Source organism: Hungatella sp. SB206 (genome assembly GCF_051132295.1).
In the GTDB taxonomy this organism is placed as follows: domain Bacteria; phylum Bacillota; class Clostridia; order Lachnospirales; family Lachnospiraceae; genus Hungatella; species Hungatella effluvii.
This window is the reverse complement of sequence record NZ_CP096603.1, coordinates 3,522,844-4,445,589: the sequence shown is the minus strand read 5'-3', so window position 1 is coordinate 4,445,589 and position 922,746 is coordinate 3,522,844. Positions and strand designations below refer to the sequence as shown.

The window sequence follows — 922,746 nt, the reverse complement described above, 5'->3', positions numbered from 1 at the left end:
CTGGGAATCTATACCACTATAATTGTGAAACCGCACAGTTTCGTATGATTACTCCCAGCCAGTTAAAAGAAACGAAAAAACGAGGCAGATAGGGGGAGGGTTTGAGAAACGATAGATATTCAATCATAGAGAAAAGGGAATTTTATGAAACCTTTGTATATGAATTAAACAATAATTTACAAAAGATGGGATTAGGGTGGAAGGTGGTGCTGCCTGACCATATTTCGGATGGCTGTGTGATCAGTTTACAGGGCAGCCCAGAGAAAGGCTCAGAAATATTTCCTTTTGTAGCATATAACCGTCATACACAGTTGGGAGAACCCCTGTGGCTGGTAGTCAGGAATTCGCTAGAGTTTTTATTGCGGGATGACCGGATCACCAAAGCCGCATTTAAAGAGATGGGGGTGTTATCGCCAAATCTAGTAGTTCCGACATTGATGAACGCGAAAAGAAATCAAGAGGTATTGGACAATTTCCCACATAAGCTATATGGAGACGGGGACCTTGCCATTGTATTGAGGATTATTTATCATTCAACAGATTGTTTGCTTGAAGATATGCACCTTAATTTAAGAGTGACAAGTGAAATGCTGAATGAGTTTGGAATGGATTTTGATACCCTTTATCAGTGGTCGCTTGATAATCCGGAAAATCAAAGGGCTGTTTCCGTGGAACCGTTTGGGACAGAACCGGAAAAGAAGGATATCTACATTATGACAACAGAGAGCTTTTACTGGGGTGCTTCTGCTTTTTTATACAAAGAAAAAGTACACGAGCTGTCAGATAAACTGGGTGGCGATATGATACTATTTCCTACAAGTATCAATCAATGCGTGGCATTATCAAATAAAAACAGGGACGGAAGAAAATGGATTCAGGAAACCCTCTACGACTCTAAACAAAATGGTTTTCAGCAGAGGGAAAAAGATTTATCCGATTATATTTATGTTTATAGCCGGAAAACAGATGAGATCCGTAAAACAAGTCAAAGGATGCGGCAGAAGCCAAAAGTGAATAAAAACCATAGCAGGTGACTTTTCAGAGCGATTCAGAAAAGAACCTGCTTTTTTCATTTAATCATAAAGGAGATAAGAATATGAACCTCAAATTATATAAACAGTTTTCAGATGCTTACCAGCAATGTATTCGTTCCGCTTTTGAGGATTCCGCAATTCGCGGGGAAGTTAGAACGGTGGCTAGGGGTCTCCCGACCGAGGGAATCACAATTTTATTTGAGCAGGAGGGGCGGTACTGCCCCGTCATTCCGGTAAGGGAGGCTTTTTTGAGAGCGGAGATGTTTGACACCTGGGAAGAGGAATTGGCAGACCGGGCGATGGAAGTGTTCTCTGATGCGGAAGCGGAAGATCTGCGTATTGCAGTAGGCCAGTTGGAACAGCCGGAATATGTGGCAGTATATGCCGCAAACCATAGAAGTGACCTGGAAGCCCTGAAAAAGAATGATATGCCTTACCAGGTTATGGGGGACATGGTGCTCTACTATATGTTTCACGCACCGCTGGGAGACGGGCGTTATTATCAGGCAGAAGTAACCAATAAACATCTGGCATCCTGGAAAATGAGAAAAAGTGATTTTCATAATTTTGTACTGGAACATTCGCTGGTATCCATGGAGAGCAAAATCTATCCGTTGTGTGAGAAGATTGAAAATGTGCTGGAAGGTATTTCGTGCTGTCTGAACAATGGAGAGGCAGAGGATAGCCTTGGTTATGTGGTCACGGGACCTGGAGGAGCGGCAAGTGTATTATACTGGGATACCTTACAGGAACTTAGCCGCCTGATGCCGGATAGCTTTTATATTTTGCCATATTCAGAGAGGGAGGCTTATATCCTGCCTGATACTATGGGAGCACTGGCACCAGCATTTTCCATTGAAGATGTCCACAAGAATGGGAACCGTCAGGTTCGACACAGCTTGGCTGGGTATGCCATATCAAGTCATGGTTTCCACTATTCACCATCGGAGAACAAGAACAAATTGCTGACCATACGCGAATGGTTGAAGGGTGTAAATGAATGACATATGAAGAATATAAACAGGGACTGATTACAGAACTTGGGCGTCACATTGATGAAGAGCATCAGAGATTGATAGTAATAGCAGAAGGTACGGACAATGAGGAAATAGCCCTTGAACTTATGCAGCCGCCTGTGTGTAGCCAGTCATTGTCAATCCATAGCTTATATAGACAGTGGAAAGAAGGCGAATTAACGGCCCAGGTAAGCAGTATCTGCGATTATTTTGAAAAAAAGCGTGCTATTGAAACGATTGAGCAGTTAGAAAATGTTACGATTTGGGCGGCTAATTTTGAAAAGGCAGCCGAAAAGCTGGAAGGGAATGATATACCATATCTGCCTGTTGGGGATATGGCTGTATATTTTCAGTTCTTTGATGAAGTCTATGACGAGGATGAACAGTGGCCTCTGGATTATAAAAGACCTGTCCAAAATGAACATTTAAAGCAGTGGGGACTTACGGTACAGGAATTATTTGATAAAGTCAAATATTTCGATATGAATGAACGCTTTCAGACGGTTTTGGATACGAGCAGAGCTGTTCTGGCTCATACATTAGGGGCATTAAGCGGGGCGCTTCCAGACACAAAAGACTATTACGGGGTGTACAGCGAGAATGGGATTGCAATCATGTTCTATCCCGAGGGTTTGAGTGAAATCTCAAGGCGTTTGGATGATGACCTGTATGTTATGCCGTTATCAAATGATAAAATCCTTGTCTGTCCAATATCAGGACACAGTTTGGAAACTTTGCAGGAAATAGTAAAAAAGAGCAATGAGATGGATAAAAGAGCAGAAGTGTTCCCTGTCCAGGTCTCTAATATGGTGTTCCAGTTTGATGCCGAAAGCCTTGCAATCCAACCGGCGGCACAGATAGAGAAAAAAACGAGACATAAGGCAAGATAAGATGAAGGCAAATCTTTGAAAGGGGGTGGTTAAGCCCAATCCAATAAAAATTCAGCAGTCATAGAAATTTAATTTGTACCAGTAGCTCGTAACTTATTCGGAAACTGATTACATTCAAACATTTGAAAGGAGGTAAGAGGTAATCCCGGGTAAAATGTGTAGCTACACCCTCTAAGAAGGGAATTGGATTATAAATTAATAAATTTTTGTGAGTTTGACAAATATGCAGTAAAAAGTTATTGCGCCATACATGGGGTTGACGAGAGTGCCAACCTTGGGGATATTACGAAAGTTGATGAGAAAAAGCTACCTTATTTCAACTTTATCTGCGGTGGAAGCCCGTGTCAGGATTTCTCCCTAAGTGGGAAGCTGGCCGGTTCCGTCTGGAGGTGCAGAGATTGCGGGCATGAGGTAAACCCGCTGCAGGTACATTGGAGCAAACGGGATTTTTGTGAAAAATGCGGCTCAAAGAATCTGGATAAAACAAGGTCCTCTCTCCTTGTAGAGTGGCTTCGGGTTATCCGGGAAGTAAAGCCGATGTTTGGAATTTATGAGAATGTAAAAAATATTGTTCAGGCAAGGTTTCTAAACAGCACATTCCGTCTATTTGAGCAGGAATTGCAGGAATATGGATACAACACCTATTGGAAGATATTGAACGCGAAAAATTATGGGATTCCGCAAAACCGGGAACGGGTATACCTCGTCCTGATTAAAAAGGAATGTGATAATGGAAAATTCGTATTCCCAGAGCCAATGGAAAACGGGAGGCGGCTGATGGATATCCTTGAAGATGAGGTAGATGAGAAATATTATCTGTCAGATGATAAAGTGCAGAAACTGATTACAGACATGAAGGAGCGGAAAGCGCTTCTGTATATGCCTGGGGAAGAGGAACTGAAACAGTGGGAAAATAAACTGTATAAAGTTGGACAGGTTCAGGGGTATCTTGGCGATCCCCAGACTGGCAGGGTATACTCTGCAATCGGTTCCAGCCCTACTTTGCTGGCAAGCGGTGCCGGAAGAAATAAAATAGCCGTGGTCGGAAGTATTGGAAATTCCCAACAGAGTGTTATACTATCAGGGATGGGAACTGCCAATACCCAGCTTGCGAGCCACGACCAGACAAAGATTTTGCAAGTGGGGGCAATCCGTGGAAGATATAATGAAGAGGGAAGAGTCGAACAGCACCTGGAACTAAAGGATAAGCCTTGGTGCAGCTATGCGATTACCTCCGTACAGAAGGATAACATCATTCTGGTGCGGCAGGACACCGTAAAAGGCTACGAGGAATGTATGGCAGAGGGAGTTGTAAATATCGCCTATCCGAATGCTGCCGGAAAACGGGGCCGGGTACAGGGACATGGGACCATCTGCCCGACAATCACTGCGCAGGGAAATTCCCTGTGCAGGCTGGAATCAATCCTTCGTATCAGGCGGCTTACACCATTAGAGTGCTTCAGGCTGATGGGTTTTGATGATGAAGATTACCAGAAGGTCCTGGAAGCGGGCATCAGTAACAGCCAGGCATATAAGCAGGCAGGAAATTCGATTGTAGTGAATGTCTTAACCAGTATTTTTGAAGCTTTATATAGCGCTATGCCTTACCTGTTTGAAGATGTAAAGATAGGAAGCTTTTTTTCCGGGATAGGTGCCTTCGAGAAAGCACTGGAACGATTTTATGGGAACCGTCAATGACAGAGATATAAAATCTTAATATAAAGAACATCAATGCAGAATGGATTGGGAAAAACAGAACTATTTTAAACAGCAGGTCAAGGGATGCTATCAAATGCGGCAACCTAGTATCAAAAACAAAAGTGGAATTCTGCTATCAGGTTTAATTGACTGATAGCAGATAACCTTGGAATGTGATATCACAAAGCCTTTGATGATATCATACTCCATACTGCCTGCTATCAGATATATGAAGCTGATAGCAGGCAGTATGTGATTTGAGGGGAAACTGCTGTCAGTTTCCCTTTTCTGCTATCAGATTTTCGCGTAATATCCGCGGAATTGATAGCAAAAAATTGTGAATGATATCAGCTTTTTGAGGCTGATATGGGGGTATTAGGGGATCTCCCCTAACAAGATGGATTTTGTACGGCAAAATCCGTATCTTGCAGAGGACTGGCAAAGCCAGTCCGGACCGGCCCCTTAGATTTTCAGAAGTAAAGAGGGCAAAAAGAAAAGGGAAGGAGCTGGAACTGTAATAGAACCTATTGTGAAAGAGCAGATATTGGTGGTCAGGGATACTGGTGAAACCAATATGTTTGACGTGACTGCAGTTACGAAAATTGCACTAAAAATGGGATTTCTCGAACTGGCGGAATATTTGCAGAACCATAAAAGCGAATATTGCCATTTTATTATATGGGGGAAAACTTCCGAACAAGAGCATCAGAAAAAGGAGGACATTCCCAAACAGGACAGACAGAAAAATAGATAATACAGAATGTAAAGGAGACAGAGTATTGAGGTATGAACCAGAGGAATTTGAACGATTAAAAGATTACGTGGACGAATTCATGAAGAGAGGACCATTGGGAGACATTTTTACCCCATTTTTCTATAAGCCGTATCCTTACAACCAAACCGAAAATGTTCTGGATACGCTCCGGTTTGCGGATGCCAGGAAGCTGCTTATTGATTACTTATATAAGGTCAGCCGTGCAAAAAGCATTGAGGTTACAAGGCAGACAGAAGGCTTGATCGGAGAACTATGGGAATATGGATATCCTGACAAAAATAGAGAGTCGGACTTTTTGAAAAATCTGGCCTGGGATATATGCAGAATGACAAAATCTGTTGATTACTGGCAATGGGAAGCGATGCGTTTACCAGGAGAATCGGAGTCGGACGTAGTGAGACGTACCTATCAGGAGATAAAGAATCCGGAGAAGCGGCGTGAGTTCATGCAATTCTGGATTGACTATTTGGAACGTATGAGGCCCAAATATGAACTGGAAATACAGGCTGCGGAAGTTTTAACAAGACTAAACAAAGGATTTACGCACATGGAAACTCCATTTATGGAGAGAATTAAGGTACTCGTAGAAAATAAAAAATTTTTAGATTCTCAAAAGTATCATGATGCCAGTATTTACTATATCCTAAAAAAAGAACAGGATGGGGCCGTCAGTTACAAGGGAGTTGCTGAATATGAGCAGGAAATGGCAGTCTATTTTTCTATTTCTAAGGAAGAAGTTACTGAAATTTATATAGGTGATACATCGGTTCATGAGGATCTGTTTAAACCGATGGAAGAAGGCTATAAAATAGCGGCGATTACGATGGATGGCCACTTTAATGTCTGGGACGAACTTGACAGGGAGGGCCTCGACGCGTTGCCCCATAGAGAGGGATTTGAGGATTACCTTATTTACTGTAAAGAAAGAAATATCACAGCGGCGTCTATTACAGCGTCTATCGGATGGAGTGTAGGAGATCTGCTTGATGAGGTAAAATTACAGAAGCAGGATTATATGAATCATGTGAGCCAGGCAGACAGAAAAAGGACTCGATAGTGAAAAAACTGAAATGGCAGGTAAACCGCCATGTAAAGGGCAGGGTAAGAAAAATGGCTATAACGGTTATTTAGAAAAGAGGAGACAGGACATTGAAATATGAACCGGAAAAGTTTGAAGCATCAGGGATACATGAGGTGAGAGAACTGGGAATGGGGAAGGATTTATCCAGGGATATCTGCAATATGCTGAACGCTGTTGGGGGTGGGGAATGGAATGCAGCGCGCTTACCCGGAGAATCAGAGGCACATGCGGTGGAAAGAATGTGCAGGGAAATAAATAATCCAGAGAAGAAACAGGAATTTATGCAGTTCTGGCTTGACTATCTGAAACGCAAGCAGCCAGAATATGGGCTGGAAATACAGATTGCAAGAGTCCTGACGGAATTAAATAGTCTGCCCCCAAAGATACAAAACCCCCAGATGGATGTACTCAAAGTGCTTTGTGAAAACAAAGAGTTTTTGGATTCGCAAAAGTACCAGGGAGCCATTATCTATCATATTTTAAAAATGGAGGCGCACGGAGAGGACACCTATCAGGGATTGGCAGAATATGGGCAGGACAGGGCTGTTAGTTTTTCTCCTTCTGCGCATAAGACTGTTGAATTTAATATTGGATACGCATATACAGATAAATATCTGTTTGGGCTGCTGGAGGAAGGGTACAAAATTGCTGCAATGACAATGGACGGCCATTTGGACGCCTGGGAGGAACTGAGCAGGTGGGGCATTGGAGCAATCCCCCATAAAATGGGGGTAGCGGATTACCTGGAATACTGTAAAGAAAACAACATTTCAGCAGCGGCTATTAAGGCTGCTACTGGGTGGGAGGTATTAGATTTATTTAAGATGGCAGAACTGGAAAAACAGGACTCTGCTTATAAACCGCACCTGGAGAGCAGACACAACAGCCGTTGATAAAGAAATAGGTGAGGTGGAATATGGAAGCAAAACAGACAGAAACTGAGAGATTGATCTATGACAGTAAGGAGTATCTGAAACGAAACCACTTTGGAGAATACACCCTGCTGTATATCTTGAACAAGGACAGGGTGAAGGGCAGCCCATACCAATATGCAGCAGTTGCGAGTACCGATGAAGCCAGGTTATTTTTCAATGTGTACGCTAAGGAAGACCAGCCTGATATTTACCGGATTGGAATGTGCAGTACAGATGATGACCTGTTCTATGACTTGGAATTTGATGATTGTACGATAGCAGCCATGACAATAGAGGGCCATTATGATACATGGGAGGAACTGGCTGACACCCCATTGGAGGAAATTACATATTTAGGGGGACTGGAAACTTATCTGGAATATTGCAGGGAAAATAACATCACAAAGGAATCCATACAAAAAGCTGTTGGCTTGGAGGTGTGCGACATTATGGAGAGACTGGATAAAAATAAGAGTATTCCTTTACAGGGAATGGATGAGGAGTACCAGCAGCTACAGAAGGTTGTGGATACAATCCTAAATGGAACAGATGAGCGTGATTTGAGATTGGCGCAGGACATGCTGAATGGTATATGGTCTATTGATCAAAAGGAACCTATTTTAAAGCGCACGGATTTACAACAGGCTGCCTGCGATATCTGTATTTTAGTCCGGGATCATATGCCGGAGGTTTGGGCGGAAAAGCTGCAGTCTGGAGATACCGAAGTTGACCTGGCAAAAGAGACATACGGCAGGCTGGCAACATTATATGGAAGGAAGACCGAAGCGCAGTTTCTGCGAAATGCTGAGATGGGGGAACTTCCGGAGACGGCCCGTAAAAAAATAAGTGAGATTCTGGCGGTATTAAAAAAGTATGAAAACAAGGATAAGAAGCCGCTATCAGGACATAGCCGGTAGGATACCGGGCAAGGAGGCATTATTTGAAACAATTGAATACGGCCACGGAACTGCTGGCCTATCTCGATGACTTTTCTATACCATTTTCACTGAATGAGGAACATGCCCAGGTTCTGTTGGACTATATGGAGGGAAGTGCCTATGGGCTACACGTAGATGAAAAAGGGCAGCTCTATTGGGTGGATTTAGAGGGAGAACAAATAGAAGAAATCACCATGGACGAGGTTACATTCCTTGCCTGTGAATGGAACAATGAATTCATCTTAGATTCCAGACAGAGACTGGAAGAGAAAGCTGGAAGCAGTGAAGAGAGGGAAATCATAGACAGGATAAAACAGCTAAAAAAAGATGAGAGGCTGTTAGACGATATATATGAACAGACCTCCTTATGGAAACAGGTAAATCAAAAAGCGACACCGGCGAAGAAAAATTCCCGCTGATAGAATGAATTATGGAAAGAAGGGGATGATTTGGGACGAATTGAAACATCTGGAAAATTAATGGAATATCTTGACGAGTTTGATATACTTTTTCCACTTACCCGCGCGGAGGCTGAACAGGTAGTGGGGTATACAACTAAAAGTGGCTATACATTAGAAACAGACGGCCACGGACAATTGTATAAGGTGGACATGGAATCTGGTGATTCTTTGGAGACGGATATTGACCAGGTGATTGATGCTGCGTGTGAGCAGAACTACAAGATGATATCTGATACCAGGGACTATTTTAAGTTAAGCAGACACTCTGAATGGCAAATTCTTCATAAAACCCTGGAAGGATTGAAAGCGGACGAGAAAATACTAAATGCCGCTTTCCAGAGGACCTATTATCAAAAGGAGCTGCGTGGAAAGATACAGGAAATCCTGCCTCCCGTGGATATCACGGCTGGGCGGAGATCAGTAAGATGATAAGTAAAGTATCAAGAGGGAAGGAATATAGCTGATTGCTGTGGTTCCTTCCTTTTCTTTTGCTGTTTATTCGATGAAAGGATGTGAGTAGAGACTGAGAAGCGTAAAAAAGATGAACTGCCGGAAAGAAATTCGGCTGTCATGCGAGGAATTGGAGGAGCTGAACAGGAAGGCAAAAGAGAGAGGGCTATCCGATTCGCAGTATCTGAGGATGCTGATAACCAACCGCCCCAGAGATTATCCGGAACTTCTGGAAGCATTACAGAATCTCACGAATGAGATAAACCATATCGGGATAAACATCAACCAAATTGTCAAAAACAACAACAGCGGCTTATACCATGAATCCGATAAAAAACGTCTGTATGTTTATATGAAGCAGATCAAGGAGGCAGTCATGCAGGTAGTCAGCCATTTGGACATAGCGGGTAATTAAGTATGGCTATCAGTAAAATTCTGCATATGGGATGTGCAAAATCGGGATTTCAGGCAAAGCATCTCGCAAATACGATTAATTATATTACGAAGGACAGCAAAACTGAAAATGGGTTGTATGTTTCAGGCCATAACTGTCTGCCGGAGACTGCACTGAAACAAATGCTGAACACTAAGCGAAGGTACGATAAGATGGGGGGACGCCAGGGATACCATATCATTATCTCATTTGAAGAGGCGGCAGATACCGTTGATAAAGATGTTGCCATGAAGATTATAGGGAAATTTGTAGAGGAGTACCTTGGAAAAGAGTTTGAGGCAGTCTATGCGCTTCATGATGATACCGATCATATCCACGGCCATATTGCATTTAATAGTGTCCGCTGTATTGGAGAAGGGAAGAAATATGATTACCGAAATGGTGATTGGGACAAAATCATACAGCCGCTTGTCAACAAAATCTGTGAAGAGTACCATATGGCAACGCTGGACATGGATAAAGTACGTCAGAACAGAAAGAAAAAAAAGGAACGCATCTGGGACCAGGGTAAAGATGGTAAATTTAGTTGGAATGATATGATCCGCCGTGACATCGACCAGGTGGCGGCCGAGGCGGAAAACTGGGATGAGTTCCTTATTGGAGTGGAGGAACGGGGATATGAGATAAAACAGGGAGCGCATATTCTGTTAAAGCCGCCAGGTATGGATAAGGGACGCAGGCTGGATACCCTGGGCGGCGATTACACAGAAGAAAAATTACGGGAACGGCTAAGTATCCCCATATCTGCAAGAGAAAAGGAACTGCCGGAGCCAGTATTGGAACTGCCGCCCAGAGTCAAAAAAGTGACTGGTTATATTCCCAGAAGAAAGTCCCCATTGACTGGATACCAGAAGATGTATTTTACAAAGTTATACCGGCTGGGCGTCCTAAAAAAACAGCCTTATTCCGATGCTTGGAAATATAAAGAAGATATCCGGAAACTTCATGAGATACAGGAGAAATATAATTTCATTTCGGCTTATCAGATACATACAGACAAGGACTTGGAAAATATCAGGAAAGCATTGGCTGAACAGGCAAAATCGCTTAGGCAGGAGAAAAAGAACCAAAAAGAGAACCGTGAAGCCAATACAGAGATATTTGAGCTTTGGGAAAAGCTCCAGGAACTGAAGGTTGAGGTTTCTTTATATGAGGAGGGGTATCAGGAATTTAAGGGAGAATACCTGCAGGCAGAGCAGCTAAAAACGCAGTTGTTGGATATGGGGTACACGTTTGAATCAGCAGAGCGGTTGTACCTGAATTTCCAGGAGAAAAATCGCCGGCTCAATGAGGTTCTTGCGGAGGTAAGACGACAGCAGAGGATAGGGAAGAAAATCATGCAGGAGCAAAAGGAGAGAATGCAGAGCAGAGACAAGCAGAAAAGCAGGGAAAGAGGAGGAGAAAGTCGTGATCTATGAGCAGGATAAACTGGAAAAACTGGCTTCTGAAATAAAAAAATATCTTTTGGAATGTAAGCTGGGAGACGCATATATTGAGAGCTTCCGTGATTTAGTACCAGCAGGGGGGAAAATACCTGGGATTAGAGCGGTCTTAGACAATCATAGATTGAGGGACCATCTAACCTGCTTTTTGATGTACCGTTCTTCGCTCTTACCAGACCAGGACAGAAAGCAGGGCGTGAGTCTGGCAGATAAATTAGATGAGGTCGGAGCTGTCAGGAAAGCAGATAAGAAGGAAGAAATGGCGGAAGTGGCATGGGAACTGAACGAAGTGATGAAGGAAACAGACTTTATCCATTATCTTGATGCAGGATACATGAGAGCCGGGGACAACCAGTCCGATCCGGTAAGACGTATCTACAGGGATATTGGAGACCGGGAAAAGCGCCAGGACATCATAGACTATTTAGAGACTGTTTTGGAAAAAGTTCACAGTGAAAAAATTATGGCTCTTATTTCTTCTTTAGAGAATATAACGGATAAGGTTCCGGCCCGATCAGGAAAGGTACGGTAGGGGATTGCTTGATATATAGGAGGAATAATTTGAAGTATCAATTTTTCGACAATGATGGGAAAGTGACTGAATCAGAACAAAAAAGTTATACAGACGCACTAAAATTTGCAGAGGAGCGAGGCATTACATGCCTATCCATGCCATATAAGCTATTCATTGCGTCTTTTCGTGAAAAAATCAAATTGCTGGAAAGCCACACCCAGTATAGTAAGATTTCGGAATATGCAGAAAAAATGATTATCTTGAACCAGGGTGCAGGATATCAGGCCATAGCTGCGAATGATTTCATGAAAAAAATTATTGTAACACCGATTGACGATATTAGGGGATGGCTTGAGGAACATGGAAAAAGCGAGTTTGAACCAGTATCCCAGGATTGGCAGGAAGGTAAGGCGGAAAAACAGAAAAATAAAGCAAATTCCCCAAAAGTAAGATAAGAAATGAATCGAGAGGCAGCCGATTGGATTGTCTTTTTTTATTGCAGGAGGCAGATATGACAATAGAAGAACAGAAATATTTAGAAGAGTGCCGTAAAAAGCTGGGGGCGGACCAGATTGAAGTAATACAGATGGCTTTCCAATACGGGCTGGGCATTAAAGACGTGCGGCGGGTTGCAATCCCAAAGCTTAATGCGGAGCAGATGCGTCAGACCGTTTTTGCAATGCTTGAAGATGTAGACGGGGAACTGGTTGATTTGTGCTGTCAGGGCACATTTGACCAGTACCAGATACCGGAAATTGTTTCTGGTTCCGTCTCTGGGCTTACGAAGGAAGAAATCATGTCCTATGCGACACCGGATCTGCCGGCGAGCCGGATGAAAAAAATGAGGACACAATTGATTGAGGCCAAAAAGAATGCTGGTAATTCCGCAGAAGGCGCGGCGTTTAAGGAGTATACAGAAAACCTGATAAAAATGATGGAGACATCTCTGCAGCAGTTTAAAGAGAATAACGAGAAGTTTGAGGTGCTCTCAACACTGGTGAAAGAACACGTCCTGGACGAGAAAAACCAGGAGATTAAGGATTTATATGAGAACCTAAAAGATAAAGACAGTTTGATCAAAAAACTGCAGGAAGAAGCTGCGGTGCAGGAAACACAGATAAAGAAGCTGGAGGAGGAACTTACAGCGGCAAGAACACGGTCAAATGCCGAAGTGGTTGAGGGAAAGACAGAGAAGGTAACTGCACCTACCGTTCCTCCATCTTATTGGAGACCGCAGCCGCCGCAGACAAAAAAAACTATCCTTGAGAAGCTGTTCCCGCAGAAGACATCGGATATTCTGGATAAAATCGCTGCGGAAGGATTATCGTCAGAACAACTTGAAGAAGTCAGGTCTGCCTTTGATTCAGGATTGGCCGATGATGAAGTAAAGCGGATTATCAAAAAGGAATTGACTGCTGATAAAATGCGGAAAATGCGTGAGATTATGCTGCTGGTACGGGAAAGGAGACATACAGATGCGTGAGGCTGGTGTGGTGTCATTAAATATCAGAATGGTCCGGGAGTGCTACCAAATGATGGATTTAATGGAAAAGCAGGACTTTGTATTTACCCAGGAGGATAAAAGGATACTTTTAGGTTATGCGTTCCATCAGCAGGACTTAGACTGTGTGCATGATGCGGTCATTCATATCGCTGCGGTCAGGGAAAAGGAAAAATCCCAGGGGAACCTGGAGGCTGGGATTATAGAGCAGTATGCCATCCGGGGCGGGAGCGAACTGCAGGAGAGAATCAAAGAGTATATCATACAGTTAGAAGTGGCAAATATCAATCAGGAAATAGCAAATCAGTTACTTGTGAAAATCCTGCAGGATAAGAATGTGGACTATGAACTGGACCGGATGCTGGAGGAGCTGCGGAAACGCGAAGATGAAAAGAAAAAAGAGAATGAAGCAGTTAGGAGGTGAGTTCTATAGGAGAAATACAGGAAGCTACCCAAATCCTGCGGGTGTCATTTGAGGGAATTGAGATATTCATGAAAATTGTCGGAGGCGGGCTTCATACGGCTAAGGATATTGGAAAATTCATCGGCAGGTTGGTGGAGATGGAACGTTTATCCGGAAGGACAACCGTAAAAGACCTTCTTAAAACAGGAGGCGATTTGCAGGTTTTCCGTTTTGATACGACTGATATTAATAAGGTGAAAAAGCTGGCTGATAAATATAAAATCCGCTATGCACTCCTTCCAGATATCAATAAAGCGGATGGTAAAAGTGAAATCCTTTTTCATTCTGATGCCACACCTAGAGTGAATCAAATCATGGGGGACATCGAGGGGAGCAAGATTGAATCAATCCAGGATTATCTGGATAACGGGGAGGAGAAGGAACTGAAAGAGACTTACGGGATAGACAAGAAGGATATGTCGGACCCAAACAAGCAGAGCGCCCCTAAAGAACAGTCCATCTCTCCATGGGGATTTAAGGCAGTTGGGACATATCTGGCACAGACACCAGGGGCGGGTGTTGGGGAAATCAGTAATGCCATAGATATGCCATGGGCGGAAGTAGAGCCTGTACTGAAATATATGGAAAGCCTGGGAATCCTGGAGATCAATGACGATGGCAGCATGGCCTTTAAAATGGACAAACAGGAGTTTGCTGCGTATGAGAAACAGGGAAAATGGCAGCATGCGGAGGACATGGAGCCTATTGTGCGGGGGATGGAGCAGCCGCATAAGGCAGAGGCTGCACAGAAGCAGATGTCTGAGATGAATAGCCGCCAGAGGAAGGTACTGCAGCATGCAAAGGAAGCTGTCAGAGACGATCCAAATATCCATCAGATTTTTATTGCCAGGAGCCTTGCGGTGGAAGAGACTGAAAAGAGAATTCTCACACGGATTCCGTTCAAAAAGAATGAGTACCTGTGGATAGATAAAAATTCCATATCCCATATCAGTGAGGAGAAGAGGACCATATTTACAAATCTTCAGAAGGATAAGGAATACAGTGTGGTGAATAACGAGGGGCAGGTGATTGGAAAACGCACCGGTGAAGAGCTATACAGCCAGAGTTATGATCCGGTCTTAAAGGAAACCAGAGACATGCTGCACAAGAAAAAAGAAGAAAACCGGAAACTGCAGATGGCAGGCCAACTGAAAAAGCGGGGAGGAAGGTAATGGAAAATAAGAAAAAAACTTCTGTCTGGCTGATTGTACTTGGTGGTGTGCTGGCGGCATATGGCGGGTATCTTCTTAATGGCATCTGGGAACAGGGGATTGATATCAATACCTTTATGGAGCGTCTTAACATGGTTATGGCCCGCCCATTTGGAAATTACTTTAATGATACAACTTTTAAGGGGATATTACTTGCAGAATTCGTATATATGATTGCGATTGCCATGTATCTGACCAGCAGGAAAAACTATATGCCGGGAAAAGAATATGGTACAGCCAAATTTGCAGATATCAAACAGGTGAATCAGGTGTTAGCCGAGAAGGACGAGACAGAGAACCGCATACTAAGCCAAAATGTCCGTATGAGGATGGATTCGCGTAAAACGAAGCTGAACTTGAATACTTTGGTCATCGGGGGAAGTGGAGCGGGAAAGAGTTTCTTCTTTTGTAAGCCTAATTTATTACAGCTTAACCGTTCTTCTTATATAATCACTGATCCGAAAGGGGAAATTTTAAAAGCCTGCGGGGGATTCTTACAGAAACACGGTTATGTTGTCAAAGTCCTGAATCTGCTGAACATGGAAGAGTCTGACTGCTATAATCCATTTATGTATATCCGGAAGGAATCAGATGTCGTAAAATTAATTACAAACCTGATCGCCAATACAACCCCGAAAAACTCCCAGAGCAGCGATCCCTTCTGGGAGAAAGCAGAGTCGCTATACCTGCAGGCGCTGTTCTACTATGTTTGGCTGGAATGCCCCAAAAGTGAACAGAACTTTTCCACGGTACTGAAATTACTGGGAGAAGCAGAGGTACGTGATGATGGCTCGCCATCGGACTTAGACCGCAGGATTAAGCGCCTGGAGCGTAAAAAGGGAAGCAATCATCCAGCAGTCAAACAGTATTATAAAGTAATCAGAGGAGCGGCTGATACGGTCCGGAGTATTGTAATCAGTGCAAATTCCAGACTGGCTTTTTTGGAAAATCCACAAATCCTCCGTATCCTGGACCATGATGATATCAATATCCCGGAGATAGGGGTGGGAAGAAATGGTGACGGAAAGACAAAAACAGCTCTTTTTTGTGTGATTCCGGATTCCGATAAATCGAACAACAGCATTGTAGGGCTGCTTTACAGCCAGATATTCCAGGAACTGTACTTCCAGGCTGACTTTATTTACGAAGGAAGATTACCAATCCATGTGACCTTTATGCTTGATGAGTTTGCTAATGGTGTGACACGTTCTGCGTCCAAAACGGTAGAAATAACCGACAAAACCGCAGCCTGAAGCCATGAATGGCTTTGGAGAACTGCATAACTGAAATCTCAAATGATGGGGTAACGCCCGGAAGGGGATTCACTGATACTCCGAGTAGCGTCAGCCAGATACAGTGGCTGGGGTTATAAGCGCGGGAAAGTCGTGCGAAGCACACCCTAACGCTGAAAGGCGAGGAAAGATTCATAGAGGTATGAGTTGTGTGTGACAGTGCGGGTGGGGCTGCCATATGGCTAGAATGACCCAAAGGAGGTCTGACAAAGTTCCGAATGTACGGCTCTAAACAAATAGCCTGTAGAAATGCAGGTGTACCAGGGGTACGCAGGCGGGGCAAAGTAAAATTTGTTAGTATGAAATGCCTTCTGTGCTTATAGGGCATAGGTATCTTGAGGATTTTCCTTGAAGATAATGCTTGCAGGGCTAAAGGAGCGGCCTAAGTGGTAGCAATCCTAAGTTATGTGGAACGTGGAAAGCAGCCAATACGGGAGCTGACTGTATCAGCGACAAAGTATCGTAGTTGCAGCGAAAAGGAAGGGGGAGAAAAACTTCTATAATAAGTGCATTAGTGGTTGTGAGAGTAGAGGCACAGTACCAGGGAAACCGTGATAATAAGCGGTGGAGGGATAGCCTCAAGCCGATACTAAGAGATTATGTTCTTAGTCGGGGGAGCGCCGTGTGATGGGAAACTATCATGCACGGTGCGGGGCAGGGGAAAAACCCGAGGCGGCAGTGCCAGAGGTTTACCTATTGCCATTTGCATTACCGGATGATTATTGCAGTTTACTTAGTACCATGAGGTCACGAGAAATTTCATCGATCATTATTATACAGAACCTTGCGCAGATTAAAGCATTGTTTGAAAAGACATGGGAGGTCATCCCGGGGAACTGTGACACTTTGGTCTACCTTGGCGGGAATGAACAGAGTACACACGATTATATTTCTAAGATGCTCGGGAAGGCTACGGTAGATAAGCGGAGTTCTGGTGAAACAAGAGGAAAAAATGGCAGCAGCAGCCGGAACTTTGATGTGCTGGGAAGGGAACTACTGACACCGGATGAGGCCAGAAAGCTGGATAATAAAAAGTGCCTGATCTTTATCCGGGGATTTGACCCGATTGTAGATTCAAAATACAATACCCCGGCGCATCCTCTTTTCAAGGAGACGTTTGATGGAGGCGCACCACCATATCATCATACACCAATCCGTGAGAAAAGTACAGTGCCAGCCTGCGAATTGCTGAACCGGCAGTCTTTTGAATATTATGAACGCCAGAGGGACCAGGGGCTGAATGTTCAGATAGATGAAATAACACTGGACGAATTGCTGTCATTGCAGGAACCTGATATGCCGGCAAAGATATTTTCAGAAGATGAACTGAAAAAGAACCGCAAAATAACTGAAATCGAGAATATAGAAAAGCAGGATTTGGGACAGATTACAGAAGAGCAGTTTAATGAAATGCTAATAAATAATGATTATACATTAGAGCAGTTAGAAGAAATACGTCTTGGATTGGTAGGAGGTCTTTCCTACCAGGATATATTGACTTACTTTAAATCAGATAAAAGTGCCGGACAAATGCGTGAAATACGCGAACAACTGACCGGCCATCAAGAATCTTAATTTTCCCTATATTTCTTATGCCTAAGATGGCAGATATATGGGAATCTGTTGCAAAAAATAGAGGGCGCACGCAGCAGGTTCTTTTATACCTGCTATTTTTGCGCCCTTTTTTAAAGAAAAGGAGATTTTAAGTGAAGAATTTGACTGAAAAAAAGAAAAAAGCAAAAAAAATGATTAACAGAATCAGCAGTATAACCGCTGGGGCAGCCATGGCAACCATGTTATATACAACAAATGTATATGCGTCTGGCGCGGAAGTGGTGACGGCACCTTTGAATAATCTGAAGAATCTCGTAATTGCCATCATAGGTGCCGTTGGCGTGATTATCCTTGCAAAAAACGTAATGGAGTTTGCCCAGTCTTACCAGCAGCAGGATTCGAGTTCCATGAATTCTGCGATAAAGGGCATCGTTGCCGGCTTGATTATGGCGGGGATTAGTACAGTCCTCACGTTCCTGGGTATCAGTTGATTGTGCTGTTTTAATGAAAACGTGGAGGGAACACTATGCTGGAGTTAAGGCGCGTAGTTTTTTTTGTTGATATAGGAGACAATTTACTTGAAAAGGCAAAAGCCAGTCAGGAATGTAGAGAAGAGTGTAAAAATTTATTCATAAGCCTGGGATTCCAGGTGGATACCGATTACAGAGAAAAAAACCCAAATTTCTATACTCAATTAGGATATCATGCAAACGAGTTTTATGTTGCAAAGGGAGAGGAACATTTGCGGATAAGGGATTTGGAGATATCGGGTAATATATATCCTGACTCACTGGCTGATATAGCGAAAAAATTGCGGAACGGTAAAACCTTTCACTATAAAGGGGCCATTGATTTGCAAGCAGCCTATATTCTTACTGAACTTGAAGCGAAAGATTATTATGAGAAAAACCTGGAAGCATACGAGGAAAAGGTAATCGAAGCCATGAAATTAAATCACGAAAAGTGTGAAAAAACATGGTTATACAATCCTATGGCTGAATTTAAGGAGGATATTCTTATCTGTGTTGGTTATGATGCCATTAGTTTTTTTCATTTGAAAACGGCTGAAGTTATCAATGATATGTTGGATAAAGGATTAATTAAATCGGACAATTCACTGCTCGCACCGGGGTATGCACTTCCGGAGTTTTACACGGAGACGGGTAAATATAAGCTGCCGCATCTAAGGAGGTAGTGATGCAAACAAATTTCAAGGCTTTTGTTCTTTCAAAAGAATTATTTTAAATGATACTCTAGTAATCATAATATCCAAATACGGAAATGAGGTGATGGTAAATGGATATTTTTAATTTGGGCGAGGCAATCCTTTCGCTTCTTGAGGTCGTGTTCGGCTTTTGGAACGGGCAGGTGAACATGGTGTTTGAACTGCTGGGGCAGTCCCCGACTTCTTTCAAAGGAGGCGGCCCATGGGGAGTTATAACCGGGATTGAACCGATTTTCGTTGCTGTTGGTTCAAGCCTGGTTGTTTTATTTTTTGTGATTGGTTTTTGTTCGGAAAGTGTAGATGTGCGGGAAGAGATGCGGTTTGAAGTGATTCTCCGTATGTTGATCAGGATTGGAATCGCGCAGTGGCTGGTGGTATACAACGTCGATATTATGAAAGCCATATTTACAAGTGTTGGGAATCTTGTCGGACTGATTGGAGGGAGTGAAGCCACACAGGTTACGATAGACCCGGCGCAGGCAGATATTATCAAGAATCTGGGATTTGTGGAAAGCCTTGTATTTTTAATCCTGGCGGTATTTTTAAGCCTGATTATTTTGATCTGCGGATTTTTCCTTATTTATAATGTTTATTTCCGATTTTTAAAAATACTTGTAATCGTACCGTTTGGCAGTATCGCTTATGCAACGGTTGCAGGAAATCGGGGAGTGAGTGCCACAAGCGTACAGTTTACGAAGTATTTCATAAGCGTAGTTTTTGAGGCGGTGACTATGGCTTTGGCGATTATTCTTTGCAATACGTTTATCAGTTCAGGATTACCACAATTTACAGGAGACTATGCAGATTGGACAAAGACTTTGATCTATCTGGGAGAAATGACATTCACGGTTGCCCTGACTGTGGGAAGTGTAAAGGGCGCCCAGAGCCTGACAAGCAAGGCCCTGGGGCTGTAAGTAAAGGAGGCTTTGGGTGTGGAAACAGCGGCGCAGGATAAAAGCATACAAATGACGCTATTTGAGTATTTCGCAGACGTGGAGCAATTTTCCCTGAAAGATGCAAAGGAATGTGTATACCAGTATGCGGAAAAGGATGTAAAGGAACCCAGCATCCGGGCGCGTATCTACGAAGGGATTAATAAAGGTCTTTTTAAACGGGTTGCCAAAGGCGTCTATACGGTTACGAAGAAAAATGCAGAGAATGAGGATATTACCTGCATGCTCATACAGGGAAATGGACGTGATCTGAGTTTCCTTGAGGATAACAGCATTGACGCAATTATCACTGACCACCCATATCTGCTGAAAAAAAGTTTAAAAGGGGGAAACCGGGACTTTGCCTCCTATGATTTGTTCCAGTACACACAGCAGGATTTGGACGAAAAATTCCGTGTTCTAAAGAAGGGGCACTTCCTCGTGGAGTTTCTGCCGGAGGAAAACGGTGATAATTACGAATATCTTTACCAGGTGAAGGCCATGGCGAAGGAAAGCGGCTTTGAATATTACGCGAAGGTGGCATGGCGGAAGGGTACAATCGTTGCCAATACGGGGCGGAAGGCAAAAAATACTGAGGATATCCTGCTCTTTTCAAAAGGACGTGCGCGTGATATGCGACCGGACGCAAAGAAGGACAAGGCAGAACCGGAGATGAAACACTATATGTCCGGAGCGAAAGGGATGCTTCCTACGGCTTTTGACATTCAGCCAATCTCAAAAGCTGATAGGGTTCATCAATCGGAGAAGCCGGTGGAACTGCTAAAACAGATACTGGAATTTGTTACAGATAAAAAAGAACTGGTATTGGACCAATATGCTGGTTCCTTTGCCCTTGCGGAAGCTGCCCTTGAATCAGAACGGGATTCCATCTCAATTGAGATTAGTCAGGAATATTTTGAAGAGGGGAAAAAGAGGATTGAAAATGTAAAGAAAGGTAAGGTGAGATAAATGGATATCGAAATCAGCAGGGATTTACAGCACTATAAGGAGAGCTTCCTGATGGGGCTGACCGTGAAGCAATTTACATTCAGCGTCCTGTCCCTGGGGGCGGGAGCGGGAATTGTACTCGGTTTATACGATAAAATCGGCATGACATTAGCGTGCTATCTGGCAACGCCTGTTGTGGTGCCGATTGCACTCACAGGATTTTATAATCACAATGGGCTTAGTTTCTGGCAGACGGTGGGGAGAATGGTCCAGATGTCTTTTTTCAATAAGCCCTGTTTATACCAGTCCACGGAAAATGTGGATTGGATAAAGGACGCCTATGGAGAAGAGCAGAAAATTGCTACACAGCAGCAGAAAAAAGAAAAAAAAGGACTGTCTGACGGACAGGAGGATTTTAACATGGTAAAGAAAAAAGCAAAGCGCATGATCCTACTGACAGTGGGGGCTTTAGTTGTGGCAGTGGCAGGGATACTTGCCTTTAGGCTCATGAAATAAAAGATATGAAATAATCCCACATATGTGGGAAGTAGTTTAGCGACCAGCAGGTTACGGGATTCGCTAAACTACTTCCCGTAGCCTGCCTTGGATTAAAGGAGGTTTACGGAAGTGGGAATTTTTACAGATCGTTTCATACAGTTAAAAAAAGCGGACAAACCATTGTTTGCAGCCCCGAAGAGTGTTCAGCAGCAGATTGAGATTCTGAGGATTGCAAAGGATGGTATTTTTGAGAATACAAAGAACCGGTACAGCAGGGTATACCGTTTTGCTGACATAAATTATGTCACGGTGTCGGAGGGAGACCAGTATGAAATCTTAAAGCAGTATTGCAAGCTGGTTAATGCGATTGATGTTGCTTTTAAGATTACAATATACAACAAAAACAGGAACATGAGCCAGTTCAGGCAGAATGTCCTGATACCAGATAAAGATGATGGCTATGACCATCTTCGGGACGTTTACAATGATATCGTAGAGGAACGGATTGTAGCGGGAAAACAGGGGATTGAACAGGAACGCTTTCTTACGGTTACTGTGGAACGGAAAGATTATGAACAGGCAAAAGCATTTTTTAATACCTTTGAAGGAGGGATGCAGCAAGAATTCCATGCGATAGGCTCAAAGTTGGAGCCGCTTGACGCGGCGGAACGGCTCCGGGTTCTGTATAATTTTTATCGCATTGGTGACGAAGAAACATTTTCTTTTGATTTTGATGCGTATGTAAAAAGTAAAACAGATTACAAAAATGATATCTGCGGTTCCATGATTAAGTATTCCCCGAATGACTTTGAAACAGACCGGAAAATCTGCAGGGCTGTATTCATCAGAAGGTATCCGACAAGCCTGCCGGACACTTTCATTAATGAAATTACCAATGTTCCTGTACACAGTATCACCTCTATAGATATTGTGCCTGTGCCAAAGGACCTGACAACAAGAACATTGCAGAAAAAATATCTGGGTGTGGAGTCAGATATTTTACGCCAGCAGCGTGTCCGTAATAAAAACAATGACTTTGCAAGTGACATCAGTTATGGAAAGAAAGTGGAAAAGAAAACCCTGGAAGCGTTGATGGACGATGTACGGGAGAATGACCAGAACCTGTTCTTTGCAGGTGTAAATATGGTACTGATTGCGGATACCAGGGAAGAACTTAACAGTATTACAGAGACAATCCAGACGATAGGAAACAAATATCTCTGTAATATGGAGGTACATCATCTCCAACAGCGAGAGGCATTAAATACTGCTCTGCCCGTAGGGGTGCGACAAGTCGAAACCATGCGCACCATGCTTACACGGGATATCGCGGCTTTAATGCCTTTTAATGTGCAGGAGATTTATGAACCCACGGGCTTATGTTATGGAACGAACAGGATTTCTAAAAACCTGTGCGTGGCAGACCGGAAAAAACTGACCAATGGAAACGCTATGGTATTTGGCGTACCCGGCAGTGGAAAATCCTTTTTCTGTAAGTCCGAGATGTTGGGGGTATATTTGCAGACAGGTGATGATATCATCGTCATCGATCCGACACTGGAGTATTTTGATATTGCCCAGAACTTAGGGGGTGTATGCATCAACCTGTCAAATTACACCCAGAATTATATAAATCCGCTCTGGCTTGATGTGAATGAATTGGACCTTGCCGACAGTAAAGGACTGATCCGAGATAAGGGCGAATTTATGCTTGGTCTGTGTGAGCAGGCGATGTCGGAAATGCTAAACAGCCGGCATAAATCCATCATTGACCGTTGTATCCGTAAGCTGTATCTGGATATTGCCATGAGCAAGGAAAAATATGTGCCGGTTATGTCGGATTTTTATGACCTGCTGATGAAGCAGCCAGAGGAGGAAGCCAGGGATATTGCCTTGGGGCTTGAGCTGTTTGTAAGCGGTTCCTTGAATATTTTCAACCATCAAACCAATTTAGACGTAGACAACCGGTTCATTGTTTATGGAATCCGTGATCTTGGAAAAGAGCTGAGTGCGATTGCGATGCTGGTCATGCTGGAAAATGTCCGGGCACGGATTGCCAGAAATGCAGAAAAAGGAAGAGCTACATGGCTATACATAGATGAGTGCCATGTGTTGCTGGGAACCGGGGAACATTCTGGACGCAGTGAATATTCGGGAAAATTTCTCTATTCCCTGTGGAAAAAAGTAAGGAAACAAGGCGGCTTGTGTACCGCCATCACCCAGAATATTTCTGATATGCTCCAGAATTACACAGCCGTAACCATGCTGGCGAACTCTGAATTTATTGCTTTGTTAAAACAGGCAAATGTGGACAGCCAGGAGCTTTCACGGGTAGCGGGGATTCCGGAAGCACAGTTGAAATACGTGAACGGCTGTAATTCCGGTATGGGAATCCTGAAACACGGTGAAGTCATTATTCCTTTTGATGCCAGGGTAAAGAAGAATAATATCATATATGATTTGTTCAATACAAATCTTCATGAAAAAAACAAACAGGGAATAAAGACGGATGACCAGTATTCATAATTATGAGAGGTAAGGAAATGGAAGAAGAGAAAAAAACATTGGGTTATGATTGGGAATTTGGGCATGAGGAGCTGATGCTTGAAGTTGATGCCTATCGTTATGACAACAGACTGTATATCGGTCTTACCCATATGGAGGAGGGATATGAGGAATCTTTTGCTGATCTGACCATCAATCTGGCTCATATGCCTGTCGAAAGAAATGAGGCATACATTGACGCCTTTGCCAGTAAAAGCAAACTGGACTTTATTAAAAAGCACAAACTTGGAAAGGTGCTTCCGGAAATGGGTTATTCGGGCATGGAAAGTTATTATAAGGTGGCGTTTGACCTTAAACGCCTGGAGGAATTTGACAGGGCAGGAGTAGAGAGATACTGCTCCATCAATGGAATGGCAAAACCAGAGCAGACAAAGGCAAATAAAAAACCACCAAAGACGAGGTAGAAAGATTGGAGGAACATCGTTGAATAGAGATATCTTTGTGTTAGTAGTAAAGCATCTGCTGGAACTGCAAACAGACGGGGAACTTAGGACCTGGGTGAAATGGGCGGAGGACTGTGTTGCCATGGGGCAGTATGCTGGTTTTAGGGAACTGCCGCAAAATAAAGCGGTAGAGAAGTGGTTGGATTCCTATTATCATGTTTTTTCTGCTATTCAGTCTGAGTTTAGCAAGGAAACGGCGATTAAGGTCCTGAATTTATCACAAGAGAAATTGTGCTTGTATCCATATGAGATGCGGGCAGCGGCACGGGTCCTTAAGGCTGGAGGGACAGGAAAGGATATTTTACAGATGATTGTCGAAGGAACATTGGAAGATCCAGAACCCGTTGTGCCAGAACATTGCGAGAAGGGAAAGATAGAAGAAGCGGATACATGGTCCTGCAATACAGAAACATTGGACTGTATCCTGCGGAGTGTGCGGACCTGGCAGGAGAATCCGGAAATCCCTCTTTTGTATAAGCGTGGGGATTCACTGGCAGAACAGCTTTTCAACGCCTGTTTGGAGCTGTTACAGTATGAATTTGAGATAACATCAATTCCAAAATCCGATTATGATTTGATATCCGAACATGCTTTTTTCCTCGTAAACTCTTACCAGGTCCTTGAACCGGAAGATATTGACCTGGATGCAATCTTTGAGTGTTTTAACGATGCAAAAATAAATGAACGTATGATTGAAGCAGAGAATCGGGATAAAAAGGAAAAGGTAAGCAGTATTTCAGGAAAATCAGAAAAAAAGAGATAACAGGAGGCAGCTATGATGGAGGTATCGTTGAATGTTCCCTTGGGGGAACAGCCGCATTTAAAAGAAATGTTTGCCATGATGGAGGAAAACCGCATGGACGCGCAGGCGCAGAACCTGGAGGATTTTTTACAGTATTTTAACCAGATGGAAAAGTATTTTGAGGATATGCAGGACGAACTGCTGTATCTGCGCGGGCAGTTAGACGAATTAAATGATAAAACCCTGAAAGCTAAAATAGACAATTTTGTGAAGGCGTCCGGAGATAGAGTGCACGCAGCGAAAGTATGGCTGGGAGCTTTAAGAAATGAGGTATCGGAAGGCATTAAACAGGCAGTGGGGCATGTAAAGAGGCATGTAAAGTATTATGGAGAACAGGCACTATACACGTTTATTGATAAATCAAAAGCAGGCAGGGCGCTGTCGGTAATTCATGAGCATCTGGAACAATCTGCCAAAAACCTGGAAGATGGAGCACGGACCATGGGGGATATTGGGATGGAACTTAGCGCAGCGAAGGGACACCGGAAAAATGCTAAAAATCTTCTTATGGGGAAAGATGCAGCGGATGTTTTTGAGTATGACTACGATAAGGGTATTGTGGCAAAGATCAGGCAAGCCATAGAATTTTGTGGGAAAATTGTGAAAAGTATGGCGGGGCACACAGAAAATATGCAGAAATCATTGGACGGTTTTACGCAGAGGGCTTTGGATAACAGAGCCGGACGGGATAGTAAAGTTCCTGACAGTATGGAAGAAAAGATGAAATTGGCTGGACATGGGAAAGGAAGATAAACATCATGCCTGAAATGAAAGTAAACGGGGTACAAAAGTTATTCCCTCCAATAGAGTGTAGGGTTTTGAAGACAGGAAACAGAAGCAGATGGATATCTGTTAATCTGGATGATTTGAAACATGATCGTTTTGAGGAAGTCAAAGCCAGTGTAGTTGCAACGGTTGAACTTGCAGACCCGGATTTTGACAGATTGTGTTACCGCGGCCTTAATTCGCACGACTATCCCTTCGTAAGCCAGGTATATGGTAGGAAACGAAAAATACTGAAGAATGAGGCTGGAAGGGATGAATTTGAAGTGATACGCATAGAAAATGAAAAGATGGACTGGCTGTACATGGCAGTCAGACAGTATGGCAGTATTCCACTTTTCTCTAAGCAGCTTCTTAATATGGAAACTTTACGGGATTGGGAACAAAAGTTTGATGCTATGGAGAAATTTGTGAGTGACAACAAAATAGGGTACTTAGAGGATAAACTTTACTTTGATCCGGATATACCACCCAGTAGAGCAGATTTAATATTGTCGGCCGTGCGCGATGGGCGCGATTGGGGAGATTCCTTCGAGGGCAGTTTGAGTCTGTATTCTGCTGTGTCTCGCCATATTCACTCTTCCATAGATGAAGCGGCAGAAAAGTATCTGGACAAAATATACGGTAGCACACAGATACAAACACATAAGGAGGCAAAAAGATAGATGGATAGCCAGGATAACAATAATGTGGAAATACTGACACAGAGCGAACTTACTATGCGTATAAACTGTATTGAAGATGGTGAGTTACTGGTGATAGATAGGAGGGGTGCGGATGAAGGCAAATGGGCTGAAAATGGTAAGTATTCGTCTGGTTGATGATCCACCCATATACAGTGAGGATAAAATCCAAAATCCGAATGATGCAGTCCAACTCTTATTAAAGGAATTCGATTCTGTTGACAGGGAATTATTTTTCGTCCTTAACCTGAAGACCAATGGGCAGGTGATCAACGTAAATATAGCCAGCATGGGGACACTAAATAGCTGCATACTCTCCCCGAGGGAAATCTTTAAAGCCAGTATCCTTTCCAATGCGGCCAGTGTTATATTAATGCATAATCACCCATCAGGGGACTGCACACCTTCCAAACAGGACGTTTTAATGACTAAAAGGCTTGTGGCTTGTGGAGAACTGATTGGTATCACTGTGTTAGACCACGTTATATTAGGAAAGGAAACCTATTTAAGTATGAAGGAGGCGAATATGATGCCCGATGGGAAGAAAATATATAATGAAATAGCTGCAGAAAACGGAGTAGAGTATGGAAAGAAGCCGATTCCCACAATATCATTTTACGTGGCGGAATGTATGGAGTTTCCCTCGTTGGGGAAAGTGTATCAGTGCAGGAGCCTGGAACAAGCTGTGAAACGATACAGGAATCTCCCGGAAGAAATGGCGTGCATGGGGAATGGGATTGGATTCACAATCAAGGACGATGATTCTATCTATTCCGGTGAGTTTGATCTGGTGTCAGCAAACCGGCTGGATGTGGATATTATCAACTCTATCCCATATTATCGTGACAGCCCATTGGTACAGAAAGCAATTGAGGATATCAAACGACTGATGCCGGAAGTGAAGATTATTGAACCGGTACAGCACGGGGTACAAAATCCAAAGGAGCGAAAGCAGGCCAGATAACAGGCTTTCATATATGCATTGAATAAAAGCAAAAAATACGGTACAATATCCATATAAAAGATAAGACAGGAGGGAATCGGCGTGGATAAGAATAAGGAAATGTTTGACAGGCTGGTAAAGGGCCTGCGTGATATTTACGGTGATAAATTGGTAAGTATTTTACTATATGGTTCATTTGCCCGTAAAACCAATACAAAGGAATCGGATATTGATATAGCAGTTCTACTGAACGGAAAAGAAACAAAAGAGATGCATGACCGTATGGTGGACCTGGCGGTGGATATGGATTTGGAATATGATCAGGTCTTTTCCATTCTGTATATTGACTATAAAAACTTTTTGGAGTGGGAGGATACTTTACCATTCTATAAGAACGTGAAGGAAGAAGGGGTGGTACTGTGGGCAGCTTAGAGACATTAGCAAAGTACCGTTACCAGCGTGCGTTAGAGGATTTAGCTGCGGCAAAAGAAATGTTGTCAGGCGGTATGTATAAACCATCGCTGAACCGTTCCTACTATTCTATTTTTCATGCCATGCGTGCCATTACAGCACTGGAAGGATTTGATTCCAGTAAACATAGCGGCGTGATTGCGTATTTTAACCAAAATTTCGTGAAAACTGGGATTTTTGCGAAGGAGACTTCTAAAATAATCAAAAATGCCTCTATCATGCGTGAACAATCGGATTACTCGGATTTTTTCATTGCCTCAAGGCAAGACGCAGAGGAGCAGATTGAAAAGGCAAAGGAGTTTATCGGTGAGATTGAAAGATATTTAAAGGATAAAAATGTTCTATAGGAGATAAAATACAGGCGCACCAGTACGTTGTGGCTGTCTGGAAAACGGTCTGTGGATAAATAAAAATTGAAGAATGTATTACAAGAAAAAGTGGTTGCTTCTAGTGGCCACTTTTTTTATTGGAAAAACGGCTGCGAAAATTTGCAGCCGTTTTTTGCAGAAAGGTGGGTTGAGAATATGAGATTTGGATTCAGTATTGGATTTCAATTGTATGAGTGGGAGGTTGAAATCGAAATACCGAGAGAATACCGATTCCGTTCCGAAAGGGAAGCGCGGACAGCCTGCAGGGAAATGAATGTGGAGGCTATTGTGTTTCCAAATCAGATCGCCGTCCTGTTTGAACGGGATTATATGATGCTGGAAGACAGGGAGTTATACAATTTTCGGAAACTCAAGGATGAAGTATATGAGAAGTGTGGAACTTTACTTACTCCGGAGGAAGTTAGTGAACTGATTGAGAAAGGAACTTTAGAAGAAGTAGTCCTTTTCAGTGATAAGTATATGCCTGACGGAACGGAATACATGGAACTGGATGTGTCGGCAGAGGAAGCATACAAAATGTTGAAAGAAAAGTATGATCCACATTATCAGCTTCCTTTTGGTTTCTGCAGTCCTGCAATAAAGGGTGTAAAAGGATTCCACTTTGAAAGCCTCTATTATCAGGTGAAAAAGATATGAGCAATAGCTGAAGGGAGGAATACGAATCATTGACAACCGATTTAAAAGTAAAAAAGAAGCACAGATAAAGCTGAAGGCAGACGCAGAAGTAAAATTACAAACGCATAATTACCTGGGAACTGAAAAAAGTTCTGCATCGGGACTTCTTGGAAAAAAGATTGTTTCCGGGGGTATAGATGAAAAAGCCTCATTATCGGATAAAAAGATCCACATGAAGTCCACGGAGATTCATCCTGTATCAGAGCCGAAGGAACAAGAAGATAAGAAAAGTGCGGTTCTTGCAGCGAATTCTGTATCAGGGTTTAGAAAGCAGCCAGGAAAGAAAGAGAGTTCCCTGGATTATAAAAATACAGACAGGAAACCCAGACAAGAGAAAAAGAAGTCAGGTCAGGAATCACGCCAGGAATCAAGGGAAGAAACTTATCCCAGATATTTGGCTGGAAGTGAGAAGAACGCAGATTTTGAAGATGATGGAGTGCGGAAGAGTAAGGAGAAACCAAAAGAGAACTTTGTCCGGGAAAAGCAGAAGCAAAAAGCCAGCAAAGATCCTAAGTTTCACTTAGACAATGTTTCCGGGCCGGATATTAAACGGAAAGATTATGATTTTGGATTTAAAGATACCGTGACCCTCACACGAACGGAGCGAGGGTCTGAAGCAGTGGACCAGAAGTCTGAGGACAGATTTCAAAGTCAACAAATGCCGGGAGAGGACCGGGATACATTAAAGACCAGAAAAAAAGATGAGAAGATATCCTCAAAGAATGAAGTAAGACGAGGAAGGGTAAAAAAGGAACAGGAAAATACCCGGATGAAAAAAGCTATCCGGAGGCGCATGTATGCTTTCATGGTGAACAAGCTAAGCGGTGAGGAACAAAAGGACAGTTTTGCAAAAGCCGCAAAAGATATCGCCGTCATGAGGGCTGGATTGGTTGTCAAACAGCTTGTTTTGTATCTTCTGGGGCTGTTGGGGCCGTTATTGGGAGGGCTGGTTACGATTGCCTTGCCCTTTGTCCTGATTATTGTAATCCTGTATAACACCCCTTTGGCTCTCTTTCTACCACCATTACAGGAAGGGGATACGGTACAAAGCGTATTATCGGAGTATTACCGGGAATTTAACGAGGAAGTAAGGGCGGCGGAAGAAGACAGTGATGAGGATGTAACCTACAAAAATATGCAGAGTGGCGTGGCTCGTAGCAATTTTACCGATGTGATGATGGTATATATGGTGCGTTATGGAACCGGGCAGGGAAATTTCTCAACCGTCATGAGTGATAAGAATAAAAAGCACTTAAAGGAGATTTTTGATGAAATGAACCACTTTGCATCTGAGACAGTGACAGATACGATCCGGGCCGGTGAAAGCCTTGGAATCATGACATTCAGTGGTTATTGCAACTGTTCTATCTGCTGTGGCCAATGGTCGGGAGGTCCTACGGCAAGCGGCGTCATGCCGAAAGCAGACCACACCCTGGCCGTTGATGCTTATAATCCCACGCTTCCTATGGGGACACATATCATAGCAGGCGGAAAGGAATATGTGGTGGAGGATACCGGAGATTTTGACCGTTATGGTGTAGACTTTGATATGTATTTTGGAGACCATGGGACAGCCCAGAATTTTGGACATCAGGATATGGAGGTATTTTTGGCTGATTCCAATGGCAGCAACACGGTGGAAGTAACACACACCTCATTATATGTGTACAACCTTACCTATGAAGATTATATTGAACTTGGCAAACTGACACCCAGTCAGGAGAAGTTGCTGCGTGAGGTCATGAGTGACGAATTCCTGCACAGTATGCCTGCAAGCGGCATTGGCGAGCAGGTGGCACTTGCGGCGTTAGATAAGGTTGGCTGCCAGTATAGCCAGGATTTGCGGTATGAGGAAGGATATTATGACTGCAGTTCTCTGGTACAGAGGTTATATGCAGAATTTGGTATAAACCTTCCATCCGTTGCATCAACACAGGGACAGTATATTGTAGACAATGGTCTACAGGTTAGTGAAAATGAACTACGGCCAGGAGATTTGATCTTCCATTCCCGTGATACAAATGCGGGGGAATTTATGTCTATTGGGCATGTGGCGATTTATGTAGGAAATGGGATGCAGGTGGACGCACGAGGGACAGCATATGGCGTGGTTTACCGGCCATTGGTTCCGTCTAACATCGGTTTGTATGGAAGGCCATGTCGGTAGCATCAGCATACAAATTTGCTTTGAAGTTCTAATCGTAATGTAATTTAAAGGTAATGAAACTGAGGAGGGATAAACATGCTGTAAATGAAAAGAAGAAATCAATAAGAAATGAAGAAAAAATTGAGGGCAGTCGGCAAGACTGCCTTTTTGAAAGGAGAATGCCAATGTCTGACTATATGGAGGACAATTTTTATTATCTTGAAAAGGTCAGGATGAAAGGGGAATACCATGTAATACTGTATAAAGCCTGGATGGGGCTGTGGGAGGCACGGGAGGCGTTTCTGGACGGTCTGCAGGAAGGTATGATAAACAGGCAGCTAGTCTTGGGAGTAGAAAAGGATGGAGAGAAAATCCCATTTTTCCAGTGTGATGATGGTAAATTCTATATACCAGAAATAAAATCCAGAGATATGCTAGGGAAGCCTGCAGATACATTACTGGAAGAATTGAGTGGGCGTTTTGGGATAGAAGAATGTGGGGAGAAGCAAGTTGTTTATATAAGCGATACCAAAGAACAGGATTATGATATCCGCATAACCGAAACATTAAGTAAAATAGTGACGGTCAGGGCACAGAGCATGGAATCATCCTTATCAGAGGCACATGACAATTATTCGGACGCAAAAAGTGGTTATGTATTGGATTACAGCGACCTGCGGGGTGTAACCTTGTCAATGGTGGGTATCCATCGGGAAAAGCCGCGGAATATGGGTGGGAGATGAGTAGGGAAACATTAAAAGAAAGACTGGAAGACTCTTTTTGCCGCTGGGACAAGGAACTATTAAGTGGAGGCAGTGATCCTTATTATACTGACGGGCAAAATATGAACCTGTTAAGAAACCATATCATTAGCGCGAAGTATGATATGAAGGAGGCAGGGGAATTTCCAGAAATTTACCACCGAAAGACACCGGAGAAGCTGCCGGAACATTTTATGGTACAGGCGGAAAAGATTTATTGGGCAGCCGTTGGTATCTTCCGTCAATGTAGGGACGATGTGGACTATCAGTATTTATGCGGACTGGAACTAAGTCCTAAAATGGATAATGGGCTTGAAATCAGAAATGCATTAAGAAATGTAAGGGAATTGGAGGATGCAATCAGGAACCAGGATTTTGTCATTATGAGAAGGCACCGTGAGATACCTGATTTTAAAAAATACAGACAGATTATTGAAAGCAGCCCAGAGAAAATAGAACCCAAAATGGAACAGATGAGTTTATTTACTATGGCAGACCGGGAAAGAAGGTGAACCTATGGATCAGCACACCATGAAGGTATCAGATTTGTATGATATTGCAATTTTTGATATCTCGCGTGACGGTGAACAGTGGAGAAAATATCTGGAGTTTTCTGCCAGGGGGAATTTATATCGTTTTGACTTTTTGAATACATGTATCATTTACGAACAATACCCGGAGGCAGAAATCCTCCTGGGATTTTCAGACTGGAAGAAAGCAAAGCGTTATGTCAGGGGCGGTGAGATTGGAATCGCAACATTTCCCATTGAGATGCTGGGAGGTGCGCAGTATGTCTATGATATCAAAAGCACCGGCGGAAGGGTTATGCCTTGGATATGGGAAATCAATGAAGAAAATGCTCCTGCTTTTGCAAAGAGGCTATTTCCAGAACAATATCAGGAAGAAAATAATTTCAGGATAGCAATAAAAAACTTTACGAGAACATATGTACGTGCTATAATGGAAGAGGAAAACGACAGGATTCATGAAATAGCAGTTCTTACCAGCAAGGATGAATTGGACGATAAACAAATGTCACCAGTTGAAGAATTCATCCTGCAGAGCACCGCATACTTGGTATTAAGGCGATGCGGGATTGATACTTTTGATACAGGACTGTCTGCAATAACAAACTACCAGGAAGAGGTGATACTATCCAAAATAGGTATCCTCATATCGGATATTGCAGAGAGGACGTTGCGGAGATTTGCAGAGATTGCGAAAGAGATCCGGGAAGATGAAAGGAGAAATCAAGATGGTAGAACTGAATTACAGGAAAGAAAAGGACGGGCTGCTGTACCCGATGCTGGAGACAGGGAGCCAACAGGCGGAAGGGCTGGAGACGCTGGGCAGATACGCGAAGCTGGCACAGGAATACCTGCTGGAGAAGGAGGAAAGCCGGTACAGCCTGTTGCTGCGGACGGGCAAACTGCCGGAGCTGCTGAAACAGATAGAGGCGGAAGCGTGGGAGCTGCACGACCAGATCGTGGAGGACTACGTGAGGATAAAAGCGGTGGAGAGGAACATCAATCCGGCGGATACGATGGAGATGACCAGACTTCGAAACGAAGCAGCGATGATAGCTCAGGAAACCGTGATGCAGGAAGTAATCTGCAAGCCGAGGTAATAGATACTGATATAGAGGAAGGAACTGCTGTTGCGGTTCCTTCTTTTTCTGTTGAACCAGTGCCTGTAGAAGTGACAGATGAATTATGCAGAGAAGTGGTATTAGCAGGCGCACTGGAACCTATCCTAAAGAAAAAGATCTATGATTTCTTTGAGTTAAATGAAGGGATAGAGGAGCGTGTTGAATTTCTTTATCAGATTTACGAAGGTGGAGACACCATTATTACTGGTGAGGGACTTGAATTTGAATATGAGACAGATAATACGGGAATCCAGTTATACTGGCATGAGCAGAGGCAGTATCTAAGTGGGTATCTTCCATTTAAGATAGTGGCAGAAGAAATCCTATTATTAATCGAAAGCGGGGAATACTATCAGCCAATAAAAAAGGACGTGGAAATACCGGAATCATTGGCCGAAACAGTAGAAAATTTCCTGGAAACGGCAGATGGCAGGATAGTATTTGACATGATTTATGATGTAATGACCATAAACTTACTGCCCCAGCAGGAAACCGAATTTATACGGCAGAGTTTCCTTTCCCTGCTTGGTTCAGATGTGGATTGGATATTTACCTCAACACTGACCTTCCATGCTGGAGAGATTTCTTGTTCTTTTGACGGTAATAAGGTGCAGACCTATCCGTGGCGTGTGATCCGGGACATTCTGGCCCGGATAATCGAATTAGATCAATATCCTGAATCCAGCCAGGATTTCTCTGTAGAGGAAATTAAAAGAATTCCCTGGTTTCAAAATCTGGCGTCCCAATACCAGGGGTTATTAGAACAGGCCGGCGAGACACCGGCAGTAACAATACCATATTTAAGTGCGGATACCGTAATTGAGAAAGATGACAAAAGAACAGAGGATACAGGAGAAGAAATACAGGAGACCCAGGCTGATGGAAGAAGTGAACGGTTAAAGGCAGTATTTGAAGAGGCTGCAAATGCATATGCCCTTCATTCCATGGCATTGATTCCCTCCAAACCATTGATTCAAAGGTTCTTTGAACAGGCAGGGGAAAAGGAAAAACAGGAATTTCTTTCAAAAATTTTGAAAGTTCAGTCTAAGCAGGACTATGGAAAGTCTGCGCTAAATACAAGCTGGGGATTGATCCATTACACGTATGGTGAAAGTGGAGTCGTTGAATTCCGCCTTGTGAATGGAGAAAATGAAGGACATGGGGCTTTTACCATGCAGGAAGTATCGCGTGCAATCCAGGCAGCCATTGATGTGGGAGAGTACCTGCCACCGGGGGAATATGAAGCGGCACGCAAAGAAGAATTTGCCCTATGTCCGGAAGAAACCTTCCTATTATATAAGGAAATGAGTAACCGAAACCAAAACGTCATTCAGGTTTCGGATTTTTTTTACCCTGATGGATGGGAATTCCCTTCCGGTGACAAGACAAAGTATAAGAGTAATGTCGCAGCAATCCGTCTGTTAAAGGAACTGGAACAGTCCTCCCGCCCGGCTACACCAGAGGAACAGGATATCCTCGCCAAATACATAGGATGGGGAGGTCTTGCTAATGTATTCAATCCTAAGAGTCCAAACTGGACAAACGAGTATCAGGAACTGCAGACGCTGTTGACAGAGGAAGAATATGAGCAGGCCAGGGGAAGTATTAATTCCGCATTTTACACGCCGCCCGTTGTCGCTAAGTCAATCTATAAAGCATTGGAGCAGTTTGGGTTCACAAATGGTTCCATCTTGGAACCCAGTATGGGCGTCGGGAACTTTTATAGTGTCCTGCCGGAAGATATGCGGGATTCCCGTCTTTATGGAGTGGAATTGGACAGTATCAGTGGAAGGATTGCAAAACAGCTTCACCCTCATGCCGCAATTGAAGTCAAAGGATTTGAAAAGACAAAGTTTGAAAAGGACAGCTTTGATGTCATCGTGGGAAATGTTCCTTTCGGCGCGTACAAAATTTTTGATCCTGAATATAAAAAGTATGGTTTCCGTATTCACGATTATTTTTTGGCAAAATCCATGGACCTGCTTCGCCCTGGAGGAATCATTGCGGTTGTCACAACAAAATTCACCATGGATAAAGCCAATTCCACGATACGAAAATACTTGGCGGAGCGTGCAGACTTTATCGGCGCGGTACGTCTGCCAGGGATTGCCTTCAAAAAGGACGCGGGAGCAGAAGTGACATCTGACATTATCTTCCTTCAAAAGAAGGGAAGTGTACTGTCCACAAATAAATCAGAGGAATGGATGAACATCACCTATACCGATGATGGGGTGCCGGTCAATGAGTATTATATGAACCATCCGGAAATGATGCTGGGAAAGATGGCTTTTGACAGGCATACCTATGGTCAAAACTCTAATTATACAGAACTGATCGTAGAAGATGAGGAAAATTTTAATCTTGAAGAAGATTTGAATCATGCTATTTCTTTTCTATCAGCCGATTATTGTCCGGTAGAGGAAAAAACGCTGCTCCCTGATGTAAACAGCAAGGAAGAACTTCCCAATACCATGCCGGCCCTCTTAGATGTGGCAAATAACACATATACAGTCATAGAGGGAGAAATCTATTACCGGGATAATGATATCATGGTGAGATGGTCGGGAAACGAGACGCAACGGAATCGTATCCTTGGAATGCATGCTATCCGGCAGTCGGTCAGATACCTGATTGATATTCAGACACATGGGTGCAGTACAGATCAACTTGTTGAGGCACAGGAAAAGCTAAATAAGATTTATGATCCTTATGTAAAGAAGTATGGATATCTGTCCAGCCGTGCCAACAAGTTAGCATTCCGGGAGGACAATGACTACTATCTGTTATGCAGCCTGGAAACGGAAGATGAAAACAAGAATATAAAGAAGGCGGATATCTTTTATAAACAGACTATTGCGCCAGTTTCCATAGTTAAGAAGGTGGATACAGCCATGGACGCGTTGAAAGTCAGCCTGGCGGAATATGGGAAGGTACATATCCCCTATATGCTGAGTGTCTATCCGGTAGAACGGGAACGGCTCCTGCAGGAATTAAAAGGGCAGGTATTCTTAAACCCAGTCAAAGCGGCTGATGGGAATCCTAATCAGGGATGGGAAACGGCAAGTGAGTATTTGAGCGGTCCGGTTCGGAATAAACTAAAGGCTGCAGAAGTGTATGCAAAAGATAATCCCGTCTATTTGGCAAATGTAGAAGCCCTGAAAGCGGTGCAGCCGGAAGATTTGACGGCAACGGAAATCGGCGTAAAGTTGGGAACCTCTTGGATTGATCAGGAAGATTATGAGGCATTTATCTATGAGACGCTGAATACGCCGGATCAGTACAGAGACGGGACTTATGCAATCAAGGTACAGTTAAACCGATATACTATGTCTTACAAGGTTACTAATAAATCCAGCGACTATTCTTCTGTGGCGGCAAGCCAGACATATGGAACAAAAAGGATTGATGCATATTCCATCATAGAGGCGTTACTGAACCAGAATGTAATTACCGTCAAAGATAAGATTGAAGTTGGGGACAGTGAACGGTATGTAGTAAATCAGAAAGAAACAACTCTGGCAAGGGAAAAGGCAACCCTCATAAAAGATGCTTTTAAGGAGTGGATATGGAAAGATCCGCAGCGTAGAAAAAAATATGTGGATTTTTACAATCAGAACTTCAATGATAACCGTCTGCGGGTTTATGACGGTTCTTATTTATCGTTCCCCGGTATGAATCCGGAAATAAATATGCGGGACCATCAACGGAATGTTGTAGACCGGGCACTGCATGGAAGCACTTTGCTGGCCCATGCGGTTGGGGCTGGAAAAACCTATGAAATTGCGGCTATCTGTATGGAGTTGAAACGGCTGAAGCTGATGCATAAAGCAATGATTGTCGTACCGAATCATCTTGTGGGGCAGATGGCGGCAGAATTCCTGCACTTATATCCCAGTGCCAATCTACTTGTGACATCGAAAGAAGATTTTAAAAGTGAAAATAGAAGAAAGCTGACATGTAGGATTGCTGCAAATAATTATGATGCCGTGATTTTGGGACACTCTCAATTTGAGAGGATTCCCCTGTCTGCGGAAAGGCGTGCGAAAATTCTTGAAAATCAGGTGGAACGAATTTCGGGGGCCATTGCGGAGATGAAGGAGGAGCAGGGGGCTAAATGGGGGATAAAAGATATGGAGCGTCAACGGAAAAATCTGGAATCCCAAATTTTAAGTCTGAGAAATGATGCAAAAAAGGATGATGTTCTGGATTTTGAACAGTTAGGGATAGATGCATTGTTTGTAGATGAAGCGCATGTGTTTAAAAACCTGTCTATCTTTTCAAAAATCCGTAATGTGGCAGGTATTTCCACCAATGGTTCCCAGCGGGCTATGGATATGTTCCAAAAGATCCAGTATATCCAGGAACTGACCGGAGGAAGAAATGTTATCCTTGCAACCGGGACGCCTATCTCCAATACCATGTGTGAAATGTATGTCATGCAGTTGTATCTGCAGTCACAGAAACTACATGAGAAGGGGATTGACCATTTTGACAGTTGGGCGGCCAATTTTGGCGAAGTTACCACTTCGCTTGAAATGTCACCAGAGGGCGGATACCGAATGCGGAGCCGGTTCAATAAATTCTGTAATCTGCCGGAGCTTATGAATATGTTCCGGGAGGTGGCTGATATCCAATTGCCTTCAATGCTGAACCTGAATGTACCTAAGTTAAAAGGTGGGAAATACAAAATTGTGGAGAGCGTGGCGTCTGAGAGTGTTGAGTACATGATGCAGGAACTGGCTAAACGCGCGGAAGCAATACGAGCAGGGAATGTAGATCCAACGGTCGATAACATGCTCAAGATCACCAACGAAGCAAGGTTGCTCGGCACCGATCCCCGGCTGATTGACCCAGATGCGGAAGTAGATGGTGACGGCAAACTCTTTCAGGCGGCAGAGAATATTTATCAGGAATACATTGGTTCCCAGGAGTTTAAGGGGACACAAGCTGTCTTTTGCGATATTGGCACGCCCACAGGAAACAAGAAATTTAATGTATATGACTTTCTGAAACAGGAGCTGATCAGGAAAGGAATACCAGAAGATGAAATTGCATTTATTCATGATGCCCATAGTGATAAGCAGAAAGAGGAATTATTTGCAGACATGAGGAGCGGCAGGAAACGAATCCTCCTGGGAAGCACGTCCATGATGGGAACAGGAACCAATATCCAAAAACGCCTTGTCGCGGCTCATCACATTGATTGCCCGTGGAAACCTTCGGATATTGAGCAGAGGGAAGGGCGTATCATACGCCAGGGAAATGATAATGAAGAAGTCAATATATACCGCTATATCACGAAAAAGACATTTGACAGTTACCTCTGGGGGATTGTAGAAAATAAGCAGAGGTTTATCAGCCAGATAATGACAGACAAAACGGTTGAAAGGGAATGTCAGGACGTAGACGAAACCATTTTATCCTTTGCGGAAATCAAGGCAATTGCGTCTGGGAATCCTATGATTATGGAAAAAACCGAGGTAGACACGGAAGTTTCGCGTCTGCAGGTCTTGAAGGCAAGCTATGAGAGCCAGCGCTATGTCCATCAGGATAATTTCCTTTTCAAATATCCAGAATTGATTAAGAAGACTGAGAACCGATTGTATGCTATGGAAAAAGATATCAGGAAACGTGACCAGGCACTCTGTATGGAGCCGGACTTTTTCGTTACTCTGAACGGCCTTAGATATGATGAACGTGAGGCGGCGGGCAGCGTTATCTTAGAGATGGCACATTCCCTTGAAAGTATGGAAAGCAGGACGGTGGGCAGCTATAAGGGGTTTGATGTAGTGGTAGAAAAAAAGTATTCTGACTGTATCATAAAGCTGAGTGGGGAACTGACTTATTCGGCAGATATGAGCAGCAGTGCTTCCGGAAATATGGTCCGTATGGAGAACCTGTTGGGGAGTTTGGAAAAGAGAGTTGCCGCACATAAAGAAAAACTGGAAGAGTACAAAAGAAATATGGAGGAATCTAAAAGGGAGTTTAATAAAGAATTCCCCTATGAATCGGAGTTGAAACAAAAACTAATCCGCCAGCAGGAAATCAATAACGAGCTGGAGATAAAAGATGAGGGAGAAGAACTGGTGGTAACAGAGGAACTCCCGGAACCGGCGATGTCCAGATAGAATTCATTAAAAAAGTAGAAGGAGACTAAATTATGAAATATACAGTAAATATTTATGAGGTATCAACAGAGAAAGATAAAAAACTGAGGGCATTTGCTGCGGTAACGTTCGGTGACAGATTTAAAGTAACCGGTATCACTATCAGGGAGGGAAGATCAGGGAATCTTTATGTGAGTATGCCGCAGTATCCAACGGGGGAAAAAGATGAACAGAATAAGCCGATATACAGTGATGTGTTTTTTCCAAAAACTACGGATTTCAGTACCGCATTAAGGGGAGAAATTCTGGAGGCGTACCAGGAACGTATGGGAGGGAAAAACGAAGTTGACCTCACTTATGGGGAGGAAGATTTTGACTATTATGTTCAGGTAGTAAACAACAGAGATTTGTCCAATACCACTAAGGCATATGCCAGACTTGTGATTGGTGATGTATTTGTAGTTAATCAGATTTCTGTCAAACGATCCTTTGCAGGAAATAACTTTGTGGCTATGCCTTCCCAGCGACGCATGGTTGAAGGAAAGGCGGAATATCAGGATATCTGCTATCCAGTGACAAAGGATTTTCATGACAGGCTGCAGGGAGATATTATGAGCCAGTTTGAGCAGAATAGGGAAAAACTGCGCTCTGCAAAGGAAAAAGCGAGGTGACTTATGGAGAAGAAAATCAATACTACAATAGGCCGTCTGGAGGAATTGGAAGAGGAAGAATGGGATGGCGAGAACTTCCTTTTTGAAACGGATGAGGAACATCAGGTCTGGCTGGACAAAAAACACTTGGTTATCCAGGAACTTGGCTTGCAAATACATAGCGGTGTCTGGTATGAAAAATATGAAGATGATGAGGACGACAGCTTTGAACCGGATTTTGATTTTTATATGTTTTTTGATGCCGGTACAAAGGAGTATCTGTACATGGAACAGGGAAGTTCCCTAATTACCTGCATTCATAATTTTACCGGGTTGAGCTGGGAAGAGATTGAAGGACGGGCGTGTGAGGTTATCCAGACAGATCGTGATATTCAAGTCGAAGAACAGACATTAATCTATCAATAGGAGGTGGTGAGCATAGAAATAAACATGGAACATGTAGGCTGGACATTGAAAGGAAGATGCCGGGAAGTGGCGGTGTCATTTGAACACGAATTTGCCGGTTCAGTCATATATGGAGAAACCATAAAAGAAGGGCGCTGGTTTTATACTCTTCCTTACCGGAAATCTGGCGGTGCAATTGAAGAACCAAACGCAGGCAACATTGATTACAATGGAAAAATAATTGGAAACGACCTTGGTAGTGCGGAATTGGGTGAGATATTTTCAAAATCTATATCTGAAGATTACGAAATGCTAAAGACTATCCAGAATATTGTCCAACAAATGGAATTGATAGAGGATATCTCCATAAATAAGATGGTATCAGGAGAAATTTATGGTTTTGAGGATGATGGCTGCCACTCTCTTATTATCTCTGCCTTATCAGAGGATATAATCTATTTTCTGCGGCTTGATCAGGACGGCAAAGACTATATTTTTGCAGATGATGAGGATGAAAAGGTTGAATGCTGGCCATTGAATTGTCTGCAAAGTATGGCGGAATATAAGCCGGAGGATTTCGGATATGATGCTGGAACCTTGCGGGGATTATATTATTATGCTGATACAGAAATTTATAATCTGCCAGAAAAACTTGTAGACTATGAAAAAACGGAGTTTGTTAGCGCAATGGAGTTTGCGGAGCGGTTAAAACTACAGATTCCAGATATTATCCGGCCAGGAGAAAAGAAAATTCGATAATGCGCAGAAATGATTTAGAATAAGCAGATGGAATATGGAGGAATAAGTGGTGGATAACAAAAAAGTAATCAATCAAACTAGATATGAGGCACTGATACAGGAGGGATTCCCAGAAGGGATATTGTGCGTATAGCAGAATTAATCAAGTATATACCAGCTATCTTGCAGGCGTTAATTCAAAACCCCCTTTTTATGCAAATAGTTACAATTATGACCTGATAGACACCAGAAGGACATGTGCCCTGCGTCTCTATGGTTATACACTGGGAGATTATGGAACCATAATAGACAGTAATGCATACAGATATGTGGAATTTTGGGCAGGCAGCGGAATGTAACAATAAAATCCGCTGAAAACAGGGCTGATAGTTTGTGCTTTTAGATTGTTCTTTTACTGTTGTTTGTAACTAAAAGTTAATGCATGTAATAAAATGGTGGTCTGTATATTTGAAGAACCGGATTGTATACTAAATTATAACAAATGTAACTATTAGTGAATGGTGGGATTAAATGAATACCAAGAGATTAGGTAGGAAAATCAGGGAAAAACGTAAACAGTGTGGATTGACAAGCCAGCAATTGGCTGATCTATGTCATGTACATGACGGCTATATCCGACAATTGGAAAGCGGGAAAAAGGTTCCCAGTATGCCATTGTTATTGAGCCTGTGTGATGAGTTGGAAACGTCCCCCAATTACCTCTTGGAATATGCAGAAGCAGGCGATGATAAGCAACTATTAAATCGCCTGTATAAGCTTAGTCCAGAACAAAAAAACACAATGATATGTATGCTGGACGCTTATATAACTTATGAAGAAAAGAAAAAGGGTGAGGAGGCATAATCTGTGTCTCTGTATATTTAGAATATTCTCAAGTAATTGGTTGATGATTATTAAAGGGAGCGCGTTATTGCGGCTCCCTTTTGCATTTTGTTTTGTTAATGGAACGAGCCAAAGTTTGACAAATTACGAAATAACAAGTAACATAAAAGTCTAAATAATAGCTTTTTTGTGGAGGGTTAATTTGATAGATGAGATAAAAAAATATGTTAAGGAAATATTAATGATAGTCGAATTTGAAATATGGGAAAGAAACAGGGAGAAGCACATGATTCTCCAGACAAGAAATATACAGAATAACATGACAATGTTACCATATGAAAGCGACTTCCTGTGTTTAATCCACGATTATTGTAAAATGAATAGAATTTATATAAATGAAATAAAAATATATAGTAATGTAAGACTTTATGTTTTTAAAATATATTTAAAGAATAATATGGATATAATAGCCTTTCCAGTGGAAATAACAAAACATGAACTTATTTTAAGGCGTGAACAGCAAGAACCAGATGGTTTTCATTCTGTGGTGGATAAAGAAATTAAGATACGTTTATGTGATATTAAAATAATAAAAGTGATTCATGATTGTGATGATGTTGATGTTGGAAATCTGGAATTATCAAAACCAATGTATGGATATAAGGCTATACCTGAAATAAATGGGCGTTTGAAAACAAAAGGCTGTGAATATCGACTCAATATACCATGTATAGTAAAAGTAAGAAATCCATATGTTACAGATTTTCAGGATTGCTATTTACATTTTTGTACAACAATAGAGGGCGTAGCATTGTGTCCAGGCAGAACGGAATATTTAGAATCCATAAAAAACTATAAAAGAGGATCATTATCTGCAATAAGACTTTTTCAAGTGAAAGCAGAGGGACATTGTGTTCAATATAGCGGTGATTGGTGGGTCACAAATAAATTAACTGTAATAAAGGAAGTTACTAAAGAAGACATTTATTCATATTTTATGAACAATTCTTTTATAAAAGCAAAGGTTATGAAACACTTAAAGTTAAATCATGATTTTTGGGACGGTTTTCTTAAATCAGAAATCCCTCCATTTATCGAATCGGAAACGGATATGATGTGAAAAAATACAACAATCTTTTAATGCAATAAATTAAAATAAATTTTAGGGTGGGTGTCCGGACAAAATGATGTAAATTGTTACTTTGGCAAACGCCGCATGAACACTTCACTATGTTCATGTGGCGTTTTCTTTTGTGTATGTATCTTACGTAAAAAGCTCGTATTTTATTTCGTTTTCTCAAAGGTAATGCGGATGCATTCTGTACTTTTGGAAGACGCAGTGACTGTATATGGTGGCAAAGCAAGTTCCATACTATCAGATATAGGAAAAGGTGTACCTGATGCGTCCATGAGAAGTACATCGTATTTGTTCTCACTCCATATCTTTACACAATCCGTACATAGATATTTTGATATAAGAGATTCATCTGGCTGGGAGTCAGCCTGCATATATATATCTGCACGATAGCTCTCGGAGGTAATGGGTGAGGTTATAATCATAGTTCCGTTCTCGGAAGAGGTGATTGTGACACTATGATTTCCCTCCCAACTTCCTTTTGGAATAGTACTAACGGATCGTGAGTTTAAGTTTATTACACCAAATGCAGACTCATACGAGATATACGATTGGAGTTTACCCGAACAAATCCAGCATTCGGATTTGGAAACTGGACGGTGTACAATAAGCAATACAAAAGTAATAATAAAAAGAATACTAACAAGAGAAGCAATACAGAGCCGTTTTAGTTTGCGCTTTTTTCGGCAGCGCGCTATAGCCTGAGTGAATTGTTCCCATTCTTTTATATGCCGATAGTATGCAGGTTCAAGCCGGGCCCAAAGTTGCTCATACTGTTTGTCTTCAGTAAGATAGGGTAAAGGAAAGAATTCTTTACAAACATCCAGTAAATCAGAGATATCTTCATCACTTACATCACTTTGCGATAGAAAAAGTTGATTTGTTTCAAAGAACGCCTTCTCGACCTGGGAAGAATCGAAATTACCTTCTAGTGCTGTTAAAAATTTTGAAGCCAGCCTCATAGTATTTTCCTCCGAAATGTTATCTAAAAGTTTATTTTCGTATCTATAAGATAACGTTTATTCATATGGATGTCTAGTAAAACTAATCTACAAATGTTCCCTGAAATAGACAATCTTTTTATATACAAATGAAACTGAGATATAACATGTGTCATATTTTGGTGGACTGTTGCGGAGGGGAAAGTGGAATTATACTAGAAGATAACAAAAGTAGCTAATGGTAATATGCATATAGATGGTGAGGTGTGATGTGGACCCAAAAGAATTCGGTGCTAAGTTGAGAGGTAAAAGAAAAGAATGCAAATTGTCATACCAGGAATTGGCTGAAAGGTGTCATGTAAACCATGGATATATCAGGCAGTTGGAAGCTGGCAATAAGCTTCCCAGCGTTTCGCTTTTATTCATTATATGTGATGTTTTAGGTACATCCCCCAATTATCTGTTTGGATATACGGAGGATAATGCTGATAAGGAATTGCTGGAACGTATATATCAATTAACGCCAGAGCAAAAGCGGGTGATGCTTTGTATTTTGGACGCTTATTTAAGCTTAGAAAAGATAGAAACAGAAAGTTAAAGCTGGACAAGAGGCATCTCTGATCTTTGAGATGTCTCTTGTTTTTCGATGGGATATGGTTCGAGTAAACGAGAAAAAATGTCTATTAAATCAAAAAAATGTTGACATAGAAAAAGGCATGCTCTATAATAGCACATATTTTTATGGTAAACCGTTGAGTGGAGGAGTCGCGCTGATTATAGAGAGCTACTGGTGGTGTGATGGCAGCATTTTAAATCAATGTGAATGGGCTTGCGAGATGAAAGTGAAAAAATGATAGGTAATAATTTTAAACGTGTATTGCGATGAAAAATCGTAGTATGGGGACACTCGATAAACGGTAAACAGGAGACAAACATATGAAGGATCATACATGTTCAATAACAGAGAACATTAGAAGGGCACGCGAAGAAAGAGGTCTGACCCAGGAAGCCCTGGCCGAATTGGCCGGAATATCACATAGCCATCTGAGTAAGGTAGAATCTGGCTCCAGGACAATCGGCATGAAAACATATATAAAAATACTGGAAGCTTTAGAGGTTGTTCCTGTTTTGGTATCTGAAGCAGATGGGACGGAAAAGAGCATAGAACTATTGTCACGTTTCTTATGTATCTTAAAGGAATGTCCGGAGTTGGAACTTCAGTTTTACTTAGACACAATTGAGTCGATGAAAGGCAGTTTAAGCAAAATAGCCCTTTCAAATAATGACAATGATGATAAAGTTGCGTGAGTATAAATTTACGGCATTAGTTGAAAATAGAATATGTTTTGTAAGAGAGCTGCCATCTACAGGCAGTTCTTTTTTTCTGGATTTATGTCGGAAAATCTGAAATGGCAAATTATACGCTAGAATTGGATGATATTGGTCTTTACAGTCCGTTCTCAAACAGGAAATCATCATGTAAAATACATTCAAACTTAAAAAGGAGTATGGTACGAAGATGGTTAACAATTTTAATATTGCTCAAAACATTCGTACTTTAAGAGAAGAAAGAGGATATACAATAGAGAAGCTTGCAGAACGGGCAGGGGTGTCTGCAAATCATATGAGTAAAGTTGAAAACGGTTTGAGAAATTTAAGTATGGAATCCTACTTGAATGTATTGGAGGCATTGAACGTATACCCTGTATTGATAGAATCTTCAGATATTGGTGACACGAAGGAACAGTACATATTGGCCTTTATAAATATCATAAAAGGCTGTTCAGGGAGAGAAGCGAGTTTTTTACTGGAGACTGCTGCTTGTATTAAAGAAAACATGAATAAAGCCGGATTTACCCTTCGTGATGGAACCGGGAGATGATAGATACAACCATTTCATAAGGTCTGTATTGAGTATGACACTTTTGGCGTTTGTGAAATATCGTTAAGAAGATGTAAAGAAAATCATTGTCCCGGGAGGTATAGAGAAATGCTTACGATTGAAGAGCTGGATGCTTTCCAACAGATAAAGTTGGATGAGGTTGATATTGATACGCTGGTGGATTTGAATAGTGTAAAAATAGATACCTCTTTACCATGTGAGAAGAGAATGAGAAAAATACTGGACGAAGGAGTAAATCCCTACCTGTTCCGCGTGGGGGACATGAAGATAAAGGTATCTTATTCAAGTACGGGCAGGACCTTATCCGACATAATTGAAAATTTGATAGAAAAAGCAGAGTGTTGATTGAGATTCGCAAAAGAGAAAAAAAGAAGGTGATAAATGGTTAGATAGGTGTGGACAACTGGAATGAATCATGGTAAAATAAAAGCGGAATAGAACTAAACATTTAAGCAGGTTCCTGCTACTTATTTGATGTATGACCCAGGGTTCATGCGCTAACTAATAAGTGGTTAGGAGCTGTTTTTATGCGTAAAAATCATATCTATCGTGCTTATGCTTATCTGCGCTTATCCGTGGAGGATGGCGATCAGATTGAAAGCGACAGCATTAAAAATCAAAGAGTCATAGTACAGCGTTATTGTGGCGGACAACAGGAAATCCAAATCATCGGTGAAGCAGTCGATGATGGGTATACTGGTACAAACTTCAATCGCCCCGGTTTCAAGAAAATCCTGAATCTGATTAAAAGTGGGGAGATTGACTGTATTATCGTAAAAGATCTGAGTCGTTTGGGCAGAGATTTTACGGAAGTATTGCGGTATGTACAGCGTAGATTCCCGGAGTGGGGCGTCCGTTTTATTGCGATTGATGATAACTATGACAGTGAAGCCGAATCCTGCAAAGAGGATTTTCTAACATTACCCATTAAAAGTCTGTTAAATGAAAGCTATCCGGCAAATACAAGTATCAGTATCCGAAATACATTAAAGGCTATGCGTGAGCAGGGACTTTTTGTCGGGGCATACGCGTATTATGGCTATCAAAAAGATCCAAATGATCATCACAGGTTGATTCTTGACCCTATCGCTTCGGAGGTGGTGCGGGATATCTTTCGCTGGAAACTCTGTGGTTTAAGTCAGGATGCCATCGCAACACGGCTTGACAGCCTTGGTATTTTGCCGCCGGCAGACTATAAAGTATCACAGGGGGTCCGGTACAGGACAACATTTAAAAAATATGAACGTAGCCATTGGACTGCCGTAGCTGTAGGAAGAATTCTTAATAATACCGCTTACCTGGGAATACTGATACAAGGAAAAACCACTACTCCGAACTTTAAAGTAAAGAAAATAATCTACAAAAGCGAAGAGGAGTGGGCTGTCGTAGAGGGGGCAATGCCTCCCCTTGTGAGCTGGATTGATTTTATGATTGTCAATCACTTGTTAGAGCATGATACGCGGACAGCGCCTGGTCAGGAAACCGTATATCTTTTTTCTGGGCTACTGGAATGTATAGACTGCCATCAATCACTTGTACGCAAATCCACGAAAGCAGGTGGAAAGGAATATGGATATTATGTGTGCTCTACCAACAGGGAGAATAGCAGGACATGTTCGCCTCACAGGGTTTCAGAATCAAAGTTGAAAAAAAACATTCTTCTGCTGATACAATACCATATTTCTGTTCTTACTGATTTAAAATCAATCTTGTCATATGTTGATACAATACCATTTTCGGACCGCAGGGTACAGAAGGAAAGCTCTCGGATGGAAATGTTAAAAAAGGATTACCAGAGGAATATGAAATTAGCTGCCTCATTATACGGTGACTATCAGGACGAGCTGCTGACAAGAGAGGAATACCTTCAGCTGAAAAAACAGTATTCAAGCCGTTGTACTGAACTGGAAAAGCTGATTGAGCAGCAAAAGGTAGAAAATGATAATATATTTCGGAATATCTGTGGTAAGAATGCATGGATTGATCATTTTTTGCAATTCGGTCAGGTAAAGGAACTTGACCGGAGGCTGGTAGTTAGTTGTATAAAGAGTATTCAAGTCTCCGAAAAGGGAAATCTGGAAATTACGTTCTGGTTTAAAGATGAATTTAGAAAGGTCATAGCAAAAATCAGACAGATTTGTACAGAATTGCCTAACCAGAAAATGGAAACATTCCTGGAAAGCTTAGGGGAAGGCGGTGTCATGTGTGGCTAGAAAAAGCAGAAGGAATCTGGTTGAAGAACAAGTTATTTTCTCACTTAGAGAATACAGATTTGGATCTTATGCACGCTTATCGGTTAGAAGCAATAAAATAAAAAACGATGATTCCATTAGTCATCAGCTGCAGAGAAACGGGGAATTTATAAGCAGGAATCTGTCAGGAAGTATTCTGACCGGTGAATACTGCGATAATGGTGTTTCGGGCACTACATTTAATCGTCCGGGCTTTTCTGAACTGCTCAAAGATATTAAGTCTGGAAAAATCAATGCAGTAATCGTTAAGGATTTTAGCAGATTTGGAAGAAACTATTTGGAAGCGCTGGAGCTGTTAGATGTAGTATTCCCGGAATTAGATGTTCGTTTCATCAGCATAGACGATGGATATGACAGTGCAGATCCACAATGCAGCAAAGAACGAATGGTTTATGTGATTAAACATCTGGCAAATGAATATTACGCCCGTATCTCTTCCAAAAAACTTACCCAGGCCCATGAACTGGCCAGAGGCAATGGGGAGTTCTGGGGAGCGAGGCCGCCATATGGATTTGAGCGTTCAAAAGCCAATAGTAAAATACTCGTGATTGACCCGGAAGCTGCCTCTGTTGTTGTCCGTATATTTAACATGTTTGTGCTGGAAGGATATTCATACTATAAGATTGCCCAAATATTGAATAGGGAGAATATTCCCTCGCCGAAAGCCTATCACTTGATAAAACATGGAAAAGCAGAAAAGGTAGAAAAGAACCCGGAAAAGTATCTGTGGCTGGGCAATTTCATTTCTAGTATCATTCAGAACCCCGTTTATATTGGCTGTTTGGTTACCCATAAAACAGAACAAAGCTATTATAAAGGAAAAAAATTAAAAAGGGTGCCGCGGCAGGAATGGAATATTGAAGAGGATGCTCTACCCCGTATCATAAAGCAGGCAATTTATGACAGGGCCCAAAAGAACGCACAGAAAATCTGGGTGAATAGCTTTACCAGAGAAATTGATAAGAAATATGGATTATTCGCAGGGAAGCTCGTATGTGGAGTTTGCGGAAGGCATATGTCACAAAGCAGGTATCATACAAAGCAGGGAATAGGTATTGAATATCATTGTCCTGGACATGATGTAGCACCTAATCATTGCAAGAACAAATTTATCAATGAAAAAGCAGTATTAAAAGCTGTTACGGTCCTCTTAGATAAGTGGGTCAGTATAGCAATGAAGGAGAAAAAAGCATATAAAAAGGACTCTTTTATAACCAAATTGAAACGGGAATACCAGAATCAGATTGCTGACATTGACCGGGAAATCCAGAGCCTTTTAGTGAGGCAGCAACAATTATACGAAGATTATGTAGATCAGATTCTGGATAAAAGAGAGTACATAGAATTTAAAAGACAGAATATGGAGAAGGTTGATGAACTGAGGGCACTAAAAGGGAGTTTGATTATAGAGTCAAATGATATGGTCAGGAGATATTCTTTAAAGAACAAATGGCTTTCTGCATTGATGGACAAGCAGGGAAATCTCTGCGTGACAGCGGAGATTATTGATGAATTGATTTCGGAAATCAAAATTATAGACAAAACCTCCATGGAAGTTATCTTCAAATTTGAAGATATATTCAGCATGGATTTGATTGCAAAGGCGGTGTGAGGATGAAGAAAAAATTTCTGCTTTTTTATGAACGTCTTTCCAGGGAAGATGGAGACGATGAAAGCTGCAGCATTACAAACCAAAGAAGATTGCTTAACCGATTCAAGGAGGAACACAGTGAATTTCATGATTATCAAGTAGAAGAATTTATTGATGATGGCTACACTGGCAGTAATTTTAACCGACCTAATTTTCAGAATATGATGAGCAGAGTCCGTTCTTTATATGGAAATATGATAGTAATAGCAACGAAGGATTTCTCCAGACTTGGCAGGGACACCATAGATACCGTCAATTATTTAGAAAAGATATTTCCTTTTTTGGAAGTACGCTATATTGCGATTAATGATGATTATGACAGCAAAGATTATCAATATGGTATAGATTTTGAAGCCAAATTCAAGAATTTGATTAATGGGTTAGTTCCAATTCAGGCGTCTACCACTCAGAAGAGAATTAAGATGGAGGAGGCTCTTCAAGGAAAGCATAACGGCCCAGTACCTCTTTATGGATATCGGTATACAGCTGACCGTGAATATGAGGTGGATTGGGAGGCGGCATATGTACTACAAATAATTATGGATCTATTAGACCAGAAAAAAAGTTATAAGTTTATAATTAAGTTCCTGGCTGAAAAAGGAATTGATCCGCCGAGCGTTTATTTGGCTAAAAAATACAATGCCAAATTATGTAAGACCAGTTCTATCTGGAATAAAACAACACTGAAAAAGATTGCAAGGAATAAAGCTTATTTGGGATATTCAGTACGTCATAAGGAAGAGGCTTGTGTATTGGGGACAAAAGGAACACGGGCAGTGAATAAGGCGGACCAAATTCTTGTTCCAAACAGACAGCCGAAAATTATCAGAGAAGAGCAGTTTAACAGGGTGAATGAGTGGCTGGATGAGAGGGCTGCTAAAAGTGGTTGCAAAAGTGGACCGAGGCGCAGAGTATCAGCATTATATAAAAATGTGTATTGTGTACATTGCGGTTCAGCATTAAGCAGGCGCAGATATCATGAAGATAATGACTTTTACTATTGTTTGGCTAAGCGTGAAAATCCATTGTCGGATTGTACTTTTCCGCCTATTGAAACAGCGGTATTAGAAAAAGCAGTGTTTTCGGTTATACAATTCAATTTAAGATTATTTACTGACAGCAAAAAGAAAATCTTAAAGGCTTTGAATCATAATATGGCAGATTACCATGCAATCATGGAAAGATTTCAGGAGAGGGCAGAAGAAATAAAGCAGAAGAAAATGAACTTGTATGAAGATTACAGAGCAGGGCATGTAAGCAGAGAAGAATATCTGATAAAAAAACAGAAATTGTCAGAACAGCTTGTTCCATTGGAGGCAGGAATTCAAAAGGTGGAAGAAGGAATCCGAAAATATGATGAGGCAAATATCATATTCTATTCAGATTTTGCCCGATTGGTCGATGAGTTTAGAAATGAGGAGGCGTTGTCTCCGGAGTTGGCTGATGCCTTTATTGAAAAAGTGTTGGTAGACAAGAATCATAATATTGAAGTTGTTTTTAAATTTCAGGACGAAATTAATATGCTGTGTATGAGAAAAGCAAGTTAATTACTTTCAAATTAAAAGGAGTGGACAATCTATATGAAGAATATTAAGGATTGTATGAAAAGTCGTATGAAAAAGAGGGCCGAGTTCGTAAAGGCACCCTATGGTTATCGTATTAAGGACAGGCAGTTAGTTGTAGAGGAAATGGAAGCTTTTCGCGTGAGGTCTGCTTTAAAGTTTGTTATGGATTATCTGAACAATCCGCCGGAATACATGGTATTGGAGTTCATAGATTATAAAAAAGATACACAGCATCTTGTCTTGAATTACGAGGAGGCGGCAAACAGTATTCCCTATAGTTGGATTTGCCGGCAGGTGGGAAAAGAAATAGAACTTCGGGAACAATACTTTCAGGCGGGAGAAGATATATCATTGCTTGCTTTACAGAATGTGATGGAGCTGTCATTTACAGAAGTGGAATCACATTGGAGTAATCAGGGGAATCTAATGAGAAGTGCAGGCATATGGGCAAAGAGATTGAGAAAAATGCCTGCCTCCGTATACTATGCAGGGGTTGTTACGGCGAGAACAAAATCATATTCAGAAGAGTTGAGATATATAGGCAATTATGAGCCAATAATATCAAAGGAGCAATTTGATGCATTGAATAAACGGGTGAATGAAACTGTATTTGTGGACTAAATATTACTGAATAAACACCTGAAAACATAGAACCGATAACTTATGAGCATATTTCTCATGGTTATCGGTTTTTTTCTTTCTGAACTATGTTGATGAAAACTGTGACTTAGAAGTAGTACAGGAATGCTATAAAAAGCTACATGAATTACTGGCCTGGGGATATCCATTCACATTGATCCGCATTAATAAAAGCTGTATGCATGTAGAATATCTGGACTATATCAATCAGATGGTGAAAAAGCTGTCGAAAAACAATTTGGAAGGCTTTGTAGATGTATGGAAAGAACTTATGTTAAGGGAGGAAAAACTGGCAACTGCAAATACTTTGATTAGATAGGAAAAATAAATTAAAGAGGAATGTGTAGGTTCAGGCAATTGTTTAGTAAAAACAGGTCTATGCAAAAGCGAAAGGTGAGGTATATGGCCTGACGACTGCCCGGTTCTGGAAGGTTAAGAGAAAATGAGTGCCTTGGCACAAAAAGAAAATCAGGGAAGGAATTCATTAAATCCTTCCCTGGTTTTCATTGATACAGAGGGGTGAAATGGGGTAATATTTATAATTGCCATCCGGTGGCTTCCACACGTAATTTAAGGAAATTCCGGTAAATTCCGTCCTTTTTACTGAGCTGGTCATGGGTGCCCTTTTGTTTGACGTGCCCATTATCAATCACAATAATCTGGTCAGCTTTTTGTGCGGTACTCAATCGATGGGCTATGGAAATTAAAGTTTTATTTTTAGTCAGCTCCTCAATCGCAGATAAAAGAGCCTGTTCATTTTCAGGGTCAACACTGGAGGTTGCTTCATCTAAAATGACAATGGGTGCGTCTTTTAAAATTGCCCGTGCAATGGAGATTCTTTGTTTTTCGCCGCCAGATAATGTAGATCCACTTTCGCCAATTACAGTTTGATATCCATCCGGCAAGGCCATAATAAAGTCATGACAGCAGGCTCTTTTTGCTGCCTCCATTACTTCTTCAAGTGACGCATCAGGCTTCCCAAACTTAATATTATTTTCGATTGTGTCATGGAATAGATAAACCTTTTGGAAAACCATACTGATACAGTCAAGCACACTGTCAGCGGTATAGTCTTTCACATTTTGGCCGCCAATACACACAGAGCCTTCCTGAACGTCCCAGAAACGAGCGATTAAGTTACATAATGTCGTTTTACCGCTTCCTGACGGACCTACAATCGCACATGTAGTATGCTCTGGTATGTTTAAGGATATGTGGTCAATAATTCTGCGGGAACCATAGCCAAATGATACATCTTTTAATGAAATCTCATAATTGGAAGGATGGAGTTTATCTGTGGTGGTGTCCATCTGGGGAATATTTGTCACTTCTTCCAAACGGTCTAATTCGGTATTTATTTTCTTACTCAAGAATGCACTGTTTCCCATAGTTTCCAAATCAGAATAAACGGTAAATGCACAAAACAAAAATGTCATACAGAATGGTAGGGAAATTTTTCCGTCCATGTATAAGATACCAGCAGCAGCGATTAAGACGCAGCTCATCAATTTATAGACAAGGCCATATAGCCGGAGAACACCTGCGGTTGCCTTTTCCTGTGAATAATCAGCGTCCCATTTCTTTTGAAATGCAGTGTGTACCTCTTGCTGGCCGCTTTTGCCGTTTGAAAATGAACGGAGAACAGCAATCCCACGTATGTACTCTAAACATTTATTAACCAGATTTTCCTGGGCAGCCTGATAAATTGGCGAATGTTCTGCGGCCCGCTGTCTGACCAGGCGTAATACTGTCAGGCCAATTACTAAGCCTATCATACTTAGTGTCCCTATTATTGGGTTGAAAAAGAACATCATGAAAGACATAAGGAATGCCATGGCAACACCACTGGTCATCTGTTCGATAGCCATCATGGAGTAACCTTCCAGATCCGCTATGGTAGTGGTTAAAATTGTTTGGATGGTTCCAAGGTTCTGCTCTGAAAAATAACCCATAGGTGCTTGTTTTAATCGCTCACCAATTTCTAAACGGTAATCACGGAAAATATCATAACCGGTTCCGCTCATGGTACGGTCACTCATCCATTGGAAAAAGAAACGTCCAAGAATACTAATAAGAATGATAGTTACAGCTTTTAAAATTATTGAGGAGGTTAGTGTATCAAGATTTAACATGATTAAAAATACACTGAGCATCATAAAACTTTGAAAAAAGGATTTTAAAATATTGCACAGTATTCCAACTGTTATTTTTTTTCTGCTGGAGCCGGCGATTTGATAAATACGAGAAATCATTTCAAACATCTAAGATTCTCCTTTCGTTTTGGAAGTTACCGCATCTGAATAATTCTCCCACATTTTCTTATAAAGAGGGCAGTTCTCTAACAGTTCATTTTGCGTTCCGCATCCAGCTATTTTCCCATCAGCTACAACAAGGATTTGATCGGCATTGCGGATTGTATTCAGACGATGTGCAACAACAATTAGGGTTTTCCCGGAAATTAACTTACTGATTGCTTCTTGTATCAGTGCTTCATTTTCCGGGTCTGCATAGGCAGTTGCTTCATCAAGAATAACCACGGAAGCTTTTTTAAGCATGGCACGCGCTATGGTGATACGTTGGCGTTCTCCACCAGATAGGCGGTCTCCGGCATCTCCGGCCATAGTGTCGTAGCCTTTTTCTAATTGCATGATAAAATCATGGCAGTTTGCAGCTTTTGCAACGGTTTCTATTTGTTCGTCCGTTGCGGCTGGATTTCCCATGCGGATATTATCACGGATGGTTTTATCAAAAAGAAAGTTATCCTGTGCAACATAACTGATTTCTCCCATCAGCTGCTCAAAGGGGATGTTGCGAATATCCTGTGAACCAAAAAGCACAGTCCCGGAGGTGGCATCCCAAAATCCCGCCATTAATTTGGCTATGGTAGATTTACCAGATCCGGACGGACCGACAATCGCTGTCATTGATTTCGGTGACGTCTTAAATGAGATATCGTGCAGCACTTCACTTTTGTTATAACCAAAGCAAACGTGACTAAATTCAAATGTCGGTTCTGTGAGAGTAACCGGGTCCGCAGGCCGCTGCAGTTCAGGAGTTTTTAAGAAGGCAGTAACTTGTTCAAGGTTTCCTTTGATCATACTTACCTGCTCCATGGCTTCCGATACTTTCATCAGCGGCCCTGTAAAGCCAAGGGGGACAATAAGACATATCATCAGAACCGGTAAAGTAATCGAACCATTCATAAAAAGCAAAGCGCCGATAGGAAGTGTGCCAAGTAAGGTGGAGGGAAGGACTGCACGAGCGGCCGCATTCCATAGCCAGCACTCACTCCACCATTCCATGGTGCAGTCGTGGAAGTAATTGACAGCTTTTGAGTATTGCCCATAGGACGAGCTGGACCGGTTAAAAGCTTTAATGACCTGAATACCATTTACATATTCCACAAGAGAACTGTTCATTTCATTCGCAGAACACATATAGTTTTCCATACGGGAGGCATATCCGCGCATCATGGCAGCGAAAAACAAACCTCCCAACGGGACAGTAATTAAAGAGGCCAGCCCCATGCGCCAATCCAAAATAAAGATTAATAGAATACTGCATAGAGGTGCTGTGATGTGTGACGGAAGTTCAGGCATAAAATGGGCCATAGAATCCTCTAGCTTTGCCACATTATCTACAATTAAGTTTTTAAAAATGCCGGAAGGGGTTTCCAACATGACGCCCATGGGAACCTTCGCCATTTTATCGGCAATTCTTTCACGTATATTTTGTAAAATAGTAAAGGAAATACGGTGGGACAGAAGGGACGACCTCCATGTAAGGAATGTCTTAATGCACTGGCAAAGTGCCGCGATTCCCGCCAGTATCACCGTATCTTTAGTAGTAGCTGTTCCGGAATAGAGTGAGTCTGCCAACATAGCCAGTATAAGGAATGGAACCATACCAAATAGTTCCCCTAAAACGGCCATAAGAATGGAAAATTTCATTTTCCCCTTGCTACTGCCAACAAACATAAAAAGCTGCCGGATTGCCCCCGGTTCTTTTGATTTCATATAAACATCTTCCTTTCTGCTAATCAGAATTTGTAATTGGGTATTGATTTTTTAGGAAAAGGGTGGTAAAATCTATATTACGGTGTAATATTACAGTGTAATATAGTATAGAATGGAGGGGAGGAAATGTCAAGGGATTTCCAGCAAACTCATGAAAATCTTTTGGCCTGTGCAAAGAAACACTTCTTAGAATTTGGCTTTGAAAGAGCCAGTATTAGGGAAATCTGTAAAGACGCAAATGTAACCAATGGTGCCTTTTACAATCATTTTGCTGATAAGGAAGCTTTATTTGGTTCTTTAGTGGAATCAGTTGTTCAGACAATCCAAAAGATATATTCAGAATCAATAGATAAGCATTTTGATTTAGTAAAAACAGATGAGCTTAAGAATTTGTGGAGGCTGTCAGAAAGTACGATTATCCAGATAATCGAATATATTTATGAGCATTTTGATGTATTCAGGCTGCTTCTGATGTGCTCGTCAGGAACAAAGTATGCAGGCTTTTTAGACGACTTGGTACGCGCAGATGTGCAGGAGACAATAAAACTCATTGCAGAATTAAAAGCACGCGGTGTACCTGTCAATGATTTAGATGAGGACGAGTGGCATATGTTGGTCCATTCTTACTATGCTTCAATTGCGGAAATTGTTATGCACAATTATCCAAAGTCAGCTGCATTGAAGTATGCTCATACGCTATCGGTATTTTTCAGCTCGGGCTGGCAAACTGTTTTGGGGATTTAATCCCCAAAAAATTTCCCCTACAGTTAGCTGAATCTAACTATAAAATATGAAATTAGTCATAACGAAAGGACGATTAAAATGCAAAAATCTAATAAACTAAATGGAAAAGATCTTATCAATGTAGGAATTTATACTGCCATGACTCTTGTAATATTTTTTGTTTTCGGATTACTGACTGCACTGCCTGTAATATATCCATTCCTTCTGTTTATCTGGCCGTTTGTATGTGGCATTCCTATGATGCTGTACTACACAAAAATTCAGAAATTCGGGATGCTGACAATTACAGGTGTCATCTGCGGTCTGTTTTTCTTTCTTATAGGCTATACATGGATTGGGCTGGTGGGGTGGACACTGGGCGGAATTCTTGCTGATATTGTGTTAAAGGCCGGTCAGTATAAAAACTTTAACGTTACCCTCCTAAGCTATGCGTGTTTTTGCCTTGGCATGATGGGATGCCCTGCGAATCTTTGGATTGCCGGGCAGTCCTACTGGGAAAATATTCACAGCTCCATGGGGAACCAATACGCAGAAACATTACAATCTATGATGCCATCATGGATGATGTATGCGGGATTTGTGATTTTGTTTGTCGGCGGGATTTGCGGTGCTTTGCTCGGTCATAAAATGTTAAAGAAGCACTTTGAGAGGGCGGGTATTGTTTGATGCACATGCTTGCTGTTACAGAGACGAAAGGATTCCATTTAGACCCACGGACAAAATTACTGCTGATGGCCGTTGTAGCTACCGCCGAGTTTTTATATGGCCATACCGCTTTTATGCTTGCAGTGGCTTTGATACCTTTTATTCTATTACTTACAAACAGACAATATAAGGCAGCGGCCATTTTTATAGTTCTGTTTGTAGCTGCTTTGGTGGTTAAGGAAATCCAAAACTCAATTCGTTTTCACATGGTTGTCAATATGATTGTAGTTTTATTGGTGGGATTGGTTTTAAGGCTTTTTCCTGCTTTTGCAATGGGGAATTACATAATTAAATCTACTACTGCCAGTGAGTGTATTACATCACTGAGCAGAATGCATATCGGTAGGAATATTACCATTCCTCTTTCTGTATTATTTCGCTTTTTGCCTACCATGCAGGAAGAATCAGCAGCTATTAAAGACGCTATGAGAATGAGGGAAATCCAGTTTGGTACGAAAAAATTTTGGCAGAATCCAATGGCACTGCTTGAATATCGTTTCATACCGCTTATGATTTCGGTTGTAAAGATTGGTGATGAACTGTCTGCGGCAGCGTTGACCCGTGGGCTGGATAATCCAGCAAAGCGGTCAAGCATAACGAGAGTTGGATTTACCTGTTACGATGCCATTGCGGTAGTAATTTCAGGCGTTATGCTGTTTGTCACCTTATTTATTATTAAATGGTAGAAGGGGAAGTGAAATGATAGAAATTAAAGATGTGTCCTTTACCTATGAAAGCGGAGAATCAGAGAATAGCCTGCGTAATATCAATTTGAAAATCGAAGATGGAGAGACTGTTTTACTATGTGGTGAATCTGGTTGCGGTAAAACAACTTTGACGCGCCTGATTAACGGATTGATTCCGCATTATTATAATGGACAGTTAACGGGACAGATTTATTTGGATGGGAAAGAGGTAAAGGATTATCAGTTATATCAGATTGCCCCCATGGTTGGCTCTGTATTTCAAAACCCGAGAACACAGTTCTACAATGTAGATACGACAAGCGAGATTGTGTTTGGATGCGAAAATTTGGGGTTGCCGGTGCAGGAAATGCTGGCAAGGCTTGAGAATACAACAAAATGCCTTAAATTAGAAAATCTGCTTGGACGGAGCCTGTTTGCTTTATCTGGTGGAGAAAAGCAGAAGATAGCCTGTGCATCGGCAGATGCTATCTGCCCTAATACTTTTGTTTTGGATGAACCGTCCTCAAATTTGGATATTTCTTCGATAAAAGATTTAACAGAAGTAATTCGCCAATGGCAATCTGAAAATAAGACAGTAATCGTTGCCGAACACCGCCTTTATTACCTGGCTCCATATGCGGACCGAATCATATATATGAAGCGCGGAGAGATATGTAATGAATATACAAGAGAGGAATTTTTGGAACTAGATCCAAAGGAGTTAAAGAAAATGGGATTACGTGCATTAAATCCATTTGACTTGATGCCTGAAAAAAAACCTGAAGCAAATGAAAAAAGCCTGCAGATTGATAACTTTTGGTTTTCATATGAAAAACGGGGATATCCGATTGTAAACATACCGAATTTAACATTGCCGCAGGGAGAAATCATTGGAATCATTGGTGACAATGGAGCTGGTAAATCCTCTTTTGCCAGATGTCTATGCGGATTAGATAAATCTTCAAAGGGCACTTTGAAATTAAATGGCAATGCTCTCAATGCGAAGAAGCGCCGGCATATTTCCTATATGGTAATGCAGGATGTAAATCACCAGCTTTTTACAGAAGATGTACTTGATGAACTTTTGCTGAGTATGGATGGAGAAAATGAGGAAGAGGACAAGGTTCGGGCACAAGAAATTTTGGCCGGGCTTGATTTGTCGGATAAACTGAAACTGCACCCAATGTCGTTATCCGGTGGTGAAAAGCAGCGAGTCGCTATTGGCAGTGCTGTTGCATCTGGGAAAGAAATAATCATATTTGATGAACCCACCAGTGGATTGGATTATAGACATATGCTTGAGGTTTCAGAAAAATTAATACAGCTAAAAGAAATGAAAAAAACGTTGTTTCTGATAACGCATGATCCTGAACTGATATACAAATGCTGTACACATCTTATGTTTATTGAGCATGGCCGTATATTATGGCATCGGCCTATGGATAACGAGGCTGTAAGACTTTTACAGGAATTTTTCTCCCACGAAAAGGGTGATTCAGCAATGGCTATATGAAAGCGAAAGAGTACTTTGAAGTGGGCTGAGAGAAATGTTATTTGTCATAAGGACTAAAGAGAACTTATTTCGGATATAGAAATACGTAAGAGTAAGCTGGAAGTTAATATAATGATTCAGGCCGCAGTACTTTTTATAATAGTGACAATGTCGATTTATCAAAAAGTCTGCGGCAATTATTTTATAATTTAATATTTAAGTAAAACGAAATTTAATTGAATGTTTCATAAAGTCATCTACAGCCCTGTGATGTGACAAGCCTTTGAATGAAACAAACTGTTAAAATGGGCTATTTTAAAAAAATACACATTTAAAGGGGTAGAAATATTAAAAAGAATCCTGTAAAATACAATAGAGTTAGTTGCTGCTAACATGCCGAGGCTTTAACTAATAGTTAGTAGCAACTAACCAAAACCACTATATTACAGGAGGATCTTTATATGAGTGAAACAAAGGGAAGTAAGTTTAGTATCAGAGACGTAATCACGGTTGCAGCCATGTTGGTAATCAATTATATGATAGCAATGGTGGTCAGCGCTGTCACATTGCCATTTTCAGAAGTGTATTTATATGGTTCAGCCGCCATTGACGGCTTTTTAGGAGCTGTATTCTTCCTTGTAGCGGCAAACCGGGTGAACAAACATGGGCTGTTGTTTGTTTGGGCATTTGTGTATGGCCTTATCCAGGCACTTATGGGTTACGCCTTCTTGCTGCCATATTTCCTGATTGTAGGCGTTATTTCCGAGCTGTCTATGATTGGAAAAAATACATATAGAAAGCCGATCCGCAATATGATTGGCTGGGCTTTAAACAGTATCGGGAATTTCGTTGGATGTGCGGTGCCTCTCTGGTGGGCATGGGACAGTTATAAAGAAATGGCATTAAATAGTGGCTTTTCACAGGAAACCTTAGATATGCAGTTTTTAATGTCAACCCATCCGGGGCTGATGCTTTTGGGCTGTGCAATAACCGGTCTTCTTGCTGTATTAGGTGTTCTGTTCGGGCAGAGACTATTAAGAAGACATTTTCAGAAAGCTGGTATTTTGGAATGATTATGAATCATAGTAACATCAGAAAAGTGGAGCAGATCGATGGCAGGACAGTGTTGCTGTTGGCTGTCTGCGCATGCTTCACTTCCTTCTTAAGCACCAGTTTGCTGGGGCATGGTTTATATATGATATGGCTTTTTCTATTGTTATGCTATTTTGAGTTATTTACGATGGGATTAGGAATGTTGGGGGTATATATCCTGTCGGTAGTTTGGCTGGCTATTAATACAAAATACCATATCTCTTTTCCATCACCGCTGTTATTTCATATGCTTTATCGTCTATTGATGCCGGCGATGATTGTGTGTCTGATAGTGCATATACCTTCAGGCAAACTGACTTCCAGTATAAGGAAGTTACCGATTCCCGAAAATATAATGCTGATTATAATTGTCATGCTCCGGTTTGCTCCCACCCTTGTTCATGAGTTTGGTGAAGTAAAAGACGCTATGAAGGTAAGAGGCTTTTTGCGGTCTATAAGGACAGTCCTTTTTCACCCGCTTAGTACATTGGAATATGCAATTGTCCCTATGGTTTTCAGAAGCCTGAAAATAGCGGACGAACTGGCATCATCAGCCATTGTCAGAGGAATCGAGAGTCCGTATAAGAAAGATAGCTATTACATTATAAGTCTGACTGCAAAAGATATTTTCTTAGTAATGTCCAGTACCATCATTGCTGTTGTTTGCTGCAGGGTTTAAATCAGTGGGGGGCGGTTGGGTTAGTCTGGATTCAGGAGGTGAGGTTATGATATACAATGGGAAATTGATTAAGAATTCGGAAGGTATTAGCCCCCAAAGTACAATAATGTTTTGTTTCCCATATGCAGGAGGCGGTGCCGCTTTCTATGCTAAGTGGATTCAATATTTTGACAAGAAACTTTCGGTTTGCCCCATACAATTACCGGGAAGAGAAGAACGTATTGGTGAGAAGCCATATTTGAACATGCAATCACTTGTAAAAGACGTTGTGGACGCTATTATGAGGTTTGACAATGACTTTATCCTATTTGGCCATAGCATGGGCGGCAAAATAGCATTTGAAGTTGAAAAAATGCTTGAGAACAACAAAAGGGTAGCAAAGTTGGCGATTTTCTCCGGAAGCAGAGTTCCCCATATTCCGGAACCACAGCCGATATCTCATTTGACAGAACAGGAGTTTTTGATTGGCCTGGAACGATATGACGGTATTCCGGAAGAAATAAAAATGGATAAAAGACTGTTGAACTTTTATATGCCGATAATCAGATCGGATTTTATTCTGGATGAAAGCTATTATCCGGATGCCCCATCAAAATTAATATGTCCAGTTTTGGCAATTGGCGGGAATGAGGATAGGGAAGCGACCCTGGCCGATATTAAGAGATGGTCTGAATACACGCAGAGCAAGTTTCAGTATTACCTTTTCAGAGGCGGGCATTTCTTTATAAAAGAAGATGAGGAAAATGTATTAAAGTTAATTCATCAAAAATCTGAGGAGTTTATCAATCGTGAAAATTAAAGTGATTCGTCCTACATTCACTTCACGGCATTGCTTTATGAATAATCTTCCTCCAGAAGAAATACAGGTTTGGATTCTGCGGTGGAGAAGCATGACAGGTTGGATAAAAGAGAATTGGGGAATCTTGAATGAAGAAGAGATAAAGCAATATACATCATATGTAAAGTATGAAGACATAATGAGAGGTGCAATAGGGCGAATCGCTGTAAAAAAGATTTCTTCATCTTATCTTGGCAAAGATATAAAAGATATACAAATTGAGAGAGGACGTTTTGGGAAACCATATCTGTGCTGTTCTGGAAAACGTCTATCTATAAATTACAACCTATCTCACTCGGGAGAGATTGTAATGCTTGCCTTTGGACGTAATGTTCAGGTTGGCGTAGATGTGCAGGCAATAAAACAAATACAGGAATATCAAAGGCTCGCAGAAAATTATTTTTCACCAGAAGAAACAGCAACTGTAATCAGGCAAAATAATATTGAGTCCTTTTTTGAATCTTGGACAGCGAAAGAAGCCTATGTGAAGGCAATCGGCTATGGGCTTTATAAAGATTTCGCCTCTTTTTCTGTAAAAATCGGCGGAACCAGCAGTGAAAGCTACGGAGATCAGATTTGGCGGATTTGTCAAATTGCTGTAGATAAATGTCATAAAGCATGTTTGGCATATGGAATGAGGAATGAGAATGAACTATGGGAAGAAATTGCGACCGGTACAGGAGAAAACGATAGATATCTGGCTGGGAGAAAGGTTTAAAGCAAATAGAAATAAGACCGCTATTGTGGAGGGCATAAATCGTATTACCTATGGAGAACTGGAAAAGAAAATCAACCAGTATGGCTGCTATTTCAAAAGGCGCGGGATAAGCAAGGGTGAACTGGTTGTTTTGCGAATACCGAATGTAAAAGAGTTTGTATTTGGTTTGCTGGGGTTAATTAAAATAGGTTCAATCCCAATTGTTACAAACTCTTTATTTGGTGAGAATGAGTTAAAGGGCATTTTTGATAAGACGGATGCCTCAACATTGGTTTTCTATGATAAGGACGAAGTATCATTAAGGATTCACAAGGGGCGTGCAAGCAGACAGATTTGTAAAATCGCAGTCAAGGATATAGCCGAAGGATTGAAAGAAGACACCGAAAATATCATCGAAGAAAACAAGGAGCTTGACAGCATAGCCCTCCTTATGTTGTCAAGCGGAACAACCGGAGTTCCTAAATTAGTGCCAATCACTCATAGAATGATTTATTGGCATATTTATGGATATAATCAGAAATTCCAGTTTACGTCCTCTGACAGTTATTTAGCTTGTCTGCCATTAGCACATAAGGTTGGGTTATATTCGCCCGGAATTCTGAATGTGTTTTTCGCAGGGGGAAAAGCTGTTTTATGCAGTGACCTGGACTGCGATGATATTTTTGTACAAGTTGAAAAAGAAAATATTACAATTACAGCCTTAGTTCCAACACTGGCGCGAATCTGGAATCAGTATCTGAATCAAGAGTGTGGATATGATTTGAGCAGCGTCAGGAAAATCATTATTGGAGGTTCCTTGGTTGATGAGAGCCTTGTTACAAAATTAATTGAAAAGGTGGAATGTGAGGTCTTACCCCTTTATGGAGCAACGGAAGGACTGGCCCTGTATAGTATTTATGATCGCAGCAATCTTGGCGATGCGGTAGGCTACCATTATTCGGTGTCTGGCTATGAGGAAATCCGGATTATTGATGAGAATGGCATGGACGTACTGAATGGTGAAGAAGGAGAATTGATAATTCGTGGACCATTTACCATTCAAAGTTATTATAACCAGGATGTCAGTATGAAAGATAAGTTCACATCGGACGGATTTTATAGAACAGGCGATAAAGTGAGATGGGATTCCACATATGGATATCAGGTACAGGGAAGGATCACGGACCAAATAAATAGGTCTGGTGAGAAAATAGAACCGAGAGAGATTGAAATATTTATAAGTGAACATCCGAACATTGATGAGGCGGTGGTAGTAGGTGTTGAGGATTTTCTAATGGGAGAAAGAATTTGTGCTTTCATCATGACTGCGGATGAAAAAATTAATTTATCACATATACGAAAATTTCTTATGGAAAAGGGGTTGGCAACATATAAGCTACCAGACCAGCTTGTGAAGATAGATGAGTGGCCTCTTACATCGGTAAAAAAGATTAACCGGGTAAAGCTGCGGGAGATTGCGAATAACACTGCAGGGAAGGAGAAAATATGAAATCGGAGATTACATATGCAGAGCTGTGTCAGATTATAGCAGAGATTGGGGAGTATTCTTATACTGCAGATATAGAAAACATAAATTTGATTGAGGCTGGATTTGAATCCTTAAAGGTAATGCTAATATCCAGTGAGCTAAAACGCAGAGGTATCAATGTCCGCGTTTCTGAATTGCTGAAAAAACCGTATCTGGCGGAATGGTGGAAAATAATAAAAATGCAGAGTGTCAGCGCAGAAAGTAAAAAGGAAGTGGATAGGAGTCGGACGGAAACGATGGAATTTCCTCTTACCGATGTTCAGCATGCGTATTGGGTGGGCAGAAATCCAGATCAGGTGATGGGAGGAATATCGTGCTATCTGTATTTTGAGTTTGAATGTGGGGAAATAGACCGGCAGAGGTTATCAAAGGCGTGGGAAAACGTGCAATACCTGCACTCATCGCTCCGGACAAAGTTTTTGGAGAGCGGAACCCAGGTTATTCAGGATAAACCATATAATTCCAGCATCATAATATATGACTTACAACAATTAGATGAAACAGAAAAGAAAGAGAAAATGGAAGCGGTAAGAAATGAGTACAGTCATAAAGTGTTGGCTGTTGAACGAGGCGAAGTGGCAGTACTCATTTTATCGGTTATAGGCAAGAACAAAACTATCTTGCATTTTGGCATTGATTTGCTGGTAGCGGATTTAAAGAGCATAAAGATTATTTTTTCGGATTTAGAAAAATTATATAATGATTGTTCTTTTGAGAAAACGCAATCGCCTTTTTCTCTTGAAGAGCACATGAAGCATAAAGAAAATGAGGACGCTTACCGAAAAGTGGCCGCTTATTGGAAAGAACACTTTGCTACACTGCCGGAAGCGCCGGAACTGCCATTAAAGAGAGCGTATCAATCGGTAAAGAAGCCGGTGTTTAAAAGAAGAAATTTTATGCTGGAGAAAGCGGATTGGGACAGGCTTGCGGCAAGTGCTGCGAAGAACCAGGTCACACCTGCAATGATACTGCTGACCATTTATACACAGATATTAGAACGTTACAGCAATCAATCGGATTTTCTGATGAATATACCTCTGTTTAACAGACCGTCAGAAGCAGAGGACAAAGTGGCTGATTTTACAAATATCCTTTTGCTTCCGGTAAAGGGCATTGAAGAACGAGGTTTTATTAGTAAAACGAAAAGAATTCAGGAAGCCTTTCTGGAATCGCTGGACTATTCTGCTTATTCCGGAGTGAAAGTAATAAGAGATATACTAAGGTCAAGGCCAACACAAAAGCTTGTGGCGCCAATCGTATTTTCTTGTGACTGCATGGAACCAATCATTACTGATGGGTTTGCAGGGAGTTTTGGCAAATTAAAATATATTTCTTCACAGACACCGCAAGTTTTGATAGATTTCCAGGTCATGAGATTCCCGGAAGGCATTTTGCTTTCGTGGGACACAGTTGAAGATGTATTCCCGAAAGGCTTTATAGAGGATATGTTCAGTGCCTATATAGAATGTTTGAGATGGACTATATCCAATCCTGACAAATGGGGGGAAGAACTTCCTGTAATATCAGAGACAAAATTCGCAGAGAGATATTCAGGCATAAATACAATTGGGGTAAAGCAGAATCTATGTCTGCATGAACTTGTTTTTAGAAATGCAACAGACCGTAGCAGCAAAACGGCTGTCATAGAAGGCACCGGCAGAACCTTGACTTATTATGAGCTGTGCAAAGAAGCGAAGAAATTAGCACGTTTATTACAGCTGGAAGGTGTAGGGCCTGGCGATAAGGTGGCTGTGCGATTGCCCAGGGGAGCAGAACAGATAATATCAGTACTATCAATATTGCTGCTGGGTGCATGTTATGTGCCGATTGGAATGAACCAGCCGGATAAGCGCATCGAAAAGATCGTGAAACGCGCTGATATAAGATATATGGTATCTCATGGCTGTCATTTAAGGTTAAACAGAGTGAATATCATTGATGTGAATGACCGGGCGAAGCGGGAGGAGATATCTGCCAATGAACCAGTAAATCCTTCCAGCAGTGCTTATGTTATTTTCACCTCTGGAACTACTGGAGAACCCAAAGGCGTGGAGATTTCCCATTTTTCAGCCATGAATACAATTTGTGATGTGAACAAGAAATGTGACATCAGTGAAAAAGATAGTTTATTGGCAGTGTCTTCTTTGGAATTTGATTTATCGGTTTATGATATATTTGGAATTCTTGGAACGGGCGGGACTATAGTCTTGCTGGACGAGGCGAGTAAAACAGATGCTGCTCAATGGTTGGATTTAGTTACCAGATACCATATAACCTGTTGGAATTCAGTGCCTTTTCTATTACGGATGCTTCTGGAACAGGCACAGGCTGAGGAGATGAAATTGCAATCCCTTAAAACCGTATTGTTGTCCGGGGACTGGATTGGTACGGACCTGCCGGCAAAATTAGCAGATGTTGCTCCAAATTCTGAATTGACAGCTCTTGGTGGAGCAACTGAAGGTTCTATATGGTCTAATTATTATCAGGTGAAGCTGCCTGTTCCTAAAGAGTGGGTATCAATTCCATATGGAACTCCCCTGGACGGACAGCTATACAGGGTCGTTGACCAGAGGGGAAGAGACTGCCCTGATTGGGTGCCGGGAGAATTATGGATTGGCGGAATTGGAGTGGCAAAGGGCTATGTCGGTGATGAAACCACTACAAATAATAAGTTTGTATCATTTAAAAACATAAGATGGTATAAAACCGGTGATATGGGAAGGTTTTGGAATGATGGAACAATTGAATTCCTGGGAAGAAAAGATACGCAGGTAAAATTCAGAGGGTACCGGATTGAACTGGGAGAGATTGAAGCAGCAATCAACAGGGCGGAAGGTATTAAGAGTTCTGTTGCATGTATCGTTTCGGAAGGCGGCAGTCAAAAACTTTGTGCGTTTATTGTTAAAAACGACCCAGATAGTGAGTTGATTCAGGACGAAACCATAAATCAGTCGATTAGTTCCTATCTTCCTCTCTATATGGTTCCATCTGAATATCAATATGGAAAGTCTATACCGTTGAGTGCAAATGGGAAAGTTGACCGTAAAATGGTAGCAGAATTGTTTTTTAAAGAACGTCAGGCTGTGGCCGGTTACGAAAAACCGCAGGGAGCTATAGAAGAAGAATTAGAACGGCTATGGATAGAAGTACTCGGTTCCACAAAGTATTCAAGAGATATCAGCTTTTTTAAAGCCGGAGGCGATAGCTTAAAGGCGATTATGCTGATTGATAAAATTAAAAAGTCACATTTAGTCAATGGAGATCTCGGGACAGCAATATTAGTGAATGCCCCTACGATTAGAGAACTGGCAAGTCAGATACAAATGATTAATCAGGGTGCAGAGTTGACGATTGATACCATTTAGCTGCAGACAAGGAGAAAAAATTATGGATATCCAAAAGTACATTAATGAGCTGGCAGAAAAAGAAATTGTAATTTGGTGTGAAGGTGATTCCATCAAGTTCAAAGCTCCGAAGGGGGCAATGACAGAGGAAAATAAAAATAAGTTGAGACAGTATAAGTCAGAAGTGCTGGATTATTTAAAAGCACATAATAACTTAGTGTTCACCAGTGATACAAAACGGAGATATGAAAAATTCCCACTGACCGACATACAAAATTCCTATGTTATGGGAAGAAATCGTTTATATGAATTGGGTGGAATTGGTTGCCACGGTTACATAGAAATTGAAGTCAATAGATTACTTGATCCTGGTCAGCTGGAGGTTGCATGGAATAAAGTGATACAAAAGCATGATATGCTGCGGGCAATTGTATCGGCATCCGGTTATCAGATTGTCCAGGAGGCAGTACCTTCAGTGGAAATCATAGTACTTGACGGGCGGGATAAAGATATTAGCGCTGATAAGGAAGAACTGAGAACTGAGTTATCTACGAAGCAGTATCAGCTTGGAACGTGGCCCATGTGTGATTTGGCCTTGAGTATTGAGAAAGACAAAAGCATAATCTATTTTTCGTTAGACATGCTTATTTCTGACTTTGCAAGTATGAATGTAATGCTTAATGATCTTGAAAGGTTTTATGAGAATCCTCATGAAATCATTATACCGACTACGTCTTACAGAGATATTGTTTTATATCAGGAGAAGCGGAAAACATTTAATAGCAAATCAAGGCAGGAAGCGGAAGTTTATTGGAATAAGAAAATATCAATGATGGGAGATGCACCTAACCTTCCGGTTATAGGGATGGAGGACAATCAGGAAGTGAGCTTCCTTCAGAAGAAAGTGTTCTTGAATGATAAACAATGGAAAGCTTTTGTTGAATTGGCAAAATCGTATAATATTACGCCATCTGTGTTTGTTATGGCAGCACTGGCGGAGGTAATAGCAGTTTGGTCTGGTGACAAAAAGTTCTGTATTAACACTACACTGCTCAACAGACCGGAAGTGGCTGAAGATATATATAAAGTGGTTGGTGATTTCACAGATGTCAATATTACTGCCATTGATATAGAGTATAGTGAAACATTTCTGGAAAGAGTGAAAAAACTGCAAATGGATCTCTGGTCTGATTTAGAACATAAAGATGTGTCCGGAGTAGAAATAATAAGACGTCTAACGAAAGAACGCAAGAAAAATGTAATTATGCCGGTTGTGTTCACAAGTACTTTGGGGGTTAGTTCAAAGGATGATACAACTGTAAAAAACAGAATTGTATATAAACTGAGTCAGACTCCGCAGGTGTATATAGACTGCCAGGCCGCAGAAGAAAACGGTGGTGCCACTATTAACTGGGACGTGCGAAATGGTGTATTTGAGGGCTATATAATAGAAGAAATGTTTGGAAGTTTTGCTTTGTTGCTTCAATCTATAGCCGATAAAAATAGTGAAGTTCTTAAGGAAAAATACCCGGTCAGCCTTATGAAGGAAACCCTTGAAATAAGACGTGATGTAAATAATACTTTTAAAAATATTATGCCGGCAATGCTTGAAGATGGATTCCTGAAATCTTTTAACCTTTACCCTGATAAAACGGCATTAATAACTGATGAGGGAGAATATACATATCGTTCACTTGGGGGATATGTGAATGCTGTACTGCGTATTTTGGGCGAGGCAGGAACCCAGGACGGCGATAAGATAGGAATTGATACAAAAAAACATGTATGGCAGGTAGCTGCGGTACTGGCTGCCCTTATTTCAGGAGCGACTTATGTGCCAATAGATGTGCAGCAGCCTGATAAACGCAAAGAGAAAATTATAAGAAGTGCAGATATTAAACTGCTTTTTGCAGAAGCAGGGAATGAGGATTTAGAACAATACTGCAATGTTGTAGATATTCACAGCCTAAAACCGGAACCGACAGAATCGTTGCCTATTGATAAAATAGATTATGACAGGCCGGCTTATATTATATTTACATCTGGAACAACCGGTGAACCCAAAGGGGTTATCATGACTCATCGTGCAACATCAAATACAATTGCGGATGTTAATGAAACATATGCAGTTGGTGAGAGGGATGTATTCCTGGGGTTGTCAAATTTATCATTTGACCTTTCTGTATATGATTTATTTGGCTGTTTTTCAGCAGGAGGAACATTAGTATTACCCAGTACAGATAAAATTAGGGATTCCAAATATTTGTCGGAATTAATAATCAGACATAGGGTTTCTGTAATAAATGCGGTTCCTGCTTTGCATCAGATGATTGTTTCCTATCTTGAATCCGCAAATGTCAGCGTGGATTATCAGGTGAGGCTGTTATTACTTTCTGGTGACTGGATTCCCGTAACCCTGCCGCATAGGATTTACGATCTGTTTGGCGATTGCCGTGTGATCAGCCTTGGTGGAGCCACGGAAGCAGCAATCTGGTCAATCAGTTACGATATTTCTAAAAAAGCAGTATTTACAAAAAGCATTCCATATGGATATCCAATGTCCAATCAAACATTTTATGTTCTAAACAACGAAATGCAGCCCTGCCCTAATGGGGTAGACGGAAGCCTGTACATTGGAGGAATCGGATTATCCTCCGGCTACCTGAAGGATGAACAGCTGAATCGTGAAAAGTACCCTGCTCTTCCGTGGAGTGGAGAGCGCATTTACAGAACCGGGGATAAGGGGTGCTATTTACCAGACGGAGTCATTATTTTTAAAGGACGCGAGGACGGCGATAATCAGGTTAAAATACACGGCCATAGAGTTGAACTGGCTGAAATTAGTTCTGTCTTAAATGAACATCCACTGATTGAAAGGGCTGTCGCTTTAGCGTTAGGTGAAAGCCCGGAGGATTTGCATATTGATGCAGTCATTTCTCCGGTCAGGAAAAAGACTGTGGCATCACCGGCTCTGGACGATAAAGAGGAATATTTGCTCAAGTCCATAAAACAATATTATGAAGAGCAGATGGATCAGGATTTACTTGAAAAGTGGATTAAGAAGTCAGAGGAAGTTGTTTCTGCGGACATATACAACACGTTTAGAAAGCGCGGAATTTTTTCGGATAAATCCAAAGCCTTCAATTTTGAGCAAATTGTAGAAATGATGTCGATACCGGAGAAACTGCACAAATTGACAAAAAGATGGCTGCAGGTATTGGTTAATGAAGGAATTATCACATGTGAAGCCAATGCATATAAAGCTTCTGAGATAAGTACGGATTTAGGTTCTGAAAAGCTTTGGAAGGAATTTTTTGAAATAGAGGACGATTTCCAATACAGCAAGGAGTTTGTTGATTATTTGAAGGAATCGAGTGATTTGCTTCCAGAACTGATTCAGGGAAAAGAGGACCCTCTGAATATTCTGTTTCCAAAGGGAGACACAGACCCGGCGCTGGCAGCTTATCATGACAATAAAGTAAATGGGATGCTCAACAACATTGCTACGAAAGAAATACGTTATCTGTGCGAGAAAAAGAATAAAAAAAGTCCGGAGAAACCCTTTAGAATATTAGAGGTGGGAGCTGGAGTTGGTGGAACCTCTCTCGATGTGATACCCGAGCTTGAAGGCTGTAATGTTGAGTATTATTTTACTGATCTTTCGGTTTTCTTCTTAAATAAGGCACAGGAAAATTTCGGTAAGTATAATTGGGTGAAATACGGGATTTTCAATATTAATGAAGACTTCGTATCGCAAGGGTATGAGGCATTCAGCTTTGATGTGATTTTATGTGCAAACGTGCTCCATAACTCACGGAATATCAATAGTGTCATGAAAAATTTAAAGGGCTTATTATCAGAGGACGCGTCCATTATCATACTTGAGGAAACACGAACAAGTTACCTGTTGCTTACGTCAATGGAATTTAAGGACGGCTTAACCGGTTTTACGGACGAACGCAGCGAACATGACCAGACATTCTTCACACGAAAACAGTGGGAAGATATATTTAAGAGGCATGATGGGCAGCTGCTTTATGAATTCCCTGATAAGGGTAGCAAATTGGACTTAGCTGGACAGACAATATATGTGGTTCGCTTTGCCGGAGAATATGAGCAGTTAGAAAAGGAGGCGGTCAGAGGCTATTTGGAAAGTACAGTATCTCCGTACATGGTTCCAAACCAGATTCTGATTCTTCCGGATATGCCACTATCTGCAAACCGTAAAGTGGATACCAGAAAAATCAAAGAATACTTCAAGAGTTGGGACCATAAGGAGAATATCAAGAAAAAGGACGAGTTGCCCCAGACAGATCTGGAGCGGCGCATTGCCGAAATATGGTGCAAAGAGCTGGGGATTACTTCTGTGGGGAGAAATGATGATTTCTATCTGGTGGGCGGTGATTCTCTGTTAATTGCTCAAATCATTGGGAAGATGATGGAGAACATATCGGAAGCCTCCGGCTGGGAGTGGAGCAACCTTCTGACAGAAATGATGAAAGCACCCACTATTAAGCAGATAGCAGAAAGCCTTTTGAACCATCAAAATGATAAGGGAAATCTTGAGGACCCGTCCTTAATGATTCTGAAAAATAGCAGTTTAAATAATGAGGATTCTGTTGCGAAGGTTTTTTCCATGCCGGAGCGGGAACCTTAACACCCTATACGGATTTACTGTCTCGCATAAAAGAGGACAGCAAGGACAGTGAAAGCATTATCGGCTTTGTTTTTGGAAATGATGCAGAGTATATTTCTATGGAAACCAGCCAGACCTTCCGGTTGTTGGGGAGGAAATATGGTGAGATATTGGAAAAAATGGGATATAAAAATTATATTCTTGTGGGCCATTGCGTGGGTGGTCTGATTGCACTGGAAACAGCACAATATTTGAGAAATAAAGGAATTTCCGTTTCTGATGTGACGCTGATAAGCACCGGTATTCCAAAGCGGAAAGAGAACACGATTTTAGCGGATGCATCGGATGAGATATTCCGTAATGCATTGCATTCAAGCCTGGATAACGAACTGCTGTTGGAGAGGATTTTTGCAAGAGTGATTGGGGCAGATGCATATAAGGCAGGATATCAGGTAAGCGATGAGCGGTTGCAGCAGTATATAGAGTATATTTCCAGATGTGGAAGTGGTGAAATTACAGTAAAAGCATTATGCGAAACGGGCGGGGAGTATGAAGATGTGGCTGAAGAGTTCCGCCGGCTCGCCAGCTATACAATTTCAGAAAGGTTAAATGCTTTATACCGCACGATTGAGCGTCCAAATGGGGAGTTGATGGAACATCAGCTGAAGATGCTGAATGTACTTTTCCGGATATTCTCACAAAATTTCAGATGTGTGTCCAGTTATATACCGAAGCTTTACTATGGAAATATAAGGATTTTCTGTTGTGAGATTTTAGGAAGCCACTTTTATCCGGGATTTTTTGAGGAAGATTTTGAAACATGGAAACCATATATCAAGGGGAATTTAAAATATAATACAATTGCAGGACAACATTTTGATTGTATTATTGGTGATAATCTGGAAAAGAATATTTCTAAGATTTTAGATTTTAACTATTAACGATTGCCAAAGGGTGCCCATCACCGTATGGACACCCTGGAAAAGGGGCGGAATATGAAGAAAGTCGGGATATTAGGCGGAACTGGTGAAATAGGAAAAAGAGTTGTTAAACTGTTGGAGAATCAATATGAGTTGCTAGTTTCCTATCATTCGGTAAAACCATCAGTTACTGCCCATAACCAATATATCCAATTAGATGTAGATATATCTGATGACTTAGAAAGCTTTTGCAGTCAGTGCAGTATTATCGTAAATTGTGCAGGAGCCTCCTTTGTCAATGGAGAAAAGATTGCAAGAGCAGCGGCTAAATATCACATACCTGTTGTGGACCCTTCTGGTGAGGCATTTTTAGAAGACAGAATAGCAGATATAGAGAACGAATCGGTTTATGTGCTTTCCAGTGGCTTCTTCCCAGGAATGACTGGCCTGTTGATGAAATATTTATGTGAGAGCTTAAAGTCAGTAGATTGTATTATGGGGTTGAGCATCACGAATGAAATTCCGAGCAGATCGGCAATCAAAGATTTTATTTTGACAAATACAGCCGGATTTGGAACTGCATTAAACTATTATGAAAATGGTGAATTAAAAAGGGATGAAACACCAATCTACAGGATTGTAGAAAATAAGGAGTATACATTGCAGAACTACTATACGATAGAATTGCAACGGATTACTCAAAAATATAAACCTGAGAGGGCAAACTGGTATTACGCCTCTTTTGGAGAAGAAATCACGAAGTTAATGCAGGAAGCAGTTATCAAATATGGTTTAAAGCAAGGCGATGAGGCACTGCAGCAAAGTATTGATTCTATTATCAAGCTATTTGAAATGACTGGTGGCTCAACAGCAGCATATAACTATATACATATTGAAGTAACAGGTTCAGATAATAATCAGGGTCACATAAGAACTGCGGACGTACATAGTTCATACAGTAGTGATATCAGTTCAATTATAGCCGCTTATACGGTTAAGGCCCTGGTTGAAAAACAACCGGACTTCGGAATTCATTATGCTATGGATATCGTGGATTTAGAAACTGTAATACATGATTTACCACAATTAAATATCGACCTGGTTTTGACCGATAAAATATTGGAGAAAGAGGAAACCTATGAAGAAGGATCAATCTAAGATTCATCTGCTTGGTAATAAAAACGGTAAAAGAATACTTCTCATACATGGGATGGGATTCAATTGGAAGAACTGTTTTGATAAGGTTCTTCATATATTGGGGAAAGATTATTATTTTATAATTCCGGAGTTGCCAGGCCATAGTGCTTCGTCCAGTGGTGCGGTTACTTCTGTCATTCTTAGTGCCGACTATATCAGTACTGCATTGCTGAAAAAGGGAATTAATTATGTTGATACAGTTTATGGCATTTCTTTGGGAGCAAGTATTGCACTTGAACTTGCACTCAAAGGTGATATAAGAATAAAAAAACTGATACTGGACGGCGGACAATATGAATCTATGGGTAATATGAAATACATATACAGCCTTATTATGGCGTGGCAGATGAAGCGGGTTTTGCATGGAAAGCACATGATGAAGTATATGCAAAAACAAATGGGGTATTTACATAACAATGATGTCCAGGTTCTTCAGCCAATGGGGGAGGCCGGTATAATCTTTGGAACATTATTACAGACAGCTCTTGCAGCTTACAAGTATGATATCCGGAGCAGGAAAGAGAAAATATCAATGGAAGTGGTGATTATGTATGGAGGCAATGAAACATATGCCCCCAATTCTGTTGGTTTAATAAGAAGAGTCAGTATTTATCCTCTTAAAGTCCGTGCCTGTGAGAAAATGGGACACGCGGAGGCTCTGAGCAGGAAACCGCAGATAATCTGCAATATGATAGAAGCATAATGGAGGATTAAAACCATGCCGGAAAAACAGGAAGTGCAGGAATGGTACGGCCGGAACGCCAGGGTTATGCACAGTGACAGTGATTGCTTAATAGAACGGTACGAATGCCAGGGAAAGGGTTTGATTGTTACATATAAAGTATTTGAGGGAATGGAAATGGTATTCATGGAGTTTAATTCCGAAGATGCTTTTATTCCAGTAACCCCATACAGCGAGATTCTGGAGATTACCTGTTGCCGCAGGGGGAGAGTTGTCTGTGAATTTGCAAATAATATATGTGCCCATCTGTCGGAGGACCATTTCTGGATTGGCAGCGGGGAGCATCTGCCAGCTTCCTATTATTTCCCCTTCGGTTACTTTGATGCCGTTACTCTGGTGATTGACGAGAAAAAAATGAGTTTGTCCACGAAAAAGATTATGGCGGATTTTTCCATAGACATTAAGGCGATTGAGGAAAAATTATCATTGAACACTGCATGGTATATCAGCAATATTCCTTCTAAATTACAGCGATTGTTTGATGAAGTCTATGAGGCAAAAGGGAAAGAGAGCACTTGCTACTTTGCAATTAAAACGTTGGAACTTCTTTTCTATTTGCAAAATATTGAACGAAATGACGCTGAGAAGGAACAGTATTATCCCAAAGACCAGATCGAGGCAGTCAAAGAAATCTGGAACTACATGATTACTCATTTAGACGAGGAGCGTTCACTTAAACAATTGGTGAAAGAAAAAAATATGGGGACTACCATGTTTCAAACAATATTTAATCACGTTTATGGAGATTCCCCATATGCATTTTTGAAGAAATACAAAATGGGGATTGCGAAAAAGCTGATTTTAGATGGTGAAATGAAAATTGGTGAAATTGCCTTTTCATTGGGGTATTCCAATGCAAGTAAGTTTTCTGTTGCATTTAAAGATGTCTATGGTATTTTGCCAAAAGATTATAGAAAGCTGAGAAGCTAATAAGAATATGGAGAATAAAAATGGGAAAAGAAATAGAAATGCAGCATGTGACATTTTCATATCAGCATAAAATTCCCCAGCTTACTGATATCAATTTAAATATTAAGGCAGGGGAAACGGTGGTTATAACCGGTCCGTCAGGCAGTGGGAAAAGTTCGCTGACCCGAGTTATTAATGGACTGATTCCTTATTTTTATGAGGGCGATTTAAAAGGGACCGTCAATGTAGAGAAACAGCCCCTTTCCAGTTATCCATCCTGGGAGAGGGGGAAGATTATAGGCAATGTGTTTCAGGATCCACGGAGCCAATTTTTTGCCAATGAGGTGGCAGGGGAGATTGCGTTCGGATGTGAGAATTACGGGTATTCGCACGAAGAAATTGTGGCCCATGTCCAAGCTTCAGCCGATAGTATGGGCATAAATAATATATTAAATTATAATATTCGGAACCTTTCCTATGGAATGAGACAGAAGGTGGCGATTGCTTCTGCCGAAGCAATCGAGCCTGAAATTTATGTTATGGATGAACCCTCCGCAAATTTAGATACGGATTCAACAGAGAGATTGGGTAATACAATAAGGAAACTGAAGGAAAAGGGAAAAACAATTCTGATTGCGGAACATAGACTTTATTACTTGATGCCAATTGCAGACAGGTTTCTGTATATAAAAGATGGCCGCGTTATGCATGAATTTACGCAGGCTGAAATCAGGCAGCTGGCCGCGGAAGAAATCCGTAAGCTGGGTTTAAGAAACCCTGACCTGCATACGGTGACTTGTTCTCATATGCCATTTGAAAATAACAGCGATGTGATTTTAGAAGTAAAAGATTTATGTAAAACGTTTGGCAAATTAGTGGTTGCAGACCATATCAGCTTTTCCTGCAGGAGAGGAGAATCTATCGCTATCATAGGTTCCAATGGGATGGGGAAAAGTACAATGGGAAAAATGCTCTCCGGATTATTAAAAGAAGATTCCGGCCGTGTTACTCTGTTTGGAAATAAAAGCAACATAAAAAAGAGGAGGGGAACGGTCTGGTATATTCCCCAGGATCTCGACAGCCAGTTGTTTGGTGAGGATCTGATAGACGAACTGATACTGGGCAGTAAAGAATCACCGGAAATAAGGGAAAAGGCTGGGCAGATATTAACTGAACTGGATTTGTATGAGTTTAGAGAACAACACCCGTCCACTTTGTCAGGGGGGCAAAAACAGAGGCTCGCATTGGCGGTGGCGTTGATGCATGAAGCCCCCATTATTATCTTAGATGAACCAACCAGCGGCCTTGACGGGGTAAATATGAGAAAGGTAAGCCATGTTATTCAGGAACTTGCTGGGAGAGGACGTACAATTCTGGTGATTACCCATGATGCAGAATGTGTGCTGTCTTGCTGCCAGAGAGCAATCAGGTTGGAAGAGGGGAAGGTGACAGACGATTTTGTGATAAATTCTGCCGATTATCTACTGGAGAAAATGGGGTATTGAGCTATCTGTAAGAGGATAAAGTTGTTGAAATTTCGGGCTATTTTCGGGAAGTTATTTTGAAATGGAGTAGAGAACCGCGGATTTTTTCGTTATAATACACTACAGTTAGTAAAATCTAACTATAGTGCAAATATTATGGAATTGGAGGAGCAACAATGAAACAGGAAAAGAACAAGGAGGAAAAAAGGAAAACAGGAATGGCACGTTGCCTGGAGCTGGCATCAGAACACAAAGGGTTAGTGATTATTTCAGGAATTCTGTCTGCATTGGCGGCAGTATGTTCGTTTATACCTTATCTGTCAATCTATTTTGTTATCAGGGAACTGATTTTGGTGTTTCCGGATATGCCTGCAGCAGATATGCCTGCCATTTTGATGTGCGGCTGGTTTGCCCTGGCCGGCATTGCTGGAAATGTGGTACTTTATTTCTGTGCTCTGATGTGTTCCCATCTGGCAGCCTTTGGAACATTGTATGAACTGAAATTAAACTTTGCGGATCATATCACTGCAATCCCGTTAGGATATCACCTGACCATTGGAAGCGGCCGTATGAGGAAAATTATGGACGAGAATATAGAAAGTATCGAAAAATTTATCGCCCATCAATTCCCGGATTTTGTTGCATCTCTTGTGGCTCCGCTTATTTTAGTCATAATTCTTTTGGCTGTTGACTGGCGTTATGGTGTTGTCTCTCTTCTTGGAATTGTGCTGGCCTTTGCCATTCAATTTTCAGGATTCAATGGGGCGGCCAAAGAGAAGATGCACCGTTTTCAGTCTGCCCAGGAAGATATGAATAATGCATCTGTGGAATATGTGCGAGGGATGCCTGAAATCAAAGCCTTTAATCAGACGGCAGATTCATTTAAAAGATTAAGCAGATCCATAACTGATTACACCTCCTTCATATTGGAATATGCCATGGGGTGGAGGAATTGCATGCCGGCGTTTACAGCGATTATCCACAGCATCTATTTGTTGCTGATTCCTGTAGGTATATTGATTGGAAGAAATGTGACAGATTACAGAAACTACTCCCTAACCTTTATCTTTTATTTGATTTTAGTGCCGGCCATATCTGGCATCTTAAATAAGATCATGTTCATTTCGGAGTCATTTACCCAGATTGACGGCAATGTGGAGCGTATGGAAGAAATTTTACATATACCTGTTTTGCCGGATTACAGAGGCGGCGTCAAGGAGCAGGGGAAGGATATTGTCTTTGATCATGTGAGTTTTTCTTATGAAGCTGAAGCAGATGTGGTTGTTAAGGCGCTGGATAACGTATCGTTTCATGCCAGACAGGGAGAGGTGACAGCAATCGTTGGCCCGTCAGGAGGAGGAAAGAGCACCATTGCTAATTTGATTTCCCGTTTTTGGGACGTGACAGAGGGAAATATTCAAATTGGAGGAGTAGATATCCGTGAAATTCCCCTTGCGGAACTGATGAAGCAGGTTGGTTTTGTATTTCAGGACACATTTCTTTTTAAACAAAGTGTTTTGGATAATATTCGGATGGGAAATCCTGATGCAACAGAAGAGCAGGTTATAGAGGCTGCAAAGGCGGCCCAGTGTCACGAATTCATCGAAAAATTGCCGAATGGGTATCATACGGTAATTGGTTCTTCAGGAATCCGCTTGTCTGGCGGGGAACGGCAGAGGATTGCCATTGCCAGGGCCATAATTAAGGATTCCCCCATCATAGTACTGGATGAGGCAACTGCATTTAGCGATCCGGAAAATGAATATTTAATACAGAAAGCTTTTGAGAAATTGATTAAAGACAAAACAGTGGTTATGATTGCCCACCGACTTTCCACGATTCGTAACGCCGACCAGATTCTTGTTATAGAGCAGGGACATCTCATTGAACAGGGAATCCATGATGGATTAATAGCAAATGGCGAAAAATACACGCAGATGTGGAACAGTTATGTAGAATCAGTCAATTGGAAAATCCATACAGGGAAGGCGGTGTAACGAAATGAAATTTTTACAAGAACGACTGTTATTATCTGATAAAGGATATTCAGACCTTAAAAAAGCGATTTTTGCCTGCACATTGACAAACCTGTCCATTATGCTTTCATCTGCGATTCCAATTCTGTTGTTCGGCCAGCTTTTAAAGCCCTTTATGGGGCAGGAGATATCCTGGTCAACTATGTGGGTACTATTGGTGATCGGAGTGCTTGCTACAATCCTGGTCTTTATCGCTGCCAAGAATGATTATAAAAAAACTTACCTTGCGTCATATAAGGAAGCAAGCAACACGCGGTTACGGATTGCTGAACATTTAAGAAGGCTTCCTATGAGCTTTTTTAACACAAAAGACTTGTCAGATATAACTACAAATATGATGGCTGATTGTGCCAGCATGGAATCCATGCTTAGCAGTACGATTCCTCCGCTCATAGCAAATATTATATCGGTTACACTTACATGCGTATGTCTGGCCTTTTTTGACTGGCGCATGGCATTAGCAATATTTTGTACCATGCCTGTCTGCTTCTTTATAATATGGTGCGGCCGTAAACTGCAATTACACCTGTTTGACCAGCAGGTGGGGGTGAAACTGGCGGCGTCCAGTCAGATTCAGGAGTATTTGGAGGGAATCAAGATTATCAAATCCTGTGGCTTGAGCGGAGAACGTTTTCAGACACTGAATAAGGCTCTCCTGGCAATGAAAAAGACGGCAATTAAAGTGGAATTGGCTTCAGGTATTCTTGTGCAATGTGCGAGCCTGATTTTACAGGCAAGCCTGGGAATCACTATATTTATCGGTACAGTCCTGATTACAGGTGGACAGATTGAATTATACCCCCTCCTGGTTTTATTGATGTTTTCTACACAAATTTATGGACCGATATTATCTATCCTATCACAGCTTACCAGTTTGTTCCATCTGGGAACGGTTACAAAGCGGATGCGTATACTGCTGACAACACCGGCAATGGAGGGAGAAGAACAGGACATTAAGGATTATGATATCGAGTTAAATCAGGTTACATTTGCCTATGGAAAAGAAGATGTAGTAAAAAATGTTTCGGCAAAAATAAATACAGGTAGCATTACTGCCCTAGTTGGACCGTCCGGAAGCGGAAAGAGTACCCTGGCAAAACTCATTGCCCGCTTTTGGGATGTAGATAAAGGTACTGTGACAATCGGCGGTAAGGACCTGAAACAAATTGAACCAGAATATTTAATGCGTAGCATGTCATTTGTTTTTCAGGATGTGACCTTATTTAATGACACGGTATTTAATAATATTAGAATTGGAAATATGAATGCCAGTGATGAGCAGGTTGTATCGGCTGCAAAAGCAGCTCATTGTGATGAGTTTATCAGACGGCTGCCGGAGGGGTATGACACGATCCTTGGTGAAAATGGCAGTACCTTGTCAGGCGGAGAGAGGCAGCGTATTTCCATTGCCCGCGCACTATTAAAAAATGCTCCCATTATTCTGCTGGACGAGGCAACCGCTTCCCTTGACCCGGAGAACGAGGTATTGATTCAACAGGCCATTGCCAGACTTGTAGAAGGGAAAACAGTTATAATGATTGCCCATCGTCTGCGGACAGTAGTAGATGCCGACCAAATCCTGGTATTGAACGAGGGGGAACTGATGGAACAGGGGACACACAAAGAGCTTCTTGAACAAAAAGGACTGTACAGCAAATTATTCTACATACAGCAGGAAAGTCTTGGCTGGTCAGTCTAAGGTGTTACTTAAAATATGGACAGTTAAAAAGATAAGGAAGTGATTCTATGTTAAATAAAAATGATACTCGGTCTATGTTGCTTCATGACAGCCCGCAAAGTTTAGTATTAAAACTTAGCGTACCTGCGATTATCGGCATGGTGGTTGTTGGGCTTTACAATTTTATGGATGGAGTTTATGTCGGACAAATGGTAGGAGATAACGCTATGGCAGCGGTTTCTGTGTCCTATCCATTTACGCTTGCCAATAGTGGGATTTCCACGCTCATCGGTATCGGCTCCGCTTCAATCCTATCCAGGGCGATTGGAAAAAGGGATCAGTCTACAATTGACAAGATAATGGGAAATCTGATCGCCATGAATTTGATTTTTTCTCTTATCATCATGGCGATAGGCATGATTTTTACGAAACAGATTTTAATGCTTTCTGGTGCAAGCGGAGAAATTCTGGAGCTGGCACTCCGGTATTTACGCATCATCTTTGCAGGCAGTCTGTTTGTCAATTTTGCACAGTCCTCAAATATGATTATGCGTGGTGAGGGATTGTTGAAACAGGCAATGCTCTTTAGCGCCGGTTCCGCTATCATGAATATTATACTTGACCCGATTTTCATTTTACTTCTAAAACCTTATGGCATGGGAATTGATGGAGTTGCATATGCAACAGTGGCTTCGCAGGTTGCGTATGCAATGGCTTCTCTTTGGTATTTTAAGCGAAGGAGTAAGACTGTGAGAATCAATGCAATTCGCATTGAAAGAACGCTTTTCTCGGAAATCATCGGAGTAGGTTTTTCTGCGATGCTGATGCAGGTGATGATGCTGGTCCAGCAAACCGCACTTTATAATCTTGCGGCGCAGCATGGAGGAGATACATGGCAGATTATACTCGGCGCAACATACCGGGTAGTGTCTTTTGCATTTATTCCTTTATGGGGGCTTTCCCAGGGATATCAGCCGGCGGTCGGAACCAATTATGGTGCAAAACAATACGACCGGGTAAAGCACATCACGAAAGTGTTTGCAATCACAGCAACTTTATTAGCGCTTATTTTCTATTTGCCGATTATGTTAGTACCGAATACAATTCTCTCTATGTTTATTACAACGCCGTCCGTAGTGGAACTGGGAGTAGGGGATTTCCGTCTGTTCTTCCTGTCATATATTTTATTAGGAGTCTGGATTGTGGTTCTGACCCTGATGCAGTCTCTCGGAAGAGCTACAAAAGCGAGTGTTCTGGTTATTTTACGCCAGATAGCCATTTACATACCAGCAGCCATCATCATGCCTTATATTGCCGGATTTGGTGTACATGGCGTATTTGCTGCTCCGTTTATTACGGATGTGATAGTATTTATTGTTGCGGTTGGTATGATGATAAATGAGTTTAGAAGAATGGATGCGTTAAAAGCTTCAGGGAAGTAAGAAATCTGTTTTTCTAAACAGTATCGAAACACAGGAGGTGATGCAGCGCTGAAACTTCATGAATCAGGAGAGAATTATCTGGAAGCGGTGTTAATTCTGCAAAAGCAAAAAGGTATGGTACGTTCGGTTGATCTCGCCCGGCACATGGGGTATGCCAAACCCAGCATCAGCCATGCAGTGACGGTTCTACGTAATGGCGGTTATTTGACAACGGACACTGACGGCTATCTTCATTTAACCGTTGCGGGCCGTGAAATAGCTGAAACAATATTTGAGCGTCACCAATTCTTTACGAATCAGCTTATTGATGCCGGAATCGACCCTGCCATTGCGGAAGAAGAGGCTTGCCGGCTGGAACATGCAATCAGTGATGAGACATTCCAGAAACTAAAAAGACATCTGTTAAGAAAAGAGGAAGATGAAAACACACATTGATTAGAGGTGAACAGAACGTATGATACACCAGGTTTATTCCATAGCAGAAGAAATTAAAAGGCTGCGCGAGGAAAGAGATATGACACAGGAAGAATTAGCTGAGTCAGCTGAAATTTCGTTAAGCCACTTAAGCAAAGTGGAGAGTGGTTCCAGAATGATTGGTATGAAAACATATAGCAAAATTTTGTACGCGTTAAATGCAGTCCCCATTATGATAACGGAAACAGAAAAGAGCGAAATACATTCCGATTTAGTGTTGCGTCTATTATCAATATTAAAAGAATGCTCGGAAGTGGAGGTGGAATTTTTATTGAATACTGTAGAAACAATAAAAAACAATATGGATATCATAAGAAACCACGAAAAGAGTAGTGCTGGGAATCATAAGAGAAATACACATCATAATTATCCAGCATATGAAGCCAGAAGAACTGTTTAAATTACAAGTTGATGGGGCTGTTGCAAAATAGTTGAGAAATCAGTTATGGAACCGCAGCTCTCCTTATTCATGCATAAAAGAAGAAAAACGGTCTCCGTACGCTTTCATATGTTAAAATATAAACTAGATTCGATGCTGGCTCTATGCTGGGACAGTGTGGACTGGTTTTGTAATTTTATTTCCGTATCAACATATCATTACCATGAACTAGTAAAACATAGAAAAAGTCACATGAAACGTGAAAATATTTACGTAATACAAACCATGGAGGGGCTGCTAACCACTAATCAAAATGAAATTGTAAAATAAGAGAAGTATGCAGGAATATCCCTGATTGACACTACAAGGTTAATCAGGGATATTTATATTTTAGTTTATGACTATCATTTTAATCGTGTATAAAAGTTTTTCGTCAAGCAATACAACAGCCGTATTTTTCAGCATGGCTCTTCCAATAGAAATACGGTGCTTTTCACCACCGGATAAAGTAGAACCACCCTCACCAATCATAGTATGAAAGCCTTGGGGCTGCTCCATAATGAAATTATAGCAGTTTGCCAATTTTGCTGCCTGTTCAATTTCTTCATGAGTGGCATTTTTTTCCATAGCGTATATTGTTTGCAATCGTATCCTGAAATAAATAAACCTCCTGAAATACCACAGAAATTTTCTTCATCAATTTTTCGGGGTCAATGGACTGTCAGTCAATGGATAAAAAGAGAAAATCATCGTAGAATAGGTTCATACACATCAAATGATTTAGTTATGTATAACTGATGTGGTTACTGAATTGGATAATTCAGGTTTGTACCTTGACAATAGAATATCAGCATGGTAGATGCATTCTAACTTTATTATGACATAAATGACATGTTGGAATTCATCTTTTGAGATACTAAACATTTGGGACATGCTTAAAAGCATGAAGAAGAGCAATGAGCTGCGCCACGATATACCTGCCTTGAATATAACTACAAGGTAAATGTCAGGAATCGTAATAGAAGAAGTAAAGGTATGAGCGGCACTTTTTCTTGGACCATATAACCAGCGGTCTAAAACCCAGAATGATAATGATACCTCCGTAATAATAGAATCACGGTCCAGGTAGCGCTGGAGGCATGAACAGTGAGTAAGGGTGCTGTAAAGTGTCAGGAAGGTTGTGGTTATACCTAATCTACATGTTCCCATGGTACAAGGGGTGAGATAATATTCAGCCGCACCAGTTTATGGTGCGGTGTACCATTAAAAAAATAGAACTAATCAGCAATAGAACTTGCTTATTAGCTGTGCTTTTTTAAGAATATTATTATATTTTTTTTGGTTCTTACTTGACACAGGCAGGGAAATCGACGCTCATGAAGATCCTTTACGGAATCTGCAAAGCGGATGAGGGAGAAATCCTGGTGGAGGGGAAAAAGGTAAACTTAAGGACGCCGAAGCAGGCGATTGATCTTGGAATCGGCATGGTGCACCAGCATTTTATGCTGACTCCGGTCTTGAGCGTCACAGAGAATATCGTAGTCGGACAGGAGCCGGTAAATGGAATTCTGTTTGATAAGGCGGCGGCCGAAAAGGAAGTTCAGGAGATGATCGAGCGGTATGGTTTCCACATATCCGCATCTCAGATCGTGAAGGAGCTTTCTGTGGGGGAACAGCAGAAGGTGGAGATATTAAAGGCCATCTACAGGAACGCGAAGATTCTCATCCTGGATGAGCCCACTGCGGTTCTGACTCCGCAGGAGGTCGAGGAGCTGTTTCATATTTTAAGAAGGTTAAAAGCGGCGGGAACCAGCATTATTATTATCACCCATAAGCTAAAGGAGACACTGGAGATTGCTGACAGCATCAGCGTGCTGAGAGATGGCAGGATGATCGAGTCGGGTGTCTCCACCATAGGAGCGACTCCTGACAGTCTGGCCCAGATGATGGTTGGCCGAGAGGTGGAGCTGGGAATCCGGAGGAAAAGTGAGTGCGTCGGGGATACCAGGCTCACGGTGCTGGATATTACGCTGAAGGAAAAGGGAAGAACCGTACTAAATCATGTGGGCTTTGAACTGAAAAGGGGAGAGATTCTGGGTATTGCGGGAATCGAAGGAAACGGGCAGACGGAGCTGATCGAATGTCTGACAGGGATTCGTAATCCTGACGTTCTGGACATGGAAAAGGACGGGGAGAAGATTTCAGGCAAGCCGAAAGATTTTATCCGGAAAAAGATCGGCCATATCCCGGAGGACCGCATGACCAGGGGGCTGATCCTGGAGCTATCGATTCTGGACAACCTGATACTGGGATATCAGGACCAGTTTCAGAACAGGGGAATTCTGGACAGAAAGAAGATCAGAAGCTTTTCCGAGGGGCTCTTAAAGGAGTTCCTGATCAAATCGCCCAACTCCGGGGTGAAATGCAGCGCCCTTTCCGGAGGAAATCAGCAGAAGGTGATTATCGCAAGGGTGTTCAGTGAAAATCCGGATATTATTATCGTCGCACAGCCGACCCGCGGCGTGGATATCGGTGCGATTGAATACATACACGACCGGCTGCTGAAGCTGAGAGACGAGGGGAAGGCCATCCTTTTGATTTCCGCCGACTTAGATGAGGTGAAGAATTTAAGTGACAGGCTGATGGTCATGTACGACGGCGAGATCGTGGCGGAGGGGGAACCGGCGGATTTTGACGATATGCAGCTGGGACTTCTGATGACAGGCGCAGTGGGGAAGGGGGGACAGAGAGCGTGAAGGCAGCAGGATTGCAGTTCGATAAAAAAGAATTTCTGAATAAAAATATGTCTGCGGTGGCTCTGGTTCTGGCCCTGGTTCTGGGCGGAATCGCCATGCTGGTCTGTGGATACAATCCGTTTGAGGCGTACGGGTCCATTTTAAAGGGGGCGTTTATCGGCAGGAAGGCTATCTGCCAGACGCTGGTGCAGGCGACTCCCTTAATCTTTGCAGGACTTGCCTACACGGTTGCAAAGAAAGCGAATCTGATCAACTTAGGAATTGAAGGGCAGCTTTACATGGGCGCCCTTGGTACCAGCCTGATCACCCTGATGCCGGTCAATCTGCCTGGTGTGATCTGGATCCCGCTGTCACTTCTGGGCGGAATCATCTTCGGCGGACTGTATGCGGGCCTGGTGGGCTTTATGAAGGTAAAGTTTGGCTCCAACGAGGTGATAGCGACCGTTATGTTAAATACCATAGCACAGAATTTTGTGGCATATGTGGTGAACTATCCGCTAAAGGAAGCGGGAAAGAGCATGGCGCAGACGGCCAGATTTTCCGAATCGGTGTGGATTCCGAAGCTGGTGGATAAGACACAGCTTACGGCGGCGATTATCATCGCAGTGGTTCTCTGCGTACTGATTAAGCTTCTGTTTGAACGGACTGTGGTTGGTTATGAAATCAAGTGTGTCGGGCTGAATCTGAAGGCTTCCGAGACCGCAGGAATCAAGATCGGGAAAATTATGATCATCGCCATGGTGCTCAGCGGCGCCATTGCCGGTCTTCTGGGAGGAACTCATGTGCTGGGCGTGGATCACCGGCTGATTGCGGATTTCTCCTCGGGCTACGGCTTCGACGGAATCGCGGTAGCGGCTCTGGCGGCAGACAGTCCCCTGGGTGTCATCCTTTCCGGAATCATCTTCGGTGCACTGAGAGCCGGCTGTATGGTCTTAAACCGTACGACCGGAATACCGACAGAATTTATCGATGTCATTCAGGCGTTCATTATTCTGCTTGTGGCAGCGCCGCTTCTCGTTAAGGAAATTCTCAGAATCAAAAATGGCAGTAAGGGGGGAAAGAAATGATGAATCAGTTCATGTCAATCGTTACATCTACCCTCAGCATGTCCGTTCCGCTGGTGCTGGCGGCCCTGGGCGGAGTCCTTTCCGTCAGAAGCGGCGTCATGGCGCTGGGACTGGAAAGTATGATGACCATGGGGGCATTCTGCGGAGTTCTCGGCTCCTATTATACGGGAAATGTCTTTGCGGGTCTCCTGACCGGTATGGCGGGCGGAGCGCTGTTTGGTCTGGCCCACGCCGTTCTCTGTGTAAGGTATAAGGTTAATCAGGTAATCAGCGGAATCGGGCTCAACCTCCTGTCGGTAGCGGCAACCACACTGTTGATGCAGCTCTTATGGGACAACAAGGGATCGTCTCCGCAGGTGGCCTCCATTAACGCCGGTGTGTTCGCATCTCCAATCACCTATATTATGCTTTTTGCCGTAATCGCAGAGTATGTGGTTCTGTTTAAAACACGGTTTGGCTTAAGGCTGCGCATGGTGGGGGAAAACCCGAAGGCTGCGGCCAGCGTGGGGCTGGCGGTACATAAGATCAAGTATATCGGAGTCATTGCCTGCGGCGTACTGGCCGGATTGGGGGGCGCATACCTTTCCATCGACCACCTGGATATGTATGTGCGGGATATGTCGGCCGGACGCGGTTATATTGCGGTGGCAATCATGATCCTCGCAAAGTACAACCCGGCCATGGTCCTGTTCTGCGCCCTGATATTCGGTTTTTCCGACGCGGTACAGATCAATTTTCAGGGGTACGGAGTTCCGCCGCAGATTATGGCGATGATTCCATACGTGGTGACGCTGTTCGTGCTCGCCTTCGGTGTCCGCCATATCACACCGCCTGCCGGTGTCGGAAAGCATGATGATGAATAAATACTATGAGGAAGAAAGAGGATAAAAATATGAAAGCGATAATGGTAATGTTCGATTCCCTGAACCGTCATATGCTGCCGCCCTATGGCTGTGATGACGTGATAGCGCCGAATTTTAAACGGCTGGCAGAAAGAAGCGTGACCTTTGACAACTGCTACGCAGGCAGCCTTCCGTGTATGCCGGCGAGAAGAGAGATCCATACGGGACGCTACAATTTCCTGCACAGAAGCTGGGGACCGCTGGAGCCTTACGACGATTCCATGCCGGGTATCTTAAAGGCGAACGGAATTTATACCCATCTGACTACGGATCACTGGCATTACTGGGAAGAGGGCGGCGGAAACTATGTAAATAAGTACAATTCCTACGAGTTTGTCAGAGGACAGGAGGGGGACCCCTGGAAGGGCAGAGTGGAATGGGAGGTTCCGGAGCACCTGGGCGGAAGAAAGGATTTCTGCGGAAGGCAGGAGTACATCAACCGTTATTACATGCAGGATGAGGCCAATCAGTCGATTGCCCAGAATTTCTCCAACGGGCTTGATTTTATCCGGGATAATCACGGAGCCGACAACTGGTACCTTCAGCTGGAGAATTACGATCCCCATGAACCGTATTTCACACCGGAAAGCTACAAAGAGCCGTATAAGGACGGATACCAGGGCGTGATGTTTGACTGGCCGGGATACCATGAAGTGGTGGAGACACCGGAACAGGTGGAGCACTGTATCAATGAGTACCGGGCGCTTGTGACCATGTGTGATACGTATCTGGGAAAGGTGCTGGATATGATGGATGAGTATGACCTGTGGAAAGACACCATGCTGATCGTCAATACGGATCACGGCTTCATGCTGAGCCAGCATAACTGGTGGGGAAAGATGATGATGCCGTATTATAATGAGCTGGCGCATACGCCGCTTTTCGTCTGGGATCCGAGAACCGGAGTCTGCGGGGAACGCCGTCAGGCGCTGGTACAGACTATCGATCTTGCCCCAACCTTATTGGAGTATTTCGGGCTTCCAATTCCGGCGGATATGAAGGGACGTCCGCTCCGTGAGACGATTGAGAGCGATAAGAAGATCAGAGATTATGCGCTCTTTGGCCAGCATGGAATTCATGTAAATATCACAGACGGCAGATACGTGTATATGAGATGTCCGATGCCGGATAAGGAACAGGAGCTCTTTAACTATGTGGTGGAACCGACCAGCTATCCGGGAGCAATCACGGTGGAGGAACTGAAAACGGCGGATTTCCACGAGGGATTTTCCTTTACAAAGGGCTGTCCCATGCTGAGAATAAAGGGCGGCTACGGTATCCGTACGCTGGGATTTCCTCCGAGATCGCTGATGGAATACGGAACTTTACTTTATGATACGGAGACAGATCCGGGCCAGGAGCATCCGCTGGAGGACAAGGCGACTGAGGAGCGGATGATCCGGAACATGGTGCGTATGATGAAGGAAAATGACGCGCCGGACGAGCAGTATGTAAGACTCGGATTGGAGCAGTGGGTCTAAAAGAAGGATTGGGGATACAGATATGTTAAATGAAAGAGAGATCATCGAAAATAGTATTGGGATTATCAGGGGAAAGACAGATTTTGTGCCTGAGATCGGCCTGATTCTTGGAAGCGGCCTGGGTGACTATGCGGAGCAGATTGAGAATCCGGTGGTGATACCGTACGGGGAGATTCCGGATTTTCCGGTCTCCACGGTGGCGGGGCATGCAGGACAGTTTGTGCTGGGAACCTGCAAAGGAAAGAACGTCATTGCGATGCAGGGCAGAGTCCACTATTATGAAGGCTACAGCCAGAGAATGATAACGCTTCCGGTGCGAATTATGAAGCGGCTGGGGGTTCAGTACATGGTGCTGACCAATGCCGCAGGGGGCGTAAACCGGAATTTTGATCCGGGTACACTGATGATGATTCGGGATCACATCAATTATTCGGGCGGAAATCCGCTGATGGGAGCGAACTGGGAAGACGACGGACCGCGCTTTCCCGATATGACCCGGGTATATGCGGCAGAACTGCGGACTCGTCTGCGGAGCGCTGCTGCGAAGAAGGGCATTAAGCTGGAGGAAGGCGTCTATATGATGTTTTCAGGGCCATGCTATGAAACTCCGGCCGAGGTTCGGCTGGCCGGAATCCTGGGCGCCGACGCGGTCGGAATGTCAACTGTGCCGGAAGCGATCGTCTGCGCGCACTGCGGGATTCCGGTGATTGGAATCTCCTGCATTACCAACTTTGGTGCCGGAATTCTGGAACAGCCGCTGAATCATAAGGAAGTGGTGGAGACCGCACCGAGAGTGAAGAAGACGTTTGTGGAGCTGCTGGATACGATTCTGGAGGAAGTGATCGGATAGAAAGGAAGAACGGATGGATCAGAAAATTTTAAGCGCGGTGGATCATACCCTGCTGACACAGACAGCAGCATGGGCAGAGGTAAAACAGATTTGTGACGATGCAGTGGAGTACCGGACCGCATCCGTCTGTATTCCGCCTTCCTATGTGAAACGGGCAAAGGAGTATGTGGGAGACCGGATGAAGGTCTGCACGGTTATCGGGTTTCCCAACGGATACCAGACAGCGGAAGTGAAGGTGTTTGAGACGGAGGATGCGGTAAGGAACGGAGCGGATGAGATTGATATGGTGATTTCAATCGGTGCGTTAAAGGATGGCGATTATGAGACCGTGAAGTCCGAGATTCAGGCTGTGAAGGGGGCGTGTAAGGGACGGATTTTAAAGGTAATCATAGAAACCTGCCTGCTGACAGAGGATGAAAAGATTACCATGTGCCGGATCGTATCGGAATCCGGAGCCGATTTTATCAAGACCTCCACCGGATTTTCAAAAGCGGGTGCGACCTTCGGGGATATCGCATTGTTTAAAGCCCATGTGGACGCTGGCGTGAAGATTAAGGCGGCAGGAGGAATCGGAAGCGAAGCGGATGCAGAAAAGTTCCTGGCATTGGGAGCAGACCGGCTTGGAACCAGCCGGATCGTGAAGCTGGCCAAGCAGGAGCATGTGGAGAGCGATTCCTATTAAAAGCAGCCTGATAACAGGGATTCATATAGGAGCAGAAAGAAACGAACCAGGCGTTTTAAACGCCTGGTTTTTCGTATACAGATAGACGAGTGCAAGAAAAACTTAATTTTACAGAAACTCGTTCGTGCTGTATAATAGGTAAATATATACAGATTTACAAACAGACAGAATGGGAGGCAGGATATGGAAGAAGACAGGCTGTATGGATATGATGGTCCTGATTCCAGAAGGGAACCGGTGGAGGAAGGGCTGACACCAGCGGAAGGGCTGGCCGACGCGGGAGAAAGACCGGTGAATACAGAGGAAGGACCGGCGAATATAGAAGAGAGTCCGGCAGCTGCAGAAGAGGGGCAGGCAAATGCAGAAGAGGGTCCGGCAACTGCAGAAGAGGGTCCGGCAACTGCAGAAGAGAGTCCGGCAACTGCAGAAAAGGGTCCGGCAAATGCAGAGAAAGAACTGGCGAATGCAGTAGAACCAGCAGCAGAAGACGCAGCTGACTGTTACGACACGCAGAACAGCGGAACGGGATCGGATTTCCATGAGTTGAATGGATATCCGGATACCGGAAGCAGACAGTATGAGAGCTGGGGCAGAGAAGAATACAGGCAGAACGATAACTGGCAGCAGGACAACCGTGAGAGGGGCGACTGGCAGCAGGACAACTGGCAGCAGGACAACCGTCAGCAAAACAACTACCAGCAGCCCAACTACCAGCAGCCCACTCCCCAGAACAGCTATTACCGGGACGAATACCGGCAGGCGGCTAATCCTGCGTATACACAGCCTCAAAAGCAGAGCAGCATGGCGCTGGCTTCCCTGATCATGGGGATCATCGGGATCGTTACCTCCTGCTGCTGTTACGGCGGGGTGATTTTTGGCAGCCTGGGAATCCTGTTTGCGCTGTTGTCCAAAATGGGAGATACGATGGAGGGATATGCGAAGGCAGGTCTCATTACCTCGATTATCGCGCTGTTTCTGGCGGCCATGGCAATGATATTTCTATTTGGAATGATGAGTTCATCCCTTCTGTCAGGAGGTGCTTTTTAATGAAGACAACGTCAACGGAACTGAAAAAACGTGCGAAGCTTACGCTGTCAGGCAACTATGGAACAGCCGTGGGCGCCATGCTGATTGTGTACGTCCTTCTGATCGTCGTTATTATGATTTTTATCGGTATATCTGCAGTCAGCACACTCTCCTGGATCGGCGAACCCGGCTTCAACCGGGGAGGCTGGATGCGCTCACTGGCAATCGAGATGGTGATTTATTTCATTGCGATCCTTTTGGTTTACCTCATAATGGTCGGAATACGAAGGATGTTCTACCATATGTGTACAGGCCAGCCGTATTCACTGGGAGATATGTTGTTTGCCTTTACTCACAGGCCTCAAAGATTTTTAGGCGTATACTTTATCAACCTGGTATTTGGTATGATCATTGGAATCCCATATTTTGTGGTAAGCGTTTCCGCCCGTATTACGGGTTATATCCCCATACTGGCAGCGCTTCAGTTTCTGATGTATCTGCTTCAGATAGTCGGAATCGTCGTGTATAGCCTGCATTTTAAAATGGCGGTTTACCTTCTGATGGAAGACCCCGAGCGGACGGTGATCAGCTGCTTCCGGGAGAGCGCGGCGCTCATGAAAGGGAACAAGGGCCGCCTGTTTTATCTGGGAATCAGCCTGATTGGGATGTATTTGCTGGGGTTCGGATCGTTTGGAATCGGGTTTTTATGGATTTTACCGTATATAGAGACGACCATGATTCACTTCTATCTCGATATGAGAGATGGACCTCGCCGGGAAGAAGCATATGATTACGAGGAACCGGTTTATGACGGCAGAAGCTGTGACGGCCTTTACGGAAATGTACCGGAGTAATAATTTGTATCACACATAGGAAATGCGCATAGAATACACTAAGGAATATAGAAGGTGCAGGCTATGCGCATTTCAGATCTTAAACAAAAAGAAGTGATTAACATCTGCGACTGCAAACGCCTTGGCTATGTGGGCGACGTGGATTTTGATATGGATACGGGCTGTCTTCTGGCGATCATCGTTCCCGGGCCGGGCTGCTTCTGTGGATTTCTGGTCAGAGAAAAAGAGTACATCATTCCCTTCTGTGACATCTGTCAGGTGGGGAGAGATATTATCCTGGTGAAAGTAGATCTGGAAAAAGCTGAGGAAAAATGCAAGATATAGTGTAATATGTGCTTGCGAATCTACGGATTGTGGGGTATGATATACATAATTAAAAAGTAACGGATCCGGAGCCGCGAAAAACTGTGTATTCTTTTTTTCGCGGTTTTGGGTCCTGCACAAAAAACAGTGGGATTTCTCATTTCTGAAAAGAAGGTAAGAGAAATCGCCCAACAGGAGGATAGCGACGTGAAATGTCCATTTTGTAATGAAGCAGATACAAAGGTCATTGATTCAAGACCGGCGGATGACAACAGCTCCATCAGGCGCCGCAGGCAGTGTGAGAAATGCGGAAAGAGATTTACAACGTATGAAAAACTGGAGACTCTGCCGCTGATGGTTATTAAGAAGGACGAGTCCAGAGAAGTCTATGAACGTTCCAAGCTGGAAAAAGGAATCCTTCATTCCTGCCACAAGCGTCCCGTTTCTTCCCAACAGATTGATTCCATGGTGGACGAGATCGAGACACAGATATTTAATATGGAAGAGAAGGAAGTCTCCAGCTCCGCGATCGGAGAGCTTGTCATGAAAAAGCTGCAGGAGGTCGATGAGGTCGCATATGTCCGTTTCGCCTCCGTATATCGTGAGTTCAAGGACGTGAATACGTTCATGGAAGAGATCGGAAAATTATTGAAAAAGTAGGAAGATGTATGTTTAACAGATTTTATCCGGATGAAGACGTGGCCTCTGCGTATGACATTCCGTATGACGCCCTTTATAAAAAGGGAATCAGAGGCGTAATCTTTGATGTAGACAACACCCTGGTGCCCCATGACGCGCCGGCGGATGAGAGAGCGAAGAACTTGTTTTCTCATCTGCGGGCGCTTGGCATGGACACCTGCCTGCTTTCCAATAACAAAGAGCCGCGGGTGGCAGCTTTTGCAGAAGCTGTCGGCGGCTCTAACTATATCTATAAGGGCGGAAAGCCGGGCGTGAAGAATTATAAGAAGGCGATGGAGCTCATGGGGACGAGCTTAAACAGCACGATATTCGTGGGAGATCAGCTGTTTACCGACGTCTACGGGGCCAAACGGACGGGAATCAGGAGCTTTCTGGTGAAGCCGATCAATCCGAAGGAAGAGATTCAGATCGTATTAAAACGGTATCCGGAGGCACTTATCTTATTTTTTTATCGCAGGGACAAAAAGAGGAGACAGTATGATAAGCGGAAAAAGTAAAGTATGCGGAGTCATGGCGTATCCGGTGGAGCACTCCATGTCACCGCTCATGCATAATTATTACTCGGAAAAGACAGGAACAGATCTCGTCTATGTACCGCTTAAAGTGGAGCCGGGACGTGTAGAGGAAGCGGTAAAAGGAGCCTACGCCCTTAATTTTACCGGCATGAACGTCACGGTTCCTCACAAGCAGGAGGTTATGAAATACCTGGTGGATATCGACGAGGATGCAAAAGCCATCGGCGCCGTCAACACGCTGGTACGGACAGACGGCGGCTACAAGGGCTATAACACGGACGCGGCAGGACTGAAACGAGCCATGACAGAGGCGGGAATCGAAATCCGGGACCGCACCTGCATCCTGTTCGGAGCGGGCGGCGCGGCCAGGGCGGCAGCCTGCGTGCTGGCGAAGGAAGGCGCATCTGTGATTTATGTTCTGAACCGGAGTTTGGAAAAGGCGGAGGCCCTTTCTGAGATCGTCAATGAGCGGTTCGGCCGCAGAATCATGCTTCCCATGGCCCTGGACGATTACGGAAAGTTGGAGTGCAGCTCCTGCCTGGCGGTTCAGACCACCAGCGTAGGGATGCATCCGAACGTGGATCACGCCCCGGTGGAGGATGCGGAATTCTATAAAAAGATCGATACGGCGGTAGACATTGTGTATACGCCGATGGAGACGAAATTTATGAAATACGTCCGGGCAGCCGGCGGCAAGGCCGTGGGAGGGCTCGATATGCTGATTTACCAGGGCGTTATCGCCTACGAGCTGTGGAATCCGGAGACCGTGTTTACCAGAGAGATGATCGACGGTGCGAGAGTGCTGATGCGGGAAGAACTGGAGGCGGCGCGATGAAGAACGTGATTTTGATCGGTTTCATGGGGGCCGGTAAGACAACGGTTGGGGAACGGTATGCAAAGAAGCATGGTCTCCCTATGGTGGATACGGACTGGCTGATCGAAGAGCGGGCAGGCATGACGATATCGGAGATATTTGCGCAGAAGGGCGAGGATGAGTTTCGTAGGACGGAGACGGCGGTTCTCCAGACGCTTCTTTCCGATACACAGGAAAAGGTCATTTCCGTCGGAGGCGGGCTTCCCCTGCGGGAAGAGAATAGAAGGCTGCTGAAACAGCTCGGGACCGTGATCTATCTGGAGGTGAATCCGGATACCGTGCTGAAACGGCTGAAGGGAGATACGACAAGACCGCTGCTTCAGGGCGGAGACGTGACGCGGCGTGTGGAAGAGTTGATCGCGGCCCGCGGCCCCATATACAGGGAGGCTGCTGGACTGATTGTGGATGTGAATGGACGGAGTGTCGGTGAGATTGTGACGGAGCTGGAAGAAAGGATGGGATTGGAATGAAGCTGCTTCTTTTAAATGGACCGAATTTAAATTTTCTTGGAATCAGGGAAAAAGGTGTATACGGCACTGAGGATTACGGATATCTTGTCCGTATGATGAAAGAGAAGGCGGAGAGAGAAGGACATGAACTGGATATTTACCAGAGTAACTTCGAGGGCGGCTTAATCGATAAGATCCAGGAAGCGTATTATAACGGAACGGAAGGCATTATCATCAATCCGGGCGCGTTTACCCATTACAGCTACGCGTTGAGAGACGCCCTTTCCTCGGTGGAGATTCCGAAGGTGGAGGTACATATTTCCAACGTGCATAAAAGGGAAGAATTCAGGCATACTTCTGTTACGGCGCCTGTCTGCGACGGCCAGGTTCTGGGGCTGGGACTGAAGGGTTATGCCCTTGCCATGGACTATTTGACAGGCCGTGAATAACGGCGTGTATACAGAAAATGAAAAAAATAGTTGAAAAAGGTATTATTATAGTATAGAATAAAAAGGATTAAGAGAATTTCAAGGAGGAATATCATTTATGATATCAGCGGGCGATTTTAGAAACGGTATCACATTAGAGATTGATGGTAATGTTTATCAGATTATGGAGTTCCAGCATGTAAAACCTGGTAAGGGTGCTGCATTTGTTAGAACTAAAATTAAAGATGTAGTGAACGGCGGTGTAGTAGAGCGTACTTTCCGTCCTACAGAGAAGTTCCCGGCTGCCAGAATTGACCGTGTGGACATGCAGTATTTATATGCGGATGGCGATCTTCATAACTTTATGGATACGAACACTTACGAGCAGATCGCACTGAGCCCGGAAGTAATCGGAGACGCATTAAAGTTCGTGAAGGAGAACGACATTTTAAAGGTTTGTTCTTACAATGGAAAGGTGTTCTCTGTTGAGCCTCCGTTATTCGTAGAGCTGGAGATCACTGATACAGAGCCAGGCTTCAAGGGTGATACGGCACAGGGCGCTACAAAGCCGGCTACCGTAGAGACCGGAGCAGTCGTTTACGTTCCGCTGTTTGTGGATCAGGGCGATAAGATTAAGATTGATACACGTACTGGGGAGTATTTATCCAGAGTATAAGAACAGGATACGCCGCAGACTAAAGCAAAAGACGGTAAAAGAGTGTGGTAAATGTTGGCCTGGAGGCCAGGATTTACTACCCTCTTTTACCGTCTTTTTTGATTTGATTTAAAGTACGTTTAAAACAGGTGATAAAAATATTTTTAAAACGAAGTTACAGAAATATTGATAAAATTTGATAAAAATGTTAAAATGTAACTTCAATGGAAAATAAAAGAAAAAAAAGAGAGTGATATCGCAGATAAGAGAAAACAGAACGGGATATCAAAAGTGAAACACAGAGGAGGAAAAACACGTATGAAGAGAGCAGCCGCATGTCTGCTTGCATTGTGCCTGGTCGTACAGGGACCGGCAAGTCTGATGACCAGCTTTGCTGATTTTGGGCAGAGAGGAGTGGCGTCACCGTCGAACAGCGTATCGGCGAGTCCTTCTGATGCCTGGAAAGAGAGTGACAGCGACAGTAAGAATGGGGAATTAAAGGTAGAAATTCGTGGAGTCCTTCCTGTGCAGAAGGCTGCGGAGTGGGAATTGTTTCTGACAAAGGACGAGGAACTGACCGATCAGGGTTCGGTGCAGTATGAGGCCGTGGAATCGGCCGGGGTCTATTCCTCCGGCAGTTACACATTTACAGACCTTCCGAAGGGGAAGTATCAGCTTCAGGTGAAGGCGGTAAATGGCGGTTATGAGGACTACATACAGAAAAATATTTCAATTAACGGTGACCGGGCGTCGATTCTGCTTTTAAACGACTACCCGGACAAATACGGCTATGCCGGGGATAAAATGCCCGGTGTAATCCGGATGGGTGATGTGAATGACGACGGAACGATCGACAGCGATGATATGGAGGCTTTCATTGACGCCATTGATGAAGCAGACGGTAATTTCGCAGATTCCAGGCTCGATTTTAATGGAGACGGGCAGATAGATCTTGTAGACCTTCAGTATTTTACCATCTTCTATAAAAATAAGAGCAATACAAAGGCGACTGTGACGAGGCAGGCCCTGGTGGATCCCGCTGCTGTTGGTGTTGCGTCATCCAGCAATGCGACGTTCTCCGAGGAGACGCTGAAGGAAGTGTTTGCAGGAAATGGCAGCGAGGCTTTGACACTTACAGCGGAGACTGCGATCACACCGAAAACACCAATTGAGATCACCGCAGACTTGGGACAGAGCTTAAAGGCGGAAGGATTTACAATCCAGCCGGTTACAGGTTCCGGAAACACCATCAAAGACGGCTGGGTCGAGGTTGAATTGGAAGGCGAAGAGAAGCCTGTCGTATTCAGGATTGAGAATGGCGTGGCGGAAAGACAGACAGGGACAAGGATGCGCGCGGCCTTTAGAAGCGCGCCTGAGGATTCCGCCGCTGGTAAGACCATTGTCATCGATTTGGGCAAACAGGTGGCGATCAAGAAGGTGACGATCAAAGTGACGGCTACATTAGAAAAGGAGGCCACTCTGGTCGAGATATCCAAGGTGGAATTCTTAAATGATATGGAGAGCAGAATTCCGGAGCCGGAGATGAACATCCCGGAGGACTTAAAGGCTGTGGCAGGCAACGAATCCTTTGATTTAACCTGGAAGCGCGCGGTAAATGTAACCGGCTATGAGGTCGAGATTACCGGTGAGGTAAAAGGCGGAGTCAAGTCTGAGGTTCTGTCGGTATCGGAAAACCGTTTAAGCGTTAAGTCAATAAAAAATGAGGACCTGATAAACGGAAAAGAGTATACCGTGCGGGTGCAGTCTGTAAACGGGGCGTGGAGAAGCGGTTACAGCACGGCTATGAAGGTGACGCCGGAAGCCTCCAAACGGCCTGATCCGCCGGAGGGAATTACGGTAAAGGGCAGTTACCGCAGTCTCGATGTGTCCTGGAAAAAGATGAAGGATACGGATACGTATTCTCTGTTTTACCGGGAATACGATGATGCCGACGGTAAATACACCAGAATCGACAACATTGAAAATACCAGCCAGATGATCCCGAATCTAAAGGATGAAACAAAGTACGATATCTATCTGACCGGTACGAACAAAATTGGGGAAAGTGCGCCTTCCATGCACTACAGTGGAACGACCGAGAGCGTCAATGCCCCCATAACGCCAAACTACAAACTGATCAATGTGGCAGGGGAGAACGGCGGAACCGAACATATCAAGGCGGTAAACAACCACGGCGGAAATGCAGACAGTGAATTTGCAATTGTGGACAACGATATGGTATCCGCGTGGGTGCGCAACGACTGGGATGCGGGCTGCGTTTATCCGGGTGAATCAAAATCACCAACGGTGACCCTCGACGACAGCTATACGATGGACACCGTGGTCCTTATTCCGGATCCGGCTCAGAAGTTTGCATATACCGATGCGACCTTCTTCTACTGGCCGGAGGGAAGCAGCACACCGGTGCAGGCATCAGGCACCTTCAGCAGAAAAACCAGCTCTAACGGGAAAGTATATTATGAGTTCCAGACGAAACAGCCGGTAACGACAGACCGGATTCAGGTCAGACTGACGGCAGGATATGGCTCTTCCAACAGAATCAGCATTGCGGAGATGAAATTCTATCACTACGATCCGATTGAGCATGAGGTATACGATCTGTTTGCAGATGATATGCACATTTCTTTGAAGGAAGGGGTGACTCAGGAACTTATTAGCAGTCTGAGGGCGCGTCTGGATGAGAAGGATGAGGTAAGCGGGGAATTCCATCCGAAGAAAGAGATTCTGGAGAGAGAACTGGATACGGCAGAACAGCTTTTAACGGATGAGGCTCTGGCTGGAATTCTTACCATAGATAATCACGTAACGAAAAATGCGGATGGCAATATTACTTTTAAAGGCGGATTAAACGCCTGGCAGCCGCTAGGCATTACAGCCATGGCCGGAGACACGGTGCTGGTCTATGTGGGCAGCCCGTCCAGGAAGACTGGAGACAGCACGAACCTGCGCCTTATAGCGACTCAGTATCACGGGGAATCCAGCGCATGGTCGAACACGATCGGCATGCTGAAAGCGGGAGTTAATGAGATAACCATACCCCAGATCACTGCCCTCGACGTGGAGCAGGGCGGACAGCTTTACATCGAATATACCGGTGATCAGGATAAGGAGACCTACAGTGTGAGAGTCAGCGGAGGAAATCACATTCCAACGCTGGATATAACGAGAGCTTCCGATTCCAATGCGAAGAGAGCACTGGTGACGAAGTATGTGGAAGATCTGGAGGCCAGCACAGCGGAGCTGGAGGCAGACCATGAGAACCATAAAAAAACGCATGACGGAGAGTGGAGCACTGCGCGGAAAAACTGTATTCTGGGCGCCACGGATATCGTGACGAGATATATGATGTATTCCGTTTCCTCCCAGCAGATACTCGCCGGTTTATCAGGCGGAACTACGGAGGAAAAAGCGGAGCAGCTGTATCAGGCGCTGACGGCGGCCGATGAGATGGTAAATCTCTTCTACCAGCACAAGGGACTGAGCAGCGATCCCGATGCCGGAGTGAAAAATAAACTGCCGGTCAGCCGGCTGAATCTGCGTTACCAGAGGATGTTTGCAGGCGCATTTATGTATGCGGGCGGACTGCATATCGGAATCGAGTGGGGATCCGTACCGGGCCTTACCAAGTCCGTACCGGTGAAGACAACGCCGGAAGGCAAATACGAAAGCGGCCAGTACTTTGGCTGGGGCATCGCTCATGAGATCGGCCATGAAATCAATGAAGGCGCATATGCCGTAGCCGAAATCACCAATAACTACTTCTCTGTGCTGGCGCAGGCCCGTGATACGAATGACAGCGTGCGGTTCCAGTATCCGGAGGTTTATAAGAAGGTGACGTCGGGCGTAACGGGGCGGTCCTCCAATGTATTTACACAGCTGGGATTATACTGGCAGCTTCATCTTGCATACGATATGGGCGGTTATAACTATAAAACGTACGATACGTATAAGGAACAGTTCAACAATCTGTTCTTTGCCAGAGTAGATTCCTACGTAAGAAATCCGGGATCGGCGCCGAAGCCGGGCAACGTGGCGTTAAGCGTAAGCGGAGATGTGGACAACAAGCTCATGCGTCTGGCTTGTGCGGCGGCTGAAAAGAATATTCTGGAGTTTTTCGAACGCTGGGGTATGGTGCCGGATGAGAACACAAGAAAGTACGCGGAGCAGTTTGAGAAAGAAACAAGAGCGATCTGGTTTGTAAACGATGAGGCAAGGGCTTACGTGCTGGAAAACGGCAAAAATGGTTCTGTCGCAGCCAGCGCCACGGTCGAGGCTGACTTAAGCTACAGGCCGAATTCCAACGAGGTGACAATTCATCTCGGAAGCCAGTCGAAGCAGCCGGAGGCAATGCTGGGATACGAAATCTACCGTTCCGAAACCATCAAGAGCCATGTAGAGAAGAAACCGGTCGGCTTTGTGACCGCAGACCAGACAGAATTTGTCGATTCCATTTCTACTATTAACAACAGAGTTTTCACCTACGAAGTGGTAGGCTACGACAAGTACTTAAATGCCACAAAACCGGTGGTACTGGAGCCTGTTAAAGTCTCCCACGGCGGTGTGATTGATAAGTCAGACTGGACCGTGACCACGAACATGGTCTCTGCAGAGGACAAAGTGGATGAGGAGATAAATCCGGATGTGGTAACCATGGAGGCCATCGGAAAGGTCATCGACAACGATGCAGGAACTACCTATACAGGAAAAACGGTAGCCGGAAGTAATGGAAAAGTACCTGCGGCCTCTGTTACCATTCACTTAAACAGAGAAGAGACTATCACTGGTTTCACGTATAAGCTGAGTAAAGCGGATAACGCGGCCGGAAGTCCGATCGGCAATTTTAAAGTGGAGATCAGCGATACCGGCGCAGATGATTCCTGGACCCAGGTCAAGGCCGGAACCTTCGCTGTAGCGCAGGGACAGCTGGCGAACGGCAGTCAGACTGTCTACTTCAACAAGAATGACGACACATGGCTGTATGCCTATGACACCTCATACGTAAGGATTACGGCGGTGGACCAGAAGGGAACCGATATTTCCATTTCGGAGATTGATCTGCTGGGTCAGACCGGAGACGACATCGACTTTGGTCAGACAGATTCCATTGGCCTTTTGAAAGAGGATTACCATGCCGGAAATGGAGAGAGCGGCGAAGCCGTTATTCCGGCGGGCTCCCTCCTGTTCACAGGAACGTATAAAGGGAATCCGGCGTACAATGTGGTCCTGCTGTATGATGAGCAGGGAAAGATTGTGGGCGGTACCGATGCAGGAGGAAATATATTGGCAGCACAGATGATCTTTGCGGAAGTGCCGGAGCACGGAGAGCTGGGTGAGACCAGCAGCGGAACGTGGATCTATTACATCGAACCCGAAAACCTTAAAAATGCCGCTCTTCCAAAACGTGTGAGAGCGGAGCTCTACCGGGTAGACAACGCACATGACAACAGGGGAGAACGTCTTGTCAGCAACACTCTGTTTGTCGATGTGCCGGAGACACTGCCGGAGATCGAGATAAAAGCACAGGACTGAACGTACAGGAGGAGAAAATATGTTGCAGCGACTTATGAATAAGAAAGTAATAATTGGCCTGCTGGGAATCCTGATCCTGCTTGCAGCGTTTGGCCGTATTATGACAACACCGGCGGAGGAATACCGGTTTGTCACATGGGAAAAGGGAACCAATGATCATGAAGTAAAAGTGAGTATCATGCTTTCTGCACGGGAGGACGTGCAGAAAGCGGGAACCTTTCAGGTTCAGCTCGGAGTTGCCTCCGATGATTCGGATGGGATAGAGAGCATAGATTTTAAGTTCGACAGCACCATAAAAAACAATTCCGATATTACGGTGCAGTCGTATCGCTATAACCGGGATAAGGGAACATTTACGATCTACGTATCGGGTACAGCGGATAATATCTTGAAAAAGGGTACTGCATTGAATCTTGGAACGATTGTGGTAACCGCGGACAGTGATGTGACGTTTTCGGTTGAGACGGAAGGCTGCAAAGTAGCCGATGAATCGTTTACGGAAAGGACGCTCACTGTGTTCGGAAGTCAGGACGATTATACGGTTAAGCAGGATGCGGCAGATGACGAGACGCCGGATGGCACGGCACCGGATGAGACGCCGGACGGAACGACGCCGGACGAGACGCCGGATGGAACGATACCGGACGAGACACCGGATGGAACGACGCCGGACGAGACGCCGGATGGAATGGCACCGGACGAGACGCCGGACGGCAATGTACCAGAAGAAAAGCCAGAGCGGGAAGATTCCTCATACAGTGTGTGGAATGATCCGGAAGAAACGAGCGGAAGCTGGAAGGCAAAGGACGGAATCTGGAACTTCGAAAAGGAGGACGGTACCTATGCGCAGAGCGAGTGGATCAAAGTCGGCGGAGAATGGTACTGGATCGGTGCTGACGGCCGGATGATTACCGGTTGGATTCATTTAAACAATGTCTGGTATTTCTGCAGCCCGTCAGGGGCAATGAAGACCGGATGGGTCAATACCGGAGACCACTGGTTCTATTTCAACCCGTCCGGAGCGATGAAGACCGGCTGGGTTCAGGAAAAAGGCTATTGGTATTATATGGGAGAATCCGGAGCGATGAAGACCGGATGGGTTCAGACAGACGGAAAGTGGTACTACCTGGATGAATCTGGCCATATGCTGGCAGATACAGTGACACCGGACGGCGGCAGAGTCGATAAAAATGGTGTCAGGGTCGATTGAACAGCAGAATATATGGAATAACAGTATATATGGAATAATAGAATAAAAATGCGAGGGACTGTTTTAGGAGTATTCTTAAAACAGTCCCTCTTCTGGTATTAAACGCTTACAATTTTGAGCACATCTGTTATCGCTGTTTCATTTTCCTGCACAAAATGAAACAGTTTTGTTGCATCCTCCGCGCACCGCACGTCGGAAATTCCAGTGTACCAGGCGGCGAAGAGAAGCTCGATATTTTCCATTACCCAGGGAAATGCCTCCTTTTCCACGGCGGTCAGTGAAATCTGGCTCTCATATCCGGCCACCGTTTCAGCGATCATCTGAAGCCATTCATTTTTGCCGGGTCGGAGAGCTTCCTCCCCTGCCAGCAGCCCCATCAGGAAATAGCAGAGATCGAAAATCCTGATATTTTTCTGGCTTAAGTCGAAATCGATGTAACCGGTAAATTCGCCTTCCTGGAAAAGGAAGTTTCCAAAATGGACATCTCTGTGAATCAGCTGGAATGGAAGCCTGTCATACATGTGTTCCAGGCTGGAAACGGCGGTCTCATAATCAGACTGTGCAATTACCGACCAGCCATATTTGTTCAGTTCATCCTTTACCCAGCCCTTCATCTCGCTTAACAGGCTGTTGTCCCAGAAGTCCAGCTCCTCCTCACATGTCTGGAAGGCCAGATGAAGCCTGCCGATTATTTGACCCATCTGACAGGCCAGCTTTTTCACCTCTTTGATATCCTTTACTGGTGCTCCGGGAAGTTTCCTTGTCACCATATAACAGCGCTCATCGCTGCATAAGTAATCCGTGCCCTCGCTGGTGGAAATCACTTCGGCTGCCGGTATGTCCATGGAGCGCAGCACCTTCATAATCTGTACATTCCGCTCCAAATCACTGAACCTTTCATATGCCTTTAAGATATAGGTTTCTGAGACTTCCCATACGCAGTCCTGGATCTGCCGGATTTCCCCGGATTCCAGACCCCAGTGTCCGATCAATGCAGATAGTTTCATTTTCTCCTCCTCAAACTGTTTTCGTTCTCCGGCGATAATCCGGTTAATCAGGTATCTTGTCCGCAATGCAGTGCTGTGATGCCAGTATACCATATAAAGAAGTCGGGAGGCTGCTCATTCACTATTCTGCCAGGAAAATGATCACGGCTTCCCTCGGACTCCCCTGCTTGCTTATATACAAATAAGCATAAGTTTGCCTGGTATGGAGTTTGATATTTCATTCAGGCCATGGTAAAATAGAAGCTAAATAAATGGATCGAATGAAAAAGGTGGTTGAGATATGATGGAGCAATTATCGCTTTTTGATGACCGGGCTGCCGTGGGGCCGCTGGCAAGCAGGTTGAGACCGAGTGGGCTGGAAGAGTTTGTAGGCCAGAAGCACCTCCTGGGAGAGGGGAAGGTGCTGCGCCGGATTATTGATCAGGACATGGTGTGTTCCATGATCTTCTGGGGACCGCCGGGAGTGGGAAAGACCACGCTGGCGAGAATTATCGCCAACCGGACCAGGGCTTCCTTCGTGGATTTTTCCGCCGTCACAAGCGGAATAAAGGAAATAAAGGAAGTGATGGCCCAGGCGGAGCGGGACCGTCATATAGGTCTGCGTACGCTCGTATTTGTGGACGAGATCCACCGCTTTAATAAGGCCCAGCAGGATGCGTTTCTTCCCTATGTGGAAAAGGGAAGTATCATCCTGATCGGAGCAACGACGGAGAATCCCTCGTTCGAGATTAACGCGGCTCTTCTTTCGAGATGCAAGGTTTTCGTACTCCAGGCACTCCAGACCGATGACCTGGTAATGCTTCTGCACCATGCCTTGACGAGTCCTCTCGGGCTGGGGGATCAGAGAATCGGGATTACGGAGGACATGCTCCGGATGATCGCTCAGTTTGCCAATGGCGACGCGAGAACGGCACTCAATACGCTGGAGATGGCAGTCTTAAACGGGGAGATCAGCGCGGAGGAAACCACGGTGACAGCCGAGGTGCTGGAGCAGTGCATCAGCCGTAAGTCCCTTCTGTACGATAAAAATGGCGAAGAGCACTACAACCTGATTTCCGCCCTTCACAAATCCATGAGAAACAGTGATCCGGACGCGGCGCTATACTGGCTCGCCCGTATGCTGGAGGCCGGAGAAGATCCACTCTATGTGGCAAGGCGGCTGATCCGTTTTGCCAGCGAGGATATCGGCATGGCGGACAGTCAGGCGCTTACTCTGGCGGTCTCTGCCTATCAGGCCTGCCATTTTAACGGGATGCCTGAGTGCAACGTAAATTTGGCACACACGGTGATCTACCTGTCCATGGCGCCGAAATCCAACTCCGCCTACGCGGGCTACGAACACTGCAAGGAGGACGCCCTGCATACGCTGGCAGAGCCGGTTCCCTTAGTGATCCGCAACGCGCCGACGGGACTGATGAAGGAGCTGCATTACGGAGAAGGCTACCAGTACGCCCACCAGACAGAGGACAAGATCGCCGCCATGCAGTGTATGCCTGACTCCCTGAAAGACAGGAGGTATTATGTCCCCACGGAAGAGGGGAATGAGAAGGCGGCGAAGAAGCGGCTGGAGGAAGTGAAGGCATGGAGAGAGGCGCATGGGATGTAAGGGCAGGCAGTAAAGAATTATTTTCTGCGGATTGAAGCTGGGGTTGAGAATTGAAATTTATCTTACGTGGAAACTAATCTGCAAATTTTATTGAGGGTATCCAGGGGGATAAGGAGATGTCGTATATTGCTAAAATTACTGAGAGTACTCATTATGAAGTATATAAGGAATATGAGGCAGTTCTTCTAAAAATAAAATCATCGGAGCGAATTGTAATAATTGGCGATTTTTATGGCGATGTTGAAAAAGTAATTATTTCGCCGAAGGAAGAGTACTGCATCATGGCGGGCTGTGGAGTGATTGTCTATTACTTAAAAGAACCATTTGCTCCTTATGACTATAAGAAGAAAACTAGACAATGGAAGGAGTGGTATAGAACCGGAGACATATGGACCGAGTCGGTGATGTTAGACAGTAATGATCATTTAGTTGTAAAAATGGAAAATGGAGATATTAGCAAAATTAAATTGATTTGACTTGGAAAAATGACTTAGGAAAAGAGAGCAAACGCCTGGCTTTGTATAGAAAAGGGGGAGATGTGGTAATGGCAGAAGACAGCGGAGGAGCCAAAGTAAAGGTAGGAAAAGTTTTAATGAAAGTGTCCCTGGAGACAGATGTTAGGAGGTGGGAATCTTCCACCAGCTACGCAAATTTTTTGTATACCACAGAAATGCTATGAAAGTATATGTAAGACAAGAAGAAAGCCGCATACATAACGATGACATTAAGTGGTATTTAGCGGATGAATCATTATGGATTACTAAATATGACAATTATGCGGATATAGAAAAAAGCATGGGAAATTCGTATTTTACAGCATTAAAACTATGGGAAGAGGATGAAAATAAAACGTTTGCACTAATCAAACTTCTGGAAGAGATGCAAAAATATAATGATGCCAACAGTTTGGCAATAAAAGAAAGTTTGACCAACACTCTATCTTTTTAAATGAAATTAATGTATGTTTTAATTGGAGTCTGAGTCTGTGCACTACAGCATTGCTGTGGGACAGTTCAGGCAAGATTTTGATTGAGAAGGTGTGTATAAAGTGAATGAATTAAAATACCCATCAAAAGAAACAATAAAACGATTAACATTAGAATTAAGACTGAAAGATACTGATGAGTATACTCAAGATTGGGATTATGAAGTAACAAACGTTAATCAATTACCAGATTATATTGATTTTTATAAAAATAATCAGTTGAATTTGAACGAAAAATCAAGCATGACAAAAACGGCCATAAAATAATTTTTATCGGCCGTTTCTGTCATAGTGCCATATACAAATGCAGGTTCAGGCTCTACTCCCCATCCCTTTCGTCATTCCCATCTTTCCCCAGATCAACCATCGGCCCTTCTGTGCCTTCCGGTGCCGTTGCCCCTCTCGTTTGGGCGTCATCCGTCTGCTCTAATTCCTCCCGGGATTTCCGGAGTTGTTCTCCCTGACGAAGCGCCAGCTCCGATGCTTTGTCATGCAGCTGTCCGGCTTCCTGCTCGGAACGTCCGATGGAGTCCATCTCATTTTCTATGAGGGCGCCTACCGTGTCGCCGCCGAGTCCCTTGCTCACTAAGGCGTCGACGTGAGCCGCTCCAAGATCAATTTCCGATTCTTTGATTCTGGCTTCACCCTCTATGTGGCTCTGAACTGCGGAAATCTTTTCCGCATGGCGGAGATCCTGGGAGACTGCGGCCAGAGTTGTAAGGTGTTCGGTCGTCAGCTGATCGTCGGTTTTACTCTTGTCTGTTTTGTCAGAACTCTTTTTGTCTTCCGGCTCTATGCACTGTTTGGCCTGCTGGGTGTAGGCGTTAGAAATCTGTTTATCAATGGCTTCGATCTGCTTCTTGTACGATTTGAGCTGATCCTTGATGTCCTCCATCTTTCCGCCGTCGCCTAATGTCGTTTCCACCAGACTGTTTCTTTGATCCACAAGCGCCTGTTTCTGCTTGGTCAGATTCTCAATCATGTTTATTAATTTACCCTGAGGGGAGAGGGTGAAACGGTCGTTTTTCGGACGGTTTCCCAGTATGCCCCCGCTCTTCTTATCCTGCCCTGACTGGTATTTGGCGAATGATGCATTTACCCGTGCGGTATTGATAAGCGTATTCTTATGCAGGTTGAAATTCAGATTTACTCTCATTCCATTTCCTCCGATCTTTGATGTCCGTTACTATCCTTATCGTACAGGCGGTGAAAATGTTTAGCTTTTTCAAAAAAAACTTTCTGTATTCGTTTTCTGCTGTGAGCTGCAGCCCGGTGTGTTTTTGGATTTCGGGAGATCTGGAAAAAATGTTGATTTTTCAACCTGGTTGTAATATAATTAACTTTTAGCCTGGAAGTATTTTGAAATTAGTGAAATGGGAATGCATAGGAAAAAGAGAAACAGGAAGAATATTCAAAAAGGAGAACAGGAACCGATGAAAAAGATTCTTGATTTAATCACATCAGAGGTAAAAGAGGCATTCGCAGCCTGTGGTTACGATGAGAGCTTTGCGAAGGTTACACTGTCCAACCGGCCGGACCTCTGTGAGTACCAGTGTAATGGTGCCATGGCAGCCGCGAAGGCATATAAGAAGAAACCGATCGACATTGCGAACGAAGTTGTGGAGAAGCTGGCTGGCGGCGATATGTTTTCAGAAGTAAACGCCGTGATGCCGGGTTTCATTAATATAAAACTGGAAGCCGGATATCTGGCAACCTACATGAACAACATGAGAGAGGGAGACCACTGCGGCTGTGAAAAGGCAAAAACGCCTCTCACGATCATTGTGGATTACGGCGGAGCCAATGTGGCAAAGCCGCTGCACGTGGGCCATCTCCGTTCTGCTGTGATCGGGGAGAGCATTAAGCGGATGGGACGTTTCCTGGGACATAAGGTGATCGGCGACGTTCATCTGGGAGACTGGGGACTTCAGATGGGCCTGATCATTGAGGAACTCCGCGACAGAAAGCCGGAGCTTGCCTATTTTGACGAGTCCTATACCGGAGAGTATCCGAAGGAGGCACCGTTTACCATCGGTGAGCTGGAAGAGATCTACCCGGCGGCCAGCGCAAAGTCTAAGACAGACGAGGAATTCAGCGCGCGAGCCCACGAGGCGACACTGAAGCTGCAGAACGGATACGCACCTTACCGTGCGATCTGGAATCATATCATCGATGTTTCCGTAACGGATTTAAAGAAGAATTACGGTAACTTAAATGTAACCTTCGATTTATGGAAGGGAGAGAGCGACGCGCAGGACTATATTCCGGGTCTGATTAAGGAGCTGGAAGACAGGAAACTGGCGTATGAGAGCCAGGGAGCGCTGGTGGTCGATATCGCCGAGCCTGGCGATTCCAAGGAACTTCCGCCCTGCATCATCCGCAAATCCGACGGCGCGGCCCTCTATTCTACCTCAGATCTGGGAACCATTCTGGAGCGTGAGAAGGAATACTGCCCGGACTGGTATATTTATATAACAGACAAGCGTCAGGAGCTTCATTTTACCCAGGTGTTCCGCGTGGCCAAGAAGGCCGGATTCGTACCGGAAGAGCGCAAGATGTCCCATTTAGGCTTCGGCACCATGAATGGAAAGGACGGCAAGCCGTTTAAGACAAGAGACGGCGGTGTGATGCGTCTGGAGACCCTGATTTCCGATATTGACACAGCGGCATATGATAAGATCATGGAGAACCGCTCCGTGTCCGAGGAAGAGGCGTTAAAGACCTCGAAGATCGTCGGTATGGCGGCTCTCAAGTACGGCGACTTATCGAACCAGGCTTCCAAGGACTACATTTTCGATATGGACCGTTTCGTCTCCTTTGAGGGAAACACAGGTCCCTATATCCTGTATACGATTGTGCGTATCAAGTCCATCCTTGCTAAGGCTTCCGAGCTGGAAGTGCAGAGCGTAGGCACGGGAGATATCCTTCCGGCCGCCTCCGGTGTGGAAAAAGATTTGATGCTTCAGCTTTCGAAATATAATGAGGTGATCGAGACCAGTTTTCTGGAACTGGCTCCCCATAAGATCTGCCAGTACGTATATGAACTGGCTAACGCGTTCAACCGGTTCTATCACGACACGAAGATCATTGCCGAGGAAAACGAAAAACAGCGTGCTTCCTGGCTCAGTCTGATCAGTCTGGCGAAGGATGTACTTACCGCCTGTATCGATCTGCTTGGAATTGAGGCTCCGGAACGTATGTAATGTGTGAACGGATGTGAAAAACTTATGAAAGTATCACAGATGACAACAAGCGCCTTCTGGAAAGGCGAATCGGGCGTAAAAGGCCTGGTTGAAGACCAGGGAAAACAGTATAAAGCTAATTTATATATCAAGGGTAGTCAGGTTTATGACTACTCTTGTTCCTGTGTGCAGGGAAATTCCTATAAGGGGATGTGTCCGCACTGTCAGGAGCTCTACAGGGAGTACCGGGAAAAGGCGGCTGAGAATTCGGGACGGCCCGTCACCACCTCCCAGCAGGCCAGAACCATGATCCGGGAGTACACCAACCGGGAAGTGGCTCAGATCATTATTGAGGGAGAAGAAAAGCAGGTGCAGCTGGCTGTCCGTATCATTGCGGACCGGAGCGATGTGAAGCTGGAATTCCGTCTGGGGCGGGAACGTTTCTATGTGCTCAAGGATCTTGTGGCGTTTACGAGAGCGGTAGAGAGCGGTTCAATGGTGGAATATGGGAAGAACCTGGCCTTCCACCACAATCTGTCCGTCTTTGCAAAGGAGAGCAGGCCGCTGGTGGTATTCATCATGGAGCTGGTCAACACTTACTGCGAGCACTATGAACAGTTTCAGAAGAGCTCTTTTTCGACCCTGCCGACTCTGCGGGGCTTAAATTTGAGCCGGGGCAACCGGGACCGCTTCTTCAGCCTGATGATGGGCGAGACGCTGGAACTGGAGGACTACCGTGCTCACAAGAGAATGGTGACGGTGACGGATCATAATCCCGATCTGGCGGTCAAAGTCAGAAGAAAGGGACGGGATGGCATCCTGGTATCCATCGACAAGGGTCTTCTGATCTTCGAGGGGGAGCGCCATCTCTATGTGGTGGACAAGGAACGGATATTTCGCTGTGACGAAGCATGCAGTGCCACACTGCACGTCTTCCTGGAGCAGATGATAAAGAGCTTCGGCTCCAACTGTGAGGCGGAAGTGAATGACAAGGATATGCCGCTTTTCTATGAGCGCGTGCTGAAAAAGATCGCTGCGTACAGTACGATCGACGCAGGCAACGTGGAACTGGAGGCATACAAGCCGGAGGAACTGAAAGCGAGATTCGAGTTTGACAGCCAGGGACCGAACGACCTGGTCTTAAAGCCGGTTCTGTCTTATGGGGAATACTCGTTTCAGCCGGTGGAGGATGAGAAGCTTCCCAGAACCGTATGCCGGGATGTGCCGGGAGAATTCCGGGTCAGCCAGCTGATTACAAAGTACTTTAAATACAAGGAGCACGATACCGAATATCCGGCGATCCGCGACGACGAGGAGGCCATCTACCGCCTTTTAACGGAGGGCATGAGCGAATTCATGGCTCAGGGTGAGGTATATTTGTCGGAGTCCTTTAAAAAACTGAAGGTTCTTCCGCCCCCGAAGATTTCCATCGGTGTGAAGAGCAGCGGCAGCTGGCTGGAGCTGACGGTGGATACGGACGGAATGTCGGGGGCCGAGCTCACGAGGCTGCTCTCGGAGTACAGCCAGAAAAAACGGTACTACCGCATGAAAAACGGAGAGTTTCTGGCTCTGGACGATAACGGCCTGATGACGGTGGCAAAGCTGGTGGAGGGCCTCGCAGTCAACAAGTCGGATTTACAGAGTCAGAAAATCCGTCTTCCCAAATACCGGGCGCTCTATCTGGATGGTATTTTAAAAGAGGGCACAGGCATTACGCTTTACCGCGATGCGCTGTTTAAGGCTGTGGTCCGCGGCATGAAATCCGTGGAAGACAGTGATTTTGAGATACCGCTGACGCTCCGTCCTGTTCTGAGAGAATACCAGAAAACGGGCTTCCGGTGGCTTAAGACCCTGGATTCCTACGGGTTTGGCGGAATTCTGGCGGATGATATGGGCCTTGGAAAGACGATTCAGGTTATCGCGCTCCTCCTGGATGAGAGGAACCGCGAGCCGGACACGTCCGCGCTGATCGTATGCCCGGCGTCCCTGGTGTACAACTGGGAAAATGAGATTCACCAGTTCGCACCGACCCTGAAAGTCCGTACAATAAGCGGTACTGCACAGGAGCGGGAAGAACTTCTGAATACGGCCTCGGAGGGGGAGATCTTAGTTACCTCCTACGATCTGCTGAAGCGGGATATCACCTTTTACGAGGAAAAGGAATTCCGTTTTCAGATCATCGACGAGGCGCAGTATATCAAGAACGCCTCGACCCAGAGCGCGAAGGCGGTTAAATCGGTGAATGCCAGAACGAGATTCGCCCTGACGGGAACGCCGATTGAAAACCGGCTCAGCGAGCTGTGGAGTATATTTGACTTCCTCATGCCCGGCTTCCTGTTTTCCTATCAGAGATTCAAGAAGGAGTATGAGCTTCCCATCGTGCGGGATCAGGATGAAGCCTGTCTAAAGGGGCTGCACCGTATGATCGGTCCGTTTATCATGCGCCGCTTAAAGAAGGATGTGCTGAAGGAACTTCCCGATAAGCTGGAGAATGTTATCTATTCCGGCTTCGAGAAGGAACAGAAGGATTTGTACACCGCCAATGCATGGCAGGTCAGACAGCAGCTGGAGCAGGCCGGAGACGGCGGCTCTGACAGGATTCAGATCCTGGCTCAGCTGACGAAGCTGCGCCAGATCTGCTGCGATCCGCATCTCTGCTACAGCAACTATAACGGCAGCTCCGCCAAACTCGAGACGTGTATCGATCTGATCCGGAACGGCGTGGAGGGCGGCCATAAGATTCTGCTCTTTTCCCAGTTTACATCGATGCTGGAAATCATTGAAAAACGGCTGAAAAAAGAGGGGATGGCATATTATATTCTGACGGGTGCGACACCCAAGGAAGAGCGCCTTCACATGGTCAACTCCTTTAAGGACGACGGCGTGCCGGTATTCCTGATCTCCCTGAAAGCCGGAGGAACGGGATTAAACCTAACGGCCGCGGACGTGGTCATCCATTACGATCCATGGTGGAACGTGGCGGCGCAGAATCAAGCGACGGACCGCACCCACCGGATCGGCCAGGAAAAGCAAGTAACCGTGTTTAAGCTGATTACGAAGGGAACCATTGAAGAAAATATCTTAAAGCTTCAGGAATCAAAGAAGAATCTGGCGGAACAGATCATAACAGAAGGCACCGTCTCGTTAGGCAGCCTGACGAAGGATGATCTCATCGGCCTGCTAGTATAACGTATTGTAAGTCCTTGTGATACGTTATACTAGATCAGGGTGTGCCGGAAAAATGCTTTCTGTCACACCCTGGCCGGATGCTTATTTTCAGTTGAAAAAGAAAGGATGGATTAAGATGAAAGTACTGCTGTTAAACGGAAGCCCTCACGAAAAGGGCTGTACATACCGTGCGCTCACGGAAGTGGCGGGAGCTCTTACGAAAGAGGGAATCGAGGCGGAGATCGTCCATATTGGCAATCAGGCCGTTCATGGATGTATCGGATGCGGCAAATGCGCCGCGACGGGCCGCTGTGTCTTCAAGGGAGATCCGGTCAATGCATTTTTGGATAAGATGGAGCACGCGGATGGACTGATCGTCGGATCTCCGGTCTATTATGCGTCGGCTAACGGCTCCCTCTATTCCTTCCTGGACCGTCTGTTCTACGCGGGAAGCTGTTTTGCGTTCAAGCCGGCTGCTGCGGTGGCCTCTGCACGGCGCGCGGGAACGACGGCTACGCTCGATACCCTGAACAAATACTTTTCGATTTCCCAGATGCCGGTCGTATCGTCCCAGTACTGGAACATGGTTCACGGCAATTCGCCGGAGGACGTGGAGCAGGATTTGGAGGGGCTGCAGATCATGCGCACGTTGGGGAAGAATATGGCGTGGATGCTTCGCTGCATCGAGGCTGGGAAAAAGGCTGGAGTCGCGCTGCCTGAGAAGGAAGCCGGAGTGAGGACGAATTTTATCCGGTAATGCGGCTGGTACTGTGCTGCAGACTGGCAAAAGGGCAGACAGATCATGCACAGGAGGTGAATTCTTTGACGATAGAAGAAATTTTGCTTGGTGAAACAAAGGATATTGAATTTAAGGAAGATATTCCGCCTAAGAGTGAAAGATACATGAAAACGGTAGTTGCATTTACCAATTGCAGCGGCGGCAGAATTGTCTTTGGTATCGAGAATAACACATGGAGGATTACCGGATTTAACAAAGAAGAGGTGTTCCGGAAAATGGATGCCATTACCAATGCAATCTTTGACAGCTGTGAACCCAAAATCACTCCTAATGTCAATATTCAGCAAATAGAGGGTAAATACATCATCATCGTCGATCTGGTTGAGGGGATGCAGAAGCCTTACTATATTAAGAAACAGGGAATGGTGGCAGGCGCTTATATCCGTGTTTCAGGAACTACCAGAAGTGCGGAAAAGTATCAGATTCAGGAGATGATTCTGGATTCAGGAAATCGAAGCTACGACCAGGGAAAAGTGGATCGCGAGCTTTCAGATACAGATATAGAATTGCTGTGCGAACGGTTCTATCACCATGCACTGGAGCTATGCCAGACAGAAGAAGCCCGCAGGAATCTAAAAAGAATTGGTAAAAATTAATTAATTTCCTATTTCGGGAGATGATCTCGAATGCGGTATGCCATCGCTCATACCTGACGCCGGGAAAGGTTCAGGTTGCCCTTTTTGATGACAGACTGGAAGTGACTTCTCCGGGGATGCTGGACTCGGACTTAACACTGGAAAAAATTCGGCAGGGCCGGTCTAAGATTCGAAATAAAGGTATTGCAGAGTTATTTTCTTATATGAATATGATTGAAGCCTGGGGAAGCGGGATACCGAGAATTTATGAGGACTCTGAAAAGTATGGACTGCCCGAACCGGAATTGCTTGATATGGGAAACGATTTTCGTGTGAATCTGTTTCGTAAAAAAACAGAAGTGGATCATTATGGTGTGGTAGATCCCAGATTCCTGGCAGATAGTTCAGTGAAATATATGACTGACTATGCAGTTAAAACTGCGACTAAAACAGCGGCTAAAATTGAGACTAATGCAACTGATGCGACTAATGCGACCAAACACATAGCCAAAGAGAATAAAATTAGAAACACACCGAGTTCTGATGAATTTAAAATTTTAAATGCTGTCAGGGCAGATGGATACGCCACCCAAAAGCAATTACATGAAATGACTGGTATTTCTCTGGGAACGATAAAACGGCTGCTGCCGAAAATGCAGGAAAAGGGTCTGCTGATAAGAATCGGAAATCGCAGATCGGGGCCATGGAAGATAAATGAATGATGCTGTCTGGTCAATTTAAAGAACCTTAAGAGCTGCTTAAAGAGCCGGTACAGAATTAAACTGCATTGGCTCTTTACTTTTGCCGCATTTGTTGTATAATAAATAAGCACTACATATAGTAAATAAATATTTCAATGCGCAAAATATAGAAGCTATGAAGGAGACAGCGATGATTAAGGTACAGAAACGTGACGGCAGAATTGTAAATTATGACAGAGAGAAGATTGTAAGGGCTATTCAGAAGGCGAATGCGGAAGTGGACGCGGCGGAACGCGCCGGGGAGGCATTGATTGACGGAATTCTGGATGATGTGGAGAAAGAATGTGAGGATGTTGTCCATGTCGAGAGCATTCAGGATATGATTGAGAGCCGCCTGGTTAAGCAGAACAAGTACACTCTCTCGAAAAAATATATGATTTACCGGTATCAGAGGGCGCTTCTGAGAAAAGCGAACACGACGGATGAATCGATCCTGAAGCTGATCCGGAATGAAAACAAGGAGCTGGCGGAGGAAAATTCCAATAAGAATACGATTCTGGCATCCACACAGAGGGATTACATCGCCGGAGAGGTATCCAGGGATTTGACGAAGCGTATGCTTCTGCCGGAACGCATTTCCATGGCCCATGAACAGGGAGCGATTCATTTCCATGACGCGGATTACTTTGTTCAGCCAATCTTTAACTGCTGTCTCATCAATATCGCGGACATGCTGGATAACGGCACTGTGATGAACGAGAAGATGATCGAGAGCCCTAAGAGCTTTCAGGTAGCCTGTACGGTTATGACCCAGATCATCGCGGCGGTGGCCAGCAACCAGTATGGCGGCCAGTCCGTGGATATGAGACATCTTGGAAAGTATTTAAGGAAGAGCAGCAATAAATTCCACAGACAGATCCGGGAAGAGTTTGGCGACAGCCTGGATAACGAAGCGGTGGAGAAGATGGCGCGGATTCGTCTGAGAGATGAACTGAAATCAGGCGTTCAGACGATCCAGTATCAGATCAACACCCTGATGACGACCAACGGCCAGGCGCCGTTTGTGACGCTGTTCCTTCGCCTGGACGACGAGGATGAGTACATCGATGAGAACGCGCTGATCGTGGAAGAGGTTCTGCGCCAGAGACTGGAAGGGATCAAAAACGAAGCGGGCGTCTATGTAACACCGGCATTTCCAAAGCTCATCTACGTTCTGGATGAGAATAACTGCTTAAAGGGTGGAAAATACGATTATATCACGAAGCTTGCGGTGCGCTGCTCTTCAAAGCGCATGTATCCCGATTATATTTCCGCGAAGAAGATGAAGGAAAACTATGAAGGCAACGTGTTCAGCTGTATGGGCTGCCGCAGCTTCTTATCTCCCTGGAAGGATGAGAACGGGGAATATAAGTTTGAAGGCCGTTTCAATCAGGGCGTTGTGAGCCTGAACCTTCCGCAGATCGGAATCCTGGCAAAGGGCGACGAGGAGGTATTCTGGAAGCTATTAGACGAACGTCTTGCCATCTGCTTCGAGGCGCTTATGTGCAGGCATAAGGCACTGGAAGGCACATTATCCGATGTGAGCCCGATTCACTGGCAGTACGGAGCGATCGCCAGACTCCCGAAGGGGGCGAAGATCGATCCGCTGCTTCATGACGGATACTCCACGATCTCTTTAGGATATATCGGTATCTACGAGATGACGAAGCTGATGAAAGGGGTCAGCCACACGGACCCGGTGGGAGAGGAGTTTGCCCTCCGCGTTATGAACCGCATGAAAGAGGCAGTTGAATGCTGGAAAGAGGAGACCGGTCTGGGATTCGGCCTTTACGGAACTCCGGCTGAGTCTCTCTGCTACCGTTTCGCCAGAATCGACAGAGAGCGTTTCGGCCTGATTGAAAATGTGACGGACAAGGGCTACTACACGAATTCCTACCACGTGGACGTGAGAGAGAAGATCGACGCGTTCAGCAAGTTTACATTTGAGAGCCAGTTCCAGAAGATTTCTTCCGGCGGCGCCATCTCTTACGTGGAGGTTCCGAACATGGCCAAGAATCTGGAGGCCATGGAAGAAGTGGTCAAATTTATCTATGACAATATCCAGTACGCGGAGTTCAATACCAAATCCGACTACTGCCAGGAATGCGGCTTCGACGGTGAGATCATCATCAATGAGGACATGGAGTGGGAATGCCCGCAGTGTCATAATAAGGACAAGGACAAGATGAATGTGACCAGAAGAACCTGCGGTTACCTGGGCGAGAATTTCTGGAATGCCGGAAAGACGAAGGAAATCAAGTCCAGAGTGCTTCATCTGTAGTCTGGGGAGCGATAATATCATGAAATACGCCGATATCAAACATTGCGATGTTGCCAACGGCACCGGAGTGCGGACGAGCCTTTTTGTGTCCGGCTGCACTCACCGGTGCCGGGGCTGTTTTAATGAGATCGCATGGGATTTTAATTATGGAAATGAGTTCACGGACGAGACGGTACAGGAGATCCTCGATTCCTGTGGAAAAAGCTATATATCCGGTCTGTCCCTGCTGGGCGGAGAGCCGATGGAGCCGCAGAACCAGCGGGTGCTTCTGCCTTTGGTCCTCCGGTTTAAGGAGCTGTATCCGGAGAAGACGATCTGGTGCTACACCGGTTATACGTACGAGACGGATCTATTGGCGCCGGAGGGACGGGCACACTGCGAGGTGACGCCCGAATTTCTTGCGTGCATTGATATCCTGGTGGATGGCGAATTCGACCAGGAGCTGTACGATCTCAAACTGAAATTCCGGGGCAGCAGCAATCAGCGCGTGCTGCAGATTCACGAGCCGGGCTGCCCGGAGCTGTTTGCGGAAATGGATAGGTAAAGGGGGGATACGGCCGATGAAACGGGACATCAGCCTGGAAGAGATATCAGATGGGAAACTGTATGGCAGCGGCGACATGGTGAAGGTGGGCTGTGACGACTGCCGCGGCTGTTCCGCCTGCTGCCGGGGCATGGGAAGTTCCATTGTTTTAGATCCCTATGACGTCTTTCGGCTGGAGACGGGCCTTGGCCTGTCCTTTGAGGGGCTGCTGGCGGAGGCAGTGGAGCTGAATCTGGTGGATGGCATGATTCTGCCGAACCTTAAGATGTCCGGAGAGGGGGAGGCCTGCGCCTTTTTAAACGAGGAGGGGCGCTGCCGGATTCATCCCTTCAGACCGGGAATCTGCCGGATGTTTCCGCTTGGACGAATCTATGAGGACCACGGCTTCCGGTATTTTAACCAGATTCACGAATGCCGGAAAGAGCAGAAGACGAAGGTCAAGATCCGCAAGTGGATGGATACTCCGGATATGGGCCGTTATGAGAGCTATATTGTGGAGTGGCATTACTTCCTTAAGGAGCTGGAAGAAAGGCTGGAGCAGAAAACGGAGCAAAAACCGGAGAAGAAAGAGGAAGAGGGATCAGAACCGACCGGTGGGGAAGATGCGAGGAAACGGACTGCTATGGGGGTGCTTAAGTTTTTCTATCTGATTCCGTTTCAGAAGGAGTTGGATTTCTATCAGCAGTTTGAGGCGCGCATGGCGGCTGCGCGGGAGGAATTTATTAATTTTCTGTAAAAATACTTAAGGTTCCCAAATCCCTGTTTGCCTGCCGGCGGTCTCTGTGATATACTTAAAGCAATGGAATCGGCAAGGCATAAACAGGTGTAAAGTATCAGGACGGTTGTCCGAAGGGGAGGAATACCTTTATGGCGAAGGTAAAGAGGTTTAGCACAAAAATTAACAGTTTTTTCGTGGAGTGGAGTGCGCTGAATCATTATTTGTCATCCTATGAATGTGAGAAAAACGGCGTTCCCTACATCGGTTTTAAGGACCCGAGGGTTCAGAAGCTCTGGAACAGCTTAAGTTCCGCAGAAAAGCGGGATCTGATGAAGCATTATGGGAAGAAGAATGAGGCGGAGCTGGGCGACTATCTGGGTTGAGAGGGATAAATCATGATTCTTTCGGGAAAAGAAATATTAAAGCACATGGGGAAAGAGATCATCATTACTCCATTTGATGAAAAGAGAATTAATCCTAACAGCTATAACCTGTCTCTGGCGGATGAACTTCTGGTTTACGAGCAGGATGAGCTGGATATGAAAAAGCCCAATCCGACTAAGCGGATCGTGATTCCGGAGGAAGGGCTTCTTCTGGAACCAAACAGGCTGTATCTGGGAAGGACCAACGAGTTTACGAGGACGGATCGGTACGTCCCCATGCTGGAGGGCCGTTCTTCCACGGGCAGGCTGGGACTCTTTATCCATGTGACCGCGGGCTTTGGAGATATCGGCTTCGCCGGGTACTGGACGCTGGAGATTTTCTGTGTGCAGCCGGTCAGAATATATCCGAATGTGGAGATCTGCCAGATCTATTACCACGATATTGATGGGGAATACGATCTCTACAGCAGTGGAAAGTATCAGAATAACAGCGGGATTCAGGCCAGTCTCTTGTATAAGGACTTTGAGTGAGAGGGGTCTTCGGATAAGAGAGCGGTATAAGAGATGATGTTAGAGATAGTATAAGAGATAATATAAGAAAACCGGATAATAAAAAGAGGAAGATGCAGAGTCAGGAGTCCCTGAAGCTGTATCTTCCTTTTTTATGGTCACAACCGCTTATTCCCTATGCCCCGCCGCGTATTCCCCGGGACAGATGTCCATGACGACCCGGACTGGCTGGATTAAAGCGTCCTCGTACTGGCATCTCCACTGGACCTCCCGGCTCATCCGGCCGTCTGCGATTCCGTCGATGGTCTCGCCGGACTTGACCGGCGCGTCGGCCGCGTAGAGATAGGAGGCCACATTGTATGCATGGTTTACGACGGCCTGCGGCTCCAGACCCCGGAAATGGTACTGGACGTCAGGGAGTCCGATTGCATAGAGCCCCAGGGTATCCACAACCTTGTCGTCGCTGCCGGAGATGTTGAAAAGGCGGGCGTTGACGCCAAAGTATATGAAACGGTCTTCACGCGGTATTTTGTGTTCCCTGATCTGATCTGCGGTAAACAGCTTCCCGGCCGGCTTGATCCAGACCGCAGTGCAGTCAGGAAACAGTCTGACCGCCGTCTCCATCCAGTCCATCATCATCTCACAGCGCTCCTTGTATTCCAACACGGCAGCCATCATGTCAAAAAGAAAAATCTCATACCGGCACCGCTCCAAAAGAGCGTCTCCGTCGGCCACATCCCAGAGCTGGCTCCGGGAAAATGCGTCAATGGAGTCCTGCTTGAATTCCTGAACGTCCCCCATGACGACCTGGGGCGGCAGGGCGCCGTCTTTAAACTGTGCCAGATATTTTTTAACGGCAAAAGAGGTCAGAGCCGGTGAAGGGGACACGATGTCGATCGCGCCGAAGGTTTCTTCCAGAGCCGTGCGTATGATCCCGGCCTCCGGCTTGACCGGTTTTTCTTCAAACAGAAGGTAGATCTGATAAAGGTTCTGAAATTCTGCTTTTTCCTCAAGGTTTTGCTTCAGCTCTTCTTTCGCTTCTCTTTTCTTTTTAAATAATCCCATATGCGTTCTCCTTTGTATCTGTCGGCAGGAGGCGGATTCCTCCGCCGTTACCTCCAGTATACCGTATTTTGAAAAAAAGGCCATTACGATTTGCTTAAGATTTCCCCCAGGCTTTCTGAAAACCGGAGAAAGGAAATGGGGCAGACAGCGGGATTTCGTAACGGCGGCAGATACGCACAATCTCATACACACCGATGATTAAGGCGAAGACGCCGGTGGCAATGTTGCTGACGGCCATGACGACCCCGACGCTTAAGCTTCCCATGGAAGTAAAACTCTGCAGAAACCAGAGCACGGGAACCCGGAAGACGAAGACGCGGCAGAAGTTGATGGCCAGCGTCAGTTTCGTCTTTCCGAAGCCATACAACAGGGCCATGACGGACGCGGTGACGCCCAGCGGAATCGCCCCCAGCGCCTCGAAGCGGTAGATGGAGATAATCATCTTTTGAAACGACGGATCATTGCCGGCAAAGAGATGGCTGAGCGTATCCAGAAAATACAGCGAGCAGGACATGAGCACGATACCGATCACCAGGTTGACAGCGAGAACGCATCCAAAGGCCTTCAGCGCGCGGCGGGGCTTTCCTGCGCCCACACTCTGGCTGATAATGGCCGATCCGCCTTCCTGGAAGCCATTCTGGGGCATGGTGGTGATGCCGCCGATGTTGTTGGAGATTCCCAGCGCTCCCACGGTCAGCGCGCTGTAGATCGTACTCATGGAATTGATGATAACCTTGCCGAAGGAGAAGGCCATCTTCTCTGCAATGACCGGAATGGAGAGTCCGATCATGGGAAATGTGACAGCGGGCTTTAAGGAGACCGCTGTCATGGAAAAGCCGAATGCGTTGTCCTTTTGATTCATGTTTCGCACAGCCGCAGCCAGCAAAAACAGCTGGGAAAGGATTGTAGCCGTGGAAATCATGCTGATTCCGCACTGAAATCCATAGACGAACAGGGCGGTAGAGGACATCTTAATGGCGATAACGGCCATATTCAGGCGGAGAATTCTGCCGGAATTTCCACGGGCCCGCTCAATGGCGATATAAATGTTGTTAAAGAAGCTGATGACCATGCCAAAGAGCTCCAGCCGAAAGTACAGAGTCCCTTCCGAGATAAAGGCATCCGGCGTCCGGGCAAGCCTTAGAAACCACGGCGTGAAGGGAACCAGCAGAGCCAGAATGACGGCGCCTAAGACCGCGCACATGGCGAACAGCGTGCTGACCCGTTTCTTTACCAGATCGAAATCACCGGCACCGTAGGCTTCGCTTATTTTCAGACTGGACCCCATGGCGAGGCCGCCTCCCAGGGCTGACAGCATCAGGCTGATCTGGGATAAATAGGCCACGGCGGACACGGAGCCGGCGCTGATATGGGCCGCCATCATAGAGTCAAAGATTTTAAAGAGCTGATTTAAACTCTGGTACAGGGCCAGCGGCGTTCCGACGTAGAGAACGACCTTCCACATGTTGTCGTGGAGGGCAAATTCCCGGAAATGCTGGTCTTTTGCGGAGAGCACCGCCTTTGGTAACAATTGCCTGGACATGAATCGTTCCTCCTTTGATGTATATGCCATTGCTTCCGATGGATCTGTATATAAGCATATAGCCGGGGGCTTTGGAAATCTACGAATTTCATGACCAATCATCAAAATAGTACGGTTTTTTTGACATGACCGGTTCCTTTGTGCTATAGTATAGGTCGAAGGGATGGTGATGTCTGGATGAAACGACATGGTCAAATGTCGGAAGCGATGTCGACCGGTATCTTTCTGACTCTGTCCGGTGGATTTCAGGATGCTTATACGTATTACACCCGCGGGAAGGTTTTTGCCAACGCCCAGACGGGGAATATCATTTTACTGGGACACAATGCGATGAACGGAGACTTTACGGATGCCTTCCGGTACCTGGTGCCGGTGCTGGCCTTTGCGGGCGGAATCTACATATCGGAGGTCATACGCGGTATCTACCGGGAGTACGGGAAGCTGCACTGGCGCCAGATCGTGGTGGTGCTGGAGATACTGCTCCTGTTTGTGGTGGGATTTCTCCCGCAGTCCATGAACATGGCGGCCAATATTCTGGTGTCCTTTGTCTGCGCCATGCAGGTGGAGGCGTTCCGGAAGATGAAGGGAAGCGCCTATGCCAGCACGATGTGCATCGGCAATCTGCGGAGCGCGACGGAGATGCTGTACCGCTACCGCCATACGAAGGAAAAGGGCTGTCTGGAAAAATGTCTCCGGTATTACGGCGTAATTCTCGTCTTTGGTATCGGCGCAGCGCTTGGAAGCTTCATGACTTCCCTGTTTGAGGAGCGGACGATCTGGATATCCTGTGGTTTTCTGTTTGTCTGCTTCTGTATTATGTTTATTAAAGAAGATATCGAGGGCGAGCGAGGTCTGGATTAACAGCGGAGCGGATTCCCTATTACAACCGGATGAATGGCAGGAGGTGCTGTGATGAAGGGATATTTGGATACTTCGGAGGAAGTTCTGAAAAAACTGAATACGAAACGGACAGGCCTGAGTGGAGAGGAAGCGGCCGGCAGACTTATGGCAGATGGAAAGAATAAGCTGGAGGAGGCGAAGCCGGTTCCGCTTTGGAGGCGTTTTTTGAGTCAGCTGGCCGATCCGATGATCATCATTCTGATTGCGGCAGCAGTGGTCTCTGGAATGACGGCGGTCTATGCGGGAGAATCGTTTGCGGATGTGATCATTATTATGATCGTCGTTCTCATCAATGCGGTGCTGGGAGTGGCGCAGGAGAGCAAGGCTGAGAAAGCCATAGCTGCCCTGCAGGAGATTGCGGCGGCCACTTCCAAAGTAATGCGGGACGGTAAGCAGCAGACGATCCGGAGCGAGGAGCTTGTGCGCGGCGATATCATCGTCCTGGAGGCCGGAGATGCGGTGCCGGCAGACGGCAGGCTTCTGGAATGCGCCAGCATGAAGGTGGAAGAAGCCGCCCTGACCGGGGAGTCGGTGCCGGTTCTCAAGACGGAACGCGTTCTTTTCCTGGAGGAGGGGACGAAGGACATTCCACTGGGCGACAGGAAGAACATGGTCTACATGGGAAGCACGGTCGTATATGGCCGCGGAGCCGCGGTCGTGACAGGCACCGGCATGGATACGGAGATGGGGAAGATCGCGGATGCCCTGACTCAGGCAAAGGATAATGAGACGCCGCTTCAGGGAAAGCTTTCCCAGCTGAGCCGAATTCTCAGCGTGCTGGTGCTCGCCATCTGCGTGATTATATTTGCAGTCAGCTTACTGCGCGCCTATCCGGCCATTTCCGGGCATACGGTCATGGATACGTTTATGATCGCCGTGAGCCTGGCGGTGGCAGCCATACCGGAAGGACTGGCGGCCGTTGTCACCATCGTGCTCTCCATCGGCGTCACCAACATGTCCAGGAAACATGCTATCATCCGGAAGCTGACGGCCGTGGAGACTCTTGGGTGCACCCAGATCATCTGTTCCGACAAAACGGGAACGCTGACGCAGAACCGGATGACCGTCGTAGAACACACCGGATCCGACGAGACGGCACTGGCGGCGGCTATGGCACTCTGCAACGACGCCCATTTAAACGATAAGAATGAGGCGGAGGGAGAACCCACCGAGGCGGCTCTCGCAGCCTACGCATGGTCCGTAGGACTTAACCAGAACCTCTTAAAACAGGAGTATGTGCGGATCGGTGAGGCACCCTTCGATTCCATGCGGAAGATGATGTCGACCGTACACGTAAAGGCGGATGGAACCGTTATTCAGTTCACGAAAGGCGCTCCGGATGAGGTTCTGAAACGCTGTACTCACATACTGTCGGATGGAAAGGCCGTTCCGCTGCGTGAGGAGGACAGGGAAAGAATTCTCCTCGCCAATAAATCGCTGGCCGACCGGGCTCTCCGTGTCCTTGCGGCGGCTGCGAGAGAGTACACGGCCCGCCCCGACGGATGGGAGGCCGGAGAGCTGGAGCAGAAGCTCTGTTTCCTCGGTCTCACCGGGATGATCGACCCGGTGCGCCCCGAGGTGCTGCCTGCCATCGAAGAGTGCCGCAGAGCCGGAATCCGTCCTATTATGATTACCGGCGATCATAAAGACACGGCGGTGGCCATCGCCATGCAGCTTGGCATCATCATATCACCGGAACAGGCCATCACAGGCGCTGGTCTCGACGAGATATCTGATGAGGACTTCGGCAATGAGATTGAAAAGTATTCCGTTTACGCCAGGGTCCAGCCGGAGCACAAGGTGAGAATCGTAAATGGGTGGAGAGAGAAAGGCTGTATTACCGCCATGACGGGAGACGGAGTTAACGACGCGCCTTCCATCAAGAATGCCGATATCGGTGTGGGAATGGGAATTACCGGAACCGATGTGACGAAGAATGTGGCGGATATGGTGCTGGCGGACGATAATTTTGCCACGATTGTCTCCGCGGTGGGAGAGGGGCGGAGAATATACGATAACATTCGAAAGTCCATACAGTTTCTCCTGTCATCCAATTTATCAGAGGTGCTGTCCATCTTTTTTGCGACGCTTCTCGGCTTTGTCATCCTGAAGCCGGTCCACCTCCTCTGGATCAATCTGATTACCGACTGCTTCCCGGCGCTGGCGCTGGGCATGGAGGAGCCGGAAAAGGACGTTATGAACCGGCCGCCCCGCAGCCCGAAGGAAGGGATTTTCTCAGGCGGGGTCGGACTGAATGTGGTGGTTCAGGGAATTGCGGTGACCGTAATCACCCTGGCTTCGTATCTGATCGGCCATTATCTGGAGGCGGGCGTGTGGGAGATTACGAACAGTGCGGATGGCATGACCATGGCGTTTCTGACTCTGTCCATGACGGAGATATTTCACTCCTTCAACATGCGGTCTCTGAATCAGTCGGTATTTACGTTAAAACATCATAATCCGTGGCTGTGGCTGTCCATGGCGGCTTCCTTTCTGTGCACGACCGTGGTCATCTACGTCCCGTTCCTGTCCGATGCGTTTGAATTTGAACACATTTCCCTGACCGAGTATGCGGTGGCAATCGGACTGGCCTTCTGCATTGTTCCGTTTGTGGAAGGGACGAAATGGCTTCAGAGAAGGCGGAAATGAGGAACATCCTCTGCAAATGCCTCCGCTTCGGACTGCAGGGTTTCCAGAAAGCGATTGATATGGTATCCGTCAGTCGCCGCGTGATGGCAGGTAATGGAGAGAGGCATCATAATTCTGCCGTCTTTTTCATAGAATCTTCCTGCCTCAACGGACGGAAGATAGTACGGCTTATTCTCATAGGAGTGAACCGAAAAATGCTTAAATGACACCCAGGGAACACAGGAAATGGTATAGGCATTGGCGGGAGGTGTCTGCCCGGCTTGAGCCAGGACGCCGTGACTGCCGCCGTACCTCCTCTGGTTGTCCAGGTAGGACTGATAAAACGCTATGAAATCATCTGTGTACTCCGTCCACATAAAGGAAAAGGTCTTATCATCCTCATGAAAGGCCGCGTAAAGCGGTGTGAGTGTGTCGAAGCAGCCAACCTGCCCGTCCAGTTCGGCTAATTTGAATTCCTTCTGCATTTGAAGCGTCCTGGTGACGAGCCATAAGTAAGCCGGGAAGAACTTGATACCGGCATGCTTCAGAGCTGTTCTCATCGCCGTAACATCGAGATCGACGGTCAGGGAATATCCGGTCGGAGCCATTTTCGAGAAATAGTAAAACATCTGCCCTCTCGGCCATGTCTGCATGTCAAGCGGTGTAAATTTAACAGTTTGATCCATTGTGATACCTCCTTTTCCTCTATTATAGGGACTTCCAATGAAAATACAATCAACGCTCCGTAGACTGCCGCTGTTATCCCTGTTCCATTTGAAAAATTCAGTGTTTTATGGTAGGATGAAGAAAACCCTGCACACAAAAGAAGTCAGACACTCACGGCAGTGGCCACATGGACATGCCCGTCTGGCCTGCTGCCTTCGTGTGAATAAACGATACAGGAGCATAGAATGACGGCTTATGTAAGTAAGAATGAGAAAACAAAATACCGGCTGGCAGACTCTGTCAAGCAGTGCATGATGACGACGCCAGTGGATAAAATCACGGTTCAGAACATCGTGGATGGCTGTGATATGACGCGTCAGACCTTTTACAGGAATTTTAAGGACAAGTATGACTTGATCAACTGGTACTTCGATAAGCTGGTGCTGGAATCCTTTGCCCGGATCGGCGTGGAGAAAACGGTCTGCCAGAGCCTGGAGGAGAAGTTTGAATTTATCAAGAAGGAGAAGGTGTTCTTTACCGAGGCCTTCCGTTCGGATGATTACAACTCTCTGAAGGAACACGATTTTGAACTGATTATGGGGTTCTATAGGGAACTGATCACGCGTAAGACCCATAAGCCTCTGGAGGAGGAGATTCAATTTTTGCTGGAGATGTACTGCCGCGGATCCGTCTATATGACTGTGAAATGGGTCCTGGGCGGCATGAAGCAGACCCCGGGAGAGATGGCGGCCAGCCTGGTGGAAGCCATGCCGCCGCGGCTTTCAGCTGTGTTTCAGGAGGCCGGGCTCGTATAATGTGGATCGGAGGGCGTTGCCTGGCTGTTGGTATAGGAAGTATTGATATTGTATAGAAATAAAGTTACAGTTTGCGGGATTTGTAACATTTGTTACAAACGAAGGGGATTGTAACTTTATTTTTTTGATTGGTTTTGTTAAAATAATAACAGAAAGTAAATGGTATCCATAAGACCCATAAAAGATAGGAAAAGGAGAGATTATCATGGCAAACAGAATCGTTTTGAATGAAACATCGTATCACGGTGCAGGTGCAATCAATGAAATTCCGGGAGAGGTAACAAAGAGAGGGGTCCATAAGGCATTTGTTGCATCCGATCCTGATCTGGTAAAATTCGGCGTAACAGCGAAGGTGACAAAGATTCTGGAAGAGAATGGAATGGACTACGAGGTTTATTCCAACATCAAACCAAACCCAACCATAGAAAACGTACAGACCGGTGTTGAGGCATTTAAGAAATCCGGTGCAGACTATATTATCGCTATCGGCGGCGGTTCCTCCATGGATACCTCCAAGGCCGTAGGCATCATCATCACGAATCCAGAGTTTGCCGATGTCAGAAGCTTAGAGGGCGTGGCTCCGACCAAGAATCCGTGTGTTCCGATTCTGGCTGTTCCGACGACAGCGGGTACGGCGGCAGAAGTTACCATCAACTATGTAATTACCGACGTTGAGAAGAAACGCAAATTCGTCTGTGTTGATACACACGATATTCCGGTTGTCGCTTTCGTTGATCCGGAGATGATGTCCAGCATGCCGAAGGGATTAACTGCTTCCACAGGTATGGATGCGCTGACCCATGCGATCGAGGGCTATACCACAAAGGGAGCCAATGAGATCACAGACATGTTCAACTTAAAGGCGATTGAAAAGATCGCTTCCAGCTTAAGAGATGCGGTTGAGAATAAGCCGGAAGGCCGTGAAGGCATGGCTCTGGGCCAGTACTTAACCGGTATGGGATTCTCTAACTGCGGACTTGGCATCGTTCATTCCATGGCTCACGCCCTGGGCGCCGTATACGACACACCGCACGGTGTTGCCAATGCCATCCTGCTTCCGACCATTATGGAATACAATGCAGATGCTACGGGTGAGAAGTTCCGCGCCATCGCTAAGGCCATGGGTGTAGAGGGAACAGAGACCATGACCGTGGAAGAGTACCGCAAAGCGGCAGTTGAGGCAGTTAAGAAGCTGTCCCAGGACGTTGGAATTCCGGCTGACTTAACGGCTATAGTTAAGGAAGAGGATATTCAGTTCCTGGCTGAGTCCGCTGTAGCAGATGCATGCGCACCTGGAAATCCTAAGGATGCGAGTCTGGAAGACATTATTGCGCTGTATAAGAGCCTGATGTAAGATCGGCCGGACGGGAGTTCGGACAAACTGCAGTGTAAGAGAAGATTAATAGAGCGGAGATGCCGTTTCATCGATGAAAAGTCATTGATGAAACGGCTCTTTTTATGGATTGTATGTTAGTTTTGTGTCTGCTTTGAAAAAATGGTGTAATAGTTTATGGCCTCTTCTTCCATTAACGAAAAATTGGCCTGCAGCTTTTGAATAATACGCTGTTTCGGGATGTTTTCGGAAATATTATCCTGAATAAAGACCTGGATGCCTTTTTCCTTCCCCCGTTGATACCCTTCCTCCATCAACATCTGTCCGACTAATGTCATCTGCATCTCCTCCTCCAGTTTTTTCGCGTATACCCGGTCAATGATTTTGTCTGTAAAGGTCAGGATTCCGGCTATTACCTTCAGCTGGCCCTCCCTGTCAGGCAGTCGTTTACCGAGATTTACGGCTTTTTCAATCGTTTCCTGCTTGCGCTTTTTTCCTTTTACGGTCAGCGGCAGAATCATCAGTTCCATCAATTCTTCTTCCGTCAGTTTTTCTCCGACGTCGATTTTGTTCTTCAGGCGGTCGTAGATCTGACTGCCGTCTAAATGGATTAAGTAGGCGGATTCCACGACCAGGATCAGGCCGCCTAAATCATACCGTTCTTCTGCACGCTCCACATCGGCCGTATAGATGACAACCATCTTGAGCTGCTTTAAATCTTTCAGTTCCCTGCGAATTGCAAAACGGCGGATGACTCTGGCAATGTAATTGAGATATTTTACGAAGTTTTCTCTGCTGAAGGAGGATTCATAGTCGATGATGGCTAAAGAACCGTCGCTTAACAGGAATAAATTGTCCAGCCTCAATTCATTGCTTTCGATGACGGGCAGGTTCGTAGGCAGGATATCCACAATCTTTAGCTCCGGAAGTCCGAAAGCGGCGAGACTTTTCCCTTTTAAGGTTTCTGCCATCAGCTTGGATGTAATATCCTTGTTCTGAAATGCGATTTCTTCCATTTCTTTTTTTTCTCCTTTTATTATACGTAAATAAACGGACAGTTTCAAGAGTTCCGTCCTTAAATTATCAAATCGCATCACCTGCCTTTAGTCCGGTTTTTCATGATTTCAGGGATAATTTTCTGATGTTGTTTGAGATATTCAGAACATCACCATCTTCCGGCAGAATGCGGAAATGGGATAGGATAATCATATGACAGACGTACGGAAAAGTCAAGTATTATTTACCTGAATAAATGGTAAGCTTCAGCACGCATCTTCGCAATAATGCTTCTACGCATCATGGCGATGGAAATTCTTAAATTCCCGCGGCGATATGCCATACTCCTTCTTAAAGGAACGGTAGAAGGAAGAATAGTCTGGAAAACCGCAGCTCTCCCATATTTCCTGGAGCGGGACTCCGGACAGGATTCCGTTTTTGGCCGCGATCAGACGGCGCTGGATCACGCAGTGATGGAAGGACACCTGCATGTTCTTCTGAAAGGTGTGGGAGATGGTGGAGGGGCTTACGAGAAAATGCTTCGCCGTCCCTTCCAGCGTGATCTTCTCCCTTAAGTGTTCGTCAATGTAGCGGAATAAATCATCCACCAAAACGCTTTTTTCCGCGGCCGGCATCTGCAGATCCTGATAGTAATAGGTGCGGCTTATGTGGGCCATGAGGCTGATTACTGCGGTCCGGGTGCAGTATCCCCAGCCCAGCTTCTGCTCCTCCGTCTCCTTTAAGGCAGCGGAAGCAGCGGAAAAAAGCCCTGACCACGTCGCCCGGGTGGAGCGCAGAAGATAGCTCCCGCGCTTCTGACACTGTTCAAAGGCAAAATTCAGATCCGGAAATTCCTCGCACTGCTGATGCCAGTAGGCGGCGTTGATCCAGATGACGTACCGGGAATACGGTTCCTTAAGCGGCTCCGGAAAGAGCGGCTGGTGACTGACTCCGGGCGGAATGAGCAGAATATCCCCCTGTTGGATGCGAAAGCGCTTGTCCCCTAAAAGATACTGGATATTGCCGCTTTTGCAAAGCAGGATCTCATAAAATGTATGGCTGTGCAGGAAAACATGGCCGGTATTGTCTGTATTGGTCTGAATGCGGATTTCCGTACAGGAATCCTCCATCTGTATTTCTTTCCAAAAATTAATCATAGGACCTCCATGGTTAAAATGCATAAAAAGTTGAAAGAATATTATTGAAAATAAATAAAACCTCATAACTTATTTGCAAGAATTACAATGTATAATGCAAGATGCGCAATTTAAATTGCTAAAACTACACAATATAATAGAACTATAACAAATGAACATAAGAATTTCAAGTCTTATGGGGAGAAAAGGAGAGGTTTTATGAAAGAGATACGAAAATTTGGAATCAGAGACCAGATCGGATATGTATGCGGTGATATGGCGGGCAGCTTTGTGAACCTGTATGTCGATGCATTTTTCCTCACATTCTGTACGTATGTGCTGGGAATCAAGGCAGCGTGGATGGGAAGTATGTTTCTGTTTGCAAGGCTGTGGGATGCATTTAACGATCCGATGATCGGTTCCTTTCCGGACAGATGGCAGATAGGAAAGAGTGGGGACAAATTCAAACCCTACATTAAGATTGCAATGATTCCGCTGGCTATATCCGGCCTGCTGTGTTTTGCTGATGTCAGCAGCTGGGGTTCCCTGGCGAAACACGTCTGGGTCGTATTCGCTTACATCGTATACGGAATGAGCTATACCGGAACTTCCATGCCATTTGGCTCCATGGCCTCTGTTGTGACCAATGACCCGATCGAGAGAACGAAGCTTTCCAGAGCCCGTTCCATCGGCGGCACAATCGTCGGAATCGGAGCCATTTCACTGGTTCCTCAGTTCGTATTCAACAAAGCGGGCGAAGTCGTGCCGAGTGGTTTCTTCAAGGTTGCGGTGGTATTCGGAATCTTATCCATGATCTGCTACTGCCTGCTGCTGCATTTTACCACAGAGCGCGTTCGTCAGCCGAAGGTGGAAGGCGAGAAGTTCAATTACGGCAAGGTGTTAAAGAGTGTATTTAAGAACCGTCCGATGCTGGGCGTTATGCTGGCAACGGTAGGAAGCCTTCTGTTCATCACCGGCAACAGCCAGCTGGGAAGTTACCTTTACAAAGAATTCTATCATGCGCCGCAGGTACTGACGCTGGTGTCCTTAATCAGTATTCCGATTATGCTGGTATTCTTCCCGCTGATCCCGAAGCTGAGCCAGAAATATGGAAAACGCAACGTCATTTTAGTGTGCTCCGGCTACAACCTTGTGATTTCCCTGATTCTGTTTATGATGCCGATTCAGAACGTGTACTTATTCCTGGTGATCAACACCCTGGCGACCAGCGGACAGACGGCATTTACCATGCTGATCTGGGCGTTTGTTACGGACTGTATCGATTACCATGAGTACCAGACCGGAGAGCGCAGCGACGGAAGCCTTTACTCCATCTACACATTCTCCAGAAAGATCGGTTCCACGCTGGCATCCACCATCGCTTCCTTCTCACTGGGCGCGATCGGCTATATTTCCGGTATTGAGGCACAGACTGCCGCTGTCGCCGGTCATATTCGTTCCCTCTGCACCTTTATTCCGGTAGCGACCTGCGTGCTGGAGCTTCTGGGCATCGGACTCGTATATAACCTGACCAACAAGAAGACGACGGAAATGTACGCGGTGCTGAAGAAACGGAGAGATGAGGGCGAGAATCAGGCATAGGAGTGAGGAGATGCGGAATGGAAAAAAAGATCGATATTCATCTTCATTTGAGTGAACGTCCGATTCCCGACGGGCTGGGAATGAAGATATCCAGCGGTGCGGAAATGCTGCCGCATCTGGATGAGCTTGGAATCGGGTTTGGAATCATCATGTCGTCGGGCGAGAAACAGGCGATGTTCGGCTCCAACGCTTCGTGCAGAAGAATCGCGGAACAGTATCCGGACCGGTATGCCTGGATGTGCGGCCTGGATGAGACGGAACCAGAGACGGTATACGAGAGGTTAAAGCAGTACCGGGAAGAGGGCGCCGTCGGTGTCGGAGAACTGGCTGTCAACCACAGACTGGATCATCCGTTTTTAGAGGCGGTATTTCAGGCGGCGGAAGCTCTTGGCCTGCCGGTGCTGTTCCATATGAGCCCGGAGGAAGGCTTCCAGTACGGTGTGGTGGATGAGCCGGGGCTGCCCCTTCTGGAACGGGCTTTAAATAAGTACCCAAAGCTGATATTTATTGGCCACAGCCAGCCATTCTGGCACGAGATATCGGGCGGCGCGGGGATATCCCGGGAAGAGCGGTATGAGTGGGGAAAAGGGCCGGTGACGCCCGGCGGCCGGCTGGGTCAGCTGTTCGAAAAATATCCGAATTTGTATGGAGATTTGTCGGCCAATAGCGGCGGATGCGCCATGATGCGGGATGAGGCGTTCGGTCTGGCGTTTCTGGAGGCCTGGAAGGACCGGCTGATGTTTGGAACGGACATGGTAAATGTGGACATGGAATTTCCGCTGGGCGGATGGCTGGATCAGAAGGTGGAGGAGGGAGCGCTCTCCATCTCCGCCTGTCAGGCCATTGTGAGCGGCAATGCAAAACGTATCTTTGGGCTGGGCCGGAAGCTGGCTGTAAATGCGGAAGAAAAGACCGATGAGAAAACAGAAGAGAAGATGGTGAAAGGAGATTAGGGATGGAGGAAATGAGAACGAGGATTCTGCCCCGGATGCTGAATGACGAGGCAGAAACGTATCTGACACGCAACGATGTCATCATTGTTCCGGTGGGAACGGTGGAACTCCACGGGGGACTGCCCCTTGACAGCGAAACGGTAATCAGCGAGGCATTCGCTCTCCGGATGGCAGAGGCGGCCGACGGGCTGGTGCTGACGGGACTGCCGTATTTCTACGCCGGTGCCACGGCCATCGGACGCGGAACGACTCAGGTCAGCGTGCGGGAAGGCATCGACTATCTGGGAGCGATTGCGAGAAGTCTTCTCCGTCAGGGCTTCAAGCGCCAGATTTACGTCAGCTTTCACGGCCCCGCCCATATGACCTGCTGTCCGATGATCCGGGATTTCTTCGATGAGACTGGCGTCCCGATTCTTTATATGGATCTGACGATGCAGATGTTCCAGAGTGCGCGGGATTTATTCAAGACAATGGACAGTTTTCATGCCATCACAGTCGGCGCGTACCAGATGATGGGCCGTCTGGAGGATGTTCCGTTTACCACGGGATACTGCCATCAGGAGCCACAGACGACGAAGCCGTTTGACCATCTGTTCAGCCTGGCTTACCAGAGCGGCAGCATCGGCTACTGCTTTGGCGACGCGAAGGATCATATGAGTACGCCTGCGATTCCTGACGCGGCTAGGAGAAAAGAACTGGCGGACGAAGGGGAGATGCTGATCAATGAGATCGTAAAGCGCCTGGATATGAGAACCATTACAGAGGAAATGAGGTCTTTGGAAGCCTTTGAACAGGAGGTTATGGAGCGGTATCCCTGGATTCCGGCCGCTGGCGGGCAGAAGAGATGACGGACGAAATCGAGAAAGAAACAGAGAAGGAAATCGGGAAAGAAATAGAAAAGATAATCGAGAAAGAAATTGTGAAAGAAATGAAACAGGAAATGAAGAAATCAGAGATACAGACGGAGTCCGGCGAATCGTCTAAGCTGATCGGGACACCGTGCGGAACTGTGAGAGGAACTGTCTCCGCAAAGGGAGACTGCATTGTCTATAAAGGAATCCGCTATGCAAATGCGAAACGTTTCCAGTACCCTGAAGAGGTGACGCACTGGGACGGCATCTATGAGGCCGACCGGTTCGGAAACTGTTCTTATCAGCCGAGAGCGTTCTATGATGAGGAAAAGGTGCCGGAAAAGGCATTTTATTACCATGAATTCCGGGAGGGAGAGTCCTACACCTACAGCGAGGACTGCCTGTTCCTAAACATCTGGACGCCGCTGGAGCCGGAGAACGCACCGGTTCTGTTATATATTCACGGAGGCGGATTCAAGGGCGGATGCGGCCATGAGAAACATTTTGACGGCGCGGCCTACTGCCGTCAGGGAATCCTTGTGGTGACGATCAACTACCGGCTGGGACCACTTGGATTTGCCTGCATGGAAGAGTGGAAGGCTGAAACGGGGCACGCCGGCAATTACGCCATGTACGACCAGATGGCGGCCTTATCATGGGTCCGCCGCAATATCGCCGCGTTTGGCGGCAATCCGGACCGGATCACCCTGATGGGACAGTCGGCCGGCGCCATGAGCGTGCAGCAGCACTGCCTCTCCCCGCTGACGAAAGGCAGCATCTGCGGAGCCATAATGATGAGCGGTGGCGGTGTGACGGAAGGATTTGCCGCCGCCGCGTCTTTGAAGGATGTGGAACCCTTCTGGCGTGAGTTGGACCGCAGGGTGACCGAAGCGAGCGGAAAGGGTATGAGGGAGGCAGAGCCCGCTGTAATCTTTGAAGTATTTAACGCGCTGTCGAAGGAGCGCCCCGACGTGGCCATGGTCTGCGGCCCGATTGTGGACGGTGCGTTTTTGCCGGAGCCGGCCATGGAAATCGTCAGAAACGGCGGGGCTCACGAGATCCCTTATCTCATGGGCTCTACCAGTGAGGATATCGTTCCTCCGATTGTACATAAGATGGCAAAGGGATGGGCAAGACTGCAGTCTGACCTGGGAAGATGCCCCTCCTACGCATTCTTCTTTGACAGGCAGCTGCCGGGGGATGACCGGGGCGCCTGGCATTCCGCGGATTTGTGGTATGAATTCGGTACGCTGGAAAACAACTGGCGTCCGTTTGAGGCCTGGGACCGCGAACTTTCAGACTGTATGGTGCGCTGCTTTTCCAATTTTATCCGCACCGGAGATCCCAACGGCGGCGGCCTTCCCCAATGGCTGCCTATGAAAAAAGGCCAGAACCGTGTCATGCGTTTCGGTGATAAAACCGTGGCAATGGGATACGTCTCCATTGCGAAGCTGAACCATACCATGCGAACGAAACCTTCGGTTGGTGAGTAAATAACCTAAAAATTGTCCGGATTCCCGTCAAAACTGTCCTAGCAGTGTTGGCGGGAAATCTGTTATACTGATAACAGAACAATAAAAGGAGAGTGTATGGGACATGTTATATCCAATTTTAACGCAGTCAAGGGGACTGATGGATTTAAGCGGCGTCTGGGCATTTAAACTGGATGAAGGCCGGGGATTTGAAGAAAAATGGTATGAACGGCCACTGGAGGCAGCAATGACTATGCCCGTTCCGGCGTCTTACAATGATTTAAAAGAGGGAGAAGCGTTCCGTGACCATTACGGCTGGTGCTTCTACCAGAGAACGCTGGCGGTGCCGTCCTACATGACGGGTCAGCGTCTGGTTCTGCGCTTTGCCGCAGTTACACACATTGCGAAGGTTTATCTAAACGGTGAACTGATCGCAGAGCATAAGGGAGGCTTCCTCCCGTTCGAGGTACAGATCAACGAGTATCTGAGAGAAGGGGAGAATCTCCTGACGGTGGCGGTGGACAACCGAATCGACCATACCACCCTTCCGGTCGGCAGCGAGTCGGGCAGCGGTATGGGAGACTTAATGGGAATGGGAGGAGGAAGGACCTCCAGAAAGAGAAACAATCCCAACTTCGACTTCTTTAATTACTGTGGAATTACCCGCCCTGTCAAGCTTTATACGACTCCGGCTGCGTATGTACAGGACATCTTCTTAAACGCGGAGGTGGATAATACGACAGCGCGTATTGCCTACCACCTTGAGACCGCGGGAGAAGCAACAGCGAAGATCGCCGTATATACGAAGGACGGCAGGCTGGCGGCGGAAGCGGAAGGAACCGACGGTACCCTGGAGATTTCCGATGTTGTCCTGTGGCAGCCGCTCTGCGCCTATTTATATGAGGTGAGAGTGACCTTCGGTGAGGATGTCTACTCCCTTCCTTACGGTGTCCGCACTGTAAAGACGGAAGGCGGAAAATTCCTGATCAACGGCCGTCCGTTCTATTTCAAGGGCTACGGCAAACACGAGGACACGTTCCCGGCCGGCCGAGGGCTTAACATGCCTATGAACACGAAGGATATTTCCCTGATGAAGTGGCAGGGAGCCAACAGCTTCCGCACGAGCCATTATCCGTACAGTGAAGAGATGATGCGTCTGTGTGATGAAGAGGGAATCGTGGTGATCGACGAGACACCGGCAGTCGGAGTTCATTTGAATTTTGGAGGCGGCGCAAACTTCAAGGACGGTAAGCGGGTCAACACCTTTGATCCGCCGGAAGATGGCGGAATCCGGACGCACGAACATCATATGGACGTAGTCCGCGATATGATTCTGCGTGACAAGAATCACGCCTGTGTTGTCATGTGGAGTATTGCCAACGAGGCCGATTCCGGCGGACCTGGCGCCTACGCTTACTTTAAACCGTTATACGATCTGGCAAGGGAGACCGATCCTCAGAAACGTCCCTGCACCATCGTCAGTGTCCAGATGCCTAATTACAAGGAGGACTGCACCATCCAACTGAGCGACGTCTTCTGCTTAAACCGCTATTACGGCTGGTATGCCTGCGGCGGCGATTTAGACATGGCAAAGGAGCTGTGCCGGGAAGAGCTGACCTTTTGGAATTCCCTCGGTAAACCGTTCATGTATACAGAATACGGAGCGGACACAGTAAGCGGCTTTCACGACACGACTCCGGTGATGTACACGGAGGAGTATCAGGTAGAGTACTATAAGGTCAATCACGAGGTAGCGGACTCCCTGGAGAATTTCGTAGGCGAGCAGGTATGGAACTTTGCCGATTTTGCCACCAGCCAGAGCCTTCTCCGGGTGCAGGGCAACAAAAAGGGAATCTTCACAAGAGACAGAAAGCCGAAGCTGGTCGCCCATTACCTCCGCAACCGCTGGACGAAGATTCCGGAATTTGGATATAAAAAATAGTAAAGATACAGTGGTGATAAAATTCCTTTTCGAATCAGAAAAAACCATGAAATCAGCTGTTTGACATTTCTATGTACAAATATTAGAATGAAGAGGCTGGTACAGCATTGTGCAATTAACAGTGAATAGAGCAAGCACTCTATTCATCATTAATTACGCAATGCTGTACTGGTTATGTGTCTGTTCGCCTTAGGCGGAAAATACGGTGTATGGGGGAATGCGTGAAAGAATATGTTATCTGTAGAAAATTCTAAAATGAAAGATCGCAAATTGATACTTATGGCAAGATTCTCCATAGACTATACACAGGATAAACTGATTCCTGAAATAGAAACGAACTGTGTTGAATATCGTGTAGATCCTCAGTTAGCCGCAAATTTTCAAAGAAATAAATTTGCGGCTAACAGTCTGTATTTTCATCATGCTCATGCTTATGCAGATATACCAATCGGTCAGGAATATGAAGCAATTGCTCGTATGTGCCGGGGTATCATCATACCCGATTCCATCTTGCGATGTAAGACAACTGTACTCGCTTTCTTTTCGGCTTACAAAACGCAGCCCTTTCCTCACGCGAGTCATGGACATCATGAAAACAGCCTGATACAGTTTCAAGATGGAATCCCAGATATGATTTTTGATCTCTATGAAATTACAGACAAAACAACCTCTCTTGCGTATACACCGGACATTTGTCTGTGTACTTATGAAACCCTCAAGGCAAATGGCATTAAAGATTTTAAAATGTGAACCACTGGAAAAATCATACAGTTTGAAGCAGCAAAACAGGATGCTGCAGTAAAAGAGGAGGCGAGTGGCTTTTTAATTTCGACTTATATGCCGAGCGAGTCTGATAAATATAATTGCTTCGACTCATTGGTATAAGGCGTCGATCCGATACGAATGGCCGTATTCCGTTCAGCAGCGGGATGCAGTCATTTTTTTGTTGTCTGCCTGCGCCTCCGTGAATCCGTTGACAGGACCGAAAGAGTCAATTTCCGTGTATGATTTGGTTAAGATATGCGTAGATCGTGCCTGGAAAAATGATTACAATGAGATAGAACCAGGGGTGGTAGGATTCTGACCAGACCAAATAAGTACAATAAACAACGGAGGAGAGAATAATGAGACAAAGAAGAGTGATGGCAATTATGATGGCGGGGATTTTATGCGTATCAACGGCCCTGACAGGCTGTGCGAAGGCACCGGAGAAAGAACAGACCGAGGCGCAGGCCATGGAGCCGGCACCGGTGACCCTGTATTTGACGCGGCACGGGAAGACCATGCTCAATACGACAGGGCGTATGCAGGGCTGGTGTGATTCTCCGCTTACGGAGGATGGCGCGGCGGTGGCTGAAAAACTGGGACGCGGGTTAAAAAAAGCCGAAATTACTTTTGATGCGGTTTATACAAGTGACAGCGGCAGAGCAATGGAAACGGCAGAGCTGATCCTGAAGAATAATGGACAGCCGGAGGTATCCTTACAGAGAAATCCCAAAGTCCGGGAGGTGTGCTACGGAATTTACGAGGGTGCCATGCCGGCGGAAGCATACACACCGGCTGCAAAGGCACTGGGCTATGACAGTGTGGACGCTATGATGGGAGCTGTCATGGGAGGCAAGCTGAAAATTGAAGAAGCGGTAACTGCAATGGCGCAAACCGATGAGAGCAAAACCGCGGAGACGTGGGAAACTGCACAGAAGCGGGTAATGGAAGGAATCCGTGAGATCGCGGGTGAGGCCGCAGAGCGCGGGCAGAAACAGGTTTTGGTGGTTTCACATGGGATGGCCATTTCAGCAGCAGTTGCTGCCATCGACCCGGATGCAGCAGTGGGAGAACTGGGAAATGCCTCCATCACAAAAATTATCTATGACAACGGAACGTTTACCGTGGAATCGGTAAATGATATGAGTTATATAGAAGAATAGAGATCAGCAAGAGGGTAGAAAAGGATAGGAAAGACGGCGATTGACCGTATTTTCCCTATCCTTTTTTACTTACTATAAAGAGCACTTCAAAGTTTAACGGAGCCTATTCCTTATCCAGCTCTTTTGCACAGCTGAGATAATAGTGGCGGCCGTTCGCGCTGGTTTCCAGTCCGGCGAGTTGTCTCAGACTTTCGGCCTTCCAACGGCGGGCGTTTGTTTTCTCCCCTTCGGATACGATGTCTCCGGCGCCAAGAAGAAGGTCGCAGAGCTCGGAAGCCCACTGGAATTCCGATTCCTCCAGAGCCGTTTTGACAGCTGTTGAAATGGCCTGCTCACCGCCGGCCAGTTTTATCAGATTGCGGGAATATTTCTCCGGTGCGGTACGGTTTAAATTGGACGGATTGCCGTCAAACCATCCCACATATCCCTGATAGATGGCGCGCACAGACCACTGTACTGTGCCGTAATACTCCTGCAGATACGGCAGGCTGCGGTAGGTTTCAGGAAGAACCACCCGGGCAGCGGTTTCGTCCTGGGAAAGCCCCTGACTGATGCAGACGAGAGTCTCATCCAGGATGTAGCGGATGGCCTCCTTAAAATTACCGAGGACCTCTGTGATCCGGTCGTGTCCCAGGACCGGAAGCATGTGGCCTGGAAGCAGGGCCTCGGCCGGATAACTCATGATACGTTCCAGGCTGTCCACCCAGGCGGCTATGTCGCGGTACTGTCCGCCGCGGATGGCATAGAGATTGGGCCAGCAGCCGTAGTAATTGTCGCCGCAGCACATGATTCGCTCCTCCGGAAGCCAGAGAAAGATCTGGTCGTCCGTTTCGCCGACCGCGGATACCATCTCTAAGGCAACTCCATCGATGGTGCGCGTGACGGAATCTTCTGTATAAAGTGTGGTGGGAGGAAGAAACGAGTAGACGCCGTCACCGATGGCGTGGCCTTCCCGGATCCCCAGACCCTGGGTAATGAGCTCTTCGTCGGTCAGTCCATAGCCGAACTGACGGAAGGTCCTTTTGTTTAAGATTGGATTAATTCGTTCTGTCCCCTTTAATACGGCCTTTTGGGGCGCGAAGGCGATGATCTCCTCCACCGTGTCCCGGAACGCGCTACAGCCGCCCCGGTGATCCGGATGACCGTGGGTGAAAATAATAGTCTTCACGGGTTTATCCGTCAGACGGGACAGCTCATCCTTCAGGCGTGCGGCTCTGGCATCTGAATCCAGGGTATCGACCAGAATCAGGGACGTATCCCCTTCTACGATAATACAGTTGCTGTGCCCCCAGCCGACTGCGATACGGACGCGGTCGGTGATTGTTATCATCTTTTTCGGAAACGCAGTATCATTGAATTCTTTTAATCTTGCTTCAGCATCATTACTTAACAAGTATATCCCTCCCAGCATTTGTTTTTTCTCATTTTACCACAATTCCAAATACTTTACAAATGACTGCTTCCCTGAGTATAATGAACAGTAGTACAGAAGGAGCGGCTATAACCAGTGATCGAAGGGAAAGGAAAAAAGTATGAGTGTAGGATTTACGTGTCAGGCAGTGGTTCAAGATAAACGGTTTGTGAAGCAGATGATCCGGATGCTGGGAGAGGAGAAGCGGTATGAGGTACGGCAGGAGGAAGACTGTATGCGTGTGGGATTCTGTCGGCTGGGAGATTTGTTTTTTCAGTTCAGCTCCGGGCTGGACGGGGAAATTCCGGCGCAGATGGTCTATGGAGAGTGCACCTCCAGTCTGGCGGGAGCGGGATTTCACGCCGCGGCGGTTCACTTCGTGGAGGAGCTTGCCAGAGAGACGGATCTGGAATTTATCCTGGATGATGAGACCGGCTATGGGGTTGACCATGATTTTGAACGGATGAGAGACGAACATTTTTACGGATGGCTGAAAAACCTGGTTGCGGTATGCCAGGAGCGGGAAGAAAAATGGCCGGATGCCGTGTCCTTCGGTCTCTGCTGGGATCTGGATCAGTACACGCCGGAGGAGGTTCCTGGCACCGTGTTCACTCCCTTCGGCCGGTTCTCAATCCAGAAAATGCTGGGCTGGGTGGAAAATGAGGGGATTGAGCCCTTGGCAAAGGAATTTTTCATCTGGAATGAGCCGGGAAGAGATGCGGGATATTACAGAAACACGGCTCTCAGCCTGATGTGGGAAGAGTGCTGTTTCATGCCGGGCAGCAGGAGCGAGCGGGATAAACGGATGAATGACCGTATCATTGATAATCTGGAAAAAGCCCTTCTCTTAGACCGGTGCCTTCCATTTCCAACGGAGGAATACATCCTGCTCTGCCGGCTAAATGGAAGAGAGCCGGAGGCTGTTTCGGATGTGCCGGTGTATGAACCGGATTATCCCATCGGCTACAGGCGCGGGAATGTGCGGGATAAGATCGGCACCATGACCTTTGTGGTTCCGGGCTCCTATCTCTATGAATACGATGAGGACAGCAATTCTCATTTATGGTATGACGGTCTGGAGGAGGACTGGCATGCGATCCGGATTACGGCGTTAAAAAGCAGAGAGGAGAGCCCGGAGATCACGGAGCGGATTTTCGACGGCGCAGAGGGAGAACCGATAAGCGGAGAGAATGGCTGCTTAGCATACCGGTTTGCGTTTGCCGGAACCACAGAGCATGAGACGGACGGTCCGTGCAGCCAGTATGTGGGGGAAGTGGCAGGCGGATATCAGATCGCACTGATAACGGCTTCCTGTGAACACAGGGAGGACGAATGGGCGGAAGCGTTCTTTCGGAGCATGTCCCACTCACCGGAGGCAAATCTGGAAAAATGATAAAGAAATGGATATCCGGTTATACTAATTCCATCTTAGAATCCAAGGAGGAACACAGGATGGAATTTACACCCTATATCCGTTTTAACGGAAGCTGCCGGGAGGCGGTGGAATTTTATGCGAAGGCGTTCGGAGCGGAGCAGCCGAAGTTTCTGACCTTCGGGGAGAGCGGGGAGAATCCCGCATGGCCGATGCCGGAGGAGGCGAAGAAGCTGATTATGCATACGGAGATCACTGTGAAGGGAAAGAAACTGATGTTTTCCGATACATTTCCGGGTATGCCGTATGAACAGGGAAACCACATTACGATCGCTCTCATGCCGGAGGACGAGGAGACGGCCAGGAAGATCTTCGGGCATCTGAAGGAAGGCGGTAAGGCAGAGATGGAGCTCTCGGAGACAGCATGGAGCAGCTGTTTCGGTATGGTGACGGACCGGTACGGCATCGGATGGCAGATCAATGTCCTGAGAGAGCACTGACCGGGAGTGCAGATCAGGAGCACTGACCGGGAACACTGACCGGGAACGCCTGCCGGCAGCAGGGGATAAAGAACTTTGCAAATGCGGCGGTTAGTGATATGATAGATAGAAATGTTACAGGTAAAAGGATTGAAACACCATGTCAGACACAGCAAATGATTTTTCAAAAGGCAGTATCGTATCAAATATCATGAAGCTGGCGGTCCCTATGACCATGGCCCAGCTGATCAATGTACTCTATAATATTATCGACAGGATCTATATCGGGCGGATTCCGGAGAATGCCACGCTGGCTTTAACCGGCCTGGGGCTCTGTCTGCCCATTATTTCCATGGTTATCGCGTTCGCCAATTTATTTGGCATGGGTGGGGCACCGCTGTGCTCCATCGAACGCGGCCGCGGCAATAAGGAGGAGGCGGAGCTGATCATGGGCAACTCCTTCGTCCTGATGGTAATATTCGGAATCGGGCTGACTGTGGTGGGACTGGCCCTCAAAAAGCCCATGCTCTATCTGTTCGGGGCCAGTGACAACACGTATCCGTATGCGGATCAGTACATAAGCATCTATCTTCTCGGAAGTATTTTCGTGATGATCGGTCTGGGGATGAACAGCTTCATCAACTCGCAGGGGTTCGGTACCATTGGCATGATGACCGTGCTCCTCGGGGCGGTCGCCAACATTATTCTGGACCCCATCTTTATCTTTACCTTTCATATGGGAGTAAGAGGGGCGGCGCTTGCCACGATACTGTCCCAGTTTCTGTCTGCCCTCTGGATCGTAAAGTTTCTGACGGGCGGGAAGGCGATTTTAAGGCTGAAAACTTCGGCGTTCCGGCTGCAGAAGGAGCGGGTGAAGAACATCGTGGCCCTCGGCATGTCGGGCTTTACCATGGCGATCACCAACAGCTCGGTACAGATCATGTACAATGCGTCACTGCAGCATTACGGCGGGGATCTGTACGTAGGGATCATGACCGTGATCAACTCTGTCCGGGAAATCATTTCCATGCCGGTTAATGGCCTGACGAACAGCGCGCAGCCGGTGATGGGGTTCAATTACGGGGCGGGAGAGTATAAGCGGGTGAAACGGGCCATTGTGTTCATTTCGGTGGTCTCCATCGCCTATACGACGGTCATGTGGCTGTTTGTCCATGGCTTTCCTGAATTCTTTATCCGCATCTTCAATCAGGACGCGGATCTGGTCAGGGAAGGAATTCCGGCCATGCGGATCTACTATTTCGGTTTTTTCATGATGTCGCTTCAGTTCGCCGGTCAATCCGTGTTTGTGGCGCTGGGAAAAGCGAAGAATGCGGTGTTCTTCTCGATTTTCAGGAAAGTGATCATCGTGATACCGCTTATGCTGGTCCTTCCTCTGATGTTTGGACTGGGAACGGACGGCGTGCTCATGGCGGAACCGGTGTCCAACTTTATCGGCGGGGCGGCCTGCTTCATCACGATGCTGATTACGGTGTGGCCGGAGCTCAGCGGTAAGAAAAAATAAACAGGGTCAGGGAGAATAGAGATGAAAGTGATAACGAAAGAATTTATAACGAACGTGCTCTCAAAGGACAATGCAGCTTGTGCTTCCATTCAGGCGGGAGAGACGGTGGTATTTGAAACGTATGACTGCTTTACGAACCAGTTCCTGCCGGAGGAGGCCACCTTTGAAAATGTGGTGAGAAAACCGGGGAATCCGGCCACCGGCCCTCTGTACATTGAGGGAGCGATGCCGGGAGACATGCTTAAGATCGAGATTCTGGATATCGAGCTGGGACCTGTCGGCATTGTGATGCTGGGGCCGAACAGCGGAAGCGAGAGGTTGGATTTTCCGAAAAAGGTATTAAAACGCGTTCCTGTCAAAGATGGAAAGGCATACTACGACGGCAAAGTGGAAATACCGGTGGAGCCGATGATCGGCGTGATCGGTGTGGCGCCGGCGGGAGAGGGCGTTTCTACCGTAACTCCCATGGATCACGGCGGAAATATGGACTGCACCCAGATCAAGAAGGGCGCCGTGCTGTATCTTCCTGTCTTTGCCGAGGGCGGCCTTCTGTCCATGGGTGATTTCCACGCCATCATGGGCGACGGGGAAGTGGAGGACTGCGGCCTGGAGATCGAGGGCCGGGCTACGGTTCGCGTCGATGTGGTGCGGAACGAGTACTGCGTCCCATATCCCATGATCGAGACAGAGGACCGTCTGATCACCATCGCATCGGCGGAAGATGTGGAAGGCGCCTGGCGGGCCGCGACGAGACAAATGTATGATTTCATGAGAGAAAAGATTGGAATGGATGTTTCGGATGCCGGCATGCTTCTGACGATGACAGGCAATCTGATCATCTGCCAGACCGTGAATCCGATGAAAACCGTTAGAATGGAACTGCCTCGTTATATAACTCAGAGTTATGGCTTTTATTCGATCTTTGGTTCCTGAGGAAAATGTCTTGACTTTTATATGGAAAAGTATAATAATGAAAAAAATTAAGAATTGAATTAAAAATGAATCAGGAAACAAATCAACGAGGGAAAGAGGAAGATACGCATGGAAAAGAAGAACATCGACTGGGGAAATTTAGGATTTGGATATATACAGACAGATAAAAGATATGTATCCAATTTTAAAGACGGAGCTTGGGATGAGGGTACTCTGACCGATGATGCAAATATTGTATTAAATGAGTGTGCAGGTGTTCTGCAGTATGCGCAGACGATTTTTGAGGGCTTGAAAGCATATACTACCGAGGAGGGCCGTATCGTAACCTTCCGCCCGGACTTAAACGGAGAGCGTATGGAGAATTCCGCCAGAAGGCTTGAGATGCCGGTATTCCCGAAGGAGCGTTTCGTGGAGGCCGTTACGAAGGCAGTGGCGGCCAATGCCGCCTACGTGCCGCCATTTGGAAGCGGAGCGACGCTCTATGTCAGACCGTATATGTTTGGAAGCAATCCGGTTATTGGAGTGAAGCCGGCGGATGAATACCAGTTCAGGATTCTTACCACACCGGTAGGTCCTTACTTCAAGGGCGGCGTGAAACCGCTTACCATCTGTGTCAGCGATTTCGACCGTGCGGCTCCCCACGGCACAGGCCATATCAAGGCAGGTTTAAACTATGCCATGAGCTTACATGCGATCATGGAAGCCCACCGAGCCGGATTTGATGAAAATATGTATTTAGACCCCGCAACGAGAACGAAGGTGGAGGAGACAGGCGGAGCCAACTTCCTGTTCGTGACTAAAGATAAGAAGGTGGTTATTCCGAAGTCTGAAAGCATTCTTCCGTCGATTACACGCCGTTCCCTGATGGTTGTTGCTAAGGACTATCTGGGTCTGGAAGTGGAAGAGAGAGAAGTGCTTTTGGAAGAGGTGAAGGACTTCGCGGAATGCGGACTGTGTGGTACTGCGGCCGTTATCTCCCCGGTGGGCAAGATTGTGGATCATGAGAGAGAAATCTGCCTGCCGAGCGGTATGAGCGAGATGGGAGAAGTGACGAAGAAGCTGTATGATACATTGACCGGGATTCAGATGGGAAGAATTGAGGCGCCGGAAGGGTGGATTCATGTGATTGAATAAGCCGTTCGTTCTCCCGTCCCTCCTGCTCCCCGGACCACCCAGAAGGCTCATCTTCTTGACCGGATTTTTCGGTCAAGAAGATGAGCCTTCTGAACTGTTACAACATGACTGGATTCCGGAAGGTTCGATAAGGCTTTTGGATTGCCTTTTGTTTGAGATTATGGTATAATTGTTTTATTAATTTCCATTTATATCTGGAGATCTAATGCCAGTTACTGGCATCATGGCTGTTCGGCCGAAGCGTTCACAGGGAATATAGAATTGGGGTCAGAAATTGAATAAAAGAAAGGGAGTGGTCTGTTTATCGTTACTGGATGCAGGCTTTCGCAGGGTATCGGATATTAGGGGCCTCTATGGTAATGGTTAAAAAATCTGTTGAAAAGTACAACTGGTTTCAGTATAATGGAGGTAAGGAATATGGTAAAAGTGAATAAGAAATACAAAGACAGATTATTTCGAATGGTATTTAACCGGAAAGAGGAACTGCTTTCCCTGTATAACGCGATCAGTCACTCAGAGTATACCAATCCTGAAGAGCTTGAGATTAATACGCTGGATGATGTAATCTACATGAAGATGAAGAATGATCTCGCATTTTTGATTGATGATGTTTTAAATCTCTGGGAGCACCAGTCGACCTGGAATCCTAATATGCCGGTTCGCGGAACACTCTATATTGTAGAGGAATACAGAAGGTACATTGAGCAGAATGAACTTAATCTCTACGGAAGCAGGCTGATTACGCTTCCGATTCCTCAGTTTTATGTGTTCTATAACGGTCTGAAGGAGGAACCGGATTGCATCGAACTGAAGCTTTCGGATGCATTTTCCCGCGTTCATTCAGAACTGGAGCCGTGTATGGAGTTTAAGGCGATTATGATGAATATTAATCGCGGACATAATGAGGGGCTGATGAAGCAGTGTTCAACACTCAGGGAGTATGCGGAATTCGTGGCGCGTATCAGGGAGAGGACGAAGGATGGAACGGCGCTCGGGACGGCGGTTGAGGACGTGATGGATTCCTGTATCCGGGATGGAGTACTGGCGGAATTTTTGTCGATCCACAGAGCGGAGGTGTTCGAGGTGCTGTTGACGGAATATGATGAGCAGCGGCATATTGCCGATGAAAAGGAGTTGAGCCGCAGGGAAGGTAAAGAAGAAGGCAGAAAAGAGGGCAGAGCGGAAGGTACCTTAGAGAAAGCGCATGAAGTAGCAGTCAATCTGTTTGCCAAAGGTATTAGCGCGGAGGAAGCTGCCTCGATATGCGGAGAAGACAGCAGTCTGGTGGCGGAATGGCATCGGGAATGGGAAGCAGCAAAATAATGGGAACAGAATAAAAGAACCGGAACAGACAAGTTTTGATGGAGCTTGCCTCGCTGGGTAATCAGTGGGCAGCTCCTTTTGTCATGATGAGAGGACGGCGGGAGATGTCAGATGTCTTACATAACTTATACCGATGATGAGATGGAGATCGTGAAGAGCGGGATAGAGGCCATAAGGAATGTCCTGATGGGAACGGATATGGGGAAGAAGGAGAGCCTTCTTTTCTGTCTGGACCGTTTTCTGGATCCGTGGTTTGGGTATCAGCTGCCGTATCAGGACGCCATTGTGGACCTTCTGCAGATGGTTATCGTCAGTGACAATACGCTTTCCGTGAAAGAGGCGGCGCTGCAGCTGATCTGCGATTACGCATGGCCTCCGTTTCCGGTTCTGGAGGAGAATTTTGAGCGTGTGGAGGCGGAACTGAGGCCGGATGTCTCTTATGCAATGCATATGGACAAAGAAATTGAAACGGATTCGTAAATTACTCTTTACAAAATGTTCAGAACAGGTTAGGATGAAAATTGTGCGCAAATTTTAATGGCAGCATAGCTGCTATGTTATTCTGAGTTTTGTATTCTGGACTCAGAATGTGGATTGAAAGAAATAAGAAGCAAAAGATGACCGTGATCAATGGCCGGGAGGGGACTGGATATGACAGCAGTACTGACAAAAGCGTTTGCGTTTGTTGCAATCATTGCCATGGGATATATTCTGAAGCGGGTGGGCTTTTTTCACGCAAAGGATTTTTACCTGATTTCCAATATCGTGATTAAAATAACACTGCCGGCGGCTATTGTATCGAATTTCAGCAAGATAACCATGGATTATTCACTGCTTGCCATGTGCGTAATTGGTCTTCTCTGCAATTTTGTGACGATCGCCGTCGGATATGGGATCAATATAAGAAAGCAGAAGGAGACGAGGGCCTTTGCCATGCTCAATATGTCGGGCTACAATATCGGCAATTTCACCATGCCCTTTGTGCAGAGCTTTTTAAGCCCCGTGGGATTTGCGGCCACCAGTCTGTTTGACGCGGGCAACTCCATTATGTGTACGGGGATGACGTTTACACTGGCAGGTATGGTGGTGGGAGAGGATGAAAAGCCGTCTCTCCTGGGAATGACGAAGAAGCTCTTTTCCTCGATTCCGTTTGACGCATATATCGTTATGACAATTCTCAGCATTTTAAAATTGCAGCTTCCGGCAGTGATGATCAGCTTCGCGGATACAGCGGGCGGCGCCAATGCGTTTCTGGCGCTCCTGATGCTTGGGATCGGATTTGAAATCCACATGGACAGGGAAAAAATTGCACAGATCGTGCAGATTCTCGTGATGCGCTACGGCATTGCGGTTCTGATGGCGGTTGGTTTTTATTTCTTCGCCCCCTTCGGGCTGGAAGTGCGCCAGACTCTGGCAATCGTGTCTCTGGGTCCGGTGGCCTCGATCGCTCCGGCATTTACGGGAGCCTTAAATGGAGATGTAGAGATGGCGAGTGCGGTCAATTCTCTCTCCATCATCATAAGCATCGCAGCGATTACAGCCGCACTTATTATACTGCTGTAAGTCAAAAACCCCGCCGCTCGCGGGAATAACAAAACGAACAGACAAGAGGAGTACAGGAAACTATGCATCAGAAGAGAAGCCAGTGGGCAAGCAACGTGGGATTCATACTGGCGGCGGCAGGTTCTGCCGTCGGCCTGGGCAATATATGGAAGTTTCCGGGAAAGGTGGGGGCGTATGGCGGAGGCGCATTTATTCTCTGCTATATCATTATCGTCGCCCTGATTGGTTTCCCGGTAATGCTGGCGGAATTATCAATCGGAAGGAGGACGCAGAAAAATGTGATCGGGGCGTTCCGTCAGCTGGATAAGCGATTCACATTCGTGGGAGGAATCGGCGTTCTGACTCTCTTTGTCATTATGTCTTACTACAGCATTGTGGGCGGATGGGTGATGAAATATATCTGGGTCTATGCGAGCGGCGCACATTTCGGGGCTGCGGCGAATCCGTACCAGACGTATTTCGCGGACTTCATTGCGAAGCCGGTGGAACCGCTTCTTTGGGGAGCGGCATTTCTTCTCCTCTGCATCTATGTGGTGGTAAAGGGCGTGTCTTCAGGAATTGAGCGTGTCAGCAAGGTCCTGATGCCGGCGTTGTTTCTCCTCCTTTTGGCCTGCGTGATCCGGGCAGTCACGCTTCCGGGGGCGAAAGAGGGACTTGCCTTTATGCTGACTATTCGGCCGGAGTCGTTTAACGGCAACACGCTGGTAGGGGCATTGGGACAGGCCTTCTTTTTTCTTTCCGTAGGCATGGGGATCATGGTGACGTACGGTTCCTACGTTCCGAAGGACGATCATCTGGTGAAGAGTGCGGTCAGCATCTGCGCATTGGATACCATGGTGGCCATCCTGGCGGCCTTTGCGATCATCCCGGTTGTGTTTGTCACGCTGGGGGCGGAAGGACTGGGAATGGGCGGCGGCTTTGCCTTCATGGCGCTGCCGGAGGTGTTCGCCGGATTTCCGGGCGGCAAGCTGTTCGGACTGGTGTTCTTTATCCTGCTGTTCTTTGCGGCGCTGACCAGTGCGATCAGTATTCTTGAGAGCTGCGTGGCATTTATCAGCGAAGAGTTTCATTTCAGCAGGCTGAAATCCACGATTGTCTTATCGGTGCCGATGACGGTGCTGAGCACCGGATACTCCCTGTCGCAGTCCGATGCGAGAGGCATTAAGCTTCCGTGGCTCGATTTCTCACAGGGCTTTACCATGCTGCCGATGAATGCAGTGATGGAAAAATTTACGGACAACCTGATGATCCCTCTGGGCGCTCTGGCCTTCTGCCTGTTTGCCGGATGGGTATGGGGGACGAAGAACGCGGTGGAGGAGATCGAATCGGAGGGAAGATATCCGATGGTGATGAAGAGAACGTGGAGTTTTATCGTGAGATTTCTGGCGCCTCTTGTGATCGCGGTGATACTCTATTTTACGCTGGGGCGCGGTGAAGGGCTTTCCTGATGAAGTATAAAACGAATTTTACCTCTGACAAAGGGGAAAGATGATAGAAAAGGAGAAACTTAATGATGAAGATAACATTAAAAGACGGTTCAGTAAAAGAATACGAACAGGCGATGTCCGTTTATGAGATTGCGGCGGATATAAGCGAAGGCCTTGCGAGAAATGCCTGCGCAGGCGAGGTGGATGGCAAGGTAGTGGATTTGAGAACTATGGTAGAGCAGGACTGCAGCTTAAGTATCCTGACCGTTCATGATCCGGCCGGACTGGCGGCCTACCGTCACACGACGAGCCATGTGCTGGCACAAGCGGTGAAGCATCTCTATCCGGAGGCAAAGCTGGCCATCGGACCGTCTATCGAGAACGGTTTTTACTATGATTTTGAGACTCCTTCCTTTTCCAGGGATGATTTAGATAAGATTGAAGCCGAGATGAAGAAGATCATCAAGGCCGGCGAAAAGCTGGAGCGTTTTACGCTTCCGCGTGAGGAAGCCATCAAATTTATGGAGGAAAAAGGGGAGCCGTATAAAGTGGAGCTGATCCGGGATTTACCGGAAGACGCGGAGATTTCCTTTTACCGCCAGGGGGACTTTACGGATTTATGCGCAGGACCTCATCTGATGAGCACGAAGCCGATCAAGGCCTTTAAGCTGACCTCTTCCTCAGGAGCCTACTGGAGGGGCAGTGAGAAGAACGCCATGCTGACCCGTGTCTACGGAACGGCCTTTGCGAAGAAGGAAGAGCTGAACGAATATCTGGAGTACTTAGCCAATATCAAGAACCGCGACCACAACAAGCTGGGACGTGAGCTGGAGCTGTTCGCTACCGTGGATGTAATCGGACAGGGCCTTCCGTTACTGATGCCGAAGGGCGCAAAGATCATCCAGACGCTTCAGAGATGGATCGAGGATGAGGAGGAGAAACGCGGCTATATGAGGACGAAGACTCCTCTGATGGCGAAAAAGGATTTATACGTGATTTCCGATCACTGGGATCACTACAAAGAAGGAATGTTCGTGCTGGGTGACGAGGAGAAGGACGACGAAGTGTTCGCACTGCGCCCCATGACCTGTCCATTCCAGTATTACGTATATAAACAGAGCCCCAAGTCCTACCGCGACCTGCCATGCAGATACGGCGAGACCTCCACACTTTTCCGCAACGAGGATTCCGGAGAGATGCACGGACTGACCCGTGTGCGCCAGTTTACCATTTCCGAGGGCCATCTCGTGGTGAGACCGGACCAGATGGAAGAGGAGTTTAAAGGCTGTGTGGACCTGGCAAAATACTGCTTGACGACGCTGGGACTGGAAGAAGACGTGACCTACCGCATGTCCAAATGGGATCCGGAGAATGCCGGCCATTATCTGGGAAATGCTGAGATGTGGGATGAAGTTGAGGCTGCCATGAGAAAGATTCTCGACGACATTGGCATCGAGTACACGGAAGAAGTGGGCGAGGCTGCCTTCTACGGCCCGAAACTGGATATCCAGGCGAAAAATGTATACGGCAAGGAAGACACCATGATTACCATTCAGCTGGATATGTTCTTAGCCGACCGGTTCGACATGAGCTTCGTGGATAAGGACGGCACCAAGAAGCGTCCGTATATTATCCACCGCACCTCCATGGGCTGCTATGAGAGAACGCTGGCCTGGCTGATCGAGAAGTACGAAGGCGCGTTCCCGACATGGCTGTGTCCGGAACAGGTGAGAGTGCTCCCGATATCCGAAAAGTATCATGATTACGCGGAAAAGGTGGAAGCAGAGCTTAAGGCTAACGGTATTCTGGCGACTGTGGATGAGCGCGCGGAGAAGATCGGATACAAGATCAGAGAGGCGCGTCTGGCCAAGCTTCCGTACATGCTGGTCGTTGGACAGAAGGAAGAGGAGGACGGCCTTGTGTCTGTCCGCAGCCGTTTTAACGGAGACGAAGGGCAGAAGTCCCTTTCCGATTTCATCGATGCCATCAGCCGTGAAATCCGTACAAAGGAAATTAAAACAATTAATGTCGAATAGTTCCTGTCCCGCCTGCGCATAATAACTCCTGCAGAAGCGATAGAATTTAAGAATTCTCAAGGAGGGATATTCCATGACGAGATTGGACTGTAACGTGACAAACTGCCTTCACAATGCGGAAAACTGCTGCTGTAAGGCTGCAATCATCGTAGAGGGCGAGCAGGCAAAAGACACGTGTGACACGTGCTGCGGAAGCTTTGACGAGAATAAGGACGGTGCTTACCATAACCTGTTCAAGACACCTGAAAACAGACTGGAAGTGGACTGTGAAGCAGTAAAATGTGTATACAACGAAGGCCGCCACTGTTCCGCGGATCATATCGGTATCGCCGGAGACGGTGCGAGTGAGGCCAGCCACACGGAATGTGCATCATTCAGGGAAAGATAATAGAAAATAAAAACACCGCATGGCGGGAAGCGTGTAAGCTTCTTGCCATGCGGTGTTTTTGCCTCCTAAAGGATCATGAAAAAGGTTCCGGCCGTGATAAGCAGGATTCCGATCAGTTTTTTGATGGTGATCTGCTCATGCAGGAAAAGAAAAGCCAGGATGACGGTGAGCACGATGCTGAACTTGTCTACGGGCACCACCTTGGAGGCTTCCCCCATCTGCAGCGCCTTGTAATAGCAGATCCAGGAGGCGCCGGTAGCAAGGCCGGAAAGAATCAGGAAAATCCAGCTTTTCCTGCCGATATCGGGAAGACCGCTCTGGGTATTGGTCATGAATACGACGACCCATGCCATAATCACGACCACGATGGTCCTGACCGCGGTAGCCAGGTTGGAATTGACGCCTTCGATCCCCACTTTTGCGAGTATGGAGGTCAGGGCGGCAAAAACCGATGAGAGGAGAGCAAACAAAAACCACATGGATGAGATTCCCCCTTTAAAATGCTTCAGACCGCATCCGCAGCTTCATAAAGTGCGGCGGCCATGAAGTCTGATAGGATCATTGTAAAATATTTCCCGCAAATATTCAATCCTGAAAATTCGTAAAACACCTGGAGCGCAGCGTTCGCGGCTACGCAGATTGTGTCAAAAAAAAAACAATGGCTTGACAGGCGTTGTCACTGCATGATAGTATGAGACTATAAAAAAATTAGATTACCTAAAAATTTTTTAGATTTCAGAATAGTGAGGAATGACGATGTCGGGATACTGTTTTGAGCATAAGAGGTTTTGGTGTTTCAATAATACATGGTGGATGAGAGAGAGCAGCTGATGAGGCTGCTCTCTCTTTAACTTTGTATAATTTTTCACAATATAATGAGGAGGTAGGAATCATGATGAAAGAAAACACGGAACATTGCTGCTGCGAAGGGTGTGACAGCAGTCCTGAGACTTTACTCGGGCGGATTGGGGAGCTGGCTTCGGAGTACAGGGGAAAGGAGGGGGCGCTGATATCTGTGCTTCACATGGCGCAGGGAATCTATGGATATCTGCCCCTGGAGGTACAAAGGACGGTTGCGGATGCGCTGGATATTCCGCTGTCCGAGGTATCCGGGGTGGTTTCCTTTTATTCCTTTTTTTCCACGCAGCCGAGAGGAGAGCACACGATCCGCGTCTGTCTCGGAACGGCGTGCTATGTGCGGGGCGGAAAGAAGATATCGGAACGGCTTCAGGAGCTTTTGGATGTGAAGATCGGCGATACGACGGAGGACCGGAAGTTTACGCTGGAGGTGGCGCGATGCATCGGCGCCTGCGGTCTGGCCCCGGCGATGTCCATTGACGGCCAGGTTTACAAGCAGGTGAATCCGGATAAGCTGGAGCAGATTCTTGCAAGATATTATGACGGGCACGCTGAGCGCTCATAACTAGGAGGAATAACGGAATGGAAAATAAAATCACAAATTCTGCCATGCTTGCAGATATAAAAAAGGATTACATAGAAAAAAGAAAAGCCTTTAAACGCCGGATTCTGGTCTGCGGAGGTGCCGGATGTATCTCCTCTCACTGCGGAGAGGTACAGGAGGCGCTCAAAATGTCTCTCGCAGAGCATCAGCTGGAGTCGGAGGTGGAGATTCTGGTAACAGGCTGTATGGGAACGTGTGCGGCGGGGCCCGTTCTCTTGGTGGAGCCGGACGGAATTTTCTACACGGCCATGAATCCGCAGAAGGTGGCGGATCTTGTGGAGCGCCATCTGATCGGCGGGGAGGTCTGTGAAGAGTATACATTTTACGATGCGGAGGAGGAACGCTACATTCCGAAGCTGGATGACATCAATTTCTTTAAAGAGCAGGTCCGCATCGCGCTGCGCAACTGCGGGCGCATGGAGTTTGCCTCCATGGAAGCTTACATTGCAAGGGATGGCTACGCGGCTGCTGCGAAAGCACTGGACGGCTTAAGCAGAGAAGAGGTGGTGGAGATCATGAAGGCCTCCGGACTCCGCGGCCGCGGCGGCGCCGGTTTCCCGACGGGAATCAAATGGGAATCGGGCTTGAAAGCCGTGTCCGAGGACGGGCAGAAATACATGGTCTGCAACGCCGATGAAGGTGATCCCGGCGCTTTCATGGACCGCAGTATTCTGGAAGGCGATCCTCACAGTATCATAGAAGGCATGATGCTGGGCGCCTATGCCATCGGCGCAGACAAGGGTTACGTCTATGTCAGGGCGGAATACCCGATCGCAGTGGAGCGACTTTCCGCCGCCATCGAGCAGGCGAGAGACCGGGGGCTTCTGGGAACCGATATTCTGGGAAGCGGATTTCAGTTCGATCTGGAGATCCGGATCGGCGCGGGCGCGTTTGTCTGCGGCGAGGAGACCTCCCTTCTGGCGTCCATAGAGGGAAAACGCGGGGAGCCGAGGCAGAAACCGCCGTTCCCGTTTGAGCGGGGCTTATTCGATAAGCCGACGATTATAGACAATGTGGAGACGCTGGCAAACGCGGCGCCCATTATCTTAAACGGCGCGGAGTGGTACCGGCAGTTCGGCACGGAAAAGAGCGCAGGCACCAAGGTATTCGCCCTTGCGGGAGACATTATCAACGCGGGAATTATCGAGGTCCCCATGGGAATACGGCTGGGAGACATTATCTATAAAATCGGCGGAGGCATCACGGGAGGACGGAAATTCAAGGCGATTCAGTCCGGCGGTCCTTCCGGCGGCTGTCTCACCGGGGAACATTTAAACACGGCGGTGGATTATGAATCCCTGGCGAAGCTGGGAGCCATCATGGGATCCGGCGGCCTGGTGGTTATGAGTGAAAACACGTGTATGGTTGATACCGCCAGATACTTTATGGACTTTATCCGTGATGAGTCCTGCGGAAAGTGTCTGCCCTGCCGGAACGGCACAAAGCGGATGCTGGAGATTCTGGAACGGATTACGGAAGGAAAGGGCGAGGAAGGCGATTTGGAGCTTCTGGAGGAGCTGGCGGAGACCATCAGACAGACAGCCATGTGCGGCCTGGGCCAGACTGCCCCGAATCCGGTGCTTTCCACACTCCGTTATTTCAGAAACGAATACGAGGAACATATTTACGAGAAACACTGCCGCGCCGGAGTCTGTTCCGAGCTGCAGACGTCGCCGTGCCGCAACGCCTGTCCGGCCAACGTGTTTGTACCTGGCTATATCAGCCTGCTCTCCGCAGGAAGGTTTGAGGATGCATACCGGCTGATCCGCCAGGATAATCCATTCCCGTCCGTCTGCGGCCGCATCTGTACACATCCGTGCGAGGAACGCTGCCGCCGCGCCCAGGTGGACGAAGCCGTCTCCATCTGTTCCTTAAAGCGCTTCATCGGAGACTATGTGCTTCAGGATGGATACGAGATTCCGAAGGTGGAGGCGAAGCCGGCCACGGGGAAACGAATTTCTGTCGTGGGAGGCGGACCATCCGGTTTGACCTGTGCGTATTACCTGGCTAATTTAGGCCATGAGGTTCACGTATATGAGGCGGAGAGTGTTGCCGGCGGAGTTCTTTACTGGGGAATTCCGGAGTACCGCCTTCCGAAGGAGGTGCTGGCAAAAGAGGTGAAGGCCATCGAACAGAGCGGCGTGAACATCCACTGCAACGTAAGAATCGGGGAGGCGATCTCCTTTGAGGAATTGAAAAATCAGAGCGACGCCGTCTACGTGGCGATCGGAACACAGCAGTCGAGAACCTTAGGGATTCCGGGTGAGGATTTACCGGGAGTGGAAAACGGCCTTATTTTCTTAAAGCGAATCGGCTTAAAACAGAGCCTTTCGGTTCCCGAACGTCTTGTCGTCATAGGCGGCGGAAGCACGGCCATGGATGTGGCGCGTACGGCGGTCCGGCTCGGCTCAAAGGAGGTAACGGTCGTATACCGCAGAACCGAGCGGGAAATGCCGGCTGGCGCCGAGGAGGTCAAGGAAGCGAGAGAAGAGGGAATCCGCATTATCACCCTGGCATCCCCTGTGAGAATCACAGAGAAAGACGGCGCTGTCTGCGGCATCGAGCTGGTAAAACGGCAGTTTACGGATTACGGTCCGGATGGCCGGCGCAGAAGCGCACATATCGAGGGCTCCGAGTTTCTGCTGGAGTGTGACGGCATCATAACGGCCATCAACCAGGATGTGGATCATAAATTCCATCAGACAACCCAGCTGGACTTCGACGGAAAGGGCAGGATTGATGTTCATCAGTTCACCAGCCGCACTTCGGAGGAAGGCGTGTTTGCGGGAGGTGATACGAGCCCGTGGGGAGCCAATGTCGCTGTCAACGCCATTGCCGACGGAAAGAAAGCGGCCGTTAATATCGACAAGTACTTAGGCGGCAGCGGAGAACTGAATATGGGCGAGTGGCTGGAGATTCCGGTGATCCCCGACATGGAAGTGACCGAACCGCATATGAGATTCCCGGTCAGAACGCTTCCTGTGGATGAGAGGATCGACAACTTTAAGGAAGTGGCGTGCGGCTTCCACAAATTAGACGCAATCGGTGAGGCGTTCCGGTGCCTGCACTGTGACAGGAGGTAAGAGAGATGATAAAGCTGACAATCAATGGAAAAACAGTAGAAATAGAAGAGGGAGCGACCATCATGGAGGCAGCGGCCAAAGCCGGCATCAAAATCCCAAGCCTCTGTCATTTAAAAGATGTCCATACATACGGTTCCTGCCGGATCTGTGTCGTGGAGGTGGATGGGATGAAGAATCTCCAGGCCTCCTGCATCGTCAGGGCGAGGGAGGGCATGGTGGTTCATACGAATTCGCCAAAGGTCCGTGCGGCCAGAAAGGTCCTGTATGAGCTGCTGCTTTCCGACCATCCGAAGGACTGCTTAAGCTGCAACAGAAACCAGAACTGCGAACTCCAGGAACTGGGCTATGAACTGGGAATCACGGAGACCCGGCTGGAGGGTGAGCGCTCCGAATGCAGCGTGGATATTTCCCCTTCCATCACCAGGGATACCAGCAAATGTATCCTGTGCCGCCGCTGTGTGACCGTATGCAACGAGATACAGCACGTGGGGGCCATACAGGCGCAGAACCGCGGCTTCGATACGGTCATCAGTCCGGCTATGGGGCTTCCGCTTAATTCCACGGCCTGCGCCATGTGCGGCCAGTGTACGGTAGTCTGTCCCACCGGTGCGCTGCAGGAGACGGATGGCTTAAGCCGGGTCTGGAAGGCATTAGGTGACCCGGGCAAGCGCGTGGTCGTTCAGGTGGCGCCCGCTGTCCGCGCGGCTCTCGGCGAAGAATTTGGCCTTCCCTGCGGAACTCCGGTTACCGGGAAAATGGCTTCGGCCCTCCACGAGCTGGGCTTTGACGACGTTTTCGATACGCTGTTCTCCGCGGATTTAACCATAATTGAGGAAGGAACAGAGCTTCTGCACCGGCTTTTTGCTGTGCTCACCGGAGGGGACGCAGTTCTGCCGATGATTACAAGCTGTTCACCGGGATGGATCAAGCACATCGAGCACCAGTTCCCGGAGGAGCTGGACCATTTGTCCACCTGTAAGAGCCCGCATACCATGATGGGAGCGGTAGTAAAATCATTCTATGCGGACCGCCTTTCCATGGATCCCCGGGATTTGTATGTCGTCTCCGTGATGCCGTGTACGGCGAAGAAGTATGAGATTGAACGGGGCGAGATGGAAGTAGACGGAACCCGGGATGTGGATGCGGTTCTGACGACCAGGGAACTGGCGCGGATGATTAAGTCGGCGGGCATCGATTTCGTCAATCTGCCGGAAGGAAGCTTTGATGCGCCGCTGGGACTCTCCACGGGTGCCGCCGATATCTTCGGTGTAACCGGCGGTGTTATGGAGGCCGCGCTGCGTACCGTGTACGAACTGGTAACGGGACGGGAACTGCCCTTTGAAGGGCTTCACGTGACGCCGATTGTGGGTCTGGAACAGATTAAGACCGCGTCCTTCGTCATCGAAGACACGCTTTTGGAGTATAAGCATCTGGAAGGCGTGGAAGTGAAGGTGGCGGTAACCAGCGGACTGGAAGGCGCCTCCATGCTGATGAGAGAGGTGGCGGACGGCACCTCGCCGTACCATTTCATCGAGGTCATGGGATGTCCTGGCGGCTGCATCGCAGGCGGCGGCCAGCCGCGTCCGAAAGAGGACGATTTCCGGAAAAAACGTGCGGCGGCGCTATACAGCGAGGACGAACACAAGCCTCTGCGAAAGTCCCACGAGAATCCGGATCTTATGAAGCTGTATGAGGAGTTCCTGGGAGAACCCGGCGGCCATCTGGCCCATAAGCTTTTGCATACCCACTATGTAAAACGCGGAAAATATAATGAATTAGTATAGAAAAGAATGGAGACGGATTCCTCAGGGAGCTGAGGCATCCGTCTCCATTGCTGTTATGCCTGTATTGTCTTCCGGCATTAGATCATAAGGGACGTAGGATATGGACTTGCGGCCCTCCTCCGGGAGGTTGTTATAGGATTCCAGCCAGGCGATCGTCTCGTCGCTCAAATCCGATTGACGAAAGAAACGGCCTTCATATTCCAACGTTCCGTTTGCCAGAAACAGCGTGTAATGGTCGCCGTCCCTGACTGCCATGGCGCCATCCCAGAGGGATATATAGCCGTCGCCCTTGCTGCCGAAGTTGGACTGGCCATTTTCCGACGGGACCTTTAAGCTGTCAATGACGGAGGAAAAGCTGCCGTCTTCCGTTCCGCAGGTGGGGCTGGCAGTTCTGCCTGTGCCGATAAAAAGGGTATCTCTGGCATAGAACATGGGGGAGAGCGGCTCTTTTGCGATCTGGCCCATCTCCATCAGGGACTCCAGGGTATCGGGATCGACTGCATCGCGTCTTCCCTTTCTGAGAAGCTCACAGCTATAGACGGTGGTCTGTCCCGGCCACGTCTCCATAATAGGTCCGGCCTTCATGGAAACGGCGTCGCCGTTGTCCAGCGTATCCAAAACGCTTCTGTCGCCGGAGGCATAGGTGAAGACGACGGGGCCGTAGTTGTCAATGACCAGAATGCCGTCTCCACTGGTGGATTTTAAAAATCGTCCGGTTCTGTCAGATGCATCGGAAGGGACCTCCGCCGGGATGGAAGAGCTGCTTTCCTCCGCCGGACCGGAGGCAGATGGCCCTTCCGCTCTGCCGTCTGTTGTCATGAGCTCCACTGTGGCTTTCGGATCCTCCGACGGTTCCGGGCTGGCCTGGCGGCTGGAACAGGCGCTCAGCGCTGCGGTGAGAAGTATGGCGGTAAGCAGTACTGTTTTTTTATTCAAGATTCAATCCTCCTGTTTTTTAATACGGTTCTGTGGTATCATATATTTGATATGTTTACAATACCACAATCTGCCTTATTGTTCTTTACTTATTCCTTGCAAATTTCGTAAGTTTAAGAAATCGATAAAAAACACTTGACTTTTCTTCTGTTATATTGTAGACTATAAAAAGTTGTGGAAACAACAGTCAGGAAAGTAGGTATCCGCCTCACCACGGCACGAGTAAGTGACCCTGGTTCATAGCCTTATTTACATAGGTATACTGTGTAGAGACTTTGATGGTGGGTAGCGTTTGTCTATCTACTTTTTTTATGCCCTGACGGGCAGTAATGTGAATTCCGACCAAACACACTATAGGAGGTGCACGACAATTAGCGATTTAATGATTAACGAACAAATTAGAGACAAGGAAGTTCGGTTGATTGGTGAAGATGGAGAACAGTTAGGGGTTATGCCTGCGAGAGATGCCTTACAGATGGCAAAAGATGCAGAACTGGACCTTGTAAAGATTGCTCCGACCGCAAAGCCACCGGTTTGTAAGATTATCGATTACGGTAAATACAGATACGAACTGGCAAGAAAAGAAAAAGAAGCTAAGAAGAAACAGAAGGTAATCGAAGTAAAGGAAGTTCGTTTATCTCCCAATATTGACACAAATGACTTAAGTACAAAGATGGGCGCCGCAAGGAAGTTCCTCGAAAAAGGAGATAAAGTTAAGGTAACCTTACGTTTCAGAGGTCGTGAGATGGCGCATATGTCAAAGTCAAGATATATTCTTGAGGATTTCGCAAAGGAATTAGCCGATATAGCGGTTATTGACAAGCCGTCCAAAGTGGAAGGAAGAAGCATGGTTATGTTTTTAACACCAAAACGTTAATAGAACATTATCAAGGAGGAAAATACAATGCCTAAATTAAAAACAAGCAGAGCAGCTGCAAAGCGTTTCAAAAAGACCGGTACAGGAAAGCTTGTAAGAAACAAAGCTTACAAATCTCACATCTTAACTAAGAAGTCTACAAAGAGAAAAAGAAATCTTAGAAAAGATATCGTTACAGACGCAACCAATGCAAAAGTAATGAAGAAGATTTTACCATATTTATAGGATCTTAAGTTAAGAAGGAGGAAAAACCGATGGCAAGAATTAAAGGCGGTATGAACGCTAAGAAGAGACATAACAGAGTGTTAAAGATGGCTAAAGGCTACAGAGGCGCTCGTTCCAAACAGTATAGAGTAGCAAAGCAGTCTGTAATGAGAGCATTAACCAGCTCCTATGCAGGCAGAAAAGAAAGAAAGAGACAGTTCAGACAGTTATGGATTGCCCGTATCAACGCAGCAGCACGGATCAATGGCTTATCCTACAGCGTATTTATGCATGGATTAAAGTTAGCTGGTGTTGACTTAAACAGAAAAGTCCTGGCTGACATGGCTGTTAATGATGCAGAAGGCTTCGCCAAATTAGCAGAACTTGCTAAAACAAAAGTGGCTTAATTGATGATAAATTTATCCCCTGTAAACGCGTGATAATTGTTTACAGGGGATTTTTTGTGTTTTTTTATCTGTATTTTATCTGTGTCATCTCAATATCTGTATCATCGTTCAATAATACCCATTACATATGCTGAAAATCTTCACAGGATCAGTTTCTCCGGTCTTCCACCAGCAGTGTCTGGATCGTATCGGGAGTTGGGCTCCAGTTCAATACGTAAAGGGTGTAGGTGCGCCCTGGACGCAGCGTGACGGTAGTGGAGACCAGAGTGTTCTGCGGCTGGGCAGAACGGGCAACATTTACCCGGTAGGTTCCGCTTCCCATAGAGCTGAAGCTGGCCGCCTGATTGAAGTTGGTCGAGTTAAAATAGACATTTCCGATGACCGTGTTCACCGGCCCGCTGTAGTAGGCCAGATTGCAGACCCTGAAACATGCGTTTGCATTGGGGGTCGGGCAGGTGGTATCGGCGATCGATGTCAAATCCAGTCCGGTGGACGAATTGATTACTGCGATGGTGGCCATGCCGTCTCCGACATACATGGATTTCTGCACGTAGGTATAGCCGTTTCCGACTACGGAAAATCTGTGATAGCCCTGTGAGATCTGCTGATACCTGGTCAGCTCAGGGAAGTTTAAGTTGGAGTATGCCGGACGATTATCAATGTAGATGGTAAAGGCATTATAGCCGGTTGCCGCATTCAGGAAACGGATGCTGCCGCGCGCCCACTGGTTGGTGTTGCAGAACAGACAGGGCATCGGTGTCGGGAAGAACGGCGGGAAAAAAGGAGGATAAGAGGGACCTTCCGGATAAGGGCGGTCCGGGATAACGCCATCCGGGTAAGGAGGCATAACGGAAAAATCAGGATCGATCTCCTCATCAAACGGAGGGATTACGTTGCCATAGTCCGGTACTAAAAATCCAGGATCAATATCGTCATCATTTGCCTGTGTTGCGGAAAGAGGAAGCGTTTCAAATTGAGTCATAAAATATATCCTTAATCGATGTCTTTATAATTATTGTATTGTTTTTTATCAAAGTAGTGACCCAATCTTGCATTTTTCTAAAAAATATTTTCCGAAAGGGGGCGCGGACCTGCTTCGGATGACGATTTCCTGCGAAATTCCCGGGCGCTCATGCCGGTATACGTTTTAAATGCATAAGAAAAGTGTTCGGAGGAGGAGTAGCCGGTCATCTCCGCGATCTCACCGACCGGCAGTTCCGTTGTTTTCAGCAGAACAGAGGCGGCGCCTATGCGGGCTTCGGTCCGTTTCTTCAAAAAGGTGCTGTTGTAATACTGCCGGATCAGCCGCTCCGTCTGCCTGGGCGAGAGGTGGATCCGCCGGGCAAGCCGGTCCAGCGTGATGGTCCGGTATTCATTTAAAAACGCTTCCTCCACGATCAGAGACAGGCTGCTGTCCCCGGAAGTATCTTCAAAGCCGCTTTCAGGAACTGGATAATATGCCTTCGGCTCCAGATAATTGCGCGCGATACAGACGATCAGCTGCTGAAAGAGAGCGGAGAGAAGCGGCCTGTATCCTGGCTTTTTCTGTTCCAGCTCCTGAAAAATCGTATCAAACAGGGGAAGAACCTGCTGGGTATCCTGCCCCATCCAGAAGGTCTGTTCCAAAAAGGGCGTCAGGAATGAGGCGCGCTTCGTCTCCTTTCGCCGACAGGCGTGGGAGCTGCCGCGCTCCGGTTTTTCGAAATCAGGGAATACGCGCAGATAGATGCAGGATTCCACCATGGGATCAGACGGATCGGGAATCTGCTCATGAAGGATGGAAGGCCCGGTGGTATAGAGGGGATTCGGTCCAACGCGCCGGGGGACGCCGTCTATCACCACGGTCCCGGAGCCGTGCCGGATATAATGAATCTCGTAACACCCTCTGCCGTGGGCGTGAGCGGGGATGGACTGTACCATTCTGCCGGTGGATACCATGGAGACCTGGAAGGAAACATGTTCTAATGGAAAGGTAAAATTTAAGCTGTTATCATGCATAAAATACCGCCTCCGTGCCGCGGAAATGAAGTTTTCTGTTCTTGTTTTCAGACAGAACTATCATATCCCGTAAATAAAGGAAAGTCAAACATAAATATTCGAAAACACGACATATACCAGTAAAATACGTCAGCTCCTTCTCTTGGATTCCAGGCCATAATTCCGTATGATAGAGAAGAACAGGAGTGGCTGCGTTGTGCGGTGAACCGCGCACGGAAAGGAGAAGCATGTATCATTTACAACCGTATTTGGAGAAAATCGACCGGGTGATCGAACAGGGACCCTACACGGATACGTGGGAATCGCTGTCGGCCTACGAGCCGCCGAAGTGGTACCGGGACGGTAAATTCGGTATTTTTATTCACTGGGGAATCTACAGTGTTCCAGCATTTGGAAATGAATGGTATTCCCGCAATATGTATATCCAGGGGTCGAAGGAATATGAGCATCATACGGCGGTCTATGGAAAACACGAATCATTTGGATATAAGGACTTTATTCCGCTGTTTACGGCGGACCGGTTTGATGCGGCCGCCTGGGCGGATTTGTTTACGGAGGCGGGGGCATCCTACGTAGTGCCGGTGGCGGAGCACCACGATGGATTTATGATGTACCGCAGTGAGATTTCCCGCTGGAATGCCTGGGAGATGGGGCCGAAGAGAGATGTTCTGGGAGAACTGACAAAGGAATGCCAAAAGAGGGGGATGGTAAACGGAGCGTCGTCCCATCGGGCGGAGCACTGGTTTTTCATGGGACATGGCAGAGAGTTCGACAGCGACATCAAGGAGCCGATGGAACGGGGGGATTTCTACTGGCCGGCCATGCCGGAGCCGGACCATCACGACATCTATGGAAAGCCGGAGCCGACAAAGGAGTACTTAAACGACTGGCTGGTCCGCACCTGCGAGATTATCGACCGGTATCAGCCGAAGGTCCTGTATTTCGACTGGTGGATTCAGCACAGCAGCTTCAAACCGTATTTGCGGAAGCTGGCGGCTTACTACTATAACCGCGGAGTCCAGTGGGGAGAAGCGGTGGTCATCAATTATAAGCATGATGCATTTCCGTTCGGGACGGCGGTTCCCGATGTGGAGAGAGGCCAGTTTGCCGATGTAAAGCCGTTTTTCTGGCAGACAGACACGGCTATCGCGTTAAATTCCTGGTGCTACACGGAAAACAACGAGTACCGCCCGGCGGCGGATATTATCTGCGACCTGATCGATATTGTCAGCAAAAACGGCTGTCTCTTGCTGAATGTGGGGCCGAAGGCAGACGGGACTATATCCCAGGAGGACAGAAACGTGCTCCTCGAAATCGGAAGATGGCTGAAGGTCAACGGCGAGGCGGTATACGGCAGCAGGGTCTGGAGAAAATACGGCGAAGGTCCCACAAAGGTGGAGGAGGGCCAGTTTACCGACAGAATCAGAAAGCATTTTACCCCGCGGGATTTCCGGTTTACGACGGCCAATGGTTACTTATACGCTGCCGTCCTGGCGTGCAGTGAAAGCGGGGAATACGTGATTGAATCCCTGGCGGAGCAGGACGCGTCGAAGCTGCCGAAATTCCATGGAATCATCCGTTCGGTCGAGGTCCTGGGAAGCGCAGAACCGCCGGAGTGGAGCCGCGATGAAACCGGGCTTCATATCTGGACGAAGGTGTCAGGCGGTTATCCGCTGGTATTTAAGATATCGGTGGATTGATGGGGAACCCTGCGCTACGGCTGGGAAAGAATCCTGTACTCGGAAGGAGACTTCCCTGTAATGGATTTAAACGCCTTGCTGAAATAATACTGATCGGAGTAACCGCAGAACTCTGCGACCTGGCGCACGGAAAAGTCGGAGTTGGCAAAGTATTCGCAGGCGTGGCGGATCCGAACGGAGGTCAGATATTCGATGGGCCTGGTTCCCGTATATTTCTTGAACATGCGGCTGAAATAGGCCGGCGTCAGGGAAAAAGCAGTGGCGATGTCATTGATATTGATGTTGGCGGCGTAGTTCTTCTCGATGTATTCCTGAATATCCGCGGCCATTCTGGCGGAGTCGGACTGGCCGGAGGTGTTGCAGAGGGAGGCGTTCTGCATGAGCTGCTCCACGAAAAACTTCAGGTAGGAGAAGAGATCCCCGTAGCTTTTGGAGTAGGTGATGTATTCGTCGATCTCCAAATCAAAGTCCACCGAGGTCTGCTCCGGAAAACAGTCTTTAAACAGCTTTTTTAAGCAGTAATCGACGGTGATCTGGGCCGCGTTCTGACTTTCGAGGGTGTCCAAAAGCGCGGCCATGGTCTCCTGGAATCTGGCTTCATCCTGGTTTCTGACACAGAACAGGAATTTTTGAAGCTGTGCGGCGGTCAGATAGGACGATAAGTCAGGCATATTTATTTCAAATGGTTTGGCTTCCAGAAGGGAGGAGCGCCCGAAGAGCAGGTTCCGCTCCGTATAAGTCCGCATGATCTGAACCTCCATGCCGATGTTGTCCACATGGCGGATGCGGCGGCTGATACAGACGGTTATGGGGAGGCCCGACCCTGAGGAAGCGGAGAGAACCTCCTCTGCGATCTGCCTCGCCGTCGTGGATTCGGGATTGCTGCAGCAGACGAGACAGATGCGTTCGTTCTCGTGCCTGCCGGAGAATAAGTAAGTCATCTCGCCCTCCTGCTTCCGGGAGCGGCATGCGTTTTCCAGGAGGTGAAAGGCCCCCACGTCCTCATGGGGCAGGGCGTAATCCAGAAGGAACGTGGGATAAGAGCCCGCCGTCATCAGAAGAAGCTGATAGCAGTCATAGGGAAACGTCGTGTTAATATGCCCGGTCCGGCTGCCGGGGGACTGAATCAGGGATTCGAGGAGATGGCGGTTGTAATCTTTCTTTTTCATGGAGATTTTCTCTTTCAGCTCTGAGAGAACGTAGGCGATGTCGTCTGCCGAAAGCGGCTTTAAGAGATACTCATCCACACCCAGCTTCATGGCCTCCCGGGCAAATTCAAAGTCCCGGTATCCGCTTATGATGACGGTGTGGATCTGCCTGTTTTCGGCCTTCAGCCGTGAGATCACCTCCAGTCCGCTCAAAAACGGCATCTTGATATCGGTAAAGAGAATATCCGGCTGGAGCTCCGCCGCTTTTTCATAGGCCGCTCTGCCGTCGGTGGCGGTCCCGGCTATCTCCATATCCGGATCGCATTTTTCAATTTTCAAGCACAAATCCTTCAGAATCAGTGGCTGGTCTTCGGCGACGACGATCTTAATCATGTGTTATTTCTCCTCTTATTGTGATGAGACAGCCACCGGGGCTGTTCTGATTGTCGGGTCGGCTCACGCACAGGGCGCGGGAGCCGCCGTTTTCTATGTACATATCCACATTTCCGTTAAAATACAAGAACAGCCTGCCGTAGATATTTTTTAATCCCAGGCCGTCAATCTCCAGATCACGGTATAAGTCTGCCGTTTTTCTGGAGCCGTAGGCGTCCTTGAATTCCTGGAAGTCAGAGAGCGCCTCCGGTGAAAATCCACTTCCATTGTCGGCGATCCGTATGAACCAGGAGGCGCCTTCGATGGCGCAGCTGATGGTGATGTGCCACGGGGGCAGACACTCCCGGAAGCCATGCTTGAAACAGTTTTCCACTAACGGCTCGATGGTCAGCCTGGGCAGAAAGAGATTGGCCGTTTCGAGCGGGGCGTCAATGGTGTAATCGAAGCTGCCGTCATAGGAGATTTTCATGAAGTCCAGGTAATTCCGGGTGTGGCGTATCTCTTCGGTGAGCTTGGCCTCCGGGCTGGAGGAGGTGATGTAGCGCATCATGGAAGAGAACTGCTGGCACATCCTGGAGGTAACTTCGCTTCCATAAATCTCACTGGCCGCGCTGATGGAGTTTAAGGCGTTGTAGAGAAAATGAGGGTTAATCTGGGCCTGGAGGGCCGCTAAGTTGGCGTTGCTCTCCCGGATCTGGGCCTCGTATACCTCCTTGATGGAGTCCTTCAGCTTTACCAGCATCTGATTGAAGGAGCTGTTGATGAGCTCAAACTCATCGAGGAAGTCCGAGGACAGGTTTAAGGGCGCATCCTGGTCGAGGCTCAGCGCGTTGATGTAGCGGATCATCTGGTTCAGCGGCTTCGAAACGATGGAGATAATGACGAATATGATAGCGCAGGTGGTGGTCAGAATGAGGATAACGGCCAGGATGGTATTGGTCGCATTCTGCTTCCGATACTGTGCCAGCGTGCTCTGGTTGGAGACTAAGAGTACGTGAAAACGGTTATTTAAGATGGAGTTTCCGTAATAGGCGTATTCATCGCTGTAGAAATCCGGAACGCCGTTCCTAAACTGCGCAACAATATGATCGATGGTTTCAGGGGGAAGGACGGTGACGGTCTCCTCATAGGGATAGATCTGGCGGCAGCCGGAATCGAGGATTACGATCTCCTTCTCGTCTCCGAAGCTTTCCTGGCGGCAGATGGAATCCAGGTGGGCATAGGGCACCTGGATCTCGACGAGTGTGTCCTGAGTCGTGGTGATATCAGAAAAATTCCGTATGGCGGACAGCACGACCTTGTCGTCGCCGGACCAGGGGGAGAGGTGGGGGCCTAAGTAGAGCTGGTCGTACCGCGCCTCCATGAGCTGCTCAAAGGAGCGGTCCGACGACAGGGCGCGTTTTAACAGGCCTTCATCGTGAAGATAGAGGCCCGTATAATAGAAATAGTCCAGATTCCGGTTGTAGAGAAGCACATTGGAGATGATGGGCGAAAACATCATGTTAATCAGCGTCTTCTGGATTGTCCTGGTCTTTTCCAGCTCCTCCATCATCTGCTGCTGGGTGAGCTGGGAATCACGGATATTCAAATTCAGCACCGTGCCCCGCAGCGTGGAATTCTTTGTGATAGAGGTGGCGGCCACATCCATCTGCTCATACAGCGACGCGATCTGAGAGGAGATGCGCTCCAGAACCATGGCGGAGCCGCGGTAATCATTATCCTTTGCATTTTTAAGTGAAGTCATGGAAAATAAAAGGGATACGAAAAGCGCGATGAACAGGAAAATTCCGGCCACGGAAAGAAACAGCCGGAATTTGAATTTTAGTTTGAAATGCCTCTTTTTTGAATCCATGTCAGTCTCCATTTCCTTCTGCGTGATTACCTATATCATAGCGAAAAATCGGTAGAATGACAATGGAAAAAAGAGAGGTCAAAAAAATACAAACGGATAAGAGAAATTTTTCCATTCGCTTTTTTCTGAGAATCAATTATACTGATTGCACAACAGATGAAACAAATTGAAGGAGGTAGCTATGAAGAAAAGACAATTGACAGGTGTTCTGTTATGCGCGGCTCTTGCGGCCGGATTGCTGGCCGGCTGCGGCCAGAAGGCCGGGACGACAGAAACGGCAGGAGGACAGACTGCGGCGGAAAGCCAGAAGGAGACTCAGGGAGAGAAGAAGGCAAAAGGCGTAACCATCACCGTAGGCTTAAAGGCCTCGCATGTGGAGATATCCAATATTGAGACCTTTAAGAAAGGCTGGGAAGAGGCTACGGGCAATACCGTGGATGTGCAGGCCATCGATGATGACCAGTTCGACTCCCTGCTTCAGACGAAGATGTCCACCAACGGCATGTGGGATATTTTCATTGGAGATACCGGTACGCAGGCGGCTTCCTACCAGCATGCAAAGAATCTGGTGGATTTGTCGTCAGAGCCATGGGTCGCCAATTTAACCGATACGGGGAAGGAATTTGTCACCCACAGCGACGGTAAAATCTACTGTTTCCCCAACGGAGGAGTCAATTCCTTCGGAATCGTCTATAACAAAGAGGTATTCGAGAAAAACGGCCTGGAAGTGCCGAAGACCTTCGAGGAATTTAACGCGGTATGCGACACGTTAAAGGCGGCAGGCATCACACCGGTCTACGTGTCCATGGCGGATGCCTGGACCGTAAACCAGATCATCAACGGCGAGTGGCCCAACATTCTGGCGGCTAATCCGGACGCGCTGGAGAAGCTGAATAAGAACGAGATCCGCTGGGATTCCCTTCCGGAATTCAATGACTTATACGTCAGAATGAAGGGCTGGGTGGACAACGGATATGTGAACAGCGACATGGCTACCGCAACGTACGAGATGGGACAGAAGGCAATCGCTTCCGGAACCGCCGCCATGATGTACATGGGCGACTGGGCAGACCCGGAGTATGCCAAGACAGAGCCATCCGGAAAAGGAAAGATCGGCATGTTCGCGGCGCCGACGAAGGATGGCGACAGCCGTCTTGCGATCGCAGGCCCTGGCGGATATTATATCTCGAATCAGTCTGCCAATGTAGATGCGGCAAAGGATTTCTTAAATTACATGGCATCTGATGAGAATTTAAAGCTGAACATGGATACGAGGGCGTGTACATCGGTCTGGAAGTCTGTTGACGCGGAAAATCTAAGCGTGACGCTTCAGGATACCCAGAGCTATATCGATCAGGGGCTGACAGAAATTCATTATAACCAGACGTATGTAATTACCCCATCCGACGATGCCAACAGCTCATTCCTTTCCGTCCTTCTCGGCCAGAAGAGCCCGGAGGACTGCGCTAAAATATGGAGCGACGCGGTGATCGTGGTAGGGAAGCAGCTGGGATTCGACGGATTTAAGTAAGGATTTAAACATGTGATTGGATCGAATGGACTGTCTTACAGAGCTTTTTCGGGAGCGGTTGTATGACAGTCCTTTTTAAAAGGAGGCAGTCTTGTGAGCAAGCTGGAGAAAAAGTATTATCCGCTGGTGTTTGTCGTGCCGGCGCTCATCATATTCACTCTGTTTTATGTCTGCTCGATTGCGGGCGGCTTTGTGTTTTCCTTTACAAACTGGAGCATTTACAACTTTGAAAGTCCGGAGTTTATCGGCATCGAGAATTTTAAGGACTTATTCGCGTCGCAGAGCTTTCTGCCAGCGCTCGGCCATACCTTTTCGTTTGCCGTGATTACCACTGTCATTAAAGTGGGGCTGGGCCTGGTGTTCGCCCTCCTTTTAAACCGGGCGTTTAAGGGCCGGGATTTCTTCCGGGCCATCATATTCCTGCCGTGTACCATCGGTGCACTGGTGATCGGCTACGTCTTCACCTTTATTCTCCAGCCGGACACGGGCGTACTCAACGAGTTTCTGCGCGGCATCGGTCTTGGCGGGCTGGCGCTCAACTGGCTGGGAGATCCGAAGATCGTCCTGTTTACCGTGTGCGCCGTCGAATCCTGGATGTGGATTGGATTCAATACGGCCATTATTCTGGCGGGCCTTCAGTCGATCTCGACGGATGTCTACGAGGCGGCCAGGCTGGACGGGGCCAGCGCATGGCAGACAACGCGCCATATCACGCTTCCTCTGGTCACGCCGTCCATTAATACCACCATTACCTTATGCGTCATCGGCGGCTTCAATATATTTGATATCGTCATGTCCATGACAAACGGCGGGCCAAACGGGGCGACCCAGGTGATCAGCAAGCTGTCGTATGACGCCATGAGGATCGGAACCATGGGATACGCCTCCGCGATCAACCTGATTCAGTTCCTGCTGATCGTGATCGTTATTTCACCGCTGTTAGGCATACTGAGAAGAAGGGAGCCGGATATCTGATGAATGCAAAGACAAAAAAGAGAGTTTCCCGCGGGATCGTCTATGTGATCTGTGCGTTTATGGCGTTTCTCGTGCTGTTTCCGTTTCTGCTGGTCCTTCTGACCTCCTTCAAATCCGTGTCTGAGGCCGCGGTGGTGACATTTTCTCTTCCGGAAAAATTTCTGTGGGAGAATTTTGCCTACGTAATCGAGAAGGGACAGCTGCTGCGGGCGTTTAAGAACAGTCTGATTATCACCGGCTCGGCGGTGACACTGACGGTGTTTGTGGCCTCGATCACGGCCTTTGTCCTGACGCGGCGCTCCGACAGGCTGAGCCGGATTTTGAGCAATTACTTCCTGATCGGCATGATTGCGCCCCTTTCTCTTATACCAGAGGTGATGATCGTTAAGTTTTTAGGACTCAGCGGAACCTACGCCGCAATTATTCTGATCCATGTGGCTTCCAGGCTGCCGCTCAGCATCATGATCTATTCGGGCGTCATCAAGGGGATTCCTAAGTCCCTGGATGAATCGGCCATGCTGGAGGGCTGCGGACTCTTAAACATGTTTTACCGGGTGATTTTTCCGCTGTTAAAGCCGGCCGTCTTCACAAATATCATTATCACCTTTATGGGGGTATGGAACGATTTTCAGATCTCCCTGTATTTTGTGACGGATACGGCCAAGAATACGCTGCCTCTCAGCATTTACAGCTTTGTCGGCTATATGACGTATAAATGGAACTACGTGTGCGCGTTTATCGTTTTGTCGATCCTCCCGATTCTTTTGATCTACTGTATTGCACAGAAATATATCGTTGACGGGATGATTGCAGGTGCTGTTAAAAGTTAGAGCGGCCGAAGGCAGAAAAAAACTGACATGACAGGAGGAAAAGCCATTGTGCAGCATGATGAAACGAACAATAGAAATCCGGGAGGAAGGCGTGCCGGAGGAGCTTTTAGTGGTAAGGAAATCGTGGGAGGAAGGCGGCGTCCGCTTTCTGTCCTGGTCCTTCCGCGCTGAGCGGGAGACGGTATTTCCACCGGTGCGGGTTCACATCGCGGTTCCGGCCAGAGGCATCCATTACCGCTGGACACCCAAGCTCCACTTGATCAAGGCCCTCAATTCGGACTGGTTCGAGAACCTGTATGAAACCAGCGGATTCACGGGGGCGCCGGTGGAGTGCCTGATCGCGCAGGATAATAAAAACTGCGCCGTTATCGCTCTGTCCGACACGCTTCATACCATCGGACTGAAAAGCATCCCCGTGGAGGAGACCGCACAGTACGATGTGGAGATAGCCCTGTTTGAACGGGAGGCATACCGTGGGCTGGAGTATTCGGTTACGGTGCGCGTGGATACCCGTCCCCTGCCTTATTATGAAGCGCTTGCGGACACGGCAAAATGGTGGGAGACCATTCCTGGCAATGAACCGGCCGTGGTGCCGGAAGCGGCCAGGGAGATCATGTATTCCACCTGGTACAGTTACCACCAGAACGTGGATGAAAAGACGCTGTTCGCCCAGGCGGAGCTGGCTAAGGAACTCGGATGCGGCAGCCTTCTTCTGGATGACGGCTGGCAGACGGAGGATACCGGACGCGGTTATGCATACTGCGGAGACTGGAAACCGGCTCCCTCCAAATTTCCTGATATGGCTGGATTTGTAAAACGGATGCACGATATCGGTATGGGCGTCATCCCATGGTATTCGGTTCCCTTTATCGGTGAGCGATCGGAAAATTTCGAGCGGTTTAAGGACATGCTCATCGACCCGGATGCGGAGCGGGAGTGGCATGTGCTGGACCCGCGGTATCCAGAGGTCAGGGAGTTTTTGATCGGTATTTATGAAAAAGCGCTTCTGGACTGGGATTTAGACGGCTTCAAGCTGGACTTTGTGGATGAATTCGTGGTTACGCCATTTGGCGGAAGGGAGGAGGACGATAGGCGGGACTGCACTTCCTTTACCGAGGCGGCCGACCGGCTGATGAAAGACTGCATGGCGCGGTTAAAAAGCCATAAGGCAGATATTATGCTGGAATTCCGGCAGACGTATAACGGGCCGCGGATGCGCAGCTTCGGCAATATTTTCCGCGCCGTGGACTGCCCCTTCGACGACGCAGAGAACCATGTGCGCGTGACGGACCTCCGGCTGATCGCAGGGAAGAGCGCGGTGCACTCCGATATGCTCATGTGGGATCGGGAGGATACTGCGGCGGGGGCGGCCCTGCAGATGATACAGATTCTGTTCAGCGTGCCGCAGCTTTCCATGAGGCTGGAGGAGCTTCCGCGGGAGCATAAGGAGATGCTGGCTTACTACTGCGGCCTGTGGAAACAGTATAAGAAGGCGTTTCTGGAGGGGAGCTTTGAACCTATGAACCCGCAGTGCCGTTATAACGTCATCATGGGCCGTGCGGGGGAGCAGCTGGCCTGCACTTACCACAGCCGGGAGCTGGTTTCCGTGCATCAGCCGGCAAGAGAGATGGTGTTTGTCAATGGAACCGGGAGAGAGGGACTGCTCCTCCGCCTGGGAAGCGGCAAAACGGTGTATAAAATGACGGTGCGGGAGTGTACAGGCGGGCTGCTGTCCTCCGGCCTTCTGACCGACGACGGCGGGATTCTCACCGTACCGGTTCCGGCGGGCGGAACGGTTGAACTTATAGAAGATGGATCGGATTTTTCTATTCACAAATCTTAAAAATATGCAGATTAAAATAAAAAGTTTTATTATGCATGATATCTAAAATAATTTAAGAATACCTAAAAAATATGTTGACTTTATTGATAAAAATGTTTATAATAAAACATATCAAATCAATGTTTTTGTGAAAATTGAATAGAAATAACCGTATGCATCTTGTATATGTCCAGGATAATGGCCTGGACGTTTCTATCCGACTTCCTAAATGTCAGGGCTACAGGAGCAGCTTTTAAGCTGCCTGTCTCCGACAGCCGGGAAGTCTTTTTTTGTTTCACCAAAAAGGACGTCCTAAGGAACAAAAAAAGACTTCCCGGCTGGACGGTATGACACGCTATACGGCAGATTCCGATTCTCATGGTAAAGAGGGGGTGAACGATGACTGAAAAGTGCCGTAGATGAAGGAAACTGCAGACGGTGCTCTCTGCTTTGATGACAGGGGGCGGAACGCGGACAGTTCAGCAGACGACGGCAAAAACATTGAAATAAGAAAATGATAAAGGAGAATATCATGAAAAGCAATGCAGAAGTCAGCATTAACAACATTTACAGACTGGACGGGCGTGTGCCTTTGGGAAAAGCGATCCCCTTCGGTCTGCAGCATGTACTGGCAATGTTCGTGGCGAATCTGACTCCAATCGTCATCGTGACTGCGGCGGCGGGGTTAGAGACCAGCCAGACGGCTGCCCTGATCCAGAATGCCATGTTCATCGCAGGGGTTGCTACGCTGATTCAGTTGTATCCGGTCTGGCGCATCGGTGCGAAGCTTCCGATCGTTATGGGAGTGAGCTTTACGTTTGTGACCATTTTGAGCTCTGTGGGGGCCAAATACGGCTATCCCTCCATGCTGGGGGCCATTCTCATCGGCGGCCTGGTGGAGGGAACTCTGGGCCTGTTCGCCAAATACTGGCGAAAGCTGATTTCCCCCATTGTATCGGCCTGTGTCGTGACCTCCATCGGTTTTTCACTCCTGACAGTGGGCGCACGCTCTTTCGGCGGCGGTTATTCCGATTCCTTTGGTTCTGCGACCAACTTATTAATCGGTACCGTTACGCTCCTCAGCTGTATTCTGTTTAATGTATTTGCGAAGTCCTTCTGGAAACAGCTTTCCGTCCTGTTTGGCCTGGTGGTGGGCTACGTGCTCGCCATCGTACTTGGTGTTGTGGATTTGTCCGGGATGCTGGAAGGCGGTATTTTATCCCTTCCGCGTATCCTGCCGTTTCTGCCGGAGTTTCACGCCGGCGCCATTCTGTCTGTCGTTGTAATCTTTCTGGTGTCGGCGACGGAGACGATCGGCGACACGACCGCTATGGTCGTATCCGGCCTCGACCGCGATATTACGGAGAAAGAGATATCCGGCTCCCTGGCCTGTGACGGATTCGCCAGCAGTATCTCCTCACTGTTCGGATGTCTTCCGGTAACCTCCTTCAGCCAGAACGTGGGGCTGATTGCCATGACAAAGGTTGTCAACCGTTTTACCATCATGACGGGCGCCATCTGCATGATTCTGGCCGGACTGTTCCCGCCGATCGGCTCCTTCTTCGCATCTCTTCCGGATGCCGTTCTGGGCGGCTGTACGATCATGATGTTTGGCTCTATCATCATCAGCGGTGTACAGATGCTTGCCCGCGCCGGTTTCAGCCAGAGAAATACGATTATCAGCTCCCTTTCTCTGAGCGTGGGAATCGGATTTACCCTGCTTCCGGAGATATTCCAGATATTCCCGGCCATCCTCCAGGATGTGTTTGCGGAAAACTGTGTGGCAGTAGTATTTGTTCTGGCTCTCGTACTTAATCTGATTCTGCCGGAAAATATGGATATTGAGAAGGCAGTGGAAGAGTAATCCTATACTTAACAACAAAAAAAGATCAGATATCGTGACAGATATCTGATCTTTTTCTTATAAGACTCCCCGAGTAGGACTTGAACCTACGACAGCGCGGTTAACAGCCGCGTGCTCTACCGACTGAGCTATCGAGGAATATAGACATTATTATACCCAATGGAAATAAAATGTCAAGGGTATTTTGGAAAAAAGTAAAAAATAGTTTTTTCAAAGTTAAAGATGTGTTAAGTATTCTGATAAAGGATTGAATCCCGGGCATGTTTGTGCTAACTTAGCCATATCATAAAAAGAGAGGTGCATGATGAGTGAACATTTGCGTAAATTGAGCCCGGGCCGGATTGTCGTGCTGGGCTTTGCTTTCGTTATTTTGACAGGAAGCCTGATTCTGTGGCTTCCCATTTCGGCAAACGAGGGGGTTCACGTGAACTACATAGACGCCCTGTTTACGTCCACCAGCGCGGTGTGCGTGACAGGGCTGATCGCAGTAGATACGGCGGATACCTTTAATGTATTCGGCAGGACGGTGGTAGCTCTTTTAATCCAGATCGGCGGCCTGGGAGTTACCTGCGTCGGTGTCGGCTTTATTCTGCTGGCAGGAAAGAAGATAGGAATTCATGGCCGCGTGCTGATCCGTGATTCCATGAACTTAACTACGGTAAAGGGCGTGGTGGCGCTGGTTGAATCCATTCTCTTTATGACGCTGCTGTTCGAGGGCATCGGCGCGTTTTTAAGCTTTATGGTATTTTCCAGGGATTATCCGGCTCTGGATGCGCTGGGAATCAGCGTATTCCATTCCGTGGCGGCGTTTAACAACTCGGGTTTTGACATCCTGGGAGGACTGACAAACCTGATTCCATATCAGGACAACGTCCTCTTGAATCTTACCACCTGCGGCCTGATTATCTTCGGCGGCCTGGGATTTCTCGTAATCCGGGAGGTGTGGGTGAAGCGCTCCTGGAAGAAGCTGAGTCTCCATTCGAAGGTCGTTATTCTTACTTCTGCCGTGCTGCTGGCCGTGGGAACCATACTGTTAAAAATGACAGAGGAGATTACGTGGCTGGGCGCCCTGTTTCAGAGCACTTCCGCCAGAACAGCGGGATTTTCCACTTATCCGATCGGAAATTTTTCCAACGCGGGCCTGTTTGTCCTGACGATCCTGATGTTTCTGGGAGCGTCGCCGGGATCGACCGGAGGCGGTATTAAGACTACGACCACATTTGTGCTGGTGAAAAGCATGTTCAGCGCGGCGACCAACAGTCACTGCAGCGCGTTCAAACGCCGGATTCCGACGGAGGTGATCTCACAGGCATTTATCATCACCATACTGGCGCTGGGAGTGGTTTGCATGCAGACCTTTCTGATGTGCCTTGTGGAGCCGGAATACGATTTCATAAAGCTGCTGTTTGAGACGGTCAGCGCGTTCGGAACCGTAGGCCTGTCCACCGGAATTACGCCGGATTTAAACGTATTCGCGAAGCTGATTCTGGTGCTTACCATGTTTATCGGAAGGCTTGGGCCGCTTACCATAGCGACCATCTGGAGTTTTAAACCGAAGGCAGGCGCGTGGTATTCGGAAGAAACTATTACAATAGGGTAGAGGAGAGAGACAATGAAACGCAGGAAAGATACGATAGAGTATGGAATTATAGGACTGGGAAGATTCGGGATCGCACTGGCGACCGCCCTTTCCGAGGCAGGAAAAGAGGTCATGGTGGTTGACAACACGGAGAGCAAGGTAAAGCAGATCCGTGATATGGTCTCGGAGGCCTTCGTCGTCGAGGGCATTGACAAGGCATCATTCGAGAGCGCCGGAATTCAGAACTGTGAGACGGTAATCATATGTATTGGAGAAAAGATTGACACCAGCATTCTGGCTACACTTACCGTCATATCCATGGGAGTGCCCAGAGTCATATCGAAGGCCACCAGCGCAGAGCACGGCTGTGTGCTGGAGAAGATCGGAGCCGAGGTGGTGTACCCGGAGAAAGATATTGCCATCCGTCTGGCCAGGCGCCTCGTATCACCCCATGCGCTGGATTTCATCAGCCTGAACGACGACATCGCGGTCTCGGAGATCCGGCTCACAACGGTGCTGGAGGGCAAGAGCGTGATGGAGGCGGGAATACGCAACCAGTTCGGCTTAAATATCGTGGCGATGGAACGGGAGCACGATACGACTATTGACATTCAGCCCACCTACCGGTTCCGGAAGGAAGACGTGATCGTGGTGATCGGAAAGCGGGATAATATCAATCGGTTTGAGGCGTATTTGTCGGAGGAGTAATACGTAAAGGTGAAGAGGCTGTTCGGAAAGAAAAATGGATTCCGGACAGCCTCTTTGTCTGCTGGTACAGCGGGCCAGACATCCGCCTGTAGGAGCGTTTGGCGGCATAGGGATTTATAAATATCCAAGAGATTCCAGATGGAGTTTTAAGCCTTCTGCCATCGGTGTATCGGGCAGCTGGATGCCGGCGGCCTTTAGTTTCGATAAGTCGTAGATCCGGTGGCATAAATGGCCGGAATATTCGGGATGGGCCTCAAGGTATCCGGTGAGAGGCAGTTCCCGTATGGTGATTTCCACACCGAGAAGTCTTCCCAGGATTTCGTAATACAGGCGGTTTTCCACCGCTTCCGGGCCGCCGATGCAGAAGATCTGCTGAAAGGCGCCTTCCCGGTTTACCGAGTCCAGCATAGTGCGTGCCAGATCGCGGACGAAGACCGGCTGTGTGATGTGGATTCCGCCGGTTACGAGAGAGAGAGGCTGTCCTGCCAGAATGAGATCCGGCAGCTCCTTCTGGCGGCTGTGCTCCGGATAGCAGCCCAGCAGAAAACCTGGGCCGTAGATATGGCCGGGACGAAAGAGCGTAACGTTAAGTCCGTGCTCCCCTTCTCCGGAAAAATAGCGGAGAAAGACTTTCTCCATCTTCCGCTTGTTTCCAGCATAGCTGCATTCCTCCGGGGCACCCTTTTCCTCCACGAAGAATCCGTCTTCCGCCTGAGGCGTCGCCTTGCGCGCCGGATCGTAGACAGAGTCGGTCGAGATGACCACCAGCCGGCTGCTCACGAAAGGCAGCACCTCCAGGTCCTGCTCTGCATGGCGTTCATTCATGCATATGCAGTCGAAAACCACATCCCAGGTGATACCCGCTCCCAGGATGGCCTTCTTAAATCCTTCCCTGTCGTCCCGGTCCGCACAGAGCGGGATAATTCCGGTGCCGAGAGGGCGTTTTCCCCTGGTGAGCGCCCAGACCTCATATGTTTCTTTCGCCATGGAAGCCAGCATACTGCTTAAGCCGCCGCTTCCTCCGATAATCAGTGCTTTCATTCTTCTTTTCCTCCTGGTAGTAAAATCGTGTCTTCTTTTTTCTTTCTTCTTTCCGGCGGAAACATGCCGGAGGGCGGAATCCCCTTCTTCTCCTTAAACAGCTTGCTGAAGTAGAAGATATCTGAAAATCCGCATTGCAGCGCCACCTCGCTGACGCTGTATTCCCCGCTTTTTAACATATTCTCCGCATAGTTTAAACGGAGTGAGATGAGATACTGCTTGAAGGTCATCCCCATGGCCTCCCGGAACAGACTTCCGTAGTAGACGGGATGGAGATGGAACTGGCGGGCCATCAGATCGATGGTAAGCGGGTCCTGATAATGCATGCTCATATAGCGGATGCTGTTTTTGATGCGGGTGTCTTCCTGGCTTAAATGGTTTTCATTCAGGATCAGGTTGGATATCTGATACAGGATGAGGCATAGGATTCCGCGTATCTTCAGCATATATCCAAAATCCCTCTGCAGCCATTCCTCGTGGATTTCGTGGAAACGCGAGATCAGCCGGGGGATGATCCCGATATGGCTGATGATGGGAAGCGGCAGGCGGGCCTCCTGGCCGAACTGATCCCGCAGAAAGATGTTGGTGGAGTAGCACTCCATCAAGTCTTCCGGGATGTTGACAGCCGCCCGGTAGGTATTCTGAGGGATGCAGATTAAATCGCCTTTTTTTACAATATAAATGTGGCCTCCGATGTTGTACTCGGCCTTTCCGTCTATGACGTATGTAATGTCGATGAAGGGGATCACATTCGCATCGATTTTCCAGTTGGGCGTGCACTTCCTGTGGATGTAATAATGAAGTTCAGGAATCATGTTGTTAAAGTCAGGAATCATAAAAGCTCCTTTTCCTCCCGTGTTGCAGAGATAATTCTGCTTGTAGTATGGCTTCATTATAGAGAAGAAAAAACAATTGTGCAACGGAGTTTTTAAACAGAATTTTATCTTTAATAATTACAAATGGCCTTTGATTCCTTCATTCTTTTTTGTTGTGCAACTTGTTATAATGCATTTGTAAATAAACAACATTTAAAAACACTTTGCACAGGGAAGTAACGCCGCCCGGCGGCACCGGCCTCTGCGCAAAAGTAAAAAGTATAAAGGGGGGAAGAGCATGACCGGCGTCGCAGTGATCGGAACTGGTGTGATTTCAGAGAGCCATATCGAGGCGTATCTGGCCTTTCAGGACAGGTGCCGTATCATGGCATTGTGCGACCTCGTTCCCCAAAAGGCGGAGGCGCTGAAAGAAAAATACCATTTAAGAGACACGGCTGTTTACAGCAGCTGTAAGGAGGTGGCAGAGCGGAGCGATATCCGTCTGGTCAGCATCTGTACTCCGCCGTTTACCCATGGGGAGAGCGCCGTGGTCTGCATGAAAGCGGGAAAACATGTTCTGGTGGAAAAGCCCATGGCGTCTTCTCTGGAAGAGTGTGACGAGATGATGCGGGTTCAGCGGAAGACAGGCTGTTATCTGGGAGTTATCTCTCAGAACCGCTACCTGCGGGACAACTGGAGCTTAAAGAGCGTAATCTCCTCCGGAGCCGTGGGAAAGGTCTTGTTCGGACAGGTGGAATCCCTGTGGTTCAGAGGCCGGGAATACTACGATCTATGGTGGCGGGGCACGTGGGAAATGGAAGGCGGAGGCTGTACCCTGAACCACGCCGTACATCAGATCGATCTGCTGAACTGGATCATGGGAGCTCCCCGCACGGTGACGGCTGTCCTGGGGAATGCAGCACATGACAATGCCGAGGTGGAGGATGTGTCCGCCGCGATTCTTACCTATGAAAGCGGTGCGCTCGTGACGGTAACGGCCTCTCTCGTAACGCACGGGGAAGGGCAGAGGCTGAGCTTTCAGTGCGAAAAGGCGGGCTTGGCGTCCCCATGGAAGGCAGTGAGCAGCAGGTCCGCACCAACGGGCTTTCCTATCGAAAACGAAGCGTTTGAGGAACAGCTTCAGACGCGTTACCGGGAGATGCCGCCTCCCCGGTATACCGGTCATATAGGCCAGATCGATACGGTGCTGCGTTTCCTGGAGTGCGGAGAACTGCCGCCGGAGAGCAGCGTGGATGGCCGCCTGGCGCTGGAGGTGATAACCGCCATATACCAGTCGGGCTTTACGGGACAGACGGTTACGCTTCCGCTGTCTGGAGATGCACCCCTTTATACGAAAAAAGGATTTTTGGCGAATGGAAAGCATTTTTATGAGAAAGAGGCGCATCAGAAATGAAGCGCTGTGGAGGACGGAAATCATGCACGGACGGAGAGACTTCTGCTGGCTGGCAAAACAGGTGCAAAATAAAAACATAATTACTTATTATCTGGATGATGGGAAGAAAACGGCAGTTACAGAGACTATAGAGCGGGAAATGCCGCTGCTGTTTAAAGAAATCAGACGATCCGGTTCGCCGGATGCCTCGATTGCTTTTTTACCGGGAGATGAAGCGGCCCTGGGGACAGAAGGGTACCGGATCGGGGAGACGGAGGCCGGTTATAAGATAGAAAGTGCATCTCCTGTGGGATATTTATACGGCATGTACGGGCTGCACCGGCTTCTGACCACACAAAATGAGGCCGGTTTTCCGTATGAATCGGTACCGGATCAGAGCATCCGCATGATCGATCATTGGGATAATTTTGACGGTTCCATCGAGCGCGGTTACGCAGGAGAGTCCCTTTTTTACGATCACAACACCTTTCGTGGAGATATGGAGCTTATCCGGCAGTATGCAAGGCTGCTGGCCTCGGTGGGGATCAATGGGGTTCTGATCAACAATGTCAATGTACACAGACCGGAAACATTTTTCGTAACAGGGAAAGCCCTTGCGGAAATCAGGAAGATATCCGACGTCCTGGCTGCATACGGAATTAAGACGTACCTATCCGTTAATTTTGCGGCGCCCATCACGGTGGGACAGTTAAAGAGCGCGGATCCCCTGGAGCCGGAGGTGGCTTCGTGGTGGGAGGAGACGGTAAAGCGAATCTATGAGGAGATTCCTGATTTTGCCGGCTTCGTGGTAAAGGCGGATTCGGAAGGAGAACCAGGGCCGTTCACCTACGGCAGGAACCATGACGAAGGCGCCAATATGCTGGCGAGGGCGGCAGGGCTCTACGGAGGAGTCATTATCTGGCGCTGCTTCGTATACGACTGCTCCCAGGACTGGTGGAACCGGGAGGCAGACCGCGCACGCGCCGCTTACGATATCTTCGAACCTCTGGACGGCAGGTTCCTGGACAATGTGATTCTTCAGATCAAGAACGGCCCTATCGATTTCCAGATCAGAGAACCGGTGTCCCCGCTGTTCGGAGCTTTAAAAAAGACAAATCAAATTCTGGAATTTCAGATTACACAGGAGTATACCGGACATCAGAGGGATATCTGTTACCTTGTTCCGATGTGGAAGGAAACCATGGATTTTGATACGAAACACGGCATAGGCCTGACGGTGAAGGAGGCGGTGAGAGAGAACTCCCCTGTCCGCGGCCGATCCGGCATTGCGGGCGTCGGAAACGTGGGAATGGATGCCAACTGGACGGGCAGCAAGCTGGCCCAGGCCAATCTCTACGGCTTCGGAAGGCTGGTCTGGAATCATGAATTATCAGCAGAGGCGATTGCCGAAGAATGGGTCCGCCAGAGCTTTTGCCTGACCGAAGAAAAGTGCGGTAAGCTGGCGGCGATTCTGACGACATCGAGGGACGTGTACGAGGCTTATACCTGTCCTCTTGGCGTTGGCTTCATGTGTAAACCCGCCGTCCACTACGGCGTCGATATCGATGGCTATGAGTACGACCGGTGGGGGACATACCACTATGCCGACAGAGACGGAGTTGGAAGGGACAGGACCGTGAAGACGGGGACCTCCTATACGAGGCAGTATTCCGACGCGCGATTTTCTGAATATGAGGACCTTTCGTCCTGCCCCGATGAGCTGCTGCTCTTTTTCCACCATGTGCCGTACACCCATGTACTGCATTCGGGAAAAACGGTGATTCAGCACATCTACGACACTCATTTTGAGGGCGTGGAGTGGGTGAGAGAGTATCAGGCAGTATGGGAAAGCTTAAAGGATTCCCTGGATGAGGGGAGCTACTTAAATATGAAGGAGCGCCTCGTCTGGCAGCTGGAAAACGCCGTCAGCTGGCGTGACCAGGTAAACACGTACTTTTACCGTAAGTCGGGAATCCCCGATGAAAAGGGTAGAAAAATATACCAATAAATAAAAAGAAAGAGGTAGTATGATGAAAAAATGGAGTAAAGCAGGTATCGTATGTGCGGCCGTACTGGCAGCGAGCATGGCAATGACCGCGTGCGGCGGCAAGACCGCAGAAACGGGCAATACCGGGGAAGCCGGAAGCACCGGAGCGGCCGGGACGGAGAAGGCAGCGGACGGAAAAACACCGGAGGTGTCTAAAGCATCGGGAGAGACCGCGAAATTAAGCTTCTCCTGGTGGGGCAATGACGACCGCCATCAGGCCACGCAGAACGCCATCGATGCCTTCAACGCGGCACACGCCGGCGCCATCGAAGTGACCGGAGAGCCTTCCGGCTTCGGCAACCTGGAAGAGACCTTTGCCACCCGTTATGCAGGCGGAACCGCAGCCGATGTCATGACTGTCAACTATCCCTGGGTTATCCAGTACAGTCCAAACGGAGAGGGATTCTACGATCTCGATCAGGTGAAGGACATCTTCGATTTCTCCCAGTACGACGAGGGCTTTTTGGAATTCGGAAAGACAGGCGGCAAGATGCAGGCAGTCCCATACGGCCAGAACACGCTGGGCTTATACGTCAATAAATCTGCATTTGACAGAGCCGGTATCACCGAGCTTCCAACGACGTTCGAGGAATATAAGAAGGCGGCGGAAATCTTTACCCGGCAGGACCCGAATGCGTATATGATCGTCAGCCCGACGTTCCGTTTCGCAGCAGTCTACTATCTGCAGCAGAAGACAGGGAAAGGCGAATTTGCAGAAGATTTAAGCATGAATTACACCGTGGATGACTATAAAGAAGCGCTTCTCTGGTATAAGGACTTAGCGGATGCCCATGTCTTCTGTTCCAGAAAAGATTATATCGAGAATGTAGGCAATGAGCCGGTATCCATTGCCCAGAATGCAAAATATATCAATGGCGGCTACGCTGGCGTATTGGAATGGACCGGAGGAATCGCTTCGAACGCCAAGACGCTGGAGGACAAGGGGGACGAACTGGTGGTAGCGCCGCTCCCTGTGATCGACGGAGCCGTATTTGAAGGAACTATGGCAAAGCCCTCCCTGCTGTTTGCAATCTCCAGGGATTCCAAGAATCCAAAGGAAGCGGCTGAATTTTTACAGTATATCTTAAACGATCCGGAAGGAACGAAGCTCATGGGTTCCACCCGCGGCATGGTGGCTTCCAGAGCGGCCAAGGCTTCCTTAGAGGCAGACGGACAGATCACAGGAGCCGTAAAGCAGGCCTACGATTTTACCGATGTAGCGAAAGTAATCAACAATTCTCCGATATTTGAGAACGCCGTATTTACCAATTCCTATGAAAGTAATTACGAGAAGTTTGAGTTTGGAAAGAGCACGGCCGAGGAAGCTGCGCAGGCCATCTTTGACGCCACCAGCGAGCAGGTTGCAAAACTGAAACAGGACTACGGCAAATAAAGAGCACGCAGGAAGGAGGAGATTCTTTGAGAAAGAGCAAAATGGGTCTGGTGTATATCCTCCCATGGCTGATCGGTATGGTTTTTCTTACCCTGTATCCGTTTATTAACGCGCTGGTTATCAGTTTTACGGATTACAATCTCGTGAGAGAACCGAATTTCATTAGTCTGGCCAACTACACCAAGTTGTTTCAGGATGAGGATTTTTTGAGTACGCTTACCGCAACGTTAAAATACACTGTGATTACGGTGCCGTTACAGCTGGCGTTTGCCCTGTTTATTGCATACATATTGAATTTTAAGCTGAAGGGCATTAACTTTTTCCGGACAGCCTACTATATTCCATCCCTGCTGGGAGGAAATGTGGCGGTGGCGGTGCTGTGGAGATTCCTGTTTCAGCAGGACGGGCTTATCAACCGCATCATCGGCGTTGTGGGGATACAGCCGGTGGCGTGGCTCTCTTCCCCGGGCGGGGCGATGAGCGTCATCATAATCCTGAAGGTCTGGCAGTTTGGTTCTGCAATGCTGATCTTCCTGGCCGCGCTCAAGGACGTACCCCAGGATCTCTATGAGGCAGCCAGCGTGGACGGCTCCACCAAGTTCCATTCCTTTATCCATATTACCATGCCGCTGATCACACCTACGATTTTCTTCAATCTGGTCATGCAGCTGGTCAATGCGTTCCAGGAATTCAACGGCCCGTACCTTGTAACGGGGAAGGGACCGTTAAATGCCACCTATCTGACTTCCATGTATATTTATGACAATGCATTTAAGTACTTTAACATGGGGTATGCCAGTGCCGCCAGCTGGATTCTGTTCCTCATCATCGTGGCTGTGACCCTGATCCTCTTTGCGACACAGGACAAGTGGGTCTATTACTCGGACGGAGGTAATTAGATGATGGAGAAAACGCGAGGATTCAGCGAAATGGAAGTGCGGAGGCACAGACGGGTGGTCATCAGCTCTGTCATCCGTTATATCGTCCTGATTGTCGTGGCGCTCGTCATGATCTATCCGATTATATGGCTGGTGGGCGCTACCTTTAAGAGCAATAATGAAATATTTACTTCGATCAGTTTTATTCCGAAACGGATCGACTTTACTCCCTATATAGAAGGCTGGAAGACGCGGACAAAGTATACGTTCACCACGTTTTTCTTAAATACCTTCCGGTTCGTGGTGCCGAAAATTGTCTTCTGCCTCGTGTCCAGTACGCTTGTCGCGTATGGCTTTGCAAGGTTTGAATTTCCATTTAAGAAGATCTGTTTTTCAATTTTGATGGCTACCATGTTCCTACCGGCCGTCGTGACAAGAATTCCACTCTATATTTTGTGGAAGCAGATGGGACTCCTCAACACGTACGTGCCGCTGATCGCACCGACCATGTTTGCCAATGAACCCTTCTTCGTGTTTATGCTGATTCAGTTCATGCGGTCAATCCCCACGTATCTGGACGAGGCGGCCACAATCGACGGCTGTAATTCCTTCCAGACTCTGATGAGGGTTCTGCTGCCGTCCTTAAAACCAGCGCTGATCAGCTGTACGATCTTCCAGTTCGTATGGAGCTTCAATGATTTCCTTGGGCCGCTGATCTATGTGACCAGCCTGGAAAAGTATCCGGTGGCGCTGGCGCTTAAAATGTCCATCGACCAGAGCAGCGGTATCGTGGAATGGAATCAGATTCTCGCCATGTCATTTCTGGCGCTGCTCCCGGCCCTGATCCTGTTCTTCTCCGCACAGAAATATTTCGTGGAGGGCGTTACATCGACTGGAGTGAAGGGGTGATCGGATATGGAACAGAATGTCCGGCTTTCTGTGACACCGCTCATCTCGGACCATGCGGTGCTCCAGCGGGATGAAGTGATTCCGGTGCACGGTAGGGGAAGAGTCGGAGCCAGGGTGCGGGCAGAGCTGACGCCTGAGTGGGTAAAGGCAGACGGCGTGATTCAGCCGAAATCCGGCTGGGGAGTGGTGAACCCGGCTGGAACGTGGCTGGTGGAGCTGCCTCCGTTTGCAGCAGGAGGACCATACTGCTTGCGGGTTGAATCCGAAAGAGAAGAACGGGAGGTTCATGATCTTTATTTCGGAGATATCTGGGTCATGGCGGGGCAGTCCAATATGCAGCTACCCATGGAACGGGTCAAATACCGGTATCCTGAAGAATATAAAAAGGGCGCATCACCCATGATCCGTCAGTTTACGGTTCCGATTCAGTGGAAATTTGACTCTGACTCTGACTCGCTGTCCGGCGGGGAGTGGAAGATGGCCGCGGCGGAACATACTCCGGTATTTTCTGCCGTTGGCTTTTTCTTTGCGCAGAAGCTGTATGAGCGTTACCGTATCCCGGTCGGCCTGATCTTAACCGCGGTAGGGGGAACCCCTGTACAAGCGTGGATGAGTCGGGAGGCGCTCTGCGATTTTCCCGATGAACGGAAGGAACTGGATGCCTGCAGCGATCCCGGGTATGTGGAACGGATACGGAAAGAAGATGAAACACGCATTGCCGCATGGTGGAGGCTGCTGGATGAGAGAGATCAGGGGATTGCGGAGAACTGGGCCGCGGGAGGAGGCAGGCGCTTCTGGAAGAAAATCGGCCTTGCGGACCGCTGGGATGACCGGGAGGACTTAAAAGGCGCCGGAACCGTCTGGCTTCGGAACTGTGTGGAGATTCCCCCCGGTTTAGCGGGTCAGCCGGTCCGAATATCGCTGGGAACAATCACCGATGCGGACTGCCTCTTTATAAATGGGGAAAAGACAGGAAGTACCTCCTACCGATATCCGCCGAGAGAGTATGAGACGACGGCTCTCAGGCCGGGGCGCAACCAGTTTGTGCTGCGTGTCGCGGCCGTCCATGGACAGGGGGGCTTTACGCGAGGCAAGGGCCATCGGCTTATTTGGGAGAACGGAGAGGAGCGGGACATCACCGATGGCTGGGAATACCGGCGAGGGGCGGTGATGGAGCCGTTGAGAGAACAGACTTTTTTTGAACGGAAGCCGGCGGGGATGTACCAGGGGATGATTGCCCCACTGCACCGTGTCCCGGTGAAGGGAATCTGCTGGTATCAGGGCGAGATGAATGCGGATGAGTATGAACGTTACCCCGGATATTTCAAAAGGCTTGTCGAGGACTGGAGGCTGAAATGGAACAGAGCCGGTTTACCGGTACTCTTCGTACAGCTTCCCTGTTATGATCTGGAGGATGGGAAAAACTGGGTAAAGTTCCGGCACATGCAGCGGAAACTGACTTCGGTTCCCGGTACGGCCATGGTGGTATCGATGGACTGCGGAGAGGAAAATGACCTGCATCCGGTGAGTAAGAAACCCGTGGGAGAGCGCCTGGCCATGGCGGCATTTCAAATGGCATATGGAGAAGACGGAGTATGGCTGAGCCCGTTGTTTTCTCACGGTGAAAGGACAGCGGAGGGAATGATTCTGCATTTCGATCACTCGGAAGGCGGTCTGGAGACGCTTGACGGAACTGTGCCTGGCGGATTTGAGTACTGTATTTATGGAGAAGAAGGGAAAGAAGACGGAAGGAAGGTAAGAATGATTCCGGCAGGGGCACGAATCGAAGGAAACACGGTAGTGGTTCCGTGGCCAATGCGGGACAGGCTTCCGGATGCGCTCGTATATTCCTGGTCCAACAACCCGTCAGGAGCCAATCTGTGCAATTCAGTAAAGCTGCCAGCCTCCCCTTTCCTCTGCCAGATAGAGACAGAGAAGAACCATTAGCCCATAGAAGCACAAAAAAAGATGAACCGGTTTTTAACCAGTTCATCTTTTCGTGCGGGAGATGGGACTTGAACCCATCTCTAAGCAGTAAAACACTAGAGAAATGGAGGGTTCCGAGGATAATGTTATCATTTGTTCCCAAATTTGTTCCCAGAATAATAAACAAAAAAGCCGTTTCCGGCTTTGAATTTCTTACATTCTATGTTTATAACTGATTAAGTGGAACAGCTTTGTGTTCTGGGTGTGCCTCAAGATATTTCCATGGGTCATGTTTTACCTGTTCTATAATATCTTTAGGGATTGTAGGATATACGGTTTCAAACGGAATCGGCTCGCCTATAATTCCTTCCGGCTTTTCCACTTTGATTTTTTGTTTTAACCTAGACTTGTCTACACCTAGTGAGTGGGCAAGTTTTTCTTTTTGTTCCTCGGCTGTTTCTGAATGTACATCAAATCTACTGTGTGTATCATTTTCCATAATATGCTCTTTTCCGAAACTATGTGTTTCTTCATCATACCTCTTGCATAGAATTTCATCTCCTGTCATATGTATAACTGTTTTAATTCTCCTAAAAAACTGATGTGGGTCTTCATTAGGTCTCTTTGCAGACATTTCCTTCCAAAAATCTTCCGCTGAATCCGTAGTAGTAATGAATAGTAATTTACATTCTGTAAAGTGTTTATCATGAAACCTACTTGAACCAGGTCTATCTTGAAAATTATCCAAAACGCCTTGCCAATCCTGAAACTCAAATGTGTTACCTCTTACATCGTCTAAAGCGAATGAGTCTTGACCTTTGTATGTTGCAAGAGGGTCTCTTTCAGAGGCAGAACGCTTAAAACTAAAACCTCGCTCTTTTGCTATAGTCTCTGCAAACGAACTTTTTCCTGTGCCACCTTTGCCATATATATAAATAACTTCCATATTCCTTGTGTTCTGTTTCTCTAAAATTATGCTCCTATATTCTAAAGCATTTTTTATATGACTTCGGTATTTATCATATTCCATGGCAGTTACAAATTCATCAATGTTAAATTCACGAACCGTACCATTTGCTATCAACTCAACAATTTCGCCTATTCGTTCGTCAGCAGCTTTTTTTGCATCTTTTTTGGCTTGCATATCTCGTATAGCTTGTAAACGCTCAGAATAATTGAAATTAGCAACTACTTCACTTTCAGCATATTGATGTTTTTCCGAAAAATTTTCATGAATAAGGTATTGTAGCATAGGTTCATACCTTCCACTTTTACTTGTTTGTATACACATCGTAGGCAATCCAAACCATGAAGCGATATCCGTAAGACGTCTACCTCTCGTCAACCTTAGTTCAATATGCCAATGTGGTTCTTTAGGCGTGCCATCTTCTTTTATATCTTTATCATGTAGTATATATGCCCATTCTTTTATATGGCCTGCCGTTGTATGCTCCGCTATTATGGAGAGCATTTTTTCTTTTGGCAAGAATGGAATTTGTGTCTGTACCTCACATAGGGTTGGTGTTGTGACTGTTTTCTCTGACATGCAAATCACCTCCAGTTTCAATAGCTTGCATTAAAACCATTCTGCAATATTGGGCTGTAGTCATACCATATGACTTTGCCTGCTGTCTGATTTTGTCCCTAAACTGTGAGGAAATATTAAAGTTCAATCTAATATAGTCACTCATTATATTTTTTACCTCCAAAAATTTTATAGAACATATTTATGTTCCATCAACAATATGTGAGACTCGTTTGCTATTGAGTTAACTTTGAGTATCTTTATTTATTAAATATTTTCATTAATATTATAAGTATATCTTATTTTTGAAATGCTTGCTTTTACATGAGTTAAAATGTGTAGTCTGTGTAATCTGGATTTTGGCGGTGGGACAAGCTCTCCACCGCCTGTATAATGATAAAAGTATTTGTTTTATTACCTTTCTTATTGTTGAGAAAAAATTGTGGTGTTGTGTACTGCATATTCTAAAGAGTAACGAAAAAGCTGTAAACAAAAAAAGAGGCTTATAATAGCCTGCTTTAATCTTTTACAAATTCAATTAAATCTCCTAAGTTGCAATCAAAATATTCACACAATTTACATACTAAATTTGCATCGATTCTTTGAAACTCGTCACGACAATATCTATTAAAATTTGAACGTGGTATATCCAGTTCTTTACATATTGTATTTTTACTGATTTCACGTTCTTCTAAAAGTTCATTGATTCTCATATGCAAATGTGCCATATCCTCACCACCCTTTATTGATTACATTATATCCAGTAAATATCTATCTAGTAATTCACTATATAGTGAGGTATAATACAGTGAGGTACTTATTAAAAAGTTTATAAATGGAGGAAATTGATGGAAACTTATGACTATCAGCATGAAATAGGCTTTATCAATGAAATGGAAGCAAAAATTGAAATTTTATCGGAGGGTGAAGCAAAAGAGGTATCTGAATTTATTGATATGCTCAAAAAAAAGACTGTACAGGAACAAACTACACATTCTTTAGAATGGATTAAAGTCGCAATATTACCAATATTGCAGGAATATGCAAAAAAAACATGCTCCCTTCTCATTATAGAGGAAGCCCATGATTCTGTTATAATAGCCACACTTAAAAATGATATTGGATATGATATTGCAGAAAATAGCAGACTTATAAAATTGCTGTTTAATTTGGCAAACCATGTAGGAATTGAATCCGAAGATAGCAAAACCTGTATTTCACTGGTCTTTGATGGTGCTAATCTTGTAATGTAATAACAATTTGGGCACTCTGAAAGGGTGCCCATACTTACAATTCTATATCTGCTTCACTTGAATCTATACATTGTGTCTCAAAATGTTCCCGTACCCGTTCAAATTCTTCTGAATCATATGCTAATACTTCTTTCTTGATATATTCATCAAATGATATAGCTGTATCTCTTTGAGCCTGTTCAAAAAGCTTCAGACGCATATAAGCATAATACAAAGCCTGTAAGACCTCTTTAACATTAGCCCTATACTGTTCCCAGTCTTCTAAATCCATAACAGCTATAGGCTTTTTCCTATGCCATGGCCGCTTAATTGTTAAAGAGGGTATAATAATATCTTCTGTGTCTATCCAGTCAAGATATATCTGTTCTCGTTCGTCCATTAAGACTTGTTCAATAATTATTTGCAAATCATCATCATTTATTGTCATTGATATAATCTCCTTTATTTACCTGCCACGTTCCCGGTTCACTGTAATAATCTGATTTGGTGGTTTCCCTCCCATGGCTATTTTAATTGATTGATTAATCCGCCCAAGAACATGCGGACTTTTTTGTAAAATCTTTGCTAATTCATCAACTGTTTGATTTTCCAAACTGCCCAACGTTAATATTGCCTCCTGTTTCTGTTCAATCTGTTTTTTTAATAATTTGGCCTTATATATGGACTGTTCTTCATGTTTTCTGTCCGTACCACGATTGCCACGTTCTAAACCATATTTACTTGCCACTTGCTCATGAAATAAATCCTGCATCTGTCTGTATGACTGTCTTCCTCCACGCTCTGCCCAGAATTGACTTCTGTTAATGCTTGACGGCTCATCAACATATTCATAAAGTGTTTTGCCATCTGAACCTTTTGCCCTAATAGCATGGCCTCTTTCATTCCGAATACAGCGGCCTTGTTCGTCCTTTAAGTATACGTCCTTGCGTTTCCTTTTACCGCAAATAACTGGAATATAATCAACATGGAGATGTGGTGTCTCTTCGTCGAAATGAAGCGTTGCAGAAAGCAGATTTTCTTTTCCTATGTACTCTTTTACGAATTTCAGTGAATCATTAAAATACTGACAAATTTCTTTTGGAATATCTGTTTTGTCCCATTCCCTGGCAACAATTTTATCCCATCCTAACTGCTTAAAAAAATCTGGTGAGGCAGTTATAACAATCTGTTCCATGGCAATTTGATTTTTCTTTCCTGTATAATTTAATCCATAATGTTCTATATGCGTTTTCCAGAGCCGATATAAGGTCTTTCTATCTTTATTACCTAAAGTAATATTAAGATGGCTTCTGGCCTCGTCTATGCTCGTATTCTTATGGTTATATTTAAGTCTGTATTCTTCACGTCCAATGCTATTTATGCTTCCGCTAGTATATCTAGCCACTCTAATTATTTGGTTACTCATATCCAGCCCTCCTCATTACCATCGTCTTATTAAAGAGACAGCTTTTATTCTTACATAAGTATTATGTAAGATGGCTGTCCCTTTAACTCACTAAAGGGACAATGTCCCTAACGTTCGTCCTCCGGAGGGTAGCCATGCTTATTCATAACTCCTAGTGGGATATTCCGTCCCTATAAAATAAATTAATTATTTTAGTTCCATTTTCCAATTTTCACTACATTATATCCACGAGACGGAGAGGCACCACGGCGATGCTCCTCCTCCGTCCGCGGCCGCATTTATAGCATCACACCACTATAAAAAGTAATCAAAAAGAAATTTTACTCAACCGACCAGAAATGACAAGACTGTTTTTCACTTTGTTTCTATGTTATAATTAAAGTGACTTAAATAACAGCCAATCATTAGAGGTTGGGTAACATTGATTGGCAGGAGAAATGGAAATAATGTTAGATAAGTCAGAAATGGACATTGGCAATTTAATAAATGGAGTAAATGATAACATTATCCGTAAGATAAAAGATACAATTATGGATAATAGAACAAAAGCATTAAAAAAGCATAATAGAAAAATCAGTACTTTGAAAGATGGACGGTATGCAACATATGTTGATGACATGACTAAAAAAGAGGGCCGACACAAACTGATAGCTCCCACCTACGAAGATTTGCTTGACAAACTTGCAGCATGGTATTTTAAAGAAGAAGCGATTATACCAGTTAAAGCCATTCAAAAAGTCTTAACATTGAAAAATCTTTATTCTAAATGGAGCAGGGAAAAGCAACTAGATGGTAGAAGCTCGAATCCAACTCGTCTATGGTACGATTGGAAAAAATACTGCCTGGAAGAAGAATTATCCCATGATTTAATTGAGAAACCGCTAGGAAGTATTACAAGCTTAGAACTTAAAGAATGGGTAAATGCTTTAAATGATAAATATAATTTTAATGTACACCAATATTATAACGCTACCTCACCAGTACGGCAGATTTTAGAATATGCCACTGAACAAGGTTATATTAAAGCTAATCCATATAGCAAAAATCTTATTAGCAAAAAGAAGTTCATACAAGAAGAAAAAGAAGAACCAGAAACACAGGTATTCTTTGTTGATGAAATAGAGGAACTTTGGAATTTGGCACATGATGGAACAGCAACAGGCATTGCAATATGCTTTATGCTAAAAACCGGATTAAGACGGGCAGAACTACTAGGATTAAAATATTCCGACTTATCAAAGAGCGGAACTTATTTAAGTATAAACCGTCAGTATGTTTTTGATTTTGAGTTTGATAAAAACGGTAAACCGACAAAAAAGATTCCACATCTGGTAGAGAGAACTAAAACAAAAGCAGGAAAAAGGAAAATTTATCTGGTTCATAATGCCAGGGAATTATTGAATGAATTGCACGAATATAATAAGCTACATAACCTTACAGGTGAATTTATTTTTCAGTCTGAATTTTATGAGGATTTCCATATGGGATACGAAGCGGTAGAAAAGAAGCTGTACCGTATATGTGATAAAATGCAGACAATTCCTAAAAGTCAACACAAGCTTCGTAAAACATTTGTTTCAAAATTACTGGACGATGGAATCAATATTGATGAGGTCAGACGTATCGCCGGACATGAGAATGAGAAAACTACACTTAGGAATTATTGTTACAACAGATATAATAAAACACAGACGGAAGATATGCTTGAAAAGGCTTTAGCCTAACAAGTTGTTCCCAAAAGTGTTCCCAGAATTCTGTTTTTTGGGAACAAAATGGATTTGTTCCCAAAGACTAAAACAAAAAAGAAAGTCCGAAAAGCCTTATTATATAAGGTTTTCGGACTATCCAGTCAATGCGGGAGATGGGACTTGAACCCACACGAGCATTCACCCACAAGATCCTTAGTCTTGCCTGTCTGCCAATTCCAGCACTCCCGCGCAACGAAGATTATGATACCATTTTTAAGAAGAATTGTCAACATTTTTTAAAAAATATATACAAAAAAATATTTTCTAAAATATGTAAAAATATGATTGACAGGAAGTCCCTTTTATAATATAATAACTACTGTTGCTGCGAGAGATTGCAGAGACATGCAGAAGTGGCGGAATTGGCAGACGCGCACGGTTCAGGTCCGTGTGGTAGCAATACCGTGAGGGTTCAAGTCCCTTCTTCTGCATTACAGTTAGCAAGGCGAAGAGAGGCATCTCTTCGCCTTTTCCGTATTCTTTTGTCATAGGCGAGAACAGCCGCTCTTCTTGATTCTGTCTTTGTGCGCTACATACATGGCGTCATCGGGCTGTATATTGTAAGTGTCATAGAACTCCTGGAAATTTACGGTTACCCGGTTTATTTATCCTGCAGTCACCGAAAATCGGAGTTGTTGAGTTTGAAAATCCATGGTACTATAAGTATAGCAGTTTTGTTGAAAAAGTAAAGGGGATGCGCATCTGGGCCGGCTGGTGTGTCAGCGCTTTGGTACAATATCCTGAAACAAATAAATAGTTCCGTGACAGCTCACGATGTGGAGCGTTACGGTTAGAGAGGAAATGTAAACGTTTTTTCGTTTGAATATACCTATGATGATTACGAATCTCCAAATCAATGCGCTGGCTGCCGTAGTGATACTGCTGATCTTGGCAAATAACCGGAACAGTCCCGTCTGCCCTCCGGAAAATAGATCCTTTCGGCTGCTGCTGATACATCTGTTGATTTTGCTGGCGCTGGATTCAGCCATGTGGTCGGTGAACCTCCAGCAATTTCCAGGAGCACGTATGCTCAATCTTATCGTCAACTATGTTTATTATGCAGAACAGAGCATACTGGGCTACCTATGGGGGATGTACAGCCATCGGCTGACCCGCCTCGAACTGACACCGCAAGGCCGCTGGTTACACCGGCTCCCTCTTGTGACTGGACTTGCCATACTGTGTGCCAATCCGATGACGCAGAGCGTATTTGTGATTAGTGCGGATAATGTTTATTCCAGAGGATGGGGAATTTGGGGAAGTATCTATGCGGTCTGTGCATTTTTTTACCTGATTGAGGCCATGCTTTTAGCTGTCTTCCGGCTTAGCCATCTATCCGATGAGGAACGGAAGGATGGCTGGAACCTGTTGGTCGGCTCTGCATTGCCGGTGTTAGGTGCAGTTCTTCAGATGCTCTGGTACGGTGTGACTGCTATCTGGAGCTTTGGTGCATTGAGCGTGCTTATTCTTTATCTTAACGTACAGTCTCGTCATGCAGCAAAGGCGGAAAAGGAGCTGGAACAAAGCCGCATATCCGTGATGCTCTCTCAAATACAACCGCATTTTTTGTACAATGCACTTTTAGGAATCAAGGAGCTGTGCGATACGGAACCAGGGAAGGCTTCTGATGCATTAGAGCACTTTTCATATTTTTTAAGAGGCAATCTGGATTCGCTGACCATTACGAGGCTGATTCCATTTACCAAGGAGCTGGAGCACATAGAGGATTATCTGTATCTGGAAAAAATGCGCTATGAGGAACGGATTAAGATTGAGTGGAAAATTGAATATAAAGACTTTATGCTGCCTCCGCTGACGCTGCAGCCGATTATAGAGAATGCAGTGCGTCACGGCATCACTAAAAAGAACGAGGGCGGCAAGCTGACGATCCGTACGGAACAGAATGAGGACAGCATCCTTATCACTGTACGTGATGATGGAGCAGGGTTTGATATCAATGAGCCGAAAAATGACGGCAAGACGCACATTGGTATTGAAAATGTCAGGAAACGGCTGGAGATGATGTGCGGTGGTGCTCTGATCGTCAAAAGCGAAAAAGAAGTTGGCACAGAGGTAACAATAATCCTGCCGCAAAGGAGGGGGGATCCGGGTGAAAATTATAGCGGTGGACGATGAGCGTCTGGCTCTTGATAACTTTGTAAAGCTGTTAAAAAAGGTTGAGTCAGAGGCTGAGATTATCAGCTTTATAAAGCCCGCCGATGCGATGAAATACCTGTCGCAGAACCGGGTGGATATTGCATTTCTGGATATTGAAATGGGAGAACTGAACGGAATCGCTTTGGCGAAAAAATGTAAGGACCTCTGTCCCGTGGTCAACATAATCTTTGTGACAGGATATTCCCGGTATATGTCGGATGCTTTTCGGCTTCATGTTAGCGGATACCTGTTGAAGCCTGTGCGGGAAAGGGATCTGCGCGCGGAAATCGACAACCTTCGGTTTCCCGTATCCCATGTACCGACGAAGCGGGTTCGTGTGCAGACCTTTGGGCATTTTGAAGTGTTTGTGGACGGCAGACCCCTTAATCTTCCCCGTGCCAAAAGCAAGGAATGCCTTGCCTATCTGATTGACCGCAAGGGTGCGCGTCTTACGGTGGCAGAGATTGCTTCCGTCCTATGGGAAGATAAAGTAAATGACATTAATACGCAGAATAATGCGCATCAGGTCATTTTTACATTGATGAAAGCACTTAAAGATGCAGGGATAGAAGATATTGTTATTAAGAGCCGAAGGGAAATCGCCATTGATGTTTCTAAGGTGGACTGCGATTATTATGCGGCGATCAGCGGGGATATGACGCAGATGAATGCCTTTTCAGGGGAATACATGACTAATTACAGCTGGGCAGAATTTACGCTGGGAGAACTTATCAGTAAAACGAATCATGAGAAATAAATATTTTAAAAATCCGGTAAGCAGCGGTGGCTGTCTTACCGGATTTTTTTTGTACCAGAATCGGTTTTGTAAGAACTGTGTAAGGAAGGAGTCTTATAATAGAATTATATTGAACGGAAAAGTTTAATCTGCTGGATAAGGAGAATCGAGATGAAATCAATTCAAACAAAGTTTATTGCTTTGATTTTAGGGTGTGTACTTCTTTCTTCCGCGGTCATTGGCGGTGTGGGTATTTTTACTGCTAAGACCGTTGTGGACGAAGATTCGGCACGGATTATGAATCTGCTATGCTCAGAAAAAGCGCAGGAGATTAATGCCCTCTTATCGCGTATTGAACAGTCGGTGAATACGCTGGCCGTATATGCGGTAGGGGAACTGGACAGTGTGGAGAGTCTTCGGACAGATGATGCATATATTGACGCTTATACACAGAAAATCCAGTCTGTCGCGATCAACGCAGCTAACAACACGGAGGGAGCGCTGGCGGTTTACCTGCGCTTTAATCCGGATTTCGGGAAACCGACTTCCGGGCTTTTCTGGAGTAAGACAGCCCAGAACGGTAACTTTCAGGAGTTTGTGCCAACAGATTTTTCCCGCTACAGCCCGGAGGATGTGGAGCATGTCGGCTGGTACTATCTGCCGGTAAAAAACGGGAAAGCCATTTGGATGGAGCCTTATCAAAACCAGAATATCAATGTGGAGATGATTTCCTATGTGGTACCGCTGTATGTGGACAATGTAACGGTAGGCGTAGTCGGGATGGACATCAACTATGACGTCATACGCGAGATTGTAGGAAGTATCCGGGTCTATTCCAGCGGTTACGCTTTTTTAACGGACAAACAGGCAAATATTATGTACCATCCGGAATTTCCCATAGGTACCTCCATCTCGAGCATGGGAAGCAGCCTGCGTTCTGTGGCGGATGAACTTCTGAATATGGGCGGAGGCAGTTACCTCTTTTCTTACACCATGCGGGATGAAGCCAGGAAACTGGCATTTTGCAGTCTGCAAAACGGTATGAGACTGGGAATAACGGCGCCCACAGCAGAAATTGATGCGGCAAAAAACAGGATGATTCTGCAATGCGTTATCGTGTTGACGGTTTTCCTTGCGTTGTCGCTACTGCTGACGGTGCTTATGACGCGCCGGATAATCCGTCCCTTAAAGGAGCTTAACGAGGCGGCCAAAAAAATTGCCGAGGGGGATCTTTCGATTGCTCTGACCCATCAAACCAAGGATGAAGTGGGGATGCTCGCAGACAGTTTCCAACAGACCGTCAATCATTTGCAGAAGTACATTAATTATATTAATGGTCTTGCTTACCGGGATGGACTGACCGGAGTAAAAAACAAGACTGCTTATCAGGAAACCGTCATCAGACTGGAGGAGCAGACCCGGATTGGCAGACCGCAGTTTGCCGTTGTGGTGTTTGACATCAACGGCTTGAAGGAAATCAATGACACAAACGGCCATGATTTTGGTGATATGCTGATTATTGACGCCTGTAAGATTATCTGCAAGGTATTTAAGCACAGTCCAGTCTACCGCATTGGAGGTGACGAATTTGTAGTGATTTTAGAAGATGCAGACTACCAGCACTACAATGAGCTGCTGGTACGGTTTCAGGGGGCGCTGGAGGAGTTTAACCAGTACGCGCGGCCTGACGGACAGATTTCCGTTGCCAGGGGAATTGCGCTTTATGAGGAAGAAACTGATTTGACCTTTAGCGATGTTTTCAAGCGGGCGGACGAATCCATGTATCAGAATAAAGCGATTATGAAACGACAGAAAGCAGAAGTAAAAGTGACAGATAGAGTATAGGAGGCAAACGTATCATGGTCATTGCAGCAGTTGATCCCAATAAAAAGGATTTAGCAAAACTGGTCAGATTTTTAAGAATGGTTTTTCCCGGATGCGAGGTCGTGATGTTCTCTGACCCTGCATTTGCTGAGCAATACATAAAAGATAATCCCATTGATGTGCTCTTCACGGAGATTCCCATGCTTGGGCTGACGGGACTAAGACTGCAGATAAAATGTGAAGCCGTTCAGCCTGGCGTGCTGACCGTGTTTACCACCGCTACAGACACTTATGTGGGTGAGGCGCTTAAGTCCCGTGCACAGGGATATATTATAAAGCCAGTGACAAGAGAAGCGATTCGGGAGTCATTGAATGATACGAAATACAGTTCCAGGCAGCTGGGAGGCATTTAATATAAGAGGTGTGATTATGGCTGTATGATCAAATAGAATACGGAATACCGAGGCTGTGCTATGAATCTAAGAAAACAATTATTTACATCGTTTCTCATGCTGGCAATGCTGCCGCTGGCCGCGGTGGGCATATATATATATTTGCCACAAATCTTGTACTGGCCTTTGATCTCCATGAACAAAATCTGCGCGATTCCACGCAGATTCAGGCAGAGCTGGTGGAAGAAAATATCAACCGGCTTATGGTGCGAGCCAGAAAGTTTGTGTTATCCCAGGAGGTAAAACGCGTCTGTGAGAATAACTCGCGCCGGGGGGAAGGCACCATCAGTGAATTATCAGATGATATTCTGAACTTTACGGATGAAACGCTGGACAATGTGGCTATTTTTGCTCTTTTAGACCTGGAGGGAGAGATTATCTACTCTTCCGGTTCTGTCAGCGACAGCCGCGTGCTAAAGGCCAATCTGCCAACGCTGTCACAGTTGGAGCAACAGCTTGTAAGCGAAATCCCGTTTACAGACCCAGGCAACAGCATTGTGATTTACACGCCGGTACAGGAAAACAAAACAGCCGTGGGAACATTAGTCATCGTGTGCCGGACGGATTATATTTTAAAACTCATCAGCAGCCACCGCCAGTTGGAATCCTCCAACGCCCTGATTTACTGCAGAGAACATCATCAGATCATTACCTCAAAACAGGACGTGTCTGGCTCTCTGTCGGAATTGGACCTGAAAGTGGGAGAAGAAAGTCGGGGGTCCCTGCTTTGCAAAATGAATGACCAGTACAATCTGGTCTATTACCAGAGTCTTTCAAAGACACCCTGGGTCCTGGTAAGTACCGTAGATACAGCACAGATTTTCTCCCAGGTAAAGAACTATGGAATGATTAACATAGCAGCGCTGCTGGCGGTATTCTTCATAATTATAATCCTGTCCAGAAATCAGAGCAGAAAAATGCTGTATCCGCTGGATCAACTGCTCGGGGCTGTAGAAGAATTTTTTCTGAATGGAGCGACAAAATTCCCCGAGGCGGATATAGACCCTAAAACTGAAATTGGGTACCTGGCCGAAAAATTCTCTAATCTGTCAGATGAGATGACACTGGTTCAGGATAAAATCAGGGAGAGCAACTACCTTTATGCTGCGCTGCTCATGGCAACCTATGAATTTCGCATTGTTATTGATTTTCAGGCGGACACTGTAGAATGCTCTTCCGGGAGACTGTCGGCACGGATTGATGATATGCAGGGCCGGACGGCGTCAGAACGGGTGCTGGCACTGTTTTCAGAAGAAGGGCAGGATATATCGCCGGATACTGTCCTGTATCGTATTGTATGCGGAAAGCTGACGGAACCCATGGAGACGGAAACCCGCTTCAGCATAAAAGAAAATGAAATAAGAAAATGGTACCGAGTAGTAGCGGTCCCTGTCATTCAGGGAACTGACGTCTGGAGGGCAGCACTTCACTTTGAGGATATTACGGATAAGAAGCTGGAGGAATTACGGCTGATTCAATCCTCGCAGACAGACCCGCTCTGCGGGCTTTACAATAAGACGGCATTTCCGCTGCACTGCAAGCTGTCAAGAGAGGGACGGCAGGATGCTGTGTTTTTTATCGATCTTGATAAATTTAAGCAGGTCAATGATACTCTGGGACATGCGGCAGGTGATGAGGCCTTAATATCTACGGCACAAGCCATTCGCGTGCAGTTCCGTGAGTGCGATGTGGTTGGCCGTTTCGGGGGGGATGAATTCGTCGTATTTGCACCGTGCATCGGAAGAGAGATGGCAGAGCAAAAGGCAGAGCGGTTGGTGCAGACGGTCTCTTTTCTGCTGGATGCGCCGCACGGCGGTCAGATCCATCTGACAGCCAGTGTCGGAGTTTATATGGTAACGCCGCCCGGAACACTGGATGATGCTGTGGGGCGCGCTGATGAAGCCATGTACCGTGCGAAAGAAAAGGGCCGCTCCCAGTACTGCATCATGTAATATAATAGAAAAGCGAGAGGATAAGAATGGTATGAAAAAACGAATCAGCAAATTACTGTATCTTTTGATGCCGGCGGTTTTCCTGTTGGGAGGCTGCGGCACACAAAAAGAGGATATGGTTCCCATTAAGGTGGGAATCACCGATGACATCGTATCTTTGGATGTGGCCGGTACCAAAGATATTTTATCTGAGACTGTGGGGCGCTGCGTATTCTCCACCCTTTATACTTTTGATGAAAAGCTCAATCTGTCACCCTGTCTGGCCGAAAATGCCGAACAGGTCTCAAAGCTGGAGTGGATCTTTAAGCTTCGGGACGATGTGAAATTTCATGATGGGACGCCGCTCACTGCTTCTGACGTAGTTTTCAGCATACACCGCGCCATGAACATCGAGAAAGCGGAGCAGTCTCTGCTGGTTATTGCGGATATCGAGGCGCTTAATGATAAGACAGTCAAGGTAACCACTACAGACCAAATGAACAACCTGCCGACACTTTTTGTGCGTACCAGTACCTCCGTTATGTCCGAAAAAGCCATGTCAAATCCTGACTACGACGTGAATAAGCCTGTAGGCTCCGGACCTTTCAAGGTGATAGAGCGCACAGAGAGGAAAGAGATCCGGCTGGAGCGGTTTGACGATTATTTTGGAGGTGCAGCCAAAAGCAGATATTTAAGCTTTGTGGTGGAACCATCCGAACCAAACAGTACGGCCATGCTTCTCAATGGAAAGCTGGATGTCCTATACAGGGTAGCGGCCAATGACGGCGATTATCTGGATTTAAATGAGTCTGTGAATCTTTATCAGACAGACTCTACAAAGACAGAACTGCTGATTCTGAATCCCAGGGTGGCGCCCATAAACGATATCCGTGTCCGCCAGGCCATTGCCTGTGCGATTGACAAACACAGTATTATCGATAACGTGCTTTCCGGCTTTGGCAAAGCGCAGAGCAGTATCATTCCTGCACCGATACTGGGCTTTGCTGACTTCAAGGAATACTCCTATAACCCGGATAAAGCCAGAGAATTGCTGGCACAGGCGGGATACCCGGATGGATTTGATTTTACCGTACTTACCTTTGATTCTCAGAGAAAAAAGCTGATGGAGTATCTGAAGATGGACTTTGCTGAGGTGAACATCAACTTGAATTATGAATTTTTAGAGCTGCAGGAATACCTTGATATTGTGGGCAAGGGAACTCAGATGGGCAGTATCATGAGTTGGACGAGCAACCCCGATCCGGACAGTACGCTGACACAGCTTTATTCCAAAGCAGGTCATCCTACCGTGAACCAGAGCGGATTCACCGATCCCAGAGTGGAAGAGCTGCTGGAGCAGGGGCGTATGGAGATCAATACAGAAGCCCGGGAGGCGATCTATCAGGAAGCAAATCAGATCATTGCAGGCAGCTACTATGCAGTCCCGCTTTACCAGCCGGCAGTTTTGGTTGCGGCGCGCGCTGACATCGCAGGTGTCTGTGTAAATCCACAGGGTATTTTTTGTTATGAAAAACTTTATCGGAAGAATCAATAATAAAAATTGCAAAACATATTGACATTTTGTCCATTTATTGGTATTATAATATGGCTGTGCGGGAGTGCTGGAATTGGCAGACAGGCAAGACTAAGGATCTTGTGGGTGAATGCTCGTGTGGGTTCAAGTCCCATCTCCCGCATGATAAGAGCGAAGGCTCAGGTGAGGATTTTGTGAAAGGTGAAAGCCTTTTATGAAATCCTTTTTTCGATTTACCGATACAGCGGTATGCTGCAGGGAAAGGACAGTTTGATGGACAGGGTAAAGGGAAATGGATCATTTGGAGATAAGATACGCAGGACGTGGCTCTCGCTTCCCCTGCGCAAAAAGGTGGGCGCAATTACGGTGCTCGCCGCATTTGCGGTGTCATTTTCGATCCTGATGAACCTTGTGACCGCAGGCTTTGGCATGAACGGGTTTAGGAAGATCCTGGAGGACAATTCCCGCAGCGCTTCCTTTCAGGCGGCGATGGAGACGGAGAGCCGGACGTTTAAGACCATGATCCGGGACCGTTCAGAGGATAACAGAGCCGCTTACGACGAGGCGTGCGGTGCTGCGAGAAAGGCCCTGGAGGCTCTGCCGTACGATTACGGCGAGATCGGGCGGGAACGTTTCGCAAAGACGTGGTCCGTGAAAAACAGCTACGATACGTATGAGAAGAGGAAGGCCGAGCTGCTATCGATGTCTGAGGATGACCCTGAGTACGTTCAGAAGCTGTATGAGATCTATCAGATGCAGAACTACATTAAGAGCTATGCCGGAAGCCTTCAGGAGATGAATGTGGCCGCGGGAATCCGGAGATATGAAAAGCAGATTCCGCTGTTTCTCCTGATTCCGGTGCTGACGATTCTCTGGGGATCGCTTGCTTTGGCGGCCGTCCTATGGCTGAATCGGTCGGTTGGCAGGCACATTGTCAGGCCGGTGCAGGCGCTGGCGGAGGATTCCAGACGGATCGCGGAAAATGATTACAGCGGCCCTCCCGTTTCAACGGAATGTGAAGATGAGATTGCGGATCTCGTCCGGGCGTTCTGCCGGATGAAATGTTCCACACAGGGATATATTGAGACGCTGAAAGAGAAGCACGAGGTCGAGACGCAGCTGGAGGCGGTCCGGCTTCAGATGTTAAAGAACCAGATCAATCCCCATTTTCTGTTCAATACGTTAAATACCATTGCCGGAGCTGCGGAGATGGAGGAGGCGGAGACGACAGAGAAGATGATACAGGCCATGAGCAGGCTGTTCCGCTACAATTTAAAATCTACGGCGTCCGTGATGCCCTTTGAGCGGGAAAAGAAGGTGGTGGAGGATTACATTTACCTTCAGAAGATGCGGTTTGGCAGCAGGATCCGGTATACCTCGGACTGCAGCCAGGATACCATGGAGGTTATGATTCCGGTATTTGCCTTACAGCCGTTGGTGGAGAATGCCATTGTCCACGGCCTTGCGGTAAAGCCGGAAGGCGGACGGCTCCATATCCGGTCATGGATAAGGGGAAAACGAATCTTTATTTCCGTATCCGACACCGGAGCCGGGATTGCGCCGGAGCGGCTTGCAGAAATCCGGAAAGAGCTGAGAAACGGTGAGAGCCAGAAACTGGGAATCGGAGTCAGCAATATCAGCCGGCGGATTAAGACCATGTATCCCGACGGAGAAATGCTGATCGACAGCAGAGAAGGGCGGGGGACTGTCGTGCGCATGGCGTTTACTGTGGCTGAGATGTAGGGGATTATGGTATGGGGGGACAGAGATACAGAAACAGAGGGCAGAAAACAAAGGGGAAAGCGGGGAAAGAACCATGTACCGGGTATTGATTGCAGATGATGAAGAAATAGAGAGGCTGTCCTTCAGCAGGAAGCTCAAAAAGTATTTTGGAGAGAGCTGTGAGGTCTTTCATGCAGAAAACGGCATGCAGGCGATCCTGGCTGTGGATAAGAACGATACGCCTATTGTGATCATGGATATTGGAATGCCGGGGATGAACGGCGTGGAGGCGGCGGAGTGGATCAGAAAGAGCCACCCGGACTGCGTTATTATCTTTTTAACAGCGTATGACGATTTTTCCTATGCGAAGCGGGCGGTTTCCCTCCATGCGCTGGAATATCTCTTAAAGCCGTGTGATGACGAGGAGCTCATCCCGGTGATGGAGGAGGCTATGCGCCAGGTGGATCTATGCGGGGAAGGCATCCGCGGTACCGATGCCGGAACCGACCGGGACGCGGAGGACGACCCCGGTCAGGAACCAGAGAACGGGTACTCCAGAGTAGCTGCCGCCATCCGTGCCTATGTCAGGGAGAACTACAGCCGCGATATTTCCATGCAGGACGCGGCACGCGCCATGAACTATTCAGAGGTATATTTCTGCCGCCTGTTTAAGCAGTGTTTCGATCAGAATTTTACCGCGTATCTGACCCATTTAAGGGTGAAGGAGGCGAAAAAACTGCTGGAGGACCCACGGGCCAATATTAAGGATGTGAGCAGAAGCGTGGGTTACAGCGATTCGAAATATTTCTCAAAAATCTTTAAGCGGATCACAGGTCAGCTGCCGTCGGAATATCGTGACGGTCTTCCGTCATAGAAATAAAACACGCCCTAATGCTGGAAAATTGGGTAATATTACCCTCCTTAATGTCAATATTTTACTGTACACATTTAATCTCCATGGCTTTATAATGTTACTGTTAAGAAAATGTCAAGATCTTAACGATTTCGTAACGCAAAAGCAGCTATGGAGATTTTTTTGCTGTTTTTGCTGCCGGAGAGTATTCCGGCCGTTTCGAAGTATATACATACCTTGGAACGGGGATAAATAGTATGTGAACTATGTAATGTATGAGAAGGAAAGGAATGGAGAGCATTGAAAAAAATGATTAAAAAAGCAGCCGCTGTTTTAATGGCCGCGGCCATGGCGGTATCCTTGACCGGCTGTGGTTCCATCACTTCAGGAAAACGGATTATCCGTATTTCCCACGCACAGTCAGAGACCCATCCGGAGCATCTGGGACTACTGGCCTTTAAGGAATACGTGGAGGAACGGCTGGGGGATAAGTATGAGGTACAGATATTCCCGAATGAGATTCTTGGTTCCGCCCAGAAGGCGATCGAGCTGACACAGACGGGAGCCATCGATTTTGTTGTGGCAGGAACCGCCAACTTAGAGACGTTTGCAGATGTCTACGAAATTTTCAGCATGCCGTATCTTTTTGATTCGGAAGATGTATATAAAACTGTCATGGAAGACTCCGACTACATGGAACAGGTTTACGAGTCCACCGACGAGGCCGGATTCCGCGTGGTTACCTGGTATAATGCTGGTACGAGAAACTTCTATGCAAAAACGCCGATTCGTACTCCTGAAGACTTAAAGGGAAAGAAAATCAGAGTACAGCAGAGCCCGGCCAGCGTTTCCATGGTCAATTCCTTTGGAGCCGCGGCGGCGCCCATGGGCTTCGGCGAGGTTTATACCGCGATTCAGCAGGGCGTGATTGACGGCGCAGAGAACAACGAGCTGGCCCTGACGAATAACAAACACGGTGAGGTTGCAAAATACTACAGCTACAACAAGCATCAGATGGTACCGGACATGCTGGTTGCCAACTTAAAGTTTTTAGAGGGACTGAACCCGGAAGAGTATCAGATCTTTAAGGACGCGGCAGCGCTTTCAACGGAAGTGGAGATGAAGGAATGGGATAAGAGCATCGAGGAGGCGAAGAAGATCGCCACAGAAGACATGGGCGTGGAATTCATCGATGTCGATGTGGATGCCTTTAAGGAAAAAGTACTTCCGCTCCATGAGAAGATGCTGAACGACAATCCGAAAATCCGCGATTTTTACAAGCATATTCAAACCGTTAATGAACAGGCGAAAGGGGAAGAGTAAGAATGGAAGCATTGCATAAAATCAGAGAAGTCCTGATGAAGATTCTGGGACTGTTCATTATTTTCCTGTTTGCCATGATGACGATCATCGGCACATACCAGATTGTTACGAGATACTTTTTTAACCGGCCAAGCACCGTGTCGGAGGAGCTTCTGACGTATTCCTTCACCTGGATGGCTCTGCTCGCCTCCGCTTATGTATTTGGAAAACGGGACCATATGAGAATGGGCTTCCTGGCCGATAAAATAACGGGAACTCCCAGAAAAGTACTGGAGACAGCCATCGATTTTCTGACCTTTGCGTTTGCGGCGGTCGTCATGGTTTACGGAGGAATCTCCATCACGAAGCTGACCATGATCCAGACGACGGCCTCCCTTCAGGTTCCCATGGGATACATCTACATGATTGTGCCGGTGACGGGAATTCTGATTATGTTTTTTAGCTTTACCAATGCCATGGACATGCTGCATGGCGATTTCAGTGAGAAGGGAGAGGCGAGAGTATGAATATAGCGGTTGCATGCGGACTGATTATCCTGGTCCTCTTAGTGATTATGCTGCTGGCCGGCGTACCGATCGCGGTGGCTCTGGCGGTTTCCTCTATCTGTGCGATTTTGCCGGTTCTCAATACGGGAGCGGCGGTACTTACGGGAGCACAGCGTATCTTTTCAGGAATCTCAGTGTTCAGCCTTCTCGCCATTCCGTTCTTTATCCTGGCGGGAAATATCATGAACAAAGGCGGAATCGCGATCCGTCTCATTAATTTTGCAAAACTGTTTACCGGAAGAATTCCGGGAGCACTGGCTCATACCAATGCGGTTGCCAACATGCTGTTCGGAGCTATTTCCGGTTCCGGTACCGCGGCGGCCTCAGCCATGGGTTCCATCATCGGACCGATCGAGGAGGAAGAGGGATACGACCGTGATTTCTCGGCGGCGGCCAATATTGCGACGGCGCCAACCGGCCTGCTCATTCCTCCCAGCAACGTTATGATTACCTTCTCCTTAGTCAGCGGCGGAACCTCCGTTGCAGCGCTTTTCATGGCGGGCTATATCCCCGGCATCCTCTGGGGCCTTGCCTGTATGGCCGTTATTTTCTATTTTGCGAAAAAACGCGGATACCGCAGCACCAGACGGTATTCCATGAGCGAGAAAGTGAAAGTATTTTTCCAGGCGATTCCCTGTCTGCTCATGATCATCATCGTAATCGGCGGTATTATCTCCGGTATTTTTACGGCGACAGAGGGAAGTGTGGTTGCGGTGGTATACAGCCTGATCCTGTCCCTGTTCTTCTATAAGTCCATTAAGATTTCAGAGCTGCCGAAGATATTCTTAGACAGTGCGGAGATGACGGGTATCATTATCTTCTTAATCGGAGTCTCCAGCATCATGAGCTGGGTTATGGCATTTACCGGGATTCCGACGGCTGTTTCAGAGGCCATGTTAAGCATCAGCAATAACCGTTACGTTATTCTCTTTATCATCAATATCCTTCTGCTGATTATCGGTACATTCATGGATATGACTCCGGCCTGTCTGATTTTCACGCCGATCTTCCTTCCGATCTGTCAGAAGCTGGGAATGAATACCGTACATTTCGGCATCATGATGATCTTTAACTTATGTATCGGAACCATCACGCCTCCGGTCGGTACGACCCTGTTCGTAGGTGTAAAGGTAGGTAAGACGAAGATTGAAAATGTCATTAAACCGCTTCTTCTTTACTTTGCGGCCATTTTCATCGTCCTTCTGCTGGTCAGCTACGTGCCGATTCTGTCGCTGTGGCTGCCGGGATTACTGGGTTACGTATAACAAAATTGAATTATTTTTAAAAAATTGAAAAAAGTACTTGATTATTTTGGATAAATATAGTAATATAATTGTATGAATTGGACAACCAATTCGTACAATTATATGCTGTATAGCAATGCAGAAGTGGCGGAATTGGCAGACGCGCACGGTTCAGGTCCGTGTGGTAGCAATACTGTGAGGGTTCAAGTCCCTTCTTCTGCACGAAAGATGCACAGAACAAAAGCGGCGGTATCGTAAATGATACCGCCGCTTTTGTTCTGTGAGCCTTCAGGCCGCTGATAAAATATCATAACAGTCTGTCTTGCATCAATCCATATCCTCCGACATGCTCATACCCGGTTCGTACACGGCGTACTGGTTGCGACCGTGCAGCTTAGCATGGTACAGGGCGATATCGGCCTTCTCATAGAGTGCTTCAAAGGTAGTCCCATCCTCGGGGAAGGCCGCGGTGCCGATGCTGCCGGATATATGTGCTTCCGGCTCCAGGGCGCTGCCGATCAGGCTGCAGAGATTCTCCAGGCGGGCATATAAGTCCATGGAGTAGGAGACGTCCTTCAACAGTATGATGAATTCGTCTCCGCCCAGGCGTCCGAAGACATCATCACGGCGGAGCGCTGATTTTAAGCGCGCGGCCGCGGTGCGGAGGGCCTTGTCTCCAAACTGGTGGCCGTACCGGTCATTGATCTGTTTAAAACGGTCGATATCCAGCATGATCAGAATGTGGTGGTCCTGGCTGTTCTTCAGAATATGGCGGATAGCGCGGACCGAGGTGCCGCGGTTTAACAGGCCCGTTAAGGAATCCTGCTTCGACATTTCCTGGAGTGTAAGGGCTTCTTTCTTCTCTTCGTCGATGTCCTTAATCAGGATAAATGCTTTGATGGTATCGGTGTACGGATCGGGAACGATCTGAATCAGCCCCAGGCACCAGTAAGCGGTGCCGTCGGGACGGAGTCTTCTGTGTTCCGTCTGAAGGGAGCGGTTGCCGTGGTAGTAGTGGTAGAGCAGCTGGTTGCGGTTAAACACCTTTAAGTAGTTTTCGCGGTCCTCTTCATATATGAAGTGTTCCGCGATGTAATTGATGATGTCCGAGAAGGTGTTCCGGGCGTATTCCGGAAGGGTGGAGGTGAGCTCGCCCAGGATTTCCTCAAACAGATCGTATTTAAGATTGTATTCGTAATAGCCGATACAGTCTTTTTTTTGTTCGTTCATGTACTCCATCCATTTTTGGTAGGCAAGTTCTTTTTCATACTGCCCGGTAATATCCTGATAGGAGATAATACTTCTTAACGGTTCCCGGTTCTGTCCGTATATGAGTGAGTAGCAGGCGGAAAACCAGTGGTATTCCCCGCTTTTCATTTTCATGCGGATGATCGATTTCCCTTCGGGGACTCCACTTTCCATAGAATTGTAAAAGTCCAGAAATTCCTGGACGCTCTCTCGGTGGATAATACCGTTCTCGATGATAAAATCAGGGGTTGGCGGGAATGAAATGGGACCGGGAAATGAAAATGCTGAATCGGGTGGCTGACAGAGAGTTTTCGACGGAATGTCGTAAATGCTGATGTTGCATCCGGAGTGCCGGCTGGCGAGGCGGTACTGCTCCTCACGGATGAGTAATTCTTCCTGACGTTTCTTTCTGTCACTGATGTCGATGATGATACCGTAGAGAACCTCTTCTCCGCCTCCGGGGACGTAGTTTATGCGGATGAGGTACCAGCAGGAGTCTCCTCCCTCTGCCGGACTTCGGAATTCCAGTTCAAAACGCGCAGGTGAATTCCCTAAGTGTCCCAGGATTTCTTTCTCCAGTTCCGGATAATCCTGTGGTTCCACGATTTCTTCCAGACGTTTTCCGGCTCCGTTCAGCTGTTTCAGTTCATGGTTCGCATAGAGGACCGGAAAGCCGCTTTCGGCCTTCAGTTTTACAATGCCGCAGGGCATATTGTCGAGTATCATATCGGATTTCATATACATTTCTCCCTTAAGTGTGTTTTCTTATGAATGGTAAAACGGATATTGTTATAAGTGTATGAAGAGGAGGCGGGAAAAAGAACCGATATGAAAAAAAATATAGTAAAGATTGGAAAAATGGTGTATACTAGCATGTGCGGGTGTTTGAGTAAGAGATACAGGAGGAGACATATGCTTACATTAGAAAACCTATCTTTTGGCGTACAGGATGAGAAGAGCCAGAAAGAGATTATCAGGAATTTAAACCTGACTATAGAGAGCAATAAATTTGTCGTCGTCACAGGTCCCAACGGGGGCGGGAAATCGACTCTGGCGAAGCTGATTGCGGGAATTGAGAAGCCGACCGGAGGACGGATTTTACTGGATGGGGCAGATATTACAGAGAAGAACATTACGGAGCGCGCTCAGAGCGGAATCAGCTATGCATTCCAGCAGCCGGTCCGTTTTAAAGGGATTGAAGTATTCGATCTTCTGCGCCTTGCATCGGGAAAAGAGCTTAACATTACGGATGCATGTCAGTATTTATCCGAAGTGGGCTTATGTGCCAAGGATTATATCAAGCGTGAGGTGAATGACAGTTTATCGGGCGGCGAACTAAAGCGGATCGAGATCGCTACCGTACTGGCGCGCGGAACGAAGCTGTCTATTTTCGATGAACCGGAGGCCGGAATCGATTTATGGAGCTTCCAGAACCTGATCGCAGTATTCGAGCGCATGCGTCAAAACATCAAAAATGGATCGATTTTAATCATCTCTCATCAGGAGAGGATTCTGGATATCGCAGACGAGATCGTGGTGATTGCAAACGGTCAGATCAGCATGCAGGGCCCGAAGGATGACATCCTTCCTCATCTTCTGGGGACAGCTTCCGCAGTGGATGCCTGTACGAAGTTTTACAACAAGGAGGAGGCATGACATGGCAAAGATAGATGAGATTCAGAAGCGGCTGTTAGAAGAAGTCGCTGATTTACATGACGTGCCGGAAGGCGCATATAATCTCCGCGCCAACGGCCAGACAGCGGGCCGGAACACGACGGCCAACATCGATATCACATCGAAGGACGACGGCACCGGCATCGATATTCATATTAAGCCGGGGACGAAGCATGAGAGTGTTCATATCCCGGTTGTGTTAAGCGATAGCGGCTTAACCGAGGTGGTTTATAATGATTTTTATATCGGAGACGACGCAGACGTGGTGATCGTGGCGGGCTGCGGCATCAGCAACTGCGGGCAGCAGGATTCCCGGCATGACGGAATCCATCGTTTTTACCTGGGAAAGAATTCCAAAGTGAAATACGTGGAGAAACACTACGGTGAGGGCAACGGCAACGGCAAGAGAATCATGAACCCGGGCACGGAGGTGTATCTGGAGGAAAACAGCTACATGGAGATGGAGATGGTCCAGATCAAGGGCGTGGATTCCACAAACCGGAACACGAAGGCCGAGCTTTCAGCCGGCGCGAAGCTGGTTATCCAGGAGAGACTGATGACACACGGCGCTCAGGAGGCGGTGAGCGGATTTGTGGTGAATTTAAACGGAGATGATTCCAGCGCCAACGTCATTTCGCGTGCGGTGGCAAGAGATGATTCGAGACAGACGTTCTTAGCAGAGATCAACGGCAACTCAAGATGCGCCGGCCATTCTGAATGTGACGCCATCATCATGGACCATGCCAACATCAGCGCGATTCCGAAGATCACAGCCAACAACACAGATGCAGCCCTGATCCACGAGGCGGCCATCGGCAAAATAGCGGGAGACCAGATTATCAAGCTGATGACGCTGGGGCTCAGCGAGGCGGAAGCGGAAGCACAGATTGTGAATGGGTTTTTGAAGTAGGAAAGACTGTAATCAGATGAGTGAAATCAATATGTTTAAAAATGCGCGTCAATCCCTTTCGTTTAATGGGATTGACGCGCATTTGCTTTTATTTTTGAACCGGACTCTTACGATAAAGATAAACCGGCCGGCCCGATTCCGTCTTCCTCTGCACTTCGCCCTGAATCAAAGGAAGCGCATAATCGATGAACGCCTGCGTCACATCGGTGCCGCGGGGATTCATCCATTCAGATGGAAAGAGTTTTTCCCTGTTGCAGACCTCATTAACATCGACCGTGCCGCATTCCAGATGGTATGGACCGTTTTCATTCCGTATAAAGGAAATCATGCGTCCGGTAAGCCCTGAGACGGCGGCCTTTACGCCTTCACGGCCGGCGAGAACGGATTCCTCGATATCGGTGGCGGAAGCCATCATGCCGGAACAGCGCTGATTAACGTTTAACTCGATGGAACGGACCTTGACGCCGAACTTGTCCCGTATGAAGTTTTCCAGCATCTTACCGCTGCCGGTCAGCATTTTATGGCCGAAGGTGTCGAGCCGGGCGGCATCCGCATATTCACAGATGAACTTGCCCCTGGCGTCGGAAATGCCCTCGGAGATACAGATGACGACAGTGCTGTTCTTAGATAAGGCGGCAGTCACATCCTCTGTAAACTGTTCAAAATCGAAATGAGTCTCCGGAAGATAGATGAGTACCGGGTTGTCCCCCTTGTATTTGCGGGCGAGGGCGCTGGCCGCGGTCACCCAGCCGGCGTGGCGGCCCATCAGTTCCACGATGGTAATGGATTTCTGTTGATAGACGGAGGAGTCCAGAACGATTTCCCGGACCGTATCGGCCACGTACTTGGCGGCGCTTCCGTAACCGGGGGTATGGTCGGTCAGAACGAGATCGTTGTCTATGGTTTTCGGAACACCGATGAAACGGATCTCGCTGTGATGGTGGGAGGCGTAGCGGGACAGCTTGCTGACCGTGTCCATGGAATCATTGCCTCCGATGTAGAAGAAGTATCCGATGTTCATCTTCCGAAACTTCTCAAACAGGGCGGGGTAGAACGGTGAGGATAAGTCTTCCGGCAGTTTATAGCGGCAGGAACCTAAATAGGCCGCCGGTGTTAATTTTAAAAGCTCTAATTCATCTGAAGTTAAATCCGCGGTTAAATCCATGCAGGTACCGGACATATAGCCTTCGATTCCATTAATCATACCGTAGACGTGATCAATGGCTTCCTGGTTTATGCCTTCCCTTATGACGCCGTAGAGGCTCGCGTTGATGACGGCGGTAGGGCCGCCGGACTGGCCAACGATTGCATTTTTCTTCATGTGTATGTTCTCCTTTTTTGACGCTCCTCCTATTCTATAATAGAAACGATGGCTTTGCAACCCCCGCTTTTTGTGATCGCGCAAGGTTAGACAAATTTTCACACTCTCAGCCATACCTATTTTTTGGGAAAAATCTATAATTGAGATAGAACGTATGAGACTAAAATACAGGCGCTAAGTGCTCATAATAAGGAGGATAACGGGATGCAGTACGGACATTTTGATAATGAAAAAAGGGAATATGTGATCGACCGGGTAGACCTGCCCACGTCGTGGACTAATTACCTGGGAGTGAAGGATATGTGCGCCGTCGTGAACCACACGGCAGGCGGATATCTCTTCTATAAATCCCCGGAATACCACAGAATCACACGGTTTCGGGGGAATGCCGTTCCGATGGACCGGCCGGGCCATTACGTTTATGTGAGAGACGATGAGACGGGGGAATTCTGGAGTATCTCGTGGCAGCCGGTGGGAAAACCTCTGGATCAGGCGAAATACACATGCCGCCACGGCCTGTCCTACACGACGTACAGCTGTGATTACCAGGGAATCGAGGCGGAGCAGACACTGTTCATTCCGGCAGACGATCCGGTAGAACTCTGGGATGTAAAGCTTATGAACCAGAGCGGTAGAAAACGGAAATTAAGCGTTTACTCTTACTGTGAGTTTTCCTTCCATCACATTGATATAGACAATAAGAACTTTCAGATGAGTTTATATGCCGCAGGATCTACGTATGAAGACGGCATTATTGAACACGATCTGTTCTACGAGGAGTTTGGATACCAGTACTTCACCTCAGATTTTGATCCGGACGGTTTCGACTGTCTGCGGGACAAATTCATCGGCCTCTACCGCACCGAGGATAATCCGGCGGCGGTGGAACGCGGCGAGATGAGCGGAAGCTTCGAAAAGGGCGGCAATCACTGCGGCGCCCTGAAAAAATGCCTGGAACTGGAACCGGGAGAGGAATCGAGACTCATCTTCCTGCTGGGCGAGGGGAAGCGGGAAGAAGGCCGCGCCATGCGGGCAAAGTATGCGGATCACTGCGCCGTCGATCAGGCATACAGCGATTTGAAAGCGTTCTGGGACAATAAATGTAACCGGCTTCAGATCGATACCCCGGACGAGGGCATGAACACGCTGATCAATACGTGGACGCTGTACCAGGCGGAGATCAACGTCATGTTCTCCCGGTTCGCCTCCTTTATCGAGGTCGGCGGCCGGACCGGACTGGGATACCGGGATACGGCGCAGGATGCCATGACGGTGCCTCACTCCAATCCGGAGAAATGCCGCCAGAGGCTGGTAGAGCTGCTTCGCGGCCTCGTATCGGCCGGATACGGCCTGCACTTATTCCAGCCGGAGTGGTTCGATCCGGACACGGAGGTGAAACCGTTTAAATCGCCTACTGTTGTGCCGACTCCGAAGGTTTCTGATATGATCCATGGCCTTGAGGATACCTGCTCTGACGATGCGCTGTGGCTGATTGCCTCCATCGTGGAATATGTAAAGGAGACCGGAGAGTACGGATTCTTCGATGAGGTCATCACCTATGCCGACGGCGGAAGCGGCACGGTCTATGAGCATATGAAGAAAATTCTGGATTTTTCTGCGGAGCAGATCGGGGCTCACGGCGTCTGCAAGGGGCTTCGTGCCGACTGGAACGACTGCCTGAATCTGGGAGGCGGAGAGAGCGCACTCGTATCCTTCCTTCATTACTGGGCCATCGACAACTTCCTGGAGGCGGCTTCCTGGCTGGGGAGAGAGGACGATGTGAAGTACTATACCGATATGGGCCATACCGTGAAGGAAATCTGTGACAGGGAGCTGTGGGATGACGGCTGGTATATCCGCGGCATCACCAAAAACGGAAGGAAGATCGGCACCCATCAGGACCGGGAAGGCAGGCTGCATCTGGAGTCCAACAGTTGGGCGGTATTGTCCGGCGCTGCGGATTTCGAAAAGGGAATCCAGGCGATGGACGCTGTGGATGAATACTTATACACACCGTACGGAATTATGCTCAATGGCCCGTCCTACACGGTTCCTGACGATGATATCGGCTTTGTCACCAGAGTTTATCCCGGTGTAAAGGAAAACGGATCCGTCTTCAGCCACCCGAACCCATGGGCGTGGGCTGCGGAATGCAAGCTGGGAAGAGGCGACCGGGCAATGAAGTTCTATCATGCATTGTGCCCTTACTATCAGAATGATATAATAGAAATCAGGGAGGCAGAGCCGTATTCTTACTGTCAGTTTATTATGGGAAAGGATCACACGGCTTACGGCCGGGCACGCCACCCGTTTATGACCGGAAGCGGCGGCTGGGCGTATTTTTCCGCAACCCGCTATATGCTGGGGATCCGTCCGCAGTTTGACTGCCTTCAGATTGATCCCTGTATTCCGGCCGACTGGAAGGAATTCTCTGTAAAACGCGTATGGCGCGGCGCAGAGTACCGTATCTTCGTGAAGAATCCGGATGGCGTGATGAAGGGTATAAAGGAATTGGTACTGGATGGCAAAAAGGTAAGTAAGATACCTGCTTTCGAAGCAGGAAGCAGTCATGAAGTAACTGTTGTCATGGGAAATGAAGGAGGAGAATCATGATTAAATTTGGCACAGGCGGCTGGAGAGCCGTTATCGGCGATGATTTTACGAGGGAGAATATCCAGAAGCTGTCCAAGGCTCTCGTAAACAAGATGAAGGACGAGGGGGTCGCGGAACAGGGCGTGGCCATCGGCTACGACAGGAGATTCTTATCGAAGGAATCCGCAATCTGGGCCAGTGAAGTGTTTGCGGCAGAGGACATTCCGGTGAAATTTATCCTCGGTTCCGCACCGACCCCGCTCATCATGTTCTTTGTCATGCGCCATGAGCTGCCTTACGGCATGATGATTACGGCCAGCCATAATCCGGCGGTCTATAATGGTATCAAGGTATTCACAAAGGGCGGCCGCGATGCGGATGAACTCCAGACCCAGGAGATCGAACGGTATATTCATGGAATCGAAGAGGAGGTGCTTAAAGCGGCCTGTGTCAGCCGCGGCTCTGAAGCCGGGGAACCGGCGGTTCGCATCATGGAGTATGAGAAAGGGATCGGGACCGGAATCATCGAGGAGATCAATCCTTTAAATGAGTATCTGGATAATATTATCGGTGCGGTCGATATGCAGGCCATCCGGGACCGTGGTTTAAGAATTGCCATTGATCCCATGTACGGTGTCAGCAACACGTCGCTGCGGACCATTTTGGCGACGGCACGCTGTGACGTACAGGTGATTCACGAAGAGCATGACACGCTGTTCGGCGGAAAACTGCCGGCGCCGTCCGCATTTACGCTGAGAAGCCTGCAGAATTACGTGGTAGACCGCAAGTGCGATATCGGAATCGCCACCGATGGAGATGCCGACCGCGTGGGCGTTATCGACGATACGGGTAAATTCCTCCATCCCAACGACATTCTGGTCATGCTTTATTACTATCTGGTTAAGTACAAAGGCTGGAAGGGCGCGGTAGTCCGCAACGTGGCGACCACCCATATGCTCGACAAGGTGGCGGAGGGCTTCGGAGAGAAGTGCTACGAGGTGCCGGTAGGCTTTAAGTATATCTCTGCGAAGATGAATGAGACGAATGCCATCATCGGCGGCGAGTCCTCGGGCGGATTGACGGTTCGGGGCCACATCAACGGCAAGGACGGTATCTACGCATCCACACTTCTGGTGGAGATGATCGCCGTTACCGGCAAGAAGCTGTCCCAGATCGCTAAGGATATCGAAGAAGAGTACGGCGCGATCCATATGGAGGAGCGCGATTACAAGTTCAGCCAGGAAAAGAAGGATCAGATTTATGACACCCTCTTAATCCAGAAACAGCTTCCGGAAATGGATCTGGAGATCGATAAGATTTCCTATCTGGATGGCTGCAAGGTGTACTTTAAGAACGGCGGCTGGATTATCGCAAGATTTTCCGGAACGGAACCGCTTTTGAGGATATTCTGCGAGATGGGAGATCCGAAGGACGCGGTGAGAATGTGCGAGAGTTTTGAAGAGTTTCTTGATATTAAGGGAAACAGGAATTAATGGATTGATTGGTAAAGAAAGTAAACAGATTGGTAAACGGATGTCGGAGGGCAAAACTGAATCGTTCAGTTTTGCCCTCCGTTATTGAAACTGAATTACCTTGATCAGCCGTTTTGCAGCATCGTCATCGCTCTTAACTTTTCTTCATCCTGTATAATCAGGCACCCGTCTTCCCGGGCCAGGATTCCCGTCTCTCTCAGCTTCCTGGCAATGCGGCTTACGGTCACCGGATGCATGCCCAGATAGTTGGCGACCTCTACGAAGGAAAAAGCCTTGGGGATCATGGATTTCCCCTGTTTCTTTATGCAGTAGGTCAGGAGCCACTTGCAGAACTGCGCAGTTTTGTCACCATCCATCATCCACTGGATCTTATTCACCAGTTCCAGATAATTTAAGGTCGTTGCGCCCAGAACACACTGGGTGAAATACGGGGAAGAATCCATCATGGACTCAAACTGTTTCTCCCTCATGCTGTAGTAGACGCAGTTTGTCTTTGCTGTTATCCAGAACGGGGAGGGAGTGATGTAGCGCTGCCAGTCATAGGGGAAGTGCTTCACCAGCGCATTGGCGAAGCCGACCAGCCGTTTTTCTCCGAAATAGAGGTAAATATGTTCTTCTCCATCATCATTGATCCGCGTCAGTGCGGCGATCCCTTCATCCAGAAAACAGATATTGTCACAGCCCTCCCGCGATGGATCAAACAGATATTGATTCTTTTTCGCTTCTTTGCGAACTCCGTAGCGAATAAAATCTTCTCTGATCTGATATGGTTCCATGGTCATCCTCCCGTATAAATCCTTTTTTACTGATATAACTATAGCACACCTTGTCACCGGTATCCACTGAAAAATGCATTTTGAATCTTAGCACCTGCTATTGGTATGAGTGATATCAGTATGTTAATATTGTGACAATAAAACTTACCAGGGGGAAATACCATGAGACAAAAGAAAAATATGTATCCGTTTCACTGCCTGATCGGCATCGCGATTATGCTCCTGTTTCGTCTGCTTCCGATTAACATGCCCAACATTACGCCTGTGGGAAAACAGATCTTCGGCATCTTCATCGGAACGCTCTACTTATGGACGACGGTCGACCCGGTCTGGTCCAGCATCCTCTGTATTTTCATGATCGGCACCTCCGGCTATGCGCCGATGGGAGCCGTACTGAACACTGCATTCGGCAATCCAACGGTTGTCCAGCTGTTCTTTCTGATGATCCTGATGAACAGTCTCCAGACCAACCGGATCAGCGCTTATATCGGCCGCTTCTTCCTGACAAGAAAATTTATTATCGGCCGTCCATGGGCGTTTACCGCCATACTCTTTGTAGGCTCCATGCTGATAGCCGCGTTTGTAGGCTGCTTTGCGCCGATTTTCCTGTTCTGGCCGATCCTTTACGATATCTTTGATGATATTGGCATGAAGCCCTTCGAGGCGTATCCAACAATTATGATCATCTTGATTGTCGTGGCCTGTGCCATCGGTTTCCCGGTTCCGCCTTATATGAGTAACGGCCTCGCGCTGATCTCCAACTACACAACCGTGTCTCAGAACCTTCTGGGTACAACCGTTACCATTAACAACGGCCAGTGGCTGTTTGTTGCACTGATTTACGGCTTCGCGTGCAGCGGAGCTGTGATCCTCTTTACCAAATATGTCCTGCATCCTGACGTGAGCAAGCTGAAGAATCTGACGCTGGAACAGCTCAACAAAAATCCGCTGCCTCCGCTGAGCAGAAGACAGAAGACCGTGGCCCTGATCTGTGTCTGTTTCCTGCTAAGCATGCTTCTGCCAAGCCTTTTCCCCACACTTCCGGGCATGGCATGGCTCAGCGCCAATTCCTTCGGTATGGCCCTTTTGTTCCTGGTGATCTTATTTGCTGTGAAAATCGATGGGGCTCCGGCTATCACAATTGAAGAAAATGTTAAGGTGTTTGCCTGGGGAACGTATTTTCTGGTGACATCCGCGATATTATTGGGAGGCGTGCTGACGAATGAGAGCACAGGAGTGACTGCATTTTTAAATGCAATACTTTCCCCGATCTTTACGGGTATGAGCCCGCTGGTCTTCGGCGCCATGCTCCTGATCATCGGATGTGTGCTGACCAATGTATGTAATTCCCTGGTGATCGGCATGATCCTTCAGCCGGTGATAGCCACCTACTGTCTCCAGGCCGGGATTAATTCTGCTCCATTGGTATCCATCATGGGAATCTTCGTGCTCTCATGTGCCATCGCGACTCCGGCGGCATCTCCGTTTGCGGCCATGCTGTTCAGCAATAAGAGCTGGCTGAAATCCGGAGATATCTACCGCTACAACATCATGTACGTGGTGCTGGAACTGGTACTGGCACTTCTGGTAGGGCTGCCCCTTGCCAATGCGCTGATTCATTAGATGAAAATATGCGGCTGCTATAGCTTTCCCCTGCGCTTTATCGTATAATGAAAGAAATACGATTTACAGGAGGGACTATATGAAAAAGCAATACAAAAAATTGGCGGTTTATTTTATGAGCGGCAGCCTTCTGGTGTCCACCTTCACCGTGGTTCCCGGAACCCCGTTATCCATCGAGGCGGAGGCGCACTCCGGGCGTACGGATGCCAACGGAGGCCACAAAGACAACAAGAATAAGAGTGGACTGGGAAGCTACCATTACCATTGCGGCGGCCATCCGGCGCACCTGCATCCCAACGGCGTATGCCCGTATCAGTCGGGGACTGCTTCTGAGGACAAGCAGACATCAAAGCAGCCGGAGCAGAAGCCGGCAGCACAGCCGGAAACGAAGGCAGAGACTCAGCCGGAGACCCAGGCGGCTGCCATTGGCTGGTATCAGGACGCAAGTGGCTGGTACTATTGCAAAGGGGAGAACCAGTATTGCAAAGACGGCTGGCAGGAGATCGACAGTAAGTGGTATTACTTCGACGCCAACGGCTATATGAAAACAGGCTGGCTGATTTTGGGGGATGACTGGTACTATCTGGCCTCTGACGGCCATATGGTGACCGGAGATATGGAAATCGACGGAACCTTGTATTACTTTGAGACGAATGGGGTACTGACAGACGATTACTACGACTGATGAAGATATGGCCTGGATTTGTCTTTCTGGAAACTTTCTGGAAAGTGAATTCATATTTCACACATATTTCACAAGTTGTACAAAATTTATTTACATCTTCTACAAACTTACTTCATAACTCTTGCGTATACTATAAACATAGACAAGAAAAACTTGTTTAATAAAAAGACTTTTTTTCATAACTCGCCGGTGGAACCCACATTCCACCGGCTCCTCCCTTTTATGGGTTTTTTTTTGTTTATCCTCTTTGATTGTAAGTTCTGACCGGCTTCCCCTGAGAATTTCATATTTAGAATAGAAAAGAGCATGAAAAATAGTATATTTTATATTTGAAATATATCGAAAAAAACAGCCATTTTTTTGTAACTATCAGACAAAAAAACGGCTGCTTTTTTTGCTTTTTATCCATTGACGATACGATCCAATCTTTTTATAATGACAATATCAATTGATTCTATATTTAAAAAGATAATTCTATATATGGAATAGAAGGAGGGGCCATGGACCTTCAGGAACAAATGAAAGAGTATAGTGCTTTAAAAGCACTTCAGATCATTCTGGCTTTAGCAGAGCAGAAAGGTTGGGTGAATATCAGTGATATCGCAGAAGCAACCGGTTTAAGCCCGAGTACGGTTCACCGGATTCTGCAGGAACTTCAGGCATGCGGCTTTGTTTCAAAAAACAAAGAGGCGAGGCAGTATAAACTGGGGATGGGCATGATGAATATTGCCCTGAAAGTAAATATGTCGGATTATTTGCTGGAAGCGGCGCAGGAGGAGATGATCCGGTTGAATGAGCTGTCGTTAGAGACCATTCATCTGATCGCGCCGGATAACGATAAGGCAGTATACATAGGAAAGATGGATGCAAAAAACCAGATTCAGCTGAGATCCAGGATTGGATGGAAGATTCCTCTTCAATGTACATCAGGAGGAAAGCTGATTCTTGCGTATCACAGCAGAGAATGGGTGGACAGTTATTTGAACTATAACCCGCTTAAGCAGTATACGAATAATACGATTATCCATAAAGAAACTCTGCACAGAGAGCTGGAATTGATCCGACAGCAGGGATACTCACTGGATAACCGGGAGCATAATCCGGATATCGTCTGTATTGCGGCACCGATCTTTGGAATTGATGGAAATCTTGCCGGAACGATAGGAATATCTGCTCCGGATTACCGATTCTCACCGGAGAAGGCCTGTTCCTTTGCGGAAGAGGTGAAACGAAGCGCAGCGGCAATAACAGAAAAATTACAGGCATAGGAGGACATATGGAGGACTTTACTTATAAAAATACAAAATACAGAAGTGCAGTTGTCGTAAATGGAATGAGTATGGCAGGGCCGAGAGCACACTTCAGGGGGATGGGCCTGTCGAACGAAGAGTTAAGAAAACCATTCATTGGAATTATCAACACACATAATGAGATGCATCCAGGCCACGTCCATCTGGATAAGCTGGCAGAACAGGTTAAAGCGGGGATATCGGAGGCAGGAGGCGTGCCGTTTGAGATTAATACAATCTCCATCTGCGACGGTTTTACGCAGGGCCATGCCGGGATGTGCAGTGTGCTTCCCAGCAGGGAAGTGATTACGGATTCCATTGAAGTGTATGTAAACGCCCATATGCTGGATGGGCTTGTACTGCTAGGCGGCTGCGATAAGATTGTCCCGGCCATGCTGATGGCTATGCTGCGGATTAATATACCGGCAATTCTGGTAACGGGCGGACCGATGATGCCTGCCGTCTATCAGTCGAAGAGCTATGCAACTTACGAGTTGAAGGAAATGGCTGGAAAACTGTTAAAGGGTGAGATATCAAAGGAAGAGTATGAGGAAATGGAAGGCATCATGTCACCCGGACCTGGTTCCTGCGCTATGATGGGGACCGCGAACAGCATGTCCATTGCAGCGGAAGCAATGGGACTGACCCTGCCGGGCTGTGCGGGAGCCCATGCAGTAGCGGGTAAAAAGAAGCGCATTGCAAGACAGAGCGGTGTCCGTATTGTATCCCTTGTAGAGGAAAATATATGTCCGCGGGATATTGTCACCCAGGAGATGCTGGAATTATCTGCGAGAGTATGCGTCAGTGTCGGCGGTTCGACCAATATCACACTTCATTATCCCGCAATCGCGAAAGAAGGCAGGCTTCATATGACTATGAACGAGCTGGGAGAGATATCAAAGACAACGCCGTATCTGGCTAAGATTAAGCCGTCAGGTGTGCACACTATGCTGGATTTCGACGAAGCCGGCGGAGTGGGCGCCGTGCTGAAAGCCTTGTCCGGAATGGCAGATCTGGATCTTATGACGGTGAATGGTAAAACTCACAGACAGAATGCAGACCGGCTGACAAGCTGGAATCAGGAGGTGATCCGGACGGTGGAACACGCCTATGCACCTGAAGGCTCCATTGCAGTTTTGCATGGAAATCTGGCGCCGAAGGGCTGTGTCGTCAAGCAGAGTGCGGTTGTGGCGCAGATGAGAAAGCACACGGGACCAGCCCGCTGCTTTGAGTGTGAGGAGGACGCGGTAAAGGCGATTTACGAAGGTGCAGTTAAAGATGGAGATGTCATCGTCATACGTAACGAAGGTCCGAAAGGAGGCCCTGGAATGCGGGAAATGCTGACCGCTACGGCAGCACTGGTAGGCATGGGATATTCAGAAACGGTGGCTCTGATTACGGATGGCCGCTTCTCCGGTGCGACACGGGGACCGTGCATCGGCCATATTTCACCAGAGACATCACAAAGAGGGCCCATCGCGGCATTGCAGGATGGAGACAGAATATCCATCGATATTGACGGCGGCAGCCTGTCGGTAGAACTGTCCGAGGACGAGATAGAAAGAAGGCTGAAAAAGCTGCCGGAATTTCAATATAAAATTACAGAGGGGTATCTTTACCGTTATGCGAGGGAAGTTTCCTCTGCGGATGAAGGTGCTGTCTTAAAGTGAGGAGAAAGTAAATGAAGGATATAACATTGCAGGGAATTACAGCTCCGGTACTCACTCCCTTTTGCAAAAATGGGGAAGTCAATACCGAAGAGTATGCAAGGTTAATTAAGTATATCACCGGCTGCGGAATAAGAGGGATTTTTGTAGGCGGAACCAGCGGTGAATTCGTTAATCTCAGAACGGAAGAGAGGGAGCGTCTCCTGGCTGCTGCGAAAGAAGCGGCAGAAGAGGAGGTAACAGTACTCTTTAATGTGACTGCCATGAACGAGTACGAATTGTACCATATGATCGAATGGGCTAAGAAGGAAGGCGCGGATGCGGTCTCTGTTACCGCTCCGTACTATCACAGATATGATGAGAAGGCGCTGTGTCGGTACTTTGGAAAAGTGGCGGAAGCGGCGGAGGGAATGCCGGTATATCTTTATAATATGAGCGGCATGACGAATAACCCCATCACGCCGATGGTGTTGAAAACAGTGGCAGAGCAGCATCGGAATATCTGCGGAGTGAAGGACAGCAGCATGGATTTTATGACCCTGCTGAGCTATCAGGTTGCAATGGAAAAGATGGATTTTGAGCTGATCACGGGGAATGATGCCCAGGTGCTCCCTGCCCTTATGGCAGGAGCCGCCGGAGGGATTATCGCTGTTGCCAGCGTATTTCCTGAACTTTCATTCAGCATATGGTCGAATTTTAAAGAAGGAAACATAGAGGCGGCCAAAGCATCGCAGAAAACAGTTTTGCAGATTCGGGAACTGTTTCGCTCTGTTATGCCGACAATCGCACATAAGGAAGCCTTAAAATTAAAAGGCTTTGATATGGGACCGTCTCGTTTTCCGTTCAGAGATTTAACGGAAGAGGAAATGAGGAAGCTTAAAAGGGGCCTGGTAAATCTGGGCATGATTAAGGGAGATTAAGTGGGAGGTTTATATGGTTACTGGAGGATGGTTAATCGTTATTTTTCTGATTGCGATCGCAATTTTACTGATTACAATTATTAAATTCAAAGTCAACGCTTTTATTGCATTGCTGGTAACAACAATTGGAACAGGCCTTATGGTGCGGATGCCGGTCTCGGATATTTCGAAGGTAATCGGAAACGGATTCGGCAATACACTGGGGAGCATCGGTGTTATTATCGGCCTGGGAGTCATGCTGGGAAGATTTTTGTATGAATCCGGTGGAATTGAGGTCATTGCGGATACATTCCTGAAAAGATTCAATGGCTCAAAATCCAGAATAGCAGTGGCTATGGCGGGCTTTATCACCGGAATTCCTGTCTTTGGAGACGTTGTACATATTATGTACGCGCCTATGGTACGTGTGATTTCAAAGAAAACGAAGGTATCAATTGTTTCCCTGTGCTGTGCAACTGTCTGTGCTACCGTGGCGACAGGAGCGATGGTAATACCGACTCCGAATCCCATGGCAGTAGCGGAAAATCTTCAGCTGGACTATGGTGTCTTCTTCCTCTATGCCGCGCTTGCAGGCTTGTTCGGTACCATTGTAGGCGGTTTGGGATATGGCAGATTCCTGGATTGGCAGGACAGGAAAAATCATCATGAATATGCGTTTGAGGATATTGAAGATTTTGAAAAGGAGAGCAGAACATCGACTGCAGGAAGAAAAGTTCCAGGCTTTGGTGTGGCGGTATCGATTCTTCTGGTTCCCATTATGCTGATACTCTTTGGAAGCTTTGGACCTATGATCCTGCCGGAGGGCGGGACGCTCGTTAAGATACTGAACTTTGTGGGGGATAAAAATATTGCGATGCTGATCGGCGTCATTTATGCCGCTCTTGTTTCTCTTCCATATCTGCAAAAACCGGTTGGAGATGTGATGAACGATGCCGCCGGTCAGGTGGGTCTGGTGCTTCTGATTACCGGCTCGGGTGGTGCCTTTGGAAAGATGCTTCAGTCAACGGGAATCGCTGATTTTATAGCTGCCTCACTCTCTCAGTTCCATATCCCGGTACTGGTGCTGTGCTTCATCATAGCCCAGATACTCCGCTGTGCACAGGGCTCAACAGGAGTTGCGCTGATTACGACCTCCTCCATGTTTGCCCCATTGATTGCCGCCAGCGGGATATCACCTGTTCTTTGCGGTATTGCGATCTGCGCGGGCGGAATCGGTTTATCCCTTCCCAATGATTCCGGCTTCTGGGCGATTAACCGTTTTTACAAAATCTCAGTTGAGGATACCATACGCGCATGGACGATCGGAGGTTTTATAACCGGAGTTGCCGCACTTGTGTTTGTCTGCATCTTGTCCGTATTCCAGGCACATTTGCCGGGCTTGCTATAAAAATATAATAACAGAAATGGCATCTCTTTTATGGTTCTTAATCATAAGGGAGGTGCTATTTTTTACGTCACGAAACGCTCTGAAGATAATGATGTTGCTTTGTTTTGATAATAATAGTACAATTTATGCATATGGTCTTCATGAAGAAAGCGTTATACAACATAGAAAAAAACAGCTGTTAAACGCGGCAAGGGAGCAGAGATGAAAAAGCAGGAAAAAAACGAAATTTCCATGAAATGGCGAATGATAGGCATCATGCTGATGTGCTGGCTGCTGCCGTTCTGTCTGATTATCGGAGTGGCTGGCTACTATATTTTAAGCAACCGCTACGGGACCGTGGCGCAGGGGGTCGTGGACCAGGTGGTCTATGACGGGCAAATCTGTGTGGAACGGCTGAATCACGGTATCAACGCGTCCCGGAAGGCGACCTATGACCAGACGCTGGAGAAGGCGTGGAGAGAGTACTCCCGCGGCAATTTAAGTTATGGTGGCCTTTATACCGCGAGCAATGATTATTTAAATAAGGAGTACCGCCAGAACCAGTGTTTTTCCACTACTATTCTGTGGTGCTACGAGGAGCCGGAGCGGATGAACTGCAGCGTCTACAACAACGCGGCCGGCGGTACGTATCAGCAGGTGCAGACCTACTGGAGAGAGGACCATGAAAGGGTAAAGGCGTTTCTCTCCACCCTGGACACGGCCCTTGGGTACATCAACCTGGACGGCAGGATCTACATGGTCAGGAACCTTCTTGACAATTCATATTATCAGTTCGGAGCGCTGATCATGCGCCTGGACAAATCATACTGTTTTGGCCCCCTCATCGATTCCCCGCAGGGGGAGAATGTCCTCGTCCGCCTCGACGGCCAGGCCATTCTGCTGAAGGGCGGAGATATCGAAGAGATGATAAAAGAAAGCTGCAGCGCCGCACAGCAGACGGGATACAGCCGCAAAAACGGAAATCTCTACGTTTATGATACGCAGAAGGAAGAGTACTTCACCCTGTCGGTGATGATGCAGGCGGATAAACGGATTATTCAGGCGCCGTTTTATGGCTATCCCTTCGTCGTCGCAGGCATGCTTTTGTTCCTGGTGCCTCTGCTTTTGATTCTGCTTCGCGTATTCAACCGGAATGTTACGAAGCCGATTACGGACATGATGGAAGGCGCCGATCAGATTGAAATGGGAAATCTTGGCTATCAGATAAAGGAGGCGCCGGAAAACCAGGAGTTTAGGTACTTGATGGAGTCCTTTAACCAGATGTCCGAACGGCTGAAGTATCAGTTTGACCACATCTATGAGGAGGAGATCGCGCTGCGGGATGCCAGGATTATGGCGCTCCAGTCCCATATCAACCCTCATTTCATGAATAATACGCTGGAGATCATCAACTGGGAGGCCCGCCTGGGCGGAAATGAGAAGGTATCCCGGATGATCGAGGCCCTGGCTACGCTGATGGATGCGGCCATGGACCGGAAGAAGCGGACCTTTGTCCCTCTTTCCGAGGAGATGATGTATGTGAACGCCTATTTATACATCAATTCCGAGCGCTTCGGCAAACGGCTCACCGTAATCAAGGAGCTGGATGAATCCATCATGCAGTATGAAGTGCCGCGGCTGATTCTGCAGCCCGTTATTGAAAATGCCATCGAACACGGTGTCAGGCCCAGCGGCCGAGGAACCGTGATCCTGCGGGGCTATGAGAAGGAGGGATTTCTCTATCTGGATATCGTGAATGACGGAACCCTGACACCTGCGGAGGAAGAGAAGATCAGCCGCCTTCTGTCGCCCGATTATGACTTCAGCCGGGAACCCTCGGGAAACCTTGGCATTGCCAACGTGAACCAGCGCCTGAGGATTCTGTATGGAGAGCCATGCGGCCTTACAATAGAGAAAGACGAGGAACAGCATGTCATCGCACGTCTTACGATAGCTGTCCAGTAGAGAGTGCCAGTGAGCAGTTGTATTTCCTTGTTCTGTGATAAATGAACAAGAAAATACAACAAATGGCAGAACTGGTTATTCATTTTTGCACCCGAATCAGCGATAATAATGACATGAGATATACAAATTGCAGGAATGCAAAGGGTGTATAAAAAAAACAGGAGGCAATTAATATGAAGAAAAGAACGATGGCATTATTACTGGCAGGGGCTATGACAACAACCGTATTCACCGGCTGCTCCAAACAGTCCACAACAGATACGACGGCTGCTCCCAAGACCGAGGCAGGAACCGAGGCGAAAACAGAGGGAGAGGCGAAGACAGAGGCCCCGACTGAAGCAAAGAAAGCAGTCGCATTAAACGTTATGACTACATTCGCAGGCGAGGACGGCAACGCTCCGAACTACCAGAAGGCAGTGAAGGACTGGGAAGCTTCGACAGGAAACACCGTAAACGATTCCTCTGCAGTTTCCGACGAGACCGTAAAGGCCCGTGTGGCAAGTGATTTCCAGATGGGTTCCGAGCCGGACGTACTGTTCTGGTTTAACGGCGCAGACGCCAACTCCTTCATCGAGGCGGGCAAGGTTATGTCCATCGATGACATTCGCAAGGAATATCCGGAGTACGCTTCCAATATGAACGACGATTTAATCGCCGCATCTCTCGTAGACGGAAAGAAATACGCAGTGCCGGTTAATGGTTTCTGGGAGGCCATGTTCGTCAATACAACAGTTCTGGACGCAGCAGGCGTAGCTGTACCGGGACCGGATTACACATGGGAACAGTTCCTGGCAGACTGTGAGAAGATCAAGGCAGCAGGCTACAGCCCAATCGCAGCGGCGCTCGGCAACATTCCTCATTACTGGTGGGAGTACGCCATCTTTAATCACAATACACCGGCAAACCATTGTGACATTCCGGAATCTGTAGACGATGCACAGGGCCAGTCATGGGTAGCAGGCATCAACGATGTCAAAGATTTATATGAAAAAGAGTACTTCCCGAAGAATACATTATCTGCAACCGATGATGATACATTCCTTGCTTTACAGAAGATAAGGCTGCATTCCTAATCGACGGTTCCTGGAAAGTAGGCGGAATCGCAGGCGCATGCCAGTCCGACCCGAATGACCCAGCCACCATGGATACCGAGAAGCTCGACAAATTCACCGTTACTTACGTACCAGGCATGGGAGACAGAAAAGCAACTGATTTAATCGGCGGTTTATCCATGGGATATTACATCACGAAGAAAGCATGGGATGATCCGGATAAGAGAGAGGCTGCAGTCAACTTCGTAGAGTATATGACTTCCAATGAAATCGTACCGATCTTCGCACAGCATACAGCTTCCGCACTGAAAGAAGCGCCGGCGGTAGACCAGAGCCAGTTCAACTCCTTACAGGTAAAGGCAATGGATATGATGAGCGGCGTTACCTCCTTAACACCGGCTGTTCAGGATATTTTCCAGGGCGAATGCAGAACGTCAACCTTTGACGGAATGCCGCAGATCGTAACAGGCAAGGTAACGGCAGAAGATGCTGTGAAGGAAGGCCTGGAGATTTACCACGCAAACTAAATAACTGTCAATTCAAAGCCGGAGACGTAATGGCCTTTCGTCTCTGGCTTTTTTACGGAAAAATAGGGTGAGAATATGGGAGCAAATATCTATAAAAACAAAAAGCCGCTGTTCCTTTTTCTGGTTCCGGCGTTCGCCTTCATGGCAATTTTCTTGTACTATCCATTTATACAGAACATCTTAAACAGTTTTAAGCAGATTACAGAACTGGGAGCCGCCAGCAAGGGCTGGAATGATCCGTGGTACACCAACTACGTGACCATGTTCCAGGATGAGAACATGCGTGTGGCAGTCAGAAACACCATCCTTATGATGGTAGTCACCATCATCGGCCAGGTAGGAATCGCCATTGTTCTGGCGCTTCTGGTTGACAATATCAGCCATGGAGCAAAATTCTTCCGGACTGTCTACTTCTTCCCCATCGTCATTTCAGCCACTGCGTTAGGTCTTATGTTCAACCTGATCTTCCTGTACGACAAGGGTATGGTGAATCAGCTGCTGGAGAGTCTCGGCGTCACCGAACTCATCGACTGGAAAGGCGAGAAGCTGGCGCTCATCACGATGATGCTGCCTGTTATGTGGCAGTATGTGGGCTTCTATTTTGTAATCCTGATCACCGGACTTAATAATATATCCGGCGAACTTTATGAGGCGGCCGCCATCGACGGAGCAACAGGATTCCAGAAAGTAAGATATGTTTCCATTCCTCTGCTTCACAATGTTATGTGTACCTGTGTGGTTCTCGGCGTTACCGGTGCATTAAAGGTATTCGACCTCCCGTGGACCATGTTCCCGAAGGGAATTCCGCTGGGTGAGACATGGCTGACCGGCACATACATGTACTACCAGACCTTTAATACGAAAAATGTCGATTACAGCTCCGCCATAGCGGTTCTGATCGTAGTTCTTGGAATTGTGACGGCAAAAGTGATCAACACAATTTTCAAAGAGAAAGATTATTAGGAGGGGATTCATCATGAGCAGAGGGAAAAAAATATCGCTGGGAAGTGTGGTAATCTACATCGTTCTGGGCTTCTGGGCACTTACCACGATTTATCCGATTTTCTGGGTCATCATCAACTCCTTTAAGGCGAAGGGCGAGATCCTTTCGAACTCCTTCGCACTTCCTACAGGAGCGATGTTTACCCTGGCCAACTACCGGACCGCATTTGAGCGTCTCAGTATTTTCAGCGCATACCGCAACAGTATGATTATATCCACTTCGGTGGCGGCTATCGTTATCGTTCTGGCCGGCATGGCATCGTTCGGCCTGGTTCGCTACGAGTTCAAGCTTCGCAAACCGCTTAATTCACTGGTGGTGGCAGGCATGATGTTCCCGGTATTCTCTACAATCATTCCGGTATACCGTATGCTGAGTTCCGCCCACATGGTCAATACGGAGAGTCTGGCGCTTTCCTTAACGAGCGTGATTCTTCCGCAGGTAGCAGGCAATATGTCCTTTGCCATAGTCGTACTGACCGGCTACGTGCGGAGTCTCCCCATTGAACTGGAGGAATCGGCCTATCTGGAAGGCTGTAATCCATTCCAGATCTTTTACAAGATTGTAGTACCCCTTGCAAAACCGTCCTTTGCGACAGTAGCGATCTTTTCCTTCCTCTGGAGTTATAACGATCTGTTTACACAGATGTTCCTGCTTCGTCTTCCGCAGCACCGTGCCATCACGCGTCTGTTAAACGAGCTGACTTCCAATGAAGGAACGAACTTCGGCCTTATGGCTGCATCTGTGGCATTGGTTATCATTCCGATCCTGATTGTCTATATCTTCCTTCAGAAGTATATTATCAAGGGCATGACGGCCGGCGCTGTCAAGGGTTGATAAAAGGGAAAATTATTTTCGGGGTTCTTTGAAACGCCGGAGTATGGTATACTGATAGCAGCAGAGCGTTTGTAAAAATGACGTTCGGGGAAGAGTGGGCAGCAGATGTATAGAGTGGTTATTATAGACGATGAACCGATTATAGTAGAAGGTATTTCCAAGGTGGTGCCGTGGGCGGATTATGGCTGTGAAGTGACAGCGACCGCCTGCAGCGGCTTAGAGGGGCTGGAGATAATCCGAAAGCTGCGGCCGGATATTATCTTTACGGATATTTCCATGCCCGGAATGGATGGGCTGTCCATGATTGCGGCGCTCCGTGTGGAGTTTCCGGAGATGATGATCGCCATCCTGACCGGTTACCGGGACTTTGATTATGCGCAGAAGGCCATACGCCTGGGGGTGAACCGTTTCCTGCTGAAACCGTCCAATATGGATGAGATCAAGGAAGCGCTTCAGTTCATGGCGGATACGCTGAACAAACGAAAGGAACAGGAGAACGCTTTAAAGACGCAGAACACGGCGGAAGTCCCCGGTTCACCGGCAGCAGAACCGGAAGGGGCTGCGGAGCAGGAGAATGGCGGTAATGAAGATTCATCTGAACATAATGCCGGAAGCTTTATTGTGAAGACGGCTCTCAAGTACATGGAAGAGAATTACACCCAGAAGATCACTCTGGCTGAGGTGGCGGAAAAGACGTATGTCAGCCAGTGGCATTTGAGCAAGCTGTTAAACGGTCATACCGGGAAGAGCTTTTCCGAACTGTTAAACCACATCCGGATCGAGGAGGCGAAGAAGCTGTTAAAGGATCCGTCGCTTCGGATCGGTGATATCTCAGAAGAGGTGGGATTCATGGATGTGGCACATTTTTCCAAGGTTTTTAAGAAGCTGGAAGGGATATCGGCGAACGAGTACCGGAACAGCAGGATTTAGCAGAAGAATTAATAATAAATTATATATGTCTTTTTGACTATCTTTTTATATCTTCTCAAATGTCCGCAAAGCCTTATTTTATCGGCTCTACGGGCATTTTGCTTTTGTGGTAAACCTCACATATCTAGGTCTATCTTCTTATATTTTCGCTATCAAGCGTGGTTAAAATCGTGGTAAATACTTCTATGCGATTAGACGCTGAACCTCTGATTTTGCGGTATCTATGGACGCATGAGCGTACCAGTTCATTGTGATACTGATATTTGAATGCCCCATGATATACTGTAAATCTTTCGGGTTCATGTTCTTGCTTGCCAGCCTTGTGCAGAATGTATGGCGTAGCGTATGCGGTGTGATATGTGGCAAAGGGTTATCCCTATGGTACTTGTTGTATTTCTTTACCATACGGACAAAAAGCATATTGTAATCAATCGCAACTTTGGGCTTGCCTTTCTGATTGACAAATAGAAAGTTGCCCCGTCCGTCTATCACAAATGGTTCTGCCTTTGGGCGTTTCTTCATCATTCGTTGAAATGCTTGTATCGTTTCCTTGCTTAATGGCACTTGCCTTGTTCCGCTTTTTGTCTTAGGCGTTTCAATATAATAGCCTTGTTCCTTGCTCTTTAGTAACTGGTGGTCGATAACCACAACCTCATGGATAAAATCAACATCCATGATTGTCAGTCCGCATAGTTCCGAAATACGAAGTCCTGTTTTTAACAGTATCAGCACATCATCATAATACTTGTGATACACGTTGTCCGTCTTGATGAATGACAGTAGGGCTTGTTCCTGTTCCTCTGTCAATGCGACTTTCTCTTTGGTATCATTTTCTAGGACTTCACTTAACTTGAAATCAAAAGGGTTTTTCCTTACACAATCGTCTTGTATGGCGATATAGAATGACGCTTTTAACGAGCGTTTATGGTTGTTAATGGTATTGTAGGAAAAGCCTTTCTCTTTCATGCGTAACGCCCATTCTTTAGCGTCAGAGGGTTTGATTGTATCAATGCTCCTAGCACCTAACTTGTCCTCTTTCAATAACCGCATAAGTTGTTCCCGTTGTTTCTGTGTGCTTTTCTTCACATTTGCCCTCTGTGCGTTCTGTTTGGCGTAGAGTTGGCAAAGCGTCATTTTCTTGCCTGTGCTGTCGATACCGTCCTCAATATCCCGTCTTATCTGCTGTTCCAGTTCACGAAGTGAGGGTTTTTCCCGTTTTCCCTTTGGTGTCGGGTCTGTGGGTGTCAATCTCCAAGCATACACATATTTTGTGTTTCCAAATGCGTCCACATATTTATATAAGTATTCTCCGTCTGTTCGTTGGCTCTCTCCAGTATGCAGGATACGACCTTTGTTATCCCGTCTTTTTTCTTTCATGGTGTCTGCTCCTTTCCTTGTTGGAAAGAGCCTTGATATGACTTGTGTTCATCATAACACATACAAGGCTCATTTGCATTAGATTGCGTCCAATTTATCAATAACCTGTTCAAACTGTCGGCGTTTAATCTGTATGCGGTTGCCATTCATAATGAGCCAGCCAGCGTCCTTGTTTTCCTCTGCCAATCGTCTTAACTTGTTTTCTCCGATACGGAAATATTTTGACGCTTCTTCAATGGTAAGGGTGTATTTTTCCCATACGGGAATATCGTTGTTATTCATCAGATACCCCCTTTCCCATGTTTCGTGTCATATTGGATATAAGGGATAAGGTCGGTGCGGTTTATCCTCTGTAAATGGGCGGTTAATTTACTGGAAAAGGAATTACTGTATCTTGCCTTATCAAGCATAGTTCCCACTTTTTCCAGTCCACCTAATGCGTCATGTTCTTCCAAGAAGTAAAAACTTTTGACAGCGGAAATCACGCCACCCTCTGTGAGCCATTGCTGTGTTTCTTCAAGGGAATTTTGCTGTTTTGGTACTTGCAGTTTTAAGACTTCCACAGCCCCTAAAAAGCGTTCCCAAAACCGACAAGTTTTCCACCTGCTCTTATTACTTTCGTTTCTGTTTGGTACGACAAAGCGTAGGTTGTTTGCCAATAGCCCGAAAGCCAGTTCTCCCAGTTCCAGCGGTCTGTCCTTGAATGTCATGGCAAAAGCATGAGCCTTATCATCACGCAGTTGCATTTCTGTCCGTTTCCAACTGCCGACTTCATCAAGTGTCTTATTATGTTTTGAACAGACTTCCTTATCCTTGTCATAAAAGCGGTAGGACAATCCCGATTTCCCAGCACCGATATAAACGGTCTTTGCGGTGTCGAAATCATCAAACTTGCTTTCGTCAAAGTGGTAGCCCTCACTATTCGAGATAAATTCCTCTTTTTCGCATTTCTTCTTTATCTGCTCTATGGTAAAAAATGGCTTTTCGTTCTTATCATCAATGGCAATATCCAGTCTAGTGAAATGGAAGTTATCCAGTCCATATCTTCGCTCACAATGTTTGAACATATCTCCAAAGGTATAATTCCTACTGTCGAGAATACGGAAAATATCATCACAACCTCTGCCAGTCATAACAAGATAACAGCCTAGCCCTTGTGGGTTGTCCTCTGTCTTTCTTGCGTCCCCCGATACATAAATATCTCCAATCTGCCAGCGTGCTTGATAAGTCTTGAATTTAATGCTTGCCGGATAGACATTGAAAATATCAGTCGGTAAACCTAAAATGTGCATGATGACATCTTCGGCGGTTGCAGTATCGAATACAATACTGATGTAATCAATCTTAACGGATAAATTTTTGTGTGTAGTTATAGTGCATTACTCCTTTCGTACTTCCCGTTTTTTTGCGGGGTAAAAATCGTGTTTTTTCCTTTATTTATCACAGTTTCTAGGTACTATGACATGTATGCGCAGGGCGGTGTTACATATACGCCCTTTACGAACGCCTAAAGGCGTTCACTTTCCAAAAGGAACTGTCTGTCCGAAATACGTCTGGGGGACGTGCCCCGTCCAGCCAGCCCCTTTTGGAAACCACTATTTTCGGTCTGATAGTCCATGCTTATTCATGCTATCAAAGTGAAAATATATCTTCTCTATACTTACTCAAGCGTGTGATTGACCCTAGCGTGCTTAATCACTCTATCTAATACGATAATAACGCCATTAGAATTACTTGTCAAGAAGTTTTTGTTGACTTTTGAATATATATTAAGTATAATATGCTTATAAATACCAAGAAAAGCAACGAAAGGAGCGGTTATACTAAGTTATGGAGTATTATGAAAAGAAAATCAGTTTCTTAGGAGAAAACATACAGACCATAAGAAAACACAGAGGAATGAAACAACAAGAACTTGCGGACAAAATCGGTATCAATATGCAGAGCCTTTCCAAGATTGAACGTGGTGTGAATTATCCTACCTTTGATACGCTGGAAAAGATAATGGACGTGCTGGGAGTAACACCCAATGAATTATTATCGGGAGAATGGAAATATGTTAATCAAGCCGAAAAGGAAGTCTGCCAGTTTTTAAGAATTGAAGAACGATTAAATGCAGAACTAAAACATGGACATTATGACAACTTCTTTGACAGCGAGGAAGAATGGCTGGAATATGAGTTGAAAAAGTTACGGGAATATATTACCGACTACATCAACGGAAAAAGCATTGTGGCGTCCGACCTTTATCCAATTAAAGAATTTATCCAGCATTTGAAGTTTCAAAAACTGTTAAACCGCTATGATGATTTATACAGCATGGATATGTTCGGGGAAAGTATAGAGGGACATAAATATAGGACACCTTATCAAGTCGTAAAAATGATAAACCCCAATTCAAAAGAAGATATGGCATTATTACGGGAAGTATTGAAAAATAACCATTTTGATGGTGAGGACGAATAACTTTTTCCTCTTTATAGAAGATACAGCAAACAAAAAGCCCAGTAAAGAGTGCAAAGCACCACCAATGGTGGCAAGGCTCTTGACAGGGCTTTTTCTTTTCTGTGGCGGGTAATCAAGAGGAAGAAAGGGATAAAAGCTGATTTGTGTTAAATCAGACAAAAGCGTATATCTCTGCAAGGGGGGCGCACACCTATCCGATAGAAAATTATAAATGCGATATATTTGTATCATTTTCTATTGACACTCTTTCATTAAAGTGATATATTTGTCTTGTAAAGATACAAAAACATCACATTAGAAAGAGGTATGATTATGTCAAAGAAACAGATTAAAACTTTTATCATTACTAGTATTATATGGCTAGTTTGCCTTATTGCAGGCATCACACATTCACTTCTATATAATGAAGGACGCTGGGTAGTAGAAATGGATTTGGAAAATTTATATTTTTCTGTAAAGGACATTCCTATGCTGGCAGTTGGTGTATTGACTATTCTTTGGGGGATTTATGTCGTTATGGTAGCATTTAAAATCATTTTCAATGTTCTTTTTCCACAAGATAGTTCCAATCTGAGTTATACAAAAAAAATACCGTCTTTTATGGGAATATTTGGAATATGCGGTTTTCTGGGATTTTTAGGTTTTTGGACATATAGTGAATATGGTGTTGTGTCTCCGTTCCTATTTTTTGCTCTCTTTGGGCTATTTGGATTGTTTTTTGAGAGTAAACTGTCACATACTTTGAAAGATGAATTGTTTCAACAGAACAAAGTACGAGCAGATTTAAAAGCCTATAAAACGGGATTTTTCCTTTTAGTATTTGTTGTTCTGTTTAGTAGATGGCATGTACTTGCCTTCAATGCAGAATGGTGTGCAATCTTTCTGCTTATATCCGTTTCTCTTATTGTGGCAATTATATTGTTTCAGAAAAGTTATTTATTGTATCACTATGAAAAAGAGGAATAAGTATGGGAGTAAATTTCAAATGTAATCTAAAAGTATATCGTGTGGCACAAGGATTAACACAAGAACAACTCGCAGAAAAGGTCGGTGTTCGCCGGGAAACGATTATGCGTTTAGAAAAGGCACAGTATAACCCCTCCCTAAAATTAGCGATTGATATTTCAAGAGCTGTAAATGCTCCGATAGAGAAGATTTTTGTTTTTTAATATAGGAGTAAAAATATGATAAGACTAAAAAGAGATAGTAAAAAGCATTGAAGTTTGAAATCAAATGAAGTAATTAGCAGTATAAATGAAGATAAGGGAGATATACAGTTATTGTGCTATCTCCCTTAGTCATTTTTTTGTCATATCAAGGCTCGTTCAATCGTGGTAAATTCGTGGTAAATGAGTGTTTTTTTATATTTCAAAACGCTTAAAAATATAGTGCTTATGGGGATAATCAAAAAATAGATATAAAATTTTAATTAAAGAATTTATCAGAAGGCAGGGCGCTGTAGAAAATGATTATTTTCTATAACGCCCTGTTTTCTGATTGTGAAAATTGCATAAACTGTGTTATGCTTACTATAAATGGCAAATTATAGCGTAAACCGCAAAAACAGAAGCTGCCATGAACTGCGAAAGAGAGGGGAGGAATGGGATGGAGCTGCTTCACCTGCACTATTTCAGAGAGGTAGCCGCCATGGAAAATATCACGAAGGCGGCAAAGAAACTTTACGTATCCCAGCCGGCGTTATCCACGGCGATTGCCAGGCTGGAGAAAGAACTGGATTTTCTGCTGTTTGAACGAAAAGGGAACCGCATTGAGCTGACAGAGGCGGGCCGCTGCTTCCTGGAGTACGTAAACAGCGCGTTTTCACTTCTGGAAGAGGGGACCTTAAAATCCAGGCAGATAGCAAACCGCAACAACCGGCGCATGGTGATCGCCTCCGGCTTTGGAGTTCTCAGAAACATGCTGGAAGATTACCAGAAAATCCATCCGGAATGCGAGGTGGAGCTGAAGTTCTGCGACACAGACCAGATCCACGCCATGCTGGCCAGCGGCGACGCGGATGCCGGGCTGAATCTGGGGGAAATACTCGACAGCCGCCTGACGAGCCGTGATCTTATGGTGGGCAGGTATTACATAGCCGTGAACAACACGCATCCATTCTGGGGCAGGAACAGCGTCGCACTCAAGGATTTAAACGGCCAGCTGTTGTTCTGCAGCAACATCGCCAGGACCTTTGAGACCGGCATGGAGATCTTTCAGAGGGCCGGGGTCAGCTGCAACCTGCTGAAGCTGGATGAGCGGGATGTCCTGTTCTCAGCAGCAAGAAAGGGGCTGGGAGGCGTATTCTGCATGCCCATGTTTGAGGAAAATAAATCGGTGGAGACAAAGCAGGAGGATGCAGATCCGACCGACAGAATCTACTTTATTCCTATCAGCGACTGTGAGGCAAAGGCGAGTGTGACGCTGGTGACCAGAAAGGATCACTATTACACAGCCGAGAATCAGGATTTTATCCATTTTGTGACACAGCGTTTTTTAAGGAATCAGAACGCCTTGAACAGCGATTTGGAGCAGCGGGGAATTCCTGTAAGGAAGTGACCGGAAAGCGGCGGTAAGAGCGTATACAGCAGACTGACAGCAAAATACCAGATGCAGGAGCCAGAGGAAAAGGCTCCTGGTATCTGGTATTTTTATATAGCAGAAAAGTGATTTTTGCAAGTATATTCCAAAAGTTATACTTGCTATTCCGGTTTTGGAATTTTACAGGAGCGCTCAGACATGGTATAAGTAAAAATAGATAATAAATGTATCGTAATAAAAGAGAAAATAGAAAAAGTGCATAAGCGGTGAGATACATCAATCAGAGAGGAGCAACGGAATGGCAGAAACATTTTTGCCCGACTATACAGGCTTTGTGGGTACCACTTCAGCCGGAGGAAGCCGGGGGATTTACCGGATCGGACTCAATGCATTAACGGGAAAGATCCGTGTGATGGATACGAGGCCCATGTATCATGCGGGATATTTGACTGTATCGAAGGACAGAAGGAGCCTTTATGTGCTGAGCGAGGGGATGACCTTTAAGGGAAGAGCCAGCGGCGGCATGACGGCCTATGACATAAGCGATGGGAAATTTGAAGAACAGAACTGGGCGGTGACGGACGGCCAGCGCCCCTGCTTTGTGTTCTGTGATGACAACAGCGCGGAAATCTATGTCAGCAATTTCTATCGGGGAACGATGGAGGCTTACAGGAGGCAGGAGGATGGAAGGATCGGTGAGAGGCTGGCCTGCGTAGCATCTCTCGATACGACCCCGGTGGGGCCTTTTCTCCACTGTGTGATGAAATCGCCCGCAGGCAGATATTTAGCGGCGGTGGAGCTGATCGGGGGAAGGATTTATATTTACGACTGTGAAAATCGGTACAGGATCATCTGGATCGAGGAGATGGAGGCACACTCCGGACCCAGGCATCTGACTTTTAGCGAAGACGGCCGGTTCCTATATGTGAACCGACAGGATGATGAGATGGTTTCCGTCTACTCCTTTACACCGGAACTTGAAAGGAAGCTGGCCCCTTTGCAGACCATTTCCGTACGGACTTCCGGTATGAAGGGGAGGACGGAGCCGGCGGCCATACGGCTGTGTCCGGGAGGAAGGCTTCTGGCGGTCAGCAACCGCGGTATGGGAAGAGAAAACCGGGAGGATTCCATTTCAATATATGGCGTGGAGGTGGAGACGGGCCGTCTCACACTCCGGTCAGTGGTAAAGACAGGCGGAGAGATGCCGAGAGATATGAATTTCACGCCGGATGGAAAATATCTGGTGGTGGCCTATCAGTTTCAGGGATATCTCGACCTCTACCGTGTTGAGGGAGAGACGCTGGTTTACACAGGGGCTGGCTGTAAGATTCCGTCCCCTGTGTGCATCGCATTTTAGGAGGTGAGGATGATGGACAATTCTGTGGAAAACCGTTTATACCGCCTGGAGGCCAGAGGGGAATTGGAAAATATAATAGGGACATACTGCCATCTGCTGTTTGCGGGAGAGGGCGGACAGATTATGGATGAGCTCTGGTCCCGGTCGGAGGAGGTAAGCATCGAGATCGGAGCTTCGGGCCGGTATTCTACTAGGGAAAAGGTGGCGACCTATTATCAGAAGGACCACATTGCCGGCAAATTTACGCTGCTGCTTCCGGTTACTCCTGTCATCGAGACGGCGGCAGACGGCAGATCCGCCAGGGGGATGTGGTTTGTACTGGGGCTGGATTCCGACGCGGGCGATCTGGGCACAGGAGACTCGGAAGAAAGAGCGCTTCTTACCTCGAAGACAGCGGAGGGAAAGGCCTATCGGGCGGAATGCGCCGTCTGGCGTCTGGGGGCGGACTTTATCCGGGAAGGGGAACAGTGGAGGATTCTTCATCTGCATCAGTACGATCTGGTGCGTTTTCCTTGCGGCAGCGACTGGGTTCGTTTTGCCGAAGAGCGCTATGCGACGGATGGAATACGGCTGGACGCCATGTTCCGGTCCAATCTCCCGTTTGCAGAAGACCGTGCTCCGGAAAATCTGGCCAATTCGCCGACTTCCTATCACTGGCAGTACCGCGTGGACGGAAGAACGGAGAAGGAACCGAAGGTGCCGAAGCCGTATGATACATACTCAGAGGCAGACCGGTATTAAGAAGAGAAAGCGGAAGGCCTGGCGCTGCATTACGTAACGCATTGTGAAGTGCAGGATCTGTGCCTTGCTGAATAAATTAAGCAAAAATTAAAAGGAGGAGTTTAACAATGAAAAAACTGGGGGCATTGCTTCTTGCCGCGGCGCTGGTCATGAGCATGACGGCGTGCGGAGGCGGGAACAAAAATACGGGAGAAGGCACGGCGGCGCCTGCCGGAGAAAGCAGCACGAATGCTGGAACAAAAGCCGAAACAAAAGCAGGTGAAAGCGGAGGGGAGAAGACTCTGAACGTAGGCACTATCAATGTACTCGGCACATTTATGCCGGGAAGCGAAAATGAAGTATGTCACTGGGGCTGTTACCTCGTTTACGACTACCTGTTCTATTATGACGAGGACAACAATCCCTTCTCCGATATTTTAAAAGAGTGGCACTATGAAGAAGACGGCACAACCTTTGTGATGGAGTGCAGAGACGATGTCTACTTTGCAAACGGCGACCAGATGACCGGAGACGATGTTCTCTTCTCCATAAAGACTCTGGTGGACCGGGAGACGAACCAGGCCGCGTACTATGCGACGGTTGACTGGGACAAGTCCTATGTCAGTGAGGACGGCTTTACCGTATATCTGGCGAATACACAGGAATTCGGCCCCGGCATTATCAACATGGGCGTCGTATACCTGCTCGATCAGTCCTGGTGCGAGGAAACCGGATTTGACAACATTGATCCATGGCTTAACGCGCCCAACGGCTCCGGACCTTATGAGGTCGCTGAATACGTGACAGACTCCTATGTCACTCTGAAGCGCCGCGACAGCTACTGGGGCGAATTCACAGGCGCAGACACCGTGAAGATCAATCACTATGCGGAGGATTCCGCCATGTATATGGCTCTGGAGACAGGGGAGATCGATCTTGCGCTTAACATCGCGGAGAGCGATTACAGCCGTGCGCTGGCCGATGATAAGATTGCGGTTATGGCGACCCATGAGGGAGAAAATATCCTTCTGGCTCTGGACAATAACAATCAGTACATGAAGGATGAAAATGTGCGGCTGGCGATTGCTTACGGCGTAAACTGGCAGGACGTTGCAGAATCGGCCCGCGGGGAGTTAGCGGAGGTGCCGGGTTCCATCATCACATCGGTAAGCCCCTATTACAAGGACACCGGCGTCTATGAGTATGATCTGGAGAAGGCGAAACAGTATATGGAGGCAGCTGGTTACGTGACAGATGGCTCAACCGTGAACTTTACACTGAATATGACGACTGTGGATCAGGCGGTTAAGACCAATGCAGCCACGGTGATTCAGTTTTACTTACAGCAGCTGGGCATCAATCTGCAGATGAACTTCACCGACTTCCCAACCGCGTTTTCCGCGTGGTTGTCAGAGGGCGGCACAGACCTTAATTTCCAGGATTCCGATACCGGCTCCGTATGCGGAGAACCCTATATATCCCTTCGGTTCTTCCCGGCTGAACTGGCGACGTTCCCATTTGCGGCCATTTCAGATGAGACATTTGTGACACTTTATAAAGAAGCAAACTATACGACGGATGACAATGTGCGCAAGGAGAAATACGCAGAGCTTCAGCAGTACGTTCACGACCATGCCATGATCATCCCGCTTTATGAGTCTGTGGACGCTGTGGCCTACAATCCGGAGAAGATCGAGAGCATCAGCCTGCACAGCGCGGTAAGCGCAAACCTGCGTTACGTGATTCTAAAATAACAGGAAGTGAAACGAGGTTGACGAAATGGCTAAATATATCTTGAAACGAATTTTGTGGATCGTACCGGTCTGCCTCGGCGTGCTACTGATCGTTTTCAGCATCAGTTACTTTGCGCCGGGGGATCCGGTCATGTCCATGCTGGGAGCCAGCGGGTACACGCCGGAGGCTTATGCCAGCCTAAAGCATGAACTGGGACTGGATCAGCCGTTCTTTGCACAGTATTTCCGGTACATTGTGAATATTGTTACGAAATTTGACTTCGGCAATTCCTATACCTATGGGCACGCGGTCAGCGGAGAAATCATTTCCCGCATCGGCATCACCGTAAAGCTAGGGGTGCTGAGTGTCATTGTCACCACGCTGATCGGCGTTCCCTTCGGCGTGATCTCCGCCACAAAACAGTATTCGGCTATGGATTACAGCGTCACGGTAGGCTCTCTGTTTTTCGCGGCCATGCCTAATTTCTGGCTGGCACTCATCTGCATTATCGTGTTTGCGCTGAAGTTAAAATGGCTGCCGGCTACCGGGATGGGCAACTGGAGATACATGGTGCTCCCAGTCCTGGCCAACTCCATGGGAACCGTGGCCAATGTGGCCCGTATGTCCCGTTCGTCCATGTTAGAGGTGATCCGCTCCGATTATATCAGGACGGCCAGAGCCAAGGGCTGCAGGGAAAATACGGTGATCTGGCGCCACGCGCTGCACAACGCCGTGATTCCGATTCTGACAGTGGTAGGCATGCAGCTGGGAACCGTTATGGCGGGGTCCGTGGTGATCGAAACGATTTTTAACATGCCCGGTCTCGGTTCCTATCTCCTGACCGGAATCTCGGGCCGGGACTATCCGGTGATCAACGCCTGTGTCCTGATTCTTGCATTCTTTATCTGCATCATGAACCTGATCGTGGATTTGTGCTATGCGTTTGCCGATCCAAGAATCCGTTCACAGTACGTATCCGGCAGGAAGAAAAAAGCAACTGCAAAGGAGGGGTCATAATATGTCCGGAAGAAAGAAACAAGAAACTTACATACAGTCTCTGGAAGGGATGACCCGTAAACACAGCCAGTGGCGCGATGTGATGCACCGCCTGTTTAAAAACAGGCTCGCCATCGTAGGTCTGATTCTGGTGGCGGCCGTTCTCTTTGCCACAATCTTTGCCAACTTTTTAACCCCCTATGATTACAACGCCCAGTCCTTCGGTGACCGGTTTGTCTATCCGTGCCTGGCCCATCCATTTGGCACGGATCAGTACGGCCGTGACCTCCTGGCGCGGATTCTGTACGGCGGCCGGGTGTCCCTGATCGTGGCACTGATTGCGGTTGTCATTTCCCTGGTGATAGGGGCTGTGCTCGGCGCGGTGGCCGGATATTTCGGGGGAATGTACGATACCGTTATCATGCGTGTGATTGACATCATCATGTCCATTCCCGGCCTGCTTTTGGCAGTGGCGATCTCAGCGGCCCTGGGAACCGGTTTATTGAATACCGGAATCGCGGTCGGGCTTGCCAGCATCCCGGGAGGTGCACGAATCCTCCGGTCTACGGTTATGACCATACGGGATGAGCAGTACATCGAGGCGGCACGGGCGGGAGGCGCGGGCCATGCCTATATCATAGTGCACCACGTGCTGCCAAATACGATTGCACCGCTGATTGTGGACGCTTCCTTAAAGGTCGGAATGGCGATTCTTACGATTTCCAGCTTAAGCTTTGTCGGACTGGGGGTTTCAGAGCCGACGCCCGAGTGGGGCGCCATCTTAAGCAGCGGCCGCGCATATATCCGTGACTTCTGGCCTCTGGTAATCTTCCCGGGCCTGGCGATTATGACGACTCTGCTGGGATTCAACTTATTGGGCGACGGTCTGCGTGACGCGCTGGATCCCAAGCTGAAGCAGTAGGGGGAGGAGATCACATGAGCTTACTGGAAATTAATGATTTGAACATACACTACGTAACGGAACAGGCGACTTTCCGTGCGGTAAATGGAATCGATCTGTCCCTGGAGGAGGGCGAGACTCTGGGACTGGTTGGGGAGACCGGAGCCGGAAAGACGACGACAGCTTTGGGCATTTTAAATCTGATCCCCAACCCTCCGGGAAGAATTGTGGGCGGAGAGATTCTCTACAAGGGAGAAAATGTGGTGACCATGGATCAGGCGGCTCTGCGGAAGCTGCGGGGAAATGAGATCTCCATGATCTTTCAGGATCCCATGACGGCCCTCAACCCGGTCATGAGGGTTGGAGACCAGATCGTCGAGACCATCAGCCTCCATATGGAGTGCTCCCGGGCCGAGGCGGTAGAGCGAAGTCTCGATATGTTAAAAATGGTGGGAATCGGGCCAGAACGAAGCACCGATTATCCCCATCAGCTTTCAGGCGGAATGAAGCAGCGGGTGGTCATCGCCATGGCGCTGGCCTGCAGCCCCGCGCTTCTGATTGCGGATGAGCCGACGACCGCTCTGGATGTGACGATTCAGGCGCAGGTCCTGGAGATGATCAACGATTTGAAGAACCGCTTAAAAACCTCCGTGCTGCTGATTACCCATGACCTGGGGATCGTCGCGGAGTGCTGTCAGAAGGTGGCGGTCATGTATGCAGGAGAGATTGTGGAATACGGCTCTCTCCGCGACATCTTCAAGGAAACCTCTCATCCGTATACGATGGGACTGTTCCGCTCCATTCCGTCTCTGACACGGAAGGAAAAAAGGCTGAATCCCATCGACGGCCTAATGCCCGATCCGGCCAACTTACCCAGGGGCTGCTGCTTTCATCCCCGCTGTCCCTATGCGGACGAGACATGCAGAAGCTGCCATCCGGACCTTTCGGACACGGGAAACGGCCATAAGGTCCGGTGCTTTCACCTGGAGGAGGCGAGAATGGGACACAGGGAGGTGAAGGCCAATGGCTGATTTACTGGAAGTAAAGGATTTGAAACGGTATTTTAAAACACCGGGAGGAGATTTGCACGCGGTAGACGGCGTGAATTTCACGCTGAAAGCCGGAAAGACGCTGGGCGTGGTGGGAGAGTCGGGATGCGGAAAATCCACACTGGGCCGCGTGGTGTTGGGGTTGATCGAAGCGACAGACGGGACCGTCTTATTTGAGGGAAAAGATATCACTCATTTGAAGCCGAAGAAACGGCGGGAGATGTGTAAGGAGATGCAGATGATTTTCCAGGATCCGCTGGCCTCCTTAAATCCCCGTATGTGTGTGGAAGAGCTGATCATGGATCCCATGAAAATCGTCCGCGCCTGCCGTGATAAGGAGACGATGCAGAAACGGGTCTATGAACTGATGGATCAGGTGGGCCTGGCGAGACGGTTTGCCTACTCCTATCCTCATGAGCTTGACGGCGGCAGAAGGCAGCGGATCGGTATAGCGAGAGCTCTGGTGCTGGGACCGAAGTTCCTGGTTTGTGATGAGCCGGTATCCGCCCTGGATGTATCGATTCAGGCGCAGATTATCAATCTGCTTCAGGATATCCAGGAAGAGAGCCGCTTATCCTATTTATTCATTACTCACGATATGTCGGTGGTGAAGCATATTTCTGATGATATTCTGGTGATGTACGTCGGCTGTATGGTGGAAAAGAGCAGTTCCGACGACTTGTTTGACCACCCGCTGCATCCCTATACGAAAGGGCTGCTGTCAGCCATCCCGGTACCGGATATTGATGTGGAGAAGAAACGGGTTCTTCTGCAGGGAGAACTGTCTTCCCCCATTAACCCGAAGCCCGGATGCAGATTTGCACCGAGGTGTCCCTATGCGGCGGAAGAATGCCGGACACGGCAGCCGGCATTTGAAGAAGTCCTGCCGGACCATTTTGTGGCATGCCACAAAGCGCGGGAAATTAACCAGCTATGATAGGTCATTTTAAAAGACGGAAAAGAGAGGAGTAAATCGATGGTATTTGAGAAAATCAGCGATCTGGATCGTTATGATTTGAGAAATAAAAAATTTACGGAGGCCCTTGCCTTCTTAAAACGGGAGAGATTGGAGGAACTGCCGGTCGGAAATTTTGAATTATGTCCCGGTGTGATCGTTCAGGTGCAGAGTTACGAGACAGAACCGGCGGCCGGAATTGATTACGAAACCCATGATCATCACTTCGATATCCATTACGTAATCCACGGTCTGGAAGGAATCGGAGTGACAGCGCGTGACGGCCTTACGGGAAAGGGAACCTACGACCCGGAAAAGGACATGGGATACTGGGAGGAACCCGGGGACGGGAGCATGGTGATTCTGCATCCCGGTGAATACGTCATTCTGGCTCCGGAAGACGCGCATAAGCCGCATTGTGCGGTGGGGGAGCCGTGCAGGATGAGAAAAATAGTTATAAAGGTGGAAGTGTAATAAGAAAAAGTACAAAGCGCTGAAATTTAGGAAATGAGGAAAAGAGGAAGAGAAGCCATGAAGATTTTACACTGTGATGCCAGACGAGATGAGATTCAGAAAACAGTATATTCCTGCGGTGAGTTTGCATATGAATATATTTCTGATTTTGCAAAGGATTTACCGGGCAATGTGGCAAGCGCCAGCATTGCCGGGGGCTGTACCGACCCGGAAGGGAATGTCTACCTGGGGATGCGCGGAAATCCCAGCCAGATTGTGAAGCTGGCGCCCGACGGAACGTACATAAAGGGGTTTGGAGGAGAACTGCTGGGGGACTATCTGCATTTTATTAAGTATACACCCCAGGACACGATCCTCTGTACCGATACCCATAATCATATCGTGCGTGAATTTGACACGGACGGAACGCTGATTCGCGATTTCGGAGAAGCAGGAAAGCCCAGCGACACCGGAATGGATATGGGAACGCTGGCCAGGATGCGCAGGGACGGCAAGATCTTTCCGACGGAGCCATACCTTGGCATAGTGGGAATGTGGGCCTTCTATGAGGCGCAGCGTCGTGTCAAGCGGGTTGCGGGGCCGTTTAATATGCCGACTGATGTGGATATGACTTCCAGCGGAGAATATATATTTGCAGATGGATATGGGAACCGGGCCGTACATATCTTTAATGCGGACGGTACTTACCGAAAGACCTTCGGCGGCGTGGGAGACTGGGAAAAGCCCTATGAGGACACTCCGGGAGATATGCTGATCGTTCATGCGCTGTGCGTGGATGCGCGGGACCATATCTGGATCTGTGACAGAGAGAAGGACGCCGTGCATGTGTTCGATACGGAAGGCAACGTAGTCGGCTATTGCAGCAACAACATGGGAATGCCCTCCGGCGTGGATACGGACGGCGAATACATTTACGTCGTGGGGCGCGCGGGCTACCTGACGGTCTTCGACCTGGATTTGAACATGGTGGCACAGCTGGGAACCTTTAATTCCGATCTGCGCGCCCACGATCTGGCGGCCAATAAGCAGGGCGATCTATTCCTGTTCCCTACGCACGCAAATGAGGATCACCAGGTAATTAAACTGCGCCGGATACGGAATTAGTGATAGGAATAGCGAAAAATACAGATATTAAGAAGAAACGTCTCATGATAATAAATGCAGGCGTTTCTTTTGTTTACTTTTTTGACGTTCCCTCTGCCCGTTTTTCCCAAACTCATGACGAGACAAAACAGTACTGCGCTATACTTTTATAGCATTATTGAAACGGCCATGGTATAATTGTCTATATATTTTTGGAAGCAAACGGCATGGTATCGGCAATGGATTATTTTATTGGAGGTAATTTTGAAGAAATTATACGATGGAATGATTGGTCTGGCAATCGGAGATGCGCTCGGTGTACCTGTTGAGTTTAAAACACGGCAGGAAATAGCGGAGAATCCCGTTCGGGAAATGAGGGAATATGGAACCCACCATCAGGCCAGGGGCGTATGGTCGGACGATACAAGCCTGACGCTTGCTCTGGTGGACAGCATTGTAAAATGCAGCGGTATAGATTACAACGATATCATGGAAAGATTTTCGGCATGGCTGCTGTATGGAGATTATACGGCGACGGGCGAGGTGTTTGATGTAGGGAATGCTACAAGCAGGGCAATCATGAATTATGGACACGGGACAGCACCGCTGCAGTGCGGTATGGTATCTGAATACGAAAATGGCAACGGTTCCTTAATGCGTATTCTGCCGATGGCATTTTATCTGTATTTACATGATCAATGGCCTGTGAAAGATCAAATCAGGCTGATCCATGAAGTGTCTTCCTTAACGCATCGCCATATGAGAAGCCTCGTGGGCTGTGGGATCTATGTACTCACTGCAAAAGAATTTATCCGGGAAAAGGGGACTTTAATGGATTCCGTAGAACGGGGAGTCGATGCTGCATTCTCCTGTTATGATGCAGCGGGGAATCCGGAGACGGCGGCCTATGAAAGGCTGAGAAACATAAACGGGTTTAGCGCGTTGCCGGATCATGAGATAAAGAGCAGCGGATATGTAGTCCATACACTGGAAGCCGCCATATGGTGCCTGCTGAATACAGATTCCTATAAAGACTGTGTCTTAAAGGCTGTAAACCTCGGAGATGATACCGATACGGTTGGTGCAGTCGCCGGAGGTTTGGCAGGTATTTATTACGGGAGCGAAAACATTCCAGCTAAATGGTTGAACGCGGTTGTTAAGAGACAATATATTGAAAGCTTATGTGAAGGTTTTAGATTGACGCCCCTCTTAAAACGATAGACATGATTCCGGCAGCAGGGCATAATCCCAGGTACGAGCGGCCGGAGGAGGAATGCACTGCGGCGCTTCGGGCTGTGCGTGAGACTGTGTTACGATATTATTTGGGACATATGGAAAAAAGCTTGTAGTTTCCTTTGATATTCGATATAATAAATATATTCGCCTGAAAACAGAGTCTTGAGATCAGGCGTTTATTTCGAAAGAGAAGGAAGTTGGAAGAACGTATGGGTGGAAAGTTAAAAGCTTTATTTGCGCAGACAGATATGACGGTGGGGAAACCATGGAAGCAGATCGTTATCTTTACGATTCCCATGTTGATCGGCAATATCGCACAGCAGCTTTATAACACGGTAGACAGTATCGTAGTCGGAAAGTATGTAGGAGATAACGCCCTTGCGGCGGTTGGAAGTGCCAGCCCGATTTTAAATCTGCTGCTGGTACTTTTTATTGGTATATCGATGGGAACCAGCATCATGGTGTCCCAGTTTTTTGGAGCAAAGGACAGAGAAAGCTTATCGAAGACCATCGGAAGCACGATCACTCTTACCGCGGTGTCCTCGCTGATCATTATGGTTCTCGGTTCGGTGACGATCCGGCCGCTTTTAAAGATGCTGAACACGCCGGCCAGCATTATTGACTGGTGCACCTCTTATCTGCTGATTCTGATTGTAGGCATCATGGGTGTGGCATATTACAACATGTTCTGCGGTATTTTAAGAGGGCTGGGAGATTCACTGTCGGCTCTGGTATACCTGCTGGTAGCGACGGTCATCAATATTGTCCTGGATCTCTGGTTTGTGGCGGGACTGCAGATGGGCGTGGCGGGGGTGGCTTTAGCCACGGTTATTGCACAGATGGTATCTGCGGTCCTCTGTTTCTTCAAGCTGAAACGGATGACGGATGTCTTTGATCTGAAATTTAAATACTTAAAGCCGGATATGGATAATATCATGACGATCCTGCGACTGGGGCTTCCGTCCGGTATCACCCAGGCCATCTTCTCCATGGCTATGGTCGTGGTTCAGTCGCTGACCAACAGCTTCGGCGAGATGGTGATTGCAGCCAACGTTATCATCATGCGTGTGGATGGATTCGCCATGATGCCGAACTTCTCCTTTGGTACGGCGATGACCACATATTCCGGCCAGAATGTAGGCGCAAGAGAGTTCGACCGGGTACATAAAGGAGCAAAACAGGGAACCATCATCGCGGCGGGAACGTCAGCGGCGATCACAGGCCTGATTCTGATTTTCGGAAAATATCTGATGGGTATCTTCACCAATACCTCCGAGCTGGTGACGCTGAGCGCCAATATGATGAAGATCCTTGCGGTCGGCTATATCGCCATGGCGGTGACACAGAGTCTCTCCGGTGTCATGAGAGGCGCCGGTGATACCATGACCCCCATGTGGATTTCCATCGTAACGACGGTATTTATCCGAGTTCCGCTGGCATACGGCATCGCTCATTTTACGAAGACCCCGGAGCTTCCGGGCGGCAGATATGAGTGTATCTGGGTATCCCTTCTGATTTCCTGGGTACTGGGTGCGGTATTGACCGTGGTATTCTACCGGATTGGTAAATGGAAGAATAAGGGACTGGAGTAATAGTGGGATTATAAGAAGCGGGAATAATACGCGAAATAACGGTTGAATTTGAGGTGGAGCGATATGGATGAATTAAGATGGTATTTATACGATCTTGTCCGCGAGATCATGGAAAAACATGGGATTGAGGAGACGGTCTATTCGCTGGAGACTGTCCGGGAAGGGGCCGTGTGCCTGATCCTCTCCGACCACGGATTTCTGGTAAGCAGCGGCGGAGACGAAGATTCGGAACAGGAAGATTTTTACCGTGGTTGCCGGGAACTTTTCCTGCGGATTTTCAGGGATGATGCGACGGCGGAAACGGCCATGCAGGAATTTTTGACAAGGACGCTGGATCTTCCGGTTATTATGAAAGGGCCGAGTGTATCGGGTCTGGAAGCCCGGATCCGGAAGTGTCAGGAAGAGATGGAAGCGCTGAAGAAAAAGGCGCAGGAGCCCGATGGTCAGAAATGGAAGGCGAAGCTGAACCTCGACCGCATCTATCTGGAGGGCCTTTTAAAAAATTTAAAAGACACTGATAAAACACGGTACGAGAAAATGAAAACAGAAATAATTTAATCGGGAAGTGTATAAAAATCTCTCTTTGGTTTAAAATAGGAGTATACCAAAGATGAGTGAATACTTATCCTCCCCTTTTTAGTGCGGAAGCCAGAAAACGTAAGGTTTACAGGGCTTCCGCATTTTTTATGGAAATCCGGCTGTACAGTTATCCTTCAAGAGGATATAATGAAACAAGATGCGGACATCGGACGAGAAAGGCGGCAGACATATGGAAGGATCGATATTGGAGCACTACAAGAACATACTGGACCTGGTACCTTGTGGTATTTGCCAGGTGGCACTGGATGATGATCTGACAATTTTGTATGCGAACCAGTTTTATTATGATATCTATGGCTATACTTCGCAGGAGGCAGAAGAAGAGGGATTTACAAATGCCAGATTTATTCTGCCGGAAGCGGATTTTCAGATGATCCATAAAAAACTTTTGGATCAGGTCGTGTGCGGTAAGACAAAATTTCAGATGGAATACCGGGGAGTACATAGTACGGGAAAAATTTTGTGGCTGTTGGTCCAGTGCACCTATGACCCCAATATACCCGGGAGCGTACTCTGTTCCCTGATGGATATTGCCGACCGGAAACGGATGGAAGACGAGATCCGCATGAGCATGGAGGAGAGCAAAACTGCCTTTGCACTCACGGATAAATACATGTATATATTCGATGTGGAGAACAGACGGCTTTTTCAGCCGGAGGCAGCTGCGGAAGAATTCGGTTTACCTGTTGTTGCAGACAACGCACCATACAGCATTGTGGAGTCGGGGACCATCGACGAGGAGAGCAGACAGGAATATATTGATTTTTACGAATCTATCATACAGGGAGAGTCAAAGGGACAGACAGTCGTTAAAAAGAGGAAAAAAGATGGCACCACCGGCTGGTATTCCGCTAAATTTGCGATGATTTACGACAGTGAGGGGAGACCCCGCCGCGCTATTATTTCCAGTGAGAATATTACGGAACAGCGGGAGAAAGAGCTGACTTATCAGAAATGGAGTCAGCATTTTAAGGCACAGGAAGGCAAGACCATCGGCTATTATGAGTATAATCTGACAAAAGACACAGTGGAGGCAGGGGACGATCCCCCTGATTATCTCAGGCCATTTGAAAAATACACAGAGACGGTGCGATACATCGCAGAGCGGTTCGTATATGAAGGAGACCGGGCAAGATTCTATAATTTCTTTAACAGAGACAAACTGCTGCTGCGCTATTATAACGGGCAGTTCTCCGGAAACATGGATTACTTGAGAAAAAGGGACGACGGAAGCCTTTACTGGGTCCGTGCAACCGTTCAGCTGATCGCTGACCCATATAATAACGACGTCCGGCTTTTTATGATGACGCTGGATATCGACGAGGAGAAATCGGAAACGCTCAGGCTGCAGCGCCGGGTGGAACACGATGGAATGACAGGAGTCTTAAACCGCGACACCTTTATGACCAGGGTGACAGAGGCACTGGAGGAGAGCGGCCCAGCAGCACGTCACGCGCTGATTATGCTGGACATCGACCAGTTTAAAGTACAGAACGACAGCTACGGACATCAGTTCGGTGATCAGGTCATCAAGGAGACCGCCGGGATACTGAAACATTTCCTCAGAAGAAATGACATCTGCGGCCGGATTGGCGGAGATGAATTCATGGTCTTCTTAAATGATATCACCTCCGAGCAGGATGTGATTCCCAGAATCGCTCAGCTTTGTGACCTGCTTAAGCGGAAGTACCCGGAAAAAGGCGAAGTCTCCTGCAGTCTGGGCGTCGTCTTTTATCCGAGGGACGGAGAAAACTTCAAAGAGCTGTACCGCAACGCGGATATCGCGTTGTATGAGGTGAAAAGGGCGGGGCGGTGTGATTTCAGGGTGTATGAAGGGGAGGCATCAAGAAGCAGCCTTCATTCAGAAACAGGTGTCTGATTTCAATATCTAACAGGTAGTTTTCATTTTAAGAAATTATGTTATAATTAATGGAATACAAAAAAGTTTTAATATGATAGAATGATTACAAAGTAATGCAAATCATACCTATTCCATCTACCAGAAAAGGAGACCACGAAGACATGCTTAATAGCATCACAAACCTAATCCCATGGAACAGCATCTGGAATCCGTACACATTTCCGGGGGCTCAAACCATTGTGATGCTTGTAATCCTGGCAATGGTTGTAACCGTAAGTTTCACAGCACTATTTTTTGGAAGGAAGGCAGCGGCAGGAGTTCTCAAAAAAGAATTGCTTCTTTACTGGCTATTCACAATCTTCTCAGCCACGCTGCTGGCCAGAAAGGAGACAGCAGAACCGAGGATCAATATGGAATTGTTCTGGACTGTCAGGTATGCGTGGGAACGGCACTCAAGGATACACTGGTTTTATATACTGGGGAATATTGCCCTTTTTATCCCGCTGGGGTACCTTCTGCCAATGAATGGAAAGATCTTTAAATTCTCTCTGCTGACGGTTTTATTTGGGTTCCTTTTGTCGGTGGCAATCGAAGCAGCCCAGTATTTTTTCAGGTTAGGCCTGTGTGAACTGGATGATATGTTTAACAATACATGGGGCACACTTTTGGGATATTCGATCTACCGGCTTACAGTACCCGGATTAAGAGGGCAGTCCAGAATGAAAGAGATTCTGAACTTTGTCAGTAAATGTGGCTGCGCACTTATAATTTTAGGGACAGTGGTCCTGTTTTTTACATTACTTAAAATAAATCTGGCGGGATAGAATGTAAAACAGCCGGAATTTTCTTGACATATTAACCAAATAATGCTATCCTAACTAAGTATGTGCCGCTCAACAAGGTCCTAAGCGTCCGGCTTCCCGGACCACCGAAATTGGCGAGTAAAGAAAACAGGAGGTGCCATATGTACGCAATTATCGCAACAGGTGGCAAGCAGTACAAAGTATCAGAAGGTGACACAATCAAGGTTGAAAAGCTTGGTGTCGAAGCAGGAGAAACAGTAACATTTGATCAGATTCTGGTTGTGAACAACGGAGAACTGGCAGTTGGATGTCCTACCGTAGCAGGAGCTACTGTAACGGGTACTGTTGTAAAGGAAGGCAAAGCAAAGAAAGTCATCGTTTACAAGTATAAGAGAAAATCCGGCTATCATAAGAAGAATGGTCACAGACAGGCTTATACACAGATCAAGATCGATAAGATCAACGCTTAATAAGGGGGACTGACAAATGTTAAATATGAATCTTCAATTTTTTGCACATAAAAAAGGTGTTGGATCTACAAAGAACGGCAGAGACTCCGAGTCCAAGAGATTAGGCGCCAAGAGAGCGGACGGCCAGTTCGTTTTAGCCGGCAACATTCTTTACAGACAGCGTGGTACACATATTCATCCAGGCATCAACGTAGGCCGTGGTGGAGATGATACACTGTTCGCTACCGTGGATGGCGTTGTCAGATTTGAAAGAAAGGGCAGAGACAAAAAGCAGGTTTCTGTTTATCCAAGAACAATCAGCGAATAATAAAGTAAAATCCCTGTGCCTGGCATGGGGATTTTTTCATTTTCAAAAAAAGATGGTATCTCCCTGTATAAAAAAATCCAGAATGGGAATTATAATACTATCAACAAAAGAAAAAAGAAATACTTATCCTCCCCTTTTTAGTGTGGAAGGCTGAAAAACCTCGAGTTTATGCAGCTTTCTGCACTTTTTTTTGATTCCGTGTCCAAATAATCAAAAAACGTTTTGCAAATTTGTCAAAGTTGTTATATACTGATTCATGAAGTATTACAGAAATAAGAGATAAAAGGATGGTTGAGCGATGACTATTTTAGAAAATTGGAGAACCCTGGCGTATGGCGATGGGCTGGATGATAAAGCAAGGGAAGAGTTATGGTCTAATTACTTCGTAGTGGAGAAAGGTATCTATGAGCAGATTCTCTCCGCGCCGGAGACTGTAGTGGAAGGAACTGTGAAGGAACTGGCTGAAAAGTACGGTACTGATGTTCAGACCATGACAGGATTTTTAGATGGTATCAATGAGAGCTTAAAGGGATATGAGAATCCGATCGACACCATGGACGAGGATACTGTTGTAAAGATCGAGATCGATCCGGAAAAGTTATATTACAACATGGTAGAGGCGAAAGCGGAATGGCTTTACGGTCTTCCTCAGTGGGAGCAGCTTCTTCCGGAAGAGAAGAAGAAAGAGCTGTACAAGAAGCAGAAAGCTTCCGGAACCATTGTAAAGGGACCGAAGATCGGAAGAAATGATCCATGTCCGTGCGGAAGCGGCAAGAAGTATAAGAAGTGCTGCGGAAAGAACGCATAGTAACGCAAACTGATACCCTGCATGTTATGTGCGGGGTATTTGATTGTTAAGAGGAGGAGATGCAGATGGAGGCCTATACCGGATTTGCAGAGGTGTACGATACCTTTATGGACAATATTCCATATGGAGAATGGTGCCGGTATCTAACCGGACTTTTAAAGAAATACGGCGTAGAAGACGGCCTGGTCCTGGATCTGGGATGCGGAACGGGAAGCGTGACGGAGCTTCTGTCTGAGAAAGGCTACGACATGATCGGCGTCGACAATTCCGAGGACATGCTTCAGATCGCCATGGACAAGCGCGCTGCCTCCGGGCGTGATATTCTATATCTGCTTCAGGATATGCGGGATTTCGAGCTGTACGGCACGGTGGCAGCCGTGGTCAGCATCTGCGACTGTATGAACTATATCCTGGAATACGATGATCTGGTGGAGGTATTTTCTCTTGTTAACAATTACCTGGATCCGGAAGGTATTTTTATTTTTGATTTAAATACAATCTATAAGTATGAAAATGTGCTTGGGGAATCCACCATTGCGGAAGACCGGGAAGAGAGCAGCTTCATCTGGGAGAATTATTACGATCAGGACACCATGGTCAATGAATACGATTTAGCCCTGTTTATCCGGATGGAGGACGATCTCTACCGGAAGTATGTGGAAACTCACTATCAGAAAGCCTATTCTCTGGACACAGTGATAATGGCACTTAGAGAGGCGGGAATGGACTTTGTGGCGGCTTATGACGCATTTACGGAGAATCCCATAAGGGAGGACAGTGAGCGTATCTACGTCGTTGCCCGGGAACGCGGAAAGAAAGAGGAAGAACGATGACGGATTATATTGTACGAGCCACAGCCGGAGACCATCAGGTCCGTGCATTTGCGGCTACAACAAGAGAAATGGTGGAACATGCAAGGCTTGCCCATAATACGAGCCCTGTGGCCACAGCGGCCTTAGGACGCCTTTTAACGGCGGGAGCCATGATGGGTGTTATGATGAAGGGCGATGACGATTTACTGACCCTTAAGGTGCAGGGGAGCGGACCGATCGAAGGCCTGACTGTGACCGCGGACTCTAAGGGCAATGTAAAAGGCTATGCCTTTAATCCGGGAGTCATGCTGCCGCCTAATGAGAAAGGCAAGCTGGATGTGGGCGGAGCCGTGGGAGAGGGCGTTTTAAGCGTGATTAAGGATATCGGCTTAAAGGAACCGTACGTAGGTCAGACAATTTTGGTCGGCGGAGAGATTGCGGAAGATTTAACCTATTACTATGCTACGTCGGAGCAGACGCCGTCCTCTGTAGCACTGGGAGTCCTGATGAATAAGGACAATACGGTGAAACAGGCGGGAGGCTTTATCATTCAGCTTCTGCCGGGCGCGTCGGACGAGATGATCGATAAGCTGGAAAAGAAGCTGGGTGAGATCACCTCCATTACTTCACTGCTGGATGAGGGAAATACCCCGGAGATGATTCTGGATCATATATTAGGGGAGTTTGGCCTTGAAATCATGGATAAGGTTCCGGCGGAATTTACCTGCAACTGTACGAAAGAACGTGTGGAGAAAGCATTAATCAGTATTGGAAAGAAAGAATTAAATGAAATGATTGATGAGGGCGAGAGCATCGAGGTGAACTGCCATTTCTGCAACAAGCACTACAATTTCTCTGTGGAAGAACTGACGGATATCCGCGACCGTGCGGTGAGATAGGGTTTCATAGGGTAAATATCTCTGTGCAGTCAAAAAGAGCCATCCGAAATCGGGTGGCTCTGTCTGTAATCATGTAAAACAATCGTACTTCTTCCTTTATGTTATTTCAATCCACGCATGGGAAATTCGCAGTGGCGGTCACATCTTGAAAAAGGTACATCGCTAAGTCAATGATTAAAATTTGGTAACGTTTACTGCCTGAGGTCCCTTAGCACCATCGACTACGTCGAATTCTACGCTGGCGCCTTCGTCTAAAGACTTGAAGCCATCCATGTTCAGACCTGAGTAGTGTACGAATACGTCGTTACCCTGCTCGTCGGAAATAAATCCGTAACCTTTTTGGTTGTTAAACCACTTAACTGTACCTTTCATTGTGATACCTCCAAAATGAATAAAAAAATTATAGTATATTGAGCTGCAGCATCTCTGCAACTTCCCTAAGAATAGCATAGTTTGGGAAAGGTGTCAAACATTTTCAGCTTAAAAAAATAAGAAATCTAAAAAATAAAAGAAGAAAGAAATTATAGTGGCATAGAGTAGGAAAAGTGTGGTAAAATGGGAACGATTTGAAGCGTATTCTGCGCTTTTAAGAACAGATGGAGGCGGCTATGACGTTACATAATCTTTGGGGACATTTTCATACGATAACGGTGCATAAATTCAGAGTCATGAAGAATTGTTTCCGGGTAGGGCTTTATAAACAGGGACTCCTTCATGATCTGTCGAAATACGGTCCGGAAGAGTTTATTCCAGGGGTGATTTATTATCAGGGGACGAGGAGTCCCAACGCTGCAGAAAGGGAGGAGAAGGGCTTTTCGAAGGCGTGGCTTCACCACAAGGGGAGGAATAAGCATCATTACGAATACTGGATCGACTTTACGACAGATATGTCGAAGGGTCTGGCCGGCCATAAGATGCCGCTGAAGTACGTCATCGAGATGATGATGGACCGGATCGCGGCGTCCAAAACATATAAGGGGAAGGACTACACGGATGCATCCCCCTGGGAGTATTACAGCCATGCAAAGAAGTATATGGTCATAGCGCCGGAGACGGCTAAGCTGCTGGAAGAACTCCTTCTGATGCTGAAGGAACATGGAGAAGAGCGGACCTTCGCCTATATGAAGGCCCTGCTGAAAAATGGTGATTATTGATTGGGGGAAAGCTATGAAGTGCAACATCAGCCGCACAAAGCGGTCTTATGAGTTTCACATGGCGGAAAGCCACTGGCATACGCATTACGAGTTTTATTATCTCTATTCGGGACACTGCAAGATATTTATCAACCATACGCTGTATTACGTTGAGCCGGGGGATATTATCTTCTTAAAGCCGGGGGAGATACACCGGACCACATACCATTCGAGTCCGGTAAATGAAAGGGTTACCATCAGCTTTGACGGGGAATATCTCGACAGTATGAAAGAACTGTGCGGGGAAGAGAATGTGGAATATATATTCCGCAACTCGAAGGTTACCGTTCCAAGTGGAAACCGGAGCAGGGTGGAAGAATTGATCAGCCGGATCGAATACGAGGAGACAGGACAGGATGGATTTTCACCGCTCATGAAAAGAGGGTGTTTTTATGAACTTTTGGTGTCACTGTCCCGCTGTCAGGAGGCGGAGACGGATCACGGCCGGCTGGAACTGGGAGAAGAGACCATCGAGGAAGCTGCCAAATATATCTACGATCATTATCAGAATCCCATTACTCTGGAGGAGATGGCGGAATTAAGCCACATGAGTCCCGCCTATTTCTCCCGGAAGTTTAAGGCGGTCACAGGTTTTGGGTATAAAGAATATCTGACCAATATCAGAATCCGGGAGGCGTCGAGACTTCTTCTCAATTCCGATTGCTCTGTCACAGAGATTGCAGACCGGTGCGGATTTGGAGACGGAAACTATTTTGGAGACGCGTTCAGAAAGGCGAAAGGTGTATCTCCGCGTGCATTCAGAAAGATGCAGGGGGGCGTTTGAACGAATGCTCTCTCTTATGGAGCCAATACACAGCCCCGTCCCCCTTCTGTTCTCCTCAGGCTCTTTGGCGTAGCATTCGGCGCCCTTATTTACTGCACAGGTAATCCAGTAAATGACGGACGTAACCGCCGTTACGTTCCTGTTCCGCAAACTGCCTGTCATCATATGGAAAGTATGTGATACGGTCCTTATACTCCTTTTGAAGAACCGGCTCAAAGATGGGAGCAAACTGGGGCAGATAACAGCCGTCACGGCGTGTATAGCAGGTCTTTGCCGTTGCCTTGATGCGGGCTTCCCTGTCCACGTATTCGGCGACGCTCTTATGGATAGCCCGGTCCTCATAGATAAGGTAGTAATAATTTTTGTAATCAGGATAAAAATACTTAAGCTCCCCCTCATACAGATCGACAGAGGCCGTGAGCTGTCCGCCCTTCGCATCAAGATCGGCCACGGAGGAGGAACGGGAAAATGGAACCGGCACGGTATAGTCGCTTTGGTAAATTAGTTTGAGGGCGTGATATTCCCGGCCGAAGAGATCGTTCCGTGTCAGAAGCTCCTGATCTACCAGCGTGAAGCTGTGCTCCAGATAGTCCGGATAATTGAGTATCGGCAGGATGCCAGGCATCCCCCGGAGATCATCGGCATTATGTAAGAGAAGCATGTCCAAAAGCACCTGTTCGTGCGAAAATAAATAATCCTTATATACTTCAATCAGCTGGCCGCCGGAGTAGATATCTTCCCGCTCGACGCCGAGAAACTGTTCGATGGCTTTCTGTTTCATGCTCTCCAGGCCAAGCAGGTTCCGGTAAGGGCGGATTTTTTTATAGATATCCAGACTCGTCACTCCGGAAAAATCGTAAGGCAGGTCGTAGACACGGCAGCGCTTTAAAAGATAAGGAATATCGAAGCCGTCCCCGTTAAAATGAACGACGATAGGGAAACGTTTTAGAAATTCGAAGAAGGTTATAAGCACCTCTTTCTCGGCAGACACGGTGTCGGCAAACCACTGAACCAGGTTCCATCGGCCGCCCTCGTAATAGACGCATCCCACTAAATACAGGTTGGAATATTCTCCGGAAAATCCGGTCGTTTCTATATCAAAAAATAAAAGGTCTTCCCGCTTCCCGAGACGGTCCAAAGGGTATGTCTCAGGGAAAAGCGGTGTTTCGTGTATGGTAATCATTGTGATGTCTCCTGAAATCCGTTTTTATGGAGTCATTATATCATAAGGAGAAAATTCAGGAAAGACTTAAACCTGTCTTTTTAAGTGTGGATTTACCGGAAAAATGGATTCCTCCCAGTTTGTGAAGGGCAACCTCCGGGCAGGAAAATAGAATATTTGTTCGATTAACTGCTTGCATATGAATACACGGTATGATATGATAAAAGGCAAAGCAGAGAAGAGAAAAAGGAGACTGAGCGCGTGATTTCTTATGTAAAGGGACCTCTGGTCGATATCTTTGAAGACACCGTGATCATTGAAGCGGGATACATCGGTCTGGAAATCCATGTACCGTTATCCGTACTGGACCGCTTGCCGGGCATTGGTATGGAGACGATTTTGTATACATATTTTCAGGTGAGGGAAGACGGGATGTGCCTTTATGGTTTCTTAAACCGGCAGGACTTACGGATGTTTAAGCAGCTGATCAGCGTCAGCGGGATTGGACCGAAGGGGGCGCTGGGCGTCCTGTCGGCCATGACGCCTGATGATTTGAGGGTCGCTATTATTTCCGGCGACGCGAAGGCAATTTCCAGGGCGCCGGGGATCGGAGTGAAGACGGCCCAGCGGGTGATTCTGGATTTGAAGGACAAGATTGATATGGCGGATGTTCTGCCTGCACAGTTTGTGGCAGCGGAAGGCCCCGAGATATCAGCCGGAGGTGTGGCCAAAGAGGCGATCGAAGCGCTGGTCGCTCTGGGATACTCCCAGACCGAGGCGAACCGCGCGGTAGGCAAGGTGGAAGTGACTGACGTCATGACCTCCGAGGATGTCCTGAAGGCATCGCTGAAGCATCTGGCATTCCTATAAAAACAGCAGGTAGATGAGAAGATGGAACGAAGAATCATAACGACAGAAGTTACGGAAGAAGATAAGCGGATTGAGCCCAACCTCCGTCCGCAGAGTCTGAACGATTATATTGGCCAGGAGAAACTGAAGGCCAACTTAAAGGTGTATATCGACGCGGCGAAGGCCAGGGGAGAATCTCTTGACCATGTGCTGTTTTACGGACCGCCGGGACTGGGGAAGACAACATTATCCGGGATCATTGCCAATGAGATGGGCGTGAACATGAAAGTGACCAGCGGCCCCGCGATTGAGAAGCCGGGGGAGATGGCGGCTATATTGAATAACCTCCAGGAAGGCGATGTCCTGTTTGTGGATGAGATACACCGCCTTAACCGTCAGGTGGAGGAAGTCCTGTATCCGGCTATGGAGGATTACGCAATTGACATCATGCTGGGCAAGGATTCCGCAGCGCGTTCGATCCGCCTGGATTTACCCAGGTTTACGCTGGTCGGTGCAACCACCAGGGCGGGACTCTTGACAGCCCCGCTGCGGGACCGGTTCGGCGTGGTACAGAAGATGGAATTTTATACGCCGGAGGAGCTTCAGATTATCGTCTGCCACTCGGCTAAGGTATTAGAGGTGGAGATTGAGCCGGAAGGCGCCGCGGAGATCGCCAAGCGCTCCAGAGGTACGCCGCGGTTGGCGAACCGTCTGTTAAAGCGGGTTCGTGATTTTGCCCAGGTGAAGTACAACGGCGTGATTACGAAAGAGGTGGCAGATTTCGCACTGAATATTCTGGATGTGGATAAGTTTGGACTGGATAACAATGACAGAGCCATCTTAATCACAATGATAGAAAAATTTTCGGGAGGACCGGTGGGGCTTGAGACGCTGGCGGCTTCTCTCGGCGAGGATGCAGGGACTTTGGAGGACGTGTATGAACCCTATCTGCTGATGAACGGGTTTATCAACCGAACGCCCCGCGGCCGTGTGGCGACGGAACGGGCGTATCACCATCTGGGACTTGCTCTGGAATAGCTGCGAACAGGAAGAAATGTAAAAACTCAGTGCAGGAAAACACTTTGACATCCGTGTAAAATATGGTATATTATGATAAGAAAGCGATACAGCAAAAGATAACAGGAGAGCATGACATGGATACCAAGCACTATACCGAGGTTTTAATAGATGGAAGAATATATACTCTGGGAGGCACCGAGGATGAGGGCTACATGCAGCGTGTGGCCAGCTATATCAATGAGATGATCACAACGCTTAAGAGGCAGGAAGGTTTTACGAAGCAGAGTGCAGAGTACCAGACCGCCATGGTAGAACTGAATATGGCGGACGATTACTTCAAAGCGAGAGAACAGATCGCGCAGCTGGAGCGGCAAAAGCATGAGATGGAAAAGGAAGTCTACAGCCTGAAGCATGAGCTGGTGACGACCCAGATGAAACTGGAGGCCGCGAATAAGGAACTGGCAGCAGGCAGAACCTCCAGACAGACTGCATCTGCCGGGAATGCTTCGGAGAGTAAGAAGAACGCAGGTCATACCGGCGGCACAGTCCGGACAGGCAGTGAGAATAAGGAATAAAATCGGGGGATGTCTCATGAGCAGGGAGACATCCCCTTATTATTAGAAAAAGTTTTTCAGGGAGGATTACGTGAAACAGAAAAGAGTAGAGATTCTCGCTCCGGCGGGGTCATTGGAAAGTATGAAGGCAGCAGTGGCGGCAGGGGCCGACGCAGTCTATATCGGCGGCAGCAGGTTTGGAGCCCGCGCTTACGCGGATAATCCGGAAGAAGACCGTCTTTTAGAGGCGATTGATTATGCCCATCTCCATGGATGCAGACTGTACATGACCGTAAACACGCTCATGAAGGAAACGGAGCTGGCAGATTTATATGCGTTTCTGGAGCCTTATTATATGCGGGGAGTCGATGCGGTTATCGTTCAGGATATGGGGGCGTTTGCGCTGATCAGAGAGCGTTTCCCGGAACTGCCGGTCCACGCCAGTACGCAGATGACTATAACTGGAGTGTATGGGGCACGTCTCCTGAAGGAACTGGGCGCGGAGCGTGTGGTGACTGCCAGGGAATTGTCTCTGGGGGAGATTGCGGGAATTCACCGTGATGTGGACGTGGAGATCGAAAGCTTTGTCCATGGGGCGCTTTGCTACTGCTATTCAGGGCAATGTCTGTTCAGCAGCCTGATCGGCGGACGGAGCGGCAACCGGGGGAGGTGTGCCCAGACCTGCCGCCTGCCTTATGACGTGAAACGGGACGGGAAGACTGTGAATGGGAAGGACAGCCGGTATGTGCTGAGTTTAAAGGATTTATGCACCCTGGATCTCATTCCCGATATGATAGAAGCGGGAATCTACTCCATGAAGATTGAAGGCCGGATGAAGAGCCCGCGCTACACGGCCGGAGTGGTGGAAATCTACCGCCGCTACACGGACCTTTATCTGGAACGGGGACGGGCCGGTTACCGGGTGGATGAAAAGGACAGAAAGCGCCTTCTGGAGCTGTTTGACCGCGGAGGCCAGACGGACGGATACTACCGCCGCCATAATGGAAAAGATATGGTGGTATGGAAGGAAAAACCGTCCTTCCGTGAAGGCAACCAGGAGTTGTTCGATTATCTGGATAAGAATTTTGTGGAAAAGCAGCTGCAGGAGCCGATCCAGGGAACGGTTGTCCTGGAGACGGGAAAGCCTGCATTGCTGGAGCTTTCCTGCGGAGACTGCCGCGTGTCTGTGTCCGGTGATCCCGTTCTGGAGGCGTTAAAACAGCCCATGGATGAAGCCCGGATCAGAAAGCAGCTGGAAAAGACCGGGAATACTCCATTTTACTTTGAAACTCTTACCGTAGAGCTTGCCGGGGAAGTGTTTCTTCCGGTGCAGTCTTTGAATGATCTGCGAAGAAGAGGGCTGGAAGCACTGGAAGACGCAGTGCTTAAGCAGTACCGCCGTGAAGCGCCGCAAACGGTGCCGCAGACGGTGGAAACAGTGCCGCAGATGGTGGAAACGGCGGACGAAAAGAATCGCGGTACGGTGGAGACTGCCAACCGCAGAGAAAGCGGTTTGGCGCGTATTTTCGTTTCCCTCGAACGCCCGGACTGTCTCCGCGCAGTTCTCGATAATCCTCATGTGAAGCGTGTCTATGTGGATGCGGCTGAGTTCGGGCCGGAGCTTTGGAAAACGACGGTCTCGGCCTGTCACGACGCGGGAAAAGAGTGTATGCTGACGATGCCCCATATCTTCCGGACCGAGGCGGAACGGTATTTCGAACACAGTCAGAAGGCTTTTTGCGAAGCCGGATTCGACGGAGTGCTGATCCGTTCCATGGAAGAGATCGGATATTTGAAGGAACATGGCCCGGAAATCCCCTGGGTTTTCGACTATGGGATGTATGGAATGAACGACAGAGCGGAATCCTTTCTTATGAAGATGGGTGCCGCAGAGCTGACCTGGCCGGTAGAATTAAACGAGAGAGAGCTTTCCCGGCTCTCCAAATCTGGCGAGCTGATTGCATATGGCCGTCTGCCCATGATGGTGACGGCGCAGTGTATTCACCAGGGAACGGAGAAGTGTGATAAAAAGCCAGGGCTTCTTATGCTGAAAGACCGTATGGGCAAGGAATTTCCTGTGAAGAATCACTGTGCATTCTGCTATAACTCGATTTATAATGCGGCGCCGGTATCTCTCCTGGGAATGGAGAAACAGATAAAGGCACTGGCCCCGGCGGCGGTAAGACTTCAGTTTACCGTTGAGACACTTGAGGAGACGGCGGCGGTGATCCGGTGCTTTACAGACAGCCTGCTGTCGGGGAAACGGGTGGAACAGCCCTTTGGGGACTTTACAAGAGGACATTTTAAACGCGGTGTGGAGTAGGAGCCTATGGTGAATCTGATTGTCGATGTATCCAGGTATTTGATGATACTGCTGATTGCGGTGTATACCTGGTTGAATTTCCGGTATTTTTCTTTCCGGGATGAAGGAAAACAAAAGAAGATATGCGCACGTCAGAACCGGTGCATGTTTCTGATTCATTTTCTGGCATACGGGATACTGTGGCTGAAAACGGGAGATGAGCGCATCCTCGCGTTTTATGTGGCGCAGGTGGTATTTTTTCTGTGTTACATTTACGTTTACCGCTTGTTCTACCACAATGTTTCGCGGCTTTTGGTCAACAATATGTGTATGCTGCTCAGCGTGGGCTTTATCATTCTAACGCGGCTGTCCTTTGACCGGGCGCTGAAACAGTTCGTGATTGTGCTGGCGGCCGCGGTCATTACCTGGATTATACCGTTTATTATGGACCGGGTATGGCAGCTGTCGAAGATTCCGTGGGTCTATGGGATCCTGGGACTGATTCTGCTGGGCGTCGTGCTGATTACCGGGATTAGCAGCTATGGAGCTCAGCTTTCCATCGGAATCGGAGACTTTACCTTCCAGCCGTCTGAATTCGTAAAAATCAGCTTCGTCTTCTTCGTGGCGACCATGTTTTACCGTTCCACGAAGTTTAAGACGGTGTGTATGACTACGCTGGTGGCCGCCCTTCATGTGCTGATTCTGGTGGCTTCCAAGGATTTGGGCAGCGCATTGATTTTCTTCGTAACCTACGTGCTGATGCTGTTTGTGGCTACGGGGAAATGGGTGTATCTTCTGGGCGGAGCAGGTGCGGGGACCGCGGCTTCGGTGCTGGCCTATCAGCTTTTCGATCATGTCAGGGCGAGGGTGCTTGCCTGGAGAAATCCATGGTCGGATATTGAAAATAAGGGATACCAGATTACCCAGTCCCTTTTCGCCATCGGTACGGGCGGCTGGTTTGGCATGGGACTCTGCCAGGGAATGCCTGGGAAGATACCTGTGGTGGAAAAGGACTTTGTATTTTCCGCCGTCTCGGAGGAACTGGGAGGAATCTTTGCCCTGTGCGTTCTGTTCATCTGCTTCGGATGCTTCCTGCAGTTTATGATGATTGCCAGCCGCATGAAAGCGGTGTTTTACAAACTGATTGCCTTTGGCCTGGGAACGGTCTATATCGTCCAGGTATTTTTAACCGTGGGAGGCGTGACGAAGTTCATTCCTTCTACCGGAGTGACCCTTCCCCTGATGAGTTACGGCGGAAGCTCTGTGTTCAGCACGTTTATTCTGTTCGGAGTCATGCAGGGGCTGTATATTTTAAAACAGAATGAAGAGGAAGAGAAACAATATGAAAAAGGCTGACCCGAATCCCAAGGCAAACCGCCATATTCTGATGATTACCTATGCGGTGGCGGCTCTTTTCGCAGGACTGGTCCTGTATTTTGCCTTTTTTCTTCAGATAAAAAGTGAAAATGTGATCAACAATTCCTACAACGCCCGGCTCGACAGTTTTTCGGACCGGGTGGTAAGGGGAGAAATCTTAAGCAGTGACGGAAGAGTTCTGGCTCAGACAAATGTGGACGAGAACGGCGGCGAAACGAGGTATTACCCCTATGATTCCATGTTCTCCCATGTGGTTGGGTATTCTACCAAGGGAAAGACCGGCCTGGAGGCACTGGGTAACTTTTATCTGCTGACCAGCCACGTGAATCTGGCCGAGCAGGTGATCAATGAGCTGTCCTCCGTTAAAAATCTCGGGGACAATGTGATCACGACTCTCGACGTAGACCTCCAGAAGGCGGCGTATGACGCTCTGGGCAGCCGGAAAGGTGCGGTGGTCGCTATGGAACCGGACACTGGGAAGATACTCGCCATGGTCTCAAAACCGGACTACAATCCCAATATGCTGGCTGCGGACTGGGACGCTCTCGTGGCAGGCGGCAACAGCGAGGGACAGCTGTTAAACCGTGCCACTCAGGGGCTTTATCCGCCGGGCTCGACGTTCAAGATCGTGACGGCATTGGAGTATATAAGGGAGAATCCGGAGAATTTCAGGGATTACCGGTTCGACTGCAGCGGTTTTTTTCACTATGAGGATTACACGATAAAATGTTACCATGAGACGGCGCACGGCAGTCAGGATTTTGTCAGGGCCTTTGCAAATTCCTGCAACGGCGCTTTTGCGAATCTCGCCCTGATGCTGGATTTAGGAAGGCTTAAGACCACGGCGGATCAGCTTCTGTTCGATACGCCTCTTCCCATCGCCATTCCATACAGTCAGAGCGCCTATACGCTGACGCCGGACGGCGATACGTGGCAGATACTTCAGACCTCCATCGGACAGGGGCAGACCCAGATGACACCCATACATGGCGGCATGATCGCGGCAGCCATCGCAAACGGCGGCACTCTGATGAAGCCGTACCTCATCGACCACGTGGAAAATGTAGGCGGTGATGTCATTAAAAAATTTATGCCCCAGTCATACGGCAATCTGATGACCGCGGAGGAGTCGGCCAGCTTAACAGAGCTTATGCGGGCCGTTGTAACGGAAGGAACCGGTTCCGCGGTGCGTACGGATGCCTATACGGTAGCGGGGAAGACGGGATCGGCGGAATTTGACAAGGACAAGGAGACTCACGCATGGTTTATCGGATTTGCCCCGGCGGAGCATCCGAAGCTGGTGGTAAGCGTGATCGTGGAGGAAGGCGGTTCCGGGGGAAAAACGGCCGCTCCAATAGCCAGATCGCTGTTTGATACCTACTTTTCGAGATGACAGGGTTCCGTTTCACAATCCGCCGGGCACCGAAAACTCCAGACGGATCGTGAAACGGAACATGACAAGAACACTCTTGCATATAAGTTTAAAAAGAGGTATACTATACCCAGTCTGTGAGACACACCAAAACCGGAATCCCGGACAGGGATGCAAGGTTTCAGTCTGGAGGAATTGCAATGATAGAGGCAACGAGCTGTGGCGGTGTGGTTATTTTTCGAGGTAAAATTCTGGTTTTATATAAGAATTATAAGAACAAATATGAAGGTTGGGTTTTGCCAAAAGGAACTGTAGAAGCGGGAGAAGAATATAAGGAGACGGCCCTTCGTGAAGTGAAGGAAGAGACGGGAGTCAGTGCGTCGATTATTAAGTATATCGGAAAGAGCCAGTACTCCTTTAACACGCCGCAGGATATGGTGGAGAAGGATGTTCACTGGTATCTGATGATGGCGGACAGCTATTACAGCAAACCACAACGGGAAGAGTATTTTATCGATTCCGGGTATTATAAGTTCCATGAAGCGTATCATTTACTGAAATTTTCCAACGAGAAACAGATTTTGGAAAAAGCCTATAATGAATATCTGGATTTAAAAAAGAGCAACTTATGGGGCAATAAGAAGTATTTTTGATGCATGGAATCGTGGATATACACGGATCACACGAAAAAATGGATGCAGGAATGCCGGAAATACCGGTTTCCTGCATTTTTCGTTTTTTGACGTTTGCAGGCGGAGAATCGGCAGACGGATAGTAGTAATTTCTGAGTTTTCGTATATACTGTTTGGTAAGACTGTCTCTTACCGTTTGCAGCATGCCTTGTGGGCCGGATTTCCATACTTTACAGGATATGGCAGAAGAGGTATACTGAATACATGTTTGACAGAATATGAATAAAGAAGCAAGGAGATAAGGCATCATGAGCAAAGCATATGAAAGACTGGAAAAAGTACTGGAAAAGACAATGGCGTTACAGACCGCTCTGATTTTGTTTGAGTGGGATAATGAGACGCTGGCACCCGAGGAAGCCGGAGCCCATACGGCCAGAGTGATCGGAGCTTTATCTGAAGAGTATTACAACATGGTGGCAGGCGACGAAATGAAAGAAGCCATCGAAGCGTGTGAGAAGGAAGAGGGCCTCACAGATGTGGAGAAAGCCATTGTGAAAGAGGCGAAGGAGACAAGAGAACAGCTTGTCTGCATCCCGGCGGAGGAGTACCGCGATAACGCACAGCTGGTATCGGAGGCTACGAGAGTGTGGTCTAAGGCGAAGAAGGAGAATGATTTCGACAAATTTGTTCCCACTCTGAAAAAGGTAGTGGACTACCAGAAGAAATTTGCCTCCTACCGCGCAAAGGATGGCGTAAAACTCTACGATTCCATGCTGGATCTATACGAGAAGGACTTTAACATGGAATTGCTGGATCAGTTCTTTGATGAGCTGAAAGAGGCCATCGTTCCCCTGATCCGTGAGATCAAGGAGCGTGGAAAGAAGATTGAAAACGCCTTCTTGACAGGAGATTATCCGGAAGAGAAGCAGAGAGAGCTGGCGGAATTTCTGGCAGAGTACGTGGGATTTGATTTTAATAAGGGCGTGCTGGCAGTCAGTGCCCATCCATTTACGACGAATTTGCACAATCATGACGTAAGAATTACGACCCATTACAGCGACCATGTGGACAGCTCCCTGTTCTCGGTGATCCACGAGGCGGGCCACGGAATCTATGAACTCGGTATCGGCGACGATCTGACACAGACACTGGTGGGCCAGGGCGCTTCCATGGGAATGCATGAATCCCAGTCCAGATTCTTCGAAAATATTATCGGCCGCAACTCCGCTTTCTGGGTACCGCTTTATGAGAAGCTCCAGTCCATTTTCCCGGAGCAGTTAAAGGGAGTCAGCAGGGAACAGTTTGTGGAAGCCATCAATAAGGCAGAACCGGGCCTGATTCGTACAGAGGCGGATGAGCTGACATACAGCCTTCACGTTCTGATCCGGTATGAGATCGAGAAGATGATCATCGAGGAAGACCTGGATTTAAAGAAGCTTCCGGAGATCTGGGCGGACAAATACGAGGAGTACTTAGGAATCCGTCCTGAAAATGCCTCCGAAGGCGTACTGCAGGATATTCACTGGTCTCAGGGCTCCTTTGGCTACTTCCCATCCTATGCGCTGGGCAGTGCGTTTGGGGCACAGTTGTATTACCATATGAAGAAAGAGATGGATTTCGAGGGCCTTCTGGAGAGAGGGGAGATCGGAGTAATCCGTGAATATTTACGAGAAAACGTCCATCGTTTCGGCAAGCTGAAGACCAGCAGAGAGATTCTGAAGGATACGACAGGAGAAGATTTCAATCCGAAGTATTACATTCAGTATCTGAAGGAAAAATACAGCCGCTTATACGATTTATAGAAATATTTTCCATAATCACAAAAAAACAGTTGACAAATGGCAGTAACAAGACTAAAATCAGTAAAAAGAATTCATATAAGAACACTATGAATTGGAAAAGAGGATGATTATGGAAAAGATCAGAAAGAGTGCAATGGAACTGATTGGCAGCACCCCGCTGGTGGAGCTGACTAATTACGAGAAGAAGCATCAGCTGAAGGCGTCCGTCATCGCAAAGCTGGAGTATTTAAATCCGGCAGGCAGCGTAAAGGACCGTGCGGCGCTGTTTATGATTCTTGACGCGGAAGCGGCGGGAACCTTGAAACCGGGCGCAACCATTATCGAACCGACTTCCGGTAATACCGGCATTGGCATTGCCAGCATCGCGGCGATGAAGGGCTACCGTGCAGTTCTCACCATGCCGGAAACCATGAGCGTGGAGCGACGGAATTTACTGAAGGCCTACGGTGCAGAGATTGTACTGACCGATGGCAAGAAGGGGATGAAGGGAGCGATCGCGAAGGCAGAAGAGCTGAGAGACGAGATACCCGGATCCGTTATCATGGGGCAGTTTGATAATCCGGCTAACGTGAAGGCTCATAAGGAGACGACTGGTCCGGAGATCTGGAGAGATACCGATGGCACTGTGGATATTTTCGTAGCAGGAGTCGGAACCGGCGGAACGATTACCGGAACCGGCGAATATTTAAAGAGCCAGAATCCTGACGTGAAAATCGTAGCGGTAGAACCGGAGGGATCTCCCATTCTTTCCGGCGGAAATCCTGGTCCTCACGGACTTCAGGGAATTGGCGCCGGATTCATTCCAACGATCCTGAACCAGGATATTTATGATGAGATCATTCGGGTGAAGGACGAAGATGCCTATGTGACCGGTCGTGAGATTGCTCAGAATGAAGGAATTCTGGTTGGTATTTCATCCTCGGCAGCGGTATGGGCTGCAAAGGAACTGGCCGGAAGAACGGAAAATGAAGGGAAGAGAATCGTTGTTCTGCTTCCCGATACGGGAGACCGGTATTTCTCTACGCCGTTGTTCTCCTGATGTATATAGAAAAAGTTCGCCGCAGGAATGTGATTGGTTCCTGCGGTTTTTTCGTATCATCAAGGTGCTTTTTGGTGACACGGATGGTTTACGATACCTCATCGGCTTGTTCCTATACGGCTGATGGGGCATTTTTTATGCATGAAGCTATGGGGGTGTGCTAAACTTAATTGCGGCAAAGGGAAAAGTATGAGTATGCAACAATACGAATGGGGAAAGAGGTAGAAGGAATGAATGGACTTAAGATTAAAAGAACAGAAGTTGAAGAGTTTAAAAAATATTTAATTATGGAAGAAAAAAGTAAAATAACGATTAAAAAGTATATTCATGACATCGGATGCTTTTTAAGCTATATAGGGAAAAATCCGGTGACCAAAGAGCGGATCATCAGCTACAAAGAGTCCCTGCAAAAAAAATACAGCGCAAGAAGTGTGAACACCATGCTCGCGTCCTTAAACAGTTTCTTTCGCTGGCTGGATCATCCGGAATTTCTTGTTAAGCAGCTAAAAATACAGCAGCAGGCCTTTTGCCTGGAGGAAAAAGAACTGACGAGACAGGAGTATGTCCGCCTGGTAAAAGCAGCGAGAAGGACCGGCAATATCAGGCTGGAGATGATCCTGCAGACGATCTGCTGTACGGGAATTCGAGTGAGCGAGTTGTGTTTCGTGACGGTAAAGGCTGTCAGGCTGGGATACGCAGAGGTGTGCTGTAAAGGGAAAAACAGAAGGATCATGATTCCGGGAAATCTGAGAAAAAAACTGCTTCTTTACATACAGAAAAATGGAATCGAAAAAGGGGAGGTGTTTATCACGAAAGCCGGCAATACCATGGACAGAAGCAATATCTGGCGCAAAATGAAAGGTTTGGCGAAAGAAGCCGGGGTTCTGGCCGATAAAATATTTCCGCATAATCTCCGTCATCTGTTTGCCAGAAGCTTTTACGAAATTGATAAGGATATTGCGAAGCTCGCAGATGTGTTGGGGCACAGCAGTATCAATACAACAAGAATCTATATGATTTCCACTGGAGAGGAACACCGGAGGCAGCTGGAACGCCTGCGGCTGGTGGTTTGAGGGGATACAACATAATAAATATTATGTTGTAAGTATAACTATTATATCTGTTTTAAACCGAAACTCCATATTATACTAGCACGCATTTCGACTTTTTACAACTCTTAAAATCCAAAATCCCCTAAAATATGTGAATGAATTTTCAAAACACTGTTATCCGAATGTAAGCGGCAGGCGACTTGTCGTCCTACATACAACATAATATTTATTATGTTGTTGAGGCGAAAGGCGGGATGAAATGGTTACCTATAACAGGCAGGAAGTAGGCAAGCGTCTGGGCTGCCGTCGACGCGAAATGGGACTGACCGGGGAGGAAATGGGAAGAAGAATCGGGAAGAATGGCCGGTATTACCGGGATATTGAGAATGGCCGATGCGGCATGTCTGTTGAGACATTAATTCTTCTTTCTGAGGAGATGGGATTGTCACTGGATTATCTGATCTACGGCGCCTCGTCTGATGACGGCGGCGACCGGCTGGATGAACAGAAGCAGATTGTAAATAGATTGTCCCACTGCAATGGACGCATTCGCGAGGGGGCGGTGAATCTGTTGAAGGTTTATTTGGAATCTGTTCCAAAGTGATACGGATAAAAGTAATCCCGATTATATACAACCCGATAGATGCAATGAACAGATAACCCCGAAGTTTTTCGGGGTTAGGGGAGAATGGAGTATGAAGTACAGTGAAAGTTAATACAAATGAACGAAAGAATAATGACAAAGCGTTAAACCATGCAAATGATAATACCTCAAAAAAAAGACATATCGAACATTGGAAAGTAGTCGCTTTCTATCTCATCATATATGACATAATCGCAGTGAATTTTTCTTACTTTTTTGGTTTGTGGCTGCGGTTTGATTTGCGTTTTTCGAATATCCCACAGACATACCTTAATTCATACTTGAGATTTGCACCGTTCTATACGGTGTTTGTGTTGGTTGTATTTTATGCGCTGCATCTGTATAAAAGCCTATGGAGATTTGCCAGCTTTAGTGAATTAAATCGAATATTTGCATCGAGTGTGATTACTACAGTATTTCATATTGTATGCATCACGTTGCTCATTAAGCGTATGCCGATTTCTTATTATGTGATTGGTGCAGCCATGCAGCTTGCATTGGTAACTGCAATACGATTCGCTTATCGCTATATTACGTTGGAAAGGACGCGAAGAGAGAGAAGCGTTAAGGCAGTTCACAATGTAATGGTAATTGGAGCTGGTGCCGCAGGACAGGTTATCTTAAAGGAATTAAAAAGTTCAACAGAAGTCCTGTCAAAGCCATGCTGTGTGATTGACGATAATCCTAATAAATGGGGCCGATTCATGGAAGGCGTGCTTATCGTCGGTGGACGTGATTCAATCATGGAATCGGTAGAGAAATACAGTATTGACCAAATATTATTAGCAATTCCGACAGCGTCTCCGAAGGACAAGCGAGATATTTTAAATATCTGTAAAGAGACACATTGTGAGTTGAAAAGTTTGCCTGGTATTTATCAGCTGACAAACGGTGAGGTATCTTTAAGCAGAATGAAGGCAGTGGCTGTGGAGGATTTGCTGGGCAGAGATCCAATTAAGGTAAATATGGAGGAAATATTTCGATATATTAAAGGAAAGACCATTCTTGTCACTGGAGGAGGTGGTTCGATCGGTAGCGAGCTCTGCCGCCAGATTGCAGGTCATGAACCGAAACAGCTTATTATCTTTGACGTCTATGAAAACAATGCTTACGATATCGAACAGGAGTTGAAAAGAAAATACAAGGATAAGCTGGATCTGGTTGTCTTAATTGGTTCCGTGCGGGACAGCAGAAGAATCAATATGGTCTTTGAAAAGTATAAACCGGATATTGTATACCATGCGGCTGCGCATAAGCATGTTCCATTAATGGAGACAAGTCCCAATGAGGCCATAAAAAATAACGTAGTGGGAACCTATAAGACGGCCTACGCTGCGTTGAAACATGGCACACAGCGTTTTGTTCTAATCAGTACAGATAAGGCTGTCAACCCGACCAGTATTATGGGGGCGAGTAAACGGCTCTGCGAGATGGTTATTCAGAGTATGGATGCAATCAGCAAGGAAGGTAAGATGGATCTACTTCCATTTTTGCATGCTCATGCTAATAAAGTAATTGATGGACAGATTGTGCCTGATCCGGTGGACAATATGGCTGTTAATTGTTTGGGAGAAGATAAACGGTCGGATAGTACGGGTAGAGGCATTAGTAAAGACAATAAAAAAAATATAGTGTTTGATATTGATAAAAAAAGAAAAGACCCACAGTTTACTGAATGTAAACGAACGCAATTTGTGGCAGTCCGTTTTGGTAATGTACTTGGAAGTAATGGCTCAGTTATTCCGTTGTTTAAAAAGCAGATCGAGGCAGGAGGTCCGGTTACAGTTACTCATCCAGATATAGTCCGTTATTTTATGACAATACCAGAAGCAGTAAGTCTCGTTATGCAGGCGGGAACATATGCAAAGGGCGGGGAGATATTTATTTTGGATATGGGAGATCCTGTTAAGATTGATACGCTAGCCCGAAATCTAATTAAATTATCAGGGTATGAGCCCGGAATTGATATTCAAATGGCATACACCGGCTTGAGACCTGGTGAAAAGTTGTTTGAAGAGAAACTGATGGCCGAAGAGGGAATGTTGAAGACAGCCAATGAACTGATTCATATAGGAAAACCGATTCCATTTGATAAAGAGGTATTTTTAAAACAGTTGGAGAATCTCGCAAAGGCAAGTTATGAAAATAGTGATTATATTGTCGACATGGTGGGGGAGATAGTAACGACATTTCAGCCCGTGGGGGACAAGCCTACGGGAAATGAAATTGTAAGAAAGAATCAGATTAGCAGTGCCATGGCAGAGGCGGCGGTTACAAATATGACTGAATAACAAGAATATACCGAAGAACTTTTTGCATAAAGCATTATGTACAAAGTGGCTGTCTATAGTAAGTAATGTGGAAATAAAAGCAACACGTAACCAGGGAAATAGTAATACGATTTGCAGGCACACTTAGATAGTGATTCATAACTTAAATGTGGAATGAGAACTGGCGAATGAGCGTTAAGAGATGTCGTCTTTTGATAATGAGACTAAGAATTACCAGATTGTTTGAACAAGTATTTGACAGGAGCAGAGAATATATGGAGATTGGAAGCGAATTCTGGGAAGCGGATTCCTTAACTGGAAGAAAAAAATACTTTTTATCTGGAAGAACGGCTTTAGAATATATCATCAGAGATATTCTGGAGAATTATAGGATAGAATCGGTCTTGCTGCCTGGATATTGTTGCCATACGATGATTGAACCATTTAGCAAGCATGATATTTCCGTTCGCTTCTATGATGTGTTCTACGATAAGAGCAGAGGGCTTTGTGCAGACATACCAGAACGCCAAAATAATGAGATATTTTACTACATGACTTATTTTGGCTTTTCAAATATAGCTGGAGTTAATATGAATGAGATCAGGAAAGCGTATGACGTAATCATTGAGGATAAAACACACTCTTGGCTTGAGAAGGGCTTGGAGAATTTCGCTGATTATACATATGCCAGCTACCGGAAATGGACAGGATTTTACGGGATTGCAGAAGCCAATAAACGAGTCGGGCATTTCAAACCAAGAGAAGGTGGTATTGGTGAAACTTACAGCAAAATGCGAAAAACAGCTATGTTTATGAAGAAGAGATATATTGAGACAGGAACGGATAATAAGGAGTTATTTCTTGCTAGGTTCGATGAAGCTGAGGCGTTTCTAGAAAAAGATTATGTCGGATATATTCCAACAGAAGAGTGCCTGCTGCAATTGGTCAATACAGATTTTGAGTTTATAAAACGGCGACGAAGAAGAAATGCGGATATTTTACTCTGGGGGCTAAGCGGTATGCACAGCTGTACACTGTTACATAAAAGTAGAAATGAGGATGATACGCCGCTGTTTGTTCCAATTCTTGTTAATGGAAATCGGGATGCTCTGCGGAAGTATCTGATTGACAATCAGGTATATTGCCCTGTGCATTGGCCGCTTTCTGATTATCATCGGGGATTAAGTGAACGAGGAAAAATAATTTATGAAGAAGAGCTTTCACTGATATGCGACCAGCGATATAGGGAAGAGGATATGGAAAAAGTAGTCAAGCTGATAAGAGACTATTTTAACGAAAGGATTTAAACAAAGATGATAACAGAGATTGGAGTCAATGAAAAAGAGAAATGGAATAAGACTGTTCACTCTTTTACAAATTACGATGTCTTTTATCTGAACGAATATGTCTCCGCGTTTATGAAAGAAAATGAAAGTAATGGAGAGCCGGTACTGCTGTATTATGAAAATGGTTCAGATAGGGCAATGAATGTACTTTTTAAAAGGGATATTGCATTAGACGAACATATGAAGGCAAGGCTTGAGAAAGGTCATTACTTCGATCTGATTACGCCGTATGGATATGGAGGTTTTTGGGGGAGAGTGGTTGATTATGATGCGCTGAACCAGAATTATAATGAGTACTGCCAGTCCAGACATTATGTGTGTGAGTTTGTTCGTTTCGAATTATTCAGTGATTATTACAAACATTATGATGGCGTGGTGGAAACCCGGACGCATAATGTTGTCCGTAGTTTAGATATGTCTATAGATGAGATTTGGCTGGATTTCAAGCAGAAGGTAAGAAAAAATGTCAAGCGGGCCATGAAGAATAATCTAAAGATTATTATAGAAAACACTGGGGAAGATCTGGAGGATTTTTTCGAGATATATTATAGCACGATGAATCGCAGCAATGCGGAGCAGGAATACTATTTTTCCAAAGGTTTTTATGAAACGTTGAACCAGATGCGGGATAATATTATGTATTTTCATGTTGAATACGAGGGAAAAATAATTTCCACAGAGCTTGTAATATATGGTTCCGAGAATGCTTATTCATACTTGGGCGGCACAAACAGAGAGTATTTTGACTTACGTCCAAACGATTTCCTGAAATACGAGATTATCAAATGGGTTAAGGCGAAAGGACTTAAAAATTTCGTGCTTGGAGGTGGTTATGGCTCTGATGATGGAATTTTTCAGTATAAAGCCTGCCTCGCTCCAAATGGTGTGAAGGATTTCTACATAGGAAGAAAAATTTTAGATAAGACTGCTTATGACAGTCTGTGTGAGATAAGAAAAGTAAAAAGTAACAGTATGAATTTAAAGGAAATTGGATTCTTTCCCGAGTATCGTGGGAATATAAGTTTGAGCAATTAGGCGAATAGTAGACAATTGTACGGACTATAGCCAGGACGAACTCTTTAACAGCGGACAGTTGTTTAAATTACTAAATGTAGGGGCACTTGGGGAATTCCAGAAGTTGATACCAACAAATCTGCTTTTATATGTGTCAGTATAAAGACCGCTTTTCTAAATATAAGATAGTATTTTATTGAGAAAGAGTTTGTGGAGTAAAAGTATAATATACTATGCGAGGAAGATGAGTAAATGGTAAAAGAGTTTATGACGATTATCTTGTGTTGCAAGGCTAATTAAATAAGTCATTCCCAATTGTTATTTATACAGGAAAGAGGAAAAGAATCATGTTTGTTAGATCAGAGAATATGAAGCCGTTTGATTCAAAAATATGGCTGGCTTCACCCACAATGCACGGTGAAGAAATGAGATACGTGATAGAGGCGTATGAAACAAACTGGATGTCTACAGTGGGAGTTAATATCAATGAAGTAGAGCGTATTGCAGCAGAGAAAGCAGAAGTAAAGTATGCCGTAGGTCTGTCTTGTTGTACAGCAGCATTACATCTTTGTGTGAAGCTTGCGGGGGAAAAATTGTATGGTAAAACAGCAAATGGTCATGGCGCTGTTGAAAGTAAGCGTGTGTTCTGCTCTGATATGACATTTAGTGCAACTTTGAATCCGGTTGTTTATGAAGGCGGTATTCCGGTGTTTATTGATACTGAGCGTGATACCTGGAATATGGACCCAGTTGCACTGGAGAAAGCGTTTGAGATTTATCCGGAAGTAAAGCTTGTTGTAGCAGCGCATTTATATGGATTCCCTGGAAAAATAGATGAACTGAGGGCTGTATGTGACAAACATAGTGCGCTGCTGATAGAAGATGCAGCTGAATCTATGGGAGCTACATACAAAGGTAAGCAAACAGGCTCTTTTGGTGATTACGCGGCAATTTCTTATAATGGGAACAAAATTATAACCGGTTCCAGTGGTGGCTGTTTACTTACGAATGATCTAGAGGTTGCAAACAAAGCACGTAAATGGTCTACACAGGCACGTGAAAATGCTGCCTGGTATCAACATGAGGAAGTCGGATATAACTATCGCATGAGTAATGTTATTGCAGGTGTTGTTCGTGGTCAATATCCATATCTGGAAGAACATATTAAACAGAAAAAGGCAATTTGGGAGAGATATAAAGAAGGCTTTAAGGATTTGCCTGTATCAATGAATCCGTTTGAGGAGGATAAATCTGTTCCAAACTACTGGCTAAGTGCAATGATACTTGATAAAGATGCAATGTGTGAACAGGTGCGTGACGACAGTACAGCTATGTATCGTCCAGAACATGGCAAGAGCTGTCCAACGGAGATTTTAGATGCAATCGCAGGTATCAATGCAGAAGGGCGTCCAATCTGGAAGCCAATGCATATGCAGCCTATGTATAGAATGAATGCGTTCATTACCGCTGCTGGTAATGGTAGAGCAAAAACGAATGCTTACATTGCTGGTAGTATAGAGGATATTGGCTCTGATATCTTTAAACGTGGTTTGTGCTTGCCTTCGGATAATAAGATGACTGTAAAGCAACAGAATAGAATTATTGAAGTTATTAAAAGATGTTTTGAATGATAATAATGCTGTGTTTTGAGGAGATAGGATTATGAAAAATAACCAATTATATAAGAATTATATAAAGCGTATAATCGATATTTTGGTTGCAGTTACATTTATTGTTTTATTCTGGTGGTTATTATTAATTATTGCTGTATTGGTTCGAATTAATATGGGAAACCCTGTTCTCTATACTACAGAAAGAGTAGGTAAAGATGAGAGGATTTTTCGTATTTATAAGTTTAGAAGCATGACCAATGAAGTCGATGAAAATGGAGTTTTATTACCAGGTAATAAACGTTTGACCAAATTTGGTGGGGTATTGCGGAGTACAAGCCTTGATGAACTCCCGTCTCTGATAAATGTGTTAAAAGGAGAATTGAGTATTGTTGGACCTCGTCCACTTCCCGTAAAATATATGCCTTATTATTATGATAATGAAAGAATCCGTCATTCTGTTAATCCTGGTCTTACAGGGTGGGCCCAAATTAACGGCAGAAATGCAATTACATGGGATCATAAATTCGAACTTGATATAGAGTATGTTAATAACATTTCATTTCTATTTGATATAAAGGTGATTTTATTGACGGCGTGGAAAGTAATCAAAAGAAGTGATATTATTCAGGATGACCAGCAAACAGGAAGTCTTTATATAGTTCGCAAAGAGATGAACCGTGTTGAGGGAGATTAAAATGAGTACTTTAAATAAGAAGAAAATTTTGGTAATTAGCAGCGATAGAAATGATATAGCCTTTGTTGAAGCTGCTCATGAAATGGGACTATATGTCATTTGCTGCGACCGTTATAAAGACTGGCGTGTAAGCCCTTCAAAAATGATTGCGGACGAGGCATGGGATATTGATTACTCAAAAACAGAAGAGATAGCCAAGAAATGCATAGAGAATAATGTAGATGGTGTGATTGCGGGGTATGGTGAAGATCGAGTAACAGCTGCGTGCAGAATTTCTAAAAAAATTGGAAAACCTTTTTATGCAACAGAAGAACAAATTAGCATGACAAGGGATAAAAGATTATTCAAAAAAATGTGTGAAAAAACTGGAGTCCCAACCCCTAAAGATTATTCGCTAAGTGGTGATGGAAGTGAAAACGGATTTGATCAAATTGTATTTCCTGTCATTGTTAAGCCATCTGATAATGGCGGTAGAAAAGGAATCAGTATTTGTAATAATGTCGATGAATTAAGAACCGCTATTCCATACGCATTAGATTATTCAGCAAAGAAAAAAATTGTTATCGAAGAGTATCTTGTTGGAATTGAATTATGTGCAGTATATACATTTTCAGATGGATATATCAGCTTATCATGCCTTAATGACAAATATGTCTCAGAAGATACAGGAGGAGCAAAACTATGTGATGCAGTGCTTACTCCTTCAAAATACTATGAAAAGTTTGTTCATGATGTCCATCCTGGAATTGTAAAACTTATCGAGACACTGGGACTCGAAAATGGTATGGCTAATTTTCAGCTGATTGCAAACAAAAATGGTATCTATGCTTTTGAGATGGGGCTTCGTGTAAATGGGAATGACGATTTTAAAGTGATTAGAAAAAATAATGGGATCGATTTTATGAAACTGATAATAAATTATTCTATTACCGGTAAAATGGGAAATGATTTGGCTCAGGATGATCCTCGGTTTAAGAGATATTATGGAACATTTTGTGCATTTGTAAATGCAGGAACTATTGGAAAAATTAGTATTGGAGAAATTGCAGAAAATGAAAACATTTATGATATCACATATTTACATAGTGAGGGTGATATTGTTGTAAATACAGGGACAAACGCACATAAGGCGATGATGTTCAAATTTGTTGGCAATACCACTAGAGATATTCAAGATACAATTTCGTTTATTCAAGATAATCTTATCGTCCACGATATACAGGGGATGAATATGCTGATGAAGATGTTTGATGTAAAAAGATTGAATCAGGAGGCATAAGAAGATGAGAGTGGCATTTATTGTTCCTTTTTATAAGGTTAAAAAGGAATATATGAAACAATCTATTACGAGTATTATTAATCAGACATATAAAGATTTAGAAATAATATTAGTGGATGACGGCTCTCCTGACGAATGTGGAGCAATATGCGATAAATATGCATCAATGGACGAGCGTATTAAGGTAATACATAAAAAAAATGGCGGATTATCTGATGCAAGAAACGCAGGAATAGATATAGTAACAGCAGAATGGATTACATTTGTTGATGGTGATGATTGGGTAGACGAAAATTTTATAGAACAATTTATACTGTATATTTCTGAAAGGCATGATCTCGCAGATATCTATTATTTTTCCGGCTATAGAAATTTTCCTGATAAAGAAGTCAAAGGCGTTCCTTATTTTGAAACAGGTCGAACATTTAGTACATATGAGGAACGAGAATTTTTACAAAGTATGTGTTTAACAAATCATGTTTCTAAAGATGGAAATAGAAAAGGCATTACAATTAGTTCAGCATGGGCCAAAATATACAAAACTGATTTTATTCAGCAATATAAACTTAAATTTCCTATTGTTCCATATGATGAGGACAGTTTATTTTATGTTGAATCAATAGAAGTTGCAAAAAAAATAGAATATATTGCAATCCCTGTATATCACTATAGATACACGTTAGGAAGTATAGTAAATCGCTATAGGCCAAATGCAAATATGGAGCAAGAAATTTATTTAGAGTATCTATTTTCCTTTGCAAAGAGATGTGAAAAAAAGGAAGACTTTATTAAAAAAATATATATGAGAGTTATGACTTCAATGATATTACTGATAAAACTCAAATATTTTAACAAAAATAATAAAGACTCTTTTCTGAAAAAGAGAGGGGAATGTAATAAACTTTTTTGTACGTCGCCATATAAAGATGCTTTAAATAATATAACAATTAATCAGTTGGGACGAAATGCAAAAATAAAATATTTTTTATTAAAGTTTAAATTTTATTATTTGCTTGAAATATTGAGAAGAAAAAATTCGGAAAATAGCATAAGGTAGTTTATTTTCTATTTGGGAGATTATCTGTATGAATTCCTCTATGAAGTCAAAGGTTCTATACATAAATATACGTAGTACACCTTTCATATTGGCATATGTAGTATTTTTGGTTAATTATATTATAAATGGCTATGAATTTGGTGCCACGGTAGAAAGTGTAAGATTAACTTCTGTAATACTCCTCCTTTTTGCTTGTGTTCAAAAAAGGAGAAGAGATAGTTTTTTATATATAAATGGCTTTCTGCTTATTTGTGTTGCCATTATATCAACACTGTTTTCAGATGTGGTAAATCCAGGTGAATCAAGAATCTTTAATCTTATATTTTGTATGATTTTATTTATTGTTCTATCAGATACTGCCATAGAGGCAAATAGTTTCGAAAAAATACTATACTTTTATACCAATTTCGCTTTTATTTTAGCGGCTATTGTATTGATTGGATATGTAGTTGGTTTTGGAGTTGATTCATATGGAAGAGCATCGATTTATTATGGATCATTCTATAAAGATCAAAACTATCTTTCTGCCTATTTAATGCCGGCTTTTACAATTAAAGTGTATCGTTTTCTTATTGGTAAGAAAAAAGCTTTTTCAGACCTGTTGTATCCTATAACAATAATATTAGCTGTTCTACTAATGGGATCTCGAGGTGCATTTGTAACAGCATTATTAATAGTATGTCTGATAATATTGAAATTGATTTTGTTTGATAGTAATTCTACACATAAGTTTTTTTGGATTATGCTTGTGTTTGTAGCTGCCATTGTTGTATATGCTGTTTTATCAAAGACACCTCTTTTTCAAAGAATGACTGGATTTAGAGAATATGGTTCAGATGTCAGAATAAGGTTATGGACTGCAGGTTTAAATGGCTTTTGGAGACATAAATTTATTGGAAGCGGAGTAGGCGCCGCTTCACAATTTGCATGGCAGATGATTGGGAATGCAGTACATAATAGTTTTATCGAGTTATTATCTGACAATGGATTAATAGGAGTAATATTGGTATTCTGGTCATTTTCTCGGGTATTTTGTGCACGAACGAATCACAAGATTTTAATAGTAGCCTTTTTTACTGGATTATTTATGCCGCTGTTTTTTTTGACAGGATATTCAAATATGACATTTTGGATGCCGATGTTTTTTCTCCAGAACTTTATAAGCTATCTTGAACAGAAAACGATAATGATAGAAGACAATGAGATGAGGGCAGATAAATGAGAATTGGAACCATCACGGTACAAAATGGAAACAATTATGGCGCATCATTGCAGGCCTTTGCTTTAATAAAATATTTGAGAAAAAATGGATGGGATGCTTATTTAATTGATTATAGAAATCAGAAAATCGAAGATAGGCTGACAGAACAATCGTTTATTACCAGTTGGAGGGGGAAGAATCAAATAAAGAAAAATATTCGGATTATTTTATCGAATGCAATATGGAAAACGGATAGATTTGTTAAGGAAAAAAACAAAGCTTTTTCTGAATTTCATAAATCTATATTTGATCAGTCTGGCGGTACATTATATGATGTGTCGGAGTTGAAAAAACTTAATAGCTTATATGATGCTTTTATTTGCGGAAGCGATCAGATTTGGAATAAAGATATCACGGGACTGGATGATGCATTTTTTTTGTCCTTTGCCAATTCCGATAAAAAAAGAATTGCTTATGCTCCAAGTTTAGGAAAAGAAAGTGGAGCTATTGTTGAGGAAGATTATGATATATATCGTCATAAGCTAAGGAGTATTGATTTTCTATCTATTAGAGAGCCAAATAATAAAAAATTTATCGAAACTGTTACACATAGGGAATGCTGTGTTGTATTGGATCCTGTATTATTATTGGATAAACAGGAATGGGAAGAAGAAATTCAAAATGTTTCGCCAATAATTCAAAAAGGGTACGCATTATATTACCCCGTAATTAATCAGCCGGAACTTGAAAAGTATGCAATTCAAAAAGCTAGAGAAAAGGGGATAAAATTGATCAATCCTAGATTAGTCCCTTCATATGCAAAGATGAAAGGCTATACAGCTATTTCTAGTAAACCAGTTGGACCAATTGAATTCGTAAAATTAATAAAAGAATCTGAATGCATATTTACAAATTCTTTCCATGCTACTGTTTTTTCATCAATTTTTAATAAAGAGTTATATGTAATTAAACTGAAAGGAAAAAACAAAAACAGAAACAATAGAATAATCGAGTATCTAAAAATGATAGGTATTCGTCAGTCTCTGATTGACACGAGTGATCTTATTCATATAAAAGATTTTGAATCAACTATGCAATGGGAAAATGTAACTGAGCGGAAAAAAGAGTCAGTCGAATACTTGAAAAAATCATTGGATTACAATTCATAATAACTTGATTATGATACCGGAAGGAAGGGGCTATGCCTGAGATTATTTCAATTATAGATAACAAACAATGTTATGGATGTGAGGCCTGCTATAATACATGTCAATTTAATGCAATTACAATGAAGAAAGTAGAAGATGGGTTTAGATATCCTGTGGTAGACAAAGACAAGTGTATTGAATGTGGAGGTTGTTCAAAAAACTGTCCTGCTATACCTGGTAATATGAGTGTAATAAAAGATAATAAATATAAACAGAGAGTCTATTCAGTGAGATTAAAGGATACAGGCGTAAGAAAAATTAGTTCTTCGGGCGGTGCGTTTACCGCAATATCGGACAAAGTATTAGAGCAACATGGTTGTGTTGTTGGTGTTGTATGGAATAATGATTTCTCTGTAAAACACATAATTGCTACAGAATTATATCAAAGAGATATGATGAGACAATCAAAATACATTCAAAGTGAGATTGGTAGTTGCTATAAATTAATTAAAGAAAAAATAAAAAATGAACAATTAGTTCTATTTACCGGTACACCATGTCAAAATGCGGGACTCAAGCTATATTTAGGTAATATGGATTTATCGAAGCTTATATTGTGTGATGTATTGTGCGGTGGCAATGTAAGTCCAGTATTTTTTAAAGATTATTTAAAATATATAGAAAAAAAACAAAAAGATAAAGTGACAGATATATGTTTTAGAACAAAAATAATAGGCTGGAAACAACATCATATTCTTATTAATTTAAAAAAACTATATATCAGGGAGCTAGGCGCGATAATGAACCATTCTTTTACTTATATTTAAAAAAATATATTATTAGAAAATCTTGCTTTTCTTGCAGCTTTGCATCGATAGATCGAATTACCGATATTACATTAGGCGATTTTTGGGGAATAGATCAAGTAGAACCAGAAATAGATGATGATCTGGGAATTTCTTTTGTATCAGTGAATACACAGAAAGGCCAAGACTTCATTAGCTCAGTGACAGATAAAATAATGATGGAAGAGAGAGAAATAAATTTAGCTATTCCTCGGCAAATAAACTTAAGAAAGGCAGCAGAGAAGCCAGAAAAATATGAGCTTTTCTGGGAGGAATATAAAAAATTTGGCTCAGAATATATTTTGAAAAAATACACAACATTCGGCATGAAAAATAAAATTAGATGTTTGATGAAAAAATTCTTTGAAAAATATTTGAATCATAAAGAATAGAGGGAGGTTCTGGAAAAATGCAGAGAGAAAAAGCACTTGCAAAAAATACTGCTGTTTTAATGTTTGGAAAAATATGTACTCAATGTATTAGTTTTCTGCTTCTTCCTTTATACACAAGTGTTTTAGATACTGCTGAATATGGTACTTTTGATATAATGATTACCTACTCAATGTTAGTTCTCCCAATAGTTAATCTACAGTTTGATCAGGGCCTTTTTAGGTTTATGTTAGAACATCGAGGAAAAAATAACAAAATAACAAATATTTTTTCTTCGATATTTTTGTCTTGTATTATACAAACTGCAGCATACAATATGCTCTTAATAATTTTAAATTTTATTCATCCGGTAGAAAATATCCAGTTCTTAATGATTTATGTTTCACTTCAGGTTTTTGTATCTATTATGCTTCAATTTTCACGTGGGCTAGGAAAAAGTACTTGTTATGCCATTGCAAGTTTTATTTCAGCAGTTTCGACCGTTGTATTTAATGTCATTGCGCTTGTTTTTTTGAACAAAGGAGTATATGGATTATTTGCAGCATCTATTTTAGGGCAAGTTGTTACAATTATTTATCTCTCTTTCAACAATAAGATATGGAAGTATGTGAGCATTCATGAGTTTAAATTCTCAACAATAAAAGAAGTAAGCCAGTATTCACTGCCACTCATACCGAATAATTTGGCATGGTGGGTGGTTAATGTATCGGATAGATTGGTAATTAAATACTTTTTGGGAATAGCGTCAAATGGAATATTTACTGTGTCCAGTAAATTTCCAAATGTTTTTATAAATTTTTATAATATTGTAAATTTATCCTGGACAGAAAGCGTTTCGCTGCATTTTACTGATGAGGATAGAGATGTCTTTCTCAGTGAGATGATGACAGTCTTTTTTAAACTGTTTTCTACATGTTGTTTTCTAATAATATCTTTAATGCCATTTGTATTTCCGGTTCTGGTTAACTGGAAGTACAAGGAATCTTATAACCAAATTTACATTCTAATGATGGCGATGCTCTTTAGAGTTATGGTAGGGCTCTATAGTTGTGTATATATTGCTGAAAAGAAATCAAAAAAAGTTGCAACAACATCAATAACAGCAGCTGTTATAAATCTAACATTAGATATTTTGCTTATGAAAAAGATAGGGTTATATGCTGCATCGGTGTCTAGCTTAATTGCTTTTATGAGTATGTTTGTAATTCGATATTTTGATATTAATAGATCCATTCGAATGAAAATAGAATCAAAGACGTTATTCCTTGCGCTTACTTTAGGTGTTCTTTTAGGTATTATATATTACTCTGAAAACATAGTTATTCAATTTATTGGATTTATAATAGTTTGTATATATTCAATTTTGACGAATAAGGATTTGATAAAAATTATATTGGAATACATAGTAAAGTTTTTCCGACAAATTAAAAGAAAAAGCAATTGACCTGTTCACTTATTGGACTAAATATTAATTAACATTATTTTGTTTTTTGAAGAATTGGAGGGTATATGAATAAATCAATCGAGTTTTTTAATGCTATTGATTGTGTTTATAACCAGCAAATTGCTGAAAATGTGATAGAACGAGCGAGACAATCATTACTTGATTATCTTGCTGTAACCTGTGCGGGTGCAAAGTTTCAGGATTATAAAATAAAAGAATATTTTAAATTTGCAGAACCAGAGAACGGAAATTATAAAGCAATAGGAACAGGTAAAAACATAGCTTTTAAAGAAGCAGTTTTTCTCAATGGATTGAATGGTCATGCCCTTGATTTTGATGACGGGACTAATTCAGGAATAATTCATTTAGGCAGTCCTGTTTTTTCGTTATTAATACCATTGGCAGAGAAACATAAAATAAGTATTGGCGACATGCTGAAAGCTGCAATTATAGGATATGAAACCTCTTACACTATGGCTGTTTCGATTCAGCCAGGGCATAAAGCTAAGGGATACCATGCGACTGGAACGTGCGGAACCTTAGGTGCTGCGATTGCCGCTTCTTATATGCTGGGGTTTAACAAAGAGGAGCGTTTTCATGCCTTTGCATCTGCAGCTGTTGCAGCCTCTGGTATGTTGAAGGTACTGGATGATGGCTCTGAACTGAAGCCCTATAATGTTGCGAAAACTGCGCTCCTTGCGCTTACGAGTATCCAAATAGCGAAAGCAGGATTTAAAGGACATGTTGATCCACTAGGAGGCCGCGGTTTTTTTAAGATGATGACAGACCGGGATGATATTGAATTGAAACCAGTACTTTTAAATGGGACATATGCCATTATGAAAAGCTACACAAAACCATATGCGTCGTGCCGTTATACTCATCCGGCAGTAGAAGCTGCAATTCATCTGCGGACTCAGTACGGGTTGATAGCTAGTGATATTAAACAGATTGATATCAAAACATATAACCTTGCGGTAGATGGCCATGATCACATAGAAATACCAGGCTCGTACAGTGCAAAAATGAGTATTCCGTATGCTGTGGCGGCTGGGGTGATTTATGGAAGAGCCGGACTCCAGGAATTCAGTGAGGAAATGGTGAAAAACAAAGAGATTCTTGAATTAACAAGGAAAGTCCATGTGATATCAGATGAGCAATTAAGCAAAGAATTTCCTGAGATTCAGCCTGCGATCGTTAGCATTATGACAAAATCCGGAATGGTTTCAGAACGAGTAGATTTTCCAAAGGGAGAGCCGGAAAATCCATTAACAAATGAAGAGTTTAAAAACCGTTATGACATGCTAATGCAATATGCTGGTGTATATACTGATGCCAGTGATTCTATATTTGATACAGTACACCGTGAATCAGCATTAGTTCATGATATTATGAAGTATTTATAGAGAGGTCTGTTATGAAAAATGTAAATATTGTGCTTGGAACCATGACTTTTGGGGAATCGGTGTTTGCTCCAGAGGTTGAGGGATTTATAAACACATTTTTTGACTTGGGCTACGACGAATTCGATACAGCTTTTGTATATAACGAGGGTAATTGTGAACGATTACTTGGTGATGTTCTGCCTAAATTGGATAAAAAATTTCGAATTGCTTCAAAAGTAAACCCCAGAATAAGTGGAAAACTGGATGGAGAAGCTGCATATAAGCAGGTAAATGAATCACTGGAAAGACTGGGCTTAGACTGTGTGGATATAGAATATCTGCATTTCCCAGATCCTGCAACTCCAGTGGAATCTGTGCTGGAAGCAATGTCAATTCTTAATGACCAGGGAAGATTTAAGGAACTTGGTTTAAGTAATTTCCCGGCATGGATGGTAGCTGATGTGTGGAATAAATGTGATAAATATGGCTGGGTAAAGCCTACTGTTTTTCAGGGAGTCTATAATCCTCTTACCAGAAAGGCTGAGATTGAACTCAATGCATGCCTTAACCATTATGGAATGCGTTTTTATGCCTATAATCCTATGGCAGGCGGTCTGTTAACCGGAAGATACGGTCAGTTTGAAGAAGAACCAACTGATGGACGATTTACACATAGACCCAATTATCAGGGACGTTATTGGAAAAAGAATTTTTTTGAAGCTGTCAATGTAATTAAATCTGCATCAGAGAGAGATGGTATCACAACTATTGAAGCTACCTACCGTTGGCTTGCATATCACTCTATGTTGGATGGAGAACGAGGGGATGCGATTCTGATCGGAGCTTCAAAGTTGGAACATATGAAGCAGAATATATCCAGCATAAAAGAAGGACCCTTACCAGCAGATATTGTTGATGCGTTTGAAACGGCATGGGAAATCAGCAGGGTAGACAGTCCGGAATATTTTACCCTTTATAAAGGTAAAAAATAGGGAGGTTAAGAGAAATGTTAGATCAGGAAAGAATATTTGAAAAATTAGGTAACTGTGGTGTGACGTTTTTTACAGGGGTACCGGATTCCTATTTAAATGGCTTTTGCAACTACGCATTAAAACACTTCCCAGAAAAGAATATTATTGCGGCTAATGAAGGAAATGCAATTGGTATTGCAGCAGGTCATTATTTTGCAACAAAGGAACTTCCTCTGGTATACATGCAGAACAGTGGAATGGGTAATATGATCAATCCACTGGTATCTTTGGTTGATGAGCATGTCTATAGTGTTCCTATGTTACTTCTGATTGGCTGGCGCGGCCAGCCTGGAATGGGAGACTGGCCACAGCACGAATTGCAAGGAGAGATTACAATCCCTCTTTTGGATGCCATGCACATCAACTACTCTATTCTTACAGATGATATCGGTCAATATGAGAGGATTACAGACGAAGCTGTTAATTATTGTATCAAATATAGAAAGCCGTATGCACTGATTGCCCCAAAAGGGGTTATGGCAGAAGAAAAGCTGAATAATAAAGATGACTTATATCCTATGAGCCGTGAAGAAGCAATTGAGATTATTCTTAACCACATGCCTTCCAATGCAATCTTTTCTGCAACAACTGGTCGGGCTACTAGGGAGTTATTTTTTCTGCGTGAAAGAAGAAATGAAAGCAAGGAAAACGATTTCCTGAATGTCGGTTCTATGGGGCATGCTTCTTCTGTAGCATTAGGAATAGCATTGGAAAAACCGGAGAGAAAGGTAGTGGTATTGGATGGCGACTCTGCTGCTATGATGCATATGGGGGCCATGACTATGGTTAGTAAGCTGCATGTGCCGAATTATTTACATATTATTTTGAACAATGGCGCACATGAATCGGTAGGAGGCCAGCCATCTGCTGGTTATAAAATTGACTTTACAAAGATCGCGGAGGCCTGCGGATATGAAACGGTGCATCATCCTGTGACGGGAAAAGAGGAACTGATCGCTGCACTCGCTGCGTTGAAAGACTGTGGTAAAGCTTCTTTTATTGATGTGCGTATTCATAAAGGGCTGAGTGGAAAACTGCCTCCGCTGGATTTTTCCCATAGAGAAGCCATTGATGCCATGATAGAAGAATTGAATAGATAATGTGTGAGTTATCTTGAGTGAAAGGATGGATAGACGATGAACAGTATGGACAAAACGAGAGAATTTCTAAAAACAATCGGTCTGCCAGGAGGGGACGCTTATGACCTTCCTGAATCAAAAAAACGATTTAAAGACAATGGGCAGTATCGATTTGAGGTTCCGGGAATTCAGGGACCGAAAGTGATGAGGGCACTTCTGGAGGCAATGGATTCTTATGGACTTTATCTTCACAGAGTAACACAAACACAGGGAATTATGCGCCTTACGGATGAAGAAATCGAGAGGATGGTAGAGCTTGCACATAAATGGGAGACAGATCTGATCCTTGCCATAGGGCCAAGAGCAACGACAGATACATCTGCTTCGGTCCATACCGAAGAAGGAGTCCGTATGGGGTACCGTCTTCGAGGGCAGGAGCAGATCGTAAGAGCAGTAGAAGATGTAAAACGGGCTGCTGGAATCGGTTGCCGGGGATTCCTCGTTTACGATGAAGGCTGCCTGTGGGTGCTGGATCAGATGAGAAAGGCAGGGGAGATCCCCGCGGACTGTCATTTTAAGGTATCGGCTCATGCCGGCCATGGTAACCCGGCATCGGCAAAGGTGTTGGAGAGCATTGGTGCTGATTCCATCAATCCAGTTCGTGATATACAGCTCCAAATGTTGGCGGCAATGCGTCAGGCAGTGGACTGTCCGATTGACATTCATACTGAAAATCCGAAGTCCACGGGTGGGTTTATCCGTCACTATGAGGTGCCGGATATGATACGGATCGCAGCACCGCTCTATTTAAAAACAGGAGGCTCTGTTGCGGCTACACACAGCTGGGACAGCACGGAGGATGACGCTAGAAAGAGGGCAAAGCAGTGCGTGCTTGTGAAACGAATGATTGACGAGTATTATCCGGAGGCTGTGTGGTCACCGAAAGGGAGCTTAATATAGAATAGTAAAGCAATGATAAAGTACATAGTAGGGAAGGATAAAAAAAGATGAGACACCATCTATATAACAAAGATTTCAAGTTTTTGGTAGAACCGGAGGAATTCAATAAATATACCGATAGGGAGCTGCTGCAGTATTGTCTTGGCGCTACGATGTATATGCCTGGTATCAAGGATTTTGCACCGAAGATACTTGGAGGTGCTATGCCTGGACTTACGACCATTGTTTTGTGCTTTGAGGATGCTTGTCCGGAAGATCGGGTGGAGGAAGCAGAGCAGAATGTATACCGGCTTTTGGATACGGTGACGGATGCTGTGGATAAGGGGAATCTGGCGCCGGAAGCGGTTCCGCTTATTTTTGTGCGCATACGTAATCTCACACAATTTAAACATTTTGGTCAGGGCTTGACCAAAAAACAAGCGCGATCGCTGTGCGGCATTAATTTCCCTAAGTTTAATGCAGAAAATGGGTACGAATATTTTGCTTATTTGCAGGATTTAAACGACCGCCTTGAGGAGATTTTGTATGGCATGCCAATCATTGAGGACTCGGAAGTAGCCTACAAGGAAACACGTATATCGGAATTGGTAGGTATCAAGAAGATTCTTGACAAATATCGTGAACTGGTCTTACAGGTACGTGTTGGCGGTACAGATTTCTCCTCAGTATTTGGCGTGCGCAGGGGTGTCGATTATTCCATTTACGACATCATGACCGTCCGCGAATGCCTGACAGATATTATCAATGTCTGTGGACGGGATAACGATTATGTGATTTCCGGACCTGTATGGGAGTATTTCCGTGCGCCGAAGGAATTAATGTTTGAAGAACTTCCGAAACATGGGCTGGAAGATTATCTGATGAAGCGGCTGCCAATTGTGAACAATGAGATAGATGGTCTGCTTCGCGAAGTGATTCTGGACAAAGCCAACGGCTTTGTAGGACGTACCGTGATTCATCCGACACATGTCAAATTTGTCAATGCGCTGATGGCAGTTACGAAGGAAGAGTATGATGATGCGTGTATGATCCTTGGCCATAGTGAAGGCGGTGTGGTAAAAGGCAGTGGTGCGAATAAAATGAACGAGATCAAGCCGCATACGAATTGGGCGGTGAAGATTTATAATCGCGCGCGTGCTTTTGGCGTGATTGAAAACGAAGGCGCATATGTGAGACTTTTTGCAGTCAATGACTAAAGGGCCTGGGCAGGGAACCAACACAGTGGAAAAGGATTGGAGGACACTATGGCGATTGAGATAAACACACCGATTTCTGAAGTGGCGGCAGTAAGTCTGCAGGTTGGTGATACCGTGCTGATTACAGGATATATTCTTTGTGGACGGGATGCTGTGCTGCCGAAGGTGGTTAGGCTGATTGAAGAAAGCAAGTCTAATACACTCGGGTATGAGTTAAAAGGAAGTGTTATTTTTCATACAGCAGTGAGCCCGGCGGGAGTAGGTCCTACATCGAGTAATAAACTGGAAATCGAGAGCAGTATAGAGCCACTGTCAAAGGCTGGTGTGAAGCTGCATCTTGGAAAGGGCCAGATTCATAAAGAAACGATAAAGGCCTTGAATATAAACAATGCGGTGTATGCGGTAATCCCCCCAGTGACGGCGCTGTTAGGGGATAAGACGACAGAACAGACATTGATTGCTTTTCCGGAATTGGGGATGGAGGCCTTGTATCGGCTTAAGGTGAATCGGTATCCTGCTATTATTGCAGCAGCGCATGGGAGGAGTATCTATGAGTGAATTTAGTTATGAAAAGACAGTTTCTCTTGTCCGGAACACGCTGGTAGAGGCAGGGTCAACGTTTCGAGAGGATAAGAAAGAAGCTTATCGAAAAGCGATAGCTAATGAAACCAATGAGAAGGCAAAGTGGGTTCTTGAGACTATATTGGAGAATGCCAATGCAGCAGAAAGGAATCATAGCCCTCTTTGCGACGATACTGGAATCCCGCATATGGTACTTGAAGTAGGTCCAGATGCGGCAGTAAGTGGACGGATGCTGGATGCTATCAAGGAAGGTATAGCAGAAGGACTACAACAACTGCCAGGACGTCCTATGGCGATTATGGGAGATGACAGTCAGAGGATTGACCAATCTGGTGGTTTAAATCCAGAAAGTGCAGGTGTGGAGCCGGCTCCGATACTTATCAGGCGATGTAGAGATAATGTCGTAAGGCTTCATATACTGATGTTTGGTGGTGGTCCTGCGATCAGAGGAAAAACGTATCGTGTATTTCATAAGCACAGCACAGATGTGGTGCTGAATGAAATCGTAAAGTGGGCGATTGAGGGAGTCTCTCAATTGGGCTGTTCTCCATGTACTCTTGCAGTTGGCATTGGCAGAAGCCATTTTGAAGCAACATCCATGATGCTTCAGGCGCAGGTGGATGGAAAATTCGATGTTCAGTCGGAAATGGAGCAGGAGATTACCAGAAGGGTGAATGAGGCTGAAATCGGTCCGCTTGGACTCCATGGAAAGACCAGTGTAATCGCTACATTTATGAAGGTTGGTCCTCAGAGAGCCAGTGGTGTAAGGATTATCTGTGTCCGTCCGGCTTGTTGTTTTGAACCAAGAATCGCCACCGTAGATTTGTTGATGATGATGGCGGAAGGGCTGGATTCGAAGGGAATAGTAAAGGACAGATTATAAATGAAGAATCTAAATGATAGTAAGCAGAATTCAAAAGCAAGGGATTGACAAGCAGCACAGAAAAGTGATATATTTATCCTATAAAGAGATAAATATATCACTATAAGGAGGCTGTCATGAATAATAAATACTCCGCAGGTCAAAAACCTACATTTACCAGAAAAATCAGTCCGAAGATGGGGCTGTTAGGTTTTTTGGGGTTGTCGGGATTTCTGGGTTTTCTGCCCCAGTTTTTTCGTGAAGACGGTATTTTGCCTGTGCCGTTTCCGCTGATATTTTTCTGCTTTTTTGGATTTTTCGGTTTTTACTATGAGGGGAAGATGTCCGGTACGATGATTGATGAGCGTTATTTAGCTAATGAGAACAGAGCCAGTGCCATGGCTAACAAAGTGGCTCTTACTCTGATTATCGCTGTGGCGCTTCTCTCTATGTCGGCATTTCGGATCAATAATCCATATGTGATGCTAAAACTTTTAATTGCTGTTATCGGTTTTGCATTTGGCTTATCACTGTTTCTTCAGCAGTACCTGCTGTACCGCTTTGAAAATGGAGAGTAGCCATGGGGGAATTTACGTGCAATCTTAAAAAGTACAGACAACTGAAGGAGATGACCCAGGAACAACTGGCTGAAAAAGTCGGTGTAAGACGGGAAACTATCATGCGACTGGAAGCGGGCAGATACAATCCATCGCTGAAGCTGGCGATCGATATTTCGAGAGAGGTGGAAACACCAATCGAAGTTTTGTTTATTTTTGAGGAAACATAGCCATAAATACAGCAGAACTGTGATGGTATGGCAGAAGATTCCTTGTGGATTATTAAGATTGTTACACTATAAAGCTTTTTCAGTCGTGTTGTAATGGTTTCATAAATCCGGGATTAACATACACTATAACAAAAATGCGTCATAGTTACTACCAAACAATAAAATCATGAAAACCTGTCAAACGGGTATTCATGATTTTGCGCATTAAGCGTTCAACCGGCTAAAGTCATAATAAGAGCAGGCTGTACATCAGCCTGCCCACATGTAAAGGGAACCATTTTCACTATCCTTGATCTGGGAAAATGTTGCTTCAATCCCTCATCTTCAAGTCATCTTCCCCAAAGTAGAGTTCCATATTATGAGTTCCTCACGGGCCTTTTTCTTCCGGTATCAGGCGGATTCCAGCCGTAAGGAAATTCTGCAGCAAAGCAAAACATTAACTCCATAATCCTGAAACACTTCGCATTCCGATCTCTTGCAGGCCACCTGGCTTGACCATTATCCCGCCTTTTTCTGCTCCTTCCAGTCCCCAGAATAAAAATAATTAATTTCCGCCCCAAGAAACAGTATACAGATACACACATACAGCCACAGCATCAACAACACAATAGCCGTAAGGCTCCCGTACATAACAGAGAAATTGCTGAAATTGTTAAAATAAATAGAAAACGCAAACGAAAACGCAATCCACCCCAGTGTCGAAAAAATGGCGCCGGGCAGCTGCTTTTTAAAATGCTGCTTCTTTTCCGGCACATACGTATAGAGGAAAGTGAAGCAGATCGTCAGGATCAGAAGGAGCACGGTCCGAAAGCTGATAACGTAATGGGTGATCTCTGCAATGACCGGAAAATGGTGTTCGACGAATCCCTGAATGGAGCTCCCAAGAACCAGAAGTACCAGTGTCAGTATACAGATAAGCATAAACACAATCGTATAACCGGCGCAGATCATCCTCGTCACCACGTAATTTCTCTTCTTCTGTTTCCCGAATACCCGGTTCAGTCCGCGCTCGATGCTCAGCATGCCGCGGGAGGCCGACCAGATGGCGGCGATTGCCGTTACGGATAAAACGGTAGCGGGAGAGTTGGTATAGATATTTTCGACGACGCCGAAGACCAGGCTCTTTAGGTTGGCCGGTACCAGACTTGTAATTACCTGCAGCAGGTTGGACTTTGTTATCGTTGGTATCAACTGGATCATAGCCATCAGCAGCATGATGAACGGAAATGCCGCGATGATGGTAAAAAAAGACGCCTGAGCCGCGTAAACAGTCATTTCATCCTTGCTGAATTTGTCGTAGATCTGTTTGCCTCGCAGTATTAATCCAATCATGATATCCCCTTTTTGTTAATGATATAACTAAAATATTACCATGACCGCAAAAAAATATCAAGCGAGACACCGGAATTTCAAATCAGGTTATCGGCGAAAGCATTTTAGAAGTCCTGATTATTTTGAAAAACAAACTATTTTTCGAAAATAAGTTGCCCTACCGTACTGCATTTGATAGAATGGTACTAATGGAATCAATCAGAAAGGGAGCGCGTATGGAATATATACCGGCGAAAACCATCGTGACGAAGACGAAGAGCTCCGAATGGTTCGGCATCGATTATAATATGAATATTTATAAAGGCTGCTGCCATGGCTGTATCTACTGCGACAGCCGGTCTTCCTGCTATCGGATCGAACGGTTTGACACGGTGCGGGCCAAGGAAGATGCCCTTCGGATTGTCCGGGATGATCTGCGGCGGAAGGTAAAGACCGGAGTGGTAGGCACCGGAGCCATGAGTGATCCCTATAATCCATTTGAAAAGGAGCTGGAGCTGACCAGACATGCGCTGGAGCTGGTGGACGCCTTCGGCTTCGGAGCAGGGATTGCCACGAAAAGCACTCTTTTAAAAAGGGATGCGGATATTTTAGAGAGCATAAAAGAGCATTCGCCTGTAATCTTAAAAGTGACGGTGACAACTGCGGATGATGAGCTGGCGGAGAAGATCGAACCCGGCGTGCCGTCCTCGACCAAGAGGTTTGAACTGATCGATTACTTAAGCTCCAGAGGGCTGTTTACCGGTATTCTGCTGATGCCGGTCCTTCCATTTCTGGAAGACAGTCCGGAAAATATTACGGCTGTCGTGAGAAAGGCCCATGAGGCGGGAGCTTCTTTTATTTATGCGGCTTTTGGTGTGACGCTCCGTGATAATCAGAGGGAGTGGTACTATGATAAGCTGGGTCAGCTGTTTCCGGAGCGGGATCTGGCGGCGGAATACAGAAAACGGTACGGAGAACGCTACGAATGCCGGAGTCCGGCGGCAAAGCGGCTCTGGGCCATATTTGCGGCAGAGTGTGAGAAATACGGAATTCTGTACCGTATGAAGGACATTATTCACGGGTATAAGAAGAATTACGAAAACAGCCAGATGAGTCTGTTTGATTTTCTGCAGTGAAAACAGAGAAAGTGAGAGGAAACCTTACATGGGACAGGAGAAAAAAGAAAAGCTTACAAAAATGGAGATAAACTGGATTCTGTACGATGTAGGAAATTCCGCATTCGTGCTGCTTGCGACGACAATTTTGCCCATTTACTTTAATTATCTGGCGGGACTGGAGGGCGTCTCCGAGGTGGATTATCTGGCCTATTGGGGATATGCAGCCTCGATTGCTACGCTGCTGGTGGCTTTTATCGGCCCGGTCTGCGGCGCCATTGCCGATACGAAGGGGTATAAGAAACCGATATTTATGATCTGTATGATGGTGGGCGTTCTGGGATGTGCCGCACTTGCCATACCAAAATCCTGGATTGTATTTTTGGTGGTATTTGTGATTGCAAAGGTGGGCTACTCTGCGAGTCTGGTGTTCTACGATTCCATGCTTCCGGATATCACGACGCCGGAACGTCTGGACGCGGTGTCCTCCCATGGGTTTGCATGGGGGTATATCGGAAGCTGTGTTCCGTTTGTGTTCAGCCTTGTGTTTGTACTGTTCTATGAAAAGATCGGCATCACTATGGTGACTGCCATGGTGATTGCGCTCATCATTAACGCCCTGTGGTGGTTCGTGGTTACGGTGCCTCTGCTCCGCCACTACAAACAGGTTCACTATACGGGCAACGCGGAGTCGGGACGCGGAGTGGTGAAGGAGAGCCTGCGCCGCCTGGGGCATACGCTTCTTGATTTGAAGAATCATAAGAAGATCTTTGTTTTCATGATTGCATACTTCTTCTATATTGACGGGGTCTATACCATTATCGAGATGGCTACGGCTTATGGAAGCTCTTTGGGGCTCAATTCCCAGGGACTTTTGCTGGCGCTTCTTTTAACTCAGATCGTAGCGTTCCCATTTGCGCTGTTGTTCGGCAAAGCGGCGAAGAAGTACAGGACGGAAAAACTCATTCGCCTGTGTATTCTTGCATACCTTTGTATTGCGCTTTATGCGATTCAGCTGGATAAGCAGTATGAGTTCTGGGTGCTGGCCGTTTGCGTCGGCATGTTCCAGGGAGCGATCCAGGCGCTGTCACGGTCGTATTTTGCCAGAATCATTCCGCCTGAGAAATCGGGAGAATTTTTCGGTATTTTTGATATCTGCGGAAAGGGCGCTTCTTTCATGGGAACGGCTCTGATGGGATTATTCGCTCAGATTACGGGAAAGAGCAACGGCGGTGTTGCGATTCTGGCCGTGATGTTTCTCATCGGATTTTTCGTGTTTGGGAAGGCTGTGAAGCTGAATGAGGCTTAGAATGTGTTTCAAAATAAGTTACAAATTCTTTGGCTATGTTTGAAACATAGCCATTTTTTTTGTATATGGCAGTCATGCGGGTGACCGTTTCCGGAGAATCAATGATCCGGACTGTCAGGCCTTCGACCGTTCTCATGCTGCTGATGGATTCCGGCACCAGGGCCACGCCTAAGCCGGCGCCAGCCCATTGGAGACACGTCCTGGCGTCGTCATTGCGGCAGAAGATATTAGGCGCTGCGCCGATATTCTGAAACGCCATGGATATGATGGCGTCAAAGCGCCGATAATAGATGAGAGGCTTTCCTGCCAGGTCTGTAAGACGGATTGTGCCGCCTGGGATCGCGTCAAACCAGGAGGAAACTCCGACTGCCGTAAGCGGTTCTTCTGATCCGAAGACACAGTGAAAACCATCGGTATTAAACGGTGTTCGAACCACAGCGCATTCGATAATACCGTTTTTCAGCTTTTCCAGAAGCTCGTAAGTATTCCCCTCGGAGATTTCAAAACGAACATTGGGATGAAGCCGGCAGAAGTCCGGCAGGATGCTGTCCGCCAGAAAGCTGCCGGAGGAGGAGATCGTTCCCAGCTTTAAGATTCCCTTTGATGAGGAGGGAAAATTCTGGAGCTCATCAGCGGCCGTATCCATCATGGACAGGATATCCTTAGCCCGGGCATAGAGATAGGAACCAGCCTCGGTAAGCTCGGCCTTCCTTGCCCCGCGGGTCAGAAGACGGACGCCTAAGTCCTCCTCCAGCATCATGATCTGCTTGCTGAGCGGCGGCTGAGACAGCCCCAGCTTTTTTGCTGCCGCCGTAAAACTGCCTGTTTCCGCAATCACTGTAAAATAATAGAGCTGCCTTGAATTCATCTGTCCCATGGAATACACCTCTTTAATAATTATTTTTCTGCAATAGATACTTGTAATATTATACCAGAATGCTATAATATTACAATGAATTATTCTAAAAACATATGAGTCCGGAGGAAGGATAAATGAAAAAACTCCTGAAATACTTAAGGGAATACCGGCTGGAAAGCTTCTTAGGGCCGTTATTTAAGCTTCTGGAGGCCAGTTTTGAGCTGATGGTGCCTCTTGTGATGGCGAAAGTAATCGATGTCGGAATTAAGGCACAGGACCTCCCGTATATATTAAAAATGGGCGGAATTCTGGTGCTTCTGGGTGTTGTGGGGTTGGTCTGTTCCATCACGGCCCAGTATTTTGCTGCAAAGGCGGCTGCGGGATTCGGTACGGCGCTGCGAAATGACCTGTTCTCCCACATCGGCAGCCTCTCCTATGCGGAGCTCGATAAAGCGGGGACCGCCACGCTAATCACCCGCATGACGAGTGATGCAAACCAGGTACAGTCAGGAGTTAACTTATTTTTACGTCTCTTTCTGAGGTCTCCTTTCATCGTGTTCGGGGCCATGGCCATGGCTTTTACCATCGATGTGAAGGCTGCTCTGATTTTTGTCGTTGTAATACCGGTGCTGTCCGTGGTTGTATTTGGCATCATGCTAATCAGTATGCCTCTCTATAAAAAGGTACAGCGGCAGCTGGACCGCGTGCTTCTGACCGCCAGGGAAAATCTAAGCGGTGTCCGTGTGATCCGGGCCTTTAACCGACAGGAGGATGAAGGCCGCCGGTTTGATGAGGAAAACGGTAAGCTGGTGAAAATCCAGGTGTTTGTCGGGAAGATTTCTTCCCTTTTAAATCCTCTTACCTATGTGATTATCAACCTGGGCATCATTGTGCTCATTCAGACCGGAGCGAAGGAAGTGGACCGCGGGATTATCACTCAGGGCGAGGTAGTGGCTCTGGTGAACTACATGTCCCAGATTCTGGTGGAGCTGGTGAAGCTGGCTAATCTAATCATCACCATATCCAAAGCGCTGGCCTGCGCGAACCGGATCAGTGCCGTGTTCGAGCAGAAGCCGGGAATCACGGATAAGAACCATACGTGTCTGGATGCCTGCGAAGGTGCTCCGGCGGTAGAATTTAAAGATATGACATTTACCTATGATGGAGCGAGGGAACCGGCCTTAAGCAGCATCTCATTTTCCGTAACGAGAGGGCAGACCGTGGGTATCATCGGCGGTACGGGATCGGGTAAATCGACGCTTGTCAATCTGATTCCCCGTTTCTACGATGCGACGGAGGGCGGGGTATTGGTGGACGGCCACGATGTCAGGGAGTATCCGCTGGATCAGCTGCGCGGCAAGGCGGGGGTCGTTCCGCAGAAGGCGGTGTTATTCCACGGGACACTGCGGGAGAATATGCAGTGGGGAAAGAAAAATGCCACAGACGACGAGATCTATGAAGCGCTTAAGACGGCTCAGGCCCTTGAATTCGTGGAAGAAAAGGCCGAGGGACTGGAGCTCTACATCCAGGCCGGCGGCAAGAACTTATCCGGCGGACAGAGACAGCGTCTCACGATTGCCAGGGCGCTGGTCAGAAAACCGGAGATACTGATCATGGATGACAGTGCGTCGGCCCTGGATTTTGCTACGGACGCCAGGCTTCGGAAGGCCATTAAGGAGAGGACGCAGGATATGACTGTATTCATCGTATCCCAGCGCGCAACCACGATCCGGAACGCGGATCAGATTGTCGTCCTGGATGACGGCGCCATGGTGGGATGCGGAACCCATAAGGAGCTGCTAGAAAAATGTGAGGTTTACCGGGAAATCTGTCTGTCCCAGCTTTCGAAGGAGGAGGTGCAGTAGGATGAATATGAAAAAGCATAAAACGACCATACGGCGTATACTCTCCAGCATCGGCCGGTATAAATGGGGCGTCCTGGCTTCACTGGCCTGTGCATTGATCACGGTGGTCCTGACTCTCTATGTGCCGATTTTGACCGGTAAAGCCATTGACTGCATTCTTGCACCGGGAAGTGTGGATTTTGCCGTCATGGGAAAAATTCTCATGAAGATTGGTGTCATTATCCTGATTACCGCTGTATCCCAGTGGCTTATGAGCCATATCAACAATATCATCACGTACCGTGTGGTGAAGGATATCCGTGTCCGGGCGTTTGCAAAGGTGGAAAGCCTGCCGCTCAAATACATCGATTCCCATTCCCACGGCGATATCATCAGCCGCCTGATTGCCGATATCGACCAGTTTTCCGATGGACTTTTGATGGGATTTACGCAGCTGTTTACGGGTATCCTTACGATTTTAGGAACCCTCATTTTCATGTTTACAATCAATCCGGCCATAGCGGTTGTCGTGATTTTGGTTACCCCGGTCTCTCTGTTTGTGGCCAGCTTTATTGCAAAGCGGACTTACACTATGTTCCGGAAACAATCGCAGACGAGGGGCGAACTCACCTCCCTTGTGGAAGAAATGCTGGGCAGCCAGAAAGTGGTTTTAGCATTCGGCTATGAGGCGGAGGCTCAGTCCCAGTTCGAGGAAATCAACGAGCGTCTGCGGGTATGGGGACTTAAGGCTACATTTTTTTCTTCCATTACCAATCCGGCTACCCGGTTCGTCAACAGCCTGGTGTACGCCAGCGTGGGAATTGCAGGCGCGTTTGCGGCTATTTCCGGCTATTTGTCGGTGGGGCAGCTCTCCAGCTTTTTAAGCTATGCAAACCAGTATACGAAGCCGTTTAATGAGATTTCCGGCGTGGTGACGGAGCTTCAGAACGCATTGGCCTCGGCGGCCCGCGTCTTTGAACTGATCGATGAGGAACCACAGATTCCGGATGCGCCGGATGCAGCTGTCCTGTCGGAGGTAAAGGGGGAAGTGTCTCTGAGCGAAGTGAATTTCTCTTATGATCCTGAAATACCGCTGATCGAAAATATGAATCTGGAAGTAAAACCGGGGCAGCGTGTCGCCATTGTGGGGCCGACCGGATGCGGAAAGAGCACGGTCATCAACCTGCTCATGCGTTTCTACGATGTGGATTCCGGTTCGATTCAAGTGGATGGAACCGATGTGCGGGAGATTACGAGAAAGAGCTTAAGAACGAGTTACGGCATGGTCCTCCAGGAAACATGGTTGAAATCCGGCACGATTCGTGATAATATCGCATATGGAAGGCCGGAAGCCACGGACGAGGAAGTGGTCAAAGCGGCGAAGGAGGCTCATGCCCACAGCTTTATCAAACGAATGAAGGATGGGTACGACACGGTTATCTCTGAGGACGGAAGCAATTTGTCCCAGGGACAGAAGCAGCTCCTGTGCATTGCGCGTGTGATGCTGTGTCTGCCGCCCATGCTGATTCTTGATGAGGCCACGTCTTCCATTGATACGAGAACTGAGATACGGATTCAGAAGGCATTTTCCAAGATGATGGAAGGCAGGACCAGCTTTATTGTGGCCCACCGTCTCTCCACCATACGGGAAGCAGACATGATTCTGGTCATGCGGGACGGCCATATCATCGAGCAGGGGACTCATGAGAGCCTGCTTGAGAAGAACGGTTTCTATGCGGAACTGTACAACAGCCAGTTTGCCGTGTGACCGGGTATAACAGGACAGGTGATTAGACAAATGAAAAAAACAGGATATTACGCCGCTTTTATCGGGCTTTCCATGGCGGCCTCGCTTACTGTGACCGCCTGCGGTGCTTCAGCGAAAGCACCGGATGTGAGCAGCGTCGGAAGATCAGAGACGGCTGCTGACAGCGCCGTCGGTGGAACAGAGGCTGCTGCGTCAGAGGCAGATCATGCAGGAAAGAACGGCGCAGGAACGGATACGGCAGACGGAGAGGTGCTTTCCGGCATACCGATTGATACAGAGAAGTCGGAAGCGGTTTCCATTTACTATGGCTCTGTGTGTTATTCGTTCTTCAGCGAGGATAAAGGCAGGATTAAAGCGGTGGCCGACTTATTTACAGGCTTCTCCTTAGAGGAGGTCCCGAACGGCCAGCTGGACGAGGCAACTACGTACCAGATATATTTTTCGGCGGATACAGAACAGATTGCAGCCATAAACGTGGATAAGAGCGGGATGTTCTATATTCCGGAGGAGAAGAAGTTCTATAAAGTGAAGGCGGGAACCTTCCGCTTTGATACGCTGGATGAGATATATAAGGACAGTATGTATGCGGATGGGTTTGATGAGAATCAGTGTTTGATTCAATAGTAGGAGCGGCTCAGCCATAAAAAGGGACAGAGAACATCGTCGGTTACATAAGTGACAATGTTCTCTGTCCTTTTCTTTTAAAATCATAATTGCAAATTCCTCGATGGTGTTCGCTTTTATAGCAAGCCTGAGTCAACGCTTTAAATCTGTCAAACAACATACTATAGGTCTTAACTTTTCTGTCGTTATAAAGCTGACTTACGCACATTAACCTCTGCACAGACCAGACCAGCTATATGCTCCGCTGTTTCATTTGTCAGCAGGAAAAACATTCCGTCATTACGGCATTTTTTATGTGTATCGCCATTCAAGGCATAGATAAAACCTTTAACACAGGTATCACTACAAGCATTAGGGTCAAACAATCTCTTGCAGTCACGGGAGGTAGTCATTTTCTTTTACATATCAGCAGGCAGAGAAGCGATTGTATCCTCATACTTACCAGCATTGTCACCGTAAATCCGTGCCAAAATACCGGACTTGCGAAACACCCAATTCATCACTGTTTTCTTCTCTAGTTGATATGAAGCAGCATAACCGCTTTTTGCTTCCTTAATTACAAGATCACATCCCTGTTCAATAAGTTTGGTATTAAGTTTTTCGACAAACGCTTGGTGTTCTGGCGCAACTGCCGATAGAAATTCTTTAAATGACCCCTTTTCTTTTGCCATTATCTTTTTCCTCCACAATTTTCGATTTGTCGTTCTGCGCCTTATCCGCCTAAAGCGTACAACACATAACCCGGTTTTTTTATTCTAATATATGCGCGTGAAAATGTCAAACGGCTCATTTCGTTTCATTACAAACTACTGTTTATAACCCTAGATAACAGAGATGATGACCACTGCAGCAGGGGAGGGAGCAAGGAGCAGCAACCGTCTGTAAACAGAAAAATAAAAAATCATATTGACAAGTGGAGTGGAGCTGGTTATAATAAACATAGAAATCGTTTTCTATAGGAGCGTGCGATGTGAAAAATGTTACGATTAAAGAAGTGGCAGCCCACGCGGGTATGTCCATAACCACCGTGTCGCGGGCACTCAATAATAATTATCCGGTGAGTGCGGAAGCCAGGGAGAAGATTGAGAAGGCGGTAGCTGAACTGGGATACAGGCCGAACCTGGTGGCCAGAAGTTTGAAGAGTAATAATACCGGTATCATAGGCCTGGTGGTGGCGGATATTTCGAACCGTTTCTTCATGAAGGCAGCGAGAAAGCTGGAAGACGTCGTTTCCGCTCAGGGTTATCAGATAATTTATGCTAGCAGCGACGGAAACGTGGAGAAGGAACATCAGATTCTCTCAATGTTTGAGGAGCGCTGTGTGGATGCGCTGGTAATCGCTTCTTCCGACAGCAGTTCCTATCATTTAAACAATATTGCCGGGAATGGAACGCCAGTTATTGCAATCGACCGTAAGGTTCCGGGGCTTCAGGCAGATATTGTGGTGGAGGACAACCGGGATTCCTCTTACCAGCTGGTGGAGGCGCTGATACAGAAAGGTCATACGGAGATTGCAGTTAACAATGTATTGATGAATATCAGTTCTGGTAAGGAACGACTGGAAGGCGTCCGCATGGCGATGCAGGCCTATGGACTGCCTTTGAGAGATGAATGGGTCAGCAGAGGCGGTTTTACCAGTGACGACGCCAGGCAGTGGGTGAAGCAGATCTTTGCCGGAAATGGGTTAAAGCCAACAGCAGTATTTTGTGCCAATAATGTGATGACAGAAGGTACTCTGCTGGCATTGGAGGAACTGAATCTCCGGATTCCGGAAGACGTATCGGTGGTCTCGTTTGGGGAATTGCCGATGCACCAGTTGATTCAGCCTCAAATTGAATCTGTGGTTCAGGATCCATTCCGGATCGGGCAGCTGGCAGGAGAGCTGGTCTTAATGAGGCTGAAGGGGGAGAAGGAGGATTTCTGCCATTATGAACTGCCTCTGAAGTTAAAACATGGTAATTCAATTCGGAGCCTTAGCTGAGACATATTTGCAGATAGAGGTGCACCGGAAAAGGGGAAGGAAAGAAAGGAGTTGAAGGGATTTCAGTGGATTCCGGTTTTCCTTCCCATAGAAACCCATTATTTTTTTAAATCGATAGAAAACGTTTTCTATAAAAGGAGGCAAATAATGATTGTTCAATTGGATCAGTTGTACGTAGATGCCATGAAACGCCGTTACATTGTGGGAGCGTTTAATGTATTTAACTATGACAGTCTGTGTGCGGTGCTGGAAGCGGCGGAGGAAGAGCAGTCGCCTGTAATACTTCAGGTGTCCATGGGGGCACGGAAATACGTTCCGGATTTCAGGCAGTTTATAGAGGTGATGAAGATTGCCGCTTTAAGTGTATCGGTTCCTGTAGGAATCAATCACGATCACTGTCCGACGGCAGAAGCAGCTATGCAGGCGGTTGATGCAGGCGTGGGAGGGGTCATGTTTGATGGATCCCATCTTTCCTTTGAGGAGAATGTACGGTTTACAAGGGAAGTCGTGGAATATGCCCATGCAAGGGGGGTCTGTGTGGAAGCGGAGCTGGGACGTCTGCCTGGATTCGAGGACGAAATCTTTGCAGAACATGTGGAATTTACAAATCCGGACGCTGCGAAGCGATTCGTTGTTCTGACCGGCTGTGACAGCCTGGCTGTGTCGGCGGGAACCTCACACGGCGGAGTAAAGGCGGCAGAAAATCTGCCTCTGCATATGGAGGTTCTGGAACGGATTCAGGCTGAACTGCCAGGCTTTCCGCTGGTATTACACGGAGCGGCGTCCCTTCCCCTGCATCTGATTGAATATGTAAATGAACAGGGAGGCCGTGTGGAGGTGATGAAAAACTGCAGTGAGAGCAGTATACGCCGGTCCGCAGAATATGGAGTTTGCAAGGCCAATATGGATGTGGACAATTTCCTTGCATTTACCGGTGCGGTGCGCAGAGTTCTTAGGGAACAGCCCGATAAATACGATCCCCGCGTCTATTTAAAACAGGGAAAGGATGCGTGGAAGGAAGAGGTTATGTGGAAAATGAGTCAGGTGACGGGGAGCTCCGGCCACAACTGGGTGAAAGAGGGGGTGAGTCAATGATTCGGGCGATCTGTTTAAACCCGGTGATAGACCGATCTTACCATGTCAATGGTTTTGAACCGGGGAAAAAATACTTCCACCTGTTGAGAGAGGTATCTATAGGAGGGAAAGGTATCAATGTCGCCAAGGTATGCAAACAGTGCGGGGAACCTGTGGCTCTGTACGGATTTATCGCTGGCAGCAACGGAAGAATGATCCGGGCCTTTATGGAAAAGGAAGGGATCGATGCCTGTCTGATCGAGATAAACGGCAATACGAGAGAGACGATTAATATCATCGATCTGGAACAGGGAAGAGAGTCCGAACTGGTTGAGCAGGGGCCGACCGTAGAGAAGAGGCAGGTGGAGCAGCTGCTGTGCCGGCTTCGGGAGGATTTGCAGAGAGACGATATTGTGATCTGCTCCGGTATGACGATTGAAGGCGCGCCGGATAGCCTGTACAGTGAAATAAGTGCAATGTGTCAATGGAAGGAAGCCAGATGCTTTCTGGATACAAACAGCGTAACCGTAGAACAATTGAGAAAAGACGGTTATTATTTTTATAAACCCAATATGCAGGAATTATTTGAACTGTTTGGAATGGAACCGGTGTCCGACCGGACGGTAGTGAGGAAGCTGGCATTACAGCTTGTTCAGGATGGAGTGGCTTATGTGTTGGTCTCCCTGGGATCGGAGGGCGGAATCCTGGCCGGAAGGGAGGGCTGCTGGGAAGCGGTTATTCCCAGTGTTTCAGTGACTTCCACCATAGGAAGCGGGGATTCGACGGTAGCAGGATTTGCCATAGGCCTGAGAAAAAGCTGGAGCATGGAAGAGATATTTCGTTTTTCCATGGCCTGCGGCATCGCCAATGCCATGGAGAAGCAGGTGGGAAGAGTGGATCCGGAGCGGCTGGAAATCATAAAAAATGAAATAAAAATAAAGAATATACCAAACAAGGAGGTTTCGTATCTATGAAAAAACGAGGGTTAGCAATGGGGATTGCCGTAGTATTGGGGTGTATGTCACTGACTGGCTGCGGTGGAAGCAGTAACGAAACAAAAAACGGGGAAACAGCAGAAACGACGATGAGCGGGTCGGAGGCAAAAGAAGAGGGAGAAATCGAGCTGACGATGATGGGAGGCGCCCATCTCGTATCCGTGGCAGAAATTGTACTCCGGGATTATTTGACAGAACATCCAAATGTGAAGATCAATTTTGAAAAATACTCCTATGCGGAATATCCGACAAAAATGAAGCTTCAGCTGTCAAACGATGAAAGTACGCCGGATATCATGATTGTACATGATCTGTATGCGCCGCAGTTTGCTAAGGCGGGGTATCTCGTGGATATGTCAGATATGTTTACGGAGGGAGAGGTGCTTCCGGTCATGGATCCGGTAACCATGGAGGGAAAAGTATATGGAATACCCAATCAGGTGACTAACCAGTATGTATTTATGTACAGACAGGATATCTATGACGAACTGGGACTGACTGCGCCGAAAACCTTTGACGATTATTTTAACCAGGCGGTAATGCTGAAGGAAAACGGTTACTATGCGGGTGCATTTGATCCGGCGGACAGCGGCTGCAACGAGGTATTTCAGAATTTCATCTATATGCTGGGAGGACAGGTCCTGGATTCAGAGGGCAATGTGTCTCTGGACAAGGGGAAGGAAGCTCTGGAACTGATGAAAAAATGCTACGACGCCGGGATCTGGCATACGAGCCAGCAGGGCAACAGCGAGGCATACTGGACTGCTTTCAATGCCGGCAAGATCGCCGCGTTTCCATCTGTCGCAGCACATGCTGCTTACTATGTGACGAACGTAGACCCAAATGGACAGGGCGGTTATGGTCATCTGGCGATTGCAGAACCGATGAAATTCGCGGAAAATGGAAGAGAGACGTATATCAACAATACGGAGTACTATACGATCAATAAAAATACGGAACACTTAGAGACAGCAAAAGATGTAGTCCGTTATCTTGCACTTACGAAAGAGGCGGCTGAGAAGTTCTCCAATGTAAACGAAGATGGAGTTATGGCGCAGTATGCAACTGGCTGCATGGAAGGAATCCGCGCCATCGCGGCAAGCAGGGATAACGGCTGGGAGGCGTTCGGCGGAGAACCTGTGGTTTCAGAGCTGGCTGAGATCCTTCTGAATACGGATCCCGATATCCCATTCGTAGACGAGAGAAGCAACGAGATGAACAATGTGCTGTCTGAGATAATCGGAGAGATGTTCTTAAACGGTGCATACACACCAGAAACTGCGGTTGAGGTCATGAAACAGAAATTAAATGACATCTGATAGGTTTGACCGGTTTGGAGGCTGATTAAATGACCAGTACATTAAAAGAAATGAAAAAATACAAACACTGTTATCTGTGGATCGCGCCCTTTTTCATTCTGTTTGCAGTTTTTTATATTTATCCTGCCGTCAGCGGTTTTTTAATCAGCCTGACCAATTTCGATGGTCTGGGAACGGTGGCGGCCGCTGACCACGTTGGATTTAAAAATTACGAAAAGCTGCTGCGGGATGACAAGTTCTGGAAGTCCTTGCTGAATACAGTCTTAATTTGGCTCTACATCGTTCCACTGCGTACTTTTCTGGCCCTGATTTTGGCTGCAGTCCTGAATTCCTCCAGACTGACCGGCAAACGAGTGTATTCGGTGATCGTTCTTTTGCCATACATTACTGCTGTCGCCGTGGCAGCAATTATATTCCGTATTTTACTTACCACGGAGGGAGGACTGATCAACGTACTGCTGGAACGCTGTTTTGGCATCGGTCCTGTCGGATGGCTGGATACCACTGCTTTGTCGAAAGTCTCAGTAGCATTTATGAACATATGGCGTATGACCGGTTATTTCTCTCTGGTACTGCTGGCTGGAATGCAAAAGATTCCAAGCTCTGTGGGGGAAGCTGCCAGCATTGACGGGGCCGGAGCGTTTACGAAGTTTTTTAGAATCACATTGCCGCTTATGGTTCCGGAAATATTTTTCGTCATGCTCATGTCAACCATCTGGATTTTCCAGAATGTGGGTGACGTGATGGTACTGACACAGGGCGGCCCGATGAATTCATCCACCACGCTGGTGTACTACATGTACCAGAATGCATATGAATACTCAAAAATGGGGTATGCGGCAGCGATTACGTATGTTCTGTTCGCATTTCTCGTAATACTCAGTGTCTTTGTAGTAAAAAATTATTATGGAAGGACGGAGGAGTGACGATGAAGAAAGAGAATGCTGAAAATATTTTAAAAAAGCTATTTTCCCTGTTGCTGCTGCTGACCGTGATCATTGTCACCTGCTTTCCGTTCCTGATGATGTTTATGGGAAGCTTTAAGGAAGATTATGAAATATTCTCGCTGTCCCCGAAGATTCTTCCGGCAGCTGGGTTCCAGCTTAAGATGTACCGCATGTTGTTTGCAAACTGGCCCTTTGTGACGAATATGATGAACAGTGTCATTGTCGCAGTCTCTACAACCGCATTGGCCTGCTTTTTCTGCACAGCAGCAGGATTTACCTTTGCCAAGTATCAGTTTCCGTTTAAAAATGTGCTCTTTATCATTACACTGTCATCTTTAATGATTCCGCTGGAGACGAGGCTGGTTCCCACGTACTTACTGGTAAAGCAGCTGGGAGGCGTCAACCATTTATGGTCCATGATTCTACCCAATGCGATACCTGCATTTGGAATCTTCATGATGAGGCAGTTTGCCTCCGGTACGGTTCCGCAGGAAACTATGGAAGCAGCTAGAATTGAAGGAGCTGCGGAAAATCAGATTTTGATGCGAATTGGTTTTCCCATGCTGAAGCCGGCCATTGTATCTTTGGCTATTCTGACTTTTATGAATACCTGGAATGAATTCCTGTGGCCGATTATTATTACGACCAAAAAGGAAAAGCTGACAGTTACAGCCCTGCTGAGGTCGATTGGAGATGTCTCCATGAACGGTAATTACGGCGTGCTCCTGGCGGCAGCGGCACTCAGTGCTCTGCCGATTCTGGTTCTGTATCTGATTTTTCATAACCAGATGATTGACGGTATTGTGGAAGGGACAGGGAAGGAATAGAAGGTATTTACGGTTCTTACCGCTGGCCTGATGAAAAAGACATTTGAAATAAAGTATAGCTGAGCAAAAGAAAGGAAGAGTGTAAGATGAAATTACCGAAAGAACTGCTGGAAGTGGAGAGAAAGACGGTGGAGACCGTAAATCTGCCTTCAGACAATAACCACGATCCATCCAATATACTATATGATCAGGGAACGTATTATTTGTGGTATACACAGCATGACAATGAGCGGCCCTACGATCATTTTGCTGATTGCAAGATCATGTGCTGTACTTCAAAAGATGGCTTCCACTGGGAAGCTGGGAAGGATGCGCTGCTTCCGGCAGAAAGCGGCTGGGACTGCGCGGGAGTCCTGACAGCCAATGTGATTCATGACAAAGGAAGATTTTATATGTTCTATACCGGTGTGGGTACCGATTTTGCCGAAGGGAAGACTACGAGAAGGTGCTGTGGTCTGGCTGCAGCGGACACACCGGAAGGCCCGTTTGAAAGACTGGGGGACGGGCCGGTACTTCAGTGGGAAGAGGAAGGAAACTGGGATGACGAGGCTGTTGACGATGTAAGTGCGGTATTTTTCCAGAACAGATGGCTGGTTTATTTTAAGGGAAGCCGTTTGACGGAACCAGACGGGGATAAAACCATGCTGGGGCTGGCCTGGGCGGATACGATTACGGGTCCGTATCACAGATATGAAGGGAATCCGGTTATCCGCGGCCATGCGTTTTCTGTCTGGCCGTATCAGGATGGGCTCTGTCTGCTGTCCGGACTCAAGCACAGGGAGGGCGAGGGAAGGATATATGGAGATGACTGGAACGATCCGGAGGGTGTGCAGTATCTTTATTACAGCGATGACGGGATCCATTTCGAGCCGTGTGCACCGCTTCCGAACCGGGCGTCCGGCATTTGTATACCGGAAGGAGAGGAGCGTAAGGACATCACGAAATACTGGGGAGTCAGTGTGGCAACGAGAGATACCCATAAGAAACGATACATCGAACGATTCGACTTTGTGAAGAAAAATCCGCAAACCACTTGACATTTCCTGCTGCAATGGATAAAATGAATTCAGTTTTATCAGATAAATGCAATGAAGGTGTCAGTAGAACCTTATTTTCTTTCAGAGAGAGGGAGTCACCGGCTGTAAGCCCCCTTAAGTTCAGATAAGCGTTTGAATTTCCCACTGAAGCAGCATGGCAGAAACCGTCCTACGAAGACGGCGGGTAGGTCATGACGTTCATACACGTTACGTATGCCGAGTGCCTGCGCGTTCTGTGCGGGAATCAGGGTGGTACCGCGAACTCAAGCTTCGTCCCTAACCAGGGGCGGAGCTTTTTTTTGTAACCAACTCTATGTATAAGAAAAAATGATAAAAGAAGGAGAGCATGATGAAAGACCAATTAGAAAAAATCAAGGAAGATGCATTGAAGCAGATCGAAGCGTCGGACGCGCTGGAAAAGCTGAATGAGATCAGGGTCGCTTATTTAGGGAAAAAGGGCGAACTGACCAGCGTGCTGAAGAGCATGAAGGACGTTCCGCCGGAGGAGAGACCGAAGGTAGGCCAGATGGTCAACGACGCCCGCGCCATCATCGAAAACAGGCTGGAGGAGGCCAAGGCGTCTCTGGCAAAGAAGGCGAGAGAAGAGCAGATAAGAAGAGAGACCATCGACGTGACCCTTCCTGCAAAGAGAAACAATGTAGGCCACAGCCATCCGAACACCATCGCGCTGGAAGAAGTGGAGCGCATCTTCGTCGGCATGGGCTATGAAGTAGTGGAAGGCCCGGAAGTGGAGTATGATTTATATAATTTCGAAAAACTGAACATTCCGAAGAACCATCCGGCCAGAGACGAGCAGGATACCTTCTATATTAACGAATCCATCGTTTTGAGAAGCCAGACATCTCCGGTACAGGTCCGCACCATGGAGCAGGGTAAGCTGCCGATCCGTATGATCGCCCCGGGACGCGTATTCCGTTCCGATGAGGTGGATGCGACCCATTCCCCATCCTTCCATCAGATTGAAGGCCTGGTGATCGACAAGAACATCACGTTTGCCGATTTAAAGGGAACGCTGGCAGATTTTGCAAAGGAACTGTTCGGACCGGAGACTAAAGTAAAATTCCGTCCTCATCATTTCCCATTCACAGAGCCCAGCGCCGAGGTGGATGTAACCTGCTTTAAATGCGGCGGCAGCGGCTGCCGGTTCTGTAAGGGCTCCGGCTGGATCGAGATCTTAGGATGCGGCATGGTGCATCCCAACGTTCTCCGCATGAGCGGCATTGACCCGGACGAGTATTCCGGCTTCGCCTTCGGTGTCGGCCTTGAGCGTATCGCACTTTTGAAGTACGAGATCGATGATATGAGACTGTTATATGAAAATGACATTCGGTTCTTAAGACAGTTCTAGGGAAAGGAAGGGAAAAAAGATGAATACACCATTATCATGGATTAAAGCATATGTTCCGGACTTAGATGTCAGCGACCAGGAATATACAGATGCGATGACATTAAGCGGAACGAAAGTAGAAGGCTTCGAACGCCTCGACAAAAACCTGGAGAAGATCGTAGTCGGCAGGATTGACCGGATCGAACGCCATCCGGATGCGGATAAACTGATCATCTGCCAGGTGAATATCGGCGCGGAGACCATTCAGATCGTGACCGGCGCACCAAATGTTAAGGAAGGCGATAAGGTTCCGGTGGTTTTGGACGGCGGAAAGGTAGCGGGAGGCCATGACGGCGGCCCTCTTCCGGAGAACGGCGTGGCGATTAAAAAGGGCAGGCTTCGCGGCATTGAATCAAACGGCATGCTCTGCTCCATCGAGGAACTGGGTTCCTCTAAAGAAATGTATCCGGATGCCCCGGAGAGCGGCATCTATATCCTTCCTGCAGACGCAGAGGAAGGCGCAGATGCAATCGAGGTGCTGGGCCTGCGTGACAGCGTATTCGAGTATGAAATTACCTCCAACCGTGTGGACTGCTACAGCGTAATCGGCATTGCCAGAGAGGCAGCGGCTACCTTTGACAAGCCATTCCATCCTCCGGTTGTTACGGCCACCGGAAACGATGAGGACATCAACAGCTATTTAAAAGTATCCGTGGAAGACAGCCATCTTTGCCCGCGTTACTGTGCAAGAATGGTGAAAAATATCAGGCTCGCCCCGTCACCGTCCTGGATGCAGAGACGTCTGGCCGCCTGTGGAATCCGCCCGATCAACAATATCGTGGATATCACCAACTACGTAATGGAAGAATACGGCCAGCCCATGCACGCGTTCGATTATGACCTGCTGGCAGGCCATGAGATTATTGTCAAATGTGCAAAGGACGGCGACGTATTCCAAACCCTGGATGGTCAGGAGAGAAAGCTGGACAGCACGATTCTGATGATCAACGACGGGGAAAAGGAAGTCGGCATCGCAGGCATCATGGGCGGTGAAAACTCCAAGATCACCGATGATGTGAAGACCATGGTATTTGAATCCGCATGCTTCGACGGCACCAACATCCGTCTCTCCGCAAAGAAGGTCGGACTCCGTACCGATGCTTCCGGAAAATACGAAAAGGGTCTTGATCCCAACAACGCCGAGGAGGCGGTAAACCGTGCCTGCCAGTTGATCGAGGAGCTGGGCGCCGGTGAGGTCGTCGGCGGCATGATCGACATCTATCCGGAAAAGAAAACGGAAAAGAGAATTCCATTTGAGCCGGAGAAGATGAACCGGCTTCTGGGAACAGATGTCTCCGAAGAAACCATGCTGGGCTACTTTAAGAAGCTGGATCTGGGATATGACCCCGATAGACGTGAGATTATCGTTCCAACCTTCCGTCAGGATTTAAACTGCATGGCCGACATGGCAGAAGAAGTGGCCAGATATTACGGCTATGACAAGATCCCGGTAACGCTACCGTCAGGAGAGGCCACGACCGGAAAATTATCGTATAAGCTGCGTGTGGAAGAGGTGGCCAGAGAGGTTGCGGAGTTCTGCGGATTCTCCCAGGGCATGACGTATTCCTTCGAGAGCCCGAAGGTATTTGACAGACTGAAGCTTCCGGAGGACAGCCCGCTTCGTAAGACGGTGGGAATCTTAAATCCGCTGGGCGAGGATTTCAGCATCATGAGAACCTCTCCGCTGCACGGTATGTTAAACTCCTTATCGACAAACTACAACCGCAGAAATAAAAATGTCCGTTTATACGAACTGGCAAATATCTATCTTCCGAAGTCTCTTCCGCTGACAGAACTGCCTGACGAGCGGATGCAGTTTACACTCGGAATGTACGGTGACGGTGATTTCTATGACATGAAGGGCGTGGTTGAGGAATTCTTCGACAAAGCCGGTATGCACAAGAAACCGCACTATTCTCCGGAGGACAAAAAGAGCTTCCTTCATCCGGGCAGACAGGCCGATATCGTCTACGACGGAGTTACTGTAGGCTATTTAGGCGAGATTCATCCGGATGTAGCGGATAACTATAAAATCGGTGAGAGAACGTATGTGGCTGTGATCGATATGCCGTCTATGATTCCGTTCACCACATTCGACCGCAAGTATACAGGCATCGCGAAGTATCCGGCTGTATCCAGAGATATCAGTATGGTGGTGCCGAAGGACGTGCTGGTGGGTCAGATCGAAGACGTGATTGAGCAGCGCGGCGGAAAGCTTCTCGAGAGCTACCAGCTGTTCGACATCTACGAGGGCGCTCAGATCCTCGCAGGCTTTAAGTCTGTGGCCTACTCCATCACCTTCCGTGCGAAGGACCACACGCTGGAGGACAAGGAAGTCGGCGCGGTCATGAATAAAATATTAAATGGTCTGCAGGCGCTTGGAATTGAACTGAGAGCATAAACGGTCGTATATTCTTGCGTCACCGGGTATAAAGTGCCGGAGTTGTGTTCATCCTTACAGAAAATGGATTGTTTTGTAAGGAGGAATACGTTATGGCGGAAGGTCTTGAAATTATAGAGGTGATCGGGCGCAGAATGCTGGATTCAGAGGGATTGCCGGCCGTGGAGGCGGAAGTGGAGCTGGAAAACGGCGCCCGGGGCCGCGCCATGGTAGCGCTCTGCGAGGACAGCGAAGACACGGACCGGGTCATGGAGGTACTGTCGGAGTGCGTACTGTTTGAGGACGCGTCAGACCAGAGAGGCATTGACAAGCTGCTGGAGGAGGGCGCTTCTTCCTGCGGAATCAGGAAATGCGGCGGTTTCTTAACTGCGGTATCCATGGCGGTTTCCAGGGCAGCGGCGGCCGGCCTGGGAATGCCTCTTTACCGGTATCTGGGCGGAACGGCGCCTGGACGCCTCCCGGTCCCCATGATGACGATGATCAGCGGCGGGAGATACGGAAGGAACAACTCACTCGATCTGGAATCCTATATGGTAGTCCCTGTGGGCGCCGCCTCCTTTGGCGAAGGCGCCGAAAAATGCATGGAGGTATATCAGGCATTAAAACGGCTTCTCACCATCTCGGGATATCAGACCGGGGTGGGAGACGACGGCGGCTTTGTACCGGATTTGAGAAATTCGGAGGAGGCTCTGGAATATATCATGGAGGCCATGATGCTGTGCGGCTATGAGCCGGGGAAAGATATGTGTCTGGCCATCGGCGCAGGTGCGGAATCACTCTTCGACGAAGGTACCGGGTTCTATCAGTTTAAAGGGGAAAGCCATATGACAGGCGTACCGGTCGAGCGGGACAGAAATGATATGATCGGTTTCTATATTCGTCTGCTGGACGGATATCCGGTCTGCGCCGTGTTCGACGGGCTGGCGGAAGCGGATGCGGACGGATGGGGAATGCTGACCAAGATGCTGGGAAACCGGGCTGTATTTATCGGGCAGCACAAAAACCGGGAACCGGGCTGCTTAAAGCCGGGGGAAAGAGACTGGGCCTGCCTTGCAGACTGGGACGGCGTGGAGGAAAACGCAGCAGGCATTTCCATGTGCGGAGCGAAGAGCGTGACGGCGGCCATGGAGATTGCGGATCTGGCCAAAAGAAACGGGCTGAAATTAGCCGTGTCCCAGGGATACGGTGAGACGGAGGATCCGTACGCTGCCGACTTTGCCGCGGCTGTAAACGCAGACTGGATCAGGGCGGGCGCGCCGTGCCGGTCGGAGCGGACATCGAAATACAACGAGCTTCTGAGAATCGAAGAGTGGATGAAAGTAAGTATATAAAAATACAAAAAATGCAGTTGTATTTATGGAAAAAATATGATATGATTACCATGTTTGACTATAGGAGGTGGAAAAGGGACATGATCAGAACGATTTTATCAATCATATTTGTTATCATATGTATAGCATTATCTGCAATTATTTTGCTGCAGGAAGGAAAGACACAGGGCTTGGGTTCCATCGGCGGTATGGCGGATACTTACTGGGGAAGAAACAAAGGCCGTTCCATGGAAGGTAAACTTGAGAAATTTACAAGATACGGAGCGATTCTGTTTTTCGTTCTCGCGTTAGTATTGAATCTGAATATACTGTAAAGATTAAACACTCTTGTGGTTAGGCGGCAAGGGTGTTTTTGTTTCACAGGAAAATTCATCCGGTGAAGCAAGTGCCTTCCGGCGCGGGAGTCCGGCGGCCGGACTATTTACGTTCCTTCCGGGCATAATGATAAAAGCAGAGGGAACCGCAGCGTAAAACAGAAAACGAGGAAATTATGACAGAGGAACAACTGACACAGAGAAAGAACATGATATTACAGCTGGTGGAAGAACCGGCCTACGTTCCGATGAAGCTGAAGGAGATGGCGATTCTTCTCGATGTGCCGAAGGGGCAGAGAGAAGAGCTGAAGGAAGTGCTGGATGCACTGCTGTCTGAGGGAAAGATTGGCATTTCCAAAAAAGGAAAGTACGGCAAGCCGGATATCGGCTCCATAACCGGTACGTTCAGCGGCCATCCGAGGGGCTTTGGCTTTGTGACCGTGGAAGGACGGGAGCAGGACGTCTTTATACCAGAGGATAAGACGGCTGACGCTATGAACGGCGATACCGTACAGATTACCATCGAGACAGAGGGCGAGGGCTCAAGACGGGCAGAAGGACGTGTCCTGCGTGTTCTGGAGCACGCGAACCGGACCGTGATCGGATATTACCAGAAAAATAAGAACTTTGGATTTGTCATTCCGGACAACCAGAAGATTGGTAAGGACATATTCATTCCTCAGGGAAAGGATATGGGGGCTGTGACCGGTCACAAGGTGGTAGCCGTGCTTACGGACTTCGGCGGAAGCCAGAAGAAGCCGGAGGGCATGATCACGGAGATTTTGGGCCATGTAAACGATCCGGGAACGGATATCATAACCATCGTGAAGGCGTATGGTCTTCCGGAAGAATTCCCTGACGAGGTGATGGAGCAGGTGGAAATGGTCTCCGACGAGGTCACGGATCGCGAGCGGGAAGGCAGACTGGACCTGCGCAGCCTGCAGACCGTCACCATCGACGGCGAGGATGCGAAGGACCTGGATGATGCGATTTCCGTATCGAAGGAGAACGGTGTGTATACATTGGGCGTCCACATTGCGGATGTCAGCCACTATGTGACGGAGAACAGCCCGTTGGACGAGGAGGCGCTTAAGAGGGGAACCAGCGTCTATCTGGTGGACCGGGTGATCCCCATGCTTCCCCATAAGCTGTCCAACGGAATCTGCTCCTTAAATCAGGGGGAGGACCGTCTGGCGCTCAGCTGCATCATGGAGATCGACGAAGCGGGCAATGTGACCGGGCACCGGATCGCAGAGACGCTCATCAACGTGGACAGGCGTATGACCTATACGGCGGTAAACGCGGTTGTGACAGACCGTGATGAGGCGGTGATGAAGGAATACGAGGAGTTTGTCCCCATGTTCCTTCTTATGAAGGAGCTGGCCGATATCCTGAGGGAGAAGCGGAAGACGAGGGGATCGATCGACTTCGACTTCCCGGAGACCAAGGTGATTCTGGACAAAAACGGAAAACCGCTGGAGATCAAGCCGTATGAGCGGAACGCGGCGACGAAGATTATCGAAGATTTCATGCTCATCGCCAATGAGACTGTGGCGGAGGACTATTTCTGGCAGGAACTCCCGTTCCTGTACCGGACCCATGATAATCCCGACCCGGAGAAGATGAAGAGTCTGGCCACGTTTATTAATAATTTCGGCTACTCCATCCGGTTCCATAACGGAGAGGTCTATCCGAAAGAGGTCCAGAAGCTTCTGGTGAAGGCGGAGGACACACCGGAGGAGGCGCTGATCAGCCGTCTGGCGCTGCGTTCCATGAAGCAGGCCAAGTATACTGTGGTGAATACGGGCCATTTCGGCCTGGCCGCCAAGTATTATACCCACTTTACCTCACCCATCCGGCGGTACCCGGATTTACAGATTCACCGGATCATCAAGGAGAACCTGCGAGGCGGGCTGAGCGAGAAGAGAACGGCCCACTACGATAAGCTTCTAACCGGCGTATCGGTCCAGACCTCCGCTATGGAGCGGCGGGCAGATGAAGCGGAGCGCGAAACCGTGAAGATGAAGAAGTGCGAGTATATGGCGGGCCATATCGGCGAGGTATATGGCGGCGTCATATCGGGAGTCACAAACTGGGGACTCTACGTGGAGCTTCCCAACACAGTGGAAGGCCTGATCCGGGTAAGCGAGTTAAAGGACGACTATTACCATTTTGATGAAGAGCATTTAGAATTGATCGGCGATATGACGAGGAAGGTATATAAACTCGGTCAGCCGATCCGCGTCATGGTCACAGGAACGGATAAGCTGGCCAGGACGATCGACTTTATTCCCGCTGCGGAGGAATAACAGGAGGATAGAAGGATGGGGAAAGAGAGTTTCAAACTGGTTGCCAACAACAAAAAGGCATACCATGATTATTTTATCGATGAGAAATACGAGACCGGCATTGAGCTGGCCGGCACGGAAGTGAAGTCCATCCGGATGGGCAAATGCAGCATCAAGGAAGCCTTTGTGAGAATCGACAAGGGGGAAGTATGGGTATACGGCATGAACATCAATCCATATGAAAAGGGAAATATCTTCAATAAAGATCCCTTAAGACCGAGGAAGCTGCTGATGCACCGGGCGGAGATCAGCAAGCTGGATTCCAAGATCGCGATCAAGGGCTATACCATCGTGCCTCTCCAGGTTTACTTTAAGGGCAGCCTGGTGAAGCTGGAGATCGGCCTGGCCCGCGGTAAGAAGCTCTACGACAAGAGGGAAGATATCGCGAAAAAGGATCAGAAACGGGAATTGGAACGTGATTTCAAGATAAGAAACCTATAATATGAGACGCAGTCTGCGTCCTGAAGAGCCCACGGGAGAAAACCGTGGCTTTTGGGGGTGCGGACGGCGTCTTTAGTCTTTCACGAATTTATTGTTTGTGGTATACTGTAGAAGACGAACATACAATAAGAGGAAAACTGAGAGGAGAATCGGTTATGGCGCTTTATGACTATTCAGGTGCTTTGAAAAAAGGAAGAAAACAGTATCAGGTTTCCGTGGCAAAGGGAGAGTATCCTTATCTTCCGGTGCTGGATGACATACTTTCCTACACAGATATCATTTCAGAAGTGAATCTGGGACTCATGGACGTCCCGCTTGATAAGATCGTGGGAACGAAAACAAAAGGCAGAACCAGTGCCTTTGCCAATAATTTTATGCCTCTGCTGGCAGAAAAATCGGAGTTTGGAGCAAAATGGGCGTATTTATACGACCATCAGATAGAAGAAGGGATTCATGACCCCATCGTTGCGTATGAGTTCATGAACCAGTACTATGTACAGGAGGGCAACAAGCGTGTCAGCGTGCTCAAATATGTGGGCGCGTTCAGCATTACGGCTTCGGTGACGCGCCTGATCCCCAAGAGAACGGATGACCTCGACAACCGCCTCTATTATGAATTCCTGGAGTTTTATCAGGTCTCCTTTAACTGTGATGTCTGGTTCAGCCAGGAGGGCAGCTACGACCGCCTGTTAAAGGCCATGGGAAAGGCACCGGAAGAGGTGTGGAGTGAGGATGACAGGATCTATTTTAAATCCGCCTATGACCAGTTTTCCAAGGCGTTTGGCGCATTTGGAGGAAATTCCTATGAGATGACGTGTTCTGATGCCTTCCTTGTCTATGTCGAGTTGTTCGGATATGATGTGGTGAAGCTGAAGACAGAGGGCGAGATCACAAAGGATTTGACGAAGATTAAGGATGAACTTCTCCTGACCTCCAGAGGCAGCAAGATCGCCCTGGTAGAACAGCCGGAGGAGGTGGAAGAGCCGGATAACAGTCCGCTGAAGATCATCAACTGGCTCCGCCCATCCCAGAACATTGAGCCGGAGATGCTGAAGATCGCATTTATTCACGCGAAGACCGCGGAGACCTCCAGCTGGACCTATGGCCATGAGCTGGGGCGTATGTACCTGGAGCAGGCCTTTGAGGGGCGGTTAAAGACGGTCGCATTCTTCGAGGCCGATACGGATGCGGAGATTGCTAATGCCATCGATCTGGCGATCGCGGCCAGATGTAACATGATCTTTACGACGGCCTCCCAGATGATCGGTTTAAGCGTCAAGGCAGCTATCGAGCACCCGGAGGTAAAGATTTTCAACTGCTCCGTCAACATGTCGTACTCCTCTGTCTGCACCTACTATGCCAGAATGTACGAGTCGAAATTCTTAATGGGCGCGCTGGCCGCTTCCATGGCGCAGTGCGATAAGCTGGGGTATATTGCGGACTATCCGATCTACGGAACGATCGCCAATATCAACGCCTTTGCACTCGGTGCGCGTATGATTAATCCCTATGTCAAGGTTCATCTGGAGTGGGCGAGGGTAAAAGACAGGAGTGCCCGCGAGGAACTGGAGAAGGAAGGAATCACGTTCATCTCCGGGGAAGACATGATTACGCCCAAGACCGCATCGAGAGAATACGGTTTGTATAAAATAGAAGCGGATGGAGAACTCCGGAATCTGGCGACGCCGATCTGGCACTGGGGCAAATTCTACGAGAAAATCGTAAATACCACCTGCCGCGGCGGCTCCGATGTAAAGGAGATGAAGGGAAAGCAGGCCATCAACTACTGGTGGGGTATGTCCGCCGATGTCATCGACGTCATCTGTTCTCAGAATCTGCCGCACGGCACCAACCGGCTGATCACGTTTCTGAAGAACTCGATCCGGAGCGGAAGCTTCCAGCCGTTTGTGGGAACGATCTATTCCCAGGATGGAACGGTTCAGTGCGAGGAGGAGCAGAGGCTTTCTCCCGAAGAGATCATCACGATGAACTGGCTGGCTGAAAACGTGGTGGGTAAGCTTCCTGAGTTCGATGAGCTCACGGAGGAAGCACAGTCTCTGGTAAGGCTGCAGGGACTGACGATATACGACAATGCGGTGATGGAGGAATAATAGTTTGAAGATTCTGGTACTGGCTGATGAGGAGTCAAAATCCCTTTACGAGTACTTCTCACCCGAGAAGATCAAAGGGGTGGACTTAATTATATCATGTGGGGATTTGAAGGCCTCCTATCTGACTTTTTTTGCCACCTTCTCCCATGCGCCGCTTCTGTATGTGAAAGGCAATCACGACGGGCATTACGAGGAGCGGCCGCCGGAAGGCTGTGTCTGCATCGAGGATGACATCTTTGTGTTCCGCGGCGTGCGGATTCTGGGCCTGGGAGGTTCCATGGAGTATATTCCGGGAGCCGACAACCAGTATACAGAAAGAAGGATGGAGCGGAGAATTAAAAAGCTCTGGTGGAAGTTAAAGAAGAACAAAGGTTTTGACATTCTGGTGTCTCACGCGCCTGCATATCAGATTAACGATATGCAGGATCTGCCCCACCAGGGGTTTGAATGCTTTAAGGATCTGATGGACAAGTATATGCCGAAGTATTTTATTCACGGCCATGTTCACGCCAACTACGGCGGAGGGTTCAAACGCGAGGATACATACGGGAAAACCAGAGTAGTCAACGCATACGAGTATTATATCTTTGATTATCCGGAAAACGGAGAACAAGCGGCACAATAATTCCGGAAAGGGGGGAGATCCCATGGAGGTTTTTTACCGGCCTGAACTTTCTGTTCAGACGCTGTTGATGGATGCCAACTCTGTGCAGGAAACTGCGGAGAATCTGGCTGACTATATCAATCATCTGATGCACGCCGATTCGGTACTTTTAGTCCGTCTGGACAATTAGATGCGTTATAAGGAGGTTGGTTCCTGGAGAAGCAGAAAAGGCGGGGACACCGGTGCGGAGGCGGTCATGAGACAGTGGCTTCCCCAGCTGGTGGAAAGCTGGAATATGCGGGAGAAGCTTTCCGGTGAGGAGCTGGAGGCCTTTTTAAAGGCGCTCACACCTTTTACAGTGCCGGGAGGTTATCTGACGATTCTGCCGATCTGCAATAATATACGGTTTGTGGGATTTGCGGTATTTGGAAAAAAATCCGGGGAGGGAGACTGGACGGACCGGGAGCTGCCCATACTCCGGTTCCTGCTGTCCATTATCGCGGTGACATTTGCCAATAAGAACCTGTATGAAGACTATATGCTGCAGAACTGGGTATACAATACCATGATGGGCCGCATGCAGGCGAATCTGTATGTGACCGATATCCATACGGACCGGATTCTGTTCATGAATAAAACGATGCAGGAAGCGTTTGGCCTGGAGAATCCGGTGGGCAAGGTATGCTGGCAGATTCTTCAGAAGGGAAGCAGGGGAAGATGCCCCGGCTGTCCGGTACAGAGGCTGGCGGAGTCCGGGGAGGAAGGCGTTTACCGGCGGTGGGAGGAGTTTAACACTCTGACGGGCCGCTACTACGATAACTACGACAGCCTGATGAAATGGACAGACGGCTCCACCGTTCATTTTCAGCATTCTCTGGACATTACGGCTTCCAAAAAGCTGTCGAAGGAGGCCAGCACGGATGATCTGACCGGCCTTCTCAACCGGAGAGGCGGGAAGAACCGGCTGGCAGAGATGCTGAATACGGCGAGACATCAGGAGACGATTCTGACGGTCTGTATGTATGACGTCAATTCCCTGAAGAAAGTCAATGATACGTTCGGACACCGGGAGGGGGACAACCTTCTGCGGGTCATTGCCAACTCGGTGAAGAGCGTTCTGACCGAGGAGGACTTCGCATGCCGCTTAAGCGGAGATGAATTTCTCATAACGTTTGCAGGGAAGACGGAGCAGGAAGCCGCTGAAACGATCAAACTGGTGGAAGAGAGGCTGCTGGCTGTCCGCAGACAGGACCGGATTCCTTATGAACTGAGCTTCTGTACGGGAATTCTGGAACTGAGGCCGGAGCACACCATGAGTGTGACGGATATCCTGCGGGAAGTGGACGAGCGCATGTACGAGCAGAAGCGCCAGTATCACATGCAGCAGGGGAAGGAGTCGGTGCTGGCGGCAGCGGAGGCCCAGTGGCGGCTTTTAAAGCCGGAGGCATTTGACTACGATCAGCAGTACCTCTATGACGCGCTGGTGGAGAGTACGGATAACTATCTCTACGTGTGCGACATGGCGACCAATACCTTCCGGTACAGCAGGAAGCTGGTGGAAGAGTTTGCATTTCCGGGTGAGGTGATTCAGAATGCAGCCGATATCTGGCGCTCCATCATCCATCCGGCCGACTGGGAACGGTTCTGGGAATCGAACCAGGCAATCAGCGACGGGCGGACCGTGAGCCATGAGGTCGAATACAGGGCGAGAAACCGGAAGGGCCAGTGGATCAAGCTTCACTGCCGCGGTCATGTGGCTCAGAATTCCGCGGGAGAGCCCCGGGTATTTGCGGGATTCATATCGAATGAAGGCCAGTGGTTCCCGGAGTGGACCGAATAGAACGACGGGAGTAAAAGGATGGATTACAGATTTAAGCTGTGTTTTTGCAGGGATATCTATGATCATAAACAGAATAACAGAGCTTTTATGGAGGCAGTCCGCAGGAATGTGGACTGCCATCTCTTAAAGTGCGAAGATTACAGGCGAATTCTGGAGAGCCGGGGATTCTCGCGGGATGATGGAAAACGAATGACGGATGCGGGGGAGGTGCCGTGCATTCCGACCCTGTTTTTTAAGTACCACGATCTGCATTCCATGCCGGAATCCGCTATGGTGGTAAAGGCTACCTCCTCGGGGACAAAGGGAGTGAAGAGCCATATTGGATTTGACAAAAAGAGTCTTTTCTTCGGTGGAATCGCCGCATGCCGGGTCATCGCCCGCCACGGGCTGATTTCCCTGCGTCCTGTCCGCTGTGTGATTCTGGGGTTTCCGCCCGGAAAGGACAATCAGACGGCGATCAGCAAGACCCAGCGGCTCAGCACGATGTTTGCCCCGGCGCTGAGCCGGCGGTATGCGCTGCGAAAGGGAAAGAACGGATACCGGCCCGATTTTAAGGGGCTGATGGCAGCCCTCCGGCGTTACAGCGGAGGAAGGGTTCCGGTGAGGATTATCGGCTTTCCGGCATACCTCTATTTCCTGTTAAAGGAGATGGAGAGAAGAGAAATCTTTCTCCGCCTGCCCAGGCATTCCATGATTATGGTCGGCGGCGGTTGGAAGCAGTTTTACAAAGAGACGGTGGACAAGGCGGAACTATACCGGCTGTGTGAGAGGCATCTCGGTGTGCCGGAGAGTCATTTCCGGGAGTTTTTCGGAGCGGTGGAGCATCCGGGCGTATATTGTGACTGTCCGAACCACCATTTCCATGTTCCCGCCACGAGCCGCGTCGTAATCCGGGATGTGGATACGCTGGAACCAGTCGGCTATGGAAAGGCGGGACTGGTTAATCTAATCAGTCCGCTGGTTGAAAGTATCCCTCTGGTGAGCATACTGACCGATGATCTGGGCGTCCTGCACCGCGGCTGTGAATGCGGCTGCGGAATGGAGGCGCCGTACCTGGAGATCATCGGCAGGACCGGTGTCCCCGATATCCGGACCTGCGCGGCCGGTGCGGGAGAACTGTTAAAGGAGGTGGGACGTAGTGCATTCCATTGATCTGGAAAAAAAGACAGCGGCCGCACTGGAGAAGCCCCCTCTCTCCAGAACCGTGGTAATGAGAGCCTGCGGCCGGTTAGCCGGACTCTTGACCGGAGGCGCGTATGACGGCGAGATCCGGGCGCGCGGGCTGGAGAAGCTTCTGACGAGAGAGGGAATCTGTCAGGCGGCTTCTTTCCTGCGGGAGGATACGCTGGAGAGAAGGGTGAAGACAGAGCTTTTGGGCCTTCAGAACCGTTTTCTCATGCCTCTGGGCGTCCTCATGCACGTGACCGCCGGCAATATGACCGGAATCGGAGCCTACAGCGTGCTGGAGGGTCTTCTGGCTGGCAATATCAATCTCCTGAAGCTCTCTTCCGAAGACGACGGGCTTTCGGTGTTTCTGCTTCAGGAGCTGATCCGTATCGAGCCCGTGCTGGCGGACTATATCTATACCTTTCGGATTCCCTCCGGGGATCGGGAGAGGCTCTTAAAGCTCTTAACGCTCTCCGACGGCGTGTGCACGTGGGGCGGCGACGAGGCCATCCGGGGAATCCGGAGCCTGGCTCCCGCGGGGACGAAGCTGATCGAGTGGGGGCACCGCATCAGTTTTGCCTATGTCACCGAAGCGGGCCGCAGCAACAGAGAAGCGCTGCAGGCCATCGCGGATCACATGGTACGGACCAGCCAGCTGCTGTGCAGCTCCTGCCAGGGAATCTATGTGGAGGCAGAGGGGCGGGAGGCCGTGGATTTCAGCCGCCGTTTCTTGAGGCTGCTGGAACATTCCTATGAGGAGTATGGGAATAAAGAAGTGGGATTCCGGGGATGCAGCACCATCCGGATCTACCAGAAGGAACTGGAGTCCGCCATGACGGGGGAACGCATCTTCCGGGGACGCGGCGTCAGCGTCACCCTGTCGGAGGAGCCGGGGCTTCAGCTGTCGCTGATGTACGGCAGCTGCTGGGTGAAGCCGATGAACAGGGAGAAACTCCTAAAGACCCTGAGAAAGGACCGGGGACGGCTTCAGACCGCGAGGCTGGTCTGCCTGGAGGAAGAGGAAACGGAGCTGGTCCGGCTGCTGGCCGGAGCAGGGGTAAACAGGATTCTGACGGGACGGGATAAGGAGGCGGGAGAGCAGTTCGGAAGCCACGACGGCGAGTATCCGCTGATCCGGTATTCCCGGATTATCGAGACAGACGTTTCACTGTGAATCTGCCAGAGCAGGACGTTTGAGGCAAAACGCGGAAGGAAAGCCTTGTGACTTGAACCTAAAAAATTTTTAGGAGATCTAAAATATTTTTGTGCAATGTGATGATTTTTCAATACTATGTTAAGCTACAATGTCCATTGAAGTGTGCATTTTTTCGTGTTATGATAAAATAACAAAAAAAATTAGAAGACAAAAATAATTTTTAGGAGAGATGCGCGCATGGATCATCACGTGATAATGAAAAAGTACCGGATGTTTTTGTATGGAATGATTGTGGCCGCTTTAGGAATCAGCATGATCACAAAGGCGGAGCTTGGGACGTCTCCGATTACGAGTCCGTCCTATGTCCTGACGTTTATCTTTCCTTACAGCCTGGGAGTCTTCGTACTGGCGGTAAACAGTACCCTGTTTCTTTTCGAGTGCCTCGTTCTGGGGCGCAGTTTTAAAAAGATACAGCTGCTGCAGCTTCCGGCTACGCTGATCTTTTCCGCCTGTATCGACGGCTGGATGTGGGTGCTGTCATTCTGGACTCCGGTGTTCTATGTACAGAAGGTTCTTCTGCTTCTCGCCGGATGTGCGGCCCTGGGACTGGGGGTAGCGCTGGAGGTGGTGCCCGATGTACTGATTCTTCCGGGAGAAGGCCTCGTCCGCGCGATATCACGCAGGAAAAACTGGGATTTTGGCATTGTAAAGACATGCTTTGATATGAGCCTTGTCCTTACGGCCGTTCTTCTTTCCGTTCTGTGTCTGGGACATGTGGAAGGGATCAGAGAAGGCACAGTGGCCGCTGCCTTCCTGGTAGGCGGCATTTCCAAATTCTTTATCCGCCATATCACGGAATTCGACAGGAATCACAGAGCGCTTTTTGTGCGCGAGGAAGAGGAAATTCTCCTGGTGCCGGAAAAATAGAGACGGGCTGAAACGGTCCTTCGTATCCCATTGTGGAAGCGGAGGGCCGTTTACATTTTTCGGCTAATCCCCTTTATAATGTGACACCTGTCATATTACCGTCGGTTTTGTAATGGTATAATGATCCTATCGAATCAATGGAACATTTGAAAACAATCGGAAGCTTTAAGAAAGGACAGGATCATATGGAACAGAACCGGGTACTGGATGTGCTCACATCCAAAGAATTAACGTATGAGCAGAAGGTATTTTCACTGGCGAAGGAAGCGGAAGACAGCCTTTCCGTACTGGACATTCCGCAGAAGACCAGGCAGTATTTTGAGACGGGTGCTCTGAATGATTTGTTTGAGGGACATGCGCCCTACCGCCCGAGGTATATCATGCCGGACTATAAGAAATTTGTGAAACAGGGGAGCGAATTCCTGCGGGTAGAGCCTCCGAAGACGTTTGACGAGCTTCTCACGGGACTTCAGATCCTCTATCATCATGTGCCCTCCATCACGGGATTTCCCGTATATCTGGGAGAACTGGACACCATGATCGAGCCGTTTATCGAGGGAATGGCGGACGATGTGGTGAAGGAAAAATTGAGGCTGTTTCTGATCTTTCTGGACAGGACGATTACAGACAGCTTCTGTCATGCCAATCTGGGATCGAGACCGACCAGAGCGGGGCGCATAATTCTGGAACTGGAAAAGGATATTCAGAATACCGTTCCGAACCTGACTTTAAAGTACGATCCGGAGGTCACCCCGGATGAGTATGCGGAGTTGGCCGTCGCAACCTCCCTTACCTGTGCCAATCCGGCGATCTGCAACGATGCAGACAACCGCACCACCTACCCCTGTGAATACGGGATTTCCAGCTGCTATAACATTCTTCCGGTGGGCGGCGGCGCCTACACGCTGTCGAGGATTACACTGACCGAGCTGGTCAAGAGCGCGGAGTCCGTCGACCAGTTCTTACAGGAGCTGCTTCCCGACTGCCTGGAGGCGGTGGGAAACTATATGAATGAGCGGGTGAAGTTCCTCGTGGAGCGCTCCGGCTTTTTCGAGTCGTCGTTCCTGGTGCGGGAAGGGCTGATTGAACGGGAAAAATTCGTGGGCATGTTCGGTGTGACCGGACTGGCGGAATGTGTCAACGCTCTGATGGCCGACACGGGAGATCGGTACGGACACAGTGAAAAAGCAGATAAACTGGGACTGCAGATCATGGAGATCATTCGGAAATTCGCGGCGGATTTTCCGGCTGTTTATTCGGAGATTGGCCAGGGCCATTTCCTTCTTCACGCCCAGGTCGGCTTAGACAGCGACAAGGGAATCACCTCCGGCGTGCGTATTCCTGTGGGAGATGAGCCGGAGAACCTGCTGGATCACCTGCGTCACAGCGCCAGATTCCACGAATACTTCCCGACGGGAGTAGGCGATATCTTCCCCTTTGCCGTCACGGCCAGGAAGAATCCGGGAGCGCTGGTGGACATTGTGAAGGGGGCATTCCAGTTGGGCGTCAAATACATGAGCTTCTACGCGTCCGACAGCGATTTGGTCCGGATCACCGGCTTCCTTGTGAAGCGCAGCGAGATGGAAAAATACAGGAACCACGACGTCGTTCTTCAGAACACCACCGTGCTTGGCAGTAAGAATTACGACACCAATCACCTGGAGATGCGAAAGGAGCGTATGGCGTGAAAGCCCCGGTCAATAAGATCATCCCGGTCAGTGTGGTAGACGGCCCGGGCAGCCGGACCGCCGTGTTTCTTCAGGGCTGCAATATTTCCTGCGCGTATTGTCATAACCCGGAAACGCAGAAGTTATGTACAGGATGCGGTATCTGCGTGGACGGATGTCCGGCGGGAGCACTGGCCCTGAATGGTAAAATGGTGTCATGGGATGAGAAAAAATGTGTTTCCTGCGACCGGTGCATAGCCGTCTGTCCGAATTATGCCTCTCCGAAGATCCGGGAGATGAGCGCAGAGGAAGTCTATGAGGAAGTATCCGGAAATCTGCCGTTTATCCGCGGCATTACGGTATCCGGCGGAGAATGCTGCCTCTATCCGGAATTTTTAAAGGAGCTGTTTGGCCTCTGCAAAGGAGCCGGTTTGTCCTGCCTCATCGACAGCAACGGGATGGTGGATTTCTCCCTCTATCCGGAACTGCTGGAGCTTAGCGACGGCGTGATGCTGGACGTGAAGAGCTGGGATCCAGAGGTCTACCGGAGGCTGACGGGCGCAGACAATGCCGTTGTTAAAAAAAATCTGGAGCTTCTCTGGAGGAAAAATAAATTGGAGGAGATCCGCATCGTCTGTCTTTCCGGGGAAAGTGATTACGAGGAAGTGCTGAGAGGGATCGTCGGTCTCATGGGAAGCCCGGTCACAGCAAGAGTCAGGCTGATCCGGTTCCGGCCCTTCGGCGTCAGGGGCAGGCTGAGCGGCGCATCGGAGCCTGACGACAGGGTGATGCGGGAGCTGGCGGCATGGGCCGGCGAGATGGGATATCAGAATGTTGTGCTTACATGAGTCATGGATATACAGAAAAAAGGGGACTTTTCCTCGCAGTTTATGCGTGGAGAAGTCTCCTTTTTTATATACTTTATGCAAACCTGATAATCTCTATTTTCCAGATTTTACCTTATAGGATAAAGAGTCCGGCAAGCCGGACTCTCGCGCCGGAGCGCGGTCGCTTCAGCGGCCATATATCCTTAGCCCGGAGTGCACATCCTGCCCGGAGGGCTTTTGGTGTAACAGGAGTATTTTCCTGTTATACCATAATATAGCATTTAACATATACAAAATGCACAAAAATAGAGATAAAAAAGATACAAAATATAAAAATAGCTTAGGTATGACATGTGTCATAGCAGTAAAATTGACTGGCGTGTATGATAAAGCTACAGAAAGCAAGAAAAAATAAGCAGTTCGTTGTGATATAATGATGCAGACCAAAAAGGTACAGAAAGGAAGCCAGAAAATGAAGACAGAAAAAACATCTGGTCAGCTGAGAGAGCTTTTTCGAGTTGCATACGTAGAAAATCAGGACCAGGCAGTGAAACCCCATGAACTGGACCGGTTTTTAAATCCATGTATCACGATACGGACGGTGAAGAAGGGAGAGGATATTGTCCGGCCGACGGATAAGCTTCAGTCAATTATTATGGTTGTAAAGGGAGGGGCCCATTTCACCCGCGTTTCCACAGACGGAAACACCAATATGCTCGCGGCGGTCAACGCTCCGTTTTTTATTGGGATCACGCAGCTGGTATCAAACGATAAGGAGTACTATTCCCAGATCATTGCTGCAAAAAACTGTCTGCTCCTTTACATTGACTGCAACTACTTTTTAAAGGAAATCCGGGAGGACGGAGAGGCGGCCCTGGTGGTCATTCGGGATCTCGCCAAAGTGGTGGAGAGAAACCATACGAGGATGGACCGATTGGTATTTTTAAAAGCCTCCAACAATTTAATGGCATACATTGAAAGCAAATGGAATGAAGGCGAGATCAGCCGAAAGGACAGGCAGCTCATAATCAGGGAGCGCCACGGAGTGATTGCCGCGGATCTCAGCGTAAGCGTGAGAACGCTGTACCGTTCGATCAACAGCTTGAAAGACGAGGGACTTTTATCGGTACAGAAGGGCGGCGTTCTGTTAGTAAATGAAGCGCAGATGGAAGAGATGAAGCGCAGACTTGTAAAATTGGGAAAAATGTAATTAACATTTATAATTTATATAAGAGGAGAAGGAGAAAAGATTATGAGACATTACAAAAGGATCGTTTCAACATTACTGGCGGCAGGCATGGGACTGTCACTTCTGACCGGATGTCAGAGCGGCCAGCCGACAGGCGGAACTGCGGCAGCAGAAAAGACGGAAACAAGCGGAAAAGCGGAAGCGGCCTCCGAGGACGGCGAACAGGATAAGAAATCAGATCTGGTGGTCGGAATGATTGCCAGCGCGTTTGGAACACAGAGCTACAACGATGACGTACTCGCCGGAATGGAACTGGCCGAGAAGGAGCTGGGCGTGAAGGGAATTCCGCTGGAGGTTCCGGAGATATCCGACTCTGCAAACAGCCTGCGCACACTGATCAGCCAGGGCGCCAACTTCATCATGGTACCGTCTTCCGAATATAAGGATGGAATGCTGGAAGTAGCGGCTGAGAACCCGGAGGTCAAGTTCCTGTATCTGGCCGAAGCCATTGACGGCGGCGGAAACATCATGTCGGTTGCTTACCGTGAAAATGAAGCCGCATTCTTAGGCGGCGCGCTCTCAGGACTGATGACGAAGACCAACAACGTCGGCGCCGTTATGGCCGTTGGCGAGACACTGCAGTACCGCTATCAGTTCGGATTTACCGCAGGCGTCAAGGCCGTGAATCCGGAATGCGAGGTTCAGTCCGCATTTACCAACAGCTACACCGATGTGGGACAGGGAAGCGAGGTTGCGAAGATCATGTACAACAAGGGTGCGGATATCATCGGAACGTATTCCGGCGCGTGTAACCTGGGCGTCTTTAATGCAGCCAAGGATGCAGGAGAAGGAACGTACTGTTTAGGCGCAGCCAACGGACAGTTTGACAAGATGCCGGATAAGATTCTCGCTTCCGTAGTAAAACCGGCAGACCAGGCTATTTTATCCATACTGAAGGAATACCAGGAGACAGGCGTCTTCGATACGAGCGTACCGATGTCCCTGGGCCTGAAGGAGGGCGGCGTAAAGCTGTTATTTACAAACAATGAAGAACTGTTAAAGCTGATCCCCGAAGATGTAAAAAGCACGGTCGACGAACTGAGTGAAAAGGTAGAGTCCGGAGAAATCAAGGTTCCTTCCAACGAAGAAGAGTTTAACAGTTTTACTTACCAGTATGCGAAATAGCCGCGTATCGAAAATCAGAGAACGGAGGTGCCTTTAGTGGGGAGCATCATTGAACTGAAGGGGATTACAAAACGGTTCCCGGGAATCGTTGCCAATGATCATATATCGATCAGCTTTGAAGAGAGAGAGATCCATACGCTCGCCGGAGAAAACGGAGCGGGAAAATCAACGCTGATGAACATCCTATACGGGCTGTACCAGCCCGATGAAGGGGAGCTGCTGATCCGTGGGGAACCGGTTAAATTCAGCAATTCCAAGGATTCCATCAGACATAAGATCGGAATGGTTCATCAGCATTTCATGCTGATCCCAAAACTGACGGTGACGGAGAATATCATCGTCGGACAGGAGATCGGCACGGCCTTGAAGGTGGACCGGAAAAAGGCCGGTGAGACGATCGGCGCGCTGTCAGAGCAGTATGGACTGAAGATCGATCCGGGCAAGAAGGTGGCGGATTTATCCGTTACGGAACAGCAGCGTGTGGAGATTTTAAAGGTGCTCTACCGGGAAGCGGAAATCCTCATTTTCGATGAGCCGACAGCGGTGCTCACACCGCAGGAGATCGATGAATTCTGCGACATCCTGCTGAAACTGAAGGAAAAAGGAAAGACCATAATCTTCATCAGCCATAAGCTGGCGGAGGTGATGAAGATATCCGACCGGATCACCGTGATCCGGCTGGGAAAAGTCGTAGGAACCGTGGAAAAAAAGGAGACTGATTCGGCCGAGCTGACCAGAATGATGGTGGGGCGTGATGTAAACCTTGGAAGGCGCAGCCGACGCCAGTTTGAGAAGGCGGAAAACATCCTGGAGGTGAGGGATGTCAGCTATACGGTCGACAAAACAATTAAGAAACTGAAATCAATCAATCTGGAGCTGAGAAAGGGCGAGGTTCTCGGGATTGCAGGCGTGGATGGCAACGGCCAGGAGGAACTGGTAAATGTCATATGCGGGAAGCTGTTGCCCGACAGCGGAAGCGTTGTGATGAATGGGAAAGACATCACAAAGGACAAAATCCGGGACAGAAAGGACCACGGACTGGGGCTGATCCCGGAGGACAGGCACAGGGACGGTCTGGTTCTGGAATACAGCATTGCCAACAATCTGATTTTGGGCCTGCAGTACCATGAAACGTTTGCGAAAAATGGAATCTGGCTGAATTTCAAGAAGATCCACGACACGGCGGAGGAAATGAAGGAGCAGTTCGATATCCGCTGCGCCAGTGTCGATGTAAACGCCGGTACGCTGTCCGGAGGCAACCAGCAGAAGATCATCATTGCAAGGGAGGCCTCCAGGGATCCGGATGTGCTGATTGCGGTCCAGCCCACCCGCGGCCTGGACGTGGGTGCCATGGAATTCGTTCAGAAAACACTGCTGGAGCAGCGGGATAAGGGAAAAGGCGTGCTTCTTTTCTCGCTGGAACTGGACGAGATTCTTTCGGTCAGCGACAGGATTGCGGTTATCTTCAAGGGGGAGATCATCGACGTTGTGGACGCACAGAGCGTGACGCGCCAGGAATTGGGAATGATGATGCTCGGATCCGTAAAAGGAAAAGGAGGTGCAGAAGTTGGGACAGCAGGTTAAAACAGGAAAACAGATGCCGGCAAAGTTTCGGGAGGTAGGCCTTAATTTTCTGATCTCCTTGATTGCACTGGTTCTGGCAATTATAACAGGCGGAATTATCATCTGGCTGTTCGGCAACAATCCGTTCGAGGCGTATAAAGCGCTGATTCAGGGCGCCTTCGGCACACCGATGGCATTTACCCAGTCTCTGACGAAATCGGTTCCGCTTCTGCTCACGGGACTTGCGGTGGCTCTGGCCTATAAATGTACGGTATTCAACATTGGCGCCGAAGGACAGCTTCTTGTGGGAGCAATTGCGGCGGGCATTGCGGGAACCCTGTTTCCGATGCCGGGGATCCTAAATATTCCCTTCGTTCTGATCGTATCCATGCTGGCCGGCATGGTCTGGGCGTTTTTCCCGGCCCTCTTAAAGCAGAAGGCCAATGTCAACGTCGTAATCAGTACCATTATGTTCAACTATGTAGGCCAGTATCTGGTGCAGTACTTAATCCTGGGGCCGTTTAAGGCGGAGGGCGCTGCGTCGGCCACGAGACCGATTCAGGCCACAGCCATGCTTCCGAAGCTGCTGCCGTCGCCTTATGTGCTGAATCTGGGCATTGTGATCGCCCTGACAGCGGCAGTGGTCGTCTACTTCCTTTTAAACCGCACCTCATTGGGATATGAGATGTGTGCGGTGGGATTAAACAAAAATGCCTCCCTCACCAACGGTATTAACGTGGAGCGCAACATGTTCCTGGCCCTGCTGATGAGCGGCGCGTTAGCCGGTCTTGCCGGAGGAATTGAAGTAACAGGAACCATGGGAAAGGTCATCAACGGTTTCTCTGCAAACTATGGATTTAGTGGAATCCCGGTTGCCTTAATGGCGCGCAACAATCCATTTGCGATCATTCTCACGGCACTTTTAATGGGAAGCATGCGCAGCGGATCTCTGATGATGCAGTCCAGCGTAGGCGTCTCCAAAAACATGGTAGATATCATCCAGGGACTCGTAATCGTATTCCTGTGTGCGGAAAATGTGATTCGTTATTACATAAAGAAGGGGCGGGGAGGAAAATAATATGCTGAATTTCTTGATTTTTATGCTGGCTTCCACATTGCGAATGGGAACTCCGATCGCGCTTACCGCCCTGGGCGGGCTCACCTCAGAACGCTCCGGTGTTGTCAATATCGGTCTGGAAGGAATTATGCTGGCAAGCGCCTTCGGCGCGGTTCTGGGAAGCTATCTCACAGGGAATCCGTGGATCGGCGTGCTGACTGCCATACTGGTCGGTGTTTTAATCTCGGCGATACACTCGGTGATCTCCATTACCTGGGGCGGCAACCAGTCTGTCAGTTCCATGGCGCTGGTGCTGCTGGCAACCGGATTTTCCGGTGTGGGACTGAAGGCGGTCTTCGGGCAGCAGGGCAGCTCTCCGCAGGTTCCGAGCCTGGAGCATACGCCGATTCTTTCGTCGATTCCGGTGGTGGGAGGATTTTTATCCGATTTGTCCCCCTTCGTGTATATTGCGTTTCTGGCACTGATTCTGATTCACTGTATGTTTAAATACACCCCCCTCGGACTTCGGATCATCACTGTGGGTGAGAACCCGAAGGCAGCCGAGACGGCCGGCTTATCCGTTCACAAGATCCGGTATTTCTCCGTGATCCTGTCCGGTGTGCTGGGCGGGCTGGGAGGCGCGTTTCTCTCCCTCGGACAGATGAATTTATTCCAGGAGGGAATGGTGGCAGGCCGTGGTTATCTGGCTCTGGGAGCCGTTACTATGGGACGCTGGTCGCCGATCGGGGCCTTTGCCTCGTCCATGTTCTTCGGACTGTTCAGCGCGATTCAGCTCTACGTGCAGACAATCCCGGGAAATCCGGTGCCCAGTGAGTTTATCCAGATGATTCCGTATCTGGCCAGCCTTTTGGTTCTTGCCGTCAGCTTAAAGAAGAACAGCAGCGCAATGGGAATCGCTGCCAGCGGCAAGCCATACACCAAGTTCGTCCAGCAGCGGTAGCAAAAGTATTTATCAAAAAGACAAGGAGAATATGTTAAAATGTCACAAAAACCCAATATCATATTTATACAGAATGACCATCAGGCATATTACCATTGGGAATGGGAAAACGGTCCGGTACCGATGCGTCCGAACTTCATGAAGCTGGCTGCCGAGGGCGCCTGTTTCACTCATTCCTACTGTGCGACACCGCTGTGCGGCCCGACGAGGCGTACCATGCTGACGGGCCTGTTTGCCCATACCCACAAGCAGTATCACAACTATACGGACCCGCCATACGATCACGAGGTTTATCTCGATACGCTGGCGGAAGCGGGATACGACAATTACTATTTCGGCAAATGGCATGCAGGTCCAGGCGCGGCGAATGAACATCACTGCAGCGGATTCTCCAGAACCGATTACAGCAACCCTTATATTCAGCCGGAGTATAAGGAATATTTAAAGCGGTACAACTTACCGCAGGCGCTCCATCACATCGACCGTTACTTCGATATTCCTGAGATCAGCAGCCGCGGCGACTGGGCGGAATGCGCAGATGACGTGGATTACCAGTGCAAGGCCAACTGGTGCGGCGAGCACGCGGTGGGAAGCACACTCACTCCAAAGGAAACCCATGAGTCCTTCTTCCTGGCCACGCTGGCCTGCGAGCAGCTGGAAAAGCTGGCAAAGTCGGAGAGTGACCAGCCATTTTCCTTACGAGTGGATTTCTGGGGACCTCACCAGCCTCATTTCCCGACGCAGGAATTCCTAGATCTGTATCCGAAGGAAGATTTCGTTCTGCCGGAGTACGGCAGCTACCGGAACCGCCTTCAGGGAAAACCGGGCGCTTATCACCGGGAGAGAAGTTCACCATTCGGAAAAGATGACCAGTTAATCATTCCAAGCGCCGTAAAGTGGGATGAATGGACGGAGATTATCCGCCATGCCTTTGCACACATCACCATGCTGGATGCGGCAGGCGGAATGATCGTCGACAAGTTAAAGGAGCTGGGCCTGGATAAGAATACGATGATTATCTGGACAACGGATCACGGCGATGCGCTGGCCAGCCAGGGCGGTCACTTTGACAAGGGCTCCTATATGTCCGAGGAAGTCATGAGAATCCCCTGTGCGGTCAAATGGGACGGCGTGATTCCGGCAGGCCAGGTTCGGGATGAACTGATCAGCACCGTCGATTATCCGGTTACAATTCTCGATGCGGCAGGAACCGCCTTTACAAAGAATAAAGTCCACGGCAGAAGCCTTCTGCCTCTGCTTACCGGAAAGACGGACCAGTGGGATGACGACCTGATGGCAGAGACCTTTGGTCACGGGTACGGAGAAGATATCAACAGCAGAATGCTGGTTCACGGCGATTACAAGCTCATCGCCAATAAGGAAAGCATTGCGGAACTCTACAATCTGAGGACAGACCCGTTCGAGTTACATAATCTGTATGAAGATCCGGCCTTTGCCGATGTGAGGGCCGATTTGGAAAACAGGCTCCGCGTATGGCAGAAACGGACCGATGATCCGGTGGAGGTACTGTAGAAATGGATGAAAAAATCACGCAGATGCTGATTGAAGAGGCGGCGGAGGCCAGAAAACAGTCCTTCTCCCCCTTTTCCGGATTTGCTGTGGGAGCGGCGCTTATGACGGCAGAGGGAGCGGTCTACCGAGGCTGCAATATCGAGTGCAGCGGTCTGACTGCCAGCAACTGTGCGGAGCGCACCGCGTTTTTCAAAGCGGTCAGCGAGGGAGAACGGAATTTTAAGGCGATCGCCATAGTGGGCGGTCCCAGTGACAGGGATGTGGAAAGCCTGTGCTATCCATGCGGAATCTGCCGCCAGGTAATGGCGCAGTTCTGCGATCTGGATTCGTTCCGGATTATCGTTGCGGCAGACCGCACCCATTGGGAGGAGTGTACGTTAAGGGAGCTTCTCCCCCGGGCGTTCCGGAGACACTGTATGGCGGAAGGGAGCGAAGAATCATGAGAATGTATGATGTTATTATGAAGAAACGGGATGGAGGAGTCCTGACCGATGAGGAGATTGGGTACTTCGTAAATGGGTATACAGAGGGAGAGATACCGGATTACCAGGCATCCGCCCTGCTGATGGCCATCTATTTTCAGGGGCTGAACAAGCATGAGACCGCTTGTTTGACTGGCTGTATGGCGGCATCCGGCGATGAGATCGATCTGTCACCCATTCCCGGAATCAAGGTGGATAAACACTCCACCGGCGGCGTGGGAGACAAGACCACCATGGTGATCGGGCCTGTGGCGGCTGCCTGCGGCGTTCCTGTGGCGAAGCTTTCCGGCAGAGGACTGGGACACACGGGCGGTACTCTGGATAAGCTGGAGGCCATACCGGGCCTCACAACGTCTCTGGACCAATCGAAATTCTTCGATATGGTGAAAGAGATCGGTATCGCCGTGGCCGGACAGACGGGGAACCTGGCGCCGGCGGATAAGAAGCTGTATGCGCTCCGGGACGTAACTGCCACGGTGGATAATATTTCCCTGATTGCGGCCAGCATCATGTCCAAGAAGATCGCCTCCGGTTCCGACCGCATTCTTCTGGATGTGAAGACGGGAAGCGGCGCATTTATGAAGACGCTGGACGATTCCATCGTGCTGGCCAGGGAGATGGTGGATATCGGCACGAACGTGGGACGGGAAGTCGTCGCCCTGGTCACCGATATGGACCGTCCTCTGGGCAGAAATATCGGAAATGCTCTGGAGGTCATGGAGGCGGTTGCCACACTGAAGGGCCATGGCCCTGAGGACTTCACGCAGATTTGTCTCGCCCTGTCGTCCAACATGCTGTATCTTGCCGAGATGGGAACCATGGAAGCGTGCACCGCCATGGCGAAAGAGGCGATTAAGTCCGGAAAGGCATTCGAGAAATTCTGCCAGATGGTGGAGGCTCAGGGCGGAGACGCTTCCTATGTGAGAAAGCCTGAGAAATTTACTGTCTCGCCGGTGGAATATGAACTGAAAGCAGAAAAAAGCGGCTATATTACCGCCATGGATACGGAAAAGATTGGGATGGCGGCCGTGGAGCTGGGGGCCGGCAGAAGAAAGAAGGAAGACTCCATCGATTACGGTGCAGGCATCATTCTGAATGCGAAGATCGGCGACCGTGTGGAAAACGGACAGACGATCGCCACGCTGTATACCTCGGCGGTAAGTCTCTTATCGGGAGCCATCGGCTTGTTAAAAGAGGCGGTCGTGATCGGAAAAGAGCAGCCGGAAGCGGAAAAACTGATCTATGCGAGAATCACGAAAGACGGCGTGGAACGATATTAGAGAAAGGATAGAATAACTATGACATATGCTGAGATGCTTCATTGCGTGGACCATACCCTGTTAAAGGCCTGCGCTTCATGGGAGGAGATTTGCAGACTGTGTGACGAGGCGGTCGAATACAAGACGGCATCCATCTGCGTGCCGCCCTGCTATATTAAGAGAATCCGTGAGAGGTATCCCGACCTGACGATCTGTACGGTTGTCGGCTTCCCTCTGGGATACAGCGTGACGGCGGCCAAGGTCTGTGAAGTGAAAGAGGCTCTGGCGGACGGCGCGGATGAGATCGATATGGTGATCAATTTGACCGACGTGAAGAACGGAGAGTATCAGAAGGTTGAGGACGAGATCAGAGCCTTGAAGGAGGCCACAGGCGACCGTATTTTAAAGGTTATTATCGAGACGTGTTATCTCACGGAGGAAGAAAAGACTGCCATGTGCCGCGCGGTGACCAATGCGGGGGCGGATTTTATCAAAACCTCCACCGGTTTCGGAACCGCAGGCGCCCTGCTCTCCGATATCGGGCTGTTTAAGGCAAATATCGGGGAGAATGTTAAAATCAAGGCTGCCGGCGGCGTCAGAACGCTGGAAGACTTAAAGAATTATGTGGAAGCGGGCTGCAGCCGCGTAGGCGCCAGCAGTGTGGTAAAGCAGGTGGCAGAGCTTCAGAAGTAAAAAGTGGATCGGTGGTTCCTGTAAGAAAGTCCGGACCTGGCGAACGCGCCTGTATTTGGCGCGAACGAAGGGGCCGGACTTTTGTGCGGCTCACCATATTCCCTCAGTCATAAAACGGAAGTATAACCTGAATTTATAATACACATTACTTTTATGTAGTTGACAAATAGAAGCAAGGTTGTTATCATTAAAATTACTATACAAAAAGGCGGGGATATGAATGGAAAGAATCGTATTATCGTTGCTGGTTGACAATACTTCCGGTGTTTTGAGCCGTGTGGCAGGGCTGTTCAGCCGCCGTGGCTACAACATTGAAAGCCTTACCGTGGGTGTTACCGCGGATGAGAGATATTCCAGAATGACAGTGGTTTCCATCGGAGACCAGGAAATTTTGGACCAGATCGAGAAACAGCTTCGCAAGCTGGAGGATGTGCGCGACATTAAGGAATTGAAGCCGGGTCATTCCGTATACAGGGAGCTGATCTTAGTCAAGGTCCGGGCCAATGCCAGTGAAAGGCAGGCGGTCAGCGCTATCGCGGATATTTTCCGTGCCACCATCGTCGATGTCGGCAAAGATTCTCTGACAGTTATGCTGACGGGCGACCAGTCAAAGCTGGACGCGCTCATCAATCTGCTGGAAGATTATGAGATACTGGAGCTGGCGAGAACCGGTCTTACGGGTCTCTCAAGAGGGTCTGATGACGTCCGTTACTTACCATAGTTTTATGAAGTTAGCTAGAGGTATTGCCAAAGGCGGACAGAGAGTCGTCGGCATAGTTCCTTTAACAATAATAATATGAATACATATATGAGGAGGAAATAAAAAGATGGCAAAGATTTATTATCAGGAAGACTGTAACTTATCCTTATTAGAGGGAAAGACCATTGCAGTCATCGGATACGGCAGCCAGGGACATGCACACGCATTGAATTTAAAGGAATCCGGCTGTGACGTAATTGTAGGACTTTATGAGGGCAGCAAGTCATGGGCAAAGGCAGAGGCACAGGGCTTAACCGTTTATACAGCAGCAGAGGCAGCAAAGAAAGCCGATATCATCATGATCTTAATCAACGATGAGAAGCAGGCAGCCATGTACAAGGAATCTGTAGAACCGAATCTGGAAGAGGGCAACATGCTGATGTTTGCACACGGCTTCGCGATCCATTTCGGACAGATCGTACCTCCGAAGAATGTAGATGTTACCATGATCGCTCCGAAGGCGCCTGGCCACACCGTAAGAAATGAGTATGTGGTTGGCAGAGGAACACCGTGTCTCGTAGCGGTTCATCAGGATTATACAGGCAAGGCAAAAGATATGGCACTGGCTTACGCGCTGGCATTAGGCGGAGCAAGAGCAGGCGTTTTAGAGACAACCTTCAAGGTAGAGACAGAGACAGACCTTTTCGGCGAGCAGGCTGTATTATGCGGCGGTGTATGCGCACTGATGAAGGCTGGCTTCGAGACTCTGGTAGAGGCTGGATATGCGCCTGAGAACGCTTATTTCGAGTGTATCCATGAGATGAAGCTGATCGTAGACTTAATCTTCGAGAGCGGATTCGCTGGAATGAGATACTCCATCTCTAATACGGCTGAGTACGGCGATTACATCACCGGACCGAAGATCGTAACAGACGAGACTAAGAAGGCGATGAAGCAGATCCTGACAGATATCCAGGATGGTTCCTTTGCTAAGGACTGGCTGCTTGAGAACCAGGTGGGCTGTTCTCACTTCAACGCGATGAGAAGAAAAGAAGCGGAGCATCCGGCTGAGAAGGTTGGTGCTGAACTGAGAAAGCTTTACAGCTGGAATGACGGCGGCAAGCTGATCGATAACTAATTAGAATACGCGGGAGATGGAAGGTAACTGCCATCTCCCGCCTTTTTTTATTTCACAGGAAAGTTCGTCCTATGAAATAAAAACCCTCCGGGGGACAGCGTGCCCCGTTTTATCGGGCATGCGCACTCCGTGCTAAAGAAATATGGCCGCTGAAGCGACCGCGCTCCGGCGCGATAGTCCGGCGAGCCGGACTATCTTGTATGGCGAATCGTAAGTATGTCTAAGGAGGCTGTGTGATGAAACATTTGGGAACGAAGAGAGTAGAGACAGAGAGGCTGATATTAAGACGGTTTACAATGGATGACGCGGATGCAATGTTCCGCAACTGGGCCAATGACCCGGAGGTAACGAAGTATCTGACATGGCCGGCTCACCCATCGGTGGAGGTTTCAAGAATGGTGCTGGAAAGCTGGGTGTCCCAATACGATGACAACGCAGTTTACCAGTGGGCGATTGTGCCCAGGGACATCGGTGAGCCGGTCGGAAGCATCGGCGTCGTCCATGGCAGGGATGAGATCGCAATGGTGCACATCGGCTACTGTATCGGAAAAAAATGGTGGCAGCAGGGGATCACATCGGAGGCGCTGACCGCCCTGATCCGATTTTTCTTTGAGGAAGCCGGAATGAACCGGGTAGAGTCCCGCCACGATCCTCATAATCCCAATTCGGGCCGCGTGATGAAAAAGTGCGGAATGAAATATGAAGGGACCATGAGGCAGGCGGATATCAATAACCAGGGAATCTGTGATTTCTCTGAATACGGGATTCTGGCCGAAGACTATTTCGGCGGAAAGCAGGCAGAGAAATAGAGCGAACCACAGACAGTACGAGGGAATGGGGCCGGGCTATGCTTCTATCACAGAGATTCGTTCTCTGATATGGCTTCCGTTTACGGCCTCTTCGATCATGGCGGAAGCATAGTCCGCGTAGCTGATCACGCTTTCCCCCTTCGCATTCAGGAAAAGTTCTTCCCCGCCAAACAGATATTTTCCAGTCTCCCCGCCGTCCGCGCGGAAGTCACAGGCAGGACTCAAATAGGTCCATCTGACATCCCCACGTTTCTGGAGTTCATCGAGGGCCTGCCCCATGCTGCCCGCCAGAGGTACGAAGGCCTCGGGAAAGCCGGGTCCATCCATGACTTGCGCCGTATGATCGGGGGTGACGTAGAGGCTGCCGGCTCCGCCGACGACCAGCAGACGGGTCCAGGTACCGCTCAAAAGATCACATAGATGCTTTAAGGACGAGCTGTGCTGCGGCAGTGTTTCCGGAGTCCATGCACCGAAGGCCTCAATAACCGCGTCGAAGCCCGCCAGATCTTCCGGAACCAGGGAGAATAAGTCCTTCTGTATAACGTTTTGGGCCGAGCTTCTGTTTTCCTCTCGGACAACTGCGGTGACCTCGATCCCGCGTTCCACCGCTTTTTCAACAATCAGCCTTCCTGCTTTTCCGTTTGCACATACTACAGCCATTTTCATAGATTTCATTGATAAGATCCTCCTTAAAATGTAATTGGACTTGTTTTTTGGTGTTTATAGAATTATAATAGGACTGTACAGCAGAAATGTAAAGTAAGCACTTTTTTGTGCTATAGGTACCTAAAAGAAACTATGAATGAGTAGCCAAACAAAGCTGGAAATGGAGGAAACAATGGAAAAGACATTGCCGGCATGTCCGGTTGAGACGACGCTGATGCTGATCAGCGACAGATGGAAAGTGCTGATTATCCGAGATTTATTAGACGGTACGAAGCGTTTTGGGGAACTGAAAAAATCCATCGGTTCTATTTCCCAGAAGGTGCTGACCTCCAATCTGCGGGAGATGGAGGCGGATGGACTGGTGAACAGAAAGGTCTACGCGGAGGTGCCTCCCAGAGTGGAGTATACACTTACGGATACAGGCTACAGTCTGAAGCCTATTCTGGACGCGATGGTTGAGTGGGGGATGGAGTATAAGAGAAAGCTGAACTGAGTATAAAAATATGAAAAATAGAGAAATAGAGAAATAAGAAGGGACCGCCTGGGACAACAGATAACTGCTGTCTCCATGCGGTCCGAATTATGCCGGTTTCGCAATATCCAATTTTCGCAATATCCGGTTATGAGATCGGAAAACTGTCACAGAAGGATAAGAAATCCTCTAACGCTCTGGAAGTCCCCCCTGGATTATAGGCGAAGCCGATGGTACGCTTTTTGATCGGCCATTTCATGGGAATCGTGACCAGCGTCTTCTTGTCCAGCTCTTCCTGAACGAACTCCCGGATCACACAGCCGATTCCGAGGCCAATCTTGGCGAACTCGATCAGAATATCCATGGTGTTTACCTCCAGCACCTGGCCGAGGACGATCTGATGCTCGCTTAAGTATTCATCGATGTATTTTCTTGTCATGTTGTTCCGGTCCAGAAGCAGGATGTTGCCGGTCTGGAAGATATCTGTATTCCTGCCTTCCCGCAGGTATAAGTTGTCCAGATACGGCTTTGTGGATACGAAGATATCCTGAATGTTCATCACCGGGACGAAGATCAGCGGTTTCCTGCTGGACGGTTCGGCGATAAGCCCCAGATCGATGTGCTGCTGTTCCAGCATGGCGATGGTGTGGGTGGTGGACTGGCTCTCGATGGTGATCTTCACATGAGGATACTTTTCGATGAAGCCCTTTAAGTAAGGGAGCAGGATATACTTGCAGAGTGTGTTGCTCACTCCGATGCGCAGATGGCCGATATTAAAGTCCTTGATCCGCTTCAACTCATTTTCTCCACGGCTCAGTGCCTCGAAGGCGGATTCCGTATGGTGAAAGAGCAGTTCCCCCTCGCTGGTCAGCTGAACGCCTCTGGAATTCCGAGTGAAGAGGGAGACACCTAAACTGTCCTCCAGCTTGCTGATGGATTTACTGATGGCGGGCTGACTGATGTAAAGCTCCTTGGCGGCCTTGGAGATGTTTCCGGCCTTTGCCACTTCGTAGAAAATCTTATATTGCGAAAGGTTTTGTTCCATATATGCCTCTTTTCCTGGTATCCATTCCGGTTGGCTCTCTGCCTCGCGCGGCGCGCTCTGGTCCGTCTCCGTCCAGCCGGAACGGTATAACTGACTATTATATTAAGTATTCATATTATGTATTTCTATTATATCAATAAGTATGTTAGAATGTAAAGCAGAAAATGAGAACAGGGTTTGAAGGAGGATATAGATTATGGGAATGACAATGACCCAGAAAATTTTAGCGGCTCATGCGGGGCTTTCGGACGTGAAGGCCGGACAGTTGATTGAGGCGGATTTGGATCTCGTATTGGGGAATGATATCACCTCTCCGGTGGCTATCAACGAGATGAAAAAATTCGACACAGAGACAGTTTTCGACAAGGATAAGATCGCTCTGGTTATGGACCATTTTATCCCGAACAAGGACATTAAATCAGCGGAAAACTGCAAGTGCTGCCGTGACTTTGCATGCAGACATGAGATCAGCAATTACTTTGACGTGGGACAGATGGGAATTGAGCACGCGCTGCTTCCGGAAAAAGGACTTGTGGTAGCGGGTGATGCAGTGATCGGCGCCGACTCACATACGTGTACATACGGCGCGCTTGGTGCATTTTCCACTGGTGTGGGAAGTACGGACATGGCGGCCGGTATGGTGACGGGAAAAGCATGGTTTAAGGTACCATCCGCGCTGAAATTCGAGCTGGTTGGCAAACCCGGCGGCTGGGTCAGCGGAAAAGACGTCATTTTACATATTATCGGCATGATTGGCGTGGATGGCGCTCTCTATAAATCCATGGAATTCACCGGCGAGGGAATTAAGAACTTAACCATGGATGACCGCTTTACCATCTGTAACATGGCCATCGAGGCGGGCGGAAAGAACGGCATTTTCCCTGTGGACGACCTGGCGGTTCAGTACATGAAGGAGCACTCCAAACGGGAGTTCACCGTGTATGAGGCCGATTCCGATGCAGAGTATGACGAGGTCTACACCATCGATTTATCGGAATTGAAACCGACAGTGGCGTTCCCGCACCTTCCGGAGAATACAAAGACCATCGGTTCCTTCGGTGATATCATGGTGGATCAGTCGGTGATCGGTTCCTGTACCAACGGGCGGATCGACGATATGAGAATCGCTGCAAAGGTGATGAAGGGCAGAAAAGTGGCGAAAAATGTCCGCTGTATCGTAATTCCTGCAACACAGGAGATCTACCTGCAGGCCATGAGAGAGGGACTTCTGGAGATCTTTATCGAGGCGGGAGCGATCGTGAGCACACCGACCTGCGGACCGTGTCTGGGTGGTTACATGGGAATTCTGGCTGCAGGAGAACGCTGTATCTCCACAACGAACAGGAATTTTGTAGGCCGTATGGGCCATGTGGATTCTGAAGTGTATTTGGCAAGCCCGGCGATCGCGGCGGCCAGCGCCATCACTGGAAAGATTTCAGCGCCGGAAGAACTCGGCTTATAAGGAAAAAGGAGGACAGATTAATGAAAGCGACAGGTTCCGTTTTTAAATATGGGGACAATGTGGACACGGATGTCATCATTCCGGCCAGATATTTAAATATTACAGATGGATATGAACTTGCCAAACACTGTATGGAAGATATAGACAGGGATTTTGTGAAAAATGTAAAAAAAGGCGATATTATCGTAGCGAATAAGAATTTTGGCTGCGGCTCCTCCAGAGAGCATGCGCCGCTCGTAATCAAGTGCGCAGGGGTCAGCTGTGTCATAGCGGAGACTTTTGCAAGAATTTTTTACCGCAACGCCATTAATATCGGCCTGCCGATTATCGAATGCCCGGAGGCTGCTAAGGCCATCACTGCGGGTGACGAGGTGGAAGTCGATTTTGACAGCGGTATCATTACGAATAAGACGACGGGACAGTCCTATGAGGGCCAGGCATTCCCGCCGTTTATGCAGAAGATTATTTCTGCAGGGGGATTGATTCCATATATAAATCAGAAGTAGGGTACCGGAGGAGCCCGGATATACCAGAGACAGCATTCTGGCATATCCGGGCTTCTTTTTCATGATTTGCTTACTGCAGGCAGAACCTGCGGAGCGCGCTGCCCGTCACGAAGCGGGCTGAAATAATTTTTCCTATACACGGCGCGCAGGCAGTGCTATATTATATAGAAGAAACACATCAAAAACTGTCGAAAGGGAGGATATGCCGTATGACAATTCAATTTGCCGCGGAGGAAGACACAGGGCTGATCCTGCGATTTATAAAGGAACTTGCCGATTATGAGGGAATGCTTTCCGAAGTGGAGGCGACAGAAGAGTTGCTGCGGGAATGGATTTTCGAAAAGAAAAAGGCTGAGGTGCTGATTGGGAAGGAGGGTGGAGAACCGGTGGGATTTGCCCTGTTTTTCCATAACTTTTCCACATTTCTGGGCAGAGCCGGAATTTACCTGGAGGACCTTTACGTCAGACCGGAATACCGGGGAAAGGGCTGCGGAACCGCGTTCTTGAAGCGCCTGGCAGAGATCGCTGTGGAGCGGGGCTGCGGGCGCCTGGAGTGGTGGTGCCTCGACTGGAATAAACCGAGTATTGAATTCTACCGCGCCATGGGAGCCGTTCCCATGGACGACTGGACGGTTTACCGGATCGCCGGCGATCAGCTGAAGAAGCTTTCCGGACATGCCGGAGATTCAGAAAGGAGTGAATCAGATGGTGAAGACGAACGCCATGCGTATGCTGGACAAGGCGAAAATTGAATACAGAACAAAAGAGTACGAGGTGGATGAGAATGACTTATCGGGAAGCCACGCCGCGGACATGATGGGAGTGGATCACGGAAGCGTGTTTAAGACTCTGGTGCTGAAAGGGGAGAAGATGGGCTATTTGGTCTGCTGCATCCCTGTGGATGCGGAGCTGGATTTAAAGAAGACGGCCAGGGCGGCAGGCGATAAGAAGGTGGAAATGATCCACATGAAGGACCTTCTGGCCGTTACGGGATACATCAGAGGGGGATGTTCTCCCATTGGGATGAAGAAGCAATTCCCCACTTTTGTCGAAGAAAGTGCTGTTTTGTATGATGAGATCGCCATAAGCGCCGGATTAAGAGGCCAGCAGATCCTGATTTCCCCACAAACCCTGGTAACCTTCATCCGGGGAAAATTTGCTTCCCTGACGTTTGAATAGTTTACATAAAATTAAAACGCAAAAAAACACAAAATTTGCAACTTTAAATAAGTAACAGAAATGTAACAGATTTGTAAAAATTAAATAATAAATATAGATAAAAATATAGCTTACAACAAGCTTTTAAATGTAATATATATACAAAAAATATAAAAAGACCAGAAAACGCTCAAGGAAAATATCACAAAGATGTTAAATAAGTATTGACTTTGTTGACAAGACTCCTCTATAATACGCTCGTCACCCGGAAATGGCTGCAAAAGTCTGCGGCTTAGATGTATGAGAGAAAAGAAAGAGGAGTATGTATGCTGACATTGCGCTCAATTCTTCAGCATATCTGTCAGTTCTTTCGGGGACTGGCGGTGAAGGCCACAAAAAGGATGTATCGATCGTCGGCTGTCTTTATGGCAGGCGCTGCGGTGATCACAGTTGTGGCATTTACCTCGACCGGTTTCGGCAGCGGAGGAAAGAACGCCCTGACGGCGTTTGCGGAGACTCCGGGGCAGGAGACGGCGGCAGAAGAGGAAGATGCAGAAGAAGAGGAACCTGTTACGGAAGCAAAAGTACAAGTCCAACTTACCGAAATAAAGAAGCAGGGACAACTGTTAGCCGGTAATCTATTGGAAAAAGAAGTACAGCAGAAGCAGGAAATCCAACAGGAATCAAAAGAAGAGCTCGAACGTATCAATGAACAGATTGTCATGGATGCTAAGATAAAGGCGCTGGAGGCAGAAGAAAATGCCCGCCAGAAAGCTTTGGAAGAAGAAAGACGCAGGGAAGAAGAGAAGAAAGCGGCAAGCCGGAAGGCGGTTTCAGATGACGATTATCAGGTTCTGCTGCGGATCGTTCAGGCAGAAGCCGGAGTCTGTGACGAGAAGGGAAAGATTCTTGTGGCCAATGTGGTGCTGAACCGCGTGAAGAGCCAGGAGTTCCCGGATTCAGTTAGAAGCGTTGTCTATGAGCCTTCTCAGTTTTCACCGGTATCAGACGGTTCCATCAATTCCGTGAAGGTGACGGAGGAGACGAGGGAATGCGTGAACCGGGCGCTGGAAGGGGAGGACTATTCCGACGGGGCGTTATACTTCATGAACCGGAGAGGTTCCAGAAGCGGAGCTGTGAGCTGGTTTGATTCCCATTTAACGTATCTGTTCCGCCATCAAAATCATGAGTTTTTTAAATAAAAACATTGTAGAATATTCTGCTTTAGGTGTATAATATAGCTAAGAAATTTTATACATAAAGGAGAACAGGGCTATGATTTTTGACTCAGCGAAGAATCTTGATTTTTACAGAGGGCTTGGAATTGAAGGCAGATACGGCAAGGCAGTTGATTTCCTTCAGAATACCGATTTAGAGAACCTGGCACCGGGGAAATACGAAATTGATGGCAAGAACGTCTATGCGAATGTAACCGAATACACCACGATTCCGTGGGAAGAAGCGAAGTATGAATCGCACCATGATTACACGGACATCCAGTACATGATCACGGGTACTGAGACCATGACTTATGCACCGGTGGACGCACTGAATGTGACAGTACCGTATAACGAAGAAAAAGACTGTGTTTTATATGACAACGCAAATCCTGGATTAAAGGTAGTTGTCGGAGCAGGTGAATATATGATCTTTAATCCGTGGGATGGCCATAAGCCGAAAGCAGCAGACGGCGAGCCGGCCCCGATTAAGAAGGTAATTGTGAAAATTAAGGAAAATTAATGAGATATCTCATAACGGAGCGTTCCTTTCGCGGGAGCGCTCTTTTTTTGGTTTCATAGGGAAGTTCGTCCTATGAAACCAAAACCCTCAGGGGGAGGCGCACTCCGCGCTAAGGAAATTTGGCTGCTGAAGCAACCGCGCTCCGGCGCACGAGTCCGGCTTGCCGGACTCGTTGTGTGAAGGGAGGTTTTTGTTTCCGTAACCGTTCCAGCGAAAAATTCCCCCTGAATCAAAAAAATGTGGAGTTTTTCCCGGGCCATTTTCCAACTATAATGAAATTACAAAGAATTGAAACAGAGGAAAAATGAGGAAAAGATAAAGGGGTGGAACCATGAAAAAGAAACGGCTGACATACAGTAACTTTTACTTTTACCTATTGCTCCTTGCGCCGATTCTGGCTGTCTATATCCTGTTTTTTGTTATTCCTGTGGTATCCAGCATGTTTTTCAGCCTGACGAATTTTAATGGAATCAGCCTGAAATTCAAGTGGGTGGGATTTAACAATTACGATGTGGCGTTTCATGACAAGGTGTTTAAGAAGGCCATGGTCAACACCTTTCTGTTCGCCCTGGGAGCGACAGTATTACAGAATCTGTTCGCAATCGTGTTCGCAATGGCGCTGAACACGAAAATCAAGTCCAGAAACTTCCTGCGGATGCTGCTTTTTGCACCGTGTATGCTATCCCCCGTGGTGGTGGCATTTATCTGGCAGTTTATCTATATGCCGGACGGCATGTTGAACCACCTGCTGGGAACCGACATCACCTGGCTGGGAAACAGAAAGACAGCGCTGTCCTGTGTGGTGATCGCTCATGTGTGGATGTGGATCGGATATTCTTCCACCATTTACATGTCCAACTTACAGAGTATATCGACGGATATTCTGGAAGCGGCGTCCATCGACGGAGCGGGGCCGTGGCAGAAATTTGGGAGCATCATCCTGCCGATGCTGGCTCCGGCCACCACCATCAATGTGACGCTTGCGTTTACCCAGTCCCTAAAGGTATTTGACATTGTCTACGCCATGACAGGCGGCGGACCGCTGAATTCCACGGAAACGGTGGGAACGTACGTGGTCGCCAATATGAACCGCGGCCTGCACGGCTACGCATCGGCTCAGACCGTACTTTTAACCATCGTGATAGTCCTGTTCGGGCAGGTTTTAATCGGAGTTCTGAAAAAACGAGAGGAGGCGATTTACTGATGAAAACCAGAAAGAAACCATTGCTTTTTCTGTTCGAACTGCTGATGATCGCCGCTTGCGTGCTGATGTTTTACCCGGTGATCATGATGGTTCTTGTGTCCCTGAAGGATGAGGCGCTGCTGGCGAGCGAGCCCTTAAGCCTGAAGACCAGCTTCGCCTTTAAAAACTATATAACTGCGGCGAAGGGAATGAAATACTGGAGGGCGCTGCTTAACTCTTCCGTATTGACGGTATTCAGCTCTTTGATCACCACGTTCTTTGGAGCCTGCGGGGCGTATGCCATTATGCGGGCGAGAAGAGGAAAGAAGCTCTTTCTCGTACTGAACGCGCTGTTTCTCATCGGTCTGGCGCTGCCGCAGCAGGTGGCCATGGTGCCTCTCGTCTTATGGATGCAGAAGCTTCACGTAGCCAATACGCTGTTCGGACTGATAATGGCGTTTATCGGAGCCAACGCGGCATACGGCGTGTTCTTTTTTTCCGGCTTTGTGAATACCGTACCCATCACCCTGGAGGAGGCGGCCTATATTGACGGAGCCAGCCCCTTTACGACATTTATCAGAATCGTGTATCCGCTGCTTAAACCACCCATGGTAACGCTTTTGATCGTGATCGCCTTAAGGGTCTGGAACAACTTTATGTATCCCCTGCTGCTGCTGCAGGGTCAGAATTCCAGGACGCTGCCACTTACGGTATTTTTCTTTAAGGGCGACTTATCGATCCAGTGGAATATTCTGTTTGCGGCGACAACTCTGGTGATCCTGCCGCTGATGATCGTCTATTTTATACTGCAGAAGCAGATCATTTCCGGCATGTTAAACGGGTCTGTGAAGGGTTGAATCAGTTAAATGCAATAGTAACAAAATCATATTAAGGAATAACAGGAGGAAGAAACATGAGAAAAAGAAGAACAGCAGCATGTTTCATGGCGGCAGCCATGGTAATGGGATCTCTGGCCGGATGCGGACAGAAGGCGGCGCCGGAGACGACGGCGGCACAGACCAGCGAGGCGAAGAAGGAAGAGACCGCCGCAGCGGAGGAAACGAAGGCGGAAGCGGAGAGTACGGGAGAACAGGTGGAGCTTAAGGTGTTCGGATTTAAGACCGGGGCGGAGGAAGGCGCGATTCCGGAACTGATCGAACAGTTCAACAAGGAGAATCCGGATATCAAGGTGGTGTACGAGGGAATCAGCAACGCGGGCGGTTATCAGGATGTACTCACCGCGAGACTGGCTTCCGGGCAGGGGGACGACGTGTTCTTTGCCAACCCCAATTACCTGCCGCAGCTTCAGGAAGCGGGCTATACCGAGGATCTGTCCGATATGCCTGTGGTGGAGAAGTACAGCGGCCTTGTAAAGGACTTGCTGACCATCAATGACAGCATTCCGGGTCTCGGCATGGAAGTGGCCGTATTTGGTATGTTTTCCAACCTCGATGTGCTGAAGGAAGCGGGCATCGATCACGCGCCGGCAAACTACAAAGAGTTTCTGGAGGATTGTGAGATCCTGAAGAAAGCCGGAAAGACACCGGTCGTGGCCGGAGCCAAGGACGGTACGGGCGTTGCTATTCTCTCACTGGCGAAGAGCATGGACCCGGTCTATCAGGCATCCGATAAGATGGACCAGATTGCCAAAATGAACAGCGGCGAGCTGAAATTCGGCGATGTGATGCAGCCGGGATTCGCACTGGTGGAAGACCTGATCTCCAAAGGTTATCTGGACGGAAGTAAGGCCCTCGTCTATGCGGCGGGTCAGGACGATATTGCAGAATTCGCAAAGGGAGGGGCCGGCTTTATGCCTGGCGGAAGCTGGTTTGTGGCAGGACTTGAGAGCGCAGCTCCGGATATGAACTATACTCTGGGCGGTATTCCGGTCGAGGATGACGATTCCCTGATTCTGATCAATGCCGGTGTCCGCGTCTGCATCAACAGCTCTTCTGAGAAGAAGGACGCAGCCCGGAAATTCGTGGAATTTTTCACCGGACTGGACAGCATGAACGCATATGTGGCAAGCCAGAACAGCTTCAATCCGCGCACGGATGGAGCCAGCACGAACAACGATGTGGTGGAGCCTGCGGCGGAGCGTCTGAGCGCGGCCCGCATGGTTCCGTGGGTGGATTCTGCCTTTGACATCGCGGTGGTCAGCCCATGGGCGGACGCCCGTACCTTTACGGCCAATGTGGCGGGTGGTGATTCCGTTGACAATGCGGTCAAGGACTTAAACGCACAGGTTGAGAATAATCTGAAACTGAAATAATGCAGGCTGGCAGCCGCAGGACTGAGTCTTGCGGCTGCCTTTTACCTATGTTAGAATAGCACAAGAGAGGGGGACGGGGACATGTATCGGATACTGATTGCGGATGATGAGTTCTGGGTGGGCCGGTGGCTGAGCCAGGTCTTAAAGGAGAGCCCCTTTGAGGTGACGGTGACGGGAATCAGTGATAACGGGGAAGAGACGTTGAAAGCGCTGCTGAACACCAGACCCGATATATTGATTACAGATATCAATATGCCGCTGATCGACGGCCTCGATGTGCTAAAACGTCTGGAGGAAGCGGGGGAAAGGCTTCCGAAGACCATCGTCATATCCGGTTACGACGAATTTGACTATGCGAGGCGCGCCATTGAGCTGGAGGTTATGGCCTATTTATTAAAGCCGCTGGAGCGGTCGGCGGTCTACGAAGCCGTGGAGAAGGCTGTCGCGGCGCTGGAAAAGGAGCAGGAGAGAAAGGAACAGACCCGGGACGGTTTCACGGCAGGGGTGGAAAACATCCTGACGGAGTATCTGCGAAGTCCCGGCGACGAGACGAAGCGCCAGCTTCACAGCCTCCTGGTGTCCGGACAGGGGCAGAGCGGCTTCTTTGAACTGGCTCTGTTTCAGATGCGCCGTTTGGAAAAATCCGCTCTGACGAGGGAGGAGATGCGCGGACGTCTTGAGGAGGCCGCTGCCGGTAAGGACATCTACCTCTGCCCTCTGGACCGTTTCACCTGGGGCGTCCTGATCACAGGCATTGTGAATCCTGCGGGCTTCCGGCTGGATGAGAGCGTGCTTGTTAGCCTGCTTCACAGCTATGAGTATGGTCTGAGCGAGGCGCACGAGGCGCTGGAGGAGATTGGCGAGGCATTTGCGGAGGCGAGGGAATCCATCATTCTGCGGCTGGGGAGGGGAGGGAAGACAGAGTCCTTTCCGGTATCGGAATCCGATCTTCACGCGGATTTTCTGGCTGCGTTAAAGGCCGGCAACACGGAGCGGATCAGGGAGTGTACGAGACAGGCCTGCGGGCTCTTTATCCAGAAGGGGTACGACTTAACCAGCTGCTTAAATTTCTACTTTGTTCTGTCGGGCGAGGTGATCAAGCTGTTAAATGACCGGTATAAGGAACAGAGCCGGACGGAATATCTGGAACTGATCGAGGAGGGATACGATTTCTCTGTCCGGATCCGGAATTACTACAGCATCCGGTCCATCTGCCACCGGTTTGAAGAATATATTGTAAAGGCCGCGTCCTGTCTGAAGGAAGAGGACTGCATGGATGTGGCGGCAATCGTCAAACGGATCCAGCGTGAGATCAGGGAGCATTACAGCACTGATATCAGCCTCGCCTGGGTGGCGGACGAATACGGAATCAATCCCAGCTATTTCAGCAAGAAATTCAAGGATGAGACGGGTGTTAATTTCATCGATTATCTGACGGAGGTGCGGATCGGACAGGCAAAGGAGCTTTTAAGCCACACGGGCCTTTCCGTCAGCGCCGTCAGCCTTCGGGTGGGATTCAAGGAAGCAAAGTATTTCAGCCGGGTGTTTGCCTCCATGACGGGGGAGAAACCGTCGGAATACAGGGAGAGGATGAGGCGGGAGGAGGAAAAACGTGAAGAGAGTGCGCATTAAGACGTGGCTGGAGAGTCGTCTGAACAGAAAAATATTTCTGAGCTTTCTGACAGTCTCCCTCATTCCTCTTTGTATTGTCTACTGCTATATTAACTCTGCCTATTCCGAGAAGCTGAGGAGCGATGCCTTCACCCAGAACCAGCTGACGGAACGGAACACGGCAGTTTTGCTGGAGGACTATTTGACTAAAATCGAATACATCTCCAATCTCTTCTTTGACAGCGATACCCAGGCCATGATACGCGGGGCCTCCGATTCGCTGAGCAGCTACAGCGCCCGCATGGCGTTGGAGAAAAAGGTGCGGGTGAATCTCGATTTGTTCAAGGTAATGGCGTACGTGGACCAGGTTACATTTTTAAAACAGGATGGAACGGCCATGGATGTGATGAATTCCTTAGGCTACGCGGACACCATCCTTTTTTCCGTACCGCCGGAGGAGGTGGGAAAACGGTTTAAAAACCAGAGGCTCATGCGGATCGAGGAGCTGAATGACAGTTATACGGATAAATACGTCTATCTGCGCCAGATCGATGATTTAGACTTGAAAAACGGCACCCTGGGCTGGCTTTTTATCGTCTTTGACCGGGACCAGTTCGATCTGCTTCTCCAGGACTTGCGTACGGTGCTGAACACGGAGATCGCCATGGACGACGGAGAGCTGCTGCTCTATGACACGATGAGCGGCGGGCCGGAAGCGGTGAACCGTCTGCGGGCCGCCGCGGTCTCCTACTCGGCGCCGCCGAAGGAGAGGAGACGGGCGGAGAGCATCTCGTGGGACTACCGTATCGAAAATCTGGGAATCAGAGTCACATTTTTCGATGACATGAAGGGCGTGGAGAGCAATATCCGTGCGCTGAGCACCATGACAGGAACCGTGATCTTCATAACCGTGCTCATCATACTGGCGGCCTCATTCCTTTTCTCGGAGACCATCGTCCGCCCGGTGACCAGGCTCCATAAGAATCTGGTCCGGGTGAAGGAGGGCGATTACACGGTCCGTGTGCACGTCGAGACCAGGGATGAGGTGGGAGACCTCTGTGACGCGTTTAACGGCATGGCGGAGGAGATTGACCGCCTCGTCAACCGGGTGTATTCCGTGGAACTGAAGGAAAAGGAGGCGGCCATCAAGGCGCTTCAGGCTCAGATCAATCCTCATTTTCTCTACAACACCCTGGATATGATCAAGAGCATGGCGGAGCTTTACGGGGCTTTGCAGGTATCGGAGATGATCATGGCCCTATCGAAGCTGTTCCGCTACGCGACCCATACGGACGGTGTTCTCGTCACCATCAGGGAAGAGCTGGAGAACCTTTCCAGCTACATGACGATCGTCAATGCCAGATTCGGCGGGCGGATTGCGTTCGCCGTCAAGGTTCCGGAGGAGCTGCTTGCAGAGCCCATCGTAAAGGTCTGCCTGCAGCCGCTTGTGGAGAATTCCATCTCCCACGGGCTGGGCAGGGGCCGCTCTGGCGGCCGGATCGCGGTTACGGTAAAAAAGGAGGATGGAATCATGACGGTTACGGTGGAGGACAATGGCGGCGGCATACAGCCGGAGCGGCTGTCGGAGATCCGCGGCCGCCTGGAGCGGAGAGAACGGGTGGAAGAGGAGTCCGGCAGGGGCAATGTGGGACTGAAGAATATCCACGACAGAATCAGGCTTTATTATGGAGATGCGTATGGCATTGTGATTGACAGCTTTCCGGGAAAGGGAACCGTGGTGACACTGTCCTATCCGTCAGACGAGATTCCGGCCCCGGAGAAGATAAAGGAGGAACCGATTTGAAAGAGAGACCCAATCTATTATTTCTGATGACAGATGAACAGCGTTACGACGCAGCCGGATGGGTGAACCGCCAGGTACATACACCGGTCCTTGACCGGATGGCGGAAGAATCCGTGTGCTTTTCCCGCGCCTATACCACAAACCCGTCGTGCATTCCGGCGAGGGCAGCCATCTTTACCGGGCGCTATCCCTCCCAGTGCGGCGTACCGGGATTTGTCAGCAGCCTTCCCAAAAAGGAGACCACATTTATGAAGTATTTACGGGATGGAGGCTACTATACGGCTGTCATCGGAAAACAGCATTTCTGGCGCTCTGAAATTGAGCGGGGATACGACTATGAGGATATTGTGGATGAACATTTTCCACCGGAGATAATCACGAAGGAACTGGCCGACGGCGAATTCGGCCTTCCGGCCAACAAGACGGTCTCCGACCGCGTCTCCAGCTATGTGGAGTTTCTGGCCGACAGCGGTTTCACCAGGGGATCCCAGCTTTTCAGGGAGATAAACAGCAAGGGGATCTATGAATTTACAGGGGAAGAAAAGTACCACGTGGACGCCTACATCGGCGACCGGGGAAGGGAGTGGCTGGAGGAGAGCTGTCCCGATGACAGGCCCTGGTTCCTGACCCTTTCATTTCCGGGGCCGCACATGCCCTTTGACGGGATTGGGCTTCCGGATGAAGAGGCCTACGGGGAAATGGAGCTGGATTTGCCGGGAACGGAGCTTTCCGATCTGTTCCATAAGCCGCCCCATTATCTCGACATCGCTAAGAAATTCGGCAGTCTCGATTTAAAGAATCACACGTCGCCGGATGGGCTCACCCCGGATGATATCCGGCTGATGAAGAAGGCCTACTATGCCAATATGACTCTGATTGACCGGAAAATCGGCCAGGTGATTGAGTTCCTTAAAAAGAAGGGGCTTTACGATAATACCCTCATCCTGTTTACCTCGGACCACGGGGACTTTATGGGAGATTTCGGTGTGGCCACCAAGGCCCAGTACTGCTCGGAGGCCCTGATGAGGATTCCGTTTCTGTTAAAGCCTCCGTTTTCCGGCTTTAAAGGCCGCAGAGAGGACAGCTTCATCAGTTCGGTCGAAATCGCGGCCACATGCCTCACGGCGGCGGGAATCGCTGTCCCGGATACCATGATGGGCCGGAGTCTGACGCAGTTTTACGAGGACGGCGCCAAAGAAATATGGCCGGACGTCTACATGGAAGCGAGAGACATCCGGGCCATACGGGATGAACATTATAAACTGATCTACTACCAGAACAGGAGATACGGTGAGTTCTACGATCTCCAGAACGATCCGGAGGAGAAGTATAATTTATGGGATGATCCATTGCTTCAGGAGCGGAAATACGAACTGATGAAGCGGCTTCTGGACCGGATGATCGACCTCGGCGAGGGCGGGAAGACTGTCTGGAATATCGGCGCTCCCGTCATATAAGCGGTGAAGCTTTCCGCGTGCCCCTATTCCGGATCCCAGCCGTCATTTCCTGAGAGAACGGCGGCCTTTGTAAAGCGTTCGGCCTCTTCTTTCGTCAGGCGGCGGACCCATTCCGGGCGGCGGTCCATGGCGGCGCCCGGTCCAAAGCTCTCATACTCCGCATAAAACGCGTGCTCTCTGGCCTCCGGTTTGTTCCAGTCATCCCATCCCTCTTCGCAGATATGGGAATCCATGTAGCAGTTCAGGAGAACCGTTTGGGCGTATTCGCGCCAGGGCCGCCCCAGGAAGGCGCTGTGCGGGGGACAGCAGCTCTCGAAACGGCAGTCCTTCATGACATAGCCGAATTCCTGGCCCTCAGGCGTGGAGGCCGCAGTGACGTAGCTGTTTACCGGGCTGTCCGTACACTTGGAAAACAGGGTGCAGCCTTCAAAATAGGCGGCCGCTCCGCCGAAGATGAAGTCGATATCGCCTTCGATGTAGCAGTTCCGGTAATAATGCCTTCCGCTGATGCGGGGGGCATTCTGCTTCGGCCCGGTAAATCCTCCCGGCTCAATCTCCCTCGGCGGGAGAGGCGCGGTAAAGAGAGTATCCTGGTTTCCCAGAAAACGGCAGGAGTCGAAGAAGAGGCGGTCCCCATCCGCATAGAGTGCCAGGGCCTGTCCGGCCTCGGTCCCTTTCCCGGCGCTGTTTTCAAAGGTGATGCTGCGTGCGGTGAAGTCGTGGGTGTCGATGAAGCATGTAAAGGTGCGGAACGTTCGGAGCGGCCCGCCCTCCGGTGCTTCCATGCGGGCAGAGAGGCAGCCGGTGATTATGGTGGAGCCGTCCTCTTCCCCGAGGAAGGTCAGATGCGGTATGCGCACGGTAATCTGTTCCCGGTAGATTCCGCTGTGCAGGAACAGCGTTTCTCCTTTTCCGGAATCCGGAGTTTTTGCAAGGCAGTCCAGCGCTTCCTGTATGGATGAAAAATCTTTTTTCCCGTTTTGATCGATCTCTATCATAGAATTCCTTCTTTCCAAATGGAGTGGATATTTTTACGATTCGTACTAAATATATCCATTTTACGACAAATTTGCAACAGAAATGATTGACTTCTAATTCACAAAGTGAGATAATACCTTAAACTGTGAATGGAATTAATTCAAAAATGCATATGGGGACGGGAGCTTGCCTTCCGTCTCCGTTGCATTCTTATCCATGGAGGAGAGAATGGAGAAGGAATATCTGTTATTTGATCTGGACGGAACGCTGACCGATCCAAAAGAAGGCATCACCAAATCCGTGCGCCACGCCCTGAAGGCTTATAACATCGAGGTGGAGGACTTAGATACGCTCTGCTGCTTTATCGGACCGCCGCTGAAGGACAGCTTCATTGAATACTACGGATTCAGCGAGGAGGATGCGGTGAACGCGATCGGTGTCTACCGGGAATATTTTTCTGACCGGGGAATCTTTGAAAATGAGGTCTACGAGGGGATCGAGGAGATGCTGAAGGCGCTTATTGCCTCCGGGAAAAAGCTTTTTGTGGCTTCCTCGAAGCCTGAGGTCTTTGTCAGAAAGATCATGGAGCATTTCGGACTGGATTCGTATTTCACCTTTATGGGCGGCGCCGATTTAGGAGAGACCAGAGTGAAGAAAGCGGATGTCATCCGGTACGTCCTCGCGGAAAACGGAATTACCGATCTTGAAAAAGTGATCATGATCGGTGACAGGAAACACGATATCTTAGGAGCCAGGGAGGTCGGAGTCGACAGCGTGGGTGTTCTCTACGGTTATGGAGACCGGGAAGAGCTGACCGGCGCACAGGCAGATTTTCTGGCGGAGACAGTTTTTGATTTGCAGAATCTCTTATAGTGTGATATGATACACAGTATTATGGCGCTTAAGGAATAGTTTTGGCTGACGGCGAAGAGGAACGCCTTAAGGAGGAGACGCATTATGATTGAACTGGGAAAAGAAAAGAGACAGATAATCAGAACGCTATGCGGACAGGCGGATCACGTTCTGGTGCATGGAGCGGTCCGGGGATATATGGGTCGTGTATGGGTGCCGGAGCTGACGAATCCATCGTACTGCCTGATACATCTGGGTGATTTCGCATACCTGTTTGGCATATGCCCAAAGGGTGAACAGGCCATGGAACTTAAAGCACAGCTTTACAGGGAATGCGGCCAGGATTATATCACCCCATCCGATGAGAGATGGGCCGAATGGCTGGAGGAATCCTTTCCGGGAGAATACAGGGTTCTATCCCGGTATTCCATGAGAAGGGACAGGAACCATTTTTCGGAGGAGGCACTGGAGTCCTACTGCAGGAATCTGCCCGCCGGAATACGATTAAAGAAAATCGATCGGAGACTGTACCAGACGGCGCTTAAGGAGGAATGGAGCCGTGATTTCTGCTCCAATTTCGAAACTCCGGAGGAATTTGAACAGAATGGTCTTGGCTTTGTGGCCATGGATGGCAGAAAGATTGTTTCCGGATGTTCCGCCTATGGGATCAGCCAGGGAATGTTTGAGATACAGGTTGAGACCCGGAAGGAGTACCAGCGGAAGGGGCTGGCCCTGGCGTGCAGCGCCCGGTTCATCCTCACGTGTCTGGAGCAGGGGATCTATCCGAGCTGGGATGCGATCAGCTTACAGTCAGTCGGGCTGGCGGAGAAGCTGGGATATATATTTGACAGGGAATACAAAGTTTATCAGCTCTACGATATGGAGAGCGGCCTTTTAATGGCGTAGCTGGCACCAGTACAGTATTTGGAGGAATACCAACGATGAAAAGAGTAAAAGTCGGATTCTGGGGAATTGATTCGATCCTGGAATTTGTAAAAATAACCGGCAGCAGCCGTCATAAGATGGAACTGGTCTGCGGGAGCACGGTGGTGGATGCGAAATCGCTGCTGTCGGTGCTGTCCGTAAAGGCGGCCCAGGCGGTGGAGCTGGTGATTCACGAGGAATGCTGCGAACGTCTGCTGGAGCGTCTGGACCCTTATATTGAGCATGGCAGCCTGCTGGACAGGGCGCACCATTTAAGCGCCTGAGGAACGAACAGCCGCCGCCGGTCTGGGCTGAGAGTATGTCCGCCGGGCGCGTCGTCTTCATAATTAAAACTGACAGGAAAAGGAACTTGAAAAATTGAGTAAAGTGGTGTATACTAATGCTATAAAAATAAGATGAATTGTAATTCCTGGAATGTTCGACACTCTTACCTACTTTGAACCTACATTTTGACATTCGGGATTCCAATATTTTTAAGCGGATGTCAGGCCTCCTATATTGAGTGGAAGGCAGAAGCTTAAGTGAGGTCGCCCACCTAGCAAGGCTAGGCGTCAAACAGTAAGAACCGGCATTTTGGGGTTACAAAAGAAAAAAGCAGCGAGAAATCGCTGCTTTAACTTTTTACAAAAGTATGATAATGTATACATAGGGCAAAGCCCGTATCTTAAAATACAGGAGAATAATATGAAGGAAACGAAATTCAGGAATTATATATGCTGGGGAGTGACCGCGCTGGCGGTGATCGCGCTGAGTATCGCGTTTGCTTTTTTTCTTACGAGATTTCAGGTGATGAAGGCTGGACTGAGGGCATTTATCGGCATATTGATGCCGGTGATCTATGGAGCTGTCCTGGCATATCTGCTTCTCCCGATTTACAACAGGACGAGAAGCCTTCTTGAAGGCTGGATTGCGAAGGGCGTAAAAAAGGAAAAGACAGTCAGGGGATTATCGAAGGCCGGAGCGACGGCTGTGAGCCTGATCGTCCTCTTTGTGATTGTTGCGGGTCTGTTCTGGATGGTCATTCCGCAGATCTACACGAGCATTATGACGCTGCAGGAGGGACTGGGAGAGAACATCAACAACCTGGCGCTCTGGCTTCAGAAGCTTCTGGAGGATAATCCGACCCTGGAACAAAAGGTAATCCCGATGTACGACGAGGTGACCAATCAACTGGAAACCTGGCTGACCACCTCCCTGGTACCGAACGTATCGACGGTGATAAGCGGCTTGTCCAGCGGTCTTTTGAGCGTTGTGCTGGCGCTTAAGAACATCCTGATCGGCGTCATCGTTATGGTGTATTTATTAAACATCAAAGAGACTCTTTCCGCACAGGGAAAGAAGATCATCTACAGCGTGCTGCCTCTGCGGATGGCGAATCAGTTTATCGAAGAGCTCCGTTTTGTCCACCGGGTGTTCGGCGGATTTATCACGGGCAAGCTTTTGGATTCCCTGATTATCGGTATCATCTGTTTCGTATGCTTAAACTGGATGAAGATGCCGTACGTTCTGCTTGTCAGCGTGATCGTGGGTGTGACCAATGTGATCCCGTTTTTCGGCCCGTTTATCGGAGCCGTACCAAGTGCCTTCTTAATTCTCCTGGTCAGCCCGATGAAGTGTCTGTACTTCCTGATTTTTATCGTACTGCTTCAGCAGTTTGACGGCAATATCTTGGGTCCGAAGATTTTAGGACAGTCTACGGGACTTCCCAGCTTCTGGGTGCTGTTTTCCATCCTGCTGTTCGGCGGCCTGTTCGGGTTTGTAGGCATGATCATCGCAGTACCGACCTTTGCGGTGGGCTACAGTATGTTATCCGGACTGGTGAACCGGGAACTCAGAAAAAAAGAACTTTCCCTTAATACAAACGACTACAAGGATTTAAAGCACATCGACGAAGAGAAGAAAACTTATATGAGATAAGAGGAGCGCATGAATAAAAGGAAATTTATCGCATTTGCAGCCGGAATTCCTCTTCTGGTTCTCATTTTAATTATCATCATCCTGGTCAGTGAGACGAAGCCGGGTGGGATATCGAGAGCGGCGGCCTACAAGTCAGCCGCCCTTCTTTTGACGGATGCCGAAAGCTGTGAACAGCTGCTTAAGGAGCAGGGCCAGAACTATTTTTCGGAGAAGGACAGGAATAACTGGTATGCGAAGTATTTGAATTATCTCTACGTGAACGGATACTTATCTCCGGACACGACCCCCTCGGACCCGGAATACGTACAGGGATATTTAACGTACCGGGAGGCGGAGGAACTGGCGGAGGCACTGGTCCCGGGACAGGGAGAGGCTGCTCACGTGGGGAAGAAAAAACAGGGCAAAACGTTTCCATCGGACAACTGGTGGTTTATTTACGACAGCCTTCGGAAGGAACTGGATCAGGAAGGCAGAATAAAGGAAGTGGACGTACTTCTTTACGGTACTCCGATGAACATCAGGAGCGCCCCGGCGTGGACCGCTTATACGAGCGAGGGCAAATTCCGCTTTGAAGGAATCAGCCTCGACAGCTACATAGACTGGGAACTGAAGGTCCTGGTAAAAGACGGTGAGATGATCGCGGTCAGGGAAACGGTGAGTGATTCCGTCACTTATAAGAATGTCTGGCTGACACGCGGCGAGGGGGAGACCTTTTCCGTACATCTGGGTACAATTGAGAGAACGTTCCCCATGGAAGCCTCTCTGGGGCAGTCGGAGGAGTTTGCCGATAATCTGGCAGACCTGTCTTTGAAGAATGGCAAGCTTCAGAAGGTGACGTTGAAGAAAAAGAGGATTACCGGAAAGGTCCTGGCGGTAAAGGACGATTCCATTGAGATTGAAGGCTACGGTAAGATCAAGCTGGATAAGGATTTCAAGGTGTATAAGCTGTATGGCCAGTTTGAGGAGCAGTCCATCTCGGATATCCTGGTCGGCTACGACATTCAGGAATTTGTCGTGGCCCATGGAAAGCTGTGCGCGGCTTTGACCATGCGGGAATTCGATGCGAAGACGATCCGGGTCATGATCATGAATACGAATTTTCAGTCTGTCTTCCATCCGTCGGTCACCTTATCGGCAGAGAGCGGATTGAACATTGCCTACGGAGAGGAGAGCGTGCAGATCCCGGCGAAGGCCGAAGTGATTATCGATCCGTCAGATGAACGGCTGAAGGACGGTCGAATTGTCGTCACTCCCGTAGAGGCCGGCGATACCATCTCCGTCAATTCTATCCGTAGGTCCCTCGGCACGCCGACGTACAGCGGAAGCATTGAAATCCGGAAAGAGACAGAGGGGATTACTCTGATTAATGAACTGTATCTGGAAGATTATCTGACCAGGGTAGTGCCCAGCGAGATGCCTGACAGCTACGAGATGGAGGCGTTAAAGGCCCAGGCGGTCTGTGCGAGAACGTACGCCTACCGCCAGATTCAGAGCAACACCTACAGCCAGTACGGCGCCCATGTGGACGACAGCACCAGATTCCAGGTGTATAACAACCTAAAGACATCGGATAAGACGGAGCAGGCGGTCCGTGAGACGTATGGAAAGCTTCTGTTCTATCAGGATGCGCCCATTGAGGCATTTTATTTCTCCACCTCCTGCGGCCATACGACAGACGGCAGCATCTGGGGAAGTGATCCGGCCAAATATCCGTATCTGGACGGCTGCCTCCTGGAGACAGGCCGCAGCGTCTTAAATTTGTCCACCAATGCGGCATTTGAGGCATTTATCAAGAATAAGGAGTACCCATCCTATGATTCCTCCTTCCCGATGTACCGCTGGGAGACTACGGTCACGAATCGGCAGCTGGAGGAGGAGATTACCGCGGTGGGAACCATATTGAATATCTCTGTCACCGAGCGTGGTGTGGGCGGCATTGTGAAAAAAGTGCGTGTGGAAGGCTCCGATGGAATCATGACCATCAACGGGGAAGGCCAGGTGAGAGCAAAGCTTGGCAATCCCTACATGAAGATTACGAAGAATGACGGAAACGTCATGAAGGATATCGAGTCCCTGCCCAGCGCCTATATTGCCATCGAGAACGAGGGCGTGGATGATAATAATATCACCACTTTCCATATCTATGGAGGCGGATACGGCCACGGAGTCGGCATGAGCCAGAACGGAGCGCAGGCCATGGCGGCGGAGGGCAAAACCTATGAGGAAATCCTCCGGTTCTTCTATAATGGGGTGGAGATCCGGGAGGCTGAGAAGGAGACGGCAGGTTGACAGGAAAGAATCCGAATACACCCGTGCCGTGATGCGTATGATAGAGTAAAAGAATAACACAGAGAAGCATATGCAGAATCAGAAGCTGGAAAACCTCTTAAACCTCTCTCTCAGTGCCACGACAGAGGAACGGGAAAAATCGGAGTCCCTGAATGTGGGGTATAACTCCGAGCTGAATACATGGGAACTGATCGTTAAATATTCCGGGAGCCTGGCTGAGTTGACAGAACACGGGATCATTGTGGATGAGATGATCAACGAGTACGCCATTTTAACGGTGCCGGAGCCGGAGATCGACTATATCAGCAGTCTGCCGCAGATAGACTTTATAGAAAAACCGAAGAGGCTGTACTTTGCCATCAACCAGGCAAAGGCAGCTTCTTGTATTAATATCGTGCAGCAGGGGGAGGGGAATCTGTCCGGCAGAGGAGTTTTGACGGCGATCATTGACTCGGGTATCGATTATTACCACGATGATTTCCGAAAGGAGAACGGGGACACACGCATCGTTATGCTCTGGGATCAGACGCTGGACCGGGTGTTTACAGAAGAGGAGATCAACGAGGCGCTGGCCACAGGAAGCCGGGCGGCTGCACGGGCGATCGTGCCCTCTGTGGATACGAGTGGTCACGGAACCGCGGTGGCAGCCATTGCGGCGGGCAACGGAAGGGAGAATAACGGCCAGTACCGGGGAATCGCCTATGAGAGTGATCTCCTGGTGGTAAAGCTGGGCGTGCCGAAAAGCGACAGCTTTCCGCGGACGACGGAACTGATGCGGGCGGTCAATTTTGTGGTGAGAGAAGCGGTGCGCCGGAGACAGCCGGTGGCGGTCAATTTAAGCTTCGGCAACACGTACGGTTCCCATGACGGAACGAGCCTTCTGGAAACGTTTCTGAATGACATATCCAATTACGGGAAAGCGGTCTTCGTAGTGGGAACAGGTAATGAAGGGGCGGGAGACGGGCACAGCGCCGGGCAGCTGGTGATGAACCAGCCACAGGAGGTGGAGCTGACGATAGGAGCTTATCAGACCAGCTTCAGTGTCCAGCTCTGGAAGTCCTATACGGATATTTTCGATATCAGCCTGATTACGCCATCTGGCGAAACTATCGGTCCAATCAGCAGCCGCCTGGGGCCCCAGACGCTTTCTTTTGTGAATCTGACCATTCTTCTTTACTATGGAAAGCCGGGGCCGTACAGCGTAGCGCAGGAAATCTATCTGGACTTCATTCCCAAAGAAAGTTACGTTGATGAGGGACTCTGGAGAATCCGGCTGACGCCACGGGAGATCGTGGAGGGAAACTTTGATTTCTGGCTGCCTTCCGCCAGTGTGCTGAGCCGTTCCACTCGTTTCTTAAGGCCCACCCCGGAGACGACTCTGACCATACCTTCCACGGCGGCAGGAGTTATATCCGTAGGCGCCTATGACGACGCTTACCAGTCCTTCGCCGATTTTTCCGGCCGTGGATTCACGCGAAAGACTAATCAGGTTAAGCCCGATCTGGCGGCCCCGGGAGTCGGAATCATTACAGCCAGATCGGGGGGCGGCTATGAGTCCGTGACGGGAACATCCTTTGCCACGCCGTTTGTGACGGGAAGCGCGGCGCTTCTGATGCAGTGGGGGATCGTGGACGGGAGGGACCCGTTTCTGTACGGTGAGAAAATTAAAGCCTATTTAAGGCGTGGAGCCAGGCATCTGCCCGGATATTCGCAGTGGCCTAATGCGGAGCTGGGGTATGGAACCTTATGTCTCTCGGACAGCATTCCGATATAAAATCGGCCTCCGCGGCAGCCTTCAGAGAACCTCCTTTTACAGCGATTCCATAACCGCAGGTGCGAAACATGGCAATGTCTTCCTTGGAATCGCCGAGAGCCGCCGTCTCACGGGCATCGATTCCCATTAGCGCACACAGTTCACGAACCCCGCTCCCTTTGTCAACCTCCCGGGAAACGATCTGAAGGTTGCCGCGCTCCGTGAAACAGCGGAACGCGCCGGGCGTCAGACGACCGGTGACCGCATTCAACTCTTCCTGCCTCCAACCGCGTTTTTCCGGTCTCGTGAGTGTAAGCTTATAAGGGCGGCCTTCGTGTTCAAAGAGGCGGAGGCGAAAGCGGGAGTCGGACTGAAGCGCCGAAAGCTGAGGGAGCCAGGGGGCGTCGAAGGTGTGGAAGATCTCAAGACGGTCGTTCCCCGAATGGTCTTTCGTTGAATGCCTATTTCCTGGCTGATTATTCCCTGACCGAAAGACCACATGCGCGCCTCCTGCAAAGACACCTCCTGATATATAGGGGAGTATGCTCCTGCATTTGGCGGCCGCCTCTTTCCAGGGCAGGGAAGTGGCCAGAAATAAGGACCTGGTCCGGGACTCGCGTTTGAAAAAGTCCAGCCATTCCATGCTGATCCCCGGATGGGACAGGAGGCGGTCTTCAACCAGGCCGTTTTCCGGAATAAGAGTCCCATCCACATCGATAAACACTGCCCTGGGACTCCAGGGGATGCGAAAAAGAGGCCAGCGCCCGAATGCGGTCCGCTCCACACAGTCCATCCGGCCGCCATAGGCCAGGTAGCAGGTACATGCTTTTTTCCTGCAAGGAAGCGTCTCTGTCCCTCCCGTATCATACCAGTTTCCTTCCGGGGGAGCGGAGATGGTACAGCGCCTCATTCTTCCGTCAGACTCCACAAAAAGGCGTCCCGGGCATTGCTCCGGCATCGCCTTTTTTACGTGCAGTTCGCGGTAAAACCAGGGATCGATCCTGAGAAATGCCTGCTGTTCTTCCTCTGTGTAGCGGCGGTTCAGCCCATCCATGCGGTTAATCCAGAGGCAGCATCCGCCGGGAAGCGCCTCCTTTAAGCGTCGAAGAGTTTCCAGGTTCTCCGGCACGCCGACTGCCCCCGCACAGATGCGGATCCCGGCAGACAGCAGTTTTCTGCACTGCTCTGCAAAGAGGGACACGGTCGTCATCTCCGGATGAAAGGTGGCCCAGACGCGGAGCTTTTCTTTCCTGCCGCCGCTTTCCTTGAAGATGGTAAGCTGGCGCCCGATATCAAAGCTTAAGTTGGTCTGCGCCCCAACGGCTTCCATTGTCCCCATGCGGCTCAGCCGGGCAAGCCCCTCCCAGTAGTAATCGTGGATCAGCGCCTCCCCGTAAGGAACCACCATGACGGCTCCATACGGTTCACTGAAAGTGTCCGTCTGTCCGCTAAGCGTTTCCAGCCGTTCGTTCTGCGTTTCCAGATGTCCGACAAACCGCATCCAGTTTTCCCTGTCCTTTAGAAGCTCAGACGGAGAAGACGGCCGTTTGGCGAAGGGGCAGTAGGAACAGCCGTAATTACAGCTCTTTAAACTCCCTCTGTATAGGATCATGTTTCGTGCCATGATGGGCCTCCCATTGATTCATTTTATCCTGGACTTCCTTTGAAATGAGCATGGGGCCTAGATAATCGGACAGCCCCATCCCTTTTTCCGTCAGTGCAAGACAGTCCCCCTGCTCTTTAAGAAAGCCCTGCTCCGTCCACTCATGAAGAATTGGAAAATCAGCGGCTGCGTCACCATGAAACGCTTCCCGGTAAGCCGTGAGAGGAAGTCCGGGAAGAATGAGCAGATGGCGTATGACAAATCTTCGTTTCTGTTCCTCTTCCGACAGCAGAATCCCATGGGTGACTGCGCAGAAATCCGTGGTCTCTTCGTATTGGACCAGCTGCTCTAAGCAGCTTTCTCTTGTGACGGCATAGGGAGTACAGGAATGGAGGTTTCCCAGATAGCTTCTGCCGCCGCATCCCAGTGACAGCGTGCTCCCAAAGCCGCAGTCTGAAAATTCCCTGCTGCCCCCGGGCGATTCCGGCCTGACGAACCGGCGCATGGAATCCTGACGGTAACCGTGCGAGGCAAGCCATTCCGCAGCCGCTTCATACTGGCGGAAGGCCAGGTCCTCATCCAGAACGAGGCCGCGGTTTAATTCCTGTTCCAGCGCCGCGCCGTGTTTTACGTACAGAGGATAGAGAAACAGCTCGTCAGGGCCGAAGGATACCGCTTCTTTTACCGAGGAGAGGAAGGAGGAGACGCTCTGTCCCGGCACGCCGTAGATGAAGTCCGCATTGACCCTGGAAAAACCGCTGTTCATCAAAAGATTCAGCGATTCTCTGGCCTTCTCTGCCCGGTGGCTCCTCTTAAGGACCTTCAGCTCCTCATCGAAAAAGCTTTGAATGCCCATGCTGACTCTCGTGACACCGGCGTCCTTCAGCAGAGCAAGCTTCGGCTTCGCTGTCTGATTCGGCGCGGTCTCGATGATGATTTCCGCGTCCCGGGTAAGCCGTGTATAACGCCGTATCATGGCAAAGCACCGTTCCAGCTGCGCTTCCGTCAGCAGCAACGGGGTTCCGCCTCCGATCGTAAGGCCGGTAAAAAGGGAGTTTGCAGAGGCAAAAAGCGGCTCATACTGGCGAAGCTGCCGTTCCACGGTGTCTAGATACCGGTCTATGGCCGTCTCCCCCTGCCCCGTGACGGAGAATAAGTTGCAGTAACCGCATTTCGTCTCGCAGAAGGGCAGATGGAGGTAGAGGTCATGCCCGGGACCAGCCAGATCAGGAAGATACTGATTCAGAGTAACTCCTTCCAGGGGACCGTAGGCCGTCTTATGGGGATAGCTGTACATATACTGCGTATATCGTTTCATATTCATGGGTGTCGAACTCCTGACCTTAAAGGATAAAATGCTTATAGGGAACCGTGGTTACGGCCGGGTGATTGATGCCGTGAAACTGGCAGCCGTCTTCCCCGTAACACGTTCCATGATCGGAACAGCAGATTACAAAGGTGCTGCCCCGCACCGCCTTCCAGCGCTCAAACAGCCGGCCCAGCTGGCCATCCACATAACGCAGAGCTGCGCCATGGCTTTCAAGGCTGTCATGAACGGCGCCATCCAGATAAAAGTAATTGGGGTAATGGATAGCGTCGATATTTAAGTAGAGAAAAACGGGAATGTCCCTGTCTGCTTTTTCGATCTTCTTTAAGAGAAAATCCACCTGATTGCCGGTGCTGTCCTTGACGGGACAGGCAAAGGAAGGATTCCAGTAGCTGCGGCGGAAATATCCGGGAAATACCCGGCCCAGGTCGGAGCGTTTGTCGAAAAATGCCACGCCGCCCACGCACCAGGTGTCGTAGCCGGCCTTCTCCAGCCCTTCCATGATGGTCGCCCCGGAAAATCCAAAGGCGCCGGCGGGCGCTTTCTTTCCCATACCCGCGTTTAACGGGAAGAAGAGCGGCTGCCGGTCCGCGATGCTTTTGGCCTCATAAGGGCAGGGCAGAAATCCGGCGAACATGGCGTGGTGGGAGGGATAGGTGAAATTGCCGGGAGCCTGGCATTTCTCCCAGGGGCCATACCGGTTCAGTACCGGCGTCGTACCTTTTGCTTCCTCCTCCTCGGCCACATCGTAGCGCAGGGTGTCGAGGCAGATAAAAAGGATGTCATGGCTGCCTGCGATTTTATTCATATCGACATCCGGCTGCATGGCGTTCAGCGTCCGGCCAAATAAGCCGGCCGGGACCTCGCGCAGTGCTTCTTGGCGCGTAATATTTTCGTGCATCAAATTATCATTTATCAAATCATCATTCATCGAATTATCATTCATTGAATCATCATGTATGGCATCATCGCTCATAAAGTACCTCCCTGCTCCAGCCATGCCTTCATCATCCTGACCTGGTGGCTGTAAATTTCATTTTTATCGTAAATATCCTGGTAAAGCAGGTCGCCCTGTCCGTTCATCTCGATGATCCGTGGCTTTAAGCTGCCTTTTTCCAGGAGGATATCGATCCCGGCGCTGCGAAGGCCGGGGTAACAGCCGCAGGCTCTCCGGCAGAGCTCTTGTATGGTCGAAGTGACGTCTTCCGGCAGCGCCAGCCGGGAGGCCTCCAGCGGGTGATTGTTTAAATGGAGATTGGTGACAGGCCCTTTCGACAGCCGTGCCAGCAGAAAATCGAGGGCTCCATCCTGGCAGACCGCCCTCAAGTCGTAGGAAAATCCCTGAAAGTCCGCCTTCGGGTACCACCGTTCCACAATACACCCGAGGGAGAGCAGACTGTCTAAAAAATCCAGGATTTCTGCAGGCTCCGTGATGGTGTGAAGTCTCTTCGTATTGATAAGCGGCGGTCGGAAAGCAGAGGAACGCTCTGGCTTTAATGCCGCCAGATCGGGTGCGGCGCAGGAGTAGGCGGCCATGCGTCCGGTCTTTGGCTGGAAGCGAAATGCCGTGACCCCGGCCGCGCCGGATCCGGATACCGGTTTGATAAAGACCGAAAATATCCGCATGTCCTTCATGCGGGAGAGAAGCGTTTCGCTGTCCCCGATGCCTTCTCCCAGGCTTTGGGTAACGGGAAGACCGGCCTCCTTTAATACCTGCTTGCATCCGGTCTTGTCGAGCAGCTCCATGAGCGCGCGAGGCGGATTTACGAATTGGGAGACTGACGCCTCCTTTTCCAATGCCTTCAAATCACTGCGGTAGGAGCCGACCAGATCATTGAGGCCGGAGAGATGGCCATCGGTCCAGACCGGGGGATCGATCTTTACAAACAGTTCGCTGTCAGCGGGAAAACCGCAGCGCTTCCAATCTTCCCACTCCAGAAACAGAAAGGGCAGTCCGTTTTGGCGGGCCGCCTTTTCAAAGTAGATGGTTCGCTTGGTGTCCCGGTTTCCCAGCAGCACCGCGGTTCTCATTCTGTCAGCATGGCGTTCATCCAGACCTCGCCGCGGTAGTTATCCGGTTTGTTCTGTTCGGACAGCTCCGTCTCGATCGGAAGCGCGGCCAGACGCTGCATCATCCCGGTGCTTAAGTAGTGGTAGTGGGCATCCAGCTTCTGAATATTGGGATGCGCGGGCAGCGCTTCAAGAAGAAGGGCCCCTCCCTTGTCAGACAGAGTCCCGCATGACAAGTCCAGTGTGTGGATCTGGTCCATATAGCGGCACCCCAGTACGGTTTCCGTCATATCATCCTGCATCTCACTGTCAACAATCCCTAAATACTCCAGTTTCGGAAAATCCATGGTGTCAAGCAGAGAACGGATGGTCTCACAGTCGCCCTCAAAGCCGTAATTATCGCTTCCTATGTAGAGAATCAGCTTTTTTAAGCCGGGCAGACGCGCATTTTTCACGGACTCGATGACAGAATTCGGAAGTCCGCCGCAGATGATGGTGAGCGATTCCAGTTTCTCATGAGAGACAGCGCCCAGCTCCAGATCGGTGCTTCCCTTGATGGTCAGCTCCGTCAGCTCCGGAAGCGCCGCCCATAAGCCGCCATAGTTGCCCTGAATGATCCAGGATACCTCGCACTCCTCGAAATCCATGTCTCCGATAAAGAGGCTGCGGATATGGGAAAATTCTTTCGCGTGTGAAATAATTCCGTCGATGATTGGCTGGCAGCTTTCCTCCCAGCAGTCGCCCCAGTTTCCTATGGAAAGCTCTGTCAATCCGGAAAAATCAGGGTCGGCAAGAAGATCATCAATCAGAGTGTGGGCTCCCTTTGTCCCGTCTTCATATTCATCGTATTCGTAGCTGAAGGTTTTGCTTTTGTTCATTTGCAGATGTCCCCTTTCGTTTCATGGCTTTATTTTAACATAACCGGCGAGAGAAGTCATCCCCGGAATCGTAAAATATGCACAAAAATCGCTTGCGGCTCCCTGCCATACATGTTATACTTTACTCGTAAATTGAATATTCGGATGAAGAGTTCGGGAGAGACCGCCTTTACTGGCGGAGCCGAAGGTGAGAAAAACTCTCAGGCAAAAGGACCGGATTTGGACGAAACTCTGGAAAGGTGATGGACACCACCGACGAGGCAGCTTTCCAGCCGTATGTTCCTCAGACCGGACACAGCAGCCGTGGACTGGATCAGAAAAGGAACGGCGACGGCTGAAGGTAATCTTTCAGGTACGAAGACGGGGCATATGACAATTCTTATTTCTTGTTGTATGTCTTTTTTATGTCCAAAATTTAACGATCTTGATTGGAGGTAGGGAAACATGGAATGTAAGACAACTTTATATGATACTCATGTAAAGTACGGGGGAAAGATGGTGCCATTTGCCGGATTTCTTCTGCCGGTGCAGTACGGGACCGGAGTGATCGCGGAGCACATGGCGGTGAGGACGGCCTGCGGCCTGTTTGACGTGTCCCATATGGGGGAGATCCTGTGTGAGGGCGAAGCGGCGCTCGACAATTTAAACCATCTGCTGACCAATGATTTTACCAGCATGGTGGACGGCCAGGCCAGATACAGCCCCATGTGCAACGAGGAGGGCGGCGTGGTGGATGATCTGATCGTTTACAAGATCAGAGACAATCACTATTTTATCGTGGTGAACGCATCCAACAAAGATAAGGACTTCGCATGGATGATGGCCCATAAGCTTCCAGGCGCCGAACTGAAGGATATATCGGCGGGAGTCGGCCAGCTGGCGCTTCAGGGGCCGAAGGCGGAAGAGATTCTGCTAAAACTGACAGACAAAGAGAATCTGCCGGTAAAATATTACACCTGCCTTGCAGACCGTCCGGTGGCGGGAATCCGCTGCATCGTATCGAAGACCGGCTATACCGGGGAAGACGGATACGAGCTCTACATGGAGGCCGGGAAGGCGCCGGAGCTTTTTGAGGCACTGATGGAGGCGGGAAAAGAGGAAGGTCTGATTCCCTGCGGACTGGGAGCCAGAGACACGCTGAGACTGGAAGCGGCCATGCCTTTATACGGCCACGAGATGGATGACACCATCACTCCGCTGGAGACGGGACTCTCCTTTGCGGTGAAGATGAAGAAGGAAGACTTTATCGGAAAAGCGGCCATCGAGGCAAAGGGAGAACCCACACGGGTGAGAGTCGGCTTAAAGGTGACCGGCCGGGGCATTATCCGGGAACATGAGACCGTCTATGCGAATGGGGAAGAGATCGGCATCACCACATCGGGAACCCACGTTCCTTACTTAAAATGCCCGGTTGCCATGGCTTTGGTAAAGAAAGAGTATGCTGTGCCCGGTACGAAGGCAGAGGCGGACGTAAGAGGACGCCGGATTGAAGCAGAGGTAGTTCCGCTTCCTTTCTACAAAAGAACGAAATAGATATTCCACGAAAATATAAATTATAATATGGAGGAAAAAACAATGACATATCCAGAAAATTTAAAGTATGCAAAATCTCACGAATGGGTCGAATTTTTAGAGGACGGTTCAGCCAGAATCGGTATGACAGACTATGCGCAGGATCAGATGGGAGATCTCGTATTCGTTAATCTTCCGGAGCCGGAGGATGAGGTGACGGCAGGCGAGGCGTTCGGCGATGTGGAGTCCGTAAAGGCAGTTTCCGATGTCTATTCCCCGATCACCGGCGTGGTTGCGGAAATCAACGAAGACTTGCTGGACAGTCCGGAAAGCATCAATTCCGATCCGTATGGGGCCTGGATGATCCGTGTATCCGACATTGGGGATCAGGAAGAGCTGATGAGCGCGGGGGAATACGAGGAGTTCGTCAAAGAATAAGAACGTTAGATGCAGCTGTAAGAAGAGAAAAAGGAGAATGCAAATGGGGTCTTACTTATCCAGTACCGATCATCAGCAGAAGGCGATGCTCGATGAAATCGGTTATAAAGATTACGATGATCTGTTCGGCTGTGTGCCGGATTCAGTGAAGTTAAAGGGGCGGTTCTCCATCCCGGAGGGCAAATCAGAGCTTGAACTGCGCAGGCAGATGGAGTCTTTGGCGGGAAAAAACCGTGTGTTTGACCATGTGTTCCGCGGAGCGGGGGCGTACCGCCACTACATACCGGCCATAGTTAAGGAGGTGGTCTCCAAAGAGGAGTTTGTTACCGCTTATACGCCGTATCAGGCGGAGATCAGCCAGGGGAATTTACAGGCTATCTTCGAGTACCAGACCATGATCTGTGAACTGACCGGCATGGACGCGGCCAACGCGTCGGTCTACGATGGGGCTTCAGCCGCCGCGGAGAGCGTATTCATGTGCCGGGAACGGAAGAGAGTCAGAGTCCTGGCGGCGGACACGGCTAACCCGGATGTGCTGGCGGCGATGGAGACGTACTGCCACGGCAGAGGCGCCCACGTGGAACTGGTTCCTTCAAAGGACGGAAGCGTCGATTTAGAGACGCTTAAGGAGATGCTTGATGGGACGACGGCCTGTTTCTATGTACAGCAGCCCAATTACTACGGGATTCTGGAGGATGTCACGGCCATGGCGGAACTGGTTCACGGAGCCGGGGCCAAGCTGATTGCCGGCTGTAATCCTATCTCCATGGCGGTTTTACAGACTCCGGCTGAATGCGGCGCCGATATCGCGGTGGGAGAGGGACAGCCGCTGGGGCTTCCGATGGCATTTGGCGGACCTTACCTGGGATTTATGGCGACCACGCGGGATATGATGAGGAAGCTGCCCGGACGTATCGTGGGGGAAACGGTTGACTCCGACGGAAAGAGGGGCTTTGTCCTGACGCTTCAGGCGAGAGAACAGCACATCCGCCGGGAAAAAGCCAGCAGCAACATCTGTTCTAACCAGGCGCTCTGCGCGCTGACGGCCTCGGTCTATTTATCGGCCATGGGGCCGGAGGGACTTCGGGAGGCGGCGCTCCAGTGCACCTCGAAAGCCCATTATTTGAGAGAAAAGCTAAGAGCAGCCGGTTTAAGCCCGGTCTATGACAAGCCATTTTTCCACGAGTTCGTGACAGACCGCCCGGCTGATACAGAGCGGCTGTCCGCCAAGCTGGAGGAAGAAGGTTACTTAGGCGGTCTGCCTCTGCCAGGCGGACGCATGCTCTGGTGTACCACGGAGATGAATACGAAGGAGGAGATGGACCGTCTGGCCGATCTCGTAAAGGAGGTGTGCTGCGCATGAAACTGATATTTGAACGAAGTGTAAACGGACGTCACTGCCAGATTCTGCCGCCCTCCGACGTGCCTTACGTGATGCCGGAGTGCACGAGAGCGCTTCCGCTGCGTCTTCCCGAGGTATCTGAAAATGACATAAGCCGCCATTATACGGAGCTGGCCAAAGCGACCCACGGTGTCAACGACGGCTGCTATCCCCTGGGTTCCTGCACCATGAAATACAATCCAAAGATCAATGATGAGATCGCCGGACTCCCCGGATTTACAGGAATTCATCCGCTGCAGCCGGAATCCACCGTTCAGGGCGCCTTGGAGGTCTTAAAGACATCGGAGGAAATATTCTGTGAGATAACTGGAATGGACAGCATGACGTTCCAGCCGGCGGCCGGCGCCCACGGCGAATTCACGGGACTTCTGCTGATTCGTGCCTGGCATGAGAGCCGCGGGGATGAGAAACGGACGAAGATCATTGTTCCGGACTCCGCCCATGGGACGAATCCGGCCAGTGCAACCATGGCCGGCTACAAGGTAATCAATATTCCATCCACAGCCGACGGACTTGTAGATTTAGAGAAGCTTCGGGACGCTGTCGGAGAAGACACGGCAGGCCTTATGCTGACGAATCCCAATACAGTGGGACTCTTTGATCCCAACATTCTGGAGATCACGAAGATCGTCCACGATGCAGGCGGCCTCTGCTATTACGACGGAGCGAACTTAAATGCGGTTATGGGAATCACACGGCCGGGAGACATGGGCTTTGACGTGGTTCATTTGAATCTGCACAAGACCTTTTCCACGCCTCACGGCGGTGGCGGACCCGGAAGCGGTCCGGTGGGCTGCAAGCGTTTCCTGGAACCGTTCCTGCCGGGACAGAAGGTGGTGGAACGGGACGGCGTGCTTCGCATGGAGCCCTATGAAAAATCTATCGGCATGGTTAAGGAATTCTACGGAAACTTCCTGGTGGTGGTGAAGGCGCTCTCTTACGTGCTGACGCTGGGCCCCGACGGCATTGCCGACGCCTGTAAAAACGCGGTGTTAAATGCCAATTACGTCAGGGTAAAGCTGTCAGACTATTACCATATGCCGTTTAAACAGACGTGCATGCATGAGTTCGTCATGAGTCTGGAACAGGAAAAGGAAGAGATGGACGTGACGGCCATGGATATCGCCAAGGCCCTTTTAGATCATGGAATCCATCCGCCGACCATGTACTTCCCGCTGATTGTCCACGAGGCCCTGATGGTGGAGCCGACGGAGACGGAATCAAAGGAGAACTTAGATGAACTGATCGCCGTGTTCCACGAGATCTATGAGACGGCGAAGCGTGATCCCGAATATATCCGGAGCTCCCCCCACATCACCATGGTGAAGCGCCTGGATGAAGTAAATGCGGCCCGGAATCCGAAGCTGCATTACGCATTCGGGGAGGAATGCGCAGAGGGGGAAGAGGCGTGATCCGCCGACTGACCCTGGCCCTGGGGCCGGGGTCATACCCCTATCCCAATTTCGGCATGGAGGAGTATTTGCTTTACCATGTGGAAGAAGAGGAATGCATTCTCTACCTGTGGCAGAATGAGAAAACCGTGGTCATAGGCAGGAATCAGAACGCATGGAAGGAGTGCCGCAGAGAGGAACTGGAGGCCGCCGGAGGTCATCTGGTGAGACGGCTGTCGGGAGGCGGCGCCGTGTTCCACGACCTGGGCAATTTAAATTTTACCTTCATCACAAGAAAAGATAACTACGATGTCACAAAACAGACGGAGGTTATCCTAAGGGCGGCGGAGAAGCTGGGTGTAAACGCAGAACGGACCGGCCGCAATGATATCACAGTGGATGGCCGCAAGTTTTCCGGCAACGCGTACTACGAGACCGGGGACTTCTGTTATCATCACGGGACCATTCTGCTCTCTGTGGACAAAGAAGAGATGGCCCGCTATCTAAACGTTTCCAGGGAAAAACTGAGATCCAAAAGCGTGGATTCCGTCAAAAGCCGTGTGGCCAATTTAATCGAATACGTGCCGGATCTGACGGTTAGACGTATGAGAGACAGCCTGGAGGAAAGCTTCGGCGAGGTCTACGGCCTTCCCGCAGACCCATTTCCTCCGGAACGGCTTTGCGAAAACGAGGTAAGGGAGCGGACGGAGCGGTTTGCCTCCTGGGAGTGGAAATACGGCAGGAAGATCCCGTTCAGCGATGAAGCCGCCGCCCGTTTTACCTGGGGGGAGGCCCAGGTGCTGGTCCATGTGGAAGAGGGGCGTGTCCAGGAAGGAAAGATATGGTCCGACGCCCTGGATACGGACTTTATTAAAGCCGCGGAAGACATTCTGACCGGCATGATCTGGAACAGAAAGGCAGCGGCAGACCGTTTTGCAGCCCTGTCCTGCGGCACTCCGGTTCAGGAGGCGATGCGGAAGGATTTACAGGATCTGGTCTGCGATATGATGTAGTGCTGTGCCGTCGATTCACAGACGCACCTGAGAGAACAGGAGGATTGGATGGAAAAACATTATGATCTCGTCGTAATCGGCGCGGGGCCGGGCGGCTATATGACGGCCCTTTACGCGTCGAAGGCGGGGAAAAGAACGGCCGTGATCGAACGGTCCCATGTGGGAGGCACCTGTTTAAACTGCGGATGCATTCCTACGAAAACGTATCTCCACACCACCGGCCTTTACCGGGAGGTGAAGAAGACAGAGGCCGCCGGCCTCCATACGGAAGGCCTGCGCGTATCCATGGAGGAACTGAAGAAACGCAAAGACGCCGTGGTGGAAGAATTGCGCGCCGGCATTGAGAAGCAGCTGGCCGCCGCTAAGATCGATCTATACCGGGGTACCGGCGTAGTGTGCGGAGAACACTTAGTGAAAGTGATGCCGGGTGAGGAAGAGGTAACCGCAGATTATATTCTGCTGGCAGCAGGCTCCGAGCCTTCGTCCATTCCCATTCCGGGCATGGACTTACCGGGCGTGAAAAACAGTACCCAGATGCTGGAGGAGGAGTGTGTTCCGGACCGTCTCGTGATCATTGGCGGCGGAGTTATAGGAATGGAGTTTGCTACTGTCTATAACGACCTGGGATGTCAGGTCACGGTACTGGAAGCCATGGATAAGATCCTGCCCGGCATGGACAAGGAGATTTCCCAGAATTTAAAGATGATTATGAAAAAACGCGGCGTAGACATTCATACCGGGGCTACGGTTTCCACCGTCGAAAAGATGGGAGACGGAACGTATCTCTGCCGCTATACGGAAAAAGAAAAAACCTGTGAAGCCCCGGCCGCGCTGATTCTGTCAGCCGTTGGCCGCCGTCCCTTAAGCCGCGGTCTGTTCTCGGAAGACATGCAGGAACGCATCGATATGGAGCGGGGCCGAGTCCTGGTAAACGAGCGCTATGAAACCTCGGTACCCGGCATTTACGCCATTGGAGACCTCATCGGAGGCGTCTGCCTTGCCCACGTGGCTGCGGCAGAGGGCTGTCAGGCAGCTTCCGCCATGTTCCCGGAGCTGAAGGGAAAAGACATGACCGTCATTCCAGCCTGCGTATACACCGATCCGGAGATCGCCTGTGCAGGCCTCACCGCCGACGAGGCAAAAGCCGCAGGCATCGATACCGCCACAGGAAAATACATCATGTCCGTAAATGGAAAATCCATCCTGTCCATGCAGGACCGCGGTTTCCTGAAAATAGTTTCCGAAAAGGAGACCGGCCGTATCCTGGGCGCCCAGCTGATGTGTGCCAGGGCAACCGATATGATCGGCGAACTGGAACTGGCCATTTCAAAACGCTTGACGGCCGAAGATCTGGCGGCCGTCATCATGCCCCATCCAACCTTTTGTGAAGGAATCGGAGAGGCTGCAGAATCGTTAATAATTTAAAATAACTGTAACAGCAGGAAAGCAGCAGGGAAAGGGCGGATCGCATGATCCGCCCTTTCCCTGTCCTCCGTCGATTCTTTGCAAACACAGGAAGTAAAAATCCAAAAGTTTAAATATAGGGTATTAAAGTTACTGAAAATATGATATAATGTAACATAACTTTGGGTATTTATTTAACAGAATAAAGCCTCGTCAGTGTACTCGTGAAATTACAGAGCGAGGAGTGAAACAAACCAATTGAAAGGATGTGACATATGAATATCAGGGAATCCACGGAATCCTGGGAAGCAGAAGCTTTAAGCCCTTACGCCTCACTCAGCAGGAATTCGAGAGGAAGGGAAAGGGAGGAAGAACCGTGTGATATACGGCCCGTCTATCAGCGGGACCGGGACCGGATTATCCACTGTAAGACATTTCGCAGGCTGAAGCATAAGACGCAGGTATTTCTGGCGCCGGAAGGCGACCATTACCGGACGCGCCTTACCCATACCCTGGAAGTATCTCAGATTGCAAGGACCATTGCCAGGGCGCTGCGCATGAACGAGGATCTGACTGAGGCCATCGCACTGGGGCACGATCTCGGACATACGCCTTTCGGCCATTCAGGGGAAGCAGTCCTGAACAAAATCTGTTCGGAAGGCTTTGCCCACTACCGGCAGAGCGTCCGGGTTGTGGAGGTCCTGGAAAAGAATGGAAGAGGCCTTAATCTAACCTGGGAAGTGCGCGACGGCATCCTAAACCACCGAACGAGCGGAAGCCCATCCACGCTGGAAGGAAAGATTGTACGGCTTTCCGATAAGATCGCCTACATCAATCACGATATCGATGATGCGATCCGCGCCAGGATGTTTGTGGAGGAAGATCTGCCGGAGTGCTATACGGAGGTTCTCGGGCACAGCGTGCGGGAACGCCTGAATAACCTGATACATGATATTATCCGAAACAGCTACGAGAAACCGGAGATTATCATGTCTCCCCACATGGAGGAAGCCATGCAGGGGCTTCGCACCTGGATGTTTGAGAACGTATACCGGAGCGACGTACCCAAGGCGGAGGAAGGAAAGGCTCAGCATCTCATTGTGATGCTGTTTAACTATTATATGGAGCATACGGATAAGCTCCCGGCGGAATACCACTATCTGATGGATGTACGCCGCGAAAACCGTGAACGCGTGGTATGCGATTACATAGCGGGGATGAGCGACAGCTACGCCATCGACAAGTTCGAGGAGCTGTTCGTCCCAAAGGCCTGGAAGGATATCTGACAGTTAAGGGAATCAGGGAGGTGTGAAATTTCATGCGATATCCGGAAGAAGTAGTAGAAGAAGTCAGAATGAAAAACGATATCGTGGATGTGATTTCAGGTTACGTGAAGCTGCAGAAGAAGGGGAGCAACTACTTTGGACTCTGCCCGTTTCACAATGAGAAATCACCTTCCTTTTCCGTGTCGCCCTCCAAACAGATGTATTACTGTTTTGGCTGCGGCGCCGGAGGCAATGTGATTACGTTTGTGATGGAATATGAGAATTATTCCTTTATGGAAGCGCTTCAGATGCTGGCCGACAGGGCCGGCGTGGCGCTCCCGAAGCAGGAGTACAGCAAGGAAGCAAAAGAGGCCGCGGATCTGCGGACGGCCCTGCTGGAGATTAACCGCATGGCGGCAAATTATTACTATTTCCAGCTTACGAATCCGCAGGGCGAGGTGGGGTACCGGTATTTGAGGGACAGGCAGCTGGCCGACGATACCATACGCCACTTCGGACTCGGCTTTGCCAATAAGACCAGTGACGATCTGTACCGGTATTTAAGGGCAAAGGGATACGACGACAAGATTTTAAAGGAGACCGGTCTGGTTACCATCGAGGAGCGCGGAGCCCATGACAAGTTCTGGAACCGCGTTATGTTCCCCATCATGGATGTGAACAACCGTGTCATCGGTTTTGGCGGCCGTGTCATGGGCGCAGGGGAACCGAAATACTTAAACTCTCCGGAGACGAAGCTGTTTGATAAGAGCCGGAATCTCTACGGCCTTAACTATGCAAGACTTTCCAGGGAAAAATACATATTAATCTGCGAAGGCTATATGGATGTCATCGCCATGCACCAGGCCGGCTTCACCAATGCGGTGGCGTCGCTGGGAACGGCCTTTACGACGCAGCATGCGGCGCTGCTAAAACGTTACACGGATAAGGTGGTTTTAACGTACGACAGCGACGGAGCGGGAACGAAGGCGGCCCTGAGGGCAATTCCGATTCTGCGCGACGTGGGTATGTCCATCCGGGTACTGAACATGCAGCCGCATAAAGACCCCGACGAGTTCATCAAGAACATGGGGGCTGAAGCGTTCCGTGAACGGATTGAGCAGGCGAGAAACAGCTTTTTATTTGAAATCGACGTTTTAAAGAGAAACTACGAGATGGATGACCCCGAACAGAAGACCGAGTTCTATAACCAGGTGGCGAAGAAGCTCTGTGAGTTTCCGGAGGCCTTGGAGCGGGAGAACTATTTAGAGGCCGTGTCCCGGGAATTTTTCATCAATTACGAAGATCTAAAACGTCTGGTAAACCGCATGGGAGCGAGACTGGGTCCGGTGGCTCCGCGGGAGGAAGAAGAGAATACTGCAGGAAAGAAGAAAAAGGACAGGGAAGACGGAAGAAATCAGTCCCAGAGGCTTCTCCTCACATGGCTGATCGAGAATCCGTTCCTGTTTGACAAGATAGAGGGAATTATCACTCCCGATGATTTTATTGAAGATCTGTACCATCAGGTAGCCAGGATGGTATTTGACGGACACGCCGCCGGGAATTTGAATCCGGCAGAAATCCTAAATCATTTTATTAACGATGAAGAACAGTACCGGGTGGTTGCGGGACTTTTTAATGCGAGCCTGAAAGAATCCCTGGATAATGAAGAACAGAAGAAGGCATTTTCAGAAACGATCATGAAGGTGAAAAAGAACAGCCTCGATTATGCCAGCCGCAACGCAGCGGGGATCGAGGAGCTGCAGAGAATCATAAAGGAGCAGGCGGCGCTGAAAAATCTGCATATTTCACTGGATTAGGGTGAACACTATAGGCAAGCTGTGGAAGGATGGAAGAACATGGGCGAGAATGTTAAGAGAACGGCAGAGAAGCTGTCATCATCAAAGAAGGTGGACGAGGCCAGGGAGGCAGAACTGAGGGCCGCAGAAGAACTGGCTGCTTTTGAGGAAAAGTTAAATCAGCTGCTTCTGCTGGCGAAAAAGAAAAAGAATGTTCTGGAAAATCAGGAAGTGCTCGATTTCTTTACTGGTACTACGCTGGATGCAGACCGGCTGGACCAGATTTATGATTTCCTGGAGACGAATAAAGTGGACGTTCTTCAGATCAATGAAGACGAGGACTTAGAGCTGGATCCCGATTTATTTATCGAGGAAGAGCTGGAGGAAGAAGAAGAAATCGATATGGAACATATCGATCTCTCTGTTCCGGAGGGCGTCAGCGTTGAGGATCCTGTCCGTATGTATTTAAAGGAGATCGGCAAGGTTCCGCTTTTATCCAGCGATGATGAGATTGAACTGGCCAAGAAAATCGAGCTTGGAGATGAACTGGCCAAGGAGAAACTGACGGAAGCCAACTTAAGGCTGGTCGTCAGCATTGCCAAACGGTATGTGGGACGCGGCATGCAGTTCCTTGATCTGATTCAGGAGGGGAATTTAGGGCTCATCAAGGCGGTGGAAAAGTTCGATTACAGGAAGGGCTATAAATTCAGTACTTATGCGACCTGGTGGATTCGTCAGGCGATCACGCGTGCGATTGCAGACCAGGCCCGTACCATCCGGATTCCCGTTCATATGGTGGAGACCATTAACCGTCTCGTGCGGGTTTCAAGGCAGCTTTTGCAGGAGCTGGGCAGGGAACCGTCACCGGAAGAGGTCGCTTTGAAAGTGGACATGCCGGTGGAAAGGGTGCGGGAGATCATGAAGGTATCCCAGGAGCCGGTATCCTTAGAGACGCCGATTGGCGAAGAGGAAGACAGCCATTTGGGTGACTTTATTCAGGACGATCAGGTGGCGGTCCCGGCGGACGCGGCTACCTTTACCATGCTTCACGAGCAGCTTATGGAGGTCCTTGACACCCTGACAGAGAGGGAGCAGAAGGTACTTCGCCTGCGGTTCGGTCTCGACGACGGAAGACCGAGGACGCTGGAAGAGGTGGGCAGGGAGTTCAACGTGACGAGAGAGCGAATCCGTCAGATTGAGGCCAAGGCCCTGCGGAAGCTCCGCCACCCAAGCCGGAGCAAAAAGCTGAAAGATTATTTAGACGACTGATATTGGAGCTGAATATATGAAATTATCAAAACGGTTAGAAACAGTTGCTTCCTTTGTTCCCAAAGGAAGCAACATTGCTGATATAGGGACGGACCACGGTTACGTTCCCATTTACTTAGTCAGGGAAGGTCAGGCGGAGCATGCGGTAGCCATGGATGTGAGAAAAGGCCCGCTGGAACGCGCCAGAGCCCATGTGGAGGATGCTGGACTCGGAAGCCGGATTGATGTGCGCTTAAGCGACGGCCTGGCGGGGCTTGAAACGGGGGAAGCGGACTGCGTCGTGATCGCGGGTATGGGCGGGGAACTGATCATACATATTCTGGAAGAAGGGCGGGGGCTTTGGGACACCATCGGATACTGGGTCCTTTCCCCGCAGTCAGAACTGGATAAAGTGCGCCGTTTCCTGGAAAAAGAGTCATTTTCCATTGTTCGGGAGACTATGATGAAGGAAGATGGAAAATACTATACGGTGATGGGGGTGACACGGGACGGCATTTCCTGGGATTATACCTCCGAGCCGCATTACCTGTACGGAAGACGGCTGATCCGTCAGAAGAGTCCCGTTCTCGCAGAATTTCTTAAGAAGGAACAGGAACAGCTGGAACAGATTCTGGATACACTGAAGGACAGCGACACGCCAGCGGCCTTAAAGCGCCGCGGGGAGATGGAAGCCATGCTGGCCTGGAACAAGGAGGCACAAGATGAAATGCTTGGAACTGATACAGAAGCTTGAGACACTGGCGCCGTCTGGCTGCGCCTGTGATTGGGATAATGTGGGCCTGCTCATCGGATGGAAGGAGCAGGAGATTCACAGGATCTTAATCGCACTGGATGCCACAGACGAGGTGGTGGAGGAAGCCATTCGGATGCGGGCCGATCTTCTGCTCACACACCATCCGCTTATCTTTAAACCGCTAAAAAAGGTCAATGACGATAATTTCATTGCCCTCAGGGTGATGAGTTTAATCCAGTACAATGTGAATTATTACGCCATGCACACCAATTTCGACGCAGCTCCCGGCTGTATGGCGGATATTGCCGCCGGGCGGCTGGGCCTTATGGAACCGGACGTTTTAGAGGTGATGGGCACCATGGAGATCGACGGAAAGCCTGTTCCATATGGTATCGGCAAGGTGGGAGAGCTTCCTTATACGATGACATTAAAGGAACTGGCCCTGTTCGTTAAGGAGCGGTTCGGTCTGCCGTTTATTACCGTTTATGGAGAACACGCCGTGGATGAGACGGTAACGCGAGTAGCGATTGCTCCCGGCTCCGGAAAGAACTCCATTGCCTATGCGGAAAAGGCCGGCGCCGAAGTCCTGATCACAGGCGATATCGGGCATCATGAAGGTATCGATGCGGCGGCGAATCATCTGGCGGTTCTGGATGCCGGACACTATGGACTGGAGCATCTGTTTATCGGATTTATGGCGGATTACCTGGAACGGGAGTATGGAGACAGCCTGGAGATCCACAAAACAGCGGCGGCATTTCCTGCAGCCGTGCTTTGACAGCCTGGTACCGCATCGTGCAATCAACAAGGAGGTAAGAGATGGCATTAGTAACAATCGGTGATGTAACAAAAGAATATCCGAACGGGACGACGTACTTGGAGATTGCGGAGGAATATCAGCCGCAGTACGAGGACGACATTCTGCTTGTGCGGATCAATGGTAAGCTTCGGGAGCTTCATAAAAAGGTAAAGTTTGACTGCAGGCTGGAATTTTTCACAGGAAGAGACCAGCCGGGAATCCAGACATACCATAGAAGCGCTACGTTCCTGATGCTGAAAGCATTTTACGACGTGTTGGGAGCGGAGAAGATCGAGAAGGTCACAGTGGATTTTTCCCTCGGAAAAGGCTACTATATTGAACCACATGGAAGTTTTACGCTGACAGAAGAGCTGATTGACCGTGTGAAGGCCCGGATGCATGAGTACGTGGAAGAGAAGATTCCCATCATGAAGCGGAGCGAGAATACGGACGATGCGATTGAACTGTTTCACAGACACCGCATGTATGACAAGGAACGGCTGTTCCGCTACCGCCGTGTCTCCCGCGTCAACATCTACAGCATCGGCGGTTTTGAAGATTACTACTATGGCTACATGGTGCAGAACACCGGCTATATCAAGTATTTTGATCTGGTTTTATACGACGACGGTTTCATGCTGATGCTCCCTCAGAAGGAGAATCCCAAGGAGGTTCCCATTTTTGAGGCTGAGAAGAAACAGAAGCTTTTCCAGGTGTTAAAGGAAAGTGTGAAATGGGGCGAGCGCCTGAACGTCTCCCATGTCGGGGAGCTGAACGAGGTGATCGCGAAGGGAGACATAAGCCGGCTGATCCTGATTCAGGAGGCTCTCCAGGAAAAAAAGATTGCGGAGATCGCGGAGAAGGTCACGTATGAACGGGATAAAAAGTTCGTCATGATCGCAGGCCCGTCATCTTCCGGAAAGACTTCCTTTTCCCACCGGCTGTCCATCCAGCTGAAAGCACAGGGGATGATCCCCCATCCGATCGGCGTGGATGATTACTTTGTCAACCGGGCAGACAGCCCTAAGAATCCAGACGGAAGCTATAACTACGAGGTGCTGGAGTGCCTCGACGTAGAACAGTTTAATAAGGATATGATGGCCCTTCTGGCCGGAGATACCGTCGAGATGCCGCGCTATAATTTCAAAACAGGGATGCGGGAATACCACGGAGACATGTTAAAGCTGGGCAGAGACGACATCCTGGTAATCGAGGGCATCCACTGCTTAAATGACCGGCTGTCTTATTCCCTTCCGGCTGAAAGCAAATTCCGTATTTACGTCAGTGCGCTGACGCAGCTCAACGTTGACGAGCATAACCGGATTCCTACCACCGACTGCCGCCTGCTGCGGCGTATGGTCCGGGATGCCAGGACGAGAGGCGCATCTGCTCAGGATACGATCCGCATGTGGCCGACGGTGAGACGTGGGGAAGAGCAGTATATCTTCCCGTTCCAGGAATCCGCCGATATGATGTTCAACTCCGCCACAGTATATGAGCTGGCGGTTTTAAAGCAGTATGCGGAACCGCTTCTGTTTGGAATCCCCAGGGATTCGGAAGAGTATATGGAAGCCAAACGTCTGCTTAAGTTCCTGGATTACTTCCTGGGCGTAAACAGCGAGACTATTCCCAATAACTCGATTATACGGGAATTTATCGGAGGAAGCTGCTTTCGTGTATGACAGCAGCCACCGAATACAAAAGAAAATGGATTGTAAAGTGAGGAAGTAAGCGTGGAACTGGCTGTTATTACTGCGGAAAAGATAAGCGTCATGTTTGTCATGGCGCTTATTGGGATAATTTGTTACCGGATTGGTCTGATAAGCGGACACACCAATGAGAAGCTATCGGATATTCTTCTTCTATTGGTGTCGCCGCTGCTTATTTTTACATCCTATCAGCAAGCCTTCGATCCGGAGAAGCTAAACGGGCTGCTGGCCGCGTTCTTAATGGCGGCGGTCAGCCACGCAGTGGCCATCGCGATCGCGTCCTTTCTGGTGAAAAAGGGAAGAACGGACTGGGAGGTTGAGCGGATATCCTCGATCTACTCCAACTGCGGTTTTATGGGGATTCCATTGGTGAGCGCACTGTTCGGAGCCGACGGCGTTTTCTATGCGACCGCCTACATAACGGTGTTCAACGTTCTGGTATGGACCCACGGAGTCATCCTGATGACCGGGAAACAGGATTTTAAATCATTTATGACGGCCCTTCGATCGCCCTGCATCGTGGCAGTGGTGTTGGGGCTGTTCTGTTACCTTGCGCGCATCCGGTTTCCCGCGGTTATTCTGGAGCCGCTCACAGCGATTGCCGATATGAATACGCCGTTGGCCATGCTGGTAGCCGGTGTCTCCATCGCAGGAAGCGATATCCGCGCCCTGCTCATGAAGGTGCAGATCTATTACATCTGTGCGATCCGTCTGCTCGTCATACCGGTCGCTGTCCTTCTGGTGCTGAAGGCTTTCCGGCTCGACGATATGGTCACGACGGTAGTTGTTCTGGCCACATCCTGCCCAACTGCCACCACCGGCACACTTTTCGCCCTGAAATTCCACCGGAATTCCGGTTACGCCTCTGAGATATTCGGTTTGGCCACAGCAAGTTCTATCGTGACGATCCCGGTTATGATGCTTTTGTGCGGTTTGATAACGATATAGAGAACTGGTCTTTACAAAATCCCAAATCTGTGGTAAACTAACAACGTTTTGAGTAAGACAAATGGCCGCAGCTGTAATGCCGAAAGGCTGCAGATGAGGAAAGTCCGGGCTTCACAGGGCAGGATGCCAGATAACGTCTGGCGGAGGCGACTCCAGGGAAAGTGCAACAGAAATATACCGCACCGGCATGCCGGTGTAAGGGTGGAAAGGTGGTGTAAGAGACCACCGCTCTCCTGGTAACAGGAGGGGTCCATGTAAACCCCATTCGAAGCAAGACCGAACAGAGAGCATAAGGCGGCCCGCCTGCTTTCGGGTAGGTTGCTTGAGCCTGCCGGCGACGGCAGGCCTAGATAGATGGCCATTCAACGACATAACCCGGCTTATCGTCTTACTCAAAATATGAATGAAAAAGCCCTCTGCCATGCGGGTCTGCATTCCGTTTTTTTGCAGGTCCATGCGGCAGAAGGCTTTTTTATTTCACAGGATTTTATTATTTAAGGTTTATAATAGTACTCAGTAAATCCTGGAAGGTTGTGACAATATTGAAACAAAAGAGAATGCATAAGAGGCAGATGCTGATCTGTCTGGCGGTTTTGGCGGTGCTGTCCTGGATGACGTTTCACATTCTGTTCAAGGACCACTCGCCGGAGGCGCTGTACGAAGTTTTTTCCAGGGCAGACTGGAGATTTGTGGGGCTTGGCGTGGCCTGTATGGCTGTCTATCTGATCTGTGAGGCAGAAAGCATCAGGACCCTGATGGGATCGTTTCAGACGAAGGTTCCGTTTTTTCGGGCGGCCGGGTATTCGTTCGCCGATTTTTATTTCAGTGCGATCACCCCGTCTGCAACCGGGGGACAGCCCATGCAGCTTTATTATATGACGCGGGATGGATTCGGCTTTGCCCAGAGTTCCTTTTCCCTCCTTACGCTGGCCGCGGTATACCAGCTGATGGTTCTGGTGTACGGCGTGGTCATGGTAATCGTGAAGTATCCGTATGTGCAGAGCCAGGGCCGACTGATCAAGTGGCTGCTCATATTCGGCATCGCAGTGAACGGCATCTGTTCCCTTGGCATCCTGCTGGTGATTCTAAAGAGGGCGCTGGTGGAGCGCATTGCAATGATTGGCATTACGATTGCGGTTAAATTGAGAATCATTAAGGACAGAAAGAAGATGGAGCGGAAGGCGGAGCACCTGATTGACGAGTACAGCAGGGGCGGCGAATGCTTCCGCAAATATCCGCTGGTCTTCGTGAAAGTGGTAATTTTGACGGCGCTGAGGCTGACGGCGCTGTTTATGATCCCATATTTTGCCTGTCTGGCTCTTGGGATCGGAGATGTGGGGCCGTTTGAGTTTCTGGCGGTTCAGGCAATTCTAAGCCTGGCGGTAACCGCGGTTCCGCTGCCGGGATCAGTCGGCGCATCGGAGGGCAGCTTCATGCTTTTATACAGCGGCATGGTGGCGGCAGGCAATGTATTTCCCATGATGATGCTGAGCAGGGGAATCAGTTTTTACGGCTTTCTGGCCGTCAGCGGCGCGGTGACCCTGATCCTTCAGTTCTGGAAGGCAGGATATACAAAAGAAAATACATAACGATCACTCGCACGCTCTGCGCATGAGTCACCGTGACAATCCATACAGTTGGCTGGGACAGGCTCCGGCCAGCTGCATTTTTTTGTTTCATTGGGAAAGTTCGTCCTATGAAACAAAAAAACTCCGGGAGACAGCGTGCCCCGCTTTATCGGGTATGCGCACTCCGCGCTTAGGAAATATGGCCGCTGAAGCGACCGCGCTCCGGCGCGAGAGTCCGGCGAGCCGGACTCTTTAATCAGTAATAGAAAAATACATCTTACAGGCAAAAAAATACCACTCAACGCATTTGGTGAGACAAATCAGAAGGGGTGGTATACAATGACATCAGAAGGGAGGAAGAATATGAAAATTATCATCGAACCGGGAGACATGGAAGAGCCGGAGGTCATCATACGCGGACGAAGCGGAAGCGAGGAAGTCAGGCAGCTGCTGGAGCTATTAGGCGGCGCTGGAGGTATTTCCCAGATACCGCTGTATGCGGAAGAGAAGGAATATTTTTTCAGGCCGGAGGAGATCAGTTATTTTCTCACGGAGGGCGGAAAAGTCTGCGCATATCTGGAATCCGGAGTCTATGAGGCAAAAGGAAGGCTCTATGAGCTGGCCCGGCAGCTTCGCCACAGGGGATTTATTCAGATCAGCAAAAGTACCGTGATCAACGCAGCCATGGTCGCTTTTGTGCAGGTGGAGTTCAGCGGGAATTACACTGCATTTTTAAAAGATGGAAAAACAAAGCTGCTCATTTCCAGAAACTACATGAAGGATTTTAGAAAATATATTATGGAGGGAAGATAATATGAAACGATTGGAAGGATTTTTGACGTATCTGTTTACAGGCATTGGAATCGGGGCCGTTGTGTGTACGGTGTCCCTGGCAGTTATGGGCGGCATGGATGGAACGCTTAAGCAGATTCTCGTATGGCTGGCGGCGTCCGCGCTGTTTACGGTTATTTCCCATATTATGTGTATGGATTTTGGCAATCTGCTGATCCGCACCGTTATACATTTCTGCCTCTGTTTTGCCCTGGCGGTGACAGTTGGAACGTTTCTCAACTATTCCGCCAGCTGGATTTCCAGTGCCAGAGTGATGCTGCCCGCATTCCTTGTCATTTATGTGATTATCTATGTGGGAACATTCCTGGTGCGGCTGGCCGAGACGAAGGAACTGAATAAAAAGCTGGGCAGATAAGAAATAACAGGTTTTCAGAAAGTAAAAAAGAATCATGCCAGTGCCAGTTCCCCTGTCATGATTCTTTTTGTTTTATTTGGAGTACTTTTCCTCGCAGTACATGCAGCGGTAAGTCTCGGTCTCCGAATCCGCAAGATAGAAGATGTGCGGCAGCTCCTGCTCGATGGAGGTGATGCAGCGCGGGTTCCTGCAGTGGATCACATTGGTGATCTTTTTCGGAAGCTTCAAGGTCCTCTTTTCCGCAATCTGATTGTCGCGGATAATGTTGACCGTGATGTTGTGATCGATGTAGCCGAGAATGTCGAGATCAATATGGTCCAGACCGCCTTCGATCTTAATGATGTCCTTGCGTCCCATCTTGTTGCTTCTTGCGTTCTTGATAATCGCTACCTGGCAGTCTAACTTGTCCAGTCCCAGGTTATAGTAGATGTCCAGGCTCTTGCCGGCCTGAATATGGTCTAATACGATGCCTTCGTTTAATCCGCTGATATTTAACATGGTTTTTCTACCTCCAGTAATGTCATAATAAGGGCCATGCGCACGTATACGCCGTACTGGGCCTGTTTAAAGTAGGCGGCTCTCGGGTCGTTGTCTACTTCTACGGAGATTTCGTTGACCCTGGGAAGCGGGTGAAGAACGTACATGTCTTCCTTGGCAAGCTTCATCTTGTTCTTATCGAGAATGTAGCAGTCTTTCAAACGAATGTAATCTTCCTCGTTGAAGAAACGTTCTTTCTGTACGCGGGTCATGTAGAGAATGTCGAGAGAAGGCATGGCCTCGTCTAAGCTGTCCATTTCCACAAATTCGATATTGTTCGCTTTTAAAACGTCTTCCCTGATGTATTCCGGTACACGCAGCTCCGGCGGGGAAATGAGGACGAACTTGATGTTCTCATAGCGAACCAGGGCGTTGATCAGGGAGTGAACGGTGCGGCCGAACTTTAAATCGCCGCAGAGGCCGATGGTCAGGTCATGAAGACGGCCCTTTAAGGAACGGATTGACAGCAGGTCCGTAAGTGTCTGGGTCGGGTGCTGATGGCCGCCGTCACCGGCGTTGATGACCGGAATTCCGGAATGGGTGGCGGCAACTAACGGAGCGCCCTCTTTCGGATGTCTCATGGCGCAGATATCGGCGTAGCAGGAAATCACACGGATCGTATCGGCCACGCTCTCGCCTTTTGCTGCCGAGCTGGAATCGGCAGAAGAAAAGCCGAGTACGCTGCCACCTAAATTTAACATGGCTGCTTCAAAACTCAAACGAGTTCTTGTACTTGGCTCATAAAATAATGTCGCTAATTTTTTTCCGTCACATACGTGGGAATATTCCGAAAGGTGATGTTCAATGTTGTCTGCCAGATCGAGCAGCTGACCGGTTTCTTCCACACTAAAGTCTAATGGGTTTAATAAATGTCTCATAAGAATCTCCTTTATCCAATGTCTTAAAATCCTTTCCCCATTATATAGTATCTTATAAAATATTTCCATAGTTTTTTGCAAAAAAAGTGCCTGTAAGGAATATTTAAGGAACTTTAAGAAAATTAAGGAAGACCGGATGGAAAACCTGTTGTATAATGGCAGTATGAGAAAAGAAGGGCGCTAAGTGCTCATAGCGAGGAGGTATCTGCTTTGGCGGAAGAAAACAGGGAAGAGAAGAGTAAGAGGATACCTATGATTCAGGTAAAAAATCTCTACAAAGTATATAAAGTCGGCGACACCAAGGTCTATGCCTTGGGAGGGGTCGACTTTACGATATATAAAGGAGAATTTTGTGCGATTGTCGGACCCTCCGGTTCTGGAAAGTCTACTCTTCTTAATATGATGGCCGGATTGGAGAAGCCCTCGAAGGGGGAGATTATCATTGCCGGGAAGCATATTGAGAAGCTGACGGAGAACCAGCTGGTCGCCTTCCGGCGGAAGCATGTGGGCTTCATCTTTCAGTCCTATAATCTGCTTCAGACGATGAACGCCGTGGAGAATGTGGCTCTGCCGCTCTCTTTCCGGGGAGTCCCGAGGAAGAAGCGGAACGAGAAGGCAGTGAAGTATATTAAGCTGGTCGGCCTGGAGAAACAGATGAAGCACATGGCCAACGAGATGTCCGGCGGACAGCAGCAGCGAGTGGGAATCGCCAGGGCCCTGGCCGTGGACCCGCAGATCATATTCGCGGATGAGCCTACCGGTAATCTGGATTCGAAGACGACGAAGGAGATTCTGGGGCTGATGAGAAAGATTGTGCGGGAGCAGAATCAGACGCTTGTCATGGTAACCCATGATAATTATATTGCCGGCTTTGCCGACCGGCAGTTACATATAGTAGACGGCAAGATCTTCAAGATCGAAGAACAACACCATGATGATACCGAGGAGGATACAGAGAATGAAGAAGACAGGTAATAGGGTACTGGCGGGGCTGCTTGCCGTACTGGTAGTGCTGGGGGCTGTGCCGCTTCAGTCGATGGGAGCGCAGTACGGGATACAGAAAAATAAGTATCTCGATGTCAAGAAGACTCCGACCGGAAAGACCGGTCAGAATATGACCATCAGCATGATATTTGACAACAGCAAGGGAAGCGAGGATTTACAGGGAGTGTCCGTGCGGTTTGACGACAGCGCAGTGGACAGTGAATACGACGCGGCGGAAGATCCGGATGAGGACACTAAGTATAATGGTTCCGTGTTCCCGTTTGAGATTACCTCCAGCATCTTTGATGCTAAGGTGATCGGCTCTGTAAAGGCAGGCGCTACCAAAACCGTTTCCTTATCTGCCAGGGTCAGAAGAGATATTGCCGAGGGCTATTATTCCGTACCGATCATCGTCAAGGCCAATGGCAGCGACGCTACGACCGACCACATCAACGTCTGGATCACAAAGTCCAGCGGGACCACGGAATCGGGAGACGACGACGGATCGATCCGTTTTGAGCTGGGGGAAAACCAGTCCACCCCATCCGGCCAGTATCCGGATGTGATGAATTTTACCGTAAACTTACGCAACGCGTCGAATATTACGGCATTTGATGTCAACGTTCGCATGGGATTAAGCGAAGACAGCACAAAATTCCCCTTTAACATCAATGACGGAAACTACGTGAGACATTTTGACCGGGTCGGCGGCGGTGAGAGCCAGGAGGTATCCTACAGTATGGCTATCCGCAAGGAGTCGTACACTGGATACTATCCGATCACCTTTACGATCGAATACAGAGACAGCACCGAGGGCGATATTCAGAAAGCGAAATCCATCTTCTACGTACACGTTCAGAACAAGGACAAGGAAGAGGAGACGGGAGAGTTTAACGCCAACGACAGAACGAAGGCCAGACTGATCGTCGACGGATTCCAGACGATTCCGGAGGTGGTTTACGCAGGCGATGATTTCGACCTGATTCTCCGCATGAAGAACGCATCTGAGAACGTGGCTGCCAGCAATATCTTATTTACCCTGGAATCCGAGAAGGTGACGGACAGCGCGGTATTTACCACAGACTCCGGTTCCTCCTCCATCGTGGTGAATTCCCTGGCGGCAGGGCAGAGCACAGAGCTTAAGATCCGCATGAAGGCAGGGGCCTGGGTGGATCAGAGAACCTACGCCATTACGATCAATGAGAAATACGACAGCCCGGAATTCAAGAACGCCGAGGAGAAAGTAACGGTGGACATTCCGGTGAAGCAGATGGCACGGCTTAACACCGGCACCATCGATATCATGCCGGACTCCATCTCTGTCGGAGCGGAATCCAATGTCATGTTCCAGATCAACAACACAGGCAAAGTCCTTCTTTATAACGTGATGGTAACCTTCTTAGGCGATTCCGTCCAGAAGACAGACGCCTATGTAGGCAATATCAAGCCGGGAGAATCCGGCAGCGTGGACGCCATGCTGTCCGGCATCGCCCCCACCGCGGATGACGGCAAGATCAAGATTATGATCACCTACGAGGATGAGAACGGAGTAGTCAGCGACCCCATCGAAAAAGAGATGACGCTCATGGTAACGGAGGCTGTGGATCAGGACTTTGATATGACGGATGACATGGGCACGTTTCCGGCAGACGCGGAACCGACAGGCATTAAGAAATACCAGAAGTTCATAATTCCAGCGGTAATCGCAGTGCTTGTGGCCGGCACCGCGGCAGGCATTATCCTTGTTAAGAGACGGAAAAAGAAGAAGGCAGCAGAGGAAGAGGAAATAGACGATGAGATTTAGTGATTTGCTTTCCATGAGTGTGAACAATTTAAGACGAAGAAAGCTCAGAACATTCCTGACCGTTTTGGGGGTTGTAATCGGTACAGCCTCCATCGTGGTCATGGTCTCTTTGGGTATCGGTTTAAATGAACTCACTATGGAGCAGATTGCCTCCTACGGCAGCCTGACGGAGATATCCATCTATTCTGACGCCATGTGGGGAGGTTCCGATGACGGAAAGGATCCGAAGTATATGACGGATGAGGTCATGGACCAGTTTCGAAGGCTGGACCACGTGACTACAGTCTCGCCGATCCTGTCGACGTACGTTATCATGCGTCAGGGCGTCTACCAGGCGAATGTCAACCTTACCGGTGTGACAAAGGAATATATGGAAAAGATCCCCTTAAAGGAGGGGACTGTGCCGGATACCAGCGGCAATGAGCTTCAGATGGTGGTCGGCAACATGGTGCCCAGACAGTTTTATAATCCGAAGTCCAGGAGCAACCGGTACGGCATGAGCGGAGACGACGTCCCGGATATCGATTTCATGAATAAGCCGATTTTCGTGATTTTTGATACGGATGCCTATTATCAGAGCCAGAACGGAAGCACGACGGAGGGAGGAACTCCGGTCAAGGCTCCCAAGAAGTATTTGCTGCCGACCTCGGGCCTGGTGGAAGGCGGACTGGAGGACTGGAACAACTACAGCTACAGTGTGTATGTGGACATCGACATGCTGAAATCCCAGCTAAAGCAGGTATTTAAGAAGAAACCGATTCCAAACCAGCCGACGAATAAGAAGGGGAAGCCCTTTAATTACTTCGTCTACGAGCAGGCGGTGGTGGAAGTGGATGATATGAAGAATGTCACCGAGGTGCAGAAGATCATCAACGATATGGGATTCCAGGCCAACAGCAACATGGACTGGCTGGAACAGTCCCAGAAGCAGTCCAACATGGTGCAGGCCGTGCTGGGCGGCATCGGCGCCGTGTCCCTGTTCGTAGCGGCCATCGGTATTGCCAATACCATGATGATGTCGATCTATGAGCGTACGAAGGAGATCGGTATTATCAAGGTCCTCGGATGCGACATGGGCAATATCAGGAACATGTTCCTGCTGGAATCCGGTTTTATCGGTTTCATGGGAGGTGTGATCGGAATTGTCTTAAGCTATGGAATCTCCTTTATTGCCAATAAGTTTTTATCCGGCCAGTTTCTGGTGGGCATAGAAGGAGATTTATCCAGAATTCCACCGTGGCTTTCGGTATCGGCAGTGGGATTTGCCATATTTGTCGGTATGGCGGCGGGCTTCTTCCCTTCGCTGAGAGCCATGAAGCTAAGCCCGCTTGCGGCAATCCGGAACGAGTAGGAAGTACGGGAAAAAATACTTGCATTTCAGACCGGAATATTATATGATATGTGACAGAGTGACGTGCGACTGGCGGATAAGTGGAGAGATACCACGGGGAGCACGTTCGATAAGAAGCCGACCGCCTGGGCACCGCTTTTGGGGTATCCAGGCGGTTTTTTGTGTAATAGGAATTTCGGACGATACCACTATTTAGGAGGAAAGAAGATGAACATGATTTCACTGAAGGACGATTTGAAAGGCAATTCCTATCCAGGAAGAGGGATTATCATCGGAAAGACACCGGATGGAACAAAGGCGGTGGCCGCTTACTTTATTATGGGAAGAAGCGAGAACAGCCGCAACCGCGTATTCGTGGAGGACGGGGAGGGAATCCGTACCCAGGCATTCGATCCGGCGAAGCTTACCGATCCCAGCCTGATCATCTACGCACCTGTCCGTGTTCTTGGGAACAAGACGATCGTAACCAACGGAGACCAGACAGATACGATCTATGAGGGCATGGATAAGCAGATGACATTCGAGCAGTCCTTAAGAAGCCGTGAGTTTGAGCCGGACAGCCCCAACTATACGCCCCGGATCTCTGGAATTATGCATGTGAAGGGCTGTACGGACTGTGATGTCCAGGAAAAGGGCCATTATAATTATGCCATGTCCATCTTAAAGAGCAGCAACGGAAATCCTGATTCCTGCTGCCGCTATACATTTGCCTACGAGAATCCTGCTGCCGGAGAGGGCCATTTCATCCATACGTATATGCATGACGGCAATCCGCTTCCAAGCTTTGAAGGCGAGCCCAAACGGGTGGAAACCATGGACGACATCGACGCGTTCACCAGCCTGCTGTGGGAGAATTTAAACGAGGACAACAAGGTATCCCTGTTTGTACGGTATATTACGATTGCCACAGGTGCGTATGAGACACGCATTGTGAATAAAAACCAGTAATTCTTTATACAAAAGGAGAAAAAGCGATGAACGAATTAGAACTGAAGTATGGCTGCAACCCAAATCAGAAACCATCCAGAATCTTCGTGAAGAACGGAGATCTGCCGATCGAGGTGCTGAGCGGCCGTCCGGGCTATATTAATTTCATGGATGCCTTCAACGGATGGCAGCTGGTAAAAGAACTGAAAGAGGCGACAGGACTTCCGGCCGCGGCTTCCTTTAAGCATGTGTCTCCGGCGGGAGCGGCCGTGGGCCTTCCGCTGGACGAGACATTAAGAAAGATTTACTGGGTGGACGATATGGGAGAGCTTTCGCCCTTAGCCAGCGCCTATGCCAGAGCGAGAGGCGCGGACCGCATGTCTTCCTTCGGTGATTTCATCTCCCTGTCCGACGTCTGCGATGCGGATACGGCCAGGATCATCAAGCGGGAAGTCTCCGACGGCGTCATCGCTCCTGGATATGAGCCGGAGGCACTGGAGATATTAAAGTCCAAGAAGAACGGCAATTACAATGTCATCGCTATCGATCCCGCGTACAGACCGGAGCCGATCGAGCGCAAGTCAGTGTACGGCATTGTATTTGAGCAGGGAAGAAACGAACTGAAGATCAATGAGGAACTGTTAAAGGAAGTTGTGACTTCCAATAAAGAGATTCCGGATTCCGCGAAGATTGATCTGATTATCTCCCTGATCACCTTAAAATATACCCAGTCCAACTCTGTCTGCTTCGCAAAGGGCGGCCAGGCCATCGGCATCGGCGCAGGACAGCAGTCCCGCGTTCACTGTACGAGACTGGCAGGAAACAAGGCGGATAACTGGTTCCTGCGTCAGTGCCCGAAGGTCTTAAATCTGTCCTTTGTCGACAACATCCGCCGCGCGGACCGCGACAATGCGATTGATGTCTACATCGGCGAGGACTATATGGATGTGCTTGCAGACGGCAGATGGGAGAGTATTTTCAAGGAAAAACCAGAGGTATTTACAAAAGAGGAGAAGAGAGCGTGGCTGGACCAGATGACAGATGTGGCCCTCGGCTCCGATGCGTTCTTCCCCTTCGGTGACAACATTGACCGGGCGTATAAGAGCGGCGTGAAGTATGTGGCTCAGCCAGGCGGATCTGTCCGTGACGATCAGGTGATTGAGACGTGTGACAAATACGGCATGGCGATGGCATTTACGGGGATCCGTCTGTTCCACCACTAATAATCTGCGTTTTAGCGGAGACAAAGTAAGACAAAAGAAAAGACAAAAAACGAGGCAAAGTATTGACAAATCGAAGATATTTGATAAAATATTAGTGGTTCATCGGAGGGATATAAATCGTTTGAATTTTATATGCCGGATAAGATGTCAGGTGGAAATCCTGATATTTTATCCGGCTTTTTTACGTAGTAAAGAAAGCTCAGGAGGTACCTTTATATGAATTCAACCACTCAAAACACACTGACAGAGGGAAAACTGGCCCCGGCGCTTCTGCGCTTTGCCGTTCCATTTCTCATCTCAAACTTTCTTCAGGCGTTATATGGAGCCGTCGATTTATTTGTCGTGGGACAGTTTTCGACTTCCGCGTCCGTATCCGCCGTGGCGATCGGCAGCCAGGTGATGCAGACAGTCACCTGGATCATCCTGGGAATATCCATGGGCGGGACTGTACTGATCGGTCAGAAGATCGGAGAGAAGAACGAGGAAGGCGCGGCGGAGGCTGTGGGCTGTGTCGCCGTCTTATTCGGCCTGATGGCCCTTGTCTTAACCCCGCTGATGCTGATTGCCGTTAATGGGGCTGTAGCCCTGATGAAAACCCCGCCAGAGGCGGTCAGTGCGGCGCGCAGCTATATCTTCATCTGTTCCTGCGGACTTCCGTTTATCACCGGATATAACGGCGTCAGCGGAATTTTCCGCGGGATCGGAGATTCACGGACTCCGGTAATCTTCATCGGCCTGGCCTGCATCGTCAATGTCATCGGCGATTTCCTGTTCACCGGCTGGATGGGCATGGGGGCTGCCGGAGCGGCTCTCGCCACGGTCATCGCTCAGGCAGTCAGCTTCCTGGCGGCCCTGGCATATATGTACAAAAAAGGATTTTCCTTCCCCTTTGGACGGCGTCACTTAAGACTCCACAGGAAACCGGCCGCCGCCATCCTCAAGGTAGGATTTCCACTTGCCCTGCAGGACGCGCTGGTCAACGTCTCATTCCTGATTATCACAACGATCATCAACACCATGGGACTGACCGCGTCTGCCGCCGTGGGAGTCGTGGAGAAGATCATCTCTTTTGCCATGTTGCCACCAAGCGCTATCGCATCGGCGGTGACCACGGTGACTGCGCAGAACATCGGGGCGAAGAAGCCGGAGCGGGCGAAGCGGGCGCTCTGGTACGGGATCGGCTTTTCCCTGATCTTTGGGATCGCAGTCTGTATTTTCGTCCAGTTTTCTGCGCCGCTGGTCACGGCGGTGTTCTCCAGGGACGAGGCCGTCATACTGGCGGCGGCCCAGTACCTCCGGTCGTACTCCTATGACTGCATCCTGGTCAGCTTCGTGTTCTGCATCAACTCGTATTTCAGCGGCAGGAGCAACGCGCTGGTCCCGTTTATCCACAGCATGATCGCGACCTTTCTTGTCCGGATTCCGGCGACCTACGGCTTCAGCCTGATCGCAGGGGACAGCTTATTTCCCATGGGACTTGCCGCGCCAATGGCTTCCTTCGTGTCCATCGTCATCTGTTTCGGCTATATGAGGTGGGAAGAGACGCGAAAAAGGTAAAAACGAGGGAAAATAAAAAGAAGTATAAGCCTATATTTTTTGTAAAAGCACTTTAAAAGGAAAGACGGCATAAAATGAGAGTAAGTAAGTTTTAAGGCGGCTTTCTTTGAAAACTTTTCCCAAACCTTTAACTGCGCGAGAGGAACGAGAGTGTCTGGAACGATACCAGGAAGGGGATCAGGAGGCGAGAGCCACACTCATCGAGCGGAATATGCGTCTGGTAGCGCATGTGGCCAAGAAGTATCAGAATACGGATTATGATATGGAGGACCTCCTGTCTGTCGGAACCATCGGTCTGATCAAGGCCGTCAATACGTTTCACACGGACAGGGGGTCAAGACTCGCCACCTACGCCGCGAAGTGTGTGGAAAATGAAATCCTCATGCTCCTTCGTGCTAATAAAAAATATTCAAAAGAGGTGTCTTTATTTGAGCCCATCGGAGTAGACAAGGATGGTGAGACCGTCAGCCTGGTGGATGTCATAGAGATGGAGAACAAGGAGGCTCTGGAGACCATCATCCTGAGCCAGGACATCAAGGAACTGTACGATGCGTTTGACCACTGTCTCAGAGACACGGAAAAAAAGGTGATCGGCATGCGGTACGGACTATACGGAGGAAAGGAGCACACCCAGCGGGAGATCGCTGATATGTTAGGAATATCCAGGTCCTATGTCAGCCGGATCGAGAAGAAATCCATTGAAAAATTACGTATGGAATTCGAGAAAAACAATAAAAAATCAGGAATTATTAAATAAGTATAAAAAATGTCTAAATAATTTGTTGACTTTTTCCTAGAGTTCTGGTATAGTATGAATTAAGTTAATACGAGATGGATTGTTACTGGTAAGCAGGCAAAACCAATTTTGATCAATGAAAATATAATTTTATTTTCGCTGGCAAAATTGGTTTTTTTATTTGTAGGTGAAGTATGAAAATTGACAAGATTATCAACAATAACATTGTCAGTGCCATAGAAGCGGATGGAAAAGAAGTCGTTATCATGGGCCGGGGACTGGGGTTTGGAATGAAGCCCGGGAAAGAGATTCCAGATGGAAAGATCGAGAAGGTCTTCCGGCTAGACAGCCAGAACAGCACGGATAAGTTTAAAGAGCTGTTGGCGAATCTGCCTCTGGAGCACATTCAGGCATCCACGGAGATCATCAATTATGCGAAAAGCGTGTTGAACCGGCGATTGAACCAAAGCATCTATATTACACTGACAGATCATATTAATTTTGCCATCGAACGATTTAAAGAGAAGATGATGTTTACCAATCCGCTGTTAAACGAGATCAAGACGTTCTACAAGGAAGAGTACTTAATCGGCGAGTACGCCGTGGCCCTGATTGAGCGAAGGATTGGAATTACACTTCCGGTGGACGAGGCGGGATTTATCGCGCTTCATATAGTAAATGCGGAATATAATACAGCCATGCGGGACACGATTGATATTACAACCTTAATTCAGAATGTTGTAAAAATCGTGAAAGAATATTTTTCCATGGATTTAGATGAAACTTCGCTGAATTACCAGCGTTTTGTCACGCATCTTCGTTTCCTGGCTCAGCGGATTATCGGAGGTGAGATGCTAAACAGTGAGAATCCGGAATTCAACCAGCTGATCAGTCAGATGTATCCGGAAGAATACGCGTGCAGTCTGAAGCTGAAGGATTATATCCAGGTGACCTACCACCATGATGTGACCGAGGAAGAAACGGCATATCTGGCTGTCCATATTAAGAGAATAAGAATTTAAGGAGAAGAAAGGAGATTGAGGAAACATGTTTAGTTCATTGAAAAAGATGTTTTCAGGAGGCGAGAAGGAGAGAGAGAAGATCCTTGCGCCGGTAGAAGGAAAGGCGGTACCGTTAAGCGAGGTCAGCGATCCGACCTTCAGTCAGGAAATACTCGGAAAGGGTGTTGCTATCATTCCGGAAAAGGGAAGAATCGTGGCTCCGGCCAGCGGTGTTCTGACAGTTATGTTTGAGACAAAGCACGCAGTCAGCGTAACGACTGACGGAGGCGCTGAGATCATCGTCCATGTGGGCCTTGATACCGTAAATTTAAAGGGAGAGCACTATACCTCCTATAAGAAGCAGGGAGAGCATGTCAAGGCGGGAGAGCTCCTTGTGGAGTTTGACATCGACGCGATCAAGGAAGCTGGCTACGATGTGATCACACCAATCATTGTATGCAACACGCCGAATTATCCGGATATGGTATGCCATACCGGCATGCAGGTTAAGGAACTGGATCCGATTATCGAATTATAGGGCTGGAGATCTATGAGGGAGTTCTTATATGAAGTGAAAGACCCTATGGGCTTTCACGCAAGGCCGGCTTCACGGCTGTTCATGAAGGCGAGAGAATACGAATGCCGGATTGACGTTGCCGCGGAAGGGGAAACGGTGGATGGAAAGAATCTTCTGGCTCTGATGAGTCTCGAGATCAGAGAAGGAGAGATGCTTCGGTTCAGGTTCGAGGGAACCGATGAGGAAGAGGCAGAGAAAGCACTTTTAGAGGTGCTGGACCAGATATGATTTGAACCTGTGATGGGCACAGGATCAGATAAATAATGTCCGTTAGGACAAAAAAGAAAGGGGTTTCTTTATTATGATGAAGTATTTGCAAAGACTTGGTAAATCATTGATGCTCCCCGTAGCGTGTTTACCTGCAGCTGGTATCCTGATGGGTATCGGTTACTGGATTGACCCGAATGTAATGTCGGGACTCGGTACGCCAAGCGCGCTTTCGTTCTTCCTTGTGAAGGCAGGCGGTGCGCTGATTGACAACATGGCGATTCTGTTCGCAATCGGTGTTGCAATCGGTATGGCTGATGACAACGATGGTACAGCGGCTTTAGCCGGTATTGTATCATGGCTGATGATTCAGCAGATTCTTTCACCTGCAGTAGTAGGTTCCTTAAAGGGAATTGATGTATCAGAAGTAAATGCAGCATTCTCAAAAATTAACAATCAGGCTATTGGTATCTTAAGTGGTTTGATTGGCGCTACCTGCTATAATCGCTTCAAGAACACGAAGCTTCCGGATGCACTTGCATTCTTCAGCGGTAAACGCAGTGTCGCAATTGTAACGGCTTTGGTATCGATCGTTGCTTCTCTGATTCTGTTCTTTATCTGGCCGATTGTTTATTCCGCACTCGTAGCTTTTGGTGAGTCGATCATCGGTTTAGGCCCGATCGGCGCTGGTATTTACGGCTTCTTCAACAGACTGCTGATTCCGCTCGGATTACATCATGCGCTGAATTCCGTATTCTGGTTTGACGTTGCTGGTATTAACGATCTGTTCAAGTTCTGGGGAACTGTCGATGGTGCGGTTTACGGACAGACAGGTATGTACATGTCTGGTTTCTTCCCAGTCATGATGTTTGGTTTACCGGCTGCAGCTCTTGCTATGTATCAGACCGCAAAACCGGGTAAGAAGAAAAATGCTTATGGTTTATTATTCGCAGCCGCACTTTGTTCCTTCTTTACAGGTGTTACAGAACCTCTGGAATTCGCATTCATGTTCCTTGCACCAGGATTATACTTAATCCATGCTGTATTAACAGGTATTTCACTGGCAGTCACAGCTTTACTTCCAGTCCGTTCCGGTTTCTGGTTCAGCGCAGGTTTCGTTGACTGGTTGCTGAGCATGAAGGCTCCAATGGCTGAAAATCCATTGTTTATGCTTCCGTTAGGTTTAGTTTACGGTTTGATTTACTATGTGGTATTCCGTTTTGCCATTGTTAAATTCAACTTTAAGACTCCTGGCCGTGAAGATGATGATGAACTTGACATGGATGAGTCAAAAGTTACATTAGCCAACAATGATTATACCCAGATCGCTACAATCATACTGGAAGGTCTTGGCGGCAAAGAGAACGTAACAAGTGTAGATAACTGCATTACCAGATTAAGACTGGAAATCAAGGACTACACAAAGGTTAGCGAGAAGAAGATTAAATCTGCAGGCGTTGCAGGCGTAATCAGACCAGGAAAGACCAGCGTACAGGTTATTGTTGGTCCTCAGGTACAGTTCGTAGCTGACGAATTCAAGAAACTGTGTAAGTAATCACGATAGAGAGACAGCCGGGCGGGTGACCGTTCCGGCTGTTTTACTATTTCATAGGAAAGTTCGTCCTGGGCCGCTGAAGTGACTGCGCTCCGGCGCGAGAGTCCGGCAAGCCGGACTCTTTATTCTACCAAAAAGGGGATTATCAGGAGGTTAGCCAAAAATAAATGTTAATTTTATGTGAAAAGGCTGAACGAAAGGTAAATTTTGTGGTAGAATAGGAAAAGAAAACAGAACAGCAAAGGAAATGTGCAGACATGAGAGAGAAAAAAGAAAAGTTACAGGAACAGGAAGAGCCGTTTGATCTGAAAAAAGAAATATTTGAATGGGTGAAGATCATCATTGCAGCTGCGGCGATCGCGTTCTTCCTCAACACCTTCATTATAGCGAACAGCACGGTGCCCTCCGGTTCCATGGAAACGACGATCATGACAGGAGACCGGATTATCGGTTCCAGGCTGGCCTATAAGCTCGGCGGAGATCCTGAGCGGGGAGATATTGTTATTTTCGATCATGAGACAGGACCCGGCAGCGAGGAAACACGACTGGTGAAGCGGGTCATCGGTTTGCCCGGAGAGACGGTGGAGATCAGGGACAATCAGCTGTACATTGACGGAGCCCTGCAGGACGAGCCGTATTTGCGGGAGGCGATGGATTCCGATGATTATCATTTTGAAGTGCCGGAGGGCTGTTACCTGATGCTGGGAGACAACCGGAATTACTCCGCAGACGCGAGATACTGGCCGGATCCCTATGTGCCGGAGAAGAAGATACTGGCAAAAGTTCTTTTCCGTTACTATCCCAGAATTGGAAAAATTAAATAATTTTCAGAAATAACTTGACCTTCCAGTTGCTGGAAGGTCTATTTTATGTAATAGAAAAGAGCTTTGTTAATGTTACGCAGACTGGGAGGAACTGGAAGATGAAACAGGAAAATAATCTGACGGAAGGAAATGTGTTCCGGGTTCTGCTGGAATTTTCGATTCCGTTTGTGATTGCAAATGTGATTCAGGCGCTGTATGGGGCCGTGGATCTGCTTGTGATCGGCAAATACTGTACGCCGGAGAGCGTCGCCGCGGTTTCCACGGGAACGCAGGTGACACAGATCATCACCAGCATGATTACGGGACTTACGCTTGGCGGAACCATCATGGTGGGTAAGTATACGGGGATGAATGCGAAGGAGGAGGTGAAGAAGACCATCGGGACGACGCTGTCCATATTCGGGTTGGCTGCGGTCGTACTGACGGTTCTGATGCTCTTTTTTACTCCGGCTATTTTAAGGCTGTTGAAAACGCCTGAGGAGTCGTTTGAACTGGCAAAGCTGTATGTGATCATATGCAGCTGCGGAATCCTCTTTATCTGCGGCTATAACGCCATCAGCGCGATCCTGCGGGGATACGGGGACTCCAAACGGCCCATGATGTTTATCGCCCTGGCCTGCGTGTTAAACATCGTGGGCGACGTGGTGCTCACGGGCCTCCTCGGCATGGGGGTGGCGGGAGTCGCCATTGCCACCATCGGATCCCAGGCGGTCAGCATGATCTGTGCGATCTGGTACTTAAACCGGAATCAGTTTATCTTTACCTTCCGGTTTGCCAATTTAAAAATCGACCGGGATAAGGCGCTGGAGCTGGCAAAGGTGGGGATTCCCATTTCCCTGCAGGAATGCATGGTGCGGCTCTCCTTCCTCTATCTGACCAGTGTGACGAACCGGCTGGGCGTCTATGCGGCGGCGGCCGTGGGCGTGGCAAGCAAGTATGATGTGTTTGCCATGCTGCCGGCCACCTCCATCGCCAACGCGCTGGCGGCCATCACCGCTCAGAATTACGGGGCGGGTAAGCCGGAGCGGGCAAAGCGTTCCCTTGCGGCAGGGCTTGCCTTTGCCGTGGCGGCTTCCGCAGTGTTCTGGCTGTGGGCCCAGGTGTCTCCGCAGACCATGATCGGGATTTTCTCAGATAACCAGGATATCATAGCGGCGGGGATTCCGTTTTTCACATCGTGCAGCTATGACTATCTGGCAGTCAGCTTCGTGTTCTGTTTAAACGGCTATTTAAATGGCAGGTCGAAGACCATTTTCACCATGATCAGCTGCTGCTTCGGAGCCCTGGCTCTGCGTATGCCTCTGATCTGGCTGGTCTACAGCCGCTGGCCGGATAATCTGTTCCGCATCGGAACCATCGCCCCGCTGGTGTCCGGATTTATGGCCTGTTATACACTTATTTACGTAATCTATGGCTTTTGGAAGGAGAGAAACGCAGGAAGGGTTTCCAAAACCGGTTAAGCGGAATATATTACTAGAAAAAGCAAAGACAGATGACTATGTTTCATATCCTGGTTTTAGTCCTGGCCCTCTGCATGGACACCTTTGTGGCCAGCATGGCCTATGGCGCAAATAAAGTGCATATTACATGGGAAAAAATCGTTGTCATGAATGCAATCTGCAGCGGTTGTCTGGGGATTGCGCTGGCGGCGGGAAGTGTACTGGACGGTCTGGTTCCGGAGAGCATGACCCGGATGGTGTGTTTTATCAGCCTTTTCCTTCTCGGCGTGGTAAAGCTTCTCGATTATACCATTAAGAAATACATTAACAGGCATGTAAGCCTGCATAAGGGAATTACATTTTCTTTCTCCGGCCTTCGTATCATTGTCAATATCTACGGAGATCCCATGGCGGCAGACTGGGACCATTCCCAGTCGCTGTCATGGAAGGAGGTTCTGTTTCTGTCCTTCGCCATGTCGATCGACAGCCTGATCGCGGGGGCACTCTCCGCATTTCTGGAAATACCGGTGGGACTGACGATGGGGACGGCGCTCATCATGGGAATCGTGATGATGTATGCGGGCCTTTTTTTAGGAAGAAAGCTGGCTTCCCGCTGCAAATGCGACCTCTCCTGGATCAGCGGCGTCCTGTTCATGATTCTGGCCGTGACAAAAAGCCTTTCATGAGTTATACTATGAGCACCTGGCAGGGTTTCCGAATGATCAGGTGACAGGAGATAAGAGAAATGAAGATAACAGTACCACATTATTACAGCCGGTTTCAGTGTGTGGCGGGCGAATGTCCGGATACGTGCTGCGCCGGCTGGCAGATTATGATCGATGACGCATCGTTAAAAAAATACAGGAAAAGAAGAGATCCCTTCGGCAGCCGGCTGAAGAATTCCATTGACTGGGAGAATTCTGCGTTCCGCCAGTATGACGGGCGCTGTGCATTTTTAGATGAAAATAATCTCTGCGACATCTATTCGGAGGCGGGGCCTTCCATGCTCTGCCGGACGTGCCGGGCGTATCCCAGGCATATCGAAGAGTTTGAGGGGGTGAGGGAGATATCTCTGTCGCTGTCGTGCCCGGAGGCTGCAAAGCTGATTCTGGACTGCGAGGAGCCGGTGCGGTTCCTGAGCAAAGAGACGGAGAAGGAGGAGACTTACCCTTATTTTGATTTCTTTCTTTATACGAAGCTCATGGACTGCAGAGATTTCATCATTTCCACGCTGCAGAACCGGGAGCTTGACTGGAACCTGCGCACGGGAATCGTGCTGGGGCTGGCTCATGACTTACAGCGCAGAATCGTGAATGACCGTCTGTATGAGACGGATTCCCTGCTGGAGCGTTACGGAAGGAAGGGGGCTGTCGGGAAGCTGGCCTCCAGGCTTTTGGCGTATCAGATTGACGGAGAGAGCCGTTTTGACGGGATGAAAGAACTGTTCGGCTTCTTTGACGAGCTGGAAGTGTTAAATGCCGGCTGGCCGGATTATATCGGGCGGATCAGGAAGGTTCTGTACGGAGCAGGGGAAAGTGAGTATGAGACGCAGAGACAGGAATTTTATGAATTCTTAGAGGTATCGGAGAAGCGGCGTGAGACATGGGAGCGGTGGTCTGAGCAGCTGATGGTCTACTTTGTGTTTACCTGGTTCTGTGGTGCGGAATACGATGAACGCCCCTATGAGAAGATGAGGCTGGCCGTGGTGAGTACGCTCCTGATCCGTGAAACGGCGCAGGCCCTGTGGAAAGAGCAGGGCGGCGTACTGAATAAGAACGTGTTTTTTGAGGCCGCACGCCGCTATTCAAGAGAGGTGGAACACTCTGATCTGAACCTGGAACGCCTGGAGACCCTGTTCCGTGAGGAGAAGGTCTGCGGCCTGGACCGGCTGCTTTCGCTGGTCATGGGGTGAGATTAAAAGAAATGGCAGAGCAGAACCGGAAGAAACGGCGCCAGCAGGAAGTTGGCAACCTTGATGTCGGTTATTTTAAGCATATTGAAGCCGATGGCCATTATGATCAGGGAGCCAACGCACGTCATTTCATTGACGACAGGAGTTGTTAAGAGCGCGGATACGGCGCCGGCGGACAGCGTCAGCGCCGCCTCGTAGAGAAATACCGGGACGGAGGCCAGAGCGGCTCCGGGCCCCAGGGCGGCAGCCATAACCATGGTGGACACGAAATCGATTAAGGACTTGGCATAGAGAATCTCATGATTGCCGGACAGTCCGCTCTGGAGGGAGCCGACGATCGCCATGGCTCCCACGCAGACGAAGATCGTACAGCTGACAAAGCTCTCCGCAAAGGTGCTGTCCGAGGAACCGCGGATGAGTCTGGACTGAAGACAGTATCCGGCCCGGGTCAGCTGGCGGTCGATGTTGATGAGTTCTCCAAACAGCGTTCCGATCACCATGGAGAGAATGGCAATGATGACCTGTTCCCCCTTTAACGCGCCGCTTATTCCCACGAATACGACGCAGAGGCCCAGGCCCTGGGTCAGCGTGCGGTCGAGCCGCTCCGGGATTCCTTTCTTTAACGCACTTCCGGCGAGTCCGCCGGCGAGCACCGCGGCTCCATTGATCAGGGCACCATTAAGTATCATATCGTTTCACAATTTCCTTTCCTGTTTCGGACTGTCTGCCGTCCGTTTTATCCATTAGTATAGCAGAAAGCCCGGGGAAAGGAAACTGGAAATGATACTGTTTTACGTTTTACAACCATAATGGACTGTGATAGAATAAAAGAAAAAAGCAACCGGAGGTACAGAAATATGTCATTGGAAGGCAAGATGAAGAACGGCCGCTTATACTGCGAATTCGGCCACGAGATGGAAGAGAATAAGGCATATGAGAAGAAAATTGAATACCAGCGCGTGCATTGTAAGGAACTGGTCTATGATTATAATCAGACAAGACCGTCGAATGTAAAGGAAAAACGGAGGATTTTAGACGAACTCCTGGCGGAAGCGGGAGAGGAAATCTGGATTGAATCCCCCGCCTTTTTTTCATACGGATGCAATACGCATATCGGTCACCACTTTTATTCCAATTTTAATATGTGTGTCGTCGATGACTGTGAAGTATTTATCGGCAACTACGTGATGTTTGGACCGAATGTGACGCTTACGGTCACGGGACATCCTGTCTGGGGAGAGTACCGCCGCAAGGGTGCTCAGTTTTCCCTGCCTATCCATATTGGGGACGATGTATGGGTCGGATCGAATACAATTATTCTGCCGGGCGTGACGATCGGAAACGATGTGGTGATCGGAGCCGGCAGTGTGGTAACCCACGATATTCCATCCCATTCGGTGGCCTTCGGGACGCCGTGCAGAGTGGTGCGGGAGATAACAGAGGAAGACCGGTTGTCTTACCGGAAGGGTTGTCCGGTTAATGAGGACTGGGACAGAGACTAGAAACTGAAAAATCAGATTAAAGTTACAAAAAAACCGCTGAAAAGTCATAAAATAACAAAATGGTTACATATTAAAAAAAATAACTGGAAAAGTCTGTCATAAAAATGTAATATATCGTAATGATAAAGAAATTGAAAGATATTGGTTGTTTTACTATAATGAAGATAGAAAATAACTGGTGCATTTTTATGAGGAGGATTTGATATGAAAGGAAAGCGGTTAGGGTTTATTATGACACTGGTCCTGATCATGGCGCTGGCCATGCCGGCATGGGCCGCAGATACGAAGATTGATTCGGTGAAGCTGGACTTCTCGTACTCGGGAGAGGAACCGAAGTCAGGCAATGAGATCGGCCGAATTCACGTGAAGGCGCCGGATGGACAGCCATTTTCCGTTGAGTACGCGGAGTATTCAAACGAAGGCGACGTCTGGGTAGTCGGCGACCGGCCGCTGGTTCATGTAGAACTGACGGCGAAGAGCGGATACCGTTTCAGCTCCACATCGAAGAGCAGATTTACGCTAAACGGATGCAGCGCAGTCTATAAGAAGGCCAGAATTTATGACGACGGGACACAGATGGAACTGGAGGTATATTTAAAGAGAATAGGCGGAACCTTAAGCAGTGTTCAGAACCTGGAGTGGGGCGGAAACGTGGCTTACTGGGATCCGCTGGAAGGCTCGAAGGAATACGAGGTCCGTCTTTACCGCGACGAGAAATCGGTAGTGACCGTCAAGACAACAGACAGCAGCTATAATTTCGCGAACAATATGGACCGTGAGGGTTCCTATACCTTCCGTGTCCGTGCCATTGCAAGCTATAATTCCAGAGCAGGTGAGTGGTCCGACTATTCTGAGGATTACTACATTGACGAGGATGAGGTCTGGTACTACGGCGGCAGCGGAGCATGGCAGCAGAACGCCAGAGGCTGGTGGTACGCATATTCTGGCGGCGGATATCCGAGAAGCTGCTGGAAGCTGATAGACAACGCATGGTATTATTTCGACGGCGAAGGATATATGACGACAGGCTGGAGACGGATCGACGGCAATAACTACTATCTGGGACCTGACGGCAAGATGCGCACCGGATGGCAGCAGATCGACGGGGCGTGGTACTACCTGGACGGAAGCGGCGTGAGAACGACGGACTGGCAGTATGTGAACGGACGCTGGTACTACATGAATTCCAGCGGAGTGATGCAGGTCGGATGGCAGAGAATCAACGGCGACTGGTATTATCTGGATGGAAGCGGAGCCATGATGACGGGCTGGCAGTATATTAACGGAGCGTGGTACTATCTGGACGGAAGTGGCGTGATGTACGCGGGACGTTGGACTCCGGATGGCAGATATGTGGATTATAATGGAGTCTGGGTTCAGCAGTGATGCAGGTATCTGGCAGTAACGCGGGTATTTAGCAGCGGTGCAGATAAATGGGTACAGTGGAACTTTCCACTGTACCCATTTTTGACTCTTTTTTAAACTCAGAAATAGTGGTTAAATAAAATTCGCAAATACCGATGCGAACAACACCGTGCAAAGCCCGGACACGGCGATGGCGAGGCTGCTCATGGCTCCTTCGATTTCGCCCATTTCCATGGCTTTTGTGGTGCCGATGGCGTGGGAGGCAGAACCGATGGCAATACCCTTTGCGACCGGTTCTGTGATGTGGAAAAGACGGCAGACGGTCTCCGCGATGATGTTGCCGATGATTCCCGTGATGATAATGCAGGCCACGGTGATTGTGACAATGCCGCCCATCTCCTCCGATATACCCATGCCGATTGCGGTGGTTATGGACTTTGGAAGAAAGGTGACATACTGTTCGTGAGTCAGCTTAAAGAGAAGCGCAAGTACCAAAACAGTCGCCATCGTGGTCAGAACACCAGTCACGGTTCCCGCCAGAATAGCCCTGGCGTGCTTTTTCAGCAGGCTTAGCTGCTGATAGAGCGGGACGGCCAGACAGACGGTGGCCGGAGTCAGCAGATAGCTTAAGTATCTGGCGCTTACATTATAGCTTTCATAGTCAATGTGGAAAACGGATAAAAATATCATGACTGCGATAATGGATATCAACAGTGGATTGAAAATCGGAAGTCTGAACTTCGCCTTGAGAAAGAGGCCCAGTTCATATCCCATGATGCTTACGGCTGCTCCAAAAAACAAAAACTCTTTTATCATCTCATTCATGTTCCGGTACCTTCTTCTTTTTGTCAGATCTTATAAAAAACTGTGTAATTTTCCCAGAGACGACCATAACCACCACTGTGGAGACCATGGTGATGACCAGAAAAGGGATGAGGATCGGCCGGAGCAGTCCCCAGGAATCGAGAAGTCCCACCGCAGCAGGTATGAACATCAGCGGCATAATGTCGATTAAGAAGTAACTGGCTTCCTGGACGCTGTCCAGAGGTATCAGCTTCGTCTGAAGCCCCGCGAGCATAATAAGCAGCCCGTAGATGCTGGCTGGAACTGGCAGAGGAATAAAGTAGTGAAGCGCTTCCCCAATCAGGGAAATTATCAGGATGATACTGAATTGTTTGATGAATTTCATGTCTTTTGCCTCCCTTTATGTATCATTCGTTTAACTACGGTTTATCCTAAACTCAAATAAGCCGCTTGTCAAATATTTTTTCAACTGTTATAATACCCATTACACCGAAAAAAACAGATTCATACTGGAAGGAGCTTATAAATCATGATAGAAGCGGAGTTTGGAATTCTTTATTTTCTGCAGTCCATCCATACGCCATGGCTGGATGTGGTGATGAAAAATATTACCCATCTGGGGGACAGCGGAATTTTCTGGATTCTCACGGGACTTGTGCTGTTCTGTTTTAAAAAGACGAGGAAGATGGGATTCTGCGTTCTTTTATCCCTGGCAGGCGGTTTACTGATCGGCAATATTCTCTTAAAGAATTTAGTGGCGAGAGACCGGCCGTGCTGGATCGATCCTGCCGTACAGCTGCTGATCGAAAATCCGGGGGATTTTTCCTTCCCTTCCGGCCATACCATGGCCTCCTTCGAGGCGGCTGTGAGCATCTTTCTCTATAACCGGCGCTGGGGAGCGGCGGCGCTCGTTCTGGCGGCGCTCATTGCATTTTCCAGGCTGTATCTCTTCGTTCATTTTCCGTCGGATGTTCTGACCGGACTCGTGCTGGGAGTCGTGATCGCGCTGGCAGTCCATAAGGGCGTGGAATGGCTGGTAAGACAAAAGAAAGAAAAGAATGGAGATGCCGAATGAAAAAATATTTGCATTTTCCGTATTCTGTGATATACTGAGTTCGTTACAAATTACAAATCAATATTAGCAGAGTAGGTTTGTGTGCGTTAAGTGCTGGTTGAACAGGGAGTTGTCAGCCGGACGAAAAGATTTCTCTTGCGGTACACGAATCGCATCCCGCTGCATCAGAAGATGATACGTTTATTATCTCCGGTTGTAGTAAGAGGTCTGCAAAGGAGGTATTTTTTATGAAAAAATTCGTCACTTTGTTCACCGATTCTTACAAAGAACTGAAATCTGTAAGGACCATCACTACCGCGGCTATGCTCGCGGCCATCGCCATTATTCTGGGCATGTTTTCCATCAATGTTGGCAGTACCATCCGAATCGGCTTTTCCGGCATTCCAAACGGCGTATGCGCCTATTTATTCGGACCTGTGGTAGGCGGAATCTTCGCCGGAGGTCTGGATGTGCTCAAGTATCTGCTGAAGCCTGCCGGACCATTTTTCCCGGGGCTTACGGCTGTCGTCGTACTGGCGGGCGTGCTCTATGGCTGCTTCTACTATAAGAAGCCCATCACCTTCTGGAGGGTGCTGTTAGCCAAGTTTGTAGTCATGCTGATCTGCAACGTGATCTTAAACACCCTGTGTCTGTCCGTCCTGTACGGCAAGGGCTTTATGATGATCCTGCCGGCCAGAGTGATCAAGAACCTGATTATGTGGCCCATTGATTCCATGATCTTTTACAGTGTTTTGAAGGCATTAAACCTGCTTGGGATTTTAAAGGCGGTCCGTACGAATTTTGCGTAATTTTAACGGCTGCTCCCGGCAGTGGATTCTGATAAAAAGTTCCAGGCCGCCTGACGGATGAGCTCCATCTTCCGCCGGGTGGCCTCGTTGCTGTATGGGACCCGGTCGATGAGCTTATCGATGGTACCGCGACCGGCCACAATACGGCGGCTTTCCGGAAAGTTTAAGTCATAGATATAGCCGAGGTAGGAGATCCACATATCCATGTGCGTCACACGGTCGGCGTTTTTGATGGGACAGCGGTTTAAGAAGGACGTGAGGATATGGTCGGAGATGGCCTCCGCGCCCAGCTCTTCGGCTTCGACATCCAGCATCGCGTGGATGGAGTCCTGCTCCTTTACCCGGAAATTATCGAGTTTATCGGCATCCCGGATGAGCATGGAATGGAGGCGTTCCTTTCCGGTGAGGGAGTTGTCCATCTGATAGAACCCATGATTCTTAATGGCCGTATAGATGATGGAATCGTAGGCGCGTTCCGGAATGAAGCTGCGGATCAGATGGTCCCCGAACAGAATCGAGAGGCTTAACTCCGCGTGAGGAACGATGGAATCGTCGAAGCTGTCGTATCTTTTCAGCTGTTCGAAGCGGCCGATGTCGTGGAGAAGCGCAATGTGCAGGGCCAGGTCGGTGTCCTCATCGGAGAGGCCAAGGCCTTTGGAGATCAGCCGGGCGGCGTCTGTTACGCCGTAGGTGTGTACGATTTTCAGCCGGATTTTCTCGTTTTTCGTGTCATACTGCTTTAAATATCCAGCAAATATTTTTTTTGCCTGTGTAAAATCCATGGACAGAACCCTTCTTTCATACTATAATCTTAAGTGTCTGCATTATACTACGAATCGCAGACGATGGCAACTTGTAAAGGAAGAGATGAGAATGAGCAAAAGGCAGATCAGAGCCATATTTTTTGATATAGACGGGACGCTGCGTGATTTCGAGACGAAGAGGGTTCCGGAAAGCACAAAAGAGGCGCTGCGGAAGGCGAAGGAGGCAGGAATCCTGCTGTTCATCGCTACCGGGCGCCATAAGCTTGAGATCGAGGAGGAGAATCTCCTGGAGGACATGGAATTTGACGGATTCGTCACGTTAAACGGGCAGTACTGTTACTGCGGCGGCCACGTTGTATACGATGATCCCATTGACGGCGCGGAAGTCGATGCCATGTTGACGCTTATCGGGAAAGATCCGTTTCCCTGCCTTTTCATGGAGGATGACCGCATGTATATCAACATGGTGGACGACATCGTGGAGAAGGCCCAGGCGGGAATCGGGACAAGAATTCCGCCCGTTATGGATGTGAGGCGTGCGTCAGAGCATCCGATCTACCAGATCGTGCCCTATATCGGCAGGGCGCGGGAGGAGAAGATCCGGCGCGCGGTTCCCGGATGTGAGATCATCCGGTGGCACGATGAATACGCCGTGGATGTGATTCCGCGGGGCGGAAGCAAATGCATCGGAATCGAGAAGATGGCAGCCCATTTCGGCCTGTCGCTGGAGGAGACTGCGGCGGTCGGCGACGGAGCAAACGATGTTTCCATGGTGGAGATGGCCGGTCTAGGCATCGCCATGGGCAATGGAAAGGCTGTGGTGAAAGCCGTGGCGGATTATATTACGGATTCGATAGAAACGGATGGCCTTCTAAAGGCTGTCTTCTATATATTAGAGAATAATCATCAGGAGGAATGAAACATGAGTGAAACAAACTGTACTCATAATTGCAATACCTGTGGGGAGAGCTGCAGCAGCAGACAGACGGAGCAGACCAGCTTTCTGGAGCCGTTAAACCCTGCAAGTACGGTTAAGAAGGTAATCGGTGTGGTAAGCGGAAAGGGCGGCGTTGGTAAATCGCTGGTCACCACCATGATGGCGGTCCGCATGAACGCAAAAAATTATAAGACGGCAATTCTTGATGCGGATATTACCGGACCTTCAATTCCCAAGGCATTTGGCCTGGGAGACGACGGCGTCGGCATGACACCGACGGGACTCATGATCCCGGCGACCACTTCCATGGGCATCGAAGTGATGTCGGCCAACTTAATTCTTGATCATGAGACCGATCCTGTAATCTGGAGAGGACCTGTGATCGCCGGAGCGGTTAAGCAGTTCTGGCAGGAGGCCCTGTGGGAAGATATCGACTATATGTTCGTGGATATGCCTCCGGGAACAGGCGATGTTCCGCTGACGGTATTCCAGTCTTTGCCGGTAGACGGCATCATCATTGTCACATCGCCTCAGGAGCTTGTATCCATGATCGTGACAAAGGCTGTAAACATGGCGAAAAAGATGAACATTCCGATTCTTGGTCTGGTGGAGAATATGAGCTACTTATCATGTCCGGACTGCGGAAAGAAGATTTCCGTATTTGGAGAGAGCCGGATCGACGAAGTAGCGAAGGAGAATGAAATCCCTGTTCTCGCCAAGATCCCGATTGAACCCAAGATTGCCAAAGCTGTTGATGAAGGCGCTGTGGAGTATTTGGAAGCACCGTGGCTGGACGAGGCGGTTAAAGCCGTGGAGTCCATATAATATGCGTTTCGTGACAGCTTAAGGATAGGACAGCGAGGTAGAAATATGAATATCAATATGAACCCCAACAGCGAACTGCACCAGTCCATCGTTAATGTGCCGAATCTGGTACAGGTCCCGGACCCGCTCCTAAAGCAGGCGTACCAGTTTCAGGAAGCGATGATGATGTACACCTGTGCGATCAGGGAGATTAAGACGAAACTGGAGGTCTTAAACGACGAACTGTCCGTACGCAATTCCAGGAATCCCATCGAGATGGTGAAATCCAGAGTGAAGAAGCCCCTGAGCATTGTGGAGAAACTGCAGCGGAGAGGTCTTCCCGTAACGATGGAATCCATGATGGAGAATCTCGACGATGTGGCGGGAATCCGTGTCATCTGTTCTTTTTTAGATGACATCTACGCCGTAGCCGACATGCTGACCCGTCAGGATGACGTGCATATCATCGCCATCAAGGATTATATCCGCCATCCGAAGGAGAATGGATACCGGAGCTACCACATGATCGTGGAGATTCCCGTCTTCTTTTCCGACCGGAAGAAGTGGATGCGGGTGGAGGTTCAGATCAGAACCATCGCCATGGATTTCTGGGCAAGCCTGGATCATCAACTGAAATATAAGAAAGAGGTCGGTGACAGCTCGGAGGAAATCAGCGCAGAACTGCGGGAGTGTGCAGAGGTAATCGCACAGACGGATGAACGGATGCTGAAGATCCGGCTGAAGATTGAATCAGAGGGAATTACTGTCAGTAAATAGTAAAGCGAATCAGAGGAAGTTTATTCTATGAAAATAAGAAGCTGATGCCTTAGATCCGGTAATACCGGAGGGCGTCAGCTTCTTATTTTATATCAATTCTTACTTTCACAGGATATGAGCGGTTATTGACCGTCTGGATGATCGTGAAGCTTCAGCGGCATGGTCAGATGGCGGATCATGATCTGATAGGCATCGTTTCCATTGCCCTCTCTGAGGGCGCGGTAGTAGAGCTCGTGTTCCTCCAGAGTTCCATCGACACGGCCTGTAACCGAGAGCGCGGTGGCCGACGTTAAGTGGATCAAATACAGCAGGCGCTGGAACAGCTGATTAAACTCATCATTCTCGGCATAACCGACGATGGCCAGATGAAAGGCGTGGTCGCTGTCAATAAAGGTCTGCAGGTTATCATCGAAATCTTTTGCCTTCTGCATCTGCTCAAGTATCTGTCCCAGCTCCTCCAGCAGCCGTTTCCCCTTTTCGGTGGAGATCTGTCCGGCTATGATATGGGTGCAGAAGCCTTCAATGGCACAGCGGACTTCGATGGTTTCCTGCATGTCCTTATCCGTCAGGTGGCGGAGCATAAACCCCTTACTGGGAACGATAGTAATATATCCATCCTGGCTTAAACACTGTAACGCTTCCCTGATGGGGGTTCTGGAAATGTCCAGCTCTTTGGACAGGCGCGCCTCAGAGTAGAGGGTGTCCGGCACCAGCTTTCCTTCCAAAATCTGTTCTTTTATGTAATCGTATGCCTTGGATTGTAAAAAGCTTTTTTCTTTCAATGTGATGCATCTCCTGTTTGTTTGACATACCATTATTCTAATATAGAAGTTGTTTTTGGTCAATCACTCTTTTAAAGGGCGTTTTATGGATTAAAATAATCGATGAAATTATAAGATTTTGTTTTGTCAGTGTTGACAGTATACCGGTATAGCGGTATACTGGTTGTAAGAGGCAACGGGAGTTATTTATTATATTAAATATAGAGGAGGAAGACAGGATGTGCGTTTATAAGATGGGGAATTTGAGAGTGGTGGATTTAACGAAGGAGCTGGATCCGAAGACGGAGAGCCGGAGATGCCACATGTATCGGTTCAATACCGGGGGACCGATTCCGGATTTCCATACGATTATGGATATTACCAGCCATCTGGGGACACACTGTGAGTGCCCTTACCATCATGATGACAACTGGCCGAGCGTGGCGGAGCTGCCTCTGACCACATTTATGGGCAGGGCTTTGTATGTGGATTTCAAGGAGGAGGTTGCGCCGGGAACCCACATTACGGCTGCGGATCTTGACAAGGCTACGGAAGGAAAGCTAAAGGAGGGGGATATTGTGATCATTGATTCCTCTTACAAGATTCCTCCGTTTACCCCGGCGACCAACACGGAGGCGGACAAGCGGCTTCTGGTAGGAAAAGAAAGCGCTGAGTGGTTCCGGGATCATAAGGTGAAGTGTGTAGGCTTTGGAGACGGCGTCTCGATTGAAAACTGCAATGAGGATGTCAAGCCATTTCATGATATACTGATGGCAGAGAATATCGTTTTCCTTGAGGTCCTGAAAAACCTCGAAAAGCTGGAGCAGGATGTGTTCTTCATGAGCTACGCCCCCCTTCCAATCCTCGGCCTGGACTCCTGTCCGATCCGTGCATATGCAATCGAGGGGCTGGCAGACTTTTCAAACTAAAAAGTCAGAAAGGCAGGAGGTCCAAATGAAAATAACAGTCATTGGCGCCGGAGCCATGGGCTCCGTCTACGGCGGCCATTTATCAAGGAAGCATCATGTATATCTGGTAGACACGAATCCGGATATTGTAACGCAGATCAACCGGGAAGGACTGAAGATCGACGAGGATGGCGTGACGAATACGTACTATCCGACGGCGGTAACCGACACGGAAGGGCTGGGGGAGATGGACCTGGTCATTCTGTTCGTGAAGTCTATTTATTCCAGGGCCGCGCTGGCGGGGAATCAGGGCGTGATTGGGGAGAAAACACGCCTTCTGACGCTGCAGAACGGCGCAGGCCACGAGGACATTTTAAAGGAATTTGTCCCCGAAGACCGTGTAATCATCGGTACGACGGAGGACAACGGCGCGGTACTGGCGCCAGGGCATGTGAGAAGAGGCGGAGTCGGTAATACGAATGTAGGGATGCTGACGGAGGATCGGGAAGAATTCCTGCCGCAGCTGAAAGAGGCGTTTGACAGCTGCGGATTTCAGGTGAAAATCCATGAGAATATTCAGTATCTCATCTGGGACAAGCTGTTTACCAACGTTTCCTTAAGCGCAGTAACCGGCATCCTTTTAGTGGATATGGGATTTATTGCGGAGAATGAATACGCATGGAATTTGACGAAGGCGCTGATTCATGAGGCGATTGCGGTCGCCGGTGCGCTTGGCCTTTCCTTCGATGAGGAAGCTGTAACGGAGCGGGTACGTCAGACCTCCATCGGGAATCCGGCGGGATGCACTTCGATCCGTGCGGACCTGCGCGATGGCAGAAGGACCGAGGTGAATACCATCAGCGGTTCCGTGGTGACTGCGGCAGGGCGGTGCGGCGTTTCAGTGCCGAGCCATGAATTTGTCGTGAATATGGTTCACGCGATGGAGATGAAAAAATAAGTTACAACAACAAACAGCCCGGGGCAGCTCTCGATATCAAGAACTGTCCCGGGCTTATTCGTCCCTCCATTAAGGAACCGGAAACATAACCGTAAACGTCGTTCCTTCCCCCAGGCTGCTGGATACGGTAATTTTCCCCTTATGCTGTTCTACGATCGTCCTGGCTATGGAAAGTCCCAGGCCATATCCGCCTTCTTTTCTCACCCGCGATTTGTCCGTACGGTAAAACCGTTCGAAGATATGCTTCTGATCGGACGGAGGGATAAGCTCTCCCGTATTATTGACGGTCAGCACCGCGTGATGGGGGGAGGACTTTAAGGAGACGGAGACCGTTCCGTGAAGACCGGCGTATTTACAGGCATTGTCCAGAAGGATGGTGACCATCTGTTTGATCTGAGGCTCGCTGCCGCAGATGTGGATGCCGGGAACGATGTCGTTGTTTAAGGTGACCTTGTTCTCGAAAGCTACCGATTCAAAGAGCAGAACACAGTTCAGCACGCTGTCACTGTAATCGAACTCGGTATTCGCCGTGTGGGTGACTTCCACCGTGCCCGCATCGGAGCGCGCCAGAAAGAGGAGCTCTTCCACCAGCTGCTTCATACGGGATGCCTCCTCCTTCGTGTTGTCAACCCATTTGATCTGGCTCTTAATGGGTGAGTCCTGATGGGAGAGCAGAATCTGTAAATTGGCCAGGATGACCGTGAGAGGCGTTTTCAGTTCGTGGGACGCATCGGCGATAAACTGGTTCTGCTGTTTCCATGCCTGCTCCACAGGCTTTAAGGCCCAGCGGGACAGGAAGATGCTGAGCAGAAGAAACAGGATAGCGGCGATGAAAAACAGCAGGAGGCAGTTAAGGCGCAGCGCTCGGATGTTGTTCAGCTCAAAGCTCTGGTCAGCGAACGCGATGGTGATGCTGTCCGGCGTCTCGAAGCGGTTATAGCGAAGGGAGTAGTCTTTTAAGACGCCTCGCGGATCGCCGTTTTCCATGACAAGGTCTGCCAGAGTGGCCGCCATGTCATCGGATACGGAGAGATTGTTTGTGGTTACGTCCGTCACCGCCTGCCCAGCCTTTGAAAGGGTTATGACTGCGGTAGGAACGAAGGGCGGCGGCGTATCGTCGGTCCGGCGTCCCGGTTCCACTTTGTTCGGTTTTCCACTTAAGCGGGCCGAATCCTGGGCCTGTATCAGGGCCATCTCAGTCTGGCGTTCCAGCCGCCAGAGATTGGCATGATAAAAATTTCCCAGCACGATGATGAGAATCGTGATGACCAGGGACATGTTGATGATAATAAATTTTCCGCGAAGCTTATTCAGCATGACGGTTCCTCCAGACGGTAGCCTACTTTCCGGACGGTTACAATTTCAACCCTGGAACTTAAGAATGTAATCTTTTTCCTTAGAAAGGAAATGTAGGCTTCCACGTTATTGTCCTCCGCGTCGGAATCATTTCCCCATACCCTGGAAATCAGCATATCCTTGGAGATGATTTTTCCCGCATTGTTCATGAGCAGTTTCAGTACCTCAAATTCCTTATATCCCAGATGGATGGACTTTCTTCCGCGCACCAGGTCGTTGGTTGAAAGATTCAGGGTCAGATCTCCAAAATGAAGTTCTTCCACGACCACCTCGCCCTGTCTGCGGGAGAGGGCGCGTATCCGTGCCAGCAGCTCTTCGGGGATAAACGGCTTCGTCATATAGTCGTCGGCGCCGCGGTCCAAACCGGTCACCTTGTCGCTTATGTCGTCCCGGGCGGTCAGCATCAGAACTGGCGTCTGGACATGGGCCTTTCGAAGCTTCTTTACCACATCGAATCCATTTTCCCCGGGAAGCATCACATCAAGGATGATGACATCGTATTCGCCCGACAGGCCGCAGTAGAGACCATCTGTACCGGTATAAACGATGTCCGTGTGGTAATGCTGTTCCTCCATAATTTGTCCCAGCGCGTCGGCCAGCCTCACTTCATCTTCTACGATCAGTATATTCATGAATCATTTCCTTCCTTTTCCGGTATGGCCGAACGGCCGGTCCATATCCTTATCAATATTATAAAAGGGGTTTCCTCGTTTGGCAATCCCATTCCTTTTCCTGTATCCGCATTTTATAGATATTATTGTAACAGTTCAGACGGCGCCGTCTGAACTGTTACATATTATTATAGAAGGAGAAGCTGAAAATAGCCTGAAACCGGTTTTCAGGTTAATTTCAGGTATCCATGATAGAATGGGGCGAATGAAAAAGAGTGAAAAGAAGTTTCAGGTTAATTTCAGGTTGCTGACACAAAATGAACATAGGAGCCTGATAAACTGAACATGAATAACAGACAGAGTGCAGAGAGGAGCAAATCGGATGAATGGAAGAAGAATAGCCGCTTCCATGGCAGTGGTCATAACGGCCACGGCTGTGATGCCCATAACGGCGGAGGCTTCGACAAATATTGACTTGAGAAAAAAGGTGATCGGAATATCGGGGATCATGAGTGTGACCAACATGGATTCTGCCATTACGAGAGGGGAGTTTGCCAGCATGCTGGTGAATGCGTCTTCCTACAGGAGTACGGTCAGCAGTGTGAGCAATACCTCTGTATTTGCCGATGTACCGCGTGACCATACGTATGCAGCGTCCATTAGGATTGCGGCAGAACAAGGGTGGATGACGGGATACTTAGGAGGGAATTTTAAACCGGATGAGTATGTGACGCTTCAGGAGGCCGTAAGGGGAATGCTGGCGCTGCTGGGATATGAAAATACAGATTTTACCGGAGACCAGACCGGGGCCAGGCAGTCCAAATACCATTTCCTGGAGCTCGATGAAAATATGAATAAGAGTCCGGAGGAGGTCCTCATAAAGGAGGACTGCATTAATTTATTCTACAATCTTTTAAAGACCGATACGAAGGCGGGAACCATGTTCGGAAAGAGCCTGGGATGTGAGCTGACCTCCGACGGGGAGATCAATCCGCTTACCATGGTGGACAACAGCCTGAAGGGACCGAAGATCGTAAGGAGCAAGAGCCGCCTTTCCGATTATCTGCCGTTTAAGCTGAGCGCTGCCAGCGTATACCTCGATGGGTCGCCGATCTCCAACAGCAGCGAAGCCATCTCTGCGGCGCTGGAGAATGATAACGGCGTGCTGGTTTACTACCATCCGGTATCCAAAACAGTATGGTTGTATACAGTTGGAAGCGAAAATGAGAACGGGCGTTCCGCGGTATTCGGTGAAATCACAAATGTCATATACAATTCGGCCGATTTGATGACGCCGGATGCTATCATACTGGATGACGGCAATACGTATGAACTGGACAGCACCGAGATGAAGTTTGCATTTTCCACATATGGCGATATGCGGGTGGGAGATACGGTCACTCTGGTCTATTCCGTGACAACGGACAGCAACGGCGATGAGACGCGTACCGTGCTTGATTATATTGAAGACTGACAGGAGAGCCTGAGATGAAGAAAATAAGTTTTGGAAATAAGACAAAGAATGGAAAAAAGGGCGGCAGGAAGGGGAAAAAGCTTCTTCTGATTCTGATTCTCCTGCTCGTCGTCATCTTGGGAGTTTACACGGCGGTTCGGATGAAGGCGGAGAAAGCGGCCAGCGCGAACGTGAAAGAGGTCAGGACCGCGACAGTGGAGACGCGGGATATCACCTCGGAGCTGTCGTCATCGGGTACGATCTCTCCGAAGAATACATACGATATTACCTCTCTCGTGGAGGGCGAGGTGATTGCCGCCGATTTTGAAGAGGGAGATCAGGTGGAGGCGGGGCAGATCCTGTACCAGATCGATACATCCTCCATGGAATCGGAGCTGACCAGCGTCAACAATTCTCTGACGAGGGCGCAGGAAAATTACGAGGTCGCCCTGGATGACTATAACACGGCGCTCAGCGATTACAGCGGCAATACCTATAAATCAACAGAGGCGGGCTACATTAAGACTCTGTACATCAAAGAAGGTGATAAAGTGAGCTCCAATACGAAAATCGCCGACATTTACGATGACAAGGTCATGAAGATCAAACTGCCGTTTTTGTCTGGGGAAGCGGCTTTCATCGGAGCGGGCAGCGGTGCAACGCTTACGCTGACGGATACGGGAGAGCAGCTGACGGGAACGGTTACCGCGGTGAGCAACATGGATGTGACGCTGACAGGCGGCCGGATTGTCCGGTATGTCACCATCGAGGCGGCGAATCCAGGCGGTTTAACCACCGATATGGCTGCGACAGCGACGGTGGGAGACTTTATCTGCAGCGCGGAGGGCTCCTTTGAGCCGACGCTGGAGACTGTGATGAATGCTGACATTTCCTCCAGTGTGGAGGTGGGAAAGCTGCTGATCAACGAGGGCGATTACGTGGGCAAGGGAACCCCTGTTTTCACCATGGAATCGAAATCGGCGGAGAAGCTTCTCCGAACATATAAGGACTCCGTGGAAAAAGCAGAGGAAACGCTGGAATCCGCCAGGAACAAGGTGGAGAGCACGCAGGATAATTACGATAATTACACGATCACAGCGCCGATCTCCGGTCAGGTGATCACGAAAAATGTAAAGGCGGGCGACAAGGTGGCGAAGAGCACCAGCGGAAGCACGACGCTTGCCGTGATATACGATATGTCCGGCTATACCTTTGAGATGTCGGTCGATGAACTGGATGTAAAGGAAGTAGCCGTGGGACAGAGCGTAGTGATTACCGCAGACGCGGTGAGCGGAGAGACGTTCTCCGGTACGGTGACCAATGTGAGCCTGCAAAGCTCCTACTCCAACGGCGTGACCAACTATCCTGTCACCGTAACCTTAAACGACGGTATGGATGAACTGCTTCCGGGCATGAATGTGGATGGCGTCATCATCCTCGACCAGGCGTCGGATGTGCTTGCCGTGCCGGCCGACGCACTGATGCGCGGCAACAAGGTTTATGTAAAGGACGATACGGTAACGGAGGTGCAGGGACCGGTTCCGGCGGGCTTCCGGGCTGTCGATGTAAAGACTGGTTTGATCAGCGACGACTATGTGGAGATCACGGAAGGCCTGTCCGAGGGTGATGTGGTCTATGTGGCCGAGTCTACAGTTAGTTCGTCATTTAATATGATGGGCGGCATGCCCAGCGGCGGAGGCCCAGGCGAAATGGGCGGCATGCCCAGCGGCGGAGGCCCAGGCGGAAACGGTGGAAATGGCGGAAGAAGCGGCGGAAATAACGGCGGCGGTCCCAGGTAATGGCTGGAGGTAAAGACTTGGAAGAAACATTAATTGAACTGAAGGATATCTATAAGATCTATGAGATGGGCGACGAAGAGGTGAGGGCCAACGACGGCATTTCCCTGACGATTAACCGCGGTGAATTTGTGGCGATCGTAGGGAAATCGGGAAGCGGGAAATCGACGCTGATGAATATTATCGGGGCTCTGGATGTACCAAGCTCCGGCGAATACTTACTGGGCGGAAAAGACGTGGGAAGTATGACGGACAATCAGCTGGCGGACATCAGGAACCGAATGATCGGCTTCATATTCCAGCAGTACAATCTGCTTCCCAAGCTGAATCTCCTGGAAAATGTGGAACTGCCGCTTCTATACGCGGGGGCCGGCAATACAACCCGCCGCATGCGGGCCATGGCTTCGCTGGAGCGTGTGGGCCTGGCGGAAAAATGGAGGAACCTTCCGAACCAGCTTTCCGGCGGGCAGCAGCAGAGGGTGTCTATTGCCAGGGCTCTGGCGGGAGACCCGTCCCTGATCCTGGCCGATGAGCCGACAGGCGCCCTTGATTCGAAGACGAGCCGCAGCGTTCTGGATTTCTTAAAACAGTTAAACGACGAAGGCAATACCATCGTCATGATTACCCATGACAGCTCCATCGCAATGGAGGCGCGGCGCGTGGTGAGAGTGCATGACGGAAAGATCAACTTTGATGGAGACGTAAATGAATATTCTGCAATCCTTTAAAATGGCAATGAAAAGTATCATGGGCAATAAGATGCGGTCCTTTTTAACTATGCTGGGCATCATCATCGGCGTGGCTTCCGTTATCATTCTGGTAAGCCTTGTCAACGGTCAGATGTCTTACATGACGGAGAGCTTCGCAAGCATGGGGACTAACCAGATTTCAGTCAATGTGACGAATCTTTCCACCCGATCGGTCTCTGTGGATGAGATGTATGAATTTTACGAGGACAACAGGGATTTATTTGCCCAGATGACACCGAATGTGACCGTATCCACGACTGTAAAAAACGGGACGGAGTCATCTACCTCGACGACGGTGTCCGGAGTCAGCGAGGAATACCTGGAGATGAAGGATATGGAGCTGGAGGCCGGCCGGTTTATCCAGTATTCCGATATTGTGTCGCGCCAAAAGGTGTGTGTGGTGGGATATTATGTGGCATGGGATCTATACGGAGGCGTGGATAAAGCCCTCGATCAGACCATTAAGATCGGAGGAAATGCGTTCCGGATTATCGGCGTGGTGTCGAGACAGGATGACGATGAGCTGGAATCGGGCGGAAGCGATGATTTCGTCTGGATGCCGTACAGCTGCGCCGCGAAGATGACGAGAAACGCCAATATCAGCAGCTACACGTTTGCCACGGCCGATATGAATCATACGGATGAGGCAAAGACGGCGATCGATGATTTTCTCATGGAAATCTTTAAGGATGAGGATTTATACCGGATCACGGCGATGAGCGAGCTTCTGGATTCCCTGAATTCCATGATTGCCATGATGTCCATGCTTCTCGGCGGCATCGCCGGAATTTCCCTGCTGGTGGCTGGCGTGGGAGTTATGAATATTATGCTGGTGTCCGTAACCGAGCGGACCAGGGAGATCGGTATCCGCAAGGCGCTGGGAGCGAAGAAACGGACGATCATGCAGCAGTTTGTCATCGAGGCGGCCGTGACCAGCTCCATCGGCGGCGTGATCGGAATTGTGATCGGATCCGTGGCGACTACGGTCATCGGCACAGCCATGGGAATGAACGCGACTCCGACGCCCAGCGCCGTGGCAGTGTCCTTCAGCGTGTCTGTGGGAATCGGGCTGCTGTTCGGATATATGCCGGCAAACCGGGCGGCGAATTTGAATCCGATTGATGCGCTTCGAAGTGAGTGAGGGTACGCCGGAATCACGGCGGGGAGGCGGAGGCATGGATATTTCGTGTCCGTCTTGCTTCCTACTCACAATAAGAAAGTCCGAACCTGTCGGACACGCCAAATGCGGGCGCGTTCGCCAGGCTCGGACTTTCTTATTGCTCGTATCCAGATGCCGGCACACTGAAATATCCATGCCTCCGCCTCCCCGCCGCGCTTCCGGCTGTGTACTGGCTCCGCTGGGGGAAAAGAGAGGGGCGTTTTTGAGGGGCAGGGTTGCAAAATTGGAATAATGGTGATACTATTTGCATAGTTACAGAAGGAGTAGCCCGCCTGGAGCTGCTCCTTTTTGAGAATGAAGACATAGAGGAGTTTAAACAATATGAAGGTTGTGGATATGCACTGTGATACGATTTCTGAGTTATTTTACCGGAAGGAGGAGGGGAAGGAGCATTCGGTATGGAAGAATGACTGCCATGTGGACCTGGAGAGGATGGAGAAGGGGGACTACTGTCTCCAGAATTTTGCGATGTTTACGTCGCTGGACAGGTATGAGAAGCCGTTTGAACACTGCATGAAGCTGGTGGACCTATTTTATCAGGAGCTGGAAGAGCATGGAGACCGGATCGGGATTGTGAAAACGTTTGAAGATATTGAGGAGAACCGGAGACTGGGGAAAATGTCTGCGCTGCTGACAATCGAGGAAGGCGGCGTCTGCCAGGGAGAAATCTCTTTTTTGAGGAACTTTTACCGGTTGGGAGTGCGGATGATGACGCTTACCTGGAACTTTCGGAATGAGCTGGGCTGGCCGAATATAATCCGGATTGAAGGGGACGAGGCGTATTTTGAACCGGACACGGAACACGGACTGACGGAGACGGGGATCGAATTTGTCAGGGAGATGGAACGGCTGGGGATGATTATGGATGTGTCCCACCTGTCTGACGCGGGGATTATGGATGTGTTCCGGTATACGAAGAAACCGTTCGTGGCGAGCCACTCCAACGCGAGGAAGGTTGCCTCCAATCCAAGAAACTTAACCGATGAGATGCTTAAAACGCTTTCGGAGCGCGGCGGAGTGGCCGGCATCAATTACTGTGCGGACTTTCTGCATGACTGGCAGAGAGGTGAACACGCGGTGAGCCGCGTCGATGACATGATTTTACATATGAAGCATATGAAGAAAATCGGCGGAATTCAGTGTATCGGGCTGGGATCGGATTTCGACGGAATCGGAGGGGAACTGGAGATAAAATCACCGGAAGACTTGCCGGTGCTGGAGCAGGCCATGAGAAGGGCCGGCTTTACGGAGGAGGAGATCGAGGGCGTGTTCTATAAGAATGTGCTTCGTGTATACAAGGAAATTTTAAAATAAGACAAAATTTTACATAGATTTTACATTCCCGTGCATCATACTTTACATAGATTTGATATAGTGCTTACATAATCAATCAATTTATTTCATGAAAACCGGGAGGGGACTATGTCAATCAATGATTTACAGATGCTGTTTAAATTTATCGGGGGTCTGGGAATGTTTCTCTATGGCATGAATGCCATGGCGGATGGACTGCAGAAATCTGCGGGACACAGGATGCAGCAGCTGTTGGGAGCATTAACGAAGAACCGCCTGATGGGCGTGATTCTCGGAGCGGGTATTACCGCCATTATCCAGAGCAGTTCCGCCACCACGGTCATGGTCGTCGGCTTCGTAAACGCCGGGATTATGAACCTGGGCCAGGCGGTCGGCATCATCATGGGCGCCAATATCGGAACCACGGTAACCAGCTGGATCGTATCCATGAGCGAATGGGGCGAGATGCTGAAACCGGAGTTTTTCGCACCAGCTCTGGTGGGCGTGGGTGCGGTCATGACGCTGTTTTGCAAGAACAGTAAGAAGAAGCAGACGGGAGAAATTCTGGTGGGCTTCGGCGTGCTGTTTATCGGTCTGACCTTTATGTCGGCCTCCATCACTCCGTACCGCGACGCTCCTATATTTGCGCAGGCATTTGCGGTTCTGGGACGAAATCCGTTTCTCGGTATCCTTGCCGGTGCGGCGGTGACCGGAATTATCCAGAGTTCTTCCGCGTCGGTGGGTATCCTGCAGACACTGGCGTTAAACGGAATCGTGAACTGGCAGTCTGCCATCTTCATCACGCTGGGACAGAATATCGGCACGTGCGTGACGGCGCTGATCTCCAGCGTCGGAGCCAATAAGACGGCGAAGCAGGCGGCCGGAATCCACCTTCTCTTTAATACGGTGGGGGCCGTGATCTTCGGAATTGTGATGTATATCATCTTTAAACTGAATCCGGTGTTTGCGTCATCGACGATCAGCAGTGTGGAAATCTCTATCTTCCATACCGTATTTAATGTGAGCAATACGATACTCTTATTCCCCTTCGCGGGCCTTCTGGTAAAGGCATCAAGCTTCATGATCAGAGGCAGCAAAAAGGGAAAGGAAGAGACGGAAGGCTCCCAGATGGAGCGCCACCTGGACGAGAGAATTTTAGAGACGCCGTCCTTCGCCATTGAGAATGCGACACAGGAAGTAATCAACATGGGGAAAGCGGCGCTGGAGAATTTTGATATTGCGACAGCGGCCTTACTGGATAACAGCAGGGCGGAAGCGGAGCAGGTGGAGAAGCTGGAGGCAAAGATCAACCAGTACGAGAAGCTTCTGACCTCCTATCTGGTCAAGATTAACAATCAGTCCCTGAATGAGGAACAGCATCTGCTGGTGAAGAATTTATTCTATACGGTCAGCAACTTTGAACGCGTTAGCGACCACTGTGAGAACCTGTCGGAGCTGGCAGTGGAGAAGGCGGACAAGAATATCGTATTTTCCGTGGAAGCGGCCGGCGAGATGAAGGAAATGATAAAGACGGTGCGTTCCGCACTGGAGCACGCCATCAACGCCAGAGGCGGCGCCGGTATGTCTGAGGTACGGGCCGTGGTGCAGAGTGAGGAGAGCGTGGACATGCTGGAGGAAGAACTGAGAGAACGCCATATTGAGCGTCTGTCCAGCCATAAGTGTACGCCGGAAAACGGCATCGTATTTTTGGAGGCATTGAGCAACCTGGAACGTATTTCGGATCACGCCCATAACATAGCGGGATTTGTGAGAGATGAGATGTAGGAGGCGCGTATGGAAAGAATCTATGTGGTAGAAGACGACGACAATATCAGGGATTTAATCAGAATTGCCCTGGAGGGCTTCGGGTATAGTGTCTCCGCCTTTGAGATGGCGGAAGACGCCCTCAAAAGCATTGAGACAGACATGCCGGATCTGGCGGTGTTCGACCTGATGCTTCCGGGGATGGACGGCCTGAGTGCGATAAAGAGAATCCGGAAAAATGACGCCCTGGCAGACATGCCCATTATCATTCTGACCGCCAAGGACAGGGAATTTGACAAGGTGGCAGGACTGGATGGCGGCGCTGATGACTATATGACCAAGCCCTTCGGCGTCATGGAGCTGGCGGCCAGAATCAGGAGTCTGCTCCGCCGCAGGGCGAGAAACCAGACAGAGGAAGAGGTTTTAGAGAAATACTGCATCAGTCTGAATAAAAAGACCAGAGAGGTTTTAAGCAGCGGGAAAAAGGTAGAGCTGACTTTAAAAGAATTCGAGCTGCTTTTGTACCTTATGGAGAATCAAAGCAAGGTGGTCACCCGGGATGAACTCTTAAATCACATCTGGGGCTACGATTACGACGGAGAGACGAGGACGCTGGATATGCATATCCGAACGCTCCGCCAGAAGCTGGGCGAGGAGGGCGGCTTCTGCATCCGCACGGTGCGCGGTGTGGGCTACCGCTTTGTGAAGACGGAGGAAGGCTGATATGCGGAAGGCCATATTTGTAAAATTTATTCAGGTAATCCTGGCGGCGCTGATCTTAAGCAGCGCCATCTTTTATATAGCAGCCAGCAGCGCGCTCTTAAAGAGCTCCAGAAAGGACATGACCTACACTCTGCGGGCCATCGACAGCGTTCTCGACTATAGCGGGGATTTACAGGGCGAGGTGATGATGCTGGAGGAGACGGTGAATGACAACAGCAGCCGTTTTACGGTCATCAGAAAGGACGGTAGCGTCGCGGCCGATACGGGCGTGGTGGATACTTCTTCCATGGACAACCACCTGGACCGGGAGGAGATTAAGGAAGCACTGGAATCGGGGAGCGGCTCCTCCAGGAGATATTCCGATACGCTGAAGAAAAATATGCTGTACGTGGCTTATGAATCGGATCATTCTGACTATATACTGCGGATGGCGGTACCGTTTACCGGATTTAAGGAGTATTTGATTCTCCTTCTTCCAGCTGTCTGGCTCAGCTTCCTGGTGGCGCTCATCTATTCCGCCTGCTCGGCTGACAGCTTTGCGGCTTCCATCACGAAGCCGCTGAAGGAGATATCGCAGGAGATGCTGAAGGTCAACGGAGACTACACGGAGCTGACCTTTGAGACGTACCAGTATCCGGAAATCAACATTATCGCGGAGACGACGACGGAAATGTCAAAGAATGTCAAGGAGTATCTAAACCAGATCGAACTGGAGCGGCAGATCCGGCAGGAATTCTTCAGCAACGCCTCCCACGAGTTAAAGACGCCGATCACGTCGGTACAGGGCTACGCAGAGCTTCTGGAGAGCGGAATTATTCAGGATGAGGAACAGAAAAAGGACTTCATCCGGCGGATCAAGAAAGAAGCGATCCACATGACCAGCCTGATTAACGATATCCTGATGATCTCCAGGCTGGAGACGAAGGAGGCCGAAGAGGCGCGCCAGGATGTCCGGATGTCCATCGTTCTGGAGGACGTGCTGGAATCGCTGAAGCCGCTGGCAGCCTCCAATGAAGTTCTGGTCCACGCGGACTGCAAACCGCTGTGCATCTACGTAAGCGTCCGCCAGATGACGGAGCTTTTAAGCAATCTGCTCAGCAACGCCATAAAGTACAACAAACCGGGCGGAGAGGTCTGGGTGACCATTACAGAAGAAGACAAGGAAATGATCATACGGGTAAGGGACAACGGCATGGGAATTCCAAAGGAATCCCTTGGGCGCATCTTCGAGCGGTTTTACCGGGTGGACAAGGGACGAAGCCGCAAACAGGGCGGAACCGGCCTGGGATTATCCATTGTAAAGCACATTGCGGGTTATTATCACGGAACGATTACGGTACAGTCTGAACTGGAGGAAGGGACGGAATTTACGGTAAAGATTCCAATTTGACGAATTTTGTGATAGAATGAAAAAGGCTAATCACAAAAGGAGGTGTGCGGAGTATGAATCAATTTGTATTAACATGCTGTTCCACGGCAGATATGAAGAAAACGTATTTTGACGAACGTCAGATTCCCTATGTCTGTTTCCACTACTTAATGGACGGGGTGTCCTACCCGGATGATTTGGGACAGAGCATGCCGTTTGATGAGTTTTACAATAGGATTTCAAAAGGCGCCATGCCGACTACATCACAGGTCAACGTGGCTGAGTTCCATGATTTTTTTGGAGCTATATTAGAGGAGGGAAAGGATATTCTCCATATCAGCCTTTCCTCCGGTATTTCAGGGACCTATAATTCCGCCTGCAGCGCGGTGGAAGAGCTGAAGGAAGAGTACCCGGACCGGAAGATTCTGGTGGTGGACTCCCTGGGGGCTTCTTCCGGCTATGGACTGCTGGTGGACGCGGCCGCGGATTTACGCGACCAGGGCCTTTCTCTGGAAGAGGCGTACCGGATCACGATGGAGCGGAGACTTCACGTGCATCACTGGTTCTTTTCCACGGATTTAACCAGCTTCAAGCGGGGCGGCCGTATTTCTGCGACCTCAGCCATGTTGGGGACCGTATTAAACATATGCCCGCTGATGAACATGGATCACGAGGGACATTTGATTCCCCGTCATAAGATCAGGACAAAGAAAAAGGCGATGCAGGAAGCGGTCCGGATGATGGAAGAGCACGCCGATGGAAAGAACGGGTACAAAGGGAAATGCTTCATCTCCTGTTCTGCCTGTGAAGACGACGCCAGGGCTGTGGCCGAACTGGTGGAGACGCGCTTTCCGGAGCTGAACGGCAGCGTGCTGATCAACAGCATCGGAACCGTTATCGGAGCCCATACGGGACCGGGAACCGTGGCTTTGTTTTTCTTCGGAGACGAAAGAAAGGATTGACAAAAAAAGCAGGCAGTGATAGACTGACATACAACAGGGAGCTCGTGCGGCGGGCTGAGAGGAAGTGCTCAAACTTCGACCTATTACCTGATTTGGATAATGCCAACGTAGGGAAATATGAGATGACAGGGATATTTGCCGCCCATACCAGACGTTTGGTATGGGCGCTTTTTTTGTTTCATGGGAAAGTTTGTCCTATGAAACAAAAAACTCCGGGGGCTGCTGAAGCGGCCGCGCTCCGGCGCACGAGTCCGGCTTGCCGGACTCTTTGTATGTTATAGAAAAACACAGGAGGAACTGAAGATGAAATTTAATGTTAAGAAACTGGTAGTGAGCGGCATGCTGACCGCTCTGGCGGTGGCACTGTCCACCTTTTCCGTGCCGATCGGGGCGTCGAAATGTTTCCCGATTCAGCACATGGTAAACGTCATGGCGGGCGTATTTCTGGGTCCGGTCTACGGTATGGCGATCGCTTTCTGTACGTCGCTCATCAGAAACCTGATGGGTACGGGAAGCCTTCTTGCATTTCCGGGAAGCATGGTGGGGGCGCTGCTCTGCGGGCTGGCCTACCGCTGGACCGGAAAACTGACCGCCGCCTATGCGGCCGAGATCATCGGCACCGGTATAATCGGAGCGACGCTCTGCTATCCGGTTGCGGCGATTCTTATGGGAAAAGAGGTCGCCCTGTTTTTCTATGTGGCGCCATTTTTGATGAGTACGCTGTGCGGAACGGCCATCGCGGCGATTCTGATCGGCGTTCTCTGCCGTTCCGGCGCGTTTGGATACTTAAAACGCCAGGTTGCGGCAAAAGAATAGGCGGAGAAATTATTCTCCGCCGGTAATACGGGCGATCATGCGGTTGGGAAGGCAGATGATGGCTTCCCCGGTCCGCCGGATCGTCCCCTGGTTGACACAGACCTTATCCGGGCAGCTGGCCTCGGTGACGTGAACCGTTCCGTCTTTAATGACGATGTGGTTCGTTCCGCCGTTCCAGCCTTCGACGGTGAACTCTGTGTCTTTATTTAAATCAAGGGTTTCAATTACAACTCCATCCACCGATATTTCGACTCTCATAGGTGGTTTTGAAAAAATAATCCGCGTACCTGCATAAAGCAGCGCGGAAACTGCTAAAATAACAAGGATCAGAACGAGCTCCTTCTTCTTTTTTCCGATATGTTTATTCTCTGCACTCATCATTTTCTTTCCTGTTCTTTGTACTTTCGAGCAATACTGTGTTGAATTAGCATTATAAAGTGCTAAAATCCTACATATTTTTCCAATTCTCCAGCAATTGTCCTTCATAGTATAACACAATTTCCAGAATTATACATGAAGTTATAAAAATTTTATAAAATAATCAAAATCATTAAAAAAAGCATTGCTTGTATCGTTAAGAATATGTTAAAATAAAAACAAAGTAGTAAATCGTACATTTCAGGAGGAAATCATGAATAAAGGCAGTATGGATACGAAGAAAAAGGGACTGATCGGGCTGGGTGCGCTGGTGGTTCTGGCGGGAGCAACAATACTCGGATCCGATCCGCTTTACAAAGCAATTGATGATATGGCACGTCCGGCGATCTACACGGCGGGAACGTACACGGCATCTGCCCGCGGATATGGCGGACCCGTTACCGTAACGGTTAAGGTTTCCACAAAGGCGATCGAATCGATCGATGTAGTGGGAGAGAAAGAGACACTTCTGGATCAGGTAGTACCATCTCTTCCGGATGCAATTATTGGAAAACAGACGCTGGATATGGATGCGGTTTCAGGCGCCACACTCAGCAGCAATGCAATCATTAAAGCGGTGGAAAAGGCGCTTGCTGAAGCAAGAGGCGAAGCCGCGGAAGAAGAGACAACAAAGGCAGAGGAAACAGCGACTGGCTGGAATGACGGTACATATTCCTATGAATCCCCTGAATTCGATGACAACGGATACAAGGATCAGGTGAATATGACCATCAAGGACGGCAAGATTACGGCGCTTTCCTGGGACTGTGTCGATAAAGACGGAAAACTGAAGAGCAATCTCTCGATGGATGGCCAGTACGTTATGACAGAAGACGGCCCGAAGTGGTATGAGCAGGCGGATGCAGTCGTGCAATACGTGCTGGATCATCAGTCTCTGGACGGCCTGATCAATGAAGAAGGCTATACCGATACGGTAGCTTCCGTAAGTATTAACTTATATGGATTTGTAAACGGTGTGAAGGACTGCCTGAAGCAGGCGGCCGGAGAAGCCGGAACAAAGGCTGGTTGGAACGACGGATCTTACTCTTATGAGGCGCCGGAGTTCGACAGCAACGGATACAAGGATCAGGTAGCCATGACCATTAAGGGCGGCAAGATCACCTCTCTTACCTGGGACTGTGTGGATAAGGACGGAAAGCTGAAGAGCAACTTATCCATGAACGGCGAATACGTGATGACGGAGGATGGCCCGAAGTGGCACGAGCAGGCGGACGCGGTCGTGAAATACGTGCTGGATAACCAGTCTCTGGACGGTCTGATCAATGCAGATGGCTACACCGATACGGTAGCTTCCGTGAGCATTAACTTATACGGATTTGTAAACGGTGTGAAGGACTGTCTGAAGCAGGCAGCCGGAGAAGCCGGAACGAAGGCTGGATGGAACGACGGGTCTTACACTTACGAGGCGCCGGAATTTGACAGCAACGGTTATAAAGACCAGGTGGCCATGACCGTCAAAGGCGGCAAGATCACAGCCCTTACCTGGGACTGCGTGGATAAGGACGGAAAACTGAAGAGCAACTTATCCATGAACGGCGAGTATGTGATGACAGAGGACGGCCCGAAGTGGCACGAGCAGGCAGATGCGGTTGTGAAATACGTGCTGGATAACCAGTCTCTCGATAATTTAATCGACGCGGATGGCTATACCGATACGGTGGCGTCTGTAAGCATTAACCTGTACGGATTTGTAAATGGAGTGAAGGACTGCCTGCGTCAGGCATCTTCGGAAACCGCGGCAAAGAGCAGCTGGAACGACGGATCCTTCTCCTATGAGGCGCCGGAGTTTGACAGCAACGGATATAAGGATCAGGTTTCCATGACCGTGAAGGATGGAAAGATCACGGCTCTCACCTGGGACTGCGTGGATAAAGACGGAAAGAAAAAGAGCAATCTCTCCATGGACGGTGAGTACGTCATGACGGAGGATGGCCCGAAGTGGCATGAGCAGGCGGATGCAGTCGTAAAATACGTGCTGGAGAACCAGTCGCTCGACGGCCTGATCAATGAGGACGGCTATACCGATACGGTGGCTTCCGTGAGCATCAATTTATACGGCTTTGCCGGCGGCGTGGAGGACTGTCTGCGCCAGTCTTCGGAAGGCGGTACAGCGGCGGCTTCCGTGAACGCGGTAAAGGATGGAAGCTACTCCTATGAATCTCCGGAATTTGACGGCAACGGCTATAAGGATCAGGTTGCCATGACAATCAAGGACGGAAAGATCACGGCTCTCACCTGGGACTGTGTGGATAAGGACGGAAAGAAAAAGAGCAGCTTATCCATGAACGGCGAGTACGTGATGACAGAAGACGGCCCGAAGTGGCATGAACAGGCGGAATCGGTTGTGGCCTACGTGCTGGATAACCAGTCTCTGGACGGTCTGATCAATGAAGATGGCTATACCGATACCATCGCCTCCGTAAGCATTAATTTATACGGATTTACAGGCGGTGTGGAAGACTGTTTGAAGCAGGCTTCCAAGTAAACAGTGATGCGTGATTAGAATTTTAACAATTGCCGGACTTTTCGAAGTCTGGCAATTGTATTTTATACCGGAAATATGGTAAGATGATAGGCGGAACAAAAAAGGAGGTAAGACTATGACAGGAAAGACGGAACAAAGTCCCGCCCATAAGACGGCGCTTTACGGCATGCTGATTGCGCTTGCCTTCGTGTTAAGCTTCGTAGAGACGCTGATCCCCATTTCCCTTGGGGTTCCGGGTGTGAAGCTGGGGCTGGCCAATCTGGTGACGGTCGTGGGCCTCTATACGGTCGGAATCGGCGGAACCGTGGCTGTTTCCATGATCCGTATCGTGCTGGTGGCGTTTACCTTTGGTAATGTCTTCAGCATGATGTACAGCCTCGGCGGCTGGGCCTTAAGCATTCTGCTGATGATCCTGTGCAAAAAGCGGGAATGGTTCAGCTCTGTGGGAATCAGCGTCATCGGCGGCGTGGGCCATAACATCGGCCAGCTGTGTGTGGCGGCGCTGGTGGTAAAGCAGGCGGGAGTCTTTGTTTATCTGCCCGTGCTTCTGATTGCAGGTACGGCCGCCGGCCTCGTGATTGGTCTGGTCGGAGGGCTGATCGTGGAACGGCTTCCCCGCTTTATAAAAAAATTATAGGAAAAACAAAGGATATCGTATTGTTTTACGCGTACCCTCAAGTTATAATAGAGGGAAACAGTCATGAAGAAAACAGGAGGGATTGGGATGATTTATGAGGCAATAAAGAAACTGGTGCAGTACGGATTGGATACAGGACTGATTACGGAGGTTGATAAGATCTATGCCACGAACCAGATTCTTGACGTGATGCGGATGGACGAGTATGAAGAACCGGAAGGTGAGTCAGTTGAGACCGATTTGGAATCCGTTTTAAAGGAATTGCTGGATTATGCCCATGAGACGGGAGTTATGCCGGAGGACAGCATTACATACCGGGACTTATTCGATACAAAACTGATGAACTGCCTGATGCCTAGACCTGGTGAGATCGAGAAGAAATTCTGGGAGATCTATGATGGGGAGTCACCGGAGGCAGCCACGGATTACTATTATAAACTGAGCCAGGATTCAGACTACATCAGACGGTACCGCATCAAAAAGGATATGAGATGGGTAACGCCCACGAAGTACGGCGATCTCGATATTACCGTCAACTTATCCAAGCCTGAGAAGGACCCGAAGGCCATTGCGGCCGCTAAGCTGGCAAAACAGAGCGGTTATCCCAAGTGCCAGCTCTGTATGGAGAACGAGGGATACGCAGGCAGAACAAATCATCCCGCCAGGAACAACCACCGGATCATTCGTTTAAAAATTAACGACAGCAGGTGGGGCTTTCAGTATTCCCCATACGTATATTATAACGAGCACTGTATCGTGTTTAACGGACAGCACATTCCCATGAAGATCGAGAAGAACACCTTTGTCAAGCTGTTCGATTTCGTCAGGCTGTTCCCTCACTACTTCCTGGGCTCCAACGCGGATCTGCCGATTGTGGGCGGTTCTATCCTGTCTCATGATCATTTCCAGGGCGGCAACTATACCTTTGCCATGGCGAAGGCGCCGATCGAGAAGTATTACCAGATGGAAGAGTTTCCGGGTGTGGAAGCCGGCATCGTGAAATGGCCGATGGCCGTCCTCAGAACCCGCAGCAAGAATCCGGACGACTTAATCCGGCTGGGAGACCGGGTATTGCAGACGTGGAGAGGCTATACGGACGAGGAAGCGTTTATTTTCGCAGAGACTGACGGGGAACCGCATAATACAATTACTCCAATTGCCAGGAAAAAGGGAGAGATGTACGAGCTGGACCTGGTGCTCCGGAACAATATTACGACGGAGGAGTATCCCTTAGGCGTATACCATCCTCATCAGGAGCTTCATCACATCAAGAAGGAGAACATCGGCCTGATCGAGGTGATGGGACTGGCCGTCCTTCCTTCCAGACTGAAGGCCGAGCTAAGCCTTTTGGCCGAGTATATTCTGGAGAAAAAGGATATCCGCAGCAACGAGATGATCGAGAAGCACGCGGACTGGGTAGAAGAATTCCTGCCCCAGTATCCGGAGATCACGAAGGATACGATTGACGGGATTTTAAAGAAGGAAGTAGGCCTTGTATTCGAGCGCGTCCTTGAGGATGCGGGCGTCTACAAGTGCGGCGGAGAGGGCAGGGAAGCGTTCGGACGTTTCCTCCACAGCACCGGCTTTCTGGAAGCATAAAGTAGTTTTTGCAGGGTAAAAAGTGATAAAACCATTTCTCTGTTTTCGGCATTTTTAACAAAAATCCACTTTAATGCGTTAAACACACATAAATTTAAAGCAATGAAATTGACGGGGTGGATTTTTTGTAGTATGATACCAATTAAGTTCAGATCGAACGAGATTTGTGAAGAAGAGGAGAGATTGGTTATGAAAAAAACAGCAAAAGTGGCATCACTCATCCTGGCAGGCGCCATGATGATGTCTTTAACGGCATGTGGGAGCAAGCCGGCGGAGACGACCGCGGCACCAGAGACAACGACGGCAGAGGCGGCTTCCTCCGCAGCTGAGACGAAGGCAGAAGAGACGACAGCAGAAGCGGCCGGGACGGACGACGGCAAGCAGTTTAAGATCGGTGTTCTTCAGCTGGTGCAGCATTCCGCGCTGGACGCGGCAAACAAGGGATTTATCCAGGCGCTCGATGACGCCGGACTTAATTATACGGTAGACCAGCAGAACGCCTCCGGCGATCAGCCGACCTGCCAGACCATCGCCAGCAAGCTGGTGAATGACGGCGACGACTTAATCCTTGCGATTGCGACTCCGGCAGCACAGGCAGTGGCAGGTGCGACAACGGATATCCCGATTCTCCTTACGGCGGTTACTGACCCGGCAGAGTCTGATTTAGTAGAGAGTAACGATGTTCCGGGTGGTAATGTCAGCGGTACTTCCGACTTGACTCCTGTAAAGGAGCAGGTTGATTTATTAAAGCAGATTCTTCCGGATGCACAGACCATTGGCGTACTTTACTGCTCGGCAGAGTCCAATTCCGAGATTCAGGCGAAGATGGCGAGAGAAGCTATTGAGGCCAAGGGCATGAAGGCCGTTGATTATACGGTATCGAACTCCAATGAACTTCAGACTGTAGTTACCTCCATGGTAGGCAATGTGGACGCGATCTACGCGCCTACAGACAACACCATCGCAGCAGGGATGGCGACGGTTGCTATGGTTGCGAGTGACAACGGAATCCCGGTTATCTGCGGAGAAGAGGGAATGGTGAACGCAGGCGGCCTGGCTACATACGGAATCGACTACTTCCAGCTTGGTTACTTAACCGGCCAGCAGGCTGTCAGAATCCTGACAGAAGGCGCTGATATCTCTCAGATGCCGATTGAATACCTGCCGGCAGACAAGTGCAATCTGACTGTAAACGAAGATACCGCGGCAGCGCTTGGGATCGACGTTTCCGGTCTCAAATAAAAGAATATTTATGAACAGGCAGATGCCAGCAGCGGCAGGCATCTGTCTGTTTCTACATAAATGCTTTACATAAAGAATGCGGAAGTGTATTCTTTATGTAAGGCATTTATGAGCGTTATTACAGACGCTTAAGGAAATGCCAGAAAGATAAAGATGCGGAGGAATGGTTGAATGAACGGTTTACTGGTATCCCTTCAGGATGCGGTAGTACAGGGAGTCTTATGGGGAATTATGGTACTGGGTGTCTACATCACCTACAAGCTTTTGGACATTGCCGATTTGACGGTGGATGGAAGTTTTGCCCTGGGCGGCTGTGTCTGCGCCGTCATGGTATTGAACAGAGGGATGGATCCCTGGGCCGCACTGATTGTGGCGGCAGCAGCCGGCATGGTGGCAGGAATGGTGACAGGATTCTTACATACAGTGTTTGAGATACCGGCGATTCTCGCGGGAATTTTGACGCAGATCGGACTGTGGTCCATCAATCTGCGGATCATGGGAGGCAAGAGCAATGTGCCTCTGTTAAAGACCGACACGATTTTCTCCAGGATCATCGGATGGACAGGGATCAATAAGCAGGTCGCTTCCCTTCTCCTGGGAGTCGGAGTTGCGATCGTGATGATCGCCTTTCTGTACTGGTTCTTCGGTACGGAGATCGGAAGCGCCATGCGTGCGACCGGCAACAACGAGGCCATGATCCGGGCGCAGGGCGTGAATACGAACTGGACCAAGCTGCTGGCGCTGACTATCAGCAACGGTCTTGTAGGCTTATCCGGGGGACTCGTATGCCAGAGCCAGAAGTATGCGGACATCGGCATGGGAACCGGCGCTATCGTCATCGGCCTGGCGGCCATCGTTATCGGCGATGTGCTCATGGGACGCCTTCGATCCTTCGGCAGCAAGCTGACCTCGGCTGTGGTAGGCTCTGTCATTTACTTCGTCATCCGCGCGGTGGTACTGAGGATGGGTATGAATGCCAACGATATGAAGCTGCTTTCCGCGGTGATCGTGGCGGTTGCCCTCTGTGTCCCTGTCGTGGTGAGAAAATGGCGGCTTAAGAAGGCTTACACGGAAGGGGGAGAATAATTATGCTGGATATTCAGAATGTCAGAAAGACTTTTAATAAGAATACGATCAACGAGAAAAAAGCGTTAAACGGCATTAACCTTCATCTGGACGAAGGTGATTTTGTAACGGTTATCGGCGGCAACGGCGCGGGGAAATCCACGATGCTCAATATGATTGCGGGGGTATACCCTATCGACTCCGGCAAGATCGAGATCGACGGCGTCAACATTTCCAGGGAACCGGAGTATAAGCGTGCCCGCTACATTGGCAGAGTCTTCCAGGATCCCATGATGGGAACGGCGGCCGGCATGGAGATTCAGGAGAACATGGCTCTCGCATTTCGGCGGGGCAAGACGCGCGGCCTGGGCTGGGGAATCAAGGCCAACGAGAAGGATTTCTACCACGATGCCTTATTGAAGCTGGGGCTGGGACTCCAGACCCGCATGACCAACAAGGTAGGTCTGTTGTCTGGCGGTCAGAGACAGGCGCTGACGCTTCTGATGGCGACGCTTCAGAAACCGAAGCTGCTTCTGCTTGACGAGCACACCGCGGCCCTGGATCCGAAGACGGCGAAAAAGGTGCTGGAGATCACGCAGGAGATCGTGGAAGAGCAGAATCTGACGACTCTGATGATCACCCATAACATGAAGGACGCCATCTCCATCGGCAACCGCCTCATCATGATGCATGAAGGCCGCATTATCTATGATATTTCCGGGGAAGAGAAGAGGAACCTGGAGGTGGAAGACCTCTTAAAGAAATTCGAGGAAGCAAGCGGCGAAGAGTTTGCAAATGACCGAATGATCCTGGCGAAGTAGCATCGTATACATATTTATGTCACAGAATCGTTACATAATCTTAATAATTATTTATTCTTTCTATATCGCAATAACCGACAAATTATGCTATACTAAGACGGATAGGCTCGTAGTCTGACTTGACTGTTTCAAGCCAAAAACGATGATGGAGTGAATATTACACAATGGAAAACAAAAGCGATAAAAGTGACAAAAAAGATTACATCGTTCATCTGAACAAAGCCAGAAAGAAGCGTAATAAGAATGATTTTGAGAGATACATCATTCTGGCAGTGATAGCGGTTGTGGTGGTTGTAATCCTCCTGTTTGCCGGGAAGGCCATAGCAAAGCGTGTATCGGCAGGGGCGGAAAAGACGACCGCAGCGACAGAGACGGAGAGCCAGGCGGAAGACCCGGGACAGCTGAAGATTGCTGCGAAGGAAGCCGAGGAGTCTGAGGCAGAAGCACAGGCAAAGAAGACGGAAGAGGAAAAAAAGGCGGTTGTCGATTCCTATCAGAATCTGGGAATTGTTCAGGTTTCCGGATATTTGAATGTGAGAAAAGAACCGAATACTTCGGCGGATATTGTTGGAAAGCTGATGGGAGACAGTGCCTGTGAGATATTAGACAGTACCCAGGAGGGCTGGTATAAGATTTCTTCCGGCGGCATCGAGGGATATATTGATTCCCAGTATGTCCTGACAGGTGATGAGGCGAAGACGAAAGCCTATGAGCTGGTGGCACTGCGGGCGATCGTGCAGGTTGACAACTTAAATATCAGAAAAGAGGCCAATACCACGTCGGATGTTGTGGGACAGGGCCTTATAAACGAGCGGTACGAGGTCATCGATCAGGTCGACGGCTGGGTTCAGATTCCGTCCGGCTATATGTCGGCTGATTACGTCAAGCTGGAGTATGCGTTAAACGAGGCCAGGAAGCTGGATCTGAAGGCCATGATCTTCAATATGTACAAGAACATCGGTATCTCAGATGTGGATAACTATTTAAACGTCAGGGAAGAGCCCAGCGAGGACGGCAAGGTAATTGCTAAGATGCCGAGCAAGGCGGCGGGCAACATTCTCGAGACGACGGACAATGGCTGGTACAAGATCCAGTCCGGTAAGATCACCGGCTACGTGAAATCCGATTTTATTCTGACCGGACAGGCAGCCAAGGATGAGGCGCTTAAGGTCGCTGAGCTGATGGCCATCGTGAACACGGACATGCTGAACGCCCGGTCCGAACCGTCCACCGATTCCAAGATCTGGACCCAGATCTCGAATAACGAGAAGTATCCGGTATTGAAACAGATTGACGGCTGGGTAGAGATCGAGCTGGAAGAGGATAGCAACGCTTATGTGGCATCGGATTACGTCGATGTAAGGTATGCGCTGCCTGAGGCGATCAAGTTCTCACCGCTGGAGGAAAAGGCCAACGCGGCGGCTTCTCTCAGGACCCAGATTGTAAACTACGCACTGCAGTTCCTGGGCAATCCCTACGTATGGGGCGGCACCAGCCTGACCAAGGGCGCGGACTGTTCCGGATTTACACTCTCCGTATTCGGTCATTTTGGCATCAGCCTTCCGCACTATTCCGGTTCGCAGGCGAATATGGGAAAAGCAGTGAAGTCCAGCGAGATGCGTCCGGGAGATCTCGTATTCTATGCGAACAGTAAAGGAACTATCAATCATGTGGGAATCTATATCGGCAACGGCCAGATCGTCAACGCGGCCAGCCGGAGAAGCGGTATTAAGATCTCGACATGGAACTACAGAACACCGGTGAGAATCAGGAATATACTGGGAGATTAATCCATATAAGAGAGCATGCGCAGAACCATAGACAGTTTTCTGCGCATGCTTTTTTCGTATGGAAGATTCGTATTATGAAAAAAATTAGAACGCTCTTTTCCATGATAAGCCGGAGAAATGACTCAGGAGAGTCTGCCTCCGTGGAAGTGACACGTATAGATTCTGACCTCCCGGCAGTAGATGGCCTCTTCACCCTGAAACTGGCCGAGGGTACCTTGTGTCCGGCAGACATAGGTAAAATCCTCGTTCCGGAAGTATTCCGGGCCGCGGAGGGGAAGTTCGGCCGGAACCTGTGACAGAGCTTCCTTTAAGAAGGCACTGTAAAAGGTCTCGTCCAGCGATATGCCATAGTAATTGAGCGCCCAGACGGGAGTGTCCCTGATCCATACGGCTTCCTCTCCCGTAAAATTCCGGCTTCCCAGATAGGTGTCGATGTAGAGATAATCCTGCTCGGAGTATCGAAAATCGTGAGACTGGGGGCGTGAAGGAGGCGCGGTGTTCTGGCCGGAGGCGTAGGTGCGCTGTTTAGCCCGCATAAGAAAGCGGCGAAGCGCCTTTTCAGACGCAGGGTCCGGGTCTAAAAGGGCTGGGGCGCATTCCTCCTCCTGCCTGACGAGGCGGTCGATGGAAACGCCGAAGAGTTCACTGAGACGGACCAGATTGGGAAAATCGGGAAATGCCTGGCCGTTTTCCCATTTGGTCACGGCCTGACGGGAGACGTCCAGGCGTCCGGCCAGCTCCTCCTGGGAAAGCTTTCGGCTGGCGCGCAGGTGCTGTAGTTTTTCGTTGAAATTCATGTGGTTCCTCCTTTCGCTGTTACGTATAATCATACAGGAGTATGGGGAAGAATGCAAACACCCTGTGGTGGCAGGCCCTGCAACTGTGGGTTGCGGATTATTGAGAAACAGGGATTTGTGGCTGAAAGAAAAGGTATCTTGCATTCTATCACTTGTTGTGTTAGAATGGTGATAGAACGTGATAGAAAGAGTGATAATATGGAATTGTATGAAAGCGAGATTATTGAGTTAAAAGAAATCTATACTACTGATTTGAAGAAAGAAATTGTTTCTTTTGCAAATACAAATGGCGGAACGATCTATATTGGTGTGCAGGACAATGGAACGATTGTTGGCGTTGATCATGCTGATTTTGTAATACAGCAAATTGCAAATTCAATAAGAGATAGTATCAGACCAGATATCTCTATGTTTACAAGCATTGAACTGTTAAAAGACGAAAACAAATCGTATATAAAAGTGACAGTGGATTCAGGCACGAAAAAACCATATTATCTTTCCGACAAAGGATTGAAACCGACCGGTGTATATGTCAGAAGCGGTACAACTTCCGCTCCGGCATCGGAAGATGCGATTCGTATGATGATAAAGATGACAGATGGCGATTCATTTGAAACAAACCGCTCATTAATTCAGGAGTTGACGTTCAACAGTTTAAGTAAGGAGATGGAGAGAAGAAAACTGGAGTTTACAGGGGTGCAGATGAAGAATCTGGGAATTCTTTCGCCTGATGGTATTTTCACAAATATGGGCCTGCTTGTTTCGGATCAGTGCAGGCATTCTATAAAATTTGCTGTTTTTCAGGGTACAGACAAATTAGTCTTTAAAGACAGGAAAGAATTTACGGGCTCGCTTTTTGAACAGTTGGCAGAGGTATACAAAACCATCGATTTTTATAATGGAACAATGGCCAGTTTCCATGATTTACTGCGTACGGACGAAAGAGATTATCCGGAAGATGCTGTTCGGGAAGCATTATTGAATGCAATTGTCCATAGAGATTATTCTTTTAGTGGAAGCACCTTTATTAATTTGTATTCTGACCGGCTGGAATTTATATCTTTAGGGGGCTTGGTGCCCGGTTTGTCATTGGAAGCGGCTATGCTCGGCGCCTCCCAGTCAAGAAATGAAAAGCTGGCAAATTTATTTTATAGAATGAAATTAATTGAAGCGTATGGTACGGGAATCAGCAAGATTATAAGCTGCTATAAGGGGAAGTCTGAACAACCTGTATTTGAAAGTGTGGAAGGTGCTTTTCAAGTGATTCTTCCCAATGTACATGCACGGAATTTAAGTATGGAAGATGCAAAGTATTTGCCAATCCTTCAGTTGTTTGAATATAAAAAAGAAATTACACGTTCTGATGTTGAAACAGTTTTAGGTAGTGGAACTACGCATGCAATTAACATAGTAAAAGAAATGCTTGATAAAAGCTTAATTGAAAAAGTTGGAAATGGCAGACTGACAAGATATGTAAGGAAATAAACTACGCAGATTATTGAGAAATAGGGATAAAAGAAAAGCTTTTATTAACAAGTTCCAGCCGGAAGCTGTGTTAATAAAAGCTTTTTTGTGAGTCTGTTTAAGGAATCTAATTCTCGCTGTGGCGGTTGCGATTATAATTAATCAGACAGCCGGCTTTTACGATCTCTTTTTCCTCGCTGGTCATCTCCGCAATATGAAGATTGATCTCGTGAATCGGGTTGCCCTCTTCATTCTTAATGACATAGGCCGGGATATGCTGCATATCGCCTTCTAAGGCGGCGCGGACACCCGGAACATAGATGAAATCACCGATGTCGAAGGACGGCTCCTCATCCAGAAGGAATGGCAGCATGCCCCAGTTAATCACGTTGGAGCGGTAGCGCTTGGTGGCGTATTCGTTTGCGATATTGGCAAGGCCGCCGAGAACTCTCTGGCAGCTGGCCGCCTGCTCACGTGCGGAGCCGTCGCCAGGTTTTACTGCGTAGATCATGCTTCCGATCTCGGTTTCTCTGGCTCTTAATTCCGGCTGATCCAAATAAATACGAAGGGCATTGAACGCTGCTTCCATCTCCGGATCCGGTTTTAACGGACAAGCGCCGGTCTTGCGAACCGCCTCCAGTTCATTGACCTTCTTGGAACGGCCGACATACTCCGGATCGCGTCTGGAAAGCGTGAACTCTGCCAGACCCAGCGGGTTAGAGCGGTAGGATGAGGTCTCTCCGGAAGGAATCAGTTCATCCGTCGTGGTGACAGGGTCCATGATCTTAGAGCAGACTCTCAGGATAATATTATCAGTCAGGGCGCTCATGGCTGGCCAGTCTTTGATATTCGGTCCGTAGATCAGTTCTGCCTCTGGATCTGCCTTTCCATAACCCTGATAAACTCTTCTTTCATAGGAGGTGCTGTCGAATTCATAAGCAGGTACTTCATAACCGTCAGCAATGGTTTCCGCCGAGGTTAAGTAGCCTCCGTTTGCGGCGGTGGCTGCGATCGAGCGGGCATCCATCAAGGCGACGCAGGAGATCTGGCCGTTGCCCGGCTTGGAACCTTCACGGTTCGGGAAGTTTCTCGTGGTATGGCGGATGCTCAGTGTATTGTTCGCCGGAGTGTCGCCTGCACCGAAGCACGGTCCGCAGAACGCTGTACGGATGGTAGCGCCGGCAGCCATCAGCTCTGTAACGGCTCCCTTCTTTACCAGATCCATGTATACCGGCTGTGAGGACGGATAAACGGACAGGTTGAAGATATCGTTTCCGCAGTCCTTGCCGGACAGGATATGAGCGGCCGTCATGACGTTGGAATAGTTGCCGCCTGCACAGCCTGCGATGACACCCTGCTGTACCAGGAGCTTCCCATCAACGATCTTATCGGTCAGGGATAAATGAACATTCGGATTGCCGAGAATATGATCGGCTTCCTTTTCCACGGTTCTTAAAATATCGCCCAGGTTTGCATTCAGTTCATCGATCTCGTAGGTGTTGCTCGGATGGAATGGAAGAGCGATCATCGGCTTAACGGTGCTTAAATCGATGGATACGACGCCGTCATAATAGGCGACATCCGCCGGGTTCAGCTCTTTATAAGCCTCCTCTCTGCCGTGCATCTTTAAGTAGTCCCTCGTGTCCTCGTCTGTTTTCCAGATGGAGGAGAGACAGGTGGTCTCCGTGGTCATGACATCGACTCCGTTACGATAATCGGTATCCATGGAGGCGATACCAGGGCCTACGAATTCCATAACTTTGTTTTTTACGTAACCGTTTTTAAATACGGCGCCTACGATGGCCAGTGCCACGTCGTGCGGGCCGACGCCCGGGCCCGGTTTTCCTGTCAGATATATCGCTACGACGCCCGGATAGGTGACGTCATATGTATCACGAAGCAGCTGCTTCACCAGCTCGCCGCCGCCTTCGCCTACCGCCATGGTACCCAGGGCTCCGTAACGGGTATGGCTGTCGGATCCGAGGATCATGCGTCCGCAGCCTGCCATCATTTCACGCATATACTGGTGAATGACTGCGATGTGAGGCGGTACGAAGATTCCGCCGTATTTCTTCGCGGCTGACAGTCCGAAAATGTGGTCGTCTTCATTGATGGTACCGCCTACCGCACACAGGGAGTTGTGGCAGTTTGTCATGACATAGGGGATCGGAAACTCGGTGAGGCCTGACGCCCTTGCGGTCTGGATAATTCCGACAAACGTAATGTCATGGGATGCCATGGAATCGAATCGCAGCTTCAAATGTTCCATATTGTCCGCAGTGTTATGTTCCTTCAGGATCGAATAGGCAATCGTGCCCTTTTTCGCCTCTTCTTTTGTTACGTTCTTTCCTGTCAGAGCGACAAGCTTTTCGGCTTCCTGTTCCGGCACCAGTTCCGTACCGTTTACCAGGAAAGCACCTCCATCATACAATTTAACCATATGCTATCTTTCCTCTCTCTTTTTGTAAGGTGTTGCTTCACCAACGTATTTGAACGCCGGACGCATGATCTTTCCATCATACATCTTATTCTCGATATTGTGCGCCAGCCAGCCTGCCATACGTGCGCAGACGAAGAGCGGCGTGTACATATCTTCCGGTATCTGTAACATATTATAAGCGAATCCGCTGTAGAAGTCCACATTGTTTGAGAGAGTTTTTCCGTTTCCGGCGAGAGTTTCTTTGGCAACTTTTTCAAATCTTGTCAGGAATTCGTATTCATCCTCACGTTTTTTCTGCTTTGCCAGCTTCTCGCAGCAGGTTTTTAATAAGTCGGCACGCGGGTCGGAAACTGTATAGACGGCATGGCCGAGACCGTATACGAGGCCGGTATTATCATAAAATTCTTTGTCAAGAATCCGCTTAATCACCTGCTTGATCTGTGCATCGGTGGCTTTTAAGCCGATTTCCTTTTCGATGGCGGAGATCATCTCGCTGCAGCGGATGTTGGCGCCGCCGTGCTTCGGTCCCTTTAAGGAGCCGATGGACGCGGAGATTGAGGAGTAGATGTCGGTTCCTGTGGAGGAGATGACGACATTTGTAAAGGTAGAGTTGTTTCCGCCGCCGTGATCGGCGTGAATCATCAGCATGATGTCGAGTAAGTCTGCCTCCTGCTCGGTGAAGGTGCCGTCGCGTCGCAGCATGTAGAGGATGTTCTCCGCAATGGAGTATTCCTCCTTCGGATAGTGGATGATCAGACTTTCTCTGTCATAGTAGTGAATCTTGCTCTGATAGGCGTAGGCAGCCATGGAAGGAAGCTTAGCCAGAATGCTGATTCCCTTTAATAACGTCTGGTACGGGTCCACGTTGTCGGGATCTTCATCATAATTATAGAGAGAAAGGATACTCTGCTGCAGACTGTTCATTAAATTGCGGGAAGGGGAACGAAGCAGATTCTTCTCCAGAAACTCATCGGGAAGCGGATAAAAATGACGGAGAATTCCGGAAAACTCGTTCAGTTCCTTCCTGGAGGGAAGGTATCCGAATAGCAGAAGAAATGTGGTTTCTTCAAAGCCGTACCGTGCATTTCCTTTTCCCTTTACCAGATCGCCGATTTCGATTCCGCGGTAGAAAAGCTTACCTGGTACATTGACCTTTTTCCCATCCTGAATCTCATAGCCGACAACGTCGGATACACGCGTCAAGCCAACCCTGACTCCGGTGCCATCCTCGTTGCGGAGACCCTTTTTTACGTTGTGTTCCTTGAATAAATGATTTGGAATATCCGTATAGTTTGAGGATTTACCAAATGTCTGTGCGATGAAGAAGTTATTCATGCGATATTCTCTCCTTTTCCTTTAGATTCAGTCACGGCCTGCATAATTTTGCAGAAAAGCAGCGCGAAGTGATCTCCACGCTGCCCCCATTGGCATTACTGAAGTGACCGTTTTTATATTGTTCAGTAGTTTACCATGGAAAAGTATCAAAGTCAATACCTTGTTATAATCACAATCAAAATATTGTGATGCGTACAAGATATGTTTGTATTAACCATACAAATGTGTGCGATAGACGGCCTTAATTTTTAGAAATAAAAATGAATCAATAATATTAAGGAAAAAGAAAGGAAAAGATTCTGACAACATACTATAATAGAAAGAAAAGAGTGGTAACAGCCACAGGGAAAAGGAGCGGCGCCATGTACAGTGATTTTGGCTTTTACGGAGGATTTACGCAGTTATTTCCGATTTTATTCGGAGTTATATTTTTGATCGTGGCAGTAATGATCGTAGTTACCCTGATTCGGGGGATTTCGCAGTGGAATTCCAATAACCACTCTCCGGTATTGACTGTGGAAGCGATGGTGACTTCCAAGCGTCAGGAGGTTTCACACCGGCACAGCATCAGAACACGATGGATACTTATACAAATTTTACGTCTTATTATGCAACGTTTCAGGTCGAGAGCGGCGACCGCATGGAGCTGGGCGTATCGGGAACGGAGTACGGGATGCTGGCGGAAGGCGACATGGGCAGGCTGACCTTTCAGGGAACGAGGTATCTCAGTTTTGAGAGGGGACCTCTGGAGTCATAGAGAGGGATTTATTCCCGCGAGCAACGAGTCAAACGGACACGAGGATGAGAGATGGAAAAACGAAAAAGAACAATCAGAAAATTGATGCCGGTCAGTCCTTACGACAGCGCCGGTCTGGAGGCCTGGTTTTCGGAGCTGGCCGGACAGGGGCTGTTTGTCAGGAAGACCGGGTATTATTTTGCAAATTTTCAAAGAAAAGAGCCGAGAAGCCTGGTCTATAAGCTGGAGCCTTGTGACCAGTACCGGGATGAGCAGGAAAAGGAGCTGACGGGGCAGTACCGTCTGGCAGGCTGGGAAGCGGCCGGTGATGTGTGGCGAAAGTTTTTGATATTTTCGGCTGTCAGGGAGATGGCTGTAAGTCCGGAGATTTCCGTGGAAATACGAAGTGCAGGCGAGGCGTCCCTGAAGAAAACGGGGTATGGCTGCCTTCTGACGTGCGCTGCGGATTGCGTACTGACGGTTCTCTGGTGCTGGATGATCCTGGGCCGATTTGGTTTCTGGTATACGGCCACCATGGCGACGCCTTTCCTTCTCTGTGCCCTGATGGTCTTTCTGTTTGGAATCAATATCTTCTGGAGAATGTCCGATTACATACAGATCCGGAGATATTTAAAGGGGACAAAATGTGGCGTACATCTGCCAGAACGCAATTGTCAAACACGCCCTGGCAGAGGACGGGCCAGATCGATCTGTTCAGCAGCCGCGGTAACCTGCATCTGCCTCGTGTTTATATGGGCGGGAGAGCAGAAGTCCTGGCATAAGGAACTGAGTGAGGTTCATACCAGTCTTCCGGTTCCGTCCATTACGGCGGTTTCGCCGGAGAGCAGCCCCATAAGCGGAACGGTTACCTATCATTCTTCCATCGTTGCACCGGTACAGTTTCAGATCGTCCAGGATGGACCGGGTGCCCAGATGCTCCGTATGGATTATATGGAACTCCGCTTTCCCAGGCTGGTGAAGCCGGTCTTCAAGAATATGATGAAGGATCAGCTGCAGTGGAGCAGCGCTGAGCCGGAGGCGGTATCTTCCGGGCTGTTTGACACTGGCTTTGTGGCCGAGATAAACGACAGCATGCATTATCTCTTTGTCTCTGACGGACAGAAGGTAGCAGCAGTGTGCTATATCGGCCCCGGCTATACAGACGAGTTTTTAAAGATGATTCACGACGCCATGGAGACGTGGACCCAGCCGGAGCTGTTTTGGCAGTGATCAGCGGGTTTCCTTCATATTCCTGGAAGCCGTCTGTTTCATGGGACGGATCGAAAGGATACATATTAATATAGTAAGAACATCGGCCGCAGGCTGGGCAAAATAGATGCCGGTCACGCCCAGAAGCCTCGGCAGAATCAGGATAAAGGGCACGTAAAAGAGACCCTGGCGGATCATGGACAGGAAGAGGCCGAACCTTGAGGCGCCGATGGTCTGAAAGGTGATGGTCATCATATAGCAGAGCCCAAACGCCGGATATAAGGCAACCTGGGATATCAGCAGCCGGGAACCGTATTCGATCACGGCGGGATTGCTGTTAAATAACCGGATGAACGGCCGGGACAGCGCGATATAGACCGCGGCCACCACGATTGTCAGCAGCAGGGAGGCGGTGAGGGAGAAACGGACAGACTCATGAAAACGGTCTTCGTTCTTCGCACCGAAAGCGTAGGAAGCGACCGGCTGATATCCCTGCATAAATCCCATAATGACGTAGCAGCCGATGAGAATCAGCCGTTGGACGACACCGTAGGCCGCAATGATTAAATCGGCGTCCGGCATGGGCTTTGCGGCGATATTGGTCAGCGATGTGGCCGCTGCGAGACAGATCTGAATAACCGCGGAGGGAATTCCGATCAGTGTGACCGTTTTTATCATGTGAAAGTCGGGCTTAAAATAGTGCGGCTTGATTTTAATGATGGAGCGTCCGCCTAAATAGAACCACAGCAGGATGAAAAATGTGACAAACTGAGAGACCGTCGTGGCCAGGGAGGCTCCCTGCACGCCCATACCTAAGCCCCAGTCGAACATGAAAACAGGGTCCAGAACCACATTTAGGGCGGCGCCTGTGATGACGGCTATGGAAGAAATCTTGACGGAAGATTCCGCCCTGGCGGCACAATTCAAGCTTTGGGCTGGCAGATTGGCCAGTGCGGCGATAAACATCCAGAACGCGTAGTCCCTGGCTTGGGGCAGAACCGCGTCCGAGGCGCCGAAGGAACGGAGCAGCGGCTCCATAAAGAAGAGTCCGCCGACGCAGAGAATCATACCGATGACTACCGACAGGGCGGCGATGGTCGTCACCGTAATGCCCGCCCCCTCCTGGTCCTTCGCCCCCAGCTGACGTCCTGCCAGCACGGCGGCGCCGGCGGAAAAGATGTTCTCAACCGAAACCATGATCAGAAGCAGGGGCAGCGTCACGCCGACGGCGGCCAGAGCCGTGTCGGAATGCAGCATGCCGATGTAAGCGGTATCGACGATATTATAGACCGCCTTTGCTAAAAGGGCCAGAGTGGCGGGCACCGCCAGCTTGACGATGGCCTTCGAAGGCTTCATTTCTCCCAAAACAGATGCATTCGTTGTTTTTTGACTGTCCATTGGATTACTCCTTTCTCTCTACAACGCCGTACAGGAGGATGCGCAGCGCCCTGCGGCAGCTTTCCTCGTGGTCGCGTATATCAATTTTCTCCGATCCGGTCATCTGGTATCTGGCATTGATATAGTCCTGATACTGGCGGAAGGTGTCCACCACATCTTCCCTCGATAAGTCGGAGCGCAGAGATACCGGCTCCAGCATCCGGTTTAAGCTGTCAATGTTGAAACGGTCGAACGGGGCTTTTTTCTCCTGAATGGAAGCCTCCAAATGGGCGGGCGGCATAATGACAGCATCACAGAAAATCCTCTGGTACTGGGGATTCTGTTCAAAAAAGTCCAGTCTCACTCGAAAATACTGCTCCAGCCGCTCTTCGGCGGTTTGGCCTTTCATGTTAGTGTGGCTCTGTAAGTGGCCGGTCAGCGTCTGGAAGCACTCTTCCACACAGGCTAAGTATAAATCGTCTTTTGTCGGAAAATAGTGGTAGATAATTCCCTTGGAAAGCCCGTCCCCGTTGCTGATGGTATTGACAGAGCTGGCTCCATAGCCCTGCTCTGAAAATTCTGCCAGCGCGCTTTCCAGGATGCGCCGTCTGGTCTGCTGATTTTTTTCTTCTCGTTTCATGATTCCATTCTCCTGAAAATAAATATTGACCATGTGGTCTATTATTACGATACCACAAATAGACCGAGTGGTCAATAATTATTTGCAACAACGGAAATTGTTCGAAAATGGGGGATGCAACGATTTGTTGCGTGACAGTGCGGCGCTGTCTGTGGTATGTTTTTTAGAGATGGAGAAGGAGGAGCGCGTATGAACGGGATCGGAAAAAACATAAAGAAGCTGAGGAAAGAGCGTGCGCTGTCACAGGAACAGCTGGCTGAGCGGCTGCATGTGACGAGGCAGGCGGTCTCCAACTGGGAGACAGGTAAGAATCAGCCGGATATTGAGACGCTGGAATCCATTGCCGCGGTATTTGACACGGATATTCTGATGGTCTTATACGGACGTTCCAGACAGGAGGAAAGCGGGGAGGAGAAGGGGGCACAGAGAAAGCGCTGTGTGAGAAACTGTCTGATGTGGGGAGCCATAGCCCTCGCTGGGCTTGTGGTTCACTTGATGGTCAAAGATAAAATCATGGACTGGTATTACCGGTTCTGCTACACGGTCCCGGTTTATTTATTTGCGCTGCTTGTGAGACCCTTATGTGTTTTTGCCTCGGCTGTGGCATTTATGAACGGGCTCTGCCTCATCGGAGATATCCGGGTCAGGCAGAACTGGATCAGGAGAACGGTTTTAGGGGTGTCCATGGCCTTCCTTTTCCTGTATCTGGCGGCAGCGTTTCTGTGTATGGTACCCGTGGTGCAGGATCTGGTACCTGCATTTCTGCCTGACCCGGGAGCCGTGTCTGGGTGGATCCGCCGCCCGCCCCTTGTTTTTTCCTTTATTGTTCGGCTCGTAACGGCGCCTGCGCTGTTTTTACTTCCCGGGATCGGAATGTTTCTTGGACTCCGCCGATAAAGACTCGGTTAGAAATATGGGACAGGAGAGAAGGAATGTGGTATACTGACAGCAGGGCAGGCGGCCTGTGGGAGCAGATCTGCCGCGCAGTACGAGTACTCACGGAAACTCCTTGTGCTCAATACCTGAAAGGGAGGGAAAACCATGGCACCAGTGATCAGAATGAATGCAGCGGCTCTGTGCAGAGTTTCATGACAGGCGAATCTGGCACAGAGCGTATAAAAGGAATTGTAAGCGGCAGAAATACCGCTTGATTTTATGAAACAGATGTCGCCTGAGTGGATTCTGCACTTATAAATGGAATGAGTTACTTTTATTTTAATTTATAAGGAGAGAATCTATGAAAGACAGACAATACCGTAACTTTATCATTTTCTGGTTCAGCCAGTCCGTATCACAGCTGGGGAGTTCCATGACTTCCTTTGCCTTAATCATCTGGTCTTACGGCAGAACCGGTTCCGCCATGTCCGTGTCGCTTATGACATTTTGTACATGGCTTCCCTATATTGCGGCCAGCATCGCTGCCGGGCCGGTAATCGACCGTTACCATAAGAAAACGATCATGCTTCTCGCGGACCTCCTTGCGGCGGTCTGCTCTCTGACCGTGGCGGCGCTTGCGGTCTCCGGGAATCTGGCGGTCTGGCACATTTTTATCGTCAATGGAATCACCGGCTTCATGAACGCATTTCAGTTTCCGGCGGAGACGGTGGTGGTGGGGATGCTGGTTCCGAAGGAAAAGTACAGCCAGGCCAGCGGCTTAAATTCCTTTACATCATCCTTACTCACGGTGGTAACCCCGGTGATGGCCGCATCCTTATCCTCATTTGCAGGGTTAAAGGGTGTCATCGTCTTTGATCTGGCGACCTTTTTGTTTGCTTTTTCTGTCCTGCTGTTTCGGATTAAGATACCGGAGAATGCGGGAGGGACGGAGACAGGGAAAAAGAAAGAGAAGATCTCACTTCAGGAATCTTGGAGGGAGGGGCTTCAATTTCTCCGCGGACACAAACAGCTTTGGTATCTGATGATCAGCATGGCGCTTATGAACTTTTTTTCACGGCTGACCTATGAAAATATTCTTTCTCCCATGATTCTGGCGCGGAGCGGCCAGAACCAGATCGCGCTCGGCATTGTCAGCGGGATTCTGGGGATCGGAGGCATGGCGGGCGGTCTGATCGTCTCCTTCGTAAAGCTTCCAAAGGACAGCGTCCGGGTAATCTTTATATCGGGAGGCATCTCCTTTCTGCTGGGCGATTTTCTGATGGGAGCAGGGCAGAATATTCTCGTATGGAGCATTGCCGGCATAGCGGCCAGCATCCCCATTCCTTTTATTATGGCGGGGCAGAATGTGATTCTCTACCGGACGATTCCGCAGAATATGCAGGGGCGCATCTTTGCCGTGCGAAATGCCATCCAGTACTGGACGATTCCGACCGGGATTCTCCTGGGCGGTTTTCTGGCGGACTACGTGTTTGAACCGTTTATGCGCGCGGACGGAGGCATTCAGACGGTTCTTCACCGGCTGACCGGGTATGGAGCCGGCTCCGGGATGGCGGTCATGTTTCTCTGTACCGGCATTCTCGGAAGCTTGAGCTGTTTCTTCTGTTATAAAAAAATGAAAAAGAATGGATAAATGAAGCACAGGAAGAAGAGCGCGATGATGCGTTCCGCTTCCTGTGCTTCTTTTTGTGCCGGTACAAAGCATAAAATATTGGTTCCTTCCACATCATAAGAAAGCTACCAATATAATGATGCAGAAAATACAGCCATGCAGGAGGAAATCAGAATGAGAGAATATAAAAGAGACAGTGAAACAAACTGCGAAACGGATAACAGAGCAGAAAACCAGAACGGAAATGGCGGATCAGACGAGAAAAATACCTCTTCCGGAGATACGAGAAAAGACCGCCTCGATGAGAAGAAGACGGAGAAGGATATCGAGCAGAAAGAGGACGAAAAGCTGGAAGAGTACGGCCAGATGACCCTGGATGACAATTCCAAAAAGAGGAAAATTCATCTGCTCTCCATCATCGGGGAGGTGGAGGGCCACGAGAACCTGTCGGGAAACAGCAAGACGACGAAATACGACCATATCCTTCCAAAACTGGCAGAAATCGAGGATGATGATTCCGTGGAAGGCCTCCTGGTGATACTCAATACCTCGGGCGGTGACGTGGACGCCGGTCTGGCGATTGCGGAGATGATTGCTTCCTTAAGCATCCCCACCGTGTCCCTCGTGCTGGGCGGCAGCCATTCCATCGGCGTACCTCTGGCCGTCTGCACGGATTACTCCTTTATCGTGCCGACCGGAACCATGATGGTTCATCCGGTTCGTATGACGGGCATGGTCATCGGTGCATCTCAGACGTATGAATATTTCGAGATGATTCAGGACCGGATATTAAGCTTCGTCTCGGACCACGCGACGATCGCTTACGACCAGTTAAAGCGCCTGATGTTAAACACGGAGATGCTGACAAGGGACTTGGGAACCGTGCTTGTAGGCGAGGAAACGGTGAAAGAGGGGCTGATCGACGAGGTGGGCGGAATTAAGGACGCTCTCAGAAAATTGTATGAGATGATGGATGAAGTAGAAGGTTAGCCGTTGCAATTCTCCCGATTTTTTTGTATACTGTTACCAATGGATAAAAGGGGGAAGTATTGTGCCTGAGACAACAAAGAAGAAGACAACATCCAAGACGACAGCAAAAAAAGGTACTAACGGGAAGGTCGGAAGACCGAAAAATACGACAAGCAGGCGGAAAGCGGCGGAACCAGAACCAGAATTTATCCGGTCAGAAGTTATCATCATCATATCATTTGCGGCTGCGGCCATTCTTTTTTTGAGCAATTTCCATCTGTGCGGAGTGGTGGGAGATTTCCTTCGCAGTCTGCAATTGGGTATATTCGGAGGAATCGGATATGTGGCGCCGGTCCTGATGTTTGCCGGAACGTGCTTTTATATCTCCAACCGGGGAAATCCCAGAGCAACATTTAAACTGGCGGCGGTGATCCTGGCGCTTATTTCGCTCTGCGGACTCGGCGAGCTCCTGTTTGGGACAAGGCTGGGCGCCGGCGGAAAGATTATGGATATCTACGTGACAGCCGCGGCCAGCGGAAAGGGCGGCGGGCTGATCGGCGGCCTTCTGGCGGAAGGCCTGATCTCCATTATCGGAACCGTGGGCGCTTATCTGGTGATCCTGGTGCTGATTATCATCTCCGCGGTATGCATTACAGAGAAATCCTTTGTGAACCTCGTAAAGAGCGGCAGCGGCAAGGCATACCACCATGCCAAGGAAAACATGGATATTCAGAGAGAGATCCATGCGGAACGCAAGGAGGAACGGCGGAGAATCCGCGAGGAGCAGAAGCTGCGGGGCGTTAATTTAGATGCGACGAAGCTGGAGGCGCCGGAAGAGTACGACTATGATATGGAAGACGAGGCCGCATACAGCGCGGAGGCGGAAGAGGACATCGATGTCCACGCAAGGCGGCTTGCCGCAGTGTCTGCCGTGGAAGTGACGGAGAACAGGAAGAATGCGGCTCCGGAGGTACGGCCGAATCCGGCGGATATTTTCCGCGGCAGCATTTTCCCGAAGCCGGGTGAGGCGGAAGCCGCAGCAGAGGAACGAAAGCGCGGCGAAAACACGGGAGCAGCCGGCGCGTTCCAGACGGCTGCTCAGGCAGTGGATGCGGATCTGCCGCACGTCTATTCTGCCAGTGAGGATTCCGTTCCATTCGATGCCGATGACGCCGTTCCGTTTGTGACGGAAGACCTTTGGGAGAGTACCGCCCACCTGCGTTCGGCAGAAAGTGACGCCGGGGCATTTGACGAGTCTGACGATTACGGAACGTCGGAGACATTGTTTGTTAAAAAAGAAACGAAGACGCTGGAAGAGATGGAGGTCGCCCGGGAAGAGCTGTATCCCACCGACGAGGACGACAAGGGCGTTAATTACAGCGACACCTTCTCCATACCGGAGGAACCGAAACGCGTCGTTACCGCTTCCGGCAAGGTGATCGAGACCGATACAGAAGCGCTTCAGAAGAAGGTCGAAAAAAAGAAGGCCGAGAAGGCCGAGAAAGAGAAAGAGGAAGCAGGAGATCTCAGCGTGGTCCAGGAGATCAAACAGAAGGAGGAAGTGGTGAAGAAGGAGTACGTCTTCCCGCCTGTCACACTTCTGAAAAAAGGAAAGAGCTCCGGCCCGTTCTCTGATAAGGAATACCGGGAAACCGCTATCAAGCTGCAGCAGACACTGCAGAATTTTGGTGTGGGCGTAACTGTGACCAATATCAGCTGCGGTCCCTCTGTCACGCGGTATGAGCTCCATCCGGAGCAGGGCGTGAAGGTGAGCCGGATCGTGGGACTGGCCGACGACATCAAGCTGAGTCTGGCGGCCGCGGATATCCGCATCGAGGCCCCGATTCCGGGGAAATCGGCGGTCGGCATCGAGGTGCCGAACAAAGAGAACAACATGGTATACTTAAGGGATATTCTGGAGGCGGAGGAGTTTAAGAATCACGCGTCCAGGATTGCCTTTGCAGTGGGCAAGGACATCGGCGGCCAGGTCGTGGTAACCGATATCGGAAAGATGCCCCATTTACTGATCGCAGGCGCTACCGGTTCCGGTAAGTCCGTCTGTATCAACACCCTGATTATGAGTATTATCTATAAGGCGGACCCCGAGGACGTCAAGCTGATCATGGTGGATCCGAAGGTGGTGGAGTTAAGCGTCTACAACGGTATTCCGCACCTCCTTCTCCCTGTGGTCACGGATCCGAAGAAGGCCTCAGGAGCGCTTAACTGGGCGGTGGCCGAGATGGATGACCGCTATAAGAAATTTGCCCAGTATAATGTCCGGGATTTAAAGGGATATAATGCGAAGGTTGAGAATATTAAAGATATAGAGGATGAAAACAAACCGAAGAAGATGCCGCAGATCATCATCATCATCGACGAGCTTGCGGATCTGATGATGGTTGCACCGGGCGAGGTGGAGGATTCCGTCTGCCGTCTGGCCCAGCTTGCGCGAGCCGCGGGGATACATCTGGTAATCGCGACCCAGCGTCCGTCGGTTAACGTCATCACCGGCCTGATCAAGGCCAACGTGCCTTCCAGAATCGCATTTGCCGTTTCTTCCGGCGTGGATTCAAGGACGATCATCGACATGAACGGGGCGGAGAAGCTTCTTGGAAAGGGCGATATGCTGTTCTATCCATCCGGCTGTCCGAAGCCTGTGCGTGTGCAGGGCGCCTTTGTATCGGATGCGGAGGTCTCTGCTGTCGTGGATTTCCTGACAGAACAGGGAATGACGGCGAATTACAACCCGGAAGTAGAGAATCAGATTGCATCAGCACCGGCGGCCGGCGACGCAAAGGGCGGCGGTAATGACCGGGATGAATATTTCGTTCAGGCAGGTAAATTTATTATTGAAAAGGATAAGGCATCCATCGGAATGCTTCAGAGGATGTTCAAGATCGGATTCAACCGGGCGGCCCGCATTATGGACCAGCTGGCGGAGGCCGGCGTGGTCGGTGAAGAGGAGGGCACGAAGCCCAGAAAAGTGCTGATGAGTGCAGAGGAATTTGAGGAATTGCTGGAACAGGGTTATTAATTACATAGAAGGAGGACATTCACAGATGAAAACAGATATTGAGATCGCACAGGAGGCAGCGATGATTCCGATTAAGGAGGTGGCGGCTTCCTACGGAATCAGTGAGGAGGATCTGGAACTTTATGGCAAGTACAAGGCAAAACTGACCGATGAGCTCTGGGAAGAGGTGAAGGACAGACCGGATGGAAAATTGGTTCTGGTTACAGCCATCAACCCGACTCCGGCCGGAGAAGGAAAGACCACGACCACGGTCGGACTGGGCGAAGCGTTTGGAAAGATGGACAAAAAGGCCATCATCGCGCTGCGTGAGCCGTCCTTAGGACCGTGCTTCGGCATCAAAGGCGGCGCTGCCGGCGGCGGATACGCACAGGTTGTGCCGATGGAGGACTTAAACCTTCATTTTACCGGAGATTTCCACGCTATCACCTCGGCGAATAACTTATTAGCCGCGCTTCTGGACAATCACATCCATCAGGGCAATGCTCTGGGAATCGATACCCGTCAGATTCTGTGGAAACGCTGCCTCGACATGAACGACCGCGCCTTAAGAAATGTGGTAGTGGGTTTGGGCGCGAAAGCGGACGGATTCGTGAGGGAAGACCATTTTGTTATCACCGTCGCATCTGAGATCATGGCGATCTTATGTCTGGCCGATGATATGAACGACTTAAAAGAACGATTAGGAAGAATTATTGTCGCATATAATTATGCGGGAGAGCCGGTGACGGCCGCCCAGTTAAACGCGGTGGGCGCCATGGCCGCCCTGCTGAAGGACGCCTTAAAGCCGAATCTGATCCAGACTCTGGAGCACACGGGAGCGATCGTACACGGCGGCCCGTTTGCCAATATCGCTCACGGCTGCAACAGTGTGCGCGCCACGAAGACGGCCTTAAAGCTGGCCGATATCGTCGTGACGGAGGCGGGCTTCGGCGCGGATTTGGGCGCAGAGAAATTCCTGGATATCAAATGCCGTATGGCGGGCTTAAAGCCGGATGCCATCGTGCTGGTGGCTACGGTCAGGGCTCTCAAGTATAACGGAGGCGTTCCGAAGGATCAGCTGAAGGAAGAGAATTTAGAGGCTCTTGCAAGAGGAATCGTGAACCTGGAGAAGCACATCGAAAACATGCAGAAGTACGATGTGCCGGTTATCGTGACCCTCAATTCCTTCATCACGGATACCGAAGCGGAATACCAGTTTGTGAAGAAATTCTGTGAGGACAGAGGCTGTGAGTTCGCACTTTCCGAGGTATGGGAAAAGGGCGGAGAGGGCGGTATCGCCCTTGCGGAGAAGGTGCTCTATACATTGGAAAACAAGGAGAGCCACTACAAACCGCTGTATCCGGACGAAGCCGGATTAAAGGAGAAGATCGCAGCCGTAGCGAAGGAAATCTACGGAGCGGACGGCGTGTCCTATGCACCGGCGGCTTCGAAGGCGTTAAAAAAGATAGAGGATATGGGATTTTGCGGACTTCCTGTCTGCATGGCGAAGACCCAGTATTCCTTATCGGATGACCAGACGAAATTAGGCCGTCCAAGCGGTTTTGAAATTAATGTGAGAGACGCCTATGTATCGGCAGGCGCCGGCTTCGTGGTAGTGCTGACCGGAGCAATCATGACCATGCCGGGGCTTCCAAAGGTACCGGCGGCTAATAATATTGATGTAAATAACGACGGAGTAATCACCGGATTATTCTGATGGAGGATCTATGAAATTCAGAGAGTGGCTTGAAGAGCTGGAATATGACGTAATTTCTGGGGATTTGGACATCGAAGTGGAGGATGTCATCTATGATTCCAGGAAAGCCAGGGAGCATGTGGTGTTTGTGTGCACAAAGGGAACGAAGGTCGATTCCCACGAGTTTATTCCGGAGGTGGTGAAGGCGGGGGTAAGGGTTCTGGTGGTGGAACGCCAGGCCGAGATTCCCGCCGGTGTAACCGCGATCCGTGTACATAGTTCCAGGGAGGCGCTGGCGCACCTGTCCGCCGCCCGGTTCGGCTATCCGCAGGAGAAGATGATCACCATCGGGGTGACGGGGACGAAGGGGAAGACGACAACGACCCATATGATAAAGGCGATTCTGGAAAGCTGTGGGAAGAAGGTGGGCATGATCGGCACGACCGGTATTGTGATCGGCAGTGAGGTGACGCCTACCATGAACACAACGCCGGAATCCTACCAGCTTTTTGAGAGCTTTGAACGCATGGCGCAGGCCGGATGTGAATATATGGTGATGGAGGTATCATCCCAGGCGTTCAAGATGCACCGTGTGGATGGCATCCGTTTTGATTACGGCCTGTTCACCAACATTTCCCCGGATCATATCGGACCGGATGAACACGCAGATTTTAATGAATATTTATATTATAAATCACAGCTGCTGGACCGCTGCCGGATCGGCATTGTGAACCGGGATGACGAGCATTACCACGAGATTATCAAAGATGCCTCCTGCGAACTGACCTCCTTCAGCCTGGAGCAGGAAGCGGATTTCATGGCAAAGCAGATTCACTACGTGAGCGAGCCGGAATTTGTGGGGCTTGAATTCGATGTGGCGGGGCGGTATGCGCTGGAGGCCCGGGTGAATATACCCGGCAGATTCAATGTATATAACGCGCTGGCAGCCATCAGCGTATGCAGCTTTTTAGATCTTCCCAAGGAAAATGTGCGCCATGCGCTGGAGCATTTGAACGTCAACGGGCGCATGGAGATCGTGTATGCGTCGAAGAAGTGCACGGTGATTGTGGACTATGCCCACAATGCGGTCAGCATGGAGAGCCTTTTGGAAACGCTGCGTGAGTATCACCCGGCAAGGCTTGTCTGCGTGTTCGGATGCGGGGGAAATCGCTCGAAGGACAGACGGTACTCCATGGGAGACAGCGCCGGAAGGCTGGCCGACTTCTCCATATTGACAGCCGATAATTCCAGATTTGAGAAGACCGAGGATATCATCGCGGATATCCGCTCCTCAATCGAAAAGACCGGCGGTGACTTCATTGAGATTCCGGACCGGCGTGAAGCGATCGCCTACAGCATGATCCACGCCAGACCGGGAGATATGATTGCGGTCATTGGCAAGGGTCATGAGGATTATCAGGAAGTGAACGGCGTCCGCCACCATTTTTCCGACCGGGAAGTGGTGCTGGAGATCGCGGCAGAATTGGAAAAAAGCGAATAGAGTGATGAAAATAGTGAATAGAGTAATGAAAAAAAGATGCCGGAAGTGGTGATCCCTTCCGGCATTTGCTGGGGTATGCCAGATTCAGGCACACTCTAAGTAAAGACAGGAAGGAAGACAGGAAGATGGAACATATCACGGTTAAGGAAATTCTGGAGGCCACAGGAGGAAGTCTGCTCTGCGGCAGTGCGGATACGCCGCTGGACCATTTAAGCATCGATTCCCGGACTATGAAAGGAAATGATTTATTCGTTCCCCTGGTGGGAGAAAAGGTGGATGCCCACCGCTTTATCGGGCAGGCGTTTGATAACGGCGCGGCGGCGACATTTACGAGTGAACATGACGTGATGGATGATAATCGGCCATGGATCCGTGTGGCTGATACAAAGAGGGCATTGCAGGCCCTGGGCGCCTGGTACAGACGCCGCCTGAATCTTCCTCTGGTGGGAATCACCGGCAGTGTCGGCAAGACGACGACGAGGGAGATGGTGGCCTGCGCCCTGTCTGCTAAATACCGTGTCTACAAGACCCCGGCGAATCACAACAGCCAGGTCGGCGTTCCGATCACCATGACGGAGATCTCCAGTCAGGACGAGATCGGCGTGATCGAGCTGGGGATGAGTGAACCGGGAGAACTGACGATCATTGCGAACATCGCCCAGATTCAGATGGCGGTTATCACCAATATCGGAATCACCCACATCGAACAGCTGGGATCCCGGGGAAATATCTACCGGGAGAAGCTGAGCATTCAGGACGGTCTGACGGAGCATGGGATTCTGTTCCTGAACGGAGACGACGATCTCTTAAAGAAGACGACGGCGAGAGAAGGGTTCCAAACCATCTACTACGGAACCGGAGAAAACTGTCATTACCGCGCAGTCGATGTCCATCTGGAGAACGGCTATCCGGTATTTACCGCGGTATGCGGGGAAGAGCGTGTACCTGTCCGTTTAAAGGTGATGGGAAGCCATAACGTGGCAAACGCCATGGTGTCGCTGGCGGTGGCCTCCGTCTGCGGAATTCCGATGAGGGACGCTGCGGAGCGGCTGGCGGAATTTACCGGATTTAAGAACCGGCAGCAGATTTACCATGTGGGCGGCATGACGATCATTGATGATACCTATAATGCCAGCCCGGTATCCATGAAGGCCGGCCTGGAGGTATTAAATTCCATCGAAGGTTCGAGAGCCCGGGTGGCTGTCCTGGCGGATATGAAGGAGCTGGGGCCGGATTCACCGCAGTTCCACTATGAAATCGGGACTTATATCGCAGAAAATCCCGTCGATAAGCTGGCTGTTCTCGGAGAACTGGCCAGGGAAATTGCGCGCGGCGTCAGGGAACAGGCGCCCGGGATCCGCGTCTATGAGTTTATGGACCGGGAGTCCTTGACCCAATGGCTGAAAACGGAACTCAGAGAAGGGGATACGGTGCTTTTTAAAGGCTCCAACAGCATGGAGCTGGGAAAAGTGGCAGCTGTATTTTTGGAAAAACAGACAACGGAAAACGGAGTATAGATATGGACAGAGAGGCAGTGATCAGACAATTTTTTCAGGATGTGATCAAGCAGAATGAGGCCGGATTGAAGCGGTGGTTCCGGGAAGATGCCGTGATCCGGTGGCACTGCACCAACGAGCAGTTTACAGTTTCGGAATATATCCGGGCGAACTGTGAATATCCGGGCCGCTGGGAAGGAAACATAGAACGTATGGTGCAGAAGGAGGATACCGCGGTTACCGCCGCCAGAGTCTGGTGCACGGAAGACGGAACTTCCTTTCACGCAGTCTCCTTTTACCGGTTCGATGGGGAGAAAATCGCATCCCTGGAGGAATACTGGGGAGACGACGGTCCGGCTCCCGGATGGCGGCTGGAGAAAAAATTAGGCCGGCCGATTGATGGGAACCGGTGAGCACAGCCGGAACGGTAATACCGGGAACTGGAAGAGGAAAAATCTGATAAAGGCGGCATGATATGAAACAGGTGGCATTTTATGAAAAGGCAGATGACGAGCTGCTTCAGTTTGCAGTAATCGCTGCGAAATATCAGGGCCGGTGGGTACTCTGCAAGCATAAAGAGCGCAGCACATGGGAGTTCCCAGGCGGACACCGGGAAGCGGGAGAGACGATAGAAGCCGCAGCGGTGCGGGAGCTGTACGAGGAAACGGGAGCCGCGGAGTACCGGATGGTTCCGGTTTCTGTGTATTCTGTGACTGACCAGGCGCAGTCCGGAGAGAAGCAGGCGAAATCCTTGGGAATGCTGTTTTATGCGGAGATCAGCCGTTTTGACCAGCTTCCTCCCGCGTTTGAGATGGAAAAAATTGAGTGTTTCGAGAAGCCGCCGGATAACTGGACCTATCCGGAGATTCAGCCATTGCTTTTTCAACATCTGCGCCAGGCCGCGGCAGCGGAGGAGCAGGGCGGAGAACAGGGCCGTGACAGCAGTGCGAAGGTGCCGGAGGAGCGGCTGATCTCCGGGAAAAAGATGATCTGTGCGGAAAAGACGGAAAGTCTTCTGTACAGAAGGGCGGGAAGCCATGACAGAGAGCTTCTGACCAGGCTGCGGCTGGAGGTGCTGCGCGCCGCCAATGGCCTTGAGGAAGACGTGGATCTGTCCCGGACAGAGCTGGAATCACGCCGCTATTACGAGACGTGTTTTCCGGAAGACAGTCACGCCGCATGGCTGGTCTTTGACGGGGAAGAGGTGGTTGGAACGGGAGCCGTCAGCTTTTACCAGGTGATGCCCACTTACCATAATCCTTCCGGGAAAAAGGCGTATATTATGAACATGTACACCCGTCCGGACTACAGACGGCGGGGGATTGCGCACAGGGTGCTGGAGCTGCTGACGGCGGAAGCAGAGATGAGGCAGATTGATGTTGTCACGCTGGAAGCTACTGCTGCGGGCCGGCCGCTTTATGAAGCCTTCGGATTCACTGCGATGCGGGATGAGATGGAGCTTCTGGGCGGAAATAAATTCTGAGACACAGGAAAGGAGAAAATAATATGGGGAAAATGGCCGTATTGATTGTTGATGTACAGAAAGCACTGGTGGAGGCACATCCATACAGGGAAGAGGAGTTTTTACAGGAACTGGAGAATCTGGCGGATAGCGCGCGGAAGGCCGGAACTGAAATTATCTATGTCAGACACGACGGCGGTGCAGGAGACGAGCTGGAGAGCGGAACGGAAGGCTGGAAGATTCATGAGGCGGTGGAACCGAAAACGGGAGAACGGATTTTTGATAAGAGCTTCAACAGTGCGTTCCTGGAGACTGATTTGGAGGAGTATTTAAAGGAAAAACAGATTACCGACCTGATTCTCATGGGTATGCAGACGGAATACTGCATCGATGCCACCTGTAAGGCCGCTTTCGAACTGGGGTACGGCGTGGTGATACCGACAGGCGCCACGACCACGTATGACAACGAGTTCATGTCCGGAGAAGCTACTGTGAGGTTTTATGAAGAGAAAATCTGGGCCGGCCGATTTGCCGATCTGATGCCTGCGGAAGCGGTGCTGGGTCTGCTGGGCTGCTGACCGCGGCAGCCGCCGGATGGACAAGCCGGCATGCCCGCCAAGCTCACTGGCCGCGGAAATAATAATGACAGGATGGGAAGGAAGAGATGGAAGAACAGACACTTGCAGAACTGCTGTATGATTCTGCATTTTCCGTGAAAAAACAGAGGAAGGGGCGCTCGGAGGAGCAGAAGATCTGGGCCTCCTTCTTAGCGCTGCTGAACCAGGAACTGGACGCTTCCGGATGCGGGGCAAAGGCGGAGACTTACACTGAGTCTGAGCCGTACCGGCAGGCCTGCGGATATCACCGTGACTACGGATACTTTATGGTTTCCTGCGGCGACCGGGGCTCCAGCTCTATCACGATCCTGGAAGAAGAGGCGGAGGCGGCGAAAAACCGCTTTCTGGCTTTTATAATTGAAAAAAAGGCGTATGAATGGGTGGTGAAGGTCTCAGAGCAGGAAGAGGCCTTCTGGAAGTACCACTGCCGGTACGACTACCGCAGACTGTGGTTCGGAAAGGCTCTGGAGTGGCTGGCGCCGGCTGTGGACTGGGCGTTTTTCGCACAGTGCGCCGAGCGGTATATCGAACTGCTGAACCGCTGGTTTGCGCGTCCCCACTGGGAGTACGACTACCAGATCAGCCGTATCATTGAGATCAGTGAATCGAGGGAGTATTCGGATTCCAAATACTTATACCGCATCGAACCGGCAAAAGAGCCGGACCATTCCAGAATCCGGCTGGAGCCGCAGTTTCTGGAAGATGGGGGCAGCAGCGGTGCTTTTTCGTTCGAAATCGAAGGGGAGGCGCTGGATATGCGGCGGCTGGAAGAGGAAGTCCTTGTCCTTATGGATCGGGAGGAAAATAACATAGATGCTTACTCGCTGGAAGGCAGATTTCTGTGGAATATCGGAGAAAAGCTGCCGGTTCACCGCCGCTATGATAACCTTTACGAAGATATATGCGGTTAAGAAGGGAAACATGAAATTATGAAGATACTGGTTCTTGGCGGCACACGTTTTTTCGGAGTTCATCTGGTGAATACACTGCTATTACAGGGGCATGAGGTTGCCGTGGCGACCCGGGGAAATGCAAAACCGCGCTTTATCGCCCCGGTGGAAGAAATCCGGGTGGACCGCATCCGGGAGGAATCCATGCGCGCCGCATTTTCCGGCAGAGAATTCGATGTGGTATATGATGATCTGGCCTACTGCTCCAATGACGTGAAAACTGCGCTTGAGACAGTCCGGTGCAGGCGGTATATCATGGTTTCCTCCATCTCGGTTTATGAACTGAAGGAAAATACGAGAGAGACGGATTATGATCCGTACCAGGAAACGCTCATCTGGGGTGGGCGGAGTGCATTCGATTACGGAACGGGAAAGAGGCAGGCGGAAGCGGCTTTGGTGCAGGCATTTCCGAAACAGGAGTCCGTGATGGTGCGTTTCCCCGTGGTTCTTGGAAGGGATGATTACACGGAACGTCTCCGGTTTTACGCTGCCCATACGGCGAAGGGGATTGCCATGCAGGTGGAAAATGAAAACTGTCCCGTAAGCTTCGTTTCAGCGGAGGAATGCGGACGTTTCCTGGCGTTTCTGGCCGATTCATCCCTAGAAGACCCTGTGAATGCGGCTGCGTCGGGGACGATCACCGTCGGAGAGATCATCCGCTATTTGGAAGAAAAGACGGGGAAGAAGGCAGTCCTGTCCCCGGATGGGGAAGAAGCCCCTTACAATGGATTTCCGGGATTTTCCATAAATACGGAGAAGGCGGAAGGCGCAGGGTATCATTTTTCCGGCCTTGACACCTGGATTTATCGGCTTCTGGACTTCTATGGGGAGATGGAAGGGTAATCCGGCGTTGACTTTTCTTCCTTAGAATCCTATAATTAGTAACGTACAAACCCGACTTGCTTCGATATGATGCGCCTAAGTCGGGTCATTTCATTTCGAAACGGCAGCATTTCGGATGTGCAGACTGCCGCACGGCTGAATCATTACAAACGCGGCAGCCGTCTGAAGGGCTGCCAAAATTAAGAAGACAGGAAGTTGACGCAATGACAAAACGATTTGCCCAGATCATCATCGATATTTCTCATGAGAAAGTGGACCGCACCTTTGATTACAGAATCCCGCCCCAGCTTGAGGACCGGATTTCCGTAGGCGTTCTGGTGAAGATTCCGTTTGGAAAGGGAAATTCTCTGAGAAAGGGCTATGTGGTCGGCATCACGGACCACGCGGATTATGATGCGGATAAGATAAAAGAGATCGCCGGTATCGTGGAAGGCAGTGTTTCCGCGGAGTCACAGCTGATTATGCTGGCGTGGTGGCTGAAGGAACAGTACGGTTCCACCATGAACCAGGCATTAAAGACGGTGCTCCCGGTGAAACAGAAGGTGAAGCCGAAGGAGAAGAAGGTCCTGCGCCTCCTGATCCCGGAAGAACAGCTGGAGGCGGTGACGGCGGAGGCGGAGAAAAAAAGCTATAAGGCGAGAGTGCGGCTCTTCAAGGCATTGAAGGAGAACCCTTTGATTCCGTATGAGGTGGCGTCAGGCCAGATGAACTTATCAGCGGCAACCTTAAAGCCAGTGATTGAAAAAGGCTATGTGGCGTTGGAATCGGAGGAAATCTTCCGGAATCCCGTAAAGGACGCGGGCAGCAGAGTGAAGGCTGTAGACTTAAACGGGGAGCAGCAGGCGATTGCAGATGCATTCTGCGAGGATTATGAAGCGGGAAAACGGGAGACATATCTAATCCACGGCATTACCGGAAGCGGCAAGACCGAGGTCTATATGGAGATGATTTCCAGAGTCATAAGTGAGGGAAAGCAGGTTATCGTCCTTATTCCCGAGATCGCTCTTACCTACCAGACGGTCATGCGATTCTACGGCCGGTTCGGAAACCGGGTTTCCATCATCAATTCCAGATTGTCGGCAGGGGAACGGTACGATCAGTTTGAGCGGGCCAGAGGCGGAGATATTGATATTATGATTGGTCCGCGCTCCGCGTTGTTTACCCCGTTTTCCAGGCTGGGACTGATTATCATAGACGAAGAGCATGAAGGCGCCTATAAGAGCGAGGTAGTGCCGCGGTACCATGCGAGGGAGGTGGCGGTAAAACGGGCGCAGATGCAGAACGCTTCCGTGGTTCTGGGATCGGCGACGCCCTCTCTGGAGGCGTATACGAAGGCGCTTCGCGGTGAATACCGGCTGTTCAGCCTGCATACCAGAGCCAAGGCGGACAGCAGGCTGGCCGATGTGGCTGTCGTGGATCTGCGGGAAGAGTTGAAGGCTGGGAATAAGTCCATTTTCAGCAGACGGCTTCAGCAGATGATCGGTGACCGCCTGGAGAAAAAGGAACAGATCATGATGTTCATCAACAGGAGGGGCTATGCCAACTTTGTGTCCTGCCGTTCCTGTGGGGAGGCCATCAAGTGTCCCCACTGTGATGTGACGCTGACGCTTCATAAGGACAACCGCCTGGTGTGCCATTACTGCGGCTATTCGATTCCCATGCCGGATAAATGTCCCAGCTGCGGTTCTCCTTACATCGCCAATTTCGGAGTAGGGACCCAGAAAATTGAGATGATGGCAAAGAAGATGTTTCCGCAGGCCAGGGTCTTGCGCATGGATCTCGATACGACTTCAAAAAAGGGCGGCCATGAGGAGATCCTGTCGGCCTTTGCGGAAGGGGACGCCGATATTCTGATCGGAACCCAGATGATCGTAAAGGGCCACGACTTTCCCGATGTCACCCTGGTGGGAGTGCTGGCGGCTGATTTATCGCTGTACACGCCGGATTACCGGGCTGCGGAGCGGACCTTTCAGCTGCTCACCCAGGCCGCAGGCCGTGCAGGGCGTGACGCGAGGCATGGTGATGTCATTATTCAAACATACAATCCGGAGCACTACAGCATTGTCACGGCCGCGGGGCAGGATTATGAAACATTCTACCATCAGGAGATGGCCTATCGCCGTCTGATGAAGTATCCGCCGGTCAATGTGCTGTTCACCGTGCAGATGGCATCGAAATCAGAAGCAGTGTTGGTGGAGGCAGCGGACCGCCTCGCAGCCCATATAACGCCCCAGGCAGACGAGGAAAAAGTCCAGATGATAGGGCCTGTAGACGCATCCGTTTACAAAATTAATGATATATATAGAAAAATTTTATATTTGAAACAGGAAAATTATGATATACTAATTAAAATCAGGGATAATATCGACTGCTTCCAAAAGGAAAATCAAGAGTTATTTAAAGGGGTTGTGGTACAGTATGATCTTTCATGAGCAGTGCAAAAAGTGGCATTAAGATATTTTCGTTGTGCTTGCACATAAGAAAATATCTTAGTGACACTTTTTATAGGGCGAAGCCCGTCACCGAACGAGAGCGCAGCGGACGTGAGGTGGTGCACTGCGGAGTAATGGGATGCACAATCAAACTATATACAGAAATGAGAGGATAAACAACAATGGCAATCAGAAAAATAAGAACAATCGGAGACGACATCTTAAGAAAACACTGCAAACCAGTAAAAGAAATAACACCGCGCATCCAGGACTTAATCGACGACATGTTCGAAACCATGTACGAAGCCTGTGGCGTAGGCCTTGCCGCCCCCCAGGTAGGCGTACTGAAGCAGATTGTAGTAATCGACGTAGAAGACGGTAACCAGTACGTACTCATCAACCCAACCATCATCGAGACGAGCGGAAGCCAGACAGGCAGCGAAGGCTGCCTAAGCGTACCGGGCAAATCCGGTGTCGTCACCCGCCCCGACCACGTAAAGGTAAAAGCATATGACTGCGAGATGAAGGAATTCGAACTGGTTGGAGAAGGTCTCCTGGCGCGTGCCATCTGCCACGAATGCGACCATTTAAGCGGCGATCTCTTCGTCGACAAGGTGGAGGGCGAGTTGACCGACGTAGACCAGGAAGAAGACGAGTCAGAGGAAGGTGAAGAATAAAATGCGAATCGTATTTATGGGAACGCCCGACTTTTCCGTACCAGCCCTAACCGCGCTGGTGGAAGCGGGCCATGATGTGATTGCGGTGGTGACCCAGCCGGATAAGCCAAAAGGACGTGGGAAATTAGTCCAGATGACTCCCGTTAAAGAAAAGGCTTTAGAGTATGGAATTCCCGTTTACCAGCCGGTGAAGGCGAGAGATCCTGAATTCGTAAGCCTCCTTAAGGAGATGAATCCAGACGCCATGGTTGTGGCGGCCTTCGGCCAGCTTCTTCCAAAGACCATCCTCGATATTCCAAAATATGGCTGTGTGAACATCCACGCCTCCCTGCTTCCCAAGTACCGCGGCGCAGCTCCGATTCAGTTCGCGGTGATCAACGGGGAATCCGTCAGCGGAATCACCACCATGATGATGGCGCCGACACTGGATACGGGAGATATCCTGGATCAGGAGTCCGTTGCTCTCGATGAGAAAGAGACGGGCGGAAGTCTCCACGATAAGCTGAGCGCGATCGGAGGACGTCTGATTATAAAAACGCTGAAGAAGCTGGAAGACGGAACCGCCGTGCGGACTGTGCAGGACGAAGAAAAGATGACTTACTTTGGAATGCTTAAGAAATCCATGGGAGATATCGACTGGAATCAGGATGCGGCTTCCATCGAGCGTCTGATCCGCGGATTAAACCCGTGGCCCAGTGCTTACACAAGCTGGGAAGGAAAGACGATCAAGCTCTGGGAGGCCGATGCACTGGAAGAAGAGTATGAGGGAGCCTGCGGCCAGGTTGTGAAAACAGGAAAAGACTGTCTGTATGTAAAAACAGGAAAGGGAACACTTGCGGTGAAGGAACTGCAGCTTCAGGGAAAGAAGCGTATGGATACCGGCGCGTTTCTGCGCGGATACCAGATTGCAGAAGGAACCGTTTTCGAAAGGAGTATCTGATTTATGTATTATGGCGGTTTAATGGGATATTATTTTGATCCCACATGGATTCTTGTAATTATAGGTGCGGTTCTGTCTATGGCAGCATCCGCAAAGGTGAACAGCACATTCAACAAATATTCAAAGGTCAGGAGCATTACGGGAATGACAGGGGAGGACGCGGCAAAGCGCCTCTTAAACTCACAGGGTATCTACGATGTGACCGTCCGTCCCGTAAAGGGACAGCTGACAGACCATTACGATCCGAGGACGAAGACCGTTAATTTATCGGAGTCGGTATTCCATTCTACCTCCGTGGCGGCAATCGGCGTGGCGGCTCACGAGTGCGGCCATGCCATGCAGGACAACGTGGGATACGTTCCCCTAAAGCTGCGCGGAGCGATCGTTCCGGTGGCCAATATCGGCTCCCAGGCGGCATTTCCGCTAATTATTATCGGTGTGCTGATCGGTGGTATGGGATCGCCTCTCGTGAATATCGGCCTGATTCTCTTTTCACTGGCCGTTATTTTCCAGCTCATCACCCTTCCTGTGGAGCTCAATGCCTCCAGGAGAGCGATCACGCTGCTCGACCAGGTCGGTATACTTGGCGGCCAGGAAGTAAATCAGACGAGAAAGGTGCTGGGCGCTGCGGCGCTCACGTACGTGGCCGCGCTGGCTGCTTCCGTGCTCCAGCTGCTCCGTCTCGTGATTCTATTTGGAGGACGCAGAGACAATGACTAACGGAAACAGCAGCCGGGAAATCATCCTGGATATACTGCTCGAGATCCTGGAAAAGGGCGGTTACAGTCATATCGTGCTGGGCCAGGCGCTGAGCAAATACCAGTATCTTGACAAACAGGAGCGGGCCTTTATCTCCCGCACCGTGGAAGGTACTGTGGAATACACCCTTCAGCTGGATTACGTCATTAATTCTTACTCCAGCGTAAAAGTAAAAAAGATGAAACCGGTCATCCGCACTCTGCTGCGGATGTCCGTTTATCAGATTCTCTATATGGACCGTGTGCCGGACTCCGCTGTCTGCAACGAGGCGGTAAAGCTGGCGCAGAAACGGAAATTCACCGGATTAAAGGGCTTTGTCAACGGCGTTCTGCGCAACATTTCCAGAAATAAAGAACAACTAAAATGGCCGGATGATTCTGTCCGATACTCCATGCCTTCCTGGATTCTGGATATGTGGAAGGATACATACGGAGAGGAAACGGCGGTTTCCATGGTAAAAGCCTTCTTAAAGCCCAGCAGGACGGCGGTTCGCTGCAATTTGAACCGGGCTTCGAAGCAGGAGATTATGGAAAGTCTGAAAAACCAGGGTGTTACGGTGGAGGAGACGCCGCTGTCTGCAGCGGTACTTTATTTATCGAAGTACGATTATTTAGAGAGCCTTGACGCGTTTGCTGAAGGCCTGATTTCAGTTCAGGATATGAGCTCCAGCTTTGTGGGAGAGATCGCGGACCCGAAGGAAGGCGATCTCTGCCTCGATGTCTGCGGCGCTCCCGGCGGAAAGAGCCTTCACGTCGCGGATAAACTGAAGGGAACCGGAATGGTAATCGTCCGTGATTTGACGGAGCAGAAGGTGGCCCTTATTGAAGATAATATCGCCCGGTCGGGCTTTACCAACATCCGTGCCGAGGTGCACGACGCTCTTGTTCCTGATCCGGCGTGGGAAGGCAGGGCAGACATTGTTCTGGCCGATCTGCCGTGCTCCGGGCTTGGGATCATAGGCAGGAAACCGGATATCAAGTACCGGATGACGATGGAACAGATGGAGGAGCTGGCAGCTCTGCAGCGGGAGATCCTCTCTGTGGTTCAGTCTTACGTGAAGCCAGGAGGAAAGCTGATTTACAGCACCTGTACCATCGACGGTCAAGAAAATGAAGAGAATGCGGCGTGGTTTCTGGAGAATTATCCGTTTGACGCCATGAATTTAGAAGGAAAGTTAGGAGAAACACTGAATGCGGCTTCTTTGAGGTCCGGGAATATCCAGCTCTTACCGGGAATTCACCCGTGTGATGGATTTTTCATCGCAGCATTTCAGAAAAAATTAGGATAATGGAAAAGACAGATATTAAATCTTTGAATTTAGAAGAACTTACGGCGTTTATCACAGCCTCCGGCGAGAAGGCGTTCCGGGCAAAACAGCTCTACGAGTGGATGCACAAAAAGCTGGCCCCCGGATATGAGGAGATGACGAATCTTCCGAAGTCCCTCAAGGAGCGGTTGAAGGAGACGTGTGACTATACGTCGCTTCAGACTGTGGACGAGAAAATATCCGCCATTGACGGGACGAGAAAGTATTTATTCGGCCTTTCAGACGGCAATATCATCGAGAGCGTCTTAATGAGGTATAAACACGGCAATTCCGTATGTATTTCCTCCCAGGTCGGCTGCCGTATGGGCTGCCGGTTCTGCGCCTCCACTCTGGATGGCCTGGAACGGAATTTAAGGCCGGCGGAGATGCTGGACCAGATCTACCGGATTCAGTATCTCACAGGGGAGCGGATATCCAACGTGGTGATCATGGGTTCGGGAGAGCCTATGGATAACTATGACAATGTAGTGAAGTTTATCCGCCTGCTGACAGATGAGCATGGGCTGAACATCAGCCAGCGAAACATTACACTGTCCACCTGCGGCATTGTTCCGGGAATCCTTAAGCTGGCTGATGAGGGGCTCGCCATCACCCTGGCCCTCTCGCTCCACGCGCCGGATGATGAGGTGAGAAAGACTCTGATGCCTGTGGCGAACCGCTATAAGCTGAACGATGTGCTGGAAGCCTGTCATACATATTTTGAGAAGACGGGAAGACGGCTGACCTTTGAGTACAGTCTCGTTTCCGGTGTCAATGATAATCTGCAGGAAGCGGCGGCGCTGGCGGCACTGATCAAGGACCAGCAGGGCCACGTGAACTTAATTCCGGTGAATCCCATCAAGGAACGGGATTACGTGCAGTCGGACAGGAAGGCCATAGAGGCATTTAAAAATCTGCTTGAAAAAAATGGAATTAATGTTACTATAAGAAGGGAAATGGGCCGGGACATCCATGGTGCCTGCGGCCAGCTTAGAAAGAGTTTTTTATGTCAGGAACAAAAAGGGAGTGAGAAGACGCTATGAAAGCTTGTGCATTGACGGATACGGGAAGAGTGCGTACGGCCAATCAGGATTACGTATATGCCAGCGTGGAGCCGGTCGGGAGCCTGCCGAACTTATTCGTGGTTGCGGATGGGATGGGCGGTCATCAGGCCGGAGACTATGCCTCCAGATATATTGTAGAGAATCTGGTGACGTATCTTCAGTATACGGAAAATTCCCAGATTGTTCCGCTTCTGCGGGAGGGCATATTAAAGGTCAACACGCAGCTATACCAGGAGTCGAAGGAAAAACCGGAACTTTCCGGTATGGGAACGACTCTGGTGGCTGCAGTGGCCGATGAGAATACCCTCTATGTGGCCAATGTGGGAGACAGCCGCCTCTATCTCGTGAGAGACAGGATCAGACAGGTGACGAGAGACCATTCCTATGTGGAGGAACTGGTTTCCCTGGGGCGTCTGGAGCGCGGAAGCAAGGATTATAAGGATAAAAAGAATATCATTACGAGAGCAGTTGGGACAGAAGATAAGCTGCTGGTCGATTTCTTCGAGGTAGGACTGGAGCCGGGAGACTTTATTCTCATGTGTTCCGACGGACTCAGCAATATGCTGGAGGACGTGGAGATGGAGGAGATTGTCGGCTCTGATCTGGAGCTGGAGGAAAAAGCGGAGAAGTTGATCACGGTAGCCAATGACAATGGCGGTAAGGACAATATAGCAGTGGTACTCGTTGATCCGCAGATTGGCAGGGAGGTAAGCTTATGATTTTGAGACCAGGGACATTTTTACAGGACAGATATGAAATACTGGATAAGATCGGTTCCGGCGGGATGTCAGATGTGTACAAGGCCCTGTGCCATAAGCTGAAACGGCAGGTTGCCATTAAGGTACTGAAGGAGGAATTCAGTTCAGACAGCGGATTTGTGAGCAAGTTTAAGATGGAAGCCCAGGCTGCGGCCAGACTGTCCCATCCGAACATTGTAAACGTATATGATGTCGTGGATGAGGGAACTCTTCATTATATCGTTATGGAGCTGATCGAGGGCATCACTCTTAAGAATTACATCCTGAAAAAGGGCTGCCTCGACAGCAAGGAGGCCATCGGGATCGCAATCCAGGTGGCGCAGGGGATCGCAGCCGCCCATGAGCAGGGAATCGTTCACCGGGATATCAAGCCGCAGAATATCATTATCGCGCGGGATGGAAAGGTGAAGGTAGCGGATTTCGGGATCGCCCGCGCCGCGTCCACTCAGACGCTCAGCGCTACGGCTATGGGATCGGTTCATTACATTTCACCGGAACAGGCGAGAGGCGGATACAGCGACGCCCGCAGCGATATCTATTCACTGGGTATCACCATGTACGAGATGGCGGCCGGACGGGTGCCCTTTGAAGGGGAGAACACCGTCACGGTGGCTCTGGCGCACTTAGAAGACCCGATTACACCGCCCAGCTACTACAATCAGGAGATTCCGGTCGGTTTTGAGAACATCATTTTAAAATGTACGGAGAAGAAGCCGGAGTACCGGTACGGGAGCATGCAGGAGGTGATCGCCGACTTGCGCCGCGCCCTTGTGACGCCCGATGAGAATTTTGTGCAGGCGTCGGCTCCGTCTATGGATACATCCCAGACGGTGATCATCGGAGCGCCGGAGCTGGAGCAGATCCGTTCCGGCTCCGGCCGCAGGAATCAGCCGGAACCGCAGCAGAACCGGAACAGCCGCTATGGCAATGAACCGGTGCGGGAACGCCAGCCGGAGCACAGGAGCAGCCGGAATACCGGAACCGCCGGAGGCCCGTCGGGAAGAACGAAGCGGCGGGAACCGGATGAGGAGATCAATCCGGGAATCGAAAAGCTTCTGACGGCAGCGGGCATCGTGGTGGCGGTTCTTATCGTCATCGTCCTTATCTTCCTGGTTACCAGACTTGGCGGGCTGTTCCGTTCCGGAACACCCAAGGAGACGGAGACCACTGTGGAGACTACGATACCGGAGGAGACGACTCTGGGTGATAAACAGACCACCATGCCGGAGGTCGAGGGACTGGCGGAAGACATTGCGCGGCAGAAGCTTCGTGAGAACGGCGGTCTGGACATGAAGATCGGCGATTATGAGTTCTCTGATACCGTGAAAAAGGGAGATGTCATTACCCAGACTCCGAAAGCGGGAGAGATTGTAGATAAGTACTCGGCTGTATCCGTGGTCATCAGCAACGGACCGGAGCATCCAGAGATTGATTTAACCACCCTGGGCCTGGATTCCCTTACAGCGGAGGCGGCCAAATCGCTTCTGGAGGGCAAAGGCTTTGTCGTGAATGTGCAGAACCAGAGCAGCGATACGGTAGAGTCTGGCAAGATCATCAGCTACAGCCCGGATAAAGCAAAGGAAGGGGCTGTGATCAGCGTGATCGCCAGCACAGGCCCGGCACTGACTAATCCGGTAACGGTTCCTGATATTACAGGCAAAGGGGAAGAGGTCGGAGAGGAGATGCTGGCTGATCTGGGCCTGGTTTCCGGAACGGTAACGAAGGAAACCTCGGAAGATGTGCCGGCAGGCACCATCATTCGTCAGACCATCGCGCCAGGTACCCAGGTAGAGGGCGGAACGGCCATCGATTACGTGGTCAGCAGCGGATCGGCGGAACAGGCCAAATACAAGTACCTGGCATCCATCGAGAAATCGTATCCGCTCCAGAATTTAATAGGACCGGGATCCGCCAGTACCCAGCTGAATATAAAGATCCAGCTGAAGCAGACGGTAAACGGAAAAGACGAGGTCAGGGATCTGATGGGGCCGGTGACGATCACGGGAGACCAGCAGCTTCCGGTCGTCTTCAAGAACATTGAGGGCGCCTATGGCGTGACCAGCGGTGAAGTGCAGATTGTCAATGTGGACACGGGAGAAGTAATCAATTCCTATCCGGTTACGTTTGTTCCCATTCCACAGTCATAAGGGCTATTGTATGACAGGAAAAATTATAAAAGGAATTGCAGGTTTTTATTATGTGGATAATGGAACAGACGTCTATGAATGCAAGGCAAAGGGCGTGTTCCGCAATAAAAAGATTAAACCTCTGGTAGGGGATAATGTGGAATTTACCGTGTTGAGCGAGGCGGAGAAGGAAGGCAACATCGACAAGATCCTTCCACGCAAAAACGAGCTGGTCCGGCCTGCTGTGGCCAATGTCGATCAGGCGCTGGTGATCTTCTCCATCACCCATCCGGAGCCCAACTTAAACCTTCTGGACCGCTTCCTCGTGATGATGGAGGTACAGGATGTTCCAGTGAAAATCTGTTTTAATAAGACGGATTTAACGGGAGACGAGGAGAGGGAACGTCTGGGGAATATCTATTCCTCGGCGGGCTATCCCGTCTACTTTACAAGCACCTACGAAAACAGAGGGCTGGAAGCGGTTCGGGAGCTGACAGAGGGAAAGACAACGGTTCTGGCAGGCCCTTCGGGCGTCGGGAAATCTTCCATCACGAATATCCTTTTTCCGGAGGCAGGCATGGAGACTGGAAAGATCAGCGAGAAGATCCAGAGAGGAAAGCATACGACGAGGCACAGCGAGCTGTTTGCCATCGGGAAGGACACGTACATGATGGACACCCCGGGCTTCAGCTCCATGTACTTAGAGGAACTGGAGTGCGGAAACTTAAAGGATTACTTTCCTGAGTTTGCGGCTTACGAGGAAGACTGTAAGTTCTTAGGCTGCGTCCATGTGGGCGAGCCGGTCTGCGGAGTCAAGGAGGCCGTGCGCCAGGGGGAGATAAGCGAAAGCCGTTATGACAATTACAAGCTTTTGTACCAGGAATTAAAAGATAAAAGGAGATATTGATATGTTCCTATTAGCACCTTCCATCTTGGGAGCAGATTTTAAACATTTGGAGCAGCAGGTATGTGAGGCCGCGGACGCGGGAGCACAGTACATTCATCTTGATGTGATGGATGGCGACTTCGTTCCCAGCATATCCTTCGGCATGCCTGTGATAGCCAGCTTGAGAAGCTGTACGGATAAGGTATTTGATGTCCATATGATGGTTAGGGAGCCAGGCCGTTATATCGATGCCATGAAAGAAGCGGGAGCCGACATCATCAGCGTTCATGTGGAGGCGTGTACCCATTTGGACCGCACGGTGAACCAGATTAAGGAGGCCGGTTTGAAGGCCGGAGTCGTGCTGAATCCGGCTACGCCTGTCGACGTGCTGGACTGCATCCTCGACCAGGTGGACATGGTGCTGCTCATGACCGTGAATCCGGGATTCGGCGGACAGAAGTTCATTCCTTATACGCTGGAAAAGATCCGCGCTTTAAGAGAAAAATGCAACATGCGGGGGCTGTCCACGGATATTGAAGTGGATGGCGGCGTAACGTGTGATAATGTGCGGGAGTTGATGGAGGCGGGGGCCAACGTCTTTGTCGCTGGTTCCGCGATCTTTAAAGGGGATGTGACGGCGAACACGAAGGCATTTTTGAAGATATTTGAGGAACAGGAATGACGGGCCTTATTATCACCGGCGGAAGCATAGACTGTACATTCGCCGGTGCTTTTTTAAAGGACAAGACATTTGACATGGTGATCGCAGTGGATGGCGGCCTGGCGGCTGTAAAACAGCTGGATATCAGGCCGGATGCCATTGTCGGTGATTTCGATACGGTGAAGGGCGAGCTTCTGGAGGAATACCGGGCGATAGAGGGCATAACCTTCGAACAGCACCAGCCGGAAAAGGATGAGACCGATACGGAGCTCGCTCTCCGCACCGCCATGGAGGCCGGCGTCAGCGATATGGTTCTCCTGGGCGCCGCCGGCGGCAGGCTGGACCACTCCATCGGCAATATCCATCTGCTGTACGCGTGCCTGCAAAAAGGCGTGAAGGCTTCCATCGTTGATGAGAAGAACCGGCTCTACATTTTGGACCAGGGAAAGACTTACCGCTCCGGCGAGGTCTGGGGGAAATATATTTCATTCCTTCCTCTTACAGAAGAGGTACACGGGATTACGCTGAAAGGCTTCAAGTATCCCCTGACTAACCGGGATATCCGGATCGGTACCAGCCTCTGTATCAGCAACGAACTGGAGGCGGAGACGGGGACTATCACATTCTGGGATGGGGTGCTGATCTGCGTGGAGTCTCACGACTAAGCGTTGCAGTTCACGGTACCACAGACCGGAAAGCGGAGGCCCGTGAAACCGTGAACTGTAATTACTAAACTGGTATGGCCTAAAAAAACAAAACTGGATATTTATATCACTCCACCCTCATGCTAAGATAGGGGACAAGAAAGCATTGGCATCAAGGGAGGAAAAAGAAATGAACAGAACAGACAGTAAAATCAGCAAAATTGCCATGACCGGATTATTCGCGGCCATGTCGTACGTGGTCTTCACGTTCCTGCAGTTTAAAATTACGCTTCCGGGAGGAGACGCGACTTCCATTCATTTGGGGAATGCGGTCTGTGTGCTGGGAGCGCTTTTACTGGGCGGCGTATACGGTGGCCTGGGCGGAGCCATCGGTATGACGATCGGCGACTTATTCGATCCGGTGTATGTGGTCTATGCGCCTAAGACTTTTATTTTGAAGCTGTGTATCGGCCTGATTACCGGTTTCCTTGCTCACAGAATAGGAAAGATCAATGAATCCCATGATCAGAAACACATTTTCAAATGGGTCCTGATCGCTTCTGTTGGCGGACTGCTTTTCAATGTTATTTTCGATCCGCTTGTGGGATACTACTACAAGCTGCTGATCCTGGGAAAACCGGCTGCGGAGTTGGCGCTCGTATGGAATGTGACCTCGACCACCATCAACGCGGTGACGTCGGCCATCGCTTCCGTCGTCATCTACATGCCGCTGCGGAACGCGCTTCTCCGGTCGGGAATGGGAGGAATTTTACGGATATGATATCAGAAAGACATCAGAAAAAAATTGCAGTAATCAATGATTTATCGGGATATGGCCGCTGTTCGCTGACAGTGGCTATTCCCATTTTGTCGGCGCTGAAGGTTCAGTGCTGTCCGGTTCCCACCTCCATTCTCTCTAATCACACCGGATTTCCGGTGTATTTCTTTGACGATTATACGGATAAGATGGGGCTTTATTTAGAAAAATGGACGGAACTGGGGCTGGAGTTCGACGGTATTTTCAGCGGCTTTCTCGGTTCGGAGGCACAGATCGGGATTGTCATGTCCATGATCCGGCAGTTTCAGGGAAAGGATACGCTGGTGGTAATCGATCCGATCATGGGAGATCACGGAAAGGCGTATCAGACCTACACGCCGGCCATGTGCAGCCGCATGAAGGAGCTGGTGTGCCTGGGAGATATCGTTACGCCAAATCTGACCGAGGCATGCATTCTGACGGGGCGAAAATATCGGGACGAAGGCTGGCACAGGACGGAGCTTTTAGCGATGGCGGAGGAGATCCGGGAGATGGGACCTTCCGGAGTCATCATAACGGGAGTGAAGGAAGGTGCGTATCTGACCAATGTCATCGCAGAGCGTGGGAAGGAAGGCGCGTTCTGCCGTTCGATGCGGGTCGGACGGGAACGGCCGGGCACAGGGGATGTGTTCTCGGCCATCGTGGCGGCGGAGGCGGTAAAAGGCGCTTCGCTGACCGATGCGGCGAAGAAGGCGGCACGGTTTGTAAAGCGCTGTATTCTAAAATCGGAGGAGTTAAATGTTCCGGTTCAGAACGGGGTATGCTTTGAGGAAGTGCTGTCGGAATTGATAAAATGGAAATAAGGGGCTTTTCTTTCACTGTAATTTGTAGTATAATCAACGGCAGATTATCATATTGAGGAGAAACCAGGAGGAATACCATGTTAGATTTAAAGTTTGTAAGAGAAAATCCTGAGGCTGTAAAACAGAATATCAGGAATAAATTTCAGGATAACAAGCTGCCGCTGGTGGATGAGGTTATTGAACTGGACGAGTTAAACCGCGCCGCAAAGCAGGAAGGCGATGCGCTCAGAGCGGAACGTAATAAACTTTCCAAGCAGATTGGCGGGCTGATGGGCCAGGGAAAGAGAGAAGAGGCCGAAGAGCTTAAGAAGCAGGTGACAGCGGCTTCCGACCATCTGGCAGAGCTGGAGGAGAAAGAACGGGAACTGGACGAGAAGATCAAAAAGATCATGATGACCATCCCGAACATCATTGATCCCAGTGTACCGATTGGAAAAGACGACAGCGAGAACGTGGAAGTGCAGAGATATGGCGAACCGGTGGTACCGGATTTCGAGATACCGTATCACACCGACATCATGGAGCGCTTTGACGGAATCGATTTGGACAGTGCCAGAAAGGTAGCGGGCAACGGTTTCTACTATCTAATGGGTGATATTGCAAGACTTCACTCCTCCGTAATCTCCTATGCACGTGACTTCATGATCGACCGCGGCTTTACGTACTGTGTACCGCCGTTCATGATCCGCAGCGAGGTAGTGACCGGCGTTATGAGCTTTGCTGAGATGGACGCCATGATGTATAAGATCGAGGGTGAGGATTTATACCTTATCGGTACCAGCGAGCATTCCATGATCGGAAAGTTTATTGATACCATTATTCCGGAGGAATCCCTTCCGAAGACACTTACCAGCTATTCTCCGTGCTTCCGCAAGGAGAAGGGCGCCCATGGCCTGGAGGAGCGCGGCGTCTACCGCATCCATCAGTTTGAGAAGCAGGAGATGATCGTTGTCTGCAAGCCGGAGGAGAGCATGGAATGGTACGATAAGTTATGGCAGAACACGGTGGATTTATTCCGTTCCCTGGATATTCCGGTCAGAACTTTAGAGTGCTGCTCCGGTGACCTCGCTGATTTAAAGGTGAAGTCCGTGGACGTGGAAGCATGGTCCCCGCGCCAGAAGAAGTACTTCGAGGTGGGAAGCTGTTCCAACTTGGGCGACGCCCAGGCCAGAAGGCTTAAGATCCGTGTCAACGGGGAGGACGGAAGAAAGTATTTCGCCCACACCTTAAACAACACGGTAGTGGCACCGCCGAGAATGCTGATCGCATTTTTAGAGAACAACTTACAGGCGGACGGAAGCGTAAGAATTCCGGAACTTTTAAGACCGTATATGGGCGGAATGGAAGCGATTGTTCCGAAGGATAAAAAGTAAAGAGATCATGATATAACGCAGCAGATGTGGCCGGTTTTCGGAACCGCACACCGGCTGCGTTTCTTATAGTTACCCTAAAGGAAATGGCAGAGAAAAACGCTCTTGCTGTTTCCTTTTTCTTTTTGTACATATAATTCGTTGGGTTTTCACAGGATTACCATAAAAGTATGAAAAAAAATCATACTGTGAGGAAGAGAAGGCAGGTGGTATGCTTAAGATATGAAAAGAGAGGGGGAAAGCTTATGAAGCAATGGGAAGAGTATCGTATTCCGGCAGAAGAAGTGAGAAGGATTTCCAGAATACCGATCACCTGTCTGGAGGACCAGACATCCGTATTCAGCCGCATGGCGCTGGAGATGGCGGAGAAGATTGAGGACAACAACCGTCAGGGAAAACGGACGGTGTTTATCATTCCGTTCGGACCGACCGGGCAGTATCCCGTTTTTGTGGATCTGGTCAACACCAGGAGAATTAGCTTAAAGAAGGTATGGCTGATTACCATGGATGACTGGCTGGACAGCGACGGCGGACTGGTGGGACTGGACAACATCCATTCGCTGAGGCGGAAGATGAATCAGGTCCTGTATTCGAAAATCGACAAGGGCCTGGTGATGCCGGAAGAACAGAGGATATACCCGGATCCCGGTTGGCTGGAGAGAATACCTGATTTGATTGAAGCTCTGGGGGGAGTGGATATCTGTTTTGCGGGATTCGGCATCAACGGTCATCTGGGCTTCAATGAGCCTGCGGATGTAAGCACGGAGGAATTTGCAAAACTGCCTACCAGAGTTGTGAGAATATCGGAAACCACCAGGACGATCAAGGCTTCCACCGGTGTGAACGGAGCGATGGAGGACATTCCGTTTTATGGAATCACGGTCGGTATGAGAGAGATGCTGTGTGCAGATAAGGTCAGCGTTTACTGCTTCAGGGACTGGCATTCCGGGGCAATCAGACGGGCTGGATGCGGCACCGTGTCATCCGGTTTTCCGGCTTCCCTGCTGCAGAATCACCCGAACGCCGCCATCGTCTGCTCTCCCAATGCCATAGCTCCGTGCTATTAAAGGAGGAGCGGCCATGAAATGGATTAAAATAAAAAACAAGAGGGTCTGGTCTCTCATTTCCCTGATTATGTGCCTGATGGTTTGGCAGCTGATCTCCGTGTCGGAGGCGGGAGCCGTGTTCGCCTCTCCGAAAAAGACGCTGATGGCATTTATCACCATGGCGAAAAGCGGGGCAATCTGGGTTCATATCGGTTACAGCCTGTTCCGGGTCATCACCGGTTTTTTACTGGGACTGGCCGCCGCTGTTCCCATTGCATTCCTGATGGGCTGGTATAAGACTGTGCAGTATCTGCTGGAGCCTGTGGTGCAGTTCATCCGGACGATTCCGCCGATTGCCTATATTCCGCTGGTTATCGTAGCGCTTGGTGTGGACGAGTCCTCCAAAATTATGGTGATTTTCATTGCTACATTTCTCGTCATGGTAATTACGATTTACCAGGGAGTTAAAAATGTCGATTCCACACTGGTAAAGGCGGCCAGAGTTCTGGGGGCTAACGACAGGGATATCTTCTTCCATGTCGTGGTACCGGCGTCGTTTCCGTTTGTGCTGACCGCTATACGCCTCGGTCTTTCTGCCGGGCTTACCACACTGATCGCTTCGGAACTGACGGGAGCCAGCAAGGGGCTGGGGACAATGATTCAGGAAGCCAGCATGTATTTCCGGATGGACGTTGTTATCATGGGAATCATGGTGATTGGAATCATCGGTCTGGTGCTTAACAAGATCGTACATATTCTGGAAAGGTGGCTGACAGGATGGCAGGAAACTCATCAGGCGACGTGATTGTAAAGATTGATCATGTGGAGAAAATCTATCAGGGCAGGAGCGGCGAGGTAGTGGCCCTAAACGGCGTGGACATGGAGATCAGAGAAAATGAGTTCGTCTGCGTGGTAGGCCCATCCGGCTGTGGAAAATCGACGCTTTTGAATATCATCGCGGGCCTGGAAAGACCGACGTCAGGCCGGGTCTGTGTGAAGGGAAAAGAGGTGGTAAATCCGGGAAGCGAGCGGGGCGTTATCTTCCAGCAGTACGCGCTGTTCCCGTGGCTGACCGTAAAAAAGAATGTCAAATTCGGATTGAAGTTAAGAGGTGTGAAGGAGCCGGAACTGTCTGCGATTGCTGATAAATATATCCGGCTGGTAGGCCTGGAGGAGTTTGGAGACAGCTATCCCAAGGAACTGTCAGGGGGGATGAAGCAGCGGGTGGCGATTGCCAGGGCCTACGCGGTGAATCCGGAGATCCTTTTAATGGACGAGCCGTTTGGAGCGCTTGACGCCCAGACCAGAACACAGCTCCAGACGGAACTGCTGGAGACGTGGGAGAAGGAGAAGAAGACCTGCTTTTTTATCACACACGATGTGGAGGAGGCGATTATACTGGCCCAGCGGGTGGTTATCATGAGCGCCCGTCCCGGACGGGTTAAGGAAATTGTGCCGGTAAATATTCCCTATCCAAGAACGCAGGAAACGAAGATGACGAAGGAATTCCTGGATTTAAAGGTTCATGTCTGGGGACAGGTGTACAGGGAATTTTTGGAAGTACGGAAATAAGGGTTTACAACAATTCACGAGAAAGCTAAGATGGAGAAGGAGGAAAGAATATGAAAAAATTACCAATTGGTCTGCTGACCGTGATGCTCTGCGGATTACTGGCGGGCTGCTCCGGAAATGGCGGACCGCAGCAGAATGCGGAGACGAAGGCGCCGGAAACAACGACAGAGGCAAAGCAGCAGCCAGAAGCGAATCCGACGACAGAAGCAGCCGCTGCAGAGGCGGCAAAAGGCCAGGAAACAGCAAAAGCTGCGGAAACGACGGAAGCCGCAAAACCGGAGACGGTAAAGCTGAGAGTCGCGTACCATCCGAATTTTGGGGGAAACAACCTTTATATCACCGCGGAGAAGAACGGCTTTTTTGAGGAAGAAGGACTCATAGTGGAGCCGGTTAAATTTACGGCTGGTCCGCAGGAGATTGCTGCCATGGTGGCCGGAGATGTGGATATCGGTTATATTGGCCACGGCGCCACGTTTTTGGCCGTACAGCGTCAGGTAAATGTCTTTTTGACGGAGTTTTTGGGAAATGGAGATGAACTTTTAACGTATAAGGAATCCGGCATCACATCGTTGGAGGATTTAAAGGGAAAAACCATTGCCACAGCGCCGGGGACATCGGGGGAAACGGTCTTAAAGCTGGCTTTGGAGAAAGCAGGCTTAAGCCGGGATGATGTCAGAATCGTCAATATGGACGCAGCGGGCATGGTGGCTGCAATTGTGGCGAAAAAGGTGGACGCCTGTACACTCTGGCCGCCGCAGACCAGTGAAGTTCGAAAAACCATGGGGGAAGAGAATGTTGTAAGACTGACCACGATCGGCGATTTCAGAGACCAGTTTGCATTCCCGGGCCACTGGGTGGTAACGCCTAAATATATGGACGCGCATCCGGATGTCATGGTACGTTTTTCAAGAGCCATGCTGAAGGCGATGGACTACCGCAAGGAACACCCGGAGGAAACGGCGGAAAACGTAGCTGAGTTTATCGATGCGCCGCTCGATGGTGTTGTGGCGGAGATGAACAACATCGATCTGTTCGATGCGGATTACTGTTACCAGGTTATGACCGACAAAACGGCGGCAAAATGGTATGATGCGCTTCAGAATTTATATGTACAGGACGGCAAAGTGGAGAAAACCGTGCCGGTAGAGGAATGGTTCTGCCCTCAGTTTGCCAAAGAAGCGTACGAATCCCTGCATAAGTAAACGGAGAATAAACGATGCTAATCATTATGATGGCCTTAATTGGCGCGGTAGCACTGATTGTCGTAGGGCTGCGCCGGGATAAGATATCTCTTCTTATTCTGGCGCTGTGCGGAAGCTTTATCGCCATGCTCGCGGGAATCGTGATCTATACGGCCAAGATCGGCGGCTTCTCGCGGAACCAGCAGATTCTTTTGTTTCTGCTTCCGAATATTCAGCAGTATTTGCAGTACCTTCCCATTACCCTTGACGTGCAGGGCTATGCAGCAGCAGTGGGAAGGTGCTGCTTTCCCTGCGTCCTGCTCCTGATTGCCCTGAACTACTCCATGAGCACCCTGGTGCGCAGACACATCAGAAAATTACGGATTCTGGCTTACTTTGTGGTGATCTGGCTGGTCTATTATTATCCGGCAGTCTTTCGGATGGGAGTGAGGGGGCGGTGGAAGCTGCAGCGCTTCATGGGAGTGATGGCAATGGTGTGGATTATGGCCTGCCTTCTGCTGGCGCTCTGTCTGCTGCTTCATGAGTACCGCAGTATTACCATTCCGTATTTTAAGAAGAACTTCCGGTATATCCTGCTGTCGTATATCAGTATGGCATTCCTGTATATTATCTATGGATTACAGGATCCCGCGCAGATTTACCAGTATTACAGCCTGGAGTTTTTGTGGATCTGGCGGGGAAGCTATACGGCGGGAATCATGTACTCCATTTCCTGGGCGGCTCTGATTCTCTGCTCTGTATTTTTTGTTATATTGGGTTCCGTCAATCTTTTGCGCTATACACAGATTACCTATCATCAGGATAAGGAAAGCTCTCCCCGTATCCGTTCTGCGGAGAACCGGGAAACCGTATCGCTGCAGAGCAGATTTGATCAGACGAGCCTTGGGGCCTCTGTGTTTGTGCACAGCATGAAGAACCAGCTGCTGGCAAACCGGATTCTGAATAAGAAACTGGGGCAGGCGCTAAAGGAGGATTCTCCGGATCTGGAAAAAATCAGAGGTATTGCGGCCCAGCTGAATCAGCTCAATGAGTCGATGGTGACACGGATGGAAGATTTGTACCGCGCTATCCGCACAAACTCCATTCTGCTGACACCTGTCTCCGTGCGTGAGATTGCGGAGGCGGCCATGGGCCGTTTTCATCAGAAATATCCGGACAGGGCTGCCGCAGTAGCGCTCTGCGATGAGGGGCTGATACTGGCAGATAAGGAGCACCTGGCCGAGGCGGTCTATAATCTGCTCTGCAACGGGCAGGAGGCGATCGCGGAAGCCGGACGAGAGTCTGTGGCAAATCTGCGGCTGACTATCCGGAGACAGCGCCTTTATACCGTGCTGGAGGTTCACGATAACGGAAAGGGGATTTCCAGAACCGACCGGCTGAAGATCTATGAACCGTTTTATACCAGCAAAAATACGAGCTATAACTGGGGGATGGGCCTCTATTATGTACGGAATACTGTAAAGAGCCACTACGGCACCCTGAGGATCGAAAGCCATCCGGAGACGGGTACCAGTTTTTTTATCATGCTGCCAAGCTACGGAACGGAAGATACAGGAAAGAGAGGTGGAAGCCGTGGAAAGGAAAATAAGAATTCTGGTTGCAGAGGATTTTGACCTCCTTCGTGAAGACCTCTGTGAATTCCTCGATTCTCAGGAGGACATGGAGGCAGCAGGCAGTGCCGGCGGAAAAGAAGAGATTGTAAAGCTGGCGCGGAAGATGGAATTTGATCTGATTCTGATGGATATAGAGATGGAGTATCTGACTTCCGGAATTGAGGCGGCCGAACAGATACGGAATGAAAAGCCGGAGGCACAGATTATATTTTTGACGGCCCATGACACGAACCAGATGATCTACACGGCGATGGGGGCTGGAGCTGTGGATTATATCGTCAAGGGATGCCCGGATGAAGAACTGCTTTTCCACATACGCAGCGCCTTTTCCGGTAAGCCGGTGATGGAGGCCAAAATTCAGAAAATGCTGATGAGCGAGTATTCCAGGCTGAGGCGAAGCGAGCAGAGCCTGTTGTTTTTCATTACCAATGTAGGACAGCTGACTCCTGTCGAACGGGAACTGGTGCGCCTGCTGCTGCAGAATTACAAAGTGGGGCAGATTGCCGAACTTCGGGTTGTTGAACTGGTTACGGTAAAGACTCAGATCAAGAGCCTGCTGAGAAAATTCAACTGTACAAGAACAAAGGAAATTGTGAACCTGATACATGAACTGAAATTGGAGCATTTGTTTCTATAGCCGTCAGACGGACAGGGGTAAAAGCCTTCCGGGGACGGCTTTTGTTGTGCAGTCCAATCTGAAATCTGAAATAATGGGCGCAAATATATAGAGAATAATAGCTTCGTGTGATATACTGATTTTATCCCGCAGAGGCTTTTTCGCCAGAAGAACTGCGGGATTGGAAAAACTTGCACAGGAAAGACAGAATCAATAGGATAAGGAGAAAAGAATATGACAGCATTTAACCATTTTAACTTCAACGTTCTCGATCTGGAAAAGAGTCTTGCATTCTATAAAGAGGCATTGGGCCTCATGCCGGTTCGTGAGAAGGAGGCCTCCGACGGTTCCTTTAAACTGGTTTACTTAGGAGACGGCAAAAGTGATTTCACACTGGAACTGACGTATTTGACGGACAGGAAGGAACCGTACGATTTAGGAGAATGTGAGTTCCACCTGGCGTTCGCCACGGATGAGTTCGACGCGCTCTATGAGAAACACAAAGCAATGGGCGTTATCTGCTTTGAAAATCCGGGAATGGGAATCTATTTTATCAGCGATCCGGATGGATACTGGATTGAGATCGTTCCGGCCAGGGGATAAACAGCACTGCATTGCGCAAATACCAGCGAAATCAACACCCGCTATCTACACCAGGTGCACGCCTGCAAAGCTAGTCGTAGCGCCCACTACGCCGTCGCTTTGCAGACGCACACCTGACGCAGATATCAGGCATTGATTTCACCGTTATTCACGCAGTGCAGTACTGGAGCATTTTTTCAGACATGCTATCATATAGAAAGAGGAGGGGATCAGATGGAACTACATGTCAATGGCGTCAAATTATATTACCGCGTTTCGGGCCATGGTCCGGCCGTGATCCTCGTTCACGGGAATGGGGAAGATCACTCCATTTTTGATGAGACAGCCGCGCTGCTAAGCTGCGATTATACCGTTTATGCCCTGGATTCGAGGGGGCACGGAAAGAGCTCGGCGGTGGAGACGCTGGGCTATCAGAACATGGCGGACGATGTGGCTTCGTTCATTCGGAAGCTGGACATCCGAAAACCGGTGTTCTGCGGCTTCAGCGACGGTGCGATCATCGGAATGCTGATGGCTGAGCAGAATCCCGGCCTGCTGTCGAAGCTGATTCTCTGCGGCGGCAATGCCTATCCACAGGGAATAAAGGAAAAATGGTTTCAGCTGTTCCGCCTGATCAGTCATTTCGACAGGGATCCGAAGATACGGATGATGTTGGTGGAGCCGCAGATCACAGAGGAAGAGTTAAAACGGATTGAAGAGCCGGTGCTTATTCTGGCCGGAGAGAACGATATGATCAAGGAAGAGCATACCCGCTATCTGGCTTCGAAGATACCGGACAGCCGGCTCGTCATTCTTCCGGGGGAAAACCACGGCAGCTATGTGGTGCACAGCAGAAAACTGTACCATCTTATAAAAAAGTTTCTTGCAGAGAAGTTCCCGGCAGAGAAATTCCCGGCAGATCTGACGGGAAAAAATGGACAGGGAGGAACTGCACATGCTGATTGATTTGACGGTGGAAGTCACGCCAAAGGCTGCGGCGGATGCCCAGGGCAATGAGAAGAAGGCGCTGACGGGTCATCTTGGGACTCATTTTGATGTGATGGACCGGGAGTTTCCGCTGGAATACGTGAAGCGAAAAGGACTGGTCTTCGATGTCAGCCAGGTCTCCGGCCGTGATATCGAGTCCGGAGATATCTTCCTGGACCGGGTGGAGGCGGGAATGTTTGTGGCATTTTTCACAGGATTTCTGGAGCGGACCGGATATGGAACCCCGGTTTACTTTAAGGAGCATCCGCAGCTTTCGGATGAACTGATCGACCAGCTGCTGGACAGGGGCGTATCCATCATCGGCATCGACTGCGCAGGAATCCGGCGCGGTGCGGAACATACGCCGAAGGATCAGTACTGCGCGGACCGGAATACCTTTGTGGTGGAGAATTTATGCGGTTTATCCAGGCTCCTGGAGGGAGAAATGGCCGCGGAGGCCACCATTTATACGTTCCCTGTGCGTTTTAAGGGCATGACGGGGCTTCCGTGCCGCGTGGCAGGAGAGCGATGAGTATTTCATGCTCAGGAGAATAGAATGGACAGACGAAAGAAAATAATATGGATACTGACCGGCGCGGCCATTCTCATCCTGGCTGCGGCAGCACTTCTGGTATGGAGGCACAGAGGCGGAGGCGGGGAAGGCACAACGATTCAGAGCACAAAGGCACATCCGCTGCCGGAGGCAGTCTATTATCTGCAAAAGGATGAGGAGTGGGCGGCCGACCCGCTGGGAGAATCCCGCTTTACCATGGGCAGCTCCGGCTGTCTCGTTACCTGTCTGGCCACACTTTTTGATCTGTATGGCGAGTCCGTGACACCGGGAGAGCTGAACCGGCTCTTTACGGAACAGGACGTTTACAACGCATCCGGGGACGTAATCTGGGGAAATATCTCTTCCGTATATCCGGAAGCCACGGTAACGGTTTATAAAACGGTAGATGAACAGGCGATTGAGGCGGCTCTGGATCAACAGCAGTATCCGCTTGTCAGGGTTAAGAATCTGGGGGACGGATACTGGCACTGGGTGCTGCTGCTGGGAAGCGGTGACGATGGCTACTTATGCATGGATCCGCTCTACAGCGAAAAGGAGGCCAGACCCTTAAGCGCCCATGGAAATACCGTGTATTCCTGGCGGCTTGTGACGCTGCCGGTGAAGGAATAGAAGGAGGCGCACATGACGGCGAATACGGAAGTCACAACCATGCTGGGGGATATTACGAAGGTGGAAGGCCTGGATGCGATTGTCAATGCAGCCAATTCGTCTCTACTGGGAGGCGGAGGCGTGGATGGAGCGATCCATCGGGCGGCCGGAAAGGATCTTTTGTTCGAGTGCCGGCTGCTGGGCGGCTGTAAGACGGGGCAGGCGAAGCTTACGCGTGGATACCGCCTTTCCTGCGGTCATATTATTCACACGGTGGGACCGGTCTGGACCGGGGGATCGAAAGGGGAAGCCGAGCTTCTGGCGTCCTGCTACAGAACCTCCCTGGAAGTGGCGAAACAGAACGGAATCAGAAGGATTGCATTTCCGTCCATCTCCACCGGAATTTACCGTTTCCCTGTGGATTTGGCGGCGGTGACGGCGGTGGGGGAAGTGAGACGCCGGATTGAAGAGTATCCGGACGCCTTCGATCTGATTTTATGGGTGTTGTTTGATGAAAAGACGAAGAGGGCCTATGATGCGGCCCTGGCAGAATAAAAAAAAGGTGTAAAGAAAAAATACTTGACACCCATAAAAAAGTAGTGTATGATAGCACAGGTGATGATATGGAAAAGATTGCAAGACAGGGCCTGCTGTATGATTTTTACGGCGCGCTTCTGACAGAACACCAGAGACAGGTTTACGAGGACGTGGTGCTGTATGACTTATCCTTAAGCGAGATCGCGGAGGAACAGGGCATCAGCCGTCAGGGAGTCCATGACCTGGTGAAGCGGTGTGACAGGATTCTGGAAGATTATGAAGAGAAACTTCATTTGATGGAAAAATTCGGGAATACGAAACGTCTGGCCAGAGAGATCCAGAGTCTGGCAGGAGAATTTTCCAGAACGGGCGATAGGAATCTGCTCCGGCGCATTGAAGAGATATCGGGCGAAATCATCGACCTGGAGGCTCATTAGAAAGGGTAGATCAGGAGGACATTAGATGGCTTTTGAGAGCTTATCCGATAAATTACAGAATGTATTTAAAAATTTAAGGGGCAAGGGACGCTTGACAGAAGCGGACGTAAAGGCAGCCTTAAAGGAAGTGAAGATGGCTCTGTTAGAGGCCGACGTAAGCTTCCGGGTAGTAAAACAGTTTATCAGCGCTGTACAGGAGCGGGCGGTTGGACAGGATGTCATGAACAGCTTAACTCCGGGACAGATGGTAATAAAGATAGTGAACGAGGAGCTTGTCAAGCTGATGGGTTCCGAGACCACTGAGATTCACTTAAAACCGGCGAATGAGATCACGATCATCATGATGGCAGGTCTCCAGGGTGCGGGTAAAACCACAACCACAGCCAAGATTGCCGGAAAATTAAAGGCCAAGGGAAGAAAACCTCTTCTGGCGGCGTGTGACGTCTACCGGCCGGCTGCCATTAAGCAGCTGCAGATCAATGGTGAGAAGCAGGGCGTTCCGGTGTTCTCCATGGGAGAAAACCACAAGCCTGCGGACATCGCGAAGGCGGCGGTGGAACATGCGTCAAAAAACGATCAGAATGTAGTAATTCTGGATACGGCCGGACGTCTTCATATCGATGAAGACATGATGAACGAGCTGGTGGAGATTAAGGAAGCCGTGGAGGTTCATCAGACGATTCTTGTAGTTGATGCCATGACAGGTCAGGACGCGGTCAATGTGGCCGGTATGTTCAATGACAAGATCGGTATTGACGGAGTTATCTTAACCAAGCTGGATGGCGATACCAGAGGCGGCGCGGCACTTTCGATCCGGTCTGTAACCGGAAAGCCGATTCTGTACATCGGTATGGGAGAAAAGCTGTCCGATTTGGAACAGTTTTATCCGGACCGTATGGCTTCGAGAATCCTCGGAATGGGCGATATCCTTTCTCTGATCGAGAAGGCGGAGAGCCAGGTGGATGAGGAGAAGGCGAAAGAGTTGTCTCAGAAGCTGCGGAAGGCCGAATTTGATTACAACGATTTCCTGGACCAGATGAACCAGATCAAAAAGATGGGCGGCATGTCGAGCATTATGAACATGATGCCTGGTATGGGGCAGATGAAGGACGTGGAAGTGGACGAAAAAGCCATGGACCGCGTGGAAGCCATTATCCTGTCTATGACGGATAAGGAACGGACGAATCCGGACCTCATGAAGAACGCTTCCAGAAAACAGAGGGTTGCCAGAGGCGCCGGTGTTGATATCAGTGAAGTCAACCGGATCGTCAAGCAGTTCGACCAGATGAAGAAGATGATGAAGCAGCTTCCCGGCATGATGGGCGGCGGCAAGAAGAAGGGCGGATTATTCGGCAAGTTCAAGATGCCGTTTTAACCGGAGTAAAGAAGTTAGCAAGGCAGTTTTACTGCATTGACTATAGATACGCAGTATGCGAAAACACAAATATTCAAGGAGGTGAATCACATGGCAGTAAAGATGAGATTAAAGAGAATGGGACAGAAGAAGGCTCCTTTCTATAGAATTGTAGTTGCAGATTCCAGATCCCCAAGAGATGGCAAGTTCATTGAAGAGGTTGGTTATTACGATCCGAACACAGATCCGAGCGTAATCAAGTTCAACGAAGAGTCCGCTAAGAAGTGGTTAGCAACAGGTGCTCAGCCAACTGAGAAGGTAAGCAAGCTTTTGAAAATCGCCGGCATCCAGTAGTTTAATAGGAAAGTCCCCCTTATAACCGTTTGGGGGAAAGTGGTGAAGCATATGAAAGAATTAGTAGAAGTAATTGCGAAAGCACTGGTTGATAATCCAGACGAGGTTGCTGTTACCGAGTCTGTGAAAGACGACGAAATCGTCCTTGAACTTACGGTAGCGCCTTCCGATATGGGTAAAGTCATCGGCAAGCAGGGCAGGATCGCTAAGGCTATCCGTTCTGTAGTAAAAGCAGCAGCTTCCAAAGAAGACAAGAAGGTTATTGTAGAAATTCAGTAGCCAATACGTAAACGAAGACCGCCGGCCTGTCAGGAAGACGGTCTTTTCTATATTATGGCAAAGTGTTATTTGCAAGGGAGAAAAATGATGGAACAGTTACTGAGAGTTGGCGTTATTTCCTCTACACACGGTGTCAAAGGGGAGGTCAAGGTTTTCCCAACGACAGATGACGCGGCGCGTTTTAAAAAGCTGAAGCAAGTGATTCTGGATACGGGAAAAGAACAGCTGAAACTGGAAATTGAGGGTGTTAAATTCTTTAAAAATATGGTTATACTGAAGTTTAAGGGATATGACACAATTGAAGACATAGAGAAGTACAAGGGAAAAGACATTCTTGTCACGAGAGACCAGGCGGTGAAGCTGGGGCCGGATGAGAATTTTATTGTTGACCTGATCGGTTTAAAGGTGGTGACTGAGGACGGGGAACCGTTCGGCACCCTGACGGATGTCATCAAGACCGGCGCTAACGATGTGTACGAGGTGAAGACGGCGGAAGGGAAGGAAATCCTTTTGCCCGCCATCCGAGAGTGCATCCGGAATGTGGATTTAGAGGCGGGAGTGATTACGGTCCATATTATGGACGGACTTCTGGACTTATAAGGAGGAAAATATGAACTTCCATATACTGACTTTATTTCCCGACATGGTGTTAGACGGCCTTCACACCAGCATCATCGGCAGAGCCGTGGAGAATGGCCTGATTTCAATTGAAGCCATAGATATCAGGGAATACTCGACGGACAAGCACCGGCATGTGGACGACTATCCGTACGGCGGCGGCGCGGGCATGGTGATGCAGCCGATGCCCATCTGTGATGCCTACGACGACCTGTGTGACAGAATCGGAAAGAAGCCCCGGGTGATTTATCTGACTCCGCAGGGCACTGTCTTCAGCCAGAAGATCGCAGAAGAGCTGGCGGCCGAGGAGGAACTGGTATTTCTGTGCGGCCATTACGAGGGCGTGGATGAGCGCGCCCTGGAACTGGTGGCCACGGATTACCTGTCCATCGGTGACTACGTTCTGACCGGCGGAGAGCTGCCGGCCATGGTTATGATCGACTGCATTTCCCGCCTCGTTCCCGGCGTGCTGAATAACGATGTCTCGGCGGAGTTCGAGTCCTTTCACGACAATCTTCTGGAATATCCGCAGTATACCAGGCCGGAAGAGTATAAAGGCCTGCGGGTACCGGAGGTTCTGCTTTCCGGACACCATAAGAATATCGACACCTGGCGGAGAGAACAGTCCATCAAACGGACGTATGAGAGACGGCCTGATCTGTTAAAGGATGCGGTGCTGTCGAAAAAGGAACAGGAATATCTGGAGAGTCTGGCGAAGAAGCCGGAAAATCAGGATATTCAGGAAGAAAATTGCAAAAAGGGACTTGCAATCGACAATTCTTTATGATAAAATATTAGACGTTGTGACGCAAGGAGATGGTCCTCTGTTACGGATTACATCAGTATGAAGTATTAAGAACATCAAATAAAATTTAGGAGGTTCACACGATGAACGACATTATCAAGAATATTGAAGCAGCACAGTTAAAGCAGACAGTACCGGAGTTCCACGTTGGCGATACCGTTAAGGTATACAACAAGATCAAAGAGGGAACCCGCGAGAGAATCCAGATTTTCGAGGGAACTGTTATTAAGAGACAGAACGGCGGCGCAAGAGAGACTTTCACAGTAAGAAAGAACTCCAACGGCATCGGCGTTGAGAAGACATGGCCATTACATTCTCCTTCTGTAGATAACATTGAAGTGATCAGAAGAGGTAAAGTAAGAAGAGCGAAACTGAATTACTTAAGAGACAGAGTAGGTAAAGCTGCTAAGGTTAAAGAGTTAGTGAAATAATTCTGAGACAGCCAGGGGGACAATGAAAATTGTCCCTTTCTTAATAGATGGGATGTGCATAAAGAGTGGAGTTTTATAACAGTGAAGAGAACAACCGGATCCGCCATGTGGTTAACTGGATTGTAGACATTACCGTTGTGATCGCGTTTGCATGGTTTATTGTTTATGCATATGGGACCCAGATTCCGATTGCAGGACATTCCATGACTCCGCTTCTGCAGTCGGAGGATGTAGTACTGATGGACCGTCTGTCTTACGATTTCGGGAAGCCGGACCGTTTTGACGTAGTGGTGTTTGAACGGGAAGACCAGAAGATGAACGTAAAGCGCGTGATCGGTCTGCCCGGTGAGACCGTGCAGATTAAGGGCGGTCAGATTTATATCAATGATGAGTTAATGGAACAGCCGGAAGGAGCTGGCAGCATTTCACTGGCAGGTATCGCGGAGAACCCGGTAAAGCTGGGGGAAGACGAGTATTTCCTTTTAGGCGATAACAGAGACAGCAGCGAAGACAGCCGTTTTTCCAATGTGGGCAACGTGAGCGGAAAGCAGATTCAGGGAAGAGTCTGGATCCGGATTGCACCATTGGCGAATCTGGAGCTGATTCGTTCGAAATAGAGGTAGATGATGAATATACAGTGGTATCCGGGTCATATGACCAAGGCCAAAAGGGCCATGAAGGAAGATATCAAATTAATCGATTTAATTATAGAACTGGTAGACGCCAGAGTTCCGCTTTCCAGCCGGAACCCGGATATCGATGATCTTGGAGCGGGAAAGGCGCGGCTGATCCTGCTTAACAAGTCCGATCTTGCCGATGAGCGCTGCAACCTTAAGTGGGCCGCTTACTTCCAGGATAAGGGATACTTCGTGGTAAAGGTGAACTCCAAGAGCGGAGCCGGTCTAAAGGCGATTAACGGAGTCGTGCAGGAAGCGTGTAAGGAAAAGATCGAGCGCGACCGGAGGCGGGGAATCTTAAACCGTCCGGTTCGTGCCATGGTGGTGGGAATCCCCAACGTGGGCAAGTCTACGTTTATCAATTCCTTTGCCGGCAAGGCATGCGCGAAGACCGGAAACAAGCCGGGCGTGACGAAAGGCAATCAGTGGATCCGGCTTAATAAGAGCCTGGAGCTTCTCGATACCCCGGGAATCTTATGGCCTAAGTTTGAGGATCAGGTGGTGGGAATCCGCCTTGCGCTGATCGGTTCGATTAACGACGAGATTTTAAATAAAGATGAACTGGCACTGGAGCTGATCCGCTTCCTTCAGAAACAGTATCCGAACGTGCTGGAAGACAAATACCAGACGGATGCTTCCGATGCAGTGGGACTTCTAAAACAGATCGCAAAGGCCAGAGCGTGCCTCTCAAAAGGCGGGGAACTGGATCTTGCAAAGGCTTCCCGCCTTCTGATCGATGATTTCCGAAGTGGGAAACTGGGGAAGATCACTCTGGAATTACCTTCAGAGAATACGAAAGCGGAGTAAACCTACGATGAGAAAGTTAAGCGAAGAAAAACTGGCTGCTGAGCGGGAACGCTTAGAGCTGATGAAAAGCTACGAAAGGCAGTATGAGGATAGTGTTCTCGTCTGTGGAATCGATGAGGCCGGCAGAGGACCTCTTGCAGGGCCGGTTGTGGCCGGAGCGGTGATCCTTCCGCGGGACTGTGAGATCCTGTTTTTAAATGATTCGAAGAAGCTGTCGGAGAAGCGGCGTGAGGAACTGTTTCTGGAGATCCAGGAGAAGGCGTTGAGCTTTGCCGTTGGAGTGGTCGGACCGGAGCGGATCGATGAGATCAATATTCTTCAGGCCACGTATGAGGCCATGCGGCTGGCAGTCAGCCAGCTTACCTCTGTCCCGCAGGTGCTTTTAAACGACGCAGTGACGATTCCGAGACTGGATATCCCGCAGGTCCCGATCGTTAAGGGCGATGCGAAGAGCGTCTCCATCGCGGCGGGCAGCATCATGGCAAAGGTTACGAGGGACCATATGATGGCAGAGTACGACAAGCTGTTCCCGGAGTACGGTTTTGCAAAGCATAAAGGCTACGGAACGGCGGCGCACATCGCGGCGCTTAAGGAGATCGGTCCGTGTGCCATTCACCGGAGGAGTTTTATCAGGAATTTTGTGGACTGATGGGGAATTGAATGAATAAGCGTGAGATTGGCAGCGGCTATGAAGAGATGGCGGCTGCCTATTTGATAGAACAGGGCTATAAAATCGTTGCCCGGAATTTTTCGGGCCGGAGCGGGGAGATCGACATCATCGCGCGGGACGGGGAGTACCTGGTCTTCGTCGAGGTGAAATACCGGCGGGATGAGAGACAGGGCAGCCCCGCGGAGGCGGTGGACTACAGAAAACAGCAGCACATCCGCCGCGTGGCAGAATACTATTTATACAAAAACCGGGTCAGTGAGGCCATGCCGTGCCGCTTTGATGTGGTCGCCATCCTCGGAGACCGGATCACGCTGATCCGTGACGCATTTTGACGCCTCGCAGGATAATGGCTGAGAATAGCAGCTCTGACAATACAGGAGGTTTTATTTTATGAACGATATATGGAAGCGAAAACAGGAACTGCCGGTGCTTGAATGCCGGATGGCGGATGGCGTTCCCTATCTGTCTTTTCCGATGCTGGAGAAGACCGGCATCGTGCGCCACGGGTTTTCCACCCGCATGGGAGGCGTGAGCACCGGCGTGTATGCTACCATGAATTTCGCATTTTTAAAGGGGGACGATCCAGACCATGTGCGGGAGAATTACCGCAGGATGGCGAAGGCGATCGGCGTGGATGAGGGGAGAATGGTACTGTCCTGGCAGACTCACACGACCAACATCCGCCGGGTGACGGAAGACGATGCGGGCAAGGGGATCACCAGGGAACGGGACTATCAGGACATCGACGGCCTGATCACGGATGTGCCGGGCATGACACTGGTGACGTTTTACGCGGACTGTGTGCCGCTCTACTTCCTCGATCCAATCCATCGGGCTATAGGCTTAAGCCACTCTGGCTGGAGAGGAACGGTGGCCCGTATGGGCCGGGTGACGATGGAAGCCATGGGCCGGGAGTACGGCTCGAAGCCGGAGGACATCATTGCCTGCATCGGTCCCAGTATTTGTCAGGACTGCTACGAAGTGGGAGAGGAAGTGGCTGCAGAATTTCGCCGGGCATTTTCGGAAGAATACTGGCCGGAACTGCTTCGGGAGAAGCCAAACGGAAAATTCCTGCTGAATCTCTGGCGTGCCAATGAGATTGTCCTTCTGGAAGCGGGAGTAAAGGCGGATAATATCCAGATTACCGATATCTGTACCCACTGCAATCCGGACTACTTATTTTCCCACAGGACGATGGGGAATGAGAGAGGAAATTTAGCGGCATTTCTTTCCATAAAAGAATTGTAAGGAGCGCTTGCCGAAACAGAAGAAAGAGTTTGGTAAGCCGGACTCTTGCGCAGGAGGTTTTTTATTTCACAGCCTGGACTTTTCTTTGAAATAAAAGACCCCCTCCGAAACGGTCGTGATACCGTCTGAGGGGGTCTTGCATATGCCGCCTGAGCAGCCTTTCGGGAGACTGCAGCTACAGGATGGTCTGATAGTAATCGTATCCGTCGCTGTGGCGTTTCTTGAGCAGATTCTGAATCTTCTCCGTAGGGGAAAGCGCGGTGCTGATCGATACGTCATGATTTAAGGAATTGATGATGGCGGCGATATACTTGCTGATATCGGCTTCCACGTACCATTCGCGGCTCAGCAGCTCCTTCGGGCGGTAGCTTAAGTTGGTAGTCACAACCAGATCGATGTATTCCTTTGCATAGTATTCGTCGAACTTGTCCAGGCCGTTTGTGAAGAGTCCGAAGGTACAGCAGACAATGACCTTTTCCACTCCCCGTTCCTTTAACTCCTTGGCTGTGTCCAGCATGCTCTCGCCGGAGGAGATCATGTCATCCACGATGAGAACGGTCTTGCCTTCCACAGAAGCGCCCAGGAACTCATGGGCTACGATGGGATTGCGTCCGCCTACGACTCTGGAGTAGTCTCTTCTCTTATAGAACATACCCATGTCCACGCTTAAGTTGTTGGCCAGATAGACGGCGCGGTCCATGGCGCCCTCGTCCGGACTGATGACCATGAGATGATCCTTGTCGATGGGCAGATTCGGATAATGGCATAAAAATGCCTTTACAAACTGGTAGGTAGGCATAAAATTATCGAATCCGTGAAGCGGTATCGCATTCTGCACACGCGGATCATGGGCATCAAAGGTGATGATGTTGCTGACACCCATGGAGGTCAGCTCTTCCAGCGCCATGGCGCAGTCGAGGGATTCGCGCTTGCTTCTCTTGTGCTGGCGGCTCTCATAGAGAAAAGGCATGATAACATTGACGCGGTGTGCCGTAGCCGAGCAGGCGCCTATAATTCGCTTTAAATCCTGGAAATGGTCGTCCGGAGACATATGATTGGTATAACCATTGACGGTATAGGATATGCTGTAATTAGTGATGTCCACCATTGCAAAAATATCGGTACCTCTGACGGACTCTTTGATGATGCCTTTGGCTTCACCGCTTCCGAAACGGGGACAGTCGCAGCTAAGAAGATAAGAATCGACATCGTATCCACGGTAGTGGAGATCGGCCTCGCGCCGCTTTAATTCCTCGATATCGTTTCGACGGAAATCTACGATATGGTCGTTGACTTTTCCTGCCAGTTCCCGGCAGCTTTCCAGTGCCGCGATCTTTAGCGGTGCAACCGGCAGCTGGTCATTAAATACATAATCATTTGCCATGATAATGAAATCCTCCATAAATTAATAACAGGCAGTCCCGTAAGACTGCCCAGTTCTAATCTTACATCCATTTATACCATTCTTCGACACAATGCGTCAATAGCAATTCTTACATTTCATGGAAAAAAACAAAAAAGGCTTTCTTTACAAAGATTGATAATATTGTTATGATAGAGAAGATAAAACAGAAGGGAAACAACAGAAAATATGAGCAGAAAAGGACATAAAATAGGGGCTGTGGATCCTGGGTCCATCGCGGAGGCGCTGGAACTGGAGCCTGGCGACTGCGTGTTGTCGATAGACGGCCATGAGCTGGAAGACATTTTCGATTATGAATATTATATGAACAGCGAATCTATCGTCATGGAGGTCAGAAAGGCCGACGGCGAAGAGTGGGAGCTGGAGATAGAAAACGGATATGAGGACCTGGGAATCACCTTTGAGAACGGCCTGATGAGCGAGTACCGTTCCTGCCGGAACAAATGCGTGTTCTGCTTCATCGACCAGATGCCGCCGGGAATGCGCGAGACGCTGTATTTTAAGGATGACGATACCAGGCTGTCCTTCTTGCAGGGCAATTACGTGACACTGACCAACTTAAGCGATTACGATGTGGAACGCATCATTAAGTTCAAGCTGGCTCCCATCAACATCTCGGTGCAGACGACCAATCCCGAACTTCGCTGCGAGATGCTTCATAACCGTTTTGCCGGACAGGCATTAAAGCGGATCGATGAGCTTTACGAAGCAGGAGTCCCCATGAACGGCCAGATCGTCTTATGCAAGGGCTTAAATGACGGGAAGGCGTTGGAACGGACCATAAGAGACTTATCGAAGTATCTGCCTTATATGGAGAGCGTTTCCGTGGTTCCCGTCGGGCTCTCCAAGTTCCGCGACGGACTCTACCCGCTAAAGCCCATTGAAAAGGAAGATGCTGCTAAAACCATCGACTTGATCGAGCGGTGGCAGAAGAAGCTCTATGAGGAACACGGGACCCATTTTATTCACGCCAGCGACGAGTTTTACATTCTGGCGGGACGTCCGCTGCCGGAGGAAGAACGGTATGACGGATACATTCAGCTGGAGAACGGCGTCGGGATGCTGAGGCTCCTGGAAGAGGAGGTTGAATCCGCGCTTCAGGAACTGCAGGGAGACAGCGTGGAGGAGGAGATTTCCATTGCCACCGGACAGCTGGCGGCCCCGTTCATTGAGCGCCACGTGAATTCCATCCGCAGGAAATATCCGAACTTTACGATTCACGTGTACCCGATCAGGAATTACTTCTTCGGGGAGCAGATCACAGTGGCCGGGCTGGTCACCGGGCAGGACCTGATCGGCCAGCTTAAGGATAAGCGTCTGGGATCGAGACTGCTGCTTCCGGAGTGCATGTTCCGCAGCGGCGAAGAGGTGTTTCTGGACGATATTACCCGCGCCGAATTACAAAAAGCTTTACAAGTAAAGGTAGATATTGTAAAATCAAGCGGTCAGGATTTTGTACAGGCCGTACTTCATCCTGTGGAAGAGGGAAGCCCTTCCTATGAAGGATACGAGTTAAAGGAGATTTCATATGAGTAAACCAGTTGTTGCCATCGTAGGCCGTCCCAATGTCGGGAAGTCTACGTTGTTTAATGTATTGGCCGGAGATACGATATCCATTGTTAAGGATACTCCCGGTGTTACAAGAGACAGAATCTATGCCGACTGCACGTGGCTGGACAAGAATTTCACCCTGATTGATACAGGCGGAATCGAGCCGGACAGCAGCGACATCATCCTGTCCCAGATGAGAGAACAGGCGGAGATCGCCATCGCGACTGCGGACGTCATCGTCTTCATCGTGGATGTGCGCCAGGGCCTGGTGGACGCGGATTCCAAGGTTGCGGACATGCTGCGCAAGTCCAAGAAGCCGGTCGTTCTGGCTGTCAATAAGGTGGACAGCTTCGAGAAGTTCGGCAATGATGTATACGAGTTTTATAATCTCGGCATCGGCGATCCGGTTCCGGTTTCGGCTGCTTCCAGACTCGGCCTGGGCGAGCTGCTCGACGAGGTGGTCAAATACTTCAGCGAGAGCACAGAAGAGGAAGAGGAGGATGACAGACCGAGAATTGCCATCGTCGGTAAGCCCAACGTCGGCAAATCCTCCATTATCAACCAGCTGGTGGGAGAAAACCGTGTGATCGTATCCGATATCGCGGGAACCACGAGGGACGCGGTGGATACGGAGATCGTGCATAACGGGACGGAGTACGTCTTTATCGACACGGCCGGACTTCGCCGGAAGAGCAGGATTAAGGAAGAACTGGAACGCTACAGCATCATCCGTACAGTAACCGCGGTGGAACGCGCGGATGTGGTGGTGGTGGTAATTGACGCCACAGAGGGTGTGACAGAACAGGATGCCAAGATCGCCGGCATCGCCCATGAGCGCGGAAAGGGAATCATCGTTGCCGTGAATAAATGGGATGCTATCGAAAAGAACGATAAGACTATTTACGAATACACCAATAAGATTAAGGATACGCTGGCCTTCATGCCATATGCGGAGTACGTGTTCATCTCGGCGAAGACGGGACAGAGGACGAACCGCCTGTTTGAGCTGATTGACATGGTGAGACAGAACCAGACGCTTCGCGTCGCCACGGGTGTGTTAAACGAGATCATGACAGAAGCGGTAGCCTTACAGCAGCCGCCGTCGGATAAGGGAAAACGCCTGAGACTCTACTATATTACACAGGTAGCGGTGAAGCCGCCGACGTTCGTCATTTTCGTCAATGATAAGAATCTGATGCATTTCTCCTACACGCGGTATATCGAGAATAAGATCAGGGAAGCCTTCGGCTTCAAGGGAACCTCTCTCAAGTTTATTGCCAGAGAGCGCAGCGGAAAGGAACAGTAGGTATGGAAAGAATCATTTGTCTGGCAGCGGGCTATTTATTTGGCCTGCTTCAGACCGGCTATATTTACGGCAGGCTGAATAAGATTGACATCCGTAATTACGGAAGCGGCAACTCAGGGACGACTAATGCGCTTCGCGTGCTGGGAAAGAAAGCGGGAGCGGTTGTCTTCTTCGGAGACTTTTTGAAGGCGTTTATCCCCTGTATTCTTGTCCGGATCCTTTTTAGGGACCGGCCGGAGATCGCCTGTCTGCTGGTACTTTATACCGGTCTTGGCGTCATTCTGGGACACAACTATCCGTTCTATCTGAATTTTAAGGGCGGAAAGGGAATCGCGGCCACCGCCGGTCTCATCGTAGCCCTGGACTTACGGCTGATGGTGGTGACTCTCCTGGCCTTTGTCCTGATTGTGGCTGTGACGAGGTTCGTCTCACTGGGATCGCTGGTGGTAGCCACGATTTTTCTCGTGTGGATGATTGTTATGGGTAGTAACGGCAGCTTTTCTGTACAGGCGGGATATCTCCCTGAGTTTTACATAGTTGCGGCTGTGATCAGCGCCCAGGCATTCTGGCGCCACAGGGCCAATATTGTAAGACTGGTTCATGGAAATGAAAACAAAATAAGTTTTGGTAAAAAATAAAAACGAGGTGAAGTATCATGGCAAAGATTGGGATTGTCGGTTCAGGTAGCTGGGGAATCGCTTTGGCTGTTCTCCTGTATAACAACGGTCATCACGTATCCGTATGGTCGGCGCTGCCGGAGGAAATTACGGAGATGAAGACGACTGGGCGCCATCACACTCTGCCGGATCTGGTTCTTCCGGATGGGATGATGTTTACGGAAAGCCTGGAGGAGGTCATGAAGGATAAGGACGTGCTGGTTACCGCTGTTCCTTCCGTCTATGTCCGCTCCACGGCACAGAAGATGAAGCCTTACTGCAGAGAAGGACAGATTATTGTAAATGTGGCAAAGGGAATTGAGGAATCGACGCTTAAAACGCTTTCCGAGATTCTGGAGGAGGAGCTTCCCATGGCGGACGTCGCGGTTCTGTCGGGACCCAGCCACGCGGAAGAGGTGAGTAAGGGGCTTCCCACCACCTGCGTCGCAGGCGCCCACAGCAAAAAGACTGCGGAGTACGTTCAGTCCGTCTTCATGAGTGAGGTGTTCCGCGTCTACACCAGCCCGGATATGCAGGGAATCGAACTGGGCGGATCGCTTAAGAATGTCATTGCCCTGGCCGCCGGTATTGCGGATGGACTGGGATACGGCGACAACACGAAGGCCGCGCTGATCACGAGGGGAATTGCCGAGATTGCCAGGCTGGGAACCGCAATGGGCGGTAAGTTCCAGACCTTCTGCGGACTGTCGGGAATCGGTGATCTGATCGTTACCTGCGCCAGCATGCACAGCCGGAACCGCCGCGCCGGAATCCTGATTGGAAAAGGGTATACCATGGAAGAAGCCATGAAGGAAGTAAAGATGGTGGTGGAAGGTGTCTACTCCGCGAAGGCGGCGCTGAAGCTCTCAGAAAAATATGAGATCGACATGCCCATCGTGGAACAGGTTAATGCAATATTATTCGATGATAAACCAGCCTCTGAGGCTGTAAAAGGCCTGATGCTGCGGGACAAAACCATCGAGAGCTCCGACCTTCCATGGTAAAATATGGATGGATGATTGAATTTTGAAAGAATATCTGGAAATTAGTTGACATTTTAAAAAAGCCATCTTATTATAGAGACTATGTATATATAGTCATAGGAACTGTATATATGAATTTCAAAATTCAAGAGGAGGAATGAATTATGAAAAAAACAACAAAGAAGCTGGTAAGCCTTGGCCTGGCTGCCGCTATGGCTGCATCCTTAACTGCATGCGGCGGCAAGAGTGACAATGGCGCGACAACGGCAGGCACAGCGGAAACGACAGCTGCCGCGGATGCCGGAGCAGATGAGTCAACAGCAGCAGCTGACCAGACTGCAGGAGGTTCCTTTAAGATCGGCGGAATCGGACCGATTACCGGAGGAAATGCTATTTACGGACAGGCCGTTATGAACGGCGCTGAACTGGCAATCAATGAGATCAATGCGGCCGGCGGTATCGGCGGAGCACAGATCGAGTACAATTTCCAGGATGATGAGAGCGATACAGAAAAAGCAGTCAACGCTTACAACACATTAAAGGACTGGGGTATGCAGATGTTAGTCGGTACGGTTACTTCCGCACCGTGTATCGCTGTAGGCGCAGAGTCCAGCAATGACAACCTGTTTCAGCTGACACCGTCAGGTTCTGCTGTGGACTGTGCAAAGTTTGACAATCAGTTCCGTATCTGCTTCTCCGATCCGAACCAGGGTGCTGCTTCGGCCCAGTATATCGGCGAAAACAAGCTGGCTACCAAAGTAGCAATTATCTATGACAGTTCTGACGTTTATTCATCCGGTATTCATGACAAGTTCATATCAGAAGCCGCTAACCAGGGCTTTGAAGTGGTAGCTGATGAAGCGTTTACCGCTGACAATAATACGAACTTCTCCGTACAGATTCAGAAGGCACAGGACGCCGGTGCAGAACTGGTATTCCTTCCGATCTACTATCAGCAGGCTTCCTTAATTCTGGTGCAGGCAAAACAGATGGGATACGAACCGGATTTCTTCGGCTGTGATGGCCTGGATGGTCTTTTAACCGTGGAGAACTTTGATACATCACTGGCAGAGGGCATTATGCTGCTGACACCATTCGCTGCCGATGCGCAGGATGATTTAACAAAGAATTTCGTTACTACATATAAAGAGAAATACGGTGACATACCGAACCAGTTCGCCGCCGATGCCTACGACGCAGTATATGCGATCAAGGCTGCCGGAGAAAAAGCGGGCATTACTCCGGATATGGACGCTTCTACAATCTGTGACAAGTTAAAGGTATCCATGACAGAGGTTTCTGTTGACGGATTAACCGGCTTAGGCATGAAGTGGACCGCTGACGGCGAGCCGGAGAAGGCTCCGAAGGCTGTAAAGATCGTAGACGGCGTATACAATGCAATGTAAGTTTATCAGGTAAATACTGCTTGGTATATGACCCAATGGAGGGTCGTCCAGAGGACGACCCTCTTCTTTTCAAATCCAATACCCTCGCGGGAATAAACAACGAATGAGGTGCGATGATATGATGAGTTTCATATCCTATTTTATTAATGGTTTAAGCCTGGGCAGTGTGTATGCAATAATTGCTCTGGGATACACCATGGTATATGGTATCGCCAAGATGCTGAATTTCGCTCACGGCGATGTCATCATGATCGGAGGATACGTGGTATTCACCGTTGTCAGCACGATGGGGCTTCCACCGGCTGTTGGCATTCTTCTTGCTGTCATTATATGTACGGTTCTCGGCGTAACCATTGAAAAGGTCGCATACAGACCTCTCCGTATGGCTTCACCTCTGGCTGTCTTAATTACGGCAATCGGTGTCAGCTACTTACTTCAGAACATCGCGCTGCTCGTTTTTGGCTCCAATCCGAAATCCTTTACATCTGTTGTAACGATTCCGGCTTTGAAGCTTGCCGGCGGAAGACTGACGATTTCAGGAGAAACGCTGGTAACCATTGTCTCCTGTATCGTGATTATGATTGTACTGACCACGTTTATCAAGAAGACGAGGGCGGGACAGGCCATGCTGGCTGTCTCAGAAGATAAAGGGGCCGCCCAGCTGATGGGAATCAACGTGGACGGAACGATCGCGCTGACGTTTGCCATCGGTTCCGCATTAGCCGCCATCGCGGGCACCTTACTCTGTTCCGCATATCCTACCCTGACGCCGTACACCGGTTCCATGCCGGGAATCAAGGCCTTCGTTGCCGCCGTATTCGGCGGAATCGGCTCCATTCCGGGCGCTTTTATCGGTGGCCTGCTTCTGGGCGTGATCGAGAACCTGAGCAAGGCATACATCTCTTCCCAGCTTTCCGATGCCATCGTTTTCGCAGTCCTGATCATTGTACTTCTTGTAAAGCCTACCGGTATTCTGGGCAAGAAGATTAACGAGAAAGTGTAGGTGGGGGCCATGGGAAAAAGTGGAAAGACGAAGAGTCTGCAGATAAATAAAACAACAAGAAATAATTTAGTGACCTATGGGATTGTGATAGCAGCCTATATTATTGTAGAGATCCTTATAAATGGGGGGCATTTAAGCAGCCTGATGAAGGGCCTTCTGGTGCCGCTCTGTATCTATACAATTATGGCGATTTCTTTAAACCTGACGGTAGGCATACTGGGGGAACTGAGCCTGGGACACGCCGGTTTCATGTGTGTGGGCGCATTTTCCAGCTCTCTGTTTTCCATCTGTATGCTGGAGGCGATTCCCAGTGTGGGAGTCCGCTTTACACTGGCGATTCTGGTGGGCGCTGCGGCCGCGGCTGCAGCCGGCATCATCGTGGGAATTCCAGTGTTAAGGCTGAGAGGCGACTATCTGGCCATTGTTACGCTGGCATTCGGTGAGATTATCAAGAATGTGGTCAATGTCATATATTTGGGAAAGGATGCGAACGGCATCCATGTCTCCATCAAGAACGCCATGGCGCTTAATATGGCGGAAGACGGCCAGATTATCATGAACGGCGCCCAGGGCATCAACGGAACGCCTAAGAACGCCACGTTTACGGTGGGAATTATCCTGATCCTGATCACGCTGTTTATCGTCCTGAATCTGATTCATTCCAGATCGGGCCGCGCCATCATGTCGGTGCGCGACAACCGGATTGCGGCGGAATCCATCGGAATCAACATCACGAAGTACAAGCTGATGGCGTTTACGATATCGGCTTCTCTGGCCGGTGTTGCGGGAGTTCTTTATTCCCACAACTTATCGGCATTGACGGCGACACAGAAGAACTTCGGATACAACCAGTCCATCATGATTCTTGTATTCGTTGTGTTGGGCGGAATCGGCAATATCCGCGGTTCCATGATTGCGGCGGTGATCCTGACGCTGCTTCCGGAGCTGCTTCGCGGACTCAATACGTACCGTATGCTGATCTACGCCATCGTCCTGATCGTCATGATGATTTTCAACTGGAGTCCGAAATTCATCGATTTCAGAAAACGTCATTCCCTGAGACGGTATTTCCATAAAAACACGGCAGATAAGGAGGTTTCATAGGCATGGCATTACTTGAAATTAAAAACCTCGGTATCTCTTTCGGCGGACTGCGCGCAGTGGATGATTTCAGCATAACCATCGAGAAGGGCCAGCTCTATGGCCTGATCGGACCCAACGGCGCCGGTAAGACGACGATATTCAACTTGCTGACCGGTGTTTATAAGCCCAATATGGGAACGATCCAGCTGGACGGCATGAATATCACGGGAAAGAAGACCATGGAGATCAACCGCGCGGGTGTGGCCAGAACCTTCCAGAATATCCGTCTGTTTAAGGAACTGACCGTTCTCGACAATGTAAAAGCGGGCCTTCACAACCAGTATTCCTATACAACCGTAGCCGGAATTCTGCGCCTTCCCAAGTATTTTAAGGTGGAGAAGACTATGGACGAGAAAGCGGTAGAGCTGCTGAAAGTATTTGATCTGGATAAGGAAAAGGATTACCTGGCTTCCAATCTGCCCTACGGCAAGCAGCGGAAGCTGGAGATAGCCCGTGCGCTGGCGACGAACCCGAAGCTTCTGCTTCTCGACGAGCCGGCGGCCGGTATGAACCCTAACGAGACGAAGGAACTGATGGATACCATCCGGTTTGTCCGCGATAATTTCGACATGACCATCCTTCTGATCGAACACGATATGAAACTTGTCTCCGGTATCTGCGAGAAGCTGACGGTGTTAAACTTCGGTCAGGTGCTCGCCCAGGGCAATACGGTGGATGTGTTAAATGACCCGGAGGTCATCAAGGCATATCTGGGAGAATAGGAGGAGACAGGCATGGCAATACTGGAAGTTAAAAATCTGGAAGTATATTACGGCGTCATCAAGGCGTTAAAGGGCATATCCTTTGAAGTAAATGAAGGGGAGATCGTGGCCTTGATCGGAGCCAACGGCGCGGGAAAGACGACGACGCTTCACACGATCACCGGTCTGCTGAAAGCGGCAGGCGGTTCGATAGGCTTTGACGGACGCGATATAACGAAGGTCCGCGGGGACAAAATCGTCAGCATGGGAATGGCTCACGTTCCCGAGGGAAGACGCGTATTCGCGGATCTGACCGTGTTTGAGAATCTGAAGCTGGGCGCCTATACGAGGAAAGACAAGACGGAGATCGAAGAGACTCTGCAGATGATCTACAAGCGCTTTCCGAGACTGCTGGAGCGTAAGAACCAGCCGTCCGGTACCTTGAGCGGCGGTGAACAGCAGATGCTGGCCATGGGGCGCGCGCTGATGTCTCACCCGAAGCTGATCGTCATGGATGAGCCATCCATGGGTCTGTCCCCCATCTATGTAAACGAGATCTTCGACATTATTCAGGAGATCAACAAGTCCGGAACCACGGTGCTATTGGTGGAACAGAATGCCAAGAAGGCGCTCTCCATCGCTGACAGGGCCTACGTTTTAGAGACAGGTGACATCGTTTTAAGCGGTGATGCGGAGGAACTGATGAATGATGATTCCGTGAAGAAGGCCTATTTAAGTGAATAGCCAGAAGGAGCGGCAAATGAGCCGATTATGGGACAACAAACTTATTAAAAACAGATTTGGCCAGGTGCGGTCAGGGTGGATAATCCTGTTTGCAATGGCTGCTTTCTATATTCTGGCGTGGGGCGTCAGTGACCTTTTTATCAGGGTACTGAGACAGATTTTGATTGGCACGGGCGATATTAACCTGACTACAGGAGAATACTCCAGCCTGGTTGACTGGCTCGATGAGGTCTCACTGCCTGTCGCGATTCAGATGATTACGGATCTTATCATGCTGATAATCCCAATCGCCATATGGCGATTGGGGATGAAGCGCTCTGTCCGGGAACTGGGGCTTTCTTCTTTAGGGTGTAAGCAGAATCGAAAAGATGGGGCTTTTGGTATGATGCTGGGAGTTGTAAACTGCTCTGTTATTTTTCTCCTGGTTATTACAATTGGAAAGGGACGTGTCGTTTCCGATGGAATTAAAATTTCGGTGATGGGTTTCTGGTGGCTGTTAACGTTTATTTTGGTTGGGGTTGCCGAAGAAGTGATGAACCGTGGATTTTTAATGGGTGTTTTGCGGCGTTGCCGCAATCTCCCTGCCATTATGGTCGTTCCATCTGTAATTTTTGGATTGATCCATCTGAGAAATCCTGGAGTAACATTTTTTTCCGTAACGAATATTGTACTTGTTGGGATACTTTTTTCCTATATGTTCATAAAGTCAGGTTCTATTTGGATGTGTATTGGATATCATATTACCTGGAACATCTTTCAGGGGCTTGTCTATGGGATGCCCGTAAGCGGTCTTCATGTACCAGGCATGATTACAACACAATATACTGAGAGCAATGTGTTAAATGGAGGGGCCTTTGGAATCGAAGGAGGTATACTGACCACCATAGTAACCTTGCTTACTTTTATAGGTGTCTGGTATTATTACAGAAATTCAAAGTATGATTTTGTGAATCAGTCAGAGAAGCCGGATGCATCTTAATGATTCATGAAAGAAAAGCCCCAGGGCCAAAAGGACCCGGGGCTTTCCTTATAAATGGAAAGTATATCAATCAAAAGATATCTTAAAAAGACTTGCTGGAATATTAAGTGATCCCCCGCATATATTATAACAGCACAGAAGGGGGTATCTTTATGGACAATTTTGATGTATACAGTGATATTAAAGCCCGGACCAATGGAGAGATTTATATAGGCGTTGTAGGACCGGTGCGGACGGGTAAATCCACCTTTATCAAACGGTTTATGGAACTGATGGTGCTTCCGGAAATGGTGGATGAGCATCAGAAAACACAGACGAGAGACGAACTTCCGCAGAGCGCGGCCGGAAAGACGATCATGACGACGGAACCAAAATTCATACCGAAGGAAGCGGCTGAGATACGGCTGGGCGATGAGATTGAGGCGAAGGTGCGGCTCATCGACTGCGTTGGATTTATGGTAGAAGGAGCGGCCGGACACATTGAAAACGATGAGGAGCGCCTGGTAAAGACCCCGTGGTTTGAATATGAGATTCCCTTTACGAAGGCTGCGGAGATTGGAACGAGAAAAGTCATCAATGACCATTCCACCATCGGTGTCGTTATCACGACGGATGGCACCATCGGGGAACTGAAACGCCCCAACTACATAGCCGCAGAAGAGCGGACCATTACCGAATTAAAGGAGCTTGGAAAACCGTTTATCGTCCTCTTAAACTCCGTTAGGCCGTATTCCGATGAGACCACGGCCCTTGCAAAGGATATGAGGGAAAAATACGGCGTGACCGTTATGCCGGTAAACTGTGAACAGCTGAAAAAGGATGACGTCTATCATATCCTGGAACGCGTGCTGAAGGAATTCCCGGTTACGGAGATGGATTTCTATATCCCCAAATGGCTGGAGATCCTGCCTGCAAGCCACTGGTTGAAATCCCAGATTATCCAGGCTGCCAAGGACATGGTGAAAAAGGTTACCCATATGAAGGATATCACGTCGGATCTGTTTGACGGTGCGGCCGAGAGTATCCGGGCCGTAAAAGTACAAAATATGAATATGGCGGATGGAAGCGTTTCCATGGGCGTGGACGTGGATGACAGCTATTATTACCAGATTTTAAGCGACTATGTGGGAATCCCCATCGAAGGCGAATACCAGCTGATGCAGACCTTAAGCGATCTTGCAAAGATGCGGGCGGAGTACGAAAAGGTGAACCAGGCCATGAGCCAGGTGCGCTTAAAAGGGTATGGCGTCGTGACGCCGGAACGCTCGGAAATTATCCTGGATGAGCCGGAAGTGATCAAGCACGGCAACAAATACGGCGTTAAGATGCGGGCGGAGGCGCCTTCCATCAATTTGATCAAGGCTCATATCCAGACGGAGATCGCCCCGATCGTAGGCAGCGAACAGCAGGCGGAGGATCTGATCGCATACATCAAGGAAAATGCCAGAGAGAGCGAGGAGGGCATCTGGAATACCAATATTTTTGGAAAGTCCATCGAACAGATCGTGGAGGATGGAATCTCCGCAAAAGTCTCCCAGCTTACGGAGGACTGTCAGTTAAAGCTTCAGGATACGCTTCAGAAGATTATCAACGACAGCAACGGAGGAATGATCTGCATTATCATATAAAATAAGCATGAACCGCAGAAGAGGAGGATGGGGTCTTTCACGAGGTTTTAATTTATGCTATAATAGGAAAATGACCGACAGAAGAAAAATAAGGAGGGCTTTCAATGAAATTAATGTTCATCGGTGCGGACCATGAGGTTACCGGCAGCTGCCACTATTTAGAAGCCGCAGGACTTAAGATTCTGGTGGACTGCGGTATGAAGCAGGGTGTGGACTATTTTGAGAATGCAGAGCTTCCGGTGAGCTATTCGGAGATCGATTACGTGCTCCTGACTCATGCCCATATCGACCATGCCGGGATGCTTCCGTTTATCTATGCGAGAGGGTTCCGCGGAGAAATTATCACCACTGAAGCTACAGCGGATTTGTGCAATATCATGCTGAAGGACAGCGCACATATCCAGGAATCAGAGGCAGAGTGGAAGAACAGGAAGGCCAGACGAGCCGGGCGGCAGGAAGAAGTGCCGCTGTATGAAATGAATGATGCGGTAGGGGTGTTAAAGCAGTTTAACCCCTGTAATTATGATGAAATAATAAAACTGGAGGAGGGCCTTACCATTCGGTTCACCGATGTCGGACATTTACTGGGGTCTGCCTCCATTGAGGTGTGGATCACAGAGAATGATATCTCAAAGAAGATCGTATTTTCCGGAGATATCGGCAACAAGAACAAGCCGCTGATCCGGGATCCGCAGTATATTCAAAATGCGGATTACGTGGTAATGGAATGTACCTATGGCGACCGGCTTCATGGCCAGATCCCAGACCACGTTTCCATCCTCGCAGATATTGTCCAGAGGACGCTGGACCGGGGCGGCAATGTGGTGATTCCTGCATTTGCCGTGGGGAGGACGCAGGAGCTTCTCTACATGTTCCGCATCATTAAGGCGGAGCACATGGTGAAGGGCCACGACGGATTCGAGGTCTATGTCGACAGTCCGCTTGCCGTCGAGGCGACCAATGTGTTTAAAGAGAATTTGACGGACTGTTACGACGAGGAGACGAAGGCGCTCGTCGCGCAGGGGATCAATCCGATCTCGTTTGCGGGACTGAAGCTTTCTATTACCAGCGCAGAATCGAGAGATATCAATTTCGACACAAAACCAAAGGTCATCATCTCCGCGGCGGGCATGTGCGACGCGGGCCGGATCAGGCACCACTTAAAGCATAATTTATGGCGGCCTGAGTGTACCATCGTCTTTACGGGATATCAGTCCATCGGGACGTTGGGCAGAAGCCTGCTGGAAGGCGGCCGGGAGGTGAGACTTTTCGGTGAAACCATTCAGGTGGAGGCCCATATTGAGAAGATGGATGGAATGAGCGCCCACGCAGATATGGAAGGGCTGATTCAGTGGCTGAATGCATTTGAGGAGAAGCCAGGGGAAGTATTTCTGGTACACGGGAATGACGACGTGTGCGATTCGTTCGGGCAGGTTTTAAAGGAAGAGTATGGATATCAGGCGGAGGCGCCGTTTTCCGGCTCCGTTTACGACCTGGCCTCCGGCAGATGGCTGGAGCAGAGGGCCGGAGTCGTTGTGACGAAGACGGTGGAGACGGCGAAGCGGGCGGTAGGCGTCTATGCCCGTCTGCTGGCTGCCGGGGAGCGCCTGCTGTCGGTGATCCGCCACAACGAGGGCGGAGCCAACAAGGATCTGGCAAAGTTCGCAGACCAGATCAATTCGTTATGCGATAAATGGGACAGATAGCTAGGAGAGTGACATAAGATGGGAAAAGTACTATTGTTTACAGATGGAGCTGCAAGAGGAAATCCGGACGGACCCGGTGGTTATGGAGCTGTGCTTCAGTTCACGGATTCCAAAGGGCAGCTCCATGAGAAGACGCTGTCGGCCGGATATGTGAGAACGACCAACAACCGTATGGAGCTGATGGCTGCGATCGCGGGACTGGAGGCGTTAAACCGGCCCTGCGAGGTGGAGCTGTATTCGGATTCCAAGTATCTGACGGATGCATTTAACCAGCACTGGATCGATAACTGGGTGAAGAACAACTGGAAGCGCGGTAAGAGCGGCCCGGTCAAGAATATCGACTTGTGGGAGAGGCTTTTAAAAGCCCTTGAACCCCACCGCGTCACCTTCTGCTGGGTAAAGGGACATGCCGGCCATCCGGAAAACGAGCGGTGTGATACACTGGCGACCACTGCCGCGGATGGGGACAACTTACTGGTGGATGAAGGCATATAAAACTTACGTATCTCTTACAATCTCTTACTAATTAACGTACCCTATTTCCTTTCTTTTTTATTTATGATATGGTAATTTTATCAAAGTATGTTAGGATGATAATCATGAATAAAAATAGAGGAATCTGGCTTGTAATCGCTGCCATCCTGATCATCGGAATCGCGGTGACGTTTGCGACCAGCAGATTTATCCGGCAGAACGGCGGCTCTCTGGATACCGTCGCGGTGACGCAGATGCCCGGGACGACAGCGGGCGGCGGCATGCCGCAGGCCTATACGGAGGGAGCGGGTACGGAGCTTCCCGCCGCGGCCAGGAAGCGTATGGAAGAAACAGCCCCCGTCGAGGAAGAAGGAGCAGTATCCGGGAACACGGATGAAGCCGCCGCCGGGGCGGCGGTACCGGAACCTGCTTCCTCCCGGATGATGGCGGCAGAGGGAGCGGCGGTGCCTGCTCCGGAATCCATTCAGATGGATGAGAATAAGGAGGCTGCAGATGAAGCAGTCCCGGAAGCAGCGGCAGCAGGACCGGGAAGCAAGGCGGATGCGGCAGCGGCCCCATCCATATCTCCGTTAGGTCCGGGCGGAAGCACATTGCTTCAAAGCGACGAGGAGGAAAAGCTGGCCTACTACGAAAAACGTCTGGCAGAGCTGGACGCCCAGGTGCAGAAGATGCGCAACGAATCTTCTGATTCTACTACGTACTCCATGAAGACACTGGCCGAGAAGGAGTTTAAGCTCTGGAATATCGAGATGAACACCATTTACGCGGAAATCATGAATGGACTGGACGAGGAGGCGAAGGGAAAGCTGGAAAGTGAGCAGCAGACCTGGCTGAAGAGCCGGGATACAAAGGCGGAGGAAGCGGCGAGAAAGTACAGCGGCGGTTCTCTGGAAGGCGTCGAATACACGGCCTCCCAGGCCGAGACCACGAGAACAAGGACGTACGATCTCGTGGAAACGTATATTAACTCGCTGCCTGCGGAGAATGAAAGTTAGAAGAAGGAGAATCCCCATACAGAACAGGAGTATCGGTTCTGTATGGGGACTTCGATTTTGTGAAAAGATAACCGGGGCTATAACGGCTTTGCCGCGTGGATTTAGGAAATATCACAGAAAATCGACGGCAACATCTTGATAAATAAAATTCGATATGATAGGATAGTACAATGAGTTTGGCTAATGTATTAAGAACGGAGGTTGAATCTATGACAGCAATTTTAGCAAGTTTTCTGCAGACAGCAATCAAGTTTCTGTTTTTCCTTGCAGTGGCAGGAGGGGGAATCGTGTGCGGCAAGAAGTACAGAGATTACAAGGATGCAAAGAATGCAGGCAGTGTGACAGAAGAAAGTAAATAACTAACGGAGGACAGTAACGTGAACAAGACAGGTGTGAATGAACTGAGGAGAATGTTCCTTGAATTTTTTGAGAGTAAGGGACATCTGGCGATGAAAAGCTTCTCCCTGGTTCCGCATAATGATAACAGCTTATTGTTAATCAACTCAGGTATGGCGCCTTTAAAGCCATATTTTACAGGACAGGAGATACCGCCGAGAAAGCGTGTGACCACCTGCCAGAAGTGTATCAGAACCGGAGATATCGAGAATGTGGGAAAGACTGCCCGTCACGGCACCTTCTTTGAGATGCTGGGCAATTTCTCCTTTGGAGATTATTTTAAGACGGAAGCGATCCGTTGGTCCTGGGAGTTTTTGACAGAGGTTGTAGGACTGGATCCGGACAGGTTATATCCATCCGTCTACTTGGACGACGACGAGGCTTTCGATATCTGGAATAAGGAAATCGGCATTGCCCCGGAACGTATCTTCCGCTTCGGCAAGGAAGATAACTTCTGGGAGCATGGAGCAGGCCCCTGCGGACCGTGTTCTGAAATCTATTATGACCGCGGGGAGAAGTACGGCTGCGGAAAGCCGGGCTGCACCGTGGGCTGTGAATGTGACCGTTACATGGAAGTATGGAACAACGTATTTACCCAGTTCGAGAATGACGGACATGGCAATTACGAGGAACTGGCCCAGAAGAATATCGATACCGGCATGGGTCTCGAGCGTCTGGCCGTGGTGGTTCAGGATGTGGATTCCATCTTTGATGTGGACACCATCAAGGCTCTGTTAAACAAGGTTGCAGAACTTGCCCACACGGAGTATCAGAAGGATGCATCGATTGATGTTTCCCTGCGTCTGATCACAGACCATGTCCGTTCCTGCACCTTTATGATTTCCGACGGCATCATGCCATCCAACGAAGGACGCGGATACGTGCTGCGCCGTCTGCTTCGGAGAGCGGCCCGCCACGGAAGGCTGCTCGGCATTGAGGGAAGATTCCTCGCGGAGCTTTCCAAGACCGTAATCGAGCTTTCCAAAGACGGATATCCGGAGCTGGAAGAGAAGAAAGCCATGATCTTAAAGGTTCTTACCGAGGAAGAGGATAAGTTTAACCGGACTATCGACCAGGGACTTGCCATTCTCGGTGAGATGGAAGAGAAGATGGCTGCCGCAGGCAAGACGGTGCTGGACGGTGAGGATGCATTTAAGCTCTATGATACTTACGGATTCCCGCTGGATTTAACGAGAGAAATTCTGGAAGAGAAGCATTTTGAGATCGATGAGGATGGCTTTAAGAAGGCCATGCAGGAACAGCGCGAGAAGGCCAGAGCGGCCAGAAAGACCACGAATTATATGGGCGCTGATGTGACGGTGTACCAGTCCATCGATCCTGCGCTCACCACGGAATTTGTCGGATACAATAAGCTTGCCTGCGATTCTAAGATCACCTCTCTGACGACAGAGACGGATCTGGTGGAAGCGCTGACGGATGGCGAGACCGGCACGATTGTGACGGAAGAGACTTGCTTTTATGGCACCATGGGCGGCCAGCAGGGCGATAAGGGTGTAATTGTCAGTGCAAACGGCGAGTTTGTGGTGGAGGACACTATTCATTTACAGGGCGGCAAGATCGGTCATGTAGGCAGGATGAAGAAGGGCATGTTCCAGATCGGTGACGTAGTCACCTTAAAGGTCTGTGAAGAGAGCCGTATGAGCACCGGCAAAAACCACAGCGCGACCCATCTGCTTCAGAAGGCGCTCCGCACCGTTTTGGGCGAGCACGTGGAGCAGGCAGGTTCCTATGTGGATGAAGACCGTCTTCGTTTCGACTTCACTCATTTCTCCGCCATGACACCAGATGAGATTAAGAAGGTGGAATGCCTTGTCAATGAGAAGATCAAAGAAGCGCTGCATGTAAAGACAGAGGTTATGAGCCTTGACGAGGCGAAGAAATCGGGTGCCATGGCCCTGTTTGGCGAGAAGTACGGGGAGAATGTCCGCGTGGTGAAGATGGGAGATTTCTCCACGGAGCTTTGTGGCGGTACCCATATTTCCAATACAGGTGTGATCGGCTCCTTTAAGATCTTATCTGAGACGGGAATCGCAGCCGGCGTGCGCAGAATCGAAGCCCTGACGGGCGACGGCCTGATGAAGTATTATCAGGAGGCAGAGACCGAGCTTCACGAGGCGGCGAAGGCGGCTAAGGCCACGCCTCAGACACTGACAGCCAAGATTGAAGCCATGCTTGAGGAGATCAAGGCGCTCCATTCTGAAAATGAGAAGCTAAAGAGCAGACTGGCCAAGGACTCCCTGGGCGATGTTATGGACCAGGTGAAGGAGATCGGCGGTGTCAAGGTTCTGGCTACTAAGGTTGCCGATGTGGACATGAACGGCTTAAGAAATCTGGGAGACCAGTTAAAGGATAAGCTGGGTGAAGGCGTGATCGTACTGGCTTCCGTCATGGACGGCAAAGTGAACTTAATGGCAACCGCTACAGAGGAAGCGCAGAAGAAGGGTGCCCATGCAGGCAACTTAATCAAGGCTGTTGCAGGACTCGTTGGCGGCGGCGGCGGTGGAAGGCCGAATATGGCCCAGGCCGGCGGCAAGAATCCGGCTGGAGTTGACGCGTGTCTGGAAGAGGTTTATAAAGTAGTGGAAGGCCAGATGAAATAAGCAAGAATTTTCCCGGAAAAAAATGAAATTTTCCTTGACGAATGGGAAAATTATGCTATAATCATATCAGTGCTATAAAATACCCAAACAGTTGTATTATGCACAAGTACACAACTGGAGGGAGGTTAGGTGTGAGCTATGTCAAATGTAATCGTTAAAGACAACGAGAGCTTAGATAGCGCTTTACGCAGATTCAAAAGAAACTGTGCGAAAGCAGGTATCCAGCAGGAAATTCGTAAGAGAGAGCATTACGAAAAGCCAAGCGTAAGACGTAAGAAAAAGTCTGAAGCTGCAAGAAAACGTAAATATAACTAATAATTGATTAGTCAAACAAGGTTAGTCCCTGGTCATTTTATGATCAGGGATTTCTTTGTTTGTAACAGTTCAGCCCCGTTTCCGGCTGCCGCGGTCCGGCCCGGCGCTGAACTGTTACATTTGTTTACTTTCACTTTACCCTGCATAATCGGACGCCGTTTTTGCATATAGTATAATATCATTGGCTGAAAGGCAGAAACGATATGTTCGAAGAGATGAAGTTTAGTGCAGCTGAGAACTTAAAGCTTCCGAAGGATGTGGTCCTGGGCGAAGTGCTGGTATCTTTTCTGGGGCGCCACAGTGTTGTGATTGAAAATTACCGCGGCATCATTCTCTATACAGATACCCTGATTAAGCTCCAGGCAAAGACGTGCCGCGTGACGGTATCGGGAAGCCGCCTTGTGATTGAATATTATACGAATGAGGAGATGAAGATTAACGGACTCATCAAATCCATGGAGTTTGAATAAGGATAGAAAAACAAGGAGGTACCAGCGTGATTGTAACATGGCTTAACCACCGGATGTCCGGTTATCTGTTCGTGGAGATGACGGGATTTTCTCCGGAACGGTTCTTTAATATGTGCAGTGTTCATGAGATAGAAATCTGGGGAGTGTCCGATACAGGCCATTCCTATCGCTTTTATATGACCGTGAAAGGGTTTAGGAAGATAAAACCCATTGTCCGGAAATCGAAGGTCAGACTTAAGGTACTGGGAAAGTTTGGACTTCCTTTTTTTTTATACAGAAACAGGAAGCGAAAGCTCTATGCGGCCGGGATGGTGTCCTTTTTTGCTTTGCTTTACATACTCTCCATCTTTATCTGGGATATCGAGTTTGACGGAAATCACATGTATACGTATGACACCCTTTTGAAATACTGTGAAACAGAGGATATCCGCTATGGCATGATAAAATCGAAGATCGACTGCGACGCCCTGGAAGAATCGCTGCGGAGCGCATTTCCGGAAATCACCTGGGTGTCGGCCAGGGTATCGGGAACACGTCTTCTGGTTAAGATAAAGGAGAACGAGGTCCTCTCTGAAATACCTGTTAAGGATGAGTCACCCTGCGACATCGTGGCGGCAAAGGACGGCGTGATCACATCCATGATTGTGCGCCAGGGCGTTCCGGCGGTTTCCGTGGGCGATGAGGTAAAGAAGGGCGATGTGCTGGTGAGCGGCACACTCCATGTCATCGGCGACGGGGAGGAAATCATGAACACGCACTATGTCCATTCCGACGCGGATATCACGGCGCGGACGGAATACCATATCACGAGGCAGATGCCGCTGTTTAAGCGCGTGGACGTGGAAACCGGGAGAATACGCCGCGGGAAGTATGCGAAGGCATTTCAGTATTCCCTGATGCTGATACGCCCGAAGCAGGAGGGAACCACCTGGAAGGTGACCATGGAAGAAGATCAGCTTCACCTGTTTCAGAATTTTTATCTGCCCATATATCTCGGCGATATCACGGCCAAAGAATACATTTCCTACGAGCGCCCCTACACGGAGGAGGAGAAGAATCAGGCGGCTGAAACCATCAACGATAATTTGAAAAAAAATTTATTGGAAAAAGGGGTACAAATTCTGGAAAATCATGTTAAAATACTAGATAATGAATCTTTATGCCAAATTGCCATCGATATTGTGGCGGAGGAACCCGTGGGGGAACGGACGAGCGTAGAGATACCAATTAATCAGGAACAAGAGGAGACGAAAGAGTCCAATGAGCGTAATTGAGACAATCATAGATATACCGGCTGAACACGAGAAGAATGTCTGCGGACAGTTTGACAGCTATTTGAAGAAAATAGAGAGGACTCTTCATGTTACCATGATCGAACGCGACGGCGCGCTGAAGATCATCGGCCCGGAACAGATGGTGCAGAAGGCGAAGAGCGTATTTAATAATCTGATCGAGCTGTCGAAGCGTGGAAATGCGATCACGGAGCAGAACGTGGATTATGCCCTGTCCCTGTCCTTCTCGGAGAGCGACGGACAGATTCTGGAGATTGACAAGGACATCATCTGCAGGACCATTACAGGCAAGCCGGTAAAGCCGAAGACCATGGGGCAGAAGCAGTATGTGGATCAGATCCGGAAAAAGATGATCGTATTCGGAATCGGCCCGGCCGGTACCGGCAAGACGTACCTTGCCATGGCCATGGCGATCCAGGCATTTAAAAACGGCGAGGTGAGCCGGATTATCCTGACACGTCCGGCCATTGAGGCGGGAGAGAAACTGGGCTTTCTGCCCGGCGATTTACAGAGCAAGATCGATCCGTATTTACGGCCGCTTTACGATGCACTGTATCAGATCATGGGCGCGGAGAGCTACTTACACAATGCGGAGAAAGGGCTGATTGAGGTGGCGCCCCTCGCTTACATGCGGGGCCGTACACTCGACAACGCCTATATAATCCTGGATGAGGCGCAGAACACCACGCCGGCGCAGATGAAGATGTTCCTGACGAGAATCGGATTCGGTTCCAAGGTCATCGTCACCGGTGACCAGACGCAGAAGGATCTGCCGGCCGGAGCCGTATCCGGTCTGGATACAGCGGTCCGCGTGCTGAAACGCATCGATGACATCGGCTTCTGTTACTTAAACAGCAGCGATGTGGTGCGCCATCCGCTGGTCCAGAAGATAGTACAGGCTTACGATGATTATGAGACGAAGAAAAAACCTGCAGAGAAAGAACGAAAGACAACAAAAGCCCCCGGAGGCAGAAAGGCACGTTATGACGATTCATATTGAGTATGAGACGGAAGAGGAGTTAAAGCTTCCGTATGAGGAGATCATCACCGCTGTGGTGAACGAGGCGCTGGATTATGAGAACTGCCCTTATGAGGCGGAGGTGAATGTGCTCCTTACGGATGACGAGGACATCCGGCAGATCAATAAAGAATACCGGGAGATCGATCGTGCGACCGATGTGCTGTCGTTTCCAATGGCCGACTACGACAGCCCGTCGGATTTTGACCGTCTGGAAGACATGGCAAGCGATTACTTTAATCCGGAGACAGGGGAGCTGCTGCTGGGAGACATCGTCATTTCCGTGGACAAGGTGAAAGAGCAGGCGGAAAAATACGGCCATTCCGAGACACGGGAGCTGGCCTTCTTAGTGGCGCACAGCATGCTGCATCTGTGCGGCTACGATCACATGGTGGATGAGGAACGTCTCGTCATGGAGAAAAAGCAGGAAGAGATTCTGAAACGAGGGGGATACGAACGATGAAGAAACGGGCATGGTTCTGTGCGGCCGGACTAATCCTTTTGATGGGAACGGTGACCGGATGCCAGGGAAAATATCAGGAGGTGGCTGTGACGGACGCCTCGGCAGAGACGGACACCACGCCCGCCCCTACGAAAGAGATTAAGATTGAGACTACCACGGAGGCGCCTGAGGAGGAAGTTGTGGAATCCGGCGACTGGTATACCTTCGAGGAGCGCACCGAGCAGGAGGGAAAGATCCGTAGCTACTTAACCGGTGAGATGGTCGATGCGGCAATCGGAAACCGCAGGCCCATCGCGATCATGATGAGCAACGACAAGGCGTCGCTGCCGCAGTATGGTATCAACCGGGCGGATATCGTGTATGAGGCCCCTGTGGAGGGCGGCATGAACCGTTACATGGCCATTATCGAGGATTACGACGATCTGGACAGAATCGGTTCCGTGAGAAGCTGCCGGACGTATTATACATACTTTGCCCGCGAATTTGACGCCATTTACGCTCACTACGGGCAGAGCACCTTTGCCAAGCCGTATCTGGCCAATGTGGACAACATCAACGGGCTGGATGGAATCGGCACCGTGGCGTATTACAGGACGAAGGACCGTAAATCACCCCACAACGCATATTCCAGCGGAGAACGGCTGAACAGGGCAATCGCCCAGCTGGGATACTCAGAGAGCTACAGCGCGGATTACAAGGGCCATTACCGCTTTGCGAAAACTGGTCATGAGGTGACGCTGGACGGAGCGCCCAGTGTGATGGAAGCGGCCAGGGTCTATCCGGGTTACGTGATGAATAAGCCGTGGTTTGAATATAACGAGAGCGACGGCTTATACTACCGGTATCAGTACGGAGCGGCCCATAAGGGCAATGAAGGCCCGATCGCCGTGAAGAATATTCTTTTCCAGTACTGCCCGTCAGGGCACTACGCTACCACGGATTATCTGGATATCAACGTTCACGACGACTCCTACGGGCTCTATGCCACGGAGGGAAAGGCGATCCCTGTGAAGTGGACGAAGGACGGGGAGTTCGGCCTGACACATTATTACGACATGGAGAATAACGAGGTAATTCTGAATCAGGGAAAGACGTGGATATGCGTTATTTCCGCACAGGATTCCTCAAATGTAGAGGTTTATGGAAAATAACAGGACAAGCAGAAGCAGAAAAATGCCTGAGAAAAAGGGCGCGTCAAATTTTATCATACAGGGAACGATTCTTGCGGCGGCGGGAATCATTGTGCGTCTGATCGGAATGCTGTACCGGATTCCTCTTGCCAACATTCTGGGGGATGAGGGAAACGGATACTACAGTTCGGCTTTTACCATCTATTCTATCTTGCTGATCGTCTCCTCCTACAGCCTTCCAACGGCTGTTTCGAAGATGATCGCGACGAAGAATGCCAGGAAAGAGTATAGGAATTCGGTCCGTATTTTAAAGGCAGCTCTGTTTTATGGCACGGTAGTCGGAGGGATCGGAGCTGCGGTTTTGTGGTTCGGCGCTGATTTCTTCGCCACCCGTTTCTTAAACATGCCGTATACCAGATATGCGCTTAAGACGCTGGCTCCTACCATATGGGTCATCGCGTATCTCGGCGTGTTCCGCGGATATTTTCAGGGCTTGGGGACGATGATTCCCACAGCCCTTTCGCAGATTTTTGAGCAGATTATCAATGCCGTTATCAGTATTGTGGCGGCGGAACGGCTGTTCAACGCAGGATTAAAGGCAAACCTGGTTCATGAAACCACGGAATTTTCCTTTGCCTTCGGAGCCGCCGGCGGCACCATCGGTACAGGCGCGGGCGCGGTGGCGGGGCTTCTGTTCCTGCTTTTTCTGATGGCCAGTTACCGGCCTGTCATGATGAGGCAGGCAAAGCGTGACCGGACCAGACGGAGAGACAGCTACGGCGAGATCTCTTCCGTTCTGCTGATGACCGTTCTTCCCATCGTGATGAGCAGCGTGGCTTACAATATCAGCACGGTCATCGATAACAGCATTTATGGGAAAGGAATGGCGTTTCTCGGAATGGGAGCGTCGGAGGCAGTCTCAACCTGGGGCGTCTATGCCGGAAAATACCACCTGCTGTTTAATATTCCGGTGGCCATAGCCAATTCGCTGGCCTCCTCCCTGATTCCGTCCCTGTCGCGGGCGGTGGCAGGCAAAAACCGCGGACAGATCGTGAGCAGGGTTTTCATGGTCATTCGCTTTTCCATGGTGATCGCGATTCCGGCCACGGTAGGACTTACCGTGCTCGCAGGCCCCGTGTGCAATCTGCTGTTCAGCCGTTACGATAACACCAACTTAATCCGCATGATGATGTACGGTTCGCTGGCTGTCGTATTCTTCTCCCTGTCAACGGTTACCAACGCCGTTCTTCAGGGAATCAACCATATGCAGACACCGCTTAAGAACGCAGTGATTTCGCTTGTGCTCCATATCCTTGTGCTTTGCGTCATGCTGTTCGGATTTAAGATGGGGATCTACAGTGTGGTATATTCCAACATTCTGTTTGCACTCTTCATGTGCATCCTGAATGGAATTTCCATCAGACGGTTCTTAAATTACAGGCAGGAGATGAAGAAGACGTTCATTCTTCCGACCATCGCCTCCGGTATCATGGGCGGGGCGGCTTACGGCGTTTACAAGCTGGTTCATATGACGGTCAAGAGCAACACTGTTGGCGTGCTTCTGGCAATTGTGGTGGCGGTTATGGTCTACGGCGTCCTGCTTTTGAAGCTGCGCTGTGTGGATGAGACAGAGCTTGCCGGTATGCCCGGCGGCACGAAACTGGTAAGAATCGCACAGAAATGCCATTTGATGTGATTAAAATGAGAGAAGAAAGCAGATACTATACTTCGAAGGAGGTATTATCCTATGAAGAAGTATATGTTCTGCTTTCTTTTATTTGCAGCCACTTCGCTTCTCTGCCTCGGAATCGGTTTTGTTATTACCAAGGACAGTGTACAGCCGGAGGAGGCCATACCCGGAGCGACTCTGGAGACGGAGACCGTGACGGAGGACCAGATCGTCATCAATCAGGAGAAGGTGTCGCCTGCGCCGGAGAAGGAAAAGGAGAAATTTTATCTCGTATCGGAAGACGGTTATCTGCTTGTCCTGTATCAGGATAAGACGACGATCTGCCTGTATACCCATATGCCGGTCACCGATTTCCCGGAGGAGGAGCGGGGCCGTCTTATGGATGGCATCTGGTTCTCCTCCATGATTGAGGTGTTTAACTATCTGGAGTCGTATACCAGCTAGAGCGTGTTCGACAGAATGGACCGGAGCACAGGACTCGTCAGGAAAAATAATGCTTGAATTGAATGGAGGATGCGGATACAATAGGGCTGGTGACAGTACGTCTGCCAAGTGCTCACAGCAAGGAGGAATCCATGAAGAGAAGAGTGATGATCATAGGCGGAGGCGCCTCCGGTATGACGGCTGCGATTGCGGCTGCCAGGGAGGGAGCCGACGCCGTAATTCTGGAACATACAAAGAGACCCGGGAAGAAGATCCTGTCTACCGGGAATGGGAAATGCAATTTAACAAACCTGGATATGAGAAAAGAAGCCTTCCGCGGGGAGAATCCCGGATTCGCATGGAAGGTGGTCGGGGAGGTGCCGGTAAAAGAGACACTTTCCTTTTTTGAGGATCTGGGTCTGGTGCTGACAGACCGGAACGGATACGTTTACCCCGCCACGGGGCAGGCGTCTTCTGTGCTGGATGCGCTGCGCTTCGAACTGGAACGCTTAAAGATTCCGGTTCTATGTGAATGTGATGTCTTAAGCGTGTCAAAGAAGCTGGAGCTGGCCACATCCCAGGGAGCCATGAAGGCGGATGCGGTCATACTCGCGGCAGGTTCCAAAGCGGCGCCGGCAACGGGATCGGATGGCAGCGGCTATAAGCTGGCGGAGAGTCTGGGGCACAGCGTGATAGAGCCGCTTCCGGCCCTGGTGCAGTTAAAATGCAGGGAGACATGGTATAAACAGTTTGCAGGAGTAAGGACAGAGGCTTCTGTGACACTGTATTCCGATGGGAAAGCGGTCGCTTCCGACCGGGGAGAACTGCAGTTTACGGATTATGGAATCTCCGGAATCCCTGTTTTTCAGATCAGCCGGTTTGCGGCGCGCGCCTTAAGTGATGGGAAGAAAGTGACTGTCCGGCAGGATCTTCTGCCGGCTATGGAAAAAAAGGAGCTCTTCCAATTCTTAACGAAACGGGTAAAACGGCTGGGATACCGGCCTGGGGAAGAATTTCTAAACGGCGTCCTGAATAAGAAGCTGCATCAGGTGCTTCTTAAGGAATCCGGGATATCGGCTGGCCGCCGGACCCGGGAGATCACGGAAAAGCAGCTGGGGGTTCTGACAGACCGGATCAAAGGGCTCGAAACCACCGTGACAGCGGTGAATCCCTTTGAGCAGGCGCAGATCTGCTGCGGCGGGGTCGATACGAGAGAGGTAAATCCGTGTACCATGGAATCAAAATTAGTCAGTCAGCTGTTTCTGGCGGGAGAAATTCTGGATGTGGACGGTATCTGCGGAGGTTATAACCTTCAGTGGGCGTGGTCATCGGGAATTCTGGCGGGCAGAAACGCAGGAAGAGGTCCTATATGATAAGAATCAGCCAGTTAAAACTGTCTGTAAACCACAGCGAGGAAGATTTAAAGAGGAAGGCGGCAAAGATGCTGAAGCTTCAGCCGGCGGATGTTCGCCGTGTAACGGTTGTGAAGCAGTCTGTGGATGCGAGAAAAAAGAGCAGTGAAGTGCTGTTCATCTATACAGTCGACGTAGAGGTAGCGAAGGAGGACAAGGTATTACATAGAGTGAACAGTCCGAACATTGCGAAGGCCGAGAAGAAGGAATATCAATTTCCGGAACCGGGAGCGGAGCGTTTAGAGCACCGCCCCGTCATCATAGGAAGCGGACCGGCCGGCCTTTTCTGTGCACTGATGCTGGCAAGAGCCGGCTTTGGCCCTATCGTATTCGAGCGGGGAGAGCGGGTGGAAGAGAGAAAACGGTCGGTGCTTCAGTTCTGGCAGGACGGTGAGCTGAAGAGCAACTCCAACGTACAGTTTGGAGAAGGGGGCGCGGGAACATTTTCCGATGGGAAACTCAACACGCTGGTGAAAGACCCGCTGATGCGGAACCGAAAAGTGCTGGAGGTGTTCGTGGAGTTCGGAGCTGATCCATCCATTCTTTATAAGAATAAGCCCCATATCGGAACCGATGTGCTTAGTGTGATCGTGAAAAATATGAGGGAAGAGATCATCCGCCTGGGAGGTACCTTTTACTTCCAGAGCTGCGTCACCGATTTTCGGATTAAGGACGGAGCGCTGAAGGGTATCACGGTAAACGGGACGGAAGAATTTGAGACGGATGTTACCGTTCTGGCCGTGGGACACAGCGCGCGTGATACCTTTGAGAGGCTGCTGGAGAGAAGCGTGCCCATAGAGAAGAAAGCGTTCGCCGTCGGACTGCGCATTCAGCATCCGCAGAGAGATATCAATGCCGCACAGTACGGCGCTGCAGAGATCGAGGCGCTGGGGGCGGCCGATTATAAGGTGACCCATCAGTGTGCCAATGGAAGGGGCGTATATTCTTTCTGCATGTGTCCGGGCGGCTACGTTGTCGATGCGTCCTCTGAACCTGGGCGTCTGGCTGTCAATGGCATGAGCTATCATGCGAGGGACGGCGTGAATGCGAACAGCGCGCTGATCGTCACCGTCACGCCGCAGGATTTTCCGGAAGACAGCCCTCTTGTGGGTATTGCCTACCAGCGGCGTCTGGAGGAAGCGGCCTACCGGTGCGGCGGAGGGAAAATTCCGGTGCAGCTGTACCGTGATTTTAAGAAGAAAAGGGCGACAACGGCTTTTGGAGATGTGGAGCCAGCCTTTGAAGGGCGGTACGCCATGGCTAATCTGCGGGAATTCTTTCCGGATACGCTGTCGGAATCGCTGATCGAGGGCGTAGAGGCGTTTAACGGGCGGATCGCAGGATTTTCCAGAGGCGACGCCATCCTGGCAGGCGTGGAGAGCAGAACCTCGTCCCCGGTGCGCATACCGAGGGATGAACGGTTTGAGAGCAGCATCAAAGGCATCTATCCCTGTGGGGAAGGCGCCGGCTACGCGGGCGGCATCACGTCCGCGGCCATGGATGGGATCAAGACGGCGGAGGCAGTCGCGGCACGCTTCTCAGTCCCAACGTAACAGTTCTGTCCTCGCTTCCGGCAGCCGGAAGCGAGGACAGAACTGTTACTTTCCAACCGCCGCACATTTGACGAATGGATAAAAATGTTGTAAGATATGAGACAAAAAGACTGAAGAACATGATTGGAGACACCATGAGAACTGAAGTGCGGGAAAAGCTGAAGGATAAACAGAGGATTGTCATAAAAATCGGTTCGTCTTCCCTGACCCATACGTATACGGGGGACTTGAACCTGATGAAGATCGAGAAGCTGGTGCGTGTCATCAGCGATTTGAAGGGGGAAGGGAAATCCGTGGTTCTGGTTTCGTCCGGAGCCATTGCGGTGGGGCGCCAGGCTCTTGGCCACCACACAAGGCCGGTTACCATCTCGGAGAAACAGGCGTTTGCGGCAGTAGGCCAGGCGCGCCTCATGATGGTGTATCAGAAGCTGTTTGCAGAGTACAATCAGGTGGCGGCGCAGGTCCTGCTGACGAAGGATACCATGATCAACGACAGCTCCCGCTATAACGCGCAGAATACCTTCGACGAGCTGCTGAAGCTGGGCGCCATACCGATTGTAAATGAGAACGATACGGTATCCACCTCAGAGATCCCTTACGTCGATAATTTCGGTGACAACGACCGGCTGTCCGCCATTGTAGCGGCTCTGATCGGCGCGGATTTACTGATTCTTTTGTCGGATATCGACGGCCTGTACTCTGACGATCCGAGACAGAATCCAAAGGCGCGTTTTATCAGCCAGGTGGATGAGATCACGCCGGAACTGATGGAGATGGGAAAGGCCACCTCGGGCAGCGATGTGGGCACCGGAGGCATGGCGGCGAAGCTGGCGGCGGCCAGGATTGCCACAGACAGCGGTTCCGATATGGTCATTGCAAACGGGGATGACGTGGAGGTCGTTTCACAGATCATGACGGGTGACAATAAGGGGACGCTTTTCCTGGCCCATCCCAACTTTGATTTCGATCTGATGCACTACATAAATAATGAATATTAGGAGGCACATCGATGCAGCAGGAAAAAATAGACAGAATCAACACGCTCTACCACAAGGCGCAGGCTGTAGGACTTTCTGATGAGGAGAAGGCCGAGCAGGCCGCCCTGAGAAAGGAATACATTGAAGCGATCCGCATGAGCTTAAGAGGAAACTTAAACAGCATTTCGGTTAAGGAAGAGGACGGAACCATTACGGATCTGGGGAAAAAGTATGGAAATGTCAAGCAAGAATGAAATCAGGGATTGGGTGAAGGAGAACCGGCAGGCTCTCACACAGAAACAGGAGATGGAGTGGAATGACGCCATCTGCAGGAAGATTTTAAGCCTCCGGTCAATCCGGCAGGCATTCTGTGTCTACTGCTACGTATCCTTCCGCCATGAAGCAGGAACTGAGAAGCTGATTCAGGGCCTGCTGGAGATGGGAAAATACGTGGCAGTACCGAAGGTAGAAGGAAAAAAACTGGTATTCTATGCAATTCAGGGAAAAAAAGATTTAGAGAGCGGCGTCATGGGGATCATGGAACCGAAATCCTGCTGTCTGCGCATCGGCGACGAATTCGCACCAGTCATCGTGCCGGGAATCGCATTTGACAGGGAAGGACACCGGATCGGCTACGGCGGCGGCTACTACGACCGCTTCTTCGACGAAGAGCCGGATCATCCCAGATTCGGAATCGCCTATCCCTTCCAGCTTTTCGATTCTCTGCCGGCAGAGGCCCATGACAAGGGAATGGATATGGTAATCACTCCATAAGTTTAGTTTAGAGGATAACAGGGAGGAACGCGATATGACACTAACTGAGATAGGAAAAAGAGCGAAGGAGACAGCCGGTGTTCTGGGAATTCTCAGCTCTGATAAGAAGAACGAAGGTTTAAGGGCCGCGGCGGCCGCTTTGCTTGAGGGTGAGGAAGATATTCTGACGGCTAATCAGGAGGATGTGATTCAGGCGACGATAAATGGCATGAGCGCCGGGATGATCGACCGTTTGGAACTGACGCCTTCCAGGATCGAGGCCATGGCTGACGGACTGATCAGCGTGGCCGTGTTAGAGGACCCGGTGGGGGAGGTGATCTCCATGAAGGCCAGGCCAAACGGACTCACCATCGGACAGAAACGCGTTCCCATGGGAGTGATCGGCATCATCTATGAGGCCAGACCTAATGTGACCGCAGACGCCTTCGGTCTCTGCTTCAAATCCGGAAACTGTGTGATCTTAAAGGGCGGAAGCGACGCTCTGGAGTCAAATAAGGCTATCGTCAAATGCCTCCGTGCAGGGCTTAAGAACGCGGGATTCCCGGAGGATAGTGTACAGCTTATCACCGATACCGACAGGGCAGTGACGAAGGAATTCATGCGCCTGCACGACTACGTGGATGTGCTGATTCCACGGGGCGGAGCTGGGCTGATCCGTTCCGTGGTGGAGAACAGTACGGTGCCTGTCATCGAGACGGGAACCGGAAACTGCCATATCTTCGTGGATGAGACTGCGGATTACAAGATGGCTCTGGACATCATCTTCAATGCAAAGACCCAGAGGATCGGCGTCTGCAACGCCTGTGAATCACTGGTCATACATAGAAATATCGCGGAAGAATTCCTGCCGCTGTTAAAGGCCAGGCTCGATGAAAAGCAGGTTGAGGTGCGGGCGGATGAAGAAGCCTGCCGTATCGTGCCTGCATTTGTCCCGGCTGCTGCGGAGGATTGGGGAACGGAGTATTTAGACTATATTCTGTCCCTGAAGCTGGTGGATTCCATAGACGAGGCTATCGCCCATATCAACCGCTATAATACGAAGCACTCCGAGGCTATCATCACGTCGGATTACGCCAATGCTCAGAAGTTTTTAAATGAGATCGATGCGGCTGCCGTTTACGTCAACGCTTCCACCAGATTTACGGATGGATTCGAGTTCGGTTTTGGCGCAGAGATCGGCATCAGCACCCAAAAGCTTCACGCGAGAGGCCCTATGGGGCTAAAGGAGCTTACCACGACAAAGTATATTATATACGGAAATGGTCAGGTCCGCCCATAAGAGCAGACCGTGCGGATAAAAAGTCAGAATCTAACCGAAGGAGTTATATGGTTTAATGAGTACACAAAATCTTGAAATCGGTATCTGCGATGATGATCCGGGGGATTTAGAGCGAATTCGGGATACCCTCTTTCAGTGTTTGGATGTTCTGGATGAAAAGGATGCAGCTGTACACCTTTTTACAAATGCAGAGGCGCTGTATCGTGAAAGCAGCCGGCTGGGATTTGGCCTGGTTTTTCTGGATGTGGAGATGCCCGGATGGAATGGCTTTGAACTCGCAGAGAGGCTGTGCCTGGAAAAAACAGGAACCAGTGTCGTATTCATCTCCAACCATGAGAGCCTGGTGTTTGATTCCTATGAATATACTCCGCTGTGGTTTGTCCGGAAGCGTTTTATGGAGCGGGATATGCTTCGGGCTCTCCGGAAATATCAGCATGCAGCAGTAAAGAAAAGGATTAATTACCGGCTGAAGGATGGATTTGGCTGCCGGGAGGTGCTGGTATTTGATATGATGTATATTGAATGCTGGGGCCACAGTCTAAAGTTTTGGATGGCAGATCAGAAACACTATAATGTCTACGGAAGTTTAAAACCAGTGGAGGAAGAGCTTTCAAAATATGGATTTATCCGGATTCATAAAAATTACCTGGTGAACAGACAGTACATAAATGAAGTGGGGAGCAGAACCGTGCAGCTGTGTGATGGGACAGAGTTAGACCTAAGCAGATCAAAACGCAGGGAACTTAAGGAAATTGTAAGCCGGCGTGAAGGGAGGTATGTATAAAATCACAGAATATCTTATAAACGGACTGTCGTCCATGATCGCGGTGGAATACATCAGCCACGGGTTCGAAAAAAAGCATAGAGGCAGTTTTGGCATTCTGCTGGCAATGGCGGGATGCCTGTTGTATTTTTTGACAGTTACCGCGTTAAATTGGATGAGCCAGTATGAAGGAGTACTGGGGCTGTGTTATGGAGTAGTGCTGTATCTTTATGGCAGGCTGGCGCTGTCAGGAAAAAGAACAGAGATGGCGGTACTCTGCCTGATCTGGGTGCTGATCGCGGCGGTCAGTGCATCGGTGATATTTGGCATACTTGGTATTATGACAGATAAAGGGATTGAGACGCTGCTGATGAGTGAGGGAGAGGAACGGATCTACAGTGCTTTTGCGGCAGGTGTGCTGAAGTTCTCGCTGGGGAGAATGGCGCTGGCCCTGTACCGGAAGAAGAGGGGGGCTTCGGCCCGCATGGAAGACGGGCTGATGGGCGTAATCTGCCTGTTGATATTTCTGTTGGTTATCGGCATGTTCTATATGCAGGCGGAAATGCTGTCCCGGAAGGAAAGTTATTACCTGTCACTTTGTTTGTCGGGAGGAATGGTCATGCTGGGGCTGCTGGCATGCAGCCTCTGCCGCCGTCTGGAAATGTACCGCAGAGAGAAATTGGAGACAGAGTATGAAAAGGCAAAACAGGATATCCAAAAGAAGCAGATCCATGAGCTGTACCGAATCGGAAGGGAAGCCAATCATATGAGACATGACATGAAGGTAAAGCTTCATGTGGTGTATCGTTTGCTGAAGGCAGGAAAGTATGAGGAAGCGGAGGAATGTATAGGAAAGCTGGGGGACGAATGGGGGGATTATCAGGAACTGCCGCAGGATACTGGGAATGAGGGGCTGAATGCGGCGCTGCTGAAGGCGATACAGGAATGCAGGGAACGGGGAGTAAGGTTTCACTATGTGATATTGGGGAAAATTGAGAAAATCGACAGTATGGATATGGGGAATCTGGTTTATAATCTTCTGATTAACGGAATTGAAGCGAGTGAGATGGGGGAAGGTGTGAGGGAAGTTGAGATTATCGTAAAAAGGGAACAGGAAGGAATCGCAATTGAAGTAGGCAACAATATCCGTGAATCGGTTATAAGCAGCAATCCATATTTAAAAAGCCATAAGAAAGAGAGTATGAGACACGGCTTTGGGATGGGCAGTATCCGTGAGATCGTGGAGAAATACCATGGGGAATATAGTTATTGGGAAGAGGATAACTGGTTTATGCAGAAAATATTCTTGTATAGCTGACATTTTATGCTGAATTCGGCCCGATAAAGTCGAAACGGTTGTTTTATATGCTTTTGCAGATATAATATACTTATCATCATTGGGAGGTTTACACGCCTCATAAGAAAAGTGATGGTGATTTTATACGGAAGGGGACATAAAAAGTATGGAAATAGTAGACAAAGAATCAGAACGAATTGCAGCGGAACAGACACCGGAAGGCAGGAAAAAGAAACTGATCAAACAAGTGGTGCTTGGGATTGCTGTTGTAGTGTTTTTGGCCTATGTTTACCTTGACAGCCACCACCCGGCTTTTATCGGCACACCGCATCCGGTAATTGTGGCTGGTTTTACCATCGAACCGGGTAAGACCACCGTACAGGAATTGTCATCTGCAGGATTTCAGCTTTCAGCTTACGATAAGAGAGGCACCGGAATCCGGATTTACAATTTGCTGGATGAACTGGATGCAAAAAGCTACTATATGAATATGGACTTAACCAAAGACGATAAAAAGTACGCCAAGATAGAGATTGTTAATGAATCTTCCTCGAGTAAGATGGCATTAGAGTGTAAGGTACGCTCTGTTATGGTATTTAATTCCGATACGGATGCCGAACAATCTTCGATCGATGGAGTTTCAGGAGCAGATATCAGCATTGATGCGCTGACGAAAGCTGCAGGAGAGCCGAAAAGCAGCCGTACAGATGATGGGGAAACTACCGTAATATGGAAAAAGGGATATTATTCCATGAAGTTCGTGATCAAAGAGGATGGGAGCGGATACCATTACGAGTCCCGTTATGAGAAAGATTGACGGCTGATATAGAAACGGAGGAGTATACATATGGGAACAAATTATGGGACATGGCTGGAAGCCGAGGATGCATGGGCCGAGGAGATTGATAAACGATTTAAAAAATCAATGGTGAAATGGATGATAGGGCTTCCTGTTGCCTGTGTTCTTGGCCTTTTTGCACTTGGATGGGTATCAAACGGAATATTGGAACAGGGAATCAGCAACATAAAATACGGAGCATTGGCTGGTGTGGTGGTATTTTTCCTGTGCCTCATGAGCTATTTTGGCTTTACCCCCGGAAAATCTTATAAAAAGTTCATTCGCCGCATGCTGGATAAGGAATTTCCCCAGGATAGTGAAAAAGAAGAATTTGCAGCTCAGATGCTGGGCCGGTATGGCAAAGACAGCCTCTGCCGTATTACAAAGAATGAGAACAGCCATAAAGAGGAAGTGATCCGGGTAACAAAGGATTTTGTTCTGAGAATTAATCCGTCTGCCAACCTTGTCCAGCTGGTTGATTTGAGAAAAGTAGAAAAGATTGAAACGGATGCCTATACGACGACTCAAAAAGTAGGCAATGCGAACGTGAGAAATCAAAACTATGAAATTGTCTTTCGGTATCGGACGGCGGATGTATCCGTGAAGGGCAGGAAAAAACGGCAGGAAGGAGTTTCTATGGTCTTTGATAAAAGGGGCATACGGGATCAGCTGCTGGAGGCGCTCCGTACAGTAACGGCGGAATAAGAAGACTTTTACCCCGCTGATTGCAGCAGGGCTTTTTGATAAAAATATCCGGGATTCTTAACTGAATCCCGGATATTTTTGGATCAGGCACTTTATTTTTTGTGTTTGCAATAGAATTTATTTATGCTATAATATTCAAGTCAAAACAGGGAATGCGGATAAATACATGATGAGAAAGAACATAGGCATTATAAAGGAGTTGATGATAAGACATTCTGAAAAAGGAAAGATGTATTTATATGACATTATAAATATAAAAAAAGAAGCGAGCACCCCGCTTGAGCCATAAAGCTGTACGGTAAAAAAACCACTTCTTTTTATTTTTATATACATAGAAAAGGAGAAAGTCAACAGAAATGTATAATGAAATTGATATAGATAAAATAGATATAAAATCAGAACCACCTGCGGAAGAACCAGCCCGTCAGTATTATTTCATGGCCAAATGCAGAGAGTGGGCAAAAGACTTTGAGAAGCAAAATGGACGCGCGCCCCAATCCTGTGTGGTTAATATGGGGTGTCAGATGAATGCCAGGGATTCGGAAAAGCTGGTCGGAATTTTGGAGGCATCCGGTTTTACAGAGACGGATACGGAGGAAGAAGCGGATTTTGTCCTCTATAATACGTGTACCGTCCGGGATAATGCAAATCAGCGTGTCTATGGCCGTCTTGGCTATTTAAAAAAAATGAAACAGAAGAATCCCAATATGATGATCGCTCTCTGCGGGTGTATGATGCAGGAGGAAACCGTGGTGGCAAAGATCAGGAAGAGCTACCGCTTTGTCGACATTATATTCGGAACCCATAATATTTTCAAACTGGCAGAACTGATTTCTGAACGCATGGATGAGAAAAAGATGGTGGTTGATATCTGGAAAGAGACCGACCGCATCGTGGAAGAACTTCCCACCGACCGGAAGTATCCGTTCAAGTCCGGCGTTAATATTATGTTTGGCTGCAATAATTTCTGCAGCTACTGTATCGTTCCTTACGTGCGCGGCCGTGAGAGAAGCCGGAACCCTCAGGATATTGTGGAAGAGATCAGACGCCTGGTTGCAGATGGCGTGGTCGAGGTCATGCTCCTGGGGCAGAATGTCAACTCCTATGGTAAGAATCTGGAGGAGTCCATGACATTTGCACAGCTGTTAAAAGAGGTGGAGGCCATCGATGGACTTCGGCGGATCCGTTTTATGACCTCTCATCCGAAGGACTTATCAGATGACTTAATCGAGGTCATGAAGAATTCCGGGAAGATCTGCCATCATCTCCATCTGCCGCTCCAGTCCGGAAGCAGCAGGGTCTTGAAGGCAATGAACCGGAGATACACGAAGGAACAGTATCTGGAACTGGTAGAAAAGATCAGGGCAGCGGTTCCCGATATCTCTCTGACCACGGATATTATCGTCGGCTTCCCGGGAGAGACGGAGGAGGATTTCCTGGAGACTATGGACGTGGTGAGAAAGGTCCGTTTTGACAGTGCATTTACGTTCATTTACTCGAAGCGCACAGGCACTCCGGCGGCGGCCATGGAAGAACAGATTCCGGAGGGTGTGGTGAAGGAACGGTTTGACCGCCTGCTCTCAGAGGTGCAGAAAATATCAGCCGAAGTGTGCGGACGAGACGCGCATACCGTTAAGGAAGTGCTGGTGGAGGAAAAAGACGACCATGTGGAAGGCTTCGTAACGGGCCGGCTCGATAACAATACCATCGTTCATTTTAAAGGGGATTCCGCGCTGATCGGACAGATGGTGGAAGTATATCTGGATGAGTCGAAGGGCTTTTATTATATGGGAACCATGAAATAGCAACGTAACAGTACGACAGAAGAAAAGAGGAAAAAACGTGGCCGGAATGTCACCAATGATGGTCCATTATTTGGAAACCAAGAAACAGTACCCGGACTGTATCCTGTTTTACAGGCTGGGAGATTTTTATGAGATGTTTTTTGAAGACGCACTGACCGTCTCCAAGGAACTGGAGATTACCCTGACAGGAAAAGAATGCGGGCTGGAGGAACGGGCGCCGATGTGCGGTATTCCTTACCATGCGCTTGAAAATTATCTGTACAGGCTGGTACAGAAGGGCTATAAAGTAGCGATCGCAGAGCAGATGGAGGACCCGAAGCAGGCCAAGGGGCTGGTTAAGAGAGAGGTCATCCGTGTCGTCACCCCCGGAACCATTACCAGCGCCCAGGCGCTGGATGAGACGAAGAACAACTACCTGATGGGCATCGTCTATATCGACCAGCGGTTCGGCATTGCCGTCTCTGATATCAGCACAGGCGATTTCCTGGTGACTGAGGTGGAGACAGAGCGGGAGCTGGCGGATGAGATCAACAAGTTCAGCCCCTCCGAGATTATCTGCAACGATGCGTTCTTTGTGTCCGGCGTGGACACAGAGGAGGTCAAGAACCGCTACCAGACCGTGATTGCCGCACTTGACAGCCATTTCTTTTCCGACGAGGGCTGCAGGAGGATCTTAAAGGAACACTTTAAAGTAGGCTCTCTGGACGGTCTGGGATTGCAGGATTACGATACGGGAGTGATCGCGGCGGGGGCCGTCATGGAGTACATGTACGAGACTCAGAAGAGCACGCTGTCCCATATTACGACCATCGTTCCCTATTCCACAGGGCAGTTCATGATTATCGACACCTCGACCAGAAGGAATCTGGAACTCCTGGAGACCATGAGGGAGAAGCAGAAGAGGGGAACCCTTCTATGGGTGCTGGATAAGACGAAGACGGCCATGGGCGCCAGGCTTTTGAGAACCTATATCGAACAGCCGCTGATCCACAGGGACGATATTATTGCCCGTCAGAATGCCATCGAAGAGCTGAACATGAATTACATTTCCAGGGAGGAAATCTGTGAATACTTAAATCCCATCTACGATCTGGAACGTCTGATTGGCCGCATCAGCTATAAGACGGCGAATCCCAGGGATTTAATCTCCTTCAGGAATTCTCTGGAAATGCTTCCTTACATAAAAGACCTTATGGGAGAATTCACGACTCCTCTGCTGAAAGAGCTCTGGGAAGAGCTGGATGCCTTAGAGGATGTCCACGATCTCGTCTCCCGCGCCATTGTGGAGGACCCGCCCATATCCCTGCGTGACGGCGGAATCATAAAGGACGGCTATCACGAGGAGACAGATAAGCTGCGCCATGCAAAGACGGAAGGAAAGACGTGGCTCGCCGAACTGGAATCGAGAGAGCGCGATAAGACCGGAATCAAGAACCTGAAGGTCAAGTACAACAAGGTATTTGGATATTACTTCGAAGTGACGAACTCCTTTAAAGGGATGGTTCCTGATTACTTTGTCCGCAAGCAGACGCTGGCCAACGCCGAGCGGTACACAACGGATGAACTGAAGGAGCTGGAGGACATGATCCTGGGAGCGGAGGACAAGCTCTATACCCTGGAATACGGCCTGTTCTGCGAGGTGAGAGACGCCATCGCCGCCGAGGTCCTGCGGATCCAGCAGACGGCCCGGGCGGTTGCGGGCATCGATGTGATGACTTCCCTTTCCGCCGTGGCTACGAAGAATAATTACGTGAAACCGCGCATTAATGAAAAAGGTGTGATCGACATCAAAAACGGCCGCCATCCGGTGGTGGAAAAGATGATGCGGGACGATTTATTCGTCGCCAACGATACGTATCTGGACAATACGAAGAACAGGCTCTCCATCATCACCGGCCCCAACATGGCCGGTAAATCGACGTATATGCGCCAGACGGCCTTAATCGTACTGATGGCTCAGCTGGGAAGTTTTGTGCCCGCGGATGACGCCAATATCGGCATCTGCGACAGAATCTTTACCCGTGTGGGCGCTTCCGATGATCTGGCATCTGGCCAGAGTACCTTCATGGTGGAGATGACCGAGGTCGCCAACATCCTGAGAAACGCCACGAAAAACAGCCTGATCGTTCTCGACGAGATCGGCCGGGGCACCAGTACCTTCGACGGCTTATCCATCGCCTGGGCGGTGGTGGAGCACATCAGCAACCCGAAGCTTTTAGGAGCCAAGACGCTGTTTGCCACCCATTACCATGAACTGACGGAGCTGGAAGGAACCATAAACGGCGTCAACAACTACTGCATCGCCGTAAAGGAACAGGGCGATGATATCGTATTTCTTCGAAAGATTGTGAAGGGCGGGGCGGATAAGAGCTACGGCGTTCAGGTCGCCAAGCTTGCCGGAGTTCCCGATTCCGTGATTGTACGGGCGAAGGAGCTTCTGGTGGAGTTAAGTGACGCGGATATCACGGCGAGGGCAAAGGAGATCGCGGAAGCGGGGACAGGAGCCGGTACGCAGAAGCATACCAGTGTTCCGCGGCCGGATGAAGTGGATTTGCAGCAGATGTCCCTGTTTGACACGGTAAAGGACGACGACATTGTCCGGGAACTGGGCGAACTGGAACTGGGAAATATGACGCCGATCGACGCCCTGAACACGCTGTACCGCCTTCAGACGAAACTTAAGAACCGCTGGCAGTAAGGCATAGATGCACGGCTGAACTGTTAGAGGACATAAAGGAGCGATAAGCCATATGCCAAACATTACGCTACTGGATCAAAATACCATAAACAAGATTGCAGCGGGCGAGGTGATCGAAAGGCCGGCCTCTGTTGTGAAGGAGCTTTTAGAGAACGCCATCGACGCCAGGGCTACGGCTGTGACGGTTGAAATAAAGGAAGGGGGCACCACCTTCATCCGCGTGACCGACAACGGCTGCGGAATTCCGAGAGAAGAGGTTCCTCTGGCGTTTCTGCGCCACTCCACCAGCAAGATCAAGTCCGTGGAAGATCTCTTTACGATCTCATCCCTGGGCTTTCGCGGTGAGGCCCTCGCAAGTATCGCTTCCGTCTGCCAGGTGGAGCTGATCACGAAGACCAGCGAAGCCCTGACGGGAAGCCGCTACAGCATCGAAGGCGGCATTGAACGGCCGCTGGAGGAGATCGGCGCCCCGGAGGGCACTACATTTATCGCCAGAAACTTATTCTTTAACACGCCTGCCAGAAGGAAATTTTTAAAGACTCCCATGACAGAGGGCTCCCATGTGGCCGAGCTGGTGGAAAAGATCGCGCTTTCCCATCCGGAGATTTCGATCCGTTTTATCCAGAATAACCAGAACAAGCTGCATACCTCCGGCAACCACAACTTAAAGGACATCATCTATACGGTCTTCGGCAGGGAGATCGCAGCGAATCTGCTGGCAGTTGAGGCGAAGAAGCAGGATATCGCCATCAGCGGCTTTATCGGGAAACCTGTGATCGCCAGGGGCAACAGAAACTACGAAAATTATTTTATCAATGGGCGGTATATCAGAAGCAGCATCATATCGAAGGCCATAGAAGAGGCCTACAAGCCGTTTATGATGCAGCACAAGTATCCGTTTACCATGCTACATTTCACCATTGAGCCGGAGCTTCTGGATGTCAATGTCCATCCCACCAAGATGGAACTTCGCTTCCGCGACGGGGAGATGGTGTACCGTATGGTCTACGACGCCGTATCAGGGGCGCTTGCTCACAAGGAGCTGATTCCGGAGGTGGAACTGAATAAGGAAAAGGCGGAGCAGGAGGCAAAAGAGGCGAGGAAGCACGAGCCGTCACCGGAGCCTTTTGAGCTTCGCAGGCTGGAGGCCATGAGCCGGCAGCAGGCCGCCTGCGCGCCTGGCTCCAAACGGCTTAAGCCGGCAGAACCGTCTCTTATGAGAGATCCTGATTTTCTGGCTGAAAACTGGCTGAAGAAGCCGGCTGGGGGGCAGATGGCTCCGAACCGCTTCGACGGAAGGGATGCGGCGGAAGAAACGGCGGCAGGCGCAGACTTTTTACATGGGTTATCGACGGAATCGGCTGCGAAAAATGAGGAAACGGTACAAAATCAGGCAGCCGCATTTTCCAGGAAGCCGGAACAGCTGGATCTCTTTGATGGAAAACTGCTGGAACCGAAATCAAGGCTGATGCATAAGCTGATCGGCCAGGTGTTCGACACCTACTGGCTGGTGGAGTTTAACGAACAGCTTTACATTATTGACCAGCATGCGGCCCATGAAAAGGTTTTATATGAGAAAACCATGGCAACACTTAAAAAAAGGGAATACTCATCACAGATGCTCAACCCGCCGATCATTCTGACACTGAACATGAATGAGGAGGTGCTGTTAAAAGAGCACATGAAGTATTTCTCGGACATGGGCTTCGAGATCGAACCGTTTGGCGGCAGGGAGTATGCAGTGAGAGGCGTACCGGCCAACTTGCTGTCCATCGCCAAGAAGGATTTGCTGATCGAGATGATCGACGGGCTTTCCGACGATGTTTCGACTCATAATCCGGATATCATTTATGAGCGGGTAGCGACCATGTCCTGCAAGGCTGCGGTCAAAGGCGGCAGCCGGCTGTCGACGGCGGAGGCCAACGAACTGATAGACCAGCTCCTGAATCTGGAGAATCCGTATGCGTGTCCTCATGGACGGCCGACGATTATCTCCATGAGCAGGTACGAGCTGGAGAAAAAATTCAAGAGGATAGTATGATGAAACCACTGATTATCTTGACGGGTCCCACGGCTGTGGGAAAGACGGCTCTGTCTGTCCGTCTGGCAAAGGCCGTGGGCGGAGAGATCATAAGCGCCGATTCCATGCAGGTTTACCGCCACATGGATATCGGTTCTGCCAAGGTGACCCGGGAGGAGATGGATGGGGTTCCTCATTATCTCATTGATATTCTGGAGCCTGCCGGGGAGTTTAACGTCGCCGTGTTTAAAAAAATGGCGTCGGAGGCGGTACAGGAGATATACGCTCACGGACATCTTCCCATCGTTGCCGGGGGAACCGGTTTTTACATTCAGGCCCTTCTGTATGACATCGATTTTACAGAGCAGGGGGAGGAACGGGACATCAGGGAGGAACTGGAACGGCTGGGAGAGGAGCGCGGCGCCGTTTTTCTGCATGATATGCTGGCGGAGATCGATCCGGAGGCTGCCATGGAAATCCATGCCAACAACCGGAAACGCGTGATCCGCGCCATCGAGTTTTACCGGCAGACGGGAGAAAGAATCTCCGAGCACAACAAACGGGAGAGGCAGAAACGCTCTCCCTATGACTTCCTGTATTACGTCCTTACGGATGACAGGAAGATGCTCTATGAGCGGATCGACCAGCGGGTTGACGCCATGATAGAGGCCGGGCTGGTCGGTGAAGTGGAAAAATTAATGGAAATGGGCTGCACAAAAGACATGGTCTCCATGCAGGGACTGGGATACAAGGAAATCCTGGATTACCTTCAGGGGAACAGTTCTCTTGACGAGGCGGTCACCATTTTAAAGAGAGATACGAGACATTTCGCGAAGCGCCAGATCACCTGGTTTAAGCGGGAGCGGGATGTGCGGTGGCTGAATCTGGAAGACTTCGGCCGCGACAGAGAAAAGGTCCTGGAGAAAATGCTTCAGGATATCAGAGAAACGTATGGATTGGAGACAGAAAATCATGGAAATGGATGCGATGTATGAGCAGCTGGGAATCGAAAAAAAGGTTCTGGAGTTCGGAAAGGAGATAGAAGGGCTGCTTTCTGAGCGCTTCGCGGCGATCGATGAGACGGCGGAGTATAATCAGCTGAAGGTAATAAAAGCCATGCAGGACAACCGCGTCAGCGACATTCATTTTGCCGCAACCACCGGATACGGTTACAACGACCTGGGACGGGATACACTGGAAGATGTATACGCCAGCGTGTTCCACACGGAAAGCGCCCTGGTGAGGCCGAACTTAATCAGCGGAACCCACGCGCTTCACGTGGCGCTGTCCGGCAATCTGCGGCCAGGAGACGAGCTTCTTTCACCGGTGGGGAAACCGTATGACACGCTGGAGGAGGTAATCGGAATCCGGGAGAGCGCAGGCTCTTTAAAAGAGTACGGGGTTATCTACCGCCAGGTGGATCTGCTTCCGGATGGAAGCTTTGATTTTGATGGAATTGCAGCGGCAGTAGGTGAGAAGACGAAACTGGTGACAATCCAGCGTTCCAAGGGATACGCCACCCGGCCGACCCTGTCGGTAGAGCGGATCGGTCAGCTGATCGCCTTTATCAAGGAACGGAAGCCGGATGTCATCTGTATGGTGGATAACTGCTACGGCGAGTTTGTGGAGCGGATGGAACCGGCCGACGTGGGAGCGGATATGATGGTGGGGTCTCTCATCAAGAATCCGGGCGGCGGACTGGCGCCGATCGGCGGATACATCGCCGGAAGAAAGGACTGCATCGACCGCGCCTCCTACCGTCTGACCGCCCCTGGTCTGGGACGTGAGGTAGGAGCCAGCCTGGGGCTTAACCAGTCCTTCTATCAGGGACTGTTCCTCGCGCCAACGGTGGTGGCAGGAGCCTTGAAGGGAGCCGTATTCGCAGCCAATGTCTATGAAAAACTGGGATTTTCCGTGGTTCCGAACAGCACCGAGCCGCGCCACGACATCATTCAGGCGGTGACCCTCGGAAAGCCGGAGGGCGTTATCGCGTTCTGTCAGGGAATTCAGGCAGCCGCGCCGGTGGACAGTTTTGTCACTCCGGAGCCATGGGCGATGCCGGGCTACGACGCACCGGTTATCATGGCTGCAGGAGCCTTCGTACAGGGCGCATCCATCGAGCTTTCCGCCGACGGACCGATCAAACCTCCGTACGCCGTTTATTTCCAGGGAGGGCTTACCTGGTACCATGCGAAGCTTGGAATTCTCATGTCCATGCAGAAATTAAAGGACGCGGGACTGATCACGTTATAGCGCCAAACGGCAAAAAAAGTGTATACACGACTGCGTTTCTATGATAGAATAACAAAGCAGGCATGGATTATCCTGCCAAAAACAAATGAGGGGTAGTAACAGATGAAACGTAAAAACTGCTGGGTACTGCTTCTTCTGGTGCTGACGGGGATCGTGCTGGGCGGATTTATCGGGACGATGGCTCAGGATGTATCCTGGCTGTCCTGGCTGAATTTCGGACAGTCCTTCGGATTCGATTCACCGCTCATTATTAACTTCGGTATTTTGGTCATTACCTTTGGCCTGAGTATCAAGATCACTATGGCAAGCATCATCGGAGTGGCATTGGCTCTCATTACCTATCGGTTCATTTAAATACATATGTCTTTGACACGTACCTGGAGAGTAACGGACAGGAGACATATGAACAGAATTACGATGAAAGACATACCGGCGGATGACCGGCCTTATGAGAAGTGCCTTCGGACAGGCCCTGAGGGGTTAAGCGACGGAGAACTTCTCTCCATTATCATCCGGACGGGATCCAGGGAAGACAGTTCCCTGGCACTTGCACAAAAGATACTGGCCTTAAATTACCCCAGCGAGGGTATTTTAGGGCTTTTGCATCTTTCACTCCCCGAACTGACTCAGATTAAGGGAATCGGAAGGGCGAAGGGGGCGCAGCTCCTCTGTATCGGAGAGCTGTCGAAGCGGATTTGGAAGAAAGCCGTGCTGGAAGACGTGGCCACCTTTTCAAACCCGGAAGACATCGTGAACTACTATGTGGAAGACATGCGGCATATGGAGCAGGAGCAGATCCGCATCATGCTGCTGAACACAAAGGGCGTGCTCATAAGAGATGTGCTGATTTCCCAGGGGACGGTGAACGCTTCCGTCGTTTCACCCAGGGAGATTTTTATTGAGGCGCTGAAGTACCACGCAGTGAATGTCATTGTGGTTCACAACCATCCCAGCGGCGATCCGGCACCCAGCCGGGAAGATATCACATTAACCAGAAGAATTATGGAAGCCGGAGAATTGATCGGAATCCGCATGTTGGATCATATTATCATAGGAGACAATTCCTATACCAGTTTTAAAGAACGGGGAATCATATAGATGGAATCGAAACGCAGTAAATACGTCCTGATTGCCTTAACGGTGATCTGTGTGCTTTTAATCGGCCTTACATCAATCCATGACGAGTGGCTGACACCTTTGAGGACCGGAGTCGGGTACTTTCTGATCCCGGTGCAGTCCGGAGTCAATAAGGTGGGCTCCGCCATTTACGATGAAATCGTGGATTATACAAAACTGAAAGACGCTCTGGAAGATAACAAGGAGATGAAGGACATCATCACCCAGCTGACGGAGGAAAATACCAGGCTTCAGGCGGAGGAATTCGAACTGAAGCGGCTGAGACAGCTGTATGAGCTGGACCAGGAATACGGCCAGTACAATAAGGTCGGGGCCAGAGTTATCGCCAACGACTCCAGCAACTGGTTCCAGGTGTTCCGGATCGATAAGGGATCGAAGGACGGAATCGCCGCGGATATGAACGTGGTTGCAGGCGGAGGTCTGGTGGGAATCGTCACGGACGTCGGCGCCAATTACGCCACGGTCCGGTCCATCATCGATGATTCCAGCCGAGTCAGCGCCATGGCCATCCAGTCCGGAGACGGCTGTATCGTGGGCGGTGACTTAACGCTGTTTAAAGAGGGGCGCCTCCGCATCACCAACGTGCTGAAGGACAGTGACTTAAAGGATGGCGATAAGATCGTTACCTCCAACACCAGTTCCGTCTTTGTGCCGGGAATCCTGGTGGGCTATGCCGCGGAGATTACCAATGACACAAACAATGTGACCAAATCGGGTTACTTAATTCCTGCGGCTGAATTTGACAGCCTGCAGGAGGTTCTGGTCATCACCGATCTCAAAGTGAAGATGACAGAGGAGACAACCGCGGAAGACGGCGCCTCTGCCGAGACGCAGGCGGGAGAGAGTGAGGCGAACGAGGCCGGGGAGACGGCGGCTTCTTCGGAAGAAGAGACTGCTGCGGCACAGTAGAAGCTATGAAGAATAGAGAAAACGATAACGAAAGGAGCAGCGGCGATGAAACGAATCATCTTTAATATTCTTATGATTATTCTGGCGTTTACGGTTCAGAACTGTATCTTCCCGCTGCTCCCGTTTCTCTCTGCATCTCCGAATCTGCTTCTGATTCTGACCTTTTCCTTCGGATTTATCCACGGAAAGGAGGCCGGTATGTACTATGGCCTTCTTTCCGGTCTTCTGATGGATTTATTCTACAGCGGCCCGTTCGGTTTTTACACGCTTATTTTCATCTACGTGGGATATGTAAACGGCATCTGTACCAAATACTATTATGAGGATTACATTACGCTGCCGCTTATTTTAAGCGTGCTCAATGATCTGGCGTACAATCTTTATATTTATGTGTTCCGGTTCCTGATCCGGAAACGTCTCGGAATCGGATACTACTTCATGAACTTAATGCTGCCGGAGATCATTTTCACGGTGGTGACAACACTGCTTATTTACCGCATTTTCCTGATGTTCAACCGTCATCTGGAAGAGATAGAAAAAAGAGGAGATTCATCGATTGTTTAGAGATTTATTAGACATCTTAAAAGACTTTTTGAAGAAAATCGCATCGTCAAGACTCCTGGTGCTGGGAATCATCTGTATAGCCATGTATGCAGGACTCGTCCATAAGCTGTTTAATTTACAGATCGTAAACGGAGAACAGGCGTTAAACGATTATATGCAGCTGACGGAGCAGACCCTTACCACAGCGGGGACACGCGGCAACATCTATGACAGGAACGGCAAGGTGCTGGCTTATAACAAGCTGGCTTATTCCGTGACCGTTCAGGACACCGGGGAATATAAGACCACGGCAGAGCAGAACGCCATGTATCTAAGGCTGGTCAGAATCCTGGAGAAGCATGGGGAGACGGTACAGGGAAAGTTTGAGGTAGCCATTGACAGCAATGGGGATATGATCTATACCTCTTCCTCAGAGGCCGGCAGGAAACGCTTTCTGCGGGATTATTACGGCTTAAAGAGTGTGGAGGAGTTAGATGACGAAGACAACAAGTATCCTTCCGCGATTTCGGCCAGAGAGCTGTTTGAAAAAGCGTGTGTCACGGCTAAGTTAAATGAGATGAAGGATTCCGACGGAAATCCTGTTACCATGACAGATCAGGAGGCGCTGGACATCATCAATATCAAGTATGCACTTCGTCTCATGTCGTTCCGTAAATACGAGGCGACTACAGTGGCAACCCAGGTTTCGGACGAAACCGTTGCTGATGTTCTGGAGCATACGGCGGACCTGGCGGGAGTCAACGTGGAGGAAACTACCATTCGGGCTTATAATGACAGTATCGCATTTGCCCCTATTATTGGCTATACCGGCAAGGTACAGGAAGACCAGCTAGAGGAACTGAAAAAGAGCCGTCCGGACTATGATGTAAATGATATTGTGGGAACGACGGGGATCGAAGCTACAATGGAACAGGAACTTCAGGGAACGAAGGGCAGTAAGACAATTTACAAGGACAGCCGCGGACGGGTCAGGGAGACTCTTAATGAAACGGAATCTAAGGCTGGCAATGACATCTATCTTACACAGATTGCGGGCCTGCAGACAGGTATTTACCATCTGGTTGAACAGTCTTTGGCCGGTGTTCTGCTAAAGACCATTGTAAACGGGGATGTGGAGATTACAAGTTCCACAGACGGATCTAATATGAAAATTCCTGTAAAGGATGCATATTTCCAGTTGATTAACAACAATATTCTGTCCCTGAAGCACTTCGAATCAGAGGAAGCATCTGATGTTGAAAAGAATATTAACAGTAAATTCTTATCATCCAGAGATCAGATTTTTACAGAACTGCAAAATGAATTGATGAGCAGCCATCCGGCTTCCTTAAAGGACCTGGATCAGGACCTGGCGGCCTATATGTATTATATTTATACGTATCTGGCGAGCCCGACTGTGGGAATTATAAAAGAAGATTTCATTGATAAGACGAGTACGGAATACCTGGCGTGGAAAGCAGACGAGATCAGTCTGCGAGATTACCTGTATTATGGAATTGCAAACGGCTGGCTGGATACCACGAAGCTGGAAACTGATTCCAAATATTCCAACGCCGACGATACATTTCGTTCACTGGTGGATTATGTGCTGGCTGAACTGAAGGAAGACCGGAACTTTACAAAGAGAATTTACCGTTATCTGATCAATGACGATGTCATCACGGGACAGGAACTCTGTCTGGCTCTGTTTGACCAGGGAATCCTGGAATACAATGAGGAAGATATTAGCCAGCTTAAGGCGACTGGTGACGCATACGCATTTCTGATGAAAAAGATATCAACTCTTGAGATCACACCAGCCCAGCTGGCGCTGGCTCCGTGCAACGCAGGTGTGGTGGTAACGGATATCAAGACCGGAGAGGTTCTGGCCCTCGTGTCGTATCCTGGTTACGATAATAACCGGATCGGCGACAGCGCCTATTTCAGCCAGCTTCAGAATGATTTGTCACTGCCGTTATATAACAATGCGACACAGGCCAAGAAGGCGCCCGGATCTACTTTTAAACCTCTTACTGCCGTTGCTGCACTGGAGGAAAATGCAATCGGAATCGAGGATACGATCGACTGTACCGGACGATATGAAGAGATCGACACGCCGATCAAGTGCTGGATATATCCTGGACGCCACGGCCCGCTTAACATGGTTGGCGGTCTTCAGAATTCCTGCAACTTCTTCTTTGCGGACCTTGGACACAGGCTGTCCATGGATGCCGACGGCAATTACGTTCCGTCTCTCGGACTGGATAAGCTGCATAAATACGCAGCCCTGTTCGGACTGGATCATAAATCCGGCGTGGAAATCGACGAGCTGGAGCCTCAAATTTCAGACATCGACCCGGAGCGTTCCGCCATGGGACAGGGTAACCACGCCTATACCAATGTACAGTTATCGAGATATGTGGCGGCGATCGCCAGCAGGGGTAATGTATTCGAACTCAGCTTACTGGATAAGACAACCGATTCTGAAGGTAATCTGATTAAAGATTATACCCCTGAGATTTCTTCTCATATTGACGCGGCGGATTCAACGTGGGATACTGTACAGCAGGGAATGAGGGAAGTTATCGCCAGTGGTACGGCGAAGAAGCTGTTTGCCGATTTGGAGGTTCCGATCGCCGGCAAGACCGGTACGGCCCAGGAGGCAAAAAACAAGCCGAACCATGCGTTCTTTATTTCCTATGCGCCATATAACAATCCGGAGATCTGTGTTACCGTGAACATTCCGTTCGGATATTCGGCTTCCAATGCCGCGAATATAGCAAAGAGCGTGTATCAGTACTATTATGGAGAGATTGATTTGGAATCGATCCTGAATGCCGGTGCGCGTGATGCGGCGAATGTCACGATTCGCGATTAAGAAGGGTGAGAGAAAAGGTCAGGTGGATATGATGCATAATACCGTAGTGATTAAAAGCAACAAGGCGGGTATGACCGTTTATCTGGAACCGGAGGTCCCGTTTCAGACGCTTCTTGCCGATATCGGCAGGAAGTTCGGGGACAACACGAAGTTCTGGGGCTCGGCCCAGATGACGCTGACGCTGGAGGGAAGAAAACTGACGGCGGAAGAGGAATTTGCGGTTGTAAACCAGATTATGGAGAACTCCAATTTAGAGATCGTCTGCCTCGTTGATACGGACGCTAACCGCATCGAACGCTGCGAAAAAGCACTGAATGAGAAACTGATGGAACTGTCCTGCCAGACGGGACAATTCTTTAAAGGAAATTTACAGGACGGAGAGACGCTGGAATCGGAAGCCAGCATCATTATCATCGGAGATGTGGAACGAGGCTCCAAGGTTATGGCGAAGGGGAACGTGATCGTTCTCGGCGCGCTGTACGGCACCGTATGCGCGGGTGTTGCGGGCAATGAGGGCGCTGTGATTGTGGCGTTGACCATGGCGCCGACGCAGCTTCGCATCGCAGACTGCACCTCGCGGCTTGACGGCCGTGGGAAGAAGCTGGGCCGCGGACCGATGACCGCTTCACTGGATGGAAATAAAGTCTCTATCAAACCAATGAAAAAAAGTGTGGAAATATTCCGAAAATTAATGTAGAATAGAATATGGATTGAATCAGGAGGATATGAAATGAGTGAAATCATTGTCATTACTTCCGGAAAAGGCGGGGTAGGCAAGACAACAACCTCTGCCAATGTTGGTACCGGCCTGGCCATTCTGGGGAAAAAGGTAGTTCTTATCGATACAGATATAGGACTCAGGAACTTAGATGTGGTCATGGGACTGGAAAACCGCATTGTCTACAATCTTGTAGATGTGGTAGAAGGCAACTGCCGTATGAAGCAGGCCCTGATAAAAGACAAAAGATATCCAAATCTGTTTTTGCTTCCATCGGCTCAGACCAGGGACAAGACCTCGGTGAATCCGGGCCAGATGGTGAAACTTGTTGATGATCTGCGGGAAGAGTTCGACTATGTGCTTCTGGACTGCCCGGCTGGCATTGAACAGGGTTTTCAGAACGCCATCGCAGGCGCCGACAGGGCGCTTGTGGTAACGACACCCGAAGTATCGGCGATCCGTGATGCGGACCGCATTATCGGACTCCTGGAAGCCTCCGGCATGAAAACCATCGATCTGGTGGTGAACCGGATCCGTATGGATATGGTGAGACGCGGGGATATGATGTCCCTCGATGACGTGATGGACATTCTGGCCATCGATATCATCGGCGCAGTCCCGGATGACGAGGATATCGTCATATCCACCAATCAGGGAGAGCCTCTGGTTGGCATAGGAACACCGGCCGGACAGGCTTATATGGACATTTGCAAACGTATAACCGGCGAAACGGTGCCGCTCCTTCATGTGGCGGCGCGTGGAGGGTTTTTCTTTAAGCTTTCCAACCTCTTGAAGAGAGCGTAGGAGGGATGAGATGAGCCTGTTTCCTGTATTCCGTAAGAAGAATTCAGGAGAGATTGCAAGAAATCGTCTGAAACTTTTGCTGGTTGCGGACAAGGCGGACTGTTCTCCTGAAGTGATGCAGATGATAAAAGACGACATGATCCATGTGATATCGAGATACATGGATGTTGATTCCGACAGAATAGAGATACAGATGACGAAGATGAAGCAGCCGGACTGTGACAGCTATATGCCGGTGCTTTATGCGAACATCCCTATTCGCGATATACCTGACAAGGGGATATACTGACTATGTTTTTTGACTACAATTTTAAATACTATAATTACCGTTTGGTTCTTTACATGGTGGCGTTATCCGTCATTGGGATTCTCGTGGTTGCAAGCGCATCCGGACAGGATTCCTCGACGGTTACAAAACAGATAATCGGTATCCTGGTGGGATTTGCCCTGGCCATAGGGCTTTCCATCATCGATTATCATAGAATTATTAATTTATATGCGCTGGATTACGCAGTATGCATCCTTCTTTTAGGTGCGGTGCTGGTGATGGGTCACACGGCAGGCGGAGCCACAAGGTGGATCGACGTTCCGGGTATCGGACGGATACAGCCTTCCGAATTCGTGAAGATCGGGCTTATTGTATTCTTTTCCTGGTATTGGAATAAATATCAGGAAAAGATGAATATGCCTGTTATGGTGGGGATCGCGGCCATATTGGCCGTAATACCCATCGGCCTTATTTTCGCGGAGCCGAACTTATCCACCAGTCTGGTTGTCATTGTCATCATACTCTGTATGGTGTATACAGCCGGCATCAGTTACCGCTGGATTGGCGGCGTGCTTGCGGTTGCCATACCTGCAGGCGCATTGTTTATCTATCTGCTGACGCAGGGGTTGATCCCCTTTATCCACGATTACCAGGCGAGACGTATTCTGGCGTGGATCTATCCGCATGCGGAACAGTACGCGGAGAATATGTATCAGCAGAAGAATTCTATCATGGCAATCAGTTCCGGACAGCTTCAGGGGAAGGGACTTTTTAATACGACTATCGCATCCGTAAAGGATGGAAACTGGCTGGGCACCACCGGAGAGACAGATTTCATCTTTGCAATTATCGGAGAGGAGCTGGGCTTTATCGGCGGGGTAACCGTCATTGTGCTCTTCGGTCTCATCGTATTTGAATGTCTGCGCTTGGCGTACAAATCCAGAGACATGGCGGGGCGGCTGATCTGCACCGGCATGGCGGCGCTTATCGGATTTCAGGCATTTGCCAACATCGCCGTAGCGACACAGATTTTCCCCAATACCGGCCTGCCGCTTCCGTTTATCAGCTCGGGAGTCAGTTCCCTGATCAGTATCTTTATCGGGATGGGCCTTGTTCTGAATGTTGGATTGCAACGCAAAATTGGTAATTATTAAGGAGGTATATCGTTATGAATATAGGATTAGTTGCACATGATTCAAAGAAAAAACTGATGCAGAACTTCTGCATCGCCTACCGGGGGATTTTAAGCAAGCACACCCTGTACGCGACAGGGACCACTGGCCGTCTGATTGAAGAGGTCACGAATTTAAATATCCATAAGTATCTGGCTGGTCATTTAGGCGGTGAGCAGCAGCTGGGAGCCCAGATCGAGCACAACGAGATCGATCTGGTGATCTTTTTGAGAGACCCGCTCTCATCAAAGGCTCATGAGCCGGATCTCGTTAATATCATGAAAACCTGCGACATGCACAATATCCCGCTGGCAACAAACCTGGCGACTGCAGAGCTCTTAATCAAGTCTCTGGACCGCGGTGACTTAGAGTGGCGTGAGATGTATAAGTAGGAGTCTGTAAGTGAAGAAGAAAATTACGATGAAAGCCGGCTGCGCGTTTTTATGCGTGACCATGCTGTCGGGCTGCTCCAGCTTCAAAAAACTGGATAATCCCTATGACTTCACGCAGAGGACAGCTCTTTATGAAGGAACTGCGCTATCGGACAGGGCAGAGAGTTTTGCACATAATCTCTGTGTCGTCACGGCGGACACTCCATCCACAGATCAGGCGGTTACCGCGGAAGCGGCGGCGGTCTTTGACCTGTCGGATAAAACGGTGATTTTCGGAAAGAATCCCTTTGAAAAGCTGTATCCGGCCAGTATCACCAAGACGATGACGGCTCTGCTGGCGATCAAATACGGGAATCTGTCCGATGAGGTAACGGTACCGGAGGAAGCGGTGATTACGGAGAGCGGTGCGACCTTATGCGGCATCAAACCGGGCGATAAACTGACTATGGAGCAGCTGCTCTACGGTCTTATGCTGCCTTCCGGCAATGACGCCGGCGCTGCGATTGCAGTTCACATGGATGGCAGTATTGAGAAGTTTGCCGACCGTATGAATGAAGAGGCAAGAAAGCTGGGAGCGACAGGGACTCATTTCGTCAATCCCCATGGCTTAAACGATGAAAACCACTATACGACCGCATACGATCTGTATCTGATTTTCAATGAAGCCATGAAATATCCTGATTTCAGGAAGGTGATCGGTACGTCATCCTATGACGCTGTCTACACGACGGCCTCGGGAGATACGCTGACAAAGACCTGGAAGCAGAGCAACTGGTATATGACTGGTGAGCGGGATATGCCGGAAGGACTGACTGCGCTGGGCGGCAAAACAGGCACGACAAAGGCTGCGGGAAGCTGTCTGATCATGGGCAGCAGCGGCTCTTCAGGGATGGAATATATTTCCGTTGTCTTAAAAGCCCCTGATAGAACGGGCCTTTACGATAATATGTCAAATATATTGAATAAAATTGTAGATTAGTCGTTGCGTTTTATGGGGATTTGTACTATAATTACTTTAATATTAATAGACTTTTTATACAAATCATATAACTCAAGGAGGAGATCGCTATGGTGCAGATAATAGCAGGAAAAAAGGGTAAGGGGAAGACAAAACATCTGTTGGATAGGGCCAATTCCGCCATCAGGGATTCCAAGGGATCCATCGTCTATTTAGACAAGAGTTCCAAGCACATGTATGAGTTAAGCAACAAGATTCGTCTCATTAATGTCAATGAGTACCCGATTAAATCGAGTGAAGGATTTATTGGTTTTATCTGTGGAATCATTTCACAGGATCACGATTTGGAAATGATGTTTTTAGACAGCTTTTTAAAACTGTCCTGTTTAGAAGGTGAAGATATTACAGACACCATCACGACTTTGGAAAGAATCGGTGAAAAGTATCACGTGACCTTCGTTCTCAGCGTATCCATGGACGCGGAGAATCTGCCTGAGAACGCGCAGGCCGATGTGATTGTTTCATTATAATCATACATAAACAAAAGAGGGACGTATCTGACTAACGCTGAAAGTATTGGCGGGAGTCAGGTGCGTTTTTTGTTTTTTTGGCGGAAGGACGCGGACGTGTCGGAGGCCTGCCGGAAAAGCGGCGGGGGACGGGCGGAGTCCTGGCTCATGTTCCCTCGGGGGCAGACTACAGGCCCGCTCCATGGCTCCTTTCCTCACAACCTAAGCTACGTCCGCGTATCTTTCACTTGAACTTTTTGCATTTTACTCTTATAATAACTAGAAGGGAAAGGAGGCGCTCTCTTGGCACAACAGAAGGTAAGGCCCCGAAAGAAGGAGGCGGCCCCGAAAAAAAAGAATAAGAAGATCATTAAATACCGGAAGCCGCTTCATATTAATGTCGGAATGATCATCTTCGCATTGATTTTTGTTTATATGGTGTTCAGCGTCTATACCTACATACGGAGGGACAAGATCCAGTTCTATGAAGTACAGGAAGGAAGCATCGTGAATAATACCGATTATACCGGTATTATTTTGAGAGAGGAAGAGGTGAAGACCGCCGACCGCTCCGGATACATCAATTATTATATCCGGGAGGGAAAAAGGGCGTCGGTGGGAACGCGGATCTATTCCATTGATGAAACAGGAAATATCGCATCATTCCTGGAAGAAAATACAGAAGAAAATGTCACACTGACAGCGGAGAATCTGGCTGATTTAAAGAAACAGCTGACTGTATTCAGCCTTACGTACGACGACAACCGTTTTAACTCGGTTTACGATACGAAGTATACGCTGGAAGCGGACGTGATGGAATACATGAATTTTAATGCGCTCGATAACGCTGGAAGCCTCCTTGATGAGGCGGGATTTAATTTTCAGCAGGTGCGGGCCGATGAGGCCGGTGTCGTGTCCTACGGAGTGGACTCTTATGAGAACCTGAATGCCTCAGGAATTTCGGAGGCAGTATTCGACCGCAGCAAGTATACGAAGACGATTACAAAAGCAGGAAATCTGATTGAAAAGGGGATTCCTGTCTATAAGATGATCACGTCGGATCAGTGGTCCGTGGTATTTCCGCTGAGTGACGATGATGTGAAGACTTATGGGGATAAGACAAGCCTGACGGTCACATTTTCCGGTCATGATTTAAAAGCCACAGGCAGCTTTTCCATGCTTACCGGAACGGACGGAAAGCCATACGGCAAACTGGATTTTGATAAATATATGGTCCAGTTCGCTTCAGACCGTTACGTGGACTTTGAGATTATTTCCGATAAGGTGGACGGGCTTAAGATTCCCGCCAGCGCCGTGACGACGAAGGATTTCTATCTCGTTCCCATGGAGTACTTAACCCAGGGGGGCGACAGCTCCGAAAGCGGATTTAATAAAGAAGTCTATTCGGAATCGGGAAGTTCTGTGGTATTTGTTCCGACGACGATCTATTATTCCGAGGAGGACAACTACTATATCGAGATGGGCGGAGAGAACGGCTTTAACGCAGGCGATTACATCGTGAAGCCGGATTCCACAGACCGCTACCAGATCGGGGCGAGCGCGTCCTTGAAAGGTGTGTACAACATCAATAAGGGCTATGCCGTGTTTAAGCAGATCGATGTGCTGGCGTCCAACGACGAATACTATACAATTAAGAAGAATATGACTTATGGTCTGGCTGTATACGACCACATCGTGCTGGATGCGTCGACAGTCAGTGAAGGTGAATTAATCTATCAGTAAAGAGGTGTTACAATATGGTAAAAGAAAATCTGGAAGAGGTAGAAAGACGTATTTCAGAGGCCTGCAGACGGGCGGGAAGAAGCCGTGAGGAAGTGACGCTGGTAGCGGTCAGCAAGACGAAGCCGGTTTCCATGATTGAAGAAGCGTACGGGACCGGAATCCGCGATTTTGGAGAAAACAAGGTTCAGGAGCTGTGTGAAAAGCACGAGGTGCTGGAATCAGATATCCGCTGGCATATGATTGGCCATTTACAGAGAAACAAGGTACGCCAGGTGGTGGACAAGACCGTCCTGATTCACAGTGTGGATTCGGTCAGGCTGGCGGCCCAGATCGACGAGGAAGCAGCAAAAAAGGGCATTACCGCAGACATTCTGCTGGAGGTGAATGTGGCGGCGGAGGAGAGCAAATACGGCTTCCGCCTGGAGGAAACGGAGCAGGCGCTGAGAGAAATTGCGGCATTTTCCCATGTGCATATTCAGGGATTGATGACAATTGCGCCTTTTGTAGATAATTCCGAAGAAAATCGGCCAATTTTTAAAAAATTATATCAATTTTATGTTGACATGCGCGGGAAAAACATTGATAATGTTACTATGAGTATGCTCTCAATGGGTATGACCGGAGACTATGAAGTAGCGATAGAGGAAGGAGCAACTCTGGTAAGAGTCGGTACCGGCATTTTTGGTACAAGATATAAGATTGGAGAGAATGAAGGATGAGCATAATTAGCAAATTGCTGGAGAGTGTGCATTTAAACGGTGACGATGAAGAGGATGACTACTACTTAGATGGCGATTACGAAGATGAAGATGACAGACCTGCCAGAAAAGGACTCTTTGCCAAAAAAGATGAAGATGATTATTACGATGACGATGAAGAGTACGATCAGAAGCCGCGCTTTCTATCACGTTCTCCAAAGGTAGTACCGATGAAACAGCGCTCCATGATGGAAGTTTCCATGGTGAAGCCGACGTCCATCGAGGATGCCAAAGAGATTTGTGATTATATGCTGGCTGGAAAAGCAGTTGTGCTGAATATGGAAGGAATCCATACGGAAGTGGCACAGCGAATTATCGATTTTACATCGGGTGCGACATACTCTATGAACGGCAATCTGCAGAAGATCTCGAATTACATATTTATAGCAACTCCGGAATCCGTAGAGCTTTCCGGTGATTTTCAAGACTTGCTGAATAATGGTACGCTGGATATGGGCGGAATGAATCTTCGTCTGTAGCCATGACGATAAAAGACAATCAGATTTTAGGTATAGTACAAGCAGACAATCTTCCAACCACCGGCCTGCCGGCGCCGCGGGATTTTTCGTGACGGGGACCGTCAGGAAGGAAGATTGTTTGCTTTCTATTTTACTTTGGAGGAACCGTAATATGGAGAAAAGAATTCCGGTACATATGGATGGAAGAAAAGTATACGATATTGTAATGGAACAATCCTTTGGTCAGCTGGAGGAAGAGCTGCGCAGGATGAATCTGGAGGACCGGAAGATCTGCGTCGTCACGGATTCCAACGTGGCCCCGCTCTACCTTGAGGAGGTGGAACGGATTGCCTCGGCCTGCTGCCGGAAGACAGAGCATTTTATATTCCCGGCAGGGGAGGAGAATAAGAACTTAAATACAGTAAAGGATCTCTATGAGACCCTGATCCTAAAAAAGTTTGACCGCCACGATTATCTGCTGGCCCTGGGCGGCGGCGTGGTAGGAGATTTATGCGGCTTTGCGGCCGCGACGTATTTGAGGGGAATCTCCTTTATTCAGGTTCCCACCACCCTTCTTTCGCAGGTGGATTCCAGCATCGGAGGGAAGACCGGGGTTGATTTTGACGCCTACAAGAACATGGTCGGCGCTTTTCATATGCCGAAGCTGGTCTATACGAATATTTCCACGCTGAAGACCCTTACGGATGAGCAGTTTTCTTCCGGTATGGGAGAGATCATCAAGCATGGCCTGATTAAGGATGCGGCATACTATGAGTGGCTGGGAGAGCATGGGGCGGAGATCGGCCGGAGGGATCTGTCCGTCTGTGAGGAGATGGTCCTGGTCAGCAACCGGATTAAACGCGATGTCGTGGAAATGGATCCGACGGAGCAGGGAGAACGGGCGCTGCTTAATTACGGCCATACGCTGGGCCATGCAATCGAGAAGCTGGCTGATTTTAAGCTGATGCACGGCCACTGTGTGGGACTGGGCTGTATCGCGGCCATGGGAATCTCTGCTGTCAGAGGTACGATGGCGGAGGAGAAACTGCTGCGGTTAAAAGAGATGATGGCGCGTTTCGGCATGCCCCTCACGGTCAGCGGACTTTCTGCAGATGAGATCATTGAAACGACGAAGAGTGATAAAAAGATGGATTCCGGGACGATCCGCTTTATTCTGCTGGAAGAGGTAGGAAAAGCTTATATTGACAAGACCGTAACGGATGATGAAATGAATGCGGGACTTTCACGCATTTTGGCATAAGGAGACATACATGAAACAGAAAGCAAAACTTGTTACAGGACTTATCATAGGATTTCTGGCGGCAATCGGTCTGGACCAGTGGACGAAGCTGCTGGCGGCGGGTCATCTGATGGACCGGCCGGCCTACGTCATATGGGATGGGGTATTCGAATTCCTGTATTCGGAAAACCGCGGCGCGGCCTTCGGGATGCTCCAGGGAAAACAGTGGTTTTTCCTGATTATCGCTGTGATTGTGGTGGCCGCGGCTGTGTACTCCATAAGCCGTATGCCGGCTACGAAGAAGTATCTGCCGCTGCATTTGATCGCCATGTTTCTCTCTGCCGGCGCAGTTGGCAATATGATCGACCGGTTAACGAGGGGCTATGTGGTGGACTTTTTGTATTTCAAGCTGATTGATTTCCCCATCTTCAACGTGGCGGACTGCTATGTGACGGTGTCCATGTTTATCTTTATCCTGCTGTTCCTGTTTCTGTATAAAGAAGAGGATTTGAATTGCCTGTCAGGCCGGAAGGAAAGGGAAGCGGATTGAAACAGCAGTTTACGGTAGGAGAGGACGAGAAAGCCATACGGATTGATAAATACTTATCGGAGCAATGCCCCGATATCTCCAGGTCCTATCTTCAGAAGCTGCTGAAGACAGAGGCAGTTTTTGTGGGCGGAAAGCCGGTTAAGAGCAGCTACAAGACGGCGGCCGGAGACTTGATCGAGCTGGAGATTCCCGAGGCGGTAGAGCCCGAAATCGTTCCGGAGGAGATGGAACTGGATATCCTGTATGAGGACTCCGATATTATTTTAATTAATAAACCGAAGGGGATGGTGGTGCATCCCGCCGCAGGGCATTACAGCGGTACGCTGGTAAACGGGCTGATGGCCCACTGCCGGGCGGATTTATCCGGTATCAACGGCGTGATGAGACCGGGAATCGTTCACCGCATCGACATGGACACGACCGGTGTTCTCATCGTCTGCAAGAACGATATGGCGCACAACTCCATTGCGGAGCAGCTGAAGGTGCACTCCATTACGAGGAAATACTACGCCATTGCCCATGGCGTGATGAGGGACGACGAGGGGACCATAAGCGGGCCCATCGGCCGCCATCCGGTGGACCGAAAAAAGATGTGCATCAATGAGAAGAATGGCCGCGAAGCCGTGACCCATTACCGGGTATTGGAACGTTTCCGCCAGTTTACGTATGTGGAGTGCCGGCTGGAGACGGGACGTACCCATCAGATTCGCGTTCACATGGCGAGTATCGGCCACCCGCTTCTGGGTGACGCGGTATACGGTCCGTCCAAGTGTCCCTATAAGCTTACGGGACAGACACTGCACGCAGGCGTGCTGGGAATCGTGCATCCGAGAACCGGGGAATATATGGAATTTATGGCCCCGCTGCCGGAGTATTTTGAAGAATTATTAAGAAAATTACGTACCACCTAGAACTCTTTCTGGGTGGTATTTTTAAAGAAACTGTTAAGAATCAATAAATATATAGATTTTTCTGAAATTTTGATGTATAATAGGCGTATAAGATAACTGGAAGGAGCGGTCTATATGAGCGGAAATTTAGTAATTACAATAGGAAGACAATGCGGTAGTTCCGGTAAGATCATCGGACAGAAGTTAGCCGAGGAGATGGGCGTAAAGTGCTATGATAAGGAATTGCTGGCACTGGCAGCCAAGAACAGCGGTTTATGCGAGGAATTATTTGAAACTCATGACGAAAAGCCGACCAACAGCTTTCTGTATTCCCTGGTAATGGATACCTATTCCATGGGATATACGACGTCCGGCTATATGGATATGCCGATTAATCATAAGATATTTCTTGCACAGTTTGATACCATCAAACAGCTGGCAGATCAGGAGTCCTGTGTGATCGTCGGAAGATGCGCCGATTATGCGCTGTCCGATTATCCGAAGGTAGTGTCCGTATTTATCACGGCCAGCGACGAGGACCGCATCGCTTCCCTGAAGAAGCTTTATAATGTGGATGATGCAAAGGCAAAAGATATCATGGTGAAGACCGATAAAAAGCGTGCAAGCTACTATAATTACTACTCCAGCAAGAAGTGGGGCGATACGAGAAGCTACGATCTCTGCATCAACCGCAGCGCGGTAGGCGTTGACGGTGTAGTGAAGATGATTCGTGCATTCGCGGAAACCAAGCAGGAGTGGCTGAATAAGAATACTTAAACCAACCGATGTGGGTCCCGGAAACGAGGGCATCAGGGAATAAAAACCCGCAGCTCGCGGGAAGAACGGAGAACGGCCGCAGGATCAATAAGTGATCCTGCGGCCGTTCTTCGCTCTTATTCTACGGTAACGGATTTTGCCAGATTTCTCGGCTGGTCCACATCGAGATCCTTGCCGGTGGAGGCGTAGTAGGCGATCAGCTGGAGCACGACTGCGATAGGGAAGACGGTAAAACGGTCCCCAATCTTCGGAATGCGGATATGAATATCGGCGACTCCTCCATCTAAGACGGCGTCCTCCCTGGTGATGAGAATCACGAAGGCGCCGCGGGCCTTGACCTCGCGGATGTTGGAGATGGTTTTGGCAAATACTTTTTCCTGTGTGGCGATGGCGATGACAGGGACTTCCTCTGTGATCAGGGCGATGGTGCCGTGTTTCAGCTCGCCGGCCGCATAGGCTTCCGCGTGAATATAGGAGATTTCCTTCAGCTTCAGCGCGCCTTCCAGGGAAAAGGCGTAATCCAGTCCCCGGCCGATGAAAAATGCATCGGATTTGTTGATTAAATGTGTGACCAGAGCCTTGATGGAGTCTTTCTGAGCGATCATGGACTCCATGGCGGGAATGGCATTAAGCAGCTTCTTCATGAACTCGGTGGCCTGGGGGACACTGTATTTGCCCCGTACGAGGGCCATACGGCAGCCAATCATATAGAGGGCGGCCAACTGAACGGAATAGGCTTTCGTGCTGGCTACGGCGATTTCAGGGCCTGCATGGGTATAGAGCGTGTAATCACTCTCCCTGGCGATGGTGGATCCCTTTACATTGACGACGGATAAGGCGGCCGCGCCGTAATTCTTCGCCAGACGCATGGCGGCCAGCGTATCGATGGTCTCTCCGGACTGAGAGATGATGATGACGAGGGTGTCTTCGCCGATCAGCGGCTCCTCGTAACGGAATTCCGACGCTACCGACACCGTGACCGGGATTCGAAGAAGGGGCTCCATCATGCTCCTGGCTGCCATCCCGGCGTGCATGGCGGTGCCGCAGGCCACGATGTGAATCTGGGAGCAGGAAGTGAATATGTCATCCGGGATCTGATCGTCGGTAAAATCGGGCAGCCCCTTGCTCAGACGGGGGAGTATGGTGTTTCGCAGCGCCTCCGGCTGTTCGTGGATTTCTTTCAGCATGAAATGGGGGAAGCCGTTTTTCATGGCGGCATCCATGTTCCAGTTCACTTCCATCAGTTCCGGCATCTCTTCATGGCGCTGCAGGTTGTAAAGGTGGACCTTATAGGAGGTAAGACGCACGATATGGTCTTCAGGGACGACAAAATACTGTCTCGTATAAGGGATGAGCGCCGTTAAGTCCGAGGCCACGAAGGAGCCTGAACGCGTGTAAGCCGCTACGAGAGGGCTTACGTTCCGGATGGCATAAATCTCTCCCGGGTAGTCTTCGAACATGATACAGAAGCTGTAAGAGCCCTTAATCAGGGCCACAAGCCTGGTGATGGCCTCCAGCGGGTCTCCCTGGTAGAGGCTGTCGAGCACCCAGGCGGCCACCTCGCTGTCCGTCTCAGAATGAAGCTTAGCTTCCAGGTGAAACTGTTCGGTCAGCTGATGGTAATTCTCGATGATCCCGTTGTGGACCAGAGTGACTTTTCCGGCCTGATGGGGATGGGTGTTCTGTGTTGTCACACCGCCGTGGGTCGCCCATCTCGTATGGCCTAAGCCGCAGTGGGAGACATCTGTGATCCGTTCCATCGTCTCCTTTAAGTTTGCCACCTTGCCGGTCCGGCGAACCAGGCAGATGTGGGAGTTCTCCATGCAAAGCGCGGCTCCGGCGCTGTCATACCCGCGGTATTCCAGCTGGGTAAGTCCGTTTAAAAGTATCTTTTTAGAGTCCAGGGGTCCTGTATAACCAATAATTCCACACATAGTTGTTGATCTCCTCTCAGTTTTTCTGAAAAAAAGGCCGCACAAAAAAGAGACTGTCTGTTTCTCGTCTTTGAGAACGGCAGCTTTTTCAGCTTCGGTTTTAATTTAGTTTGTCAGTCTGTCATTTTAGTCTGTTATGCTGTTCTGTCGTATCAGTCCGGTTCCTGCGCGTTTGTTTTGCGGTTACCCGCATATTTCGTTCAGGATACACGCCCGGATGGCATGGAAGAGCATCCGCCGAATTCTTCGATAAACTCTTCTCCTCGTTAACCTTCAGTACCGGTCTTCACCGTTCACGCTCGTACTTACAGGTGCATGGCGCTTAGCTTTGCTATTGGAATTTATGCCTCCTCATAAATTTAGTCTATTATATCCCGAACAACTTTGTGCGTCAATAGAAGGTTTACAACCATTTTACCAAAACTTTCTTTTTCATTTTACATTGCCCTTATAAAATTAGAGCATACCGGAAAGAAAAGGAAGGAAATATTATGGCGAGTTTATCGTTAGTAAATGTGTGCAAAACCTATAAGAACGGTTTTGAGGCGGTGAAGGATGTGAACCTCGATATCAGGGATAAAGAGTTCCTGATTCTGGTGGGACCGTCGGGGTGCGGGAAGTCGACGACGCTCCGCATGATCGCCGGGCTGGAGGACATTTCCTCCGGTCAGCTCTGGATTGACGGTCAGCTGGTCAACATGCTGGAACCAAAAAACAGAGATTTATCCATGGTGTTTCAGAACTACGCGCTGTACCCTCATATGACGGTGTATCAGAACATGGCCTTTGGGCTGAAGGTGCGGAAGACACCGAAGGAGGAGATCGACAGACGGGTGAGGCAGGCCGCAAAAATCCTGGATATCGCCCATCTGCTGGACAGAAAACCACACGCGCTGTCAGGAGGCCAGAAGCAGAGAGTGGCGATCGGCAGCGTGATTGTAAGGGAGCCGAAGGCGTACCTCATGGATGAACCTCTCTCCAACTTAGACGCAAAGCTGCGGTCGCAGATGAGGGTGGAACTCTCGAAGCTGCACCGGGAACTGGGCGCTACCGTGATCTATGTGACTCACGATCAGGTGGAGGCCATGACGCTGGGGACGAGGATTGTCGTTATGAGGAGTGGCAAGATTCAGCAGGCTGCCGCCCCCGGGGATCTATATTTAAATCCTGTGAATAAATTTGTGGCTGGTTTTATCGGTTCTCCGGCGATGAATTTTCTGCCGGCGTGGGTGGAACGGTGCGATGAGAGAGTCTGCCTGGAATTTGGCAGCAGCAGACTGTATGTAAACCGTATGTGCGCCTCCCGGCTGATCGAAGGCGGATACCTGGGAAGACGGGTGTATCTGGGAATCAGGCCGGAAGACTTTCATGAGACGGGACCCGGGGAAAATGCGCTTCCGCTGGAAGTAGAAATCAAGGAAATGCTGGGTGCCGAACAGCTTCTCTATGGAAACTGCGGACGAAATGAGCTCTGCGTCCGTACAAAACCGGATTTCAAAGCGGAACCGGGAAGCACGGTGACGGTCTTTGTCGACATGGACCGCATCAAGCTGTTTGACATGGAGACAGAAGAAAATATTTCATTTCATAGGGGAGTTTCTCCTATGAAATGAAAGCCCTCCGGGGTATGCGCACTACGCGCTGAGGAAATATGGCCGCTAAAGCGACCGCGCTCCGGCGCGCGAGTCCGGCAAAACGGACTCTTTATTCTATCTGTAAGGAGTGAGTATTCCAATGAAAGTGAAAGCAATGGTAAAAAAGGCCGGCCCATACGCCTATCTCGTCCCGGCTCTGGCGGTTTTCGCGGTTTTCCTGTTCTATCCCTTTTTCAAGACCATCTATTTAAGCCTCTATAAAACGAACAAAATGGGGCAGGCCAGGCTCTTTGTGGGAGCCGGAAACTATAAGGACTTATTAACGTCCTCCTCATTTTTAAACAGCCTCGTGGTAACGGGTGTGTTCGTGGCGATTGTGGTCTCTGTAAGCATGCTGCTGGGACTCTTTACGGCCCTGCTGTGCAATAAGACATTTCCGGGAATCCGGGTCTTCAGCACAGCCTATGCGCTTCCTATGGCGATCGCCTCCAGTTCGGCAGCCATGATCTTCAAAATTATGCTTCACCCGTCCATCGGCATTGTAAACAAGCTGACGGGACTTAATATCAACTGGATCAGTGATCCGAAATATGCGCTTCTCTGTGTGGCTCTTGTGACCGCATGGCTGAACAGCGGGATCAATTTCCTGTATTTTAGTGCGGGACTCAGCAATATCGATGAATCGATCTACGAAAGGGCGTCCGTGGATGGCGCCGGTGCGTGGGCCAAATTCTTTCATCTGACACTGCCGGGACTCAGCCCCATTCTGTTTTATACGCTGGTGGTCAATATCATACAGGCCTTTCAGTCCTTTGGCCAGGTCAAGGTCCTGACACAGGGCGGCCCGGGAGAATCCACCAACTTAATCGTATATTCGATCTACCGGGATGCGTTCTTTAACTACCGGTTCGGCGGTGCGGCGGCGCAGTCGGTTCTGTTGTTCGGCATCATTATGATTCTCACGCTGTGCATGTTCCGGCTGGAGAAGAAGGGGGTAAACTACTGATGGATTCTACCATAACTGCAGAGAGAAACAAAATGAGCGAGGCGGAGATCGCCAGACTCTACCAGGAGGCCAATCAGAAGGCTCTGATCAAAAGAAGAGTGGAACGGACCGCGCTGGTAGCTGTCAACATCGTGGCGGCTTTTGTGATCCTGCTGCCGCTTTTCTACGCAGTGAGCATCGCTTTTATGCCCTCCAGTGAGCTTTTCACCACGGAACTCAATCTGTTTCCGTCGAGTCCCACCATGGATAATTTTAAGGAGGCCATGAGAAAAATTCCGCTGGGACGGTTTATTCTCAACTCGTTTATCGTGGCTGGCGCAATCACCTTCGGGCAGATCATATCCTGCTCTCTGGCGGCATTTTCCTTCTCTTTTTTAGACTTTAAAGGCAAAAATGTCCTGTTCATGATCGTCATGGCGACGATGATGATACCGGGCGAGGCCACCATCATATCCAATTACTTAACCGTCAGCCGTCTCAAATGGCTGGACAGCTATCAGGTGCTGATTATCCCGTACCTGACATCGGCCATGGGGATCTTCCTGTTTCGTCAGTTTTATATGACGTTTCCCATTTCACTGTATGAATCGGCGAAGATCGACGGATGCTCGAATATAAAATTCATTTTCCGGATTCTGATTCCGCTTACGAAAGCGGCGATCGGAGCTATGGCGGTCTATACCTTTATCAACGCCTGGAACATGTATATGTGGCCGCTGCTGGTTACCGGCTCTGATTCCATGCGGACCGTGCAGATCGGAATCGGAATGCTGGACAGTGTGGATTCCCAGTCCATATCCATGATGATTGCCGGCGTGGTGATGATCATTATACCGTCCATTTCGGTATTTTTGATCGGACAGAAACAATTGATCCATGGAATGTTTTCGGGTGCCGTCAAAGGCTAGTGCCGCCGGACTTCGGTACTGACAGACCGGCGCCAAGTGAGGCGCACGGCAATCCCGATGCAGATAAAATAAGAAAGAAAATTCTGGAGGAATAAGAATGAAGAAAAATGCAATTGCTGCCTGCATGGCCCTTATGGTGGCCGCAGGAAGCGTGACAGGCTGCAGCAGCCAGACAGGAACGAAAGAAAGTGATACGACGGCACAGGATACGGCTGCGGGAACAGAGGCGGTGAAGGGCAGCGCGGCAGAAAATAAGGCGGGTGGTGTGACCATCACCTTCTGGCATTCCATGGGCGGCGTGAACGGTGAGGCGATCAATACTCTGGTGGAGCAGTTTAATAAGGAGAACACAGACAAAATTACCGTGGAAGCCCAGTACCAGGGCAGCTATGACGATGCGATCAACAAGCTTAAGAGCGCCCAGATCGGCAGTATGGGGGCCGACCTCGTTCAGATCTATGACATTGGCACCCGGTTCATGATCGATTCCGGCTGGGTGGTCCCCATGCAGGATTTGATCGACGGGGAAGGATGGGACTTAAGCCAGGTAGAACCGAATATCGCGGCCTACTATACGGTGGATGACGTCCTTTACTCCATGCCGTTTAATTCCTCTACTCCGATTCTCTATTATAACAAGGACATGTTTGAGAAGGCGGGAATCACGGAGATTCCGGACAGCCTGCCGAAGATTGCGGCTGTGGGAGACGGGCTTCTCGAAAAGGGAGGTGCCGGAGAGGTGATTTCCCTGGGAATTTACGGCTGGTTCTTTGAACAGTTTACTTCCAAACAGGGCGCGGACTATGCGGACAACGGCAACGGAAGAACCGCGGCGGCAACGGCAGTCGATTTTGACAAAAACGGCGCGGGCGTTAAGACGCTTACCGCATGGAAGGCTCTGGCAGACCAGGGGTATGCGCCTAATGTGGGACGCGGCGGAGATGCCGGACTGGCTGATTTCAGCGCAGGAAAGTCGGCTATGACGCTTGGATCTACCGCTTCGTTAAAACAGATCTTAAATGACGTAAACGGCAAATTTGAAGTGGGCACCGCTTATTTCCCGAAGGTGAGCGACGAGGACCAGGGCGGCGTGTCAATCGGCGGCGGTTCCCTTTGGGCGCTGAACAACGAAGATCCGGCGAGACAGAACGCGGTCTGGCAGTTTGTGAAATTCCTTGTTTCTCCGGCCAGCCAGGCTTACTGGAATTCCCAGACCGGTTACTTCCCGGTAACCGTGGCCGCACATGAGGAGACGGTATTCCAGGAGAATATTGCGAAGTATCCCCAGTTTGAGACGGCGATCGACCAGCTCCATGATTCCACACCGCAGTCAGCAGGGGCGCTCTTAAGCATTTTCCCAGAGGCGAGACAGATCGTGGAGACAGAAATCGAAAATATGTTAAACAACGGCACTTCTCCGGAAGATACGGTGGCGAAGATGGCTGAAAACATCAATAAATCCATTGAGGATTACAATCTCTTGAACGAGTAAGGAAAAGGAGTACGGGACGATGAAAACGAAGGTTTGGGCACACAGAGGGGCGTCGGCCTATGCGCCGGAAAATACGCTGGAGGCATTTGAACTGGCGGTCAGCCAGGGCGCGGATGGAGTGGAGCTGGATATCCAGATGACGAAGGACGGCTCTCTGGCCGTAATACATGACGAGACCATCGACCGGGTCTGCGACGGCAGCGGCTGTGTGGCAGATTTTACGATGAAGGAGTTAAAGAAGTTCCGATGCAGCAGGCTGCACCCGGAGTTTGCGGATGCGAGGATTCCGGAGCTGGGAGAGGTGCTTTCCCTTATCAAACCTTCGAAGCTGACCGTAAATATCGAACTGAAGACGGGAATCGTCCGTTATAAGGGGATCGAAGAGGCTGCCGTCAAGCTGGTAAAGGAGATGGGAATGGAGGACCGGGTGATCTATTCGTCCTTCCACCATCCCAGCCTTTTAAAGGTGAAACGGCTGGACCCGGCTGCCAAAACAGGACTTCTGTATTCGGATGGCTGGATCCATGTGGCTTCCTACGGGAAGAAGCTGGGAGTGGATGCGCTCCATCCGGCACTCTACCACCTGCGTTCCGGGAAGCTTCTCAAGGAGGCAAAGGAGAAGAAACTGCCGCTCCACGTGTGGACTGTTAACGAGGAAGGGGCCATGAGGGTCCTTGCGGAGCAGAAGATCGCCGCCATGATCACCAACTACCCGGATGTGGCGCTGCGCGTGGTGCGCGAGATGAGCCGACACTGAATCTTAATAAACAATTAATTCTTTTTCTCTGTTTTTTGACGGGGCAATATGGTATATTCTTACTTTAGAAACGATAACAGGAAGATGAAAACCGATGAAACGAAACAGAACCGTCAGAAACCAGACTATATCCGCCATTTTTATGGCTCTTGTGGGAACCGCGATTCATGCGGGGGCCCAGTCTTATCTTTCATCCTATGATATACCAGAAAATAAACCGGCGCGGCCTGTGGTCTCCAGACCGCCTGTCGTGCCGGAGGAAACAAAGCCGGTGGAAACTGTGCCGGAGACGGAGGCGGAAGAAGTATTTTCGCCTTCTCTTGCTGCGCTGAATCTGGCTTATCTCTATCCGGAGGGCGCAGACCGCACGGATGCGCAGAACAGTCTGGCGGGGCAGATCCTCCGTGAATTATCTGTAAAAGACTCGGAATGGCTGGCCTCCATCTATGATTTATCCAACCGGAAGCCGGCAGAAGCTGCTGCAAAGCTGGGACTTCCCGCAGACCGTGTGCGGGGACTCTGCAATCCGCTTGATGAATCGCAGACAGAGGACAATCCTGACAGCTGGCTGCTCTCCGAGTGGTCGCGCATCGACATGGTCTTTACTGATGAAAATGGTAACAGAATTATGGCTGATTCAAATATCAAGGAAATCATGGCCATGGCAAATACATACTTTTATTACACGGACCCTGAGGACAGTGATGCCTTTCTGAATTACGTGCTGAATCTCTGGGACAAGTCTCACTCGATTCATTATTCCATCGGAGAGGTGTATTACTGTGACGGCTGTCTGGAGGAGGCGTCCGGTGATACGGAAGCCTCTGAGGCAGCAGGAACCGCCGGTTCGGGAGAGAACCCGGAGAATGCATCAGGAGACGGTTTGACAGGCTCTGAGGAGGCGCAGAGCGGAGCGGACGGGACTGCGGCTGCCTCCGCTTCAGATCATTCACAGGCGACGCCGGAAACAGCGGAGATTGGGCCGGGAGTGCCGTCTGCTTCAGAGGCAACGGCTATTGGAGAAGACAACGGGACAGGGAGTGGAATGGCGGAAGGAGCGGCTGAAGCCGTGGAACAGGAGACCAAAGCGGAGATCGGCCCTGGAATCGCACTGATGGAAGCATCTAAAGCCGCTGAGGCAGAAACGGCAGAGGAAACGGATAAGGAAGAGGAAACGGACAAGGAAGAGAAAATGCCGCTGGCGAAGTGTCCGGGGCATGTGGACCTTCATATTACTGCGGCTGTTACAGGCGCCTCTTCATCGGAAAAATCGCTGTTCTCTATAGCGGAGGGAGTGGCAGCCGCCGAACAGGAAGCTGCTTTTCCCGGCTGGACCGAGGAACATAAAAACGCGGTACGGGAACTGGCTGCCCAGGACTGGAAGGCTGCCTATGGACTGACGGTTTCGTCCACCTATATTTCGAATCCGCTTTCGCAGTCTGAGACGGAATACTACTTAAGCCTTCTTCCTGCGGATACCTCTCTGGAACGAAGGCGCCTGATCCGCTACGCCCTGTCTTCTGTGGGAAAAGTCCCGTACTACTGGGGCGGAAAGCCGTCGGCGCCGGATTACGATGGGAATCATTTTGGCTCCCTGGTGGATGCCGATGAGAAGGGCCGCACGATGAAGGGACTGGACTGCTCGGGATGGATCAGCTGGGTATACTGGTCGGCGCTGGGAAAGAGGCTTCAGGCGGAGAGCACCGACGGACTGGCCGGCTGCGGCACCGCTGTGGCAAGAGAAGACTTAAAACCGGGAGACATTATTGTCAGGCTGGGCGACGAGGGGCATGTCGTCATGTTCCTGTCCTGGGAATCGGAGGATCGGATGAAGGTGGTGCACGAGTCCAGCGGAAGCGTAAATAATGTGACAGTCAGCACCATGCAGGCCAGCTGGCCTTATTATAGAAAGCTGATTGACTGAGAAATGTAAGAGAAAAGCAAGAAACAGTAAGATTGTTTCTGGTAGAATAAGTAAGGTTTGCCAAAGTAAATCACAGGAAAGGACTGAATAACCTGTTATGGATTATGAGGATGAATTAGACCGTATGCGTGCGCAGAAGAGGCGCAGCAGCAGTGCAAAAAGAAAGGTGGACAACTTAAGCGGCCGTGCGTATTATGAGAACGGCGACGGTAGAAACCGGGGAGGGGGATATTCGGGACGCCCGGATGTACACCAAAAACTGCGGGAGGAACGGATCCGCAAGAAGAAAAAGAAGAAAAGGCTGCTGATGATCGAACTGGCCGTTTTGGCCATATTGGCAGTGAGCGCATTTTTGATTTTTGGAAAGGGAACGAATCAGAAGGGATATTGGACAATTGCAGTATTCGGTGTGGATTCCCGTGATGGAAAACTGGAAAAAGGCGCGCTGTCCGACGTTGAGATGATCTGCAACATTGACAAGGCCACGGGGGAGATCAAGCTGGTGTCCGTATTCCGTGATACATATTTAAAAATTAACAGCGAAGGAACGTATCATAAGATCAATGAGGCCTACTTTAAGGGCGGCCATAAGCAGGCAGTAGAGGCGCTGAACGAAAACCTGGATTTAAAGATCGATGATTACGCCACATTTAACTGGAAGGCGGTGGCGGAGGCCATCAATATCCTGGGCGGCGTGGATATTGAGATTACAGATGCGGAATTTTCTTATATAAACGGTTTTATCACTGAGACAGTTAATTCCACTGGGATCGGCTCCTACCAGCTGAAGAGCGCGGGAATGAATCATCTGGACGGAGTGCAGGCGGTGGCCTATGCCAGACTGCGTCTGATGGATACCGATTTTAACAGAACGGAACGCCAGAGAAAGGTTGTGACCCTCGCGCTGGAAAAGGCAAAACAGGCTGATTTTGGTACGTTAAAGACACTGGTATCCACGGTATTCCCTCAGATATCAACGAGCATTGGGATCGATGATTTATTCACGATTGCCAAGGGGATTACAAAGTACCATATAGGCGAGACAGCCGGTTTCCCATTTTCCAGGACAACCATGAGAATCGGGAAAATGGACTGCGTAATTGCGACGACACTGGAGAGCAACGTCATTCAGCTTCATCAGTTCCTGTACAATGTTGAAAATTACTCCCCGTCTTCCACGGTGAAATCCATCAGTGCGAGAATATCGGAGGAGAGCGGAATCAGCGAACCGGGAAAGAACGCTCCCACAGGCGGCGGCTCTACGAAAAAGAATTCGGGGGCAGCTTCTGCGCCCAAAGAGACGGCTCCGCCTGAGACGGAAAGCGTGACAGAGGCGAGCGTGGAAGAGACCATGGAAACCACGGAGGAGACCGAAGCCGAGACAACGGAGGAGGAGACCACCGCGGCTGAGACCAATGGTGACGGAAGCCTCATCGGTCCGGGCGCCGGCCTTGACGGTGCGGCGAAAGAACCGGAGGAGACGAAGGGAACGAAAGAGACGAAGGAAGAAACTAAGGAAGAAACTAAGGCAGAGACGAAGGCCTCTGAGCCAGCTGCGCCTGAGACGACGAAAGCCCCGGAGACGCCAGCCCCCTCGCCGCCTGGTGATAAAGGTCCGGCAGGAGGTTCTATGGGAGGCCCGGGAGAAGTTGGACCTGGGGTCTGATGCATAAAGCTGCTTACAAACGAGTTTGATGCTGCTTCCTGCACCAAATTTCCCGCCGTCTGAACGGTTACTGGAAAATAGCGGTATGAAATAGAATTACAGTCGACAGGTTGACATAAAAATATTATGTTGACCTGTCGGCTGTTTTTTATGAAAATGAAAAACGAAAACTTTAAGAAAACTTAAGTCTTTCTCTTCCTTTATCTTTAGATTCCGGGTGTACGATAAAAAAGAAGAGAATGAAAATGGATTGGAGGGTATTATGAAGAAAATCATCTGTATTCTGAGCATAATGTTCGCGGCATTGCAGCTGATGGCCTGCAACGGCCTGTCGTTCAGCGGCAGCAGAATGGGGAATGGAAGCCAGCTTATTATGAAGTACAGCATATTTAATACCACGGATTCCCAGTACTTTGAGATGGATCAGGGGGACGTGATCGACGCCGATATCGTGAGTGATTCGGGAAAGCTGTCGGTAACCGTTCAGAGTGAAGACGGGGAAACGGTATATGAAAACGAGGACGTACCGACAGGCGCATTTCAGATCGAGATCAAGAAGAAGGGGATATATAAGATCAAAGTAACCGGAAAGAAGGCAAAGGGCAGCTTAAGCTTTATAAAGAGCACGGAGCAGGATACCCTGGAAGCCAATCTGGCAGCGCTGAGCAACTCTTATTATGAGGGGCAGTCTTCACGGGCTTATCAGATGCTGCAAAAATCCATCTTTAAAAAATTGCTGTTAAACGGATGGCTCGATGAGATAAGCGGCATGGAAAACGCCAGGTGGAATTACGATACCTTTACGAAATATACGGTTTTAGACCGTGACCAGGTTTCAGATGAGGATCAGGGGGAGCTGTACTGCTGTACATTTTCAGCCGACAACGACAGATGTGGTTACATCGTGATATCGTACAGCGGCGACGGCCTGTCAAAAATTCGCGCGGTTGAAACTCCATACCTCTATGATTTCTTATCTGAACGGGATCAGATTAAGAAGGAGCTGGAGATGTCCGGAGTGGATTTATCAACGGCCTCCGCGCGGAGAGCGGAAGCATTGGGAGAGGACGGCAGCGATCCGGCAGAAGGAATTTACTTTACCGACAGCAAAGGAAACCACTATTTTTACAGCTTTTCATAGTATTGTAAGTGGGAAATAGAAAATGAAGACTGTGCAGCAGGCTGATTTTAGACAAAAATATATGCCATTCTGGAATTTGGGGAGTGTCCATGAATGGCATGTAAAAGAAGAGCTGAATGTAGTATAACACAAAAAGTTACAAAAGTCATGTTAAAAATACATTAATTATTAAAAATGTAACCAAAACCGCTAATTATATAGCAAAAATATAACTGTATGGCAGAAATATGGACTGAAAAATTCATATTTCTGCCATTTACAATGTGCTTGACAAATGGATGGGGCTGCGTTAAGATTAGTGCAAAGTATGATAGTAACAAAGTAATAATATCTAAATGATAATAACTAAGAGAAAATAAGAAAGACAGGGAAAGGGGACGCCATGAGAAACGGAATCTACGATTTGGAAACTTTAAGAAAGGCCTATAACAGAGGCGATCATTTAAAATATCTATTTTTCTGGGGACACACGCCGCCTGCGGACGGACGCATCAACGAGTCGTGCTTCAGCCAGTGGTGGATGTGCCGGTTTGCAGTTGACGGTACGGAATATACGTGTGCGGAGCAGTTTATGATGGCGGAAAAGGCCAGGATGTTTGGTGACGGGGAGATGCTCTCCATGATTCTTAAGGCAAAGCATCCGAAGGAGATGAAAGCGTACGGGCGTGCCGTCCGAAATTTCGATAAGGATAAGTGGGACGGCGCCTGCTATGAGATCGTGAAGCGGGGGAATCTGGCGAAGTTTTCCCAGAATCCGGAGTTGTGGGATTATTTGAAGACCACGAAATCGCGAATCCTGGTGGAAGCGAGTCCGAGAGACCGGATCTGGGGCATCGGTATGGGGAAAAGTAATCCCGATGCGGAATGTCCTGTGAAGTGGCGGGGGACGAATTTCCTGGGCTTTGCCCTGACGGAGGTCCGCGACCTTCTCCTGGAAAGGGAAGAGGGGGAAAACGGATGAAGAAGAAGGAACTGCGTGACCGGAACGGGCTGACAGAGGCGGAGTATCTGAGCAGTTACGAACCGGGCGATTACGTACGGCCGTCTGTTGCGGCAGACATGGTTATCTTTACCGTCCTGGAGACGGAGGAGGAGAATTACAGGAAGCTTCCGGAAAAGGAGCTGGAAGTGCTGCTGATTCAGAGAGGCGTCCACCCTTATCTGGGCTGCTGGGCGCTTCCCGGCGGCTTTGTGCGGCCGGATGAAACGACAGAGGCGGCGGCTAAGCGGGAGCTGAAGGAGGAGACAGGAGTTGACCACGTCTATCTGGAGCAGCTCTATACCTTCAGCGATCCCGAGAGAGACCCGCGTACATGGGTTATGAGCTGTTCCTACATGGCGCTCATCGACTCTTCCAAGGTCCGGGTAAGGGCTGGGGACGACGCGGATCAGGCGGTCTGGTTCCGGATTTCCTTCCATTTAATGGATGAACACATCGAGTACAGAAAGAACATGACCTACGACGGTATGAAGACGATACGCACAAAACGGTATGAACTGCAATTAAGCCATGAGGACGTGGTGCTGCGTTCCATAATAGAAAAAAAGATTGTAAAAACAGAACACGAAACAGTTACGGAATACAGAATTCTGGAAAATGACGGGCTGGCCTTCGACCATGCGAAGATTATTGCCTATGCGCTGGAGCGGCTGAAGGGAAAGGTGGAGTATACGGATCTCGCTCTCCATATGATGCCGGAGGAGTTTACACTGACCCAGCTGCAGCAGGTGTATGAGGTCATCCTGGGGAAAACGCTGTTAAAGGCGGCGTTTAGGCGTAAGATCGCCCATCTGGTGGAGGAAACCGATTCCTTCACGGAGAATGAGGGCCACCGTCCCTCCAGACTGTTCCGCAGAAAATTGGAGGAAGAATAATGGACAGAAAAGCGACGGCGCGGGAAACGCTCCGGATCCTGGAACAGGGGTATTATCTGTATGGAGACCAGAGGATTTCCATTGAAGAAGCACATGAAAAGTCAGTAAAGGACAGCGTCCTGATCACCCCGGAGGAGGGGGTACAGCTTTTGGAGGCGTATGAAGAAGGCAGCCGCACAGGAGATGAGCAGTGTGGCTGCACCGTGGGAGACATCTCCACCGTGGAGGCAGCCTGGAAGTTATCTCTGGAGGGAAAGAAGAGTATTGCCATCCTGAATTTTGCCAGCGCCAAGAATCCCGGCGGCGGTTTCATAAACGGGGCTATGGCCCAGGAGGAAAGCCTGGCTGCCTCCGGCGGGCTTTACAGGACGCTGACCGTCCACGAGGATTATTACAGAAACAACCGGGCGTGCCCATCCATGATGTATACGGACCACGCTATCTATTCTCCGGAGGTGGTGTTTTTCCGGGACGGAGGCTTCCGGCTCCTGGAGAAACCGTTTACTTCGTCGGTCCTGACACTGCCGGCCGTCAATATGGGCCAGGTCCTGTTAAAGGGCGAAGACTGCATCACGGCGGAACGCGTAATGCGCCGCCGGATGAAGCTGGCTCTCGCTGTTTTTGCAGAGAGAGGGGCGAAGAATCTGGTTCTGGGAGCGTACGGATGCGGCGTTTTCAGAAACGATCCGGTAAAAATCGCCTCATGGTGGGAGGAGCTGCTGAGCGGAGAGTTTAAAGGCGTTTTCGAACAGATCGTATTTGCGGTTCTGGACAGAAGTAAAAATAAGGCGTGTCTTAATGCATTTCAGGAAAAATGGTAGGCCTCAATGAATTGCATATTATGGGGTTCTATGCTAAAATTGGTACAAATGGCCAAAATTATGAGCCTTTAGCAGACAGGTACGGCACCTGCAGGAGGGGTTAAGGAAGATGAACGAACAGATAACAGCCAGGGAATGTGTGAAAGCTTTTTGCTGCGCCTGGTTTGAACGACGAAGTATGGAGGAGACCATTGCTTTTTTCGCAGATGACATCATGTTTATCGGTACCGGTGAGGGGGAAGCGGCCCATGGTAAGAAAGAGATGACTGAGTATATTGCTCAGGACATCCGGGAAATACCGGAACCGTTCGCGGTGGGAGTCACGATCGTTCACGAGCAGCGGCTTGGAGAGGATCTCTGGAATTTCTCCATTGGCCTGACGCTTAAAAACACTTTGTATTCCTGGCTGCTGCGCGGTTTCTTCATTCTGATGAGGGAGCACGGTGTGTGGCTGGTTAAGAGCCTTCATTTTGCAGAACCCAGCGACAAGCAGGGGGACGAGGAACACTATCCGCAGACGCTTGTCATGGAGAACATCGCAAAACAGCGTCAGAAGCTGCTGGACGATTCTCTGCCGGGCGGCATGATGGGCGGATACATAGAGGAAGGATTTCCTTTTTATTTTATCAACCGGCGGATGCTGGATTATCTGGGCTATGAGAATGATGAGGCCTTTATTCGGGATATCGGCGGAATGATTACCAACTGCATGCATCCGGAGGACCGGGAGCGGGTGGACCGCGAGGTGGCCGATCAGATAGCGGTCTCCGGGGAGTATGTGACCGAGTACCGGATGAAGAAGCACGACGGCTCCTATATCTGGGTTCACGACCAGGGCCGCGAGGTGACGGCGGAAGACGGCAGACCTGCGATCATGTCGGTCTGCGTCGATGTCACCGCCCAGAAACAGGCCAGGGAAGAGGTCCTGAATCTTTATAACAACATTCCAGGCGCCGTGTTCCGGTGCCGTTTTGACGCGGAGTTTTCTGTGATTGACGCCAATGACGGTCTGTTTGAATTCCTGGGCTATTCCAGAGAGGAATTCGCGGCTATGGGAAATACCATGGCTCCCGTCATTTACCCTGATGACCTGGAGATTATGGCGGACCGGCTGAACCGGCAGCTGACCCACGGCAACACGATCCACAACGAGAACCGGCTGATCTGTAAGGACGGAACGGTGAAGTGGATATCCATCAAGGCCCAGCTGCTGAAGGAAGAGGGAAGTGAACAGTATTTTTACTGCGTTTTCGTGGATATAACGGAGGAAAAGCTTCTGCAGGACCGTATGAGGGAGCTGTACGAGAAGGAACTGACCTATTTCGCGGAGATGTCATCCTCGGACGGCAGCATCCAGGGACGTATGAACGTCACGCAAAACCGGGTGGAGAGCTACCTGTCCACCTCGGATATCATCCTGACCCATACGGGAACTTCCTACGATGAGACGATTGAGAGTCTGGCCTCCTGTGCCGTGGACGCTGCATATGGAGAGGAACTCCGCTGGGCGCTGAGGCGGGAGAAGCTGCTGGAAGAGTATGCGGCCGGAAAGTCGGATTATCATTATGAGTTCCTGTGCAGATATAACGGCGGCACCTTCTGGGGGAGCATGAACTTCAAGTCCTGCTTAAACCCGGAGACCGGCGATATTATCGTTTTCTTTTACGTCCTGGATATTACGGAGCAGAAGCTGACGGAGCGCCTGCTCAAGAGAATTGCGGAGCTGGATTATGACAGCATTACGGATGTCGATATCCGGCGGAATACGTACCAGCAGGTTTCTTTCAACAGTTCGGAGAAGAATCTGATTCCGTGGCAGGGAGAATTCCAGAAAGAGATCACCAAGATTGCGGAACAGTTTATGGACAGCGCGGCGAAAAAGGAGTACTTAAGCCAATTGGACAGCGAATATATGAAGGAGATGCTAAAGGATCAGAACACATACTCCTTTGTGGCGGAGATGCGGGATGAGTACGGCAATGTGCGGGTCAAGCGGTTTAAAGTGTTCTATATCAGCAGAGAATTGGGGCGGATCTGCATCGTGCGCACCGATGTGACGGATATTGTGCGGGGCGAACAGCGTCAGAAGGAGGAACTGGCGGCTGCGCTGGCCGCCGCGGAGCAGGCTAATGCAGCCAAGAGCGATTTCCTTTCCAGGATGAGCCATGAGATCAGGACGCCTATGAACGCCATTATCGGCATGAGCACCATTGCAGCCAAATCCATCGGGGACGACGAGCAGGTAGCCGACTGTATCTCCAAAATCGGCATTTCCTCCCGCTTTCTGCTGTCGCTGATCAATGATATTCTGGACATGAGCCGGATCGAAAGCGGAAAGATGCTGCTGAAGAACGAGAAAATTCCCATGGAAGAATTTCTCTGCGGAATCAATTCCATCTGTTTTCCGCAGGCAGCCTCGAAGGAGGTTGACTACGAGTGCATTGTGGACCCGGTTCTGGACGATTACTACATTGGCGACGCCATGAAGCTGCAGCAGGTTCTGATCAATATTTTGAATAATGCGATCAAATTTACCGGCGAAAGCGGGAAAGTTACCCTCTCCGCGTCTCAGCGGAGCAGAATGAAGAACGATGCCGTCCTGCGCTTTATCATCAACGATACTGGCATCGGTATGAGCGAGGAGTTCCTGCCCCATATCTTTGAGCCGTTTACCCAGGAGTCCATTGGCACTACCGCCTTATACGGAGGCACGGGCCTGGGGATGGCGATTTCCAAGAGTATTGTGGATATGATGGATGGCAAGATCACGGTGCGCTCCATCAAGGGTATTGGCACGGAGTTTACCGTGGATGTGAAACTGGGGATTACGGAGGAGGAGAAGCTGCGCCATAACCAGAAGAAGCAGAATTTTAATTTCTCCCACTTAAAGACGCTGGTCGTGGATGACGATGTGGCTGTCTGTGAGAGCGCCGTCGTGACGCTTCATGAGATGGGAATCAAGGCTGAATGGGTGGACAGCGGGCGCAAGGCCGTGGACAGAATCCGAGAATGCTGGGGCCGGGGCGCCTATTACGATATGGTCCTGATCGACTGGAAGATGCCGGAGATGGACGGAATTGAGACGGCGAGACAGATCAGGCAGATTGTGGGGCCTGATGTTACGATCATTATCATGACCGCCTACGACTGGAGTTCCATCGAGCATGAGGCAAAGCTGGCCGGGGTCAATCTACTGATGAGCAAGCCCATGTTCAAGTCTTCCCTGGTGTCCGCATTTTCAAGGGCGCTGGGAGAGAAGGATGAGCAGGAACAGGTAACCGCAGGCTTTAATTTCGATTTTTCCGGGAAACGCGTGCTTCTGGTGGAAGACAATGCGATCAACACCGAGGTGGCGGCTCTTCTGCTCACGGATCAGGGCTTCGAGGTGGATACGGCGGAAAACGGACTGCGTGCGCTGGAGATATTCAGCAAAACGGAGCCTGGCTATTATGACGCCATACTCATGGATATCCGGATGCCGATCATGGACGGATTGTCGGCCACGGTCAATATCCGTCATTTGAGCAATCTGGATGCCAGGGATATTCCGATTATTGCCATGACTGCCAATGCCTTTGACGACGATATCGAAAAGAGCCGGGCGGCGGGGATGAATGCTCACCTGGCCAAGCCCATAGAGCCGGAACGGCTGTATCAGACACTGTATGATTTTATCTTTGGAAAGGAGGAGTGACACAGATGCGTGAAGACTCTCTCTCCATGAATCAGCCGGCTCCTCCGGAGCCTGAACGGACATCCTGCGTCGAGGAAACGATGCAGGATGTTTTCGATGCGGTTCAGGGCGGTCTTTCGGTCTACCATGTCGCCGGAAAACAGTTTGTGCCCTCTTTTTTCCCGGATGTGCTTGGCCTCATCTGCGACTGGGACAGGGACCGGGTGATGGAGGCGGTAAGTGCGGCTTATGACAGCGGCAAATTATTGGACCTTTCATGCAGGATCAGGCAGAAGAACGGAGATTCTGTGTGGATTCGCCTGAATGGACGGCGGGCAGCAGGCAAGGATAAATTTTGTATTGTGTATACAGTCATGTCCGCAGAGAACCGTCTGCTGCAGCAGATTGCGGATGAGACGGCGGACGGAATCTATGTGATTGACAGGGAGACGTACGAGCTTCTCTATGCCAATGAATCAGGCCGGTTTCGCGGGGAAGAGCGGGGCAGAGTCGGGCGGACGTGTTATGCCGCCCTGTACGGCAGAACATCACCCTGCGAGTTCTGTACGCTTACCAGCCATGAGCCGGATGGAACGTCTCATATCATGGAGACGGGAGAGACGGGGCGGTTTTACAGCACCCATTTCCGCGAAATTGACTGGAATGGAAGGACGGCCATTGTAAAATACGTCCGGGATGTCACTGAGGAAGTAACCAACAGGAGAGAACGGGAACGTCTGGAGCAGTATTTCCAGACGGTTTTAAAGCATCTTCCGGGCGGTATCGTGGTGGTTCATTATGAGAAGGACGGGACGCTGAAGCCGGAATTTATCTCCGAGGGCTTTGCAGACATGACGGATATGACGCTGGAGGACGCGTGGCAGCTGTATGAGACGGATGCCCTGGCCGGTGTCCATCCGGATGACAGAGTCCGGGTGAACGCGCAGATGGAGGCGTACGTCGGGGGAAATGACCGGAACGGTGAGATCGTGTACCGCCTGAAAAAGGGCAGCGGCGGTTATGTCTGGATAAAGAACAGCCTGACCATGAACCGTGACAGCGAGGAGAAGCGGATTTATTCGGTTCTGCGGGATATGACGGGGGAACTGGAGGAGAAGGAGCTGATCCGGAAGCAGTACAAGGATGTGATTCTTCAGCATTACCATACGCAGGATTCCAACGCCCTGATCGTGGGGCACTGCAACATTACGCAGAACAGAATTCTGGAAATCATCGATTATACGGGAGTGAACCCGCTAAAACTGTTTGGAAGCGTGCGGGAGGAGTTCTTTACCGGAATAGGCACTCTGATAGTTGATGAGGAAGAGAGACGCAAATTCTATGGGATATATCTGAATGAGCCGTCTCTTGCCGCGTTTAGGCGAAAAGATTTTGAGCAGTGTATGGAGTGCTTCGTCCAGATTCCGGGAGAGGCGACGGGCCGGTACGTGCAGATTATGATGACTCTGGTGGATACGCCGGACAGCAGCGATGTCACCGGCATCCTTGCGATCACCGATATCACCGATCAGACGATTAACGACCGGATTCTGCATCGGCTTACCACCGCCAGCTATGACTTTGTCGTGGATATTAACCTGACGGCAGACTATTACCGGGTACTTACGCAAAATGACAGCATTTTATGTGTTCCGCCGCCCCAGGGAAGCTATTTGGAGTGGACCTCCTGGGTGCAGAACTCTGGCGTTATGGCACCGAGAGACCGGGAGCGGTATAAGCACAACATGAATCCGGAGTATGTGATAAAAAAACTGCAGTCAGGGCCTTATTCCTTCACCTTCTCCCTTGTGGACCAAGACGGGGATATCCGCACAAAAAGTATAACTCTGTCCCCGGTCGACCTCCGTCTTGGAAGGATCTGTCTTACGAGAACGGATATTACGGATTCTGTCAGGGAGCAGCAGGGAATGCTGCGTCTGATCGCCTATACCTTTGAACTGGCCGGATTTATCAATCTGGCCAGCAGGAGCCTTACTATGTATACTAGGGCGACGGTTCTGGAAAATCTTCCTCCCGTCTATTCCGAATGCTATGAGGAGGCAATTCTGGGATTTATCGATCAATGCATCACCGAGGAAAATGAGGCAGAGGTCCGCGCCCGATTCCGCATCCATACGATTCTGGAAGGTCTTCGGGAGAAGCCGGACGGATACGATTTCCTTCTTTCGTACCATACGGATGAGGGGGAGAGGTATAAACAGATCACCGTCATGTGGAGCGATGTCAATCACTCGACGGTAGGACTGGTGAGGGCGGATGTGACGGATACGCTGACCGCCGAGAGGAAGTCCAAGAAGGCGCTGGAAGACGCTCTGGCCCTCGCGGAAGAGGCAAACCGGGCAAAGAGCGACTTCCTTTCCACCATGAGCCACGATATCCGCACGCCCATGAATGCGGTGATGGGCATGACTGCTCTGGCGATCGCCCATTTAGGGGACCGGGAAAGGGTGGCGGACTGCCTGCAGAAGATATCTATTTCCTCCAGGCATCTGTTAAGCCTGATCAATGATATTCTGGATATGAATAAGATCGAACGTTCCCAGATTACGCTGAACCGCATGAAGATATCCTTAAACGAGCTGCTGGCGCAGATGTCTGCGATGATGGCGCCTCAGGCCAGGGTGGCGGGGCTTCAGTTTGCAGTCCATATGGAAGAAGTCAGACATAAGTATTTTTACGGCGATTCCCTGCGGTTAAATCAGATTCTGATCAATATTCTGGGAAATGCGGTGAAGTATACGCCGGTAGGCGGAAGCGTGGAGTTCCGGCTGACAGAGATTTCTCCAGTCGAGCCTTTGGCAAATGAGGCCGGCCGCGCCCGCTATCTCTTTACAATCAGCGATACGGGGGTTGGCATGTCGGAAACGTTTCTTGCCTGCATGTTTGAACCGTTTATGCGCAATGAGAGTACGGAACGCATCGAGGGAACGGGCCTGGGGCTCAGCATTACGAAGGGGCTGATTGACCTGATGGGAGGCAGGATCCAGGCAGAAAGCCAGGTGGGCAGAGGAAGCTGTTTTAAAATAGAATTGGAATTCGACTGCCTGGACGCGGAGGATGAGGCCGCGGCGGCGGAGGCTGAAAGGAAGACGGAGCCAGAGGCGGCCGGGTGGAATGCATTTTCGCCTGCTGACGGTGATACGTTTGCCGGCTGCCTCTTTCTGGTGGCCGAGGATAATGCGATTAACGCGGAAATTCTCTGCGAGCTTCTCGCCATGAGCGGCGCCAGGACTGTGGTAACGACCGACGGAAAACAGGCGGTACGCGCGTTTATGGAGTCGGAACCCTATACATACAGCGCAGTTCTGATGGATGTCCAGATGCCGGGGATGAACGGATATGACGCGACCAGAGCGATCCGCAGCATGGAGCGGGAGGACGCGGCAGCCATTCCGATTATTGCGATGACGGCCAATGCATTTGCCGAGGACATACAAGCTGCAGCGGCGGCGGGAATGAACGCCCACGTGGCAAAGCCTGTTGATATGGCAGTGCTTCGGGAGACCCTTTTGAGGACACTTAAGAAAAAGACAGTTTGGGAGGCAGAGGATAGTGATAGAGAATCAAAAGACCGTTTTATTTGAGCAGATGCCAGTGCCGAAGGCGGTTATGAAACTGGCAGTTCCGACCGTTTTAAGTTCCCTGGTTATGGTCATTTACAACCTGGCGGACACGTATTTCGTCGGAATGATGAACAATCCGGTGCAGAACGCGGCGGTTACGCTGGCGGCCCCGGTGCTGCTGGCATTTAATGCGGTCAACAATCTGTTTGGCGTCGGCAGTTCCAGCATGATGAGCCGCGCTCTGGGACGGAAGGATTACGAAACGGTCCGCCAGAGCTCAGCCTTTGGCTTCTACTGCGCGCTGTTTTTCGGCTTCCTGCTGTCCTTCGCCTGTACCGTGTTTCACCAGCCGCTGCTGACGCTTTTAGGCGCGGATGCGAACACGGCGCAGGCTACGGCGGAGTATTTAAAATGGACCGTGTCTTTCGGCGCGGCGCCTGCGATCCTGAACGTGGTTATGGCATATCTGGTGAGATCGGAGGGCGCATCGCTCCATGCCAGTATCGGAACCATGAGCGGATGTCTGTTAAATATAATCCTCGATCCCATATTTATTCTCCCGTGGGGACTGAACATGGGGGCGGCCGGAGCGGGTCTTGCCACCTTTTTATCCAACTGTGTGGCCTGCATCTATTTTTTTGTCCTGCTTTACGTGCGCAGATCGAATACCTTTATCTGCATCCTTCCGAAGAATTTCCGACTGAAGAAGGCGATTATTCTCGGCGTGTGCGGTGTGGGAATCCCGGCGGCTATCCAGAACCTGTTTAATGTGACGGGGATGACGATTTTGAATAATTTCACCTCTTCCTTTGGGGCCGATGCAGTGGCGGCCATGGGAATCGCTCAGAAAATCAATATGGTGCCCGTGCAGATCGCCCTCGGCTTTTCCCAGGGCATCATGCCGCTGGTCAGCTACTGCTATGCCAGCGGTAACAGGAAGCGGATGAAGGAGGCAATCCTCTTTACGGTGAAGACGCTGCTTCCCTTCCTGTTCTGCGTCTCTCTGTTCTATTATATTGGGGCGGGCAGCCTGACCAGGGCATTTATGAACAATGAGGCCATTATCGCCTATGGAACAAGATTTCTACGCGGCTTTTGCCTGGCACTTCCGTTTCTCTGTATGGATTTCCTGGCAGTCGGCGTATTTCAGGCGGTTGGAATGGGAAAAGCGGCGCTTACCTTCGCCGTACTACGAAAGATTATCCTGGAGATTCCGGCACTCTATGCGCTCAATTACTTATTCCCGCTTTACGGTCTGGCGTACGCCCAGTTCACGGCGGAATTCGTGCTGGCAATCGCGGCCGTGTGGATGCTGACACGCATCTTTAGAAGAATGCGGGAAGGCGGAGTGTCGGTGGGATAGAGTATGGCTGAGAAACCAGTTCCGCTCCGCCTCAGCGCTTCGGGCGGTATATGATCTCATTGACGGTGTAAACCGTGACAAATGCATTTTTATCCGTTTTCATAATATAGGACATCAGCATGGCGTATTCATTTTTATCGACAATGGTGATGATCTCTTTTTTCGGCTGGTTGTCGTAGGCTCCGACTGCTTCATAGATGGTGGCGCCGCTGTGGAGATGGTGCAGGATGAAGTCCCTGATTTCTTCCTCGCGCTTCGAGATGATGCACACCCGTTTCTTTAAGTTGAAGCCGAAGATGAAATGATCCAGCGCGATCCCGTTTAAATACGTTCCCAGCACGCTCAGCACCACGATTTTCTTATCGTAGACCAGGGCGGAGGACAGTGCGACGCACATGCCGGCAAGGGACATGGCCTTTCCCAAGTCCATGTGAAAGTATTTATTCAGAAATTTTGCAACGATATCCAGGCCGCCGGATGACGCATTTCGGTTAAACAGCATGGCGAGTCCGATGCTGACCACGAAGATGTAACAGAGCATGTCCAGAAACGCATCGTTTGTAATCGATTGATTGTTCGGGAAAAGCAGTTCAAACACACCCAGCATTACAGGGAGCAGAAGCGAGGTATAGACGGTCTTTGCGCCGAATTCCCTGCCGATAAACAGAAATCCCAGGATCAGAAGGAAGATATTTAAGACAAGGGTGATGGCCGATATGTTCAGCGGAATAAAGTTGCCCAGAACGATGGCCAGACCGGAGATGCTTCCTACCGACGTGTGGCTGGGGATCAGAAAGAAAAACACGGCAGCCGCCACGATGATGGTGGCAAAGGTTATAATTAAGAATTCCCGGATTGCTTCCCATTTTTTCATATGGAACCTCCAATAAAATTAGTGAATTTCTCCGCGGCGCGCCATCGGCCGTGAGGAGTTCTGTCTCGTATTGTAGCATAAGGAAACCTTTCTTGCGAGAGCAAAATGCAGTAAAATTATAAAAACAGGGGGCCGGCTGCCTCCTGTTTTCAATTGCTGCAGCAATTGAAAAGGTACCTTCATTTTCTCCTTGACATTTTACAAAGGTACCTTTATAATACAAAAAGAAGGTACCTTAGCATTTGACTGTTGAAAGGAGGGAGTACCATGTCAACAATAATAATCGGTCTGCTTTTATTTGCAATGGCGGTCTGTGCGCTGAGACTTTCTGCCTTGCGTCTGGCAGGTGGCTGCTGCGGCGGGTCTGGTCAGCCGTACATTCCTAAAGTGAAGGTTCGGGACCGTAATCGGTTCCATTATCCATACCATACGAGTTTAAAAGTATCCGGAATGTCGTCCGGCAACAGCGCGGTCTGTGTGGAGAATGCGTTAAACAGCATGGAGGGAATATGGGCAAAGGTGAATCTGCTTAATGAAAAGGTCAGCATTTATATGAAACAGGAGGTGGACGAGGCGGCGCTTCGGATTGTCCTCAAGGACGCGGGCTATGCAGTCAGCAGGGAAACGGAATATGGAGCAGCGGAGCTTTGATCAAACGAAGACAGGGATGAGAGGAGAAAGACGATGAAACAGAATGCGCACGAACTGATGGAGCGGTTAATGCGGATGCAGTGGCTGCTCAACCGGTATTTTCACCGGAATTTAAGAGATCGCGGCGTTCCCTACAGCGGGCAGGGAAGGGTGCTCAAGGTATTGAAGATAAAACCGGAGATTCCCCAGAAGGAGCTGTCGGAGATTCTGGGAATGAGACCTCAGTCCATTGGGGAACTGCTGTCCAAGCTGGAGAAGAAGGGCTTTATCACGCGGACGCCGTCACCGAATGACAGACGGGTTATAATCGTTCACTTGACGGAGAAGGGGGCCGGCGCAGAGGAGAGCGAGAACAGCCAGCCCGGTCCCGACGATATCTTTGGCTGCCTTTCCGAGGAAGAGCAGAGTACATTTAAGGAGTATTTAGACCGCATGATTGACGATCTGGAGGAACGCTGCGGTGAATGCGGCGAACGGAGACGGCGCGATCGGTTCTTTCGCGGCTGACAGTTTATTTTGCAGTTACCATTTTACTTTTCATACCAATATTGAACAGGAGGCAGATATTCCTATGGCACTGACGATGTCACGTGAAAATTATTTGAAGATTATTTATATCCTGAAGAAGGCGAACGGGGAGGTCCGGTCCATTGATATTGCAAATTATATGGAGCTGTCAAAACCCAGTGTCTGCGCGGCGGTGAAGCAGCTGCAGGCGCAGGGCTACATTACAAAGGATGGGAACGGGATCATCGATCTTACGGAGAGCGGCAGAGCGGAGGCCGAAGAGGTGTTTGAGAGACACTGTTTCTTCGAGGAAAAGCTGATTGCCGTCGGCGTTTCCCCGGAGCAGGCGCATGCAGATGCCGCCAGGCTGGAGCACGCAGTCAGCAATGAGAGTTTTCAAGCTCTGAAAAAGGCAGGCCTGCCCGCAGGCAGCTAAATATGCACAATGAGACATAGAAAATATGCACAATGAAATTAAAATAGTGTCATACCATGGTTTCTGTGCTATACTGGTCATGTGTCAATTTACTTACGATTATTAGGAGATAGCTGCATGAAGAGAGATGTCATACGAAAGAACAGTCAGGAGGCTGAGCTCTTTCCCTTCGCGCCGATTCGCAGACGCTTTCTCATATTCTGTATTGTATGTGTCCTGGCGGTTATGTTCAGCGGCGCATATCTTACGGTCCGAAGGATGAGGCAATCCGCGGAGGCCGCGTATCAAAGCGCTTCTGCACAGATATCGCAGAAGGTAGGGGAGTCCATAAAGCTGCTGACTTCACTGGCGGCGCTGCCGGAATTTTATGATCCGGACGTTCCGTGGGAGTCTAAGACGGAGAAGCTTGATGAGATCAATCGATATTTTGGGTATATGTTCATCTGCTATGTGGATGAGGACATCGAGGTCTATACTCTGGGAGAGGAAGCCGCCAGCCTGGCCAGCCGTGAATATATGCAGACGCTTTATTCGACCAGGGAGATTCAGGTGACGGATGGCTTCGTCGCAGGGGCGGATGGCAAGACTTTGAATTATACGGTGGCGGTGCCTCTGATTCAGGATGACATTATGACCGGCAGTCTGTTCTGCTCCATCTATTTTGACGATACAGTTAATCTGTTAAAGCAGTCCGCAGCGGCCAATGGGACAGAGGCTGTCCTGATCGGTTCCAAGGGCCAGATTATGTCATCCACCAGCGGCCTGGCGTTTGGCGCGTCCTATACGGAAATTTTACGTGAGTATAAACTGATCGGACTCACGACGGACAAGCTGGAGACGCTGCTGCTGGCAAGGGATTCCGGTTCTTTCAGAAGCACGAAATCGGGAAATTCGCAATATACCGTGTTTGGGCCGGTTGAGAATACAAATTGGGATATACTTGTAACTGTCGATTTCCTGTCGCTGTTTTCTGCGGAACTGCCATTTCTTCTGCTGGCTGCGCTGTTTCAGGTACTCATTACGCTGATTCTGTATCTGTTCGTTAAAAAGCATATTTTCGGTCAGATGGCGATCACGGAAAAGCTTCTGACCTCGATACATAAAATGGAGAAAAAGCTGTACAGCAATGCAATCGCTCCGGAGAGCGTTGACTATGAGGATATTCTCAAGATGTCCAGCAAGGGGCTGCGGGATGAACTTACAGGCCTCGCAACCAGGACATTTTTCCTGAATCAGCTGGAAAAGCTGCTGCGGGATGGAAACGCTTCCGGAAAGCTGTCTCTCTGCTTTGTAGATCTGGACGATTTGAAGCTGCTGAATGACACGTATGGCCATGAGGCCGGAGATTCCGCGCTGAAGAAGATCGGCTTCATCCTGCGCGGATATGAAAAGAAATATGAGGGCGTTGTAGGCAGGTACGGCGGTGATGAATTTATTCTGATCCTTAAGGATATCGACAGCGTGGAAGAACTGAATGATGTTTTGAGCGAGCTTGTCGAACGGCTGCATTTTACCATTACTGTAAACGGGACGGAGATTCCTGTCCACTGCAGCATGGGAGCGTGTGTCTGGAATCGGAAGGATACATTAAAGACCCTGATTTCAAAGGCGGATAAGGCCCTGTACGATGTGAAACGCCATGGAAAAGGAACGTACTCCCTTTTCCTGAATGGAGAATAATACTATGTTTTTCAAAGACAAAAGAAAGTGGATTCCATTTGGTATCCTGATTGTGCTTGTGATTGGTACTGCCGTGCTGGTACGGAGTGAGATTCAGTCTGCCTCCGTTCAGAAACGGCAGAAGGAGGCGCAGACAACGCTCAGCTTCTTCTATGAAAATCTGTCCGTAAACTTTGAAAGGCTCAATTATGCGAAGTAGCTGTCTTATACCGATCCATACCTTGACAAGGATTTAAAGCTGTTTGAGCAGGTGTCTTTAAGGCTGCTGGCGGAATATTCCGCCATTGAGGCGATCGCTTACTTTGAAGGGGATACGTTGACGGCGGTATATCCGAAGGAGGAATACGGGCAAGTTGTGGGAAAAGAACTTCGGGAGTTTTCCTACAGCTATACTCTGGCAAAAGTGATAAAAGACGGCGTGATAGAGGGACCGGAGCAGCTGGGAGTCAATCAAAAGGACGTATTCCTTTTTCTTTATCCCGTGATTGAGGAAAATGAGTATAAGGGAGAAATCGCGGCGGCCCTCGACCGGGACTACGTGATCTCACAGATGGGACTCGGCTTTCTGGAGGATGCAGGTTATGATTACGAGCTCTGGAGAGTCAATTCCATGGGGGAGAATAAGAACGTAATCGCCGTATCTGACTCGTCGATTGATTTTTCCGATGCAGTGAAATTTACGTTCAGTCTTCCGGCTGTATGGACGCTCAGTATCATACCCAAGGAAGGCTGGTTTTCTGTAAAACAACGTGCGGCCGCCAATGTCTGCTGCGGTGCGGTTGCGCTTCTCGTCATAGCGCTGGTTATGCTTGCGTGGCGGATCACGGAGCAGAAACGGGAGCTCTACAAAGCTGGCTATACAGAGCCGGACAGCGGTCTGTACACCGTCGAAGGCTTCTGCGATTTCGTTGACCGCCGGATTGGGAGAAGGCCGCAGACCAGTCTCTGTGTGCTCTATGTCCGGCTGTCCAATTTCCGCAGGCTGTCCGGAGCGGCCAGCAGGGAGGAAGTGCTTGCCTACCTTGGCCGGATCCGCGGGAGCATTGGGGAGAATTTTCCTGCCGAAACGCTGGCCGCAAGGCTGGGCGAGGAGGTTATTGCGATCGCTCTGTTTGAAGACAGGGAGAGTGGGGCCGCTGAGGAGATGATCGAGGAGTTTGTTCTGCAGCTGTTCTGGAAGCGGAGCATGAATGGTAAAAAGGAATTCGTGAATCCGGAATTCTGCACGGTGTCTTATCCGGCTGACGGCTCCCATGCGGCTGAGCTTCTAAGGCATGCGGCGGAACGTTTTGAGAGGGAATTTAAAGAGAAAGAACAGATGGTGTGAAGAGAACATACCTGAGAGGAAAACACATGAGAAAAAGGACTGACAGATGGAGGGCAGCAGCGGCCTGTATCGCTCTTTGCGGCGTGCTGACTGCCTGTGGACAGAAGGAAAAGGCACAGGACTTAAAGGAACCGGAAATCACAGCGGAATCGTCAGAGGGCGAAAACGGCGGCGGAAGCGGAAAAGAACCTGAGATTACGATCGAGAACGGGGGCAAAGAGCAGCAGGCAGAAGGTACCCAGGGAGCGGATTCTTCCGGCGCCGGGGAGCATGAATACAGGATCATCAGGGACCAGACGTTTGAGGCGAACTTAAATCCTTTGGGAAAGGTGACATTTGTCTCCTATGAACCGGAGGCAGGGGAGAATTCCACCGCAGATGCACGGTTCGAGCTGAAGGACGGCGATCGGACTGTCACGGTTCTGGATGGCGTATATAAGGATAATAACCGTGAAAAGGAACGGTTTCAAAAGGTGGAGGCGGTGTCCTTCCCCGACTATAACAGCGACGGTTTCAACGATATTATAATCATATGCAGCTATTTACCGTTGTCCGGGACAGAGGCCGGCCGTTCCGAGGTGAGAATCTACAGCGGAAGTGAAAGCGGCGCATTTACCCTGGAAAAGGGGCTGTCGGAGGCAGCCGATTCTGCACTTGCGGAGAAGACGGTTCAATCCGTACTTGGATTTCTGGGAGCGGGAAGGAAGAATGAAGCGTCAGCCGGATGGAAGCAGACGTACATCGATTATCTTCAGGCCCAGGACGGAGAAGAGTGGGTTGGATATCAGCTGATCTATCTCAATGACGACGACATACCAGAACTTGTAAAGATCGGTAACAGTGAGGCGGTGGGCTGTATGATTGCCGCTTACGCCGGCGGCTCTGTCGTTGAAAACCAGCTGAACCGGCTGTATTTCAGCTATATTGAGAAGGGAAACCTTCTCTGCAATTCTGAGGGAAATATGGACAGCTACTATGACCTGGTATACACCATGGCAGACGGTCAGTTATCCCTGGTCGCCAGCGGTTACTATGGGGCAAAGGACAATTCAAAGCTTGAATTCGACGAAAACGGGGATGTGGTCTACCAGTATGAATGGAACGGCACGCTGATGTCCCGTGAAGAATACAGCCAGGCATTAAACGCAGTCTATGATACCTCGAAGGCCAGGGATGGGTATGTGTGGGAGCAGTATCTTTCCAGAGAGCAGGCCATTCAGAAAATCAGCGAAATGCAGCAGTGACATTGCAAAGATGGAATGACTGTGGTAAAATATAGAAAAATTCTGTAAGAAAGAGGGGCGTCAATGATGAATAAAAACGTATTGGATTATGTTGTTGAGAAAACAAACGATTTAATAGGTGCATCGACATGCAGTGAAGAGACAAGGGCAGCGGCCCAGGCCTGGCTCGATGCGGTTGGAACTGACCGGGAAGCGGAAGAAAACAGAAAGTATGTGGAGGAACTGGAAGCGGATATTATGCCGATTGACAGCCTGATCGGTTTTGCAGAATCCGAGCACGGTGCTCAGGTCTTCGGAGTGGATAAGGCGAAGGATGTCGCGGCTCATGCAAGAGAGATCAAAGCAGCCGGAGCAAAGTACTGTGATTGTCCGGCCTGTGCGGCAGTAGAGGCAATTCTGGATAAGAAGGATATTCTTCTGGGCTAGGAGAAACGAAGAAACGGAATACTTAACAGGGCATCGGTCAGTAATGACCGGTGCCTTTTACCACATGAACAATACAGGTTTAGAAAGCGGATTGTATGGAGCTTAAATTAGAATTTGACAGCCAGTCCTGCGGTGTGTCTCTCTTCCTTCCGGAAGGAACAAAACCGGATAAAAAAGCCGTGGATGAGTTGAGAAGTATGATGCAGATGGAACGTACCGTGGAGCGTATGAAGGCGGAGGGAGGCTTTTTTGAGAATCCGGACAGCTCAGTGAGAAGGGCCGCTGTGACTCCGGATTTTCACAAGGGCGCAGGCATTCCCATCGGCACGGTACTGATGACGGAGGGATTTGTCATTCCCCAGGCTATGGGCAATGACATTAACTGCGGGATGCGGCTGTATACCACGGATTTGAAGGAGGAAGAACTGGAATGCAGCCTGTCCTCCTTGCTGCCGGAGGTCCGCCGCATCTTTTTTGAAGGCGGCCGCGGTATTGTTATGAATGGAATTCAGAGGGAAGCCATGCTGAAAGATGGCCTTACTGGCCTGCTTGAGACCTTAGGAGAGGCGGTTGGAAAAGGAATATGGAGATTTTACAACCGGGAAGAACAGGAAAAGGAACTGGAGTACACCGCATTTCGCGGAAGCCTGAAGGCCGGCGATACGGAAGGCTTGGGAGATTTTACCGGAGATCCCCATACCCTGTCCTATGACGATCAGATCGGCTCCATAGGAGGCGGAAATCATTTCGTGGAAATGCAGCGCGTGGCAGAGATCTATGACGGGCAGACCGCCAACGCCTGGGGAATCAGGAAGGGAGCGGTCCTTATTATGATACATACCGGTTCTCTGACGATCGGCCATCAGAGCGGCAGGATCAACCAGATAATAACGAAGGGACTGTACCCGAAAAGCATTCCCCATCCGGACAATGGGATATACCTATTGCCGGAAAGAGGCGGAATGGACAGGGAATGGCGCCGTTTCCGCGATACGACCCGCAATGCCGCCAATTTTGGATTTGCCAACCGGCTGTTTCTGGGGCTGATGCTTCAGAACGCCGTTGAAAATACGGTGCGCGCCTTTGAGATGAAGCTTCTGTACGACTCGCCCCATAATTTTATCTGGGAGAGAGAGGCAGAAGGCCGGAAGTATTACATTCACAGAAAGGGCGCCTGTTCGGCCAGAGGCATGGAAGAGATGGAGGAAACCCCCTTCGCCTATTACGGGGAACCGGTGATGATTCCAGGATCCATGGGAAGCTCCAGCTATCTCCTCAAAGGTATGGGGAATCCGGATGCGCTGTGGAGTGCAAGCCATGGGGCGGGCCGAAGGCTGTCCAGAGGGGATGCGATCCATGGCAGCGATGAGGAATTCCAGGAGTTTATGAAGAAATTTCACGTTGTAACGCCCATCGATCCAAACAGGAGCGATTTGAAGGGGCGGAGCGATATCCTGAAGAAATGGGAGGAATCCATACGTTCTGAGGCTCCCTACGCTTATAAGGATATCGACCAGGTGGTGAAGGTCCATGAGGACCACGATATGGCCGGGCTGGTGGCAAGAATGGAGCCGTTGTTTACGGTAAAGGCATAAGGATTGTGAACAGATTTAACGGCGAAGTGATCAGAAGCTACGAGGTGGAAAGCACAGCCGATGAGATTTGGATTACAGAGAGAGTCAACAATCTCTTATTTCAGAAGAAGTGTTAAAGTGACAGAAGAAAAAACAGATGAATGAACAGAAGAAAGACGGCAGAAAGACATTGGAAAGGTAATAGACAGATCATGATAAACAGAGAAGATATGCTGGAACTGACAAGGCGTATGACCCTTGCAAGAACATCCTTCACGAGGATCGCGGGCTGTTATGTGGACAGGGACGGAGATTTTGAGGGGAGTTTCAATACGAATTTTCTGAAAATATCCGCGCCGGAGAGGACGAAAAAACTGAAGCTGGCAAAGGAAATCCCTTTTTCTGCGACAAATGTTAATCTGAAGAAGTACGAGTTTCCCCAGAGCATGCGAAAGCCGGGAAGTATGTGGCAGCTGCTTATGGCCATGAATGAGTGCGGCTTAAAGAACGATGCCCTGATGGACACCTTTTACGACCTGGTCATGGAAAAATACCATAAAAATGCGGCATACGCGATTCTGGTTTTTCATGACCGGTACGATATCCCGGCAAAGGGGTCTGACGGGGAACGGCAGTGGGAGTCGGAGGAAGTGTTTGAATATATGATCTGTGCCATCTGCCCGATGACCGGGGAATATGAGCCGGGAAAACCGGAATGTGGTTTCCTGTTCCCCGCATTTACGGACAGGAGCGGCGATCAGAACCATATTAATATCTTCCAGGCGGATGCCGACCGGCCTCACAGGGAGCTGCTGGAGCTATTAGGGTTGGGATGAGGGCTGGAACTGCCTTTTCAGAACAATGTTAAGGAGTTGGGGAAACTATGTGGGGCGTATGTCTCGATTTTGGAACCGTGCAGGCTGGATTGTTTCAGACTGTCATACAGTATGAGATCAATGATGCAGCAAACTATGAAAATGGAAAAGCGACCATTCTTGCGCCTGTGACGAATCTTACCATAGATGCAGATAAGATTAAGCGGTTGGAGGAAGCGCCGGGCCATCTGTACGGAGAACCGGTTTCTCCCAGGAACCATCCGGAAGTGACTGGCGTTGTCGCAGGTATCTGCTGGCATTTTAAAAGAAACTGTTATTATTACAAAATAGCGGTTGATGGAAAAAGAAAAAGCAGGCGTTATTTTGAGGGTGATTTGAAAGATTAGATTAGAAAAGACCATATTTTCAGGGGATTAAGTAGTTCGGAGCATGAGAAAAGCAGGTATGATAAGTGCCTGCTTTTTATGACTGCAAAAGTGATGTTAGAGAAAGGCCGGGAGCTTAAAATATGGAATGGTATGTGAAGAATCAATTCTTTATCTCTTCAGAGCCAGTTGAACTCTACGGAGTGAACGGCTGGTATGTGGATCTGGAATTCAGCCGCTTCCGGCGCCCGGAAGGAACGGAATTTCAGATAAGAGTGCTGGAACGGCAGGATGTCAGGACGATACCGGTCATTGCGATGACTGCCAATGCGTTCGCAGATGACCGGCAGAAGACTGTGGAATCCGGAATGAACATATGGCGATACTGATTGATATCCCGCAGTTATATCAGACCCTGGACCGATGGCTATAGATGGCTCTCTAAAAATGCAACGCATGCCTGCTCCAGCTGCATCAGTCCCGCCTCTTCTATGGGAAAATGCCCAGCGCCTTTCAGTATGACCGTTTGCTTTTCGCATGCCAGACGTTGATAGAAGAGAAGACTATACTTTAAATCAGTCCAATGATCTTCGGCGGGATGAACCAGAAGAAAGGGACAGGATTTGAAATCTTCGGGTTCTGTTTTTAAAACCGGATTCAGCATGGTGTGGATGAAGGCCAGAGATACCCTGGCTCCGGAAGATTTTTTGTCTTTCATCAGAACCGCGGCAAGCTCTTCATTGTTGACAATCGCTTTCATATTGCCAATCCATTTCATTGGAATTCTGACATGGCCTGCAACTCTTTGCAGTAGCGCCAGAGCGGGCTTGGCGGCTATTCCAACATAGGGATTTTTTGCAGAATGCTTCGTGACTTCCTTGATTCTCTGATCGAGAATACAGGAGGCCATCAGACCGTTAAGCTGGAGGCATTCCGTGGCTGTTTGATAGGCCAGCATGCCGCCTGCGCTGAGTCCGAATAAAAATGTGGGGAGTTGTTTCGTACTTTGATAGTGATTTACAATTTCGGTTCCGACGGAAACCCATGTCTGCCAGGTCACGTTCTTTGAACAACGGGTATACCCATATAATGGCAGATCCGGACAGATCACTTCGAATCCATTTCTCATTAAGGGCAGCGCAAGAGCAGAGAGCATGCGCCCGTTTCCGCCGACTCCATGAAAGAGTATGACTCTTCCTTTGGGGGAAGCAACTTTATAATGATCAATATGGATCTCCATAGTGTCTATGGTTAAATAATATTCTTCGGGCAGTTCCGCTTTCTCCAATCGATTATGAGGCGGCAGATATTCCTGAACCTTTAACCAGGTCCGGTCATTTTGATAGCTGTCCATTCTGTTTATCTCCTTACTGTTTAAATGTCCCACTTGTGGCATTTATGATTTTATATTATAATAAGACTATAGTCAATGAGGGGGAGACATGTTCCTCATATGACATAAAATGTGGCAGGAGACGTCTATGAACATGAAAAAAGAGAATCCCCTTACGGTTCAGTCGAAACAGTGGATATTAGAAGCACTGCTGAAATTAATGGAAGAGAAAGATTATGAGAAGATCACGATCAAAGAGCTGACGGCTCGTGCGGATTTGGACCGGAAGACCTTTTACCGGAATTTCCGTTCCAAAGAAGAGGTGTTATACTTACAGCTTCAGGAACTGTGTGATCTCTATATTCAAATGCTTCAGGATTTGCCGCAGCTTTCAGCCTATTCCGTGACAGAAGCGTACTTATCGCTATGCCGGCAGTACGCCCATTTTTTCATACTGCTGAAGCGGAACAATCTTCTTTTTCTGGTGCTGCAGAAATTTGACGAGTATTTGCCTGCGATCAATGATCTGTTTCTCAGTAATCCCGTGTATAGGGGCAAATCAAAGCTGGAGCTTATCTATCAGGCAGGCGGGTTCTGGAATATCACGATACACTGGATAAACGATGGAATGGAAGAGAGCCCGGAGGAGATGGCGGAGGTGATCAGCAGTATCATGCCGTCACCGTTTAAGTAGACACAGGATCGTAAGAAACAGGAGGACTCGGCCGGAAAACGGCGATGGTTGTTTCCTCCTGTTTTTATTTGGTTTCCGGCCTATTTTTTTCGTACAATCAGAAACAAGCGCTATAGGAACCAAGTGCTGCATGTATTCGAGCGTATTTAGTAATAGCCAGCAGAAGCGGTGATGGCGGCAGTGATTAAAAAGAGTTATAGATAGTGAAAAATTATTTTCACGCATAGTTGAAAACCAATCCAAACCATGGTACGATAAAGAGAGCGATTTCCAACTATGCGCGAAACACTTCTTTAACGAATAGTTAGTGCTAAAAAGCGCTATTTTACATCAATTACATAAAGGAGCCATTTTACATGAAACTTCAACGGCTATACAGTCTCACCCGCCAGGCTATCGACTACTATCATCTGATTGAGGACGGCGACCATATCGCTGTCGGTATATCCGGAGGTAAAGACAGTCTTACTTTATTATATGCTTTACAGGGATTAAAACAATTTTATCCGAAGCAATTTGAATTATCCGCTATTACAGTAGATTTGGGCTTTGGAGATTTTGACTTATCTCCTGTTAAAGAACTCTGTGAGCGATTTTCAGTTCCTTATACGATAGTTTCTACGGAAATCGGAAAAATATTGTTCGACACACGCGAGGAATCCAATCCCTGCGCGCTCTGTGCAAAGTTACGCAAAGGCGCTTTAAATGAAGCGGCCATAAAGCTGGGCTGCAATAAAATTGCTTATGCGCATCATCGTGAGGATCTGATCGAAACCATGTTATTGTCATTAATTTATGAAGGTCGGTTTTACGCATTTTCTCCCAGTACGTATTTGGACCGTACCGGATTAACTGTGATTCGCCCGATGATTTACGTTAAGGAAGCCGATGTAATTGGCTTTAAGAACAAATACAATTTACCGGTATGTAAAAATCCGTGTCCAGTGGACGGCCATACAAAACGGGAATATGTTAAAAAATTAACGAAAACTCTGGAACGGGAAAATCCGGGTGTAAAAGATCGTCTTTTCCATGCGATTGTCGATGGAAATATTGAAGGCTGGCCGGAAATTCTCAGCAAACCCACAACGGAAGTTATAAAAGAATCATGAACAAATCAGGAGGCATCAATCATGAGTACACTCTCCTACCATCAGCAGAGAGATATTGAAAATGTAAAACATTTAAGGGAACTGATCCGGGAACTTCCGCCCTTCTGCGCCGATTTCTTTCGTGGAATCGAGCCGCGCACCTCTTCCAGGACCAGAATTGCCTATGCGTATGATTTAAAAGTATTCTTCGATTTCCTTTTAAAGGAAAACCCTGTGATTGCGAAAATGGATATGAAAGACATCAGTCTGGACCATCTCGACAATTTAAAGCTTGTGGACATGGAAGAATATATGGAGTATTTGAAATACCGTTTTAACGATAAAAATCAGGAAGTCACCAATAAAGAACGCGGAATCATGCGAAAAATTTCTTCGCTGAAGAGCTTCTATAATTATTATTACCGGAATGAACGCCTTGTAAACAATCCGGCGGCTCTGGTACAGCTCCCCAAGCTTCACGAAAAAGAGATTATTCGTCTCGACGTGGACGAAGTCGCTCTTCTGCTGGACGAGGTAGAAAAGGGAGATGCGCTCACGGAGAAACAGAAAAGCTATCACGAGAAGACGAAGCTGCGCGACCTGGCTCTGCTGACGCTGATGCTGGGGACTGGTATTCGTGTGTCGGAGTGCGTTGGCCTGGATATCGATGATATAGACTTTAAAAATGGCGGTATCCGCATTCACAGAAAAGGCGGAAAGGAAGTAACCGTTTATTTCGGCTCTGAGGTTGAAGACGCCCTTAACGATTATCTGGAAGAACGGAAAATGATCATTGCCGAGGAAGGCCACGAATCGGCCCTGTTCCTCTCTCTCCAGAGAAAGAGACTCGCCGTGCGCAGTGTGGAAAATCTGGTGAAAAAATACGCGCGGATCGTGACCCCTTTAAAGAAAATTACGCCGCATAAGCTGCGCAGCACCTATGGAACCAATCTGTATAAAGAGACAAATGACATCTATCTGGTCGCAGATGTGCTGGGACACGCCGACGTTAATACGACGAAAAAGCATTATGCGGCTCTTGAAGATGAACGCCGGCGCAGTGCACGGAATAAAGTACGGCTTCGTGAGGACTGAGAAGAAAGCAGATATAAAAGAATCACAGTAACAACACACTTTTTCTGTATATGATAAAAAAACACTTGACAGAATGATGCGAAGCCATTATGATCAAGCTAGGTAATTTCAGGAACAACAGAAAGAAAATTATAGAAATCAGAGGTCTGAGAGATTGTTTATTAGATTAAGATAGTAAAAACTGTTCGTTATAAGAGATCATGTATAAATTCCATGGCGGCACGGTACCGTATCCATTCGCAGGTACGCTTGTTTTGCATGGTTTATTTATATATGTTTATAACCGGAACAGTTTTTTTTGTGTCTTAGTCTGCCGATTCGGCATGGATACAATCTCTTTTTTTGTACCTGAAATTACCAATATCATGATTAGGAGGTACGCGATGATGTCAGGAATGATATGCTTTTTTATTCGGTTACGATTCAAATGTGTGAATAACAGGATGATAACCCGTTTATAATCAGGCGGTTACAGCCGCGTACTGCACAGAGTCAAATCGATCCGGCTCGCTGCCCGCGGAAATAAATTTGCCGCCTGAAGCTGCGCCGAACCCCTCTCCTTTCCAGGACGGTGAGAAATGGGAACGGCAGCAAGGAGGCTGAACAATATATGAAACAACAGAATGAAACCATAAGACCCCGCGCTCTGATGGCTGGGGTACATTTAAACGAAAACAATGATTTTGAAGTATCTATGAAAGAGCTGCACAATCTGGTGAAGGCCTGCGATATGGATCCGGTGGCCAGAGTCGATCAGAATCTCTCCTGTATTAACGCCGCTTACTATATTGGCTCGGGAAAGGTTGGCGAGATCAGGGAAGCCGTGGAGACGCTCTGCGTGGACTATGTCATTTTCAACGATACCTTATCTCCCTCCCAGCTTAAAAATTTGCAGAGGGAGATCGACGTGCCGGTGTGGGACCGGACCTACCTGATTCTGGAGATATTTTCAAGGAGAGCCAGGACCAAAGAGGCTAAAATGCAGGTGGAATCGGCCAGACTTCAGTATATGCTGCCGAGACTTATAGGACTCAGGGACTCTCTGGGGCGCCAGGGCGGAGCCAGCGGTTCCTTGAGCAACAAGGGATCCGGTGAAAAGCAGATTGAGCTGGACCGGCGAAAAATCGAGGGGCGGATCAGCGAACTGAGGCGCGAACTGGAACGGATGGAGCAGGAACGCGAAGTCCAGAGAAGAAAACGGACCCAGGGAACGTATCCGCAGGCCGCGCTGGTCGGATATACCAACGCAGGCAAATCCACGCTGTTAAACAAACTGGTGGAGCTGTCGAGCGGAAAAGAGGAAAAGATGGTTATGGCGAAGGATATGCTTTTTGCCACGCTGGACACCACCGTTCGAAAGATATCCCTGAGCGGCAGCCAGGATTTCCTGCTCTCCGATACGGTCGGTTTTATCAGCCGTCTTCCCCACAGCCTGGTCAAGGCGTTCCGCTCCACGCTGGATGAGATACGTTATGCGGATCTTCTGCTTCATGTAGTGGATTTTTCGGATGAGCATTACAAAGAACAGATAGAGGTAACAGAGGAAACGCTGAAAGAACTGGGGGCCGGTGATATTCCGAGGATCTATATTATGAACAAGGCCGATTCCGTTATGGAGGAGGAAACGCTCCCTAAAATTTCGGATAACCGGATCTATATGTCGGCGAAATACGGCATCGGAATCCCGGAACTGCTGCGTATGATGGAGCAGATTCTCTTTTCTGAATACCAGGAGGCTCAGTTCCTGATCCCTTATGAGAACGGTAATGTGGTTCACTACTTAAACAGCCGCGCCATGGTTCACAGCCGGGAATTTCAGGAAAATGGAGTCTGCCTGACAGTCAGCTGCCGGGAAGGCGACAGGGAGAAATATAAGCAGTATCTGACGAGATAAGATACTACAACTGCTGCGTTTCTACTTCCATATAACTTGATGGCACCTGCCGATTATGATATACTTTAAATAATTAATAAATCAGAAAGGCGGGAAAAATTATGAAAAAGCTACTAAAATGGGTTTTAATCACGGTAATGATGGCCCTGCTCTGCGTTACGACCGCATTTGCGCAGACGAAGGATCAATCTCCGCTGCGCCTTGGAGGAGGCATTTACGGATCGAGTGATATCACTTGGAACCAGAACGGCTCCCAATGGACCTGTACGATCAACAGGACAGGAGAACCTTTGAAGAATTGCTGGCTTGCTGTATATGAAAAAAATGGAAAGTATGTCGAAGCCGAATGGTATCATTTCGACGAAAACGGCATCATGCAGACCGGCTGGTTCGAAGACGGCGGCTACACCTTTTATTTAAGGCCCAGCGGACGTGTGGTCAAAGGCGAAGGCGTGGAAACCATAGACGGCCGCATGTATGTATTCAGCTATCAACATTACGTCTTGAAGGACAGGAATATCACAATCGACGGCAAGAACTATACCACCGATGAGAATGGCTGTGTCATCTCTGATATCGCGGATAAGACGCTTGAGAACCCTTACCCTTCCGGGCAGGATGATCAGGTCGCCTACTTGAATGCCTACCGGAAGCAAAAGGGCGTTTCCGATTTGGTCTACGACTCTGAATTGACCGGCGTTGCGAAAAAGGCCTACGATTTCGGCGATGGCGTTTCCCTATCCGGGGTCTATTCTCTGGCCTCCGCTACCGGACACAATATCCGCCATATCGCTTATATCCGTGCAACCGCCTCCGATGGAGGAAGCTACGTCTATTTGACGGAGGACGCTGTCGCAGCCGTACAGAATACGTGGTTTACGCGTGTAGGATATTATAAGAGCAACGGAACCATCATGATCATCATGGCAGCCTATGACCGGGAAGAAGCCATGCAGCTCTCTCCGGAAGAGGCTCAGGGTAAGTGGATCAACGAAAATGGCCGCTATAAATACAGGAGAATCGACGGCACCTTTGCCGCCAACTGCTGGGCGAAAACTCCATCAGATGGCAAGTGGTACCATTTCGATGAAAACGGATTCATGGAGACGGGGTGGTTTCAGGATAACGACGGTAAATGGTACTATCTCAGCACCGATACCGGAGAAATGGTGACAAACACGACCATTGACGGATATGTGATCGGCGCAGATGGTGTTATGCAGTAATGGGATGTTGGACGGAACTTCTCTGTTCGGCAGGCAGACCCAGTTATCCCCGCTTAAATCCTCATATAGCTTGAAAAGTACCTGATGTGCAGAATCCGTGTAACCGGTCTGCGGTATCAGGTACTTTTATTAATTGGCTCAATCTGTTTTCTTTTACTAAATCACAGAGTTTCTGATATGTATCTTTGTCAGCCTCTCGATTTGCTGCATAATCTCCGGAATACGAAGCTTGTGGGGACACTGCTTTATGCAGGACAGAATGGTACAGCTTCTGCAGGCCGCCGCGCTCTCTTCTATTCCCAGATCAAGCTTTCTGAGGGCCCAGTAATCCTTTCCCAGAAAAAAGTAGTGATACTGCCGGAAGACTGTATGAATTTCCGTTCCATGCGGGCAGGTACACCGCTGGCACCTGTCGCAGGAAATCGGCTCGTAACGTTTTCCCAGGACGGTGAGCACTCTTTGAAAATCGGGGCGTTCCGGGACCGTATCCCCGGCTGCGGCTGCGTTTACTTCTTCCACTGTCCCGAGTCCGATCAGGGCGCAGGAAACCGGATAAGTAAGAACCCCTTCAATCAGTGTCTTTACAGGGAAAAAGGAAGGCAGAATCCCGGCGGCGTATACCTTATTAACCAGAAATCCCTTTTGCCTGAAAAGCGGCTCTCTTTCGATGCGGTCCAGCATACCGCGTTCCAGAATGTTGCCGCTTCCCTGCAGCACATCGATCCGGACATCCTTTGCTCCTCTTAAGAGGATGTCGTAGTAATGGGAGGCAATGCCTGTAAAGCGAATTTTCCCCTCGGTTTTCAGTTCAGCCAGAGCATCAACGGCGCCGTACCGGCCAAAAACCTGGTCTTCGTGATTCGGATCCACCTGATGGGAAAAATAGATGTCCGGTGCGGTTCCCAGGTTCTTTATCGATTCAAGAACAGCCTGATACATCTCATTGCCGGTATAAAACCGGGCTTTATCAGAGATGACGATCTTATCGCGGCCGATTTTTTTTGCAAATGCTCCCAGCTTCAGTTCGGCATCTCCATATTCCGGGACAATGGCCGTATCGTACAAATTGCATCCGAGTCTCCAGGCGTGCTCCATGACGGCGACAGCCCCTTCTGTATCAGGGCTGTAATAGCCTGGAAGAACCGGAACATTGCCGCTTAATATGGGAATGGTTCCAAATCCGATCTCCGATACGCGCAGACCGGTTGTTCCGAGATCTCTGTATTTCATGGCCTCTCCCTTTCTGCTTCATGATTACGGCACCAGGCAAACGCCCTTTCCCCAATCTGTTCGATCCCCTCCGGCAGCGTGATATCCGTCAGGTTATAGCAGAAGGCGAATGCCTCTTTCCCGATTCTCTTCAGTGTAGACGGGAGCACCACCCGTTTCAGCTCATGGCACCGGTAAAAGGTTCCTGGAAGAATCTCCTCAATGCCTTCCGGCAAAATGATTTCCTCCAGTGAGGTGCAGTTTTCAAATGCGCGCTCTCCCAAAGACCGGAGCATGGGCAGCTCTTCGATCCGTTTCAAACGAACGCAGCCGGAAAAAGCCATGCGGCCGATACGGGTGAGGCGGGAGGTGCCGCTCACCGTTTCCAGCCATTTACACTGTTCAAATGCACACTCTCCGACTGCTGCGGCAGAGTCTGGCAGTGTGATGCTGGTGAGAAGGTTGCTGTCCTTTAATGCACCGCGCCCGATCTTCGTGATTCCCTCCGGCAGAATTAAACGGCTTATATTTCCCGTACATTCCAGCAGCAGCCCCGAGCCGTCTGTCTTGAAGCAGTTACAGCAGTCCTCGAAAATCTGTCTTACCATGGACGGAAGCTCCTGATCCAGTGAAGGAAGGCCCTCTAGGCAGTACTCTCTTCCATCGGCCGTAACAATGCGTTTCAGCCGGATACAGTTTCGAAACGCATGTATCTCCACCGCTGTCCGGGAGGAAGAAAATCTGATTCCGGTTAAATCAATACAGTTGGCGAAGGCCCACCCCGAAATCCGTTTGACGAAAGGGCTGATTACCACGTCGCCGGAGCAGGCGGCCGCGTCAATGATTATATTTTTCACGATAACAGGAGATGTTCCGCAGACGGCGCGCTGCTGTTCCAGCCAGGGGGTCTTGTCGAATGCCCTTGGGCCTATATACTCCACGGAATCCGGGATTGAGACTGCCTCAAGCCGTGTCTGATCCTTAAAAACGTCTTCCCCGATGGTTTTCACGCCCTCAGGTATGGCCACAAACCGGCCGCAGTTCCGGTATTCGGTTAATGCAAGTTCCTCATCGATGTTAAAACAGCTCAAGGCACTTCCGTAGATACGCCTGACGGCCTCCGGCAGCTTCCGGTCAAACAGAGTCTCATATCCCGTAAGCTGATACACTGTCTTCTCCAGTATAACCCTGCGCATGGCGGTACAACCGGAAAATGCATAGCTGGCGGGAAAATCTATGTTATGGCCGTCACGCAGTATGATTTCCTCCAGATGTCCACAGTCCTCAAAGCTATGATCGGACAAGGCGGACAACGCGGGAAGCAGCATGCTTTTTAATGCGTCACAGCGCTCAAATGCCCGTGTACCGATCCGTTCGGCCAGAGGGAAGTAAACCGCCTCCAGACTTTTGCAGCAGCTGAAGGCTTCTCTCCCCATGCGGCGGAGATTTTCCATGCGGCATATATTTAAAGCCGAACAGCCGCAGAACGCACCGTCCCCCAGGAGAACCGTCTCCTCTAACGTGACTGATTCAAGACTTTGACACCAGGCAAATGCTCTGGCGCCGATTCCTGCAATCCGGCAGGAGAAAGCGGACAGGGAGATACATTTTTCGAAGGCGGAACTGCCCATCTCCTCAAGGGGGGCGGAGACATGAACCGACTTTAAATTCCGGCATCCTGCAAAGGAAGAGCTGCCAATTCTTTTTAAGCTTACTGGAAAATGGAGCGACCGGAGGCGGTCATTTCCGGCAAAGGCGTAGTCCGCGATCCCGGCAACGCCTTCCGGAATGGTCACGTCACCGCTTAAGCCTGAGCCGTCAATCAGAATACCGGAGACGATGGCGGCTCCGGGAAGGGGACCGTTTCCCATCCGCTTCTGCTCTTCCAGAAACGGCGTACCGGAAAATGCTGAGTCTCCGATCTGAAGAAATCCCCCCTCAATCCTTCTTAACTTTTCACATCCGGAAAATGCACTGGTTCCCACTACAGTACAGCGTTCCAGAGAAGGAACCTCTGTCAGTTCCCGGCAGTTTAAAAATGCGCGGGCCGACACCGAAGTCAGCTGACCGTCAGACTGTGCTGCTGAAACCGCCTGTAAGGCCGTGCAGCGGGCGAAAACGCCTTCCTCGAGGATTTTTACGCCAGGAGGGAGAAGGACCTCTGTGAGCCTGGTACAGCCGCAAAACGCATATGGTCCAATCTGCGACAGAGTCATCGGCAGGGTGATGGAGGTGAGCTCCGTGTTCCCGTAAAAAGCGCCTCCCGCAATGGCCCGAACCTCATCTCCGAGAACAACGTCACCGGAGAATCCGCTGCCGTCCAACAATATGTGACAGACCGTTTTATCAGCTGGAAGCTCCTTTAGATAGCGGCTGCCTTCAAATGCGTGTTTTCCAATGGATTCAATCGAATCCGGCAGTATGACGACGGCAAGCTTCTCACACTGGAATGCAAATTTATCTCCGACATACCGTACCCCGTCTTCAAATGTGAGCCGTCTCATCTTCCCGCACTGGGAAAATACGTCGGTTCCGCAGGAAACCGGATTACAGAATACCCGGGCATTTCGAATCCCGGAATGGGTAAATACGTTGCGCCCGATCACCTTCAGGGAAGACGGAAGCACGATATCCCGCAGGGAGAGGCACCGGTAAAAGGCCATGTCGCCCAGAACGGTCACTGTCTCCGGCAGCACAATGTCTTTTAATTTCTCACATCCGTAGAAGGCCAGTTCTCCGATCTCTTCGAGCCTGTCGGAGAAACGCACTTCGTTTAATACACGGCACCGGTTAAATACGGATGGGCAGATGCTTATAAGAGAATCCGGAAGGATGGCCCGAATCAGTTTTACGCAGTTTTCAAAGGCGGATTTTCCAATATGTCTGACTCCCTTCGGAAACTGGATGGTCTGCAGGACGAGACAGTCTGCGAATGCCTCCTCCCCGATCATCTCCACCGAATCCGGAAGGATAACCCGGTCAATGGCTTCATTGCCTGCAAAGGCCCGCTCGCCGATCACGGTAATTCCATCGGGAACGACGACCCGTTCCTCGCTTCCGCGATACCGAAGAAGCGTGGTCCCGCTGATGGAGAAATTCCCCAGTATCTGGGCGTGGATTTCCCGGACTATGGTTGGAGCGCCCGTTTCATCCTGGCCGCTTAAGCCGGTAAGCTCGTATTCACTTCCGTCCGCCAGGCGGATGGTATGAAGCGTGGAGCAGTTCTTAAACGCGTCTTTGTGAATGGCCACCCGGTCGCTGGCAAATTCCACCCGTTCCAGATTGATGCAGTTTCGGAAGGCGCGGCTCCCGATTTCTGTGAGACTGGCGGGAAGCCTTACGGAAATGATTCCTTTTTTATCAAAGAAGCAGCTTTTCCCGATCGCGGTAATTCCTTCGGCCAGTTCCACGTGTTTTAAGTTCGTGAGAAAACGGGTGATGACGCCATCCTGTATTTCCATCATCCGGCAGATATCAGCGGCAATGGCGCGGACAGCCTCGGGAGCGTCGGAACCGGGCGCCATGGCGGCGACGGCATTGGCCATGTGATAGGAGGTCCCGTCGGAAAACGCGATATCCAGAAGACCGCTGCATCCGGTAAAACAGTCACAGATATGTTGAATATCAAGCTCCGGAGAGATCAGGATGCGTCGGAGCCTGACATCATTTAAAAATGTCTGAAGGCCTAAAGACCGAACCCCGGGCATATTTACAGTCTCCAGGCTGTCACAGTAAAGAAAGACGCAGTTGCCAAGCGCCTTGACGGAGGCAGGGATCGTGATGGCCGTAAGGCTGTGGCAGCGGTGAAAGGCGTAATTGCCGATGGTGTCCAGCCTGTCCGGCAGCGTGATCTCCGTCAGCTTCCGGCAGCCCTTAAAGGCGTCATCAGAGATGACTGTGACTGTATCCGGAAGAAGAATCTGCTCCAGGGAGGTACAGCCCTTAAACGCCCCTTTTCCGATGGTGTGGACGCCACTGGGAACGGCAACGGAACGGTTCCGCGTCTCACATTGTTCCAGAATTCCGTTTTTTATGACCAGGCCGTCATTGTTATCCAGTTCTGAGCCTGCGCTGCTGTTTGGGATATTTGTATCTGTTCCATTCATCTCCGGTCCGCTTCCTCCTCATAGAATATTGCTTTTAATATCTGTTTCATTTCTTCCACATTGCCGCAGTGATAGAGAAGCTGCTTGTATTTTTTCGTTCCGCTCCTCTTCTTCATGCAGTAGGAAGCCAGCTTCTTTATATAAGTCAGTGTGTAGGTCTCATCATAATGGCGGGAGGTCAGTTCCAGCTGGCCCATTAAAAGGCTGTATTTGTCTTCGGTAACACTGCGGCCGGTAAGACGGCTGAAAATGTACGGGTCCTGGAGAGCGTAACGGCCTATCATCACTCCGTCTGCGCCGGTGGCCTCCAGCATGTGCTGCGCTTCGCTGTCGGAAAAGATTCCGCCGTTGGCGATGACAGGGATGGATACGGCGGATTTTGCCTGTTCGATCTGATCGTAATACGGAGTGCCGTCATACATCATACTGCGGCTCCTCCCGTGGATAGAGACCATGTCAGCGCCGGCTTCCTCACACATCTTCGTGAATTCCGCGGCAATCAGCTCGTCCTGCCGGATGCCGACACGCGTTTTTACGGTTACCGGTTTTCCACTTTTTTTACAGCCGCGGATGACAGCGGCCGCCCGTCTGGGATTGGCCAGAAGCGCGCTTCCCTCTCCGCTCTTAAAGATATTCGGTACCGGACATCCCATATTGATATCGATGATGTCGAAGCCGGACAGAGCCTCGCTGCAGGCGGCCCGTTCCATCACCGCAGGATCGGAGCCAAGAAGCTGCACGGCCCGGATCCGCTCTTCTCTGGTGGTGTACAAAAGCTTTTCTGTGGCTTTGTCTTTATATTTCAGCGCGTTGGCGCTGGCCATTTCCGTAAAACAGAGGCCGGCTCCCAGCTCCTGACACAGCATTCGAAAGGGCCAGGAGGTGTAGCCGGCCAGGGGCGCCATCAGCATATTGGAAGGGAGAAGCAGATGGTTAAGCCTTAAAGGATTTGTGTTCATACTAATTACTCCATAGGTGTTGTCAGTTCCTTTTATTTTACCGTAAAAGAGCCGTTACGGCAATGAAAATTAAAACGGTGGATAAAGGAAGGGAGAACTCTGTTCTTCCCCTCTCATTATCCACCGCAGAATTAATCCATGGTGACGAGATCGATGGACGCCGGATTGACGAATATGCGTATGCGCTCCACGGATACCGTGTCGTAAGAGCCGATCTGCCGGTTCCTTATATCCTCCAGAAGCTGATCCTTACCTGCCATAAAGAGCTCCATATCATCAAGAAGATAATCGAACTCGATTCCTACATACGGGTCATCCGATTCCTTATCCGAGTATCGAAGATAAGGGGCAACCGCTTTTGCGTTATAGGTGATCTGAAAACGAATGGTATTCTCCGGAACGGCCTCATCCGGTAAAATCTCTGTGGAATCAGCCGAGTGTCTGTGAAAATAGTAATTACCGTATATTCTCAGCTTCTGCTCTTCCTGAAGCTGAAAGGAGTAATCGAGATTCTCAGTCGTCATCTTCACATCGCCAATCATGGTCCTGCCGGAGTAGGCGAAAGATGAAAATTCGGAGAAGGAAATTCCGGTGCCGATTCCGGTAATGAATACTCCGCTACAGAAAACTGCGATCAGCGCTTTATGTAAGTTACGCATCATGTACCTCCTCTGTAAGTTGAACGGCGGTTTCTTCCGCCTCATAATGATTCGTTTTATTCATGCGAAGCAGGCTTACGCAGAAACAGGTAAATGCACCGCTGCAAAGCACGGTGCCGAACAGAACCAGGGTAATCCCTGTCAGGGGATATCCTTTAAACAGCCACACGATCAGAATGCCGAAACAGAACAGTGATCCCAGCAGGAACAGACCGCCAAAAAGGGCCAGAAACATCATAAACAGATTCCAGCACCACCTAAGGCCCCACAGGCAGAGGCGAATGATTCCGTGAAAGCAGCTTCCAATGGCGGAGACGATGGAATGACCCAGCGTGCGCATGGCGGGGACTGCCCTTGCGGAACCGCTGTCGGCTGTTCTCCTTTGTTCTCTCTTTTTTCTTTCCGTATCAGTGGTCACGGTCTTCTCCTCTCTGTGCAGCAGCGAGCGAATCTTTCGTATGGGAAATAGGATCAGATAAGCCGCCTTTCTTCCTATGGCCTTTCCTGCTTCATAGCAGCAGACGGCGCCGTGCCGCGCTGCGGCAGACAGCTTCTTGAAAAAGCGGGCGAACTTATCACGCAGGTCGGCTCCGTGAATCGCAATCGGCTTTACAGGGAGTTTCCGGACTTCCTTTGCCGCATTACCGGAAAATTCCGCTTTGACGTGGTAGGCCTCCAGAATCTGGGCGGCCAGCTCCTTAACACTTCCAAAATCGCGGATGGCCTCGTCCTCACTTAATCCGCTTTCCACCTTCATATCAATATGCTGGGAGTACTCCTCCAGAATATCCCGCTGTTCCTCATCTTCAAGGATGAGGAGGTGCCGGTTTAACTCTTCTAAAAATTCATTCTTATTCATCCTTCTGCTCCTTCAAAAATATACATACCCGCTGTTGAAATTCGTTCCATTCCTGCTCCAGTGTCTCCCGGTAGAGAACTCCGGCAGCAGTCAAGTGGTAATACTTCCGCGGCGGCCCCTCTGTGGATTCCCGCAGATACGTCTCAAAATAGTGCTCATTGGTCAGACGCTTCAGCAGCGGATAAATGGTTCCCTCATTCACATCAATGACCTTGGATACCTCTTCCACCAGCTCGTACCCATACATATCCTTCTTCCTCACGGACTCCAGCACCACCAGTTCAAGGACTCCTTTTTTAAACTGTGCATTCATTTTAAGTCCTCCTTTAATACTATATTATACATACTACTATGTAATGTCAAGTACTAATTAAAATAAAATACTGAAAGTACTCAAAATGCTGAATCTAAAATAAAATATGGAATAATGCATCAAAAAAAACACCGGCCTCGCATGACCCGATTGCAGATCATGAAAGCCGGTGCTGCCTATATTGATAGAGGAATGGAGGATAGGGCCAGAAAGATACGGCTCTCGGTCATCTGCCCTCTTCTACTTCTGATTTTCTGTCCCTGATTCTCTGTCCTTGGTTCACTGCCTCTGATTCTCTTCCCCTGATTCTTTGTCTCTACTACTCTGTCTCTATTTCTCTGCCAGAACCTCAGTAACAGGCACACAGTACATGATGGTCAGATGCTGGCCGCTATGGATCACATCCTCCCTCAGCCCATTCATACTTTTTAACTCAGCGACGTATTCGGTGGTGGACATGCGGCAGCTCTTGGCATATTCATCGGCGATTCCCCATAGTGTATCGCCTTTTTGAATCTCGATGCTGGTATAATACTTTTGAGACTTCGGAAGTTCTGTTTCATCGGCCAGTGCATTCATCAGAGAATGACCGCAGACGTTCGACAGAATCAAAACAACAAGTGCCATCGTAATCATTAATTTTTTCATCTGTATTTACCCCCTGTAACTCTTTTAACTCTTTTGCAACAAAAAGAACGTTTGTTCTGCATGGGTATATCATACCACTCGAACAAATGTTTGTCAAGAAAGAAAGCCACTTTTTTCGAACAAAGGTTTGCATTTTTATCGAACATATGTTACTATAAAAGAAAGAAAAAGGATTGAGGAGGCTGTGTTATATGGCTCAGGAGAAGATAACAGCGAAACAGCAGGAAATTTTAGAATATATCAAAGAAACAATCTTAAAAAAGGGGTATCCGCCGGCTGTCCGGGAGATCTGTGAAGCGGTACATTTAAAGTCAACCTCTTCCGTCCACTCCCATTTAGAGACACTGGAGGAAAAGGGATACATAAGAAGGGATCCCACCAAGCCGAGAACGATTGAGATTATCGACGACTGCTTTAATTTGACGAGACGCGAGGTCGTGAACGTGCCGCTCGTTGGTACCGTGGCCGCAGGTGTTCCGCTTCTGGCTGAAGAGAATATTGAGAATTACTATCCTATCCCCGTGGAGCTTCTCCCGAATGCGGAGACCTTTATGCTGAATGTAAAGGGAAACAGTATGATTAATGCCGGTATCTTCGATGGAGATCAGCTGATTGTGGAACGGTGCTCCACTGCTTACGACGGAGAGATCGTCGTGGCGCTGGTTGATGATTCGGCTACAGTAAAGCGTTTTTACAAAGAAGACGGCTACTATAGACTTCAGCCTGAGAATGATGAGATGGATCCGATTATTGTGGATCACCTGGAGATACTTGGAAAGGTGATCGGACTGTTCCGTTTGGGAATCAACTAGTACTGCATTGCTGACGGCCGGAAACACGGAATTTTGGAAAATAGAAAGTGAAGCAGGAAGAGGTTGACATAAATATTTTATGTCAACCTCTTCCTGCTTTTGCTAACCAGTTTCTATTTGTTTCGACCTGCTTCTGAATCCAGCCTGTTTCGTTCTGTTATTTCAGTTCACTGACATCCAGTGTCTTCCCATCGCGCCAGATGCGCTCCAGATCATAGAAGAGTCTGTTGTCACGGTCAAAGACGTGTACGATGATGTCGCCGTAATCCATAAGGATCCAGTTGGCAGACTGATAACCTTCCACCTGACGGCAGGTACAGCCCATTTTTCCAAGTTCCTCTTCCACGTTGTCTACCATGGCCTGAACCTGGTTGGAATTGGAACCGCTTGCTATAATAAAGTAATCCGCCATAACGGAAACGTTGCGGATATCGATGATGCGGATATCCTCGCCCTTTTTGTCGGATAAAGCCGCGTAAGCTGCTTTTACCATTTCGCTAGAATGATTCATTGTTTAATTTCCTCTCTTTTCCTCGTGAAGCTGTTTGTAATAATCATATGCCAGATTCGTCATGGAATCCACATAACAGCCTTTCCCATTCAGATAATCCAGGGTATCCTTTAAAATCTGATAGATGCATTCCTTCAGATCCGTAAATGCCAGCGGACGCACCAGAGGTAAATCCGGGGCCTCATACCGGCGTGGTTCGATATAATCCGCCGTGAAGATAATCTCCTCCAACAGTGTCATATCGGGCCGTCCGGTGGTGTGCCACCGGATTGCCGAAAGCACCTCCGGATCCGATATCTGATATTTCGTCTCGGCCAGCCAGGCGCCGTATTTCGCATGAAGGACAGCCGGGGCCTTCTTCTCATCTTCGGTCAGGGTGATCTTCTGCTTCTCGCATTTTTTGATGATAGTCTCATTGCTGTAGTGTTTTGCGCAGTCATGCAGAAGACCGGCCAGTTCCGCCTTGTCCAAATCACAGCCATAGCGCATGGCCAGTGCCGCTGCGGTAAATGACACGCTTATGGTGTGCTCGTATCTGGAAGGCGTCAGTTTTCCGCTCAATTCGTTTCTCAGATGTGCAATGATTTCCTGCATTCTGTCACCTCCTGATATAGATGATGCTCTTTAATATACCTGGCTACCGGCTCCGGGACGAATGGTTCAATGGACTCACCAAGAGCGGTCATCCGGCGCAGCTCAGCAGAGGAGATATCGATCTCCCCGCAGTGCAGCATGCGGACGTCAGCCTGATATTTCTCTTTCAAATAGGTAATCTGTGTTTCCATGGAACGGCCTGCCGACTCATATTCCCGCACTGCCGCCAGGATTACGGCCTGCGCCAGTACCTTTGCTGGTTCATGCCAGTGCTCGATCTCATAGAGGGAGTCTGCGCCGATGATGAAATAAAACGTATGGCCGGGATATTTCTCATGAAGAATTTCCAGTGTCTGCGACGTATAGGTGTTGCCGCTGCGCATGACCTCAAAATCCGAACAGGAAAATCCCTCGCGGCCCTCCATGGCGAGCCGGGTCATCTCCAGACGTATATGGCTGTCTGTTACACGGTGGTCCTTTTTGTGCGGCGGCTGTCCCGAAGGCATGTACCATATCTGGTCCAGGCCGTATTCGTAATAGGCCTGTTCTCCGAGGCGAAGGTGACCGTTATGGATCGGGTCGAATGTACCGCCCATGATTCCGATTTTCCCCATATTCAGTAACTCCTTACGTTACGCCGGCTGAACCTATGGAAGGATGATCTTTCTCTTCTTCTCTTCTTTCGCCGGTTTATAAAGGACAATTTTTCTTCCAATAACCTGAACCACCTCAGAATGGGTGCGCTCAGCCAGTGTCGAGGCGATTGCGCTGCCGTCATCGAGACAGTTTTTTAATACCGTAATCTTAATCAGTTCCCTTGCTTCCAGAGCTTCCGCAATGGCGGTGGTAATCTCCGGCGTGATGCTGGATTTACCGATCTGGAAAATAGGCTCCATGGTCATTGCTAAGCCCTTTAAATAAGAACGCTGCTTGCTTGTCATATTTCCTCCATCATATTACTTCTCAATTTTATCATTAGTCTATTTGTAATAGTCGAATTCCAGACCGTACATACGGACAGTATCGCCTTCTTCGATTCCGGCTTTTTCCAGTTCTTCGAGAATTCCGTTTCCTTTTAAGAATTTCTGGAAGAATAAAAAGCCCTTTTCTGACTCTAAATTGGTATATCCCAGCATTTTTTCGATACGCGGACCCTCTACGACGTAGATACCTTCCTCGTTCCTCTCCACCGTATAAGGCAGCGTCTCGTCGATCATCATCGACGGATCGAATTCCTTCTCGAAGATAACCGGTGTAGAATCTACCGTCTGCAGCAAATCGTAAACAGCGTATAAAAGTTCCTTGACTCCCTGGCCGCTGACCGCGGAGATCGGATAAACCTTGATTCCCTTCGGTTCAAATTCAGCTTTCAGCTTTGCAACCGGATCCTCATCCTCAGCGTAAATGACGTCGGTCTTGTTGGCTGCAATGATCTGCGGCCTTTTCATAAGATCCGGGTTGTAGGCTTCCAGCTCTTTATTAATGGCCCGGATGTCCTCGAGCGGATCGCGGCCCTCTGTAGATGCGGCATCCACGACGTGAACCAGTACACGGGTGCGCTCGATGTGACGGAGGAAATCATGACCGAGGCCGATTCCCTCTGAGGCTCCTTCGATCAGACCCGGGATATCCGCCATGACAAATCCCTTGCCGCCGTCGATATCCACAACTCCCAGATGAGGATTCAGAGTGGTGAAATGGTAATTGGCGATCTTGGGGCGGGCGTTGCTGACGCGGGAAAGCAGCGTGGATTTACCCACGTTTGGGAATCCCACGAGACCGACATCCGCGATGACCTTGAGTTCCAGCTGGACCCAGAGTTCCTGGCCGGACTGTCCAGGCTGGGCGTATTTCGGTGCCTGCATGGTTGGAGTGGCGTAATGCATGTTGCCCTGACCGCCGCGGCCGCCTTTTAAGATGACTTCTCTCCGGTTTTCACCGGACATATCGGCGATGACTTTTCCGGATTCAAACTCTTTGATGACTGTTCCTTCCGGAACCTTGACGATGAGATCGCCGCCGTTTTTTCCGTGGCAGCGCTTCTTGCCTCCCTGTTCTCCGTCCTGGGCAGCGTATTTGCGCACCTGGCGGAAATCGCTTAAGGTATTTAAACCGTCATCCACTTCAAAGATAATATCGCCGCCGTCGCCGCCGTCACCGCCGTCGGGACCGCCGCAGGGAACATAGAGTTCCCGGCGGAAGCTGACGTGACCGTCGCCGCCTTTTCCTGATTTAATAAATATTTTTGCTCTATCGGCAAACATGAATTCACCTGTTTCCTTTCCATTGGCATTTTAAAAGAAACGGCTTCATACGGTGAGGTATGAAGCCGGTCTAATTATTCGCTTATTACTCTTGGATAAACAGAAACCTGCTTTTTGTCTCTGCCTTTTCTTTCAAATCTGACAACGCCATCCACCGTAGCGAACAGTGTATCGTCTCCGCCGCGGCCTACATTAAGACCTGGATGGATATGAGTACCACGCTGTCTGTAGAGAATGTTGCCGGCTAATACGAACTGACCATCGGCTCTCTTAGCACCTAACCTCTTAGACTCGGAGTCTCTGCCGTTCTTTGTAGATCCAACACCTTTTTTATGAGCGAAGAATTGAAGGTTCATCTTTAACATCACTTACACCTCCTCAAATCGAATTTTTATATATTGTTTCCCATATGATTCCATGATATTCGTAAGCCCGAGCACCAGAGAATTCATAAGGAGTTTTGATTCCGGACTGATCTCTCCTGAAAAACGCAGCTGAAAGTCTCCCGAACGTTCATCGGCACTTCCCTCAAAATCGTCTTCCGTGAAGGTCTCGATCGAGTTATAAGCGGAGAATACCAGGGCTGAAACGGCGGCACAGACGATGTCCTGTCCTTCCTCACCGTACCCGGCATGTCCTGTAAGCTTAAGTTCGCGGACCACTCTGTCTGAATCTTCCAAAACTGTTACTTTAATCATAGTCTCTGCCTGAATTAAGCGTTGATCTTTTCAATCTTTACCTGGGTATAAGCCTGTCTGTGACCATTTTTCTTATGGTATCCGGATTTTCTCTTATACTTGTAAACAATGACTTTTTTCGCTTTGCCTTCTTTTACAACTGTACCTGTTACGGTAGCACCTGCTACTGTCGGGCAGCCGACTGCTAATTCGCCGTTGTTTACTACCAGTACCTGATCGAATGTGACTGCTTCACCAGCGTCAACACCAAGCTTTTCTACTTTAATGATATCGCCTTCAGCTACTTTGTACTGCTTACCACCTGTTGCAATAATCGCGTACATATGGCACCTCCTATTATCATTACTCGCCAACTGCGGTGCTTCGCTTTTACACGAAAACTTTTAGACCTCATTGTGCGGCATACTGTAACATAATACCATTTGTCCTTTGTAAAGTCAACATAAATAAAACAAAATTATAAAGTTTTTCCGGCCGTTTTTGCCTTGTATTTCTGCTTTCTTCTTAGTATAATGGAAAAAGTTTGGGGTGACAAGGAGAGGTAATACCCATGAAAATAGATAGAAGGAAACAAATTTTTATCCGCTGCTGCTATGGCTATTCGGTCAGCGGGATGGCGGTGCTGGTGATCGGAGCGATTCTGCCGGCGGTGATCACGGAGGCTGGAATCAGCTTTCTGGCCGCTGGCGGACTGCTCTCCGTGATGGCGGTGGGGAATCTTCTGGCCAGCTTCCTCTTCCCCGTCATGGTTCCTGCCATGGGAAGACGGTTCTCCATCACAGTGATGACCGCCATGGCGCCGCTCTGTCTGCTGGGACTCACTCTTCTGCCGCCGCTTCCTGTCATGTACGGCATTATGCTGGTCTACGGCCTTGTGAGAGGTTCTGTTACAATTATAAATAACGCCGCCGTCAACGATATTTACGATGGAGGCGCGGCCGGGAAGCTGAACCTCCTGCACTGCAGTTTCGCGGTCGGGGCCTTCCTGGCGCCATTTCTCACCGCAGTCCTGCTGAAGCTGGGATTTGGCTGGCGGTCGGTCGTCTATCTCCTGATCTTTATCACCGCCACCTCTGCGGTCACTTACGGGACCATGGATTACAGTCTGTTAAATGAACGGGCCAGAGATGCGGTGCCTTTAAAGCATACCGGAAAACGGGAGGAACGGGAATTCTTAAAGTCCTTTCAGTTCTACTGCATCGCCCTGATACTCTTCTTCTACCTGGGTGTGGAAAACTGTATCAACGGCTGGTTTGTCACGTATTTGCAGAATATCGGTGTCATGAGCGAGACGTATGCCACCACGCTGGTGTCGGTGACCTGGCTGATCATCATGGCAGGCAGGCTGGTCTGCGCCTCACTGAGCGGAAAGATGAGGCGCAGCTCCCTTATCCTGATGAATGCACTGGGAAGCGGTATCTGCTTTTTCCTGCTGATCTCTACGAAGAGCCTTCCGCTCATTACTCTGGCGCTCATCGGCTTCGGTTTTTTCCTGGCGGGCATCTATCCCACCTGCATCGCCGACGCGGGACCGCTGATCCAGGGCTCAACCTTCGGCATGTCGGTGCTTACGGCGATCTCGGCCATGGGTGGCATTCTGACACCCCAGATAGTGGGCGGTGCGGCGGATCATGTCGGTATCGTGGCCGCGATCGGGATCCTGGTGGTGAATGTGATTCTGGTGATTCTGCTTGCAGCGATTAATAGGAAAAAGTACGGTGACTGAGACTGAGATGCATAGGACAGGAGGCAAAGAGCACAGGGGAAAGAATATCCATTCAGCCCCCTGTGCTTTTTTTGACAAAATATTTACTTTTTCCATGTGGATGGTGCAAACAGCAGAAGCATCGGGAAAACCTCCAGACGTCCGGCCAGCATATCGAACATCATCACCCATTTCGACATGACCGAGAAGCCGGAGAAATTGCCGGTGGGACCGACAGCGCCGAGTCCCGGTCCGATGTTGTTGAAGGTTGCCGCCACAGCTGTGAAATTCGTTGTAAAATCAAAATTATCGAGGCTGACGATCACGGTCGAGAGAACGAAAATCACAAGGTAAGCCACCAGAAATGTATTGATGGACCGGATGACCTGATGCTCGACCGGTTTGCTTTCGATCTTTATAATCTTGACACTCCTCGGATGAAGCAGGGAAAATAACTCCTTTTTCACCGATTTAAGCAGAATAATGACCCTGGATACCTTGAGGCCGCCGCCCGTACTTCCGGCGCAGGCGCCGATAAACATCAATACGACGAGCAGGCCCTTGGAGAATTCCGGCCATTTGTCAAAATCTACCGTGGAGAAGCCGGTGGTCGTGATGATGGATGCTACCTGGAACGCCGCATGGTGGAAGGCCGCAAAGATGCTGGTAAAACTTCCGCGGATATTGAGGGTGATGAGAAGAACGGTCACGCCGATAATTCCCAGATAAGCCCTCGCCTCCTCGCAGCGAAGCGCGTCCTTTGGATGGTGAATCAGGAATAAGTAATACACGTTAAAATTAATGCCAAAGAGTATCATGAACACGGTGATGACTCCCTGAAGATAATAGCTGTCATAGAAGGCAATGCTGCTGTTTTTGATGCCGAAACCACCGGTACCGGCCGTACCGAAGCTGGTTGCCAGCGAATCGAACAGCGGCATGCCGCCGACAAGCAGGAGGACGACCTCCACCACTGTCATGAAGAAATAGATTCCGTAGAGAATCTTGGCGGTAGATTTTACCTTTGGAACCAGCTTGCCTACAGATGGCCCCGGGCTCTCCGCTTTCATGAGGTACATGTTATAACCGCCTGCCAGCGGAAGGATGGCGAGAATAAACACGAGAACGCCCATGCCTCCGATCCAGTGTGTAAAACTTCTCCAGATCAGCATACAGTGGGACAGCCCTTCCACATCCGTTAAAATACTGGCTCCCGTCGTCGTAAAACCGGAGATTACCTCGAACATGGCATCCTCAAACCGGGGAATTTCCCTGCTTAAGTAAAAGGGCAGGGACCCGAAAAAGCTGAGCACAATCCAGCTCATTGCAACAGAGACAAAGCCCTCCTTGGCGAAGAATACCATATTATCCGGTTTCCTGCGTGTCAGAAGAAGACCGGTCGTTCCGCATACCGCCATGACGGCCAGAAACCAGATTCCGCTGCTTTCCCGGTAAATGGCAGCAACCACACATGGAAGCAGCATAAAGATGGCTTCCATATTCATAATCCATCCCAGAAGATAGACGATAATTTTCTTATTCATTTCCTTCGCCTTTTCCTACTTTAGTATATCCTTCAAATCATTTAATCCGGTATTGGTAGTAACGATGATTACACGGTCACCGGTTTCAATAACATCTTTTCCGCGAGGGCTCCGGATCCTTCCATTGCGGTTAATACAGGCAACCAGAAGATTGTCCTTTAAGCGAAGCTTCTCCAGTGGAATGCCGACGATGGCGGGATCGTTCATTACGCGGAATTCCAGCGCCTCAGCGCGGTTAGCCACGATTTTATAGAGCGTCTCCACATTGCTGCCCATGGAATTCTGCATGGCGCGCACATACTGCAGGATGGAATCAGAGGTAATTAACTTGGGATAGATCACACTGCCTAAATTCATGGAGTTAATTACATTTTCAAAAGCTATCTTATTAACTTTTGTGATCAGCTTCGCCTTCGACTGGCTGGCCGCATACAGCGACAGCATGATGTTTTCCTCATCGAATCCGGTCAGGGATGCAAATGCCTCTGTCTGGCGGATGCCCTCTTGTAAAAGCAGCTCCTGATCAGAACCGTCGCCGTGGATAATCATGGCCTTTGGCAGCAGTTCGCTAAGCTCGTTGCAGCGATCGGCGTTCTGTTCGATGATCTTGATCTGAATCTTCGTGTTTTCCAGAAGCTTTGCCACGTAATACGTGATCTTGCCGCCTCCTACAAACATGGCGGTTTTGATGGTATTATTGATGATTCCGGCCTGCTTGAAGAATTCCGTGGATTCTGCGGGAGGCGCGATGATGGAGATCTTGTCTCCCGCCTGCATCTCGAAATCACCGCTGGGGATGATGACCTCCTCTCCCCTCTCCACCGCACAGATCAGGACGGTACAGTGAAGCTTGTCCAGAACGTCACGGACCTTCATGGCATGGAGCTTCGAGTGGTCAGGAACGAGGAATTTTAAAATCTCGATACGGCCCTTGGCGAAGGTATCGATCTTGATGGCCGACGGAAAACGAAGCAGTCTGGAGATCTCCATGGCCGCAGCCATCTCCGGATTGATGGCCATGGAAAGCCCCAGTTCCTCCCGGATATAACGCGTCTCCGAGCTGTATTCCGGATTCCGGATTCTCGCGATTGTATGACAGTTACCTGCTTTTTTTGCAATCAGACAGCAGAGCATATTTAACTCGTCTGAATTGGTGGTGGCGATGAGTAAATCTGTTTCCTGAATTCCCGCCTCCATCTGAACCTTATAAACCGCACCATTTCCCACGACACCCATGACGTCGATCCGCTCAGTGATAGCGCTTAGAACAGCTGTGTTCTTATCAATGATCGTGATGTCATGATGTTCGTTGTTCAACTGTTCGGCCAGGGTAGTTCCTACCTTCCCACACCCGACAATTATGATTTTCATGTGTCTGCCTTCCCTTTTATAAGCGCGGCCTGTTCATGGAACGGCCTGCGTATTTTTTTCCTGGTGACTTCCACCAGATTCAGTTTTGTAATTTCCACAACGGATGTCTTAACCGGATCCTTTGCCAGAATCCGGGACAATACGGATAAGAGCTCCCGCTGGTCCTCTTCTGTCTCCATATCGATGAAATCGATGATGATGATTCCGGATAAGTTGCGCAGCCGCAGCTGGCGGGCGATTTCCACGGCCGCCTCTGTGTTGATCTTCATAATCGTGTCATGGAGATTCTTTTTGCCGGAGTACTTCCCGGTGTTGACGTCGATTACGCAGAGCGCCTCCGTAGGCTCGATGACGAGATAGCCGCCGGATTTCAGCCATACCCGTTTGCCCAGCGCTTCATTCATGGATTTTTCCACTTTATAAAGCTTGGACAGAGGCAGCAGGGCATCGTCATATAATGTCAGCTTCTGCAAATCTTCCGGCTGAAAGCATTTGAGATAAGCCTGAATGACCTCGTAAATATCGGTCTCATCCGTTACGATCGCTCCCAGAGAACCGTGAAAGCTGTCACGGATATCGGTCAGATACGACGGAGGGGTCTGGTATAAGAGACTGTAGCATGTCCGGTGTAGGGCGTCCTCCATAACTCTGCGGTATAATACCTTTAAGCTCTTAAGCTCTTCCAGAATCGCATTAAAAGAGGCTTCCGGCGCATTTGTTCTCACAATTATACCGAAATCCTCTTCTTTTTCTGCTTCCAGAATGGGTTTGATCTGTTTCTTCCACTCCAGATCCGACAGCTTTGAGGAGAAACCCAGCTGCCGTTTACCGGCCGTCAGGACGATGTAGCGCCCTGTGAAGTTTAAATTGCCGGTAAGGACGGGTGCCTTTGTCTTGACTGCGTCCCGGTCAACCTGTACGACGATTTCATCGCCGGCCCTCAGCTTGCCATCCGGACTGGCTGCGGAGGCATGATGAATATAGCTGTCCGCAAGGCTTAAATATCCCATACAGCCGTCTCCGATCTCGACGAAGGCCGCCCCTATGTTCTTAACGATGTTCTTTACTTTACCAATATAAATGCTGCCGAGATTGGAACGCTCTTCTTCCGGTTCGAGGTTCAGGGACACGGTATCACCGTCTGACTGAACCATCGTAAGGATTGCTCCGTTCCATCTCGTAATAATGAGCTTATTCAACTTCTTCACCTATAAGTCCCAAAGGCACCAGGTTTCTGTCTTCTTCATCACCGGTATTGCCGTAGACCTCTTCCCGCTGTATTAAAAAGGCGAATTCCGGGCAGGACTCGCCCCGCCACCGGTCATACGTCTCCATGATCAGCTCCGGCTTTAAGTTGTCCTGGCTTCCGGCGGAAACCTTCATGAAGATATGGTCTCCTTCTGTGGTAAGCTCGTAGATGGCTGGCTTTAAATCCATCTCCCGCTCACCCTTTTTCGTCTTTTTCACTGCGAGAATCTGATCCTGCTGATAAAATTCCTTCAGGCCTGCAAAAAAGGCTTCCAGATTCTCCGGCACTTTTCCTTCGCGGAACGTAAGCGTATAGTCCGCGGCGGCCACAATGGACATGGCATTTTTCGCATTGTCCTCCAGTTTATGGCACTCCAGAACTTCAATTCCTTCCACCATAACCGCATTCAACTGTTTCACCATGGTTTCGCAGCTGTTCATGGAATTCACCTCAATGTCCATGTACTCTCCGTTGCTCGTCAGGCCGAGTCCAAGGGGAGCCGCAAAGGACATGATCTGGTGGGGGCTGAAGCCCTCGCTGTATTTGATATCAATGCCGGCGCGCCGCATGGCCTTCTGAAAATACCGCATGACATCGAGATGACCGATAAATTTAACGGGGCCCTGCTTCGAGAACTTAATTCTTACTTTCATAGCAGACACCTCCTCCAAAACGCATCCCACCGCAGGCAGAACATCTCTGTCGGCAGTTCGGCGTTAATTTTTCATCAATGGCGTTCAGCCACTCTCTCTTTAAGAATTCTTTGGAAACACCCGCGTCGATGAAATCCCATGGGAAAACTTCGTCCAGGCTTCGCTCTCTCGTTGTATAGAAATCCACGGAAAGTCCGCAGGTCTCAAAGGCCTTCATCCAAATTCGGTTGTCGAAGTATTCGGACCAGGAGTCGTAGATGGCACCGTTTTTATAGGCTTCTTCGATCAGAGCTCCGGTCTTTCTGTCGCCGCGTGCCAGAACTCCTTCCAATACGGTTAAATCCGCCTCGTGGTAATTGTACTTAAGGCTCTTCTGGTTCTTCATCTGCCGGAACTTGTCCTTGACGATGTAAGCCCTTTCGATAAACTCTTCTTTCGTACACATGCGGGCCCACTGGAATGGGGTAAACGGCTTTGGTACGAAGAACGAAGAACTGGCCACTACGTTGACCTTACCGTTTCTCTGTTCCTTCGGTATCTCATAGTAGATTTCTGCCACCTTCTCAGAGAGTTCGGCAATGCCTTCCATGTCCTCCTTCGTCTCCGTCGGAAGACCCAGCATAAAGTAAAGCTTCACACGGTTCCAGCCGCCGTGAAAGGCGTCGTTCGCGCCCTGTAAGATTACTTCTTCTGTCAGTCCCTTGTTGATTACGTCGCGGAGTCTCTGAGAGCCGGCTTCCGGGGCAAAGGTCAGACTGCTCTTCTTCACATCCTGCACCTTGCTCATGACGTCTAAGGAAAATGCGTCGATTCTGAGGGATGGCAGGGATATGTTCACGCCCTGTCCTTTGAATTCATCGATCAGGAAATTCACAAGCCCTTCCAGGTACGTGTAATCACTGGAGCTTAAGGAACTCAGGGAAATCTCCTCGTGTCCCGTGCTTTTCAGCATCTTATAGGCGTAATCTTTTAAATATTCGAGGCTGTGCTCGCGCAGCGGACGGTATACGTTGCCGGCCTGGCAGAAACGGCATCCGCGGATGCAGCCCCTCTGGATCTCTAAAACCACGCGGTCCTGAGTCGCTTTGATAAAAGGAACCACGGGAGTCTCGATATAGTATGCGTCGTCCATGTTCACCACCAGCTGCTTGGTGATGGTCTCCTTCGCATGGATGTTATTGGGGCGGAAGCTTTTTATGGTTCCGTCCTCATGGTATTCCACATCGTAAAAGGCCGGTACATAGATGCCTGGGATCTCGGCGGCCTGTTCCAGAAATTCACGGCGGCTCCTGCCCTGTTTCTTATTTTCTTTATAGCGGTCCATCAGTTCGAAATAAACCGTCTCTCCCTCACCGATATAGAACATGTCGAAGAAATCGGCCAGGGGCTCCGGATTATAGGCACAGGGGCCGCCTCCGATGACGATGGGATCACTCTCTGTCCGGTCCGCCGCGTGAAGCGGAATCTGTGCCAGATCCAGAACCTGCAGAATGTTCGTGTATGACATCTCATACTGAAGCGTGATTCCAAAGAAATCAAAATCTCTGACAGGGTCCTGCGATTCCAGGGCGAACAGCGGAATCTTTTTTTCCCGCATGATCTTATCTAAATCGGTCCATGGAGAATAGACACGTTCGCAGTAGATGTCTTCCCGACGGTTGAACATATCGTAGAGAATCTGCATGCCGAGATGCGACATACCGATTTCGTACACATCAGGGAAGCACATGGCAAAGCGAATGTCCACTTTTTTAGGGTCCTTATTTACCGTATTTACCTCGCCCCCGATGTAGCGGGCTGGTTGTTGAATACTTAGTAATATTTCATCATTTAAAGCTAGTTTTCTCATGATTTTTCCTTGTTTATTGTGCTGTTTGCACAGTATTTTTGATTTATAGTAAAGGCCTGTTTGAATCGAAAAGAACTTGGATTTGCGTCCTTATTTGCTCTTTTTTGCTCTTTTTTTCACCCCTTTTTGAAGAAAATCAGGCCTTTTTTTGAAAAAAACAACAGATTTATTTAATCTCAACTACGTAACACTAGATAAAACAATACGCCACAATGCATAATTATAAGGCATTTCACGGTATTAAGCAACACCATTCGGCAGAACATAATCAAGAAAGGACTGTGAAAATGCACAATCAATGATCTGAGGTTCATCTGACGGAAGGATCTCGTCAATAAAACTGTCATGCTCCGAAATCCTCTGGTAAACCAAGCATCTCCTCGACAACAAATTCCGGGATGGCGCTTTTTCGTTCACCAGCATGAGATTTGGAGAAACAGTTGTTTGACTGTTCAGAAAAAGAGGTGCTGTATAGCTGACTTATGCCGGCTATACAACACCTCTTACATACATTTCAATGGAGGAGTGAGCTATGCTGTGGTTCCTGATAGCATTTCATTACATCTTCAATCGAATCATAAAATACCTTTCCTGAAAACTGCCATACTCATGGTATTTTGGACACATTCTGTTACAAAGGTCCCGGTATGTTCAGAAACCTGTAGTTAGTTGTTATCGTACTCTCAAATTACTTCCTACCTGAAGGTTATAGATATCCACTCCAGGATTGAGGGCCAGTAGGTCTTCTACCTTGCAGCCGTACTGCTTACTGATCTGATTCAGTGTATCGCCTTTCCTGACCGTGTGCGTTGTTCCATTTCCTGTTCCCACGGTCCCCACTCCTACGGTTCCCTGTACCGGAAGCAGCACATAGGTCTCCTTCACTCCCATGCGTTTTCCTGCCGGTATATCAATCGTTACGTTTCCGTTTGCATCCACGGGATAGATACCTTCTGAAACCGCACGGAGTGCTCCCGTAGTCTGGTCAAACCGGTACAACGCAACCGTGGAACAGGCTGTGATCGCCGTCTGGTTCGTTGCCGGAACCGTGAGCTTCGCTGAGGAAAGAAGGGTTCCGTCCGCCGTAAGGGAAATCACAAGGCCATTTTCCTGGCCCACCGCCGTCACGGTCGGCTTCACAGGCTCCGCTATGGGATCGCTCGACTGTACCGGCGCCGTATGGATGCCCAGATTCAAATCGGTGGACTGACCCGCCGCGTTTCTCATGGACTGGCCGTCTAAGGACCAGACAGCTTTTACTGCCATGGTATCGTCCCCCACGGTCACTGTCACTGTTTTTCCAGTCTGCCTTGCCGCGTCCACGGTTTCTTTTTCCACGGTAACGCCTACTGTCCCTACCGCCGGATTGTTCTCCACGGACTTCGGTATGATGACCTCCATACGCACGGCGCTTACATCCGCTTTCTGAAGCTCGCTCCTTACCGTATCCTGGGGAACTGCCACCAGGATGTCCATTGGACTTGCAGCCGTGGCCCCGGCTGCAAGTGCTGCGCTGTTAATGGCCGCCCCGTCCGGTTTTACCATGACGACAGCGCTTCCCTGGTCTGCCGAGGTTGTGATATTGTCTGTGGTTACGGTTGTGGCACTCCCGGCCGTATTGCCGGCTGCATCTTTTGTTACCTGGGTTGTCACTGTAGTAGTCTTTCCACTGCTGTCCTTTGACGTGGTTTGGGTCGTTGAGGTGCTGCTTCCATTTTCCCCGGCCGTTGTGGTCGTGGTCGTGGACGGTGCGGTGGAGGAACTGCCGCCCGAAGATGAGCTGCCTCCCGGGGACGAACCGCCGCCGTTAATTCGGTCAAAAATCACGGAAATGCTGTGATCCGCAGTTACGTTTTCAAACGTGTAGGTTGTCACGCTGCCTTGATATGCGCCATCCACGGTGACTTTTGAAATCCTGTGCCCGCTATCCGGCGTAATGGTAAAGGTCCGGCTTTCGCCCTCGTTTACGTTAACCGCTCCGCTTGGGGAAATGGTTCCGCCGTCATTTGCTGATGCGGTGATGGTGTGTGTGACTACCGGTGCAGGAGGAGTCTCTGTAACGGTGACGGTGGCCGTGCCGCTCTTACTGGTATCCACGGTGGAGACAGCCTTGACGGTCAGGGTGTCTGCCATCTCGTCGGAAGCCACGGTCAGCCGGCCGTCAATGCTAATCGCCGTGCCGCTTGTATGGCTGCCGTCAATGCTCCAGGTCACGGTCTGGGCAGGATTGTTCATGCCGGTAACCGTTACATGAAACTGCTGGGTAGTTCCTTTCTGTACGCTGGGTGCTGCCGGGGTTACAGTCACACCGGTCACCGTGGGCGCAGGCTCAGCAATCGGGATAGAAAACCCCTTAGTATCATTTCCTTTGCTGTTTTCCGCCTTAACTGTAAATGCCCCGGTTCCCGCTGTGGTTGGAGTGCCGCTGATAATGCCGGTACCGGTATCCAGATTCAGGCCGTCCGGCAGGCTGCCATTGCTGACGCTCCATGTAATCGGCGTAGTGCCGTCGGCCGTCAAGGTATGGCTGTACGCCGTCCCCACGGTGCCGCCCGGAAGTGTCTGGGTGGTAATGGCAGGCGCTGTGCCGCCGGGTGGCTGTACCGTTACTGTAACGGTGTAGTTCTGGGTGGTTCCGTTCTCCGCCGTCACGGTGTAGGTGACGGGGGTGGTGAAGTTCTGCGCCGTGCCGCTTGCCGGGCTGACGCCTGCTTTGTCGCTGACCGTGATAGTCGGAGTCAGGCTGGTCACGTCTGTTCCGGTTGGCATGGTGACCTGGACGGTGTGTTCCTGCTGATTGATAACCGTATTGCCCACCTGACCCGCAATTGTGAACGCCGTGATCTGCTTGGCGTCGGTGGACCTGGGCAGCGCCAGCTGCACCACGTTGTTCTCGCCGTTTTGGATGACGTAAGCATCCTTGTCGCTCTTGAAACAGCCCGAATAGTCCTTGCTGTTCGTCCCGGTGATGGAAACGGGACTATTTTTCGCGGGCGTTTCCCTCATAGTGATGCCGATGGGTGTGGCAGGTGCAAAGCGGTTCCCCACTGTGATGAAAGCTCCGGTTCCTAAACTAAGATTGCTGGCAATCTGTCCTGTCCCTGCCACGTTGTCGGAAATGACGGGAGCACCGGATAGTGTCAGTGACGATCCGCTTTGGGCACTGACGAACATGACCCCACCCCCGCTCTCATTGTTTGCCCTGTTATGGGAGATCACGCCCCCGGAGATGGTCAGACTGCTCATAGAGAACACGCTGCCGTAATCGCCCCGGTTGTAGAGGATAGAACCGCCGTGCATGAAAAAGGTTCCTCCTGCGTTTTTCACGCCGCCGCACATGGCGTCGCTCCTGCCGTTCCCGGCGATGGTTCCGCCATAGAGATGCAGCGTGCCCCCAAAAAGAACAATGCCCTCCTCAGATGCCCCGGTGATCACGCCGCCTGAAACGGCTACGTCCTCGTACGTCACCTTGCTGGTAATAGTATGGCTGCTTTGACTGCTGTCGCAGTCGCAGAGATTCAGCGTTCCCGCCTCAATCCTTAAGACTCTCGTCTGACCCGTGTAACCGGTATAGGCCAGTTTGTAGCCGTTCAGGCACAGGTTGACTGTCGGCTCGGATTCTCCCTGGATAGAAATACCGTCGTCCAATGCTACATCCGCCGCCAGATAGTAGTTTCCGGCGGGGAGATTATAGTAACTTGAGATTTTGCTCACCGCCACGCCATCGATATAGAGCTGTCCATCCCGGCTGGTCAGGGCCTTGTCAAAGGTCACCTGCGTCCCCTCCGTGGCGGAGCAGTCCACGCTCATGGCGTGGGTGTGGGCGGGGACGATAACCGTTTCTCTCACCTTGATGGTATTGTCATTGCCGTCAAAGTACGCCTCGTTCCCCTCGGCCCCATCGCCCACCAGCTTAATTTTCGCCAGGTCAGTGTCTACCGCGTCGGTAGCGATGGTGGGGGTGGAGGTAACGTCGTAGCCTGCCGGAAGCTGCACATTGACGCTGGCGCCCTCCGCCAAGTCGCTGCCGATAACGAAGCTGGCCGCGCCGGTTTTAACTTCGGTGGGGCTGCCGCCGTTAATCATGATGCCTTTACCGGTACCGCCAATCTTCACACCGCCTCCTATGGTGATACTGGAACCCGCTCCCACAGTAGCGCTGTTGCCATTGTCATCCGAGGTGTCATGATAGCCTTCATCGTAGGTTATGCTGCCGCTCTGATAGACGCTTCCCTTCACCTCTGCATTACCGGATATCGAAACAATACTGCTCCCTCCCACATTAGCAGAGCTATTTCCATTCCTTGCTATACCGCCGCCCCAAATCTCATTTCCAATCGTTCCGCCTGTTATTTCTAGATTTGTATTTCCACCTACCTGGGCAGTAGAATTTGTCCAGGCCCGTCCACCTGCATGGACATAATTACGCACAGCGCCGCCTGATATCTTAATGTTGGTGTCACCGGTTACGTTGGCCGTTACTTCTTGATCCCTTGTATAGCCGCCGCCATAGATGCTGGATACCTTTCCGCCGGTCATACTAATCTTTGTACTCGCAACCGTCTGATGGAGACTGCCACCATAAATTGCCACCCGAGACAGGTCATTTCCTGCGCTGGTGCCGTCATAAGTGGTTTCGCTCCCGTCGGGGTCAAAGATGACATCGGTGTCGTCGAGCTGGCCGATGGTACCCTTGTCGATGTAGACCACGGTGTAGTCCGCGTTCTCACTGCCCGCCACCAGCAGCAGGGGCACGCCATTGGCATAAAGTATTTTATCATACGTGTCACTATCATCCAGATTGGGCACAGCCCCTGACGGTTCCGGCGCGTCGCCCGGCAGGGTTGGCGCGGCTTCTCCTGCCAATGCATCCAGCGTGGGCAGATAGCTGCCGGGGAGCAGACTGCCGGTTGGGATGGTCCAGATGGTGGTGGCATCCCATCCCGTATTCTGGCTGAATACATCAGACTGGGACACGGTGCCGTCCACAGCCAGGTCTGCGCCGTGTATGCCGTCCGCAGCACCGGTAACCTCCGCCGGAGTATCCGCTTTCCTATAGACTTTCATATCCGTCCGAGCTTTGTTGTTCGTGAGTGTACCATTATTATTATCACCTGTCACACGACCTACGGTATTGCCCCCTGTAGTCTCGGTAGTGGCGACCTTCAGTCCCAGGGAAACGCAGTTTTGCATGGTTGCGCTTCTGTTGATGACGCCTGCCACACCGCCCACCTTCTCTGTACCGGTAACATCACCGGTATTGTAGCAGTTTTCCACCGTACCGGCATTGATACTGCCTGCCACGCCGCCGATTGAGTGGGTACTACCGATAACCGAGCCGGTGTTGATGCAGTTTTTCACCATACCGCCAATCCCTTCGCTGTCCATGCTATTGCTGCCCACGATACCGCCGATTGCGTATGAGCTGCCACTGACCGCACCGGTATTCCAACAGGCATTCACCGTCCCACTGTTATCGCCCACTATACCGCCGACATATTGTTCACCGGTGACGGCAGCCTGATTCATACAGTTTTGCACGGTGCCGGCGCTATAGCCTGCCACACCGGCGAAGTATCCGACTGAATCCTCGTTGGCGGAGACGGTACCGGTGACTGTCACATTCTGCACTACGCCGCTGGATTTTATATGGCCGAACAGCCCGCCTCTTTCTTTCACCGTGATATTCAGCGCCACGGTCTTGCCGTTGCCGTCGAAGTGTCCCTGGAATCCGCCCCCCGTCTTTTTGCCGATAGGTGTGGCGAGAGCACCTTCCCCGGTCGGGAAGTCATCGGATAGCTTGACGTATTTGCCTTGAAAGCTGTCAGCCGCATTCGCATAATCATCGGTTCCGTTGACATTGGATGCGAACTTTGCCAGATTTTCATAAGAGCTGATTACATAAGCCGTTTCCGCGCTGGTGCCGTCGCCGCTGGCTGCCCAGGCGGGGGCGGAGGTCTTGGGTTCCGGATGAATCGCACCGGTAATCGTGCCGCCTGACTGGATGAAGTAGTCCGTCAAATTTTCTGAGGTCACGCCGCTCTCGTTGGCAAAGTACACTGCGTAGCCATCGTTTTGCGTGTTTTCCACCGTTCCACCGGTAATCTCCAAAACGGTCTTGGGATCCGTGGTGGGAACCTTATATAGGTATATCGTCTGTTTCTCCGTGCTGCTGCTAGTTACTTTGGCTGTACCGCCGACCGTAATCTTACCGCTGTCGAAATTCCCAATTGCATAACTACTATTGTTTGTGGCGGAGACGGTACCTCCCGTTACGGTTACGTTTCCGGTATTCGGATTTGAAATTACAATCTTTTGATACCCGGACGTGGAGATCGTTCCGCCTTCAATCCTTACGTCACCGCTGCCCGTATTTGAAATCACAGCGCCGTTTTGGCCAGAATCAGAGATTGTTCCCCCCTTAACTGTCAGCGTTCCGCTGCCTCCATTCAGGATCAGAGTAGCACTGGAAGTATTAACCATAGATATTTCTCCGCTTCCCTCCACCCATAAGGAGGCAGTCCCCGCTAATTGAATTGCGGCACCGCCGCCGCTCGCTTGTGAGCTAGGGAAGCTAAGCTTCTTATTATCCAGATTCAGCGTAAGGTCTTTGTCTGAAATCGTCACTTTGGACGAATCCGTGATATCCTGCAGCAACTTTAAGGTGTCGCCGGTTGCCGCATTGCTGATGGCGTCCCCCAGCGAGGCATAGTTACCCTTTGACTCACCATTACTTCCGATGACCTCTACGTAATCTCCTGCTAACGGCATGTACTCCCCCAGCCGCTGGGCCAAACTATTCAGCGCCGCCAGCTTCTCCGCCCGCGCCTCGGTAATCCGCTCCATGGCGGCCCCGTCCTCTGACAGGGCCAAAAGCTGCTCCCACAGGGCGGAAACTTCTGCCAGCTTGCCTCTCGTCTCGGTCACCCAGGAGTCAAATTCTGGGGCGGCATCGCCGGGGGCATTTTCATAAAGCTCATCCAGCGTGGGCAGGGCGTCGATGGCGGCACATAAAGCGTCGATTTCGTCCGGAACCGCTGCTGCTTCCTCCACAGTGACCGCAATCACAGGCCATTCCACGCCCTGGGCAGGAATGTACCCGGCCGCAGCCGCGGTGAAGGTAAACTCGCCCGCTTCTCCCTCATAAAGCACGTCCGGCTCCCAGGTCACGCCCTCAATCACCACTGGCTTAGGATCCTCATCCCCGGTCTGCGCCGTGGCAGAAAGGGTATTCGGCAGCGCTAGCTCTTCAAGGGGCGTCCCGGCCTTGACCGTCTGGTTTCTCACTGCTTCGTCCAGTTCGTCAAAGGACGTGACGGTCCTATCTTCTATGGCATCAGGCTGCACCAGTTCCGGCTTGGTTTCTCCCGGTAGAGGAAGATTGTCCCCGCCGTCCTGATCCGGGGTACCGTACTGGCTGCAGACATAGCCGCAGGGTGTGCCTGCCTCGCCCTCCTCATAACCGCAGTCCTCATCATGCTCCCCTCTCTCATGAGGACAATCCAGTTCGTAGCAGTCCTGGGTATGCTTATGGCCTGCGTCGCTGTCCGATGCCGTCAAATCCTCGTCCTCGATGAAGCCGCAAATCAGCTTGTCCGTATAACATTCTTCCGTGTGATTGCCCCCCAGGGGGCCTTCTCTGTCGGCTCCACCGCCATTCCCCTTGTGTTCACACGGATGCCCCGGTTCGGCCACCCGATACCCGCATTCCTCAGTGTGTTCCGGGTGGTGTTCGCACAAGCCGGTCTCCGCCTCCCGATCCAGCGCTGCTGCAAATACCGGCGCCGGCATCATGGTAAACGCCACGCAAAACGACAGAAGCACCGCCGCCGCTCTTGCCCCGGGACGATGGTATGGTCGGAATATTCCCGCCCTCGGTGTCCTCCGATGTCTTACCTTTGTTTTGCCAAACATAGTATCCTTCCTCCTTCAAATACAAAATTTTAACCCATAAAACAGAAATTGCCCCGTCTGCGGGGTGGTTTTGCAGACGGAACATTTGATATATTCATTATAATATAATTTTGCAGAAAAAGGGCGGATTTCAAAAAATGTTGCCAGCCGTTTACTTTCGGAGGGAAAAAAAACAAATATTTTATGCTATACTGGTGTTATATGAAAGAAACGCCAAAAGTGGAGGTGGTTTATTTGAGAGTACTGATTGTGGATGATGACAGAACTGTTTTAGAAGATAACCGGGAATATTTTGAAAAGATGGGATATGAGACGGTCTGCGTAGAGACGGCAGGAGCCGCAGAGAAGATTATAAACTCCGCCGCGCTGGACTGTGTGATCCTGGATATCGATCTGCCGGATGGAAATGGATTTGATCTGTGCGCCCGTGTCCGGGAGAAGACCGGCCTGCCCATTGTGTTCCTCTCCGGCTACACCGAGGAGCAGAGCCGCATTAAGGGGCTTTCCATCGGCGGCGACGATTATGTCTGCAAGCCGTACAGCTTGGAAGAGCTGGAATTGCGTGTCCGGGCGCGGATCAAATCCGGGCAGAATACCCAGCCGCCAAAACCGTTAGCGTATGGTGCCCTCATGATAGATCCCGGAAATCGCAGCGTTTGCTTTGGAGATTCAACCGCTGACTTCTCTACGTATGAATTTGACGTGCTGTATTTTCTTGCAAGGCATCCCGGAGAGGTGTTTTCCTATGAACAGATTTACTATCAGGTATGGAAGTCGCCTATCAACAAGGGAACCAAGTCCCTCCAGGTCATTATTGGCCGTATCCGTCAAAAGCTCCTGGAGCTTTGCCCCGCCCACGAATATATCCAGACCATCCGGCGCAAAGGGTATCTGTTCGTACCGTAAAATGTATCATTATTTTTGGGGTAAAGAAATACCGGCTGTCACTCTCCAGTGACAGCCGATGGCTTTTCCTTATCGTCTGATATGGTTTCGCAGCTCCCCAAGAAGCCTTTTCCATATCTTAACACATAAAGTGCACCCTGCCCGCAGGGCAAGAGTTACGGGATGCCCTTTCTGGTATGCTTTGGGATACAGGTATAGGGCTGCCCCGCCGATGGAGACTGCTACTGCCGCAAGTCCCGCCACAACCGGGAGCGTGCCCGGTCCCGGCACAGAAGTTTCCGTCTCCGGCTCTGCCAAAACCTCTGCATTTTCCGGCATTTCATCTTTAACGGCTGAAATTTGCCCTGTGCTTTTTGGCGGCTTCGATTCCGGAGCAGACGGCTCACGGGAGGAGGATGATTCCGCTGCGGTGGATGGGCTTTTCGGTTCTTCCCCCACGACCGCGGAAGATACCACGGTTTCATCCGGTGGCATCAATTCTGGCGCCGCGCCCGGACTGGATGTGGGTTCCGGAACAGTAATCGGCGGCGCGGTTTCCGGCTCTGATGTTACCGGAGGCGGTGGAGTCTCCGGCTCTACATCAGGTTCCGGCTGCTTTGGCGGGTCAATGATATCCGTGCCACCGCCCCGGTTGCCGCCGGGTTCCTCGTTCGCTGCAAGGCTGTCTGTCGCAAAGGACAAGACGTTGGAATAGTACACAGTTCCGTTATCATTCCAGCTCAGTCGGATAAAAATTTTCGGACAGCTTTCCCTGTCTTCTTTCTTCACAAACGGGGAAATGGAAAAGGTATTTTTTACAATGGTATCCATCGACTCCTGGTCGAGGAACCAATTCTCCCCGTCAAAGGAATATTCCTGAGCGATGGTGATGGGCAGGCGATTCTCCGGCACGGAGAACTCGCCGGTGAAACGGTAGGAATCTCCATAGCGGCCTTCTATTTTATATACATTTACCTCCAGGAAGGTCAGCGGGAAATCATCATAAATCACCGTACATTCAGGCGCAGCCAACGAAGCCATGTTCTCAAATTCGCCGGACACCGTAAAGCGGCGGCGCAGCATTTGGTCTTCCTCATGCCCCGATAAATCCCAGGTGACAGGAACCGCCTCATATTCGTCTGTAGTTCGGCCCAGGTGATTTATACGGGCCAGGATCACATCGGGCAGCCAGCCTGCGTCAAAGGTTTCCCCCGGTCCCACAACAGTCCGCCCGGTCTCCCACTCCCAGATAAAAGGCCGGTCTGCATAATGGATATCCCCGACGACGGAGCTATTCTCCGTCATAAAGCCGGACTCCTCCTCCTGGAATGCCGCATAGCCTTCCTCCGATTCCAGGGCAAGGCCGAGTATATACGCCGTGCTTCCTTCCGACACGCGCAGTACGCCGTTCTCCCCGCCAATTCCGCAGATTGTAAAAGGACTGCCTGCCAACAGCTCCACAGAGCCATCAGTGGTAATGGAGAATTCTCCCGTGTTGATGGTAATCGCCGGTTTTCTTAGACCATGCACATAGGAAACGTCGCAGAGAGAAATATCATCGGACAACCAAACGGTTCCTCCGCTGTCCTCATGGTCGGACAGCCACTCCAGCAGTTCCTCCGCTGTTGACGCTGTGTCAGGCTCCTGCAGCATAAGTTCCACAGCCTCGGAAGGAGTGGCCGTGATCGGTTCCGCTGCTGTACCCTCATCCGGCGGTTCCGACGTTGCAGCTGATTTCGTGGGCTCGGAGGAATATTCGTCATTGTCGGAATGATCCGGCTGAAGCATTTCCTCTTCCTGGGCGTCGGAGGGCGTGGCTGTGGACGGTTTTGGACTTTCCTCCGCCAGCTCCGTCTCAATCGCAGATTCTATGGAAGTGTCCCCGCTGCCAGGCGGTTCTTCCGTTGCAAAAGCTGTTGGGGTGAGGCATAATGAAAGAAGGACTGCCGCAGTGAATGCAGACATGATCCCTTGATAAAGCGTTTTCATAAAAACTATTCCTTTCCCATGAGGTGACAGAATGGAAAAAAAGAAACCATTAAAAAAAGTAACCCCTGTTGTCATCCTAATGATAGGCGCGGCGTTTTTCGTCCTGGCAGGGCTTATCATCCTATCCCATATTGATAACAAGTATACCGCAAAAACGGAAATGGTACAAGAACATGTAACGCTTCTTCCCGCAGATGGCGCAGCGTTTCTGGTGGACGGGTGGGAACTGTACCCCGACCGTCTGCTTACACCCAATGATTTTTCTGACAGCTCCCCATCCCCGGGGTATACCGTCTGGGCCGGAGAGTATCCGAACCTGTCTTTATTCCATACAGACGGAAATCTCTATGGCACGGCCACTTATCGGCTCCGCATAAAGGGGGCGGGCATGGCGGCTCTGTACCTTCAGGAGCCCCTTTGCGCCGCCCGTGTTTTTGTTGACGGCCAGGATTTGGGCGGACCGGGTGAGGTGGGCGCCGTGGGGAAAATGGACGGCACAGAAATAGAGTCCGGGCACGCGGGCGGCTATCGGCCGCTCATACGGGACACGATATATTTCTTTCCCGTAGACGGCGAGGCGGAGCTGATCATTCAGACGGCAAATTATTCCCACTACTACGGCGGCCTGTGGTTTCCGCCTGCAATTGGAAGTGTGGACAGCGTGGTTCATATGGCTGCCTCCCGCATGGTTTTCTATGGGATTTTCTGCTTTAGTTCCCTGGCGCTGGCCCTATTCTGCGTAGTGCTGTGGTTTGGGCAAAAAGGACAGCGAGACCCGGCGGCGTTCTGGTTCGGTCTTTTATGCCTGACCTTCGCCCTGCGGGTGTGCTATCCGTTCCTTCGCTTATGGGGCGTCCCCTTCGTACGCCCGCTGTATGCGCTGGAGGACGCGGCGGCTCTCTGCGGAGTTTACTGTGCAGTGCGTATTTCCATCTATTTGTTCCTGCCGGATTCGGAGCATCAACGCCTGAACCGGCGGATACCATACGCTGCCGCTGCCCTCTCCCTGGGCATGTGCGGCGTCGGGATTCTGGTTCCCCTGCTGGTGCTGCCCTCCTTTCCCGGCTTCATGCTATGGTACGGGCCGCTGATTTCCGGCTATCAGATCCTGGCCGCCTTCTTTCTGATTGCCGCGGCCGCCTGCGGCTGTGTGCTGGGAAAACCTTATGCTCGCCCGGCCCTTATGGCTGTCACGGCAAACGGCGTATGCCTGCTTTACGGTGCAGTTACGGTGGGACGGTTTGAGCCGGCAATCGGCGGCTGGCCGGAGGAGTACGGCGCATTCTGCATGGTGTTTTCCTTTGCGGCGCTGATGATCTCTCGAAGCCGGACAATGGCAGCGGAAAACCTGCGTTTAACCGAACATCTGCAGGAGGAAGTGGACGAAAAGACCCGTCATTTGACGAAACTCTTAGAGGAGCGCGGTCAGCTCATGGCAGAGCTTGGACACGACATGAAATCCCCCCTCACAGCCCTGTCTAACATGGCTCAGATCATCCGTCTCAATGACATTATGCTGGATGCGGACACACGGGAGAAGATGCAGGGGATTGAGGATAAATGCAGCGTTCTCGCAGACCGGCTCGAATCCATCCAGGAGCTGGCGAGCGAGGCGGGCGCGCTACCGCAGATGGAGCCGCTCTTTTTAAACCGGTTCCTGGCAGACTTTTACCGCAGCAACCAGCCGGTGGTGGAGCTGACCGGTCCGGACTTTTTATGCGAGCTGACGCCCCTGCCCTGTACGGTGAGGGCGGATGGCCGAAAACTGACCCGGGCGTTGGAAAATCTGGTGTTTAACGCAGGGGAATTCACCCCGCCCGATGGGAAGATTGTCCTCTCCCTGGAACGGGATCAGAACTTTGCCCTGATCTGCGTGGCCGACACCGGCTGCGGGATTCCGGGGGCGGCGATTCCCAGGGTCTTCGACCGGTTCTACACGACCCGCGCCGAGGCAGGAGGACAAGGACTGGGCCTTTCCATCACCCGTACCATCGTGCTGGAGCATGGGGGAGAAATCAGCGTAGAATCGACTGTTGGTGAGGGAAGCATTTTTCGGATTAGGCTGCCGCTTATATTGTGAAAATAAAAACTTCATTGTCAATACTGATACGTTTAAAAATTGATTTCCGTTTTACAACCTGACACCACTCCGGTGTCAGGTTGAATCAAAAGACCCGTCATACAAAGAGCTGCGCCTGCCATTTCACCAGTTGGAAAATATTCAGTTCCGTATTTATCTTTAAGTGGATCTGATTATTCAACAAAGTCACACCATTTTCCAGAGAATCAAGATTTTACTATTAACCATTGCAATTATGAACGGCAAACCGTACGAGAAGCCGACGCTTTTTTCATAGGCAGACGATGAGTCCAGGTAATCAGTAAACGAATATAAAGCCAATAAACTTGCGAATAAATCACAGTTTATCGGCTTTATGTATTTATAGCAGATTGATTTAAGAATCTTTTTTGTCTCAGCTTCTTTTGCTGGCTCGTCGGTTACTGATACCATTGTTTTATTACAGTCAACCCAGCCCCTTCCCAATTTATCTCCCTTCACTTCCACAGTGTATTCCCCTTCCGGCAAATCAGGAAGGTAAAAGGTACATTTATCATACTCATTTAGGATTACATGTTCTGGTGTTGTTTCCCCGGAATATATGGTTCCGTCCGGCGTAACTATACTGACTGAGGCCGCGCGGTCTGTTTTCTCCCAGCTGATGGGTGAATTCGTGTGGACCAGGGGAGGCATCATAGTAAATGGTAATACTGCCTCCTGGGTATGGGCATAAGCCGCCGACTTTTCCAACAGCGCGGCCAACACCGTGACAAAGCAGTTCCGGTTGTCCGCCCCGGTCAGTACATCTTTATATGCCAATATCTGAAGTGTTTTCTTTTCCTTTTTCAGCAGTCTGTAGATATAGAAGAACAGGACCATGATTCATGATAAAGCTCAGAATCCCCTGATTATCCGGCTTTGCAGTCTCGTTCTGGACAAACGTTCTGGATGGTTCCACCGTACCAGCGCTTCAGCTCCGACAAGGGCGTTATCCATAATCCGGTATTGTGGCTGCAGCCAGATCTCAAACTGTCCTGTAGTGAGAGCGTTTTCCATACTGTCTGTGATGCTCTGCTCTTCAAGCAGCTGGCTGCGGAGGGCGTCATCATAAACCGCGTAATATATCCCGTACTGTCCTTTAATGCTGCGGGCCGCCAAAAGGGCCCGGTTACACATGGTTTCTACAGGAAGCGTCCGGTCCTCAATTGCGTAGACGCCCCACCACAATTAATACTTGTTTTTTATTCGGTATCATAAAGTATCCTCCCGTCGCTTCTAATTCCCGCTATCTGCGTATGTATTTTTGGATCTCACAGCCAAACAGTTCAAAATCCAGGGGTTTTGGCAGATGGCCGTTCATGCCGGCTGCTTTTGCGTTCTCAATATCCTCCACAAAGGCATCCGCCGTCATGGCCAGAATGGGAACTGTCTTTGCGTCCTCCCTTATAAGGGACCGAATAGCCCTGGCCGCCTCATACCCATTCATGACCGGCATCTGAATATCCATCAGAATCAGGGCATAGTAGCCCAGCTGGCTTTCCCCAAATCGCTGGAGTGCTTCCAATCCATTTTCTGCCACATCAGTCTTTAATCCAAAGCTTCCTAAAAGTTCCAGGGCAATTTCACGATTGATTTCATTATCCTCCACGAGAAGAACCGGAATTCCAGTAAAGTCAAAAGACCTCGGCTCTTTCTGGATAGACGCTTCCCCAAAAAGATACCGGTTCAGGCATTCCATGATGGCAGAACAGTAAAATGGTCTGTTAATAAAGCCACAGATTCCCATAGCCCGTGCTTGTTCTTTTATCTCGGTAACGTCATAAGCGGACAAAAGAAGGGGAACACCGCCATGAGGCGTGTGACAGAATATTTCCGCTTTTTCCATGATTTTGGGTTCCTCCAGTCCGGAACTTAAAATAATGAGGTTATACTCCTTTTCCTCAGAACTTTGACCTGCCCACATATCGGCCGCTTCCAAGAAGCCGGCTGCCTCCGACTGGATTCCCATGGAGTGAAGCATCTGGCTGGCACAATCCCGGACTACAGGATCATCGTCCACCAGGAGGACTCTGACATTCTGAAGGTCCATACCGCTTGTTTCAGCATCCGGCAGGATATCCATGGGAAGATAAACCTGGAACGTTGTTCCCTCTCTTAACTGGCTTTCTACTGTTATATCTCCCGCCAGAAGATCCGTCAGCCTCTTTGAAATTGCCATCCCCAGGCCGCTTCCTTCAATCCGGTCGGTGCGGCTGTCGCTCTCTCGGGTAAACGGCTCAAAAATCTGCTCCAGATATTCCGGCTTCATTCCTCTCCCATTGTCGGAGACCATAAAGCGGAGCATAGCCTTATCTGCCTCATCCGTTTTCCGCATTTCTACTTCTAATACAAGCCGTCCCTCTTCCTGTGTAAACTTTGAGGCATTGGACAGGAGGTTTAACAGAATCTGACGGAGACGAAGCGCGTCACAGCAAAACGTCTCATGGTAAAGCCCCTTTAAATAAACATCGAATTGCTGGTGCCTGGAGCGTATTTCCGGCAGCATGATCATAATGACCTTATTAAGTTCATATGGCAGTGACATCGCCGCCATATGGATTGGGAAGCTCCCATTCTCAATTTTTGACATATCCAGCACGTCATTGATCAACCCAAGAAGATGGCTGCTGGACAGGCGGATCTTCTGGAGGCAGTCCTTTACCCGTTCCTGATCCTCAATATGGGCATTGGCAATCTCTGTCATTCCGGTAATGGCGTTCATGGGAGTACGGATATCATGGCTCATACGGGAAAGAAAGTCGGATTTCGCCGCATTGGCATACTTAGCCGCCTCCAGCGCTTCATTCAGCATATCCGTACGTTCCTCCAGTTTGCGCTGAAGCTCCCTCAGTTCCGTAATATCAGTGATGTCGATAAACATGGTTAAGTACACCGGATCATCGGATACCATATCGATACAGGTGCTGTTGATATGGAACCACCGGTCGCGGCCCTGCTTATCCTTTGCGTGTATAGTGGCCTCTAATGGCTCCCTTCTTCGCAGGGCGGGAATCCGGTTTACAATCAGTTCTCTGCTCTCCTCCGCCAATACGGAAAAAGGATCCCTTGATGTGATGTCCCTGGGACTGACACCAAAAATATCTTCAATCTGCTCGCTGGCGTCAATCATGACAATACTGTGAGGCAGGATACGGTGCTTAATGATGAACCCGGGAATGCTGTCATAAGCAATACTGCGCTCCTTCTGCATCTGCATCAAATCCGTCACATCTATCATCGTAGTGTAGGCAACCTGTTTTCCATCTATATATTCATCCGTTAAAAAGCCTATCGCCTTCGCCCAGACCATGGAGCCGTCGGGCAGCTTTAAGGGCAGGAACGCCTCATAGCTTCTTCCATCGTTTGAGACCATTCCCTGAACCTTCTCATTCAGTATTTTTAATCCTGCTTCATTATCTATAAAATACTCATCACAATGATTGTGAAATCTGGCTTCATACTCTGCCTTAGGATATCCAATCAGCTGGTAATAAAAATCATTGGCCCGAACAACGGTGAAATGTTTGTCCATCAGATGTTTGCTGACGCTGACCGCCATGGCACTCATGAGCATCTCCAGCTCGTTCCTGGTACGGACCAGCTCTGTCACATCGGTCATGACTGTATAGGAGACACGGTACCCGTCTATGTACTCATCCGTAAAAAAGCTGACCAGCTTAACCCAGTAGCCGGAGCCGTCCTCGTATTTCATGGGCACGATGGCCTCATACCAGTCACCGCCGTTCTCCAGCACAGAGGTGACTTTTCCCGTCAGCAGTTCCCAGCCCTCCGGATTGTTCTGATAGAATTCATCGGGATGGTTGTGGAACAGCTCCTCATACCTTGACTTTGAATAACCAATCAGCTTGAAATAGTATTCATTGGCCAGGACACAGGTATAGTGTTCATCAATCAGGTGCTTACTGACGCTGATGTTTAATGCACTCATGAGCATGGCCTGCTCCTGCATCATCTTGTCAAAATCCTGCTTTGTTTCCTCCTGCGCCAGTTTAGCCTGCATCATATCGGTTACATCCACCATGGTTGTGTAGGAGACACGGTACCCATCAATAAACTCATCCGTAAAAACCGCCTGCATCTTTACCCAGAAAGCCTCTTTACCCGGATAGACCATAGGCATGTAAAGGGAGAATCCGTTTTTTCCCTGTTCCAGAGCAGAATTGACTGTTTCGACCAGCTTCTCCCACCCTTCCGGATTGTTGGAGAAATACTCATCACAATGGCTGTGGAACAGTTCTTCGTATTGGGATTTAGGATACCGGATCAGATCATAGTAGTAATCATTGGCCCAGATACATGTATAGTGGCCATCTATCAGATGCTTGCTGACGCTTGCCCCCAAAACACTCATCAGCATACTGTACTCTGCATTCAGCTGATCATAGTTTAAATTAATCTCCATATAGGTATCCTCCAACTATCCTATTTATTATGTCTGGCCACCCTTGTTCATGTTAGCTACTATTTTAGATATTATACTCCTTTCTGCGAAAAAAGACAATAAAATACCCGGATAGTTTAACCGGGCATTGGATAATGTAATATATTATTTTTATTCTTCATCATGTAGAAGCAACAGTCTGATAGAAGGGGAAAGCCGCATATCTTCCGGCTTAATTCCACTCTGTATCAGGAATTCTGTTCCCATGGGGAGCTGCTTCTTTATATAAGATTTGGTAACGGATACACAGTGTTCAATGTCATGTTCCCTTAGCCCCTTAATCATTGAAGCAGTAAATAACTCTCCATTTTGTTCCGTAATTGGCGCTTCTTCCAATGACGCTTTTAACGGATATCCCCATAGGAAAAGACTATAAATAATGCCGTATATCTGACGGATTGCCTGTGAATGGCTGTATTTAACTATAAAAAGCAGATAATGCCATATGGAAATTTCACAGAGTCCAGTACGCTGGTTTTCTTCAAATCTGGCAATCAATCCTTCCCTCTCCGCTTCGTCCAGAGACTGAATAAAACTCTGGGAAACACTTTCGTAAGTATGGAAAAACAGCTCAAAAGACTGGATGAAAAAGGAGAGGTTGCGGCGTACCACGGGGCATGTAAAGTCGGGCCTGCTGCAACGCTCACCGATGGTGAAAACGCGGGTACCCTTTCCGTTGATGGATTTCGCCGCCCCAATCTGGTTCAGCATTCGGATTGTGCGGCGCATGGTGCTGACCGATACCTTATATTTTTCTGCCATCTTTTCATAAGATGGCAGAAATTCTGTATTCCGGTATTCTCCCATATAAATTTCGTGAAGCAGGAGAGACGCCAGGTTATAACAGATTTGCGGGCGATCCCGATAAATCCGCCATGCAAAGGGAATTTGATTTTCAGTTGGCACTTTTCGGATTTGTGGTTGCATATATTTAATCGTTTCACCGATGTAATATCTTTGATATTTAATTAGTGTTTGTTGTAATAAATCCCAGGAGCCGGCTTTAATCAAGGCTACGAGAACCTTAAATTGTTTCTGTCCGATGCGCCTATCATAATGGAATGGTGACCCCGATTTTGAAAAAGGAAAACCCAGAAACAGGGAAATTTCCCAAAAAAGATTCATCAGCAAGGGATTATCTATCTTCTGCAGGGTATAGCAGTAAAACAGGATTATATCATCGGCGTTGGCCCGTTTTGACAGTTTTTCAATATAATTTTTTTCCTGTTCATCCATGCGGCGTAGCCCTTCAATCATAAGCGGCATACAGGCAAGTTCAGCTGCCTCATAGAGATCTTGATAGGCATTCCATCTTTCCGAAAAGAAGTCAATTAAGTTGTTTTGGCGCTCCTGTTCTGTCTGTTTATAGATGACTTTAGTGGACTGACCATTCTTCATGGTAATATAACCTTCTGCCCGCAAGCGCCTAAGAGCAGCCCATATGGTGTGATCTGATACATTGAATTCACGGCATAATACCTCCGCTGTTGGCAGGATGTCACCGTATACATAGTATCCGAATTGCAGCCGTTTAAGAAGATACTCATAAATTAGGTTTGAAAACTGCTGTTCGTATTCCAAAGTATTTTACCTCCCTCGTACTTTTTTATTTTAACAGTTTATGGTGGGAATTACTACCTGTTTTTTATAAGAGGGTAATAAAGTAAAAGAGTATGGAATTGATTAGATACGTATATTGACTGACATATTTACCCAGATATATCCATTGTCCTGGAAGCCCTGAGTGATACTTTTCCAGTAGTTATAACGCTCTTTGGCAACAAGTATCTCTTCGACAACAAATTCCGGGATTGTGCTTTTGCGTTCGCCGGCATTTGATTTGGTCTTGAGCGTCTGTTTATAGACCTCTCCTGTCTCTACATCGCTGTCATCAATCTGTCTCCCTAATTGATTTTTTATTGTAATTTTACATTTTTTATGTTTACTGCGGTGAATTTGATAGCAATCAGCTCACTGACCCGGCAGCCTGTGGTGCCGTAATGATCAGAAACAGTTGTCCATTTAATTTCAGCAAAAATTCAATAGAAGAAAGAATTAAGGCTATTATGGCCACCAAAAAAGTAACCAGATTAAGTATGCTTGTCTCATTTGTTAATTATCCGCAAGCCGATCGCAAGTTTCAGCATAAAAAGCGGCCTGATTGTTACATCAAGCCGCTTTTATTGGGTTATTTTTGTTTTATGTCAAAATAGTACCCAACACCGCGCATGGTATGTAAATATTCTGGGGCATTGGAGACTGCTTTCAGACTGCTCCGCAGGCTTCGCATTTGGCAGTTCAGGGTATTATATATCCGTCCTGTATTACCAGCCAAGAGATACAGAAGATCAAATTGTTTCCGTGGCATTGTAATTTCTACATCCATAAGCACCACTTTTCTTCGATTGGGGTAGATAAACAGTATATTGTCCTCAGATAAGATTGGTGGGGCGTCAAAATGTATCTCGTCAGCAGCCGCCAGTGTTTGAACAATATGATTACTCTCTCCGTTGGTTGATATAGTCAGGATTGGCACAGTGGTAAACTCCCTTACTTTATTCAATGCTCGGAATCCATCACCTTTTTCCGGGGAAACGTCTATAATGACAAGCTGATACTGAAATCGTACAAGATATTTCATCCCATCGGCAACAGAAATCGTATAATAGGATCGCGTTCCCACTTCTTACTTGATAAACAGGGCGGGAGTGTGGCTAAGCCAGATCCCGCCCCGTTATTTACTATCCTAAGATAGTTCTCCGTACTGCTGCGCTTTTACCGCATGACAGAAACATAGGGTACAGCGATGTGTGCAAAGATGTAGGTGGTGTTCTTGTTTTCATCTCCGTTGTGACGACGGCCCACCATGCACTTTCCCGCAATTTCCATATAGGAACCATCGGATTCTTTGCAGGTTTTTTCCTCTGGGTTGATGGCGACACAAGGAATTAAGATTTTGGTGGTGTTGATTCTGGCGTAAACTTGTGCAATGGTATACTCTGTAGTGCCGTTTTCATCCCCGTGGTGTTTGCGGGCCACGATAATTTCCCCATGCTCACACTGGACATTGGATTCGGATTCTTTGACAGAGACTGTCCTGGAATCCCCAATCACCACATCAGTAAGCCCCAGGGCCTCGCTTTCCAGCGGAATCTGGAGGCTGGCAAACTTACACCATGTATTACCGTTTTCATCTCCCTCATGTTTACGAGCCGCTAAATGGCGGTAATCCGCATCGGTAAAATTGCTGTCAGATTCCTTTTGTGGAACGGTTTCGATGATGTTTACCTGTTCAAGTGTAATCATTTGTACGTTAATTTCTTTCATTCTGAATTCTCCTTTTCAAAGTGTATGGATTATCGTTTCGAGTACCAGGATAATGTATCGCCCCCCTTCTCGGGGGGTATACAGATTATGACTCCTTTAGCACCCCGTCTGGCCCGACCTCATAGCCGTCAATCTTTGTACTGACCGCCATAGAGCCATCCGCGTAGAGATAGTACCATTTGCCGCCAATCTGCTTCCAGCCACCAGACTGCATAAGGCCCGCCGAATCAAGGTAATACCACTTAACGTCCACCTGGTTCCAACCGATGACAGGCTTGCCATTCTCATAATACAGCCACTGTCCGGCATCGTTCTGTGTCCAGCCCTGCGCCGTGGCCGGATCGATGACCAGTTCCACATAGCGGTGGAGCACAGCCGCGACCTCGGCTCTGGTGGCCGTTCCCTGCGGGTCAAAGCGGTTTCCGTCCCTGGCGTTGATGATGCCCGCCATCTGCATGGCCTTTGCCGCGTCCTTCGCCCAGCTTGCGATGTTGGCATTGTCCGCAAAGGTCATGGCCTCACGGGTTTTAGGAACTGTGTAGCCCAGCGCCTTGGCGTAGTCTGCTATGATGACCGCCATCTCCTGACGGGTCACAGATTTATTCGGGGCGAAAGTAGTTGCCGTAGTACCGTTTACAATGCCCTTTTCCGCTGCCCAATTCACATAGGCTGCGTAGTAGGCGTCCGCTTTCACATCAGCAAATTTGCCTGCTTTGTAGCTGTTTGTATCCACTCCGGCCAGTCTGCCCAGCGCCGTGACAAACATTCCACGGGTAATGGAGGTGTCGGGGCTAAACTGGTTGCTGTCTGTGCCGGAGAGCAGACCACGGGCCGCCACAAATTCGATATCGGCTTTCGCCCAATGATTATCTGTGTCGGTGAACACCGGGGCGTCAGCCTTGTAGCCCACGCCGAACACGGAGAAGTGACCAGTGGAGAACAAAAGCGCCTTGGCGTTTACGTCATAGCTGGAATTGGTCAGCCAAGTCACCTTGCCGCTGCCGTCCACATAGACCGCCTGCACATTCCCGGTCTTTTCATTTGCGGGCAGGGTGTAGGGGATTGCCACGGACACGCTGCCGCCGCCGAAACTCGTAACAGCCTTGCCGCCGCTTGTCAGTGCAAGCCCGAACACCGGGCGGTTGCCGATAGCGTTTTGTGCCGCCGCCGACAGGGTGCTTGCCGCCACCGGCTTTGCGGAAACTATGACCGCTCCGCCCGCCACAGCCTGCGCTGTTTTCAGCGTGGCTAAATCAAGGGTGATGGTCGCCGCGTCGGCCTTGATCCGCACCTCGGTAACGCCTGCTTTGATGAGGGCGTCCACCGATTGTCCGGTCAGGGTCGCCGTGATGTCGCTTGCTTCTTTGCCCGTAGTTGCGTCGATGGTGACGGAGACGCCGTTTTTCTCTGTCCCTGCCTTTTTCACCGCGTCCTGGGCCGCTTTGATGGCGTCGGTGACGGACTTATCAGGCACGGTGACGGTGGCGCTGCCCTCCGTGGTGACGGTGGGCGTTACCTTTGTTTCCGCGTTGGTGGCCGTATCCGGCTTGCCGGGATCGGGAGGAGTGACGGCTGTCGTGCCACCGCCGGAGGACGAACCGCCACCGCCGCCATCGCCGCCGGAGGATTGGATGGTAAAGGTGACTGTCTTTGTCCCCGTATAATTCCCGATGCCGGTGATGGTAATGGTGGCCGTACCCACACTGACATTGTTGCTGTAGGACACCGTGTAATCAATATGTTCCCTCAGCGTTGCGCCGTTCAGCGTGACCACAGGGACGGGTTTGATGGCGCTGCCGGTTTGAGTGTAGCTGGCATTTACGCCGCTCACCGTGGCTGAGGATATGCTGACGGCGGGGATTCTCTCAAAAATCGCCTTGACTGTCACATTCGCGGCAGGCATGGTGAAGCTGTTATTTGCGATGTTAACGCCGCCGCTGACAACCTGCCACTCCTTGAAGCGATAGCCGCTGCTTGCCGAGGCGGTCAGGGTGATTCTCGCGCCCTGTCGCGCCGAATTGACATTGGCGCCGGCTGTGCCGTTGCCGTCGTCCTGAACCGTGATGGAATAGGTGGCTGTGGGTAATGCCTCGTAGGTGGCCGTAGCTGTTACCGCCTCATCTGGCATGGTAAAGTTTGCGGTTGCGCTGTTCCTGCTTGTGCCGTTTGTAAAGACAACGGACGGAGAAATCGTCCAATCCTTGAACTGTTGGCCTGCTGCCGGAGCGTTCGCCGTGATGGTGACCGTCGCGCCCTCCTCATAGCTGCCACTTCCGCTGCCGTTTGTGACGGTCAGGGCGTAGGTGGAGACGGGTGCGCTGGTCACAGTGACGGTGGCTGTGCCGGATTTGCTGGTATCCGCCGTGGAGGTTGCTCCGACCGTGAGCGTTGCCGCCGTCTCATCTGCCGCCACAGTCAGCAGGCCGGTATTGCTGATGGAGGTGCCCGCTTTGCGGCCCGTGACTGTCCATGTGACGGTCTGTGCCGGATTGTTTGTTCCGATGACAGAGGCCATAAACTGCTGTGTTGCGCCTTTCTGCACATTAGGATTGCCTGGAGTGACTGTCACAGTGGTTACGGTGGCTGGTGCATCCTGATAGGTGGCCGTGACCGTCGCCGGGCCTGCCGGCATGGTGTAGGTGGTGGTGGCTGAGCTGGCATCCGCAAGGGTTCCGCCGCCACTGGTAATAATCCATTTATCAAACACCTTGCCCTGCGCCGGGGCCTCTGCCGTGATGGTGACGGTGGATCCCGCCTCGTAGGTGCCACTGCCGCCGCCATTTGTGACAGTCAGGGCGTACTTTGTAACAGGGATTTCCTCAAAAATCGCCTTGACCGTTACATTCACGGCGGGCATGGTGAAGCTGTTATTTGCGATTGTCACACCTCCTTCAATTACCTGCCATTCTTTGAAGCGATAGCCGCTGTTTGCCGTGGCGGTCAGGGTGATTGCCGTACCCTGCTGTGCCGAATTGACATTGGCGCTGGCCGTGCCGTGGCCGTCGTCCTGAACCGTGATGGAATAGGTGGCTGCGGGCAATGCCTCGTAGGTGGCTGTTACCTCCACCGCGCTTGCAGGCATCGTGAAGCTGGTGCTCTGCACCTGCGGGTTGGCTAGGGTCACGTCTCCGCTATTGACCGTCCACTCCTTAAACCGCTGCCCTGTGGGGGCTGCGTCTGCTGTGATGGTGACGGTCGCGCCCTCTGCATAGCTGCCGCCGCCCGTGCCGCTGTTAACCGTGACGGCGAAAACCGGGATTTTCTCAAACGCCACATAGATGGTGTGGGGTTCCACAATGTCAGAGAGAGTATAGGTTTCGTTTGTTCCGTTTACAGTCACCCCGTTGTCCTTCCATTCCTTGACGCGGTAGAAGGCATCGGGCGCGGCGGTAAAGACAATGTTCTTCCCCTGCTGTACTGCCGCGCCATTGGAAATTGCAACGCCGTCCACCGTGGCTGTAAGCGTACCGCCTGAGCTGTATCCAAAATTGATGGTATGGGTGGCGCTGCCTCCGCCCGAAGCTTTATAGACCATCACCAACTGCGGATTGTTGGTGACGTTGAAATCACCAAATTGGTCGATGCTGACATCGACGCTCCCTTCCGTGTCGACCAAGATGGGAATGGTCCAAACCTTGCCGGAGCCGGCAGGCTCGCCGTCGATAACGGCGTTGCCCTCCCTGGTGGAACACTTGATGGCGCTCTTGGTGAGACCGGTCACCTCCTGGCTGAATGTAAGGACGATGCCGGTGCTGTCGGTGGTGCCGCTGACGCCGCCCGTCTGCTCCGCCGTAAAGGTGATTTGGTGGGTGGGCGGGGTTTTGCCGTTCAGGGTGCCGCCGGTGTGGTTTGTGAGGCCGTTTACCGTGCCGCCTACCGTGACTGCGCCGCCCGATACGGTGACATTGCCCGACACATCGCCGGTGATCTCCGCCGTGCCCGCCGACACCGTCAGGTTGCCCTCCGTGCCAGGGTTATACGTCCGCAAGATATGGCCGTTGACGGTGACGTCTGCATCCGTGTGATTGACGGTAAGATTTTCCCTGATGCCGCCGCCATTGCCATTTTCGCCGGTGATGAGGGTGGCGCTGCCCACGGTTACGCCGCCCAGTGCGTCGATGGCCAGCTCGCCGCCGGCGCTCTTGGCCGTCACACTGCCGCCGCTGATGTTCAGTACGCCGTCGCCCGTGCGGATACCCGCCCGGCCTTCCGTGGAGGCCGCCTCCACCGTACCGCCGGAGATATTGATGTCGCGGCTGGATGTAAGCCCATAGTTCCCGGCGCTGGCTGTGACCTCGGCCGTGTCGGAGATATTGATGCCTTGGGAGGCATAGATTCCGTTCGTAGTGTTCCCCGTGGCGGTGGCGATCAGCTTGCCGCCTGTCATGGTGAAGCTGCCCAAATCGACACTTATGGCGCTGCTATATTCTCCTGTTGTGCTCGCGTTCACGGTCAGGCCGGAAATTTCAAGCCCCTCCCTTGCCCAAATCGCGTTCTTCCCCTCGTTGGAGAGGGTCAGGACGCCGCTGCCCGTAAGTGTAAGGCTTCCGGCGTGGCCTTCCTTGTAGGTCAGGGCGCTTGCGCTTACTGTGCCGTTCACTTCCACAGTAACGTCCCCGACGGCTAAAAACACGATGTCGTTGCTGGAGCCCCCGATGCTGCCGTTGCCGGTCAGGGTCAGGGTGGCCGCCGCCGCATCCCAAGCCCAGGCCACGCTGCCGCCGGTTGTGTCGCTGCCGTCTTGGGTCAGGTCGTGTACCACTATGGTGCCGCCAAACTTCAAGATGCCGGTGACGGTGACGGCTGTCCGGAGGTTTTTGTTTGCCGCTGTGACAATATTTACCGTGATATAGGGCAGGTCGTTTTTACCCAGTCCCTCGGCCAGGGCATAGCCCTCGCCCGGCACGGGAGTGAAGTCGTAGGTTTCGTATTCCGTGTTCTCATAATCGTCGGCGCATTCCCACGTCACGGGGATGGCCGCTTCACCGTCCGCGCCGTCCAGGGTCACGGCCAGCGTCCCCGGCAGGCCGATAGCCGCCACGGTGGTCTTTTCCGTTACCTCAATGGTGTCAAGCGGCGCGGAGCCGTCAACCCCCGCAAAGCCGGTGATGATCTGCACCAGTTCATCCTTTGCAGGCGGCGGGTTCTGTTCGCCGCTGTCCTTTGCACACTCCCCGCACACAAAGGCGCAGGGCGTTCCGGGAACAGCCGGGGTATAGCCGCAGTTTTCGCCACGGTCCAGACCGCCCTCTCTGTCGGCTTCGCCGCCATTCACCTTGTGCTCATGCTGGCAGTCCAGCTCCTCAGTAATGCAGCCGCTTTCCTCGCTGCACATATGCGTGCATTCGGTCGGTTCTCTCTGCTCTGCGTCAGACGGTGTGGCATCGTTATCCGATATGCTGTCAGACGCCGGGTAGCAGTCGGACCTATGCTCGTGGATACACTCCGTCACTTCCTTGTAGCAGTCGTCCATGTGCTCGTGGCCGCAGGGCGTTCCCGGCGCCCCATCGGTGTAGCCGCAGTCAGCGGTATGCGCCGGGTGGTGTTCGCACAGGCCGGACTCGCCGACAGTCTGCCCGCCCTCCGTGGCAAATACCGTGTTCATCCCGGTCATGCTAAACAGCATGGCAATGGATAAAAGAACGGATAGCGTTCGTCTCCATTTTCTTTTCATCTCAAACCCTCCTCGTTATTCATTTCATCTTTTTTCTCCTGATCAATCTGCATGGCGGCCGACCCACATATTGCCGCGATGAATGCAAGCATCATCAGGTACTTATAAACCGCTGCCAACGGCATATATTCATTTCCCGCCATATATAACGCAAGCACAATGATTGTTAAGACGGCAATTACCGCTAGAACCGCCGAGAAGCGCCACGCAGCCTTTCTTTTTTACGCATCCTGCTCCACCTCCGGTACGACAGTGTATTCCCAGCCGTCTTTCAGCTCCGGCGGTTTCTTTAAAACCTCCACGGATTTTGCCTGTACCAGATATTCGCTGCCGTCATTCATATGGTGCAGCACCAGCAGGCGGTATTCGTCCATCTTTTCCGCCAGCCTCGGCAACCGTCTCTCCACAACCTCCCGGCTGTTTTGATAAATCAGCCACACATGGGGATATCCGGCCTTTGCTTCCCTTTTGGTCAGTTCTCTTGCCCACATGATTTTCTTGCCCACGGCATCGGGGCCGAACTGGGTGTAGCAGGCATCGTGAAACAGCACCATCGGATAACTGCGCCCTGTCTTATGCAGGCGCAGGGCTATAACACCGTTAAATTCTTCAATTTCCTGTGTCAGCGCCACCAGTGTGCCGCTATACAGTGTTTTCTTTTGCTCTTTGCTCATGTTCTATCCTCACTCTCGTCTGATAGGGTACCCGCAGCACCAGCTCCACCCCTTCAAACTCATGGGGATCAATTATAAATCTCGGATAGGTATCGAAGGTCAGCGTCCAGCCGTCTGTGGTGACGGAGCCAAAGATGTCCACATCCTTCAGCGGCGCATACCGCACCTGATTGAGCTGTTCCGCCATATTCAAAATCAGCAGGCTGCCGGAGGTAAGCTCCAGCTTCAGCCGGTAGTCCGGCAGCGGCGTCACCCGTATAATCTCTGGTATCTTTTTTCCCTTGTAACGACACGCCATAAAAACCCTCCTTTCTCAGACGGTCAGGGCGGACGGCTGCACAGCCGCTTCTCCACGTTCAATCCGCGATCTAACCACGGGCGGCACGCTAAGCGCCAGCCTGACCGCCGCGTCCGAATAAATGGACACCGTCTCCATTTCATCGCCTGTGTCAAAAAACAACGTCCAGCCGTCCGTGGTGACGGAATTGAAGATATTGACATCCGACAGCGGACAATACCGCATACTGCCGATCCGATCCGCCATGTTCAGAATCAGCAGACTGCCGGAGGTAAATTCCAGCTTCAGCCGGTAGTCCGGCAGCGGCGTCACCCGCCTGATCTCTGGTATCTGCTGCTCTTTTGCTCTGTAAGCCACAAAAAAGCCCCCCTTTCCCTGTTTAACGCTTGTGATTTCTTGTTTCAGGTATAAAAAACGCACCCTATAAGTTAATTATAGAGTGCGGAATAAATTTTCGCCCCCTCTTTTAGGGAGGGTTTTTAGAAATTCCCGTTTTCAATTTGTTTTCTTGAATTGACGCCGGTCTTTTGAAATATATTCTTCATATGCCACTTTACTGTTGTATCGGCCATGAACAATTTTTTTGCAATATCGGTATAAGAATCTCCCTGCTTAATCAGCCTAATCACATCAAGCTCTCTTGATGTCAATCCATGACCAATGATCTGAGCAAGCCCCTTTTCAATCGTTCGGAACAATTCTGCTATCTTATCCCGAGCTTCCTGTTCACAGCAATCAGGCAGCAGCTTTTTGATTCCCTCGTAGTTTTCCGCAAAGGGCAGGAACACCCGATCGGACAATGCGATTGCAAGAGCATCTCGCAAATTTTCTTTCGCCTCTTTGGGTTTTCCCAAGGCCATATACGCCTGAACCATGTAAATCTTCATATAGAGCTGCGGCAGTAGATTGGGGAAGATAGAGGAAATCCCCATCACATAGCCGCCCATGCCCAGCAGCTTTTTGTATTCCTTTTTTTCCAGCAGCACCCGCCCATATATGATATGGGCGAAAGGCTGAGACATGATAACCAGCCGCCTGTCGTCTATTTTCCCCTCCGCAAGCCACGGAGCTACTTCCTCCGGCTTTCCCAGAAGAAGGGAGAGATAACCATTTGCCAGATCATAGGTATACCGGCACAAGTCCTCGGTGTTGCGGTAGGAACGGTCGCGCAGGGTCGCAAGGCTGTCCTCCAAAAGCTCCCTGTCCCCATGCAGCAGGGCGAGCCTTGCCAGCGTGAACACGCCGCATTGGGCTATGCTGTTCTGGCGCTTGCTGTCGGCGGTGAAGATGGCACGGTGGCAGAGGATCTCGGCATCATCCGACTCGCCCCGGTGCAGATGGGCCTCTGCGCGCATAATCAGCTCCGCCCCGGTGCCGTGGCCTCTGGACAGCCGGTAATAATACGGCATACACTCGTCCATCTGCTCCAGTTCTTCATTAAGCTTTCCGCTCTCCCGCCAGTACATATACAGCACTGAAGGGGAACCGAATGTCCATGTGCTTTTGCTGTTGATGAGTGTGGCCGGACCGCCCAGCAGCTTAAGCGCTCTGCGGTGGCGTCCGCTCATGGCATCAATGCGGTTATACTCCAGAAAGGACAGCAGCAGCTCCAGTTCACCCCGCATGGCGTTCTTTTCTTCTTTCGAAACGGAACATTCCGCAATGACGCTTTCAATATCGTCCTTCTGGCGGAGCAGTTCCTCATTCTGCCCCAGGAAAAAGAGGGTAAAGGCCAACGGCACCAGCGATTTTGGGTAACGGACTTTCATCTCATGGGTGGTGTGTTCCATAATATCCAGGATCATTGGCGTGGTGGTTTCGTCGATGGTGTCCGCGATATCATAGCTGGTGAGCGGCATGGCGTACAGCCGTTCCCATGCCCCCGCGCGATAGTAGAAGCGCAGGGTATTCATCCGGTCGCCCGCTTTTTCGGCCAGGCCGCCGCCCTTTAAGTAGATTTCCTTCTGCCGTTCTTCGGGCAGGAGGGCGAATTTTTCCTCCAGCATCTTTTGGAGCTGGGTGTGCATGGTGTAGCAGGAATTTTCCCGGTCATAACGGATAAAGAAACGCTTCTCCCGCAGACGGTTTTCCGTCCCCTCCATCGTCAGGCCGGAGAAAGCCTGGGCCTGGGAAAGTGTGAACGTCGGGAAGATGGACACTTCCAGAAAGAAGTCTTTTTCGTCCTCGGACAGACCGCCCCAGAAGGTTTTCTGCATGAGGGCCGTCATACCGCCCTGTTCAAATTTTCCCGCTCTGACAAAGGCGTCCATCTGGATATACAGAGCCATGACCCAGCCATCCGTCAGGCGCATGACTTCTTCAAGTTGGACACCCGTGAGAGGAAGCCCGGCCTCTCGGTAATAGGCGTCTGTATCCTCCTTGGAAAAGGCAAACGCCTCCTCCTGCAAGAGATACAAAAGGCCGCTTCGTATCAGGCCGCCCCGCTCCTCCTTGACATAGGGGTGGGTCGCCACAACGATATGCAGCTTTTCGCCGCCGTGGCTGGACAGATATGTTAAGAACTCGCATGGACGGTACAGCTCCCATAGCTGAAAATTATCCAAAAGCAGAAAGGTTTCACGGTCGCAGGAAATTCCCTGTATTGTCTGGGCGATCTCCGGCATGGTATCTTCGTCCGGCATCCCGATGACGGAAAGCCGCTCCGCGCTTTCCTTGTCAACGGCGGCAATCAGGCCGCAGAAAATCTTCCATGCTTCCGCCGAGGTTTCGGAATGGAACTCATGCTGGTAAAGCGGATATGCTTCCGGGTTGCGGGTATCGAAAAAATGCTGGAGCGAGGTTGATTTCCCGAATCCGGAATCCGCTTCCAGAAGTGTCATGGGGTAAGACTTGATATTCTCCAGCCTTTCCATCAGCGCCTTGGGGTAATATCTGATATCCTGTTTTAATTGTCGTGGCCGTGGCATAAATGTATATTCCTTCCTGTGCCGCAAGACCATTACAACAACAGTACTATTCTGCTGTAGCCTTGCCAGCGTTTTGATTTCTTTACGTTTTATTATACTATAATTCACCCAAATACGACAGTGAATCTTGTGAAAAGCTAAGGCATTCAGTATCAGGAATTCTTACACATACTCGGGAGTCCTTGGATTTCATCTGCTTTCCCTGGATATCATCACCTTTCTGGTGAGTGTTCTGGCCGCCTTCGTCCTTGCCCTGCATCTGACTTCAAATGGGAAATTTCGTAAGTATGAACATGTTCTTGTGGCCGTAATTGCGTTGGTTGCAGTGCTGTTTTTCGTTTTCACATACTGTCCGCCGAAAATCGGGTTATTTGCAGAACCGGGAATCTGAATATAAACCGGCAGCAGACAGGATATAAACGCATGAAATAGAAAAACGGACTCCGAAGAGTCCGCTGTTTGTAATCCTGCTTCTATGGCAGGAAGATGAAAGAATCCCCCTCCAGCCTCTTTTATTCATTTCTATGACAGCATCTGCGACACCACTGGACGCAGCCTTGCAGCCAGCATAATGGCAAGAATGCACAGCAGGCCATCCGGAAACATGGTAGGCAGACAATAGACTGCGAAAATCGCCGCCCAGCCTACTGTGTTCGGTGTAACGACAATGAAGTGCGTAATAAAGTAGAAATATAAGATACCCGTTCCATAATAAATGACGTAACCGATCGCCGCCGCAAGGATCCAGGTCCTGATCTTCGACGAATGCAGGATCTCACATACCTTTCCCATTGCATAGGCCGCAAGGGCAAAGCCCAGCAGAAAGCCGAAGGTCGGCCGGATTAAATAGGCAGGGCCGCCGCCGCGCGCAAAAACCGGAAATCCTACCAGTCCAATGACCAGATACGTTGTGACACTGTAAAATGCTCGTTTCGATCCCAGCAGAAGACCTGCCAGAAGCACGAAAAGCCATTGAAGTGTGAAATTCATTGTATCTACGCCAACCGGAATTACAATCTTTAAAAAGGCTCCTACCGCGATTAACGAGGCAAAAAGACCACAAATCGCCATATCCTTCGTCAGTTCTCTTTTTTGAGCTATCACTCCATTTTTCTCTCTCATCTGTATCCTCACCTTTCTGTCTCAACTTTCGCAAGTGCTCATGATGATTGTACACTTTTTTAATAAATTTTACAATCTTTTTTTAGACGGCTCGCGGTGCTCCTGGTGGGGAGTGAACTGTAACAAGGCGTAAACCGCAGTGTCACAGCCGCAGCCCCTTGATATCCTTGATCCGGGACAGAATCATGTTGCAGCTGCTGCTGAGTACTCCGGGAAGCGGGTCTATCACTTCCTCGATCAGCTGCTCCATCTCCTCTCCCGACGCGGCGACCGCGTGGACATGCAGCTTGTTCTTTCCGGTGACACGGTAGATCTGGGTGATGGTTTCGTTCCGGCGCAGTATCTCTGTTACCTGGGCCAGTGTGTCCGGGCTTGTCTCAATCTCAAAGTAGCAGGATACGGCTCCGCTGATCTTCTGGGGATTGATAATGGTGGTATACTCTTCGATGACGCCCCGTTTTTCCAGCGACTGGACCCGCATCTTGACGGCCACCCGTGAGATACCGACCAGGCTGCCTATTTCCGAATAGGACATGCGGGCATTTTTAATCAATATCTGTACAATCTTCTGATCCAATTCATCCAGGCCTTCAAGAAACATATTATCTCCTTCTTTTACGTTCATTTTTCACAATCATAGATACAATCATTTCACCAGTTTCTCCTGATATTATAAAATCATTTGCTGCAAAAGGCAATCTATTAATTGACACGTGCTCTTTTAACCGATATAATAATTACGAAACGTAAGTTATAAATTACATATAGAAAGGTTTTGCGCGATGATGAAAGGTGATTTAACACAGGGGCCGGTGATGAAAACCATGCTACTATTTGCGGTTCCCATGATTTTAGGCAATCTTTTACAGCAGTGCTATAATGTGGCGGATACTCTCATTGTGGGCCGTTTCCTCGGGCCGGACGCACTGGCTGCGGTGGGATCCGCATTTACCCTGATGACTTTTCTGACCTCGATCCTGCTGGGACTCTGCATGGGAAGCAGCGTCGTATTTTCGATCCGGTATGGGCAGAAGGATTTTGACGGGCTGAAAGAAAGTATCTTTACCTCCTTTCTTCTCATTGCGGTAATTAGTATCCTCCTGAATCTGCTGGCCTTTTGGAGTACGGACCTGATCCTTATTTTTTTAAGAGTGCCGGAGGAAATACGGGGGATGATGCGGGAGTACCTGATGGTCATTTTCTGCGGTATCATGGCGGTGTTTCTCTATAACTATTTTTCCTGTCTCCTGCGCGCCATTGGTAATTCCGTCACGCCTCTGCTGTTTTTAGCTGTCTCCGCCGTGCTGAATATCGCTCTGGATCTCTGGTTTGTGCTGGGACTTCACCGCGGTGTCGCCGGAGCCGCCGAAGCCACCGTAATCTCCCAGTACGTTTCGGGGATTGGAATTGCCGTCTATTCCTGGTTTTCCTGCCCATGGCTGCGCATCGGGAAAGAACACAGGAGAATCCGCCGCTCCTGTTTAAAAGAGATTGCCGGATTTTCCGTGCTGACGTGTGTCCAGCAGTCTGTCATGAATCTCGGCATCCTGATGGTGCAGGGCCTTGTCAACAGCTTTGGCACAACGGTGATGGCGGCATTTGCGGTCGCTGTGAAGATAGATTCCTTTGCCTATATGCCGGTACAGGACTTTGGCAACGCCTTCTCCTCCTTTATTGCCCAGAATTTTGGCGCAGGAAGAAAAGACCGGATTCAGACCGGATTTAAGGGAGCGGTCCTCGTCTCCTTTCTGTTCTGCCTTGCGATTTCCGCGATTATCTGGATATTTGCACGTCCGCTGATGCTTCTGTTTGTCAGTGAACGGGAGACGGCTATTATTGCGGAAGGAATGCGTTACCTTCATATTGAGGGGGCTTTTTACTGCGGAATCGGCTGTCTGTTTCTGCTCTACGGACTTTACCGTGCGCTGGGAAAGCCGGGCATGTCCGTGGTACTCACGGTTATTTCCCTGGGAACCCGCGTCCTGCTCGCCTATGTTCTGTCTTCCATTCCGGCGATCGGCGTGGTTGGAATCTGGTGGTCGGTACCCATTGGGTGGTTTCTGGCGGACGCGGTCGGGTTGGGGTACTTTATCCGGTACAGACGGCGGCTGCTATAGAAGTATCAGACCAGGACGTTATAGAAAGGGCATTATACGTAATATAGGTATTACAGGTATTACGGATATTATGAAAAGATGAAGTCTGGATCACAGGATCCGGACTTCATCTTTTTATTTTATGCTTTGGGCGATCACGTTTCTCTGCATTTTCGATTTCTTACTGCTTTTACAGGCTCATACCAGAGTACAGAAACGGCAGCGATGCAGAGTACTGTAAAGGATTGGAGCAGGGATAAGGGAGCCAGCTTCAAAAATGAATGGATCGGGCTGTAAAGGCTGACTCCCAGAAGCAGCAGTGTCATAACGGCGGCCAGACGCATGACGCGGTCCCGCGCCAGTTTCTTCGCGGAGCACCAGGCGCTGTCGCACTCGGAAGCATTGACCAGCACAAGAAACAGATTGCCCAGGATCACGATGGAAAGCCCCATGGAGCGCGCCTGCGGGGCAGATTCACCCTGACAGAGCTTCAGGTAATAGCTTCCAAAGGAGGTGCCGAAAAGGACGAGCCCCTGCACAATACTTTTCGTCAGAGAGGAAAGGCGCAGCAGTTTTTTCGATCGTTTCCGCGGCGGTCTGCACATGACACACGATTCCGCGGGCTGCCGCTCCAGGATCACGGAGCAGGTCGGATCAATCATCAGTTCCATTAATACGATGTGTACAGGCAGAAACATGAGCGCAGAAGGTGCGATCCCCAGCATGGAGGCCGAAAGGGAGGCCAGGGCAATGGGGATATGGATAGTGAAGATATATCCCACCGCTTTTCGGATGTTGTCGTAGATCCGCCGCCCATCCCGCACGGTCTCGACAATGGTGTGAAAGTTATCATCCATCAGGATTAAGTCTGCGGCCTCCCTGGATACCTCACTTCCCCGTTTTCCCATAGCGATTCCAATGTCCGCATATTTCAATGCAGGCGCATCATTGACTCCGTCCCCAGTCATGGCGACGATCTCCCCGCTGTCCTTCAGAGCCCTGACAATCCGCATTTTGTGCTCAGGTATGACCCGCGCGAAGATCGATACCGATTTTACGGTCTGCCGCAGCTCTTCCTCTGTCATGCTGTCCAGCATCTCACCGGTGACACTGCCGCTCTCCCAGTCGATGCCGGTCTGTGCGGCGATGGCTGCCGCAGTTAAGCCGCTGTCTCCGGTAATCATGACGATACGGATACCTGCCCTACGGCAGAGGGCAATATCTTCTCTTATGCCTTCCCTCGGCGGATCATAAAGCCCTGCAAGCCCGGAAAACAGAAGGCCGCATCCAGCCAGAGAGTCCGGGACATTTTCATCCGGCGGCAGGGCCGCAGACGCCATGGCGATGACGCGGAGTCCTTCTCCGGACAGCTCCGCGACCTTCTCTTCCACTGCCTTCCGCTCATCTTCTGAGAGGGAACAGAGTTCGAGAATGGCTTCCGGAGACCCCTTGGAAGCCACGAGGCGTTCCCCATCCAGCTCCCAGACATGCCCCATTCGCCTGGATTCGTTGGTAAATGCGTACTCCTTAATAAGCGTACCGCGAAAGAGATCCTCCTTTGTAACTCCAGAATTCTCACAGTATTCCAGCATGGCTTTCTCCATGGGGTCATAGGCGTCGGTCTCGCAGGCCAGCCCCATAAGGAATACCAAACCGCTTTCTTTGGCGGCCTCGGGCCACAACGTTTTCACTTCCATATGGTTCTTCGTGATGGTTCCGGTCTTATCCACACAGAGGACAGAGACGGCTCCCAGCGTCTCGACTGACGGCAGATGACGCACCAGAGAGTGCTTCTTAGCCAGCCGCCATGCTCCCATAGAGAGAAAGACGGTGAGAACTACGGGAAATTCCTCTGGTATCATGGCCATGGCCAGGGTGACTCCCGACAAAATGCTCTTGATCAGCCGTTCCTGGAAGGGATAACCAGCCAGATTGATGTAAGTGAAGGTACTGACGAGGAGAAACAACAGTGCTGCGATTACCGCGCAGACGGTAACCAGGCTCTTCGTCTGCTTCTGAAGCGGAGTCATCACCTTTTCCGCTTCCAGAACGTGACTTCCCGCTTTTCCGTATTCCGTGGACGCGCCGGTCTTTTCCACCAGAACATAAGCATTTCCCTGCACGGCCAGGGTGCCAGCGTAGCAGAAATCGTGTTTCCAGTAGCCTTCGCTGCTCTCCGGTTCCGGGGACGGATGGGGATCCGACGACCGGGCATGCTTCCAGACACGGACCGGTTCACCGGTGAGTGTTGATTCATCGACACAGAAATCGCTGCAGGATACGATGGAGCCGTCAGCCGGAATCTTGATGCCCTCGCAGAGCGCCATGATATCCCCGGGTACCAGCTCCGCGCTGGCAATCTCCTGTCTGATACCGTCGCGGATCACCGTTACACGCGGAGCCGACAAATCCTTAAGCGCACGCAGCGTGCGGTCGGTCTTCCATTCCTGGGCCACATCGATGGTGATCATACAGGTGACAAACAGGAGCATCACTGCACCATCCCGTGGCTCTCCTAAAATGAAGTAGATCACCGAAGCGATCATCAGAAGGAGAAACATAGGTTCTGCCATGACGTGAAGTACCTTCTTAAAAAAACTTTCTTTCTTTTGCGGAGTCAGTTCATTTCTTCCGTACTTTTCGAGAAGCTTTTGTGCCCCGGCGGTTGTCAGACCTTCCGGCATCCCATTGTTCCAAGTCTCCATAAGGAACCTCCCATAATAGATTACAACAAAAAAGGTGCACCTGTGGAACATACTACTGTCCCACAGATGCACCTGATACCCATCTGCTGCCGTCTCGACGGCCCGGCTTCATGTCATTTACAGACATTGCCTGCTCAGTTTGTACTGTTGATCCCGCATCCTTTCAGATGGAATGCAGTGCAAAGAGATTATCTGATGTTATCTTATGAAGGAGGTCAGAAAAATGTGACAAAGGATTTCAGAAAAATCAGGCAGCCCGATTCTAACGAAACGAATTATAAAATTCTTTCAAATCCGCCTTTGTTTCCGCGTCAAGCTCCGTTTTCTTTATGCCGAGTATGGCTCCCTCCAGCGAATAGAGACGATGAATGCAGGCAGAATCATCGATAGCCTTGATACGCAGCCAGGCCTGACGGCTTCCAAGCTCCTTAAGTTCTTCATAAGTCGTGATACCGACCTGATTTAACTGTTCCTCCACTACTTTGCCGATATTCGGCAGTTTCGCCAGTTCTCCCATATAGAATCCTCCTTTAGCGTTCTGCGAATTTTTCTACAATCTTTAACAGAAGCTCAACCACTTTTTCCATGGACTGTACCGGAATAAACTCATACTTACCGTGGAAATTATAGCCTCCGGTGCAGAGATTCGGACACGGAAGACCCATGTAGGAAAGACGGGCGCCGTCGGTGCCTCCGCGGATCGGAGTTACGATCGGTTCGATGCCGATCTCTTCCATCGCCGCTTTGGCAATGTCGATCAGATAGATATTCGGCTCAATGATTTCTTTCATGTTGCGGTAGCTTTCCTTGAGTTCCAGATTCACGGTGCCTTTTCCGTACCTGTCATTTAAGTAGGCGGCAACACGCGTGATAAACTCTTTCTTCTCTGCGAATTTTTTCTCGTCAAAATCGCGGATGATATAGTCTAAATGAGCCTCCTCCACGGTTCCACGCATGGAGTCCAGATGGAAAAATCCTTCATAGCCTTCTGTATACATGGGATTTTCAAAGACCGGTAGCATGTTCTGGAACTCCATGGCCATGAGTATCGCATTCCTCATCTTTCCTTTGGAGGAGCCTGGATGAATGCTGGAGCCGTGAATATCTACCTTCGCGGAGGCTGCATTGAAGTTCTCATATTCCAATTCGCCTAATCCTCCGCCATCCACAGTATAGGCGGCATCTGCGGCGAATCCTGCCACATCGAATAAATCTGCTCCGTGTCCCACTTCCTCATCAGGTGTGAAGCCAATGCGGATCGTTCCATGGGGAATCTCCGGGTGAGCCAGAAGGTACTCTGCCATAGTCATGATTTCTGCCACACCGGCCTTGTCGTCCGCACCAAGCAGTGTGGTGCCGTCCGTGGTGACAATATCCTGTCCCTTATACTTTAACAGATCCGGGAAATCGGCTGCCTTCATGGTGAGACCAGTCTCCTGATTCATCAGGATGTCTCCGCCATCATACTGTTTTACAATCTGCGGGTGTACATTGGCGCCGGAGTAAGCCGGAGCCGTATCCATATGAGCGATAAAGCCGATTACCGGAACCTTCTTGTCCATGGTGGCCGGTATGGTAGCATATACGTATGAGTTCTGATCCACGCGCACGTCCTGTGCATGCATAGCGCGCAGTTCTTCCGCCAGAACCTCCGCTAAGACACGCTGGCTTTCCGTGCTCGGAAATTCTTCCACGTCTTCCTTCGATTCGGTATCGTAGGAAACATACTTTAAAAAGTGATTTAAAACTTCTGACATGATTCATGTCCTCCTTTGAGCTATATATCTCTGTATCGTTGTCAATTTTCTAATTATAACATAAACACGAACAGGGTGAAAGCCCCTATTATGTGTTTCCTGTCCTGGCTAATCCCGCCTGCTGTCCGCTAATTCCGCCCTCACAGCTTCCGGAAATACATAGTCCCATGAAAGCTGCAAAGCAGGGTTATCCAGCATGTCGCGATAGGGGGCAATTTCATTTTCCCACTGTTCCTTCGTACAGGGACCACCGTCCATCGTATAGGTATTCTTGTCAGGGTCGCCATCCACCGCAAATTCCACGAGGAAATCACGGGATTCGGAATCGATAAGGAAACCGTCAAAATCCAGTCTTCGATAGTAATAGCAGTCGTAGCTGAGACCGGTTGCCTTATAACCAATCATTCCGCCGTCCTTCAATGGAGTCAAAGGCCTGGCATATCTGTCAGAGCTTCGGAGCAGGGCGAGCTTTCCGCTGCGGCACGTATAGATATTATAGAAATAACCGCCCACGATATGCAGCTCCGGGTCCCCGTCTCCATTGCAGTCTCCGAAGGCATAAACGGCATTCCCATCTCCCATTGGATAGTCGGCCGTAGCCGTAAGGGAATACATGGTATCATCCTTTAAAAGTTCGCGGTACAGGCTGACTGCGGTTTCAGGAGAAGTCTGCCGGGAATGGAGTTCTTCTTCGCTGGCTGCCGCTGTCTCAGGGCTTACTACTGCCTTTTCATATAAGTCAGCCAGCTCCTCCGGCGTATAGACGAATTCGATCACATCTGTCATAAGGATTTGATCCCTGAGACGGTCGTAGCGATAGCAGACTCCATCTATAAGAATACCTTCTGTCAGCGTCTGCTCCAGTATGTCAGTCTCTCCTATGATGATGGGAGGAACGCAGTAATCTTCCTCCAGGCTGGTATAATAAATAAAGTGACTGGTGAAAAAATAATTGCTCTCCATGCGACCGGTCTCACCATAAAGAACCAGTCGGTACCGGTATATTTCCCCCCCTTTATCCGTATAACGGGTAATGGTTCCGCCCTCCGTGCTGAGATCCACCAAATCTCTTGTACTGCCTTTGATATTGATGACAAACGAATCGGTTGGCTCATCGTAATAGACGCTGGATCGGTATTGGCTCATAAAGGTGCTGATCTGTTCGGCAATCTTGCCGCAGGTGTCGTGAATGGAGGGCTGGTTGGCGGATGATGACTCTGATGGTTCAAAAGTTTCTGATGATTCAGATGGTTCTAATAATTCAGATGGTTCCGATATCACATAATTGTCTGTGGTCACGGGCATAGTGGCAGACATGCTTTCTGTCTGTAAAGTTTCCTCTCCCATCCTCGGAGCATGTCTGCACGATATAAGTAAGATGGAGACCAACGGAAACAGAAAACAGGCCAGTACATGCTTTCTTCTTCGTGACATTCTATTCTCACCTGCTCTTTCTGCATTTTGCTCTCACAATAACAGTATCATATCCCACATAAAAAGTCACTGTTTACATGAGCAGATTTTATCTTTGCAGCCCCCATTTTTCACTAAAAAATCCTTTAAAAGAAAATAAAATTTATCTTCTCTCAAAGGATTTTCTATAAAGATTAACATAAAAATGTTATGTTAACTCATTTTCTCTATCTTATTTATTATTTACCTGTTTGCCAGCTCCCGCGTAATATCTTCCCAGGTTACCCCCTTATCCGCCATCAATACCATCATGTGGTACAGGAAGTCGGAAATCTCATACTTCACTTCCTCCGGATCAGGATTTTTAGCCGCAATCACAATCTCCGTCGCCTCCTCGCCCAGCTTCTTCAGGATCTTATCGATTCCCTTGTCAAACAGATAATTAGTATAGGACCCCTCCTTCGGATTCTCCTTGCGGTCGAGAATAATGGCGAAAACGTCTTCGAATACCTTTAAAGGATTCGTTTCCTGATACTCCTTCTTCACCAACGTTTGGAAAAAGCAGCTGCGCGCTCCCGTATGGCAGGCAGCGCCGATCTGATTGACCTTTGCCAACAGGGTATCATTGTCGCAGTCTAAGGAGAGAGACTTCACATACTGGTAATGGCCGGAGGTCTCCCCCTTCAGCCAGAGACTCTGGCGGCTTCTGCTGAAATACGCCATGAGGCCGCTGTGAAGCGTCGTCTCAAAGGCTTCCTGATTCATATAGGCCATCATAAGGACCTCGGAGGTCCGATAATCCTGGACGATCACAGGGATCAGTCCGTCAGAGTTCAGCTTAAAGTCTTCCCATGCCACCGCGCTTTCAAAGGTATCGACTGCAACGCCGTTCTTTTTTAGCTGCTGCTTTAATTCCATACAGGAGGGTGATTTTCCGGTCATAGAACCAATGACGCCGGATACACGGCCAGAGGCCATCAGGCCGGCAAGCGTCACAGAGTCAGGCTGGTCTGACGAGAGGATAAATCTCTCCTCCTTCTCCTCCATCTGTGCAATTTCTTCCTGTGAATGGCAGACAGATCCGAGAATCATGACGGAAGCTCCCAGCTGACTGTATTCCTCCGTCCGGTCAAGATAAGAGAAATCCGGCAGCCAGGCGTAGATCTTATCATCACCGAACCGATCGGAAGCCTCCTTCATCATATCTACATTTTCATCAACGTCCACATTGAGGAATACGGCCTTTGCGCCTGCATAGAGATACTTTTTCACATCCTCGAGCCTCCGGACCCGTCCGCCGGTAATCACCGGCACATCGGCTGTCCGTGCAATCTCCTTGATCAAACCGATGGAACGCTCGTGATCTTCATCTGTTTCGGACATATCATAGAGGAACAGTTCATCGGCTCCGCTGTCACCGTAATACCGGGAAAGAGCGAGAACGTTGTCCTCACAGCAGTCCGTGCCCCACAGCAGGACTGCCTTTCCCTCGCGGATACCGAATCCGGGAATCACCTTTTTATATTCTTTCATAACGATAGTCTCCTCGTATAATAAGTTTATATAAATAGTTACGCAGTATCCGTCATTCGAATGCTTCCACTGCTTCTTTCAGATTGATTCTGTTTTCATACAGAGCTTTTCCAATAATGGCGCCCTTTACACCAGCTTCATGAAGCCGTTTTAAATCATCCATGGAGGACATACCGCCGGATGCGATGATATCTATGCCAGTCTCCCTGGTAAGGGCCTTTGTAGCCTCCACGTTGGGGCCTGTGAGCATGCCATCTCTGGAGATATCAGTATAAACTACATGACGAACACCGTACTCCTTCATCTGTCCGCATAAGTCCGAGGCGGTTATTTCGCTGAGCTTCTCCCAGCCCTCGACGGCTACCAGGTCGTTCTTTGCATCCACACCGGCAACAATCCGGTCTGCGCCGAAATTTATCACCGCATCCCGGAGAAACAGCGGATTTTCTACCGCCCTGGTGCCGATGATCACCCGGCTCACGCCTAAGTTCAGCATACGCTCAATGGCTGCCTCTGTCCGGATGCCGCCTCCGATCTCCACAGGCATGGAGACGGCGGAAACGATCCGCCGGATAGTCTCTTCATTAACCGAATAACCGGCCAGAGCGCCATCCAGATCCACCAGATGTAAAAAAGTGGCGCCCTGTGATTCCCAGTATGCGGCCACCTTTTCCGGTGAATCGGAATAGACGGTGATTTCTTTAAACTTTCCCTGCTTTAAGCGGACACACTGTCCGTTCTTCATGTCAATTGCCGGATATAACTGCATCCTGTTCTCCTTCTCTCTTTGCATCTTTAATCAGTTCTTCCAGTACATGTTCTAATGGGATTAACCATGGAACCCGATCAAGCTTTTTGTGACGGGAAGACAGAATAATATGGGTCTTATCATCGGCGGTAACCGCCATGAAGAAACCTCCTGTCTCCTTAAAATAGGCAATTCGTTTATAAGGAATGATATCAAACTGATAATTTCCCGTTATTACAAAGTCGGCTGTCAGGTAAATGCGGGAACGGGGTTTAAATTCCGAGGCGCCTGCAAGCTGCTGTACAGCAGCTTGTATTTCTTTTTCACTTAGGAGAGACAATTTTCGATACTCCCATTTTTTCTGTATCAGATAGCGCCAGCATGTGGAAACGCCCATCACGAGAAGCACGGCCGGAAGAATGTATACCAAAAATGTTGCATACCACGGAAGCTTTTTTACCCATGTCAGCTCTGCAGTGTCCAGATAGCATGTCGCTACTGTCTCTTTAAACTCATATAGTTCTATGGAATCCAGTCCCCACATGGCCTGATAGGATTCCAGCGCATAGTCGTAAAGATATGCGATTTCAATGGCCGCAGAATGCCCGCGTAAGGTAACCGGTTCCGGACTGGCCGCAGTATCGAAATTTTGGGTGTACTCCAGAAGTGCCTGACACGACTCCGGAAGCTCTCCTCTGAAAAGAAGTATGACAGGCTCCATCATTATTCCGTATCCCCAGTAAAAATTCAGCTCGTCGTTCTGGGTGCTGGCAAACGGTCCTGCCAGCATCTGGATCTGGACAGAACAATCCTTACTTTTTTTAAATGCGTCAAAAGGTTCCGGAGTCGTATTCGCGGTATGGATTTTATCATACCGAGCCAGCAGCAAAAAGGCTATAATCATACCAGCACCGGCAGCTATACATGCAATCCCCGTGAGAAGGCGTCCGATCCGAAATCGCAGCCGCAGGAACCGTCTTATGCCCTCCTTCTCCTTGAATTGATCTACCATAGTCACAGCATACCTTTCGTGGATAGTACGTCGATGATTCTGGAATCTGTCTGCGTTGCCTCATCAAGGGCCTTAGCAAATGCCTTAAACATGCCCTCGATGATGTGGTGGTTGTTTTCTCCTGACAGCTTTCTGATATGTAGGTTCATTTCCGCCGTGTAGGAAATGGCATAGAAAAACTCCTTCACCATCTCCGTCTCCATCTGTCCCACGCGCTCAGCCGTGAAGACGGCGTCGAAAACAAAGTAGGGGCGGCCCGATAAATCAATGGCACAGAGTATCAGGGACTCATCCATGGGAAGAATCATGTTTCCGTACCGTTTTAACGATTTTTTATCTCCAACCGCCTCTTTAATGGCGGAGCCAAGCACGATGCCCGTATCTTCAATCGTATGGTGGGTATCTACCTCTAAATCCCCCTTTACTTCCACTTCCAGATCAAACAGGCCGTGACGGGCGAAGCTGCACAGCATATGATCAAAGAATCCGATTCCAGTCCGGACTGCGGCTTTGCCCGTTCCATCCAGATTCAGCTTCAGGCGGATATCCGTCTCGTTTGTCACTCTCGCTATTTCCGCTGTTCTTTCCATATCCTAGTCCTCTCTTGTCTCAATACCAGTATTGGCGGTATCTCTACTTTTCAAATCTGACCCTGACAGAATTGGCGTGTGCGGTCAGCTGTTCTGCCTCTGCAAAAGCCTCGATATCCTCATGAATGGCCTCCAGAGCGTCTTTGGAATAGTAAATGATGCTGGATTTCTTCACGAAGTCATCTACGTTCAGCGGGGAGAAGAACTTTGCCGTTCCGTTGGTCGGAAGCACGTGGTTCGGGCCTGCGAAGTAGTCGCCAAGAGGCTCAGAACTGTATTCCCCGATGAAGATGGCTCCCGCATTTTTCACACGAGTCATGTCTTCAAATGGGTTCTTCGTCACGATCTCCAAATGCTCCGGAGCGATCTCATTGACCGTTTCCAGGGCGTCTGCCATGGTGTCTGCCACCAGGATGTAGCCGTAATTATCCAGCGATTTCTGAATGATCTCTGAGCGGGAAAGCTCCTTTGTGAACCGCTTCGCCTCTTCCGATACCTTCTTTGCCAGGTCCATGCTGGTGGTAACCAGAATGGCAGAGGCCAGTTCATCGTGTTCCGCCTGAGATAAGAGATCCGCCGCTACAAAACGGGGATTGGCACTCTCATCGGCCAGGACCAGAATTTCGCTGGGACCGGCGATGCTGTCGATGCTGACATGGCCGTATACCGCCTTCTTGGCCAGCGCCACGAAGATATTGCCGGGGCCTACGATCTTATTGACCCGCGGGATGGATTCGGTACCAAACGCCAGTGCCGCGATGGCCTGGGCGCCGCCCACTTTATAGACCTCGGTCGCCCCTGCAAGATGCGCCGCGGTGAGGGTCACAGGATTGACCTTTCCGTCTCTGCCCGGGGGGGTTACCATGACGATCTTCTCGACTCCGGCCACCTCGGCGGGAATGATGTTCATGAGAACGGAGGACGGATAAGCCGCCTTGCCGCCGGGAACGTAGACGCCGACACTGGAAAGCGCTGTGATCTTCTGGCCCAGTATCGTTCCATCCGGCTTGCTGTCAAACCAGCTGTACGTCTTCTGCTTCTCGTGAAAGGCCCGGATATTCTTCATGGAGCGCTTCATGACCTCCAAAAGTCCCGGTTCCACCTCTCTCATGGCCTCTTCAATCTCCTCTTTTGTCACCCGGATGGTGGTGGCGTCTATCACGGCATGGTCAAACTGCTCTGTATAGGAAAATACGGCCGCGTCGCGGTCACGTTTTACTGTGTCCACGATCTCCTGGACCGTATCTGAATAGGCGGTATAATTGTTCGGATCACGCTTTAATAAGTCTGCGAGAATATCCTTTTTGGAAGTTTCGTCTAACGCAACAATTCTCATTTATTTTCCTCCTTGTAGTGAGCGTTTTAAAACATCAGCCCATCGACTGCATTAAATTCCTCAAATCATGGATCAGACGGGTAATCCGGTCGTTTTCCCGCTTCATGCTGACCTGGTTGACTACCATGCGGGCAGACAGCGGACAGATCTCTTCCAGCACAGTTAAGCCGTTTTCCTTGAGCGTCGTGCCCGTCTCCACAATGTCCACGATGACCTCGGAGAGGCCGACGATGGGGGCAAGCTCAATGGAGCCGTTCAGCTTGATAATCTCCACGGTCTGGTGCTTTTTATTGTAAAAGTAATCCTTTGCAATGGCCGGATATTTGGTGGCCACACGGATTCTCTCGTGATGCTTTAACAGCTCTTCTGCCTCTTTCGGTCCGCAGACACACATACGGCAGTTACCCAGCCCTAAGTTCATCACCTCATAGAGCTTCCGGCCCTCTTCCAGGATGGTGTCCTTTCCGACCACGCCGATGTCGGCGGCGCCGTACTCCACGTAGGTCGGCACATCGCTTGCCTTGGCCAGGAAGAAACGCATCCCCAGCTCCTCGTTTGTAAAGATCAGCTTCCGGGAACTCTTATCCCGCATCTCTTCACATGTGATTCCGATTTTTTCCAGCAGATCCAGCGACTGTTCTGCCAAACGGCCCTTTGCCAGGGCAAATGTCAAATATCTCATGTCATCCCTCATTTTAAGTATTCGGACAGAGGTATCTCGTCCATCCGGTCTAAGTTCAAGTTCACGATCTTTACGGAAAAGCCCTTCTCATCTAAGTACAGCAGGTTCGTAATGGTGGTGCGCCCCGCATAGGCTTTATACGCTTCCAGCGTCTTGTCCGCCTTCTTAAGCTGAAGCTGCACCGGCATGGAGGTATCGCGGAAGTGCTTCGCAAGCTGGATCGCCTGCTCTCTGGATTCCGGCTCGAAGAGAATCATGGTATTGACTACCCGGACCGGCGTATCGATCTTCTGTCTGGATAAAGCCAGCATCAGATCATCGACGGAGATTCCGAAGCCCACGGCCGGTGCATCCTTTCCGAACTGGACGAGAAGCTTGTCGTACCGCCCGCCGTTTACGATGTAATCTCCGGTTCCATAAGTATAGGCCTTGAAAATGATTCCGGTGTAATACTGGTACTGGCTCAGCATTCCAAGGTCATACGAAACGTATTCCGACAAATCGTAATATTCCAGAATCCGATTCACCTCTTCCAGACGGTCAATCGCCCGTAAGGCCCGCGGGTTTTTCGTAAACTCTCTGGCGGCCTGGATCGCCTCCAGGGAACCAAACAGTTCAGGAAGCTTTAGAAAAGCATCCTTTAATTCCTGTGGAATAGGCTGTTCCATCACCAGCTCCTCCACGCCGAAATAATTCTTGTTCTCGATCAGCTCACGAAGCTTCTCCTCCATCTCCTCGTCCATGCCGGCTTCCTCTAGAAGGCCGCGGAAGAAATCGACCTCTCCCAGCTCCACCTGGAATTCCGTGAGGCCAGCCGCCTTCAGAGCCCGGATAACCATGGCGAGTATTTCCGCATCCGCGTCGGACGAGTCGTCGCCGATCAGTTCCACACCGGTCTGGGCCGCTTCCTTGAGCCGTCCCTGGTAGCTGGTGTTATTGATAAAGGTCCGCTCCAAATAGCAGAGCCGCAAAGGCATATCCTCTTCTGTAAAATACTTCGTCACACATCTGGCGATCGCCGGCGTCTCATCGGGCCGGAGCACCAGGGTATGGTTGTCCCTGTCGAAAAACTTAAACATCTCTTTCGCTTTAACGCTTCCGCGGGATTCATTAAAGATATCAAAGAATTCAAAGGTCGGCGTTTCAATGTCCTGATATCCATACAGATGGAATATCTCTAAGATCCTGTTCTGGATGGCTGCCTTTCGGGTGCATTCCACTCCGTAGATGTCCCGGACGCCATCCGGTGTATGTAATAATTTGTTTGCCATAGCTTCCTCCGAACGTTGCTGCATACTGCTTTCATATGGTAAAGCGCTACCATGATAACGTGTAGTTTATTATAAGGGACACTGCCCGACTTGTCAATCTCTTCTGTCCAAATCTTTCTGAATCATCTCCAGATAGTGGACAAAGATATCCCGGCAGCTGCGTATCTGCCAGGACTTATCCACTTCCTCATAGGTGAAGCTTTTGCGCCCGCCCTCCTCCATTCGAGTCCAGAAACGAAGGATTTCGTCAAACGGAAGATAATATATCTCATTTTTTACCGTATAGGACAGGATGATGAAGGAAATGCCTCCCTGCTCCTCGAATTCACGCATAAAGGCAATCTGATGCGGGTGGATATTGTGCAGGGGAAACGTTTCCACGGCGCACTCCTTGGCGTCAAAACAGACGGGAATCCCCTGTACGGCCCCGATGTAGTCTACCGTACTCTTCTGATCGAAATAAGCCAGCGTGATGTGGCGGCTCTCCTTATCGATGGAGATGGGGGTGATCGGGGTCGGCACCTTCTGGATCAGGGCCAGCTTCTTCTCACGGTAGCTGTCGTTGCTGCGGTTGATTAAGTCTTCCAGTGTGGAGCCTCTTAAGCCCCTTGTGTTCCATGTTCCCATAGCCTAACTCCAATCCCGGCAGATTTTCCGGAAGGTCTGCGGGAGCGGCGCTGAAAAGGTTTTGCCGGAAAGACCGGTCAGCGGTTCCGGCAGTTGCGGAAATGTCACCGTACAGGAATGAAGCATCTGGGAACGGATATTCCAGCGCTTTTTCGCCTCTTCATTGACCGCGCTGTCGCCGTATTTGTAGTCCCCAAGAATGGGATGGCCGATAGAGGCCAGATGCGCCCGGATCTGATGGGTCCGCCCTGTAATCAGCTTGACGCTTAACAGCGTGCAGTCCTCCGCCCAGCCGAGCGGTTCATATTCCGTCATAATGGGAACGCTTCCCGCCGTTTCCGTTGTGGTGACGGTCACCTGGTTCGTGGCCTCGTCCTTTTTAAGAAATCCGGTAATGACCTGTTTTTCCGTCACACGGCCCTTTACCACGCACCGGTAGTATTTATGCAGGCTTCTGTCTTTGAAGACCGCGGACATAATCTGAAGGCCCGGCAGAGACTTGCCGGCGACGACGAGGCCGCTGGTGTTTCTGTCCAGGCGGTTGCAGACGGATGGGCGGAAGCTACAGAGCTGTTCTGTGGATAACTGTCCGCTGGATATGAGGTAATCGATGATGTATTCCACCAGGGATTCATCGGTGTCCTTCGCTTTCTGGGAAAGCATTCCCGAAGGCTTGTTGACGAGAAGAATATGGTCATCCTCATAAATGATATGCAGATTCACCTTTTTGACCTCCTGGAGCGTATGAGAGGAAAACTTCTCAATGGTCTCCTCGGAGAAGAACAGCTTGACCTCGTCTCCCTGGACAAGCTTCTCCGAGCCATCGCATTTTTTCCCATTCAGCGTGATGTTCTTCTTGCGCATCATCTTATAGAGAAATCCCTTACTGGCCAGATTTAAGTATTTGGCCAGCAGCTTGTCGAGCCGCTGACCCGATTCATTTTCAGAAACAATGAGAGAACGCATCTTTCAATTCCCCTTACATGGATAGATTTTTAAGCAGCTGGAGCGTGTAGTCCACACTGCCGTCATCCTCGTATTCTTCCGCCGGCTTCAGGCTCTCCATCCGGTGGAAAAATGCCTTTTCATCGAGAATGATCTTCACGCTAAGATCCAGCTTGTGTCCCGCAAACATCTCTTTTAAGAATTTCTCCGCTTTTGCAGTGTCCAGCTTCGGCGAGGTACAGTATAGGAATACGCCGCTGGGATGGACAATGGCTGCATCCGCCGGGATGATAGCGTCTCTGGTGGTGATGATTAAGTCGTAGAGAATGGAAAAACGTCCCTCATACCCTGCCGCTCTCCGGTGAAAGTCCTCGGAGGGCGTCTTATAACGCCAGGCCGCGAGAAGCGGTGAGGCCACGTTGGCCGTGGGAAGAACGGAAAGGATGGCCATGACCGTCAGAATATTCTTCCAGGCCGTGTTGTCCACAAAATATCTTGCGATCAGCTGGGCGATAATCATGGCTGCTCCGAAGGCGACTTTGCCTGTCTCCACTTTCTTATGATGGTTCCGGTATCCGTACTGCCCCTTGTTGTATTTTTTCACAGTTGTCATTCCTTTTTTATCGGTATAGTATTGATTCAATCCCCGTTTGTTATAGCGCCTTCATGATCCTTAAGATCATGCCGTGAGGCAGAACCTTGCAGAGCAGATGAAATGCCTTCATGGTAATGCCGTAGACCGACACGGTCCGTCCCATCATATTGTCGCGGATCGCTTTCTTTACTACGCGCTTTGGATCCGCCATGACGATCCTCTTATAGACCGGAATCTCGCCCGTGGTCTCCGCAATATCGAAGAATTCCGTCTTGACTGGTCCGGGGCATACTGCGGTCACATAGATGCCGCGCGGTTTTAACTCCTCGTTAAGCGCCCGGCTGTAGCTGAGTACGAAGGACTTCGTGGCTGCGTAGATGGCAAAATCCGGCTGCGGAAGAAATGCCGCCGAGGAAGCCAGCTGAATGATGCGGCTGTTCCCGGAGAGGTAGGGAAGCACCATATGCGTGACCACGCAGAGCGCTTTGCAGTTTAAATCCACCATACCGGCTTCATCGGCAAGATTTAAAGAACCTACCGGTCCAATCTTTCCGAAGCCCGCCGAGTTGATCAGCCATTTGACATCGGGGTGTTCTTCCTCCAGCGTGCACTGAAAATCCATCAGTTCCTTATGGTCTGTTAAATCCACGGCGAAGATGCGCAAACGCACTGGAACCGTGGATACCAGCTCCTTCAGCCGGTCTTCGCGTCTGGCGATAACCCAGATTTCATCGATTCCGTTAAAACGGTCCGCCAGCTGCCTGACAAATTCTCTGCCCATTCCTGAGGAGGCCCCTGTTACAACTGCAATCTTCATTTGAATCCCTTCTTTTCTCTTTTATTTTTTAACCTTTTTATGAACGTTTCTTATGGTCTTTTTCTTTCCCGCCGTTTTGTCGTCCCGCTGCTTTGCAGCCGGATAACCGCCTGATGGCTGCCCATTCCCTGGTCTTCTGCCACTTGCTGGCTGCCCATTCCCCGGCCTTTTCCCGCCGGCAGACTGTCCGCCGCCGGAAAATCTGGGACGAATCAGACATTTTTTGTCGTATCCGATTAAGTCAGTGCGTCCGGCTTTCTTCAGCGCTTCCTCCACCAGTTCGTAATTCTTTGGGTTTCGGTACTGGATGAGCGCTCTCTGCATGGCCTTTTCATGCGGATTCGTGGGGACATAGACCTTTTCCATGGTGCGCGGATCGTATCCGGTGTAGTACATGCAGGTGGAGATGGTGGACGGCGTCGGATAGAAATCCTGCACCTGTTCCGGCATGTATCCCAGATCCCGCAAGTACTCGGCCAGTTCGATGGCCTCGGGCAGGCCGGAGCCTGGATGGGAGGACATCAGATACGGGACGAGATACTGCTTCATGCCAAGCTGTGCGTTCATATCCTTATATTCTTTGACAAACTGTCGGTACACCTTATTTTGCGGCTTGCCCATGCGGCTTAGCACCTTGTCCGCCACGTGCTCCGGGGCTACCTTTAACTGGCCGCTGATATGGTACTGGCACAGTTCCTTTAAAAACTTCCGGCTGGGGTCTGCCAGCACGTAGTCAAACCGGATTCCTGAACGGATAAAGACCTTTTTCACCTTTGGCAGAGAGCGAAGCTTCCGGAGCAGTTCAATATAATCCGAGTGATCTGCCTTTAAATTCCTGCACGGTTCCGGGAACAGGCACTGGCGGTTCGGACATGCGCCTTTGGTCAGCTGTTTCTCGCAGGCAGGCGAACGGAAATCAGCGGTGGGGCCGCCCACATCGTGGATATAGCCCTTAAAGTCCGGTTCTTCGGTCAGAAGCTTTGCCTCAGCCACCAGCGAATCATGGCTTCTCACCTGAATGATCCGTCCCTGATGGAAAGTCAGTGCGCAGAAGCTGCATGCGCCGAAACAGCCGCGGTTGCTGATGAGGCTGAATTTGATCTCCCGAATGGCCGGAACACCGCCCTCCTCTTCGTAGGACGGGTGATAGTTCCTCATATACGGAAGGTCGTAAACCTCATCCATCTCCTCGGTGGTTAATGGCTTGGAAGGCGGATTCTGAACGACGTAGCAATTGTCCTGGTACGGTTCCACCAGACGTTTCCCTGTAAATGGATCCGTGTTGCTGTACTGGATATAATAGCTCCTGGCGTATTCTTGTCTTTCCTCTTTCATGGCGCCGTAGGATGGCAGAGTCAGCGCGTCGTAGACGCTGTCCAGGCTGCTGGTCTTGTATACCGTTCCGTCTATGAAGGTAATGTCTTTGATATCGATTCCGCTGTTTAATGCGTCTGCAATCTCGACGACGGACCGCTCTCCCATTCCGTAGGAGATTAAATCAGCCTGGGAGTCGATCAGGATCGAATGCTTTAACCGGTCAGACCAGTAATCGTAATGGGCCAGCCGCCTTAAGCTGGCTTCGATGCCGCCGATGATGATGGGAACCCGTTTGTAGACGCTGCGGATCAGGTTGCAGTAGACGACCGTCGCGTAATCGGGCCGCTTTCCCATAACGCCGCCCGGCGTGTAGGAATCCTTAAGTCTCCGCTTTTTGGAAACGGAATAGTGGTTTACCATGGAGTCCATATTTCCGCCGGATACGAAGAAGCCCAACCGGGGCTCTCCCAGCACCCGGATACTCTCCGGATCTTTCCAGTCCGGCTGGGCGATGATCCCCACCTTGTAGCCGTGCGCCTCCAGAAGCCGGGTTATGATGGCGTGTCCGAAGGAGGGGTGGTCCACATAGGCGTCACCGCTCACATAGACAAAGTCACATTGGTTCCAGCCGCGGATATTCATATCGGCGCGGTTCATTGGCAGGTAATCGTGTATCATATTGCAGCTCCATTTCTGTTTATAATATCGTAATAATCGCGGATAAAGTAGTCGGCCAGACTCTTCTTCTCCGCTTCCATATGCCTGGAAAATTCGTCATCCACAGCACAGACCGTCATGCCGGCCCGTTTCCCGGCCAGTATTCCGGCGGGTACGTCTTCGAAGACAAGGCATTTACCAGGGGTTACACCCAGACGGCCAGCTACATTCAGATAGATGTCGGGCGCCGGTTTTCCGGCTGCCACCTCGCAGGCGGTGGCGATTACTTGAAAATAGTCTCCGATCTTCAAAGTATCGATGACTGCGTCTACCATCTCTCTTCCATTGCTGGTGGCAATGCCGGCTGCGATGCCGCGGGACTTCAAATGGTTGAGAAATTCACGGGCGCCGGCCTTTAACGGCACCTGATGGCGGTATTTCTCAATGGACATCTCCCGCCAGATGGCTTTGATGTCTTCGATGGATTCCCTCAGTCCGAACCGGTCCTTGAAATAGACGGCGGTCTCGGAAAAACTCATTCCCTCGATCTCCTTCTGCAGCTCCGGAGGACAGTCGTGTCCATAGTTTTTAAGGAACTCAATGTCGATATCCTTCCACATCCACATGGAGTCCACAAGCGTTCCATCCAGGTCGAATATGACCGCTTTTGTCTCTTCTATCATCATCATTACTCCTGATTTGTCTTTTTTAGCAGTTCCAGTTCCTCATGGGTCAGCGGCCGGTACTCTCCCGGCTTCAGTGCCTCATCGAGCACGAGCATCCCCATGGATAACCTCTTTAAGTATACCACATGACACCCCAGTGTTTCAAACATCCGTTTTACCTGATGGAATTTTCCTTCATGAATCGTAAGGCGGATCTCAGACAGCTCACTTAAGTCCCCTCTATGAATGACTTCCAAATCAGCAGGGAGCGTTTCCGTTCCGTCTGAGAGAACCAGGCCCTCCGCCATACGGTCTTTCGCGTCTTCTGGAAGCATTCCCTCTATTTTGGCGTAGTAGACCTTGTCCACGTGCTTTTTCGGCGAGAGCAGGCGGTGGGTTAAATCTCCGTCATTGGTTAAGAGGAGCAGCCCCTCTGTGTCGATATCGAGGCGGCCCACAGGAAATAAATCATCCCGTTTCCTGTCGGTGATCAGATCCACCACCGTCTCATGCAGCCTGTCTTCCGTCGCAGAGACGACGCCCTGCGGTTTATGGAGCATATAGTATTCATATTCCACATAGGACACGTTCCGTCCATCTACGGCAACCGTGTCGGAGGAGGGAGAAATCTTACGCTCACTCTTCTTCTCCGTTATACCGTTTACAGCGATGCGCCCCTTTCGGGCCATCTCTTTGATCTGGCTTCTCGTTCCCTCGCCCATCTCCGTTAAATATTTGTCCAGCCTAATGGTATCCTTCATCACTGCCACCGCCATCCCGGATAGTATTTGTTCTTGAGCGCCATGCCCGTTCCCTTGGCAAACCCCAGGGGATAGCCGTCCACGCAGACGAGGCACCAGCCCTTGACCGGCCCTTCCTCCGGCGTCAGGGAGATCGTTTCTCCCTTTAAATACCGGATGACGCGGTCATCCTCCTTTTTCCAGGAGATAGTCTGCCTAAATTCTTCTGCATGAAGGGTCATGGCAAGAGCCTGTCCAGGCTCAAAGCGTTTGTTCTTCAGTTCGCCCAGGAGAAGCCCCGTTCTCAGATAACGGAGTTCCTTTGCCGGAACAAAGTTTTCCGGCAGATAGTAGACAGAATCATTTTTAATCATGATTCTGGAACCATCGAATTCCCGGTTCATAAGGGCGAGAAAATCCGTAAGCTCCGTTGGAAGGGCTGAGGCCTTTTTCCCCTGCGGCTCCATCCTGGAACGTTCGCGGATGCCTGCAGCCGTCCTCTGCGCTCCACCGCCATTTTTCCGCAGCAGGGATATGAAATGCCCCTCGCCCTTTATCTTATGAGGAAACAGACGGATACAGCCGTCGAGGCCGATTCCGCCCGATGCGCCTTCAAACAGAGGGAGCCTGATCAGTTCCATCTCCTGGTGGTTCTCCAGAATATGGAAGATAATCTCCTCATCCTCGCAGCGTGAAAAGGTGCAGGTAGAGTAAAGCAGCAGGCCGCCTGGAGCCAGCATGCGGACCGCCTGGTCCGTGATCTCCTTCTGGATTTCACTGTAGTACTCCGGTCCGCGCTCCTCATAGCTTTTCACCATATCATCGTCCTTGCGGAACATCCCTTCCCCGGAACACGGCGCGTCGATCAGAATCTTATCGAACCACGGGCCGAATACATCGGCCAGCTTATCGGGAGTCTCGCTGGTGACACAGATGTTGGAAATCCCCCAGAGCTCCAGGTTTTTAAGCAGCGCTTTCGCCCTCGAATTGCTGATGTCGTTGGAGATAAGGACGCCTTTTCCAGCCAGCTTAACACCCAGCTCCGTGCTCTTCCCTCCGGGCGCCCCGCACAAATCCAGGACCCGGTCTCCCGGCTCCACCGGAAGAAGCATGGCCGGAGTCATGGCGCTGGGCTCCTGCAGGTAATAGAGTCCGGCGTAATAATAGGGATCCTTGGCCGGACGTTCCGTCCCCTCGTAATAAAATCCGTTTGGAATCCAGGGAACCGGCTTTAAATCCCAGGAAACCAGCTCAGGAAATGCTTCCGGCGTGACCTTTGCCGTATTGACCCGCAGTCCATACAGCCGTTCCTCGTCGAAGCTTTTTAGATAGGCGGAAAATTCCTCTTCCCCCAGTAAGTCTCTCATTCTGTTTAAATACTCTTCGGAAAGTTTCAATTCGCTCACGTGTGTAACTCCTGCCTTTCTCTATGGCAATCTTAATATACTAATAGGAATATTTCAACCGGTATTTCTGCAGATATTTTAATACCCAGTAGGGATTTAAGCTCATTTCGTCTTCATGGTCCGTCTTCATATAGATCCCGACATGAAGATGAACTTCAAAATTACCGGTGGTCCCTTCCACCGTGCTGTACCCGGTGTCACCCATAAAGCCCAGCAGCTCTCCGGCCTTTACGGCATCGCCCTCCTGCCACTGCCGGCTGTAGCCGTACAAATGGGCGTAATAGAGATAAGCGCCGCCGGGAGCGCGGATTCCGATCCGCCATCCGCCTTTCTCCAGCCACCCCACCTTTTCCACAACCCCATCCGACATGGAGACAACGGGATAATATCCCCGGGGCCGCTCTGTCCCCATGATGTCACAGCCCTCGTGGCCGCGCTCTCCGCCGTACGTGCGCTTATCCATCCAGCCGTTTTCAAAGGTGACGGGGGGAGATGCGGCGTTCGTATTTTCCGGGATGGGAAAGAACTTTAAATCGCCGAGGACGGTCTCATACGCCTGTTTCAGCTTCCGGTATTCCGCCGGTTTCACGGCCAGCAGGCGGTCTGTATGGCAGGCGGTATCCTTGACATCGGTCAGATCGTAATTGTGCTCGATCATCAGGGAAGTGAGCAGATCGTAATCGAGGGGACCGGATTCTGCGATCAGGTTACCCAGCCTCATACTGCGGAAATCATCGCTCTCACAGGTATAGGCGTCCAGCTGGTAATAGGTAGGATTGTTGTAAAGGTAATCGATCATGGTCACATGAAAGAAGGAAAGAAGCAGGATTAAAAGAAGAATCATCATCATATCGATACGGCCTCATCATATATTTGTATAAAACAATCTATTCAGGTGCTCATGAAAAAATCCTTCTTCCGCTTCTGTTCCGTTGCGGTGCTCTGCGTTCTTCTGTTAAGTCCGGCGGCCGCGACTCAGGGGGCAAAAAACGGACTGGTTCTGTGGGCCACGGTAGTTCTCCCCACACTCCTGCCGTTCATGATCTGTTCCAACGTCATCGTCGCACTGGACGCGATCCATATTCTTACATTTCCCTTCCGCGGGTTCCTTCGTAATTTTTTAAAGCTTTCGGACGCAGGAAGCTACATTCTCGTCTCCGGCCTCCTCTGCGGCTATCCCATGGGAGCCAGAAACTGCAGCGATTTTCTCGATGGGGAACGGATCACGAAGGCGGAAGCGAGATACTTATTAAGCTTCTGCAACCATCCCAGTCCCATGTTTCTGCTGGGCTACGCGGCTTCAGAGCTGCCGGGTGCCGTACCGGTGTGGATGCTTATGGCCGCTGTTTATTTGCCGGTGGTCTTAATCGCCTGGCTGTCCCGGAAGCTCTATGGGATCCATACTGTCTCTCCGTCGCTTCCATATTCCAGGGAGGCACAGCTGACCTTCGATGAAAGTTTGATGGATTCCTGCGAGGTCATGGTGAAAATCGGCGGCTATATCATGCTGTTTTCGATTCTTGTCTTTTATATTACGGAACTCCCGTTACATAATCCGGCCGGAAAAGCGGCACTGCTTGGTTTTGTGGAGATCACAACGGGAATCCGCGCCATCTCCAGTTCGATTCCGTCCATGGCGGGGGGCATGTGGATCGCCGCCGCTACCGCCTTCGGCGGGCTGTCCGGAATCTTTCAGACAAAGAGTGTCATAAAAAATGCCGGATTATCCATCCGGCACTATGTAGCATGGAAAGCGGTTCACAGTCTGCTTTCTGCGGCAATCTTTATTCTATTGGCATGCTGCCGTCAGCTTCCGTGGGCGGCATAACCGCGCCGGTCAGCTCCTGACGGTTGGAGGAGACAATATCATAGCTGGACTGCATGGAAGTCATAAAGGCATCAAATCTGCCCTGTGCTCCTTCCATGGAGTGGCTGATGATGGTCTGAAGGCTCTTTAACATATCGTCCGTGTACTGGACGGCGCTCTGGCGGATATCGTTGGCGTCGGAAACGGCCTTCTCGACGATGTCCTGGGCCTGTAAATTCGCCTGATTGATGATCTCATTGGCCTGGGCGTATGCCTTCTGCATGATCTCATGCTCGTTAACCAGTTCATCCGTATGGGCGGATGCCTGGGCGAGTATGGAATCTGCCTGCTGATGAGCCTCGTTTAAGATCACGTCGCGGTTGCTGATGATCTTCTGATACTGTTTGATCTCATCCGGAATCCGAAGGCGCAGCTCCACAAGAAGCTCTTCCAGTTCGTCACGGTTTACGACGATCTTACTGTTGGAAAGCGGCTGGTACTTACAACCATCGATATATTCTTCAATTTCACCAATTAACTGTTCAATTCTACTCATCATAATGCGTCTCTCTCCTTACCCGTTTTTCTATCTATTTTCTATCTGCCATCTTCCTCCTGATGCATTCTGCCACACTGGCAGGAACGAATGCACTGATGTCTCCGTCATAGAACGCGATTTCCTTGACGATACTGGAGCTCAAATAGGAGTATTTTAAATTCGTTGTCAAAAATATGGTATCCACTTCCGGCGCGATAACCCGGTTGGTCTGTGCTAGCTGAAGCTCGTACTCAAAATCAGTGACGGCACGGAGTCCGCGGACTACGACATCAGCCTGATTCGCACGCACAAAATCAATCAAAAGCCCTGCAAAAGCTTTCACTTCCACATTGCCTAAATCTTTCGTTATTTCCTTTAACATATTAACACGTTCTTGGACAGAAAACAACGGAGTTTTTGAATTATTATTCAAAACTCCGATAATTAACTGATCGGACATCCGGGCCGAACGCTCGATGATATCGAGATGGCCCAGCGTCACCGGATCGAAGCTTCCCGGATATACGGCCGTTTTCATAAAACCACTCCTTTTGCTATAAAAACATGTTTATTCGTCTTATAGATCTTTTCTCTGCGGCATTCGTACCCCAAGGATTCCAGATATTCGAAGCCGGTGTTTAAATCCGCTTCCACAATTAGGAGCGTGTCCTCTGAAATAAGCGGGGAAGATGCCAGATACTCTAGAACCTGGCGTTCGGATTCCTTCCCGTAGGGAGGGTCCATGAAGACGAAATCAAAGACGTAATCCTTACCCTCCAGGCGGCGCAGGCCGGTGAGAACGTCACAGTTCATGACAACGGACTCTTCCGTAAACTTCGTGGTCTGTAAGTTCTCCCTGATGCATTCCGCGGCCTTTGGATTCATCTCGATAAAGACTGCCCTGTCGGCTCCGCGGCTTAAGGCCTCGATGCCGATGCCGCCGCTTCCGGAAAAGAGATCGAGAAAGGTGGTGCCCGGCAGATCCGGATTTAAAATGTTGAATAAAGTCTCCTTGATGCGGTCTGTGGTGGGTCTCGTATCCTGACCCTCTATGGTTTTTAAAAGAAGCCTTCTGGCTTTTCCTGCTATTACTCTCATGAAATGGTGTCCCTCATTCTTCTGGTGTTATGTACCATTATAGTATGAAAACGGAAGATATACAACCCAATTACAGTAAAAAAGAACCTTCAGTTTTAAACTGAAGGCTCTTCCTTATTGTTTCTTGGCTTATTTACCAGCCATCTGTCTTTCCTGAGCTTCGATCATTTTCTTAACCATATAGCCACCAACAGAACCGTTCTGTGCAGAGGTTAAGTTTCCGTTGTAACCGTTAGTTAACGGAACACCGATCTCGTTTGCAACTTCCATTTTGAATCTGTCCATTGCTTCTCTTGCTTCTGGTACGTTTGTTGTGTTAGAAGATTTTCCTGACATATTGATATGCCTCCTTTTCGTCTATCACCATGCTTTTGTTTTGTGTTTTTCATGGTGTGTTTTGTGCTACACTCCTATTATGGCTCTGAAGGAGAATAATACACTAGAAGGTTTTTCCAAAATTTTATGTCATAGAATACTTGTCATGTACCATATGGAAAGGAGAACTGCTGCCGCCAAATATCCGTCCACGAGACGATAACTGCGTTTTCTTTCTTTTTCGATTTCATGAAAAGCCTTTTGATTCAGAATTGTAGCCCCTTCTGCGGGAGGTGCTGAAATGAACCATGCTTTAACCCATTCCTGGCCCCAGTCGACTTTTTTGCCGGATGCGCGGCTTACTGCGTAAAGAAGAATCAGAATTAAAAGTATGGCGAGAAGCAGCCATGGAAGCAGTTCCATAACAGGCAAATATGCTCTCGTCCCCAAAAATTCCGGCAGGACATTGGGAAAACGAAACTCCAGCATGGTCAGTATACCATCGCTGACAGCTTCAAAAAACACCGGTACCATACAGACCGCCAGGGAATCTGTAAACTCATATAGAAGACCCAGGCAGACTCCAATCAACAGGTATCCGGGAGCTGTGTAAGGATTGAGACATGTCAGGGCATACAACAGGGCACTCAGAACCAGAGCGGAAACCACACTTTTCTGTTTAAAGGTATCGTAAAACAGGATACAGGCAATCATGCTGTAAAACATATTCCTGAAAAGCAGAATCAGAAAAAGCCAGACGTAACCCGCGCCAGTAACGGAGCGCGCCATGAGTGCAGGGTTAGGAAGGACAGCCATAGTGACTGCGATGCTGCCGTTTTCAATGATATAAAATAAGACGCCGATAACGGCTGAAGCCAGGTAAATGCCAGATGAAATATGCGTAAAGTGGATATGTCTCCTCAAGATAACCTTATTTTTTCTGCCCCAGTGAACCCACGCCGCAGTATATCCGATTACAGCGGCTGGAATCATTGCCATCCACTGTGGCTTTGGCAGAGAAAAGTAGAGCATATTGCAGAAAATTACCGTCACAAAAGAAAACAACAATGCCTTTATCATCTGCCTGTTTAGATTTCTTACTTCATGGACAACTTCCATACTCCAATAGTCTTTGGTTATATCGGTGAACTGATACCCTGATTTTTCATAAGCGTCGATTTGTTTTAATGCTTTTTCTATGTCCGGTGCTTTTCCCTCTAAATCCTGTTTCCTGAGTCCCTCGCAAACCTCCTTTATTTTTGCCATTCTTACCATCTCCCTTTCTGTGTTGGAAATACATTGTTCCATGCAGCTTTCCAGGGACAGAGTACGGCCTTCCATACTCCTGATATCTTCGATGGATACATTCAGCTTCCGGTAAAGCCTGATCTGATGCAGCGTCTTCACGTCATCCGCAGAATATTCCCGGTACTGGTTCTCCGGATTCCGGCACGGCGCGATTAACCCCTCTCTTTCATAAAAACGGATATTCTGACGCGTAATGCCTGTAAGTTGTTCCACATCTTTGATCGTCATCCTGCTCCGCCTCCTTTCAGTCTCAGAGTAAGGGGTATACAGGGTATAATGTCAAGGCTTAAATGAAATTTTTGAAAAAATTCCGACCTCGTTTACCGTTTCCCACCGGTCAATACGGTCTTCACGAGATATTCTGCCCTCTCATACTCTTTTTTTTCAACATAAAGGTAATACTGTCTTAAGACGGATTCATCCATAAATGCAGTTCCCAGCGTCCGGCGGCCACGTCTTCCGCAGTCAGGCACGGTTTTCCAGTCATACGGGATCTGATTCTCAGCCAGAATATCCTTTACACGGTTAAAATCATTCAGTGAAAATGTAACCAGAACTTCTTTTTTCTGCCAGAAAAACATGGTTTGTGTCCTCCTATTGATTCAATGGTTCTCCCAGTATTTTTTCGATCGAGGTCTTTACCAGCTGGAAGGCCACTTCGTTCATTCCGCTGTTGATGATGATGTCCGCCAGCGGTTTGGTAGGTTCTACATATAAGTAATGCATGGGCTTGACGGTTGTCAGATACTGTTCCACCACGCCCTCGATATCCCGTCCGCGCTCCTTGACATCCCGGATCACCCGCCGCAGAATCCGTTCATCCGCGTCCGCCTCCACAAATATCTTGATGTCAAACATATCGCGGAGCCGCTGGTCGGCAAATACCAGAATTCCCTCCACCAGGATTACCCTTTTGGGAAGGACTGTGAGAAACTGATCCGACCGGTTGTGCTGGGAATAATCGTATACGGGACATTCAATGGCCTTGCCGCCCCGCAGTCTGGACAGCTGATCCAGGAGAAGCTCCGTCTCAAACGCCTCCGGATGATCGTAATTCATTTTTTTCCGCTCCTCAAAGGGAATGCCATCCTGCTTTTTATAGTAATTATCGTGATAAAGGACGGCGATATCATCGTGAAACGCATCCTTTAACCGGTTGGTAAATGTGGATTTCCCTGATCCGGTCCCCCCTGCGATTCCAATTAATATGCTCTTCATAGATTTATTCCTCCCGTGTTTTTTTGTATTTACTCTCTGTATTCTTTTGATTCGATCTGCGAATCTCATTCAAACGCTCCAAATCCTCTTTGGTGCATCCATTTCCATAACGCGCCTTCTCGTATACCTGATCGTAGATCCCGCAGAGGGAAGGCTCCTCCGGGAATCCGCTTTTATGTTCCAGTTCTTCCGGCGTTTCCGTCCGTGAAATCCGGCTTCTAACCTTAAGCCGTCGCAAAATTTCTTTTTTATACGCCCTGCGGATTCTTCCCTCAATGGTAAAATCTCTCCACAGAGGCGTTCCCTTCGCCTGTCCGGTATGGATCCTGCTGAAAACAACGGCCGGTTTCATGAATTCCTTTTCATCTCCGTCTTCTCTCGGCTTCAATAGACGGATCAGCAGGAAAAACAGCTGTCTGAGCAAATATACAGCGAGAAGTACTATGAAAACGACGGCAGCGGCTGTGAGAGCCGCATCCAGGATTTTTGCGATGAGCGAAGGCGCCGCCGCCTCTTCTCCCAGCTCCGGAGGGATAAAGCTCCCGGAAGGCATGGATTCCACTGGCTCGTTTACGGCTTCCGGAAGAAAACTGGCCAGAAAGCGAAGAATGGCGGTCAGGACAGACTTTAACCCGTTCACCAGCCAGTTCAGGTGAAGAAGGGAGAACACGGCCATGAAAGCTCCCGTTACAGCCAGAAACACGGCCATGTACACTCCATTTACCAGCTTCATCTGCGATTTCGGAATCTGATCCGTCGCCGGATGCATGCTCAGAAAACTGTCGCAGGAATGGAGCTGCAGATGAAGCAGATAGAAAAGGATTACCAGATATAATCCCGCATACCCTGCTGTCATGAGCCGTGAACTGGGAATGAAGTATCCGGCAATGTAGAGGAAAACAGACACGCCGGCCAAAATTATATGGATTCCGCTTAAATCGGCGGTAATCCAGCGGTTGATCCATTTAAATCTTGTCATAAGGCACCTCCCACTTCATCGTCAGAGCAGCCGGACAGAGGGAAAATACTGCCTCGTCTTCCGGCCGCAGCGGTGCGATCCATAAAGATCCCGGACTATAGCGGCAGAATTCCTGGTATGCCGTCTGAAGCTCCGGCCGTTTGCAGGATGAGATCATGATGTATAGACAGTCTTCCGCCTTCTTTTCCAGACTTCCTTCCCTCATCAGTGTCTCGAAGGGAGTCAGGGAAATGTCATAGCGGAGACGGCTGAGCGCCTCCATGCACCGGGTGACGTGGCTCGCTCCTGCTCCGGCGGGGACGAAGGAGGGCTCTTCGGCCGCCGCGTCGATGCCGTTGCTGAAAAATCCAGTTGGAATTCCCGCGGAGACAAAGGAGTCGATGAAAGAACCGCAGATCGAGATGGCCTCCTCCCGGAGCGCCTCCGACGCCCACGGATAGTCCGAATCCATATTCAGAAAGAGGAAGATATTCTGGGAGGCCGTGGACTCATGTACGTTGACCTTTAAAGCTCCGGTTCGGGCCGTGGCCTTCCAGTTGACACTGCGCATGGAGTCGTAGGTCTGATACTCCCGGATTCCCTTCAGTTCAAAGGGATCGGTAACCAGTCTGCTTCTCGATAGGCAGGTGCCCATCATCTTCTGAAATGGAACATTCAGACGGCCGCAGTCCGCAGCCGCCGGATAGACGTATAAATGAGAATCCAGGGACAGAGTCTCAATGAAATGGCCGGAAAAGAACAGATCATGGCTGACCAGATCCAGACTCTTTATTTCGTAATATCCGCGTTTGCGGCAGTGGAACCGCAGCTTTCTCGTGATCTTCTGATAAGGAAAGACGGAGAAGACGTCGTTGCGGTACGTATAGTCGGAGACAGCGGAGTTCTCCCCCGTGACGAATTCCAGTTCTCTGCCGATGCGGAATTTGACCCGCAGAATCGAGAGCGGAAGAAACTTCGCATTGACAACGGTCTCCAGTAGATACGCCTCGCCGCCGCAAACCGCGGGATTTCCCTGAAACGCAGCGTCCGCAGTCAGCCCCTTCTTCCAGAACCGCTCGTACAAGACGCGCTGAAGGACATAGAGAAAGCCGGCCCCAAGGGCCATCAGGATCAGTTCCATTTATGTATTCCACTCCTCTGTAGGCACAAAGACGGTATTTAAGAGCTGTTCGATAATCTGGCGGCCCGTACTTCTTCCGGTCAGCGTTCTGGCGAGAACCAGCCTGTGAGCCAGGACGGGAACGGCCAGCGCCTTGATATCCTCGGGAACCACGTAGTCCCGTCCCTTCACCAGGGCATAGGCCCGGGCTGCCCGGTAAAAGGCCAGGCTGCCGCGGGGACTGACGCCCCCTTCCACTTCGCTGTGCTTCCTGGTGGCGAGAACCAGTTCGACGAGATAATCCATCAGATGGGGATGGACGTATACCGCCTCCGCTTCCTTCATCAGGTTTAAAAGCGCCTCCCGGCCACATACGGCGGTCAGGCTGTCATAGGGATTCTCTTTGCCGAAGCGTTCAAGGATCTGCCGCTCCTCCACCGCGTCCGGAAGTCCCATGGGGATCTGCATCAGAAAACGGTCCAGCTGGGCCTCGGGGAGCGGATACGTCCCCGCCGTCTCGATGGGATTCTGAGTCGCAATAACGAAAAACGGTTCTTCCAGCTTCTTCGTTTCCCCGTCGATGGTCACCTGGTGCTCTTCCATACACTCCAGCAGGCTGGACTGTGTCCTGGGCGTGGCCCGGTTGATCTCATCCGCCAGAAGCAGATTGGTAAACACCGGACCGCCGCGAAAGACGAACTCTCCGGCCTTCTGATTGTAATAGTTGAGCCCGGTTATGTCAGACGGCAGCAGGTCCGGTGTGAACTGGACCCTCGAAAAGGACAGCTCCATACTCTTTGCCAGAGACTTTGCCAGCATGGTCTTGCCGGTTCCGGGAACATCCTCCAAAAGTACGTGGCCTCCTGCCAGAATCGCAGAGAGAAGTAAGTCCGTCACCTCTTCTTTTCCCACCAGTACCCGTCCTATATTTGCCTTGATTGCTTCGATCACTTCTTTCATTCCAGTGCCTCCTGCCATAATATGGAAATTATAACCTTTCCTGCTATTTTATCAAATTAACCGCAGGCATACAAGAAGAACCGCCTCTTTCTGGATAAAGAGGCGGTCATTTTTCCTGGTTATTCAGTTAAATTATGGTATCTGCATTCTCATAGACCACGGAAACCGGCTTTAAATGGTTGTAGTAATTGGCAAATGTAACCGTCATATACGGATATACATAGATATACGCCAGACCGCAGGTAACGCCGCCGAGCAGCATCCAGAAGAAGAAAGAGAACTCCAGGATAAAGTATTCCATCTTGTGGCCGGCCATCATCTCCTTGCTCTCGTGGATACACTGCATAATTCCTTTATTGGGATCCTCAACCATGATGAAGATGGCCTGGGAATAACGGTACGCTGCAATGATACCCGGTATTACAAGCAGTATACACCAAAGCAGGACAAAAACCGATATCATAAGCGTCAGCCCTATGGCTTTCAGCAGATAACGAACCGAAGAAAACAAATCTCCATAAGACATGGACCCATCCCGGTTTGCCACTTTCAGGCAGTAGCTGCTGTATCCAAACTGTAAAACCGTGCTGATCACTAAGTAAATGATAAAAAATACGAGAGAAGAAACAATATACGTGCTGGTTTCCCCTGTGTTGGCGGAAGATCCCGTGCTAATGATATTGCCCCAGAAATCGAGAATAAACTGAACACCGGAAAGAATCATAACGACCACTCCCATGATGAGCGTAACCACATAGGGGTTGACAGCTGCCTCCCGCATCTTATTTTTAGCATCAAATTTTAATTCCTGCCTGTTCATACATGCCCTCCTTATATGTCGCTGAACTGTTATATTTTTAACAGCATAAGTCTATCACGCCGACCTGTTAATTTCAACCATTTTCTGAAAATGTGCTTAATTTGAAAGTAATACGGTTACAGATTTAGCTTGTCATAACTTTTTTCCAAATACAGATTGAGTTTTTTACCAAGTTCGGCGTGATCCTCTGAGATGAGCTCCGGATCCTCATCCAACAGCCGGTTGACCTCCTCAGACACCGTCTTTAAGATATTGGCATCGGTAAAGATGTCGGCCAGTTTAAATTCCAGATCACCGCTCTGTCTGAGCCCGAAGATGTCTCCCGGGCCGCGCAGCTTTAAATCCTCGGAGGCAATGAAGAAGCCATCGTTGGATTTGCTCAGGATCGTCAGACGTTCCCTGGTTCCATCCTGACCGGTGCCGTCCACCAGGATGCAGTAGGACTGGTGCTTTCCACGGCCGACACGGCCCCGCAGCTGATGAAGCTGGGCCAGTCCGAAGCGCTCCGCATTTTCAACCATCATAACGGTGGCATTGGGAACGTTGACGCCTACTTCCACGACGGTGGTGGAGACGAGAACCTTGATCTCCCCGGCGGCAAACCGTTCCATGACCGCATTTTTCTCTTTCGCCTTCATCTTACCGTGGAGATATTCCACCGGAATCCCCGGCAGCGCGCTCTGGAGTTTCTTCGCATAATCCAGAACATTCTCCGCCTCGATCATCTCACTGGCCTCCACCATGGGGCAGATCACGTACGCCTGACGCCCGGCGGCCACCTCCCCTTTGATAAAGGAATACGCCGTGTTCCGGTAACTGGTGTCCACAACACAATTCTTGATAGGGAGCCGGTTGGCCGGCAGTTCATCGATGATGGAAATATCGAGGTCGCCGTAAATGATTATGGCCAGTGTTCTGGGGATCGGCGTCGCACTCATAACAAGAACGTGAGGCTCGTCCCCTTTGCCGCCCAGCATCTCGCGCTGGCTGACACCGAACCGGTGCTGCTCATCGGTAATGACGAGGGCCAGCTTGTCGTATACCACCTTCTCCTGTATGAGCGCATGGGTTCCGATAATGATATCGGCTTCGTGGGAGGCGATTTTCCCGTAGGCGGTCCGCTTCTCCTTTGCCGTCATGGAACCGGTTACCAGCACCACCTGTTTGTCAATGCCATTTTCCTCGAACAGGGAGAGCATGGACTCGTAGTGCTGTCTGGCAAGAACCTCAGTCGGCACCATGAGCGCGCCCTGATATCCGTTGTAAGCCGCCTCCAGCAGGGCGAGGACGGCGATAATGGTCTTTCCGGAGCCGACATCACCCTGTATTAACCGGTTCATCACCTTTCCGCTCGTCATATCGCGAAACACCTCCGTAAGCACCTTGCTCTGCGCGCCCGTCAGCGCATAGGGAAGATTTTTCACGAGGCTGATCACTTCATCGGAGGGCGTCATCCGAAAGTGGCTTTCCCGGTCCACACGCCTGTCCTTTAAACGGCGTACAGCCATGAGAAACAGGAAGAATTCGTCGAAAACGAGCCGTTTCCTGGCGAAGAGCAGTTCCGTCCGGTCTGTGGGGAAATGAATATGTTCGATAGCAAAATTATATTCCGCCAGTTCATGGCGGATCCGCAGATCTAAGGGCATGTAATCGCGGACCATCTGTCTCACCGACAGGGCCTGCTTCACTGCCCGCACAATGGTCTTGTTGGGAAGCCCCTTTGTCTGTCCGTAGATGGGCTGCATGGAGTGGATAACCTCCCCGTAGGCATCGCCCAGAAATATCTCCGGCTGTTCCATCGTAAGGCGTCCGTTTTTCTTAACCACCCGTCCGCGGAACACGGCGCGCATACCGGCCTTTAAAGTGGCGTGCAGATAAGGCATGTTGTACCAGGTAAGGGTCAGGGAACCCGTAATGTCCCTGATCATGGTGGTAATCACCTGAATATGGCTGTAACGCTTCACTTCGGCGCTTTTAAACAGCACTCCGGAGACTGCCATCACGGTATCCGGCTTCAGTTCTCCGACAGAGACCGGTTCCTCGTAGGCATCATAGGCCCGCGGATAGTATTCCAGCAGTTCATCCACGGTTCCGATTCCCAGCTTCCCAAACAGTTTTCCGGTCTTCTCACCAATGCCTTTTAAGGTATCCAAAGGTTGTTGATTCATGTTTCTTTCACCTTTCCCAAAAAAGTTCCCGGGCAGATTGTCTGCCCGGGAGCTGTTCCTGTTTCTTCTGTTCTACTCTACGGATATCAGATAATAGTAGATTGGCTGGCCGCCCGGATGGAGCTCTACTTCACAGTCGCCGAACGACTCCTCTGCCTTCTCACGAAGCGTCTCCGCGTCTTCCTCCGACACGTCCGCGCCGTAATAGATGGTAATCAGCTCAGATTCTTCATCCACCATGGATTTGAGGGATTCCAGCGCCGTATGCTCGATGGCTTTCCCCACCGCCAGGATTCCGTGGTCTCCGAGAGCCATGATGTCGCCCTCGTTGATCTCAATGTTATCGATCATGGTGTTGCGCACCGCATAAGTAATCTGTCCGGTTTTGACGCGCTGCATCTCCTCGGTCATTACTTTCTCATTCTCTTCTGCTGATAAATCCGGTGCGAAATTGATCAGAGCTGTAATTCCCTGAGGGATCGTTCTGGACGGAATTACGATGACATGCTTATCCTTTGTAAGCTTCTTGGCCTGTTCTGCCGCAAGTATGATGTTCTTGTTGTTCGGAAGAATATAAACCGTATCGGCATTGACACGGTCGATGGCGTTTAACATATCTTCGGTGCTTGGGTTCATGGTCTGGCCGCCCTGAATCAGGTAATCGGCTCCAATTCCCTTAAAGATCTCGTCGAGCCCCTCGCCGACGGATACGGAGATGAAGCCGTAAGGCTTTCTCGGTCCTGCGTTCTTCTCTTCATCCGCTTTCTGCTGAGCGGCCAGCTTTTCCGAATCCTTAATCAGTTTTTCCTGATGCTCTTCCCTCATGTTGTCGATCTTCATACGTGACAGGGAGCCAAAGGTCAGTGCCTTCTGAATCGCGAGTCCAGGATCGTTGGTATGGACGTGAACCTTGACGATATCGTCATCTGAAACGACAACGATGGAATCGCCGATGGATTCTAAATATCCCTTAAATTCATGTTCGCTCTTCTCATCGTAAGGCTTCTCCAGATTCACGATAAATTCCGTACAGTAACCGAACTTGATATCGAAATCATCGGTTACCGCAGCACCGCCTGATACGCTTCCGGCGCTCGCTGCACCTTCCACGGATAAATCCAGTTCCTTGCCCATCAGGCAGTCGAGAGCGCTCTTTACGACCTGCATAAGGCCCTGTCCGCCGGAATCGACGACACCGGCCTGTTTCAGCACGGGAAGCATCTCCGGAGTCTGGCTCAGCACATAATCGCCGTGTTCGATAACCTTCTGACAAAATTCGATGATATCTTCCGTCTCTGTCACCAGTTCCACAGCCTTGTCCGCCATTCCCTTGGCAACCGTCAGGATCGTTCCCTCTTTCGGCTTCATAACGGCCTTGTAAGCCGTCTCTGTCGCTCTGACGAAGGAATTCGCAAGAGTCGTCGTCGTGATCTTATCCACCGTCTTTATTTCTTTTGTAAAGCCTCTGAAAAGCTGGGAAAGAATAACGCCGGAATTGCCGCGGGCGCCTCTTAACGAGCCGGAAGAAATGGCCTTTGCCAGAGATTCCATGTCCGGATGTTCGATGGCCGCCACTTCCCTTGCCGCCGACATGATGGTCATCGTCATATTCGTACCCGTATCCCCGTCCGGAACCGGGAACACGTTGAGTTCATTGATCCATTCCTTCTTAGCTTCCAATCCTTTTGCACCGGCCAGAAATGCTTTCTTCAGCATCTCTCCGTCTATATACTTCATACCCACAGGTAGTTTCCTCCTTAATCTATCACTCTTACACCTTCAACGAAGATGTTGATCTTATCTACCGTCATGCCGGTGAACTCTTCTACTTTGTACTTCACATTTTCGATCAGATTGTCAGCTACCGCCGAAATGCTGATTCCATATGCTACGATGACATGGAAGTCGATGGTGATATGGTTGTCCTGTATATTCACGTTAATTCCGTGCGTCAGACTTTCGCGTTTTAAAAGCTTAACAAGGCCGTCCTTCATGCTGACAGCCGCCATGCCGACAATACCGAAACATTCTACTGCAGTAGTGCCCGCGTACATAGCGATAACATCAGGGCCAATCTGGATTTCACCCAGTTTATTATTGATGTAACCCTTCATAATTTTTACCTCCTATCATTCTGACTGATTTGATTATACATTATTTTCCCAAAAAAAGAAACAAATTTTTAAATTTCACTTGCAAAAGTATGCAATTTCTGTTATCATACATTTGTTGTGGATTTTTATAACAGAAAATCCAAGTAGCGTTTAAGGAGGTGCAATCATGGCTAAATGTGCAATCTGTGAAAAAGCTGCTCACTTTGGTAATGCGGTGAGCCATTCCCATAGAAGATCTAACAAGATGTGGAAAGCAAACGTAAAGTCCGTTAAAGTTAAAGTTAACGGAGGCAATAAGAAGATGTACGTATGTACTTCCTGCTTAAGATCTGGTTTAGTTGAGAGAGCTTAATCATTTAGGAAAACTCCAGGCTGATAATAGCCTGGAGCTTTTTTTGTTTTGCCGGAAAATGCTCCTGCTGAAGCAGTTTTAGAACTCTTTATTTTAACTGGAAACGGGTATCAGCGCATCTCTCCCGTTTCCAACAAACACTCTCTACCAACAGAATAAGTTGTATCCCAGTACCATACAGGCGATGATGAACAATATCGTCATGATTGTTGCCGGGATAAAAAGCAGAATTGCCATTCCTGCGCCAAAGCAGAACAGCATCAGACCACATACTCTCTTCATATAATCCCTCAATCCATTTACATGCTATATGATATAGTATGCGGCTTATCCTCTTCTTATTCAGTTTTTTCCTCGTCTGCCGCAGCCATCTCTTCCGCTACCTTTAATGCTTCAGGGGAAACATCTTGGGAACCCCCTGTAAACTTATTGACAAAATCAGGCACCATGTCCAGGATCTTCGTCATGGCATCCTGCTGTTTGATGTTGACCAGCTTCGTCACGCCGTTCTGAATAATTAAAATGGCGCTGGGGCTCATCTTGGCATTCATACCGCCTGCGCCCTTCTGCTTTGCGCTTTCAGCAAATGAGCCGGCAGCCATGCCGCAGGTCACATCAACCAGAGGAAGAATGATGGTATCGTCCACCTTTACTGCCTCTCCCACTACGGTTTTTGTCGTTACAAAGGTATCCATACCCTTGAACAGAGCCTCCACTGTAGATGTAAAATAATTATCTGCCATCTGATCTGTTCCTCCTTTAACGAAGCCATTTTCTTAACAGGCCTCTGAAATTCTTATCGAGCAGCATCCTTCCCGCAATGAGAAGCAGTGTGCCGGCCCGGATTCTTCCTTTAAAATGTCCCTCCGCCGTAAATACCTGTCTGTCAAATACCGGGTAAATGTCAAACTGCTTATGGCAGAACGGGTAAACCGCGCTGACCGCAGTTAAAACCTGACCGGTCGTATAGGGATCGTCGAAGCCGAATACCACTTCGCCCTTTCCTTTTTTGGGAAGGAGGTGGCGGACCAGTTTCTTTAACTGCCTCAGAAGAAGGCGGATTGTCTTTCGGTTATTCTCATTGGAAATCCAGGATTGAATCTCTTCTTTTTTCTCTTTTATGGTTTTTAGTTTATCACAGATCCCCTCGAAAGAATACTTAAGTTTTGCGAAAATTGACGAAAGCCTGTCGGCTGCCGCCTGGGCCTTTCCGCCGCTTGTCTTTTTACTTTCATGTTCCTTGTCGGAACTATTCTGATCTGAACCTTCCTGCACTGAACCATTCTGATTTGAATTACCCTGACCTGGCTCTTCATTCAGCCGTGACGATTTCTGCGGCTCTATTTTCTGCGGCTCGTTGCGCTTTTCTTCTGAATTTGTGCGCTCGCTGTCAGAAGCAGTGCCTTCGGGAAGTTTTCCTTCTTCCGTGAGCCGTTTTTTCCCGGAGCGTTCCACATCCTTCAGGATATCGCCGGAGAATTCTTCCGCATCCTCGTCAGTCACTTCCATGGCGTGGACCAGCATCTCTTCCGCATCCTCTCTGCTCTCTTCCACGGGTTTGAAGAGCCGGAAGCCGAACAGCCGGATGAGAATGGAGAACTCGTCCTCATAAGCTGCCGTTACAGAGACAATATGTAGCAGCCATGTGACCCGGACTTTCCCTTTCAGCCGTTCGTAATAAGAGCCTTCGATCCGGTATCTGACCGGTACGAAGAGAATCAGAAGAAGCACGCCGAGAACAAGTCCCAGCAGAATCAGGACCAGAATTCCCAGCAGTTTTAAAATAAATAATATGATAGGAAGCATGGACACCTCACATCTCGCCGGCTTCTGGAACATGTTCAGACATGTTTCGGGCCTGATTGTCGCGGCCGCCCGTACACGGAGCGTGCGAGTGACCGTTTATATAACCGGTCAAATCGAAGCCGCCGGTATTCCGGTACAGTTCATCTATAATCTGCCTTGTCACCTCCAGGGCCTCCCAGTAGTCGGCAGCAATTCCGATGATGAAGAACTCCTCATCCCTGTACCACGGAGCCGAAAGCTCCATGGCCGGATAGATATCAAGTACATTATTCCCACTTAATGAGGGTGTAATCACATAAGCCCCTGAAATCAGGCGGGAATTTCTGATTGCCTGAATGATTTGATACCGTTTCTTTTTCGCTTTGTCACCCACATATAAGTGGTCATACCAGCTTATCTTCATATTCCATCAGCTCTTCCAATAATTCCTTGCAGGTTTCTTTTTCCGCCTCGTCCCCGCAGCTTTCCAGGCTCCCTCTGATGTAGGATTTGATCTCATCAATTGAATTAAAGTACACCGGAAGGTCCGAGAGCACTTTCGCCATAATGGCGCGCATGACTGGTCTGGAGGTGCCGGAAAATACGGTTTCCAGCTGACCAAAATACGCTTCTGCGGTTTTTTCCAGGTACGCCCTGTCTACCAGCTCCTGCGAGCCGTCCTCTTCTTCGCCGCTTTCTGCGGTGACCTTCTTTAAATCCATAAAGGAACTTCCGGAAAGGAGAAGATCAACGTTGCCGGCTCTCACATAATCGGGATCGGCGAGCAGCTCCGGTGTCTCCGGCGGAAATTCCGAACGGAGATATCTCTCATAATAGGCTTCCTGACGCCCTTCCAGCTGTGTAAGAAGCGCCGTGAAGGACTCTTCCGCTTCTCCGCCGCCATTTTTCGTTAAGCCATTTAACACTCCGGTGATGATGGAATGATAGAGCTTCTCCTCGCTGACATCGATTACTGCGTCGCTCTTAGCGAGAGAAAGAACGTATAAGTCATTGATAATTTCCTGCAGGCTTACGAAGCATTCTGCTTCTTCATTCAGCTCTGCACTCACACCCATAAGCTTCGCCTGGGCTTCCGAAAACGCCTCCGGTGAAAGGCTGCGGTAATCCATATGGCCGAACTGCTTAAGTGTCTCATATAAGGATCTGCGTCCCTCCGCCATCCCTTCCGGAAGGAATGCCATGGATTCGGTCTTAAGCGTATACATCATGTCATTTAAGCTGTCCACAGGAGAACCGGTATAAACCGAGAGTCCCTCCAGCACGAGGCTGTAGAATTTCTGCTTTGTCAGACGAACAGGGAGCTGGCCGATGATCTGGCGGATGCGCCCGTTCATAACGGCAGATTCCTTGGTATTCGTGATAAATGCCATCAGCATATCCGTAAAGGTCTCGTCGTTGTAGCCGGTTTCCGGCAGAGTCTTATAGGATCTCTCCAGCCGGTTTAACACATATTCGTAAATCTGAAAGCAGTCTGTGTAAGCCGTCAGAATCTCCACCTCACGGGTAACCTCTTCCCGGAGCTGGTCCAGCCGGTTAAGGATCTCTTTCCCCTCCAGATACGCTCCAATGAGCTCATTGAGGGTCAGAAGAAACGTGCCGCCTTTTCCGGGAAGCTCCGGTTCCTCTGTCAGGGTTTCGTATAAAGTATAGTAATTGAGTGCCAGCCTCGTATAAGAATATTGATACGCCGCTGTCATCTGTTTTTTTATGAAACGGGTTTCCAATGTATTATCCTCCTGAAGACTTATCCCCGATAATTTGCGAGTATGGACCTGCGCAATAGATCGAGAGACTTTACGACGGCCTGCTCTCTGATCTTATCCCGGTTGCCCTTGAAGTGGTACTCTTCCACTTTCACCTTATCTTTCATATAGCAGGCAATATAAACGAGCCCCACAGGCTTGTCTCCCTCGGTCGAAGGTCCGGCAATTCCGGTGACGGCGATACAGACATCGGCGTCAGTTGCAAATACACCGCCTGTGGCCATCTCCTTCGCAGTCTGTTCGCTGACGGCACCGTATTTCTTGAGGGTTCCCTTGCTGACATCGAGAATTTTCCTCTTTGCCTTATTGGAGTAGGTGACGAAGCCCTCACGGAATACTTCGGAGGCTCCCGACACATTAACCAGGCGCCCGGCGATCAGGCCGCCGGTACAGGACTCCGCGGTAGTAACCGTGAGCTCATACTTTTTAAGAAGACGGACGACCGCCATCTCCAGGGTCTCCTCTTCCTTTGTGGTATAGATATCATCACCAAAACGGTTCTTGATCTCCTTTACGACAGGCTTAATCAGGCTCTTGGCCGTCTCGTCATCGGCCGCGCGTGCCGTTACACGCAGATGTACCTCCGCCGTCTTTGCGTAAGGGGCGATGGTCGGATTCGTCTGTGCGGCGATTAAATCCTTGATCTGGTCTGCCACCTGGCTCTCCCCGTGGCCGCAGATCTTGATCATCTGGGAACGGATCACCTCAGGCTGTAATTCCTGAAGATATGGGGATACCGCGTCCAGGAAAAGCGGCTTTAACTCGTTAAAGGGGCCGGGAAGGAGAATCGCTGCCTTTCCTGCCTTTTCCAGAATGAGTCCGGGGGCTGTGCCGTTATGATTGTCAAGAACTTTGCAGCCTTCCGGAATAAGCGCCTGTTTCCAGTTGTTTTCCGTGATAACAGGATAGATGCTATTCTTGAAATACGTCTCGATCCGCTCTCTCGTATGCGGGTCTTCCACCAGCTTAAAGCCCATAACCTCGGCGCAGACTTCCTTTGTGATGTCGTCCTCCGTAGGTCCAAGGCCGCCGGTCAGGATGATGATATCCGCCCTTTGCAGAGCCGTGTTAATATCTTCCGCCAGCCGTTCCCGGTTGTCTCCCACCGTTACCTGATGGTACATGGAGAGGCCGAGTGACGCGCATTTCTCCGCGAGGAACTGGGCGTTGGTATTCACGATATTTCCAAGTAAAAGTTCTGTTCCGACTGAAATTAATTCAACAACCATAATGATTTACAGACTCCCTTCCGTAAGAACACGATAATTTTTCGCAATGTAATCGATCAGTGAAACCACCGTCAGAACCAGCGCGATGACGCTGAAAATGGTGGTCAGAATGGACAGTGCCGGGATATTTACAATCAGCAGCACAGACATAATCATCTGAGAGACGGTCTTAAATTTTCCCCAGTAGCTGGCGGCGATCACGACACCGTTGTCAGATGCTACCAGACGGAAGCCGCTGATGATGAACTCGCGGCTGATGATGATAATCACGAACCAGGCCGGAAGCTGGCCAAGGCCGACGAAACAGATTAAGCCGGAACAGACCAGGAGCTTGTCTGCCAGCGGGTCCATGAATTTTCCAAAGTTGGTTACCAGATTGTATTTCCTGGCGATCTTTCCATCCAGTAAGTCTGTAAAGCTGGCTACGATGAAAATGACCGCGGCGATATAGCGGTACGTCTGGTTGACACCGCCGTCAAGCAGCATAAAGAGTACAAAAAACGGAATCATGATGATTCGAAGAATCGTCAGTTTATTCGGTAAATTCATCTTCTATCTCTCCTATTAAATCGTATTCCAGCGCGCCTGTCACCCTGGCCCTTACAAAGGTTCTGGACATCAGCTCCTCGCCGGTCTGGATGAAAATCATGCCGTCCACGCCAGGGCCGTCCATATAGGTTCGTCCCACATAGGCGTTTTCATCGGCAACCTTGCCTTCGATCATGACATCCAGGGATCTTCCAATCATGGACTGAGAATGGTCAAAGGAGATTTCCTGCTGGAGCTCCATGATGGCATCGCGCCGTTCTTCCTTCACTTCCTGCGGAATCTGATCCGGGAATCCGGCCGCCGGAGTGTCTTCCTCCGCGGAGTAAGCGAACACGCCGAGGCGCTCAAACTCCATCTCGTCCACGAATTCCATCAGCGTCTCATGATCCTCCTCCGTCTCTCCCGGAAATCCGGATATGAGGGTCGTACGGATTGCGATATCGGGAATCTCACTGCGGAGTTTACCGACGATCTCCTTTAACTGCTCCCTGGAAGTTCTCCTTCCCATGCGGCGCAGGATGGTATCGCTGGCATGCTGAATCGGCATGTCAAGATAATGGCAGACCTTTTCCTCTGTTTTTATGGTTTCGATCAGCTCATCGGTGATCTCCTCCGGATAGCAGTACTGAATCCGGATCCACTGAAGGCCGGAAATGCGGCAGAGTCTCTTTAAAAGCTCCGGAAGCGACTTCTTTCCATAGAGATCCACGCCGTACAGCGTCGTCTCCTGGGCTACCAGGATCAGTTCCTTTACGCCCTGATCGGCCAGTGACTGTGCCTCCGATACCAGCCGTTCCATGGGAACACTGCGGAAATTACCGCGCAGGCTGGGAATAATACAGTAGGTACAGTGCTTGTCACAACCTTCGGCAATCTTTAAGAATGCGTAATGGCCTCCGGTGGTGATCACCCGGTCTGTCTTCACCTCAGGAATGAGATCCAGATCGTGGAAGCACTGGACGTGCTCCCTGCCGCCAAGCGCCTCGGCCAGCACATGGGATATCTCGTCATAGGTGGTGGTACCGAGGATTCCATCGACTTCCGGAATCTCATCGATGATCTCCTGTTTGTAGCGCTGAGCCAGGCAGCCGGTAACGATCAGCGCCTTACACTTACCCACCTCCTTCATCTGCGCCATCTCGAGGATTGTGTTAACGCTCTCCTCCTTGGCGTCACCGATGAAGCAGCATGTGTTGATGACAATGACATCCGCATCGTACTCGTCATCCGTAAAGGTATAGCCGTCCTTGTTTAAAAGCCCCAGCATCATCTCCGTATCCACCAGGTTCTTATCACAGCCCAGCGAAATGCATAGTAATTTCATAAAATATTATAACTCCTGTCTTTTCGTATGTCTTTTTGGCATCTTTGTTTCAATCCTCGCGGCCAGTGAACTGGCGGACATGCTGCTGTCCGTAACACCACGGTGAATGGAAAATGGAAAGGCCATCTCTGCCAATGTGGAGACGGCCTTCAACCCCGGGCACTGTTAAGAAATAACGCAGCCATCTGATTTGTCTAAAGCTCCATACGCCGCGTTGTCGTCAATCGGCGTACGCCGTACGCCTCATTCCTCCGCCTTGCGCATGAAGCTTTATCCTGCATCATCTGTCCAAGTTGTTTCTTAACAGTGCCTTATCAATCGTCTTCTTCCGTTGCGTCCGCTTCGCTTAAGATCTTTACATCGCCGTCATATAATTCTTCTACGGCAACGGAAAGCGGCTTCTTTCCGGCAATTGGAAGATCAGACTCGGCTCCACCGATGATCTGTCTCGCTCTCTTTGCCGCGGCGATCACGATGGAATAACGGCTCTGAACAACCGGCTGTTCTCCTGGTTCTACCTCGCTGTTTACTACTTTAATTAAATCTGAATAAGATGGATGTAACATCTTTCATTCCCCTTTCCTGATAGCTATATATTCTTTAATTCTTCCCTGATCTGGGATAAAAATGCCAAATTATTTGAAACTCTGCTGTGCTGTACCGCAATCATCTTATGAAGCTGCTCTGTACAGGAACTGATTTCATCGTTGATTAAAATATAATCGTAGGAATCCATGCCCTCCGCCTCTTCCACTGCCCGGCGAAGTCTTGCATTAATCACATCCATGCTTTCCGTGCCTCTGCCGATCAGGCGTCTCTTTAATTCTTCCGCGCCCGGCGGCATGACAAAGATCAGGATGGCTTCCGGGAAACGCTCCTTTACTTTTAAAGCGCCCTGAATCTCGATCTCTAAAAGCACGTCTTTTCCCTGTTCCATCTGTCTTAATACATACTCCTTCGGAGTTCCGTAGTAATGATTGACGTACTGCGCGTATTCGATCAGCGCATCCTGTTCCATCATCTCTTTAAATCGGTCTTCCGTCACAAAAAAATATTCCCGTCCATCCACTTCTCCCTCTCTGGGATTCCTGGTGGTAGCGGATATGGATAACGCATAATTGTCATACTTCTCAAGCAGAGCCTTCATAAGGGTGCCTTTTCCGGCGCCTGAAAATCCCGATATGACTGCCAGCACACCATGTTCGTTCATAAGTTTCCACCTCGTTATGAGCACTTAGCGCCTCTACTCAGCGTCTGTACTCTATTCTATGTTCTGAATCTGTTCCCTTACCTTCTCGATCTCGGTCTTCAGCGCAATGGCCTTATCCGAAATCTCCAAATCATTGGCCTTCGATAAAATGGTGTTGGCCTCCCGGTTCATCTCCTGGGCAATGAAATCCAGTTTCCTTCCCACGCTGCCGCCGGCTTCCAGCTCCGCCTTCGTATTCTCAATGTGGCTTCTCAGACGTACGGTCTCTTCATCCACACAGATCTTATCGGCAAAGATCGTCACCTCTGTGGCGATTCTTCCTTCATCAATGGTCGTATTGGAAAGCAGTTCTTTTACCTTGTCTTCCAGCTTGGTGCGGTACTCCTCCATAATCCGCGGGGAGCGCTCCTCGATAAAATCCACAAGACTGGTCATAAAGCTTAACTTGCCCTGTAAATCAGCCTTTAGATTCTCACCCTCCGTGACTCTGGTATCAACAAACCGTCTGGCGGCCTCTTCAACCGTCTCGGACAGAAGCTTCCACATGTGTTCCTCATCTTCCGGAACCTCCTCCATCGAGAGAACTTCCGGACATCTGGAAAGCGTGGATACTGTCACATCATTTCGTATACCAAACTGAGTCTCCATCCTGGCAAAATAATCCATATATTCGGCGGCAAGCGCGCTGTTATACTTCAAGCACAGCTTGTTCTCCGTGTAGTCTTCATAAGTAATAAATACGTCGACTTTTCCGCGCTGGATATAATTCTTCAGCAGATTCCTGATTCCGGCTTCAAAAAAATTGAACTTCTTTGGCATCTTGATGCTTAAATCCAGGTATCTGTGATTGACCGCCTTCATCTCGACGGAAATCTTATATTCATCCGTGACGGTTTCGAATCTTCCAAAACCTGTCATGCTTTTTATCATTCCTTGTGCCTTCCTTTCGCCATAGATACCATCCATTATAAGTCATAATAAAAAACAAGTCAAATAGTTTTCTGGACTGCGGGGACACAGGCGGGGAGTGAACTGTTACAACTGGACGAAAGGTGGATTCCATAGTATAATATAGCCAGTTTCATTCAGTCAGTTAAAAAGGAGAACAGCTATGAAGAAGGAAAGTATGATCTGGTACGATAGAAAGCGTCTCTGGTGCGGACTCCCATGGACCTTTACGAAATATGGAATGGACGAGGGCCGTCTTTTTGTAGAGACCGGCTTTTTAAATACGAAGGAAGAGGAAGTTCGCCTCTACCGCATTTTAAACATCAGTCTGAGCAAAAATATTATCCAGAGGATTTTCGGACTGGGTACGATTCACATTGACAGCACGGATCTGGATTTAAAATGCTTAAGAATTACCAATATTAAAGACAGCGACCACGTGAAGGAGATGCTCTCCAAGAAGGTGGAGGAAGAACGCTTAAGGAACCGTGTCAGCGCCAGGGAATTCATGAATCACGGCGAGGACGGCGATGATACAGAGGCGGACTTAGACTCGTTTGAAGGGCATGAACATTAGGCGGACATAGATATTAGACAGACACGGATATTAGAAGACAGGAACACGGAAGGATCGAGGTATAACAATGGCATTAGACGGAACTGTAATGGCCAGTCTCACAGCGGAAATCGGTAATCGGCTGGAGGGCGGAAAGATTGCGAAGATCGCCCAGCCGGAAAAGGATGAACTGCTGTTTACAGTCAAAAATCAAAAAAACACATGGCGCCTGCTCATTTCGGCAAGCGCCAGTCTTCCGCTTCTCTACTTTACGGAGCAGAACAAGCAGAGCCCTATGACAGCGCCCAATTTCTGTATGCTCTTAAGAAAGCATATTGGAAACGGCCGTATCATGAGGGTCAGCCAGCCGGGGCTGGAGCGTATCATCTGCATGGAAATCGAGCATCTCGACGAACTGGGGGACAAGCGGATCAAGAAACTCTATATTGAGATCATGGGCAAGCACAGCAACATTATCTTCTGCAATGACGAAGACATGATTCTCGACAGCATCAAGCATATTTCGGCCCAGGTCAGCTCCGTTCGTGAGGTTCTGCCCGGACGGCCCTATTTTATCCCGCAGACCGTGGAGAAAAAAGACCCGCTCTCCATATCGGAGGCGGAATTTACGGAACTGATCGGCCACACGGCCGCGCCGGTACAGAAAGCGCTCTATATGAAGCTGACAGGCATCAGCCCGATCGTCGGCACGGAGCTTTGCCATCTGGCCTCCATCGACGGCGATGTGTCTGCCAATGAACTGACGGAGGCAGAGCTCATCCATCTCTACCATATGTTTTCTCTGATGATGGACGACGTGAAAAGCCGCTGCTTTACCCCGAACATTATTTATTACCAGAACGAGCCGGTGGAATTTTCCGCTCTCCCGCTTACCTGTTTTGAAGGAGAAAAGTACCAGGCTGTAACTTACGATTCCATCAGCACGCTGCTGGAAGAATACTATGCGTCCAGGAACATCTTAACGAGAATCCGTCAGAAGTCCGTGGACCTGCGGAAAATCGTCCAGACCGCTCTGGAGCGAAACTATAAAAAGTATGATCTTCAGATGAAGCAGTTAAAGGATACGGAAAAACGCGACAAATACAAGGTCTACGGTGAACTGCTCAACACGTACGGCTATGAGCTGGAGGGCGGTGAGAAAAAGCTCATCTGCTTAAACTACTATACGAACGAGGAAATCACTATCCCGCTGGATGACCAGCTGTCGGCCCGGGAGAATTCTCAGAAGTTTTTTGATAAATACAACAAACTGAAGCGGACGTATGAGGCCCTGTCGGAACAGACCCTGGAAACGAAACGGGAAATCGATCACCTGGAATCGGTCAGTGCCGCGCTTGATATCGCGCTGAAGGAAGAAGATCTCGTTCAGATCAAGGAAGAACTGATGGAGTACGGTTACATCAAGCACAGGCGCGCCGGAGACAAGAAACCGAAAATCACCAGCCGTCCCTTCCATTATATCACCTCAGACGGATTTCACGTCTACGTCGGCAAGAACAACTACCAGAACGACGAACTCACCTTCAAGCTGGCGAATGGCGGCGACTGGTGGTTCCACGCAAAGGGCATTCCCGGCTCCCACGTCATTGTAAAGACGGAGGGAAAAGAGCTGCCCGACCACGTATTTGAGGAGGCCGGCGCCCTGGCCGCTTACTACTCCAAGGGCCGGGAGAACGAGAAGGTGGAGATCGACTACATTCAGAGAAAGCATATCCGGAAAGTGGCCGGTGCTGCACCGGGATTCGTCATTTACCACACGAATTACTCGCTGGTGGCCGAGCCGAAGCTGCTTCTCGAGGAAGTCAGCGAAAAAAAGAATTCCTGATCCGGGAGATGATTTTATACAGATAAGAATTTGCCCATTTCATTCAGGCGGCATAGAATCAGGCCGTCCTGGAGGAAATGGTTTTTTTGTGTTATATGACCGCTGAAACGGCCGCGCTCCGGCGCGGGTCCGGCTTAGCGGACTCTTTGTGAAAGAATAAACTTGACAGGAAATGTCGTATTTCGTATGATAAAGCCACTGGAGGTGAAATGTTTGAAGAGTGACCGCATGTTTGGAATTCTGTGTATTCTTCTGGAACGGGAGAATGTGACCGTAAGAGAACTGGCCGGATATTTTGAGGTGTCCACACGCACGATTCACAGGGATTTGCTGGATTTATCCGCTTCCGGATTTCCGGTGGTGACGAGACAGGGAGTCGGCGGCGGAGTCTCACTCCTGCCGAATTTCTGCTATAATAAATCGGCGCTCAGCGAAGATGATATGAAAGTGATACTGGCCGGCATCGAGGGATTGGCTACCATCGATGACAGCGCGCGGATGAAGACGCTGCTGGCGAAGCTCCGCTTCAGCGACGGCAATCGGCTGCTGCTGGAAAATGACATCATTCTGGATTTCACTTCCTGGAATCAGAACAGCTCTTTCCTATCCAGGATCGGGATGCTGCGGAAAGCGATCGCCGGGCATTTTATCGTGGAAATGGGTTACTGCAGCCCCAGCGGCACGGTGACGAGACGTGTCGAGCCGTATAAGCTGATTTTCAAACAGGAGACGTGGTACCTGCTGGCCTTCTGTCTGCTGAGACAGGAATTCCGCATGTTCCGCCTGAGCCGGATTACGGATTTAGAGGTCAGTGATTCCGTCTTTGATGAACGGAGCGATTATGAGATTCCTTCGATGGAAAGCCATTTTGTCAACGACAGAGGCCAGACGGTCACCGTGAAAATGGACCGTTCTCTTGAATTTCTGGCGATTGATTTCTTTGGCCGCGAAAATCTGGTTTACGGGGAGAACGATATTGTTGTTACATTTCTCACCGGGAGGCCGGAATGGGTTCTGAGCACTTTTTCCGGATTCGGAAACAAAGCCGAGATTCTGGCGCCGGACAGTCTCCGGCAGGAAATGAAACAGTATCTGGAGCAGATGGCAGCATTATATTAGACGGATAACGTGAAATATGACAGGACGCTGTCATATTTAAACAGTTATACTCGTATCATAAATATCTGAATGTTCTCAGACATTTACAGAATGAAATCAATTGGAGGTACCGTATGGCAGTTGATAAAAAATACGAGGCGGACGTCGCTGTGATCCTCTCCCACCGCTACGACCAGGGAGGCACGCTGTGGGACACACCGGACCACCGCCTGCAGAAAGGGGCGCCGTTTTCCACTCTGGACTGTGTGAGCTATCTCCTGGAGCTGGGGATGGACCCGGAAGACCCCATATTAAAGGAGGCCGCAGATCTGATACTCAGCGCATGGCAGGAGGATGGCCGTATCAGGCTTTACCCAAAGGGAAGTATTTATCCCTGCCATACGGCCTGTGCGGCGCAGGTGCTCTGCCATCTGGGATATGCGAATGACGGGCGGCTGCAGACCACATTCCGTTATTTTCTGGATACCCAGTATCCCGACGGCGGCTGGCGATGCAGGAAATTTTCCTTCGGGCACGGTCCTGAGACGGAATACTCCAACCCGCATCCGACACTTCTGGCGCTCGATGCCTTCCGCTTCAGCGATTATTTAAACCGGGAACCTGCGCTGGACCGGGCGGTGGAGTTTTTACTGGAGCACTGGACGATTAGGAAGCCCATCGGCCCGTGCCATTATGGAATCGGAACGCTGTTCATGCAGGTGGAGTATCCGTTTCGGAACTATAATCTTTTTGAATACGTCTATATCCTCTCCTTCTATGACCGCGCCAGAAAGGATCCCCGTTTCCTGGAGGCATTTCACGAGCTGGAGGCGAGAACGGTAAACGGGCAGATCGTGGTGGAACGGGTCGTGCCAAAACTGGCTAAGCTCACCTTCTGTAAAAAGGGGGGAGCCAAGCGAACTGGGGACAAAGCGCTTTTTGGAAATACAAAATCATTTTATATAGACTATCCGATCCTGTCCCACAGAAACGGGTCCTCTGTCAACTCCAGATAATGCTTCAGCCGTTCCCGAAATGCCAGGATCCGCGCATCCGCGCAGTCCTTTTCCACTACCAGTGGATTCATTTCATACGGGTCGAGCTCTCTGTCATAGAGAAGCTCTCTCTGCGGCTCATCGGGGGTGTAGCCATTGGTGATGACGTAGGTATACCGTTTGTTCCTGATACCCCGCCAGCCATAGGCTTTGTGCGTCAGACCGCGCTTTGAAAATGCAGCAACCATGTCCGCGCCTCCGGGATAGGAACAGATCAGCATATCTTCCGGCTCGCCGGACACTGCACTGCCGGCCTCTGCCGGAGCCGTGGTCAAGCTTCCTGCGTGGCTGTAACCCTCGCACGTCTCCGGCACATCCAGATCCAGAAGCTCCAGAAGCGTCGGCATGTGGTCGGGACTTGCGAAGATCGCCTCATTCTTTCCGGGCTCCAGTCTTCCCTTCTGCCGGAAAATGAGCGGAATGTGAAGCGCCTCATCGTACCAGATGTTCTTGCTCATAAGTCCGTGAGATCCCAGCATCTCCCCGTGATCGGCGGACAGCACCACCAGAGTGTTTTCCTCCATGCCGTTTTCCTTAAGCCAGGTCAGGATTCTGCCAAACTGTTCGTCGATTCCATAAACCGCAGCAAAATACTGGCGTGTCTGCGTCTCTAAGAGACCGCCCTCTTTCCGCATGGATTCCGGCACATTGGGACGGTAGTGGACCTTTAAATCCTTAAACTTTTCATAATAGCGCTCCGGCACCAGCTCATAAGGCAGGTGCGGCGGATTATAGGATACAAACAGTGCGAACGGTTCATCTTCGTCCTTCTTCTGATCCATATATTCGATGGCTTTGTCGGTCTCGTATTCCGCGGACCATTTGCCGGGCCTGATCTGAGTCTCATCATTCAGCCAGTAGTGGGGATCGAGGTGATCGTCGCACGCCCCGTAGGACAGGAAATAATCAAAGCCCTGTCTTCTCTCTCCCGGCGGCGTATAGGCGTCCCACTCTCTGGCGCCGGACTTTGGATGCGGATTGAAATTGAGCTCCGACGCATCCAGATGCCATTTGCCGATATAACCTGTCGCGAAGCCCGCGTCCTTTAAAACATTAGCGATACAGGTCTCCTGGGGCTTCAGCATGATCTTCTCTTCCAGGCCGATCTTGCAGTTGGTCCACATTCCCACACGGAATGGGTATTTGCCCGTCATGAGCGAAGCCCGGTGCGGGGAACATAAGGGAAAGGTGCTGTACGCATTGGTACAGCAGACACTTTCCTCTGAAAAACGGTCAATATTCGGCGTTACTGCCTGATCGCTACCGAGAGCGCCTATAGCCTCGGCGCGCCACTGGTCAGCGAAGACATACAAAAGATTGGTTTTCATCGATGTCTCATCTCCTTTACCAGTATAACTTCCAATCCTTCGAAAGCCGGGTCAGGGCTTCCATATAGAAATAATCTCCCCATGTATTGCATTCATCCACACCGCGGTTCGTGCAGGTGTTCTCCTTGGAATCCCGGGCATACGTACCGTGGAGCAGCAGCCCGTTGGATTTCGTGATGTCCGTGTTGGCGCAGTGATCAACAAGTGCCCTAAGCATACGGTCCGCAGCCGTTAAATAGCGGTCGGACTTATCCTGATCTAAATACTTTGCCATCTCCAGGATTCCGCAGACAGCGATGGCTGACGCGGAGGAATCCCTCGGTTCTGTGCTTCCCGTGTCGAAATCAAAATCCCAGTAGGGAACGAGATTTTCCGGCAAATGTTCGATGAAGTAGTCCGTAACACGGCAGAATAAATCGATGTATTCCGGGTTCTTTAAATAGCGGTAGCTGAGCGCGATCCCGTAGACGCCCCATGCCTGGCCTCTCGCCCATGCGGAACCGTTCCGGTTGCCCTGATGGGTTACGCCGTAAGTGGGCTCTCCCGTCTCCACATCGAAGAAATGGGTATGGTAGGTGGAATTATCGGGTCTCAGGATGCATTTCATGGCGGTTTTGATGTGATGCTCCGCCTTCTGTGCGTAGGACTCATCTCCGGTCACCTCCGTCGCCCAGTAAAGGATGGGAAGGTTTAACAGACAGTCGATGATCAGCCGGTACTCCTTAGGCTCTCCCGGATTTCCCCAAGCCTGAAGGAAGTTTCCTTTCTCCCTGTAGCGTTCCGCCAGATGATCGGCCGCCAGAAGCGCCGCCTTTTTTGCATGCTCATTGCCGGTTAGCTTGTAAGCCGCCACACAGGACAGGCTGTATAAGAAGCCCATGTCGTGGTGGTTTACGTCGATTTTCTTCTCGATTCGCTCTAAAAAGCTTTCTACCTGAATGTCGGCGGCCTTTTTAAATGCCTCGTCACCGGTATGCTCATAGGCCAGCCAGATCGAGCCGGTCCAGAATCCGGTGGTCCATTCCACATTTTCCGTCGGCTCATAGAAGCCGCCGAAGCTGTTGGAGGACTGAAATTTCTCTGTAAATACCGGAAGGTTTTCCCGGATAACAGCTACGGCGCCGTTAAGCGCCGTAGTTGTCATCCCCTCTTCCATGCCCGGATAATTCCGGATTGTGTTAAGGGTCTGTGCCATAGTCTATTCTCCTTATTCTTTTCCTTTCATTTTACCCCTTAATTCCGCTGGCTGCAACGCCTTCCACGAAGAACTTCTGACAGCTTAAGAATACGATGACAACCGGGATCAGGGAACAGACGGAAGCCGCCATGATCCATGCGTAGTCGGCGCCATACTGGGATATAAACATACGGATACCTAACTGAATTGTCTTCAATTCCTTTGTCTTTAAGTAAATGAGGGGACCCATGAAGTCGTTCCACACATTGGTGAAGGTGAAGATCGTCAAGGTCGCCATCGCCGGTTTTCCCAGTGGAAGAACGATTCTCCAGAAGATGCCGAACTCATTTAAACCATCGATTCTGGCGGCCTCGCAGAGTTCATCCGGGATACTGATATAGAACTGACGGATTAAGAATACGCCAAATGCGGAGAATGCCTGCATCAGGATCAGTCCGATATGAGTATCATTTAAGCCCATCTTGGAGATCAGAATGAACTGAGGAATCATGTATACCTGCCACGGAACTGCAATGGTAGTAACATACATCAGGAAAATTAAGTCTCTTCCCTTGAATTTCGTCTTTGTGAAGCCGTAAGCCGCAAGACAGCTGGTGAACAGCTGGATTACGGTGGTACAGATTGTCAGCTTCGCAGTATTTAAGAAGAAGGTCGTAAGCGGAAGCTTTTTCCAGATAATCTGGTAATTGTTCCAGTGTATGGTATCCGGCCACCATTTCATGGGAATGGAGAATACGTCCTTGTTAAGCTTTAAGGAGGAAATCACCATCCAGTAGAAAGGAACCAGCATGAATAAGGACAGTAAAACTAATAAAATATAGATCAAACCTTTGTATGATTTCTGTTTTGTCTGCATACCGTTTCCCTCCTTTACATTAAGTCCTGAGACCATTTTTTCTCACCGGCGAACTGAACGAGCGTGATGACAAGTACAACGGCGAAGAGAATGATCGCGCCTGCGCTTGCCGGCCCCAGCTGCCAGCTGGTAAATGCTTTTTCATAGATGTAGTTGACCAGGGTCTTGGTTGCATTGCCAGGGCCGCCGCCGGTCATAACGTATACTAAGTCGAATACCTTGAAGCACTGGATCGTCAGCATGATCAGGACGAAGAATGTGGTAGGTGTCAGCATCGGAATCGTAATGTAACGAAGCTTCTGCCAGCCGTTGGCCCCGTCGATGCTGGCCGCTTCGTAGAGGGAGCTTGAGATTCCCTGAAGGGCTGCTAAGTAAACGATCATGTAATACCCCATGTATTTCCAGATGCTGACGATGGAAATGGCCACCATGGCCCAATTCACATCGACCACCCAGCGGGGCGGATTGGCAATTCCTATGAATTTCAGGAACTCATTAACCGGTCCGAAATCCGGCTGAAACAGCATGTTCCAGACAGCTCCCACCGCCACGATGGAGGCAATATATGGGAAATAGATTGCCGTACGGAAAATGGCGATTCCTTTCAGCTTATTGTTTAAAAGGACGGCCAAAAGCAGAGAAAGCACCAGGGTCGGAAGGACCGTCATGAGTGCGTACTCGATGGTGTTCCAGAAGGACTTCATGAATATTTCGTCCTGAAATATCTGTGCAAAATTGGCAAGTCCGACAAACTCCATGGGAGCCTGGGAGGCATCCCATTTCATAACACTTAATACAAAAGAAAAACATACGGGAATGAAGATGAAAATCGCGTAACCGATCAGATTCGGCAGTATGAACGCGTAACCGACCATATTGTCGCGGATTACTCGTTTCTGACGCGAGGAAAAACCTTTCTTTTTTTTCTCTTCCATTTATTATACCTCCTGGCTTCTGCACTTTTTCCCATAAGAAAGAGCGCTCACTATAATAAGTTTACAGAGGCGCTCTTTCTGTCATGGGAACCTGTTAATAATTAGTTCCAGCCCTTTATTTCTGCTACACGTTTGTTCAGTTCTGCAATACCATCATCGATGGAGTAAGCCTTGATCATGATCATCTCATGTACTTCGTCTAATGGCTTACGGATCTCTTCGATCTGCGGATCAAGAGGACGGTCAAATGCGTAATGTGTATAAGTTAAAGCTTCCTTGTTGCTGTCGCCTTCCGGGAAATACTCTGCGGATGCGATGGTGTTGATGGATTCGTCTGTCTGGATGCCTGTGAATACGCCCTGCTCAGCAAGAATGTTGGCTGCTTCTTCAGAGGATGCAAACTTTACGAAATCCCATGCTAAATCTTTCTGATCTGTATAAGCGCTGATTCCGATTGGTGTTAAAGCACCTACGGTGTAGCCGGATTCTGTATCTTCCGGATGAGGAATTCTTGCTACGCCCCAGTTGAAGTCTGTCTCGCCTTCTGCCTGAGCCTGCATCATGGTTGCGATGAACCAGCTGCCCATCGGCATCATGGCACACTGCTGATTTTTAAATACAGATGAATAATGAATGTTGGCTGTCTTTAATGTGGAGTAGTCCTGCATATAACCATTTTCCTGTAATGCAAGTGCTTCCTCATAATATGGCTTTAAGAAGGAGTAATCTTTCTCAACAACGGTGTGCTTTCCGTCCTGTACTGCCCAGTTGGTAACGAGCGCCTGCCATGTATGGTCATGTGTTCCGTATACCTTTGCACTTCCCTCGCCGGAGGTCATCTTTGCTGCCAGTTCGTCGTACTCTTTCCATGTCATGTCGTTGGAAGGATACTCAACACCGGCTGCGTCGAATAAATCTTTGTTATAATATAATACGTACCAGTCTGAACGGTATGGAAGTCCGTAGGTAGTGTCGTTGTACATTAACTGCTCTGCCGCACCGCTGTATACGGATAAGTCCAGATTGTCCGCCTTGATCATCTCATCTAACGGAAGCAGCTGGCCCTTGTCTGCCATCTGAAGCATGGAGCCCATGTCCTTTACCCAGATAACATCCGGATCGGCCTGAGCAGCAGATAAGCTGATTCCCAGGGAGTTGTTGTACTCGTCTGCGGAAGTGTCGATTACCTTGATCTCTACGTTTGGATTCTTTGCTTCATATGCTTTTACTACTGCGGAGAACTGCGGGGTTGTATCGTAATCCCATGTGGTTACAGAAAGAACCTGCTTCTCACCGCTTGCGGCCGCTGTGGTCTCTTCCTTGCTCTCAGCTCCTGCCGCTGTTGTGCCCTCTTCCTTCGCTGTCGTCTCAGGTGCCTTTGTTGCTGTGTCCTTGCTTCCGCATGCTGCGAGTGATGTACATACCATACCGGCTGCAAGTGTCAATGCTGCAACTCTCTTTAACTTCATGTTAAAACCTCCCTATTCTTGAATCACAATTGTTTGTGTTCCTTTGATGACATAAGAATACCAGATTTTTCCCTTCCGTGAAATTAACGATTTTTATAATTCTGTTACTATTTTTCTGATTTGGGGAAATGGAAAAGAGAAAAAATATAATATTTACAGATTCTTGTATTTTTTTCATATCAGGCCTTTCTGGCAATTGAAATCCTGCTGTTTTATTAGTATGATATCCATAAGAATGTGGAGAAAGGGTTGGAATATGAATAAAGAAGAGAGACAGAAAAACGGGAAAATGCCGAAGACATTTCAGAAAAAACTGATCTTATATAATATGCTGGTCATCATCTGCATCGCGAGCGCGGTAAGCTTCTATAACTATCGCTCCTATTGCCAGGATGTCATCATCAGCAAGACCAATAACTCCGCAAACCGTGTCCGCACCCTGTCTGAACGCCTGCAGGTTGCATACGATGAGATGGTGAATATCGTATTAAACTGCGCGGAGCGCAAGTCGCTGTTCTTCGCCACCACGCTGGACAGCCCAAACAAGCCTTATAATACCTCCATGGCCGTCTACGCCTCCGATGTGCTCCGGGATTTCTGTGCCATCTCCGGTTACAGCAGGTACATCAATAAAATCGTTCTCTACCATAACGGTCTCGTCCTTCAGGCCGGGAATTCCTTCGGCGCGTCCATGGATGTGGAAAACATTATGAAAGCCCCATGGTTTTCCTCCCTTTTATACAGAGAGAACGCTCAATATACCCTCTCGCTGGAGGACAATCCGTTCAAGTCCGGCAAAGGCCGGCCCACAGTACCGAAGCTTCTTCCGCTTCTCCGCCCCCTCCAGTACAGCGCACGCAACAAGCCGGAGGAATCCTGGGTCTTTTTAGGGATCGCGCCCACCCTGTTCTCCGACACGTTAAAAAGTCTGCCTTCGGATGTCCTCGTATACGCGGTCACCGAGGGCGGGGATATTATCGCCTCCACCGACAGAGAACAGGAATTTGATACCGCTCCTATTATTGCCAGCCTACTGGCTTCCAAAGAGCAGGAAGGCAATTACCAGATGAAGCTCCATCACGAAAACTGTGTGATCACCTATACGAAGCAGCCGGTCAGCGGCCTGCTTTTCTTTGAAATCCGGCCAGAGAGCCGGATGCAGCTGGATCACGGCGTCATCAGGAGAACCGTTCTGATCATATTTTTCTTCTGCATCGCCATCGGGCTCACTCTCTCACTTCTGATCTCCCGCCAGTTAGGCGCGCCCATCAGCCGTCTGACGAAGCGCCTGGAGCTGATATCAAAGGGAGATTTCGAACCGGATCACTCCATTGAGACGGACGATGAGATCGGTATGATCGGGCGGCAGATCAATCAGATGTCTGGACGCATCTCCAACCTTTTAGAGACCAGGGTAGAAAGTGAAAAGGAGAAAAAAGATATGGAGATCAAGATGCTGCAGGCGCAGATCAATCCCCATTTCCTCTATAATACGCTGGATTCCATCAAATGGATCGCCACCATGCAGAAAAACAGCGGAATTGTGTCCGTAGTCACGGCCCTATCCTCGCTGTTAAAGAACATGGCGAAGGGCTTCAACGAGAAGGTCACGCTTCGCCAGGAGTTGGATTTTCTTCAAAATTATGTTATTATTGAGAAGATTCGGTATATTGAACTGTTTGACATCGACATTATTGTCGATCAGGAGGAACTCTACGACGCGAGGATCATCAAGCTGACGCTGCAGCCCATCGTGGAAAACGCCATTTTCAGCGGCATTGAGCCCAGCGGGCGAACCGGTCTCATCACAATCCGCGTCTGGGTCAAGGCCGGTGTCCTGCATATATCTGTCACGGACAACGGCATCGGCATTTCTCCAGAAAACATTGAAAAACTGCTGACCGATACCTCCAGAATCACCCGCAGCAACATGAGCGGCATCGGTCTTCCCAATGTAGACCGCAGGTTTAAGCTGGTCTATGGCGAGGATTACGGCCTTACGATTGAAAGTGTAGTTGATCAGTATACCACTATTACCATAACGCTGCCGCTGGAATTTTAGAGGCTGGCCGCGGGGAGGAAAGTAAAATATGTACAGAGTTATTATCGTGGATGATGAACCGCTTATACTGGCTGGTATTGCATCTCTTATCACCTGGGAGGAGTATGACTGTACCATCATCGGCAAGGCCACCAACGGCCCGTCCGCTTTCGATATGATCATGGAACTGAAGCCGGATATTGTCATCACCGACATCCGGATGCCGGTGTTAAACGGACTGGAGCTGGTGGAGAAATGCAAGGATGAAGGCTGTACCTTCTCCTTCATTGTACTGACGAATTTAGAGGAGTTTCATCTCGTTCGGAAGGCGCTCTCCCTGGGCGCCTCCGACTATCTCGTCAAGCTGGATTTGAATGAGGAAGCGCTCGCTGCCTCCCTGGCGCGGGCCAAAGACGCCTGTGAACTGCTCGTAAGCCAGAAGCAGCACCAGCTACTGAATGATCTGATAAAGGACAATCAGGAGAATTTGTCAAAGAACTATTTAAGCCAGCTTCTGCTGTCTGGGAACGCCCCGGAAGTGCCGGATAAGGTGAAGGAGGAGTATCCTGAACCATTTCTTCTTCTCTTCTCTGTAAGTCCCATCAATATCGCTTTTGAAACGGATGACGATCCTTACGATTTCCATCAGATCAGCAAACAGCTGATGGATATCCTGGGCGGAATCGCCACCAGAACCTTCCTGCGCCACACGCTTCTGGAGTTCCGGACGGATACGTACTTACTGGCCGCTTCCTTAAAGGACGGCGATGTGTTTGAGACGGTTGTATCGGAATTCTGTCAGAAGATGGCGGTGGCTCTAAAGACGTATTTCGAGTTCAGCGCCGTATTCGGTGTGAGTACAAGGAAAAAGGAGATCCCGCTTCTCACAGACGCGCTGGCAGAGGCGCAGACCGCGCTGGAAGTCTACTATTTCGAGTCCAGCTCCCCGGTGGTCTTCTACCAGGGGCAGAGGTATCACATGAGCCGGGCAAAGGATTTCAATATCAATATTTTCAAAAAAGATTTATCCGCCGCGATTGCGCAGAATGACAGCGATAAGCTGGCGGCCGTCTTTGAACAGATCATCACCCTGTTTAAGGAAAACCAGCCGGGCAAGGAGCAGGCGGCCAGCGCATGCATCAACCTCTATACGTATCTGTATTCCTATTTCGAGAGTGCGGACAACAGCTACGGCGATATCTTTCCTTACGCCATCAATGTGGCGGGGCGGCTCTATCAGTTTAACAGCCTGGCCGATATACTGACATGGCTTCAAAGCTTTTGCAGCAAGCTCTGCCGCCTGTTGAATGACCGCAAATCCACCCGCTCCGACAAGCTGGTGGAGCAGACCAGGGCCTATGTGGACGAGCATTATATGGAAAAGCTGACCCTGGCCGATATCGCGGACAGTCTGAATATCAGCGCCGGCCATTTGAGCAATACCTTCAAAAAGCTGACCGGCAGCACCCTGTCCGATTATATCGCCACGGTGAAAATCGAACATGCCAAGGAACTGATCGATACTCACCAGTATCTGATGTATGAGATTTCAGATATGCTGGGGTTTGATAACCCCTATTATTTCAGCAAGGTATTTAAGAAAGTGACGGGAATCTCGCCAAGAGAACACGAAAACAGGACGCCTGCCTCGTGAAAACCGGCTCGTAAAACCTGTCTCATATAACCTGTCTCATAAAACGACGGGGGCGTCTCCGGTACCATACGTTTGCAGTATGGACTGGAGACGCCCCCGCTTTTTTCGGGATATTGCAGTTAGAAGTCGTCGTCAGCGCCTGGGATCAGGAACAGGAAACTCTTCTTCCCTTCCCTGTAGGCCCGTTTGGCCAATTCCTCACACTGATAGGAGTTTAAGGCTTTTACGGCGATCGCGAAAACCTGCTCCCGTCCGTCTTCGTAGGCCCGGTATGCATATTTTATCTGGTCTTCCTCGGGGAAATCTGAAAACAGGATGGAAAAGAAAGAGATTTTTTCATCTTGATACGCCTGCTCTCCTGTCTCTTTTAAGTGATCCCCGTCTGCCTCATCCATGAGAATGCTGAAAAATGGGACCTGGTCATCCTGATAGGCTTTTTTCAGATACTGGCGCCTCTCCTCTGTCGTCAGAAGCTGATCTGACAGACTGAAACAGGGAATATTCTTCTCCTGATAAGCCCGGTCGATCATCGTGTTCTGCGTCTTCTTCGATGCTTTTTCCAGCACAGCAGAATAGTAGTCTAACTTATTTCCTTCATAAAATTTAACGGCCAGCTCATCGTATGTCTCCCGATAGGGACCGTCCACTCCCACCACGACCGGATTCGTCATGATGAAGTTTGTGACCCACTGATTGGTGGAATTCTCTTCTGTCTTGCGTTCCTCCAGAATGGCCAGACGAATGGCTTCCAGAACCTCCGGATCATCTGCATACTGTTTCATCTCTTCGATAAAGGACACCGTATATACTTCTCCGGCCGTGACCTGGCGGGTTGTCTGATACAGGGAGGAATCGTTGTTCCACGCCAGACGGATTCCGTACTTGTTTACGAAAAAGCCTGTGACTTTAAAGCTGTGCCGCCATTTTTTGCTTTCGGGATTCGTTGAGTCGTTGAGCCAGGCATCCTTCCTCTCTGAACTTTTTTGTATCTGCAGGCCTGTCTCCTGCGCTCCTGCTGAAAAACCGCCGAGGGCCAGAAGTGAACCGGTTAAAAGTGCGGTTATCATGAGCGATGCCATCTTTTGAATTCTTGTGGTCTTTCTTGTCTTCATAACAGCCTCCAGTCTTTCTTTAAGCATATGGGTATTTTCACAGAGCGGCATGGAAACCGCGTGTCCGGCCGTTCCGGTTCCCTTCAAAGAGAAAAGGAGCGTATCGCCGTAGGCCATCCGCTGTTCCGCGGACAGGCCGGAAATCGCTTTCTCGTCGCAGGAAAGCTCACACGCGTGATCGCATTCCCGGCGCATAAAATAGACGAGCGGGTTAAACCAGTGGATGGAGACAGCAAGCTGAATCAGCCATTTATAGAGAATATCCTTCCGCTTGTAGTGAATCAGCTCGTGGCGGAAGATATCGTATAGCTCAGACGGCATAAGGTCGATCTCCGGAAGCAGAATACAGGGCTTTAAAATCCCCGCCAGCATGGGAGAAAACGTTTCTTTGCAGTAATACACCGGGATCCTGCGCCGAATCTTCAGTTCCAGCGCCACACTGCGGCAGATTCCGGCGGCCGCGGTGTCTTCTGCGGACACCGAGACCGACCGGAGAAGCTTTAAACATCTGCGGTACGCGAAGATCTGGCGGCAGAAAATCAGCAGCGCGGGGATAAACCAGATGACCCACAGGAAGGAAAACGCCCGTGAGCCGACGGCGGCTATTGCAACAGGATTACTGGAAGGCTTCTGCGGCCCGGAATCGCCTGCCATGAACGGTTCTTCCAGGTCAGACATCTCGTCATCGGGCTGCGCGTATCCATCATCCATCGGAGAAACGGGAACCGTAGAAACCGGAACTGGAGAAACCGGAACTGGAGAAACCGGATCCGTAGAAATCTGATCTTCGGGAGCCATGACAGCAGAGACGCCTGCGGCCAGACGCTCCGAGCCCCAATCGGCGGCGCGGCCGATCATGCCGGGAGCCGGGGACAGTGGAATCAGCAGTCTCACCACAGCCAGCAGCCAGATATAGTACTGCCATGACTTGCTGAACCGACGTTTCCACAGCGGCCGGCACAGGAACAGTGCGGCGATAATGACAGAGGCCGATAAAGAAACGGATAAGTAGAGGTAAAAAAGCTTCTGCATCAGGACTCCTCCTTACACTTCTCCCAGAACCGCTGCAGCTCATCCGCCGCTTTGGAGTCCAGCTGCTCCTGACCAAACAGGGAGGTGAGCAGATGCTTGACACTGCCGCCGAAATATTCCCGTACAAACGTATGGGCCTGCCCTGACAGATACTCTTCTCTTGTCACCGCAGCCCTATATTCGCTCATTCTGCCGCGGCGGGTGGAAATGATAAATCCCTTTTCAATCAGACGGGTGATAAAGGTGCGAATCGTGGTCCGCTTCCAGCCCCGCCCGTTCTCTTCTGCTTTTTCTAACAGCTCGGCGATATAGATGGATCCGCCGCTATTCCAGATAATTTCCATAATTTCTTTTTCCGCATCGGACATTCCCTGTATCTCTTCCATAATAGCACCTCTTTTTTATTACATGATGTAGTCATGCTTTGATATTACATCATGTAGTCATTAATGTCAACACAATTGTGGAAATAATGGCCGAATGCACAAAGGGCCGGGACGCATAAAAGTCGTCCCGGCCTGCTGATATCACTGATATGGTTCAGAGAAAATATGGTTTTTTGTTACAGACTGCAGTATCCGACGATCTCACAATCTGCCGGAAGCTCATACCCGTTCAAACTACCGATGGTCCACTCTGTCGGGAATGGACGGCGCTCGTCGAGAACCGCCGCAAAATTCAGCATGACAGCCCCGCAGTTTAATCTGGCGTCGACTTCTCCGGTCATGGAGTCCATCATCTTCACCAGGATTGCTTTTCCATCTGCCAGAAGGAGGCGGAAGGACTGGCGGTTTAAAAAGGTAGGCGCGTAGCTTGCCGCATATAAGGCCTCTCTGAGACCGTCATCGATATACATCTCATCTAAATCGGCATCTTTTCCCCATGCATCGCCGTATACCATCTGTGCAAGGGAAATCTTCGGGGCGAGATGGCCCTCTCTCGTGATGACATCCACATCGGAAATACTTCTGATATGCAGTCTCGTTAAGCTTCGCTCTTTTTTTCCATAGCCAAAGGCTGTGACGGCGGCTACCTTTTTGCCATCCCCAATTTTTAACGCCACACGAAGCGCCGGATCGTCGTCAACCGTCAGCCAGCAGCTGTCGAGTCCCAGGTCGGTCATGTGAAGTATCATATCTTCATTCATATAGCCGGCGTTTTCAAGATATCCCGGCTTCACTTCCGACAGGAGAAGCAGGTAGGCCGGCGCTTCGAACGTAAGGCCTTCGTATCCGGCATTCCCCTGAAGCTGGCCGCATTCTGATCCATCAAGTATAACAATGTCTGTTTTGATATCTGGTACAAGACGCCTGCATTCTGCAAAATACTTTGTGAGTGCTGCTTTCACTTCACCGGATACTGGTTTGTCCGTAAATTCTCTGATTGATTTTCTGGCTTCCGCCGCTTTTCTATAATCCATATTGCCCTCCTTGTTTTGTCATTCTTTTTTTATTATAACACTACCCTTCCTGGCAGGCAAGATTAATGCCTGCGCTTCTTCCCGGAAGAGCCCTTACGTTTGGCAAGCAGGGCCTCGAATTCTTCCGCCGAACAGCCGGATTCCTGCATCCACTGCTCTCGGCGGTGTTTTCTCACGGCCGCGGCTCTCGCCTCCCTGATTTTCTGCCTCTTTAAGAAGAAGAGAATACCGCATGCGACGGCGGCCAGTGCAGCGGAAGCTCCGGCCGCCAGGAGCCAGCCGCGGGACAGATTCATCCGGAAGCGCCCGCCGGAGGCGGCCTGGTCTGACAGGCCTTCGGGAACGGCGGATCTGGTGAGACGGCTCCTGACCGCGGGATTGGGGGTGATCCAGGCGTGGCCGACCGTCCGCTCTCCGTATAAGTAATTCACCGTGACCACGGTTCCCGACGGAGTCAGGGACGTCTCATCATAGCTCACAATGGGAACGACGACAGACAGATCCGCCTCCTTCGGCAGCACGATCCGGCTGTTCTGGTTCAGCAGAAGAAGCGACTGATCCGTATTGGAATCCGAGTAGGTCAGATGATTCTCCGGTACGAGACTGCCTTCATAGTCGGTAAGCTTCATGGACTGAAAGCGGCTGAAACCGAAATCCAGCAGCTTTTTCGTATCGGTATAATGTGTCTGATGGCCGTTTAAAATGACAGCGATCAGCGTCATATCGTCTTTCTTTGCATACGTCACCAGCGTGTTGCCGGCCAGTGAAGTAAATCCAGTTTTCCCGCCGAAAACCCTGGAATCATAGGCGGCATCGTTCTTCTTAAGCATCTTGTGACCAGGCGAGATTGTCTGTCCCTCGGGAGCCTTCTGGGAGGGCGGAATCTTATAGACTCTCGTCCCCATGATTTCAACGATCTCGGGATAATTCAGCGCCGCCCGGGCGATCAATGCCATATCGTATGCCGTCGTGTAATGCTCCGGATCGTTTAAACCGCTGGGATTGACGAAATTAGACCCGGTACAGCCCAACTCCTCTGCCTTTTGATTCATCAGCTTTGCAAATTCTTCCGTGCTTCCGGCCGCATGCTCCGCAAGTGCATTGGCCACCTCATTGGCAGAATGCAGGATCAGGCCGTACAGGCTGTCCTTCACCGACATCCGGTCTCCCGTATCCATGCTCAGGCTCTTGCTCCCCTGTTCCACGTTGTAGACCGCATTCTGTGAGAATTCCACCGTTTCATCCAGTTTACAGCGGTCCAGCACTACCTGAGCCGTCAGTAGCTTCGTGATGCTGGCCGGATAATACGCCTCGTTGATATTCTTTCCATAAAGGATCGTTCCGGTTTCCGCGTCCATCAGGATTCCGCCATCCGCCTCGATGGCCACTTCGGACGGCCAGTCTGCCGCCCCGTACGCTGTCGTGGGCATGAGGCCCGCAAATACCACTGCCATACAGAGTACAAAATAACTCCAAATGTTCTTTTTATGCCGCATAATCAAGTCTCCTGAACATAAACATATTCATTTTCAAAGGAATATTCTTCCCGGTAACGGTATCCTAATGCATAAAATTCCTTTAGCTCTTCGGCGGTCTTTACGCCGTTTGCGGCCATGAAACGCACCATCTCGCCCCTCGCCATCTTCGCGGCGGTCGCTCTCACACGGACCTTTCCCTCCTGCTCTGTGCCGAAGACACAGGTGATGAAGGTGTCGGAAGCGGTAAGCCAGGGTTCCACCGCGCGGCTGTACTCTTTCGATGCGAGATTGACAATCACGCCATCCCCATCTGCCGTCAGCTCCTCATAAAGCCGGTTTCCCCAGAAACCATACAAATCTTTCTTTCCATCGACCGGGAGTCTGGCCTGCATCTCCAGCCTGTATGGAACAACGCCGTCACATGCCTTTAAAACGCCGTAAAATCCGCTGAGTATCCGTAAATGTTCCTTCACATATTCCCACTGGGAACCGGTAAAAATATCGGGAGCCATGGACTGGTACTGGAGGCCGACATAAGCCAGTACGGCCGGTGTCAGGCTCCTCTCTAAATCCATTGTCTGGTAACGCTCGTAATTCTGCCTTGTAATCGCGTCATTGGCGCCGAACAGCTTCTTCAGCTGCTCCATGGAATACGCCTTTAAAATATCGTGAAGCCGTTTCGCATCCTCTAAAAAAACAGGCATGCCCGTCTCCTCTATGATGTCTGTCTGTACCCGCATCTTCTTGGCCGGGGATATGATAATTTTCATAAACTGCACATGGAGACTCGTGCCTTTAGACATGAGAGGAATTGTGCCCCTCCTGACTCTTTCGCAAGCTCCTTCTCCTTTTTGTTTTTTAGCTTCTCGAACGTTTGTTTGATTTTTACTTCTGATTGTGGTAAAATATATTCAGTCCATAATCTATTATGAGGTATAAAATCTATGAAATCTATTACTATTACTGCTAAAGTCAAACTATACCCTACATCAGAGCAGATGTTTATTTTGAATAAGACACTGTCCGTTATCCGGGATGTGCTGAACTTTGTCTCCGCATTCGTTTTTGGACAGGAAGGCATCCGCTATCTCGAATTAAACCATGCCTTATACTACCCGGTCAGGCAGCAGTTTGGACTCCGCTCTCAGATGACACAGAGTGTATTTAAGACCGTCCTTGCAAAATATAAATCCATGAAAAGCAATGGACACCCCTTTTCGAAAGTATCTTTTCGAAACTTCGAGTATGATCTGGTCTGGAACCGGGATTACTCCATATCGTATCAGTCCGTCAGCTTAAATACCCTTTCCGGCAGATTACATATCCCCTTTGAATCGAAAGGGATGGAACACTGGTTTTGTTCCGGAGGACGCTTTGGCACTGCCAAACTGATTCGAAAAAACAGGAAATATTATCTGCATATACCGGTCACCCTGGAAGTTGAGAACAGGAATATCTTAAACCATATCGTTGGAATTGATCTCGGCGTGAACCATTTGGCAGTTTCCTTTGATGATGAAGGGAACACCAGATTCTTTTCCGGCCGCGCAATCAAGGAAAAACGTGCAAAAGCCCTTGCCCTGCGCAAGCGCCTGCAGACATGTGGAACAAAATCAGCAAAGCGTAAGCTGAAAAAGCTCCGTGAGAAAGAAACCCGTTACGTAACTGCGGTAAATCACGCGGTTACGAAGGCACTTATCTCACAGTATGGAGCAGGTACGCTTTTTATTATAGAAGATTTAACCGGGATTCGTACTGTCACGGAGCACGTCCGTTTAAAATCCCGATACGTAATAGTCTCCTGGGCGTTTTACCAGTTCCGGGAGATGCTGGAATACAAAGCTGCGCTGTCGCATTCAGAAGTCCTTGCGATAGACCCGAAGTACACCAGCCAGAGCTGTCCGGTCTGCGGTAATGCAACAAAGGCTAACCGTAACAGAAAGAAGCATGAATTTTGCTGTACTGTCTGTGGTTACCGGAGTAATGACGACCGTACCGGAGCCATAAACATTTACCGTAAAGGATGTAACACTCTGTTCGCAGAGGCCTGTTAGGCAGAACCGAAGCAGGCGGGCTGCCGTCAATCAGCCTATTGTAGCCAATGTTTGAGGTAGGAGACATGAATCACATGTCGTACTACGTGTAGTTGAGTTACAAGCCCGTGCCTGGGTCTGCCCCACTTCATCGGGCATTAGACATGGGTAATTGACTCGTATTCTCCTTGTTGTATAGTCGTAACTATTCAGCCGTGCAGCGGCTCATCCCGCAGTAAATCGTAAGCAATGGCGGAAAATACCCGTATTCCTTCTTCCAGCACCTTTTCGTCGAAATCGAAATCTGCCGTATGCTGCGGCGCTTCCATGGCCGTTATATTCCGCATGCAGATGGCCTGGCCGCCATGAGACTGAACACGGTTCATCATCAGAGATATGTCCTCGCTGCCCCAGTTTCTGGCGCAGCGCACACTGCTGACCCGGATATCAGGAAGCTCCCGCTCAATAACCGCAGCGGCCCTGTCTGCCAGCGTCAAATCGCTGTGGTGGGAATCGGCGGCGCCCATGCAGATCATCTCACAGGTACAGCCGTACATGGCTGCAGCCGCCTCACAGACGCGTCTGGCGTTCTCTGCCATATACTCGTTGATCTCAGTCGTCTCCCCACGCAGCTCTATCTCCATTTTTGCGTAATCGGGGATGACATTTCTTCCGGTGCCTGCGTGAAGCGTCCCCACATTGACCCGGCTGGAGCCTTCGCTGTGACGCGGAATCGCCGCTAACCCCATCGCCGCGCAGGCCGCCGCCAGAAGGGCGTTTCGTCCCTTTTCAGGGAAGCCGCCCGCATGGGCCGGTGCACCGCGGTAGAGGATGTCGTACTTGGTGGTCGCAAGGGAGCCATAGGTCGCCGGAGTCACCGCTCCGTCATCGGGGCCGTCTAAAGGCGCAAGATGCGTTCCCACGAAATAATCCACATCGTCCAAATGGCCTTTGGAAACGATGGCTCTGGCTCCCCGCACGCCTTCTTCGGCGGGCTGAAAGATCAGTTTTACCGTTCCGTGCAGCTGTGCCCGTAGATTCATGAGCACTTCCGCCACGCCGAGGCCGATAGCGGTATGGCCGTCGTGGCCGCAGGCGTGCATGACTCCGGGGCACTGCGATGCAAAGCCCTCCCGCGCCGGTCTGTGGCAGGCGTTTTCATCCTCCAGGACGCCGAGGGCGTCGATATCAAAACGGAGGGCGCATACGGGTCCCCGCCCGCAGCGCAGGATTCCGATTACCCCGGTGTATCCCGCCTCCATCTCCTCTGTCAGGTATGTAAAGGGCGTATCCCAGCCTTCCCTGACCAGCTTTGCGTGTTCCCGCCGTGCCTCTTCGGATGGAAGGCCCATTCTGGCTCCGTCATCCACCACCTGGCGGCCAGTCAGCACTTCATAGCCCAGATTCGTTAAAATCCCGGCGATGACGGCAGAGGTGCGCATCTCCAGCCAGCCCGTCTCCGGGTGCCGGTGCAGGTCTCTTCTTAGCGCCACGCTTTTCTCATAAAGTTCCTTTGCCATAACTGTGATCTGATCTTACATCTATCTTCATCTTTCATCTTTCTTCTTTCGTATTTAACAGTTCCCTAAAATATTAACATAGGAAACACAGAAAAGCAATTGAAGGAACATAAATTTCTGACCTGCCCCTGGACATAATATGATTATTTAGAATTTTCATTTTTATTCAAAAGACATTTCTTAAGCACAGCATAGAGCAGTTCAATATCCATTGGTTTTGCAAGGAAATCATTCATGCCAGCTTCTTTTGCCATATCCCGGTCTTTTTGAAAAGAGTTGGCAGCTAAAGCAACAATAGGAATTTTTGCTGCGTCTGAATGACCGGAGGCCCGTATGGCTCTTGTTGCCTCCAGACCTCCCATATTCGGCATCCTCAAATCCATTAAAATGAGATTAAAATATCCGGGGGCACTTTGTTCAAAGCACTTGACTGCTTCTGCTCCATCCACAGCATGCTCTGTGCGTATTCCCTTCAGGTTTAAAATCTCTATCGCGATCTCTGCATTAATGGCATTATCCTCTGCCAATAGAATTCGTACATTTTTTAAATCGAAGGAAGGCTCTAAATGTGTGTTTAATTCTATGGGCTTTCCAAAACTAAGGGGAATGGAAAAGAAAAATTCGCTGCCCACATTTATTTTACTCTTCACTTTCAAAGTGCCGCCCATGAGCCGGACAATATTCCGGCTGATGGGCAAGCCCAACCCAGTCCCCTGACTGCGGATCTGATTGGCTCCGGCCTGCTCGAAGGATTCAAAAATGCGCTCTAAATCCTCTGCTTTGATACCAATGCCGGAGTCAGAGACACGAAACAGATAAATGGCCTCCTTGTCAGTGGTTGTGGTTTCCTCCACTCTCAAATATACTCTTCCTCCTGGTGATGTAAACTTAATGGCATTGGAAATCAGGTTCATCAAAACCTGCTTTAGCCGGATCGCATCACCCTTCAAATCGGAATGCTTGAAATTTGTTTCACAGCAAAGCGTTATTTCACGCGCCTGTGCTTGTGTCTGCATCATGCTGCAAAGTTCATCAAGCTGCTGCTGTAAGGAGAAATCTTCTTTTGCAATAGTAAGCATACCGTTATCAATTCGGCTCATTTCTAAAATATCATTGATCAACCCTAATAAATACTGTGAAGTTGAACTTAACTTTGCCAAATTTACTTTTATACTCTCGGGGATATTATCCTCCATTGCCATGAGTGTTGTCGTTCCTACAATGGCGTTCATCGGTGTACGGATTTCGTGGCTCATACGGGAGAGAAATTCACTTTTTGCTCTGCTGTCCGCCTCTGCTTTCACAATGTCTTTTTGCATATTAGCGCTTTTTACACGCAGGTTGGCTATGACAATAATTGCTATTATGACCAGCAGTAAAAAAGTTGAGATAGCGGTGATTGCTAAAATGGGATTGGTCTCCACAAAATTTTTCAGTGATACATGAGCGTCTCCGATAGAAACCAGATTATGATCCAAGAGGGAATTTCTGTCTTCCTCGGATAAGCTGTTGATGCCTTTGTTCATGATGGACAACAGCTCTGGATTAGCAGGCATAGGCATAGCAAAGCTGATATTCATGCGGTTTGCCGATAAGGTAACAGGAACTACGTTGGCATAGATGTTGTCCTGCATCATCTGTTCCACCCGTGCGGAAAGTCCACAAGCAAAATCCACCCTGCCTGTATTCACTGCAGACAAAACCTCTTCAATGGTTTTAAAATACGTAATTTTGCTTGCTTTTGCATAAGAGGGCAGTTGGCGTCCCTCTAAAAGGCCGCAGGTTAATCCGTCTGCCGGATAGGTCACGGCCCGGTTGCGCACAATTAAGTCACTTAATGCGGCGTAGGACTTGGTCTGTACCAATTCCTCTCTCATGGTCTCTGCCGCATCATCGAAAAAAATGCCGGCCATATCGGCTTTACCTTCGATAACGAGTTGCTGCGTATGAGCATAGGAATCTGCAATTATGTAGGAGAACTCGATACCATATCGTGCAGTTATTTTTTTCAGCAGCTCTGGGACCAGTCCAGTATGATCACCGTCCTCGTAGCCAATGCAGTATAGCGGATGAAAATGGTCAGGAACCGCCACAGTTACCGTACCTTTCTGTTTGATATAAGATTTTTCTTCCTCGATCAGCAGAAGGTTTTCCACACTTGTATCATTGAAATACCGTGTATATACTTCTTCGGGAAAATGTGATCCGATAACATAATACGCTCCATTGCCCAATTCAGTTGGTTAAGCAGTTCCCTATTGTCCGGTTGCGCAACCAGATAATGAGGCTGCGCATCAAAATACGCAACCGCACGATACTCTCCCGTATCATCCGTTGCATTCCCTAGTTTCAGGTCGATTTTTCCGGCCTTCAAATCCAAGTTGATTTGATTAGCGGCAACTTCTTCGGAGGTATATGGTCTAAGTGTGTAGCTTAAGCCATTGGTAGAAAGAAACGCTTCCAGCCGGCGTATATTATCGGTTGCCCGCTCTACAACGCCTATGGTTTTCCCGTTTAGATCCCTTAAATCATAACCTTTAATGTTATCGTTATCCTGACGAGTCAGCAATACCGCTTTGGTATTGCCGCAGCTATAATCCGGGTAGGCAAAGTATTTTTCAAACGCCTCAGAATAGTATGTACCGCCCATAAGGTCATATTTACCGGCAATAAACTCTTTCGTCATATCGTTGGCATCGACATCAATAAATTCGTATAACCAACCGGTGTATTTAGCGATTTCATATAGAAAATCAACCACCAGACCGGAGCGGTTCCCGTTTTCATCGGTCATGGTAAATCCTTCGGCTTCCGGAAACGGAACCCGAATCCGAACGGGAGAATTTCCCGCAGCAGAAATTGGCATGGCGCTTGAAATTATCGCAGCAAGCAGCAAAACGGAGGCCAATAACTTTATGATGTTCTTTCTTTTTTTTCTCATCAAATATCCCATATATCCTCCTCCCCCATACCTTGTTCCAATTTTTTTCTTATTTTATATCCCATATCAAGGCAAGTCGCTTATCCTTTGGCGGCGAGATGGTGCCTGCTTGTCTGACAGCGGCAGTAACCAAATCAATATTACTGCCAGCCTCACTATGGGCGCTCAGGGTGGAAGAAATATATGCTTCATCGATGGAGGTCGCCCAAGCGGCTACAGTATAGAATTTATCATCTTCGATTTCGCTGCCATCCGCCAAGGTCAATTTGATCACATTTTTATCCCGTTCCCGCCAGGGGGCGTATTCCATGGCAAGGCCGGAAAATGCGTATAAGGCGTTGATCTCCTCGCCGTTAATTATGGGGTGCTCCATAAGTTTTTTCAGGCTGGCACCGGTAATCTCATAGGTAGTAAGATAGTCCTCAGCGCCCAGTCCACGAAGGTAAAAACTATATGGCATGGTCAAATCGCCGGCATAAATTTTCGCTAAATTTCCTTTATAATAGATGCCGTGGGGGATGAGGGCAATCTCCGCTCCGGTTGCGGAGCGCATGGTGTCGGCAATAAAAAAGCTGGTCTCCAATATGGTAAAGTCCTCGGCAGCGGTTCCGGCGGAGGACTTCGTCTCCTGGACCGCCGAGATGCTTTCAACCATGGCATCTGTTTCGGCCAGAGTCTGCTCCAGGGTCAACGCGCCCTCCAAATACGCCTTCAGGGTTTGGTTGTGAAGCTCGTTTCCGATTCTGTCCGCATAGAAAATCTGCCCGTTTTCAATGCATGTCTGCACGTCCCAATATTCTTTCCGAAAATTTGCCTGAACGGATTTTACGCTGCTCAGCCCTGAATAGACCTCTAACAGGGCCGTCTGCCCCTCATTGGTGCTGAGAAACGTGAAAATGTCCAGCAGTATCTCCTTTTTATCACGATCCTCCATGGACGCTTTCGACAGCGCCATACAGCGGCCTGGCGCCATCTGCATCCAACGCTCTCCGTGTGTATCGGAGGGGTAGCCAAAAAAGCCGACTTCACATTCCGGCTGTTCGTCCTCGTACAGAGAAAACATGGTCAACTGTTCCGGCAGCATGGCGATCTCACCTGCGTAGAGAGCATGGCGGTTTTTCGTCAGGCTGGAGGAGAAGTCGTCCTCCGCTATGATTCCTTTATCATAAAGCTTTTTCAGTTCCTCGAAGTATGGCTCAAGCAGCCCCGCACAGGAGGCCTGACCACTACAAAAAAGTTCATATTGCTCCCTCTTTTCCGGAGTGGAAAAAACGGCGCGGTTACTGAACCCAAGGCCTACCCCGTCTGGAGAATACTTAAAACAGGGGACAAAAGGACGGATGCCCTTTGCAGAGATTTCGTCGCACAGCGTATAGAATTCATCGATAGTCTGCGGAATTTCCCAGCCATGGGCTTCAAACAGGCTTTTGTTGTAAAAGATGCCGTGTACCGAGTTGTTGATGGGGAGCTGATACAGCATTCCATCGACGCTCAAATCATTCAGCACAGATTGGTAGTATCGGGAGGTGAAATCCTCTGCTGATACATCATAAAAAACGCTGTTGCTTACCCCCGAATCCTTGATATAGCCAGTAATGATAATATCCTCCAAATCCTTCTGCACGCCAGGATGCTTTGCATGCTCTTCCACATTAGAAATGCTGATCTGATTCAGGATGACAATGTCTATATCGGGAAATGCCGCCTCAATGGCAAGCTCCATCGGCTTTGTATTGCCGGGAGCGTATGCGCCGATGGTAACAATGGTTTTCTCAAAATTCACCGGCTCATAGGTCAAAATCTCGTTGTCCGCGCAGAACCGTGCCTCTGCCTTTGATCTGCCTGGCACATCGCTGCAGCCAGTCATTCCCAACAGCATGGAACCCGCAATAAAGAAGCAGAATAGTCGTTGCCTTTTCATGGATCCCCCTCCTTAATCGATATATTTGACAAGTATTTTTTTGAGAACCCCGATTTCCACCGGCTTGCTGATATGGGCCTGCATCCCGTGTGCAAGAGAATTCTCCATGTCCTCATCAAAGGCATTTGCGGATAATGCAATAATGGGGATGCTGCAGCTGTCCATGTGTGCCGAACTGCGAATAGCGACTGCTGCTTCCAGACCATTCATTACCGGCATTTGGATATCCACCAGTATCATCGAATAATATCCACTGGAGGAGTTTTGAAAACATTCCACTGCCTCCGCGCCATTGACCACCCCATCTACCACAAAACCGAGCCCGTCTAAAAGCTCTGCGACGATTTCACGGTTAATATCGTTATCCTCCGCCAACAGGATTCTCTTGCCACGCAAATATACGGGTAATTCATCGCTCGGTTCCTCTTTCGGACTTAATTCACTCAATACGGTCCGCTCCAGCGGAAGCTCGATGACAAATCGGCTGCCCTGATCCAATGTACTCTCCGCATGGATGGTGCCTTTCATGAGCGTCACAAGACTGTGTACGATTGCCAGTCCCAGGCCACTGCCCACATGGGCGGAGGTAAGAGACGACTGTTCCTGCTCAAAGGGGTGGAACATATGCTGCATAAACTCTTCGCTCATACCGATCCCTGTATCCTCAACGATAAATATGGTCCTGGCATATATGCCGCTTTCCATCTCTTCCCTGTAAGTCAGGGTCACAGTTCCATGTTCGGGAGTAAATTTTACGGCATTAGAAACCAGGTTAACGAGACACTGCTTGATGCGGACGGCGTCTCCTAAATATCCCCTGTGGAAGTTGTTTGGACAGTCCAGACGAAAGGCCAGCCCCTTTTCAGCAACAGGAAATGTTTCCAGCTGAACAACAGTCTCCAGCAGTTCCTTCATGTCAAACGCTGTATGGGAAATCCGCAGCTTTCCATTTTCGATCCTGCTCATATCCAGCACATCGTTGATGATAGAGACGAGATATTCACCGGACTTTTTTGCTTTTTGCGCACAGTCCGCCACAATATCCGGTTTGTCCGCATTGCGCAGCAGCAGGTCATTCAGTCCAATCACTGCGGTCAGTGGTGTGCGAATATCATGGGAGACCTTATTCATAAAATCGCTTTTCAAGGCGGCCTTTGCCTGCTCCAGCTTGATTTGCTGCCCATTTTTTACATAATAGTAGATCCAAACGGCAGCCATAGCCACCACGGTTAAGAGAGTAAGCACAATCATAATGATCACTTGACACATTCCGTAAAAGGTTGATTGGGCCGTGATCGAAATGGGGACCGCAATAACTATGCTGTTGCCCTCGCTTTCCGGAAAGCTTTGAATACGCCAGGTTTCTCCCTCTATTTTGGCTGTAAATTCCACCTTGTGCTGCTGTTCCAGACCTTGCTGCAATGCAAGGATCTGCTGCTCATCCACATTTTTATCCCGCAAGATATGGAGCAGGTTATATCCGCCAAAATAATAATTGGCAGTTGACTCTGTCGGCCGCAGTTCTATCACGCCCAGGCGATTCACTACATAGGAAGCGCCCTGGTTCTCATACAAGGCAGTGGCTGCAATCTCTGAATAGGTGTTTGCATCCACCAGCATAATAACGCCAAAGAACTTTTTATTATCTATGGTCACATTGGTAAGAGGGGACATAAAAATCCAAAAATCACCTTTGGTCTGTACCGTACAGAAATCTGTCCGAACCGCATCCGAAGTTCTGAGTTTTTTTATTTCTTCCGATTCAGACAGTACGATTTTTTCTCCTTTTAAAGAGACACAGGAACCGTCCTCGGCCAGCAGGTATAACTGTTCAAAGGCCAGAAGCGTCTCCATATCCTGAAACCGGACCTGGTTACTTGTGATGATATAGGCTGCCTGCCGTACCATATCATCATAATGCTGCCTCAACAGAAGTAACTTTTCAGAAATGAGGGTGCTCATTTGCTCGATAGAGTCTATCCGCTCATTTTGAATGGATTGGTTCAAATTACGATATGTAGCGATAAACAAAAAAATCTCGGAGAGGAGCAGCGCCGCCAGCAAAATGGTTACTCTCCAGAGCCTCTTTTTCATTTGTGTTCTCTTCCTCCTTCGGTATAGAATAGTATTACAATTGTACCGGCTGCTTTATGCTGAACTGGCTAATTCATACTATTTCCATAGCTGAGAGCCATCGTACAGGTCCTGAACCGTCTGCCAATAACCCAGCTTTTTACACTCTTCAATGGTAAGTTGATGGGTAAACCTGAATATCTCCGCCGTTTGTTTTGCAAAAGCGCTTTGATTCCCTCCGATCAAAATATTTGCCGCTTCTACACACCTGCAGTGTATTTCATGTTTTACTGACGCCTTTCCTCTATTGATTAGTTTTGGTATTTTACGACCAATTCGATAGTTTTTGAGTATAATCGTATAGATAGATCGCAGGGCTTCATATGGAATATGTTCTGTTAAAAATTCCAGCAGAATAACAGGTGCAGGTTGATATAAGTTACCGTAATTTTTCACTTCGTTCAAGCGCTGAATGAGTGTTTGTATATGCTCAAAAGAAACATGAGCCGCAACATGGTAAGCTACCCCCTCAGCGGTTAAGGAAAGCAGCTCCAAACTGTCGAAATATCTTCTGATATGGCTGGCAATCAGTTTTGGGTCCACATAAATATCATTTAACGCTTCAATATTCGCAGAAACAAAAATCCCCTTCCCTGGGGTCGCCTCTACAATCCCCCATTTTTGCAGGCATTGAATGGCTTGTGTCGTCGTGTTTACACTGACACCGTACTGTTTGCGCAATTGATCGTGAGACGGCAGCTTATCTCCCGGCTGATAGTAACCGATCGCAATGAGGCCCAAAATATCTAAGTATACACTGGAGTAGCGTTCTTCTGCTGTTTTCATCCTTTGATCCAGTCCCCGAATACCGAGGCGAAAAGGCGAATCAGCAGGAACGTAACATTGAAAATCTTCCCTTGAAATCGTAATAAAATGAATATAGGCAAGGAAATCTTTGACTGCATCGCCTGCAGGCGCCGTTATTCTGCTCTTTTGGATAAAATCCATCATTGTCTTTTGATATGCAACGCGTGAACAGAAATTGTTTTCCCTATATTCTACCCCTAGAAATCCAAGACAATCAACGATATGAAGACTTAACTCGTTTTCACATCTGGCGATAAAAAAGCGCCAAATCAGTTTAGAATTTTTCCAAAAAAGTTTGGGATTCTTAGGATTTAATTGCTGAACTATACGTTCGGGGATATCCCAATCGTACTTGTTGCACAGAGAAATTCCATAACAAATAAAAGGATAATAAACAATTTCCGCTGTTTTTAAGATGTCTGTCATAATAGGGATAATCGGCTCTTGCAAATTGTGTACAGAATCGTATACGGAGTTGGCTTGATCATAAATAACTACAGAAAGCTGCCGCTCTCTTGTCTCAATAAGTCCGGCGTCAGACAACATAGCCACCACGCGGCGTATCGTTTTGCTGGATACTTTGTACTCCTTGCAAAGATCAGCAATGGAGGGAAGCACAGTGCCTTTCGGTATCAGTCCGGATTCGATTTTGTTCCTTAATATTTCAAAAATTCTGTCATATTGAAATTTTTCGTACTTCATCTTATTTTTCCTCTTAGGACATTCTTCTGATTGAACGGACAAAAGATTCTCTGAATTTCGTATTGATTTCCATACTTACGTGCTGTCATTCTGTGTACCTGTGTCAAATAAGTTTATCATAAAAAACAGCATATGTCAATTTATTAGCCCTGATGTACACAGAGAAGGCTGAAAAAAACGACTTTTCCATGACGCAAAATAAAGGCATCAGAGCCGCAGTATCGTCATTCCCCGCAGTTCTGATGCCTTTTTATAATCTTCTAATCTGCATAATTCTAATCCATATAGTTTTAATCCGCATAAGTTCCTTTGGACTTCACCAGCTTCGGTCGGTATCCAGCCTCGGTGAGCGCGGCCATGATGGAGTTCTTGTGGTCGGTGCCGTAAGCCTCCAGTGTGATGCGCAGTTCCACAGCCGAATTTCGGTTGATGCTGATGAACTGGTTGTGTTCCAGACGGATTACGTTGCCCTGCTCTTTGGCGAGAAGTGTGGAAACCTTGGCCAGCTCGCCTGGTTTGTCCGGAAGCAGGACGGAGACGGTAAAGACTCTGTCTCTCTGGATCAGGCCGTGCTGTACGATGGAGGCCATAGTGATGACATCCATGTTGCCGCCGCTCAGGATGGAGACGATCTTCTTGTTTTCCACCTTCATATGCTTTAAGGCCGCTACGGTCAGAAGGCCGGAGTTCTCCACGATCATCTTGTGATTCTCCACCATGTCAAGGAAGGAAACGATCAGTTCCGAATCTTCGATGGTGATGATGTCATCCACATTCTCCTGGATATAGGGGAACAGCAGATCACCGGGGCACTGTACCGCCGTGCCGTCCGCGATGGTGTTGACACCGTGTAAGGATACTACCTTGCCCTGGCGCAGGGATTCCTGCATACAGTTGGCGCCAGCCGGTTCCACACCAATCACCTTGATCTTAGGATTGAGCATCTTCGCCAGTGTGGCAACGCCGGTACAGAGTCCGCCTCCGCCGATGGGAACGAGTATGTAATCCACGGTCGGCAGTTCCTTGATGATCTCCATGGCAATGGTTCCCTGGCCCGTAGCTACGTCCAAATCGTTAAACGGATGGATAAAGGTAAGGCCTTTTTCCTCTGCCAGCCTGTAGGCGTAACTGCAGGCTTCATCGAATACATCGCCTTCCAGAACGACTTCCGCGCCGTATCCCTTCGTCCGGTTTACCTTCATGAGAGGCGTTGTCGTCGGCATCACGATGGTCGCGGAGATTCCGGCCAGCTTCGCGGCGTAGGCCACGCCCTGAGCGTGATTGCCGGCGGAAGCGGTAATTAATCCCTTCGCCTTCTCTTCCTCGCTCAAGGTGCTGATCTTATAGTAAGCGCCTCTTACCTTATAAGCGCCTGTATACTGCATGTTTTCCGGCTTGAACCAGACCCTGTTGCCGGTCTGGGAGGAAAAATATTCGCTGTACACCAGCTTTGTCTCCTGCGTTACCTTGCTTACAACCTCTGTTGCCTCTTCAAATTTCTCCAATGTCAACATAACTTACGCCTCTTCTTTCTCTTCCACATGGAATAATGCATTCACAAACTCCCCTGCGTTAAATTTCTGCAGATCGTCGATCTTCTCTCCAACCCCCACGTATTTGACTGGAATTCCCAGTTCCGACTGGATTGCCACGGCGATTCCTCCCTTGGCGGTTCCGTCCAGCTTCGTTAAGATGATTCCTGTGATATCCGCCACTTCCATAAACTGTCTGGCCTGTGAAAGCGCATTCTGGCCGGTCGTTCCGTCCAGCACCACCAGCGTTTCCCGGTATGCCTCCGGGAACTCCTTGTCGATGATCCGGTTAATCTTCTTAAGCTCTTCCATCAGATTTTTCTTATTGTGAAGCCGCCCCGCCGTATCGCAGATCAGAATATCCGCATGGCGTGATTTGGCTGCGGCCACGGCATCATAGACGACAGCGGCCGGATCGGAGCCTTCCTGCTGGGCGATGATGTCCACGCCCGCCCGGTTGGCCCACTCCGTCAGCTGCTCAATGGCCGCCGCACGGAAGGTGTCTGCCGCCGCGAGAATCACCTTTTTCCCGTCGTCCTTTAACTGGCCGGCCAGCTTGCCGACGGAGGTGGTCTTTCCCACTCCGTTGACCCCGATGATCAGAAGAACGGACTGGCGGTTCTCGTATTCATACGCATTTTCCCCTAAATCCATCTGATCCCGGATGCTTTCCATCAGAAGCTCCTTGCATTCGGCCGGGTCCTTTATTCCCTGTTCCTTTACCTTTTTTCTCAAATCCTCCACAATCGACATGGTGGTCTGAATTCCAAGATCTCCCATAATCAGAGTCTCTTCGATCTCCTCATAAAACTCATCATCGATGGCTGAAAAGCCGCTGAAAATGGAATCCATCCCCGATATAATATTATCCCTTGTCTTTTGCAGTCCTGCTACCAGTTTCCCAAAGAATCCCTTTTTCTCACTCATAGACGGCCTCCTTTTACTTATCTAAATCTTCTTCTATCAGATTTACCGAAACAAGCGTTGAAACGCCTTTCTCCTGCATGGTAATACCGTATAAACGGTCTGCGGCCACCATCGTTCCGTGACGGTGGGTGATAACGATAAACTGTGTATATTTCGTCAGTTTATGTAAATATTTTGCGTATCTGTCCACGTTCGAGTCATCTAACGCCGCTTCGATCTCATCCAACAGGCAGAACGGAGACGGTTTTAAGTTCTGAATTGCAAACAGCAGCGCAATGGCTGTCAGGGCCTTCTCTCCACCGGAAAGCTGCATCATGTTCTGCAGTTTTTTGCCCGGCGGCTGGGAGATAATCTGAATGCCCGCTTCCAGGATATCCTCATCTTCCACCAGCTCCAGAGTGCCGCGGCCGCCGCCGAAGAGCTCCTTAAACACCTTGTCGAACTCGGTGCGAATCTCCCTGAATTTCTCTTCAAACTGCCTTCTCATGCCGGTGTCCAGCTCCTCGATGATCTTAAGCAGCGTCTCTTCCGCCGTAACCAGATCGTCGTGCTGGGTCTTCATGAACACATACCGCTCCGATACTTCCTTATAATCCTCGATGGCGTTGACATTGACATTGCCAAGCTTTTTGATCTCTTCTTTCAGGGAGGCGATATGCTTTCGGATCTCCGCCAGAGATTCCTCCTCCCCGCTCCTAAGCTCCAGTGCGGCGGAATAGGTCAGCTCGTACTCATCCCACATGTAGTTTGCAAAAGTTTCCAGGCGCTCCTCCAGCTTCTCCTTCTGACTCTGCAAACGGAATAAATCTTTATCCAGACGGCTCATTCGGTCGGAAAGTTCTTCCCGCTTCTGGAAGAGTTCCTTCTGCTGTCTCGACTTTTCCTCTCTCTCTGCCGTCTTCTCCGCAATCACGGCCTCAAGGCCGGCGGCACGTATAACGGTATTCTCAATCTGTGACTTTAATCCGGCGATTTCCGCCAGTTTTTCTTCGATAACCAGGTTGGAGTCATCAGTGCCCCCGGAGAGACCGGAAAGCTCTTCCTCCAGGCGGCGGACGTCTTCCCTCACCCGCCGGATATTCTCCAGTTCGAAGTCATCCTTCTGCTTGAGTCCGGACGCCTCCAGCTGGACGGTGGAGAGCGCTTTGGAAGCCTCCTCCCGTTCTGCCTTGGCCGCGTCAAGACGCTCGTGGCAGGAATCCAGACGGCTGTTGATATCCTGATTCTGCCCCTCCAGCCGGATGACCTCGCCTGCCAGCTCGTTCCGGCTCTTGCCGATCTCCCGGATCTGATCCTCCAGCTGGCTGTTTTCGCGTTCCAGATCGCCATAGGATTCCCGAATCTCTTCCTTTTTATCCTCGGTCCTGGAAATGCTCATGCGGACCGTATTCTGACGCAGATAGCTCTCCTGCCTTCTGGATTTCAATGATTCCAGCTCTTCCCGGCTTTCGGCCAGGAGCGCCTCGTTCATCACCAGATCCTGTTCGATCCGGTCCACATCGGTCAGCGCCTTGGTGCAGGTTCCTTCCAGTTCCTCGATCTCACGCTTTCTGCCCAGTAAGTTGCTGGTGTTCTTAAACGCACCGCCGGTCATGGACCCGCCCGCGCTTAAAAGCTCGCCCTCCAGGGTGACGATCCGCAGGGAATACTGGAATTTCCTGGCCAGTGCAATGGCGTTGTCGATGGTATCCACCACCACGACCCGCCCCAGCAGATACCGGATCAGCCCTTCATACTGGCCGTCTGTCTCCACCAGACTGTTGGCTAGTCCTAAGACACCAGGCTCCTTTAACGCCTTGTCCTGATTAAAGGTGTTCCTGTTGCCGATACTGGTAAGCGGTAAGAAGGTCGCCCTTCCGTACCGGTTTTTCTTCAGATATTCGATCAGCTGCTTCGCCGTCTGCTCGGAATCCGTTACAATGTTCTGGATGCTTCCGCCCAGCGCCGTCTCCACCGCGATCTCATACTTCTTTGGAACGGTGATTAAATCGGCCACAACGCCGTGGATGCCGTGAATGCGGTCTCTGACCTCCATGACGCGGCGGATGCTTCCGCCGTAGCCCTCATACCGTTCCGCTATATTCTTCAGCGATTCCAGCTTCGTATAGCTGGTGTGGTATTCCTGCTGCCTGTCGTTTAAATTCTTGTTCAGACGGCGGACCTCGTGTTCCAGCTCCTCCGTCCTCGTCTCAGCCGCCGCCTGGGCATCTCCGAGACTGGCGATCTCTGCCTCGATCTCTTCCAGCTGACGGTTTAATTCATCTAACTGGCCGTCCTGCTCCGATTCGTCGCTTTTGTACTTTAAAAGCTTCTGGCACACCTCGGAACGCCGGACATTTACCTGTTCCAGCATGGTTTCGTACCGCTGCTGTCTGGCGTTAATGGAGGCCTTCTCGTTTAAGGTGTCGATGATGCTGCCCTTGCCGGATTCAATCTCTTCTTCCAGCGCCCGGATATCCTCATCCTTCCTCTTAAGCGCCTCTTCGGCCGCGGCCAGACGCTCTAAGGATTCCTTAACCTGGGCGGCAATGCCGCTTCGCTCTTCTTCATAGGCGGAGACCTTCGTCTTCTTATCCGCGATTTCCCCATGGATCGCTGTCATTCGCTTTCCAATATGTTCCGCGTTCATCTTTTCCGTGTTGATCTGCTCGTTCAGCACGCCTACACGGCCTTCGAGGGTGCCCTTTTCCATGTTGGTCTCGCCAAGAGCCGTTCTGGCCTCGCCTGCGGCTGCCTCCAGCCCGGATAAAAGGGCGTCCAGGGTCTCATATTCCACACGGATATGTTCGGAAGCCTGCCTCGTATCTTCCAAATCCTTCGATACGATGGCTGCTTTTTCTTCCGTCTCTTTTAACTGGCTGCGCGTTCCGGCGGTTTCCAGCAGGAACTGGTTCACATCGTATTTCTTTAAGTCTTCCTTTAAACGCAGATACTCCTTCGCGGCCTCGGACTGTTTTGCCAGAGGGCCGACCTGTTTCTCCAATTCCGTTAGAATATCGGTCACACGGACCAGATTCTGTTTCTCATCCTCCAGCTTCTTCTGGGCGATGGCTTTTCTGCGTTTGAATTTTACGATTCCGGCCGCCTCGTCGAAGAGTTCCCGCCGTTCCTCCGGTTTACCGCTTAATATCTTGTCGATCTGGCCCTGTCCAATGATGGAGTAGCCTTCCTTGCCAATACCGGTGTCGTAGAACAGTTCGTTGATATCCTTCAGGCGGCAGGTGCTTCCGTTGATCATATATTCGCTTTCACCGGAGCGGTAGACACGTCTCGTAACCGTCACCTGATCGTAATCGATGGCCAGCTGGTGGTCAGAGTTGTCCAGAGTGATGGCTACACTGGCAAAGCCCTGGGGCTTCCTCGTCTCCGTACCGGAGAAGATGACGTCCTGCATGCTGGAGCTTCGAAGCTGTTTGACCTTCTGCTCTCCCAGCACCCAGCGCACCGCATCAGCGACATTGCTCTTGCCGCTGCCATTGGGTCCCACGATGCCGGTGATTCCGTTATGAAATTCGAATACGATCTTATTGGCAAATGATTTAAAGCCCTGTATCTCAATGCTTTTTAAATACATACTTTATGTTGGCAGACGTCTATGCCTGCCTTTCCTTTTCCATTTTCTTAAGCTTTAAAATTCCGTGATAGGCGGCTACTGCTTCCGCAGCCTTTTTCGTCCTTCCGGTCCCCCGGCCGATCTCTTCCGCTCCAATGAGAGCCCGGGATTCAAAGATCTTATTGTGATCAGGCCCTTCTTCCCGCAGCAGTTCATAGGCAAGCGGTTTTTCCGTCTGACTCTGTACGATCTCCTGCAAGATAGTCTTGCTATCAAAAAAGAGCTGTTTATGCTCGATGTCGTTCATGATAAATCGAAGGATAAACTCTTTTGCATTAGCAAAACCACCGTCCAGATATATTGCGCCGATTAGCGCTTCCATGGCGTCCGATACGACTGAGGCCCTTCCGCGTCCGCCGGTCGCCTCTTCTCCCTTTCCCAGCAGTAAGTAATTTCCTAATTCAATGTCCTCGGCACAGTAGGCGAGCGTCGGTTCGCATACGATGCTGGCGCGGATCTTCGTTAAATCCCCTTCCGGCTTATCCGGATATTTGTGATATAAAAAATCGCTGGAAACGACCTCCAGCACGGAATCACCTAAAAATTCCAGCCGCTCATTGCATTCCAGCTTGTTTAAGCGGTGTTCGTTGGCGTAGGAGCTGTGGGTCATGGCCCTTGTAAGCAGCTGCCTGTCCGAAAAACGGTAGCCAATCCGCCCTTCCAGCTCATTCAGTTTTTTGTTCATTGCGGTCCTCTTTCCTTTACTATGAAAGAAGGTGTTGCGGACAGGCGGCATTATGCCGCCCTGCAACACCCACATCTATTAATTCAGCGCGTTCTTAATCTGTTCTACCGCATCACCGACTGTAGCGATCTTCTCCGCTACTTCGGACGGTATCTCGATATCGAATTCTTCTTCGATACCCATGATGATCTGGAATACATCCAGGGAATCTGCACCTAAGTCATCTACGAATGTAGAAGCCATGGTTACCTCCTCCGGTTCAACGTTAAGTACCTCTGCGACAATATTCTGTAACTTTTCAAATTCCATCTTTTCCCTTCCTCTCTCCTATTCTTTATTTTCCTGATTTTCAGCAGTCAGGCTCTCTCTTATCTTATCATTAATCCCCTGTTCTTTAAAGGCCACGCATTGAAGAATGGAATTACACACTTCCTTTGCCTTGGAATTCCCGTGGGTTTTCACCACCAGACCGTTCAGACCGAGAAGCGGTGCTCCTCCGTACTGAGACGAATCAAAGGATTTCAGTGTCTCCTTAAGCGCTGGTTTTACAAGCAGTGCTCCAACCTTGCTTCTTAAGTTCACCATCATGCCGCTCTTGACCTTACTGATCAGAGTGGCACCTACTCCTTCGTAAAGCTTCAGGATTACGTTGCCTACAAATGCCTCGCATACGATAACATCTGCGCCGCCGTGCGGTATCTCCCTCGCCTCAATGCTTCCGATGAAGTTTATGTCCCTGCATTCCTTGAGAAGCGGAAACGTCTCCTTAACAAGTGCGTTTCCTTTCTCTTCCTCTGCCCCGATATTGACGATGGCGACCCGTGGGTTCTTCACCCCCATCACATGTTCCATGTAGATGGAGCCCATGCGTGCAAACTGTACCAGATGGGAAGCCCTGGCGTCGACATTGGCACCGCAGTCAATCAGCAGAGACGCGCCCTTTTCCGTGGGGATTAACGGCGCAAGCGGAGGTCTTTCCACACCCTTTATTCTTCCGACAATGACCTGACCGCCAACTAATATGGCGCCGGAACTGCCGGCTGAAACGAAGGCATCCGCTTCCTTCTTTTTCACCAGATTCATGCCAACCACAATGGAAGAGTCTTTTTTCTTTCGTATGGCATTCACCGGAGGTTCTTCCGTTTCGATTATCTCTGTTGCAGGAACAATCTGTATCTGCTCCACCGGAAAGTTATGCTTTTTCAGCTCCTCAGCTACTGCCGGTTCCTGCCCTACCAGGAGAACGGAGATCTCCCTGTTCGCGTTCACCGCCTGCACGGCACCTGCTACCATCTCAGCCGGTGCATAATCGCCGCCCATGACATCAACAGCTACTTTTATCATCACAATTCCCCTTTCAAGTCTGGCCTAAGATAACCTATTACATAATATACTAAATATTATTCTATAAATCAATATAAAATTTCAGAAATCAGAACTCATTCTGAGAAGCAAGCAGGGCAAGGAACTCATCTACCGGCATAGGTCTGTAATAATAGAACCCCTGTACCATGTCACAGCCCGCGTTTTTCAGAAAATCGATGTACTCCTTCTGCTCCACCCCCTCAGCGATTGTCTCCATGTGAAGTGCTTTTGCAATATGAATAATAGTCGCCACAACAGCGCAGTCCTGGGGATTAAAATCTTTTGCAAAAAACTGCCGGTCTATCTTCAGAGCGTCCAGCTGAAGGCTGGAAATTACTTGAAAGGACGAATACCCGCTTCCGAAATCGTCCAGCATACAGGCGAATCCCCTCCTCTTGAATCCGGGGATCAGCCGCATCATTCTGGCGCCGTCGTCAAAGGAGATACTTTCCATCAGCTCAAACTGAATCCAGGATTCCGGTACATCGTACTGTTCAAACACCGCCATATAGTCAGCAAACAGATCATCGTCATTATAATAGGATTTGGATATATTAAAAGACAGCGGCACCACCGGTATACTGCTCTCTTTGCACTCCTGCAGCTTCTGGCAGATCTTTTCAAAAATATACAGATCTACATTTCTGATATAACCATTGCTGTCAAGAACCGGGAGGTAGTCCGTAATCGGAATCAGCTTTCCGTTCTCATCAAACCAGCGAAGCAGAACCTCCGCTCCTACGATTTTCTCATCACTCAGGCGCACTTTAGGCTGCAGATAGGGGGGTAAAGCGCTTCTGATTCACTGCCTCCACCGCTTTTTCTTCAATATCGCAGTCATGCAAATACCTTTTTGATATACTGCTGCTGTAGAAATCATAAGAGGTATTCCTCAGATGAACGTGTCCGCACATCGTTCGGGCCAGCTCCGCCTTATTGAGAGCAGTATGGAAATCGTCGTCCGGATTATCGATCATATAGACACCAAAGGAAAAGAATATCTTCATATAAATCCTGGGATCCTCACACTGATATCCCGCCCAGTCAGTATCATAAATAAACTGTACGAGAGCCTCCTTATTCTCCCGGTGAAGCAGTATAACAAAATTGTCGGAATAAATTCTGGAAAGATATTCATTTTCATGGAGAAAACCGTCTAAAATATCGTAAATCTCCTTCAATATCTCATCAGACGCTATCTTTCCGTACCGCAGATGATACTTTCTGAATTTTTTTATGTTGATGGTCATAACCGCATAATGACTCATCCGGCGCAGACAGTTTTCCTGGTATTTTTCTTTGATCCAGTACTCGTTTCCGCCTCCTGTTACAGGATCTTTGTACATTTCTTCCAGCTGTATCTTCATATGGTATTTTCCTCGATCTGTCGTACTTAATTCCCTGATTTTTATCATACCAGATTTTTCCGCTTAAAAAAACCTTTTTATGAAATAATGTCACTTTTTCAAAAACGGCTGCAGGAATTCAGCCGCTGCCCGTGGCTGCCGCTTACCCCTGAAAAACTGCCGCTTACCGGAAACTCATGGATATTTTCCGACACTTCCTTTATAATAAACCCATCTGGAGCAAATCCCTGATAGGAGAATAAAAAACGGATAGGGAACAAAAATAAGAAGAAAAGGGCAGGAGGAGACAGACATGCAGACTCTGATCAGAGTGATTCCGGAAAAGGAACCTGAACATGCGGAATTCTATGTACATTGTAAAGACCAGTCCATAGAAAGGCTGGTAGAATATGTGGAACAGGAACGGTATCACACCATGATGCTCACATGTTATCGCGGAGATGAAATCGTAAAGCTTAAAGAGCGCGCGATCTGCTTTATTGAGACGGTACGTGAAAAGCAGTTGGTACACACGGATTCCGAAACGCTTGAGGTAAAGAAAAGGCTGTATGAACTGGAGCATCTTCTTCCGGCCGGATTTATCCGGATTTCCAAATCCGTCATCATTAATATGGACCGTGTATCGTCATACCGCCCAATGGTAAATGGTTTAATGGAGGTATCTTTTCCCAATAACAAAACCGTCTATATATCACGAAAATACTTAAAAGACGTTCGCAGTCAGATAATGGAGGTGCGAAATGAAAGAAAATCTTGTGGAAACCCTTAAGCAGGGCCTTCTTCTTGGAACGCTGCTGCTGCTGTGCTCTCTCACGGCGCTGAGGCTGGCTGCGCCGGAAGAAATCGGGCCTGTATGGTCCCTGTTCCCAGCAGTCCTGTTGGGATACATGGCTGCAGGCTGTCTCCTGCATTTGCTGCGCGGCCTGGCTGCACGGCTGGACTCCTCGTTCTTTCGCGGTGCAGCCGCGTTGGCCTGGTGCTATATTTTCCTGTTCTGCCTGTTTTCTCTGGCACACCTATTCCCTCGTTCCATCCAGGTCATGTTTTTGACCAGTACCGCAGTGCTTTTGCTGCTGTGGGAAGCGGAGTACCGATATTTAAAATCTGTTGCAAAAGATTTGAACAGTGGTGCAGCCGGAAGGATTCTCCTCATAGATCTGGAGAAAAAACCGGTTACCCCGGAAGAGTTCTTTGCAGTTCTGGAAACCTACTGTCAAAAGAGCTCTATCGCGCTGGAATACATTAAGAAAGACATTCCGGCCACCGTCAGGCTTAACGGCCGTCTGCATACGGTGGCGCTTACTGAATCCTATATGTACGGCGGCGCCGGATGGTCTTTGGAAATACAGGAGATTCTGTGACACATTTAATCAGACCTGACTGCGCTTCCCGTAAAATTTGCATACATTTGTGCTAATGCTCCGCGTAGGACTACAATCTCATCTTCCTTTATTCCATTGTACTGGAGGTCATAGATTTTTTCGGAAATGTGGCAGAGTGCATCAGCAAGATGAATTCCCGCTTCTGTCAACACGGCCATTGTCACCCGATTGTCCTCCGGTGCCTTTCTGGTCTCCACGTAACCGGCTTTTACAAGCTTTTTTATGAGATGGGTCACAGTCTGAGGCGTCCGGTCAATATCATGCGCCAGTTCGTTCATGGGCATTTGCCCATGCTTCATCAATTCCAAAATAATGGCGCCTTGTGAGGGTACGATATCCGTGATGCCGTCCCCCGCCAGCTCTTCGGCAATGAAACGGCGTATCTCTCCATCTATGCGGCTGATCAGCGTAAAGGTATTGTCAATCATGACTTATCGTCCTGCCTTTTCACCACATCCAGCATGGCGCCGTTCAGCTTAAGGGGCTTGCCGTTTCCTCTCAACTGTCTGGCGCACGCCAGATAATAGTGGCGGGCATTGGCACTCGTCTGCCTCCGGCCAAGCTCGGTCAGCGCATCAGCCTTGAGGCCGGAGGCCGCTTCTATCTCCCGGCCGCAGTCTAACAGGAGATCACACAGCTCTGCGGTCCACTGCGCCTCACCACGCTCCAGGGCGGCCTTTCCCTCAGCCAGCACCTGACCGGCGCCTCCCATCATCGCTGTGATCTTTTCTGCCCGTTCCTTCGTATTCATGTGACCCAGCTTCGTTGGATTTCCGTCAAACCACCCCAGATAACCGGTATAAATGGACCGGACAGACCACTCTACGGTTCCGTAGTACTCCTGTAAATAGGGAAGTGACGCCAGGCGCTCAGGAAGGCGGATGCTGTCAGCCAGTTCATCCGGTGTAAGGCCCTCGTTCATGCCGCGAAGCGTCTCTGTCAGCACGTATTCCAGCGCATCCCGGTAATTTTTAAGCGTCGTCTCCACCTCTGCGCTTCCAATCACGGCTCTGGTGTGACCGGGAAGCAGATACTCGGCCCTGTACTCCCTCATCTTATCCAGGGAATCGATCCAGCCGCTGATATCCCGGTACTGGCCGCCGCGGATGGCGTATAAATTAGGCCAGGATTCATAATAATTGTCACCGCAGCAGAGAACGCGGTGCTGAGGGAACCAGACAAAGATCTGATCGTCTGTCTCCCCGGGGGCGGCCCCGAGAACGACCTTCGTACCGTCGATTTCCAGTTCCAGCAGCTCCTCCTCGAAGAGCTCCCTGCATGGAAGATTTCCCTTTTCCCCGTTGATTTCATTTCTGGGCCCGATTCCCACACAGATGTTTTCCTCCGGCGGCAAACCGACGCCGAACTGTCTCGCTCCGCGCACGCCGCAGATGTCCTTGATCAGGCCGGTCCTTCCATACTGGGGATACGACGGCTTTCTCCCGATAATCCGCGTATCGGGGCCTGCGAATACCGATGCGCCTGAGGTGTGGTCGAAATGAAAATAGTGCGTATAAATGATCGTCCGGACAGGCTTATCCGTCAGCTTCTCAAACTCTTTCCTGGCTTCCCTGGCTGGTGTGACACCGTTTAACGTATCCACCAAAATGCAGGACTCCTCCCCTATCACAAGTGTACACGTGCTCCCGCCATATCCCAAAGCAAAATATACACGGTCACAGATCTTCGTAATTCCTTTTGGAAATCCGTTTTCTGCCTGTCTTTTTAATTTTTCCTCGCCCTCATAGATCATGGTCCGTCCTCTCTTTCCCGATTTACTTCGATATCGAATGTTTTTCTTTTATAATACTTCGATATCGAAGTAATGTCAACAAAAAAGCAGGATGTTTCGTCAAAGAAACATCCTGCCCTCCCATTTCGTACCGCGAAAACGAAGTGTGAAAACCCCGGCCCGGAACATCCAGTCCAGAAACATCGCAAACCATACACAGATGACGCCCACATCCAGAAGAGACCGGAACAGAAAACTGCAGCCCACCCGGAATATCCACATGGAAATCATGGAGACAGCCATCGTAAACTTCACATCGCTGGCCGCTCTCAGCGCATCGGAGATGTTAAAGGCCGGCACCCAGACGAAAAGACATGCCAGAGCCTGCCATCTCACGATTTCCACCGCCAGCACCCATGTGGCATGGTTCATCTGGTAGAACCCCACCACCGGACCGGCAAAAATCCAGGACAGCGCCGCCACGGCACCAGTCACCAGGAAAGAGAGTCTGGTAATTTTCTTCACGTAATACCGCGCCTGCTCCAAATCTCCAGCTCCTGCGCATCTTCCCACTACGGTAATCAGCGAAAGGCCGATGGCAAATCCAGGCATATGGGTGAACTCGGAGATAGTCAGCGCCACCGCGTTGGCGGCAATTGCCGTTGTCCCGAAGGAGGTGACAATCCCCTGAACCAGCAGCTTACCAATATGAAAGATACTGTCCTCCAGGCCGGTGGGGACCGCCAGTCTCAGAATATTTTTTACCATGAAGCCGTGCCAGCCGCTCTTTAAGAACAGCTGAAGCCGAATGACTCCCTGGTAACGGTACAAAAGAATAAAAATCGCCGCGCTGCTGACGACTCTCGCCAGTAAGGTAGCGAATCCGGCTCCGAATACGCCCCAGTGCAATTCAAAGATAAAGACGGCGTTTAGCACGACATTAATTACACTCATGAGAAATGATACGGTAAACGGCAGCGCCGCATTCCCCATGGAACGGAAAATCGCACTGCCGCTGTCAAACATCATCAGGAAGGGGTAGGAAGCCATGGAAAAATAGAAATAGATCATGGCCTGACGAAGAACCTCCGTCTCCGCGGCCCCATAGAGGCCGTAAACGACCGTTTTGCGGAACAGAAAACACAGTGACGCAATCATCAGGGAAAACAGAAGGGAGACAAGGAGCAGGTGCTTTGCGGCCAGATTGGCCATATCTTCGTCCCTTTTCCCCAGATACTGGGTACAGATGATGGTTCCCCCCGTCACCAGCGCAGCGAACATGCTGCTAAACAGCATGTTAATGGAATCTATGAGGGAAATACCCGAAATCGCTGTCTCCCCCACCGATGCGACCATCAACATGTCCGCGATTCCGATGGTCCCCATGATCACCTGCTCCAAAACCAGCGGTACAATCAGCCTAACCAGTTGTTTTCTGTCAAATAGCATCTTATCACTTCCTTAATTTCACGGGACCTGTCTTTTTATGAAGGAAAAATACCGCCGCCAAAATGGCGCAGATAAATTCCGAAACAACCGGTGAAAGCCAGATTCCATTCTCTCCCAGAAGAACAACCATGACGCCGAGAGCCGCAGCAAGGAAGAAAAGTCCTCTTCCCGCCGAGACAGCAAAGGACTGCCAGGGCCGCTCCATCGCGGTAAAGTAACCGGCCGACACCACGTTAAAGCCAATAAACAAAAACGACAGCGAATAAAGGCGAAGCGCCCTCATGGTATAGACAAACAGTTCGCCGTCCCTCCGGTCAAGAAACGCGCCGACAAAGATCTGCGGAAAGAATTCCAGGACAAATACATAGACAACCGACACAATCACTTCCATCAGGAGCGAATACTTTAAGAGTCTCCGGCAATGACCAAGTTCCCTGGCACCGTAATGGTAGCTTGTAACTGGCTGCATCCCCTGGGCAATCCCAGCCATGGTGTTCAGTACCAGGGTATTTATATAGGAAATGACCGTATAGCTGACGATACCGCTCTCCCCGATCACGCGAAGAATGGTCTGATTGAACAGGAACACCACAAGACCGCCTGAAAGCTCCGTGAAGCCATTGGCCAGACCGAGGGGAATGATCTTTTTATAAACGCCCGGATTCCATTTGAATTTGTGGAAACAGAGTTTCTTCCGAAAACATGCAAAATATGTAAAGAATATGATTGTGGAGGCAACCTGAGCCAGTCCGGTAGCGAATGCCGCTCCCCAGACACCCCAGTGAAATACCATGACAAAGACATAATCCAGAATGACATTGGTCAGTCCGCACACCATGACCCCAATCGTTGAAACGACAGGCGTTCCATCTGTTTTCACCAGTGCCTCCATATTATAGGACAGGATAAAAAATACGGCAAAGGCCCCGATGGTTCCCACATAGCTCTTTACGTACTCCAGATTGTCCGGGGATGCGCCAAGAAACATGGCGAGAGGCTCCAGAAACAGGAACGTGAGCGCGGTCACTACAAGGGAGACAATGGTTAAGACGACCAGATTCATGGAGAATAGGCTGCTCGCCTCTTCCTCCTTCTTCTGTCCCAGCGCAATGGAAATCAGCGTGGAAGTGCCCGTCGCCATCAGCAGACCTATGGAAAAAATGCAGATTACATAGGGCATGGAAAGATTCACCGATGCCAGCGCGCTCTCACCGACTCCCCATGCCACAAACATCCCGTCCACCATGGTATACAGCGCAAAGATCCACATGGATACAATAGATGGAATTACGAACTTGAAAAACTTTTTTAATAACAAAATAAAACCTCCCTGAGGGAAATATTCCTCAATATGATAGTGTCTCAAGTATTGCGTTTAAGTAGGAGAGGCTGTTTTTGGCGGCTGTTTCCGTATCCGGATCATTCGTGATTTCCAATGCCAGTGCTCCGTTATAACCGACACGGCTTAATGCTGCCAGCGTTTCCGCAAAGTTATAATGCGCATGCCCCGGATACCAGCGGTTATTATCTGCCACATGGACGTGGCAGATGGCGCCGCCGGCGCTTTCGATGGCTTTCCCGATATCATCTTCCTCGATATTTAAGTGTACCGTATCCAGGTGAAGCTTCAGCCGGTTAGAGCCAACCACGCGAAGAAGCTCTAATGCCTCTCTGATCGTGGTACCATAATCACTCTCAAACCGGTTCATCACCTCAAAACCTAAGGTTACGTCGTGTACTTCCGCTTCTTTCACACAGAGTTTTAAGCTCTCCGTCAGATTCCTTTTAAATGCTTCTCCATCCTGACCGCAGTCGGAAAATCTTCCAGCGATGAGACCAATGATAACTATACCATGATATGGAGAGGCTGTCACCATGTGCCCGGTCAGACGGCGGATGGCTGCAGCTCTTTTCCCCGGATCTGCGCTGCCGAGACAGATTCCGTCTTTCTCATAGGCGGAACCTGTACCGATGGAGGTGAGTACTACCTGGTTCTCCTCCAAAATCAGGTATAACTGTTTTCGGTCGATCTGATCCGAATCGTAAATGTGAAGTTCTGCAGCACGATATCCCAGCGCGGCCATCTGAGGAACCGTCTCTTCAAACGGCCCCCGAAACAGGATGGGATCATCCCCGCCTGCGGATACACTTGCTGTAGCTGCAATCGTCATACTCATATTTGTTCTCCTTCAGCGGCAGAATTGGAAATGGCTCCATTTCCGGTTATTTTATCGATGTTCTCCAAAAGCAGCGGTTCACCGTCGCATCCGCTTATGGAAACATCGTTTAAAACAAGTTCCTGAACATTCTTGATGTAGAGGCCTAATTTTGCAGTCAGCTGGATGTCATCCATCATGGCTGGTTCATCCGGTTCCGGATTCTCATCGTAATCAATAGTCACATGGTCAAATTCCACGTAATCCACCTTCATCTCCGGCAATCCGTATAAAAATGCTCCAGCTACATGACAGTTATGAGCCTCGATGTTTCGAAAAATCATCTGCTTTACCGATGGGGTCCGCTCGTCTACTGGAAGTGGCGATTTACATTTCACATAATCCGAATGGCAGTCGGGATCACAGCAGTTGTAGTAAGAATTTAAAACAAAGGGCGTCAGCACATGGTCCATGCGGATATTCTCAAAACAGATATCTTCAACAACGGCATCTTTTCCTCTCCCACGTCTCGTCTTGATCCGCAGTCCCCGGTCGGTGTGCAGAAATAAACAGTCTTTTACATGAACATGCTTCACTCCTGCCGCCATTTCACTGCCGATGGTCACAGCTCCGTGCCCATTATTCATGCAGCACTGGCGTACTTCGACGTTCTGTGACGGTATCTTATATTTGTGCCCCATATAATATTTTCCAGACTTTAGTGCAATACAGTCATCTCCCAGAGAGAAATAGATGCCGGCGATTTCCAGACCATTCACAGACTCAGGATCCATGCCGTCTGTATTCGGTGAATCCCATGGATTTAAGATGGTCAAATCCAGGAAACGGAGATCATTCGAGAAATAGGGATGGATATTCCAGGAAGGACTGTTCTGCACGGTGACTCCATGAAGCACTACATGATCACAGTGATTCAAAAATACCATGCGGGGACGGAATGCGATGATTTTCGCCCTGTCGTCCTCCCACCAGTCCTGAAAGGTGGCGTTTCCATCCAGGATTCCCTCTCCGGTGATCACCACATTTGAAACATGGATTCCCGTAATCATACTGGTAAAGATATCGAGGGGATTTCCCTCCCAGGATCCGAGATTGTACTCCGCTGTCTCATCATAGCTCTGAATCATGCCGGGAAGCACGCCGAACCGTTCCCGCTCTGCATGGCCCAGGAGCACGGCGTTCTTCCCGATATCAAGTGTGAAGTCACTCTTTAAAAACAGGCTGGTTACGAGATACGTTCCCTCCGGGATAAACACTCTCCCGTCTTTCGGGCAGGAGGCGATCGCCGTCTGGATGGCCAGCGTGTCGTCATGGATTCCGTCGCCCTTTGCTCCAAAGCGCCGCACGTTCAGCGTAACAAACTCATAATCGGTACGGACCGAAAACTCCGCATAAATCTCTCCGCCGCACCGCAGGGATACGCGGTACTCCGTGTCGGGCGTAAGGCCCGGCACAGTCTGGATGACGCGGCTGCTTGTTAAGATGAACCGGTCATCCAGCCATACTTCATACTCTTTTTCCGTATAGAAGACTCCGAAGTCCTCCCATTCCAGAAGGAACTTCCGGGAAGTCTTGAAAATCACGTTTGCTTTCATATTTTTACCCCTTTACACCGCCTGCCGCAATGCCGTCCACGAACTGATCCTGTGCCAGGAAGAATACGATCAGAGACGGAAGCAGGGTGACGACCGACAGCGCCAGAACCTTATTCCACTCAAAGCCGGTCTCCGCATCCGTTAAAAGGCGGAGACCAAGTGAAGTCGGATACTTCTTTACACTGTCGATATAGATTAACGGTCCCTGGAAGTCGTTAAATGCCCACATGAACTGGAACAGCGCCACTGAAACGATGGTTGGCTTTACCATGGGCACCACGATGTATACCAGCCGTTCGAAGGAATTGCAGCCGTCGATTTCTGCCGCTTCCTCCAGTTCCCTGGATACAGACCGCATGAACTGAACCAGCATGAAGATGAAGTATGGTTCGGCTCCGAAGAAGGCCGGAACCACCAGCGGCAGGTAGGAATTCGTCCATCCCCATGTCCGGAATAAGAGGAACTGTGGAATGTTAAGCACTACCTGCGGCAGGAACAGCGTCGCCAGCAGGATGGAGAACCAGAAAGTCTTTCCCGGAAACTCGAAACGGGAAAATCCGTATGCCGTAACAACGCTGGCCACCACCGCTCCAATCACCTTCGGTATGACAATCTTAAAAGTATTGATCAGGTAAAGGCTGTATGGATTGCCTGTCGCGGTCCAGCCGTCAATGTAAGCCTGAAACGACGGACTCTTCGGAAGGAAGCTGATGGTTGAATAAATCTCATTGTTGCTCGCCTTAAACGATGCGCCCACCATCCAGAGCATAGGGTAAAACATGACGAAGCCTACCAGGATCAGAACGGTATAGCGAACCACGGTACTGATCTGTTCTCTTGTTTTCTTACTCATCTCAATCGTCCCCCTTATCTCTCATCATCCGAGTAATACACCCAGTACTTCTGGCTGGCAAAGGAGACCACGGTCAGAGTACAGATGATGATAAACAACAGCCACGCCATTGCACTGGCAAGCCCCATCTCATACGTACGGAACGCATTCTGGTAAATTAACAGGGAGATCAGCGTCGTCGATCCCAGCGGTCCGCCCTTCGTGATGATAAATGCGCTGTTGAACTCCTGGAATGCCTCACAGAGCTGTGTGATCAGGTTATAAAAAATAACTGGTGTAATAAGCGGTACTGTAACGGAGAAAAACTGTCTCCATTTGCCGGCACCGTCGATAGAGGCGGCCTCGTAAAGCTCCTGCGGAACACCCTTTAATGCGGCGAGAAAGATCACCATGGCGGAACCAAACTGCCATACGCGAAGCAGGCAGATGACGAAGAGCGCGTAGTGTGTGCTGCCGAGGAAATTAATCTTTTCACCGCCAAACATCTGGATAAACTGGTTGATCAAACCGTCTCCCTGGAAAATGAATTTCCACACGACCGCGATCGCCACAGAACCTCCCAGAATGGAAGGAATGTAGTAGATAGTCCGGAACATTTTGACGAATTTCAGTTTAAAATTCAAGATATATGCGATGAACAGGGAAAATGCCAGTTTCAGCGGCACCGTGAGAAACGCATATTGAAATGTAACCTTAAATGCCTTTATGTATTTCTTCGTATGAAATATGCTTAAGTAATTGTCGAGACCGATGAATTCCGTTCCCGGCTTAAATAAACTGTAGTTAGTAAAACTGTAAAACAGGGACATAATAAATGGATAAAACTTAAAAATCATAAATCCAATGATCCACGGCAGAATGTAAAAAAATCCTCTGTATTTGCGGCAAAAGTTCTTCCAGTTTCGTATCTTTACGGGCTGTGCTTCCATACTCTCACTCCTATCATTCCATTTTCATCAGTTCGGCCGTTACCATCATAAGTACCCCCATGGCCTTTACATCATCATCGACTACCGGCTCCGACAAGTAGTAGTCAATGCTTCCATCCCGCTCCGTGCGCGGTCCAAGGCCTGCCACTGCGCATGTGCCGGATAAATGGTATGCACCGTCGTCTGCCTGGTATATTTTCTGCTCCAGAACGGCATCATAGATTTCCCTTCCCCTTGCAGCATATTTTTCTTCCAGAAGCGCCCCCAGGCGGCAGCCTTTTAAGACCGCGTAAGCCACCATGAGTGATCCGGAGGTTTCCAGGTAATTCCCCTCCTGCTCCGGAAGTGCCGGAAGCTGGTAGAAAAGCCTGCTCTCCTGATCCTGGTACTTTAAGATCCCGTGTACTGCTTCTCTTAAAAGCTCGCCAAACCTGGCTTTCACCTCATAAATCTCCTCGGAGGCCAGCTCGCAGCAGTCAACGAGAGCCATTAAATACCAGCCGATGGATCGAAGCCAGAAGTTTGGGGACAGCCCTGTTGCGGGATCGGCCCATTTTCTGTCTTTATACTCATCATAGGCATGGTAATACAGGCCGGTTTTCTCATCGTACAGAAGCTTTCTCGCCTGGTTGAACTGATTCATGATATCGCTGTAATTCCTCCTCTCGTTAAAACGGTTTTCATATTCCATATAAAACGGCTGTCCCATATAAAGGCCGTCCAGCCATACCTGAAAGGGATAGATCAGCTTATGCCAGAAGTTTCCTGTAGTCAGGCGGGGCTGGTAGATCAGCTGGGTCATCAGGGTATCGCATGCTTTCCGGTACCTTTCCTCTCCCGTCTCATCATAGAGGAAGTAGAAGATTTTCCCCGCGTTAATAAAATCCAGATTGTATTCTTCACGGTGATAGCTCTTTATGGCTCCATTCTCTTCAATATAGGGGCTCACCATCTTAACGATAAAATCCAGATACTCACGGTCTCCCGTCAGCTTGTAAAGACGGGAGGCACCGACAAATAAGCAGCCATCCTCATAGTTCCATTCATACATGGACTGGCCGTCAATTTCCACCAGATAATCATCGAGCCCTTCGTAATTTTTCATATATTCTTTGAAAATTGGTGTAAGATTCATATAATGTGCTCCTTCTCCTTTTTTGTTTATAGCTGAGTTTTCCAAACACTGCACACTTTCGGGTACAAAAAGGGGACGCCGCCCCGGCAGCGTCCCTTTTTGCTATATCCTATCGCTCTTAATTAGTATGGGTTAGCCGCATTCACGTCATTGATGGAATCGATTAAATACTGTGCCATCTCCGCCGGATCTGCTCCCGCGCTTAAGTTGTCAAATACTTCGTAATAAGCACCGGTACGTTCCTTTAACGCGGAGTTTTCGAAGTTCGGATCAAAGGTATAGTGACAGAACGCAAGCACCTTCTGGTTGCCTTCCAGAGTCTGTCCGCCTAAGATATCCGCATCCTCCAGGATCTTCTTTGCCGCCGTGTTGCAAACGGTGCCGCGCTCGGTTCCCATTAATTTTACACCGTTTTCATTGGAAGTGATGTATTCCAGAAGTAAGGCGGCCTCTTCCTTGTGTTCGGAGGTCTCGGTGATGGCGAAGCCCTGGGAAACCTTGCTCATGCCGGCCGGATTGGGTCCTAAATCAGTTGGGTAATCTCCAAGTACCAGCTCCTGGCCTTCATCTAAGGAGTCAGCGATTTCCTGGACGTTGGAATCGTATTCGGTCAGTCCGGCGTAGTGGCCATCCATCCATTTTTTGTTGGATAAGAAGTTTTCCGCACCATCTCCGGCGATCGTGGAGATCTTCGGGAATACGTGGTCTTCTTCCAGAGAATTGATCCATTCCATGCCCTCTGTCACTTCTTCCACCGTGTAATTGACGGATAAATCCTTAATCCATTCCTTTCCGTACTTTTCCTGAAGGTACATTACCATCCAGATCATTCTCTCGTAGCCTTCCTCAGCCAGCGGATAGTAATCGTCGCCGAGTTTTTCCCGGAACGCTTTGCCTGCGGCGCGAAGATCTTCAAATGAAGTAGGAATGGCCACTCCCGCCTTGTCAAAGGTAGTCTTGTTGTACATCGGAAGCTTTCCCGTGATGGAAACCGGTACGCCCTGAAGCTTTCCGCCGACGGTCATGGCCGCCAGGTTGGTCTCCGACCAGTTATCCAGGGAAATAATGTCTTTAAACTGATTCAAATCTGCGAATTTGGAGCCGTCAGATGAAAACTGGTAAAGCCAGTTCCAGTTGATCTGCATCAAATCAGGGGCTGTTCCGCCTGCCAGCTGGGTAGCCACCTTATCGGTCCATCCATCCCAGGAGGAGTATTCACATTCTACGGTAACCCAGGGATATTCCTGTTCAAATGCCTCGACGGCCGCCATGGTCGCCTTATGTCTCGTCTCCCCGCCCCACCAGGAGAACCGCAGGGTAACAGGTTCTTTTCCGTCCGTCGTGGATGCGCCTCCCGCAACGGTGGCTGCCTCCTGCGGCGTCTGTGCCGTAGTCTGTGTTGTCTCCTTCGCGGCATTGCCCCCGCATGCCGTAAGTGATGCTGCCATTGCCGCGGCTAAAACCGCAGCTGTCATTTTTTTCATCATGATCTTTCCCTCTCCTTTTATCGGTTACTGCGCTTTTTTTGCTTCCAGTTCGGCTTTCGTCAGCTCAATTTCAAACCAGACGTAGTTCACATTTTCATCCTCTTCGATTTCGATCGCATGCTCAATATCGGTCGGTATAAACGCCCAGTCTCCCTCATGAAGCTCGATTTCCTCATCCGCCGCGCGGTAGATGAACTTCGTTCCCGGCATTCCGTAATACCACTGATAAAGGTTATCATGGCTGTGAGGAGCCGCCTTGTTCGGTCCCTTACCGATAATAGCACCCATGGTCATGCGGGTGAGGAAATGGGTATCCAGAATGGAAAGCGCCTTGATGCCTTCCGGACGGAAGCCCTCGATATATTCGATACAGCCGCTTAATGGACAGAATCTAGGCAGTGCAATGTGCCAGTGCTCAAACTGCTCGTAATCCTCCGGAAGCATGACAGAAGTCAGCTGTAAAAATTCCATGTCTGTTGCGGCGTGTAAAATATTCGCTTCTTTGTCCATGTTTGGGATAAACAGAGAAGGTTCTTCGATATTAAACGCCTTCTTCGGTGTGGCCACATAGCCTTCGCCCCTGGTAAAGTAGTAAATCTGTGTCTGATCGCCAAAGGTTTCCAGCGTAACCACGGTACCGGCTGCCACTTTGCATTTGTAGGTATGTACGCCGTCTACCATGCCCGGAAGCATCTCCGCTCTTAAAATTCCGTTTCCTGCTGTCTCAAATTTCATGTCTTCTTTTTTCTGGTAATGAATCACTGACATCTTAAATAACCTCCTCGCTATGAGCACTTAGCGGTTGTATTTTAACCGCTTACGTGCGATGCATGTCATCTCCACTTAGTGAGGTATCTCACGAGCTTAGTGGAGTGGCCTAATTATGTTTCATATAATCTTTCCAGAGAGATTGATACTCCTGTAAAACATCCTCCCGGCTCAAATCGCCGGTCAGATAAAAGCCCCAGAGTTCGGCACTCTTTTTTTTCAGTTCCCCGGGAAGGCAGTTTACCACGTCGAGCGCGGTCCCGCCTTTCTTGATGCTTTCCTTTACTTCGGCCGCCAGAGGGGACAGCCCCTCCAGGCTTTCGTCGTTCATGGCCATGACCGGAAGGCAGCCCATCGTCTCTCTTAAATACCGGGACGCCTCTGTTGAAGTGGCGAGCCAGTATAAGAATTCCTCGGCTTCCTTCGGATGCCGGCTGCTTTTCACCACAGACAGTGCCTGGACTTCCACGATCAGCTTATTTCTCTCCGCTTCCTCGTAGAGGGGAATCGCTCCGATGGAGATATCCCGTTCCAGAGCCGGTTTGGACTTTGCCAGAACCGGCGCAAGCCAGCTGCCCTCGTCATTCAGCATTGCGTATTTTTCAATGAAGAAGTAATCTCTTGCGGTCGGGGCTCCGGTTGTTAAGGAATCCCGGTTTCCGAAACGCAGGGTCAGATCAAAATAGTCCGCCAGCGCCTGCCAGTTCTCTTCATACTCCTGCTGACGGTCTTCCTCTAACAGGGATTCCATATACGCGGTGGGATTGTCCTCCGCCATCGCAGGAAGCATGAATAAGTTGCCCGCCATGGTAAGCAGCGTTTCTTTATAATGGTTCATCATGGGCTTTATGTCCTGTTCCTCCAGATCCAAACATAACTGTTCGAATTCGGATTTCGTTTCAGGAAAACGTTCCCAGCCGGCTGCCCTTAAAAGCTTCTGGTTATAGGCGATACCGATCCCCTGAATCTGGAGCGGTACCGAGTAGACCGTTCCCTCCAGACTTCCCATGGTGCGGTACGGCATCGGAAGCTTCTTCAGTACGTTTTGAGCTTCCAGCGGAAGCAGATGGTCCTTCCACTCTTCCATGGAACCCTCGAAGCCGACGTAGATAATATCCGGAAGCTTCTGAGACGCCAGGCTGACCCGCAGCAAATCGGAATACATACTCCGGTCCACCAGATTCCATTCGATGCTCCCGATCTCCGGGTGCTCCTTTCTGTACAGATCCGACAGTTCCTTCACATATCCGCTCCATTCGGAAGACGGCATGCTTACGGTAAGTACAATTCCTGGTTCTGCGGCTGCTTCTGCCGCGCCGGTTTCTGTGTTTTGACTTTTGCATCCCACTGCGGCCAGCACAATACCTGCTGTTATTAAACCGATTCTAACCCTTCTCTTCATCGTAAAACACTCCCCCTGATGTGTTGTTGTCACAGTATTTTTTATAGTATACCATGACAGTTACAGGGGCGGGAACTAAAAATAACCATCACTCTGTTTCCTGGATTTTCTCTCTCTTTCTTTGTTGTGCCTTCATTGTAATAGAACGTGACTTCTTTTTACACTCATGTTTTTGATATGATAGGAGGACTATTTTGACTTCATGGTCTTTCGCGAATTTACTGTTTGTGGTAGAATGGTGCCAGATAACTGTGTTTTGGGGGAAGTAAGTATGAACAGTCAGCGTTTTGTCAGTATCCGAATCAAATTATTATCACTGCTCTTTATCTGCATTCTCGTTCCGTTTCTGGTATACTGGTTTTTTTCCTATGAGTATATCAAAACGTCACTGGACGAAGAGTTCGTCTCTCAGACGACTGATACGATGCGCGCCACCGGAAACAGTATTTCCGATTACGTGAAGCTGGTGGATTATACGGCGCGGGGCCTCTATTTCAACTCTGAGGTCATGGACATCCTGTCGGAAAAGGAACAGTCTGTATCCAGCTACCGCCTGCTTCAGACGGAGTCCCGCATCTTCGATTTCCTTCAGACCCTTTATTCCAGTGTGCCGGATGCCTCACAGATCCAGCTTTCCGCATTTAACTTAAAAAAGTCCCTGCTGCTTCAGTCCGATATGCAGCGGTATGAAAAGGACCATATCTATTTAAGCCAGGAACGGCGTTTCCCATGTGAACCGTACCACTCCTATGTGACATCGGCCCACATGCAGTCCAACTATAATTTTCATGAGCTTTCGGGGCGGGAATTTTCCCTGGTTTTTTCTCTGCATATGCCCATTTATCAGATTCCTTCCGTCACCGATTCCCTGGGAGAAATTACCATCGACATTCCCATATCGGTTCTGGATTCCATCTGCTCTCCCCTGTTCAAAGAAAAGGAGTACCTCTGTCTGGTGGATGGAAATGGCAGCTACGTCTACAGCAGCACTCCCGCAGAGATCGCCACACAGACCCGCAATCCGGTTATTCAGGATATCCTTTCCTCTTCCCTGGAGCCTGGCGTCCCGCTGGTCCTCGACACGGATTCCGAGGACATCGTCATTTGCAGCCGCATTCTGGAGGATCCGGTGGACTGGTATTTAATCAAGATATCTCCGAAAGCCTTTGTCTATGAAAAGGCAAGCCGCTTCTTCCACATGATGCTTTACTCCTTTATCATCGTGACCCTGGCGGAGATTCTTCTGATTGTCATAACCGTCATACGTTTTACCGCGCCGATCCGAAAGGTGACAGCCTACGCGGAAGCCGTCAGCGCCGGTGATCTGGATGCCAATATGTCGTCCTACATCACCTATACGAAAAATGACGAGATTGGCTCTCTGCTCATCACGATCCGCAAGATGATGTACTCCATAAAAAACTTTATCATTCACCAGTACCAGCTGGAGCTGGCAAACCGGACAAGTGAATTAAAGGCCCTTCAGGCCCAGATCAATCCTCACTTTATCCACAATACGCTCCAGTGCCTGGCGACCAATGCCCTGGAGGGCGGCAATCTGCCTCTGTACCAGTCCATCACGGCCCTGGGACAGATGATGCACTACTCCATGGACACCGCTCACAATCTTGTGCCCATAAACGATGCGCTCCATTACATCGAGCTGTATTTAAAGCTGCAAAAGCTGCGTTTTCCCAACACGCTGGAGACAGAATTTGACATATCCGATGAGGCAGGCGCCATGCTGATTCCGAAGATGACGCTGCAGCCGCTGGTTGAAAACTCGATCCGGCACGGTAATCTTCTGAAGCTTGACAACAGCCGCCTGACCATACGCGCTTTTGTGGAAGGCAATTACCTCCATTTATTCGTCAAAGATACCGGAGCCGGCATTTCTGCTGAAAGACTGGAGGAACTCACGCACTCGCTTCAGCAGGTAAAGGCAGCTGCCTCCTCATCCGATGCGGAAACCTTTGTCGATGCGCTTAACCGATTTTCCGAAGAACGTCCCGCTTCCAGAACCGCTGATATTCAAAGTGAACAGCAGCTGGAGACAGACCGGGAAAACCGATACGTGTCAAACAATATCGGCATGCGCAACGTCTACCAGCGCCTCCTGTTAAATTACAAGAACCAGTGCTCCATGGAGATCAGTTCTGATGGAAAAAGCGGGACGGTGATCCATATCCAGGCAGATTACCGGATGCTGGAGCATCACTGAATATCACAGAAGAATGGAGAAAATCATGAAAGTCTTAATCGTAGATGATGAAGCCCATGTCATCAGGGCCGTAAAACTCCTGGTGCCGTGGCAGGAACTGGGAATTACGGAAACTTACGAAGCGCTCACGCCCCAGGATGCGATCCGCATCATTGAGGCGGAACAGCCGGAGATCTTAATCACCGACATTGTCATGCAGGATTTAAGCGGAATCGACCTGATGAAATATATTGCGGGTTCCCTGAAGCATATCAAGGTCATCGTTATTTCCGGCTATAATAACTTCGATTATGTGAGAAGCTCTCTCCAGCATGGAGGTGTGGATTATCTTTTAAAGCCACTGGATCAGGATCAGCTGATCGAGGCCGTAAAGAAGGCGGCTGGCGCCTGGAATCAGGAGCACGATTTATACCATACGGCTCAAATCCACAAGGACCAGATCGATTCCATGGCCACCCTGTGCCGTGAGAATCTGCTGTCGCGTCTGATTCACGGCGACCATCCGGAGCAGGCCTGCAGAAAACTGATGGAGCTGTCTCCCGAGCTTTCGGAGCTTACCGCCTGCGGATTTACCTACTGCAATCTGGAACCATTTATATCCGGGGAAGAAGCTTCCTGGAACGAGTCCTTTCACCGCTACAGAGACGCGCTCGCCTGCTTTCTGGCCGATTCTGGTGCGGGCTTTCTGCTGCCTGCGGACAGCCGTTATGAGATCGCTGCTTTTCTCACCGATTACAGTCCGGCCTTTCAGGAGCAATTAAAGAATTTTTTGCAGGCAGTGCGGCAGTCACTGCCGTTTCCGGTCTGCATGGGGGTGGCAGACGGTATTTTCCCCGAAGGAATTATGGAGACGTATCAGAAGGCAAGAGACGCCTTTGGAGCCTGTAATATGGCGAGCCTCTCTCCTGTACTCTGCAGTCTGGAACCCGGTTTCCACAGGCCGTTCCATGGTTTGACCGAAAAACAGAAGGAAGTGGATGACCGCATGCTGCTTTCCGCTCTGCTGACAGGGAATGAGCAGCTGATTGACGACAGTATCTCTCTCTGGATTCGCAGCCGCATTCCGGAAGATGCTCCGCTTCTTGCCATTGTGCTGGAAGCAGTTCAGGATGAAAACCGTCTGTTTGCCTCCTGGGCTGAACTGTTCGAAAACCGTCACAAAGGATTCCGCCATCAGACGGAGTATGTGGTCTTAAACTTCCGCGACATCATGGATGGATCGATGCGGATATCCTTTGAACGCTTCCGCCGCCGAATGCGGGCGGATATCCTGTTTCTCCATGGGGAGCTGAAGTCCATTCACTCTCCGGAGGCTGATATGATCTATCAGGTCGCACACTATATTGAACTGAATTATAACCAGCCTTTCAGTCAGGCAGCGTGTGCCCAGACCTTTTTCGTCAACCAGGAATACCTTTGCCGGAAATTCAAGCAGACCTTCCACGTGACCATGATCACGTATTTGAACGATCTTAGAATCAACCAGGCCAGGCAGATGCTGAAGGATCCCATGATAAAAATCCGCCAGATCGCCCACGAGGTCGGTTTCGAAGATGAAAAATACTTTTCACGCCAGTTTAAGAAGTCTACAGGGATGACGCCCAACGACTACAGGGCGCGCTATCAGGAACAGCTCGGTGAGTAACGACAGGCGCAGCGGAAGCTTTGGCTGATGAATTTTTACGGAAGCTTTGGCTGATGAATTTTTGCTTGTCATACCGGCTGAGATGGTTTATAGTCATATTATAGTTTAATCGCCGCAGTTTTTTGCTGCGGCATACATTCTGTTCTCCTGCCAGGAGAACGAAAAAATCCCCGGCATTCCGCCGACGCAATTCCCAGACGATTTCCTGTTTCAGGAGATGGTATCCAAAGAAGGAATTGGGGAGGAATTCTGCCGGATTCTCCTCAGTACTATCCTGAACAGAACTATACAGAAAGTGAGAATCATCCCGCAAAAAACTGTGGCAGGAATTGATACCGGCAACCACGGGATCCGGCTTGACGCTTATGTCCAGGAGATATCCTCTGATGATATTTCCACAGATGACATAGAGGTTTCAACGGATGTCTATAATATCGAGCCAAACAATACCTATGAAAAGGAATCTCTGCCCAGGCGGACGCGTTATTATGATGCGCTCATTGACTCTCAGCTTTTAGAATCAGGGACAGATTACGGTCATATGAAAAATGTCATAATTATTATGATTCTTCCGTATGACCCATTTGACAGAAAACGTATGGTATACACAGTACAGAACCGCTGCGTGGAGGATTCGTCAGTTTCTTATGATGACGGGCTGAAAAAAATCTATCTTTACACGAAAGGAACCGCCGGAAATCCTGGAAAAGCCCTTCGTGATATGTTAAAATATATAGAGAACAGTACGGACGACAATGTAACGGATGAGAACATTGCCAAAATCCATGGATTTGTCGATAAAGTAAAACGGGATAAGGAGGTTGGAATCAACTATATGAAATCATGGGAACGGGAACAGATGATCCGTAAGGAAGGTCTGAAAGAAGGGCTGGAAGAAGGGCTGGAACGGGTCAATCAGCTGAATCTTAAATTGATTGAGGCCTCCCGTACAGAAGATATGATCCGCGCAGCCAGGGACCGGGAGTTCCAGGAGAAGCTTTTTGAGGAATTTGGCCTTTAGCGTAAAAGGTGCAGCCTTACCAGGTATATGAATTGCCTGGTAAAGCTGCACCTTTTCTATACACGTTATCTGATAAACTCAATCTTTCCCGCAGTCACACATTTTCCGGACTTACGGTCAAACAGCAGGATATCATTTCCTTCAATATCCACGCCCGTCTTCTCTCCGATCTGATAGGTAACGCCTCCGAAGATTACTCCTGTCAGCAGGAAATCGCCGACGCGCAGTTTAACGGTGGACTCCATACCGGTAGGCATGGCGCCGTAGACGGTGGCTTCTAAGCTTCCCTGGCCGGCGGGACTCAATTTCAGGCATTCCGGTCTGACACCGATGACAAAGTCCTCGTCTGTGATCACGGGATCGTCTTCCACCGCGTAATCGCTTTCGTCTACCTTCGCAATATGGTATTTAAAGGTCTCATCTTTATTTCCTTTTTCCACGGCCTTCTTGTCTTTTAAGACTTCCTGTTTTTTCTTCTCGGCCTCCTCATCAGCCTGGTTCCGTTCCATAAACCAGCGATCCATGGAAAGCGGTTTTTCCGGCAGGAATACGGCTTTTTCACCGTCCAGGACGGTCAGCTCCATGGAACCATCCGATCTCTGTCTGCCCTTTGCCTCCATGAAGTTGATGGAAGGATTGCCGACGAAGTCTGCCACAAAGAGATTGCGCGGACGGTTGTAAACGTCTAAGGGCGCCTCATACTGCTGGAGTACGCCGTTGTTGATGAGGCAGATCTTTGTAGCCAGTGTCATGGCCTCCATCTGATCATGGGTAACATAGACGAAGGTACTGCCCGTCTCCACATGCAGACGCTGAAGCTCATAACGCATCTCCAGACGCAGCTTGGCGTCTAAGTTCGACAGCGGCTCATCCATGAAGAGCACCGCAGGTTCAGGCGCCAGGGTCCTGGCAATGGCGACTCGCTGCTGCTGCCCGCCGGATAACTCTGCCGGGTAACGGTTCATGAACGGTCCGATCTTGACGATACGGGAGACACGTCTCACCGCCTGCTCCACCTCTTCTTTATGGAGCTTTCTGTTTTCTGTCAGCACTTTTCCGCCGCTTACTACGGCGAAGTCATTGTTTAATTCCTGGCCTTTTCCCCTGTAGGAAGCACGGAGGGAATCCAGCTTTGCCTGAAGCTCTGCGGCCTTTGCCTTTGCAGCAACCTCCGGATCAGAGCTTTCCTGAATACCCAAGCCGAACAGTGTCTTTGCTGTGTAGATCGACAGTGTGTAGGCGTCGATCAGCTTTAAATAGACCTTATCCATATCCAGCCTGCCTTTTTTATCGCGGCACTCTTCCACCAGTTCACCGATTCGTTTTCCGCTCTTTAAGGCCTGGATCAAATCATTGGTGGTCTTTGCCTCGAAATCGATCTGCGGCAGTTCCTCCTTGATGTTGCTGAGTCCAAAGGAGATATTCTGATAGACGGTCATATTGGGCCACAGCGCGTAGTTTTGGAATAAGAATCCCACTTTTCGTTTGTTGGCTGGCACATTGATGCCTGCCTCACTGTCAAATACTACCCGGTCGCCGATGGAGATCCGGCCGCTGGTAGGTGTCTCCAAACCTGCGATCATACGAAGTGTTGTTGTCTTTCCGCAGCCGGAGGGGCCTAGCAGGGTGATGAAAGAATTATCTTCTATATCGAGGTTCAAGTTGTCTACTGCGTAAAACTTCCCCCATCTCTTTGTCACATTTGTTAATTTTATTTCTGGCATGTTAATTACCTCCGATACCGTCGTCCAGACTCGCTCCGGTCAGTTTATTTACTAATGTATTGAATATCAGGATCGTTACGATCAGGATTAAGTTGATGGCGCTGGAAAATGCGTATAAGCCCATCTCGTCAAAGTAATCCAGAGTCGTGGAAAGAATGAAGCCCTGCGTACAGAGAAGCAGGAATAAGGATAACTCTCTTAAACACGTCATAAACGGAAGCATGTATCCGCTGATGATGGCCGATTTCTGAATCGGAATAATGATCCGGAACATCCTCTTAAACCACGGCAGATCCTGAATAATCGCCGCTTCCTCGATCTCATTGCTGATCTGCAGCATGGAGTTTAATGCGCTCCTGCTGGCAAATGGTATGTACTTTATGGTACCTGCAATGATTAACAGCGTATAGGTGTTGAATAAATTGATCTTCTCATTGGAAAAGAGAATGAAGAACGCCGCGCCTACTGCGATGGACGGCATCAAGTATGGCAGGAAAGCCATTCCGTTCACGTAGTTGGCCCATTTGCTCCTCCGGTTCTTCGATACCGCGTATCCGATTAAGGTACCGATCGTTCCGGCAATCAATGCGCAGCATATGGAAACGAGAAGCGTTCCCCAGAAGGCGTGCCAGATCGTGGAGTTATATAGGATTCCCTTCTGGCCGTACATTCCGTTTTCCGTAATATTTTCACTGGTGATCCACCATTTGGTCGTTAAGTTGCTTAAATTTCTCGTGTACAGGAAGCTGTAATCTCCCGGGTTCGGAAGGAAGGTCTCCAGTGCGAAGGAAAGGATCGGGAAAATACTCGTAAAGAAGGTTGCCACGATCATCACGATACCGATGACATATTTCCCCATTTTCCCGAGATTGATCTTGGAGAGCTGGCCCGATTTACCGGTAACCGTCGTGTAATTCTTTCTGCTCTTTAAACTCACCTGGTTCATGGTCAGGATCGCCACGCCGAATACCATCATAATAATGGCAAGAATACTGGCTTCACCGGTATACTTGGAGTTCATGGAGATATACTTGGTGGAAAGCGTCGTAAAGCCCAGATAATGCGGTACTGGATAACTTCCCATGGCGCTTCCGAATACCAGAAGAACGGTGGAGAGAATCGCCGGTTTTACCATTGGAAGCGTGATCCGGAACATGGTTTTCCATTTCGGCGTATCGAGAATGGTGGCCGCTTCCTCCAGATTGGCATCCATGTTGCGGAAAATACCGCCGATCAGGATATAGGCGAATGGCGCATAGTGAAGGCCCAGGACGACCGCACTGGGAAAGAGTCCCTGGCATACCCATTTGGGCGCCAGAATCCCGAACAGCGAAGCCAAAAGCCCATTGGACGTTCCCACGACCGCGTTGCTGTTAAATAAGTTCTGCCATACGACCGCCAGTGTCCACTGAGGCATAATGTACGGGAAAATGAAGATAGAGCTTAAATACTTCTTGAATTTTAAATTGGTCCTCGTGACAAGGAATGCGAACACGCCGCCATAGAGAATCGAGATGAGACAGGTCAATACCGCTAAAAGCAGCGTATTCCATAACGGTTTCCACAGATTCGTTCTGGCCAGCCGGCTGGTAAATAAGTCAACATAGTTGACAATTGTATAGCCAGATGCCTTTCCCGTTAAATGGGCATCGATGGTTCCCGGATGGATCATGAGCGTATCCTTCACAATTGCCACGATTGGTGCAACCGTTGTAAAAGTCAGCACAATGCCGAACAACAGAAGGATGACATTCTGCGGTTTGGAAAAGTATGTCTTGATCTTATTAAGCACGATGACCTTATTGTTTGACTTACGATTAACTGTCTGGTCCATAACTAACTCCTTATAAAATGGGCTGCCGCATTAAGAACAGCCTTAATGCGGCACTCCCGTTATCTCATTGCTGCGGTGACCCTCTTGAGCTTCTGCGAGTGATCGTTTACTGAGCAGAATCGCTGTATTTTGTCAGCAGCTCAATCCAGCTTCCTACTGTAAAGGATACGTCCGCACAGTATTCCGGATCTTCCAGAACCAGTTCGCCGTCAGTGGTCCACCACTCATATCCTCTGTCGTTCTTGCTGTCGAATTCGTTCTCGCCCTTGTCATTGTAGCCGCCCTTGCTGTGGCCGTAGATCTTTTCGGTCTCTTCCATAACCTTCGGGTTAGAGGAGTAACCGCCCATATCTTTGCCCCATGCGGAGAATCCGTCTGCTGTGTTGGTCATATAGGCGATGAATGCACAGGAGGTCCACGGAAGCGGGCTGTTGTTGGTCAGGAATAAGTAATGGCAGTAGCCGTAGCCGCCGATGCCCTTGTAGCCATCCTGGTAGGCTGCAACTTTAATATTGTTGACGGATACTTCCGAAGATTCCTCAACGGAACGAAGCTTTGAATATACGAGAAGTCCGCACTGGTCTGTAGCAGTCTTGGATACCAGGGTGTTGCAGATCGGGCCGTCATCGGTCTGTTCATTGTAATTTTCTACCCAGAGTTTGATCCATGCCAGGGCGTAGGCGCCATTTTCACCGAGTCCCAAATCTTCGGCATCGGTTGCCATCTCATCGACCACCGGCTTGAAATACGCCTGTTTACTGCTGTCTAACGCATCATATGCCTCTTTTAACCATCCGGCGTACTTATCTTCTGTCAGCATGTATAGGAAGTTCTTTCCTACAACCTCTGAATCAATGTCCATGTATAACGGGTGAACGCCTTCTGCCACGAAATCCCAGCAGTTATTGAATTCCGCATTTCCGGTGGAATTGTACATGAATACCTTGTTCAAAGTCTGCAATGGAAGGAATCCTGTGTAAGCGTCTGCTGTAGTGCCGTTGGCATCTGCCCATTCCTTCGGAATAAAGGTCTTTAAAATACCGGTCTGAACCATCTTGGATTCGATCTGGTTGCCATCCTGGATCAGAGTCATGGCAAATGTTCCGGAAGACTTCAAAGAGTCAGCCGACAGCTGTTCGAAGATCTTATTATTCTTTGGCTGCTGCCACTCATATTCCATGGTATAGGAAGGATCGATGGACTGTAAGTATTCGATGAACAGCGGTAAAGCGGTCTTTCCACGGCTGGAGTTGCCAACTCCGTAGAAGGTCTTTCCGTTGGACTCTTCGATTGCCTTCTTTGCCAGTTCTTCCATGCTCATGGTCTGGGCTTCTTTAATAATCTTTTCCACTTCCGAAAGATTTGCATCGTCCACTTTCGGTTCCTCTGCCTTTGCATCGGTCTCGGGGGCCTTTGTCTCCTCCCCCTTCGCGGCCTCTGTCTGAGCCGCTGGTGCTGCGGTCGTTGGATCCGCCGCTTTAGAACCGCATCCGGCAAGTGTTGCCGCCAACATGGTACTGATTAGAACTGCTGATAAAATTTGTTTTTTCACTTCTTACTCCTCCTTGTTATGAGCACTTGGAGACCGTATTTTGGTCTCCTACGTGCGATACATGTCATCTCCACTTAGCGAGGTCTTTCACGAGCTTAGTGGAGTGGCTTCTTATTTCCTGCCTTTTCGATGCTGCAGCATCATCTGATGTAATTATTATATCTGGTCTCTTCGTCATTTTGAACTGGACAATACTGTTATTCCTTTGTGTATTCTGATATTTTTGTATGTTTTTCCTGTTCCTGCATCGGCATTATTATATATATTGCACATCATACCGACGTAACAGCTTAATGTAACTGTGTATAGTGGCGCTTTTTGCCGGTTTTAACTGTTTCTTGCCATACTTTTCGAAATCCCCCGCTTATGCTATACTTGATACAATACAGAAACAATCTCCCCAACATTTATTTCCAATCATTATTTCCACATGAAAAGGAGCCGTCATCCCATGAAACATTATATCATTGTAAAATTTTCTGAAACCGTCAAAGAGAAAGAAGCCCTGTATCCGGAAATAGAAGTCCTGTTTAAAAAGGCAGAAAAAATAGAAGGTATACACCAGGTATCCTTCTATCCTTCCGTGATTGATCTGCCTAACCGATACGATTTCATGATTTTAATAGAGCTGGAGCGCGAGGCGCTTGCTGTTTTCGACGCTTCCGATATTCACCGTGACTGGAAAGCAAAGTACGGCAGCTTACTCACTGCCAAGACGATCTTTGACTGCTGCTAAAGCGCCGAATAGCCTTAAGATTGGCCTTAAGAATTCACAGCCTGGTATTCGGAGGGGGTGACGCCCGCTATTTTCTTAAATGTGCTGGAGAAATAAGTGATATCCCGGTAGCCGACCATCTCTCCCACCTCATACACCTTATAGCGGCAGTTGGTCAGAAGCTTCATCGCCTCCCTGATTCTGCACCGGGTTATATAGGCCATAACGGTGTAATCCGTCTCTTTCTTGAACAGATGGCTTAAGTGTCCTTCGCTGATTCCAAGAGATTCGGCGATCGTTCCCACACTTAAGTCACTGTCATTGTAATGCTCGGTTATGTAGGCGATTGCCTCTTTGATATACCGGCTCTTATCACCCGTCTTGATTCCGGGAGAAAGAATCTTTGACTCCTCCTGACGTTCCTTTTCTTCCCGTTCTTTTACCAGCTTATCGCGCACCCTGCTGACTGCGTCCTCCAGTTCGCCATCCTCAAACGGTTTCAGTAAATAATCGAAAGCCAAAAGCTTTAACGCGTTTCTGGCGTATTCGAATTCGCTGTAGGCGGTCAGAAAGATGACGGAGACATGGTTTCCCTCCTCCCGAAGGACTCTTAGCATCTCGATTCCATCCATCTTCGGCATCCGGATATCGGAGATGATCAGATCCGGGTTGTATTTGCGGCACGCCTCCAGGCCCTCGAGGCCATTGGCCGCCTCTCCGGCCACCATGCAGTCTAAGGACGCCCAGTCCGTCTCCATGACAATTCCTTTTCTTACAAATACCTCGTCGTCAATTACCAATACCTTAAGCATCTCCTAACTCCTCTCCCTGTCTGACCGGAATCATGATGGTCACCTTCGTGCCTCCTTCTTCCGGTCTGCAGACCGACAGCCCATACTCTGCACCGTAGTGCAGCCGGATAATCGTATCCACATTGTAAAAACCGATATGTCCCAGCCGGAGCAGATCTTCCTCTCCGCCCTCTGACGGTATGCCCGCTCCTGCCGTCCGATTATTTAAATGGTTCAGTACCTCGTCGCTGATTCCGCAGCCATCATCCATCACCTCTATAAAGAGCCGCTCCTCCTTTGAAAATGCCCTGACGAGGATATGGCCTTCCTCACAGTCTCTCAGTCCGTGTATCATGGCGTTTTCCACAATTGGCTGAACGACCAGTTTCGGAACCACACAGTCTGCAAGCTCCTCTGGAAGCTCGTAATCGAAACAGAATTTCCCCTGAAAGCGGATCTTCTGTATCTCCGCGTAGCAGCCCACAAGCTCCAGTTCCTCCTTCAGGGTGATAAACTGGGCATTGGATATGCTGGTTCGCAGAATCTTTGCCAGCTTTGCCGCCAGGGTGGCAATCTCCGGGATGTGGTTCGCCTTGGCGACCCATTTCATCGTATCCAGTGTATTGTACAGGAAATGGGGATTCAGCTGGGCCTGCATCATTGCGATCTGTACCTCGTTTAGCTTCTTCTGCTGGCTGACCTGCATTTCCATATAGGTCTTAAGCTCCGACGCCATGGTGTTGAAGCTGCCGGACAGCTGGCCGAACTCATCATTCCTCGTGGAAATGACCCTCACGTCGAGATTTCCGTTCTGCACCTCGTGCATGGCCTCATTCAGGCTCTGGATCGGACGCGACAGATGGTTGCTCATCTTCGCTGCCACCGCCACACAAAGCATCAGACTGGCGGCCGTCATGACGATCAGCACGCTGTACATGGATTTCGTCGTATCAGCCGTAAATACCTTCGGCCGCAGAAAGACGCTGTAGAGTCCCGTCCCGTCGATCTCAGAAATATAGATGCTGTTATTATGAAATGGCTCATCAACTGCCGCGCCCGCCATCAGTCGGTGCCTCAGAACCGTCCCGATCTCCTCACGGACCGCGGTTCCCGTACTGTAGACCGTTTCCCAAAAGCTGTTTAAGATACAGACGCCATCCTGGCTGCCGTAAGTTCCGCCCAGAATCTTTTCAAAATTGGAGCCATTGATACTCACAAGAACATACCCCACGCTGCTGTCTTCGGAATCCAGGATAGGACGGGCGGCCCGCAGCAGAATATTGGACGATCCTGAATATTCCTTCTCACGCCGTACGGTCATCTCGTCCGGGTGAGCCTCTGCCACCTTTAAGATTCCCCAGTAAACCGGAAGCTGGGTATGAAACATGCCTGCGCCGGTAGAGTAGAGGCAGACGCCCTCTTCTGAGTAGAGATCAAACTGAGCCATCTCCCGCAGGCTGGCAGTCTCCTCGTACAGCTTCGCATAGACCGCGCTTCTGCCCCGGTTGCCGGATTCCCTGATGGAAGCCGCAATCTCCGGCTCTTCGCTCAGACGCAGCGTCACCTCATCGATGGTCTGAAACAGGGTAGTCAGCTTTTCTTCCATGACAGCCGCCTGTTCCATATCTTTTTTCTGGTAGTCGCGTTCCAGTTTCACTTTGAACATCTGAATCAGGAAGATACAGCTGAGGACCAGAGGAAGCAGCGCGACGGCCACAAAACTTACGAGAAGTTCCCGTTTAAACGATTTTCTGATAAAGTTCCACATGGCGATTCCTCTCTACCGGATCAGTTCCGACCACAGCGCCAGGATCTCATCCTGATGCGCGCTGGCCCATTCGAGATCAAAATCCATGATCTTCATCTCCTCACCGGCCGTTTTCATCTGTAAATCCTTCCTCACTGTCCGGCGGCAGAACTGGTCCATAATCAGATTCTGGACATCGTCGCTGACCGTAAAATCAATGAACAGCTTCGCGTTGTCCTCGTGGGGAGCCCCCTTGACCAGGGCACAGCCGTCCGGCACGGTGCTGGTGCCTTCCTCCGGATAAATCATGGTGATATCCGCCCCTTTGGCTATCCGCTTTTTTGCTGTCTCCTCCAGCGTGATCCCGACGAGATGAATTCCCGTACTGACCTCATCCACGACCTCCCCGGAACCGGCTGAGACCTTTCCATCCAGAGCGGATACAAAGTCCTCCATCAGCTCCCGCTCGTCCATGTCAAGCACCTGAATCATGGTAGCGAGAGCCGTATAGCTGGTACCCGATTTTCCAGGCGCCGCAAATGCGATTTTCCCCCGCCACTCGTCATCTAAAAAGTCCTTCCAGCTGTGAGGCGCCGCCTCCGCACTTACCAGCTTGTTGTTGTAGATAAACACGATAGGAAGCTCCGTAAACGCGGTCCAGCTGTCATCCGGAGACAAATACTGATCGTCCAGTTTATCGCTCAGCTTACACCGGTACGGCTCAAAATACTCCCGGTAAGCCTCATAGCTTTCCACTCCGCCTCCGAACATAATGTCACACGTCTGCTGTCCCGCTTCCCGGCCGATGGCCTCTAAAAGCTCGGTGGAACCGCCGTCCCTCACCTCGACCCATATGCCGGTCCGCTCTTCGAACTCCCTGATAATAGGGCCGTATACTTCCTCTTTATGGGAGGTGTATACGATCAGCTTTTTGTCTTCGCTGACTCCGTAACCTTCCGCCTGCCGACTGCCCCCGGTTCCGGCCGCGGCCGCGGGACCGGTTTCTTCTGTTTTGCTGCATCCATATAAAACGGCGGACAGCAGGATCAACAGGGCCATACATATCAAGGTCCTGACAGCCTGCTTCCGCCGAATTTGTTTTTCCGATCTGATAAACTCGTCCATAAGTCCCTCCCCCTGGAGCTTCACTTTTTCCATTATACCATCTTAGGGAGAGATTTCCAATATGGACTCATACTCTTATTTTCTGTAATGTTGATACACTGCATACGATTAGTGAGACTGCGGCTGAAGGAATACGAGTGAATTACAGGCAGATACCGCCCTGCATCATACTTTCCGATTATGCGTATACCATAAGGGTAACAAAATAACACGCTGTTTATAAGCGTTTTCCTGTCGCTGGTCCTTATGGCTGTGATGTACAGATAATCGAAACATGATGGCTTCCTCCTTCTCTCTTAACTGACTTTATACTATCATGTTCTATCCAGGATGTCTATATCCTGGCAGTATACAGGCGCGGGCGATCGACTGAGAGGCGGATTTACGAGATCCACGCCCCGTCGCTCCCCACATAATACCCATCCGGCGTCGTAGTATTTGCGAGCATCACTCCGCTGTCGCTGCAGTAGTACCATTTGGAGTTCCACTGGACCCAGCCGGTTACCATGTAGCCGGTCTCATTAAAATAGTACCAGACGTTGTCGATGTACTGCCAGTTGCTCACAGTATAGCTCCGGTCTGCGTTGCAGTACCACCAGCCGATGTCATCCTTTAACCAGGCCCCGCTACCGGCCGTGGCCCCCGGACCGCTGGCGCCCGAGCTGCTTCCTGAGCTGCTTCCATCGGAGTTGTCATCGGAGCTGCTGTTGGAACTGATTTCAGCGGCTTCTGCGGAGGTCACATACCAGGACTCCGACTCCTTCCAGCTTCCCTTGTTTGAAGAATTGTAGACTCCGCGCACCTGGAAGGTGTAATATCCGCCTTTCGTTATGTAGCTGCCGAAGTGGTAGCTGGTTTTGGTCGTGGTAATGACGGAGGTGACGGCGGTGCTTCCCCTGTAAAGGCGGATCTCATACTTTTTAGCTTCCTCATTTTCATTCCAGTAGGCGGTCCCATCCTCCGCATCCCAGTCCAGGCCGTCTACATCCAGATCGTACTCGCTCTCTCCTTCCAGTGCCTCCAGGGTGATCGAGACGACGAGAGTGCTGCTGGTACGGCTCACCGAAGTGGCCGTGCCGTCATTTCCGGTTAAGTTGACGTCTCCCTTCGAAAAACCGGAGGCAAAGTAGTAATCATCGGCCGCCTCCAGAGTTACCTTGATCTTCGGCTTGTCTCCGTCCTCCCACTCGTCGGAAGGTTCATTCTTTATCTCCACCTCTTCCACATAATACTTGCTGGAAATTGTGGAGACCGACACATCTGCTCCGCTGCTTCCGACTTCAATATCCGAGGCGATCCGAAGGGATACGCCGCTTATCTTCGTACTCGTGGCCGCCATGGCTGTAAATGGACTGGTCATCAGTACTGCCGCCAGGAAAAAAGCTGTCACTCTTTGCACAATACGCATATATGTTCCTCCTCTTTCTGTTCTGTAATAAAAGTACCACAGAAAGCTGAAATATACCTGAAAGAGTCAAAAAAATACTGACTGTATTTAACCGCAGACTACGGAAAGCAGGTCCTTCCCCAGAACTTCATACGTATAATTACCGTTTCCGCCATTTACAAAGAGAGAGATTCTGTTTCCTTCTCTCCGTGCGCAGGCCGTCATCACGATTTTTCCGGACAGGTCCGTCACAGCCGATGCAGCCTCCATACCATCCTCCGGCAGAAACAGAAGAAATTTCGCCCCTTCTGCGTAGTTGTAATCAGGTTTTTCGCTGTTTGCGCCAACTGCGATCACACTTCCGGGACGGACCATAAGCGGCAGGGAGAAGTAATCGTGGGTCTCCTTATGCCAGCGTCCGCCTGTCACGGCTTTACCGGTCAGCAGGTTCACCCAGGTTCCCTCCGGCAGATAGTATTCCACCTCCCCGGATTCCTTAAAGACCGGAGCAGCTAACAGGGAATCACCCAGCATATACTGTTTATCCAGCGTTTCGCAGGCGCGGTCGCCCGGAAATTCCACGAACATCGGCCGCATCATCGGAATACCTTCCTCGTGAGCCTTTACCGCCTGAAGATAGAGATACGGCATCAGTGCACATTTCAGCTTTACGAATTTCCGAAGCACACAGCACGCCTCCTCGTCGAAGAGCCACGGAACCCGGTAGGATGAGGACCCGTGAAGGCGGCTGTGGGAACTCAGGAGGCCAAACTGGCACCATCTTTTGTAGATGTCGGCCGGCGCCGTATTCTCGAAGCCGCTGATATCGTGGCTCCAGAAGCCGAATCCCGCGCATGCCAGGGAAAGGCCGCTGCGGATAGTCTCCGCCATGGAAGAATACGCCGCGGAACAGTCGCCGCCCCAGTGTGCGGGAAACTGCTGGCCGCCCACCGTCGCGGACCGTGCAAATACTACTGCTTCCCCGGTTCCGCGCTCCCGTTCCAGAAGTTCAAAGACCGCCCGATTATAAAGGTATGTGTAATAATTATGCATCTTCACCGGATCGGAGCCGTCAAAATATGCAATATCCTTTACTGGAATCCGCTCACCGAAATCCGTTTTGAAGCAGTCCACGCCCATGTCCAGAAGCGTCTTCAGCTTTGCCTGATACCATTCCACTGCGCCGGGATTTGTAAAATCCACCAGTCCCATACCAGCCTGCCACATATCCGTCTGCCATACGTCCCCGTTTGTCTTTTTCATCAGGTATCCCAGCCTCATCCCTTCCTCGAATAACGGGGACTTCTGTCCGATATAGGGATTGATCCACACACATATCTTCAAACCTCTGTCGTGATAGCGCCGCAGCATGCCTTCCGGATCCGGAAATGTCTTCGGATCCCAGGTGAAATTGCACCACTCATACGCCTCCATCCAGTAACAGTCAAAGTGAAAGACGTGCAGGGGAATGTCCCGGTCCGCCATACCGTCAATAAATCCTGAGGTCGTCGACTCGTCGTAATTGGTCGTGAAGGAGGTGGTAAGCCACAGACCGAAGGACCAGGCCGGCGGCAGAGCCGGCCTTCCGGTCAGCGCCGTGTATTTGGATATGGTCCCTTTAGGCGTGGAGCCATTGATCACACAGTAATCCAGGCGTTCACCTTCCACAGAGAACTGTATACGCTCCACCTTCTCACTGGCAATCTCATAGGCAGCATCCCCTTCGTTTTCTAAAAGCACGCCATATCCTTTGTTAGTAATGTAAAACGGAATGTTTTTATATGTAATCTCACTGGCCGTTCCGCCGTCTTCATTCCACATCTCAACAGACTGGCCATTTTTTATGAACGGGGTGTAGCGTTCTCCCAGCCCGTAGACATACTCGTCCACGTCGAGGGCCAGTTGTTCCACCATGTAGCATTTTCCGGTCTCCCGGTTTGTCATGTGAGCCATATTTCGAAAGCCGGTACTTGTCAGTTCCCGGTCGCCATCCAGAAAACGAATCCCCCAGGAATTGGGCCTCTTGTCGATTACCGCGGTCGTTCGTCCGCTTCTGTAACGGATCTCCTCATCGGTCTCCTCGACTACGGTGCGAGGTGATGTCCCGTAAATCCTGGCAAAGGGACCGCGGCAGACCGTTCCGTCGAAATGGCGGACCGAAACCCGTATGACATCCTCCATTGGGCTGGTCAGCCGGATCGTCAGCATGCCCAGATTCAGACAGTCGCCGCGGTCTGCTATGTGTTTTCCCGGCGCATAGACGATCAGTTCGTTATCGTTCCGTCTGCTGTCCGCATACTCTACCGCATAAAGCGGTGTAATCTCCTTTTTTATACACCAGTATCCTTCTGTAAATTTCATCGTGTCCCTCCTGAAACGGCGTCCCGTTTTCTCTTTCATTTTCTTTTATTATAAGTAATTATAAGCACTGAATATAAATACGGGAAGGTTGAAAATTCACCCACCCCAAAAGGAAAAAATATGCATTATTTTTGCAAATTATTGAAAAAAATACTTTCAAACTGAGCCGCCTTATACTAGAATAGACTGAAGAGAAAAAAGGAGGACATTATTATGTCACAGAGAACGGATATTCACAAAGTACTAATTATCGGTTCCGGCCCGATCATCATCGGTCAGGCATGCGAGTTTGACTACTCCGGTACTCAGGCCTGCAAAGCGCTTCGGAAACTGGGATACGAAATTGTACTGGTTAATTCCAACCCGGCTACGATTATGACAGACCCGGAGACAGCGGATGTAACTTACATCGAGCCACTCAATGTGGAACGCTTAGAGCAGATTATTGCAAAGGAACGGCCCGATGCCCTGCTTCCAAATCTCGGCGGCCAGTCTGGCTTAAACCTTTGTTCTGAGCTTAATAAAGCGGGAATTCTGGAAAAATATAACGTACAGGTCATCGGTGTACAGGTGGATGCCATCGAACGCGGCGAGGACCGTGTCGAATTCAAGAAGGCCATGAATGAACTCGGAATCGAGATGGCGCGCAGCGAGGTGGCTTACAGTGTGGACGAGGCGCTGAAGATCGCGGACCAGCTGGGCTATCCGGTCGTTCTGCGCCCGGCTTATACCATGGGAGGCGCCGGCGGCGGTCTCGTATACAACAGGGATGAGCTTCAGACAGTCTGCGCCAGAGGCTTACAGGCCAGCCTGGTAGGCCAGGTTCTGGTAGAGGAATCCATTCTCGGCTGGGAGGAACTGGAGCTGGAGATTGTCCGTGACAGGGAAGGACGTATGATCACCGTATGCTTTATTGAAAATATAGATCCGTTAGGCGTTCATACGGGAGATTCTTTCTGTTCCGCCCCCATGCTGACCATCTCTGAAGAATGCCAGAAGCGCCTTCAGGAACAGGCTTACCGAATTGTGGAATCGGTGCAGGTGATCGGCGGCACCAACGTGCAGTTTGCCCATGATCCTGTTTCTGACCGCATTATTGTCATCGAAATCAATCCGCGTACCTCCCGCTCCTCCGCACTGGCTTCCAAGGCCACCGGCTTCCCCATCGCCCTTGTGTCCGCCATGCTGGCTACCGGCCTGACCTTAAAGGACATTCCGTGCGGAAAGTACGGCACCCTGGACAAGTATGTGCCGGACGGCGATTATGTGGTTATCAAGTTTGCCCGCTGGGCATTTGAAAAGTTTAAAGGCGTGGAGGACAAGCTTGGAACCCAGATGCGTGCCGTCGGCGAGGTTATGAGTGTCGGCAAGACCTATAAGGAAGCCTTCCAGAAGGCGATCCGCAGCCTGGAGACGGGGCGTTTCGGTCTGGGCCATGCGAAGGATTTCGATACTTACACGAAAGAACAGCTTCTCCACATGCTGATTACCCCTTCCAGCGAACGCCATTTCATCATGTATGAGGCACTGAGAAAAGGCGCTTCTGTGGAAGAAATCCATGAGATTACCAAGGTTAAGGCCTGGTTTATCGGGCAGATGAAGGAACTGGTTGAGGAGGAGGAAGCACTCCTCGCCTGCAGAGGCGGACTCCCGTCTGACGAGATGCTCACCACTGCTAAAAAAGACGGTTTCTCCGACAAATACTTAAGCCAGCTGCTCCAGATTCCGGAAGAAACCATTCGCAGCCGCCGTATCGCCATCGGTGTGGAGGAAGCGTGGGAAGGCATTCATGTAAGCGGTACTGAGGACAGCGCTTACTACTACTCCACCTATAACGCGCCGGATCAGAACCCGGTCAGCACAGCCAGGCCGAAGATCATGATCCTGGGCGGCGGTCCCAACCGGATCGGCCAGGGCATAGAATTCGATTACTGCTGTGTACACGCCTCTCTCGCCCTTAAGAAGCTGGGCTTTGAGACCATCATCGTCAACTGTAATCCAGAGACCGTATCCACCGATTACGATACCTCGGACAAGCTGTATTTCGAGCCGCTGACGCTGGAGGACGTGCTGAGTATTTATAAGAAGGAACAGCCGGCAGGCGTGATCGCCCAGTTCGGAGGCCAGACACCGTTAAATCTTGCGGCGGATTTGGAAAAGAACGGCGTGAAGATTTTGGGAACACCGCCTTCTGTCATCGATCTCGCCGAGGACCGCGATTTATTCCGGGCCATGATGGAGAAACTGGAGATTCCGATGCCTGAGTCCGGTATGGCAGTGGGCGTGGAAGAAGCGCTGGCAATCGCGGCAAAGATTGGCTATCCGGTGATGGTTCGTCCTTCCTACGTACTGGGTGGACGCGGCATGGAGGTCGTCTACGACGACGAGAGCATGATCGGTTACATGAAGGCCGCAGTCGGAGTGACTCCTGACCGTCCGATTCTGATCGACCGTTTCTTAAATCACGCGATGGAATGTGAGGCAGACGCCATCAGCGACGGCACCCATGCGTTTGTGCCCGCAGTCATGGAACATATCGAGCTGGCCGGCGTTCACTCCGGTGACTCCGCCTGCATCATTCCGTCCGTACAGATTTCTCCGGAAAATGTGGAGACTATCAAAGAGTACACCCGCAAAATCGCGGAAGAGATGCACGTGGTCGGTCTGATGAATATGCAGTACGCCATAGAAAATGATAAAGTATACGTTCTGGAGGCCAACCCGCGCGCTTCCCGTACCGTACCGCTGGTATCCAAGGTCTGCAACATCCGTATGGTTCCGCTGGCTACTGATATCATCACCTCCGAACTGACCGGGCGTCCGTCGCCTGTGCCGGCTTTAAAGGAACAGATTATTCCGAACTACGGCGTGAAGGAAGCGGTATTCCCGTTCAATATGTTCCAGGAAGTAGACCCGATCTTAGGGCCGGAGATGCGTTCTACCGGAGAAGTGCTGGGACTCTCCCACTCTTACGGCGAAGCGTTCTATAAGGCCCAGGAGGCGACACAGAACAAACTGCCGCTGGAAGGAACCGTACTTATTTCCGTCAACCGCAAGGATAAGGCAGAGGTCGTGGACGTTGCGAGAAGTTTCCATGAGGACGGATTAAAGATCGTGGCAACCGGTAATACCTACGAATTGATCCAGGCCGCCGGAATCCCGGCGACGCGCGTCAACAAGCTCTACGAAGGACGCCCCAACATCCTGGATATGATCACCAACGGACAGATCCAGTTAATTGTCAATTCCCCGGTCGGAAAAGACAGCATCCATGATGACAGCTATTTGAGAAAGGCTGCCATCAAGGGGAAAGTTCCGTACATGACCACCATCGCTGCCGCCAAAGCAACGGCCAGCGGCATCCGGTATGTGAAGGAACACGGACATGGAGAGGTTCATTCCCTCCAGTCTCTCCACAGCGAGATCAGGGATAAAGAATAACCTTACTTTTCTAATGTAAGAATTCAAAAGCACCGGCAACGGTTGAACTCAATCGTTGTCGGTGCTTTTATGCTTTATCGGAAAAATTGGGTCATTGGAAAACTGCGTGCCACGTTTTTCCGGTTTCACCATGTCTTCCACCATGGAGATCAGTGGAAACACATCGTTGTAATGTTTCTGTATAAACATACCGTTTCGTTCCTGGAACAGCTGTTTGGCCAGCTTGTCAACGACTGGTATCACGATTCGTTCATGCTGGCACAGCATGGGGGCCACATGGTCTATACTGCCTGTCACCTGATAATTCAGGCAGCCGCAGTGACAGTTGCAGCGGCCCATGACGGCACAGCCCTTACACTCCTCTTTTTCCAATTCATTGCGTTCAAACAGTTCCGTACGCTTTTTCTCATCGATTCCGCCCACGACATCCCCAATCGAGAACTCTCTGTGTCCAACAAACTGGGTACAGGGATAGAGGAGACCGTCAGGGGCGACGGATATCTGTTTACGCCCCAGCTCACACCGTTCGTGGCAGTACTGTTTTCCCTGTATATGGCTGGCTATCTTCACCTCAAAGGGGCTGAAATAGAATTTTTCCTCCCGCTTCGTCAGTTCATAGTAAAAATCAGCCAGTTCCCGGTACTGGCGTCTTAATTCGTGAACCGATTCCTTCGTCCAGTTCCCCGCGTAATTCAGGCTGCATATAAAATAATGAAAACCCTTCTGCCACAGTTCCTTCACCCCCTGCGCATACTCTGCCGCTGTTTCCGGTGAGACGGTCATCATCACCGGCGCATAGGGGCGCGAGACCAGGAGCATGTCCGTCACGGCTTCCAGGCGGTCATACGTGCCCGCTCCGCTGTGATCCCGCCTGAAGAAATCGTGAGCCGCTCTCGTTCCGTCGTGGGACAGAGCGATAAATATATTCTCTTTTCGGGAAAACTCCAGAAAATCCCGGTCCAGCAGCGTTCCATTGGTCGTCATCTTAAAATGAAACCGGACAGGACTTTCCCGTTCCATGGTCCTGCAGTATGCCACCGTATCGCGAATCGTATCGCAGCACAAAAGAGGTTCCCCTCCAAAGAATATAATACCGCAGGAAGGCTCTCCAAAAGCGGCTGCCAGACGGACTGCGTGTTCCGCGGTGGAACGGTTCATATACTCCGGTTTCTGACATACGTAGCAGTAACCGCACTGCAAATTACAGTCATTGGTCAGGTGCAGGGTCATATGCATCAGATTACCCCCTGCCCCTTCAGCCAGTCTATGAAGTCCCTTACCTGCGCCTTTAAATTCTCTTCGGCAGCTGCCCGTGCCATCTCATCCTGCTCTTCTGACATAGCCGCCCAGTAGTTTCCTTCTCTGCCTTCGTACTTCTTCTGGATTTTATTGTACTCTTCGATCAAATCGCTGTAATAATAAGGATCATAGAATATTCCCACGACCTCTTCCGGAGAAGTCTTTTCCAGGCTTTTTTGCAGCCTCACCGCGGTATTCCGCATCGCATAGTTCTCTACGGTTGCATATACGCCTTCTTCCGTCTCCTTCCAGTTCCCGACATCTGATTTGGATACAAACTCAATGGCGATCTTCTTATCCGGATCCCAGCCATCTGTCTGGAGACTGCCTTTCACCGTTTTTTCTTTCGTCTTTTCTGGTTCGGGATAGATATGTGTGACGGGAAGCTTTACATTTTTTAACTCCGGCGCGGCCTCCTGTGTCAGTAAGAGGCCGCCGTAGGTTTCCGCCTCTGCCCGTATGATCTCAAATGCCTCCTCTTCAGACAGAAAGTATGGCGAAACGACAGAAACACAGCCGTAGGCTCCGCTTCCACCGCCGTGAATAAAGACCGGAGCGACCCGGTCCGATACTTCCTGGACGCCTTCCGTGCTTGCACCGCAGGCGCTTAAGGATACGGTCAGACCTAATGCAGTCATAACGTATGCGTTCTTTTCCCATCTGGACGGAATTCGTCTCATCAGCTGCGGATCCGCCAGTATCTCCTCTTTTACCGGGTATCCGGGATTTTTATATCTGGTTACCGTTTTTACCTTCATAGCTCATCCTCCTCTGCGGGAATTCGCTGTGTGCTTCCTCTGTGTGCTTCCGCGTCCGGTTACTGTTTTCTATTAGAAAAGTATACCAGATTGTCCGGATGAAAGCAACATTTGCCCGATGAAGGGAATCAGTACGGTACCTCCGACGCAGGAAAAAGCAAGGCTTCTTAAGTCTTCCCCAAAAGCCTTGCTTTTTCCTGTATCTTCAATAATAGAAATCTGCTTTGACGATCCCCGGACGGAACCATCCCTTCCTTGTATATCACTTTAGCGTAGCCTGAATCAGCTTCTCATGGCTGTGAGGCTCCGCCAGTTCCAGAACGCGGTTTAAGTCAAGGCCCATGGCCTCCGTGATCCGGATGCCATACTCTTCATCGGCCCAGTAGCAATGAACGGCATGGCGGTATTTAATATTCTCCGTGACAGACGCAATATTTCTCGCGGTGTTGCCGATCAACAGCTCCCGCTTGTCCTCTTTCAAAACTCTCCACAGGTCGCCGCCTGCCCGGAAGCAGTCGTCTGTTGGATCATCCTGGGGATCATAGGCATACATCGCCCCGGATAAATCCAGCGGCGGTTCCATGACGTCAGGCTGAGCGGCCCAGTCTCCCATGCTGTTCGGTGAATATGCGGGAGCGCCGCCGTAATTGCCGTCCGTCCGCATGAGTCCGTCTCTGTGGTAATCGTGAACTTCGACCTTGGGACGATTAACCGGAATCTGATTGTAGTTGACGCCAAGACGGTATCTCTGCGCGTCGCCGTAGACAAATAAGCGGCCCTGCAGGAACTTATCCGGTGAAAAACCAATTCCGGGAACGACATGGGCCGGTGTAAACGCGGACTGCTCGACTTCTGCGAAATAGTTTTCCGGATTGCGGTTTAACTCCAGCACGCCCACCTTCTGAAGCGGGAATTCCTTATGACGCCAGATCTTTGTGATATCAAACGGGTTTTCATAATGATTCCGCGCCTGTTCCTCTGTCATAATCTGGACATACATAGTCCAGCGCGGATATTCGCCTTTTACGATCGACTCATACAAATCACGGCCATGGCTCTCCCTGTCTTTTGCGATCAGCGCCCCGGCCTCTTCGTCCGTCAGGTTTTTAATCCCCTGCTGGGTAATAAAATGGAATTTACACCAGAATCGCTCATTGTCTTTATTGTAAAAACTAAAGGTATGTTCTCCATAGAGATTCATATGACGGAAAGACGCGGGAATTCCGCGGTCAGACATCACAACGGTCGTCTGATGGAACGTCTCCGGCAGCAGCGTCCAGAAATCCCAGTTGTTCTGCGCAGAGCGCATGCCGGTCTGAGGATCGCGTTTTACCGCACGGTTCAAATCCGGGAAATTATGGACATCACGGAGGAAGAAGGTTGGTGTATTATTTCCGACCAGATCCCAGTTTCCTTCTTCTGTATAAAACTTAATTGCCACGCCGCGGATATCGCGCTCTGCGTCAGCCGCGCCCCGTTCCCCCGCTACCGTTGAAAAACGTACAAAAAGATCTGTTTTTGTGCCCTTCTGCAGCACCTTTGCCTTCGTAAAAGCGGAGATATCCTCGGTACATTCAAAGGTCCCATAAGCGCCCCAGCCCTTGGCATGCATACGCCTCTCAGGAATTACTTCTCTGTCAAAATGTGCTAATTTCTCCATAAGCCAGACATCCTGCATCATGACAGGGCCTCTCGGACCCGCGGTCAGCGAATGCTCATTTTCAGCGACAGGTGCTCCTACTTCATTGGTCAGTTTTTTCGCTTTTGTATCCATAATTACCTCCTTCTTTCATAATTTTATTATATTCCTACATTTCCCAAAAGTCAAAATATATTTGTATATATTGTATATGCATCGCCTCTATATGTGATATATAATTGTCAAATTACACAATATCTCTTTATAATTTTAAAATCATCTTCTGACAGGGATAATCAAAGACAACCAGTTCCTCCGCGTCTGTAAACCCGCAGGAATGGTAACATGCCCGCGCCGCGATTCCCTTTGGATCACCGTCCTGAAACGTAACGACAGAGACCTGATCGCCGGTTTCGAAGCACTCAGCCATCTTACGAATAAGCCCTTTTGCCACCCCATTTTTCCGATAATCCGGATGGGCTGCCAGAAACGTGAGTTCTTTTCCCGCCTTTGTGAATAGAATCAGACCTGCCGATGTGCCATTCCTGTCGTCTATGAAAGCCTCATTCATACCGATTGCCTCACTAAGTGCCGCCAGAAAATCCTCTTCCTTATATCCTGCAAAATCATCTTTCACCAATTCCATCATAGACAGAATCATTTCTTTATCTTCCTGTAGTACGTATCTTACCATAGTCCCTCCTTATGCCTGCCAATCTTCTGTATTACTACACAGTAGTTTAACACAGGCGACCGTCAGCAGCAACAAAAAATTGAGCCAGGAAAGCACTCAGGATTCCATCGGGATTCCCAAGTGTATGCCAGAAAAAAAACAATCGTTCGTGTTCGTGATACAAATACACTTCTTTCGAAAATGTCCGCCCAATGCGGAATATTTTTCTTGCTATTTGCCCTACCTCCCCTTATAATGTAGGTATCAGATACACGGAAACCGTATTTTTTCCATAATCAAGCAGTGTAAAGGGGGTAATATCATGCAGGAACAAACCATGTGGGCATTGACGAAAAAGAAACCGGAGGAAGGGCTCTGGATGGAGCGCGTGCCGGTTCCGGCCGTTGGACCGAACGATGTAAAAATCAAGATCCATAAGACGGCCATCTGCGGTACGGACGTACACATTTATCAATGGAATGACTGGGCACAGCACACCATTCCGATCGGCCTGACCGCAGGCCACGAATATGTGGGCGAGATCGTGGAGACAGGCGCGGGCGTAACCGGACATCAGGTGGGGGATCTGGTATCCGGTGAAGGCCATATCACCTGCGGTAAGTGTAGGAACTGTCTGGAAGGCCATAAGGAAAACTGCCGGGATGCAAAAGGAGTCGGTGTAAACCGAAACGGAGCGTTTGCGGAATATCTGGTGATTCCGTCCTCCAACGTGTGGCCCTGTAATCCGAATATTCCGGAGGAACTCTACTCCATCTTCGATCCGTTCGGCAACGCCACCCATACAGCGCTCTCCTACGACCTTCTGGGCGAGGACGTCCTGATTGCCGGGGCAGGCCCTATCGGTATCATGGCCGCAGCCATCGCAAAATTCTGCGGAGCGCGCCATGTGGTCGTGACGGATTTAAACGATTACCGGCTGGATCTGGCGAAGAAGCTGGGGGCTACAAGAACGGTCAACTTAAGAAAAGAGACGCTGGCCGATGTGATGAAATCCATCGGGATGACGGAAGGCTTTGACGTGGGCATGGAGATGTCCGGAAGTCCGGCCGGTCTTTCCGATATGATCCATAACATGAAGCACGGCGGTAAGATTGCGCTGTTGGGACTCCAGGGACGGGAAACCACGGTTGACTTGGAGACCGTTATATTCAATGGCCTGAATCTTCGCGGCATTTACGGCAGAAAAGTCTGGGATACCCGGTATAAGATGACCACCATGGTTCAGGCCGGTCTGGATATATCGCCGATTATCACTCACCGGTTTGATATCCGCGATTACGAAAAGGGATTTGAAGCTATGATTTCCGGACAGTCGGGCAAAGTAATTCTGGACTGGTCCCATATCAATGATTAAGGAAAAAGGAGATTTGAAAATGGCACGCAAAAACGATATTTTAAGTATTTATACGAAAGAAGTGGAAGACATCAGGGAAGCCGGCCTGTTTAAGGGAGAAGCACCGATCGCTTCCGCCCAGGGCGCCCGCGTAAAGCTGGAGGATGGCAGGGAAGTCATCAACATGTGCGCGAACAACTATCTTGGCCTTGGCGACAACCAGAGACTGATCGAAGCCGCAAAGAGAACGTACGACAACCGGGGCTACGGCATGGCTTCTGTCCGTTTCATCTGCGGAACCCAGGACATTCATAAGGAACTGGAAGCAAAGATTTCCAATTTTCTTGGAACAGATGATACGATTCTTTATTCCTCCTGCTTCGATGCCAATGGCGGCCTGTTCGAGACGATTCTCACAGAGAACGATGCGGTTATCAGCGACGAGTTAAACCACGCTTCCATCATCGACGGCGTCCGGCTCTGCAAAGCCAAACGGTATCGTTACAAAAATAATGATATGGCCAATCTGGAAAAGAAGCTTCAGGAGGCGGCGGCGGCCGGAGCAAGAATAAAGCTGATCGCCACTGACGGTGTTTTCTCCATGGATGGAATTATCTGCAACTTAAAGGGGGTCTGTGATCTGGCAGACCAGTACCATGCGCTGGTCATGGTGGATGACAGCCACGCAGTAGGCTTCATCGGAAAGCACGGCCGCGGAACGGCGGAATACAACGGTGTGGAAGGCCGCGTGGATATCATCACTGGTACTCTCGGCAAGGCCCTGGGCGGAGCGTCAGGCGGATACACTTCCGGGCGCAGGGAAATCATCGATCTGCTTCGTCAGAGAAGCCGTCCATACTTATTCTCCAACACTCTGGCCCCTGCGATCGTCGGCGCCAGCTTAGAACTGTTTGACATGCTGGAGGAAAGCACGGAGCTGCGGGATCATCTTGAGGAAACCACCGCATACTACAGAAAGCAGCTGACGGACAACGGATTCGATATCATTCCAGGAACCCACCCTTGCGTGCCGGTCATGTTGTATGATGAAAAACTGGCTGGAGAATTTGCAAAGAGAATGATGGCAAAGGGTGTCTATGTCGTGGCTTTCTCGTTCCCGGTCGTACCAAAGGGGAAGGCGAGAATCCGCACCCAGGTATGCGCAAGCCATACAAAAGAAGACATTGATTTTATTGTAAAATGCTTCATGGAAGTTCGGGAAGAAATGGGCCTTAAGTAAAGCGGATATTCGGTCTGCAGCCGTAAGGGTATAAGGAAAAGGAAGTGATTTCGGCGAATCACTTCCTTTTCCTTATATCATGCCCTTATATCATGTAAAATTACAATCCTATTCCCGCAATCCTTTTCCTTCTCTCAAGGAATAGATCCCATAGGAAATGCTTTGAATCAACATGATCAGGCCTAACAGCAGGATCGACATACTGCCCGTTCCCATGTTTATCTTTCCTATAAATGCGATCACAAGTCCAAACAAAAGTGAATGTCTCGTTATCTGAAATGCCTTATAGCCGCAGCGGTAAATCTGCAGCCGTTCCGCTTCATCACAGCTCTCTTCCCACGTCCTCAAAAAGGAAAAATCCGCGGGATCTCCCTTTTTCAGTGGATTCGTTTTTTTCACCTGTTTAATAACCGCTATTTCCACACAAACCATGGAGATTGTGGATACTAAAAATACGACCACAGACAAAAGCGCAAACGTGTTTCTCTTATCAAATCCTATGCCGAATGCCATAAACTGAATGACCAAATTGACATTGGTAAGAGTCAAAACAGTATTCTGAGCGTTACCTACCTTTTTCTCCATTACGCCTTCCTCATCGGAATCCATAAGGGGAGACCACTTTTTCGCCTTGTTCATCAAAACCAGGGAGCAGCCTCCCAGTACCAGCCAGACTATCAGCTGAATCCATAAGGCAGACCGTACCGCTCCTACATACAGCAATTCTGCCAGGGATGCAGCCCCCCTTTTAGCAAACATGATGGATCCGGCTCCAAGCACTGCTCCGATCGCCGCCCCTGACAGAGTCCACAGCATTAATTTTAAATATGAATTTTTCACTTTCATTTTGTCTCCTCCTCTTCATACGCAAAAATGTCTTCCACTGTCACGGACAGAATCCGTGCCAGCTTAAGCGCCAATGTCACCGAGGGGGAGTAATCGCCCCGCTCAATTAAGCTGATCGTCTGCCTGGACACACCTGCCAGATTACCCAACTCCGCCTGATTCACGCCGAGCCTTGCCCGGTGCTCCTTCAACCTGTTATATAATGGCATAACTCTCCTTTCCATATGACAATTACCATTTGCAATTTGACAACTATTCTTGTCACCTTAGTATAGCATTGACAACTTTCTTTGTCAACACATTTTGACAACAATATTTGTCAGCCAACCGCTGCATTTAAGGAACAGATCCCGTTATCAATGAATCAGGAATGCGGATCAGGAACACAGTGAATCCGGAGCATATAAAATGGGCTGACGGTTAAATATATTTTTTGACCATCAGCCCATCTCTTTTATCAGATTACCGTTTTATTTATCAGATTACAGGCTTATCCCGTCCGAAAACCTGATCAGGCATGCAATGCCCTGATTAACGCCTCTGAAACCAGGCCTTCATCGTATCCAATACCATTACCAGCTCCGCCTCCTCGATCACATACGGAACCATCGCGTACAGATATCTCAAAAACGGACGGCTGAATACCCCACGTTCAAATGCGAATTGCTGGTATCCTTCCAATACAGCCGGATCGAAGACCTCCACACAGACGCAGCCACCCATCATGCGCACCTCTTTTATGCGGCTGTCCTCGAAGCCCTCCATCTCTCTCCTGGTAATCGCCGCAATTCGGCTGATTTTCGCCATATAGTCTTCCGACTCGAAAAGTTCAATCGATTTTAACGCCACACTGCAGGCCAGGGCATTTCCCATAAAAGTAGGGCCATGCATCAGCGCCAGGGAGGGATCATCCCCGTAAAAGCCCTGGTATACCTTGTGGTTCGCAACCGTCACCGCATGCCCGATATAGCCGCCGGTCAGCGCCTTTCCCAGCACCAGAATATCGGGGCATACCAGATCGGCCACAAACCGGTGCCCTGTCCGGCCAAAGCCGGTGGCCACCTCATCAAAGATCAGAAGCACGTCATACGCATCGCACAGTTCTCTGGCCCGCTTTAAGAAAGATATGTCATACATGAGCATGCCACCGGCTCCCTGCAGAAGCGGTTCGACGATCAGGCAGTTCAGTTCGTCGTGATGAAGGTGAAATGCTTCCTCCAGAGCCGGTATTTCCGTCGGTATATGAATAACATTCTTTTTCTCCCCGAAGGCGAAGTGGTAATCCTCATCGTCTCCTACTTCCATCGCTTTAAAGGTATCGCCGTGGTAAGAATGAGTCAGAGACAGGACTTTCTCCCGTCTGATATTCCGGTTTGTATAGAATTGCAGCGCCATTTTCAGGGCCACCTCCACCGCCACGCTTCCGGAGTCCGAAAAGAAGCAGTAGTCTAAATCTCCCGGCAGCCATTCCTGCAGTTTGGCCGACAGCTTTTCCACCGGTTCATGGGTCAGTCCCCCCAGCATGACATGGGAAAAGCAGTCCGCCTGAGACTTGACCGCCTCGGTCAGCACCGGATGCTTATAACCGTGAATCACGCTCCACCAGGACGATACAGAATCTATCAATTTCCGCTCCTCCGTATAAAGACAGACGCCCTCCGCGTTGACAATCCTATAAGGAGGTTTCATCGTCTTCATCTGCTGATATGGATACCAGATCATACGGATACCTCCTCTCCCGGCTCATATAACGACGCCAGTGCTTCTGCCTCCATGGCCAGCTCCGTATCGCCGTCTTTGACACAGGCCAGCACGGTAAGGCCTGTCAGTGATTCACACATGATCCGATTGTCCTCTTCCATCACATCTCCGGGGTGGAAATGGTTGAAAATAATTCCTTTCACGGGAATATTCCGAGCGCGCATGTACCCGGCCGTGAGAACCACATCGTTAATTGTGCCGAGCCCCGCGTCTGCGACAATCAGGCAGGCCAGTCCCAGTTCTCTGATTACATCCTCCAGCTGAATCTTTGCTTCGTCGTAGCAGAGGGGACAGAGGATGCCGCCGCTGCCCTCCATAGTGACGAACTCATACTTCCGGCCTACGACCTCGAAGCCCTCTTTCACCACCTGCATCTGCACCGGATTTCCCTCAAGCCGCGAGGCAAGGTGAGGAGAAAAGGCATTTTCATAGATGTACGGACACATTTCCTCCAAAGGCTGTCCGATGCCGGAGACTGTTTTTACATACAGCGCATCCCCCGGTATCAGGCTCCCGTCTTCCCTGCGTTCATTTCCGCTCATGGCAGCTTTATAGTAGGCAGCGCTGTGTCCGCTCTCATGCAGTTTTTTGACAATCAGACCAGTCACAAACGTTTTTCCGATATCCGTCCCTGTCCCGGTGATAAAAATATTTTTACTCATCGTTCAATTTTACCTCGTATCCAATGTTTTTCAGCAGTTCCATATCCGTCTGTACCGTAATCCCTGCGGTGGTCAGCATATCTCCGCTTATGGCTGCGTTAGCCCCGCTCTTAAAACACATCTTCCCTTTATCCCCTACCAGCCCCCGGCCGCCTGCCAGGCGTATGGAGGCATCCGGGATCAGAAAACGGAATACGGCCGCCGTCCGGCATAATTCTTCGTTGGTGAGAACCGGATTATGTTCATAAGGGGTTCCCGGAATCGGATTCAGCAGATTTACCGGTATCGATTTAACGCCCAGTTCCCTGGCAGTCAGGACCATATCAATACGATCCTCCATAGTCTCCCCCAGGCCAATGATGCCGCCGGAACAGACGTCAAGTCCGGCTCTTACGGCGGCCTTTAAGGTCTCAATCTTATCGCGGTAGGTGTGCGTGGTGCAGACCTGGGGGAAATAACGCTCAGACGTCTCCAGATTACAGTGTACCCGTGATGCCCCGGCACGTTTCAGTTTCTCAAACTGCATTTCTGATAAGAGTCCGAAAGAAACGCATACCAAAATTCCGGTCTGTACTCTTATTTCGCGTATGCTTTCACAAACTGCATCCACTTCCCGGTCAGAAAGCCTTTTACCGGAGGTCACAATGGAATAACGAAGGACGCCCTGTTCCGCGTTATATTTCGCCTGTTCCACAAGCTTTTCCGTTGACAGGAGCTCATACGCCCCGGTGCAGGCGGTTTGGTAATGGACACTCTGGGCGCAGTACTTACAGTCCTCCGAACATCTGCCGCATTTTCCATTGATAATTGTGCACAGGTCAAATGTGCGGCCGCAAAAGCGGGTACGGATTTCATCCGCAGCTTCGGTCAGCTCCTTTAACGGCGCCTCCGCCAGACGCAGCGCTTCTGCCCGATTAATCTGTCCTCCTGCCAATACCCGTTCCTTTAATTCTTCAATCATATTCCCATTCCCCTCATTTTCCTCATAACAGGCTGAATGCGCCTTACAAGATACGCGGCCAGAACGCACAAACAGAGATCACCCGGAACTGCCAGAATAAAGCAGTACAAAAACAGAGGCCACAGTCCGATCGGCGTATTGATGATAAAATTGCAGATGATATAGTAATAAATCATCCCCACGCCGTAAACGATAAACAGGCCGGTGAAATTTGCGGTCAGCAGATTTTTAATCGTCAGTGGATACTGCTTTTCAACCATTTTTCCAGTTACATAGCTTGCCAGACAGAAACCGATGATATAACCGAAGCTGGGTTTTAAAAGGTACCAGAGCCCGCCTCCTTCCGCAAAAATCGGAAGCCCAGCCAAGCCTAATATCATATAGAGGGCTACGCTGAGCGCTCCGCCCTTTCCGCCTAACAGCAGCCCCGCCAGCATGGTAAATAAAAACTGAAGCGTAAACGGCACCACGGGCACCGGAATTTTGATAAACGCTCCGGCGGCAATCAGCGTTGTAAACATGGCGGTGTATGTAAGGTTTATCGCCGAGGTGTATTGTAGTTTCTTTTCTGCTCTTTCTGCCATAGTTCCTCCTGTTGCTTTTTTGATTGTAAACCATAATATATATTAAGTTTACAATTGTATTAATATAGATATTACCAATAAATAACGCAAATGTCAACTTATATCATTATAAAGTTTACATTCTATTCCTGCCAATATAACTGTATTTAAACAAATAATTTAAAGTAAGAATCTCAGAAAACTCCACGCAAAATTCAAAGAGCCATGATATACTGGCTTACAGGAGGAGTAACCTATGAAACGAATTTTAGTTATTGAAGACGAACCCGATATTCAGGAAATGCTTTGTGCATATCTGCGTGATGCCGGTTACAGCGTGTCTGCGGCCAGTGACGGAATCCAGGCGATGGACTGTTTCCACCGGGAAAGCTGGGATTTGATCCTGCTGGACTTAATGCTTCCCAAGATCGACGGCTACGGCGTATGCGAGCTCATCCGCAGGGAATCTGATGTGCCGGTCATCATGGTGACGGCTCTGGATACAGAGGAAAAACAGATCCGCGGATTCGATCTGCAGATCGATGACTACGTGACAAAACCATTTTCCATGCCCATACTTTTGAGAAAAATTGCCGCGGTCCTGCGCCGGACCGGGTCTGATGCAGAAAGCCGTCAGCTCATCTACCGTGACATCGTCATGGACTTAGACGCGTACCGGGTAACCGTAGATGGAGTATTGCTCGATCTGACCACCCGGGAATTTGAACTTTTAAAAGAGCTTTTACAGAATCAGGGGCGCGTTCTGACCCGTTCTGTGCTGTTGGGACAACTGTGGAATTACGATTTTATCGGTGATGAGCGCATCGTGGACAGCCATATCAAAAATCTGCGAAAGAAGCTGAACCGTGACTATATTGAAACGGTAAGGGGGGTGGGATACCGTGTTGAAAAGATTCATTGATATCCGGACAAGTCTGACTGCGCGCATTTTCTTGATGACGATCGTGATTCTGCTCATATCCAGCAGTGTAACCTATCTCTTCCTCGCATGGGCGACGCCGATATCCTACCGCTCCATCATTGCCGATAATTTAAACGAAAAGGTGGACCGGCTGATCAGTGATTTGGCGGAAACGCCCTTTGAGGAAAGCGGTCCGCTGATCTCCCGTTTTGAGAAGGAGAACAACGCGGAGATTCGGATTACGGCCGGGGACGGAGAAACGTCCCTCCTGCCCGGCAATGCACCGGAGGAGGATGCTGTGGATTCAGTCATCATAGAAGACGATGGCTCTTCCGTATCCACATGCCGTTCCACTGCTACCGCAGTCTTTGCCGATTCCTCGGAAGTGGAATATACGAGTACAGACTGGGATGCGGCCGTAACGTTTAAGGGAAGCGGCAAGCCGTATGATTTAAGCGTCGTTATCCGCGTTTCCGCTGTCAATGAGACCTCCGAGGCCATGCGGCGCGTGCTGCCCTGTCTTATTCTGATCATGCTTGTCATTTCCCTGCTGGGGGCTCTTTTTTACTCCCGCTGCATCACCCGGCCCATTGTCAGGCTCAGCGTTATCTCCCGAAAGCTGGCGTCCCTCGATTTCGACTGGAAATGTCCGGAGACACGAAAAGATGAAATCGGTATGCTTGGCAGAAATTTAAATGAACTCTCCGACCATCTCAGAGAGGCATTGTCCGAACTCCGGGACGCGAACGATTCTCTTCAGCAGGACATCGACCGCGAACGCGAGATGGAACGCCGCCGGTCCGCCTTTTTTGCCGCCGCTTCCCACGAACTGAAAACACCGATTACAGTCCTGAAAGGACAGCTTTCCGGTATGCTGGCCGGGGTGGACATCTATCAGGACCGGGATAAATATCTGGCCCGTTCTCTCGCTGTAACCGGCCGCATGGAGAAGCTGATTCAGGAAATGCTGACGATTTTCCGTATGGAACAGGACGACTCCGCTGTCCGCAGCGATCCGGTCAGCTTGACGGAACTGATTCAGGAACAGCTTGACCTGGCCGAAGATTTCGCACAGTTGAAAGAACAACAGATATCCGTCTCTTTACCGCCAAAAGCCGTGATCCAGGGAGACCGGGTCCTGTTGAGCTGCGCCATATCCAACCTGCTGACCAATGCGCTGAAATACTCACCGGACGCGGCTCTTATTTCAGTCACTCTCTCCGAAAAGGACACGGGGTTTATTCTGGACATAGAGAACAGCGGAGTCCACATCCCACCAGAATCACTCCCCCGCCTCTTTGAACCCTTTTACCGGGTAGAAGCATCCCGCAGCCGTGAAACCGGAGGCAGCGGTCTCGGGCTCTATCTTGCCAGGACGATTCTGGACCGTCATGAGGCCGTGTGCACGGTCATGAATACCGGAATCGGAGTCCGGGTGACGGTGAATTTCAGTTATCAAAAAATCGACAGTCTCCATGAAAACTACACATAAAATCCACCTCACCTCCAAATGGATCATTTATAATCAATGGGAATAAACGCAGGAGGAAAAACAATATGCGGATCACTATTGAACATGTAAACATGATCTATCCAACAGGAAAGCAGGCGCTTCACGATATCAGCCTGACGATGGAAAGTCCAAGCCTCATTGGCCTTCTCGGCCCCAACGGCGCCGGAAAATCAACGCTGATGAAGCTGCTGGTCGCAGGGCTTCTGCCGTCCTCAGGAGATATAACCGTTGACGGCGAGCCCCTGGTGAAATGTGAACGAGCTTTAAAGGCAAAACTCGGCTGCCTGCCCCAGCATTTCGGACTTTACGACGAGCTTACGGTCTGGCAGTTTCTGGACTATATGGCTGCTCTCAAGGGCTGTTCTGACAGCAGAGCCGCTATTGACGAGGCGCTCGCTGCCACTGGCTTAAAGGAACTGCGCAAAACCCGTATACGGACTCTGTCCGGCGGACAGCGCCAGCGGGTAGGAATCGCACAGGCTCTGTTGGGAATGCCTGAATTCCTGATATTCGATGAGCCTACCGTAGGCCTGGATCCCGAGGAACGTATTCGTTTTCGGAACTTATTTTCAGAAACGGCGCAGAACAAACTGGTGCTGTTGTCCACTCATATCATCGACGATGTACAGTCTGTGTGCAACCGTCTCATCATCATCGACCATGGCCGTATCCTTTTCACAGGTACTCCCGAGGAGCTGATCCGTCAGGCTTCCGGGCATGTGGGCATGTTTCCCTGCGCTGCCAGTATACGCAGAGATTCTAGCCTTCACATCACCTCCCGGATCAATACGGCAAAGGGTGTGCTCTGCCGCGGCGTGGCAAAGACTCTTCCACCGGAGGCCGAGGCGGCAGAACCCACACTGGAGGACGCTTATCTCTACCTCATCACAAAGGAGGGGCAATAATATGAATGCCTCCTCACTCTTTCGTGTGGAATTCGGCCGTCTCATGCGGAACCGTCTGGCCTGGCTGGCCGCCGCACTGACCGCGCTGGCCCCCATTGCCGGCTATTCCTTTTATCATCCTACCTTCGGAGATTCCATGGGCGCGCTCTATCTGGCGAATCCGATGCTGACCGGCGGAATGGCAGGGACGCTTCTCTTCGCCCTGCTGATCCTTGCGGCCCTGGATCAGCCCGCCCGGAGCGGCACTGCAGCCCTCATAGAGACGATTATCCCGCCTGTGAAGATGCACGCCATACGACTGCTGGCTGTGTTGAGTCTGGCTGTCCTGACGTCCCTGGCTATCGGGATTCTCTACCTTCCGTACACCATGTGGAAATTAAATATCGTGTTCTCCTTCTCAGATTACTGGCTGGCCGTTCTCTTATTTCTGCTGTCAGGTCCTGTCATGGGGACTCTGGCTGCCGCCATGGCGATTCAGATAACCGGACGGCTGGATGTGAGCGTTCTTGCACTGCTGGCGGCTGTGATCTTTTCGCGCAGCCGCTGGTGCAGCCAGTATTTTCTCGCTCACTGGAATATTCCTCTGGTTTCCACCCTGTCCGACGCCTTCGGGAGCGCTGTCGTATGGCGCACCGCGTTCTACAGCCGTCTGGTCTGGCTGTGCCTGCTGGGCGGCGGCTGGCTTCTCTCTCTTCTGTGTGTCCGGCAGTACGGAAAAGGGGCGGCCGGTTCCCTGATTCACAGAATCAAAAGACCGGTACTCCCTATTTTCTCCATACTGCTTCTGCTTCTGGGTGCTGTCTTATGGAACAGGCAGCCCTTTATAGACCACTGTCCCGAGGACTGGATTTCCATGGAGACAGCCGATCGTTTTCATGAACATCTGACCACAGAGAGTACATCCCTGAGCGTGACCATCGACAGCTTCCTGATGGGGACTCTATCGGGGGAAGCCTCCTGGCAGATTCGCAACAATTCCGGCAGTCCACAGGAGCTTTACTTTAATTTAAACAGTGGCTATCGTGTCCGTTCCATCACTGCAAATGGGGAGCCGCTTCCTTTCGAGGATCTGAAAAATGACTATATCGCTTCCAGAGAGCTGCGGTGTACGCTGCCTGCGGATGAGGAAATCAGCCTTGTGATTACATACGGAGGCATGCCCCGCATCTGGAATGCGCAGGAACGGGAGCTGTCCGGAAACTACATCAGCAGCAGAGGCATTTATCTTGCAAGCCACCATCTCGCTCCCACAGTAGCAGGCTGCGCCCCCGTGGAGGATGAAGATACGCCTGTCACCTTAACCATCACGCTGCCGGCTGCTATGACTCCCGTCTCTACCGGTTCTCCAAAGCAGCTTTCCGATAACCGTGACGGGACCGTCAGCTGGGTCATTACCGATCAGGGAACCGAGCGGATCCAGCTGTTTGCCGGAGACTATGTCTATAAAGAGCTGGCTACAGGCAGCGGTATGCCTATCCAGTTTTACTACAGCAAAAAATACCAGTCACGCCTGGAAAACGGAGCCCTGGAGCTGATGGAACAGGCCATCGCCTACTGCACCAGTCACTATGGTCCCCGTTCCTTTACCGAAGACAAACCGTTTAAGATCGTCCAGCTGACTGCATTTCAATTCGGTGGTTTTGCTAACCGCAGCATCAGCGGCATGGGGGAAACGTACTTCAGCGACGAGAATCTGGGCAATCCGGACAAAGGACCGGCCAGCGCCGAGGTCCTGGCCCATGAAATCATCCACCAGTGGTGGGGCTTAGGCGCAACGCTGTATGATCCGGAGGACGAGGACTGGAATGACGAGGGAATCACCGTCTATACCACCTACCGTCTTATGAGAGAAATTATGGGCGAAGACTATGCCCGGGAAAACTATACAGACAAATGGAAGGCTGTCATGGAGGATCAGCACGCGTCCTTTTATCAGCGCCATCCGGAATACTTAGACCGCCTTCCAAAACGCTACTCAAATGAGATTCTGGCCTCCGAAAGCAGCGCTAACTGGTATGACGGCAACGCCCTGATGATCTACCGCGCCGCCGAGAAGGCAGGTCCGCAGAAAATTGATGAAATCTGGTCCGAACTCTACACCAGGCAGGCCTCTGGATCGTCCGATATGATCACGCTGAAGGATTTTTTAGATGCCTGTGGCTTAAAGAAAGGGGAGGTGGAACGTGAATAAGATATTCCGATATGAGCTGCGCCGTATGGTGTTCAGCAAATTTTACCTCGGCTTAGGCGCCGTAACCATCTGGTATGGATGGCAGATATTAAATACCACAACGATTCTGGGCACAGCCCATACCGCGCCCTTTTCCCCCTGGAGTTTTGGCAGCTATCTGTCACAGCTACTGCCCCTGCTCTGTGTGGCCCTGCTGTTCCTTGTGTGGAACCAGTGCAGCAATACGGCTCGCCGCACAGCTGTGCTGACCACCACGGCGGCGCAGAATCCGGGTGTCTACCGGCTCATAAAATGCGGCGCTGCGGCCGCGGCCTGGTTTTTGCTGGTGCTTCTTCTGGCTGCCCTGGGAATTGGATTCCTGCTGGCCTTATTCGGCAGGGACGTGCCTGTCGGTGAGTACGTGGTGCCAGCGCTGGCGGCGGTCCTGCCTCCGATGATCCTTCTGCTGGGAACCGGTCTGCTGGCGGGACAAATTCACGCCTCCCTGCTTTTTCCAATGATGGCTCTGGTATTCGGAACAGGCTTTCTCCCGCTTCCCAACAGCCTCGATCTCTACAGCGGCGCTCTTTTCTCTCAGTACCCGCTGACACTGGAATACCTGGATCCCGCGTTTTCCATGCCGCTGTCAGCCGTGACAGGAAAATGTGCCATGATTCTCATTGGCGCTGCAGCATTTATTTGCACACAAAGACCGGAACTGTTTCATATTCATAAACGGAATGTTCTGTGATTGGCTTGAAACGGTGATGGAATTTATCAATAAGAGCTGAAGTCCACAGTACATAACGCCCCGCCTTCTATTTCTACAATATCATCAAGGGGAATTACCGTTCCATCCAGCAAAATCAGTACTTCACTGTAACGATCCACTTTCCTGACACGGCCATGGACAGTGACATAGGAGCCGCCGGCTTTTCGCTCGTCTGCAACGAAAAAGATGACCGTTACGGCTGGCTGTTCCTTTATTTTTTCTATCAACAGCAGCAGTTTATCATTCAGAATCTCCTTGCTGTTTTCATCAAGTTCAATCTTCTGGTCAGTCAGCCGCGCCGTTTCCTGAATGGCCGCATCATGGCCGGTCAGTGCCGCAAACGGAGAAAACTGCGCCGCGCGGTCAGATACCGCCATGCTGGGATGTATAGTGGAAACATGATGGGGCAAATGAATGATGTCGTCATAGCGATCTGGTCGATCCTTCTCTCTCTGCATGGATGCCTCCTGTATAATTACGGAGTACTCTTGGAAACTCCTTGTGCCCAGATTTGTGAGATGGTTTTTCGTCAGATGTACACAAATTTACGAGGCGTACACGGCATGTACGTTGAATAAATTTGTGTACATCTGGCGGAAAATCAGCCACAAAGATGGGCGCAAGGGAGTTTCCAAGAGTGCTCTTACGCCTTATGGCCGCCGATCTGGTGGTTGCGTTCGATTGTCATAGCCCCCTCTTCGAGGTTCATACCTTTTAAGAGGGCATTTTTCCCGAATTTCTTCTTAATATCCAGGACAGCCTTCTGAAGCTGTCTTTCCCGTTCCAGCTCCTGCTCTTCCCGCTCCCTCTGCTTTTGAAGAGCCTCGTAATCGGTAAACAGATCCATCTGTTCAAAGCTCTCCTGCCTTGAAATGCTGCTTTCCTCCACCACATGATTCACGGTAATGTAAATCCTGCGGACCAGCAGATCCTGATCAACGATCCTGTCGTACAGATCCATGGCGGCATCCATGATCAGTTTTGTGGAAGAAGTCTGCCGGTTTAGATTCACCGTTCCATGTGCGTGTTTCGGAACCCTGCGGCCGTAGTGGTCTGTGGTGACAGCTCCCTTATACTTTTTACTGATCTCAGGCCTCGTCAGATTCTCAATATCGTAGCCCACAGTCAGCACCACCTGATCTGTTACAAGGCCCTTATCTACCAAATCCAGCACCAGCAGATCTGTCATCTCCTGGACGATCAGTCTCGCCTTCGCATAGTCGTAGGGACACTGCAGCACCTGGCCGGCGCCGGTGCTGTTCGTCTCCGGTTTATAAGCCTTCACGTCTGCCATCGTACAGGGCTCCCAGCCCCACGCATGGTCTATGAGAAGCTCTGCGTTGATGCCGAACAGCTTGTAGAGCAGCTCCTCATTATGGTAATCCGTCGGCTTCCCCAGGGAGCATCTGGCAATGTCCCCCATGGTATACAAACCGGCGGCCTCCAGCTTCCTTGCATACCCACGCCCCACTCGCCAAAAATCCATAAGCGGTCTGTGTGTCCATAATATGCGGCGGTAGGAATCCTCATCCAGTTCCGCGATTCTGACCCCATTCTCATCCGGCGCGATGTGTTTGGCTACGATATCCATGGCGACTTTCCCTAAGTACAGGTTCGTCCCTATGCCTGCCGTGGCCGTAATACCAGTCTCCTTTAACACATCCATGATCATCCTTCTGACAAGCTCACGGGCTGTAAGCCTGTAGGTATGCAGATAGTCGGTCATATCCACGAACACCTCATCTATGGAATAAACGTGGATATCTTCTGGCGCAATGTAGCGCAGATAAATATTATAAATCCTTGTACTGTATTCCATATACAGCGCCATGCGGGGTGGTGCTACGATATAGTCGATGGAATGGGCCGGATCCGCCTCTTTCACCTTCTGAATCACCTCAAACAATCTGGCACGCCCCGGAATACCATAGGACTTGAGCGCCGGGGAAACCGCGAGACAGATCGTCTTGCTCGTCCGGCTTGCATCTGCCACGACAAGGTTGGTGGTCAGCGGATCAAGCCCGCGTTCGATGCATTCCACAGAGGCGTAAAACGACTTTAAGTCGATGGCCGCATAGATTCGATTTTCAGATGTTTTCATAGCTGGATGCCTCCAATGCAAACATATGTTCTTGTTAAGAATAGAATACCACAATTGCTGAAAAATATCCAGTGAAATGATAGTTGGGAAAAAATAGTACTGCAATCGATTCTGTAACTTCCATCGGAGACAAGTGAGCTGGCGGCCTTCCATATCGGTTAAGTTCTCCCCTGTTTCTGTCTGCAGCTTATAACCAGAGTACCGTCCGATCATAACCGACAGCGTAACAATAATACAAATCCACAAACAAAAACCCCCGGAGGAAATCCTCCGGGGGTCTTCATTGCACTTCATGTTCATGTCATAGAGATTGTTGAAAATTAGTCTTCAACGCTGATGATTTCTTTCTTGTTATAAGAACCGCAAGCCTTGCAAACTCTGTGAGGCATCATAAGTTCGCCGCACTTGCTGCACTTAACTAAGTTCGGAGCACTCATCTTCCAGTTTGCTCTACGTTTGTCTCTTCTAGCTTTAGAAGATTTGTTCTTTGGACAGATAGACATGGTTACACCTCCTTAAACTGTTTAAAAATATCCTGGATGACCGCCATTCTGGGGTCCAAAGACCTTGTATCGCAGTCGCAAGTCTCATGGTTGAGATTTGTTCCACATCTATTACAAATCCCCTTACAGTCTTCACTGCAGAGAACCTTCATAGGCAGATTCAGTATGAGTTCATCACAAACCAACTGGTCCACATCCAGATTATAACCACTTAAATATGGTTGTTCATCGAGATCTTCTACACGCTCTTCCTCGGATTCATTCAAATCCAGAGTGCGGATAATATCAAATTCCAATGGTACTTCCACCGGATCGAGGCAGCGGTCACACGGAACTTTCAGAGTAAGCTTTGCCTTCCCCTCAATTTCCAGCTTCCGGTTTCCCAGATTCATAATTCGCAGAACCACCTTATCCTTGGAGGCCACCTCATAATCGCCGTTAGGGCAATGATAGATGTCCATTTCAATATCGGGTGTATAAGTTTTCTCTTTCCCTTCCAGGGTAAACAACTCTGACAAATTAATAAGCATATTAATCTCCATTAATACGCACCTATGCTATTATACACAGGCGCGCATCATTTGTCAACATAATATTTCCAATATTAAACAACCATTTATTTCACAAGAGCTAAGGTTTCTCTCGCGATGGACAGCTCCTCGTTGGTCGGGATTACGCATACCTTTACCTTGGATTCCGGAGTGGAAATGGTCACTCTCTTTCCTCTTGCCTTGTTGATTTCAGGATCGATCTCGATGCCGAGATATCCTAAATATTCGCACACAGCGCCTCTGATCGGCTTATCGTTTTCACCGACACCAGCGGTAAATACGATGGCGTCAACACCGTTCATAGCAGCTACATATGCGCCGATGTATTTAGCCACACGGTAGATGAATGCCTGGATCGCAACATCTGCCTTATGGTTTCCTTCGCCCTGTGCCTTCTGAACATCTCTGAAATCACTGGATACGCCGCCAGACATTCCGAGAATACCGGATTTCTTATTCAGGATATTCAGGACTTCATTGACATCCTTGCCCTCTTTGTTGCAGATAAACTGTACGACAGCCGGATCGATATCACCGCTTCTGGTACCCATGATCAGGCCCTCTAACGGAGTTAATCCCATGCTGGTATCAACGCACTTGCCGCCGATGGAAGCAGATACGCTGGCGCCGTTTCCTAAATGGCAGACAATAACTTTTGCTGTCTCAGGGTCTAATTCACAGTACTTGATCGCTTCCTTGGATACGTAGCTGTGGCTTGTCCCGTGGAAGCCGTAACGGCGAATGCTGTACTTCTCATAATATTCGTAAGGAATCGCATATAAGCTTGCCTTCTCCGGCATCTTCATACCAAATGCAGTATCGAATACGGCTACGTTCGGTGTTCCCGGCATCGCTTCCTCACACGCTTCAATTCCCATTAAGTTTGCAGGATTGTGAAGAGGTCCTAAATCGAAGCAGTCGCGGATTACTTTCTTTACATCCTCATTAACAACGATGGAGTCGCTGTAGACAGTCCCTGCGTGCAGTACGCGGTGTCCGACTGCAGAGATTTCGCTGGTATCCTTGATCACGCCGTATTCCGGATCTACCAGAGCGTCCATGACCATTTTGATCGCTACCGTGTGATTCGGCATCTCTTTTTTAACTTCCAGTTCTTCCTTGCCTGCTGCCTTGTGGGATAAATTGGAGCCTTCGATACCGATTCTTTCACACAATCCTTTTGCTAAAACCTCTTCGTTCTCCATATCGATTAACTGATATTTTAAGGAAGAACTTCCACAGTTGATAACTAAAATCTTCATTTTACAGTATTTCTCCTTTTATTATTTTACGATTTCGCCGTACTGTTCTCTGCCACAGGCAGCGGCATTGGATTCATCCGTGTCAATATGCATAGCCAGCGCATAACTGTCGCTTACACGAACTACTACGTCGCCGAATACAAGGCTTCTGCCGTCTGTATCAACCTTAACGGAGACAATATCGCCGTTCTTAACGCCCAGTGCCTCGGCATCTGCGTTGGTTGCATGTATATGACGCTTTGCAGCGATTACGCCCTCTGCGATCTCAATCTCTCCGCATGGTCCGACGATCTTACATGCTCCGCTTCCAGCGATGTCTCCGGATTCCTTAATCGGTGCCGCTACGCCAATCGCACGGGCATCTGTTAAAGAAAGCTCTACCTGCGTTGCCTTTCTGACCGGTCCTAAGATGGATACGCCGGCTAATTCTTTTTTGGAACCTACAATGGTAACTCTCTCTTCGCATGCATACTGTCCTGGCTGGGATAAATCTTTCTTTCTTGTGAGTTCATATCCCTTACCAAATAAAATCTCAAGATGTTCCTGAGTTAAATGTACATGACGCGCTGACGTTTCTACCAAGAATTTCATACCTATATTCTCTCCTGTTTTTTTTAATAATATGAATGAATATTACAATTCTGCTTCTATTCTATGTGCTTTGATTAAAATTTTCAAGTGCTGTCTCGAAATAATTTGCATTTTTTATGAAACAATTGCATAATAGAGTGGAAAACAGCAAAAAAAGGACGTAATTTATGACGAAAAATGAAAATGCTTACATCGTCGGCATTATAGCGGAATACAATCCGCTCCACAAGGGACATGCCTGGCACATACAAAAAGCCAAAGAACTGGCCGGCGCTAAATACTGTGTCGCCGTCATGAGCGGTGACTTTGTTCAGAGAGGCGCCCCAGCGATTTTCGACAAATACACAAGAACAGCCATGGCCCTGGAAGCCGGCGCCGATCTTGTATTGGAGATGCCGTCCATCTTCGCCGCCAGCAGTGCGGAAGATTTCGCTGCCTGTGGGATCGCGCTCCTGGACCGCTTGGGCGTTGTCGGTTCCGTCTGTTTTGGAAGCGAATGCGGCAATATGGAAGAAATTTCCCGTGCTGCTTCTATTTTAGCCTCAGAACCGGACCTTTATACGGCGGCACTGAAGGAACAGCTAAAAAAAGGCTTCACCTGGCCCCAGGCTCGGGCGCACGCACTCTCTTTAACCGGCGACTTCGATAAAGAGCTCCTGGATTCTCCCAACAACATATTGGGAATCGAATATACAAAGGCCCTCATAAGACGAAAAAGCCCCATCCGGCCCATCACGGTCCTGCGTCAGGGAAGCGGATATCACGACACCGGATTTTCCGACGTCTTCTGCTCCGCCTCCGCGATTCGAAAAGAGCTGGAAGCAAACGCATCAAACAGCGGCGAGGGGCTTCCCACCTCCGTTCTCCAGGGTATGCCTTCATTTGCCGGGCACTTCCTGGAACAGGCTTATCCAGTCTTTTTAAATGATTTCTCGACGCTGCTTAATACGGCGCTGCTGCGCATGACGGCGGCATCGGATCCCTTTGAGCAGTATCTCGATGTCTCGGATGACTTAGCGGCCAGAATCAGGAAGGAGATTCTCTCCTTCTCTTCTTTTGAAGACCGGATAGGCGCGCTGAAGACCCGGCAGTACACCTATACCAGAATCAGCCGCGCCCTGCTTCATCTTCTGCTCGGCATCACGGATCAGGAGATTATGGCCGGCCGCGCCGCAGATTATGCGCCTTACGCCCGTGTCCTCGGCTTTAACCGCGGTGCTTCCGCGGTCCTTTCAGACATCAAAAAAAGAGGGACCATCCCTCTCATTACGAAAACGGCCGACGCCGGCAATCTTCTGGAAGGAACGGCGTGGGAGATGTTTCAGAAGGATATGTTCTGTTCTCACCTCTACCAGGCCGTCGTTTCCGGAAAATATCATACTCGTTTGAAAAACGAATATACACATTCGGTCGTCATGAAGTCATGACGGCCGGATGAAACTCTCTATCTTATCTTTATAGAGCGGAAATCTGGATTTCGGAACCACGATTCCCTGACGCCACATCTCCATCAGCTCATCTAATACGACAAACTTCGCATCTACCACTTCCTCCGTCTGAAGCGCTAAATCTTCCAGATTCACATTCTGGCGGGTAATGTACGTATCCACGAACCGCTCCTTTAAACAGATGGAATGGATCAGATGAAGCTCGTCCTTTGATGCGTGGATTCCAATCTCCTCTGAGAGCTCACGGAGCGCCCCTTCCACGCTGTTCTCACCCGTCAGCACAGATCCTCCGGTACACTCCCACAAAAGGCCGTACGGCTTATCCGGGTGCCTTCTGGTGAGCAGTATCTCCGATTTCTGGTTCACGGTCCAGACATCGGCTATAATATGGTACTCTCCAGGTCCCAGCGGCACGCCCCGCTCATGTGTCTTACCGGTCAGTTTCCTGTTCTCGTCGTAAACATCCCACAATTCCATAGGTTTTTCCTCCTAGAAATTAGCGCCGTTCCAGCCCCAGTGTTCCACTTCCTCGTATTTGATGTAAATCTTATCCTGAGGAATCCCCAGCACCTCCTCATAGATCTGACACAGTCTGGCCGTAAGCTTATCGTAAGCTTCATCCGTAGTTCCGCCGAAAATCTTCACCTCCACATAAGCCAGTTTCGTATCGTTCTTCCCCTTGAAATAAAGAGAATAATTGTCCTCAAAGCCAACCATAAGCCAGCTTTCTGATTTTCCCGGAATCAGGGATATTGCCTGTCCCAGCTTACCCTTCAGCGTTTCCTTATCACTGTCCGTAAGCGGCACACTTACCTTGGAATTAATAAATGGCATAATTTTACTCCTTCCTATAATTTTCTCTATCATACCACAGTCAAAGATAAAATGCCATTCAGATTTCCGTAATTCCAGCCTGGTTTTTGTTCCAATGCACTATGATTCTATTGTTACCCAGCGTTTTTCTGCATTGCTTCGAATGCACGCATCAACCACTCTCATGATCTGGCGCCCATCTTCAAAACCGGCGTGCACAAACGGCAGCTCCGGCTTCTTTATATGCCCGTAAAACGATGTGATGCCATTGCAGAATGCATCAGCCCAGCCAACAGAATGGCCAGCCGGAAGAGCAATCCACGGCGCCGCATAGCTCCCGACATTCTGAACTGACGCATAGATATCCTCATTTCCGTTTTCACGTTCCCCTATGAACAGATGATCCGCCCGCTCCTGCTGCCAGGTGAGAGAAGCTTCTGTCCCATTGACCGTAAGGGCCAATCCGTTTTTCTTTCCGGCTGATACCTGTGAAATAAAAAAAAGGCCCTGGATTCCGTCTTCAAACTCTGCCATGACGAAGGCTGCGTCTTCAGAAGGCACGGCTATTTCCGTATACTGTCTTCCGTTCCGTCCCGGTTTTTCAAAAGTACCGGCAGCTTCTTCCGTTTTTTTCCTGACCGGATACAGATGAATCAGATTTGCATATACGGATTTAATCCGCCTGCCCAGCACATATTGAGCGGTATCAAAGCAATGGGAACCAATATCGGCAACTGCGCGGCTTACTCCTCCGGTCTCCGGATTCATCCGCCAGTCATAATCCGTATCGAACAGCAGCCAGTCCTGTAAATACTCCCCATATACCATGAAAGCCTTCCCAATGGCCTGTCTGCAGACACGGTCCTTCATCTCGTGAACCATCACATTGTTCCGATAATTAAAATTGACGCCTGTACACACGTGCTTTTCCTTTGCCAGTCTGATCAGTTCCGTCGCTTCTTCCACAGTCATTGTCAGCGGTTTTTCGCAGTATATGTGTTTACCAGCTTCCAGAGCCGCCCTGTTAATCTCGAAATGCATATTGGTTGGTGTGCAGTTGTGTATGGATACAAGCTCCGGGTTCTTCATCATTTCATGGTAATCGCTGTAAAACACAGGGATGCCCAGATTCTGCGCGATTTCTCTGCCCGCTTTTTCATTTGTATCACAGAGTGCCAGGACCGTAAGGCCCGGAATTCTCCGCACTGCCTCGATATGCTGTTTTCCGATAAATCCGGCTCCTATAATTCCAATCTTTATCTGCTCCATTCTTCCCTTCCTCCGTATACAAATTGACTGATATACCGTTTACTTAACAGAATCGCTTCTTCGATGGATTCCTTCGATCCCTCAAATGACTTGTCTTCAATTTCAAGACAGAGACTTCCGTCGTAGCGGATATCCGTCAGAGCCGACAGGAAACGCCCCCATTCCACATCTCCAAGTCCCGGAAGTTTCGGTGTCATATAGGAAAGAGGCGCCGCCAGTATGCCGTTGTCATCCAGGCGGTCCTTCCATATTTTTATATCCTTGATATGTACATGAAACAGTTTATCCCGAAACTCGTATATTGGTTTTAAATAATCCATCTGCTGCCACACCAGATGGGACGGGTCATAATTTAAGCCGAAGCAGGGACTGTCAATCCGCCGGAACATTTCCCTCCAGACTGCCGGTGATACCGCCAGATTCTGTCCGCCCGGCCATTCATCCTCTGTAAATAACATGGGGCAGTTTTCTATTCCAATTTTTACGCCGCAGTCTTCGGCCAACCGGATGATCGGACGCCACACCTCTTCGAACAGGGCCAAGTTTTCAGACAGGGACTTGGAAGGATTTCGTCCAATAAAGGTCGTAACCATTAAAATGCCCAGTCTGGCCGAAGCCTCGATCACCTTTTCCAGATGGGCGACGGCAATCTTTGCTTCTTCCCTGTTCTCCGCCAGCGGATTGGGATAATAAGCCATAGAAGAGAGTCTTACCTTTTTCTCCCTGCAGTACTCTCTGACTGCGTTAATATTCTGCTCCTCCAGCTTATCCACGTCAATATGCGTTACCCCGGCATACCGTCTGGAGACGTTCCCTTTCGGCCAGCATGCCAGCTCTACGCAGGAGAACCCATGTTCAGAAGCAAAATCAATAACCTCCTCAAACGTATAATCCGCTAATATCGCACTGACAAATCCCAGCTTCATCTTTTTTCCTCCGTATGCGGAAATAAATCCGGCCTTAAATGAGTCATATCCGTAGGATTTTTCTCTACTCTTACAATCGGATTCGGACAGTATACATTATAAGTCTCTCTTGAATTCATCTTGATAAATGTTCCCGGATCATTAAGCGCCTCTTCCTCTTCCTTTGTGGGGCGCGGCGGCCTTGTATAGACGTATGCAATATGGGGATACAGACTGTCTCCCGGTGTTTTTCCAAAGACGCTCTGTTTCGCATGGAAGTAGAGCGCGGTGTAGCCTCCGGCATCTGCATGAGCAAGCCCCCTTGGCAAGATCACTAAATCCCCCGCTTTAAACTCATAGTATTCCCTCTCACAGGTTTCATCCCCTTCACCGATCGTGACACTGCCGGAGCCTGACAGAATAAACTTGTACTCTTCGATGTCCGGATGGGAATGGGAATCAAACGGCCTGTCCCTGTCAGAATCCGCTGATTTTTCAGCGAGATTGCAGATGGCAATATCATCGGTCCATGTGAGGGGATAGCTGGACTGTTTAAGCCCCGCATTGGCATTGTAGACCGGGGGAGCATCCACTCGTTTTAATACCCTGGCCCCCAGGACAGATCCATTTTTTTCCGCTTCTTTGCGGTTATCCATCACAGAAGTCTGCGGATCCACCGGGGTAATTTCCCGGTACAGCCGGTTTACTGCCTCCGGCTCCGTCTGTTCCCTATGGATTTCCTCTGCTTCCAGGATTCTTCCAAAGGATCTTTCCATCGTCTTTGTCTGGTTGTAACACGTATATGTACCTGGTGTCTTTAAATGTGCCGCCTCCCCCTCTTCCGGCCTCTCCGGCCGGTCAAGCGTTACGACCGGATGGGGAAAACGCACGGTACCGGCCATACTTCCATAAACGCTTGTCCTGGCATGAAAACAGATGGCTTTCCATTCTCCTTCCATGCGGTAAGGCACTTCACGCGGAACAATGACGAGTTCAAGTTCCCCGAATTCAAAACGCTCCTCCGCCGCACCCATGGCATTTCCCAGAATCAGGGTTCCGCGGCCTTCCAGTATATAGTAATAAACCGTAATATCCGGATGCATCCGGACCGCCCATGGCCGACAGTTATCCGTCACATCCTCTTTTTCCATGTAGGAAAAGATACCCAGGTCATTCACTTCGCTCAGAGGATAATTCCATTCTCTGCAGGCAGTCTCGTTGTCATAAACAGAGACGGCCGCTCCTCCTCTGATGATTCTTGCCCCGGGAACCAGCGGATTTCTGGCCGATTCCCGCATGTCCCCTGCAAATTCTTTCCGGTCTTTTTCCTGTCTCGCAGGACTCATATCAATCTAATACATCGTTCGATTTCCCTTTCTTTCATGCCGCTCCGAGTGTGCATGAAAATTGCTTTCCGCCGCGCTCAGGCCTTTACGCCGCCTGCCATAATTCCATCCATAATATTTTCTTCGAAGATCATAACAAAGATAATGATGGGCGCCAGAATCACACATCCCATGGCACTTAATAAATCCCATGGCACATCATAAGCATTGGCCCTTGGCAGGGTTGAGATACCAATAGTCAGTACTTTGATCTTCTGTGAGAAAAACAGAGGGATAAAAAACTCATTCAGACAGCTTATAAAATTTATAATACATACAGTTGCCACAGCCGGCCTCATAAGCGGCAGAGTCACAAACATAAGTTTCTGCATATGATTTGCCCCGTCGATCTCAGCCGCTTCCTCGATGTCAATGGGAATGCTTCCCAAATAATTTCGAAGGATCAATATGGTAAACGGAATCAGGGAGCTGGTATAGAGCAGAATCAGCCCCGGATACGTATCTACCAGTTTTAAACTCCTCAGATAGTCATAAAGCGGTCTTGCCGTCACGATCCCAGGGATCAGAGCTGAAAACACGATCAGTCCGTAAGCCATGGACAGTCCCTTGGAAGGATAACGCTCAAAGGCATACGAAGCGAGTATACAGATGGCCGTTGACAGAATCAGGGTTACCCCCGTTATGATCAGAGTGTTCTTGATTTGAGGGAAGATACCCACGGTATGGATTAGTGTCTGGTAGCTCTTTAACGTGACATGACGGGGAATCCATTGGATGGGATTGGTAAAAAGCTCCGTTGACGGTTTGACGGAAGAAATAAAAATCCAGTAAAGCGGTATCAGTATAATCGCCGCTGTCAATACCGTCAAACTCCATTGAAATACTTTAAAAACTTTCTTTTTCAAATGTTGTCCCATTTCTAGCCCCCTAATCCGATATTTTCTTGATTGCAAACAGATTGATTCCGGTCAATACCAGCATTATAAGAAACAGTACCACAGCGATTGCCGATGCATATCCCAGATTCAGATTATTAAACGCTTCAATCAAAATCCGATAAGACAGTACAGAGGTTCCATCATACGGTCCGCCTGAAGTCATGGCATAGACCAGTTCGAAGCTTGTAATACGCCACATTGTAAAAAATATGGATATGGTCATCACTGTTTTCAGAATACTCGGAATCGTGATATAGAAAAAACTTTTGACTGCTCCGGCCCCATCTATTTTGGCTGCTTCATAGATGTCTGCAGAGACGAATTGCAGGGAGGCCAGCACGAGGATGGCGAAGAAAGGGATATCTTTCCATAAGTCAACGATAATCACTGCAAGCCTTGCCGCATCCACGTGGATCAACCAGTCATAATGAAATCCCGAAACCAGCCGTCCAATCAAATCATTCACGAATCCGTACGTTCCATTGAATCCCCATCTGGCGGCGCGCCCCGCTACGATCATCGGCATAGCCCAGGGAATCAGCACAATCGTTCTCAGAAACTTTTTTCCTTTGAATTTCATATTCAGCATCATGGCAAGAATCACGCCGAGCACGATATGAAATGTCATGGAAATAATGGTAAACAGAATGGTAAACTGCATGGAAGAGGCAATTTTTTCATCTGACAGCAGCTTTGCATAATTTTTCAGGCCGGCAAACGCTCCAGTTCCTCCGCCAATAATATGTAAATCACGAAAACTGTTAATAAATGTCATAAGGACCGGATAAAGGGTCGTAAGACACCGGATTATGATCACCGGAAGGATCATCAGCCATGGAAGCCAGCCTATTACACCAAGAGTCCGTTTTACCGGACTCTTTATTTTTTCTGTCTTCATTCATTACCTCCTCAGAACTATTTTGCTTTATCTGGAAAATACGTTTTTATACATTTCTGCATTCCTGCAATATAATCGTCAAAGCTGAGTTCATCACTTACATATTTTTGGAACAGCGCACCCACATCGTTGATATATTCCATCGAGTTGACCGGAAGCGGACGAGGAACCAGAGTTGTAGTTTTCAGATACGATTTTAGCTGCTCCATTCCCGGTACCGTAAAATCCGGGTCATCCACGACATCGGTCCTTGCAGGAAGTCTGGAAAACGTCCGGCCATACGTCTCCTGTCCCTCCAGGCTTGCAGCCCAGCTTAAGAAAACCTTTGCCGCTTCCTTATTCGGTGACGCAGCGTTCAGCACATACTGCCAGCCATTGGCATAGGTCTTCTCCTGCCCAAGATTCAGCATGGGGGCAATGTAAATGTCATCCTCTCCGTATCTGCCGGCTGCATCATACGTTGGCATAAAGCTGGAGTAATTCAGCATTGATGCGGATGAACCGTCCATAATACGCTGATTCAATTCCGTATACTGATCCGCCAGCTGTGAAAGAGGTGTATACCCCTGGTCAACCATCTCTTTCATAAATTTTACGGCTGCCTGTGTGTTTTCATTGGACCAGTCGTACATATCACCGCCGAACAGGTTTACAAACTCACCTATATCGTTCCATACATAGGTCTGTTCCCAGCCGCCCCCGTAGCCATACACACCCTCCTTCGATACCGCCTTTAAAAATTTCGTAAACTCCTCGCTCGTCTTTACGGATTCCATTCCGGCTTCCTTTACGTATTTGGAATTCAGCCAGAAACAGAATATTTCCATAAACATGGGAACACCTTTCCCATCACTCATCTCAATGAATGATTCCGGATATACTGCCTTAACCTCCGGAGTGAGCACATCATTAAGCGGTTCCAGATAATTGGTTCCGGATAATGAGAGAATCATTTCTTGATCCACGGAAAGGATATCGACCGTATCATCACCGGAAGAAAGTATTGTCATAACCTTAGCCGTCCGGTCGTCTGTATTAGTCGGCATGGCAAGTACTTCAATCTTCAGACCCGTTGCACGCTCCGCCGCCTCCACATAATCCTGAAAGTTCTCCTGTGTGGCCGCATCGTCGCAGAAAAGTGTGATTTGCGCCCCAGACGTCTCCCCTTTTGCAGATGAAGCTTCGGTAACGTGTTCTTCCTTTCCTGTGGTTTCCCCTATTTCATTTGTTTTCCCTGCACACCCTGCAAGAGAACCGGCTGTCATGCTTGCACACAGCAGAATGCTTAAGACTCTCTTTTTCATAGTCTGTACCTCCTTGTTTGTTTTGTTTTGTCAGACAAGCACATTATAGACAAAAAATATGACTGTGGAAATATGTTTTTTTATGCTGATTTTAAGATTTTTTACCTGTTTTCTCCAATATTGTTGTGATTATTGACTTATATTATAGGGCTGGATATAATGAAATCACGCTTTTATTCACAGTTCATAACAGTAAGGATGGTTCCCGATTCCCATGAAAAAAAACATAAAAAGATTTCTGAGTTCGTTCCACTTGAAATTAAACACCGTATATAAGAAACTCGTATGCCTTACTTTAGTATGCAGCCTCGTTCCGCTGCTCTTAACCAGTTCGATCTCTTACTATATGGCTTATTCCATGTCAAAAAACAGGACCATTGATTCCCTCCGCGCTGCCAACCGACAGATCGCCATCAATATTAACAACCGGCTGTCTCAGATAGAAAGCCTCTCTAACTCGATATCCTTCTATCTGTATCATCTGCAGAAGACTCCGCTCTATCCCCTGTCTGAATACCTGTCCGCCTTTTCGCAGAGCAGGAACAGCATCGGCTCCATAAAGAGCACGTTTAAGCTCCTGCAGATAACCGTCTTTCTTCCGGAGGACTGCTTCATCAATCCCAACGGCAATGGAATTAACTTTTTTCCGTTAAACCGGCTGTCTGATTATAACATGACGGAACAGGAGCTTTTTGACGCCGGTTCCCGCTCCTTTTGGCGCACCAATAAGGACTTACAGTTTCCTGCGGCCTTTTCAGCCATCCCCAAAAGTGTCATGACCTGTTGGAATGCATACCGTAATATTTACACAGGATCTTTAAATTATGCCTTTGCCTGCCATTTACGACTGTCGGAATTCTCGGAATTACTGAGTTCCCCTATCGATACCTCAGACAGCAGAAGCTACGTCATCGATCAGGACAACCGGATCCTGATGCACAGTGATGAAAAGAAAATAGGAAGCCTGCTGGCCGCAGACCAAGTAAATCTGTGGGACGAAACAAGAGATTCCTTTATCGTAGGGGACACCCTCCTCGTTGCACAGCCCTTGGACAATCCTTCCATGATGCTTATTACACAAATCCCGCTCTCCTATGTCCGGCAAAATGGTAATTTTATTCTTACCTTTCTTCTATTGGCGATATGCTCGATAATTATCTGCACTGTCTGCTTATCAATTGCTGCATCAAAAACATTTACACGCCGATTCCATACACTTTCCCAGGTGATGGAATCCATAAAAGCCAGTGAAAATCGTGATATACTAAAGCTTCTTCGCCCCATGACCAGCCGCCCAGCCTGTGACAGAGATGAGCTTGATCAACTGGCCGGCACTTACGAGACCATGGTACTGGAACACGATGAATACTTTAAACAGATACTGGAGATGTCGCTGCAGACAGAAAAGCTGAAGTATCAGCTATTACAGTCCCAGATTAATCCTCATTTTCTTTTTAATACCTTAAACACCATCGTTTCCTGTCAGTCACTCGGAAAAGTGGAATTGGCCAGTCAGACGATTACCAATCTGTCTCAGTTTTACCGGCACCTTCTACATGATCCGGATCATTTAATACCGATCCGCGAAGAGCTTTTAGTAACGGAGTTGTATTTAAAGTTGATCTGTGTATCAAAACCCAATCGAATCACATGGAGCTTCGAGACGGAAGATGGCATTGAACATTTTTTAATCTGTAAATTCATATTTCAACCTTTTATGGAAAACGCCATCATTCATGCGATTCCGGATTCCAACAGTTCTCTCCATATTGTAATTTCGATTCACTATGATGAGGATACCATACTGATCCGGATTTCTGACAACGGAATCGGAATGGATAAAGAGCGTTTGGCAGACATCCGGCAAACACTCCAAAAGCATCAGGCTGACTACGACAAAAATTATGGAATCAGCAACGTAAACGTACGTCTCACGCCCTATTTCGCCCCCGGCAGTGATACGATTCAGCTGGAAAGCCATCCTGGCTGCGGCACCTCATTCACCATTCATTTAAAACAGATTTTATAAGGAGGAATACTGTGTCTAAATACGCTTTGATTATAGACGATAATAAACTTGTAACGGAATCTCTAAAAGAGAATATCGACTGGCACAAGCTTGATGTCGTTGTGACTCACGTTTTTTATGATGCACTGCAGATAGAGGAAGTCGTCGCATCGGAGACGGTGGACATCATTATTTCCGATATTCGAATGCCTGGTCTGTCAGGCCTGAAAATGGCTAAAGAAGTGTTGAAACAGAACCCGGCCATAAAGATAATCTTAATCAGTGCCTATGAAGATTTTCAGTATGTCCAGGAAGCAATACGACTGGGGGCCTACGATTTTATAGAAAAACCCATCGATCTGGCTTATTTGAGCAGTATCATTGCAAAAGCAGCGGCTCAGATCGATCTGGACCTTCAGACAAAGCGTCAGCTGGAAGCCAGTAAACCGGCCATGGTTGAAAAATTCTTCTACGATGTGCTGCACCATGCGCCGGCGGAGGCAAAGTACAATTACGGCGACTATCCCGTTTTTCTGTCGCTTACAATTGAATCCCATTTTCATTTATGCATCGTGATTAAAAATACAAATGCCAACCAGTTAAAAAATGCGTTAGGCCTTCAGCGCTACCATATGAATCTGCTGTCTCTTGAAAATGACATCGGTCTGCAATTTGCAGACTTTCCTCTCGCATACCTCCTGCACAAAGGAAACTCTCTGGTTTTGGTTATTGGAAAAGGCAGAGCTTCGGCCGTACAGCTTCTGACGGCTGCTGAGGAACGGATCTCCCCCATCCTGGAACGCGCTTCACTGTTCAAGCTGGCAGTCGGCATTGGTAATACGGTTGCCTCCTTCTGGGATATCCGGGAATCTTACGAAAACGCAAAACTGGCGCTGGAATACCGTTTCTTTTTTCCAGAGGAGACAATCCTCCGCTATCAGGATCTTCCCCCAGAAAATTCCACTCCTGATCTGAATCTGGAATCAAAATGCAAATATATTATAAACATGATCTGTAAAAATGATGTTCCCCGTTTGGAGCAGTATCTGGACTCTCTCTATGAGGAGTACTTAAAGCTGCACATATCCAGAGACAGTCTGTTCTTTTTTATCTCCGATATGGCTGGTAAAGTGCTGAATTTTCTCTATAAAATGGGAGTGGATCTTGCCTCTCTCGACGAAGATTTAATGAAATACTGGGGTAATCTAAAGCGTTTTTCTACCGGACAGGAGGTCTTTCAATGGTTCTTCAGGCTTTGTGCCATGGCCGGAAGCCTGCTTGACACCTCTGTATCCGGTTACCAAAAACGGCTTGCCTCTCTGGTAGAAAACTATATTCAGTTAAATTATGCCAATCCTGATCTTGGACTGAATGAAATAGCTGCCAGCGTAAATGTCAGCCCTACACACTTAAGCGCCGCATTTAAGGAAACAACCGGCGGTAATATTGTGGATTTAATCGGAAGCACCCGGATTATGGCAGCGAAGGAGCTGTTAATGAACACCGAACTCTCCATACGGGAAATCAGTGAAAAAACCGGTTTTTCCAACCAGTATTACTTTAGCGCCTGTTTCAAAAAAATAACCGGCATGGCGCCGACGGGATTTCGAAATCCCAACCACTGAAAACACTGTCTTTATCCCAAGTCAAATCCCTGCCGCCTAATGAAATAAACGGCCGGAGCAAAAGGCAATATCTGTCTTTCGCTCCAGCCGTCTTTATCATTCCATACCACACAACTATCCATTATACTCTTCCAGCAGCAGCCTGGCCAGCGTCTGTTCCGTCCCCAAAAACTGCAGGATATCCTCGATCTCTTTCCGGTTGTCCTTCGGCCCGCCCTGTTTCACCGCGCGGATCAGAATATTCTTCGGAGTGTGTTCCATATCGATAAATTCCAGGATCTGAGTCCGGTAGCCCCTGTTTTCCAGGATCTCCGCCCGGAGGGCATCGGTGTATAAGGCTGCCATACGCTCCTTGATCAGCCCGTACTGGAGCACCGGGCGCAGCAGCTCGTTGTCCATCTGTTTATTCAGCTCATGCTGACAGCAGGGAACGGAGAGAATCACGGAGGCATCCCATTTTACGGCCTTTTCCAGGGCGTAATCCGTAGCCGTGTCGCAGGCGTGAAGCGTCACAACCATGTCCACATGGTCCACGCCGTCGTAGGAAGCAATATCCCCGTGATAAAACTTCAGCTTGTCGAAGCCATAGACCACGCTTAGGCGGTTGCAGTGGTCGATCACATCCTGCTTTAAATCCAGTCCGATAATGCGCACTTCATAGCCCTTCAGCTCATGGAGATAATAATACATGGCAAATGTCAGGTATGATTTTCCGCATCCAAAATCGATGATTACATTTTCCCTGCTCTTGTCCAGTCTTGGGAGAATGTCCTCAATAAATTCCAGAAAACGGTTGATCTGGCGGAACTTATCGTAGCGGGAACGGACGACCTTACCATCGACCGTCATGACGCCTAAGTCCTCCAGAAATGCAACAGGCTTTCCTTCCTCCAGGATGTAGCGCTTCTGCCGGTTGTGGGAGGCCACGTTCGGAGCCGCTGCCATCTTCTGCTGATTTTTCTTAACTTTAATCGTGACAGTCCCTTTCTTGCCAACCAACACACGGGCCTGTCCCCTGGACGATTCCACCTCTGCCTGCTTAAAACCGCTCTCCATCAGTCCCAGCAAGTAGGATACGCCTTCTTCTCTCGTCAGATTTCGGTGAAATGCCTGTTTCTCCGTCAGTTCTTCCGCCTGGAACACCATGCCGCCTTTCAGCATAACCGGGCGCACCCGAACCTTCAGTGCTTTGTACGGGCCTGCCCCATCCTTTAGGGCCGGATTGCTCAGGATGATCCTGAGCAGGCTGTCGTCTAAAAAGTCCTCAAAGATCTTCTTAACCTCTTCTCTTTTTTCCAGAACCATACTGCTCTGCTCCATAAAATATTCCCCTGTCCTCTAGTACTGCGTTGTGTAATTATGCAACGCAGTACTAATTCTCCGCCGATACCCAGCTGCTTCTTAAGAGCTCCGGATGCGGCTCCAAATGCGCGTAATCATTAAAACGTTCCACGGTAAAGCGATTATTGCCTGGGTTATAGGCCACCTCGGTAATGCTGCAGTTTTCCAGTGAATTGCCGAGGAGCCGGTGTCTGGCCGGTTCCATGCCTAAAAATGCGGAGGTCATGCTTCGGATTACACCGCCGTGAGTGACTACCGCAACCGTCTGATAACCGCTCTCAGCAATCTTATGAAATACCGGCATCACCCGCCGGATCACGTCTCCCGCACACTCTCCGCCCGGATACGGTAAGTCGGCTTCCATCTTTTCCTGTTCCTTCTTAAATGCGGCAAATTTTACCGCAATATCCTCGTCGCACATTCCTTCCATCTCGCCGAAGGATATCTCGCGCAGCTCCTCTTTTACAATGTGTTCCACATTCCAGAAGCGGTTTGCCGTCTCCGCAGTCTGAAACGCCCGCAGCAAATGGCTGGAGTATACAGCTTCAATCTTCTCTCCTGCCAGACGTTCTCCCAAAAGCTCCGCCTGTCGGAAGCCCTCCTCAGCCAAATACACATTGACGTTGCACAGCCGGCTGCACTGGCGGCCATGACGAATCAGATACAGTCTCATCCGATCTTCCTCCCAATTTCTCTTTTCTGTTAAGTACGGCCCAGATGGGTTGTTCATTCATCTGGGCCTTTCTTTATTTAATCCTAATTTTTGAAACTGTGGATCGGAGCCGGAATTCTGCCTCCGCGGGTCACGAACTTCTCACAGGAATAGGGATTGACCGGCATAACCGGAGCGTAGCCAAGCAGTCCGCCAAATTCCACCGTATCCCCAATGGTCTTTCCGATCACCGGTATAAGTCTGACAGCGGTCGTCTTCTGGTTGATCATACCGATAGCTGCCTCATCCGCAATAATGCCTGCTATGGTCGTCGAAGGCGTGTCGCCTGGAATCGCGATCATATCGAGGCCTACGGAGCAGACGCACGTCATCGCTTCCAGCTTTTCGATCGTCAAAGCTCCCATGGAAACCGCATCGATCATCCCCTGATCCTCGCTGACCGGGATAAATGCGCCGCTTAAGCCGCCTACATAGGAAGAAGCCATGACGCCGCCCTTCTTCACCTGATCGTTTAACATGGCGAGAGCCGCTGTCGTTCCCGGAGCGCCTACACGCTCCAGACCGATCTCTTCCAGAATCTCAGCGACACTGTCGCCTACAGCCGGAGTCGGAGCAAGGGACAGATCAATGATGCCGAACGGGATATTTAAGCGTCTGGAGGCCTCCTGAGCCACCAACTGTCCGACTCTCGTGATCTTAAACGCCGTCTTCTTGATAGTCTCGCAGAGGACCTCAAAATCCTTTCCTCTCGCCGTCTCGATGGCAGTCTTTACAACACCAGGTCCGCTGACACCCACGTTAATGATGGACTCGGCCTCCGTCACTCCGTGGAACGCGCCCGCCATAAACGGATTGTCGTCAGGCGCATTACAGAAGACGACCAGTTTGGCGCAGCCCAGAGAATCAGACTCCTTCGTCGCTTCCGCCGTCGCCAGCACGATCTCGCCCATCAGCTTCACGGCATCCATGTTGATGCCCGTCTTTGTGGAACCCACGTTGACAGAGCTGCACACACGCTCCGTAACGGCAAGCGCCTGCGGAATGGAACGGATCAGCCTTTCGTCCGCATCGGTCATACCCTTGCTCACCAGAGCGGAATAACCGCCGATAAAATTTACTGAAACCTCGTGAGCCGCCCGGTCGAGGGTCTTTGCAATGGTCACATAGTCCTCCGGACTCTTGCAGGCCGCCGCGCCAACCATGGCGATCGGGGTGACGGAAATTCTCTTATTTACGATTGGGATGCCGAAATCGCGCTCAATCTCTCGGCCGACTGCGACGAGATTTTTAGCTGTAGTGGTGATCTTGTTATAGATCTTCTCATTGACCGCATCTAAATCGCTGTCGCTGCAGTCCAGAAGGCTGATGCCCAGGGTAATCGTTCTGACATCCAGCTTCTCCTGTTCTATCATTTTATTTGTTTCATTTACTTCAAACATATTCAACATATCAATGACCATCCTTTTTCTTTTTCGCTGCTGTCAGATACGGTGCATCTTGGTAAAAATATCCTCGCGCTGGCATTTTACCTTAACGCCGATCTCGTCTCCGATCTGTTCCAGTTCATCGGCAAGCTCTCCAAAAGGTTTTGTGGCGTCGTTCGTGTCGACAATCATCATCATATTAAAGAAATCCTGTACGATGGTCTGTGAGATATCCAGGATATTCACCCGGTTGTTCGCCAGGTATGTGCAAATCTTTGCAATGATCCCTACGGTGTCTTTTCCAACTACTGTGATAATGGTTTTCTTCATGCTGCTTTTCTCCTCTTTTATATAGTGATAATTTCCGACATCCTGTCTCTTCCCGCAACCGCGATCGAAAAATCGGACGCCTTAAATGGATTATCTCCGTCTGTAATCTCCAGCTTTACGGTCTCGTAAGCCAGCTCTTCATAATTATTTTCTTTGCTCAAATGGCCAAGCAGAATCCGTTTTAAATTATCGTGCAGAATGCAGCACAGAAGGCGTCCGGCGTTCTCATTGGAGAGATGGCCGTGATCCCCTAAAATACGGCGCTTCAGGTAGTAAGGATACGGTCCTGCCTGCAGCATGTTGACATCGTGGTTTGATTCCAGCAAAAGCGCATCGAGTCCCTGTAAATGATCGATTATGTACTGGTCATAGTGTCCCATGTCCGTGGCTACCGCCACCGATTTGTGGTCATGCTGAATCCGGTATGCCACCGGATTGGCCGCGTCGTGATCGATCGAGAAAGGCTTTACCTCCAGATCTCCGATAAAAAAGTCCACATCCGGACAGATCGGATGGTACAGCTCTCTGGGATACTCTCCCAGATACTTCTGTTTCGATACCTCTTCCAGCGTTTCCTTTGTCCCATAAAGAGGAACACCGTATTTTCTTGCCAGGACTCCCAGTCCCTTTGTATGGTCAGAATGCTCGTGTGTGATGACGATTCCGTCGAGCTCGCTGCCTTTTAAACCAATTTCATTTAAGCCCTGCTCAATCCTCTTATTGCTGATGCCGGCATCCACCAGAATATGGGAGTTGTCCGAACCAACATAGATGCAGTTTCCACTGCTTCCGCTCGCTATACTTACCAGTCTCATGTTTTCCGTCCTTTATCTTTCAATAGGGCCTCCAGCCCGGCTTTTACCTCTTCCACGGTCCCGTTGTTATCAATCACCCGGTCCGCCAGTTCCCGGAATTCCTCATCCGAAAGCTGATTCTTCATAATGCTTAGGGTACGCTCTCTGCTGTATCCCCTGTTTTCTTTCAGGCGCCTGATGCGATTCTCTTCCGATGTATAAACATACCACATTTCATCGTAGATGTCATTCTGTTCCCTGCCCATAATTGCAGATTCTACCACAATTAAGTCCGCTTGTGAAGAAGAAATTTTATCTTTGATCGTTTTCCATACCATCGGATGGATGATTCCGTTCATCGTCTCAAGCGCATTTTGGTCATGAAAAATGAGTGCGGAAAGCAGCGGACGGTCAATTGTGCCATCCGGTTTCAAGAAGCTGTTCCCCAGGGCACGAACGACCATCTCGTAGCCCTCGTGCCCTGGTTCCATCAGCTCATGCGCCACCTGATCGGCGACTATGATTTCTGCTCCGTACTCTGTTTGCAGGATATCGAGAATCCGGCTCTTCCCGGCGCCGACTCCGCCTGTCAGTCCTATCACTCTCACTTTTTCTCCCTCTCTCCTGTAAGGCAAATATACGCCCTGGTCCTATTTGGCGTCAAACCAGGAATCTCCGACGTTCGCTTCCACCTCAAGAGAAACTGATAAATCCGCTGCATGCTTCATCTCGTCCACCAAAAGCGTCCTTACCGCTTCTACTTCGTCCTTCTGCGTCTCGATCAGAAGCTCATCGTGAACCTGTAAAACAATGCGCGATTTAAGGCCTTTCGCCTTCAATGCACGATCCACACGTATCATTGCGATCTTCATGATATCGGCCGCCGTTCCCTGAATCGGGGAGTTCATGGCCACACGCTCCCCGAAGGAGCGCTGCATAAAATTAGTAGATTTCAGTTCCGGCACCGGACGTCTTCTGCCAAACATGCTGACCGCATAGCCGGTCTCTTTGGCATCCGCCACAAGCCTGTCTAAGAATTCCTTAACGCCAGGATACGTCTCAAAATACTTATTGATATACTCCGTCGCCTCTTTCCTGGATATGCTTAAGCCCTCGCTCAGTCCGAAGGAACTGATACCATACACGATTCCGAAGTTTACCGCCTTGGCATTTCTTCTCTGCAGCGGCGTCACCTCGTCCAGAGGCGTATGGAAGACCTCGGAAGCCGTGATGGCATGAATGTCATCCGCATGGCGGTAGGCTCCAATCAGCCTCTTATCTCCGGACATATGCGCCAGGACACGAAGCTCGATCTGGGAATAGTCGGCGTCGATGAAGACGCAGCCCTCCTCCGGAACAAATATCTTCCGAATCTCACGTCCCAGTTCCATACGAACCGGGATGTTCTGAAGATTCGGCTCCGTACTGCTGATTCTTCCCGTAGCCGTGATGGTCTGGTTAAAAGTCCCGTGAATTCTCTCATCCGGCCCGATATAGACGGCCAGACCTTCCGCATAGGTGGAATTCAGCTTGGTGAGCTGACGGTAGTCGAGAATCATCTGTACCACCGGATAATCGGGAGCCAGTTTGTCCAGCACATCGGCTGCCGTGGAGTAACCGGATTTCGTCTTTTTCCCATTGGGCAGCTTCATATGGTCAAACAGAACCTCGCCCAGCTGCTTGGGAGAATTGATATTAAAGGTTTCCCCTGTTTCTTCATAAATCTTCTGCTCCAGCGCGACAATCTGCACCTTTAAGCGGTCTCCGTACTCCTTCAGCCGCTCTCTCTCCGCCTTGATTCCCACCTGCTCCATGTGGAAAAGGCTGTAGATCAGCGGCATCTCAATATCGGTAAAGAGGCTGTACATTTCGGCCTTCTTAAGCTCCTCGGTCAGACGGTCCGCACACATAAAGGCGATATAGCCCATGTAGCAGATGCATGTAAACGCCTTCTTCTCATCGGTCTCAAGTGCCTTTTTAATCGTCTGTTTTCCTAATAAGTCGGCTCTGGACGGGACGGTCATGCCCAGATAATCACGGGCAAGATCATCGTAATCATACGTATCCTTAAGCGGATTTAAAAGGTAACCGGCCACACCGGCGTCAAACAGCGGGCTGTCTGATTCAGCTTTCAAAAATGGAAGCAGCGGCTTTAGCTTAAGCACGGATACCCGTTCGCATGATCTGCACAAATCCCTTGCCTTTTCCACCAGATATTCCGCCCGCATAAAGCCCTGGGGGACGAAACAGTAGGTGGCTTCCTCTCCTGTGCAGAGCGCCATGGCAGTCAGCTCATGGTCCAGGGTCACAAGTTCCAGGCCAATCTTCGCCCCGGCTTTGCAGGCGGCAAAGATGGCTTCCGCTTCTCCAAAATCGGTGACCATCTGAAAATGTGCCTCCGCCGACGGACTCTCTACCGGCGTATCCGAGAAACGGGAAAGGAGTGATTTAAACTCCAGACGCTTCATATACTGGTAAGCGGCCGGTGTATATAAGTTGTCCGCTTTGGCATCGTCATAGGAAAATTCTATTCCGCAGTTTATATTGATCGTTGCCAGCTCCTTGCTCAGCTGTGCAAGACTGTAATTCTCTTCCAGTGACTTCTTCGCTCTTGGCGGTTTGATCTCCTCTATATGGGCGTAAGCGTTCTCAATACTTCCGTATGCCTCTATAATGGCAGCGGCCGTCTTCTCTCCGATGGACGGTACTCCTGGAATGTTGTCGGAGGAATCTCCCATCAGGGCCTTCATATCGATAAATTCCGTTGGAGTCACATGGTACTCATTCTTCACCTCCTCCGGATAGTAGTCTTTAATCTCCGTACCGCCCCTGCTGGTCTTTGGAATCCGGATCTTTATATGCTCGTCGGCCAACTGGAGCAGATCGCGGTCACCTGATACCACGACCACCTCCACGCCCTTCGCCTGGCTTTCTTTCGCCACAGTTCCCAGAATATCATCGGCCTCGTAGCCTGCCATCGTAAGGATGGGCACCTCCATGGCGCCGAGGACTTCTTTCATCAAATCCACCTGCTCGTGAAGCTCCTCCGGCATGGGTTTTCGCGTTCCCTTATACGGTTCGAACATCTTATGGCGGAATGTGGGTTCCTTTCGGTCAAAGGCCACCGCCACATGGTCTGCCTGCTCTTCTTCCAGAATCTTAAACATAATGTTCAAAAATCCGTATACGGCGTTGGTATGGAGCCCCTCTGAATTTGTCAGCTCGGGAATTCCGTAAAATGCCCTGCTCATGATACTGTGTCCGTCTATTAATACTAATTTCTCTTTGTCCATGTTCTCTCCTGTCAGATGAGTCCCGACTGCAGCCAGATGCGGCACTGCAGAAGGACCGTAATAATTAATGCCATAACGCTGAGTGTGGATACCGCATAGCGCACGATCTTAACGAGCCGAACGGCTTCCAGTCTTTCCCTGGACTGTTCGATCGCTGTCTCAAGCGCTCCCTTGATGTTGTAATTGCCCGTCTCGGAGTCCAGTTGCCGGATTCCCACGTCAACAGTAAAATATATCTCCAGCTCTTCCCTGCATTCCGGGCAATGTTCAATATGCTCCAGAAATTCAAAGAGTTCTTCATCAGTCAGTTCGTTCTTAATATAAGGCATTACAAGGCTTTCCGCTTCTTTACATGTCACCTCCGGACACCTCCTTCCACAAATCTCTATCTATCATACAATATATTTCCACCATTTTCAATTTAATAATCATAAAAAACACTTGCCAAATGGAAAATCCTGTGATAAAATAATCAACGCTGTGATTGTTACGCCGGCTTGTCGGAATGGCAGACGAGGTGGACTCAAAATCCATTGGTGGCAACACCGTGCGGGTTCAAGTCCCGCAGCCGGCACTACACCCTTGGCAGGGAATTGGACTAAAAATAACGTATCTGCGTTATTTTTGGTCCTTTTTTCTATTAAAAAGGGGACCCGCCGAATGCAGCAGATTCCCTTTTACTTGAAACGCGATACCGTTCTATAATTCTTTCCGGACGCTTAACCCCAGCGGCTTTGCCACACGGTCCTTTATACTCTCCACTTTCCCCAGCATCAGCCATTGCTTTGTGCATTCTGCGCTTGCTCTTTCGCCGTCATCCGGCCACATGGAACGCCATTTTGCAAAACATTTATTCTCCAGCTTGCTGAAAACCATATAGATCATCTGTAATTCTTCTTCGGTAAACTCTAAATTATAAATTTGCTTTTTTATCACTGTATGTACTCCCCCTCCATTGTCAATTATCTTATCCCGACCGGCTCCTGGTATAAAAAGTATACAGCTTTTCTTAAATCCGGTCAACTATATGAATATTTAATCCACCATATAAACATACCATATGTAGTAAACTACTGAAAAAAGGAGAATTGATATGGTTGACTTTGGAAACACCTTAAAAACATTACGATTACATGAAGAAATGACACAAGCCCAATTATCCCAGAAATTAGGGCTGACAAAATCCGTAATCAGTGCCTACGAAACCGGCCTGCGCCTGCCGTCTTACGATGTTTTAATTCACATTGCACAGATTTTTAAAGTATCCACGGATTACCTCTTAGGCGTAGAGCAGAAGGACAGTCTGGATCTGTCCGGGCTGACGCAGAATGAAAAGTCCGCACTGTTGGCACTGATCAAGGCTATGAAAAGCAGATAAGACTCCAAATGATACGCAGACTCTACTATGGGCTGCTGTTAATAACCAGGCTGCATGTCCCACAGAGAAACGCTGCAGCCTGTCTGACTGCCGTAATTTCACGGCGAAAGCTTCAATGCGCTTATTCTTTTGAGGCTCTGTGTAATTTCAAATTCCCCTCATAATCCATATTCCCATCTAAACCAAAGGCTTCAAAAATTGCATTCTTATCCTTTTTATTCAATGGATGACTGAGTCTCCCCCTGACACTATTCCTGACATCACTGCCATAATAAGGTTCATTGGAATGCGCTGCGATGCATTCCTCCAGATGATCTAAATCTAAAGAAAAACCAATTCCTTCATCCCTGTAATCGGTATGGTACCATCCCTCATCTTCATACATTTTATATTCAAAAAGCGACAGTTCCCTGTATATGAAACCGTATTGAAGATATGCGATCTCCCGATCCTGATAATTAATGCTTTTACTCGTCGATATGGGACCGTTATCCAAATCCCGATATGTAACTGCCCGGTTTCCGATGATCTTATACTCACCGTAATAAATGCGGTTGTCCATGAAAGCCTGCGGCGGCAGAGACAGCCCCTGTTCTAATTCATCCAGGTTCACCTCCATGCTGTCACTGATTTTATGGTAAACTTTTACCACCAGAGCCGTTCCCATTAAATTTGTGAGACCGTAATTTTTATTTTGTTTAAACTCCTCCGTCTTCCTCCGCTTCACGATATCGATTAAAATCTTTCCAAAGCCATACTGTCTTCTTCCGATTTTAAAAGCAAAAATATCGCCTTCTTTATAGCTCTGATGCACTCTTTTTTCATTTTTAAAGGTTTCCAGTTCTGCGAAATCTACCTGCGTCGTTTCCCTGATCCAGTTCTCGATCCAGTTTTCCAACACAGCACTACTCTCTTCACTCCCTGTTTTTTCGGAATAAAAAGTCTTTTGTGTCGTATGACTGGCAATCGTGATCCGGCCCCCCTCATAGGAAAAATAGACATTCACAGGTCGAAAGGACTGGGTGGCCGTAAAATTTAATTTCTTCGGCTTTCCCTTCGCTGTCTTCGGCAGCACCATCGTTCTGTTTTCCGCCGTTTCAACTTCCAGCTCGCATTCTCTGTACCGAAAGTTTTCCTCCTGACAGCCGGAGGAGGAAATCTCTTTTTTAATCACGTTTCCGTCAAAATAATAGGAGGTTCCTTTGATATCCAGTACTTCCCAATGCTCTTCGATGGGGTTTAAACCTAAATATTTTCTTTGTTCGTTGGTTAATATAAATTTGTCATCCACAATCAGTCCCACTCCATTTCATTTTCCGTTGTCAGGGGATAGTAAGCCACATAATCACCCATAATACGTCTCATCCTCAATCCTCCTCTGTTCTCCCTCCTTATTTTCTCTCAGACGGTTTCACTTTCCTCGTCCTTTTCTTTTTTTAACTCTCTCAATACCTCATCCAGTTTCTTCATAATCATGCAGGTGCAGACAATAACAATGGCCGCAAGAGCCGCAATTCCACTGTAAACCGGATCGACATAAGACTTTATAAATGCATCGCCTCCCGGCAGAAGCACAGAGCTTATTCCTGCCAGAATAATAAAATTAAAATAATAAAACACCAGATTGCTCCCCTGATACGTATCAGGCTACTTATCCAGCTCATTATAACACGGCAAACCTCATTCCGCATACACTTCATAAGAAACTAATTACATCGAAACAAAATCTTAAGCAATTCTGCAATACATTTCCCCACCATTATGGTATACTGTTCCTATCGAATTCAAATGATAAAGGAGGCTTTTTATGAAGCGATATACGGTTATTCTCACCCTTTCACTCGTCTGTGCCCTTTCACTTGCAGGATGCGGTAAGAAGAATCAGGACAAAACAGATTTGACAAGCACCCACACCACGGCGGCCGAGACCATGTCTCCCACCACGACAGCGGCAGAGACGAAAGAGACGACAGCCGCGGACAAAGAGACCACAGATGCGGCTGGCGGCGAAACGAAAAAAGATGGCTCGAAGAAGGCAGACAGCGCTTCCAGCGTCACCACATCCATACACACCTACGCCACCGGAAACATTTCCGTCGAATACCCGGTTGTCTCTAATTTGAGCAAGGCTGCCGTGCAGGAAAAGATCAACAAGCTGCTAAACGAACATGCGCTGGAATTCATCAAAGCCTATGGCGTGAATGAAAGCAAGGATTCCCTCACCGTGAAATGCAGGGTTGTCTCTGCGGACCGCAGACGCCTGACTGCTGTTTATACAGGGTCCTACATGCCGGAGGGCGGCGCGCATCCAGTCAGTCTCTTCTATACGAATACCATTGACACCGCACTCGGCGAAGACATGGGTCTCACAAACTATGCGGACCCTTATACACTGGCCGGTTATGTGCTGTCCGGTGACTGCCAGTTTGCGGACGCGGATGCCGCTTTGGAAAAAGAATTGATGAAGGTTAAGAATGACACGGACATTGAGACGTATACCGAGATGTTCCGCCGCGCAGATTTCCCATGGAAGGCGCCGAAAAACACCTCCAAGGACTCTGACGAAGCCGTAAAATTTCCGGAAGTGTTCAGCTACGAGGAGCAGGGAACCATCTATGTTTCCATACCGGTACCTCATGCTCTTGGCGATTATGCTCTAATAAAGTACACTCCTGACACAAAATAGTGAAAATAGTTGCTATTTAACCCCATATTTGATAAAATAGTACGGAAAAATACAAAGATATGAAATGGGGTAGCAAAATGAGTGAAAAAACGCAACTGACAACACGAGACTATCTGCTCAGCATCCAACACCTGTTTGCCATGTTTGGCGCGACGGTTCTGGTTCCTTTGCTGACCGGTCTCAATCCATCGCTCGCACTGTTTTCCGCAGGTGTGGGCACCTTAATATTCCACTGCTGTACTAAGTTTAAGGTTCCTGTTTTTCTCGGTTCTTCCTTCGCATTCCTGGCTGCATTAAGCGCCATCATTCGACCGGAAGGTGCTGTAGTTGCAGAAAACATTCCTTTAGCACAGGGTGGAATTATTTTTGCCGGTCTGATCTATCTGCTGTTTGCACTGATTGCGTTTTTAATCGGAGCGGACAAGATCAAGAGGGTATTTCCTCCGGTTGTAACAGGGCCCGTGATCGTGGTCATCGGTATTAACCTGGCGAGCACCGCGATCGGTGATGCGACCGGCGGCTTAAGCCTGGCGGACGGCCTTACCGCTGAGATCGCCTTAAACCTGGGCATCGCCCTGTTTACGCTCTTCGTGGTAATCCTCTGTTCCATATTCGCACACGGTTTTTTCAAACTGGTCCCGATCCTAATCGGAATCGCCGCAGGATACGTTCTGTGTATTATTCTGGGCGCGGTCGGAGTCTTTCATATGGATTATTCCGCCATTACGTCCGCAGCATGGATTAATATCCCCTTTGTGACAAAGGATATGAATGGAGTTTCCTTTATGTCTCTTCCGAAATTTGAGCTTGGCGCCATTCTCTCCATCGCACCGATCGCCTGTGTTACCTTTATGGAACACATCGGTGATGTTACCACCAATGGTACGGTTGTCGGAAAAGATTTCTTAAAGGATCCGGGTCTCCACAGAACCCTGATGGGCGACGGACTCGCAACCTTATTCGCCGGATTCGTCGGCGGACCTGCCAACACCACGTATTCGGAGAATACCGGTGTTCTGGCCACTACGAAGAATTACAACCCGCGTCTTCTGCGTGTGACCGCCATCTTCGCGATCATCCTCGGCCTTTTTGGTAAGGTAGGCGCAATTCTTCAGACTATTCCGGGCCCGGTCAAAGGCGGCGTAGAAGTTATGCTGTTTGGTATGATCGCCGCAGTCGGAATCCGCTCTCTCGCGGAATCGGATCTTGATTTCACTCACAGCCGCAATTTAACCATCGTCGGCCTGATCCTTGTATTTGGCCTCGGTTTCGCACAACTGGGAGGACTCAATGTCCACGCAGGCTCCATAACGCTTAACATCTCCGGCCTTTTCATCGCCGTTGTGATCGGAGTCCTCATGAATATCATACTGCCTCAGGCAGCCGATACTGTAAAAAACTAAAGAAAGGATTCATATACCATGGAATATCCAATTGAAAATGTAACTGTCTTCAGCCACCCGTTAATCCAGCACAAGATCTCTATCCTGAGGGATAAGAGAACCGGTACCAATGAGTTCCGTGCTCTGATCGAAGAGATCGCCATGCTTATGGGCTACGAGGCCTTAAGAGACCTTCCCTTAAAGGAGGTTGAGGTCGAGACTCCGATCGAGACCTGTATGACTCCCATGATCGCGGGGAAGAAGCTGGCCATCGTTCCTATCCTTCGTGCCGGCCTCGGCATGGTGAACGGAATCCTCGCTCTCGTTCCCTCTGCCAAAGTCGGTCACATCGGTCTTTACCGCGACGAAGTCACACACGAGCCTCACGAATACTACTGCAAGCTTCCGAACCCCATTGAACAGAGAACCATCGTGGTAACCGATCCTATGCTGGCTACAGGCGGTTCTGCCGTTGCAGCTGTGGATTTCATCAAGGAACACGGCGGAAAGAACATCAAGTTCATGGCCATCATCGCCGCTCCGGAAGGTCTGGAACGCCTTCACAAAACTCATCCGGACATTCAGATCTATGTCGGCCATCTCGACCGCCAGTTAAACGAAAACGCCTACATCTGCCCAGGTCTGGGAGATGCCGGAGACAGAATTTTCGGTACGAAATAAGACAATGAAACTGTAAAGCTGACAGGAGCTGTAAAATAAGTTTCTAAAAAAGAAATGCCAGTTCCGGCAAATGCCGGTTCTGGCGTTTCTTTTTTATCTTCTCTTATCCAATTCCTTTGTATACAATGCTCATAATAAACACCAGGACGGCGAGTCCCACGTAAATATATTTTGCAGCAAAGCAAAACAGCTTCCCAACCGGCTTTTTCCGGCCGGTATTCAGTTCCTCTCCGATCCTGTTTATTCCCAGAACCCAGTAGATCATGATCGCACAGAGCACGGCTCCGAACGGCACGACGTAGATCGTTATCATATCCATCCAGGAACCCATATACGGCTCATACTCGATGAAAAGTCCGATCAGGAACACGAGACAGCCCACGAGAAGAACCGCCTTCTTCCGGTCGAAATGCAGATGAGTCTGAACCGCTTCCGCACACACCTCGAACATGTTGACGAGGGACGTGATTCCTGCAAACAGCACGGATAAGAAAAACAGAACGGCCACCCATCTTCCGGCCGGTATCTGCGCGAAAACCTTAGGAAGCGTGATGAACATGAGCGGCGGACCGCTGGCCGGATCCATCTGAAACGCAAACACCGCCGGAATGATGGCAAAGCCTGCGAGCAGAGCCGCCACCGTATCGAGCAGAGCGGTCGTCATGGCCGCCTTCGGTATATCTTCCTTCTTGTCTAAATAACTGCCGTAAATGATCATTCCAGATCCGGTAATCGACAGGGAGAAGAATGCCTGTCCCATGGCCATCACCCACGTCTCCGGCTTAAGCAATAGCTCCCAGCGCGGAATCAGCAGATACTCATACCCGGCAAGGGCGCCGTCCAGGAAGAACACCCGCACCGCGATAATCACGAACAGGATGAAAAATGCAGGCATCATAATGCGGTTGACCTTCTCGATCCCCTTCAGGACACCGCCCACCAGCACCACCATGGTGATTACCACCACCATGAAATGCCACGGTACGCTGCCGAAATGGCCGGTCGCCTGGGAGAAATAGACCTCTGCCTCCATCCCCATCATAACTCCCGACAGAGAGCCAAACAGGTAACGGAGCACCCAGCCTACGATAATCGCATAACCGATCGCGATACCCAGAGAACCGATCAGAGGGATGGCGCCGAGAAGTCCCCCGCCCCTTCTCCCTCTGCTCTTCAGCGCATAGCTGTAAGAACCGATGGGTCCGGTCCCAGTCAGTCTTCCGAATGCAAATTCCCCCGACAGCCCTACCAGGCCGAATAGAAAGATAAATCCGAAATAAACGAGTAAAAAAGCTGCGCCTCCGTACTGCCCCACGCGGTAGGGGAACATCCAGATGTTCCCCATTCCGACTGCAGAGCCCACGGAGGCCAGTATAAATCCAAGCCGCGAGCCGAACTTGCCGTTCTTCCCCGCAGTATGTGTTTTTTCTGACATGTCTCTTTGTACCTTACTCCTTGATTTTATCGCTGGCCTTCCTCATTGGGCGGCCTCTTTCCCGGCCTTTTTCGGCCTTCTTTCTTATGCTTCCTCTGTTTCGCGTTTCTCTGCCACTTCGCCCTGCTTCTTGTAGATGCAGCCGCCGTCAACACAGCCTCTCACGCTGGAAAGCGGATAGATATTGGATTTCGGTCCGATTACGGTTCCCGGATTTAAGACTGAGCCGCAGCCGACTTCCACGAAGTCACCCAGGATCGCGCCGAATTTCTTTAACCCGGTTTCGATATCTCCATCCTCTGCGTGAACCTTGACCAGAGTCTTGTCAGACTTCACGTTGGAGGTGATGGAACCGGCACCCATGTGTGACTTATAGCCCAGGATGGAGTCGCCTACGTAGTTGTAATGCGGTACCTGAACGCCGTCAAACAGGATAACGTTCTTTAACTCACAGGAGTTTCCCACAACAGCGCCTTCACCAACGATGACGTTGCCGCGGATAAATGCGCAGTGACGGATAGATGCGCCCTTACAGATGATTACATTATCGGCCAGACACGCGGTCGGCGGCATCTTGACGGATTTGTGAATCCAGATGGATTTACCCATGCGGTTGTATTCGTCTTCCGGAAGCAGCTCGCCGAGGGAGGTAATATACTCACCGATCTTGGGGAGGATCTCCCACGGATACGTGTTTCTTTCAAATAAAAGTTTTGCTATGGTATGGCTGGTATCAAATAAGTCCTGGATTTGCATATCTTCTTTTTTCATGGTCTTAAGTCTCCTATTTTGTTTTTTTATAATTAGCCGCCGCCGCATCAAATGCGCCCCGAAGGCCGTATTGATTGTTCAGCCTTAATACATTGGCCGTGCGTCCAGCGACAAAATTCTCGAGTTTCTGCATGTATTCGTCGGAGGTAATGCTTCCCTCCGCCACGTAGGTAAGCCCTTTTTCCCAGCTGGCCGTCAGTTCCGGATTCAAAAGCTGGCGGATCGAGGCGTTTACCACGTCAAAGATCATCTCCCCTAAGAGTGTCGGGGTAATAACCTGGGTCTTCTGGTTCAAGGCCAGATATTTAATATTGAACAGCTTCTTTAAAATCTCGGCACGGGTCGCACTGGTACCGATACCGCTTCCCTTGATCTGGGCCCGCAGCTCGTCATCCTCGATCAGCTGGCCCGCATTCTCCATGGCCAGAATCATGGAACCGGAGGTATAGCGCTTGGGCGGTGATGTCTCTCCCTCCTTGATGGCCAGACTCTTAAGCGGGACTACGGCGCCCTTCTTCAGAGTCCCCAGCATGGCGATAAATTCCGGATTATCCATGTTTTTCTGTGTGGAATCTACGCTGCCCTCCTCGGAGTCTCCGGAACCATTCTCCGCCTGTCCGTCCTTTGGTTTGGCATCCGGTTTTTTCTTGCTTCCCGGAACATCCGCCACCTTTAAGTAGCCCGCCTCCAGCATAACGCGGAAGTTAGCAAAAAAGTGTTCCTTATCGATAACCAGCTCCAGCGCGTATTTCTGGTAGATGGCCGGAGGATAAAAGATGCTTAAAAATCGTCTGGCTATTACCTCATAAACCTTTGCGGAAAGCTGCGACAAGCTTCGCAAGGCCCCCATGCCCTGTCCGGTCGGTATGATCGCGTAATGGTCCGTAATCTGTTTATCATTCACGTACCGCGTTTTTGCAATCCCTTTAAATGAACCGGACTCCAGCGCTTCGGCCGCGAATCCGGCCAGCGGTTCAAAATTCTTTAAGCCTCCGATGTTCTTGTATATCTCCTTCGCCACTGCTGTGGAAAGGACTCTGGCATCGGTTCTCGGATACGTTACCAGCTTCTTCTCATACAGTTCCTGGACGACCTTCAAGGTCTCATCCGGACTGATCTTAAACATCTTGGAGCAGTCATTCTGAAGCTCCGCCAGGTTGTAAAGAAGCGGAGGATTCTTCGTCTCCTTCTTCTTCTCAATGGCCTGCAGCACCGCATTCATGGGCTGAACCGCGGAAAGTGCTTCGATTAAGGCTTCCGCTGTCTTTCTCTCTTTAAATCCGTTCTCCTTATAGAGATACGGGGATTCAAAATACCTGGAGCCCGGGGCGCTCTTCCACTCTCCGTCAAAATCCATATCCTGAGGAGAGAACGTACCAATCACCCGGTAAAACGGAGTCTTGACAAAGTCCCTGATCTCCCGCTCCCGCCGGATTACCATGCCCATGACACACGTCATAACGCGTCCCACGGAAATCACCGTGTTCTTTCCGGTTCTTAAGTAATTCGAAATATTCTGTCCATACTTTAGTGTAAGCAGACGGGAAAAATTAATTCCCATCAAATAATCTTCTTTTGCCCTTAAATAGGCTGAGGCGGAAAGATTATCGTATTCCGTCTCATCTTTTGCCTCCCTAATTCCTCTTAAAATCTCTTCCTCTGTCTGGGAATCGATCCATACCCGCTTCTGGGCCTTATCCTTCACATCAGCCATCTGGGCCACCAGACGGTAAATATATTCTCCCTCGCGTCCCGAGTCGGTGCAGACATATATCGTATCCACGTCCGGCCGGTTTAAAAGACCGCTCACGATCTTAAACTGTTTTTCGACGCTGGGAATCACTTCGTACTTAAATTCCTTCGGTAAAAAAGGCAGAGTCTCGAGACTCCATCTCTTGTATTTTGGATCGTAGCATTCCGGATAGCTCATAGTAACTAAATGGCCTACGCACCATGTGACAATTGCCTGTTCCGATTCAATATAACCATCGCTGCGCCTTCCGTTTATCTTAAGCGCGTTGGCAAATTCCTGTGCTACACTTGGTTTTTCTGCAATGTATAAAGATTTTGACATGTATATCCCCACTGATTTCTATTCATAACCCGTCTATTATACCATTGAAAATCCGGAATATCAATGATACAATTATAAACAATTCTATTTCTATTTTATTACGTTAAAGTGAAGGAGTCCTATTATGTCTATTGCAAAAGTAAAAGAATATCTGAGAGATTATGGCAGAGACTGTGACGTACAGGAGTTTCCAGTTTCCAGTGCCACGGTGGAATTAGCGGCCAAAGCGCTGTCCGTAGAACCTGCCCGCATCGCTAAAACCCTTTCTTTTCATGGAGATGAAACAAACGGCTGTATCCTGATTGTCACAGCCGGAGACATGAAGATCGACAACGCCAAGTTTAAGAAACAGTTCGGTTTTAAGGCCCGGATGCTGGGCGCCGAGGAAGTCGCCATGCTGACCGGCCATGAGGCGGGCGGCGTCTGCCCGTTTGCCAATCCGGAACACGTGACTACTTATCTGGATGTCTCCATGCAGCGGTTCCCTTCCGTATTTCCGGCGGCCGGAAGCGCCAGCTCCGCGATTGAGCTTACCTGTGAGGAGCTCTTCAAGTATTCACAGGCAAAGGAATGGATCGATGTCTGCAAGGCAAAAGATGTTCAGGCCATATAAAAAATTTCCTGGTTATCTGGGTTGAACTTATGATATAATTGCTTGTTTCTTTCTATGAACAATGATATACTAACATTGGCTGAAGATGGTAACGTGATACAAGTAAACCATATCAGGAGGTATTCATATGTTAGAACATAGTGATTTGCAGGCAATCAGGGACATCATGAAAGAAGAAATCGGAAGGTCAGAAAATCTTCTCAAGGATATTATAAAGACCGAGATCGGCAGATCAGAAAATCTTGTATTAAATGAGGTTGACAGAGTACAGGAGAATCTTGAAACGAAGATGGAACAGCTCAAAAAAAATATGGATGAGTTGACACAGTATTATCGGACGGTAAAACTAGATCATGAAAACAACGCCCTTTTCCTTCAGATGATTCAGGAAATCAAAAAAGAAGTGAATGAACTCAAAATGAAAATCGCATAAAGATTCCAAATGAAAGTATTGCATTCCTGGCAAAAGCAAGTAAAAGAAGAGGCAGTGAAAAAGAGTTATCTAACTCCATTTTTTATCTGCCTCTTCCGCTCCTATCACAATTCGTCATTTTAAACACATCTTTATCCTGTATACTGGCTTGCCTGCATCTGAAACATCTCCGCGTACTTCCCGTTTAAGCGCATCAGCTCCTCATGATTTCCATCCTCTGTGATCCTTCCGTCTTCCAGAAAGATAATCCGTCTGCAGAACTTGCAGCTGGAAAGGCGGTGTGAGATGTATACGGCAGTGCGTCCTCCCGTCAGTTCACTGAAACGCTCATACACCTCTTCCTCCGCGTACGGATCCAGAGCCGCTGTCGGTTCATCCAGCACAATAACCGGGGAATCCTTATACAGCGCTCTGGCAATCGCCAGCTTCTGAAGCTCTCCACCTGAAAATTCCGTCCCGCTTTCCTCGAACTGCTTTCCAACGAATGTCTTGCTTCCATTCGGAAGAGTCTGAACTTTTTCAAAGATCCCTGCATTCTTAAGCGCCGATTCCAGGCGTTTCTCTGAGACAGCCGTTCCGGCAGCCACATTTTCTTCAATGCTAAATTCAAATATCTTAAAATCCTGAAATACCACGGATAAAAGCTTCCGGTACACTATAGAATCAATCGTATGGATATCCACGCCGCCGATCAGGATCTGACCGTCAGTCGGTTTGAACAATCTGGACAGCAGCTTGATCATGGTGGTTTTTCCAGCGCCGTTTCTGCCCACGACAGACAGGCTCTCGCCCGGCTTCAGTTCGAAGTTCACATCACTTAAGATGTCGTGGTCTGTTCCCGGATACCGGAACGACACATGACGAAATTCCAGAGTTAGCTGGCTGGTGTCAATGTCCTTTTGGCCTTCCATCTCCGTTTCCACCGGAATCTCCTCCAGTTTCACGAATTCTTCCAGGTAACGGCAGTCCTGTCTCAAACGCACGATAATATTCAGCAGATTTGCTGTGGAACTGGAAAATGTCGCCGCCGCTCCCGTATACATACTGAAGCTGCCAATGGTGATACCGGTCAGCAAAGCCTTCACGCCGATGTATCCGTACACAAACGCACTGCGGAACGCCTCTAAAATCCTGGAAATCCCTTCAAACCTCCGTTTCAGCTCCATGGTCTGCTTCTTGAACCTGAATATGTTGTCGTCACATTCGTTATTGCGCTTCATCAGCAGTTCATGGAGGCGAAACAGCCGAATATCCTTTCCAGGTCCAAAATCTTCGAGAATCTGATAGTAATAGATAAAGAAGCGCTCCATACTTACGGATTCTTCGTGAATCTCCATCTCCTTTTTCTGATATCCTTTGTTAAGCCAGGCGATCACAATTGTGGGAATCATGATGACTATCAGGCTGATCACATCGAAGCTTAAGAGAATTCCAACGGCCCCTGCTGCCGTAAGGACACAGCGGATCAGTTCGGGAAACTGGCGCACAATATAGAGATGAGTCATTCGTTCCCGGATGGGAAGCATGGCTTTATCCTTTTGCTCTATGTACTTCGTATCCTCCAGATTCTCGTAGGCCACCCCCATGTTGTGGCTGCCGATGTCATACTCAATCTTAACCAGAATATCCCTTGTCACCGCATTCATATACCGTTTCAGCGCGCCTGCCGCCATCGATAAAAACAGCGCTGATAACGCGACCGCCGCCACATACCCGGCCAGAAGGGAAAGACGTTTCTCTCCCATCATCTCATCGATCATGTATTTGGGAAAGAGTATTGCCACAAATGGAAGCGCCGCCTCCAGCATGGATTCCACAAACGCGGCCAGAACGTAGCCTGGCGATGCCTGAACTACTTTTTTAGCCAGAAATTTCAAATTATAAAGTTCTTTTTTTATGTTATGCTTCATGCGCCGCCTCCCCCTCCTCATAATATTTCTTCTGAGCCATAAACATCTGGTAATACTTTCCCTTCTTTTCCAGAAGTTCCTCGTGAGTTCCCAGCTCCGCCACACGTCCCCCGTCGATCAGTGCAATCTCATCACAGAATCTGGTGGAGGCCAGTCGATGGGATATAAACAGCAGTGTCCGGCCTTTTGAAATTTCCGCCAGCTCATGGTACAGAGTATATTCCGCATGGGCGTCGAGGGCCGCCGTCGGCTCGTCAAAAATCAGGATCTTTCCATTTTTGTAAAGTGCCCGGGCGATTCCAATCTTCTGTTTTTCTCCTCCGGATACATCAACGCCGTCATGGTAGAGATACTTTGTCAGCGGAAGATCCGGATTCTTCCCGTGCTGTTCATAAAACGCCGAAAGCCCGGCTTCCTCTATGGCGGCCAAAAGGCGTTCTCCATCCACACCGCCCTCCTCACAGGTGATATTTTCCTGGAAGGTCATGGCAAATAAGTTGATGTCCTGAAATACAGCTGCCAGCAGATTTCTGTAGTCCTGAAGTGCAAAACGGCGGATGTCGGTTCCATTTAGAAGGATCTCCCCCTCCGTCGGGTCATAGAGCCGTGTAACCAGCTTGACCAGCGTCGTTTTTCCAGCACCGTTGATACCGACGATTGCCAGCTTCTTACCAGCTTTTATCGTAAAATTGAAATCTGTATACACATTTTCATCCGTCCCCGGATAATGAAAACTCACATGGCGAAAGGTGATCTCATAGTGATCCGCCTGCGGAACGGGTACCGGTTCTTTCGGTCCGTCCTCATCCTCATTGGGAAGGTCCAGAAACGTTCTCATCTCGTCAATCCGGAATAAATCGCCCTTTACAAATGCCATATCCTCAAATACCTTTTCCAGCGTAACCGTAAGTGTTGCTGCCGCCATAAAACACATAGTAAAATCAGCAATGGAAATCCGTCCCTCAAGGACGCTGCAGATCAGATAGCTGTAAATAATGATATCACGGACGCAGGAAAGGATGCTTTCTGCAAGGTCTGCACCATAATGATGTTTCTGGATATCCACATCAATCTTTCGTCTGGATTTGTGGTTAAGTATCAGCTTCTCCAGCAAAATGTTGGAGAGGCCGTAGATTCTCAAATCCTTTCCATAAGCCAGGTTGCCCATAACATTCGTCAGGTAGCGCTGACGCCTTCCAAACGGTGATGCCTTCCTTGATATCTCCACCTCATACTTACTGGCTTTTTCCCTTAAGAGATAGACCATGTAAATATCAGCGATCAGCAGGAGAACGATCAGAAAATTAAGTTTTCCTAAAACGCTTAAATAAAACACGGCTGAGACACCATTTGCCGACAGCACAAATAACTGGGTCAAAATTCCCTGAACCCCGAATTCGATATCGGAGGTGGCCGAGGTGACACGCCAGAATTCATTTAAGTATTTGGGGTCTTCCAGCTTTTCGTACCGTACCCGCATGATCTTTTCCTTCATCCTGCTGATAAAGGAATACCGGAAACGGGAAATATCCATCTCATATCCGGCCTTCACAACGGCTGAGATCGTTCCTGCCGCCGCGGTTGCCACAAAAAAGACTGCAGCAATCGTGATCACGGCCTTCACTCTCGCTTCTCCTGTCAGCTCTGCGATTAAATATCTGGGAGTAAGGATCGCTGCCGCCGACAAAATCAGCGTAAACACGATGTTTAAAACAAAATAAAGGTACAGGATTCTCTTGCTGCGCCCCGCTTCCTTCAGCAAATAAAGGAAGTTCCCTCTGCTTTTCTTTTTTCTTTTCATACTCTCACTCCTATCAGACTATTTTTATGATCTTTCCCCACTCCTTTACCAGCATTAGGTAAATTTCACTAATCATATCTGATATTCTCTCTCTTGTCAATGTATCGTCCTAAATTCTGATAATTTTATTTAAAAATCGTTCTGTACTTGACTTCCAAATAGTCAGGAACGAAAAAAAGTGCTGCAAAAGCCTCATTTCCAGTGTTTCAATTCATTGGAAACAGGTTCTTTGCAGCACTTTCCTATAATCTTTTCAATCGTTAATACCGGGAAATGGTCCAGCCTTTAAAACCGTCTCTTATAAGCTCTATGAAAATTATAAAAACCGGATGTCGCCCGTCTTCCGTGGTGCTGTTCTCTGATATTTCACGGCCGGATATCCCAGAAGCATACAACAGGCAAGCGTTCTGCCTTCAAGTCCCAGCCACTCCATCAGTTTCGGGCTCACGCTGACTGTTCTCTGCAGATAGCCGCTGTATAGGGCGCCTGCGCCCTCGGCCACCGCCATATTTTCCATATTGGCCGCCGCCAGACCTCCATCCAGCGGATTATCTGCTGCCGTAATCAGCAGGCACGGCGCATTAAAGAAGAATGTATCCTCCTTGGGGTCCTTCTTCCATTTATCATAGAAACGTGTAAAGGCGCGCACGTAGTCTGGTTTCGTCTCCCGCAGAATCTCCAGAATGTATGGAAATTCTGACCAGAACAGTTCCTTGAACTCGGGGAGACGTGTCTGTACTGCCACAAATGTACACGCCTGTGCGTTCTTCGCCGTTGCCGTATAGCGCCCCGCTTCGATGATCTGCTCCAGCACTTCCCGGCTGACTGGTGTATCCTTATAGCTGCGGATGCTCCGGCGGAATTTTACCGCGTGAAGAAAGTTTTCCGGAGATACGGTGAACGAATCCTTTTGATACGTTTCCACCCCCGCCATATCATACTCCGGTATGGAAACCGCCTCGGAGGGACAGATTGCCACACAGTGGCCGCAGGTAATGCAGGGCCATTTGACAGCGGCCTTTTTCTCGTTTAAAACAATCGCGTTTCCCGGACAGTCCTGCACGCAGAGACCGCATCCGATACACTGTTCTTCATCAATTATAACTGCACTGTTCATCATTCAGTTCTCCTTTTCCCACTTCATTTTAAGATGCCGTTTTTTTCCTGTATTCGGAGAGAATCACTGCCGCAAACATGAATACACAGCCGGCCATCAGCCGGACTGTCAGCGGATCACCCAGGAAGATCACGGAAAAGATAAGACCGAATACCGATTCAAACGATAAGAGAATGGATGAGGTGTTCGGCGTTAAATATTTCTGTCCCACATTCTGGAGCAGGAACCCGATCATTGTGCTGAAAATTCCCAGATACAAAAGACCGATCATCATCGTGTTGTCAATTACCCCGCCGTCAAACGGCCCTTCCAGAATCGGCGCGATCATCCAGCTTAAGGCCGCAGCCACCACCATCTGCAGCACCGTCATTGTGACCGGGTCGTGATCCGTCGTATAGCGGTCGATAAATACAATGTGGACCGCGAAGAATAAGCCGCAGATCAGGGTCAGTAAATCTCCGAGGTTGATGGATAAATCCCCTTCCAGCGACAGCAGCGCAAGGCCCACAACCGCGATACAGGCGGCGATGATATTATTTCGCTTCGGTTTCTTGTGGTTAAAGAACCAGTGAAGAAAAGGTACGAGGATCACATATAGTGTGGTGATAAACGCATTTTTGCTGGCCGTCGTGTACTTTAATCCATACGTCTGAAAGAAATAGCTGACAAAGAGAAACACGCCCAGCAGTCCCCCGCAGAATAAATCCGATTTGTTGATCTTCATCACCTTTCTCCAGAATACCAGGATCAGTGCGATAGCCGCTATGGTAAAGCGAAGCGCCAGTAAGTAGGTGGGGGAAATGATGTCCACCGAATTTTTCATGACAACAAATGCGCTTCCCCAGATGATGGTCGTGATGATCAGCCCGATGGCCGCCAGTATTTTGATTCCTTTTCCGTCTTTCGTACTCATAGGTCTCCCTAATGTCCTTTCACATACACATGGGCTGCCAAGGCCGGATTATGGCCGTGGCAGCCCTTTGCTTTCTATGGTGCTGCAGTGTTTAAAGCGTTACCAGCGTGTAAACCGGTATATCGTAGTAGTCCGGTATTCCTCTCCCGCTTTCAATACCGGCGAAGGAAATTCCGGCATATTCACTGCGTTCGGATAGTACTGTGTCTCAAAGCAGTAGCCGTATCTCGGAGCATATACCATGCCGTTTTTGCCGGCCGGTCCTGCGCCGAGGAAATTGCCGGTGTAGAACTGCATTCCGGGAAGGTCCGTGTAGACCTCCATGCGTATCCCCGTTTTGTCGGATTCAGCTGCCGCGGAAAGTTCAGTCTCTTCGGGAGCATGGTTTAAGATCCAGTTATGATCGTAGCCTTTGCCGAGAATCAGAGCCTCATACTCCTCTTCGATGTCACGGCCGATTACCTTCATGACAGTGAAGTCCATAGGCGTACCAGCCACCGGCACGATCTCTCCGGTCGGAATGGAACCTGCGTCCGCCGCCGTATACGTATCCGCGTCGATCCATACTCTCTGGCCCATGGCATTTCCGCTGTCCTGGCCATCCAGATTAAAGTAGCTGTGATTCGTAAAGTTTGCAACCGTATCGCTGTCGGAAACCATATGGTAAGCGATGACCAGGCTGTCATCCGGTGTCAGCGTGTAGCTCACCGTGATGTTGGCGTTTCCCGGGTATCCCTGATCACCGTCGGGACTGAACAGTGAAAAGCTGATGACGGTTCCGAGAGCGCCCTCCTCTGTCTCGGCCTCCCAGAGACGGTCGTGATACAGATCCGGCGCGCTGTGCAAATTATTCGTTCCGTCGTTAGCCGCCAGCTGGTACTCTTTCCCGTTCAGCGTAAATTTCGCCCCTGCAATGCGGTTGGCGTTGCGGCCGATCGGTGCTCCGAAGTGGGGCGGATTCTCCAGGTACGCCTCCACACTGTCATATCCCAGAACCACATCGACGAGTTTTCCGTCTCTGTCAGGCACGTTCATCGTCACCCATGTGCCGCCCAAATCGGTAAAAGAGGCCGACACGCCGTTATCATTAGACAGCGTATAGAGAGTGACCGCTTCTCCGGAAGGCATAACTCCCCACTGTTCTTTCCTGTAAGCCATTTCAGCTACCTCCGTGTTTCTCTTATTTGTGTCACTATTTTGCCTGAATATATCCCTGCGCTGTTAAAAGCTCTGCGCAGAGCACCGCGCCGCCGGCCGCGCCTCGGACCGTGTTGTGGGACAGGCCGACAAATTTATAATCGTACACCGTGTCCTCACGGAGACGTCCGATGGAAACACCCATACCATTTTCAAAATCCACGTCCATGGTAACCTGCGGACGATTGTCTTCATACAGATACTGGATAAACTGCTTTGGAGCGCTTGGAAGCTCCAGTTCCTGAGGAAGCCCCTTGAAGCTTACGAGGCGCTCGATCAATTCCTCCCTGGTCGGTTTTCTGCGGAATTTCACGAAAACTGCGGCTGTATGACCGTTTAAGACCGGAACACGGATACACTGGCAGGTGATAACCGGCTCACTCGCTTTGACGATCTCTCCGTTCTCTACCTTTCCCCAGAGTCTTAACGGTTCCTGCTCACTCTTCTCTTCCTCACCGCCTATGTATGGGATGATGTTGCCTTCCATCTCAGGCCAGTCCTTAAAGGTCTTGCCTGCGCCTGAGATTGCCTGGTACGTTGTAGCCACAACCTCGTACGGCTCAAACTCTTTCCAGGCGGTTAATACGGGAGCGTAACTCTGGATAGAACAGTTCGGTTTTACAGCGATGAAGCCGCGCTCTGTGCCAAGCCGCTTTCTCTGATCCTTAATCACTTCGAAGTGCTCCGGGTTGATCTCCGGTACTACCATCGGCACATCCGGTGTCCATCTGTGCGCGCTGTTGTTGGAAACGACCGGTGTCTCCGTCTTCGCATACGCTTCCTCGATCGACTTGATCTCTTCTTTCGTCATATCAACGGCGCTGAATACGAAATCCACGCTGGCGGCAACTTTCTCCACCTCATTTACGTTCATCACAGTCAGCTTCTTTACTGCTTCCGGCATCGGAGTCGTCATTTTCCAACGGTCTCCCACAGCCTCCTCATACGTCTTTCCGGCAGAACGGGGGCTGGCGGCCACGGTCACCACCTCGTACCAGGGATGATTCTCGAGCAGAGAAAGAAATCTCTGTCCCACCATACCTGTCGCACCTAACACACCAACCTTTAACTTCTTTTCCATAGTTTTCTCCTCATTTCATTTCTTTTTTCAGACTATCCTATAACAAAGTTAAAAAAAAATCAAGGTTTATTCGTCACAAAAATACATTTGTGCGTCTATGAAAGACATTTTCCTGGAATGTACGTCCTGGAAAAGAATCGCACGCTTTTATTTTATGATTTTACAGCAAATATAATTCCCAGCGTGTTTGGGCCGCAGTGGCTGGACACGGTGCATCCGGCCTCCGTCACCAGTATCTCCGAAAAGATTCCCCGGCTCCGGATCAGCTCCCTGGCTTCCTCCACCACCGCCTCCGGGCAGGCCGCGTGGGTGAGAAAGATTACGTCCGGCATGCAGCGCCCCTGCACCGCGTCGAGCCGTTCACCGATGTATTTTCTCACACACTGCCGGAACGCGCCGCGGTACTTTCTGTCCACCGTCAGTTCCCCGTCCCTCACGCTGATGCTGGGCCTGATGTTCAGCAGATTGGCGCCGAACGCGGTAACCGCCGAACAGCGTCCGCCCTTTCGTAAATAGTCCAGCTTGTCGATGACAAAGCTCACATCCATGCGGGTCTTCAAATTCTCCAGCTTTGCCTCAATCGCTTCCGTTTCCATGCCTGCCTCCGCCATTTTTGCGGCGGCTACTGCCAGATAACCGATTCCGGTGGTAAGATTCATGGAGTCTACCACCGTGACGCCAGGAACTTCCTCGGCGGCCAGAACTGCGTTCTGATAGCAGCTGGACAGCGCCGAACCGATGGTAAAATGAATCAGCGCGCCGCACTCCTTCCTTAGCTCCGTAAAAGCGCCGCAGTACTCCGCCGTATTGATGGCGGTCGTACTACAGATCTCTCCTCCCGCCGAAACATGGCGAAAGATATCGGCCGGTTTCAGTTCGATTCCATCCCGGTATGTCCTTCCCTCCATGATAATGGCCTGAGGGATTACCGTAATTCCATACTGTTCTGCAATTTCTGCCGACAGATCGCAGGAGCTGTCGGCAGATATCCCTATTCTCTTCACCGTGATTCCTTTCCCGTGACTGCCGCAGGCTCCTTCTTACGAAAGACGGACCTTGCTGCCCTTTCCGTCACGCTTTCCGATCTTTAAGCGGTTCAAATGAACTTCCTTCTTTTTGTATTCGATCACCGGATCCTCTCCCAGTAAGTAGACCGTCTCCAGTTCTTCTCCCTGGGCCAGCTTAATCCCCCGCACGCCTCTGGAATTCTTCTTCATCTCAGGAATCTCTTCCAGTGCAAAACGCAGGAATACGCCGCTTGAGGTCTGAAGCACCACCTCGGTCTCCGCCCGGAGAATCTGAATCGATACCACATCGTCGCCTTCTAAAAGCTTGGTAGCGGCTACGGTCCTGTTGTTTGTCTCGAATTCCTCTCCCGGCACTCTCTTCACAAGCGCCTGCTTCGTGGCGAAGAGGAAGCGGCTGCCCTTCATGGATTCCGCGCTGCAGAGATAGATAATCTGCTCTTTTGTGCCGTCATACTTGCTTAAGTTGTCGATCGGCGTGCCCTTGTCCCTCAGCTTTCCGTAAGGGATATCGGCGGCCTTCACCTGATGTAAGTTGCCGGTATTGGTGAAAATACAGATCTTGTCTGTATTAAAGCACGATACCACGTGAACGTTCTCCGTCTCGATGGTCTCTCTGTTGCGGTCGTATGTGGACTTATCCAGCAGCTTGCAGTAGCCGAACCGGTCCATGACGAACACCACCTCCGAGACGGCCACGGCTGTCTCATCGTAAACAGCTTCTTTTCCATCCTCGATGAGCGTGCGGCGCGGTGTGGCAAATTCCTCTTTGATAGCCTCTAAGTCCTTCTTAATCACGACGTCCATATTTGTCCGGCTCTCCAGAATATGCTGGTACTCGGCGATCTTCGCCATAGTCTCCTTATACTCCTTCTCCAGGGCCAGAATCTCCAGACCGATCAGCTTATATAAGCGCATCTCCAAAATGGCGCTGGCCTGCTTCTCCGTAAAATGAAGCTTCTCCGCATCCTTTTCAAATCCGGCTGTCCGAAATTTGATGTTGGAGATATCTCCTGTCATCAGGCAGGCCTTGGCATCCTTTAAGCTCTTGGAGCCTCTCAGCACGGCGATAATCAGATCGATGATATCGCAGGCCTTGATTAAGCCTTCCTTGATCTCCTTTTTCTCCAGTTCCTTCTCCAGCAGCGCCTGGTATTTGCGCGTTGCGTTGTGATACTGGAAGTCCAGGTAATTTTTGAGGATTCCCTTTAAATTCAGGGTCTCCGGCCGGCCGCCGGCGATGGCGAGCATGTTGACGCCGTACGTATCCTCCAGTTTCGTCTTCTTATAGAGGATGTTGCGGATCTTTTCCACATCGGCGTCTTTTTTCAACTCCAGCACGATGCGGATGCCATCCTTGTTGGACTGATTGGAAATGTCCACCACATCGGTCAGCTTCTTTGATTCCACCAGTTCCGCCACATCCACAAGGAACTTGTTGATACCCGCGCCGATCATGGTATACGGAATCTCCGTAATGACCATCTTGTCCTTGTCGGCCTTCCGTTTTCCCAGTTCGATATCGATCTTTCCGCGAAGCTTGATCTTTCCGCTTCCCGTCTCGTATATCTCCGCGAGACCGCTCTTATTGGCGATGATGCCGCCGGTTGGGAAATCCGGGCCCGGCATATATTCCATCAGTTCCCTTGTCGTAATCTCAGGATTGTCAATGTAGGCTCTGACGACGTCGATGACTTCCCCCAGGTTATGAGGCGGAATGCTGGTGCTCATACCGACCGCGATTCCCTCCGCGCCGTTAATCAGAAGATTTGGCACACGAACCGGAAGCACCTCCGGCTCCTTTTCCGTCTCGTCGTAGTTGGGGATAAATTCAACCGTCTTATCCAGATCCTTTAAATAGACTTCCTCTGCAAACTTCTCCAGCCTGGCCTCCGTGTAACGCATGGCAGCCGCGCCGTCGCCCTCGATGGAACCGAAGTTGCCGTGTCCGTTTACAAGGGGCATTCCCTTCTTGAATACCTGGGACATCACGACCAGGGTTTCATAGATGGAGCTGTCGCCGTGGGGATGGTACTTACCCATGGTATCGCCCACGATACGCGCCGACTTTCGGTGCGGCTTATCGTGATTTAACCGAAGCTCACTCATATCATATAATACACGCCGCTGTACCGGCTTTAATCCGTCTCTCGCATCCGGGATTGCCCTGGCAGTGATAACGCTCATGGAATAGTTCATGTAGCTCTTCTGCATTTCCTCGGAATATTCTGTTTTTACAATCTTCTCAGCCATGTTCCCTCTCCTTATGCATCAATCTCTGCTTCATCCCGCATGCTCGTAAATAAACCGGCGCCGCGGCGGAACGTCGCTGCCCATCAGCATCTCCGTGATTTCGGAGGCCATGCGGGCGTCCTCGATCTCCACCTGCTTCAGCACCCGGTGATCCGGGTCTAACGTGGTTTCCCAGAGCTGCTGCGCATCCATCTCACCAAGACCTTTGTAGCGCTGCAGCGTAAAATCACCGGTGTGGGTCTTCCGGTAGCGCTCCAGCTCTTTCTCATCATAAAGGTACTGTTCCTCGCCGCGCTTCGGAATCACCTTGAAGAGGGGAGGCATGGCGATAAACACATGACCGTCATAGATCAGTTCCGGCATGAAACGGTAGAGGAACGTCAGAAGCAGGGTGTCGATATGGCTTCCATCCACATCGGCATCCGTCATCAGTACGATCTTATTGTAACGAAGCTTGGAAATATCGAAATCGTTGCCATAGCCCTCCGAAAAGCCGCATCCGAAAGCATTGATCATCGTCTTGATCTCGGCGTTGGCCAGTACTTTGTCCATGGAAGCCTTCTCCACATTGAGAATCTTTCCGCGGATCGGCAGAATGGCCTGGTACATCCTGTTTCGCGCAGTTTTGGCAGAGCCGCCGGCGGAATCTCCCTCGACGATGAATATCTCGCATTTCTCCGCGTCACGGCTCTCACAATTGGCCAGCTTTCCATTGCTGTCAAAGGAGAATTTCGATTTGGACAGCATGTTCGTCTTGGCCTTTTCCTCCGCCTTCCTGATCTTCGCTGACTTTTCCGCACAGGAAATAACTGCTTTCAGAATCTCTAAATTCCGGTCGAAATAGCGCTGCAGTTCGTCTCCCGTCACTGTGAAGACCGCCTTCGTGGCATCCGCGCTGGCCAGCTTCGTCTTCGTCTGCCCCTCGAAGATGGGATCCGGATGCTTGACCGCGACCACAGCCGTCATACCGTTTCTCGTATCTGCGCCCGTAAAGTTGGCGTCCTTCTCCTTCAATATTCCCAGCTCCTTGGCATAGCTGTTGATCATCTGCGTAAAGCGGGTCTTAAAGCCGGCTAAATGGGTGCCGCCCTCCTGGGTGAAAATATTATTACAGAAGCCCAGAATGTTCTCCTCAAAGGTATCCACGAACTGAAAGGCCACCTCCACCTCCACCCGGTCGATGGTGCCTTTATAATAGATCGGATCGTGAACCGGAGCCTTTCCGGAGTTCAGTTCCTTTACGTAAGAGATGATTCCCTCCGGCTCATGGAACAGGACGGTCTCCTCCTCACCCGCTCTCTTATTCTGATATGTTATCTGAAGGTTGGGATTTAAGTAGGCCGTCTCGTGAAGACGGCTCTTCAGCCAGTCCGCCTTAAAACGGGTCTTTTCAAATATCTCTCCGTCCGGCAGGAAGTTAATCTCAGTTCCCGTCTCCCTCGTCCTTCCCAGCGTAGGAAGCAGGCCATCCACCAGTTCTACCGTCGGAATGCCCCGCTCATATGCATCATAATGAATCTGACCGTTCTTATATACCTTTACGCTCATCCGTTCCGAAAGAGCATTTACAACAGAAGAGCCGACTCCGTGAAGTCCGCCGCTTGTCTTATACGCATCATTATCAAATTTACCGCCCGCATGAAGAGTGGATAATACTATTCGCTCCGCGGACATGCCCTTCTTATGCATCTCCACCGGAATTCCTCGTCCCGCGTCTTTCACGGAACAGGAACCATCCGCTTCCAGTGTAACCCAGATCTGGTTACAGAAGCCAGCCAGATGCTCGTCCACCGCATTGTCCACGATCTCATAGATCAGATGGTTAAGCCCCTTCGTGCCGACACTGCCTATATACATACCCGGACGTTTCCGGACCGCTTCCAGCCCTTCCAGTACGGTAATACTGTCCGCATTATACTGTGTTTTCGCCATGATACTCCTCCACATCTTGTATTGTCTTTTGCTATTATACAATGAAATTCCTGCACTTGGCAAGTTTTTAACACATTTTTTCAAAAAAGTATTGAAATTTATACCAGAGTCGTGCTATAATATATGACATGTCAGTAAACTGGCTAAGCAGATATAGTTCATTGGTAGAACATCAGCTTCCCAAGCTGAGGAGGCGGGTTCGATTCCCGTTATCTGCTTTTTTTATTGCCCAAATGTTGATTTATGGGCATGTATTTTTATTTTCACCACAGGAACTTTCCATGACAAAAGAGGATTTCCTCTCATTCAAATAAGCTGGAAATCCTCTTTTTAATCAGGGTGTGTTTCACACCCGCTTTGATCTTTGATTATACATCTCTGGAATCTTTCCTTCGTTACTCTTCGCTGCTCCAGTCCACATCATATTCCTTTTCCAGCGAAAAACTGCTTAACATAAGGTCCGTTGGGTCAAATGACATGAAATATTCATAGTCTTCCCCCTTCTGCAGCCACATATAGTCATCGCCGGTGAAATCCGGAAACATCTCTCCAGCCTTCTCCCGGGACATCTCACTGGCAGGCACACCGTTAAAGGTGATCCTCTTCAGTTCGCTCTCTTCGCCGCTGACCAGGCTGAATTCCAGACGTGCAATCACTGCGTCTCCCATACGAATGGCCTTTTCATCCGTAACCAGGGAAATATGGGCGAAGATGGAATCCGTAACCCAGATCGAACCGCCGGTATAGTAAGCATTAGGCTCCAGCTCGGCCTCCGGGTCGATCTCATACTGATTGATCTGTTTGTCCTCCGTCATCTCAGACACCGTTACATTCATTCCCTGATCCAAAAGTGTCTGCACCGTGGTCTCGCCGACCAGAATCTCTTTCCCGTCTATCGCAACCGGATACAGCACCTGGGCCGGTTCCGCCGACGTGGTCTCCTCTTTTCCGCTCTTCCCGGAACAGCCGGATAACAGCGCCGCTGCCGCAAGCAGAATCATACCTGTTTTTAAAACTCTTTTCATCACTCGCATCCCTCTTCTTTTGAAATAATATAAAAACCCCTGATAAAATCAGGGGTTTTCAGTCAGCTCCCGGCCGGACTTGAACCGGCGACCCACGCATTACGAATGCGTTGCGCTACCAACTGCGCTACGGAAGCAGCTTTGTTTGTCAGACTTAACTGTCGGACCTTAGATAGTATATCAGCAAAGGGGGAAAAAATCAACCCTTTTTTTGAAAAAATTGTAAATAGCGAGAACTGTTACAATTGATGTATTAGTTGCAAAAATTAGGGTGAAAAGTTATAATGAATAACAGTAGAAACGTCCCCAAATGACTGGCATTATAAAAGGTGATCAGATGAAGGAAAAAGAACCCGTCAGAAAACACATTCTGGTAAGCGGCCGGGTCCAGGGCGTCGGCTTCCGCTACAGGACCTATTATCTCGCCCAGAATCTTGGTCTGACCGGCTGGGTTCAGAACCTGGATGACGGCCGTGTCGAGATGGAGCTTCAGGGTGATGAAGCAGACATGAACCAGCTTTTCCGAAGGCTGGAGCAAAACAGTTTTATCGATATTACGGACTGTGTGGTAAAGCAGATTCCGACGGAACGGGAAAGCAGTTTTCACGTGCGGTAGCTTCCATATTTTTCCAGCTTCACCTCTCCCATAAAGTTGTATAGTTACCTTATGGGGGTGAATTGAAATGCATAAAAAAGGAGAAAAGGAACTGGCAGATTTATTCGACCGCGCCGCTGAAAGCGACGATCCCGTACCACCAGCACCGGACAATGAATTTCAGACGATTCTGGCTGAGATGAAACGCCGGGGGATTGAACCCCGGATTCGCAGGGAGCTGAAGGAAAAGAAATAGGCGGTCTTTACAGACCGTCTGTTTCTTTTTCCGCGTATCCCGCCACCTCTTTATCCCAGGTCATAATATGCTTCTGAAGCCACTCCTCCACGTTCTTTCTCACAGCCTCCACGAACGCCTCACTCGGTCCTTCCTCTTCCTCCAGCATAATCCGCAGTTCCTCTACGGCCCGCTTAAACTTCTCATGCTCCCGGTGGTGGGCCAAAAGCTTCGGATACCCGCTCTTTTTCTGGAGCCCTTCCTCCTCTGAAAAATGGTAATCCGTATAATCCAGCAAAAAATCAAGCGTTCCCACCGCGGTTCTCTTTTCCGTTCCCGGAACGCACTCCTCCGCCAGTTTATTCACCCGGCTGATCAGTTCTCTGTGCTGCGTGTCGATCAACTCATTCCCCGTTACCAGACTCCTGTCAAATGTAATGCTCATTCTTTCATTCCTCCTTTTACCATCTTTACTCGTATGTGCCTCAATCGCACTTTCCCGGTGCTCCGTCTATTCCGGAAGCACCATGACCCATCTTCCCTCTTCCGGATAAAAAATCAGTTTAAACTCCTGGGTCAGCCCGCCGATCACCGCCCGGCAGGCGTATTCCATGGAAGGTATTCCGGAATAATACTTTTCTTCTCCAAAACGGACTGCCACATGGTTTACGGTCTGCATCATCCCATCGTCCCCTTCGAACTTAAAGGACAGGGGCTGGATCGCTCCGGTACTGGTAAACCACGCCTTGCACGCGATTTTGATCTGTCTGCCAGCCAGAAGCCCGCTGTCCGCTCTTTCCGCATTTGTCCCTATTCCGAACGCCGACATGTCACCACTCCTTTAAAAAACTTCCTGTCTGCTGTAATCCACCGTGCGCTTCTCCCTTGCGATTCCGCCGCCCATGTGATCATGTACGGCGGCTCCCTCCGGATGCTCCGGGAGAAAGGCTGCGCGTTTTACAGCATCGTTGCCGAACCGCCTCCGGATTTCATCGACTGCCTTATCCATTCTCTCCAGCTTTTCGTAATCCATGCGGTCGAAGAGCCCAATCTGCCTCGATTCCTCTGAGGAGACGTGACTTGTATGGATGCCCAGATGGCGGACCGGCGTCTTATCCCACGCCTCGTCAAAGGCCCGGCATGCCGCCTCATACAGTTCCCTCGTGATGTTGGTCGGCGTTTCCAGCGAAATCTGATGAGAATGGTATTCGAACAGATAATCCCGGATTCCCACCGCCACCACGCCGATTTTAACACCGTCCTTCCTGAGTCTGGCGCCCAGTGTTTCCGCCAGGGACAAGAGGACCAGTTTTGCCGTTTCCGCATCACAGACGTCAAAAGCCACTGTGGTGGAATTGCCGTATCCTTTATTGGGCGGAGCCTCCGCCTCCACTGCAGATAGGTCGATGCCGTTGGCAAAGCCCCAGATCACCTCTCCCTGTTTTCCCAGGTGACGTCTTAAAATATCCGGATCGCTCTGTGCCAGCTCCCCGATCGTGGTGATTCCGATCCCCTTGAGTTTCCGGTAGGTCGCACGCCCGATGAAGAAAAGCTCCGACACGGGAAGCGGCCACATCTTCACCGGAATCTGCTCCTTCCACAGCGTATGGACCCGGTTCGGCTTCTTAAAATCAGAGGCCATCTTTGCCAGAAGCTTATTCTGCGCCACGCCGATGTTCACCGTAAAACCCAGTTCCTGTAAGATCCTCTCCCTTATCGTCTCCGCAGCCGCCTCCGGCGGTCCAAACAGCGCCGTGCTCTCCGTCATATCCATATAAGCCTCGTCGATGCTGTACTGTTCCACCAGCGGCGTATACTCCTTTAAGAGACGGATCAGTGCATCACTGGATCTCTGATAGAGATTATAGTTAGGCGGAACCAATACCAGCTCCGGGCACTTTTTCAAAGCAGAAAACACAGTCTCTCCCGTCTTGATCCCGCATGCCCTGGCAGGAATGGACTTTGCCAGTATAATTCCGTGACGCCTCGTCACATCGCCTCCCACAGCAGAGGAAACCGTCCTCAAATCCAGGCGGCCGCCCAAATGCTTCATCCGGTAGACCGCTTCCCAGGAAAGAAACGCCGAATTCACATCCACATGAAATATGGTGCGTTCCATCAATCATCACCTCAATACTATTGTATCGAATATATGTTCGATTGTAAATGGAAAGTAAAGGAAGCTGTCACAGCTTCCCCTACCGTTCGTTCTATTCTTTTAAAGCACCTTTTTCATCGGTTTTCAAATGCAGCTCCCCTTCGAACATAGCGCCGTCTTTCTTTGCCCGGTAAAGCTCTCCCTTCCAGATGATCCACTGGTCTCTGGCCATGGCGCCGTCGTCCTTTAAATAATACCAGACCCCGTCAGAGCCGGTCTTCCAGGTATCGTGCACCATCATGCCCGCGCCGTCAAACCAGTACCAATGATCGCCATCCTTGTACCAGTCATCGGCCACATAGTTTCCCGTATCTCCGAGATAGAACCGCCAGCCGCCGTCCTCCTCCAACCATCCGGATTTCTTTTCCTGCACAGTGATCCCGTAATACAGGGCGATGGCGTCGGCTTCCGCCCTGGCCAGACGGTCCAGATTCGATTCCTTTAAGAGCCATGCGGCTATCTGCGCATTGGTATGAAAGGAGTGCTCCAAGATAAGCCCTGGAGTCCCTACGGAGACCGCGCCCCGGAGCACGCCATAATAATCCCCGTTCTGTCCTCTTCTGTGCTCAATTCTGGCAGGCTGCTTCGTCTTCATCACCTTTTCCACACACTGCGCGAGGGCCATTCCGATCCCATCCGCGCTTCCGTTAATGACGCAGTAGGCGGCCGGATAGTCCACCTGATTGTTCACACCGGTTCCCACCGCGTTGGAATGGTCGGACAGGAACAAATCGCATCCTTTCGACTCCGCGCCTCTGGCGAAAAGACCCTTGTCCTCATCCTCCCGGCGCCTCGTGGTGATCACTTCGATTCCATACTCTTCCAAATACTTTTTCTGCAGAAGGTGCAGTTTCCATACCATGACAGACTCGTAATACCGATGATCTGCCGGGCTCTGGTTATACCGGCCCTGATGTCCCGCATCCAAACATATCTTCATATCGCTGCTGACTCCTTTTTAAGCTTATACTACAGGATATGAAACTTTGGGACAGGTGTTGCATCAGGCTCCCGCGCCCATAATTTTGTATAATAACGAAAAAAGCTTCCGGATTTATTTTCCGAAAGCTTTTTTATGACCTATCCGAGAATCGAACTCGGGTTTCCGCCGTGAGAGGGCGGCGTCTTGACCGCTTGACCAATAGGCCACGTATCGAATGTTAACCAAAAATCGTCGAGGCGACAAGATTCGAACTTGCGACCTCTGCGTCCCGAACGCAGCGCTCTACCAAACTGAGCCACGCCTCGATACCTTTGGTAGTATAATATAAAAATGATGGATTGTCAACTATATTTTGGAATTTTTTTAATTTTATAAAATATAAGAAAAATTCTACTGCTGTTCCACCGCCGTAAAGCCCAGATCATCGAGAATTTCCACTGCTTTTCCGTAGTCCTTCTCTTCCTCGATCACTACGGTCTTGGTCTCTAAATCCACTTTGTGGCCGATTCCCTCGTGATCCAGCCTTTTTTTGATTCTTGATACACATCCGTTACACATCATTTCATCACAGCGATAAGTCTTCATAGTCTTTATCTCCTTTTCTTTTTCATGAATTGCGGTTGTTCAATTACTTCATAACCTTCTGTATCGTCATACACAGCTCATCGACCGCTTCTAAATTGCCGTCCTGAATCTGTTCCACGACACAGCTCTTGATATGGCTCGACAGCAGCACCTTATTGAAGCTGTTAAGTGCCGCCTGAACCGCGGATACCTGTGTTAAGATGTCCACACAGTACCGCTCGTCTTCCACCATGCTCTTAATGCCGCGGATCTGGCCTTCGATCCGGTTTAAGCGGTTCAGTAAGTCCTTTTCCTCCGCGGCCTGACGATGCTTGTGCTTCACCGCACAGTCACATGTGCGTTCCTCCATATCATACCTCCATTCCTTATGCCCCTACAGCTTTACTGTCTTTAAGCGAAGCGCGTTGCTCACCACGCAGACCGAACTGAGTGACATGGCAAATCCGGCAAACATCGGATTTAACAGCGGGCCTCCAAATAAGTATAGCACACCAGCGGCCACAGGGATACCCAGACTGTTATAGAAAAATGCCCAGAATAAATTCTGTTTGATGTTCCGAATCGTGAGACGGCTTAATTTTACCGCCTTATAGACGTCGCGCAGATCGGATTTCATGAGGACGATATCGCCGGATTCCAAAGCGATGTCGCTTCCTGAACCGATGGCCGTTCCCACATCCGCGGATACAAGCGCCGGAGCGTCGTTGATTCCGTCTCCAACCATCATGACGGTCTTTCCCTGCTTCTGCAAAGACTCCACCACATTGGCCTTATCTTCCGGCAGAACCTCTGCGATTACGGTGTCGATATGGGCCTGCCTGCCGATGTAGTCCGCTGTCTTCTGATTGTCTCCCGTCAGCATACACACCGTGATTCCCAGACTCTTTAACTGGTCCACAGCCTCCACGCTGGTCTCCTTAATGGTATCGGCTACACAGATAATGCCCTTTAACGTGCCATCCACCATCAGATACATCGGTGTCTTTCCCTGGTTCGCCATCTGGTGGGCCTGCTCTCTCACGGGATCGCCCATGGATACCTTCATCTGCTCCACCAGTCTTTCATTACCCACGGCTACCTGGCTCGTTCCGACGGATGCGATGATTCCCGCTCCCGTCACGCTCTCAAATTTCTCCGGCATGGCAAGCTCCAGCCCATGTTCTCTGGCCTTCAGTACGATGGCCTGCCCCAGCGGATGCTCCGACATCTGTTCACAGCCAGCCGCCAGCTTAAGAAGACCGTCGGAGGTCTCCGTCTGATCCAGAACCACGATGTCCGTGACCTTCGGCTTCCCTTCCGTAATCGTACCCGTCTTATCAAATACGACAGTGTCTACCTTATGAGCGGTCTCCAGCGCCTCACCACTCTTGATCAGGATTCCATGGCTGGCTCCCAGACCGGTTCCGACCATGATCGCCGTCGGTGTCGCCAGTCCCAGCGCACACGGGCAGGCGATAACCAGAACCGCCACAAAGATGGTCAGGACAAAAGACAGCTCCTTGCCGCCAAACAGCCACCAGAGGAGCGCCGCAACCAGTGCGATTCCCATAACCGTCGGAACGAAGTATCCCGCAACCTTGTCTGCCAGTTTGGAGATAGGCGCCTTTTTCCCCTGTGCGTCCTCGATCATCTTAATGATCTTGGAAAGCGTGGTATCCCCGCCTGTATGGGTAACCTCCATCTCCATGGCCCCGTTGTAATTCATGCTGCCGCCGATCAGGGTGTCGCCCTCCTGCTTCTCCACAGGGATGCTCTCTCCTGTCAGCATGGACTCATCCACGCTGCTGCTGCCGCCCGACACGATACCGTCCAGGGGTATCCTGCTGCCCGGCTTGATAAGGACATGCTGTCCCACTCTCACACTGGCCGTTTCCACTTCCCGTTCCGTACCATCCTCATAGAGAATCGCGGTGTCCGGAGCCAGCTCCATCAGCTTTCTGATCGCTTCGGAGGTCTTGCCCTTGCTTCTGCTCTCCATGTATTTGCCCAGCATGACGAGAGTGACGACCACGGCCGCCGACTCGTAATAGAGGTGATGGGCGTTCATCGGATTCACCGGTATCGTAACCGTCATACAGAGGCTGTAGATAAACGCACTGCCGGTGCCGATCGCCACCAGGGAATCCATGTTCGGATTGCCCTTAAACAGCGCCCTTAAACCTACCAGATAAAACTTCCTTCCCGCAATAAGCACTGGAACCGTAAGAATCAGCTGTGCCAGCGCATAGTTGAAAGGATTGGCTTCCATATGGAGGAAATGCGGAAGCGGAAGTTCAAACGGGAGCATATGGCCCATGGAAATGTACAGAAGCGGAACCGCAAAACAGATGGCCACGATCAGCCGTCTCTTCATCGTGTCGCGCTGCTGCTCCTGCTTTCCCCAGTTTTCCTCCTCCTGGGCCTTTACATCTTTCTCCTCCGCCAGAGGGCAGGCGCCGAATCCGGCCTTCTCTACCTTCCCCATAATCATCTCCGGAGTGACTTTCGTCTCGTCGTAGGTGATGGTCATCTTGTTCGTCGTCAGATTCACGTCACTCGACTCCACACCTTCCAGTTTTCTCGTGACCCGTTCCACCGCACTGCTGCAGGCTGCACAGGACATGCCTTCAATATCGTAAACTTCAGTTCTCATAAGATCATCCTTTCTCATATACCCCTATAGGGTATATTCATTATAGTATGATTTCTTATCCCTGTCAATGGTATCTGTCAATATTATTTCTCAATAAAGGAAAATCTTGCTGGAAATCTTCGGAAATAAAAAGGCAGGTTCCGCAGCGCTTCTAGAAGAAACCTCAGGTTCATGGTAGAATTAGACAGTCTTGTTTCAGCAAAAGCGTTAAAAACAAACAAATGAGAAAGCAGGTATTGATTATGTGGGCAAATCCATTGAATCCGGGAGATACCATCGGAATTATTTTCCCCAGCCATACCGTCACTCCGGACGACTACGCGAAAATCATCTCCGGGATCGAAGCGAAAGGCTTTCGGGTGAAAACGGAGAGCCGCTTATACCGGCATACGTACGGCTACGCGGCAAGCGAGACGGAGCGCGCCGATGATCTCAGTGAGCATGTAATCTGTCCCATATTGAGCAGAGTTCCTTCATAAATCAGGTATCAGGGCTGCTGTTCGGCAACTATTCAGACACCTTATCGCAGCTGCTGCTTGGCAGGCTGGAACGTTTCGGCCGGAAACACAGCATCCCGGTCGCGTACTGCGATGATTTCGGCCACGGAAAAAATCACGCCATCCTGCCAGTTGGCTGCCGCGCTGTGCTGGATACGAAAAATAAGACACTGCGGTTTCTCCCTTCATAATTGGCAGCAAAAAGGCAGGTCTGCACAGGACCTGCCTTTTTGCTGTATTGCCAAATCAAATTAAACTGAATTCAAAATTTAAAAATCAAACAGTGACAACTGATTAGACTCCGGCAGTTCGCCCAGCAGTCCCAAATCTCCCATCAGATCGCACACCGTCTTACTGACCTTCGTCCTGTTCCGGAAATCTTCCTTTGATAAGAACCTGCCGTCCTTCACGGCATCAACCACGGCATCAGCCGCTTTTTCACCAAGTCCGTCAATACTGCTTAAGGAAGGCATCAGCTTGCCTCCGATAATCTGGAAATGGCGGGCCTTCGCCTGATAGATATCGATCGGCGTAAAGTCATAGCCTCTCGCGTACATCTCCTGAACGATTCTCATATCGCGGAGCGTATCCTGTTCCTTCTTTGAAAGCGTATCCATCCGCTTCCTGTAGTCAGCCAGGTAATATTCCAGCTTATCGCGTCCCTGGCACATCAGCTCATAGGAGAAGCCATTGGCGCGGATACTGAAAAACGCCGCATAATATGCCAGCGGATAAAACACCTTACAGTAAGCGATACGCCACGCCATCATAACGTAGGCGGCCGCATGGGCCTTCGGGAACATGTATTTGATCTTCTTACAGGACCAGATATACCAGTCCGGCACGCCGTGGCTGGTCATCTCCTCTTCCCACTCCGGCTTCAGGCCTTTTCCCTTTCGGACACTCTCCATGATGGTAAAGGAGAGTCCCTCCTCCAGCCCCATGGAAATGAGATAGATCATGATGTCGTCACGGGTACAAATGGCGGTCTGAATCGTCGCCTTTCCCTCCTGAATCAAGGTCTGGGCATTTCCCAGCCATACGTCGGTACCGTGAGCCAGACCGGCGATTCGCACAAGGTCGGAAAAATACTTGGGCTGGGTATCAATAAGCATCTGCATGGCGAAATCCGTACCGAACTCCGGCACGCCCAGCGCTCCCAGCTTACATCCGCCGATATCATCCGGCGTAATCCCCAGAGCCGATGTATCCTGGAATAAGGACATGACCTCCCTGCTGTCCAGCGGAATATCCTTAACTGGGTCAAAACCGATTAAATCCTGAAGCATTCGGATCATGGTCGGATCATCGTGCCCGAGTATATCGAGCTTCAGCAGGTTATGATCGATGGAATGGTAATCAAAATGGGTAGTGACCGTCATGGTCGTCATATCGTTGGCCGGCCTCTGCACTGGAGTAAAGGAATAGATTTCCTCCCCGTGAGGAAGCACGATGATACCGCCGGGATGCTGTCCCGTGGTTCTTCTTACCCCCACGCATCCCTGGACAATACGGTTGATTTCACAGTTTCGTTTATGTACGCCGTGTTCCTCATAGTAATTCTTCACATAACCGTAAGCCGTCTTATCCGCCAGTGTACCAATGGTTCCCGCGCGGAAGGTCTGGCCTTTTCCGAAGATAACCTCCGTATAGTCATGAGCCTTACTCTGGTACTCACCGGAGAAGTTCAAGTCAATATCAGGCTCCTTGTCTCCCTTGAATCCCAGGAATGTCTCAAAGGGGATGTCGAAGCCATCCTTTGTGAGCGGATGGCCGCAGACCGGACACTCCTTATCCTGCATATCACATCCGGCCATACCGGAATACTTCTTCACTTCCTCCGAATCAAAATCGTAATAATGGCAGTTGGTACAGTAATAATGGGGGCTTAAGGAGTTAACCTCCGTGATACCGGACATGTACGCGACAAAGGACGATCCTACCGAACCACGGGAACCTACGAGATACCCGTCCTCATTGGACTTCCACACCAGTTTCTGCGCAATGATGTACATAACGGCGAAACCGTTGGAAATGATGGAGTTTAACTCCCTCTCCAGACGCTCCGTAACGATCGTCGGCAGGTTGTCACCGTAGATCACGTGGGCCCTGTCATAACAGATCTGCCTCAAATCCCCGTCTGAGTTTTCGATGACCGGCGGACACTTATCGGGGCGCACCGGCGAGATTCGCTCGCACATGTCCGCGATCTTCCGCGTATTCTTTATGACGACCTCTTCCGCCTTGTTTGGACCCAGATACTCGAATTCCTTCAGCATCTCCTCCGTCGTCCGCAGGTAAAGCGGCGCCTGGTCATCACTGTCCTTAAATCCCTGCCCCGCCATGATGATCCGGCGGTATACCTCGTCCTCGGGATCCAGGAAGTGAACGTCGCAGGTGGCGCAGACCGGTTTTCCGAACTGGTCTCCCAGTTGCACAATTTTCTTGTTGATGTCGATTAAATCCTGCTCCGAATTTATGCTGCTCTTCTCATCACGGAGCATGAAGCTGTTGTTTCCTAGAGGCTGGATCTCCAGATAATCATAGAACCGAACCAGCCTGGCGATCTCTGCGTTGGAGCCGCCGCGAAGCAGGGCCTGATACAGTTCCCCCGCCTCACAGGCCGATCCCACGATTAAGCCCTCCCGGTTCTGGTTCAGCAGACTCTTGGGTATTCTGGGCCTTCGGGCATAGTAGTCGATGTGGGACCATGAGATCAGCTTATAGAGATTCACACGCCCGATATCGTTGGTTGCGATAATGATTACGTGATAGGTCGGAAGCTTCTTGATCATCTCCGGAGTCATCGTCTTTAAGCTGTTTAACTCGATCAGCGTCTCCACGCCGCGCTCCCGCAGCATCTGGACGAATCTGACAAAGATCTCCGCCGTACATCCCGCGTCATCCACGGCGCGGTGGTGGTTTGCCAGCGAGATATTCAGCGCCTTGGCGACCGTGTCCAGCTTGAATCTGTTTAGGTTCGGCAGAAGGAACCGCGCCAGAGTCACCGTATCCAAAACCGTAGGTTCAAAGGGAAGCCCCTGCAGCTCCGCGTTGCGGTTGATAAAGCTCACGTCGAAGGAGGCATTGTGAGCCACCAGAACAGATCCCTGACAGAATTCCAGAAACTGCGGCAGAATCACATCAATCTTCGGATATGGGAGCACCATGTTGTCATTGATGCTGGTCAGCTGCTCAATCTCGAAGGGAATCGGTACATCCGGATTTACGAAGGTGCTGAATTTGTCCGTAATGACTCCATTCACCACCTTGACGGCGCCGATCTCGATGATCCGGTTCTTTTCCGGGCTGAAGCCTGTGGTCTCGATATCGAATACCACGAAGGAGTCCGCAAATGTCTGGTCTTTCGGATTATCCACCAGCAGCTTCAAGTCGTCGACAAGATACCCCTCCACCCCATAGAGAATCTTGAAGGTGTCCCCCTTGTCCAGGGCGTGGTTGGCATCCGGGAAGGACTGCACGCATCCGTGGTCTGTGACGGCGATGGCCGGCATCCCCCACTTTTTTGCACGCTTTACAATATCCTTAACCTCCGATACGCCATCCATATCGCTCATCTTCGTATGACAGTGAAGCTCGACCCGTTTCTCCAGGCTTCCGTCCACCCGTTTTCCGGTGAAGTCCTCTGACTTCTTGATGCCTACCACAGAGCCCAGAGTCAGCTCGCCGTCGAACTTGTCGATGGTCGTCACACCCTTAATCTTAATAAACGTTCCCGCCACAACGGCCGCCTTCAGATCATCCAGCTGTTCCTCCCTTGCGAACATCTTCACGGTAATCGTATCCGTAAAGTCAGAGACATCGAAGATCATAATCGTCTTTCCGCTCCGCAGTTCCCGGCTGTCCACCATGAGAATCTTTCCGCGGATGGTTACCTCTCCGATCTCCCCGTCGATCTTTTCGATCTCCATCGTCTCTCCATCGAAATCACGGCCATAGAGCACGTCCGGATTATCTGAACGTTTTCCTCCGTAGCCGCCATAACCGCCGTTTTTCTTATAATCCTTATATTCTTTCTTCTGGTCCTTCTTTCCGTAATCCCCGTTCCTGTCTTTTTTATTTTCGTCCTTCTTATTCTCGTCCTTCTTACCGCCCATACGCAGAACCGGAGCGCCTGCCCCGCTTTCTGCCGCTCCCTGCCGGGCCGGGCCCTCGTCGAAGGGAACTTCCGCCGAATATCCGGCCGCCAGTGCCTCCAGAGATGCACCGTCCGCCATGGAAGGACCGCCGTATCCGTCCTCTGTCCCAGTTTTCGACAGCACCTGCTCCTCGTTTAAGACAGCGGCCAGGGAGGTCCGGCTGACGATCTCCTCCACCTCGCGCTGCATCTGAAGCTCCTTCTGCTTCGCCAGCGCATTCTCCTTCGGCTCCACGTACTCGTAGCGCACCTCAACAGGGAGGCCGCAGCGCTCATAAAAAATCTTCTCCAGAACGCGCTTTAACTCGGCTTCCTTTTCATGGGTGACAATGGTGTCTTCCACTGTCATCTTAAGCAGATCCGGCTCCGGAAATTCATATTCTGTCTTCCGGAAAATATTATATTCGATGATACTGTAGTTTTTGAGTTCCATCAGGATACTGTCCCGGTACACATCCAGCAGCTTCTCCGGCGTGTACTGGTCAGACAGGCGGAACTTCTCGATAATCTTGATCGATACCTGCTTAGAGGGGAAGAGCTGGTCCTTAATGCCCTTCTCCAACCCATAGATATTCTGTTTATGAATCAGTCTGGGGCTCACGATATAAATGCGAATAGAGCTTCTATCCCTGGTGGAAGTGACCTTCTCAACTTCCACCAGATTTAAAAGCTCCCGCAGTTCGTCTGTCATATTCAGATTTGGAAATACATCCAAAAATGCTTTTGTCATTCCATCACCTGTTGCTTTCTGCCAAACATTATCTCCTCTTATCCAGCTTTAAGAGCTCCTCTCTCAAAGCGTCAAGTAAGTTCTCCTCAGGTACTTTACGGATAATCTCTCCCTTGCGGAATAAAAGGCCCTCGCCGATACCTCCGGCCACGCCCAGATCCGCTTCCTTCGCCTCACCTGGCCCGTTGACGACGCAGCCCATAACGGCTACCTTGACATCGAGATGATCAAATTCCGTCACCATGTCTTCCACCCGGTTCGCCAGGGAAATAAGATCGATTCTGGTCCGTCCGCAGGTCGGACAGGAGACAACCTCCACTCCGCCCTTTCGTAAGCCCAGGGTCTTTAATATCTGCTTCGCCGTCGTCACCTCTTCCACCGGATCTCCGGTTAAGGAGACACGGATCGTGTCGCCAATGCCCTGATGCAGGATAATTCCCAGCCCGATGGAGGACTTGATCGTCCCCGAACGCACGGTTCCCGCCTCGGTAATCCCCACATGAAGTGGATAAGCGGTCTGCTCACCGATCAGTTCATGAGCCTTTATGCACATCAGCACATCGGAGGACTTGATGCTGATCACCAGATTATCATATCCCATCTCCTCGATCATGCGCACCTTCATGAGGGCGCTCTCCACGATGCCCTCTGCCGTCACTCCGTGATACTTTTCCAGTAATTCCTTCTCAAGGGAACCGCTGTTGACACCGACCCGGATGGGGACGCCGAATTCCTTCGCCTTATCCACAACGGCCCTGACCCGGTCCTCACTCCCGATATTGCCGGGATTAATCCGGATCTTATCCGCGCCGTTCTCAATGGAGGCCACGGCCAGCCGGTAATCGAAATGAATATCCGCCACCAGCGGAATATGAATCTGTCTCTTGATCTCCTTTAAAGCCTCTGCCGCTTCCATCGTCGGTACCGCCACACGGATAATATCACAGCCGGCAGCCTCCAGCGCCAAAATCTGAGCCACCGTGGCAGCCACATCCTCTGTCTTTGTATTGCACATGGACTGGATCAGAATGGGATTCCCGCCCCCAATCTTCCGGTTCCCGATAGAAACCGTCTTCGTCTGTTCTCTGTCCGTCATCGCACTTTCCTCCATTTGCATACTCCCGGTAACCCCTCCCATCTCTTTGGGAAAATTCCGGGATACGCACAGTATTTTTCTTGTTTTTCATGTCCACTTTAGGTAAAGCGGCTGATATCGTTAAATACAACGAACACCATCAGGGCCATGAGTGCCATCATGCCAATCAGATTCACCATGCCTTCTTTTTCCGGATCCATGCGTTTGCCACGGACCGCCTCAATGATTAAGAACAGCAGTCTTCCTCCGTCAAGCGCCGGAATCGGAAGCAGGTTCATAATACCCAGGTTCGCGCTCAAAAGAATGCACATGCTGAGAACATTCATTATAGCCGCCATGACGCTCACTGTCAGCCCTGCCTTCACGGAATCATCGATCATAACCACGATTCCCACCGGACCGCTCAAGTCATTGACACTGGCTTTTCCCGTCAAAAGCATACCGAGACTCTTAATCGTCACGGTAATATCATATTTCACCTCATAGGCCCCGTATTTTACCAGCTCCAGGAAAGAAGCTGCCCGGACATTTACCGGAGTTACGGAAATACCTATCATATACTGGTTGTATTCTTCATTAAATTCCGGTGTCACCAGAACCGTGCCGCGCTCTTTTCTGCCCGTCTGTGCATCGGTTCTCTCATAGGACACCCGGCTCATCTTCTCATCCGGTTTTAACATGCGGTAAAGGATATAATCGCCGTAAACCGTCATCTTCTCATCGTTTACGCCGGTAATCACATCCCCCGGCTTAAGCCCCGCCTCGTAAGCAGGAGAACCCTCTGTGACTTCTTTGATCTGAGTGATATTGTATCCGCCCATTCCCACGAGAATCAGTGCCAGGAAAAAGGCAAGAATAAAGTTAAAGACCGGACCGGCCGCGATAACCGCCATCCTGCCCGGGATGCTTGCATTCTGAAATGCTCCTTCCGCCGGATTTTCCTCGTCTTCTCCGAGCATCATACAGGAGCCGCCGATCGGCAGCAGCTTTAAGGAGTACGTCGTCTCCCCTTTTTTGACATGGAACAGCCTCGGTCCCATACCAATGGAAAATTCCACAACGGCGATGCCGTTTAATTTTGCAAATAAAAAGTGCCCTAATTCATGAATCAGCACGATCAGTCCAAATACAAGAACTGCTACGATAACGCTGGACAATCTACCACCTGCTTTCTATATAGTCATAAGCCGAAGCCTCTGCTTCCAGAATCTCATCTACAGATGGATTCTCTTTCACAGTATGCCCTTTCATAGCCCCCTCTATCATATCCGTGATGGTAAGATAAGAAATTTCTCTGTTTAAAAATTTTGCAACGGCCCGTTCATTGGCCGCGTTGAATACAGTCGGCATGGTTCCGCCGGTTCTTCCGGCCTCGTAAGCCAGGGAAAGCCCCGGGAAATTGTCCATATCCGGCTTTTCAAATGTGATCTGCCCGATGCTCCAGAAATCCAGCCGGTCCCCGGCCAGAAAACGGCGCTCCGGGTAGTAAAGTGCATACTGGATGGGCAGCTTCATATCGGGTGTTCCCAGCTGTGCAATCACCGCCCCATCGTCGAACTGCACCATGGAATGGATAACGCTCTGCGGCTGAACCACAACCTGTACCTGATCCATGGAGACATCGAAGAGCCAGTGCGCCTCCATCACCTCCAGGCCTTTATTGACCATGGTGGAAGAATCGATGGTAATCTTCCTTCCCATCGACCAGTTGGGATGCTTTAAGGCATCCTCGATACGCACCTTTTTAAGCTCCTCTCTCGTCTTTCCGCGGAACGGCCCGCCTGACGCGGTTAAGAGAATCTTATGTACCGCCTTTTTGTCCTCGCCGTTCAGGCTCTGAAAAATAGCGCTGTGCTCACTGTCCACAGGCAGGATCTTTACGCCCTTTTCCTTTGCCAGAGGCATAATGATATGGCCGGCCGTCACCAGCGTCTCCTTGTTGGCGAGCGCGATGTCTTTCCCCGCCTCCATGGCCGCAATGGTGGGCCGTATTCCAATCATGCCGACGATGGCCGTTACCACAATCTCCGCGTCCGTCTCCACGGCCGCCGCGATCAGCCCATCCATGCCGCATACCACCTTCACCGGCAGATCGCTGACCATCAGGGCAAGCTCCTTCGCCTTTTCCTCTTCCCACACACAGACAATCTCTGGATGAAACTCCCGGATCTGTTCTTCCAAACGTGTAATATTACTTCCAGCCGCCAGAGCGGTTACTTCTATATCCTTCTGAGCTCTCACCACTTCCAGGGTCTGTGTTCCGATGGAACCGGTTGAACCCAGAACTGCAATCTTTTTCATGCTGTTTTTCGCTCCTTTTATCTTTCTCGCGTTCCTCTTTTCTCATCGCCGGAATTTGCTCATCGCAGAAATGTTACTGCAAAGAATATGGCAGGCGCCGTAAACAGCATACTGTCAAACCGGTCCAGAATACCGCCGTGGCCCGGAATCAGATGGCCGTAATCCTTCACTGCGTGATTGCGTTTTACCGCCGATGCCGCCAGATCGCCGATCTGGGAAATAACCGCCGCTATGGCACAGGCCAAAGCGCAGGCAACCTGCGGGTTCTGTACTTCCGCCATGGAAGCGCCGAACACCGTCGCATAAAGGAAACCCAGAAGCGCCGCTCCTGCTACGCCACCGATCGCCCCCTCAATCGATTTCTTGGGACTCAAAACCGGCGCCAGCTTATGCCTGCCAATCAGCATGCCCACGCAGTACGCGCAGGTATCGCATCCCCAGGAACTCAAAAAGATCAGCCAGACGAGATATTTTCCATCCGCCATGACGCGAACCTGATACAGATAAGACAGCATAACCGCCACATAAAAGACGCCGAAGAACGCTACCGTCACTTCCTCTGTCTTATATTTGGGGAACGTAAAGACATAGATGGTCATCAGTATCATAAGAAATGCGATGGACATCAACATCATATACTGCTCTCCATGGAACCACAACAGCCCGTAGTAGGACACCACAGTCAGATAGCCGGCAATTCCGATCACATTCTTCTGTATCTTCATAACACGATATAATTCAAACAACCCTATCATGGAAATGGCCACAGTCGTAGCAAAAAGAATCATCCCCCCGCTTCCCACAGTGACGAGGGCGATCAAGACCAGGATAATTCCACTGATCAGTCTGGTTGTAAACATCGCGCTTCCTCCCTTCGGACTATTTCACTCCTCCAAATCTTCTATCCCTACTATTGTACGCAGCTATCGCCTTTTTCAGTTCTTCTTTATTGAAATCGGGCCAATAGCAGTCCGTCACATACAGTTCCGTATAGGCTAACTGCCATAAGAGATAGTTCGACAGCCGCAGTTCACCGCTGGTACGGATCAGAAGATCCGGGTCCGGAATCTCCGCCGTGTCGAGATACGATGAAAATGCCGCTTCATCCATCTGGTCCGGAGTAATCTTCCCGTCAGCCGCATCTTTCATGATCTTCCTGGCTGCGCGCACAATCTCATCGCGTCCGCCGTAATTCACTGCGATAACAAAGGTCAGGCCCGTATTATTCTCGGTCTCTCTCTCCAGCCGGTTAATACCGTCGATGATATCCTGGTCGAAACGGCTTCTCTCACCGATCATCCGTACCCGGACATTGTTCGCCCTGGCAACCTTTAAGAGCCGTACCATATAGTAACGGAACAGCTGCATCAGCGCGCCCACCTCATCGCCGGAACGCTTCCAGTTCTCCGTGGAAAAACCGTAGACAGTCAGATATTTGATTCCAATTCTGGCCGCATCCTCTACCGTTCGTTCCACCACCACACATCCTTCCTTGTGGCCCATGCTTCTGGGCAGTCCACGCTTCTTCGCCCAGCGTCCATTGCCGTCCAAAATGATGGCGATATGGTCAGGAATTACCATATTATCTATATTAATTTCCATTATATTCTCCTTTATTATTCTAGTACTTAGGAATTTATGCAACGCTGTACTAGGCTGCCCTGAAACATAAACAGGACAGGCACTTTGAAAGCCCCCTCACTTGCGTGGGTTGGAATCATGCCTGCCCCGGTTCTTTCTGTTATACAGTAAGAAGTTCCTTTGATTTCGCTTCAATTGCTTTATCGATCTTGCCGATCATCTTGTCAGTTAATTTCTGAATATCATCCTCTGCCTCAGCTAAGTCGTCCTCGGAAATCTCATCCGCCTTCTGCTGTTTTTTGAAAAAGTCATTGGCGTCACGGCGGATATTACGAACCGCTACCTTGGCTGCCTCGCCTTTTTTCTTGACATCCTTAACCAGTTCTTTTCTGCGTTCCTCGGTCAGTTCCGGGAAAACGAGACGGATTACATTGCCGTCGTTAGTCGGATTGATCCCCAGTTCAGAAGTCAGAATTGCCTTTTCAATCGCCTTTAAGAGGCTCTTCTCCCATGGCTGAATGATGATCATGCGGGCTTCCGGAACGTTGATGTTGCCCACCTGCTGAAGCGGAGTAGGAGTTCCGTAGTAGTCAACCTTGATTTTATCAAGTACATGCGGGTTTGCACGTCCTGCGCGGATCGTCATATAATCACTCTCCAGCACTTCTAAAGTCTTATTCATCTTGTCCTCGTAAACCTGTAAACTCTCCTGCATATTGTCCTCCTAGTTTATGCGGTCACAATCGTGCCGTTTATTTTCCCCTGCATCGCGTTCGCAATGCTGTCTTTTTCGTTCAGGCTGAATACTGCCAATGGCATGCGGTTCTCCATACACATGATAGAGGCAGTCAGATCAATCACGCCCAGCTGCTTGTCAATAACCTCCTGTATGGAAATCTCATCATACTTCTTCGCCTCCGGATTGATCTTCGGATCGCTGTCGTAAACGCCGTCGATGGCCTTCGCCAAAAGGATGCAGTCCGCTTCCATCTCGATGGCCCGAAGCGCGATTCCGGTATCGGTAGAAAAGTAAGGATGGCCGGTACCGCCTGCAAAAAAGACGACCATTCCCTTTTCAAAATACTTGTTTGCTCTGTCCTTGGAAAAAAGCTTAGTCATGGAGCCGCACTCAAACGGTGTCAGAATCTGAGTCATCATCCCGGCACACCGGAAGATTTCAGAAACATAGATACAATTCATAACCGTGGCCAGCATTCCGATCTGATCAGCCTTGGTGCGGTCGATTGCATTGCTCGTCCTTCCCCTCCAGAAGTTGCCTCCGCCGATAACGATGCCTACCTCGACACCAGCATCCACGGATATCTTAACCTGCCGCGCTACTTCCTTCACAGTCGCTTCATCAAAGCCTGTTTTATTCGGTCCGGCAAGGGCTTCACCGCTTAATTTCAGTAATACACGTCTTGGGTTCATAGCTATCATTCTCCTGTTATTTAAGCGTTTTCCGCTTTGGTATTGTCATGAATGATTATAGCATATTTCCTTTTGGTTGGAAAGAGAAAGTTTTTATGAGGAAATACGCCCTGCCATTCACCACGTCCCGCATAGTACAAAAAGTCCGGTGGTAAAGCACTTTCCAATTACATAAAAAGTCCCCGGAAGAAGTTTTCACCTCTTCCGGGGACCGTTAAAATTCTTTTACGTCAGACAATTAATCCATTGTCGCATACTGGAAGAACCAGTAGCCGTATGGAGAATGCCATGTTCCTTTTAACTTCGGATCCTGTAAATAGAAATCGTTGTAGTAAGCAACAGGCGCCATAGCCGCGTCTGCAAGGATCATGTTTTCTGCTTCATGAAGTTTTGCATAATGCTCAGCAACGTCAGCTGTAGAGTTGGCATCGTTTAACATCTTGTCAACTTCAGGATTGCTGTATTTACCATCGTTGTTTCCGCCGCCGGTAATCATTAAGTTCAGCATGTTGGAAGGATCATCGTAGTCATATACCCAGCCGTTACGTGCCACCTGGAAATCGCCGGCACGACGGGTTGGTGTAAATGTAGACCACTCAACAACCTTGATATCCATGTTGATACCAAGTGCTTCTTTCCAGCAGCTCTGTAAGTACTCAGCCAGTGGTTTGTGGTAACCAGCATCGTTAGTCATGTATTCAATCGTTGGGAATCCTGCTCCGTCCGGATATCCGGCGTTAGCAAGTAATTCTTTTGCTTTTGCAATGTCAGAGTCATGATCAGCTACATTAAAGAAGTCTCCGCCGTTATTCTTACGTGTTACTTCTTCGAAGGAGGAACCATCTTCTGCATCAGAAAGGCCAGGTCCAACAAAGTTGGTAGCTGGGGAATAAGTTCCCTGCATAACAGTGTTGGCAACGTAATCACGGTCGATTGCAAGGCTTAATGCCATACGTACGTCAGGATTGTTAAATGGTTCTTTTTCTGTCTGGAAGCTGATATAATATGTACCCATTAAAGGATCTACATGGAAATCTTCGTTGCCGCGCAGACTCGGAACTTCTTCTGTAGGAACAGCCTTGATCATAGACACTTCGCCTGTCTGGTAAGCGCTGTAAGCCGCATTGGAATCTTCCATCAGGACAAACTTTAAGGTATTAACTGTAACCTTATCCGCGTTCCAGTAATTTTCGTTCTTTGCAAAAATAATATGGGAACCTGGTACCCATTCGATCATTTTTAAAGGTCCGTTTGAGACATAGGTCTCCGGTGTTAAAGTCCACTGATCGCCGTTCGCTTCAATCGTTGCCTGCTGAACAGGAACCATGGAACCATGTGTAATCAGTTTAGAGAAATATACACATGGAGAAGCCATCTCAACAACGAATGTATCATCATCCGGTGCAGATACTCCAAGTGCGTCTAAATTACCTTCAGATGCTTCTTTGTAGCCTTTTACGTAGCCGAGCATATCCATAGCATACGGTGCAGCTGTGTTCGGATCTGCAAGTCTCTTCCAGGAATATACGAAGTCGTTCGCTGTAAGAGGTGTTCCGTCACTCCACTTTAAGCCTTTGCGAAGATGGAAGGTATAGGTAAGTCCATCATCAGAAACTTCCATGGATTCCGCCTGCCCTGGAACAATCTTGTTCTCTGAGTCAACGCTCATCAGAGTCTCAAATGCATGAAGAATCATGTTTCCGCCGTCTACTGCGCTGTTTAAAGCCGGATCAACAGTCTCAGGATCAGGTCCGATCTGAACTGCAAGGTCAAGGCCAGCTCCTCCGTTTTCAGCCGGTGCTGCAGTCTCGCCCTCTGCGGCAGCAGCTGTTGTTGTGGTATCGGCAGCTGTTGTTGTTGGCGCATCAGCAGTCTTATTGCCGCCGCAGGCGGTAAGAATCATGCCGGATGCCATAACAGCAGCCAATACAAGTGCTGTTTTTTTCATATCAATTCCTCCTCTAAAGAATTTTATTCAAATTAGCACAGCAGTACTTTACCTGACTACTGTGCTGATTTGTCTTTTAGCATACCACAAATCTCCAGGAATAGCAACTTAGAAATTAATTTACTTTGTCTAAGTGGTGGCATGCCGCGTAATGACCACTGGAAACTTCCTTCCACTGCGGCTCTTCCGCTGCACATAACTCGTCGGCATACGGACAGCGGGTACGGAAGCGGCAGCCGCTCGGCGGATTAACCGGGCTCGGCACGTCGCCTTCCAGAACAATTCTCTTAGATTTTCTGCTGATCTCCGGATCAGCGATCGGAATCGCCGAGATCAGGCTCTTCGTATACGGATGTACACTGTGGAACGTCAGCTCATAGCTGTCTGCCAGCTCCACCAGCTTGCCCAGATACATAACTCCGATTCGGTTTGATATATGTTTTACAATGGATAAATCATGTGCAATGAAAAGATAGGTCAGTCCCAGTTCTTCCTGAAGCTGCTCGAACATGTTGACAACCTGGGCCTGGATGGATACATCCAGTGCGGATACAGGCTCATCACACACAATAAACTCCGGATTTACCGCCAAGGCGCGCGCAATGCCGACACGCTGACGCTGTCCGCCTGAGAACTCGTGAGGATAACGGTTCGCATGCTCGGAGTTTAAGCCAACGGTGGAAAGCACGGATAAGATTCTCTCGTGACGGTCCTTTTTGTTGGCAGCCAGACGATGGATGTCGATGGCCTCGCCGACGATATCCTCGACTGTCATACGCGGATCCAGGCTCGCGTACGGATCCTGGAATACGATCTGCATCTTACGGCGGTAAGGAAGCATATTCACATGCGTGATATCTTTGCCGTCATAGAGAATCGTTCCATCCGTCGGTTCATATAAACGAAGCAGAGTACGGCCGGTTGTCGTCTTTCCACAACCGGACTCACCTACCAGGCCGAGCGTCTCTCCCCTTCGGATACCGAAGGAAACGTTATCGACCGCCTTTACAACCTTCTTTTCAAAAAGCTTACTTCCTGCAACCGGGAAATACTGCTGTAAGTGTTTTACTTCTACCAGATACTTGTCTTCCATCATGCATCCCCCTTCTGTGTCCTGGAATCCTGCTGTTTGTCAAACTCTCTCTTCTGCATCAGCCAGCATGCACTGTAATGGATATCGGATAAATCTGTATACGGCGGCATCTCTCTTAAGCAGATCTTCATGCAGGCGCGGCACCGCGGCGCAAACGGGCATCCTGCAGGCGGATTCAGCATATCGACAGGGCTTCCCTCGATAGGTACCAGCTTATTATGCTCTTTTTCCGTCAGCTTCGGAATACTCCGGATCAGTCCCTTTGTGTACTCGTGGGACGGACGGTAGAAGATATCATCTGTCGTGCCGTATTCCACAACCTTGCCGGCATACATAACGGCGATTCTGTCACACATATTGGCAACAACACCCAAGTCATGGGTGATCATGATAATCGCCATGCCCAGTTTTTCCTTTAAGTCCATCATAAGCTCGAGAATCTGGGCCTGAATGGTAACATCCAGAGCCGTGGTCGGCTCATCTGCGATCAAAAGCTTCGGTTCGCAGGCAAGGGCGATGGCGATCATCACACGCTGGCGCATACCGCCGGACAGCTCGTGAGGATACTGTTTCAGACGCTTCTCCGGCTCGTTGATTCCAACGAGAGTCAGAAGTTCCTTCGCTCTCTCATTCGCCTGCTGTTTATTCTTATCCGTATGAAGCATAATTACCTCACGGATCTGGTTTCCGATGGAATAAACCGGATTCAAGCTGGTCATCGGGTCCTGGAAAATAATGGAAATCTCATTTCCACGTACTTTCCTCAGTTCCTTTTCTGACATCTTTTCGATCTCATGACCGTTGAATTCCAGGGAACCGCCGATCAGACGGCCCGGATAAGCGGTAATTCCCATTAAGCTGTATGCGGTTACGGATTTACCGGAACCGGATTCGCCAACAATTCCCAGCACTTCGCCTTCTTTTAAATGAAGAGACACATCATTTAATGCCTTTACTTCACCCGCGGGAGTAAAGAAAGAAAGGCGTTCATTTTTGATATTTACCAAATACTCGCTCATCGTATCTCTCCTCCTTTAGTCTTTGAGTTTCGGGTCAAACGCGTCACGCAGACCGTCGCCCAGTAAGTTAAAGCTTAAAATGATGACGGAAATCGCAAGCGCAGGTGCAAACAGACGGTGCGGATAAGACTGCAGACCATTTAACGCAGCACTGGCAAGGCTTCCCAGAGAAGGCATAGGCGCAGCAACGCCAAGACCTAAGAAGCTTAAGAAACTTTCCGTAAAGATCGAGGACGGAATCTGCAGCGTTGTGGTTACAATCAGAGTACCGATACAGTTTGTCAGTAAGTGCTTCCTAATGATACGGCCATTGGAAGCCCCCAGTGCCCTGGCCGCGGTCACGTATTCCTGCTCCTTCAGAATGAGGATCTGGCTTCGAACGATTCGGGCCATACCGACCCAGTAAAGAAGGGCGAACACGACGAAAATACTGATCAGGTTGACACCGATTACCTGAATCCATTCAAATCCCGGTTTTTGAGCCAACGCCTTTAGGGGCTGGTCAAATGCAACCGATAAAAGAACGATGATCAGAATATCAGGGACCGTATAGATCATATCAACGATACGCATCATAATCATATCGACCCAGCCGCCGAAGAAGCCCGCGACGGAACCATAAAGGGAACCAATCAACAGGATGATAGCGGAGGCCACAAGTCCTACGGTAAGGGAGACACGGCTGCCCATCATGACACGGACTGCATAGTCACGTCCCAGGTTATCCGTTCCCAGCACATGCGGGAATACGCTCTCTCCCGCTGCCTTTGCCTCCAGTTCCTTTTCTGAATACTGCATGGGTGCCAGATTCTCGCTTCCACGAATCTGCTGCTCATAGCTGTATGGGTAGAACTGTGGTACCAGGAATGAAAAAATGAATACAAAAACAATAACTACCAGGCTGACCATGGCAATCTTATTCTTCTTTAAACGGCGTATTCCATCCTGCCAGAAGCCAACACTCTTGCGGAGGACGGTAAGACTCTCTTTTTCCTCGTCACTTGCCGGGAGAAAGTCGTCTACGTTAAGCTGTAATGATAATTTATTATTCGACATCTTCTTTCTCCTTTCTATTTAAGATTAATACGTGGATCGATGAATTTGTAGGCAACGTCTACAATCACGTTCATAACAACCATCAATGAGGCAAGGAATATGGTAGTTCCCATGATCAGCGGATAATCACGTCCTGTGATGGAACCGATAAACTCGGAGCCAAGGCCCGGGATTGTGAAAATTTTCTCGACAATGAAGCTTCCCGTTACCGTATAGGCAAGAAGCGGTCCCAAATACGTAACAACCGGAAGAATCGCGTTACGAAGCGCATGCTTGAAAATACTGATTATCTGAGAAAGTCCCTTTGCGCGTGCTGTTCTCATGTAGTCCTGGCCCATAACATCCAGCATGGAAGAACGCATCAGACGTGCGATATAGGACGACGGATACAGTGCCAGCGCAATAACCGGCATGATGTAGTTTTTCCACGATGCCAGTCCGTACGTGGGCAGCAGCCCCAGCTTCAGACTCAGGACATACATCAGGATCGTACAGATTACGAAACTGGGAATCGCAATTCCGCACGTACTGAATACGATTATGATGTCATCCACCACCGTCCCTCGTTTAAAGGCGGCAATACTCCCCAGTGGAACGCCCACCAGAACTGCCGTTAAGATTGCGATGCCGCCGACTCTTGCGGACACCGGGAACTTCGATGCGATGATCATATTCACGGTACGGCCGCGCTGTTTTACGCTTAAACCGAGATTTCCGTGAAGAAGATCTTTCATATATGTAACATACTGCTCACTTAGAGGCTTATCAAGACCGTATTTCTCATTCAATGCGGCCTGTGCCTGCGGACTTATGGCCTTCTCTGACATGAAAGGGCCGCCGGGTACCATGTTCATAACGAAGAATGTAACAGATGCAACCGCAAATATTGTTACAATCGCCATGATGATACGTTTAAAAATATATTTAGCCATTGTGTCAACTCCTTTGGTATAAGGTTTCCTTCGCGCAGCCCGGATGGAAGCCTTACAGGCTTCCATCCCTGCGTTCTGCGAAATATCAATAGTCTCTCCTGCTCTGAACCCGGAAAAAGGGCGAAGTGTCCGTCCAATTTGGAAACATCTGTCAACGCTAAACGGACACTGTCTCTATAGAAAAATCCCATGGATGCCCATGGGATTCCCCCCTGAATCCTCTTTCCTTGGAAAGTCCTCCTCACATACGTTCGGCGGAATCTATTACTGCATCTGTTTTGCAACTTCAGCAGCAAAATCTTCTTCTTTTTTCTCAAGACCTTCTCCGGTTTCAAAACGAACGAATTTCTTCAGTTCGATCTTTCCGCCAACTTCTTTGGAAACCTGCTCTAAGTATTTAGCAACAGTTAAATCGCCATCTTTCACGTAAGCCTGGTCTAACAGACAGAATTCTTTTAATTCCTTGTTGAGACGGCCAACGATCATCTTCTCGATGATAGCGTCCGGCTTATCCGGATTCTCGTTCTTTGCCTGAACCTTTAGTATCTCAGTTTCATGCTCAACGAATTCCTGAGGAATCTCGTCTCTCTTTACATACTTTGGTGTTAAAGCTGCAATCTGCATTGCTACGTTCTTTAAAGCCTCTTTTACATCATCGTTAACAACTTCAGCAGAAGCTTCCAGTAATACGCCGATTCTTCCGCCGCCGTGGATATAGTCGATTACAACACTGTCTGTGGTGATCTTCTCGAATCTTCTGATGTTCATGTTCTCGCCGATTACTGCGATCTGGCTGGATAATACCTGAGCTACAGTCAGGGAAGCATCCTTTGCCCATGCTTCCGCCATGAATGCATCCATATCCTGCGCGCTGCTGGCCAGTACCTGTGCTGCCACATCGGCAACATAGCCCTGGAACTGGGCGTTCTTTGCTACGAAGTCTGTCTCGCTGTTTACTTCAACGATTGCCGCAGACTTTCCATCTTCGCTTACGAGGGTCTTAACAAGCCCTTCTGCTGCGATTCTTCCCGCCTTCTTGGATGCAGCTGCAAGTCCTTTTTCTCTTAAAAATTCTACAGCCTTTTCCATATCTCCATCGGTTGCCGCAAGTGCTTTCTTACAATCCATCATGCCTGCACCGGTCATTTCTCTTAACTCTTTTACCATTCCAGCCGTAATTGCTGCCATTTGATTTCCCTCCATATTCTTTTCGTTATTCATATTATACAGGTTTAAGCTTCCTGGTCTATAGGGAACTTCTTCCTTTTCACCACGGCAGTATCTGCCGCAGCGCGGATCCTGCTGCCCCATAAATCGAAAAATGCTTCAACCCGCTTATCACAGCCGGTCGAAGCATTCATCTGCCTGAACAATTAAGCCTCTACAGCCTCTTCCATATCCTGAGCTGCTTCTGCTTCTTCAGCTGTTGCCTCGCCCTGGTTAGCCTCGATTACTGCATCCGCCATCTTGGATACGATCAGCTTAACGGCTCTGATTGCATCGTCATTACCCGGAATCACGAAATCGAGTTCTTCCGGATCACAGTTCGTATCAGCAATACCAATTAACGGAATTCCCAGTGTATGAGCTTCCTGAACGCAGATTCTCTCTTTCTTAGGATCTACAACAAAGATAGCATCCGGAATCTTCTTCATTTCTTTAATTCCGCCAAGGTTTTTCTCCAGTTTCTCCCATTCTTTCTTGAGAGCAATAACTTCCTTCTTAGGAAGAACATCAAATGTTCCGTCTTCGGACATGGTCTCGATCTGTTTTAATCTTCCAATTCTGGACTGGATTGTCTTGAAGTTTGTAAGCATTCCGCCCAGCCATCTCTCATTTACAAAGTACATACCGCAGCGCTCTGCTTCTGTTCTGATCGCGTCCTGAGCCTGCTTCTTGGTTCCTACGAAAAGGATCTTGCCGCCTTCTGCAGCGATGTCGGCTACGGCTTTGTAAGCCTCGTCTACTTTTACAACAGACTTCTGTAAGTCGATGATGTAGATGCCGTTTCTTTCTGTGTAGATGTACGGAGCCATCTTAGGGTTCCATCTTCTTGTCTGGTGACCGAAATGTACACCAGCCTCCAACAGCTGTTTCATTGAAATAACGCTCATGTTATTACCTCCATTTGGTTTTTCTTCCGTCTGCTTCTCTTGCTTCCAAGGAGACCGATATTTCGGCACCTTCCTCCAGAATCCGCAAACGTGTTTTTTTGTAAGCCTAGCTAGTATAGCATATCTTTAATGCCTGTGCAAGTCATTTTTTACTTTTAATGACAATTTTTTTCATACTTTCGTAAAAAAAAGAAGCAGTTTTTCTTCGCTGCTTCTTTTGCCGACGTCCTGATTTACGGTTCTTTTATCTCTCTGTGTCCCTGCATCGACTTTCCGTTGCCGGCCTTGATCGCCTTCAGCTCATCGAAAACCACATCGTTTAAAACTTTGATGTAGGTTCCCTTCATACCGGAAGAACGGGATTCGATAACGCCTGCACTCTCGAACTTTCTGAGAGCGTTGACGATGACTGAACGGGTAATTCCCACGCGGTCAGCGATCTTGCTGGCTACCAGGATTCCCTCATTTCCGTCAAGTTCGTCGAAAATATGAGTGATTGCCTCCAGCTCTGAAAAGGATAAGGTGCTGATCGCGGATTTTACGATCTGAACCTTTCTTGTCTCCTCTGCATTCTCCTCATTTACAGACCGCATCATCTCAAGGCCTACGACCGTCGTTCCGTATTCGCTCAGAATGATATCGTCAATATCGTACTGAGCATCTGACTTGTAGATGAACAGCGTTCCCAGACGCTCACCCGCAATATCGATAGGAGTGATAATAGCCTGGTACTTGCGGATATTGTCGCCTATAAATCCGAGAGTCTCGAGATTCACATTTTCCTTGGTGGAAAGAATACCGAGCAGACGTTCATTCAGCATACCATCCACGTAGCCGCCGACCTGATCTGCAATCAGTTCCTGTATCTCTTCTACATCAGAACTGATCGCAACACCCAGTACCTTCCCCTTTTTACTGATCACGAGAATATTAGAATTTAATATCTCGCTGAGCACTTCACAGATATCGTTAAATACTACTTTGTGCGAGTTGTTGTTATGCAATAACTTGTTAATTTTCCTAGTTTTGTCCAACAATTGAACACTCATAACCGAAAACCTCCTTAAGAATTTGTAGGAAAGCTCAAAATACCCCTTTAATATTTAAATATTAACACTATTCCAGCAAAATAACAATCATTTTTTGAAGATTTTCGATTTTCTTAATAATTATTCTATTTTGTATTTTTGCTCGTACTGTAACCACACTGTTCGTTGGAGCAGAGCAGTTTATTGCCTTTTTCGACCATATAAGCGCCACATTTCGGACATTTCTCTGTGGAAGGTCTCTGCCAGGACATGAAATCACACTCCGGATTGGCTTCGCATCCGTAATAAATTCTGCCCTTCTTCGTCTTCTTGATGACGACGTCCTTTCCGCACTTGGGACACGGTACGCCGATCTTCTCCAGATACGGCTTTGTATTCTTGCATTCCGGGAATCCGGGACACGCCAGGAACTTACCGTGAGGGCCATATTTGATTACCATGTTCCGGCCGCAGATCTCACAGATTTCCTCTGTCACCTCATCCGCGATGGTCACGGACTCCAGTTCCACCTCCGCCTTGTCAACCGCTTCCTTTAAATCCGGATAGAAGTTGCGCACCACGGTCTTCCACGGAACGGAACCGTCTCCCACCTTATCCAGAAGGAATTCCAGATTAGCGGTAAAGGTGATATCGACAATGCTGGGAAAGCTCTGCTTCATCATGCTGTTGACAACTTCCCCCAGCTCTGTTACATAAAGGTTTTTATTTTCCTTTGCTACATAGCGTCTGGCAATAATCGTCGTGATCGTCGGCGCGTACGTACTTGGACGGCCGATTCCCTGTTCTTCCATGGACTTTACCAGAGATGCCTCAGTAAAATGTGCCGGAGGCTGGGTAAAGTGCTGGCTGCTGTCCAGCTTCTCAAGGGTTAAAACGCTTCCCTTCTCCAGCTTCCCAAGAAGGGCGTTGCTCTCTTCCTTCTCGTCCTCCTGAATGTAAACAGACATGAATCCGTCGAAAGCCAGTTTCGAAGCTGCTAATGTAAAGTAGTAATCTCCTGCCGCAACCTTGACGGATGTCGTCTCATAGACAGCCGACTGCATACGGCTCGCCGCAAAGCGTTTCCAGATCAGCTGGTACAGACGGAATAAATCACGCTGAAGCGATTCCTTAACGATTACCGGTGTCAGGCTGATATCGGTGGGACGGATCGCCTCGTGTGCATCCTGGATTTTGGCTCCGCTCTTCTTCGCCTGTTCTCCGCTGGCCACGTATTTGCTACCGTACTGCGCCTCGATAAACGCCCTCGCCGCCATATCGGCCTCCTCTGCGATTCTGGTAGAATCGGTACGCAGATAAGTGATAAGACCGACGGTTCCGTGTCCCTTCACCTCCACGCCTTCATAGAGCTGCTGGGCCAGACGCATCGTCTTCTGTGTAGAGAAGTTTAAGACCTTGGAAGCCTCCTGCTGAAGCGTACTGGTCGTAAACGGAATCGGCGCCTTCTTGATCCGCTCCCCGTTCTTCACCTCATCCACCACGTAGTCGCTGCCTTCCAGATCCTTTAATATCCCATCCAGTTCTTCTTTATTGCGGATCGTGATCTTTCCTTCTTTATTGCCATAGAACTTGGCGGCCAGGGCCTTCTTGCTTCCCTGCTGTTTTAAATCCGCCTCAAGGTTCCAGTACTCTTCCGGAATAAAGGCGTTAATCTCCTCTTCCCTGTCGCAGATCATGCGAAGCGCCACCGACTGAACACGGCCTGCACTTAAGCCACGCTTTACCTTTGCCCAGAGAATCGGGCTGATCATATATCCAACCATACGGTCCAGGATTCTTCTCGTCTGCTGTGCGTCCACGAGATCCATGTCTATCTCCCTCGGCGCCTTCAAGGAGGCCTTCACCGCGTTTTTCGTAATCTCATTGAAGCTGATCCTGTATACCTGCTTATCCTTCTGCTCATCCAGCTTTAAGGCCTTCACCAAATGCCAGGAAATGGCTTCTCCCTCACGGTCAGGGTCAGTTGCGAGATAAATTTTATCTGCTTTTTTCACTTCCTTGCGAAGCTTCGCAAGAATATCCCCTTTTCCCCGGATCGTAATATACTTTGGTTCAAAATCCTGTTCCGGGCTGATTCCCAGCTGACTCTTAGGCAAGTCTCTTACATGACCATTTGAAGCATCAACCTCATAGCTCGTTCCCAAAAATTTTTTAATCGTTTTCACCTTCGCGGGTGACTCCACAATAACTAAACAATTCGCCATACAAAACTCCTCGCCTATAATCTCTTACCATAATATTGATGGGATGTCTGAACCACATAACCGCCCAGTTCCAGATCCAGAAGTGTGCCGATACATTCACTCACAGACAGTCCGCTTAAGATCACAATCTCTTCTAACCCCTTCGGTTGCAAATCGAGGCAACTATACACCATTTTTTCTTTTTTGGCAAGCCCGTTCTCATTTTTTTCATGAACTCTTAATATTTTACCATCCCTCAGAGTGAAATATTCCAGTACATCCTCCGGACTTAAAAGAACGCCTGCGCCCTCAGAAATCAGCCGGTTACAGCCCTCGCTCAGCGGATCTGATATCCGTCCCGGAAGCGCAAAAATTTCTTTTCCCTGTTCCAGTCCGATTCCTGCGGTAATAAGAGACCCGCTCTTCTGTCTGGCCTCCATTACAAGAATCACATCGGAGAGTCCGCTGATGATCCGGTTCCTTATGGGAAAGTTTTTCTGCTGCGGCTGCTCCCACGGCATCCACTCCGACAGAACACCGCCGTGGCGGCACATGCGTTCGTAGAGCCCGTAGTTCTCCCGCGGATAACAGATCTTGATCCCGCACCCCAATACGCCAAATGTCTTCCCGCCGGCCTTCAGCGCTCCCCTATGGCCTGCGCCGTCGATGCCGTAGGCAAGGCCGCTGATAATCTGCACTCCGGCCTTCGCCAGCTCCGCTGCCATGTATTCTGCTTCCTGCTTTCCGTAATTGGTGCAGTTTCTTGCTCCGATTATGGCAGCAGCCGGCCGCTCCTCAGCCGGAAGTTCTCCTCTGACGAAGAGTCCCACCGGATAATCGTGTATCTTAAGCAGTCGCTTTGGATAATTCCCGTCCAAAAATGCAATCAAACGGATTCCCTCTTTTTCCAATTCTTCCAGTTCTCTTTTTCGTCTGTCCAGTTGGCACTTTTCCGCATCGAACGCGGCAGCCTCCTTCGGCCTCAGCAATCCTGCATTTTCCAGTTTTTTTCCTTCTATATTATATATCTCTTCAAAACTTTTAAACTGTTTAAAAAGACGCATGCCGGTAACCGCGCCAATTCCGGGCACGGATAGAAACCAGCAGAGATATTGACGTTCCTTATATGATATCACGATGACTGCCTCCCCAATATTTTTCTTCCAGGCTGCGAAGCCCTGCCGCTTCCGCCAGATGTTCTTTTTTTATTTCGCCGCTGCCTTCCAGATCCGCGATGGTTCTGGCCACTTTCAGTATTTTTCCGTATCCTCTGGCACTAAGCCCCATGTGTTCAAAAATACGCTTTAGAAATACCTGTTCAAGCTGGCCCAGGCGACAGAAATCTCCGATCTGCGCCCCGTTCATGGCACTGTTAAAATAGATTCCGCTGCCCTCAAAACGCTGTCTCTGAATAATCCTTGCTGCCTCGATCCTCTCCCGGATGGCACCGGAAGGTTCCCCCTTCCCCTTATCCTTCAGTTCCTCATACTTCATCGGCACCGCCTCGGCGCAAATATCGATCCTGTCCAGCAATGGTTTTGAAATTCGGCTCAAGTACCGCTGTATCTGCGGCTCCGTACACGTACACCGGCTCCGGTCGGGATAATAGCCGCATTTACACGGATTCATAGCGGCAGCGAGCATAAAATCCGCAGGAAATTCGTAAGCGCTGTGCAATCTGGAGATCGTAATCTTCCGTTCCTCCAGCGGCTGTCTTAAGACCTCTATGCTGTTTTTCTGAAACTCGGGTAACTCATCCAGGAACAGAACGCCCCTGGAAGCCAGAGAAATCTCTCCGGGTTTAGGAATTCTTCCTCCGCCGGTCAAAGCCTGCGGACTGATGGTGTGGTGCGGACTCCGAAATGGCCGCCTGGACAGCAGCGGCTGATCCTGATGAAGAAGGCCGCAGATGCTGTATATCTTCGATATCTCTACATTCTCCTCGTGGGACAGGGATGGCATGATGGTTGGAATTCGTCTCGCCACCATAGTCTTTCCTGTCCCGGCCGGACCGATATAGAGGATGTTATGCATGCCGGCCACCGCGATCTCCGTGGCCCGCTTGAGAAGAAACTGACCATTTACCTCAGAGAAATCCACATCGTAAGCATCTTTCTCCGAAAAGCACGCTTTTTCCTGTCTTATGGCCGGTGACAGCTGGTCAGGATCATTTAACATACCCGCCAGCTCTCTGATGTCCTCCACGCCAATGATGTCGATGTTCCCGATGATCTGTCCCTCGCTCACATTGGGAATCGGAAGAAAACACCGTTTCTTTCCCGCATTCCCGGCTGCAGCCACGATCGACAGAATTCCGGAAACCGGTTTGATTCTTCCATCCAGCCCCAGTTCTCCCACCAGGACGCTGGTATCCAGAATCGACTGGTCCACCAGTCCGGTGGCCGCCAGAACCGCGACCGCGATGGGAAGGTCGAATCCGGTTCCCTCTTTCCTGATATCCGCAGGCGACAGGTTCACCGTAATCTTTCTGGCCGGAAGCCGGAAACCGGAATTCTTCAGAGCGGTCCGAACCCGGTCCTGCGCCTCCCTCACCGCTCCCGAGAGATAACCAACCATGGTAAAGCCGGGGAGACCTTCGCTCACATCCGCCTCCACCACGACAGGGTACCCTTCGACACCTAAAATACCAATACTATGCACTTTGCTGAACACACTTTCTCCCTTCCTGATTTTAATTTCTGTGTTTTATTCTGTGTTTTCATTTTGTGTTTTCATTCTCTGTTGGAAATATGATGCAGAACCGCATCGATTCATAGAACGTTCCTGAATTGGAACCTGTATTTATCATACAGGATTTTAGATTGTCTGGCAAGCAGTTTTTAACCTGCCTGCCAGACACTGTTACTCAGTTATTTATGCAATGCTATACTGGTGATACGTAATCCAGCTTAAGATATCATACCAGACCGCTTCTTTATCTGTCTCGTTCAGCAGCTCATGGCGGTCATCCGGGTAGAGGATCATCTCGGTATCCGTCATGCCGATCTTCTTATATCTGCGGAACACGCGTCTGACGCCTCTCCCGAATTCACCGACCGGATCCTGTGCCCCTGACAGAATAAAGAGCGGCAGGGATCTGGGAATCCGTTCCTCCTGGCGGTGCAGCTTTAAATCCAGCATAATATTGAAGAAATCACAGTACGCCGAAGCGGTGAACTTAAAATTACAGAACGGGTCACTGCAGTACTGATCCACAGATTCACAGTTCTTGGAGAGCCAGTCATTGTCTGTTCTGGACGGCATAAAAGAACGGTTGTAATTCCCCAAAACTAGCTGGTGCATCCATTTGCTCTGATACTCTTTTCCCCTGATCAGGCCGATGGAGGCGGCAATCAGTTTGCCTGCGATCACAATCGGCATCGCCTGATCTCCCGTTCCCATAATGATCGCACCTGCCAGTTCTTCCCCATACAGTGTAAGATACCGTCTGAGGAAAAAGGACCCCATGCTGTGCCCCAGCATATACAGCGGACGCCCCGGGTACATGACGCGGATGCGGCTGGCTGTCCTATGTAAATCCCTGATAACGCAGACATGGCCGACCTTATCGGCAAAGTAGCCATACCGCCCATTCTGCACCGTTCCTCCATGGCCGAGATGATCATGGCCGATCACCGCAATTCCCTGTTCTGCCAGGAAGCGGGCGAATGGATCGTACCGAAGGATATGCTCCGTCATTCCGTGAGAAATCAAAAGAAGCTGTCTCACCTCTCCGTCCGGTTCCCACAAAACGGTATGCAGTCCTGATTTTCCATCGCTGGAAGGAACTCTGAACTCTCTTCGTTTTATCATGAAAGTGACTCCTCTCTGAAACATGAACAGAATCATTCTGTCGTATAGGAGAAGTATACCATAAATGTAAAGTTCGTGAAAGACTTCAGCCGGTCTTTCGGACTGTAATCAGCGCTGATCCTTTAAGCCATGGTCAAATTCCGGCATATACGCCCTGTACCTCAGCGGCATATGAGTCCTCTGGCACACCGGATTCCACCGCTCTTTTATGGTAATACTCCTCCTTAATGCCTTCCACAGTTCCCGGTATTCGTCGTCTTCTGTCGCCTTATGAAGCTTTTCCTCCCACTCTCTGGAATCCAGCTCCATAAGAAACCATGGCCGTCCAGCCTGATGAAGGGCGGCCTTCTTCCTTTTCTCGTCATAGATAATCCAGTTCTCCGCCGGCATGCGGTCTGCAAAATGAGGGGCGATTAACACCAGCACATCATTCTTCGGGCCGATCCGGCTGACCAGCATGTCCTCATCCATCTGGATAAACCGCAGAAACTCCGTCTCCAGATGCGCCTCGTTGTCAAGATTCCGGCACATATCGAATATCTGGAATACCTCGGGCAGCTGGAGGCTCTGGGTGATGCCTGCTTCCTTCTGGAACCCCCGAATCAGGAAACGGTAGATATGATCCGCCTTCTCTCCGTTCCGGCTCAAGGAGGCCTTGTAGATGGCTTCATACGCTGCTTCCGATATTCTGGTCCGCACCGACCGGATCACCTTTTCCACCTTTTCCTCGTCGGGTATGACGTCAATGTAATCACAGAACAGTTCCATGGTGCTGTATTGGCCCGCAGTCTCCAGTCTCACATTGGAATGGCCCTTCCGGCTCATCCATGCGTCATACACACCTGTTAAAATCCCTTCAAAGCTATCTTTACACGTATAAACCGTCATATCACTCACATACTCCCTGTTACTACTGAATACCGGTCTGCAGGGACCGGGGCCATATTAAGCTTCATGTCATCGAACAGCGACAGCTGGCGGTAAGCCCCCTGCTGGCTGATATCCCATACTGCACGGCGCTCATCACCGACTAAGTGGCTGGTGATGTAATCCTCATCCATCCTGGTCGGATACATCATCCGGCCGGAACATGTAATAAAATACATGGCTCTCTTCAGTACGACTCCCATCTTCTTTAAGGATTCGAAATCCAGCAGGCCCTGCCTTCTGGCCGCGATGATTCGTTTTACGGATTTCACTCCCATTCCCGGAACCCGCAAAAGCGTATAGTAATCGGCACGGTTGATCTCTACCGGAAACAGTTCCAAATGGCGGAGCGCCCAGTCACACTTGGGATCCAGAAACACATTGAAATTCGGCCGGTCCTCTGTCAGGAGCTCCGATGCCTTAAAGCCGTAAAACCGCAGGAGCCAGTCCGCCTGATAGAGCCGGTGTTCCCGCAGAAGCGGCGGCCCGCCCGGAAGCGCCGGAAGGCTGGAATCCTCGTTGACCGGGACGAAGGCTGAATAGAAAACCCGCTTTAAATCATAGTTCTGGTAGAGCGCCTCCGCCACCATCATCATCTGATAATCATTTTCCGGCGTCGCGCCCACGATCATCTGTGTACTCTGTCCCGCGGGCACGAAGGAGGGCGTCCTTTTATATTCCATCAGCTCGAACTTATTCGCGGTTATGCCACGCTGAATCTGTCTCATGGGAGTCAGTATCTTGCTTCTGCTCTTACCGGGAGCCAGCTTTTTTAAGCCATCCGCGGTCGGCAGCTCCAGGTTTATGCTCATTCGGTCTGCCAGAAATCCCACTTTTTCAATTAAAACCGGGTCGGCCCCCGGAATTGCCTTTACGTGGATATAGCCATTAAAGCGGTATACCTCTCTCAGCTTCTTTAAGGTCTGGTAGATCAAATCCATGGTGTAATCCGCGCTGTATAAAATTCCGGAGCTCAAAAACAGCCCCTCAATATAATTCCGCCTGTAAAACTCCATGGTCAATGTACAGACCTCGTCCGGTGTAAATGCGGTCCTTACCACGTCATTGGAACAGCGGTTAATACAATATTTGCAGTCATAGATGCACTGGTTGGTGAAGAGAATCTTCAAAAGGGAGATGCATCTTCCGTCTCCCGCAAAGCTGTGACAGAGTCCGGCTGCAACCGTGTTGCCAAGCATCCCTGCCTTACCTTTTCTGTCAACGCCGCTGGAGGTGCAGGCCACATCGTATTTGGCAGCGTCGGAAAGGATCTCCAGTTTTTCCTGTATACTTAAATCTTCCTGAATCAGCATAGGTCACCTCGAACATACGTTCTTTTTTCTTTTATTTTAGCATACTGTAAAGAATATATCAAGTATTTTCAAATATATGTTCGAGCAATATCTTTTGTCTTTATTTTCTATCTTCGTATCGCTTTCTATCCCGTTACACAAAACAAAAAAACGGCTTCCTCCGGCGCCTGAATTCCAGCGCCGGAGAGCCGTCCACACCGCATAAGCGGTTGTATTTTCCATTACTTCATAACATCACAGTATATCTTTTTATTCCGCATATCCTTCCGGATTATTCTTCTGCCAGTTCCAGGAATCGCGGCACATGTCCTTTAAACCGCGTTCCGCCTTCCAGCCCAGCTCACGTTCTGCCTTTGCCGGATCGGCGTAGCACTGAGGTACATCGCCCGCTCTCCTCGGCTTGAACTCGTAAGGAACCTTTAAATCATTGGCTTCTTCAAAGGCATGAATAACGTCAAGAACGCTGTATCCGCAGCCGGTTCCCAGGTTGTAGATCAATACGCCGCCCTTTTCGCCTTCCATCTTCTTAAGCGCCTTGACGTGGCCGTCCGCCAAATCCACAACGTGAATATAATCCCGAACACACGTTCCGTCCGGGGTATCATAATCATTTCCGAAGACTCCGAGAGATTCCAGCTTGCCGACTGCAACCTGGGTGATATATGGGAGCAGATTGTTCGGAATTCCCTTCGGGTTCTCACCGATTCTTCCCGATTCATGAGCTCCGATCGGATTGAAATAGCGCAGAAGCATGACATTCCACTCCGGATCTGCCGTATGTAAATCGGTCAGAATATGCTCCAGCATTCCCTTTGTCCGGCCATATGGATTGGTGATCTCTCCCTTCGGGCACTCTTCCGTGATCGGAACAAATGCAGGATCGCCATATACAGTCGCGGAGGAACTGAATACAATGCTTTTTACGCCGTGTTCACGCATGACATCACAGAGCACGAGTGTGCCGGTAATATTGTTGTGATAGTATTCCAGCGGTTTGTAAACAGATTCTCCCACCGCCTTAAGGCCTGCGAAATGGATCACCGCATCGATCTTCTGCTCTTTAAAAATACGGCTTATCGCTGCTTTGTCCAGCAGATCAGCCTCGTAGAATGCAAGCGTCTTTCCCGTAATCTCCTGTACACGTTCCATGGATTCCTCACAGGAATTACAGAGATTATCCACTACTACCACCTCATAGCCCGCCTTCAAAAGCTCTACGCAGGTGTGACTTCCGATGTATCCGGCTCCGCCAGTAACTAAAATTGCCATTGTCATGTCCTCCTTCTAAAATTGTCTACGGTTATTATAGCAGTCTGAACTGGAATAACAATGCAGATTTCTTTGAAAAACCTATAGATTTTTTCTATTTTTAAAATGCAAACGTGTGCGGCTCTCTCCTGTCCGGAAGACTGCCGCACACGGTACTGCTGTCTTTATGGCTCGAAGACACGGTCGCCTTCCAGGATATCATTGCAGACGTATCCCTCCATCTCCATATACTGGACCGTGTAGGGATAATCGTCCCCTGCTCTTTTTACCAGATAAAACTGGATAGCCGGCGGGTCTGTTTTCTCTGTATTCCATGTTCCCGTAACCTTCACATGGTCCTCATCGACAGGTTCCGGCTCCGAAAAAGTAAAACTGCCGTCGAATGCTCCTTCTATGTGAAATACGACAGCGTCATCCTTTTCGTCGGGCACGATAAATCCGGCCATGGATTCCGGTATGGAAGGAAGCTCCGTTTTTCCTTCAAAAAGGACGGACATATACTCCTTCAGCTTTCCTGTCTTCACGGAAACCTCCGTCTCTCCCTGCGCTGCTCCGGTCCCCGCGATGCCGTAGAGACACCACCACGCAAACGAATTATCAGCCGTATTATAGACCATCCGCTTCTCCGATGCAGTCCAGACCATCCCTTTTAAGACGGTTTCCTGCAGCTTCAGAGAGTCCAGTGACGTCCGGCTTTCAGCCTCCGCGGCACCATTTTCGCTGCTGCCATTTACATGATTCACCGGTTCTGCCGATATATCTTTGTCTGACGGAGAGGTCTCTTCCTGAATGCCGGTTGAGGTTGTCCCCGCATTCACCTCCTGGCTGCTTTTTGCAGAAGTCGGGGGCGTCTGTCCTCCTGATGTTCCATTCTCCTGTGCCGCGTGTCCGGAGGCGCAGCCGCCAGACAAAAGAACGCACACAAGAGCAGCGGCTATAAGGGCCGTCCTGGACCTGTTCATACCTGTCATACATTTCCTCACTTTCTCAGAGCGTGCCTGAAGAACGGACTACTCGTCCCATTCTTTCCATATCTCCGGCCGGTATCCCACAGTCGCTTTTTTCCCATTCCGAACCACTGGAGTCTTTATGGCCTGGGAATTCAGCAGAAGCTTTTCCTCCCGGTCCTCAGGTGACAGATACTTTAAGAGGGCCAGCAGATCCTTGTCTTTGCAGTTTTCGTCGATCAGCGCTTCCACGCCTCCAACCGCCTGCTTTACATTGGTAAACTCTCCTTTGCTCATGCCCTTTTCCGCCATATCGATCATCTGAACGCGTATATTCCGTTCCTTAAAATACCGCTCCGCCTTCTTCGTATCAAAACACTTCTTTTTACCGAATATCTGTATGTTCATCCGTCAAGCCTCCACCACAAATTTTCCTCTGTCTTCCACTTCTTAAAGCCGCATCTGCCCAGTACACGTATGGAGGCCAGTGCCCTTCAACAATTTTCAGGAAAATACCTTCCATCGGCTCAGCATTATAGGCAACACCGAGTTCCGACTCCAGCTCTGCCATATCAGTAACCCAAAGCCTTAATTGATCCGGCGTCAGCGGAATCAGCTGTAGCCGTTCTGTCTCTATCATCAATGTCCTTTTCCTCCATCCTGTATCTCCAGTGTTTCGTATTTAAGCATTCATCATACCATAAACACAAAAATTTCGAAAGACCTCATCCAGCATTTCCCGCACAGCCCGGCATTCTCCTGCTGTTCTGTCTCCAAAAGCCCGGTGATCCGGACTCTTGCGCCGGAGCTCGTCTGCTTCAGCAGCCATACTTCCTCAGCACGGAGTGCGCCTCCTGTCCAGAGGGCTTTTTGTGTAATAAGAACACTTTTCTATTACACAAAAAATCCCCGCCGCTTTGAATCTCCGCGGAAGCGGTTCATCCAAGCCGGCGGGAACATTCTATTTTGAGGCTTCCAGTTCCCGGCGGTCTATCCCATAAGGAAGACTGCCAGTAAATATCCAAGCGTCAGGCAGAGCCCGATACAGAAGAGCATCAGTCCAAAGGAAAAGCTTTCTTCGACCAGCTTTCCGGTCCGTTTCAGTTCCTCCTCCGCCTCTATAAAACGTGGAATCGCAGACGTACAATCCGTTTTGATTTTCCTGCCCCGCCTGCCTTTCCATGCCGCGATTTCATCCGCCATACCTCCAAGGATGTAGGCGAGTCTGTCATTTTCCCTTATTTTTACGGTTCCCGGCAGCTGCCGGTGAGTCGTCTTTCTCGCAAGGAGAATCAGGCCGTCGACGAATGAATCCATGGCCCGGCAGACTACGGAGGACACCGCCAGAAATACAGTCACCACCGTGGAGACCAGGTATCGGTCGATCAAGGCGCATACCGTGCCGCAGATTCCAGGCAAAATATGCAGAAGAAGCGGCCGGTAGACCAGATTCTCCAGATCCAGCCAGGACGGCAGGCGGTCTGCATAAATCGCTGTGCCCCGTTCGTCCTTTTTCATCAGAAGCAAACGTACGACGACGGCATAGAGCACGACGCCTATTCCGATGGAAATGACTCCGCCCTTTAGATTTCCCAGAGAAAAATATGCCACGGAATGAAGCATCTCATCTCCCTGGAAAAAGGGTTCGCCTGCTCTAGCGATCCGGTCCATGGACAGATGCGGTGTCATGCCCAGAAGCGGAATGAGCGCCGAACAGCCAACCAGCACGAAACGACTGAGAGGCTTCATGCAGGAGGTGGACATCGCGTCGTACTTCGCCTGTTCGGTCGGATGTTTTTCCACAAAGAGGGCGATAAACAGCTTCAGCATATAGGCCACGGTCATTCCTCCCGTCAGAAGAAACACCCATTCCGCCGCTTTCCAGATTCCCGGATTCAGCAGAAGCGATGTGACGATGCCAGGCATTCCGGCGGAGGCAGAAGCCATTCCCGGATTCACCAAAACGGCGGCCCCCTCCCCCACGGCCTTCGCATACTCCACCATGCTCTCATGGAGCAGCGTCTTGCTCACATAACCGCTCCACAGCGGGATTCCGCCGATCCCCAGGCTTCCCATGAGGAAACAGAAGCCAAGTGCCGGCTTATTCCTGCCGAAACCGCGGATATCATTTAAATTCAGCTTATGCAGATTCATATACACCGCCCCGGCGCAGAGAAAGAGCACCAGTTTGAACAGCGAATGATTGACCATGTGAAGAAATGTGCCCCACACCGCCAGACCATTTTCTTCTCCCACGCTGGAAAGAAGAACTGCCATACCGATTCCCGTTAAAATGAATCCAATCTGAGAGATGGACGAACACGCCAGCGTCCTCTTTAAATTAACGGACAGCAGCGCCAGAAGCGCGCCCAGAAGCATGGTCACAAGCCCCAGCATGGTGAGGAGAAGCCCCCAGTTTCCATCGGAAAAGAACAGCCCCCCGGTAATCACAATGATTCCGAATACGCCGGCCTTCGTCAGTATTCCAGACAACAGCGCGCTGGCCGGTGCCGGTGCCACCGGATGGGCCTTGGGAAGCCAGATATGGAGTGGAAAGCAGCCCGCCTTGGCTCCAAAACCGAATAGAAGCAGTCCCCCCGCAGTATAAAGCTGTGCGGCAGGCGAAAGGTAACCGCCGCCGTTCTCCAGGGCTGCCCGCGCCGCCGGACCGATCAGATCCATATCCAGGGTCCCCGTCAGGTCATAGAGAAGGAACAGCCCCATGAGCATGGCAAGGCCGCCGATGACCGCCACAGCCAGATAGGTTTCCGCCGCCTTAAGGCTCTCCTTCTTCTCGTCGAATGCCACCCAGACATACGAAGTAAAGGACATGATTTCGAAGAAAATAAAGGTGGTATACAAATCCGCAGACAGAAACACTCCCACGGTGGCAAAAAATGTCACCCATAAAAACACGTAGTATTTCCGGCGTTTCTCATAGTGAGCCATGTATTCCAGGGAAAATGCACCGCTGGCGGCCCACATCAATACGGCGATACAGGAATAGACCAGACGGAAGCCGTCCAGCTTAAAATGCAGTCCCATCCCACAGAATCCGGGTATCGCCACATCAAACAGGGTCTTCATCCTGCCTCACCTCCTATCGCCGTAAGCAACTCCATCAGAGGCCCGGAATACAGGCCAAATACCAGCACTGCGGCCGCGAAGATCAGAAGCGGCACCATCATCATCCAGTTGGGATCGGTGTACGGTTCCTCTTTTACCGCGGCGGCCGCCGCAGCCTTTGGAAAATACGCCCGCACCAGCACAGTAAGCATATAGACACCGGTCATCAGGGCCGAATAAAGGATCACAGCCGTTCCCAGATACGGGAGAATTCCCATTCTGCTGCCGCCTGCCAGAGTGAGACTGCCGCAGGCGAAGGCCGCTTCCGCAATGTTCCATTTGCTGATAAAACCGGCAAACAGAGGGATCCCCATGAGGGAAAGGCTGGCCACAGTCAGACAGCCGAACGTCAGAGGCATCTTCTTCGCCAGGCCGTCCAATTCATAAACGTATGTCTTTCCGGTCTGATGCATCACAGCTCCCGCGCAGAAGAAGGAACATATCTTCATAAATGCGTGAAAGACCATATGGCTTAAGGCGGCCGCCAGACCCAGAGGACTCATCATCGACGCTCCCAGCAGAATATACGACAGGTTGCTGATCGTGGAATACGCCAGACGGCGTTTCCAGTGAATCTCCCTGACTGCCATGGTAGAGCCGAAGATAATCGTCACCATGGCTGCGGCCATGACCACCCACTGTGCCGCGCTTCCCCGCAGGAATTCCGTTCCATAGCTGAAATAAGTGAATCGAAGTATGGCAAACGCACCGGATTTCACCACAGCCACCGCGTGCAGCAGAGCTGTCACCGGCGTAGGCGCCACGGTGGCCTTCGGAAGCCATCCGTGGCATGGAAATACGGCCGCCTTAACTCCGAAGCCGAAGAATGCAAGGATATAGACGAACAGCAGCGTTCCACGGTCGCCTTCTGCCGCAGTCAGGGACAGGACGCCGCCCGGAACGAATTCCGTGGTTCCCGTGGCTGAATATTTCAACACAAAAATCAGGCCGATAAAGGCGAACGCCGCGCCTCCGATGGAATAATAGAGGTATTTGCGGCTCGCCCGCATGGCTTCCTTTGTCATGGGATGGAGCACCAGAGGGAAGGTGACCAGCGTCAGCAGCTCATAAAACAGATACATGGTGACTAAGTTGCCTGAGAACGCAATTCCGATCGTCACCCCATACGTCATCAGATAATAGGCAAAAAAGGAGACCCGCCTCTTTTCATGCCTCATATATTCAAATGAATAAAGCGTTGCCAGAGGCCACAGAAACGCCACCAGGCCCGCGAATACCGAGCCCATGCGGTCCAGCTTAAACCGGACCGTCAGATTCCCGTAGAGTTTAAAGAGCACCAGATCATTATCCATGCCGCTTCCGCCGGCGATCAGCAGGGCCACCAGCAGGCTGTTTAAAAGCACCAGTCCTTCCACGACAATTTCCAGATGTCTGTATGTTCTCTCATCCCCGGCCCCGTATCCGGAGGCGAGAATCGCCGTACCTCCCACGATCGGAAGGAGCGCCGGCACTGCCAGTAAGATTCCGTTCATACGCATTCCTCCGTCAAAGTACGGCCGCGGCAATGGATTCCAGCATAGCCAGGAACCGGCCCGGGAAGCAGCCGAAAAGCAGGGCCCCCGCCGTAAATATCAGTATCGGTACCATCATGCAGAGCGACGGTTCCTGCCCTATAAGCCCTCTTGCCTTTAATCCGCTCTCATCAAAGTCTTCCCCCGGGAAGAACCCATGGATGGTGAGAGGAAGCAGATAACCGGCAGTGAGCAGCGCACTGATCAGCAGCACGGCTGGTCCTGCGATCGTCCACACTCCCGTTCCGGAGGCCAGAGCCCCGCACGCCAGATACCATTTGCTCACAAAGCCGCTGCAGGGCGGAATTCCGATCAGCGCCAGGGACAGAACCGTATAGCCGCCCAGCATCACTGGCATCACCCGGCCGAGACCGCGCATCTCTTCCACTCTGGTCCATCCGGTTTTAAATATGATGGCGCCGGCCGCCAGGAAGAGTCCGTTCTTGATCATGGAATGGAACACTACATGGGATAAGGCCCCCACAAATGCCGTCGGCTCCAAAAGACTCAGCCCGAACAGAATATAGGAGACCTGGCTGACCGTCGAATACGCCAGCCGTTTCTTTAAGACCGGTTCCTTATAAGCCAGCATGGAGCCCATAAATACGGTGAGCAGGGACAGGAGAATCCACATGGTCTGTACCCAGGTTCCGCGGAGAAGCTCCGGCCCGACGATATAATAGACCACCCGGATTACCGCCAGTACGCCCGATTTCGTAATCAGGCCCGACAGTACGGCACTGGCCGGCGCGGGAGCAACCGGATGAGCTGTGGGCAGCCATCCGTGCATGGGAAACATACCGGCCTTCGTTCCAAAGCCCAGCAGCATGCAGCACACTGCAGCCAGCAGGATTCCTTCCTTTCCGGCAAGGGACACACCTCCCAGCACACCTCCCGGAGTAAACGCCAGAGTACTGGAAATGCTGGCCAGAAAGAGGATCCCAAACAGCGCCAGGAAAGCGCCCGCCACAGAGTAAAATAAGTATTTGAGTCCCGCCATAACCGCATCCTTTGTGAGCTCGTGGAGAACGAGGGGAAGCGATGTCAGCGTCATCAATTCGTAAAAGACGTACATGGTCACCAGATTGGCGGAAAAATCCAGTCCGATCAGCACTCCGAGGACGATTAAGTAAAACCCGAAAAACCGGTGTTCATCCCGTTCATGGGTCATATAGGTAATGGAATAGATCCCTACCAGAAGCCAGACCACCGCCGTCAGCACGGCAAAAAGCCTGCTGATCCCATCCACCCGGAATTCAATGGTAATGGTGTCAGTCAGCTTCCAGAGCGTAAGCCCGCCTCCCGGCGCCACCGCGGCAAAGGCGCACAGCGCTCCCGCCGTCAGCGCAGCCACGACCAGGCACAGCATCGCTTTCCGGCTGCTTCTGAACCGCTTCACCGTCAGAAGCAGGATTCCTGCTACAATTGGTATGATAACCGGGAGCAGCAATGTCACGTTTTGATCCATCTCTTGGTACATAAAGTATCTCCTTGTTATGAGCACTTGGCGGTCGTGTTTTGACCGCTTACGTGCGATACATGTCATCTCCACTCAGCGAGGTTTTTACGAGCTTAATGGAGTAACGCTTATTCAAGCGTTGAAAGTCCGGCTGCAATCGCCTGTACGATCGGCTGGGATTGTAGTCCCAGAATCAGATTCATAAAGATGAAGCACAGGACGGCCAGCCTGAGTTTCCAGGAACTTTTCCTGACTGCCGACCGCTCTGCGGCTCCTCTGGTCTCCCGTTCTCCCTCTCTGGAGTACAGGGTGATAACGAGGCGCAGGAAGTAGATGGCATTTAACGTCGTACTGACGGCCAGACCAATCAGCGTGATAATCATCTTATTCGGACTCTGGAGTGCCGATGTGGCAAACAGCAGCTTGGATATGAATCCGGCCAGCATGGGAAATCCCACCATGGAGAGTGCCCCCACGGAAAATCCGATTCCGGCCAGAGGGTTCCGGTATCCCGCTCCACGCAGACTCTTGTAGTCCTTTTTATCACCGGACACCTCATAGAGCCCCACCGCGCTGATAAACAGCAGCGCCTTGGTCGCCGAATGGGTGAACATGTGGAACACCGCAGCCACCATTCCGGCTTCCGTTCCAAGGCCGATTCCCATGTAAATATAGCCAATCTGAGCCACGGAAGAATAGGCGATCATCCTCCTCGTATCCTTTTCCAGAATCGCATGAAGGGACCCCATAAGCATCCCGGCAAGTCCGAAGATGAACAGAACGTTGACAATCCGGCTGGCTACCACATTTTCTCTTCCCAGCACGCGGTAGAATATCTTAATCAGCAGGAAAATATACCCTTTGGACACGAGTCCGGACAGAATGGCGCTGGCCGTCGGAGTCGCATAGCCATAGGTATCGGGTATCCAGTAATGAAACGGATACAGTCCGCTCTTGATGGCCAGTCCGACGCTGATCACCGCCAGAATTACCAGCATGGGAATCTCATAGCTGCCCGCGGCTTCGATGGCCTCCACCGCCGCCCTCGCCGGGCTCATCAGCAGATGGCCCGTTACATCGTAAAGCATACTGAGCCCGATTAAAAACAGGCCCGAGCCCAGCTGGCTCATAATCATATACCGGATCGCCGCCGACAGGCTCCTGCCCTTCTGCCGTATCATGATCAGCCCGCATCCTGCGATGGTATTGATCTCCACAAATACATAGGCGGTAAATAAATCGTTCGTATAGATAAGGGCCTGAAGCGAACTTAGCATCAAATCGATCATTACATAGAATAAATTCAGCTTTGACCCTTCCACGTCCTCCGCGGTATGATCCATGCCTCCCAGGACGGACAGCAGCATGACCACGCCGAATACGGTGGCGGTCATGCCTTCTAAGACGCCGGCCCTGATCTCATTTCCCCAGGGTGCCGGAAAATGTCCCATCATATAGGTATAGCTCTCCCCCGTCCCCATGCAGAAGCGAAGGACGGCGGCCGACATGACCGTCGTAGCCGCAATAACCGCCAGGCTTAAATTCCTGGCCTTTTTACCAGAGAGGGCGCACGACAAAATACCGGAAAACATGGCGATGATGATGGAGAAAAAAGGAAAGTTTTGAACAAGAGTCATGTCTTTTCCTCCTCTTTCGCCTGTGTCAGAATCTCATCCAAATCCAGGGAACCGTACCGCTCATACAGGCGGATCGTCAGCGCCAGCATCAGCGCAGTCGTACTGACCGAAACCACGATACCCGTCAGGACAAGGCCGCTGGGTACGGGATTGATGTAAGCCGCCGCCTCTCTAATGCCGTTCATCTCGATAGGAACGGCTCTTCCCTGGATATACCCCTTTGCCGCCAGGAATAGATAGACCGCCGTGTCCATGATGTTCATTCCCATAATCTTCTTGATTAAGTTCTTATGAAGCAGCAGCATGGTAAATCCCACGCCGAACAGAATCACCGCCACCGTCTCTTCTATATTAAGCAGCAAATGTACTGCCATGTCACATCCCTCCTTTTCGGAACAGCGTGTAAAATGCGTACATGGTGCACGCCACAACCAGACCCACGCAGATGTTAAGAGGCAGAATCAGCCCGCTGCTTAAGATGGCCCCGGGAGTTCCAAGAGGGATTCCGCTCTCTAAATGGTTTGCGCCGGTAAAGAAAGAATAGCTTTTCGCCACGCAGTAAAATGTCAGCGCGCATAGTGTAATTCTGCGGTACACTTTCTCCGTAAAGAACCGCTCCGTCTTCTCGAAACCGAAGGCATTTAAATAGAGGATCAGACCCGATCCCAGCACTGCGCCTCCGGAAAACCCGCCTCCGGGCGACAGATGGCCGTTTAAAATGATGTAGATGCCGAAGATCATGATAAAAGGGACCAGCACGCAGGCGCATTTCTGTAAAATGATATCGTTTTTCGGTTCAAAGAGCCGGTCATTAGCCTCATCGAGCCGTTTGCGCGTCTGTGCGTCACGGCTCACCGCATCAATCCGGAGCAGCGCCAGGACACAGCAGGAAGCGATAAACAGCACGCACGACTCCCCAAATGTATCGAAGGCGCGGTAATCCAGAATCATACCGGTGACATAATTGAGCGCGCCGGTCTCCTCCACTCCCTTTTCTATATACCGGGCGGACACCTCGTTGTTGTCCGGATTTCCTGCATTACCAAAGACCGGCAGATAGGCGATCGTCCAGAGCAGAACAAAAATGATCGTCAGACACAGCAGAACCGACATGACCTGATAGAACCGGTGAAACAGGAGAAGTCCCCGTTCTTCCTTCTTCCGCATTCTGTCTGCCTTTCCCGGATCATCTCCCGGAAACTCCGCCTGTGCTGACTGCGCCGCCTGCGAAAGTACCTTTGAGTCTTCCTCCGGAACTCGGATCTCCATTCCGTCTGCGAGAAGGTCCGTCTCGCCGTCGATCCATTTCCTGAATTTCAGCCACAGGCTGTTTTCGTAATTATCCTTCGTCCTGCTCATCACGGTCCTCCTTCCGGATGGCTCTGATCTTCTTTAGCGTAATGAAAAAGAGGATGCTGGTCACGCCCGCTCCCACCGCCGCCTCGGTAATAGCGAGGTCGGGCGACTGAAGCAGAATCCATATGATACACATGATCAGGCTGTAGGACATAAAAATAACGATGGATGTCAGTAAATCCTTCGTAAATGCAACCGATACCGCACATACGATCAGACAGATTAAAAGAATGATTTCAAAGAGTTTCATCGCCCTTTTCTTCCTCCTTCTGTTTCTTATCGGTTTTTCCCTTCCGGATCACGAGGATCTCACCGAGATTTTCGTCGGTCATGGCTTCCAGGCGGCTGATCATATGGCCGGATACCGGACCCGCAGTCCAGAAAAACAGGATAACCAGGAATAATTTTAAAGAATCCATGGAAAATCCACGAATCAGGATGAGTCCCGCAAATACGAACAAAATCCCCAGCGTGTCTCCCATAGCCGCCGCATGCATCCGGTTCAGCGCCCGGTGAAAACGGTTTACTCCAAACACGGCCAGTATCATAAAAACAAGCCCCGTCACGAGACAGGCGGCCGAAAGTGCGAATCTGATCCACTGCCACGTCATCGTGAGTCCTCCTCTTCCGCCTGTATGCCTACGTTGTCCTCGATTGCTCCTAAATCGGCTTTCCGGTTCTTCTTCTGCAGATAGACTCCCGTGTATACCTTGCAGAGAACAACAACGCCTAAAAAGCTGATCATGGCATAGATCAGGCTCACATCCACCAAATAGTTTTCATCCAGGTAAACGGAAAGAATGGCGATGACCATGATCACCATGGTTCCTGTCATATTGACTGCGATAATCCGGTCCGAGATCTTCGGCCCCAGAACGGAACGAATGATGCTGATGATCATCAGAACTGCCAGAATCAGGGCTGCCCCGGTTAAAAGCATCTCATAAGCCTGTCCTATTTTGTCCATTTTGCTTCCATGTCCTCCATTTCCTTCAGCAGCTTTACGAATACAGAAGTCTCCATCCCCTCGGCCAGTTCTTTATCCAGACAGTGCACGCAGAACCGGTCGTCCTCCACGGACACGGTGATGGTTCCCGGCGTCAGCGTAATGGAATTGGCCAGCAGAACCCGCGCCAGTCCCGTCTTGAAATCCGTGTCAAAATACACGAAGGCCGGCTCCGGCTGTAGCACCGGTGACAGGATGATCTTTAACACGCACACGTTGGCCTTTACGATCTCCTTCACGAGAACTCCGAAATAACGGATAAACAGCGGGATCAGGCGAAACAGCAGCAGCTCCTTTTTCAGGCTGTATTCCATGTAGCGGCACATAAAATAAAAAAGTGCGGCTGAAATCAAAACGCCAAAGATACAGATTTCCGCCGTCACTTTACCGTTTAAAATCATCCACACTGCAAAAAATAAAAGAAACACAGGCATATCCCCCTTCCGCCCAGTTTGATTTACTATGTATTATACCTCTCCTTTGGGGGAAATACAAGGATGTCTGCACGTTTCGGTCCGCGTCGGCAGATCCGGATATTACGGCAGAACTTTACATTCTTTTAAAGCTTTTTGGTTGTATCATTTTTCCTATTGCGATATAATAAACATGTAACAAGAAACCAATGAGGAATGTGTATGGATTTGATTAACCAGTTTATTGAAAATTATAAGAAAAAGTTGAACTTTTACGAGACGGCCGGACACATCGCAGCCAGGCAGCTGGAATCCGCGCTTCAGGCAGCCGGTATCCGCGCCATGGTGACATCCAGGGCCAAGAATCCTGTGAGATTAAAAAGCAAGGTATTGAGGAGGAACAGCCGGCGGCCGGTTCCCTATAAAAACATGAGGGAAATTTACGAGGATATCGCCGATTTATCCGGAGTCCGGGTATCCCTCTACTTCCCCGGAGACCGCGACAAGGCCAACAGCCTGATCGCCGATCTGTTTACCATTATAGAGACTAAGCAGTTCCCGGAGCAGTCCAAGCCGCCCACCTACAACAAGCGTTTTTCCGGCTATTGGGCCAACCATTACAGGGCTCATATGAAGGAAGAATCCTTAGACAAGTCACAGCAGAAATACGCCGCCGCACGGATTGAGATTCAGGTGGCTTCTGTTTTGATGCATGCATGGTCCGAGGTCGAACACGATCTCGTCTACAAGCCTCTTTCGGGAACCCTGTCGGAAGAAGAGCTGGCTATCATCGATGAGCTGAACGGACTCGTCCTCGCCGGAGAGATCGCTCTGGAACGACTGCAGAGTGCCGGCAATGAAAGGGTTCAGAGCAAAAACGCCACATTCGGCAGCCAGTATGAGCTGGCTTCCTACCTCTACAATTATTTAAGCAATAATTTCCGCCGTGAGGACATCGAGCTCCGCATGGGAAATATCGAGTTATTATTCAAGCTCTTAAGCAGGCTTAAGATGAACGGCGTCAAAGAGATCGAACCGGTCTTAAAATCAGTCAAGTTCGAAAAGGACCGCCGCAACATCTCCCAGCAGATCATCGATCAGATCATTACGGGTAATGAAAAACGGTACCAGATTTACCGGGAGCTCCGCATCGCCGGCGATGCCGACGAGGTGGCCGGCAACTCCATCACCTACTTCTTTAACCAGTGGGTGCCTCTGGAGCATTTCCTGAACCGTATATCATACAAAAGCTCGCCGAAGACGCGCGGCGCCTTTAATATCAATACCTTAAAGCGGCTGGATATTCTCGACAAGGAATGCCTCAACAAGATCGTCGCCCTCCGGAAGACGCGGAATGTCCTGATCCATAATATCGAAACTCCCGAGGTGGATGATTTACTGGAACAGGGAAATGAGGCGAGGGACTTACTCGAAAAGCTGACGGAGCAGTTCTCCTCTCCCGCTCCTGCGGCGGAATCTGCGAAACAGGCAAACTAAATATCGGTATGAATGAGACAGCACATAAAAAGCAAGCAGCACCGGATAGATTTCTGCATCTGGTGCTGCTTGCTTTTGTGTGAAAACCCTACGAATAACATTTATTTTACAAAGACATAATTTGCAAGGTAAAACAGCAAAAACGTATGTGCCGGATAGAAAACATAGAAAAAGTATTTTAATCCTGGGCCTTTCTGGTTATTGTAGCTGAGCATGAACGGCAGGGCGAGCACCATCATCCACTGTGTGGCGGTGCCTGCGGCCAGCATCTCCTCGCTGAACTGGGCGATACAGAAAAGCAGATACACGACTGTTAATAAATCCTTCTTCTCTTTCAGGAAATACATCAGCACGCCCAGGACAATGAATTCAAGCCCATACTCATTCAGCGCCAGATTGGGAATGACACCGGTGAGCGTATCTCCGCTGAGACTGTGAAGGAAGGGGAAGAAGCCGGGCATCATATAAAATAAGACCTGAACGAGAAAAATGATGCCGATCATGATACCGCCCTTTTTTCTATCCTTCATAAACAGTTCGATGGTGCTGATTAAACCGCCCACCAGAAACATGGACAGGAAAATATTATGGTATCCATAGTCAATGGCTGCATCAAACCTGATTTTAATGAAGTAAGTAAAAAAGGTCATAAAAATACTCATCAGGTATAAACGAAGCAGGTATTTCTTCCGGTCTCTTGTGTAGTGATATCCCCAGACCATGCTGAATAAAAACAGAGGATAGGAAGCTCTCCCCACCCAACGGAACCACATCGGCGCACCTTCAAAATAGAGTCCTATGTGATCGAGAAACATAAGGATAAGGGCTGTGATCTTTAACGCGAATGTACTCATTGTCAACCTCCATGCTGGGAATTATTGTTTAGCCGTCCTGATCCTGCAGAGTAACCAAAAGAATCGATGGGTAGTAATTCTTGAGTTCTTCGACAGGCACGGATTTTCCTTTATACTTCTCAAGCCAGTCCTCATATCCTGGATTTTCCCATACCTCTCCATCCGAAAATACTATCCTCCGATCGCAGTAAAGCGCATAGGCCACCCGGTTTGGTCCGCCGTCTCCGATCTTCGGCCATCCTGCCATCTTCTCTCCGTCATAAAGCGTCCAGCCGGAATCAGCGGCCGCCCCGGGTATTATCTCATCATGATCATCGTACAGACAGTCATATGCCGGTTTATCGCTGGAATCCATGATATACCATTGAAGCTTCAGCGGCTGCCCCTCTTTATCGTAGGCCAGCATGCAGTACTGTCTGGATGAGATGGTTTTATCGGTATGATTGGTGTAGGTATCATATAAATACGGCCATCCGCTGTCTTCGTATTCACGCAGCTCCACGTTTCTGGAAACCGAGTTTCCTGAAACCACTGCCTGTTTCTGATTTCCGGTGCTCTCACACGGATTTGCCGCACACGATGTCTCTGCCGCACTCGATACCACCGTCACGCCCAAGGCACCCGGCGCACACGATATTCCGCCAACGCACAGCACAGCAAAAATCACAACTGCCGTCATTACTCTTTTTCTGTTCACAGAACACCTCCCTGTCTGATTCTCATATTCTTATCTGCGACAGGTAAATATTACCACAAAATACTTGGGAAACACGGAATGAATCCTTAAGAAAGATGGATGGAAATCTGCATTTTATCGGATATGGCTGCTGTTTGTCTGAAAATATGACTATGTGAAAGACACTTGTGAAAGGGTAGAGACAAAAAATCAGGGGCGTTCTGCGCCCCTGAAAATTTTGTTTCTATCAGTATCTCCTAATTCTGTAATTCCATTATCCCCAAACCAGTATCCGGTTCATTCCTTCTTTCAGGCCTTCAATCGGGCCTGCCGCAGGCTGTCCGCTCCTGGACTGATCCAGATAGTCGGTATCAAATACGATGGGTGTGCCGTCCGGATTTTCGTACGCGGCCTCCGTGATGCGCGGCATTCCCAGTTTTTCGGAATTGTAGATTTCTGTCGGAATCTCCAGCATCTCCTTTTCCACATTCAGCTCTAAATACGTTTTTCCGTCAGTCTCTACAATCCGAACGGCAGGATCCATATCGCTTACGTGCGTATTTTCTTCCCGTCCATAGGGCTTAGCCCCCTTTAAGTAGGCGTTTCCACGGATGTATACCGGCTGTTTTACATGCTTGAACTGCTCTAAATCACCGTTTCCACGGGAGATGACATCGTTTATATACTCTTCCAGGGAATTCGTATGGCCGTCATAGCCCTCGGTTCCGTGAAGGGACTGCTCTGTATAGGTCACGGCTCCTCCCAGGAATACGTTCTGATAGATCCTGTCGTCACCGCTGTAAACCACTGTGGTTCCCGCCACCTCTGTCGTGTGAGGGAAGTGGTAAGGAGTGGACCGGTCCAGCACGTCCTCTCTGCGCATGGTGCCGCAGCAGAGATTGTGAAGGTAGGCGCCGCCCTGGGCGATATTGTCGAAATTATAATCGGATGCAAAGATATTATTGTCCACCAGATATGGGCCATGGGTTACCTCCACCATGAGGTCACGGTCGTTGGCATAGTATAAGTTCTTGCTCACTCTCGTTCCCTGGGCCTGCCAGTCCAGCCACGTTCCCAGCGTGCAGTTATGTATGCTGTTGTGATGAATCTGTACATCGATGGCGGCGTGCAGCTTGATTCCTCCGATCTCATATCCGAAATATTCATGCTTTACCGCGATATTATAAATATGGTTATGGGCAATCTCGCTGAAGACACAGCCCATATGGCCCACTATACCATTCTGTCCGCAGTCATAAATCTCATTGTTCCGGATTACATGGGAACCGATCGTCTCCTTGCTCCATCCGATCTGTCTTGCCCGGAATACGGCTTCCATCTGATACTGGTATCCCGGCTTTCTGTGGGTCCTGGTACAGAGATTATGGCCTGTGGAGGCTTCCTTTCCAATACTGATACCGCTGCATTTGGCATCGTGAATCTTATTGTTCTCAATGATCCAGCCCTTGCTCCAGTTCGTTCCCAGAAGTCCTGGCTGATCTGCGGTCGGCGGGGTCCACGGGCATGCCGCCTGTGCCATCTCGAAGCCGCATACCGTGATATAGTTTAATCCTGTTTTCTCAGGATAGAAACAACATTTGCGCACGTTGATTTCTGTCAGTTCCTCGTTGGGATTCACGCCCTGGAAGTTAGCATAGATCACCGTAGTCTCCTGATCTGTCTCGGCATACCACTGATACATGGTATCTTCCGGATGCAGAATCGGCTCCGGATGCCTGGTCCACGGCGGATTCACTCCCTCGGTACGGATAACCGGATTCTTCACTTCCTCCAGGCTCTTCGCTTCATAAAAGGATTTTCCATTTAGGTAGACGTCCCCGGCGTGCAGGGAATTGTCATTCGGATAGATAAACCAGTCTCCTCCCAGAACCTCCTTATACGGATTATATGTGCCGAAGAAGGAATTGGGAAGTACTGCTTTCCAGAGACTGCCCTCCACCGGCTCCCAGCACGTGATCTGCTCAGAACCCTTGATCACAACGCGTTCTCCTTGCGCTGCCTCGTATGTAATTCTTGAAACACTGCTGGTACCGCCCTGCGCTGGTTTTACCCACTCCCGGTACTCTCCCTCATGGACAATGACACGATCTCCCGGCATGGCGAGTAACGCGGCCTTCGATATGGTTCGGAACGGATGGTCCTTTGTGCCGTCTTCAAAATCACAGCCGGTTACCGCCACATGATATTCTCTCATTTTATTACCTCCTGGATCAATGATGTACTTAAGATGACTTAAATATAGCAGATAATGACAGTTTTGACTTTACAATTATTGCGCCATCTATATCAATAGTTGCTTCTTTAAAATAGCATTTTTAACGAAAGAAGACGAGATACAGCGGTTTTATATTGCATTCTTGCCATAATCGCGGTATGATAGCAGGAAAAACAGCGCACTTTTTTTGTTTCAATTTGCTGTCATGGCCTTTTGTCCGCTGTTTTCGCTTTCAGACATATTTTTATTTCCGCAGGCAATGAGCCAGACAGCCATGCCGGTACGTCCATCCGGCGACTGCGGCAAAGGTTAAGGCCGGACTGGTGTTTTCCATATATCTTAAAGCTTTCGGATGAGTATGTAGCCGAAATTCTGGAGCTGATCTACCATGAAATGGCAGGAAAAAATACAGACCGGATGAAATCATTCTGCCGCCTTAACATGAATTCGTTTCTGCTGAGCCATGACCGGATGATCAGCTACTGGAATGAGTTTTACCGTCACAACTGTTTTCACTACCGGGATTACATCGGCAGAAAGCTGTTTTCAGAGTGCTTTGGATACACGCGAAGCATGGAAAGGGAACGAAAGGGGATTACCAATGATTGAACATCTTGACGGCATCTTCGAGACGGTCACATTTCGTGAAAATCTCCGGATGCGAATCAGTGACATGAGTATTTGTGAAAATTTTCCGGATCACTGGCACACTCCGATGGAAATCATACATGCGAAGGAAAACTGGTATAGGATCGTGGTGGATGACCAGACCTACCAGCTAAAGGAGGGGGATATTGCCATCATCCGTCCTGGCACCATACATGCGCTTTACGCGCCGGAAACAGGCAGCCGGACCATCTATCTGGCAGATTTATCATTTTTAGGAGGGGTCTCCAACTTAGAGACCATGCTCGCTCTGCTGGCGCCGGTAACCACTATCACGCCTAAGGGAGAGCCTGATCTGTACAGAAAGACCGGCGAACTCCTCTCCTTCATGGAAGAGGAATACGCCGGCTCCCGGTCCTTTTACGATATGCTTCTTTATGGCGCGCTCATCGAGCTGCTGGGGCTTCTTGGACGATACGCCATCTCCCCGTCCGCCTCCATGGGCACGCTGGGTCCCCAGTCCGCCAAATACGCGGAACGCTTTCTTTACGTCTGCAACTATATCAATGAGCACTGTACGGAGGACTTATCCCTGGAAACCATCGCCGGAATCGCGGGCTTCAGCAAATACCACTTCACCCGGCTTTTTAAGGATTTCACACATACCTCCTTCTACCGCTACTTAAACAAAAAACGAATCTCCCACGCGGAGCAGCTCCTGATCAATCCGGAATACTCCGTAACGGAGGTGGCACTCCAGTCGGGCTTCTCCAGCCTTTCGGCCTTCATCCGCATGTTTAAACAGCTGAAAGGGTGTACCCCCACGGAGTTTAAACGCATGTACTCGCTGGACTGCATGAACCGTGTGGATGGCGAACCGGCAGCGGAACTGCCGTCAGGAAAATAACGCTTTCGCCTGCCCCATCCGTTCCACCACATGGACGCCAAAGGGACACCGCGTCTCACAGCTTCCGCATCCGATGCAGTCGGCCGCTCCCGCAGACAGTCCGTCATAATGTGCCCGCAGGGAGGCCGGGACCTCATTCTGCATGACCGCCAGATCGTAAAGCTTATTTACCATGGCGATATCGATGGACGCCGGACATGGCGCACAGTGGCCGCAGTACGTACACTGGCCGGCGTATGCGTGGTGAGGCGCCCCTGCAAGCACGGTCGCGTAATCTTTTTCTTCTTCTGACGCGCTCTCGTATGCCACCGCGGCCGCCACGTGTTCCGGGGTATCGTATCCCACCATGACACTGGCCACAGCGGGTCTGGTCAGCGCATAGTGGAGACACTGAACCGGTGTCAGCGCCACGCCGAAGGGAGACGCCTCCGCCGAGAACAGCCGGCCGCCGGCATACCCCTTCATGACGGTAATGCCAACCTCTTCCTGCTCGCAGATCCGGTACAGCTCTGCCCTCTCCGGCGCAATACCGCCCAATTCCTCTTCGTACCGCTCCTTAAAATAATCCTCTATGTTCTCGCTGGCGGGAAGCATATCAAACGCCGGATTGATGCTGAAGAGAATCATCTCGATCTCACCGCACAGCGCTCCCATCTTCGCCACTGCCGGATTATGGGTGCTCATGCCGATATGCCGGATAATCCCTTGCTCCTTCAGCCCCCTGACATATTCCATGAATTCTCCATTCATGATCGACTGAAACTCTGCGGCCTCATCCACGAAATGAATCATTCCCAGATCGATATAATCTGTGCGCATGCGGTCCAGCAGGTCTTGAAACGCCGATTTTACCTTTTCTAAATCACGGGTTCTGACATACTGTCCATCCTGCCACGTGGAACCGATATGGCCCTGAATAATCCAGCGGTCCCGTCTGCCCGAGAGCGCCGCTCCGATATTGGATCGAACATTCGGTTCGGCCATCCAGCAGTCCAGAATATTGATCCCTGCCTCCTCGCAGCAGTCGATGACCGCCTTTACCTCGTCTGCATTATGGCGTTCCAGCCACTCGCCGCCCAGACCGATCTCGCTGACCATAAGTCCCGTTTTTCCCAGTTTTCTGTAGTTCATATGTATTTCCCCTCTTCTTCCTTTATTCCCGTACCACGGGTTTGTAATCCATTCTGGATTCTTCCTCGGTTGCTTCTATCTTAAAAATCACAGGGCGCAGTCCGTCGTTGCAGCTGCATATGGCGACCCCGGGCTTTCTGATCCAGTCACCGTAATAGAATAACTCTTCTCCGGTGCCGTGGGAAAGCGCGAACACATACTGGTAAATCGCCTTCCACGCTTCATCACAGAAGCCCTCCGGTTTCGCATAATCAGCAAAGAAAATCTGTCCCGCCTTCAGCATGGGACATGCCTGTAATCCCGGTGCTCCGTACTCTTTCGCCAGCTCCTCATCCAGTGTTGTCTTTAAAACGGTGATCTTGCATTTTCTCATATTTCATTCCTCCAATACAAATTTACAACAGATGCTGTGGTGGTTCACAATTTGGACTTGACATTTATAACTGTAATACATATAATTACAGTTATAACAACTCTGATTCTATATTTCATTTTAATCGAATTGCGGTTGGCTTTCAACCACTTTCGACGGTAAGGAGGACACATATGATCGAAGAAGGAACTGTGGTCTATTACCTGGACGAGGATGCGGTTCACTCTGGACGGGTGATCGACGTGACACCGGAAAACGGGGGATTCACATTCAGCATTGACAGTTATGGAGCATGCGAGGGACTTTACGTGATCGCTTCCGGACAAATCGGGAAGACGGTATTTTACTCGGAAAAAGAGGCTGAAGACAGGCTGGGAATATAATTTCCCAGCCTGTTTTATCGTCAGAGGCCCAGGATTGGAGAGCGTTCAATGTTGACACCTGTTAATATATATGATAATATTATGTTAACAGGTGTCAACATAATATTATCATGTGTTAATATCGTTTGTAGAATTCGTTTATTTAAGAGTAAAACACTTCAGAAAGGCTGAATTATGAAAGAAAAACCATACCATCACGGAAATCTGCAGACAGAGCTGATTGAAGAAGGGCTGGCGCTGATTCACGAGGAAGGAAAGGGGAATTTCTCGCTACGGAAGCTGGCTAAAAGACTTGGGGTCTCTCCCACTGCCTGCTATAACCACTATGCTGATGTCGATGAACTGATGCGCGAGATGAAAAACTATGTCACAAGGAAATTCTGTGATGCGCTGATCGCGGGCACGGATAAGGATGATCCCGCGGGCGCCGCCATCAACATGGGAATCGCTTATGTAGAATTCTTTGCGGACAATCCCCACTATTTTACCTTCATCTATGACAGCGGAGATTACAGGATTGATTTGACAGAGGATACCTTTGACGGAGACTTTGAACCATTTCACCTTTTCAAGGAAATAGGACTGCTGTGCATGGAATATAATCACGTGGAAAAAGAAAAGCACAGGGACAATTTAATCGTTATGTGGGCCACCGCACACGGACTGGCCGCCATGGCAAATATGAAGGGATTTCACTATAACGGAGACTGGGGCGCTCTCACCAAAAAGCTTCTGTACGAAAAAATAATTTTATCATAATGAAAAAGGAGACAAAACATGACAATCCAGGAAGCGATAAAAAACCGGCACTCGGTCAGAAGCTATCAGGCAAGGGAAATAGACGCTGCCACGGTCCTGACACTGAAGGAAGAAATTGAGAAATGCAACCGCGAAGGCGATCTTTCCATACAGCTGATCACAAATGACAGCAGCGTCTTCAAGGGACTGATGGCTCATTACGGTGGCTTCCGCGGTGTCTCAAACTACATTGCACTCATAGGTCCCTCCGGCCATGATCTGGAAGAAAAGCTGGGATACTACGGAGAACGGATCGCTCTGCGGGCGCAGCAGCTGGGACTGAATACCTGCTGGGTGGCGGTCACCTATAAGAAAAAGCTATGCAAGGCAGTCGTCAAGCAGAATCATCAGCTTGTATGCGTGCTGGCGCTTGGATACGGAGATACCCAGGGCTTCCCTCACAAATCAAAACCAATGCCGCAGCTTTGCAAGGCGGACGGAGAGATGCCGGAATGGTTCCGGAAAGGCATGGAAGCCGCCCTCCTCGCACCAACCGCCATGAATAAGCAGAACTTTCTGATTATACTGGACGGGGAGACTGTAAAATATGAGGCAAAGGAAGGCAAGTACCGCAATCTGGATCTCGGGATTGTGAAATACCATTTTCAGGCGGGCGCAGGGCTTTGAAATAACGTTATTGAAGGAAAAAAGCGGAAGATTTTACGCTGTAGAGTGTAAAATCTTCCGCTTTTTATGAAATACTTTTATTCATCCCTTTATGTATCCGAAATATCCTCAGTAATATTTAGTTGATAAAAAGCTGGGTCCAGTAATCAACGCCGGCCGCGTTCTTATAATGGCCGATTCCGATTGAGCTGTAATTTGCATTCATAATATTAGCTCTGTGTCCTGCGCTGTTCATCCAATCCTGCATAACCTGCTTCGCTGATTTCTGGCCGTAGGCAATATTCTCACCGGCTGCTCTATAGCTCACACCAGCTGCGGTCAGTGCCGTGGTAAAGTTGCTTCCATCCGGTCTTGTGTGAGAAAAGGAGGTCTCGATCTCTCCTGCTCTCTGCTGTGCCGCACGGGTCGCGCCTGCATGAAGGGTCAGCGCCGGAAGGCCTGCTTTGGCACGTTCTTCATTAACAAGCTTCAGTACTGCGCCCACGGCCTCATCCTGATTTTCATCGGACGGCTGATCTGGTGTCGGAAGGCTGTTGTCCGGAAGCTCCGGTGTTGGCTGATCCGGTGTTGGCAGGCTGTTGTCCGGAAGCTCCGGTGACGGCAGTTCTGGTGTCGGCAGACTGTTGTCCGGGAAATCCGGCATGGGGTAATCCGGTGACGGCAGTTCCGGCATCGGCAGGCTGTTGTCCGGCAGCATATCGCCCGGGTAATTCGGGAATACAGGCTGGCAGTCCGGGGAGAAGTTTACTCCGGGAATCTGGTTTAAGATATTATTGAAATCCATCCGGTTATTCCCGGTCACCATGATAACTCTTCCGCCGCCTGCGGAAAAATTATATGTATTAACGGCTGCATTTGCCGTCGACGGGATGGTGCCGGCCGTTGCCAGTGCCGCTGCTGCGGTCAGTGCGTATGCGGTTAGTCTCTTCATGTTTAATACCTCCTGATATTGTTACATAATTGTTACATTTCTGTTACAAAAAATATAATAACACAGGATGGCTGGAAATTGTCAGGAAAAGACTGGAAATCATTTTTACAGATACAGGGTGTTCGCTTTGCGGCCGCTGCAGGCCTTAATCATCTTTTGTTCCGCGGCAAACAGCACTACCTTATCATTGTGGCGCGCCTGCTCCGGACATATGGCGATACAGTGCATACAGGAGATGCAGCGTTCCTTGTCCAGAGATGACGGATTATCCTTCGGGATCGCCTGGACCGGACATTCTGCGGCGCACTTTCCGCATTTGATGCAGTCCTTGTCCGCCTTCGGTTTCATCGGAACGCCGTGATATTCTCTGTACGGATGGCCGCCAGGCACTGATACCTCGCCGTCTCCGTTTTCCTCCAGATGGCGTTTGATCCGTTCCGAAAACTCTTTCAGTTCCCGGCAGTCTTCCTCATCCGGCCTACCGGCGCCGAACTTACGAATGATCGAATGCTCTGCCACAGCCGCTGCGGCTGCCAAACAGCGAAAACCAGCCTCCGACAGCACGTCTTTTAATTCCATCAGCGTATCTTCGAATTCCCTGTTTCCATAAACGGCCACCAGAACCGCTCTCGCTCTGTTGCCCGCCATTTTTTTCAAACGTTCCACCGCCGTTACCGGCACTCTGCCGCCGAACGACGGGACTGCCACGATGCAGATGTCATCCGCTGAGAAGGCGTATTGTTCCGGCTGCAGTGCCGGATTCATCAGATCAACCATCTCTGCTTCACACGCCCACGCGGCTCCAATGATCTCTGCGACCTTCTTCGTCCCTCCGGTAGGGCTGAAATAGATTTCATACATTGCCATATTATTGCCTCCTGATTTTTATTTCTGGGGCCCGCCATACTTCTCAAACCGTCCCTTTCCACTCTTCTTCACCCGGTACATCGCCTGGTCCGCCAGATGAAGCATCTCTGTACAGTCAGCGCAGACCTCGGGATATATCAGATACCCGCCTGATACGCTCACCTCAGCCTCCTCGCCGGAGGGCAGCGTAATTCTGGCCTCTCTTATACTCTGTTCCAGCCGCTCCATGCACGCGTACAACTCCTCTTTCTCCTCCGCGCCGTAGATCAGCAGAACAAACTCATCTCCGCTGAGCCGCGCCGCCAGTTTTTCGGGAGCCTTGAGACCGGCAAACAGATCCGCAGCGGTCTTCAGAAGCTTATCGCCGTATTCGTGGCCCCAGGAATCGTTGACATGCTTCAGATTATCTAAATCCATCATCAGAAGCATTGCCGTCTTCAGCCGGTTTGGATCTGTAAACAGCTGGTCTGCCGTGCGGAAAAATGCCCGCCGCGTCAGGAGACCGGTAAGCAGGTCGATATCGCGTTCCTGCTCGATCTGCTGTTTTTCCACGATTGCCTCCGTTACGTCGATGACGATCCCCAGCGTCTTCCCTTCCCCTTCGTACGTCTTGATCCTCACGTAACGGCGTTCCTCTCCGTTCAGACAGCAGATTTCCTTCTCTTCCTTCAGCGGCTCGGAACGGATCTCCCTAATCTTTTCCACGAAAAGCGCCCTGTCCGCAAGGACGGCAGAAAACTCCTCCTCCGGTATCATCAGAATCTCTCCCAGCTTTTTCGTCGCCAGCACGCGCTTCATATCCTGATTGTACTCGTAAACTGCAATCGGAATATCGACGTTCTGGAAAACCAGGGACAGCTTTCCTGTCGCCTCCAGAAGGCTGCCGACCATGCGGTTGATATTGGCGCTCAGTTCCTTGAATTCCGGCGTGTGATCAATCTCCAGCCTGTAGTCGAGATTACCGGCGGCAATCTTCTGCGTTCCGTCTATCGTCCCGTAAATATCGTTTAAAATAAAGGTATCCAGCATCTTAAGGATCAGGAACACGGTGACAAAAGAGAGCACGCAGAGGCTGAAAATTATCAGCATCATATTGCCCGGAACGTTTTCGTAGAGCTTCTCGTATGTAGCGCTGACGCCTACCAAAATACCGTCCGTCATCTCCATCATGCAGTAATTCTTCTGCCCGTCAAGAACTATCTCCCTGCTATAGAGGGTGCCTTCTCCGATGTCTTCAGGCAGAGAGAGTCCGAGGGATGCCAGCGGAGTACCCACCAGAATACCTCCCGTAGCTCCGATAATCGTCCCCGTGTCCTGATCAGCCGCGAATATAGTGACGCCTCTCTCGGTCGTCATCATGGAAAATACGTAAGAGAGTTCATTCTTTTCCATGGCGGCCATCAGGCGGGCCGGCTCCATGCCGATCTGGACGATTCCTCCGTGATCCTCCCTCCATACCGCAACGTACTGCATCATCTTGCCTTCCGCGGTATTGGGCGTCACGTCCTGGCAGAGCTGAAGGCTGTCGTCGTCAAGCATCGGAAGAAAGAACTGCATCTGTTCCCCCGAATGAAACGTATAATCGTAATATTTCGGCTCGGAACCAGCATAAAGGCGGCCCTCCATGTCAAACAGATGAAGTTCATCAACCTGGAGCAGTGAGGCGATCTTTCGCATTTCCTCTAAGTCTCCCACCACGTCCGGCTGGTTCTGTACGATATACGCCGCCGCTTTTGCCCGGATGAAATAGTCCTCCTTCAGATTCTCCCGCAGCTCCGCGATCTCAGTGTCATTTTTCTTAAGGACCTCCGAAACCTGGTTGAACCGGATCTCTGAATTCGTTCTCATCGCTTCTTTTGCCGACTTCGTCAGCAGATAGTATCCGAGAAGAGCCATCATCACCATGGCGGTGATGATCACGACGCACAATCTGAACGTGATGGCTTTTTTCATGCTTCATCCTCCTGTCTGATTACCGGCAGTATATTACTTTTCGAACCATTGATCCGGCTGCGGATGGATATAATGGATGTCAAACTCCGCCCATCTGTAATCCTGTATCCCATTCCGTTTAAAAGGTTCCGCGGCCAGATATGACTCTATCTCCTCCGGCTTCTCCGCCTTCATGAGAAATATGCCGCCGCTCATGTCCGTCTTAAGCCCCGATAAGAATATCATGCCGCTGTCCATGGCCTTCTGCGTATAGGCCATGTGTTCCTTCATAATCGCGTCATCCATCTTCCCGGCGTCCAGTATGATTCCTTCCACCATATAATATTTCATATTTTCCCTCCGATTTCACAGTATGTCTGCCGCTCACTTTACCCAGCGGCTCATAATTTCAAGAAGCCGGTTGATCTCCAGCGGCTTCGCCACATGTTCATTCATTCCCGCAATCCGCGCCTGGTATGCATCATCGGCAAATGCATTTGCCGTAAGCGCGATAATTGGGATCTCCGCCGCGTCGGGTCTCTCCCCGGTCCGGCCCAGTCTGCGGATCGCCCTGGCGGCGCCGTATCCGCCCAGAACCGGCATCTGGATATCCATCAGAATCAGGCCGTACGTGCCGGGAGGCGACGCACAGAATAAATCTACGGCCTCCTGTCCGTTGCAGGCGCTTTCCACTGTGATCCCGGATAATGCCAACAGCTCTTCCACGATTTCCCGGTTAAGCTCGTTGTCCTCCGCAAGCAGCACGCGAAGCCCCGGCTTAAACTGCTTCTTTACCGGAAAGGCATCTATGGGCGGCTCCGGGCGGAATGTCTCGCCGTCTCCCGCCAGCTTTAAGTAAATAGTGACGACGAACTTCGTTCCGACGTCCATCCGGCTCTCCACCTGTATGGTACCGTTCATCATGGAGACGAGGTTCCGCGTGATGGCCAGTCCCAGCCCGGTTCCCTGGATACGGGAGACTCTCGGGTCCTCCGCCCGCTCAAAGGGCATAAACAGCCTGTCTATAAATTCCGGCGCCATTCCGATTCCGTTATCTTCCACGGTAAATTCAAAACAGCCCACACCGCTCTCGCTGGACAGTTTTTCGTCCAGGCTCAGGCCGATCCGGCCGCCCACAGGCGTGTATTTGACAGCATTGGACAGCAGATTGATCAATATCTGCTTGATCCGCACCGCATCCCCGCAGACAGTTCCATGATCCAGCTCCCGAATCTGCGCTTCGTACTTCTGCTTTCGGTTTTCGGCCTCCGGACGTATGATCTGGGCCACCTCGCCGACCAGTTTATCTAAGTGAATCACCTCTTCGCTGAGGCTCATCTTGCCGGATTCGATTTTCGACATATCCAGAACCTCGTTGATCAGTTCCAGAAGATGGGCTCCCGAAAGGCTGATCTTGGAGAGGCAGTCCTTTATCTTCTCCGTGTTCTGCAGGCTGTTCTCCGCGATCACGGTCATACCCAGAATGGCGTTCATGGGTGTCCGGATATCGTGGCTCATCCGGGACAGGAATTCCGACTTCGCCTGATTGGCCTGGTTCACGGACTCATAGGCTTCTTCCAGCGCCTGCTTGGCCCTCTTTTCCTCTTCGTAATATTCCAGCTCTCTCTGCTTCTCTTTATTGATATCACGGATCGCCAGGATTACCGTCCTGGGCTTTCCGTCCTTTACAGCAACCTGATGAATCTCCAGCCTCAGCCACTCCGCTGACCGGTAATGGCGGAATTCCGTCTCGATATGGACGTTCTGCTCCGACAGTACCCGTTCAATCTGCTCCCTGCTGCACAGCTCCGCCACCCGGTGTTTATCCTCCGGCCTGACAGAATCCAGGATATAGCCCCGCAGGCCGCCGGTATAGCCGCCGTTCCTGGGCGGAGGCGCTCCCCGGCCCGCTTCCGGAAGACGGACCGCGTAGTAGCTGTCTGTCTCTAAATCCACGTAATAAATGCTGACATACACACCGCCGATCGCCTGGAATGCTGACTGGCTCATATGCAGGCGCTCACTGTTCTCCGACAGCTTTGCTTTCATCTTATGGATGTTGTGGAGCGCGCCGACCACCCGGTACGGTCGGCCGTTCTCCTCCATCAGTCTGCTGTCTGCCCGGAACCAGGTATACTGTCCCCTCACTCCATCCGGAGTGGAACAGCGCACCTCGAACACCTCGGAACGGCCGCGGCAGATATTATCCAGAACGGTCGGGACATCGTCCGGATGTACGATCTGCTGGTCAAGAAGAATCTTTGAGTAGTTTTTCAGCTCGTTGCGCAGAATTCCCTGTCCTGCCCTGGGTTCATAGCTGATAAAGGTATCCGAATCCATCAGATACTCAAACATGATCGCAGAACTCGCTTCCATGGACACCCGGTACATCTCCTGTTCCCGGTCCAGCCGCTCTTTTAAAGCCTTTCTCTGGGTAATGTCCACCACCGTACGCTGGAGAATGGCCTCCCCGGCAGCTGTGAAGCCAACGATCATGCTGCTTCCTTCCATCCAGCGGACAGAACCGTCCTTCCAGCCTACGCGGTATTCGCTGTCTCTCCGGTCTCCAACCTGCTTAAGGCTGTCATACGCGGCACGCAGAAGAGGGCGGTCCTCCTCCAGAACCGCGCCCAGCGTACCGTCCCGCCAGTCCTTAAGCCCTTCCTCCATCGTCCCGTATCCCATCAGCGATAAAACCGCTTTATTTAAAGAGACAAGGCGGTAACCGCCGTCATGCTTCCGTACAAAACGGATGATTCCGCAGGGAACCGTGTCGTAAATACTGGAGAGCAGCTGTGCCTGCTCCCTGATCCGCTCGGCATCCTCCTCCGAACGCGTAATGTCCAGATAAAGGCTGTTGACCATCCATCTGCCTGACGTATCCTGGCACTTCTTTCCGCTGTCAATCACCCACTTCAGGCTTCCATCCCTGCAGCGCACCCGATACCGGGTGGAATAGGTAAGACCGCCATCTCGAAACGCCTCCGCGCAGTCTGAGAGCGCCTTCGGCAGATCCGGCGGATAGACGTTCCCCACCGCATTGCCCCCGGTAGCCTCCATAAACCCTTCCACCGTATACCCAAAGAGGGCCGCCGCCTCCCTGCTGACAAAGGCAAAGGAGTAGGTGTCGTCGTCGTTGCTGATCTTTAATCCGCCCGCGATGGAGGACATAATAACCTCCATCTGCCGGTTCTGCTGTCTCAGTTCTTCCTCCAGCGCCGAGACGCGCTCCTGCACGTAGTCATAGGACTGCCGGCCTATTTTCTCCGGAAAATGCTCTCCGGCCATCATCTCCTGATATGGATTGGAGCAGTGGATATGATTGCACTTAAGCCCTTCCCCCGTCTCCTGGAACACAAAGGTTACCCGCTGATGCACCTTTAAATACATCTCGGCGCTGGGATCTGTAGCGATCCACATCCGGCCTGACACTATGTAAAAACCTTCCGACGGACAGATGACCTCATACTCCTCATCCTCGATGTTGCACTTCGGGATGGCTCCCCTGTATTTCATAAACTGCTTCACACAGGCGTCTCTGCCCGTGACATACTCCTCTTCCCCTGCTCCAAGCCATGAAAACTCCGTTGAAAAAAGAGCCGTAACCGCCTCTACATCATGCTCACAGTAATGCTTATGCATGATATAACCAGCCAGACGCTCCGCCTCTTTCATACGCGCTTCCCGTTCTTTCCCTGTCTCTGCTCCCACGCCGCATTTACCCGCTTTCCCTGTCTGCATACCCGCTCAGTTTTTCTGTTCACTATTTCATATTATACTGAATCCACGCTTAAAACTCAATGCATTCTTAGTCATTGCGCAAAATAATACGGCCGTGCTCCCTCTCAGTCAGGAACACGGCCGTGGTCATGTAATCGGGTATCCGGTGCGATACCGCTTACTCTTCTATTTTTACTCTGCCAAAGCTCATTAAAAATCCCAGCTTCTCAATGGCCTTGGACGCCTTCCACCAGTTCTCGCTGACGGCAAACTCCTTCGGGTACTTTTCTCCCAGCGCGAACCAGGTCCATGTGATATCCCACACGCCTCCCGGCTTTCGCGTATCGATGAGGTACTCCAGTTCCTTTTCCACGATATCTTCATTTCCCTTGTAAAACGGGCTGTCCGGGCCCCAGATAAACTCCGACGGACGCGGGGTATAGCCCGCCCATTTTTCCGTGTCGCGCTCGATGGAACGGTTTACGACCTCCGCCATTTTCCCCATCAGTCCTTCACAGGGGAAAGAGGCGTTTAAGCCGCTCATCATCACTTCTCCCAGCAGCATGCAGACTCCGCCGGCTCCCATCTCGCCGAAATCTTCCGCTGCAGCCGCTTTCCCAAGGATCCCTGCCGTATGCTCCAGGGCAGTCTGATAAACCGCAGACTCCGGTTCTCCGTAATGAAGGATAAATGCACACAGCCCCGCGGTGATCCCCATGCTCTGAAGCTGATTCTCTGCCTCGTCATAGCTCCACCAGGGAGCGTGGGGCCATCCGTCATTGGACGGAACAGAGAACATCCAGCCGTTTTCATCGCGTCCAGCACCGCTTTCCAGATAGCGGAAAATGCCCTGCATCATGGGATGGCCGGCTCCCATAGCATCTGCGGCTCCCGTTCGTCTTAAGATTCCCGTTACCACCAGCGTGGCGTAAGGAGATGATTCCGGGTTCCAGCCATCCGGCTCCACTGCATGTCCAAAACCTCCATCCTCATTCTGATAATATGACAGCGCATCGATCACAGCCTCCCGGCTCCCATTCTCGAAGAAATAATTCCAGACGGACAGCTCCAGTTGTCTTGCATTGCGGTGAATCCAGGTGCGGATCTCCTGATAGTCGTTTTTGTTCACTACTTTCATATTCTTACTCTCCTTCCGTGTTGTAACCGATACTATACCAGGGAAAGGCGAAAATGTATTGTAAAAAACGACACACTACCGGTTCTGCCACGCGATTCGCCTCGCCTCCTCGGGCGCCGTCCCGTGAAAGCGCCGGAATTCCTTCAAAAGATGAGCCTGATCGGTGTAACCATACCGGTAAACCGCGTCCTGGATATTGAATTCTTTACTGGAAACCATCTCTCTCCACACGTTCTGATAGCGCACCATACCGGCAATCCGTTTGATCGGCAGTCCCACCTCTTTTAAAAACAGTCTCTCCATCTGTCTCTGGCTGACACAGCTGTATTCGCAGATCTCTTTCACAGAGATCCGTCCCGAAGAGGCAAGAATCCGGTGTACGGAATTGTACAGATCCGGCTTCCACTCCATCGATACCAGCTTTCTCAGCAAAAATTCCTCCACAAGAGCAATCCGGTCCTCTATCCTGTTTAAATAGAAAAAAGGTTCGAAAAGCATTCTCCAGTCCCGGCCCAGTTCCTCCAGTCCGATCGTTGCATTCGATGTATCCCTGTAGTTTAAATTCAAAAACAGTCCGGCGCTCCAAAAATAGAACCGTACGGCAAAACAGCTGACCTCATCACCGCTGATGCGGGGAACCGAAAGAAACGGCTGATCCTGAATCCCGCACAGAAATCCAGATATCTCCTGTCTCGTATGGTTGATACGGATAATAATATCGGCACACGTATCCGGGATCACCAGGACAGGTGCATTCGCTTTACTCCCGCTCCTGTCCGGCGTGACCTCGTCTTCCATGGTCCAATAACATAAAATATAAGGGCGCAGCAACTCACACGGCCTGTATTCCCTGTAGCATTCGTCCGATAAGAACGGACGCGATGTCATGGGATGATACAGCCTGTGGAAAACCGGCGCCCCTGCCTCAATTGCCCTGCTCATTGTGATTCATCGCCAGGTGATCCGTCCCGCCCAGCATCGCCTCAAATTCTTCCTTCGGCATGGGTTTTGCAAATATGTAACCCTGGATCACATCGCAGTCTGCGTTCTGTAAAAATTCCACGGTGTCTTCCTCCTCCACGCCCTCTGCGATTGTAGTAATATTCAGCTGCTTTGCCATGTTGATGAAATTGGAAACCACGATCCGTTCCCGGCGCACGTCCCGGCTTTTCCGGAAAAACAGGATATCCAGCTTCAGCGCGTCGACCGGCAGATCCTTTAATAAGTTCAGGGAACTGTAGCCGGAACCGAAGTCATCCAGGGAGCAAAGAAAACCTTCTTTTCTTAGTTTTATAACCAGATCGGAGAACAGCTCGGTATCCACCGCAAGAATGTTCTCCGTAAATTCCAGTTCCAGCATATGGTGCGGAATTCCGTATTTCTTCTTTACAGCCACATAGTATTCCACGAAGCCCGGCTGGAAGATTCCGACCTTTGACACGTTGACCGCGATATTCACCGGCCTTCCGCCCCCGTCCAGATACGATTTCAGCCAGATACAGGCCTGTTCAAACATATAGCGGTCCAGCTTAATGATGAGATCACTCTTCTCAAACAGCGGAATAAACCGTCCCGGCGGGATCAGTCCCATACGGGGATTCTGCCAGCGCACCAGCACCTCGGCGCCGCAGATCCGGTTTCCGTTCTGTATGTCCACCTTGGGCTGCATGTAAAGCCGGAATTCACCATTTCTTATGGCGGGCTCCGCCTCCGCTTCCAGGGTGGAATCCTCCAGTGTCTTCTTCCGTATGTTGTCATCGTAATAGACAAACGCGCTGCCGTTTTTCTCCTTGGCTGTTTTATGGGCCATATTGGCATAGTTTACCAGGACATCCACCGTCTGTCCCCGGTCGCTCTCTTTCAGGCGGTAGACCCCCAGCGGAATCTCCAGAAACGGAAAATCCTCCATACCAGACTGTTTTAGATAATCCAGAATCTCCTTATGGCCCCGGGCCAGACTTTCGTCTTCCCTGCATCGCACGATTCCGGTAAAATTATCCGCGGCGATCCGGCAGCTCATACAGTCCGGACTCTCCACCATCTTTAAATACTCCGCCACCATGGAGAGCAGCCGGTCGCCCTCCTCATACCCCAGCACGTCATTGATAAACTTAAAATTCTTAAAATCCGCGTACCAGATCAGGCAGGCGGAAAGCTCCTGCTCCGCCAGGAATTGCTCCGCGTCCTTCTTAAAACCGTCAAAATTACGCAT

General features: G+C 49.2%; 820 protein-coding genes, 10 tRNA genes, 2 other RNA genes, 9 pseudogenes, 6 riboswitches and 1 other annotated feature (2 of these 848 cut by a window edge). Of the genes and pseudogenes, 546 read left to right on the top strand and 295 right to left on the bottom strand.

Going from position 1 to position 922,746, the window contains the following annotated elements; all coding sequences use genetic code 11:
* The 45 genes and pseudogenes from M1L66_RS19590 to M1L66_RS19370 form a co-directional block, all read left to right on the top strand.
* On the top strand, positions 1 to 92 hold the end of the coding sequence (locus M1L66_RS19590) for a DUF5688 family protein (RefSeq protein WP_006567814.1). The gene continues 814 nt to the left of window position 1, outside the view; only the last 92 of its 906 coding nucleotides appear in the window; its start codon lies off the left edge, out of view; it ends in the stop codon at positions 90 to 92.
* Positions 93 to 101: 9 nt separating this feature from the next.
* Entirely contained in the window at positions 102 to 1,034 is a 933-nt protein-coding gene (locus tag M1L66_RS19585) for a DUF5688 family protein (RefSeq protein ID WP_006567813.1), read from the top strand.
* Positions 1,035 to 1,096: 62 nt separating this feature from the next.
* Entirely contained in the window at positions 1,097 to 2,038 is a 942-nt protein-coding gene (locus M1L66_RS19580) for a DUF5688 family protein (RefSeq protein WP_233458277.1), read from the top strand.
* Positions 2,035 to 2,940 carry a DUF5688 family protein gene (locus M1L66_RS19575; RefSeq protein WP_006567811.1) on the top strand — a complete coding sequence of 302 codons (906 nt, stop codon included), beginning with the start codon at positions 2,035 to 2,037 and terminating at the stop codon, positions 2,938 to 2,940. The genes M1L66_RS19580 and M1L66_RS19575 overlap by 4 nt, the downstream gene beginning before the upstream one ends.
* A 183-nt stretch (positions 2,941 to 3,123) precedes the next feature.
* Entirely contained in the window at positions 3,124 to 4,638 is a 1,515-nt protein-coding gene (dcm, locus tag M1L66_RS19570; protein ID WP_006567810.1) for a DNA (cytosine-5-)-methyltransferase, read from the top strand.
* Between the two features lie 574 nt (positions 4,639 to 5,212).
* Entirely contained in the window at positions 5,213 to 5,392 is a 180-nt protein-coding gene (locus M1L66_RS19565) for a DUF5049 domain-containing protein (RefSeq protein ID WP_235957585.1), read from the top strand.
* A 25-nt stretch (positions 5,393 to 5,417) separates the two neighbouring features.
* A complete protein-coding gene (locus M1L66_RS19560) occupies positions 5,418 to 6,470 on the top strand; it encodes a hypothetical protein (protein WP_006567808.1) in 1,053 nt (350 codons plus the stop codon).
* A gap of 92 nt (positions 6,471 to 6,562) precedes the next feature.
* Positions 6,563 to 7,387, top strand: coding sequence for a hypothetical protein (locus M1L66_RS19555; protein WP_006567807.1), 825 nt, complete (start codon positions 6,563 to 6,565; stop codon positions 7,385 to 7,387).
* A 23-nt stretch (positions 7,388 to 7,410) separates the two neighbouring features.
* Positions 7,411 to 8,325 (top strand): hypothetical protein, encoded by a 915-nt coding sequence (locus tag M1L66_RS19550; protein WP_006567806.1) that lies wholly within the window; start codon positions 7,411 to 7,413, stop codon positions 8,323 to 8,325.
* A 23-nt stretch (positions 8,326 to 8,348) separates the two neighbouring features.
* On the top strand, positions 8,349 to 8,765 hold the full coding sequence (locus M1L66_RS19545; RefSeq protein WP_006567805.1) for a hypothetical protein: 417 nt from the start codon (positions 8,349 to 8,351) through the stop codon (positions 8,763 to 8,765).
* Between the two features lie 30 nt (positions 8,766 to 8,795).
* A complete protein-coding gene (locus M1L66_RS19540) occupies positions 8,796 to 9,236 on the top strand; it encodes a hypothetical protein (RefSeq protein ID WP_008724729.1) in 441 nt (146 codons plus the stop codon).
* A 112-nt stretch (positions 9,237 to 9,348) separates the two neighbouring features.
* The gene (locus M1L66_RS19535; RefSeq protein WP_006567803.1) at positions 9,349 to 9,672 is read left to right on the top strand and encodes a plasmid mobilization protein; all 324 of its coding nucleotides are present in this window, start codon (positions 9,349 to 9,351) and stop codon (positions 9,670 to 9,672) included.
* 2 nt (positions 9,673 to 9,674) lie between these two features.
* Positions 9,675 to 11,129 carry a relaxase/mobilization nuclease domain-containing protein gene (locus M1L66_RS19530; protein WP_006567802.1) on the top strand — a complete coding sequence of 485 codons (1,455 nt, stop codon included), beginning with the start codon at positions 9,675 to 9,677 and terminating at the stop codon, positions 11,127 to 11,129.
* A complete protein-coding gene (locus M1L66_RS19525) occupies positions 11,119 to 11,685 on the top strand; it encodes a hypothetical protein (protein ID WP_006567801.1) in 567 nt (188 codons plus the stop codon). Before M1L66_RS19530 ends, M1L66_RS19525 begins: the two co-directional genes overlap by 11 nt.
* A gap of 29 nt (positions 11,686 to 11,714) precedes the next feature.
* Positions 11,715 to 12,122, top strand: coding sequence for a hypothetical protein (locus tag M1L66_RS19520; protein WP_006567800.1), 408 nt, complete (start codon positions 11,715 to 11,717; stop codon positions 12,120 to 12,122).
* A 56-nt stretch (positions 12,123 to 12,178) separates the two neighbouring features.
* A complete protein-coding gene (locus M1L66_RS19515; RefSeq protein ID WP_008724737.1) occupies positions 12,179 to 13,150 on the top strand; it encodes a hypothetical protein in 972 nt (323 codons plus the stop codon).
* Positions 13,143 to 13,592: a hypothetical protein gene (locus tag M1L66_RS19510; RefSeq protein WP_006567798.1), complete on the top strand. Its 450-nt coding sequence runs from the start codon at positions 13,143 to 13,145 to the stop codon at positions 13,590 to 13,592. The genes M1L66_RS19515 and M1L66_RS19510 overlap by 8 nt, the downstream gene beginning before the upstream one ends.
* On the top strand, positions 13,589 to 14,803 hold the full coding sequence (locus M1L66_RS19505) for a PcfB family protein (protein ID WP_006567797.1): 1,215 nt from the start codon (positions 13,589 to 13,591) through the stop codon (positions 14,801 to 14,803). Before M1L66_RS19510 ends, M1L66_RS19505 begins: the two co-directional genes overlap by 4 nt.
* Positions 14,803 to 16,038, top strand: a pseudogene (locus tag M1L66_RS19500) (VirD4-like conjugal transfer protein, CD1115 family); the annotation flags it as partial. The gene M1L66_RS19505 and the pseudogene M1L66_RS19500, both read left to right, overlap by 1 nt.
* An 801-nt stretch (positions 16,039 to 16,839) precedes the next feature.
* Positions 16,840 to 17,260 (top strand): annotated as a pseudogene (locus tag M1L66_RS19495) (type IV secretory system conjugative DNA transfer family protein); the annotation flags it as partial.
* Between the two features lie 619 nt (positions 17,261 to 17,879).
* Positions 17,880 to 18,179 (top strand): hypothetical protein, encoded by a 300-nt coding sequence (locus tag M1L66_RS19490; protein WP_025531137.1) that lies wholly within the window; start codon positions 17,880 to 17,882, stop codon positions 18,177 to 18,179.
* 35 nt (positions 18,180 to 18,214) lie between these two features.
* Positions 18,215 to 18,883 carry a hypothetical protein gene (locus M1L66_RS19485; protein ID WP_006567793.1) on the top strand — a complete coding sequence of 223 codons (669 nt, stop codon included), beginning with the start codon at positions 18,215 to 18,217 and terminating at the stop codon, positions 18,881 to 18,883.
* Positions 18,884 to 18,984: 101 nt separating this feature from the next.
* The gene (locus tag M1L66_RS19480; protein WP_006567792.1) at positions 18,985 to 19,827 is read left to right on the top strand and encodes a hypothetical protein; all 843 of its coding nucleotides are present in this window, start codon (positions 18,985 to 18,987) and stop codon (positions 19,825 to 19,827) included.
* Positions 19,828 to 19,845: 18 nt separating this feature from the next.
* Positions 19,846 to 20,814, top strand: coding sequence for a DNA-methyltransferase (locus tag M1L66_RS19475; protein WP_006567791.1), 969 nt, complete (start codon positions 19,846 to 19,848; stop codon positions 20,812 to 20,814).
* The gene (locus M1L66_RS19470; RefSeq protein WP_006567790.1) at positions 20,815 to 21,309 is read left to right on the top strand and encodes a PrgI family protein; all 495 of its coding nucleotides are present in this window, start codon (positions 20,815 to 20,817) and stop codon (positions 21,307 to 21,309) included.
* A gap of 111 nt (positions 21,310 to 21,420) precedes the next feature.
* Positions 21,421 to 23,817, top strand: coding sequence for a VirB4-like conjugal transfer ATPase, CD1110 family (locus tag M1L66_RS19465; protein ID WP_006567789.1), 2,397 nt, complete (start codon positions 21,421 to 21,423; stop codon positions 23,815 to 23,817).
* 17 nt (positions 23,818 to 23,834) lie between these two features.
* Entirely contained in the window at positions 23,835 to 24,260 is a 426-nt protein-coding gene (locus tag M1L66_RS19460) for a DUF4313 domain-containing protein (protein WP_024739152.1), read from the top strand.
* A gap of 19 nt (positions 24,261 to 24,279) precedes the next feature.
* Positions 24,280 to 25,062 carry a hypothetical protein gene (locus M1L66_RS19455; protein ID WP_024739151.1) on the top strand — a complete coding sequence of 261 codons (783 nt, stop codon included), beginning with the start codon at positions 24,280 to 24,282 and terminating at the stop codon, positions 25,060 to 25,062.
* 12 nt (positions 25,063 to 25,074) lie between these two features.
* Positions 25,075 to 25,854: a DUF6674 family protein gene (locus M1L66_RS19450; RefSeq protein WP_006567786.1), complete on the top strand. Its 780-nt coding sequence runs from the start codon at positions 25,075 to 25,077 to the stop codon at positions 25,852 to 25,854.
* Positions 25,855 to 25,859: 5 nt separating this feature from the next.
* Positions 25,860 to 26,549, top strand: a complete 690-nt coding sequence (locus M1L66_RS19445) for a hypothetical protein (RefSeq protein WP_006567785.1) — start codon at positions 25,860 to 25,862, stop codon at positions 26,547 to 26,549.
* On the top strand, positions 26,550 to 26,705 hold the full coding sequence (locus M1L66_RS19440; RefSeq protein WP_006567784.1) for a hypothetical protein: 156 nt from the start codon (positions 26,550 to 26,552) through the stop codon (positions 26,703 to 26,705).
* A complete protein-coding gene (locus M1L66_RS19435) occupies positions 26,662 to 27,531 on the top strand; it encodes a JAB domain-containing protein (protein WP_024739150.1) in 870 nt (289 codons plus the stop codon). Before M1L66_RS19440 ends, M1L66_RS19435 begins: the two co-directional genes overlap by 44 nt.
* 81 nt (positions 27,532 to 27,612) lie before the next feature.
* On the top strand, positions 27,613 to 27,942 hold the full coding sequence (locus tag M1L66_RS19430) for a nucleotidyltransferase domain-containing protein (protein WP_006567782.1): 330 nt from the start codon (positions 27,613 to 27,615) through the stop codon (positions 27,940 to 27,942).
* The gene (locus M1L66_RS19425) at positions 27,930 to 28,328 is read left to right on the top strand and encodes a HEPN domain-containing protein (RefSeq protein WP_006567781.1); all 399 of its coding nucleotides are present in this window, start codon (positions 27,930 to 27,932) and stop codon (positions 28,326 to 28,328) included. Before M1L66_RS19430 ends, M1L66_RS19425 begins: the two co-directional genes overlap by 13 nt.
* 177 nt (positions 28,329 to 28,505) lie before the next feature.
* Positions 28,506 to 29,006, top strand: a complete 501-nt coding sequence (locus M1L66_RS19420) for a hypothetical protein (RefSeq protein WP_233458274.1) — start codon at positions 28,506 to 28,508, stop codon at positions 29,004 to 29,006.
* Between the two features lie 211 nt (positions 29,007 to 29,217).
* Positions 29,218 to 31,212, top strand: coding sequence for an NlpC/P60 family protein (locus M1L66_RS19415; protein WP_006567779.1), 1,995 nt, complete (start codon positions 29,218 to 29,220; stop codon positions 31,210 to 31,212).
* Between the two features lie 164 nt (positions 31,213 to 31,376).
* Complete coding sequence (locus M1L66_RS19410; RefSeq protein ID WP_233458273.1) at positions 31,377 to 31,934, top strand: DpnD/PcfM family protein; 558 nt, start codon at positions 31,377 to 31,379, stop codon at positions 31,932 to 31,934.
* Positions 31,931 to 32,464: a hypothetical protein gene (locus M1L66_RS19405; protein ID WP_006567777.1), complete on the top strand. Its 534-nt coding sequence runs from the start codon at positions 31,931 to 31,933 to the stop codon at positions 32,462 to 32,464. The genes M1L66_RS19410 and M1L66_RS19405 overlap by 4 nt, the downstream gene beginning before the upstream one ends.
* 743 nt (positions 32,465 to 33,207) lie before the next feature.
* Positions 33,208 to 33,579, top strand: coding sequence for a TnpV protein (locus M1L66_RS19400; protein WP_025483324.1), 372 nt, complete (start codon positions 33,208 to 33,210; stop codon positions 33,577 to 33,579).
* A gap of 71 nt (positions 33,580 to 33,650) precedes the next feature.
* Positions 33,651 to 39,728 (top strand): helicase-related protein, encoded by a 6,078-nt coding sequence (locus M1L66_RS19395; RefSeq protein WP_412249912.1) that lies wholly within the window; start codon positions 33,651 to 33,653, stop codon positions 39,726 to 39,728.
* Between the two features lie 32 nt (positions 39,729 to 39,760).
* Positions 39,761 to 40,378, top strand: a complete 618-nt coding sequence (locus tag M1L66_RS19390; RefSeq protein WP_006567771.1) for a septation protein SpoVG family protein — start codon at positions 39,761 to 39,763, stop codon at positions 40,376 to 40,378.
* A gap of 3 nt (positions 40,379 to 40,381) precedes the next feature.
* Positions 40,382 to 40,783, top strand: a complete 402-nt coding sequence (locus tag M1L66_RS19385) for a hypothetical protein (protein WP_006567770.1) — start codon at positions 40,382 to 40,384, stop codon at positions 40,781 to 40,783.
* 6 nt (positions 40,784 to 40,789) lie between these two features.
* On the top strand, positions 40,790 to 41,521 hold the full coding sequence (locus M1L66_RS19380) for a hypothetical protein (RefSeq protein ID WP_141709597.1): 732 nt from the start codon (positions 40,790 to 40,792) through the stop codon (positions 41,519 to 41,521).
* Positions 41,522 to 42,031: 510 nt separating this feature from the next.
* Positions 42,032 to 42,364: a helix-turn-helix domain-containing protein gene (locus M1L66_RS19375; RefSeq protein WP_006567768.1), complete on the top strand. Its 333-nt coding sequence runs from the start codon at positions 42,032 to 42,034 to the stop codon at positions 42,362 to 42,364.
* A gap of 181 nt (positions 42,365 to 42,545) precedes the next feature.
* Complete coding sequence (locus M1L66_RS19370) at positions 42,546 to 43,463, top strand: hypothetical protein (RefSeq protein WP_008724762.1); 918 nt, start codon at positions 42,546 to 42,548, stop codon at positions 43,461 to 43,463.
* A 164-nt stretch (positions 43,464 to 43,627) separates the two neighbouring features.
* On the opposite strand, the gene M1L66_RS19365 is transcribed toward M1L66_RS19370, so the two are convergent.
* The gene (locus M1L66_RS19365) at positions 43,628 to 44,440 is read right to left on the bottom strand and encodes a hypothetical protein (RefSeq protein ID WP_008724765.1); all 813 of its coding nucleotides are present in this window, start codon (positions 44,438 to 44,440) and stop codon (positions 43,628 to 43,630) included.
* Between the two features lie 250 nt (positions 44,441 to 44,690).
* Here M1L66_RS19365 and M1L66_RS19360 point away from each other — a divergent pair, with 250 nt between their 5' ends.
* From M1L66_RS19360 to M1L66_RS19325, 8 genes are all read left to right on the top strand, one after another.
* Complete coding sequence (locus M1L66_RS19360; RefSeq protein WP_233458272.1) at positions 44,691 to 45,017, top strand: helix-turn-helix domain-containing protein; 327 nt, start codon at positions 44,691 to 44,693, stop codon at positions 45,015 to 45,017.
* Between the two features lie 338 nt (positions 45,018 to 45,355).
* Complete coding sequence (locus M1L66_RS19355) at positions 45,356 to 45,727, top strand: helix-turn-helix domain-containing protein (RefSeq protein WP_006567762.1); 372 nt, start codon at positions 45,356 to 45,358, stop codon at positions 45,725 to 45,727.
* Positions 45,728 to 45,938: 211 nt separating this feature from the next.
* Positions 45,939 to 46,301, top strand: coding sequence for a helix-turn-helix domain-containing protein (locus tag M1L66_RS19350; RefSeq protein ID WP_006567761.1), 363 nt, complete (start codon positions 45,939 to 45,941; stop codon positions 46,299 to 46,301).
* Between the two features lie 108 nt (positions 46,302 to 46,409).
* Positions 46,410 to 46,667, top strand: a complete 258-nt coding sequence (locus M1L66_RS19345; protein ID WP_006567760.1) for a DUF6870 family protein — start codon at positions 46,410 to 46,412, stop codon at positions 46,665 to 46,667.
* Positions 46,668 to 46,849: 182 nt separating this feature from the next.
* Positions 46,850 to 48,535, top strand: coding sequence for a recombinase family protein (locus M1L66_RS19340; protein WP_006567759.1), 1,686 nt, complete (start codon positions 46,850 to 46,852; stop codon positions 48,533 to 48,535).
* Positions 48,528 to 50,186 (top strand): recombinase family protein, encoded by a 1,659-nt coding sequence (locus M1L66_RS19335; RefSeq protein WP_024739136.1) that lies wholly within the window; start codon positions 48,528 to 48,530, stop codon positions 50,184 to 50,186. Before M1L66_RS19340 ends, M1L66_RS19335 begins: the two co-directional genes overlap by 8 nt.
* A gap of 2 nt (positions 50,187 to 50,188) precedes the next feature.
* Positions 50,189 to 51,772 carry a recombinase family protein gene (locus tag M1L66_RS19330; RefSeq protein WP_006567755.1) on the top strand — a complete coding sequence of 528 codons (1,584 nt, stop codon included), beginning with the start codon at positions 50,189 to 50,191 and terminating at the stop codon, positions 51,770 to 51,772.
* Positions 51,773 to 51,805: 33 nt separating this feature from the next.
* Entirely contained in the window at positions 51,806 to 52,411 is a 606-nt protein-coding gene (locus M1L66_RS19325; RefSeq protein WP_006567754.1) for a hypothetical protein, read from the top strand.
* A 554-nt stretch (positions 52,412 to 52,965) separates the two neighbouring features.
* Here M1L66_RS19325 and M1L66_RS19320 read toward each other — a convergent pair.
* Both M1L66_RS19320 and M1L66_RS19315 read right to left on the bottom strand, forming a co-directional pair.
* A complete protein-coding gene (locus M1L66_RS19320) occupies positions 52,966 to 54,690 on the bottom strand; it encodes an ABC transporter ATP-binding protein (protein WP_434687707.1) in 1,725 nt (574 codons plus the stop codon).
* Positions 54,691 to 56,445, bottom strand: a complete 1,755-nt coding sequence (locus tag M1L66_RS19315; protein WP_006567751.1) for an ABC transporter ATP-binding protein — start codon at positions 56,443 to 56,445, stop codon at positions 54,691 to 54,693. It lies immediately after the preceding gene.
* Between the two features lie 126 nt (positions 56,446 to 56,571).
* Between M1L66_RS19315 and M1L66_RS19310 the strand changes: the two genes are divergently transcribed.
* The 21 genes from M1L66_RS19310 to M1L66_RS19210 all read left to right on the top strand — a co-directional run bounded on the left by M1L66_RS19310 (position 56,572) and on the right by M1L66_RS19210 (position 84,189).
* Entirely contained in the window at positions 56,572 to 57,189 is a 618-nt protein-coding gene (locus M1L66_RS19310) for a TetR/AcrR family transcriptional regulator (RefSeq protein WP_006567750.1), read from the top strand.
* 78 nt (positions 57,190 to 57,267) lie between these two features.
* Positions 57,268 to 57,855, top strand: coding sequence for an MptD family putative ECF transporter S component (locus M1L66_RS19305; RefSeq protein WP_006567749.1), 588 nt, complete (start codon positions 57,268 to 57,270; stop codon positions 57,853 to 57,855).
* Entirely contained in the window at positions 57,855 to 58,580 is a 726-nt protein-coding gene (locus M1L66_RS19300) for an energy-coupling factor transporter transmembrane component T (protein WP_006567748.1), read from the top strand. Before M1L66_RS19305 ends, M1L66_RS19300 begins: the two co-directional genes overlap by 1 nt.
* 13 nt (positions 58,581 to 58,593) lie before the next feature.
* The gene (locus M1L66_RS19295) at positions 58,594 to 60,093 is read left to right on the top strand and encodes an ABC transporter ATP-binding protein (protein WP_006567747.1); all 1,500 of its coding nucleotides are present in this window, start codon (positions 58,594 to 58,596) and stop codon (positions 60,091 to 60,093) included.
* A gap of 440 nt (positions 60,094 to 60,533) precedes the next feature.
* Positions 60,534 to 61,145: an MptD family putative ECF transporter S component gene (locus M1L66_RS19290; RefSeq protein WP_006567746.1), complete on the top strand. Its 612-nt coding sequence runs from the start codon at positions 60,534 to 60,536 to the stop codon at positions 61,143 to 61,145.
* A complete protein-coding gene (locus tag M1L66_RS19285) occupies positions 61,142 to 61,843 on the top strand; it encodes an energy-coupling factor transporter transmembrane component T (RefSeq protein WP_006567745.1) in 702 nt (233 codons plus the stop codon). Before M1L66_RS19290 ends, M1L66_RS19285 begins: the two co-directional genes overlap by 4 nt.
* A gap of 46 nt (positions 61,844 to 61,889) precedes the next feature.
* A complete protein-coding gene (locus M1L66_RS19280) occupies positions 61,890 to 62,642 on the top strand; it encodes a thioesterase II family protein (protein WP_024739135.1) in 753 nt (250 codons plus the stop codon).
* Positions 62,632 to 63,399: a 4'-phosphopantetheinyl transferase family protein gene (locus M1L66_RS19275; protein ID WP_025483254.1), complete on the top strand. Its 768-nt coding sequence runs from the start codon at positions 62,632 to 62,634 to the stop codon at positions 63,397 to 63,399. Before M1L66_RS19280 ends, M1L66_RS19275 begins: the two co-directional genes overlap by 11 nt.
* Positions 63,329 to 64,888: an AMP-binding protein gene (locus M1L66_RS19270; RefSeq protein ID WP_006567742.1), complete on the top strand. Its 1,560-nt coding sequence runs from the start codon at positions 63,329 to 63,331 to the stop codon at positions 64,886 to 64,888. The genes M1L66_RS19275 and M1L66_RS19270 overlap by 71 nt, the downstream gene beginning before the upstream one ends.
* Positions 64,885 to 68,292 (top strand): non-ribosomal peptide synthetase, encoded by a 3,408-nt coding sequence (locus M1L66_RS19265; RefSeq protein ID WP_008726745.1) that lies wholly within the window; start codon positions 64,885 to 64,887, stop codon positions 68,290 to 68,292. Before M1L66_RS19270 ends, M1L66_RS19265 begins: the two co-directional genes overlap by 4 nt.
* A 22-nt stretch (positions 68,293 to 68,314) precedes the next feature.
* Entirely contained in the window at positions 68,315 to 72,928 is a 4,614-nt protein-coding gene (locus M1L66_RS19260) for an amino acid adenylation domain-containing protein (RefSeq protein WP_434687701.1), read from the top strand.
* A gap of 158 nt (positions 72,929 to 73,086) precedes the next feature.
* On the top strand, positions 73,087 to 73,848 hold the full coding sequence (locus tag M1L66_RS19255; protein ID WP_434694287.1) for a thioesterase domain-containing protein: 762 nt from the start codon (positions 73,087 to 73,089) through the stop codon (positions 73,846 to 73,848).
* Between the two features lie 54 nt (positions 73,849 to 73,902).
* Positions 73,903 to 74,985 (top strand): NAD-dependent epimerase/dehydratase family protein, encoded by a 1,083-nt coding sequence (locus M1L66_RS19250; protein ID WP_008726155.1) that lies wholly within the window; start codon positions 73,903 to 73,905, stop codon positions 74,983 to 74,985.
* Complete coding sequence (locus M1L66_RS19245; protein ID WP_006567737.1) at positions 74,966 to 75,727, top strand: alpha/beta fold hydrolase; 762 nt, start codon at positions 74,966 to 74,968, stop codon at positions 75,725 to 75,727. Before M1L66_RS19250 ends, M1L66_RS19245 begins: the two co-directional genes overlap by 20 nt.
* 15 nt (positions 75,728 to 75,742) lie before the next feature.
* Positions 75,743 to 76,696 carry a helix-turn-helix domain-containing protein gene (locus M1L66_RS19240; RefSeq protein ID WP_006567736.1) on the top strand — a complete coding sequence of 318 codons (954 nt, stop codon included), beginning with the start codon at positions 75,743 to 75,745 and terminating at the stop codon, positions 76,694 to 76,696.
* A 20-nt stretch (positions 76,697 to 76,716) separates the two neighbouring features.
* Entirely contained in the window at positions 76,717 to 78,180 is a 1,464-nt protein-coding gene (locus M1L66_RS19235; protein ID WP_006567735.1) for an ABC transporter ATP-binding protein, read from the top strand.
* A gap of 155 nt (positions 78,181 to 78,335) precedes the next feature.
* Complete coding sequence (locus M1L66_RS19230; RefSeq protein WP_006567734.1) at positions 78,336 to 80,156, top strand: ABC transporter ATP-binding protein; 1,821 nt, start codon at positions 78,336 to 78,338, stop codon at positions 80,154 to 80,156.
* A 4-nt stretch (positions 80,157 to 80,160) separates the two neighbouring features.
* Positions 80,161 to 81,894, top strand: a complete 1,734-nt coding sequence (locus M1L66_RS19225; RefSeq protein WP_006567733.1) for an ABC transporter ATP-binding protein — start codon at positions 80,161 to 80,163, stop codon at positions 81,892 to 81,894.
* Between the two features lie 47 nt (positions 81,895 to 81,941).
* Positions 81,942 to 83,315: an MATE family efflux transporter gene (locus M1L66_RS19220; RefSeq protein WP_006567732.1), complete on the top strand. Its 1,374-nt coding sequence runs from the start codon at positions 81,942 to 81,944 to the stop codon at positions 83,313 to 83,315.
* A gap of 48 nt (positions 83,316 to 83,363) precedes the next feature.
* Complete coding sequence (locus tag M1L66_RS19215; RefSeq protein WP_008726159.1) at positions 83,364 to 83,750, top strand: metal-dependent transcriptional regulator; 387 nt, start codon at positions 83,364 to 83,366, stop codon at positions 83,748 to 83,750.
* A gap of 19 nt (positions 83,751 to 83,769) precedes the next feature.
* A complete protein-coding gene (locus M1L66_RS19210; protein ID WP_006567730.1) occupies positions 83,770 to 84,189 on the top strand; it encodes a helix-turn-helix domain-containing protein in 420 nt (139 codons plus the stop codon).
* A 408-nt stretch (positions 84,190 to 84,597) separates the two neighbouring features.
* Here M1L66_RS19210 and M1L66_RS19205 read toward each other — a convergent pair.
* Positions 84,598 to 84,889 (bottom strand): annotated as a pseudogene (locus tag M1L66_RS19205) (ATP-binding cassette domain-containing protein); the annotation flags it as partial.
* Between the two features lie 655 nt (positions 84,890 to 85,544).
* Between M1L66_RS19205 and M1L66_RS19200 the strand changes: the two are divergent.
* From M1L66_RS19200 to M1L66_RS19120, 17 genes are all read left to right on the top strand, one after another.
* Positions 85,545 to 86,924 carry an ABC transporter ATP-binding protein gene (locus M1L66_RS19200; protein ID WP_434687695.1) on the top strand — a complete coding sequence of 460 codons (1,380 nt, stop codon included), beginning with the start codon at positions 85,545 to 85,547 and terminating at the stop codon, positions 86,922 to 86,924.
* Positions 86,921 to 87,991, top strand: a complete 1,071-nt coding sequence (locus M1L66_RS19195; protein ID WP_434687693.1) for an ABC transporter permease — start codon at positions 86,921 to 86,923, stop codon at positions 87,989 to 87,991. Before M1L66_RS19200 ends, M1L66_RS19195 begins: the two co-directional genes overlap by 4 nt.
* On the top strand, positions 87,988 to 88,854 hold the full coding sequence (locus M1L66_RS19190) for an ABC transporter permease (protein WP_373265416.1): 867 nt from the start codon (positions 87,988 to 87,990) through the stop codon (positions 88,852 to 88,854). Before M1L66_RS19195 ends, M1L66_RS19190 begins: the two co-directional genes overlap by 4 nt.
* Before the next feature lie 29 nt (positions 88,855 to 88,883).
* Entirely contained in the window at positions 88,884 to 90,374 is a 1,491-nt protein-coding gene (locus M1L66_RS19185; protein ID WP_434687691.1) for a sulfatase, read from the top strand.
* 22 nt (positions 90,375 to 90,396) lie between these two features.
* On the top strand, positions 90,397 to 91,224 hold the full coding sequence (locus tag M1L66_RS19180; RefSeq protein WP_434687689.1) for a purine-nucleoside phosphorylase: 828 nt from the start codon (positions 90,397 to 90,399) through the stop codon (positions 91,222 to 91,224).
* 13 nt (positions 91,225 to 91,237) lie between these two features.
* Positions 91,238 to 91,906 carry a deoxyribose-phosphate aldolase gene (deoC, locus tag M1L66_RS19175; protein WP_187019292.1) on the top strand — a complete coding sequence of 223 codons (669 nt, stop codon included), beginning with the start codon at positions 91,238 to 91,240 and terminating at the stop codon, positions 91,904 to 91,906.
* Between the two features lie 183 nt (positions 91,907 to 92,089).
* Complete coding sequence (locus M1L66_RS19170; RefSeq protein WP_434687687.1) at positions 92,090 to 92,953, top strand: hypothetical protein; 864 nt, start codon at positions 92,090 to 92,092, stop codon at positions 92,951 to 92,953.
* Positions 92,953 to 93,786, top strand: coding sequence for a DUF975 family protein (locus M1L66_RS19165; RefSeq protein ID WP_434687685.1), 834 nt, complete (start codon positions 92,953 to 92,955; stop codon positions 93,784 to 93,786). The genes M1L66_RS19170 and M1L66_RS19165 overlap by 1 nt, the downstream gene beginning before the upstream one ends.
* A 63-nt stretch (positions 93,787 to 93,849) precedes the next feature.
* Positions 93,850 to 94,110, top strand: a complete 261-nt coding sequence (locus M1L66_RS19160) for a PRC-barrel domain-containing protein (RefSeq protein ID WP_002603593.1) — start codon at positions 93,850 to 93,852, stop codon at positions 94,108 to 94,110.
* 186 nt (positions 94,111 to 94,296) lie between these two features.
* On the top strand, positions 94,297 to 94,749 hold the full coding sequence (gene nrdR / locus M1L66_RS19155) for a transcriptional regulator NrdR (protein ID WP_002603594.1): 453 nt from the start codon (positions 94,297 to 94,299) through the stop codon (positions 94,747 to 94,749).
* A gap of 8 nt (positions 94,750 to 94,757) precedes the next feature.
* Entirely contained in the window at positions 94,758 to 95,285 is a 528-nt protein-coding gene (locus M1L66_RS19150; protein ID WP_002603595.1) for a YqeG family HAD IIIA-type phosphatase, read from the top strand.
* Positions 95,266 to 96,138 carry a shikimate dehydrogenase gene (gene aroE / locus M1L66_RS19145; RefSeq protein ID WP_187019301.1) on the top strand — a complete coding sequence of 291 codons (873 nt, stop codon included), beginning with the start codon at positions 95,266 to 95,268 and terminating at the stop codon, positions 96,136 to 96,138. The genes M1L66_RS19150 and aroE overlap by 20 nt, the downstream gene beginning before the upstream one ends.
* A complete protein-coding gene (locus M1L66_RS19140; RefSeq protein WP_187019303.1) occupies positions 96,135 to 96,647 on the top strand; it encodes a shikimate kinase in 513 nt (170 codons plus the stop codon). The genes aroE and M1L66_RS19140 overlap by 4 nt, the downstream gene beginning before the upstream one ends.
* The gene (gene aroQ / locus M1L66_RS19135; protein ID WP_055653093.1) at positions 96,644 to 97,075 is read left to right on the top strand and encodes a type II 3-dehydroquinate dehydratase; all 432 of its coding nucleotides are present in this window, start codon (positions 96,644 to 96,646) and stop codon (positions 97,073 to 97,075) included. Before M1L66_RS19140 ends, aroQ begins: the two co-directional genes overlap by 4 nt.
* A gap of 97 nt (positions 97,076 to 97,172) precedes the next feature.
* Complete coding sequence (gene efp / locus M1L66_RS19130; RefSeq protein WP_002603599.1) at positions 97,173 to 97,730, top strand: elongation factor P; 558 nt, start codon at positions 97,173 to 97,175, stop codon at positions 97,728 to 97,730.
* 297 nt (positions 97,731 to 98,027) lie between these two features.
* Complete coding sequence (locus M1L66_RS19125) at positions 98,028 to 103,259, top strand: fibronectin type III domain-containing protein (protein ID WP_434687680.1); 5,232 nt, start codon at positions 98,028 to 98,030, stop codon at positions 103,257 to 103,259.
* Between the two features lie 19 nt (positions 103,260 to 103,278).
* Complete coding sequence (locus tag M1L66_RS19120; protein WP_434687678.1) at positions 103,279 to 104,469, top strand: hypothetical protein; 1,191 nt, start codon at positions 103,279 to 103,281, stop codon at positions 104,467 to 104,469.
* Between the two features lie 98 nt (positions 104,470 to 104,567).
* Here the strand turns inward: M1L66_RS19120 and M1L66_RS19115 are convergent, their stop codons facing one another.
* Positions 104,568 to 105,476 carry a phosphotransferase enzyme family protein gene (locus M1L66_RS19115; protein ID WP_434687676.1) on the bottom strand — a complete coding sequence of 303 codons (909 nt, stop codon included), beginning with the start codon at positions 105,474 to 105,476 and terminating at the stop codon, positions 104,568 to 104,570.
* A gap of 283 nt (positions 105,477 to 105,759) precedes the next feature.
* Between M1L66_RS19115 and M1L66_RS19110 the strand changes: the two genes are divergently transcribed.
* The 5 genes from M1L66_RS19110 to M1L66_RS19090 all read left to right on the top strand — a co-directional run bounded on the left by M1L66_RS19110 (position 105,760) and on the right by M1L66_RS19090 (position 108,334).
* Positions 105,760 to 107,082: a replication-associated recombination protein A gene (locus M1L66_RS19110; RefSeq protein WP_320921392.1), complete on the top strand. Its 1,323-nt coding sequence runs from the start codon at positions 105,760 to 105,762 to the stop codon at positions 107,080 to 107,082.
* A gap of 116 nt (positions 107,083 to 107,198) precedes the next feature.
* On the top strand, positions 107,199 to 107,558 hold the full coding sequence (locus M1L66_RS19105) for a hypothetical protein (protein WP_187019310.1): 360 nt from the start codon (positions 107,199 to 107,201) through the stop codon (positions 107,556 to 107,558).
* A gap of 68 nt (positions 107,559 to 107,626) precedes the next feature.
* Positions 107,627 to 107,761 (top strand): hypothetical protein, encoded by a 135-nt coding sequence (locus M1L66_RS19100; protein ID WP_279288621.1) that lies wholly within the window; start codon positions 107,627 to 107,629, stop codon positions 107,759 to 107,761.
* Complete coding sequence (locus tag M1L66_RS19095) at positions 107,758 to 108,030, top strand: hypothetical protein (protein WP_187019311.1); 273 nt, start codon at positions 107,758 to 107,760, stop codon at positions 108,028 to 108,030. The genes M1L66_RS19100 and M1L66_RS19095 overlap by 4 nt, the downstream gene beginning before the upstream one ends.
* Before the next feature lie 100 nt (positions 108,031 to 108,130).
* Positions 108,131 to 108,334 carry a hypothetical protein gene (locus tag M1L66_RS19090; RefSeq protein WP_187019313.1) on the top strand — a complete coding sequence of 68 codons (204 nt, stop codon included), beginning with the start codon at positions 108,131 to 108,133 and terminating at the stop codon, positions 108,332 to 108,334.
* A gap of 52 nt (positions 108,335 to 108,386) precedes the next feature.
* Here M1L66_RS19090 and M1L66_RS19085 read toward each other — a convergent pair whose 3' ends face one another.
* Positions 108,387 to 109,223, bottom strand: a complete 837-nt coding sequence (locus tag M1L66_RS19085; RefSeq protein WP_434687673.1) for a hypothetical protein — start codon at positions 109,221 to 109,223, stop codon at positions 108,387 to 108,389.
* Positions 109,224 to 109,500: 277 nt separating this feature from the next.
* Here M1L66_RS19085 and argS point away from each other — a divergent pair, with 277 nt between their 5' ends.
* From argS to dcd, 10 genes are all read left to right on the top strand, one after another.
* Positions 109,501 to 111,270 (top strand): arginine--tRNA ligase, encoded by a 1,770-nt coding sequence (gene argS, locus M1L66_RS19080; RefSeq protein ID WP_434687671.1) that lies wholly within the window; start codon positions 109,501 to 109,503, stop codon positions 111,268 to 111,270.
* A 24-nt stretch (positions 111,271 to 111,294) separates the two neighbouring features.
* A complete protein-coding gene (locus tag M1L66_RS19075) occupies positions 111,295 to 114,438 on the top strand; it encodes a DEAD/DEAH box helicase (RefSeq protein WP_434687669.1) in 3,144 nt (1,047 codons plus the stop codon).
* Between the two features lie 115 nt (positions 114,439 to 114,553).
* The gene (locus M1L66_RS19070) at positions 114,554 to 115,174 is read left to right on the top strand and encodes a flavodoxin family protein (RefSeq protein ID WP_434687667.1); all 621 of its coding nucleotides are present in this window, start codon (positions 114,554 to 114,556) and stop codon (positions 115,172 to 115,174) included.
* Between the two features lie 65 nt (positions 115,175 to 115,239).
* Complete coding sequence (locus M1L66_RS19065) at positions 115,240 to 115,812, top strand: AlbA family DNA-binding domain-containing protein (protein ID WP_434687665.1); 573 nt, start codon at positions 115,240 to 115,242, stop codon at positions 115,810 to 115,812.
* A gap of 20 nt (positions 115,813 to 115,832) precedes the next feature.
* Positions 115,833 to 116,513 (top strand): ATP-binding protein, encoded by a 681-nt coding sequence (locus M1L66_RS19060; RefSeq protein WP_434687663.1) that lies wholly within the window; start codon positions 115,833 to 115,835, stop codon positions 116,511 to 116,513.
* 169 nt (positions 116,514 to 116,682) lie between these two features.
* The gene (gene nrdD / locus M1L66_RS19055) at positions 116,683 to 118,812 is read left to right on the top strand and encodes an anaerobic ribonucleoside-triphosphate reductase (RefSeq protein ID WP_434687661.1); all 2,130 of its coding nucleotides are present in this window, start codon (positions 116,683 to 116,685) and stop codon (positions 118,810 to 118,812) included.
* A gap of 19 nt (positions 118,813 to 118,831) precedes the next feature.
* A complete protein-coding gene (nrdG, locus tag M1L66_RS19050) occupies positions 118,832 to 119,356 on the top strand; it encodes an anaerobic ribonucleoside-triphosphate reductase activating protein (protein ID WP_187019326.1) in 525 nt (174 codons plus the stop codon).
* Between the two features lie 16 nt (positions 119,357 to 119,372).
* On the top strand, positions 119,373 to 120,092 hold the full coding sequence (locus M1L66_RS19045) for a YkgJ family cysteine cluster protein (RefSeq protein ID WP_434687659.1): 720 nt from the start codon (positions 119,373 to 119,375) through the stop codon (positions 120,090 to 120,092).
* Positions 120,093 to 120,223: 131 nt separating this feature from the next.
* Positions 120,224 to 120,457, top strand: a complete 234-nt coding sequence (locus tag M1L66_RS19040) for a hypothetical protein (protein ID WP_002603638.1) — start codon at positions 120,224 to 120,226, stop codon at positions 120,455 to 120,457.
* A 12-nt stretch (positions 120,458 to 120,469) separates the two neighbouring features.
* Positions 120,470 to 120,988, top strand: a complete 519-nt coding sequence (dcd, locus tag M1L66_RS19035; RefSeq protein WP_187019330.1) for a dCTP deaminase — start codon at positions 120,470 to 120,472, stop codon at positions 120,986 to 120,988.
* A 147-nt stretch (positions 120,989 to 121,135) separates the two neighbouring features.
* On the opposite strand, the gene M1L66_RS19030 is transcribed toward dcd, so the two are convergent.
* Together M1L66_RS19030 and M1L66_RS19025 are read right to left on the bottom strand one after the other, a co-directional pair.
* Positions 121,136 to 122,032, bottom strand: a complete 897-nt coding sequence (locus M1L66_RS19030; protein WP_187019332.1) for a DUF4261 domain-containing protein — start codon at positions 122,030 to 122,032, stop codon at positions 121,136 to 121,138.
* A 94-nt stretch (positions 122,033 to 122,126) separates the two neighbouring features.
* Positions 122,127 to 123,575 (bottom strand): MATE family efflux transporter, encoded by a 1,449-nt coding sequence (locus M1L66_RS19025; protein WP_187019334.1) that lies wholly within the window; start codon positions 123,573 to 123,575, stop codon positions 122,127 to 122,129.
* Positions 123,576 to 123,752: 177 nt separating this feature from the next.
* On the opposite strand from M1L66_RS19025, the gene M1L66_RS19020 reads away from it, so the two are divergent.
* Both M1L66_RS19020 and M1L66_RS19015 read left to right on the top strand, forming a co-directional pair.
* Positions 123,753 to 124,436: a YoaK family protein gene (locus tag M1L66_RS19020; RefSeq protein ID WP_038257988.1), complete on the top strand. Its 684-nt coding sequence runs from the start codon at positions 123,753 to 123,755 to the stop codon at positions 124,434 to 124,436.
* A gap of 51 nt (positions 124,437 to 124,487) precedes the next feature.
* Positions 124,488 to 127,124 carry a cation-translocating P-type ATPase gene (locus tag M1L66_RS19015; protein ID WP_434687656.1) on the top strand — a complete coding sequence of 879 codons (2,637 nt, stop codon included), beginning with the start codon at positions 124,488 to 124,490 and terminating at the stop codon, positions 127,122 to 127,124.
* On the opposite strand, the gene M1L66_RS19010 is transcribed toward M1L66_RS19015, so the two are convergent.
* Positions 127,106 to 127,789 (bottom strand): CatA-like O-acetyltransferase, encoded by a 684-nt coding sequence (locus M1L66_RS19010; protein ID WP_434687654.1) that lies wholly within the window; start codon positions 127,787 to 127,789, stop codon positions 127,106 to 127,108. The two genes, M1L66_RS19015 and M1L66_RS19010, sit on opposite strands and share 19 nt — an antisense overlap.
* 225 nt (positions 127,790 to 128,014) lie before the next feature.
* Between M1L66_RS19010 and M1L66_RS19005 the strand changes: the two genes are divergently transcribed.
* Both M1L66_RS19005 and fucO read left to right on the top strand, forming a co-directional pair.
* Positions 128,015 to 128,584, top strand: a complete 570-nt coding sequence (locus tag M1L66_RS19005; RefSeq protein ID WP_187019339.1) for a TetR/AcrR family transcriptional regulator C-terminal domain-containing protein — start codon at positions 128,015 to 128,017, stop codon at positions 128,582 to 128,584.
* Between the two features lie 205 nt (positions 128,585 to 128,789).
* Complete coding sequence (gene fucO, locus M1L66_RS19000; protein WP_434687651.1) at positions 128,790 to 129,938, top strand: lactaldehyde reductase; 1,149 nt, start codon at positions 128,790 to 128,792, stop codon at positions 129,936 to 129,938.
* 116 nt (positions 129,939 to 130,054) lie between these two features.
* Here fucO and M1L66_RS18995 read toward each other — a convergent pair whose 3' ends face one another.
* Together M1L66_RS18995 and M1L66_RS18990 are read right to left on the bottom strand one after the other, a co-directional pair.
* A complete protein-coding gene (locus M1L66_RS18995; RefSeq protein ID WP_434687649.1) occupies positions 130,055 to 130,933 on the bottom strand; it encodes a hypothetical protein in 879 nt (292 codons plus the stop codon).
* 273 nt (positions 130,934 to 131,206) lie between these two features.
* Positions 131,207 to 132,070 (bottom strand): AraC family transcriptional regulator, encoded by an 864-nt coding sequence (locus tag M1L66_RS18990; protein WP_187019342.1) that lies wholly within the window; start codon positions 132,068 to 132,070, stop codon positions 131,207 to 131,209.
* A 198-nt stretch (positions 132,071 to 132,268) separates the two neighbouring features.
* On the opposite strand from M1L66_RS18990, the gene M1L66_RS18985 reads away from it, so the two are divergent.
* The 7 genes from M1L66_RS18985 to M1L66_RS18955 all read left to right on the top strand — a co-directional run bounded on the left by M1L66_RS18985 (position 132,269) and on the right by M1L66_RS18955 (position 140,797).
* Positions 132,269 to 133,651 carry an MFS transporter gene (locus M1L66_RS18985; protein WP_187019344.1) on the top strand — a complete coding sequence of 461 codons (1,383 nt, stop codon included), beginning with the start codon at positions 132,269 to 132,271 and terminating at the stop codon, positions 133,649 to 133,651.
* 17 nt (positions 133,652 to 133,668) lie between these two features.
* Positions 133,669 to 134,604: an amidohydrolase family protein gene (locus M1L66_RS18980; protein WP_187019346.1), complete on the top strand. Its 936-nt coding sequence runs from the start codon at positions 133,669 to 133,671 to the stop codon at positions 134,602 to 134,604.
* 11 nt (positions 134,605 to 134,615) lie between these two features.
* A complete protein-coding gene (locus M1L66_RS18975; protein WP_029466436.1) occupies positions 134,616 to 135,452 on the top strand; it encodes a creatininase family protein in 837 nt (278 codons plus the stop codon).
* On the top strand, positions 135,449 to 136,948 hold the full coding sequence (locus M1L66_RS18970; RefSeq protein WP_187019348.1) for a carboxylesterase family protein: 1,500 nt from the start codon (positions 135,449 to 135,451) through the stop codon (positions 136,946 to 136,948). The genes M1L66_RS18975 and M1L66_RS18970 overlap by 4 nt, the downstream gene beginning before the upstream one ends.
* A 103-nt stretch (positions 136,949 to 137,051) precedes the next feature.
* Positions 137,052 to 138,869, top strand: coding sequence for a beta-glucuronidase (gene uidA / locus M1L66_RS18965; protein WP_187019349.1), 1,818 nt, complete (start codon positions 137,052 to 137,054; stop codon positions 138,867 to 138,869).
* A 231-nt stretch (positions 138,870 to 139,100) separates the two neighbouring features.
* A complete protein-coding gene (locus tag M1L66_RS18960) occupies positions 139,101 to 139,619 on the top strand; it encodes a hypothetical protein (protein ID WP_434687646.1) in 519 nt (172 codons plus the stop codon).
* Between the two features lie 374 nt (positions 139,620 to 139,993).
* Positions 139,994 to 140,797, top strand: coding sequence for a histidine phosphatase family protein (locus M1L66_RS18955; protein ID WP_434687644.1), 804 nt, complete (start codon positions 139,994 to 139,996; stop codon positions 140,795 to 140,797).
* A gap of 103 nt (positions 140,798 to 140,900) precedes the next feature.
* Here M1L66_RS18955 and M1L66_RS18950 read toward each other — a convergent pair whose 3' ends face one another.
* Positions 140,901 to 142,190: an alkyl sulfatase dimerization domain-containing protein gene (locus tag M1L66_RS18950; RefSeq protein WP_434687642.1), complete on the bottom strand. Its 1,290-nt coding sequence runs from the start codon at positions 142,188 to 142,190 to the stop codon at positions 140,901 to 140,903.
* A 139-nt stretch (positions 142,191 to 142,329) separates the two neighbouring features.
* Here M1L66_RS18950 and M1L66_RS18945 point away from each other — a divergent pair, with 139 nt between their 5' ends.
* The 11 genes from M1L66_RS18945 (at position 142,330) to M1L66_RS18895 (ending at position 154,385) form a co-directional block, all read left to right on the top strand.
* Positions 142,330 to 143,601, top strand: a complete 1,272-nt coding sequence (locus tag M1L66_RS18945) for a hypothetical protein (RefSeq protein ID WP_434687640.1) — start codon at positions 142,330 to 142,332, stop codon at positions 143,599 to 143,601.
* A 59-nt stretch (positions 143,602 to 143,660) separates the two neighbouring features.
* Positions 143,661 to 144,080: a VOC family protein gene (locus M1L66_RS18940; RefSeq protein WP_002603662.1), complete on the top strand. Its 420-nt coding sequence runs from the start codon at positions 143,661 to 143,663 to the stop codon at positions 144,078 to 144,080.
* 139 nt (positions 144,081 to 144,219) lie between these two features.
* Positions 144,220 to 145,581: an MATE family efflux transporter gene (locus M1L66_RS18935; RefSeq protein WP_434687638.1), complete on the top strand. Its 1,362-nt coding sequence runs from the start codon at positions 144,220 to 144,222 to the stop codon at positions 145,579 to 145,581.
* A gap of 21 nt (positions 145,582 to 145,602) precedes the next feature.
* Complete coding sequence (locus M1L66_RS18930) at positions 145,603 to 146,514, top strand: acetamidase/formamidase family protein (protein WP_434687636.1); 912 nt, start codon at positions 145,603 to 145,605, stop codon at positions 146,512 to 146,514.
* A 108-nt stretch (positions 146,515 to 146,622) separates the two neighbouring features.
* Entirely contained in the window at positions 146,623 to 147,648 is a 1,026-nt protein-coding gene (locus M1L66_RS18925) for a branched-chain amino acid aminotransferase (protein WP_207729047.1), read from the top strand.
* A gap of 417 nt (positions 147,649 to 148,065) precedes the next feature.
* Positions 148,066 to 148,971 (top strand): hypothetical protein, encoded by a 906-nt coding sequence (locus tag M1L66_RS18920; RefSeq protein WP_434687635.1) that lies wholly within the window; start codon positions 148,066 to 148,068, stop codon positions 148,969 to 148,971.
* A 111-nt stretch (positions 148,972 to 149,082) separates the two neighbouring features.
* Positions 149,083 to 149,451 carry a hypothetical protein gene (locus tag M1L66_RS18915; protein ID WP_243270157.1) on the top strand — a complete coding sequence of 123 codons (369 nt, stop codon included), beginning with the start codon at positions 149,083 to 149,085 and terminating at the stop codon, positions 149,449 to 149,451.
* 171 nt (positions 149,452 to 149,622) lie between these two features.
* Positions 149,623 to 150,534 carry an AEC family transporter gene (locus M1L66_RS18910; RefSeq protein WP_434687634.1) on the top strand — a complete coding sequence of 304 codons (912 nt, stop codon included), beginning with the start codon at positions 149,623 to 149,625 and terminating at the stop codon, positions 150,532 to 150,534.
* A gap of 62 nt (positions 150,535 to 150,596) precedes the next feature.
* Positions 150,597 to 151,982 carry a sodium-dependent transporter gene (locus M1L66_RS18905; RefSeq protein WP_434687633.1) on the top strand — a complete coding sequence of 462 codons (1,386 nt, stop codon included), beginning with the start codon at positions 150,597 to 150,599 and terminating at the stop codon, positions 151,980 to 151,982.
* 65 nt (positions 151,983 to 152,047) lie between these two features.
* Positions 152,048 to 153,997, top strand: coding sequence for a threonine--tRNA ligase (gene thrS / locus M1L66_RS18900; RefSeq protein ID WP_434694285.1), 1,950 nt, complete (start codon positions 152,048 to 152,050; stop codon positions 153,995 to 153,997).
* Positions 153,998 to 154,070: 73 nt separating this feature from the next.
* Complete coding sequence (locus M1L66_RS18895) at positions 154,071 to 154,385, top strand: DUF1540 domain-containing protein (protein WP_002603675.1); 315 nt, start codon at positions 154,071 to 154,073, stop codon at positions 154,383 to 154,385.
* Between the two features lie 65 nt (positions 154,386 to 154,450).
* Here the strand turns inward: M1L66_RS18895 and M1L66_RS18890 are convergent, their stop codons facing one another.
* Positions 154,451 to 154,864, bottom strand: a complete 414-nt coding sequence (locus M1L66_RS18890; protein ID WP_187019365.1) for an EamA family transporter — start codon at positions 154,862 to 154,864, stop codon at positions 154,451 to 154,453.
* Positions 154,865 to 155,280: 416 nt separating this feature from the next.
* Between M1L66_RS18890 and M1L66_RS18885 the strand changes: the two genes are divergently transcribed.
* From M1L66_RS18885 to M1L66_RS18875, 3 genes are read left to right on the top strand one after another with little or no spacing between them, the layout of a single operon-like run.
* The gene (locus tag M1L66_RS18885) at positions 155,281 to 155,808 is read left to right on the top strand and encodes a complex I 24 kDa subunit family protein (RefSeq protein ID WP_187019639.1); all 528 of its coding nucleotides are present in this window, start codon (positions 155,281 to 155,283) and stop codon (positions 155,806 to 155,808) included.
* A 44-nt stretch (positions 155,809 to 155,852) separates the two neighbouring features.
* Complete coding sequence (gene nuoF, locus M1L66_RS18880; protein WP_434694283.1) at positions 155,853 to 158,930, top strand: NADH-quinone oxidoreductase subunit NuoF; 3,078 nt, start codon at positions 155,853 to 155,855, stop codon at positions 158,928 to 158,930.
* Between the two features lie 5 nt (positions 158,931 to 158,935).
* Positions 158,936 to 160,714 carry an NADH-dependent [FeFe] hydrogenase, group A6 gene (locus M1L66_RS18875; RefSeq protein ID WP_434687630.1) on the top strand — a complete coding sequence of 593 codons (1,779 nt, stop codon included), beginning with the start codon at positions 158,936 to 158,938 and terminating at the stop codon, positions 160,712 to 160,714.
* Positions 160,715 to 160,735: 21 nt separating this feature from the next.
* Here the strand turns inward: M1L66_RS18875 and M1L66_RS18870 are convergent, their stop codons facing one another.
* Positions 160,736 to 161,650: a hypothetical protein gene (locus M1L66_RS18870; RefSeq protein WP_434687628.1), complete on the bottom strand. Its 915-nt coding sequence runs from the start codon at positions 161,648 to 161,650 to the stop codon at positions 160,736 to 160,738.
* A 382-nt stretch (positions 161,651 to 162,032) separates the two neighbouring features.
* On the opposite strand from M1L66_RS18870, the gene infC reads away from it, so the two are divergent.
* From infC to rplT, 3 genes are read left to right on the top strand one after another with little or no spacing between them, the layout of a single operon-like run.
* The gene (infC, locus tag M1L66_RS18865) at positions 162,033 to 162,527 is read left to right on the top strand and encodes a translation initiation factor IF-3 (RefSeq protein WP_025531319.1); all 495 of its coding nucleotides are present in this window, start codon (positions 162,033 to 162,035) and stop codon (positions 162,525 to 162,527) included.
* A 27-nt stretch (positions 162,528 to 162,554) separates the two neighbouring features.
* Entirely contained in the window at positions 162,555 to 162,752 is a 198-nt protein-coding gene (rpmI, locus tag M1L66_RS18860; protein ID WP_002603682.1) for a 50S ribosomal protein L35, read from the top strand.
* A gap of 29 nt (positions 162,753 to 162,781) precedes the next feature.
* Positions 162,782 to 163,138, top strand: coding sequence for a 50S ribosomal protein L20 (gene rplT / locus M1L66_RS18855; protein ID WP_002603683.1), 357 nt, complete (start codon positions 162,782 to 162,784; stop codon positions 163,136 to 163,138).
* Positions 163,139 to 163,286: 148 nt separating this feature from the next.
* On the opposite strand, the gene M1L66_RS18850 is transcribed toward rplT, so the two are convergent.
* Together M1L66_RS18850 and M1L66_RS18845 are read right to left on the bottom strand one after the other, a co-directional pair.
* A complete protein-coding gene (locus M1L66_RS18850) occupies positions 163,287 to 164,120 on the bottom strand; it encodes a DUF4397 domain-containing protein (RefSeq protein ID WP_187019371.1) in 834 nt (277 codons plus the stop codon).
* 77 nt (positions 164,121 to 164,197) lie between these two features.
* The gene (locus M1L66_RS18845; protein WP_434687624.1) at positions 164,198 to 165,136 is read right to left on the bottom strand and encodes an AraC family transcriptional regulator; all 939 of its coding nucleotides are present in this window, start codon (positions 165,134 to 165,136) and stop codon (positions 164,198 to 164,200) included.
* Positions 165,137 to 165,363: 227 nt separating this feature from the next.
* On the opposite strand from M1L66_RS18845, the gene M1L66_RS18840 reads away from it, so the two are divergent.
* On the top strand, positions 165,364 to 166,836 hold the full coding sequence (locus M1L66_RS18840; RefSeq protein WP_434687622.1) for an alpha-L-fucosidase: 1,473 nt from the start codon (positions 165,364 to 165,366) through the stop codon (positions 166,834 to 166,836).
* Between the two features lie 14 nt (positions 166,837 to 166,850).
* Here the strand turns inward: M1L66_RS18840 and M1L66_RS18835 are convergent, their stop codons facing one another.
* Both M1L66_RS18835 and M1L66_RS18830 read right to left on the bottom strand, forming a co-directional pair.
* Positions 166,851 to 168,377, bottom strand: coding sequence for a response regulator transcription factor (locus M1L66_RS18835; protein WP_187019376.1), 1,527 nt, complete (start codon positions 168,375 to 168,377; stop codon positions 166,851 to 166,853).
* On the bottom strand, positions 168,370 to 170,229 hold the full coding sequence (locus tag M1L66_RS18830; protein ID WP_187019378.1) for a histidine kinase: 1,860 nt from the start codon (positions 170,227 to 170,229) through the stop codon (positions 168,370 to 168,372). Before M1L66_RS18830 ends, M1L66_RS18835 begins: the two co-directional genes overlap by 8 nt.
* Positions 170,230 to 170,410: 181 nt before the next feature.
* Between M1L66_RS18830 and M1L66_RS18825 the strand changes: the two genes are divergently transcribed.
* The 5 genes from M1L66_RS18825 to M1L66_RS18805 all read left to right on the top strand — a co-directional run bounded on the left by M1L66_RS18825 (position 170,411) and on the right by M1L66_RS18805 (position 177,251).
* On the top strand, positions 170,411 to 171,760 hold the full coding sequence (locus M1L66_RS18825) for an ABC transporter substrate-binding protein (protein ID WP_025531314.1): 1,350 nt from the start codon (positions 170,411 to 170,413) through the stop codon (positions 171,758 to 171,760).
* A 93-nt stretch (positions 171,761 to 171,853) separates the two neighbouring features.
* Positions 171,854 to 172,735 (top strand): carbohydrate ABC transporter permease, encoded by an 882-nt coding sequence (locus M1L66_RS18820; RefSeq protein WP_055653047.1) that lies wholly within the window; start codon positions 171,854 to 171,856, stop codon positions 172,733 to 172,735.
* Positions 172,735 to 173,565: a carbohydrate ABC transporter permease gene (locus M1L66_RS18815; RefSeq protein ID WP_434687619.1), complete on the top strand. Its 831-nt coding sequence runs from the start codon at positions 172,735 to 172,737 to the stop codon at positions 173,563 to 173,565. The genes M1L66_RS18820 and M1L66_RS18815 overlap by 1 nt, the downstream gene beginning before the upstream one ends.
* A gap of 55 nt (positions 173,566 to 173,620) precedes the next feature.
* Complete coding sequence (locus M1L66_RS18810) at positions 173,621 to 175,408, top strand: glycoside hydrolase family 36 protein (RefSeq protein ID WP_434687617.1); 1,788 nt, start codon at positions 173,621 to 173,623, stop codon at positions 175,406 to 175,408.
* Between the two features lie 139 nt (positions 175,409 to 175,547).
* A riboswitch (purine riboswitch) is annotated at positions 175,548 to 175,648 on the top strand.
* A gap of 271 nt (positions 175,649 to 175,919) precedes the next feature.
* Positions 175,920 to 177,251 carry a uracil-xanthine permease family protein gene (locus M1L66_RS18805; protein WP_055653044.1) on the top strand — a complete coding sequence of 444 codons (1,332 nt, stop codon included), beginning with the start codon at positions 175,920 to 175,922 and terminating at the stop codon, positions 177,249 to 177,251.
* A 65-nt stretch (positions 177,252 to 177,316) separates the two neighbouring features.
* Here M1L66_RS18805 and M1L66_RS18800 read toward each other — a convergent pair.
* A tRNA-Asn gene (locus M1L66_RS18800) sits at positions 177,317 to 177,389 on the bottom strand.
* Positions 177,390 to 177,555: 166 nt separating this feature from the next.
* On the opposite strand from M1L66_RS18800, the gene M1L66_RS18795 reads away from it, so the two are divergent.
* Both M1L66_RS18795 and M1L66_RS18790 read left to right on the top strand, forming a co-directional pair.
* Positions 177,556 to 178,851, top strand: a complete 1,296-nt coding sequence (locus M1L66_RS18795) for a TrkH family potassium uptake protein (RefSeq protein WP_187019641.1) — start codon at positions 177,556 to 177,558, stop codon at positions 178,849 to 178,851.
* Between the two features lie 12 nt (positions 178,852 to 178,863).
* Positions 178,864 to 179,538, top strand: a complete 675-nt coding sequence (locus M1L66_RS18790; protein ID WP_187019386.1) for a potassium channel family protein — start codon at positions 178,864 to 178,866, stop codon at positions 179,536 to 179,538.
* Positions 179,539 to 179,652: 114 nt separating this feature from the next.
* Here the strand turns inward: M1L66_RS18790 and M1L66_RS18785 are convergent, their stop codons facing one another.
* Entirely contained in the window at positions 179,653 to 180,579 is a 927-nt protein-coding gene (locus M1L66_RS18785) for an NAD-dependent epimerase/dehydratase family protein (RefSeq protein WP_434687614.1), read from the bottom strand.
* Positions 180,576 to 181,415 carry an AraC family transcriptional regulator gene (locus tag M1L66_RS18780; RefSeq protein ID WP_434687612.1) on the bottom strand — a complete coding sequence of 280 codons (840 nt, stop codon included), beginning with the start codon at positions 181,413 to 181,415 and terminating at the stop codon, positions 180,576 to 180,578. The genes M1L66_RS18785 and M1L66_RS18780 overlap by 4 nt, the downstream gene beginning before the upstream one ends.
* Before the next feature lie 277 nt (positions 181,416 to 181,692).
* Here M1L66_RS18780 and M1L66_RS18775 point away from each other — a divergent pair, with 277 nt between their 5' ends.
* The 6 genes from M1L66_RS18775 to M1L66_RS18750 are packed head-to-tail and all read left to right on the top strand — an operon-like array spanning position 181,693 to position 189,961.
* Complete coding sequence (locus M1L66_RS18775; protein WP_434687610.1) at positions 181,693 to 182,808, top strand: Gfo/Idh/MocA family protein; 1,116 nt, start codon at positions 181,693 to 181,695, stop codon at positions 182,806 to 182,808.
* Positions 182,783 to 184,795, top strand: coding sequence for an alpha-glucuronidase (locus tag M1L66_RS18770; RefSeq protein WP_434687608.1), 2,013 nt, complete (start codon positions 182,783 to 182,785; stop codon positions 184,793 to 184,795). Before M1L66_RS18775 ends, M1L66_RS18770 begins: the two co-directional genes overlap by 26 nt.
* 19 nt (positions 184,796 to 184,814) lie before the next feature.
* Positions 184,815 to 186,227: an ABC transporter substrate-binding protein gene (locus M1L66_RS18765; RefSeq protein WP_434687606.1), complete on the top strand. Its 1,413-nt coding sequence runs from the start codon at positions 184,815 to 184,817 to the stop codon at positions 186,225 to 186,227.
* A gap of 26 nt (positions 186,228 to 186,253) precedes the next feature.
* The gene (locus M1L66_RS18760) at positions 186,254 to 187,126 is read left to right on the top strand and encodes a carbohydrate ABC transporter permease (RefSeq protein ID WP_434687604.1); all 873 of its coding nucleotides are present in this window, start codon (positions 186,254 to 186,256) and stop codon (positions 187,124 to 187,126) included.
* A 3-nt stretch (positions 187,127 to 187,129) separates the two neighbouring features.
* Positions 187,130 to 188,014 (top strand): carbohydrate ABC transporter permease, encoded by an 885-nt coding sequence (locus M1L66_RS18755; protein ID WP_207729063.1) that lies wholly within the window; start codon positions 187,130 to 187,132, stop codon positions 188,012 to 188,014.
* Positions 188,015 to 188,020: 6 nt separating this feature from the next.
* On the top strand, positions 188,021 to 189,961 hold the full coding sequence (locus tag M1L66_RS18750) for a sialate O-acetylesterase (protein WP_434687602.1): 1,941 nt from the start codon (positions 188,021 to 188,023) through the stop codon (positions 189,959 to 189,961).
* A 205-nt stretch (positions 189,962 to 190,166) separates the two neighbouring features.
* Here M1L66_RS18750 and M1L66_RS18745 read toward each other — a convergent pair whose 3' ends face one another.
* Positions 190,167 to 191,486: a Rep family protein gene (locus tag M1L66_RS18745; RefSeq protein ID WP_373268534.1), complete on the bottom strand. Its 1,320-nt coding sequence runs from the start codon at positions 191,484 to 191,486 to the stop codon at positions 190,167 to 190,169.
* A gap of 497 nt (positions 191,487 to 191,983) precedes the next feature.
* Complete coding sequence (locus M1L66_RS18740; protein ID WP_081034142.1) at positions 191,984 to 192,193, bottom strand: helix-turn-helix domain-containing protein; 210 nt, start codon at positions 192,191 to 192,193, stop codon at positions 191,984 to 191,986.
* A gap of 120 nt (positions 192,194 to 192,313) precedes the next feature.
* Here M1L66_RS18740 and M1L66_RS18735 point away from each other — a divergent pair, with 120 nt between their 5' ends.
* Positions 192,314 to 192,718 carry a hypothetical protein gene (locus M1L66_RS18735; protein WP_434687599.1) on the top strand — a complete coding sequence of 135 codons (405 nt, stop codon included), beginning with the start codon at positions 192,314 to 192,316 and terminating at the stop codon, positions 192,716 to 192,718.
* Positions 192,719 to 192,752: 34 nt separating this feature from the next.
* Here the strand turns inward: M1L66_RS18735 and M1L66_RS18730 are convergent, their stop codons facing one another.
* Positions 192,753 to 193,145 (bottom strand): hypothetical protein, encoded by a 393-nt coding sequence (locus tag M1L66_RS18730; RefSeq protein WP_373268407.1) that lies wholly within the window; start codon positions 193,143 to 193,145, stop codon positions 192,753 to 192,755.
* Positions 193,146 to 193,163: 18 nt separating this feature from the next.
* Positions 193,164 to 194,123 carry a MobV family relaxase gene (mobV, locus tag M1L66_RS18725; RefSeq protein WP_434687597.1) on the bottom strand — a complete coding sequence of 320 codons (960 nt, stop codon included), beginning with the start codon at positions 194,121 to 194,123 and terminating at the stop codon, positions 193,164 to 193,166.
* Between the two features lie 446 nt (positions 194,124 to 194,569).
* Here mobV and M1L66_RS18720 point away from each other — a divergent pair, with 446 nt between their 5' ends.
* Complete coding sequence (locus M1L66_RS18720; RefSeq protein WP_434687595.1) at positions 194,570 to 195,847, top strand: tyrosine-type recombinase/integrase; 1,278 nt, start codon at positions 194,570 to 194,572, stop codon at positions 195,845 to 195,847.
* 129 nt (positions 195,848 to 195,976) lie between these two features.
* On the opposite strand, the gene M1L66_RS18715 is transcribed toward M1L66_RS18720, so the two are convergent.
* Positions 195,977 to 196,060, bottom strand: a tRNA-Leu gene (locus M1L66_RS18715).
* A gap of 158 nt (positions 196,061 to 196,218) precedes the next feature.
* Between M1L66_RS18715 and M1L66_RS18710 the strand changes: the two genes are divergently transcribed.
* The 14 genes from M1L66_RS18710 to M1L66_RS18645 all read left to right on the top strand — a co-directional run bounded on the left by M1L66_RS18710 (position 196,219) and on the right by M1L66_RS18645 (position 210,414).
* Positions 196,219 to 196,302, top strand: a tRNA-Leu gene (locus M1L66_RS18710).
* Positions 196,303 to 196,702: 400 nt separating this feature from the next.
* A complete protein-coding gene (locus M1L66_RS18705) occupies positions 196,703 to 198,007 on the top strand; it encodes a sensor histidine kinase (RefSeq protein ID WP_434687593.1) in 1,305 nt (434 codons plus the stop codon).
* Positions 197,982 to 198,785 carry a response regulator gene (locus M1L66_RS18700; protein ID WP_187019398.1) on the top strand — a complete coding sequence of 268 codons (804 nt, stop codon included), beginning with the start codon at positions 197,982 to 197,984 and terminating at the stop codon, positions 198,783 to 198,785. The genes M1L66_RS18705 and M1L66_RS18700 overlap by 26 nt, the downstream gene beginning before the upstream one ends.
* Before the next feature lie 150 nt (positions 198,786 to 198,935).
* Positions 198,936 to 200,609 (top strand): sensor domain-containing diguanylate cyclase, encoded by a 1,674-nt coding sequence (locus M1L66_RS18695; protein WP_187019400.1) that lies wholly within the window; start codon positions 198,936 to 198,938, stop codon positions 200,607 to 200,609.
* A gap of 14 nt (positions 200,610 to 200,623) precedes the next feature.
* Positions 200,624 to 201,001 (top strand): response regulator, encoded by a 378-nt coding sequence (locus M1L66_RS18690; RefSeq protein ID WP_187019401.1) that lies wholly within the window; start codon positions 200,624 to 200,626, stop codon positions 200,999 to 201,001.
* A gap of 218 nt (positions 201,002 to 201,219) precedes the next feature.
* Positions 201,220 to 202,992 carry a diguanylate cyclase gene (locus M1L66_RS18685; protein ID WP_434687590.1) on the top strand — a complete coding sequence of 591 codons (1,773 nt, stop codon included), beginning with the start codon at positions 201,220 to 201,222 and terminating at the stop codon, positions 202,990 to 202,992.
* 31 nt (positions 202,993 to 203,023) lie between these two features.
* Complete coding sequence (locus M1L66_RS18680; RefSeq protein ID WP_434687588.1) at positions 203,024 to 204,526, top strand: ABC transporter substrate-binding protein; 1,503 nt, start codon at positions 203,024 to 203,026, stop codon at positions 204,524 to 204,526.
* 58 nt (positions 204,527 to 204,584) lie between these two features.
* A tRNA-Leu gene (locus M1L66_RS18675) sits at positions 204,585 to 204,668 on the top strand.
* A gap of 86 nt (positions 204,669 to 204,754) precedes the next feature.
* Positions 204,755 to 206,248, top strand: coding sequence for a histidine kinase (locus M1L66_RS18670; protein WP_434694280.1), 1,494 nt, complete (start codon positions 204,755 to 204,757; stop codon positions 206,246 to 206,248).
* Positions 206,249 to 206,321: 73 nt separating this feature from the next.
* A complete protein-coding gene (locus tag M1L66_RS18665; RefSeq protein WP_434687586.1) occupies positions 206,322 to 207,101 on the top strand; it encodes a response regulator transcription factor in 780 nt (259 codons plus the stop codon).
* Positions 207,102 to 207,389: 288 nt separating this feature from the next.
* A complete protein-coding gene (locus tag M1L66_RS18660) occupies positions 207,390 to 208,403 on the top strand; it encodes a TRAP transporter substrate-binding protein (protein WP_434687584.1) in 1,014 nt (337 codons plus the stop codon).
* A 2-nt stretch (positions 208,404 to 208,405) separates the two neighbouring features.
* The gene (locus M1L66_RS18655; RefSeq protein ID WP_025532038.1) at positions 208,406 to 208,909 is read left to right on the top strand and encodes a TRAP transporter small permease; all 504 of its coding nucleotides are present in this window, start codon (positions 208,406 to 208,408) and stop codon (positions 208,907 to 208,909) included.
* Positions 208,906 to 210,213 (top strand): TRAP transporter large permease, encoded by a 1,308-nt coding sequence (locus M1L66_RS18650; RefSeq protein WP_187019412.1) that lies wholly within the window; start codon positions 208,906 to 208,908, stop codon positions 210,211 to 210,213. Before M1L66_RS18655 ends, M1L66_RS18650 begins: the two co-directional genes overlap by 4 nt.
* A 117-nt stretch (positions 210,214 to 210,330) precedes the next feature.
* A tRNA-Leu gene (locus M1L66_RS18645) sits at positions 210,331 to 210,414 on the top strand.
* Between the two features lie 105 nt (positions 210,415 to 210,519).
* Here the strand turns inward: M1L66_RS18645 and M1L66_RS18640 are convergent.
* Positions 210,520 to 212,178 carry a sensor domain-containing diguanylate cyclase gene (locus M1L66_RS18640; RefSeq protein ID WP_187019414.1) on the bottom strand — a complete coding sequence of 553 codons (1,659 nt, stop codon included), beginning with the start codon at positions 212,176 to 212,178 and terminating at the stop codon, positions 210,520 to 210,522.
* A gap of 174 nt (positions 212,179 to 212,352) precedes the next feature.
* Here M1L66_RS18640 and M1L66_RS18635 point away from each other — a divergent pair, with 174 nt between their 5' ends.
* Positions 212,353 to 213,096 (top strand): ABC transporter ATP-binding protein, encoded by a 744-nt coding sequence (locus M1L66_RS18635; RefSeq protein WP_055653012.1) that lies wholly within the window; start codon positions 212,353 to 212,355, stop codon positions 213,094 to 213,096.
* A gap of 1 nt (position 213,097) precedes the next feature.
* On the top strand, positions 213,098 to 214,024 hold the full coding sequence (locus tag M1L66_RS18630; RefSeq protein ID WP_187019416.1) for a SufB/SufD family protein: 927 nt from the start codon (positions 213,098 to 213,100) through the stop codon (positions 214,022 to 214,024).
* An 88-nt stretch (positions 214,025 to 214,112) separates the two neighbouring features.
* Here M1L66_RS18630 and M1L66_RS18625 read toward each other — a convergent pair whose 3' ends face one another.
* Complete coding sequence (locus M1L66_RS18625; RefSeq protein WP_187019418.1) at positions 214,113 to 215,345, bottom strand: 6-phosphofructokinase; 1,233 nt, start codon at positions 215,343 to 215,345, stop codon at positions 214,113 to 214,115.
* 204 nt (positions 215,346 to 215,549) lie between these two features.
* Between M1L66_RS18625 and M1L66_RS18620 the strand changes: the two genes are divergently transcribed.
* Together M1L66_RS18620 and M1L66_RS18615 are read left to right on the top strand one after the other, a co-directional pair.
* Positions 215,550 to 217,958 (top strand): GH36-type glycosyl hydrolase domain-containing protein, encoded by a 2,409-nt coding sequence (locus tag M1L66_RS18620; protein WP_187019419.1) that lies wholly within the window; start codon positions 215,550 to 215,552, stop codon positions 217,956 to 217,958.
* Positions 217,955 to 219,430: a phosphoglucomutase/phosphomannomutase family protein gene (locus tag M1L66_RS18615; protein WP_187019421.1), complete on the top strand. Its 1,476-nt coding sequence runs from the start codon at positions 217,955 to 217,957 to the stop codon at positions 219,428 to 219,430. The genes M1L66_RS18620 and M1L66_RS18615 overlap by 4 nt, the downstream gene beginning before the upstream one ends.
* A 104-nt stretch (positions 219,431 to 219,534) precedes the next feature.
* Here M1L66_RS18615 and M1L66_RS18610 read toward each other — a convergent pair whose 3' ends face one another.
* Positions 219,535 to 220,206, bottom strand: coding sequence for a Crp/Fnr family transcriptional regulator (locus M1L66_RS18610; protein WP_412336515.1), 672 nt, complete (start codon positions 220,204 to 220,206; stop codon positions 219,535 to 219,537).
* 162 nt (positions 220,207 to 220,368) lie between these two features.
* On the opposite strand from M1L66_RS18610, the gene M1L66_RS18605 reads away from it, so the two are divergent.
* The 11 genes and pseudogenes from M1L66_RS18605 (at position 220,369) to M1L66_RS18555 (ending at position 234,067) form a co-directional block, all read left to right on the top strand.
* Entirely contained in the window at positions 220,369 to 221,829 is a 1,461-nt protein-coding gene (locus M1L66_RS18605) for an SLC13 family permease (protein WP_187019425.1), read from the top strand.
* 79 nt (positions 221,830 to 221,908) lie between these two features.
* A complete protein-coding gene (locus tag M1L66_RS18600) occupies positions 221,909 to 222,514 on the top strand; it encodes an N-acetylmuramoyl-L-alanine amidase family protein (RefSeq protein WP_187019427.1) in 606 nt (201 codons plus the stop codon).
* A 500-nt stretch (positions 222,515 to 223,014) separates the two neighbouring features.
* Positions 223,015 to 223,782, top strand: a complete 768-nt coding sequence (locus M1L66_RS18595) for an IclR family transcriptional regulator (RefSeq protein ID WP_025532197.1) — start codon at positions 223,015 to 223,017, stop codon at positions 223,780 to 223,782.
* 8 nt (positions 223,783 to 223,790) lie between these two features.
* Positions 223,791 to 225,473 (top strand): dihydroxy-acid dehydratase, encoded by a 1,683-nt coding sequence (ilvD, locus tag M1L66_RS18590; protein ID WP_434687578.1) that lies wholly within the window; start codon positions 223,791 to 223,793, stop codon positions 225,471 to 225,473.
* A gap of 11 nt (positions 225,474 to 225,484) precedes the next feature.
* On the top strand, positions 225,485 to 226,390 hold the full coding sequence (locus tag M1L66_RS18585; RefSeq protein WP_434687576.1) for a dihydrodipicolinate synthase family protein: 906 nt from the start codon (positions 225,485 to 225,487) through the stop codon (positions 226,388 to 226,390).
* A gap of 13 nt (positions 226,391 to 226,403) precedes the next feature.
* Entirely contained in the window at positions 226,404 to 227,777 is a 1,374-nt protein-coding gene (locus M1L66_RS18580) for a GntP family permease (RefSeq protein WP_187019433.1), read from the top strand.
* 201 nt (positions 227,778 to 227,978) lie between these two features.
* Entirely contained in the window at positions 227,979 to 229,721 is a 1,743-nt protein-coding gene (locus M1L66_RS18575; RefSeq protein ID WP_434687573.1) for a sensor histidine kinase, read from the top strand.
* Positions 229,722 to 229,894: 173 nt separating this feature from the next.
* Positions 229,895 to 231,300: pseudogene (locus M1L66_RS18570) on the top strand (ABC transporter substrate-binding protein).
* Between the two features lie 75 nt (positions 231,301 to 231,375).
* Complete coding sequence (locus M1L66_RS18565; protein WP_002603739.1) at positions 231,376 to 232,263, top strand: carbohydrate ABC transporter permease; 888 nt, start codon at positions 231,376 to 231,378, stop codon at positions 232,261 to 232,263.
* Between the two features lie 13 nt (positions 232,264 to 232,276).
* On the top strand, positions 232,277 to 233,137 hold the full coding sequence (locus tag M1L66_RS18560) for a carbohydrate ABC transporter permease (protein ID WP_002603740.1): 861 nt from the start codon (positions 232,277 to 232,279) through the stop codon (positions 233,135 to 233,137).
* Positions 233,138 to 233,242: 105 nt separating this feature from the next.
* Positions 233,243 to 234,067 (top strand): response regulator transcription factor, encoded by an 825-nt coding sequence (locus M1L66_RS18555; RefSeq protein WP_434687570.1) that lies wholly within the window; start codon positions 233,243 to 233,245, stop codon positions 234,065 to 234,067.
* A 183-nt stretch (positions 234,068 to 234,250) separates the two neighbouring features.
* Here the strand turns inward: M1L66_RS18555 and M1L66_RS18550 are convergent, their stop codons facing one another.
* The 3 genes from M1L66_RS18550 to M1L66_RS18540 form a co-directional block, all read right to left on the bottom strand.
* Positions 234,251 to 235,444 carry a tyrosine-type recombinase/integrase gene (locus M1L66_RS18550; RefSeq protein WP_434687568.1) on the bottom strand — a complete coding sequence of 398 codons (1,194 nt, stop codon included), beginning with the start codon at positions 235,442 to 235,444 and terminating at the stop codon, positions 234,251 to 234,253.
* A 78-nt stretch (positions 235,445 to 235,522) separates the two neighbouring features.
* Positions 235,523 to 235,726 carry an excisionase gene (locus tag M1L66_RS18545; protein WP_002607397.1) on the bottom strand — a complete coding sequence of 68 codons (204 nt, stop codon included), beginning with the start codon at positions 235,724 to 235,726 and terminating at the stop codon, positions 235,523 to 235,525.
* Complete coding sequence (locus M1L66_RS18540) at positions 235,726 to 236,736, bottom strand: replication initiation factor domain-containing protein (RefSeq protein WP_434687562.1); 1,011 nt, start codon at positions 236,734 to 236,736, stop codon at positions 235,726 to 235,728. The genes M1L66_RS18545 and M1L66_RS18540 overlap by 1 nt, the downstream gene beginning before the upstream one ends.
* Positions 236,737 to 237,274: 538 nt before the next feature.
* Between M1L66_RS18540 and M1L66_RS18535 the strand changes: the two genes are divergently transcribed.
* From M1L66_RS18535 to hslO, 23 genes are all read left to right on the top strand, one after another.
* On the top strand, positions 237,275 to 237,910 hold the full coding sequence (locus tag M1L66_RS18535; RefSeq protein WP_434687560.1) for a helix-turn-helix domain-containing protein: 636 nt from the start codon (positions 237,275 to 237,277) through the stop codon (positions 237,908 to 237,910).
* 312 nt (positions 237,911 to 238,222) lie between these two features.
* Complete coding sequence (locus tag M1L66_RS18530; protein ID WP_434687558.1) at positions 238,223 to 238,876, top strand: DUF3796 domain-containing protein; 654 nt, start codon at positions 238,223 to 238,225, stop codon at positions 238,874 to 238,876.
* A 2-nt stretch (positions 238,877 to 238,878) separates the two neighbouring features.
* The gene (locus M1L66_RS18525) at positions 238,879 to 239,079 is read left to right on the top strand and encodes a helix-turn-helix transcriptional regulator (RefSeq protein ID WP_434687556.1); all 201 of its coding nucleotides are present in this window, start codon (positions 238,879 to 238,881) and stop codon (positions 239,077 to 239,079) included.
* Between the two features lie 436 nt (positions 239,080 to 239,515).
* A complete protein-coding gene (locus M1L66_RS18520; RefSeq protein ID WP_434687554.1) occupies positions 239,516 to 240,466 on the top strand; it encodes a LysR family transcriptional regulator in 951 nt (316 codons plus the stop codon).
* A 280-nt stretch (positions 240,467 to 240,746) separates the two neighbouring features.
* On the top strand, positions 240,747 to 241,805 hold the full coding sequence (locus M1L66_RS18515; protein ID WP_434687552.1) for a lactonase family protein: 1,059 nt from the start codon (positions 240,747 to 240,749) through the stop codon (positions 241,803 to 241,805).
* Between the two features lie 9 nt (positions 241,806 to 241,814).
* Positions 241,815 to 242,546, top strand: a complete 732-nt coding sequence (locus M1L66_RS18510; RefSeq protein WP_187019443.1) for a nuclear transport factor 2 family protein — start codon at positions 241,815 to 241,817, stop codon at positions 242,544 to 242,546.
* 107 nt (positions 242,547 to 242,653) lie between these two features.
* Positions 242,654 to 244,279 (top strand): ABC transporter substrate-binding protein, encoded by a 1,626-nt coding sequence (locus tag M1L66_RS18505; protein ID WP_187019445.1) that lies wholly within the window; start codon positions 242,654 to 242,656, stop codon positions 244,277 to 244,279.
* A gap of 25 nt (positions 244,280 to 244,304) precedes the next feature.
* Positions 244,305 to 245,276, top strand: coding sequence for an ABC transporter permease (locus M1L66_RS18500; RefSeq protein WP_025531447.1), 972 nt, complete (start codon positions 244,305 to 244,307; stop codon positions 245,274 to 245,276).
* Position 245,277: 1 nt separating this feature from the next.
* Positions 245,278 to 246,177 (top strand): ABC transporter permease, encoded by a 900-nt coding sequence (locus tag M1L66_RS18495; protein WP_034563859.1) that lies wholly within the window; start codon positions 245,278 to 245,280, stop codon positions 246,175 to 246,177.
* A gap of 14 nt (positions 246,178 to 246,191) precedes the next feature.
* The gene (locus M1L66_RS18490) at positions 246,192 to 247,187 is read left to right on the top strand and encodes an ABC transporter ATP-binding protein (RefSeq protein WP_187019447.1); all 996 of its coding nucleotides are present in this window, start codon (positions 246,192 to 246,194) and stop codon (positions 247,185 to 247,187) included.
* On the top strand, positions 247,180 to 248,142 hold the full coding sequence (locus M1L66_RS18485; protein WP_187019448.1) for an ABC transporter ATP-binding protein: 963 nt from the start codon (positions 247,180 to 247,182) through the stop codon (positions 248,140 to 248,142). Before M1L66_RS18490 ends, M1L66_RS18485 begins: the two co-directional genes overlap by 8 nt.
* Before the next feature lie 39 nt (positions 248,143 to 248,181).
* Positions 248,182 to 248,634, top strand: coding sequence for a YhcH/YjgK/YiaL family protein (locus M1L66_RS18480; protein ID WP_187019450.1), 453 nt, complete (start codon positions 248,182 to 248,184; stop codon positions 248,632 to 248,634).
* Between the two features lie 57 nt (positions 248,635 to 248,691).
* Positions 248,692 to 249,738: a hypothetical protein gene (locus M1L66_RS18475; protein ID WP_025531444.1), complete on the top strand. Its 1,047-nt coding sequence runs from the start codon at positions 248,692 to 248,694 to the stop codon at positions 249,736 to 249,738.
* A gap of 243 nt (positions 249,739 to 249,981) precedes the next feature.
* Positions 249,982 to 250,938, top strand: coding sequence for an ADP-ribosylglycohydrolase family protein (locus M1L66_RS18470; protein WP_187019452.1), 957 nt, complete (start codon positions 249,982 to 249,984; stop codon positions 250,936 to 250,938).
* A gap of 224 nt (positions 250,939 to 251,162) precedes the next feature.
* Positions 251,163 to 252,545 (top strand): MATE family efflux transporter, encoded by a 1,383-nt coding sequence (locus M1L66_RS18465; RefSeq protein ID WP_187019454.1) that lies wholly within the window; start codon positions 251,163 to 251,165, stop codon positions 252,543 to 252,545.
* Positions 252,546 to 252,608: 63 nt separating this feature from the next.
* A complete protein-coding gene (locus M1L66_RS18460; RefSeq protein WP_434687547.1) occupies positions 252,609 to 253,103 on the top strand; it encodes a hypothetical protein in 495 nt (164 codons plus the stop codon).
* Between the two features lie 211 nt (positions 253,104 to 253,314).
* Positions 253,315 to 255,024: a diguanylate cyclase domain-containing protein gene (locus M1L66_RS18455; protein ID WP_434687546.1), complete on the top strand. Its 1,710-nt coding sequence runs from the start codon at positions 253,315 to 253,317 to the stop codon at positions 255,022 to 255,024.
* A 143-nt stretch (positions 255,025 to 255,167) separates the two neighbouring features.
* Complete coding sequence (locus tag M1L66_RS18450) at positions 255,168 to 255,830, top strand: VanZ family protein (protein WP_187019458.1); 663 nt, start codon at positions 255,168 to 255,170, stop codon at positions 255,828 to 255,830.
* A gap of 140 nt (positions 255,831 to 255,970) precedes the next feature.
* On the top strand, positions 255,971 to 256,279 hold the full coding sequence (gene rplU / locus M1L66_RS18445; RefSeq protein WP_002603748.1) for a 50S ribosomal protein L21: 309 nt from the start codon (positions 255,971 to 255,973) through the stop codon (positions 256,277 to 256,279).
* Between the two features lie 16 nt (positions 256,280 to 256,295).
* The gene (rpmA, locus tag M1L66_RS18440) at positions 256,296 to 256,586 is read left to right on the top strand and encodes a 50S ribosomal protein L27 (RefSeq protein ID WP_002603749.1); all 291 of its coding nucleotides are present in this window, start codon (positions 256,296 to 256,298) and stop codon (positions 256,584 to 256,586) included.
* A 298-nt stretch (positions 256,587 to 256,884) separates the two neighbouring features.
* Entirely contained in the window at positions 256,885 to 257,394 is a 510-nt protein-coding gene (locus M1L66_RS18435; protein ID WP_002603750.1) for an SEC-C metal-binding domain-containing protein, read from the top strand.
* Positions 257,395 to 257,459: 65 nt separating this feature from the next.
* Positions 257,460 to 258,227 (top strand): class I SAM-dependent DNA methyltransferase, encoded by a 768-nt coding sequence (locus M1L66_RS18430; protein ID WP_187019460.1) that lies wholly within the window; start codon positions 257,460 to 257,462, stop codon positions 258,225 to 258,227.
* The gene (hslO, locus tag M1L66_RS18425; RefSeq protein ID WP_434687543.1) at positions 258,224 to 259,105 is read left to right on the top strand and encodes an Hsp33 family molecular chaperone HslO; all 882 of its coding nucleotides are present in this window, start codon (positions 258,224 to 258,226) and stop codon (positions 259,103 to 259,105) included. The genes M1L66_RS18430 and hslO overlap by 4 nt, the downstream gene beginning before the upstream one ends.
* A gap of 174 nt (positions 259,106 to 259,279) precedes the next feature.
* On the opposite strand, the gene M1L66_RS18420 is transcribed toward hslO, so the two are convergent.
* On the bottom strand, positions 259,280 to 259,477 hold the full coding sequence (locus tag M1L66_RS18420) for a cold shock domain-containing protein (RefSeq protein WP_002603753.1): 198 nt from the start codon (positions 259,475 to 259,477) through the stop codon (positions 259,280 to 259,282).
* A 236-nt stretch (positions 259,478 to 259,713) separates the two neighbouring features.
* Between M1L66_RS18420 and M1L66_RS18415 the strand changes: the two genes are divergently transcribed.
* Positions 259,714 to 260,259 carry a DUF5662 family protein gene (locus M1L66_RS18415; RefSeq protein ID WP_002603754.1) on the top strand — a complete coding sequence of 182 codons (546 nt, stop codon included), beginning with the start codon at positions 259,714 to 259,716 and terminating at the stop codon, positions 260,257 to 260,259.
* Between the two features lie 13 nt (positions 260,260 to 260,272).
* Complete coding sequence (locus M1L66_RS18410) at positions 260,273 to 261,082, top strand: helix-turn-helix transcriptional regulator (RefSeq protein ID WP_242355693.1); 810 nt, start codon at positions 260,273 to 260,275, stop codon at positions 261,080 to 261,082.
* 85 nt (positions 261,083 to 261,167) lie between these two features.
* Here the strand turns inward: M1L66_RS18410 and M1L66_RS18405 are convergent, their stop codons facing one another.
* Complete coding sequence (locus tag M1L66_RS18405; protein WP_434687539.1) at positions 261,168 to 262,265, bottom strand: ribonuclease H-like domain-containing protein; 1,098 nt, start codon at positions 262,263 to 262,265, stop codon at positions 261,168 to 261,170.
* A 240-nt stretch (positions 262,266 to 262,505) separates the two neighbouring features.
* Here M1L66_RS18405 and ruvA point away from each other — a divergent pair, with 240 nt between their 5' ends.
* The 33 genes and pseudogenes from ruvA to M1L66_RS18240 all read left to right on the top strand — a co-directional run bounded on the left by ruvA (position 262,506) and on the right by M1L66_RS18240 (position 297,069).
* Positions 262,506 to 263,114, top strand: a complete 609-nt coding sequence (gene ruvA, locus M1L66_RS18400) for a Holliday junction branch migration protein RuvA (protein WP_434687537.1) — start codon at positions 262,506 to 262,508, stop codon at positions 263,112 to 263,114.
* Positions 263,115 to 263,135: 21 nt separating this feature from the next.
* Positions 263,136 to 264,131: a Holliday junction branch migration DNA helicase RuvB gene (gene ruvB, locus M1L66_RS18395; RefSeq protein WP_434687535.1), complete on the top strand. Its 996-nt coding sequence runs from the start codon at positions 263,136 to 263,138 to the stop codon at positions 264,129 to 264,131.
* Positions 264,132 to 264,247: 116 nt separating this feature from the next.
* On the top strand, positions 264,248 to 264,688 hold the full coding sequence (locus M1L66_RS18390) for a cell division protein ZapA (protein ID WP_434687533.1): 441 nt from the start codon (positions 264,248 to 264,250) through the stop codon (positions 264,686 to 264,688).
* 70 nt (positions 264,689 to 264,758) lie between these two features.
* Positions 264,759 to 266,990 (top strand): DUF3656 domain-containing U32 family peptidase, encoded by a 2,232-nt coding sequence (locus tag M1L66_RS18385; RefSeq protein ID WP_434687531.1) that lies wholly within the window; start codon positions 264,759 to 264,761, stop codon positions 266,988 to 266,990.
* A gap of 6 nt (positions 266,991 to 266,996) precedes the next feature.
* Positions 266,997 to 268,325, top strand: coding sequence for an FtsW/RodA/SpoVE family cell cycle protein (locus M1L66_RS18380; protein WP_187019475.1), 1,329 nt, complete (start codon positions 266,997 to 266,999; stop codon positions 268,323 to 268,325).
* The gene (locus M1L66_RS18375; protein WP_434687529.1) at positions 268,312 to 269,739 is read left to right on the top strand and encodes a peptidoglycan D,D-transpeptidase FtsI family protein; all 1,428 of its coding nucleotides are present in this window, start codon (positions 268,312 to 268,314) and stop codon (positions 269,737 to 269,739) included. The genes M1L66_RS18380 and M1L66_RS18375 overlap by 14 nt, the downstream gene beginning before the upstream one ends.
* A gap of 179 nt (positions 269,740 to 269,918) precedes the next feature.
* Complete coding sequence (locus M1L66_RS18370) at positions 269,919 to 270,371, top strand: NUDIX hydrolase (protein WP_002603763.1); 453 nt, start codon at positions 269,919 to 269,921, stop codon at positions 270,369 to 270,371.
* 287 nt (positions 270,372 to 270,658) lie between these two features.
* On the top strand, positions 270,659 to 272,152 hold the full coding sequence (locus tag M1L66_RS18365) for a carboxypeptidase M32 (protein ID WP_434687524.1): 1,494 nt from the start codon (positions 270,659 to 270,661) through the stop codon (positions 272,150 to 272,152).
* Between the two features lie 109 nt (positions 272,153 to 272,261).
* On the top strand, positions 272,262 to 273,191 hold the full coding sequence (cysK, locus tag M1L66_RS18360; protein WP_187019481.1) for a cysteine synthase A: 930 nt from the start codon (positions 272,262 to 272,264) through the stop codon (positions 273,189 to 273,191).
* A gap of 230 nt (positions 273,192 to 273,421) precedes the next feature.
* Complete coding sequence (locus M1L66_RS18355) at positions 273,422 to 274,264, top strand: tyrosine-type recombinase/integrase (RefSeq protein WP_187019483.1); 843 nt, start codon at positions 273,422 to 273,424, stop codon at positions 274,262 to 274,264.
* 238 nt (positions 274,265 to 274,502) lie between these two features.
* Entirely contained in the window at positions 274,503 to 274,847 is a 345-nt protein-coding gene (locus tag M1L66_RS18350) for a helix-turn-helix domain-containing protein (RefSeq protein ID WP_187019486.1), read from the top strand.
* 182 nt (positions 274,848 to 275,029) lie between these two features.
* The gene (locus M1L66_RS18345; protein WP_434694279.1) at positions 275,030 to 277,177 is read left to right on the top strand and encodes a polysaccharide biosynthesis protein; all 2,148 of its coding nucleotides are present in this window, start codon (positions 275,030 to 275,032) and stop codon (positions 277,175 to 277,177) included.
* 254 nt (positions 277,178 to 277,431) lie between these two features.
* The gene (locus M1L66_RS18340) at positions 277,432 to 278,463 is read left to right on the top strand and encodes a hypothetical protein (protein WP_434687521.1); all 1,032 of its coding nucleotides are present in this window, start codon (positions 277,432 to 277,434) and stop codon (positions 278,461 to 278,463) included.
* Positions 278,464 to 278,469: 6 nt separating this feature from the next.
* A complete protein-coding gene (locus M1L66_RS18335) occupies positions 278,470 to 279,537 on the top strand; it encodes a GNAT family N-acetyltransferase (protein WP_434687519.1) in 1,068 nt (355 codons plus the stop codon).
* 326 nt (positions 279,538 to 279,863) lie between these two features.
* Positions 279,864 to 281,147, top strand: a complete 1,284-nt coding sequence (locus M1L66_RS18330) for a DegT/DnrJ/EryC1/StrS family aminotransferase (protein WP_434687517.1) — start codon at positions 279,864 to 279,866, stop codon at positions 281,145 to 281,147.
* A 31-nt stretch (positions 281,148 to 281,178) separates the two neighbouring features.
* Positions 281,179 to 281,823: a sugar transferase gene (locus M1L66_RS18325; protein ID WP_434687515.1), complete on the top strand. Its 645-nt coding sequence runs from the start codon at positions 281,179 to 281,181 to the stop codon at positions 281,821 to 281,823.
* A 1-nt stretch (position 281,824) separates the two neighbouring features.
* Complete coding sequence (locus M1L66_RS18320; protein WP_434687513.1) at positions 281,825 to 283,102, top strand: ATP-grasp domain-containing protein; 1,278 nt, start codon at positions 281,825 to 281,827, stop codon at positions 283,100 to 283,102.
* Between the two features lie 4 nt (positions 283,103 to 283,106).
* Positions 283,107 to 284,159, top strand: coding sequence for a glycosyltransferase family 2 protein (locus M1L66_RS18315; protein WP_434687511.1), 1,053 nt, complete (start codon positions 283,107 to 283,109; stop codon positions 284,157 to 284,159).
* Between the two features lie 28 nt (positions 284,160 to 284,187).
* Positions 284,188 to 285,381: an O-antigen ligase family protein gene (locus M1L66_RS18310; RefSeq protein ID WP_187019502.1), complete on the top strand. Its 1,194-nt coding sequence runs from the start codon at positions 284,188 to 284,190 to the stop codon at positions 285,379 to 285,381.
* The gene (locus M1L66_RS18305) at positions 285,378 to 286,529 is read left to right on the top strand and encodes a polysaccharide pyruvyl transferase family protein (RefSeq protein ID WP_434687508.1); all 1,152 of its coding nucleotides are present in this window, start codon (positions 285,378 to 285,380) and stop codon (positions 286,527 to 286,529) included. Before M1L66_RS18310 ends, M1L66_RS18305 begins: the two co-directional genes overlap by 4 nt.
* A gap of 32 nt (positions 286,530 to 286,561) precedes the next feature.
* Complete coding sequence (locus M1L66_RS18300; RefSeq protein ID WP_434687506.1) at positions 286,562 to 287,335, top strand: Coenzyme F420 hydrogenase/dehydrogenase, beta subunit C-terminal domain; 774 nt, start codon at positions 286,562 to 286,564, stop codon at positions 287,333 to 287,335.
* Positions 287,284 to 287,490: pseudogene (locus M1L66_RS18295) on the top strand (hypothetical protein); the annotation flags it as partial. The gene M1L66_RS18300 and the pseudogene M1L66_RS18295, both read left to right, overlap by 52 nt.
* A gap of 39 nt (positions 287,491 to 287,529) precedes the next feature.
* Positions 287,530 to 287,745 (top strand): hypothetical protein, encoded by a 216-nt coding sequence (locus M1L66_RS18290; protein WP_434687504.1) that lies wholly within the window; start codon positions 287,530 to 287,532, stop codon positions 287,743 to 287,745.
* Between the two features lie 17 nt (positions 287,746 to 287,762).
* A complete protein-coding gene (locus M1L66_RS18285) occupies positions 287,763 to 289,187 on the top strand; it encodes a lipopolysaccharide biosynthesis protein (RefSeq protein ID WP_434687502.1) in 1,425 nt (474 codons plus the stop codon).
* Between the two features lie 65 nt (positions 289,188 to 289,252).
* Positions 289,253 to 290,593 carry an MmgE/PrpD family protein gene (locus M1L66_RS18280; protein WP_187019510.1) on the top strand — a complete coding sequence of 447 codons (1,341 nt, stop codon included), beginning with the start codon at positions 289,253 to 289,255 and terminating at the stop codon, positions 290,591 to 290,593.
* 11 nt (positions 290,594 to 290,604) lie between these two features.
* On the top strand, positions 290,605 to 291,564 hold the full coding sequence (locus M1L66_RS18275) for an aldo/keto reductase family protein (RefSeq protein ID WP_434687500.1): 960 nt from the start codon (positions 290,605 to 290,607) through the stop codon (positions 291,562 to 291,564).
* A 14-nt stretch (positions 291,565 to 291,578) separates the two neighbouring features.
* The gene (aepY, locus tag M1L66_RS18270; RefSeq protein ID WP_434687498.1) at positions 291,579 to 292,703 is read left to right on the top strand and encodes a phosphonopyruvate decarboxylase; all 1,125 of its coding nucleotides are present in this window, start codon (positions 291,579 to 291,581) and stop codon (positions 292,701 to 292,703) included.
* Between the two features lie 36 nt (positions 292,704 to 292,739).
* Entirely contained in the window at positions 292,740 to 293,642 is a 903-nt protein-coding gene (locus tag M1L66_RS18265) for a hypothetical protein (RefSeq protein WP_002603778.1), read from the top strand.
* Positions 293,643 to 293,689: 47 nt separating this feature from the next.
* The gene (locus M1L66_RS18260; protein ID WP_002603779.1) at positions 293,690 to 294,838 is read left to right on the top strand and encodes an HpcH/HpaI aldolase/citrate lyase family protein; all 1,149 of its coding nucleotides are present in this window, start codon (positions 293,690 to 293,692) and stop codon (positions 294,836 to 294,838) included.
* A 48-nt stretch (positions 294,839 to 294,886) separates the two neighbouring features.
* Positions 294,887 to 295,396, top strand: a complete 510-nt coding sequence (locus tag M1L66_RS18255) for a fumarate hydratase C-terminal domain-containing protein (RefSeq protein WP_434687495.1) — start codon at positions 294,887 to 294,889, stop codon at positions 295,394 to 295,396.
* Positions 295,389 to 296,303: a fumarate hydratase gene (locus tag M1L66_RS18250; protein ID WP_434687493.1), complete on the top strand. Its 915-nt coding sequence runs from the start codon at positions 295,389 to 295,391 to the stop codon at positions 296,301 to 296,303. The genes M1L66_RS18255 and M1L66_RS18250 overlap by 8 nt, the downstream gene beginning before the upstream one ends.
* Before the next feature lie 116 nt (positions 296,304 to 296,419).
* Complete coding sequence (locus M1L66_RS18245; RefSeq protein ID WP_373264572.1) at positions 296,420 to 296,860, top strand: DUF3796 domain-containing protein; 441 nt, start codon at positions 296,420 to 296,422, stop codon at positions 296,858 to 296,860.
* A gap of 2 nt (positions 296,861 to 296,862) precedes the next feature.
* On the top strand, positions 296,863 to 297,069 hold the full coding sequence (locus M1L66_RS18240) for a helix-turn-helix transcriptional regulator (RefSeq protein WP_187019524.1): 207 nt from the start codon (positions 296,863 to 296,865) through the stop codon (positions 297,067 to 297,069).
* 498 nt (positions 297,070 to 297,567) lie between these two features.
* On the opposite strand, the gene M1L66_RS18235 is transcribed toward M1L66_RS18240, so the two are convergent.
* The gene (locus M1L66_RS18235) at positions 297,568 to 298,401 is read right to left on the bottom strand and encodes a YihY/virulence factor BrkB family protein (RefSeq protein WP_187019526.1); all 834 of its coding nucleotides are present in this window, start codon (positions 298,399 to 298,401) and stop codon (positions 297,568 to 297,570) included.
* A 215-nt stretch (positions 298,402 to 298,616) separates the two neighbouring features.
* On the opposite strand from M1L66_RS18235, the gene M1L66_RS18230 reads away from it, so the two are divergent.
* Together M1L66_RS18230 and M1L66_RS18225 are read left to right on the top strand one after the other, a co-directional pair.
* Positions 298,617 to 299,516 carry a radical SAM protein gene (locus M1L66_RS18230; protein ID WP_434694278.1) on the top strand — a complete coding sequence of 300 codons (900 nt, stop codon included), beginning with the start codon at positions 298,617 to 298,619 and terminating at the stop codon, positions 299,514 to 299,516.
* 28 nt (positions 299,517 to 299,544) lie between these two features.
* Positions 299,545 to 300,804 (top strand): MFS transporter, encoded by a 1,260-nt coding sequence (locus M1L66_RS18225; protein ID WP_187019528.1) that lies wholly within the window; start codon positions 299,545 to 299,547, stop codon positions 300,802 to 300,804.
* On the opposite strand, the gene M1L66_RS18220 is transcribed toward M1L66_RS18225, so the two are convergent.
* Positions 300,755 to 301,681, bottom strand: a complete 927-nt coding sequence (locus M1L66_RS18220; protein ID WP_187019530.1) for a LysR family transcriptional regulator — start codon at positions 301,679 to 301,681, stop codon at positions 300,755 to 300,757. The genes M1L66_RS18225 and M1L66_RS18220 overlap by 50 nt on opposite strands.
* A gap of 116 nt (positions 301,682 to 301,797) precedes the next feature.
* On the opposite strand from M1L66_RS18220, the gene M1L66_RS18215 reads away from it, so the two are divergent.
* Genes M1L66_RS18215 through M1L66_RS18205 form a run of 3 tightly spaced genes read left to right on the top strand, consistent with a single transcriptional unit; the run spans position 301,798 to position 305,899 of the window.
* Entirely contained in the window at positions 301,798 to 303,528 is a 1,731-nt protein-coding gene (locus tag M1L66_RS18215) for an ABC transporter ATP-binding protein (RefSeq protein ID WP_434687489.1), read from the top strand.
* Position 303,529: 1 nt separating this feature from the next.
* Complete coding sequence (locus M1L66_RS18210) at positions 303,530 to 305,275, top strand: ABC transporter ATP-binding protein (protein WP_434687487.1); 1,746 nt, start codon at positions 303,530 to 303,532, stop codon at positions 305,273 to 305,275.
* 30 nt (positions 305,276 to 305,305) lie between these two features.
* Entirely contained in the window at positions 305,306 to 305,899 is a 594-nt protein-coding gene (locus M1L66_RS18205) for a hypothetical protein (RefSeq protein WP_434687485.1), read from the top strand.
* A gap of 185 nt (positions 305,900 to 306,084) precedes the next feature.
* Here M1L66_RS18205 and M1L66_RS18200 read toward each other — a convergent pair.
* Positions 306,085 to 306,570, bottom strand: a pseudogene (locus M1L66_RS18200) (hypothetical protein).
* A 299-nt stretch (positions 306,571 to 306,869) separates the two neighbouring features.
* On the opposite strand from M1L66_RS18200, the gene M1L66_RS18195 reads away from it, so the two are divergent.
* The 34 genes from M1L66_RS18195 (at position 306,870) to M1L66_RS18030 (ending at position 345,190) form a co-directional block, all read left to right on the top strand.
* Positions 306,870 to 307,880 (top strand): LacI family DNA-binding transcriptional regulator, encoded by a 1,011-nt coding sequence (locus tag M1L66_RS18195; RefSeq protein WP_187019541.1) that lies wholly within the window; start codon positions 306,870 to 306,872, stop codon positions 307,878 to 307,880.
* Between the two features lie 147 nt (positions 307,881 to 308,027).
* A complete protein-coding gene (locus M1L66_RS18190) occupies positions 308,028 to 308,975 on the top strand; it encodes a class II fructose-bisphosphate aldolase (RefSeq protein WP_187019543.1) in 948 nt (315 codons plus the stop codon).
* Positions 308,972 to 309,928 carry a 1-phosphofructokinase family hexose kinase gene (locus M1L66_RS18185; protein ID WP_187019545.1) on the top strand — a complete coding sequence of 319 codons (957 nt, stop codon included), beginning with the start codon at positions 308,972 to 308,974 and terminating at the stop codon, positions 309,926 to 309,928. Before M1L66_RS18190 ends, M1L66_RS18185 begins: the two co-directional genes overlap by 4 nt.
* The gene (locus M1L66_RS18180) at positions 309,925 to 311,268 is read left to right on the top strand and encodes an ABC transporter substrate-binding protein (RefSeq protein ID WP_187019547.1); all 1,344 of its coding nucleotides are present in this window, start codon (positions 309,925 to 309,927) and stop codon (positions 311,266 to 311,268) included. The genes M1L66_RS18185 and M1L66_RS18180 overlap by 4 nt, the downstream gene beginning before the upstream one ends.
* A 29-nt stretch (positions 311,269 to 311,297) precedes the next feature.
* Complete coding sequence (locus tag M1L66_RS18175; protein WP_187019549.1) at positions 311,298 to 312,194, top strand: carbohydrate ABC transporter permease; 897 nt, start codon at positions 311,298 to 311,300, stop codon at positions 312,192 to 312,194.
* 2 nt (positions 312,195 to 312,196) lie between these two features.
* Positions 312,197 to 313,042, top strand: coding sequence for a carbohydrate ABC transporter permease (locus tag M1L66_RS18170; RefSeq protein WP_187019552.1), 846 nt, complete (start codon positions 312,197 to 312,199; stop codon positions 313,040 to 313,042).
* A gap of 86 nt (positions 313,043 to 313,128) precedes the next feature.
* Positions 313,129 to 314,079 carry a family 43 glycosylhydrolase gene (locus M1L66_RS18165; protein ID WP_434687481.1) on the top strand — a complete coding sequence of 317 codons (951 nt, stop codon included), beginning with the start codon at positions 313,129 to 313,131 and terminating at the stop codon, positions 314,077 to 314,079.
* Positions 314,080 to 314,121: 42 nt separating this feature from the next.
* Positions 314,122 to 314,360 (top strand) — a binding site (T-box leader).
* A gap of 68 nt (positions 314,361 to 314,428) precedes the next feature.
* The gene (gene pheS, locus M1L66_RS18160; RefSeq protein ID WP_055652956.1) at positions 314,429 to 315,448 is read left to right on the top strand and encodes a phenylalanine--tRNA ligase subunit alpha; all 1,020 of its coding nucleotides are present in this window, start codon (positions 314,429 to 314,431) and stop codon (positions 315,446 to 315,448) included.
* A 19-nt stretch (positions 315,449 to 315,467) separates the two neighbouring features.
* Positions 315,468 to 317,888 carry a phenylalanine--tRNA ligase subunit beta gene (gene pheT / locus M1L66_RS18155; protein ID WP_187019556.1) on the top strand — a complete coding sequence of 807 codons (2,421 nt, stop codon included), beginning with the start codon at positions 315,468 to 315,470 and terminating at the stop codon, positions 317,886 to 317,888.
* A 92-nt stretch (positions 317,889 to 317,980) separates the two neighbouring features.
* Positions 317,981 to 319,219 (top strand): phosphopyruvate hydratase, encoded by a 1,239-nt coding sequence (gene eno, locus M1L66_RS18150; protein WP_187019558.1) that lies wholly within the window; start codon positions 317,981 to 317,983, stop codon positions 319,217 to 319,219.
* A gap of 80 nt (positions 319,220 to 319,299) precedes the next feature.
* Positions 319,300 to 319,533, top strand: a complete 234-nt coding sequence (gene secG, locus M1L66_RS18145) for a preprotein translocase subunit SecG (RefSeq protein ID WP_002603794.1) — start codon at positions 319,300 to 319,302, stop codon at positions 319,531 to 319,533.
* A 176-nt stretch (positions 319,534 to 319,709) separates the two neighbouring features.
* The gene (gene rnr, locus M1L66_RS18140; RefSeq protein WP_434687478.1) at positions 319,710 to 321,842 is read left to right on the top strand and encodes a ribonuclease R; all 2,133 of its coding nucleotides are present in this window, start codon (positions 319,710 to 319,712) and stop codon (positions 321,840 to 321,842) included.
* 15 nt (positions 321,843 to 321,857) lie between these two features.
* On the top strand, positions 321,858 to 322,322 hold the full coding sequence (gene smpB / locus M1L66_RS18135) for an SsrA-binding protein SmpB (RefSeq protein ID WP_055652953.1): 465 nt from the start codon (positions 321,858 to 321,860) through the stop codon (positions 322,320 to 322,322).
* A 155-nt stretch (positions 322,323 to 322,477) separates the two neighbouring features.
* Complete coding sequence (locus tag M1L66_RS18130; protein WP_434687476.1) at positions 322,478 to 324,433, top strand: BMP family ABC transporter substrate-binding protein; 1,956 nt, start codon at positions 322,478 to 322,480, stop codon at positions 324,431 to 324,433.
* A gap of 4 nt (positions 324,434 to 324,437) precedes the next feature.
* Complete coding sequence (locus tag M1L66_RS18125) at positions 324,438 to 325,058, top strand: metallophosphoesterase family protein (RefSeq protein WP_055652951.1); 621 nt, start codon at positions 324,438 to 324,440, stop codon at positions 325,056 to 325,058.
* Between the two features lie 22 nt (positions 325,059 to 325,080).
* A complete protein-coding gene (locus tag M1L66_RS18120; RefSeq protein ID WP_434687473.1) occupies positions 325,081 to 325,227 on the top strand; it encodes a hypothetical protein in 147 nt (48 codons plus the stop codon).
* Positions 325,228 to 326,877 (top strand): diguanylate cyclase domain-containing protein, encoded by a 1,650-nt coding sequence (locus M1L66_RS18115; protein WP_434687471.1) that lies wholly within the window; start codon positions 325,228 to 325,230, stop codon positions 326,875 to 326,877.
* A gap of 18 nt (positions 326,878 to 326,895) precedes the next feature.
* On the top strand, positions 326,896 to 328,029 hold the full coding sequence (locus M1L66_RS18110) for an acyl-protein synthetase (RefSeq protein WP_434687469.1): 1,134 nt from the start codon (positions 326,896 to 326,898) through the stop codon (positions 328,027 to 328,029).
* Complete coding sequence (locus M1L66_RS18105) at positions 328,016 to 329,218, top strand: acyl-CoA reductase (RefSeq protein WP_434687467.1); 1,203 nt, start codon at positions 328,016 to 328,018, stop codon at positions 329,216 to 329,218. Before M1L66_RS18110 ends, M1L66_RS18105 begins: the two co-directional genes overlap by 14 nt.
* A 219-nt stretch (positions 329,219 to 329,437) precedes the next feature.
* On the top strand, positions 329,438 to 330,127 hold the full coding sequence (locus tag M1L66_RS18100; RefSeq protein ID WP_117632563.1) for a YczE/YyaS/YitT family protein: 690 nt from the start codon (positions 329,438 to 329,440) through the stop codon (positions 330,125 to 330,127).
* Positions 330,128 to 330,264: 137 nt separating this feature from the next.
* Positions 330,265 to 331,815: a YjjI family glycine radical enzyme gene (locus M1L66_RS18095; RefSeq protein ID WP_432764202.1), complete on the top strand. Its 1,551-nt coding sequence runs from the start codon at positions 330,265 to 330,267 to the stop codon at positions 331,813 to 331,815.
* Entirely contained in the window at positions 331,812 to 332,642 is an 831-nt protein-coding gene (locus M1L66_RS18090) for a YjjW family glycine radical enzyme activase (protein ID WP_187023839.1), read from the top strand. Before M1L66_RS18095 ends, M1L66_RS18090 begins: the two co-directional genes overlap by 4 nt.
* A 451-nt stretch (positions 332,643 to 333,093) precedes the next feature.
* A complete protein-coding gene (locus M1L66_RS18085; protein WP_187023840.1) occupies positions 333,094 to 333,831 on the top strand; it encodes a Crp/Fnr family transcriptional regulator in 738 nt (245 codons plus the stop codon).
* A 42-nt stretch (positions 333,832 to 333,873) separates the two neighbouring features.
* Positions 333,874 to 334,995: a BMP family lipoprotein gene (locus M1L66_RS18080; protein WP_187023841.1), complete on the top strand. Its 1,122-nt coding sequence runs from the start codon at positions 333,874 to 333,876 to the stop codon at positions 334,993 to 334,995.
* A 36-nt stretch (positions 334,996 to 335,031) separates the two neighbouring features.
* Complete coding sequence (locus M1L66_RS18075; RefSeq protein WP_434687464.1) at positions 335,032 to 336,579, top strand: ABC transporter ATP-binding protein; 1,548 nt, start codon at positions 335,032 to 335,034, stop codon at positions 336,577 to 336,579.
* Positions 336,563 to 337,636, top strand: coding sequence for an ABC transporter permease (locus M1L66_RS18070; protein ID WP_243270447.1), 1,074 nt, complete (start codon positions 336,563 to 336,565; stop codon positions 337,634 to 337,636). Before M1L66_RS18075 ends, M1L66_RS18070 begins: the two co-directional genes overlap by 17 nt.
* Position 337,637: 1 nt before the next feature.
* Positions 337,638 to 338,576, top strand: a complete 939-nt coding sequence (locus tag M1L66_RS18065; RefSeq protein WP_187023843.1) for an ABC transporter permease — start codon at positions 337,638 to 337,640, stop codon at positions 338,574 to 338,576.
* 39 nt (positions 338,577 to 338,615) lie between these two features.
* Complete coding sequence (locus M1L66_RS18060) at positions 338,616 to 340,109, top strand: sulfatase-like hydrolase/transferase (RefSeq protein WP_434687461.1); 1,494 nt, start codon at positions 338,616 to 338,618, stop codon at positions 340,107 to 340,109.
* Between the two features lie 2 nt (positions 340,110 to 340,111).
* Positions 340,112 to 340,552 (top strand): cytidine deaminase, encoded by a 441-nt coding sequence (locus M1L66_RS18055; protein WP_002603811.1) that lies wholly within the window; start codon positions 340,112 to 340,114, stop codon positions 340,550 to 340,552.
* Positions 340,549 to 341,871: a pyrimidine-nucleoside phosphorylase gene (locus M1L66_RS18050; protein WP_434687459.1), complete on the top strand. Its 1,323-nt coding sequence runs from the start codon at positions 340,549 to 340,551 to the stop codon at positions 341,869 to 341,871. The genes M1L66_RS18055 and M1L66_RS18050 overlap by 4 nt, the downstream gene beginning before the upstream one ends.
* 18 nt (positions 341,872 to 341,889) lie before the next feature.
* Positions 341,890 to 342,543, top strand: coding sequence for a deoxyribose-phosphate aldolase (deoC, locus tag M1L66_RS18045; RefSeq protein ID WP_434687457.1), 654 nt, complete (start codon positions 341,890 to 341,892; stop codon positions 342,541 to 342,543).
* A gap of 220 nt (positions 342,544 to 342,763) precedes the next feature.
* Positions 342,764 to 343,264 (top strand): acetolactate synthase small subunit, encoded by a 501-nt coding sequence (gene ilvN, locus M1L66_RS18040; RefSeq protein ID WP_002603814.1) that lies wholly within the window; start codon positions 342,764 to 342,766, stop codon positions 343,262 to 343,264.
* Between the two features lie 106 nt (positions 343,265 to 343,370).
* Positions 343,371 to 344,381: a ketol-acid reductoisomerase gene (ilvC, locus tag M1L66_RS18035; protein ID WP_002603815.1), complete on the top strand. Its 1,011-nt coding sequence runs from the start codon at positions 343,371 to 343,373 to the stop codon at positions 344,379 to 344,381.
* A 236-nt stretch (positions 344,382 to 344,617) separates the two neighbouring features.
* On the top strand, positions 344,618 to 345,190 hold the full coding sequence (locus M1L66_RS18030; protein ID WP_434687454.1) for a GNAT family N-acetyltransferase: 573 nt from the start codon (positions 344,618 to 344,620) through the stop codon (positions 345,188 to 345,190).
* A 36-nt stretch (positions 345,191 to 345,226) separates the two neighbouring features.
* Here M1L66_RS18030 and M1L66_RS18025 read toward each other — a convergent pair whose 3' ends face one another.
* The gene (locus M1L66_RS18025) at positions 345,227 to 345,865 is read right to left on the bottom strand and encodes an SDR family oxidoreductase (protein WP_434687452.1); all 639 of its coding nucleotides are present in this window, start codon (positions 345,863 to 345,865) and stop codon (positions 345,227 to 345,229) included.
* A 163-nt stretch (positions 345,866 to 346,028) separates the two neighbouring features.
* Between M1L66_RS18025 and M1L66_RS18020 the strand changes: the two genes are divergently transcribed.
* The gene (locus tag M1L66_RS18020) at positions 346,029 to 346,349 is read left to right on the top strand and encodes a winged helix-turn-helix transcriptional regulator (RefSeq protein WP_002603817.1); all 321 of its coding nucleotides are present in this window, start codon (positions 346,029 to 346,031) and stop codon (positions 346,347 to 346,349) included.
* Positions 346,350 to 346,476: 127 nt separating this feature from the next.
* Here M1L66_RS18020 and M1L66_RS18015 read toward each other — a convergent pair whose 3' ends face one another.
* Positions 346,477 to 347,373 (bottom strand): LysR family transcriptional regulator, encoded by an 897-nt coding sequence (locus M1L66_RS18015; protein WP_434687450.1) that lies wholly within the window; start codon positions 347,371 to 347,373, stop codon positions 346,477 to 346,479.
* Between the two features lie 196 nt (positions 347,374 to 347,569).
* Between M1L66_RS18015 and leuC the strand changes: the two genes are divergently transcribed.
* The 12 genes from leuC (at position 347,570) to M1L66_RS17955 (ending at position 360,566) form a co-directional block, all read left to right on the top strand.
* On the top strand, positions 347,570 to 348,835 hold the full coding sequence (leuC, locus tag M1L66_RS18010) for a 3-isopropylmalate dehydratase large subunit (protein ID WP_187023849.1): 1,266 nt from the start codon (positions 347,570 to 347,572) through the stop codon (positions 348,833 to 348,835).
* 20 nt (positions 348,836 to 348,855) lie between these two features.
* Positions 348,856 to 349,341, top strand: coding sequence for a 3-isopropylmalate dehydratase small subunit (leuD, locus tag M1L66_RS18005; RefSeq protein WP_187023850.1), 486 nt, complete (start codon positions 348,856 to 348,858; stop codon positions 349,339 to 349,341).
* 209 nt (positions 349,342 to 349,550) lie between these two features.
* A complete protein-coding gene (locus tag M1L66_RS18000; protein ID WP_110324260.1) occupies positions 349,551 to 350,093 on the top strand; it encodes a GNAT family N-acetyltransferase in 543 nt (180 codons plus the stop codon).
* The gene (gene ybaK / locus M1L66_RS17995) at positions 350,047 to 350,520 is read left to right on the top strand and encodes a Cys-tRNA(Pro) deacylase (RefSeq protein WP_002603822.1); all 474 of its coding nucleotides are present in this window, start codon (positions 350,047 to 350,049) and stop codon (positions 350,518 to 350,520) included. Before M1L66_RS18000 ends, ybaK begins: the two co-directional genes overlap by 47 nt.
* Before the next feature lie 305 nt (positions 350,521 to 350,825).
* Complete coding sequence (locus M1L66_RS17990; RefSeq protein ID WP_110324259.1) at positions 350,826 to 351,701, top strand: cell wall hydrolase; 876 nt, start codon at positions 350,826 to 350,828, stop codon at positions 351,699 to 351,701.
* 73 nt (positions 351,702 to 351,774) lie between these two features.
* Positions 351,775 to 352,239 (top strand): YhcH/YjgK/YiaL family protein, encoded by a 465-nt coding sequence (locus M1L66_RS17985; RefSeq protein ID WP_110324258.1) that lies wholly within the window; start codon positions 351,775 to 351,777, stop codon positions 352,237 to 352,239.
* A 331-nt stretch (positions 352,240 to 352,570) separates the two neighbouring features.
* Entirely contained in the window at positions 352,571 to 353,443 is an 873-nt protein-coding gene (locus tag M1L66_RS17980) for a carbohydrate ABC transporter permease (protein WP_434687446.1), read from the top strand.
* A complete protein-coding gene (locus M1L66_RS17975; RefSeq protein ID WP_187023852.1) occupies positions 353,443 to 354,279 on the top strand; it encodes a carbohydrate ABC transporter permease in 837 nt (278 codons plus the stop codon). Before M1L66_RS17980 ends, M1L66_RS17975 begins: the two co-directional genes overlap by 1 nt.
* Before the next feature lie 56 nt (positions 354,280 to 354,335).
* Positions 354,336 to 355,694 carry an ABC transporter substrate-binding protein gene (locus M1L66_RS17970; protein ID WP_187023853.1) on the top strand — a complete coding sequence of 453 codons (1,359 nt, stop codon included), beginning with the start codon at positions 354,336 to 354,338 and terminating at the stop codon, positions 355,692 to 355,694.
* Positions 355,695 to 355,775: 81 nt separating this feature from the next.
* On the top strand, positions 355,776 to 357,326 hold the full coding sequence (locus M1L66_RS17965; protein ID WP_434687443.1) for a response regulator transcription factor: 1,551 nt from the start codon (positions 355,776 to 355,778) through the stop codon (positions 357,324 to 357,326).
* Positions 357,307 to 359,109, top strand: coding sequence for a sensor histidine kinase (locus M1L66_RS17960; protein WP_434687441.1), 1,803 nt, complete (start codon positions 357,307 to 357,309; stop codon positions 359,107 to 359,109). The genes M1L66_RS17965 and M1L66_RS17960 overlap by 20 nt, the downstream gene beginning before the upstream one ends.
* Positions 359,106 to 360,566 carry a sulfatase family protein gene (locus M1L66_RS17955; protein ID WP_434687439.1) on the top strand — a complete coding sequence of 487 codons (1,461 nt, stop codon included), beginning with the start codon at positions 359,106 to 359,108 and terminating at the stop codon, positions 360,564 to 360,566. Before M1L66_RS17960 ends, M1L66_RS17955 begins: the two co-directional genes overlap by 4 nt.
* A gap of 23 nt (positions 360,567 to 360,589) precedes the next feature.
* On the opposite strand, the gene M1L66_RS17950 is transcribed toward M1L66_RS17955, so the two are convergent.
* The gene (locus M1L66_RS17950) at positions 360,590 to 361,564 is read right to left on the bottom strand and encodes a pectinesterase family protein (protein ID WP_434687437.1); all 975 of its coding nucleotides are present in this window, start codon (positions 361,562 to 361,564) and stop codon (positions 360,590 to 360,592) included.
* Between the two features lie 208 nt (positions 361,565 to 361,772).
* Here M1L66_RS17950 and M1L66_RS17945 point away from each other — a divergent pair, with 208 nt between their 5' ends.
* The 7 genes from M1L66_RS17945 (at position 361,773) to M1L66_RS17915 (ending at position 369,321) form a co-directional block, all read left to right on the top strand.
* A complete protein-coding gene (locus tag M1L66_RS17945) occupies positions 361,773 to 362,417 on the top strand; it encodes an HAD family hydrolase (RefSeq protein WP_434687435.1) in 645 nt (214 codons plus the stop codon).
* Positions 362,418 to 362,501: 84 nt separating this feature from the next.
* Positions 362,502 to 363,302 carry a GNAT family N-acetyltransferase gene (locus M1L66_RS17940; RefSeq protein ID WP_187023859.1) on the top strand — a complete coding sequence of 267 codons (801 nt, stop codon included), beginning with the start codon at positions 362,502 to 362,504 and terminating at the stop codon, positions 363,300 to 363,302.
* Positions 363,303 to 363,337: 35 nt separating this feature from the next.
* Complete coding sequence (locus M1L66_RS17935; protein WP_002603834.1) at positions 363,338 to 363,604, top strand: HPr family phosphocarrier protein; 267 nt, start codon at positions 363,338 to 363,340, stop codon at positions 363,602 to 363,604.
* Between the two features lie 140 nt (positions 363,605 to 363,744).
* Positions 363,745 to 363,925: non-coding RNA, 6S RNA (ssrS, locus tag M1L66_RS17930), on the top strand.
* A gap of 100 nt (positions 363,926 to 364,025) precedes the next feature.
* A complete protein-coding gene (locus tag M1L66_RS17925; protein ID WP_187023860.1) occupies positions 364,026 to 365,258 on the top strand; it encodes an AI-2E family transporter in 1,233 nt (410 codons plus the stop codon).
* A 9-nt stretch (positions 365,259 to 365,267) separates the two neighbouring features.
* A complete protein-coding gene (locus M1L66_RS17920; RefSeq protein WP_434687432.1) occupies positions 365,268 to 367,547 on the top strand; it encodes a SpoIID/LytB domain-containing protein in 2,280 nt (759 codons plus the stop codon).
* Between the two features lie 70 nt (positions 367,548 to 367,617).
* A complete protein-coding gene (locus tag M1L66_RS17915) occupies positions 367,618 to 369,321 on the top strand; it encodes a S8 family peptidase (RefSeq protein WP_434687430.1) in 1,704 nt (567 codons plus the stop codon).
* Here M1L66_RS17915 and M1L66_RS17910 read toward each other — a convergent pair.
* Genes M1L66_RS17910 through M1L66_RS17890 form a run of 5 tightly spaced genes read right to left on the bottom strand, consistent with a single transcriptional unit; the run spans position 369,266 to position 375,118 of the window.
* A complete protein-coding gene (locus M1L66_RS17910; protein ID WP_434687428.1) occupies positions 369,266 to 370,924 on the bottom strand; it encodes an STM4011 family radical SAM protein in 1,659 nt (552 codons plus the stop codon). The two genes, M1L66_RS17915 and M1L66_RS17910, sit on opposite strands and share 56 nt — an antisense overlap.
* Positions 370,878 to 372,227, bottom strand: a complete 1,350-nt coding sequence (locus tag M1L66_RS17905) for an STM4012 family radical SAM protein (RefSeq protein WP_434687426.1) — start codon at positions 372,225 to 372,227, stop codon at positions 370,878 to 370,880. The genes M1L66_RS17910 and M1L66_RS17905 overlap by 47 nt, the downstream gene beginning before the upstream one ends.
* A gap of 19 nt (positions 372,228 to 372,246) precedes the next feature.
* The gene (locus M1L66_RS17900; protein WP_434687424.1) at positions 372,247 to 373,206 is read right to left on the bottom strand and encodes an STM4013/SEN3800 family hydrolase; all 960 of its coding nucleotides are present in this window, start codon (positions 373,204 to 373,206) and stop codon (positions 372,247 to 372,249) included.
* Positions 373,203 to 374,249 (bottom strand): STM4014 family protein, encoded by a 1,047-nt coding sequence (locus tag M1L66_RS17895; RefSeq protein ID WP_349768983.1) that lies wholly within the window; start codon positions 374,247 to 374,249, stop codon positions 373,203 to 373,205. Before M1L66_RS17895 ends, M1L66_RS17900 begins: the two co-directional genes overlap by 4 nt.
* Before the next feature lie 8 nt (positions 374,250 to 374,257).
* Entirely contained in the window at positions 374,258 to 375,118 is an 861-nt protein-coding gene (locus tag M1L66_RS17890; protein WP_187023866.1) for an STM4015 family protein, read from the bottom strand.
* Between the two features lie 144 nt (positions 375,119 to 375,262).
* Positions 375,263 to 375,344, top strand: a riboswitch (glycine riboswitch).
* 218 nt (positions 375,345 to 375,562) lie between these two features.
* Here M1L66_RS17890 and gcvT point away from each other — a divergent pair.
* From gcvT to M1L66_RS17805, 17 genes are all read left to right on the top strand, one after another.
* Positions 375,563 to 376,651 carry a glycine cleavage system aminomethyltransferase GcvT gene (gcvT, locus tag M1L66_RS17885; protein WP_187023867.1) on the top strand — a complete coding sequence of 363 codons (1,089 nt, stop codon included), beginning with the start codon at positions 375,563 to 375,565 and terminating at the stop codon, positions 376,649 to 376,651.
* Between the two features lie 42 nt (positions 376,652 to 376,693).
* Positions 376,694 to 377,068, top strand: a complete 375-nt coding sequence (gcvH, locus tag M1L66_RS17880; protein WP_002603849.1) for a glycine cleavage system protein GcvH — start codon at positions 376,694 to 376,696, stop codon at positions 377,066 to 377,068.
* Positions 377,069 to 377,111: 43 nt separating this feature from the next.
* The gene (gene gcvPA / locus M1L66_RS17875; protein WP_434687421.1) at positions 377,112 to 378,431 is read left to right on the top strand and encodes an aminomethyl-transferring glycine dehydrogenase subunit GcvPA; all 1,320 of its coding nucleotides are present in this window, start codon (positions 377,112 to 377,114) and stop codon (positions 378,429 to 378,431) included.
* Entirely contained in the window at positions 378,428 to 379,882 is a 1,455-nt protein-coding gene (gcvPB, locus tag M1L66_RS17870; protein WP_434687419.1) for an aminomethyl-transferring glycine dehydrogenase subunit GcvPB, read from the top strand. Before gcvPA ends, gcvPB begins: the two co-directional genes overlap by 4 nt.
* Positions 379,879 to 380,874 (top strand): lipoate--protein ligase, encoded by a 996-nt coding sequence (locus M1L66_RS17865; RefSeq protein ID WP_434687417.1) that lies wholly within the window; start codon positions 379,879 to 379,881, stop codon positions 380,872 to 380,874. Before gcvPB ends, M1L66_RS17865 begins: the two co-directional genes overlap by 4 nt.
* A gap of 48 nt (positions 380,875 to 380,922) precedes the next feature.
* The gene (gene lpdA / locus M1L66_RS17860; RefSeq protein WP_434687415.1) at positions 380,923 to 382,299 is read left to right on the top strand and encodes a dihydrolipoyl dehydrogenase; all 1,377 of its coding nucleotides are present in this window, start codon (positions 380,923 to 380,925) and stop codon (positions 382,297 to 382,299) included.
* 254 nt (positions 382,300 to 382,553) lie between these two features.
* Positions 382,554 to 383,564: a deoxyguanosinetriphosphate triphosphohydrolase gene (locus M1L66_RS17855; protein WP_187023873.1), complete on the top strand. Its 1,011-nt coding sequence runs from the start codon at positions 382,554 to 382,556 to the stop codon at positions 383,562 to 383,564.
* A gap of 32 nt (positions 383,565 to 383,596) precedes the next feature.
* Complete coding sequence (gene dnaG / locus M1L66_RS17850) at positions 383,597 to 385,360, top strand: DNA primase (protein ID WP_434687413.1); 1,764 nt, start codon at positions 383,597 to 383,599, stop codon at positions 385,358 to 385,360.
* Between the two features lie 39 nt (positions 385,361 to 385,399).
* Positions 385,400 to 386,608, top strand: coding sequence for an RNA polymerase sigma factor RpoD (gene rpoD, locus M1L66_RS17845; RefSeq protein WP_002603857.1), 1,209 nt, complete (start codon positions 385,400 to 385,402; stop codon positions 386,606 to 386,608).
* Between the two features lie 16 nt (positions 386,609 to 386,624).
* Positions 386,625 to 387,341 carry a tRNA (adenine(22)-N(1))-methyltransferase gene (locus tag M1L66_RS17840; protein WP_187023875.1) on the top strand — a complete coding sequence of 239 codons (717 nt, stop codon included), beginning with the start codon at positions 386,625 to 386,627 and terminating at the stop codon, positions 387,339 to 387,341.
* Positions 387,310 to 388,119, top strand: coding sequence for a Nif3-like dinuclear metal center hexameric protein (locus tag M1L66_RS17835; protein WP_434687410.1), 810 nt, complete (start codon positions 387,310 to 387,312; stop codon positions 388,117 to 388,119). The genes M1L66_RS17840 and M1L66_RS17835 overlap by 32 nt, the downstream gene beginning before the upstream one ends.
* Before the next feature lie 41 nt (positions 388,120 to 388,160).
* Positions 388,161 to 389,822, top strand: a complete 1,662-nt coding sequence (locus M1L66_RS17830) for a nucleoside kinase (RefSeq protein WP_187023877.1) — start codon at positions 388,161 to 388,163, stop codon at positions 389,820 to 389,822.
* Positions 389,823 to 389,873: 51 nt separating this feature from the next.
* Entirely contained in the window at positions 389,874 to 390,797 is a 924-nt protein-coding gene (locus M1L66_RS17825; protein ID WP_434687408.1) for an AEC family transporter, read from the top strand.
* A 49-nt stretch (positions 390,798 to 390,846) separates the two neighbouring features.
* Positions 390,847 to 391,196, top strand: an RNA gene (gene rnpB / locus M1L66_RS17820) — RNase P RNA component class A.
* Positions 391,197 to 391,339: 143 nt separating this feature from the next.
* Complete coding sequence (locus tag M1L66_RS17815; protein WP_434687406.1) at positions 391,340 to 392,386, top strand: lysylphosphatidylglycerol synthase transmembrane domain-containing protein; 1,047 nt, start codon at positions 391,340 to 391,342, stop codon at positions 392,384 to 392,386.
* Positions 392,387 to 392,728: 342 nt separating this feature from the next.
* Entirely contained in the window at positions 392,729 to 393,178 is a 450-nt protein-coding gene (locus tag M1L66_RS17810) for a LytTR family DNA-binding domain-containing protein (RefSeq protein WP_434687404.1), read from the top strand.
* 1 nt (position 393,179) lies between these two features.
* The gene (locus tag M1L66_RS17805; protein WP_187023880.1) at positions 393,180 to 393,572 is read left to right on the top strand and encodes a DUF3021 family protein; all 393 of its coding nucleotides are present in this window, start codon (positions 393,180 to 393,182) and stop codon (positions 393,570 to 393,572) included.
* A gap of 72 nt (positions 393,573 to 393,644) precedes the next feature.
* On the opposite strand, the gene M1L66_RS17800 is transcribed toward M1L66_RS17805, so the two are convergent.
* A complete protein-coding gene (locus M1L66_RS17800; protein WP_002603865.1) occupies positions 393,645 to 394,070 on the bottom strand; it encodes an aspartate carbamoyltransferase regulatory subunit in 426 nt (141 codons plus the stop codon).
* Positions 394,064 to 394,987 (bottom strand): aspartate carbamoyltransferase, encoded by a 924-nt coding sequence (gene pyrB, locus M1L66_RS17795; protein ID WP_002603866.1) that lies wholly within the window; start codon positions 394,985 to 394,987, stop codon positions 394,064 to 394,066. Before pyrB ends, M1L66_RS17800 begins: the two co-directional genes overlap by 7 nt.
* Before the next feature lie 252 nt (positions 394,988 to 395,239).
* Here pyrB and M1L66_RS17790 point away from each other — a divergent pair, with 252 nt between their 5' ends.
* The 15 genes from M1L66_RS17790 to fliB all read left to right on the top strand — a co-directional run bounded on the left by M1L66_RS17790 (position 395,240) and on the right by fliB (position 411,084).
* Positions 395,240 to 395,962: an ABC transporter ATP-binding protein gene (locus M1L66_RS17790; RefSeq protein WP_187023921.1), complete on the top strand. Its 723-nt coding sequence runs from the start codon at positions 395,240 to 395,242 to the stop codon at positions 395,960 to 395,962.
* Positions 395,946 to 397,775, top strand: a complete 1,830-nt coding sequence (locus tag M1L66_RS17785; protein WP_434687401.1) for a CARDB domain-containing protein — start codon at positions 395,946 to 395,948, stop codon at positions 397,773 to 397,775. The genes M1L66_RS17790 and M1L66_RS17785 overlap by 17 nt, the downstream gene beginning before the upstream one ends.
* Positions 397,765 to 399,126, top strand: a complete 1,362-nt coding sequence (locus M1L66_RS17780) for an ABC transporter permease (RefSeq protein ID WP_002603869.1) — start codon at positions 397,765 to 397,767, stop codon at positions 399,124 to 399,126. The genes M1L66_RS17785 and M1L66_RS17780 overlap by 11 nt, the downstream gene beginning before the upstream one ends.
* A gap of 55 nt (positions 399,127 to 399,181) precedes the next feature.
* Positions 399,182 to 399,264, top strand: a riboswitch (ZMP/ZTP riboswitch).
* A 69-nt stretch (positions 399,265 to 399,333) separates the two neighbouring features.
* Positions 399,334 to 400,074, top strand: coding sequence for an IMP cyclohydrolase (locus M1L66_RS17775; protein WP_434687398.1), 741 nt, complete (start codon positions 399,334 to 399,336; stop codon positions 400,072 to 400,074).
* A 26-nt stretch (positions 400,075 to 400,100) separates the two neighbouring features.
* Positions 400,101 to 401,276, top strand: a complete 1,176-nt coding sequence (locus tag M1L66_RS17770; protein WP_110324224.1) for a phosphoribosylaminoimidazolecarboxamide formyltransferase — start codon at positions 400,101 to 400,103, stop codon at positions 401,274 to 401,276.
* A gap of 216 nt (positions 401,277 to 401,492) precedes the next feature.
* Entirely contained in the window at positions 401,493 to 402,833 is a 1,341-nt protein-coding gene (locus tag M1L66_RS17765) for an MATE family efflux transporter (protein WP_434687396.1), read from the top strand.
* Between the two features lie 106 nt (positions 402,834 to 402,939).
* Positions 402,940 to 403,590 carry an RNA polymerase sporulation sigma factor SigK gene (gene sigK / locus M1L66_RS17760; RefSeq protein ID WP_002603873.1) on the top strand — a complete coding sequence of 217 codons (651 nt, stop codon included), beginning with the start codon at positions 402,940 to 402,942 and terminating at the stop codon, positions 403,588 to 403,590.
* 173 nt (positions 403,591 to 403,763) lie between these two features.
* Positions 403,764 to 404,591, top strand: coding sequence for a BglG family transcription antiterminator LicT (gene licT / locus M1L66_RS17755; protein ID WP_434687393.1), 828 nt, complete (start codon positions 403,764 to 403,766; stop codon positions 404,589 to 404,591).
* A gap of 25 nt (positions 404,592 to 404,616) precedes the next feature.
* Entirely contained in the window at positions 404,617 to 405,108 is a 492-nt protein-coding gene (locus M1L66_RS17750) for a PTS sugar transporter subunit IIA (RefSeq protein WP_002603875.1), read from the top strand.
* A 12-nt stretch (positions 405,109 to 405,120) separates the two neighbouring features.
* Positions 405,121 to 405,375, top strand: coding sequence for an HPr family phosphocarrier protein (locus M1L66_RS17745; protein WP_002603876.1), 255 nt, complete (start codon positions 405,121 to 405,123; stop codon positions 405,373 to 405,375).
* A 73-nt stretch (positions 405,376 to 405,448) separates the two neighbouring features.
* The gene (gene nagE / locus M1L66_RS17740) at positions 405,449 to 406,909 is read left to right on the top strand and encodes an N-acetylglucosamine-specific PTS transporter subunit IIBC (RefSeq protein WP_187023884.1); all 1,461 of its coding nucleotides are present in this window, start codon (positions 405,449 to 405,451) and stop codon (positions 406,907 to 406,909) included.
* A 257-nt stretch (positions 406,910 to 407,166) separates the two neighbouring features.
* Positions 407,167 to 407,733 (top strand): signal peptidase I, encoded by a 567-nt coding sequence (gene lepB / locus M1L66_RS17735; RefSeq protein ID WP_187023885.1) that lies wholly within the window; start codon positions 407,167 to 407,169, stop codon positions 407,731 to 407,733.
* Positions 407,734 to 407,831: 98 nt separating this feature from the next.
* Positions 407,832 to 409,193 (top strand): MATE family efflux transporter, encoded by a 1,362-nt coding sequence (locus M1L66_RS17730; protein WP_434687390.1) that lies wholly within the window; start codon positions 407,832 to 407,834, stop codon positions 409,191 to 409,193.
* A 38-nt stretch (positions 409,194 to 409,231) separates the two neighbouring features.
* Entirely contained in the window at positions 409,232 to 409,858 is a 627-nt protein-coding gene (locus M1L66_RS17725) for a manganese efflux pump (RefSeq protein ID WP_187023922.1), read from the top strand.
* A 59-nt stretch (positions 409,859 to 409,917) separates the two neighbouring features.
* Positions 409,918 to 411,084, top strand: coding sequence for a flagellin lysine-N-methylase (gene fliB / locus M1L66_RS17720; RefSeq protein ID WP_434687388.1), 1,167 nt, complete (start codon positions 409,918 to 409,920; stop codon positions 411,082 to 411,084).
* A 2-nt stretch (positions 411,085 to 411,086) separates the two neighbouring features.
* Here fliB and M1L66_RS17715 read toward each other — a convergent pair whose 3' ends face one another.
* On the bottom strand, positions 411,087 to 411,773 hold the full coding sequence (locus M1L66_RS17715) for a DUF554 domain-containing protein (protein ID WP_187023888.1): 687 nt from the start codon (positions 411,771 to 411,773) through the stop codon (positions 411,087 to 411,089).
* A gap of 168 nt (positions 411,774 to 411,941) precedes the next feature.
* On the opposite strand from M1L66_RS17715, the gene M1L66_RS17710 reads away from it, so the two are divergent.
* Positions 411,942 to 412,586 (top strand): sugar O-acetyltransferase, encoded by a 645-nt coding sequence (locus M1L66_RS17710; RefSeq protein WP_187023889.1) that lies wholly within the window; start codon positions 411,942 to 411,944, stop codon positions 412,584 to 412,586.
* A 204-nt stretch (positions 412,587 to 412,790) separates the two neighbouring features.
* Positions 412,791 to 413,972, top strand: a complete 1,182-nt coding sequence (locus M1L66_RS17705; RefSeq protein WP_187023890.1) for an N-acetylmuramoyl-L-alanine amidase family protein — start codon at positions 412,791 to 412,793, stop codon at positions 413,970 to 413,972.
* Positions 413,973 to 414,083: 111 nt separating this feature from the next.
* On the opposite strand, the gene M1L66_RS17700 is transcribed toward M1L66_RS17705, so the two are convergent.
* Together M1L66_RS17700 and M1L66_RS17695 are read right to left on the bottom strand one after the other, a co-directional pair.
* Entirely contained in the window at positions 414,084 to 414,776 is a 693-nt protein-coding gene (locus tag M1L66_RS17700; RefSeq protein ID WP_187023891.1) for an LrgB family protein, read from the bottom strand.
* A complete protein-coding gene (locus M1L66_RS17695; protein WP_002603885.1) occupies positions 414,769 to 415,140 on the bottom strand; it encodes a CidA/LrgA family protein in 372 nt (123 codons plus the stop codon). Before M1L66_RS17695 ends, M1L66_RS17700 begins: the two co-directional genes overlap by 8 nt.
* 144 nt (positions 415,141 to 415,284) lie before the next feature.
* On the opposite strand from M1L66_RS17695, the gene M1L66_RS17690 reads away from it, so the two are divergent.
* On the top strand, positions 415,285 to 415,830 hold the full coding sequence (locus M1L66_RS17690; protein WP_434687384.1) for a phosphatase PAP2 family protein: 546 nt from the start codon (positions 415,285 to 415,287) through the stop codon (positions 415,828 to 415,830).
* Between the two features lie 65 nt (positions 415,831 to 415,895).
* A riboswitch (THF riboswitch) is annotated at positions 415,896 to 415,994 on the top strand.
* A 63-nt stretch (positions 415,995 to 416,057) separates the two neighbouring features.
* Complete coding sequence (locus M1L66_RS17685) at positions 416,058 to 416,618, top strand: folate family ECF transporter S component (protein WP_434687382.1); 561 nt, start codon at positions 416,058 to 416,060, stop codon at positions 416,616 to 416,618.
* A gap of 2 nt (positions 416,619 to 416,620) precedes the next feature.
* Here the strand turns inward: M1L66_RS17685 and M1L66_RS17680 are convergent, their stop codons facing one another.
* Entirely contained in the window at positions 416,621 to 417,400 is a 780-nt protein-coding gene (locus M1L66_RS17680; RefSeq protein WP_187023893.1) for an HD domain-containing protein, read from the bottom strand.
* Between the two features lie 91 nt (positions 417,401 to 417,491).
* On the opposite strand from M1L66_RS17680, the gene M1L66_RS17675 reads away from it, so the two are divergent.
* The 3 genes from M1L66_RS17675 to M1L66_RS17665 are packed head-to-tail and all read left to right on the top strand — an operon-like array spanning position 417,492 to position 419,900.
* Complete coding sequence (locus M1L66_RS17675; protein WP_434687379.1) at positions 417,492 to 418,301, top strand: Cof-type HAD-IIB family hydrolase; 810 nt, start codon at positions 417,492 to 417,494, stop codon at positions 418,299 to 418,301.
* A 3-nt stretch (positions 418,302 to 418,304) separates the two neighbouring features.
* Entirely contained in the window at positions 418,305 to 419,144 is an 840-nt protein-coding gene (locus M1L66_RS17670) for an Mrp/NBP35 family ATP-binding protein (protein ID WP_055652894.1), read from the top strand.
* Between the two features lie 45 nt (positions 419,145 to 419,189).
* Positions 419,190 to 419,900 (top strand): GTP pyrophosphokinase, encoded by a 711-nt coding sequence (locus M1L66_RS17665; protein ID WP_187023895.1) that lies wholly within the window; start codon positions 419,190 to 419,192, stop codon positions 419,898 to 419,900.
* 122 nt (positions 419,901 to 420,022) lie between these two features.
* On the opposite strand, the gene M1L66_RS17660 is transcribed toward M1L66_RS17665, so the two are convergent.
* Positions 420,023 to 420,682, bottom strand: coding sequence for a GntR family transcriptional regulator (locus M1L66_RS17660; protein WP_187023896.1), 660 nt, complete (start codon positions 420,680 to 420,682; stop codon positions 420,023 to 420,025).
* Positions 420,683 to 420,900: 218 nt separating this feature from the next.
* Here M1L66_RS17660 and M1L66_RS17655 point away from each other — a divergent pair, with 218 nt between their 5' ends.
* Together M1L66_RS17655 and M1L66_RS17650 are read left to right on the top strand one after the other, a co-directional pair.
* A complete protein-coding gene (locus M1L66_RS17655; protein WP_434687376.1) occupies positions 420,901 to 421,590 on the top strand; it encodes a cyclase family protein in 690 nt (229 codons plus the stop codon).
* A gap of 25 nt (positions 421,591 to 421,615) precedes the next feature.
* A complete protein-coding gene (locus M1L66_RS17650; RefSeq protein ID WP_434687374.1) occupies positions 421,616 to 422,527 on the top strand; it encodes a ketopantoate reductase family protein in 912 nt (303 codons plus the stop codon).
* Between the two features lie 69 nt (positions 422,528 to 422,596).
* Here M1L66_RS17650 and M1L66_RS17645 read toward each other — a convergent pair whose 3' ends face one another.
* Together M1L66_RS17645 and M1L66_RS17640 are read right to left on the bottom strand one after the other, a co-directional pair.
* Positions 422,597 to 423,844 carry a sensor histidine kinase gene (locus M1L66_RS17645; protein WP_187023898.1) on the bottom strand — a complete coding sequence of 416 codons (1,248 nt, stop codon included), beginning with the start codon at positions 423,842 to 423,844 and terminating at the stop codon, positions 422,597 to 422,599.
* Entirely contained in the window at positions 423,838 to 424,515 is a 678-nt protein-coding gene (locus M1L66_RS17640) for a response regulator transcription factor (RefSeq protein WP_187023899.1), read from the bottom strand. The genes M1L66_RS17645 and M1L66_RS17640 overlap by 7 nt, the downstream gene beginning before the upstream one ends.
* A 361-nt stretch (positions 424,516 to 424,876) precedes the next feature.
* Between M1L66_RS17640 and M1L66_RS17635 the strand changes: the two genes are divergently transcribed.
* From M1L66_RS17635 to thiW, 10 genes are all read left to right on the top strand, one after another.
* On the top strand, positions 424,877 to 425,968 hold the full coding sequence (locus M1L66_RS17635) for an S-layer homology domain-containing protein (RefSeq protein ID WP_187023900.1): 1,092 nt from the start codon (positions 424,877 to 424,879) through the stop codon (positions 425,966 to 425,968).
* Between the two features lie 14 nt (positions 425,969 to 425,982).
* Positions 425,983 to 427,746, top strand: coding sequence for an efflux RND transporter periplasmic adaptor subunit (locus M1L66_RS17630; protein WP_434687370.1), 1,764 nt, complete (start codon positions 425,983 to 425,985; stop codon positions 427,744 to 427,746).
* Positions 427,746 to 428,471 (top strand): ABC transporter ATP-binding protein, encoded by a 726-nt coding sequence (locus tag M1L66_RS17625; RefSeq protein WP_187023902.1) that lies wholly within the window; start codon positions 427,746 to 427,748, stop codon positions 428,469 to 428,471. Before M1L66_RS17630 ends, M1L66_RS17625 begins: the two co-directional genes overlap by 1 nt.
* The gene (locus tag M1L66_RS17620; RefSeq protein WP_029466365.1) at positions 428,455 to 429,633 is read left to right on the top strand and encodes an ABC transporter permease; all 1,179 of its coding nucleotides are present in this window, start codon (positions 428,455 to 428,457) and stop codon (positions 429,631 to 429,633) included. Before M1L66_RS17625 ends, M1L66_RS17620 begins: the two co-directional genes overlap by 17 nt.
* Positions 429,634 to 429,993: 360 nt before the next feature.
* Positions 429,994 to 430,986 carry a dipeptidase gene (locus tag M1L66_RS17615; protein WP_434687368.1) on the top strand — a complete coding sequence of 331 codons (993 nt, stop codon included), beginning with the start codon at positions 429,994 to 429,996 and terminating at the stop codon, positions 430,984 to 430,986.
* A 108-nt stretch (positions 430,987 to 431,094) separates the two neighbouring features.
* Entirely contained in the window at positions 431,095 to 432,750 is a 1,656-nt protein-coding gene (locus M1L66_RS17610; protein ID WP_187023904.1) for a Na/Pi cotransporter family protein, read from the top strand.
* Positions 432,751 to 432,759: 9 nt separating this feature from the next.
* A complete protein-coding gene (locus M1L66_RS17605; RefSeq protein WP_187023905.1) occupies positions 432,760 to 433,452 on the top strand; it encodes a response regulator transcription factor in 693 nt (230 codons plus the stop codon).
* 1 nt (position 433,453) lies between these two features.
* The gene (locus M1L66_RS17600; RefSeq protein WP_434687365.1) at positions 433,454 to 434,842 is read left to right on the top strand and encodes a sensor histidine kinase; all 1,389 of its coding nucleotides are present in this window, start codon (positions 433,454 to 433,456) and stop codon (positions 434,840 to 434,842) included.
* Between the two features lie 53 nt (positions 434,843 to 434,895).
* The gene (locus tag M1L66_RS17595) at positions 434,896 to 435,783 is read left to right on the top strand and encodes a DegV family protein (RefSeq protein WP_187023907.1); all 888 of its coding nucleotides are present in this window, start codon (positions 434,896 to 434,898) and stop codon (positions 435,781 to 435,783) included.
* A gap of 24 nt (positions 435,784 to 435,807) precedes the next feature.
* A riboswitch (TPP riboswitch) is annotated at positions 435,808 to 435,915 on the top strand.
* A gap of 171 nt (positions 435,916 to 436,086) precedes the next feature.
* Entirely contained in the window at positions 436,087 to 436,599 is a 513-nt protein-coding gene (thiW, locus tag M1L66_RS17590) for an energy coupling factor transporter S component ThiW (protein WP_187023908.1), read from the top strand.
* A gap of 9 nt (positions 436,600 to 436,608) precedes the next feature.
* On the opposite strand, the gene M1L66_RS17585 is transcribed toward thiW, so the two are convergent.
* Positions 436,609 to 436,980, bottom strand: coding sequence for a NusG domain II-containing protein (locus tag M1L66_RS17585; protein WP_187023909.1), 372 nt, complete (start codon positions 436,978 to 436,980; stop codon positions 436,609 to 436,611).
* A gap of 250 nt (positions 436,981 to 437,230) precedes the next feature.
* Here M1L66_RS17585 and M1L66_RS17580 point away from each other — a divergent pair, with 250 nt between their 5' ends.
* From M1L66_RS17580 to M1L66_RS17550, 7 genes are all read left to right on the top strand, one after another.
* Positions 437,231 to 439,522 (top strand): FMN-binding protein, encoded by a 2,292-nt coding sequence (locus tag M1L66_RS17580; protein WP_434687362.1) that lies wholly within the window; start codon positions 437,231 to 437,233, stop codon positions 439,520 to 439,522.
* 115 nt (positions 439,523 to 439,637) lie between these two features.
* Positions 439,638 to 440,159 carry a Gx transporter family protein gene (locus tag M1L66_RS17575; protein WP_055652877.1) on the top strand — a complete coding sequence of 174 codons (522 nt, stop codon included), beginning with the start codon at positions 439,638 to 439,640 and terminating at the stop codon, positions 440,157 to 440,159.
* Positions 440,160 to 440,246: 87 nt separating this feature from the next.
* Positions 440,247 to 441,758 (top strand): UDP-glucose--hexose-1-phosphate uridylyltransferase, encoded by a 1,512-nt coding sequence (galT, locus tag M1L66_RS17570; protein ID WP_243270450.1) that lies wholly within the window; start codon positions 440,247 to 440,249, stop codon positions 441,756 to 441,758.
* A 189-nt stretch (positions 441,759 to 441,947) separates the two neighbouring features.
* Positions 441,948 to 443,000 (top strand): ABC transporter substrate-binding protein, encoded by a 1,053-nt coding sequence (locus tag M1L66_RS17565; RefSeq protein ID WP_434687359.1) that lies wholly within the window; start codon positions 441,948 to 441,950, stop codon positions 442,998 to 443,000.
* Between the two features lie 171 nt (positions 443,001 to 443,171).
* Entirely contained in the window at positions 443,172 to 444,086 is a 915-nt protein-coding gene (locus M1L66_RS17560) for an ABC transporter permease (RefSeq protein ID WP_187023913.1), read from the top strand.
* Positions 444,087 to 444,088: 2 nt separating this feature from the next.
* Positions 444,089 to 444,886 (top strand): ABC transporter ATP-binding protein, encoded by a 798-nt coding sequence (locus tag M1L66_RS17555; protein WP_029466354.1) that lies wholly within the window; start codon positions 444,089 to 444,091, stop codon positions 444,884 to 444,886.
* A 164-nt stretch (positions 444,887 to 445,050) separates the two neighbouring features.
* A complete protein-coding gene (locus M1L66_RS17550) occupies positions 445,051 to 446,676 on the top strand; it encodes an SH3 domain-containing protein (protein ID WP_187023914.1) in 1,626 nt (541 codons plus the stop codon).
* 122 nt (positions 446,677 to 446,798) lie between these two features.
* Here the strand turns inward: M1L66_RS17550 and M1L66_RS17545 are convergent, their stop codons facing one another.
* Positions 446,799 to 447,473, bottom strand: a complete 675-nt coding sequence (locus M1L66_RS17545; protein ID WP_434687358.1) for a DUF5680 domain-containing protein — start codon at positions 447,471 to 447,473, stop codon at positions 446,799 to 446,801.
* Between the two features lie 117 nt (positions 447,474 to 447,590).
* Between M1L66_RS17545 and M1L66_RS17540 the strand changes: the two genes are divergently transcribed.
* A complete protein-coding gene (locus M1L66_RS17540; protein WP_434687357.1) occupies positions 447,591 to 448,958 on the top strand; it encodes an RNA-binding domain-containing protein in 1,368 nt (455 codons plus the stop codon).
* A gap of 106 nt (positions 448,959 to 449,064) precedes the next feature.
* On the opposite strand, the gene M1L66_RS17535 is transcribed toward M1L66_RS17540, so the two are convergent.
* Positions 449,065 to 451,377 (bottom strand): hydratase, encoded by a 2,313-nt coding sequence (locus M1L66_RS17535; RefSeq protein WP_187021928.1) that lies wholly within the window; start codon positions 451,375 to 451,377, stop codon positions 449,065 to 449,067.
* Positions 451,378 to 451,380: 3 nt separating this feature from the next.
* Positions 451,381 to 452,712: a citrate synthase gene (locus tag M1L66_RS17530; protein WP_187021929.1), complete on the bottom strand. Its 1,332-nt coding sequence runs from the start codon at positions 452,710 to 452,712 to the stop codon at positions 451,381 to 451,383.
* 362 nt (positions 452,713 to 453,074) lie between these two features.
* Here M1L66_RS17530 and M1L66_RS17525 point away from each other — a divergent pair.
* Positions 453,075 to 453,469: pseudogene (locus M1L66_RS17525) on the top strand (DUF2500 domain-containing protein).
* 51 nt (positions 453,470 to 453,520) lie between these two features.
* Positions 453,521 to 454,678: a DUF2812 domain-containing protein gene (locus M1L66_RS17520; protein WP_434687354.1), complete on the top strand. Its 1,158-nt coding sequence runs from the start codon at positions 453,521 to 453,523 to the stop codon at positions 454,676 to 454,678.
* On the opposite strand, the gene M1L66_RS17515 is transcribed toward M1L66_RS17520, so the two are convergent.
* Both M1L66_RS17515 and M1L66_RS17510 read right to left on the bottom strand, forming a co-directional pair.
* Complete coding sequence (locus tag M1L66_RS17515) at positions 454,679 to 456,055, bottom strand: MATE family efflux transporter (protein WP_434687352.1); 1,377 nt, start codon at positions 456,053 to 456,055, stop codon at positions 454,679 to 454,681.
* A 4-nt stretch (positions 456,056 to 456,059) separates the two neighbouring features.
* Positions 456,060 to 456,674: a TetR/AcrR family transcriptional regulator gene (locus tag M1L66_RS17510; RefSeq protein ID WP_434687350.1), complete on the bottom strand. Its 615-nt coding sequence runs from the start codon at positions 456,672 to 456,674 to the stop codon at positions 456,060 to 456,062.
* Positions 456,675 to 456,863: 189 nt separating this feature from the next.
* Between M1L66_RS17510 and M1L66_RS17505 the strand changes: the two genes are divergently transcribed.
* From M1L66_RS17505 to pgeF, 50 genes are all read left to right on the top strand, one after another.
* Positions 456,864 to 457,571 carry a helix-turn-helix transcriptional regulator gene (locus M1L66_RS17505; RefSeq protein ID WP_434687348.1) on the top strand — a complete coding sequence of 236 codons (708 nt, stop codon included), beginning with the start codon at positions 456,864 to 456,866 and terminating at the stop codon, positions 457,569 to 457,571.
* A gap of 35 nt (positions 457,572 to 457,606) precedes the next feature.
* Positions 457,607 to 457,825 (top strand): hypothetical protein, encoded by a 219-nt coding sequence (locus tag M1L66_RS17500; protein ID WP_025529283.1) that lies wholly within the window; start codon positions 457,607 to 457,609, stop codon positions 457,823 to 457,825.
* 86 nt (positions 457,826 to 457,911) lie between these two features.
* On the top strand, positions 457,912 to 459,201 hold the full coding sequence (locus tag M1L66_RS17495; protein WP_187021934.1) for an MFS transporter: 1,290 nt from the start codon (positions 457,912 to 457,914) through the stop codon (positions 459,199 to 459,201).
* 153 nt (positions 459,202 to 459,354) lie between these two features.
* A complete protein-coding gene (locus M1L66_RS17490) occupies positions 459,355 to 460,170 on the top strand; it encodes a ClpP family protease (protein ID WP_002603925.1) in 816 nt (271 codons plus the stop codon).
* 61 nt (positions 460,171 to 460,231) lie between these two features.
* Positions 460,232 to 463,183 carry a DNA translocase FtsK 4TM domain-containing protein gene (locus tag M1L66_RS17485; protein WP_434687345.1) on the top strand — a complete coding sequence of 984 codons (2,952 nt, stop codon included), beginning with the start codon at positions 460,232 to 460,234 and terminating at the stop codon, positions 463,181 to 463,183.
* 25 nt (positions 463,184 to 463,208) lie between these two features.
* Entirely contained in the window at positions 463,209 to 464,879 is a 1,671-nt protein-coding gene (locus M1L66_RS17480; protein WP_434687343.1) for a formate--tetrahydrofolate ligase, read from the top strand.
* A 10-nt stretch (positions 464,880 to 464,889) separates the two neighbouring features.
* Positions 464,890 to 466,359, top strand: coding sequence for a UDP-N-acetylmuramoyl-L-alanyl-D-glutamate--2,6-diaminopimelate ligase (locus M1L66_RS17475; protein ID WP_434687341.1), 1,470 nt, complete (start codon positions 464,890 to 464,892; stop codon positions 466,357 to 466,359).
* A gap of 125 nt (positions 466,360 to 466,484) precedes the next feature.
* On the top strand, positions 466,485 to 467,876 hold the full coding sequence (locus M1L66_RS17470) for a UDP-N-acetylmuramoyl-tripeptide--D-alanyl-D-alanine ligase (RefSeq protein ID WP_187021937.1): 1,392 nt from the start codon (positions 466,485 to 466,487) through the stop codon (positions 467,874 to 467,876).
* A gap of 2 nt (positions 467,877 to 467,878) precedes the next feature.
* Positions 467,879 to 468,268 carry a nuclear transport factor 2 family protein gene (locus M1L66_RS17465; RefSeq protein ID WP_187021938.1) on the top strand — a complete coding sequence of 130 codons (390 nt, stop codon included), beginning with the start codon at positions 467,879 to 467,881 and terminating at the stop codon, positions 468,266 to 468,268.
* A 62-nt stretch (positions 468,269 to 468,330) separates the two neighbouring features.
* Positions 468,331 to 469,338: a GNAT family N-acetyltransferase gene (locus tag M1L66_RS17460; protein ID WP_434687339.1), complete on the top strand. Its 1,008-nt coding sequence runs from the start codon at positions 468,331 to 468,333 to the stop codon at positions 469,336 to 469,338.
* Positions 469,339 to 469,361: 23 nt separating this feature from the next.
* Positions 469,362 to 469,895, top strand: coding sequence for a cysteine hydrolase family protein (locus M1L66_RS17455; protein WP_055652858.1), 534 nt, complete (start codon positions 469,362 to 469,364; stop codon positions 469,893 to 469,895).
* Between the two features lie 86 nt (positions 469,896 to 469,981).
* Entirely contained in the window at positions 469,982 to 470,845 is an 864-nt protein-coding gene (locus M1L66_RS17450; RefSeq protein WP_187021940.1) for a cytosolic protein, read from the top strand.
* Positions 470,846 to 470,863: 18 nt separating this feature from the next.
* Complete coding sequence (locus M1L66_RS17445; RefSeq protein ID WP_434687336.1) at positions 470,864 to 471,727, top strand: NAD-dependent epimerase/dehydratase family protein; 864 nt, start codon at positions 470,864 to 470,866, stop codon at positions 471,725 to 471,727.
* A gap of 203 nt (positions 471,728 to 471,930) precedes the next feature.
* Complete coding sequence (priA, locus tag M1L66_RS17440; RefSeq protein WP_434687334.1) at positions 471,931 to 474,159, top strand: replication restart helicase PriA; 2,229 nt, start codon at positions 471,931 to 471,933, stop codon at positions 474,157 to 474,159.
* Between the two features lie 182 nt (positions 474,160 to 474,341).
* The gene (gene def / locus M1L66_RS17435; protein WP_187021943.1) at positions 474,342 to 474,836 is read left to right on the top strand and encodes a peptide deformylase; all 495 of its coding nucleotides are present in this window, start codon (positions 474,342 to 474,344) and stop codon (positions 474,834 to 474,836) included.
* A gap of 1 nt (position 474,837) precedes the next feature.
* On the top strand, positions 474,838 to 475,776 hold the full coding sequence (fmt, locus tag M1L66_RS17430; RefSeq protein WP_187021944.1) for a methionyl-tRNA formyltransferase: 939 nt from the start codon (positions 474,838 to 474,840) through the stop codon (positions 475,774 to 475,776).
* Positions 475,777 to 475,779: 3 nt separating this feature from the next.
* Positions 475,780 to 476,496, top strand: a complete 717-nt coding sequence (locus M1L66_RS17425) for a zinc metallopeptidase (protein WP_434687331.1) — start codon at positions 475,780 to 475,782, stop codon at positions 476,494 to 476,496.
* Positions 476,489 to 477,823 carry a 16S rRNA (cytosine(967)-C(5))-methyltransferase RsmB gene (gene rsmB / locus M1L66_RS17420; protein WP_187021946.1) on the top strand — a complete coding sequence of 445 codons (1,335 nt, stop codon included), beginning with the start codon at positions 476,489 to 476,491 and terminating at the stop codon, positions 477,821 to 477,823. The genes M1L66_RS17425 and rsmB overlap by 8 nt, the downstream gene beginning before the upstream one ends.
* On the top strand, positions 477,823 to 478,884 hold the full coding sequence (gene rlmN / locus M1L66_RS17415) for a 23S rRNA (adenine(2503)-C(2))-methyltransferase RlmN (protein WP_320991814.1): 1,062 nt from the start codon (positions 477,823 to 477,825) through the stop codon (positions 478,882 to 478,884). The genes rsmB and rlmN overlap by 1 nt, the downstream gene beginning before the upstream one ends.
* The gene (locus tag M1L66_RS17410; RefSeq protein WP_187021948.1) at positions 478,881 to 479,624 is read left to right on the top strand and encodes a Stp1/IreP family PP2C-type Ser/Thr phosphatase; all 744 of its coding nucleotides are present in this window, start codon (positions 478,881 to 478,883) and stop codon (positions 479,622 to 479,624) included. The genes rlmN and M1L66_RS17410 overlap by 4 nt, the downstream gene beginning before the upstream one ends.
* On the top strand, positions 479,621 to 481,810 hold the full coding sequence (gene pknB, locus M1L66_RS17405) for a Stk1 family PASTA domain-containing Ser/Thr kinase (protein ID WP_434687328.1): 2,190 nt from the start codon (positions 479,621 to 479,623) through the stop codon (positions 481,808 to 481,810). Before M1L66_RS17410 ends, pknB begins: the two co-directional genes overlap by 4 nt.
* Positions 481,811 to 481,820: 10 nt before the next feature.
* On the top strand, positions 481,821 to 482,696 hold the full coding sequence (gene rsgA, locus M1L66_RS17400; protein ID WP_187021950.1) for a ribosome small subunit-dependent GTPase A: 876 nt from the start codon (positions 481,821 to 481,823) through the stop codon (positions 482,694 to 482,696).
* 1 nt (position 482,697) lies between these two features.
* Entirely contained in the window at positions 482,698 to 483,357 is a 660-nt protein-coding gene (gene rpe / locus M1L66_RS17395; protein ID WP_187021951.1) for a ribulose-phosphate 3-epimerase, read from the top strand.
* Positions 483,354 to 484,001 (top strand): thiamine diphosphokinase, encoded by a 648-nt coding sequence (locus tag M1L66_RS17390; RefSeq protein ID WP_434687325.1) that lies wholly within the window; start codon positions 483,354 to 483,356, stop codon positions 483,999 to 484,001. Before rpe ends, M1L66_RS17390 begins: the two co-directional genes overlap by 4 nt.
* Positions 484,002 to 484,170: 169 nt before the next feature.
* Positions 484,171 to 484,761: an ECF transporter S component gene (locus M1L66_RS17385; protein WP_002603946.1), complete on the top strand. Its 591-nt coding sequence runs from the start codon at positions 484,171 to 484,173 to the stop codon at positions 484,759 to 484,761.
* A complete protein-coding gene (locus M1L66_RS17380; RefSeq protein WP_187022202.1) occupies positions 484,761 to 485,600 on the top strand; it encodes a pyridoxamine kinase in 840 nt (279 codons plus the stop codon). Before M1L66_RS17385 ends, M1L66_RS17380 begins: the two co-directional genes overlap by 1 nt.
* A 77-nt stretch (positions 485,601 to 485,677) precedes the next feature.
* On the top strand, positions 485,678 to 486,973 hold the full coding sequence (serS, locus tag M1L66_RS17375; RefSeq protein ID WP_002603948.1) for a serine--tRNA ligase: 1,296 nt from the start codon (positions 485,678 to 485,680) through the stop codon (positions 486,971 to 486,973).
* Positions 486,974 to 487,215: 242 nt separating this feature from the next.
* Positions 487,216 to 488,037 carry a glucosamine-6-phosphate isomerase gene (locus M1L66_RS17370; RefSeq protein WP_117633311.1) on the top strand — a complete coding sequence of 274 codons (822 nt, stop codon included), beginning with the start codon at positions 487,216 to 487,218 and terminating at the stop codon, positions 488,035 to 488,037.
* A 13-nt stretch (positions 488,038 to 488,050) separates the two neighbouring features.
* The gene (locus M1L66_RS17365; protein WP_025529298.1) at positions 488,051 to 488,821 is read left to right on the top strand and encodes an ABC transporter permease; all 771 of its coding nucleotides are present in this window, start codon (positions 488,051 to 488,053) and stop codon (positions 488,819 to 488,821) included.
* A complete protein-coding gene (locus M1L66_RS17360) occupies positions 488,794 to 489,588 on the top strand; it encodes an ABC transporter ATP-binding protein (RefSeq protein WP_002603951.1) in 795 nt (264 codons plus the stop codon). The genes M1L66_RS17365 and M1L66_RS17360 overlap by 28 nt, the downstream gene beginning before the upstream one ends.
* A 50-nt stretch (positions 489,589 to 489,638) precedes the next feature.
* Positions 489,639 to 490,790, top strand: a complete 1,152-nt coding sequence (locus M1L66_RS17355; protein ID WP_187021957.1) for an ABC transporter substrate-binding protein — start codon at positions 489,639 to 489,641, stop codon at positions 490,788 to 490,790.
* Between the two features lie 14 nt (positions 490,791 to 490,804).
* Positions 490,805 to 492,403, top strand: a complete 1,599-nt coding sequence (locus M1L66_RS17350) for a sensor histidine kinase (RefSeq protein WP_187021958.1) — start codon at positions 490,805 to 490,807, stop codon at positions 492,401 to 492,403.
* Positions 492,363 to 493,040 (top strand): response regulator transcription factor, encoded by a 678-nt coding sequence (locus M1L66_RS17345; protein ID WP_002603954.1) that lies wholly within the window; start codon positions 492,363 to 492,365, stop codon positions 493,038 to 493,040. Before M1L66_RS17350 ends, M1L66_RS17345 begins: the two co-directional genes overlap by 41 nt.
* A gap of 213 nt (positions 493,041 to 493,253) precedes the next feature.
* Positions 493,254 to 493,622 carry a VOC family protein gene (locus M1L66_RS17340; RefSeq protein ID WP_110323187.1) on the top strand — a complete coding sequence of 123 codons (369 nt, stop codon included), beginning with the start codon at positions 493,254 to 493,256 and terminating at the stop codon, positions 493,620 to 493,622.
* Between the two features lie 213 nt (positions 493,623 to 493,835).
* A complete protein-coding gene (locus tag M1L66_RS17335; RefSeq protein WP_434687320.1) occupies positions 493,836 to 494,567 on the top strand; it encodes an alpha/beta fold hydrolase in 732 nt (243 codons plus the stop codon).
* Positions 494,557 to 495,120 carry a cyclase family protein gene (locus M1L66_RS17330; protein ID WP_434687318.1) on the top strand — a complete coding sequence of 188 codons (564 nt, stop codon included), beginning with the start codon at positions 494,557 to 494,559 and terminating at the stop codon, positions 495,118 to 495,120. Before M1L66_RS17335 ends, M1L66_RS17330 begins: the two co-directional genes overlap by 11 nt.
* Positions 495,121 to 495,144: 24 nt before the next feature.
* Complete coding sequence (locus tag M1L66_RS17325; protein WP_434687316.1) at positions 495,145 to 495,771, top strand: hypothetical protein; 627 nt, start codon at positions 495,145 to 495,147, stop codon at positions 495,769 to 495,771.
* Positions 495,772 to 495,783: 12 nt separating this feature from the next.
* Positions 495,784 to 496,305 carry an O-acetyl-ADP-ribose deacetylase gene (locus tag M1L66_RS17320; protein ID WP_434687314.1) on the top strand — a complete coding sequence of 174 codons (522 nt, stop codon included), beginning with the start codon at positions 495,784 to 495,786 and terminating at the stop codon, positions 496,303 to 496,305.
* Between the two features lie 68 nt (positions 496,306 to 496,373).
* Complete coding sequence (gene ylxM / locus M1L66_RS17315; RefSeq protein WP_002603961.1) at positions 496,374 to 496,724, top strand: YlxM family DNA-binding protein; 351 nt, start codon at positions 496,374 to 496,376, stop codon at positions 496,722 to 496,724.
* A gap of 25 nt (positions 496,725 to 496,749) precedes the next feature.
* Positions 496,750 to 498,099: a signal recognition particle protein gene (ffh, locus tag M1L66_RS17310; protein WP_002603962.1), complete on the top strand. Its 1,350-nt coding sequence runs from the start codon at positions 496,750 to 496,752 to the stop codon at positions 498,097 to 498,099.
* A gap of 90 nt (positions 498,100 to 498,189) precedes the next feature.
* Positions 498,190 to 498,432, top strand: a complete 243-nt coding sequence (gene rpsP / locus M1L66_RS17305; RefSeq protein WP_002603963.1) for a 30S ribosomal protein S16 — start codon at positions 498,190 to 498,192, stop codon at positions 498,430 to 498,432.
* A gap of 51 nt (positions 498,433 to 498,483) precedes the next feature.
* Complete coding sequence (locus M1L66_RS17300) at positions 498,484 to 498,711, top strand: KH domain-containing protein (RefSeq protein WP_002603964.1); 228 nt, start codon at positions 498,484 to 498,486, stop codon at positions 498,709 to 498,711.
* 87 nt (positions 498,712 to 498,798) lie between these two features.
* Positions 498,799 to 499,311, top strand: coding sequence for a ribosome maturation factor RimM (gene rimM, locus M1L66_RS17295; RefSeq protein WP_434694276.1), 513 nt, complete (start codon positions 498,799 to 498,801; stop codon positions 499,309 to 499,311).
* Positions 499,312 to 499,321: 10 nt separating this feature from the next.
* Positions 499,322 to 500,116: a tRNA (guanosine(37)-N1)-methyltransferase TrmD gene (trmD, locus tag M1L66_RS17290; protein ID WP_187021963.1), complete on the top strand. Its 795-nt coding sequence runs from the start codon at positions 499,322 to 499,324 to the stop codon at positions 500,114 to 500,116.
* Between the two features lie 101 nt (positions 500,117 to 500,217).
* Positions 500,218 to 500,565 carry a 50S ribosomal protein L19 gene (gene rplS, locus M1L66_RS17285; RefSeq protein WP_002603967.1) on the top strand — a complete coding sequence of 116 codons (348 nt, stop codon included), beginning with the start codon at positions 500,218 to 500,220 and terminating at the stop codon, positions 500,563 to 500,565.
* A 65-nt stretch (positions 500,566 to 500,630) separates the two neighbouring features.
* Positions 500,631 to 501,182, top strand: coding sequence for a signal peptidase I (gene lepB, locus M1L66_RS17280; protein ID WP_187021964.1), 552 nt, complete (start codon positions 500,631 to 500,633; stop codon positions 501,180 to 501,182).
* Positions 501,183 to 501,191: 9 nt separating this feature from the next.
* Complete coding sequence (ylqF, locus tag M1L66_RS17275; protein ID WP_187022203.1) at positions 501,192 to 502,049, top strand: ribosome biogenesis GTPase YlqF; 858 nt, start codon at positions 501,192 to 501,194, stop codon at positions 502,047 to 502,049.
* A gap of 7 nt (positions 502,050 to 502,056) precedes the next feature.
* On the top strand, positions 502,057 to 502,698 hold the full coding sequence (locus M1L66_RS17270) for a ribonuclease HII (RefSeq protein ID WP_434687310.1): 642 nt from the start codon (positions 502,057 to 502,059) through the stop codon (positions 502,696 to 502,698).
* An 11-nt stretch (positions 502,699 to 502,709) separates the two neighbouring features.
* Positions 502,710 to 503,051, top strand: coding sequence for a YraN family protein (locus M1L66_RS17265; RefSeq protein WP_187021966.1), 342 nt, complete (start codon positions 502,710 to 502,712; stop codon positions 503,049 to 503,051).
* Positions 503,052 to 503,109: 58 nt separating this feature from the next.
* Positions 503,110 to 503,967, top strand: a complete 858-nt coding sequence (gene pgeF / locus M1L66_RS17260) for a peptidoglycan editing factor PgeF (protein ID WP_434687307.1) — start codon at positions 503,110 to 503,112, stop codon at positions 503,965 to 503,967.
* 175 nt (positions 503,968 to 504,142) lie between these two features.
* On the opposite strand, the gene M1L66_RS17255 is transcribed toward pgeF, so the two are convergent.
* Positions 504,143 to 505,351 carry a ribose-phosphate pyrophosphokinase gene (locus tag M1L66_RS17255; protein ID WP_187021968.1) on the bottom strand — a complete coding sequence of 403 codons (1,209 nt, stop codon included), beginning with the start codon at positions 505,349 to 505,351 and terminating at the stop codon, positions 504,143 to 504,145.
* A gap of 207 nt (positions 505,352 to 505,558) precedes the next feature.
* Here M1L66_RS17255 and M1L66_RS17250 point away from each other — a divergent pair, with 207 nt between their 5' ends.
* The 58 genes from M1L66_RS17250 (at position 505,559) to M1L66_RS16965 (ending at position 565,582) form a co-directional block, all read left to right on the top strand.
* Positions 505,559 to 506,926, top strand: a complete 1,368-nt coding sequence (locus tag M1L66_RS17250) for a DUF512 domain-containing protein (RefSeq protein WP_434687305.1) — start codon at positions 505,559 to 505,561, stop codon at positions 506,924 to 506,926.
* Positions 506,919 to 508,247 carry a ribosome biogenesis GTPase Der gene (der, locus tag M1L66_RS17245; RefSeq protein ID WP_434687303.1) on the top strand — a complete coding sequence of 443 codons (1,329 nt, stop codon included), beginning with the start codon at positions 506,919 to 506,921 and terminating at the stop codon, positions 508,245 to 508,247. Before M1L66_RS17250 ends, der begins: the two co-directional genes overlap by 8 nt.
* 2 nt (positions 508,248 to 508,249) lie before the next feature.
* Positions 508,250 to 508,885, top strand: a complete 636-nt coding sequence (gene plsY, locus M1L66_RS17240; protein ID WP_002603976.1) for a glycerol-3-phosphate 1-O-acyltransferase PlsY — start codon at positions 508,250 to 508,252, stop codon at positions 508,883 to 508,885.
* Between the two features lie 17 nt (positions 508,886 to 508,902).
* On the top strand, positions 508,903 to 509,907 hold the full coding sequence (locus tag M1L66_RS17235; protein WP_055652828.1) for an NAD(P)H-dependent glycerol-3-phosphate dehydrogenase: 1,005 nt from the start codon (positions 508,903 to 508,905) through the stop codon (positions 509,905 to 509,907).
* A 143-nt stretch (positions 509,908 to 510,050) separates the two neighbouring features.
* Positions 510,051 to 511,292: an ABC transporter substrate-binding protein gene (locus tag M1L66_RS17230; protein WP_187021972.1), complete on the top strand. Its 1,242-nt coding sequence runs from the start codon at positions 510,051 to 510,053 to the stop codon at positions 511,290 to 511,292.
* Positions 511,293 to 511,413: 121 nt separating this feature from the next.
* A complete protein-coding gene (locus M1L66_RS17225; RefSeq protein WP_025529313.1) occupies positions 511,414 to 512,295 on the top strand; it encodes a branched-chain amino acid ABC transporter permease in 882 nt (293 codons plus the stop codon).
* 9 nt (positions 512,296 to 512,304) lie between these two features.
* Positions 512,305 to 513,399, top strand: coding sequence for a branched-chain amino acid ABC transporter permease (locus M1L66_RS17220; RefSeq protein ID WP_434687300.1), 1,095 nt, complete (start codon positions 512,305 to 512,307; stop codon positions 513,397 to 513,399).
* 2 nt (positions 513,400 to 513,401) lie between these two features.
* Positions 513,402 to 514,160 (top strand): ABC transporter ATP-binding protein, encoded by a 759-nt coding sequence (locus M1L66_RS17215; protein WP_434687298.1) that lies wholly within the window; start codon positions 513,402 to 513,404, stop codon positions 514,158 to 514,160.
* A 12-nt stretch (positions 514,161 to 514,172) separates the two neighbouring features.
* Positions 514,173 to 514,883, top strand: a complete 711-nt coding sequence (locus M1L66_RS17210; RefSeq protein ID WP_187021975.1) for an ABC transporter ATP-binding protein — start codon at positions 514,173 to 514,175, stop codon at positions 514,881 to 514,883.
* A gap of 16 nt (positions 514,884 to 514,899) precedes the next feature.
* Positions 514,900 to 515,862, top strand: a complete 963-nt coding sequence (locus M1L66_RS17205) for a CPBP family intramembrane glutamic endopeptidase (RefSeq protein WP_434687296.1) — start codon at positions 514,900 to 514,902, stop codon at positions 515,860 to 515,862.
* A 152-nt stretch (positions 515,863 to 516,014) separates the two neighbouring features.
* Positions 516,015 to 517,490, top strand: a complete 1,476-nt coding sequence (gene spoIVA / locus M1L66_RS17200) for a stage IV sporulation protein A (protein ID WP_187021977.1) — start codon at positions 516,015 to 516,017, stop codon at positions 517,488 to 517,490.
* Positions 517,491 to 517,594: 104 nt separating this feature from the next.
* Positions 517,595 to 519,196 carry an MBL fold metallo-hydrolase RNA specificity domain-containing protein gene (locus tag M1L66_RS17195; protein ID WP_434687293.1) on the top strand — a complete coding sequence of 534 codons (1,602 nt, stop codon included), beginning with the start codon at positions 517,595 to 517,597 and terminating at the stop codon, positions 519,194 to 519,196.
* A gap of 18 nt (positions 519,197 to 519,214) precedes the next feature.
* Entirely contained in the window at positions 519,215 to 519,691 is a 477-nt protein-coding gene (gene rnhA / locus M1L66_RS17190; RefSeq protein ID WP_434687291.1) for a ribonuclease HI, read from the top strand.
* A 104-nt stretch (positions 519,692 to 519,795) separates the two neighbouring features.
* Positions 519,796 to 520,686 carry a lysozyme inhibitor LprI family protein gene (locus M1L66_RS17185; RefSeq protein ID WP_434687289.1) on the top strand — a complete coding sequence of 297 codons (891 nt, stop codon included), beginning with the start codon at positions 519,796 to 519,798 and terminating at the stop codon, positions 520,684 to 520,686.
* A gap of 209 nt (positions 520,687 to 520,895) precedes the next feature.
* Positions 520,896 to 521,045, top strand: a complete 150-nt coding sequence (locus tag M1L66_RS17180; RefSeq protein WP_002603989.1) for a hypothetical protein — start codon at positions 520,896 to 520,898, stop codon at positions 521,043 to 521,045.
* A 51-nt stretch (positions 521,046 to 521,096) separates the two neighbouring features.
* Positions 521,097 to 523,703: an alanine--tRNA ligase gene (gene alaS, locus M1L66_RS17175; RefSeq protein ID WP_434694275.1), complete on the top strand. Its 2,607-nt coding sequence runs from the start codon at positions 521,097 to 521,099 to the stop codon at positions 523,701 to 523,703.
* A 138-nt stretch (positions 523,704 to 523,841) separates the two neighbouring features.
* The gene (gene rpsU, locus M1L66_RS17170; protein WP_003504099.1) at positions 523,842 to 524,018 is read left to right on the top strand and encodes a 30S ribosomal protein S21; all 177 of its coding nucleotides are present in this window, start codon (positions 523,842 to 523,844) and stop codon (positions 524,016 to 524,018) included.
* Positions 524,019 to 524,221: 203 nt separating this feature from the next.
* Entirely contained in the window at positions 524,222 to 524,488 is a 267-nt protein-coding gene (locus tag M1L66_RS17165; RefSeq protein ID WP_187021982.1) for a YabP/YqfC family sporulation protein, read from the top strand.
* Positions 524,489 to 524,514: 26 nt separating this feature from the next.
* Complete coding sequence (yqfD, locus tag M1L66_RS17160) at positions 524,515 to 525,762, top strand: sporulation protein YqfD (protein ID WP_434687285.1); 1,248 nt, start codon at positions 524,515 to 524,517, stop codon at positions 525,760 to 525,762.
* The gene (locus M1L66_RS17155; RefSeq protein ID WP_055652819.1) at positions 525,749 to 526,780 is read left to right on the top strand and encodes a PhoH family protein; all 1,032 of its coding nucleotides are present in this window, start codon (positions 525,749 to 525,751) and stop codon (positions 526,778 to 526,780) included. The genes yqfD and M1L66_RS17155 overlap by 14 nt, the downstream gene beginning before the upstream one ends.
* Positions 526,764 to 527,261: an rRNA maturation RNase YbeY gene (gene ybeY, locus M1L66_RS17150; RefSeq protein WP_002603994.1), complete on the top strand. Its 498-nt coding sequence runs from the start codon at positions 526,764 to 526,766 to the stop codon at positions 527,259 to 527,261. The genes M1L66_RS17155 and ybeY overlap by 17 nt, the downstream gene beginning before the upstream one ends.
* Positions 527,258 to 528,412 carry a DUF3048 domain-containing protein gene (locus M1L66_RS17145; protein ID WP_434687282.1) on the top strand — a complete coding sequence of 385 codons (1,155 nt, stop codon included), beginning with the start codon at positions 527,258 to 527,260 and terminating at the stop codon, positions 528,410 to 528,412. Before ybeY ends, M1L66_RS17145 begins: the two co-directional genes overlap by 4 nt.
* Positions 528,402 to 530,087 carry a putative polysaccharide biosynthesis protein gene (locus M1L66_RS17140; RefSeq protein ID WP_434687280.1) on the top strand — a complete coding sequence of 562 codons (1,686 nt, stop codon included), beginning with the start codon at positions 528,402 to 528,404 and terminating at the stop codon, positions 530,085 to 530,087. The genes M1L66_RS17145 and M1L66_RS17140 overlap by 11 nt, the downstream gene beginning before the upstream one ends.
* A gap of 51 nt (positions 530,088 to 530,138) precedes the next feature.
* A complete protein-coding gene (locus M1L66_RS17135; protein ID WP_002603997.1) occupies positions 530,139 to 530,525 on the top strand; it encodes a hypothetical protein in 387 nt (128 codons plus the stop codon).
* Positions 530,526 to 530,656: 131 nt separating this feature from the next.
* Positions 530,657 to 531,877: an NAD(P)/FAD-dependent oxidoreductase gene (locus M1L66_RS17130; protein ID WP_187021986.1), complete on the top strand. Its 1,221-nt coding sequence runs from the start codon at positions 530,657 to 530,659 to the stop codon at positions 531,875 to 531,877.
* Positions 531,874 to 533,469, top strand: a complete 1,596-nt coding sequence (locus M1L66_RS17125) for an NAD(P)/FAD-dependent oxidoreductase (RefSeq protein ID WP_434687278.1) — start codon at positions 531,874 to 531,876, stop codon at positions 533,467 to 533,469. The genes M1L66_RS17130 and M1L66_RS17125 overlap by 4 nt, the downstream gene beginning before the upstream one ends.
* Positions 533,470 to 533,603: 134 nt before the next feature.
* On the top strand, positions 533,604 to 534,467 hold the full coding sequence (gene proB / locus M1L66_RS17120; protein WP_055652815.1) for a glutamate 5-kinase: 864 nt from the start codon (positions 533,604 to 533,606) through the stop codon (positions 534,465 to 534,467).
* Positions 534,468 to 534,478: 11 nt separating this feature from the next.
* On the top strand, positions 534,479 to 534,700 hold the full coding sequence (locus M1L66_RS17115; RefSeq protein ID WP_002604001.1) for a DUF896 domain-containing protein: 222 nt from the start codon (positions 534,479 to 534,481) through the stop codon (positions 534,698 to 534,700).
* Positions 534,678 to 535,220, top strand: a complete 543-nt coding sequence (locus M1L66_RS17110) for a 5-formyltetrahydrofolate cyclo-ligase (RefSeq protein WP_434687275.1) — start codon at positions 534,678 to 534,680, stop codon at positions 535,218 to 535,220. The genes M1L66_RS17115 and M1L66_RS17110 overlap by 23 nt, the downstream gene beginning before the upstream one ends.
* Positions 535,221 to 535,254: 34 nt before the next feature.
* Complete coding sequence (locus M1L66_RS17105; RefSeq protein ID WP_187021989.1) at positions 535,255 to 536,499, top strand: glutamate-5-semialdehyde dehydrogenase; 1,245 nt, start codon at positions 535,255 to 535,257, stop codon at positions 536,497 to 536,499.
* Between the two features lie 55 nt (positions 536,500 to 536,554).
* The gene (locus M1L66_RS17100; RefSeq protein ID WP_434687273.1) at positions 536,555 to 537,283 is read left to right on the top strand and encodes a LytR/AlgR family response regulator transcription factor; all 729 of its coding nucleotides are present in this window, start codon (positions 536,555 to 536,557) and stop codon (positions 537,281 to 537,283) included.
* A complete protein-coding gene (locus M1L66_RS17095) occupies positions 537,276 to 538,580 on the top strand; it encodes a sensor histidine kinase (RefSeq protein ID WP_187021991.1) in 1,305 nt (434 codons plus the stop codon). The genes M1L66_RS17100 and M1L66_RS17095 overlap by 8 nt, the downstream gene beginning before the upstream one ends.
* 145 nt (positions 538,581 to 538,725) lie before the next feature.
* Complete coding sequence (locus M1L66_RS17090; RefSeq protein ID WP_187021992.1) at positions 538,726 to 539,376, top strand: hypothetical protein; 651 nt, start codon at positions 538,726 to 538,728, stop codon at positions 539,374 to 539,376.
* A gap of 30 nt (positions 539,377 to 539,406) precedes the next feature.
* On the top strand, positions 539,407 to 540,102 hold the full coding sequence (locus tag M1L66_RS17085) for a hypothetical protein (protein ID WP_187021993.1): 696 nt from the start codon (positions 539,407 to 539,409) through the stop codon (positions 540,100 to 540,102).
* Between the two features lie 356 nt (positions 540,103 to 540,458).
* A complete protein-coding gene (gene miaB / locus M1L66_RS17080) occupies positions 540,459 to 541,907 on the top strand; it encodes a tRNA (N6-isopentenyl adenosine(37)-C2)-methylthiotransferase MiaB (protein ID WP_434687270.1) in 1,449 nt (482 codons plus the stop codon).
* A gap of 46 nt (positions 541,908 to 541,953) precedes the next feature.
* Complete coding sequence (mutS, locus tag M1L66_RS17075; RefSeq protein WP_434694274.1) at positions 541,954 to 544,605, top strand: DNA mismatch repair protein MutS; 2,652 nt, start codon at positions 541,954 to 541,956, stop codon at positions 544,603 to 544,605.
* Between the two features lie 52 nt (positions 544,606 to 544,657).
* Positions 544,658 to 546,646: a DNA mismatch repair endonuclease MutL gene (gene mutL / locus M1L66_RS17070; RefSeq protein ID WP_187021995.1), complete on the top strand. Its 1,989-nt coding sequence runs from the start codon at positions 544,658 to 544,660 to the stop codon at positions 546,644 to 546,646.
* Entirely contained in the window at positions 546,643 to 547,620 is a 978-nt protein-coding gene (gene miaA, locus M1L66_RS17065; RefSeq protein WP_187021996.1) for a tRNA (adenosine(37)-N6)-dimethylallyltransferase MiaA, read from the top strand. The genes mutL and miaA overlap by 4 nt, the downstream gene beginning before the upstream one ends.
* Positions 547,598 to 548,878, top strand: coding sequence for an aminotransferase class I/II-fold pyridoxal phosphate-dependent enzyme (locus tag M1L66_RS17060; RefSeq protein WP_434687267.1), 1,281 nt, complete (start codon positions 547,598 to 547,600; stop codon positions 548,876 to 548,878). The genes miaA and M1L66_RS17060 overlap by 23 nt, the downstream gene beginning before the upstream one ends.
* A gap of 102 nt (positions 548,879 to 548,980) precedes the next feature.
* On the top strand, positions 548,981 to 549,232 hold the full coding sequence (locus M1L66_RS17055) for a DUF4321 domain-containing protein (RefSeq protein ID WP_002604009.1): 252 nt from the start codon (positions 548,981 to 548,983) through the stop codon (positions 549,230 to 549,232).
* Positions 549,233 to 549,280: 48 nt separating this feature from the next.
* Positions 549,281 to 549,976: a RadC family protein gene (radC, locus tag M1L66_RS17050; protein WP_434687265.1), complete on the top strand. Its 696-nt coding sequence runs from the start codon at positions 549,281 to 549,283 to the stop codon at positions 549,974 to 549,976.
* A complete protein-coding gene (gene mreC, locus M1L66_RS17045) occupies positions 549,977 to 550,924 on the top strand; it encodes a rod shape-determining protein MreC (RefSeq protein WP_434687263.1) in 948 nt (315 codons plus the stop codon).
* 45 nt (positions 550,925 to 550,969) lie between these two features.
* Positions 550,970 to 551,488 (top strand): rod shape-determining protein MreD, encoded by a 519-nt coding sequence (gene mreD, locus M1L66_RS17040; protein ID WP_002604012.1) that lies wholly within the window; start codon positions 550,970 to 550,972, stop codon positions 551,486 to 551,488.
* Entirely contained in the window at positions 551,481 to 554,345 is a 2,865-nt protein-coding gene (locus M1L66_RS17035) for a penicillin-binding transpeptidase domain-containing protein (RefSeq protein ID WP_187021999.1), read from the top strand. Before mreD ends, M1L66_RS17035 begins: the two co-directional genes overlap by 8 nt.
* A gap of 31 nt (positions 554,346 to 554,376) precedes the next feature.
* Positions 554,377 to 555,042: a septum site-determining protein MinC gene (locus M1L66_RS17030; RefSeq protein WP_002604014.1), complete on the top strand. Its 666-nt coding sequence runs from the start codon at positions 554,377 to 554,379 to the stop codon at positions 555,040 to 555,042.
* 33 nt (positions 555,043 to 555,075) lie between these two features.
* Positions 555,076 to 555,867 (top strand): septum site-determining protein MinD, encoded by a 792-nt coding sequence (minD, locus tag M1L66_RS17025; protein WP_187022000.1) that lies wholly within the window; start codon positions 555,076 to 555,078, stop codon positions 555,865 to 555,867.
* A 10-nt stretch (positions 555,868 to 555,877) separates the two neighbouring features.
* Positions 555,878 to 556,156: a cell division topological specificity factor MinE gene (gene minE / locus M1L66_RS17020; RefSeq protein WP_002604016.1), complete on the top strand. Its 279-nt coding sequence runs from the start codon at positions 555,878 to 555,880 to the stop codon at positions 556,154 to 556,156.
* A gap of 2 nt (positions 556,157 to 556,158) precedes the next feature.
* Positions 556,159 to 557,289 (top strand): FtsW/RodA/SpoVE family cell cycle protein, encoded by a 1,131-nt coding sequence (locus tag M1L66_RS17015; RefSeq protein WP_002604017.1) that lies wholly within the window; start codon positions 556,159 to 556,161, stop codon positions 557,287 to 557,289.
* 14 nt (positions 557,290 to 557,303) lie between these two features.
* Entirely contained in the window at positions 557,304 to 557,699 is a 396-nt protein-coding gene (gene mgsA, locus M1L66_RS17010; protein WP_002604018.1) for a methylglyoxal synthase, read from the top strand.
* 28 nt (positions 557,700 to 557,727) lie between these two features.
* Positions 557,728 to 558,678 carry a D-alanyl-D-alanine carboxypeptidase family protein gene (locus tag M1L66_RS17005; protein ID WP_434694272.1) on the top strand — a complete coding sequence of 317 codons (951 nt, stop codon included), beginning with the start codon at positions 557,728 to 557,730 and terminating at the stop codon, positions 558,676 to 558,678.
* Positions 558,679 to 558,767: 89 nt separating this feature from the next.
* The gene (locus M1L66_RS17000; RefSeq protein ID WP_055652805.1) at positions 558,768 to 559,187 is read left to right on the top strand and encodes a hypothetical protein; all 420 of its coding nucleotides are present in this window, start codon (positions 558,768 to 558,770) and stop codon (positions 559,185 to 559,187) included.
* 282 nt (positions 559,188 to 559,469) lie between these two features.
* The gene (locus M1L66_RS16995; protein ID WP_187022001.1) at positions 559,470 to 560,909 is read left to right on the top strand and encodes an HlyD family efflux transporter periplasmic adaptor subunit; all 1,440 of its coding nucleotides are present in this window, start codon (positions 559,470 to 559,472) and stop codon (positions 560,907 to 560,909) included.
* Positions 560,910 to 560,923: 14 nt separating this feature from the next.
* Positions 560,924 to 561,628 carry a YggS family pyridoxal phosphate-dependent enzyme gene (locus tag M1L66_RS16990; protein ID WP_002604022.1) on the top strand — a complete coding sequence of 235 codons (705 nt, stop codon included), beginning with the start codon at positions 560,924 to 560,926 and terminating at the stop codon, positions 561,626 to 561,628.
* The gene (locus tag M1L66_RS16985) at positions 561,625 to 562,146 is read left to right on the top strand and encodes a cell division protein SepF (RefSeq protein ID WP_434687259.1); all 522 of its coding nucleotides are present in this window, start codon (positions 561,625 to 561,627) and stop codon (positions 562,144 to 562,146) included. The genes M1L66_RS16990 and M1L66_RS16985 overlap by 4 nt, the downstream gene beginning before the upstream one ends.
* A gap of 151 nt (positions 562,147 to 562,297) precedes the next feature.
* Positions 562,298 to 563,386, top strand: a complete 1,089-nt coding sequence (gene aroB, locus M1L66_RS16980; protein ID WP_434687257.1) for a 3-dehydroquinate synthase — start codon at positions 562,298 to 562,300, stop codon at positions 563,384 to 563,386.
* Between the two features lie 10 nt (positions 563,387 to 563,396).
* Positions 563,397 to 563,915: a signal peptidase II gene (gene lspA / locus M1L66_RS16975; RefSeq protein ID WP_187022003.1), complete on the top strand. Its 519-nt coding sequence runs from the start codon at positions 563,397 to 563,399 to the stop codon at positions 563,913 to 563,915.
* Positions 563,912 to 564,826: an RluA family pseudouridine synthase gene (locus tag M1L66_RS16970; RefSeq protein WP_187022206.1), complete on the top strand. Its 915-nt coding sequence runs from the start codon at positions 563,912 to 563,914 to the stop codon at positions 564,824 to 564,826. The genes lspA and M1L66_RS16970 overlap by 4 nt, the downstream gene beginning before the upstream one ends.
* Positions 564,827 to 564,940: 114 nt before the next feature.
* Positions 564,941 to 565,582, top strand: a complete 642-nt coding sequence (locus M1L66_RS16965) for an AAA family ATPase (RefSeq protein ID WP_187022004.1) — start codon at positions 564,941 to 564,943, stop codon at positions 565,580 to 565,582.
* 116 nt (positions 565,583 to 565,698) lie between these two features.
* Here the strand turns inward: M1L66_RS16965 and glmS are convergent, their stop codons facing one another.
* Complete coding sequence (gene glmS, locus M1L66_RS16960; RefSeq protein ID WP_187022005.1) at positions 565,699 to 567,516, bottom strand: glutamine--fructose-6-phosphate transaminase (isomerizing); 1,818 nt, start codon at positions 567,514 to 567,516, stop codon at positions 565,699 to 565,701.
* Positions 567,517 to 568,007: 491 nt separating this feature from the next.
* Between glmS and M1L66_RS16955 the strand changes: the two genes are divergently transcribed.
* From M1L66_RS16955 to M1L66_RS16890, 14 genes are all read left to right on the top strand, one after another.
* Positions 568,008 to 569,129: an ABC transporter ATP-binding protein gene (locus M1L66_RS16955; RefSeq protein ID WP_434687254.1), complete on the top strand. Its 1,122-nt coding sequence runs from the start codon at positions 568,008 to 568,010 to the stop codon at positions 569,127 to 569,129.
* Between the two features lie 121 nt (positions 569,130 to 569,250).
* A complete protein-coding gene (locus M1L66_RS16950) occupies positions 569,251 to 570,117 on the top strand; it encodes a carbohydrate ABC transporter permease (RefSeq protein WP_002604030.1) in 867 nt (288 codons plus the stop codon).
* Between the two features lie 32 nt (positions 570,118 to 570,149).
* Positions 570,150 to 571,025 carry a carbohydrate ABC transporter permease gene (locus tag M1L66_RS16945; RefSeq protein ID WP_390472334.1) on the top strand — a complete coding sequence of 292 codons (876 nt, stop codon included), beginning with the start codon at positions 570,150 to 570,152 and terminating at the stop codon, positions 571,023 to 571,025.
* Positions 571,026 to 571,122: 97 nt separating this feature from the next.
* On the top strand, positions 571,123 to 572,517 hold the full coding sequence (locus tag M1L66_RS16940; RefSeq protein ID WP_187022008.1) for an ABC transporter substrate-binding protein: 1,395 nt from the start codon (positions 571,123 to 571,125) through the stop codon (positions 572,515 to 572,517).
* Positions 572,518 to 572,536: 19 nt separating this feature from the next.
* A complete protein-coding gene (locus M1L66_RS16935) occupies positions 572,537 to 573,274 on the top strand; it encodes a glycerophosphodiester phosphodiesterase (RefSeq protein WP_187022009.1) in 738 nt (245 codons plus the stop codon).
* Positions 573,275 to 573,368: 94 nt separating this feature from the next.
* Positions 573,369 to 575,198, top strand: coding sequence for an NlpC/P60 family protein (locus M1L66_RS16930; protein WP_434687252.1), 1,830 nt, complete (start codon positions 573,369 to 573,371; stop codon positions 575,196 to 575,198).
* Positions 575,199 to 575,295: 97 nt separating this feature from the next.
* Positions 575,296 to 576,864 (top strand): LCP family protein, encoded by a 1,569-nt coding sequence (locus tag M1L66_RS16925; RefSeq protein ID WP_434687250.1) that lies wholly within the window; start codon positions 575,296 to 575,298, stop codon positions 576,862 to 576,864.
* Positions 576,865 to 577,126: 262 nt separating this feature from the next.
* The gene (locus M1L66_RS16920; RefSeq protein WP_434687248.1) at positions 577,127 to 578,005 is read left to right on the top strand and encodes a hypothetical protein; all 879 of its coding nucleotides are present in this window, start codon (positions 577,127 to 577,129) and stop codon (positions 578,003 to 578,005) included.
* A gap of 382 nt (positions 578,006 to 578,387) precedes the next feature.
* A complete protein-coding gene (locus M1L66_RS16915; protein WP_187022013.1) occupies positions 578,388 to 578,966 on the top strand; it encodes an NADAR family protein in 579 nt (192 codons plus the stop codon).
* Positions 578,963 to 579,880: an NUDIX hydrolase gene (locus tag M1L66_RS16910; RefSeq protein WP_187022014.1), complete on the top strand. Its 918-nt coding sequence runs from the start codon at positions 578,963 to 578,965 to the stop codon at positions 579,878 to 579,880. Before M1L66_RS16915 ends, M1L66_RS16910 begins: the two co-directional genes overlap by 4 nt.
* Positions 579,880 to 580,701 (top strand): TIGR02452 family protein, encoded by an 822-nt coding sequence (locus M1L66_RS16905; RefSeq protein ID WP_434687245.1) that lies wholly within the window; start codon positions 579,880 to 579,882, stop codon positions 580,699 to 580,701. The genes M1L66_RS16910 and M1L66_RS16905 overlap by 1 nt, the downstream gene beginning before the upstream one ends.
* 109 nt (positions 580,702 to 580,810) lie before the next feature.
* Positions 580,811 to 584,395, top strand: a complete 3,585-nt coding sequence (locus M1L66_RS16900) for a response regulator (RefSeq protein WP_187022016.1) — start codon at positions 580,811 to 580,813, stop codon at positions 584,393 to 584,395.
* A 5-nt stretch (positions 584,396 to 584,400) separates the two neighbouring features.
* Entirely contained in the window at positions 584,401 to 587,979 is a 3,579-nt protein-coding gene (locus tag M1L66_RS16895) for an ATP-binding protein (protein ID WP_434687243.1), read from the top strand.
* Between the two features lie 4 nt (positions 587,980 to 587,983).
* On the top strand, positions 587,984 to 589,321 hold the full coding sequence (locus M1L66_RS16890) for an MATE family efflux transporter (RefSeq protein ID WP_434694270.1): 1,338 nt from the start codon (positions 587,984 to 587,986) through the stop codon (positions 589,319 to 589,321).
* A gap of 31 nt (positions 589,322 to 589,352) precedes the next feature.
* On the opposite strand, the gene M1L66_RS16885 is transcribed toward M1L66_RS16890, so the two are convergent.
* Positions 589,353 to 590,195 carry a YitT family protein gene (locus M1L66_RS16885; protein ID WP_434687241.1) on the bottom strand — a complete coding sequence of 281 codons (843 nt, stop codon included), beginning with the start codon at positions 590,193 to 590,195 and terminating at the stop codon, positions 589,353 to 589,355.
* Between the two features lie 267 nt (positions 590,196 to 590,462).
* Here M1L66_RS16885 and M1L66_RS16880 point away from each other — a divergent pair, with 267 nt between their 5' ends.
* From M1L66_RS16880 to M1L66_RS16825, 12 genes are all read left to right on the top strand, one after another.
* Positions 590,463 to 590,846, top strand: coding sequence for a heavy-metal-associated domain-containing protein (locus M1L66_RS16880; RefSeq protein WP_434687239.1), 384 nt, complete (start codon positions 590,463 to 590,465; stop codon positions 590,844 to 590,846).
* A gap of 33 nt (positions 590,847 to 590,879) precedes the next feature.
* Positions 590,880 to 591,353 (top strand): MarR family winged helix-turn-helix transcriptional regulator, encoded by a 474-nt coding sequence (locus M1L66_RS16875; protein ID WP_434687237.1) that lies wholly within the window; start codon positions 590,880 to 590,882, stop codon positions 591,351 to 591,353.
* Positions 591,307 to 591,789, top strand: coding sequence for a metal-dependent transcriptional regulator (locus M1L66_RS16870; RefSeq protein ID WP_432764185.1), 483 nt, complete (start codon positions 591,307 to 591,309; stop codon positions 591,787 to 591,789). Before M1L66_RS16875 ends, M1L66_RS16870 begins: the two co-directional genes overlap by 47 nt.
* A 117-nt stretch (positions 591,790 to 591,906) precedes the next feature.
* Positions 591,907 to 593,469, top strand: coding sequence for a sensor domain-containing diguanylate cyclase (locus tag M1L66_RS16865; RefSeq protein WP_434687234.1), 1,563 nt, complete (start codon positions 591,907 to 591,909; stop codon positions 593,467 to 593,469).
* A gap of 4 nt (positions 593,470 to 593,473) precedes the next feature.
* Complete coding sequence (locus M1L66_RS16860; protein WP_434687232.1) at positions 593,474 to 593,668, top strand: hypothetical protein; 195 nt, start codon at positions 593,474 to 593,476, stop codon at positions 593,666 to 593,668.
* 51 nt (positions 593,669 to 593,719) lie between these two features.
* Positions 593,720 to 594,796 (top strand): diguanylate cyclase domain-containing protein, encoded by a 1,077-nt coding sequence (locus M1L66_RS16855; RefSeq protein WP_434687230.1) that lies wholly within the window; start codon positions 593,720 to 593,722, stop codon positions 594,794 to 594,796.
* Between the two features lie 26 nt (positions 594,797 to 594,822).
* Positions 594,823 to 596,040 carry a hypothetical protein gene (locus M1L66_RS16850; RefSeq protein ID WP_434687228.1) on the top strand — a complete coding sequence of 406 codons (1,218 nt, stop codon included), beginning with the start codon at positions 594,823 to 594,825 and terminating at the stop codon, positions 596,038 to 596,040.
* A 66-nt stretch (positions 596,041 to 596,106) separates the two neighbouring features.
* Positions 596,107 to 596,466 carry a molecular chaperone Hsp90 gene (locus M1L66_RS16845; RefSeq protein ID WP_187022209.1) on the top strand — a complete coding sequence of 120 codons (360 nt, stop codon included), beginning with the start codon at positions 596,107 to 596,109 and terminating at the stop codon, positions 596,464 to 596,466.
* Positions 596,467 to 596,561: 95 nt separating this feature from the next.
* A complete protein-coding gene (locus M1L66_RS16840; RefSeq protein WP_434687226.1) occupies positions 596,562 to 598,061 on the top strand; it encodes an RtcB family protein in 1,500 nt (499 codons plus the stop codon).
* Positions 598,062 to 598,252: 191 nt separating this feature from the next.
* Positions 598,253 to 598,876 carry a DUF4317 family protein gene (locus M1L66_RS16835; RefSeq protein ID WP_038258072.1) on the top strand — a complete coding sequence of 208 codons (624 nt, stop codon included), beginning with the start codon at positions 598,253 to 598,255 and terminating at the stop codon, positions 598,874 to 598,876.
* A 47-nt stretch (positions 598,877 to 598,923) separates the two neighbouring features.
* Positions 598,924 to 599,262: a hypothetical protein gene (locus M1L66_RS16830; RefSeq protein WP_434687223.1), complete on the top strand. Its 339-nt coding sequence runs from the start codon at positions 598,924 to 598,926 to the stop codon at positions 599,260 to 599,262.
* Positions 599,263 to 599,384: 122 nt separating this feature from the next.
* Positions 599,385 to 599,630: a hypothetical protein gene (locus tag M1L66_RS16825; protein WP_434687221.1), complete on the top strand. Its 246-nt coding sequence runs from the start codon at positions 599,385 to 599,387 to the stop codon at positions 599,628 to 599,630.
* 38 nt (positions 599,631 to 599,668) lie between these two features.
* Here the strand turns inward: M1L66_RS16825 and M1L66_RS16820 are convergent, their stop codons facing one another.
* Positions 599,669 to 600,595, bottom strand: coding sequence for an alpha/beta hydrolase (locus M1L66_RS16820; RefSeq protein WP_434687219.1), 927 nt, complete (start codon positions 600,593 to 600,595; stop codon positions 599,669 to 599,671).
* Positions 600,596 to 600,722: 127 nt separating this feature from the next.
* On the opposite strand from M1L66_RS16820, the gene M1L66_RS16815 reads away from it, so the two are divergent.
* From M1L66_RS16815 to M1L66_RS16795, 5 genes are all read left to right on the top strand, one after another.
* Positions 600,723 to 601,268, top strand: a complete 546-nt coding sequence (locus tag M1L66_RS16815; protein ID WP_434687217.1) for a TetR/AcrR family transcriptional regulator — start codon at positions 600,723 to 600,725, stop codon at positions 601,266 to 601,268.
* A 356-nt stretch (positions 601,269 to 601,624) separates the two neighbouring features.
* Positions 601,625 to 602,380 (top strand): tRNA lysidine(34) synthetase, encoded by a 756-nt coding sequence (locus M1L66_RS16810; RefSeq protein ID WP_187022030.1) that lies wholly within the window; start codon positions 601,625 to 601,627, stop codon positions 602,378 to 602,380.
* A gap of 21 nt (positions 602,381 to 602,401) precedes the next feature.
* The gene (locus M1L66_RS16805; RefSeq protein ID WP_320930020.1) at positions 602,402 to 603,454 is read left to right on the top strand and encodes a tyrosine-type recombinase/integrase; all 1,053 of its coding nucleotides are present in this window, start codon (positions 602,402 to 602,404) and stop codon (positions 603,452 to 603,454) included.
* 610 nt (positions 603,455 to 604,064) lie between these two features.
* Positions 604,065 to 605,348 (top strand): GTPase HflX, encoded by a 1,284-nt coding sequence (gene hflX / locus M1L66_RS16800; RefSeq protein ID WP_187022032.1) that lies wholly within the window; start codon positions 604,065 to 604,067, stop codon positions 605,346 to 605,348.
* Between the two features lie 101 nt (positions 605,349 to 605,449).
* Positions 605,450 to 606,574, top strand: a complete 1,125-nt coding sequence (locus M1L66_RS16795; protein ID WP_434687214.1) for a hypothetical protein — start codon at positions 605,450 to 605,452, stop codon at positions 606,572 to 606,574.
* Positions 606,575 to 606,730: 156 nt separating this feature from the next.
* Here M1L66_RS16795 and M1L66_RS16790 read toward each other — a convergent pair whose 3' ends face one another.
* From M1L66_RS16790 to yneA, 7 genes are all read right to left on the bottom strand, one after another.
* Positions 606,731 to 607,804, bottom strand: a complete 1,074-nt coding sequence (locus M1L66_RS16790; RefSeq protein WP_434687212.1) for an aldo/keto reductase — start codon at positions 607,802 to 607,804, stop codon at positions 606,731 to 606,733.
* On the bottom strand, positions 607,801 to 611,889 hold the full coding sequence (locus tag M1L66_RS16785) for a leucine-rich repeat protein (RefSeq protein WP_434687210.1): 4,089 nt from the start codon (positions 611,887 to 611,889) through the stop codon (positions 607,801 to 607,803). Before M1L66_RS16785 ends, M1L66_RS16790 begins: the two co-directional genes overlap by 4 nt.
* A complete protein-coding gene (locus M1L66_RS16780) occupies positions 611,886 to 612,848 on the bottom strand; it encodes a tRNA dihydrouridine synthase (RefSeq protein WP_434687208.1) in 963 nt (320 codons plus the stop codon). Before M1L66_RS16780 ends, M1L66_RS16785 begins: the two co-directional genes overlap by 4 nt.
* Positions 612,849 to 612,979: 131 nt before the next feature.
* Positions 612,980 to 613,510 (bottom strand): hypothetical protein, encoded by a 531-nt coding sequence (locus tag M1L66_RS16775; RefSeq protein WP_187022037.1) that lies wholly within the window; start codon positions 613,508 to 613,510, stop codon positions 612,980 to 612,982.
* Positions 613,500 to 614,366, bottom strand: a complete 867-nt coding sequence (locus M1L66_RS16770) for a DUF1700 domain-containing protein (protein WP_434687206.1) — start codon at positions 614,364 to 614,366, stop codon at positions 613,500 to 613,502. Before M1L66_RS16770 ends, M1L66_RS16775 begins: the two co-directional genes overlap by 11 nt.
* On the bottom strand, positions 614,359 to 614,679 hold the full coding sequence (locus M1L66_RS16765; protein ID WP_055652769.1) for a PadR family transcriptional regulator: 321 nt from the start codon (positions 614,677 to 614,679) through the stop codon (positions 614,359 to 614,361). Before M1L66_RS16765 ends, M1L66_RS16770 begins: the two co-directional genes overlap by 8 nt.
* A gap of 330 nt (positions 614,680 to 615,009) precedes the next feature.
* Positions 615,010 to 615,327, bottom strand: coding sequence for a cell division suppressor protein YneA (gene yneA, locus M1L66_RS16760; RefSeq protein ID WP_187022039.1), 318 nt, complete (start codon positions 615,325 to 615,327; stop codon positions 615,010 to 615,012).
* A gap of 191 nt (positions 615,328 to 615,518) precedes the next feature.
* Here yneA and lexA point away from each other — a divergent pair, with 191 nt between their 5' ends.
* Positions 615,519 to 616,139 carry a transcriptional repressor LexA gene (gene lexA / locus M1L66_RS16755; RefSeq protein ID WP_110323267.1) on the top strand — a complete coding sequence of 207 codons (621 nt, stop codon included), beginning with the start codon at positions 615,519 to 615,521 and terminating at the stop codon, positions 616,137 to 616,139.
* A gap of 157 nt (positions 616,140 to 616,296) precedes the next feature.
* On the opposite strand, the gene rsfS is transcribed toward lexA, so the two are convergent.
* From rsfS to rplU (M1L66_RS16715), 8 genes are all read right to left on the bottom strand, one after another.
* A complete protein-coding gene (gene rsfS / locus M1L66_RS16750) occupies positions 616,297 to 616,650 on the bottom strand; it encodes a ribosome silencing factor (protein ID WP_002604072.1) in 354 nt (117 codons plus the stop codon).
* A 3-nt stretch (positions 616,651 to 616,653) separates the two neighbouring features.
* Complete coding sequence (gene yqeK, locus M1L66_RS16745; protein WP_434687202.1) at positions 616,654 to 617,244, bottom strand: bis(5'-nucleosyl)-tetraphosphatase (symmetrical) YqeK; 591 nt, start codon at positions 617,242 to 617,244, stop codon at positions 616,654 to 616,656.
* Positions 617,220 to 617,858 carry a nicotinate-nucleotide adenylyltransferase gene (gene nadD, locus M1L66_RS16740; RefSeq protein ID WP_434687200.1) on the bottom strand — a complete coding sequence of 213 codons (639 nt, stop codon included), beginning with the start codon at positions 617,856 to 617,858 and terminating at the stop codon, positions 617,220 to 617,222. Before nadD ends, yqeK begins: the two co-directional genes overlap by 25 nt.
* Positions 617,859 to 617,891: 33 nt before the next feature.
* A complete protein-coding gene (gene yhbY / locus M1L66_RS16735; RefSeq protein WP_055652764.1) occupies positions 617,892 to 618,185 on the bottom strand; it encodes a ribosome assembly RNA-binding protein YhbY in 294 nt (97 codons plus the stop codon).
* Positions 618,186 to 618,224: 39 nt separating this feature from the next.
* Positions 618,225 to 619,508 carry a GTPase ObgE gene (gene obgE / locus M1L66_RS16730; RefSeq protein WP_187022042.1) on the bottom strand — a complete coding sequence of 428 codons (1,284 nt, stop codon included), beginning with the start codon at positions 619,506 to 619,508 and terminating at the stop codon, positions 618,225 to 618,227.
* 74 nt (positions 619,509 to 619,582) lie between these two features.
* Positions 619,583 to 619,873 carry a 50S ribosomal protein L27 gene (gene rpmA, locus M1L66_RS16725; RefSeq protein ID WP_002604077.1) on the bottom strand — a complete coding sequence of 97 codons (291 nt, stop codon included), beginning with the start codon at positions 619,871 to 619,873 and terminating at the stop codon, positions 619,583 to 619,585.
* Between the two features lie 3 nt (positions 619,874 to 619,876).
* Positions 619,877 to 620,206 (bottom strand): ribosomal-processing cysteine protease Prp, encoded by a 330-nt coding sequence (locus tag M1L66_RS16720; RefSeq protein WP_002604078.1) that lies wholly within the window; start codon positions 620,204 to 620,206, stop codon positions 619,877 to 619,879.
* Between the two features lie 14 nt (positions 620,207 to 620,220).
* The gene (rplU, locus tag M1L66_RS16715) at positions 620,221 to 620,529 is read right to left on the bottom strand and encodes a 50S ribosomal protein L21 (RefSeq protein ID WP_002604079.1); all 309 of its coding nucleotides are present in this window, start codon (positions 620,527 to 620,529) and stop codon (positions 620,221 to 620,223) included.
* Positions 620,530 to 620,756: 227 nt separating this feature from the next.
* On the opposite strand from rplU (M1L66_RS16715), the gene M1L66_RS16710 reads away from it, so the two are divergent.
* Positions 620,757 to 621,932, top strand: coding sequence for an MFS transporter (locus M1L66_RS16710; protein WP_434687197.1), 1,176 nt, complete (start codon positions 620,757 to 620,759; stop codon positions 621,930 to 621,932).
* Between the two features lie 83 nt (positions 621,933 to 622,015).
* Here M1L66_RS16710 and M1L66_RS16705 read toward each other — a convergent pair whose 3' ends face one another.
* From M1L66_RS16705 to M1L66_RS16680, 6 genes are all read right to left on the bottom strand, one after another.
* On the bottom strand, positions 622,016 to 623,455 hold the full coding sequence (locus M1L66_RS16705) for a TrkH family potassium uptake protein (RefSeq protein ID WP_187022044.1): 1,440 nt from the start codon (positions 623,453 to 623,455) through the stop codon (positions 622,016 to 622,018).
* 15 nt (positions 623,456 to 623,470) lie between these two features.
* On the bottom strand, positions 623,471 to 624,826 hold the full coding sequence (gene trkA / locus M1L66_RS16700) for a Trk system potassium transporter TrkA (RefSeq protein ID WP_187022045.1): 1,356 nt from the start codon (positions 624,824 to 624,826) through the stop codon (positions 623,471 to 623,473).
* The gene (locus tag M1L66_RS16695; RefSeq protein WP_434687194.1) at positions 624,823 to 626,025 is read right to left on the bottom strand and encodes a ribonuclease E/G; all 1,203 of its coding nucleotides are present in this window, start codon (positions 626,023 to 626,025) and stop codon (positions 624,823 to 624,825) included. Before M1L66_RS16695 ends, trkA begins: the two co-directional genes overlap by 4 nt.
* Entirely contained in the window at positions 626,018 to 626,728 is a 711-nt protein-coding gene (locus M1L66_RS16690) for a TIGR03936 family radical SAM-associated protein (RefSeq protein ID WP_434687192.1), read from the bottom strand. The genes M1L66_RS16695 and M1L66_RS16690 overlap by 8 nt, the downstream gene beginning before the upstream one ends.
* Positions 626,712 to 628,577 carry a TIGR03960 family B12-binding radical SAM protein gene (locus tag M1L66_RS16685; protein ID WP_187022048.1) on the bottom strand — a complete coding sequence of 622 codons (1,866 nt, stop codon included), beginning with the start codon at positions 628,575 to 628,577 and terminating at the stop codon, positions 626,712 to 626,714. Before M1L66_RS16685 ends, M1L66_RS16690 begins: the two co-directional genes overlap by 17 nt.
* Positions 628,578 to 629,249: 672 nt before the next feature.
* The gene (locus tag M1L66_RS16680) at positions 629,250 to 636,491 is read right to left on the bottom strand and encodes a DUF5018 domain-containing protein (protein WP_434687190.1); all 7,242 of its coding nucleotides are present in this window, start codon (positions 636,489 to 636,491) and stop codon (positions 629,250 to 629,252) included.
* A 225-nt stretch (positions 636,492 to 636,716) separates the two neighbouring features.
* Between M1L66_RS16680 and M1L66_RS16675 the strand changes: the two genes are divergently transcribed.
* Positions 636,717 to 637,397, top strand: coding sequence for a response regulator transcription factor (locus M1L66_RS16675; protein ID WP_349768924.1), 681 nt, complete (start codon positions 636,717 to 636,719; stop codon positions 637,395 to 637,397).
* Between the two features lie 69 nt (positions 637,398 to 637,466).
* On the opposite strand, the gene M1L66_RS16670 is transcribed toward M1L66_RS16675, so the two are convergent.
* Complete coding sequence (locus M1L66_RS16670; protein WP_434687188.1) at positions 637,467 to 639,365, bottom strand: hypothetical protein; 1,899 nt, start codon at positions 639,363 to 639,365, stop codon at positions 637,467 to 637,469.
* 31 nt (positions 639,366 to 639,396) lie between these two features.
* On the opposite strand from M1L66_RS16670, the gene M1L66_RS16665 reads away from it, so the two are divergent.
* Positions 639,397 to 641,445: a sensor histidine kinase gene (locus tag M1L66_RS16665; RefSeq protein WP_434687186.1), complete on the top strand. Its 2,049-nt coding sequence runs from the start codon at positions 639,397 to 639,399 to the stop codon at positions 641,443 to 641,445.
* Between the two features lie 186 nt (positions 641,446 to 641,631).
* Here M1L66_RS16665 and M1L66_RS16660 read toward each other — a convergent pair whose 3' ends face one another.
* The 11 genes and pseudogenes from M1L66_RS16660 to M1L66_RS16610 form a co-directional block, all read right to left on the bottom strand.
* Positions 641,632 to 642,174, bottom strand: a complete 543-nt coding sequence (locus M1L66_RS16660; RefSeq protein ID WP_434687184.1) for a hypothetical protein — start codon at positions 642,172 to 642,174, stop codon at positions 641,632 to 641,634.
* Between the two features lie 192 nt (positions 642,175 to 642,366).
* A pseudogene (locus M1L66_RS16655) lies at positions 642,367 to 642,645 on the bottom strand (diguanylate cyclase); the annotation flags it as partial.
* 64 nt (positions 642,646 to 642,709) lie between these two features.
* Positions 642,710 to 645,886 (bottom strand): ATP-binding protein, encoded by a 3,177-nt coding sequence (locus M1L66_RS16650; protein WP_434687182.1) that lies wholly within the window; start codon positions 645,884 to 645,886, stop codon positions 642,710 to 642,712.
* A gap of 150 nt (positions 645,887 to 646,036) precedes the next feature.
* Positions 646,037 to 647,506 carry a GntR family transcriptional regulator gene (locus tag M1L66_RS16645; RefSeq protein ID WP_434687180.1) on the bottom strand — a complete coding sequence of 490 codons (1,470 nt, stop codon included), beginning with the start codon at positions 647,504 to 647,506 and terminating at the stop codon, positions 646,037 to 646,039.
* Positions 647,507 to 648,700: 1,194 nt separating this feature from the next.
* Positions 648,701 to 649,252, bottom strand: coding sequence for a hypothetical protein (locus tag M1L66_RS16640; protein ID WP_434687178.1), 552 nt, complete (start codon positions 649,250 to 649,252; stop codon positions 648,701 to 648,703).
* 85 nt (positions 649,253 to 649,337) lie between these two features.
* On the bottom strand, positions 649,338 to 654,926 hold the full coding sequence (locus M1L66_RS16635; protein WP_434687176.1) for an InlB B-repeat-containing protein: 5,589 nt from the start codon (positions 654,924 to 654,926) through the stop codon (positions 649,338 to 649,340).
* On the bottom strand, positions 654,923 to 655,051 hold the full coding sequence (locus tag M1L66_RS16630) for a hypothetical protein (protein WP_279288672.1): 129 nt from the start codon (positions 655,049 to 655,051) through the stop codon (positions 654,923 to 654,925). The genes M1L66_RS16635 and M1L66_RS16630 overlap by 4 nt, the downstream gene beginning before the upstream one ends.
* A gap of 96 nt (positions 655,052 to 655,147) precedes the next feature.
* Positions 655,148 to 655,600, bottom strand: coding sequence for a hypothetical protein (locus M1L66_RS16625; protein WP_434687173.1), 453 nt, complete (start codon positions 655,598 to 655,600; stop codon positions 655,148 to 655,150).
* Positions 655,569 to 655,898, bottom strand: a complete 330-nt coding sequence (locus M1L66_RS16620; protein ID WP_434687171.1) for a hypothetical protein — start codon at positions 655,896 to 655,898, stop codon at positions 655,569 to 655,571. The genes M1L66_RS16625 and M1L66_RS16620 overlap by 32 nt, the downstream gene beginning before the upstream one ends.
* A 15-nt stretch (positions 655,899 to 655,913) precedes the next feature.
* Positions 655,914 to 656,255, bottom strand: a complete 342-nt coding sequence (locus tag M1L66_RS16615; RefSeq protein ID WP_187022059.1) for a DUF2442 domain-containing protein — start codon at positions 656,253 to 656,255, stop codon at positions 655,914 to 655,916.
* A gap of 122 nt (positions 656,256 to 656,377) precedes the next feature.
* Positions 656,378 to 658,825, bottom strand: a complete 2,448-nt coding sequence (locus M1L66_RS16610; RefSeq protein ID WP_434687168.1) for a LuxR C-terminal-related transcriptional regulator — start codon at positions 658,823 to 658,825, stop codon at positions 656,378 to 656,380.
* Positions 658,826 to 658,976: 151 nt separating this feature from the next.
* Between M1L66_RS16610 and M1L66_RS16605 the strand changes: the two genes are divergently transcribed.
* Positions 658,977 to 659,216, top strand: a complete 240-nt coding sequence (locus tag M1L66_RS16605; RefSeq protein ID WP_432764187.1) for a DUF6512 family protein — start codon at positions 658,977 to 658,979, stop codon at positions 659,214 to 659,216.
* A 131-nt stretch (positions 659,217 to 659,347) separates the two neighbouring features.
* On the opposite strand, the gene M1L66_RS16600 is transcribed toward M1L66_RS16605, so the two are convergent.
* The gene (locus M1L66_RS16600) at positions 659,348 to 659,947 is read right to left on the bottom strand and encodes a biotin transporter BioY (protein WP_187022060.1); all 600 of its coding nucleotides are present in this window, start codon (positions 659,945 to 659,947) and stop codon (positions 659,348 to 659,350) included.
* 142 nt (positions 659,948 to 660,089) lie between these two features.
* A complete protein-coding gene (locus M1L66_RS16595) occupies positions 660,090 to 660,548 on the bottom strand; it encodes an Lrp/AsnC family transcriptional regulator (protein ID WP_434687166.1) in 459 nt (152 codons plus the stop codon).
* A gap of 184 nt (positions 660,549 to 660,732) precedes the next feature.
* Here M1L66_RS16595 and M1L66_RS16590 point away from each other — a divergent pair, with 184 nt between their 5' ends.
* The gene (locus M1L66_RS16590; RefSeq protein ID WP_434694268.1) at positions 660,733 to 662,064 is read left to right on the top strand and encodes an MATE family efflux transporter; all 1,332 of its coding nucleotides are present in this window, start codon (positions 660,733 to 660,735) and stop codon (positions 662,062 to 662,064) included.
* Positions 662,065 to 662,198: 134 nt separating this feature from the next.
* Here M1L66_RS16590 and M1L66_RS16585 read toward each other — a convergent pair whose 3' ends face one another.
* The 20 genes from M1L66_RS16585 to M1L66_RS16490 all read right to left on the bottom strand — a co-directional run bounded on the left by M1L66_RS16585 (position 662,199) and on the right by M1L66_RS16490 (position 683,709).
* Entirely contained in the window at positions 662,199 to 664,748 is a 2,550-nt protein-coding gene (locus M1L66_RS16585; protein ID WP_434687164.1) for a cation-translocating P-type ATPase, read from the bottom strand.
* Positions 664,749 to 664,801: 53 nt separating this feature from the next.
* Positions 664,802 to 664,896: riboswitch (NiCo riboswitch) on the bottom strand.
* A 114-nt stretch (positions 664,897 to 665,010) separates the two neighbouring features.
* Entirely contained in the window at positions 665,011 to 665,265 is a 255-nt protein-coding gene (locus tag M1L66_RS16580; RefSeq protein ID WP_187022063.1) for a TfoX/Sxy family protein, read from the bottom strand.
* A 13-nt stretch (positions 665,266 to 665,278) separates the two neighbouring features.
* Entirely contained in the window at positions 665,279 to 666,505 is a 1,227-nt protein-coding gene (pepT, locus tag M1L66_RS16575) for a peptidase T (RefSeq protein ID WP_434687162.1), read from the bottom strand.
* Positions 666,506 to 666,613: 108 nt separating this feature from the next.
* Entirely contained in the window at positions 666,614 to 667,939 is a 1,326-nt protein-coding gene (locus tag M1L66_RS16570) for a hypothetical protein (protein ID WP_434687160.1), read from the bottom strand.
* Between the two features lie 222 nt (positions 667,940 to 668,161).
* Entirely contained in the window at positions 668,162 to 669,451 is a 1,290-nt protein-coding gene (gene hisIE, locus M1L66_RS16565; RefSeq protein WP_434687158.1) for a bifunctional phosphoribosyl-AMP cyclohydrolase/phosphoribosyl-ATP diphosphatase HisIE, read from the bottom strand.
* A 52-nt stretch (positions 669,452 to 669,503) separates the two neighbouring features.
* Positions 669,504 to 670,220 carry a 1-(5-phosphoribosyl)-5-[(5-phosphoribosylamino)methylideneamino]imidazole-4-carboxamide isomerase gene (gene hisA, locus M1L66_RS16560; RefSeq protein WP_434687156.1) on the bottom strand — a complete coding sequence of 239 codons (717 nt, stop codon included), beginning with the start codon at positions 670,218 to 670,220 and terminating at the stop codon, positions 669,504 to 669,506.
* Positions 670,198 to 671,211, bottom strand: a complete 1,014-nt coding sequence (locus M1L66_RS16555) for a hypothetical protein (RefSeq protein WP_434687154.1) — start codon at positions 671,209 to 671,211, stop codon at positions 670,198 to 670,200. The genes hisA and M1L66_RS16555 overlap by 23 nt, the downstream gene beginning before the upstream one ends.
* A 2-nt stretch (positions 671,212 to 671,213) precedes the next feature.
* Positions 671,214 to 671,801, bottom strand: coding sequence for an imidazoleglycerol-phosphate dehydratase HisB (gene hisB, locus M1L66_RS16550; RefSeq protein WP_434687152.1), 588 nt, complete (start codon positions 671,799 to 671,801; stop codon positions 671,214 to 671,216).
* Between the two features lie 43 nt (positions 671,802 to 671,844).
* Positions 671,845 to 673,137 (bottom strand): histidinol dehydrogenase, encoded by a 1,293-nt coding sequence (gene hisD, locus M1L66_RS16545; protein WP_187022070.1) that lies wholly within the window; start codon positions 673,135 to 673,137, stop codon positions 671,845 to 671,847.
* Positions 673,138 to 673,171: 34 nt separating this feature from the next.
* A complete protein-coding gene (gene hisG / locus M1L66_RS16540; RefSeq protein ID WP_002604138.1) occupies positions 673,172 to 673,819 on the bottom strand; it encodes an ATP phosphoribosyltransferase in 648 nt (215 codons plus the stop codon).
* Between the two features lie 8 nt (positions 673,820 to 673,827).
* Positions 673,828 to 675,090: an ATP phosphoribosyltransferase regulatory subunit gene (hisZ, locus tag M1L66_RS16535; protein WP_320954519.1), complete on the bottom strand. Its 1,263-nt coding sequence runs from the start codon at positions 675,088 to 675,090 to the stop codon at positions 673,828 to 673,830.
* A 93-nt stretch (positions 675,091 to 675,183) separates the two neighbouring features.
* Positions 675,184 to 675,717, bottom strand: a complete 534-nt coding sequence (locus M1L66_RS16530) for a Holliday junction resolvase RecU (protein WP_434687149.1) — start codon at positions 675,715 to 675,717, stop codon at positions 675,184 to 675,186.
* 3 nt (positions 675,718 to 675,720) lie between these two features.
* Positions 675,721 to 676,683: an RluA family pseudouridine synthase gene (locus tag M1L66_RS16525; protein ID WP_434687147.1), complete on the bottom strand. Its 963-nt coding sequence runs from the start codon at positions 676,681 to 676,683 to the stop codon at positions 675,721 to 675,723.
* A gap of 13 nt (positions 676,684 to 676,696) precedes the next feature.
* Complete coding sequence (locus tag M1L66_RS16520; protein ID WP_117631693.1) at positions 676,697 to 677,275, bottom strand: O-linked GlcNAc transferase-like protein; 579 nt, start codon at positions 677,273 to 677,275, stop codon at positions 676,697 to 676,699.
* Positions 677,276 to 677,315: 40 nt separating this feature from the next.
* The gene (locus tag M1L66_RS16515; protein WP_002604143.1) at positions 677,316 to 678,074 is read right to left on the bottom strand and encodes an SDR family NAD(P)-dependent oxidoreductase; all 759 of its coding nucleotides are present in this window, start codon (positions 678,072 to 678,074) and stop codon (positions 677,316 to 677,318) included.
* A gap of 21 nt (positions 678,075 to 678,095) precedes the next feature.
* A complete protein-coding gene (locus M1L66_RS16510) occupies positions 678,096 to 680,069 on the bottom strand; it encodes a YgiQ family radical SAM protein (RefSeq protein ID WP_187022075.1) in 1,974 nt (657 codons plus the stop codon).
* Complete coding sequence (locus tag M1L66_RS16505) at positions 680,066 to 680,734, bottom strand: HAD family hydrolase (RefSeq protein WP_187022214.1); 669 nt, start codon at positions 680,732 to 680,734, stop codon at positions 680,066 to 680,068. Before M1L66_RS16505 ends, M1L66_RS16510 begins: the two co-directional genes overlap by 4 nt.
* A gap of 2 nt (positions 680,735 to 680,736) precedes the next feature.
* Complete coding sequence (locus tag M1L66_RS16500; protein WP_434687144.1) at positions 680,737 to 681,474, bottom strand: pseudouridine synthase; 738 nt, start codon at positions 681,472 to 681,474, stop codon at positions 680,737 to 680,739.
* Positions 681,474 to 682,820 (bottom strand): RsmF rRNA methyltransferase first C-terminal domain-containing protein, encoded by a 1,347-nt coding sequence (locus M1L66_RS16495; RefSeq protein WP_434694267.1) that lies wholly within the window; start codon positions 682,818 to 682,820, stop codon positions 681,474 to 681,476. The genes M1L66_RS16500 and M1L66_RS16495 overlap by 1 nt, the downstream gene beginning before the upstream one ends.
* Before the next feature lie 79 nt (positions 682,821 to 682,899).
* Entirely contained in the window at positions 682,900 to 683,709 is an 810-nt protein-coding gene (locus tag M1L66_RS16490) for a M23 family metallopeptidase (RefSeq protein ID WP_002604148.1), read from the bottom strand.
* A 51-nt stretch (positions 683,710 to 683,760) separates the two neighbouring features.
* Between M1L66_RS16490 and M1L66_RS16485 the strand changes: the two genes are divergently transcribed.
* Positions 683,761 to 684,687 (top strand): nucleoside recognition protein, encoded by a 927-nt coding sequence (locus tag M1L66_RS16485; protein WP_434687142.1) that lies wholly within the window; start codon positions 683,761 to 683,763, stop codon positions 684,685 to 684,687.
* On the opposite strand, the gene M1L66_RS16480 is transcribed toward M1L66_RS16485, so the two are convergent.
* The 14 genes from M1L66_RS16480 to M1L66_RS16415 all read right to left on the bottom strand — a co-directional run bounded on the left by M1L66_RS16480 (position 684,644) and on the right by M1L66_RS16415 (position 697,283).
* On the bottom strand, positions 684,644 to 685,225 hold the full coding sequence (locus M1L66_RS16480) for a hypothetical protein (protein ID WP_002604150.1): 582 nt from the start codon (positions 685,223 to 685,225) through the stop codon (positions 684,644 to 684,646). The genes M1L66_RS16485 and M1L66_RS16480 overlap by 44 nt on opposite strands.
* Before the next feature lie 31 nt (positions 685,226 to 685,256).
* Entirely contained in the window at positions 685,257 to 685,742 is a 486-nt protein-coding gene (gene coaD, locus M1L66_RS16475; protein ID WP_002604151.1) for a pantetheine-phosphate adenylyltransferase, read from the bottom strand.
* Positions 685,739 to 686,302 (bottom strand): 16S rRNA (guanine(966)-N(2))-methyltransferase RsmD, encoded by a 564-nt coding sequence (gene rsmD, locus M1L66_RS16470; RefSeq protein WP_187022079.1) that lies wholly within the window; start codon positions 686,300 to 686,302, stop codon positions 685,739 to 685,741. Before rsmD ends, coaD begins: the two co-directional genes overlap by 4 nt.
* A gap of 129 nt (positions 686,303 to 686,431) precedes the next feature.
* On the bottom strand, positions 686,432 to 686,638 hold the full coding sequence (locus M1L66_RS16465) for an alpha/beta-type small acid-soluble spore protein (RefSeq protein WP_002604153.1): 207 nt from the start codon (positions 686,636 to 686,638) through the stop codon (positions 686,432 to 686,434).
* Positions 686,639 to 686,767: 129 nt separating this feature from the next.
* Positions 686,768 to 688,153: a MerR family transcriptional regulator gene (locus M1L66_RS16460; RefSeq protein WP_187022080.1), complete on the bottom strand. Its 1,386-nt coding sequence runs from the start codon at positions 688,151 to 688,153 to the stop codon at positions 686,768 to 686,770.
* A gap of 92 nt (positions 688,154 to 688,245) precedes the next feature.
* A complete protein-coding gene (locus tag M1L66_RS16455; protein WP_187022081.1) occupies positions 688,246 to 688,506 on the bottom strand; it encodes a hypothetical protein in 261 nt (86 codons plus the stop codon).
* 13 nt (positions 688,507 to 688,519) lie between these two features.
* Positions 688,520 to 689,143: a uridine kinase gene (gene udk, locus M1L66_RS16450; RefSeq protein ID WP_187022082.1), complete on the bottom strand. Its 624-nt coding sequence runs from the start codon at positions 689,141 to 689,143 to the stop codon at positions 688,520 to 688,522.
* A gap of 4 nt (positions 689,144 to 689,147) precedes the next feature.
* The gene (locus M1L66_RS16445) at positions 689,148 to 690,122 is read right to left on the bottom strand and encodes a sodium:solute symporter (RefSeq protein WP_434687137.1); all 975 of its coding nucleotides are present in this window, start codon (positions 690,120 to 690,122) and stop codon (positions 689,148 to 689,150) included.
* Complete coding sequence (locus tag M1L66_RS16440) at positions 690,109 to 691,242, bottom strand: DUF58 domain-containing protein (RefSeq protein WP_187022084.1); 1,134 nt, start codon at positions 691,240 to 691,242, stop codon at positions 690,109 to 690,111. The genes M1L66_RS16445 and M1L66_RS16440 overlap by 14 nt, the downstream gene beginning before the upstream one ends.
* Positions 691,243 to 692,181 carry an AAA family ATPase gene (locus tag M1L66_RS16435; protein ID WP_434687135.1) on the bottom strand — a complete coding sequence of 313 codons (939 nt, stop codon included), beginning with the start codon at positions 692,179 to 692,181 and terminating at the stop codon, positions 691,243 to 691,245.
* A gap of 127 nt (positions 692,182 to 692,308) precedes the next feature.
* Complete coding sequence (locus M1L66_RS16430; RefSeq protein ID WP_434687133.1) at positions 692,309 to 693,001, bottom strand: DUF975 family protein; 693 nt, start codon at positions 692,999 to 693,001, stop codon at positions 692,309 to 692,311.
* Between the two features lie 116 nt (positions 693,002 to 693,117).
* A complete protein-coding gene (recG, locus tag M1L66_RS16425; protein WP_434687131.1) occupies positions 693,118 to 695,169 on the bottom strand; it encodes an ATP-dependent DNA helicase RecG in 2,052 nt (683 codons plus the stop codon).
* A 72-nt stretch (positions 695,170 to 695,241) separates the two neighbouring features.
* Entirely contained in the window at positions 695,242 to 696,912 is a 1,671-nt protein-coding gene (locus M1L66_RS16420) for a DAK2 domain-containing protein (RefSeq protein ID WP_187022088.1), read from the bottom strand.
* Positions 696,913 to 696,926: 14 nt separating this feature from the next.
* On the bottom strand, positions 696,927 to 697,283 hold the full coding sequence (locus M1L66_RS16415) for an Asp23/Gls24 family envelope stress response protein (RefSeq protein WP_002604164.1): 357 nt from the start codon (positions 697,281 to 697,283) through the stop codon (positions 696,927 to 696,929).
* Between the two features lie 166 nt (positions 697,284 to 697,449).
* Here M1L66_RS16415 and rpmB point away from each other — a divergent pair, with 166 nt between their 5' ends.
* Entirely contained in the window at positions 697,450 to 697,635 is a 186-nt protein-coding gene (gene rpmB / locus M1L66_RS16410) for a 50S ribosomal protein L28 (protein WP_002604165.1), read from the top strand.
* A 144-nt stretch (positions 697,636 to 697,779) separates the two neighbouring features.
* Here rpmB and M1L66_RS16405 read toward each other — a convergent pair whose 3' ends face one another.
* The 11 genes from M1L66_RS16405 to M1L66_RS16355 form a co-directional block, all read right to left on the bottom strand.
* Complete coding sequence (locus M1L66_RS16405) at positions 697,780 to 697,917, bottom strand: hypothetical protein (protein ID WP_002604166.1); 138 nt, start codon at positions 697,915 to 697,917, stop codon at positions 697,780 to 697,782.
* Positions 697,918 to 697,973: 56 nt separating this feature from the next.
* A complete protein-coding gene (locus M1L66_RS16400; protein WP_002604167.1) occupies positions 697,974 to 698,378 on the bottom strand; it encodes a GerW family sporulation protein in 405 nt (134 codons plus the stop codon).
* A 16-nt stretch (positions 698,379 to 698,394) separates the two neighbouring features.
* Positions 698,395 to 699,441 carry a DUF2953 domain-containing protein gene (locus M1L66_RS16395; RefSeq protein ID WP_434687127.1) on the bottom strand — a complete coding sequence of 349 codons (1,047 nt, stop codon included), beginning with the start codon at positions 699,439 to 699,441 and terminating at the stop codon, positions 698,395 to 698,397.
* A gap of 7 nt (positions 699,442 to 699,448) precedes the next feature.
* Positions 699,449 to 699,844, bottom strand: coding sequence for a hypothetical protein (locus tag M1L66_RS16390; protein WP_187022090.1), 396 nt, complete (start codon positions 699,842 to 699,844; stop codon positions 699,449 to 699,451).
* Complete coding sequence (locus tag M1L66_RS16385; RefSeq protein ID WP_434687124.1) at positions 699,825 to 701,165, bottom strand: hypothetical protein; 1,341 nt, start codon at positions 701,163 to 701,165, stop codon at positions 699,825 to 699,827. The genes M1L66_RS16390 and M1L66_RS16385 overlap by 20 nt, the downstream gene beginning before the upstream one ends.
* Before the next feature lie 20 nt (positions 701,166 to 701,185).
* Positions 701,186 to 702,433 carry a competence/damage-inducible protein A gene (locus tag M1L66_RS16380; RefSeq protein WP_002604171.1) on the bottom strand — a complete coding sequence of 416 codons (1,248 nt, stop codon included), beginning with the start codon at positions 702,431 to 702,433 and terminating at the stop codon, positions 701,186 to 701,188.
* 6 nt (positions 702,434 to 702,439) lie between these two features.
* The gene (gene pgsA, locus M1L66_RS16375) at positions 702,440 to 702,982 is read right to left on the bottom strand and encodes a CDP-diacylglycerol--glycerol-3-phosphate 3-phosphatidyltransferase (protein WP_187022091.1); all 543 of its coding nucleotides are present in this window, start codon (positions 702,980 to 702,982) and stop codon (positions 702,440 to 702,442) included.
* Positions 702,966 to 704,306: a 30S ribosomal protein S12 methylthiotransferase RimO gene (gene rimO / locus M1L66_RS16370; RefSeq protein WP_434687121.1), complete on the bottom strand. Its 1,341-nt coding sequence runs from the start codon at positions 704,304 to 704,306 to the stop codon at positions 702,966 to 702,968. Before rimO ends, pgsA begins: the two co-directional genes overlap by 17 nt.
* Positions 704,307 to 704,620: 314 nt before the next feature.
* Positions 704,621 to 704,872, bottom strand: coding sequence for a DNA-directed RNA polymerase subunit omega (gene rpoZ, locus M1L66_RS16365; RefSeq protein ID WP_110323322.1), 252 nt, complete (start codon positions 704,870 to 704,872; stop codon positions 704,621 to 704,623).
* A 23-nt stretch (positions 704,873 to 704,895) separates the two neighbouring features.
* Positions 704,896 to 705,516 (bottom strand): guanylate kinase, encoded by a 621-nt coding sequence (gene gmk / locus M1L66_RS16360; RefSeq protein WP_187022094.1) that lies wholly within the window; start codon positions 705,514 to 705,516, stop codon positions 704,896 to 704,898.
* A 51-nt stretch (positions 705,517 to 705,567) separates the two neighbouring features.
* Entirely contained in the window at positions 705,568 to 706,446 is an 879-nt protein-coding gene (locus tag M1L66_RS16355) for a YicC/YloC family endoribonuclease (protein WP_025530418.1), read from the bottom strand.
* A 181-nt stretch (positions 706,447 to 706,627) separates the two neighbouring features.
* Here M1L66_RS16355 and M1L66_RS16350 point away from each other — a divergent pair, with 181 nt between their 5' ends.
* The 4 genes from M1L66_RS16350 to M1L66_RS16335 all read left to right on the top strand — a co-directional run bounded on the left by M1L66_RS16350 (position 706,628) and on the right by M1L66_RS16335 (position 710,980).
* A complete protein-coding gene (locus tag M1L66_RS16350; RefSeq protein WP_002604177.1) occupies positions 706,628 to 707,041 on the top strand; it encodes a PH domain-containing protein in 414 nt (137 codons plus the stop codon).
* 67 nt (positions 707,042 to 707,108) lie between these two features.
* The gene (locus tag M1L66_RS16345; protein WP_434694170.1) at positions 707,109 to 708,866 is read left to right on the top strand and encodes an Rqc2 family fibronectin-binding protein; all 1,758 of its coding nucleotides are present in this window, start codon (positions 707,109 to 707,111) and stop codon (positions 708,864 to 708,866) included.
* Positions 708,867 to 709,070: 204 nt separating this feature from the next.
* Positions 709,071 to 709,985 (top strand): helix-turn-helix transcriptional regulator, encoded by a 915-nt coding sequence (locus M1L66_RS16340; protein WP_434694265.1) that lies wholly within the window; start codon positions 709,071 to 709,073, stop codon positions 709,983 to 709,985.
* Positions 709,986 to 710,098: 113 nt separating this feature from the next.
* Complete coding sequence (locus tag M1L66_RS16335; protein WP_434694168.1) at positions 710,099 to 710,980, top strand: prenyltransferase; 882 nt, start codon at positions 710,099 to 710,101, stop codon at positions 710,978 to 710,980.
* Here M1L66_RS16335 and M1L66_RS16330 read toward each other — a convergent pair.
* The 5 genes from M1L66_RS16330 to M1L66_RS16310 form a co-directional block, all read right to left on the bottom strand.
* A complete protein-coding gene (locus M1L66_RS16330; RefSeq protein ID WP_434694166.1) occupies positions 710,932 to 712,347 on the bottom strand; it encodes a sulfatase family protein in 1,416 nt (471 codons plus the stop codon). The two genes, M1L66_RS16335 and M1L66_RS16330, sit on opposite strands and share 49 nt — an antisense overlap.
* 16 nt (positions 712,348 to 712,363) lie before the next feature.
* On the bottom strand, positions 712,364 to 713,542 hold the full coding sequence (locus M1L66_RS16325) for a glycoside hydrolase family 88 protein (protein ID WP_434694164.1): 1,179 nt from the start codon (positions 713,540 to 713,542) through the stop codon (positions 712,364 to 712,366).
* Positions 713,543 to 713,573: 31 nt separating this feature from the next.
* A complete protein-coding gene (locus M1L66_RS16320) occupies positions 713,574 to 714,401 on the bottom strand; it encodes a carbohydrate ABC transporter permease (protein WP_187022100.1) in 828 nt (275 codons plus the stop codon).
* A gap of 14 nt (positions 714,402 to 714,415) precedes the next feature.
* Positions 714,416 to 715,336, bottom strand: a complete 921-nt coding sequence (locus M1L66_RS16315) for a carbohydrate ABC transporter permease (RefSeq protein WP_002604185.1) — start codon at positions 715,334 to 715,336, stop codon at positions 714,416 to 714,418.
* Between the two features lie 101 nt (positions 715,337 to 715,437).
* The gene (locus M1L66_RS16310; protein ID WP_055652703.1) at positions 715,438 to 716,805 is read right to left on the bottom strand and encodes an ABC transporter substrate-binding protein; all 1,368 of its coding nucleotides are present in this window, start codon (positions 716,803 to 716,805) and stop codon (positions 715,438 to 715,440) included.
* A gap of 256 nt (positions 716,806 to 717,061) precedes the next feature.
* Here M1L66_RS16310 and M1L66_RS16305 point away from each other — a divergent pair, with 256 nt between their 5' ends.
* Both M1L66_RS16305 and M1L66_RS16300 read left to right on the top strand, forming a co-directional pair.
* Positions 717,062 to 718,867: a sensor histidine kinase gene (locus tag M1L66_RS16305; RefSeq protein WP_434694162.1), complete on the top strand. Its 1,806-nt coding sequence runs from the start codon at positions 717,062 to 717,064 to the stop codon at positions 718,865 to 718,867.
* 28 nt (positions 718,868 to 718,895) lie between these two features.
* Positions 718,896 to 720,500 carry a response regulator transcription factor gene (locus tag M1L66_RS16300; protein WP_434694160.1) on the top strand — a complete coding sequence of 535 codons (1,605 nt, stop codon included), beginning with the start codon at positions 718,896 to 718,898 and terminating at the stop codon, positions 720,498 to 720,500.
* A 119-nt stretch (positions 720,501 to 720,619) separates the two neighbouring features.
* On the opposite strand, the gene M1L66_RS16295 is transcribed toward M1L66_RS16300, so the two are convergent.
* From M1L66_RS16295 to yaaA, 5 genes are all read right to left on the bottom strand, one after another.
* Positions 720,620 to 722,644: a M56 family metallopeptidase gene (locus M1L66_RS16295; RefSeq protein ID WP_434694159.1), complete on the bottom strand. Its 2,025-nt coding sequence runs from the start codon at positions 722,642 to 722,644 to the stop codon at positions 720,620 to 720,622.
* Complete coding sequence (locus M1L66_RS16290; RefSeq protein WP_187022104.1) at positions 722,644 to 723,030, bottom strand: BlaI/MecI/CopY family transcriptional regulator; 387 nt, start codon at positions 723,028 to 723,030, stop codon at positions 722,644 to 722,646. Before M1L66_RS16290 ends, M1L66_RS16295 begins: the two co-directional genes overlap by 1 nt.
* Positions 723,031 to 723,206: 176 nt before the next feature.
* Positions 723,207 to 724,064 (bottom strand): nitroreductase family protein, encoded by an 858-nt coding sequence (locus tag M1L66_RS16285; protein ID WP_434694158.1) that lies wholly within the window; start codon positions 724,062 to 724,064, stop codon positions 723,207 to 723,209.
* Between the two features lie 62 nt (positions 724,065 to 724,126).
* Entirely contained in the window at positions 724,127 to 725,560 is a 1,434-nt protein-coding gene (locus M1L66_RS16280; RefSeq protein ID WP_434694157.1) for a D-alanyl-D-alanine carboxypeptidase family protein, read from the bottom strand.
* A 2-nt stretch (positions 725,561 to 725,562) separates the two neighbouring features.
* Positions 725,563 to 726,312, bottom strand: coding sequence for a peroxide stress protein YaaA (gene yaaA / locus M1L66_RS16275; protein WP_187022107.1), 750 nt, complete (start codon positions 726,310 to 726,312; stop codon positions 725,563 to 725,565).
* Between the two features lie 228 nt (positions 726,313 to 726,540).
* Here yaaA and M1L66_RS16270 point away from each other — a divergent pair, with 228 nt between their 5' ends.
* Complete coding sequence (locus M1L66_RS16270; RefSeq protein WP_434694263.1) at positions 726,541 to 727,596, top strand: RNA-guided endonuclease TnpB family protein; 1,056 nt, start codon at positions 726,541 to 726,543, stop codon at positions 727,594 to 727,596.
* 188 nt (positions 727,597 to 727,784) lie between these two features.
* Here M1L66_RS16270 and M1L66_RS16265 read toward each other — a convergent pair whose 3' ends face one another.
* The 14 genes from M1L66_RS16265 to M1L66_RS16200 form a co-directional block, all read right to left on the bottom strand.
* Positions 727,785 to 729,095, bottom strand: coding sequence for an amidohydrolase (locus M1L66_RS16265; protein WP_434694156.1), 1,311 nt, complete (start codon positions 729,093 to 729,095; stop codon positions 727,785 to 727,787).
* 143 nt (positions 729,096 to 729,238) lie between these two features.
* Positions 729,239 to 731,251 carry an ATP-binding protein gene (locus M1L66_RS16260; RefSeq protein WP_434694155.1) on the bottom strand — a complete coding sequence of 671 codons (2,013 nt, stop codon included), beginning with the start codon at positions 731,249 to 731,251 and terminating at the stop codon, positions 729,239 to 729,241.
* On the bottom strand, positions 731,233 to 732,048 hold the full coding sequence (locus M1L66_RS16255; RefSeq protein WP_434694154.1) for a substrate-binding periplasmic protein: 816 nt from the start codon (positions 732,046 to 732,048) through the stop codon (positions 731,233 to 731,235). Before M1L66_RS16255 ends, M1L66_RS16260 begins: the two co-directional genes overlap by 19 nt.
* Before the next feature lie 37 nt (positions 732,049 to 732,085).
* Positions 732,086 to 733,957 carry an extracellular solute-binding protein gene (locus M1L66_RS16250; protein ID WP_434694153.1) on the bottom strand — a complete coding sequence of 624 codons (1,872 nt, stop codon included), beginning with the start codon at positions 733,955 to 733,957 and terminating at the stop codon, positions 732,086 to 732,088.
* A gap of 12 nt (positions 733,958 to 733,969) precedes the next feature.
* The gene (locus M1L66_RS16245; protein ID WP_434694152.1) at positions 733,970 to 736,051 is read right to left on the bottom strand and encodes an ATP-binding response regulator; all 2,082 of its coding nucleotides are present in this window, start codon (positions 736,049 to 736,051) and stop codon (positions 733,970 to 733,972) included.
* A gap of 78 nt (positions 736,052 to 736,129) precedes the next feature.
* A complete protein-coding gene (locus M1L66_RS16240) occupies positions 736,130 to 737,599 on the bottom strand; it encodes a GntR family transcriptional regulator (protein ID WP_187022113.1) in 1,470 nt (489 codons plus the stop codon).
* Between the two features lie 290 nt (positions 737,600 to 737,889).
* Positions 737,890 to 739,113, bottom strand: coding sequence for a threonine ammonia-lyase (ilvA, locus tag M1L66_RS16235; RefSeq protein ID WP_187022114.1), 1,224 nt, complete (start codon positions 739,111 to 739,113; stop codon positions 737,890 to 737,892).
* 3 nt (positions 739,114 to 739,116) lie between these two features.
* Entirely contained in the window at positions 739,117 to 740,058 is a 942-nt protein-coding gene (gene ftsY / locus M1L66_RS16230) for a signal recognition particle-docking protein FtsY (RefSeq protein WP_002604197.1), read from the bottom strand.
* Between the two features lie 13 nt (positions 740,059 to 740,071).
* Complete coding sequence (gene smc, locus M1L66_RS16225) at positions 740,072 to 743,632, bottom strand: chromosome segregation protein SMC (RefSeq protein WP_434694151.1); 3,561 nt, start codon at positions 743,630 to 743,632, stop codon at positions 740,072 to 740,074.
* A gap of 19 nt (positions 743,633 to 743,651) precedes the next feature.
* Positions 743,652 to 744,356 carry a ribonuclease III gene (gene rnc, locus M1L66_RS16220; RefSeq protein WP_187022116.1) on the bottom strand — a complete coding sequence of 235 codons (705 nt, stop codon included), beginning with the start codon at positions 744,354 to 744,356 and terminating at the stop codon, positions 743,652 to 743,654.
* A gap of 78 nt (positions 744,357 to 744,434) precedes the next feature.
* On the bottom strand, positions 744,435 to 744,665 hold the full coding sequence (gene acpP, locus M1L66_RS16215) for an acyl carrier protein (protein ID WP_002604200.1): 231 nt from the start codon (positions 744,663 to 744,665) through the stop codon (positions 744,435 to 744,437).
* An 18-nt stretch (positions 744,666 to 744,683) separates the two neighbouring features.
* Entirely contained in the window at positions 744,684 to 745,700 is a 1,017-nt protein-coding gene (plsX, locus tag M1L66_RS16210; protein WP_187022117.1) for a phosphate acyltransferase PlsX, read from the bottom strand.
* An 88-nt stretch (positions 745,701 to 745,788) separates the two neighbouring features.
* Positions 745,789 to 746,487, bottom strand: coding sequence for an EAL domain-containing protein (locus M1L66_RS16205; RefSeq protein WP_434694150.1), 699 nt, complete (start codon positions 746,485 to 746,487; stop codon positions 745,789 to 745,791).
* A 1-nt stretch (position 746,488) separates the two neighbouring features.
* Positions 746,489 to 747,088, bottom strand: a complete 600-nt coding sequence (locus M1L66_RS16200) for a GGDEF domain-containing protein (protein ID WP_434694149.1) — start codon at positions 747,086 to 747,088, stop codon at positions 746,489 to 746,491.
* Between the two features lie 292 nt (positions 747,089 to 747,380).
* Between M1L66_RS16200 and M1L66_RS16195 the strand changes: the two genes are divergently transcribed.
* Together M1L66_RS16195 and M1L66_RS16190 are read left to right on the top strand one after the other, a co-directional pair.
* On the top strand, positions 747,381 to 747,857 hold the full coding sequence (locus M1L66_RS16195) for a LytTR family DNA-binding domain-containing protein (RefSeq protein ID WP_434694147.1): 477 nt from the start codon (positions 747,381 to 747,383) through the stop codon (positions 747,855 to 747,857).
* On the top strand, positions 747,829 to 748,449 hold the full coding sequence (locus M1L66_RS16190) for a DUF4318 domain-containing protein (protein ID WP_434694145.1): 621 nt from the start codon (positions 747,829 to 747,831) through the stop codon (positions 748,447 to 748,449). The genes M1L66_RS16195 and M1L66_RS16190 overlap by 29 nt, the downstream gene beginning before the upstream one ends.
* Before the next feature lie 5 nt (positions 748,450 to 748,454).
* On the opposite strand, the gene M1L66_RS16185 is transcribed toward M1L66_RS16190, so the two are convergent.
* The 12 genes from M1L66_RS16185 to M1L66_RS16130 form a co-directional block, all read right to left on the bottom strand.
* The gene (locus M1L66_RS16185) at positions 748,455 to 748,898 is read right to left on the bottom strand and encodes a MarR family winged helix-turn-helix transcriptional regulator (RefSeq protein ID WP_434694143.1); all 444 of its coding nucleotides are present in this window, start codon (positions 748,896 to 748,898) and stop codon (positions 748,455 to 748,457) included.
* The gene (locus tag M1L66_RS16180) at positions 748,895 to 750,223 is read right to left on the bottom strand and encodes an alkyl sulfatase dimerization domain-containing protein (RefSeq protein ID WP_434694141.1); all 1,329 of its coding nucleotides are present in this window, start codon (positions 750,221 to 750,223) and stop codon (positions 748,895 to 748,897) included. Before M1L66_RS16180 ends, M1L66_RS16185 begins: the two co-directional genes overlap by 4 nt.
* A 99-nt stretch (positions 750,224 to 750,322) precedes the next feature.
* A complete protein-coding gene (locus M1L66_RS16175) occupies positions 750,323 to 751,651 on the bottom strand; it encodes an MATE family efflux transporter (protein ID WP_434694139.1) in 1,329 nt (442 codons plus the stop codon).
* Positions 751,652 to 751,655: 4 nt separating this feature from the next.
* Positions 751,656 to 752,969 (bottom strand): MATE family efflux transporter, encoded by a 1,314-nt coding sequence (locus M1L66_RS16170; RefSeq protein WP_434694137.1) that lies wholly within the window; start codon positions 752,967 to 752,969, stop codon positions 751,656 to 751,658.
* Between the two features lie 28 nt (positions 752,970 to 752,997).
* Complete coding sequence (locus tag M1L66_RS16165) at positions 752,998 to 753,828, bottom strand: sugar phosphate isomerase/epimerase family protein (protein ID WP_187022125.1); 831 nt, start codon at positions 753,826 to 753,828, stop codon at positions 752,998 to 753,000.
* A complete protein-coding gene (locus M1L66_RS16160) occupies positions 753,825 to 755,423 on the bottom strand; it encodes a glycoside hydrolase family 28 protein (protein WP_187022126.1) in 1,599 nt (532 codons plus the stop codon). The genes M1L66_RS16165 and M1L66_RS16160 overlap by 4 nt, the downstream gene beginning before the upstream one ends.
* A 4-nt stretch (positions 755,424 to 755,427) precedes the next feature.
* The gene (locus M1L66_RS16155) at positions 755,428 to 756,276 is read right to left on the bottom strand and encodes a carbohydrate ABC transporter permease (protein WP_434694133.1); all 849 of its coding nucleotides are present in this window, start codon (positions 756,274 to 756,276) and stop codon (positions 755,428 to 755,430) included.
* A gap of 14 nt (positions 756,277 to 756,290) precedes the next feature.
* Positions 756,291 to 757,205: a carbohydrate ABC transporter permease gene (locus M1L66_RS16150; RefSeq protein WP_187022128.1), complete on the bottom strand. Its 915-nt coding sequence runs from the start codon at positions 757,203 to 757,205 to the stop codon at positions 756,291 to 756,293.
* Between the two features lie 13 nt (positions 757,206 to 757,218).
* Positions 757,219 to 758,340, bottom strand: coding sequence for a glycoside hydrolase family 88/105 protein (locus M1L66_RS16145; RefSeq protein ID WP_187022129.1), 1,122 nt, complete (start codon positions 758,338 to 758,340; stop codon positions 757,219 to 757,221).
* Between the two features lie 122 nt (positions 758,341 to 758,462).
* Positions 758,463 to 759,827 carry an ABC transporter substrate-binding protein gene (locus M1L66_RS16140; protein WP_187022130.1) on the bottom strand — a complete coding sequence of 455 codons (1,365 nt, stop codon included), beginning with the start codon at positions 759,825 to 759,827 and terminating at the stop codon, positions 758,463 to 758,465.
* 24 nt (positions 759,828 to 759,851) lie between these two features.
* Complete coding sequence (locus M1L66_RS16135) at positions 759,852 to 760,595, bottom strand: cupin domain-containing protein (RefSeq protein WP_187022131.1); 744 nt, start codon at positions 760,593 to 760,595, stop codon at positions 759,852 to 759,854.
* A 109-nt stretch (positions 760,596 to 760,704) separates the two neighbouring features.
* Positions 760,705 to 761,997: an ABC transporter substrate-binding protein gene (locus M1L66_RS16130; protein ID WP_434694129.1), complete on the bottom strand. Its 1,293-nt coding sequence runs from the start codon at positions 761,995 to 761,997 to the stop codon at positions 760,705 to 760,707.
* Positions 761,998 to 762,268: 271 nt separating this feature from the next.
* Here M1L66_RS16130 and M1L66_RS16125 point away from each other — a divergent pair, with 271 nt between their 5' ends.
* The 3 genes from M1L66_RS16125 (at position 762,269) to M1L66_RS16115 (ending at position 766,884) form a co-directional block, all read left to right on the top strand.
* On the top strand, positions 762,269 to 764,218 hold the full coding sequence (locus tag M1L66_RS16125; protein ID WP_434694126.1) for a sensor histidine kinase: 1,950 nt from the start codon (positions 762,269 to 762,271) through the stop codon (positions 764,216 to 764,218).
* Positions 764,219 to 764,243: 25 nt separating this feature from the next.
* Positions 764,244 to 765,863 carry a response regulator transcription factor gene (locus M1L66_RS16120; protein ID WP_434694124.1) on the top strand — a complete coding sequence of 540 codons (1,620 nt, stop codon included), beginning with the start codon at positions 764,244 to 764,246 and terminating at the stop codon, positions 765,861 to 765,863.
* Between the two features lie 217 nt (positions 765,864 to 766,080).
* A complete protein-coding gene (locus tag M1L66_RS16115; RefSeq protein WP_187022135.1) occupies positions 766,081 to 766,884 on the top strand; it encodes an Rpn family recombination-promoting nuclease/putative transposase in 804 nt (267 codons plus the stop codon).
* Positions 766,885 to 766,949: 65 nt separating this feature from the next.
* On the opposite strand, the gene M1L66_RS16110 is transcribed toward M1L66_RS16115, so the two are convergent.
* The 3 genes from M1L66_RS16110 to M1L66_RS16100 form a co-directional block, all read right to left on the bottom strand.
* Positions 766,950 to 768,608, bottom strand: coding sequence for an ABC transporter ATP-binding protein (locus tag M1L66_RS16110; RefSeq protein WP_187022136.1), 1,659 nt, complete (start codon positions 768,606 to 768,608; stop codon positions 766,950 to 766,952).
* A gap of 1 nt (position 768,609) precedes the next feature.
* A complete protein-coding gene (locus M1L66_RS16105; RefSeq protein WP_002604219.1) occupies positions 768,610 to 770,442 on the bottom strand; it encodes an ABC transporter permease in 1,833 nt (610 codons plus the stop codon).
* Between the two features lie 106 nt (positions 770,443 to 770,548).
* Entirely contained in the window at positions 770,549 to 771,955 is a 1,407-nt protein-coding gene (locus M1L66_RS16100; RefSeq protein ID WP_207729139.1) for a hypothetical protein, read from the bottom strand.
* 490 nt (positions 771,956 to 772,445) lie between these two features.
* Here M1L66_RS16100 and M1L66_RS16095 point away from each other — a divergent pair, with 490 nt between their 5' ends.
* A complete protein-coding gene (locus M1L66_RS16095; RefSeq protein WP_002604221.1) occupies positions 772,446 to 772,730 on the top strand; it encodes a hypothetical protein in 285 nt (94 codons plus the stop codon).
* Between the two features lie 26 nt (positions 772,731 to 772,756).
* Here the strand turns inward: M1L66_RS16095 and M1L66_RS16090 are convergent, their stop codons facing one another.
* The 5 genes from M1L66_RS16090 to yicI all read right to left on the bottom strand — a co-directional run bounded on the left by M1L66_RS16090 (position 772,757) and on the right by yicI (position 780,120).
* Entirely contained in the window at positions 772,757 to 773,521 is a 765-nt protein-coding gene (locus M1L66_RS16090; RefSeq protein ID WP_187022138.1) for a response regulator transcription factor, read from the bottom strand.
* On the bottom strand, positions 773,514 to 775,268 hold the full coding sequence (locus M1L66_RS16085) for a sensor histidine kinase (protein ID WP_187022139.1): 1,755 nt from the start codon (positions 775,266 to 775,268) through the stop codon (positions 773,514 to 773,516). The genes M1L66_RS16090 and M1L66_RS16085 overlap by 8 nt, the downstream gene beginning before the upstream one ends.
* A gap of 12 nt (positions 775,269 to 775,280) precedes the next feature.
* Positions 775,281 to 776,372, bottom strand: coding sequence for an ABC transporter substrate-binding protein (locus M1L66_RS16080; RefSeq protein ID WP_187022140.1), 1,092 nt, complete (start codon positions 776,370 to 776,372; stop codon positions 775,281 to 775,283).
* A gap of 382 nt (positions 776,373 to 776,754) precedes the next feature.
* Positions 776,755 to 777,780: a hypothetical protein gene (locus M1L66_RS16075; RefSeq protein WP_434694118.1), complete on the bottom strand. Its 1,026-nt coding sequence runs from the start codon at positions 777,778 to 777,780 to the stop codon at positions 776,755 to 776,757.
* Between the two features lie 87 nt (positions 777,781 to 777,867).
* Complete coding sequence (gene yicI, locus M1L66_RS16070) at positions 777,868 to 780,120, bottom strand: alpha-xylosidase (RefSeq protein ID WP_187022142.1); 2,253 nt, start codon at positions 780,118 to 780,120, stop codon at positions 777,868 to 777,870.
* A gap of 213 nt (positions 780,121 to 780,333) precedes the next feature.
* Here yicI and carB point away from each other — a divergent pair, with 213 nt between their 5' ends.
* The gene (gene carB, locus M1L66_RS16065) at positions 780,334 to 783,561 is read left to right on the top strand and encodes a carbamoyl-phosphate synthase large subunit (protein WP_187022143.1); all 3,228 of its coding nucleotides are present in this window, start codon (positions 780,334 to 780,336) and stop codon (positions 783,559 to 783,561) included.
* A 48-nt stretch (positions 783,562 to 783,609) separates the two neighbouring features.
* Here the strand turns inward: carB and M1L66_RS16060 are convergent, their stop codons facing one another.
* From M1L66_RS16060 to M1L66_RS16045, 4 genes are all read right to left on the bottom strand, one after another.
* On the bottom strand, positions 783,610 to 784,797 hold the full coding sequence (locus M1L66_RS16060; RefSeq protein WP_187022144.1) for a radical SAM/SPASM domain-containing protein: 1,188 nt from the start codon (positions 784,795 to 784,797) through the stop codon (positions 783,610 to 783,612).
* The gene (locus M1L66_RS16055) at positions 784,797 to 785,618 is read right to left on the bottom strand and encodes a metalloprotease (RefSeq protein WP_187022145.1); all 822 of its coding nucleotides are present in this window, start codon (positions 785,616 to 785,618) and stop codon (positions 784,797 to 784,799) included. Before M1L66_RS16055 ends, M1L66_RS16060 begins: the two co-directional genes overlap by 1 nt.
* Positions 785,619 to 785,880: 262 nt before the next feature.
* On the bottom strand, positions 785,881 to 787,392 hold the full coding sequence (locus M1L66_RS16050; RefSeq protein ID WP_187022146.1) for a catalase: 1,512 nt from the start codon (positions 787,390 to 787,392) through the stop codon (positions 785,881 to 785,883).
* A 127-nt stretch (positions 787,393 to 787,519) separates the two neighbouring features.
* Positions 787,520 to 787,951: a GNAT family N-acetyltransferase gene (locus M1L66_RS16045; RefSeq protein WP_187022147.1), complete on the bottom strand. Its 432-nt coding sequence runs from the start codon at positions 787,949 to 787,951 to the stop codon at positions 787,520 to 787,522.
* A gap of 301 nt (positions 787,952 to 788,252) precedes the next feature.
* Here M1L66_RS16045 and tdh point away from each other — a divergent pair, with 301 nt between their 5' ends.
* Together tdh and M1L66_RS16035 are read left to right on the top strand one after the other, a co-directional pair.
* Entirely contained in the window at positions 788,253 to 789,305 is a 1,053-nt protein-coding gene (gene tdh, locus M1L66_RS16040) for an L-threonine 3-dehydrogenase (protein ID WP_434694115.1), read from the top strand.
* Between the two features lie 19 nt (positions 789,306 to 789,324).
* A complete protein-coding gene (locus tag M1L66_RS16035; protein ID WP_187022148.1) occupies positions 789,325 to 790,524 on the top strand; it encodes a glycine C-acetyltransferase in 1,200 nt (399 codons plus the stop codon).
* A 108-nt stretch (positions 790,525 to 790,632) separates the two neighbouring features.
* Here M1L66_RS16035 and M1L66_RS16030 read toward each other — a convergent pair whose 3' ends face one another.
* The 6 genes from M1L66_RS16030 to M1L66_RS16005 all read right to left on the bottom strand — a co-directional run bounded on the left by M1L66_RS16030 (position 790,633) and on the right by M1L66_RS16005 (position 795,338).
* Positions 790,633 to 791,370 (bottom strand): DUF3169 family protein, encoded by a 738-nt coding sequence (locus M1L66_RS16030; RefSeq protein WP_187022149.1) that lies wholly within the window; start codon positions 791,368 to 791,370, stop codon positions 790,633 to 790,635.
* The gene (locus M1L66_RS16025) at positions 791,367 to 791,579 is read right to left on the bottom strand and encodes a helix-turn-helix transcriptional regulator (RefSeq protein ID WP_025530979.1); all 213 of its coding nucleotides are present in this window, start codon (positions 791,577 to 791,579) and stop codon (positions 791,367 to 791,369) included. The genes M1L66_RS16030 and M1L66_RS16025 overlap by 4 nt, the downstream gene beginning before the upstream one ends.
* Positions 791,580 to 791,901: 322 nt before the next feature.
* A complete protein-coding gene (gene bioA / locus M1L66_RS16020) occupies positions 791,902 to 793,092 on the bottom strand; it encodes an adenosylmethionine--8-amino-7-oxononanoate transaminase (protein ID WP_434694112.1) in 1,191 nt (396 codons plus the stop codon).
* A complete protein-coding gene (gene bioD / locus M1L66_RS16015; RefSeq protein WP_434694110.1) occupies positions 793,089 to 793,793 on the bottom strand; it encodes a dethiobiotin synthase in 705 nt (234 codons plus the stop codon). The genes bioA and bioD overlap by 4 nt, the downstream gene beginning before the upstream one ends.
* A complete protein-coding gene (gene bioB, locus M1L66_RS16010) occupies positions 793,786 to 794,754 on the bottom strand; it encodes a biotin synthase BioB (protein ID WP_434694108.1) in 969 nt (322 codons plus the stop codon). Before bioB ends, bioD begins: the two co-directional genes overlap by 8 nt.
* On the bottom strand, positions 794,751 to 795,338 hold the full coding sequence (locus M1L66_RS16005; protein WP_187022153.1) for a biotin transporter BioY: 588 nt from the start codon (positions 795,336 to 795,338) through the stop codon (positions 794,751 to 794,753). The genes bioB and M1L66_RS16005 overlap by 4 nt, the downstream gene beginning before the upstream one ends.
* Before the next feature lie 235 nt (positions 795,339 to 795,573).
* On the opposite strand from M1L66_RS16005, the gene M1L66_RS16000 reads away from it, so the two are divergent.
* The 5 genes from M1L66_RS16000 to M1L66_RS15980 all read left to right on the top strand — a co-directional run bounded on the left by M1L66_RS16000 (position 795,574) and on the right by M1L66_RS15980 (position 801,578).
* Positions 795,574 to 796,239 carry a response regulator transcription factor gene (locus M1L66_RS16000; RefSeq protein ID WP_434694106.1) on the top strand — a complete coding sequence of 222 codons (666 nt, stop codon included), beginning with the start codon at positions 795,574 to 795,576 and terminating at the stop codon, positions 796,237 to 796,239.
* The gene (locus M1L66_RS15995; RefSeq protein WP_434694105.1) at positions 796,220 to 797,731 is read left to right on the top strand and encodes a sensor histidine kinase; all 1,512 of its coding nucleotides are present in this window, start codon (positions 796,220 to 796,222) and stop codon (positions 797,729 to 797,731) included. The genes M1L66_RS16000 and M1L66_RS15995 overlap by 20 nt, the downstream gene beginning before the upstream one ends.
* 65 nt (positions 797,732 to 797,796) lie before the next feature.
* On the top strand, positions 797,797 to 798,657 hold the full coding sequence (locus tag M1L66_RS15990) for an ABC transporter ATP-binding protein (RefSeq protein WP_434694103.1): 861 nt from the start codon (positions 797,797 to 797,799) through the stop codon (positions 798,655 to 798,657).
* 1 nt (position 798,658) lies between these two features.
* Positions 798,659 to 800,848: a M1 family aminopeptidase gene (locus M1L66_RS15985; RefSeq protein WP_434694101.1), complete on the top strand. Its 2,190-nt coding sequence runs from the start codon at positions 798,659 to 798,661 to the stop codon at positions 800,846 to 800,848.
* Positions 800,841 to 801,578: a hypothetical protein gene (locus M1L66_RS15980; RefSeq protein ID WP_434694100.1), complete on the top strand. Its 738-nt coding sequence runs from the start codon at positions 800,841 to 800,843 to the stop codon at positions 801,576 to 801,578. The genes M1L66_RS15985 and M1L66_RS15980 overlap by 8 nt, the downstream gene beginning before the upstream one ends.
* 26 nt (positions 801,579 to 801,604) lie before the next feature.
* On the opposite strand, the gene M1L66_RS15975 is transcribed toward M1L66_RS15980, so the two are convergent.
* From M1L66_RS15975 to M1L66_RS15950, 6 genes are all read right to left on the bottom strand, one after another.
* Positions 801,605 to 802,057 carry a hypothetical protein gene (locus tag M1L66_RS15975; protein WP_434694099.1) on the bottom strand — a complete coding sequence of 151 codons (453 nt, stop codon included), beginning with the start codon at positions 802,055 to 802,057 and terminating at the stop codon, positions 801,605 to 801,607.
* Between the two features lie 185 nt (positions 802,058 to 802,242).
* On the bottom strand, positions 802,243 to 803,700 hold the full coding sequence (locus M1L66_RS15970; RefSeq protein ID WP_434694098.1) for a DinB/UmuC family translesion DNA polymerase: 1,458 nt from the start codon (positions 803,698 to 803,700) through the stop codon (positions 802,243 to 802,245).
* A gap of 320 nt (positions 803,701 to 804,020) precedes the next feature.
* The gene (gene rpmF / locus M1L66_RS15965; protein WP_002604249.1) at positions 804,021 to 804,203 is read right to left on the bottom strand and encodes a 50S ribosomal protein L32; all 183 of its coding nucleotides are present in this window, start codon (positions 804,201 to 804,203) and stop codon (positions 804,021 to 804,023) included.
* 2 nt (positions 804,204 to 804,205) lie between these two features.
* On the bottom strand, positions 804,206 to 804,733 hold the full coding sequence (locus tag M1L66_RS15960) for a YceD family protein (protein WP_187022161.1): 528 nt from the start codon (positions 804,731 to 804,733) through the stop codon (positions 804,206 to 804,208).
* A gap of 86 nt (positions 804,734 to 804,819) precedes the next feature.
* Positions 804,820 to 806,016, bottom strand: coding sequence for an acetate/propionate family kinase (locus M1L66_RS15955; RefSeq protein ID WP_187022162.1), 1,197 nt, complete (start codon positions 806,014 to 806,016; stop codon positions 804,820 to 804,822).
* Between the two features lie 21 nt (positions 806,017 to 806,037).
* Entirely contained in the window at positions 806,038 to 806,607 is a 570-nt protein-coding gene (locus tag M1L66_RS15950) for a PduL/EutD family phosphate acyltransferase (protein WP_002604252.1), read from the bottom strand.
* 167 nt (positions 806,608 to 806,774) lie between these two features.
* On the opposite strand from M1L66_RS15950, the gene M1L66_RS15945 reads away from it, so the two are divergent.
* Positions 806,775 to 808,034: a nucleotidyltransferase gene (locus M1L66_RS15945; RefSeq protein WP_434694091.1), complete on the top strand. Its 1,260-nt coding sequence runs from the start codon at positions 806,775 to 806,777 to the stop codon at positions 808,032 to 808,034.
* On the opposite strand, the gene M1L66_RS15940 is transcribed toward M1L66_RS15945, so the two are convergent.
* The 8 genes from M1L66_RS15940 to M1L66_RS15905 all read right to left on the bottom strand — a co-directional run bounded on the left by M1L66_RS15940 (position 808,029) and on the right by M1L66_RS15905 (position 815,528).
* Positions 808,029 to 808,532 (bottom strand): NUDIX hydrolase, encoded by a 504-nt coding sequence (locus M1L66_RS15940; RefSeq protein WP_434694089.1) that lies wholly within the window; start codon positions 808,530 to 808,532, stop codon positions 808,029 to 808,031. The two genes, M1L66_RS15945 and M1L66_RS15940, sit on opposite strands and share 6 nt — an antisense overlap.
* 12 nt (positions 808,533 to 808,544) lie before the next feature.
* Complete coding sequence (locus tag M1L66_RS15935; protein WP_187022165.1) at positions 808,545 to 808,889, bottom strand: phenylpyruvate tautomerase MIF-related protein; 345 nt, start codon at positions 808,887 to 808,889, stop codon at positions 808,545 to 808,547.
* Between the two features lie 99 nt (positions 808,890 to 808,988).
* Positions 808,989 to 810,137: a Gfo/Idh/MocA family protein gene (locus M1L66_RS15930; protein ID WP_434694086.1), complete on the bottom strand. Its 1,149-nt coding sequence runs from the start codon at positions 810,135 to 810,137 to the stop codon at positions 808,989 to 808,991.
* Complete coding sequence (locus tag M1L66_RS15925) at positions 810,125 to 811,063, bottom strand: sugar phosphate isomerase/epimerase family protein (protein ID WP_187022167.1); 939 nt, start codon at positions 811,061 to 811,063, stop codon at positions 810,125 to 810,127. Before M1L66_RS15925 ends, M1L66_RS15930 begins: the two co-directional genes overlap by 13 nt.
* Positions 811,060 to 812,388, bottom strand: a complete 1,329-nt coding sequence (locus tag M1L66_RS15920) for a hypothetical protein (RefSeq protein ID WP_434694083.1) — start codon at positions 812,386 to 812,388, stop codon at positions 811,060 to 811,062. Before M1L66_RS15920 ends, M1L66_RS15925 begins: the two co-directional genes overlap by 4 nt.
* Positions 812,389 to 812,465: 77 nt before the next feature.
* Positions 812,466 to 813,305, bottom strand: a complete 840-nt coding sequence (locus M1L66_RS15915; protein WP_242352447.1) for a carbohydrate ABC transporter permease — start codon at positions 813,303 to 813,305, stop codon at positions 812,466 to 812,468.
* A gap of 10 nt (positions 813,306 to 813,315) precedes the next feature.
* Entirely contained in the window at positions 813,316 to 814,224 is a 909-nt protein-coding gene (locus M1L66_RS15910) for a carbohydrate ABC transporter permease (protein ID WP_434694081.1), read from the bottom strand.
* 17 nt (positions 814,225 to 814,241) lie between these two features.
* The gene (locus M1L66_RS15905) at positions 814,242 to 815,528 is read right to left on the bottom strand and encodes an ABC transporter substrate-binding protein (RefSeq protein ID WP_187022171.1); all 1,287 of its coding nucleotides are present in this window, start codon (positions 815,526 to 815,528) and stop codon (positions 814,242 to 814,244) included.
* Between the two features lie 214 nt (positions 815,529 to 815,742).
* On the opposite strand from M1L66_RS15905, the gene M1L66_RS15900 reads away from it, so the two are divergent.
* Positions 815,743 to 817,557, top strand: a complete 1,815-nt coding sequence (locus tag M1L66_RS15900; RefSeq protein WP_187022172.1) for a sensor histidine kinase — start codon at positions 815,743 to 815,745, stop codon at positions 817,555 to 817,557.
* 11 nt (positions 817,558 to 817,568) lie between these two features.
* Positions 817,569 to 819,161, top strand: coding sequence for a response regulator (locus M1L66_RS15895; RefSeq protein WP_434694077.1), 1,593 nt, complete (start codon positions 817,569 to 817,571; stop codon positions 819,159 to 819,161).
* Positions 819,162 to 819,275: 114 nt separating this feature from the next.
* Here M1L66_RS15895 and M1L66_RS15890 read toward each other — a convergent pair whose 3' ends face one another.
* From M1L66_RS15890 to M1L66_RS15855, 8 genes are all read right to left on the bottom strand, one after another.
* Positions 819,276 to 820,466, bottom strand: a complete 1,191-nt coding sequence (locus M1L66_RS15890) for a class I SAM-dependent methyltransferase (RefSeq protein ID WP_434694261.1) — start codon at positions 820,464 to 820,466, stop codon at positions 819,276 to 819,278.
* Positions 820,467 to 820,533: 67 nt separating this feature from the next.
* A complete protein-coding gene (locus M1L66_RS15885) occupies positions 820,534 to 821,175 on the bottom strand; it encodes a histidine phosphatase family protein (protein WP_434694075.1) in 642 nt (213 codons plus the stop codon).
* An 83-nt stretch (positions 821,176 to 821,258) separates the two neighbouring features.
* Positions 821,259 to 822,623: a PFL family protein gene (locus tag M1L66_RS15880; RefSeq protein WP_434694072.1), complete on the bottom strand. Its 1,365-nt coding sequence runs from the start codon at positions 822,621 to 822,623 to the stop codon at positions 821,259 to 821,261.
* A 33-nt stretch (positions 822,624 to 822,656) separates the two neighbouring features.
* Positions 822,657 to 822,929 carry an ACT domain-containing protein gene (locus M1L66_RS15875; RefSeq protein WP_002604259.1) on the bottom strand — a complete coding sequence of 91 codons (273 nt, stop codon included), beginning with the start codon at positions 822,927 to 822,929 and terminating at the stop codon, positions 822,657 to 822,659.
* Between the two features lie 17 nt (positions 822,930 to 822,946).
* Positions 822,947 to 823,744 carry an MBL fold metallo-hydrolase gene (locus M1L66_RS15870; protein ID WP_187022176.1) on the bottom strand — a complete coding sequence of 266 codons (798 nt, stop codon included), beginning with the start codon at positions 823,742 to 823,744 and terminating at the stop codon, positions 822,947 to 822,949.
* On the bottom strand, positions 823,741 to 824,331 hold the full coding sequence (gene coaE, locus M1L66_RS15865; RefSeq protein WP_434694069.1) for a dephospho-CoA kinase: 591 nt from the start codon (positions 824,329 to 824,331) through the stop codon (positions 823,741 to 823,743). The genes M1L66_RS15870 and coaE overlap by 4 nt, the downstream gene beginning before the upstream one ends.
* A gap of 42 nt (positions 824,332 to 824,373) precedes the next feature.
* Positions 824,374 to 827,016, bottom strand: a complete 2,643-nt coding sequence (gene polA, locus M1L66_RS15860; protein ID WP_434694067.1) for a DNA polymerase I — start codon at positions 827,014 to 827,016, stop codon at positions 824,374 to 824,376.
* 11 nt (positions 827,017 to 827,027) lie between these two features.
* Positions 827,028 to 827,375, bottom strand: coding sequence for an anti-sigma factor family protein (locus tag M1L66_RS15855; RefSeq protein ID WP_002604263.1), 348 nt, complete (start codon positions 827,373 to 827,375; stop codon positions 827,028 to 827,030).
* Positions 827,376 to 827,507: 132 nt separating this feature from the next.
* On the opposite strand from M1L66_RS15855, the gene M1L66_RS15850 reads away from it, so the two are divergent.
* Positions 827,508 to 827,590 (top strand) — tRNA-Leu (locus M1L66_RS15850).
* A 125-nt stretch (positions 827,591 to 827,715) separates the two neighbouring features.
* On the opposite strand, the gene M1L66_RS15845 is transcribed toward M1L66_RS15850, so the two are convergent.
* Complete coding sequence (locus tag M1L66_RS15845; protein ID WP_002604264.1) at positions 827,716 to 827,952, bottom strand: hypothetical protein; 237 nt, start codon at positions 827,950 to 827,952, stop codon at positions 827,716 to 827,718.
* A 157-nt stretch (positions 827,953 to 828,109) separates the two neighbouring features.
* Between M1L66_RS15845 and M1L66_RS15840 the strand changes: the two genes are divergently transcribed.
* Positions 828,110 to 828,394 carry a helix-turn-helix domain-containing protein gene (locus tag M1L66_RS15840; RefSeq protein ID WP_002604265.1) on the top strand — a complete coding sequence of 95 codons (285 nt, stop codon included), beginning with the start codon at positions 828,110 to 828,112 and terminating at the stop codon, positions 828,392 to 828,394.
* 121 nt (positions 828,395 to 828,515) lie between these two features.
* Here M1L66_RS15840 and M1L66_RS15835 read toward each other — a convergent pair whose 3' ends face one another.
* Both M1L66_RS15835 and M1L66_RS15830 read right to left on the bottom strand, forming a co-directional pair.
* Positions 828,516 to 829,685: an immunity 26/phosphotriesterase HocA family protein gene (locus tag M1L66_RS15835; RefSeq protein ID WP_434694063.1), complete on the bottom strand. Its 1,170-nt coding sequence runs from the start codon at positions 829,683 to 829,685 to the stop codon at positions 828,516 to 828,518.
* A 110-nt stretch (positions 829,686 to 829,795) separates the two neighbouring features.
* A complete protein-coding gene (locus tag M1L66_RS15830) occupies positions 829,796 to 830,014 on the bottom strand; it encodes a hypothetical protein (RefSeq protein WP_434694061.1) in 219 nt (72 codons plus the stop codon).
* Between the two features lie 187 nt (positions 830,015 to 830,201).
* Here M1L66_RS15830 and M1L66_RS15825 point away from each other — a divergent pair, with 187 nt between their 5' ends.
* From M1L66_RS15825 to upp, 3 genes are all read left to right on the top strand, one after another.
* The gene (locus M1L66_RS15825) at positions 830,202 to 831,080 is read left to right on the top strand and encodes a DUF4163 domain-containing protein (protein WP_434694058.1); all 879 of its coding nucleotides are present in this window, start codon (positions 830,202 to 830,204) and stop codon (positions 831,078 to 831,080) included.
* Positions 831,081 to 831,157: 77 nt separating this feature from the next.
* The gene (locus tag M1L66_RS15820) at positions 831,158 to 832,483 is read left to right on the top strand and encodes a uracil-xanthine permease family protein (RefSeq protein WP_434694056.1); all 1,326 of its coding nucleotides are present in this window, start codon (positions 831,158 to 831,160) and stop codon (positions 832,481 to 832,483) included.
* A 30-nt stretch (positions 832,484 to 832,513) separates the two neighbouring features.
* Positions 832,514 to 833,143, top strand: a complete 630-nt coding sequence (upp, locus tag M1L66_RS15815) for a uracil phosphoribosyltransferase (RefSeq protein WP_055653124.1) — start codon at positions 832,514 to 832,516, stop codon at positions 833,141 to 833,143.
* Positions 833,144 to 833,246: 103 nt separating this feature from the next.
* On the opposite strand, the gene M1L66_RS15810 is transcribed toward upp, so the two are convergent.
* From M1L66_RS15810 to M1L66_RS15800, 3 genes are all read right to left on the bottom strand, one after another.
* Positions 833,247 to 834,578: a sodium-dependent transporter gene (locus M1L66_RS15810; RefSeq protein WP_434694053.1), complete on the bottom strand. Its 1,332-nt coding sequence runs from the start codon at positions 834,576 to 834,578 to the stop codon at positions 833,247 to 833,249.
* Positions 834,579 to 834,662: 84 nt separating this feature from the next.
* The gene (locus M1L66_RS15805; protein ID WP_187022184.1) at positions 834,663 to 835,349 is read right to left on the bottom strand and encodes a UDP-N-acetylglucosamine pyrophosphorylase; all 687 of its coding nucleotides are present in this window, start codon (positions 835,347 to 835,349) and stop codon (positions 834,663 to 834,665) included.
* 13 nt (positions 835,350 to 835,362) lie between these two features.
* Positions 835,363 to 837,423 (bottom strand): DNA topoisomerase, encoded by a 2,061-nt coding sequence (locus M1L66_RS15800; protein WP_434694050.1) that lies wholly within the window; start codon positions 837,421 to 837,423, stop codon positions 835,363 to 835,365.
* Between the two features lie 124 nt (positions 837,424 to 837,547).
* On the opposite strand from M1L66_RS15800, the gene M1L66_RS15795 reads away from it, so the two are divergent.
* Together M1L66_RS15795 and M1L66_RS15790 are read left to right on the top strand one after the other, a co-directional pair.
* Complete coding sequence (locus M1L66_RS15795) at positions 837,548 to 838,036, top strand: YbaK/EbsC family protein (protein ID WP_434694047.1); 489 nt, start codon at positions 837,548 to 837,550, stop codon at positions 838,034 to 838,036.
* 127 nt (positions 838,037 to 838,163) lie between these two features.
* Positions 838,164 to 838,469, top strand: coding sequence for a hypothetical protein (locus M1L66_RS15790; RefSeq protein ID WP_187022187.1), 306 nt, complete (start codon positions 838,164 to 838,166; stop codon positions 838,467 to 838,469).
* A gap of 131 nt (positions 838,470 to 838,600) precedes the next feature.
* Here M1L66_RS15790 and M1L66_RS15785 read toward each other — a convergent pair whose 3' ends face one another.
* The 9 genes and pseudogenes from M1L66_RS15785 to M1L66_RS15745 form a co-directional block, all read right to left on the bottom strand.
* Positions 838,601 to 840,379 (bottom strand): ABC transporter ATP-binding protein, encoded by a 1,779-nt coding sequence (locus tag M1L66_RS15785; RefSeq protein ID WP_434694044.1) that lies wholly within the window; start codon positions 840,377 to 840,379, stop codon positions 838,601 to 838,603.
* Positions 840,369 to 842,180, bottom strand: a complete 1,812-nt coding sequence (locus tag M1L66_RS15780) for an ABC transporter ATP-binding protein (protein WP_434694042.1) — start codon at positions 842,178 to 842,180, stop codon at positions 840,369 to 840,371. Before M1L66_RS15780 ends, M1L66_RS15785 begins: the two co-directional genes overlap by 11 nt.
* Positions 842,181 to 842,496: 316 nt before the next feature.
* Positions 842,497 to 843,300 (bottom strand): nitroreductase family protein, encoded by an 804-nt coding sequence (locus M1L66_RS15775; protein ID WP_187022190.1) that lies wholly within the window; start codon positions 843,298 to 843,300, stop codon positions 842,497 to 842,499.
* A 25-nt stretch (positions 843,301 to 843,325) separates the two neighbouring features.
* Positions 843,326 to 844,210 (bottom strand): DMT family transporter, encoded by an 885-nt coding sequence (locus M1L66_RS15770; protein ID WP_434694040.1) that lies wholly within the window; start codon positions 844,208 to 844,210, stop codon positions 843,326 to 843,328.
* Positions 844,211 to 844,309: 99 nt separating this feature from the next.
* Positions 844,310 to 845,368 carry an aldose epimerase family protein gene (locus M1L66_RS15765; protein WP_187022192.1) on the bottom strand — a complete coding sequence of 353 codons (1,059 nt, stop codon included), beginning with the start codon at positions 845,366 to 845,368 and terminating at the stop codon, positions 844,310 to 844,312.
* A 34-nt stretch (positions 845,369 to 845,402) separates the two neighbouring features.
* Positions 845,403 to 846,488 carry an aspartate-semialdehyde dehydrogenase gene (asd, locus tag M1L66_RS15760; protein WP_187022193.1) on the bottom strand — a complete coding sequence of 362 codons (1,086 nt, stop codon included), beginning with the start codon at positions 846,486 to 846,488 and terminating at the stop codon, positions 845,403 to 845,405.
* 152 nt (positions 846,489 to 846,640) lie between these two features.
* Positions 846,641 to 847,492, bottom strand: coding sequence for a DegV family protein (locus tag M1L66_RS15755; protein WP_187022194.1), 852 nt, complete (start codon positions 847,490 to 847,492; stop codon positions 846,641 to 846,643).
* Between the two features lie 36 nt (positions 847,493 to 847,528).
* Positions 847,529 to 849,766, bottom strand: coding sequence for a DNA gyrase/topoisomerase IV subunit A (locus tag M1L66_RS15750; RefSeq protein ID WP_434694035.1), 2,238 nt, complete (start codon positions 849,764 to 849,766; stop codon positions 847,529 to 847,531).
* 11 nt (positions 849,767 to 849,777) lie between these two features.
* Positions 849,778 to 851,698 (bottom strand): annotated as a pseudogene (locus M1L66_RS15745) (DNA gyrase/topoisomerase IV subunit B).
* 147 nt (positions 851,699 to 851,845) lie between these two features.
* Between M1L66_RS15745 and M1L66_RS15740 the strand changes: the two are divergent.
* Positions 851,846 to 851,916, top strand: a tRNA-Gly gene (locus M1L66_RS15740).
* 177 nt (positions 851,917 to 852,093) lie between these two features.
* Here M1L66_RS15740 and M1L66_RS15735 read toward each other — a convergent pair.
* Both M1L66_RS15735 and M1L66_RS15730 read right to left on the bottom strand, forming a co-directional pair.
* Complete coding sequence (locus M1L66_RS15735) at positions 852,094 to 852,726, bottom strand: hypothetical protein (protein WP_434694032.1); 633 nt, start codon at positions 852,724 to 852,726, stop codon at positions 852,094 to 852,096.
* A 61-nt stretch (positions 852,727 to 852,787) separates the two neighbouring features.
* Positions 852,788 to 852,860: transfer RNA gene (locus M1L66_RS15730), tRNA-Thr, on the bottom strand.
* A gap of 200 nt (positions 852,861 to 853,060) precedes the next feature.
* Between M1L66_RS15730 and M1L66_RS15725 the strand changes: the two genes are divergently transcribed.
* Both M1L66_RS15725 and M1L66_RS15720 read left to right on the top strand, forming a co-directional pair.
* On the top strand, positions 853,061 to 853,339 hold the full coding sequence (locus M1L66_RS15725) for an acylphosphatase (RefSeq protein WP_002604286.1): 279 nt from the start codon (positions 853,061 to 853,063) through the stop codon (positions 853,337 to 853,339).
* A 67-nt stretch (positions 853,340 to 853,406) separates the two neighbouring features.
* Positions 853,407 to 853,574, top strand: a complete 168-nt coding sequence (locus M1L66_RS15720; protein ID WP_187024483.1) for a hypothetical protein — start codon at positions 853,407 to 853,409, stop codon at positions 853,572 to 853,574.
* Positions 853,575 to 853,581: 7 nt separating this feature from the next.
* Here M1L66_RS15720 and M1L66_RS15715 read toward each other — a convergent pair whose 3' ends face one another.
* The 9 genes from M1L66_RS15715 to M1L66_RS15675 all read right to left on the bottom strand — a co-directional run bounded on the left by M1L66_RS15715 (position 853,582) and on the right by M1L66_RS15675 (position 859,871).
* On the bottom strand, positions 853,582 to 853,998 hold the full coding sequence (locus M1L66_RS15715; protein WP_187024484.1) for a bacteriohemerythrin: 417 nt from the start codon (positions 853,996 to 853,998) through the stop codon (positions 853,582 to 853,584).
* Between the two features lie 66 nt (positions 853,999 to 854,064).
* On the bottom strand, positions 854,065 to 854,382 hold the full coding sequence (locus M1L66_RS15710) for a hypothetical protein (protein WP_002604289.1): 318 nt from the start codon (positions 854,380 to 854,382) through the stop codon (positions 854,065 to 854,067).
* A 12-nt stretch (positions 854,383 to 854,394) separates the two neighbouring features.
* Positions 854,395 to 855,672: a DinB/UmuC family translesion DNA polymerase gene (locus M1L66_RS15705; protein ID WP_434694026.1), complete on the bottom strand. Its 1,278-nt coding sequence runs from the start codon at positions 855,670 to 855,672 to the stop codon at positions 854,395 to 854,397.
* 91 nt (positions 855,673 to 855,763) lie between these two features.
* Entirely contained in the window at positions 855,764 to 856,651 is an 888-nt protein-coding gene (locus M1L66_RS15700; protein WP_187024486.1) for an N-acetylmuramoyl-L-alanine amidase family protein, read from the bottom strand.
* Positions 856,652 to 856,787: 136 nt separating this feature from the next.
* Positions 856,788 to 856,859, bottom strand: a tRNA-Glu gene (locus M1L66_RS15695).
* Positions 856,860 to 856,885: 26 nt separating this feature from the next.
* Positions 856,886 to 856,959: transfer RNA gene (locus M1L66_RS15690), tRNA-Pro, on the bottom strand.
* Between the two features lie 85 nt (positions 856,960 to 857,044).
* Complete coding sequence (locus tag M1L66_RS15685) at positions 857,045 to 857,239, bottom strand: heavy-metal-associated domain-containing protein (protein WP_434694023.1); 195 nt, start codon at positions 857,237 to 857,239, stop codon at positions 857,045 to 857,047.
* A gap of 43 nt (positions 857,240 to 857,282) precedes the next feature.
* Positions 857,283 to 857,588, bottom strand: coding sequence for a metal-sensing transcriptional repressor (locus M1L66_RS15680; protein ID WP_055652616.1), 306 nt, complete (start codon positions 857,586 to 857,588; stop codon positions 857,283 to 857,285).
* 24 nt (positions 857,589 to 857,612) lie between these two features.
* On the bottom strand, positions 857,613 to 859,871 hold the full coding sequence (locus tag M1L66_RS15675) for a heavy metal translocating P-type ATPase (protein ID WP_434694020.1): 2,259 nt from the start codon (positions 859,869 to 859,871) through the stop codon (positions 857,613 to 857,615).
* 242 nt (positions 859,872 to 860,113) lie between these two features.
* Here M1L66_RS15675 and M1L66_RS15670 point away from each other — a divergent pair, with 242 nt between their 5' ends.
* On the top strand, positions 860,114 to 860,350 hold the full coding sequence (locus M1L66_RS15670; RefSeq protein WP_243270509.1) for a hypothetical protein: 237 nt from the start codon (positions 860,114 to 860,116) through the stop codon (positions 860,348 to 860,350).
* Positions 860,320 to 860,559, top strand: coding sequence for a hypothetical protein (locus tag M1L66_RS15665; protein ID WP_434694259.1), 240 nt, complete (start codon positions 860,320 to 860,322; stop codon positions 860,557 to 860,559). Before M1L66_RS15670 ends, M1L66_RS15665 begins: the two co-directional genes overlap by 31 nt.
* A 78-nt stretch (positions 860,560 to 860,637) precedes the next feature.
* Here M1L66_RS15665 and M1L66_RS15660 read toward each other — a convergent pair whose 3' ends face one another.
* The 36 genes from M1L66_RS15660 to M1L66_RS15485 form a co-directional block, all read right to left on the bottom strand.
* Positions 860,638 to 865,257 carry a PolC-type DNA polymerase III gene (locus M1L66_RS15660; RefSeq protein ID WP_434694017.1) on the bottom strand — a complete coding sequence of 1,540 codons (4,620 nt, stop codon included), beginning with the start codon at positions 865,255 to 865,257 and terminating at the stop codon, positions 860,638 to 860,640.
* Positions 865,258 to 865,285: 28 nt separating this feature from the next.
* Complete coding sequence (ispG, locus tag M1L66_RS15655) at positions 865,286 to 866,353, bottom strand: flavodoxin-dependent (E)-4-hydroxy-3-methylbut-2-enyl-diphosphate synthase (protein ID WP_243270510.1); 1,068 nt, start codon at positions 866,351 to 866,353, stop codon at positions 865,286 to 865,288.
* A 98-nt stretch (positions 866,354 to 866,451) separates the two neighbouring features.
* Positions 866,452 to 867,510 (bottom strand): RIP metalloprotease RseP, encoded by a 1,059-nt coding sequence (gene rseP, locus M1L66_RS15650; protein ID WP_025530370.1) that lies wholly within the window; start codon positions 867,508 to 867,510, stop codon positions 866,452 to 866,454.
* 1 nt (position 867,511) lies between these two features.
* Complete coding sequence (locus tag M1L66_RS15645) at positions 867,512 to 868,654, bottom strand: 1-deoxy-D-xylulose-5-phosphate reductoisomerase (protein ID WP_002604299.1); 1,143 nt, start codon at positions 868,652 to 868,654, stop codon at positions 867,512 to 867,514.
* A gap of 59 nt (positions 868,655 to 868,713) precedes the next feature.
* Positions 868,714 to 869,514: a phosphatidate cytidylyltransferase gene (locus tag M1L66_RS15640; RefSeq protein ID WP_187024491.1), complete on the bottom strand. Its 801-nt coding sequence runs from the start codon at positions 869,512 to 869,514 to the stop codon at positions 868,714 to 868,716.
* A gap of 19 nt (positions 869,515 to 869,533) precedes the next feature.
* On the bottom strand, positions 869,534 to 870,256 hold the full coding sequence (locus M1L66_RS15635) for an isoprenyl transferase (protein WP_187024492.1): 723 nt from the start codon (positions 870,254 to 870,256) through the stop codon (positions 869,534 to 869,536).
* Positions 870,257 to 870,395: 139 nt separating this feature from the next.
* The gene (gene frr, locus M1L66_RS15630) at positions 870,396 to 870,950 is read right to left on the bottom strand and encodes a ribosome recycling factor (RefSeq protein WP_055652610.1); all 555 of its coding nucleotides are present in this window, start codon (positions 870,948 to 870,950) and stop codon (positions 870,396 to 870,398) included.
* Between the two features lie 14 nt (positions 870,951 to 870,964).
* On the bottom strand, positions 870,965 to 871,666 hold the full coding sequence (gene pyrH, locus M1L66_RS15625; protein WP_187024493.1) for a UMP kinase: 702 nt from the start codon (positions 871,664 to 871,666) through the stop codon (positions 870,965 to 870,967).
* Between the two features lie 238 nt (positions 871,667 to 871,904).
* Positions 871,905 to 873,614 carry a peptide ABC transporter substrate-binding protein gene (locus M1L66_RS15620; protein WP_434694010.1) on the bottom strand — a complete coding sequence of 570 codons (1,710 nt, stop codon included), beginning with the start codon at positions 873,612 to 873,614 and terminating at the stop codon, positions 871,905 to 871,907.
* 115 nt (positions 873,615 to 873,729) lie between these two features.
* Positions 873,730 to 874,707, bottom strand: a complete 978-nt coding sequence (locus M1L66_RS15615; protein WP_243270514.1) for an ABC transporter ATP-binding protein — start codon at positions 874,705 to 874,707, stop codon at positions 873,730 to 873,732.
* Positions 874,707 to 875,726 (bottom strand): ABC transporter ATP-binding protein, encoded by a 1,020-nt coding sequence (locus tag M1L66_RS15610; RefSeq protein ID WP_002604306.1) that lies wholly within the window; start codon positions 875,724 to 875,726, stop codon positions 874,707 to 874,709. The genes M1L66_RS15615 and M1L66_RS15610 overlap by 1 nt, the downstream gene beginning before the upstream one ends.
* Before the next feature lie 15 nt (positions 875,727 to 875,741).
* On the bottom strand, positions 875,742 to 876,782 hold the full coding sequence (locus M1L66_RS15605; RefSeq protein WP_002604307.1) for an ABC transporter permease: 1,041 nt from the start codon (positions 876,780 to 876,782) through the stop codon (positions 875,742 to 875,744).
* 14 nt (positions 876,783 to 876,796) lie between these two features.
* Complete coding sequence (locus M1L66_RS15600) at positions 876,797 to 877,714, bottom strand: ABC transporter permease (RefSeq protein WP_002604308.1); 918 nt, start codon at positions 877,712 to 877,714, stop codon at positions 876,797 to 876,799.
* 264 nt (positions 877,715 to 877,978) lie between these two features.
* Entirely contained in the window at positions 877,979 to 878,902 is a 924-nt protein-coding gene (tsf, locus tag M1L66_RS15595) for a translation elongation factor Ts (RefSeq protein WP_434694005.1), read from the bottom strand.
* A 185-nt stretch (positions 878,903 to 879,087) separates the two neighbouring features.
* Positions 879,088 to 879,828 carry a 30S ribosomal protein S2 gene (gene rpsB / locus M1L66_RS15590; RefSeq protein ID WP_187024496.1) on the bottom strand — a complete coding sequence of 247 codons (741 nt, stop codon included), beginning with the start codon at positions 879,826 to 879,828 and terminating at the stop codon, positions 879,088 to 879,090.
* 233 nt (positions 879,829 to 880,061) lie between these two features.
* Positions 880,062 to 880,877, bottom strand: coding sequence for a GTP-sensing pleiotropic transcriptional regulator CodY (codY, locus tag M1L66_RS15585; protein ID WP_187024497.1), 816 nt, complete (start codon positions 880,875 to 880,877; stop codon positions 880,062 to 880,064).
* A 125-nt stretch (positions 880,878 to 881,002) separates the two neighbouring features.
* Positions 881,003 to 883,081, bottom strand: coding sequence for a type I DNA topoisomerase (gene topA, locus M1L66_RS15580; protein ID WP_187024498.1), 2,079 nt, complete (start codon positions 883,079 to 883,081; stop codon positions 881,003 to 881,005).
* A gap of 14 nt (positions 883,082 to 883,095) precedes the next feature.
* Positions 883,096 to 884,196 (bottom strand): DNA-processing protein DprA, encoded by a 1,101-nt coding sequence (gene dprA, locus M1L66_RS15575; RefSeq protein ID WP_434694000.1) that lies wholly within the window; start codon positions 884,194 to 884,196, stop codon positions 883,096 to 883,098.
* A complete protein-coding gene (locus tag M1L66_RS15570; protein ID WP_434693997.1) occupies positions 884,183 to 885,733 on the bottom strand; it encodes a YifB family Mg chelatase-like AAA ATPase in 1,551 nt (516 codons plus the stop codon). Before M1L66_RS15570 ends, dprA begins: the two co-directional genes overlap by 14 nt.
* Positions 885,734 to 885,934: 201 nt before the next feature.
* Entirely contained in the window at positions 885,935 to 886,873 is a 939-nt protein-coding gene (locus tag M1L66_RS15565; RefSeq protein WP_434693994.1) for an alpha/beta fold hydrolase, read from the bottom strand.
* Between the two features lie 108 nt (positions 886,874 to 886,981).
* Positions 886,982 to 887,761 carry a TIGR03915 family putative DNA repair protein gene (locus M1L66_RS15560; RefSeq protein WP_434693992.1) on the bottom strand — a complete coding sequence of 260 codons (780 nt, stop codon included), beginning with the start codon at positions 887,759 to 887,761 and terminating at the stop codon, positions 886,982 to 886,984.
* Positions 887,762 to 887,766: 5 nt separating this feature from the next.
* Positions 887,767 to 889,113: a putative DNA modification/repair radical SAM protein gene (locus M1L66_RS15555; RefSeq protein WP_187024503.1), complete on the bottom strand. Its 1,347-nt coding sequence runs from the start codon at positions 889,111 to 889,113 to the stop codon at positions 887,767 to 887,769.
* A gap of 249 nt (positions 889,114 to 889,362) precedes the next feature.
* Positions 889,363 to 890,382 carry a UDP-glucose 4-epimerase GalE gene (gene galE, locus M1L66_RS15550; protein WP_434693990.1) on the bottom strand — a complete coding sequence of 340 codons (1,020 nt, stop codon included), beginning with the start codon at positions 890,380 to 890,382 and terminating at the stop codon, positions 889,363 to 889,365.
* A gap of 164 nt (positions 890,383 to 890,546) precedes the next feature.
* Positions 890,547 to 891,353, bottom strand: a complete 807-nt coding sequence (locus M1L66_RS15545) for a hypothetical protein (protein WP_434693987.1) — start codon at positions 891,351 to 891,353, stop codon at positions 890,547 to 890,549.
* A gap of 39 nt (positions 891,354 to 891,392) precedes the next feature.
* Complete coding sequence (locus tag M1L66_RS15540; protein WP_434693984.1) at positions 891,393 to 891,737, bottom strand: arsenate reductase family protein; 345 nt, start codon at positions 891,735 to 891,737, stop codon at positions 891,393 to 891,395.
* The gene (locus M1L66_RS15535; RefSeq protein WP_434693981.1) at positions 891,715 to 891,969 is read right to left on the bottom strand and encodes a hypothetical protein; all 255 of its coding nucleotides are present in this window, start codon (positions 891,967 to 891,969) and stop codon (positions 891,715 to 891,717) included. Before M1L66_RS15535 ends, M1L66_RS15540 begins: the two co-directional genes overlap by 23 nt.
* A 350-nt stretch (positions 891,970 to 892,319) precedes the next feature.
* Complete coding sequence (locus M1L66_RS15530) at positions 892,320 to 894,416, bottom strand: complex I subunit 5 family protein (protein WP_434693980.1); 2,097 nt, start codon at positions 894,414 to 894,416, stop codon at positions 892,320 to 892,322.
* Entirely contained in the window at positions 894,413 to 895,948 is a 1,536-nt protein-coding gene (locus tag M1L66_RS15525) for a complex I subunit 5 family protein (protein ID WP_434693977.1), read from the bottom strand. Before M1L66_RS15525 ends, M1L66_RS15530 begins: the two co-directional genes overlap by 4 nt.
* 13 nt (positions 895,949 to 895,961) lie before the next feature.
* A complete protein-coding gene (locus M1L66_RS15520; RefSeq protein ID WP_434694257.1) occupies positions 895,962 to 897,455 on the bottom strand; it encodes a complex I subunit 5 family protein in 1,494 nt (497 codons plus the stop codon).
* Positions 897,456 to 897,574: 119 nt separating this feature from the next.
* Positions 897,575 to 899,083 carry a complex I subunit 5 family protein gene (locus M1L66_RS15515; RefSeq protein ID WP_434693974.1) on the bottom strand — a complete coding sequence of 503 codons (1,509 nt, stop codon included), beginning with the start codon at positions 899,081 to 899,083 and terminating at the stop codon, positions 897,575 to 897,577.
* A complete protein-coding gene (locus M1L66_RS15510; RefSeq protein ID WP_187024509.1) occupies positions 899,080 to 899,457 on the bottom strand; it encodes a sodium:proton antiporter in 378 nt (125 codons plus the stop codon). The genes M1L66_RS15515 and M1L66_RS15510 overlap by 4 nt, the downstream gene beginning before the upstream one ends.
* Before the next feature lies 1 nt (position 899,458).
* Complete coding sequence (gene mbhE / locus M1L66_RS15505) at positions 899,459 to 900,442, bottom strand: hydrogen gas-evolving membrane-bound hydrogenase subunit E (protein ID WP_187024510.1); 984 nt, start codon at positions 900,440 to 900,442, stop codon at positions 899,459 to 899,461.
* Entirely contained in the window at positions 900,423 to 900,689 is a 267-nt protein-coding gene (locus M1L66_RS15500; RefSeq protein ID WP_055652591.1) for a hydrogenase subunit MbhD domain-containing protein, read from the bottom strand. Before M1L66_RS15500 ends, mbhE begins: the two co-directional genes overlap by 20 nt.
* Complete coding sequence (locus M1L66_RS15495) at positions 900,676 to 901,050, bottom strand: cation:proton antiporter (RefSeq protein WP_055652590.1); 375 nt, start codon at positions 901,048 to 901,050, stop codon at positions 900,676 to 900,678. Before M1L66_RS15495 ends, M1L66_RS15500 begins: the two co-directional genes overlap by 14 nt.
* Positions 901,047 to 901,406 carry a monovalent cation/H+ antiporter complex subunit F gene (locus tag M1L66_RS15490; protein ID WP_156832298.1) on the bottom strand — a complete coding sequence of 120 codons (360 nt, stop codon included), beginning with the start codon at positions 901,404 to 901,406 and terminating at the stop codon, positions 901,047 to 901,049. The genes M1L66_RS15495 and M1L66_RS15490 overlap by 4 nt, the downstream gene beginning before the upstream one ends.
* Entirely contained in the window at positions 901,394 to 901,873 is a 480-nt protein-coding gene (locus M1L66_RS15485) for a Na+/H+ antiporter subunit E (RefSeq protein ID WP_434693969.1), read from the bottom strand. Before M1L66_RS15485 ends, M1L66_RS15490 begins: the two co-directional genes overlap by 13 nt.
* Positions 901,874 to 902,080: 207 nt before the next feature.
* On the opposite strand from M1L66_RS15485, the gene M1L66_RS15480 reads away from it, so the two are divergent.
* Positions 902,081 to 903,355: a RelA/SpoT domain-containing protein gene (locus tag M1L66_RS15480; protein WP_270814179.1), complete on the top strand. Its 1,275-nt coding sequence runs from the start codon at positions 902,081 to 902,083 to the stop codon at positions 903,353 to 903,355.
* 101 nt (positions 903,356 to 903,456) lie between these two features.
* Here M1L66_RS15480 and M1L66_RS15475 read toward each other — a convergent pair whose 3' ends face one another.
* From M1L66_RS15475 to M1L66_RS15465, 3 genes are all read right to left on the bottom strand, one after another.
* Positions 903,457 to 904,209, bottom strand: coding sequence for a TraX family protein (locus M1L66_RS15475; protein ID WP_434693966.1), 753 nt, complete (start codon positions 904,207 to 904,209; stop codon positions 903,457 to 903,459).
* Positions 904,210 to 904,237: 28 nt separating this feature from the next.
* Positions 904,238 to 904,906, bottom strand: a complete 669-nt coding sequence (locus M1L66_RS15470; protein WP_434693964.1) for a DUF5780 domain-containing protein — start codon at positions 904,904 to 904,906, stop codon at positions 904,238 to 904,240.
* Between the two features lie 253 nt (positions 904,907 to 905,159).
* Positions 905,160 to 907,100, bottom strand: a complete 1,941-nt coding sequence (locus M1L66_RS15465) for a DUF1565 domain-containing protein (protein ID WP_434693961.1) — start codon at positions 907,098 to 907,100, stop codon at positions 905,160 to 905,162.
* 414 nt (positions 907,101 to 907,514) lie between these two features.
* Between M1L66_RS15465 and M1L66_RS15460 the strand changes: the two genes are divergently transcribed.
* The gene (locus M1L66_RS15460) at positions 907,515 to 907,730 is read left to right on the top strand and encodes a hypothetical protein (RefSeq protein WP_434693959.1); all 216 of its coding nucleotides are present in this window, start codon (positions 907,515 to 907,517) and stop codon (positions 907,728 to 907,730) included.
* Positions 907,723 to 908,634: an AraC family transcriptional regulator gene (locus M1L66_RS15455; protein WP_434693957.1), complete on the top strand. Its 912-nt coding sequence runs from the start codon at positions 907,723 to 907,725 to the stop codon at positions 908,632 to 908,634. The genes M1L66_RS15460 and M1L66_RS15455 overlap by 8 nt, the downstream gene beginning before the upstream one ends.
* On the opposite strand, the gene M1L66_RS15450 is transcribed toward M1L66_RS15455, so the two are convergent.
* Both M1L66_RS15450 and M1L66_RS15445 read right to left on the bottom strand, forming a co-directional pair.
* Entirely contained in the window at positions 908,623 to 909,765 is a 1,143-nt protein-coding gene (locus M1L66_RS15450; protein WP_187024517.1) for an aldo/keto reductase, read from the bottom strand. The two genes, M1L66_RS15455 and M1L66_RS15450, sit on opposite strands and share 12 nt — an antisense overlap.
* A gap of 22 nt (positions 909,766 to 909,787) precedes the next feature.
* On the bottom strand, positions 909,788 to 910,138 hold the full coding sequence (locus M1L66_RS15445; RefSeq protein WP_187024518.1) for a TIGR04076 family protein: 351 nt from the start codon (positions 910,136 to 910,138) through the stop codon (positions 909,788 to 909,790).
* A 173-nt stretch (positions 910,139 to 910,311) separates the two neighbouring features.
* Here M1L66_RS15445 and M1L66_RS15440 point away from each other — a divergent pair, with 173 nt between their 5' ends.
* The 3 genes from M1L66_RS15440 (at position 910,312) to M1L66_RS15430 (ending at position 911,946) form a co-directional block, all read left to right on the top strand.
* Entirely contained in the window at positions 910,312 to 910,521 is a 210-nt protein-coding gene (locus tag M1L66_RS15440; RefSeq protein WP_187024519.1) for a hypothetical protein, read from the top strand.
* A 174-nt stretch (positions 910,522 to 910,695) separates the two neighbouring features.
* Positions 910,696 to 911,280, top strand: coding sequence for a TetR/AcrR family transcriptional regulator (locus M1L66_RS15435; RefSeq protein ID WP_117623486.1), 585 nt, complete (start codon positions 910,696 to 910,698; stop codon positions 911,278 to 911,280).
* Positions 911,281 to 911,298: 18 nt separating this feature from the next.
* Complete coding sequence (locus M1L66_RS15430) at positions 911,299 to 911,946, top strand: nitroreductase family protein (protein WP_434693954.1); 648 nt, start codon at positions 911,299 to 911,301, stop codon at positions 911,944 to 911,946.
* Between the two features lie 118 nt (positions 911,947 to 912,064).
* On the opposite strand, the gene M1L66_RS15425 is transcribed toward M1L66_RS15430, so the two are convergent.
* The 8 genes from M1L66_RS15425 to M1L66_RS15390 all read right to left on the bottom strand — a co-directional run.
* On the bottom strand, positions 912,065 to 912,877 hold the full coding sequence (locus M1L66_RS15425; RefSeq protein ID WP_434693952.1) for a CAP domain-containing protein: 813 nt from the start codon (positions 912,875 to 912,877) through the stop codon (positions 912,065 to 912,067).
* A gap of 105 nt (positions 912,878 to 912,982) precedes the next feature.
* Positions 912,983 to 913,744, bottom strand: a complete 762-nt coding sequence (locus M1L66_RS15420; protein ID WP_434693949.1) for an EFR1 family ferrodoxin — start codon at positions 913,742 to 913,744, stop codon at positions 912,983 to 912,985.
* A gap of 18 nt (positions 913,745 to 913,762) precedes the next feature.
* The gene (locus M1L66_RS15415) at positions 913,763 to 915,697 is read right to left on the bottom strand and encodes a sensor domain-containing diguanylate cyclase (RefSeq protein WP_187024523.1); all 1,935 of its coding nucleotides are present in this window, start codon (positions 915,695 to 915,697) and stop codon (positions 913,763 to 913,765) included.
* A 33-nt stretch (positions 915,698 to 915,730) separates the two neighbouring features.
* Positions 915,731 to 916,027, bottom strand: coding sequence for a YciI family protein (locus M1L66_RS15410; protein ID WP_187024524.1), 297 nt, complete (start codon positions 916,025 to 916,027; stop codon positions 915,731 to 915,733).
* Positions 916,028 to 916,060: 33 nt separating this feature from the next.
* Positions 916,061 to 919,417: a PAS domain-containing protein gene (locus tag M1L66_RS15405; protein WP_434693945.1), complete on the bottom strand. Its 3,357-nt coding sequence runs from the start codon at positions 919,415 to 919,417 to the stop codon at positions 916,061 to 916,063.
* Positions 919,418 to 919,574: 157 nt separating this feature from the next.
* Entirely contained in the window at positions 919,575 to 920,534 is a 960-nt protein-coding gene (locus tag M1L66_RS15400; protein ID WP_434693943.1) for a hypothetical protein, read from the bottom strand.
* Between the two features lie 75 nt (positions 920,535 to 920,609).
* Positions 920,610 to 921,476, bottom strand: a complete 867-nt coding sequence (locus M1L66_RS15395; RefSeq protein WP_243270512.1) for a helix-turn-helix domain-containing protein — start codon at positions 921,474 to 921,476, stop codon at positions 920,610 to 920,612.
* Positions 921,460 to 922,746: the 3' portion of a bifunctional diguanylate cyclase/phosphodiesterase gene (locus M1L66_RS15390; protein ID WP_434693941.1), read on the bottom strand. Its footprint extends 969 nt past the window's final position; 1,287 of the gene's 2,256 nt are visible here — the last part of the coding sequence; its start codon lies off the right edge, out of view — the gene reads right to left on this strand; the stop codon is at positions 921,460 to 921,462. Before M1L66_RS15390 ends, M1L66_RS15395 begins: the two co-directional genes overlap by 17 nt.

What these genes read in the sequence shown, in the direction of transcription:
- M1L66_RS19580 (WP_233458277.1), top strand. Translation starts at nt 1,097, where the DNA reads ATGAACCTCAAATTATATAAACAGTTTTCAGATGCTTACCAGCAATGT.
- M1L66_RS19575 (WP_006567811.1), top strand. Translation starts at nt 2,035, where the DNA reads ATGACATATGAAGAATATAAACAGGGACTGATTACAGAACTTGGGCGT.
- M1L66_RS19565 (WP_235957585.1), top strand. Translation starts at nt 5,213, where the DNA reads ATGTTTGACGTGACTGCAGTTACGAAAATTGCACTAAAAATGGGATTT.
- M1L66_RS19550 (WP_006567806.1), top strand. Translation starts at nt 7,411, where the DNA reads ATGGAAGCAAAACAGACAGAAACTGAGAGATTGATCTATGACAGTAAG.
- M1L66_RS19535 (WP_006567803.1), top strand. Translation starts at nt 9,349, where the DNA reads ATGAACTGCCGGAAAGAAATTCGGCTGTCATGCGAGGAATTGGAGGAG.
- M1L66_RS19530 (WP_006567802.1), top strand. Translation starts at nt 9,675, where the DNA reads ATGGCTATCAGTAAAATTCTGCATATGGGATGTGCAAAATCGGGATTT.
- M1L66_RS19515 (WP_008724737.1), top strand. Translation starts at nt 12,179, where the DNA reads ATGACAATAGAAGAACAGAAATATTTAGAAGAGTGCCGTAAAAAGCTG.
- M1L66_RS19510 (WP_006567798.1), top strand. Translation starts at nt 13,143, where the DNA reads ATGCGTGAGGCTGGTGTGGTGTCATTAAATATCAGAATGGTCCGGGAG.
- M1L66_RS19490 (WP_025531137.1), top strand. Translation starts at nt 17,880, where the DNA reads ATGATTAACAGAATCAGCAGTATAACCGCTGGGGCAGCCATGGCAACC.
- M1L66_RS19485 (WP_006567793.1), top strand. Translation starts at nt 18,215, where the DNA reads ATGCTGGAGTTAAGGCGCGTAGTTTTTTTTGTTGATATAGGAGACAAT.
- M1L66_RS19480 (WP_006567792.1), top strand. Translation starts at nt 18,985, where the DNA reads ATGGATATTTTTAATTTGGGCGAGGCAATCCTTTCGCTTCTTGAGGTC.
- M1L66_RS19470 (WP_006567790.1), top strand. Translation starts at nt 20,815, where the DNA reads ATGGATATCGAAATCAGCAGGGATTTACAGCACTATAAGGAGAGCTTC.
- M1L66_RS19460 (WP_024739152.1), top strand. Translation starts at nt 23,835, where the DNA reads ATGGAAGAAGAGAAAAAAACATTGGGTTATGATTGGGAATTTGGGCAT.
- M1L66_RS19450 (WP_006567786.1), top strand. Translation starts at nt 25,075, where the DNA reads ATGATGGAGGTATCGTTGAATGTTCCCTTGGGGGAACAGCCGCATTTA.
- M1L66_RS19445 (WP_006567785.1), top strand. Translation starts at nt 25,860, where the DNA reads ATGCCTGAAATGAAAGTAAACGGGGTACAAAAGTTATTCCCTCCAATA.
- M1L66_RS19440 (WP_006567784.1), top strand. Translation starts at nt 26,550, where the DNA reads ATGGATAGCCAGGATAACAATAATGTGGAAATACTGACACAGAGCGAA.
- M1L66_RS19435 (WP_024739150.1), top strand. Translation starts at nt 26,662, where the DNA reads ATGAAGGCAAATGGGCTGAAAATGGTAAGTATTCGTCTGGTTGATGAT.
- M1L66_RS19420 (WP_233458274.1), top strand. Translation starts at nt 28,506, where the DNA reads ATGAGATTTGGATTCAGTATTGGATTTCAATTGTATGAGTGGGAGGTT.
- M1L66_RS19415 (WP_006567779.1), top strand. Translation starts at nt 29,218, where the DNA reads ATGAAGTCCACGGAGATTCATCCTGTATCAGAGCCGAAGGAACAAGAA.
- M1L66_RS19410 (WP_233458273.1), top strand. Translation starts at nt 31,377, where the DNA reads ATGTCTGACTATATGGAGGACAATTTTTATTATCTTGAAAAGGTCAGG.
- M1L66_RS19405 (WP_006567777.1), top strand. Translation starts at nt 31,931, where the DNA reads ATGAGTAGGGAAACATTAAAAGAAAGACTGGAAGACTCTTTTTGCCGC.
- M1L66_RS19400 (WP_025483324.1), top strand. Translation starts at nt 33,208, where the DNA reads ATGGTAGAACTGAATTACAGGAAAGAAAAGGACGGGCTGCTGTACCCG.
- M1L66_RS19390 (WP_006567771.1), top strand. Translation starts at nt 39,761, where the DNA reads ATGAAATATACAGTAAATATTTATGAGGTATCAACAGAGAAAGATAAA.
- M1L66_RS19385 (WP_006567770.1), top strand. Translation starts at nt 40,382, where the DNA reads ATGGAGAAGAAAATCAATACTACAATAGGCCGTCTGGAGGAATTGGAA.
- M1L66_RS19375 (WP_006567768.1), top strand. Translation starts at nt 42,032, where the DNA reads ATGAATACCAAGAGATTAGGTAGGAAAATCAGGGAAAAACGTAAACAG.
- M1L66_RS19365 (WP_008724765.1), bottom strand. Translation starts at nt 44,440, where the DNA reads ATGAGGCTGGCTTCAAAATTTTTAACAGCACTAGAAGGTAATTTCGAT.
- M1L66_RS19355 (WP_006567762.1), top strand. Translation starts at nt 45,356, where the DNA reads ATGAAGGATCATACATGTTCAATAACAGAGAACATTAGAAGGGCACGC.
- M1L66_RS19350 (WP_006567761.1), top strand. Translation starts at nt 45,939, where the DNA reads ATGGTTAACAATTTTAATATTGCTCAAAACATTCGTACTTTAAGAGAA.
- M1L66_RS19345 (WP_006567760.1), top strand. Translation starts at nt 46,410, where the DNA reads ATGCTTACGATTGAAGAGCTGGATGCTTTCCAACAGATAAAGTTGGAT.
- M1L66_RS19340 (WP_006567759.1), top strand. Translation starts at nt 46,850, where the DNA reads ATGCGTAAAAATCATATCTATCGTGCTTATGCTTATCTGCGCTTATCC.
- M1L66_RS19330 (WP_006567755.1), top strand. Translation starts at nt 50,189, where the DNA reads ATGAAGAAAAAATTTCTGCTTTTTTATGAACGTCTTTCCAGGGAAGAT.
- M1L66_RS19325 (WP_006567754.1), top strand. Translation starts at nt 51,806, where the DNA reads ATGAAGAATATTAAGGATTGTATGAAAAGTCGTATGAAAAAGAGGGCC.
- M1L66_RS19320 (WP_434687707.1), bottom strand. Translation starts at nt 54,690, where the DNA reads ATGTTTGAAATGATTTCTCGTATTTATCAAATCGCCGGCTCCAGCAGA.
- M1L66_RS19315 (WP_006567751.1), bottom strand. Translation starts at nt 56,445, where the DNA reads ATGAAATCAAAAGAACCGGGGGCAATCCGGCAGCTTTTTATGTTTGTT.
- M1L66_RS19310 (WP_006567750.1), top strand. Translation starts at nt 56,572, where the DNA reads ATGTCAAGGGATTTCCAGCAAACTCATGAAAATCTTTTGGCCTGTGCA.
- M1L66_RS19305 (WP_006567749.1), top strand. Translation starts at nt 57,268, where the DNA reads ATGCAAAAATCTAATAAACTAAATGGAAAAGATCTTATCAATGTAGGA.
- M1L66_RS19300 (WP_006567748.1), top strand. Translation starts at nt 57,855, where the DNA reads ATGCACATGCTTGCTGTTACAGAGACGAAAGGATTCCATTTAGACCCA.
- M1L66_RS19295 (WP_006567747.1), top strand. Translation starts at nt 58,594, where the DNA reads ATGATAGAAATTAAAGATGTGTCCTTTACCTATGAAAGCGGAGAATCA.
- M1L66_RS19290 (WP_006567746.1), top strand. Translation starts at nt 60,534, where the DNA reads ATGAGTGAAACAAAGGGAAGTAAGTTTAGTATCAGAGACGTAATCACG.
- M1L66_RS19285 (WP_006567745.1), top strand. Translation starts at nt 61,142, where the DNA reads ATGATTATGAATCATAGTAACATCAGAAAAGTGGAGCAGATCGATGGC.
- M1L66_RS19280 (WP_024739135.1), top strand. Translation starts at nt 61,890, where the DNA reads ATGATATACAATGGGAAATTGATTAAGAATTCGGAAGGTATTAGCCCC.
- M1L66_RS19270 (WP_006567742.1), top strand. Translation starts at nt 63,329, where the DNA reads ATGAACTATGGGAAGAAATTGCGACCGGTACAGGAGAAAACGATAGAT.
- M1L66_RS19265 (WP_008726745.1), top strand. Translation starts at nt 64,885, where the DNA reads ATGAAATCGGAGATTACATATGCAGAGCTGTGTCAGATTATAGCAGAG.
- M1L66_RS19260 (WP_434687701.1), top strand. Translation starts at nt 68,315, where the DNA reads ATGGATATCCAAAAGTACATTAATGAGCTGGCAGAAAAAGAAATTGTA.
- M1L66_RS19255 (WP_434694287.1), top strand. Translation starts at nt 73,087, where the DNA reads ATGGGATATAAAAATTATATTCTTGTGGGCCATTGCGTGGGTGGTCTG.
- M1L66_RS19250 (WP_008726155.1), top strand. Translation starts at nt 73,903, where the DNA reads ATGAAGAAAGTCGGGATATTAGGCGGAACTGGTGAAATAGGAAAAAGA.
- M1L66_RS19245 (WP_006567737.1), top strand. Translation starts at nt 74,966, where the DNA reads ATGAAGAAGGATCAATCTAAGATTCATCTGCTTGGTAATAAAAACGGT.
- M1L66_RS19240 (WP_006567736.1), top strand. Translation starts at nt 75,743, where the DNA reads ATGCCGGAAAAACAGGAAGTGCAGGAATGGTACGGCCGGAACGCCAGG.
- M1L66_RS19235 (WP_006567735.1), top strand. Translation starts at nt 76,717, where the DNA reads ATGGGAAAAGAAATAGAAATGCAGCATGTGACATTTTCATATCAGCAT.
- M1L66_RS19230 (WP_006567734.1), top strand. Translation starts at nt 78,336, where the DNA reads ATGAAACAGGAAAAGAACAAGGAGGAAAAAAGGAAAACAGGAATGGCA.
- M1L66_RS19225 (WP_006567733.1), top strand. Translation starts at nt 80,161, where the DNA reads ATGAAATTTTTACAAGAACGACTGTTATTATCTGATAAAGGATATTCA.
- M1L66_RS19220 (WP_006567732.1), top strand. Translation starts at nt 81,942, where the DNA reads ATGTTAAATAAAAATGATACTCGGTCTATGTTGCTTCATGACAGCCCG.
- M1L66_RS19210 (WP_006567730.1), top strand. Translation starts at nt 83,770, where the DNA reads ATGATACACCAGGTTTATTCCATAGCAGAAGAAATTAAAAGGCTGCGC.
- M1L66_RS19200 (WP_434687695.1), top strand. Translation starts at nt 85,545, where the DNA reads ATGAAGATCCTTTACGGAATCTGCAAAGCGGATGAGGGAGAAATCCTG.
- M1L66_RS19190 (WP_373265416.1), top strand. Translation starts at nt 87,988, where the DNA reads ATGATGAATCAGTTCATGTCAATCGTTACATCTACCCTCAGCATGTCC.
- M1L66_RS19185 (WP_434687691.1), top strand. Translation starts at nt 88,884, where the DNA reads ATGAAAGCGATAATGGTAATGTTCGATTCCCTGAACCGTCATATGCTG.
- M1L66_RS19180 (WP_434687689.1), top strand. Translation starts at nt 90,397, where the DNA reads ATGTTAAATGAAAGAGAGATCATCGAAAATAGTATTGGGATTATCAGG.
- deoC (WP_187019292.1), top strand. Translation starts at nt 91,238, where the DNA reads ATGGATCAGAAAATTTTAAGCGCGGTGGATCATACCCTGCTGACACAG.
- M1L66_RS19170 (WP_434687687.1), top strand. Translation starts at nt 92,090, where the DNA reads ATGGAAGAAGACAGGCTGTATGGATATGATGGTCCTGATTCCAGAAGG.
- M1L66_RS19165 (WP_434687685.1), top strand. Translation starts at nt 92,953, where the DNA reads ATGAAGACAACGTCAACGGAACTGAAAAAACGTGCGAAGCTTACGCTG.
- M1L66_RS19160 (WP_002603593.1), top strand. Translation starts at nt 93,850, where the DNA reads ATGCGCATTTCAGATCTTAAACAAAAAGAAGTGATTAACATCTGCGAC.
- M1L66_RS19150 (WP_002603595.1), top strand. Translation starts at nt 94,758, where the DNA reads ATGTTTAACAGATTTTATCCGGATGAAGACGTGGCCTCTGCGTATGAC.
- aroE (WP_187019301.1), top strand. Translation starts at nt 95,266, where the DNA reads ATGATAAGCGGAAAAAGTAAAGTATGCGGAGTCATGGCGTATCCGGTG.
- M1L66_RS19140 (WP_187019303.1), top strand. Translation starts at nt 96,135, where the DNA reads ATGAAGAACGTGATTTTGATCGGTTTCATGGGGGCCGGTAAGACAACG.
- aroQ (WP_055653093.1), top strand. Translation starts at nt 96,644, where the DNA reads ATGAAGCTGCTTCTTTTAAATGGACCGAATTTAAATTTTCTTGGAATC.
- efp (WP_002603599.1), top strand. Translation starts at nt 97,173, where the DNA reads ATGATATCAGCGGGCGATTTTAGAAACGGTATCACATTAGAGATTGAT.
- M1L66_RS19125 (WP_434687680.1), top strand. Translation starts at nt 98,028, where the DNA reads ATGAAGAGAGCAGCCGCATGTCTGCTTGCATTGTGCCTGGTCGTACAG.
- M1L66_RS19120 (WP_434687678.1), top strand. Translation starts at nt 103,279, where the DNA reads ATGTTGCAGCGACTTATGAATAAGAAAGTAATAATTGGCCTGCTGGGA.
- M1L66_RS19115 (WP_434687676.1), bottom strand. Translation starts at nt 105,476, where the DNA reads ATGAAACTATCTGCATTGATCGGACACTGGGGTCTGGAATCCGGGGAA.
- M1L66_RS19110 (WP_320921392.1), top strand. Translation starts at nt 105,760, where the DNA reads ATGGAGCAATTATCGCTTTTTGATGACCGGGCTGCCGTGGGGCCGCTG.
- M1L66_RS19105 (WP_187019310.1), top strand. Translation starts at nt 107,199, where the DNA reads ATGTCGTATATTGCTAAAATTACTGAGAGTACTCATTATGAAGTATAT.
- M1L66_RS19100 (WP_279288621.1), top strand. Translation starts at nt 107,627, where the DNA reads ATGGCAGAAGACAGCGGAGGAGCCAAAGTAAAGGTAGGAAAAGTTTTA.
- M1L66_RS19095 (WP_187019311.1), top strand. Translation starts at nt 107,758, where the DNA reads ATGAAAGTATATGTAAGACAAGAAGAAAGCCGCATACATAACGATGAC.
- M1L66_RS19085 (WP_434687673.1), bottom strand. Translation starts at nt 109,223, where the DNA reads ATGAGAGTAAATCTGAATTTCAACCTGCATAAGAATACGCTTATCAAT.
- argS (WP_434687671.1), top strand. Translation starts at nt 109,501, where the DNA reads ATGAAAAAGATTCTTGATTTAATCACATCAGAGGTAAAAGAGGCATTC.
- M1L66_RS19075 (WP_434687669.1), top strand. Translation starts at nt 111,295, where the DNA reads ATGAAAGTATCACAGATGACAACAAGCGCCTTCTGGAAAGGCGAATCG.
- M1L66_RS19070 (WP_434687667.1), top strand. Translation starts at nt 114,554, where the DNA reads ATGAAAGTACTGCTGTTAAACGGAAGCCCTCACGAAAAGGGCTGTACA.
- M1L66_RS19060 (WP_434687663.1), top strand. Translation starts at nt 115,833, where the DNA reads ATGATCTCGAATGCGGTATGCCATCGCTCATACCTGACGCCGGGAAAG.
- nrdD (WP_434687661.1), top strand. Translation starts at nt 116,683, where the DNA reads ATGATTAAGGTACAGAAACGTGACGGCAGAATTGTAAATTATGACAGA.
- nrdG (WP_187019326.1), top strand. Translation starts at nt 118,832, where the DNA reads ATGAAATACGCCGATATCAAACATTGCGATGTTGCCAACGGCACCGGA.
- M1L66_RS19045 (WP_434687659.1), top strand. Translation starts at nt 119,373, where the DNA reads ATGAAACGGGACATCAGCCTGGAAGAGATATCAGATGGGAAACTGTAT.
- M1L66_RS19040 (WP_002603638.1), top strand. Translation starts at nt 120,224, where the DNA reads ATGGCGAAGGTAAAGAGGTTTAGCACAAAAATTAACAGTTTTTTCGTG.
- dcd (WP_187019330.1), top strand. Translation starts at nt 120,470, where the DNA reads ATGATTCTTTCGGGAAAAGAAATATTAAAGCACATGGGGAAAGAGATC.
- M1L66_RS19030 (WP_187019332.1), bottom strand. Translation starts at nt 122,032, where the DNA reads ATGGGATTATTTAAAAAGAAAAGAGAAGCGAAAGAAGAGCTGAAGCAA.
- M1L66_RS19025 (WP_187019334.1), bottom strand. Translation starts at nt 123,575, where the DNA reads ATGTCCAGGCAATTGTTACCAAAGGCGGTGCTCTCCGCAAAAGACCAG.
- M1L66_RS19020 (WP_038257988.1), top strand. Translation starts at nt 123,753, where the DNA reads ATGAAACGACATGGTCAAATGTCGGAAGCGATGTCGACCGGTATCTTT.
- M1L66_RS19015 (WP_434687656.1), top strand. Translation starts at nt 124,488, where the DNA reads ATGAAGGGATATTTGGATACTTCGGAGGAAGTTCTGAAAAAACTGAAT.
- M1L66_RS19010 (WP_434687654.1), bottom strand. Translation starts at nt 127,789, where the DNA reads ATGGATCAAACTGTTAAATTTACACCGCTTGACATGCAGACATGGCCG.
- M1L66_RS19005 (WP_187019339.1), top strand. Translation starts at nt 128,015, where the DNA reads ATGACGGCTTATGTAAGTAAGAATGAGAAAACAAAATACCGGCTGGCA.
- fucO (WP_434687651.1), top strand. Translation starts at nt 128,790, where the DNA reads ATGGCAAACAGAATCGTTTTGAATGAAACATCGTATCACGGTGCAGGT.
- M1L66_RS18995 (WP_434687649.1), bottom strand. Translation starts at nt 130,933, where the DNA reads ATGGAAGAAATCGCATTTCAGAACAAGGATATTACATCCAAGCTGATG.
- M1L66_RS18990 (WP_187019342.1), bottom strand. Translation starts at nt 132,070, where the DNA reads ATGATTAATTTTTGGAAAGAAATACAGATGGAGGATTCCTGTACGGAA.
- M1L66_RS18985 (WP_187019344.1), top strand. Translation starts at nt 132,269, where the DNA reads ATGAAAGAGATACGAAAATTTGGAATCAGAGACCAGATCGGATATGTA.
- M1L66_RS18980 (WP_187019346.1), top strand. Translation starts at nt 133,669, where the DNA reads ATGGAAAAAAAGATCGATATTCATCTTCATTTGAGTGAACGTCCGATT.
- M1L66_RS18975 (WP_029466436.1), top strand. Translation starts at nt 134,616, where the DNA reads ATGAGAACGAGGATTCTGCCCCGGATGCTGAATGACGAGGCAGAAACG.
- M1L66_RS18970 (WP_187019348.1), top strand. Translation starts at nt 135,449, where the DNA reads ATGACGGACGAAATCGAGAAAGAAACAGAGAAGGAAATCGGGAAAGAA.
- uidA (WP_187019349.1), top strand. Translation starts at nt 137,052, where the DNA reads ATGTTATATCCAATTTTAACGCAGTCAAGGGGACTGATGGATTTAAGC.
- M1L66_RS18960 (WP_434687646.1), top strand. Translation starts at nt 139,101, where the DNA reads ATGTTATCTGTAGAAAATTCTAAAATGAAAGATCGCAAATTGATACTT.
- M1L66_RS18955 (WP_434687644.1), top strand. Translation starts at nt 139,994, where the DNA reads ATGAGACAAAGAAGAGTGATGGCAATTATGATGGCGGGGATTTTATGC.
- M1L66_RS18945 (WP_434687640.1), top strand. Translation starts at nt 142,330, where the DNA reads ATGAGTGTAGGATTTACGTGTCAGGCAGTGGTTCAAGATAAACGGTTT.
- M1L66_RS18940 (WP_002603662.1), top strand. Translation starts at nt 143,661, where the DNA reads ATGGAATTTACACCCTATATCCGTTTTAACGGAAGCTGCCGGGAGGCG.
- M1L66_RS18935 (WP_434687638.1), top strand. Translation starts at nt 144,220, where the DNA reads ATGTCAGACACAGCAAATGATTTTTCAAAAGGCAGTATCGTATCAAAT.
- M1L66_RS18930 (WP_434687636.1), top strand. Translation starts at nt 145,603, where the DNA reads ATGAAAGTGATAACGAAAGAATTTATAACGAACGTGCTCTCAAAGGAC.
- M1L66_RS18925 (WP_207729047.1), top strand. Translation starts at nt 146,623, where the DNA reads ATGGAAAAGAAGAACATCGACTGGGGAAATTTAGGATTTGGATATATA.
- M1L66_RS18920 (WP_434687635.1), top strand. Translation starts at nt 148,066, where the DNA reads ATGGTAAAAGTGAATAAGAAATACAAAGACAGATTATTTCGAATGGTA.
- M1L66_RS18915 (WP_243270157.1), top strand. Translation starts at nt 149,083, where the DNA reads ATGTCTTACATAACTTATACCGATGATGAGATGGAGATCGTGAAGAGC.
- M1L66_RS18910 (WP_434687634.1), top strand. Translation starts at nt 149,623, where the DNA reads ATGACAGCAGTACTGACAAAAGCGTTTGCGTTTGTTGCAATCATTGCC.
- M1L66_RS18905 (WP_434687633.1), top strand. Translation starts at nt 150,597, where the DNA reads ATGCATCAGAAGAGAAGCCAGTGGGCAAGCAACGTGGGATTCATACTG.
- thrS (WP_434694285.1), top strand. Translation starts at nt 152,048, where the DNA reads ATGAAGATAACATTAAAAGACGGTTCAGTAAAAGAATACGAACAGGCG.
- M1L66_RS18895 (WP_002603675.1), top strand. Translation starts at nt 154,071, where the DNA reads ATGACGAGATTGGACTGTAACGTGACAAACTGCCTTCACAATGCGGAA.
- M1L66_RS18890 (WP_187019365.1), bottom strand. Translation starts at nt 154,864, where the DNA reads ATGTGGTTTTTGTTTGCTCTCCTCTCATCGGTTTTTGCCGCCCTGACC.
- M1L66_RS18885 (WP_187019639.1), top strand. Translation starts at nt 155,281, where the DNA reads ATGAAAGAAAACACGGAACATTGCTGCTGCGAAGGGTGTGACAGCAGT.
- nuoF (WP_434694283.1), top strand. Translation starts at nt 155,853, where the DNA reads ATGCTTGCAGATATAAAAAAGGATTACATAGAAAAAAGAAAAGCCTTT.
- M1L66_RS18875 (WP_434687630.1), top strand. Translation starts at nt 158,936, where the DNA reads ATGATAAAGCTGACAATCAATGGAAAAACAGTAGAAATAGAAGAGGGA.
- infC (WP_025531319.1), top strand. Translation starts at nt 162,033, where the DNA reads ATGATTAACGAACAAATTAGAGACAAGGAAGTTCGGTTGATTGGTGAA.
- rpmI (WP_002603682.1), top strand. Translation starts at nt 162,555, where the DNA reads ATGCCTAAATTAAAAACAAGCAGAGCAGCTGCAAAGCGTTTCAAAAAG.
- rplT (WP_002603683.1), top strand. Translation starts at nt 162,782, where the DNA reads ATGGCAAGAATTAAAGGCGGTATGAACGCTAAGAAGAGACATAACAGA.
- M1L66_RS18850 (WP_187019371.1), bottom strand. Translation starts at nt 164,120, where the DNA reads ATGACTCAATTTGAAACGCTTCCTCTTTCCGCAACACAGGCAAATGAT.
- M1L66_RS18845 (WP_434687624.1), bottom strand. Translation starts at nt 165,136, where the DNA reads ATGCATGATAACAGCTTAAATTTTACCTTTCCATTAGAACATGTTTCC.
- M1L66_RS18840 (WP_434687622.1), top strand. Translation starts at nt 165,364, where the DNA reads ATGTATCATTTACAACCGTATTTGGAGAAAATCGACCGGGTGATCGAA.
- M1L66_RS18835 (WP_187019376.1), bottom strand. Translation starts at nt 168,377, where the DNA reads ATGATTAAGATCGTCGTCGCCGAAGACCAGCCACTGATTCTGAAGGAT.
- M1L66_RS18830 (WP_187019378.1), bottom strand. Translation starts at nt 170,229, where the DNA reads ATGGATTCAAAAAAGAGGCATTTCAAACTAAAATTCAAATTCCGGCTG.
- M1L66_RS18825 (WP_025531314.1), top strand. Translation starts at nt 170,411, where the DNA reads ATGAAGAAAAGACAATTGACAGGTGTTCTGTTATGCGCGGCTCTTGCG.
- M1L66_RS18815 (WP_434687619.1), top strand. Translation starts at nt 172,735, where the DNA reads ATGAATGCAAAGACAAAAAAGAGAGTTTCCCGCGGGATCGTCTATGTG.
- M1L66_RS18810 (WP_434687617.1), top strand. Translation starts at nt 173,621, where the DNA reads ATGATGAAACGAACAATAGAAATCCGGGAGGAAGGCGTGCCGGAGGAG.
- M1L66_RS18805 (WP_055653044.1), top strand. Translation starts at nt 175,920, where the DNA reads ATGAAAAGCAATGCAGAAGTCAGCATTAACAACATTTACAGACTGGAC.
- M1L66_RS18795 (WP_187019641.1), top strand. Translation starts at nt 177,556, where the DNA reads ATGAGTGAACATTTGCGTAAATTGAGCCCGGGCCGGATTGTCGTGCTG.
- M1L66_RS18790 (WP_187019386.1), top strand. Translation starts at nt 178,864, where the DNA reads ATGAAACGCAGGAAAGATACGATAGAGTATGGAATTATAGGACTGGGA.
- M1L66_RS18785 (WP_434687614.1), bottom strand. Translation starts at nt 180,579, where the DNA reads ATGAAAGCACTGATTATCGGAGGAAGCGGCGGCTTAAGCAGTATGCTG.
- M1L66_RS18780 (WP_434687612.1), bottom strand. Translation starts at nt 181,415, where the DNA reads ATGATTCCTGACTTTAACAACATGATTCCTGAACTTCATTATTACATC.
- M1L66_RS18775 (WP_434687610.1), top strand. Translation starts at nt 181,693, where the DNA reads ATGACCGGCGTCGCAGTGATCGGAACTGGTGTGATTTCAGAGAGCCAT.
- M1L66_RS18770 (WP_434687608.1), top strand. Translation starts at nt 182,783, where the DNA reads ATGAGAAAGAGGCGCATCAGAAATGAAGCGCTGTGGAGGACGGAAATC.
- M1L66_RS18765 (WP_434687606.1), top strand. Translation starts at nt 184,815, where the DNA reads ATGATGAAAAAATGGAGTAAAGCAGGTATCGTATGTGCGGCCGTACTG.
- M1L66_RS18755 (WP_207729063.1), top strand. Translation starts at nt 187,130, where the DNA reads ATGGAGAAAACGCGAGGATTCAGCGAAATGGAAGTGCGGAGGCACAGA.
- M1L66_RS18750 (WP_434687602.1), top strand. Translation starts at nt 188,021, where the DNA reads ATGGAACAGAATGTCCGGCTTTCTGTGACACCGCTCATCTCGGACCAT.
- M1L66_RS18745 (WP_373268534.1), bottom strand. Translation starts at nt 191,486, where the DNA reads ATGTCAGAGAAAACAGTCACAACACCAACCCTATGTGAGGTACAGACA.
- M1L66_RS18740 (WP_081034142.1), bottom strand. Translation starts at nt 192,193, where the DNA reads ATGGCACATTTGCATATGAGAATCAATGAACTTTTAGAAGAACGTGAA.
- M1L66_RS18735 (WP_434687599.1), top strand. Translation starts at nt 192,314, where the DNA reads ATGGAAACTTATGACTATCAGCATGAAATAGGCTTTATCAATGAAATG.
- M1L66_RS18730 (WP_373268407.1), bottom strand. Translation starts at nt 193,145, where the DNA reads ATGACAATAAATGATGATGATTTGCAAATAATTATTGAACAAGTCTTA.
- mobV (WP_434687597.1), bottom strand. Translation starts at nt 194,123, where the DNA reads ATGAGTAACCAAATAATTAGAGTGGCTAGATATACTAGCGGAAGCATA.
- M1L66_RS18720 (WP_434687595.1), top strand. Translation starts at nt 194,570, where the DNA reads ATGTTAGATAAGTCAGAAATGGACATTGGCAATTTAATAAATGGAGTA.
- M1L66_RS18705 (WP_434687593.1), top strand. Translation starts at nt 196,703, where the DNA reads ATGATGATTACGAATCTCCAAATCAATGCGCTGGCTGCCGTAGTGATA.
- M1L66_RS18695 (WP_187019400.1), top strand. Translation starts at nt 198,936, where the DNA reads ATGAAATCAATTCAAACAAAGTTTATTGCTTTGATTTTAGGGTGTGTA.
- M1L66_RS18690 (WP_187019401.1), top strand. Translation starts at nt 200,624, where the DNA reads ATGGTCATTGCAGCAGTTGATCCCAATAAAAAGGATTTAGCAAAACTG.
- M1L66_RS18680 (WP_434687588.1), top strand. Translation starts at nt 203,024, where the DNA reads ATGAAAAAACGAATCAGCAAATTACTGTATCTTTTGATGCCGGCGGTT.
- M1L66_RS18670 (WP_434694280.1), top strand. Translation starts at nt 204,755, where the DNA reads ATGCTGCAGGGAAAGGACAGTTTGATGGACAGGGTAAAGGGAAATGGA.
- M1L66_RS18665 (WP_434687586.1), top strand. Translation starts at nt 206,322, where the DNA reads ATGTACCGGGTATTGATTGCAGATGATGAAGAAATAGAGAGGCTGTCC.
- M1L66_RS18660 (WP_434687584.1), top strand. Translation starts at nt 207,390, where the DNA reads ATGATTAAAAAAGCAGCCGCTGTTTTAATGGCCGCGGCCATGGCGGTA.
- M1L66_RS18655 (WP_025532038.1), top strand. Translation starts at nt 208,406, where the DNA reads ATGGAAGCATTGCATAAAATCAGAGAAGTCCTGATGAAGATTCTGGGA.
- M1L66_RS18650 (WP_187019412.1), top strand. Translation starts at nt 208,906, where the DNA reads ATGAATATAGCGGTTGCATGCGGACTGATTATCCTGGTCCTCTTAGTG.
- M1L66_RS18640 (WP_187019414.1), bottom strand. Translation starts at nt 212,178, where the DNA reads ATGAAATCCGATATGATACTCGACAATATGCCCTGCGGCATTGTAAAA.
- M1L66_RS18635 (WP_055653012.1), top strand. Translation starts at nt 212,353, where the DNA reads ATGCTTACATTAGAAAACCTATCTTTTGGCGTACAGGATGAGAAGAGC.
- M1L66_RS18630 (WP_187019416.1), top strand. Translation starts at nt 213,098, where the DNA reads ATGGCAAAGATAGATGAGATTCAGAAGCGGCTGTTAGAAGAAGTCGCT.
- M1L66_RS18625 (WP_187019418.1), bottom strand. Translation starts at nt 215,345, where the DNA reads ATGAAGAAAAATGCAATCGTTGGCCAGTCCGGCGGCCCTACCGCCGTC.
- M1L66_RS18620 (WP_187019419.1), top strand. Translation starts at nt 215,550, where the DNA reads ATGCAGTACGGACATTTTGATAATGAAAAAAGGGAATATGTGATCGAC.
- M1L66_RS18615 (WP_187019421.1), top strand. Translation starts at nt 217,955, where the DNA reads ATGATTAAATTTGGCACAGGCGGCTGGAGAGCCGTTATCGGCGATGAT.
- M1L66_RS18610 (WP_412336515.1), bottom strand. Translation starts at nt 220,206, where the DNA reads ATGGAACCATATCAGATCAGAGAAGATTTTATTCGCTACGGAGTTCGC.
- M1L66_RS18605 (WP_187019425.1), top strand. Translation starts at nt 220,369, where the DNA reads ATGAGACAAAAGAAAAATATGTATCCGTTTCACTGCCTGATCGGCATC.
- M1L66_RS18600 (WP_187019427.1), top strand. Translation starts at nt 221,909, where the DNA reads ATGAAAAAGCAATACAAAAAATTGGCGGTTTATTTTATGAGCGGCAGC.
- M1L66_RS18595 (WP_025532197.1), top strand. Translation starts at nt 223,015, where the DNA reads ATGGACCTTCAGGAACAAATGAAAGAGTATAGTGCTTTAAAAGCACTT.
- ilvD (WP_434687578.1), top strand. Translation starts at nt 223,791, where the DNA reads ATGGAGGACTTTACTTATAAAAATACAAAATACAGAAGTGCAGTTGTC.
- M1L66_RS18585 (WP_434687576.1), top strand. Translation starts at nt 225,485, where the DNA reads ATGAAGGATATAACATTGCAGGGAATTACAGCTCCGGTACTCACTCCC.
- M1L66_RS18580 (WP_187019433.1), top strand. Translation starts at nt 226,404, where the DNA reads ATGGTTACTGGAGGATGGTTAATCGTTATTTTTCTGATTGCGATCGCA.
- M1L66_RS18575 (WP_434687573.1), top strand. Translation starts at nt 227,979, where the DNA reads ATGAAAAAGCAGGAAAAAAACGAAATTTCCATGAAATGGCGAATGATA.
- M1L66_RS18565 (WP_002603739.1), top strand. Translation starts at nt 231,376, where the DNA reads ATGGGAGCAAATATCTATAAAAACAAAAAGCCGCTGTTCCTTTTTCTG.
- M1L66_RS18560 (WP_002603740.1), top strand. Translation starts at nt 232,277, where the DNA reads ATGAGCAGAGGGAAAAAAATATCGCTGGGAAGTGTGGTAATCTACATC.
- M1L66_RS18555 (WP_434687570.1), top strand. Translation starts at nt 233,243, where the DNA reads ATGTATAGAGTGGTTATTATAGACGATGAACCGATTATAGTAGAAGGT.
- M1L66_RS18550 (WP_434687568.1), bottom strand. Translation starts at nt 235,444, where the DNA reads ATGAAAGAAAAAAGACGGGATAACAAAGGTCGTATCCTGCATACTGGA.
- M1L66_RS18545 (WP_002607397.1), bottom strand. Translation starts at nt 235,726, where the DNA reads ATGAATAACAACGATATTCCCGTATGGGAAAAATACACCCTTACCATT.
- M1L66_RS18540 (WP_434687562.1), bottom strand. Translation starts at nt 236,736, where the DNA reads ATGCACATTTTAGGTTTACCGACTGATATTTTCAATGTCTATCCGGCA.
- M1L66_RS18535 (WP_434687560.1), top strand. Translation starts at nt 237,275, where the DNA reads ATGGAGTATTATGAAAAGAAAATCAGTTTCTTAGGAGAAAACATACAG.
- M1L66_RS18530 (WP_434687558.1), top strand. Translation starts at nt 238,223, where the DNA reads ATGTCAAAGAAACAGATTAAAACTTTTATCATTACTAGTATTATATGG.
- M1L66_RS18525 (WP_434687556.1), top strand. Translation starts at nt 238,879, where the DNA reads ATGGGAGTAAATTTCAAATGTAATCTAAAAGTATATCGTGTGGCACAA.
- M1L66_RS18520 (WP_434687554.1), top strand. Translation starts at nt 239,516, where the DNA reads ATGGAGCTGCTTCACCTGCACTATTTCAGAGAGGTAGCCGCCATGGAA.
- M1L66_RS18515 (WP_434687552.1), top strand. Translation starts at nt 240,747, where the DNA reads ATGGCAGAAACATTTTTGCCCGACTATACAGGCTTTGTGGGTACCACT.
- M1L66_RS18510 (WP_187019443.1), top strand. Translation starts at nt 241,815, where the DNA reads ATGATGGACAATTCTGTGGAAAACCGTTTATACCGCCTGGAGGCCAGA.
- M1L66_RS18505 (WP_187019445.1), top strand. Translation starts at nt 242,654, where the DNA reads ATGAAAAAACTGGGGGCATTGCTTCTTGCCGCGGCGCTGGTCATGAGC.
- M1L66_RS18500 (WP_025531447.1), top strand. Translation starts at nt 244,305, where the DNA reads ATGGCTAAATATATCTTGAAACGAATTTTGTGGATCGTACCGGTCTGC.
- M1L66_RS18495 (WP_034563859.1), top strand. Translation starts at nt 245,278, where the DNA reads ATGTCCGGAAGAAAGAAACAAGAAACTTACATACAGTCTCTGGAAGGG.
- M1L66_RS18490 (WP_187019447.1), top strand. Translation starts at nt 246,192, where the DNA reads ATGAGCTTACTGGAAATTAATGATTTGAACATACACTACGTAACGGAA.
- M1L66_RS18485 (WP_187019448.1), top strand. Translation starts at nt 247,180, where the DNA reads ATGGCTGATTTACTGGAAGTAAAGGATTTGAAACGGTATTTTAAAACA.
- M1L66_RS18480 (WP_187019450.1), top strand. Translation starts at nt 248,182, where the DNA reads ATGGTATTTGAGAAAATCAGCGATCTGGATCGTTATGATTTGAGAAAT.
- M1L66_RS18475 (WP_025531444.1), top strand. Translation starts at nt 248,692, where the DNA reads ATGAAGATTTTACACTGTGATGCCAGACGAGATGAGATTCAGAAAACA.
- M1L66_RS18465 (WP_187019454.1), top strand. Translation starts at nt 251,163, where the DNA reads ATGGGTGGAAAGTTAAAAGCTTTATTTGCGCAGACAGATATGACGGTG.
- M1L66_RS18460 (WP_434687547.1), top strand. Translation starts at nt 252,609, where the DNA reads ATGGATGAATTAAGATGGTATTTATACGATCTTGTCCGCGAGATCATG.
- M1L66_RS18455 (WP_434687546.1), top strand. Translation starts at nt 253,315, where the DNA reads ATGGAAGGATCGATATTGGAGCACTACAAGAACATACTGGACCTGGTA.
- M1L66_RS18450 (WP_187019458.1), top strand. Translation starts at nt 255,168, where the DNA reads ATGCTTAATAGCATCACAAACCTAATCCCATGGAACAGCATCTGGAAT.
- rplU (WP_002603748.1), top strand. Translation starts at nt 255,971, where the DNA reads ATGTACGCAATTATCGCAACAGGTGGCAAGCAGTACAAAGTATCAGAA.
- rpmA (WP_002603749.1), top strand. Translation starts at nt 256,296, where the DNA reads ATGTTAAATATGAATCTTCAATTTTTTGCACATAAAAAAGGTGTTGGA.
- M1L66_RS18435 (WP_002603750.1), top strand. Translation starts at nt 256,885, where the DNA reads ATGACTATTTTAGAAAATTGGAGAACCCTGGCGTATGGCGATGGGCTG.
- M1L66_RS18430 (WP_187019460.1), top strand. Translation starts at nt 257,460, where the DNA reads ATGGAGGCCTATACCGGATTTGCAGAGGTGTACGATACCTTTATGGAC.
- hslO (WP_434687543.1), top strand. Translation starts at nt 258,224, where the DNA reads ATGACGGATTATATTGTACGAGCCACAGCCGGAGACCATCAGGTCCGT.
- M1L66_RS18420 (WP_002603753.1), bottom strand. Translation starts at nt 259,477, where the DNA reads ATGAAAGGTACAGTTAAGTGGTTTAACAACCAAAAAGGTTACGGATTT.
- M1L66_RS18415 (WP_002603754.1), top strand. Translation starts at nt 259,714, where the DNA reads ATGACGTTACATAATCTTTGGGGACATTTTCATACGATAACGGTGCAT.
- M1L66_RS18410 (WP_242355693.1), top strand. Translation starts at nt 260,273, where the DNA reads ATGAAGTGCAACATCAGCCGCACAAAGCGGTCTTATGAGTTTCACATG.
- M1L66_RS18405 (WP_434687539.1), bottom strand. Translation starts at nt 262,265, where the DNA reads ATGATTACCATACACGAAACACCGCTTTTCCCTGAGACATACCCTTTG.
- ruvB (WP_434687535.1), top strand. Translation starts at nt 263,136, where the DNA reads ATGGAACGAAGAATCATAACGACAGAAGTTACGGAAGAAGATAAGCGG.
- M1L66_RS18390 (WP_434687533.1), top strand. Translation starts at nt 264,248, where the DNA reads ATGGATACCAAGCACTATACCGAGGTTTTAATAGATGGAAGAATATAT.
- M1L66_RS18380 (WP_187019475.1), top strand. Translation starts at nt 266,997, where the DNA reads ATGGTGAATCTGATTGTCGATGTATCCAGGTATTTGATGATACTGCTG.
- M1L66_RS18375 (WP_434687529.1), top strand. Translation starts at nt 268,312, where the DNA reads ATGAAAAAGGCTGACCCGAATCCCAAGGCAAACCGCCATATTCTGATG.
- M1L66_RS18370 (WP_002603763.1), top strand. Translation starts at nt 269,919, where the DNA reads ATGATAGAGGCAACGAGCTGTGGCGGTGTGGTTATTTTTCGAGGTAAA.
- M1L66_RS18365 (WP_434687524.1), top strand. Translation starts at nt 270,659, where the DNA reads ATGAGCAAAGCATATGAAAGACTGGAAAAAGTACTGGAAAAGACAATG.
- cysK (WP_187019481.1), top strand. Translation starts at nt 272,262, where the DNA reads ATGGAAAAGATCAGAAAGAGTGCAATGGAACTGATTGGCAGCACCCCG.
- M1L66_RS18355 (WP_187019483.1), top strand. Translation starts at nt 273,422, where the DNA reads ATGAATGGACTTAAGATTAAAAGAACAGAAGTTGAAGAGTTTAAAAAA.
- M1L66_RS18350 (WP_187019486.1), top strand. Translation starts at nt 274,503, where the DNA reads ATGGTTACCTATAACAGGCAGGAAGTAGGCAAGCGTCTGGGCTGCCGT.
- M1L66_RS18340 (WP_434687521.1), top strand. Translation starts at nt 277,432, where the DNA reads ATGGAGATTGGAAGCGAATTCTGGGAAGCGGATTCCTTAACTGGAAGA.
- M1L66_RS18335 (WP_434687519.1), top strand. Translation starts at nt 278,470, where the DNA reads ATGATAACAGAGATTGGAGTCAATGAAAAAGAGAAATGGAATAAGACT.
- M1L66_RS18330 (WP_434687517.1), top strand. Translation starts at nt 279,864, where the DNA reads ATGTTTGTTAGATCAGAGAATATGAAGCCGTTTGATTCAAAAATATGG.
- M1L66_RS18325 (WP_434687515.1), top strand. Translation starts at nt 281,179, where the DNA reads ATGAAAAATAACCAATTATATAAGAATTATATAAAGCGTATAATCGAT.
- M1L66_RS18320 (WP_434687513.1), top strand. Translation starts at nt 281,825, where the DNA reads ATGAGTACTTTAAATAAGAAGAAAATTTTGGTAATTAGCAGCGATAGA.
- M1L66_RS18315 (WP_434687511.1), top strand. Translation starts at nt 283,107, where the DNA reads ATGAGAGTGGCATTTATTGTTCCTTTTTATAAGGTTAAAAAGGAATAT.
- M1L66_RS18310 (WP_187019502.1), top strand. Translation starts at nt 284,188, where the DNA reads ATGAATTCCTCTATGAAGTCAAAGGTTCTATACATAAATATACGTAGT.
- M1L66_RS18305 (WP_434687508.1), top strand. Translation starts at nt 285,378, where the DNA reads ATGAGAATTGGAACCATCACGGTACAAAATGGAAACAATTATGGCGCA.
- M1L66_RS18300 (WP_434687506.1), top strand. Translation starts at nt 286,562, where the DNA reads ATGCCTGAGATTATTTCAATTATAGATAACAAACAATGTTATGGATGT.
- M1L66_RS18290 (WP_434687504.1), top strand. Translation starts at nt 287,530, where the DNA reads ATGATGGAAGAGAGAGAAATAAATTTAGCTATTCCTCGGCAAATAAAC.
- M1L66_RS18285 (WP_434687502.1), top strand. Translation starts at nt 287,763, where the DNA reads ATGCAGAGAGAAAAAGCACTTGCAAAAAATACTGCTGTTTTAATGTTT.
- M1L66_RS18280 (WP_187019510.1), top strand. Translation starts at nt 289,253, where the DNA reads ATGAATAAATCAATCGAGTTTTTTAATGCTATTGATTGTGTTTATAAC.
- M1L66_RS18275 (WP_434687500.1), top strand. Translation starts at nt 290,605, where the DNA reads ATGAAAAATGTAAATATTGTGCTTGGAACCATGACTTTTGGGGAATCG.
- aepY (WP_434687498.1), top strand. Translation starts at nt 291,579, where the DNA reads ATGTTAGATCAGGAAAGAATATTTGAAAAATTAGGTAACTGTGGTGTG.
- M1L66_RS18265 (WP_002603778.1), top strand. Translation starts at nt 292,740, where the DNA reads ATGAACAGTATGGACAAAACGAGAGAATTTCTAAAAACAATCGGTCTG.
- M1L66_RS18260 (WP_002603779.1), top strand. Translation starts at nt 293,690, where the DNA reads ATGAGACACCATCTATATAACAAAGATTTCAAGTTTTTGGTAGAACCG.
- M1L66_RS18255 (WP_434687495.1), top strand. Translation starts at nt 294,887, where the DNA reads ATGGCGATTGAGATAAACACACCGATTTCTGAAGTGGCGGCAGTAAGT.
- M1L66_RS18250 (WP_434687493.1), top strand. Translation starts at nt 295,389, where the DNA reads ATGAGTGAATTTAGTTATGAAAAGACAGTTTCTCTTGTCCGGAACACG.
- M1L66_RS18245 (WP_373264572.1), top strand. Translation starts at nt 296,420, where the DNA reads ATGAATAATAAATACTCCGCAGGTCAAAAACCTACATTTACCAGAAAA.
- M1L66_RS18240 (WP_187019524.1), top strand. Translation starts at nt 296,863, where the DNA reads ATGGGGGAATTTACGTGCAATCTTAAAAAGTACAGACAACTGAAGGAG.
- M1L66_RS18235 (WP_187019526.1), bottom strand. Translation starts at nt 298,401, where the DNA reads ATGATTGGATTAATACTGCGAGGCAAACAGATCTACGACAAATTCAGC.
- M1L66_RS18230 (WP_434694278.1), top strand. Translation starts at nt 298,617, where the DNA reads ATGGAATATATACCGGCGAAAACCATCGTGACGAAGACGAAGAGCTCC.
- M1L66_RS18225 (WP_187019528.1), top strand. Translation starts at nt 299,545, where the DNA reads ATGGGACAGGAGAAAAAAGAAAAGCTTACAAAAATGGAGATAAACTGG.
- M1L66_RS18220 (WP_187019530.1), bottom strand. Translation starts at nt 301,681, where the DNA reads ATGGGACAGATGAATTCAAGGCAGCTCTATTATTTTACAGTGATTGCG.
- M1L66_RS18215 (WP_434687489.1), top strand. Translation starts at nt 301,798, where the DNA reads ATGAAAAAACTCCTGAAATACTTAAGGGAATACCGGCTGGAAAGCTTC.
- M1L66_RS18210 (WP_434687487.1), top strand. Translation starts at nt 303,530, where the DNA reads ATGAATATGAAAAAGCATAAAACGACCATACGGCGTATACTCTCCAGC.
- M1L66_RS18205 (WP_434687485.1), top strand. Translation starts at nt 305,306, where the DNA reads ATGAAAAAAACAGGATATTACGCCGCTTTTATCGGGCTTTCCATGGCG.
- M1L66_RS18190 (WP_187019543.1), top strand. Translation starts at nt 308,028, where the DNA reads ATGATTGTTCAATTGGATCAGTTGTACGTAGATGCCATGAAACGCCGT.
- M1L66_RS18185 (WP_187019545.1), top strand. Translation starts at nt 308,972, where the DNA reads ATGATTCGGGCGATCTGTTTAAACCCGGTGATAGACCGATCTTACCAT.
- M1L66_RS18180 (WP_187019547.1), top strand. Translation starts at nt 309,925, where the DNA reads ATGAAAAAACGAGGGTTAGCAATGGGGATTGCCGTAGTATTGGGGTGT.
- M1L66_RS18175 (WP_187019549.1), top strand. Translation starts at nt 311,298, where the DNA reads ATGACCAGTACATTAAAAGAAATGAAAAAATACAAACACTGTTATCTG.
- M1L66_RS18170 (WP_187019552.1), top strand. Translation starts at nt 312,197, where the DNA reads ATGAAGAAAGAGAATGCTGAAAATATTTTAAAAAAGCTATTTTCCCTG.
- M1L66_RS18165 (WP_434687481.1), top strand. Translation starts at nt 313,129, where the DNA reads ATGAAATTACCGAAAGAACTGCTGGAAGTGGAGAGAAAGACGGTGGAG.
- pheS (WP_055652956.1), top strand. Translation starts at nt 314,429, where the DNA reads ATGAAAGACCAATTAGAAAAAATCAAGGAAGATGCATTGAAGCAGATC.
- pheT (WP_187019556.1), top strand. Translation starts at nt 315,468, where the DNA reads ATGAATACACCATTATCATGGATTAAAGCATATGTTCCGGACTTAGAT.
- eno (WP_187019558.1), top strand. Translation starts at nt 317,981, where the DNA reads ATGGCGGAAGGTCTTGAAATTATAGAGGTGATCGGGCGCAGAATGCTG.
- secG (WP_002603794.1), top strand. Translation starts at nt 319,300, where the DNA reads ATGATCAGAACGATTTTATCAATCATATTTGTTATCATATGTATAGCA.
- rnr (WP_434687478.1), top strand. Translation starts at nt 319,710, where the DNA reads ATGACAGAGGAACAACTGACACAGAGAAAGAACATGATATTACAGCTG.
- smpB (WP_055652953.1), top strand. Translation starts at nt 321,858, where the DNA reads ATGGGGAAAGAGAGTTTCAAACTGGTTGCCAACAACAAAAAGGCATAC.
- M1L66_RS18130 (WP_434687476.1), top strand. Translation starts at nt 322,478, where the DNA reads ATGGCGCTTTATGACTATTCAGGTGCTTTGAAAAAAGGAAGAAAACAG.
- M1L66_RS18120 (WP_434687473.1), top strand. Translation starts at nt 325,081, where the DNA reads ATGGAGGTTTTTTACCGGCCTGAACTTTCTGTTCAGACGCTGTTGATG.
- M1L66_RS18115 (WP_434687471.1), top strand. Translation starts at nt 325,228, where the DNA reads ATGCGTTATAAGGAGGTTGGTTCCTGGAGAAGCAGAAAAGGCGGGGAC.
- M1L66_RS18110 (WP_434687469.1), top strand. Translation starts at nt 326,896, where the DNA reads ATGGATTACAGATTTAAGCTGTGTTTTTGCAGGGATATCTATGATCAT.
- M1L66_RS18100 (WP_117632563.1), top strand. Translation starts at nt 329,438, where the DNA reads ATGGATCATCACGTGATAATGAAAAAGTACCGGATGTTTTTGTATGGA.
- M1L66_RS18095 (WP_432764202.1), top strand. Translation starts at nt 330,265, where the DNA reads ATGGAACATTTGAAAACAATCGGAAGCTTTAAGAAAGGACAGGATCAT.
- M1L66_RS18085 (WP_187023840.1), top strand. Translation starts at nt 333,094, where the DNA reads ATGAAGACAGAAAAAACATCTGGTCAGCTGAGAGAGCTTTTTCGAGTT.
- M1L66_RS18080 (WP_187023841.1), top strand. Translation starts at nt 333,874, where the DNA reads ATGAGACATTACAAAAGGATCGTTTCAACATTACTGGCGGCAGGCATG.
- M1L66_RS18065 (WP_187023843.1), top strand. Translation starts at nt 337,638, where the DNA reads ATGCTGAATTTCTTGATTTTTATGCTGGCTTCCACATTGCGAATGGGA.
- M1L66_RS18060 (WP_434687461.1), top strand. Translation starts at nt 338,616, where the DNA reads ATGTCACAAAAACCCAATATCATATTTATACAGAATGACCATCAGGCA.
- M1L66_RS18055 (WP_002603811.1), top strand. Translation starts at nt 340,112, where the DNA reads ATGGATGAAAAAATCACGCAGATGCTGATTGAAGAGGCGGCGGAGGCC.
- M1L66_RS18050 (WP_434687459.1), top strand. Translation starts at nt 340,549, where the DNA reads ATGAGAATGTATGATGTTATTATGAAGAAACGGGATGGAGGAGTCCTG.
- deoC (WP_434687457.1), top strand. Translation starts at nt 341,890, where the DNA reads ATGACATATGCTGAGATGCTTCATTGCGTGGACCATACCCTGTTAAAG.
- ilvN (WP_002603814.1), top strand. Translation starts at nt 342,764, where the DNA reads ATGGAAAGAATCGTATTATCGTTGCTGGTTGACAATACTTCCGGTGTT.
- ilvC (WP_002603815.1), top strand. Translation starts at nt 343,371, where the DNA reads ATGGCAAAGATTTATTATCAGGAAGACTGTAACTTATCCTTATTAGAG.
- M1L66_RS18030 (WP_434687454.1), top strand. Translation starts at nt 344,618, where the DNA reads ATGAAACATTTGGGAACGAAGAGAGTAGAGACAGAGAGGCTGATATTA.
- M1L66_RS18025 (WP_434687452.1), bottom strand. Translation starts at nt 345,865, where the DNA reads ATGAAATCTATGAAAATGGCTGTAGTATGTGCAAACGGAAAAGCAGGA.
- M1L66_RS18020 (WP_002603817.1), top strand. Translation starts at nt 346,029, where the DNA reads ATGGAAAAGACATTGCCGGCATGTCCGGTTGAGACGACGCTGATGCTG.
- M1L66_RS18015 (WP_434687450.1), bottom strand. Translation starts at nt 347,373, where the DNA reads ATGGAACAAAACCTTTCGCAATATAAGATTTTCTACGAAGTGGCAAAG.
- leuC (WP_187023849.1), top strand. Translation starts at nt 347,570, where the DNA reads ATGGGAATGACAATGACCCAGAAAATTTTAGCGGCTCATGCGGGGCTT.
- leuD (WP_187023850.1), top strand. Translation starts at nt 348,856, where the DNA reads ATGAAAGCGACAGGTTCCGTTTTTAAATATGGGGACAATGTGGACACG.
- M1L66_RS18000 (WP_110324260.1), top strand. Translation starts at nt 349,551, where the DNA reads ATGACAATTCAATTTGCCGCGGAGGAAGACACAGGGCTGATCCTGCGA.
- ybaK (WP_002603822.1), top strand. Translation starts at nt 350,047, where the DNA reads ATGGTGAAGACGAACGCCATGCGTATGCTGGACAAGGCGAAAATTGAA.
- M1L66_RS17990 (WP_110324259.1), top strand. Translation starts at nt 350,826, where the DNA reads ATGCTGACATTGCGCTCAATTCTTCAGCATATCTGTCAGTTCTTTCGG.
- M1L66_RS17985 (WP_110324258.1), top strand. Translation starts at nt 351,775, where the DNA reads ATGATTTTTGACTCAGCGAAGAATCTTGATTTTTACAGAGGGCTTGGA.
- M1L66_RS17980 (WP_434687446.1), top strand. Translation starts at nt 352,571, where the DNA reads ATGAAAAAGAAACGGCTGACATACAGTAACTTTTACTTTTACCTATTG.
- M1L66_RS17975 (WP_187023852.1), top strand. Translation starts at nt 353,443, where the DNA reads ATGAAAACCAGAAAGAAACCATTGCTTTTTCTGTTCGAACTGCTGATG.
- M1L66_RS17970 (WP_187023853.1), top strand. Translation starts at nt 354,336, where the DNA reads ATGAGAAAAAGAAGAACAGCAGCATGTTTCATGGCGGCAGCCATGGTA.
- M1L66_RS17965 (WP_434687443.1), top strand. Translation starts at nt 355,776, where the DNA reads ATGTATCGGATACTGATTGCGGATGATGAGTTCTGGGTGGGCCGGTGG.
- M1L66_RS17950 (WP_434687437.1), bottom strand. Translation starts at nt 361,564, where the DNA reads ATGATAGAGATCGATCAAAACGGGAAAAAAGATTTTTCATCCATACAG.
- M1L66_RS17945 (WP_434687435.1), top strand. Translation starts at nt 361,773, where the DNA reads ATGGAGAAGGAATATCTGTTATTTGATCTGGACGGAACGCTGACCGAT.
- M1L66_RS17940 (WP_187023859.1), top strand. Translation starts at nt 362,502, where the DNA reads ATGATTGAACTGGGAAAAGAAAAGAGACAGATAATCAGAACGCTATGC.
- M1L66_RS17935 (WP_002603834.1), top strand. Translation starts at nt 363,338, where the DNA reads ATGAAAAGAGTAAAAGTCGGATTCTGGGGAATTGATTCGATCCTGGAA.
- M1L66_RS17925 (WP_187023860.1), top strand. Translation starts at nt 364,026, where the DNA reads ATGAAGGAAACGAAATTCAGGAATTATATATGCTGGGGAGTGACCGCG.
- M1L66_RS17920 (WP_434687432.1), top strand. Translation starts at nt 365,268, where the DNA reads ATGAATAAAAGGAAATTTATCGCATTTGCAGCCGGAATTCCTCTTCTG.
- M1L66_RS17915 (WP_434687430.1), top strand. Translation starts at nt 367,618, where the DNA reads ATGCAGAATCAGAAGCTGGAAAACCTCTTAAACCTCTCTCTCAGTGCC.
- M1L66_RS17910 (WP_434687428.1), bottom strand. Translation starts at nt 370,924, where the DNA reads ATGGCACGAAACATGATCCTATACAGAGGGAGTTTAAAGAGCTGTAAT.
- M1L66_RS17905 (WP_434687426.1), bottom strand. Translation starts at nt 372,227, where the DNA reads ATGAATATGAAACGATATACGCAGTATATGTACAGCTATCCCCATAAG.
- M1L66_RS17900 (WP_434687424.1), bottom strand. Translation starts at nt 373,206, where the DNA reads ATGAGCGATGATGCCATACATGATGATTCAATGAATGATAATTCGATG.
- M1L66_RS17890 (WP_187023866.1), bottom strand. Translation starts at nt 375,118, where the DNA reads ATGAACAAAAGCAAAACCTTCAGCTACGAATACGATGAATATGAAGAC.
- gcvT (WP_187023867.1), top strand. Translation starts at nt 375,563, where the DNA reads ATGGAATGTAAGACAACTTTATATGATACTCATGTAAAGTACGGGGGA.
- gcvH (WP_002603849.1), top strand. Translation starts at nt 376,694, where the DNA reads ATGACATATCCAGAAAATTTAAAGTATGCAAAATCTCACGAATGGGTC.
- gcvPA (WP_434687421.1), top strand. Translation starts at nt 377,112, where the DNA reads ATGGGGTCTTACTTATCCAGTACCGATCATCAGCAGAAGGCGATGCTC.
- gcvPB (WP_434687419.1), top strand. Translation starts at nt 378,428, where the DNA reads ATGAAACTGATATTTGAACGAAGTGTAAACGGACGTCACTGCCAGATT.
- lpdA (WP_434687415.1), top strand. Translation starts at nt 380,923, where the DNA reads ATGGAAAAACATTATGATCTCGTCGTAATCGGCGCGGGGCCGGGCGGC.
- M1L66_RS17855 (WP_187023873.1), top strand. Translation starts at nt 382,554, where the DNA reads ATGAATATCAGGGAATCCACGGAATCCTGGGAAGCAGAAGCTTTAAGC.
- dnaG (WP_434687413.1), top strand. Translation starts at nt 383,597, where the DNA reads ATGCGATATCCGGAAGAAGTAGTAGAAGAAGTCAGAATGAAAAACGAT.
- rpoD (WP_002603857.1), top strand. Translation starts at nt 385,400, where the DNA reads ATGGGCGAGAATGTTAAGAGAACGGCAGAGAAGCTGTCATCATCAAAG.
- M1L66_RS17840 (WP_187023875.1), top strand. Translation starts at nt 386,625, where the DNA reads ATGAAATTATCAAAACGGTTAGAAACAGTTGCTTCCTTTGTTCCCAAA.
- M1L66_RS17835 (WP_434687410.1), top strand. Translation starts at nt 387,310, where the DNA reads ATGAAATGCTTGGAACTGATACAGAAGCTTGAGACACTGGCGCCGTCT.
- M1L66_RS17830 (WP_187023877.1), top strand. Translation starts at nt 388,161, where the DNA reads ATGGCATTAGTAACAATCGGTGATGTAACAAAAGAATATCCGAACGGG.
- M1L66_RS17810 (WP_434687404.1), top strand. Translation starts at nt 392,729, where the DNA reads ATGAAAATTATCATCGAACCGGGAGACATGGAAGAGCCGGAGGTCATC.
- M1L66_RS17805 (WP_187023880.1), top strand. Translation starts at nt 393,180, where the DNA reads ATGAAACGATTGGAAGGATTTTTGACGTATCTGTTTACAGGCATTGGA.
- M1L66_RS17800 (WP_002603865.1), bottom strand. Translation starts at nt 394,070, where the DNA reads ATGTTAAATATCAGCGGATTAAACGAAGGCATCGTATTAGACCATATT.
- pyrB (WP_002603866.1), bottom strand. Translation starts at nt 394,987, where the DNA reads ATGAGACATTTATTAAACCCATTAGACTTTAGTGTGGAAGAAACCGGT.
- M1L66_RS17790 (WP_187023921.1), top strand. Translation starts at nt 395,240, where the DNA reads ATGATTCAGGTAAAAAATCTCTACAAAGTATATAAAGTCGGCGACACC.
- M1L66_RS17785 (WP_434687401.1), top strand. Translation starts at nt 395,946, where the DNA reads ATGAAGAAGACAGGTAATAGGGTACTGGCGGGGCTGCTTGCCGTACTG.
- M1L66_RS17780 (WP_002603869.1), top strand. Translation starts at nt 397,765, where the DNA reads ATGAGATTTAGTGATTTGCTTTCCATGAGTGTGAACAATTTAAGACGA.
- M1L66_RS17775 (WP_434687398.1), top strand. Translation starts at nt 399,334, where the DNA reads ATGAACATGATTTCACTGAAGGACGATTTGAAAGGCAATTCCTATCCA.
- M1L66_RS17770 (WP_110324224.1), top strand. Translation starts at nt 400,101, where the DNA reads ATGAACGAATTAGAACTGAAGTATGGCTGCAACCCAAATCAGAAACCA.
- M1L66_RS17765 (WP_434687396.1), top strand. Translation starts at nt 401,493, where the DNA reads ATGAATTCAACCACTCAAAACACACTGACAGAGGGAAAACTGGCCCCG.
- licT (WP_434687393.1), top strand. Translation starts at nt 403,764, where the DNA reads ATGAAAATTGACAAGATTATCAACAATAACATTGTCAGTGCCATAGAA.
- M1L66_RS17750 (WP_002603875.1), top strand. Translation starts at nt 404,617, where the DNA reads ATGTTTAGTTCATTGAAAAAGATGTTTTCAGGAGGCGAGAAGGAGAGA.
- M1L66_RS17745 (WP_002603876.1), top strand. Translation starts at nt 405,121, where the DNA reads ATGAGGGAGTTCTTATATGAAGTGAAAGACCCTATGGGCTTTCACGCA.
- nagE (WP_187023884.1), top strand. Translation starts at nt 405,449, where the DNA reads ATGATGAAGTATTTGCAAAGACTTGGTAAATCATTGATGCTCCCCGTA.
- lepB (WP_187023885.1), top strand. Translation starts at nt 407,167, where the DNA reads ATGAGAGAGAAAAAAGAAAAGTTACAGGAACAGGAAGAGCCGTTTGAT.
- M1L66_RS17730 (WP_434687390.1), top strand. Translation starts at nt 407,832, where the DNA reads ATGAAACAGGAAAATAATCTGACGGAAGGAAATGTGTTCCGGGTTCTG.
- M1L66_RS17725 (WP_187023922.1), top strand. Translation starts at nt 409,232, where the DNA reads ATGTTTCATATCCTGGTTTTAGTCCTGGCCCTCTGCATGGACACCTTT.
- fliB (WP_434687388.1), top strand. Translation starts at nt 409,918, where the DNA reads ATGAAGATAACAGTACCACATTATTACAGCCGGTTTCAGTGTGTGGCG.
- M1L66_RS17715 (WP_187023888.1), bottom strand. Translation starts at nt 411,773, where the DNA reads ATGATACTTAATGGTGCCCTGATCAATGGAGCCGCGGTGCTCGCCGGC.
- M1L66_RS17710 (WP_187023889.1), top strand. Translation starts at nt 411,942, where the DNA reads ATGTCATTGGAAGGCAAGATGAAGAACGGCCGCTTATACTGCGAATTC.
- M1L66_RS17705 (WP_187023890.1), top strand. Translation starts at nt 412,791, where the DNA reads ATGAAAGGAAAGCGGTTAGGGTTTATTATGACACTGGTCCTGATCATG.
- M1L66_RS17700 (WP_187023891.1), bottom strand. Translation starts at nt 414,776, where the DNA reads ATGAATGAGATGATAAAAGAGTTTTTGTTTTTTGGAGCAGCCGTAAGC.
- M1L66_RS17695 (WP_002603885.1), bottom strand. Translation starts at nt 415,140, where the DNA reads ATGAAATTCATCAAACAATTCAGTATCATCCTGATAATTTCCCTGATT.
- M1L66_RS17690 (WP_434687384.1), top strand. Translation starts at nt 415,285, where the DNA reads ATGATAGAAGCGGAGTTTGGAATTCTTTATTTTCTGCAGTCCATCCAT.
- M1L66_RS17685 (WP_434687382.1), top strand. Translation starts at nt 416,058, where the DNA reads ATGAAAAAATTCGTCACTTTGTTCACCGATTCTTACAAAGAACTGAAA.
- M1L66_RS17680 (WP_187023893.1), bottom strand. Translation starts at nt 417,400, where the DNA reads ATGGATTTTACACAGGCAAAAAAAATATTTGCTGGATATTTAAAGCAG.
- M1L66_RS17675 (WP_434687379.1), top strand. Translation starts at nt 417,492, where the DNA reads ATGAGCAAAAGGCAGATCAGAGCCATATTTTTTGATATAGACGGGACG.
- M1L66_RS17670 (WP_055652894.1), top strand. Translation starts at nt 418,305, where the DNA reads ATGAGTGAAACAAACTGTACTCATAATTGCAATACCTGTGGGGAGAGC.
- M1L66_RS17665 (WP_187023895.1), top strand. Translation starts at nt 419,190, where the DNA reads ATGAATATCAATATGAACCCCAACAGCGAACTGCACCAGTCCATCGTT.
- M1L66_RS17655 (WP_434687376.1), top strand. Translation starts at nt 420,901, where the DNA reads ATGTGCGTTTATAAGATGGGGAATTTGAGAGTGGTGGATTTAACGAAG.
- M1L66_RS17650 (WP_434687374.1), top strand. Translation starts at nt 421,616, where the DNA reads ATGAAAATAACAGTCATTGGCGCCGGAGCCATGGGCTCCGTCTACGGC.
- M1L66_RS17645 (WP_187023898.1), bottom strand. Translation starts at nt 423,844, where the DNA reads ATGCTGAATAAGCTTCGCGGAAAATTTATTATCATCAACATGTCCCTG.
- M1L66_RS17640 (WP_187023899.1), bottom strand. Translation starts at nt 424,515, where the DNA reads ATGAATATACTGATCGTAGAAGATGAAGTGAGGCTGGCCGACGCGCTG.
- M1L66_RS17635 (WP_187023900.1), top strand. Translation starts at nt 424,877, where the DNA reads ATGAATGGAAGAAGAATAGCCGCTTCCATGGCAGTGGTCATAACGGCC.
- M1L66_RS17630 (WP_434687370.1), top strand. Translation starts at nt 425,983, where the DNA reads ATGAAGAAAATAAGTTTTGGAAATAAGACAAAGAATGGAAAAAAGGGC.
- M1L66_RS17625 (WP_187023902.1), top strand. Translation starts at nt 427,746, where the DNA reads ATGGCTGGAGGTAAAGACTTGGAAGAAACATTAATTGAACTGAAGGAT.
- M1L66_RS17615 (WP_434687368.1), top strand. Translation starts at nt 429,994, where the DNA reads ATGAAGGTTGTGGATATGCACTGTGATACGATTTCTGAGTTATTTTAC.
- M1L66_RS17610 (WP_187023904.1), top strand. Translation starts at nt 431,095, where the DNA reads ATGTCAATCAATGATTTACAGATGCTGTTTAAATTTATCGGGGGTCTG.
- M1L66_RS17605 (WP_187023905.1), top strand. Translation starts at nt 432,760, where the DNA reads ATGGAAAGAATCTATGTGGTAGAAGACGACGACAATATCAGGGATTTA.
- M1L66_RS17600 (WP_434687365.1), top strand. Translation starts at nt 433,454, where the DNA reads ATGCGGAAGGCCATATTTGTAAAATTTATTCAGGTAATCCTGGCGGCG.
- M1L66_RS17595 (WP_187023907.1), top strand. Translation starts at nt 434,896, where the DNA reads ATGAATCAATTTGTATTAACATGCTGTTCCACGGCAGATATGAAGAAA.
- thiW (WP_187023908.1), top strand. Translation starts at nt 436,087, where the DNA reads ATGAAATTTAATGTTAAGAAACTGGTAGTGAGCGGCATGCTGACCGCT.
- M1L66_RS17585 (WP_187023909.1), bottom strand. Translation starts at nt 436,980, where the DNA reads ATGATGAGTGCAGAGAATAAACATATCGGAAAAAAGAAGAAGGAGCTC.
- M1L66_RS17580 (WP_434687362.1), top strand. Translation starts at nt 437,231, where the DNA reads ATGAATAAAGGCAGTATGGATACGAAGAAAAAGGGACTGATCGGGCTG.
- M1L66_RS17575 (WP_055652877.1), top strand. Translation starts at nt 439,638, where the DNA reads ATGACAGGAAAGACGGAACAAAGTCCCGCCCATAAGACGGCGCTTTAC.
- galT (WP_243270450.1), top strand. Translation starts at nt 440,247, where the DNA reads ATGATTTATGAGGCAATAAAGAAACTGGTGCAGTACGGATTGGATACA.
- M1L66_RS17565 (WP_434687359.1), top strand. Translation starts at nt 441,948, where the DNA reads ATGAAAAAAACAGCAAAAGTGGCATCACTCATCCTGGCAGGCGCCATG.
- M1L66_RS17560 (WP_187023913.1), top strand. Translation starts at nt 443,172, where the DNA reads ATGAACGGTTTACTGGTATCCCTTCAGGATGCGGTAGTACAGGGAGTC.
- M1L66_RS17555 (WP_029466354.1), top strand. Translation starts at nt 444,089, where the DNA reads ATGCTGGATATTCAGAATGTCAGAAAGACTTTTAATAAGAATACGATC.
- M1L66_RS17550 (WP_187023914.1), top strand. Translation starts at nt 445,051, where the DNA reads ATGGAAAACAAAAGCGATAAAAGTGACAAAAAAGATTACATCGTTCAT.
- M1L66_RS17545 (WP_434687358.1), bottom strand. Translation starts at nt 447,473, where the DNA reads ATGAATTTCAACGAAAAACTACAGCACCTGCGCGCCAGCCGAAAGCTT.
- M1L66_RS17535 (WP_187021928.1), bottom strand. Translation starts at nt 451,377, where the DNA reads ATGGTTAAATTGTATGATGGAGGTGCTTTCCTGGTAAACGGTACGGAA.
- M1L66_RS17530 (WP_187021929.1), bottom strand. Translation starts at nt 452,712, where the DNA reads ATGAATAACTTCTTCATCGCACAGACATTTGGTAAATCCTCAAACTAT.
- M1L66_RS17520 (WP_434687354.1), top strand. Translation starts at nt 453,521, where the DNA reads ATGGAAAAACGAAAAAGAACAATCAGAAAATTGATGCCGGTCAGTCCT.
- M1L66_RS17515 (WP_434687352.1), bottom strand. Translation starts at nt 456,055, where the DNA reads ATGGACAGTCAAAAAACAACGAATGCATCTGTTTTGGGAGAAATGAAG.
- M1L66_RS17510 (WP_434687350.1), bottom strand. Translation starts at nt 456,674, where the DNA reads ATGAAACGAGAAGAAAAAAATCAGCAGACCAGACGGCGCATCCTGGAA.
- M1L66_RS17505 (WP_434687348.1), top strand. Translation starts at nt 456,864, where the DNA reads ATGAACGGGATCGGAAAAAACATAAAGAAGCTGAGGAAAGAGCGTGCG.
- M1L66_RS17500 (WP_025529283.1), top strand. Translation starts at nt 457,607, where the DNA reads ATGTGGTATACTGACAGCAGGGCAGGCGGCCTGTGGGAGCAGATCTGC.
- M1L66_RS17495 (WP_187021934.1), top strand. Translation starts at nt 457,912, where the DNA reads ATGAAAGACAGACAATACCGTAACTTTATCATTTTCTGGTTCAGCCAG.
- M1L66_RS17490 (WP_002603925.1), top strand. Translation starts at nt 459,355, where the DNA reads ATGAGAGAATATAAAAGAGACAGTGAAACAAACTGCGAAACGGATAAC.
- M1L66_RS17480 (WP_434687343.1), top strand. Translation starts at nt 463,209, where the DNA reads ATGAAAACAGATATTGAGATCGCACAGGAGGCAGCGATGATTCCGATT.
- M1L66_RS17475 (WP_434687341.1), top strand. Translation starts at nt 464,890, where the DNA reads ATGAAATTCAGAGAGTGGCTTGAAGAGCTGGAATATGACGTAATTTCT.
- M1L66_RS17470 (WP_187021937.1), top strand. Translation starts at nt 466,485, where the DNA reads ATGGAACATATCACGGTTAAGGAAATTCTGGAGGCCACAGGAGGAAGT.
- M1L66_RS17465 (WP_187021938.1), top strand. Translation starts at nt 467,879, where the DNA reads ATGGACAGAGAGGCAGTGATCAGACAATTTTTTCAGGATGTGATCAAG.
- M1L66_RS17460 (WP_434687339.1), top strand. Translation starts at nt 468,331, where the DNA reads ATGAAACAGGTGGCATTTTATGAAAAGGCAGATGACGAGCTGCTTCAG.
- M1L66_RS17455 (WP_055652858.1), top strand. Translation starts at nt 469,362, where the DNA reads ATGGGGAAAATGGCCGTATTGATTGTTGATGTACAGAAAGCACTGGTG.
- M1L66_RS17450 (WP_187021940.1), top strand. Translation starts at nt 469,982, where the DNA reads ATGGAAGAACAGACACTTGCAGAACTGCTGTATGATTCTGCATTTTCC.
- M1L66_RS17445 (WP_434687336.1), top strand. Translation starts at nt 470,864, where the DNA reads ATGAAGATACTGGTTCTTGGCGGCACACGTTTTTTCGGAGTTCATCTG.
- priA (WP_434687334.1), top strand. Translation starts at nt 471,931, where the DNA reads ATGACAAAACGATTTGCCCAGATCATCATCGATATTTCTCATGAGAAA.
- def (WP_187021943.1), top strand. Translation starts at nt 474,342, where the DNA reads ATGGCAATCAGAAAAATAAGAACAATCGGAGACGACATCTTAAGAAAA.
- fmt (WP_187021944.1), top strand. Translation starts at nt 474,838, where the DNA reads ATGCGAATCGTATTTATGGGAACGCCCGACTTTTCCGTACCAGCCCTA.
- M1L66_RS17425 (WP_434687331.1), top strand. Translation starts at nt 475,780, where the DNA reads ATGTATTATGGCGGTTTAATGGGATATTATTTTGATCCCACATGGATT.
- rsmB (WP_187021946.1), top strand. Translation starts at nt 476,489, where the DNA reads ATGACTAACGGAAACAGCAGCCGGGAAATCATCCTGGATATACTGCTC.
- rlmN (WP_320991814.1), top strand. Translation starts at nt 477,823, where the DNA reads ATGGAAAAGACAGATATTAAATCTTTGAATTTAGAAGAACTTACGGCG.
- M1L66_RS17410 (WP_187021948.1), top strand. Translation starts at nt 478,881, where the DNA reads ATGAAAGCTTGTGCATTGACGGATACGGGAAGAGTGCGTACGGCCAAT.
- pknB (WP_434687328.1), top strand. Translation starts at nt 479,621, where the DNA reads ATGATTTTGAGACCAGGGACATTTTTACAGGACAGATATGAAATACTG.
- rsgA (WP_187021950.1), top strand. Translation starts at nt 481,821, where the DNA reads ATGACAGGAAAAATTATAAAAGGAATTGCAGGTTTTTATTATGTGGAT.
- rpe (WP_187021951.1), top strand. Translation starts at nt 482,698, where the DNA reads ATGTTCCTATTAGCACCTTCCATCTTGGGAGCAGATTTTAAACATTTG.
- M1L66_RS17390 (WP_434687325.1), top strand. Translation starts at nt 483,354, where the DNA reads ATGACGGGCCTTATTATCACCGGCGGAAGCATAGACTGTACATTCGCC.
- M1L66_RS17385 (WP_002603946.1), top strand. Translation starts at nt 484,171, where the DNA reads ATGAACAGAACAGACAGTAAAATCAGCAAAATTGCCATGACCGGATTA.
- serS (WP_002603948.1), top strand. Translation starts at nt 485,678, where the DNA reads ATGTTAGATTTAAAGTTTGTAAGAGAAAATCCTGAGGCTGTAAAACAG.
- M1L66_RS17370 (WP_117633311.1), top strand. Translation starts at nt 487,216, where the DNA reads ATGAAGCAATGGGAAGAGTATCGTATTCCGGCAGAAGAAGTGAGAAGG.
- M1L66_RS17365 (WP_025529298.1), top strand. Translation starts at nt 488,051, where the DNA reads ATGAAATGGATTAAAATAAAAAACAAGAGGGTCTGGTCTCTCATTTCC.
- M1L66_RS17360 (WP_002603951.1), top strand. Translation starts at nt 488,794, where the DNA reads ATGGCAGGAAACTCATCAGGCGACGTGATTGTAAAGATTGATCATGTG.
- M1L66_RS17355 (WP_187021957.1), top strand. Translation starts at nt 489,639, where the DNA reads ATGAAAAAATTACCAATTGGTCTGCTGACCGTGATGCTCTGCGGATTA.
- M1L66_RS17350 (WP_187021958.1), top strand. Translation starts at nt 490,805, where the DNA reads ATGCTAATCATTATGATGGCCTTAATTGGCGCGGTAGCACTGATTGTC.
- M1L66_RS17340 (WP_110323187.1), top strand. Translation starts at nt 493,254, where the DNA reads ATGACAGCATTTAACCATTTTAACTTCAACGTTCTCGATCTGGAAAAG.
- M1L66_RS17335 (WP_434687320.1), top strand. Translation starts at nt 493,836, where the DNA reads ATGGAACTACATGTCAATGGCGTCAAATTATATTACCGCGTTTCGGGC.
- M1L66_RS17330 (WP_434687318.1), top strand. Translation starts at nt 494,557, where the DNA reads ATGCTGATTGATTTGACGGTGGAAGTCACGCCAAAGGCTGCGGCGGAT.
- M1L66_RS17325 (WP_434687316.1), top strand. Translation starts at nt 495,145, where the DNA reads ATGGACAGACGAAAGAAAATAATATGGATACTGACCGGCGCGGCCATT.
- M1L66_RS17320 (WP_434687314.1), top strand. Translation starts at nt 495,784, where the DNA reads ATGACGGCGAATACGGAAGTCACAACCATGCTGGGGGATATTACGAAG.
- ylxM (WP_002603961.1), top strand. Translation starts at nt 496,374, where the DNA reads ATGGAAAAGATTGCAAGACAGGGCCTGCTGTATGATTTTTACGGCGCG.
- ffh (WP_002603962.1), top strand. Translation starts at nt 496,750, where the DNA reads ATGGCTTTTGAGAGCTTATCCGATAAATTACAGAATGTATTTAAAAAT.
- rpsP (WP_002603963.1), top strand. Translation starts at nt 498,190, where the DNA reads ATGGCAGTAAAGATGAGATTAAAGAGAATGGGACAGAAGAAGGCTCCT.
- M1L66_RS17300 (WP_002603964.1), top strand. Translation starts at nt 498,484, where the DNA reads ATGAAAGAATTAGTAGAAGTAATTGCGAAAGCACTGGTTGATAATCCA.
- rimM (WP_434694276.1), top strand. Translation starts at nt 498,799, where the DNA reads ATGGAACAGTTACTGAGAGTTGGCGTTATTTCCTCTACACACGGTGTC.
- trmD (WP_187021963.1), top strand. Translation starts at nt 499,322, where the DNA reads ATGAACTTCCATATACTGACTTTATTTCCCGACATGGTGTTAGACGGC.
- rplS (WP_002603967.1), top strand. Translation starts at nt 500,218, where the DNA reads ATGAACGACATTATCAAGAATATTGAAGCAGCACAGTTAAAGCAGACA.
- ylqF (WP_187022203.1), top strand. Translation starts at nt 501,192, where the DNA reads ATGAATATACAGTGGTATCCGGGTCATATGACCAAGGCCAAAAGGGCC.
- M1L66_RS17270 (WP_434687310.1), top strand. Translation starts at nt 502,057, where the DNA reads ATGAGAAAGTTAAGCGAAGAAAAACTGGCTGCTGAGCGGGAACGCTTA.
- M1L66_RS17265 (WP_187021966.1), top strand. Translation starts at nt 502,710, where the DNA reads ATGAATAAGCGTGAGATTGGCAGCGGCTATGAAGAGATGGCGGCTGCC.
- pgeF (WP_434687307.1), top strand. Translation starts at nt 503,110, where the DNA reads ATGAACGATATATGGAAGCGAAAACAGGAACTGCCGGTGCTTGAATGC.
- M1L66_RS17255 (WP_187021968.1), bottom strand. Translation starts at nt 505,351, where the DNA reads ATGGCAAATGATTATGTATTTAATGACCAGCTGCCGGTTGCACCGCTA.
- M1L66_RS17250 (WP_434687305.1), top strand. Translation starts at nt 505,559, where the DNA reads ATGAGCAGAAAAGGACATAAAATAGGGGCTGTGGATCCTGGGTCCATC.
- der (WP_434687303.1), top strand. Translation starts at nt 506,919, where the DNA reads ATGAGTAAACCAGTTGTTGCCATCGTAGGCCGTCCCAATGTCGGGAAG.
- plsY (WP_002603976.1), top strand. Translation starts at nt 508,250, where the DNA reads ATGGAAAGAATCATTTGTCTGGCAGCGGGCTATTTATTTGGCCTGCTT.
- M1L66_RS17235 (WP_055652828.1), top strand. Translation starts at nt 508,903, where the DNA reads ATGGCAAAGATTGGGATTGTCGGTTCAGGTAGCTGGGGAATCGCTTTG.
- M1L66_RS17230 (WP_187021972.1), top strand. Translation starts at nt 510,051, where the DNA reads ATGAAAAAAACAACAAAGAAGCTGGTAAGCCTTGGCCTGGCTGCCGCT.
- M1L66_RS17225 (WP_025529313.1), top strand. Translation starts at nt 511,414, where the DNA reads ATGAGTTTCATATCCTATTTTATTAATGGTTTAAGCCTGGGCAGTGTG.
- M1L66_RS17220 (WP_434687300.1), top strand. Translation starts at nt 512,305, where the DNA reads ATGGGAAAAAGTGGAAAGACGAAGAGTCTGCAGATAAATAAAACAACA.
- M1L66_RS17215 (WP_434687298.1), top strand. Translation starts at nt 513,402, where the DNA reads ATGGCATTACTTGAAATTAAAAACCTCGGTATCTCTTTCGGCGGACTG.
- M1L66_RS17210 (WP_187021975.1), top strand. Translation starts at nt 514,173, where the DNA reads ATGGCAATACTGGAAGTTAAAAATCTGGAAGTATATTACGGCGTCATC.
- M1L66_RS17205 (WP_434687296.1), top strand. Translation starts at nt 514,900, where the DNA reads ATGAGCCGATTATGGGACAACAAACTTATTAAAAACAGATTTGGCCAG.
- spoIVA (WP_187021977.1), top strand. Translation starts at nt 516,015, where the DNA reads ATGGACAATTTTGATGTATACAGTGATATTAAAGCCCGGACCAATGGA.
- M1L66_RS17195 (WP_434687293.1), top strand. Translation starts at nt 517,595, where the DNA reads ATGAAATTAATGTTCATCGGTGCGGACCATGAGGTTACCGGCAGCTGC.
- rnhA (WP_434687291.1), top strand. Translation starts at nt 519,215, where the DNA reads ATGGGAAAAGTACTATTGTTTACAGATGGAGCTGCAAGAGGAAATCCG.
- M1L66_RS17185 (WP_434687289.1), top strand. Translation starts at nt 519,796, where the DNA reads ATGAATAAAAATAGAGGAATCTGGCTTGTAATCGCTGCCATCCTGATC.
- M1L66_RS17180 (WP_002603989.1), top strand. Translation starts at nt 520,896, where the DNA reads ATGACAGCAATTTTAGCAAGTTTTCTGCAGACAGCAATCAAGTTTCTG.
- alaS (WP_434694275.1), top strand. Translation starts at nt 521,097, where the DNA reads ATGTTCCTTGAATTTTTTGAGAGTAAGGGACATCTGGCGATGAAAAGC.
- rpsU (WP_003504099.1), top strand. Translation starts at nt 523,842, where the DNA reads ATGTCAAATGTAATCGTTAAAGACAACGAGAGCTTAGATAGCGCTTTA.
- M1L66_RS17165 (WP_187021982.1), top strand. Translation starts at nt 524,222, where the DNA reads ATGTTCGAAGAGATGAAGTTTAGTGCAGCTGAGAACTTAAAGCTTCCG.
- M1L66_RS17155 (WP_055652819.1), top strand. Translation starts at nt 525,749, where the DNA reads ATGAGCGTAATTGAGACAATCATAGATATACCGGCTGAACACGAGAAG.
- ybeY (WP_002603994.1), top strand. Translation starts at nt 526,764, where the DNA reads ATGACGATTCATATTGAGTATGAGACGGAAGAGGAGTTAAAGCTTCCG.
- M1L66_RS17145 (WP_434687282.1), top strand. Translation starts at nt 527,258, where the DNA reads ATGAAGAAACGGGCATGGTTCTGTGCGGCCGGACTAATCCTTTTGATG.
- M1L66_RS17140 (WP_434687280.1), top strand. Translation starts at nt 528,402, where the DNA reads ATGGAAAATAACAGGACAAGCAGAAGCAGAAAAATGCCTGAGAAAAAG.
- M1L66_RS17135 (WP_002603997.1), top strand. Translation starts at nt 530,139, where the DNA reads ATGAAGAAGTATATGTTCTGCTTTCTTTTATTTGCAGCCACTTCGCTT.
- M1L66_RS17130 (WP_187021986.1), top strand. Translation starts at nt 530,657, where the DNA reads ATGAAGAGAAGAGTGATGATCATAGGCGGAGGCGCCTCCGGTATGACG.
- M1L66_RS17125 (WP_434687278.1), top strand. Translation starts at nt 531,874, where the DNA reads ATGATAAGAATCAGCCAGTTAAAACTGTCTGTAAACCACAGCGAGGAA.
- proB (WP_055652815.1), top strand. Translation starts at nt 533,604, where the DNA reads ATGAGAACTGAAGTGCGGGAAAAGCTGAAGGATAAACAGAGGATTGTC.
- M1L66_RS17115 (WP_002604001.1), top strand. Translation starts at nt 534,479, where the DNA reads ATGCAGCAGGAAAAAATAGACAGAATCAACACGCTCTACCACAAGGCG.
- M1L66_RS17110 (WP_434687275.1), top strand. Translation starts at nt 534,678, where the DNA reads ATGGAAATGTCAAGCAAGAATGAAATCAGGGATTGGGTGAAGGAGAAC.
- M1L66_RS17105 (WP_187021989.1), top strand. Translation starts at nt 535,255, where the DNA reads ATGACACTAACTGAGATAGGAAAAAGAGCGAAGGAGACAGCCGGTGTT.
- M1L66_RS17100 (WP_434687273.1), top strand. Translation starts at nt 536,555, where the DNA reads ATGAGTACACAAAATCTTGAAATCGGTATCTGCGATGATGATCCGGGG.
- M1L66_RS17095 (WP_187021991.1), top strand. Translation starts at nt 537,276, where the DNA reads ATGTATAAAATCACAGAATATCTTATAAACGGACTGTCGTCCATGATC.
- M1L66_RS17090 (WP_187021992.1), top strand. Translation starts at nt 538,726, where the DNA reads ATGGAAATAGTAGACAAAGAATCAGAACGAATTGCAGCGGAACAGACA.
- M1L66_RS17085 (WP_187021993.1), top strand. Translation starts at nt 539,407, where the DNA reads ATGGGAACAAATTATGGGACATGGCTGGAAGCCGAGGATGCATGGGCC.
- miaB (WP_434687270.1), top strand. Translation starts at nt 540,459, where the DNA reads ATGTATAATGAAATTGATATAGATAAAATAGATATAAAATCAGAACCA.
- mutS (WP_434694274.1), top strand. Translation starts at nt 541,954, where the DNA reads ATGTCACCAATGATGGTCCATTATTTGGAAACCAAGAAACAGTACCCG.
- mutL (WP_187021995.1), top strand. Translation starts at nt 544,658, where the DNA reads ATGCCAAACATTACGCTACTGGATCAAAATACCATAAACAAGATTGCA.
- miaA (WP_187021996.1), top strand. Translation starts at nt 546,643, where the DNA reads ATGATGAAACCACTGATTATCTTGACGGGTCCCACGGCTGTGGGAAAG.
- M1L66_RS17060 (WP_434687267.1), top strand. Translation starts at nt 547,598, where the DNA reads ATGGAAATGGATGCGATGTATGAGCAGCTGGGAATCGAAAAAAAGGTT.
- M1L66_RS17055 (WP_002604009.1), top strand. Translation starts at nt 548,981, where the DNA reads ATGAAACGTAAAAACTGCTGGGTACTGCTTCTTCTGGTGCTGACGGGG.
- radC (WP_434687265.1), top strand. Translation starts at nt 549,281, where the DNA reads ATGAACAGAATTACGATGAAAGACATACCGGCGGATGACCGGCCTTAT.
- mreC (WP_434687263.1), top strand. Translation starts at nt 549,977, where the DNA reads ATGGAATCGAAACGCAGTAAATACGTCCTGATTGCCTTAACGGTGATC.
- mreD (WP_002604012.1), top strand. Translation starts at nt 550,970, where the DNA reads ATGAAACGAATCATCTTTAATATTCTTATGATTATTCTGGCGTTTACG.
- M1L66_RS17030 (WP_002604014.1), top strand. Translation starts at nt 554,377, where the DNA reads ATGCATAATACCGTAGTGATTAAAAGCAACAAGGCGGGTATGACCGTT.
- minD (WP_187022000.1), top strand. Translation starts at nt 555,076, where the DNA reads ATGAGTGAAATCATTGTCATTACTTCCGGAAAAGGCGGGGTAGGCAAG.
- minE (WP_002604016.1), top strand. Translation starts at nt 555,878, where the DNA reads ATGAGCCTGTTTCCTGTATTCCGTAAGAAGAATTCAGGAGAGATTGCA.
- M1L66_RS17015 (WP_002604017.1), top strand. Translation starts at nt 556,159, where the DNA reads ATGTTTTTTGACTACAATTTTAAATACTATAATTACCGTTTGGTTCTT.
- mgsA (WP_002604018.1), top strand. Translation starts at nt 557,304, where the DNA reads ATGAATATAGGATTAGTTGCACATGATTCAAAGAAAAAACTGATGCAG.
- M1L66_RS17005 (WP_434694272.1), top strand. Translation starts at nt 557,728, where the DNA reads ATGAAAGCCGGCTGCGCGTTTTTATGCGTGACCATGCTGTCGGGCTGC.
- M1L66_RS17000 (WP_055652805.1), top strand. Translation starts at nt 558,768, where the DNA reads ATGGTGCAGATAATAGCAGGAAAAAAGGGTAAGGGGAAGACAAAACAT.
- M1L66_RS16990 (WP_002604022.1), top strand. Translation starts at nt 560,924, where the DNA reads ATGGTAAAAGAAAATCTGGAAGAGGTAGAAAGACGTATTTCAGAGGCC.
- M1L66_RS16985 (WP_434687259.1), top strand. Translation starts at nt 561,625, where the DNA reads ATGAGCATAATTAGCAAATTGCTGGAGAGTGTGCATTTAAACGGTGAC.
- aroB (WP_434687257.1), top strand. Translation starts at nt 562,298, where the DNA reads ATGGAGAAAAGAATTCCGGTACATATGGATGGAAGAAAAGTATACGAT.
- lspA (WP_187022003.1), top strand. Translation starts at nt 563,397, where the DNA reads ATGAAACAGAAAGCAAAACTTGTTACAGGACTTATCATAGGATTTCTG.
- M1L66_RS16965 (WP_187022004.1), top strand. Translation starts at nt 564,941, where the DNA reads ATGAGCGGAAATTTAGTAATTACAATAGGAAGACAATGCGGTAGTTCC.
- glmS (WP_187022005.1), bottom strand. Translation starts at nt 567,516, where the DNA reads ATGTGTGGAATTATTGGTTATACAGGACCCCTGGACTCTAAAAAGATA.
- M1L66_RS16955 (WP_434687254.1), top strand. Translation starts at nt 568,008, where the DNA reads ATGGCGAGTTTATCGTTAGTAAATGTGTGCAAAACCTATAAGAACGGT.
- M1L66_RS16950 (WP_002604030.1), top strand. Translation starts at nt 569,251, where the DNA reads ATGAAAGTGAAAGCAATGGTAAAAAAGGCCGGCCCATACGCCTATCTC.
- M1L66_RS16945 (WP_390472334.1), top strand. Translation starts at nt 570,150, where the DNA reads ATGAGCGAGGCGGAGATCGCCAGACTCTACCAGGAGGCCAATCAGAAG.
- M1L66_RS16940 (WP_187022008.1), top strand. Translation starts at nt 571,123, where the DNA reads ATGAAGAAAAATGCAATTGCTGCCTGCATGGCCCTTATGGTGGCCGCA.
- M1L66_RS16935 (WP_187022009.1), top strand. Translation starts at nt 572,537, where the DNA reads ATGAAAACGAAGGTTTGGGCACACAGAGGGGCGTCGGCCTATGCGCCG.
- M1L66_RS16930 (WP_434687252.1), top strand. Translation starts at nt 573,369, where the DNA reads ATGAAACGAAACAGAACCGTCAGAAACCAGACTATATCCGCCATTTTT.
- M1L66_RS16925 (WP_434687250.1), top strand. Translation starts at nt 575,296, where the DNA reads ATGGATTATGAGGATGAATTAGACCGTATGCGTGCGCAGAAGAGGCGC.
- M1L66_RS16920 (WP_434687248.1), top strand. Translation starts at nt 577,127, where the DNA reads ATGAAGAAAATCATCTGTATTCTGAGCATAATGTTCGCGGCATTGCAG.
- M1L66_RS16915 (WP_187022013.1), top strand. Translation starts at nt 578,388, where the DNA reads ATGAGAAACGGAATCTACGATTTGGAAACTTTAAGAAAGGCCTATAAC.
- M1L66_RS16910 (WP_187022014.1), top strand. Translation starts at nt 578,963, where the DNA reads ATGAAGAAGAAGGAACTGCGTGACCGGAACGGGCTGACAGAGGCGGAG.
- M1L66_RS16905 (WP_434687245.1), top strand. Translation starts at nt 579,880, where the DNA reads ATGGACAGAAAAGCGACGGCGCGGGAAACGCTCCGGATCCTGGAACAG.
- M1L66_RS16900 (WP_187022016.1), top strand. Translation starts at nt 580,811, where the DNA reads ATGAACGAACAGATAACAGCCAGGGAATGTGTGAAAGCTTTTTGCTGC.
- M1L66_RS16895 (WP_434687243.1), top strand. Translation starts at nt 584,401, where the DNA reads ATGCGTGAAGACTCTCTCTCCATGAATCAGCCGGCTCCTCCGGAGCCT.
- M1L66_RS16890 (WP_434694270.1), top strand. Translation starts at nt 587,984, where the DNA reads ATGCCAGTGCCGAAGGCGGTTATGAAACTGGCAGTTCCGACCGTTTTA.
- M1L66_RS16885 (WP_434687241.1), bottom strand. Translation starts at nt 590,195, where the DNA reads ATGAAAAAATGGGAAGCAATCCGGGAATTCTTAATTATAACCTTTGCC.
- M1L66_RS16880 (WP_434687239.1), top strand. Translation starts at nt 590,463, where the DNA reads ATGTCAACAATAATAATCGGTCTGCTTTTATTTGCAATGGCGGTCTGT.
- M1L66_RS16875 (WP_434687237.1), top strand. Translation starts at nt 590,880, where the DNA reads ATGAAACAGAATGCGCACGAACTGATGGAGCGGTTAATGCGGATGCAG.
- M1L66_RS16865 (WP_434687234.1), top strand. Translation starts at nt 591,907, where the DNA reads ATGAAGAGAGATGTCATACGAAAGAACAGTCAGGAGGCTGAGCTCTTT.
- M1L66_RS16860 (WP_434687232.1), top strand. Translation starts at nt 593,474, where the DNA reads ATGTTTTTCAAAGACAAAAGAAAGTGGATTCCATTTGGTATCCTGATT.
- M1L66_RS16850 (WP_434687228.1), top strand. Translation starts at nt 594,823, where the DNA reads ATGAGAAAAAGGACTGACAGATGGAGGGCAGCAGCGGCCTGTATCGCT.
- M1L66_RS16845 (WP_187022209.1), top strand. Translation starts at nt 596,107, where the DNA reads ATGAATAAAAACGTATTGGATTATGTTGTTGAGAAAACAAACGATTTA.
- M1L66_RS16840 (WP_434687226.1), top strand. Translation starts at nt 596,562, where the DNA reads ATGGAGCTTAAATTAGAATTTGACAGCCAGTCCTGCGGTGTGTCTCTC.
- M1L66_RS16835 (WP_038258072.1), top strand. Translation starts at nt 598,253, where the DNA reads ATGATAAACAGAGAAGATATGCTGGAACTGACAAGGCGTATGACCCTT.
- M1L66_RS16830 (WP_434687223.1), top strand. Translation starts at nt 598,924, where the DNA reads ATGTGGGGCGTATGTCTCGATTTTGGAACCGTGCAGGCTGGATTGTTT.
- M1L66_RS16825 (WP_434687221.1), top strand. Translation starts at nt 599,385, where the DNA reads ATGGAATGGTATGTGAAGAATCAATTCTTTATCTCTTCAGAGCCAGTT.
- M1L66_RS16820 (WP_434687219.1), bottom strand. Translation starts at nt 600,595, where the DNA reads ATGGACAGCTATCAAAATGACCGGACCTGGTTAAAGGTTCAGGAATAT.
- M1L66_RS16815 (WP_434687217.1), top strand. Translation starts at nt 600,723, where the DNA reads ATGAACATGAAAAAAGAGAATCCCCTTACGGTTCAGTCGAAACAGTGG.
- M1L66_RS16810 (WP_187022030.1), top strand. Translation starts at nt 601,625, where the DNA reads ATGAAACTTCAACGGCTATACAGTCTCACCCGCCAGGCTATCGACTAC.
- M1L66_RS16805 (WP_320930020.1), top strand. Translation starts at nt 602,402, where the DNA reads ATGAGTACACTCTCCTACCATCAGCAGAGAGATATTGAAAATGTAAAA.
- hflX (WP_187022032.1), top strand. Translation starts at nt 604,065, where the DNA reads ATGAAACAACAGAATGAAACCATAAGACCCCGCGCTCTGATGGCTGGG.
- M1L66_RS16795 (WP_434687214.1), top strand. Translation starts at nt 605,450, where the DNA reads ATGAAAAAGCTACTAAAATGGGTTTTAATCACGGTAATGATGGCCCTG.
- M1L66_RS16790 (WP_434687212.1), bottom strand. Translation starts at nt 607,804, where the DNA reads ATGAAATACAGAGATCTCGGAACAACCGGTCTGCGCGTATCGGAGATC.
- M1L66_RS16785 (WP_434687210.1), bottom strand. Translation starts at nt 611,889, where the DNA reads ATGAATGGAACAGATACAAATATCCCAAACAGCAGCGCAGGCTCAGAA.
- M1L66_RS16780 (WP_434687208.1), bottom strand. Translation starts at nt 612,848, where the DNA reads ATGAACACAAATCCTTTAAGGCTTAACCATCTGCTTCTCCCTTCCAAT.
- M1L66_RS16775 (WP_187022037.1), bottom strand. Translation starts at nt 613,510, where the DNA reads ATGATGCGTAACTTACATAAAGCGCTGATCGCAGTTTTCTGTAGCGGA.
- M1L66_RS16770 (WP_434687206.1), bottom strand. Translation starts at nt 614,366, where the DNA reads ATGAATAAGAATGAATTTTTAGAAGAGTTAAACCGGCACCTCCTCATC.
- M1L66_RS16765 (WP_055652769.1), bottom strand. Translation starts at nt 614,679, where the DNA reads ATGAATGCACAGTTTAAAAAAGGAGTCCTTGAACTGGTGGTGCTGGAG.
- yneA (WP_187022039.1), bottom strand. Translation starts at nt 615,327, where the DNA reads ATGAAAAAATTAATGATTACGATGGCACTTGTTGTTTTGATTCTGTCG.
- lexA (WP_110323267.1), top strand. Translation starts at nt 615,519, where the DNA reads ATGGCTCAGGAGAAGATAACAGCGAAACAGCAGGAAATTTTAGAATAT.
- rsfS (WP_002604072.1), bottom strand. Translation starts at nt 616,650, where the DNA reads ATGAATCATTCTAGCGAAATGGTAAAAGCAGCTTACGCGGCTTTATCC.
- yqeK (WP_434687202.1), bottom strand. Translation starts at nt 617,244, where the DNA reads ATGCAGGAAATCATTGCACATCTGAGAAACGAATTGAGCGGAAAACTG.
- nadD (WP_434687200.1), bottom strand. Translation starts at nt 617,858, where the DNA reads ATGGGGAAAATCGGAATCATGGGCGGTACATTCGACCCGATCCATAAC.
- yhbY (WP_055652764.1), bottom strand. Translation starts at nt 618,185, where the DNA reads ATGACAAGCAAGCAGCGTTCTTATTTAAAGGGCTTAGCAATGACCATG.
- obgE (WP_187022042.1), bottom strand. Translation starts at nt 619,508, where the DNA reads ATGTTTGCCGATAGAGCAAAAATATTTATTAAATCAGGAAAAGGCGGC.
- rpmA (WP_002604077.1), bottom strand. Translation starts at nt 619,873, where the DNA reads ATGTTAAAGATGAACCTTCAATTCTTCGCTCATAAAAAAGGTGTTGGA.
- M1L66_RS16720 (WP_002604078.1), bottom strand. Translation starts at nt 620,206, where the DNA reads ATGATTAAAGTAACAGTTTTGGAAGATTCAGACAGAGTGGTCCGCGAA.
- rplU (WP_002604079.1), bottom strand. Translation starts at nt 620,529, where the DNA reads ATGTACGCGATTATTGCAACAGGTGGTAAGCAGTACAAAGTAGCTGAA.
- M1L66_RS16710 (WP_434687197.1), top strand. Translation starts at nt 620,757, where the DNA reads ATGAAAATAGATAGAAGGAAACAAATTTTTATCCGCTGCTGCTATGGC.
- M1L66_RS16705 (WP_187022044.1), bottom strand. Translation starts at nt 623,455, where the DNA reads ATGAATAAGAAAATTATCGTCTATCTTCTGGGATGGATTATGAATATG.
- trkA (WP_187022045.1), bottom strand. Translation starts at nt 624,826, where the DNA reads ATGAAAATCATAATTGTCGGGTGTGGGAAGGTAGGAACTACCCTGGCC.
- M1L66_RS16690 (WP_434687192.1), bottom strand. Translation starts at nt 626,728, where the DNA reads ATGAAAGTAAGAATTAAGTTCTCGAAGCAGGGCCCCGTTAAATTTATC.
- M1L66_RS16685 (WP_187022048.1), bottom strand. Translation starts at nt 628,577, where the DNA reads ATGAGAAAACTAGCTTTAAATGATGAAATATTACTAAGTATTCAACAA.
- M1L66_RS16680 (WP_434687190.1), bottom strand. Translation starts at nt 636,491, where the DNA reads ATGTTTGGCAAAACAAAGGTAAGACATCGGAGGACACCGAGGGCGGGA.
- M1L66_RS16670 (WP_434687188.1), bottom strand. Translation starts at nt 639,365, where the DNA reads ATGAAAACGCTTTATCAAGGGATCATGTCTGCATTCACTGCGGCAGTC.
- M1L66_RS16665 (WP_434687186.1), top strand. Translation starts at nt 639,397, where the DNA reads ATGGAAAAAAAGAAACCATTAAAAAAAGTAACCCCTGTTGTCATCCTA.
- M1L66_RS16650 (WP_434687182.1), bottom strand. Translation starts at nt 645,886, where the DNA reads ATGGAGATTAATTTAAACTATGATCAGCTGAATGCAGAGTACAGTATG.
- M1L66_RS16640 (WP_434687178.1), bottom strand. Translation starts at nt 649,252, where the DNA reads ATGAAAGAAATTAACGTACAAATGATTACACTTGAACAGGTAAACATC.
- M1L66_RS16635 (WP_434687176.1), bottom strand. Translation starts at nt 654,926, where the DNA reads ATGAAAAGAAAATGGAGACGAACGCTATCCGTTCTTTTATCCATTGCC.
- M1L66_RS16630 (WP_279288672.1), bottom strand. Translation starts at nt 655,051, where the DNA reads ATGCCGTTGGCAGCGGTTTATAAGTACCTGATGATGCTTGCATTCATC.
- M1L66_RS16625 (WP_434687173.1), bottom strand. Translation starts at nt 655,600, where the DNA reads ATGAGCAAAGAGCAAAAGAAAACACTGTATAGCGGCACACTGGTGGCG.
- M1L66_RS16620 (WP_434687171.1), bottom strand. Translation starts at nt 655,898, where the DNA reads ATGGCGTGTCGTTACAAGGGAAAAAAGATACCAGAGATTATACGGGTG.
- M1L66_RS16610 (WP_434687168.1), bottom strand. Translation starts at nt 658,825, where the DNA reads ATGCCACGGCCACGACAATTAAAACAGGATATCAGATATTACCCCAAG.
- M1L66_RS16600 (WP_187022060.1), bottom strand. Translation starts at nt 659,947, where the DNA reads ATGAGAGAGAAAAATGGAGTGATAGCTCAAAAAAGAGAACTGACGAAG.
- M1L66_RS16595 (WP_434687166.1), bottom strand. Translation starts at nt 660,548, where the DNA reads ATGTTTCTTGAAGGCCTGGATGAATTGGATCAGAAGATTGTACAGATA.
- M1L66_RS16590 (WP_434694268.1), top strand. Translation starts at nt 660,733, where the DNA reads ATGAAAGGTGATTTAACACAGGGGCCGGTGATGAAAACCATGCTACTA.
- M1L66_RS16585 (WP_434687164.1), bottom strand. Translation starts at nt 664,748, where the DNA reads ATGGAGACTTGGAACAATGGGATGCCGGAAGGTCTGACAACCGCCGGG.
- M1L66_RS16580 (WP_187022063.1), bottom strand. Translation starts at nt 665,265, where the DNA reads ATGGGAGAACTGGCGAAACTGCCGAATATCGGCAAAGTAGTGGAGGAA.
- pepT (WP_434687162.1), bottom strand. Translation starts at nt 666,505, where the DNA reads ATGTCAGAAGTTTTAAATCACTTTTTAAAGTATGTTTCCTACGATACC.
- M1L66_RS16570 (WP_434687160.1), bottom strand. Translation starts at nt 667,939, where the DNA reads ATGTCACGAAGAAGAAAGCATGTACTGGCCTGTTTTCTGTTTCCGTTG.
- hisIE (WP_434687158.1), bottom strand. Translation starts at nt 669,451, where the DNA reads ATGAAAGAATATAAAAAGGTGATTCCCGGATTCGGTATCCGCGAGGGA.
- hisA (WP_434687156.1), bottom strand. Translation starts at nt 670,220, where the DNA reads ATGCAGTTATATCCGGCAATTGACATGAAGAACGGACAGTGTGTCCGC.
- M1L66_RS16555 (WP_434687154.1), bottom strand. Translation starts at nt 671,211, where the DNA reads ATGGTAGATCAATTCAAGGAGAAGGAGGGCATAAGACGGTTCCTGCGG.
- hisB (WP_434687152.1), bottom strand. Translation starts at nt 671,801, where the DNA reads ATGGAAAGAACAGCGGAAATAGCGAGAGTGACAAACGAGACGGATATC.
- hisD (WP_187022070.1), bottom strand. Translation starts at nt 673,137, where the DNA reads ATGAGAATTGTTGCGTTAGACGAAACTTCCAAAAAGGATATTCTCGCA.
- hisG (WP_002604138.1), bottom strand. Translation starts at nt 673,819, where the DNA reads ATGAGATATTTGACATTTGCCCTGGCAAAGGGCCGTTTGGCAGAACAG.
- hisZ (WP_320954519.1), bottom strand. Translation starts at nt 675,090, where the DNA reads ATGGCAAACAAATTATTACATACACCGGATGGCGTCCGGGACATCTAC.
- M1L66_RS16530 (WP_434687149.1), bottom strand. Translation starts at nt 675,717, where the DNA reads ATGGGAACATGGAACACAAGGGGCTTAAGAGGCTCCACACTGGAAGAC.
- M1L66_RS16525 (WP_434687147.1), bottom strand. Translation starts at nt 676,683, where the DNA reads ATGCGTTCTCTCATTGTTTCTGAAAATGAATCGGGTCAGCGGCTCGAC.
- M1L66_RS16520 (WP_117631693.1), bottom strand. Translation starts at nt 677,275, where the DNA reads ATGACAACTGTGAAAAAATACAACAAGGGGCAGTACGGATACCGGAAC.
- M1L66_RS16515 (WP_002604143.1), bottom strand. Translation starts at nt 678,074, where the DNA reads ATGAAGATTGCAGTTGTAACAGGGGCCTCCTCAGGAATGGGCAGAGAA.
- M1L66_RS16510 (WP_187022075.1), bottom strand. Translation starts at nt 680,069, where the DNA reads ATGATACACGATTACCTGCCAATGAACCGCGCCGATATGAATATCCGC.
- M1L66_RS16505 (WP_187022214.1), bottom strand. Translation starts at nt 680,734, where the DNA reads ATGATGATAGAAGAGACAAAAGCGGTCATATTCGACCTGGATGGAACG.
- M1L66_RS16500 (WP_434687144.1), bottom strand. Translation starts at nt 681,474, where the DNA reads ATGAAGGATACCATTAGGCTGGACAAATATTTAACGGAGATGGGCGAG.
- M1L66_RS16495 (WP_434694267.1), bottom strand. Translation starts at nt 682,820, where the DNA reads ATGAGAGACTTACTGGGGGAAGAGGAATTTTCCGCCTATCTAAAAAGC.
- M1L66_RS16490 (WP_002604148.1), bottom strand. Translation starts at nt 683,709, where the DNA reads ATGATGATGATTCTTCTTTTAATCCTGCTTCTTTCCTTCTTTCATGTG.
- M1L66_RS16485 (WP_434687142.1), top strand. Translation starts at nt 683,761, where the DNA reads ATGAAAAAATCCTTCTTCCGCTTCTGTTCCGTTGCGGTGCTCTGCGTT.
- M1L66_RS16480 (WP_002604150.1), bottom strand. Translation starts at nt 685,225, where the DNA reads ATGATGAGTAGAATTGAACAGTTAATTGGTGAAATTGAAGAATATATC.
- coaD (WP_002604151.1), bottom strand. Translation starts at nt 685,742, where the DNA reads ATGAAAACGGCCGTATATCCGGGAAGCTTCGATCCGGTGACGCTGGGC.
- rsmD (WP_187022079.1), bottom strand. Translation starts at nt 686,302, where the DNA reads ATGAGAGTAATAGCAGGAAAAGCCAGAAGGCTTCTTTTAAAAACCATA.
- M1L66_RS16465 (WP_002604153.1), bottom strand. Translation starts at nt 686,638, where the DNA reads ATGTCAGGAAAATCTTCTAACACAACAAACGTACCAGAAGCAAGAGAA.
- M1L66_RS16460 (WP_187022080.1), bottom strand. Translation starts at nt 688,153, where the DNA reads ATGACGATCAAAGATGTGGAACAACTTACAGGCATTACGCGTCAGAAT.
- M1L66_RS16455 (WP_187022081.1), bottom strand. Translation starts at nt 688,506, where the DNA reads ATGTTTTTCTGGCAGAAAAAAGAAGTTCTGGTTACATTTTCACTGAAT.
- udk (WP_187022082.1), bottom strand. Translation starts at nt 689,143, where the DNA reads ATGAAGAGCATATTAATTGGAATCGCAGGGGGGACCGGATCAGGGAAA.
- M1L66_RS16445 (WP_434687137.1), bottom strand. Translation starts at nt 690,122, where the DNA reads ATGACAAGATTTAAATGGATCAACCGCTGGATTACCGCCGATTTAAGC.
- M1L66_RS16440 (WP_187022084.1), bottom strand. Translation starts at nt 691,242, where the DNA reads ATGGAACTGATCCTGATGGCCCTTGGGGCCGGCTTTCTCTATGTCCTT.
- M1L66_RS16435 (WP_434687135.1), bottom strand. Translation starts at nt 692,181, where the DNA reads ATGAAAGAAGTGATCGAAGCAATCAAGGCAAATATAGGACGGGTACTG.
- M1L66_RS16430 (WP_434687133.1), bottom strand. Translation starts at nt 693,001, where the DNA reads ATGAACAGGCAGGAATTAAAATTTGATGCTAAAAATAAGATGCGGGAG.
- recG (WP_434687131.1), bottom strand. Translation starts at nt 695,169, where the DNA reads ATGAATCAACAACCTTTGGATACCTTAAAAGGCATTGGTGAGAAGACC.
- M1L66_RS16415 (WP_002604164.1), bottom strand. Translation starts at nt 697,283, where the DNA reads ATGAAGGGTTACATCAATAATAAACTGGGTGAAATCCAGATTGGCCCT.
- rpmB (WP_002604165.1), top strand. Translation starts at nt 697,450, where the DNA reads ATGGCTAAATGTGCAATCTGTGAAAAAGCTGCTCACTTTGGTAATGCG.
- M1L66_RS16405 (WP_002604166.1), bottom strand. Translation starts at nt 697,917, where the DNA reads ATGAAGAGAGTATGTGGTCTGATGCTGTTCTGCTTTGGCGCAGGAATG.
- M1L66_RS16400 (WP_002604167.1), bottom strand. Translation starts at nt 698,378, where the DNA reads ATGGCAGATAATTATTTTACATCTACAGTGGAGGCTCTGTTCAAGGGT.
- M1L66_RS16395 (WP_434687127.1), bottom strand. Translation starts at nt 699,441, where the DNA reads ATGCTTCCTATCATATTATTTATTTTAAAACTGCTGGGAATTCTGGTC.
- M1L66_RS16390 (WP_187022090.1), bottom strand. Translation starts at nt 699,844, where the DNA reads ATGAAGATAAGCTGGTATGACCACTTATATGTGGGTGACAAAGCGAAA.
- M1L66_RS16380 (WP_002604171.1), bottom strand. Translation starts at nt 702,433, where the DNA reads ATGGTTGTTGAATTAATTTCAGTCGGAACAGAACTTTTACTTGGAAAT.
- pgsA (WP_187022091.1), bottom strand. Translation starts at nt 702,982, where the DNA reads ATGAATTTACCGAATAAACTGACGATTCTTCGAATCATCATGATTCCG.
- rimO (WP_434687121.1), bottom strand. Translation starts at nt 704,306, where the DNA reads ATGAAATTACTATGCATTTCGCTGGGCTGTGATAAGAACCTGGTGGAT.
- rpoZ (WP_110323322.1), bottom strand. Translation starts at nt 704,872, where the DNA reads ATGTTACATCCATCTTATTCAGATTTAATTAAAGTAGTAAACAGCGAG.
- gmk (WP_187022094.1), bottom strand. Translation starts at nt 705,516, where the DNA reads ATGAACGAACATGGTGTGCTGGCAGTCATATCGGGATTTTCAGGCGCC.
- M1L66_RS16355 (WP_025530418.1), bottom strand. Translation starts at nt 706,446, where the DNA reads ATGATAAAAAGCATGACAGGTTTTGGAAGATTCGAAACCGTCACGGAT.
- M1L66_RS16350 (WP_002604177.1), top strand. Translation starts at nt 706,628, where the DNA reads ATGAAGAAGGAAAGTATGATCTGGTACGATAGAAAGCGTCTCTGGTGC.
- M1L66_RS16345 (WP_434694170.1), top strand. Translation starts at nt 707,109, where the DNA reads ATGGCATTAGACGGAACTGTAATGGCCAGTCTCACAGCGGAAATCGGT.
- M1L66_RS16335 (WP_434694168.1), top strand. Translation starts at nt 710,099, where the DNA reads ATGGCAGTTGATAAAAAATACGAGGCGGACGTCGCTGTGATCCTCTCC.
- M1L66_RS16330 (WP_434694166.1), bottom strand. Translation starts at nt 712,347, where the DNA reads ATGAAAACCAATCTTTTGTATGTCTTCGCTGACCAGTGGCGCGCCGAG.
- M1L66_RS16325 (WP_434694164.1), bottom strand. Translation starts at nt 713,542, where the DNA reads ATGGCACAGACCCTTAACACAATCCGGAATTATCCGGGCATGGAAGAG.
- M1L66_RS16320 (WP_187022100.1), bottom strand. Translation starts at nt 714,401, where the DNA reads ATGCAGACAAAACAGAAATCATACAAAGGTTTGATCTATATTTTATTA.
- M1L66_RS16315 (WP_002604185.1), bottom strand. Translation starts at nt 715,336, where the DNA reads ATGGAAGAGAAAAAAAAGAAAGGTTTTTCCTCGCGTCAGAAACGAGTA.
- M1L66_RS16310 (WP_055652703.1), bottom strand. Translation starts at nt 716,805, where the DNA reads ATGAAGTTAAAGAGAGTTGCAGCATTGACACTTGCAGCCGGTATGGTA.
- M1L66_RS16305 (WP_434694162.1), top strand. Translation starts at nt 717,062, where the DNA reads ATGAATAAAGAAGAGAGACAGAAAAACGGGAAAATGCCGAAGACATTT.
- M1L66_RS16300 (WP_434694160.1), top strand. Translation starts at nt 718,896, where the DNA reads ATGTACAGAGTTATTATCGTGGATGATGAACCGCTTATACTGGCTGGT.
- M1L66_RS16295 (WP_434694159.1), bottom strand. Translation starts at nt 722,644, where the DNA reads ATGCAGAAGCTTTTTTACCTCTACTTATCCGTTTCTTTATCGGCCTCT.
- M1L66_RS16290 (WP_187022104.1), bottom strand. Translation starts at nt 723,030, where the DNA reads ATGGAAGAGATACAGGGAATGTCCGATGCGGAAAAAGAAATTATGGAA.
- M1L66_RS16285 (WP_434694158.1), bottom strand. Translation starts at nt 724,064, where the DNA reads ATGGATTATAGAAAAGCGGCGGAAGCCAGAAAATCAATCAGAGAATTT.
- M1L66_RS16280 (WP_434694157.1), bottom strand. Translation starts at nt 725,560, where the DNA reads ATGCGGCATAAAAAGAACATTTGGAGTTATTTTGTACTCTGTATGGCA.
- yaaA (WP_187022107.1), bottom strand. Translation starts at nt 726,312, where the DNA reads ATGAAAATTATCATATCCCCGGCCAAGAAGATGCGGGTACAGACAGAC.
- M1L66_RS16270 (WP_434694263.1), top strand. Translation starts at nt 726,541, where the DNA reads ATGTTTATTTTGAATAAGACACTGTCCGTTATCCGGGATGTGCTGAAC.
- M1L66_RS16265 (WP_434694156.1), bottom strand. Translation starts at nt 729,095, where the DNA reads ATGGCAAAGGAACTTTATGAGAAAAGCGTGGCGCTAAGAAGAGACCTG.
- M1L66_RS16255 (WP_434694154.1), bottom strand. Translation starts at nt 732,048, where the DNA reads ATGGGATATTTGATGAGAAAAAAAAGAAAGAACATCATAAAGTTATTG.
- M1L66_RS16250 (WP_434694153.1), bottom strand. Translation starts at nt 733,957, where the DNA reads ATGAAAAGGCAACGACTATTCTGCTTCTTTATTGCGGGTTCCATGCTG.
- M1L66_RS16245 (WP_434694152.1), bottom strand. Translation starts at nt 736,051, where the DNA reads ATGAAAAAGAGGCTCTGGAGAGTAACCATTTTGCTGGCGGCGCTGCTC.
- M1L66_RS16240 (WP_187022113.1), bottom strand. Translation starts at nt 737,599, where the DNA reads ATGAAGTACGAAAAATTTCAATATGACAGAATTTTTGAAATATTAAGG.
- ilvA (WP_187022114.1), bottom strand. Translation starts at nt 739,113, where the DNA reads ATGTTGACATTGGAGAAATTTGAAGAGGCAACAGAGGTTGTAAGCAAG.
- ftsY (WP_002604197.1), bottom strand. Translation starts at nt 740,058, where the DNA reads ATGAGTGAGAAAAAGGGATTCTTTGGGAAACTGGTAGCAGGACTGCAA.
- smc (WP_434694151.1), bottom strand. Translation starts at nt 743,632, where the DNA reads ATGTATTTAAAAAGCATTGAGATACAGGGCTTTAAATCATTTGCCAAT.
- rnc (WP_187022116.1), bottom strand. Translation starts at nt 744,356, where the DNA reads ATGAACAAAAAACTGAATGAGCTGGAAGGGCGGATTGGCTACCGTTTT.
- acpP (WP_002604200.1), bottom strand. Translation starts at nt 744,665, where the DNA reads ATGGAATTTGAAAAGTTACAGAATATTGTCGCAGAGGTACTTAACGTT.
- plsX (WP_187022117.1), bottom strand. Translation starts at nt 745,700, where the DNA reads ATGATAAAAGTAGCTGTTGATGTCATGGGCGGCGATTATGCACCGGCT.
- M1L66_RS16200 (WP_434694149.1), bottom strand. Translation starts at nt 747,088, where the DNA reads ATGAAGATACAGCTGGAAGAAATGTACAAAGATCCTGTAACAGGAGGC.
- M1L66_RS16195 (WP_434694147.1), top strand. Translation starts at nt 747,381, where the DNA reads ATGCAGACTCTGATCAGAGTGATTCCGGAAAAGGAACCTGAACATGCG.
- M1L66_RS16190 (WP_434694145.1), top strand. Translation starts at nt 747,829, where the DNA reads ATGAAAGAAAATCTTGTGGAAACCCTTAAGCAGGGCCTTCTTCTTGGA.
- M1L66_RS16185 (WP_434694143.1), bottom strand. Translation starts at nt 748,898, where the DNA reads ATGATTGACAATACCTTTACGCTGATCAGCCGCATAGATGGAGAGATA.
- M1L66_RS16180 (WP_434694141.1), bottom strand. Translation starts at nt 750,223, where the DNA reads ATGATCTATGAGGGCGAGGAAAAATTAAAAAGACAGGCAGAAAACGGA.
- M1L66_RS16175 (WP_434694139.1), bottom strand. Translation starts at nt 751,651, where the DNA reads ATGCTATTTGACAGAAAACAACTGGTTAGGCTGATTGTACCGCTGGTT.
- M1L66_RS16165 (WP_187022125.1), bottom strand. Translation starts at nt 753,828, where the DNA reads ATGAGTATGACGATTGCAGCTACAGCAAGTGTATCCGCAGGCGGGGAT.
- M1L66_RS16160 (WP_187022126.1), bottom strand. Translation starts at nt 755,423, where the DNA reads ATGAAAGCAAACGTGATTTTCAAGACTTCCCGGAAGTTCCTTCTGGAA.
- M1L66_RS16155 (WP_434694133.1), bottom strand. Translation starts at nt 756,276, where the DNA reads ATGAGTAAGAAAACAAGAGAACAGATCAGTACCGTGGTTCGCTATACC.
- M1L66_RS16150 (WP_187022128.1), bottom strand. Translation starts at nt 757,205, where the DNA reads ATGGAAGCACAGCCCGTAAAGATACGAAACTGGAAGAACTTTTGCCGC.
- M1L66_RS16145 (WP_187022129.1), bottom strand. Translation starts at nt 758,340, where the DNA reads ATGAATCTTACACCAATTTTCAAAGAATATATGAAAAATTACGAAGGG.
- M1L66_RS16140 (WP_187022130.1), bottom strand. Translation starts at nt 759,827, where the DNA reads ATGATGAAAAAAATGACAGCTGCGGTTTTAGCCGCGGCAATGGCAGCA.
- M1L66_RS16135 (WP_187022131.1), bottom strand. Translation starts at nt 760,595, where the DNA reads ATGTCAGTGATTCATTACCAGAAAAAAGAAGACATGAAATTTGAGACA.
- M1L66_RS16130 (WP_434694129.1), bottom strand. Translation starts at nt 761,997, where the DNA reads ATGAAGAGAAGGGTTAGAATCGGTTTAATAACAGCAGGTATTGTGCTG.
- M1L66_RS16125 (WP_434694126.1), top strand. Translation starts at nt 762,269, where the DNA reads ATGAACAGTCAGCGTTTTGTCAGTATCCGAATCAAATTATTATCACTG.
- M1L66_RS16120 (WP_434694124.1), top strand. Translation starts at nt 764,244, where the DNA reads ATGAAAGTCTTAATCGTAGATGATGAAGCCCATGTCATCAGGGCCGTA.
- M1L66_RS16115 (WP_187022135.1), top strand. Translation starts at nt 766,081, where the DNA reads ATGGTATCCAAAGAAGGAATTGGGGAGGAATTCTGCCGGATTCTCCTC.
- M1L66_RS16110 (WP_187022136.1), bottom strand. Translation starts at nt 768,608, where the DNA reads ATGCCAGAAATAAAATTAACAAATGTGACAAAGAGATGGGGGAAGTTT.
- M1L66_RS16105 (WP_002604219.1), bottom strand. Translation starts at nt 770,442, where the DNA reads ATGGACCAGACAGTTAATCGTAAGTCAAACAATAAGGTCATCGTGCTT.
- M1L66_RS16100 (WP_207729139.1), bottom strand. Translation starts at nt 771,955, where the DNA reads ATGTTGGCGGCAACACTTGCCGGATGCGGTTCTAAAGCGGCGGATCCA.
- M1L66_RS16095 (WP_002604221.1), top strand. Translation starts at nt 772,446, where the DNA reads ATGAAACATTATATCATTGTAAAATTTTCTGAAACCGTCAAAGAGAAA.
- M1L66_RS16090 (WP_187022138.1), bottom strand. Translation starts at nt 773,521, where the DNA reads ATGCTTAAGGTATTGGTAATTGACGACGAGGTATTTGTAAGAAAAGGA.
- M1L66_RS16085 (WP_187022139.1), bottom strand. Translation starts at nt 775,268, where the DNA reads ATGTGGAACTTTATCAGAAAATCGTTTAAACGGGAACTTCTCGTAAGT.
- M1L66_RS16080 (WP_187022140.1), bottom strand. Translation starts at nt 776,372, where the DNA reads ATGGACGAGTTTATCAGATCGGAAAAACAAATTCGGCGGAAGCAGGCT.
- M1L66_RS16075 (WP_434694118.1), bottom strand. Translation starts at nt 777,780, where the DNA reads ATGCGTATTGTGCAAAGAGTGACAGCTTTTTTCCTGGCGGCAGTACTG.
- yicI (WP_187022142.1), bottom strand. Translation starts at nt 780,120, where the DNA reads ATGAAATTTACAGAAGGATACTGGTGTATAAAAAAGGAGATTACACCG.
- carB (WP_187022143.1), top strand. Translation starts at nt 780,334, where the DNA reads ATGTCACAGAGAACGGATATTCACAAAGTACTAATTATCGGTTCCGGC.
- M1L66_RS16060 (WP_187022144.1), bottom strand. Translation starts at nt 784,797, where the DNA reads ATGCATATGACCCTGCACCTGACCAATGACTGTAATTTGCAGTGCGGT.
- M1L66_RS16055 (WP_187022145.1), bottom strand. Translation starts at nt 785,618, where the DNA reads ATGAAGGTAAAAACGGTAACCAGATATAAAAATCCCGGATACCCGGTA.
- M1L66_RS16050 (WP_187022146.1), bottom strand. Translation starts at nt 787,392, where the DNA reads ATGGATACAAAAGCGAAAAAACTGACCAATGAAGTAGGAGCACCTGTC.
- M1L66_RS16045 (WP_187022147.1), bottom strand. Translation starts at nt 787,951, where the DNA reads ATGGTAAGATACGTACTACAGGAAGATAAAGAAATGATTCTGTCTATG.
- tdh (WP_434694115.1), top strand. Translation starts at nt 788,253, where the DNA reads ATGCAGGAACAAACCATGTGGGCATTGACGAAAAAGAAACCGGAGGAA.
- M1L66_RS16035 (WP_187022148.1), top strand. Translation starts at nt 789,325, where the DNA reads ATGGCACGCAAAAACGATATTTTAAGTATTTATACGAAAGAAGTGGAA.
- M1L66_RS16030 (WP_187022149.1), bottom strand. Translation starts at nt 791,370, where the DNA reads ATGAAAGTGAAAAATTCATATTTAAAATTAATGCTGTGGACTCTGTCA.
- M1L66_RS16025 (WP_025530979.1), bottom strand. Translation starts at nt 791,579, where the DNA reads ATGCCATTATATAACAGGTTGAAGGAGCACCGGGCAAGGCTCGGCGTG.
- bioA (WP_434694112.1), bottom strand. Translation starts at nt 793,092, where the DNA reads ATGATCTGGTATCCATATCAGCAGATGAAGACGATGAAACCTCCTTAT.
- bioD (WP_434694110.1), bottom strand. Translation starts at nt 793,793, where the DNA reads ATGAGTAAAAATATTTTTATCACCGGGACAGGGACGGATATCGGAAAA.
- bioB (WP_434694108.1), bottom strand. Translation starts at nt 794,754, where the DNA reads ATGATTGAAGAATTAAAGGAACGGGTATTGGCAGGAGGACAGATTAAT.
- M1L66_RS16005 (WP_187022153.1), bottom strand. Translation starts at nt 795,338, where the DNA reads ATGGCAGAAAGAGCAGAAAAGAAACTACAATACACCTCGGCGATAAAC.
- M1L66_RS16000 (WP_434694106.1), top strand. Translation starts at nt 795,574, where the DNA reads ATGAAACGAATTTTAGTTATTGAAGACGAACCCGATATTCAGGAAATG.
- M1L66_RS15990 (WP_434694103.1), top strand. Translation starts at nt 797,797, where the DNA reads ATGCGGATCACTATTGAACATGTAAACATGATCTATCCAACAGGAAAG.
- M1L66_RS15985 (WP_434694101.1), top strand. Translation starts at nt 798,659, where the DNA reads ATGAATGCCTCCTCACTCTTTCGTGTGGAATTCGGCCGTCTCATGCGG.
- M1L66_RS15975 (WP_434694099.1), bottom strand. Translation starts at nt 802,057, where the DNA reads ATGCAGAGAGAGAAGGATCGACCAGATCGCTATGACGACATCATTCAT.
- M1L66_RS15970 (WP_434694098.1), bottom strand. Translation starts at nt 803,700, where the DNA reads ATGAAAACATCTGAAAATCGAATCTATGCGGCCATCGACTTAAAGTCG.
- rpmF (WP_002604249.1), bottom strand. Translation starts at nt 804,203, where the DNA reads ATGTCTATCTGTCCAAAGAACAAATCTTCTAAAGCTAGAAGAGACAAA.
- M1L66_RS15960 (WP_187022161.1), bottom strand. Translation starts at nt 804,733, where the DNA reads ATGCTTATTAATTTGTCAGAGTTGTTTACCCTGGAAGGGAAAGAGAAA.
- M1L66_RS15955 (WP_187022162.1), bottom strand. Translation starts at nt 806,016, where the DNA reads ATGAAGATTTTAGTTATCAACTGTGGAAGTTCTTCCTTAAAATATCAG.
- M1L66_RS15950 (WP_002604252.1), bottom strand. Translation starts at nt 806,607, where the DNA reads ATGAAATTCTTGGTAGAAACGTCAGCGCGTCATGTACATTTAACTCAG.
- M1L66_RS15945 (WP_434694091.1), top strand. Translation starts at nt 806,775, where the DNA reads ATGACGAAAAATGAAAATGCTTACATCGTCGGCATTATAGCGGAATAC.
- M1L66_RS15940 (WP_434694089.1), bottom strand. Translation starts at nt 808,532, where the DNA reads ATGGAATTGTGGGATGTTTACGACGAGAACAGGAAACTGACCGGTAAG.
- M1L66_RS15935 (WP_187022165.1), bottom strand. Translation starts at nt 808,889, where the DNA reads ATGCCATTTATTAATTCCAAGGTAAGTGTGCCGCTTACGGACAGTGAT.
- M1L66_RS15930 (WP_434694086.1), bottom strand. Translation starts at nt 810,137, where the DNA reads ATGGAGCAGATAAAGATTGGAATTATAGGAGCCGGATTTATCGGAAAA.
- M1L66_RS15925 (WP_187022167.1), bottom strand. Translation starts at nt 811,063, where the DNA reads ATGAAGCTGGGATTTGTCAGTGCGATATTAGCGGATTATACGTTTGAG.
- M1L66_RS15920 (WP_434694083.1), bottom strand. Translation starts at nt 812,388, where the DNA reads ATGAGTCCTGCGAGACAGGAAAAAGACCGGAAAGAATTTGCAGGGGAC.
- M1L66_RS15915 (WP_242352447.1), bottom strand. Translation starts at nt 813,305, where the DNA reads ATGGGACAACATTTGAAAAAGAAAGTTTTTAAAGTATTTCAATGGAGT.
- M1L66_RS15910 (WP_434694081.1), bottom strand. Translation starts at nt 814,224, where the DNA reads ATGAAGACAGAAAAAATAAAGAGTCCGGTAAAACGGACTCTTGGTGTA.
- M1L66_RS15905 (WP_187022171.1), bottom strand. Translation starts at nt 815,528, where the DNA reads ATGAAAAAGAGAGTCTTAAGCATTCTGCTGTGTGCAAGCATGACAGCC.
- M1L66_RS15900 (WP_187022172.1), top strand. Translation starts at nt 815,743, where the DNA reads ATGAAAAAAAACATAAAAAGATTTCTGAGTTCGTTCCACTTGAAATTA.
- M1L66_RS15890 (WP_434694261.1), bottom strand. Translation starts at nt 820,466, where the DNA reads ATGGTTCTGGAAAAAAGAGAAGAGGTTAAGAAGATCTTTGAGGACTTT.
- M1L66_RS15885 (WP_434694075.1), bottom strand. Translation starts at nt 821,175, where the DNA reads ATGAGACTGTATCTGATTCGTCATGGCCGCCAGTGCAGCCGGCTGTGC.
- M1L66_RS15880 (WP_434694072.1), bottom strand. Translation starts at nt 822,623, where the DNA reads ATGTTGAATATGTTTGAAGTAAATGAAACAAATAAAATGATAGAACAG.
- M1L66_RS15875 (WP_002604259.1), bottom strand. Translation starts at nt 822,929, where the DNA reads ATGAAGAAAACCATTATCACAGTAGTTGGAAAAGACACCGTAGGGATC.
- M1L66_RS15870 (WP_187022176.1), bottom strand. Translation starts at nt 823,744, where the DNA reads ATGAGACTGGTAAGTATAGCGAGCGGAAGCAGTGGAAACTGCATCTAT.
- polA (WP_434694067.1), bottom strand. Translation starts at nt 827,016, where the DNA reads ATGGACAAAGAGAAATTAGTATTAATAGACGGACACAGTATCATGAGC.
- M1L66_RS15840 (WP_002604265.1), top strand. Translation starts at nt 828,110, where the DNA reads ATGGTTGACTTTGGAAACACCTTAAAAACATTACGATTACATGAAGAA.
- M1L66_RS15825 (WP_434694058.1), top strand. Translation starts at nt 830,202, where the DNA reads ATGAAGCGATATACGGTTATTCTCACCCTTTCACTCGTCTGTGCCCTT.
- M1L66_RS15820 (WP_434694056.1), top strand. Translation starts at nt 831,158, where the DNA reads ATGAGTGAAAAAACGCAACTGACAACACGAGACTATCTGCTCAGCATC.
- M1L66_RS15810 (WP_434694053.1), bottom strand. Translation starts at nt 834,578, where the DNA reads ATGTCAGAAAAAACACATACTGCGGGGAAGAACGGCAAGTTCGGCTCG.
- M1L66_RS15805 (WP_187022184.1), bottom strand. Translation starts at nt 835,349, where the DNA reads ATGAAAAAAGAAGATATGCAAATCCAGGACTTATTTGATACCAGCCAT.
- M1L66_RS15800 (WP_434694050.1), bottom strand. Translation starts at nt 837,423, where the DNA reads ATGTCAAAATCTTTATACATTGCAGAAAAACCAAGTGTAGCACAGGAA.
- M1L66_RS15795 (WP_434694047.1), top strand. Translation starts at nt 837,548, where the DNA reads ATGTCTATTGCAAAAGTAAAAGAATATCTGAGAGATTATGGCAGAGAC.
- M1L66_RS15790 (WP_187022187.1), top strand. Translation starts at nt 838,164, where the DNA reads ATGTTAGAACATAGTGATTTGCAGGCAATCAGGGACATCATGAAAGAA.
- M1L66_RS15785 (WP_434694044.1), bottom strand. Translation starts at nt 840,379, where the DNA reads ATGAAGCATAACATAAAAAAAGAACTTTATAATTTGAAATTTCTGGCT.
- M1L66_RS15780 (WP_434694042.1), bottom strand. Translation starts at nt 842,180, where the DNA reads ATGAAAAGAAAAAAGAAAAGCAGAGGGAACTTCCTTTATTTGCTGAAG.
- M1L66_RS15775 (WP_187022190.1), bottom strand. Translation starts at nt 843,300, where the DNA reads ATGATGAACAGTGCAGTTATAATTGATGAAGAACAGTGTATCGGATGC.
- M1L66_RS15770 (WP_434694040.1), bottom strand. Translation starts at nt 844,210, where the DNA reads ATGAGTACGAAAGACGGAAAAGGAATCAAAATACTGGCGGCCATCGGG.
- M1L66_RS15765 (WP_187022192.1), bottom strand. Translation starts at nt 845,368, where the DNA reads ATGGCTTACAGGAAAGAACAGTGGGGAGTTATGCCTTCCGGAGAAGCG.
- asd (WP_187022193.1), bottom strand. Translation starts at nt 846,488, where the DNA reads ATGGAAAAGAAGTTAAAGGTTGGTGTGTTAGGTGCGACAGGTATGGTG.
- M1L66_RS15750 (WP_434694035.1), bottom strand. Translation starts at nt 849,766, where the DNA reads ATGGCTGAGAAGATTGTAAAAACAGAATATTCCGAGGAAATGCAGAAG.
- M1L66_RS15725 (WP_002604286.1), top strand. Translation starts at nt 853,061, where the DNA reads ATGAAGGAAAAAGAACCCGTCAGAAAACACATTCTGGTAAGCGGCCGG.
- M1L66_RS15720 (WP_187024483.1), top strand. Translation starts at nt 853,407, where the DNA reads ATGCATAAAAAAGGAGAAAAGGAACTGGCAGATTTATTCGACCGCGCC.
- M1L66_RS15715 (WP_187024484.1), bottom strand. Translation starts at nt 853,998, where the DNA reads ATGAGCATTACATTTGACAGGAGTCTGGTAACGGGGAATGAGTTGATC.
- M1L66_RS15710 (WP_002604289.1), bottom strand. Translation starts at nt 854,382, where the DNA reads ATGTCGGCGTTCGGAATAGGGACAAATGCGGAAAGAGCGGACAGCGGG.
- M1L66_RS15705 (WP_434694026.1), bottom strand. Translation starts at nt 855,672, where the DNA reads ATGGAACGCACCATATTTCATGTGGATGTGAATTCGGCGTTTCTTTCC.
- M1L66_RS15700 (WP_187024486.1), bottom strand. Translation starts at nt 856,651, where the DNA reads ATGAAGATATGTTTGGATGCGGGACATCAGGGCCGGTATAACCAGAGC.
- M1L66_RS15685 (WP_434694023.1), bottom strand. Translation starts at nt 857,239, where the DNA reads ATGAAGACTTATCGCTGTGATGAAATGATGTGTAACGGATGTGTATCA.
- M1L66_RS15680 (WP_055652616.1), bottom strand. Translation starts at nt 857,588, where the DNA reads ATGGAGGAACGCACATGTGACTGTGCGGTGAAGCACAAGCATCGTCAG.
- M1L66_RS15675 (WP_434694020.1), bottom strand. Translation starts at nt 859,871, where the DNA reads ATGAGAACTGAAGTTTACGATATTGAAGGCATGTCCTGTGCAGCCTGC.
- M1L66_RS15670 (WP_243270509.1), top strand. Translation starts at nt 860,114, where the DNA reads ATGTGGGCAAATCCATTGAATCCGGGAGATACCATCGGAATTATTTTC.
- M1L66_RS15660 (WP_434694017.1), bottom strand. Translation starts at nt 865,257, where the DNA reads ATGACAAAAGCATTTTTGGATGTATTTCCAAATCTGAATATGACAGAC.
- ispG (WP_243270510.1), bottom strand. Translation starts at nt 866,353, where the DNA reads ATGACGGACAGAGAACAGACGAAGACGGTTTCTATCGGGAACCGGAAG.
- M1L66_RS15645 (WP_002604299.1), bottom strand. Translation starts at nt 868,654, where the DNA reads ATGAAAAAGATTGCAGTTCTGGGTTCAACCGGTTCCATCGGAACACAG.
- M1L66_RS15640 (WP_187024491.1), bottom strand. Translation starts at nt 869,514, where the DNA reads ATGTTTACAACCAGACTGATCAGTGGAATTATCCTGGTCTTGATCGCC.
- M1L66_RS15635 (WP_187024492.1), bottom strand. Translation starts at nt 870,256, where the DNA reads ATGGAAATTAATATAGATAATATGGTAATTCCTGACCATATCGCCATC.
- frr (WP_055652610.1), bottom strand. Translation starts at nt 870,950, where the DNA reads ATGCAGGAGAGTTTACAGGTTTACGAGGACAAGATGAATAAGACTTTA.
- pyrH (WP_187024493.1), bottom strand. Translation starts at nt 871,666, where the DNA reads ATGAACCCAAGACGTGTATTACTGAAATTAAGCGGTGAAGCCCTTGCC.
- M1L66_RS15620 (WP_434694010.1), bottom strand. Translation starts at nt 873,614, where the DNA reads ATGAAAAAAACAGCACTTGTATTGGCTGCTGTTATGGCATCCGGCATG.
- M1L66_RS15615 (WP_243270514.1), bottom strand. Translation starts at nt 874,707, where the DNA reads ATGGAAGACAAGTATCTGGTAGAAGTAAAACACTTACAGCAGTATTTC.
- M1L66_RS15610 (WP_002604306.1), bottom strand. Translation starts at nt 875,726, where the DNA reads ATGAGCGAGTATTTGGTAAATATCAAAAATGAACGCCTTTCTTTCTTT.
- M1L66_RS15605 (WP_002604307.1), bottom strand. Translation starts at nt 876,782, where the DNA reads ATGTCGAATAATAAATTATCATTACAGCTTAACGTAGACGACTTTCTC.
- M1L66_RS15600 (WP_002604308.1), bottom strand. Translation starts at nt 877,714, where the DNA reads ATGGCTAAATATATTTTTAAACGTATCATCATGGCGATTGTAACAATA.
- tsf (WP_434694005.1), bottom strand. Translation starts at nt 878,902, where the DNA reads ATGGCAGCAATTACGGCTGGAATGGTAAAAGAGTTAAGAGAAATGACC.
- rpsB (WP_187024496.1), bottom strand. Translation starts at nt 879,828, where the DNA reads ATGAGCGTTATTTCAATGAAACAGCTGTTGGAGGCTGGTGTACATTTC.
- codY (WP_187024497.1), bottom strand. Translation starts at nt 880,877, where the DNA reads ATGAGTGTTCAATTGTTGGACAAAACTAGGAAAATTAACAAGTTATTG.
- topA (WP_187024498.1), bottom strand. Translation starts at nt 883,081, where the DNA reads ATGGCGAATTGTTTAGTTATTGTGGAGTCACCCGCGAAGGTGAAAACG.
- M1L66_RS15565 (WP_434693994.1), bottom strand. Translation starts at nt 886,873, where the DNA reads ATGATAAAACGAAGAGAGTTCAGAGTTCCTTCCAGCGATGGAAAATCA.
- M1L66_RS15560 (WP_434693992.1), bottom strand. Translation starts at nt 887,761, where the DNA reads ATGACGGTTTATACGTGTAAAGATAGCTTTGAAGGGATTTTAACAGGT.
- M1L66_RS15555 (WP_187024503.1), bottom strand. Translation starts at nt 889,113, where the DNA reads ATGCTGATTCAGGAAGATTTAAGTATACAGGAAAAACTGGAGATCCTT.
- galE (WP_434693990.1), bottom strand. Translation starts at nt 890,382, where the DNA reads ATGGCAATTTTAGTTACTGGCGGAGCCGGATACATCGGAAGTCACACC.
- M1L66_RS15545 (WP_434693987.1), bottom strand. Translation starts at nt 891,353, where the DNA reads ATGACAGGTATGAACAGGTCCAGGACGGCCCTTATAGCCGCTGCTCTT.
- M1L66_RS15540 (WP_434693984.1), bottom strand. Translation starts at nt 891,737, where the DNA reads ATGAACATACAGATATTCGGTAAAAAGAAGTGTTTTGATACGAAGAAG.
- M1L66_RS15535 (WP_434693981.1), bottom strand. Translation starts at nt 891,969, where the DNA reads ATGATAGAGACAGAACGGCTACAGCTGATTCCGCTGACGCCGGATCAA.
- M1L66_RS15530 (WP_434693980.1), bottom strand. Translation starts at nt 894,416, where the DNA reads ATGAAGACCCTGTTTGATGTGGCGATACCCGGATTCTGTGGGATGGGA.
- M1L66_RS15525 (WP_434693977.1), bottom strand. Translation starts at nt 895,948, where the DNA reads ATGAACGGAATCTTACTGGCAGTGCCGGCGCTCCTTCCGATCGTGGGA.
- M1L66_RS15520 (WP_434694257.1), bottom strand. Translation starts at nt 897,455, where the DNA reads ATGGATCAAAACGTGACATTGCTGCTCCCGGTTATCATACCAATTGTA.
- M1L66_RS15515 (WP_434693974.1), bottom strand. Translation starts at nt 899,083, where the DNA reads ATGACTCTTGTTCAAAACTTTCCTTTTTTCTCCATCATCATCGCCATG.
- M1L66_RS15510 (WP_187024509.1), bottom strand. Translation starts at nt 899,457, where the DNA reads ATGGCAGTACATTTGCTGCTTAATATAGAAGAGACGGTGGCGGTGATT.
- mbhE (WP_187024510.1), bottom strand. Translation starts at nt 900,442, where the DNA reads ATGAGCAGGACGAAGGATAATTACGAAAACAGCCTGTGGCTGAAATTC.
- M1L66_RS15500 (WP_055652591.1), bottom strand. Translation starts at nt 900,689, where the DNA reads ATGAAACTCTTTGAAATCATTCTTTTAATCTGTCTGATCGTATGTGCG.
- M1L66_RS15495 (WP_055652590.1), bottom strand. Translation starts at nt 901,050, where the DNA reads ATGACGTGGCAGTGGATCAGATTCGCACTTTCGGCCGCCTGTCTCGTG.
- M1L66_RS15490 (WP_156832298.1), bottom strand. Translation starts at nt 901,406, where the DNA reads ATGGACAAAATAGGACAGGCTTATGAGATGCTTTTAACCGGGGCAGCC.
- M1L66_RS15480 (WP_270814179.1), top strand. Translation starts at nt 902,081, where the DNA reads ATGGATTTGATTAACCAGTTTATTGAAAATTATAAGAAAAAGTTGAAC.
- M1L66_RS15475 (WP_434693966.1), bottom strand. Translation starts at nt 904,209, where the DNA reads ATGAGTACATTCGCGTTAAAGATCACAGCCCTTATCCTTATGTTTCTC.
- M1L66_RS15465 (WP_434693961.1), bottom strand. Translation starts at nt 907,100, where the DNA reads ATGAGAGAATATCATGTGGCGGTAACCGGCTGTGATTTTGAAGACGGC.
- M1L66_RS15460 (WP_434693959.1), top strand. Translation starts at nt 907,515, where the DNA reads ATGGCAGGAAAAAATACAGACCGGATGAAATCATTCTGCCGCCTTAAC.
- M1L66_RS15455 (WP_434693957.1), top strand. Translation starts at nt 907,723, where the DNA reads ATGATTGAACATCTTGACGGCATCTTCGAGACGGTCACATTTCGTGAA.
- M1L66_RS15450 (WP_187024517.1), bottom strand. Translation starts at nt 909,765, where the DNA reads ATGAACTACAGAAAACTGGGAAAAACGGGACTTATGGTCAGCGAGATC.
- M1L66_RS15445 (WP_187024518.1), bottom strand. Translation starts at nt 910,138, where the DNA reads ATGAGAAAATGCAAGATCACCGTTTTAAAGACAACACTGGATGAGGAG.
- M1L66_RS15440 (WP_187024519.1), top strand. Translation starts at nt 910,312, where the DNA reads ATGATCGAAGAAGGAACTGTGGTCTATTACCTGGACGAGGATGCGGTT.
- M1L66_RS15435 (WP_117623486.1), top strand. Translation starts at nt 910,696, where the DNA reads ATGAAAGAAAAACCATACCATCACGGAAATCTGCAGACAGAGCTGATT.
- M1L66_RS15430 (WP_434693954.1), top strand. Translation starts at nt 911,299, where the DNA reads ATGACAATCCAGGAAGCGATAAAAAACCGGCACTCGGTCAGAAGCTAT.
- M1L66_RS15425 (WP_434693952.1), bottom strand. Translation starts at nt 912,877, where the DNA reads ATGAAGAGACTAACCGCATACGCACTGACCGCAGCAGCGGCACTGGCA.
- M1L66_RS15420 (WP_434693949.1), bottom strand. Translation starts at nt 913,744, where the DNA reads ATGGCAATGTATGAAATCTATTTCAGCCCTACCGGAGGGACGAAGAAG.
- M1L66_RS15415 (WP_187024523.1), bottom strand. Translation starts at nt 915,697, where the DNA reads ATGAAAAAAGCCATCACGTTCAGATTGTGCGTCGTGATCATCACCGCC.
- M1L66_RS15410 (WP_187024524.1), bottom strand. Translation starts at nt 916,027, where the DNA reads ATGAAATATTATATGGTGGAAGGAATCATACTGGACGCCGGGAAGATG.
- M1L66_RS15405 (WP_434693945.1), bottom strand. Translation starts at nt 919,417, where the DNA reads ATGCAGACAGGGAAAGCGGGTAAATGCGGCGTGGGAGCAGAGACAGGG.
- M1L66_RS15400 (WP_434693943.1), bottom strand. Translation starts at nt 920,534, where the DNA reads ATGAAAGTAGTGAACAAAAACGACTATCAGGAGATCCGCACCTGGATT.
- M1L66_RS15395 (WP_243270512.1), bottom strand. Translation starts at nt 921,476, where the DNA reads ATGAGCAGGGCAATTGAGGCAGGGGCGCCGGTTTTCCACAGGCTGTAT.